The 909,596-nt window shown below is 71.6% G+C and carries 800 protein-coding genes and 75 pseudogenes (2 of these 875 cut by a window edge); 429 read left to right on the top strand and 446 right to left on the bottom strand.

Annotated features, from left to right (window positions below; genetic code table 11):
• Window positions 1-2,286, top strand: the 3' portion of a protein-coding gene (locus ACSU6L_RS39535) for a CHAT domain-containing protein (RefSeq protein WP_437064470.1). Its footprint begins 1,176 nt before the window's first position; the window shows 2,286 of its 3,462 coding nt (coding positions 1,177-3,462); the start codon falls outside the window, past its left edge; it ends in the stop codon at window positions 2,284-2,286.
• A 37-nt stretch (window positions 2,287-2,323) separates the two neighbouring features.
• Here ACSU6L_RS39535 and ACSU6L_RS39530 read toward each other — a convergent pair.
• The 9 genes and pseudogenes from ACSU6L_RS39530 to ACSU6L_RS39490 all read right to left on the bottom strand — a co-directional run.
• Window positions 2,324-2,503 (bottom strand): annotated as a pseudogene (locus ACSU6L_RS39530) (transposase); the annotation flags it as partial.
• A gap of 924 nt (window positions 2,504-3,427) precedes the next feature.
• Entirely contained in the window at window positions 3,428-3,823 is a 396-nt protein-coding gene (locus ACSU6L_RS39525) for a hypothetical protein (RefSeq protein ID WP_437064469.1), read from the bottom strand.
• Window positions 3,820-6,057 carry an NACHT domain-containing protein gene (locus ACSU6L_RS39520; protein WP_437064468.1) on the bottom strand — a complete coding sequence of 746 codons (2,238 nt, stop codon included), beginning with the start codon at window positions 6,055-6,057 and terminating at the stop codon, window positions 3,820-3,822. The genes ACSU6L_RS39525 and ACSU6L_RS39520 overlap by 4 nt, the downstream gene beginning before the upstream one ends.
• Window positions 6,054-6,509, bottom strand: a complete 456-nt coding sequence (locus ACSU6L_RS39515) for a hypothetical protein (RefSeq protein ID WP_437064467.1) — start codon at window positions 6,507-6,509, stop codon at window positions 6,054-6,056. The genes ACSU6L_RS39520 and ACSU6L_RS39515 overlap by 4 nt, the downstream gene beginning before the upstream one ends.
• Window positions 6,510-6,520: 11 nt before the next feature.
• Window positions 6,521-7,045: a hypothetical protein gene (locus ACSU6L_RS39510; RefSeq protein WP_437064466.1), complete on the bottom strand. Its 525-nt coding sequence runs from the start codon at window positions 7,043-7,045 to the stop codon at window positions 6,521-6,523.
• Between the two features lie 225 nt (window positions 7,046-7,270).
• The gene (locus ACSU6L_RS39505) at window positions 7,271-7,471 is read right to left on the bottom strand and encodes a hypothetical protein (protein ID WP_437064465.1); all 201 of its coding nucleotides are present in this window, start codon (window positions 7,469-7,471) and stop codon (window positions 7,271-7,273) included.
• 196 nt (window positions 7,472-7,667) lie between these two features.
• Complete coding sequence (locus ACSU6L_RS39500) at window positions 7,668-8,885, bottom strand: PucR family transcriptional regulator (RefSeq protein ID WP_437064464.1); 1,218 nt, start codon at window positions 8,883-8,885, stop codon at window positions 7,668-7,670.
• 238 nt (window positions 8,886-9,123) lie between these two features.
• Entirely contained in the window at window positions 9,124-10,689 is a 1,566-nt protein-coding gene (locus ACSU6L_RS39495; RefSeq protein WP_437064463.1) for a GMC family oxidoreductase, read from the bottom strand.
• A 74-nt stretch (window positions 10,690-10,763) separates the two neighbouring features.
• Complete coding sequence (locus tag ACSU6L_RS39490; RefSeq protein WP_437064462.1) at window positions 10,764-12,182, bottom strand: aldehyde dehydrogenase family protein; 1,419 nt, start codon at window positions 12,180-12,182, stop codon at window positions 10,764-10,766.
• A 639-nt stretch (window positions 12,183-12,821) separates the two neighbouring features.
• Here ACSU6L_RS39490 and ACSU6L_RS39485 point away from each other — a divergent pair.
• Window positions 12,822-14,032 (top strand): annotated as a pseudogene (locus ACSU6L_RS39485) (IS110 family transposase).
• Here ACSU6L_RS39485 and ACSU6L_RS39480 read toward each other — a convergent pair.
• A complete protein-coding gene (locus ACSU6L_RS39480) occupies window positions 14,029-14,460 on the bottom strand; it encodes a hypothetical protein (protein ID WP_437064461.1) in 432 nt (143 codons plus the stop codon). The pseudogene ACSU6L_RS39485 and the gene ACSU6L_RS39480 sit on opposite strands and share 4 nt — an antisense overlap.
• A gap of 406 nt (window positions 14,461-14,866) precedes the next feature.
• On the opposite strand from ACSU6L_RS39480, the gene ACSU6L_RS39475 reads away from it, so the two are divergent.
• Window positions 14,867-16,054 carry a sulfotransferase family protein gene (locus ACSU6L_RS39475; protein ID WP_437065220.1) on the top strand — a complete coding sequence of 396 codons (1,188 nt, stop codon included), beginning with the start codon at window positions 14,867-14,869 and terminating at the stop codon, window positions 16,052-16,054.
• 123 nt (window positions 16,055-16,177) lie between these two features.
• Here ACSU6L_RS39475 and ACSU6L_RS39470 read toward each other — a convergent pair.
• A pseudogene (locus tag ACSU6L_RS39470) lies at window positions 16,178-16,986 on the bottom strand (IS5 family transposase); the annotation flags it as partial.
• 84 nt (window positions 16,987-17,070) lie between these two features.
• On the opposite strand from ACSU6L_RS39470, the gene ACSU6L_RS39465 reads away from it, so the two are divergent.
• Window positions 17,071-17,523: a tetratricopeptide repeat protein gene (locus ACSU6L_RS39465; RefSeq protein ID WP_437064460.1), complete on the top strand. Its 453-nt coding sequence runs from the start codon at window positions 17,071-17,073 to the stop codon at window positions 17,521-17,523.
• A gap of 34 nt (window positions 17,524-17,557) precedes the next feature.
• On the opposite strand, the gene ACSU6L_RS39460 is transcribed toward ACSU6L_RS39465, so the two are convergent.
• Both ACSU6L_RS39460 and ACSU6L_RS39455 read right to left on the bottom strand, forming a co-directional pair.
• Window positions 17,558-17,869, bottom strand: a complete 312-nt coding sequence (locus ACSU6L_RS39460) for a hypothetical protein (protein WP_437064459.1) — start codon at window positions 17,867-17,869, stop codon at window positions 17,558-17,560.
• Between the two features lie 402 nt (window positions 17,870-18,271).
• Window positions 18,272-18,340, bottom strand: a pseudogene (locus ACSU6L_RS39455) (hypothetical protein); the annotation flags it as partial.
• A 442-nt stretch (window positions 18,341-18,782) separates the two neighbouring features.
• On the opposite strand from ACSU6L_RS39455, the gene ACSU6L_RS39450 reads away from it, so the two are divergent.
• The 5 genes from ACSU6L_RS39450 to ACSU6L_RS39430 are packed head-to-tail and all read left to right on the top strand — an operon-like array spanning window position 18,783 to window position 22,231.
• The gene (locus ACSU6L_RS39450) at window positions 18,783-20,231 is read left to right on the top strand and encodes an ATP-binding protein (protein WP_437064458.1); all 1,449 of its coding nucleotides are present in this window, start codon (window positions 18,783-18,785) and stop codon (window positions 20,229-20,231) included.
• Between the two features lie 33 nt (window positions 20,232-20,264).
• A complete protein-coding gene (locus ACSU6L_RS39445) occupies window positions 20,265-20,660 on the top strand; it encodes a roadblock/LC7 domain-containing protein (protein WP_437064457.1) in 396 nt (131 codons plus the stop codon).
• Between the two features lie 3 nt (window positions 20,661-20,663).
• A complete protein-coding gene (locus ACSU6L_RS39440; RefSeq protein ID WP_437064456.1) occupies window positions 20,664-21,056 on the top strand; it encodes a DUF742 domain-containing protein in 393 nt (130 codons plus the stop codon).
• On the top strand, window positions 21,034-21,705 hold the full coding sequence (locus ACSU6L_RS39435; protein ID WP_437064455.1) for a GTP-binding protein: 672 nt from the start codon (window positions 21,034-21,036) through the stop codon (window positions 21,703-21,705). The genes ACSU6L_RS39440 and ACSU6L_RS39435 overlap by 23 nt, the downstream gene beginning before the upstream one ends.
• Window positions 21,620-22,231, top strand: coding sequence for a GAF domain-containing protein (locus tag ACSU6L_RS39430; protein WP_437064454.1), 612 nt, complete (start codon window positions 21,620-21,622; stop codon window positions 22,229-22,231). The genes ACSU6L_RS39435 and ACSU6L_RS39430 overlap by 86 nt, the downstream gene beginning before the upstream one ends.
• A 330-nt stretch (window positions 22,232-22,561) precedes the next feature.
• On the opposite strand, the gene ACSU6L_RS39425 is transcribed toward ACSU6L_RS39430, so the two are convergent.
• The gene (locus tag ACSU6L_RS39425) at window positions 22,562-23,533 is read right to left on the bottom strand and encodes an AraC family transcriptional regulator (RefSeq protein ID WP_437064453.1); all 972 of its coding nucleotides are present in this window, start codon (window positions 23,531-23,533) and stop codon (window positions 22,562-22,564) included.
• Window positions 23,534-24,081: 548 nt separating this feature from the next.
• Between ACSU6L_RS39425 and ACSU6L_RS39420 the strand changes: the two genes are divergently transcribed.
• Both ACSU6L_RS39420 and ACSU6L_RS39415 read left to right on the top strand, forming a co-directional pair.
• Complete coding sequence (locus tag ACSU6L_RS39420) at window positions 24,082-24,426, top strand: hypothetical protein (RefSeq protein WP_437065260.1); 345 nt, start codon at window positions 24,082-24,084, stop codon at window positions 24,424-24,426.
• A gap of 802 nt (window positions 24,427-25,228) precedes the next feature.
• Window positions 25,229-25,762 carry a hypothetical protein gene (locus ACSU6L_RS39415; RefSeq protein WP_437064452.1) on the top strand — a complete coding sequence of 178 codons (534 nt, stop codon included), beginning with the start codon at window positions 25,229-25,231 and terminating at the stop codon, window positions 25,760-25,762.
• A gap of 86 nt (window positions 25,763-25,848) precedes the next feature.
• Here the strand turns inward: ACSU6L_RS39415 and ACSU6L_RS39410 are convergent, their stop codons facing one another.
• From ACSU6L_RS39410 to ACSU6L_RS39390, 5 genes are read right to left on the bottom strand one after another with little or no spacing between them, the layout of a single operon-like run.
• On the bottom strand, window positions 25,849-27,126 hold the full coding sequence (locus ACSU6L_RS39410) for an ABC transporter substrate-binding protein (protein ID WP_437064451.1): 1,278 nt from the start codon (window positions 27,124-27,126) through the stop codon (window positions 25,849-25,851).
• 5 nt (window positions 27,127-27,131) lie between these two features.
• Complete coding sequence (locus ACSU6L_RS39405; RefSeq protein WP_437064450.1) at window positions 27,132-28,256, bottom strand: branched-chain amino acid ABC transporter permease; 1,125 nt, start codon at window positions 28,254-28,256, stop codon at window positions 27,132-27,134.
• Window positions 28,253-29,134 carry a branched-chain amino acid ABC transporter permease gene (locus tag ACSU6L_RS39400; RefSeq protein WP_437065219.1) on the bottom strand — a complete coding sequence of 294 codons (882 nt, stop codon included), beginning with the start codon at window positions 29,132-29,134 and terminating at the stop codon, window positions 28,253-28,255. Before ACSU6L_RS39400 ends, ACSU6L_RS39405 begins: the two co-directional genes overlap by 4 nt.
• Before the next feature lie 5 nt (window positions 29,135-29,139).
• A complete protein-coding gene (locus ACSU6L_RS39395) occupies window positions 29,140-29,934 on the bottom strand; it encodes an ABC transporter ATP-binding protein (RefSeq protein WP_437064449.1) in 795 nt (264 codons plus the stop codon).
• Entirely contained in the window at window positions 29,931-30,689 is a 759-nt protein-coding gene (locus ACSU6L_RS39390) for an ABC transporter ATP-binding protein (RefSeq protein ID WP_437064448.1), read from the bottom strand. Before ACSU6L_RS39390 ends, ACSU6L_RS39395 begins: the two co-directional genes overlap by 4 nt.
• Before the next feature lie 188 nt (window positions 30,690-30,877).
• On the opposite strand from ACSU6L_RS39390, the gene ACSU6L_RS39385 reads away from it, so the two are divergent.
• Window positions 30,878-32,170, top strand: coding sequence for a PucR family transcriptional regulator (locus tag ACSU6L_RS39385; protein WP_437064447.1), 1,293 nt, complete (start codon window positions 30,878-30,880; stop codon window positions 32,168-32,170).
• A complete protein-coding gene (locus tag ACSU6L_RS39380; protein ID WP_437064446.1) occupies window positions 32,167-32,763 on the top strand; it encodes a TetR/AcrR family transcriptional regulator in 597 nt (198 codons plus the stop codon). Before ACSU6L_RS39385 ends, ACSU6L_RS39380 begins: the two co-directional genes overlap by 4 nt.
• 82 nt (window positions 32,764-32,845) lie before the next feature.
• On the opposite strand, the gene ACSU6L_RS39375 is transcribed toward ACSU6L_RS39380, so the two are convergent.
• The 15 genes and pseudogenes from ACSU6L_RS39375 to ACSU6L_RS39305 all read right to left on the bottom strand — a co-directional run bounded on the left by ACSU6L_RS39375 (window position 32,846) and on the right by ACSU6L_RS39305 (window position 47,381).
• A complete protein-coding gene (locus ACSU6L_RS39375) occupies window positions 32,846-33,151 on the bottom strand; it encodes a MarR family winged helix-turn-helix transcriptional regulator (RefSeq protein ID WP_437065217.1) in 306 nt (101 codons plus the stop codon).
• Window positions 33,151-33,915 (bottom strand): 3-hydroxyacyl-CoA dehydrogenase family protein, encoded by a 765-nt coding sequence (locus tag ACSU6L_RS39370; protein WP_437064445.1) that lies wholly within the window; start codon window positions 33,913-33,915, stop codon window positions 33,151-33,153. Before ACSU6L_RS39370 ends, ACSU6L_RS39375 begins: the two co-directional genes overlap by 1 nt.
• Before the next feature lie 346 nt (window positions 33,916-34,261).
• Window positions 34,262-34,686 (bottom strand): annotated as a pseudogene (locus ACSU6L_RS39365) (enoyl-CoA hydratase/isomerase family protein); the annotation flags it as partial.
• Window positions 34,687-34,717: 31 nt separating this feature from the next.
• Complete coding sequence (locus tag ACSU6L_RS39360; protein ID WP_437064444.1) at window positions 34,718-35,602, bottom strand: acyl-CoA thioesterase; 885 nt, start codon at window positions 35,600-35,602, stop codon at window positions 34,718-34,720.
• 20 nt (window positions 35,603-35,622) lie between these two features.
• The gene (locus ACSU6L_RS39355; protein ID WP_437064443.1) at window positions 35,623-37,281 is read right to left on the bottom strand and encodes a long-chain-fatty-acid--CoA ligase; all 1,659 of its coding nucleotides are present in this window, start codon (window positions 37,279-37,281) and stop codon (window positions 35,623-35,625) included.
• 81 nt (window positions 37,282-37,362) lie between these two features.
• Window positions 37,363-38,160, bottom strand: coding sequence for an SDR family oxidoreductase (locus tag ACSU6L_RS39350; RefSeq protein ID WP_437064442.1), 798 nt, complete (start codon window positions 38,158-38,160; stop codon window positions 37,363-37,365).
• Window positions 38,161-38,300: 140 nt separating this feature from the next.
• On the bottom strand, window positions 38,301-39,335 hold the full coding sequence (locus ACSU6L_RS39345) for a phosphotransferase family protein (protein ID WP_437064441.1): 1,035 nt from the start codon (window positions 39,333-39,335) through the stop codon (window positions 38,301-38,303).
• On the bottom strand, window positions 39,328-40,110 hold the full coding sequence (locus ACSU6L_RS39340) for an SDR family oxidoreductase (protein WP_437064440.1): 783 nt from the start codon (window positions 40,108-40,110) through the stop codon (window positions 39,328-39,330). The genes ACSU6L_RS39345 and ACSU6L_RS39340 overlap by 8 nt, the downstream gene beginning before the upstream one ends.
• Before the next feature lies 1 nt (window position 40,111).
• Window positions 40,112-41,341: an acyl-CoA dehydrogenase family protein gene (locus ACSU6L_RS39335; protein ID WP_437064439.1), complete on the bottom strand. Its 1,230-nt coding sequence runs from the start codon at window positions 41,339-41,341 to the stop codon at window positions 40,112-40,114.
• Window positions 41,328-42,140, bottom strand: a complete 813-nt coding sequence (locus ACSU6L_RS39330) for an enoyl-CoA hydratase-related protein (RefSeq protein WP_437064438.1) — start codon at window positions 42,138-42,140, stop codon at window positions 41,328-41,330. The genes ACSU6L_RS39335 and ACSU6L_RS39330 overlap by 14 nt, the downstream gene beginning before the upstream one ends.
• Window positions 42,137-42,955 carry an SDR family oxidoreductase gene (locus ACSU6L_RS39325; RefSeq protein WP_437064437.1) on the bottom strand — a complete coding sequence of 273 codons (819 nt, stop codon included), beginning with the start codon at window positions 42,953-42,955 and terminating at the stop codon, window positions 42,137-42,139. The genes ACSU6L_RS39330 and ACSU6L_RS39325 overlap by 4 nt, the downstream gene beginning before the upstream one ends.
• 143 nt (window positions 42,956-43,098) lie before the next feature.
• Window positions 43,099-43,791 (bottom strand): TetR/AcrR family transcriptional regulator, encoded by a 693-nt coding sequence (locus tag ACSU6L_RS39320; RefSeq protein ID WP_437064436.1) that lies wholly within the window; start codon window positions 43,789-43,791, stop codon window positions 43,099-43,101.
• A gap of 84 nt (window positions 43,792-43,875) precedes the next feature.
• The gene (locus ACSU6L_RS39315; protein ID WP_437064435.1) at window positions 43,876-45,402 is read right to left on the bottom strand and encodes an AMP-binding protein; all 1,527 of its coding nucleotides are present in this window, start codon (window positions 45,400-45,402) and stop codon (window positions 43,876-43,878) included.
• A gap of 139 nt (window positions 45,403-45,541) precedes the next feature.
• Window positions 45,542-46,171: an HAD family hydrolase gene (locus ACSU6L_RS39310; protein ID WP_437064434.1), complete on the bottom strand. Its 630-nt coding sequence runs from the start codon at window positions 46,169-46,171 to the stop codon at window positions 45,542-45,544.
• A gap of 10 nt (window positions 46,172-46,181) precedes the next feature.
• Entirely contained in the window at window positions 46,182-47,381 is a 1,200-nt protein-coding gene (locus ACSU6L_RS39305; protein ID WP_437064433.1) for an acetyl-CoA C-acyltransferase, read from the bottom strand.
• 238 nt (window positions 47,382-47,619) lie between these two features.
• Between ACSU6L_RS39305 and ACSU6L_RS39300 the strand changes: the two genes are divergently transcribed.
• Window positions 47,620-48,462, top strand: a complete 843-nt coding sequence (locus ACSU6L_RS39300) for an alpha/beta fold hydrolase (RefSeq protein WP_437065216.1) — start codon at window positions 47,620-47,622, stop codon at window positions 48,460-48,462.
• A 46-nt stretch (window positions 48,463-48,508) separates the two neighbouring features.
• Window positions 48,509-49,330, top strand: a complete 822-nt coding sequence (locus ACSU6L_RS39295; protein ID WP_437064432.1) for an SCO6745 family protein — start codon at window positions 48,509-48,511, stop codon at window positions 49,328-49,330.
• Here ACSU6L_RS39295 and ACSU6L_RS39290 read toward each other — a convergent pair.
• Complete coding sequence (locus tag ACSU6L_RS39290) at window positions 49,317-49,649, bottom strand: hypothetical protein (RefSeq protein ID WP_437064431.1); 333 nt, start codon at window positions 49,647-49,649, stop codon at window positions 49,317-49,319. The two genes, ACSU6L_RS39295 and ACSU6L_RS39290, sit on opposite strands and share 14 nt — an antisense overlap.
• Window positions 49,650-49,832: 183 nt before the next feature.
• On the opposite strand from ACSU6L_RS39290, the gene ACSU6L_RS39285 reads away from it, so the two are divergent.
• A complete protein-coding gene (locus tag ACSU6L_RS39285) occupies window positions 49,833-50,258 on the top strand; it encodes a contact-dependent growth inhibition system immunity protein (RefSeq protein ID WP_437064430.1) in 426 nt (141 codons plus the stop codon).
• A 24-nt stretch (window positions 50,259-50,282) separates the two neighbouring features.
• Here the strand turns inward: ACSU6L_RS39285 and ACSU6L_RS39280 are convergent.
• Window positions 50,283-51,372, bottom strand: a pseudogene (locus ACSU6L_RS39280) (IS630 family transposase).
• A complete protein-coding gene (locus tag ACSU6L_RS39275; protein WP_437064429.1) occupies window positions 51,329-51,592 on the bottom strand; it encodes a hypothetical protein in 264 nt (87 codons plus the stop codon). Before ACSU6L_RS39275 ends, ACSU6L_RS39280 begins: the two are co-directional and overlap by 44 nt.
• 825 nt (window positions 51,593-52,417) lie before the next feature.
• Between ACSU6L_RS39275 and ACSU6L_RS39270 the strand changes: the two genes are divergently transcribed.
• Window positions 52,418-53,074 carry a TetR/AcrR family transcriptional regulator gene (locus ACSU6L_RS39270; RefSeq protein ID WP_437064428.1) on the top strand — a complete coding sequence of 219 codons (657 nt, stop codon included), beginning with the start codon at window positions 52,418-52,420 and terminating at the stop codon, window positions 53,072-53,074.
• A gap of 54 nt (window positions 53,075-53,128) precedes the next feature.
• Here the strand turns inward: ACSU6L_RS39270 and ACSU6L_RS39265 are convergent, their stop codons facing one another.
• On the bottom strand, window positions 53,129-53,932 hold the full coding sequence (locus tag ACSU6L_RS39265; protein WP_437064427.1) for an SDR family NAD(P)-dependent oxidoreductase: 804 nt from the start codon (window positions 53,930-53,932) through the stop codon (window positions 53,129-53,131).
• Window positions 53,925-54,542: a carboxymuconolactone decarboxylase family protein gene (locus ACSU6L_RS39260; RefSeq protein ID WP_437064426.1), complete on the bottom strand. Its 618-nt coding sequence runs from the start codon at window positions 54,540-54,542 to the stop codon at window positions 53,925-53,927. Before ACSU6L_RS39260 ends, ACSU6L_RS39265 begins: the two co-directional genes overlap by 8 nt.
• 325 nt (window positions 54,543-54,867) lie before the next feature.
• Here ACSU6L_RS39260 and ACSU6L_RS39255 point away from each other — a divergent pair, with 325 nt between their 5' ends.
• From ACSU6L_RS39255 to ACSU6L_RS39245, 3 genes are all read left to right on the top strand, one after another.
• Window positions 54,868-55,023: a hypothetical protein gene (locus tag ACSU6L_RS39255; RefSeq protein WP_437064425.1), complete on the top strand. Its 156-nt coding sequence runs from the start codon at window positions 54,868-54,870 to the stop codon at window positions 55,021-55,023.
• A gap of 632 nt (window positions 55,024-55,655) precedes the next feature.
• Window positions 55,656-56,171 (top strand): N-acetyltransferase family protein, encoded by a 516-nt coding sequence (locus tag ACSU6L_RS39250; protein ID WP_437064424.1) that lies wholly within the window; start codon window positions 55,656-55,658, stop codon window positions 56,169-56,171.
• 612 nt (window positions 56,172-56,783) lie between these two features.
• The gene (locus ACSU6L_RS39245; protein WP_437064423.1) at window positions 56,784-57,722 is read left to right on the top strand and encodes an MBL fold metallo-hydrolase; all 939 of its coding nucleotides are present in this window, start codon (window positions 56,784-56,786) and stop codon (window positions 57,720-57,722) included.
• A 366-nt stretch (window positions 57,723-58,088) separates the two neighbouring features.
• On the opposite strand, the gene ACSU6L_RS39240 is transcribed toward ACSU6L_RS39245, so the two are convergent.
• Entirely contained in the window at window positions 58,089-59,066 is a 978-nt protein-coding gene (locus ACSU6L_RS39240) for an AraC family transcriptional regulator (RefSeq protein ID WP_437064422.1), read from the bottom strand.
• Between the two features lie 154 nt (window positions 59,067-59,220).
• Between ACSU6L_RS39240 and ACSU6L_RS39235 the strand changes: the two genes are divergently transcribed.
• The 3 genes and pseudogenes from ACSU6L_RS39235 to ACSU6L_RS39225 form a co-directional block, all read left to right on the top strand.
• On the top strand, window positions 59,221-60,690 hold the full coding sequence (locus tag ACSU6L_RS39235) for a carboxylesterase/lipase family protein (RefSeq protein ID WP_437064421.1): 1,470 nt from the start codon (window positions 59,221-59,223) through the stop codon (window positions 60,688-60,690).
• Window positions 60,691-61,823: 1,133 nt separating this feature from the next.
• Window positions 61,824-61,970, top strand: a pseudogene (locus ACSU6L_RS39230) (aromatic compound degradation protein PaaI); the annotation flags it as partial.
• Window positions 61,971-62,026: 56 nt separating this feature from the next.
• A pseudogene (locus ACSU6L_RS39225) lies at window positions 62,027-62,197 on the top strand (MBL fold metallo-hydrolase); the annotation flags it as partial.
• Between the two features lie 220 nt (window positions 62,198-62,417).
• Here the strand turns inward: ACSU6L_RS39225 and ACSU6L_RS39220 are convergent.
• From ACSU6L_RS39220 to ACSU6L_RS39210, 3 genes are all read right to left on the bottom strand, one after another.
• Entirely contained in the window at window positions 62,418-62,957 is a 540-nt protein-coding gene (locus tag ACSU6L_RS39220; RefSeq protein WP_437064420.1) for a hypothetical protein, read from the bottom strand.
• A gap of 73 nt (window positions 62,958-63,030) precedes the next feature.
• Window positions 63,031-64,182, bottom strand: a complete 1,152-nt coding sequence (locus ACSU6L_RS39215) for a hypothetical protein (protein ID WP_437064419.1) — start codon at window positions 64,180-64,182, stop codon at window positions 63,031-63,033.
• A 329-nt stretch (window positions 64,183-64,511) separates the two neighbouring features.
• Entirely contained in the window at window positions 64,512-65,126 is a 615-nt protein-coding gene (locus ACSU6L_RS39210; protein WP_437064418.1) for a TetR/AcrR family transcriptional regulator, read from the bottom strand.
• A 182-nt stretch (window positions 65,127-65,308) separates the two neighbouring features.
• Between ACSU6L_RS39210 and ACSU6L_RS39205 the strand changes: the two genes are divergently transcribed.
• Both ACSU6L_RS39205 and ACSU6L_RS39200 read left to right on the top strand, forming a co-directional pair.
• On the top strand, window positions 65,309-68,119 hold the full coding sequence (locus ACSU6L_RS39205; protein ID WP_437064417.1) for an AAA family ATPase: 2,811 nt from the start codon (window positions 65,309-65,311) through the stop codon (window positions 68,117-68,119).
• Window positions 68,120-68,147: 28 nt separating this feature from the next.
• Entirely contained in the window at window positions 68,148-68,522 is a 375-nt protein-coding gene (locus ACSU6L_RS39200; RefSeq protein WP_437064416.1) for an amidohydrolase family protein, read from the top strand.
• Between the two features lie 364 nt (window positions 68,523-68,886).
• On the opposite strand, the gene ACSU6L_RS39195 is transcribed toward ACSU6L_RS39200, so the two are convergent.
• Window positions 68,887-69,675 carry a hypothetical protein gene (locus tag ACSU6L_RS39195; RefSeq protein WP_437064415.1) on the bottom strand — a complete coding sequence of 263 codons (789 nt, stop codon included), beginning with the start codon at window positions 69,673-69,675 and terminating at the stop codon, window positions 68,887-68,889.
• A gap of 183 nt (window positions 69,676-69,858) precedes the next feature.
• The gene (locus ACSU6L_RS39190; RefSeq protein WP_437064414.1) at window positions 69,859-70,239 is read right to left on the bottom strand and encodes a winged helix-turn-helix transcriptional regulator; all 381 of its coding nucleotides are present in this window, start codon (window positions 70,237-70,239) and stop codon (window positions 69,859-69,861) included.
• Between the two features lie 122 nt (window positions 70,240-70,361).
• Here ACSU6L_RS39190 and ACSU6L_RS39185 point away from each other — a divergent pair, with 122 nt between their 5' ends.
• Window positions 70,362-70,769, top strand: a complete 408-nt coding sequence (locus tag ACSU6L_RS39185; RefSeq protein WP_437064413.1) for a RidA family protein — start codon at window positions 70,362-70,364, stop codon at window positions 70,767-70,769.
• A gap of 293 nt (window positions 70,770-71,062) precedes the next feature.
• Here the strand turns inward: ACSU6L_RS39185 and ACSU6L_RS39180 are convergent.
• Window positions 71,063-71,879 (bottom strand): annotated as a pseudogene (locus tag ACSU6L_RS39180) (IS5 family transposase).
• Window positions 71,880-72,091: 212 nt separating this feature from the next.
• On the opposite strand from ACSU6L_RS39180, the gene ACSU6L_RS39175 reads away from it, so the two are divergent.
• Window positions 72,092-72,619 carry a ferredoxin gene (locus ACSU6L_RS39175; RefSeq protein ID WP_437064412.1) on the top strand — a complete coding sequence of 176 codons (528 nt, stop codon included), beginning with the start codon at window positions 72,092-72,094 and terminating at the stop codon, window positions 72,617-72,619.
• Window positions 72,620-72,863: 244 nt separating this feature from the next.
• On the opposite strand, the gene ACSU6L_RS39170 is transcribed toward ACSU6L_RS39175, so the two are convergent.
• Complete coding sequence (locus tag ACSU6L_RS39170; RefSeq protein ID WP_437064411.1) at window positions 72,864-73,010, bottom strand: hypothetical protein; 147 nt, start codon at window positions 73,008-73,010, stop codon at window positions 72,864-72,866.
• A 108-nt stretch (window positions 73,011-73,118) separates the two neighbouring features.
• Between ACSU6L_RS39170 and ACSU6L_RS39165 the strand changes: the two are divergent.
• Window positions 73,119-73,379: pseudogene (locus tag ACSU6L_RS39165) on the top strand (telomere-associated protein Tap); the annotation flags it as partial.
• Here the strand turns inward: ACSU6L_RS39165 and ACSU6L_RS39160 are convergent.
• Window positions 73,334-73,537: a hypothetical protein gene (locus tag ACSU6L_RS39160; protein WP_437064410.1), complete on the bottom strand. Its 204-nt coding sequence runs from the start codon at window positions 73,535-73,537 to the stop codon at window positions 73,334-73,336. The pseudogene ACSU6L_RS39165 and the gene ACSU6L_RS39160 overlap by 46 nt on opposite strands.
• 122 nt (window positions 73,538-73,659) lie before the next feature.
• Between ACSU6L_RS39160 and ACSU6L_RS39155 the strand changes: the two genes are divergently transcribed.
• Entirely contained in the window at window positions 73,660-73,941 is a 282-nt protein-coding gene (locus ACSU6L_RS39155) for a hypothetical protein (protein WP_437064409.1), read from the top strand.
• A gap of 22 nt (window positions 73,942-73,963) precedes the next feature.
• Here ACSU6L_RS39155 and ACSU6L_RS39150 read toward each other — a convergent pair.
• A pseudogene (locus ACSU6L_RS39150) lies at window positions 73,964-74,092 on the bottom strand (IS5/IS1182 family transposase); the annotation flags it as partial.
• Between ACSU6L_RS39150 and ACSU6L_RS39145 the strand changes: the two are divergent.
• The 4 genes and pseudogenes from ACSU6L_RS39145 to ACSU6L_RS39130 all read left to right on the top strand — a co-directional run.
• Window positions 74,082-74,383, top strand: a pseudogene (locus ACSU6L_RS39145) (transposase); the annotation flags it as partial. The pseudogenes ACSU6L_RS39150 and ACSU6L_RS39145 overlap by 11 nt on opposite strands.
• Window positions 74,384-74,425: 42 nt before the next feature.
• On the top strand, window positions 74,426-75,025 hold the full coding sequence (locus ACSU6L_RS39140; RefSeq protein WP_437064408.1) for a TetR/AcrR family transcriptional regulator: 600 nt from the start codon (window positions 74,426-74,428) through the stop codon (window positions 75,023-75,025).
• Between the two features lie 151 nt (window positions 75,026-75,176).
• Window positions 75,177-75,407 carry a hypothetical protein gene (locus tag ACSU6L_RS39135; protein ID WP_437064407.1) on the top strand — a complete coding sequence of 77 codons (231 nt, stop codon included), beginning with the start codon at window positions 75,177-75,179 and terminating at the stop codon, window positions 75,405-75,407.
• Window positions 75,404-76,240, top strand: coding sequence for a PucR family transcriptional regulator (locus ACSU6L_RS39130; RefSeq protein ID WP_437064406.1), 837 nt, complete (start codon window positions 75,404-75,406; stop codon window positions 76,238-76,240). Before ACSU6L_RS39135 ends, ACSU6L_RS39130 begins: the two co-directional genes overlap by 4 nt.
• 77 nt (window positions 76,241-76,317) lie before the next feature.
• On the opposite strand, the gene ACSU6L_RS39125 is transcribed toward ACSU6L_RS39130, so the two are convergent.
• Window positions 76,318-76,710: a hypothetical protein gene (locus ACSU6L_RS39125; protein WP_437064405.1), complete on the bottom strand. Its 393-nt coding sequence runs from the start codon at window positions 76,708-76,710 to the stop codon at window positions 76,318-76,320.
• Here ACSU6L_RS39125 and ACSU6L_RS39120 point away from each other — a divergent pair.
• Window positions 76,691-76,957: a hypothetical protein gene (locus ACSU6L_RS39120; protein WP_437065258.1), complete on the top strand. Its 267-nt coding sequence runs from the start codon at window positions 76,691-76,693 to the stop codon at window positions 76,955-76,957. The genes ACSU6L_RS39125 and ACSU6L_RS39120 overlap by 20 nt on opposite strands.
• A 281-nt stretch (window positions 76,958-77,238) precedes the next feature.
• Here the strand turns inward: ACSU6L_RS39120 and ACSU6L_RS39115 are convergent.
• A pseudogene (locus tag ACSU6L_RS39115) lies at window positions 77,239-77,568 on the bottom strand (MFS transporter); the annotation flags it as partial.
• A gap of 224 nt (window positions 77,569-77,792) precedes the next feature.
• On the opposite strand from ACSU6L_RS39115, the gene hchA reads away from it, so the two are divergent.
• On the top strand, window positions 77,793-78,674 hold the full coding sequence (hchA, locus tag ACSU6L_RS39110) for a glyoxalase III HchA (RefSeq protein ID WP_437064404.1): 882 nt from the start codon (window positions 77,793-77,795) through the stop codon (window positions 78,672-78,674).
• 702 nt (window positions 78,675-79,376) lie between these two features.
• On the opposite strand, the gene ACSU6L_RS39105 is transcribed toward hchA, so the two are convergent.
• Window positions 79,377-80,537: a hypothetical protein gene (locus ACSU6L_RS39105; protein WP_437064403.1), complete on the bottom strand. Its 1,161-nt coding sequence runs from the start codon at window positions 80,535-80,537 to the stop codon at window positions 79,377-79,379.
• 294 nt (window positions 80,538-80,831) lie between these two features.
• On the opposite strand from ACSU6L_RS39105, the pseudogene ACSU6L_RS39100 reads away from it, so the two are divergent.
• A pseudogene (locus tag ACSU6L_RS39100) lies at window positions 80,832-80,930 on the top strand (transposase); the annotation flags it as partial.
• 110 nt (window positions 80,931-81,040) lie between these two features.
• On the opposite strand, the gene ACSU6L_RS39095 reads toward ACSU6L_RS39100, so the two are convergent.
• Window positions 81,041-81,514 (bottom strand): hypothetical protein, encoded by a 474-nt coding sequence (locus ACSU6L_RS39095; protein ID WP_437065256.1) that lies wholly within the window; start codon window positions 81,512-81,514, stop codon window positions 81,041-81,043.
• A gap of 122 nt (window positions 81,515-81,636) precedes the next feature.
• Between ACSU6L_RS39095 and ACSU6L_RS39090 the strand changes: the two are divergent.
• The 3 genes and pseudogenes from ACSU6L_RS39090 to ACSU6L_RS39080 form a co-directional block, all read left to right on the top strand.
• Window positions 81,637-81,902: pseudogene (locus tag ACSU6L_RS39090) on the top strand (transposase); the annotation flags it as partial.
• A 202-nt stretch (window positions 81,903-82,104) separates the two neighbouring features.
• Entirely contained in the window at window positions 82,105-82,386 is a 282-nt protein-coding gene (locus ACSU6L_RS39085; protein ID WP_437064402.1) for a hypothetical protein, read from the top strand.
• Entirely contained in the window at window positions 82,383-82,577 is a 195-nt protein-coding gene (locus ACSU6L_RS39080) for a hypothetical protein (protein WP_437064401.1), read from the top strand. Before ACSU6L_RS39085 ends, ACSU6L_RS39080 begins: the two co-directional genes overlap by 4 nt.
• Window positions 82,578-82,592: 15 nt before the next feature.
• Here ACSU6L_RS39080 and ACSU6L_RS39075 read toward each other — a convergent pair whose 3' ends face one another.
• The 3 genes from ACSU6L_RS39075 to ACSU6L_RS39065 form a co-directional block, all read right to left on the bottom strand.
• Entirely contained in the window at window positions 82,593-82,964 is a 372-nt protein-coding gene (locus tag ACSU6L_RS39075; protein WP_437064400.1) for a hypothetical protein, read from the bottom strand.
• The gene (ctaD, locus tag ACSU6L_RS39070; RefSeq protein WP_437064399.1) at window positions 82,961-84,673 is read right to left on the bottom strand and encodes an aa3-type cytochrome oxidase subunit I; all 1,713 of its coding nucleotides are present in this window, start codon (window positions 84,671-84,673) and stop codon (window positions 82,961-82,963) included. Before ctaD ends, ACSU6L_RS39075 begins: the two co-directional genes overlap by 4 nt.
• Before the next feature lie 587 nt (window positions 84,674-85,260).
• Window positions 85,261-86,193, bottom strand: a complete 933-nt coding sequence (locus tag ACSU6L_RS39065; protein ID WP_437065214.1) for a Rieske 2Fe-2S domain-containing protein — start codon at window positions 86,191-86,193, stop codon at window positions 85,261-85,263.
• Between the two features lie 682 nt (window positions 86,194-86,875).
• Here ACSU6L_RS39065 and ACSU6L_RS39060 point away from each other — a divergent pair.
• The 5 genes from ACSU6L_RS39060 (at window position 86,876) to ACSU6L_RS39040 (ending at window position 91,144) form a co-directional block, all read left to right on the top strand.
• Entirely contained in the window at window positions 86,876-87,265 is a 390-nt protein-coding gene (locus tag ACSU6L_RS39060) for a hypothetical protein (RefSeq protein WP_437064398.1), read from the top strand.
• Between the two features lie 502 nt (window positions 87,266-87,767).
• Window positions 87,768-88,178: a PepSY domain-containing protein gene (locus ACSU6L_RS39055; protein ID WP_437064397.1), complete on the top strand. Its 411-nt coding sequence runs from the start codon at window positions 87,768-87,770 to the stop codon at window positions 88,176-88,178.
• 180 nt (window positions 88,179-88,358) lie between these two features.
• Window positions 88,359-89,129 carry a response regulator transcription factor gene (locus ACSU6L_RS39050; RefSeq protein ID WP_437064396.1) on the top strand — a complete coding sequence of 257 codons (771 nt, stop codon included), beginning with the start codon at window positions 88,359-88,361 and terminating at the stop codon, window positions 89,127-89,129.
• Window positions 89,126-90,613 carry an ATP-binding protein gene (locus tag ACSU6L_RS39045; RefSeq protein ID WP_437064395.1) on the top strand — a complete coding sequence of 496 codons (1,488 nt, stop codon included), beginning with the start codon at window positions 89,126-89,128 and terminating at the stop codon, window positions 90,611-90,613. Before ACSU6L_RS39050 ends, ACSU6L_RS39045 begins: the two co-directional genes overlap by 4 nt.
• A gap of 126 nt (window positions 90,614-90,739) precedes the next feature.
• Window positions 90,740-91,144: a hypothetical protein gene (locus ACSU6L_RS39040; RefSeq protein WP_437064394.1), complete on the top strand. Its 405-nt coding sequence runs from the start codon at window positions 90,740-90,742 to the stop codon at window positions 91,142-91,144.
• A 134-nt stretch (window positions 91,145-91,278) separates the two neighbouring features.
• Here the strand turns inward: ACSU6L_RS39040 and ACSU6L_RS39035 are convergent.
• The 8 genes and pseudogenes from ACSU6L_RS39035 to ACSU6L_RS39000 all read right to left on the bottom strand — a co-directional run.
• Window positions 91,279-91,701 (bottom strand): annotated as a pseudogene (locus tag ACSU6L_RS39035) (Tn3 family transposase); the annotation flags it as partial.
• 149 nt (window positions 91,702-91,850) lie between these two features.
• Window positions 91,851-92,138: a three-helix bundle dimerization domain-containing protein gene (locus ACSU6L_RS39030; RefSeq protein ID WP_437064393.1), complete on the bottom strand. Its 288-nt coding sequence runs from the start codon at window positions 92,136-92,138 to the stop codon at window positions 91,851-91,853.
• A pseudogene (locus ACSU6L_RS39025) lies at window positions 92,135-92,490 on the bottom strand (luciferase domain-containing protein). The gene ACSU6L_RS39030 and the pseudogene ACSU6L_RS39025 overlap by 4 nt, the downstream one beginning before the upstream one ends.
• A gap of 407 nt (window positions 92,491-92,897) precedes the next feature.
• Window positions 92,898-94,067 (bottom strand): PP2C family protein-serine/threonine phosphatase, encoded by a 1,170-nt coding sequence (locus tag ACSU6L_RS39020; RefSeq protein WP_437064392.1) that lies wholly within the window; start codon window positions 94,065-94,067, stop codon window positions 92,898-92,900.
• A 380-nt stretch (window positions 94,068-94,447) separates the two neighbouring features.
• Window positions 94,448-94,912: a hypothetical protein gene (locus ACSU6L_RS39015; RefSeq protein WP_437064391.1), complete on the bottom strand. Its 465-nt coding sequence runs from the start codon at window positions 94,910-94,912 to the stop codon at window positions 94,448-94,450.
• A gap of 78 nt (window positions 94,913-94,990) precedes the next feature.
• Window positions 94,991-95,185 carry a hypothetical protein gene (locus ACSU6L_RS39010; RefSeq protein WP_437064390.1) on the bottom strand — a complete coding sequence of 65 codons (195 nt, stop codon included), beginning with the start codon at window positions 95,183-95,185 and terminating at the stop codon, window positions 94,991-94,993.
• A 19-nt stretch (window positions 95,186-95,204) separates the two neighbouring features.
• Entirely contained in the window at window positions 95,205-99,911 is a 4,707-nt protein-coding gene (locus ACSU6L_RS39005; protein WP_437064389.1) for an HAD-IC family P-type ATPase, read from the bottom strand.
• Between the two features lie 242 nt (window positions 99,912-100,153).
• A pseudogene (locus ACSU6L_RS39000) lies at window positions 100,154-100,429 on the bottom strand (ISAzo13-like element transposase-related protein); the annotation flags it as partial.
• Between the two features lie 129 nt (window positions 100,430-100,558).
• On the opposite strand from ACSU6L_RS39000, the pseudogene ACSU6L_RS38995 reads away from it, so the two are divergent.
• A pseudogene (locus ACSU6L_RS38995) lies at window positions 100,559-100,789 on the top strand (IS5 family transposase); the annotation flags it as partial.
• A 77-nt stretch (window positions 100,790-100,866) separates the two neighbouring features.
• Here the strand turns inward: ACSU6L_RS38995 and ACSU6L_RS38990 are convergent.
• Window positions 100,867-101,355 carry a DUF4265 domain-containing protein gene (locus tag ACSU6L_RS38990; RefSeq protein WP_437064388.1) on the bottom strand — a complete coding sequence of 163 codons (489 nt, stop codon included), beginning with the start codon at window positions 101,353-101,355 and terminating at the stop codon, window positions 100,867-100,869.
• Between the two features lie 689 nt (window positions 101,356-102,044).
• Between ACSU6L_RS38990 and ACSU6L_RS38985 the strand changes: the two genes are divergently transcribed.
• Window positions 102,045-103,313: a phospholipase D-like domain-containing protein gene (locus ACSU6L_RS38985; RefSeq protein WP_437064387.1), complete on the top strand. Its 1,269-nt coding sequence runs from the start codon at window positions 102,045-102,047 to the stop codon at window positions 103,311-103,313.
• A gap of 96 nt (window positions 103,314-103,409) precedes the next feature.
• On the opposite strand, the pseudogene ACSU6L_RS38980 reads toward ACSU6L_RS38985, so the two are convergent.
• Window positions 103,410-103,865 (bottom strand): annotated as a pseudogene (locus ACSU6L_RS38980) (ABC transporter permease); the annotation flags it as partial.
• Between the two features lie 56 nt (window positions 103,866-103,921).
• On the opposite strand from ACSU6L_RS38980, the gene ACSU6L_RS38975 reads away from it, so the two are divergent.
• The 8 genes and pseudogenes from ACSU6L_RS38975 (at window position 103,922) to ACSU6L_RS38940 (ending at window position 109,315) form a co-directional block, all read left to right on the top strand.
• Window positions 103,922-104,272: a hypothetical protein gene (locus ACSU6L_RS38975; RefSeq protein ID WP_437064386.1), complete on the top strand. Its 351-nt coding sequence runs from the start codon at window positions 103,922-103,924 to the stop codon at window positions 104,270-104,272.
• Window positions 104,273-104,460: 188 nt separating this feature from the next.
• On the top strand, window positions 104,461-104,754 hold the full coding sequence (locus ACSU6L_RS38970) for a hypothetical protein (protein ID WP_437064385.1): 294 nt from the start codon (window positions 104,461-104,463) through the stop codon (window positions 104,752-104,754).
• Window positions 104,755-104,765: 11 nt separating this feature from the next.
• On the top strand, window positions 104,766-105,041 hold the full coding sequence (locus ACSU6L_RS38965) for a hypothetical protein (RefSeq protein WP_437064384.1): 276 nt from the start codon (window positions 104,766-104,768) through the stop codon (window positions 105,039-105,041).
• 211 nt (window positions 105,042-105,252) lie between these two features.
• A complete protein-coding gene (locus tag ACSU6L_RS38960) occupies window positions 105,253-106,365 on the top strand; it encodes a catalase family protein (protein WP_437064383.1) in 1,113 nt (370 codons plus the stop codon).
• A 439-nt stretch (window positions 106,366-106,804) separates the two neighbouring features.
• Window positions 106,805-107,038 carry a putative ATP-grasp-modified RiPP gene (locus ACSU6L_RS38955; protein WP_437064382.1) on the top strand — a complete coding sequence of 78 codons (234 nt, stop codon included), beginning with the start codon at window positions 106,805-106,807 and terminating at the stop codon, window positions 107,036-107,038.
• 138 nt (window positions 107,039-107,176) lie between these two features.
• Window positions 107,177-107,512 (top strand): annotated as a pseudogene (locus ACSU6L_RS38950) (MerR family transcriptional regulator); the annotation flags it as partial.
• Window positions 107,513-107,538: 26 nt separating this feature from the next.
• Window positions 107,539-108,048, top strand: a complete 510-nt coding sequence (locus ACSU6L_RS38945) for a hypothetical protein (protein WP_437064381.1) — start codon at window positions 107,539-107,541, stop codon at window positions 108,046-108,048.
• 157 nt (window positions 108,049-108,205) lie between these two features.
• Window positions 108,206-109,315 (top strand): BTAD domain-containing putative transcriptional regulator, encoded by a 1,110-nt coding sequence (locus ACSU6L_RS38940; RefSeq protein WP_437064380.1) that lies wholly within the window; start codon window positions 108,206-108,208, stop codon window positions 109,313-109,315.
• Window positions 109,316-109,415: 100 nt separating this feature from the next.
• On the opposite strand, the gene ACSU6L_RS38935 is transcribed toward ACSU6L_RS38940, so the two are convergent.
• A complete protein-coding gene (locus ACSU6L_RS38935) occupies window positions 109,416-110,081 on the bottom strand; it encodes a cutinase family protein (protein WP_073944971.1) in 666 nt (221 codons plus the stop codon).
• Window positions 110,082-110,281: 200 nt separating this feature from the next.
• Between ACSU6L_RS38935 and ACSU6L_RS38930 the strand changes: the two genes are divergently transcribed.
• A complete protein-coding gene (locus tag ACSU6L_RS38930; RefSeq protein ID WP_437064379.1) occupies window positions 110,282-111,943 on the top strand; it encodes a peptidase M23 in 1,662 nt (553 codons plus the stop codon).
• A gap of 101 nt (window positions 111,944-112,044) precedes the next feature.
• On the opposite strand, the gene ACSU6L_RS38925 is transcribed toward ACSU6L_RS38930, so the two are convergent.
• Both ACSU6L_RS38925 and ACSU6L_RS38920 read right to left on the bottom strand, forming a co-directional pair.
• Window positions 112,045-112,596, bottom strand: coding sequence for an SMI1/KNR4 family protein (locus ACSU6L_RS38925; protein ID WP_437064378.1), 552 nt, complete (start codon window positions 112,594-112,596; stop codon window positions 112,045-112,047).
• 63 nt (window positions 112,597-112,659) lie between these two features.
• Window positions 112,660-113,552: pseudogene (locus ACSU6L_RS38920) on the bottom strand (helix-turn-helix transcriptional regulator).
• Window positions 113,553-113,709: 157 nt separating this feature from the next.
• Between ACSU6L_RS38920 and ACSU6L_RS38915 the strand changes: the two are divergent.
• Entirely contained in the window at window positions 113,710-113,901 is a 192-nt protein-coding gene (locus ACSU6L_RS38915; RefSeq protein WP_437064377.1) for a hypothetical protein, read from the top strand.
• A 108-nt stretch (window positions 113,902-114,009) separates the two neighbouring features.
• Here ACSU6L_RS38915 and ACSU6L_RS38910 read toward each other — a convergent pair whose 3' ends face one another.
• The gene (locus ACSU6L_RS38910; protein ID WP_437064376.1) at window positions 114,010-115,095 is read right to left on the bottom strand and encodes an alpha/beta hydrolase; all 1,086 of its coding nucleotides are present in this window, start codon (window positions 115,093-115,095) and stop codon (window positions 114,010-114,012) included.
• Between the two features lie 40 nt (window positions 115,096-115,135).
• Entirely contained in the window at window positions 115,136-117,637 is a 2,502-nt protein-coding gene (locus tag ACSU6L_RS38905; RefSeq protein ID WP_437064375.1) for a penicillin acylase family protein, read from the bottom strand.
• Between the two features lie 302 nt (window positions 117,638-117,939).
• Here ACSU6L_RS38905 and ACSU6L_RS38900 point away from each other — a divergent pair, with 302 nt between their 5' ends.
• From ACSU6L_RS38900 to ACSU6L_RS38875, 6 genes and pseudogenes are all read left to right on the top strand, one after another.
• The gene (locus ACSU6L_RS38900; protein WP_437064374.1) at window positions 117,940-119,457 is read left to right on the top strand and encodes a peptidoglycan DD-metalloendopeptidase family protein; all 1,518 of its coding nucleotides are present in this window, start codon (window positions 117,940-117,942) and stop codon (window positions 119,455-119,457) included.
• A 93-nt stretch (window positions 119,458-119,550) separates the two neighbouring features.
• Window positions 119,551-121,581 (top strand): family 43 glycosylhydrolase, encoded by a 2,031-nt coding sequence (locus ACSU6L_RS38895; RefSeq protein WP_437064373.1) that lies wholly within the window; start codon window positions 119,551-119,553, stop codon window positions 121,579-121,581.
• Window positions 121,582-122,081: 500 nt separating this feature from the next.
• Window positions 122,082-122,888 carry a serine/threonine protein kinase gene (locus ACSU6L_RS38890; protein WP_437064372.1) on the top strand — a complete coding sequence of 269 codons (807 nt, stop codon included), beginning with the start codon at window positions 122,082-122,084 and terminating at the stop codon, window positions 122,886-122,888.
• Entirely contained in the window at window positions 122,885-124,318 is a 1,434-nt protein-coding gene (locus tag ACSU6L_RS38885) for a serine/threonine-protein kinase (protein ID WP_437064371.1), read from the top strand. Before ACSU6L_RS38890 ends, ACSU6L_RS38885 begins: the two co-directional genes overlap by 4 nt.
• 79 nt (window positions 124,319-124,397) lie before the next feature.
• On the top strand, window positions 124,398-124,562 hold the full coding sequence (locus tag ACSU6L_RS38880) for a hypothetical protein (protein WP_437064370.1): 165 nt from the start codon (window positions 124,398-124,400) through the stop codon (window positions 124,560-124,562).
• 196 nt (window positions 124,563-124,758) lie between these two features.
• Window positions 124,759-125,082: pseudogene (locus tag ACSU6L_RS38875) on the top strand (hypothetical protein); the annotation flags it as partial.
• Window positions 125,083-125,292: 210 nt separating this feature from the next.
• Here ACSU6L_RS38875 and ACSU6L_RS38870 read toward each other — a convergent pair.
• Window positions 125,293-125,493: a hypothetical protein gene (locus ACSU6L_RS38870; protein ID WP_437065255.1), complete on the bottom strand. Its 201-nt coding sequence runs from the start codon at window positions 125,491-125,493 to the stop codon at window positions 125,293-125,295.
• A gap of 213 nt (window positions 125,494-125,706) precedes the next feature.
• Between ACSU6L_RS38870 and ACSU6L_RS38865 the strand changes: the two genes are divergently transcribed.
• From ACSU6L_RS38865 to ACSU6L_RS38855, 3 genes and pseudogenes are all read left to right on the top strand, one after another.
• Window positions 125,707-126,438: a dienelactone hydrolase family protein gene (locus tag ACSU6L_RS38865; RefSeq protein WP_437064369.1), complete on the top strand. Its 732-nt coding sequence runs from the start codon at window positions 125,707-125,709 to the stop codon at window positions 126,436-126,438.
• A gap of 85 nt (window positions 126,439-126,523) precedes the next feature.
• Window positions 126,524-127,075, top strand: a pseudogene (locus tag ACSU6L_RS38860) (transposase); the annotation flags it as partial.
• Between the two features lie 197 nt (window positions 127,076-127,272).
• Window positions 127,273-127,910: pseudogene (locus tag ACSU6L_RS38855) on the top strand (winged helix-turn-helix domain-containing protein); the annotation flags it as partial.
• Here the strand turns inward: ACSU6L_RS38855 and ACSU6L_RS38850 are convergent.
• Entirely contained in the window at window positions 127,858-128,616 is a 759-nt protein-coding gene (locus ACSU6L_RS38850; RefSeq protein WP_437064368.1) for a hypothetical protein, read from the bottom strand. The pseudogene ACSU6L_RS38855 and the gene ACSU6L_RS38850 sit on opposite strands and share 53 nt — an antisense overlap.
• Window positions 128,617-128,820: 204 nt before the next feature.
• On the opposite strand from ACSU6L_RS38850, the gene ACSU6L_RS38845 reads away from it, so the two are divergent.
• Window positions 128,821-129,648 carry a DUF6585 family protein gene (locus ACSU6L_RS38845; protein ID WP_437064367.1) on the top strand — a complete coding sequence of 276 codons (828 nt, stop codon included), beginning with the start codon at window positions 128,821-128,823 and terminating at the stop codon, window positions 129,646-129,648.
• 531 nt (window positions 129,649-130,179) lie between these two features.
• On the opposite strand, the gene ACSU6L_RS38840 is transcribed toward ACSU6L_RS38845, so the two are convergent.
• The 9 genes from ACSU6L_RS38840 to ACSU6L_RS38800 are packed head-to-tail and all read right to left on the bottom strand — an operon-like array spanning window position 130,180 to window position 144,907.
• Window positions 130,180-130,917 carry a thioesterase II family protein gene (locus ACSU6L_RS38840; RefSeq protein ID WP_437064366.1) on the bottom strand — a complete coding sequence of 246 codons (738 nt, stop codon included), beginning with the start codon at window positions 130,915-130,917 and terminating at the stop codon, window positions 130,180-130,182.
• A gap of 8 nt (window positions 130,918-130,925) precedes the next feature.
• Entirely contained in the window at window positions 130,926-132,218 is a 1,293-nt protein-coding gene (locus tag ACSU6L_RS38835) for an ATP-grasp domain-containing protein (protein ID WP_437064365.1), read from the bottom strand.
• On the bottom strand, window positions 132,215-133,792 hold the full coding sequence (locus tag ACSU6L_RS38830) for a condensation domain-containing protein (protein WP_437064364.1): 1,578 nt from the start codon (window positions 133,790-133,792) through the stop codon (window positions 132,215-132,217). Before ACSU6L_RS38830 ends, ACSU6L_RS38835 begins: the two co-directional genes overlap by 4 nt.
• A 20-nt stretch (window positions 133,793-133,812) precedes the next feature.
• Window positions 133,813-135,072 (bottom strand): cytochrome P450, encoded by a 1,260-nt coding sequence (locus tag ACSU6L_RS38825; protein WP_437064363.1) that lies wholly within the window; start codon window positions 135,070-135,072, stop codon window positions 133,813-133,815.
• Complete coding sequence (locus ACSU6L_RS38820) at window positions 135,069-136,832, bottom strand: amino acid adenylation domain-containing protein (RefSeq protein WP_437064362.1); 1,764 nt, start codon at window positions 136,830-136,832, stop codon at window positions 135,069-135,071. The genes ACSU6L_RS38825 and ACSU6L_RS38820 overlap by 4 nt, the downstream gene beginning before the upstream one ends.
• Entirely contained in the window at window positions 136,832-137,644 is an 813-nt protein-coding gene (locus ACSU6L_RS38815; protein WP_437064361.1) for a thioesterase II family protein, read from the bottom strand. The genes ACSU6L_RS38820 and ACSU6L_RS38815 overlap by 1 nt, the downstream gene beginning before the upstream one ends.
• Window positions 137,641-138,909: an MFS transporter gene (locus ACSU6L_RS38810; protein ID WP_437064360.1), complete on the bottom strand. Its 1,269-nt coding sequence runs from the start codon at window positions 138,907-138,909 to the stop codon at window positions 137,641-137,643. Before ACSU6L_RS38810 ends, ACSU6L_RS38815 begins: the two co-directional genes overlap by 4 nt.
• On the bottom strand, window positions 138,906-139,115 hold the full coding sequence (locus ACSU6L_RS38805; protein ID WP_437064359.1) for an MbtH family protein: 210 nt from the start codon (window positions 139,113-139,115) through the stop codon (window positions 138,906-138,908). Before ACSU6L_RS38805 ends, ACSU6L_RS38810 begins: the two co-directional genes overlap by 4 nt.
• Window positions 139,112-144,907 carry an amino acid adenylation domain-containing protein gene (locus ACSU6L_RS38800; protein ID WP_437064358.1) on the bottom strand — a complete coding sequence of 1,932 codons (5,796 nt, stop codon included), beginning with the start codon at window positions 144,905-144,907 and terminating at the stop codon, window positions 139,112-139,114. Before ACSU6L_RS38800 ends, ACSU6L_RS38805 begins: the two co-directional genes overlap by 4 nt.
• A gap of 253 nt (window positions 144,908-145,160) precedes the next feature.
• Between ACSU6L_RS38800 and ACSU6L_RS38795 the strand changes: the two genes are divergently transcribed.
• Both ACSU6L_RS38795 and ACSU6L_RS38790 read left to right on the top strand, forming a co-directional pair.
• Entirely contained in the window at window positions 145,161-145,292 is a 132-nt protein-coding gene (locus tag ACSU6L_RS38795; protein WP_437064357.1) for a hypothetical protein, read from the top strand.
• 106 nt (window positions 145,293-145,398) lie between these two features.
• Complete coding sequence (locus tag ACSU6L_RS38790; protein WP_437064356.1) at window positions 145,399-146,601, top strand: helix-turn-helix domain-containing protein; 1,203 nt, start codon at window positions 145,399-145,401, stop codon at window positions 146,599-146,601.
• Between the two features lie 538 nt (window positions 146,602-147,139).
• On the opposite strand, the pseudogene ACSU6L_RS38785 reads toward ACSU6L_RS38790, so the two are convergent.
• From ACSU6L_RS38785 to ACSU6L_RS38775, 3 pseudogenes are all read right to left on the bottom strand, one after another.
• Window positions 147,140-147,558, bottom strand: a pseudogene (locus tag ACSU6L_RS38785) (Sua5 family C-terminal domain-containing protein); the annotation flags it as partial.
• 225 nt (window positions 147,559-147,783) lie between these two features.
• A pseudogene (locus ACSU6L_RS38780) lies at window positions 147,784-148,547 on the bottom strand (IS5 family transposase).
• A 109-nt stretch (window positions 148,548-148,656) separates the two neighbouring features.
• Window positions 148,657-148,970, bottom strand: a pseudogene (locus ACSU6L_RS38775) (L-threonylcarbamoyladenylate synthase); the annotation flags it as partial.
• A 509-nt stretch (window positions 148,971-149,479) separates the two neighbouring features.
• Between ACSU6L_RS38775 and ACSU6L_RS38770 the strand changes: the two are divergent.
• Entirely contained in the window at window positions 149,480-150,109 is a 630-nt protein-coding gene (locus ACSU6L_RS38770) for a DUF4142 domain-containing protein (protein ID WP_437064355.1), read from the top strand.
• A 551-nt stretch (window positions 150,110-150,660) separates the two neighbouring features.
• On the top strand, window positions 150,661-151,299 hold the full coding sequence (locus tag ACSU6L_RS38765) for an HAD family hydrolase (protein WP_437064354.1): 639 nt from the start codon (window positions 150,661-150,663) through the stop codon (window positions 151,297-151,299).
• 52 nt (window positions 151,300-151,351) lie between these two features.
• On the opposite strand, the pseudogene istB reads toward ACSU6L_RS38765, so the two are convergent.
• Window positions 151,352-152,121, bottom strand: a pseudogene (gene istB / locus ACSU6L_RS38760) (IS21-like element helper ATPase IstB).
• Window positions 152,122-152,148: 27 nt separating this feature from the next.
• Between istB and ACSU6L_RS38755 the strand changes: the two are divergent.
• Window positions 152,149-152,392: pseudogene (locus ACSU6L_RS38755) on the top strand (hypothetical protein); the annotation flags it as partial.
• Here ACSU6L_RS38755 and ACSU6L_RS38750 read toward each other — a convergent pair.
• Window positions 152,389-153,135, bottom strand: coding sequence for a TetR/AcrR family transcriptional regulator (locus ACSU6L_RS38750; protein ID WP_437064353.1), 747 nt, complete (start codon window positions 153,133-153,135; stop codon window positions 152,389-152,391). The pseudogene ACSU6L_RS38755 and the gene ACSU6L_RS38750 sit on opposite strands and share 4 nt — an antisense overlap.
• A 94-nt stretch (window positions 153,136-153,229) precedes the next feature.
• On the opposite strand from ACSU6L_RS38750, the gene ACSU6L_RS38745 reads away from it, so the two are divergent.
• From ACSU6L_RS38745 to ACSU6L_RS38720, 6 genes are all read left to right on the top strand, one after another.
• Window positions 153,230-154,318, top strand: coding sequence for an amidohydrolase family protein (locus tag ACSU6L_RS38745; RefSeq protein WP_437064352.1), 1,089 nt, complete (start codon window positions 153,230-153,232; stop codon window positions 154,316-154,318).
• 443 nt (window positions 154,319-154,761) lie between these two features.
• Entirely contained in the window at window positions 154,762-155,223 is a 462-nt protein-coding gene (locus tag ACSU6L_RS38740; protein ID WP_437064351.1) for a hypothetical protein, read from the top strand.
• Window positions 155,224-155,839: 616 nt separating this feature from the next.
• Window positions 155,840-156,436 carry a Tn3 family transposase gene (locus tag ACSU6L_RS38735; RefSeq protein ID WP_437065212.1) on the top strand — a complete coding sequence of 199 codons (597 nt, stop codon included), beginning with the start codon at window positions 155,840-155,842 and terminating at the stop codon, window positions 156,434-156,436.
• A gap of 50 nt (window positions 156,437-156,486) precedes the next feature.
• The gene (locus ACSU6L_RS38730; RefSeq protein ID WP_437064350.1) at window positions 156,487-156,660 is read left to right on the top strand and encodes a hypothetical protein; all 174 of its coding nucleotides are present in this window, start codon (window positions 156,487-156,489) and stop codon (window positions 156,658-156,660) included.
• A 79-nt stretch (window positions 156,661-156,739) separates the two neighbouring features.
• Window positions 156,740-159,199, top strand: a complete 2,460-nt coding sequence (fxsT, locus tag ACSU6L_RS38725) for an FxSxx-COOH system tetratricopeptide repeat protein (RefSeq protein WP_437064349.1) — start codon at window positions 156,740-156,742, stop codon at window positions 159,197-159,199.
• Between the two features lie 644 nt (window positions 159,200-159,843).
• Window positions 159,844-160,074, top strand: a complete 231-nt coding sequence (locus ACSU6L_RS38720; protein WP_437064348.1) for a hypothetical protein — start codon at window positions 159,844-159,846, stop codon at window positions 160,072-160,074.
• A gap of 586 nt (window positions 160,075-160,660) precedes the next feature.
• Here the strand turns inward: ACSU6L_RS38720 and ACSU6L_RS38715 are convergent.
• Window positions 160,661-161,177 (bottom strand): annotated as a pseudogene (locus tag ACSU6L_RS38715) (DUF6192 family protein); the annotation flags it as partial.
• A gap of 240 nt (window positions 161,178-161,417) precedes the next feature.
• A pseudogene (locus ACSU6L_RS38710) lies at window positions 161,418-161,759 on the bottom strand (DEAD/DEAH box helicase); the annotation flags it as partial.
• Window positions 161,760-161,866: 107 nt separating this feature from the next.
• On the opposite strand from ACSU6L_RS38710, the gene ACSU6L_RS38705 reads away from it, so the two are divergent.
• Window positions 161,867-162,106 (top strand): hypothetical protein, encoded by a 240-nt coding sequence (locus ACSU6L_RS38705; RefSeq protein WP_437064347.1) that lies wholly within the window; start codon window positions 161,867-161,869, stop codon window positions 162,104-162,106.
• 21 nt (window positions 162,107-162,127) lie between these two features.
• Here the strand turns inward: ACSU6L_RS38705 and ACSU6L_RS38700 are convergent, their stop codons facing one another.
• Window positions 162,128-162,382: a DUF6221 family protein gene (locus tag ACSU6L_RS38700; protein ID WP_437064346.1), complete on the bottom strand. Its 255-nt coding sequence runs from the start codon at window positions 162,380-162,382 to the stop codon at window positions 162,128-162,130.
• A gap of 370 nt (window positions 162,383-162,752) precedes the next feature.
• On the opposite strand from ACSU6L_RS38700, the gene ACSU6L_RS38695 reads away from it, so the two are divergent.
• Together ACSU6L_RS38695 and ACSU6L_RS38690 are read left to right on the top strand one after the other, a co-directional pair.
• Window positions 162,753-163,271, top strand: coding sequence for an AlbA family DNA-binding domain-containing protein (locus ACSU6L_RS38695; protein ID WP_437064345.1), 519 nt, complete (start codon window positions 162,753-162,755; stop codon window positions 163,269-163,271).
• Window positions 163,272-163,359: 88 nt separating this feature from the next.
• Complete coding sequence (locus ACSU6L_RS38690; RefSeq protein ID WP_437064344.1) at window positions 163,360-164,070, top strand: hypothetical protein; 711 nt, start codon at window positions 163,360-163,362, stop codon at window positions 164,068-164,070.
• 915 nt (window positions 164,071-164,985) lie between these two features.
• Here the strand turns inward: ACSU6L_RS38690 and ACSU6L_RS38685 are convergent.
• The 3 genes from ACSU6L_RS38685 to ACSU6L_RS38675 form a co-directional block, all read right to left on the bottom strand.
• On the bottom strand, window positions 164,986-165,654 hold the full coding sequence (locus ACSU6L_RS38685) for a hypothetical protein (RefSeq protein ID WP_437064343.1): 669 nt from the start codon (window positions 165,652-165,654) through the stop codon (window positions 164,986-164,988).
• 77 nt (window positions 165,655-165,731) lie between these two features.
• Window positions 165,732-166,088: a hypothetical protein gene (locus ACSU6L_RS38680; RefSeq protein ID WP_437064342.1), complete on the bottom strand. Its 357-nt coding sequence runs from the start codon at window positions 166,086-166,088 to the stop codon at window positions 165,732-165,734.
• Window positions 166,089-166,347: 259 nt separating this feature from the next.
• Window positions 166,348-166,917 (bottom strand): TetR/AcrR family transcriptional regulator, encoded by a 570-nt coding sequence (locus tag ACSU6L_RS38675; protein ID WP_437064341.1) that lies wholly within the window; start codon window positions 166,915-166,917, stop codon window positions 166,348-166,350.
• Window positions 166,918-167,013: 96 nt separating this feature from the next.
• On the opposite strand from ACSU6L_RS38675, the gene ACSU6L_RS38670 reads away from it, so the two are divergent.
• Together ACSU6L_RS38670 and ACSU6L_RS38665 are read left to right on the top strand one after the other, a co-directional pair.
• Window positions 167,014-167,169, top strand: a complete 156-nt coding sequence (locus ACSU6L_RS38670) for a hypothetical protein (RefSeq protein WP_437064340.1) — start codon at window positions 167,014-167,016, stop codon at window positions 167,167-167,169.
• Window positions 167,170-167,211: 42 nt separating this feature from the next.
• The gene (locus tag ACSU6L_RS38665; protein ID WP_437064339.1) at window positions 167,212-167,712 is read left to right on the top strand and encodes a hypothetical protein; all 501 of its coding nucleotides are present in this window, start codon (window positions 167,212-167,214) and stop codon (window positions 167,710-167,712) included.
• 61 nt (window positions 167,713-167,773) lie between these two features.
• Here the strand turns inward: ACSU6L_RS38665 and ACSU6L_RS38660 are convergent.
• The 3 genes and pseudogenes from ACSU6L_RS38660 to ACSU6L_RS38650 all read right to left on the bottom strand — a co-directional run.
• Window positions 167,774-168,342, bottom strand: a pseudogene (locus tag ACSU6L_RS38660) (MFS transporter); the annotation flags it as partial.
• A 17-nt stretch (window positions 168,343-168,359) separates the two neighbouring features.
• Window positions 168,360-168,803, bottom strand: coding sequence for a DUF6153 family protein (locus ACSU6L_RS38655; protein ID WP_437064338.1), 444 nt, complete (start codon window positions 168,801-168,803; stop codon window positions 168,360-168,362).
• A 140-nt stretch (window positions 168,804-168,943) separates the two neighbouring features.
• On the bottom strand, window positions 168,944-169,531 hold the full coding sequence (locus ACSU6L_RS38650) for a TetR family transcriptional regulator (RefSeq protein ID WP_437064337.1): 588 nt from the start codon (window positions 169,529-169,531) through the stop codon (window positions 168,944-168,946).
• Between the two features lie 116 nt (window positions 169,532-169,647).
• On the opposite strand from ACSU6L_RS38650, the gene ACSU6L_RS38645 reads away from it, so the two are divergent.
• A complete protein-coding gene (locus ACSU6L_RS38645; protein WP_437064336.1) occupies window positions 169,648-170,505 on the top strand; it encodes a class I SAM-dependent methyltransferase in 858 nt (285 codons plus the stop codon).
• A gap of 51 nt (window positions 170,506-170,556) precedes the next feature.
• On the opposite strand, the gene ACSU6L_RS38640 is transcribed toward ACSU6L_RS38645, so the two are convergent.
• The 3 genes and pseudogenes from ACSU6L_RS38640 to ACSU6L_RS38630 form a co-directional block, all read right to left on the bottom strand.
• Entirely contained in the window at window positions 170,557-170,844 is a 288-nt protein-coding gene (locus tag ACSU6L_RS38640) for a metal-sensitive transcriptional regulator (protein ID WP_437064335.1), read from the bottom strand.
• Between the two features lie 88 nt (window positions 170,845-170,932).
• A pseudogene (locus ACSU6L_RS38635) lies at window positions 170,933-171,241 on the bottom strand (hypothetical protein); the annotation flags it as partial.
• 258 nt (window positions 171,242-171,499) lie between these two features.
• Complete coding sequence (locus ACSU6L_RS38630; protein ID WP_437064334.1) at window positions 171,500-172,126, bottom strand: TetR/AcrR family transcriptional regulator; 627 nt, start codon at window positions 172,124-172,126, stop codon at window positions 171,500-171,502.
• Between the two features lie 96 nt (window positions 172,127-172,222).
• Here ACSU6L_RS38630 and ACSU6L_RS38625 point away from each other — a divergent pair, with 96 nt between their 5' ends.
• The gene (locus ACSU6L_RS38625) at window positions 172,223-172,633 is read left to right on the top strand and encodes a nuclear transport factor 2 family protein (protein WP_437064333.1); all 411 of its coding nucleotides are present in this window, start codon (window positions 172,223-172,225) and stop codon (window positions 172,631-172,633) included.
• Window positions 172,634-172,638: 5 nt separating this feature from the next.
• Window positions 172,639-173,154: an anthrone oxygenase family protein gene (locus ACSU6L_RS38620; RefSeq protein ID WP_437064332.1), complete on the top strand. Its 516-nt coding sequence runs from the start codon at window positions 172,639-172,641 to the stop codon at window positions 173,152-173,154.
• Window positions 173,155-173,296: 142 nt separating this feature from the next.
• Here the strand turns inward: ACSU6L_RS38620 and ACSU6L_RS38615 are convergent, their stop codons facing one another.
• Window positions 173,297-173,719 (bottom strand): hypothetical protein, encoded by a 423-nt coding sequence (locus ACSU6L_RS38615; protein ID WP_437064331.1) that lies wholly within the window; start codon window positions 173,717-173,719, stop codon window positions 173,297-173,299.
• A 104-nt stretch (window positions 173,720-173,823) separates the two neighbouring features.
• Window positions 173,824-174,000: pseudogene (locus tag ACSU6L_RS38610) on the bottom strand (transposase); the annotation flags it as partial.
• An 816-nt stretch (window positions 174,001-174,816) separates the two neighbouring features.
• On the opposite strand from ACSU6L_RS38610, the gene ACSU6L_RS38605 reads away from it, so the two are divergent.
• Window positions 174,817-175,140 (top strand): nitroreductase/quinone reductase family protein, encoded by a 324-nt coding sequence (locus ACSU6L_RS38605; RefSeq protein WP_437064330.1) that lies wholly within the window; start codon window positions 174,817-174,819, stop codon window positions 175,138-175,140.
• Window positions 175,141-175,193: 53 nt separating this feature from the next.
• Here ACSU6L_RS38605 and ACSU6L_RS38600 read toward each other — a convergent pair.
• Both ACSU6L_RS38600 and ACSU6L_RS38595 read right to left on the bottom strand, forming a co-directional pair.
• Window positions 175,194-180,063, bottom strand: a pseudogene (locus ACSU6L_RS38600) (DNA repair ATPase).
• Window positions 180,064-180,143: 80 nt separating this feature from the next.
• Entirely contained in the window at window positions 180,144-182,183 is a 2,040-nt protein-coding gene (locus ACSU6L_RS38595; RefSeq protein ID WP_437064329.1) for a flotillin family protein, read from the bottom strand.
• Between the two features lie 104 nt (window positions 182,184-182,287).
• Between ACSU6L_RS38595 and ACSU6L_RS38590 the strand changes: the two are divergent.
• The 6 genes and pseudogenes from ACSU6L_RS38590 to ACSU6L_RS38565 all read left to right on the top strand — a co-directional run.
• Window positions 182,288-182,827: pseudogene (locus ACSU6L_RS38590) on the top strand (alanine:cation symporter family protein); the annotation flags it as partial.
• Window positions 182,828-183,086: 259 nt separating this feature from the next.
• Window positions 183,087-184,385 carry a Na+/H+ antiporter NhaA gene (gene nhaA, locus ACSU6L_RS38585; RefSeq protein WP_437064328.1) on the top strand — a complete coding sequence of 433 codons (1,299 nt, stop codon included), beginning with the start codon at window positions 183,087-183,089 and terminating at the stop codon, window positions 184,383-184,385.
• A 349-nt stretch (window positions 184,386-184,734) separates the two neighbouring features.
• Window positions 184,735-184,966, top strand: a pseudogene (locus ACSU6L_RS38580) (hypothetical protein); the annotation flags it as partial.
• Window positions 184,967-185,313: 347 nt separating this feature from the next.
• Entirely contained in the window at window positions 185,314-186,921 is a 1,608-nt protein-coding gene (locus ACSU6L_RS38575) for a GTP-binding protein (RefSeq protein ID WP_437064327.1), read from the top strand.
• Entirely contained in the window at window positions 186,918-188,909 is a 1,992-nt protein-coding gene (locus ACSU6L_RS38570; protein WP_437064326.1) for a dynamin family protein, read from the top strand. Before ACSU6L_RS38575 ends, ACSU6L_RS38570 begins: the two co-directional genes overlap by 4 nt.
• A 594-nt stretch (window positions 188,910-189,503) precedes the next feature.
• Complete coding sequence (locus ACSU6L_RS38565; protein WP_437065210.1) at window positions 189,504-189,797, top strand: FG-GAP repeat protein; 294 nt, start codon at window positions 189,504-189,506, stop codon at window positions 189,795-189,797.
• On the opposite strand, the pseudogene ACSU6L_RS38560 reads toward ACSU6L_RS38565, so the two are convergent.
• The 5 genes and pseudogenes from ACSU6L_RS38560 to ACSU6L_RS38540 form a co-directional block, all read right to left on the bottom strand.
• Window positions 189,793-190,676 (bottom strand): annotated as a pseudogene (locus tag ACSU6L_RS38560) (sensor histidine kinase); the annotation flags it as partial. The gene ACSU6L_RS38565 and the pseudogene ACSU6L_RS38560 overlap by 5 nt on opposite strands.
• Window positions 190,677-190,952: 276 nt before the next feature.
• The gene (locus ACSU6L_RS38555; protein ID WP_437064325.1) at window positions 190,953-191,432 is read right to left on the bottom strand and encodes an allene oxide cyclase barrel-like domain-containing protein; all 480 of its coding nucleotides are present in this window, start codon (window positions 191,430-191,432) and stop codon (window positions 190,953-190,955) included.
• Window positions 191,433-192,705: 1,273 nt separating this feature from the next.
• Window positions 192,706-192,852: a transposase gene (locus ACSU6L_RS38550; protein ID WP_437064324.1), complete on the bottom strand. Its 147-nt coding sequence runs from the start codon at window positions 192,850-192,852 to the stop codon at window positions 192,706-192,708.
• A gap of 54 nt (window positions 192,853-192,906) precedes the next feature.
• Window positions 192,907-193,200, bottom strand: coding sequence for a hypothetical protein (locus tag ACSU6L_RS38545; RefSeq protein ID WP_437064323.1), 294 nt, complete (start codon window positions 193,198-193,200; stop codon window positions 192,907-192,909).
• Between the two features lie 131 nt (window positions 193,201-193,331).
• A pseudogene (locus ACSU6L_RS38540) lies at window positions 193,332-194,020 on the bottom strand (transposase).
• Window positions 194,021-194,385: 365 nt separating this feature from the next.
• Between ACSU6L_RS38540 and ACSU6L_RS38535 the strand changes: the two are divergent.
• A complete protein-coding gene (locus tag ACSU6L_RS38535) occupies window positions 194,386-196,194 on the top strand; it encodes a serine/threonine-protein kinase (protein WP_437064322.1) in 1,809 nt (602 codons plus the stop codon).
• Window positions 196,195-196,250: 56 nt separating this feature from the next.
• On the opposite strand, the gene ACSU6L_RS38530 is transcribed toward ACSU6L_RS38535, so the two are convergent.
• Window positions 196,251-196,406: a hypothetical protein gene (locus ACSU6L_RS38530; protein ID WP_437064321.1), complete on the bottom strand. Its 156-nt coding sequence runs from the start codon at window positions 196,404-196,406 to the stop codon at window positions 196,251-196,253.
• 120 nt (window positions 196,407-196,526) lie between these two features.
• Window positions 196,527-196,673 (bottom strand): hypothetical protein, encoded by a 147-nt coding sequence (locus ACSU6L_RS38525; RefSeq protein ID WP_437064320.1) that lies wholly within the window; start codon window positions 196,671-196,673, stop codon window positions 196,527-196,529.
• Window positions 196,674-197,036: 363 nt separating this feature from the next.
• Here ACSU6L_RS38525 and ACSU6L_RS38520 point away from each other — a divergent pair.
• Window positions 197,037-197,339, top strand: a pseudogene (locus ACSU6L_RS38520) (transposase family protein); the annotation flags it as partial.
• A gap of 91 nt (window positions 197,340-197,430) precedes the next feature.
• Here ACSU6L_RS38520 and ACSU6L_RS38515 read toward each other — a convergent pair.
• Window positions 197,431-197,994, bottom strand: coding sequence for an SMI1/KNR4 family protein (locus ACSU6L_RS38515; RefSeq protein WP_437064319.1), 564 nt, complete (start codon window positions 197,992-197,994; stop codon window positions 197,431-197,433).
• Between the two features lie 892 nt (window positions 197,995-198,886).
• Here ACSU6L_RS38515 and ACSU6L_RS38510 point away from each other — a divergent pair.
• The gene (locus tag ACSU6L_RS38510; RefSeq protein WP_437064318.1) at window positions 198,887-199,156 is read left to right on the top strand and encodes a hypothetical protein; all 270 of its coding nucleotides are present in this window, start codon (window positions 198,887-198,889) and stop codon (window positions 199,154-199,156) included.
• A 351-nt stretch (window positions 199,157-199,507) separates the two neighbouring features.
• On the opposite strand, the gene ACSU6L_RS38505 is transcribed toward ACSU6L_RS38510, so the two are convergent.
• Entirely contained in the window at window positions 199,508-199,930 is a 423-nt protein-coding gene (locus tag ACSU6L_RS38505; RefSeq protein WP_437064317.1) for a hypothetical protein, read from the bottom strand.
• A gap of 228 nt (window positions 199,931-200,158) precedes the next feature.
• Here ACSU6L_RS38505 and ACSU6L_RS38500 point away from each other — a divergent pair, with 228 nt between their 5' ends.
• Entirely contained in the window at window positions 200,159-200,524 is a 366-nt protein-coding gene (locus ACSU6L_RS38500) for a hypothetical protein (protein WP_437064316.1), read from the top strand.
• 7 nt (window positions 200,525-200,531) lie between these two features.
• On the opposite strand, the gene ACSU6L_RS38495 is transcribed toward ACSU6L_RS38500, so the two are convergent.
• On the bottom strand, window positions 200,532-201,086 hold the full coding sequence (locus ACSU6L_RS38495) for a hypothetical protein (protein WP_437064315.1): 555 nt from the start codon (window positions 201,084-201,086) through the stop codon (window positions 200,532-200,534).
• Window positions 201,087-201,121: 35 nt separating this feature from the next.
• Window positions 201,122-201,676: an HdeD family acid-resistance protein gene (locus tag ACSU6L_RS38490; RefSeq protein ID WP_437065208.1), complete on the bottom strand. Its 555-nt coding sequence runs from the start codon at window positions 201,674-201,676 to the stop codon at window positions 201,122-201,124.
• A 204-nt stretch (window positions 201,677-201,880) separates the two neighbouring features.
• Between ACSU6L_RS38490 and ACSU6L_RS38485 the strand changes: the two genes are divergently transcribed.
• Both ACSU6L_RS38485 and ACSU6L_RS38480 read left to right on the top strand, forming a co-directional pair.
• Complete coding sequence (locus tag ACSU6L_RS38485) at window positions 201,881-202,303, top strand: Hsp20/alpha crystallin family protein (RefSeq protein ID WP_437064314.1); 423 nt, start codon at window positions 201,881-201,883, stop codon at window positions 202,301-202,303.
• A 46-nt stretch (window positions 202,304-202,349) separates the two neighbouring features.
• Window positions 202,350-202,529 (top strand): hypothetical protein, encoded by a 180-nt coding sequence (locus ACSU6L_RS38480; protein ID WP_437064313.1) that lies wholly within the window; start codon window positions 202,350-202,352, stop codon window positions 202,527-202,529.
• 79 nt (window positions 202,530-202,608) lie between these two features.
• Here the strand turns inward: ACSU6L_RS38480 and ACSU6L_RS38475 are convergent, their stop codons facing one another.
• Complete coding sequence (locus ACSU6L_RS38475; RefSeq protein ID WP_437064312.1) at window positions 202,609-202,812, bottom strand: hypothetical protein; 204 nt, start codon at window positions 202,810-202,812, stop codon at window positions 202,609-202,611.
• A gap of 418 nt (window positions 202,813-203,230) precedes the next feature.
• A complete protein-coding gene (locus tag ACSU6L_RS38470) occupies window positions 203,231-204,115 on the bottom strand; it encodes a fructosamine kinase family protein (protein WP_437064311.1) in 885 nt (294 codons plus the stop codon).
• 344 nt (window positions 204,116-204,459) lie between these two features.
• Between ACSU6L_RS38470 and ACSU6L_RS38465 the strand changes: the two are divergent.
• The 4 genes and pseudogenes from ACSU6L_RS38465 to ACSU6L_RS38450 all read left to right on the top strand — a co-directional run.
• A pseudogene (locus ACSU6L_RS38465) lies at window positions 204,460-204,657 on the top strand (hypothetical protein); the annotation flags it as partial.
• A 1-nt stretch (window position 204,658) separates the two neighbouring features.
• Window positions 204,659-205,288 (top strand): substrate-binding domain-containing protein, encoded by a 630-nt coding sequence (locus ACSU6L_RS38460; protein WP_437064310.1) that lies wholly within the window; start codon window positions 204,659-204,661, stop codon window positions 205,286-205,288.
• Window positions 205,289-205,359: 71 nt separating this feature from the next.
• The gene (locus ACSU6L_RS38455) at window positions 205,360-206,619 is read left to right on the top strand and encodes an SLC13 family permease (RefSeq protein ID WP_437065206.1); all 1,260 of its coding nucleotides are present in this window, start codon (window positions 205,360-205,362) and stop codon (window positions 206,617-206,619) included.
• Between the two features lie 5 nt (window positions 206,620-206,624).
• Window positions 206,625-207,113, top strand: coding sequence for a universal stress protein (locus ACSU6L_RS38450; RefSeq protein ID WP_437064309.1), 489 nt, complete (start codon window positions 206,625-206,627; stop codon window positions 207,111-207,113).
• A gap of 77 nt (window positions 207,114-207,190) precedes the next feature.
• On the opposite strand, the gene ACSU6L_RS38445 is transcribed toward ACSU6L_RS38450, so the two are convergent.
• Together ACSU6L_RS38445 and ACSU6L_RS38440 are read right to left on the bottom strand one after the other, a co-directional pair.
• Complete coding sequence (locus ACSU6L_RS38445) at window positions 207,191-208,465, bottom strand: glycoside hydrolase family 6 protein (RefSeq protein ID WP_437064308.1); 1,275 nt, start codon at window positions 208,463-208,465, stop codon at window positions 207,191-207,193.
• Window positions 208,466-208,553: 88 nt separating this feature from the next.
• Window positions 208,554-209,519 (bottom strand): glycoside hydrolase family 6 protein, encoded by a 966-nt coding sequence (locus ACSU6L_RS38440; RefSeq protein ID WP_437064307.1) that lies wholly within the window; start codon window positions 209,517-209,519, stop codon window positions 208,554-208,556.
• Window positions 209,520-209,729: 210 nt separating this feature from the next.
• Between ACSU6L_RS38440 and ACSU6L_RS38435 the strand changes: the two genes are divergently transcribed.
• From ACSU6L_RS38435 to ACSU6L_RS38425, 3 genes are all read left to right on the top strand, one after another.
• A complete protein-coding gene (locus tag ACSU6L_RS38435; RefSeq protein ID WP_437064306.1) occupies window positions 209,730-210,743 on the top strand; it encodes a LacI family DNA-binding transcriptional regulator in 1,014 nt (337 codons plus the stop codon).
• Between the two features lie 320 nt (window positions 210,744-211,063).
• Window positions 211,064-212,086: a hypothetical protein gene (locus ACSU6L_RS38430; RefSeq protein WP_437064305.1), complete on the top strand. Its 1,023-nt coding sequence runs from the start codon at window positions 211,064-211,066 to the stop codon at window positions 212,084-212,086.
• A 737-nt stretch (window positions 212,087-212,823) separates the two neighbouring features.
• Entirely contained in the window at window positions 212,824-213,027 is a 204-nt protein-coding gene (locus tag ACSU6L_RS38425; RefSeq protein ID WP_437064304.1) for a cold-shock protein, read from the top strand.
• Between the two features lie 849 nt (window positions 213,028-213,876).
• Here the strand turns inward: ACSU6L_RS38425 and ACSU6L_RS38420 are convergent.
• The 3 genes from ACSU6L_RS38420 to ACSU6L_RS38410 all read right to left on the bottom strand — a co-directional run bounded on the left by ACSU6L_RS38420 (window position 213,877) and on the right by ACSU6L_RS38410 (window position 216,290).
• Complete coding sequence (locus tag ACSU6L_RS38420) at window positions 213,877-214,362, bottom strand: hypothetical protein (protein ID WP_437064303.1); 486 nt, start codon at window positions 214,360-214,362, stop codon at window positions 213,877-213,879.
• Between the two features lie 551 nt (window positions 214,363-214,913).
• On the bottom strand, window positions 214,914-215,411 hold the full coding sequence (locus tag ACSU6L_RS38415; protein ID WP_437065204.1) for a DUF7822 domain-containing protein: 498 nt from the start codon (window positions 215,409-215,411) through the stop codon (window positions 214,914-214,916).
• 810 nt (window positions 215,412-216,221) lie between these two features.
• Window positions 216,222-216,290, bottom strand: coding sequence for a DUF1360 domain-containing protein (locus tag ACSU6L_RS38410; RefSeq protein ID WP_437065203.1), 69 nt, complete (start codon window positions 216,288-216,290; stop codon window positions 216,222-216,224).
• Between the two features lie 149 nt (window positions 216,291-216,439).
• Between ACSU6L_RS38410 and ACSU6L_RS38405 the strand changes: the two are divergent.
• A pseudogene (locus ACSU6L_RS38405) lies at window positions 216,440-216,712 on the top strand (Rieske (2Fe-2S) protein); the annotation flags it as partial.
• 563 nt (window positions 216,713-217,275) lie between these two features.
• Here ACSU6L_RS38405 and ACSU6L_RS38400 read toward each other — a convergent pair.
• The 3 genes from ACSU6L_RS38400 to ACSU6L_RS38390 all read right to left on the bottom strand — a co-directional run bounded on the left by ACSU6L_RS38400 (window position 217,276) and on the right by ACSU6L_RS38390 (window position 218,764).
• Window positions 217,276-217,434 carry a hypothetical protein gene (locus tag ACSU6L_RS38400; protein ID WP_437064302.1) on the bottom strand — a complete coding sequence of 53 codons (159 nt, stop codon included), beginning with the start codon at window positions 217,432-217,434 and terminating at the stop codon, window positions 217,276-217,278.
• Between the two features lie 254 nt (window positions 217,435-217,688).
• Entirely contained in the window at window positions 217,689-217,982 is a 294-nt protein-coding gene (locus tag ACSU6L_RS38395; RefSeq protein WP_437064301.1) for a hypothetical protein, read from the bottom strand.
• Between the two features lie 230 nt (window positions 217,983-218,212).
• Entirely contained in the window at window positions 218,213-218,764 is a 552-nt protein-coding gene (locus ACSU6L_RS38390; protein ID WP_437064300.1) for a hypothetical protein, read from the bottom strand.
• Between the two features lie 414 nt (window positions 218,765-219,178).
• Here ACSU6L_RS38390 and ACSU6L_RS38385 point away from each other — a divergent pair, with 414 nt between their 5' ends.
• The 4 genes from ACSU6L_RS38385 to ACSU6L_RS38370 all read left to right on the top strand — a co-directional run bounded on the left by ACSU6L_RS38385 (window position 219,179) and on the right by ACSU6L_RS38370 (window position 221,654).
• Window positions 219,179-219,349 carry a hypothetical protein gene (locus ACSU6L_RS38385; protein WP_437064299.1) on the top strand — a complete coding sequence of 57 codons (171 nt, stop codon included), beginning with the start codon at window positions 219,179-219,181 and terminating at the stop codon, window positions 219,347-219,349.
• Between the two features lie 469 nt (window positions 219,350-219,818).
• Complete coding sequence (locus ACSU6L_RS38380; RefSeq protein WP_437064298.1) at window positions 219,819-220,430, top strand: hemerythrin domain-containing protein; 612 nt, start codon at window positions 219,819-219,821, stop codon at window positions 220,428-220,430.
• Window positions 220,431-220,575: 145 nt separating this feature from the next.
• Window positions 220,576-221,301 (top strand): YqjF family protein, encoded by a 726-nt coding sequence (locus tag ACSU6L_RS38375; RefSeq protein ID WP_437064297.1) that lies wholly within the window; start codon window positions 220,576-220,578, stop codon window positions 221,299-221,301.
• Window positions 221,298-221,654 (top strand): hypothetical protein, encoded by a 357-nt coding sequence (locus tag ACSU6L_RS38370; protein ID WP_437064296.1) that lies wholly within the window; start codon window positions 221,298-221,300, stop codon window positions 221,652-221,654. Before ACSU6L_RS38375 ends, ACSU6L_RS38370 begins: the two co-directional genes overlap by 4 nt.
• Window positions 221,655-222,011: 357 nt before the next feature.
• On the opposite strand, the gene ACSU6L_RS38365 is transcribed toward ACSU6L_RS38370, so the two are convergent.
• A complete protein-coding gene (locus ACSU6L_RS38365; RefSeq protein ID WP_437065202.1) occupies window positions 222,012-222,497 on the bottom strand; it encodes an SPW repeat protein in 486 nt (161 codons plus the stop codon).
• Window positions 222,498-223,785: 1,288 nt separating this feature from the next.
• Between ACSU6L_RS38365 and ACSU6L_RS38360 the strand changes: the two genes are divergently transcribed.
• Window positions 223,786-224,970 (top strand): PP2C family protein-serine/threonine phosphatase, encoded by a 1,185-nt coding sequence (locus ACSU6L_RS38360; RefSeq protein ID WP_437065200.1) that lies wholly within the window; start codon window positions 223,786-223,788, stop codon window positions 224,968-224,970.
• 341 nt (window positions 224,971-225,311) lie between these two features.
• Here ACSU6L_RS38360 and ACSU6L_RS38355 read toward each other — a convergent pair.
• Both ACSU6L_RS38355 and ACSU6L_RS38350 read right to left on the bottom strand, forming a co-directional pair.
• Window positions 225,312-225,611, bottom strand: a pseudogene (locus ACSU6L_RS38355) (MmyB family transcriptional regulator); the annotation flags it as partial.
• A gap of 165 nt (window positions 225,612-225,776) precedes the next feature.
• On the bottom strand, window positions 225,777-227,759 hold the full coding sequence (locus ACSU6L_RS38350; protein ID WP_437064295.1) for an amino acid transporter: 1,983 nt from the start codon (window positions 227,757-227,759) through the stop codon (window positions 225,777-225,779).
• A gap of 1,219 nt (window positions 227,760-228,978) precedes the next feature.
• Here ACSU6L_RS38350 and ACSU6L_RS38345 point away from each other — a divergent pair.
• Window positions 228,979-230,433: a poly(ethylene terephthalate) hydrolase family protein gene (locus tag ACSU6L_RS38345; RefSeq protein ID WP_437064294.1), complete on the top strand. Its 1,455-nt coding sequence runs from the start codon at window positions 228,979-228,981 to the stop codon at window positions 230,431-230,433.
• Here ACSU6L_RS38345 and ACSU6L_RS38340 read toward each other — a convergent pair.
• The gene (locus ACSU6L_RS38340) at window positions 230,402-231,277 is read right to left on the bottom strand and encodes a hypothetical protein (protein ID WP_437064293.1); all 876 of its coding nucleotides are present in this window, start codon (window positions 231,275-231,277) and stop codon (window positions 230,402-230,404) included. The genes ACSU6L_RS38345 and ACSU6L_RS38340 overlap by 32 nt on opposite strands.
• A gap of 967 nt (window positions 231,278-232,244) precedes the next feature.
• On the opposite strand from ACSU6L_RS38340, the gene ACSU6L_RS38335 reads away from it, so the two are divergent.
• Window positions 232,245-232,817: an antibiotic biosynthesis monooxygenase gene (locus tag ACSU6L_RS38335; RefSeq protein WP_437064292.1), complete on the top strand. Its 573-nt coding sequence runs from the start codon at window positions 232,245-232,247 to the stop codon at window positions 232,815-232,817.
• Between the two features lie 202 nt (window positions 232,818-233,019).
• Here ACSU6L_RS38335 and ACSU6L_RS38330 read toward each other — a convergent pair whose 3' ends face one another.
• From ACSU6L_RS38330 to ACSU6L_RS38315, 4 genes are all read right to left on the bottom strand, one after another.
• On the bottom strand, window positions 233,020-234,114 hold the full coding sequence (locus ACSU6L_RS38330) for a hypothetical protein (RefSeq protein ID WP_437064291.1): 1,095 nt from the start codon (window positions 234,112-234,114) through the stop codon (window positions 233,020-233,022).
• The gene (locus ACSU6L_RS38325; RefSeq protein WP_437064290.1) at window positions 234,111-235,409 is read right to left on the bottom strand and encodes a hypothetical protein; all 1,299 of its coding nucleotides are present in this window, start codon (window positions 235,407-235,409) and stop codon (window positions 234,111-234,113) included. Before ACSU6L_RS38325 ends, ACSU6L_RS38330 begins: the two co-directional genes overlap by 4 nt.
• A gap of 22 nt (window positions 235,410-235,431) precedes the next feature.
• Entirely contained in the window at window positions 235,432-237,027 is a 1,596-nt protein-coding gene (locus tag ACSU6L_RS38320) for a serine/threonine protein kinase (protein WP_437064289.1), read from the bottom strand.
• 307 nt (window positions 237,028-237,334) lie between these two features.
• A complete protein-coding gene (locus tag ACSU6L_RS38315) occupies window positions 237,335-237,472 on the bottom strand; it encodes a hypothetical protein (protein WP_437064288.1) in 138 nt (45 codons plus the stop codon).
• A gap of 614 nt (window positions 237,473-238,086) precedes the next feature.
• Between ACSU6L_RS38315 and ACSU6L_RS38310 the strand changes: the two genes are divergently transcribed.
• From ACSU6L_RS38310 to ACSU6L_RS38280, 7 genes are all read left to right on the top strand, one after another.
• The gene (locus ACSU6L_RS38310) at window positions 238,087-238,278 is read left to right on the top strand and encodes a thiazolylpeptide-type bacteriocin (RefSeq protein WP_437064287.1); all 192 of its coding nucleotides are present in this window, start codon (window positions 238,087-238,089) and stop codon (window positions 238,276-238,278) included.
• 57 nt (window positions 238,279-238,335) lie between these two features.
• Window positions 238,336-238,515, top strand: coding sequence for a thiazolylpeptide-type bacteriocin (locus ACSU6L_RS38305; RefSeq protein ID WP_437064286.1), 180 nt, complete (start codon window positions 238,336-238,338; stop codon window positions 238,513-238,515).
• Window positions 238,516-238,671: 156 nt separating this feature from the next.
• Window positions 238,672-241,359: a lantibiotic dehydratase gene (locus tag ACSU6L_RS38300; protein WP_437064285.1), complete on the top strand. Its 2,688-nt coding sequence runs from the start codon at window positions 238,672-238,674 to the stop codon at window positions 241,357-241,359.
• A 68-nt stretch (window positions 241,360-241,427) separates the two neighbouring features.
• Window positions 241,428-242,588 carry a lantibiotic dehydratase C-terminal domain-containing protein gene (locus tag ACSU6L_RS38295; RefSeq protein ID WP_437064284.1) on the top strand — a complete coding sequence of 387 codons (1,161 nt, stop codon included), beginning with the start codon at window positions 241,428-241,430 and terminating at the stop codon, window positions 242,586-242,588.
• Window positions 242,585-244,480, top strand: a complete 1,896-nt coding sequence (locus ACSU6L_RS38290; protein WP_437064283.1) for a hypothetical protein — start codon at window positions 242,585-242,587, stop codon at window positions 244,478-244,480. The genes ACSU6L_RS38295 and ACSU6L_RS38290 overlap by 4 nt, the downstream gene beginning before the upstream one ends.
• A complete protein-coding gene (locus ACSU6L_RS38285; RefSeq protein WP_437064282.1) occupies window positions 244,477-246,399 on the top strand; it encodes a TOMM precursor leader peptide-binding protein in 1,923 nt (640 codons plus the stop codon). Before ACSU6L_RS38290 ends, ACSU6L_RS38285 begins: the two co-directional genes overlap by 4 nt.
• Window positions 246,400-246,454: 55 nt before the next feature.
• Entirely contained in the window at window positions 246,455-248,158 is a 1,704-nt protein-coding gene (locus ACSU6L_RS38280; protein WP_437064281.1) for a thiopeptide-type bacteriocin biosynthesis protein, read from the top strand.
• 241 nt (window positions 248,159-248,399) lie between these two features.
• Here the strand turns inward: ACSU6L_RS38280 and ACSU6L_RS38275 are convergent, their stop codons facing one another.
• The 3 genes and pseudogenes from ACSU6L_RS38275 to ACSU6L_RS38265 all read right to left on the bottom strand — a co-directional run.
• Window positions 248,400-249,809 carry an alpha/beta hydrolase family protein gene (locus ACSU6L_RS38275; RefSeq protein WP_437064280.1) on the bottom strand — a complete coding sequence of 470 codons (1,410 nt, stop codon included), beginning with the start codon at window positions 249,807-249,809 and terminating at the stop codon, window positions 248,400-248,402.
• Window positions 249,810-250,576: 767 nt separating this feature from the next.
• Window positions 250,577-251,140, bottom strand: coding sequence for a DinB family protein (locus ACSU6L_RS38270; protein ID WP_437064279.1), 564 nt, complete (start codon window positions 251,138-251,140; stop codon window positions 250,577-250,579).
• A 473-nt stretch (window positions 251,141-251,613) separates the two neighbouring features.
• Window positions 251,614-251,843, bottom strand: a pseudogene (locus ACSU6L_RS38265) (SRPBCC family protein); the annotation flags it as partial.
• 149 nt (window positions 251,844-251,992) lie between these two features.
• Here ACSU6L_RS38265 and ACSU6L_RS38260 point away from each other — a divergent pair.
• The 5 genes from ACSU6L_RS38260 (at window position 251,993) to ACSU6L_RS38240 (ending at window position 261,389) form a co-directional block, all read left to right on the top strand.
• The gene (locus tag ACSU6L_RS38260) at window positions 251,993-256,264 is read left to right on the top strand and encodes a HAMP domain-containing protein (RefSeq protein ID WP_437064278.1); all 4,272 of its coding nucleotides are present in this window, start codon (window positions 251,993-251,995) and stop codon (window positions 256,262-256,264) included.
• 360 nt (window positions 256,265-256,624) lie between these two features.
• Window positions 256,625-259,027, top strand: a complete 2,403-nt coding sequence (locus ACSU6L_RS38255; protein ID WP_437065198.1) for a SpoIIE family protein phosphatase — start codon at window positions 256,625-256,627, stop codon at window positions 259,025-259,027.
• A gap of 348 nt (window positions 259,028-259,375) precedes the next feature.
• Window positions 259,376-259,693, top strand: coding sequence for an STAS domain-containing protein (locus tag ACSU6L_RS38250; protein ID WP_437065196.1), 318 nt, complete (start codon window positions 259,376-259,378; stop codon window positions 259,691-259,693).
• Entirely contained in the window at window positions 259,690-260,619 is a 930-nt protein-coding gene (locus tag ACSU6L_RS38245; protein ID WP_437064277.1) for an anti-sigma factor RsbA family regulatory protein, read from the top strand. Before ACSU6L_RS38250 ends, ACSU6L_RS38245 begins: the two co-directional genes overlap by 4 nt.
• Before the next feature lie 605 nt (window positions 260,620-261,224).
• Window positions 261,225-261,389, top strand: coding sequence for a hypothetical protein (locus tag ACSU6L_RS38240; RefSeq protein WP_437064276.1), 165 nt, complete (start codon window positions 261,225-261,227; stop codon window positions 261,387-261,389).
• A 645-nt stretch (window positions 261,390-262,034) separates the two neighbouring features.
• Here the strand turns inward: ACSU6L_RS38240 and ACSU6L_RS38235 are convergent.
• From ACSU6L_RS38235 to ACSU6L_RS38220, 4 genes and pseudogenes are all read right to left on the bottom strand, one after another.
• A complete protein-coding gene (locus ACSU6L_RS38235) occupies window positions 262,035-263,759 on the bottom strand; it encodes an acyl-CoA dehydrogenase family protein (RefSeq protein ID WP_437064275.1) in 1,725 nt (574 codons plus the stop codon).
• A 69-nt stretch (window positions 263,760-263,828) separates the two neighbouring features.
• Complete coding sequence (locus ACSU6L_RS38230; RefSeq protein ID WP_437064274.1) at window positions 263,829-264,386, bottom strand: PadR family transcriptional regulator; 558 nt, start codon at window positions 264,384-264,386, stop codon at window positions 263,829-263,831.
• Between the two features lie 491 nt (window positions 264,387-264,877).
• Window positions 264,878-265,313 (bottom strand): annotated as a pseudogene (locus tag ACSU6L_RS38225) (transposase); the annotation flags it as partial.
• A 278-nt stretch (window positions 265,314-265,591) separates the two neighbouring features.
• Window positions 265,592-266,875 (bottom strand): ABC transporter substrate-binding protein, encoded by a 1,284-nt coding sequence (locus ACSU6L_RS38220; RefSeq protein ID WP_437064273.1) that lies wholly within the window; start codon window positions 266,873-266,875, stop codon window positions 265,592-265,594.
• Between the two features lie 236 nt (window positions 266,876-267,111).
• Here ACSU6L_RS38220 and ACSU6L_RS38215 point away from each other — a divergent pair, with 236 nt between their 5' ends.
• Window positions 267,112-267,246, top strand: coding sequence for a hypothetical protein (locus tag ACSU6L_RS38215; protein WP_437064272.1), 135 nt, complete (start codon window positions 267,112-267,114; stop codon window positions 267,244-267,246).
• A 68-nt stretch (window positions 267,247-267,314) separates the two neighbouring features.
• On the opposite strand, the pseudogene ACSU6L_RS38210 reads toward ACSU6L_RS38215, so the two are convergent.
• Together ACSU6L_RS38210 and ACSU6L_RS38205 are read right to left on the bottom strand one after the other, a co-directional pair.
• Window positions 267,315-267,736: pseudogene (locus ACSU6L_RS38210) on the bottom strand (SDR family oxidoreductase); the annotation flags it as partial.
• Between the two features lie 59 nt (window positions 267,737-267,795).
• Window positions 267,796-268,170, bottom strand: a pseudogene (locus ACSU6L_RS38205) (aldo/keto reductase); the annotation flags it as partial.
• 733 nt (window positions 268,171-268,903) lie between these two features.
• On the opposite strand from ACSU6L_RS38205, the gene ACSU6L_RS38200 reads away from it, so the two are divergent.
• The 3 genes from ACSU6L_RS38200 (at window position 268,904) to ACSU6L_RS38190 (ending at window position 273,198) form a co-directional block, all read left to right on the top strand.
• Complete coding sequence (locus ACSU6L_RS38200; protein ID WP_437064271.1) at window positions 268,904-270,124, top strand: bifunctional class I SAM-dependent methyltransferase/NUDIX hydrolase; 1,221 nt, start codon at window positions 268,904-268,906, stop codon at window positions 270,122-270,124.
• Between the two features lie 1,198 nt (window positions 270,125-271,322).
• Window positions 271,323-271,721: a DUF6234 family protein gene (locus tag ACSU6L_RS38195; RefSeq protein WP_437064270.1), complete on the top strand. Its 399-nt coding sequence runs from the start codon at window positions 271,323-271,325 to the stop codon at window positions 271,719-271,721.
• Window positions 271,722-272,505: 784 nt separating this feature from the next.
• Window positions 272,506-273,198, top strand: a complete 693-nt coding sequence (locus tag ACSU6L_RS38190; protein ID WP_437064269.1) for a peptidoglycan-binding domain-containing protein — start codon at window positions 272,506-272,508, stop codon at window positions 273,196-273,198.
• 180 nt (window positions 273,199-273,378) lie between these two features.
• On the opposite strand, the gene ACSU6L_RS38185 is transcribed toward ACSU6L_RS38190, so the two are convergent.
• Entirely contained in the window at window positions 273,379-273,711 is a 333-nt protein-coding gene (locus ACSU6L_RS38185; protein ID WP_437064268.1) for a putative quinol monooxygenase, read from the bottom strand.
• Between the two features lie 313 nt (window positions 273,712-274,024).
• Here ACSU6L_RS38185 and ACSU6L_RS38180 point away from each other — a divergent pair, with 313 nt between their 5' ends.
• From ACSU6L_RS38180 to ACSU6L_RS38170, 3 genes are all read left to right on the top strand, one after another.
• On the top strand, window positions 274,025-275,008 hold the full coding sequence (locus ACSU6L_RS38180; RefSeq protein ID WP_437064267.1) for an NAD(P)-dependent alcohol dehydrogenase: 984 nt from the start codon (window positions 274,025-274,027) through the stop codon (window positions 275,006-275,008).
• A gap of 130 nt (window positions 275,009-275,138) precedes the next feature.
• A complete protein-coding gene (locus tag ACSU6L_RS38175; protein ID WP_437064266.1) occupies window positions 275,139-275,864 on the top strand; it encodes an MIP/aquaporin family protein in 726 nt (241 codons plus the stop codon).
• 172 nt (window positions 275,865-276,036) lie between these two features.
• Window positions 276,037-276,837 (top strand): IclR family transcriptional regulator, encoded by an 801-nt coding sequence (locus ACSU6L_RS38170; protein ID WP_437064265.1) that lies wholly within the window; start codon window positions 276,037-276,039, stop codon window positions 276,835-276,837.
• A 293-nt stretch (window positions 276,838-277,130) separates the two neighbouring features.
• On the opposite strand, the gene ACSU6L_RS38165 is transcribed toward ACSU6L_RS38170, so the two are convergent.
• Together ACSU6L_RS38165 and ACSU6L_RS38160 are read right to left on the bottom strand one after the other, a co-directional pair.
• Window positions 277,131-278,519, bottom strand: coding sequence for a hypothetical protein (locus tag ACSU6L_RS38165; protein WP_437064264.1), 1,389 nt, complete (start codon window positions 278,517-278,519; stop codon window positions 277,131-277,133).
• Between the two features lie 692 nt (window positions 278,520-279,211).
• Window positions 279,212-280,423 (bottom strand): glycosyltransferase, encoded by a 1,212-nt coding sequence (locus tag ACSU6L_RS38160; RefSeq protein ID WP_437064263.1) that lies wholly within the window; start codon window positions 280,421-280,423, stop codon window positions 279,212-279,214.
• Window positions 280,424-280,679: 256 nt separating this feature from the next.
• Here ACSU6L_RS38160 and ACSU6L_RS38155 point away from each other — a divergent pair, with 256 nt between their 5' ends.
• The gene (locus ACSU6L_RS38155; protein ID WP_437064262.1) at window positions 280,680-281,198 is read left to right on the top strand and encodes a hypothetical protein; all 519 of its coding nucleotides are present in this window, start codon (window positions 280,680-280,682) and stop codon (window positions 281,196-281,198) included.
• A gap of 197 nt (window positions 281,199-281,395) precedes the next feature.
• On the opposite strand, the gene ACSU6L_RS38150 is transcribed toward ACSU6L_RS38155, so the two are convergent.
• Window positions 281,396-281,953, bottom strand: a complete 558-nt coding sequence (locus tag ACSU6L_RS38150; RefSeq protein WP_437064261.1) for a DUF3291 domain-containing protein — start codon at window positions 281,951-281,953, stop codon at window positions 281,396-281,398.
• Window positions 281,954-282,595: 642 nt separating this feature from the next.
• On the opposite strand from ACSU6L_RS38150, the gene ACSU6L_RS38145 reads away from it, so the two are divergent.
• Window positions 282,596-283,222, top strand: coding sequence for a class I SAM-dependent methyltransferase (locus ACSU6L_RS38145; protein ID WP_437064260.1), 627 nt, complete (start codon window positions 282,596-282,598; stop codon window positions 283,220-283,222).
• Here ACSU6L_RS38145 and ACSU6L_RS38140 read toward each other — a convergent pair.
• From ACSU6L_RS38140 to ACSU6L_RS38095, 10 genes are all read right to left on the bottom strand, one after another.
• Window positions 283,191-283,391 (bottom strand): hypothetical protein, encoded by a 201-nt coding sequence (locus tag ACSU6L_RS38140; RefSeq protein WP_437064259.1) that lies wholly within the window; start codon window positions 283,389-283,391, stop codon window positions 283,191-283,193. The two genes, ACSU6L_RS38145 and ACSU6L_RS38140, sit on opposite strands and share 32 nt — an antisense overlap.
• Window positions 283,369-285,246, bottom strand: coding sequence for a carbamoyltransferase family protein (locus tag ACSU6L_RS38135; protein WP_437064258.1), 1,878 nt, complete (start codon window positions 285,244-285,246; stop codon window positions 283,369-283,371). Before ACSU6L_RS38135 ends, ACSU6L_RS38140 begins: the two co-directional genes overlap by 23 nt.
• Window positions 285,247-285,262: 16 nt before the next feature.
• Window positions 285,263-285,460, bottom strand: a complete 198-nt coding sequence (locus ACSU6L_RS38130; protein ID WP_437064257.1) for a hypothetical protein — start codon at window positions 285,458-285,460, stop codon at window positions 285,263-285,265.
• Between the two features lie 11 nt (window positions 285,461-285,471).
• Window positions 285,472-286,389 carry an SGNH/GDSL hydrolase family protein gene (locus tag ACSU6L_RS38125; RefSeq protein ID WP_437064256.1) on the bottom strand — a complete coding sequence of 306 codons (918 nt, stop codon included), beginning with the start codon at window positions 286,387-286,389 and terminating at the stop codon, window positions 285,472-285,474.
• A 53-nt stretch (window positions 286,390-286,442) separates the two neighbouring features.
• The gene (locus ACSU6L_RS38120) at window positions 286,443-287,378 is read right to left on the bottom strand and encodes an NAD(P)/FAD-dependent oxidoreductase (protein ID WP_437064255.1); all 936 of its coding nucleotides are present in this window, start codon (window positions 287,376-287,378) and stop codon (window positions 286,443-286,445) included.
• Window positions 287,379-287,426: 48 nt separating this feature from the next.
• A complete protein-coding gene (locus tag ACSU6L_RS38115; protein WP_437064254.1) occupies window positions 287,427-288,752 on the bottom strand; it encodes an MFS transporter in 1,326 nt (441 codons plus the stop codon).
• Window positions 288,730-289,647: a phytanoyl-CoA dioxygenase family protein gene (locus ACSU6L_RS38110; RefSeq protein ID WP_437064253.1), complete on the bottom strand. Its 918-nt coding sequence runs from the start codon at window positions 289,645-289,647 to the stop codon at window positions 288,730-288,732. Before ACSU6L_RS38110 ends, ACSU6L_RS38115 begins: the two co-directional genes overlap by 23 nt.
• A gap of 157 nt (window positions 289,648-289,804) precedes the next feature.
• A complete protein-coding gene (locus ACSU6L_RS38105) occupies window positions 289,805-291,688 on the bottom strand; it encodes a carbamoyltransferase C-terminal domain-containing protein (protein ID WP_437064252.1) in 1,884 nt (627 codons plus the stop codon).
• A 139-nt stretch (window positions 291,689-291,827) separates the two neighbouring features.
• Entirely contained in the window at window positions 291,828-293,411 is a 1,584-nt protein-coding gene (locus tag ACSU6L_RS38100) for a radical SAM protein (RefSeq protein WP_437064251.1), read from the bottom strand.
• A 134-nt stretch (window positions 293,412-293,545) separates the two neighbouring features.
• A complete protein-coding gene (locus tag ACSU6L_RS38095) occupies window positions 293,546-293,713 on the bottom strand; it encodes a hypothetical protein (protein ID WP_437064250.1) in 168 nt (55 codons plus the stop codon).
• 789 nt (window positions 293,714-294,502) lie between these two features.
• On the opposite strand from ACSU6L_RS38095, the gene ACSU6L_RS38090 reads away from it, so the two are divergent.
• Both ACSU6L_RS38090 and ACSU6L_RS38085 read left to right on the top strand, forming a co-directional pair.
• Window positions 294,503-294,778, top strand: coding sequence for a hypothetical protein (locus tag ACSU6L_RS38090; protein WP_437064249.1), 276 nt, complete (start codon window positions 294,503-294,505; stop codon window positions 294,776-294,778).
• 191 nt (window positions 294,779-294,969) lie between these two features.
• Window positions 294,970-295,194 (top strand): hypothetical protein, encoded by a 225-nt coding sequence (locus ACSU6L_RS38085; protein ID WP_437064248.1) that lies wholly within the window; start codon window positions 294,970-294,972, stop codon window positions 295,192-295,194.
• 228 nt (window positions 295,195-295,422) lie between these two features.
• Here the strand turns inward: ACSU6L_RS38085 and ACSU6L_RS38080 are convergent, their stop codons facing one another.
• On the bottom strand, window positions 295,423-296,274 hold the full coding sequence (locus ACSU6L_RS38080; protein ID WP_437064247.1) for a LysR family transcriptional regulator: 852 nt from the start codon (window positions 296,272-296,274) through the stop codon (window positions 295,423-295,425).
• An 81-nt stretch (window positions 296,275-296,355) separates the two neighbouring features.
• Between ACSU6L_RS38080 and ACSU6L_RS38075 the strand changes: the two genes are divergently transcribed.
• The 3 genes from ACSU6L_RS38075 to ACSU6L_RS38065 all read left to right on the top strand — a co-directional run bounded on the left by ACSU6L_RS38075 (window position 296,356) and on the right by ACSU6L_RS38065 (window position 299,352).
• Window positions 296,356-296,850: a cupin domain-containing protein gene (locus tag ACSU6L_RS38075; protein ID WP_437064246.1), complete on the top strand. Its 495-nt coding sequence runs from the start codon at window positions 296,356-296,358 to the stop codon at window positions 296,848-296,850.
• 115 nt (window positions 296,851-296,965) lie between these two features.
• A complete protein-coding gene (locus ACSU6L_RS38070; protein ID WP_437064245.1) occupies window positions 296,966-297,325 on the top strand; it encodes a DoxX family protein in 360 nt (119 codons plus the stop codon).
• Window positions 297,326-297,483: 158 nt separating this feature from the next.
• Window positions 297,484-299,352 (top strand): serine/threonine-protein kinase, encoded by a 1,869-nt coding sequence (locus ACSU6L_RS38065; protein WP_437064244.1) that lies wholly within the window; start codon window positions 297,484-297,486, stop codon window positions 299,350-299,352.
• A 341-nt stretch (window positions 299,353-299,693) separates the two neighbouring features.
• Here ACSU6L_RS38065 and ACSU6L_RS38060 read toward each other — a convergent pair whose 3' ends face one another.
• From ACSU6L_RS38060 to ACSU6L_RS38020, 9 genes and pseudogenes are all read right to left on the bottom strand, one after another.
• Window positions 299,694-300,020, bottom strand: a complete 327-nt coding sequence (locus ACSU6L_RS38060; protein WP_437065253.1) for a hypothetical protein — start codon at window positions 300,018-300,020, stop codon at window positions 299,694-299,696.
• A gap of 33 nt (window positions 300,021-300,053) precedes the next feature.
• Entirely contained in the window at window positions 300,054-301,094 is a 1,041-nt protein-coding gene (locus ACSU6L_RS38055) for a cytochrome d ubiquinol oxidase subunit II (protein WP_437064243.1), read from the bottom strand.
• Window positions 301,091-302,509 carry a cytochrome ubiquinol oxidase subunit I gene (locus ACSU6L_RS38050; RefSeq protein ID WP_437065195.1) on the bottom strand — a complete coding sequence of 473 codons (1,419 nt, stop codon included), beginning with the start codon at window positions 302,507-302,509 and terminating at the stop codon, window positions 301,091-301,093. Before ACSU6L_RS38050 ends, ACSU6L_RS38055 begins: the two co-directional genes overlap by 4 nt.
• Before the next feature lie 101 nt (window positions 302,510-302,610).
• Window positions 302,611-303,405 carry an SDR family oxidoreductase gene (locus tag ACSU6L_RS38045; protein ID WP_437065193.1) on the bottom strand — a complete coding sequence of 265 codons (795 nt, stop codon included), beginning with the start codon at window positions 303,403-303,405 and terminating at the stop codon, window positions 302,611-302,613.
• 334 nt (window positions 303,406-303,739) lie between these two features.
• Window positions 303,740-305,320 carry a GMC oxidoreductase gene (locus ACSU6L_RS38040; RefSeq protein WP_437064242.1) on the bottom strand — a complete coding sequence of 527 codons (1,581 nt, stop codon included), beginning with the start codon at window positions 305,318-305,320 and terminating at the stop codon, window positions 303,740-303,742.
• Window positions 305,321-305,441: 121 nt separating this feature from the next.
• Window positions 305,442-305,969 (bottom strand): annotated as a pseudogene (locus ACSU6L_RS38035) (gluconokinase); the annotation flags it as partial.
• 1 nt (window position 305,970) lies between these two features.
• Window positions 305,971-306,921: a cyclase family protein gene (locus tag ACSU6L_RS38030; protein ID WP_437064241.1), complete on the bottom strand. Its 951-nt coding sequence runs from the start codon at window positions 306,919-306,921 to the stop codon at window positions 305,971-305,973.
• A 3-nt stretch (window positions 306,922-306,924) separates the two neighbouring features.
• A complete protein-coding gene (locus ACSU6L_RS38025; protein ID WP_437064240.1) occupies window positions 306,925-307,245 on the bottom strand; it encodes a hypothetical protein in 321 nt (106 codons plus the stop codon).
• A 613-nt stretch (window positions 307,246-307,858) separates the two neighbouring features.
• Window positions 307,859-308,092 (bottom strand): annotated as a pseudogene (locus ACSU6L_RS38020) (hypothetical protein); the annotation flags it as partial.
• Between the two features lie 50 nt (window positions 308,093-308,142).
• Here ACSU6L_RS38020 and ACSU6L_RS38015 point away from each other — a divergent pair.
• Window positions 308,143-308,337, top strand: a complete 195-nt coding sequence (locus ACSU6L_RS38015; RefSeq protein WP_437064239.1) for a hypothetical protein — start codon at window positions 308,143-308,145, stop codon at window positions 308,335-308,337.
• 735 nt (window positions 308,338-309,072) lie between these two features.
• Here the strand turns inward: ACSU6L_RS38015 and tgmB are convergent.
• The 4 genes from tgmB to ACSU6L_RS37995 form a co-directional block, all read right to left on the bottom strand.
• On the bottom strand, window positions 309,073-310,041 hold the full coding sequence (tgmB, locus tag ACSU6L_RS38010) for an ATP-grasp ribosomal peptide maturase (protein WP_437064238.1): 969 nt from the start codon (window positions 310,039-310,041) through the stop codon (window positions 309,073-309,075).
• On the bottom strand, window positions 310,041-310,289 hold the full coding sequence (gene tgmA, locus ACSU6L_RS38005; protein WP_437064237.1) for a putative ATP-grasp-modified RiPP: 249 nt from the start codon (window positions 310,287-310,289) through the stop codon (window positions 310,041-310,043). Before tgmA ends, tgmB begins: the two co-directional genes overlap by 1 nt.
• Before the next feature lie 309 nt (window positions 310,290-310,598).
• Entirely contained in the window at window positions 310,599-313,442 is a 2,844-nt protein-coding gene (locus ACSU6L_RS38000) for a BTAD domain-containing putative transcriptional regulator (RefSeq protein WP_437064236.1), read from the bottom strand.
• 348 nt (window positions 313,443-313,790) lie between these two features.
• A complete protein-coding gene (locus ACSU6L_RS37995) occupies window positions 313,791-314,165 on the bottom strand; it encodes a hypothetical protein (protein WP_437064235.1) in 375 nt (124 codons plus the stop codon).
• A gap of 62 nt (window positions 314,166-314,227) precedes the next feature.
• On the opposite strand from ACSU6L_RS37995, the gene ACSU6L_RS37990 reads away from it, so the two are divergent.
• The 4 genes from ACSU6L_RS37990 (at window position 314,228) to ACSU6L_RS37975 (ending at window position 318,442) form a co-directional block, all read left to right on the top strand.
• Window positions 314,228-316,987, top strand: a complete 2,760-nt coding sequence (locus ACSU6L_RS37990; RefSeq protein WP_437064234.1) for a hypothetical protein — start codon at window positions 314,228-314,230, stop codon at window positions 316,985-316,987.
• Window positions 316,984-317,298: a hypothetical protein gene (locus ACSU6L_RS37985; protein ID WP_437064233.1), complete on the top strand. Its 315-nt coding sequence runs from the start codon at window positions 316,984-316,986 to the stop codon at window positions 317,296-317,298. The genes ACSU6L_RS37990 and ACSU6L_RS37985 overlap by 4 nt, the downstream gene beginning before the upstream one ends.
• A complete protein-coding gene (locus ACSU6L_RS37980; protein WP_437064232.1) occupies window positions 317,295-317,951 on the top strand; it encodes a hypothetical protein in 657 nt (218 codons plus the stop codon). Before ACSU6L_RS37985 ends, ACSU6L_RS37980 begins: the two co-directional genes overlap by 4 nt.
• A gap of 182 nt (window positions 317,952-318,133) precedes the next feature.
• Window positions 318,134-318,442, top strand: a complete 309-nt coding sequence (locus ACSU6L_RS37975; protein ID WP_437064231.1) for a hypothetical protein — start codon at window positions 318,134-318,136, stop codon at window positions 318,440-318,442.
• 69 nt (window positions 318,443-318,511) lie between these two features.
• On the opposite strand, the gene ACSU6L_RS37970 is transcribed toward ACSU6L_RS37975, so the two are convergent.
• The gene (locus ACSU6L_RS37970; protein WP_437064230.1) at window positions 318,512-318,703 is read right to left on the bottom strand and encodes a hypothetical protein; all 192 of its coding nucleotides are present in this window, start codon (window positions 318,701-318,703) and stop codon (window positions 318,512-318,514) included.
• Between the two features lie 318 nt (window positions 318,704-319,021).
• Between ACSU6L_RS37970 and ACSU6L_RS37965 the strand changes: the two genes are divergently transcribed.
• The 7 genes from ACSU6L_RS37965 (at window position 319,022) to ACSU6L_RS37935 (ending at window position 325,067) form a co-directional block, all read left to right on the top strand.
• A complete protein-coding gene (locus ACSU6L_RS37965; protein ID WP_437064229.1) occupies window positions 319,022-319,633 on the top strand; it encodes a TetR/AcrR family transcriptional regulator in 612 nt (203 codons plus the stop codon).
• Window positions 319,630-320,040: a DUF6069 family protein gene (locus tag ACSU6L_RS37960; protein ID WP_437064228.1), complete on the top strand. Its 411-nt coding sequence runs from the start codon at window positions 319,630-319,632 to the stop codon at window positions 320,038-320,040. The genes ACSU6L_RS37965 and ACSU6L_RS37960 overlap by 4 nt, the downstream gene beginning before the upstream one ends.
• A 106-nt stretch (window positions 320,041-320,146) precedes the next feature.
• Window positions 320,147-320,464 carry a hypothetical protein gene (locus ACSU6L_RS37955; protein ID WP_437064227.1) on the top strand — a complete coding sequence of 106 codons (318 nt, stop codon included), beginning with the start codon at window positions 320,147-320,149 and terminating at the stop codon, window positions 320,462-320,464.
• Window positions 320,465-321,026: 562 nt separating this feature from the next.
• Entirely contained in the window at window positions 321,027-322,178 is a 1,152-nt protein-coding gene (locus ACSU6L_RS37950; RefSeq protein ID WP_437064226.1) for a hypothetical protein, read from the top strand.
• Window positions 322,175-323,338, top strand: coding sequence for a hypothetical protein (locus ACSU6L_RS37945; protein ID WP_437064225.1), 1,164 nt, complete (start codon window positions 322,175-322,177; stop codon window positions 323,336-323,338). Before ACSU6L_RS37950 ends, ACSU6L_RS37945 begins: the two co-directional genes overlap by 4 nt.
• 243 nt (window positions 323,339-323,581) lie before the next feature.
• Window positions 323,582-324,001, top strand: a complete 420-nt coding sequence (locus ACSU6L_RS37940; protein WP_437064224.1) for a PPOX class F420-dependent oxidoreductase — start codon at window positions 323,582-323,584, stop codon at window positions 323,999-324,001.
• 436 nt (window positions 324,002-324,437) lie between these two features.
• Window positions 324,438-325,067 carry a putative immunity protein gene (locus tag ACSU6L_RS37935; protein ID WP_437064223.1) on the top strand — a complete coding sequence of 210 codons (630 nt, stop codon included), beginning with the start codon at window positions 324,438-324,440 and terminating at the stop codon, window positions 325,065-325,067.
• 73 nt (window positions 325,068-325,140) lie between these two features.
• Here ACSU6L_RS37935 and ACSU6L_RS37930 read toward each other — a convergent pair whose 3' ends face one another.
• From ACSU6L_RS37930 to ACSU6L_RS37910, 5 genes are all read right to left on the bottom strand, one after another.
• A complete protein-coding gene (locus tag ACSU6L_RS37930; RefSeq protein WP_437064222.1) occupies window positions 325,141-325,959 on the bottom strand; it encodes a hypothetical protein in 819 nt (272 codons plus the stop codon).
• Complete coding sequence (locus ACSU6L_RS37925) at window positions 325,956-326,540, bottom strand: RNA polymerase sigma factor (RefSeq protein WP_437064221.1); 585 nt, start codon at window positions 326,538-326,540, stop codon at window positions 325,956-325,958. The genes ACSU6L_RS37930 and ACSU6L_RS37925 overlap by 4 nt, the downstream gene beginning before the upstream one ends.
• A complete protein-coding gene (locus ACSU6L_RS37920; protein ID WP_437064220.1) occupies window positions 326,537-326,740 on the bottom strand; it encodes a hypothetical protein in 204 nt (67 codons plus the stop codon). The genes ACSU6L_RS37925 and ACSU6L_RS37920 overlap by 4 nt, the downstream gene beginning before the upstream one ends.
• Window positions 326,741-327,246: 506 nt before the next feature.
• Window positions 327,247-327,666, bottom strand: a complete 420-nt coding sequence (locus tag ACSU6L_RS37915) for an arsenate reductase ArsC (protein ID WP_437064219.1) — start codon at window positions 327,664-327,666, stop codon at window positions 327,247-327,249.
• A gap of 42 nt (window positions 327,667-327,708) precedes the next feature.
• Window positions 327,709-328,083, bottom strand: coding sequence for a hypothetical protein (locus ACSU6L_RS37910; protein ID WP_437064218.1), 375 nt, complete (start codon window positions 328,081-328,083; stop codon window positions 327,709-327,711).
• 74 nt (window positions 328,084-328,157) lie between these two features.
• Here ACSU6L_RS37910 and ACSU6L_RS37905 point away from each other — a divergent pair, with 74 nt between their 5' ends.
• The 4 genes from ACSU6L_RS37905 to ACSU6L_RS37890 all read left to right on the top strand — a co-directional run bounded on the left by ACSU6L_RS37905 (window position 328,158) and on the right by ACSU6L_RS37890 (window position 330,228).
• A complete protein-coding gene (locus tag ACSU6L_RS37905; protein WP_437064217.1) occupies window positions 328,158-328,466 on the top strand; it encodes an ArsR/SmtB family transcription factor in 309 nt (102 codons plus the stop codon).
• Window positions 328,463-329,554 (top strand): ACR3 family arsenite efflux transporter, encoded by a 1,092-nt coding sequence (gene arsB, locus ACSU6L_RS37900; protein ID WP_437064216.1) that lies wholly within the window; start codon window positions 328,463-328,465, stop codon window positions 329,552-329,554. The genes ACSU6L_RS37905 and arsB overlap by 4 nt, the downstream gene beginning before the upstream one ends.
• Before the next feature lie 145 nt (window positions 329,555-329,699).
• Window positions 329,700-329,930, top strand: a complete 231-nt coding sequence (locus ACSU6L_RS37895) for a hypothetical protein (protein ID WP_437064215.1) — start codon at window positions 329,700-329,702, stop codon at window positions 329,928-329,930.
• Window positions 329,931-330,006: 76 nt separating this feature from the next.
• Entirely contained in the window at window positions 330,007-330,228 is a 222-nt protein-coding gene (locus ACSU6L_RS37890) for a hypothetical protein (protein ID WP_437064214.1), read from the top strand.
• 201 nt (window positions 330,229-330,429) lie between these two features.
• On the opposite strand, the gene ACSU6L_RS37885 is transcribed toward ACSU6L_RS37890, so the two are convergent.
• A complete protein-coding gene (locus ACSU6L_RS37885; protein ID WP_437064213.1) occupies window positions 330,430-330,804 on the bottom strand; it encodes an ArsR/SmtB family transcription factor in 375 nt (124 codons plus the stop codon).
• Between the two features lie 840 nt (window positions 330,805-331,644).
• On the opposite strand from ACSU6L_RS37885, the gene ACSU6L_RS37880 reads away from it, so the two are divergent.
• Together ACSU6L_RS37880 and ACSU6L_RS37875 are read left to right on the top strand one after the other, a co-directional pair.
• Complete coding sequence (locus ACSU6L_RS37880) at window positions 331,645-333,048, top strand: NAD(P)-binding domain-containing protein (protein WP_437064212.1); 1,404 nt, start codon at window positions 331,645-331,647, stop codon at window positions 333,046-333,048.
• 691 nt (window positions 333,049-333,739) lie between these two features.
• On the top strand, window positions 333,740-333,904 hold the full coding sequence (locus ACSU6L_RS37875; protein WP_437064211.1) for a hypothetical protein: 165 nt from the start codon (window positions 333,740-333,742) through the stop codon (window positions 333,902-333,904).
• An 810-nt stretch (window positions 333,905-334,714) separates the two neighbouring features.
• Here the strand turns inward: ACSU6L_RS37875 and ACSU6L_RS37870 are convergent.
• Entirely contained in the window at window positions 334,715-335,269 is a 555-nt protein-coding gene (locus ACSU6L_RS37870; protein ID WP_437064210.1) for a DUF3291 domain-containing protein, read from the bottom strand.
• 32 nt (window positions 335,270-335,301) lie between these two features.
• On the bottom strand, window positions 335,302-336,036 hold the full coding sequence (locus ACSU6L_RS37865) for a helix-turn-helix transcriptional regulator (protein WP_437064209.1): 735 nt from the start codon (window positions 336,034-336,036) through the stop codon (window positions 335,302-335,304).
• A gap of 190 nt (window positions 336,037-336,226) precedes the next feature.
• Here ACSU6L_RS37865 and ACSU6L_RS37860 point away from each other — a divergent pair, with 190 nt between their 5' ends.
• Window positions 336,227-336,580 carry a type II toxin-antitoxin system PemK/MazF family toxin gene (locus tag ACSU6L_RS37860; protein ID WP_437064208.1) on the top strand — a complete coding sequence of 118 codons (354 nt, stop codon included), beginning with the start codon at window positions 336,227-336,229 and terminating at the stop codon, window positions 336,578-336,580.
• A gap of 14 nt (window positions 336,581-336,594) precedes the next feature.
• Here ACSU6L_RS37860 and ACSU6L_RS37855 read toward each other — a convergent pair.
• Together ACSU6L_RS37855 and ACSU6L_RS37850 are read right to left on the bottom strand one after the other, a co-directional pair.
• Window positions 336,595-336,732, bottom strand: a pseudogene (locus tag ACSU6L_RS37855) (IS630 family transposase); the annotation flags it as partial.
• Window positions 336,733-336,944: 212 nt separating this feature from the next.
• The gene (locus ACSU6L_RS37850) at window positions 336,945-337,196 is read right to left on the bottom strand and encodes a DUF7660 family protein (RefSeq protein WP_437064207.1); all 252 of its coding nucleotides are present in this window, start codon (window positions 337,194-337,196) and stop codon (window positions 336,945-336,947) included.
• Window positions 337,197-337,516: 320 nt separating this feature from the next.
• Between ACSU6L_RS37850 and ACSU6L_RS37845 the strand changes: the two genes are divergently transcribed.
• A complete protein-coding gene (locus ACSU6L_RS37845; RefSeq protein WP_437064206.1) occupies window positions 337,517-338,080 on the top strand; it encodes a hypothetical protein in 564 nt (187 codons plus the stop codon).
• A gap of 317 nt (window positions 338,081-338,397) precedes the next feature.
• A complete protein-coding gene (locus ACSU6L_RS37840) occupies window positions 338,398-338,679 on the top strand; it encodes a hypothetical protein (RefSeq protein WP_437064205.1) in 282 nt (93 codons plus the stop codon).
• A 523-nt stretch (window positions 338,680-339,202) separates the two neighbouring features.
• Here the strand turns inward: ACSU6L_RS37840 and ACSU6L_RS37835 are convergent.
• Complete coding sequence (locus tag ACSU6L_RS37835; protein ID WP_437065191.1) at window positions 339,203-339,802, bottom strand: DinB family protein; 600 nt, start codon at window positions 339,800-339,802, stop codon at window positions 339,203-339,205.
• Window positions 339,803-339,817: 15 nt separating this feature from the next.
• Entirely contained in the window at window positions 339,818-340,597 is a 780-nt protein-coding gene (locus ACSU6L_RS37830) for a hypothetical protein (RefSeq protein ID WP_437064204.1), read from the bottom strand.
• Between the two features lie 1,009 nt (window positions 340,598-341,606).
• Here ACSU6L_RS37830 and ACSU6L_RS37825 point away from each other — a divergent pair.
• Window positions 341,607-342,665, top strand: a complete 1,059-nt coding sequence (locus ACSU6L_RS37825) for a phosphotransferase family protein (protein WP_437064203.1) — start codon at window positions 341,607-341,609, stop codon at window positions 342,663-342,665.
• A 76-nt stretch (window positions 342,666-342,741) separates the two neighbouring features.
• Here ACSU6L_RS37825 and ACSU6L_RS37820 read toward each other — a convergent pair whose 3' ends face one another.
• The 3 genes from ACSU6L_RS37820 to ACSU6L_RS37810 form a co-directional block, all read right to left on the bottom strand.
• Entirely contained in the window at window positions 342,742-343,395 is a 654-nt protein-coding gene (locus ACSU6L_RS37820) for a YceI family protein (protein WP_437064202.1), read from the bottom strand.
• Window positions 343,396-343,622: 227 nt separating this feature from the next.
• Window positions 343,623-344,537 carry a YceI family protein gene (locus ACSU6L_RS37815; protein ID WP_437065190.1) on the bottom strand — a complete coding sequence of 305 codons (915 nt, stop codon included), beginning with the start codon at window positions 344,535-344,537 and terminating at the stop codon, window positions 343,623-343,625.
• A gap of 464 nt (window positions 344,538-345,001) precedes the next feature.
• Window positions 345,002-345,664 carry a hypothetical protein gene (locus tag ACSU6L_RS37810; RefSeq protein WP_437064201.1) on the bottom strand — a complete coding sequence of 221 codons (663 nt, stop codon included), beginning with the start codon at window positions 345,662-345,664 and terminating at the stop codon, window positions 345,002-345,004.
• A gap of 250 nt (window positions 345,665-345,914) precedes the next feature.
• Between ACSU6L_RS37810 and ACSU6L_RS37805 the strand changes: the two are divergent.
• Both ACSU6L_RS37805 and ACSU6L_RS37800 read left to right on the top strand, forming a co-directional pair.
• Window positions 345,915-346,313: pseudogene (locus tag ACSU6L_RS37805) on the top strand (transposase); the annotation flags it as partial.
• A gap of 546 nt (window positions 346,314-346,859) precedes the next feature.
• Window positions 346,860-348,035: a hypothetical protein gene (locus tag ACSU6L_RS37800; RefSeq protein ID WP_437064200.1), complete on the top strand. Its 1,176-nt coding sequence runs from the start codon at window positions 346,860-346,862 to the stop codon at window positions 348,033-348,035.
• 564 nt (window positions 348,036-348,599) lie between these two features.
• Here ACSU6L_RS37800 and ACSU6L_RS37795 read toward each other — a convergent pair.
• Complete coding sequence (locus tag ACSU6L_RS37795; RefSeq protein ID WP_437064199.1) at window positions 348,600-349,409, bottom strand: alpha/beta fold hydrolase; 810 nt, start codon at window positions 349,407-349,409, stop codon at window positions 348,600-348,602.
• Between the two features lie 168 nt (window positions 349,410-349,577).
• Between ACSU6L_RS37795 and ACSU6L_RS37790 the strand changes: the two genes are divergently transcribed.
• Entirely contained in the window at window positions 349,578-350,186 is a 609-nt protein-coding gene (locus tag ACSU6L_RS37790) for a TetR/AcrR family transcriptional regulator (protein WP_437064198.1), read from the top strand.
• 164 nt (window positions 350,187-350,350) lie between these two features.
• On the opposite strand, the pseudogene ACSU6L_RS37785 reads toward ACSU6L_RS37790, so the two are convergent.
• Window positions 350,351-351,114: pseudogene (locus ACSU6L_RS37785) on the bottom strand (IS5 family transposase).
• Between the two features lie 226 nt (window positions 351,115-351,340).
• Between ACSU6L_RS37785 and ACSU6L_RS37780 the strand changes: the two are divergent.
• Window positions 351,341-352,507: an alpha/beta hydrolase family protein gene (locus tag ACSU6L_RS37780; RefSeq protein ID WP_437064197.1), complete on the top strand. Its 1,167-nt coding sequence runs from the start codon at window positions 351,341-351,343 to the stop codon at window positions 352,505-352,507.
• 154 nt (window positions 352,508-352,661) lie between these two features.
• Here ACSU6L_RS37780 and ACSU6L_RS37775 read toward each other — a convergent pair whose 3' ends face one another.
• Window positions 352,662-353,045 carry a VOC family protein gene (locus ACSU6L_RS37775; RefSeq protein WP_437064196.1) on the bottom strand — a complete coding sequence of 128 codons (384 nt, stop codon included), beginning with the start codon at window positions 353,043-353,045 and terminating at the stop codon, window positions 352,662-352,664.
• A 102-nt stretch (window positions 353,046-353,147) separates the two neighbouring features.
• On the opposite strand from ACSU6L_RS37775, the pseudogene ACSU6L_RS37770 reads away from it, so the two are divergent.
• Window positions 353,148-353,551: pseudogene (locus tag ACSU6L_RS37770) on the top strand (hypothetical protein).
• Window positions 353,552-353,602: 51 nt separating this feature from the next.
• On the opposite strand, the gene ACSU6L_RS37765 reads toward ACSU6L_RS37770, so the two are convergent.
• The gene (locus tag ACSU6L_RS37765) at window positions 353,603-354,064 is read right to left on the bottom strand and encodes an ester cyclase (protein WP_437064195.1); all 462 of its coding nucleotides are present in this window, start codon (window positions 354,062-354,064) and stop codon (window positions 353,603-353,605) included.
• Between the two features lie 92 nt (window positions 354,065-354,156).
• Between ACSU6L_RS37765 and ACSU6L_RS37760 the strand changes: the two genes are divergently transcribed.
• Complete coding sequence (locus tag ACSU6L_RS37760) at window positions 354,157-354,627, top strand: MarR family winged helix-turn-helix transcriptional regulator (RefSeq protein WP_437064194.1); 471 nt, start codon at window positions 354,157-354,159, stop codon at window positions 354,625-354,627.
• 185 nt (window positions 354,628-354,812) lie between these two features.
• A complete protein-coding gene (locus ACSU6L_RS37755) occupies window positions 354,813-355,346 on the top strand; it encodes a hypothetical protein (RefSeq protein ID WP_437064193.1) in 534 nt (177 codons plus the stop codon).
• A 128-nt stretch (window positions 355,347-355,474) separates the two neighbouring features.
• Here the strand turns inward: ACSU6L_RS37755 and ACSU6L_RS37750 are convergent.
• Window positions 355,475-355,702: pseudogene (locus tag ACSU6L_RS37750) on the bottom strand (virginiamycin B lyase family protein); the annotation flags it as partial.
• 101 nt (window positions 355,703-355,803) lie between these two features.
• Between ACSU6L_RS37750 and ACSU6L_RS37745 the strand changes: the two are divergent.
• Window positions 355,804-356,352: a hypothetical protein gene (locus ACSU6L_RS37745; protein ID WP_437064192.1), complete on the top strand. Its 549-nt coding sequence runs from the start codon at window positions 355,804-355,806 to the stop codon at window positions 356,350-356,352.
• A 248-nt stretch (window positions 356,353-356,600) separates the two neighbouring features.
• Window positions 356,601-357,206, top strand: coding sequence for a GPP34 family phosphoprotein (locus ACSU6L_RS37740; RefSeq protein WP_437064191.1), 606 nt, complete (start codon window positions 356,601-356,603; stop codon window positions 357,204-357,206).
• A 406-nt stretch (window positions 357,207-357,612) separates the two neighbouring features.
• Here ACSU6L_RS37740 and ACSU6L_RS37735 read toward each other — a convergent pair whose 3' ends face one another.
• The 3 genes from ACSU6L_RS37735 to ACSU6L_RS37725 all read right to left on the bottom strand — a co-directional run bounded on the left by ACSU6L_RS37735 (window position 357,613) and on the right by ACSU6L_RS37725 (window position 359,153).
• On the bottom strand, window positions 357,613-357,858 hold the full coding sequence (locus ACSU6L_RS37735; protein WP_437064190.1) for a hypothetical protein: 246 nt from the start codon (window positions 357,856-357,858) through the stop codon (window positions 357,613-357,615).
• A 132-nt stretch (window positions 357,859-357,990) separates the two neighbouring features.
• Window positions 357,991-358,599, bottom strand: coding sequence for a DJ-1/PfpI family protein (locus ACSU6L_RS37730; RefSeq protein WP_437064189.1), 609 nt, complete (start codon window positions 358,597-358,599; stop codon window positions 357,991-357,993).
• Between the two features lie 128 nt (window positions 358,600-358,727).
• Window positions 358,728-359,153 (bottom strand): ATP-binding protein, encoded by a 426-nt coding sequence (locus ACSU6L_RS37725; protein WP_437064188.1) that lies wholly within the window; start codon window positions 359,151-359,153, stop codon window positions 358,728-358,730.
• Window positions 359,154-359,402: 249 nt separating this feature from the next.
• Here ACSU6L_RS37725 and ACSU6L_RS37720 point away from each other — a divergent pair, with 249 nt between their 5' ends.
• A complete protein-coding gene (locus tag ACSU6L_RS37720; RefSeq protein WP_437064187.1) occupies window positions 359,403-360,176 on the top strand; it encodes an IclR family transcriptional regulator in 774 nt (257 codons plus the stop codon).
• Between the two features lie 44 nt (window positions 360,177-360,220).
• Window positions 360,221-361,735 (top strand): glycerol kinase GlpK, encoded by a 1,515-nt coding sequence (gene glpK, locus ACSU6L_RS37715; RefSeq protein ID WP_437064186.1) that lies wholly within the window; start codon window positions 360,221-360,223, stop codon window positions 361,733-361,735.
• A 51-nt stretch (window positions 361,736-361,786) separates the two neighbouring features.
• On the opposite strand, the gene ACSU6L_RS37710 is transcribed toward glpK, so the two are convergent.
• The 9 genes from ACSU6L_RS37710 to ACSU6L_RS37670 form a co-directional block, all read right to left on the bottom strand.
• Window positions 361,787-362,950, bottom strand: a complete 1,164-nt coding sequence (locus tag ACSU6L_RS37710) for an oxygenase MpaB family protein (RefSeq protein ID WP_437064185.1) — start codon at window positions 362,948-362,950, stop codon at window positions 361,787-361,789.
• A 60-nt stretch (window positions 362,951-363,010) separates the two neighbouring features.
• Window positions 363,011-364,063, bottom strand: a complete 1,053-nt coding sequence (locus ACSU6L_RS37705; protein WP_437064184.1) for a polyprenyl synthetase family protein — start codon at window positions 364,061-364,063, stop codon at window positions 363,011-363,013.
• Window positions 364,056-364,337, bottom strand: coding sequence for a polyprenyl synthetase (locus ACSU6L_RS37700; RefSeq protein WP_437064183.1), 282 nt, complete (start codon window positions 364,335-364,337; stop codon window positions 364,056-364,058). Before ACSU6L_RS37700 ends, ACSU6L_RS37705 begins: the two co-directional genes overlap by 8 nt.
• Window positions 364,338-364,521: 184 nt before the next feature.
• Window positions 364,522-364,989, bottom strand: coding sequence for a hypothetical protein (locus ACSU6L_RS37695; protein ID WP_437064182.1), 468 nt, complete (start codon window positions 364,987-364,989; stop codon window positions 364,522-364,524).
• A gap of 98 nt (window positions 364,990-365,087) precedes the next feature.
• Window positions 365,088-368,363 (bottom strand): hypothetical protein, encoded by a 3,276-nt coding sequence (locus ACSU6L_RS37690; protein ID WP_437064181.1) that lies wholly within the window; start codon window positions 368,361-368,363, stop codon window positions 365,088-365,090.
• Window positions 368,360-368,824, bottom strand: coding sequence for a hypothetical protein (locus tag ACSU6L_RS37685; protein WP_437064180.1), 465 nt, complete (start codon window positions 368,822-368,824; stop codon window positions 368,360-368,362). The genes ACSU6L_RS37690 and ACSU6L_RS37685 overlap by 4 nt, the downstream gene beginning before the upstream one ends.
• A 164-nt stretch (window positions 368,825-368,988) precedes the next feature.
• The gene (locus tag ACSU6L_RS37680; RefSeq protein ID WP_437064179.1) at window positions 368,989-369,564 is read right to left on the bottom strand and encodes an SMI1/KNR4 family protein; all 576 of its coding nucleotides are present in this window, start codon (window positions 369,562-369,564) and stop codon (window positions 368,989-368,991) included.
• 52 nt (window positions 369,565-369,616) lie between these two features.
• The gene (locus ACSU6L_RS37675) at window positions 369,617-369,889 is read right to left on the bottom strand and encodes a hypothetical protein (protein WP_437064178.1); all 273 of its coding nucleotides are present in this window, start codon (window positions 369,887-369,889) and stop codon (window positions 369,617-369,619) included.
• 43 nt (window positions 369,890-369,932) lie between these two features.
• A complete protein-coding gene (locus tag ACSU6L_RS37670; RefSeq protein WP_437065189.1) occupies window positions 369,933-370,634 on the bottom strand; it encodes an SDR family oxidoreductase in 702 nt (233 codons plus the stop codon).
• Window positions 370,635-370,850: 216 nt separating this feature from the next.
• Here ACSU6L_RS37670 and ACSU6L_RS37665 point away from each other — a divergent pair, with 216 nt between their 5' ends.
• Entirely contained in the window at window positions 370,851-371,843 is a 993-nt protein-coding gene (locus ACSU6L_RS37665; RefSeq protein ID WP_437064177.1) for a GlxA family transcriptional regulator, read from the top strand.
• Window positions 371,844-372,057: 214 nt separating this feature from the next.
• On the opposite strand, the pseudogene ACSU6L_RS37660 reads toward ACSU6L_RS37665, so the two are convergent.
• Window positions 372,058-372,551: pseudogene (locus tag ACSU6L_RS37660) on the bottom strand (PaaI family thioesterase).
• Window positions 372,552-372,732: 181 nt separating this feature from the next.
• Here ACSU6L_RS37660 and ACSU6L_RS37655 point away from each other — a divergent pair.
• The 6 genes and pseudogenes from ACSU6L_RS37655 to ACSU6L_RS37630 form a co-directional block, all read left to right on the top strand.
• A pseudogene (locus tag ACSU6L_RS37655) lies at window positions 372,733-373,108 on the top strand (alcohol dehydrogenase catalytic domain-containing protein); the annotation flags it as partial.
• Window positions 373,108-373,242: a zinc-binding dehydrogenase gene (locus ACSU6L_RS37650; RefSeq protein WP_437064176.1), complete on the top strand. Its 135-nt coding sequence runs from the start codon at window positions 373,108-373,110 to the stop codon at window positions 373,240-373,242. The pseudogene ACSU6L_RS37655 and the gene ACSU6L_RS37650, both read left to right, overlap by 1 nt.
• A gap of 411 nt (window positions 373,243-373,653) precedes the next feature.
• Window positions 373,654-375,156, top strand: a complete 1,503-nt coding sequence (locus tag ACSU6L_RS37645) for an APC family permease (protein WP_437064175.1) — start codon at window positions 373,654-373,656, stop codon at window positions 375,154-375,156.
• Window positions 375,157-375,263: 107 nt separating this feature from the next.
• The gene (locus ACSU6L_RS37640) at window positions 375,264-376,910 is read left to right on the top strand and encodes an amidohydrolase (RefSeq protein WP_437064174.1); all 1,647 of its coding nucleotides are present in this window, start codon (window positions 375,264-375,266) and stop codon (window positions 376,908-376,910) included.
• An 87-nt stretch (window positions 376,911-376,997) separates the two neighbouring features.
• Window positions 376,998-377,735, top strand: a complete 738-nt coding sequence (locus ACSU6L_RS37635; RefSeq protein WP_437064173.1) for a TetR/AcrR family transcriptional regulator — start codon at window positions 376,998-377,000, stop codon at window positions 377,733-377,735.
• Between the two features lie 158 nt (window positions 377,736-377,893).
• Complete coding sequence (locus ACSU6L_RS37630; protein WP_437064172.1) at window positions 377,894-379,081, top strand: S1 family peptidase; 1,188 nt, start codon at window positions 377,894-377,896, stop codon at window positions 379,079-379,081.
• 96 nt (window positions 379,082-379,177) lie between these two features.
• Here the strand turns inward: ACSU6L_RS37630 and ACSU6L_RS37625 are convergent, their stop codons facing one another.
• The 6 genes from ACSU6L_RS37625 to ACSU6L_RS37600 are packed head-to-tail and all read right to left on the bottom strand — an operon-like array spanning window position 379,178 to window position 384,571.
• A complete protein-coding gene (locus tag ACSU6L_RS37625; protein ID WP_437064171.1) occupies window positions 379,178-380,404 on the bottom strand; it encodes a cytochrome P450 family protein in 1,227 nt (408 codons plus the stop codon).
• Between the two features lie 2 nt (window positions 380,405-380,406).
• A complete protein-coding gene (locus tag ACSU6L_RS37620) occupies window positions 380,407-381,621 on the bottom strand; it encodes a cytochrome P450 (protein ID WP_437064170.1) in 1,215 nt (404 codons plus the stop codon).
• On the bottom strand, window positions 381,618-382,211 hold the full coding sequence (locus tag ACSU6L_RS37615) for a GTP-binding protein (protein ID WP_437065188.1): 594 nt from the start codon (window positions 382,209-382,211) through the stop codon (window positions 381,618-381,620). The genes ACSU6L_RS37620 and ACSU6L_RS37615 overlap by 4 nt, the downstream gene beginning before the upstream one ends.
• A gap of 13 nt (window positions 382,212-382,224) precedes the next feature.
• Window positions 382,225-382,572: a DUF742 domain-containing protein gene (locus ACSU6L_RS37610; protein WP_437064169.1), complete on the bottom strand. Its 348-nt coding sequence runs from the start codon at window positions 382,570-382,572 to the stop codon at window positions 382,225-382,227.
• A complete protein-coding gene (locus ACSU6L_RS37605; RefSeq protein ID WP_073944091.1) occupies window positions 382,569-382,976 on the bottom strand; it encodes a roadblock/LC7 domain-containing protein in 408 nt (135 codons plus the stop codon). The genes ACSU6L_RS37610 and ACSU6L_RS37605 overlap by 4 nt, the downstream gene beginning before the upstream one ends.
• Complete coding sequence (locus ACSU6L_RS37600) at window positions 382,973-384,571, bottom strand: ATP-binding protein (protein WP_437064168.1); 1,599 nt, start codon at window positions 384,569-384,571, stop codon at window positions 382,973-382,975. The genes ACSU6L_RS37605 and ACSU6L_RS37600 overlap by 4 nt, the downstream gene beginning before the upstream one ends.
• 328 nt (window positions 384,572-384,899) lie before the next feature.
• On the opposite strand from ACSU6L_RS37600, the gene ACSU6L_RS37595 reads away from it, so the two are divergent.
• From ACSU6L_RS37595 to ACSU6L_RS37555, 9 genes are all read left to right on the top strand, one after another.
• Entirely contained in the window at window positions 384,900-386,165 is a 1,266-nt protein-coding gene (locus ACSU6L_RS37595) for a glycosyltransferase family 4 protein (protein ID WP_437064167.1), read from the top strand.
• Window positions 386,162-386,968, top strand: a complete 807-nt coding sequence (locus tag ACSU6L_RS37590) for a hypothetical protein (RefSeq protein ID WP_437064166.1) — start codon at window positions 386,162-386,164, stop codon at window positions 386,966-386,968. Before ACSU6L_RS37595 ends, ACSU6L_RS37590 begins: the two co-directional genes overlap by 4 nt.
• Before the next feature lie 184 nt (window positions 386,969-387,152).
• A complete protein-coding gene (locus tag ACSU6L_RS37585) occupies window positions 387,153-387,623 on the top strand; it encodes a DUF3592 domain-containing protein (protein WP_437064165.1) in 471 nt (156 codons plus the stop codon).
• 111 nt (window positions 387,624-387,734) lie between these two features.
• Complete coding sequence (locus ACSU6L_RS37580) at window positions 387,735-388,169, top strand: hypothetical protein (protein ID WP_437064164.1); 435 nt, start codon at window positions 387,735-387,737, stop codon at window positions 388,167-388,169.
• Window positions 388,170-388,564: 395 nt separating this feature from the next.
• Window positions 388,565-390,040, top strand: a complete 1,476-nt coding sequence (locus ACSU6L_RS37575; RefSeq protein ID WP_437064163.1) for a xanthine dehydrogenase small subunit — start codon at window positions 388,565-388,567, stop codon at window positions 390,038-390,040.
• Entirely contained in the window at window positions 390,037-392,448 is a 2,412-nt protein-coding gene (gene xdhB / locus ACSU6L_RS37570; protein WP_437064162.1) for a xanthine dehydrogenase molybdopterin binding subunit, read from the top strand. Before ACSU6L_RS37575 ends, xdhB begins: the two co-directional genes overlap by 4 nt.
• Window position 392,449: 1 nt before the next feature.
• On the top strand, window positions 392,450-393,280 hold the full coding sequence (gene xdhC, locus ACSU6L_RS37565) for a xanthine dehydrogenase accessory protein XdhC (RefSeq protein WP_437065186.1): 831 nt from the start codon (window positions 392,450-392,452) through the stop codon (window positions 393,278-393,280).
• Window positions 393,281-393,454: 174 nt separating this feature from the next.
• Window positions 393,455-394,243, top strand: a complete 789-nt coding sequence (locus ACSU6L_RS37560; RefSeq protein ID WP_437064161.1) for an AAA family ATPase — start codon at window positions 393,455-393,457, stop codon at window positions 394,241-394,243.
• A gap of 5 nt (window positions 394,244-394,248) precedes the next feature.
• A complete protein-coding gene (locus ACSU6L_RS37555; RefSeq protein WP_437064160.1) occupies window positions 394,249-394,446 on the top strand; it encodes a hypothetical protein in 198 nt (65 codons plus the stop codon).
• A gap of 30 nt (window positions 394,447-394,476) precedes the next feature.
• Here ACSU6L_RS37555 and ACSU6L_RS37550 read toward each other — a convergent pair whose 3' ends face one another.
• Window positions 394,477-394,995 carry a hypothetical protein gene (locus ACSU6L_RS37550; RefSeq protein WP_437064159.1) on the bottom strand — a complete coding sequence of 173 codons (519 nt, stop codon included), beginning with the start codon at window positions 394,993-394,995 and terminating at the stop codon, window positions 394,477-394,479.
• Window positions 394,996-395,073: 78 nt separating this feature from the next.
• Between ACSU6L_RS37550 and ACSU6L_RS37545 the strand changes: the two genes are divergently transcribed.
• A complete protein-coding gene (locus ACSU6L_RS37545; protein WP_437064158.1) occupies window positions 395,074-396,732 on the top strand; it encodes a carboxylesterase/lipase family protein in 1,659 nt (552 codons plus the stop codon).
• 36 nt (window positions 396,733-396,768) lie between these two features.
• Here ACSU6L_RS37545 and ACSU6L_RS37540 read toward each other — a convergent pair whose 3' ends face one another.
• Entirely contained in the window at window positions 396,769-397,455 is a 687-nt protein-coding gene (locus tag ACSU6L_RS37540) for a response regulator (RefSeq protein WP_437064157.1), read from the bottom strand.
• Window positions 397,452-398,750: a sensor histidine kinase gene (locus tag ACSU6L_RS37535; RefSeq protein ID WP_437064156.1), complete on the bottom strand. Its 1,299-nt coding sequence runs from the start codon at window positions 398,748-398,750 to the stop codon at window positions 397,452-397,454. The genes ACSU6L_RS37540 and ACSU6L_RS37535 overlap by 4 nt, the downstream gene beginning before the upstream one ends.
• A 221-nt stretch (window positions 398,751-398,971) precedes the next feature.
• Between ACSU6L_RS37535 and ACSU6L_RS37530 the strand changes: the two genes are divergently transcribed.
• The 3 genes from ACSU6L_RS37530 (at window position 398,972) to ACSU6L_RS37520 (ending at window position 403,930) form a co-directional block, all read left to right on the top strand.
• The gene (locus ACSU6L_RS37530; RefSeq protein WP_437064155.1) at window positions 398,972-399,664 is read left to right on the top strand and encodes an ABC transporter ATP-binding protein; all 693 of its coding nucleotides are present in this window, start codon (window positions 398,972-398,974) and stop codon (window positions 399,662-399,664) included.
• The gene (locus tag ACSU6L_RS37525; RefSeq protein WP_437064154.1) at window positions 399,661-402,078 is read left to right on the top strand and encodes an ABC transporter permease; all 2,418 of its coding nucleotides are present in this window, start codon (window positions 399,661-399,663) and stop codon (window positions 402,076-402,078) included. The genes ACSU6L_RS37530 and ACSU6L_RS37525 overlap by 4 nt, the downstream gene beginning before the upstream one ends.
• Before the next feature lie 289 nt (window positions 402,079-402,367).
• Window positions 402,368-403,930, top strand: coding sequence for a TROVE domain-containing protein (locus ACSU6L_RS37520; RefSeq protein ID WP_437065184.1), 1,563 nt, complete (start codon window positions 402,368-402,370; stop codon window positions 403,928-403,930).
• 51 nt (window positions 403,931-403,981) lie between these two features.
• On the opposite strand, the gene ACSU6L_RS37515 is transcribed toward ACSU6L_RS37520, so the two are convergent.
• A complete protein-coding gene (locus ACSU6L_RS37515) occupies window positions 403,982-404,863 on the bottom strand; it encodes an SDR family oxidoreductase (protein ID WP_437064153.1) in 882 nt (293 codons plus the stop codon).
• A gap of 302 nt (window positions 404,864-405,165) precedes the next feature.
• Between ACSU6L_RS37515 and ACSU6L_RS37510 the strand changes: the two genes are divergently transcribed.
• The 4 genes from ACSU6L_RS37510 (at window position 405,166) to ACSU6L_RS37495 (ending at window position 410,174) form a co-directional block, all read left to right on the top strand.
• Entirely contained in the window at window positions 405,166-407,274 is a 2,109-nt protein-coding gene (locus ACSU6L_RS37510; RefSeq protein WP_437064152.1) for a DUF4139 domain-containing protein, read from the top strand.
• An 8-nt stretch (window positions 407,275-407,282) separates the two neighbouring features.
• Window positions 407,283-408,848: a mucoidy inhibitor MuiA family protein gene (locus tag ACSU6L_RS37505; protein WP_437064151.1), complete on the top strand. Its 1,566-nt coding sequence runs from the start codon at window positions 407,283-407,285 to the stop codon at window positions 408,846-408,848.
• 118 nt (window positions 408,849-408,966) lie between these two features.
• Window positions 408,967-409,425 carry an MFS transporter gene (locus tag ACSU6L_RS37500; RefSeq protein ID WP_437064150.1) on the top strand — a complete coding sequence of 153 codons (459 nt, stop codon included), beginning with the start codon at window positions 408,967-408,969 and terminating at the stop codon, window positions 409,423-409,425.
• Window positions 409,426-409,505: 80 nt separating this feature from the next.
• Window positions 409,506-410,174: an MFS transporter gene (locus ACSU6L_RS37495; RefSeq protein WP_437064149.1), complete on the top strand. Its 669-nt coding sequence runs from the start codon at window positions 409,506-409,508 to the stop codon at window positions 410,172-410,174.
• A gap of 151 nt (window positions 410,175-410,325) precedes the next feature.
• On the opposite strand, the gene secD is transcribed toward ACSU6L_RS37495, so the two are convergent.
• The 4 genes from secD to ACSU6L_RS37475 form a co-directional block, all read right to left on the bottom strand.
• Complete coding sequence (gene secD, locus ACSU6L_RS37490) at window positions 410,326-412,665, bottom strand: protein translocase subunit SecD (protein ID WP_437064148.1); 2,340 nt, start codon at window positions 412,663-412,665, stop codon at window positions 410,326-410,328.
• Between the two features lie 90 nt (window positions 412,666-412,755).
• Complete coding sequence (locus ACSU6L_RS37485; RefSeq protein WP_437064147.1) at window positions 412,756-413,169, bottom strand: hypothetical protein; 414 nt, start codon at window positions 413,167-413,169, stop codon at window positions 412,756-412,758.
• 117 nt (window positions 413,170-413,286) lie between these two features.
• Complete coding sequence (locus ACSU6L_RS37480; protein WP_437064146.1) at window positions 413,287-413,994, bottom strand: response regulator; 708 nt, start codon at window positions 413,992-413,994, stop codon at window positions 413,287-413,289.
• 2 nt (window positions 413,995-413,996) lie between these two features.
• Window positions 413,997-414,959 (bottom strand): HAMP domain-containing sensor histidine kinase, encoded by a 963-nt coding sequence (locus tag ACSU6L_RS37475; protein ID WP_437064145.1) that lies wholly within the window; start codon window positions 414,957-414,959, stop codon window positions 413,997-413,999.
• 375 nt (window positions 414,960-415,334) lie between these two features.
• On the opposite strand from ACSU6L_RS37475, the gene ACSU6L_RS37470 reads away from it, so the two are divergent.
• From ACSU6L_RS37470 to ACSU6L_RS37455, 4 genes are all read left to right on the top strand, one after another.
• The gene (locus tag ACSU6L_RS37470) at window positions 415,335-415,664 is read left to right on the top strand and encodes a TraR/DksA family transcriptional regulator (protein WP_437064144.1); all 330 of its coding nucleotides are present in this window, start codon (window positions 415,335-415,337) and stop codon (window positions 415,662-415,664) included.
• Between the two features lie 115 nt (window positions 415,665-415,779).
• Window positions 415,780-416,151 carry a TraR/DksA family transcriptional regulator gene (locus ACSU6L_RS37465; RefSeq protein WP_437064143.1) on the top strand — a complete coding sequence of 124 codons (372 nt, stop codon included), beginning with the start codon at window positions 415,780-415,782 and terminating at the stop codon, window positions 416,149-416,151.
• The gene (locus ACSU6L_RS37460; protein ID WP_437064142.1) at window positions 416,148-416,999 is read left to right on the top strand and encodes a rod shape-determining protein; all 852 of its coding nucleotides are present in this window, start codon (window positions 416,148-416,150) and stop codon (window positions 416,997-416,999) included. Before ACSU6L_RS37465 ends, ACSU6L_RS37460 begins: the two co-directional genes overlap by 4 nt.
• 121 nt (window positions 417,000-417,120) lie before the next feature.
• Window positions 417,121-417,762 (top strand): Rv1733c family protein, encoded by a 642-nt coding sequence (locus ACSU6L_RS37455; RefSeq protein ID WP_437064141.1) that lies wholly within the window; start codon window positions 417,121-417,123, stop codon window positions 417,760-417,762.
• A gap of 35 nt (window positions 417,763-417,797) precedes the next feature.
• On the opposite strand, the gene ACSU6L_RS37450 is transcribed toward ACSU6L_RS37455, so the two are convergent.
• Window positions 417,798-419,210, bottom strand: coding sequence for an FG-GAP repeat protein (locus tag ACSU6L_RS37450; RefSeq protein ID WP_437064140.1), 1,413 nt, complete (start codon window positions 419,208-419,210; stop codon window positions 417,798-417,800).
• A 298-nt stretch (window positions 419,211-419,508) separates the two neighbouring features.
• On the opposite strand from ACSU6L_RS37450, the gene ACSU6L_RS37445 reads away from it, so the two are divergent.
• Window positions 419,509-420,489, top strand: a complete 981-nt coding sequence (locus ACSU6L_RS37445) for an alpha/beta fold hydrolase (protein WP_437064139.1) — start codon at window positions 419,509-419,511, stop codon at window positions 420,487-420,489.
• A gap of 79 nt (window positions 420,490-420,568) precedes the next feature.
• On the opposite strand, the gene ACSU6L_RS37440 is transcribed toward ACSU6L_RS37445, so the two are convergent.
• From ACSU6L_RS37440 to ACSU6L_RS37430, 3 genes are all read right to left on the bottom strand, one after another.
• Window positions 420,569-421,021 carry a hypothetical protein gene (locus tag ACSU6L_RS37440; protein WP_437064138.1) on the bottom strand — a complete coding sequence of 151 codons (453 nt, stop codon included), beginning with the start codon at window positions 421,019-421,021 and terminating at the stop codon, window positions 420,569-420,571.
• Between the two features lie 192 nt (window positions 421,022-421,213).
• The gene (locus tag ACSU6L_RS37435) at window positions 421,214-422,080 is read right to left on the bottom strand and encodes a GNAT family N-acetyltransferase (protein WP_437064137.1); all 867 of its coding nucleotides are present in this window, start codon (window positions 422,078-422,080) and stop codon (window positions 421,214-421,216) included.
• A 90-nt stretch (window positions 422,081-422,170) separates the two neighbouring features.
• Window positions 422,171-423,055: a universal stress protein gene (locus ACSU6L_RS37430; protein ID WP_437064136.1), complete on the bottom strand. Its 885-nt coding sequence runs from the start codon at window positions 423,053-423,055 to the stop codon at window positions 422,171-422,173.
• A gap of 271 nt (window positions 423,056-423,326) precedes the next feature.
• Here ACSU6L_RS37430 and ACSU6L_RS37425 point away from each other — a divergent pair, with 271 nt between their 5' ends.
• A complete protein-coding gene (locus tag ACSU6L_RS37425) occupies window positions 423,327-424,175 on the top strand; it encodes a hypothetical protein (RefSeq protein WP_437064135.1) in 849 nt (282 codons plus the stop codon).
• 61 nt (window positions 424,176-424,236) lie between these two features.
• On the opposite strand, the gene ACSU6L_RS37420 is transcribed toward ACSU6L_RS37425, so the two are convergent.
• Window positions 424,237-424,890 carry an SDR family NAD(P)-dependent oxidoreductase gene (locus ACSU6L_RS37420; protein ID WP_437064134.1) on the bottom strand — a complete coding sequence of 218 codons (654 nt, stop codon included), beginning with the start codon at window positions 424,888-424,890 and terminating at the stop codon, window positions 424,237-424,239.
• A gap of 379 nt (window positions 424,891-425,269) precedes the next feature.
• Here ACSU6L_RS37420 and ACSU6L_RS37415 point away from each other — a divergent pair, with 379 nt between their 5' ends.
• The gene (locus ACSU6L_RS37415; protein ID WP_437064133.1) at window positions 425,270-426,466 is read left to right on the top strand and encodes a serine hydrolase domain-containing protein; all 1,197 of its coding nucleotides are present in this window, start codon (window positions 425,270-425,272) and stop codon (window positions 426,464-426,466) included.
• 442 nt (window positions 426,467-426,908) lie between these two features.
• Complete coding sequence (locus tag ACSU6L_RS37410) at window positions 426,909-427,112, top strand: hypothetical protein (RefSeq protein WP_437064132.1); 204 nt, start codon at window positions 426,909-426,911, stop codon at window positions 427,110-427,112.
• 39 nt (window positions 427,113-427,151) lie between these two features.
• Here ACSU6L_RS37410 and ACSU6L_RS37405 read toward each other — a convergent pair whose 3' ends face one another.
• On the bottom strand, window positions 427,152-428,246 hold the full coding sequence (locus tag ACSU6L_RS37405; RefSeq protein WP_437064131.1) for an LUD domain-containing protein: 1,095 nt from the start codon (window positions 428,244-428,246) through the stop codon (window positions 427,152-427,154).
• 193 nt (window positions 428,247-428,439) lie between these two features.
• On the opposite strand from ACSU6L_RS37405, the gene ACSU6L_RS37400 reads away from it, so the two are divergent.
• Entirely contained in the window at window positions 428,440-429,996 is a 1,557-nt protein-coding gene (locus tag ACSU6L_RS37400; RefSeq protein WP_437064130.1) for a serine hydrolase, read from the top strand.
• A 23-nt stretch (window positions 429,997-430,019) separates the two neighbouring features.
• Here the strand turns inward: ACSU6L_RS37400 and ACSU6L_RS37395 are convergent, their stop codons facing one another.
• The 3 genes from ACSU6L_RS37395 to ACSU6L_RS37385 form a co-directional block, all read right to left on the bottom strand.
• Entirely contained in the window at window positions 430,020-430,475 is a 456-nt protein-coding gene (locus ACSU6L_RS37395; RefSeq protein ID WP_437064129.1) for a PPOX class F420-dependent oxidoreductase, read from the bottom strand.
• 62 nt (window positions 430,476-430,537) lie between these two features.
• A complete protein-coding gene (locus ACSU6L_RS37390; RefSeq protein ID WP_437064128.1) occupies window positions 430,538-431,491 on the bottom strand; it encodes a sigma-70 family RNA polymerase sigma factor in 954 nt (317 codons plus the stop codon).
• 100 nt (window positions 431,492-431,591) lie between these two features.
• Window positions 431,592-432,803 (bottom strand): NAD(P)/FAD-dependent oxidoreductase, encoded by a 1,212-nt coding sequence (locus tag ACSU6L_RS37385; protein WP_437064127.1) that lies wholly within the window; start codon window positions 432,801-432,803, stop codon window positions 431,592-431,594.
• Window positions 432,804-433,280: 477 nt separating this feature from the next.
• Here ACSU6L_RS37385 and ACSU6L_RS37380 point away from each other — a divergent pair, with 477 nt between their 5' ends.
• From ACSU6L_RS37380 to ACSU6L_RS37370, 3 genes are all read left to right on the top strand, one after another.
• Complete coding sequence (locus ACSU6L_RS37380; RefSeq protein WP_437064126.1) at window positions 433,281-433,676, top strand: TOBE domain-containing protein; 396 nt, start codon at window positions 433,281-433,283, stop codon at window positions 433,674-433,676.
• An 88-nt stretch (window positions 433,677-433,764) separates the two neighbouring features.
• Window positions 433,765-434,577 (top strand): molybdate ABC transporter substrate-binding protein, encoded by an 813-nt coding sequence (gene modA, locus ACSU6L_RS37375; RefSeq protein WP_437064125.1) that lies wholly within the window; start codon window positions 433,765-433,767, stop codon window positions 434,575-434,577.
• A gap of 80 nt (window positions 434,578-434,657) precedes the next feature.
• Window positions 434,658-436,592: an ABC transporter permease gene (locus ACSU6L_RS37370; protein ID WP_437064124.1), complete on the top strand. Its 1,935-nt coding sequence runs from the start codon at window positions 434,658-434,660 to the stop codon at window positions 436,590-436,592.
• Between the two features lie 27 nt (window positions 436,593-436,619).
• On the opposite strand, the gene ACSU6L_RS37365 is transcribed toward ACSU6L_RS37370, so the two are convergent.
• The 3 genes from ACSU6L_RS37365 to gdhA form a co-directional block, all read right to left on the bottom strand.
• Entirely contained in the window at window positions 436,620-437,039 is a 420-nt protein-coding gene (locus ACSU6L_RS37365; RefSeq protein WP_437064123.1) for a TOBE domain-containing protein, read from the bottom strand.
• A gap of 162 nt (window positions 437,040-437,201) precedes the next feature.
• The gene (locus ACSU6L_RS37360; protein WP_437064122.1) at window positions 437,202-438,017 is read right to left on the bottom strand and encodes a class I SAM-dependent methyltransferase; all 816 of its coding nucleotides are present in this window, start codon (window positions 438,015-438,017) and stop codon (window positions 437,202-437,204) included.
• 248 nt (window positions 438,018-438,265) lie between these two features.
• Window positions 438,266-439,612, bottom strand: a complete 1,347-nt coding sequence (gene gdhA, locus ACSU6L_RS37355; RefSeq protein ID WP_437064121.1) for an NADP-specific glutamate dehydrogenase — start codon at window positions 439,610-439,612, stop codon at window positions 438,266-438,268.
• Window positions 439,613-439,893: 281 nt separating this feature from the next.
• Here gdhA and ACSU6L_RS37350 point away from each other — a divergent pair, with 281 nt between their 5' ends.
• Genes ACSU6L_RS37350 through ACSU6L_RS37340 form a run of 3 tightly spaced genes read left to right on the top strand, consistent with a single transcriptional unit; the run spans window position 439,894 to window position 444,319 of the window.
• Window positions 439,894-441,990, top strand: a complete 2,097-nt coding sequence (locus ACSU6L_RS37350) for a hypothetical protein (RefSeq protein ID WP_437064120.1) — start codon at window positions 439,894-439,896, stop codon at window positions 441,988-441,990.
• Window positions 441,987-443,327: a CHAT domain-containing protein gene (locus ACSU6L_RS37345; protein WP_437064119.1), complete on the top strand. Its 1,341-nt coding sequence runs from the start codon at window positions 441,987-441,989 to the stop codon at window positions 443,325-443,327. Before ACSU6L_RS37350 ends, ACSU6L_RS37345 begins: the two co-directional genes overlap by 4 nt.
• A gap of 8 nt (window positions 443,328-443,335) precedes the next feature.
• Window positions 443,336-444,319, top strand: a complete 984-nt coding sequence (locus ACSU6L_RS37340) for a hypothetical protein (RefSeq protein ID WP_437064118.1) — start codon at window positions 443,336-443,338, stop codon at window positions 444,317-444,319.
• Between the two features lie 110 nt (window positions 444,320-444,429).
• On the opposite strand, the gene ACSU6L_RS37335 is transcribed toward ACSU6L_RS37340, so the two are convergent.
• The 3 genes from ACSU6L_RS37335 to ACSU6L_RS37325 form a co-directional block, all read right to left on the bottom strand.
• Window positions 444,430-445,080, bottom strand: coding sequence for a lytic polysaccharide monooxygenase auxiliary activity family 9 protein (locus ACSU6L_RS37335; RefSeq protein ID WP_437064117.1), 651 nt, complete (start codon window positions 445,078-445,080; stop codon window positions 444,430-444,432).
• A gap of 258 nt (window positions 445,081-445,338) precedes the next feature.
• Window positions 445,339-445,812, bottom strand: a complete 474-nt coding sequence (locus tag ACSU6L_RS37330; RefSeq protein ID WP_073944048.1) for an SRPBCC family protein — start codon at window positions 445,810-445,812, stop codon at window positions 445,339-445,341.
• A gap of 121 nt (window positions 445,813-445,933) precedes the next feature.
• Complete coding sequence (locus ACSU6L_RS37325) at window positions 445,934-447,325, bottom strand: FAD-binding oxidoreductase (protein WP_437064116.1); 1,392 nt, start codon at window positions 447,323-447,325, stop codon at window positions 445,934-445,936.
• Between the two features lie 236 nt (window positions 447,326-447,561).
• Here ACSU6L_RS37325 and ACSU6L_RS37320 point away from each other — a divergent pair, with 236 nt between their 5' ends.
• Window positions 447,562-448,521, top strand: coding sequence for a DUF1152 domain-containing protein (locus ACSU6L_RS37320; protein WP_437065183.1), 960 nt, complete (start codon window positions 447,562-447,564; stop codon window positions 448,519-448,521).
• Window positions 448,522-448,584: 63 nt separating this feature from the next.
• Window positions 448,585-449,640, top strand: coding sequence for a hypothetical protein (locus ACSU6L_RS37315; protein ID WP_437064115.1), 1,056 nt, complete (start codon window positions 448,585-448,587; stop codon window positions 449,638-449,640).
• A gap of 109 nt (window positions 449,641-449,749) precedes the next feature.
• On the opposite strand, the gene ACSU6L_RS37310 is transcribed toward ACSU6L_RS37315, so the two are convergent.
• On the bottom strand, window positions 449,750-451,708 hold the full coding sequence (locus ACSU6L_RS37310) for a protein kinase domain-containing protein (RefSeq protein ID WP_437064114.1): 1,959 nt from the start codon (window positions 451,706-451,708) through the stop codon (window positions 449,750-449,752).
• 161 nt (window positions 451,709-451,869) lie between these two features.
• On the opposite strand from ACSU6L_RS37310, the gene ACSU6L_RS37305 reads away from it, so the two are divergent.
• From ACSU6L_RS37305 to ACSU6L_RS37290, 4 genes and pseudogenes are all read left to right on the top strand, one after another.
• A complete protein-coding gene (locus ACSU6L_RS37305) occupies window positions 451,870-452,661 on the top strand; it encodes a class I SAM-dependent methyltransferase (RefSeq protein WP_437064113.1) in 792 nt (263 codons plus the stop codon).
• Between the two features lie 104 nt (window positions 452,662-452,765).
• A complete protein-coding gene (locus tag ACSU6L_RS37300) occupies window positions 452,766-453,698 on the top strand; it encodes an NAD-dependent protein deacetylase (protein ID WP_437064112.1) in 933 nt (310 codons plus the stop codon).
• 96 nt (window positions 453,699-453,794) lie between these two features.
• Window positions 453,795-454,428, top strand: a pseudogene (locus ACSU6L_RS37295) (glyoxalase).
• Window positions 454,429-454,930: 502 nt separating this feature from the next.
• A complete protein-coding gene (locus ACSU6L_RS37290) occupies window positions 454,931-455,734 on the top strand; it encodes a restriction endonuclease (RefSeq protein ID WP_437065181.1) in 804 nt (267 codons plus the stop codon).
• A gap of 254 nt (window positions 455,735-455,988) precedes the next feature.
• On the opposite strand, the gene ACSU6L_RS37285 is transcribed toward ACSU6L_RS37290, so the two are convergent.
• The 3 genes from ACSU6L_RS37285 to yicI are packed head-to-tail and all read right to left on the bottom strand — an operon-like array spanning window position 455,989 to window position 460,031.
• Complete coding sequence (locus tag ACSU6L_RS37285; RefSeq protein WP_437064111.1) at window positions 455,989-457,068, bottom strand: hypothetical protein; 1,080 nt, start codon at window positions 457,066-457,068, stop codon at window positions 455,989-455,991.
• 44 nt (window positions 457,069-457,112) lie between these two features.
• On the bottom strand, window positions 457,113-457,703 hold the full coding sequence (locus ACSU6L_RS37280) for a hypothetical protein (RefSeq protein ID WP_437064110.1): 591 nt from the start codon (window positions 457,701-457,703) through the stop codon (window positions 457,113-457,115).
• A gap of 57 nt (window positions 457,704-457,760) precedes the next feature.
• The gene (yicI, locus tag ACSU6L_RS37275; protein ID WP_437064109.1) at window positions 457,761-460,031 is read right to left on the bottom strand and encodes an alpha-xylosidase; all 2,271 of its coding nucleotides are present in this window, start codon (window positions 460,029-460,031) and stop codon (window positions 457,761-457,763) included.
• A 414-nt stretch (window positions 460,032-460,445) separates the two neighbouring features.
• Between yicI and ACSU6L_RS37270 the strand changes: the two genes are divergently transcribed.
• The 4 genes from ACSU6L_RS37270 to ACSU6L_RS37255 all read left to right on the top strand — a co-directional run bounded on the left by ACSU6L_RS37270 (window position 460,446) and on the right by ACSU6L_RS37255 (window position 464,953).
• On the top strand, window positions 460,446-461,699 hold the full coding sequence (locus tag ACSU6L_RS37270; protein WP_437064108.1) for an ABC transporter substrate-binding protein: 1,254 nt from the start codon (window positions 460,446-460,448) through the stop codon (window positions 461,697-461,699).
• 12 nt (window positions 461,700-461,711) lie between these two features.
• Complete coding sequence (locus ACSU6L_RS37265) at window positions 461,712-462,665, top strand: carbohydrate ABC transporter permease (RefSeq protein WP_437064107.1); 954 nt, start codon at window positions 461,712-461,714, stop codon at window positions 462,663-462,665.
• A 5-nt stretch (window positions 462,666-462,670) separates the two neighbouring features.
• Entirely contained in the window at window positions 462,671-463,498 is an 828-nt protein-coding gene (locus tag ACSU6L_RS37260) for a carbohydrate ABC transporter permease (RefSeq protein WP_437064106.1), read from the top strand.
• Window positions 463,499-463,564: 66 nt separating this feature from the next.
• Window positions 463,565-464,953 (top strand): GH1 family beta-glucosidase, encoded by a 1,389-nt coding sequence (locus ACSU6L_RS37255; RefSeq protein WP_437064105.1) that lies wholly within the window; start codon window positions 463,565-463,567, stop codon window positions 464,951-464,953.
• 118 nt (window positions 464,954-465,071) lie between these two features.
• Here the strand turns inward: ACSU6L_RS37255 and ACSU6L_RS37250 are convergent.
• Window positions 465,072-466,344, bottom strand: a pseudogene (locus ACSU6L_RS37250) (ROK family transcriptional regulator).
• 141 nt (window positions 466,345-466,485) lie between these two features.
• Here ACSU6L_RS37250 and ACSU6L_RS37245 point away from each other — a divergent pair.
• Window positions 466,486-467,085 carry an SUKH-4 family immunity protein gene (locus tag ACSU6L_RS37245; protein ID WP_437064104.1) on the top strand — a complete coding sequence of 200 codons (600 nt, stop codon included), beginning with the start codon at window positions 466,486-466,488 and terminating at the stop codon, window positions 467,083-467,085.
• A 9-nt stretch (window positions 467,086-467,094) separates the two neighbouring features.
• Here ACSU6L_RS37245 and ACSU6L_RS37240 read toward each other — a convergent pair whose 3' ends face one another.
• Complete coding sequence (locus tag ACSU6L_RS37240; protein WP_437064103.1) at window positions 467,095-468,354, bottom strand: DNA gyrase subunit B; 1,260 nt, start codon at window positions 468,352-468,354, stop codon at window positions 467,095-467,097.
• A gap of 128 nt (window positions 468,355-468,482) precedes the next feature.
• Entirely contained in the window at window positions 468,483-469,307 is an 825-nt protein-coding gene (locus ACSU6L_RS37235; RefSeq protein ID WP_437064102.1) for an alpha/beta fold hydrolase, read from the bottom strand.
• A gap of 318 nt (window positions 469,308-469,625) precedes the next feature.
• On the opposite strand from ACSU6L_RS37235, the gene ACSU6L_RS37230 reads away from it, so the two are divergent.
• The gene (locus ACSU6L_RS37230; protein WP_437064101.1) at window positions 469,626-469,889 is read left to right on the top strand and encodes a hypothetical protein; all 264 of its coding nucleotides are present in this window, start codon (window positions 469,626-469,628) and stop codon (window positions 469,887-469,889) included.
• Between the two features lie 10 nt (window positions 469,890-469,899).
• On the opposite strand, the gene ACSU6L_RS37225 is transcribed toward ACSU6L_RS37230, so the two are convergent.
• Window positions 469,900-470,172 (bottom strand): hypothetical protein, encoded by a 273-nt coding sequence (locus ACSU6L_RS37225; RefSeq protein WP_437064100.1) that lies wholly within the window; start codon window positions 470,170-470,172, stop codon window positions 469,900-469,902.
• Between the two features lie 255 nt (window positions 470,173-470,427).
• Entirely contained in the window at window positions 470,428-470,943 is a 516-nt protein-coding gene (gene msrA, locus ACSU6L_RS37220; RefSeq protein ID WP_437064099.1) for a peptide-methionine (S)-S-oxide reductase MsrA, read from the bottom strand.
• Window positions 470,944-471,318: 375 nt separating this feature from the next.
• On the opposite strand from msrA, the gene abc-f reads away from it, so the two are divergent.
• From abc-f to ACSU6L_RS37205, 3 genes are read left to right on the top strand one after another with little or no spacing between them, the layout of a single operon-like run.
• Window positions 471,319-472,953: a ribosomal protection-like ABC-F family protein gene (abc-f, locus tag ACSU6L_RS37215; RefSeq protein WP_437064098.1), complete on the top strand. Its 1,635-nt coding sequence runs from the start codon at window positions 471,319-471,321 to the stop codon at window positions 472,951-472,953.
• Window positions 472,954-472,969: 16 nt separating this feature from the next.
• Window positions 472,970-474,718: an ABC-F family ATP-binding cassette domain-containing protein gene (locus ACSU6L_RS37210; protein WP_437064097.1), complete on the top strand. Its 1,749-nt coding sequence runs from the start codon at window positions 472,970-472,972 to the stop codon at window positions 474,716-474,718.
• A 51-nt stretch (window positions 474,719-474,769) separates the two neighbouring features.
• Window positions 474,770-475,333 carry a CGNR zinc finger domain-containing protein gene (locus ACSU6L_RS37205; protein ID WP_437064096.1) on the top strand — a complete coding sequence of 188 codons (564 nt, stop codon included), beginning with the start codon at window positions 474,770-474,772 and terminating at the stop codon, window positions 475,331-475,333.
• Window positions 475,334-475,465: 132 nt separating this feature from the next.
• Here the strand turns inward: ACSU6L_RS37205 and ACSU6L_RS37200 are convergent, their stop codons facing one another.
• The 3 genes from ACSU6L_RS37200 to ACSU6L_RS37190 all read right to left on the bottom strand — a co-directional run bounded on the left by ACSU6L_RS37200 (window position 475,466) and on the right by ACSU6L_RS37190 (window position 477,299).
• Window positions 475,466-476,392 (bottom strand): hypothetical protein, encoded by a 927-nt coding sequence (locus ACSU6L_RS37200; RefSeq protein ID WP_437064095.1) that lies wholly within the window; start codon window positions 476,390-476,392, stop codon window positions 475,466-475,468.
• Window positions 476,393-476,504: 112 nt separating this feature from the next.
• Window positions 476,505-476,627, bottom strand: a complete 123-nt coding sequence (locus ACSU6L_RS37195) for a hypothetical protein (RefSeq protein ID WP_437064094.1) — start codon at window positions 476,625-476,627, stop codon at window positions 476,505-476,507.
• 87 nt (window positions 476,628-476,714) lie between these two features.
• Entirely contained in the window at window positions 476,715-477,299 is a 585-nt protein-coding gene (locus ACSU6L_RS37190; RefSeq protein WP_437064093.1) for a helix-turn-helix domain-containing protein, read from the bottom strand.
• Window positions 477,300-477,419: 120 nt separating this feature from the next.
• On the opposite strand from ACSU6L_RS37190, the gene ACSU6L_RS37185 reads away from it, so the two are divergent.
• The 3 genes from ACSU6L_RS37185 (at window position 477,420) to ACSU6L_RS37175 (ending at window position 479,780) form a co-directional block, all read left to right on the top strand.
• Entirely contained in the window at window positions 477,420-478,256 is an 837-nt protein-coding gene (locus ACSU6L_RS37185; protein ID WP_437064092.1) for an EamA family transporter, read from the top strand.
• A gap of 55 nt (window positions 478,257-478,311) precedes the next feature.
• The gene (locus ACSU6L_RS37180; protein ID WP_437064091.1) at window positions 478,312-478,953 is read left to right on the top strand and encodes an FMN-binding negative transcriptional regulator; all 642 of its coding nucleotides are present in this window, start codon (window positions 478,312-478,314) and stop codon (window positions 478,951-478,953) included.
• A 119-nt stretch (window positions 478,954-479,072) separates the two neighbouring features.
• Complete coding sequence (locus ACSU6L_RS37175) at window positions 479,073-479,780, top strand: B3/B4 domain-containing protein (RefSeq protein ID WP_437064090.1); 708 nt, start codon at window positions 479,073-479,075, stop codon at window positions 479,778-479,780.
• 20 nt (window positions 479,781-479,800) lie between these two features.
• On the opposite strand, the gene ACSU6L_RS37170 is transcribed toward ACSU6L_RS37175, so the two are convergent.
• On the bottom strand, window positions 479,801-480,169 hold the full coding sequence (locus ACSU6L_RS37170; RefSeq protein WP_437064089.1) for a hypothetical protein: 369 nt from the start codon (window positions 480,167-480,169) through the stop codon (window positions 479,801-479,803).
• A 180-nt stretch (window positions 480,170-480,349) separates the two neighbouring features.
• Here ACSU6L_RS37170 and ACSU6L_RS37165 point away from each other — a divergent pair.
• From ACSU6L_RS37165 to ACSU6L_RS37150, 4 genes and pseudogenes are all read left to right on the top strand, one after another.
• Window positions 480,350-480,550, top strand: a pseudogene (locus ACSU6L_RS37165) (SMI1/KNR4 family protein); the annotation flags it as partial.
• Between the two features lie 445 nt (window positions 480,551-480,995).
• Complete coding sequence (locus ACSU6L_RS37160) at window positions 480,996-481,832, top strand: hypothetical protein (RefSeq protein ID WP_437064088.1); 837 nt, start codon at window positions 480,996-480,998, stop codon at window positions 481,830-481,832.
• 241 nt (window positions 481,833-482,073) lie between these two features.
• Entirely contained in the window at window positions 482,074-482,547 is a 474-nt protein-coding gene (locus ACSU6L_RS37155; protein WP_437064087.1) for a carboxymuconolactone decarboxylase family protein, read from the top strand.
• Window positions 482,548-482,626: 79 nt separating this feature from the next.
• On the top strand, window positions 482,627-483,577 hold the full coding sequence (locus tag ACSU6L_RS37150) for an RNA polymerase sigma-70 factor (RefSeq protein ID WP_437064086.1): 951 nt from the start codon (window positions 482,627-482,629) through the stop codon (window positions 483,575-483,577).
• A 155-nt stretch (window positions 483,578-483,732) separates the two neighbouring features.
• Here ACSU6L_RS37150 and ACSU6L_RS37145 read toward each other — a convergent pair whose 3' ends face one another.
• Window positions 483,733-484,788 carry an MASE1 domain-containing protein gene (locus tag ACSU6L_RS37145; RefSeq protein ID WP_437064085.1) on the bottom strand — a complete coding sequence of 352 codons (1,056 nt, stop codon included), beginning with the start codon at window positions 484,786-484,788 and terminating at the stop codon, window positions 483,733-483,735.
• A 251-nt stretch (window positions 484,789-485,039) separates the two neighbouring features.
• Complete coding sequence (locus tag ACSU6L_RS37140; protein WP_437064084.1) at window positions 485,040-485,870, bottom strand: PP2C family protein-serine/threonine phosphatase; 831 nt, start codon at window positions 485,868-485,870, stop codon at window positions 485,040-485,042.
• Window positions 485,871-486,134: 264 nt separating this feature from the next.
• On the opposite strand from ACSU6L_RS37140, the gene ACSU6L_RS37135 reads away from it, so the two are divergent.
• Window positions 486,135-486,695 (top strand): snapalysin family zinc-dependent metalloprotease, encoded by a 561-nt coding sequence (locus ACSU6L_RS37135; protein WP_437064083.1) that lies wholly within the window; start codon window positions 486,135-486,137, stop codon window positions 486,693-486,695.
• 92 nt (window positions 486,696-486,787) lie between these two features.
• On the opposite strand, the pseudogene ACSU6L_RS37130 reads toward ACSU6L_RS37135, so the two are convergent.
• Window positions 486,788-487,106, bottom strand: a pseudogene (locus tag ACSU6L_RS37130) (aminoglycoside phosphotransferase family protein); the annotation flags it as partial.
• Between the two features lie 40 nt (window positions 487,107-487,146).
• Window positions 487,147-488,334 (bottom strand): amidohydrolase, encoded by a 1,188-nt coding sequence (locus ACSU6L_RS37125; RefSeq protein WP_437064082.1) that lies wholly within the window; start codon window positions 488,332-488,334, stop codon window positions 487,147-487,149.
• Between the two features lie 266 nt (window positions 488,335-488,600).
• Here ACSU6L_RS37125 and ACSU6L_RS37120 point away from each other — a divergent pair, with 266 nt between their 5' ends.
• The 4 genes from ACSU6L_RS37120 (at window position 488,601) to ACSU6L_RS37105 (ending at window position 491,832) form a co-directional block, all read left to right on the top strand.
• Complete coding sequence (locus ACSU6L_RS37120) at window positions 488,601-490,064, top strand: aminotransferase class I/II-fold pyridoxal phosphate-dependent enzyme (RefSeq protein ID WP_437064081.1); 1,464 nt, start codon at window positions 488,601-488,603, stop codon at window positions 490,062-490,064.
• 75 nt (window positions 490,065-490,139) lie between these two features.
• Complete coding sequence (locus tag ACSU6L_RS37115; RefSeq protein ID WP_437064080.1) at window positions 490,140-490,829, top strand: hypothetical protein; 690 nt, start codon at window positions 490,140-490,142, stop codon at window positions 490,827-490,829.
• Entirely contained in the window at window positions 490,826-491,071 is a 246-nt protein-coding gene (locus ACSU6L_RS37110) for a hypothetical protein (protein WP_073944014.1), read from the top strand. The genes ACSU6L_RS37115 and ACSU6L_RS37110 overlap by 4 nt, the downstream gene beginning before the upstream one ends.
• Entirely contained in the window at window positions 491,068-491,832 is a 765-nt protein-coding gene (locus ACSU6L_RS37105) for a metallophosphoesterase family protein (RefSeq protein WP_437064079.1), read from the top strand. Before ACSU6L_RS37110 ends, ACSU6L_RS37105 begins: the two co-directional genes overlap by 4 nt.
• A gap of 30 nt (window positions 491,833-491,862) precedes the next feature.
• Here the strand turns inward: ACSU6L_RS37105 and sigJ are convergent, their stop codons facing one another.
• The gene (gene sigJ / locus ACSU6L_RS37100) at window positions 491,863-492,801 is read right to left on the bottom strand and encodes an RNA polymerase sigma factor SigJ (RefSeq protein WP_437064078.1); all 939 of its coding nucleotides are present in this window, start codon (window positions 492,799-492,801) and stop codon (window positions 491,863-491,865) included.
• A 157-nt stretch (window positions 492,802-492,958) separates the two neighbouring features.
• Between sigJ and ACSU6L_RS37095 the strand changes: the two genes are divergently transcribed.
• Window positions 492,959-493,390, top strand: coding sequence for a YybH family protein (locus tag ACSU6L_RS37095; RefSeq protein ID WP_437064077.1), 432 nt, complete (start codon window positions 492,959-492,961; stop codon window positions 493,388-493,390).
• A 119-nt stretch (window positions 493,391-493,509) separates the two neighbouring features.
• On the opposite strand, the gene ACSU6L_RS37090 is transcribed toward ACSU6L_RS37095, so the two are convergent.
• The gene (locus tag ACSU6L_RS37090; protein WP_437064076.1) at window positions 493,510-493,905 is read right to left on the bottom strand and encodes a RidA family protein; all 396 of its coding nucleotides are present in this window, start codon (window positions 493,903-493,905) and stop codon (window positions 493,510-493,512) included.
• A 115-nt stretch (window positions 493,906-494,020) separates the two neighbouring features.
• Here ACSU6L_RS37090 and ACSU6L_RS37085 point away from each other — a divergent pair, with 115 nt between their 5' ends.
• The 3 genes from ACSU6L_RS37085 (at window position 494,021) to ACSU6L_RS37075 (ending at window position 496,461) form a co-directional block, all read left to right on the top strand.
• Complete coding sequence (locus ACSU6L_RS37085) at window positions 494,021-494,995, top strand: helix-turn-helix transcriptional regulator (RefSeq protein WP_437064075.1); 975 nt, start codon at window positions 494,021-494,023, stop codon at window positions 494,993-494,995.
• Window positions 494,996-495,125: 130 nt separating this feature from the next.
• Window positions 495,126-495,689 (top strand): hypothetical protein, encoded by a 564-nt coding sequence (locus ACSU6L_RS37080; RefSeq protein ID WP_437064074.1) that lies wholly within the window; start codon window positions 495,126-495,128, stop codon window positions 495,687-495,689.
• A 223-nt stretch (window positions 495,690-495,912) separates the two neighbouring features.
• Window positions 495,913-496,461: a DUF1062 domain-containing protein gene (locus ACSU6L_RS37075; RefSeq protein ID WP_437064073.1), complete on the top strand. Its 549-nt coding sequence runs from the start codon at window positions 495,913-495,915 to the stop codon at window positions 496,459-496,461.
• A gap of 278 nt (window positions 496,462-496,739) precedes the next feature.
• Here the strand turns inward: ACSU6L_RS37075 and ACSU6L_RS37070 are convergent, their stop codons facing one another.
• The 9 genes from ACSU6L_RS37070 to ACSU6L_RS37030 all read right to left on the bottom strand — a co-directional run bounded on the left by ACSU6L_RS37070 (window position 496,740) and on the right by ACSU6L_RS37030 (window position 505,277).
• Complete coding sequence (locus tag ACSU6L_RS37070; protein WP_437064072.1) at window positions 496,740-497,024, bottom strand: hypothetical protein; 285 nt, start codon at window positions 497,022-497,024, stop codon at window positions 496,740-496,742.
• A 175-nt stretch (window positions 497,025-497,199) separates the two neighbouring features.
• Entirely contained in the window at window positions 497,200-497,541 is a 342-nt protein-coding gene (locus tag ACSU6L_RS37065) for an STAS domain-containing protein (protein WP_437064071.1), read from the bottom strand.
• Complete coding sequence (locus tag ACSU6L_RS37060) at window positions 497,538-498,824, bottom strand: PP2C family protein-serine/threonine phosphatase (protein ID WP_437065180.1); 1,287 nt, start codon at window positions 498,822-498,824, stop codon at window positions 497,538-497,540. The genes ACSU6L_RS37065 and ACSU6L_RS37060 overlap by 4 nt, the downstream gene beginning before the upstream one ends.
• Complete coding sequence (locus ACSU6L_RS37055) at window positions 498,824-499,627, bottom strand: alpha/beta fold hydrolase (protein ID WP_437064070.1); 804 nt, start codon at window positions 499,625-499,627, stop codon at window positions 498,824-498,826. Before ACSU6L_RS37055 ends, ACSU6L_RS37060 begins: the two co-directional genes overlap by 1 nt.
• Before the next feature lie 464 nt (window positions 499,628-500,091).
• On the bottom strand, window positions 500,092-500,604 hold the full coding sequence (locus ACSU6L_RS37050; RefSeq protein WP_437064069.1) for a GNAT family N-acetyltransferase: 513 nt from the start codon (window positions 500,602-500,604) through the stop codon (window positions 500,092-500,094).
• Window positions 500,605-500,765: 161 nt separating this feature from the next.
• On the bottom strand, window positions 500,766-501,215 hold the full coding sequence (locus tag ACSU6L_RS37045) for a response regulator (RefSeq protein WP_437064068.1): 450 nt from the start codon (window positions 501,213-501,215) through the stop codon (window positions 500,766-500,768).
• Window positions 501,212-502,837 carry a sensor histidine kinase gene (locus ACSU6L_RS37040; protein ID WP_437064067.1) on the bottom strand — a complete coding sequence of 542 codons (1,626 nt, stop codon included), beginning with the start codon at window positions 502,835-502,837 and terminating at the stop codon, window positions 501,212-501,214. Before ACSU6L_RS37040 ends, ACSU6L_RS37045 begins: the two co-directional genes overlap by 4 nt.
• 94 nt (window positions 502,838-502,931) lie before the next feature.
• A complete protein-coding gene (locus ACSU6L_RS37035) occupies window positions 502,932-504,155 on the bottom strand; it encodes a PP2C family protein-serine/threonine phosphatase (protein WP_437064066.1) in 1,224 nt (407 codons plus the stop codon).
• A 282-nt stretch (window positions 504,156-504,437) separates the two neighbouring features.
• Window positions 504,438-505,277 carry a SigB/SigF/SigG family RNA polymerase sigma factor gene (locus ACSU6L_RS37030; RefSeq protein WP_437064065.1) on the bottom strand — a complete coding sequence of 280 codons (840 nt, stop codon included), beginning with the start codon at window positions 505,275-505,277 and terminating at the stop codon, window positions 504,438-504,440.
• 186 nt (window positions 505,278-505,463) lie between these two features.
• Between ACSU6L_RS37030 and ACSU6L_RS37025 the strand changes: the two genes are divergently transcribed.
• The 3 genes from ACSU6L_RS37025 (at window position 505,464) to ACSU6L_RS37015 (ending at window position 508,360) form a co-directional block, all read left to right on the top strand.
• Window positions 505,464-505,931, top strand: a complete 468-nt coding sequence (locus ACSU6L_RS37025) for an ATP-binding protein (RefSeq protein ID WP_437064064.1) — start codon at window positions 505,464-505,466, stop codon at window positions 505,929-505,931.
• A gap of 103 nt (window positions 505,932-506,034) precedes the next feature.
• Window positions 506,035-507,795: a SpoIIE family protein phosphatase gene (locus ACSU6L_RS37020; RefSeq protein ID WP_437064063.1), complete on the top strand. Its 1,761-nt coding sequence runs from the start codon at window positions 506,035-506,037 to the stop codon at window positions 507,793-507,795.
• Between the two features lie 40 nt (window positions 507,796-507,835).
• On the top strand, window positions 507,836-508,360 hold the full coding sequence (locus ACSU6L_RS37015) for a hypothetical protein (protein WP_437064062.1): 525 nt from the start codon (window positions 507,836-507,838) through the stop codon (window positions 508,358-508,360).
• A gap of 18 nt (window positions 508,361-508,378) precedes the next feature.
• Here ACSU6L_RS37015 and ACSU6L_RS37010 read toward each other — a convergent pair whose 3' ends face one another.
• The 5 genes from ACSU6L_RS37010 to ACSU6L_RS36990 form a co-directional block, all read right to left on the bottom strand.
• A complete protein-coding gene (locus tag ACSU6L_RS37010) occupies window positions 508,379-509,563 on the bottom strand; it encodes a carboxylate-amine ligase (RefSeq protein WP_437064061.1) in 1,185 nt (394 codons plus the stop codon).
• A 117-nt stretch (window positions 509,564-509,680) separates the two neighbouring features.
• Window positions 509,681-509,959: a DUF6355 family natural product biosynthesis protein gene (locus ACSU6L_RS37005; protein ID WP_073943994.1), complete on the bottom strand. Its 279-nt coding sequence runs from the start codon at window positions 509,957-509,959 to the stop codon at window positions 509,681-509,683.
• Between the two features lie 161 nt (window positions 509,960-510,120).
• Entirely contained in the window at window positions 510,121-511,032 is a 912-nt protein-coding gene (locus tag ACSU6L_RS37000; RefSeq protein ID WP_437064060.1) for a DMT family transporter, read from the bottom strand.
• 182 nt (window positions 511,033-511,214) lie between these two features.
• Complete coding sequence (locus ACSU6L_RS36995; protein ID WP_437064059.1) at window positions 511,215-511,808, bottom strand: tellurite resistance TerB family protein; 594 nt, start codon at window positions 511,806-511,808, stop codon at window positions 511,215-511,217.
• A gap of 142 nt (window positions 511,809-511,950) precedes the next feature.
• Entirely contained in the window at window positions 511,951-512,847 is an 897-nt protein-coding gene (locus ACSU6L_RS36990) for an oxygenase MpaB family protein (protein WP_437064058.1), read from the bottom strand.
• 79 nt (window positions 512,848-512,926) lie between these two features.
• Between ACSU6L_RS36990 and ACSU6L_RS36985 the strand changes: the two genes are divergently transcribed.
• Window positions 512,927-514,114, top strand: coding sequence for a spore photoproduct lyase family protein (locus tag ACSU6L_RS36985; protein WP_437064057.1), 1,188 nt, complete (start codon window positions 512,927-512,929; stop codon window positions 514,112-514,114).
• Between the two features lie 8 nt (window positions 514,115-514,122).
• On the opposite strand, the gene ACSU6L_RS36980 is transcribed toward ACSU6L_RS36985, so the two are convergent.
• The 6 genes from ACSU6L_RS36980 to ACSU6L_RS36955 form a co-directional block, all read right to left on the bottom strand.
• Window positions 514,123-514,620 (bottom strand): MSMEG_6728 family protein, encoded by a 498-nt coding sequence (locus ACSU6L_RS36980; protein WP_437064056.1) that lies wholly within the window; start codon window positions 514,618-514,620, stop codon window positions 514,123-514,125.
• A 3-nt stretch (window positions 514,621-514,623) separates the two neighbouring features.
• Window positions 514,624-515,529 carry an SDR family oxidoreductase gene (locus ACSU6L_RS36975; protein WP_437064055.1) on the bottom strand — a complete coding sequence of 302 codons (906 nt, stop codon included), beginning with the start codon at window positions 515,527-515,529 and terminating at the stop codon, window positions 514,624-514,626.
• Window positions 515,530-515,622: 93 nt separating this feature from the next.
• Window positions 515,623-517,242, bottom strand: a complete 1,620-nt coding sequence (locus tag ACSU6L_RS36970) for a phytoene desaturase family protein (RefSeq protein WP_437064054.1) — start codon at window positions 517,240-517,242, stop codon at window positions 515,623-515,625.
• Window positions 517,235-517,729 carry an SRPBCC family protein gene (locus ACSU6L_RS36965; protein ID WP_437064053.1) on the bottom strand — a complete coding sequence of 165 codons (495 nt, stop codon included), beginning with the start codon at window positions 517,727-517,729 and terminating at the stop codon, window positions 517,235-517,237. The genes ACSU6L_RS36970 and ACSU6L_RS36965 overlap by 8 nt, the downstream gene beginning before the upstream one ends.
• Window positions 517,730-517,857: 128 nt before the next feature.
• Window positions 517,858-519,276 (bottom strand): FG-GAP-like repeat-containing protein, encoded by a 1,419-nt coding sequence (locus ACSU6L_RS36960; protein WP_437064052.1) that lies wholly within the window; start codon window positions 519,274-519,276, stop codon window positions 517,858-517,860.
• Between the two features lie 134 nt (window positions 519,277-519,410).
• A complete protein-coding gene (locus tag ACSU6L_RS36955) occupies window positions 519,411-520,394 on the bottom strand; it encodes a trypsin-like serine peptidase (RefSeq protein WP_437064051.1) in 984 nt (327 codons plus the stop codon).
• A 413-nt stretch (window positions 520,395-520,807) separates the two neighbouring features.
• On the opposite strand from ACSU6L_RS36955, the gene ACSU6L_RS36950 reads away from it, so the two are divergent.
• Both ACSU6L_RS36950 and ACSU6L_RS36945 read left to right on the top strand, forming a co-directional pair.
• Window positions 520,808-522,706 (top strand): CASTOR/POLLUX-related putative ion channel, encoded by a 1,899-nt coding sequence (locus ACSU6L_RS36950; RefSeq protein WP_437064050.1) that lies wholly within the window; start codon window positions 520,808-520,810, stop codon window positions 522,704-522,706.
• A gap of 150 nt (window positions 522,707-522,856) precedes the next feature.
• Window positions 522,857-523,819, top strand: a complete 963-nt coding sequence (locus ACSU6L_RS36945; protein WP_437064049.1) for a YihY/virulence factor BrkB family protein — start codon at window positions 522,857-522,859, stop codon at window positions 523,817-523,819.
• A gap of 78 nt (window positions 523,820-523,897) precedes the next feature.
• On the opposite strand, the gene ACSU6L_RS36940 is transcribed toward ACSU6L_RS36945, so the two are convergent.
• From ACSU6L_RS36940 to ACSU6L_RS36925, 4 genes are all read right to left on the bottom strand, one after another.
• Window positions 523,898-525,277, bottom strand: coding sequence for an alpha-lytic protease prodomain-containing protein (locus ACSU6L_RS36940; protein WP_437064048.1), 1,380 nt, complete (start codon window positions 525,275-525,277; stop codon window positions 523,898-523,900).
• A 139-nt stretch (window positions 525,278-525,416) separates the two neighbouring features.
• Window positions 525,417-526,364: a LysR substrate-binding domain-containing protein gene (locus ACSU6L_RS36935; protein WP_437064047.1), complete on the bottom strand. Its 948-nt coding sequence runs from the start codon at window positions 526,362-526,364 to the stop codon at window positions 525,417-525,419.
• Window positions 526,365-526,620: 256 nt separating this feature from the next.
• Window positions 526,621-527,334: a hypothetical protein gene (locus tag ACSU6L_RS36930; protein WP_437064046.1), complete on the bottom strand. Its 714-nt coding sequence runs from the start codon at window positions 527,332-527,334 to the stop codon at window positions 526,621-526,623.
• 79 nt (window positions 527,335-527,413) lie between these two features.
• Window positions 527,414-527,590, bottom strand: coding sequence for a hypothetical protein (locus ACSU6L_RS36925; RefSeq protein WP_437064045.1), 177 nt, complete (start codon window positions 527,588-527,590; stop codon window positions 527,414-527,416).
• Window positions 527,591-527,774: 184 nt separating this feature from the next.
• Between ACSU6L_RS36925 and ACSU6L_RS36920 the strand changes: the two genes are divergently transcribed.
• Window positions 527,775-528,392, top strand: a complete 618-nt coding sequence (locus tag ACSU6L_RS36920) for a TOPRIM nucleotidyl transferase/hydrolase domain-containing protein (protein WP_437064044.1) — start codon at window positions 527,775-527,777, stop codon at window positions 528,390-528,392.
• Between the two features lie 61 nt (window positions 528,393-528,453).
• Window positions 528,454-530,745 (top strand): FUSC family protein, encoded by a 2,292-nt coding sequence (locus tag ACSU6L_RS36915; protein WP_437064043.1) that lies wholly within the window; start codon window positions 528,454-528,456, stop codon window positions 530,743-530,745.
• Here the strand turns inward: ACSU6L_RS36915 and ACSU6L_RS36910 are convergent.
• Window positions 530,681-530,908 (bottom strand): DUF5133 domain-containing protein, encoded by a 228-nt coding sequence (locus ACSU6L_RS36910; protein ID WP_073943978.1) that lies wholly within the window; start codon window positions 530,906-530,908, stop codon window positions 530,681-530,683. The two genes, ACSU6L_RS36915 and ACSU6L_RS36910, sit on opposite strands and share 65 nt — an antisense overlap.
• 142 nt (window positions 530,909-531,050) lie before the next feature.
• Here ACSU6L_RS36910 and ACSU6L_RS36905 point away from each other — a divergent pair, with 142 nt between their 5' ends.
• The 8 genes from ACSU6L_RS36905 (at window position 531,051) to ACSU6L_RS36870 (ending at window position 545,257) form a co-directional block, all read left to right on the top strand.
• On the top strand, window positions 531,051-531,548 hold the full coding sequence (locus ACSU6L_RS36905) for a hypothetical protein (RefSeq protein ID WP_437064042.1): 498 nt from the start codon (window positions 531,051-531,053) through the stop codon (window positions 531,546-531,548).
• Window positions 531,549-531,837: 289 nt separating this feature from the next.
• Entirely contained in the window at window positions 531,838-532,692 is an 855-nt protein-coding gene (locus ACSU6L_RS36900; RefSeq protein ID WP_437064041.1) for a DUF4132 domain-containing protein, read from the top strand.
• Window positions 532,689-537,818 (top strand): hypothetical protein, encoded by a 5,130-nt coding sequence (locus ACSU6L_RS36895; RefSeq protein ID WP_437064040.1) that lies wholly within the window; start codon window positions 532,689-532,691, stop codon window positions 537,816-537,818. Before ACSU6L_RS36900 ends, ACSU6L_RS36895 begins: the two co-directional genes overlap by 4 nt.
• A 35-nt stretch (window positions 537,819-537,853) precedes the next feature.
• A complete protein-coding gene (locus ACSU6L_RS36890; protein WP_437065178.1) occupies window positions 537,854-539,023 on the top strand; it encodes an AAA family ATPase in 1,170 nt (389 codons plus the stop codon).
• A gap of 5 nt (window positions 539,024-539,028) precedes the next feature.
• Complete coding sequence (locus ACSU6L_RS36885; protein WP_437064039.1) at window positions 539,029-542,730, top strand: vWA domain-containing protein; 3,702 nt, start codon at window positions 539,029-539,031, stop codon at window positions 542,728-542,730.
• Window positions 542,727-544,547 (top strand): hypothetical protein, encoded by a 1,821-nt coding sequence (locus tag ACSU6L_RS36880; protein WP_437064038.1) that lies wholly within the window; start codon window positions 542,727-542,729, stop codon window positions 544,545-544,547. Before ACSU6L_RS36885 ends, ACSU6L_RS36880 begins: the two co-directional genes overlap by 4 nt.
• Window positions 544,548-544,580: 33 nt before the next feature.
• Entirely contained in the window at window positions 544,581-544,874 is a 294-nt protein-coding gene (locus ACSU6L_RS36875) for an ArsR/SmtB family transcription factor (protein WP_437064037.1), read from the top strand.
• Window positions 544,871-545,257, top strand: coding sequence for a VOC family protein (locus tag ACSU6L_RS36870; protein ID WP_073943933.1), 387 nt, complete (start codon window positions 544,871-544,873; stop codon window positions 545,255-545,257). Before ACSU6L_RS36875 ends, ACSU6L_RS36870 begins: the two co-directional genes overlap by 4 nt.
• A 39-nt stretch (window positions 545,258-545,296) precedes the next feature.
• Here ACSU6L_RS36870 and ACSU6L_RS36865 read toward each other — a convergent pair whose 3' ends face one another.
• The 4 genes from ACSU6L_RS36865 to ACSU6L_RS36850 all read right to left on the bottom strand — a co-directional run bounded on the left by ACSU6L_RS36865 (window position 545,297) and on the right by ACSU6L_RS36850 (window position 550,940).
• Window positions 545,297-546,763: an MFS transporter gene (locus tag ACSU6L_RS36865; RefSeq protein ID WP_437065176.1), complete on the bottom strand. Its 1,467-nt coding sequence runs from the start codon at window positions 546,761-546,763 to the stop codon at window positions 545,297-545,299.
• 330 nt (window positions 546,764-547,093) lie between these two features.
• Entirely contained in the window at window positions 547,094-547,933 is an 840-nt protein-coding gene (locus ACSU6L_RS36860; protein ID WP_437064036.1) for an NmrA family NAD(P)-binding protein, read from the bottom strand.
• 161 nt (window positions 547,934-548,094) lie between these two features.
• Window positions 548,095-549,573 carry a glutamate--cysteine ligase gene (locus ACSU6L_RS36855; protein WP_437064035.1) on the bottom strand — a complete coding sequence of 493 codons (1,479 nt, stop codon included), beginning with the start codon at window positions 549,571-549,573 and terminating at the stop codon, window positions 548,095-548,097.
• Window positions 549,574-549,743: 170 nt separating this feature from the next.
• On the bottom strand, window positions 549,744-550,940 hold the full coding sequence (locus tag ACSU6L_RS36850; RefSeq protein ID WP_437064034.1) for a cytochrome P450 family protein: 1,197 nt from the start codon (window positions 550,938-550,940) through the stop codon (window positions 549,744-549,746).
• Window positions 550,941-551,165: 225 nt separating this feature from the next.
• On the opposite strand from ACSU6L_RS36850, the gene ACSU6L_RS36845 reads away from it, so the two are divergent.
• Window positions 551,166-551,960, top strand: coding sequence for an SDR family NAD(P)-dependent oxidoreductase (locus ACSU6L_RS36845; RefSeq protein ID WP_437064033.1), 795 nt, complete (start codon window positions 551,166-551,168; stop codon window positions 551,958-551,960).
• 80 nt (window positions 551,961-552,040) lie between these two features.
• On the opposite strand, the gene ACSU6L_RS36840 is transcribed toward ACSU6L_RS36845, so the two are convergent.
• The 4 genes from ACSU6L_RS36840 to ACSU6L_RS36825 all read right to left on the bottom strand — a co-directional run bounded on the left by ACSU6L_RS36840 (window position 552,041) and on the right by ACSU6L_RS36825 (window position 554,511).
• Complete coding sequence (locus tag ACSU6L_RS36840; RefSeq protein ID WP_437064032.1) at window positions 552,041-552,703, bottom strand: hypothetical protein; 663 nt, start codon at window positions 552,701-552,703, stop codon at window positions 552,041-552,043.
• 16 nt (window positions 552,704-552,719) lie between these two features.
• Window positions 552,720-553,175, bottom strand: a complete 456-nt coding sequence (locus tag ACSU6L_RS36835; RefSeq protein WP_437064031.1) for a DUF6114 domain-containing protein — start codon at window positions 553,173-553,175, stop codon at window positions 552,720-552,722.
• Window positions 553,166-553,786: a DUF6230 family protein gene (locus tag ACSU6L_RS36830; RefSeq protein ID WP_437064030.1), complete on the bottom strand. Its 621-nt coding sequence runs from the start codon at window positions 553,784-553,786 to the stop codon at window positions 553,166-553,168. Before ACSU6L_RS36830 ends, ACSU6L_RS36835 begins: the two co-directional genes overlap by 10 nt.
• Window positions 553,787-554,190: 404 nt before the next feature.
• On the bottom strand, window positions 554,191-554,511 hold the full coding sequence (locus ACSU6L_RS36825) for a hypothetical protein (RefSeq protein ID WP_437064029.1): 321 nt from the start codon (window positions 554,509-554,511) through the stop codon (window positions 554,191-554,193).
• Here ACSU6L_RS36825 and ACSU6L_RS36820 point away from each other — a divergent pair.
• Window positions 554,438-554,861 (top strand): annotated as a pseudogene (locus tag ACSU6L_RS36820) (MmyB family transcriptional regulator); the annotation flags it as partial. The gene ACSU6L_RS36825 and the pseudogene ACSU6L_RS36820 overlap by 74 nt on opposite strands.
• Here the strand turns inward: ACSU6L_RS36820 and ACSU6L_RS36815 are convergent.
• From ACSU6L_RS36815 to ACSU6L_RS36805, 3 genes are all read right to left on the bottom strand, one after another.
• Window positions 554,862-555,695: a cytochrome c oxidase assembly protein gene (locus tag ACSU6L_RS36815; protein WP_437064028.1), complete on the bottom strand. Its 834-nt coding sequence runs from the start codon at window positions 555,693-555,695 to the stop codon at window positions 554,862-554,864. It lies immediately after the preceding pseudogene.
• Window positions 555,692-556,252, bottom strand: coding sequence for a DUF2243 domain-containing protein (locus ACSU6L_RS36810; RefSeq protein ID WP_437064027.1), 561 nt, complete (start codon window positions 556,250-556,252; stop codon window positions 555,692-555,694). The genes ACSU6L_RS36815 and ACSU6L_RS36810 overlap by 4 nt, the downstream gene beginning before the upstream one ends.
• A 254-nt stretch (window positions 556,253-556,506) precedes the next feature.
• Complete coding sequence (locus ACSU6L_RS36805; RefSeq protein ID WP_437064026.1) at window positions 556,507-557,727, bottom strand: serine hydrolase domain-containing protein; 1,221 nt, start codon at window positions 557,725-557,727, stop codon at window positions 556,507-556,509.
• Between the two features lie 205 nt (window positions 557,728-557,932).
• On the opposite strand from ACSU6L_RS36805, the gene ACSU6L_RS36800 reads away from it, so the two are divergent.
• The 11 genes from ACSU6L_RS36800 (at window position 557,933) to ACSU6L_RS36750 (ending at window position 571,595) form a co-directional block, all read left to right on the top strand.
• A complete protein-coding gene (locus ACSU6L_RS36800; RefSeq protein ID WP_437064025.1) occupies window positions 557,933-558,967 on the top strand; it encodes a PucR family transcriptional regulator in 1,035 nt (344 codons plus the stop codon).
• Between the two features lie 251 nt (window positions 558,968-559,218).
• Window positions 559,219-560,601, top strand: coding sequence for a glycine betaine/L-proline transporter ProP (gene proP / locus ACSU6L_RS36795; RefSeq protein ID WP_437064024.1), 1,383 nt, complete (start codon window positions 559,219-559,221; stop codon window positions 560,599-560,601).
• Window positions 560,602-561,316: 715 nt separating this feature from the next.
• Window positions 561,317-561,841, top strand: a complete 525-nt coding sequence (locus ACSU6L_RS36790) for a hypothetical protein (protein WP_437064023.1) — start codon at window positions 561,317-561,319, stop codon at window positions 561,839-561,841.
• 393 nt (window positions 561,842-562,234) lie between these two features.
• Window positions 562,235-564,364 (top strand): hypothetical protein, encoded by a 2,130-nt coding sequence (locus ACSU6L_RS36785; RefSeq protein WP_437064022.1) that lies wholly within the window; start codon window positions 562,235-562,237, stop codon window positions 564,362-564,364.
• 87 nt (window positions 564,365-564,451) lie between these two features.
• Window positions 564,452-565,963, top strand: coding sequence for a GT4 family glycosyltransferase PelF (gene pelF / locus ACSU6L_RS36780; RefSeq protein WP_437064021.1), 1,512 nt, complete (start codon window positions 564,452-564,454; stop codon window positions 565,961-565,963).
• Entirely contained in the window at window positions 565,960-567,375 is a 1,416-nt protein-coding gene (locus ACSU6L_RS36775) for a hypothetical protein (protein WP_437064020.1), read from the top strand. The genes pelF and ACSU6L_RS36775 overlap by 4 nt, the downstream gene beginning before the upstream one ends.
• Window positions 567,376-567,447: 72 nt before the next feature.
• Window positions 567,448-568,449: a GDP-mannose 4,6-dehydratase gene (locus tag ACSU6L_RS36770; protein WP_437064019.1), complete on the top strand. Its 1,002-nt coding sequence runs from the start codon at window positions 567,448-567,450 to the stop codon at window positions 568,447-568,449.
• Between the two features lie 31 nt (window positions 568,450-568,480).
• Window positions 568,481-569,194 carry a nucleotidyltransferase family protein gene (locus ACSU6L_RS36765; RefSeq protein WP_437064018.1) on the top strand — a complete coding sequence of 238 codons (714 nt, stop codon included), beginning with the start codon at window positions 568,481-568,483 and terminating at the stop codon, window positions 569,192-569,194.
• Between the two features lie 6 nt (window positions 569,195-569,200).
• A complete protein-coding gene (locus ACSU6L_RS36760; protein WP_437064017.1) occupies window positions 569,201-570,127 on the top strand; it encodes an NAD-dependent epimerase/dehydratase family protein in 927 nt (308 codons plus the stop codon).
• The gene (locus ACSU6L_RS36755) at window positions 570,124-570,786 is read left to right on the top strand and encodes a spherulation-specific family 4 protein (RefSeq protein ID WP_437064016.1); all 663 of its coding nucleotides are present in this window, start codon (window positions 570,124-570,126) and stop codon (window positions 570,784-570,786) included. The genes ACSU6L_RS36760 and ACSU6L_RS36755 overlap by 4 nt, the downstream gene beginning before the upstream one ends.
• Window positions 570,783-571,595: an endo alpha-1,4 polygalactosaminidase gene (locus ACSU6L_RS36750; protein ID WP_437064015.1), complete on the top strand. Its 813-nt coding sequence runs from the start codon at window positions 570,783-570,785 to the stop codon at window positions 571,593-571,595. Before ACSU6L_RS36755 ends, ACSU6L_RS36750 begins: the two co-directional genes overlap by 4 nt.
• 17 nt (window positions 571,596-571,612) lie before the next feature.
• On the opposite strand, the gene ACSU6L_RS36745 is transcribed toward ACSU6L_RS36750, so the two are convergent.
• Both ACSU6L_RS36745 and ACSU6L_RS36740 read right to left on the bottom strand, forming a co-directional pair.
• Window positions 571,613-572,008: an iron chaperone gene (locus ACSU6L_RS36745; protein ID WP_437065174.1), complete on the bottom strand. Its 396-nt coding sequence runs from the start codon at window positions 572,006-572,008 to the stop codon at window positions 571,613-571,615.
• Window positions 572,009-572,129: 121 nt separating this feature from the next.
• Window positions 572,130-572,585, bottom strand: a complete 456-nt coding sequence (locus ACSU6L_RS36740; RefSeq protein ID WP_437064014.1) for a carboxymuconolactone decarboxylase family protein — start codon at window positions 572,583-572,585, stop codon at window positions 572,130-572,132.
• A gap of 179 nt (window positions 572,586-572,764) precedes the next feature.
• Here ACSU6L_RS36740 and ACSU6L_RS36735 point away from each other — a divergent pair, with 179 nt between their 5' ends.
• The 6 genes from ACSU6L_RS36735 (at window position 572,765) to ACSU6L_RS36710 (ending at window position 579,076) form a co-directional block, all read left to right on the top strand.
• Window positions 572,765-575,152, top strand: coding sequence for a tetratricopeptide repeat protein (locus ACSU6L_RS36735; RefSeq protein WP_437064013.1), 2,388 nt, complete (start codon window positions 572,765-572,767; stop codon window positions 575,150-575,152).
• Between the two features lie 34 nt (window positions 575,153-575,186).
• On the top strand, window positions 575,187-575,480 hold the full coding sequence (locus tag ACSU6L_RS36730) for a hypothetical protein (RefSeq protein ID WP_437064012.1): 294 nt from the start codon (window positions 575,187-575,189) through the stop codon (window positions 575,478-575,480).
• Between the two features lie 143 nt (window positions 575,481-575,623).
• The gene (locus ACSU6L_RS36725; protein ID WP_437064011.1) at window positions 575,624-576,613 is read left to right on the top strand and encodes a hypothetical protein; all 990 of its coding nucleotides are present in this window, start codon (window positions 575,624-575,626) and stop codon (window positions 576,611-576,613) included.
• 38 nt (window positions 576,614-576,651) lie between these two features.
• On the top strand, window positions 576,652-576,831 hold the full coding sequence (locus ACSU6L_RS36720; RefSeq protein ID WP_437064010.1) for a hypothetical protein: 180 nt from the start codon (window positions 576,652-576,654) through the stop codon (window positions 576,829-576,831).
• 91 nt (window positions 576,832-576,922) lie between these two features.
• Window positions 576,923-577,984 carry a right-handed parallel beta-helix repeat-containing protein gene (locus ACSU6L_RS36715; protein ID WP_437064009.1) on the top strand — a complete coding sequence of 354 codons (1,062 nt, stop codon included), beginning with the start codon at window positions 576,923-576,925 and terminating at the stop codon, window positions 577,982-577,984.
• A 51-nt stretch (window positions 577,985-578,035) separates the two neighbouring features.
• Window positions 578,036-579,076 (top strand): methyltransferase, encoded by a 1,041-nt coding sequence (locus ACSU6L_RS36710; protein ID WP_437064008.1) that lies wholly within the window; start codon window positions 578,036-578,038, stop codon window positions 579,074-579,076.
• 74 nt (window positions 579,077-579,150) lie between these two features.
• Here the strand turns inward: ACSU6L_RS36710 and ACSU6L_RS36705 are convergent, their stop codons facing one another.
• The 14 genes and pseudogenes from ACSU6L_RS36705 to ACSU6L_RS36640 form a co-directional block, all read right to left on the bottom strand.
• Window positions 579,151-579,483: a TcmI family type II polyketide cyclase gene (locus ACSU6L_RS36705; protein WP_437064007.1), complete on the bottom strand. Its 333-nt coding sequence runs from the start codon at window positions 579,481-579,483 to the stop codon at window positions 579,151-579,153.
• Window positions 579,484-579,503: 20 nt separating this feature from the next.
• Window positions 579,504-579,983, bottom strand: a complete 480-nt coding sequence (locus tag ACSU6L_RS36700) for an SRPBCC family protein (protein WP_437064006.1) — start codon at window positions 579,981-579,983, stop codon at window positions 579,504-579,506.
• A gap of 1 nt (window position 579,984) precedes the next feature.
• Window positions 579,985-580,242, bottom strand: coding sequence for an acyl carrier protein (locus tag ACSU6L_RS36695; RefSeq protein WP_437064005.1), 258 nt, complete (start codon window positions 580,240-580,242; stop codon window positions 579,985-579,987).
• Window positions 580,243-580,272: 30 nt separating this feature from the next.
• The gene (locus ACSU6L_RS36690; protein ID WP_437064004.1) at window positions 580,273-581,526 is read right to left on the bottom strand and encodes a ketosynthase chain-length factor; all 1,254 of its coding nucleotides are present in this window, start codon (window positions 581,524-581,526) and stop codon (window positions 580,273-580,275) included.
• Window positions 581,523-582,791, bottom strand: coding sequence for a beta-ketoacyl-[acyl-carrier-protein] synthase family protein (locus tag ACSU6L_RS36685; protein WP_437064003.1), 1,269 nt, complete (start codon window positions 582,789-582,791; stop codon window positions 581,523-581,525). The genes ACSU6L_RS36690 and ACSU6L_RS36685 overlap by 4 nt, the downstream gene beginning before the upstream one ends.
• Window positions 582,788-583,222: a cupin domain-containing protein gene (locus ACSU6L_RS36680; RefSeq protein WP_437065172.1), complete on the bottom strand. Its 435-nt coding sequence runs from the start codon at window positions 583,220-583,222 to the stop codon at window positions 582,788-582,790. Before ACSU6L_RS36680 ends, ACSU6L_RS36685 begins: the two co-directional genes overlap by 4 nt.
• A gap of 91 nt (window positions 583,223-583,313) precedes the next feature.
• Window positions 583,314-584,471 (bottom strand): SchA/CurD-like domain-containing protein, encoded by a 1,158-nt coding sequence (locus tag ACSU6L_RS36675; RefSeq protein WP_437064002.1) that lies wholly within the window; start codon window positions 584,469-584,471, stop codon window positions 583,314-583,316.
• A 133-nt stretch (window positions 584,472-584,604) separates the two neighbouring features.
• Window positions 584,605-585,285, bottom strand: a complete 681-nt coding sequence (locus ACSU6L_RS36670; RefSeq protein WP_437064001.1) for a class F sortase — start codon at window positions 585,283-585,285, stop codon at window positions 584,605-584,607.
• A 127-nt stretch (window positions 585,286-585,412) separates the two neighbouring features.
• Complete coding sequence (locus tag ACSU6L_RS36665; protein ID WP_437064000.1) at window positions 585,413-586,390, bottom strand: hypothetical protein; 978 nt, start codon at window positions 586,388-586,390, stop codon at window positions 585,413-585,415.
• Window positions 586,391-586,590: 200 nt separating this feature from the next.
• Window positions 586,591-588,246: an FAD-dependent oxidoreductase gene (locus ACSU6L_RS36660; RefSeq protein ID WP_437063999.1), complete on the bottom strand. Its 1,656-nt coding sequence runs from the start codon at window positions 588,244-588,246 to the stop codon at window positions 586,591-586,593.
• A gap of 293 nt (window positions 588,247-588,539) precedes the next feature.
• A complete protein-coding gene (locus tag ACSU6L_RS36655) occupies window positions 588,540-590,114 on the bottom strand; it encodes an MDR family MFS transporter (RefSeq protein ID WP_437065171.1) in 1,575 nt (524 codons plus the stop codon).
• A gap of 176 nt (window positions 590,115-590,290) precedes the next feature.
• Window positions 590,291-590,992: a TetR/AcrR family transcriptional regulator gene (locus ACSU6L_RS36650; protein WP_437063998.1), complete on the bottom strand. Its 702-nt coding sequence runs from the start codon at window positions 590,990-590,992 to the stop codon at window positions 590,291-590,293.
• A gap of 95 nt (window positions 590,993-591,087) precedes the next feature.
• Window positions 591,088-592,579, bottom strand: a pseudogene (locus tag ACSU6L_RS36645) (ABC-F family ATP-binding cassette domain-containing protein).
• A 141-nt stretch (window positions 592,580-592,720) separates the two neighbouring features.
• Window positions 592,721-595,180, bottom strand: coding sequence for a SpoIIE family protein phosphatase (locus ACSU6L_RS36640; RefSeq protein WP_437063996.1), 2,460 nt, complete (start codon window positions 595,178-595,180; stop codon window positions 592,721-592,723).
• A gap of 311 nt (window positions 595,181-595,491) precedes the next feature.
• Here ACSU6L_RS36640 and ACSU6L_RS36635 point away from each other — a divergent pair, with 311 nt between their 5' ends.
• The gene (locus tag ACSU6L_RS36635) at window positions 595,492-597,561 is read left to right on the top strand and encodes a SpoIIE family protein phosphatase (RefSeq protein WP_437063994.1); all 2,070 of its coding nucleotides are present in this window, start codon (window positions 595,492-595,494) and stop codon (window positions 597,559-597,561) included.
• A 45-nt stretch (window positions 597,562-597,606) separates the two neighbouring features.
• On the opposite strand, the gene ACSU6L_RS36630 is transcribed toward ACSU6L_RS36635, so the two are convergent.
• Window positions 597,607-598,542: an LLM class F420-dependent oxidoreductase gene (locus tag ACSU6L_RS36630; RefSeq protein WP_437063992.1), complete on the bottom strand. Its 936-nt coding sequence runs from the start codon at window positions 598,540-598,542 to the stop codon at window positions 597,607-597,609.
• Between the two features lie 145 nt (window positions 598,543-598,687).
• Between ACSU6L_RS36630 and ACSU6L_RS36625 the strand changes: the two genes are divergently transcribed.
• The 5 genes from ACSU6L_RS36625 (at window position 598,688) to ACSU6L_RS36605 (ending at window position 605,431) form a co-directional block, all read left to right on the top strand.
• Window positions 598,688-599,509 carry a MerR family transcriptional regulator gene (locus ACSU6L_RS36625; protein WP_437063990.1) on the top strand — a complete coding sequence of 274 codons (822 nt, stop codon included), beginning with the start codon at window positions 598,688-598,690 and terminating at the stop codon, window positions 599,507-599,509.
• Between the two features lie 686 nt (window positions 599,510-600,195).
• Complete coding sequence (locus ACSU6L_RS36620; protein WP_437063988.1) at window positions 600,196-601,749, top strand: pectate lyase family protein; 1,554 nt, start codon at window positions 600,196-600,198, stop codon at window positions 601,747-601,749.
• Window positions 601,750-602,066: 317 nt separating this feature from the next.
• Entirely contained in the window at window positions 602,067-602,519 is a 453-nt protein-coding gene (locus ACSU6L_RS36615) for a helix-turn-helix transcriptional regulator (protein ID WP_437063986.1), read from the top strand.
• Between the two features lie 10 nt (window positions 602,520-602,529).
• The gene (locus tag ACSU6L_RS36610) at window positions 602,530-602,940 is read left to right on the top strand and encodes a VOC family protein (RefSeq protein ID WP_073943963.1); all 411 of its coding nucleotides are present in this window, start codon (window positions 602,530-602,532) and stop codon (window positions 602,938-602,940) included.
• A gap of 100 nt (window positions 602,941-603,040) precedes the next feature.
• Window positions 603,041-605,431, top strand: coding sequence for an ATP-binding cassette domain-containing protein (locus ACSU6L_RS36605; protein WP_437063983.1), 2,391 nt, complete (start codon window positions 603,041-603,043; stop codon window positions 605,429-605,431).
• Window positions 605,432-605,476: 45 nt separating this feature from the next.
• Here the strand turns inward: ACSU6L_RS36605 and ACSU6L_RS36600 are convergent, their stop codons facing one another.
• The 3 genes from ACSU6L_RS36600 to ACSU6L_RS36590 all read right to left on the bottom strand — a co-directional run bounded on the left by ACSU6L_RS36600 (window position 605,477) and on the right by ACSU6L_RS36590 (window position 607,630).
• Window positions 605,477-606,370, bottom strand: coding sequence for an AraC family transcriptional regulator (locus tag ACSU6L_RS36600; protein WP_437063981.1), 894 nt, complete (start codon window positions 606,368-606,370; stop codon window positions 605,477-605,479).
• Window positions 606,371-606,533: 163 nt separating this feature from the next.
• Window positions 606,534-607,046 carry a GNAT family N-acetyltransferase gene (locus ACSU6L_RS36595; RefSeq protein ID WP_437063979.1) on the bottom strand — a complete coding sequence of 171 codons (513 nt, stop codon included), beginning with the start codon at window positions 607,044-607,046 and terminating at the stop codon, window positions 606,534-606,536.
• Window positions 607,047-607,453: 407 nt separating this feature from the next.
• A complete protein-coding gene (locus ACSU6L_RS36590) occupies window positions 607,454-607,630 on the bottom strand; it encodes a hypothetical protein (RefSeq protein ID WP_198948595.1) in 177 nt (58 codons plus the stop codon).
• Between the two features lie 281 nt (window positions 607,631-607,911).
• Here ACSU6L_RS36590 and ACSU6L_RS36585 point away from each other — a divergent pair, with 281 nt between their 5' ends.
• The 4 genes from ACSU6L_RS36585 (at window position 607,912) to ACSU6L_RS36570 (ending at window position 611,133) form a co-directional block, all read left to right on the top strand.
• A complete protein-coding gene (locus tag ACSU6L_RS36585) occupies window positions 607,912-608,904 on the top strand; it encodes a phosphotransferase family protein (protein ID WP_437063977.1) in 993 nt (330 codons plus the stop codon).
• A 114-nt stretch (window positions 608,905-609,018) separates the two neighbouring features.
• On the top strand, window positions 609,019-610,134 hold the full coding sequence (locus ACSU6L_RS36580; protein WP_437063975.1) for an FUSC family protein: 1,116 nt from the start codon (window positions 609,019-609,021) through the stop codon (window positions 610,132-610,134).
• Between the two features lie 172 nt (window positions 610,135-610,306).
• Window positions 610,307-610,678, top strand: a complete 372-nt coding sequence (locus ACSU6L_RS36575) for a phage holin family protein (RefSeq protein ID WP_073943962.1) — start codon at window positions 610,307-610,309, stop codon at window positions 610,676-610,678.
• A complete protein-coding gene (locus tag ACSU6L_RS36570) occupies window positions 610,675-611,133 on the top strand; it encodes a DUF3618 domain-containing protein (protein ID WP_437063973.1) in 459 nt (152 codons plus the stop codon). Before ACSU6L_RS36575 ends, ACSU6L_RS36570 begins: the two co-directional genes overlap by 4 nt.
• Window positions 611,134-611,191: 58 nt before the next feature.
• Here the strand turns inward: ACSU6L_RS36570 and ACSU6L_RS36565 are convergent.
• A pseudogene (locus ACSU6L_RS36565) lies at window positions 611,192-612,088 on the bottom strand (alpha-amylase family glycosyl hydrolase); the annotation flags it as partial.
• Here ACSU6L_RS36565 and ACSU6L_RS36560 point away from each other — a divergent pair.
• Together ACSU6L_RS36560 and ACSU6L_RS36555 are read left to right on the top strand one after the other, a co-directional pair.
• A complete protein-coding gene (locus ACSU6L_RS36560) occupies window positions 612,080-612,544 on the top strand; it encodes an amidohydrolase family protein (RefSeq protein WP_437063971.1) in 465 nt (154 codons plus the stop codon). The pseudogene ACSU6L_RS36565 and the gene ACSU6L_RS36560 sit on opposite strands and share 9 nt — an antisense overlap.
• A 193-nt stretch (window positions 612,545-612,737) precedes the next feature.
• Window positions 612,738-614,693, top strand: a complete 1,956-nt coding sequence (locus tag ACSU6L_RS36555) for a protein-arginine deiminase family protein (protein ID WP_437063969.1) — start codon at window positions 612,738-612,740, stop codon at window positions 614,691-614,693.
• 71 nt (window positions 614,694-614,764) lie between these two features.
• Here the strand turns inward: ACSU6L_RS36555 and ACSU6L_RS36550 are convergent, their stop codons facing one another.
• Window positions 614,765-615,355 carry a cysteine hydrolase family protein gene (locus tag ACSU6L_RS36550; RefSeq protein ID WP_437063967.1) on the bottom strand — a complete coding sequence of 197 codons (591 nt, stop codon included), beginning with the start codon at window positions 615,353-615,355 and terminating at the stop codon, window positions 614,765-614,767.
• Between the two features lie 171 nt (window positions 615,356-615,526).
• Between ACSU6L_RS36550 and ACSU6L_RS36545 the strand changes: the two genes are divergently transcribed.
• The 3 genes from ACSU6L_RS36545 (at window position 615,527) to ACSU6L_RS36535 (ending at window position 618,224) form a co-directional block, all read left to right on the top strand.
• The gene (locus ACSU6L_RS36545; protein WP_437063965.1) at window positions 615,527-616,519 is read left to right on the top strand and encodes a GlxA family transcriptional regulator; all 993 of its coding nucleotides are present in this window, start codon (window positions 615,527-615,529) and stop codon (window positions 616,517-616,519) included.
• A gap of 64 nt (window positions 616,520-616,583) precedes the next feature.
• A complete protein-coding gene (locus ACSU6L_RS36540; RefSeq protein ID WP_437063963.1) occupies window positions 616,584-617,654 on the top strand; it encodes a MerR family transcriptional regulator in 1,071 nt (356 codons plus the stop codon).
• A 42-nt stretch (window positions 617,655-617,696) separates the two neighbouring features.
• Window positions 617,697-618,224, top strand: a complete 528-nt coding sequence (locus tag ACSU6L_RS36535; RefSeq protein WP_437063961.1) for a hypothetical protein — start codon at window positions 617,697-617,699, stop codon at window positions 618,222-618,224.
• A gap of 60 nt (window positions 618,225-618,284) precedes the next feature.
• Here the strand turns inward: ACSU6L_RS36535 and ACSU6L_RS36530 are convergent, their stop codons facing one another.
• Window positions 618,285-619,631 (bottom strand): M28 family metallopeptidase, encoded by a 1,347-nt coding sequence (locus ACSU6L_RS36530; RefSeq protein WP_437063959.1) that lies wholly within the window; start codon window positions 619,629-619,631, stop codon window positions 618,285-618,287.
• 397 nt (window positions 619,632-620,028) lie between these two features.
• Entirely contained in the window at window positions 620,029-620,781 is a 753-nt protein-coding gene (locus tag ACSU6L_RS36525) for a PP2C family protein-serine/threonine phosphatase (RefSeq protein ID WP_437063957.1), read from the bottom strand.
• Between the two features lie 244 nt (window positions 620,782-621,025).
• On the opposite strand from ACSU6L_RS36525, the gene ACSU6L_RS36520 reads away from it, so the two are divergent.
• Both ACSU6L_RS36520 and ACSU6L_RS36515 read left to right on the top strand, forming a co-directional pair.
• Window positions 621,026-621,307 carry a zinc-ribbon domain-containing protein gene (locus tag ACSU6L_RS36520; RefSeq protein WP_437063955.1) on the top strand — a complete coding sequence of 94 codons (282 nt, stop codon included), beginning with the start codon at window positions 621,026-621,028 and terminating at the stop codon, window positions 621,305-621,307.
• Complete coding sequence (locus ACSU6L_RS36515) at window positions 621,304-622,134, top strand: SMI1/KNR4 family protein (RefSeq protein WP_437063953.1); 831 nt, start codon at window positions 621,304-621,306, stop codon at window positions 622,132-622,134. Before ACSU6L_RS36520 ends, ACSU6L_RS36515 begins: the two co-directional genes overlap by 4 nt.
• A gap of 16 nt (window positions 622,135-622,150) precedes the next feature.
• On the opposite strand, the gene ACSU6L_RS36510 is transcribed toward ACSU6L_RS36515, so the two are convergent.
• Window positions 622,151-623,479: an enolase C-terminal domain-like protein gene (locus ACSU6L_RS36510; protein WP_437063951.1), complete on the bottom strand. Its 1,329-nt coding sequence runs from the start codon at window positions 623,477-623,479 to the stop codon at window positions 622,151-622,153.
• A gap of 116 nt (window positions 623,480-623,595) precedes the next feature.
• A complete protein-coding gene (locus tag ACSU6L_RS36505) occupies window positions 623,596-624,492 on the bottom strand; it encodes a 5-dehydro-4-deoxyglucarate dehydratase (RefSeq protein WP_437065170.1) in 897 nt (298 codons plus the stop codon).
• Window positions 624,493-624,887: 395 nt separating this feature from the next.
• Between ACSU6L_RS36505 and ACSU6L_RS36500 the strand changes: the two genes are divergently transcribed.
• The gene (locus tag ACSU6L_RS36500; protein ID WP_437063949.1) at window positions 624,888-625,760 is read left to right on the top strand and encodes an alpha/beta fold hydrolase; all 873 of its coding nucleotides are present in this window, start codon (window positions 624,888-624,890) and stop codon (window positions 625,758-625,760) included.
• Here the strand turns inward: ACSU6L_RS36500 and ACSU6L_RS36495 are convergent.
• The gene (locus ACSU6L_RS36495) at window positions 625,744-626,529 is read right to left on the bottom strand and encodes a winged helix-turn-helix transcriptional regulator (RefSeq protein WP_437063947.1); all 786 of its coding nucleotides are present in this window, start codon (window positions 626,527-626,529) and stop codon (window positions 625,744-625,746) included. The two genes, ACSU6L_RS36500 and ACSU6L_RS36495, sit on opposite strands and share 17 nt — an antisense overlap.
• Window position 626,530: 1 nt before the next feature.
• On the opposite strand from ACSU6L_RS36495, the gene ACSU6L_RS36490 reads away from it, so the two are divergent.
• Complete coding sequence (locus ACSU6L_RS36490) at window positions 626,531-627,199, top strand: O-methyltransferase (RefSeq protein WP_437063945.1); 669 nt, start codon at window positions 626,531-626,533, stop codon at window positions 627,197-627,199.
• Here ACSU6L_RS36490 and ACSU6L_RS36485 read toward each other — a convergent pair.
• Complete coding sequence (locus tag ACSU6L_RS36485) at window positions 627,189-628,151, bottom strand: hypothetical protein (RefSeq protein ID WP_437063943.1); 963 nt, start codon at window positions 628,149-628,151, stop codon at window positions 627,189-627,191. The two genes, ACSU6L_RS36490 and ACSU6L_RS36485, sit on opposite strands and share 11 nt — an antisense overlap.
• Window positions 628,152-628,282: 131 nt before the next feature.
• Between ACSU6L_RS36485 and ACSU6L_RS36480 the strand changes: the two genes are divergently transcribed.
• Together ACSU6L_RS36480 and ACSU6L_RS36475 are read left to right on the top strand one after the other, a co-directional pair.
• Window positions 628,283-629,248 carry an ankyrin repeat domain-containing protein gene (locus ACSU6L_RS36480; RefSeq protein ID WP_437063941.1) on the top strand — a complete coding sequence of 322 codons (966 nt, stop codon included), beginning with the start codon at window positions 628,283-628,285 and terminating at the stop codon, window positions 629,246-629,248.
• A gap of 14 nt (window positions 629,249-629,262) precedes the next feature.
• Window positions 629,263-629,525 (top strand): annotated as a pseudogene (locus ACSU6L_RS36475) (hypothetical protein); the annotation flags it as partial.
• 63 nt (window positions 629,526-629,588) lie between these two features.
• On the opposite strand, the gene ACSU6L_RS36470 reads toward ACSU6L_RS36475, so the two are convergent.
• The 5 genes from ACSU6L_RS36470 to ACSU6L_RS36450 all read right to left on the bottom strand — a co-directional run bounded on the left by ACSU6L_RS36470 (window position 629,589) and on the right by ACSU6L_RS36450 (window position 636,923).
• Window positions 629,589-632,390: a hypothetical protein gene (locus ACSU6L_RS36470; RefSeq protein WP_437063939.1), complete on the bottom strand. Its 2,802-nt coding sequence runs from the start codon at window positions 632,388-632,390 to the stop codon at window positions 629,589-629,591.
• A 26-nt stretch (window positions 632,391-632,416) separates the two neighbouring features.
• Window positions 632,417-633,529, bottom strand: a complete 1,113-nt coding sequence (locus ACSU6L_RS36465; RefSeq protein WP_437063938.1) for an ATP-binding protein — start codon at window positions 633,527-633,529, stop codon at window positions 632,417-632,419.
• A 72-nt stretch (window positions 633,530-633,601) separates the two neighbouring features.
• Entirely contained in the window at window positions 633,602-635,035 is a 1,434-nt protein-coding gene (locus tag ACSU6L_RS36460) for a vWA domain-containing protein (RefSeq protein WP_437063936.1), read from the bottom strand.
• Entirely contained in the window at window positions 635,032-636,420 is a 1,389-nt protein-coding gene (locus ACSU6L_RS36455; protein WP_437063935.1) for a hypothetical protein, read from the bottom strand. The genes ACSU6L_RS36460 and ACSU6L_RS36455 overlap by 4 nt, the downstream gene beginning before the upstream one ends.
• Window positions 636,420-636,923 carry a hypothetical protein gene (locus tag ACSU6L_RS36450; protein ID WP_437063933.1) on the bottom strand — a complete coding sequence of 168 codons (504 nt, stop codon included), beginning with the start codon at window positions 636,921-636,923 and terminating at the stop codon, window positions 636,420-636,422. Before ACSU6L_RS36450 ends, ACSU6L_RS36455 begins: the two co-directional genes overlap by 1 nt.
• 225 nt (window positions 636,924-637,148) lie before the next feature.
• Here ACSU6L_RS36450 and ACSU6L_RS36445 point away from each other — a divergent pair, with 225 nt between their 5' ends.
• From ACSU6L_RS36445 to ACSU6L_RS36435, 3 genes are all read left to right on the top strand, one after another.
• The gene (locus tag ACSU6L_RS36445; protein ID WP_437063932.1) at window positions 637,149-637,481 is read left to right on the top strand and encodes a MazG-like family protein; all 333 of its coding nucleotides are present in this window, start codon (window positions 637,149-637,151) and stop codon (window positions 637,479-637,481) included.
• Window position 637,482: 1 nt separating this feature from the next.
• Entirely contained in the window at window positions 637,483-637,977 is a 495-nt protein-coding gene (locus ACSU6L_RS36440) for an NUDIX hydrolase (protein ID WP_437063930.1), read from the top strand.
• 160 nt (window positions 637,978-638,137) lie between these two features.
• The gene (locus ACSU6L_RS36435; protein ID WP_437063928.1) at window positions 638,138-638,875 is read left to right on the top strand and encodes a D-Ala-D-Ala carboxypeptidase family metallohydrolase; all 738 of its coding nucleotides are present in this window, start codon (window positions 638,138-638,140) and stop codon (window positions 638,873-638,875) included.
• An 86-nt stretch (window positions 638,876-638,961) separates the two neighbouring features.
• Here the strand turns inward: ACSU6L_RS36435 and ACSU6L_RS36430 are convergent, their stop codons facing one another.
• The 3 genes from ACSU6L_RS36430 to ACSU6L_RS36420 form a co-directional block, all read right to left on the bottom strand.
• Window positions 638,962-639,135 carry a CsbD family protein gene (locus tag ACSU6L_RS36430; protein WP_437063926.1) on the bottom strand — a complete coding sequence of 58 codons (174 nt, stop codon included), beginning with the start codon at window positions 639,133-639,135 and terminating at the stop codon, window positions 638,962-638,964.
• Between the two features lie 129 nt (window positions 639,136-639,264).
• Complete coding sequence (locus ACSU6L_RS36425) at window positions 639,265-640,803, bottom strand: FAD-dependent oxidoreductase (protein ID WP_437063924.1); 1,539 nt, start codon at window positions 640,801-640,803, stop codon at window positions 639,265-639,267.
• A 731-nt stretch (window positions 640,804-641,534) separates the two neighbouring features.
• Window positions 641,535-642,170, bottom strand: coding sequence for a class I SAM-dependent methyltransferase (locus tag ACSU6L_RS36420; protein WP_437063922.1), 636 nt, complete (start codon window positions 642,168-642,170; stop codon window positions 641,535-641,537).
• A gap of 218 nt (window positions 642,171-642,388) precedes the next feature.
• Here ACSU6L_RS36420 and ACSU6L_RS36415 point away from each other — a divergent pair, with 218 nt between their 5' ends.
• The 4 genes from ACSU6L_RS36415 to ACSU6L_RS36400 all read left to right on the top strand — a co-directional run bounded on the left by ACSU6L_RS36415 (window position 642,389) and on the right by ACSU6L_RS36400 (window position 649,552).
• Window positions 642,389-643,261: a fructosamine kinase family protein gene (locus tag ACSU6L_RS36415; RefSeq protein WP_437063920.1), complete on the top strand. Its 873-nt coding sequence runs from the start codon at window positions 642,389-642,391 to the stop codon at window positions 643,259-643,261.
• Between the two features lie 86 nt (window positions 643,262-643,347).
• A complete protein-coding gene (locus ACSU6L_RS36410) occupies window positions 643,348-644,082 on the top strand; it encodes a lipoprotein (RefSeq protein WP_437065168.1) in 735 nt (244 codons plus the stop codon).
• Window positions 644,083-644,194: 112 nt separating this feature from the next.
• Complete coding sequence (locus ACSU6L_RS36405) at window positions 644,195-646,717, top strand: SpoIIE family protein phosphatase (protein ID WP_437063918.1); 2,523 nt, start codon at window positions 644,195-644,197, stop codon at window positions 646,715-646,717.
• A gap of 72 nt (window positions 646,718-646,789) precedes the next feature.
• Window positions 646,790-649,552 (top strand): SpoIIE family protein phosphatase, encoded by a 2,763-nt coding sequence (locus ACSU6L_RS36400; RefSeq protein WP_437063916.1) that lies wholly within the window; start codon window positions 646,790-646,792, stop codon window positions 649,550-649,552.
• 21 nt (window positions 649,553-649,573) lie between these two features.
• On the opposite strand, the gene ACSU6L_RS36395 is transcribed toward ACSU6L_RS36400, so the two are convergent.
• From ACSU6L_RS36395 to ACSU6L_RS36365, 7 genes are all read right to left on the bottom strand, one after another.
• Window positions 649,574-650,383, bottom strand: a complete 810-nt coding sequence (locus ACSU6L_RS36395; RefSeq protein WP_437063915.1) for a hypothetical protein — start codon at window positions 650,381-650,383, stop codon at window positions 649,574-649,576.
• A gap of 177 nt (window positions 650,384-650,560) precedes the next feature.
• A complete protein-coding gene (locus ACSU6L_RS36390; protein WP_073943841.1) occupies window positions 650,561-650,797 on the bottom strand; it encodes a hypothetical protein in 237 nt (78 codons plus the stop codon).
• Window positions 650,798-650,934: 137 nt separating this feature from the next.
• Window positions 650,935-651,594, bottom strand: coding sequence for an MFS transporter (locus tag ACSU6L_RS36385; RefSeq protein ID WP_437063912.1), 660 nt, complete (start codon window positions 651,592-651,594; stop codon window positions 650,935-650,937).
• Window positions 651,591-652,085, bottom strand: coding sequence for an MFS transporter (locus ACSU6L_RS36380; protein ID WP_437063910.1), 495 nt, complete (start codon window positions 652,083-652,085; stop codon window positions 651,591-651,593). Before ACSU6L_RS36380 ends, ACSU6L_RS36385 begins: the two co-directional genes overlap by 4 nt.
• A 178-nt stretch (window positions 652,086-652,263) precedes the next feature.
• Window positions 652,264-653,793, bottom strand: coding sequence for a helix-turn-helix domain-containing protein (locus ACSU6L_RS36375; protein ID WP_437063908.1), 1,530 nt, complete (start codon window positions 653,791-653,793; stop codon window positions 652,264-652,266).
• A gap of 351 nt (window positions 653,794-654,144) precedes the next feature.
• Window positions 654,145-654,627, bottom strand: a complete 483-nt coding sequence (locus ACSU6L_RS36370; protein WP_437063906.1) for a MarR family winged helix-turn-helix transcriptional regulator — start codon at window positions 654,625-654,627, stop codon at window positions 654,145-654,147.
• A 44-nt stretch (window positions 654,628-654,671) separates the two neighbouring features.
• Window positions 654,672-655,217: an NADPH-dependent FMN reductase gene (locus ACSU6L_RS36365; protein ID WP_437063904.1), complete on the bottom strand. Its 546-nt coding sequence runs from the start codon at window positions 655,215-655,217 to the stop codon at window positions 654,672-654,674.
• Window positions 655,218-655,401: 184 nt separating this feature from the next.
• On the opposite strand from ACSU6L_RS36365, the gene ACSU6L_RS36360 reads away from it, so the two are divergent.
• The 5 genes and pseudogenes from ACSU6L_RS36360 (at window position 655,402) to ACSU6L_RS36340 (ending at window position 660,658) form a co-directional block, all read left to right on the top strand.
• Window positions 655,402-656,022: an L-threonylcarbamoyladenylate synthase gene (locus ACSU6L_RS36360; RefSeq protein ID WP_437063902.1), complete on the top strand. Its 621-nt coding sequence runs from the start codon at window positions 655,402-655,404 to the stop codon at window positions 656,020-656,022.
• Window positions 656,023-656,129: 107 nt separating this feature from the next.
• The gene (locus ACSU6L_RS36355; RefSeq protein WP_437063900.1) at window positions 656,130-656,885 is read left to right on the top strand and encodes a dienelactone hydrolase family protein; all 756 of its coding nucleotides are present in this window, start codon (window positions 656,130-656,132) and stop codon (window positions 656,883-656,885) included.
• 238 nt (window positions 656,886-657,123) lie between these two features.
• Entirely contained in the window at window positions 657,124-658,326 is a 1,203-nt protein-coding gene (locus ACSU6L_RS36350) for a glycoside hydrolase family 64 protein (RefSeq protein ID WP_437063898.1), read from the top strand.
• Between the two features lie 88 nt (window positions 658,327-658,414).
• Window positions 658,415-659,920 carry a metallophosphoesterase family protein gene (locus tag ACSU6L_RS36345; RefSeq protein WP_437063896.1) on the top strand — a complete coding sequence of 502 codons (1,506 nt, stop codon included), beginning with the start codon at window positions 658,415-658,417 and terminating at the stop codon, window positions 659,918-659,920.
• 42 nt (window positions 659,921-659,962) lie between these two features.
• Window positions 659,963-660,658: pseudogene (locus ACSU6L_RS36340) on the top strand (M15 family metallopeptidase).
• On the opposite strand, the gene ACSU6L_RS36335 reads toward ACSU6L_RS36340, so the two are convergent.
• Together ACSU6L_RS36335 and ACSU6L_RS36330 are read right to left on the bottom strand one after the other, a co-directional pair.
• Window positions 660,564-661,514: a TauD/TfdA dioxygenase family protein gene (locus ACSU6L_RS36335; protein ID WP_437063894.1), complete on the bottom strand. Its 951-nt coding sequence runs from the start codon at window positions 661,512-661,514 to the stop codon at window positions 660,564-660,566. The pseudogene ACSU6L_RS36340 and the gene ACSU6L_RS36335 overlap by 95 nt on opposite strands.
• Window positions 661,515-661,611: 97 nt before the next feature.
• Window positions 661,612-663,165 carry a glycoside hydrolase family 32 protein gene (locus ACSU6L_RS36330; RefSeq protein WP_437063892.1) on the bottom strand — a complete coding sequence of 518 codons (1,554 nt, stop codon included), beginning with the start codon at window positions 663,163-663,165 and terminating at the stop codon, window positions 661,612-661,614.
• Window positions 663,166-663,350: 185 nt separating this feature from the next.
• On the opposite strand from ACSU6L_RS36330, the gene ACSU6L_RS36325 reads away from it, so the two are divergent.
• Genes ACSU6L_RS36325 through ACSU6L_RS36310 form a run of 4 tightly spaced genes read left to right on the top strand, consistent with a single transcriptional unit; the run spans window position 663,351 to window position 667,919 of the window.
• Window positions 663,351-664,757, top strand: coding sequence for an extracellular solute-binding protein (locus tag ACSU6L_RS36325; RefSeq protein WP_437063890.1), 1,407 nt, complete (start codon window positions 663,351-663,353; stop codon window positions 664,755-664,757).
• On the top strand, window positions 664,754-665,707 hold the full coding sequence (locus ACSU6L_RS36320) for a carbohydrate ABC transporter permease (protein ID WP_437063888.1): 954 nt from the start codon (window positions 664,754-664,756) through the stop codon (window positions 665,705-665,707). The genes ACSU6L_RS36325 and ACSU6L_RS36320 overlap by 4 nt, the downstream gene beginning before the upstream one ends.
• A gap of 14 nt (window positions 665,708-665,721) precedes the next feature.
• Window positions 665,722-666,576 (top strand): carbohydrate ABC transporter permease, encoded by an 855-nt coding sequence (locus ACSU6L_RS36315; RefSeq protein WP_437063886.1) that lies wholly within the window; start codon window positions 665,722-665,724, stop codon window positions 666,574-666,576.
• Window positions 666,573-667,919 (top strand): glycoside hydrolase family 32 protein, encoded by a 1,347-nt coding sequence (locus tag ACSU6L_RS36310; protein WP_437063884.1) that lies wholly within the window; start codon window positions 666,573-666,575, stop codon window positions 667,917-667,919. The genes ACSU6L_RS36315 and ACSU6L_RS36310 overlap by 4 nt, the downstream gene beginning before the upstream one ends.
• Window positions 667,920-668,082: 163 nt before the next feature.
• Here ACSU6L_RS36310 and ACSU6L_RS36305 read toward each other — a convergent pair whose 3' ends face one another.
• A complete protein-coding gene (locus tag ACSU6L_RS36305) occupies window positions 668,083-669,147 on the bottom strand; it encodes a LacI family DNA-binding transcriptional regulator (RefSeq protein WP_437063882.1) in 1,065 nt (354 codons plus the stop codon).
• A gap of 133 nt (window positions 669,148-669,280) precedes the next feature.
• Between ACSU6L_RS36305 and ACSU6L_RS36300 the strand changes: the two genes are divergently transcribed.
• Complete coding sequence (locus ACSU6L_RS36300) at window positions 669,281-669,874, top strand: DNA polymerase ligase N-terminal domain-containing protein (RefSeq protein ID WP_437063880.1); 594 nt, start codon at window positions 669,281-669,283, stop codon at window positions 669,872-669,874.
• Window positions 669,875-670,007: 133 nt separating this feature from the next.
• On the opposite strand, the gene ACSU6L_RS36295 is transcribed toward ACSU6L_RS36300, so the two are convergent.
• From ACSU6L_RS36295 to ACSU6L_RS36285, 3 genes are all read right to left on the bottom strand, one after another.
• Entirely contained in the window at window positions 670,008-670,475 is a 468-nt protein-coding gene (locus tag ACSU6L_RS36295; RefSeq protein ID WP_437063878.1) for a peroxiredoxin, read from the bottom strand.
• A complete protein-coding gene (locus tag ACSU6L_RS36290; protein ID WP_437063877.1) occupies window positions 670,472-670,852 on the bottom strand; it encodes a DoxX family protein in 381 nt (126 codons plus the stop codon). Before ACSU6L_RS36290 ends, ACSU6L_RS36295 begins: the two co-directional genes overlap by 4 nt.
• Window positions 670,853-670,925: 73 nt before the next feature.
• Window positions 670,926-671,732, bottom strand: a complete 807-nt coding sequence (locus ACSU6L_RS36285; RefSeq protein ID WP_437063875.1) for an AraC family transcriptional regulator — start codon at window positions 671,730-671,732, stop codon at window positions 670,926-670,928.
• Window positions 671,733-671,849: 117 nt separating this feature from the next.
• On the opposite strand from ACSU6L_RS36285, the gene ACSU6L_RS36280 reads away from it, so the two are divergent.
• Window positions 671,850-672,953 carry an MFS transporter gene (locus tag ACSU6L_RS36280; protein ID WP_437065167.1) on the top strand — a complete coding sequence of 368 codons (1,104 nt, stop codon included), beginning with the start codon at window positions 671,850-671,852 and terminating at the stop codon, window positions 672,951-672,953.
• A 183-nt stretch (window positions 672,954-673,136) separates the two neighbouring features.
• Here ACSU6L_RS36280 and ACSU6L_RS36275 read toward each other — a convergent pair whose 3' ends face one another.
• The gene (locus ACSU6L_RS36275; protein ID WP_437063873.1) at window positions 673,137-673,643 is read right to left on the bottom strand and encodes a MarR family winged helix-turn-helix transcriptional regulator; all 507 of its coding nucleotides are present in this window, start codon (window positions 673,641-673,643) and stop codon (window positions 673,137-673,139) included.
• A 121-nt stretch (window positions 673,644-673,764) separates the two neighbouring features.
• Between ACSU6L_RS36275 and ACSU6L_RS36270 the strand changes: the two genes are divergently transcribed.
• The gene (locus ACSU6L_RS36270; protein ID WP_437063871.1) at window positions 673,765-673,902 is read left to right on the top strand and encodes a hypothetical protein; all 138 of its coding nucleotides are present in this window, start codon (window positions 673,765-673,767) and stop codon (window positions 673,900-673,902) included.
• A gap of 55 nt (window positions 673,903-673,957) precedes the next feature.
• Here the strand turns inward: ACSU6L_RS36270 and ACSU6L_RS36265 are convergent, their stop codons facing one another.
• Together ACSU6L_RS36265 and ACSU6L_RS36260 are read right to left on the bottom strand one after the other, a co-directional pair.
• On the bottom strand, window positions 673,958-674,158 hold the full coding sequence (locus tag ACSU6L_RS36265; protein ID WP_437063869.1) for a ferredoxin: 201 nt from the start codon (window positions 674,156-674,158) through the stop codon (window positions 673,958-673,960).
• 41 nt (window positions 674,159-674,199) lie between these two features.
• The gene (locus ACSU6L_RS36260; protein WP_437063867.1) at window positions 674,200-674,853 is read right to left on the bottom strand and encodes a TetR/AcrR family transcriptional regulator; all 654 of its coding nucleotides are present in this window, start codon (window positions 674,851-674,853) and stop codon (window positions 674,200-674,202) included.
• 210 nt (window positions 674,854-675,063) lie between these two features.
• Between ACSU6L_RS36260 and ACSU6L_RS36255 the strand changes: the two genes are divergently transcribed.
• The 6 genes from ACSU6L_RS36255 to hemC all read left to right on the top strand — a co-directional run bounded on the left by ACSU6L_RS36255 (window position 675,064) and on the right by hemC (window position 680,083).
• On the top strand, window positions 675,064-676,062 hold the full coding sequence (locus ACSU6L_RS36255) for an ATP-dependent DNA ligase (protein WP_437063865.1): 999 nt from the start codon (window positions 675,064-675,066) through the stop codon (window positions 676,060-676,062).
• 135 nt (window positions 676,063-676,197) lie between these two features.
• Window positions 676,198-676,974 carry an NPP1 family protein gene (locus ACSU6L_RS36250; RefSeq protein ID WP_437063863.1) on the top strand — a complete coding sequence of 259 codons (777 nt, stop codon included), beginning with the start codon at window positions 676,198-676,200 and terminating at the stop codon, window positions 676,972-676,974.
• A 101-nt stretch (window positions 676,975-677,075) separates the two neighbouring features.
• The gene (locus tag ACSU6L_RS36245) at window positions 677,076-678,092 is read left to right on the top strand and encodes a questin oxidase family protein (RefSeq protein WP_437063861.1); all 1,017 of its coding nucleotides are present in this window, start codon (window positions 677,076-677,078) and stop codon (window positions 678,090-678,092) included.
• A gap of 28 nt (window positions 678,093-678,120) precedes the next feature.
• Window positions 678,121-678,639: a hypothetical protein gene (locus ACSU6L_RS36240; RefSeq protein ID WP_437063859.1), complete on the top strand. Its 519-nt coding sequence runs from the start codon at window positions 678,121-678,123 to the stop codon at window positions 678,637-678,639.
• A complete protein-coding gene (locus tag ACSU6L_RS36235; RefSeq protein WP_437063857.1) occupies window positions 678,636-679,103 on the top strand; it encodes an N-acetyltransferase family protein in 468 nt (155 codons plus the stop codon). Before ACSU6L_RS36240 ends, ACSU6L_RS36235 begins: the two co-directional genes overlap by 4 nt.
• Window positions 679,104-679,147: 44 nt before the next feature.
• Window positions 679,148-680,083 (top strand): hydroxymethylbilane synthase, encoded by a 936-nt coding sequence (gene hemC / locus ACSU6L_RS36230; protein ID WP_437063855.1) that lies wholly within the window; start codon window positions 679,148-679,150, stop codon window positions 680,081-680,083.
• Between the two features lie 7 nt (window positions 680,084-680,090).
• Here hemC and ACSU6L_RS36225 read toward each other — a convergent pair whose 3' ends face one another.
• Complete coding sequence (locus ACSU6L_RS36225; RefSeq protein WP_437063853.1) at window positions 680,091-680,612, bottom strand: hypothetical protein; 522 nt, start codon at window positions 680,610-680,612, stop codon at window positions 680,091-680,093.
• A 407-nt stretch (window positions 680,613-681,019) separates the two neighbouring features.
• Between ACSU6L_RS36225 and ACSU6L_RS36220 the strand changes: the two genes are divergently transcribed.
• Window positions 681,020-681,814, top strand: a complete 795-nt coding sequence (locus tag ACSU6L_RS36220) for a SigB/SigF/SigG family RNA polymerase sigma factor (RefSeq protein WP_437063851.1) — start codon at window positions 681,020-681,022, stop codon at window positions 681,812-681,814.
• Here ACSU6L_RS36220 and ACSU6L_RS36215 read toward each other — a convergent pair.
• Window positions 681,811-682,149 (bottom strand): ANTAR domain-containing protein, encoded by a 339-nt coding sequence (locus ACSU6L_RS36215; RefSeq protein WP_437063850.1) that lies wholly within the window; start codon window positions 682,147-682,149, stop codon window positions 681,811-681,813. The genes ACSU6L_RS36220 and ACSU6L_RS36215 overlap by 4 nt on opposite strands.
• Window positions 682,150-682,314: 165 nt before the next feature.
• On the opposite strand from ACSU6L_RS36215, the gene ACSU6L_RS36210 reads away from it, so the two are divergent.
• Window positions 682,315-683,115, top strand: a complete 801-nt coding sequence (locus ACSU6L_RS36210) for a VOC family protein (RefSeq protein WP_437063849.1) — start codon at window positions 682,315-682,317, stop codon at window positions 683,113-683,115.
• A gap of 50 nt (window positions 683,116-683,165) precedes the next feature.
• On the opposite strand, the gene glgX is transcribed toward ACSU6L_RS36210, so the two are convergent.
• Together glgX and ACSU6L_RS36200 are read right to left on the bottom strand one after the other, a co-directional pair.
• Window positions 683,166-685,310 (bottom strand): glycogen debranching protein GlgX, encoded by a 2,145-nt coding sequence (gene glgX / locus ACSU6L_RS36205; protein WP_437063848.1) that lies wholly within the window; start codon window positions 685,308-685,310, stop codon window positions 683,166-683,168.
• Window positions 685,307-685,819 carry a pep a2 gene (locus tag ACSU6L_RS36200; RefSeq protein ID WP_437063847.1) on the bottom strand — a complete coding sequence of 171 codons (513 nt, stop codon included), beginning with the start codon at window positions 685,817-685,819 and terminating at the stop codon, window positions 685,307-685,309. Before ACSU6L_RS36200 ends, glgX begins: the two co-directional genes overlap by 4 nt.
• 308 nt (window positions 685,820-686,127) lie before the next feature.
• Between ACSU6L_RS36200 and ACSU6L_RS36195 the strand changes: the two genes are divergently transcribed.
• From ACSU6L_RS36195 to ACSU6L_RS36170, 6 genes are all read left to right on the top strand, one after another.
• On the top strand, window positions 686,128-686,424 hold the full coding sequence (locus ACSU6L_RS36195; RefSeq protein WP_437063846.1) for a DUF5133 domain-containing protein: 297 nt from the start codon (window positions 686,128-686,130) through the stop codon (window positions 686,422-686,424).
• Window positions 686,425-686,497: 73 nt separating this feature from the next.
• Window positions 686,498-688,483, top strand: coding sequence for an alpha-1,4-glucan--maltose-1-phosphate maltosyltransferase (locus ACSU6L_RS36190; RefSeq protein WP_437063845.1), 1,986 nt, complete (start codon window positions 686,498-686,500; stop codon window positions 688,481-688,483).
• Window positions 688,480-690,198: a maltose alpha-D-glucosyltransferase gene (treS, locus tag ACSU6L_RS36185; RefSeq protein WP_437063844.1), complete on the top strand. Its 1,719-nt coding sequence runs from the start codon at window positions 688,480-688,482 to the stop codon at window positions 690,196-690,198. The genes ACSU6L_RS36190 and treS overlap by 4 nt, the downstream gene beginning before the upstream one ends.
• Window positions 690,199-690,241: 43 nt before the next feature.
• Window positions 690,242-691,633 (top strand): maltokinase N-terminal cap-like domain-containing protein, encoded by a 1,392-nt coding sequence (locus ACSU6L_RS36180; protein ID WP_073943807.1) that lies wholly within the window; start codon window positions 690,242-690,244, stop codon window positions 691,631-691,633.
• Between the two features lie 4 nt (window positions 691,634-691,637).
• On the top strand, window positions 691,638-693,860 hold the full coding sequence (glgB, locus tag ACSU6L_RS36175) for a 1,4-alpha-glucan branching enzyme (protein ID WP_437063843.1): 2,223 nt from the start codon (window positions 691,638-691,640) through the stop codon (window positions 693,858-693,860).
• A 79-nt stretch (window positions 693,861-693,939) separates the two neighbouring features.
• Window positions 693,940-695,037 (top strand): glutamate--cysteine ligase 2, encoded by a 1,098-nt coding sequence (locus ACSU6L_RS36170; RefSeq protein WP_437063842.1) that lies wholly within the window; start codon window positions 693,940-693,942, stop codon window positions 695,035-695,037.
• Here the strand turns inward: ACSU6L_RS36170 and ACSU6L_RS36165 are convergent.
• Window positions 695,027-695,260: a DUF6480 family protein gene (locus ACSU6L_RS36165; RefSeq protein WP_073943804.1), complete on the bottom strand. Its 234-nt coding sequence runs from the start codon at window positions 695,258-695,260 to the stop codon at window positions 695,027-695,029. The genes ACSU6L_RS36170 and ACSU6L_RS36165 overlap by 11 nt on opposite strands.
• 153 nt (window positions 695,261-695,413) lie before the next feature.
• Here ACSU6L_RS36165 and ACSU6L_RS36160 point away from each other — a divergent pair, with 153 nt between their 5' ends.
• The 3 genes from ACSU6L_RS36160 (at window position 695,414) to ACSU6L_RS36150 (ending at window position 699,353) form a co-directional block, all read left to right on the top strand.
• Window positions 695,414-697,321, top strand: a complete 1,908-nt coding sequence (locus ACSU6L_RS36160) for an AMP-dependent synthetase/ligase (RefSeq protein ID WP_437063841.1) — start codon at window positions 695,414-695,416, stop codon at window positions 697,319-697,321.
• 109 nt (window positions 697,322-697,430) lie between these two features.
• Window positions 697,431-697,865, top strand: a complete 435-nt coding sequence (locus ACSU6L_RS36155) for an ATP-binding protein (protein WP_437063840.1) — start codon at window positions 697,431-697,433, stop codon at window positions 697,863-697,865.
• A gap of 111 nt (window positions 697,866-697,976) precedes the next feature.
• Entirely contained in the window at window positions 697,977-699,353 is a 1,377-nt protein-coding gene (locus ACSU6L_RS36150) for an NAD(P)/FAD-dependent oxidoreductase (protein ID WP_437063839.1), read from the top strand.
• Window positions 699,354-699,444: 91 nt separating this feature from the next.
• Here the strand turns inward: ACSU6L_RS36150 and ACSU6L_RS36145 are convergent, their stop codons facing one another.
• Together ACSU6L_RS36145 and ACSU6L_RS36140 are read right to left on the bottom strand one after the other, a co-directional pair.
• Entirely contained in the window at window positions 699,445-700,332 is an 888-nt protein-coding gene (locus ACSU6L_RS36145) for a SigB/SigF/SigG family RNA polymerase sigma factor (RefSeq protein ID WP_437063838.1), read from the bottom strand.
• A gap of 248 nt (window positions 700,333-700,580) precedes the next feature.
• A complete protein-coding gene (locus tag ACSU6L_RS36140) occupies window positions 700,581-701,024 on the bottom strand; it encodes an ATP-binding protein (RefSeq protein ID WP_437063837.1) in 444 nt (147 codons plus the stop codon).
• Window positions 701,025-701,174: 150 nt separating this feature from the next.
• Between ACSU6L_RS36140 and ACSU6L_RS36135 the strand changes: the two genes are divergently transcribed.
• The 3 genes from ACSU6L_RS36135 (at window position 701,175) to ACSU6L_RS36125 (ending at window position 703,643) form a co-directional block, all read left to right on the top strand.
• Window positions 701,175-701,405, top strand: a complete 231-nt coding sequence (locus ACSU6L_RS36135) for a hypothetical protein (protein ID WP_437063836.1) — start codon at window positions 701,175-701,177, stop codon at window positions 701,403-701,405.
• Between the two features lie 29 nt (window positions 701,406-701,434).
• The gene (locus ACSU6L_RS36130; RefSeq protein ID WP_437063835.1) at window positions 701,435-702,907 is read left to right on the top strand and encodes an aminotransferase class I/II-fold pyridoxal phosphate-dependent enzyme; all 1,473 of its coding nucleotides are present in this window, start codon (window positions 701,435-701,437) and stop codon (window positions 702,905-702,907) included.
• Window positions 702,908-703,196: 289 nt separating this feature from the next.
• Entirely contained in the window at window positions 703,197-703,643 is a 447-nt protein-coding gene (locus ACSU6L_RS36125; RefSeq protein WP_437063834.1) for a cyclic nucleotide-binding domain-containing protein, read from the top strand.
• 9 nt (window positions 703,644-703,652) lie between these two features.
• Here the strand turns inward: ACSU6L_RS36125 and ACSU6L_RS36120 are convergent, their stop codons facing one another.
• Both ACSU6L_RS36120 and ACSU6L_RS36115 read right to left on the bottom strand, forming a co-directional pair.
• Complete coding sequence (locus tag ACSU6L_RS36120) at window positions 703,653-704,981, bottom strand: MFS transporter (protein ID WP_437063833.1); 1,329 nt, start codon at window positions 704,979-704,981, stop codon at window positions 703,653-703,655.
• Window positions 704,982-705,060: 79 nt separating this feature from the next.
• Window positions 705,061-705,678 (bottom strand): LysE/ArgO family amino acid transporter, encoded by a 618-nt coding sequence (locus tag ACSU6L_RS36115; protein WP_437063832.1) that lies wholly within the window; start codon window positions 705,676-705,678, stop codon window positions 705,061-705,063.
• 93 nt (window positions 705,679-705,771) lie between these two features.
• Here ACSU6L_RS36115 and ACSU6L_RS36110 point away from each other — a divergent pair, with 93 nt between their 5' ends.
• Window positions 705,772-706,674: a LysR family transcriptional regulator ArgP gene (locus ACSU6L_RS36110; protein WP_437065166.1), complete on the top strand. Its 903-nt coding sequence runs from the start codon at window positions 705,772-705,774 to the stop codon at window positions 706,672-706,674.
• A 99-nt stretch (window positions 706,675-706,773) separates the two neighbouring features.
• Window positions 706,774-707,022 carry a WhiB family transcriptional regulator gene (locus ACSU6L_RS36105; protein ID WP_073943952.1) on the top strand — a complete coding sequence of 83 codons (249 nt, stop codon included), beginning with the start codon at window positions 706,774-706,776 and terminating at the stop codon, window positions 707,020-707,022.
• A gap of 6 nt (window positions 707,023-707,028) precedes the next feature.
• Here ACSU6L_RS36105 and ACSU6L_RS36100 read toward each other — a convergent pair whose 3' ends face one another.
• Window positions 707,029-707,484 (bottom strand): DUF6098 family protein, encoded by a 456-nt coding sequence (locus tag ACSU6L_RS36100; RefSeq protein WP_437063831.1) that lies wholly within the window; start codon window positions 707,482-707,484, stop codon window positions 707,029-707,031.
• Window positions 707,485-707,608: 124 nt separating this feature from the next.
• Between ACSU6L_RS36100 and ACSU6L_RS36095 the strand changes: the two genes are divergently transcribed.
• Entirely contained in the window at window positions 707,609-707,959 is a 351-nt protein-coding gene (locus ACSU6L_RS36095) for a DUF488 domain-containing protein (protein ID WP_437063830.1), read from the top strand.
• A gap of 7 nt (window positions 707,960-707,966) precedes the next feature.
• Here ACSU6L_RS36095 and ACSU6L_RS36090 read toward each other — a convergent pair whose 3' ends face one another.
• Window positions 707,967-709,640 (bottom strand): FAD-binding dehydrogenase, encoded by a 1,674-nt coding sequence (locus tag ACSU6L_RS36090; protein ID WP_437063829.1) that lies wholly within the window; start codon window positions 709,638-709,640, stop codon window positions 707,967-707,969.
• A 90-nt stretch (window positions 709,641-709,730) separates the two neighbouring features.
• On the bottom strand, window positions 709,731-710,357 hold the full coding sequence (locus ACSU6L_RS36085) for a TetR/AcrR family transcriptional regulator (protein ID WP_437063828.1): 627 nt from the start codon (window positions 710,355-710,357) through the stop codon (window positions 709,731-709,733).
• Between the two features lie 131 nt (window positions 710,358-710,488).
• On the opposite strand from ACSU6L_RS36085, the gene ACSU6L_RS36080 reads away from it, so the two are divergent.
• The 4 genes from ACSU6L_RS36080 (at window position 710,489) to ACSU6L_RS36065 (ending at window position 713,876) form a co-directional block, all read left to right on the top strand.
• On the top strand, window positions 710,489-711,109 hold the full coding sequence (locus ACSU6L_RS36080; protein ID WP_437063827.1) for an alpha-ketoglutarate-dependent dioxygenase AlkB: 621 nt from the start codon (window positions 710,489-710,491) through the stop codon (window positions 711,107-711,109).
• A gap of 82 nt (window positions 711,110-711,191) precedes the next feature.
• Window positions 711,192-711,938 carry an MBL fold metallo-hydrolase gene (locus ACSU6L_RS36075; RefSeq protein WP_437063825.1) on the top strand — a complete coding sequence of 249 codons (747 nt, stop codon included), beginning with the start codon at window positions 711,192-711,194 and terminating at the stop codon, window positions 711,936-711,938.
• A gap of 80 nt (window positions 711,939-712,018) precedes the next feature.
• The gene (locus tag ACSU6L_RS36070; protein WP_437063823.1) at window positions 712,019-712,597 is read left to right on the top strand and encodes a maltokinase N-terminal cap-like domain-containing protein; all 579 of its coding nucleotides are present in this window, start codon (window positions 712,019-712,021) and stop codon (window positions 712,595-712,597) included.
• 43 nt (window positions 712,598-712,640) lie between these two features.
• Window positions 712,641-713,876, top strand: a complete 1,236-nt coding sequence (locus ACSU6L_RS36065; protein ID WP_437063821.1) for a DUF4032 domain-containing protein — start codon at window positions 712,641-712,643, stop codon at window positions 713,874-713,876.
• 56 nt (window positions 713,877-713,932) lie between these two features.
• Here the strand turns inward: ACSU6L_RS36065 and ACSU6L_RS36060 are convergent, their stop codons facing one another.
• Window positions 713,933-714,802: a universal stress protein gene (locus ACSU6L_RS36060; RefSeq protein WP_437063819.1), complete on the bottom strand. Its 870-nt coding sequence runs from the start codon at window positions 714,800-714,802 to the stop codon at window positions 713,933-713,935.
• A gap of 256 nt (window positions 714,803-715,058) precedes the next feature.
• Between ACSU6L_RS36060 and ACSU6L_RS36055 the strand changes: the two genes are divergently transcribed.
• The 9 genes from ACSU6L_RS36055 to ACSU6L_RS36015 all read left to right on the top strand — a co-directional run bounded on the left by ACSU6L_RS36055 (window position 715,059) and on the right by ACSU6L_RS36015 (window position 727,975).
• The gene (locus tag ACSU6L_RS36055) at window positions 715,059-716,735 is read left to right on the top strand and encodes an FAD-dependent oxidoreductase (RefSeq protein WP_437063817.1); all 1,677 of its coding nucleotides are present in this window, start codon (window positions 715,059-715,061) and stop codon (window positions 716,733-716,735) included.
• The gene (locus ACSU6L_RS36050; protein ID WP_437063815.1) at window positions 716,732-718,210 is read left to right on the top strand and encodes an ATP-binding protein; all 1,479 of its coding nucleotides are present in this window, start codon (window positions 716,732-716,734) and stop codon (window positions 718,208-718,210) included. Before ACSU6L_RS36055 ends, ACSU6L_RS36050 begins: the two co-directional genes overlap by 4 nt.
• A complete protein-coding gene (locus tag ACSU6L_RS36045; RefSeq protein WP_073943782.1) occupies window positions 718,207-718,557 on the top strand; it encodes a UBP-type zinc finger domain-containing protein in 351 nt (116 codons plus the stop codon). Before ACSU6L_RS36050 ends, ACSU6L_RS36045 begins: the two co-directional genes overlap by 4 nt.
• An 87-nt stretch (window positions 718,558-718,644) precedes the next feature.
• Window positions 718,645-721,608, top strand: coding sequence for an ATP-binding protein (locus ACSU6L_RS36040; RefSeq protein ID WP_437063812.1), 2,964 nt, complete (start codon window positions 718,645-718,647; stop codon window positions 721,606-721,608).
• A 151-nt stretch (window positions 721,609-721,759) separates the two neighbouring features.
• Window positions 721,760-722,998, top strand: a complete 1,239-nt coding sequence (locus ACSU6L_RS36035; RefSeq protein WP_437065165.1) for a serine hydrolase domain-containing protein — start codon at window positions 721,760-721,762, stop codon at window positions 722,996-722,998.
• 82 nt (window positions 722,999-723,080) lie between these two features.
• Window positions 723,081-724,394, top strand: a complete 1,314-nt coding sequence (locus ACSU6L_RS36030) for a CAP domain-containing protein (RefSeq protein WP_437063811.1) — start codon at window positions 723,081-723,083, stop codon at window positions 724,392-724,394.
• 79 nt (window positions 724,395-724,473) lie between these two features.
• Window positions 724,474-725,151, top strand: coding sequence for an AIM24 family protein (locus ACSU6L_RS36025; protein WP_437063809.1), 678 nt, complete (start codon window positions 724,474-724,476; stop codon window positions 725,149-725,151).
• A 106-nt stretch (window positions 725,152-725,257) separates the two neighbouring features.
• Window positions 725,258-726,217 carry a threonine/serine dehydratase gene (locus ACSU6L_RS36020; protein WP_437065163.1) on the top strand — a complete coding sequence of 320 codons (960 nt, stop codon included), beginning with the start codon at window positions 725,258-725,260 and terminating at the stop codon, window positions 726,215-726,217.
• Window positions 726,218-726,358: 141 nt separating this feature from the next.
• Entirely contained in the window at window positions 726,359-727,975 is a 1,617-nt protein-coding gene (locus tag ACSU6L_RS36015; RefSeq protein ID WP_437063807.1) for a protein kinase domain-containing protein, read from the top strand.
• Here ACSU6L_RS36015 and ACSU6L_RS36010 read toward each other — a convergent pair.
• Window positions 727,967-729,418 (bottom strand): serine hydrolase domain-containing protein, encoded by a 1,452-nt coding sequence (locus ACSU6L_RS36010; protein WP_437063805.1) that lies wholly within the window; start codon window positions 729,416-729,418, stop codon window positions 727,967-727,969. The two genes, ACSU6L_RS36015 and ACSU6L_RS36010, sit on opposite strands and share 9 nt — an antisense overlap.
• Window positions 729,419-729,516: 98 nt before the next feature.
• On the opposite strand from ACSU6L_RS36010, the gene ACSU6L_RS36005 reads away from it, so the two are divergent.
• From ACSU6L_RS36005 to ACSU6L_RS35995, 3 genes are all read left to right on the top strand, one after another.
• Window positions 729,517-730,488, top strand: coding sequence for an LLM class F420-dependent oxidoreductase (locus ACSU6L_RS36005; RefSeq protein WP_437063803.1), 972 nt, complete (start codon window positions 729,517-729,519; stop codon window positions 730,486-730,488).
• A 75-nt stretch (window positions 730,489-730,563) separates the two neighbouring features.
• The gene (locus tag ACSU6L_RS36000) at window positions 730,564-731,598 is read left to right on the top strand and encodes a hypothetical protein (protein WP_437063801.1); all 1,035 of its coding nucleotides are present in this window, start codon (window positions 730,564-730,566) and stop codon (window positions 731,596-731,598) included.
• 62 nt (window positions 731,599-731,660) lie between these two features.
• Window positions 731,661-732,086 carry an SsgA family sporulation/cell division regulator gene (locus ACSU6L_RS35995; protein ID WP_437063799.1) on the top strand — a complete coding sequence of 142 codons (426 nt, stop codon included), beginning with the start codon at window positions 731,661-731,663 and terminating at the stop codon, window positions 732,084-732,086.
• Here ACSU6L_RS35995 and ACSU6L_RS35990 read toward each other — a convergent pair.
• The gene (locus tag ACSU6L_RS35990; RefSeq protein ID WP_437065162.1) at window positions 732,070-732,522 is read right to left on the bottom strand and encodes a DUF6328 family protein; all 453 of its coding nucleotides are present in this window, start codon (window positions 732,520-732,522) and stop codon (window positions 732,070-732,072) included. The two genes, ACSU6L_RS35995 and ACSU6L_RS35990, sit on opposite strands and share 17 nt — an antisense overlap.
• 183 nt (window positions 732,523-732,705) lie before the next feature.
• Window positions 732,706-733,689, bottom strand: a complete 984-nt coding sequence (locus ACSU6L_RS35985; protein WP_437063797.1) for an aldo/keto reductase — start codon at window positions 733,687-733,689, stop codon at window positions 732,706-732,708.
• A gap of 83 nt (window positions 733,690-733,772) precedes the next feature.
• On the opposite strand from ACSU6L_RS35985, the gene ACSU6L_RS35980 reads away from it, so the two are divergent.
• The 4 genes from ACSU6L_RS35980 to ACSU6L_RS35965 all read left to right on the top strand — a co-directional run bounded on the left by ACSU6L_RS35980 (window position 733,773) and on the right by ACSU6L_RS35965 (window position 737,499).
• Window positions 733,773-735,446, top strand: coding sequence for a cholesterol oxidase substrate-binding domain-containing protein (locus tag ACSU6L_RS35980; RefSeq protein ID WP_437063795.1), 1,674 nt, complete (start codon window positions 733,773-733,775; stop codon window positions 735,444-735,446).
• A gap of 298 nt (window positions 735,447-735,744) precedes the next feature.
• Entirely contained in the window at window positions 735,745-736,122 is a 378-nt protein-coding gene (melC1, locus tag ACSU6L_RS35975; protein WP_437063793.1) for an apotyrosinase chaperone MelC1, read from the top strand.
• 31 nt (window positions 736,123-736,153) lie between these two features.
• Entirely contained in the window at window positions 736,154-736,978 is an 825-nt protein-coding gene (gene melC2 / locus ACSU6L_RS35970; RefSeq protein WP_437063791.1) for a tyrosinase MelC2, read from the top strand.
• A gap of 71 nt (window positions 736,979-737,049) precedes the next feature.
• Window positions 737,050-737,499 (top strand): SRPBCC family protein, encoded by a 450-nt coding sequence (locus ACSU6L_RS35965; protein WP_073943766.1) that lies wholly within the window; start codon window positions 737,050-737,052, stop codon window positions 737,497-737,499.
• A 12-nt stretch (window positions 737,500-737,511) separates the two neighbouring features.
• On the opposite strand, the gene ACSU6L_RS35960 is transcribed toward ACSU6L_RS35965, so the two are convergent.
• A complete protein-coding gene (locus tag ACSU6L_RS35960) occupies window positions 737,512-738,198 on the bottom strand; it encodes a ribonuclease H family protein (RefSeq protein ID WP_437063789.1) in 687 nt (228 codons plus the stop codon).
• A 48-nt stretch (window positions 738,199-738,246) separates the two neighbouring features.
• Entirely contained in the window at window positions 738,247-739,056 is an 810-nt protein-coding gene (locus ACSU6L_RS35955) for a VOC family protein (protein ID WP_437063787.1), read from the bottom strand.
• A gap of 325 nt (window positions 739,057-739,381) precedes the next feature.
• Between ACSU6L_RS35955 and ACSU6L_RS35950 the strand changes: the two are divergent.
• Window positions 739,382-739,812: pseudogene (locus ACSU6L_RS35950) on the top strand (Crp/Fnr family transcriptional regulator); the annotation flags it as partial.
• Between the two features lie 2 nt (window positions 739,813-739,814).
• Window positions 739,815-740,036, top strand: a pseudogene (locus ACSU6L_RS35945) (SGNH/GDSL hydrolase family protein); the annotation flags it as partial.
• A gap of 4 nt (window positions 740,037-740,040) precedes the next feature.
• On the opposite strand, the gene ACSU6L_RS35940 reads toward ACSU6L_RS35945, so the two are convergent.
• Entirely contained in the window at window positions 740,041-740,523 is a 483-nt protein-coding gene (locus tag ACSU6L_RS35940) for a VOC family protein (RefSeq protein WP_437063785.1), read from the bottom strand.
• Window positions 740,524-740,644: 121 nt separating this feature from the next.
• On the opposite strand from ACSU6L_RS35940, the gene ACSU6L_RS35935 reads away from it, so the two are divergent.
• The 3 genes from ACSU6L_RS35935 to ACSU6L_RS35925 all read left to right on the top strand — a co-directional run bounded on the left by ACSU6L_RS35935 (window position 740,645) and on the right by ACSU6L_RS35925 (window position 743,201).
• On the top strand, window positions 740,645-741,847 hold the full coding sequence (locus tag ACSU6L_RS35935) for an epoxide hydrolase family protein (RefSeq protein WP_437063783.1): 1,203 nt from the start codon (window positions 740,645-740,647) through the stop codon (window positions 741,845-741,847).
• 110 nt (window positions 741,848-741,957) lie between these two features.
• Window positions 741,958-742,596 carry an ATP-dependent Clp protease proteolytic subunit gene (locus ACSU6L_RS35930; RefSeq protein WP_437063781.1) on the top strand — a complete coding sequence of 213 codons (639 nt, stop codon included), beginning with the start codon at window positions 741,958-741,960 and terminating at the stop codon, window positions 742,594-742,596.
• 2 nt (window positions 742,597-742,598) lie between these two features.
• Window positions 742,599-743,201 carry a ClpP family protease gene (locus ACSU6L_RS35925; protein WP_073943757.1) on the top strand — a complete coding sequence of 201 codons (603 nt, stop codon included), beginning with the start codon at window positions 742,599-742,601 and terminating at the stop codon, window positions 743,199-743,201.
• A 21-nt stretch (window positions 743,202-743,222) separates the two neighbouring features.
• On the opposite strand, the gene ACSU6L_RS35920 is transcribed toward ACSU6L_RS35925, so the two are convergent.
• Entirely contained in the window at window positions 743,223-743,660 is a 438-nt protein-coding gene (locus ACSU6L_RS35920) for a helix-turn-helix domain-containing protein (protein WP_437063779.1), read from the bottom strand.
• Between the two features lie 303 nt (window positions 743,661-743,963).
• Here ACSU6L_RS35920 and ACSU6L_RS35915 point away from each other — a divergent pair, with 303 nt between their 5' ends.
• Window positions 743,964-744,857 (top strand): RNA polymerase sigma factor SigF, encoded by an 894-nt coding sequence (locus tag ACSU6L_RS35915; protein ID WP_437065161.1) that lies wholly within the window; start codon window positions 743,964-743,966, stop codon window positions 744,855-744,857.
• Window positions 744,858-744,919: 62 nt separating this feature from the next.
• Here the strand turns inward: ACSU6L_RS35915 and ACSU6L_RS35910 are convergent, their stop codons facing one another.
• Both ACSU6L_RS35910 and ACSU6L_RS35905 read right to left on the bottom strand, forming a co-directional pair.
• Window positions 744,920-745,375, bottom strand: coding sequence for an ATP-binding protein (locus ACSU6L_RS35910; RefSeq protein WP_437063777.1), 456 nt, complete (start codon window positions 745,373-745,375; stop codon window positions 744,920-744,922).
• Between the two features lie 91 nt (window positions 745,376-745,466).
• Window positions 745,467-746,687: a DUF6777 domain-containing protein gene (locus ACSU6L_RS35905; protein ID WP_437063775.1), complete on the bottom strand. Its 1,221-nt coding sequence runs from the start codon at window positions 746,685-746,687 to the stop codon at window positions 745,467-745,469.
• A gap of 165 nt (window positions 746,688-746,852) precedes the next feature.
• Here ACSU6L_RS35905 and ACSU6L_RS35900 point away from each other — a divergent pair, with 165 nt between their 5' ends.
• Window positions 746,853-748,124, top strand: a complete 1,272-nt coding sequence (locus ACSU6L_RS35900) for a streptophobe family protein (RefSeq protein ID WP_437063773.1) — start codon at window positions 746,853-746,855, stop codon at window positions 748,122-748,124.
• On the opposite strand, the gene ACSU6L_RS35895 is transcribed toward ACSU6L_RS35900, so the two are convergent.
• From ACSU6L_RS35895 to mgrA, 5 genes are all read right to left on the bottom strand, one after another.
• Entirely contained in the window at window positions 748,121-749,146 is a 1,026-nt protein-coding gene (locus ACSU6L_RS35895; RefSeq protein ID WP_437063771.1) for a serine/threonine-protein kinase, read from the bottom strand. The genes ACSU6L_RS35900 and ACSU6L_RS35895 overlap by 4 nt on opposite strands.
• Window positions 749,146-749,712: a hypothetical protein gene (locus tag ACSU6L_RS35890; RefSeq protein ID WP_437063769.1), complete on the bottom strand. Its 567-nt coding sequence runs from the start codon at window positions 749,710-749,712 to the stop codon at window positions 749,146-749,148. The genes ACSU6L_RS35895 and ACSU6L_RS35890 overlap by 1 nt, the downstream gene beginning before the upstream one ends.
• Before the next feature lie 9 nt (window positions 749,713-749,721).
• Window positions 749,722-752,064 (bottom strand): FHA domain-containing protein, encoded by a 2,343-nt coding sequence (locus ACSU6L_RS35885; RefSeq protein WP_437063767.1) that lies wholly within the window; start codon window positions 752,062-752,064, stop codon window positions 749,722-749,724.
• Between the two features lie 60 nt (window positions 752,065-752,124).
• A complete protein-coding gene (locus ACSU6L_RS35880; RefSeq protein ID WP_437063765.1) occupies window positions 752,125-752,535 on the bottom strand; it encodes a hypothetical protein in 411 nt (136 codons plus the stop codon).
• Window positions 752,536-752,860: 325 nt separating this feature from the next.
• Window positions 752,861-753,850, bottom strand: coding sequence for an L-glyceraldehyde 3-phosphate reductase (gene mgrA, locus ACSU6L_RS35875; RefSeq protein ID WP_437063763.1), 990 nt, complete (start codon window positions 753,848-753,850; stop codon window positions 752,861-752,863).
• A 130-nt stretch (window positions 753,851-753,980) separates the two neighbouring features.
• On the opposite strand from mgrA, the gene ACSU6L_RS35870 reads away from it, so the two are divergent.
• Window positions 753,981-754,865, top strand: a complete 885-nt coding sequence (locus tag ACSU6L_RS35870; protein ID WP_437063761.1) for a LysR family transcriptional regulator — start codon at window positions 753,981-753,983, stop codon at window positions 754,863-754,865.
• 25 nt (window positions 754,866-754,890) lie between these two features.
• A complete protein-coding gene (locus ACSU6L_RS35865) occupies window positions 754,891-755,406 on the top strand; it encodes a mycothiol transferase (protein ID WP_437063759.1) in 516 nt (171 codons plus the stop codon).
• On the opposite strand, the gene ACSU6L_RS35860 is transcribed toward ACSU6L_RS35865, so the two are convergent.
• Both ACSU6L_RS35860 and ACSU6L_RS35855 read right to left on the bottom strand, forming a co-directional pair.
• Entirely contained in the window at window positions 755,388-756,458 is a 1,071-nt protein-coding gene (locus ACSU6L_RS35860) for an adenosine deaminase (protein ID WP_437063757.1), read from the bottom strand. The two genes, ACSU6L_RS35865 and ACSU6L_RS35860, sit on opposite strands and share 19 nt — an antisense overlap.
• A gap of 46 nt (window positions 756,459-756,504) precedes the next feature.
• Complete coding sequence (locus ACSU6L_RS35855) at window positions 756,505-756,900, bottom strand: VOC family protein (RefSeq protein ID WP_437063755.1); 396 nt, start codon at window positions 756,898-756,900, stop codon at window positions 756,505-756,507.
• A 209-nt stretch (window positions 756,901-757,109) separates the two neighbouring features.
• Here ACSU6L_RS35855 and ACSU6L_RS35850 point away from each other — a divergent pair, with 209 nt between their 5' ends.
• Window positions 757,110-757,568 (top strand): pyridoxamine 5'-phosphate oxidase family protein, encoded by a 459-nt coding sequence (locus tag ACSU6L_RS35850; RefSeq protein ID WP_437063753.1) that lies wholly within the window; start codon window positions 757,110-757,112, stop codon window positions 757,566-757,568.
• A gap of 171 nt (window positions 757,569-757,739) precedes the next feature.
• Window positions 757,740-758,726: a sphingomyelin phosphodiesterase gene (gene sph, locus ACSU6L_RS35845; RefSeq protein WP_437063751.1), complete on the top strand. Its 987-nt coding sequence runs from the start codon at window positions 757,740-757,742 to the stop codon at window positions 758,724-758,726.
• On the opposite strand, the gene ACSU6L_RS35840 is transcribed toward sph, so the two are convergent.
• Complete coding sequence (locus ACSU6L_RS35840) at window positions 758,699-758,953, bottom strand: hypothetical protein (RefSeq protein WP_437063749.1); 255 nt, start codon at window positions 758,951-758,953, stop codon at window positions 758,699-758,701. The genes sph and ACSU6L_RS35840 overlap by 28 nt on opposite strands.
• A gap of 14 nt (window positions 758,954-758,967) precedes the next feature.
• On the opposite strand from ACSU6L_RS35840, the pseudogene ACSU6L_RS35835 reads away from it, so the two are divergent.
• Window positions 758,968-759,391: pseudogene (locus tag ACSU6L_RS35835) on the top strand (CatB-related O-acetyltransferase); the annotation flags it as partial.
• 89 nt (window positions 759,392-759,480) lie between these two features.
• Window positions 759,481-759,936: an archease gene (locus ACSU6L_RS35830; RefSeq protein ID WP_437063747.1), complete on the top strand. Its 456-nt coding sequence runs from the start codon at window positions 759,481-759,483 to the stop codon at window positions 759,934-759,936.
• A 47-nt stretch (window positions 759,937-759,983) separates the two neighbouring features.
• Here ACSU6L_RS35830 and ACSU6L_RS35825 read toward each other — a convergent pair whose 3' ends face one another.
• The 6 genes from ACSU6L_RS35825 to ACSU6L_RS35800 form a co-directional block, all read right to left on the bottom strand.
• A complete protein-coding gene (locus ACSU6L_RS35825) occupies window positions 759,984-761,393 on the bottom strand; it encodes an RtcB family protein (RefSeq protein ID WP_437063745.1) in 1,410 nt (469 codons plus the stop codon).
• A 41-nt stretch (window positions 761,394-761,434) separates the two neighbouring features.
• On the bottom strand, window positions 761,435-763,192 hold the full coding sequence (gene polX / locus ACSU6L_RS35820) for a DNA polymerase/3'-5' exonuclease PolX (protein ID WP_437063743.1): 1,758 nt from the start codon (window positions 763,190-763,192) through the stop codon (window positions 761,435-761,437).
• A gap of 28 nt (window positions 763,193-763,220) precedes the next feature.
• The gene (locus tag ACSU6L_RS35815; RefSeq protein ID WP_437063741.1) at window positions 763,221-764,558 is read right to left on the bottom strand and encodes a hypothetical protein; all 1,338 of its coding nucleotides are present in this window, start codon (window positions 764,556-764,558) and stop codon (window positions 763,221-763,223) included.
• A gap of 66 nt (window positions 764,559-764,624) precedes the next feature.
• Entirely contained in the window at window positions 764,625-765,992 is a 1,368-nt protein-coding gene (locus ACSU6L_RS35810; protein WP_437063739.1) for an aldehyde dehydrogenase family protein, read from the bottom strand.
• Window positions 765,993-766,328: 336 nt separating this feature from the next.
• On the bottom strand, window positions 766,329-768,452 hold the full coding sequence (locus tag ACSU6L_RS35805) for an MMPL family transporter (protein WP_437063737.1): 2,124 nt from the start codon (window positions 768,450-768,452) through the stop codon (window positions 766,329-766,331).
• A 168-nt stretch (window positions 768,453-768,620) separates the two neighbouring features.
• Window positions 768,621-769,118 (bottom strand): MarR family winged helix-turn-helix transcriptional regulator, encoded by a 498-nt coding sequence (locus ACSU6L_RS35800; protein WP_437063735.1) that lies wholly within the window; start codon window positions 769,116-769,118, stop codon window positions 768,621-768,623.
• Between the two features lie 177 nt (window positions 769,119-769,295).
• On the opposite strand from ACSU6L_RS35800, the gene ACSU6L_RS35795 reads away from it, so the two are divergent.
• The 6 genes from ACSU6L_RS35795 (at window position 769,296) to ACSU6L_RS35770 (ending at window position 774,830) form a co-directional block, all read left to right on the top strand.
• The gene (locus ACSU6L_RS35795) at window positions 769,296-770,828 is read left to right on the top strand and encodes an SDR family oxidoreductase (protein WP_437063733.1); all 1,533 of its coding nucleotides are present in this window, start codon (window positions 769,296-769,298) and stop codon (window positions 770,826-770,828) included.
• Window positions 770,825-772,201: a cryptochrome/photolyase family protein gene (locus tag ACSU6L_RS35790; RefSeq protein WP_437063731.1), complete on the top strand. Its 1,377-nt coding sequence runs from the start codon at window positions 770,825-770,827 to the stop codon at window positions 772,199-772,201. Before ACSU6L_RS35795 ends, ACSU6L_RS35790 begins: the two co-directional genes overlap by 4 nt.
• A 41-nt stretch (window positions 772,202-772,242) precedes the next feature.
• A complete protein-coding gene (locus ACSU6L_RS35785) occupies window positions 772,243-773,298 on the top strand; it encodes an acyl-CoA dehydrogenase family protein (RefSeq protein WP_437063729.1) in 1,056 nt (351 codons plus the stop codon).
• A 78-nt stretch (window positions 773,299-773,376) separates the two neighbouring features.
• Window positions 773,377-773,817, top strand: coding sequence for an SPW repeat protein (locus ACSU6L_RS35780; RefSeq protein WP_437063727.1), 441 nt, complete (start codon window positions 773,377-773,379; stop codon window positions 773,815-773,817).
• Window positions 773,818-773,998: 181 nt separating this feature from the next.
• A complete protein-coding gene (locus ACSU6L_RS35775; RefSeq protein ID WP_437063725.1) occupies window positions 773,999-774,262 on the top strand; it encodes a GlsB/YeaQ/YmgE family stress response membrane protein in 264 nt (87 codons plus the stop codon).
• Window positions 774,263-774,350: 88 nt separating this feature from the next.
• Complete coding sequence (locus ACSU6L_RS35770; protein ID WP_365518251.1) at window positions 774,351-774,830, top strand: nucleoside deaminase; 480 nt, start codon at window positions 774,351-774,353, stop codon at window positions 774,828-774,830.
• A gap of 270 nt (window positions 774,831-775,100) precedes the next feature.
• On the opposite strand, the gene ACSU6L_RS35765 is transcribed toward ACSU6L_RS35770, so the two are convergent.
• Window positions 775,101-775,805 (bottom strand): chaplin, encoded by a 705-nt coding sequence (locus ACSU6L_RS35765; RefSeq protein WP_437063722.1) that lies wholly within the window; start codon window positions 775,803-775,805, stop codon window positions 775,101-775,103.
• A gap of 297 nt (window positions 775,806-776,102) precedes the next feature.
• Between ACSU6L_RS35765 and ACSU6L_RS35760 the strand changes: the two genes are divergently transcribed.
• From ACSU6L_RS35760 to ACSU6L_RS35750, 3 genes are all read left to right on the top strand, one after another.
• Window positions 776,103-777,746 carry an alpha/beta hydrolase gene (locus ACSU6L_RS35760; protein ID WP_437063720.1) on the top strand — a complete coding sequence of 548 codons (1,644 nt, stop codon included), beginning with the start codon at window positions 776,103-776,105 and terminating at the stop codon, window positions 777,744-777,746.
• A 53-nt stretch (window positions 777,747-777,799) separates the two neighbouring features.
• Window positions 777,800-778,894, top strand: coding sequence for a chemotaxis protein (locus tag ACSU6L_RS35755; RefSeq protein ID WP_437063719.1), 1,095 nt, complete (start codon window positions 777,800-777,802; stop codon window positions 778,892-778,894).
• Between the two features lie 75 nt (window positions 778,895-778,969).
• Complete coding sequence (locus ACSU6L_RS35750; RefSeq protein ID WP_437063717.1) at window positions 778,970-779,995, top strand: Gfo/Idh/MocA family protein; 1,026 nt, start codon at window positions 778,970-778,972, stop codon at window positions 779,993-779,995.
• Between the two features lies 1 nt (window position 779,996).
• On the opposite strand, the gene ACSU6L_RS35745 is transcribed toward ACSU6L_RS35750, so the two are convergent.
• Window positions 779,997-780,410 (bottom strand): SsgA family sporulation/cell division regulator, encoded by a 414-nt coding sequence (locus ACSU6L_RS35745; RefSeq protein ID WP_437063715.1) that lies wholly within the window; start codon window positions 780,408-780,410, stop codon window positions 779,997-779,999.
• A gap of 411 nt (window positions 780,411-780,821) precedes the next feature.
• Between ACSU6L_RS35745 and ACSU6L_RS35740 the strand changes: the two genes are divergently transcribed.
• Window positions 780,822-782,258 (top strand): PP2C family protein-serine/threonine phosphatase, encoded by a 1,437-nt coding sequence (locus ACSU6L_RS35740; RefSeq protein ID WP_437063713.1) that lies wholly within the window; start codon window positions 780,822-780,824, stop codon window positions 782,256-782,258.
• 50 nt (window positions 782,259-782,308) lie between these two features.
• On the opposite strand, the gene ACSU6L_RS35735 is transcribed toward ACSU6L_RS35740, so the two are convergent.
• Window positions 782,309-783,811: a DNA-binding protein NsdB gene (locus tag ACSU6L_RS35735; RefSeq protein WP_437063711.1), complete on the bottom strand. Its 1,503-nt coding sequence runs from the start codon at window positions 783,809-783,811 to the stop codon at window positions 782,309-782,311.
• Window positions 783,812-784,054: 243 nt separating this feature from the next.
• Between ACSU6L_RS35735 and ACSU6L_RS35730 the strand changes: the two genes are divergently transcribed.
• Together ACSU6L_RS35730 and ACSU6L_RS35725 are read left to right on the top strand one after the other, a co-directional pair.
• Window positions 784,055-785,194, top strand: a complete 1,140-nt coding sequence (locus ACSU6L_RS35730; protein ID WP_437063709.1) for an aminoglycoside phosphotransferase family protein — start codon at window positions 784,055-784,057, stop codon at window positions 785,192-785,194.
• A gap of 285 nt (window positions 785,195-785,479) precedes the next feature.
• Window positions 785,480-787,447, top strand: coding sequence for an N-acetylmuramoyl-L-alanine amidase (locus tag ACSU6L_RS35725; RefSeq protein WP_437063707.1), 1,968 nt, complete (start codon window positions 785,480-785,482; stop codon window positions 787,445-787,447).
• Between the two features lie 14 nt (window positions 787,448-787,461).
• Here ACSU6L_RS35725 and ACSU6L_RS35720 read toward each other — a convergent pair whose 3' ends face one another.
• The 7 genes and pseudogenes from ACSU6L_RS35720 to ACSU6L_RS35690 form a co-directional block, all read right to left on the bottom strand.
• On the bottom strand, window positions 787,462-787,959 hold the full coding sequence (locus ACSU6L_RS35720; RefSeq protein WP_437063705.1) for a hypothetical protein: 498 nt from the start codon (window positions 787,957-787,959) through the stop codon (window positions 787,462-787,464).
• A 58-nt stretch (window positions 787,960-788,017) separates the two neighbouring features.
• Window positions 788,018-788,623 carry a CGNR zinc finger domain-containing protein gene (locus tag ACSU6L_RS35715; RefSeq protein ID WP_437063703.1) on the bottom strand — a complete coding sequence of 202 codons (606 nt, stop codon included), beginning with the start codon at window positions 788,621-788,623 and terminating at the stop codon, window positions 788,018-788,020.
• A 34-nt stretch (window positions 788,624-788,657) separates the two neighbouring features.
• A complete protein-coding gene (locus ACSU6L_RS35710) occupies window positions 788,658-789,563 on the bottom strand; it encodes a universal stress protein (protein ID WP_437063701.1) in 906 nt (301 codons plus the stop codon).
• Window positions 789,564-789,712: 149 nt separating this feature from the next.
• Window positions 789,713-789,955, bottom strand: coding sequence for a DUF397 domain-containing protein (locus tag ACSU6L_RS35705; protein ID WP_437063699.1), 243 nt, complete (start codon window positions 789,953-789,955; stop codon window positions 789,713-789,715).
• Window positions 789,956-790,037: 82 nt separating this feature from the next.
• Window positions 790,038-790,683: pseudogene (locus ACSU6L_RS35700) on the bottom strand (thiolase C-terminal domain-containing protein).
• Window positions 790,680-791,169: pseudogene (locus ACSU6L_RS35695) on the bottom strand (hypothetical protein); the annotation flags it as partial. The pseudogenes ACSU6L_RS35695 and ACSU6L_RS35700, both read right to left, overlap by 4 nt.
• Window positions 791,058-791,924, bottom strand: coding sequence for an alpha/beta fold hydrolase (locus ACSU6L_RS35690; protein ID WP_437063697.1), 867 nt, complete (start codon window positions 791,922-791,924; stop codon window positions 791,058-791,060). The pseudogene ACSU6L_RS35695 and the gene ACSU6L_RS35690, both read right to left, overlap by 112 nt.
• 172 nt (window positions 791,925-792,096) lie before the next feature.
• Here ACSU6L_RS35690 and paaK point away from each other — a divergent pair, with 172 nt between their 5' ends.
• On the top strand, window positions 792,097-793,392 hold the full coding sequence (gene paaK, locus ACSU6L_RS35685; protein ID WP_437063695.1) for a phenylacetate--CoA ligase PaaK: 1,296 nt from the start codon (window positions 792,097-792,099) through the stop codon (window positions 793,390-793,392).
• A gap of 9 nt (window positions 793,393-793,401) precedes the next feature.
• Here the strand turns inward: paaK and ACSU6L_RS35680 are convergent, their stop codons facing one another.
• A complete protein-coding gene (locus ACSU6L_RS35680) occupies window positions 793,402-794,469 on the bottom strand; it encodes an N-acetylmuramoyl-L-alanine amidase (protein WP_437063693.1) in 1,068 nt (355 codons plus the stop codon).
• 153 nt (window positions 794,470-794,622) lie between these two features.
• Window positions 794,623-796,122 (bottom strand): acyl-CoA synthetase, encoded by a 1,500-nt coding sequence (locus tag ACSU6L_RS35675; RefSeq protein WP_437063691.1) that lies wholly within the window; start codon window positions 796,120-796,122, stop codon window positions 794,623-794,625.
• A gap of 120 nt (window positions 796,123-796,242) precedes the next feature.
• Between ACSU6L_RS35675 and ACSU6L_RS35670 the strand changes: the two genes are divergently transcribed.
• Window positions 796,243-798,651: a penicillin acylase family protein gene (locus tag ACSU6L_RS35670; RefSeq protein WP_437063689.1), complete on the top strand. Its 2,409-nt coding sequence runs from the start codon at window positions 796,243-796,245 to the stop codon at window positions 798,649-798,651.
• A gap of 16 nt (window positions 798,652-798,667) precedes the next feature.
• Here the strand turns inward: ACSU6L_RS35670 and ACSU6L_RS35665 are convergent.
• The 4 genes and pseudogenes from ACSU6L_RS35665 to ACSU6L_RS35650 all read right to left on the bottom strand — a co-directional run.
• Window positions 798,668-799,198 (bottom strand): annotated as a pseudogene (locus ACSU6L_RS35665) (AMP-binding enzyme); the annotation flags it as partial.
• A gap of 167 nt (window positions 799,199-799,365) precedes the next feature.
• Complete coding sequence (locus tag ACSU6L_RS35660; protein WP_437063687.1) at window positions 799,366-801,783, bottom strand: SpoIIE family protein phosphatase; 2,418 nt, start codon at window positions 801,781-801,783, stop codon at window positions 799,366-799,368.
• A gap of 32 nt (window positions 801,784-801,815) precedes the next feature.
• Window positions 801,816-803,390, bottom strand: coding sequence for a phytoene desaturase family protein (locus ACSU6L_RS35655; protein ID WP_437063685.1), 1,575 nt, complete (start codon window positions 803,388-803,390; stop codon window positions 801,816-801,818).
• 67 nt (window positions 803,391-803,457) lie between these two features.
• Window positions 803,458-805,686, bottom strand: coding sequence for a tetratricopeptide repeat protein (locus ACSU6L_RS35650; RefSeq protein ID WP_437063683.1), 2,229 nt, complete (start codon window positions 805,684-805,686; stop codon window positions 803,458-803,460).
• A 931-nt stretch (window positions 805,687-806,617) separates the two neighbouring features.
• Between ACSU6L_RS35650 and ACSU6L_RS35645 the strand changes: the two genes are divergently transcribed.
• From ACSU6L_RS35645 to ACSU6L_RS35635, 3 genes are all read left to right on the top strand, one after another.
• Window positions 806,618-807,064 carry a universal stress protein gene (locus ACSU6L_RS35645; RefSeq protein WP_437063681.1) on the top strand — a complete coding sequence of 149 codons (447 nt, stop codon included), beginning with the start codon at window positions 806,618-806,620 and terminating at the stop codon, window positions 807,062-807,064.
• Window positions 807,065-807,323: 259 nt separating this feature from the next.
• The gene (locus ACSU6L_RS35640; protein WP_437063679.1) at window positions 807,324-808,481 is read left to right on the top strand and encodes a cation-transporting P-type ATPase; all 1,158 of its coding nucleotides are present in this window, start codon (window positions 807,324-807,326) and stop codon (window positions 808,479-808,481) included.
• Window positions 808,478-809,122, top strand: a complete 645-nt coding sequence (locus ACSU6L_RS35635) for a potassium channel family protein (protein WP_437063677.1) — start codon at window positions 808,478-808,480, stop codon at window positions 809,120-809,122. The genes ACSU6L_RS35640 and ACSU6L_RS35635 overlap by 4 nt, the downstream gene beginning before the upstream one ends.
• 53 nt (window positions 809,123-809,175) lie before the next feature.
• On the opposite strand, the gene ACSU6L_RS35630 is transcribed toward ACSU6L_RS35635, so the two are convergent.
• Both ACSU6L_RS35630 and ACSU6L_RS35625 read right to left on the bottom strand, forming a co-directional pair.
• Window positions 809,176-809,619 carry a universal stress protein gene (locus ACSU6L_RS35630; protein WP_437063675.1) on the bottom strand — a complete coding sequence of 148 codons (444 nt, stop codon included), beginning with the start codon at window positions 809,617-809,619 and terminating at the stop codon, window positions 809,176-809,178.
• Between the two features lie 123 nt (window positions 809,620-809,742).
• On the bottom strand, window positions 809,743-810,717 hold the full coding sequence (locus tag ACSU6L_RS35625; protein ID WP_437063673.1) for an HAD-IC family P-type ATPase: 975 nt from the start codon (window positions 810,715-810,717) through the stop codon (window positions 809,743-809,745).
• Window positions 810,718-810,792: 75 nt separating this feature from the next.
• Between ACSU6L_RS35625 and ACSU6L_RS35620 the strand changes: the two genes are divergently transcribed.
• Window positions 810,793-811,332 (top strand): DUF6448 family protein, encoded by a 540-nt coding sequence (locus ACSU6L_RS35620; RefSeq protein ID WP_437063672.1) that lies wholly within the window; start codon window positions 810,793-810,795, stop codon window positions 811,330-811,332.
• A gap of 166 nt (window positions 811,333-811,498) precedes the next feature.
• Here the strand turns inward: ACSU6L_RS35620 and ACSU6L_RS35615 are convergent, their stop codons facing one another.
• Window positions 811,499-811,684 carry a hypothetical protein gene (locus ACSU6L_RS35615; protein ID WP_437063670.1) on the bottom strand — a complete coding sequence of 62 codons (186 nt, stop codon included), beginning with the start codon at window positions 811,682-811,684 and terminating at the stop codon, window positions 811,499-811,501.
• A gap of 816 nt (window positions 811,685-812,500) precedes the next feature.
• On the opposite strand from ACSU6L_RS35615, the gene ACSU6L_RS35610 reads away from it, so the two are divergent.
• Window positions 812,501-814,945 (top strand): SpoIIE family protein phosphatase, encoded by a 2,445-nt coding sequence (locus ACSU6L_RS35610; protein WP_437063668.1) that lies wholly within the window; start codon window positions 812,501-812,503, stop codon window positions 814,943-814,945.
• Window positions 814,946-815,080: 135 nt separating this feature from the next.
• Here the strand turns inward: ACSU6L_RS35610 and ACSU6L_RS35605 are convergent, their stop codons facing one another.
• The 3 genes and pseudogenes from ACSU6L_RS35605 to ACSU6L_RS35595 form a co-directional block, all read right to left on the bottom strand.
• Entirely contained in the window at window positions 815,081-815,560 is a 480-nt protein-coding gene (locus tag ACSU6L_RS35605; RefSeq protein ID WP_437063666.1) for a hydrogenase maturation protease, read from the bottom strand.
• Window positions 815,561-815,632: 72 nt separating this feature from the next.
• A pseudogene (locus tag ACSU6L_RS35600) lies at window positions 815,633-816,831 on the bottom strand (acyl-CoA dehydrogenase family protein).
• 131 nt (window positions 816,832-816,962) lie between these two features.
• Entirely contained in the window at window positions 816,963-817,337 is a 375-nt protein-coding gene (locus ACSU6L_RS35595) for a ferredoxin (RefSeq protein ID WP_365518500.1), read from the bottom strand.
• A 127-nt stretch (window positions 817,338-817,464) separates the two neighbouring features.
• On the opposite strand from ACSU6L_RS35595, the gene ACSU6L_RS35590 reads away from it, so the two are divergent.
• The 3 genes from ACSU6L_RS35590 to ACSU6L_RS35580 all read left to right on the top strand — a co-directional run bounded on the left by ACSU6L_RS35590 (window position 817,465) and on the right by ACSU6L_RS35580 (window position 818,685).
• The gene (locus tag ACSU6L_RS35590; RefSeq protein ID WP_437063664.1) at window positions 817,465-817,869 is read left to right on the top strand and encodes a ChaB family protein; all 405 of its coding nucleotides are present in this window, start codon (window positions 817,465-817,467) and stop codon (window positions 817,867-817,869) included.
• Window positions 817,870-817,936: 67 nt separating this feature from the next.
• Window positions 817,937-818,305: a DUF6479 family protein gene (locus ACSU6L_RS35585; RefSeq protein WP_437063662.1), complete on the top strand. Its 369-nt coding sequence runs from the start codon at window positions 817,937-817,939 to the stop codon at window positions 818,303-818,305.
• A 32-nt stretch (window positions 818,306-818,337) separates the two neighbouring features.
• Window positions 818,338-818,685 (top strand): hypothetical protein, encoded by a 348-nt coding sequence (locus ACSU6L_RS35580; RefSeq protein ID WP_073943702.1) that lies wholly within the window; start codon window positions 818,338-818,340, stop codon window positions 818,683-818,685.
• Window positions 818,686-818,753: 68 nt separating this feature from the next.
• On the opposite strand, the gene ACSU6L_RS35575 is transcribed toward ACSU6L_RS35580, so the two are convergent.
• The 8 genes from ACSU6L_RS35575 to ACSU6L_RS35540 form a co-directional block, all read right to left on the bottom strand.
• Window positions 818,754-819,209 carry an RpiB/LacA/LacB family sugar-phosphate isomerase gene (locus ACSU6L_RS35575; RefSeq protein ID WP_437063659.1) on the bottom strand — a complete coding sequence of 152 codons (456 nt, stop codon included), beginning with the start codon at window positions 819,207-819,209 and terminating at the stop codon, window positions 818,754-818,756.
• A gap of 40 nt (window positions 819,210-819,249) precedes the next feature.
• Complete coding sequence (locus ACSU6L_RS35570) at window positions 819,250-819,672, bottom strand: PPOX class F420-dependent oxidoreductase (RefSeq protein WP_437063657.1); 423 nt, start codon at window positions 819,670-819,672, stop codon at window positions 819,250-819,252.
• Window positions 819,673-819,690: 18 nt separating this feature from the next.
• Complete coding sequence (locus tag ACSU6L_RS35565) at window positions 819,691-820,581, bottom strand: NAD(P)-dependent oxidoreductase (protein ID WP_437063655.1); 891 nt, start codon at window positions 820,579-820,581, stop codon at window positions 819,691-819,693.
• A gap of 194 nt (window positions 820,582-820,775) precedes the next feature.
• Window positions 820,776-823,145, bottom strand: a complete 2,370-nt coding sequence (locus tag ACSU6L_RS35560) for a glycoside hydrolase family 65 protein (RefSeq protein ID WP_437063654.1) — start codon at window positions 823,143-823,145, stop codon at window positions 820,776-820,778.
• 142 nt (window positions 823,146-823,287) lie between these two features.
• Window positions 823,288-823,692: a luciferase domain-containing protein gene (locus tag ACSU6L_RS35555; protein ID WP_073943698.1), complete on the bottom strand. Its 405-nt coding sequence runs from the start codon at window positions 823,690-823,692 to the stop codon at window positions 823,288-823,290.
• A gap of 247 nt (window positions 823,693-823,939) precedes the next feature.
• On the bottom strand, window positions 823,940-824,908 hold the full coding sequence (locus ACSU6L_RS35550; RefSeq protein ID WP_437063651.1) for an ATP-grasp domain-containing protein: 969 nt from the start codon (window positions 824,906-824,908) through the stop codon (window positions 823,940-823,942).
• A gap of 280 nt (window positions 824,909-825,188) precedes the next feature.
• Window positions 825,189-826,253, bottom strand: coding sequence for a LacI family DNA-binding transcriptional regulator (locus ACSU6L_RS35545; RefSeq protein ID WP_437063649.1), 1,065 nt, complete (start codon window positions 826,251-826,253; stop codon window positions 825,189-825,191).
• 87 nt (window positions 826,254-826,340) lie between these two features.
• Window positions 826,341-826,466, bottom strand: coding sequence for a hypothetical protein (locus ACSU6L_RS35540; RefSeq protein WP_437063647.1), 126 nt, complete (start codon window positions 826,464-826,466; stop codon window positions 826,341-826,343).
• A 185-nt stretch (window positions 826,467-826,651) separates the two neighbouring features.
• Here ACSU6L_RS35540 and ACSU6L_RS35535 point away from each other — a divergent pair, with 185 nt between their 5' ends.
• Both ACSU6L_RS35535 and ACSU6L_RS35530 read left to right on the top strand, forming a co-directional pair.
• On the top strand, window positions 826,652-827,152 hold the full coding sequence (locus ACSU6L_RS35535) for a DUF6069 family protein (RefSeq protein ID WP_437063645.1): 501 nt from the start codon (window positions 826,652-826,654) through the stop codon (window positions 827,150-827,152).
• Complete coding sequence (locus ACSU6L_RS35530) at window positions 827,142-828,464, top strand: chloride channel protein (RefSeq protein WP_437063644.1); 1,323 nt, start codon at window positions 827,142-827,144, stop codon at window positions 828,462-828,464. Before ACSU6L_RS35535 ends, ACSU6L_RS35530 begins: the two co-directional genes overlap by 11 nt.
• Window positions 828,465-828,535: 71 nt before the next feature.
• Here the strand turns inward: ACSU6L_RS35530 and ACSU6L_RS35525 are convergent, their stop codons facing one another.
• On the bottom strand, window positions 828,536-829,021 hold the full coding sequence (locus ACSU6L_RS35525; RefSeq protein WP_437063642.1) for a hypothetical protein: 486 nt from the start codon (window positions 829,019-829,021) through the stop codon (window positions 828,536-828,538).
• A gap of 299 nt (window positions 829,022-829,320) precedes the next feature.
• Here ACSU6L_RS35525 and ppk2 point away from each other — a divergent pair, with 299 nt between their 5' ends.
• Entirely contained in the window at window positions 829,321-830,124 is an 804-nt protein-coding gene (ppk2, locus tag ACSU6L_RS35520; RefSeq protein WP_437063640.1) for a polyphosphate kinase 2, read from the top strand.
• A gap of 36 nt (window positions 830,125-830,160) precedes the next feature.
• Here the strand turns inward: ppk2 and ACSU6L_RS35515 are convergent, their stop codons facing one another.
• The 14 genes and pseudogenes from ACSU6L_RS35515 to ACSU6L_RS35450 form a co-directional block, all read right to left on the bottom strand.
• A complete protein-coding gene (locus ACSU6L_RS35515; protein WP_437063638.1) occupies window positions 830,161-831,288 on the bottom strand; it encodes an MsnO8 family LLM class oxidoreductase in 1,128 nt (375 codons plus the stop codon).
• 13 nt (window positions 831,289-831,301) lie between these two features.
• Window positions 831,302-832,387, bottom strand: a complete 1,086-nt coding sequence (locus ACSU6L_RS35510; RefSeq protein WP_437063636.1) for an LLM class flavin-dependent oxidoreductase — start codon at window positions 832,385-832,387, stop codon at window positions 831,302-831,304.
• Complete coding sequence (locus tag ACSU6L_RS35505) at window positions 832,384-833,757, bottom strand: NtaA/DmoA family FMN-dependent monooxygenase (protein ID WP_437063634.1); 1,374 nt, start codon at window positions 833,755-833,757, stop codon at window positions 832,384-832,386. The genes ACSU6L_RS35510 and ACSU6L_RS35505 overlap by 4 nt, the downstream gene beginning before the upstream one ends.
• A gap of 12 nt (window positions 833,758-833,769) precedes the next feature.
• Window positions 833,770-834,969, bottom strand: a complete 1,200-nt coding sequence (locus ACSU6L_RS35500) for an LLM class flavin-dependent oxidoreductase (RefSeq protein WP_437063632.1) — start codon at window positions 834,967-834,969, stop codon at window positions 833,770-833,772.
• Window positions 834,970-835,045: 76 nt separating this feature from the next.
• The gene (locus ACSU6L_RS35495) at window positions 835,046-835,933 is read right to left on the bottom strand and encodes a glutathione S-transferase C-terminal domain-containing protein (protein WP_437063630.1); all 888 of its coding nucleotides are present in this window, start codon (window positions 835,931-835,933) and stop codon (window positions 835,046-835,048) included.
• A gap of 132 nt (window positions 835,934-836,065) precedes the next feature.
• Window positions 836,066-836,191, bottom strand: coding sequence for a hypothetical protein (locus tag ACSU6L_RS35490; RefSeq protein WP_274535985.1), 126 nt, complete (start codon window positions 836,189-836,191; stop codon window positions 836,066-836,068).
• Window positions 836,192-836,251: 60 nt separating this feature from the next.
• Window positions 836,252-837,358, bottom strand: a complete 1,107-nt coding sequence (locus tag ACSU6L_RS35485) for an LLM class flavin-dependent oxidoreductase (protein WP_437063628.1) — start codon at window positions 837,356-837,358, stop codon at window positions 836,252-836,254.
• Window positions 837,359-837,421: 63 nt separating this feature from the next.
• Window positions 837,422-837,979, bottom strand: coding sequence for an NADPH-dependent FMN reductase (ssuE, locus tag ACSU6L_RS35480; protein WP_073944524.1), 558 nt, complete (start codon window positions 837,977-837,979; stop codon window positions 837,422-837,424).
• A 35-nt stretch (window positions 837,980-838,014) separates the two neighbouring features.
• Window positions 838,015-838,995 carry an ABC transporter substrate-binding protein gene (locus ACSU6L_RS35475; protein ID WP_437063626.1) on the bottom strand — a complete coding sequence of 327 codons (981 nt, stop codon included), beginning with the start codon at window positions 838,993-838,995 and terminating at the stop codon, window positions 838,015-838,017.
• 38 nt (window positions 838,996-839,033) lie between these two features.
• Window positions 839,034-839,786: an amino acid ABC transporter ATP-binding protein gene (locus ACSU6L_RS35470; RefSeq protein WP_437065159.1), complete on the bottom strand. Its 753-nt coding sequence runs from the start codon at window positions 839,784-839,786 to the stop codon at window positions 839,034-839,036.
• A gap of 8 nt (window positions 839,787-839,794) precedes the next feature.
• Window positions 839,795-840,784: an amino acid ABC transporter permease gene (locus ACSU6L_RS35465; protein ID WP_437063624.1), complete on the bottom strand. Its 990-nt coding sequence runs from the start codon at window positions 840,782-840,784 to the stop codon at window positions 839,795-839,797.
• Between the two features lie 3 nt (window positions 840,785-840,787).
• A complete protein-coding gene (locus tag ACSU6L_RS35460) occupies window positions 840,788-841,732 on the bottom strand; it encodes an ABC transporter substrate-binding protein (RefSeq protein WP_437063622.1) in 945 nt (314 codons plus the stop codon).
• Window positions 841,729-842,284: pseudogene (locus ACSU6L_RS35455) on the bottom strand (GNAT family N-acetyltransferase). The gene ACSU6L_RS35460 and the pseudogene ACSU6L_RS35455 overlap by 4 nt, the downstream one beginning before the upstream one ends.
• On the bottom strand, window positions 842,281-843,408 hold the full coding sequence (locus ACSU6L_RS35450) for an LLM class flavin-dependent oxidoreductase (protein WP_437063620.1): 1,128 nt from the start codon (window positions 843,406-843,408) through the stop codon (window positions 842,281-842,283). Before ACSU6L_RS35450 ends, ACSU6L_RS35455 begins: the two are co-directional and overlap by 4 nt.
• Window positions 843,409-843,874: 466 nt before the next feature.
• Here ACSU6L_RS35450 and ACSU6L_RS35445 point away from each other — a divergent pair, with 466 nt between their 5' ends.
• The 8 genes from ACSU6L_RS35445 (at window position 843,875) to ACSU6L_RS35410 (ending at window position 852,842) form a co-directional block, all read left to right on the top strand.
• Window positions 843,875-845,104 carry an acyl-CoA dehydrogenase family protein gene (locus ACSU6L_RS35445; RefSeq protein WP_437063618.1) on the top strand — a complete coding sequence of 410 codons (1,230 nt, stop codon included), beginning with the start codon at window positions 843,875-843,877 and terminating at the stop codon, window positions 845,102-845,104.
• An 85-nt stretch (window positions 845,105-845,189) separates the two neighbouring features.
• Window positions 845,190-845,648: an RrF2 family transcriptional regulator gene (locus ACSU6L_RS35440; protein ID WP_437063616.1), complete on the top strand. Its 459-nt coding sequence runs from the start codon at window positions 845,190-845,192 to the stop codon at window positions 845,646-845,648.
• 127 nt (window positions 845,649-845,775) lie between these two features.
• Window positions 845,776-845,883 (top strand): putative leader peptide, encoded by a 108-nt coding sequence (locus ACSU6L_RS35435; protein WP_437063614.1) that lies wholly within the window; start codon window positions 845,776-845,778, stop codon window positions 845,881-845,883.
• Between the two features lie 113 nt (window positions 845,884-845,996).
• On the top strand, window positions 845,997-847,103 hold the full coding sequence (locus ACSU6L_RS35430) for an aliphatic sulfonate ABC transporter substrate-binding protein (protein ID WP_437063613.1): 1,107 nt from the start codon (window positions 845,997-845,999) through the stop codon (window positions 847,101-847,103).
• A 34-nt stretch (window positions 847,104-847,137) separates the two neighbouring features.
• Entirely contained in the window at window positions 847,138-847,926 is a 789-nt protein-coding gene (locus tag ACSU6L_RS35425; RefSeq protein ID WP_437063611.1) for an ABC transporter ATP-binding protein, read from the top strand.
• The gene (locus ACSU6L_RS35420; RefSeq protein ID WP_437063609.1) at window positions 847,913-848,794 is read left to right on the top strand and encodes an ABC transporter permease; all 882 of its coding nucleotides are present in this window, start codon (window positions 847,913-847,915) and stop codon (window positions 848,792-848,794) included. The genes ACSU6L_RS35425 and ACSU6L_RS35420 overlap by 14 nt, the downstream gene beginning before the upstream one ends.
• 132 nt (window positions 848,795-848,926) lie before the next feature.
• On the top strand, window positions 848,927-850,783 hold the full coding sequence (locus tag ACSU6L_RS35415) for a glycoside hydrolase family 15 protein (RefSeq protein ID WP_437063607.1): 1,857 nt from the start codon (window positions 848,927-848,929) through the stop codon (window positions 850,781-850,783).
• Window positions 850,770-852,842 (top strand): SpoIIE family protein phosphatase, encoded by a 2,073-nt coding sequence (locus ACSU6L_RS35410; protein WP_437063605.1) that lies wholly within the window; start codon window positions 850,770-850,772, stop codon window positions 852,840-852,842. The genes ACSU6L_RS35415 and ACSU6L_RS35410 overlap by 14 nt, the downstream gene beginning before the upstream one ends.
• A 15-nt stretch (window positions 852,843-852,857) precedes the next feature.
• Here ACSU6L_RS35410 and ACSU6L_RS35405 read toward each other — a convergent pair whose 3' ends face one another.
• Both ACSU6L_RS35405 and ACSU6L_RS35400 read right to left on the bottom strand, forming a co-directional pair.
• A complete protein-coding gene (locus ACSU6L_RS35405) occupies window positions 852,858-853,538 on the bottom strand; it encodes an adenosylcobinamide amidohydrolase (protein ID WP_437063603.1) in 681 nt (226 codons plus the stop codon).
• A 156-nt stretch (window positions 853,539-853,694) separates the two neighbouring features.
• Entirely contained in the window at window positions 853,695-854,150 is a 456-nt protein-coding gene (locus ACSU6L_RS35400; RefSeq protein ID WP_437063601.1) for a GMC oxidoreductase, read from the bottom strand.
• Here ACSU6L_RS35400 and ACSU6L_RS35395 point away from each other — a divergent pair.
• The 3 genes from ACSU6L_RS35395 (at window position 854,130) to ACSU6L_RS35385 (ending at window position 858,547) form a co-directional block, all read left to right on the top strand.
• Window positions 854,130-855,215, top strand: coding sequence for a sensor histidine kinase (locus ACSU6L_RS35395; RefSeq protein WP_437063599.1), 1,086 nt, complete (start codon window positions 854,130-854,132; stop codon window positions 855,213-855,215). The two genes, ACSU6L_RS35400 and ACSU6L_RS35395, sit on opposite strands and share 21 nt — an antisense overlap.
• 126 nt (window positions 855,216-855,341) lie before the next feature.
• Window positions 855,342-856,862 carry an extracellular catalytic domain type 1 short-chain-length polyhydroxyalkanoate depolymerase gene (locus tag ACSU6L_RS35390; protein WP_437063597.1) on the top strand — a complete coding sequence of 507 codons (1,521 nt, stop codon included), beginning with the start codon at window positions 855,342-855,344 and terminating at the stop codon, window positions 856,860-856,862.
• Window positions 856,863-857,116: 254 nt separating this feature from the next.
• Complete coding sequence (locus ACSU6L_RS35385) at window positions 857,117-858,547, top strand: 3-hydroxybutyrate oligomer hydrolase family protein (RefSeq protein WP_437063595.1); 1,431 nt, start codon at window positions 857,117-857,119, stop codon at window positions 858,545-858,547.
• A 3-nt stretch (window positions 858,548-858,550) separates the two neighbouring features.
• Here ACSU6L_RS35385 and ACSU6L_RS35380 read toward each other — a convergent pair whose 3' ends face one another.
• The 3 genes from ACSU6L_RS35380 to ACSU6L_RS35370 form a co-directional block, all read right to left on the bottom strand.
• On the bottom strand, window positions 858,551-860,074 hold the full coding sequence (locus ACSU6L_RS35380; protein ID WP_437063593.1) for a sensor histidine kinase: 1,524 nt from the start codon (window positions 860,072-860,074) through the stop codon (window positions 858,551-858,553).
• Complete coding sequence (locus ACSU6L_RS35375) at window positions 860,071-860,811, bottom strand: response regulator transcription factor (protein ID WP_437063591.1); 741 nt, start codon at window positions 860,809-860,811, stop codon at window positions 860,071-860,073. Before ACSU6L_RS35375 ends, ACSU6L_RS35380 begins: the two co-directional genes overlap by 4 nt.
• A 103-nt stretch (window positions 860,812-860,914) precedes the next feature.
• Entirely contained in the window at window positions 860,915-862,405 is a 1,491-nt protein-coding gene (locus tag ACSU6L_RS35370; RefSeq protein WP_437063589.1) for a streptophobe family protein, read from the bottom strand.
• Window positions 862,406-862,889: 484 nt separating this feature from the next.
• Here ACSU6L_RS35370 and ACSU6L_RS35365 point away from each other — a divergent pair, with 484 nt between their 5' ends.
• A complete protein-coding gene (locus tag ACSU6L_RS35365; protein ID WP_437063587.1) occupies window positions 862,890-863,765 on the top strand; it encodes a LysR family transcriptional regulator in 876 nt (291 codons plus the stop codon).
• 13 nt (window positions 863,766-863,778) lie between these two features.
• Here the strand turns inward: ACSU6L_RS35365 and ACSU6L_RS35360 are convergent, their stop codons facing one another.
• From ACSU6L_RS35360 to ACSU6L_RS35350, 3 genes are all read right to left on the bottom strand, one after another.
• Window positions 863,779-863,922, bottom strand: coding sequence for a hypothetical protein (locus ACSU6L_RS35360; RefSeq protein ID WP_437063585.1), 144 nt, complete (start codon window positions 863,920-863,922; stop codon window positions 863,779-863,781).
• An 88-nt stretch (window positions 863,923-864,010) separates the two neighbouring features.
• Window positions 864,011-865,093, bottom strand: a complete 1,083-nt coding sequence (locus ACSU6L_RS35355) for a cobalamin-independent methionine synthase II family protein (protein WP_437065157.1) — start codon at window positions 865,091-865,093, stop codon at window positions 864,011-864,013.
• 216 nt (window positions 865,094-865,309) lie between these two features.
• On the bottom strand, window positions 865,310-865,477 hold the full coding sequence (locus ACSU6L_RS35350) for a hypothetical protein (protein WP_437065251.1): 168 nt from the start codon (window positions 865,475-865,477) through the stop codon (window positions 865,310-865,312).
• A 287-nt stretch (window positions 865,478-865,764) separates the two neighbouring features.
• Here ACSU6L_RS35350 and ACSU6L_RS35345 point away from each other — a divergent pair, with 287 nt between their 5' ends.
• The gene (locus ACSU6L_RS35345; RefSeq protein WP_437063583.1) at window positions 865,765-866,139 is read left to right on the top strand and encodes a hypothetical protein; all 375 of its coding nucleotides are present in this window, start codon (window positions 865,765-865,767) and stop codon (window positions 866,137-866,139) included.
• A 25-nt stretch (window positions 866,140-866,164) separates the two neighbouring features.
• Entirely contained in the window at window positions 866,165-867,523 is a 1,359-nt protein-coding gene (locus tag ACSU6L_RS35340) for a tetratricopeptide repeat protein (RefSeq protein ID WP_437063581.1), read from the top strand.
• 45 nt (window positions 867,524-867,568) lie between these two features.
• Here ACSU6L_RS35340 and ACSU6L_RS35335 read toward each other — a convergent pair whose 3' ends face one another.
• Window positions 867,569-868,078, bottom strand: coding sequence for a carboxymuconolactone decarboxylase family protein (locus ACSU6L_RS35335; RefSeq protein ID WP_437063579.1), 510 nt, complete (start codon window positions 868,076-868,078; stop codon window positions 867,569-867,571).
• A gap of 14 nt (window positions 868,079-868,092) precedes the next feature.
• On the opposite strand from ACSU6L_RS35335, the gene ACSU6L_RS35330 reads away from it, so the two are divergent.
• Window positions 868,093-868,650 (top strand): MarR family winged helix-turn-helix transcriptional regulator, encoded by a 558-nt coding sequence (locus tag ACSU6L_RS35330; protein WP_437063577.1) that lies wholly within the window; start codon window positions 868,093-868,095, stop codon window positions 868,648-868,650.
• A gap of 174 nt (window positions 868,651-868,824) precedes the next feature.
• Window positions 868,825-869,331: a DUF6624 domain-containing protein gene (locus ACSU6L_RS35325; RefSeq protein ID WP_437063575.1), complete on the top strand. Its 507-nt coding sequence runs from the start codon at window positions 868,825-868,827 to the stop codon at window positions 869,329-869,331.
• A 76-nt stretch (window positions 869,332-869,407) separates the two neighbouring features.
• Here ACSU6L_RS35325 and ppdK read toward each other — a convergent pair whose 3' ends face one another.
• Window positions 869,408-872,092, bottom strand: a complete 2,685-nt coding sequence (ppdK, locus tag ACSU6L_RS35320; protein WP_437063573.1) for a pyruvate, phosphate dikinase — start codon at window positions 872,090-872,092, stop codon at window positions 869,408-869,410.
• A gap of 205 nt (window positions 872,093-872,297) precedes the next feature.
• On the opposite strand from ppdK, the gene ACSU6L_RS35315 reads away from it, so the two are divergent.
• The gene (locus tag ACSU6L_RS35315; RefSeq protein ID WP_437063571.1) at window positions 872,298-872,909 is read left to right on the top strand and encodes an Rv1733c family protein; all 612 of its coding nucleotides are present in this window, start codon (window positions 872,298-872,300) and stop codon (window positions 872,907-872,909) included.
• Between the two features lie 80 nt (window positions 872,910-872,989).
• On the opposite strand, the gene ACSU6L_RS35310 is transcribed toward ACSU6L_RS35315, so the two are convergent.
• Window positions 872,990-873,448 carry a Crp/Fnr family transcriptional regulator gene (locus tag ACSU6L_RS35310; RefSeq protein ID WP_437063569.1) on the bottom strand — a complete coding sequence of 153 codons (459 nt, stop codon included), beginning with the start codon at window positions 873,446-873,448 and terminating at the stop codon, window positions 872,990-872,992.
• Between the two features lie 259 nt (window positions 873,449-873,707).
• Here ACSU6L_RS35310 and ACSU6L_RS35305 point away from each other — a divergent pair, with 259 nt between their 5' ends.
• Entirely contained in the window at window positions 873,708-874,586 is an 879-nt protein-coding gene (locus tag ACSU6L_RS35305) for a universal stress protein (RefSeq protein WP_437063568.1), read from the top strand.
• A gap of 55 nt (window positions 874,587-874,641) precedes the next feature.
• Here ACSU6L_RS35305 and ACSU6L_RS35300 read toward each other — a convergent pair whose 3' ends face one another.
• The 4 genes from ACSU6L_RS35300 to ACSU6L_RS35285 all read right to left on the bottom strand — a co-directional run bounded on the left by ACSU6L_RS35300 (window position 874,642) and on the right by ACSU6L_RS35285 (window position 877,796).
• Window positions 874,642-875,070: an Hsp20/alpha crystallin family protein gene (locus tag ACSU6L_RS35300; RefSeq protein WP_437063566.1), complete on the bottom strand. Its 429-nt coding sequence runs from the start codon at window positions 875,068-875,070 to the stop codon at window positions 874,642-874,644.
• Between the two features lie 336 nt (window positions 875,071-875,406).
• Window positions 875,407-876,384 (bottom strand): Acg family FMN-binding oxidoreductase, encoded by a 978-nt coding sequence (locus ACSU6L_RS35295; protein WP_437063564.1) that lies wholly within the window; start codon window positions 876,382-876,384, stop codon window positions 875,407-875,409.
• A gap of 94 nt (window positions 876,385-876,478) precedes the next feature.
• On the bottom strand, window positions 876,479-877,399 hold the full coding sequence (locus ACSU6L_RS35290; protein WP_437063562.1) for a pyridoxamine 5'-phosphate oxidase family protein: 921 nt from the start codon (window positions 877,397-877,399) through the stop codon (window positions 876,479-876,481).
• A gap of 112 nt (window positions 877,400-877,511) precedes the next feature.
• Window positions 877,512-877,796 carry a DUF1876 domain-containing protein gene (locus ACSU6L_RS35285; RefSeq protein ID WP_437063560.1) on the bottom strand — a complete coding sequence of 95 codons (285 nt, stop codon included), beginning with the start codon at window positions 877,794-877,796 and terminating at the stop codon, window positions 877,512-877,514.
• Window positions 877,797-878,217: 421 nt separating this feature from the next.
• On the opposite strand from ACSU6L_RS35285, the gene ACSU6L_RS35280 reads away from it, so the two are divergent.
• Together ACSU6L_RS35280 and ACSU6L_RS35275 are read left to right on the top strand one after the other, a co-directional pair.
• Entirely contained in the window at window positions 878,218-879,249 is a 1,032-nt protein-coding gene (locus ACSU6L_RS35280) for an alcohol dehydrogenase catalytic domain-containing protein (protein WP_437063558.1), read from the top strand.
• A gap of 79 nt (window positions 879,250-879,328) precedes the next feature.
• The gene (locus ACSU6L_RS35275) at window positions 879,329-880,198 is read left to right on the top strand and encodes a universal stress protein (RefSeq protein ID WP_437063556.1); all 870 of its coding nucleotides are present in this window, start codon (window positions 879,329-879,331) and stop codon (window positions 880,196-880,198) included.
• A 102-nt stretch (window positions 880,199-880,300) separates the two neighbouring features.
• Here ACSU6L_RS35275 and ACSU6L_RS35270 read toward each other — a convergent pair whose 3' ends face one another.
• The 3 genes from ACSU6L_RS35270 to ACSU6L_RS35260 all read right to left on the bottom strand — a co-directional run bounded on the left by ACSU6L_RS35270 (window position 880,301) and on the right by ACSU6L_RS35260 (window position 885,291).
• Entirely contained in the window at window positions 880,301-880,807 is a 507-nt protein-coding gene (locus tag ACSU6L_RS35270) for a flavodoxin domain-containing protein (RefSeq protein ID WP_437063554.1), read from the bottom strand.
• A gap of 42 nt (window positions 880,808-880,849) precedes the next feature.
• Complete coding sequence (locus ACSU6L_RS35265; protein ID WP_437063552.1) at window positions 880,850-883,543, bottom strand: bifunctional acetate--CoA ligase family protein/GNAT family N-acetyltransferase; 2,694 nt, start codon at window positions 883,541-883,543, stop codon at window positions 880,850-880,852.
• A gap of 677 nt (window positions 883,544-884,220) precedes the next feature.
• The gene (locus tag ACSU6L_RS35260) at window positions 884,221-885,291 is read right to left on the bottom strand and encodes a zinc-dependent alcohol dehydrogenase family protein (RefSeq protein WP_437063550.1); all 1,071 of its coding nucleotides are present in this window, start codon (window positions 885,289-885,291) and stop codon (window positions 884,221-884,223) included.
• Window positions 885,292-885,468: 177 nt separating this feature from the next.
• Between ACSU6L_RS35260 and ACSU6L_RS35255 the strand changes: the two genes are divergently transcribed.
• Window positions 885,469-885,858, top strand: a complete 390-nt coding sequence (locus ACSU6L_RS35255) for a four-helix bundle copper-binding protein (protein WP_365512808.1) — start codon at window positions 885,469-885,471, stop codon at window positions 885,856-885,858.
• A gap of 707 nt (window positions 885,859-886,565) precedes the next feature.
• Window positions 886,566-887,627, top strand: a complete 1,062-nt coding sequence (locus ACSU6L_RS35250; RefSeq protein WP_437063548.1) for a PucR family transcriptional regulator — start codon at window positions 886,566-886,568, stop codon at window positions 887,625-887,627.
• A 341-nt stretch (window positions 887,628-887,968) separates the two neighbouring features.
• On the opposite strand, the pseudogene ACSU6L_RS35245 reads toward ACSU6L_RS35250, so the two are convergent.
• Both ACSU6L_RS35245 and ACSU6L_RS35240 read right to left on the bottom strand, forming a co-directional pair.
• Window positions 887,969-888,546: pseudogene (locus ACSU6L_RS35245) on the bottom strand (NAD-binding protein); the annotation flags it as partial.
• Between the two features lie 245 nt (window positions 888,547-888,791).
• Entirely contained in the window at window positions 888,792-889,361 is a 570-nt protein-coding gene (locus ACSU6L_RS35240; protein ID WP_437063546.1) for a hypothetical protein, read from the bottom strand.
• 819 nt (window positions 889,362-890,180) lie between these two features.
• Here ACSU6L_RS35240 and ACSU6L_RS35235 point away from each other — a divergent pair.
• From ACSU6L_RS35235 to ACSU6L_RS35225, 3 genes are all read left to right on the top strand, one after another.
• Window positions 890,181-891,722 (top strand): alanine/glycine:cation symporter family protein, encoded by a 1,542-nt coding sequence (locus ACSU6L_RS35235; protein ID WP_437063544.1) that lies wholly within the window; start codon window positions 890,181-890,183, stop codon window positions 891,720-891,722.
• A gap of 228 nt (window positions 891,723-891,950) precedes the next feature.
• Window positions 891,951-893,249 carry a Na+/H+ antiporter NhaA gene (nhaA, locus tag ACSU6L_RS35230; protein WP_437063542.1) on the top strand — a complete coding sequence of 433 codons (1,299 nt, stop codon included), beginning with the start codon at window positions 891,951-891,953 and terminating at the stop codon, window positions 893,247-893,249.
• Between the two features lie 22 nt (window positions 893,250-893,271).
• Window positions 893,272-893,766 carry an SRPBCC family protein gene (locus tag ACSU6L_RS35225; protein ID WP_437063540.1) on the top strand — a complete coding sequence of 165 codons (495 nt, stop codon included), beginning with the start codon at window positions 893,272-893,274 and terminating at the stop codon, window positions 893,764-893,766.
• Window positions 893,767-893,780: 14 nt separating this feature from the next.
• Here ACSU6L_RS35225 and ACSU6L_RS35220 read toward each other — a convergent pair whose 3' ends face one another.
• The 6 genes from ACSU6L_RS35220 to ACSU6L_RS35195 form a co-directional block, all read right to left on the bottom strand.
• Window positions 893,781-894,266, bottom strand: a complete 486-nt coding sequence (locus tag ACSU6L_RS35220; protein ID WP_437063538.1) for a transposase — start codon at window positions 894,264-894,266, stop codon at window positions 893,781-893,783.
• Between the two features lie 1,137 nt (window positions 894,267-895,403).
• Window positions 895,404-895,853, bottom strand: a complete 450-nt coding sequence (locus tag ACSU6L_RS35215; protein ID WP_437063536.1) for a hypothetical protein — start codon at window positions 895,851-895,853, stop codon at window positions 895,404-895,406.
• 93 nt (window positions 895,854-895,946) lie between these two features.
• On the bottom strand, window positions 895,947-896,360 hold the full coding sequence (locus tag ACSU6L_RS35210; RefSeq protein ID WP_437063534.1) for a hypothetical protein: 414 nt from the start codon (window positions 896,358-896,360) through the stop codon (window positions 895,947-895,949).
• Between the two features lie 275 nt (window positions 896,361-896,635).
• Window positions 896,636-901,498, bottom strand: coding sequence for a DNA repair ATPase (locus ACSU6L_RS35205; protein WP_437063532.1), 4,863 nt, complete (start codon window positions 901,496-901,498; stop codon window positions 896,636-896,638).
• Between the two features lie 76 nt (window positions 901,499-901,574).
• The gene (locus ACSU6L_RS35200; protein WP_437063530.1) at window positions 901,575-903,614 is read right to left on the bottom strand and encodes an SPFH domain-containing protein; all 2,040 of its coding nucleotides are present in this window, start codon (window positions 903,612-903,614) and stop codon (window positions 901,575-901,577) included.
• A gap of 106 nt (window positions 903,615-903,720) precedes the next feature.
• Complete coding sequence (locus tag ACSU6L_RS35195) at window positions 903,721-903,849, bottom strand: hypothetical protein (protein ID WP_437063529.1); 129 nt, start codon at window positions 903,847-903,849, stop codon at window positions 903,721-903,723.
• Window positions 903,850-904,148: 299 nt separating this feature from the next.
• On the opposite strand from ACSU6L_RS35195, the gene ACSU6L_RS35190 reads away from it, so the two are divergent.
• From ACSU6L_RS35190 to ACSU6L_RS35165, 6 genes are all read left to right on the top strand, one after another.
• Window positions 904,149-904,751: an Rv1733c family protein gene (locus ACSU6L_RS35190; protein ID WP_437063527.1), complete on the top strand. Its 603-nt coding sequence runs from the start codon at window positions 904,149-904,151 to the stop codon at window positions 904,749-904,751.
• 206 nt (window positions 904,752-904,957) lie between these two features.
• Window positions 904,958-905,971, top strand: a complete 1,014-nt coding sequence (locus ACSU6L_RS35185) for a PucR family transcriptional regulator (protein ID WP_437065155.1) — start codon at window positions 904,958-904,960, stop codon at window positions 905,969-905,971.
• Window positions 905,972-906,025: 54 nt separating this feature from the next.
• The gene (locus tag ACSU6L_RS35180; protein WP_437063525.1) at window positions 906,026-906,367 is read left to right on the top strand and encodes an STAS domain-containing protein; all 342 of its coding nucleotides are present in this window, start codon (window positions 906,026-906,028) and stop codon (window positions 906,365-906,367) included.
• A 273-nt stretch (window positions 906,368-906,640) separates the two neighbouring features.
• Complete coding sequence (locus ACSU6L_RS35175; protein ID WP_437063523.1) at window positions 906,641-908,023, top strand: TrkH family potassium uptake protein; 1,383 nt, start codon at window positions 906,641-906,643, stop codon at window positions 908,021-908,023.
• On the top strand, window positions 908,016-908,738 hold the full coding sequence (locus ACSU6L_RS35170) for a potassium channel family protein (protein ID WP_437063521.1): 723 nt from the start codon (window positions 908,016-908,018) through the stop codon (window positions 908,736-908,738). The genes ACSU6L_RS35175 and ACSU6L_RS35170 overlap by 8 nt, the downstream gene beginning before the upstream one ends.
• A 215-nt stretch (window positions 908,739-908,953) precedes the next feature.
• Window positions 908,954-909,596, top strand: the 5' portion of a protein-coding gene (locus ACSU6L_RS35165) for a cation:proton antiporter (protein ID WP_437063519.1). Its footprint extends 584 nt past the window's final position; the window shows 643 of its 1,227 coding nt (coding positions 1-643); its start codon is at window positions 908,954-908,956; its stop codon lies off the right edge, out of view.

Below are 909,596 nucleotides of genomic sequence, written 5' to 3'. Positions count from 1 at the left end.
GGCCTGCTCGTCGAGGCCGTCGCCCTGGCCCGCGACGCCGTCGCGCTCCCGCACCAGGGCGACCCCGGCGTCGACATGAGCCTCGCACAGCTGCTGTATGCCGAGCACGAACGGACAGGCGCGACCGGGCCGCTCGACGAGGCCATCCGGCTTGGCCGCGCTGCGCTGGGCGAGGGGCCGCAGACCGCATCCGACTGGGCCGGGCGGGCTGGTTCCCTCGGGCTGCTCCTGCACCGCCGATACCGGCTGACCGACCAGTCGGAGCTGCTGGAGGAGGCCGTCGTCTGGCTGCGCAGGGCCGTCGAAGACTCGCCTCTGCGCTCCGCGCGCCGCCTCAACCAGCTCAGCAATCTCGCCATGGTGCTTACCGACCTCCACCATCCGGACACGGACGAGGAGGCCGCCGGACTGCTGCAGGAGGCCCTCGAAACGAGCCCGGCCGACGGCGTCAACCGGTCCCTCCTGCTCTCCAACCTCGCGGGCGTGCTGGTGAGGCTCGGCCGGTACCGCGAGGCCGCCGATGCCGCCCGTGAAAGTCTGAGGCTCGCCCCCGAGAAGGGAGCCGGATGGGCGATGACCGCCGACAACCTGGCAGTCTCGTTGCAGCGCACCGGCGACCCCGCCGACCTGGAGGAGGCTATCCGGTGGGGCGAGGCTGCGATGACCGCTTCGCCGGCGGGCCATGTCGGGCATGGTTCGATCCGGTTCAACCAGGCGCTTCGTCTGGCCGAGCGGTCCGCCCCCCCCGATCTCACGGCCGCGTACATGCTGTGGCGGGAGGTAGCCGCCGACCCCGCCTCCTCCATCTACCTGCGGCTGGACTCCGCCCGGGCCTGGGCGCGCGAGTCGGCCGGCGAGCAACTCGGCGGCAGCGAAGCTCTGGACGCCTACGCCGCGTACATGGAGTTACTGCCGCGCCGCGTATGGCGCGGGTTGCGGCGTTCTGACGCGGAGGCGCTGATCGCCCGCCTGCCCGGTCTGACCTGCGACGCTGCCGCCAACGCCCTGGCCGCTGGGCGTCCCCGCCTTGCCGTGGAGTATCTGGAGCAGGGCCGCGTCCTGCTGTGGAGCCGACTGCTGGAAGGCCAAAGCGACCTGGCCGGACTCAGCTCCGCCTGGCCCACGCTCGCGGCCCGCTTCGCCGAGCTGCGCGCCGCGCTCGACGCCGAGCCCGGCGGGGTCAAGGACCCGCTCGGCGCGGATCGGCGGCTGGCGCTGGCCCGCGAGTTCGAGGACCTCATCGAACAGATCCGCGGGCTGCCCGGGCAGTCCCGTTTCCTCCGGCCCGCGGGCATCGAACGGGTGGGTGACGAGGGCCCCGTCGTGCTGCTGAACGTCAGCCGGTGGCGATGCGACGCCCTGATCATCGAACGCGACGAGATCCGCACCGTGCCCCTGCCGGACCTCACCGACAACGAGGTCGCACGCTGGGCCGACGAGCACCTGGAGTCGATGAAGGCGCTTGATGCGGCCTCCGGCGACCCGCTCGTGGTGATCAACGCGGAGCGCCGGCTGGCGGCTCTGCTGCGCCGACTCTCCGAGACCGTCACCGGTCCGGTTCTCGACTCCTTCCCCGAACGCCCGCGCCGGATCTGGTGGTGCCCGACCGGCCCGCTGACCATGCTGCCGCTGCACGCCGCGTCCGGCGACACCGTCTGTTCGATCTTGCCCTCGCTCCGAGCCCTGGCACAGGCCCGCAAGACGCCCCCCGCAACCCCTGGTGACCTGCTGATCATCGCAGTGCCAAAAGCCCCGAACGCTGACCCGCTGCCCAACGTCGACGCCGAGCAAGAGTTCCTAACCGGAGTGTTCCCCGACTACACACTGCTCCGCAACGCCCGCCGCGAGTCGGCACGCCACGCCCTCAGCCGCCACATGCGGGTTCACTTCGCCTGCCACGCCACACAGAACCTCGTCTCTCCGTCCGAGGCAGGGTTCGTGCTCCAGGACGGGCTGCTGTCGCTGACCGATCTGCTGGCTCAGCCACCGTCCCACGGAGAGCTCGCCGTCCTCAGCGCCTGCAAGACCGCGACGGGCGGCATCGCCCATCTTGACGAGGCGATCACCCTCGCCAACGCCCTCCACCACACCGGCTGGCGACACGTCGTCGCCACCCAGTTCTCCGTCTGGGATGACGCGGCCGCCCGGTTCACCGAACTCCTTTATCCGCTGTTGTCGGAGCACGCTGACCCGGCCGAGGCCGTCCACGCAGCCGTCCGGATCCTCCGCGACGCCCACCCGAACAGCCCGTCCCGTTGGGCCCCCTATGTGCACACCGGTCCTTGACGGTCTGGCCGTGACGGGCACAAGGACTCGCTCGGTGTTACTGGCCCCGACAAAGGCGTTGGACGTGTCGGTGGGTGATCGGGCAGACGGCGAGTCCGAGGAAGGCTTCGTGGATGTCGTCGCTTCTCTCCCAGCGGATCCGCAGGCGGCGGAAGCCGTGCAGCCAGGAGATCGTCCGCTCGGCGACCCAGCGGAAGGCGCTCAGGCCGGTGCCGTGCGGTTGGCTCAGCTTCAGCGGTTGCTGCGGAGGCGGTGGTGGCCGCGGCGGACTCTGAGCACGAGGCCCGGTTCAGCCGTCGATGCCGACCTGGCTGGGGAATCGGTTGGTGGGATGGAACTGGCTGAAGGCCCAGCGGATCGCGCAGGGCTCGTACGGCCGTGCTCTCGGTGTCGGTGGGCCAGTTCGGATCGTGGTGGCGGGCGGTGTCGAAGTCCTCGTTTGCGTCTAGCAGCTCGAGGGCTTGGGCGACGGTGGTGATGGCGGACGGGTAGTCGGTCACGAGGCCGGCGAGGGTGCTGGGGTCGGGGGCGGGCAGGACCGTGGAGCGGTACGGGGGGTCGTTGGTGACCAGGGCGCCCAGGACGGCGACGGCCAGGGCCCAGGCCCCCTCGCACGCGGTGCGGTGGTCGGGGTCAGGGCGAGAGCGGCCTCCGCGGCGTCGCCGTGGTGGTGGGAGCCGATCACGGTTTCGGCGGTGACACTCGCCGCCCGAGGTTGAGAGTCCGCCGGCCGGTGAGCCGGGCGGATCCGCTCGGCTGGGAAGCGGGGCAGCGGGATGGACCGTGAGCGAGGCGTGCCTGACCGTCCTGCGAGCCCGCCAGCTGGACACAGACAAACGCAGGAGGCGAACGCGAGATGCACGGCCTTGCCCGAATACGACAGGCCATCGCGAACACGAAGCAGGTGACCAGCTCACCGGCCAGGCCTACACCTACGTCGCCGAGGTCAACCTCCGCCTCGGCCCCGACCGGTGGGACTGCGGGATGAACGCGTGTACCGGTTCCACTTTGCGTGAGATCACCAGGTATGGGGTGGCGGCCCCGGGTAGCCCATGGGGCGGGCGACCGCCAACGGCTGACGAGCAGGACCCGGCCCCGTTTGCGATGTCAGGAACTCCAGGATCAGCACAGCGCTGACGCCTCAGTCGGACACCGGTGCGACAGGAATGTCGTGCCGTGCCTGCTCGGTTGCGGCGGCTCTCCGGCGTCTGATCAGCAGCATCGTCACACCTGCCACCACCAGTGCCGATGATGCGGCCGCGAACACGCCCATGCCGCGTTTCTGTTCCACCAGATGGTCGAGGTCCTGTTCGGCGTAATCCGCCCTGTCGAAGGCCTCCTGAAGTAGTTCGGCCGACCTCTTGGAGTCGTTTTCCTCCACACGGATGCTGTCCTGGTAAACCCGTTCGGAGGCGTTGAGGTAGTAGTCGATGCGTTGCCGAGTCTCGTTCACCCGCTTGAGCAGATACACGGTCTGTGCCGAAGTGAGAACACCCAGGGTGGTGAGGAGGATTCCCCAGACGAGGAGCTTTTTCATGCCGAATCGATCCTCATTGGAGTCCGAGGCGTGGACGCGAGGTGGTCACGCAACAAGGCGTGCCGGAACTCGTACACGGGTCCGACCCGGCGCAACAGGCCGCGCTTATGGGCATCGGCCAGGAACGACATCACTGACCAGGGAAGTCGCCGGGTCAGCGGCAGCCATGTCCTGCTCAGAAGTACCCACTGCCACCAGGCACAGACAGCAAAGCCGCTCAGGGCCCTCACGGCCCTGCCGACTGCGAGCCCGCCCGAACAGCAGCCTGCAAACAGCATCACGGTCAAGGTTCCCTCGGCGGCCCCGTCAACGCGCACGTTGGTGATCAGGCCGCCGGCCAGCGTGCCGAGCAGCACGGCGACGGTCAACGCGGCACCGAAACCGACGGCTAGGGCGATGGTGCATCCGAGCGTCATAGCCATCCCCGTAGGGACACGCGAGGCCGAGGCCACGGCGGTTGCCAGCCCCGCTGCACCACCTGCCAGTAGGCCGAGGCGGAGCCCGATCGCCCGATCCGCTCGTAGAACCTGGAGCGGACTGATCATTCGGGGGATTCTGCCCTCGCTGCTCATGCCGCTCGTCGCACCGACCGCTCCCCCAGCCATGGCGCCGATCAGGGGTGCGCCGACCAGCCAGGCCACTGAGCCGGTCGTCATCCCGACGATGAGGCCCAGGGCCGCGCCCACCATGGCCTGCTCGAGCACCCGCGGTCCCAGCTGCATCAGCAGTCGGCGCGTGCCGGATCCAGGGCGGCTGGACCGCAGCCGGTTCCAGCCGAGCGCGTGCCTCGGTCCGGGTCCCTGAGTCGGCAACCCGGCGGCCAGGCCGAAAGCGAGTCCGAACCCGCACGCCATCCACCACCGCCAGGCGATGGCCGCCAAACCGGCTGCGACAGCGCCCACGATTGCAACCCGGACCGGCTGGGGTACGGCGTCGCGAAGCCTCCACCAGCAGATGTCGTGCGTGTCACCGTTCCGGCGCAACTGCCGGGCGAGGAAGGCCAGCCATGCACGTGCCTGTTCCCAATGCCACCTCGCGGGCTCGATGCCCGGCGCTAACGGACCCTGCGGATAGGCGCGGACGATGAGACCCTCGAGGAGGTGTGCACGCAAACGGTCGACGGCCTCGTCGAACGCGGCAGGCTCCGGGCCTGTGGCCCGGCCGGGGTCAGAGTGTTCCGCCGAGGATTCGTCGCCGATGGCGACGAGGTCCCGCAAGGAACGACCGTTAGATACCGGTTCGCCGACGTCAGGCGGGTCCTGTGGCTGGTACAGCTCTCGCACCAGGCTGACCATCAGTGGACTGGTCATGACATGTGCCAAAGGTGAATGCCTGCCCAACTCCCGCTTCACGAGAGACCAGTGGTGTTCGGCGGGCCATGAGGACACCGACCGGTGGGAACCGCCGATCAGGAAATCTATTGCCTTTTCACTGGGGAGTGGTTGCAGTTCGATCCGCGCGACACCCGACATGGTGTGGGCGACGTTCACCGCATGCCTACGATATTCGGCGCTGCGGCAGGTGACCACCAGCGACCTTCCTTCGTCCATCTCCTTGGCGATGGCCCTGGCGGCAACGCCGCGCAGGGCTTCGGGAACCTCGTCGAGCCCGTCGAGGACGGGCGTGATCATTTTTTTGGCCAGCATTGCGATCACCGGCCGTGCGCCATACCTGCGAGGAGGCTTCAAGAACGGGTAGTCCTCGGTTATCCGTTGCTCCAACCAGGTGTCGAAGGAGTCCTTGTCCGGACGCCACGAGGACAGGGCCAAGATAACGGGAACCGGCTCCGTCAGGCGCCACTCTTCGAGCAAACCAAGGCTGAGCAGCATCGCCAACGCGCTTTTGCCCGATCCCGGCTCACCGGTTACCACCAACTGCCGGGAGGGAGCGCGCTGGAAGAGGTCCGCGATGTCGCGGACGTCACCGCACACGTCAGGAGGAACCAGGTCAGCACGACCGTCTTCAGCGGCCGCTTCGTCTCCAGGCCAGTGACACACTCGATACCCGACGTTCAGCTCGGCCGGTCCGCGGAGGCCGAGTACTTTCGCGTCGTTTGCGCAGCGCGTGTGCACCTGCGTGGCCAGGCTTCTTACATCCCCTTCCAGCTCTGATCCCTGCCCGGGGTGAACACAAAACCGCTGCTGGTTGCCGTTGCCGACCTGCACGACGGTCGGGCCGTGGAAGGTGTTCCCATGCGCGCCGCCACCCGTCGTGCTGATCTCAGAACGGGTCATGCCTGGGGTCCGAAGCGGACATCCTGCCGGTTGTGGTTGCCGGCCTGCACGGCGGTCGGGCCGTGGAAGGTGTTGCCCGACACCAGCCCGCCCCCATCAGTGGCCGAGGGCGCGGTCTGATCCAGCAACTGCTGCAGTTCGGCGGCGGCCTGGGCCCGCTGCTCATCGTCGCCCAAGCCTTCCAGCAGGGCCTCGATGCGGGTCTGCCACACGGCCTCCTGTCGTGTCCTGACCCGCTCGGCGTTGCCGGTCTCGGCGGCAGCGAGATCGGCCGCGCTTAGCTCCAGCCGCTCGAGCTCCCCGCGCTCGCGCACCGCATCGCCGCGGCCGAACCACCACGCCAGTCGGCCGCGCAACCCTTCCCACGCATCGCTTCCCGCCGCTTGCACCACAGCGGCGCCCCCCGCTGCGGCCAGTGCCGTCAACGCCTCAGGCAGCATCTCGTCCACCATGCTGTAGCTCATTACTTGCCCACAGGTCCGAAACCGTACTGGCCTACCGGCAGGTACACTGTGTATTTGGCCGATATACAAGCAGCCACGACCGTGAAGTTCCTGTCTGCGCCCGCTCGACGAGCGGACACCAACCTGCCGCGAACTCTTGCCGATAACCCAGCCCAGCGAACAGCGCCCCGGCCAGCAACAGGTACACGGTGACGCGTGCCGGCACCAGCCAGACCCGCTGCTGGACCGCTTTGGTCGCCGCCAGGGTTGGGGGCGTCGTGCTCCGCACCATAGACCCGGCCGTTCAGCTGCTCATCGCCGTTCATCCGCACGAGCCTTGCAGCCGCCACCGACAACGCGGGCTTGCCCAGGGCCGCCTTGGGCTTGCCCGCGTGGTCGGTCGCCGCGGCTTGCCCGGGCCAGGTGCAGAAGCGGGAGAGCCAGCCGCCGAGCCGGTCGACTTCCTTCTCCGTGTTTTCACGCGCCTTCTCGGGGCTGACGAGCGAGGTCTTCGGGTCTGGGGCTCCACGCCGGATCTTCAGCACGGACAGGCCGCGGGCGAGGTCGTCGGCGACGCTGAGTCCGTGAGTCGTTGTGTCGTCTAGAGATCAGGCAGCGGGCCGCTGCCTCAACGAGTCGTTGTGCTCGGCGTGAGGCAGATGATTCGAGCTGGCTGGGCGCGCCCGAGGTACTCCCAGCCCGGCCCTCCTTGCCGAACATTCACGCGGAGATGGGGCACCTCGCAGAACACGAGGTCCACATCTCCCCGTTCACCGGACCAAGGACATCCTCAACGACAGCGACGCCGTACACGAGCTGACCGCGCGGTCGCCGACTTCTTGATACTCCGTCCATGCCCTGGAATTCTTGATCACACCAGCGTGGTCGTCCGCCTGCTGGCCGAACGCGCGCCGCCCTTCTTGGATGGCGTGGTCGATCTGCTCCTCGCCGGCATCGCGGCGCAGGGCCATCAGTCCGAGTGACGCACCGCACGTACTCGGCGCAGGCAAGCAGGCGCGCTGCTGCTGTGCGGATCCACGGGCGGCTCGGCGAGGTGTTGTCGGGCCGTCGCGCAGAGGTGTTCGCCTGGTCGCGCTCGTGGCGGTGTTCGCCGGGACCGGGTTCGCGCGGCGTTCGGGGCCGCGGCCCGCTCACCCGCCGCCCTAGTCACGGGCCGGGCGTGCCCCCGAGCCGGGAGAGCCCCGTCAGCAGCCGGTGCGCCTCCAGCGCGAGGTGGATCTCGCTCGCACCCACCGGGTCGGACGGGGAACGCCCCGTCAGCTCCTGCACCCGGCGCAGTCGGAAGGTCACGGTGTTGCGGTGGCAGTACATTCGGGCCGCAGTCTCGGTGGCTGACCCGCCACAGGTGAACCACCAGGCCAGCGTCTCCAGGAGCCGGTCTCTTTCGTGGGCGGGAAGTTCCAGGACCGGGCCCAGCACCTGCTGTACGGCGTGCTCGGCCGAGTCGGGGGCGCTCACCACCATCAGCCGAACCGGCGAGTCTCCGTACGAGGCCACCGCGTGGGAGCCGGGTTCGACGCAGGCGCAGGCGAGCCGGGCCTGACGGAAGGCAGTCGGCGCGTGCTCCAGGCCCTGGAAGAGAGCGCTCATCCCCACCCGTCCGATGCCGCGCCGGCCGAGGAGTTCCCTTGCCTGGGTGACCCCCGTCGGTGACCGCAGTGAGAGCAGCCCCACCTGGGCGTCGTCCTCCGAACGCCACACCGACCAGACGCCGAGCGGCCGCAGGGAGCGCTCCAGGTCGTGCAGCACGTCCTCATCCGGGTGGGCCCCGGCGCCCAGCTCAATGCTCACCACCGCGAAGGTCCCCCGCTGCGGCAGCCGCAGGGCGTCGGCGCACTCCCACAGGTGCATACCCCCCTCCAGCTGGCCCTCGAGGAGCGCGGCCAGCAGCAGGCTTGTGATCTGCCGGTCCCGGTGGGCTCTTTCCGACATGGTGTCGCGGTGCGCCTCGGTCACGGCGTCGGCGAAGGCGTCGCTGACCGTCCAGACCGCCGTGGCGGCGTCGGGGACCTCCCTGACGACGGTGTCTCCCGCCTCCGCCAGGACGCACTCCCAGAGGAACCGCCCGGCGACCCGGTAGGCGTGCGTCACCGCCGACAGCGGGATCCCGCGCTCGGCCTTGAAGCGGCCGGTGTCCTGCGGCACACGTAGGTCCAGGGTGTCCCTGCCCAACTGGGTGACCATGGCGTGCAGGTTCTCCGCGCACGCCGCACGCAACTGGTCGTACCCCACCTGCCCGTGGTCGCGATAGGCGTCCTCCTCCCTCGTGATCCGGTCGGCGAGCCGGTCTGCGAGGCGGTCGATCCCGGGCAGCAGCCCATCGGTCAGCCGACGCACGCCGTTGTGCTGCGAGGTGACGGTCAAGTTGGCTCCCGCGGCGAAGGGGGCGGGACGCCCCAGCGGACTGTTCCGCAGGCTGACCCGCCCGGTTGGATCGTCGGCCGGACCCCCGGGCCACGGGCAGCCTAACCCGGCGAACGGCCGCGGCGGAGGCCCCTCCGGAAAGTGACGGCCGAAGCCTCAACGGTGCGGACCTCCGCCACGGGCGCGGGCACCGTGCGGCACCCGGCAGGTAGCCGGGTGCCGCACGGTGCCGTCCGGATCACCGGGGTCGGGCCGCCGCCGAGACACCGCGGATGAGATCCGCGGCCCGTTCCGCGATCATGATGGTGGGTGCGTTGGTGTTGCCGCGGACCACGGTGGGCATCACCGAGGCGTCGGCCACCCGCAGCCCGCTCACGCCGTGCACGCGCAGCTCGGGGTCGACCACCGGGCCGATCGCGCAGGTGCTGGTGGGGTGGTACAGGGTGTGCAGGACCCGCCGGGCGTAGGCGAGCAGGTCGGCGTCGCTGTCACCGGACGGGACCAGGAAGTCCGCGCGGTGGTGCGCTTGCAGGGCGGGCCGGCCGGTGATGTCGAGCATCAGCCGCAGCGCGCGGATGGCGGTGGCCCGGTCTTCCTCGGTGGCCAGGTAGTTGTGCAGGATGCGCGGTTTGGCGCTGGGCAGGGCCGAGCGCAGCGTGACCCTGCCGCGGCTGGTCGGCGCCAGCAGCACCGCTCCGATGTGGAAGGCATGGTCGGTGGCCGCGCCCAGGCCCTCTTGGTGGAACATGGCGGGCACGGCGTGGATCTGCACATCCGGGGCGTCCAGGCCGTCGGTAGTGCGGAAGAAGCCGCCGCCCTCGCCCACGTTGGAGGTGAGCGGGCCACGCCCCTCCTCCTCCAGCAGCCGTATGTTGTCGGGGCTTTGCGCGGTCAGCAGGGACTCGGTGTCGGTGAGGTGGATGACGGGCAGGTGGGGATGGTCCTGGAGGTTTGTGCCCACCGGCAGATCCACCCGAGGGGTGATGCCGTGGGCGGCCAGCTCATCGGCGATGCCGATGCCCGAGAGCATCAGTAGCTGCGGCGAGTTGTAAGCCCCGGCGGCCAGCACCACCTCGCGTTGGCACCGCAACTCCTCCGGGGCGCCGTCGCGGTCCACCTCGATGCCCACGGCCCGGCCCTGGTCGAACAGGATTTTGGTGCACTGGGTGGCGGTGCGCACGTGCAGGTTCGGCCGGTCCAGGGCGGGGCGCAGGTAGGCGGCGGCGGTGCTGCAGCGCAGGCCGTTGCGCTGGGTGAGCTCGTAGTAGCCGACGCCGTCCTGCTCGGGGCCGTTGAAGTCGGCATTGAACGGGTGTCCGGCCTGCTGGGCGGCTGATACGAACGCGTCGATGAGAGGGTTTCGGGAGCGTCCGGGGTTGACCGGGAGCGGGCCGCCCGCACCGTGCCAGGTGGAGGCGCCGGCGTGGTGGTCTTCCGCGCGCAGGAAATAGGGCAGGACCTCCTCCCAGCCCCAGCCCTTCGCCCCGGCCGCGGCCCAGGCGTCGTAGTCGTGGCGGTTGCCGCGGATGTAGATCATGGCGTTCATCGAGGAGGAGCCGCCGAGCATCCGCCCACGCGGCAGGTAGCAGCGGCGCTCGGCCAGACCCGGCTCGGGTTCGCTGAGGTAGTCCCAGTCGTACTTGGTGCGAAACAGCGCCGAGAACGCCGCCGGGATGTGGATCTCCTGCGCGTCGTCGGTCGGGCCCGCCTCCACCAGCAGTACCCGTACATCCGGATCCTCACTGAGCCGGGCGGCAAGCACACAACCCGCCGAGCCCGCACCCACAATGATGTAGTCGTACATGGGTCGTCCCCTCTCAGTCGCCGCACCGGCGGCCCCGCAGTGCTGCCGGGCCGCCGGTGCGGAGCCGATGTCGGTCAGTGCTGGATCGCCTTGGTCTCCAGGAACTCCTCGAATCCCGCGCGCCCGGCCTCGCGGCCCACGCCCGACTGCTTGTAGCCGCCGAAGGGGGCCAGCGGGTTGAAGGCCCCGCCGTTCACGTCGACCATCCCGGCACGGATGCGGCGGGCGACGGCCTCCGCCCGCTCGGGGTCGCCCGACCAGACGGCCCCGGCCAGACCGTAGGGTGTGTCGTTGGCGATGGCGACGGCCTCCTCCTCGGTGTCGTACGGGAGGATCGACAGCACGGGCCCGAAGATCTCCTCCCGGGCGATGGTCATGTCGTTGCTGACGTCGGTGAAGACGGTGGGCGCAACGAAGTAGCCGGGCCCGTCGTGCGGCGTGTCGGGTCCGCCCGTCAAAAGCGTGGCTCCCTCGGCGACCCCGGCCGCGATGTAGTCGCGCACCCGCTTGACCTGGGTGTCGGAAACCATGGGACCGATCTGGGTCCCCTCGTCCAGCGGGTCGCCCACCCGGTAGCCGCTCGCCACCTCGGCGGCGATCCGCCCGGCCTCGGCCAGCCTGTCGCGCGGCACGATCATGCGGGTGAGGGCGATACAGGTCTGCCCGGAGTTGAGGAAGCATTTGGCGACGCCGTCGGTGACCGCCTCCTGCAGGTCGGCGTCGTCGAGGATGACGTTGGGCGACTTGCCGCCGAGTTCGAGTGCCACCTTCTTCACCGTCTCCGCCGCCAGCGCCGCCACCCGGCGTCCGGCGCGGGTGGAGCCGGTGAACGAAACCATCGCCACATCCGGGTGGGACACCAGCGCCTCGCCGACGACCGGCCCGTACCCGGTCACGACGTTGAGCACCCCCGCGGGCAGCCCCGCCGACTCGGCGACCTCCGCCAGCAGCAGGGCGGACAGCGGGGCGACCTCCGAGGGCTTCAGGACGACGGTACAGCCCGCGGCGAGCGAGAGCGCCACCTTCAGCGAGACCTGGTGCAACGGGAAGTTCCACGGCGTGATGCACCCGACCACGCCGACCGGCTCACGCACGACGTGGGAGTTCCCGACCTCCTCCGGCCCGAAGTCGAAACCGGCCGCCAGCTCGGCCGCGTGGCCGAAGGTGAAGATGGGCAGCCCGGACTGGAGCACCCGGCTCTCCTGCAAGGGAGTGCCGACCTCCCGCGTCACCAGCCTCGCGATCTCCTCGGCCCGCTCCTCCAGCGCCAGGTGGATCCGCCGCAGGTGGTCGGCGCGCTCCTGCGGGGAGGTGCGCGACCACTCCTCAAAGGCCCGGCTCGCCGCGCACACCGCCCGGTCCACATCCGCGGGTGTGCCGGCCGGTACCGAGCCGATCACCTGCTCGTCGGCGGGGTTGACCACCTCGATCACGTCGGTGCTCTCCGGCGGGACCCACTCCCCGCCGACAAAGTGCTTGGTGTACGTCGTCATGGCCAGGTGCTCCTTGGTAAACGGGGCGTATTTCCGGCAGTGTGCGCGGGCCCTCACGGCAGGGTCGATGGAGCGGCGAAGCCAGATCGGCCCGGCTCGTTGTGCACGCGCACAGCGCACGCATGGCACCGGCCGCCGACCGGCGACCTCCCCGGTGGGGGATCTTCGGCGTTCTCCAAGCGGGTCCAAGGAAGTCCTATCGCCTCAAAGCGGCGCGGGGAACTGCGCGACCAGCCAGGATGGACCCGCAGGTGACTGCCGGGCTTCCACCGGAGCGCTGGAGCGAGGATTCCGCGGGCCGTTCAGGCTTCTCCCTGCACCGGCCGGCTGAGGAGGACGTATGGCTGCATACCGCAGCCGTGCTGTGTGGGGGTGCGGTGGTCAGGCCATGGCTCCCCCGTTACCTTTTTCGTGGTTCCGCAATGGGGCTACCGGCCTTCGGGTCCGGCATGACTTCCCCCCCCTTGTTGTTCATGATCCGGGGGGTGGTGTCACCGGGCCCGGAGGCATCGACGGACCGCTGATGAGGGGCTTGAGCACCGGCTTCACCCGAGCCGGACGAGCTCTCCGTAACGTGGATGTGGCAGCTCGGTGCCCCGGCAAGGCCGGACGAAAGCGTGATAAAGGGGCCTGCACGTGATCGACACCGGCGACATCGACGTCTTCCTCGGCCTGGACGTCGGCAAGGGCGAACACCACGCCACCGCCGTCACACCGGCCGGGAAGAAGGCCTTCGACAAGCGCCTGCCCAACACCGAACCCAAGCCCCGCGAGCTGTTCGCGAAACTCCAGGCCAAGCACGGAACGGTGCTGGTCGTGGTCGACCAGCCGGCCTCGATCGGTGCCCTGCCGCTGGCCGTCGCCAGGGACATGGGCTGCCCGGTCGCCTACCTGCCGGGCCTGACGATGCGCCGGATCGCCGACCTCTATCCCGGCGAGGCCAAGACCGACGCGAAGGACGCGTTCATCATCGCCGACGCGGCCCGCGCGATGCCCCGCACCTGCGGGCGATCGACGGCGAAGACGAGACGATCGCCGAGCTGGAGGTGATCGTCGGCTTCGACGACGACCTGGCCGGTGAAGCGACCCGCGTCGCCAACCGGCTCCACGGCCTGCTGACGCAGATCCATCCGTCGCTGGAGCGGGTGCTGGGGCCACGGTTGCAGCACCCGGCTGTCCTGGCCCTGCTGGAACGGTTCGGGTCGCCGGCCCAGATCCGCAAGGCCGGACGGCGGCGACTGGTCACTCTGTTACGGCCGAAGGCCCCACGGATGGCCGAGCGGCTGGTCGAGGACATCTTCGCCGCGCTGGACGAGCAGACCGTCACCGTTCCGGGCACGGAGGCGGCCGCGCTGATCGTCCCGAGCCTGGCCAGCTCGCTGACGGCCGTCATTGACCAGCGCAAACGGCTGGCTGGGCGGATCAAGGAACTCCTGGAGGCTCACCCTCTTTCCAAAGTCCTGACGTCCATGCCGGGAGTCGGCGTCAGGACCGGAGCCGGCATCTTGATCGAGATCGGCGACGGCAGCACCTTCCCGACCGCCGGCCACCTGGCCGCCTATGCCGGTCTCGCCCCGGCCACCCGGAACTCGGGCTCCTCGATCCGCGGCGAACGGCCTTCCCGGAGGGGAAACAAGCAGCTCAAGAGGGCCCTCTTCCTCTCCGCGTTCGCCGCCCTGGGCGACCCTGCATCGCGGGCCTACTACGACAGGAAGACCGCCCGGGGAAAGCACCACACCCAGGCCCTGCTCTGCCTCGCCAGACGCCGGGCCGACGTCCTCTTCGCGATGCTCCGCGACGGAACCTTCTACGAACCGCAGCCCGTTCGGGCTGTCGCTCCGCAGACCTAGACCATGGTCAGGAGGTGATCCGTCGGTCCGTAGTCGATCTTCCAGTCGGCATAGACCCCGCAGAACCCATCCTTGATGCACCGCAGACCCACGGTCACCCAGCGGACCGAGCCGTCGGCGCCGAGCGAGAACGCGACCGCGGCCTCGAACTCCTCGCTCCCGCACGGGCAGCCGGCCGCACCGGGCTCGTCGTCCTCCCAGGACTCCTCGTTCCAGTACTCCTCGCTGTCCGCGATGAACGCACGGCTGCCGCAGCCCGAACACTCTCGTTCCGCGCCGCACGTGTTGACCAGCACGAAGAACACACGACCGCCGCACCCCTCGCAGACGGAAGGAGCGATCTTCACCGGGCGGCCGTCGACCGCCTCCCGCAGAAACACCGCGAGCTCCGCGGGGACACCCTCGCCAACCTGATCATCAGCATGCACGGACACATCGTTCCAGACGCCCTGAACCCACACCCGACCAACTTGACCAAAGGCATAGGGGCACCCCCCGCCCCCCGAGATGAGCGGCGGACCGTCCGTCGGCGAGTCGTCTCCCGGATGCCCAAAATTGCTCTGGTCCGGCCGCTCCGCTGGGTCATCCTGAAGCGGCTCCGGCACACTGTCAGCGCATCGTCCCACCTGGTATTGCAGGGGCTACTTCCGCCGCGGCATGCGGCGACGTCCCAACGTGCGTCGTCCTGCAAGGCAGTCACCCTGCGACTTCTGGGGGGAGTCGATCCAGCCCCGTAGTATCGGCGGACCAGTTGGAGACCACCACGTGAACGCCACCCGACGGGGGAACGGCATGACCGAAGTCGACTCTCCCGGCCCGGAAAGGACGGTCTCCATGGCCCGCGCCCGGCTGGCCCTGACCCTGGTCAACCTCTCCCTCAGATCAGATTTCGGCTCCCGCCGCACACCTGACCGGGTGATCGACAGGCTCCTCGCCAAGGCCGGGCAGGCGGACGGGGACGAGGAGTTCGCAGAGGACTTCCGCTTTCTGCTCGGCCACTGGTCCCGGGCCGAGAACCTCACCCCGCTCGGCTGGCGCTCGGCACAGGACCACGTGAGCCGGCACCTGGCCACCCGGGCCAGAACCCGACGCCTGATCGCCGAACACCCCGAGATCGAGCGAGAGCCGATCGAGAGACCGGTGTTCGTCGTGGGGCTGCCGCGCACGGCCACGACCGTCACCCACTACATACTGTCCCTTTCAGCCGACCACCGCTGCCCACTGCTGTGGGAACTGCTCACCCCCGACCTGGAACTGCCCCCGCGCCACCGCCGCAAGGCGATCGCGGAGGCCCGCCGCATGGAGAACGGCTCCAACCGCCTGGTCCCGCGCTTCCGGGACATCCATCCCATGATCGCGGAAGCCCCCGAGGAGTGCACGTTCGTCCTCCCGCACGCCCTGATGCCGCTGGGCCAGGCCCGGATACCCGAGTACCAGGCCTGGCATTTCCAGCGGGACTTCCTCCCCGACTACCGCTACCTCAAGCAGATCTTCCAGGTGCTCCAGTACGGCCGCCCGCGCCGCCGCTGGATCCTGAAGTCCCCCATGCACCTCGCGAACCTCGACGTCCTGCGCACCGTCTTCCCCGACGCCACCCTCGTATGGACCCATCGCGACCCGATCACCGCCATGGCGTCCTTGTGCAGCCTGGTGGAAACCGGCATGGGAATCAGCGTGAACCCTGTCGACCCTCACGCCATCGGCGCCACGTGGCTGGAACTGATGAGCCGAAGCATGAGCCGCGCGCTGGAGGCCCGCAGAGCCATCCCCCCGGACGCTTTGGTGGACGTTCCCTACTCCTGGCTCGGCACCGCCCCGCACACCGGGGCCCCGAAGCTCTACGAGGCCATCGGTGCCCACTGGACCGACTCCCTGGCATCCCGGTTGGCCGGCGTGGTGGCCCGCCCGGCCGGCACCCGCCCCCACACCTACGACCTGACCCGCTACGGCCTCACCCGAACAGACGTCGAGAACGCCTTCGCGGACTACAACGCCCTCCGCTCGGACGTCGACCGCCGGTGACACACCCGGCGCCCACATGCTCCACCCGTCAGGCCTCCCGCCGCCGCTTCACCAGGACGAGGCGGGAGCGCGGTAGGTGATGATCGCTTGCCGCAAGTCACGAGCATTCCGCTGACCGCGGTACCGTATGAGTCGCTTGTAGCAGCGCAGGGCAGTGGCCAGGCCGAGAAAGCCCAGGTAGTTGCGGGGATTGCGTTCGTAGCGTGGGCTGGGTCGGCGGTAGCCGGACAGCCACGACATCGTGCTCTCGATCACCCACCTTCGACGGCCCAACCGTTCGCTGGACGCGATCCCTTTGCGGGCGATCCGGACTCCAATATGCCTGCCGCGTAACCATTTCCGCAGTTCAGGGCGGTCGTACGCCTTATCCGCGTGGAGGCGCTGGAGCTTGAAGTACCGGCCACGGTGGGGGTCGTGTCTCGTTTGGTGACCCCCGACCATGGGCTTCAGTCCTTCGCTGTCGTGGGTGTTGCCGGCTGAGACGCCGCCGACCAGGGGCAGTCCATTCGTGTCCGACAGGATGTACATCTTGGAGCCCGGCTTGCCCCGTCCCCAAGGGGCTCGGACCTGTGTGTTCACCCCCCCCTTTTCGCCCTGCCGTGGGCGGTGTCGAGGACGACGCGGGTGACGTCGATGAGGCCAGCCTCGTCGAGCCGGTGCAGGGCCGCTTCGTGCAGGCGGCCCCAGACGCCGCCTCTGGACCAGATGAGGAATCGGCGATGGGCAGTGGACTTCGAGACGCTGAAGCAGGGCGGCAGCGCCCGCCAGGCGCAACCGCCGACCAACACGTAGATGACGGCCGTGAACACGGTCTCATCAGGGGTGTTGGCTGTTCCGCCACTCTGCGGCCGTGTTCGTTGCTCCGGGATCAGCGGCTTCGCGATGTCCCACAGCCCATCCGGCACGATCCAGCTCCACGTTCCCCGCCCCATAACGGGTCAACGTCCGCCTCACCACGCAGGACACGGTCTTAGAGAGCATCTGATCAACGTTCAGGCCGTTGTGGCGGCCGTTTGATGGTCTTTCTGGCCAACGCCCATGAGCGCCATGCGGCAGCCGGGGACCACTACGCGGCCGCTCTTCGCCTTTACCGGTCCACGATCAACCTCAGCGGGCAGGCCAGTGTGCCCAACGAGACCGGTTGGACCTACATCCTCCTCGGCGCCTACGACAAGGCCCTGCACCAGTGCGGCCAAGCGGTATCGCTGCACCACATGATCGGTGACACCAACGGCGAAGCGGCGGCCCTCGACAGCCTCGGCCACGCCTATCACCACATGGGCCGGCACAGCGAGGCGTTCGTCTGCTACCGGCGTACCCTGAAGCTCTATCAGCACATGAACGACCGCTGTCTGGAAGCGGCCACGCTTCTGCACATGGGAGACAGCCAGGCCGGGGGGAGCCCGTGCCACCGCCGTGGCCCTATGGGGACAGGCCGTGCAGATTCTCGACGAGCTCGGCCACCCTGACGCCGAGGAGGCGGGGACACGGCTGAAGGAGGACTCACCGACTCCTGACGGCCCGCTTCCAGAAGCGGCCGCTCACGCTCCCCCTCGCCCGGCCGGGCGAGGCGCGCATCATGCCGGTACGCGCGTCCCCGGCGGGTGCGGTCACCGCCCGGCTGTCGCTGGAGACGGTGAGACATGAGGTTTTGACGCCCGGGACCACCTCCGCCCGCACGGCACGGCAGACCGGGCTGTACCAGAGCGCGAGCGTCCGGTGGTCGGCACTGAGCGCGTGCACCCGCGCACTGCCCCGGTCGCGGCCGAGCCGGTACGGGGTCCGGCCCCGGCAGCCGTCGCCGAGACAGGGCACGCCCGCTGGTGTACCGGTCGCGGTGAGCAGCGGCAGGGCCACTCGGGCACACCGGGCGGCGCTCCCTGGGCGGCCGGCACAGGGGACGCCGTGCGACCGCCGCCGTCCCAGGGGCTCAGCAGGGCCGGCGACGAGACCAGTGGCAGTGCCGTCCCAGTAGACCGCCGAGCACGGTCGTCCGGGGCCTCGGGCGGGGGCCGCATCGGACGCCGCAGGTGCGGCTGCCTCCCCGCCCCGGGCCAGGGGCCTTGTCCCTCCCGGCGCCGATTGCCGGGCGACGGCGGTCGCGGCCACCTTCCGCAGCGCCCGCAGTCGGCCGTCCTCCTGCGAAGCGTGACATCCGAGGACGTCAACGGCCTCCGACGGCGGCATCGTCCGGCCGGACACATAGCGGTGCCACGAGGTCGTGCTGTAGCCCGTCTTTCGGGCGAGCTGGGCGGAGGTCCAGCCGTGGCGGCCCTTCCGGCGGATGCATGAGGGTCATGACGTCCATTCGTGAGCCGGCCATCGGTGGCTGTGGGGCAAGGCGAAGACGATGGTTGATGGTTCCGGTGATGTCTGCGGTGATGTCTGCGGTGATGTCTGCGGTGATGTCTGCGGTGATGACGGTCGCGAACATCGCACGAACCGAAGTGATCGACAGGCGTGCCTCGTGGCGCCGGGGGTCGACTCCTGATCACGGGATCTGATAATCATTGCCCACAAGGTAACTTGTAGTGACGCGGAGTTCCGTAACCTGTAACGTGCATCGAACACTTTCGGCCTGCTGGCTGATAGGCAACCAGGGATTGTGATGCAGGAACCTTCGATGCTGCCCGCACATGCCCCGCAGGAGACGACGGCAGTCGGCCCTCCGGCGTGGCATGTCCCGGACAGTGACCCGGCCGGGAACGGCAAGGCAGTTGAGCGCCACATGGTGCTTCTCGCGGTGCTGCCCGCCGGGCTGGTTGCAGCCGCCTCGGTCGCGGCCGCCGCTCTCCTGTTCGCCGCGGGCGTGGGCCGCGTCGTCGACAAGGACGCCTTCCGGGCGCTGCTCACGGGCACGCTGCTGGTCGTCTGCGGAATCATCGCGGGCGCAGGGCTCTTCGCCTCCGAAAAGGCGCGGGGCCTGGGACGCCGCCATGCCGAGATGAGCAGCTTCGCGGCCCGCGGCCAGGCCGAGCTGGCGCAGTTGCGGCTGCAGCTCGAGCGCGGCCAGGAGCTGGTGGAGCACCGGCGACTGCAAGGCAGTCCGGTGCCGGACCCGGTGGGGGACGCGCTGGAACGGTTCGGTGACGAGGTCGCCTCCGTCCAGCGCGTTGCCGAGGCGCCTGAGCCGGAGTCGGCGGCACAGCCGCGCGGCGACGAGCACTTCGAGGTCTTCGCCAACATGGCCCGCAGACTCGAGTCCCTCGTGCACCGCGAGATCGGGCTGCTGGACGACCTGGAGAACGAGGTCGAGAACCCGGACCTGCTCAAGGGCCTGTTCCGGGTGGACCACCTGGCCACCCGTATCCGGCGGTACGCCGAGAACCTGGCCGTGCTCGGCGGGGCCGTCTCCCACCGCCTGTGGACCCAACCGGTCAGCATGAGTGACGTGATGCGTTCCGCGGCCGCCGAGATCGAGCAGTACGCGCGGGTCAAGATGGTTCCCCCCGTGGAGGGGACGGTGAGCGGGCACGCGGTGGTCGACGTGGTCCACCTGCTGGCGGAGCTGGTCGAGAACGCCACCGTGTTCTCACCTCCCCACACCCAGGTGCTGCTGCGTGCCGAGCACGTCACCGCCGGCCTGGCCATCGAGGTCGAGGACCGGGGCCTGGGCATGACCTCCGCAGAGCGGAACCAGATGAACTCCCTGCTCGCCTCGCCCGACGGGGTCACACTGGGCGAGCTGCTCAAGGACGGCCGGATCGGCCTGTACGTGGTCTCCGCGCTTGCCCGGCGGCACGGAATCGCCGTACGGCTCCAGAACAACGTCTACGGCGGTACACAGGCGGTCGTTGTCCTGCCGCACGAACTGCTGGGCCGGCAGCAGGAGGCGACGGAACCGCAGCAGCAACCGTCGGGCGTCACATCCCCGGCTCAGGCACCGGCGCCGGAAAAGGCCACCGCCCGAACCTCGGTCCCCGAACCGGTGGCCGAACCACGGCCGGCCCCCGTCGTGCCCCCCATGCCGAAAGTCGACCGCCCCTCGCTGCCCAAGCGCCGCCGTCAGGAAAACCTGGCCCCCGAACTGCGGGAGGCCTCCCGCACGGACACGAGCGTGGAGGAGAAGGAAGCCGAGCACGATCCGGGCCTGATGGCCGCCTTCCAGACCGGCGTCCGCAGGGCCGAGAAGTCCGAGGCAGCCGAAGAACCCATGGCAACCGATGAAGCCCCCTGACCGTTTCACATCATTGAGGAGAAGTACGCGACCGTGGTGAGCAACGACCTTTCCTGGCTGTTGACCGGCCTCATACAGCGTGTACCGCATACGCGCAGCGCACTGCTGTTGTCCTCGGACGGCCTGGTGATGGCCGCGGACGGACTGGACACCGACGCAGCGGATCACTTGGCGGCGCTGTCCAGCGGGCTCTACTCCCTGGCCCGCAGTGCCGGCAAGCGATTCGACGACGGCGGTGACGTGCAGCAGATCCTGACCGAACTCAGCAACTCGCTGCTCTTCGTCTCGGCGGCCGGGCAGGGCGCCCTGCTGGCAGTGCTCGCCGGGCGTGAAGCGGATGCGGCGGTGCTGGGCTACGAGATGACCACGATGGTCAAGAGCGTCCGCAGTCATCTGGGAGCCGCTCCACGTCAGTCGGTGGGGCAGTGAGAGATGCGGGACGCCCCGGGTGATCCGGAAAGGCCGCTGCTCGACGACGCCGTCGGACGGATGGTCCGGCCGTACACCGTCAGCGAAGGACGCACCAGACCCACGTGCCAGTTCGACCTGATGACCATGGTGGTGGCCACCGGTACCACGCTGCGGAGCAACCTCGGAATGGACCACACCCATGTGCTGGAGCTGTGCCGGACACCGGTCACGGTGGCTGAGATCGCGGGGCTCACCCGCATGCCCGCAGCAGTGATCAAGGTCCTGCTGTCCGACCTGGTCGAGCGTGGCGCGGTCGCCACACGGCCCTTCAACCTGGCAATGCAGAGGTCCTCCTCTGTCCCCGATCTGGATCTATTGGAGGCCTTGCGGGATGGGCTCCTCAAACGACTTTGAGGCACTCGGCGCCGACACCCTTCCGATGGGGATCAAGATCCTGGTCGCCGGCGGTTTCGGGGTGGGCAAGACCACCTTCGTGGGGGCGGTCAGCGAGATCGAGCCGCTGAACACGGAGGAGCTGCTGACCGAGGTCAGTGCTGCCACGGACCGGCTGGACGGAGTGGAGAGCAAGGCCACCACCACGGTGGCCATGGACTTCGGCCGGATCACCATCAGCCCGCAGCACGTGCTCTATCTGTTCGGCACGCCCGGACAGGAGCGCTTCTGGTTCATGTGGGACGAACTGTCCGCCGGTGCACTGGGTGCGGTCGTACTCGCCGACACCCGCCGGCTGGAGCACTGTTTCCCGGCGGTCGACTTCTTCGAAGCGCGTGGCATCGGCTTCATCGTCGCGGTCAACGAGTTCGACGGCGCGCACCACTACCAGCCGGACGAGGTGCGGGCGGCCCTGGACCTCAATCCCGAGGTGCCGGTGGTCCTGTGTGACGCTCGCCTGTCCAGCTCGGGCATCCGGGCTCTACTTTCACTCGTGCAGCATCTGATCACTTCAAGGAGTTCCCATGACAGCGATGGTGCCCAAAACCCCCTTCGGAGGGGAGACAGGGATCGCCGTGCGTCATCTGCTTCTCCCGCCGCAGGACCCTGAGGCACAGGCCCGGGCACGCCGGTTGCGGGAACTGGGGATCGGGGACAAGCCTGTTCCGGAGTTCGACGACTTCGCGCGTGAACTGGCGGAGCGCACCGGTGGATGCTACGCGGGTGTCAACTTCTTCATCGACGAGAACCGCCAGTATTTCGCCGGCCTGTACAGCGCGGCCTCGGACGTGACGGTGGAACTGGAGTCCCCCCTGCTCGACGACCCCGTGCCGGGCCGGGTGATGCCTCGTGACCTCGACATGGGTTTCTGCCCGCACGTGGTCAGGCGGCGCAAGGCTCTGGTGCTGGACGATGTCCGCGACTTCCCACGCTTCGCCGGAAATCACGTCGTCGATGCCATCGGGGTCCACTCCTACCTGGGAGCCCCGCTGATCGATCACACGGGCATGGTGCTGGGCACGATCTGTGCGGTGGACCAGGACCCGCATCCCTGGGGCCACCACGGACTTGAGACCATCAAAACGATGGCGGCCGAACTCGTGGCGCGCATCGAACGGATGGAGCGGGGCCGGTGAACGAGTGACCGTCCTGGGATCCGGTCGGCATCGCGTGAGTGACCGCCCGGCATGAGTGACCGCCCGGCGATCGGGGTGGACCCCGCCTTCGATCTCCGGGCGGAAGCCCTTGAGCTGGATGCCGTGCGCAACGCGTCGGCTGCGTACTGCTCCAAGGTCCCGGTCCCATTGCGCCGGTCCGCCGGTGCCTGACAGGAAGCAGCATCGCGTCGATCAGCGGTGCAACCTCATCAACCACCCGCTTGCATGGCCGACCACTGGTCGCCCGCCGCGGCGGTGCCACCGGGGCCTGGGCCGACAGGTACTTCCGGACCGTCCGACGGTCATCGTTCAACCCCAGTAGTGAGGTTCGTCAAGCCGTGTGGGGTTGGTGGCTGTTCGGTGTTGGCGGCGGAAGCGGCCGGGGGCGGTGCCGAAGGTGCGTTTAAAGGCGTTGGCGAAGGCGAATTCGGAAGTGTAGCCGACTTGCTGGGCCACGGTGGCGAGAGTGGTGTCGCTGGTGCGGAGTATTTTCGCGGCAGTGCTCAGCCGCCACCAGGTCAGGTAGGCGATCGGGGTCTGTCCGGTCAGTGTGGTAAAGCGTTTGGCGAACGCCGCGCGGGACATGCCGGTTTTGGTGGCCAGTTCCTGGACGGTCCAGGGTCGCGCGGGCTCGCGGTGCAGGAGATTGAGGGCGGTGGCGACCGCGGGGTCGGTGAGCGCGGCCGGCCAACCGGAGCCGGGGCTCTGTGGGGACTGCTCGTCCAGCCAGGCGCGCAGCAGGTAGACCAGCAACAAGTCCAGCAGGGCCGGCAGGGTGATGTCGGCTGCCTGCCGGGGATGGGCCACTTCGGTGGCCAGCAGGTCGACCGCGGCCCGCAGAGCGGGATGACGGCCGGGCCGGGCGGGAAGGTGGACGATCTCGGGGAGCGCGCGCAGGAACGGATGGGCTTGTCCGCGGTCGAGCCGGTAGGCGCCGCACAGCAGGAGCGTGTCACCGGGGGCCGACTGGTCGCTCAGGTCAGCCAAGAGGCCGTCCGCGCCCGGTGGTTGGGGCTCTGGTGGCAGGGCTGCCGCCGTCCGGTCCGGGCTGTCGCTCATGCCGTGCATGGTTCCGTGCGGCAGGAACACCACGTCGCCGGAGGTGAGCAGGGTCGCGGGACCGTTCGGGGAAAGTAGCCAGCAGCTGCCGCTGAGCACGACATGGAAGCCTGCGCCCGGATACGGGCCGAACCGGTTGCCCCAGGTCCCGCTGCGCTGCGAGCGGGTGAACTTCGCCCGGCCGACCCGCATGGTGGCGATGACATCGCTGAACACGTCCATGGAAGCGGAATGTACCGTGATCCGGAGCATCGGGACGATGGCGTATGTTCTGACCCTTTCCGCGTATGGGAAAGCCCTGACCGGTCTTCATACGGTGGGTGTCGACAGATCAACACCACGAGCTTGGGAGACCGTCAAGCTTGACTGCTTACTGCATACCGGTGGCCCGGTACGACGGGGATTCGGCGTCCACCGTTTCCCCCTCCCGACGATCAACACGAAGGTCATCTCTCAGACGCCTACACCGTCACTCAATTGACAGTGCCGCGTCACAATCACGCCAAGTCGTACAGCGGGACTTCCTGCCCGACCATCGAAGACGGACCAGGAGACCGTGCTATCAGAAGACGCCGACAATCAGAACTGCCGTAGCCGGACTGTGTGCCGCCGCGCCCCTATAACCACCGTCCCGATACAGCAAGCGAGGGTAGCCGAATGAGATCTCCATGTGGTGATGCAGGTGTGCGTCGATGGCTGAGAGCCCGATGGATGCGTCGGCATGACGGGGCGCTGTGGCCTTTCAGTGCGCTGCTGACGATGGTCTTGGCTTGACGACTGTGGCGGCGTCGCTGGTGGTCGTCGTGCTCACGCCGAATACTGCGCGCGCAGACTGGCTGGACCGTATGACGGTCATCACCTGGAACATGCAGGGCGAGAGTGCGGGCGGGGTAACCGGCGCCAATTGGCGAACGGTTCGTCGCTACCTGAGGCAGGCATCGGTTTTGCTGCTCCAGGAGTCGGGCCCTGGTCCGGTGTCCAGCATGCTCAACGAGCGCAACCAGCGTATTCCATCGACCCGTCACTGGACGGTCGATGGGCATGAATACCAGAACAACCCAAGCCCGGCAAGATCGGCAAGATCGGCAAGAACCAGGACTGCGTACCAGTCGTAGATGATTCGCCGCGAACAGCGTCTCATCAGGCGTGTCCTGTGTTCCGCCGCCCTCTGGCCGCACCCTCGACGGTGGGATCAGCGGCTCGGCGATCTCCCACAGCCCGTCCTGAACACTGTGGTCGCGGACCAGGCGCTGCGACTCCTTGCGGCCATTGGTGGTCACTGGAGCACGTCATGAGCCCCTGGGTCCTCGCCCCCGAGCGGCGCCCGGCGCCGCAGCCTCGGCATCCGTTGGACGTCCTGGCTGATGACCTGCATAAGGAGTTCGCTCCGCGAGGCCGGGAGGTGTGGTCGTTCATCGACGACATCGAGGTGACCTGCCATGCGGCCACCAGGCCACCGTCCCTGCGGACACCAACGAAGGCGTCAGGCGGTGGACCCTGACGCCGGCGAAGGGTCCGGCCTCGTCGGTCGTCCTTACGGACCTGGACGGTCTGCGCGGCGCCGACTACGTGAGCGGTGTTTTGGGATTCCTCTGCTGTCAGCACTCCATGGAAGCGCCTGCCGCTTCCCCCGCTTCGATCGGGTAGGCGGCCGCCGGGCAGGTCCCGCCGCTGGGTGCAGCAGCCGACCCTCCCCAGCCCTGCAGCCGCCGAGCCGCTGCACCTGTTACGACTCCACGGCGTTGAGCAATTGCGCCGGCCCGCCGAGCCCAAACGGTCAGCGCGAGGACGCCTCTCGCTGTCCTCGGCGGGGCCGTTCCTCGCCCAGCCTGTGGCTCGATTCGCCGCCAGTCGTTACGCCGGCAAGCCCCGGCCTACGGTCCCGAGCGTTCAACTGCTCGATCGCAAGGACCTCATGTGACCTTCTCGCTCAATCCCGGCAGCACCATCAGCCGGGTCGCCCTTCACCGACTCGTAGGCGGACGCATCCATGGACGTATCAGCCCGAGTAAGACGACGCCGAGCATCTGCCTGTTCACCACTCCCCGAGCGCCCGACGGCTGGACCGGGCAGCACTACCACTTCCAAGGGGAAGGACAGGGTGACCTGGAGCAGGCGATCAGGAACGGCAACCGAGCTCTCGCCGACCATGCTGAAAACGGGGGCCGCGCCTTGCGGCTGTTCTCCACGGTGCCGGGGCCCGCGGTCCGTTACCTCGGCGCCTACCGACTCGACAGCGGCCTCCCTTACGGGCGGACATCGCTGCCGGTGATCAGCGTTCCGGACCAGCCCCACCGCACTGGGTACGTCTTCCGGCTCGCGCCTGAAGACGGGACCCCGCCGCCCAGCGGCGTCTTCACCGTGGAGCCGGTGAGCGAGCACACGATCGTTCGGGAGTGTGATCTTGGCTTTCCCTTCCCCTGTCGGTGCGTGGACACGGCCCCGGTCTGAAGGCAACCCTCCCTACGGAGACGCGGACGCAAGGGCGGGGGCGCTCCCTGAGTGATGGGCATCGACCAAGGAAGGCCCCCGCCGGTTCACTTGCCCGGCGACCCGAATTCCTTGCGGGTGTCCACCGGTTCGCCGAACAGCTGCCAGCGCTCACCCTTGAACCGCATCAACTGCATCGTCTCGATCGGGAAGGCGTCGTCGGGCCCGGTGGAGAGCGTGACACCGGGCAGCAGCATGTCCACCTTGACGTCCTTCAGGTCGCGCACAGCGTCCCGCAGCCCTTCCCTGGTCGGGCATTTCATGGCGTCGAGGGCCTTGTGCAGGCTGGAGGCGGCGGCCCAGCCGTAGGCGCTGAGTTGGTTGGTCGGGTCGGCATCGGGCGCGTACTTCTCCATCGCGTCGTTGTATGCCTTCATCTCCGCGTCGTCGGCCCACTGGGGGTCGGCGGGGTCCTTGAAGTAGGTGGCCGAGACCACGCCCTGGACGTTCTTGAAACCGACGGGCTTGAGCACGGTGGCTGACGAGGACACGTTGTTGACGATGTGCAGTGGGTTCCACTTGGTGTTCTTGGCGTCGGCGGCGAGGGCCTGGCTGCCGAACTTGGGTGTGGTGATGTCGAGCAGGACGTCCGCCTTGGCGCGGGCGAGGCTCGTCATCTGCGCCGACACGGACGGGTCGGTGACCTCGTAGCTCTCCTCGGCGACCACCTCGATGCCGCTGCCGGCGACGGCTTCCTTGAATCCGCCGAGCAGGTCCTTGCCGAAGTCGTCGTTCTGGAAGAGGACGGCAACCTTGGCATTGGGCTTCTCGTCCTTGAGGTACTTGGCGTAGACCCGTGCCTCGGACACGTAGTCGGGCTGCCAACCGATGGTCCAGGGGTGCTTGTCGTCCGTACCCCACACGGAGGCGCCCGTGGCGACGAACGGCTGCGGAACCTTCTGCTTGTTGAGGTAGTCCCACACGGCCGCGGTGGACGGGGTGCCCAGGCTCTGGAACACGGCGAACACCTTCTCCTGCTCAACCAGTCTGCGGGCCTCCTCGACCGCCTTCGGCGGCTGGTAGCCGTCGTCGCGGACGACGAACTCCACCTTGCGGCCGTCTATGCCGCCCTGATCGTTGACATGCTTGAAGTAGGTGTCCACGCCCTTGCTGATCGTGCCGTACGCGGAAGCCGGTCCCGACAGCGGATAGATTCCGCCCAGCTTGATGGCCGTGTCGGTGATCCCGGTGGTCTGCTGACCCTTGCACGCGCCCTCGGCGGCGGTGCCTTGTTCGCCCTCCCCGCGCTGGCTGTTGCAGGCGGTGGCGAGGAGCAGAGCGGCGGACGCGGCCGCGGCCGCCCGCAGAGCGGTCGTCTTGCGCATATGACTCATTCCTTTTCCGTGCGGGGCGGTGCGCCCACGGGTTCGGCGTCGGCAGGTGCGGGATCCGCGGGAGTGGGGGGCGCGGAGGATTCGGATACGGACGTGGAGTCGGTGTCGGGCGTCCGGTCGGGGGCAGGGGTGGTGCGGGTCAGGCGGCGGGCAACGATGCCCCGGACCCTGCCCACCAGGCCGGCCAGTCCCGTCGGGGCCACGAACATCACCACGATGATCAGGAGGCCGAACACCACGCCGGGCGCCGCGTCGCTGATGTCCTGGGCCACGCTGGGCACGTACATCACGAACGCCGCCCCCAGCAGCGGTCCGTACAGCGAGGCCAGGCCTCCGACCACCAGGCCGGCCAGCAGCGTGATGGACAGGACGAAGCTGAACGAGTCGGGTGAGACGTAGCCGATGACCCAGGTGTACACACAGCCGGAGACGCCGGCGAACAGGGCGCTCCACGCGAAGGCGAGGGTCTTGTGCAGGGACAGCCGTACGCCCATGACCTCCGCGGCGCTCTCGTTGTCCCGTACGGCGAGCAGTGCCCGGCCGGCCCGGGAGCGCAGCAGGTTGCGGGCGAGCAGCAGGGCCACCGCGGCGACGGTGAGGGCGACGAAGTACATCCACTGGTCCTCGGCCAGGCCGCTCCATGCCGGGGGTTGCAGCTTGTCGACGGTCAGTCCCATGGAGCCGCCCGTCACCGGTTCGAGCCGCTTGAGCAACGGGGGCAGGAACACCGCGAACGAGAGGGTGACCAGCGCCAGGTACAGTCCGCGCAGCCGCAGCGCGGGTACGCCGAATCCGAGGCCGAGCAGGAAGCATCCGGCGGCCGCGACGGGCAGCGTGGCCAGGTGGCCGGTGTCGTACCGGTCGAGCATGACGGCCGCCGTGTAGGCCCCCGCGGCGAAGAACGCGCCGTGGCCGAGCGATATCTGCCCACCGAATCCGACGAGCAGGTTCAGTCCGGCCAGCGCCACGGCGTACAGCAGCACCATGGTCAGCTGGAAGACCTGGAAGGGGGCGAAGTAGAACGGTGCGCCGACGGCGACGGCCACCGCGAGCAGTGCGGTGAGTGCGGCCCGCAGGCGGCGGGCGCGGTCGGTTGCGAGGGTGGCGACGATCGTGGTCATGCGCGTTCCACCGCCGCCCGTCCGAACAGGCCCTGGGGCCGCACCAGCAGCACCGCCAGGATGGTCACCAGGGGTACGCCGAGCTTCAGGTCGGCGCCGATGACGTCCACGTAGGCCCCGGCCAGCGTTTCGGCGACGCCCACGAGCAGGCCGCCGACGACCGCGCCGACCGGGCTGTCGAAGCCTCCGAGGGTGGCTGCGGCGAACGCGTAGATCAGTACTCCGCCCATCATGTTGGGCTCCAGGAACAGCAGCGGGGCGACGAGCACGCCCGAGACCGCGCCGACCGTGGCGGCCAGCCCCCAGCCGAGCATCAGCACCCGGCCGACCCGGATGCCCGACAGCCGGGCGGAGCTGGGGTTGCAGGCGACGGCCCGCATGACCAGGCCGACGGAGGTGTGCTGGAACAGCAGGTACAGCAGGCCCATCACGACAGCGACCACCGTGATGATCCCGAGGGTCGACCAGTCCACGCGCACCCCGGCAAGGTCGATCCCGCCGTCGGGGAAGGGCTGCGGGAAGTCCTTCACGGTGAACGACCAGATCAGGCCGGCCATGGCGTTGACGAAGATGAACAGGCCGACCGTGACGATGACCGTCGTCAGCTCGGGCGCGTTCTGCACGGGGCGGATGACGAGCCGCTCGATGAGCATGCCGCCGGCGAACGACACCGCGAGGGTGACCGGCAGCGCCAGCCAGAACGACATGCCGGAGGCGACTAGTTGCCACGCCACGTAGGTGGAGATCATGGCGAGCTCGCCCTGCGCGAAGTTGACGATTCCCGTGAACCGGTGGATCAGCACCAGGGCCAGCGCCAGGCTGGCGTACACCGCGCCGGAGCCGACCCCTTCCACCACTTGCTGGAGCAGTTCGGTCATGGTGCTCACCCGCCCGTTCCGGTACGGACGGAGACACCGAGGTACACCTCGGCGACCTGCCCGTCCTCGCGGATCCGGTCGGCCGGTCCGGACAGCACCAGACGGCCGGCCTCCAGTACGTGGGCCCGGTGCGCGATATCCAGCGCGAGCTGGGCGTTCTGCTCGACGACGACCACAGTGGTGCGTTCCTCCTCGTTCACGGCACGGACGATCTCGAACAGCTCGCGCGTGACCAGCGGCGCGAGCCCCAGCGACGGCTCGTCCAGGAGCAGCAGCATGGGCCGCAGCATCAGGGCTCGGCCGATGGCGAGCATCTGCTGCTCGCCGCCGCTGAGGCTGCCGGCGGCCTGGCGGGACCGCTGGCGCAGCTTGGGGAAGTAGTTGTAGATCCGGTCCAGGTCGGCCGCCACAGCGGCCCGCTCGGCACGGCCCCGGCGCAGGTGGGCACCGATGCGCAGGTTCTCCTCGACGGTCAGCTCGTTGAAGGTGCCCCGGCCCTCGGGCACGTGCGCCACGCCGAGGCGGGCGGCCTGCTCGGGTGAGCGGCCCAGCAGCTGCGTGCCGTCCAAGGTCACCGAACCGCGGCCGCGCACCATGCCGCACAGGGCCCGCAGGGTCGTGGTCTTGCCCGCGCCGTTGGGTCCGAGGATCGCGCACACCTCGCCGCGTGCGACGGAGAAGTCCAGGCCTTGGAGCACGCGGGCCTGGCCGTATCCGGCGTGCAGGTCGCAGGCCTTGAGGAAGTCCGGCTCGGCGCTCGCCTGCCCGGTCCCGGTGCTGTCGGTGGTGGGCTCGCTCACGCGGCCACCCCCAGGTACGCCTCGATGACGGCCGGATCGCGCTGGATCTCCCCCGGCGGGCCCTCGGCGATCTTGCGCCCGAAGTCGAGGCACACCACCTTGTCGCACAGGCCCATCACGAACCCCATGTGGTGTTCGACCACCACGAGCGTCAGGTCGAAGTCCTCGCGCACCGCCCGGACCAGATCTGCGAATTGGCCGACCTCGCCGTGGCTGAGCCCGTTGACGGGTTCGTCGAGCAGCAGCAGCCGGGGCCGTACCGCGAGCGCGCGGGCGAGTTCGACTCGTTTGAGCGTGCCGAACGGCAGCCCGGAGGCGGGGTGGTCGGCGACGTCCGCCAGGCCGAGGCGTCGCAGCAAGTCCTCTGCCTGGTCACGTAGTTCCCTCTCCTCCCGCCGGACGCGGGGCAGCCGGAGCACCGCGGTGAGGTGTCCGGTGCGCCCCCGGCTGTGGGCGCCGATCATGATGTTGTCCCGGACCGTGAGCCGTGGGAACAGGCCCAGGTTCTGGAAGGTGCGGGCGATGCCGCGCCCGGCCACGGAGTGCGGTGGGAGGGCGAGCAGGTCCTCGTCCTCGAACCGCACCGTCCCCGCATCAGGGGTGCAGCGCCGGGTGAGGCAGTTGAACAAGGTCGTCTTGCCGGCTCCGTTCGGGCCGATGAGCCCCACGGCGGTGCCCGGTTCGACGGCGAACGTGACACCGTCCAGTGCCGTGATCCCGCCGAAGCGCACGCTGATACCGTCGACCGCGAGCATGAGTGACGCCCCTTCCGAGGTGCTGGGGGGTGGGCGAGCGTCACAGTAGGTGGGGGCCTTCCGCGCGCACATTGGGTACGAGCACCCAACTTCGCGGCCACCGGTTTGTGCGCCGCGCCCAGCTCCCCCGGCGCGTCCTCCCCGAAGCCTGTTGACGGGACACGAGGAGGACGGCGAGGATCGGCCCCATGCCTCGCGGACCCGCCTCGGGTGCCCCCGCACTCTCCGACCCGCTCAGCCGGGAGCGGCACCGGATCCTGCATGCCGTGCAGGAGCGGCTGGAGGAGGTGGCGCAGACCACCGTCGCGGTGATGCGCACGGAGATCCCGTCGTACGCGCTGCAGGACGAGCGGTTCTTCGACGACGTGCGGGACCAGGTGCTCACGCACTACCGGATGCAGCTGGCGGCGCTGGCCGGCGACCGGGACATAGCCCCCGAGGACCTGGTCTTCAGCCGCGCGGCGGCCCTGCGCAGAGCACGCGCCGGGTTCGCCCTGGAGGACTGGATCAGCGCCTTCCGGGTCGGCCGGCAGGTGCTGTGGGACGCGCTGTTGGACTGCGCGGGCACCTCCGCCGAGGCACAGCAGGCCGCGCTGTCCCTCGTCACACCGCTGATGCGGTACGTCGACTACGCCAGCACCCATGCCGCGCAGGCCTATGTCGAGTACCAGCAGCACGTGGTCGCGGATGCGGACCGGGAGCGCCGCGACCTGCTGGACCACCTCCTGGCCGGGGCGGCGCCGACGCGCGGTCCGCTGCTCGCCGCGGCGCAGGCGTACGGCATCGGGCCGCACTCTCCGATGATGGCGGTCGTGGCCGTGTGCGTCGGCGACACCCGCACGGGCGACTTCACCTCGGCCGAGCACGGCTACGCCGCCAGCGCATCCATCAGCGTCGCCGGGCCGTGGGCCGGCCGGACCCTGGTCGTCGTACGCCACGGCGAGGTGGTGGCCGTGCCCGTGGTCCGCACCGGCATGGACGCGGAGGACATCTGCGCCCATTTCGAGACCGTGCAGCGGCGGCTCGCGCGGGAGGGAACCATGCTCTCCATGGGCATCAGCACGGTCGCCCGGGGCGCCGGCGAACTGCGGCGCGCCTACGACGAGGCACGGGCCGCCCTCGACCTGGTGCCCGGGGGCGGGGTGGCGGCGCTGCCACGCCTGTCGCCCTTCGACTACCTGGCACTGCGCGCCGACGATCTGGCGCGCCAGCTGGTCGATCCCCGCGTGCATGCGCTGCTGGAGGAGGACCGCAGACGGGGCGACACGCTGGCCGCGACCATACGGGCCTTCGCGGAGGCCGATCTCAACCTGCGGCTGGCCGCCGACCGGCTGCGGATACACCACAACACGGCGCACTACCGATTGCGCCGGATCGAGGAACGCACCGGGCGCAATCCGCGCCGGATCGCCGACCTCCTGGATCTGCTGGTCGCCCTCGCCATCCGCGACGGGGCCGGGGAAGGTGGGGATGACCGGTGAGCGCGGAAGTGCACACCGAGCGGGACGGCTCCGTTCGACAGGCCCTGCTGTCCGCAGCGCTGGAGGTGTTCACCGAACGCGGTTACACCGACGCCGGTATCACCGAGATCGCGGCACGCTCCGGCATCCCGGTGGGCAGCCTCTTCCAGCACTACGGCGGAAAGCGGGGGCTGTACCTCGCACTGTGGGAGGAGTTCCGGGAACAGCAGGAGCGCCGGACCGCGGCCACGCTGGCAGTCGAGCGTGGCCGCGGCGTGAACGATCCGATCGCCCTCTTCATCGCGGGGGCGAGGGCGTATCTGGAGGGTGCCTGGGACAACCGGCGCCTCGGCGTGCTGCTCGTGGAGGACGACGGTCCCCCCGGCTTCGACGCACTGCGCCGCCAGTGGGACCGCGCGTGGGTACGACGCAACGCCCGGCTCCTGGACGTGGACGAGAAGCGACGTGCCGGCCGGGTTCGGGTGAGAGTGCTCACCACCGTGATCGGCGGGGCGGCGCGAGAACTGGCCGACTGCACGGACGAGAGCGAGGCCGTGGAAATCGTGGACGAGGTCTGCGGCATCCTGATCCATCTGTCGGCGCCGCCCGGCTGAACCGCGCGGCACACGGCTCGGTGAGGGGCCTTACGAGGCCCCCGCAGCGATGTGACATGAGCGGTCGGCACCCCGGCCGCGATCAGGTTGCCTCCTCGGGGTGCAGGCGCCCCAGTAGCTCGTAGAGACTGCGGCGGCCCTCCTCGTCCAGACGCTCAAAGGCTGCCGAGGTGGCCCGCATGTCGGCGCGGATGAGGCGGATGGCCTCCCTTCCCTCTTCGGTGGCGACCACGTTCTTGATCCGGCGGTCGGCCGGGTCGGCGTGTCTGGAGACCAGTCCACGCGCCTCCAGCCGGTCGACGAGTCCGGTGATGTTGGAGGCGTCGCAGGCGAGCCGCCCTGCGAGAGCACGCATGGGCAGCGGTTGTTGCCGCAGCAGGATGAGCATCAACCTTTGAGGTTTACCATCTCGTCGGAATCGATGTCGGCCGGCGTCGCGCCCGCGCGGAGGAGTTCCATCGCCGCATCCCGGTACCTGGTCAGCATCCGGTTGCCGATGAAGCCGTCGCACACGCCGGCCACCACGCCGGTCTTGCCGATCCGCTGGCCCACCGCCATGGCTGTGACCAGCACGTCGTCCGCGGTCTTGGCCCCGCGTACGATCTCCAGCAGTTTCATGACATTCGCGGGGCTGAAGAAGTGCATGCCGAGGACGTCCCCGGGGCGCCCGGTCACCGCGGCGATCGCATCGATGTCGAGGGTCGAGGTGTTCGACGCCAGAATCGCGCCGGGTTTCGCCACCTCATCGAGCCGGGTGAACACCGAACGCTTGACGTCCGTGTCCTCGAAGGCCGCCTCGATGACCAGGTCGCTGTCCGACACGTCCGCATAGTCCAGCGTCGGTGTCAGGAGCGCCATGCGCTGCTCCAGGCCGTCGGGCGTCAGTTTTCCCTTGTCCACCTGGCGTTGGTAATTGCCGCGCATGACGCCCAGGCCCCGGTCGAGCGCCTCCTGGCTGCTCTCCAGGACAGTGACCGGAACCCCCGCGTCCGGAAAGGTCATCGCGATGCCCCCGCCCATCGTTCCGGCACCGATGACCGCCACCGTGTCCACCCTCCGGGCCGACGTCCCAGCCGGCACGTCGGGGATCTTGCGGGCGGCCCGCTCGGCGAAGAAGGTATGGCGCAGGGCGGCCGACTGCTCGCCGTTCAACTCCAGGAATCCGCTCCTCGGACAGCCCCTCCTCGAACGGTATGGTCGCCGCTTTCTCGACCAGAGCGAGAGCCGCCACCGGCGCCAGGAATCCTCGGCTGCGCCGGCTCAGGTGGTCCCGGGTCGCGCTCTCCGCGGCCGCGTCGCCAGGACCCACACTCAGGTCCCGGACCCGCGGAAGCGGCCGTACCGCGGCCATCTCGGCCGCGAATTCCAGCGCCGCCGCCATCACGTCGCCGCCCACGACCCGGTCGAAGAGCCGTTGTCCCGGGAGGTCTGCGAGCACGCGCGCCCTGCGCGGTGCGCCGCCGCTGATCATGTCCGCCGCCACGGCGGCCCCCACCAGGCGTGGCAGCCGCTGGGTGCCGCCGGCGCCGGGGACCAGTCCCAGGTTCACCTCGGGGAGCCCGATCCTGCTCTTCGACGTCGCGACCCGGTAATGGGCGCCCAGCGCGAGCTCCAGTCCGCCGCCGAAACATGTGCCGTCGATCGCGGCCACGACGGGCTTGTCCGCGGCCTCCAGAGCCGCGATGACGTCGCCGAGCGTCGGTCCGCGACGGTCTTGGGCGTCCCGAACTCCGTGATGTCGGCCCCGGCGGAGAAGAATCCCTCGCGGCCGGTGAGCACGACGGCATCGACGTCGCCGGAGTCGAGGGCACGGTGCAGACCCTGCACGATGCCCTGCCGTGTCGCGTGCCCGAGCCCGTTGACCGGCGGGTTGTCGAGGCGGAGGATCGCCGTGTGTCCGATGACGCTGTACTGGGTGGACATGGTCGGCACCACTTCCTTGACGAGTCGTCGGTCAACGCGGGTCGGGGACGGCTGAAGCGGGGGATGACAGGGACATTTCCCTCTCGCCGCCCTCCGTCGGCCGGGGCCGTTCGAAGCGCATGAGTCCCTCCTGAGCGACGGCGGCCACCAGACGCCCGCCCGTGTCGAACAGCCTTCCTCGGGTGAGCGCCCGGCCGTGCTCGGCCGAAGGGGAGATCTGGTCGTACAGCAGCCACTCGTCCGCGCGGAAGGGACGCAGGAACCACACCGAATGGTCCAACGACGCGCCCTGTACGGCGGTTTGCGGATGTGGCAGCCGCGCGGAGCCCAGCAGCGCCATGTCGCTGAGGTAGGTCAGCGCGCAGGCGTGGACGGCACCGTCGTCCGGCAGCGGACGTCCGTACCGGATCCACACCCGCTGGCAGGCCGGTGCCCCCGGGACGTGGCCGGCCTCGTCCCCGGGCACCCATCGCATGTCCCAGTCGCGCCACTCCGCGGGCCGCGGCATGCCCCAGCCGTTGATGCGGTCGGACTCCGGGATGTCGTCAGGTGCCGGCACCGCCGGCATGTCCACCTGGTGGGAGAAGCCGTCGTCCCCGCGATGGAACGACGCCGTCACCGTGAAGATCGCCTCCCCCGCCTGGACCGCGGTCACCCGGCGGGTGCAGAAGCTGCCGCCGTCGCGGAGCCGCTCGACCAGATGGTCGGTCGGCTCGTGCGGACGGCCGGGCCGCAGGAAGTACCCGTGCAGCGAGTGAGCCGGGTACGACCGGTCGAGGGTACGCGCCGCCGACATCATCGACTGGGCGGCGATCTGGCCACCGAACGTCCGCGCCCACTCGCTGGGGATCGGACCGGACCGGAACCGGTCCGGCGCGATCTCGTCAAGGGCCAGGACCTCTGGCAGGCCGACCATGCTTCGGCTCCTCTCACTCGTCATGCGGACGTCGCCCCGCGCAGTTCTCGGCGCAGGATCTTGCCGCTGGTGGTCTTGGGCAGATCGTCCCGGATGCTTACGGTCCGAGGGGCCTTGTAAGCGGCCAGGTGCCGGCGGCAGTGGGCGACCAGATCTTCGGGCTCGACGGACCCTTCGGGCCTCAGGCTGACGAACGCCGCCACCGTCTCGCCGCGGTAGGGGTCGAACACACCGACCACGGCCGCCTCGCGCACCGCGGGGTGCCGGTAGAGGACGTCCTCGACCTCGCGAGGCCACACCTTGAATCCGGAGGCGTTGATCATGTCCTTCTTGCGGTCCACCACGTACACCCAGCCCTGCCGGTCCATGAAACCGACGTCGCCGGTGAGCAGCCGCCCGTTCGGGATCGACTCCGCGGTGGCTTCGGGCCGGTTCCAGTACGCGGGCACCACCATGGGGCCTTCGACCGCGATCTCGCCGACCTCGTTCGGTCCCAGGTCCCTTCCCTCCTCGTCGACGATGCGGACCATCGCTGTGGGAAGGGGAAGGCCGATCGACAGGGTGCCCGAGTCGGGATCCACGGGGGCCTGTCTGCCCACGGGCACCACCACGCAAGGTGCACTGGTCTCGGTGAGGCCGTAACCGTTGCGGACGTACAGTCCCGTCTGCTCGTGGAACCGCTCGACGACCGCGGGCGGCAGCGGGGCGCCGCCGGAGTTGAGGGTCCTCAGCGAGGCGAACGCCTCGGCGGCGAAGTCGGGGTGTGCCATCAGCGCCATGTAGGCGGTGGACGGCCCGACCATGTACGCGGGCCGTTCCCGCTTGAGCGCGTCGATCACCACGCCCGGCTCGAAGCGGTGGACGAGTACCAGGGGGCTCGCCAGGTCGACCGCGTTGAGCAGTTGGACGACCATGCCGGTGATGTGGAACAGCGGGGCCAGGGCGAAGATCGGCGAGCCCGGGGGGATCTCGTCGTACAGGCGCAGCAGCACCGCGTTGGCGGTCAGGTTGCGATGGGTGTTGGTCGCCCCCTTCGGCAGTCCGCTGGTGCCGGAGGTGTACGAGATCAGTGCGATGTCGTCGGGTGTCAGCCCGGGATGGGCGAGTCGCCGCCCCGCCCTTGCCCTCGCCACTCCGAGGATGTCGTCCGCGCCCTCGCTGCGCTGCCGGGTCAGACCGGCGAAGACGCGTGCGTCGTCCAGAGTTTGCAGGTCCAGCGGGCTGGCGGTGAGCGCTGTCGTCACCCCCGCCGCCGTGGCCCGCTCCCGGACGTGTTCCGTCCAGGCCTGTTCATCGCACACGATCGCCGACACCCCCGCGTCGGTGAGGATGTGCGCGAGTTCGTCCCGGTACATCGGGTTCAACGGCACGACCGCGCCGCCCGCCTTCCAGGCACCGAACAGCGCCAGCAGGAACTGCGGGATGTTCTGCAGGTACAGCGCCAGCCGGTCGCCGGGGCGGAAGCCGCGCTCGATAAGGTAGTGCGCCACCCCGTCGGTGAGCTCGTCCACTTCCCGGTAGGTCAGCGTGCCACCGAGGTAGGTGGTGGCCGGTCTGTCGGGGGCGGTGGCCGCCGCGCCCGACAGCAGTTCCAGCGTGGTGCGGGCCGGGACCGGTTCCACCTCCCGCAGTCTTTCGGTGTACTGAGCCGTCCACGGCCTGTCGTCGAACCAGCTCATCGCTTCGCAGCCGCCTTTCGGGGGTGAGGGTGTGTGGGGGTGTTTTCGGGTGCGGGCGCGCTGACCTTCACACGCGAACCGTCAGCGCGTCCCGGAGATGCCGCCGTCCACGGGGATCACCGTGCCGGTCAGGTAGGCGCCCGCGCGGGAAGCGAGGAAGATCGCCGGACTCGCGATGTCCTCGGGGGTGCCGACGCGGCCGAGGGGCACCCGTTCGACCACGGCGTCCCGCAGCTCGGGGTCGTCCAGGACGTGCGCCATCATCTTGGTCGGGAACGGTCCCGGAGCAAGGATGTTGACGGTGATGTGCTCACTCGCCAGCGTGGCCGCCATCTTGCGGGTCAGCATGTGCACCGCCGCCTTGCTCGCGACGTAGGAGAAGTTGTCGGACGCGGAGACCACGAGCCCGTCGATCGACCCGATGTTGATCACTCGCGCGGGGTCCTCCGCGGTGGCGGCCGCCCGCAGATGCGGCAGCAGCCGTTGCGTCAGCGAGAAGACGGCCTTGACGTTGACGTTCAGCACCTTGTCGAAGCCCGAGTCTGGGAACTCGCCGATCGGCGCACCCCAGGCGGCTCCCGCATTGTTGACCAGGACGTCCAGCTGCGGCGCGACCTCCGCGACCCGCTCGGCCAGGCTCTCGAGACCCTCGGCGGTGGACAGGTCCGCCGGGTGCGCCAGACAGGTTCCGGCACCGGCGGACGTCAGCGCGGACAACTCCGCTGCCGCCCTCTCGCACGCCTCGGCCTTGCGGGAGGAGACGATCACCGTGGCGCCGGCCGCCACAGAACCGTGCGCGATCATCAGCCCGATTCCGCGTGATCCGCCGGTCACCACCACGGTCTTTCCGCTGACGTCGAACAGTGCGGCGGGGTTCACGACACCATCCCGATCAGCCCTGCCGCGCCCATGCACGCCTTCCCGATCGGCGTACGTGCCGTCGATGCGAGGACTGCTTGCCTCATCACCGCTCCTTTCCTGCTGTGCGTGAGTCTCAAAGTCCGGGGCAGGCGAGCGCTTCAGATCCCTGCCGTGTCGGCTACTTCGTGGGCCTTCGCCACCAGTGCGTCGATGCGCTCTGCGGTCGGGGTCCCGGACGCGGCCTTGTTCCGCGGTTCGTCCATCGCGCGGCGCATCACGCCCTCCGCGATGATCGCGACCTTCCACAGTCCCATCGCGTGCCAGTAGCCCAGCGCCGTCAAGTCGCGTCCCGACGCCGCCGCGTAGGCCGCCACAAGTTCCTCACGGGGCGGGAAGCCGTCGAGAGTGGTCGCGACGAAGTCGCCCAAGGTGTTCTCACTTCTGGCCGGCCAGTAGGCCAGCAGGCTGCCCATGTCCGCCAGCGGATCCCCCAGCGTCGACAGCTCCCAGTCGAGCACGCCGGTCACCTCCCCGCTGTCGTAGGAGGTGATGACGTTGCGCAGATGGAAGTCGCCGTGCACGAGCGTCAGTTCGCGCTGCTCCGGCACGGCCGCGAGGAGGCGCCGGGTGAGGTCCTGCAAGGCGGGCAGCTCGCGCGTCCTGGACCTCTCCCACTGGGCCGACCACCGCTTGAGCTGGCGCTGCGCATACGGCTTGTGGCTGGCCAGACCGGTCAGCCCGGTCGCTTCGAGATCGACCGCGTGGATCTTCGCCAGCGTCCGCGGCAACGACAATCCGATCGCCCGGCGACGCTCGGGCGTCAACGACCGCGCGATCGACATCCTGTCGACGACCTCGCCGTCCACGAACTCCATGAGCATCAGAGGGACATCGGTCACGGCGGGGTCACCGGTCAGCCCGAGCACCCGCGGGGTCGGGACGGCGGTGCTCTCCAGGGCGGTCAGAATCCGTGCCTCGCGGGCGACGTCGTGCGCCGACGCCAGCAGGCGACCCAGCGGTGGGCGCCGCAGCACCCATCTGCGGCCGTCCTGATCCTGTACGAGATACGTCAGATTCGACTGGCCCAGCCCGATCCGCTCGAAGGCCAAGGGCCCGGCGAAGTCGACGCCGAGGGTGGCGAACCAGCGGCCCACCGCCCCGGCGTCGATTCCGACGACATCCGCGCTAGACACGGATGCCGGCTCCTTGCCTGAGCGGGAGCGCGTCACCGAGCAGTTTCCCGCCGTCGATCACCATGGTCTCGCCAGTGATCCAGCTCGCGGCGTCGGAGACGAGGAAGGCGACCGCCGAGGCGATGTCGGCAGGCTCGCCTATGCGCCCGAGCGCCGTCGACGCCGACACGGCCTGCTCGTGCTCCTTCCACAGAGCCTCGGCCAGCTTCGTGCGCACCACGCCCGGTGCCACGGAGTTGACGCGAACTTTCGGCGAGAGTTCCAGCGCCAGCTGCTTCGTGAGATGGATCAGTGCGGCCTTCGACGCGTTGTACAACCCGATGTTCGCTTCGAAGGCCATACCGCCGACCGACGCCGTGTTGACGACCGCCCCGCCGTGCTCCCCCATCCAGGCCCGCGTAGCCAGACCCGTCCACATGACGGGCGCCCACAGGTTCACGTCGAAGGTCTTCGCGAACCGGCCGTGGTCCTGGTCGATGACCGGCCCGTAGGCCGGGTTGGTCCCCGCGTTGTTGACGAGGATGTCCAGGCTGCCGAAGCGTTCGAGCGTCAGATCCACACAGCGCTGGGCCGCCTCTTCGTCGACCGCGTGCGCACCGACGCCGATCGCGGTGCCCTTGACCTGAGCGGCGGCGGCGTCCGCCGCCTCCTGGGAGCGGGAGGTGAGGACGACGTTTCCGCCGGCCTCCGCGATGGCCTGGGCGATTGCGAGCCCGATGCCGCGTGAGGCCCCGGTGACGACGGCGGTGCGACCGGTGAGATCGAGTCCTGCCATCTCAGCTCACCGCCGCCGTCGCCGCGTCGCGGTACTGCCGCAGCTCCTGCTTGGCGATGGCCCGCTTGTGGACCTCGTCGGGACCGTCCGCCAGCCGCAACGTCCGCAGATGCGCGTACATCATCGCCAGCGGGAAGTCGTCGGTCACTCCTGCTCCCCCGTGCACCTGGATCGCGCGGTCGACGATCCTCAACGCGATGTTCGGCGCAGCCACCTTGATGGCCGCGATCTCGGTGCGCGCTTCCTTGTTCCCGACCGTGTCCATCAGATACGCGGCCTTGAGCGTGAGCAGGCGGATCATCTCGATGTCGATCCGCGCTTCCGCGATCCAGTCCTGGATGTTGGAGCGTTCGGCGACCGGACCTCCGAAGGTCACCCGTGACTGTGCGCGCCGGCACATAAGTTCCAGCGCCCGCTCGGCCGCGCCGATCGCCCGCATGCAGTGGTGGATACGACCGGGCCCGAGCCGGGCCTGGCTGATCGCGAAACCCTCCCCTTCGCCCTTGAGGACGTCCTTGGCCGGCACCCTCACCTGGTCGAAGATGATCTCCGCGTGTCCCTCGCGATCCGCGTACCCGAACACCGGAAGGTTGCGGACCACGGTGACGCCGGGGGCGTCGATCGGGACGACCATCATCGACTGCTGGCGATGCGGGGCCGCCGTGGGGTCGGTCTTGCCCATCACGATAAGCACCTTGCAGTTCTTGTGCATCGCGTTCGAGGCGAACCACTTGCGGCCGTTGAGCACGTACTCGTCGCCGTCGCGCTCCATCAACAGCTCGATGTTGGTGGCGTCGGAACTGGCCACGGCCGGCTCGGTCATCGCGAACGCCGAGGCCATGGTGCCTTCCAGCAACGGCTTGAGATACTTCTCCTTGTGCTCGTCGCTGCCGAACAGCGTGAGCACCTCCATGTTGCCGGTGTCCGGAGCGTTGCAGTTGCACGCTTCGGAGGCGATGTGGCTGCGCCCCATGATCTCCGCCAGCGGCGCGTACTCAAGGTTCGTCAGCCCCGGTCCCCACTCGGGGTGCGGGTGGAAGAGGTTCCACAGTCCGCGCCGACGGGCCTCCGCCTTGAGCTCCTCGATGACCGGCGGGTGGAAGTGCGGGTCGCCCGACGCGCGCATCTGCTCGTGGTAAACCGCCTCGGCGGGGTAGATGTGCTCGTCCATGAACTCCAGCAGATCCGCCCGGTACTTCTTGGCGCGGTCCGACATCTCAAACAGGGACATCCGAGCTCCTTACGGGGAGGGAGGGAAAGTTGGGCGGGCGCTTGTCCAGGTGGCTGGCCACGCCCTCGATGACGTCGGAGCCTCGGAAGGCTTGGAGCATGAGGCCTTCCGCACGGGTCACGGAATCGGCGTAGGTGCCGTCCGGGTCGTGGCTCAGTTGGCTCTTGATGGTGGCCATGGATGCCGGGGAGCAGCGCGTCGCCAGATCGGCGGCGTACGCCACAGCGGCATCCACCACGCTGCCGGTGGGGACCAGGTGGTCGAGGAGTCCGACGCGGAAAGCCTCCTCGGCATCCACCATGCGACTCGACAGCAACAGGTCCGCTGCCCGGCTGTGCCCCACCAGCCGGGGCAACAGCCAGGAGATCCCGTACTCGGCGATCAGCCCGCGCTGCGCGAATGCCGTGGTGAACCGGGCCGAGGGCGACCCGAAGCGAATGTCGCAGTAGAGCGCCTCCACCATGCCCAGGCCGGCGGCCACCCCGTTGATCGCTCCGATCAGCGGTTTGCGCAGGGTCCGCGGAATGTCCCGCGGACGGCGCCGTGCCCTGTCCGCCTCGGAGACCTCGCCGACCGCCTGCAGCTGTTGCAGGTCGGCTCCGGCGCAGAACCCGCGTCCCGCGCCGGTGACCACGACGGCGCGTATCTCCGGGTCGTCTTCGGCGGCGTCGAGCAGCGCGAAATAGCGGTCCTCGAGTTCGTCGGTCCAGGCGTTCAGCTTGGCGGGCCGGTTGAACGTGAGCACCAGCACCGGCCCTCGGTGTTCGACGAGGACGAGTTCGCCCGGCGCGCCGGTCATGCCTGCGCCAGCAGGGAGCTCTGGTACCGGCGCATGCCGCGCAGCCACCGGTCGTAGTCCGAGCCCTTGTGCCGGTACATCTGAAGAACGTCTTCGTGCGGCAGGATCAGGAAGCGCTCGTCCTCGATGGCGGCCAGGACGGCGTCGGCGACTTCGGCCGGTTCCAGGACGTCACCCGCGGACGTGACGGCCCGCGTCGCCGCTCTTCCCAGCGCGTCCCCGGAGTCCTCCCCGGCGGTCAGCATCCTGGTGTTCACCCCCATCGGGCACAGGCAGCTGACCCGGACCCCGCGATCGCCGTAGGTGACACTCAGCCATTCGGCGAAGGCGACTGCCGCGTGTTTGGTGACGGCGTACGTGGCGGAGCCGACCTGGGTGAGCAGTCCGGCCGCCGAAGCCGTGCTGACGAAGTAGCCCTCACCGCGCTCGAGCCACTGCGGTACCAGCAGCCTTGCCGCACGGATGTGGGCGCGCAGGTTGACGTCGATCGAGCGGTCCCAGTCCTGCTCGCTCACGTCGAGGCCGAGCGCGCCGCCGATACCCGCGTTCGCGAAGTAGAAATCGACCGGACCGAAGGCGCTCTCCGCCAGGTCGACCAACTGCTGGATCTGATCGGTGTCCGACACGTCCGCGCCGGCGCTGACGGTGCTTCCCGGATGATCGGCGTTGACTGTCTCCGACACCGCCCTCGCGGTCTCCGCGTCCAGGTCCGCGACGACGACCCGGGCACCCTCGCGAGCGAGGCGCGCGACCAGCGCGCTGCCGATGCCACCGCCACCACCGGTGACGATGGCGACTCTTTGTGCAACGTTCACGGCGAACCCTCTCCGTTGACTGGGTGCGATGCGTCCGACCTGTATAATTGAACCCGACGTCAAGTTCAATAGCACTGGACCGCACGGAACCACATGGAAAAGCCGCCCAACCCGAGGGGATGGGCGGCTGGCAGGCAGGCGGCTCAGCGGTGGCCGGGGAAGCGAAGGGCGTTCGCCCACAGGCGGGTGACCGTGGACACGAGTTCCTCGAAGTCCACAGGTGCGCCTCCTTCTTGCCGTTCGCCCAGCACGAAGGCGTTGTAGGCCATGACGCTGACCATTCCCGACAGCGCGCGGGACGCCATCATCGGATCGACCTCGCGGTCTGCGACGCCCCGCGCCTGCAGGTCGGCGATGCCGCGGGCGTTACGGCGGATGAACGCGTCCCCGCGCCGGCTCCGGAACTCACGGAACTCCGGCTCCACTTGGGCGACCTGCTCGAGCAGCGCCATCAGCTTCGCGTTCCGCTTGTATGCCGCGAGATAGGCGCGGTTGCTCGCCTCGAGAACCGCATAGGGATCGTCGGTACCCTGCACGCGGCCCATGCCGGGGTGCATCATGTCCTCCTGCGCCTCCAGGAGGACGGCGGCAAGCACCTCTTCCTTGTTGGCGAAGTAGGTGTAGAAGGATCCCGCCGCACATCGTGCCTCTTTGGTGATGTCGGTCAGGCGGGTGTCGAGGTAGCCGTCCCGTTCGAACACCTTGCGCGCGGCCTTCACCAAAGCGGCCCGGGTCCGCGCTCCGCGCTGCGTCGTGGGCGGCTCGCGAAGTTGCGAGAAGGGCGCCACGGGCGGCGCCTGCTCGCTGTCGGTCTCCTCGGGCGCAGTGCTGTCCATCCCCGGGACTTTACTTGAATGCGACGCCATAGTCATAAATCCCAAGGGGCAGGGCGGGCAGGTCGATGTCCCGGTGTCCGAGGTTCAGCCGCGGCGGACGGCAACGTCGCCCAGCGCAGTGTCGCGACTCACGGCGCCACGGTCGATGGACCGCTTGAGGATCTTCCCCGAGGGGCCCTTGGGCAGCGCGTCGACGAACCGGACGATGCGTGGGATCTTGTAGGCGGACAGCCGCTCCCGGGCCCAGCTCGACACCTCGGCGGCCCCGAGTTCCGAACCGGGCCGGACCGCGATGAGGGCGGCGACCTCCTCGCCGTAGTGGTCGTCGGGAACGCCGATGACGGCCGCCTCGACGATGTCGGGGTGCTCGTAAAGAACTTCCTCGACCTCACCGGGGTAGACGTTGTAGCCGCCTCGGATGATGAGGTCCTTGATGCGGTCGACGATGCGAAGGTCGCCGTCCGTGTCCGTCTCACCGAGGTCGCCGGTCCTGAACCAGCCGTCGGACGAGATGGCCGCGGCGGTGTCCGCGGGGCGGTTCCAGTAGCCGCGCATCACCGTGGGCCCCTTGATGTGTACCTCGCCGACGGTGCCCGGCGGGCACTCGTTGCCGTCGGCGTCGCGCACCTGGACCTGCAGACCCGGGACCGCCCTGCCGGTGTAGCCGGTCTTGCCGCCGCGGTCGATGTCGTTGAAGGTGCCGAACGCGGTGGTTTCGGTGAGCCCGTACCCTTCGAGAATCGCGCAGCCGAAGCGGGCCTCGAAGGCCCGGGCGATCTCCCCGGGCAGCGACGCGCCACCCGAGACGGCGACACGGAGCCGGGCGAAGTCAGCCGGGTTCGCGTCGCCCGCCGCGTGCAGCATCGCGTTCCACATGGTCGGCACGCCGGCCATGATGGTGAGCCGGTCGCGGCGCAGCATCTCCAGCATCGACGCGGGATCGAACCGGGCCAGCAACGACATCGAGGCGCCCGCAGTCAGGGCCGCCATCAGGACCGATGCCTGGCCGAAGACATGGAACAGCGGGAGTCCGGTGCCAATACGGTCGGCGCTCGTGGCACGGCTGCACTCGGCGCCGATCTCCCCGGCGGACAGCAGGTTCCCTACCGTGAGTTGGGCCCCCTTGGGCCGTCCGGTGGTGCCGGAGGTGTACAGGATGGCCGCGGTCTCGCCACGGTCCCGGTCGACGACGTCGACAGGGTCTGCGCCGGTGACCGACGCGCCCGGGGACAGCGTCCACAAGGGCACCGAGAGCGCCGTGGCCGCCTCCGCGACAGCGGGGCCGAGGGCATGCCATGCGATCGCCAACGAACACCCGGCGTCGCCGAGAACGTACTCGACCTCGGCCCGGGTGGCCATCGTGTTGAGCGGCACCACGACACAGCCCGCGGCCTGAATTCCCAGGTAGGCCACCACGAACTCGGGCACCGACGGCGCCGCGAGCAGCACCCGGTCCCCGGGGGACAGCCCCGCAGCGGCCAAAGCCCCCGCGTAGCGTGCGCTCGCGTCCCGCAGCTGAAGATAGTTCCACCGATCCGTGGCGCCGCGCAGTGCGATGTTGTCGGGGGTGGTGGCCGCGTGGCGGCACACAGGATCGAAAACGCTGGCCATGGGCGGTGCCTTCCGGAAGTTGAGCAGGTGATGATGTGGGTCGCGCCCTCGTCGTGAGTTGACTTGGCCTGGCTTCGGCGTCAAGTCCTCGGGCGGTGTTGCCGGATGACCGGCCACACCGCGCCCGGTCGGTGGATCGTCAGGCGGTGATCCCGAAGCGTTCGGCGAGTTGGCGGCGGGTGTCGGCGGCGCTGGTGTGCAGCACGCCCCCGATTCCGATCCGTGCCGCTCCGTCGAGGTTCTGCTGAAGATCGTCGATCATGACCGCCTTCCCGGGGTCGACGCCGAGGCGTTCGCAGGCGAGCGCGTAGATCCGCCGGGAGGGCTTGCGTATCCCGACCTCGCCGGAGATCACGATCACATCGGCCACAGCGGCGAGGTCGACGCCGTCGTAGGTCCCGGTACCGAACGAATTGGACACGAGCGCGACGGGACGGCCGGCGGCTCGGAGATCACCGAGCAGCCCGAGCATGTCCTGGTCGATCGACAATCCCGCCTGCATCCGGGCCGTGAGCCCCTCGGCCGCCACGTCGGCGCCGTGGGCACGGAGTCGTTCGGCGAATCCTCGCTCGAAGGCTGCGGCGTCGATACGGCCGCACTCGTGGTCCGCCAGGAGCGCACGTGATGCCTCGTCCCGGCCGAGGAGGTCCAACGGCAGGCGCGGGTCGCCGCCGAGGGAGGCGCCGAAGTCGGTGAAGGCCCGCAACACGCTTGAGGTGATGACACCGCCGAAGTCCACGAGGACCGCGCTTCGCGCCCCGTCCGTCACGTTCGGCACCTCAGACAGCCTCGAACAGCCCGGCCGCGCCCATGCCGCCGCCGACGCACATGGAGATCACCACATACCGAACGCCCCGGCGCTTGGCCTCGATGAGGGCATGCCCGACCAGCCGGGCGCCGGTCATCCCGTACGGATGACCGACGGAGATGGCGCCGCCGTCGACGTTGAACCGCTCCGGGTCGATGTGCAGTTCGTCCCGGCAGTACAGCGCCTGGGAGGCGAACGCCTCGTTGAGCTCCCACAGGCCGATGTCGTCGATGGTGAGGTGGTGCTGCTTCAGCAGCTTCGGAATGGCGAAGACCGGCCCGATGCCCATCTCGTCCGGCCCGCAGCCGGCGACGGCCATGCCCCGGTAGACCCCCAGCGGTTCCAGTCCGCGGCGCTCGGCCTCCTTCGACTCCATCAGCACCGACGCCGAGGCCCCGTCCGAGAGCTGCGAGGAGTTGCCGGCCGTGACGGTGGAACGCGCGCTCACCTGACCGTCGGGCAGCACCGGCCGCAACCCGGCCAGGCCCTCCAGCGTCGTCGACGCGCGGTTGCCCTCGTCCCGGGCCAGGGTCACCTCCTCGTCCCGCACCTCCCCGGACTCCTTGTCCAAGACCTTCTTGACGCTGGGAAGCGCGACGATCTCCTGGTCGAACCGGCCAGCCTCCTGCGCCGCCGCGGTGCGCTGCTGCGACAGCAGCGCGAACTCGTCCTGGCGTTCACGGCTCACGCCGTAGCGCTCGGCGACGATCTCCGCGGTGTGCAGCATCGGCATGTAGATGCTCGGCTTGTGCTCGACCAGCCAGGGATCCGCCATGCGGTGGGTGTTCATGTGGTCGTTCTGCACGAGGGAGATCGACTCGACACCGCCGCCGACAGCGATCTGCATACCGTCGCCGACGATCTGCTTGGCGGCCGTCGCGATCGCCATGAGGCCCGACGAACACTGCCGGTCGATCGACATCCCCGGCACGGTGTCCGGAAGTCCGGCACGCAGAACGGCCTGTCGCGCGACATTGACGCCGGAGGATCCCTGCTGCACGGCACAGCCGAAAATGACGTCCTCGACCTCGCCGCCCTCGAGCCCGGCGCGCTGCACTGCGTGCGAAAGGGCATGGGCTGCGAGTTCCTGCGCCTGGGTGTCGTTGAACGCGCCGCGGTACGCCTTTCCGATCGGCGTCCGTGCCGTCGAAACGATGACTGCTTCCCTCATGTCGCCTCACTGTTTGCTGTTGGTCCGGTTCGTCCGGGCTGCGGGGACTGGGCCTGACTCCGAGCTCCGTGAGCCGGGCTCGATTGCCGGTAAGCGCTGCCGAACGCCAACTGGGGTGACAGGGGTCGGCCTTCCGACTGGTTATAGTTGAATCCGACGTCAAGTACAACCACGACCGACCCCTTGACAGTCCACTCTCCCCCCTGGAAGGTACCGACCAGTCGGTACGAAGGGATCGATCGTGACTCAGCTGAGCATCTCCACGGGTGCGGGCGTATTCGACGCGATCGCGGCGGGTCCGCCCGAGGGCCGCCCGGTACTGCTCTTGCACGGCTTCCCGCAGACCGGGCTGGTGTGGCGGCGGCAGATCGAGGCGTTGGCCGCACACGGCTACCGGGTGGTGGCACCCGACCAGCGTGGGTACTCCCCCGGCGCCCGCCCACAGCGGCCCGAGCACTATGGCATCAGCCTTCTCGTCGACGACGTGGTCGCGATCACGGAGGAACTGGGCTGGGCGACGTTCGACCTGGTCGGCCACGACTGGGGAGGCGCGGTGGCCTGGTGGACCGCGGACGCCCACCCCGGCCGCGTACGCACCCTGACGGTTGTCTCGACCCCGCACCCCGGCGCTCTGGCCACCGCCCTGCGCACCGACCAGGATCAGCGCGGACGCTCCCACTACATGATCGACTGGCGCCAGACGCCCGCGACCGAGGAGCGCATGCTCGCCGACGACGCCCGAGAGCTTCGCGATTTCTACGCCGGGAAGGTGCCGCAAGACAGTGCGGACGCCTACGTGCGCCACCTGTCCCAGCCGGGCGCTCTCACCGCTGCGCTGAACTGGTACAGGGCCGGCCGCCCCGAACGCGCGATCGGGATCATCGACGTGCCCACTTTGTACGTCTGGAGCACGGACGACAGCGCGTTCGGCCCGGCAGCCGCGCAGGAGACCGAGCGATGGGTGAACGGGCCGTACCGGCTCGAGACACTCCAGGGCGTCAGCCACTGGATCCCCGAGGAGGCGCCCGAGACGCTGAGCCGCCTGCTGCTCGACCATCTCCGAGCGCACGGGAAGCACTGAACCCGCAGCGACAACCCTGTCGTCGACTCTCAGAAAAGGTAATCCCATGGAGACTGCGCGCGCGGCCTGGCGCCGCCTCGAGCCCGTCCACGCCATGATCTACTTCGCCCCCGAGGCGAGGCGACGGTACGCGGACCTCGGCCTGAGCGGACGCGCCGGGTACTTCACCTCCCGGAGCGCCGCGTTCGGGCCGGCATCCGCCGAGCTGGTCATCTCGACCTTCTACAACTTCAACCCCGACTTCGTACGGAAGGCGGTCGACGGGGCCTGGGACACCACGACCCCGCAGCAGGTGTTGGACGCGCGGTATGCCGCGGCGGGCGACGCCCTGCGACGGGCGGGAATCCACGAGTTGCCCCACTTGGACGAGGTGCTGGCACTGACCCGCCGGGCCGCCGAGGCGGCCCGCGAACACACGCAGGGCCGCCCGCTGTTCGCCGCGCATGCCGCACTGCCCTGGCCGGAGGAGCCGGTACTGCAGCTGTGGCACGCCCAGACACTGCTCCGGGAGTTCCGCGGAGACGGCCATGTCGCGTGCCTGCTGAGCGAGGGCGTCGGGGGCCTGGAGGCCCTGATTCTGCACGCCGCCACCGGTGAGGTTCCCGTCGACTTCCTCAAGGCCAGCCGCGCATGGCCCGAGGAGGAGTGGGCCGCTGCCGAGGAGCGCCTGCGCAAGCAAGGGCTCCTCGACGGAGACTCCCTCAGCCCGGAAGGCGCGACCCTGCGCCGGCACATCGAGGACCGCACCGACCACCTGGCCCTTCCCGCCTACGCCGCCCTGGGTGACGCCGACTGCGAGCGTCTCGCCGAACTCGCGAGCCCCTTCGGCCGCGCCATCGTCGAAGCCGGCCTCCTCAGGGTCGGCTGACCGGGCCCTTGTCCCCTCCGCCTCGTGCTTCATCCGCTGGAACTGGCGGCCATGCACGGCCTCGGAAGGCGGAGTTGGCGAACCAGTGGGCCGGCAGGTGCTCGTCCCCCTCGTGAGCCAGGGACTCGGCGCGGTACGGAAGGCGGCCGTGGACGAGCAGGAGCAGGTCGGCCGTGGTTCCCCGGACGGCAGCGGTGTCCGAGGCCGGATGGGACGTGTCCAGTCCGAAGCCGTCGGGCCGGAAGCGAACGAGCCAGGTGTCCTCTCCGTCGGTCGTGCGGAAGCGGATGGTCCTGTCGGGGCCGCGCAGGTTGGCCACCTTGGGGCGAAGGAAGTGGCGAAAGGCAGGTTGACGAGGAACTCGTCGATCCCGTCGACGGCGGCCGGGCGGTCGATGACGGGCCGAGGCCGAGCGCGAGTTCGGCGTCGGCGCGGAGATCCATCCGAAGGGCCCTAGTGACCTGAGTCAGAGATTTCCTGCCTGTTCTGGCAACAATGAACCATGGACCATCTGCTGCACCTCGACCGTACGCTCGATGCGCTGGACCCACCTCGCTGGACGCCCCCTGCCTCTGACGCGACCCACTTGGTCCGCAAGGTGCATGAGTTGCGGGGCGTTCCGCTGGGCGAACTAGGTCCGGCGGATCTGCGCACCCTCGTCTCTCAGCAGGTGGCGCTGCCGTACGTTCTTCCGCTCGCGGTGCGCTTGCTGCTTGATGAGCCGATGCTTGACGCCTACTTCTACGAGGGTGACCTGTTGCTTGCCGCTGTGAACGTTCCGCCGTCGGCATGGGCCCTGTTTCCGGACCTCGCAATACGGTTGCGCACCGTGGTCATGACCCTGCCGGAGGCAGCGGCGGCCAGCCTGCCCCGCGACGCCACCGAGGAGCTCGCCCGCTTCGTCGCCCGGACTGAATCGCTTCGCTGACCAGATGAAGGAACCCGCAGTGAGCTAACGATCCGAACCAGAGAATCGGTGGCAGTGGGCCGCGACCTTGTCGAGGATCTCGTCGGCTGTCTTCGTCCAGACGAAGGGTCTGGGGTGGTTGTTCCAGTCGGCGAGCCAGCTGCGGATGTCGCGTTCGAGGGCCTGGACGGAGCGGTGGACGCCGCGCTTGAGCTTCTTCTGCGAGCTCGGCGAACCACCGCTCGACCAGGTTCAGCCAGGACGCGCTCATGGGCGTGAATTGCAGGTGGAACCGTGGACGGGCCAGCAACCACTTCTTGATGTCGGGCGTCTTGTGGGTCGCGTAGTTGTCCAGGATCAGGTGGACGTCGAGGCCCTCGGGAACTTCCTTGTCGAGCTTCGTGAGGAACTTCTTGAACTCCGCCGCCCGGTGCCGGCAGTGGAGGGAGCCGATCACCTTGCCGGTGGCGACCTCGAGGGCGGCGAAGAGGGTCGTTGTGCCGGCCCGGACGTAGTCGTGACTGCGACGTTCGGGAAGTCCGGGCACCATCGGTAGAACAGGCTGGGACCGGTCCAGGGCTTGGATCTGCGACTTCTCGTCCACGCAGAGAACGAGAGCCTTCTCCGGCGGATCGAGATAGAGACCGACGACGTCACGGACCTTGTCGATGAACAACGGGTCGGTGGACAACTTGAACGTCTGCGACCGGTGCGGAGCCAGGGCGAATGCCCGCCAGATCCGCGAGACCGTCGACTGCGACATGCCCGTGACCGCGGCCATCGACCTGGTCGACCAGTGGGTCGCGTTCTTCGGTGTCTCCTCGAGCGTCTTGACGATGACTCGCTCGACGTCGGCATCGGTGATCTTCCGCGGGACGCCGGGCCGCGGGTCGTCACATAAGCCGTCCAGGCCGCCTTCAAGGAGACGCCGCCGCCAGGTGCGGACCGTGTCCGGAGTGATCCGCAGCCGGCGGGACACCTCCGTGATCGAGTGGCCCTCGTCGCACTCCAGCACGATCCGCGACCGCTGTGCCAGAGCCTGGGCCGTCGTCCGGCGACGCACCCAGCCCTCCAGCACCGCGCGCTGGGCATCAGTCACCGACAACGGCGGGATCTTCGGACCCGGACGACTCATGCCCAACCAACGACATGAAGGCCTTCTCGCAGTCGGCGGCCGCGCCGTCGACGGTACTGCCCGCCACGATGGGGTTGCGCAGGGTCATGCGCCCCAGCGGCAGATCGACGACGTCCGGGATGGGCGTGGGCAGGCTTTCCAGACAGGCCGGCGCGATGTGGATTCCGCCCCCGCCGTCGCTGGAACCGTTCCCCGTGACGGTCGAGTTGAGGATCTGCACGGTTCCCAGACCGCGGATCGATGCCTCCGCCGTAACCGCCGAGGCTGCCGGGGCGGTCCCCGGGGCCCGTCACCCGGTTGTCGGCGACCGTCGAGTTCGTCATGGTGCCGCTGTCGTCGAATCTGATACCCCCGGCCTCTCCGGCAGCATTGGGGCTGACCGTGCTGTCGACGAGATCCAGGTGGGAGTCAGGAACGTTGAAGACGCACCTCCGTAACCGGCGGAGTTCGCGGCCCTCGAGACCCGACGCAGCGTCAGGTGCCGTCCGTTTGCGATGCCGCCGCCATCGGTGTCGGTGAAGGACAGCTCCCGCTGCCTCGTGCTTCCCCCTGTGATCGTCACATCGGACATGAGGGTGTCCGTTCGCAGGCTGACTGTCGGCGTCCACGGCGTCGGACGTGGTGTGCACGGTGAACTCCCCCGGCCCCGACTGAGGCGGAGCGGCGGCAGCGGCGGCGGGATGCGCCGCAGTGGCGAGGAGGAGGACGGCGGTGTGCGCCGCCGGGATGACCGTGACTTCATGCGCTGAACCCCTCTCGGCGAGGAATCCGGGCGTGCCAGGACTCGGCCGCTGGGAGGACTTCCTGCTGGTGCGCGATGCGCGACTGGTACGAGGAACGAGGAGCGCGGAATGAGGAACGAGGTGGGCGCCGGCCGGGGCTTCGGGCCCAGGTAAGTTTCCTGGGTCTGTAGCGAGCGTTCCGTTCACGGCTTCCCGTGTCCACCGACCGGCAGGGAGATGGCCGAATCAAGGCGGGCACGGCCGTACGGAGCGGCTGTCACGGGGCGGGGAGGCCGGCCCCTCAATGGCATACTGCAGTTCCGATGAGTGAACCCACCGCGGCGGCCCGACGCCCTCCGACCAAGCGCGACGACCAGCGAGAGGCCTCGCGCCGCAGACTCTTGCACGCGGCGCTGGAGATCCTCGCGGAGGAGGGTTACCGAGGGCTGACGGTGAAGAAGGTCGGCGACCGTGCCGGCGTCAGCCGAGGCATGGTCAACTACCACTTCACGTCCAAGGCCGGGCTTGTCGAAGCCGTTGTCGCCGATATCCGCGAAACCTTCGTCGACCGGCTCCGCACGCAGCCCGGGTATGCCCGGATGAGCGGACTGGAAGCCGTGCTGGCCAAGCTCGACCAGCTCTTCTCGCACCTCGCGGAGCCGGAACCCGGAGTGCGGGCGCGGGCGTTGCTGGTGCTTCTCGTGGAGGCGGTGGGCGACGCCGACGGAATGAAGGGCGTGATGGCCGAGCATCTCAGTCTCGTCCGGACCGGTGTCGAGGAGGACGTCCGGCGAGGGGTCGCGGATGGGAGCATCCGCCCTGACGTCGACGTGGTCGCGCAGGCGTTCCTGGTGGAGAGCATCGCTCGCGGGGTGCTCCTGCAGTATCAACTGGACTCCGCCCGAACCCGCCTGGCGGACATCGCCCGGGCTGCACACGAGACTCTGGTGCTCGGGCTCACGTCGACGCGCGGCGACTGAGTGCCGCGTCGCCCGCGGCCGGGTTCGGCGGCGGGCGACCGGCTCGCGCGCGCGTCACACGGCGCTGAGTCCGCCGTCCACCACCAGGCTCTGGCCCGTGATGTAGGAGGCGCGGTCGGAGAGCAGGAAAGTGACGGCATCCGCGACTTCCCAGGCAGTGCCCTGGCGGCCCAGCGGGATGCGCTCGAACGACGCTGTCCGGGATGGCCGTCCGGCCGAGGCCTGCCGCCCCATCGGGGTGTCCACCAGGCCGGGGACGACCAGGTTGGCGCGAATTCGGCGTGCCCCTCCCTCCTTGGCGACATGGCGGGTGAGCCCGAACAGGCCGGCCTTGGAACTGTCGTAGGCCGGCGAGTTGGTGGCGGCGCGCAGTCCCGCGAGCGACCCGATGAAGACGACGGCGCCCGAGTCGGCCATCGCGGGCAGGCCGTGCTTGGCGGCGAGAAAGGGCGCACGCAGATTCAGGGAGAGCACCTGGTCCCACTCTTCGGGTGACGAGCCCTCCAGCCCGTTGCCGAGCCCCACCCCCACGTTGACCACGAGCGCATCCAGTCCTCCCAGACCGCGGACCGCCTCGGCGACCATCGCGGCCGACTGCTCGGCGTCCGTGGCGTCACCCACCACGGTGATGCCCGACGTTCCTTCCTCACCGACCAGTTCGGCAGTCGCGGCGGCGGCCGGGCCGGACACGTCGGCGCAGGCCACGTCGGCGCCTTCCCGGGCGGCGAGGACGGCGATCGCCCGGCCGTTGCCGACGCGTGCTCGCGGGTCGTCGTCCGGGCGCGTGCCCGCGCCGACCACCAGTACTTTACGGCCGGCCAGGCGACGGGCCGCTCGCTCGAGGCGCTCCTCATCCATGGTTGCGGTCCCCTTCTGTGAAGCCCGGGCTGTCGAAGCCGGGATCAAGTTCCACACCGGCCGTATTCAAGAAGAAGGCCACCATGTGGTACTGCCCGACCAGCATGACGATCTCGATCAGTTCGGCGTCGCCGAAGTGCTCGGCCAGGACCTTCCAGGTGGCGTCCGACATCCTCGCATCGCTGTTCAGCTCGTCGGCCGCCCTGACCAGGTGCCTCTCGAGCTCCGTCCAGCCCAGCGCCTGGGGACCCTCGACGACGCGGTCGACGTCCGCCTCCGTGACGCCCGCGGCCTTGGCCAGCGGAAGGTGCCGTCCCCACTCGTACCGGGCGCCCGTGTTGCGGGAGGTGCGCAGGATCAGCAACTCCCGGAGCCTTTCCGGCAGTCGGCCCCTACGGAGCAATTCGCCTCCGAAGGGCATGAAGTGCTGGTAGAGGTCGGGATGGCGGACAAGCGTGGTGAAGATGTTCGGAACCCGGCCTCCAGGGTCGCGAGGTGCGATGGCCAGCAGTTTCTGGGTCATTGCGTCCCAGTGCTCTTCGGGGAGCGGCATCAGGCGCGGATGAGCCGGCCCGGCGGGTTCGTGGCGCTGTGACATGGCGGCCTCCAACGTCGGAGAGGGCTCACCGTAGGAGACTGGCTGAACGGTTAGCAAGTGAATGCGTTCGAGATGACCGACCTCCTTCCTTCCACCGGTGTTCGGTCAGTCGTACCGCACGGCGCTCGCCGCCCACCCCGCATCGTGCCGTTCCTCGCCCATGGTCCGGCCCGCCGTGAGGCCTCGCCGCAGCGAGCCGACGCCGTGCACGAAGGCCCGGCGAGGGCAGGGTGGCCGCCTCGCCACGCCACGATGATCGGAGCCTCGACCAAGTACCCGGCCATCGGGTCGGCGATGGCGTCCTTCGCCCGCGGGTTCGACGACGGCATGCAGGGCGATGTCACCCAAGCTGGCCCTGTTGGACAAGATCTCGGCAGCGGCCGGTGTCGTCGGCCGCCCCGGACGCCGGCCAGACATGCTGTTCGCCGAACGCTGCTACGACCACGACAAGTACCGGAGACTGCTCCGGCAACGGTGGGCATCCACCCCGTGATCGCCGAACGCGGGGCGACAACACGGCACCGGGGCTCCCCAGCCGCGTACAACTGAACGTCCACAGTTGTCGGTACGCGGTCGGCATCGGACCTTGTAGGACACAAGACTGATACGACTCGGTCAGCTCGCCGGCGGCCTTCTCGTCCAGGGCCTCGGTGGGCAGGCCCCCGACCAAAACGCCACCACCGACTCTCAGCGCCACCGACCATGGCCGAACTCCTCACCGCCAAACCGAGCGAGGACGATCGTCCGCCACCTCCCAGCCGGAACCGCATCAGCTCGGTCAGTGACTGCACGATCTCGAGTGGTGTGCCCACAAAGAAGTTGGTCACTTACGCAAAGTGAGGACGTTCGTCGGCCTGTCCCGCTTGCGAGGGCGGGGCAGCTGTCCCTGTAAAAATCCTTTGGCTGCGACGCATCCAACGCTGACATTCGCGGCAACGACGGACACAACTCCTTCACATCTTCACTTCTCTCCGTGATGCAATGAACGCGGAGCGCGATCGACCTGGCGCAAAACCCCCTTGAGCCGACGATGAGGCGGCAAAAAACTTCTGCGGTAGCAAGGCCGCACTTGCATCCCGGGATCGCGGCGCAGCAGTCACGATCGCAATGTTAGGAGAACGTCGCATGCCCGACGCCGGCCGTCGAGAGACCGCACACCCGATCACACTGACCGACGGCACCACCACCCGGACCCGGGAGGCGACCCCCGTCGACCTGGCACCAGTCCAGGAACTGCACCACCGGTGCTCGCTGGGCAGCCGAGCCCTGCGATACCACGCGGGGAAGTCCGGGATCTCGTCCGCCGAATGGCGCCAGTTGTCCAACCCGGAGCGCGGCACCACCCTGGTGACCACTCCCGCCGACCGTACGGACCACATCATCGCCATGACCAACGTCATGCGCACCGATCAGCAAGGGGTGGGCGAACTCGCGATCCTGGTCGAGGACGCGTGGCAGGCCAGGGGGCTCGGCACCGCGCTGGTCGAACACGCGGCCAGCGTGGCCCGCCGCGAGGGACACCACACGCTGACCGCCGTGGTGGCAGCGAGCAACGAGCCGATGCTCCACGTCCTGGAGAAACTGGAGGCGACGCCGACCGACACCACCGGGCCCGTGCTCGACCTCCGCATCCCGCTGTAGCGGCTCCTGCGGCCGGCCCGCACCGACGGGGCAGGGGCACCCACACGACGCAGAGCCCATCGCTCCCGCGCCGCCTCTGCCCCATACTCCCGGGCCTACCGCCGCGCCACGAATCGCGGGCGCCAGGAGGGCTACTGCCACCGGCAGATGGTCGACGCGGGTGCGTCACCTCGTCAACAACGGCATCAAGTGGCGCGCGATACCCGCAGCCCTTCCCGCCCTGCCTGCGGGTCTACGCTGAGCCGGCGTGTCGGACAAGACCGGCACGTAGGGCTCGGTGAAGTCCCGGCACCCGGAGAACAGGTAGGCGACGGCTCACAGCAACTCGCCCAGCAGTTCCCCCTGAACATCGGCGCCCGCGCGGGCGCCTCGCGCACCTGTCGGATACCACGGCGGGCCGGGTTGGATCCCTACGGGTACGGCGTCGGCTGGTACACCTCGCTTCCCGTAACTCGGCCGCGAGCGCCGCTCTTTCTCCGTAAGAGCGTCAGAAGAGACGCAGGAGTATAGGGAAGCGCTCCTGACGCATATGAGCGTCTCCTTGATCCTCCTAATCTGAGCGTCAGGCGAGGCGTCGCCCGCCGTTCCATCAACCTTGTCTGGGAAGTATTTATGGCGCAGAGCATCACGCTGGGCGATGTGAGCATCACCCGAGTCGTCGAATGGGAGGGAGACATCGCTCCCGCCCTCGAAGTCGTTCCCGGCAGCACGCCGGAGCTGTGGGATGAGAACCGGTCCTGGCTGGCACCTCACTTCTGGGACCCCGAGACCGGGCTGTACCGCGCCCACATACAGACGTGGGTGGTGCGCAGCGAGGGGAAGACCATCCTCGTCGACACGGGCGCCGGCAATGACAAGGAGCGTCCCTACCTTCCGATCCTCAGCAGGCTCGACACCGGCTTCCTGGACGACCTCGCCCGGGTGGGAGTGCTTCCGGAGGACGTGGACCACGTCATCAACACGCACGTGCACGCCGACCACGTCGGGTGGAACACGGTGCTGGCCGACCGGGAATGGGTGCCGACCTTCCCCAACGCCACGTATCTGATCAACAAAACCGACTTCGAGTTCTGGAACCCGATCAATGGCACCGACCGCAAGGCCGTCGCGTTCGGCCTGCCCGCCCATCTGGGCAACCAGAACATGTTCGAGGACAGCGTCGCGCCGGTCCACCAGGCCGGCCAGGCGGTGCTGTGGGAGGACAGCTACGTCCTCGACGCGAACCTGCGCCTGGACGTGCAGGCCGGCCATACGCCCGGCTCAGCGGTCGTCACTCTGCAGTCGGGCACCGACTCGGCGGTCTTCGTCGGCGACATGATGCACAGCCCGGTGCAGATCCTTGACCCGGACCTGCACACCTGCTTCGACGAGGATCCGAAGGAGGCCGGCGCGACCCGCCGCCGCGTCCTGGAGTGGGCGGCCGACCACAACGCTCTTGTGCTGCCCGCCCACTTCCCGGGCTCGGGCGCCGCCGAGGTGCGGCGCACGGGCAGCCGCTTCGAGATCAAGGAATGGGCCGCCTTCGGCCCGGAGGCGAACGCGGTCGGCTGAGCCGCTCCAGCGCTCATCCGCAGAGCAACCACGGAACGAGCAACCCGTGCACGCCGGCGTCGTCGGGCGCCGGCGTGCACCTCGTCCTGGACGCGCTCCCCCATCGGCCCGCCGGTCCACCGCCCTCCGGTCTGCGCGCTGCCACAGCGGTGGCGGAGCGCGCATGCCTCATCGACGCCCGGCCCCCGAGCAGCGCCAGTCCCGTCCGGACGCGTCGCACCGTCGCGAGCCCGAAAGCTGCACCGGGCGGGCCAGCCTCTATGAGCTGCCGCACCCGCTGAACGGCTTACGGCCCGTCACCCGCCGAGGTCTCACCCGTCGGCGCTTCGGCGGCTCCAGGGAGCCTGGGCCGGTGTCCTGGCTTCATCAGCCGAGGGCCTGTTCAAAGTCGCGCAGCTGCTGTTCGTCACGCCAGCGCTTGCGGTAACTGCCGGGCGCCTGACCGTATTCACGCTTGAAGGCGTTGGCGAAGGCGAACTGCGACGCATAGCCGACGCGCCCCGCGATCGCGGACAGAGGCGCCTCACTCTCGCGCAGCATGCGGGCCGCCGTGGCCAGCCGCCACCACGTCAGATAGGCAAGCGGCGGCTGCCCCACCAGCGAGGTGAACCGGCGGGCGAAGGCCGCTCGCGACAGCCCCGCCTGGGCGCCGAGTTCCTGGACCGTCCAGCGCCTGGCCGGGTCGTGGTGCATGCTGTGCAGCGCGGTCGCGATCCCCGTGTCTGTCAGTGCGGCCGGCCAGCCGCAGCCCCCCTGCCGGGCGGCATGGTCCCCGGTGTAGGCACGCATGATGTAGATCAGGAGGAGGTCGAGCAGCGCGGTGAGAGCGGCACTGCTCCCGGGGCGAGCCTGCTCCAGGTCCGCGCCGAGCAGGTCGACGACGCTGCGCAGCGCCGGCCGACTGCCCACGGTGGCCGGCAGGTGCACGATGTCAGGCATCTCGGCCAGGAGGGGATGGGTGCGGTCCTGGTCAAGCTGGTAGGCGCCGCACAGCAGGTCCGCCGACACGCCGTCCGTCCGTGCGAGCGGCCCGACCTGGCCGTCGGCCGGGAAGGAGCCCTCCAGCGGGGCGTGGTGAGCTCGGGGGATGTCGGAAACGGGCAGGTCCGGGGAGTAGGCCAGGGCGTGCTCCGTTCCCCGGGGCAGCAGCACGACATCGCCCATGCCGAGAGCGATCGGCTCACCCTCGAGTGGGAGCAGCCAGCATCCGCCGCGCAGGACGACATGGAAGCCGGCGCCGGGAAAGGGACCGTGACGCTCACTCCACGGGCCGCACTTGCGGTCCCGTGCGGTCAGCGGTCGTCCGGTGCTCATCAAGGTGATCACATCGCTCAGCACGTCCATGGACGGGATGTTACCGCTCAAGTAAGACGCAGGAGTATATAAACGCGCGTTACAAGCATAGGACGTCTACCTGCTTGGTCTCTAGAGTGATGCGGGAGCCTGCCAGACGGCGAGTTCGGGCCGGGACACTGATGCCTTACGAGGAGACACCCCCATGCGCCATCACTGGCAGGTCACCACAGCACAGGGCACGGTCCGCGGCGTGCAGCACGACGGCGTCCATGCCTTCCGGGGCATTCCCTACGCGGCGCCCCTCACCGGAGGCTCGCGGTTCGCCGCCCCTGCGCCGCCCGAGCCGTGGAGCGGTGTTCGGGAGGCGACCGGAGGCCCCACCGCGCCGACGCCGGCGAGCAGTCGCGTGAACGGCCTGGATCTGACGGCTCTGTCGGGCGACGGGTGGATCGAGGCACCGGAGTACCTGACCCTGAACGTCTGGACGCCCGAACCGGGCCGCGCCGGCCTGCCGGTGATGCTGTTCGTCCACGGGGGCGGCTTCGTCGCCGGAACGGCGGGGGCTCCGCTGTACGACGGCACGACCTTCGCCCACAGCGGAGTCGTCCTTGTGAACTGCAACTACCGGCTCGGTGCTCCCGGTTGGCTCCACCTCCCCGGTCAGCCGGACAACCGCGGTGTCCTCGACGTCATCGCGGCACTGTCGTGGATCCAGGACAACATCGCCGCATTCGGCGGAGATCCGGGCAACGTCACCGTCTTCGGCCAGTCCGCCGGAGCCACCGTCACCGCCGCGGTCCTGGCGCATCCGGTGTCCGGCAGCCTGCTGCGCCGCGCGATCAGCCAGAGCGGCAACGCCATGGGGGCCTACACCGCCGAACAGGCGGCCCGAGTCACTCACGCAGTAGCCCGCGAACTCGGTGTCCGCCCCACCACCGAGGCATTCTCCGACATCCCCGACACACGGCTTCTGTCCGCCGTCACCGGCATCGCCGGTATCGACCTGACCACCGAGGAGCAGCCGGACCCCCTGCTCGGACTGACGCCCTTCGCACCCGTCCTGTCAGCCGGAACGCTGGAGCAGCAGCCCGCCGAGGCCGTGGCAGCCGGAGCCGCAGCCGGCATCGATCTGCTCGTGGGCACCAATACCGAGGAGGCCGCCCTCTACCTCGCGCCCACCGGCGCCTTGGCCGCCACCACCGACCAGGACGTACTCACACTGGCCACCCGCATCCATCCCGAACCGCACAGCCTGCTGCGCGCCTACCGGGCGCAGCACCCCCAGGCCTCCACCGCGCAACTGCGCACCGCCATCATGACGGACCACCTGTTCGCCTCCGGCAGCCGACGCCTGGCACACGCCCACGCCCAGCGTCCGGACTCCCGGACCTACAGCTACGAGTTCTCCTGGCGGTCGGCAGCCTTCGATGGATGGCTCGGGGCGTGCCACTGCATCGAACTTCCCTTCGTCTTCAACCGCGTGGACCTTCCTTCCCTGTCGGGTCCCCAGGCGCTGCTGGGCCCCGGCCCGGCTCCCGTCGAGGAGGCCGCGGCCGTACACGCCGCCTGGGTCCGCTTCGCTTCCACCGGCGATCCGAGCGGCCGCGATAGCGATGGCTCCGCCCGCTCACTGCACATCGAGCCGCTGACAGCTGCGGTCGTCGCACCCTGACACCCTCGGTGAACCTCCGCCGGTGCACGGTGAGGTCCACGCTCCGCCGGTTTCGCGTCCGCCGCCTTCCTCACGGAGATCGCCAGCTGCCGGCGGGTTCCGGTACCCGGCTCCAGCATCGTGCGCGTCCGCATGGCGGCGTTGGGAACGGAGGCTCGAGGGATGTTCGAGTGCGCCGCCGTTGCCGGTGCGCACCTGGACCTGCGGCTCGTCGCCCAGGTGTCCGATCGACCCCTCGCCCGGGTGCGCGAGCCGCCCGAGGAGGCCGTGGAGGACAGGGTCCTGGCCTGGGCGCAGGTAGCGACCCCGCACCGACCGAGGGGTTACCGCTTCAGCCCGGGCTGGTGCGGCAGGTCGTCCTCAACCAGACGAGCCCACATCGCAGGCAGATGGCGCACGCGGCGTTGGCTCATGTCCTCGCCGCCCGGCCGCAACGCCGCGCGGCGGAGATGGCTCAGCATGCTGCGGCGGCCGGTCCGGCGCTGCCACGAGGACGTCTCGCACCGGCCGCCGCGCCGGCATGCTGCGCACATGCCAGGCGGCGCAAACCGTAGCGGTACCTGCCCCGTTGCATCCCCAGAGGGGGCATGACGCTCCGTCACGCCCTGCGTCCGCGGGTACGGGCGGCCTGTCCTCTCCCGGCCAGGGCTCGCGCGAACGCCTCCTGCGCCTCGGCCGACCGCCGGCGTGCGGCGAAGTGCACGGCCTCCTCGTCGAGGGTCTGCAGGGTCGCTTCCTGATCGGGATGCCCGCGCCGGGGCCCGCCGGTTCCTGAGGCTTCTGGAAGTCCGTGAGATCGTCGCCGCTGGTGAACACACCCCCGGCGCCGTCCGCCAGTGCTGGCGGACGCCGGTGCTGCGGTCGGCCACCGCCAGCGGCGCCCCCGCCAGCGCGCTCGCCCGGGCGCCCACCCGGCCGTCTTGGGCGCCGACCGCGTGCGCGGCTGGTGCCTCGGTGCGCAGGGAGTCCAGGGACAGATCCTCGGCGTGGTCCGCCGGCATCTCGGCTGGCGGCTCCGGCACGTCGTCCCAGATCCGGACGTGCCCACCAGCATCTCCGCGCGCTTGGCACTCGGTGCGGGGGCGCCCCCAACGCGGCCGAGAGCGAGGCTTGGCTGTATGGCCCTGAGAGCGGTGGACACCGGCCGGGTGCGGGCCATCGGCACAGTGGTCAACAGGGGCCGGCAGACCGCGCTGGCGGAGGCCCGGCTGGTGGACGCGAAGGCCTGCTTGCTGGCCCACGCCACCAGCAGTTGCATGCTGTTCCCAGTGCCCGCCTCCGCGACCTGGGGTCACTCCACCTCATCGCGCGACTCCCGCGGAATCGGCGCGCGGTGCAGGCGGCGGCCAGCCGCCTCCGGATTCTCGAACGGGCCGCCGAGGACCGGGAATTGATCGTCCCGGCCCACTTCGGCGGGGCGGGCGCCGTGGAAGTCCGAAAGCGAGGCGGGGAGTTCGCACTGGGGCAGTGGGCGACCTACGACGCGGAGGCCACCGCGACTCCCTGATCGACTCGCCCCGGAAACGCGGTTCAGGCGAGCGTCACTTCAACGGGCAGCCGCTTGATGCCATCGAGGCACTCGAACACCCCCGGGCGCCCTGGGCTGGTTCACCGCGGTGCAGTGGCACCCCGGACACCGCCCACGAGGACCCGTCCAGCAGAACCTGTTCGAGGCACTGTTGAGGGCGGCGTCCCAGTCCTGCAACGGTGGTTGTTCTGCTCCTCCTTCATGACTGGCTGTTCAGGAAGCCGATCCCGACCGCTCCCCACCATCCCACTTGCGAGAGGGCCGCTGAGATGCCGCCGCGCACCAGCAGTTGCCGCGTTGCTGCCTCGCCTCCCCGTTTCTCCAGAGTCCGGTGCAGGGCCTGCGCGTGCACTCCGTTGATCGCGATCAGCAGGACCAGCGCCAGTTTGACCCGGGTGAGGGCGACGGCCGGATCGGGGCCGAGGACGACGCCGCTCAGCACCAGGCCGGCCAGACCTGCCCACACGAGCACGTGCAGCGGTGCGGCGAAGTCCAGAACCTGGCACAGGGTCCGCTTGCCTCGCAGCCACAGCAGGCCGTAGTAGTCGATGGTCAGCACCGAGCCCAACCCCAGGACCAGTGCCCCCAGGTGCACGAACAGCGCCGTCGTCCGTACGGCGGGGCCGGCTTCCACGTGCACGGCGACCCACACGCTGCCCGCCCAGACCAGACAGACGAGGACGTCGGCGGCCCAGAGCACCCGCCGGGCAGCGGACCCTCGCGATCGACCGAGGTCCATGAGATCACCTCTTGTGGTGGCGACGCGGCGAGGCGGGGACCGAAGCCCCACCCCGCCACGCCCCGCGGCACGTTCAGTCCTTGGCCACCCAGCCGACCATGATCCCCATGACGTCGTCGTGCGAGTGCCCTTCGATCTCGTACCTGCTGGTGATCTTCAGGACGTCACCCCGGTTGATTCTGCCGAGCGAGTCTCCGCTGCAGGGTGGCATGTCGGAGATCTCGGTGTGTCCATGGAGATCGATGAACTCGGGACTGCCGCCCTCTTCCGCCACGATTCTGCACAGGAGTTCGCCGGTCGTGAGGTTCTCGGTCCACACCGAGTGGCCCGAATGGTGGAGGTGCCCGCGCATGTGCACCAGCTTGCCGGAAATGGTGGACCGCCACTGCCGGGTTTTCTCGCTGACGCCCTCGGGAGCGTCGTACACGCTGCCGAGACAGCCGCCTGCATCCATCCAGATCGGCGTGACCGGCTTGAGCGCGGAACCCGTCGCAGGCTCATGGGTGAAGGTGATGGATATATAGACCTCCTTGCTCTGAGGCGCGTGGTTCATGAGGTCGTACACCATGTTCCATCGCTCACCCTTGCGGACCTTTATGCCATATCCGGCAGGCAGGGCACTTTCCACCCGCTCGTTTCCGGTGGCGAATATCCGTTGCGGACCATTGCATACGACGTCGCGCTTCCAGTGGTTACCGAAAACCGCATGGTGCAGCATGGGTCCGGTGTTGACGTTGGCGTTCGACCCGTCGGCGTACACGAGATTGGGCTTGAAACCCGTGACGAAGCAGTCGTCGCACGGCTTTCGGACGTTCAGCTCGAGCCGGTTGCCGGTCTCCCCGTGGTCGTGTCCGTCCGCGGCGGGAATGGTGAACGGCCCGTACAGTACGGTCGTCGTCTGTGCGCCGGCGGCCTGCCGCACGGACGGCGCGGTCTCCTGCGCAGCTGCGACGGTCGGGGGAAGCGCGGTGACGGCCAGCGCCGTGCCGGCTGCCAAAGCGGTGGCGACGGCGGTGAGGGACAGCCTTGTCTGAGACACCATGTCCTCCTTGTGAAGGGCCAGTCGTCGGATTTGCGGCGGCACGCGAGCGAGGACCGCGCGTGTGCCAGATTGCCAGGAAGAGGGGTCGGCAGTTTCGATCGGCGTTGCGATTGCAGACCATGGCGACAGTGGTCGGACAATCACTTGGAACTGTGCCAGAGCCTGTACCGTCTGCTTTTCCACGTCTCGGTTCCCCGGATGACGGGGCGGTATCGAGAGCGTTGCCGATGTCACCCACTGCGACTGACCGCAGAGTGACGTGCGAGCTTTCCACTGTCAACAGGTCTGAACGCCACCGAAATTCGGGAATTCTGCTGCGATGTCGCTGACCTGCATGTTCGGAGAGCCCTCGGCCGGACTCACCGGTGCAACACCGGCGACTTCGCCGATTCGCCAGGGCCCCGCCGGGGACGTCCGCCAACTGCCCTGGCCCGCCGCGGCCAAGGTCCCCCGGGCCCGCTGCCGTACGGGGGTTGGTGCCGGGGCGGGGCATGATCCCGCGAGGGAGGTGATCAGTCGGCGGGTCCGCTCGCCAGTCCGGCGAACAGACGGTTCATGGAGGCGGTCCAGGCGCCGTGGTCCGGGTCCTTGACGTCGAGCGCGGTGAGGACGTTCATCCCCAAGGACACCGACAGCACGAAGCGGGCAAAGACCGCGGGGTCGACGTCGGCGGCCAGGGATCCGTCCTGCTGAGCCAGCTCGGCCAGTTCCGTCAAGGAATTCTCCGCCCTGTGCAGGGCGGCGTGGACCTTGCGGGCGACCTCGGCGTCCCGCCTGGCCGCGGCGAGCGCCTCGCTGACCAGCGGTGCCCAGGAACGCTGGTGTGCGTCGGAGTGATACGTGACGATCAGCTGGAGCACGTCGACGGGGCCTGCCCCGCGATGGAGTGCCTGGCCGAGTTTGCGCCCGGCGGCGGCAAGCCCGTAGTCGACCGCCTCGGAGAGCAACTCGGCCTTGTTCCGGAAGTTGCCGTAGATGGCGCCGGTGGACAGCCCGGCACGACGGGCTATGTCCTGTACCCGCGCGCGATCGTAGCCCTGCTCACCGAATTCCTGGACTGCCGCCTCGATCAGTCGTTCGCGAACCCCGGTGCTCGACGGACTTGTGAGGGAATCAGGCTCTGCCACGGCCACAGGGTAACCGGGCCGGGCCACCATCCCCATGGTCCGCGGGTGTGCGGGAGCCGGGCGGACGCTCTCTCGTGGGCCGGGAGACGTGATTCGGACAATGACCCCTCGGCCGGTTGCGCCTCGGCGAGAGAATAATCATTATTCTCCGCCAGAGACACCGAGCCGGGAGGCGTACGTTCATGACGTACGGCGCCGAGCACTCCATCGTCGGCAGGCGGAGCGAGCGCCGAGAACTTGTGGCGAGGCTCGAAGCCTGCCGCAGGGGAAACGGCGGGGCCCTGCTGCTGACAGGGGATCCGGGGATCGGCAAGACCGCGTTGATCCGCTGCGCGACGCACCTGGAGCGGGACGTCCTGACGCTCTGCGCCGACGGTGTGCAGGCGGAGCGGACACTGAGCCACGGCGCGGTCCAGCGACTGGTCCGGCCACTGGCCGGCGATCTTCCCCAACTTCCGCCGCCCTGCCGGCAGATCCTTGAGCGGCTGCTTCGGGGCGTGGTCCCCCCGCCCGAGGAGCGGTCACGCGTCCCGGGCGCGCTGCTGGAGTTGCTGGCGGCCGCGGGCGGCAGGCGTCCGGTGCTGGTCCGTGTCGACGACCTTCAGTGGGTCGACGCCGAGTCCCGCTACGCGCTCGGCTTCGTGGCCCGCAGGATCAGCACCGAGCGCGTGATGATCCTCGCCGCGGCGGACGGCGACGCCGCGACGTTCATGCCGGGCGTGCCGGTGCTCCATCTCGCGGGCATGAACGACCGTGACTGCCTGCGGCTCATCGCGCGGTACCAGCCCTCTCCGGTGGCGCCGGCCGTGCGCGAGGCGCTCGTGCATACGGCCGGCGGCAACCCCCTCATCCTGCTGGAGCTGCTGCGGACACTGGACCCCGCTCAGCTCAGCCAGCCCTGCCGGCTGCCTGATCCACTGCCGCTGGGGCCGCGCCTTGCGCATCTCGAACTCGCTCGGTTCGGTCGGCTTCCCGACGACTGCCGGCGACTGCTGGTGCTGCTCGCCGCCGAACCGCGCCTGGATCTGCCGTCCCTGTTCCGCGTGGCGGACCACGCGGGAATCACGCCGGCGGCCCTGAGGCCCGCCGAGGCGGCGAAGCTGGTCACCGTGGACCGGGCCACCGTCGCCTTCCACCGCGCCGACCTTCGCGAGGCCATCTACCAGGGGGTGGATCTGTCCGATCGGCACTGGGCGCACACGGTGCTGGCGCGAGCGTTCGCCGACGCCGACGACGGCCGCCGTTGGTGGCACGAGGCCGTCCTGCGGCCGGGTACCGACGCCCGTCTGGCCGACGAGCTGGAGCGCCAGGCCGTCCAGGCCCGCAGAGACGGCGAGCATGCACACGCCGCGGCGCTGATGTCCCGTTCGGCCGAGCTGACGGGCGAGGAAGCCCCCCGAGGAATCCGCTTGCTCGCCGCGGCCGAGGTCACCAGGCGCGCCGGGCGGCCGCGGCGTGCCGTGCGACTGCTGGAGCGGGCGGAGACCCTGGTCGGTGCGGATGCCACGTCCGTACGAGGACACATCGCCTACCTGCACGGCGTGATCTCCCAGCACTGCGCGGCGGCACCCGATGCCTGCGACAGGATGATGGGCGCCGCCGACTCTCTCGCCGCCACCGACCCCTCGCTCGCCGTCAAGGCACTGGTGGCCGCAGGGGAGACCGGGCTGCACGCGGGAGACACGGCGTCGCTGGTGCGGGCCGGCGAACGCGCGTCGGCCGTACTCGACGCCTCCGCCGAACCGGTGCGGCCAGAGATCCGATGGTCTGCCGGGATCCTCCGGGCGGTCGCCGACTCCTTCCAGGACCGGCTTCCGGAGGCGGTGTCCCGGCTGCGCGAGCACGTGGCGGCCGCCACGTCGATGGACGACCCCGTTCTCCTGGTGTGGGCGTCCCAGGGCGCGCTCTTCGTCGCCGACGACGTACGCGCCCGTGCGCTGGCCACCCGCGCGGTGGCCCGGGCCCGCGGAGAGAGGGACACGCCCACCATGGCGTACGCCATGCAGTACCTCGCCTATCCCGAATGCTGGCTGAACGGGCCGGAGGCGGCGACGCTCACCGCCACCGAGGCACTGCGGCTGGCCCATGAAACGGGCCAACTCCACTGCGTCCGCGTTCTGATGGGGATGCTGATGCTTGCTGCCGGGCTGGCCGGGGACGTCGACACCTGCGAGCGGTACGCGGACCGCGTCGTCGGCGACGCGGCGACGGGCGGCGGGCTCGCCGCCGCCCTCGGCCTGTGGGGCCTGGCCCACGTTGAACTCTCCTCGGGGAACTGGAACGAAGCCGCGGCCACGCTGCGTCGGCTCATCAGAACCGGGCAAGGCCACCCGGGCATCGCGCTCGAGGCCGCGCCCACCTATGTGGAGGCCGCCCTGCGCGCCGGCCACCGCCCTCGGGCAGAGCGGGCCGCGGAGGCTTTCACACGGTGGGCCGAGGCGGTCGGGCGAGGGTGGCCGACGGCGCTGGCGGCGCGATGCCGTGCGCTCCTGGATGCGGACCGGGCCGAGGAGCACTTCCGGCTCGCCCTGCGCCTGCACCCACCCCGTGATCGTGAGCTGGAACGAGCCCGCACAGCCCTGCTCTACGGCGAGTACCTCAACCGCGAGCGCCGGCGCGCGGACGCACGTGCCCGTCTCCGCGAAGCGGCAGAGGTGTTCCGAAGACACCGGGCCCGGCTCTGGCTCGACCGAACACGCGCGGAGCTGCGGGCCGCCGGTGACGACGGGCACGCCGCGGACACGGGGTCCGCCGGCCCGGCCCACCCGGCAGGAGTGCTGACACCACGTCAACGGCAGATCGTCCGGCTCGTCGCGAGAGGCGCGACCAACAAGGAGGTCGCCGCCCGACTGTGCCTCAGCCCACGCACGGTCGACTACCACCTTCGGCGTGTCTTCGAGCGTCTGAGCATCACTTCGCGTGCCGACCTGATCCGCCGTTTCGCGACCGATCCGGCGCCTGCGGGCCCGACCGGGCCTGAAAGTGCCGGTTGACGGCGCGGTGATGGCGATCTCGTTCTGAGTGCGTCCGGCCACGTCACGCTCGGGCGATCCCGTCCGGCAGGTCGATCACCCCGTCGGCGGTCACCAGGCTCGCCGCGCCCTCCTTCTCGGGATCACCCGCGTGCGCCGGCGGATCGGCGAGCGCGGCGAGGGCGGGACCGGAGCAGCGCGTCGCCCCCGCCGACGGGCTGCGCGCCTACACGGCCACCCCGCCAGGCAGGACTTCGCCGACGACTGGAAGGGCACGATCGAGCCGGGCGAGCTCGCCGACCTGTGCGCCCTGGATCGCCCGCTGCGGGGCCTGGACCCGCGCGCCGTCGCCGAGGTGAAGGTCGATCTCACCGTGCTCGACGGACGCGTGGCCTTCGAACGCCATTGCCCATCGGGCGGTTGAGGCAGCTCAGGCCTGATATCGGTCGCCTTTCCCGCCGGCAGCCAGCGGAAGAGGGCGCGGATGCCGGCGGGGGCGGCGGCGATCGTACGCTCGACGACGTCGCGGCCCTCGCAGAAGTGCTGCCAGCCCTCGTAGTGCACGGGGATGGCGGTACGGGGGTGCAGCAGGCGGCACAGCTCCACGGCCTCGGCGGCGGTCATGGTGTAGCGGACGGGGCCGGTGACGGGGAAGCGCACGCCGCCCAGGTGGAGCAGCGCGGTGCCGACCCTGAGACGCTCGGCGACCTGGCGCAGGCCGCCGTGGAGAACGGTGTCTCCGGAGATCCACAAGGCGCCGTGCTGAGACGGCTCTCGCAGATCCCCGGTTACGCGATGGGCGAGGATTCACCCGCCCGAGTGCCCGGCGTCGCGTCGCGGCGGATGCAGCTCGCGACGCAGCGCGCCGGCGCGGATGTACGCCTCCACCATGCGCGCCAGGCTTTCCAGGCCCTCACCTCGCGCGGCAGCGGCTCCAACCGGGGCCCGGCGTACGAGTACGAGGAGGGCCCGAGCGTCATCTGCTTGGGCAGCACGCGGCGACGCTTACGGGTCCCCATCGCCTCGCTGTACGCGGTCCGCACAGCCCGGTCGACCCGCGGCAGACCGCACTTGACCGGTGCGTCGATCCGCGGCAGACCGCACTTGACCGGTGCGTCGATCCGCGCGCCACCCCGGCAGGCGTCGGCGGCCGCCGTGACCGCGTCCACCAGGTCGGCGTCCAACAGGTCGTTCTGCTGCGAGACGGCCTGGACGTGGGAGGCCTTCAGCTCGGCGATGGACTCGTCCCTGACGGTGATGCGGTTTCTCAACTCGGCGTTCTCTGCCTTGAGCCGTTCGATCTGAGCGGTCCGGGGTTCAGGGGCCTCGCCCGCATGGCACTGGGCCTTCAGGCGACGCTCGAACTCCTCGCCCCGGTGCTGGTGAGGGCCGGGGCGGGTGGTGCCGTCGCGGTTCTTCCTCGGGTTGAAGCCGGTACGGGTCACCCCCGCTTCGGCGGCCAGGGTCTTCAGATCGCATGTGCGGCCGGACGGGAGTTCGCCCCGCAGAAGCCGGTCGATCGCGGCGCGGATCGCTTCCTCGTTGCGGGCCCGGTCCGCGTCACTGATCCGTGGCATGTCACTCGCCTCCGTACGATGTACCGGCGGCCGTCATGATTTCGTCCACGACCCGCTGGGCCCGCTCATGCTCGAGCACGGTGAACAGGGCCTCACTCAGCTTGGGCCGTGACGCCGGCCCGGCAGACCGCTGTCGTCCGGCACGATCGCGAAGCGCGGGGCGGCCGACGAGTGGTCAGCCCGTCAGTCGTCGAAGCGGTGGCGGGAGGCCTCGATGTGACCGAGGTACCGGTGGGTCCAGTCACACAGTCCGTCGATCGTCACTCGCAGGGCCTGGCCCGGCTCGGTGAGGGTGTACTCGACCCGCGGCGGCACGACCGGGTGCACCGTCCGCTCGACCAGGCCGTTGCGCTCCAGCATGCGCAGGTTCTGGGTGAGCATCTTGTGGCTGATGCCCTCAATCTCGTCCCGCAGCCCACCGAAGCGCAGGGTGCGCTCCCCCAGCGCCTCGATGATCAGGAGGGCCCACTTGTTGGCCACGTCCGAGAATATCTCCCGAGCCAGAGAGTCGGCGCGCCTCACGTCCGCTTCGTCGGGCGAGCCCATGAACTGCTTGGTCACCATACGGTTCCCCAGTCACTGAAAAGTGCGTTCTTCCATGTCAGCGACCACTCTCTTACGGTTCCGAAGTAACCACAAGAGAGCAGACGCGTCGCGGCGCGCCCTCATGACAAGGAGGCTGCAGCATGCCCATCACCCTGGTGAACCCCAGCGGACTGCCGAAGATCGATGCCTACCGGCAGTTGTCGATCGCTACCGGCTCGAAGCTGCTCTTCATCGCAGGTCAGGTGTCCTGGGACGCCGACGGTGTCACGGTCGGCGAAGGTGACCTCGCCGCCCAGGTCGAGCAGTGCTACCTCAACATCGCCACCGCCCTGGCCGAGGTCGGTGCCTCCCTCGACGATGTGGCGAAACTGACCGTCTACGTCGTCGACTGGACCCCTGACAAGATGCCCCTGCTCATGGAGGGGATCACCCGGGCGGTCACGAAACTGGGCGTCACCCCGGCGCCCCCGGCCACCCTGCTGGGCGTTGCGGCGCTGGACGTACCCGAGCACCTGGTCGAGATCGAAGCCACCGCAGTCATCGACTGAACAGGCCCTCTCCGGTGAAGGGTCCAGGTCATATCGCAGACGCCGCTGAATCCCGAGCGTGGCGCCCCTGGTCCCGGTGACATCATGGGGTTTGCCGCGACGAGGACGGCCCTGGACCGTGATCGTGGTCCCGGGCCATCCTCGTCGCCCGCACGGTGCACGGCAGCGGGCCGGCGCCCGGCCGGACTCAGCCGTCGCTCTCCGGGAGCCTGAGCCGGGTTCGGGCGGCGGCTCACTGATCCGGTGTCAGCCCGGCTACCCTCCGGCCCGTGCCGGTTGAGTTCTTAGAGGTCCTAACAAAGGCGTTGGACGTGGCGGTGGGTGATGAGGCAGGTGGCGAGGCCGAGGAAGGCTTCGTGGATGTCCGCGTCGTTCCCAGCGGATACGCAGGCGGCGGAAGCCGTGCAGCCAGGAGATGGTGCGCTCCACTACCCAGCGGAAGATGCCCAGGCCGGAGCCGTGCGGCTGTCCTCGTTCCGCGATCACTGGACGGATACCGCGCTTCCACAGCAGCCGCCAGTACTTGTCGTGGTCGTAGCCGCGGTCCGCGAACAGCATGTCCGGCCGTCGCCGCGGCCGGCCGACGACGCCGGCGACCGGTGGGATCTTGTCGAGCAGGGGCGGGAGCTGGGTGACGTCGTTGCGGTTGCCGCCGGTCAGCGACACCGCGAGCGGGACGCCCTGTCCGTCGACGAGGATGTGGTGTTTGCTGCCCGGACGTGCGCGGTCGGCCGGGCTGGGACCGCTTTGGGGCCGCGGCGGGCCGCCCTGACGTGGGAGGAGTCGATCACCGCCCTCGACCAGTCGAGCTTCTTCGCCGACCTCAGCTTCTTCAGCAGCACCAGGTGCAGCTGGTCCCACACGCCGGCTTCGTTCCACTCGGCCAGGCGACGCCAGCAGGTCATCCCCGAGCCGAAGCCCAGTTCCTGGGGCAGGTACTCCCACTGGATTCCGGTGTGCTGCACGAACAGGATCCCGCACAACGCCTGACGGTCCGGCACTCGCGGCCGGCCCGAGACCAGCTTCGGGACCTGGCTTTGGCAGCAACGGCTCGATGAGCGACCACAGTTCGTCCGACACGATCCACGGCCGCGACTGACGCTTCCCCACGACCCGACCAACGAGCAGACAAGCTGACGGTTACTTGATCAACGACTTCTGTCAGGAACTCTAAGAGACCGGCGCATGGGCCACCGCACCAGCGGCTACGTCTCCTTCGACACCCCGCACCAGGGGGGCGCCTGGCTGCCGATCGGACTCCGGACGTTCGCGTACTCAGGCCGTGTCTGATGAATCGTTCGGAAGGTGGCTAACCTTCCGCTGTGGACCTCTACTTCGATCCGGTGCCCCTGCTCGACGATGCGCGCGGTGCATTCCTGGGACAGTGGGCGGATCGAAAGTGGCTCAACGTGCCCGGCCCCTTCTACGGAGCCGACACGGACAACTGCGGCACTGGCCGCATCCACGCCCCGGAACTCGTTCTCTACGAGGCCGACTACTTCACTGAGTACGTGTACCGGCAGCCCCGGACGGCGAGAGAGCTTCAGCAGCTGATCGACGCAGCCGAGGCCGAGGCATTCTCCGGTTACGGCTGTGACGGTGACAGTCACTGGACGCCGGCAGCGGTCCGGCAATGGTGGCGCGACCGGGGGCGGATCAGGGAGTATCTGTCGAGCCGGCGAGCCGACTGGGAGGCCGACGACACGAAGGCAGGGCAAGGAGTGGCCACGGCCGCCAAGAACTACGCCGCATACCTTGACGGCGAGCTGGCCGAACACCTCCGTGTCTATCTCTTCTGGCTCGAGGAGCGATGCTCCCCCACGAGTACGGACCGGCTGCCGCAGCTCTAGCCGCGGCCAGACGTCAGGTCGAAGCCGGGTGGACGACCGCCCGCTGAGCCTCGGACCAACCGGTGTCCGATTGGGTCCTTCTTCTCCGGGATGCTGTGCGGGATCTGACGTCTGCGCAGGGAGATCCGTATGCAGCGGCAACTTTAGGCCGTTGTCGGCGCTCAGTGCGTCTGGGCGTGTGCGGGGGTGACCGCCGCCTGACCGAGGGAGCCGGACCTCGGCCATGACCTGCTCGAACATGCTCCTATTCGAATATCTTCGGGGCGTAGACGGCCTGGTTGTCCATGGAGTTGGCGAAGGCGTCCGCGTCTGCTGCCGTGGTGCGGTGGCGGCGCGGGCGGGTGGTGCCGGCGGACTCAGCCCCGACGCAGATCCTTGGGGTGGCGGTCATGTAGAGGCGGCGGTCTGCGCGGGGCCGCTTCGCATCGTTGACGATCGCCCACTTCCTGTCGGCGGCCCGGGATGCGGTGGGCCTCGTCCCTGACCGCCAGGTCGAACAGTCGCGGTCCTGTCCGATTGCGCCGTGTATGCCGCAGACGGGCCCAGCCCGCTGGATGTGCTGCCCTACGGCGCCTATGGCAAGACCGTGCCGGGCAGCTTCCGGCTGGGGATCTCGCCCGGGATGGTCAAGCACGAGGGCACCCAGAGCGTGCTGTGGGGCGCCGACGTGCTCGAGCAACTCGGCTCGGACGGCCATGTCGCCAACCTCGCCCGCTACATCAAGACCGGCGCGGTCACCGCCAAGGGCACCGGAGAATAAGGGGGATACGGATTTCGATGGTCACGGTCGCAGAAGAAGTCGCTGATGGCCGTGAGGAGTCTGGTGTAGGTGCGCTGCTCGTCCTCGTCCTCGTCGTCGTGGCCGGGGGCGGTGATCTCCTCCAGCCAGGCTTCCGGCAGGCGCTCGCCGGCGAGCACGGCGGCCAGGGCGCAGCATGCGAGGCGCGCGTCGAGCGCTGCGTAGGACAGGGGGCAACGTCGAAGGGATCGCGCAGGGCCGGATGGTCGGGCAGGGGCCGGGTGGGGGGTGGGGTGTCGAGGTGGCTGAGGGCCGCTTCGATCATGACGGAGGCGGGGGCGTCGGGCGGCGGGAGCTGGGCCGGGCGGCGCCGTCCGGTCAGGGCGCGGATGCGGGCGTTCAGGTCGTCCCAGATGTGGTGATGACCGGTGCCGCCATCGCGGCGGGCTTGGCGGAGCTCTCGGCCGCCGGATCTACTCAGATCGTTGCCGTGGTCGGCGCCGTCGCCTGGGTGCTTCTGTACCGTGATCGGCTGGCCCCGGGCGATGTGCTCGACGTGATGCGCGGCCAGGCCCGAAAGTGACCGCATGAGACCGACGCGGACGCCACGCGATACCGGTCCGCAGCACATACATGACGCCGACGAGCGCCAGTCGGTCGGGAACGCGCAGCCGCCCGGGGTGGCGATGGCGCCGCTCGGGGGCGGGCGGCAGCAGCGGGCGTATTCCCCCGATCCGGTCCCGCCGCGGCCCGCGTCGGCGACGGCCCGCCAAGCTCCACGCGGACAAGGGCTACGACTACGACCACCTGCGCCGATGGCTCTGCTCGCGCGGCATCCGCCACCGCATCGCCCGCAGAGGCGTCGAATCCTCCACACGGGTGGGCCGGCATCGCTGGACGATCGAGCGCACGATGTCCTGGTTGGGCGGCTGCCGCCGCCTGCACTACGAACGCAAGGCCGAGCACTTCCTGGCCTTCGTCGCCATCGCCTGCAGCCTGTCTGCTACCGCCGATCCTCCAAATGAGACGATACCTTAAAGCAAGTATCTTTGCTCTACGCTTGTTTCATGGCCACTTCAGAGCAGCAGCGGACCGCCAGCCGACCCGGCGGGCGCAGCGCTCGCGTCCTGGCCGCCGTGGAACAGGCTGCCACTGAACTGATCTGCGAGCGGGGCCCCGAACAGATCTCGATCCCCGCGATCGCCGCGCGCGCAGGGGTCAACCCGACGAGCATCTATCGACGCTGGGGCGATGTGCATCAGCTGCTCACCTGGGTCGCCGAGAGCCGTCTGACGTCGGACTCCTTGCCGCCGGACACCGGCAGCCTCCGTGGCGATCTCCGCAGGTGGGCGGAGCTTGTGCTCGAGCACATCAGCACGCCTGAAGGCAGCGCGTCCCTCCGTACCGTTGTCAACGCGGTCGGCGATGGCGAGGTCCGGGACCGCTGCGTGCGCAGGCGAGTGGATCAGATCGACTTGATCCGCGCCCGCGCCCGCGCCCGCGGCGAGAAGCCCCCGGCCACCGAGAATGTGATGGACCAGGTCGTGGCTCCGCTGCATTTCCGCGTCCTGTTCGGCATCGAACCGACGGACGCCGCCTGTGCCCGCGCCCTGGTGGACGGTCTCCTCGCCACCGCCCCGGCCCTGGACGGCCACCAAGACGAGTGATGGGCACGGCATCGATGGGCGGGTGGGCACGGTGACAGAGCCGAACCTGATGAATCTGTCCGAGTGGATCGAGGCACGACTCCCGCGCCTGATCGACGATGTTCTTGCCGGCATTGCCAAGGACATCGACTTCTAGCGGGAGGAAGAGGTCGTGTCCCGCACCGACCTCCAGCAGTCGGTGGAACAGAACATGCGGTCGATGGTCGCCGCCCTACGCGAACCGGCCCACCGCCAGGACCATTCGATCGCGGAACTGACCGGTCGACGGCGCGCACGGCAGGGCGCGCCGCTGCCGGAGCTTCTGCGCGCATACCGCATGGGGTTCGCCGCGCTGTGGGAGCTGCTGACCGAATGGAGCCGCCACTCCCGGACCGGTCGGTGATCGACACGGTACTCTCGGCGGCCACCCGGGGGTGGCAGCTCAGCGACGAGTACGCGATCGCGCTCACCGAGGCGTACCGGTCGGCCACCGCGGAGATGCTCGTGGAGCGCGAGCAGCGGCGCTCGGCCCTGGTCGAGGCCCTGTTCGCGGGAGAACCGGGCCCCGGTGCCCCGCCCTGGGAGGTGCCCAAGCTCCTGGGACTGCCCTCGGACGCAGACCACATCGTCGTCGCCGCGGAAACCGTCGGACCGGCCGACCCGAGCCTGCCGGGCATCGAGCAGCGGCTGGCGGAACGCGGCATCCCCTCAGCATGGCAGCTGACCTCCACTGCGCAGATGGGGGTGGTGTCGCTGCGTCCGGAGCAGTTCAGCCAGGTGATGGAACTGGTACGGCAGAGCGCGTCGGCGCGGACCGGTGTGAGTCCCGTCTTCCAGGCGTGGGGGGAGACTCCGAGGGCGCTGCGCCTGGCCTGCGCCGCGCTGCATCGCCTGCCGGAGGGCCGCGCCGGGGTGAATGTCCTGGGGGCCGGGCCGTTGGCCGGTCTCGTGGCCCGGGACCCAGACGAAGGCCGCCGCATCGCCCTGCAGGCCCTCGGCCCGGTTCTGGACCTGCCCGGTGAGGAACGTGCCGTACTGCTGGGTACGCTGCAGGCCTGGCTCGACCACGACGGCTCGGCCGAGCGTGCCGCCGAGCGGCTGCACGTTCACGCGAACACCGTTCGTTACCGGCTTCGTCGCCTCCAGGATCTCACCGGTCGCTCTCTCACCCAACCCCGCGCGATCGCCGACCTGGTCGTGGCCATGGAGGCCGTGCGCGGCGACCGCGCCGGCTGAGGCAAGCCTGCGGGCGGGGCGCCGCTCGTGCGCGGGCACCCGCAGCCCGAGGTTTTGTCGCGCCTCGCCCGAAACAATCAGGCGCTCTGGTGCGCCGGCTGGGATCGTGCGGTCTCTGCGGCCCGGGGTGCCTTGCGGCGCCGTTGCACGTACAGGCCGATGAGTGCGAGGAGTGCCAGCGCGATGACCACTACCGCGTACCCGCTGGACGTAAGGGCCAGCCCCAGGTGGGTGGCTGACACGCCCGCGACGACGGCCGGCAGCCCGAACGCCAGGTAGCTGATCAGGAACATGACGGAGAAGACCGCGGCCCGTTCCGTGGGCTCGGCCCGCGCGGCCAGAGAGCGCATGGCGCCGAGGAACGACGCACCGTATCCGAAACCGGCGAGGGCCGTGCCGATCAGATAGGCCGCCGAAGCCGTGGCCGCCACGCCGATCAAGGTGATCAGCATGCCTGCGATCAGCGCCACCGAACGACAGGATCCGCAGCGGTGTCGTGCGCTGGAGGAACAACTGCCCGAGGGCACCGGCGCCGGTCAGTACGGCGATCACCGCACCCGCGATCACGGTGCTCCGCTCGCCCAGCACCGCGGCGGTCAGTGCGGGTCCCAGCGAGAGATGGAAACCGCCGACGGCCCAGAGAGCCACGAGGCTTGGCGTGATGACCAGGACCTGCGGACGCAGCCGACGGGGCAGCGACGCCCGGGGCAGGAGTGAGCCGAGAGCGCCGGGCCGTCCCTCGGTCGTCTCCGGCATGAACACCACGCCGGCGAGGGTGATGGCGAACGCGGCGATGAGAAGGAGGTAGACCAGCATGGTCGGCGCCGGGGCATACCGCACCAGCACGCCGGCGCCGAGGCCGCCCAGCGCCAGCCCCAGCAGGATGGAGGTACCGCCCACCAGGGGGCCCAGCCTCGGCTTGTGCAAGGGCTGCAAATCGACCAGGCCGGCCCCGATGGTGCCCATCGCGGCTCCGGTGGCCAGCCCCCCTGTATGCCGCGGGCGACGAGCAGCCAGCCGAGTCCGGCCGCCTCGATGAAGACCACCATCGCCGCGATCTCCACCAGGAGCGAAACGATCAGTACAGGGCGCCGTCCGACGTGGTCGGACAGCGATCCGCCGACCAGAAGCGCGGCCAGCAGGCCGAAGGCGTACACGGCGAACACCAGGGTCACCGCGGTAGGCCCTCCTGCCCACGGCGACGGCAGCCAGGCCGGCGCTCTGGGCGACGGCAATCTGCCATGGAGGTTCCGGCGGCTTGTGGGCCGACACAGAGTTTGCTGTCGCTGCCCCCAACGGACCGAGGAAAAGCCCAGGTGAGAGGCCATCTGAGGGAAGCTGACCGCCGCCACCAGTCGCGTGGGGCGGGGGCCGCTGCGCATGATTGAACTGTGAATTCGAACGGGCGCCGTTCGCCTCCGCGCGGCGGTAAACCCCGTACTCAGGCTCCTGCGACGGGGCAACGCGTCTCGGTGGAGCCCCCCAGGGTCGTCGTCAGAGCGACCCGGAAACGACACAACCCCTGCACGACATCAAGGAAAGTGGGTCGTCCATGTCCGAGGCCGCAAACGAGTTGAGCAAGGCCCCCACGCCGGACACGGCCGAAGACAACGCGTACTTCCCGTCGCCGTACTCACTCAGTCAGTACACGTCGTCGAAGACCGACTTCGATGGGGTGCAGCACAAGGGCGCCTACACCCAGGGGAAGTGGAAGGTGCTCATGATCGCGGCGGAGGAGCGCTACGTCCTGCTGGAGAACGGCAAGATGTTCTCCACCGGAAACCATCCGGTCGAGATGCTGCTTCCGCTTCACCACATGATGGAGGCGGGCTTCGACGTCGACGTCGCCACGCTGGAGGGCTATCCGGCGAAGCTCGAGCTGTGGGCGATGCCCCGCGAGGACGAAGCGGTCATGGGGACGTACGAAGCCCTCAAGCCGAAGCTCAAGCAGCCCAAGAAGCTCTCCGAGGTCGTCGCCAAGGAGCTTGGAGAGCACTCGGATTACATCGCCGTCTTCATTCCGGGCGGACACGGGGCCGTCGTCGGGCTGCCGGCCAGTGAGGCGGTGGGCCAGACGCTTGAGTGGGCTCTGTCCAACGACAAGTTCATCATCACCCTGTGCCATGGCCCGGCGGCACTGCTCGCTGCCTCGCCGGGCAGGGACGAGTCGCTGTTCAAGGGGTACTCGGTCTGCGTCTTCCCCGACGCACTCGACGAGGGGCCGAACCTCGAGATCGGCTACCTTCCCGGCCGCTTGCCCTGGCTGGTGGCCAATCTGTTGAGCAAGCAGGGGCTGAACGTCATCAACGATGACATGACCGGCAAGACCCACCAGGACCGGAAGCTCCTGACGGGTGACAGCCCCCTCGCCTCCCACAAGCTCGGTCTGCTCGCCGCTGAGGCCCTGGTCGAAGCAGCCGGGACCGCGGGTTAGGGTCTGTCCTCAATGATCGCGGCGGCGGCGCGAGGAACGCAGCAGCCAAGGCCGGTCCCTGATTCCGTCGTGAGTGCAGAGCAACGGGCGCGCCTACCCGGCCCGCCCGTTCGCCCCTGCTGTCGCGCATGCCTGCGTCTGCCTGCGAAGCGGGGCGCACGTCCGGGTTGCCCCTCGCCCAGGGGATGTCTGCATGGACCACGCGCAGACCTGCACGGGGGCAGAAACAAGATGCCAATCGACGAGAGGGCCGAGCGAGTAATCCCGCTGCCGCGGGGGACGGAACTCCGCCAGGCTTCCTACACCCCTCATACGACTATCAGTGGCCTTGACCGGGATGAGCGGGAACCAGCAGGCTGTCGCCCGGCCACAGTGCGCACCCGGCTTTCGCCTCAGCCAGGTGCCTGCCGATCTCGGTCAGGACCTCGGCCCGGTCGGCGGGCCCGTACATCTGGTACCGCCTGGCCGCCGGGTCGTAGGCCCGCACCATGCTGTGAGGGCCGGAGCACACCGAGGCGCGGTAGATGTCCGGCAGTCCCAGGCTGAGAGCGTCGCATTCACGCTTCAAGATGAGCTGGAGCAGGTCAGTAGTGACCGCCTCCCAGTCGCCGACCTGCGGCCAAAGCGCACCGCCGGGCCTTGTCCACCCGTGTCCTGGTGACGCGACGGAAGATCTTCGTCTCACAGACCTGGCCCGGGATTTCATGCGGTACCCGCCGATCCCGGTGACCGTGGTTGCCCGTGCTGGTGGTGAGCGAGGTCCCTCAGCGCCTGGTATCGGCCGGCCGTGTTCTCGTCGTCGAGGTGTTCTGCTGCCGCGATCGCCGAGTCCAGTACTCCGCTCAGCCATTTCTGAGGAGCGTCTCGTAGGTACTGGTCAGCCTCGTTCAGCAATTGCCGACCCGTGTGCCCGTCGGGTGCGACCGGAACGAGGAGAAAGTGCTCCTTGACGAACGACTGCCACATGCCCATCCAGGGCCAGTCCTGAAGTGCCGAGAGGGATTGTCCGGCAGCCTGCAGGGATTGCCGTGCCTCTGTGAAGTGCCCGGCCTGCCGCTCCAGCCTGACCAAGCCCAGGAGCATGCTGGCCATGTGGCTTGATCCTGGCGAGTCGTCGCAGATCGCGATCGCTTCCTTCTGCACGGCTACGGCCTCGGCGACGTAGCCGAGATGGGCGAGGTGGAACTGGAGTGTGTTGAGCGTGCTGTCGGTTCGAGGCTCGCCGGCTGCCCACTCGGTCATGAACAGGCGGGATGCCTCACGCTCGCCGAGACGGGCGGCGTGATGGGCCCACGCCTCCAAGCCCTCGTCGGCCGGCTCGGCAGGGAATCGTTCGCGTTGCTGACCCAGCCACTCTTCGACCGCAGCGTCGGTATGGCGGGCTGAAGTGATGTCGCCCAGGATCCGGTCGCGGTCAGGGTGGGAGCCGGCTCGCACCGCTTCTATGGTGGCGGCGACGCCTCCGGTGAGAAGGTGATAGAGGTGGTAGCCCAGGGCGGTATCGAAGCTGATGTTCTTGGCTTCCCAGTGCAGCCATAGGTCCTCCACCCGCCTGTGCTCGGCGACCAGGAAGCCCGCCAGTGTCAGGTCGGGGGCCAGGCCCCAGGAGACGGCCTTGCGGTAGTAAGTGGTCTGCTGCTGGAGGAGAAAACGCGACAGCGGCAGGTCTTGGGGGCGGCGGTCGTACTGCAGTGCCCACAGAACCCCGAAGCGAGCGGCTCTATGGCAGTCGGTCACGTGGCCTTCGCCGGTGTCCTGTGAGCGGAACGCGAGGTCGGTCCACGTCGCCGGGTCCCGCCGGGCTCGTTCGAGAGCGCGTCTCGGCTCGCGCAGCAGCCGGTCCTGCTCGTCGGCAATACTCATCCTCTTCCCTCCGCTTGGTTTCTCGTGATTCTGTCTGCTCGTTGTTCGCCCGATGACTAATTCCCGGCAAGAGTGAAGTGAAGGTCAACAGCCTGCTTCCCTCACCATCAGGAGGTACGTCGATGCCGTAGATCCCCAGCTCCGGCTCATCGGATTCACGCATCGGATGCAATGTCCCGGAGTCGGTCAACGCCGTGGTGTGGCACACCTACGGGGCTCACCCCTCGACCGGGCCACGCCCCTCCCCGAGGTGGACGAGATCGCCTGGAAGCCGGCGGGAACAGGGCCGGGGGCACCGACAAGGTGATGGAGGGCATGGCCGAGTGGCAGAACCGTCCCCTCGACCGCGTTTACCCCGTTTTGTTCGTGGACGCCATCAACGTCAAGATCAGGGTTCTGTCGACGATCTTGTGATCCGGACGGTCGAGGTTCACCGTGTGAGCAGACGCGCTTGCGAAGGAGATCGAGACTGGCCCTGCCGAACATCTGGCGTTTCAGCATCTTCAGCCGGTTGATGTTGCCCTCGACGGCGCCGGAACTGTGCGGCAGAGACAGCCCGTTGCGGACCTCGTCGAAGTCGCGGCGGAGGTTGCGCGCAAAGCCGCCAGCGGAGCTGGACTGTCCTGTTCGACGTCGGTGATCCAATCTTCGAGGCGGTCGCCGTGGCGGCCGGTCATCATCGCTGCGAACTTCCTGACGTGCAGAGTGAGCCGGTCGAGTTCGGGATCGCGCTCACGCAGCTGGTGCAGCTTGTCAGCGTCCTCGTCCCGCAGATGCTCGGGGTGGGTCATGATCCACGAGGTGACCCCGCGGACCGAAGGAGGCTTCGGCCCCGGGTCGGGTGCGTGTCCGCGCCCGGTCCGGTAGCGCCGCAGATGCCGCTGAACGGCTAACTCGCCGCCGGGATAGCCGAGTTGCTTGATCCCTCGGCAAAGCTGGGCGGCGTTCCTGACGCCCTCGTTCCAGCGCTGGTGCAAGTAGCCGACGTACGGGTCGACAACATGCGCTCGTTGGAGGTTCTTGCAACGGCTAACACAATGAGGCGGATCGGCGTTGGTTGCCGTGTCCGGGGCGGGAGTTGAACGTTCGCCTCGGCGTGGTGACATCGCCGTGGATCGTGTCGGATGAGCTGTGGGACCGCCTGGAGCCGCTGCTGCCGCGGCGTGAGCGCCGCTTCCGGTAATCCCGGCCGCAAGGCGTTACCGGACCGGGAGGTGCTGTGCGGGATCCTGTACGTGCTGCACACCGGCATCCAGTGGGAGTACCTCCCGAAGGACCCTGGGCTTCGGCTCGGGCATGACCTGCTGGCGACGGCTGCGGGACTGGAACGAGGCCGGCGTGTGGCAACGGCTCCACGAGGTCCTGCATCCGCCGACGTGGCCCAGGAGGGGAGACTTGGTGAGGGCACGACTCGGCGGGCAGGCGGGCGGTGTGGGCATGCGGACGGCCCGCCGCGCCAGGAGCGGCGGGGCGGGCCGTGATTGGTGTCCGTTCTGCGCGTTCTAGGGCGCAGGGCGCTCAGCTCTCTGGCAGGTCAGTGCACGGACAGGTGGCGCATGTCCCAGCTGTGGCGGTTGCCCGCGATATCGCGCACCCACACGCGAGCTGCGCCGAGCACTGGCAGTGGACGCGATCGTGGCTGGCATCGAGAACGACCTGCCGCGCCGCTCGGCAGGTCTGCGCGGAGTGCGACTACGACCTGCGCGAGTTCAAGGACGAGTCCCGGTTGCCGTACGACATCCGCCTTCCCGAGCGGCCCACGAAGCGGCGGCTGGTGTGCGGGCAGTGCTGCAACGACGGCGTGGACGAGATGAAGCGCCTGGCCGCGCTCGCCGGGAATCTCTCGTGACCGCCGAGCCGCAGGCGGACACCCTGCTGGTCGCGGAGGTCGTGGGCCTGCTCAACGACCCCGAGAACTACGCGGTCGCCGACGTCGACAGACGGCTGGGCTACCTGGAGCGCCGGGCGTCCCTGCTGCACCGGCTCGTCGACGCCACTGGTGACGAGGCGTCGCGTACTGGTGGCCTACGTCATGAATGACCGGAAAGACACCGCCTAGCGGACGAGCACGCCGGTCAGGACGGCCACGGCACTGGCGCCGGCGAGGACGGCGCAGGCACAGGCGGTGTGGCGTTTGAGCAACTCGCGGCGCAAGGTGGCGTAGCGGGCCTCGTACTCGCTGCGGAGTTCAACGGCCCGGTCAGCCGTCGTCTGCAGTATCCGACGGGTGAGAAGCATGCGCTGACGGACATAGTGACGCGTGACGTCCTCGGCCTGGGCGCTGGTCAGCCATGGCATCCGAGCGCAGAGTTCCTCCGCCTCTCGACGTGCGTCCTCCTGGTGGGCACGGACGTGCAAGTAGCCCTCGACCGAGTTGACCAGTGCGGCCGCATCGTCGGGCGACGCGTGCTCTTCCTCTCGCCTCATCGCGCTCCGCCCTTGTGCTCGTCGGCGGACACGAGGTCCCGCCGTCCGAGGTTCGCCTGCTGCTCCAGTTGCGCGAGGTCGGGGTGGTGGAGGTCGAAGGCAGGAGATTCGGAGCGGATGCGGGGGAGCGTGAGGAAGTTGTGGCGCGGCGGCGGGCAGGAGGTGGCCCACTCCAGGGAGCGGCCGTAGCCCCACGGGTCGTCGACCTCCACGCGCTCACCGTGCATGGCGGTCTTCCACACGTTGTAGAGGAACGGCAGCGTGGACAGGCCGAGGAGGAACGCGCCGATGGACGAGACGGTGTTGAGCGCGGTGAAGCCGTCGGCGGCCAGGTAATCGACATAGCGGCGGGGCATGCCTTCGGCACCGAGCCAGTGCTGCACGAGGAAGGTGGTGTGGAAGCCGACGAACAGCGTCCAGAAATGGATCTTCTCCAGCCGCTCGTCGAGCAGGGTGCCGGTCATCTTGGGCCACCAGAAGCTGAACCCGCCGAACATGGCGAAGACGATGGTGCCGAAGAGGACGTAGTGGAAGTGCGCCACGACGAAGTAGGAGTCGGTGACATGGAAGTCCATCGGCGGCGAGGCGAGCAGGACGCCGGTCAGCCCGCCGAAGAGGAAGGTGACGAGGAAGCCGGCTGCCCACAGCATCGGCGGTTCGAAGGACACCGAGCCTTTCCACATGGTGCCGATCCAGTTGAAGAACTTCACGCCCGTCGGCACGGCGATCAGGAAGCTCATGAAGGAGAAGAACGGCAGCAGCACCGCCCCGGTGGCGAACATGTGGTGGGCCCAGACGGTCACCGACAGCCCGGCGATGGCGATGGTGGCGCCGATCAGCCCGCCGTAGCCGAAGATCGGCTTGCGGGAGAAGACCGGGATGATCTCGGTGACCACGCCGAAGAAGGGCAGGGCCAGGATGTAGACCTCGGGATGGCCGAAGAACCAGAACAGGTGCTGCCAGAGGATGGCGCCGCCGTTGGCGGGGTCGAAGATGTGCGCCCCGAACTTCCGGTCCGCCTCCAGCGCGAACAGGGCCGCGGCCAGGACGGGGAAGGCGAACAGGACCAGCACCGAGGTCAGCAGCACGTTCCAGGTGAAGATCGGCATGCGGAACATGGTCATGCCGGGGGCGCGCATGCAGATGATCGTCGTCATGAAGTTGACCGCGCCAAGGATCGTGCCGAACCCGGACAGCCCCAGCCCCATGATCCACATGTCCCCGCCCTGCTGGGTGGTGCGCTCGCCACCGCTGAGCGGGGTGTAGGCGGTCCAGCCGAAGTCCGCCGCGCCCTCGGGAACCGTCAGGCTGCCGATCACGATCAGGCCGCCGAAGAGGAACAGCCAGTACGAGAACATGTTCAGCCGCGGGAAGGCGACGTCCGGCGCACCGATCTGCAACGGCATGATGGCGTTGGCGAACCCCGCGAACGTCGGGGTGGCGAACAGCAGCAGCATGATCGTGCCGTGCAGGGTGAACGACTGGTTGTACTGCTCGTTGGAGAGGATCTGCAGCCCGGGCCGGGCCAGTTCGGCCCTGATCACCAGGGCCAGGATGCCGCCCAGCAAGAAGAAGCCGAACGAGGTGATCAGATACAGGTGACCGATCTTCTTGTGGTCCGTCGTGGTCAGCCAGGTGACGATCACCTGTCCCCGGCTGCGGCGTTCCGCCGCTGGGACCGGGGCGACCGGTTCGGTATGGGTGGCCATGGGCTCTCTCCGTCAGCAGCAGGGCAGGGGTCGGCAACATGTATCCCGCGGCCCTGCGGAAGTTAGTGCTGCTTGTCGATGGCTCACTCCGACTCGGACCGGCTCTGCGCCGCATGGCCGTTTTGGTTCGCCCATCCGGCCTGGTGGACCACGGCCCGATCGAGCGGAAAGCCCACTGACGGTCGCCGCTTCGGCGGAGAACCGCTCCTGGAGGTCAACGCCTCGCACTTCATGTCCGAGGACCTGTAGCTCGGCGACGGTGGCGCTGCCATCCTCCCGCCGCCTCCTCGTGCAGCTCGGCGCGGCTAGGCGCGCAGCGGGGTGGTGACCGACGTCTTGCTCAGGAGCCTGCAGAGCCCTGAGGGGCGGCCGGGGTCAGCACCACCTCCCAGGGCTGAGGCCGGTCGGCGGGGCACCCCGCGCAGCCGTACCGCCGTGGCCCATGGCGCCGTGGGTACCGTCGTCCGGTGCGCCGGGCAAGCTTGCGTAGACGTGGTGCGAGGCGGTTGTCAGCCGTCTTGTCAGCCGCGACCTCACCTGTGGTGTCAGCCCTGGTCGCAGCCGTGGTGGCCTGGGGCACGTTCTTCTCAGCGGCGCCCGGTTGCCCGCTCCGTCTCCCGGCTGTTCTCCGCGGGCTCCGACCGGTCGTCGTGGCGCAGGCGTATCTCGACGTGGCCGTCGGTGATCCGGGTGTCGAAGGAGGGCTGGGGGGCGGTGGCGGGGCCGCGTACGTTCCAGCCGTCGGAGAGGCGGAAGACGCTTCCGTGCCAGGGGCACTGGACACATCCGTCGGCGATGATGCCCTCGGACAGCGGTCCGGCGAGGTGGCTGCACCGGTCGGCCAGCGCGTGGACGGTCCCGCCGGTTTCGCGCACGACCAGGACCGGTACGTCGTCCACACTGCGCCGCACCGGCCGTCCGGCCGGGAACTCGTCCACGGTCCCGATCCGGTGCCAGCCCTTCGTGACCACGTGCGGCACCTCTTCGGCGTGGTTGGCGCCGGATGCCTGGCGGTAGGCGAGGTGGCCGCCCAGCATGCCGCCGACTCCGACCGCCGTCAGTCCCAGCAGGCCGTAGGCTCGGCCGGCCGCGTGGCGTCCCTTGAGGCGGCAGGTGAGTGAGGTGGCGTAAAGCGCGACGGCTGTCACGTTGCTCAGGGCGTGCACCAGGCCGACGCGTTGTTGCTGCCGGTGCAGTTCCGCCCAGTCGACCCAGCCTGCCAGGGCCGCGGGGGCGGCGGCGGTCAGGCCGACGCCGATGAGCACCTCTGCTTCACGGGAGCGGCCGGGCCGTAGATCGAGCAGGGCCGCGGACAGCCAGCTGCCGATCGGCACCTGCACCATTAGCGGATGCACGGGGTGGCCCAGCCACCTTCCGTGCAGCGCGTCCCGGCCACGCCCGAGCGGCAGGGCACGCGCAGCCCGGCCGATCGCGTCGATCACCGCATCGGCCCGGGGGGCTCGTTCCAGGCGGTCCAGCAACCACAGGACCCGGTTCTGCCGCATGCGGCGGCGTGGCATCGTGGTCATGAGCGGCCGGGTCCCCATCTGCGCGTACCGCAAACGGCCGACGGGGCGGGAGTCATCCCGTCGAGGGCCCAAAGTCAGAGGCAGACGGGCGAAGGGCCTGCCGTCGTGGTGCACGCCGACGGAGACCGGAACTGCTCTTCGCGGGCCGTCCGGTGAGGTCGGCGTACTGGGGCCCGACCGGCCGGGTCTTGCCCGTGCGTGTGGGAAGCGGCGGTGCCGGTGCACGAACGGGACGCGTTCAGTCGGCGTGTGCTGGACGCGGACGGCCTTCTCGCAGATGGCTGGCCGCATGGCGCGACGACACGCTGGAAGGCGAGGTGTGATGAAGGTGCCAGCCGCAGTGCGGGTACAGCGTGCACGCCCCGCCGATCTGCCGCACGTCGCCCACAGACGCGACTGGGAGCCGAGACGGGTACCTGGTAGGGACGACTGGGCTGCTCGTCCTCGGCCTGAGGGGACCGAACCCCGCTGGGAGTGGCCACGGGTCGACAGAGCCGATTCCGCAGGAGGAAACCGTGCAGCGGCCTGATGAAGAACTGCTGGATTTCGACACGGGCGAACTGGAGGACTGGGACGCGGAGCGCGCACGAACGGCCCTCGCTGGCGAACACGGCACGCTCTACCGCAACCACCTCGACATCGCCCGGCACCTCGACCAGTGGGCGGAGGCCGAGTGTCGGCGCACCGACACGGACGCTCGCTACAAGGCGGGCTATACGAACACTTCTCCACCGACGTCTCCTACCTCCCCGACCTCCAGGCCCGCCTCGCCGACCTGCTCCGCAGCCGCGAACGCCTCATGTCCGCCTTCGCACGAGCCTCCCGTCTGTCCACCCGCGTGCAACAGCTGGAGAACCACCTCTCCCGGCACCTCGGGCAGCAGGCATGGCGCGAATCCGGGCTGGGAGCGAGCACCGACATCGCCCAGCTACAGGCCACGATCACCCACCTCGAACAGCGTGAGACCGAACTGACCCGCCAGCTGGACGACCGGCAGGCCGAACTCGAAGCGGCGCGCGCCGCGAACCGGGAGCTGACGCGGGCGCTCAACCAGCGCGGATAACGCAGGACGCGCTGGCGGCCGGAGCCGGTCGGTCCCAGGGATCGGCTGGAGCGGACGTGTCGTCGACAGGGAACTCACCGCCAAGCCTGCAGTGCTCGGCCTCACCACCCTGTACCAGTTCATGACCTGCTACGGACGCCGGCAGGCCAGGCAACGGTGAAGGCGGGAAGCCTCACCGACTGTCTTTTGATCCAACACCCGGTGGCGTCATCGCCCGGGTCATGGAACGACCACACCAAGCAGCCAGTCCTGCGTTCACTGACCGCCTACGACCACTGACCTTGGAATCGATCATCTAGTCCATGTCCTTCAGTGCCCGGGGGCCCTGAAGGCCGTCGTCCTTGAAGGTTGGTCGTTTCTTATCGGTTTCCTGGCCGCTCTCTGGCCTCTTGCTTGAATGCCTGTTTCTAGGGTCGTTGATGTCCCCGAATGGCCTGGACCTGCGGCGTTGTGCTGCTGTCCGGCCTGTACGACGTCCCCGAAACTCTTGGAGATCTTCGACATGAACGCTCCCACGCGCGCCCTGGCCGCCGCTGTGTCCACCGCCGCCCTGCTGGTCGGGCTGGTCGCCTGCGGCGGCTCGGACTCCAGCGACTCCGCCTCGTCCTCCAACAGCGCGGCGACCGGCCAGGCAGGCGGCGACGCCCAGGCCGCGGACGGCGGTGAGGCCGAGGGTGACGAGGGCGGTGACGCGGTGGAGACCCCGCTGACCGGCGAAGCCAAGCAGAAGGCCGAGGCCGCGGCGCTGGCCGCCTTCCCCGGCACGGTGGTCAAGTCCGAAGAGGACGCCGAGAACCCCGGCACGTACGCGGTGGAGATCAAGAAGGCCGACGGCAGCGAGGTGGAGGTCTACCTCGACCCGAAGACCTACAAGGTCCTCAAGACCAAGGACGAGGCCGGCGACGAGGGCTGACTTCGCCAGAACGCCAGGGTATGGCTTGCCGACGCGGCTGCGAAGGGGCCTGCGGCCGGCGAGCCCGACCCTCTTCATTGAGCAGGCGCGTCCCCGAACGCGTATCAAGGGCTGTCCGGAAGACCGGGACGGGTTGGTGTGATCATGACCGCGGAGCGGTGGGGGTGTGAGCCTGACGCCATGCAGGTGCTGCTCATCGAAGACGACGAACGGATCGCCGGCCCGCTGGCCGAGGGCCTGGCCCGCTACGGATACGCCGTCGAGCAGGCGCGCACCGGCTCCGCGGCGCTGGCCGCGCCCGAGCCGGAGATGGTGCTGCTCGACCTGGGCCTGCCGGACATGGACGGCATCGACGTCTGCCGGGCCCTGCGCCAACGCTCGGACGTACCGATCATCATGATCACCGCCCGGGGCGAGGAGATCGACCGGGTCCTGGGACTCGAACTGGGTGCGGACGACTACATGGCCAAGCCGTTCGGCGTCCGCGAACTGGTCGCCCGCATCCGCGCGGTCACCCGCCGCGCCCGCCCTCAGACCACACCACGTGCCGACGTCCCCGGCGAGGCGGGCCGTCCTGGTCAGACGCCCAGCGCCACGGGCCCCTCGTCCACGGATGCACCGCAGGCGGTGGGACCGCTGGTCATCGACCGCCGCACCCGCCAGGTCCACCTCCACGAAGCTCCCATCGCCCTGGCCCCGAAAGAATTCGACCTGCTGGCCTACCTCGCTCTGGACCCAGGGGCGGTCTGCGCGCGCCAGCAGATCGTCGACCAGGTATGGGACCCGCACTTCTTCGGCCCCACCAAGACCCTGGACGTGCACGTGGCCGCCCTGCGCCGCAAACTGGGCGATCCCGCCTGGATCCAGACCGTCCGCCGGGTCGGCTTCCGCCTCCACGCCCCTGACGCCGCAGCGCCACCCCACGGTGCAGGCCGGGAGGCCCGGACATGACGCGGCGTCTGCTGGCCAGCTATCTCGGTCTGGTTCTGCTCGTCCTGCTCGGCCTGGAGGTCCCCTTCGGCCTCCTGTTCGCCCGCGCCGAAACGTCCCGCCTGTCCAACAGCATCGAGCGGGACGCCGGAATGCTCGCCGAACTCGCCGAGGAACGCATCGAGGAGAACAGCACCGACGAACTGCCCGAACTGGCCACCGACTACGCAGAGCGAACCGGAGCCCGGGTGGTCGTCGTGGACCGCACCGGCGCTGTCCTGACCGACTCCACCGCCACCACACCCGTCGGTACCGATCTGTCCGCGCAGCCGGACATCGCCACCGCCCTGCGCAACCAGACCACCGTCGGCACCGCGCCCGACCCGGACAACGGCACCCAGACCCGCTACGTCACCGTCCCCGGTTCCTCCGGCGAGACCATCCGCGGTGCCCTGCGGCTCAGTTACCCCACCGACGTCCTGGGCGGCCGGGTCCACGACATCTGGCTCACCCTCGCCCTGACCGGCCTGGGCGTGCTGGCAGCCGCGACACTGATCGCTCTGGCTCTGGCCCGCTGGATCATCCGCCCCGTCCACGCCCTGGAACGCGCCACCACCCAGCTCGCCGACGGCACCCTCACCAACCCGCCCGCCACCAACCTCGGGCCGCCCGAACTGCGCCGCCTGGCCGCCTCCTTCACCCACACTGCCACCCGCCTGCAGCATCTCCTCACCTCCCAGCGTGCCTTCGCCGCCGAAGCCTCCCACCAGCTGAAAACCCCTCTGACCGCGCTGCGGATCCGGCTGGAGAACTTCGAACCCCACCTCGATCCGGCCGTCCATGACAGCCTGGACGAGGCCATCGGCGAGACAGAACGCCTCGGCCGCGTGATCCAAGGACTGCTCTCCCTGGCCCGCCTCGAGGCCACCGCCACCACCCCGGAACCCACCGACCTCGACGCCGTGGTAGCCGACCGGGCCGCCACCTGGGCCCCCTTCGCCGCCGAACACCACGTCCACATCACCACCGGTGGCCGCCCGGCCGGCCACGTCCGTGCCATCCCCGGCGCGCTGGAACAGATCATCGACAACCTGCTCGCCAACGCCCTGCGCGTCTCACCCTCCGGCACCACGATCACCCTGGCCACCTGCCGCGTGCCGCAGGGCGTCGAACTGCATGTCATCGACCAGGGGCCCGGCATGAGCGAGACCGAACGCCGACGCGCCTTCGACCGGTTCTGGCGCGCCTCCGACACCCACCACGACGGCACCGGCCTCGGCCTGCCCATCGTCGAACAACTCACCCGGGCCAGCGGCGGCCACATCACCCTGGAGGCCGCCCCAGGCGGCGGCCTCGACGCCATCGTCCTGCTGAGCGCGGCTAACGCCCCCGCTCCCCACCCCCAAGCACCCGCCGACCACCCCGCACGGCCCCACCAAGGCCAAGGCCCTCGGCCGACCGCTCCACCCAAGCCCATTGGCGCCCCGGAACACGCACGCCGCTGACCGGGGCCACGACCCCGCCGCGCCCACCGCCATGGCTGGGCATCTTTCCCGGTCCGGTGCCTGGCCGGGGTCGCGAGCTGCCCAACGCATGCCTGGACGAAGGGCGGCACCGCCACCGCGCTCACCATGCTTGCCGACCAGCGCGTTGGCGCCGGGCTCAGTATCGACGGTCCGATGCAGCCGACCATCACCACCGACCTGGACCGGCCGTTCATGATGATGACCGCCTCGTTTACCCGGGCTGCCATGCCGGACGTCGCCGAGTTCCGGACACACCTTCGCGGTCGGCAGCTGAACATCCAGGCCGACGGGGCCATCCACAAGACGTACGGCGACGACGCGACACCGATCCCGCAAGCGGGCAACGTCCTCGGCATGACGAGCCAGCAGATCCAGGACGTGATCGGCACCCTCGATCCGGCCCGGGCGGTCCGGATCCAGCAGGCCTACCCGCTCGCGTTCTTCGACCTACACCTGCGACACCGCCGGGGACAGTGCTCGACGGCCCGAGCGCGGCCTTCCCAGAGGTGAAGTTCCTCCCGTGAGAAGCGTCGGGCCGCGCATTGCGCGTCCGCCCAAGACTCCCAGGAATGCCGTCGCCATCCGGGCGCGGCTTTCGCAAGGCCGGCTGTCCGCGCAGCCCTTCCGTCGCGCGATCGGCGCTCCTACCGCTCGCCGTCGTCCTCCCCGCCGGTCGAGGGCTCGGGTTGCGGCCTGCGGCCGGCCTCCTGTGGGCGGAAAAACGTGTAGCGGCCGAGGAAGTTGATGTGGTCGAACTGCAGCGGTGACAGGCGAGCCGGCAGGTCGTCGGTGACGGGGAAGCCGTCAGCGGCGAGCTGCTTGGCCGCCCCGTCCAGGTAGAGGCTGTTCCACAGCACCACGGCGTTCAGGGCCAAGCCAAGGGCGCCGAGCCGGTCCTCCATACCCTCGCGGTAGTTCTGCCGCAGCTCGCCGCGCTGACCGAAGAAGATCCTGCGGGCCAGACGATGGCGGGCCTCGGTGATGTTCAGCTGCTTGACGATCATGCGGCGGCAGCCGTCGTCGGAGACGAACTGCAGCAGGTGCAGGGTCTTGAAGATCCGCCCGTAGTGGGCGAACGCTTACCCACGCCTGCACTCAAGTGCAGCGAGCCACTGTGCTCAGCGTTGGGTGGCTCCGCGAGCTACGCGAAGCCTGCCCTCACCGACTGGACGCCGTTTCCGCCGCCTCCGGACGCTCTGCTGCCTGGCCCCGACCGTCAGCTTGATGGCTCGCTCAGCAAGGTCCGCGCCTTGCGTTCGACCAGCACGGGTACGAAATCGCGCACCGGACGGTCCGCGAACGACGCGTAAGCCTCGACTACGGCCGCCTCAACCTCAGCCGGGCTGTGAGTCGCGCTGAAAGCGTTCTTCAGGCGCTCCACAACGGCCTGGATGGCGTCGTCCTCGCGTGCCGTGTCAGCCACCGTGCCACCTGCCTGCCTGGAGGAGTGCTCATCAGTCTCGGCTGAGATTCTCGCGCGGATGTACCGCGCCATGGTGATCATTTGCCTTCCGCTCGCGGCGTGTCGCCCCGAAGCGGCCAAGCCTGGTGTGCCTGGAGGGCGAGGCTGACCAAGGTCATGAGCAGGTCGACATCCGCGGCGCCCTGAAGGCGCAGCGTCACCCATTGCGAGCCGTTCACCAGCCGGGCGGCGCCGGATCCTATGAGGTGTTCTTCGAATCGGCGGATGGCCCTGGCCGTGAGGTGCAGGTCAACGTCTATGTCGGAATGAAATGAAAGTGGGCGATCTCGCCGTGGGCCGAACGCAGGGCCCGCCCAATGCCGCAGCTCGGCTCTGCCTCGGTGAGGTCGGGCCAAGTCACCAGTTGCGCGAGAGCACGCGCCGCCAACGTCATGCGCCCATCATGACCAGCTCATCCCTCAGCCACCGCACATCCACCTCACGCACCACGCCGCGACCGTAACCCGAAAATCCAAGCCGCACGCCCGCCCAGCCACCGGACCGCCGTGTCGGCGGATGCGCCCGTCACCAGGCGTGTTCCTCGAATGCAAGCCCCCCTGCGTCGAGGCCGGGCCAGTACCGATGAGCACCGCTCGCAAAACGCTGGCGACCAGGCATCGGGCCCGCCCCACCACGGTGGGCAGCGTGCCGCGGCAGCCACTGCGCCACCGCGCCTCCCCGGAGCTTCTCAATCAGCTGCTCCACTTCGGAATCGCGCAGTTCAGAAGTCGGCGAAGGATCATCCAGCGCGGTGCACGTCCACTGCAGCCCCGCGCATCGGCAGGCACAAGAGCGGGCGGTTCAGTGCCGCGCGCCATGGTCGTGGCCAGCGCGATGGTGCAGCCGGGCGGCCAGGACTGCCACGTCGTCCTCGGCGTGGCCGGCATCGAGGCGGGCGAGCATGGTGTCCAGGACGTCCTCGGCACCCGCGCCGGCTTCGACGCCGACGCGGGACAGCCGAGCCAGTGACTGGTCGATGTCCTCGCCGCGACGCTCGACGAGCCCGTCGGTGAACAGCATCAGTGTCTCGGAGGATTCCAGCCGGTAGGTGGCCGGTTCGTAGCCCCCAAGGCCGGTGCCCACGGGCGGGCCGACCGGGATCGGCAACAGTGAGGTGCGGCCCTGTCCGTCGATCACGGCTGGGGGCAGGTGTCCGGCGCTGGCCAGCGTCACCTGGCCGCGGTTGGGATCGACGCGCGCGATCAGGCAGGTAGCCGGTCGGCGGTCGGACTCCCTGGAGGCGATGTCGTCGAGTTGGCGTAGTACGCGGTGCGGTGGCAGGTCGGCGGAGGCGATGTAGCGCAGGGAGGAGCGGTAGGCGGTCATGTCGACGGCGGCCTCCAGGCCGTGTCCCATGACGTCGCCGACGACGAGCAGGGTCCGGCCGAAGTGCAGTCGGACGGTCTCGCACCAGTCGCCGCCGACCACGGTGCTCTGCCCGACCGGCAGATAGCGGACGGCGACGTCGAGGTTCGGGTGCGGGCGGCCTGGTTCCGCGACCAGGGCGCGCTGTAGCTTGTCGACGATGCCGCTGACCTGGTCGTGGTCCCGGGCGTGTCGGATGTGTGAGGCGGCGTGCTCGGCGAGGAAGGTGAGGAGTGCCGTCTCCAGGCGGGTGAACGGGGCGCCGTCCCGGGCGCACACCAGCATGCCGTAGTGGTGCCGGTTGGTGGCCAGTGGCACGCACAGGGTGTGGGGCCCGCCGGACGCCGCGCCAGCAGCCACGTCCTCGCCCAGGCGCGGCGCCTCCTGTCTCACGGATGTGGCCCACCGGGCATCAGGCAGCACGGCCGGGTTCCCGCTGACGGCTTCGTACTCGACGCCAGCCTGTGCTCTGAGCCGCAGTAGCGCCGCCGTGCCGCCCGCCTGCCTGGCGGCCTCACGAGTCAGCTCCCCGCACGTGGTGTCCTCGTCCAGTGTGGTGCCGACTCGAGCCGCTGCAGTACGCAGCGCGGCCAGCTGGGATGACACGCCGAGGTCCTGGGCGGGCACGCTCCGGGGCGCGTCGGGCTCCTCCGCCGCCAGTCTTCGAAACGACTGGAACCACGCCATCACACCGAACACCCCAAAATAGGAACAAACAGACATACAAAATAGAGGCTACCCGACGTCGAACACCCCGCTTGAACAGCGTGCGAGGTAGTGACACGGCACGGTCCGCCGGAGCGGGCCGCGAGGCGGGATGCCCGCCAGTGCCAGAGTCATCAGGGGCGAAGGTCCACACAGGGCCGAGTGCTGGCTCATGAGTCCTGGCCTGCCAACCTGCACAACTGGTGGGCGGCCGAGGACGACGGCGGGTCCGCACGCCGTCCACGGGGTGCGGACCCCCCGTCGTTCTGGGTGGGCACGCGTCATGACGTCGCCGTCTGTGCGGGCCTCCCGGGCTCCCTCCACTCGGTGGCGGCCTGCTGGCCCTGTTCGCGCTCGGTGCGGTCCCGCTCGATGCGGTCGTGTTCGGCGTGTTGCCGTGCGGCCTGCTCGCGGGTGATCACTTCGGTGGCGGCGCCGACGGCGAGCGCGATCGGCCACTCGAGGATCTCGACCGCGGCCATGGCGCCGAGGGCGCCGTAGAAGGCCAGCTTGCGGGGCGAAGGCAGGAGCGAGGTCGCCGTGGACGTGGCCGTACGCATGTCGCGGAACATGTCGCCCGGGGTCACGTACGGGATGGGAACTCGGGGGTGCGCGGTGTGCAGATGCATCACCTTGCCGCCCGCGTGCGTCTCCTGGGCGGGGGTTTCTCCGGCCTGGGTCTCGGCCTGGGGCTGGGGCGGCTGCTGTTCTTGCTGGGGCTGTGGCTGGGTATGTGCGGGAATCATCTTCCACCTCCCGTGTGGGCTGGGAAGTGTGGTGGGTCGACTTCCAGGTTAGTTCCGTGCCTGGCCCGGCGTACGCAGTCAGGCGTGGGCCGCCGCCGGACGCCCGCTCGCGGCGAACGTCTTCCAGAGCTGCATGGACAAACGCACCAGGGCGGCCTCGATCAGGGCGATGGCGACCTGGGTCAGAATCGTGGTGAGGATGTGCGGCATGGCGAGCCGCCTTTCATGAGCGGTGTGCAAGGTGCTGGGGACCAGCCGGTTGTCCGGTCTCATGCCATTTGAGAGTCCGATGTCATCCGGGAGGCTGCACCCGGGTGGCCTGCGGGTGAACTTTCACCGCCGCACCGGTACCGGTGGCGCGCCGCATCACGGCGGGCACCAGGACCGACGCCGCCGCCGAGGCCAGCGCGATCGTCCAGCCCGTGGGGCCCAGTGGCCGGTTGCCGAAGAAGTGACTGAGCCCGGGAACGCTCACCACCACGCCCAGCACCACCAGGGACCCGACGGCGGCCGCGGCGACCACCCGGTCGCGGCCCGCGTCCTGCAGCGTCTGGAGTAGCTGGGAGGAGATCAGGGCGGCCAGGGCGACGGTGTCGGCGTGCGCCCGGGTGCCGGTCGCCCGGGCCAGCACCCAGGCGGCGGTGGCGGCGGCCGCGGTGACGGTGGCGCGCAGTTGGAGGTGGCGGGTCAGGGCCTTGCCGAGGGAGGCTTCGGGGCCCTCCGCGAGCAGGCGTTCGGTGTGGTCGGCGGGCGGCCGGGCGGCGATGGCCATGGCGGGCAGCATGTCGGTGAGCAGGTTGACCAGCAGCAGCTGGCGTGCGTTGAGCGCGCTGCGCCCGGTGAGCAGCGTGGTCGCCAGGACGAAGGCGATCTCGCCCAGGTTGCCGCCGAGCAGGATGCCCAGCGCCTTGCGTACCGAGGCCCACATGGCCCGGCCCTCGACGAAGGCGTCGACGATGGTCTCGATGCGGTCGTCGGTGACGACCACGTCGGCGGCGGTGCGGGCCGCCGGGGTGGCCCGCGAGCCGAGGGCGATGCCGACGTCGGCGATGCGGATGGCGGGCGCGTCGTTGGCGCCGTCGCCGGTGACGGCGACCACGCGCCCGGCCGCGCGCAGGGCGCTGACGATCCGGACCTTGTGCGCCGGCGTGGTCCGGGCGAACACCGTGATGTCCGGCAGGGTCTCGGCGAGGGCCGCGTCGTCGAGGGCGTCCAGCTCCGCCCCGGTCATCAGCCGCGGCTCCTCCTCGGGCCGCAGCTCCCGGGCGATCGCGGCGGCGGTGCTCGGGTGGTCACCGGTGACCATGACGATGCGCACCCCGGCCCGCGTCAGCCGGTCCACGCTCTCGGCGGCGGTGGCCCGCACCGGGTCCGCCAGGCCCAGCAGGCCTAGCAGACACAGCCCGTCGACGCTCTCGTCGTCGAGTTCCGCCGCGGCAGCGGGCGCCTGCGCGGGCGGGATGCGCTCGGCGACCGCCAGGACCCGCAGGCCGCGCCGGGCGAGCCGGTCGATCTCCGCCTCGATCTGCGTCTGCCGCTCGTCGTCGAACGGCTCGGTGCTCTCACCCCGGCGGACGGTCTCGCAGCGGGCCAGTACGACCTCCGGGGCGCCCTTGACCACGACCCGCGCCTCGGTATCGGCCCGGCCCAGCACAGCGTGGTAGCCGCGGCCCGGCTCGAACGGCAGCTCCGCGAGCTGCTCCCAGGTGTCCGAGCCGAGCCCGGCGGCCCTGGCCGGGGCGGCACCGAGCAGCTCGGCGCCCGCGGCGATGGCCCGGTCGGTGGGGTGGGCGAGGGACGCGGCCGGTCCCGGCGGACCGGCCAGGGCCGCCGTGGCCAGGATCCGGCGCAGCGCCGGGGTGAGCCGGTCGGGCGGTCGGCGCTCGAGGCCGTCGGACACCTGCTGCAGACTGATCCGGCCCTCGGTGAGCGTGCCCGTCTTGTCGAAGCACAGCACGTCGGTGCGGCCCAGCGCCTCAATGGTGGAGGCGCTGCGCACGAGCGTGTCCCGGGTGGACAGCCGACGGGCGGCGGCCAGCTCGGCGACCGTGGCGATGAACGGCAGCCCCTCCGGTACGGCCGCCACGCACAGGCTGACCGCGGAGCCCAGGGCGGCGCCCAGCGGCCGCCGGCGCAGCAGGTCGATGGCGAACAGCACGACACCCGCCGCGACGGACAACGGCAAGAACCAGCGGCCCAGTGCCTTCAGCCGCCGCTCCACACCGCTCTCCGGCGGCCCGCCCTCGGGGGCCGCCTCGGCCGCACTGCCGGCCTCGGTGGCGGTCCCCGTGGCGACGACGACGGCCAGCGCCTCGCCGGCCGCCACCGTCGTGCCCTGGTAGAGCATGGAGGTGCGGTCCGCGACCGCGCGGGCCGCGGTCGGTGCGGCGTTCTTCAGGACGGGCAGCGACTCACCGGTCAGACTGGACTCGTCGACCTCCAGGCCCGTCGCCCGCACCACCCGGCAGTCCGCCGGCACCGCATCCCCGGCCCGCAGCTCGATCACATCACCGCGCACCAGGTGTTCGCCGGCCGCCCAGGCCGCCACCGCCCGGTCGGGCCGGCGTACCCGCACCCGCGCCGAGGTGGCCTCGACCAGCCGCTCCGCCTCCCGGTCGGCCTTCTGCTGCTGCACGCCGCCGACCAGCGCATCCACGCCGAGCACCCCGCCAATGAGCACGGCGTCCAGCACGGAGCCGAGCGCCGCCGAGAGTCCGCCGCCCACCGCGAGGATGGGGGTGAGCGGGTTGGCCAGCTCCTCCGCAACCCGGCCCACCAGGGTGACGGCTCCCTCGCGCCGGTCATGGCCCGTGAGCTGCCGGCGCCGGACGGCCTCGGCCTCGTCCAGCCCCCGGGACGACGTACCGAGCCGGGACATCACCTGACGTACCGTCATGGCGTGCCAGGGCGTGCGCTCGACGGCGGCCGGCACCGGGCGCCCGTGCAAGCGCCACCCCGCCCAGAAGCCCGCCGCGATCCCGGCGATGGTCACCGTGTCGGTCATCAGGCGGGCTCGCACCCAGGCACGCGGGCGGGGCACCAGGAGCCCCAGGGCCGCGCCGGCCACAGCGCCGCCGGCCTCCAGCCGGGTGCACAGCCTGCTGATCCGCCGGGCCTCCGGCAGGGCCGTCAGCAACAGGTGGACGACATCGGGCGGGGCGGCGACATCGGCGTCCCACGGCACGTGCCGGGGGCTGGTGGCCACTCCGATGCCCAGGTCGGCACGGACCAGGGCGCGCCGAGTCCGCGCCGAGACCACCGCAACACCGTGGCCGTCCGCCTGCAAGGAGCGGACCAGGGCGGCTGTGCGGCGGTGCCCGGTGGGCGCGGCTTCGGCAAGCCCGAACCGGCGGTGCAGCCCGGGCGGACCCCCTACCAGCCGCACCCGGCCGCACTCCCGCGCCGCACGCACCAAGTGGTGGGCGAGCGGATGAAGTTGCGGGACCAGAGCCGCTACCGCAACCGGCCTGCCCTCCCGCACGACGAGCATGACCTGCGCACCCTCCTCGGCCCACCGGCAGGTCAGGGCGGCCGTCTCGGCGGGTACGACGGCGCTGTTCGCGGCCTTATCCGGCGCGCCGTCGGGGGCCCTGCCCGGGACGGTGTCCGCGTCGGTGAACGGCCGCAGCTCCCAGCCTCCCTGCCGTCGGGTCCGCAGCGGGCCGACACCGTGCCCGGTCCGCCACCTGGTCGGCCCTCCCGGCTCGATCAACTCGTGGATCCGCGCGTGCAGTTCGTCGTCGTCCGCACCGTCCTGCGGGACGCCATGCGCCTTGCCGCTCTCCGGGCCGCCGCCATCGGGCCCGCCGACCGGGCCGCCGGGTGGCGTCAGCCGCGCCAAGCCGTCGACTGTCCAGCCGCCGTCGGCCAGCACCCGGGCGTCGAGGACCACGGTGTCGATCCGGTCCAGGCGGCGCAGCGCCCCCGGCCGCAGCACCAGCGCCCCGCGGTCTGAGACGGCCCGGGCCACCGAGGACGACAACGCCTCCCGTCCGAACCGAGGGCCGCGCGGCGTCCCCGCGATCAACAGCGCCAGCCCCCGGTCATGGTCGGTCGTGCCGAGGGCCGTCAGCCCGTACGCCGCGAGGGACACCGGAGCCGCCACATTGGCGTACCGCTCTCCCGGCCCCGGCGGCAGCGGGGCGGGCCGTACATAGCCGGGCAGCGCGTCGTGACGGTAGGTCCCCTCATGCACGGCCAGCCGCCGCGACCACTCCCCCCACGCCCTGCGGCGGCTCTGCACCTCCGCATACCGGGCCCATGCCAGAACAGCGGCCACCGTGGCGCCCAGCGGCCGAAACGTCAACGTCGCCACCACAAGGTTCGCCACCGCGAAACCCCGCTCAGTAGCCGTCTCACCGAACCGGCGGGCGATGCCCTCACGCAACGGCGGCGCGGACTCCACGAACTGGATCGCCGAGAGCACCACCGGCGGCAGACCCCGCAGCCGCATCACGTCGCCCACCGACGCCACCCCCACCCCCACCACGCCCGCGCCGAGCCGGACAGCCGCCCCGACCCGAGCCCCCGCCGCACCCGGGAAGCCAACCGAGGGCCGCGACCGGCCGGCATCCCCCGTGCGGCGGGCACCCCCGTCTTCCGCCTCCTCGGCGGCGTCCGCAGCGGCGATAAGGCCGGCAACGCGCTGCAGGTCGGTCTCCGGCCCACAACCGACGAACACGCAGCCCAGCGTGCCGTTCACCTCAGCACGGCTCACCCCCCGCTCTTGGCGCAGCGCGGCCTCCAGCCCCCGTGCCGCGCGCGCCGTCCCAGGCCGCCCCAGGCGCCGGACCTCGATCTGCACGCCCCCCAGGGTCTGCCACAGCCGGGGCGTGCGGGGCCGCAGCAGGTGGCCGACGAGGGGCAGCGCCGCCGGTACGGCGGTCAGCCGCTCCACGGCGGAGCGAACCGCGGAGGAGGCGGATGACACTGCCGAGGGCAGTACGGACGCGGGCAGCACGGACCAGGAGAGCACGGAGGACAGCACTGGCCAGGTCACGCGGCCTCCACCATCGGCCGACAAGGGCGTGAGCGGCGCCACGGAGGACGACACCCCCCATCAGTATGTGCACACCCCAGCACGACCGTCCTGCTCAGCAGACCAGCATGCGCCGGACGGGCGAGCGAACACCCACCGACGGTGGGAAGAAGCCGGGTGGGGTTCTCGGCGGCGCGCGCCGGCGGCTGAGTCAGGATCCCGGCACTTGACGGCAGCTACAGTCCTCGCGCTTCGCGGCAGGGCTGCCTGACCTGCTCGCTGATGGAGCGGAACTGTGCGTCCCGGTCCGGATGCCGCTTGCCCTCCAGCGTCTTGGCCTGGGCTCGCCGGCTGAAGCCGTTCTACTTCAGTAGCCGACCCATCGCCATCACCGAGACGAGGTGACTCTTCCGGGTCAGCTCCTGCGCCAGGCGGCGCAGCGATTTCGTCGTCCGGCGAAGCAGTCGGTGTGTCTGCTGCCGGAACGGGCCGCGGTCGCTGCCGCGGTGGCAGAGCTCGGCGAGCGGGTGCGGTGACGGCGGGCGGATGCGGGCGGTGCGCACCGAGGTCGTTGATGCCGTCGAACGACGGGAACTGGCCGGAGAGATGACCGCCGCAGTCGACCGCGAGTACGCCGAAATGCTGGAGCGACTGCCGTCCTTCTCTGCATCCGGTGCACGATCCCGGAGCCTGCCGACCAGGCCGCCCACCGCAAACGGCGCGGGAAGGCCGGCGGGCGGCCTCCGGCCTTCGACCGCGAGGACTACAAGGCCCGGCACGCGGTCGAATGCGGGATCAACCGGCTCAAGCGCAACCGGGCGGTCGCCACCCGGTTCGACAAGCTCGCCGTCCGCTTCGAAGCCACGGTCCTGATCGCCGCGATTGGCGAATGGATATGACGGGCCTGAACGGTCGGTTCCTGCACGAGAACGATGCAGCCTGGCTCACTGCGGGCTGGGACGGGGCACCGCTGCCCTCACGGTCGCGCAGTGGCTTCCCAGGCGGCAGTGACACACCCTTCTTCCCAGTGCCACCACTCCTTCGTCTCGCCGTGTTCCAACACCTCGCGGATTTTCAGCAGCTCTGCCTGCGGCGGGACATCCAAGGCCACCATCCCGAACCGCTCGATGCCTTCGCCCGTCGTGCCGAGGCGATGGAAGACTTCCAGCACGCTCTGCAGGGCGGCGGCTGAGCCGGCGTCCTTCAGCACGATGAGTCGGATGGTGCAGTTCTGCGAAGGCTGCACCGTTTCTCCGGCCCAGAGAACACCGTCGTCATCCGGTTGAACCCGGATGACGTCACCACTGGCGACTCCGCGGACGAACCAGGGAGTGTTGTCCAGCCGCACCGTGCCATCGCCGAGGTCAACCGCCCACAGACTCTCGACACTCGTCGGCGGCCATCCGTCCTCGTCTATCTCCATGCGGAAATGGACCTTCACGTGGTCGTCACTGATGTTCGTCACCGAACCATCATCCGCTTCGCATCCACCAGACCGGACTGCGGAGCACGGAGGTGCGTGTCTCCGGCCCCGACGGGCAGCCCGCGACGATCGCCGACCGCCACCCTCGGAGCAGCGCTCCGCCTCGCCGCGCTCGTGGACCTGGTAACCGTCGTCCTGCTCATGCCGCTGGTCATCACACCGACTGCCTCACCCGGCCGCACCCCGCCCACGACGAGCACACCACCAGCACGGTGTAGGTGGTGGTTGGCCAGATCCGGGCACGGCTGTCAGTGCGACCCAGTACCGTTCTGTCGACAGGATCCGTCGAGGGCTGGGGCTCGAAGTGTCGCTCGCCGTGAGCCCAAGGTGACCAGCACCGCTGAGCTGACGGCCCGTGTCGTCGCCAACCGCCTCGGCGCCCCGCGTGCCACCCCCGCTCGCGGGTGCGCGGCAGGACCAGCGCCTCGCTGGAGCTAGTCATCTCTGGCACAGCGTGCCGACGACCGGATCCTCATCGGCGAGGTTTGCGCGCGCGGACCTGGGGCACTGCCTGAGGGTTGCCCCTGCGCCGCCGGGTGCCCGCAGGGCCGCCCGGCCGCTGGGATATGTTCACGTCCGGGCCCGGCGGGGCGCGGGCTCCGGGGTCCCGGGGCCCGCGCCCCGCGCCCCGTGGGTCCACAATGCCCTATTTGTCATGCACTCACCATGGGTTGCCGTACGCACTGGAGGTCGGTGTGCATCCGCACCGCAGATCCTGGCTCCTCGGGCTGGTCGTCGCCCTCACCGCCGTTCTCGCCGCGCCCACCCCGGCCGCGGCGGTCACCGTCACGCCCGGGGCGGTCTTCAACGACCCCGCGGGCACGGCCGCCGACCAGAACAGGATCCGCGACCACCTCGTCTCGCTCATCGGCGACGCCCCGGCGGGCAGCTCGGTGCGCATGTCGATGTACACCTTCACCGACGGCCCCGTCCGGGACGCGCTGATCGCGGCCAAGAACCGGGGCGTCTCCGTGCAGGTGATCCTCGACCACTTCTCCTCCGAAACCGTGACCGTGGGCGGGGAGCTGGAGACCCTGCGCACCGCGCTGGGCACCGACCGGACCCAGCCCTCGTGGCTGCTGGACTGCGGCAGGAACCGCGGCTGCATCGGCACCCGCCCGCTGACCAAGTCCGACGGCTCGCCGGACTACCCGATCAACCACAACAAGTTCGTCCTCTTCTCCCACACCGGAGGGGCGGACAACGTGGTGGTGCAGACCTCGTTCAACCTGACGACCCACCAGCGCGAACGCCTGCACAACAACGCGGTGACCCTCGTCGACAAGGGCCTCTACGACATCTACCGGGCCTACTTCGACGACCAGGTCGCCCACGCGGCCGGCGCCGGCCTGAGCCACTACTACAAGACGCCGATCAGCACCACGAACCCGGCGTACAAGGCGTACTTCTTCCCGCGCAAGGAGACGTCCGGCACCACCTACCAGACCGACGCCTCCACCGACACGGTCAAGCTGATCCTCGACAAGGTGAACTGCGCGGCGGGCTCCGAGGTGCGCATCGCGGCCAACCTCTTCTACCGGACCCACATCGCCGACAAGATGGTCTCCATGGTGGACGCGGGCTGCTCGGTGATCCTCGCCCACGACAGCGACCCCAACGGCGGCGGCGACGGTGTGAACTCCATGGGCAGGACCGTCGAGGGCATCCTCTCCGGGCAGCTCACCCAGCGCGTGGAGTGCTGGGAGACCCCGCCTGCCGGGCGCACCGGCAACATCGGTCTGCACTCCAAGTACCTGCTGGTCAACGGCACGTACGACGGTGTCGCCGGCAAGAAGATCGTCTGGGCCGGCAGCCACAACTACTCGTACCAGGCGCTGCGGTCGAACGACGAGACGCTGCTGAAGATCGACGACGCCGCTGTCTTCGACCAGTACAAGGCCAACCACGTGCAACTCATGAGCTACTGCGCGGGCAGCTGACCCGCACCGCCGCCGGCCCGTACGGACGGCGGCGGCAACGGCCGGAGGGCCGGGCTCCCATGGGGAACCCGGCCCTCCGGCGCGTGCGGGCGCGGACTACTCGGCCTTGATGGCGTTCAGCATGTTCAGCTTCGCCGCGCTGCGCGCCGACCACATCGCGGCCAGGACACCCACCAGGGCGGCCAGCAGCAGGAAGATCCCGATGCGGTCCCACGGCATGACCATCGCGTACCCCGGGATGGAGTCCTTGAGGGTCTGGCCGATGGCCCAGCCCAGGAAGCTGCCCATCGCGACCCCGACCAGCGCGCCGAAGAGCGAGATCACCACGGCCTCCAGGCGGATCATCCGCTTGACCTGGCGGCGGTCCAGGCCGATGGCCCGCAGCATGCCGATCTCCTGCTGGCGCTCGAAGACGGACATCGCGAGGGTGTTGACGACCCCGAGGGCCGCGATGATCAGGGCCATGGCGAGGAGGCCGTACATGATGTTCAGCATCATGTTGATCATGCCGCCGAACTCGTCGCGGATGTCCTGCTTGTCCATCACCTTGATGCCCCGGACTCAACCCCCGCCACATCAAGTGGAAGCCGCCTGTTCTGGAACTCACCATGGCCGACGGTGCAGACGACGACATTCATCTCTCCGGCCGCGGCCTGCTGCTGATTCCGTCGTTCTTCGGGGTCGCGTCCCCTGTACTGGGCGTGAGCGCCGAACCCCAGCCGTATCTGACCTACCCCATCCGCCGTGACGACACAGACCTCGCTTTGCCGCCAACGGAGACCGCACGGATCCTCAGCACCGTCCCCGACTCCCTGACCACGCTCCTCGGCAACACCCGGGCCATCGTGCTGTGGACCATCGCCCATCATCCCGGCAGCACCACCACCGAACTCGCCATGCCGGTATCTCCCCGGCCAGCGCCAGCCAGCACGCGACCGTTCTACGCACCGCCGGGCTGACCACCACCGTCCGCCACCACAACACCGCCCTCCACACCACGACCCCGCTGGGCACCAGCCTCCTCAACACCACCGCTTGAGACTGCACCGCACATTTCGCGAACGGCGCACTCTCGGCTGCTTTCGCCCTTTACGGTGCGTGAGCTGGACGTTCGGAAACAGGTACTTAGTTCAGAGAAGAGTTCGCCGTGGTCCTGGCGCTGCCCGCCGCGCGCCTGGAGCAGCGCCTCGCGCAGCTGGTCCGCATGCTGCACACCCCCGTCGTCCTCGAGGACGGCCGCACCGTCGGCGTCGCCGCCTCGGTCGGCGCCGCGACCGAGAGCGCGGTCGGCTCCCGCGACCTGACCGTGCTGCAGCGGGCCGCCGACGCGGCCCTGTACGACGGCAAGCACTCGGGCCGCGCGGTCGTCGCCTCGCCCGCACACACCACGGTCGCGTCCGTCAACGGCCGCCGCGCCGGAGGCCTGGGAACGGCAGCATGAGGGCGAGCCGCATGAGCACCGTGACCCTCCCGCAGGGCACCCGGATCCGCGGCATCAGCGTCCAGCAGCCGCACGTCACCTGCATCCTGACCGGCGCCAAGGGCATCGAGAATCGTCCCAAGCCCTGGAGCTGGCGCGGCTGGATGATCCTGCACGCGGGCCAGCGGATCGACCGGCCCGCCCTGCGCGTCCCACACAAGGCATGCGCTGAGGACTGGATCACCGCCAACCTCGTTGAGGCCCGCCTCGGGCGGTCCGCCTCCGACCTCGCGCCGAAGCCCAAGTAGTGTCACTGAGCCGGCGGGGGTGGTCCCGTTCGATGCCCCGACTCGGGGGACGCCCCCGTCCGTGACCGATGGTTGGGCCCCTGCCAGTTTCGGTGCCCCCTGTGTGGTTGCCTCTCGCCGACGTGTGCTTCATCACGAGCAGTTATGTTGTGCGCAATTAAATTGCTGGCTAGCGTCTGGAGTCGACACACCACTCCAGGGAGGAAGCACCATGGATCCCGTCCGCTACAAGGATTACCGCCCCGTCGAACGACCGACGTACCAGCAGGAGCTGGAGGCATTGGTCGCTCAGGTGGCGCAGCGCACCGGTGCGTCGGTCGAGCGCGAGGCCGTCGGCCGCGCCGTCCGCACCGCCCACGGAAAGACCTACGGCCTCCTCAAGGCCACCGTCACGGTCGGTCACAACCGGGGCTTCCACGGACAGGGCATCTTCGCCCGGCCCGCCGTCTACGACGCCGTGGTCCGCTATTCCAACGGTCTGGGCCACCAGCGTCCCGACCACCAGCTCGGCGCGGCGTGCGGGATGGGCATCAAGCTGTTCGGGGTCCCGGGCACCTCACTGCTGGACGACGAACCGGACAGTGGCACCTTCGACCTCAACCTGATCAACAACGAGGTCTTCTTCGCGAACACCGCCTACGACTACATGGTCATCGAGGAGCTGTTCGCCGAGTTGCCCGCGGGCCTGGCGGACCCGGCCCGCCGCAAGACCTGGATGGCGGAGTTCCTGACCCGCCGGGGCACGCTCACCGATCCCGACAGCTGGCTGTGGGACGAACTGTTCGCCATGCTGTCGTTCACCACCGTCCCGCGCAGGAACCTGCTGTCGTACACCTACAACAGCATGGGCGCGTTCCGGTACGGCGACCACATCGCCAAGATCCGCACTGTGCCGACGGCCGAGTCCCTGGCCTCCCTCGCCCACCAGATCTTGGACGTGCGCGCGGACAACGAGGCGTTCCGCCACACCCTGGTCGCCGAGGCCGCGGAACGGGACCACTCCTTCGAGCTCCAGGCGCAGCTCACCACCGATCTGGTGCGGATGCCGGTGGACAACACGTCCGTGAAGTGGCCCGAGGAACTCTCCCCCTGGGTGACCGTCGCCCGCGTGGACCTCCCGCGCCAGGACATCGGCGGGGACGACAACCTGGTGGCCGCCGACGCGACGTCGATCACACCGTGGCGCTCACGCGAGGAGCATCGGCCCATCGGCGAGATCCAGCGGGTGCGCCAGGAGGTGTACCGGCGCTCGTCCATCGAACGGCACCGCATCAACGGACAACAGCGGCGCGAACCGGCCGGCAGCGCCCAACTGCTCGGCTGACCGGCCCAGCCGCACCCGAGAAGCCGTTCCACTCCTCCAGGATGCGCGGCTCGTCCGGGCGGAGGTGTCCGCCGCCGCCGTTAAGTGGGCGGTGCTTGCGGTGGATGTCCAGCGGCGGGCGGCGCCGCTTGTGATAGACCGCGAGCGGGTCGCCGTCGTCGGCGCGGGAGACGGCGCGAGAGGGCTGGCTCGGCGGTCCGGGTCGGGAGTGCTTGCCCATGGTCTCGATGGTCTCAGGCCACAGTCGGCATCGGGCGCGTGGCGTCGGTTACGTGTGCCCGCTCGAGGAGCTGTGCCACGTTTCGCGGCACTTGCGGTTGTGGTGACGGCCGGTGCGGGATCCTGCCTGTGCGGTGGCCGTCCGGGCTGTCCGCATGAGGTGAAGGGGAAGGACGAACGCATGGCGACGCTTGTACCCCCAGCTCAGGCTCCGTGGGCAATGCGGCTGGTCACTGACCGGCTCCCGGCCGGTCCGCCCGCGTACGCCGCGGTGACGCTCGACGCGGCTACGCAGACCGCCCGCTACACGGATGCCGCAGGCCGGGTGGTGGAGATGGGCCGGCACGGCACGTCCAAGACCACGGGCACGGCGTCGGTGTCGGGCGGTGGTGACGGGCAGAGCCCGCAGCCGCAGACGCAGGACGACAACACCACCGACTACGAGTGGGACTGAGGCGGCGATGGCCGGCCTCGTCCTGGTCATCACATCCCTGGAGGACATCGCCGCAGACCGGGTGATCGGTGCGCTCAACGAGCGTGAGGTGCCCGTCATCCGCGTCGACCCGGCCGACATCAGGCCGCAACTGTCGTGGTCACCACTCGCGCGACGGTCTCGAAGGATCTGCTCCTGCGAGCCACGGGAGAGCAGTCCGGGGAGCATGTCGGGCTGCATGTCGCCGGCCACGCGGTGAACGTCGTGTCAGCGGAAGACGGACACCCCGACATCCCACTTCCGGCCACCGCGACGGGTCAGGCCTCCCAGATCTGGTTCGAGCCGACCACGCTCTATCCGGCCGTGAGCACCGCGATCGGCCCCGACGTACTGCTCGACCTATGAGGCCACGACCAGCCCGTCACGATCCGCTCCGCCGACCGCGGCGATCTCACGACCCTGGCCATGCCCGTCAGGTCCGACCACTGCACCTGAGAAGGACGACGAGGAACGAACACTTCATGACCACCGCATCCGACAGCCTCGACCCCACCATGGAAGCAATAGGCCACGCCGTCGCCGAGGGGCGAGCCGGTGGCAGCGCCTTCGCCCGCCAGAAACTGCTGGGCCTGTGGTCCGCGATCGGTGTCACCGGTGACCCGCTGCACCGCTGCACCCTGGCTCACCACCTGGCAGACCTGTACGAAGATGCCGCGCAGGCCCTCGCCTGGGACATCCGGGGCCTGGACGCTGCCGACGCCGTGACCGAGCAGCGCGTCCAGGAGCACCATGCGGGCCTCCACATCGCCGGCTTCTACCCGTCCCTGCACCTCAACCTCGCCGACAACTACCGTCGACTCGGCTCCTTCGAAGCCGCCACCGAGCACATCGACGCGGCCAAGTCGCACGCTCCCGGCCTTCCTCGGAAAACCTACGGTGACCTTCTCCGTGGCGCCGTGCGAGAGGTCGCCGAGGCCATCGTCAGTCGAGACCGGTCCCGGCGTGCCTCTGCCCCTGGTTCCGCCGCGTGACACACACGGCAACGCCCAGCAACGCCCACGGAATGCACCAAGGAGCCCAGGTCGCGCGTGTCACTCCGGATCGTTCCGGATGCCTTGCCCGGCGCTCCCCCCTCTACCTTGTCGTCGGCGCCCGCCAGACCGACAGTCCGGAGTACGGGGAGCAGCGATGCCGACGACCGTCACCACCGAACGCCCGACTGCCACCGTGCTCGGGCAGCAGGAGCGCAAGGTGCTCGCCGCCGTGGGCTGGGGCCTGCGGGACGACGAGATCGGCGCCGCCCTCGGAGTTTCCGAGGGTGCCGTCGCCGAACACCTCGCGCGGATTCTGGTGAAGCTCGGTCTGCGTGACCGGGCCGCCGCCATCGTCCACGCCTTCGACTGCGGGCTGGTCGTGCCCGGGCGTGGGCCGCGTACGCAGTCGGTGAGCCCGGTGTCGCGGACCGCCGCCGGCCGGGTGGGCGGGGCCAAGGTGCGGATTTCCTTGCTCGGGCCGCTGCAGGCTTGGCAGGACGGGCGGCCCCTGGACCTGGGGCATCCTCGCCAGCAGGCCGTACTGGCGGCGCTGGCACTGGGCACGGGACGGAGCCTCAGCCAGCAGGAACTGCTCGATGACGTGTGGGGGATGGAGCCGCCGGCAGGGAACGTGGTGCCGGTGTACGTCTACCGGTTACGCAAGGCCCTGCGGGGCGGGGAGACTCCGGGCGCGGTCATTGAGTTCGCCCGGAGTGGGTACCAGCTGGTGCCCGGGGCGGTCGACGTGGACGTGGCACGTATGGAGGAACTGGTCACCGTCATCGGGGCGGCCGAGCGGGCGGGGGAACCGGCCGAGGCGGTCCGCCTGTGTGCCCAGGCGCTGGAGCTGTTTCGCGGGCAGCCTCTGGCCGGTCTGCCCGGGCCGCTCGCGGAACTGGAGCGGCTGCGGCTCACCGAGCGCAGGATCGCCATCGTACAGCGGAAGTTGGAGTGGCAGCTGCGGCTGGGCCAGGACTCGGAAGCGATCGCCGAGCTGTTCGCCCTGTCCGCGGCGCACCCCCTGAACGAGCCGTTGGCCGCGATGCTGATGCGGGCTCTGTACCGTAACGGCCGGCAGGCCGACGCGTTGACCGTGTTCGATCGCGCCCGCCGCCGTCTCGCCGACGACCTGGGGGTTCCTCCGAGCCGGATGCTGCGGCGGACGCACCAGATGATTCTGTGCGGCGACGAAGCCGGCCTCGGCCTCTCCCCCTCGGCCGGGCGGCCGCGGGCGCGTCGTCATGGTGCGACGAAACGTCGGTGACGCGGTCCCGAACAGCGCGGGCGCTTCACCCCCTGCCAGCGGCACCGGTTTTCCGGGCCGATGAAAGATGGCGAAGCATTCGGCCTTGCACCCTCTCCGATTACCAGGAAGCGGGATACCAGGCGCCGTTGTACCACTCCTCGTTGGCGCTGTCGTTGTGGTGATCCATGTTGAAGTCGTGCGGGTAGTTGTTGACGTGGTTGCCCGGGTAGGTCCAAATGCCGGCGGACTCGTCACAGACGTAGTCCCAGTGGCAGATGGTCTTGACCGGCACGTTTCCGAAGAACCTGTCGGCACCGGCGAGCGGGGCACCGACGAAACCGCCGAACGGCACGGCTCCACCATTGGCTCCGGGCGGGCCCTGGCGCTTGGGATCCGCGATGAGAATGGCGTTGACGTTGCCGAACGTCATCCAGTTCTCGGTGACCCAGATGTGCACCACCGCGGCGCCCAGAGAATAGCCACCCATTTTGACGTGCTGGTCCGGACACGCGGCGCGCTGGTTACGTACCAGCCGGTTCAGCTCGTTGACGCCGGCGCGGGCGCTCGCGCCGTTGGGAATCTGGGTGGGATAGCCGACGTGCTGCTGGATGTTGCCGCTGAAGCCGTCGTTGTTCCACGAACTTCCCGTGCCGCCGACAACGATCGTGTACGTGCCCTCGCAGGAAGCCGCTGTCTGCGCTTGCGCCGCGGATCCCTGCGCCACTGAAAGCCCGGCTGTCAGCACAAGTCCGGCCAGCGCGGCCGCGAACTTTCTTGCCCGCATTCGATACTCCCCATCTAGTCGGCCAAGGTCACCGGACGACAGTGACAGCAGCCGATGAAATCCCGATGAAACCCAAACCTTGAGGCCGGGGTGGAGGCCCGTTCCATCGGGATTTCATCGGCGCCCTCTACCGTCGGCCGCCGATCCCCGGGATCAGCTGAATTCCGCCGACTTCACTTCACAACGGAGGGGTACACACAGTGGCAAGAACCGGCTTACATCGCGTGTTCACCAGACTGGCCGTCGTGGCCGGCATCTGGGTGTTGGTCATCGGGATGACGGCCTCGGTCGCCGTCGCGCAACCCGGGCCCGTTCCGGGCCGGGGCGACGACCGCTCGGGCGTGTCCCGGTATTTCAGTGGCCCCCAGGGGTTCGCCATTCCGACCGTGCCATGTGATCCGGCCGGCCCGTCACCCACCGACGCAATCATGGCCGACCAGCTCAACCCGCAGCTGCACGCGAAGATGGCCGGCTACCTCAACGCGTACAGGATCTCCTGCGCGAGGATGGTCACGCAGGCGGTGAAGGACCGGGGACTCAACCCGCGAGCCGCGACGATCGCCATCGCCACGATCATCGTGGAGAGCAGCATGAACAACTACTCCCAGCCCGTCGACCACACCAGCGTGGGGCTGTTCCAGCAGCAGGACTGGTGGGGCAGCCGGGAACAGCGTCTGAACCCGACCTACGCCACCAACGCCTTCCTCGACGCGATGGAACGGGTGTATGAGGGCGGGTCGTGGAACAACGCGCCGATCGGCGAGGTGTGCTGGCGTGTCCAGCAACCGCGGGAGGATCTGCGCCACCTGTACGGGATCGAGGCGGGCGACGCCGCACTCATCGCCAACGCGCTGTGGGCCGGCACGGGCGGCGGCCCGAAGCACCCGTACGCCTCGGGCCGTGTGGTGTCGGGCCGGTCCGCGGACGGGCGGCTGGAGGCCTTCGCCGCCGGCGCAGACGGTGTGTACCACTCGTGGCAGACCGCGGTGAACGGCGCCTGGTCGCAGTGGCGGTTCGCGGGCGGTCCGCGCAACGCGCAGCTGGCGGTGGCGTCCAACGCGGACGGCCGGCTGGAGGTGTTCGCACTGTCGGACACCACGTTCGACCACATGTGGCAGACCGCGCCGAGTGCGGGTTGGTCCGGTTGGCAGAACTTCGGCACCGGTGGACACCGGCTGGCGGCGGGCAACAACGCCGACGGCCGTATCGAGGTGTTCGCCTCCAACGCCAACGGCGTCTTCCACCGCTGGCAGACCGCGCCCAGCGGTGGCTGGGCCGGGTGGGAAGACGTCGTCGGCGGTCCGGCCAATTCGCGCCTCGCCATGGAGAACGCACCCGATGGACGACTCGAGGTGTTCGCGCTGTCCGACTCGACGTTCAAGCACCTGTACCAGACGGGTGTGAACGGCGGTTGGTCGGCCTGGGAGGACTTCGGCGGCGGCGGCCACGACGTCACGGCCAGCTACAACCAGGACGGCAGGCTCGAGGTGTTCGCCTCCAACGCCAACGGTGTGTTCCACCGCTGGCAGACCAGCCCGACCACGTGGTCGGAGTGGACGGGCACCGGCGGCGTCTCCAACGCCGAGCTGACCACGTCACGGTCGGTCGACGGCCGGGTCGAGGTGTTCGCGATCAACGCCGCCACCGCGAGCCACTCCTGGCAGACCAGCCCGAACGCGGCGTACTCGCAGTGGGAGACCTTCGGTGGCGGCGGCACCGAGATCGGTGCGAGCAACAACGCCGACGGTCGCATCGAGGTGTTCGGTACCAGCCATGCCGGTGTCTACCACCGGTGGCAGACCGGGTTCGTCACATGGTCGGAATGGGGCTGGCTGAACGATTCGGGCCCCGCGATCAACTAGGGGACGTCTCGCCGATCATGCCGGGCTCGCGGCGCGATCGACGAGACACCCCCTAGGGGGTGCTCGCTTCGCGGCGTGGCCGGACGGGGTCATGGAGAGGTTCAGGGGCGCTGCAGCCACGTCGTGTACCAAGCGCGGAAACCGGGGCTCGCGGGGGTGAAGCCGCCCCAGTCCGGGTCGATCCGCCAGATCTCGCCCGCGTGCCGGCCGGTCAGGATCAGACGGATGTACATGCCGCAGCCCTCTTCGGCCAGCATGAGCGTGCCCGGGGTCAGGTCACCGGTCGGTACGTTGATCCGGCCGGCCTGGGGTTCGGTGAGAGGAAACGGCGCGGCGAGCCGCCCGGGCAGCCGGTCTTCGGCCCACTCGTCGTCCACGGCCCAGTCGTCGCCGGCCTCCGCGCGCGGACGGGTCAACGGCATCAACCCGTGGGCGGGGCCTGCGGGGCCGTTGCCCACCCGCGCGACGAAGGAGCGGTACTCGGCCGGCAGGTCGATGCCGTGGACGTCTTCGAACGCCCTGATCTCCGCCTCCGGCAGCGGGGGCTCCAACACGTACCGATGCGTGGCCGCCCCAAAGCGCGCCTGCTCCGGGTCCCGCGCCGCCAGCTCCCGTATCCGGGCGCGCACGCCTCCCTCGTCCCAGCTCTCCATCCGGCGAACCCTAACAACCCGGAGTGGCCGACCGAATCGCCGATGGCGTGCTGTGCTCCGGCGTCAGTGGACTTCGTACGCCCGGGCGAGTACCGCCAGGGTCGTGGCCATGGCCCGGCGCAGTTCGGGCGGGGCGACGACCTGGACGTCCGCACCGAGGCGCAGCAGCTCGCCGCAGGCGTGCTCGGTGCTCTCGGTCGGGATGACCGCCTCGACCCATCCGTGGTCGCCGACGGGCGCCGCGGTGGAGTCGACCGCCCGGACCACCTCCGGAGGGACGTGGTCGGGGAGGTGTCGGCGTCCTTGAGGAGACAGGCGGACGGTGGCTGTTCCGGTGTAGCGGCGTGCCCGGAAATCGTCGAGGTAGGAGGTCCAGTACGCGCCCAGGTCGAAGTCGGGCGGGCGAACCGCTCGTCGCCGAGCACCGCGTCGAGGACCTGGGAGACGCGGTAGCTCGCCGTCCCGTTATCCGTGGCGGCCACGACGTACCGGGTCCCGGACTTGAGTACGAGGCCGAAGGGACGAAGGCGGCGATCCACCTCCTGCGGCGCCCGCCATCGGCGGTAGCGCACGTCCACCACCCGCTGGGTGAGCACCGCGTCGACGAACAGGGGCGGATATGGCGTCTGTTCGTGCTCCCGGTACCAGCCGGGAGCGTCCAGGTGGAACACCGCCGCGGTACGCGCCGCCTCCTCGCGCGGCCCCGCCGGCAGTGCGGCCATCAACTTCAGGCGTGCTGCCGTCACCTCGGCCGCGAGCCCCAGGTCGGCGGCGGGTCCGGGCAGCCCGGCGAAGAACAACGCCCGCGCCTCGCTCTCGCTCGACCCGGTCAGCCGGGTGCGGTAGCCGTCGAGCAGCCGGTAGCCGCCTTTGCGGCCCGGCTCGGCGTAGACCGGGAATCCGGCGGCCTGGAGGCGCGCCAGGTCGCGGTAGGCGGTACGCACGGACACGTTCATGTTTCGTGGCCGCCACCGTGTGGTCCTTCCGCCCCGGAGAGCCCAGGGGTGTCGCACTGATCCGAGACGGTCTGCTGGCCGTGCTGCCTGAGACTGGGCCTGCGCCACTCGCCCTCCTGGCCACCGAGCCAGCGCCCAACACCTCCCCAGGCTTCCGGTGCGCACCGGAGAGTACGTCGCCGTGCTCTTCGCCTCGTACCCCGACGAGCGCGCGCACCGCCGGCACCTCGCCGCCTTCCAGGCCCACCCCCTCGCGCGCGACGAGATCCTGCCGGGCATCGAACGAGCACAGACGGCAGCTCCCCGAACGCTCCGGCTGGCGCCCACCGGCCGCTCACTCCTCTCCTGACGCCGCCTCCAGCCCGGCCCGTACGTGACGAAGGCGCCCGCCGTCGGCCCCCGGACCGCACGAGCGGTGGACGGGGGCCGACGGCGGTCGCTTGAACGTGCGGGAGCGTCAGGCGGCGAAGGACCTCTCCAGGCGCGGGATCAGGTCCCGGAGGTCCTGTTCCCAGCAGCCGGCGTTGTGGCCGCCGTTGCACTGGGTGCCCCAGCCGGAGCCGTCGCCGTAGTTGACGTAGTAGTAGGACATGCCCAGGGCGTCCATGCTGGCCTTGACGTTCTTGGCCGCGCCGGCGACCCAGAACTCCGGCTCCAGGGGTGAGCCGCCTCCGTCGCCTACGTAGATGGAGACTCCGACTCCGCCCTTGGCGAGCCTGTCCATGTGCTGCGACGGGTCGACCTCGTTCCAGCGCCAGTCGGCGTTGAACACCGGGTACGGCGAACCGAACGCCGCGTCACTGTCCACCGCGGGCTTGTACGGGGATTCGTTGGGGTCGCAGGATCCGGACGAGGAGCCGCAGATCGCGCCGGTCGCGTCGATGAGGGAGGCGACGACGGCGAACCGCAGGTCCATGGACCGGGCCGAGAAGTCGATGTCTCCCGACAGGGACGCGGTCTGGCTGAACAGGTCGGGACGGGCCTGGGCGTAGTGGAAGGCTCCGAAGCCGCCCATGGAGACGCCGGCGATGGCCCTCGCCTTCTTGGTGGCGATGGTGCGAAGGTTCGCGTCGATGAACGGGATCACCTGCTTGAGGTGGAAGTTCTCCCAGTTCTGGGCACCGGCCGCGGTCTTCTGGTTGAGCCAGTTGGCGTACCAGCCCCGTGCGCCGCCGTCCGGGATGACCGTGATCATCTGGTCCGAGATGGTCAGGGCAGGGTAGTTCTGCTGGATCGGGTCGTCGGGCGATCCGTGCAGGAAGTACAGCACGGGGTAGCGCCTGCCCGGGTCGTCGTAGTAGCCGCTCGGCAGAATGATCTTGATGTGCTGCTCACCCGCGACCTCGGGCGTGGTCACGGTGAGGTAGAAGTTGGTGGCGGTTCCTTGCGCCGTGCCGACCTGGGTCAGGCCGAAGCCGTTCGTCATCGGCGGCGGCGCGGTGCCGCCGTCGGTCGCCTGCGCCGAAGCCGCCGGCGCGACCATGGCCACGGCGGCGATCATCCACGCCACCGCCAGTCGCCACCAGTTCGATCTCCTTGTCACAGCGTGCCCCCGGTGAGTCTCGTGAGTGTTATCGGCATGCTCAGTCCAGAACCTTGATCCGCAACTCCGGTGAGGCCGCGATCTGCTCCTCGGTGAACCGCTCGGTCACCCATTGGCCCGCCGAGAAGAGTTTGGTCTGATCGGCGTAGTGCGGTGAGTTCGGGTTGGCCGACTGGGAGTAGGCCATGACGGAGTACGCCTCGGGCGGTCCGTCGGTGGTGAACCGCACCTGCTGGATGAAGCTGGAGCCGAAGACGATGTCCAGCTTTCCGTCGACCTGGCCGGGAGTGATCACGTTCAGTACGCCCAGTTCGCCGATCGAGCCGTGGATCGGGATCTGCTCTTGGCCGCGCGTGACCTTCTGGATGTCCGACAGTGGCGCGTTCAGCGGGACGCCCGCCTTGCGCAGCGCGTGGACCGCCCGGGCCAGCGCGTCGCGGACGGCGGAGTTGCCGGAATCAAGCGAGTTGGGCGTGTGGACCGGGTCCTTGGGGTCGAATGCGACCCGCCACGGCAGCTTGTCGAGCGACTGGCCGCCTTGCAGGCGGACCCAGAAGTTCGCGAACAGCCAGGATCCCCGGCTGTCCGCCGTGTAGTTGTGGTCCTTCCAGGCGGCCAGGATCGGGCATGCCTCGCTTACGTTGACGAGGCTGCCGTCCACCAGGACGAGCCCGAAGGGGGCACCTTGGCAGGCCTCCACCGTCGCGTTGAGGGTCAGGTCGGCCGCCCTGCTGTTGTCGGCGAACAGCAACTTGCCCATGGTCTCCGGTGTGAAGCCCTTGCCCGGCAGGCCGTCGGTGCCGTTGATCCGGTTCCGCGCGGTCAGGATCAGCTCCTGGGTCCGCAGCGACCTGGGCGTCGCGGCGTCGCCCATCACCTGGGGGAAGGACAGCGGCTGCTCGGGGTTGGCCAGCCAGGCGCTGTCGTTGGCGTTGCCCGCGAAGTCGGACCGGATGAGGCGCGGCTGCTTGTGCGGGGCCAGCAGCCCTGGCGCGACCGCGTTCGGGTCGTTGGGCCAGTCGCACTCGCTGCGCTTGCCGTCGAAGATCGAGACGGGCGGCACGTTCGACGGCCGCAGCCCCGGGTTGAACAGCAGCTGACCGGTCATGGTGAGGCACGACGTGGCGTGCTCGTCGGTGATGTTCGGGGTGGCCTGGATGTCCGCGTACAGGGCGTTGCCCTTGCGGTCGGAGGCGACGGTGTTGAAGAAGGGGACGCCCTGCGTGGTCTCCAGGGTGTTCACGACGTCGTGGACGTCCTTGGCCTGGTCCAGGCGGAACCAGGTGTTCATCGCCCGCAGGTTGTCCATGTTCACGTCGCGCACCGCGTGCGCGCTGACGACCCAGGGCAGGGAGATGCCCTGGATCGAGGTGGTGATCGGTCCGTAGCGGGTGGACCACAGGGTCCTGGTGACCCTGCCGATGGAGCCGTCGGCGTTGCGCACGTCGACACCGACCTGCTGCGAGGTCATCTGCTCCCATTTACCGTCGACGAGGTACTTGGTCGGGTTCAGCGGATCCACCTGCACGTCGAACAGTCCGAAGGGAGCGACGGTGGCGACAGTGTGGCTCCAGGCGACGTTGTCGTTGTAGCCGATGTTCACCGCGGGGAGTCCGAGCAGGCTGGCCCCGGAGACGTTGAGCTTTCCCGGGATCGTCAGGTGGCTCTGCCACATCCGGTTCTTGCCCTGCCACGGGAAGTGCGGGTTGGCCAGCAGCATGCTGGTGCCGCCGGACACGCCCTGCGACCCCACCGCCAGGGCGTTGCTGCCCATGCCCTGCTGATGGCTCGCCGCCATCGCGTCGCTGATCTTCTTCGCGGTTTCGGCGGCCTTCGCCTTCGAGGTCTTCGGGGTCTTCGCGGCCGCCTCGGGTGAGGAGGCCGGCGGCGCGGCGGCCGACGCGCCCGGGGGCGTGGCGTTCACCATGCCGTCCAGCAGCGCGTCGGCGCTGCCCATGATGATCTCGGCGTGCGCGTGCCGGTAGACGTCCAGCTCCGTGATCGGCCGCACCCAGGCGGCACCACGGCAGGCCGGGTCGGTGATGTTGTTCACGCCCGTCTCGGACAGGTACCGGTTGTATCCCTGGACGTAGCCGCGGATGGCCTCTTTCACCTCCGGCTCCGGCCCGTTGGGGGCGGGCAGGGCGAGCAGCCGCTCCACCACCCCGTTGTCCTTGATCCGCTGGAAGTACAGGTCGCTGTTGAGATTGGTGGTGGTGTTCTGGTCCTTGCCGGGGCTCGTCTTGCCATCGGGTCCCAGGTGGCGTGAGCGCTGGGCGTTGACCATCAGATAGGTGTCGGCCAGGGTGCAGATGTTGTCCTTGGCCGCCGCGTATCCGTAGCCCGTTCCGAGGCCCTCCCAGTCGGAGGCGGTGATGTGCGGGATTCCGTACTCGGTGTAACGGATCGTCGGCTTGTCCGGCCCCGGTTCGGCGGCGGCCGCTCCGGTGGCCGCGGGCCCGGTGACCGCCGTCGTGCTCATCACCGCCGCTGCGGCCGCGACCGCCATCGGCAGCCCCGCTCTGTGTCTCCTCCGCGCCATCGAGCCGTCCTTCCCCTGTTCACAGGCCGTCGTCTGAACACGGCCACGCTAGGGAGGACCGATGAAATCTCGATGATGCCGCGGCACCCCAGGGACGCCGGCGCCGTCCGCCGCTCCGCCCGACCCTGAGAGGCCGGGGCGAACGGCATAGCCGAAGCGCCGACGTCTGTCAGTCCGTAATCTTCCGGGGTCTCCCGGGGCTGTCCCGTTGCTATCTTCCAGACCGCCCGCTCCTCGGCCACGCGGGTATCCCGCACGTCCATCCCATTCACCCCGAGATTGCGAGGGGGGAGGAGCGTCTCGTGCTTGCTGGACTTTCCCGACGCGCACTGGCCTGTGTCCTCGCCGTTGCGGCGGCCCTGCTGCTGCCGGCGCTGGTGCCCGCTGCTCCGGCCGCGGCGCGGACCGCCGCGGCCGCAACCGCGGCGTGCCCGGCCGCCGGTTTCGTGTCCCAGCACTTCCACAGCGGCCACAACGGCGTCGACATCGCCAACGATGTCGGGACGCCGATCTATGCCGTGGGCGACGGTGAGGTGACCATCTCCGGGCGCGACCCCGGTTACGGCCAGTGGATCCGGGTCCAGCACCCCGACGGGAGGATCTCCGAGTACGGGCACATGTCCCGGCGGGACGTCTCCGTCGGTGACCGTGTCGCGGCAGGTCAGCAGATAGCCCTGATGGGCTCCGAGGGGCAGTCCACCGGCCCCCACCTCCATCTGCGGATCTGGGGCGACCGGTCCGCCTCCTACGGCATCGACCCCGAGGTCTACCTCGCCGAGCGCGGCGTCGTGCTGCCCTGCACTCCGGGCAACGGCCCGCGGCCCCGGCCGCTTGTGTATCCGGCGGAGTCGGGCCGGGTGGTGTCGGCGCGGTCGGCGGACGGGCGTCTCGAGGTGTTCGCCGCCGGAGCCGACGGCATCCACCACGCCTGGCAGCAGGAGGTCAACGGCAACTGGTCGGCCTGGGAGGCCCTCGGGGGCCCCGGCAACGCGGAGCTCGCGATCGCGCCCAACGCCGACGGCCGCCTGGAGCTGTTCGCCCTCAACGGCAGCACCTTCCAGCACCGCTGGCAGCTGAGCCCGTCCGGTGGCTGGTCGAACTGGGAATCCTTCGGCGGTGGCGGCCGGGACACCGCGGCCGGTGTCAACGCCGACGGCCGTATCGAGGTCTACGCGTCTGGCCCGGTCGGGCTCTTCCACCGTTATCAACTGGCACCGAACGGCGGCTGGTCGGAGTGGGAGCCCACCGGCGGCGGCCCCACCGACAGCCGCGTGGAGATGGAGAAGTCGCCCGACGGGCGCCTGGAGGTCTTCGCCCTCAACGGCGACACCTTCCAGCACCGGTACCAGACGGCCCCCAACGGCGGCTGGTCCCCGTGGGGCGCCTTCGGCGAGGGAGGCCGCGACCTGACCGTCGACCACAATGCCGACGGCCGCCTGGAGGTCTTCGCCTCCGGACCGGTCGGCGTTTTCCACAAGTACCAGACCAGCCCCACCAGTTGGTCCGAATGGGAGCCGACCGGCGGCCCCGCCGACTCGCAGCTCACCAGCGAACGTACCCCCGACGGGCGTGTGGAGGTCTTCGCCATGAACGGCAGCACCTCCATGCACATGTGGCAGAGCGCCGTCAACGCGCCCTACAGCGACTGGGCCGCCTTCGGAACCGGCGGCACCGAAGTCACCGCCGCCACCAACGCCGACGGCCGGATCGAGATCTTCGGCACGAGCCACGCCGGCACCTTCCACAAATGGCAGACCGGCTTCACCACCTGGTCCGAATGGAGCTGGGTCAACGACACCCCCGGCCCCACCCTCAACTGACCCTCTCCCCCAACCCCCTCGATCTGTCCCGTGGTCGGCTGTGCCCTGTACGGCGCGCGGCCGACCAACCAGGCGGTCCCTCTGGAGTGACTCGTGCTTCCGATCAGCAGACGGAGCCTGTTGCGCGGTGTTGCGGGGGCGGGCGTCCTCCCGTTCCTGGGCGCCGGCCCGGCCGGCGCCGCGGCCTCCGAGGAGGCCCTGGCCCCGCACTGGGCCGGTGCCGGACCCTTCACGCACGTCTACGATCCGTCCACCCCGGCCGGCCCGCGCTACCTCAACGACCACACGCTGATCAAGGCTCAGGGCCGCTGGCACCTGTTCGGCATCGTCGGGGACAGCGCGCCGCGCGGCGAGGCCCCGGACAGCTCGGCGGAGATCACCTTCGCCCACGCCTCCGCGGCGAGCCCGCACGGGCCGTGGACCACCCACGCCGACGCGCTCACCGCCGACCCGTCCTATTTCGGCGAGGAACACCTGTGGGCGCCGCACGTCGTCGAGGCCGCCGGCACGTACTGGATGTTCTACGCCGCGGGCGGCGGGAGCGGCGCCGCGATCAACCTCGCCACCTCGACCGACCTGTTCACCTGGACCCGGGAGCCGTCCGGCCCGCTGTTCCGGGGGCTCGCCGCGCGTGACCCCATGGTGCTGCGGGTCGGCGGCGAGTGGGTCATGTACTACACAGAACTCTCGGGCGCGGGCGGCCACCATGTCGTGGCGTACCGGCGTTCCGCCGATCTGCTGCACTGGAGCGAGCCGGGTGTGGCGTTCACCGACGCGAGCACGGACGCGACCGTCTCGGTCACCGAGTCGCCGTGCGTCGTCGAACGGGACGGCTGGTACTACCTGTTCATCGGACCCCGCAACGGCTACGAGGGCACCGACGTACTGGCGTCGCGGGACCCCTTCCACTTCGAACTGGCCGGATACGCGGGGCATGTGGCCGGTCACGCCGTCGAGGTCGTGCGCGACGGGGAGGCGTGGTACGCCAGCGCCGCGGGCTGGTTCCGCCACGGGCTGTACGTGGCGCCCCTGTACTGGCGGGACACGCCACCGCCGTGGCAGAGCCCCGACAACCCGGTGGCCGGCCTCGATGTGCACGGCCGGCTGACGGTCTTCGCACTCGACGCCACCGACCGCTCGATGCTGCGGCGCGTCCAGACCGACCCGTACGCCGACACCTGGTCGGAGTGGGAGCCCTTCGGGGGGCCGGCCGGCGCGGATCCCACCCTCGGCCGCAACGTCAGCGGCAGGCTCGAGGTGTTCTCCCTCGCCCCGGGCGGCGTCAACCTGCACCACCGGGTGCAGCGGCCGGACGGTGGCTGGCACGCCTGGGAGGAGTTCGGCGGTCCGGCCGGGGCAGCCCCTGCCGTCGCCCGGGACGCCGACGGCCGGCTGGAGGTGTTCGCCCTGAGCCCCGGCGGCGCCTCCGTCGCGCGGCGCCGGCAGGGTGCGCCCGGATCCCTGAGCTGGGATCCGTGGGAGCCCGGCTTCGGCGGGTCGGCGGGCGCGCCACCGGTGGTCGCGGCGAACGCGGACGGCCGGCTGGAGGTGTTCGCCCTCTCCCCCGGCGGCTCCGGGATCTACCACCGCTGGCAGCAGGCGCCCGGCGGCCCGTGGACCGCGCGATGGCACCGGTTCGGCACCGCGGCCGGCGCCGCGCCTCGGGTGGCCAGGGACGGCAGCGGCCGGCTCGCTGTCGCCGCGATCGGTCCGTCGGGTGTGGGGGCCTTCGCCCGGCGTCAGGCCGTGCCGAGCGGTGGCTGGGACGACTGGCTGGGGCTGTTCGGCTGGAGCGCCGCCGCCCCGGCGTTCGCCGCCAACGCCGACGGCCGGCTGGAGGCGTTCTCCGTCACGCCCGGGGGCGCCCGGCTGGGCCACCGCTGGCAGGTCGCTCCGGGCGGGGACTGGCATCCCGGCGGCGAGTTCGGTGAGCCCGGCATCAGGCTCGTCGCCACACCCACTGCCGTGCTCGACTCCACCGGGCGGCTGCACGTCTTCGCCGTCACGGTCGCGGGCGGGATACGGACCCGCGTCCAGGACCGGCCGAGCGGCGGGTGGCAACCATGGACGGCCTTCGGCGACCGCAGGGTCGCGCCTCTCGTGTCGGGCAGTCCCGCTCTGTGAGCGACAGGGTGCGGATCTCGCCAAGTGAACGGGGACATCAGTGTTTCGTTGGCGCCGGGAAGTCGCCCGGTACGCCGGTTCCTTCCCTCCCCGCACGGTGACCTTCCCCACCTTGCGCGACACGGAACGAGGCATTCGCACCCGGCACGGGAGGACACCTCCCGCCCCGGGCCGTCCGCGGCGGCAGGCCGTTGCGCCGGCGCCTCGGCGGGAGACCCCCGGGCCGAACACCCGGGCAGAGACCCGGAAACAGCCTCAAATCGGTGCCCCTGGCACGGAACCGTGGTGACTTGAGGCACAGCGAACGGCGCGCCCCGCGCAACACGTCTCAGACGCCCTGGTGAGAGCGGTCCAGGAGCCTCCTCGCCCCCATGCGGCGGGCCGGCCCGGCCCCGCCGGCGGTCCCGGTGAAGTGGCCGAAGTACGCCGGTGAACTCTGGTGACCCGTGAGTATCGTTCCGCTCGTCCGGCAAGTGCGACGTGGGGGAACGGGGGGTGCGGTGAGCGGCGTAGTGGTCCATCTGCCGCAGGGAAGCGGTGGCGCCGACGGCGGCGAACCGCACGGTGACGCGGTGACGTTACGGCTCGGCCCCGGCGAGGTCGCCCGCTTCGGACGGGGCTCCGCGACGGTTCCCGTGGAGCTCCGTCTCGCCGACCCCGCGATCTCCCGGCTCGCCGGGGAGATCCGCGTGACCGACGACCACTGGCAGCTGACGAACCACAGCACCACCCACAGCTATCTCGTGGAGAATCCGGAGGGAGCGGGGGAATACCTGAGGGTTCCGCCGCGACGGGTCGGGGCGCCCATCCCGTTCGAGTTCTCCCGCGTCGTGCTGCCGACCCGCGGTGACGCCCCCATCTCCTTCCAGGTGTTCGCCCCCGACCACCTCTACCTCGACCCGGAGGCGGGCGTTCAGTGGGGAACGAGCACGGTCACCGCGTACTCCCTGGACGAGACGGCCACGTACTTCCTGGTCCTGGTCGCACTCTGCGAACCGCGCCTGCGTGACCAGTCCCGCGTGGCGGTCCCCACCACTCCCCAGATCGTCGAGCGGCTCAGCGGGCACGTCACCGGCGGCACGCTGACCGCGCGGGCGGTCAGCTCGCACATCGACTACCTCGCCGAGGAGAAGCTGCGCATCGGCGTCGCGGACGCCCACGAACCCGGCAAGGGCGACCGCCGCAACGGCAAGCGGGAAGAGATCGTCGGGCTCGCGCTGCGGTTCGGGCTCGTACGGGAAGAGCACCTCGCGCTGCTGCCGCCCCTGACCGGGGCCGGCGGGCGGGAGCGGCCGGCAGCACGATGACACCGCCGCACGGCCATGGGGACACCGCGGAACACGACCGCGCCGACCTGCTCCCACCCGGCTGTCAGGTGGGCGACTGGGTGGTCACCGAGCTGATCGGGGCGGGAGGCTGGTCCACCGTCTACGCGGCGCGGCCTGCCGACGGGGACCGGGGCGGACCCGGTGACGCCCGCGCGGGCCGGTCCTCGCCACCCGCCGACGTCGCGCTCAAGATCATGCCGACCGCGGGGCTCGCGCCGCGACAGGCGCGCAGGATCGTGGAGTCCGCCCGCCGCGAGGTCGAGCTCGGGCGCAGGGCCGGACATCCCCGGCTGATCGGTCTCCTGGAGTCGTTCGTTCTCGCCGCACCCGACCGTCCCTCCCTGGAGGGCGCGATCGTCCTGGTCATGGAGCGGGCCGCGGGCAGTCTGCGGGAACTCGTCGACGCGGGCGTGCCCGAGGCCGATCGCGCACGGCTGATCGCCGGAATCTGCGAGGGACTCTCCCATCTCCACCGGTCGGGCTGGGTCCACGCGGATCTCAAGCCGGAGAACGTCCTCCTGGGCCGGGACCGGTCCGTGAAGCTGTCGGACTTCGGCCTCGCCACCGAGCTGACGGGGACCCACGGCTACGCGCCGCCCATGGGTACTTTGGACTACCTGCCGCCCGAGCGCTGGAAGGCCCCCCTCGGCGAACTGGGCGTGCGGGTCCGGCCGACCGCCGACATCTGGGCCCTGGGCATCCTCATTCACGAGGTCTTCGCCTCGGGCGCCTCGCCGTTCCCCGGCGCCACACCGATGGCGCGGGGCGCCGCGGTCCAGGAGTACGGCGAGGGGCGTGCCCCGCTGCGCATGGACCATGCCGTGCCGCCGTTCTGGCGCGCGCTGATCGCCGACTGCCTCGCCCCGACCCACGCGGCGCGCGCCCCGCACACCGCCGAGAGCCTGCTCGCTCGTATCACCGCCCAGAGGGAGACGCCCGGGGCGGGGCGGCTGCGGGGCCGGGCCCGTGCCGCCGTCCTCGCCACCGCGCTGTGCGGGGTTGCCGGCGCGGCCCTGTGTTCGGACGCGGTACGGGCGGGCTCGTCCGCACAGTCCGGCCGTACGGGCGCCGCGGTCGCCACCGTCCGGGTGTTCAACGCGGAGCGGGTCTGCCAGGAGCGGGTCGACCGGGACCGGCAGTGCAGTCTGGGCCTGGCGATCGACCCCGCGCAGCCCTACACCGCGGAGAACGTCGTACCGACCAGGGTGTGGCACGGCGACGTCCTCACCGCGGACTGCGAGCTGCCCGACGGGCAGCCCATCATCGACGAGGCGGACCAGCGGTCCACCCACTGGTACCGCGTCCACCTCCCGCCCGGCTCCGCGCCCCCCACGGCCTGGCTCCCTGCCGTACGGACCAGGGAACGGCCGGCGCTGCCTGAGTGCCCGCACCCCCCGGCCGTGCGCTGACGCACCTCGACGCGCATCGACGAACGTCGCGCATCATCGAAGGTGGGGGGTGGGTGAGGAGCGTCGATGAGGAGTGGCGATGAGGCTGTCGTTCCTTGAGCCCCTCTACGCGGAGCCGGGCCCGTTCGCCTCCGTGTACCTGGGCACCTCCCGGGACGTCGAGCATCCCGAACGGGCGATCGCGCTGCGCTGGGGGCGGCTGCGCGAGAGTCGTCCCGCCAGGGCGCGGACGGGGCGCTGCTGAACGTCCTGGAGGAGGTGGTCGGTGCCGATGCGGAGGTGCCGGGCATGCACGGTCAGGCGATATTCGCCGCCCACGGCACGCTCGTCCTGGACGACGAGCTCCCCAGGCCGCTCGAACGCGACTCCGCGCGCTACAGCACCTGCCGGAGGCGATACCCCTCGTCGCCCAGCATGTTCCGGAGAACCCCTATCTGGCCGTGGTCCACTACAGCGGCCTTCCGACGGCTGAGACTCACGGCTGGGTGACCCCGGAGGCGGAGACAGGCACCTGGCCCGCGTCGAATGTCACCCCGGGTGAGCGGCTGCACCACAGGGTCGCGGTGGCGACCTGGCACTGCGCCTGCCTCCGGCTCGGCCACCTGCTGGACGAACGGGCGCGGCGCGCCCATGCCGACGCCGTCGTCATGGGCGGGGACGAGTGGGCGTGCAACGTCCTGGTCCGCCGCCTGCCGCACACCCTGCGGGACAAGGTCGTCCGCGTCGGCGGCCGGAGCCCCACCGACACCGGGCGCGCCCTGCTGAAGCCGCAGCTGGACGCCGTGCTGGGCGGCCACATCGCCGCCCACGACCGGGAACTGGTTCCTGTTCATCAGCCGGCGCGCCCTGGACGGGCCCGTCACGGAGGGGCTTGCCGCCACCGTCGCCGCGCTCCAGCGCAGCCAGGTCGCGGCACTGCTGCTGAACCGAACGCCCCGGTCCTCGCTGCGGCTCTGGACGGGCTCCCAGCCCACTCAGTGCCGCACGGCACCGGACGGATGCGCAGGCCGACTGTGCACGACGATGTCGGCGTCGCCGCGCACCTTGCCGGTCGCGTCGAGCAGCAGGGCGGCGGCGCTGACGGCCGGCACGCCCGGGACCCGCTGCCGGCCCACGGCGATCCGCAACGGGGCGGTTGGGACAGGGGCGTTGGCGCCCTTGGCGATGTGCGTCATACGCCACATGGTGACAGTGAAGGCGGTGTGAAGAAAGGATCTTCGGCGTGGAGTCGGCACCTCGGAGCGCGACCCCCGCGTGGTACGTTCGACGCCGCTGTGCGCTGCTTCGAACTGAGGAGGTGAGACCGATCAACGCTGTGACGTGTCGGGCCTCCCTCCTTCGCATGGCCCAGGGAGTGCCCGAAGGCATCCCGAAAGGCTTCAAGCGCTATGCGGTTCACCTCTGAGACGTCCTCCGACGGCGTCCGCGAACAGCTCTTCACCCTCGGCGAGATCCCCGGCGCGCTGTGGACGCCGGAAGGTGCTCCCGGTACGCGCCCCCTGATCGTGATGGGACACGGCGGCGGTCAGCACAAGAAGGCCCCCGGCATCCTTGCCCGTGCGCGCCGCTTTGTGGCCGAGTGCGGTTTCGCGGTGGTGGCGGTCGACGTGCCCGGCCATGGTGACCGGCCGATGGACGAGAAGTACAACCGGATCGCGACCGAGAACCAGGCTCGTGTGGAGGCCAGGGAAGAGCTGGCTCCGCTGATCGCCCGCTTCCAGGCGCTCGTGGCCGGCCAGACCGTCCCGGAATGGCAGGCGGTGCTCGGCGCGGTTCAGGAGCTCGATCATGTCGGCGCCGGGCCGGTGGGTTACTGGGGCGTCTCGCTGGGGTGCGGACTGGGGGTTCCGTTCGTTGCCGCCGAATCCCGGGTCCGTGCGGCGGTGCTGGGGCTGGGCGGGGCCTTGGCCTCGGCCGAGGATGCCGCGCGGATCACCGTCCCGGTGGAGTTCCTGGTGCAGTGGAACGACGAGCGGGTGCCGCGCGAGCAGAGCCTGGCGCTGTTCGACGCGTTGGCCTCGGCAGAGAAGACGCTGCACGCCAACCCCGGCAAGCACGGGGAGATCCCTGCGTTCGAGATGGACAGCGCGCTGAGGTTCTTCTCCCGGCACCTCGGCTGATCCCACCCGCCGCCTGCGGTCTGCGACACGCCGATCGGGACCCGTGTCCGATCGGCGCGCCTTTCATGCCGTGGGCGGCGCGGGGGTGGTCGCCCACCCGGAGGATGCGGAGCCGCACCAGCCTGCTTATGGCGGGCTGGGGCCACGCACCCTTCCCCGCTACCGCACCCCGCCGCGAGCCGTCTCGGTCCTCGCGGCGGAGGCGGGTGCCGGCCGGTTCACCGAGGTGACCTGGAGGCAGGGCAGCAAAGTCGCGATGACCTCACGGTTCGCGGTGCTGACCGTGCGGCCCGCGGGCGAGCAGTCCCTGGCCGCAGCTCAAGAGGCGGGCGGTGGCCGAAACCGGTGGGACGGCGTCCTGCCCGTCCAGCCACTCCTCGTCGAATGGCCGGACGGCCAGGACACCCCGACGGACTACTGGATATCGAACCTGCCCGCGACCACACCGGCTGCTGACCTGGTGCGGTGGGCGAAGATGCGCTGGCGGATCGAGCATGATTACCGCGAGCTCAAGCACGGCCTCGGACTGGACCACTTCGACGGCCGCACCTGGCGCGGCTGGCACCACCACGTCACCGCCGCCCAGGCCTTCCTCACTCTGCGGCGGATCGACCCAAAAGCCCACGTGCCGGCCTGACTCTCTACCAGGTCCTCGACGCCCTTCAGGACCTGCTGAGGTGCTGGACCGGCACCTGCACCACCTGCGGAAGCCCCCTGCCCAGCCCTCGGAACAGCCGCAGACAGCCCAGAACCTAACGAAGCACTACTACTGACCTTTGCGGCGTCTTGTCGTTGGGGGCTGACGATGTGTGATCGTCGCGGTATGCCTGTTGTGTGAGATATCCGCAGGGTGGTGGGCTGACGCCTGAACGGCAGGTGTTTCGCGAGCGGATCCGGCTGGAGGCCGCGGAGCGATTCGCTGCGGGTGCCTCCAACGCGGAGGTCGCCAAGGACTTACGGGTGAGTGTGCGCTCGGTGCAGCGATGGCGCCGAGCCTGGCACGACGATGGCACCGAGGGGCTGCGGTCTGCCGGACCCGTCTCACTGCCCAAGCTGAGTGAGGCCCTGTTCACCGTGCTCGAGCAGGAGCTTGCCAAGGGGCCGGTCGCGCACGGCTGGCCGGACCAGACGTGGACGCTGGCGCGGATCAAGACGCTGATCGGACGCCGGTTCCACAAGAGCATGACGCTGTCGGCGGTCGCGCGGATGCTGCACCGGCACGGCTTCAGCCACCAGGTCCCGGCCCGCCGGGCCACCGAGCGCGACGAGGAGGCCGTGGCGGGCTGGGTGAAGGAGACCTGGCCGCAGGTGGAAGGTCCGTGGCGGCGCTCGACGCCTGGCTGTGCTTCGAAGACGAAGCCGGCTTCTCGATGACGCCGCCCACCGCACGGACCTGGGCCCGGCGCGGACGCACACCCGTCATCCGGGTGCGAGGGCGCTCTCAGCGCCGCTTCTCCGTCGCCGCTCTGGCCGGCTTCGCGCTGTTGCGGAAGCGAGTCCTGCTGGCCTGACTGCAGCTCTGTCGGTCGGGCCGGTCAGCTGAGCGCGAGCGGTAACGGAACCCAGGCCCAGCTTGCTCCGGCATGAGTCGACGGCCCGGACGACCCAGGCAGTCACGGCGTCGCGATCTGGCGCGATCGCGTGAAGCTCACGTGCCTTCTCCTGGGCTTCGACCATCCACGGGGCCAGCGGGTCCTCTCGGAGGACGCGCTCGAAGTGATCGCGGGCCGTGTCCGGATACCCAATCAGGGCAGCTGCGATTCCGGCGTCGAAGCTGTCCCAGAGGAATCCCCGCCGCACCGGCCTGGACATCAGGTACTGGGCGGCGTCCGGCAGAGCCGGGAATTTCTCCCTCAGCGCCATCACACTCGCAGCCGCCTGCTGGCTGAGGTCGAGCGCCAGCCGCGTGAACTGGTCCTCTGTGCGGAACAGTTCGGAGCCTACCCGGACTTCGTCCACGTGGAAGGCCAGGTGGTCCACGTCGTGCCACAGCCACATCGCACCGACGTACAACCCGCTGCCGGCAGTCCGTGGTGGGGTGAACTCCACAACCCCCAGCCACCACCCGTGATCATCAATCCACAGCCGCGACCGCCCACGCTGGGCCAGGCCGAGCGGCTTCAGGGACTCCCGCGCCACCGAGGTGATGATCCGGAGAACCGGACTGCGATCTGCCATGACCAGCATTATCGACGGCCCTACCGACACCCCCGTCGGTACTGAGCGTCACCGGTCCACAGAAGTTGGACCAGAACCATAGCCCAGCGACATCACTCTCCCGTGGACGATGACGCTCTCCGCGCTGAGCTACAGGCGCTCTCGTAACTCACCGACAAAGCCAGCTAGATTTTGCACGCCAACCACGAGTTCCTGGGGGACGCCATGACAGATGAACCGCAGCAACACTCCGAGCCCGGGCCCCTGTTGAACTTGGGCTGCCTGATGTTGCTGGTGGTCTTCGGCGGCCTGGCGACGATGCTGTACGGCCTGGGAGTGCTGATCTTCGGCGACACCCCGGCCTCGTCCGCCGTCACCGTCCTCCTCGCGGGCCTGGCCGCCTCGGCCCTGGGTGTCGCCGTCATCAAGCGGTTCCCCCATGCAGTGCAGATGAAGGGATACGCCCCGTCGGCACGCGTCACCCGCCTGGCGGCCGAGCGTTCGCTGGGCGAGCACGTCTTCACCCGCAAGAACACCAGCCCGCTGGAGATCGTGGCCGGCACGGTGACCATCGGCGCTGTGATCGTGGGAGCCCTGTGGGGCGTGAACTGGGTCCTCAGCAAGACCGGGACCGACATCCCCGGCCTCCAGAAGCTGGTGACCACCGTGGTGCTCTTCCTGCTCGCGGCCCTCGTCCTGGTCATCATCGCGCTTCCGGTCCTGTTGTGGAGAATGCCCAAGGGATTCGTTCGCACGCATCTGTACGCGGGCGGGCTCGTGTACACCTCCTACGGCCGCCCCCGCGCCGTGACCTGGGACGACGTCGACCGCCTAGTGCTCTCACGACAGGCCCACGGAGCCAGTCTCTTCGGCGGCAAGGTGGTCGCCTACCACGTGATCACCCGTGACGGGCACCGCCTGCGGATCGACGCCCACCCCAACCTGGAATCCGACCCCCTCGGCGAGCACATACTGAACGCCGTAACACTGCGCAGCCGCCCGGTACTGGAGGGCGGCCCGGCGGCCGACGACCCCGGTCACCGCCGGATCTAAGAGCAACTGCACGCGGTGGACAGGGGCGGGCGCTCCCCACTCGCCGCCCCGGCCAAGCAGACCCCTGTGACCTGACCCGACGCGGCAGGATCAACGCCGACGCTCCCCCTCGGGCTGGCGGAAGGGCTCGCACCGGGATCGGAGTGGCTCGGGAGCGCACTTGAGACCGGGCTGAACTCGGGAACCCTGACCTACGACCCGGCTCGGGGTTTCATGTCAGGACTTGAGGACGGAGTCACCTACGGACTGGCACTGGGATTCTTGATCGGTTCGGTCCGGGTGGCAGCCAGCCGCCGCTACGTCGCGTTCTTGGTGTGCGCACGGGCACACCTGCCGTGGCGACAGCCCTGGCCGAGCCCTCACTGACGCTGGCGAACGCATCGCAGCCGGCGAGACGGTCAGGGGCCCGAGCGCCTCAAGCAGTGGCGCGGCATCGCCACCCGCTACGACAAACAGCCCGGCCGCTACCTCGCCACCATCACCCTGGCCAGCACACTCATCTGGCTCGACGCATGATCGACAAGACACCCCCTAGGGGAGGCCGGCGAGGTCGGCGGTGATCAGCTCCGCCACCTGCCGGATGTGCTCGGTGAGGTAGAAGTGGCCGCCCTCGTACGCCCTGAAGCGGACGTCCTCCGTCCCGTGCCGCTTCCAGTCCAGGACCGCGTCCGCCGGGGTGCGGGGGTCGCAGTCGCCGGTGAGCACCGTCAGCGGGCAGGACGGTTCGGGGCCCGGCCGCCAGCGGTAGGTGCGCACGGCCCGGTAGTCGGCCCGCAGCGCGGGCAGGACCAGCTCCAGGAGCCCCGGGTCGGAGAGCAGTGCGGCGTCCGTGCCGTCGAGCGCGCGCAGGTCGTCGAGGATGCCCTCGTCGTCGGTGATCTCCTGTTCGCTCTCCACGCCACGCGAGGGCGCGGGGCATCCGGAGACGTACAGCCGGGCCGGGCTCAGGAGGCGGGCCGCCTCATACGCCACCAGGGCACCCATGCTGTGCCCGAACAGCACCAGCGGGCGGTCGTCCAGGGCCGGTTCGAGCGCGGCGACGACCTGCCGGGCCAGCTCGTGGAGGTCATCGACGGCTGGTTCGTGCCAGCGGTCCTGGCGGCCGGGGTACTGGACGGCCAGCACGTCGGCCACCCCGCACAGTTCGGCGGAGAAGGGGACGAACCAGCCCGCGGCGCCGCCCGCGTGCGGCAGGCACACCAGCTGGACCGGGCGGGTCGCCGGGTCGGGCGTGGTGTGGAACCTGCGCAGCCAGGTCCGGGGTCCCACCGCCGCCGTCATGCGCCGGCCTCGCTCACGTCGGTGAGCGCCGCGGCGGTCGCCTCGCGCACGGTGCCGTCAGGGAGGGCGAAGACGTACGTCAGCTTCGGCAGCGCCTCGTCCAGAGCGGCGAGCATCGCCGCGTGGTCAGCGCCGGAACCCCAGATGACGTCCAGCGGCGTGGTCATCACGCCGCCCGCCAGCTCGGTGCCCGGGCGGGCGTACGGGCGGATGCCCTCGATGCCGTCGACCTGGCGCACGTCCATGGCTCCGTGGATCGCCTCTAGCCGGCACGGTTCCACCGGGGCCATGGTGTTGAACAGGAAGTGGACGCGGCCGCCGTAGTCGAACTCGGGGATCTGCGAGGTGTCCCCGAGTGCGAGGAGGCCGCCGAGGCGCACCATGTCGACGCCGCAGACCCGGCGGCTCATCAGGTTCAGATGGCCCGAGAGCCGGCCGTTGACCTCGATGACGCAGGGGCCGTCGGCCGTGAGCTTCAGCTCGGTATGGGTGATGCCGTAGCACACTCCCAGGGCGTCCAGGGCACGGGTGGTGAGGTCGGTGACCTCCTCCAGCACGTCGGCCGGCAGGTGCGACGGCCAGAAGCTGCCCAGCTCCCGGAACGGCTTGAGCAGCGGGAACTTGCCGGTGACCGCGAGGTGCCGTACGCCTTGCGGGGTACAGACGCTCTCGACGGACACGTAGTCGCCGTACGGCGCGCTCGGCACGCCCTCCAGGAGCTCCTCGACCGTGTACACGGCGTCCGCGCCCTCCGGGAACAGCCGCGGCAGCAGCTCAGCCGCCTCAGCGGCGGTCGTGACGGCGTAGGTGTCGCGGCTGCCTCCGCCGCGCACCGGCTTGACGATCGCGGGCAGGCCCACGGCGTCGTACACCTTCGGCCACTCGTCGGGTGAACCCAGCGGGTGGGAGCGGACCTTGTCGACGCCGGCGTCGCGCATCACCTGGCGCTGGCGGATCTTGTCGGTGACCGTCGCGGCCACTTCCGGGGTGTGGGACGGCAGACCCAGCGCCGCGGCGAGCTCCGCGGTCTTGCGGACCATGCGCTCGCTGTAGGTCACCATCGCGTCCGGGGCCAGGTCCCGGGCCAGGGCGATGTCGCCCTCGCTGGTGCCCGTGAGCGGTACCACGGTGCCGAAGTTCTCCAGGACCGGTCGCAGCCGTTCGGCATGGCGGGTGGGCGGGAGCAGAAACACGATGTCCCCGAGATCGGCCAGGCCGACCCCGATCTCCCCCGCGGAGGCCGCGCCGTCGTCGTAGAGCACCGCCAGGGTGCGGCGCCGCTCGCTCATGCCGTGCCTCCGGCGGCCGTCGTGAGGGCGGCCTCGAAGTGACGGGCGTACTCGCGTACGCGCGCCTCGTCGAGCAGCGCGGGGTCGTAGGCGACACAGACACGGCTGCCGGCCTCGGCGCCTTCCACCTCGAAGTCGACGCGGAAGGGGAAGCTCGGCTTGCCCTTCACCCACCAGTCGCGGGTCCGCAGGCCCCAGGTGCCGTCCAGGTCCTCGTAGACGTGGAAGTTCATGAAGTTGAACGTCACGTCGAACGGCGGGCGGCCCAGCCGGCTCTCGATCTGCGCGAGCGGGAAGGCGCGGTAGGGCGCTGCGTCGCGCTCCGACGCCTGGGCCCTGCGGGCGAGCTCGGGCAGGGGGGCGCCGAGATCGGTCAGCCGCAGCGGCACCGTGTTGAGGTAGAGGCCGACCATCAGGTCGGCGCCCGGCCGCTCCGGGCGGGTGTTGACGACGACGCCGGTCACCACGTCGTCGCGGCCCGTCCAGGCGGACAGGGCACGCGCGTGGGCGGCGAGCGCCAGCGACTTCAGCGAGACGCCGGCGTCGCGGGCGGCGGCGCGCATGCCGTCGAGTACCGCGCCGGGCACGGTGAACTCGACGTCGGCGACCGCGTTGGCCGCGCCGTGGAACTGTCCGCGCGAGAACAGCAGCGGCTCGCTGTCGGCCTGCCGGTGCCAGAAGTCGGCGGCCTCGCCGGAGGCGAGCAGCCGGCGCTCGGCGACGATGAAGTCGTGCTCGCCGGTGGCCGGTGGCTCCGGCAGCTCGGCGCTCTCGCCGCGCAGCTTGGCGGCGTACAGCTCCAGCAGGTCCACGATGAGCCGGCCGTAGCTCCAGCCGTCGACGATCGCGTGGTGGCTGGCGATCGCGACGTGGAAGGAGTCGGGCTGGGCCACGACGTGGCAGCGGAACAGAGGCGCCCGGCTCCAGTCGATGGGCAGGGCGAGGCCCTCGCGGCTCCAGTTCCGGATGCTGTCGTGCCCCTTGGCGGGGTTGTCGTCGCCGATCCGCTCGACGGTCAGCGGGGGCTCGACGCGCTCCCACTGCAGCTGGACCGACTCCGAGTACGTGCCGAGGTCGAAGGAGGTGCGCAGCGCGGCGTGGCGGTCGCACAGTTCGGCCAGGGCCTCGCGGAACAGCTGATCGTCGAAGGCGGCGACGGTCTCCCAGCCGATGATGGAGTGGTAGAGCTCCGGGTCACCGCTGGTCTCGCAGAGGTAGATGATGCCGACCTGGAGCGCGGACGCGGGCAGGGCCGCCGCGACGCCGTTCGGGACGAGGATGCGGTCGCCGGGGTCGATGAGCGCGTCCCGCTCCGCGGCCGGTTCCGGGGCGGGGGCGGCGGGGACCTGCGTCGCCAGGTGGCCGGCCAGCTCGCGGACGGTCGGGTGGAAGAGAAGATCCTTGAGAGTCATCGCGATGCCGCGCTCCTGCACCGCCGACACGACGCGCAGGGCGATCAGCGAGTCACCGCCCAGGGCGTAGAAGTCGTCGTCGGCGCCGACCTCCTGGCCACCGAGCTGCTCGCTGACGATGGCGGTGAGCACGGCCGTCAGGTCCGTGGCGGACTGCTCCATGGTGTGGGGGTTCCTCTCGTTCATCGGCCCGCCACCGCCTCGACGCGGCGCGGTACGGCGCGGACCGGAAGGCTGGTGAAGCCCGCGACGAAGTTGGACACAAGGTGCTGCGGTTCGCCGGCCGGAACGAACTCCTCGAATCGTTCGAGGACTTCCTCGAAGAACAGGCGCAGGGTCAGGCGGGCCACGGTCGCCCCGAGGCAGTAGTGGGCGCCGTAGCCGAAGGCGATGTGACGGTTGTCGGAGCGGCGGACGTCGAAGCGGTACGGCTCCGGGAAGATGTCGGCGTCGCGGTTGGCGGAGCCGACCCACACGGCGACGGCCTCGCCCCGGGGCACCACGCCCCCGGCGATCTCCACGTCGTCCACGGCGTAGCGCAGGAAGCTGCTGGCCGGGGAGGTCCAGCGGAGCCCCTCCTCGACGAGGGAGGGGATCAGCTCGGGATTCTCGCGCACGGCGCGGAGCTGGTCGGGGCGCTCCATCAGCGCGAGGACGGTGCCGGCCACGGTGTGCGGGGTGGTCGCGTTGGCGCCCAGGAGGAGGCTGTAGCAGTTGACGACCACCTCCTCGCGGGTCAGTTCGCCGTCCCGCATGGTCATCAGCAGCCGGAACGCGTCGTCGCCGTCGGTGCCCCTGCGGGCCTCGTACTGGGTGGCGAAGTACTCGAAGAGCTGGTGGTGGGCGATGGCGAGGGTGGCGTGCGGGTTGCGGATGGTGAACACCGGGTCCTGCGGGGCCGCGGCCATGCCCGTCCACTGGACCAGGTCCTTCCAGTCCGGCTCGGGCAGGTCCATCAGGGCCCCGGCGACGGCCATCGGCAGCATGGTGGCCCGTTGGGCCAGGTCCCAGACGGGCCCGTCGAGGGCACCGGCGACCAGGTGGCGCACGGCAGCGCGGATCCGCTCCTCGCTGCGGGCCAGGCCGCGTCCGGTGAACATCTTGTTCAGGGGGCGGCGCAGTTCGCTGTGGCGGGGCGGGTCGGTGGCGACGAGCATCCGGCCGGAGGCGGCGTCGTCGTGTCCGAGCTGGCTGAGCAGGCTGCCGCGCTCGGAGGTGAACTCGCGGTGGTTGCCCAGCACCCGGCAGGCGTCGTGATAGCGGGTGACGTTGAAGAAGGCGCGTCCGTCGGGCAGTTCGCTGCGGTGCAGCGGGGCCTGCTCGCGCATGACGGCCCAGGCGGCGTGCGGGTCGCCCACGGCGTGGTAGGCCGCGTCGAACAGGTCGACGCGGGACAGGTCGATCGCGGCCGTGTCGGCGGCGGTGACATCGGTCAGCTTCACCGGGTCACTCCCGCCTGCGTCAGGGACCGGGCCAGGCCGGCCGGGGTCGGGTCGAGGTAGAAGGAGATCGGGGAGATCTCCACGCCGAACTCGCGGTGCAGCTCGGCGATGAGCGCCACCGCGAGCAGCGAGTGCCCGCCGAGCTCGAAGAAGTCGTCGTCGGCGCCGATGCCCTGCAGGCCCAGGTGGTCGCACCACATGCCGGTGACGGCCTGCTCCAGGCCGCTCTCGGGAGCGCGGTGGGAGGCGTTGACCTCGGGGCGCTCCTGGACGGCGCGCTGCTCCAGCTCGGTGCGGTCGACCTTGCCGTTCGGGGTGAGCGGGAGCTCGTCGACGATCCGCACCAGGGAGGGGACGGCGTACGCGGGCAGCGTCTCGGCGAGCCGGGTGCGCATCTCGAGCGCGGAGGGCCGGGCCGCAGCGTCGGCGGGGACGACGTAGGCGATCAGCCGGCGGGTGCCGGAGCTGTCGCGCGGGGCGACGACCTCGGCGCGGGCGACGGTGGGCAGAGCGGTGAGCGCGGCCACGACCTCGCCGCTCTCGATGCGGAAGCCGCGCACCTTGACCTGGCCGTCGGCGCGGCCGAGGAACTCCAGGGTGCCGTCGGCGGCGCGGCGCGCCAAGTCTCCCGTGCGGTACATGCGCTCGCCCGGGACGCCGGTCGGGGCGGCGACGAAGCGGGCGGCGGTCAGGCCCGGGTTGCCGAGGTAGCCGTGGGCCAGGCCGGTGCCGGTCGCGTAGATCTCGCCGGTCTCGCCGTCGGCGACGGGGCGCAGCCGCTCGTCGAGGAGCAGGACCCCGGTGCCGGAGACGGGCCGGCCGACGGGGACGGCCGTCGCCCCGGTCGGTTCGGTCATGGTGTGCACGGTGGTGAACGTGGTGTTCTCGGTGGGCCCGTAGCCGTTGGCGACGACGGTGTGCGGGAGCGCGGCGAGCGCCCGGTCGACGTGCGCGGCCGAGAGGGTGTCACCGCCGGCCAGCAGATGGCGCAGCGCGGGCAGGTCACGCAGCCCGAGGTCCACGGCCTGGTGGAAGAGTCCCGCGGTCAGCCACATGACGCTGACCCGCTCCTCCCTCACGAAGGAGAGCAGTCCCTCCAGGGAGAGGTCGCCGTCGGGCGCCACGGCGAGGCGGGCGCCGTTCAGCAGGGCGCCCCAGATCTCCAGCGTCGAGGCGTCGAAGGCGAGCGGCGCGAAGTGCAGGAACACGTCGTCGGCCGTGGCTGTCAGGAAGTCCGCGTCGCGCACCAGGCGCAGTACGGCACGGTGCGGGACGCACACGCCCTTGGGGGTGCCGGTGGAGCCGGAGGTGTAGGCGACGTAGGCGACGCGGTCACCGTCGGCGACGGGCGGGAGCGGGGCGGTCTCGGTGTCGTCCGACGGCTCGTCACTCGGGACGATCACGGTGAGGGCGTCCCCGAGGTCGTCGGCGGAGGCCTTGTCGGCGAGGACCACGCGGACCGCGGCGTCGCGCAGGATCAGGTCGCGGCGCGCGGCCGGCTGGCGCCGGTCGAGGCCGAGGTAGGCCGCGCCGGCCTTGAGGACGGCGAGCAGGTGGACGGCGGTCGCCGCGTCGCGGCCGGCGGCCAGGGCGACGACGTCGCCGGGGCGTACGCCCTCGGCGCGCAGGCGGTGGGCCAGCCGGTTCGCGCGTGCGTCGAGTTCGGCGTACGTCAGCGTCGTGCCGTCGTCGGTGACCGCGGTGCGGTGCGGGTGCCCGGCCGCGAGGCGCGCGAACAGGGAGTCGATGGTGTCGGTCATCAGTGGTGTCCTTCGGCGGGCGAGGAGACGGCCGCGGCGGGCAGCGGGGCACCGGGCACGGCCAGCGAGTGCAGCAGCCGCATCAGTTCGGCCGGGGCGTTCAGGAACGCGTAGTGGGCGCCGGGCAGTTCGGTGAAGGTGACCTGCTCGGACCAGTCCTGCCAGCCGGTCAGCTCGGAGGCCTCGATCTCCGGGTCCTCTCTCCAGGTGAGGGCGGTGACGGCGGAGGGCAGCCGGACCGGCTCGGGCCGGTGGTAGACCCGGTTGGCGTCGAGGTCCTGGTGCAGCACGTGCAGGGTCAGTTCGATCAGCATCGGGTGGGCCTCGCCGCCGCGGGCGACGACGAGTTCCGACAGCTCGGCGCCGAGCGCCTCGTCGGTCATGTCCAGGAAGCGGTCCTTGGGACAGTGCTGCGGGGCGACCTGTGCGGACACGACGACCTCGCTCGGCACCGGTCCGCCCAGCTCCGCGAGACGCAGCGCGGTCTCGAAGGCGGGTAGCGAGCCCGCGCAGTGCCCGAAGAACACGGCGGGCCGGTCGAGGTAGGGCAGCAGCTCGTCGGCGAGGTTCTTCGCGAGGTCCTGGTAGGTGCCGTAGTGCGCCTCGCGGAAGCGGTTCTCGCGGGCCGGCAGCTGCACGGGGCAGATCTCGACGTCGCCGATCATCCGCGGCCACTGGTTGAACATCGAGGCGCCGACCCCGGAATAGGGGAAGCAGAAGACGCGGGCGGCCGCGTCGTCCGACGGTTTGCGCAGCAGGGAGCGCGGGAACTTCGCGGGTGCGGTCGTGTCGGCGTGGGCGGATGCGGTCATGCCTTGCTCTTCTCTGCGGCCTCGGCCCCGGACTCGTGCCCGGCCTCGGATTCGGGTACGTCGGTCACGGTGCGCACGGAGCGCAGCAGCAGGACGGCCGGTCCCGCGAGCATGATCAGTGCGGCGGCGCCGTACAGCGCGGCCTGCACGCCCACGGCGTCGGCCACGGGCCCGGCGCCCGCCATGCCCAGCGGCACCAGGGCGAAGGAGCCCAGGGACTCGTAGGACATGACGCGCGACAGGGCGTGCGGCGGCACGTTCTTCTGCAGCGACGTGTCGAGCAGGACCTCGTAGACGTCGATGACGATGCCGGCCAGGAAGGTGGCGACGGCGATCGCGGCGAGCGGCGCCTCGGCGGCCATGAGCAGCACCGACAGCGGGAAGCCCATGGTGAGCAGGGCGGCCGCGCGCACCGGGCGGCGCGGGCGGAACTTGATGGCCACGACGCTGCCCACGATGAAGCCGAGGGCCTGCGCGATGAGCACCACGCTCCAGGCTCCGGCCCCGCCCAGGGACCGGTCGGCCATGACCGGCCCCAGGACGTAGAAGCTGCCGGCCAGCAGGACGTTGACGTAGGCGAGTTGGGAGACCATGACCCAGACCCACTGCTTGGCCGTGAACTCCTGCCAGCCTTCGCGGATCTGCCGGATCAGTGTGGGCGCGCCGGACGGCGGCGGCTGGTGGGCGACCTTGACGCCGAGCAGCAGCAGCGCGGAGAGCGTGAAGGTCGCGGCCGGCACGACCATGGTGTTCCCGGCCCCGATGGTGGAGACCAGCACACCGCCGAGGGCCGCGCCGAGGATGCCGCCGCCCCGCATGGACAGCTTGAGCAGGGAGTTCGCCGACTGCAGGTCGTCGCCCGAGACGAGCAGCGGCATCGCGGAGCGCGAGGCGGGCTCGAAGAGCGCCGTGGCGGCTCCGGACAGGGCCGCGAATCCGGCCAGCAGCCACGGGGTGGCGTACCCGGTGATGACCAGGGCGGCGGCGAGCCCCTGGGTGAGGCCGGCCGCCAGGTCGGCCCCGACCATGACGCGCAGCTTCGGCAGGCGGTCGGCGATCGCCCCGCCCAGCAGGACGAACGTGACCTGGCTGAGCAGCCGCGCGGCCAGGACCACGCCGAGCATCGTCGGGGAACCGCCGGGCAGGTGCAGTACGGTGAACGCGAGGGCGATCGGGGCGATCGCGTTGCCGAGCAGGGAGGTGGACCTGGCGGCGAACAGCGCGAGAACCGAGCGGTCCTTGAGGACCGCGAAGTCGCTGGTCATATCTGTGCGCCCTCCTTGACCGGGGTGGGCCGCAGGTCGGTCCAGTTCGCCTCCACGTAGGCGAGGCACGCCTCACGGCTGTCGGTCGGCAGAGCGACCGACCAGCCGGCCGGCAGGTCGGCGAACTCGGGCCACAGCGAGTGCTGCCCCCGGGCGTTGACGATCACCTGGAAGCGGCCGGTCTCGTCGTCGAACGGATTGGTCATCGGTCATTCCCCTGCTTCGGGCTGCGCTGGGCAGCGGTGATCTCGGCCAGCGCCTCTGCGAGGACCGGCCCCATCTGGGCCAGCGACTCCGGCTGGTTCATGGCGGTGTGGGTGGTCTTGACGGAGTGCCAGGTGACCCGGCCGGTGACGTACTGCTCCCAGACGTCAGGCATCGGCGCGCCGTCGTTGCGGCCCTCGGTGGCCAGGAAGAAGAGCACGTCCCCGAGGAACTTCTCCGGCTCGTGGTCCTTGACGATGTGGCGGTTGTGGGACATCGCCGTCAGCAGCGCGACCAGCTGGTCCTCGGTGAGGCTCGCCAGCGCGCCGGTGTCCTGCTTGAGCACCTCCAGGACGTCGGTGATCTCCTTGGAGCCCGCCTGCGGCACCACGCCGGGCCGCTCGGGGTCGAGGAGGGCGGCGACCATGTTCTGCTCGTCGACGCGATAGTGGTCGGGCACGCCCGGGTAGCAGTCGAGCATGGTCAGCAGCGCCGTCTCCTCGCCCTCGGCCTGCAGCCGGGTGGCCATCTCGAAGGCGACGACGCCGCCGAAGGACCAGCCCAGGAAGTGGTAGGGCCCCTCGGGCTGGATGCGCCGGACCTCCTGGACGTACGCCGTCGCCATCTCCCGTACCGTCGCGGGCATGTCGTCGGGGTGCAGCAGGCCGCGGGCCTGGATGCCGTAGACGGGCATGTTCTCCGGCACGTACTTCAGGAAGCTGGAGTAGCTCCAGGCGAGGCCGCCGCCGGGATGGATGCAGAACAGCGGCTTCAGGTCGCCGCCGGTGCGCAGCGGCAGGACCGTCTCCAGGGCGGCCGCTCCGTTGTCGACGCCCGCCCGTTCGGCGAGGCCGGCCACGGTGGGCGCCTCGAAGAAGGAGACCATCGACAGCTCGAGCCCCAGGGCGGTACGGACCCGGGCGATGAGCCGGGCGGCCAGCAGCGAGTGCCCGCCGAGCTGGAAGAAGTCGTCGTCGATGCTGACGTGCGGGAGGCCGAGGACCTCGGCGAACAGCTCGCACATGACCTCTTCGCGCGGGCTGCGGGGGGCGCGGCCGGAGGCGGTGGCGCCGACCTCGGGGCGCGGCAGCAGGTCGCGGTTGAGCTTGCCGTTGCCGCGCAGCGGCAGCGCGTCGAGCAGGACGTAGGCGGCCGGGATCATGTAGTCGGGCAGCCGGGCGGCGACCTGGCCGCGCAGCTCGTCCGGGGTCGGCGCCTCGGTGCCTTCGACGGGCACGACGTAGGCGGCCAGGCGCCGGTCGCCCGGCTGGTCCTCGCGCACGACGACCGCGGCGCGGGCGACGGCCGGGTGCTCGGCCAGTACCTCCTCGATCTCGCCGAGCTCGATGCGGAAGCCGCGCAGCTTGACCTGGCCGTCGACACGGCTGACGAAGTCCAGCGTGCCGTCCTTGCGCCGCCGGGCGAGGTCGCCGCTGCGGTACATGCGCTCGCCCGGCTCGCCGAAGGGGTCGGCGACGAAGCGGCCGGCGGTCAGGCCCGGGCGCCCCAGGTAGCCGCGGCCGACACCGATGCCGGCCAGGTACACCTCGCCTACGACGCCGACGGGCACCGGGTTCAGGTGCGCGTCGAGGACGTGGACGCGGGTGTGGGACAGCGGGCCGCCGACGGGGATGCGCCCGTCGAGGTCCGCCGCGGCGACCGGGTGGACGCAGGACATCATCGTGTTCTCGGTGGGCCCGTACTGGTTGACGACGTCGCAGCCCCACTCGTTCAGGAGCGTGCCCGCCTCCGGGGCCCGCAGCGCCTCGCCGCCGGTGCCGACCATGCGCAGCGCGGCGACGTCGGCGGGCTGGATGTCGTACGAGAGCACGGCTTCGAGCAGGGACGGGACGATGAACAGGATCACCGTGGGGCGTACGGCGCGCAGTTCGTCGACGACGACGCGCGGGTCGCGGGCGCCGTCGGCGGGGAGCAGCGCCACCGTGGCGCCGACGGCTAGCGGCGCGAACAGTTCGCGTACCGACGGGTCGAAGCCGAGCGCGGTGATCTGCAGGCTGGTGTCGGCCGGGGTGAGACGGAAGCGCTCGATCACGTCGGTGAGGCGGGTGGCGACACCTCGGTGCTCGATCAGGACGCTCTTGGGGCGGCCGGTGGAACCTGAGGTGTAGATGATGTACGCCAGGTCGCCCAGGCCCGCGACGGGGGTGGGGCGGTGCACGGGGGCGGCTGCGAGTTCCTCGTCGCGGTCGGCCCGCAGCAGCCGTACCGGCTCGGGCAGGGCGAGGTCGTCGCCGAGGTCGCTCTCGGTGAGCAGGACGGTGGCGCCGCAGTCGGCGAGCATGAACTCGCGCCGCTCCGCGGGGTGCTCGGCGTCCAGCGGTACGTAGGCGCCGCCGGCCTTCCACACGCCGAGAATCGCCGCGACGGCTTCCGGGCCGCGCCGCAGGCACAGCGCGACGCGGCTGTCCGGGCCGACGCCGAGGGCGCGCAGTCGGTGGGCGTACTGGTTGGCGCGCTCGTCGAGTGCGCGGTAGGTCCAGGCGGTGGCGGCCTGGGTGAGGGCGACGGCGTCGGGGGTCGCGTCGACCTGGCGTTCGATCAGTTCGGTGGTCAGCTCGGTGGTGGCGGGCCGCGTCGAGGTGTCGTTCCAGCGCACCAGCGACACCCGCTCCGCTTCGGTCAGCAGGTCGACCTGGCTGATCCGGGTGGCGGGGGCGGCGGCGACAGCGCGGAGCAGCCGGGCGAGGCGGCCGGCGATCGACTCGACGGTGTCACGGTCGAACAGCGCGGTGCTGTACTCCAGGGCGGACCGGATGCCGAGGGCTTCGCCCTCGGCGCCGCGCCGCTCCTCGAACTTGAAGGACAGGTCGAACTTGGCGGTTCCGCTGAGGACGGGGTAGGCGGTGCCGGTGACGCCGGGCAGGCCGAAGTCGTCCGGGATGCTGTTCTGGGCGGCGACCATCACCTGGAACAGCGGGTGGCGGGCGGCCGAGCGCACCGGATTGAGCGCCTCCACGAGCCGCTCGAACGGCAGGTCCTCGTGGTCGAAGGCGGAGAGGTTCACGGCGCGCAGGCGGCCGAGGAGTTTGACGAAGCTGGGGTCGCCGGAGGTGTCGGCGCGCAGGACCAGACTGTTGACGAAGAAGCCCACGAGCGGGGTCAGCGCGTCATCGGTGCGGCCGGCCACGGCGTTGCCGAGCGGGATGTCGGTGCCCGCGCCGAGCCGGGTGAGCAGGGCGGCGACGGCGGCCTGGAGCACCATGTTGACGGTGGTGCCGGTGGTCCGGGCCAGGGCCGCGACCGCCGTGTGCAGCTCCTGGTCGAGGTCGCCCACGACCATGTCGCCGGCGAAGTCGCCGCCGGTGGGGCGGGGCCGGTCGGTGGGTAGTTCGAGCTCGTCCGGCAGGTCTGCGAGCGTTTCCGTCCAGAACTTCAGCTGGCGTGAGACGAGGCTGTCCGGGTCGTCCTCGTCCGCGAGCAGGTCGTGCTGCCAGGCGGCGTAGTCGGCGTACTGGACCGGCAGCGGCTCCCAGTCGGGTGCCGCGCCGTCCAGGCGTGCCGTGTAGGCCTGAGCCAGGTCGCGGACGAGGGGTTCGAGCGACCAGCCGTCGCCCGCGATGTGGTGCAGGACGAGGAGCAGGACCCACTGGTCGTCACCGGTGCGCAGCAGCCAGGCGCGCAGCGGCAGGTCGCGCGTCAGGTCGAAGGGGGCGCGAGCGGCGGCCGTCACCTGGTCGTCGACCAGCTCGGGCGCGCTCTGGACGACCTTGAACTCCGGCCGGGCGTCGGCGGCGGCAAGGACGCGCTGGTGGGCGACGCCGTCGCGCTGCGGATAGACGGTGCGCAGCACCTCGTGGCGGGCGACCACGTCATGCACGGCGGCCTCGAGCGCGGCGACGTCGATGGTGCCCGTGAGGTGCAGGGCGTGCGGGATGTGGTAGGCCGCCGTGCCCTCGTGGACCTGCTGGAGGAACCAGAGCCGCTGCTGGGCGTACGAGAGCGGGGCGTCGCCCTCGCGGGGGCGGGCCCGCACGGCCGGGCGGGTGCGTCCGGCGTGGGTCCGTGCGGCGAGCGCGCCCGGGGTGCGGGCGTCGAAGAGGTCCTTGACGGCGACCTCGAGGCCCAGGACGGCGCGGATGCGGTTGACGAGGCGGATCGCCATGAGGGAGTGACCGCCGAGGGTGAAGAAGTCGTCGTCCGGGGTGACCGAGGTGCGCCCGAGTACCTGCGCGAACAGCTCGCACAGCAGTTCCTCGCGCAGCGAGCGGGCGGACACCGCGGCGGTGTCGGCGGCCGTCGCGGCCGGGGCGGGCAGCCTGTCACGGTCCAGCTTGCCGTTGACCGTCATCGGGAAGTCGTTCAGCGCCTGGAAGGCGACGGGCACCATGTACGAGGGCAGCAGTGCGAGCAGATGGTCGCGCAGCCGCGCCACGTCCAGGGCGGCGCCCTCGGCGAGCACGACGTATCCGGCGAGCTCGCGCTCCCCGTCGAACTCCTTGACGGCCACGGCCGCCTGGCGCACGTCCGGGTGGGCTGCCATCGCGGTCTCGATGTCGCCGAGCTCGATGCGGAAGCCCCGGATCTTGACCTGGGCGTCTCGGCGGCCGCGGTACTCGAGGTCGCCGTCGGGCAGTCGGCGGGCGAGGTCGCCGGAACGGTAGCCGCGCAGCGGCGAGCCGTCGGCACCGGTAAGGGTGACGAACCGGTCGGCGGTCAGGTCGGGCCGGCCGAGGTAGCCGAGGGCGACACCGGGACCGGTGACGACGATCTCGCCGGTCTCGCCGTCGGCCACGGGGGTGAGGTCCTCGTCGAGGAGCTCGATGCCGAGGTCCGGCAGGGGGCGGCCGATGAGGCTGCGGTCCTGCTCCAGGTCCGCGGTCGTCACGCGACGGTGGGTGGCGTGCACGGTGATCTCGGTGATGCCGTACATGTTGACGAGCTCGGGAGTGGCGTCGCCGTACTTGTCGATCCAGGGCGCAAGGTCGGAGAACCTCAGGGCCTCGCCGCCGAAGACCACGGAACGGACGGACAGCCGGTCCTCGTGGTCGCGCTCCTCGGCGATCAGCTGGCCGAAGGCGGTGGGGGTCTGGCTGAGCATGGTGACCCGCTCGTCCCGCAGCAGGGCGCGAAAGCGCGCCGGGTCCTTGGCGATGTCGCCGGGGACGATCACGACGGTGCCGCCGTACAGGATCGCGCCCCAGATCTCCCAGACGGAGAAGTCGAAGGCGAAGGAGTGGAACATCGACCACACGTCGTCGGGTCCGAAGCCGAAGAGCGGCTCGGCCTCGGTGAAGAGGCGTACGACGTTGCCGTGGGTGACCTCGACGCCCTTGGGGCGGCCGGTGGTTCCCGAGGTGAAGATGATGTACGCCCGGGTTCCCGGGGCGATCGGCACGGGCCGCAGGAGCGCGGCCGCTGTGTCCTGCGCGGGGCCGTCGAGGACGAGGACGTCCTGGTCGGCGGGGAGTGCGGGTGCCAGCCGGGCGGTGGTGAGCACGAGCGCGGGCGCCGCGTCCTCCAGGATCGTGGCGAGGCGGGCCGCCGGGGCTCCCGGGTCGAGCGGCACGTAGGACGCGCCGGTCTTCAGAACCGCGAGGGCGGCCACCACCATGTCGCAGGAGCGCTCCAGAAGGATGGCGAGCGGGCGGGCGGGCTCGTCGGTCCGCGCCTGGATCCGCGCCGCCAGCGCGGTCGACGCGGCATCGAGCTGCGCATAAGTGAGCGTGTCTGGGCCGCACTTGACGGCGACGCGTTCCGGATGGCGCTCGACGGTGGCCATGAAGGCACTCACCAGAGTCGCGTCGGTCGAATGGTTGGCAGCGCTGTTCGGCATGCCCGGATCCCCCGCTTCCGAGAAGGGTGCGACGTACGTCCGCACTCGACCGGAAAGTGATCGGCGGAACCGTACTGATGGCGAGAACGTAAGATCACTTGCCAGTTCTTGTCAATCTATTGCCTAACTCCAGGCAACTGACTACCTTCAGGCCGTAATCCCTGGTCAGACACTTCGAGACACGGCCCGGCCCATCGTTGCCACTGCCGGGCCCCACCCCGGCCCGAGGTGGCGAAGAGAAAGAGAAGCCCTCATGAAACGCATCAGCCACATACTCCTGACCGCCCTCGCCGCGGTCGCCCTGGGCACCTGCGCGACCGTCGCCGCACAGGCCGGGGAACCCACCCGGAACACAGCGCAGCAGGCATCCATCGAATGGCCGTGAGAGCACTCGCCCACCGCCGATTCAGTCACTGTTTGACTCGTCAAGTACCTGATTGACAAAATCGCGGTCAGGGAGGGGGAACACGGACACGAGCCCGGGACGAAACATGCTGACGCAGCCCTCATTCGGCCGCCGACTGAAGCAACTTCGGCAGCAGCGCGGAAAGACCCAGTCGGACCTTACCGGCCCCGGTATGTCCTCCGCCTACCTGTCGCGCCTCGAATCGGGCGCCCGACCTCCCACGGAGCGCGCCGTCGCCATCCTCGCGGAACGCCTCGGCGTCCCGACCGGCGCCTTCGAGGCGACGGACCCGTCGGACCTGGTGGACGTCCTCGCCGCGGTCCTCGTGGCGGGCGACGAGTCCGGCCACGCCCGGCGGATGCTGGAGTCGGCGCTCTCCCGCGCGGAGCACGTGGACGTGGGCCTGCAATGGCAGGCCCACGCCCACCTGGCCCGACTCCTCACGGCCGACGGCGAGCGGTCCGAGGCGCGCACCACGCTGACCACGCTGGTGGCGCTCTCGGACGAGCTCGGCCACGCCGTACTGCGCGTCTACTCGCGCCTGCACCTCGCCCGCGTCCAGCGGGACCTGGGCGAGGCCGACCCGGCCCGGACCACGGCGCTCGAAGCGCTCCGGATCGGCCGTGAGGACTCCCTCGACAACCACGACATGCTTCGGTGTCGGCTGTTGCTCGCCTCCGTCACGGCCGAACTCGGCGACCTCGCCGAGGCATTCCGGCTCAGCGAGGAGGCCTGCGCCCGGCTGGGGACGCAGACCGGCGTGCTGGCGGCGCAGGCTCTGTGGACCGCCGCGACGGTCTCGACCCGCCAGGGCAACCACGAGCTGTCCGGCTCCTTCCTGGAGCGGGCGATGGCCGCCCTGTCCAGCCGCGAGGACCTGCTGCTGTGGATGCGCCTGCGCCACGCCGCCGCGGCGCTCGCCCTGCAGGCGCTGCCGCCCGCCCCCGACAAGGCGCAGCGGTACCTGGACGAGGCCCGCCCCGCCCTGGAGCTCGTCGGCACGGCGCAGCACCAGCAGGAGTACGCCTTTTTGCTGGCCCAACTCGCCTACGTGCGCGGCGAGTACGAGGAGGCGGCACGCCTCTGCGAGCAGGCCGCCGCCGAGAAGGTCCAGCTGAACTTCCGGGACCGGATCCGCATGGAGATGCTCAGGGAGCAGATCCTTGTGAAGCAGTCCGACCCTACGGCCCGCGCGCGCCTGTGCGCCCTGGCCGGCGAGGCCCAGTCCCGCGGCATGCTCGACCTCACCGCCGAGGTGTGGCGGGCGGCGGCAGAAGCACAGCAGTGACGGACCCCGGGCCGCGGCAGTCCGCGGCCTGGTCGGGCACCAGCCCGGCGTGACCGGGAGCATGTCGGGCATGAGCCCGGCGTGACCGGGAGTATGTGGGGCGACAGCGCCGCCGCCCGGGCGGTGGCGGCCGTCATACGGATGCTGCAGCTGCGCTGCTCATACCCAGGCCGTCCTGGCTGCGGTATGGCGTCGGCCTTGCGCTGCTCTGCACGTTGCTCGTTGTCAGCTTCTCCACCGTCGCGCCCCTGCATGGTCTCGCGAACATGTGTGTGCTGATTCCTCGCGTCCTTGCTGCGGTAAGCCGTCGTGCCCAGCGCTGGGGCGATAGGGGGGCGGCGACACTTGGCTTCGCGCCCCTGCTGATGGACGCACTGGAGCGCTTCGGTCTCGACGACCATTCCCGGCGCCTACGTCACCACAGCATGCTCGCGAGCGATGTGCCCATGCATATGCGCCTTGAGTCTCCACGCTTCCCGGTGATCAGGTGATCAGTTCGTCCAGCGGTGGTGGCGGGTGTCGGCGTACACGAACGGACAGGCGATGGCCCCGCGGCGCGGAGGAGCCGGTTGGCGATCGCCAGTCCCAGCCCCTCCTCCACCGGGAGCGAGGTGACGATGAGGTCGCACCCCTGCTGGTCGAGCTCGCGCAGGAACCCGTACAGCCCGCACGCGCAGGCGGCCATCGAACCGGGCACCGCCACCACCGCGTGGGCCTTCACCCGAGCGTCGGCGAAGGAGGGCGGAAGGATGACGCCCACCTGGTGGCCCAGCTCCTGCGCCAGCTCCGCTTCGCGAACGACCTTCTCCGACTCGACGAGGACGACCCGCGCTCGCGGCGCGTAGTGGGACGGGTGCTGGCCCGGCACCCGGACACGCTCGTCGAGGGCACTGCGATCGGGTGCCCCAGCACCGCTTCGAGGTCCTCGCGCGTCACCCCGCCGGGCCGCAGGATGCTCAGGACTACTGGGTGTCTCGTCGATCAGGCCGGATCAGGGAGCGGCGTCTGGTGCCGTGCATCGCAAGGCGGAGGAGGGAGTCGATGCGATGGGGGTCCCCCCTGCTCGAGCGGAGCCGAGAGCTTGGGGGAATCGGGGACCGACGACAACGCGGCGAGGCGCGGTGCCAGGCGCCGCGAGCCCGGCATGATCGGCGAGACACCCCCTAGGTCGTGTCCGCAATGTCACGGCAGCCAGAGTCGCAGGCACGCGATGGTGACCAGGGCTTGGTAGTGACGGGCGCGTTTGTCGTAGCGGGTCGCCAGGGCTTTGTTGTGCTTCAGCTTGTTGAAGCAGCGCTCGACGGTGTTGCGGCGCCGGTAGGCGGCCCGGTCAAGCCGGCATCTGCTCTCTCCGCGTCGGATGCGGCCGTTGATCTGGTCGATCCGCTCCGGAATGGCGGCTTTGATGCCGCGCCTGCGCAGGTAGGAGCGGATCTTCGTGGACGAATACCCCTTGTCCGCGACGACCAGGGTGGGTCGGGTGCGAGGACGGCCGGGCCCGCACCGCCCGATGCGGATGCGGGCCATCACCGCTTCGAACTGGGTGCAGTCGTTGACGTTCCCGGCGGTCAGGGTGAAGGCCAGTGGCCTGCCCTCGCCGTCGCAGGCGAGGTGGATCTTCGTGGTCAGCCCGCCGCGGGACCGGCCGATCGCCTCACCCGGCCAGAGCCCCCTTTTCGCGCCCCGGCCGCGTGCTGGTGAGCCCGCACGGTCGTGGAGTCGACACACACGACCGTCCAGTCAACGGCACCGACGGCATCCGAGTGCTGCTGGACGTGGGCCGGCAGCCGGTCCCAGGTGCCGTCGGCCGACCAGCGGCGGAAGCGTTCGTAGACCGTCTTCCACGGCCCGTAACGCTCGGGCAGGTCCCGCCAGGCCGCCCCCGTGGACAGCTTCCACAGGATGCCGTTGAGGACCTGCCGCCGGTCGCGGGCCGGGCGGCCCATCCGCGACGGAGCCAGCAACGGCTCAATGACCGCCCATGCCTGATCAGTCAGCTCGTGACGACGCACCACGAACAGACCAACGCGCCAACCACTTTGCGGACACGACCTAGCCCGTGGCGTCGATGATGGTCGATTCGACGCCGACCTCGCAGGGGCCGCCGTCCAGCACGAAGTCGACGGCGTCGCCGAGCTCGGCACGGACGTGGTCTGCCGTGGTGGGGCTGACGGAGCCGAAGCGGTTGGCGGACGGGGCCGTGACACCGCCGCCGAAGGCTGACAGCAGTGCGAGTGCGACGGGGCGGTCGGGCACGCGCACGGCGACCGTCTCCAGGCCACCGGTCGCTTCGAGGGGCACCCGTAGCCCGCGCCACAGGACCAGCGTGAGTGTCCCGGCCAGAAATGTTCGGCCAGCAGGCGGGCACTGGCGCGACGGGCACCAAAGCTGCCATCACCCGCATGCGGGAGCTCACACGCAGTGGCGACTACACCTACTACATCAACATCGCGCACTTCATGGCGGACATGCCCCTTGGTCAGGGGACCGATCATCCCGCTGGCCGTAGCCGGCGGACGACCGGGGCCCATGCCTTGACCGCGACTGGCGGAACGACCGGCGCGTGGCGGCTCAGTACTTGGGTCCCTCGGAGAGTCGGGGGCCCGGGCCGATCCGGCCCAACGGACGGGCAGCCGGCCGCGCCGGGACAGCACTGAGCAACCACTTAGCGGACTGCGCCTTGACCGTTCCTTGAACATCCCCGCGTTCTCCTCCGTATCTCTCGCTGGGTGCCGTGCCAGCTGCAACAGGTGGCCGCTCCGATGCCCTGGAGGAATCACTCTCTACCCGAGCGGGAGAACAAATGTATTCGAACCGACACGCGGTACCCACACGGTCATCGAGGCGGACGATCACGCTCATCGCCGCCGTGTGCGCCGTGATAGCTGCGGCCATCGTCGCGTTTAGGGCGAGCAGTGACGAAGCCTCGGCCAGCCCGACGGTCGCGGGCCAGGCCCAGCACGCCGACGGGCATGTGGCCACAGGTGGCACCGGCCAGGCGGCCACGGGGCAGAACGGCGCGGCCAACCTGCCCGTCACGGACGTGGACCGCGAGTTCCTGGTGAAGGTACGCCAGGCCGGCCTGTGGGAGATCCCCGCCGGACGCCTCGCGCAGACCCACGCTTCGAGCGAGGCCGTCAAACGCGCCGGGCTTCATCTGCTCGATGGGCACAGCAAGCTCGACCAGCTCGTGCGCGAGGACGCCAAAATCCTCGGTGTGGAAATCCCCAACGAGGCCACCGAGGAACAGCAGCAGTGGGTGCGGAATCTGGAGAACGCCCAGGGCGAGGAGTTCGACAAGCTCTTCGCCAACGTTCTTCGCGCCTCTCACGGCAAGATCTTCGCCACGATCGGTGAGGTCCGGGCCGCCACCCAGAACGACCTCATCCGCCGCCACGCCCGCCAGGCCAACCAGACCGTCCTTGACCACATGGAGGTCCTGGAGGACACCGGGCTCGTCGACGCCTCCACACTCCAAGAAGTCGAGGCAGACGTCGTTCCCAAGTAGGGGCGCAGCGACCGGCCGTGCCGGTGTCAGAGCATCGGTTGACGTCGGCGCAGTGGGCCGGGGCCGCCTTGCAGCCGCCTCTGCCAAGGAGCATCGGAAAGATGGCGGTTCGGGTGGGCTGAGCTACTGGCGAGCACGTTTGCGCCCGCTGTTCAATGACCAGTTGGGAGGGAATCCCGAGCCGACGATCGGCTGTTACCTGGCTCCCAGGACTGACACCGGCACGATTACTCAGCCAGGGCACACGTCGGCCGTCCGCAGGTCCATGACGTACCTCAGCAGCCTTCCCCGACTGGCTTCGTTCACTTCTTGCGACAGTGTTTGTCGACGAGTTCTGACGCCGTTGCCCGGCCGAGGATTCCGCGGATCGTCATGAGTTTTGAAGGCACCCGCTGATGCAGCCGAGTCGTGTCGCTGATCGCAACAGGGCTGCCACAAGGTTCCAAGATCGCTTGACCTTGCCCCAGCAGGAAGGACAACAGTGTCTCCGTAGATCACATGAGCGGGCGGTGTGCGCTCGCCAGTCGGCCAGACGAAGAGGGGGAGTCCGAGTGACGGCGACATGCGTCACTCTTGATATCGGTGGCGTGCTGGAGATCACGCCGGAAACGGGGTGGGTGCAGCGGTGGGAAGAGCGGTTGGTGCTGCCGCCGGGCACTGTGCACGAGCGGATGCGCGACGTGTGGCAGGCCGGGAGCCTCGGGAGCATCAGCGAGCGAGCGGTTCACGAGCAGGTGGCAGCACGCCTGGGGCTCGACCCGTCCCAGGTGGAAGCGTTCATGGCGGATCTCTGGATGGAATACCTGGGAACGCCTAACGAGGAACTCATCACTTATGTGCGAGGGCTGCGGGGAAGCTGCAAGCTGGGCATCCTGAGCAACAGCTTCGTCGGTGCCCGGGAGCGGGAGACGGCGCTGTACCACTTCGACGAACTGGTCGAAGAGATCGTGTACTCGCACGAGATCGGCATCGAGAAGCCGGACCCACGTGCCTTCGAGGCCGCATGTGCCAGGCTGGAGGTGCGGCCGGAGAACTGCCTCTTCATCGACGATCTCGCCGTAAACGTGAAGGCGGCCCAGGTGGCGGGCATGCAGGCGCATCTGTTCAAGGACAACGCCAGGACGATCACGCGTATCGCAGCTCATCTGGACTCTGGTCCTCGGGTTGCAGGGCGTGTCCCGCTCGGATGACGTCGGCCTGGCCGGCCATCAGCGGTTGCCGGCCAGGCGGTGGAGCGGCTGGTCAGCCCGCTTCTGCGTGTTCGGCTCGGGCTCGGGTGCTGGCCAGACGGTAGGAGTCGGTGCCGGTCTCGATGATGGTGCCGTTGAAAGTGAGCCGGTCGACGATGGCGGCGCACAGACGGGGATCGATGAAGGTCTTCGTCCAGCCGCCGAAGGACTCGTTGGAGGCGATGGCGACGCTGGTCTTCTCCTCGCGCTCGGTCAAGACCTGGAAGAGGAGCTCGGCGCCATGCCGGTCCAGTTCCATGTATCCCAGTTCGTCGATGCAGAGAAGGTCGACGCGGCCGTAGCGGGCGATGGTCTTGTTCAGCTGCTTCTCGTCGGCGGCCTCGACCGCTCGTTCAGCAGTTTCGTGGCGAGCGTGTAGCGGACGCGGTAGCCCTTCATGGCGGCCTCGGTGCCCAGCGCGATGAGCATGTGGGACTTACCAGTTCCGGAGTCGCCGATCAGGCAGAGCGGCTGCCCCTTCTTGATCCACTCGCAGCTGGCCAGCGTGTTCACGGCGGCCGGGTCGATGTTGGGGTTGGCATCGAAGTCGAAAATCCGCAACGACTTCTCCCGCGGGAAGCCAGCTGCCTTAATTCGCCTTTCCGAGCGGCGTCTGGCCCGGTCGTCGCACTCGGCCATCAGCAGTTCGGCGAGGAAGCCGCGGTAAGTCATCTGATCCTTGGCCGCCCGGTCGGCGATCTCGGCGAACTCGTTGCGGATCGACGGCAGCCGCAGCAGGCGGCAGGCAGGACGCCGCCAACTGACCCCGAACCGCCCTGCCACCGCCGAGAACGCGGAGCGCTGCCCTCCCACAACCGCGGCCTCCAGCAGGTCTTCTGTACCTCAGCGTTGTTCCGTGTCCGGCACTGCGAGGAGTCCCGCCGGTTTGACGAACGCAAACGCACAAAGGGCAAGCTCCACATCCAAACCGTGCTCGCTCTTGCCCGCCGTCGCGTCGACGTTGTCTGGGCGCTCCTTCGCGATGGACGAATGCTACGAACCCACGCCGCCCGTCGGTCTCGCGGTTTGGCAGACGCCACGTGGAATCAGTTAGCCGTCCGCGGCAAGGCGGTCGAGCCATTCGCTGAGGAGGTGTTGTTCCGCGCTGCTGAGCGTTGTCTGGTCGGGCAGGAGGGCCTGCAAGGTTCGGACGGCGTCGGCGAGGCCCGCGTCTTGCACCACGGGTCTTTCGTGGGTGATGGCGGCGACCATGGATTCGCGCAGTGTGGTGAGCAGGGCCGGGTCGCGTTGGTCCTCGGGCAGCGACAGCCAGGTGAGCACGGCGCCGCGCGCGGTCGCGTGGATGAGCGCGGCCGCGAGCTTCTCGTCGACGCGGAGCCAGCCGCCGGCGGCGAGGCGGCGGATGCGCCCCAGCAGGATCTGCATGCCGGCCTGGAAGGCAGCCGATGCCGTGCCGCGTCGGGGCTCGCCGTACATCAGCGCGTACAGCTCGGGGTTGGCGAGCCCGAACTCGACGGCGAGGTCCCAGCCCGCACGCAGATCTTCTACCGGGTCTTGAGGGCGGGTGTCCCTGTGTTTTGCCGCGAGGAAGGTGGCGTAGCCATGCTCCACCACTGCCTCGAGGAGCCCGTCCTTGTCGCCGAACAAGCGATAGATCGCAGGGGGCTGCGTCCCGGCGGCCGCCGCGACCGCCCGGGTGGTCACCGCGTCGCGGCCCTCGCGCGCGAGTAGGTCCGCCGCTGCCTCAACCACCCGCTGCCGGGTCACCTCACGGACGTCGGCTGCAGTCTCCGACGCGGCGACAGGAATGGCGTCGATCTTCGCTTCCTCAGGCATGAATCAATGATAGCGCCCACTTGCTTCCATTGATGCTACCGGTGTTATCGTGATGCGCGTATCATCGGAAACAGCCAGAGAAGAGGAGCGACCTATGCCTGAGAAGCTGCGCATCGTAGGCCTCGAGGAGCACGTGGCCCTGCCGGTCCTGCTCGATGCCTGGACGCGGGCAGGCGTGCCGCAGATCCCGCAACTCGGCTACGGCGACGAGCCGATAGCGCAGCGGCTGCGCGACGTCGGCGACCGCCGCCTGGCCGACATGGACGATCAAGGCGTGGACGTCGCCGTGCTGTCGCTGGCCACACCCGGCGTGCAGAACCTGACCGCGGCGGACGCCGTGAGCGTGGCGCGGGAGGCGAACGACGCGCTCGCCGAAGTCGTCGACGCCCGCCCCGACCGATTCCAGGCGCTCGCGGCCGTCCCGACGCCGGCACCCGAAGCCGCCGCCGCGGAGTTGGAGCGCGCGGTCACCCGACTCGGCTTCCGCGGCGCGATGCTGTACGGGCGCACCGGTGACAAGCCGGCCGACGCGCCGGAGTTCGACGACCTCTACGCCACTGCCGAACGGCTCCGGGTACCGCTGCACTTCCACCCGCAGACCCCTGTGAGCGCGGTCCAAGAGGCGTACTACTCGGATCTGCCCAACGGAGTCGGCCGCGCGCTCGCGACCGCCGGCCTGGGCTGGTACTACGACCTGGGCGTGCAGTACCTGAGGATGATCTTCTCCGGGGTGTTCGACCGCCACCCCGGACTGCAGGTGATCGCGGGGCACTGGGGCGAGGTCGTCCTGTTCTACCTCGACCACATCGGTGTCCTGCAAGAGATGGCGAAGCTGGAGCGGCCTCTGGCCGACTACTTCCGCCAGAACTTCTGGGTGGCGGGAAGCGGCACGGTCAGCGAGCGCTACCTGCGGTGGACAGCTGAGGTCGTCGGAACCGAGCGGATGCTGTACTCCACCGACTACCCCTACACCTTCGGAACGCGGCCCGGCGGCTTCCCCTTCCTCGACACCAGCCGCGGAGTCGCCCGGTCGTTCCTGGAGCAGGCACCGTTCAGCGAGGAGGAAAAGGCGGCCATCGGGTCCGGCAACTGGGAGCGGCTGACCGGGCACACCGCCACCGCGCACGGCCGCAGCCGATCCGCAGACGACCACACCGACAGCACTTCGGGTGGTCAGCGATAACACAGGGGGTCCGGCCCGAAGCAGGCCGGCGGGTGGAAGGCCCGCTCCAGCACAGGCTCGCTGCGGGGTGGGCGGTGCCCGGGCCCCTGGAGAGGGGTCTTGGGGGTGCCTTGGTCGGCGTGGTGATCGTCCATGCCCGCGGTCGCGCGGATCACACCGGACGGGGTTCCGCTCACGGAAACCGGGGTGCCGGATCCTCCACCGGTCTGCCGGTCATCCTTGCGGCCGGCCATGTCTCCTCAGGACCGGCACCCAACGAGCAACCAGACGACGTTGTGAACCCCTTTCCACGCGGGCCGCATTCAGCGGCCCGCCCGTTCATGGACCGCGAGCCGGAGACCTGTCCCCCGGCCCGGCGGTGACCTCTGTCACAGAGAATCCCGGAGGAACAGTGGCGACAACCCCCTTATCGTGTGTCGCCCGCCCAACGCAGACCCCCGGGCGTGGCGATCGCCTTAGCCGTCCTGGCGGTGCCTGTGTGCCTGGGCATCGTCCGCCCCGCCGAGGCGGTGGCGTCCACTGCCGCCCAGCGGCAAGCCGTCGCCCACTGGTGGGCGCCGGTGCACTTCCAGGACGTCGACACCAGCGGTGAGACCTCGGAGGGCGGCAAATCCGACTATCTCGCCGCCTACAACTTCGACGGCGACCTCAACGGCCGCAACAACTGGGAGAGCATCACCGAGTCCCCTCTGGCGGCGAACGTCTGGTACTCGATGGTCGAGGAGACCGAGGACTACGGGTATCTGCTCTACACGTTCTTCCACCCGCGCGACTGGGCGGACGGGTGCCCAGCTTGGAGAGACGGGCGTGGACCTGACCGCCGCACTCCGGGCACGTCAGTTCCGCACCACGCACTCGGTGGATCTCTTGCCACGACTTGCCACAACCCAGATCGTCCAGGGTGACGTCCAGCCGCCCCCACTCGGCATGATCGGCAGTCAACTGCACCAGGACCTCCCCCACCGCGTCTCCGGTCGCGGCCATGATGCGCCCGGGCACCGACAGGGCACGCTGCGGCATCCGAACGCCTGAACACGTGCCGCACGGAGGCGTGAGGCTTGCCGCAGACAACGTCCAATACGCATCCGACGCTCCCCCGGTGTGCGCCCCCGCCTACACGGCTCTCGCCTAGCTCAGCACGCTGCCTGCCGGAGGCCCCGCGTTAGGTCCAGGCCTGTCAGGATGGGGCCGTGAGCACCACCCGCCGCCCTATGGGCACCGGACCTCAGCCCAGCCCCCTCGCGCCCGGCGCGGTCGTCCCGAGGCCAGGCACCGTTGCCGAACGGGCCGCCGGGCAGCCGTCCCCCGCCGCCGATCGCCAGCTGGTGCCGCGCGATGGACGGCGCCCGCTCGGGACCGGCCCGGACCCCGCTAGCTGATGTTGCCTTCGAACCGGAAGCCGTCCTCAGCGCTCCGGGAGTCCCGGACTGCCGGAGTACCTGACCGGCGTCGTACGGTGCTGGCCGGCGGCCCGGTGTCCGGGCCGGACGACCTCGTTGCTCCGGGGCGACCTACTACGGACTGCCCCGTTGTGCCGCTCTGGGCGGGGTCCTCGAGGAACGACGCTCCGCGCCGTGCCTCGAGGAGGCCCCGGACTCCCAGCTCTGTCCCCAGGGGCAAAGTAACTGGCGGGTAGCTGCCCCGCCGGCGTGGCCAGCCCTCGGCGGATCGCTGACGCGCCCGATCCGGTGGGAGCTGATCGCCCAGCCATACGACCAGATGGTCAAGTACGCCACCGCGCTCCGTCTCGGGACGGCGGAGGCGGAGCAGGTGCTGCAACGCTTCACCCGGGGCGGCCCCAAGCACCCCACCTTTGCCGCTCTCGAAGAACTGGGCCGTGCGGTCCGTACGACCTTCGCGTGCGATTACCTGGCCCGCCCCGAGCTGCGCCGGGAGATCCACGGCGGGCTTCAGGTGGTGGAGAACTGGAACTCGGCGAACACGGTCCTGCACTACGGCAAGGACGGCGCCCTGACCGGCCCGCACAAGGAACACGCCGAGACCGCGATGCTCGCGCTGCACCTACTCCAGTCCGCCCTGGTGCACGTCAACACCCTGCTGTTGCAGCAGGTCCTCGCCGAACCGGCCTGGGCGAAGAAGCTGTCCGACGAGGACTGACTGCGCTGTTCTGGTCGAACATCAACCCGTACGGCACCTTCCGCCTCGACATGGACAAGCGGCTCGACCTGCTGCCTGCCCTGGTGCCCGGGCCGCGGCGGCGGATGACGGCGTTCAAGCAGCAGGCTCGGCATCCGGCCGTTGAACCGGAGCAACACCGCCGCCCGCGTCGTGACCACCCGCAACCTTCCATGGACGTGATCCAGGCGGGAGCATTCCGGTGACGGTGGAGGGGGGTGGCAGACCATGGGGCGCAGACGGGGTGCGTGGGCCGGGTCGGCGGTAGCGGGAGGGGCCGCATTGGTGGCGGCCGCGCTGGGGCCGGTGACCAACTACGCCAGTGCAGCGATGCCTGGTTGGGCGGCGCAGGCGTGGGTGATCTGGCCGGTGTTCACCGTGCTGGTGGCGATCAGCATCGGGCTGTTGCTGTGGGGCCGGCATCTGGATGCCGCAGCAAGGCCCCCGGCGCGGCTGGCACCGGTGAGCCGACTGGCCCGAGGCCAGCAGGCTTCGTTACGCCCCCCGCATGTTCAGCGCGTGCGGGGGCGTGAGGGAGAACTCGCCGTGCTGGCAGGCATGCTTCGGCGGCCACAAGGCCGGTTCGCGGTGCTGTGCGCGGTCGGCGGGATGGGCAAGACAACGGTGGCCGCGCAACTGGCGACCCAGGCCGAGGCAGCGGGCTGGCGAGTGTTTTGGGTGCGCTGGCGCGACGGCGCCGAGCTGGCGCAGCAGATGGTGCAGGCGGCGCTGGCCTGCGGCCTGCCAGAGGAAGAGCTGGAGGCCGCGCGAGCGGGGCAGGCGAGCCTGCCGGATGTGGTCTGGCGACAGTTGGGCCGGGTGCGGCGGTGGCTGCTGGTGGTGGACAACGCCGACGAGCCGCACGAGATCGGCCCGGCAGGGGAGCCGCTGGCCGACTACCGCGGTTGGATCCGTCCGCACGGCCGGGGCCTGCTGGTGGTGACGAGCCGGGATGGCAGCGAGCAGACCTGGGGTCCGTGCGCACGGCTGCTGCCGCTGGAACCGCTGCCGGTGCGACCTGCGGGGCAGGTCCTGCTGGACGCTGCTCCCGCAGCCGGCACCGCCGAGCAGGCCCGGGAGCTGGCGGCGCGACTGGGCGGGCTGCCACTGGCGTTGCACGCGGCTGGCACCTATCTGGCCGGACCCACCAGCCGCTACCGCACCTTTGCCGCCTACCGCCAAGCCCTGGACCAGGAACTGCGGTTCTTGTTGGGAGCGGCGCACCCGAATGCCTCCCATCCGCAGGTCGCCCGCGCCGTGGTGCGGCACACCTGGGAGGTGTCCTTGGACCAGCTCGCCGGGGAGGGCAACGCTTTGGCCCGCCCCTTGTTGCGACTGCTGGCCCTGCTGGCTCAGGCCCCCGTCCCACTGTCCCTGATCACCCCGGACCTGCTATCCGTCGTCACCGGACACGACGTCACCGCGGTGGCCCTGGAGGCCGCGTTCGCCGGCTTGCACCGCTACGGTCTCCTCGGCCTGCCCCACTCTCCCGGCAGCACCGGCCCGGCGTCGGGCAGCAGTGAGGGGGCGCAGGTGGTGCTGCATCCCCTGATCCGAGAGATCAACGCTGTCGCCCTCACGGCCGAGACCTCCGAGCTCGCCGTGTGGCACCGGGCCCTTGCCGAGCGGCTGACCACGGCCGTGCACGAGGCCAACCAGCGCGGGCGCGCTGGTTGGCCTGCAGCCGTGCTCCTCGCCCCCCACCTGCCGCTGCTGCTCGAGTACGCGGACCCGCGCACCGCCACACATCAACGCACCACTCTCAATGCCCTGGCGGAGGTGCTGCAGGATGCCGGCGCTTTCGGTGCGGCGCGGCTGCTGCATGAACGGGTCCTCGACGTCGAGACCCGCATGCTGGGCCCCGAGCACCCCGATACCTTGACCAGCCGCAACAACCTGGGCAATGCCTTGTTCGGAATGGGAGAGCCGGCCGAGGCAATACGCCTGCTGCGGCAGACCCTGGAAGACCGCGCCCGCATCCTGGGCCCCTTGCACCCCGATACCTTAACCAGCCGCAATGACCTCGCATGCGCTTTGGACGGGACGGGTGAGCATGCCGAGGCGGTGGGTCTGCTGCGGCAGACCCTCAACGACCGTACCCGTGTCCTGGGCCCCGGGCATCCGCATACGCTGGCCAGCCGGGACAGCCTCGGTCTCGCCCTGGACGGGATGGGCGAGCACGCACAAGCAGTGCGCATGCACCGGCAGACCCTGGAGGACCGCATCCGTGTCCTGGGCCCCGAGCACCACCTCACCCTGCTCAGCCGCCACAACCTCGCCAGCGCCCTGACCAGGGCGGGTGAGCAGACGGAAGCGATACAGCTGCTGCGGCAGGCGCTCAACGACCACGCCCGCATTCTGGGCGACGGGCATCCGCACACGCTGGCCAGCCGGGACAGCCTCGGTCTCGCCCTGGACGGGATGGGCGAGCACGCACAAGCAGTGCGCATGCACCGGCACACCCTGGAGGACCGCACCCGCATCCTGGGCCCCGAGCACCCGGACACCCTTGCCAGTCGCCACAACCTCGCTCTCGCTTTGACCAGTGCAGGTGAGCAGGCCGAGGCGATACAGCTGCTGCGCCGAACCCTCGATGACCGCGTCCGTATCCTGGGCGACGAGCACACGCATACCTTGAGCACCCGCAACGCGCTGGAGACAGCGCTAGCCATGTCCACTCAACGGCCACAGAGCCGGTGGTGGCACTGGCTGCGGCGCAGGAACGCCGCGGCCAGTGGCGGTTGAGGAAGCCCTGTATCCCCGAGCCGCCGCCAAGCGTCAAGTGTGCTCATCGGCTACGCGCGCGTCCCGACCGCCGACCAAAGCCCCGATCATCAGACCGACGCCCTGCTGCGGACCGGCGTCGACCGAAACAACTGGACGGCCGCCGGGCAGCCGTCCCCCGCCGCCGATCGCCAGCTGGTGCCGCGCGATGGACGGCGCCCGCTCGGGACCAGCCCGGACCGCCCTAGCTGATATTGCCTTCGAACCGGAAGCCGTCCTCAGCGCTCCGGGAGTCCCGGACCGCCGGAGTACCTGACCGGCGCCGTACGGTGCTGGCCGGCGGCCCGGTATCCGGGCCGGATCCGCCGCCCGGGTTGGGGGTCCTCGAGGAACGACGCTCCGGGCGGTGCCTCGCGGACCCGCGTACCCGGCGACGGGCGTGCGCAATGCGCAACGGGCGGGTCCCAGAGAATCCCGGACTCACGAACTCACGGAGGTCGGGAGTCTGGAAGTCCGGGCATGTCGGGGTACCGGTAAGAACGCTGTCACCAGCCGCGAGAGAGGGTGCGCGTTGGGTGGGCGCGTGCACGGCATGCGCGACAGGAGCCCCCCCCCGCCCGCCCCGGCCAGGAGGCGAGGTTGCTTCGCGTGTTGAGGGTGTCGGGGTGGTCGGGGCCGAGGCGGCTGTTGGTGGTGTCGGCGAGGCGCTGGAGGTGGTCGATGGCGACGGTGATCTGGCCGGATTCGCCGAGGCTGCGGCCGAGGCGGTACAGCACCGAATGCGCGCCCGGCCGGTACAGGGCGTCTTCGGCGTGGCGGGTGAGCGCGTCGGTGTTGGTGCACAGGGCCTGAGTGAGGTCGGTGTCGCGTTCGATAGGAGGCCAGACGGCGAGTAGGGCGTCGGCGGCGGTCCGCGCGGCCTGGTCGTGCTGCTGGGGGGTGAGGGTGTCGCGAGTAGCGCGCTGGATGAGCTGGTGGACGCGGACGGCCTGGTGGGGGTGTCCGGTTGGTGGTCGATGAGGCTCAGCCGGTCCAGGGCTCGCAAAACGCCGAAAGACTCGTCGGGGGGACAGGAGCCGCTGAGCGCTGCCGTCTACTCGGCCACCACTTCGGTCGCCGCCTTTGTCCGGGGCCAGCTGTCGTGCGGTGTGCGGCGAGGTGAGCGCGGGCCGGCTCACTGGTCAGGACAGACTGGGAGATTCCGTTGGCGTGGAGGAGGGCAGTCAGGTGGAGCATGGGGCGGGCCAGGCCGACGGGGCGCAGTGTGTCGGCGTGGTCGATGGACAGGGACCATGCGGCGGCGAGGGCGGTGGCCTGTTCGTCGGGCGGCGCGTCGGGGGCGAGATCGGTGAGTTTCGTGGTGCGGTCGGCCAGCAGGTTTCGGTAGGTGGCTGCGGTCTCGCCGGAGTCGATGAGATAGGCGGCGGCCTGGGCAGTTCGAGTAGTCGATGCCGGAGACGGAGTTCTTGCCACTGGCCTCGCCCGGGTGAGCTCGTCGTCCATGTCGACCTTGCCGGTGTCGACGGCGGTCTCGATCCAGTCCAGCGTCGCCCGTACCTTGGCGACGTTCTGGTGCACGATCGTGGCCTCGTCCTCGCTCAGAGCGCGGTCGCGCAGGCCCGGGACGGTCCGGCCGGCCGGCCGGCCGGCCGCAGCGACGAACGAGTGGCAGGCGGTGACCAGGTCCAGGAACTCCACCGTCCGATCGATCTTCTTCACCGCTGGTGCGACGGGGCTGGTGTCCTCGAAGTGGTCGCGGGCTTGCCGGGACCGCTCCACCTGGGCATGGTTGACCTGGAGGCGGGCGGTGTCGTCGCTCATCGCCTTGAACGCGACGTCCGGCCTGCGGAGCAGGTTCGTTGTCGCCGTGGTGGCCACGTGCTCGTCACGGGTGAACTCCTCCGCCACCCGGGCCTTGTCCACCGTGGTCACCTTGGCCGTCACTTCAGGCCGCTTCAGGAAGTCGCTGGTCACCGCCGCCGGCGACCTGGTCGTCCTGAGCCGCTGCCCGGCCATCGGGGACTGCGGTCGTCAGGGGGTGCTCGAAGACCTTCTTGCCGTAGACCTGCTCGTTGTCCATGGAGTTGGAGAACGCGTCCACGTCCGCGTCCGCTGCCGTGGCGCGGCGGCGTCGGCGGGTGGTGTCGGCGGACTCGGCCAGCTCGGGTGCGGCGAAGGTACTTGGGGTGGCGGTCATGTAGAGGCGGCGCTCCGCGCGGGTCCGCTTCGCGTCGTTGACGATGGCCCACTCCTTGTCGGCGCGGCCGGTGATGCGGTGTGCCTCATCCATGACCGCCAGGTCGAACGGCGGTACCTCGTACCCGCTGCCCTGGGTCTGCTCGATCTTGTCCAGGGAGTCGTAGGTGCAGATCACCGTCAGCGCCGGGATCTGGTCGGGCCCCTCCCCCACCACCGCCATCGCCGCCACCAGCGCGAGCGGATCGCTGGTCGAGCCCACGCGCGCGGCCACCAGGTCATCGCGGCCGGCGGCGTCCAGCGAGGAGACGATCACCATGTGCTCGCCGTGGCCGTCCCGGCGCCAGGCCAGCGCCGTCTGCGCGGCCAGGTCCAGGGTGGGCACCACGAGCAACACCAGCCGCGCGCCGAGTCGGTGCAGCACGGGTGCGGGCAGGCCGACGGCCGTCAGGGCTGCCTCGGCGTCGCTCGCCCGGGCGCGCCCATGACGGGATGGCCGACTTCCTCCGATGGCTCGACGAACGCGACATCTCCTTCGTGCTGCTCACAACCGACCCGATTGGCCCAGGTCGTGCGCCCAGCCGAAGACCGTCCACGCCGACCGGCTCCGTGCGCAGGGACGCGGCGACGGCACAGCAGGGCGACGACATCAGCACGGTGCGCGCGGTCGCGATCGACCACAAGGCGGTCCTGCGCGTGACTGGATCGACGCCCACCCAATCAACCAACTAGAGGGTGTCTCTTTGAAACATCCTACGGGTGCCATTCCTGCTCGCGGTAAGCGGGGTGTTCCGCATATACCAGCGCAAGGACGCGGAGGGCATAGGTCAAGCCGTGTGTGCGCCCATCCCATGGGTCCGCCAAACCTCTGTACTCTTCGGCCAGTCTCTCAATCGAATCAAGCATGCGCAGATGCACCCCCAGGAGGGCTGCACTGCCATGGCTGCTGGCCACATGGTGCCTGTCCTCGTCGATGCGTGCTGCAAGGAACTTCAGCAGGTCGTCCATGCTCTGATCTTCGCCCATCAGCCGGGAGAGTCTGCCTCCCCCCTCCCCTGACTGCCCGCTCCTCAAAAGAGACACGCTCCAGCCCGGCACACTCACGCCGCGGCGTCGGCACCCTCCCCCGCCACCACGCCTACCTCCACCAGCGCACCACCGGCCGCATCGGGTCCCTCACCAGACTCATCCGCCAAGCAGCCATCACCGCCATCACCGCCATCACCAACGGCACCGAAAAATCACCAAACCGCCTGCCGCGGTACAACTCGACCACCTCGCCGAACAACTCGACCGCCCCCTCGCTTCCTTTCCCGGACGAGGGATAGCGACGCTGACATCCGCCAGGCTGTACCCGGCGCCAACGTGAGGAGGAGCAGTGTCCGGACCCGGTGTCGGACTGGAAATTCTCCAGATGGTTCTCAAGCAAGGAACCGAGACGACCGACGTCGATTACAAGTCGACGCTGGGCCTCAGCCGGACTCACGACAGGGTGGAACTCGCCAAGGACGTTGCGGCATTCCAAGCGGTCGGCGGACACATGGTCATCGGCGTCGACGGCCAGGGACGGCCCACCGGTGAGATGACCCCTCAGATGGCGACCCTGTTCGACGAGGCCCGGCTGCGTCCGATGCCGCTGCGCTACCTCCCCGAGCCGCTGCAGCTCACGTCCGCTGTGCACGAAGTCGAGGGCAAAACCGTAGTGCTCGTCTACGTGCACCCGCATCCCGACGGGTTCGTCGTCATCCCGAAAGTCGGCACCTGCCCCGACCCGGCAGACCCCAAGAGGCAGAAGGCCGTCTTCTCGGAGGGCGATGTCTTCGTCCGGCGCGGGACCGAGTCCGCCAAATGGCGGCCCGCCGACGTCGCAGCGGTTCTAGCGCGCCGTGACGAGTGAATCCGGGAGGAGGCACGCGAGGAGTTCACGGCTACGGTGGCCGCACTGGACTCCGCCGGCCGCTCCCGCACTGGCCTTCACCTGGAAGGTGGATGCCGACGCCTTCACCTCCGCCGTCCTGGAACTCCTCCGGCACAACGACCGGCTACCGCTACGGCTGTTCTTCGCCCGAGCCGTCGGCGACGCGCGCCCCCAGCTCAGGCGCCAAGGTCCCTCACCCGACCTGGAGGTGCTACTCGACCGACTGGCGCAGACGGCAGGCATAGCACTCGCCGTCGACGACCAGACACTGTTCGAGCAAAGCCTCACCACACTGCGCTCGAGCTACCGCATCGGCGTCGGCCCGGACGAATACTCACGCCCCGACCTCTGGATCGGCGCGGTGAAACTGTGGTGGAGCATCGTCGGCCGCATCGAGGCCATCGGCGCGGCCGCCGTCCGCGCCCAGGCATGGCCGCAAGCCCGTTTGCCCTCGCGCTGCAGCCACCAGCCGACGGCGCAGACCGCCGGCCGTCCGCCTACGTCAGCTCGCTCCGCCACGGGCTGGCCGAAGCCGCCCGCGTCGGCCTGGTCAATGGCCCCACACACAACGCCCCGCAGCCCGCAGCCCTCATCCACGCCGCTAGGGGACGTCTCGCCGATCATGCCGGGCTCGCGGCGCCTGGCACCGCGCCTCGCCGCGTTGTCGTCGGTCCCCGATTCCCCCAAGCTCTCGGCTCCGCTCGAGCAGGGAGGGACCCCCATCGCATCGGCTCCCTCCTCCGCCTTGCGACGCACGGCACCAGACGCCGCTCCCTGATCCGGCCTGATCGACGAGACACCCCCTAGAGCCGTCACACACCGCCTGGACGCGCTGCGCCTGGACCACCCCGACGACTCCGGCTACGGCACCACCGAGCAGCCCAAAACAGACGACGTGCTGCTGGAACAGCATCTGCCAGTTCGACGCCGTCTACTGCGTCACCACCCACGCCGCGAAACCCAACGGCTCGCAGTTCTACCCGAGCTTCTGCGGCCTGCACGCCCACCGCTGCGAACCCCTCATCCGCCTCCTCGACGACCCTGCCGTCTACGACAAGCTCCTCCCCGGCGTCTCCGAAGAACGACGGGCCCAAGCCATCACCGAGGTAGCCAAGACCGCAGAACGCGAAGGATGGCAGATCAGCAACGGTCCCTACTTCTTCACCGACGACCGCCTCTGACCCGACTCCCAAGCACCAACGCCCTAACCAGGTAAAACACTCTTGACCTACAAAAAAGAATCCAGCCGGGTCGTGGCGAAGGCGCCCCCCATGCGGCCCAGCTACTCGGCAGGGCTCGGAGTCGGCATCCAGGAACGGGAAGAGGATCTGCTCGGGCCTCGCGGTCTGCTGGTGCGCCACGATGTCGTCGTACAGGACGCGGCCGTCGCAGCGCGCAGCGACCTGGCCGGAGCAGGCCGCACAAGGTCCGGGCCTACAACGACATCGCCCGCCGCCGCGGCCGCGGAGCCAGAGACGCGATGCACTCGACGCACCGGAGCGGAAGGTCACATGCACGCCTGGAGCAGGAGAAAGTCGAGCTCAAGCGCGCATTGGAGGAGGTCCGAGCCGATCTCGACGCAGGGCGGGCGGCCAACCGTGATCTCACCAGAGCTCTGTGACACCTGGAGGACAGCGTCAGCGGGCTCAGCGTGAACCACGCTGAGCCCGCTGACGGCTACCAGGGTGCCGGGTCAGTGGCTGTGGGCATGGCCATCTTGTGCCGGCTTGGCGGGTGCCGTGGTCGGAGGGGCCGACTCCGCGGGAGCCTGGTCCGGCTTTGCGGGTGTGCCCGTGGTGGAGCCGTGGTCGTGGCTGTGGCCATCGGAACTGATGGTGCTGGCCAGGGCCATCATCCCCAGCCAGGTCAGTGCCGAGATGACGACGACGGCGGCCGCGAACGGGCTGACGAGGTGCCGCCAGCGGCCCTTGGAGTCCTTGGCGACGAACGCGACGTACGACATGAGCAGACCGATGGGGGTCATCCAGGCGCTGCGCTCAGGGAACTGCTCGAAGTGCTGGATGCCGCCGCCGACCATTCCGACACCGAAGGACAGCAGCAGGGAGAACGCGACCAGCGAGAACGCCTGGCTCACCGCAGGCCGCTCATCGGCCAGCATGAACTCGTTGACGAGGGTGCCGAGGAGGAACACGACGGCGCCGACCGCGCAGATGATCGCGTACAGCGAGGGGTCGATGGGGTAGTGGACGACGGCGCCGGCGATGAGGGCGGCGCCCATGAAGTAGAGCATCTGGCCGCTGTAGCGAGCCGGGAGTGACTTCTTGTCGAAGGCGGGGCGGCGATGTTTCGTGGGGGGAGTCTGGCGGCGCTCGGAGTCGAGAACGGTGGTCACTCGGGTCATGCCTTTCGGATCTTGTCGGCTGAGAGCATGCGGAAGCGCGCCGACACCTGGGGTGCGGCGTCACGCTGATGCAGCTCTCAGCAGCGCAGGATCGAAAGTCGGTGCAGGCACGGCGGGTCGCCTGTGCGGCCGACCCAGGGGCGCGTGCGTGCCGCCCACCGGCGCAGGACCCCGTTGCCGCCTTGTCGCCTGAGGGCGAACGTGAACAGGGCGGCGACCATGTACAGCAGCGCCAGGCACGTCTCCCCGACTGCGCCGTGGTCGCATTCGCCGTCCGGACTGTGCGGCGTCGTGGTGACGTCGGCGGGAGCGGCGTGGGCGTGGGTGTGCTCGGTCGTGCCGCGTGCGTCGGCGAGCGGGATCGCGGTGGCGTGGCTGCTGTGGACTGGGTGGTGGGAGGCCAGGACGTGCATGCCGAAGAGGGCAAGCACCACCGCGAGGAGCGTTGCTCGCAGCAACGCTGCCTTGTGGTGGCCGCGATGGACGTTGCCTGAGATCACGCCTCACGACCATTGGAGGGACATGGCAGCGGGATAGCCAGCAGGGGCGTCCCCACCCGGACGGGAAGGAAGATAGCACCGGGTGTGAACGGCTCTGTGCGGAGTCCAACGCGTGGGCTGCATCGCACTCGGCGCCTCTGGAGCGCTATCCGCCGTGCGGGCGTTGATGACGATCTGCTGCCAGGAGCCTTGGTCAGGGAAGCGGGCGCAGGGCTCCGAGGGTGACGGCGACCAGTCGGTCGACCGCGGCTTGGGAGGGGAGGGTGGAGGCGGCGGTCAGGGCGTGCAGACAGTAGGCGGCGAGTTCGGCGGGTGGTACGTCGTCGCGCAGGTCTGCTGCCCGGGCGCCTTCGGCGATGAGGGCTTCCAGCAGGCCGGTCAGGTGCTGTGCGGCGTGGCTGACGTGTTCGCTCTGGTGAAGGAGGGCGGCGAGTTCCCCGCCGTGGCGCTGCCGGGCGAGGTCTGCGTAGGTGGTCGCGACGGCCGTCAGGCGCTGGGCGGCGGTGCCGGGGCGGTGTGCGGCTTCAGCGAGCTGGTGGAGGTGAGCGGTGACCTGCCGCTCGTGCCAGGCGCGAAGGACCGCTTCGGCGTCGGGGAAGTACTTGTAGAGGGTGGCCCGCCCGATGCCGGCGCGCTCGGCGAGCTGGGACATGGTCACCGCCCGCAGACCGCCGTCCTCGATCAGTGCGGCGGCCGCATCGAGGACGGCCTTCCGCACGGCCTGGCGGTGCGCATCGATGGTCTCGTTCCACAACTTCGGCACCCGCCCAGGATACGGACGTCAACGGAGGCATACACTCTGTATGAGGGGGAGACAGCATGTCTCGAAAAAGTTGCGATCGGATTTCATGGAGGCGTCATGCCTGGTTCGCCGAGTCCTTCCGGCGCTCACCACGAGGAAGACCACCGAGCGCCGCGCTGGGTGAAGGTCTCCGCGGGCCTCGCCGTGCTCCTGGTCGTGGTGTTCGTAGTCGTGCACCTGGCCGGCGGCGGCATGGTGGGGCACACGCCGTGACGGTGTTCGGGCTGCGGCTGCGCAAGGCGGCGCTGACCGCGCATGTCACCGCCTCGCTGGGCTGGTTCGGCTCCGTGGGCGGCCTTCCTCGCCCTGGCCCTGGCCGGGTTGTGCAGCGCCGAGCCGCAGACGGTGCGGGGGGCGTATGTCGCGATGGAGGTGGTGGGGTGGTTCGTGATCGTTCCGCTGAGCATCGCCACGCTCGTGACGGGGGTGGTGCAATCGCTGGGCACGGTGTGGGGGCTGATGCGTCACTACTGGGTGATCGCGAAGCTGCTGATCACCGTGGTCGCCACCGTCCTGCTACTGGTGCACATGCAGCCCGTCGGACACCTCGCCGACGCCGCGGCCCGGGCCGCCCTGGCCGGTGGGGAACTCGAAGGCATGCGGATCCAACTGGTGGCCGATGCCGGGGCCGCGATCGCGGTCCTGCTGACAGCGGCCGGGCTGTCGGTGTTCAAGCCCCGCGGGATGACCCGATACGGAATCCGGCGCCGCCGACGCGAGCAGGGCCCCAGCGCACGGCAGGAGGCCGCGGCCTGAAGCCGCACACGAGGAAGGGCCGCCGGACATCGGTCCGGCGGCCCTTCCTCGTGTGCGGCGGTCAGCTGCCGACACGCTCGCTTTCGGCGGCGACCTCCTGGGCCGCGGCCGCGGCCGAGGACTTCTTGCCCTTCATCAGCAGGGCGATGGCCAGGGCCCCGGCCGCGGCGATCGCGGCCGCCCCGAGGAAGGCGGAGCTGAAGTCGGCGGTCAGGGCGGGCAGGTCACCGGGGCGGGCGGCGCCCTGGGAGGCGGCAAGCGCGGTCAGGGCGGCCTGGCCCAGGGCGGAGCCGACCTGGTAGGTGGTGTTGACGATGCCCGACGCCAGGCCCGCTTGCTCCGGCGGTGCGCCGGCCATCGCCGCCATCAGGGCCGGGATGTAGGCCAGGGACATACCCGTCGCCGCGACCAGCGAGGCGGGCAGGACGTCCACCAGGAAGGTGCCCGTCGGCTCCACCGCCGACAGCCACACCAGGCCCGCGGCCAGGACCAGCAGGCCGGCCGCGATCAGGGCTTGGCGCCAAAGCGGCCCAGCAGGCGCCCGGTGAGGGTGGTCATGAACAGCATCAGCAGGGCGGTCATCGGCAGCAGGGCCGCGCCGCTGGCGAAGGCTCCACAGCCGAGGACCTGGGGTCGTGCGGGCGGCTCTATATCCGCAGGAGCTGCAGCTCAGCCAGATCACGCGGTGCCCGGCCGCTCCACGCGCCGGCCCCGGTGCTGCCCGGCAGCACCGGGGGCGCCGGTACTGCGTCGAGAGCCGCGGCCAGCTGCGGCGGCGCGTACGCGGATCCGACACCCGCGGCCGCGCACGTCCCGTCCGCGTGGGCGAGGTGTTCCGCGCCGCCGGCCAGGTGCGAACACGCCCGATCCGTCACGGCCTCGTGCACGGCGGTGTGGGAGCTGGGGGCACCGTGGGGCGCGGAGGCCGGAACGGCATGCCGGACGTGACCCTGGTGGCCTTGCGCCGTCGGTGCGGGCGCCGGGCCGAAGCCGTGCATGGCCAGGACGCCGGCCAGGACCGCCAGCACCAGTAGCACGAAGCCGCGCCCGGCAGGGCGGCGGCTCAGCGTGCGCTGGACGGCGGCGCTCACAGGTTCATCGTGGGGGGCGACCGGTGCACCGCGTTCACGAGGAGACCATCCGGGCGCCCCCCCCTCGCACGCTTCCCCCACCTCGGCGCGGGCCTCGCTCGCCACCGCGGGCCATCGCCTCGGCCGCACAGGCGTGCAGGTCAGCCGCCGAGGAGTACGGCCAGCAGCCGCTGTGTGGTCGCCACGGTGTCCGGGGCCGATCCGGGGGTGCGGGTCATCAGCAGGTGGTGGGTCGTGCCGACCAGCGCGAGCGCGATGGCGCCGGCGTCGCTGCCCGCCGGGAGCCGGCCGGCGTGCTGTTCCGCCTGGAGGTAGGCGGTGACGGCGTGCTGGATCGCATCGAACGCGGGCGCACCGGACTGGAAGCCCTCACGGGTGTGCGCCGCGGCCGCGGGGCGGGTCATCGCCAGGCCCACCACCGCAGGCGGCAGGGAGTCCAGCAGGGCCCCGACGACCTCCTGGAGGTTCTCCGCGACCGTGGCCTGTCCCACTTTGGCCTGCAGGGCCTCGGCCTGGCGGGCGCTGCGCGCGAAGCGGTCCAGGACCAGTTCGGCGACGAACTCGTCCAGGCCGGCGAAGTGCGTGTGCAGGACGCCCTTGGCGCAGTCCGCCTCCGCGGTGACCGCGCGGCTGGTCAGGGCCGCGGCCCCGTCACGGGCCACCACCCGTTCCGCGGCCGCGAACAGCCGCTCCCGCAGGTCCGGAATCGCCACTCCACGAGGTGACACAACAGCCCCTTCCCCTCAGCCGATTGCAAGTATGGGCGTTCGCCCATACTGTTTGGGCGCTTGCCCATTCTAGGGCCGGGGCGCCCCGCCGCGCCCCGGCGGGAGGGAGTTCACCCATGGGGCAGTTCGCCAACACCGCGCAGGCCGAGGCGTGGAACGGATACGAGGGCGCACAGTGGGCCCGCAGCCAGGAGCGCTGGGACGCCGTCAACGACGGCTTCAACCAGCCCCTCCTGGACGCAGCAGCCATCTCGGAAACCGACACCATCCTGGACGTCGGCTGCGGAGCCGGCCGCACCACCCGCCTCGCCGCCCGGCGCGCCGCACGCGGCCGGGCGCTCGGCCTTGACCTGTCGGGGCCGATGCTGGGCAAAGCCCAGGAGAGCGCCGTACGTGAAGGGGTCGCGAACGTGGCCTTCGTGCAGGGCGACGCCCAGGTCCACCCCCTGGACGCCGAGGCGTTCGATGCGGTCATCAGCCGGTACGGCATGACCTTCTTCACCGACCCGGTCGCCGCCTTCGCCAACCTCCACCGCGCGCTGCGCCCCGGCGGCCGGCTGGCCTTCATCTGCGCGGCCGAGGCCGAGGCCAACGAATGGCTCGCCGCGCTGGCCTCGCTCAAGGACATCCTGCCGCTCGGCGGTTTCGGGAAGGCCGGCGGTCCGGGCATGTTCTCGCTCACCGATCCCGACCGCATCCGCGACCTGCTCACCGCGGGCGGGTTCGACGGGGTGGACGTGCAGCGCGTTGAGGCGGCGGGAAAGTGGGGCGCCGACGCGGCGGACGCCTCGGCGTTCCTGCTGGACTCCGGTCCCGGACGTCACCTGCTCGACCAGGTGACCCCACCCGCGCAGGACGCGGCGCGTCAGGCGCTGACGGCCGCCCTGCAGCGCCATGAGGCGGACGGCGGGGTGTGGCTGCGCAGCAGTTCCTGGCTGGTCACCGCCGAACGCGGCGGGATGGCACGCAGCTGACCGCAGCCCCGCCCCGACCCGACCCGGGGCGGGGCGGGGCGCGGGGCCAGTTCAGGCGCGGACCATGCGGGCGATGATCTGGGACGCTTCGGCGATCTTGTCCTGGGCCTGGTCTCCGCCCTGGGCAATCGCGTCGGCCACGCAAGAGTGGAGGTGGTCGTCCATCATCGTCAGGGCGAAGGACTGCAGGGCCTTGGTGGTGGCACTGACCTGGGTGAGGACGTCGATGCAGTAGGTGTCCTGCTCGACCAGGCGCCGCAGGCCCCGCACCTGTCCCTCGACGCGGCGCAGTCGCTTGAGGACGTCGTCCCGCCGCGCATCGATGCCCGCGATGCGCATGACGGGCCGTTGGCCGGGGGTGACCTCGACCTCTTCGGTGGCAAGTGTCGGCGTACTCGTGAACGTTCACGTGTACGCCGGCAAGCGTAAGCGTGAGGGCGCGAGCGACCTGGCCGCGGCGGCGCAGCCGCACCCAGCGGCGCACGACCAGGTCGAGCAGGGCGGCCCGGACGGCCGACCCGTCCAGGGCGGGCCGGTCGAAGGAGTAGCGCACCGTCACAGAGGCGGGCAGCGCTCGGGGGACGACAGGGCGGGGATCAATCCCGCGGGCGTGGTCGGCGGCGAGCAGGCCCACGCTGTGGATGCCATAGTCCCGCAAGGTCGCCGCCCGGCGAGAGCCGATGCCGTGCAGGGCCTCGACCGGGAACTGGGCGAGCCAGTCCGCGTGGCCGGTCATGTGGCAGCCGCCGGCGTGTATCTCGGCGGGATCCCGGCTTGCGCTGCCCGCCTGCAGCCACTGCCAGCCCGACGTCCAGCTGCACATCCTTCACTTAAGCCCCGCTATCAGAGGGCCATATGAGGGTTGGCGTCTGATTTTGCCGCTTCGTCGAGGGGGAGCCGCAGGTCGCTGCAGGATCCGCGACTTCAGCAGCGATCCCCTTCGAGGCTCTTTCGATCTTCGTTTGGCCCGCCCACTGATCCAAGACGGGACTGCCTAGGGGTTGTGACCCCTGCGGGGCTGCACTTTCAGCACGCGAAGCGTGGCGGTGCGAAGACAGGCCGCCGCCTCGGCCACTGTCATGCGGCCGGCCCCGACCTCGTTGCCGGCGGCGTGTCCCAGGGCGGTCACCGCCCCGACCAGCCAGGCGGCGGGCGGGTCGGGGTCGAACTCTCCTGCAGCTTGCCCCTTCTCGATCAACCGCGTCAGTCGGGCCGCGACGGGCTCGTGCCGCCCTCGGTCGGCTTCGGCATGTGCGGGGGCGGTGCCGAGCTGGAGCAGCACGGGATGCCGCTCGAACAGCAGCCACCCGATGTCCTGCAGTCGCAGGAGTGCGTCGAGGGCGGGCCCGTCCTCGACTTCCGCCGCGTCCATCACTGCCATGGCTTCTTCCGTGACGCGGTCGGCCACAGCTTCCAGCAGCGCGTCGCGGGTGCCGAAGTGGGCGTAGATGGTTTGGCGGGTGACGCCGGCTGCTGCGGCGATGGCGGCCATGCCCGCATCGGGCCGCTCGGCGAGCAGTCGGACCGCGGCGTCGAGTACGGCCTCCCTGCTCCGTTCGGCGTCGGCCCGACGGCGACGCCGAACGGACGAGGTGCCGTCGGGGACTTCTGAAGCAGACAACTCTTACACCCTTGTCAAAGTTAATTGGCACGCATATCTTACATTGATGTAAGAGATAGTAGCGGGGTGTGACCCTGCCTGCCTGGCCGGAGCGACATGCAACCTCTGGAAACCAAGACACCCGAGCAGTTCGTCGCCGACTTCTTCACCTCCTTCACCGAGGCTGTCGTCCGCGGCTCGGAGGACCCCTCCGACCTCATGGCGAGGTTCTACACCCGGGACGTCATACAGATCGCCGACGGCGTACGACTTGACTGGGATCGGCTCTCCGCCCACCTGCGCCCCGTACGCAGGAACCTGACCGAGTTCCGGTTCGAGGTGCACGAGGCACTGGCGGACGGCAACCGGATCGCGGCCCGGTTCACGATCCACGCCCGGATGCGTAGGACCGGGCCGGTCGCTACGCAGGTGCACATGTTCGCGGACTTCACCACCGAGGGCCTGCTGCGACGGGCCGAGCAGCTCACGCGGAGCCTCGACCGAACCGAACCACAGCACGGGGGGTAGCAAAGATGCGTATCCGACTCGTCCAGGCAATTGCCCTGTTGTCCACCGGCGCTCTCGCGGGCGCCTTCGGCTACGGAGCGGCCAACCTGGTTCCCACGTTCAACGCCGTACCGCTCGAGATGAGGCTGTCCTTCCACACGGAGCTGATGCAGATGAACGGCATCACCATGCAGGCGGCCATGGGGATTTCGGCGCTCAGCTCCATGACGCTCGCCATCATGACCCGCAGCACCACACGGCGGCTCGCCGGCGGAGCGGCACTCCTGGCGCTGACGTCCTTCCTGATCACCCGGCTCGGCAACGTCCCCATCAACGGTCAGATCAAGAAATGGGCCGCCACCTCGGCTCCCCCCGACCACGCAGAGATTCTCGCTCGCTGGGAAGCCTTTAACTACGCCCGCACAGGTGCCGCGTTCGCCGCCTTCGTCCTGCTGATCATTCTTGCCCTGCGTCAGCACCACACGGGGCGCGATCCGAAAGACAGGCCCCAGACGAAGCCCCAGTGGCACCACGGAAAGTAATGGCCCTCGCCGACCATCGGAGTCCAGATTGCTCACAACGAACCGACGCGGTCAGTGCTCACGAAGCCCGGATTCCGGCGTTCCCGCAGGGACCAGTGCGCATGAAGCCGTGGACCCTACAGTCGCGGCGACGCAGGGCGGCTTACGGCCGCGGATGGGTGAACAAGCCCTGCTCGGTCCCGGCCAGGATCCCGCGTTCGACGAGCCGCTTGAGTTTCAGGCGGGTGTTGTTGATGGTGTTGGGCGCGATCTCCAGGTCCATCGCCTCGCATACCTGCCGCGCCCGCAGCGGGGCATCGGCGGCAGCGAACACCGCCATGATCTGCTGGTAGGCCGGATGGTCCGGCAGCTTCGGGGGCGGCGGCGCGGGCGGGACCGGCTCGGGCAGCTCCAGCAGCGTCTTGCGAGTGATCCGGATCTCTTCGGCGGTACGGTGAAACTCCTCCAGCTGCGCGGAAAGCTCCGCGATCCGCGCCTTGGCCGCATCGGCCTGCGCGGCGATCTCCCGTTCCCGCTCCTCCAGCCGTGCCAGCACCGCGCCGAGGGTGAGCTGATCGCAGGTCATGCGGTACGCCAGGACGGCGCGGTCGCCCCGGTCAGCCGGCGCAATATCACCGCGGTCATCGCCCAGTACACCCGCGACTCGGAGGCGCGGGGCTGGTGCTCATCCCACTGGCAGCCGGTGCGGCCCTGGTAGAGCAGCGCGTTGACGATCTCCCGCATCTCGTACCGGCCCTGATGGCCACTGACCGAGGGGTGCGCGGCCTTCCACGCTGTGATCACCGGCTCGACCTGCGCCCATTGCTCGTCGGACAGGTCGGTCTTGTAGGGCTTGCGCTCGCTCACGGCGACCGGCCCAGCACGCCCATGGCCGCGCCGAACGGCCGGGATGCGTCCTGCCACACATTCAGGTGACGACAAGTTACCTAAACACTCACATACCTCCCTTTTAGAGCCAGTTAGCGGAGAACTCGGGGGGCCGGTGGGTGGGTCATCGCAGCCAGCCGGGCCGGGCAAGCCAGGTGGTCATACAGGACTGCTGAGACGGGCCTGGAGTGACGCGACGAACGGCCTGGCAGCAGTGACCACAGGTATGACAGCTGGACACCGTGTAGCGACGCTGGTCGAATGCTTCCTCAAACTGCATAGACGCTTGCGTCCGTGGCCTGCCGGGCGCGGACCTGCGCCTTGTCGCGGTCGTTTCCCACGCACAGGCCGTCACGAGCTCGTGCAGCCGCCGCTCGCTGGCTGGCTGGCGCTTGGCGTCGGAGGTACGTGGCGTCGCGGCGTCCACGGCGCCGCGACGGTGGCCGGCCGGTCACTGGCTTCCTCAGACATCAGGCTTCCTTCATACGTAGATATGGGTACGCACCCGTGCGTTTTTCAGTCACGACTCTGTTGTGTGGCTGAATCCGGCTCCACGACGCTCCGGTCTTCGCGCCACAGGGCGCGAGTCGGCCTTCCGCGTCGTACCCGACCGCGAGCGTGTCGCCCGGGCGGGGGTGTCCTCAGCGCCGCCAGTTACGGCCCTTGAGCGGAACACCGTGCTGGTCGGTTACCGAGCAGAGGTAGCGACCGCGGCCGACTGCTGGGTCGAAGCGACTGCTCCCGCTGCACCACACCGGCCACGTCACCGGCCGCGCCCCCCGCACGGTCCTCGAAGTGGTCGGCGACGAGCCCGGCGAGGAGAGCTGGATCATCGCGGCGGGTTCCGGCCGCAGGGCCGACTGGTACTGGAACCTGCGCGCGCAGCCGCAGACCGTCATCCAGGTCGGCAACCGCCGCCATGCCGTCACCGCCCACTTCCTGAACTGTGAGGACGGTGCCGAGACGTTTGCCGGTTACGCCCGGCGGCACCCGAGAACGGCACGCCGCCTGTGCGCGTACCCGGGACTGCCCGCGAACGGCAGCGAGGCGCCGTTCCGTGCGGCGAGGAGAGCCATCCCCTTCGTCCGCCTCGACGCCGTCACTCGTCCTCGCCGCTGACCGGAACCCGTATCTCACCGTGGCACGGCGGTCTCGGCAACACCAGGCGCACGTCACGATCGGCCCTCGCGTCCTACAGGGCGGCGGCCGTGGGCGGTGGCGAGCACGGTGCGGGGATCCGAGGCGCGGTTGATCGCCGACTCCACGGCGGCGACCCGGTCGGCCAGCAGGCCGAGGGCGGCGACGGCACGGGTGAGAGGGGTCGCTGTCGGGGCCCCCGAGCATCCGGGCGCGGACGTATGCCGCCTTCAGCTCGGCCCAGCGGTCGGCCTGTCGGGAGGTGAGTGTGCCCCGCAGCTCGGCCAGCTTCAGAAGGTTGGCCTCGGCCCCGGTCGTCAAGGTATGGGCCTCGGCCGTGTAGTGGTCGTCGATCAGGGCTGACAGCTCGCTGTCGGTCATGACGGACCGGATGCGCTGGGCGATCTTGTTCATGTTGCGGTAGGAGCCCTGGAGCTGGAAGGGCGGCTCCGTACGCGTGGCGTCCGACTGGGCGGCCGACGTGATGTACGCGGCGTTGACCGCGAGGACGGTCTCGCGGGCCGTCAGCAGATGGCGCAGGACCGCGACGATCCGTTCCAGCTCGGCCGGCGCGTACGGGTGGCTCAGCCGGTCGGCGCCGGCGGAGGGGTCACCCTCGGCCAGGCGGAGCAGCAGCTCCAGGTCGGTGCGGTCGCGGCCGGCGAGCGGGGCGAGCACTGGGTTCGCGGTCAGAGCGTTCTCGATGAAGCTGAGCGCGAAAACGTCCTCCTTGCCGGTCAGGACGTCACCTAGGTTCCACACGTCGGCGCGGTTGGCGAGCATGTCGGGCACCCTGAAGCGACCGCCGGACTCTGTGTAGGGGTTGCCGGCCATGCACACTGCGAACCGCTTGCCCCGCAGATCGTAGGTGTGCGGCCGACCGTCCCTTACGCCCTCGATGCGGCGTGTGGCGTCGCACAGCGGGATGAACTTCTGCAGCAGCTCGGGTGAGGTGTGCTGGATGTCGTCAAGGTGGAGCAGGGTGTTGCTGCCCGCCTCCAGCGCGAAGTTGATCTTTTCGATCTCCCGCCGGGCCGTCGCGTTCGGGGCCTGTGCCGGATCCAGCGAGGTCACGGTGTGGCCCAGCGCCGGGCCGTCGACCTTCACCAGCATCAGGCCGAGCCGGTCGGCGACGTACTCCATGAGCGTCGTCTTGCCGTAGCCCGGCGGGGAGATGAGCAGGAGGAGGCCGCCAGTGTCGGTGCGCTTGGTGTCGCCGGTGGTGCCGAGCTGCCTGGCGAGGTTGTCGCCGATCAGCGGGAGGTACACCTCGTCGATCAGCCTGCCGCGCACGAACGCCGACATCACACGCGGCCGGTACCGGTCCAGGTGGAGGCGGCTGCGCTCAGAGGCCACGAGTGCCGTGCGGCGACGTTGGTAGGCGCGGTGGGCGGGGACCTCGTGGGTGCGGAATCGCTCCGTGCGGGCCAGGAGTTCGTCGACGCGGACGGTGAGGGCGCGGCCGGTGACACGCGGATGGCTGCCGAGCAGTCCGTCGACGGTCTCGGTGAGGGCCGCGTCCGACTCGTGGCGTGGCAGGCCCGGGCAGAGTTCGGCGGCCACCGCCTCGGCCAGGTCGCCGGGGGTGAGGTCCGCTCCGGTCGCGGTGGTGTACGACGTCAGCCACGCCTCGACGAGTTGCCTGCGGGCGGCCGGGTCGGTGAGGACGGCGAGGTCGTCGTCGTAGGCGGACGTGCCCACCGTGCGGCGGAACTTGTCGAGCAGGGTGCGGGTACCGGCGCTGATGACGAAGCCGTCCGGGCCGGTCGTCAGCTCCTCGAAGAGGTAGGCGGCGGCCGCACGCGAGCCGATCGGCCCGGCGAGTTCGGCCTCCAGGTCGGCGATCGCGGGCGCGAGCCCGAAGGTGTCGCGGGCCCGGGCCATGGAGACCGCGCGCCGGGTCCAGCCGTCACGCTCCTCGGCGGTCGTGCCGTGTGCCCAGAAGAGCTGCGCGGCGGCGCGGGCGGCGGGCTCGTGGCGCAGCAAGCCGGCGCCTTGGTGCAGACGCAGGAGCGCGGAGAGGATCAGGGCGGCGTCGTGGTCGTGGACGCCGCGCTCGTAACCCTCGTCGTACGCGGTCTCCGCCGCCTGCCGGACCAGGGTGGGGAGGTCCTCGATCTCCGCGAGGGCGGCCGGACCGTGCTCGTCGAGCAGCCGGGCGGCCAGGTGCTCGGCACGGTAGACGTCGGGCGACTCCGAGGGTAGCGGGCGGTCCCAGTACGGGCGGGTCGCGGCTAAGTCGGGGTCGGTGATCGGTGAGCGGTAGTCCGTGCCCGTCACAGCGAACACCAGTCCCTCGTCGTGCGGTAGCAGAGTGAGGTCCAGCGGCTGGGTGTTGACGGCGAAGCGGTGGGCGCCCAGGCGGAGGGTGCGGCCGTCGTCGGCATACAGGTCGGTGCGGTCGCGCAGGGTGCGCAGGGCCTCCTGGCGGACGGACTTCAGGCGGGCGTCCAGTTCCTCCGCCCTTACCTGGTCGCGGAGTTCGCGTAGTTCGCCGGCGACGCGGCGGACCTTGGCGGGCATCGGATCGGAGGTGAAGTACGTGGCGACGGCGTCCGCGTCGGCGAGCGTGGACGCCCGGCGGGCGACCGTGTCCAGGACGCGGGCCGCCAAGTCGGCCAACCGCTCGGCGCGTCGGGCGCGGGCGTCGGCCAGGGTCTGCTTGCGGGCGGAGAACGTCTCGTGGACCTCGTCGCGTTTGTCCGCCAGCTCGGCGAGGAAGTCGTCGGACTCGGCGAACCTCGATTCGAGGTTCTCCACCTGCACGAGCATGCGGGCCAGCTGCTGGTCGCAGTCCTCGGGGGTGTCGGCTTCGGCGAGCGCGCCGGTGAGGGCCTGACCGAGCAGCGCGAGCTCGGCGGCGAACTCGGCACGGCCCTCACGGGCGAGGAGTTCGCGGCGGCGCCCGTCGAGCGTGGCGCGGGCGCGGTTGACTCCGGCGAGGACCTCGGCGATCCGCTCGAGGATGGACGTGCGGACGGTGGCGTCACCCATGTCGAGACCGGCGACGACATCCGTCACCGTGCGCAGGGCGTCGGCGTGTTGGTCGAGGCGGGCAGCTACGGGTGCGGCCTCGGCGACGGTGGCGATCGCCTCGGCGTCGGCGACGAGCTGTTCGATGTCGTCCTGGTGGCCGGCGAAGGCGTCTTCGTGGGCCAGGTGATTGACGGCCCGCTGTCCGAAGCCGACGAGGTCGGCCTCGACGTCGGCAGCCAGCTCGTCGATCCGGGCGGTGTCCGCGTACCGCATGTCCTTGAGGGTGAGCAGGTGGCCTTGGGCGCGCCGGAGTTCGGTCAGCGCCGACACCCATGCCGCGGCGCTTCGCGGGGTCTCTCCGCGCAGGCGTCGCACGAGGCTGGCGACGCGCGCCGCGGACTCCGCGAGAGCCTCGGCGGCCTGCCGGGTGAGGGCCTGGACGGTCTCGAACTCGGCCAGCACCTGTTCGGCCGTGGCCCGCACCTGTGTGAGCGGCTCGTGCAGGCCTCCCAGCTCCGGCTCGGCCAGCCAGTGGTAGGAGTCGGCGGCCCGGACGCATGCGGCGGTCAGCGCCTCGTAGACCTCCCTGGTCGGGGTGGTCTCGGCGACCGCACGTGTGAGGGACAGACAGTCGGAGATGCCCCGGACGAGGTCGGCGTTGCCGACACGGGCGAGCGGACCGGTCCCAGCCGGCTGGGCGGCGGCGTGGGTGTCGGAGACGAACGGGGAGTTCCACAGCTGGACGGGGTGCACGCGCTGCGGCTCGTCGCCGTCCACACGCAGGGCGAGGAGGGCTCCGTCGTCGAACAGGGCCCAAGCGTGGCAGGTGACAGGGGAGGCGACCTCCTTGCGGATCACGTTGTACGGCAGGAGCAGGCTGCGGCCTTCCACGCGCGCGTGGAAGGCGTAGAGGACGTCCTCGCCGTTCGGGGAACGGACCACCCTCTCGAACTCCAGGCCCGAGGTGTCGACGCCGTCGAAGGTCCGGTGCGTGCCGGTGGTCAGGCAGTAGCCGCCGGGGAAGACGATGCCGTGGTCCTCGGGCAACCGGCGGCACGCCTGCCCGAGCCCGTCGAGGCGGACGACCGTCCTGGTGAGGGTGTTGAACACCAGGTAGCGGTGGACGTCCTCTTTGTAGGGGAGGACGTCCAGCAGGATCAGGGCGCCCACGCGCGCGTACGCGACGTGCGCGTCGGCGAGCGACTGCAGCGGCTCGTCGACCGGCTCGGCGTGGATGCCCTCGCCGGTGTCGGTGTCGTCCTCGATCTTGACGGTCAGTGTGCCGCCCAGTGTGTCGACGAAGACCTCGCCTTCGATCGAGACGTGCGGGTGGCGGCCCAGGACGTGGTCCTCCTGTGTGGTCGCCGTCCACTCGAAGTCGTGGGCGGGCGGGAGGACGTGGTCGCGGTCACCGCGCGCGTCCAGGAAGGACATCTGGCCGTCGTCGGCGACCGCCCACCGCAGGACTCGGATGTCGCCCGCCTTCTCGCCGGTCTGGAAGACGGCCAGCAGCTTGTCCGCCACACGTCGGAGCTGGAGAAGCCGGGCCTGGTGGTAGTAGCGGTGGAGGGCGGCGAACTCACGGAGGAAGGCGGGGTCGTCCAGCAGGCCGGGCACGGCGTCGTCGGGCAGCCGGTTCAGGGTCCGGTCGTGCAGGGCGAACACATTCCGCACGGTGCTCCGCGGCCCGTGGTTGGGAACGGTGTTGTAGCCGAACAGCAGGACGTCGCCGACGGACACGATGTCACGCGGCACGCACGCCGACTCGGCGCGCAGCCGCTCGGTGCCGGCCAGTTCCAGCCGCAGGGAGCCGAACTCCTGCACGCGGCGGGCGTTCAGTGCTTCGGCGCGGCGGGCGAGCTCGGCCGCCTGTGCGGTGAGGCGGTCGCGCAGCACGTCGTACGTACCCGTGTCCAGGCCGGTGGTCATGAAGTCCCTCTCAGGAAAGTCGGAAGAGTACGGTCCCGGAGCTGCCGCCCCCTGCACGGCAGCTCCGGGACCGCGGCCGGTCAGCCCTTGGCACTGCCGTTCAGGGCCGCGAGCGAGGTGTCGGCGACACCCAGCTCGCTCGCCTTGCCGAGGAGCTGCTCCAAGGCGTTGGAGTCGACCCCGCCCGTCTGCATGAGCTTCATCAGCAAGGCGGACACGGTCAGGTTCTGCACGTCGGCCGTGGAGACCGGCCCCATGACCCGGGTGAGGTCTTCGGTGAAGCTCGACGTTCCGTCCAGCCAGGGCTTCGCCAGCGCCTGCGCGGTCTCGGAGTGCTGCACGAAACCGTCGACGCCCTTGCCGAGCCCGATCGCCCCGACCAGCCGGTCGAAGAAGACCGACTCCCCTCCCACGATGTCGATGTCGGCGCTCTCCAGCCCGGTGGCGAGCACCGTGGCCTGCGCCTCCGCCACCTGTCGCTGCACGTCCAGGCCGGCCAGCCGAATCTCCTTCTCGGCCTCCAGGCGCAGCCGGTACTCCTCGTGGCCGCGGGACGCCTCGTCGAGCGCGGCCATCGCGGCGGCCTTCTCGGTAAGGCCGGCGGCCTCCGCCTTCAGCTTCTCGCCGATGGCCGCCGCCTCCGCGAGTGCCTTGGCCTTGGCGCCCTCGGCCTCCGCCCGCAGGCGCGCCTCGGTCGCCTCGGCCTCCGCGCGGCCCGCCTTCTCAATGACGTCGGCCTCCTTGTCACGGACCTGGACGGCGGCGAGTCCCTCGGCGGCGGCCTCGGCCTGGACGCCCTCGGCGAGCCGCAGCTTGGCCTTCGCGTCGAGGTCGGCGCTCTTCAGCCGGGCCTCGGCGAGGGTGAGTTCCTCGGCGGCGCGGTGCACGGCGGCCTGCTCGGCGGCCTCGGCCGCCTTGATGTCCTTGACCAGGTTCTCCTGCGCTTCCGCCTCGGCCGCGATGATCACGGATTGCCGCTGCCGCTCCGCCTCCTCCAGGGCCCGCAGCTTCTTGATGGACTCCTCCTGCTCCGCGACCGTACGGTCGACAGCTACCCGCTCGCGGATGACCTCGGCGATCTCCCGCTTCTCCGCCTCGACCTCCTTCTCGGCGGCGATCTGCGTGAGCTGCGTCTCCCGTTCGCGTGCGATGACCTCGAGGAGGCGGTCCTTCTCGATGCGCTCGTTCTCGATGGCGATGACCCGCTCGCGGTTCTTCTGCGCGACCGCGACTTCGCGGGCCTGGTTCTCGCGCTGGACGCCGAGTTGTTCCTCGGTGCGCAGGAAGGCGGACTGGGCGCGCAGCCGCTCCTCCTCCACGACCCGCGCGGTCTCGGCCTCCTCCCGGGCCCGTACGGTCTCGATCTCCCGCCGCTGCTTGATCTCGGCGTCGGCCTGGCGGCGCTCCAGCTCCAGGACGGCCTCACGGGCGTCGACGTTCTGCCGGGTGATCTCCTTCTCCTCGGTGCGCTGCGCCTCGTTGGTGCGCACGTGCTCCACGGCCGTCAGTTCGGTGATCTTGCGGATGCCCTGGGCATCGAGGACGTTGGCCGGGTCGAGCTGAGTGACCGGCGTCTGCTCCAGGTAGTCGATCGCCGCGTCCTCCAGGTGGTAGCCGTTGAGGTCGACGCCGATGACCTCGTTGATCCGGTACCGCAGTTCCTCACGCTTGGTGTACAGGTCGGTGAAGTCCATCTGCTTGCCGACGGTCTTCAGCGCCTCGGAGAACTTCGCGTGGAACAGTTCCTGCAGTGTGTTCCGGTCGCTGGCCCGCGCGGTGCCGACGGACTGGGCGACCTTGATGACGTCCTGCACGGTCTTGTTGACCTTGACGAAGAACGAGATCCGGATGTCCGCGCGGATGTTGTCCCGGCAGATCAGCCCTTCCTTGCCGGCGCGGGTGATCTCGATGGTCTTCACCGAGATGTCCATCACCTCGGCCTTGTGCAGCACCGGCAGCACGATCTGCCCGGTGAACGTCACATCGACCTTGCGCATCTTGGAGACGATCAGTGCCTTGCCCTGCTCCACCTTGCGGAACAGACGGGCGACGCCGAACAGCACGGCGGCTGCGATGAGGAGGCAGACGAGCACGCCGATGCCCACGGTGCTGAAATCCATAGGGAGTCCTCGAAGTATGCGAAGAGTTGGCGCCTCGGCGAAGAGGCGGGGCAGCCCGCTGGCTGCGGCGGACGCGATCCCAAGGGACACGTGACAGCGGCGGCTCAAGCGAGGGCCTGGTCGCCCTGCTGGAGCCGTTCATCGACACCGTCATCATCTGCACGATGACCGCGCTGACCATCGTCATCGCGAACCCGGCCAGCTACGCGGAGGCCCGCGCCGACCAGTCCATCGCCGGCGTCACGATCACCTCCGACGCCTTCGGCACCGTCCTGCCCTGGTTCCCGTACATCCTCACCGTCGCGGTGATGCTCTTCGCCATCTCCACGGTGCTGACCTGGGGTTACTACGGCCTCAAGGCGTGGACGTACCTCTTCGGCCGCAGCAGGGCCAGCGAGCTGGCGTACAAGGTCGTCTACACGGTCTTCGCCGTCGCGGGTTCCCTGCTGACGCTGCAGACGCTGATCGACATGGCCGACGCGGTGCTCTTCATGCTCGCCGTCATCAACATCATCGGCCTGTACCTCCTCGCCCCGGTCGTCAAGCGCGAGCTGAACTTCTTCCTGCAGTTCGTCCGCGCCCGCAACGCCGGGGAGATCACCGAGGACGACGAAGACCAGGAGTCGGTGAAGACCACCGTCTGACCGCCCCCGCGGCCCGGCTCCTGAGCGGGCCCGTCACGCACCTCGCGCCTTGGTGTGGACGGGCCCGCTCGCCATGCCCAACGCGCTTTTTTTCGCAGGTGAAATGGGGTATGGCGTGATCCCGGGCAGATGGTTAAGGTGTTAAGAACGCGTCAGTGCCGTCCTTGACGGATGCTTTCGGACGCGCGGTGTGCCGGGAAGTCTGGTCGGCGTCCCAGGGGCTCGTACGCCCTCAAGCCGATCCCCGGAGGTCTTCCCGATGGCTGCCGCCCCCCGTGAGCGTTCCCCCTTCCTCGGTCTGCTGCCCCTGCCGGAGCGGACCGCCGTGGTGCAGGCTCTGAGGACGGAGACGGTCGGCGGACTGGTCCTACTGGCCGCAGCTCTGGTGGCACTGGTCTGGGTGAATACTCCGTGGGGCAGCACCTACGAGCAGATACGCGACTTCCACTTCGGTATACCGGCGCTCGGCCTGGACCTCTCGGTCGGGCACTGGACCGCGGACGGATTACTCACAATCTTCTTCCTCGTCGCCGGCATCGAGCTCAAACGCGAACTCGTCGTCGGTGAACTGCGCACCCCCGCCACCGCGGCCCTGCCCGTCGTCGCCGCCGTCTGCGGCATGATCGTGCCCGCCGCGCTCTACGCCGTCACGGCTGCCGCAGGCGGCGGCAGCCTCGACGGCTGGGCCGTACCGATGGCGACCGACATCGCCTTCGCGCTCGCGGTCCTCGCCGTCATCAGCACCCACCTGCCCGCCGCGCTCCGAGCCTTCCTGCTCACGCTCGCCGTCGTCGACGACCTCGGCGGCATCCTCGTCATCGCGATCTTCTTCACCAGCGACCTGAACTTCGCCGCGCTCGGCGGCTCCTTCGCCGGGCTGGTCGTCTTCCACGCCCTCCAGCGCTTCCGCGTGCGCGGCTGGTGGTGGTACGTCCCGCTCGGCGTCGCGATCTGGGCACTGATGTACAACGGCGGCGTCCATGCCACCGTCGCCGGCGTCGCCATGGGCCTGATCCTGCGCACCACCCGAGACAAGGACGAACCCGCCTCCCCCGGTGAACGCACCTCCCACGTCCTCCACCCCATCTCCGCGGGCGTCGCAGTCCCCCTCTTCGCGTTGTTCGCCGCAGGTGTCGGTGTCTCGGCCACCGCCCTGGGCGAGGTGTTCACACAGCCCGAGCCGCTCGGTGTGGTGCTGGGCCTGGTCCTGGGCAAGACCCTGGGCATCTTCGTGGGAACCTATCTGGCCGCCCGCTACACCCGCGCCCAGCTCAACCCCGACCTGGCATGGGCGGATGTCTTCGCACTCGCCGTACTGGCCGGCATCGGCTTCACGGTGGCCCTCTTGATCGGCGAACTCGCCTTCTCCGACCCCTCCACCACCGAACACGTCAAAGCCGCCGTCCTGATCGGCTCCCTGATCGCCGCCGCTCTCGCGGCGATCCTCGTCAAACGGCGCAACGGGATCTACCGCCGCCTGAGCGAGGAGGAGGAACGGGACGACGACCACGACGGCATCCCCGACATCTACCAGCGCTCCGGTGCCGCCGAACGCTGACGGGGAAGGCAGGCGCGATGGACCCGTCCGTGCTGACGGTGACGATCGCCGCTGCCCTGGTCCTCAGGACCGCCGTACTGGAGCAGTGGAAAGCCGCGCAGCGCACGGCGTGAATGGGCCTTCGCCACCAACGGCCCGGCACCGGCCGCCGGCGCCGTGTCGGCCGTTGCTCTGAGCGCCATGGGCTGGGCTTTTCCTGGGCGACGCCGGCCGATCACGTAGGCCACCAGGAGGCCGGTTCCCCTGCGCGAGGCACCGCGCGTGCTCATTTCTGCGCCTGGCTGAAGAGACGGCCTGGCTGTCCACGGCCGACCTCGCCGTGGACTCTGGATACTCCTCGACCTCGCCGATACCGGCCACACCCGCCAGCTCATCACCGACGGCGAACGCCTACTGCCCACATCTCGGGACAAGACCTGCAGCGTTGACCTGGAACGCCGGGGTGAAGCCGGTGATGGTCGCGACCGACAACGCCTCCTACTCCGACATGGTTCTCCGGCTTGTTCTGGCGGGCGGAGATACCCGGGGTGGCCACCGGCGGGTACGGCCCGCTGGATGACCTGGCGCGCAACCGGGTGAACCATGTTCGGCCGGTGCGCGACGATGGCTGAGAGCCGGTCTAGCTCGGCGGCGGCGAGGAATCACTGCGCGAGCGGCAGGACCGGGGGTACGGCTTCACGCACCGACCCGTAGGTCGCCACGGTCGACCCACACCGACCGTGGGGTGCTGCCGGTGCCGGTGCCGGATGATGGCAGCTCGCCCCGCGAGGAGTGTCTGTCCCCGCTCCGCAGCCAGGACGGATGCCGCTCTGGCAGGCGTACGCCGGGGGCGCGTTGTGGGTGAGACCCAGCAGTGCGCGCCCGAAGCGTCGCGGTGAGGCGTGACGTGCGCCGTGCGGTCTGCTGTCCTGAAGGCGGGGGGTGGCAGATGGAGTGGTTCGAGGGTGCGCGCGCGCTCGCGTCGGCGTTCGGCGCGGCGGAACAGCAGAGGGCGTTGGAGCGAGCGCGGCGGCGGTACCGCGCCGGAGCGGGGTTCCGCGGAGTGGTGCTCGGCGGCCCGAGGCGGGGCAAGTCGACTCTGTTGGAACGGCTGGCGGAGCAGGGGCAACGGGGGGAGGACGGCGAGCCGGAGTACGGAGAGCTGGTCGAGCTTCCCGGTCTGGCGGCCCCGGACGGCGGTGCGCAGTGGACGACGTCGGATCAGGACGCCCTGTTCACGGCCGACGTGGCGGTGCTCGTCATCGCGGCGATCTCCCCGCTGAGCATGGATGAGGAGCGGGAGCTGAGGTTCCTGCGGGACACGGTCGGTGTCCCGCACATCGTCGTGGCGGTCACCCGGACCGATCAGGTGGAGTCCGAGGAACTCGACGACTTGCTCGACGACATCCGCGACCGGTTGGCCGAAGTCGACCAGGAGGTCACGGTGTTCCCCATGTCGGCGACCGCCGACGGCGGGCCCTCAGTGGCGGCGCTGCGTGAGGTGCTTGTCCTCCGGCGCGCCGATCCGGGTCTGGCGGGTCTGCGGCTCCGGCGACTGGCCCGGCAGACCTGCGCGGTGCTGGCGGAGATGGCCGCACTCGGATCGGCGGCGGCCGCCGCCGAGAAGCGTGAGCAACAGGACCGGAGCGCGACCCGTGATGAGCTCAGGGACGCGCTGGACACCCGGAACACACGCATCCGGGGCCTGCAGGGGAAACTGGAAAAGAGCAGCTTGGCGTCGGCCCGGAAGATCTTCGCCACGGTTCAGCAGCAGCGACGCGCGCTGGCCGCCGAACTGCGGCAGAACGTCGCGGCGGCCCGGGACCCGCTGGCGTGGTGGCAGGACGAATTCGACGACCAGCTCCAAACCCGGCTGGCGGAGGCCTCCGAGCAGTGGGCTCGGGCGCTCCAGGACGACATGGCCCGGGTCGTCGATCAGCTGGAGGATTCCCTGACGGAGTACTTCCCGACGGAGATCGGCGGAGTGCCCGTGCAATTCGCACAACCCCACCGGCCGCCCGTAGGGCACCGCCGCGAGGTGCGGCTGCCGGATCTGGAGCACTGGCGTCGGCTGACGGTCCTGGTGCGGCCGACCGTGGAAGGGGTCGCCCGCCTGGTTTTCGCGGTGCTCGAACGAAGGCGGGGTACCGAGAGCGCCCGCGGGTCGGGCAGCTCGGACACCACCCTGCAGAAGGCCGTGGTCGACTTCGCGGCCACCTCCGCTGCCAAATTCACGGAGAAGCGGATCGCGGACGAGGAGGCCCGGCAGCGCCGGATCATCGCGGACCGGGTCACCCAGGTGGTGTACCGCGAGATCGAGGAGGTTGCCGGCAGCCTGGCCGCCCTGGTCCGCTCCGCCTACGAGGAGCTCCAGCAGGAGCTGGAAGCGGCCCGCCTCTCCTGGCTGCAGGCCGAGGAGCGGGAGCTGGCGGCGATCACCGCGAGCCCGGCGCCGGACTGGAACGAACTCGTCCAGCGGGCCGGCGAACTGCGTGCGGAGATCCACGCGGGCATCGACGGCATCGGAACTGGCATAGGCAACGGGGAGCCGACATGACGGGAGACGGGGACCGCGCCGACTACGCGGCCGTACAGCACGCCCGGGAAGACCTGGCCGAGGTGACCGCGGGCACCAGCGTGACGGCCGCGGCGCTCGGCCTGGACCTGCGCCGGGAGGAGCTCGACGCACTCGGGGCGCGCATCCGGGGCGACACGTACCGGATCCTCATGCTCGGGCAGGGAAATCGCGGGAAGAGCACGCTGCTCAACGCGCTGCTGGGCGCGAAGGTACTGCCCGCGATGCCGCGCGCCACGACGGCCGTACCCATCTCGGTCGTCTGGGACTCCGACCGGTACGTGGTCCTCCACCTGGAAGGCTCCGAGCCGCCGGTCGCCCTGCCGATCGAGGAGACCGGTATCTCGCGGAACGGGGAGGTGTGGCGGGCGCTCACCATCGACCCCAAGAACCGCCACCAGCCCGGGGCGGTTCGGCACGCCGAACTGCATTGGCCCGCCGAACTGTGCCGTAACGGCGTGGTCCTGGTGGACTCGCCGGGATTGAACCAGGAACCCTGGCTCCATCAGGCCACCTTGAACGCCCTGATGGACGCCGACGTCGTGGTCTTCGTGATCGCCTCGGATCTCGACCTCGAACCGGTCGAGATCGGCTACGCCAAGGACTACCTTCGGCCGTACGGGCACGAGGACTTCTTCGTGGCGTGCACCAGGATCGACCACATCGCGGCCGAGGAGCGGGACGGCCACATCGAGTACCTGACCGAGTACGCCCAGAACTCCCTGCTTGTCGCCGCCGAGCGCGTGTTCTTCCTGGATTCCCGTTCCGCACTGGACCTGCGCAGCACGTGTCCGAGCAGCGCGTCCGCGTGGTCGGATGAGCTCGCCGCGACCGGTCTGCCGGCACTGGCGGCGGCGCTGGAGGGCCACCTCGTCGCAAAGCGCGCGACGGTGAAGGTCCTCGCGCCGGCCCGCCGACTGGCGCTCGCGATCTCCGCGCTGCGGACGGAGGTCGAGGCGCGGCAGAGCCTTCGGAAACAGCGGTACGACCAGGCACGGGCCCGCTGTGCAACCGTACGCGCGGAGCTGGGACCACTGGAGGAGCGCCGGGATCAGATCCGGGACCGGATCGATACGAGCCTGGAGCACATCGGGCTCCAAGTGAACGCGGCCGCCCGCCGATTCCTGCTCGCTGCCGCCGAGGAGTGCCCAGGCTGGCTGGACGGCATCAAGCCGAAGAACAAGATCGGACCGTCCCCCTTCAAGGCTAAGCAACAGGCCAAAGCGGTGGCCGCGGAGTACGTTGCCGGCCTCTCGACGGCCTTCGAGGCCCGTTTCGTCCAGTGGCAGACCGAGGAGTTGAACCCGCAGATCACCCGTCGGCTGGAGGAGCTGGGCGCCCGGCTCGACGAGGACTTCCTCGCCTTCACCGCACAGGCCGACAAGATCCGGCTGGTCCTCACCCCGATGGCCGACGTGGCCCCGGACGTCGACGCGGCCAGCCGGCCCACCGCCGAACGACTGCTGGCCGCGGCCGTCGCGACGCTGGTCGCGGGAGCGGGCGCCGCACCCATCGGAGCCCGGTTCGGCTTCAAGGACGCCATGAAGGCCCTCGTCCCTCAGTTCGCCCTGGGAATCGCGGCCTACGCCGTCGGCGGACCCGTCGGGGTGTTCGTGGTCCAGCTCCTCGCCTCCGCCGTCGCGGTCGAGTGGCTCGCCGCGAAGGCCGACAGCGGCATCGCCCGGAGTGTCGCCAGCGCCATGGCCGAGCACCTGCGCGCATCGGCGGACACCGAGGCCGCGCGGCTGGCGTCCACCGTGACCGACGGACTCGGCAGCCTGAAACCAATCGCCTGCCAGGCCCTGGACGCCGAGATCGAAGCGATCCTGCGGCAGCTGGCCGTCGCCGAGGCAGAAGAGGCGGACAAGGCAGGCGCTGTCGACGACCGCGCTCTCGCCGACCATGCCCGGATGCTCGACGACCACGCCCTCCGCGTTGAGGAGATCCTCCGGAACTGGCAGGTGCGGTGACCCCCATAGACTTCGACGTACTGAGGCGTTCGCTGATCATCCTGCTGAGTACCGACGAGGTCCGCGACCAGAGCTCGTACCTCCGCGCGCCCCCGAACTCGGGGGCGAGTCGACGCTCGCCCTGCTCGACCCGCTGTACGCCGAAGCGTTCCGGCACGGCCGCACGGGCCTGACTCCGCGGCTGGAGCGGATTCAGAAGCTGCTCCGGCTGGCCGGGCAGCTCGACACGCCCCTGGCCGCCTCCATGGTCGAAGCCGGGCAGGGCAGCGGCCGGATCATCGGGGAAACCGCCGTTCCACGGACCGACGAGTCGGCCGGAGCCGGCCGCTGCCCCCGTCCAGCGCACGGCCACTCACCGCACCGCCTTCCGGACCAGCGGTCGCGAGCAGGACCTGCGCTACGCCCTCGGCACGGCACGCCAGGCGCGGTCCTAACGGCAGGCGTGCGATCCCCGGACCCAGGCACTGGAGCTGAGCCTGGCCGAGGTCCTCGACCAGTGCTACGACGCTGCACCCGAGCGCCTCGGCAGTGACGCCGCAGACGATCGAGGTCAGGCCGGGGCTTCTCTCAGCCGTCGAGGAGCCGAGCAGTCAGATGCAGATGCCCACCCATTTACGATTCCCTGACTGCGGCGCACGCCAGGTGCGTCGCATGGGGGGCGAGTTCGTGGTGAACAGACGTGTCCTGCGCGGTGGGTGGAGAGCGGAGGCGCTCCTGGTCACCGTCGTCATGGGCGCGCCGTTGTTGGCGGTTGCGCCCGCAGGAGCGGTGCATGGGGCGGTGCCCGGTGACGTCAACGGTGACGGTTTCCGCGACGCCGTGCTGCCCGCGCCGGGAGCGAACGTCTACGGCAAGGCGGGAGCCGGTGCCGTGGTCGTGCTTTGGTGAGCGACTCCTGAACGATCCGGTAAGCGGTCCGGCCCACTGCGGCCGGCACGTCGTACGGATGTCCTTCGATCGTCAGCGTCGTCTCCAGGCCGGTCCCTTGGAACCTTTCACCAGCTTGGGGATGTGGTCGAGTCCGTGCGGCGGGGTGGTGTCGTCGTCGCGCAGCGCCTCAAGGGTCGCGCGCAGCTCCCGGCTCGCCTCCCAGCCGGCTTCCTGGATCGCGAGCAGGGCCTCTGGCACCTGCTCGCCCCGCCGCCGGGCCACGTGGACGGCGACCTCGGCCTGCACCTTAATGACCGAGATCTGATGGGAGAGCGAGTCGTGCAGCTCCCGCGCGATGCGCAGCCGCTCCTGGTCGGCCCGGCGCCGGGCGGTCTCCTCGCGGGTGCGCTCGGCCTCGTCCGCCCGACGTTCGGCCTGCCGCACCGCCTCCCCGGCCGCGAAGGCGGCGATCAGCCAGGCGAGCTCAAGGGTGTTCCGGGCCTGCGCCACCACCTCGCGCGCGGATCCGTCGTGGGAGACCAGGGCGGTGAAGTGGAGCACGGCCACCAGGCCCACGGAGACAGCCGGCGCGACAGTGCGGTGCCCGGAACGCACCGCGCCGTAGACCGCGACCAGGTAGGAGACGGCCAGCACCTCGAACCCTGCCCCCAGGTAGCCCACCGCGGACAGCCCGGTGACAGCCAGGACCACGAGCGGCGCCCGGCGGCGGGCGGCCAGCGCCAGCCCGCCGGCCGCCAGCAGTGCGGAGCCGAGCAGCTCGCGCACCCCGGGCGGGTGTGGCCCGGACAGCCCGGTGCCCGGCAACAACGCCGCCACCCCCACGGCGATCACCCAGTCGGTGACCGCCGCCGGGACAGCGAACCGTCCCTCGTCCATAAGTGCACGTAGCCGGATGCGGTGCTGGGCGAGTCCGGCTCATGCAGGAGCAGACGGCTACCGCATGTGCGGTACCGGCGCGCCGCCTGCCGCATCCGCGGTATCCGGATGCCTGGAGGACGAGTGGTATCAGGTAGCTGTCACGGCAGGACCAGCATCCACACCTCTGAGGTTTCCAGATCGGACGGACAGAACCTAGGGGTGTCTCGCCGATCATGCCGGGAAGGTGAGAAGGGGCTCGGCCGGATGGCCACATACCCCCGTCGGCGGGGTGCGTCAGCGGACGATCTCGGCGCGGATGCGCTCGTCTGGCGTGGCGATGTCCCAGTAGTAGGCGGTGCCGCTCGCGCCGATGTAGACGCCGGTGCCACCGGTGATGGCCATCTCGAGCTCCGGCGCTCCCCTTTCCCACAGGGCCTGCATGGTCAGGGAGCCCTTCTCGAGCCGGGCCGTGATCACGCACTGCGACGTCTGCTTGTCGCCTTCGATGCGGACGACCTCGCACGTACCGCCCCCGAGTCCGACCATGCGGTCGTCCTTCGACGTGGTGCCGGAGAAGGCGTTCAGGTCGCCCTGGCTCGGCCCTGCCGCGCCGAGGTCGACCGACTCGTACTGCAGGTTCTCGACCTTGAGCTCGAGGACCTCGACGCGCTTCTTCGGGGCCGTCGCCGTGTCAGCGGCACCGGCACTGCCGACGGCGAGGACGCCGAGGGCGGCGGCGGCCAGGGAGACGGCGACGAACCTCTTCATGGGCATGATGAATCCCCTCGCGATTGAACTGCCTTAAGTCATCACGCACTTGACTGCTCTGTGCGACGCCTTCGACGCTACGGCGGGCGGAATCGCTACGTCCAAGACGAATATCGCTATGACGTCATGCCATGGGAGGCATGACGAGGGGACGCTCGACGCACGGTCGGCGAACTCGCGCAGGGTTCCCGGTACGGGTACGAGTACGGACATGGGCCCAGGGGTGCTTGCCTGCGGGCCGGGCTCGTGGCCGGTGGCGGGATCACCGCCAGCACTCGCCTGCCAGAAGAGGGCTCGAAAGAACGAGGACTCGGACGCTCCCACGGCAGGCTGACCAGCGGAGCAGCGGCACGGCCCGGCCCCCGCACGAGGGGGCGGTGACCGGGCCGGGGCTGAGGGTGGATGCCGCATTGCGGAAGCCGGGGTCAGGGCGAGGTGGGGTACGTCGGTTCGGCGGTGTCGGTGGCGGGAGGGGTGAGGACGAAGGCGAGCCGGCCGGGATGGTGTCGTCAGCTGCCTGGACTAGGCAGCCGTGGGTGTGGAACAGGTCGGCCCAGCGTGTGGCCTGAGTGATGCGGGCAGCGCACAGTACGGGGTATCCGGGGTGGTTGTGTGGCTTGGGCTGGGCGTCGAAGTGAAGGGTGGGCGGCGGCGTTCAGGTAGTCGGGCAGGTCGAGGCTGGGGACGAGGGACGTGGTGAAGGGGCTGGTCATCACCTGCCAGTGACTGCCCTCGGCGCTCACCAGCCAGTCACCCGGCTCGGCCGGCAGGTCGCCCCGGCTGGAGAGGATGAGCAGGGTGGTGCCACCCATACCGGACGGGTGCCGGAAGTCGATGCCTTCGGCCATGAGGGTGTGAGGCACGGCTGGCGGCCGCAAGGTCGTCAGGCTGCCACTGGAAGGCGTAACGGTGGGTGGTGGACATGAGGTTCCTCCTGGCCTGACCTGTGTGATGGGGCCAGGCCGCACGGTGCGGGAGAGGGAACCCTCGCCTGGCGCTGCCCGGCCATGGCCGGTCGCTCACAGCACACGAGAGGGGAATCGTGCGCAGTGTCTCCGGCTGCACTGACCGTCGTGGACGGCGGGGTAAGCGACACAACCCCGCTCCCCCGCTCTGCGGACAGGCAGAAGGGGCGAGGCACTCGGACGACCGTGGAGTCGACGGACACCACCCAACTCAACTCCTCGTCGGCATCCGCCTGGGCCAACAGGGCGGTGAACATTCGCTCCCAAATTCCGTCGATTGCCCAGTTCCGCAGACGGCTGTAAGCACCTTTCCACTAGCCGAACTCCACGGGCAGATCCATCCATGGAGCTCCCGTCGGGTACTTCCCAGCGATCGTGTCGATCACCTGCCGGTGATCACGCCATCTCCTGCCTCTGCGAGGTGTCCGGCCAGGCAACAAGGGCTCTCGATCCTGGCCCACTGGGCATCGGTCAACACGCTCAAGACAACGACGAGCCGCTTGCGCCGCAACGCCTCAGAACCCGGCCATGGATTTGTCCAGCACTCCGCCCAGTGCACCGTAGACGCTGCAGCGAACCGAGTGCCCTGCCTTGCGTCGGAGCCCGAACCCCACGATGCACGACAACGCGAAGAGCCCGCCAAGGGCCATTGCGACGAGCGGGTTGTAGACGAAGTACGCGAAGCCCGCGACGCCAGTCCAGACGAGGATCGGCAGGAGCGAGCCGCGCAGCACCGTCCAGAACCCAATCCGTTCTGGCCCCGACGGCAGCACACGTCCGTGCCATACCTCGATGTGGTTCCTGGTCACGCAGTGCTCAGGTCGCATGAAGCCATCTCACCACCGACAGCCCGGAGCTTGTGTGGCGATCCGTAAGAAACTGCCCGAGTGTTGTCCCGCAAATGATTTACGACGTGCCGGTTTACCAGCGTCGTTGCCTCTCATCCGGCCAGTGTGAGGTTGTGCAGGCGAGCGATGCCGAGCATGGCGTGGTGGACACCATCGCCTTTGAGGCGGCAGTCGCGGAGAATCTGGGCACGGCGGTGCGGGATGACCAGGCCGGTGCCCCGGTAGCCGCCGTCCGCGATCACGGTGGTGTGGCCGACGGCATCCCTGGCGCCTGACATCTTCCATGCCCTGCAGTCGTTGCGATTCCCTGGGACCGGCCGGCCGACGGCGGCGACGAGTCGGGTGTCGACGTCGATGGCGACCTGGTGGTTGTGGAGTGCCGGTAGTTTTTCGACTGCTCGGCGATGGTGTGGTCGCGGGTAGGGACCAGGGTGCCGTCCACGATCAGCACGGTGTCCTTGCCGAACCGTCTGCGTTGCTGGAGCGCAAGCGAAGGACCGAGATGGTCGATGATGCGGTCCACGGCCGACTTCGACACTCCGAAGGACCGGGTCGGCACCCTCGCGCCGCAGTGCGGTGACCAGCTTGACCGAACTGCCACCAGCCACCGCAAGATCGCCTCATCTGCCGGGGAGGCTGTTGGCCAGCCAGTCTGCTTGTTCCGCACGACTGACGTCGGCATCGCCGTCCACCACGTAAGCCAACGCCTCCGCGAAGGTCGTCCCCAGGGGCCAGAGGACGTTCGGGCCGACAGCGACGACACGCCCGCTGGCCGCGATATACGACCTGAACTGGACCGACCACGTACCCAGAGGGCTGTAGTTCTCCGCGTAGCGACGCCTCAGCTTGGATGCTTCCGCGGCGGTGTCGATGCAAGCGTCAACGGGGTCTATGTGCAGTGACGAGGCAGGAACGCGAGCGGGGCAGCTCTTGATCGTCAGCTGATCGTTTACGGGACGACGCTCAGGCAGGCGAACTGTGTAGCCCGCTGTCCTGGTGGGCTGGGCCGAGCCTCCCACAGTCGGTTAACTTGTCCCTCCGGCTATGAGAATGGCGAGACTTGGGGGGCTTGTGCAGCCGCTAGTCGCGGGAGATCCAGCAAGGGTGGGTAGTTACCGCCTACTCGGCCGCCTCGGCGAAGGAGGCATGGGACGCGTCTACCTGGGACGGGCCGAGGGCGGCGCCACCGTCGCCGTGAAGGTGATCCAAGCAGAGTACGCCCAACTGCCCGAGTTCCGCAGGCGTTTTGCTCGCGAAGTGGCCGCGGCACGCAAGGTCGGCGGGAACTGGACCGCTCCGGTACGGGACGCGGACACGGACGCTCCTGTGCCCTGGGTGGCCACGGGGTATGTGCCAGGGCCGGACCTGCACACCGTGGTGGAGACGTTCGGGCACCTTCCAGAGAGGTCAGTGGCGGCTCTCGGACACGGCCTTCTGCATGCTCTGCGCGATGTTCATGCCGCGGGGCTGGTTCATCGTGACCTCAAACCATCCAACGTTCTCGTGACGGTCGACGGCCCGAGGGTCATCGATTTCGGGATCGCTCGCGCCCTGGAGACTCTTGCGGAGGGGCGACTGACCCATACCGGGGCGGTGATCGGTTCACCGGCGTTCATGTCGCCGGAGCAGGCACGAGGCAAACGGCTGACGTATGCGTCGGACGTCTTTTCATTCGGTTCCGTTCTAGCTTTCGCCGCCACCGGTCGCTCACCGTTCGGCACTGCTGACGGCGGTATCCATGCGTTGTTGTTCCGCGTCGCCGAAGAGAGCCCCGACCTATCAGGCCTGCCTGCCGGACTGCGCCCTGTGGTCGAGTCCTGCCTGGCCAAGGACCCCGAGAGCCGCCCGAGCGTGGGCGAACTTTTGGCACGTACGAAGCCTCCTGAAGGCCCGTGGCTTCCTGCCGAAGTCCTGCACCATCTGGGCCAGGAGAGCGCCCGCCTCCTCAACATTGATATGCCGCAGCGAGATCCCGCACATGCCCTCGAGGCCATCAGGCCTCGCAGCACCAGCGACGGCTCCTCAGGAACATCGGCCGGCCACAGTGCCACAGTCCGGGAGGCATCCAAAGAGGATGCGTCGACGATCGACGCGCCTCGACATCCGTCGTTGCCAGGACGCCAGCCGTCGAAACCTGACCCAGCCGCCGACTCTCGTCGGAGCCTGACGTTTGCCAAGCCCAGGAGCCGAGGCCTCCTCTTCGGCGCCCTGGCCATCGTCCTGGCGGTAACCGCGGTAACCCTCGTTCCCGCCCTGGGACGTCCGGATGAATCAGACCTCCCGGTGGTCGGCACCTGGGAGCTCAGCCAGCCAGCGCTGAGCGGGGCCTACCGGCGGCTCACCATCGACGCCGACAGCAGACCGGGCGGCTCACCTGCCCAGATCCTGTTCATCAACAGGGGCGGGGGTGTGCTTTGCCAAGGCGTAGCCCCTGTCATCGAGCGAAGCGGGACGCGCGTACTACTGGGCCCAGAGGAGATCGAAAGAACAGTGCCAAGGAGCGCACGGAAGGACCAGTGCGATGGGAAGGGTCGTCAGGCGTACACCATGCGGCAGCAAGACAAGCTCCGAGCGGAACCTGCTTCGCCGAACCCCGACGACAGCGAGTTGATCAGAGTAGCCGACCCGGGCAAGCGCATCGCTCCGGAGTTCCTGGGCAACTGGTGGGGCGTGACGAACGAAGGCTATTACAGCACCTACCGCCGAGCCTCACTCTCCGTTACCCAGGCCGCAGTCGGAGAGATGGCCGTGACCTTCGAACTGTCCGACGGGCCTGATGGCGCCCGTTGTAATGGCGAGGCTCCCCTCCTTCTGGCAAGAGACGACTCAATACGGCTCGGTCCAGCCGAAATTTCCCCCTCGTCCGCGGTCGGCTGTTCACCCAAAGCGCTGGTATCCACCGCTGGTGACATGACTCTGCTCCTCGATGGGCAAGCAACCATCCCCCTCCTGTGACGAGTGCCATCCAGGCCGGGGGGAGTTGAGCGCGGCGCGAAGAGGGCGCAAAGCCACTACTCGCGCCACGGGTTGGCGGCTGCGCCCTCGTCGAGGCGCTGCGTCTCCTGCCGGCTCGGACGCGTGTCCGGGGTGAGGGGTGCGGGGTTGGTGAGCGCGGCCGGGTCGGTGGTCCACTCCGTTCCGCCGCCCTTGGGCCGCAGCCACGCCATCGGGCGGGGCTTGTCGCCGTCGGGGCGATGGCACGTAGGATTCCCCGGCGCCCTGTGGCGGTGTCCTCGACCTCGCGCCGATCCAGCGGTGGTCTTGGTGCAGCAGGCTGCGGGCGGTGCTCACGTGTCCTCACCGCTCCTTTCGCCCAAGGGTGCCCAGGAGTACCGAACACGCACGCCGTACTCGTGCAGCCACTGGATCTCGCGGTGCCGCACGTCGTGGGAGGGCTGCGGGGCGTTGGAGGCGGGCCACCTTGTGATCACCACGGCGGTGACGGTCCGGGGCGGGTGTGAGGGGCACAGGCCGGTCGTTTGGCGAGGATCCTCAGGCCGGGTCCGTCACCTGGCGCCGGGTGGCCCGCACCACCAGGCCGCCGATGACCGTGAGGCCCATCAGGACAGTGCCGAAGACGGTGGCGCCTTCGGTCAGGCCGACCACGTTGCTGACGTAGCCGGCCGAGACGTCGATACCTGAGGTCAGTGAGGCCGAAGTCGTAGCGCACTTTGAGGAACATGGCGAGCTCCTGCCCGAGCTGGTGTTCACCGCCGTGGGCGCTTACACGGGCGTCGCCATCGACCAGGACGCTGTGAAGGCCGGTGACCTTTCCGACGTCCTCATCGCCCCGGCCTGACCTGACCGCGGCCCGCACCCACCGAGTCGTCCGGATCTGCGAGCGCCAGGGCATTCCGGTCCTTGCCGACCGCGCCTATACCGGGGCCGGCTCCTGGGTGACCACGCCGATCAGGCGACTTCCGCACCAGGGCCTCAGCCCGGCCCAGCGGACGGTCAACCGGGCCCTGTCAGCCACACGAGCACCAGTCGAACAAAGCGTCGCGAGACTGAAGTCCTGGCACGTCTTCCGCAAAGCCCGTCTCAGTCCCAACCGCATGACGGCCATCCCCGCGGCTGTCCTCACCCTGGAGCGTCAACGCCGAGGATACTTTTTCACCGTTGTCTCTCCAGGTGAGGACGGCTTTGGCGAAGGACGGTCATCCAGTTGGGACTGACGCGGGATCTTTTGTTTCACGACCAGACAAGTCGCCCTTCGGCGACCTCACAGACCGGATAGTTTCCAGCGGCGATCTTCGTCAGCGTCTCCGCTACGGAGTCGAAATAGTGAGCCAGCGATTCGTATTCGCCCGTGATCGTGTTCTCACCTACGAACCACCTGCCGACACGCCCGTCCCGCACGTCGATGAACTTTCCCATCCAGCCGTCCTGGTCCGACAGGAACGGGATCCACTCATTACGCCAGAACGGATTGTCCGGCTGGTCCGGAGGGTCGAATCCACCGGGCGTGGAGCGGTTCGCGTAGAGCTTCTCCATTGCCCGGATACCCAGAAAGAAGCTTCCCTCATCCGGGAACCCGGCGAAGCCGCAACATGCCACATCGTCGTCCACATCTTCTTCAGGAAGATCCAGATTGTTCTGCAGCAGCCAGGCCCGCAGATCCCGGGGGAGGGCGATACCCATTCGTTCCTCGGCGGCCGCGAGCGTCTGTTCCGTAGCGGGCCCAGGCAGATCCGCGTGATCGGCCGGTGCGTGCTGCCGAAGAAGACTCATCACGCGGGACCAGCTCTCCGTCACGCTCGTTCCCCTCCGCCCTCTCTACACGGAGGCCCCATACGACTGCGCCACTGCGGGGGTTGCGGAGCGCCGACCGGAGAACCTCGCAGGGATGGTACTCCGAGCAGGCTTCCTGCCCCCTCCCCCACGACCACCTTCCGGCCCGAAGCGCAGTACCGGCCGCTCAGCGAGGTGACCGTCCGCCAACTCCTCACCAACACAAGGCCGCTGTACCCGGCGGACCCAGCCGAGGAATCTCCATGGCACGAGCAAGGACGACATCCGCCGTGGCGTCCTGCCATGAGCCAGTAGAGGTACTCTCCGTTGTCCGTGGTTGCCCAGCAGACCAGACGACTCCCCCCGGTTCCATCTCGGCCGGCTTGTCCACGAATTCCCAGAGAGCGTCGTTGGCTTCTTCGCGCTCAGCGCTGATCTTCAATAGGTCATGGACATCGTTCGGGCACCCGGGCTCCAACAGGAGGAGGTGGTCGTCGACGAGGCCGCCACCGTACGCCTCGATCAGTTCTCGATAGTCGGCGGGCAACGCGGCATGCAGGTTCTCCTCGGCCGCAAACGCGATCGAACACCTCCAGGACGCACCTCTCGGAGTGTCCAACCACCACGGACCAACCGGACGAAACTCGCCGGCAGCATCGCGGAACGCAGAGGAAGAGCCACGCCCGGCGTACCCAACGGCCTGCGGAAACACCCGTCGGGGAAACGCGGTCTCATCGCCACGGCTCTGGCACGTCCCCGCCGGCGGCGCAGACCTGAGCAAGGCGCACGGGCGCACCCGTCCGTGCTCCGATGTGCGAATGAGCCGGGCTGCGGGCGATCTCGTCCATCCCCGCATCGGGGTGAATAGACACCTGCCTGTGCGCCAGCCCGGCGCACCGCCCCGAAGGAGGGACCAGTGTCCACGCTCTCGCTGCTCGTCCTGATGCTCGCCACCGTCGTCGCCCTACTCCTCCTCAGCACCCTGGCCTACCTGCCCTACCGGCACCCGCGGCTCGCCGCCCCGCTTGGTGTCGCCGGAACCTTCGCGGCCGTCCTCGTTGCCGTCGGAGCGCTCATTACCGCCCGGGGACCCACGCTGCCACGGCGGCCGAGGCCGCCCACCAACTTGGCCGGGTCGCAACCGCAGGCGGCACAGCTGACGGTCTCGGGGGCCCGGACGCTCTGAGAGCCGACGACGGCTGCCACTGCTTGGGGGTTCCCCGGGGGCCGCGTCACGCCGCCGCCCAGGTCACGCTCCTATGGGTACGTCCAGACGGACTCTCGCAGCTTGAGAAGGGCGCTGCTTACGCACTGCGCAGCTGATCTGCCCTCGGATCTCATCCCCTCGGACAGCGGTCCGCCACCAGGCGCGAACGTCCACTCCGCCCGGCCTTCCTGCCATCGCTCCGCGTCGATCCAGCTCCGGCCACCGCCCCTTCGCCCCGGTCATGTCCGGATCCCACGCAGCGTCGCGTGATCGTTGACCCTCGAGCCGCCGGGTGCGCGGCCCTTTGGAGGTAAGGCGAGTCCTGAGCGTTCAGCGTCCCTGTCGGGGGCGCCGGTGGGGCCGTTGCGATGCGCGGCGCGGGCGTCGCACGGGGGCCGCATCGCTGTCTGCGGGAGGCGAGGAGAAGCCGCCCGCGATGCCCGGCCGGGCCGGGGCCGGGACCTGCCCGGCGGCCGGGGCGGACTGCGGGGTGGTGCGGTTCGGCCGCGCGGCGCGGGCGACGACGGTGGCGTTCGCGATGAGCGGGGCGCACATCTCGCAGACCTCTTCCAGGCTCCACACGCGGCGCATGACGGGGTCGTGCCGCAGGATCAGTACGACGCTGCCCGCGCAGGACGTCTTGGTGTCGGGGTGTGCGCCGCAGCGCTGGGAGCCGCAGTGGCAGTAGGCGTTGGGGTTGACGGTGGCAGCTTTGGCGTGTGCGGCGGCGTGGGCGGAATCGATCAGCTTCACCGGTGTCCCAGCACGTGACCGCCGCCGGCCAGGCGACACGATGCGCCCTCGGGCACCCGCCCCTCGTGAACTGCAAGGACAAACGCGTGGGACCCATCGAAGAACACGGAACAGGATACCGACGACGCGTCCCAGGTCGCCTGCGATGCGTGGCGCGGGGCGGGGCGGGGCGGGGAAGCCCGAGTTCTCCTGTATGGGCCAGTGCAGACGTGCGAGGATGCGTAAGTGGTGACGGAAGCAGAGTGGGAGCAGATTCAAGGTGAGCTGTCCTTCGGGCAGGTCTTCACGGGCACTGTCGTCCGAGTGCCCAGGCCGGGGGCGATCGGCGTCTTCGTGGACATTGGCCTCAGTGTCGGAGGGTTCGTCGACGTAGTGCTTCTGCCCCGTCGGCGAAGCGAGGACTGGCCTGTCGAGGGGACAGTGACCGACTTCGAGGTCTGGTGGGTGCACAGCGATCATCAGCAGATTCGGCTGAAGCCCGTTGACCGGCAGTACCTGTGCGAGGACTTCGCCGACCACGTCGCCCGATTCAGGCCCAACTGGCCCTCCGAAGTCGGTAAATCGGTAAGGCGGCCGAGGCCATCAACTCCTTAGGCGCTGCTCAGCCCTCGCTCTGCTGAAGAACCGCAAAGTGTGAGACGCGCGTGCGGGCCGGGGAGGTACCAGAGAGCCAGGCATCGATGCGGGCGAGGTTGACCTTCACGTGCTTCCCGCGTCCAATCCGCTCTCCTTCTGATGTAGCACTGCGCGGGAAAGTTGACAACTGTCGGCTCAAGTTTTTGCTGCTGTTCTGGGCGACGACCTGCCGCGGCCAGGCCACGTCGGCCGCCGGATCAGGGGTGGACACGGCCAGGCGGATATACGCGTCGCGGCCGAAGGTCGTCACCACGAGCACCGGTCCTCGGGCGCGCAGGGCGGCGAAGTCCCGGCCCCTGGCGTGCTCCAGCTCGCCCACGCACCAGCGTCCCGGGCGGAAGCGGCAGCGGCGCCCAGGGGGCGGGCGCACCGCGCGCCACCAGTGCGGCTCCACGCGGACCTCGTCCCCGAACTCGGGCGGCAGGCGCACGCTGCGACGTCGCGCCGCCAGCGCCCACCGCCACGGCAGACGCACCACCAGATCGCCGCCGTCGATGTACAGCCGCGTCGCGATGCTCACCTGCCTTTCCGACTGGGCTGCTTGTGCGAAGCAGGTCAGTGGGCCACGCGGGTACCGGACGCCGGTCCGGTCCACGACCGCGCACCGTGCCCGGTGCGGGTGCGGTACTCCCGCCAGGCAGCCAGCAACAGGCCACCCGCGATCAGCGCATACACACCCAGGACCAGCGCCGTGGCCACCGCACCGGCCTCCGGGCGCAGCCACAACAGCACACCCACCGCCACCGACACGACAGCGGAGGCCCGCCACCACCACGCATGCCGCAACTCATGCCGCATCCGCGTGGCGAGCCACAGCTCAAGGCAGCCCGTCACGATGGCCCAGACGCCCGCCACAACCACCAGCGCCAGGGCCGTCAGACCCGGCCACATCGCCGTGACCAGCCCGGCCACCACCCCCAGCACACCGGCCGCCGCACACGCCGCAGCGGGCCGGCGCTCATGCCGGTGCCGGCACGCCGCAGCAATGAGCATCGCGCCGTCCGCCAGCGCGTACGCGCCGAACACCCAGGCCAGGGCCAGCACCGTCAGCTGCGGCCAGAACAGCGTCAGCACGCGGAAAACCACCGCTGCCGCGCCGCGGGCCCCCAGCAGCCAGACAGTCTTCCTTCATCCTTTCCGTCACCAGCGGCCTCCCTTCCGGCACTCACGTGATAGGGGATTGAGTCAGATACTGTCAACTTCATGCAGTGGGTGCTTGTCAGTGAATCTCCTGTCGGGTTATACGGATAGACGGGTACTCGATCGTCGGGCCGCAGTCCCTGCGGCCCGCCTTCAGGAAGGACGAAGTTGGACATGCTTGCGCGCACGGGCGTTCTGGGCGATCTCGACCGGCTCACGCGTCAGCTCGCGCACGCCGCCGCCCCGGCAGGCACCGTCATTCCCGCGGATGCCTGGCGCGACGACGAAGCGCTCTACCTGCAGTTCGATCTGCCCGGCATGGACCGCTCCACCATCGAGCTGACCACAGAGCATCACAGGGTGACCCTGACCGCCGAGCGGCCCTCCCCGATCCCGGCCGACGCCCGCCCCGTACTCACCGAGCGGCCCACCGGCCGCTTCACCCGCCGCCTGGCCCTGTCCGACGCCCTGGACACCGCAGCCGCCGAGGCCGCCTACGACAACGGGGTCCTCACCCTGCGCATCCCGCTGGCCGCACACGCCAAACCCCGCAAGATCGCCATCTCCGGCGGCGCACCGAAGCAGCTGACCGCCTGAGCTCCCCTGGCCCGTCCGTCCCAACGCATCGAAGGAGGCTCACACCATGGGCGCCCTGCTGTGGCTGCTCATCCCCCTCTTCGCCGGTCTCGCCGCCAGCGTCTGGGCCTGGGGCACCGGACGCCGCAACCCCAGCCCGCCCGATCACGACACCTGGGAAGACCTCGACCGCTACCAGCGACTGCGGACCGTCCTGAGCACCAACGAACGCGCCAAGACGGCGTAAGCGAGGTGATCGCGACGTCAGGGCTGCCTCACCGGCGAGCGCATCGCGGGGTACCCGTACCGGTGGGGCCTTTGTCGCCTTACGCCTCCTTGTGGCCGGGTGACGACACGCCCGCCCGTGGGGACGGCTGTTCCGTGCCGATCGCGAGCTCGACGGACCGGATAACGGAGAACGGCAGGACCCCCGGCCAGCCCAGCAGCCGCACCCCGGGGGGCCCGGCGCCGATCCGTACATGCAGTCCGCGAACCGCGGTCTCACACCACTTCTGACGGTCGTACGTCATGGCTCATCATCGCCGTGGCTGTGGCCGACGGCTGCAGGGACACTCCGTGCTCACAGGCGCGGATTCTTGGTCGCAAGCGGCCGTTGTTGTAGTGGCTCGCCCCGGCTGCCCAGGGTGGGCCGACGCATGCTCGATGCGAATCCGCGGCTTCGAAGGGCACTAGTCGGGCTGGCGGGCTGTGGGGACGGCGGCAAGCCGGCAAGCATGAAGGCAGAGGGGAAGCCGGCTGCAGCGACATCCCCAGCCTTGAAACAGGCCGAAATGGTGAAGTCGAACGCTGCGGCGAGGAACTACGAGAGTTTCACGACGCAGGAGTCGTTCGGGGGCGGACGCGTCAACCCGTACGCGTGCAAAGCGGCCCCAGACCTGCTCCAGCCGTACGCGACGCGGCGCTGTGCGTCGCACTTCTCGCGGGAGCTCAGGACCGCTGCCGGAACGGGGCAAGCGTGGCGCGCACGAAGTCGGCGGCGCCCCAGTCGGGATCGAACTGGGCGATCACGGCCAAGTGCTGGCGTAGCTGGAGGATCGGCATGCGTTCGCGCCAGGCGCGGTCGAGCCCGGTCAGCTCGGCGTACAGCTCGAAGAACACACGCGCCTCGGGCGGCGGCGCTGTCGTCCATAGGTGGGCCAGGTCGACCTCGGCCCATGTGTACGACACGGCAGGGTCGATCAGCGCGGGCCGCCCGTCGGGGGCGGCCATGACGTTCAGTGCCCACAGGTCGCCGTGCGTCAGGCAAGCGGGCCTGACCGGCAGCAGTTCGGGCAGCCGGTCGCACAGCCGCTCCAACGCCGTCCGGTCCGTGGCGTCGAGCGCCTCCTGGACGCGACGCTCGCCGAGCCAGCGCAGCAGACGGTGCTGGGCGAAGAACTCGTACCCGTCGTCGGCCCAGGTGTTGACCTGTCGGCGGCGGCCCAGCCAGTTGTCCCGGTGCCATCCGAATCGGGGGTACCGCGTGGTGGTGTGCAGGTGGGCGAGCGCATGCGCGAGCTGCTCCCAGAAGGCCTCGGTGTCCGGCCGGGGCCGCAGCACGGACAGCACGAGCAGGTCGCGGTCCGCGAGGATGATCTCGGGCGTGGCGATGCCGCCCGCCTCGCGCAATGCGGTGAGCCCTTCGGCCTCTGCGGCGAAGGCGTCGTCCGACGGTGGCTCGCCGAACGCCTTGACGAACACCGACGTGCCGTCGATGCGGCGCACGAGCCCCGCGGTCGCGGCGAGGCCTCCGGTGGTCGGCTCGATCGCGACGACGTCGGTCAGTTCGGCCGCGTGCAGGCGTTCGAGCAGGAAGGACGTCACCTCTGTCACGGGTGCGCTCCTCTCTGTTGTCCCGCATCATGGCATCAGAGGTGAGCCCACGACGCCTCATGCGTCGGGCTGGTTGGACCGCACACCCTCAACGCTGCCCTGTCGCCGCTTGTCCGCCTGGCGTCGCGGGGGTCGGGGAGCCTTCGACCTGCTGCAGGACGCGAAGGCGTCGCTCGGATTCGGCGCAGAGGTGTTCACAGGGGCGGGTGCCGTAGAACACTGATCAGGCCAACTCGTGAACAGCGGAACGGGGGTGTTGTGGTCCCAGGCCGACTCCGACGAGCAGGGCGCGGTGACGTCGGCGGCACCTGCCTGGCCGAGGCCGAGTGCGACGGTGGTGAGCAGTGCCTCTACCGGCACGAGTCCGGCGAAGAGGCCCACGTGATCGGCGCCGAGGCGGCGCAGTCCGTCGTACCAAAGGCCCGGCGGCACGTCCTGGGTTTCCGGAAGGAGCCCGGAGGGGGCCGAAGGTGACGATCACCGAGATCGCGCGGGAGGCCGGGGTGTCCGTCCCTGTCTCACGGGTCGTCAACGGGCGCTCTGATGTTTCACCGGCCACCCGTGCCCGGGGCGAGGACCTGCTGCACCGCCACCGCTACCGTCGCCGCCCGGCAGCGTCCGGCACCCGGGCGGTCCCGATCAACCTGGTCTTCAACGATCCGGACAGCCCCTGGGCCGTCGAGTTCGATCTTCGCGGCGAGCGATCAGATGGCGCTCGGAGCGATCGAAGCTCTGCGGCGGCGCGGGCGACCAGTGCCGGAGGACATGAGCATCGTCGGCTCCGACGACCTGCCCGAGTCGCGCTGGTGGGCGCCGCCACTTACGACGGTCCGTCAACTCCTCTGTGCCGTGGGCATGTTGAACACCAGGCTGTTTCTGGACCTCGCGCGCAACGTTGAGCCGGCCTCGACGCTAGGGGGTGTCTCGTCGATCAGGCCGGATCAGGGAGCGGCGCCTGGTGCCGTGCATCGCAAGGCGGAGGAGGGAGCCGATGCGATGGGGGTCCCTCCCTGCTCGAGCGGAGCCGAGAGCTTGGGGGAATCGGGGACCGACGACAACGCGGCGAGGCGCGGTGCCAGGCGCCGCGAGCCCGGCATGATCGGCGAGACACCCCCTAGGGGGCAGGTGCTTGAGCCGAATGTGGAGCGACCCCCTGCTCATGCGCGGACGTGAAGTTCGGGCGGGGTACCTTTCGCTGTGATGTACAGGCGGCCCGTCCGGTCGCTGCGCGGAAGGAATCGGTCCTGAACACCCAGTTCGCGGAGACTCTGTCCGCGGCCCTGCTCGTACTGGTGCTGGCTGGCGCGATCATCCGCCCCTTCGGCTGGCCGGAGGCGGTGGTGGCTGTACCCGCGGCCGCCCTGGTGATCGCCACGGGGGCGACCGCGCCGGACGCCGCGCTGGACGAGGTGAAACGGCTCGCGCCGGTGGTCGGTTTCCTGGCGGCTGTGCTGGTACTGGCCCGGCTCTGTGACGACGACGGGCTGTTCCGCGCCTGCGGGGCGTGGATGGCACGCACGGCGGCCGGCCGGCCGCGTCGGCTGCTGGCCCAGGTGTTCGTGGCCGCGTCGGCCATCACTGCGGTGCTCAGCCTGGACGCCACGGTGGTGCTGCTGACACCGGTGGTGTTCGCCACCGCCGCCCGGCTCGGCGCACGCCCCAAACCGCATGTCTACGCCTGCACCCACCTGTCGAACACGGCTTCGCTGCTGCTGCCCGTCTCGAACCTGACCAACCTGCTGGCGTTCACGGCCAGCGGGCTGAGCTTCACCCGGTTCGCCGTGCTCATGGCGCTGCCCTGGGCGGCCGCCATCGCCGTCGAGTACCTGATCTTCCGCCGCTTCTTCGCCACCGACCTGGACGCTGGGGCACAGGCGGCCGCCATCGGCGAGCCCCCACCGCTGCCGATGTTCTCCCTGGTGACCGTGGGGTGCACGTTGGCCGGGTTCGTCCTGACCTCGGCGGTCGGTATCGACCCGGCCTGGGCGGCCCTGGCGGGAGCGACGGCCCTCGCCATCAGGGCCCTACTCCGGCGCCGTACCACTCCCCGGGCGCTCGTGAGCGCAGCCTCCGTGCCGTTCCTCGCCTTCGTAGTGGCACTGGGGATCGTGGTCCGGGCGGTGGTGGACAACGGGCTCGATGAGGCTCTGGGGCACCTGATCCCCGCCGGCACCGGGCTGCCGGAGCTGCTGGCCGTCGCCGCGCTGGCCGCCGTACTCGCGAACGTGATCAACAACCTGCCCGCCGTACTGGTGCTGCTGCCGCTGGCCGTCCCGTCGGGGCCCGGTGCGGTCCTGGCGGTCCTGCTCGGGGTGAACATCGGCCCCAACCTCACCTACGCGGGCTCGCTGGCCACCTTGCTGTGGCGGCGTATCGTCCATGCCCACGAGGGCGAAGTCGAATTGAGGGAGTTCACCCGGCTCGGCCTGTACGCGGTACCCGCGAGCCTGGGGGCCGCTGTGCTGGCGCTGTGGGTCTCGCTGACCGTGATCGGAGGAGGCTGACTGGCATGACTGTGGTCGTCTGGATCGTCGAGGGCACCTGGCCCGCCTGCGTGGACGCCGCCCGGGCCCACGCCCCTGCGGACAGCGACGTCGTCCTGCTGCACGTCACCCCGGCCGAAGTCCCCGGCGCGGCCCACGGTGCCTTCGCCGGGCTGCTCGGTCGCGGTCACCGCGATCTCGATCCGGGTACGCGGCTGGAACGACTCGCCGCCGCCTCCGCGCAGGAACTGCTCCAGGCCGCTGCCGACCGCCTGGGGCGCCCCTGTGCGCGTACCGAGCGCACCGGGCGTGTGGAGCGCGAGGTCGTCGCCGCGGCCGAGGGCTGTGACCTGCTGATCCTGGCGCGTGACGGCGACCGTACTCACCTCGGCCCGCGCAGCCTGGGCCCGGCCAGCCGTTTCGTTGTCGACCACGCCCCCTGCCCGGTGCTGCTGGTCTGGCCGGAACCGCCGCCGGGTCTGCCCACCATGCCGCCACCGCCGCCTCATCCGTGACAGGTGACGCGCCCACCTGCGTCGAGTCCACCGGCGGGCGCGTGGCCTTGGGACGCGCAGCGGCTGACCGGCAGGGTTCAGCGGTTGAACGTCAGGCGCGGTGCCGCGTTGCGGGCCAGGGTGTGCGCCTGGTCGGGCCACCAGGTGCCGGCGGGCGGGTCGACGATGCCGTACTCGGGGTCGACCGTCCCGCCGGTGTTGCGCGTGCAGCTGCCGTCGGACTCACCGGGGATCTTGATCCACAGGTAGGCATCGACGAGGGGTACGGCGGTGTCGGCGGTGGGGCGTGGACCGAGACCGCGGCCGGGCGCGTTGCACCAGGCTTCCGGATCCCCGCTGTACTTGCCCGGCTCGGGGGCCCAGGCACCGCGACCGTTGCGGCTGGTGTCGATCACGAAGTGCTGCAGTTCGTCGGCCGGTGGGGTGCCCACGTTCTGGTCGAACCAGGCGTCGGTCCATCGCCAGGTGGTGGGGTCGGTGGAGGAGACGGCGTTGCCGGGGGTGCCGTCGTTGGGGGCGGCGGACGAGTAGTACTGGCCGGCACACCGGTCGGTGTGGCCGCGCGCCTCTTCGGGTCCCTCGGTGGCGAACCAGATGCACTTCGCCATCCAGGTGCCGTACCTGGCGTTGTGGTCGGTGGGGTGGGTGTTGGACACGTTCAGGGCGAAGCCGTCGCTGTACCGGACCCCGGCGTCCAGCAGCCGCTGCGCCATGTTGCCGACGGGGCGCCACTGAACGTTCCCGGCGTCCAGGTAGACCGCGGTGCGGGGCTTGGCCTTCAGGGTCCTGACGGCGTATTCGAGGTCGGCGAGGCGGGTGGCCGTGAGTTCGCCGGTCGGGTCCACGGTGGGCCCGCAGTCCTCGGGGAGGAGGGCTGTGCCGTCGGGTTCGACGACGACCACCGCCTTGCTGTCGCCGAGGCCGGCGGCGAAGGCGTCGATCCACTGCCGGTAGGCCGCGGAGGATGAGGCTCCGCCGCTGGAGTACTGCGTGCAGTCCCGGCCCGGGACGTTGTAGGCGACCAGGATGGGCGTCCGGTTGACGGCCCGGGCCCGGTGGACGAGCCTGCTCACCTTGGAGCGCACCTCGTCGGGCGTGCCCTCGGTGAACCACTCGGCCTGCGGCCAGCTCGCGAGCTTGGCCATGTTCGTGGCGTTCTCGATGTCGCCGTTCCCGAAGTCCACCAGAGCCTGCTTCGCGGCCTTGCCATGCGGGTCCACGTAGAACTTCGTAGCCGGTGTGATCACGTCTTGCGTGGGTGTGGCCTGTGCCTGCGTCGCGATGAGAGCGGCGCAGGCGGTGAGGGCCGCGACGACGGCGGCCGCGCGGCGCCGTGGGCTGCGTGGGTTCATGGCTGCTTCCTGGTCGATGGGCTGGTTGAGGGAGCGCCCGCCGCCCCGGCGGACTGCCGATCGCCTGGTCAGGCGGCGGGAGTCTGGATCAGTATCCGTAGATCATCTTGTAGGCGACCTCGGGGAGGAACTGTCCGGCCGTGGAGCCGGCTCCGACGCCGCAGTCGCCGTCGGACTCGCCCGGCGTTTTGATCCACAGCAGCATCTCGGCTCCTCCGCCCGTCCGGGTGGGCGTGCCGATGCGGCGGCCCGCGGGGTTGCACCACTGTCCGTTGGAGCCGTTGCCGTTGCGGCTGGTGTCCACGACGAAGGGCTTGGTGTAGCCGTAGCGGGCGCTGAGTTCGCTGTTGACGGCGTTGCCGTAGGCGGTGTTCTCGGCGGTGGTGAAGTAGTTCGAGACGTTGAGTGAGAAGCCGTGAGCCTGGCGGAGGCCGGCTTCGTGGAGGCGCCGGGCCATGGTCGCCGCGTCGGCCCAGCCCGGGTTGCCGGCGTCCATGTATACCCAGGTGTTGGGGGCCTGGCGGTTGAACTGGGCGATGGCGCCGGTGAGCATTGCCTCACGTTCGTCGATCTGCGACTGGGTCATGCAGCCGTAGTCTCCGAGGGAATCCGGTTCGAGGATGACGACGGCCGGGCGGTTGGCGATCCCGCCGGCGAACTGGGAGATCCAGTTGGCGTAGGCGGACGGCGAGGCGGCTCCGCCCGCGGAGTGTCCGCCGCAGTAGTCGCGGTTGTAGATGTTGTAGGCGACGAGGACGGGCAGCTTGTCCCGCTGGTCCGCCGCCCCGGCGTAGGCACCCGTGGCGGTGCCGATGGTGCCGCTCCAGGAGCCGAACCAGCGTGCCATCGGGGTGTTGGCGATCGCGGAGTTGATCGCGGTCGCTCGGCCGTCGCCGGGGTTGGCGGCGACCCACCGCTTGGCGCTGGAGTCGGGATCCACGTAGAACCCGCTGGTCATGGTGGTCGGGTCGGCCGCGTGGGCGGACGGTGCGACGGTGAACGCCAGCGGCAGAGCACAGAGCGCTGCCACCAGTGCGCGGAGTCGGAGGCGCATGACAGTACCTCGGTTTCCTGACGGTGATGTGAGTCGTTGGGAGCGCTCCCACTGAAAGCGGTCCCAATCGTGTGGCTGACCGGTTGAACTGTCAATGGTTGGTGCGTGATCCGACTTCACGTGCGGAAGTGGGCTCTGTAGCCTTGGCTTCTGGAAGCGCTCCCAGTGACCAGCCCCTGAGGGCCCCCACCTGTGAAGGACTCACGATTCATGGCAGAAGATGCGCCGCGTCGGCAGCCGACGCTCGACCAGGTGGCCGAACGCGCCGGCGTCTCCCGCTCCGTGGCCTCCCGCGCCCTCAACAATGCTCCACACGTCAGCCGCGCCAAGCGTGAGGCGGTCGAACGGGCCGTCCGGCAACTCGGTTACGTACCCAATCCGACCGCCCGCGCACTGGCCACCCGTCAGACGGGAGCGGCCGCCCTGGTCGTCTCGGGAGAGGATCCGTCGATCTTCGCCGACCCGTTCTTCGCCCAGGTGATCGTGGGGGCTTCGGCCGCCCTTGAGGAGGCTGACCTGCATCTGATGCTGTGCCTGGCCGCTTCCGACCGGGGCCGCAAGCGGGTCGAGGAGCTCCTTCTGTCCAGGGGCGCCGACGGCGTCATGCTGATGGCGCTGCGCGAGGACGATCCATTGACCCGTGTGGCCGACGAGGCGCAGATGCCCGTCGTGTTCGGCGGGCGCCCGATCGGTTCGGCTCCTCGCTGGTATGTGGACGTCGACAACGTCGGCGGAGCGCGCGAGGCGACCGAGCACCTGATCTCGCGCGGCCGGAGGCGCGTGGCCGCGATCTGCGGGCGTCTGGACACCGAAGCCGGGCGCGCCCGGTACCGCGGCTACCGCGACGCCATGCTGGGCGCCGGTCTCGATCCCTTCCCGCCGCAGGAGGGGGACTTCACCGAGCCCAGCGGAGCCGCCGCCATGGCCGCACTGCTGGCGAACCACCCCGACGTGGACGGGGTGTTCGGCGCCAACGACAACATGGCGGCGGGAGCGCTGCGCACGTTGCGGGAGGCCGGTCGACGGGTCCCCGCCGACGTCGCCGTGGTCGGCTTCGACGACCTGACCGCCGCCCGGTTCGCCGATCCGCCGCTCACCACCGTCCAGCAGCCCATAGCGGCTTTCGGGCGGGAGATGGCGCGCATGCTCGTCGCGCTCGTCAACGGGCAGGACCCCACCCCGCTGATCCTCCCGACCCGCCTGGTCGTCCGCTCCAGCGCCTGACGACCGTCACCGCTGAGCGAAGTCCTGCCGAATCACGGGACTCGTGATCACTCTGGGCGTCCGGTGCCGCCCGGCACAGCAACCAGGCGACACGTCAGGACAGGGCAAACGTCGCCCGATGCGGCACTGGTACTCGCCCGCCAGGCCACCTGCTGATCACACACCAGCCCCAGCCAGGCCAAGATCCCGAACTCAATCGCTCCCAAACACCGGCTCCGGCCTTCGCCGCCCCTGAGGACTACCGCCTCGACAAGCGGCTCACCGCCGACGTCCACGGCAACCGGGCACCCTACAAGGCCACGGTCGACGCACTCGCCGCTGTGCTGGGCACGGTCCCCGTCGACGCCGTTCTGGCTGACGCGAACCGCTACGGCGGCAGGATCGAGACCGCCGAGGGCCGGAACATCGCCGAGCAGTACGCCTTCGGCTTCCACTGGCAAGTGCCCGGTGATCAACTGGTCCGCGGCTGGCGCCCGCAGGGCGTGAGCACCACGTACGACTCCTTCGGCACGCCGGTCACCACCGTCATGGTGAGCTGGTACGACCTCGGAGGCCGCGTCAACCAGGGGATGCGCCTGTCCCTTGTGGACTGGCACGCCGCGCGCCCCAAGTACCGACACGTCCTGATGGTGGAGCCGTACCGCACCGACGGCGGCTTACCCACCTTCGCCCCGATCAAGCGGCATGCGGGCGGTATCGCCTGGTACGGCAACACCCTCTACGTCGCCGACACCTACGCGGGCCTGCGCGTCTTCGACCTCACCCGCATCCTGCGGGTGCGCGACGACCGCCCGGACGTTGTCGGCCTCATCGACGGCGGCAACGGCGATGCGGGCGACTACTACGGCTACGACTACAAGTACGTGCTGCCGCAGATCGCGGCCTTCGACAACAACGGACGGCGCTTCCGCTACTCGGCTGTCTCCGTCGACCGCACCGGCTCCACCCATACCCTGCTGGCCAGCGAGTACACCTCCACCGAGCGCGTCCGCCCCAAGGTACTGCGGCTGCCCCTGACGGAACTGGGCAACACACCCGACCGACTGGTCGCCACCGACGTCAGGGAGATCACCCGCCGCCGCGGCAACAGCACCGTGGGCCAGCGGAGCATTCAGGGCGCGGTGAGCGTCGACGACACGTACTACCTCTCGGTCAGTGCGGGCAATGCCCGCGGCGCCCTGTACTCCTGGACCCCAGGCGCCACCCGACCGACGCGCCGCAGCACCCTGTCCGTCGGCCCCGAGGATCTCAGTTACGACAGAACCGAGAACGTCCTCTGGACCTGCGGTGAGTACGAATCCTTCCGCTACGTCTACGCGGTGGACCCCGCGCCGGCGGACTGACTGACCGGCGGCCCCCTCCGCCCTGCGCCTGCGGACGCGCGGGCGTCCCTCCTGTGCCGTCGGCCTCCTCGCCGTCACAGCCCAAGCGGCCAACGTCCCCACGCCCGGCCGTGGCGTCCGGCACGCAGCCGCACCGCACGCACACCGCCTCGTTCGCACCCGCCGTAGACAGCGGCGAGGACGAGATGCACGCAATCCCCCACCGAGGCCAGAAACACGATCGTCCGGGCGGGGGGCATCCGGCACAACGACCGAAGCACCGGCGGGACGCGGGCCGCCGCATGGCGGCGCCAAGGCGGCGCAGGGCGTTATCCGGGCTCACCCGTTCAGGCGGTCCGGCCGCCGCGACGAGCCCGGCCAGGGCCTCGGTGTACTCGTCGCGCACCGATCGGCGTCGACGCCCCTTCATCAGCGTGGCCGCATGCGGACCGCCGGCATCGCCGAGGAGCGCACGACGTCCCTGACGGCCCGCGCCCGGAACTTCACCCGTACCGGGCCGTACCGGGCACCCGCACCCGCCCGCCGTCCAGACACCACTCCCCCAGCGGCGCATCCCCATCTGCTCATCCTGCCCGGGGCCGCACCCCTACCGGACCAGACCCGCGTCCGACTCCGTGACGGATGATCGTATGACGGAGCCCTGGTCGGGGTAGAACGGACGCCAGGCGTCTTCCTACAGGGGGAAGACGCCTGGCACTCCCCCGGCCGGCACCCCCGGCAAGAACGAAGGACGCAGTATGGCCAGCGGCACCGTGAAGTGGTTCAACTCCGAGAAGGGCTTCGGCTTCATCGCCCAGGACGGCGGTGGACCGGATGTCTTCGCCCACTACTCGAACATCTCCGGCAGCGGGTACCGCGAGCTGGTCGAGGGCGAGCCGGTCACATTCGACGTCACCCAGGGCCAGAAGGGCCCCCAGGCCGAGAACATCGTCCGCGGCTGACGTTCCCCGTTGCCCTGACCGAGCCCCGTGCAGAGCGGCACCACCGACGCGGGCTGCATCAACCGGGTGCTCGCCGGGCCCATGACCCACAGGACGCAGCTCTCAGATCCTGTACCCGCCACGAAAGACAGGGGGTCCGGCACCAGCCGGGCCCCCTGACGCGCGTCCGCCGGCGGGTGGGACACACACGTCAGCGTACGCAGTGATCCCCGCCCTGCTGGCCCCCGGACCCCGGACCCCGGAACTCGGCCTTCGGGCCACGACCACGAGCAGATCACTGACGCGAAACGCCGACAGAACTCCATTTCATCGCCCCAGAGATCGCTGACCGCTGCTCGAACTGGCCGGCCAACGCTGTCACTGAAGGTGAACGAAGCCACCCGCCAGATCGGCACCTTGCCGGTCACCCGGCTGAGCGCGTTCTCGGGGCAGCCGCGTCGGGACCGGTCCGCCTACCCAATACGCCTCGTCCGACTCGCCAAGCCGCTGCTCACGCAGAGCCAACCCCTCGTCGAAGACCCCCATACCGCCAGCGTCCGAAGCCACCGTGCCCGCGAGTAGAGCGCGGACCAGACGGGACGAACGAGACGAGACACCGCTGCTGAGACGCAAGCGGGTCCGGCAGGTGCAACCAGCAACCACCGCCGACCAGCACGCGGCCGAGACAGCGCCGGCCCCAGCCCTGAGAAGCCAGACGGCCTGCGCAGTGTCGTGGACCAGGCCTGCGGCGCGGTTCTCGTGACCGTGCTCCACGAGGGCGTGTGCGCACCCCGCACCGCCATGCCGGTGGGAATCGGTGATCCGATCCCGTGTACCGCCGTCGCCGTCGCCGTCAACGACTCTGTTGGCTTATCCGTGAGGGTTCGCCACGCTGCGACGTGTCTGCGCTGAAGTGTCGCGCACGCCGATCCTCCCGAGTGGCCGGCGCGGGCCGTCAGGAACGGCGACGAGCCCCACCGTGGCGCCAGTCGAAGCGGGCTTGTTGATGGTGATCGACCCGAGCGCGATCTGGCTGCCTCGAACCCTGCTCCCGTGGAAGGTCACGCTGCCCGTCGTCTGCGACATCGCAGTGTCCAGGTGCATCGCCAAGGTGCGCTGGAGATCTGGGTCCTCCCGGACCTCCCTGCGCAGTACCGTCATGGCCTCGCCCCGGGCCCGCTGATCGTCCGGTGCCGTCTCCAGTTCCGCGAGCGCGGTCTGCCCACGTCTCGTACTGCCCAGCCGCTCGCGGACCATCCGCAGGACCGCGGCAGCACCCTCCTGTCCAAAATGCGTGGCGGTGCCGGTCACGGTGGCGGCCAGAACCCCGATCGCCACCGCTGCCAGATCTTCCACGCCGCCCCCCCGTGTCACGCGTCCAGTTTGGTGACGCGGGCCCGCTCCAGGCACCAGTTGGGGCGGTGCCAGCGTCGACCACCCGCAGGTGGACGGGGTAGAGGTCGAAGTCCTCGGTGTCCAGCCGCGGCTTGCGGGGGTCGTTCTCGTCCGGGTTGAGCACGGGTGCCACGGTGAAGTCGACGCTGCCGCTGGACTCCTCCTGCCTACCGGGCACGAGAATCTGGTTGGCGTCGGCCTCGAAGTCATCGCCGTCCGGGTCCAGGTTGAACTCACGGTCCGCGATGTCGAGATGGACGAAGCTGCTCGATTCCGCCATCCTCCACATCGACGGTCTCGATCTTCGCCCGGATCTGCACGATGTCTGCCATGTCAGTTCCCCTTCCTACGGCCATCCGTTGCCGCGCCGCTGTCGCCTCGCCTGCGCACACCGCGGCGCCGTCCATCAACGGTCGCCGCGACGGGCGCTCGGGAACCGCCGCATGGAGGCGGGGCAGCATGAGCACTACGACCCTCCCGCAGGGCCACTGGGTCCGCGGCGTCAGCGTGCGTCAGTTGGGGAAGGAGAAGTAGAGCGCCTCGCTGTAGAAGGACGCGAAGTGCCTCTGCCAGTCAGCTCGGACGGAGGCCAGCCAGTCGTCGTCATGACCGGCGATCGCCGCCTCCGCCTTGGCGACGGCGTCGGGGATGTCCTCGGACGCCAGACGCCGCACGCTCGCTGCCGGATCGTCGCCCGTCATGGAGACGATCTCCCCGGTCTCGAGGACGAAGTACTTCGCCTGCTGCTTCTCGAGGTGGGCCATGGTCCTGGCAACGCATTCGGCGAACTCGGCGTCGCTCTCCAGGCCTTTGCCGACCGCGCGGAGGAGATCGCGGAGCAGGGCCGTCCCGGCGGCGTAGTCCGCGGCGATGCCGATCGGGGGGTTCCAGATCATGGACGGGACGATCGTCGTTCCGCGCCCTACCATGAGCTTGTGCGCGAGCGGGATGTCCCAGTTGTGCTCGGATATGCATCGGATCCGCTCGGGGATCTCTGCCTCGTTAGGCATCGAGTCCGCGGAGTAAAGATATGAACGGTTTGCCATGGTGGCGACGCTAGCACCGGGGACCGACAATGCCGGTCGCCGTCGGACGGCTCCCGCGCGGTCAGAACGCGCGGAGAGCGTCGACCGGCCAGGAGGCCCAACACGATGCGGGACGTGAATCCCAGGACATTCGTGCAGCAGGCCGTTCAGGGCGACGATGTTGAGACGCCCGCCACCGCTGTCGTACGACGGCCTACCGATCTGCGGCGCAGCAGGAGTCCCACACCGATGCCGAGCGCGGTTGTCTCAGCCAGGCCCAGCAGCAGGTTCGCGATGAGTAGCCTCGTAGGCGCGCCACTGTCCGTGACGTAGGTGGCGGTTTGGGACAGCAGGTGCACCAGGAGCGGCAGGCAGGTCAGCGCAGCCGCCATGGCGACGGTCGCGGTCCGGCGCGCGTTGAGGGTCGGCCTCGCCCGGCGCGTCGGGCATGACACGGATGGTCGGCCGGACCGCCTGCCGGCGTGCGATCGGCACGGTCGGGGGGCCGGCGCCGCGTGGTCCAGTCGCCGCGGATCTGCTGCGAGCGCCGCCGCGTTGTCGTGCCGTCGGCCGGGATCCTTCCAGCCACCCGCGTCCAGGACCACCGAGATCGCTGCAGCGGTCTGTCTCTTGTGGGCGGCATGAAAGGCCAACGTCGGCACCGGCCGTCCACCGCGGACCGCTGCCGGATCACTCGCCGGATGCCTTCTCGATGGGCGCGTTGTATGCCAGTTGCAGCGTGTCCGCCCCGGCCGGAGCGGCGAGCGCGCCCATGGCGGTGCGTGGCGCACGCGACTACAGAAGCCGGCCGGCGGTCAGGGTGGAGGCCACCCAGACGCTTCTGCAGAAGGGGCAGGTGGCCAGCTCTCCGACGGTGTGCCTGGCGTCCTCGCTCTGTGCCTCCTCGTGCAGCCCTTGCCTTGGTCAGCGGCCGTCAGCTGCCGTGTCCGTGTGCTCCCGTTTCCGTGCGCCGCTATCCCTCGTCGGCCTCGTGCGGCGTCTGCCCGTCCCAGTACCTCGCCGGGCCGCTCTCCGAGGGCACGGTCAGCGACGGATGCGTCCAGTGCCCCTGGCACGGCAGCGTCTTCCGGCTCTCGGACGGCTGGAACGTCCGCGGCCCGGCCACCGCACCCCAGCCGGCCTTCGACACCCGGATCACCGACGGCCACGTCGAGAGCCTCCGGTTTCCCGGACGACCAGGACCGGGACGTCGTCCACGCTGCGCCGAACCGGCCGGTCGGCCGGGAAGTCCGCCACGGCCCCGATCCGGCGCCAGCCCTGCGTGACGACGTGCGCCGTCCCCCAGGAAGCCGTAGGCCCGGCCTGCTGCGCCGCGTCCCTTGATGCGGGAGGTGTGCGAGGCGGCGTACAGGCCGACGGCCGCCGAGTTTCGCGAGGGCGTGCACCAAGCCGACACGCTGCTGCCGGCGGTGCAGCTCCGCCCAGTCGACCCAGCCAGTGTCGACCCAGCCTGCCAGGGCCGCGGGAGCGGCGGAGGCCAGGCCGACGCCGACCAGCAGGCCCGCCTCGCGGGAGCGGCCGGGGCACATGTCCAGCACCGCCGCCGACAGCCAGCCTCCGACCGGTACCTGCACCATCAATGGACGCACCGGGTGCCACAGCCACCTGCCGTGGGGGAGGTCCCGCCCGTCACCGTGCGGCAGGGCCCGCACCCTCTTGCGGACCGCGTCGATCACCGCGTCGGCTCTGGGCTCACTCTCGAGGCTGTCCAGCAGCCGCAGGAGGCGGCTGCGCCGCTTCCGGGGCGGCGGCGTGGCGTAGCACTCATGGTCGGCCGGGTCCTCACCTGCGCAGACAGCGAACCGGAGCCGGGGGCGCCTGGGGTGTGTCACAGCGGTCGGTCGCCCGGCCGGATCACTGCGCGCACGCAGCCGTCCGTCTTCTCCTTGAACATGTCGTATGCCCGCGGCGCCTCGTCCTGGGACACGGTGTGAGTCGCCAGGTGGGCCGTGCTCAGCTCTCCGGCCGCCAGCCGGTCCAGCAGCATCGGGTGTAACGCTGACCGTGCTGCTGGGCGCCCCGCACGGTCAGGCCCTTGTTGATCACAGCGCCGAGGGGGAACTCGTCGACGGCGCCGGCGACACACCCAGAATGAACGGGATGTAGCCGCCGATGAGACGGAGCTCCGAGCCGCGGTGGTGCCCGCGATCAGCCGTACGATCACGTCCTGGTCGTTGCGCAGGCCAGGATCGGGCACCTGCTCGACGGACAGCTTGTTGACGCCTTACCGGCACAGGGCCTTCACAGCACTCCCTCCCCACCGGCGCGGCGGCTGAGCAGACCCATCAGCTTGCCGCCCGGGGTGTCGTGCGTGGTCGGCGGTGTGTCGGGCTGAAGCACTTCACCCGCCTCCAGCAGCGCCTTGGCCTCGCGCAGGGCACGGCGCAGATCCTGACGCGGGTCGGCGTCGGCGAGGCGCGCGGACGCGCAGTTCGTCACCGTCAGCCAGCGGTCCCCGGCGGCTGTGTTGGACGGGCGTGCCTTCGCGCGCCGTACGGCGACGACGGCCCCGGCGGCCGGCCCCGCGGCGGCCACCGTCAGCGATTTCTCAGCGGCGCTCAGGTGCGGTCACATGCTCAGGAAGCGGAACTCGTGCGGGTGAGCGCGCACCACGGAGGACGGTGAGCACGGGTGCGCGGCGAGTACCCGAACCCCGACGCCATGTGTGTCGGGTGTCCGAGGATGCCTGGACGGAGAGCCCCCGCGCAGTGCTTCGGGTGTGTGAGGAGTCTGGTCGGCCGTGAGCCGCCACCTCGTGGCCTCGATCAGTCAGGGAGCCGGGCGCACCGTTCGGTTCCAGACCGTGCTGTTGCCGCGAGACGGCGGTTCCACCAAGCGGGATGTGCTGCCGCGATCGTCTTCAGCCGGCGGTGTTCCGCGCGCTGGGCTACGACGAGGAGAGGAACGAGGGGCAGGGACAGCAGCGGCAGGCGCCGTGGAGCAGAGCCGTTCTCCAGCAGCACGGCCGCCGCGGCGGCGGCACCGGAGACATACAAGATCGGGTTGTAGTACGGCATGAGACGCGGGCCGAGTCCCTCGCAGTCCGTGAGCCACGGGACCCCCAGCCGCGTGCGCCTTCTCGGCCAGCCCGCCAGGTGGGCGATCACCGCCGCAAGACTGACGCTGTCGAGCACGGCGAACACCGGATCACCGCGCGCCGGGCGGGTGGCCGCCGCGCGCCAGGCCGTCCACGCACCGGCGGCCCACGCGGTCGCCGCGGTGAACGGTCCGAGCACGGACGCCAGAGGCATTCCCACCCCTGCGGCCAGCTCGAAGAAGACGTGTCCGGCCGTGGCAGCCGTGGTGACCCTGGTCAAGGGCCGCTTTCGGCGTACCGTCGGATCCACCACCACTCCGTCCATTCCGGGACTTCCCTTCCCGAAGTGGCCGCGCAGAGCACTCCCCCACCTGCCGTGCGCCCCACCCGCCGTGCGATGCCGACTCTCTCGCGTCGCGGGCGTGACCGCCCAACGAAGTCAGCGTGAGGACGAGCGTCGTCCGACTCGCCACCCGGCCACTGCCGCCACGAGTACCCGAGACCAGGGACCAGGCACCGCCTCCCACGACACCGCAGGCATCATCCGGTGTGTGGATCCGCAGGGCATGTCGGACGGACGGTTCTCCCACTGGAAGACCAACGTTCGGGCTTCAGCTCAGCCTCGCCGAGCCTCGTTTTACGCCATGGTCCGGGGAACTCGGTAGGTCTCAGCGGCGCCCTGAGGGAGGCAGCCATGAGCAGTTCCGGAGAAGAAGAGCGCGAGCCCGCGTCGCCTTTGGAGCGGGAGACGGACGAGCGGGACGTCCACCCGGAGGAGGAGGGACGCCCCGAGCCCGACACGTCCGGGGAGGCCACCGACGAGGCCCTGGAGGAACGAGCAGAGTCCGAGGAGGGCCCCGACTGACGTGTGGGGAAGCAGCCGGCGCCCGCGCCTCGGATTTCCTGTCCCCTGTCCGTCGCTCGGCCCACCCGCGTCGCCGCTTGGCATGCGCGCGATCCGCGCAACGGGACGGGCAGATAGTGCGCTCTGCCGCGAAGGGCACCGCGGGCGGGGAAGAGGCTCATGCCCGTGATGCGGAGGAACAGGAGGCGAATACGGTGCCCGCCGAGCTGGAGAGGATGGACCTCTCCAGTGAGGAGTTCGGCGTGCGGTTCGCGCAGTTCCGACAGGATGTGCCCGCCCGCGCCGGACGCGAGGACGCGGTGGAGTTCCCGGCGCTGGAAGCCGGCTGCACCACGGAGCACGCACCCGTACCCGACCGCTGCCGGTTCGCCCGTGCTGCAGTGGACGCTGGGCCCCTTCACCTCCTTGCTGGAACGAGCCCGCGACGCGCTCAGCACACGCCTGTGATCTATTCGGTCGAGGAGCGACCATGCCGACGAGCATCAAGGACCAGACACTTCAGCAGCTGGGCGGCCAAGGCAGCGTACTGGCGCGCCAGCGCCGTGATCACGCGGAGATCGACCGCCTCATGGGCTGCTACCGCACCGGTATCGGCCGAGAACGCCAGCAAGCGCTGAAAGAGGTCGTTCAACTGGTGTTCAGCCACGCTTTCGCTGAGGAAACCGTGCTCTGGCCGGCTGTCCGGCGATTTGTACCGGACGGGGACGAGCTCACCGCCCGGGTCGAGGAGGAACACCAGCAGATCAACGATCTCGTGTCCGACATCGAACGCCTTACTCCCGGCGATCCGCAACGCGAGCAGAAGGTGGAGCGAGCCTTCGCCTTGATCCAGCAGGACATCAGGGACGAGGAGGACCTTCTGCTGCCGCGGCTGCAGGAAGCCACGGATGCGGCGCGGCTGCAGCACCTGGGCACCGCATGGGAGGCGGTACGGCGAACCGCGCCCACTCATCCCCACCCCGTCGTCCCCCGGCGGCCACCGGTCAACGCGATGCTCGGGGTACCGCTGAGCCTCTACGACCGGATACGCGATGCGTTCACGACCACCTCCCCATGGCGCGGCGGGCGTTCCAGCCGGTGACACAGATGGTCGTCAGCAACCGGGCACACGGCGGGTCCGCAGGGGTCCGCCTCCATGGCGGCGATCTTTCACGTGACAGGGGCGGACGACCCAGTCAGCCGCAAGGCACTCGCCGTGGTCTGCACATGGTCATGCAAGGGAGTCGATGGGCGTGGTGACGTACGGGCCAGAGCATCGTGTGCGCATGCCGGCGCTGCGGGCGGGCTGGCTGACGCAGACCTTTCTGCACTGGGCGTACGCTCCGGACCTCATCCAACGCCTGCTGCCCGATGGCCTGACGGTGGACACCCATGACGGTCATGCCTGGGTGGGGCTGACACCGTTCGTCATGGCCGACATGCGGCCCTCCGGCTCCCCTGTGGCACTGGCCGCCTTCCCGGAGACCAATCTGCGCACCTACGTGCGTGGACCGGACGGCCGGGAAGGGCTGTGGTTCTTGTCGATCGACGTAGCCTGCCCGGTGATGCTGGCGGCTCGCGCCATCGGGGCGCCGTACCACCTCGGACGGCTGAGGCTGGCGCGCAGCGGTGAAAGCGTGACGTACGCCGGATCAAGGTGGCGCGGTGCGTCGGCCTACCGCCTGACCGTACGTCCCGGCCCGCCGATCCGCCCTACGCACCGCGATGTGTGGCTGGCGTCTCGGTGGCGGGCGTTCACGCACAGCGCGGGGACATTGTGGGAGACGCCCGTGGAGCACGAGCCCTGGCCGCTGCGCGCAGCGCATCTCGACGACCTCGCCGAGAGCATGACCCGTGCGGCCGGGCTGCCGACGCCCACCGAGGAGCCGCTGGTGCACTTCTCCGACGGGGTACACAAGGTGCGCCTCGGTCTGTCACGGCCGGTGCGGCCGCAGCCAAGGAGGCAGGGATGAGCCCTGTGTGGCTGGCCCCGATCAGAAGGGCTGATCAACCTGGTCGGCGGGGCTGGCCCTGGCTGCACCTGCGCAGCTTCCAGTGGGTCTTCGGCCGCAAGTCCGAGGAGTGGCTGCAGCACACGACCGCCGCGCTCCTCACCATGGCCGGGTGCAGCATGCTGCTCAGCCCGGCCACGACTGATGCCGTCCGCCAAGCCCGCCGTACCGACGTGGGGACGGCGGTGACCCTGCTCGCGATCGACCTTTGGGTGCCCCGGAGCCGGATCCGCCCGACGTATCTGCTGGACGCGGCCATGCAGGCCGGATGGCTGACGGCATGGCCTCGCTGCGGTCGACCGGCGGCTCAGTAAGGATTCGATCCCAGCCCCGGGCGAACCGAGTGCCTTTCCTGTAGCGCCCAACAAGGAGCCGACGGTCGACTCGACGACGCCGCCGCGATTGTGGCCTTGCCTGCACATTGTGCGGCCGCCGCCGGTAGACAGCAGCGGCCAGCTCTGGCCAGGCTCGCGGCGATCGGATGCCGTCTCGCCGTATTGGCCCCGGCACCCGTGCGACTCGGACGGGATTGAGTTGAAGGGCGGCTGGCCGAGGTGCCGGGCTTGTGCCTATCGCCCAGGCATTCAGAAGGCGTCACCGCCACGCCTTCATGCGAGGCCATCGGCTCAGCGACTCACTATCCCGTGGCGGCGTTGTCCAGGGATCAGAGGTCAGCGGCCCGATGTGTACGGCGTCGCCGTTTCGCGTCGCATCTTGGCTGATTCGGCAGCTCGGGCCGCGGCGCTGGCAGCCAGTGCGAGCAGGAGTGCGATGGCGCCGGTGATGACGTTGTTGGTGATGGTCTTCGTGGTGCTGACGTTGCCTGCCACCACCCAGGGCGCGATGATCGTCCATGCGCCGAGGAGGCAGGCTCCCCAGGCCATGCTGTGAGTGCGTTCGTAGGCTCGGCCGAAGCCACCGCTCATCAGCAGGGCGTAGGCGAGGCCCACGAGGAGGTTGTTGACGGCGAGGGTGGACAGGCCGTTGAACCCGGTGATCCACGGGGACGCTGCCAGGTAGATACCGGTGAGGAAGGCCAGCATGCCGACGGCCTGGCCTTGCGGGGTGCTCGTGGCGCGTTCCGCGATTTCATGCCGTTGGCGCATGTCGATGATGTCGGGGTGGGTCTCCAGGGACGGCCCGTGAGAAGTGGTCATTTCGGTCACCTTGGATCGGAAGGGTGCATTTCCCCCTTCGGGTACCCAGCGAGCGAAGGCAAACCAGCGCGAAGAGAGATCGCCACCCCGCCATTTCTTGGCGCGGCCTGGCCTGAGATCCCTTTGTTCCTCACCGCCTTCGGGGTGCGCTTCGCGGCAGGTGGCGGGCGGTGGCAGCATCATCGAGCCGTCCGGCCGCCGCATCGCAGCCGTTGATCTCGGATTCCTCGGCCCGCTTCACGCAGCTGCCGGCTGTTGCGTGACCGCTTGCTGCCGGCGAGCACAGCTGCGGCGATGATCAGACCGACCGCATGGCGCCGGTCTTCCTGCATTGTTGTGATCATCACTGCCCGCGTTGCCACCATCTGGTGATTGACGCGTCGCCGAGCCTCTCAAACCGCTGAGGCGGGCGCCCGGCCCGCCCGGCTGCTTGACCAGGCGTCGTCTGCTTCACGCTCACCGACGAGGACACCAATGACATCCTTGCCGCCTAACCTGATCAGCCAGGTGCTGGGGTTGCCCCAGAGTGGCTCGTACTCCCAGGTTCGACCGCGAGGCTTCTGCCCGGCCCATCCCGAGCCTGCGATGGGCCGGATCCCGAGCAGTCCGAACCGGTCGGACGCGAAGACCCGGCCCGGGAACCGGTTCGGCACGCCCTTGATCCGGCCCAGTTCGGCGTCGCGCTACGGGGCCAAGGGGCGGAGCGCCCTCACGTACCTGGCGGCCGCGGTGGCGCAGAAGCTGCGGCGATGGACACAAGCGGTCATCGCTCGAGCACGGAGTGATGGCGGATCGGCCTCAGCCCGCATTCGTCAGAGACACCAGGAGGGCCGGCGTTCACCGCCCATGTCCTGCGGCTCTCACACCCACCCTCCCTCGCCCTGTCCCTCGTCACCCGGCGCGGCGCCGGACGGCTGTGTGGCACGGGTGCGCATCAGACGGGCGAGCCGCAGGCGAGTGAACAGTTCGGTCCGGTGCGCTGCCCGGACAACTCGCGTAGGGCACGCTGGAAGGGGCAGCAGTGGCCGGGCGCCATCTGTCCCAGCCTGGGAGAAAGCGGTCCGGGCCATACTGATGACCCGCCCTTCGGCTCTGACGAGGCCGATCGAGCAGTGACGGTCAGCGCCGTCCCGGTAAATGATCACTGCTCGCACGAGGACCGGGAAGGAGTCGGCAATGCGACGTCGTAGCCGAGTGCACATTGCCATCGCTTCGATCGGATCCTGCCGGCAAAGTGAGGGGGCCTGCTGTGGTTGACCGGGCCGCGGCCGCTCTGGCACTGGTACGGATGGTCCAGGCCAGCCATACGGTCACGCTGGAGCAGCTTCCGGACCTGGTCGCCGAGCACGCTGCCGAAGCCGGGCTGTACGACGTGGCCGTCTTCGTCGTCGACATCCGTGAGACGGTGCTGCGTCGGCTGACCGGCAAAGGAGGCGACGCCGCGGGCGGAGGACAGGAGTTCACCGTCCAGGGCAGTGTGGCCGGCCAGGCGTACCAGCGTGTGGATCTGCTCGCCGAGCCGGCGTCGGGCGGTGTGCCGGGCGGGCGGCGGCGGTGGTGGGTGGCCGTCACCGATGGTGTGGAGCGTCTGGGCGTGGTGCGGGCCGACAGCGTCACCGACGACGCGCCGACCCGTGACATCTTGCGCGATCTGGCGTCGATGACGGCACTGCTGCTGCTCAGCAAGCGTTCCTTCAGCGACTCCTACGCCCGGCTGGTGCGCACCGAGGCGATGAACGTCGCTGCCGAGATGCAGTGGAACCTCACCCCGCCTCCCGCCTATGCCGGACGCGGGGTCACGGTGGGCGCGGCGATGGAGCCGGCCTACCAGATGGGCGGCGACGCCTTCGACTACGCCGTCGCCGGCACCACGCTGCATCTGAGCGTCTTTGACGCCATGGGCCACGACATGACCGCCGGTATCACGGCGAACGTCGCCGTAGCCGCCTGCCGCAATGCCCGCCGCCAGGGCGCGTCCCTGGCAGAGACCAGCGAGCAAGTGGAACAGGCACTGCTCAAGCAGTTCAACGCCAGCCGCTACGTCACCGGCATCCTGGCCGACCTCGACATGGCAAGCGGACGGCTGACCTGGATCAACCGCGGCCATCCCCTGCCCATCCTCATCCGCGACAACCGCTGGACAACCGAGCTGGCCTGCCCGCCGGCCGGACCCATGGGGGCTGACCTGGGGCTGCCGGTGACCGAGCGCACCGAGCAGCTACAACCCGGTGACCGCCTGCTGTTCTACACCGACGGGATCATCGAGGCCCGTGACGCCCGCGGTGACGAGTTCGGGCGGGACCGGTTCGTCGGCTTCATCCGCCGCCACCACGCGGGCCGGCACACCCTGCACGAAACCCTGCGCCGGCTCATGGCGGCCGTCATGGAACACAACGACGGGCGCCTCGCCGACGACGCCACCGTCCTGCTCACCGAGTGGCGCGGCGGCCACCAGGACGAGCTGACCCCATGAGTCACACCAGCCCAGGCAGGGGGTTCACGTGAGCACCGCACGAGGTCCTGATCATCCCCGAGCGGTCAGGGCCCTCGTGCTGCCGGGCGCACGTGCGCTGCGGGCCGGTCGGTGGACTGGTCGGGCTGCCAGACCGGTGGGCCCAAGCAAGGCGTGCCGGTCCGGCAGCCCGGGAGCGCGGCGCCGTATGGCACCGGCTGGCTCCTTGGGGGTGCGGTGCGGGTGGCGATGGGGCCGTGCCCGCACCGCGGGGTCAGCGTACGGGCCAGAGGCAGCTGCCGGCGAGGACCGTCCACTCCTGGCATCCGAGGCTCACCAAAGCGGAGGGGCAAGCGCGCGGTTCAGTTCGTGGACGGGATATCGGTGTCCTGCTCCTGGCCGGCGGTGGCGGACCAGCTCGCGAGGAGTTCGAGGGCGTCTTCGGAGGCGCTGTTCGCGGGTGCGCCATAGACGACCACGCTGAGTCCGTTGTCGTCGAGCTGCATGCTTTCGTGGTCGAGTTCCAGGTCGCCGACGACCGGGTGGCGCAGGCGTTTGGTGCCCTCGCGGAAGACGTGGACGTCGTGGGAGCCCCACATGGCGCGGAAGATGTCGCTGCGGGTGCACAGCTCGCCGATGAGGTTCGACAGTTCCTTGTCGAGGGTGTGGTCGGCGCGAGCACCGGCTCCCTCACCCCGCCCCGCACGGTGCTGCTCGGCCGCTACGCCCCGGAGGGCCGCCTGGGGAGTACATCGGCCGCAGCACCACCCTCTCCATTCTTGATCGTCAGGTACTGGCTGGGCGGTTCGAGGCGAGGTGACGGGTCGTCAGCCGCCAACGTGGATGCCGGGGCGCCAGTCGGGGTCGGGTTCGTTGCTGCGTATGATCTCGCGGGTGACGGGGGCGGTGTCGCCGCGCCCGAGGAGGAAGTAGCGGAACATGTGCATCAGCGGACTGCCCTCGGCCCAGGCGAAGTAGCAGTGCGGCCGCACGCCGGTGGCGTCGCGCAGGGCCAGAAGGATGGCGGCGATGGCGTTGGGAGCGGCCGGCGCCTCGGCGCGCAGGATGCGGTAGCCGTCCACTTCGACGCCTTGGACGGTGAGGGTTTCACTGAAGTCGGAAGGGTCGACCACGTCGATCTCCAGGAAGAGGACGTCGGCCGGGCCCGGAACCGGATTGGTTCCGCGCTGCTCGCGTTCCTTGGCGCTGTACTCGGCGAGATCACCGGTCTGGCGGCGGTTGGCGATGATGTTGATGGCGTCGTCGTGGGCGAGGGTGTCGCGGATGAAGCGACGGGTGCTCTCGTCGAAGACGACGCGGTCGGCCCGCAGTTCAGTGGTACGTGAGACACGGGAGATCAGCGACACGAGGATGATGCCCAGGATGAAGAAGCCGGAGATGGCGATGCCGTCGGGCTTGTCGACGATGTTGGCGATCAGGGCGTAGAGCAGCACCGCGGTGAGCAGCGTGAAGCCGACGGTGGCCACCCACCGGCGGCCGCGTGCGACGGAGACGGTGACGGCGAAGGCGCCGGAGACCATCATCGCCAGGATCCCCGTGGCGTAGGCGCCGGCTTGGGCGTCGACATCTGCTTCGAACGCGATGGTGATCACCACACACAGCGCGGTGTAGACGAAGACGACCGGGCGCACCGCGCGTCCCCATTCGGGAGCCATGCCGTAGTCGGGCAGGTAGCGCGGAACGATGTTGATCAACCCGGCCATGGCGGAGGCACCGGCGAACCAGAGGATGAGGATGGTGCTGATGTCGTAGACGGTGCCGAAGGCCTCGCCGACGTGTTCGTGGGCCAGCCAGGCCAGGGCCCGGCCGTTGGCCGCGCCACCGGGCTCGAACTCGTCGGCCGGGATGAGGACCGTGGTCACGAAGCTGGCGGACAGCAGGTAGACGCTCATGATGAGGGCGGCGGTGGTCAGCAGACGGCGGGTGTTGCGGATCCTGGAGCGCAGCCGCTGCTCGGCGTTGGTGCCGTCGGCCGCCACGAGCGGCATCATGCTCACACCGGTCTCGAAGCCCGACAGGCCCAGCACCAGCAGAGGGAAGGCGAGAAGCGCCGGACCAGCCAGGTCACTGAAGCCGCCGGCGCCGTCGACGAGGGCGTCGGTCCAAACCGACAGCGCGCCGTCGGTCGTGAACACGTGCACCAGGCCGACGGCGATGACGACCGCGTTGAGTGCCAGGAAGACTGCGACCAGCGGAATGGCGACACTGACCGCTTCACCGAACCCGAGCAGGAAGACCCCACCGAGCACCAGCAGCAGCACCACGGTCAGGGCGACCTCGTGGCCGTGCAGTGCGGTGGGGAAGAAGGGGTTCTCCATCACGTGCACCGAGGCGTCCGCCGTGGAGAGAGTGATGGTGATGATCCAGGAGGTGGCCACGAAACCGAGCAGGACCAGCACGAACAGCTTGCCCCACCAGAACGGCAGCAGGTCTTCCAACATGGCGACCGATCCGGCGCCGTTCGAGCTCTCCTTGGTCACCTTCCGGTACATCGGCAGCATCCCCAGCAGCGTCAGCGCCACGATCAGCAGCGTCGCCAGAGGCGATACGCTCCCGGCAGCCAGGGCGGCGATCGCCGGAACGTAGGCGAGGCTGGAGAAGTAGTCGACCCCGGTCAGGCACATCACCTTCCACCAGGGGTGCTGCTCGGCCTGACTCTCCCCGGCCGCGGGACCCGTCGGCTGGACCCGATGACGCAGCAGCCACCGAGCCGCCCGACCCGTCGGCTGCGCCCGCAGAGCCGGACTGTCCACCGCCTCCGGCACCATCGGCCGACCTGTCTCACTCATATCCCGTACGCCCTCCTCGCTCGGACACCACAACAGACAGCAGTGACCGCCTCGCGGCAGCGCGATGGTCACCAAGTATGCGCCTGCCCGCGCTTCGCCCGAGTAGTGAGGTTCCGCTGAACCGCGGAGGCCGCCGGGAGCGACATCTGCCGCACGCGGCGCAGTTGACTGGCCGTCAGTGGACGGTGGCAGCGCAGGATCGGCAGCGCGGTCGTCAGGCGCTGGCGTGCAAGCAGGTGTCCCACAGCAGCGAGACCCGCATCCGGTCGAAGAAGGGCGGCCGGTCGTGGCCGTCGCGGACCCCGCGGGTCGCCTGGTGAAGGGTACGGGCCACTCGGTCGAGATCCAGACGACCCGCGCCGGACCCTAGGGGGCGTCTCGCCGATCATGCCGGGCTCGCGGCGCACGGATTCCGACGAACGGACGAACGAGCTTCGGGTCGGCACCTACCACGGACGCCACGGCAGCACCCAGGTCACGACCACCGCCACCCCGACGACACGCGCCCGAGCCCACGGCTGGACGGGCACCTGCGGCGTCTCACACCGGTGCGTTGAATCCGCGCCTACATCACGACATGCAGGACGCAGAGCTCAAGCACCACGAACACCGTGAGGACCTGACTCCGGCGACGACGAAGGGCCCGAAGGACGAACGCCTTCGCACCGAGGGCCGTACGACCTACACCTTCGAGCTTGCCGGCAGAACCCGTCCGGCGACCAAGCGAACGACGGTTCGGCCACCAGGTTGGGTGTCAGGCCGCTGTTGGTAGAGGCCTGCCGCCCCAGCGGACGCCTTTTTCGCTGCGGCTACCTCATGCCCGCTGACGCGAGCACCACCGTCGGAACCGAGAACAGGACCGCCAGCCCGGGCGGCGCGACTGGTAGGTGGCGCACATCGCCTCCTCCACCTCGTCCTCCATCGACCCATACGCGGGGCTCCCGTCGTTACCGAGGAGCCGGGTGGAATAGGAGGAGGGCACGCCCCGCGCTCCCCGGCGTGAACCGCGGCCCTGTCACCGGTCGGCCGCGGGCTCGCGAAGCATATGAGTCCACCGTCTGATGACACCGCGCCGAGGTACGACCGCAGGCGGAGTGCCGCTTCATTCCGCGGTCGCAAAGCGGCCGTTCACCTGGCGTGCTCGATTACGACTCCAGTTGCATGTGATGGCGACCTGGGATCGATGTCGCATTGCGTGCCCTGCCCTGAGGATGGCCGGGTGACCGAGATCATCGCGGGGCTGTACATGTCCCCTTTGGAATTTCTTGCCTTGCTGGGTGCCGTCGCGCTGGTGGTGACGCGCTGGCTTCCCCCCGCTGCCCGCCCACGCGTCACGATCGCGGCGGGAGCGGTTCTCGTGCTGTCCGCGATCGCGCTGAGTGTGGTGGGGATCCGCTGGCAGATGCTGCCGGTACTGGCAGGCGCTGCCATCGCGTTGCCGTTCGCCCTCTCTCCCCTGCTGCGACGCCGTACCGGCCAGACGGCGTGGCGGGCCCGATGGTGGCTGGCGTTGCCGGGGTCGGTGGCCTGCGTCGGCCTGATCGCCACGGGTCCGGTGGCCGCCTGGGCCTTTCCTGTACCCGTGTTCCCCGAACCGTCTGGCCAGTTCACGGTCGGCACCCGCGTGGTGCAGTGGACCGACCCGCACCGCCCCGAGACGGCCACCGCCGACCGGCTCGACCGGCGCACGGTCGTGGTCCAGCTCTGGTATCCCGCGCAGAAGAACCCCGCAAGCGCGCAACGGGCGCAGTATCTCGGACGCACGGAGCACGAGGCGCGCACCGTCTCCGACGCCCTCGCCCGCTATGTCGGCCTGCCCGGCTTCCTGGTCGACGGCGTTTCGCGTGCCCACACCCATTCCGTCTTCAACGCTCCGGTGGCCGGCGAGAGCGGACGGTTCCCGCTCGTGCTGTTCTCTCCCGGCCTGGGCGGAGTACGCACGCAGAACACCGCCTGGGCGGAGGAACTGGCCAGCCACGGCTATGTGGTCGCTGCCCTCGACCACCCGTATGACTCCGCCGCCGTCGTCCTCGCCGACGGCCGAACGATCAGCACCGAGATCGCCTCCACCGGCGACCCCGACAAGGACGAGAAGCTGGGGGTCGGCTGGGCGAGGGTTCGAGCCGCCGACCTCAGCTTCGTCCTCACTCAGCTGGGCCGTCTGGACCGAGGCGAGATCGCGGGCCCACTGACCGGGCGTCTGGACACCGGCCGGGTCGCGGTGACCGGCCACTCCATAGGTGGCGGTGCCGCTCTGCAGGCAGCCCGTCAGGACCGCAGGTTCGACGCCGTCATCGATCTGGACGGCTATCCCTACGACCCCACCTCACGTTCCCTCCACCAGCCGGCGCTCGCGCTCACCCAGGCAATCACCCCGGAAACCGACCCGCACTACATACCCCGCCTCACCAAGGTCCTCAAGCTCAACACCGCGACGAGCTATCGGCTCACCATCCCCGGCGCTGCACACCTCACCTTCATGGACGGCCCCCTGTACCTGCCGCCGGTGCCCTCGATACTCGGCTGCCTGGGCCGCACCGAGAGCCCGCACGTCGTCGCCGCGACCACGCTCGCCTTCCTGGACACCACTCTGCGGCACAAACCCGATGACCTGACCGCCGTTCTGTCGGCCTACGGCGACCTCAGCGTCTACCACCCGGGAAACAGCCGCTGACCAGCTGTGCCGCGAACGGAGACGACCGTGTCCCTATCAGCGCCGCAGGGCCGCCCTCGAGGAGCTGTTCGCCGAGCACCAGCTCACCCCACCGTGGGCGCGGCCCAGGAAGCGTGCTGTCCCAAGTTCCCCGGCCCGGGATGGTCCCCTCCTCCTCCGCTCGCCCCGCGCGTCGGCACCCGGGCAGGCCACGTCCAGCACGTTCTGTACCTCGGCGCCCTCGCTCGCGGCCGACGGTGTACCGGCGGTGTCCGGCGGCGAGGCCCAGCTGTCCGCCGTAGGCGACGTACCGGCCGTCCGCCGAGGACAGGACGAGGTCGAGGTGCTCCGCGACCGCGCGTAGCGGCACCGGGGGCGGGACGGGCCGCAGGGTGTGTGGGTCGTGGAAGCGGAGCCGGTGCTCACGGTGGTCCGTGCCGCCGACGGCGCCCCAGGCCGGCAGGGCGAACAGGTTCCTCAGCGCGGGCCCTCGATGGGCGGCCGTCACGGACGGCTGCTGGCTGTGTAGGCCCCAGACCAGCAGGCTGCCCGCGTCTCCCGAGGTGAGGAGCCGGTCGGGTCCGCAGAACACCATGTCGCGGATGCCCCCGAAGTCTTCGGGGACGGCGGCCACGCCCAGGGCCCCTTCCAGCCCTTGGCCGACCGTGACCAGCCGGTGCCTGTAGGAAATGACCAGCCGGTCCCCGGCGGGGTTGACGGCCAGCAGATCGCCGCGGGCGAGTCCCCACTGCGCGAGGTCCGTCTGACGCAGATCATCCGCGCTCGTCGCGACGAACGCGGCCGGCGCCGGCCGCAGACCGGCCACGAAACCAGAAGCGGTGGCGGCGGGGCTCGCTCCGCCCACCGCGGCGCCGGAGGCCAGGCTCCGGGTGCGTGGTCCGTCGAGCCGGACGAGCTCGAACCCGGTGAGGGGCCCGTCCAGCCGGCGGGCCCCGATCGCCTGGCACGCGCCGAGGCAGGCGATCGAGGTCAGCGCCGCCTCGCCCTCGGCCAGCGTGGTCTGCCGGCCGCTCTCCCGGCGTCGGAAACACGAGCGACGGTTGCGCGCGGAGCGTCAGGAACGGGCCTGGGAACGCAGGCGTGAACGACGTCGGCAGCAACGAGAGCCGACGTCCTGACATTTCACCGGTCCGCCCCCCCCGACTCCTCGACGGAGCGGAAGGCAGGGGCGTTCCGCTGCGGCCCGGCCCCTAGGGGACGTCTCGCCGATCATGCCGGGCTCGCGGCGCCTGGCACCGCGCTTCGCCGCGTTGTCGTCGGTCCCCGATGCGCCGCATCGGCTCCCTCCTCCGCCTTGCGATGCACGGCACCAGACGCCGCTCCCTGATCCGGCCTGATCGACGAGACACCCCCTAGGCGCCGGGTCCGACAGAGGGATTGAGGAATCTCGGAGCGAACACCTGCCCGAGGCAGGCCCACGGCTCGTGCTCGATCACCGGCAGGCCGATGTGACGGTGCGCGATGTCCGCGCAGATGTCTTCCCCCAGCGCGCACGTAGTCGGTACGTGGTGCGTCCGACACCGCCGCCCGCGCCATGGGCTGCGCCCGTGCGACCACGCCGGCGTCCATGCACCAGCTAGCTCGACGGGCTTCCGTACCAGGCGGTGCTCGCCGTCCCCGCTCTGCGGCTCGGCGAACGCTCCGTGTTGGGCCCGGCCTGGGATCGCCTGGCTGGTGCACGCCGGCCGATGCCACCGACCCGTCGTCACGCGGAGACCGCCCCGCGCGGACGTGATCGACCGCGCGACGTCTCCCGCGGTGAGCGACGCGTACAGTGTGCACGGGCGCGGTGAGATCATGAGGAGTCTGTGTTGACCGCGGTCAGCCTTGAGCACGCCACCGTCCCCGCCGACAACGGCGAGGTGACCCTCCTGATAGCCCGTCGAGTGGAACCCGGCCACGAAGCCGCCTTCGAGCGGTGGGCGAAGGGCATCCTCGAAACCGCGGCAACGTTCCCCGGCCACCTCGGGTACGGGCTCTTCCGCTCCTCCGGCGGCGACGCCCCCTGGTTCCTCGTCCACCGGTTCCGGGACACGGAGGCCTGCCGGACCTGGCAGGAGTCGCCCGAGCGCGCGGCCTGGTTCGCCGACTGCGACGGACATCATCACACCGAGATCGCCCGACGGAGACTGACCGGCATGGAGACCTGGTTCGCCAGGCCGGGCTCCACCCGGCCCGCTCCGCCCCGGTGGAAGATGGCGATCAGCGCAACCCTGGCCATCTACCCCATCTCCGTTCTCGGCAGCCTCTTCCTCACGCCCCACCTCACCACCCTCCCCCTCCTGCTCAGCAGCGCGGTCTTGGCCTGCGTGTTCAACGTCCTCATGACGTACGTCTCGATGCCGGCCGTGAGCAGACTCCTGCGCGGCTGGCTCACCTCGTAGTGCCGGCGGCGGCGCATGCGCGAGGCCGTACCCCCGCATCGGCATCGGCATCACCCTCCTCGGCTGGTGCCTCGTTCCGGCCACATGAGGGTCCCGGTGGCAATGCTTGCGGACGGGCGGTTGGGGGTTCAGGGTCCGGCCACCCCCGTACAAGGCTCTCCGGCGGCCCCGTTCTGACCTACCGTCACCGGCATATCGTCCGTCAGGTCTCATCGGGGCGCGAATGGTCCGCCAGGCTCAGCAGCAGGTGTGCGGACTCCGGGTGGTAGATGTCCGAGTGCGCGCCGGAGCGGTTCAGCCGGTTGCGTCGGTAACGCCAGCTCGCGTCGATGTTGACGAAGACGTGGTCCAGCGACGTGCGTGGGTACGGGGTGTCCGCCCGGAGCAGTGCGGTGCGCCACACGTCATTGGGCGCGAGGCTGTCCGCCGTGGCGGACAGGCGCATGCCGGAATGGCCGATCCCCGGCGCCTTCTCCCCGATCAGGTGCCACAGGCCGGCCGCTCTGTCGTAGCGCGAGTAGGTGAAGACCAGGGGACCTCCGACCGGTGACATGTGTCCGCGTGGGCCCGGCCGCAGGTACTTGAACAGGGAGTCGAAAGCGGCGACGGGTGCCGCCATCTGGAAGACCGTCAGGGAGTCGACGGTGAACGGACGGGACGGGTGGGTGGGGACGCGCCAGCCGAGGGTGCCTCCCCTGCCCGCCTCAGCGGCCCAGGTCACCGCCTCGCACAGGAGACGGCCTCCGAAGGAGTGCCCGACCAGGTGCAGGTACTGGCCGTTGCGGGTGCGCAGGGTGCCCGCCGCGGGGTCTCCGCGTTCGGAGTGGAGGTAACCCAGCAGATGGCCGATGACATGCGGGGCGTATCCCTTGCCCCGGGCGCCCATGGCCTGTGCCTGCTCCCGGACCGTCTCGTATCCGGCGAACGAGAGCCGGGAGGAAGAGGGCCAGCACACTACGACGACCCACGGCGCGTACCGCCAGTCGAGCCTCGGATAGAGCGGGGCCCGGCCGGCCCTCTGCCGCTCCATCAGGCCCACGAGCCGGAGCGCGCTGCCGATCGCTGCCGTACCGCTGGTCCGCCAGCCGTGCACGTACACGATGATGTCGGTCGCCCACGGCGGCGGAGTCAGCCGGTCCGCGAGGTGCCGGCTCAGCCGGTCAGCGCGTACGGGTTCGCCCGACTCATTCAACAACCAGCCGTCCACGTCCAACTGGACCACCGCCAGGGAGCCCGGTGGCCCTGCGAAGCGCTGCGGCGCCGGACGCCGGGCTCGCCACCGCTGGTGTCCTTTCACCGGGCATCGGCACCTTTGCGGGCGACGGGAGCGAGACGGCTGTCGAGCCCGCAGAACAGGCTGTACGCCAGCGGCAGGGGGTTGCGGTAATTCTTGGTGAACCAGCGCACGGTCTTCAGGAGCGCAGCACCCGCGGTCTTGCCCCCGCAGATGTAGCGGGTCAGGAACTGGAGGGCGAACTCGGCCCCCACCACCCGGGGCATGGCGATCTGTGGCGCCAGTACACCCAGCGCGCCGTGCTTGATGAAGGTGCCCGCGAGATCCGCGAAGCCGACGGTCGCGGGTGCACCGGCGAAACACACGTTCAACAGGACCAGGGGATGGAAGAAGATCACCTCTGCGTCCTCGGCGTTGGCCTCGGTGTGCGGAGCACGGTACTGGTCGAGCATGGTGGCGTTGAACTTGGGAGCGTCCGACAGCGACAGACTCAGCCACGTTCGGTCGCCTTGCGCGGTGTACTGCCCGTGGCAGAAGAAGTACATGATGTCTTCGTCGAGGTCCTGCAGGGCCAGGTCCTCAAGCAGGTCGCTGCGAAACCACCGTTCCGTCAGATCCGTGCGCTCGTCGAGCAGTGCCTGTACCTCCGCCGCCCCGGCCACCGACATCAGGTCCTCGTCGGCGTTGAGGCTGCTGACGGGCTCGGTCCGCTGGGAGACGTACCAGTAGTCCGTGAGGTAGGACTTCTTCGCCGTCTCGATCTGGTGCCGCCAGCCGAGGAAGAGGCTGAACGGGTCGGCGGTCAGACGTCCTCCCGTCAGCGCGCGGCCGGTGTCCAATGCCAGCATCGGCCACGGTATGTCCAGGTCGGAGTCGAAGCGGATGCGCAGGTCCTGTCGTTCCAGCACTCCCAGCAGATGTCTCCGCAGGCGGACCAGCTCCGGGTCGCTGCCGGCGAGCAGCTGCTTCAGCAGATGTGCGCCGGCTCTGGCGAGGTCCGTGACCTGGGCCAGCAGCTCGGCCCGCGGACGCCGGCTCAGGTCGGTGAGGTTGGTGTGGGGCGCCACCTCCAGGGGCCGGTGCTCACGGCCGACAGGCTGGTACTCGACGAACTCCTGCCAACGTGAAAGGAGCTGAGCGGCCAACCCCGCGATGTCCTCGACCTTTGCGGCCAGTTCGGCCTCGTAGGAGTGGGTGCGGGGTTGAGCGAGGATCTTGGAGTCGTCGCTCCACATCATGATGGTGGCGTTGACCGCGCCGTGCGGCCGGCGGATCGTCACGGTCAGCTGCCTGGGACCGCAGACAGGCGGTGCGGGGAGCAGCCGGTAGCCGCGGCTGGGATCCTGTGCTGCGGTCATGTCGACTTTGTGGTTCAACGGTTCAGCGCTCCGGTTTGCCGCGCCGGGCATGGGAGAGGCGGGCGGGTGCTGCCCCGGCGTTCACCGTGGCGTCGAGTTCCTGGAGGACCACGCCGTAGGCGCGGTGGTAGACCGTGATGCGCAACTGGTGACGGCCGGGCTCGTGAGCCGTGAAGGTGAAGGCGGCCGGCTGGTTGCGGGGAGTCTGCGGCCGGTAGATCACGCATTGCGGGCGGACCGTCGCACCGGTGGAGCGGGGCGAGACCACCAGCATGAGCTCGTCGGCGGGCCTCGCGTCATGGGTGGTGGACGGATGCCACGGGTGACCGGCCGGTACGTCGAGGGTGAACTCCATGGGCGTCGGTACACCGACTCCGACCGGGGTCTGCCGGATGGTCAGACTGGGTTCGCACGGTGGCAGCCGGGCCACGGCGTCACGGGTCCCTTTCCCCCGGCTGTGTCGCTGCCGGGCCCTCGTCCGTGGGTCGGAAGGCGGCGGAGCCGGCGGGACCACTGCCGGTTTGCGGTCCGCCTTCACTTTCAGTCGCAGGTAGGCCCACAGGTGCAGAGCCACGCGGGCCCCCACGACGACCGACCCGGAGGCCGCTCCGAACACCGCGGCCGACGCGACGAAGGTCAGCGCGTCCGGAGTCGAGCCCTTGTTCGCCAGGTGCAGTCCCAGCGCGGTGACGACCGCGCCCGTCACGAAGCTCGCCACGACACGGCTGGTGATCGTCGCGAATATCTTCAACGAGGCCGCGCGCAGCCGCTGGATGACGGTGCGGCGCGGCCGGTTGGCGACCGCCCAGTGTCCGGCGGCCAACGGTTCGTGCTGCTGGGCGAGCCGCCGCAGGGAGACCAGGGACGGCCCCACCGAGGTCCGCACCCCCGGACGCGGCGACAGCAGCTGCTCCAGCAACCGGCTGAGCTCCAGCTCGCCACCGACCTTGGGCGGGCGGGCGTCGTACAGCTTCCTGGTCCAGTGGGCCTTGCGGACCAGGGCGCGGGTGGGGCTGCGGCCGGAAACGGCCTCGTACAGCGTCATACCCATGGCCCACAGGTCACCCGAACGGGTGGGGGGCGGTGGGCGCTCGGCTTTCCGGTCCGCCCACTCCGGCGGCGTGTACGGCGATTTCGGCCGCCATGGCCGTACCCACGGACCTGCGGCGTCGTTCGGAGCGGGCTCCAGTCCATAGCCCGCGAGGGCAACCGTACGATCGGCCCGTAAGAAGATGTTGCGGGGTTCCACTTGGCCGTGGACGGCTCCTGCCTCATGTAATTCCCGGAGTGCCGAGGCCACCTCGGCGCCGAGATGACTCACCTCGGCCGCTCCGAGGTGCCCCCGCTGTCGCATCAGGTGGTGCAGCGTGAAGGGCTGGACGGGGTCCATGACGATCCACAGCGAACCCTCCTCTTCGAAGAGTTCGTGGACGGCGAGCAGATGACCGCGGTCCGCGGCCGCCACCGGACGCACCTGTTTGGCCAGGTCCCCCGGGAGCGCGACGGCGTCCTTGCCGTGATCGCTGCGCCTTCGCGCCGTCCGTGTGCCCCGCGGGCGCAACTGCTGGATGAAGACCTCTTCGCGCTCCTGCTCGTCGAACGCGGACCAATAGGTCAAGCCGTCGTGCTCTTCCCACGACTCGTTCAACCAGTACCGGTCACGGAGCACATCCGGATCGCCGCCAGTCATGCACTCCCCCCTGGTTGCGCGAGCCGCGGAAGCGCGCCGCGCAGATGAGGAAAGCGTAGTGGGCGAAGCCCGGTGGCGGGTCCGCGTCCGGGTTGTTGATCACAGTGGCCGGCGGGGTGACAGCCCGCTGGTGGCCTCGGCCTCGAACTTGGGGCTGAGGATCGTGAAGTAGCGGCAGGCGCAGCCATCCGGCGTGGAGGAGATGGCCGTCTCGGAGTCGGACCTGCCCGGGCGATCATGTGCGGAGCCGGATGACGAGGACTGCGGTGATGACGGTGCCGCCGCCACTCCTCCGGTAGGCGCGGTCGTACAGGCAGGCGGCGGACCTGGTGCGGTCGGTCTCGGCGGCGGGCGAGGTGGATCCCTGGGGCATGGGTGGCGCTCCTCTTGCGTGATGGGCAGGAGAGGCACCGGTTCCGCGCTCGGCGGACGCGCAGTGCGTGCGCTGCTCCAAGGCGGCCGGGGCACAACGGCCGTGGTTTGTAGGCCAGTTGGCGGCACAACGACTCGCGGACCCGCCGAACCGAGCAGGGCCCATCGGTCCGCTGCACCGCCGCGGAGGTTCGGAGCCGGTGGGAGCCGATGAAACCACCGCCCGGGGCAAGAAAGCGGAATAGGGCGCACCGGGCGCCCGATGCTCGCCGGGGACGGCCGCATGGAAAGAGGGCTGCCCGTCCGCCTTTTTCCGGAGGACTCCCCTCCCCTTCATGCAATCCCGGAGACCCGTCCGACAACGAATAGCGCACCGCAAGGTACGCGCCAGCGGCGCATCTCGGCCAAACCTGCGCCGGAGACGACGGAAAGCTCATCTCCGGGTCGACGCAGCCATATAGTCGGACCGCAAAAAGCGATCGATAAAGACGGGCCAAGGCGGCGCTTGCGCCGCCTTTCCGTCGTGCAAAGCATTACCGACGGACCGCAAGGACCCGTTTCGCACGGCCCATTCCACGCACTTTCGGTTTCGCTTTCTCGCACGGAGGAGCTCCTATGTCCGACCTCGCGCGCACCGCCCTGGACCTCCAGGACCTCGACCTGGACCTCAGCGACCTCACCGTCACGGCCATGCGCGACACCGCCGCGCTGCCCGAGGGCGGGGCGTCCTGGGGATCGTGTTCCTGCCAGGGCTCGTCGTCCTGCGCCCAGCCCCAGCTGGAGACCGGCGTCGTCGACGCCGGCTGATCCGCACCCGCCCGCACCCACGACGTACCGGACCGCAACGCCAGAAGGGAGAAACCGATGTCCGACACCAGCGTCACCCCGGGCCTCGACCTCGCGGACCTCGACCTCGGGGACCTCACCGTGACCTCGATGCGCGACACCGTCGCGCTTCCCGAGGGCGGCGCCTCCAACGGCGCCAGTTCCTGCTCGTGCAGCTCGTCCTCGTGCGCGCAGCCGCAGCTGCCCGTACCGCTGTAGGTCCCGGTCACACCGAACCGTCGGCCGCGCGACCCGTGGCACGCCACGGGAGCACCTGACCGGCCGGCGTGCGTCGCGGGCCGTCCACCCCCCGGTGGCCGGCTCGCGATGGTGCCGCACCACGGGAACCACGGGCACGAAGGGACGGGACAGCCCATGCCGCACACCGCGAGCGCCGACACACCGCCCGGGCACGACAGTTACCTCGTCGACTCGGCGCCGTACGCCCTGGTACGCGCCACCGTGCTGACCTGCCCCGCGCAGTCTCCGGCCACGGCGGCGTTCCGTGCCGCCCTCGCCCGCCTCACCTCGCTCGAAGTCGCGCTGCACGCGCTCCGCGAGCCGCTCTGCGACGACCTGTACGCCAGCCGGTCCGGCCACGGCGAGCAGTTCCACCGTGACGTCGTCCTGCCGCTGCGCCGCGCACTGCACAACGGGCGCGAGCCGCGGCCCGCGGTGCTGGACCGCCTGGACGACCTCCCGCAGCGAGTCCCCCGCCTCGCGTCCTGGCTGGCGCTGCGCGACCGTCGCCGAGCCCTGGTGACCGAGCTGGGCGGCGCCGCCGAACCGGCACTCGCGGCCGAGCGGGCGGCCCTCGCCGCCCTGTGCCGGGAACCCGCGCTCGCCCGCGCCGTCGCGCTCACCAGCGGCGACCTGCTGCGCGCGATCGAACGCGCCGGCCGCGGGGCCGACGACCGCAAAGCCCGCAAGGAGGAGCCCACGGTGCTGCGCCACGCCCTGCGGGCCGGCACCAAGACCAGTCCCCTCTCGTGGTTCACGGCCGTCGGCTGGGGCCGGTTGGCCCCACCGCGCGCCGGCCGCCCGCGCGTGCGGTCGTGGGGCGAACAGCCCCTCCTCGACGGCCCCCTGCACGCGTCGGTGAAGGTCAACCGCACCCTGACGACCGCCCTCGCCGAGGCCCTGCTGGCCGACCCGCGCCACAGTGCCGGGCTTCCGCACCGCGTCACCAGCACCGCGCGCGTCTCCGACGGACGCGCAACGTACGCCCGCGACCGGGTCGCCTTCGCCGGTGGCCGCTACCTCGTCACCGACGAGGACGCGGCGGAGGTGGCCTTCAGCGGGCCCCTGCGGCTCCTGGCCCCGTACGCCGCCACTCCCGCGCCGCTCGACGAGATGGCGGAGCTGCTCGCCTCGGCCCTGCCCGGGGCCCCCGACACGAACCGCGCGGCGGCGCTGGCCTTCCTCGAACGCCTCCGGCAGGCGGGTCTGCTGGTGCCGACCGATCCGGTCCCGCCGCAGGACCCGGACCCGGCGGGCCGGCTGGCCGCGTGGCTCCGCACGCTCCCCGGCGTCGGCGAGCAGGGCCCCGAGGCGGCCGGCCGTCTCGCGGACCGGCTGGCGGAACTGTCCCGTGAGACCTCGGCGTTCGCCTCCGCGCCCGCGCCGCGACGCCCGGCCGTCCTCGCCGGGCTCGCCGACGGCTGGACCCGGCTGCTCGCCGACGCCGGACGGCCCGTCCCAGCGGGCTCGGCACCGCTGAACGTCCTCTCCGAGGACGTCGTCGCCCCACGGCCGGTGCCGCTCGACGGGTTCCTCGACGGGGCCGACCACGAGGCCCTGGGCGAAGTCACGGCGCTGGCCGAGCTGTTCGACCTCGCACACGTGATGCGGCGGGCCGTCCGCGACCGGTTCGTGGAGCGGTACGGCGCAGGCGGGAACTGCCCGCACCCCTGGGAGTTCGGCGCCGACGTGGAGCAGGCCTGGGAGCGGGCCGCCCGCGTCACCGCGCCGGGCCGGGAGGATCCGGCCGGGTTCCCCACCGGCGTCGGGGCGCTCATGGCCCTGCGCGCCGAGCTGACCGACGCCGTGCGCACAGCCGCGGCCGGTTCGCCGGACGGCACGGAGGTCGTGCTGCCGGCCGACGCCGTCAAGGGCCTGGGCGAGCGGCTGCCGCACTGGGCCGTCGAGCGCCCCCTGAGCTACGCGTACTTCCTCCAGCGGGACCCGGACGGCGGGCTGCTCTGCGTGAACCGCGTGTACGGCGGCTGGGGCCGGTTCACCAGCAGGTTCCTCGACGTGCTCGACCCCGACGCGGCCGAGGACGTGGCCGCGCGGCTGCGCCGCGGCCTCGGACCGGGCGCGCGCGCCGCGCAGATGCGACCGGTCGGAGGGTTCAACGCCAATCTGCACCCGCTGCTCGTCCCGGACGACATCGGGCCCGACCGCCGCTGGACCTCGCTGGCCGAGGCAGACGTGGAACTCTTCCACGACGAGGCCGGCGACCAGGTGCGGTTCCGGGTCACGGCCACCGGCGAACCGCTCGACGTGCTCTACCCCGGCTTCCTCGCCCCGCTCATGCTGCCGCGGCGCATCGCGGCGCTGTTGTCCGACCACCCGCACGGCGTGGTGGACTTCCGGTCGATGCCGCCCCGGCACTCCGTGGACGCCCCGGGCGGCGAGGTGATCGTCGCACCCCGGCTGCGCCACCGGCACGTCGTCCTGCACCGCCGCCGGTGGAGCCTGCCGGCTGGCGTGGTGGGAGCCCTGCACGCCGAACTGACGGCCGCCCCGGGGACCCCGGTGGAGCCCGTGGCGCACTGGCGCGCCCTGCTCGGCCTGCCCGACCAGGTCTTCCTGCACCCCGCTCCCACCGCCCCCACCGGCCGGGTGACCGAGGACTTCCTGGCGCACCTGCGCCGCCCCAAGCCCCAGTTCGTCGACCTGGGCAACCCGCTCCACCTGCGCTGCCTGGCCAAGTGGCTGTCCCGCCACCGCGGCGGTGCGGTCCTCGAGGAGGCGCTGCCCGCACCGGGCGGATCCGCCGTGCCGACCCGTGCGGTGGAGCTCGTCACGGAGACGTACCGGGCGGGGAGGTCGCGATGACGTCCACCCCGGTACCGGGCGGGAAGGCGGCTGTGACATCCACCCCGATACCGGACGGGAAGGCCGCGATGGCATCCACCCCGTTCCCGGCGGACGGCGGCGCCGACGAGGTGCTCGACGTGGTGGCGTACTACCACCAGCCGGTCAAGGCACGGTTGCTGCGGGAGACGGTGCTGCCGCTCACGGCGGAGTGCCGGGACCGAGGCCTGGCAGCCCACGTCGAACGGCACTGGCTGCACGGCCCGCACGTGCGGCTGCGTCTCCGGGGCGCCCCGGCACGGCTCGGACCGGCCGCCGAGCACGCGGCACGGGCGCTGCGCGACTGGGTCGGCGCCCACCCCTCGCGACGCGACCTCACCGACGCCGAACTGCTGGCGCAGGCCGCCCGCAACGGACGCGCCGAGCTGGTCGCGCCGCCGTACGACCCGATCGTGCCGGACAACACGGTGCGCCTCGAACCGGTCGACCTCGCTCCCCTGCGGCGTCTGCTCGGGGACGACGGCGCGGCGCTCCGCGACGACCTGCTGAGCGGCGGGCTGGAGGCGCTCCGGGCGGGCGCCGGGTTCCTCGGCGAGCACGGCGACGGCGCGCAGGCGCGCGTGCAGCTCGCCGTCACGGCGCTCGCCGCGCACGCGGCCGCCCACCCCGGCGGGCTCGCCGGCGGCCACTGGTCGTACGTGTCCCACCTCGAGGACTTCCTCGTCCACGACGACCCCGACGGCCGGCTGCGGGAGGGCTTCGAACGGCGCTGGGAGAGCGCGGGCGACACCGTGACCGCGCTGGTCGGCCGGATCGCCGGGGGCGCGGCACGCGGGTGGGAGCGCGACTGGGCCCACTGGTCGGCCGCAGCCTGGCGGCTGGCGCAGGACCGCCACGACGCGGGAGCCGACCTGCACGGCGATCCGCTCCAGTACCGGGAGCGCGCGGCGGCGACCGGGGACGCGGAGACGACGGAACGGTGGAGCCGGGACCTGCGTACCCGCTACAGCGAGTTCCACCGGCTGCTGCGGCGCTCCGACCCCGAGGGGACGATGTGGAGCCGCCCCGACTACCTGGTCTACCGGGCCTGCACCAACGCCCTGTACCGGCTCCTCGCGATCTGCGACGTCACGCCGCTGGAACGCTACCTCGCCGCCCATCTCGTCATCCGTACGGTGCCCCGCCTGACCGGGTGCGACTGGCGCGCCGAGATGGCGGCGGCCGTCGACGCGAGGGAGCGCGGAGCATGACCACTCCCCCGGCGCCCGGAACCCTTCCGGCGAACGCCCGGGCCGGCGGCGACACCACCGGTGAGGCCGTCGGCGGCACGACGGAGCCGGCCCTGCCGCGGCTGCGCCCCGACGTGGCCGTCACCCCGCTGCGGGCCGGACTGCACCTGCGCGGACGGCGCGGCAGCGTCACCCTCGAGGGCAGCACGGCGCTGCCCGCCCTGTGGCGTCTGCTGGAGGAGCCCTTGCGCACGGGCGACGCGGCGGAGCTGGACCGCAGGGCCGCGCCCGGCACCCCGGTGCGCAAGGCGCTGGACACGCTCGTCGAGCGTCTGCGGGACCACGACCTGGTGGTGTCGGCGCCGACCGGACGCGCCGCCGACTGGGTCGCGGCGACGGCGGTGCGGCCCGCCGACACCGCCGCCGCGCTGGCGGCAGCCCGCGTGGAGTTCGCGTCCGGCGCACCGGGCGGCCCGCTGGCGGAGGCCGTCTCGCGCGCGCTGTCGGACGCCGGGATGGCGTGGTCGCACGCCGCGGACCCGGCGCTGCCCGGGGGCGTGGTCCTGCTGCGCGAAGCCGGGGGCGCCCGGCAGGCCGTGGCCGTCGGGGTCGGGGTCAGGGGCGGCCGAGGATACGTCACCGCCCCCGGCAGCCCGGAGCAGGTCTCCTCGGACGCGGCCGCGCTCGCCGCGCACCGGCCGTCGGACGCCACCCAAGCCGCCCCGGCCCCGCACGCCGCACACCAGCTGCCGAACCCCGCCAAAACCGCCCCGGCCCCGCACGCCGCAAATCAGCCGCCGGCCCCAACCAAAACCGCCCCGGCCCCATTCTCCACACACCAGCCGCCGGCGTCCGCCCAGGCCGACCCGGCCGCGTTCGTCGCGCTGCTCGGCGGCTCGGCGGTGCAGCGGCTGCTGTGCGCGGTCGGCGGGCTGCCGGATCCGGCGAGCGAGGGGGACGACCCGCGACTGGTGCCCGGGCTGCCCGCGGTCCTCGTGGCCGACGCCCAGCCATTGCGGGCCGAATACCGCAGCTGGCTGGGGCCCGGCCTGATCGACGCCGACCGCCGCACCCGCCTGGAGCCGGCCCGGGCTCTCGCCGAGGTGCTGGGGCGGGTGTCGGCCCTCACCGACGAACGCGTCGGGGTCCTGCCGGGCCCGGCGCCGGGAGCCCTGCGTCAGTCGCCGGTGCCGCTCGCCTCGTGCGAGCTGCCGGAGGGCACCGTACTGGCCGGCGCGGCGCGTCTGGATCTGGCCCGTGTGGAGGCGTTCTGCCGGGCCACGGAGCTCCGGCTGGCGGGGCGCGCGACGGTGGGCGCGGATCCGGCGCACGCCCTGGGCCGCGCCCTGCGCGAGGCCGCGGCGGAAGCCTTCCCGGCCGCGGGCGCGGTACTGCCCGAGGCGCACTGGCGGGAGCATCCGCAGGCCGGCCACTGGTGGACGGCCCTCACCGGACGCCTCGGCACGCCCGCCCGGCTGGAGGTGCGGCGTCTCGCCGACGAGGAGGCGTACTTGGCCGTCGTACGCGGCGGGACGGATCCGGCCGCCCACGGGCCCGTCCTCGGCGACGCGGTGGAGGCGACGCCGGGCGACGCGGCGGCGTTCGCCGCCCTGTCGGCCGCCGCCGCGGTCGACTCGGCCGCCCAGGGGCTCGTCGTCGGGCACCTCTGCCGGGCGAGCGGCGCGCTGGCGGCACTGGCCGCGGCGGACATCCGGACGGCCCCTTGGGAGGACAGGGGCTGGACCAACGGCTGGCTGGCGGACCTCGCACTCCGGGAGGCCGCACTGCAGAACGTGCTGCGCCGGCTGACCGGGCTGCGCGTCCGGGAGCCCGGCGACGCCGCCCCTACGCTCGTCGCGCGACTGCGCGCATTCGGCTTCTCGGTGCTGTACGGCCAGGGGGAGGGCCGGTGAGTCACGCCGGACGTCCGGTCCTGGGCCCGCTGCCCGTGCCGGTGATCGACGCCGGGGCCGCGCTCGCCGCGACGGCGGGCCCGGCGGTCGTCCTGCTGCCCCGGTGGACGCTGGAACTCGCCGAACGGCTCAGCCGCCACGCGCTGGCCCACCCCGTGCGCCTCGTCCCGGTGCGGTTCGACGGAGCCCTGGCCGTCGTGGGGCCGGTCCTGCGTCCGGGCGCCGCCGCCTGTCTGTCCTGCGCCGAGTACCAGCGGCTGGCCACGACGGGCGGGCGGGTGCCATGGCACAGTCCGGCCCTGGCCCTGGCGGGGGCTCCCTCGGCCGCGCTGGGCGGGGCGACCGGCGCACTCGCCCTCGAACTGCTGGAGGCGGCCGACGACGAGTCGCCGGGACCACGGCCGGACGCGGACGCCACCGCCACGGTGCACCTCGTCCACCACGGCCGCGCCACCTGGTCCACCCACCGGGTCCGTCCGGTCGGCGGCTGCCCGGTCTGCCGGCCGCTGCCGGACGACTCGGCCGCCGACGTCGTACCAGTGCCGTCAGGCCCCCGTCCGCTGCCCGACCCCGCGGTGCTCCGTGGCGCCAACCCCCGCACCGGGGTCGCGGAGTTGCGCGCGGCGCTGCACGACGAGCGGTTCGGCCCGGTGCGCCGGCTGTTCCGCAGCGAGGACTCCGCCTTCTGCCTGACGACGGCGTTCGTCACGGACGGACGGGCGGTGGACGACGGCGGGTACGGGCGGGCCGGCGACTTCCGCACCAGCGAGCGGGTGGCGCTTTTCGAGAGCGTCGAGCGGTTCGCGGGCATGCGGCCGACCGGCCGGCGGACCCGGCTGCGGGCGTCCTTCGGCGAACTCGGGCCGGACCGGGCCGTGGATCCCGTGCGCCTGGGGCTGCCCGACCCCGCCTACCACGGCCATCCCGCCTCGCGGACCGTCCCGTACAGCCCCGGTCTGGAACTGGACTGGGTCCACGGCTGGTCCCTCACCCGGCGCCGGGCCGTGGCGTTGCCCGAGCACGTGGCGTACTGGGACGTGCCGGGCGACCGGCCGCGCGTGGTGTACGAGTCCTCCAACGGCTGCGGGCTGGGCAACAGCCTGGAGGAAGCGGTGCTCTACGGGCTGTTCGAGGTCGCGGAGCGGGACGCGTTCCTGATGGCCTGGTACGCCGCCACCCCGCTCCCCCGCGTGGAGCCGCCGCCCGGGGACCTGGAGACGGCCCTGCTGGCCGACCGCGCGGAGCTGGCCGGCTACCGCCTCGTGCTCCTCGACGCCACGAACGACTTCGGCGTCCCGGCGGTCGTCGCGGTCTGCCGGTACGAGGGCTCCCACCCCGGGGCTCCGAGGATGCTGCTGGCCGCCGGCGCCCACCACGACCCGCGCGTCGCGATCCGTTCGGCGGTGGCGGAGGTGGTGACCAACGTCCTGGAGTCCGCGCACCGTTCCGGTCCCGGGAGCGGACTGCGGGACCCCGCGCGGCTGCTCCCCATGCTCGACGACCCGGAACTCGTGGTGACCCTGGACGACCACGTGGGGGTGAACTCCCTGGCCGAGGCGGCCCCGCGGCTGGCGTTCCTCTTCGCCGACACCCCGACCCGCTCCGTCGCCGAGGCCTGGCCCGGCGCGCCGGAGCCGGTGGTGGACCTCGGCGTGCTGCTCGACGCGACCGTGCGGCGGCTGGCCGGCGAGGGCCTGGAGGTCATCGCCGTCGACCAGACGGAGCCGGGGCTGAGGGACCGGTTCGGCCTGCACTGCGCCAAGGTCGTCGTGCCGGGCTCGCTGCCCATGACGTTCGGTCACGTCAACCACCGCACCAGGGGCCTGCCGCGCCTGCTGCGGACGCCGTACCGGCTGGGCCGCACGGACCGGCCGCTGCGCCCGGACGACCTCGCGATCCACCCGCACCCCTTCCCCTGACCCGGCTCCTTCCCGCGCCTCCCCCGACCCGACCCCCGAACGAACGAGGGCCTCCATGACGACGACCGGCACCTGGCACAGCTACCACCTCTTCCTGCACTCGAGCACCGAGGACACCGACGCCTTCCTCACCGAGGAGGCGGCCGGGCTGCTGGACGGACTGGTCGCGTCGGGGCAGGCCGCGAAGTGGTTCTTCATCCGGTACGGGGAAGAAGGACCGCACCTGCGGATCCGGGTCGCGGGGCTGAGCCCCTCGGCCGCCGCGGAGCTGCCGTCCACGCTGGCCCGGGCCGCCAAGACGGTGCCGTCCGTGGGCGGCCCGTGGCCCTCGCACCACGGTGAGGTCCGCGTGGTGGAGTACGTCCCCGAAACGCGCCGCTACGGCGGGCCGCGGGCGCTGCCCACGGCCGAGGACGTCTTCGTGGTCTCCTCCCAGGTGGCCGTGGCGGCGCTGCGCGCGCTCCGGCGGCAGCCGGCCGGCGGGTCGGGCCGGCTCGTCCTCGCGGCCGACCTGGCACACGCCACGGCGTCCGCCCTGGGCATGGACCGGGTCGCGGCGGCGAAGTGGCTGCGGGGCCACGCGGCGGGGTGGCGCTGGGTCACCGAGGTGCCCCTGCTCCCGGCCGCGGCCGTGCACATGCGGGTCAACGCCGTCTACGCCGCTCAGCGTTCCGCGCTGGGCCGCAGGGCGGCGTCCCTGTGGGAAGCACTGGCGCAGGGCGGGGCCGGGGTCGGGGTCGGGGTCGGGGTCGGGGAAGCCTGGCTGGTGGAGTGGGCGGACCGGGTCCGCGCGGCGGACGCGACGCTGCGGGCCCGGACGGAGTCCGCGTCCGCCGACGTGGACGCGGTGCTGCGGTGGGTGTGGGCGTCGCAGCTGCACATGCTCCTCAACCGGCTCGGCGTCTCCCCGGACGAGGAGCGCGCGGTGTGCCGGCTCGCCGCCCGCACGCTGCTGGACACGGACGAGCCGGTGTCGTACTTCCCGCAGGGGCACCGCGCGCCCGACTGGCAGTACCTGGAGAGGAGTCAGATCCGGATCGGCCGCAACGAGGACTCCGCCCTGCGCCAGGCTCCCTCCGACGCGGCGGCCAGGACCGACGGCCCCGAGACGCCGCTGCCTGCGGACCCGCTGCCCGAGGTGCCGTTGTCGGCGGCGCTGGCGGCACGGTCGTCCGCGCGCGGCGAGATCGGCGGGCCGCTGGACGCCGGCACGCTCGGCGCGTTGCTGTGGAACTCGCTGGCGGAGAGCAGCCGGACCCGGAGGCGGTTCCCGGACGGCTCGGACCGGATCTACACCCACCGCCCCTACCCGAGCGCGGGCGCCCTCCACACCGCACGGGTGCGGCTGCTCGTCCTCGACGTGGCGGGGCTCCCGGCGGCGACGTACGACTGCGTGCCGGAGCGCCGGACGCTGCGCCGGGTGGGTCCGGCGCCCCAGAAGGCCGAGGTCGAGGCGCTGTCGACCTATTTCTCCCGTCCCGAGGAGGACCCGGACCGAATCGGTGTCGACGGCGCGCCGGTCGTCGCCGGGCTGTACGTGGAGCTGGGCATGCTGCGTCAGCGCTACGGCCTGCGGGCGCTGCGCCTCGGACTGCTGGAGACGGGGCACCTGGCGCAGACGCTGCTGATGACCGCCGCTGCCCTGGGGCTCGCGGGCACGCCGCTGGGCGGCTTCCACGACGACCTGGCGCACGAACTGCTGGGTCTGGACGACATGGACCAGCCGCTCCAGTACCTGCTGCCGCTCGGGCGAGCCTGAGGAGCAGCAGGCCGACGGTGGCGGACCGCGCTCAGCAGCCGTACCAGGTCGCTCGCCGTCCTCCGTGTCAGCCCCACCTGACGTCGGGACCGCCCATCGTCGTGGCCAGCCCCGGCCGCTCGTGCGCCGCCTCCGCGCCTGGCACCAGGCCGATGCGCCGCAATAGCGCATGCGCCACCGCGTTCTCACTGCGCTCGCACAGACGACAACACCCTGTGTCCCGGCCTCGTCCCGTCGCCGCTCAGCGTCCCGGCAACGTCTCCTGCAGCCAGTCGAAGACGACCTCGCAGTGCTCCTGCGGTGCCATCGGGGAACAGTGCAGCTGCGCGCCGGTGGCGGCGCTGAGCTTCACGTAGTCCTTGGGAGACGTCAGCTTGTCGAAGAACTCGCGCGGCTGCCCGGGATAGAACTGCTCGTCGTCGTAGTCCAGGACGAGGGTGGGCGTCTTGATGCGGTCCACGATGTTCGTGATGTCGAGCGACTCGACTAGCTTGGCCGGGGTGTAGAAGTCGGTGAACATCTTTCCCTGGCGGGCGGCGAGCATCGCCTGCACGGAGAACGGTTCGAACCGTTTCTTCAGCGTGGCGGCCTCGGCCGGGGACAGTTCGGGGACGACCTCCTTGTTCCAGATGTTGTTCGTCTCCTCCTTGTCCGGGGTGAGGACCTCCCGGATCTCCGCGGGGAAACCCAGCCAGGGCTTCAGCACTCCGGGCATCGCCGCCAGAGCGGCGATCCTGTTCTCATAGGCCGCGGCCCGGGGCGCCAGCTCACCTCCCATGCTCAGTCCGGTCAGGGCGATACGGTCGGTGTCCACGTCGGAACGGCCGGCCAGCCAGTCGACGAGGGGAGTCACCACCGTCTCCCAGCGCGGCGTGAAGACCACCCGGTCCAGGAAGAGCAGCTGGCCCTGGCCCGGTCCGTCGTACACGAGGGCGTTCCAGCCGCGCTCCAGGGCGGCCGACACGCCGTAGGTCCACATGTCGACGTTCTGCCCGTCGCTGCCATTGGTGAGGATCACGGTGGGGCGTCGCCCGGCGGAGTCGTCCGGCCGGAAGAACCAGACCGGAAGCGGCGTGTTCCCGTACGGTACGTTCGCCGTCACCGGGGCCGGGTCGGACAGCTTGCAGAACGTGTCCCAGGCGCGCCGCGTGGACTTGTACAGCTGCTCCTCGTTGCCGGGTTCTTCGGAGCCGAGGACGAAGAACAGCGCCTGGCTGTAGTACTGCGAGGCCCGCAGCGCACGAAAGCGCGTGGTCACGGTGCCGGGCTTGTCGCCCTCGGGCGCCTTCGACAGCCGGTCGGCCAGCTTCCCGAAGGTCGCCACATACGTCTGCGCGGAGGGCCCGGCCTTGTTGATCGCGTTCACCGCGGTGAGTACTTCGCCGACCTCAGCGGCACCCTGCCCCGACCCGCCGAGGGCGAGAAGCGCGTTGAAGTTGAGCCCCGGGTCCTTGAAGAGGGTCATCGCCCCGGGCGTGGCGCCGCCCGCGGAGCCGGTGGCCGACTTTGTGGGACTCCCGGTGATCCCTTGCGGGGAGGTATGGCCCAGAGGCGTACAGCCGGCCGCCAGCACGGAGCCGGCGCCGACGACGAGGCCAGTCAGTGCCGTCCGCCGGGTGGGGTCGGCGACGTGCTTCGGTAGAGGCGTCATATCAGCCGACCGTAGGGGCGGTGCCCCTCGCGCCCCATTGACCCACACCGGCGTTTCCCCCGAACAGCCGCCTGCCCGGCCGGACGCCCGGACGGCCCTGCTCAAGGCCGTCCGCAAGCACGTTCGGCAAATCGGCCAGCCAGCACGGACAGAGAGGCGCGCTGGCGGCCCATCTGTAGATGGCGGCGAGGGCGAGACGCGCGCAATCCCCACCGAGACCAGAAACCCGATCGCCTGGGCGGGGAGCGGGACGCTGCGCCAGTTCCCGCCCGCCGAACGGCTGGCGGGCAGGCCGAGCCCGCACAGCACCTGTGCGGCCGCGCCGATGACAGCCCCGTACGGGCCCGGGCCGAGGACCTGGCGTGACGCCCAGCAGCCCTACCGCACGCACACCGTCTCGTTCGCACCCGCCGTCGACGCCGCCATCGCCCCCCTACGACTGGTGGCGCGCCGGCGCGGCATACCGAGCCCGCTAGGACGAGGTCGGCTTCCTGTGCGCTCCTGTCGCACCAGATGGCAGAAGTCCGACCAGGACCCGGCCACCTGGCTCGTCCCCGACAGCCCCGCAGCCACGTGCCGCGAGCCGCCAGGGTCCGCAGCCACAGGTCGAGACCTCCGCCCAACACCAGCATGACGACTCCGAGCGGCCCTACGCCACCACCCTGACCAGCTACTTCAAGAGGGCTCAGTTTCACTGAAGCTCGCAGCCACGGAGCGTCACGGAGTCCACGTAGGTTTCCGAAGCTCGATCGCCGGTAACCGGAAGGTCATATTCGGCGCGGTACGGCTCCGTCCTGCCAGCGGTGGAGGTCGCGCAGCAGGGAAATCTCGGCGCCGTGATGGATCAGCTCCCTGTTGACGTGCAGGACCCTGTTCTCCATGGGAAACCGCTCGGGACCCACCGTGGGCGGATTGTCCAGGTCGGCGTCCGAGAGTTCGCGGACCCCCGCGTTCCATCTCCCATACATCTCATCGAGCTGTTTCAGCGCCTCTTCAGCGGTCCCCGCGTAGGCGAATGTCTCGGAATCGACGTCCTGGCCGCCGAAGTACCATCCGACCCGATAGCCCAGGCACGAGACGATGATGTGCGCCAGCCGCCAGGCAATCGTGGTCACTGGCGCCGGCACCGGGTCAGGGGACGCGAAGTCCATCGTCCACTTCCCCGCACCTGCCGACGCCGGTGCGGCCGACGTGCCACGTGGGCGGATGCTCCAGCAGCCGCGCACCGGCTCCCAGAAGTACTCCTCATCGGTAAGACCGTCCAGCCGCGGCCGCAGGTTCTTGCGCCAGTACCAGTCCAGTTGCTCCGCGAGCCGCTCACTTCTTGTCATTTCCGCACACTACATACAACGGAGACCTGGCTGGGGGCTGATGCGCCCTTCGGGCCGCGCCGCCGCTAGCGGCTGTTGGACATTGACAACCCGGCTGGCCGGGTTGGGGTCAATGACCCAAATACGACGGCTCCGGCCGATGACGTGACGGATGATCAAGACCGCAGACTCTTGCCGGAGATCAGCATGAGTATCCCGAGCGAGCGCCACGCCAAAGCCTCCGACGTTCATATTCGAAGATGGCGAAGACTCAGTGATTCGTCGTCGGTGGCGGCAGCGTCGAGGTGTGACGGGATGATTACGGTTGCCCCTGGCGGTGGGCGGATACGCGTGGCGCAGGTTGTGGTCTTCGGTGAGCCTGCGGGCGACGCCGCGGTGCAGCAGGTGCGCGCGAGAGTTGCGTCACCAGTCGGCCCACTCACCCGACGCGACGACGGCGTACGACCGGGCCCGCGCGGCCACGCGCTCAGCCCGCCACGTTGCCGGTCGGCTCGCAGCCGCACCTGCTCCCCGAGCCGCCGCAGGCTGCCGTCCAGTGCCTCACCCATCGTCTGCTCCCCGGAATCGTCGTGGCCCTCGTCGATGAACAACAGGGCACCGTCACCTCACTCGCCCCCCTCCCGATCCCCGCGACCTGCCACCACCCCGCGTAACTGCCCTGGTCACACGGGCCCCGCCCGAGCCGCGCCGGCTCGGGCCGTGAAGGCATGCGAAGGGGTGGGGAGTACTCGAACCTGCAGGAAGAGGGGAGACTTTGTGAACATCAATGTGCCTGTTAACCTGCCGTGTATTTCGCGTCGCGCAGATCCGTGCCCAGTCGGCAGTGCCCCTGGGAGGGGAAACGAGGGTGCCATGACCAGCAACACGAGTGCGGATACCCAGCCCCTGCCGGGCGACCAGGAACTCAGAGGGCTCCTGGCGGGCCTGACAGCGGTGCGAGACGGTGACTTCGGTACGCGTCTGCCGGAGGACGCCGATGGTCTGATGGGCGACATCGCCATCGTCTTCAACGGCATGGTGGACCAACTGTCCGTGTTCACCTCCGAGGTGACCAGGGTCGCCCGCGAAGTCGGCACCGAGGGAACGCTGGGCGGGCAGGCGGAGGTGCCCGGGGTCTCCGGCACGTGGGCCGATCTCACCGACTCGGTCAACGCGATGGCGGGCAACCTGACGACGCAGGTGCGTGACATCGCCCAGGTGGCGACGGCGGTGGCCAAGGGCGACCTCTCGCAGAAGATCGACGTGCCCGCGCGCGGTGAGATCCTGGAGTTGAAGGAGACCGTCAACACGATGGTCGACCAGCTCTCCGCATTCGCCGACGAGGTCACCCGCGTCGCCCGCGAGGTCGGCAGCGAGGGACGGCTCGGCGGTCAGGCCAAGGTGCCTGGGGTCGCGGGTGTCTGGCGTGACCTGACCGACTCGGTCAACCTGATGGCGGGCAACCTGACGTCCCAGGTGCGCAACGTCGCCCAGGTGACGACGGCGGTGGCCAAGGGCGACCTCTCGCAGAAGATCACCGTGGACGCCCGCGGAGAGATTTTGGAGTTGAAGAACACCATCAACACGATGGTCGACCAGCTCTCCGGCTTCGCGGACGAAGTCACCCGCGTGGCCCGCGAGGTGGGCACCGAGGGGCGCCTCGGCGGCCAGGCGGACGTCAAGGGTGTCAAGGGCACCTGGCGAGACCTGACCGACTCGGTGAACTTCATGGCGGGGAACCTGACGTCCCAGGTGCGCAACGTCGCCCAGGTCGCCACCGCGGTGGCCCAGGGCGACCTCTCGCAGAAGATCACCGTGGACGCCCGCGGAGAGATCCTGGAACTGAAGAACACCATCAACACGATGGTCGACCAGCTCTCCGCCTTCGCGGACGAAGCCACCCGCGTGGCCCGCGAGGTCGGCACCGAGGGGCGCCTCGGCGGCCAGGCCCATGTGCGGGGCGTGTCGGGCACCTGGAAGGACCTCACGGACAACGTCAACGTGATGGCGTCGAACCTGACGAGCCAGGTTCGTTCCATTGCCCAGGTCGCCGCGGCGGTCGCCCGCGGCGACCTGTCGCAGAAGATCACCGTCGAGGCCAAGGGCGAGGTCGCGGCCCTGGCGGACGTCATCAACACGATGGTGGACACGCTGTCCGCGTTCGCCGACGAGGTCACCCGCGTGGCCCGCGAGGTCGGCACCGAGGGACGCCTCGGCGGCCAGGCCCAGGTGCCGAACGTGGCCGGGACCTGGAAGGACCTCACCGACAACGTCAACTCCATGGCCAACAACCTCACCGGCCAGGTCCGCAACATCGCGCTGGTGACGACGGCGGTGGCCCGGGGTGACCTGTCGAAGAAGATCGACGTCGACGCACGCGGAGAGATCCTGGAGCTGAAGACGACCATCAACACGATGGTCGACCAGCTCTCCGCCTTCGCCGACGAGGTCACCCGCGTCGCCCGGGAAGTCGGCACCGAAGGACGTCTGGGCGGCCAGGCCGAGGTGGAGGGTGTCTCAGGCACCTGGAAGCGGCTGACTGAGAACGTCAACGAGCTGGCCGGCAACCTGACCCGGCAGGTGCGCGCGATCGCCGAGGTGGCCAGCGCCGTCGCCGAGGGCGACCTGACCCGGTCCATCACCGTGGAGGCCTCCGGCGAGGTCGCCGAGCTCAAGGACAACATCAACTCCATGGTGGAGTCCCTGCGCGAGACCACCCGGGCCAACCAGGAGCAGGACTGGCTCAAGACCAATCTGGCGCGGATCGCCGGCCTCATGCAGGGCCATCGCGAGCTTCCTGTCGTGGCCGAACTCATCATGGACGAGCTGGTGCCGCTGGTCTCGGCCCAGTACGGCGGGTTCTACCTCGCCGAAGACGGGGAGGATGCCCCGGAGCTGCGGCTCGTCGGCTCCTACGGCCGCCCCGAGGACGATGCGCGGCCCGAACGCATCCCCTTCGGTCGTTCCCTGGTCGGTCAGGCCGCCCGCAGCCGCCGTACGATCTCGGTCGACCAGTTGCCGCCCGACTACGTGACCATTTCCTCCGGGCTCGGCCGGACCGTGCCGACCGCTCTGCTCCTGCTGCCGATCCTCTTCGAGGACCAAGTCCTCGGCGTCATCGAGCTGGCCTCCGTCACCGCGTTCACCCCGATCCACCGGGATCTGCTGGAGCAGCTGCGGGAGACGATCGGTGTCAACGTGAACACGATCGTGGCCAACGCCCGCACCGACGAGCTGCTCGGCGAGTCGCAGCGCCTGACGGCCGAGCTGCAGGTCCGCTCGGCGGAGTTGCAGGCGCAGCAGGAGGAGTTGCAGCGCTCCAACGACGAACTGGAGGAGAAGGCCTCGCTGCTGGCCGCGCAGAATCGCGACATCGAGGCGAAGAACCTGCAGATCGAGCAGGCGCGGCAGGAGCTGGAGGCCCGTGCGCAGCAGCTGGCACTGGCCTCGAAGTACAAGTCGGAGTTCCTGGCGAACATGAGCCACGAACTGCGCACCCCGCTCAACAGCCTGCTGATCCTCGCCCAGCTGCTCGCGCAGAACCCGTCGCGCAACCTGACGCAGAAGCAGGTGGAGTACGCGGGCATCATCCACTCCGCGGGCTCCGACCTGCTTCAACTGATCAACGACATCCTGGACCTGTCGAAGGTCGAGGCCGGGAAGATGGACATCGCCCCGGAGCGGGTGTCGCTGCGACAGCTCATCGAGTACGTGGAGGCCACCTTCCGGCCGATGACGACGCAGAAGGGCCTGGAGTTCAAGGTGACCATGGCGGCCGGCGCGCCGGGCGACCTGCTCACCGACGACTCGCGGCTGCGTCAGGTGCTGCGCAACCTGTTGTCGAACGCGGTCAAGTTCACGGAGCAGGGCAGCGTGGAGCTGATCGTCCAGCCCGCGGCGGAGGACGAGTTGCCCGAAGGTGTCATCAGGGGTGGCTCCGTCGTGGCATTCCGGGTTCAGGACACCGGCATCGGTATCCAGGAACAGCAACTGGAGGCCATCTTCGGCGCCTTCCAGCAGGCGGACGGCACCACCAGCCGCAAGTACGGCGGCACCGGTCTCGGACTGTCCATCACGCGGGAGATCGCCCATCTGCTCGGCGGCGCGGTCACCGTGGACAGCAAGCCCGGACGAGGCAGCACCTTCACACTGTTCCTTCCGGTGGCCCGTCCCGACTTCGAGCAGATGGCGGGCCGGCTGCCGGAGAAGCCGGCGGAACTGCCCGCTGCGGAGACCGCCGTGGGCGCCCCGGCAGCTCCGCTCCCGCGTGCGACCGTGCCGCGCCGACGCCGGCTGCTCGTGGTGGAGGAGCGGCCGCGCGGCCTGCTCACGCTGGTCGCCGAGAGCGTCGTCGCGGACGTCGCCCGTCTCCGCTCCGAGGAGGCCGTGCCGCGGCCCGCGGTGGACCTGATCACAGCCGTGAGCGCTCAGGAGGCGGCCGGTGCGCTCGCCACCGAACCTTGCCACTGCGTCGTCCTCGACCTCGACATGCCCGACGGTGAGGCCGCGCGGTTCCTGGAGGCATTGCAGGGCGACTCGGCACTGGCCGAGGTACCCGTCCTGGTGCACAGCAGCCACCGCCCGGACGTGGCGCGGGCGGAGGCACTGCGCTCGCACGCGGACGACGGATCACTGGAGTTCCTCTCCAGCCTCGACGAACTGCGGGAGCGTATCGCCCTGCACCTGTCGGCCGAGGAACCCGGAGACGTCCTCTCACTGGTCCGGGGCGAGGAACCACAGGAGCTGCCGCCACCCGTGGTCGACGACTCCTTCGCCGGGCGGACCGTACTGGTCGTCGACGACGACGCGCGCAACCTCTTCGCGCTCAGCGGGATCCTGGAGCTGCACGGTTTCCGAGTGCTGCACGCGGAGGACGGCCGCAAGAGCATCGACAAGCTCATCGAGAACCCGGACGTCGCCCTGGTGCTGATGGACGTGATGATGCCGGAGATGGACGGCTACACCGCCACGGCCGAGATCCGCAAGATGCCCCGGTACGCCGACCTGCCGATCATCGCCGTCACAGCGAAGGCGATGCCCGGCGACCGGGAGAAGTCCCTGGCGTCGGGGGCAAGCGACTACGTCACCAAACCCGTCGACGCCCAGGACCTCATCGCCCGCGTCCGACGCTGGCTGTCCCCCTGAGTGTGCCGCAGCTCGCCCCGCCGCCCGCCGGGGCGAGCCAGGCCCTCCCGCCCGCGCACCAGGGCCATCCCGCCGAGGAGCATCCCCATCGTGAGCACGCCCGACCAGCCCTCCGACCAGTACGACGAACCGCCAGGCACCGATCCACGCCCGCGCCCCGGGGATCCGACGGGCCCTCGGGCCGACGCCCCCGACGTCGCCACGGCTCCGCACGGGGCGGTCGCCGCCGACGCAACGGCAGGGCAGCCTCCGGCGCCCACCCCGGTGGCCCCGCAGCCGACTGCCGCCGACGGACCCGGCGGGTCGGCCGACCTCACGACTCCGAACGCCGCGCCGACGACCGACGACCCGGCGGCATCCTTGGCGCCTCCCGGCGAGCGGGCATCGGACGCGTCCGTCGTACCGCCCGGCGACCTCGGTGGCGTCGCCCCGACCTCCCCCGTCGGCAGGCTCGCCGCCACGGTCGAGCGGTTGCGGCGGGAGGTGCGGGCCGCGCAGGCGGAGGCGGAAGGGCGGGCGCTCATCGAGCTCGCCAAAGGCATCCTGGTGGAGCGGCTCGGCTGCGGCCCGGCACAGGCCGCCCGGCAGCTCGCCGAGTTGACGGCGCAGGCCCGGGTCAGCCCGCTGGAGTTCGCCGTCGAGGTCATCAATCAGGCCGCCCGCGACCGGATGTCCGAGGTCACGGACGCCTTCCTCGCGGCCACCACGGGCACCCCGGCGACAGAGCGCGACGCGGCCGCCGTACGCCTGCGCGCCGCCGAGAGCGTGGCGCTCGCCGCATCCGACACGCAAGCCGTGGCCGACTCGCTGCTGGAGCACGCGCTGCGCCCATTGGGCGCGGTGGCCGTGGCTGTGTGGGCCGCGGGTTCCGACGGCTCGTTGACCCTTGCGGGCAGTGCGGGATTCTCCCCGTTGGAAGCCTCCCAATGGCGATATGTGCCGCCGGACGTGGCGACGGTGGCGCGCCGCGGGCTCACCGAGCGCAGCGGCCAGTGGATCACCTCGCTCGCGGAGACAGGGCTGCCCACGATCGGCCGGCGCCCGCACCCGGACGGCGGCCGGGCCGCTGTGCCGGCCGGCACAGGCGGGCGCATCCACGGGGTGCTGGAGATCGCCTGGCCGGGACCGCTGGAACCGCAGCCGCCACAGGTCCTACGTCAGGTGGAGGCTCTGGCGGAGCTGTGCGCGCACACCCTGGAGACTTCCACGCCGCGCGTCGACGCCGGCCAGGAGCTGCGGGCGCTGCCGGATGCCGCGGAACTGATCGACCTGGCCGACGGGCTGCACGACCCCGCCCTGGTCCTGGTACCGCACCTCGACGACTCCGGCCAGCTCGTGGATTTCCGTATCCAGCACGTCAACTCCCGTTTCCTCGACCCCGGGGGCCGGGCCCGCGCGGTGGTGAGCGGGGCGCTGCTGCTGGAGGCGTACCCGATGACGGCCGGGGACAGCGAACTGTTCCAGCGCATCGAGCGGGTCTACGCCACCGGCGAGCCGTTCCGGGCGAACCGCATGCATCTGACCGCACTGGTCGATCAGGTGCCGCTGTCGGCGGTGGCGGACATCAGCATCAGTCGGCACGGCAACTGTGTACTGCTGATCTGGCGCATCGAGGACGAGACGGCCCGGCTGGCGAGCCTGCTGCAGCACGCCCAGCGACTCGGCCGCATCGGCGGCTTCGAGGAGAATCTGCTGACCGGCGAAATCACCTGGAACAGCCAGATGTACGACCTGTACGGCCGTTCCTCGCAGAGCCCGCCGGTGCCGCTGGAGGACCTGCCCGCCCATGCCCATCCGGACGACGCGGTCACCATCGGCCGCTTCCTGCGCACGCTGCTGCACCATCTGCGGCCCGCCTCGGCGGCCTTCCGGCTGCAGCGTCCGGACGGGGTCACCCGCCACATCCGCGTCGTGGCCGAACCGGTCCTGGACACCGACAGCCGGCTGTTCGTCGTCCGCGGGGCCTACCAGGACATCTCGGCCCAGCACTGGACAGAGGTGGCGCTGGCGGCCACCCGCGACCAGCTCGCCCATACCGAGCAGGAGGCAGCCGAGCGCAACCGGCTGGCGCTCCAGCTGCAGCACGCCATCATGCCCCCAGCACAGGCCCCGCTGCAGGTACCGGGCATGGTGGTCGCGGTGCGCTACAGGCCCGCGGAAACCGAGAACCTGGTGGGCGGCGACTGGTACGACGCCGTGGTCCTGCCGTCGCGCAAAGTGCTGCTGTGCGTGGGAGACGTGGCCGGCCACGGCATCGAGGCCGCTACCAGCATGGTCGTCCTTCGCAACGCGCTCCGCGGCCTGGCGGTCACCGGGGCCGGGCCCGGCCAGCTGCTGTCCTGGCTCAACACCGTGGCGCACCATCTCACGGGTGCGGTCACCGCCACGGCGGTGTGCGCCCTCTACGACCCCGACCGACGAGTCCTGCGCTGGGCGCGGGCCGGCCATCTGCCGCCCGTCCTGGTCCGCGACGCGGAGGCCGCGCCGCTGCCGCTGGTCAAGGGCATACTGCTCGGCGCCGTGCCGGAGGCCGCGTACGAGGAGACCGAAGTGCAACTCGCGCCCGAGGACACGCTGCTGATGTACACCGACGGCCTCGTCGAACGCCGTGACCGCTCCGTGGAGGAGGCGCTGGCCCACCTGCTCACCACGGCCCGCACGGCGGCGCCGACCACCTTGGACCAGCACTTGGACCGGCTTCTGACGTTCAGCAAGTCGGACACGGACGACGACACTTGCCTTGTGGGCATCCGAGTCGTCTGAGGCGACAGGCATCGACACGCATGGGCCACCGGCGGCTTCGAGGTCGCTTGACGTTCTCTCCGGATTCGTCGTGTGGCTTGCACACACAGCAGGTCCGTCCGGGCCAGCCTGCCCTGGAGCGGCCTACGGAGCGAGTCCTGCGGGCCATTCAGCCTTGCCGTATGCCTGCGGCCGGCCTTCCAGATTCATGCAGCCGGACGGCAGGCTGGCGCCCCGCACTAGAATCCGCGGCTGGAAGGAAGTTGCCTTCTGCCGGTGCGGGGCCTTGGGGCTGAGCAAGCCGGCTGACAGATGTCGAAGGAGTCCGAGGTGGATGCCCCACATGCCGTGGGCGGGCCCGGCCCGGCGATGCCCGGGAGGGTCGCGTTGGAGGTGAGCCCGTTGCCCGGCCGCCCTGGGATACACGCCCGCGGTGAGATCTGCGCGGTCACCCGTCCCTCCTGGGAAGAGGCCCTGTCCGAGTTGGCCCGGCGGCACGAAGACGTGTCGTACGTGGAACTGTCGAATGTGGCGTTCGTGGATGTGGCCGGGGTGACGGCGCTGGCGGTCACCGCGCTGAGCCTGCCCGACGGACGGGTGGTGGTGGAGCATCCACCACCACAACTGCCGCGCGTTCTGAAGATGTTCTGGCCGGGCCAGCGCCGGATCGAGGTGGCGCCGCGATGAGCATGGTGACCATCGACGAGGCCTTTCAGCACCCGGCGCTGTTCTACAGCACCCCCGAGGAGTACACCGAGCAGACGGTCGCGTTCGTGCGCCAGGGCCTGGCCGCGTGTGAGCCGGTGGCGGTGGCGGTTCCCGGCCCGAACCTGGAACTGATCAAGGCGGGGCTGGGCGCGGATGCCGACGGTCTGCTGCTCTTGGACATGACCGAGGCCGGCCGCAACCCGGGGCGAATCATCCCCAAGGTGCTGCGCGGGTTCGCCGACGCCCACCTCGAGACGAGGGTGCGAATCATCGGTGAGCCGATCTGGGCGGGCCGGTCCGAGGTGGAGTACCCGGCATGCGCGCAGCACGAGGCGTTGATCAACGCGGCCTTCGAGGGCCGGGCGGTGACCATCCTGTGCCCATACGACGAATCCCGGCTGGACGAGACAGTGCTGGCCGATGCCCGCATCACCCACCCCACCGTCATCTCGGGTGGCCGTGAGGAGGCCAGCGGCGTCTACGACTGGAAGGCGGTCGTCTCCCGCTACAACCAGGCGCTGCCGCCCACGCCGGAAGCGGCGGTCTTCTCCTACGGGTCCGAGGAACTCCCAGAGGCCCGCTACTTCGCCGTCGACCAGGCCATGCGGCTTGGTCTTCAGGGGCAACGGCTGCAAGATGCGGAACTGGCAGTCGCGGAGCTGACGACCAACAGTGTCGTGCACGGCGGCGGGCGAGGAACGCTGGCGATCTGGGCCCAGGACGGCCAGGTCGTCGTCGAGGTCCGCGACGCCGGACGGCTGACCGACCCGCTCGCGGGACGCAGGCCTCCGCAGCCGGGACAGATCGGCGGGCGCGGCTTGATGCTGGTGCACTATGTCTCCGACCTGGTACGCGTGCACACCGAGGACGAGGGCACGACAGTGCGCTTCTACCTCAACACCTAGAGAAGGGCGAGAAGGGAAGAGTGGGCGTCGCCCGGCCTGGGCAACGCCCACCGGCCCGGTTCTGACGCGGGTCGCCGCCCAGTACATCGCGTACGCGCTGGTGTCCCTCACCGCTGCGCCGGCCGCCGACTGGTCACGGCCGCTTCAGCTCCCGCAGTGGTTCCTGCTCCTGCCGGTCGGAGTTCTCGCCCTCATCGGTACCGTGTGACCCGGCCCTTGGATCGAACCGCGCCGTCTCCATCTACCAGCAGCCCATCCCGGCCTCCAGCGGGCCGGACCCGCGCGACGGAACGCCGGGCTGATGGCCGACCCTGCCCTCCCGGCCCAGGCCATCGTCGCCGCCGTCCTGGTGATCAGGACCGCGGTCGGCGAACTCCGCAGTCCCGGGCAGCGCCCGGGCCCAGTGGGCCTTCGCCTCCGACCGGCGCGCACTGACCGCCGGAGCTGTGACCGCCGTGGCGACCTGTCTACTCGGCCGGCACCAAGGACCGTCCGTCGCGGCCTGGGCCCTGCTCATCGGGACCCTCACCGCGCACCTGCCCCATCACGCCGCCCGCCGCCCTGACCAGCACTCGAACCAACCCCACCCGAAGGAAAGAACCAGCGTGACCGAACACCACGTCGGGACCATCCTGGCGACCGCGGGAGCGGTGCTGTCCCTGACCGGGACGGGCATGTACGTACCACCCGGCCCCGGCCTCCCAGTCCTGATCACCGGGGTCGCCGCCCTGACCACCGGACTCGTCATGACCGCCGCCACCCGACGCTGAACCACCCGTACAGGAAGACACGACCACCGTGATCTGGCACTGGCCGATCCTCGCCGTCTGCTCCCTGACCCTGCTCCCGGCCGCGCTGGCCCCGATCACCGGACGCATGCCGCAGCGCCTGCGGTGCAGTGCCTTCACTGCGTCTCTGAAGAGCTGGGCGAACGGGGTCGGGCAGTGCGGTCCGAGCCGGCTGGCGCCGCTGCCTCGACGCCGCCGTGATGGCCGTCGGCAAGCAGTCGGCGCAGGTCGGACTCGCAGGGTACCGACGGCGGTGGGTACCCAGGTCAACGCCGAATACCCCGGGACCTGGCACCCAGACTCCTTGGCCTGACGCCACTCTGGCGGCCGTCAACCCTGACCAGTCACCCCTCACCACACCCATATGAGGGAATGAGGCAGCCGTGTCCACGAACTACGCCAGGCGCCTGGACCTGTTCTTCGAACCCTCCGCCAGAAGGGCACTGATGGAAGCCTGTCAGGCCGACCTGGCCGACCGGCGTCAGCGTCTGACGCAGCTGTACACGGAGGCCGCCGAGCTGGCCGCCATCCGCTCCATGGGCCAGTACCGGATCGAGACCTTCGATGCCCGGGGAGAGTGGCGGCCACGGTGCTCCGCTGGTGGGTGCGAGGACGCGCGTCGAAGTTTCAGGGCATCATCTCGTAGACCGCCGACAGAGCTTCGACGCGCTGCCAGACGCGCTCCGAACGCGTCCCGTCGACAACCGGGCGCCGGACCGCGCCGAGGGCCCAGAGCTGCTGCTCCTCGGTCGCGGAGTCCTTGCCGTGGAGTTCGACGGCGTGCGCGGAGAAGTCCCGCACGAGGACGGCGAACAGCTCGTCGAGTACGTCCTCGTCGAGGTCCGTCAGGGCTGCCTGTTCCAGGACCAGCTGCCCGTGGACGACGAGTGCGAAGAGCTGCCCGACGGCGAGGAGCAGGTCGAGGTCGCGGCTCTGCTGCTCGTCGGGAGCGGCGGTGCGGACGAACTCGCAGAGTGCGTCGGCCTGTTCGCGGAAGCGGGCGACGTTGGGCAGGTGTGCGTACGCGTCGAAGGCCGGCCGCCAGTCGTGGAAGCGCACCGAGCCGAGACCGCGGGCGGGCCCCTGCCGGAAGAGGAAGGTGTCGTCGGCCGCGTCAAGGCGGGTCGGGACGGGCTCGAAGGCGACCGGGGCGAGGAGGTGGTTGCGCATGAACTTCAGGATCAGCGCCAGGTTGACGTGGACGGTGCCCTCGAGCTTCGGCAGGCCGCGGATCTCGACCGCGGCCTGGGAGAAGTAGTTGTCCTTCTCGAAGCCCTTGGCGGCGATGACGTCCCACATGAGGTCGATGACCTTCTCGCCTTCGGTGGTCACCTTCATCTTCGTCATCGGGTTGAAGAGGAGGTAGCGGCGGTCGTCGGGGCCCGCGGTGCGGAAGTAGTCGACGGCGCGGTCGCTGAACAGCTTCATCCCGACGAGCCGGACGTACGCGTCGGTCAACTCGCGCCGCACGTGCGGGAAGGCAGTGACGGGACGGCCGTAGAGGATGCGGTTCTGCGCGTGGGTGACCGCCTCGTACATCGCGTGCTCGCAGATGCCGATCGAGGCGGTGCACAGGTTGAACTTGCCCACGTTGACCGTGTTGAGGGCGGCGTCGAAGGCGGCGCGGCCGGTGTGCAGGACGTCTTCCGGGGCTACGGGGTAGTCCTCGAGGCGGAACTCGCTGACGTACTTCGAGGAGTCGACGACGTTCTTGACCAGGTGGTACGCCGGGTGGCGGCTGTCGGCGGCGAAGAAGACGTAGCCGTCGGGGCCTTCGACGTCGGTGCGGCGGCCGAAGACGGAGACGAGCCCGGCGGCGTTGCCGTTGCCGATGTAGTACTTGGAACCGGTGGCGCGGAAGCCGCCGGTGCCGTCGGGCTCCAGGAGCATGTCGGTGGAGTAGATGTCGGCGCCGTGGGCCTTCTCGGACAGGCCGAAGGCGAACACCTCGCCCTGAGAGAGCAGTTCCGCGGCGCGGGCACGCGCGGCGGGGTTGTCGCTCTGCCAGACGGGGCCGAGGCCCAGGATGGTGACCTGCCAGGCGTACCAGTAGTCCAGGCCGTAGAAGCCGAGGATCTCGTTGAGGGCGGCGATGCGGGCGGTGTCCCAGCGCTTGTCGTCCTCGCCCTCTCCCGCGGCGGAGGCGGGCGTGAGGAAGGTTGCGAAGAGTCCTGCCTTGGCTGCGAAGGCGAGGAAGTCGCCGAGCCAGGCGCGGGTGCGGTAGTCCTCGATCAGCCGGCGCTTGCCCCGCTCCTCGAACCAGTCGACGGTGGCGCGCAGCAGCCTGCGGGTCTCCGGGTCGAAGTGCGCGGGGTCGTACGTCCGCGGGTTGAACAGCAGCGCGTCGGCCATGGGTGCCGCCTTTCGGCTGGGAGGAGTGCGGGTGGTTTGGGTACGGGCCCAGGGGGCCTGCTCGGCAGGTCAGCGACCGGCGTCGAAGCGGGCGAGCGTGGCGAGGACGTCGTCGAGCCAGGCGATCATCATCCGCTCGTACGCGATACCGCCGCGCAGCACGACGTGCTGGAGCTCCCGTTCGGCGTCGAGTGGATCGTCCACCGGGGGTACCCCGAAGTCGCGGGCCTCGCCGGCTAGGTAGTGGGCGAGGCGGTCCGTGTGCGCCTGCCGGTGCCGCTCGACCTCACTGATCAGGGCGGCCGGATCATCGAAGGCAGCGCCCCGGACCTTCACGGCCAGGTCGTGCCGTACGCTCTCGGGCTCGGTCGGTTCGTGCAGCCACGCGGAGAGCGCGTCCCGTCCGGGCCCGGCGACGGAGTACTCCTTCTTGTCCGGACGCCCGTACTGCGGGACATCCCGGACGTCGACCCAGCCGTCGCTCTCCATCCGCTTGAGCACGCGGTAGATCTGCTGGTGGGTGGCGGTCCAGAAGTACCCGATGGACCGCTCGAACCGCCGGGCCAGCTCATAGCCGGAGCCCGGCTTCTCCAGCAGGGAAACGAGGATCGCGTGCTCGAGCGCCATATGCCCGATCCTGCTATGCACCTCGTTGCATAGCAACGCTGTCGCCGTGAGACACGGCTCACCCGGGGCAGGTAACGCAGATCACGGCCTACGGCAACGTGCCGGGAGTGGATGGGAACCCGGCCGGGCGTGCTCTGCGGCAGCAGTCTCCCGGGACACCTGCCGCACCGAGCGGGCCGTGCAGGAGGCGAGGCAAGTTCAGCAACAGGGACTGTGCCTCGGCGAGAGCACGCCGCCGGTGCCCGCCGGTGCCCTCCAGCACACGGCGCTGCCGGAGACGCCGGCCAGCATCGCGGCAACCATGACGGCTTCGGGGAAGGTGACGGTGTCGCGGGCCGGGGTCCGCCACGGGCTAGGTAACCCGGCACTGCAGCCAGGCCGCCTCGTCCGGCCGGTCCCCAGCAGGAGACTGCCACGGCCTGCGAGACGTCCAGCGCCCGGGAGAACAGCGGCATACGCCGGCCCAGCCGGTCCGCGGCAAGATCGGCGTGGCCGGTGTTGACGTAGGCGCCGTCGCCGAGCACGGACGCGCCTTCGCGGTGCTCGGCCAGGTCCGAGTCGCGCCAGGCTTTCGCATCCGCGGTCGTACCCGGGACCGTGTGGGCCGTAGCCACCACGAGGCGATTGTCCGCGTCCACGATGACCTGCACGTTCGCCGAGAACCGGTAATCGCGTGAGGAGGCACCGACCTTCCGGTCCCGGACCGGGAGGAGGGTGCCGTCCACGATCCACAGCCGCTCGACGGAATCCCACGGTGCCCGCGCCGCTTCGAGCGCGAGCAGAGGCCCGCTCGTTGGATCACGGGCACGCGGTTGCTGCAGAGATGCCGAACGGCGGCACGCGCTGTCGCATCGTGAGGTTGGTCCGGTAGTAGACGGCCACCACAAGAACCGGTTCGGCCAGCGAAACCCGCCACGGACGCCCCATGATCCGCAAGCCACTGGCCGTCACCGCGCTGCTCGTTGCGGCACGCGCCTTCTGGTGCGACGGCCCCGAACTGCCCGTCTCGCTCGGGGTCATGCCGAGTAGGTGCGAAGCGGACGGCAGGCTGTTGCCGGCCGGCGAGCGGGAGGCCGTAGGCAAGTCCCGCGCAGCCAGGGGGCCGGCACGTCTCACGAGGTACTGGAACGCACCCCGGCCCGCCAGCCGTAGGAGGCCCAGGGGATGTCTCGCCTATCCAGGCGGGCTGATCGACAAGACGCCCTCTACTCGTCCTTCGCTGTCTCCTCAGCCTGCTGGGCGATGTCCTCCAGCACGAGCTTCGGGTCTGCGGACGGCGCGACGGCCTTGCCGATGTTGCGCTTGATGATGTTGCTGACCTGCAACCAGGACGGTTCGTTGACCGGGTAGAGCCGGGCGGTGCGCAGTGCGGTCAGGAACTTCTCGCCGCTGGGGTCCGCCGCCGCGTCCTTGGAGATCTGCGTCGCCGTCACCGTCGAGGGCAGCAGGTGGTAGCGCCCGGCGAAGTCGTTGATGTTCTTGTCCTTGTAGACGAACTCCAGAAAGTCCCCCGCCAGTTCGCGATTGTCCTCGTGCTTGAAGACCATCATCCAGTCGGCGACACCCACGGACGGCGGGACCTGCTCATCGCTCAGGGTGTCGGACACCGGCATGCTCAGGGTGCCGACCTTGATGCCTTTCGCCCGCGCCTCGTGGAGGAGCGAGGGGTAACCGTTGAGCATGCCGACCTCTCCGCGCAGGAAGGCGGCGAAGGCATCCTGCCGGTTGAGCTCGGCCGGCGGAACCGGGCCGGTCAGGCCGGGCACGACCAGGTTGTCCTTGATCCAGCGGAACGTCTGCGCGTTCTGCTCGGACGCGATGCTGTAGCCGCCGCTGTCGTCGGCGTAGCCCCCGCCGTTGCTCAGTTCCCAGATCAGGGCTTCGGCGTGCGCCTCCTCGGGGCCGAGCGGTAGGGCGTACGGGTACGGCACGCCCGAATCCTTCAGCGCCTGGGCCGCGGCCCTCAGTTCCGACCAGGTTTTGGGCGGCTTCGCCCCGGCCTTGTCGAAGAGTTCCTCGTTGTAGAAGAGCAGCCGGCTGCTGGCCACGAAGGGCAAGCCGTAGAGAGTGTCGCGGACCGAGCCCGCCTCGGCGAGCGGTGGCAGGAAATTCGATTCCGCCCTTACCGTCAGCAGCTCACTGGCCGCGTAGAGCCGGCCCTCCGCGGCGAAGTCGGAGTACGCGCCCATCAGGGCCACATCCGGGGCGTTGCCCTCCTCGACCATGCGGGTGACCTCGCGGTCGACATCGGCCCACGGGTAGAGCGTCACCTCGACCTTCTTGCCGGGGTGAGCTGCGGTGAAGGCGGTGGTCAGCTTGTCCCAGTACACCTTGGAGCTGGTGGCGGGGCTGTCGCCGTACTCAGCGGCCACCACGCGCAGCGTCGTCCTGTCGCCGTCGCTCCCGGACGAGCCGCAGGCGGTGACGAGTGGGCCCAGCAGTCCGAATGCGGCTATGGAGGCGGTCGCGTCGAAGAGTCTTGGTCGCACGGATGTTTCCTCTTGCTTTTGGGACGGTGCGGCCGGAATTCTCTCCCGACTCAGGACGTATTACGGCCCTTGCTCGAAGATTGTGGCCATTGCTCCAACTACGGCCTTCAGGGCTGGTGTTATCCCATATTCCGGCACCGAAGACGACGCGCGTAGAACCTTCCGTAGCGTCCAACACGACTCCCGAATGGAGCATTGACCGGACCGCTCCGCCCCGTCGGCCCAGCTTGTCGCGGGTGCGCCTCCGAAGCGCGAGGCTGCGGGTTCCCGTGCCGGGAGGCAGCGGGTTCCCGTACCGGGAGGCGCGGGAACCCGCCGGGGAAGTGGTCGCCGACCTGGTGCCGGACGAGGCGGCGCCGTCGTCGGTCTGATCGAGTGATCGAGGCCAAAGGGGCAGGCGTACAGGCGTACTGCCTGGTCGTGCGTCGGCGAACGGACATCAGTGGGCCGTGAAGCCACCATCTTTCGGGGGAGAGCTGTGGCGGCGACGAAGCCGGCGCCGGGACTGCACAGCCACAGGACGGCTGCTGCGACCTCGTCCGCGCTCCCCAGTCGGCCGATGGGCTGTTCCTTGGGGATCCCGGCCATGGCCTCGGCCTGGTTCTCGACCATGTCGGCGACCATCGGGGTGTCGACGACACCTGGGCACACGGCGTTGATGCGGATGCCCCGGGGCGCGTACTCGACCGCGGCGCTGCGGGTCAGGCCGATGACGCCGTGCTTGGAGGCGTGGTAGACCGCACGCTCGGGCAGCCCGACGAGCCCGCCCAGGGATGAGCAGTTGACGATGGCGCCGCTGCCCTGCTCTCGCATCTGTTGTAGACGAGGTCCTTGGAGACCGCCATGTCCGCGGAGGCGAACCGGCTGTCCTGTGGGACGGGCTGTCCGGGCTTGTATTTTCCGGTCAGCACGCCCTGGGCGAGGGGGTACCAGACAATCTGGGAAATGCCGTTGGCGGTGCAGAGCCGAAGACCTCGGCCTCCGGGGCCTGCCACAGCATGGAGTACTGGGGGCTGGGAGGAGACGAACAGGTCGGGGCCGGCGATGTCGAACGCGGCCTGCATCTGTTCGGGGGTCCACTCGCTGAAGCCGAGGTAGCGGGCCTTGCCCTGCTCGACGACCTTCTGCAACGCCTCAGGGGTGTCCTCGATCGGGACGGTCGGGTCGAAGCGGTGGCCTGGTACAGGTCGACGTAGTCGGTCTTCAGGCGGGTGAGGGAGCGTGCCGTCGCGCTGCCGGCGGCGGAAAGCCGCATCCCCTCGCTGGGCAGCAGTGGGCCACTGTCCGTCCCTCACCCTTCCGGGAGATGGAACAGAGTACGGTGACTACCCGAACGAGCCGTCATCGCGCACGACAAACCCGTCACAGCCGTCGTGCTCGAAACGAACGCGGCCATCGAACTTCGACTCCGCGCTTGCACACCCCATAGTCGCGGCCGAGTTCACCACTCAGCGCCACCCAAAAGCGGCAGCCGCCGCACTGCTGGTCATACCACCCTTCGAGGTAGCCAGGATCAGCAGTCGGTCGAACGGTTGACCTGCGCATACCAGCGCGCGTGGCACTGGTCATTGTGCTCCTGGTTCTCGCCGCTCCATGGCGACTGCGACCTCACACGTTCCCTCTCACCATCTAATCAGTGATCATCTCAAGAGCCACTAGCCCGGCGGACTCACTGGGGAATTATTTGAACGCGCTCACATCCGCAGTGGGAAAGGCATCCGCGTGGATGCCCTCGCCCTCCCTCTCGCGGCCTGACCAGCCCGGCGAACCTACGCGGTCAGCGCACTAGCCGGGGATGGTGATAGCCCCGAACACTCAGGGTCGACCGCCCCGTACAGAATTCCGGCAGCAGCGCCCACATCGCCGTGGAGCTGGTCCGGCCCGTCGGTGACCGCCAAATCCTCATGCACGATAGAGAGCGGGAGGGCGGAGCGGCCTTTGGCAGCGGGCCGGAGGACGCGATGTCGCCCGGTGACGAGCGGGACGACGTGACGAGGCGGCTCGGTGACGAGCCCGAGGGGGGACGCGATGACGGCACCCGACGCATCCGGTACGGCTGATGCCGAGCAGGTGAACGCCGCGATGTGGCACACCTACGGAGCGCACCACCTCGACCGGGCCACGCCCCTGCCCGAGGTGGACGAGATCGCCTGGGGCCCGGCGGGAACAGGGCCGGGGGACGCTGTCCTCGGCGACCTGACGGGCCTGCGCGTGCTCGACCTGGGCTGCGGCCCGGGCCGGCACGCCGCTCACCTCACCCGCACCCATCACGCCACCGTGGACGCCGTCGACCTCTCACGAACTCAGATCGCCCGCGCACGGGCGCGCTACGGCGACCTGCCGGGCCTGCGGTTGATCCAGGCCGACGCTGTCGGGCACCTGCGCACTTCGGCGCCGTACGACGTGATCTATTCCCTGTCCGCCGTCCACTTCATCGACCCGCACCGGTTGCTGCCCGCCCTGGCGGCGGCCCTCGAGCCTGGCGGACGGCTGTACTTCACCGTGCTGCACACCAATTCGTCGGGAGACGGACCTTCGTCGGAGGTGAAGTCCCGCCCGGAGATCCTGCGCCTGGCCGGCGGCGGCGAACTGACCGGGCACATGTGGGTACTCACGACAAAGCTGTGGACGGACCTGCTCGCGCAGCACGGGCTGTGCACCGAGGAGGTCACCGTGCTTGACGCGCCGGAGGAGGGCAACCAGGCCTCCTACCGGCTCTTCCAGGTCCGCAGGCCGGCCCGGATCACCTCTCGTCCCCGTACTGCCCAACCGCCCGTCGCACACGCGGCGGCCGGAGTCGGCGCAGTGCTGGTGGGACCGCGCGGTCTGCTGCTCGGCCGCCACCGGAAAGGGACCGTCGAGCTGCCTGGCGGCACAGTGGAGCCGGGCGAGTCGCTGGAGGAGACGGTCGTGCGCGAACTGGCCGAGGAGACCGGCCTGCACGCGGACCCGGCCGACGTGCGCCTGCTGGGCATGCTCCTGGACCAGGTTAGCGACGTCGTCCGCATCACGTTCGGCGCGCTCGTCACGCGGTGGAGCGGGGAGCCCGCCGACCAGCCGGGCGAGCAGGTCGGCGGCTGGGGATGGTGGCCGCTGGACGCGCTGCCGCCGGACCTGTTCGAGTGCAGCGCCCAGATCCTGACCGCCTGGCGTCCCGACCTGCCCATCGACCATCCGCCCGCCCACTTCACCCCCTTCGCAAAGCCGCAGGACGCCGGTCGGGGCGCCACCGGCCAGGTCGGGACGTAGTCGCTCGGTACGCAGCCGTCGATGAGCGACTTCTGCTTCGGTGGCCGCTCGGCGGCGAGAAGTCCGGGTCGCAGTTCAGGAAGGGAAGTCCGGACGGCAGCAGGGCCTCGATCGGCGGACAGAGGAAGCTGCCTGCGATGAGGAGGCGGCGCGGTAGCCCGTGGCGGCCTCCTCGAGATGACCTACACGAAGGCAGCGGGGACGGCGTCCTCGGTCATCCAGTCGCTGTCGAAGAGCGTGGCGACCATGTGTGCGTGGGCTTCGAGGAGCTGGCCTGCGCGGTGCTTGGTGCGGGCTTTGGCGGTGAGGGCTCAGTCGGCGCCTCCAAGCCTCCGTTGGAACACGGTGCCCCGCTTCCTCCGCCCGGCCACGTCCGCGTAGAACTGCCAAGCCGCCGGTCACCGGCGCGGCCACAAGTCGCCCAGCCGGAGACTGTCGCGTACACCAGGCGCAGGCTGTACGCGTAGAACAGTGCCGCCAGCCCCCAGGCCTCTGCGCGAAGGACATCGCAAGCCGGCCCGGACGCGGACAAGCCTGCGGCACGGTACGCGGCGGGTGTGCCGAACATCGGCGCCATGGAGCAGTCCAACTGGCCGGGGCTCTGGGCGGGACAGTTGACGCAGACACTGCCCCGCCGACCGGGTCAGGGCTGGACGCGACTCAGCGGCCGCTCGATCCACAGCCCGCGCCGCGACAATCTCGACGACCAGACCCGCTCCCCGAAGAACAACCGCAACGACTGCGGTCAGACACTCCCTAGCGACCGGAGCCAAGAAGACCCCCGGCCCTGAACAGCAGGGCCGGGGGTCTTCTTCCTGGAGCGCCGGGCAGGCCTTGCACCTGCATCTCCCCGCAGGAAGCGGGGCGTCTTTCCTTGGACCACCAACGCACAGCCCACCGCCGGCAGACCCAGCAGCGCGCTCAAGATCCACTCTACCGCAGTCGCGGTAGACAGCGCACCCACCGCAGGACAACCTCTGCCACTCACCGCGCAACGCCTGGGCCGGGGAACCGTCCTCTTCCTACCACCCACGCAGCACCGCCAACGAGGAGAAACGGTCAGGACGCTCAGGCCGCTCCCGGCGCTGGGCAGGGTGCGCAGCGGACCGCCACCCGCCCGCCCACCTGACGATCCGCCTGGCCAGAGTTGAGTACGGGTACTCATGCGCATCACCACCGGCCGCGGCACCCTGCACCCATGACTGACGCCCTTCCAGCCCAGGTACGCCGGCGCCCCTGGTCGCACCGAACACGCCTGGGCGTGGACCTTGCTCTGGCGATTCCGCTGTTCCTGCTGGAGACCGCGTGGCTCGTGCTGGACTGGATGTACGGCTACGGCTTGGAGATATGGGCAGCACAAGGCGAACAAGCACGGATCGACGCGGCCGGCCTCGCGCACATCGGGCGGGTACGGATGCTGCTGATCGCCGTACTCGTCCTGGCAGTTCTCGCGGCACTCTTCCGTGCCCGCTGGACGGTGATCACACACCTGCTGGTGGCCCTCCTGGCGGGCGGATCGCTAACAACTGCGCAGCACGAGTGGGACAACAGCCACAACCCGCCACCCGGATGCATCCGCTACAGCGCAAACTGCTGAGATTGCCGGGCCCGGATCGAGCCGCATTGTCCTCCCCTGCTGCCGACGTACTGCGGAACCACTGCACCTACGTACTGAAGATTCCCCCGACGACGCCGGCCGGCGACGTGCGTTCGAGGCGACTCGGAACCTTACTGATCGTTTCAACGTGAAGTGCTTGCCCAGACGGTTTTGCATTCGCTTGACGACCGGCCGTAGCCCACTCCACAGCCGTTCCCGGGCCTCGTCGAAGCGCCGGTGCTCCCGCAGCTTGTCCGCGCTGATGGGGATCCGCTCGACCAGGGTCCCTTCGTTCCCCAACTGCCCATCCGTGACGGCGGACTGAGACAGATGCGGACGGACTGCGTATCGCTGCACAAGGAAATGACGCTTTACGGATATGGGCCGAGGAGGAATGCCGATGGAACGCGACGGCACCCAACCGCAGCCGGACTTCGCTCCGGAGCGTGACGCAGCGCTGGAGATCGAGGAATCCTTCCAGGCGATCCTGGATGCCCTTGACGCCGCGCGCGCCGAGCTCCATGCGGAGGGCAGGAACCGGCGAACGGCGAGCCCGCCGCGGTCCTTCGACCGTCACGGCGAACCGGCCGCGAACGGCAGCCGATCAGTTCCTGCCAAGGTCCCTTCGTCTCCGCCGGCTCCCCGGCCTCCGGCCGCACATCCGCGGACACAACGGATGGGGCCCCCGGTCACACGCCTGGTTCCCGCTCCTCCGGGGGGCGCTCCGCAGTCCGTCGTGAATCCGCCGCGAACCGGTCATGTGCGCCGGACTCCGCAGGGCCCCGTGGTGCAGCCGCTGTGGTCGCACGGCGCGCGGCAGGAGGCGGGGAAGCAGCCCACCGCGAGCGACACGAGCCCGACGCGGAACGAGCCGTCGGCGCCCCCCGGCCTCGGGCCCGTGCGGGCGGGCGGGCGCCGCGGAGCCGGCCCGTCTCCGGACGCCTCCTGGACGGCCGACCCGGGACGCTCCGCTCCGCGCACGGCGCCGCTCGGCGCCCCGCCCCCTCAGGCGCCGGCGCGCCCGGACGCCGTACGGCTGCCGGTACCGAAGGGAAGCCCAGGACGTCGGCGGTTCACCGACCGGCGGCACTCCCGGGTCGCCGGATTCTTCGGACTGGGTGCCGTGAGCGGACTGCTGCTTGCCTCTTCGCTCCTCACGAACCAGCACTCCGAGCCGACGGCGCCGCCTGCCGCCCAGGAGCACCCCGAACGGCCGCTGCCCGACGACACCTCGCTCCCCGAGATTCCGGGCACCGGGGTACTGCGCGAGGGCGACAGCGGGCACGGAGTGTACGAGTTGCAGGTGCGTCTGCTCCAGATCCCAGGGCTCTACGACGGCGGTGCGATCGACGGCCGCTTCGGCACGGAGGTCCGGCAGGCTGTGGCCCGGTTCCAGAAACGGTTCGGCATCCGCGGGGACGAGACCGGCGTGTACGGGGACCACACCCGCTACGCCCTCATGCTGCGCACGAAGTAGCCTGCGCAGGCTGACAACGCAGGCGACTTCCTAGTCTGTGCCGCCCAGCGAGTGCGGCTGAGCCCACGAGGTGCTGCCGCCACGGCGTTCCTCACGCTGGGGCAGATGTCGGATGCGGGCATGCTGCACCCGTGCCCCGTTGCTCCCCCACCCGCACCAGCCGGAGGACAGACCTAGTCCCTAGTCCTGCTCCGCGACGGCCATCTCGCCCAGGAGGGACCAGTCGTCCTGCGGAACCGTCATGTTCACGATGCGAGGCGTCTCGACCAGGTGGCGCGGCAGCGTCTCCTGCGCGGCCCTGAAGTGCGCGGACTGCACATGAGCGGCACCCGCCTCGTCATCGCGGAAGGCCTCGACCAGGACGTACTCCGTCGGGTCCGCCACGCTTCGCGACCATTCGAACCACAGGCAGCCGGGCTCCCTGCGCGTGGCCTCGGTGAACTCGGCGGCGATCTGCGGCCACCGATCGGCATCGGCGGGCAGAACGCGGAACTTGGCGGTAATGAAGATCATCGGACTCTCTCTCCGCTACGTGCGTGCTCTACAGGCCCGTTCCTCGTGCCGGGCCCCGTGGCGACAAGATCGTACGGCGCCGGCCGGCCCTCACAGCTCTCCCACACGCCCGATAAATTACCTATCGACTCTTCTGTGGTGATGTATCTGTTTTCTCGACAGGTGGAAATCTTCGAGATGCAGTCCCGTTGACCATGTGGCCGAAAAAGAATGACCATCTCCTCGCACCGCTTATGGGATTCAGACACAAGGAGTGTGCGAAATGAAGGCAGTGCGTGTGCACGGATATCACGGACGACCCATTGTCGAAGAGGTGCCGGAGCCCCGGATCACTTCACCGCAGGATGTGATCGTTGAGATCGGCGGGGCCGGTCTGTGCAGAACCGACCTCCATGTCATCGAGGGCCAGTGGCAGGAAAAGTCCCAGGTGTCGCTGCCGTACACGTTGGGCCACGAGAACGCCGGATGGGTGCGGGAGGTGGGTTCCGGAGTCTCCCACCTGGCCGTCGGTGATCCTGTGATCCTCCATCCGCTGATGACCTGCGGCCTGTGCCGCGCGTGCCGCTCGGGCGATGACGTGCACTGCGCGAACAGCGCCTTCCCGGGCATCGACTGCGACGGTGGCATGGCGGAGTTCATGCGCACCAACGCGCGTTCGTGCGTGAAGCTCGACCCCGGCCTCCGGCCCGCCGACGTGGCCGCCCTGGCCGACGCCGGTCTCACCGCCTATCACGCCGTACGGAAGGCGGCGCCGCTGCTGTATCCCGGTGCTTTCGTCGTCGCCATCGGCGCCGGGGGCCTCGGGCACATCGGCATCCAGGCCCTGGTGGCCCTCACCGCGGCCGAGATCGTCGTCGTGGACACCTCCGAAGCGGCCCTGGAACTCGCCAAGAGCCTGGGCGCGCACCACACCGTGCGCGCCGACAGCGACCCGGTGATCGCGGTGCAGGAGATCACCGCAGGTCAAGGAGCACATGTGGTCATCGACTTCGTGGGTGAGCGAGGCACCGAGGCCCAGGGCGTCGCCATGCTCCGCAGGGCCGGCTCCTACTTCGTCGTCGGATACGGCGGACACGTCCACGTGCCGACCATCGACATCATCTCGAACGAGATCAACGTCATCGGGAACCTGGTCGGCAGCTACAACGACCTGGACGAACTCATGACGCTCGCCGCTCAGGGCAAGGTGCGGCTGCACACCACGACGTATTCGCTCGATGCCGTGAACGACGCCATGGACGACCTCGAGGGGGGACGGCTGCAGGGCCGCGGAATCCTCGTGCCCGGCGCTCGGTGACATCCCCTCCGCATCCCGTGCGGCGCCCGCTCCGCGAGGTAGTGCACCGACCCGGGGCGGGCCCGGAGAACACCGAACGCCACACATCGTAAAGGGGTTGAGGCCGGGGCCGTCGGCTCCGGCGAAAGTCATGAAAGAAAACACTTATCTCCAACGGCTGCTCGCCGAATTCCTCGGCACTGCTTTTCTTGTCTTCCTCGGGGTCGGCTCCATTCCTGCCACCCTCATGCTGCAGAAGACCGGGAAGACCAGTTTCACGATGGCTGACCTGGGCGTGATCGCATTCGCTTTCGCCATGGTCGTGGTGGCCGCCGTCTTCGCGATAGGCCATGTGTCGGGCTGCCACATCAATCCAGCCGTCACCCTCGCCCTGGCCGCGACGGGCAGAATCCCCCGGCACGAGGTGGCGGGCTACGTCCTGTCCCAGTGCGCGGGAGCGGTGGCAGGCGCGGGCGCCATCGTCGCCGTGCTCGGCGCCCGTGCGGTGCACCTGGGCCTCGGTGTCGCCTCCTACACATCTCCGACCTCCGCCTCCCAGGCGTTCTTCGCGGAGGCGCTGGGCACCTTCATCCTCGTCTTCGTGGTGTTCGGAGTCGTCGACCAGCGGGCCCCGGGCGGCTTCGCCGGCCTGCCCATCGGCTTCGCGGTCTTCGCCATCGCCGTCGCCGTGGGTCCAGTCACGGGAGCGGCGCTCAATCCGGCGCGCACCCTTGGGCCCATGCTGGTGTCCGGCCCGGCCGGGGGGCCGGTGGACTGGTCCCAGTTGCCCGTGTACCTCGGGGCCCAGGTGCTGGGGGGCCTGCTGGCCGGTCAGGTCTACATGACCATGAACCGGTTGCGTACCATCGCCGCATGACCGTCGCGCGACAGACAGACCTCGGCCGTCCGGGGCGACCTGCCTGTCCGGCCCGGCAGAGCACCGGCGCCGCGCCGATGCGGCCGGTTCCGAGGCCTCATCCGCCTGGAGCCGGCCGCCCGGGTGACGGTACGGCGATACGGCTCACTTCCCGGAGCCGCACAGGAGACGCATGATCCACGGCAAAGAGACGCACGCCGCCGGCGCGGCAGACCTGCTCGGATCGGTCCGGCGGGCACTGAGGGTGCTCGAGGCGGTCGCGGCCGGCGGTGACGGCATCACCGCGAAGGCCGTCGCCCGGCGCGCGGGCCTCACGCTCCCGACGACGTACCGCCTGCTGAACACCCTGGTGCACGACGGCTACCTGGTGAGGCTGAACCAGTCCCGCGGTTACGGTCTGGGATACAAGCTCACCGGGCTGCACCGGCGCCTGTGCCAGCAGCTGGAGGTGACCCCCGGCCTGCTGGGCGTGCTCCACCAGGTCCACGACGAGTGCGCGGCCGCCGCGTACTACACCGTCTTCCGGGACGAGGAGATCGTTGTCGCCGAGGTCGTGGACTCCCCTTCGGCGCCCCGGGCCGAGCCGCTCGACGTCGGCTTCCACCAAGCCCCGCACGCCACGGCCTTCGGCAAGCTCATGCTGTCGTCCCTGCCGGCCGCGCGGCGCCGTGACTACCTGCGGCAACAGGGGCTGGTGCGGCTCACGGAGCGCACCATCACCGCGCCCGACGTCCTGGAGGGACATCTCGAACGGGTCCGTGCCTCCGGCGTGGCGGTCGAGGTGGGGGAATTCCAGGGCGGCCTGTCCTGCCTCGCCGCCCCCGTTCTGGACGCGGACGGCAGGGTCGCGGGAGCCGTGGCCACCTCCGTCCCCGCGGAGCTGTTCGAACAGCGGCAGCCGCAGCTGGAGGACGCGGTACGCGTCGGCGCCGCCCGCGTGTCACGCCTGATCGCCGCCACCGTGTCGCCCTAGGGGGTGTCTCGTCGATCAGGCCGGATCAGGGAGCGGCGCCTGGTGCCGTGCATCGCAAGGCGGAGGAGGGAGCCGATGCGGCGCATCGGGGACCGACGACAACGCGGCGAGGCACGGTGCCAGGCGCCGCGAGCCCGGCATGATCGGCGAGACACCGCCTAGGGGACGTCTCCCTAGGTCGTGTCCGCCGTGTCAGGTCAGCCAGGGTCGTAGGCAGGCGAGGGTGACCATGGCTCGGTAGTGGCGGGCGCGTTTGTCGCAGCGGGCGGGCTGGAATGGCTGCCGGGGGGCCGTCAGCCGGTGCAGCCCGGGACCGCGCCGGCCGGGCTGCAGTTGTTCGGCTGGTTGTTGCGGATGACGTCGCCGTTCAGGGTGAGGATGCCGGACGCCTTGAAGATGCCGCCGCCGTCGCCCGCCCGGTTGCGGGTGATGGTGTTCTCCTCCAGCGTGGTGGTGCCCAGCCCCGTGGTTCCGCCGGCGTGGTAGAGGCCGCCGCCCTGAGCGGTGCCTCCCGTGGCGGTGACCGTGTTCCCCAGGACCTTGTTGCGCCTGGCCGTCAGGGTGCCGCCGTCGGGGTTGTCGAGGCCGCCGCCCCGAGCCGTGCCGCTCGGGGCGGTGACGGTGTTGCCGGTGACGTGGCTGTCGGTCAGGTCCAGCGTGCCGAAGGGGCCCACTCGGACGCCACCACCGCGCGCGGTGCCGCCTTCGGCGACAGCCCGGTTGCCGCTGATCTTTACATTGCTCACGGTCATCAGGGCGTTGTTCGCGATGCCGCCGCCCTGGGCGACACCGTGCGGAGCGTCTGACGTGTTGTCCTTGATGGCACCGCCGGTCACGGTCAGCCTGCCTGGTGCCGGAATGCCGTTGGAGACGGCGGCCCGCGCGAACCCGCCCGGGGCGAAGGAACGGTTCTTGCTGATGACCGTGTCCTCGAGAGTCGTCTCGGCGAAGCTGATGATGCCGGCCCCGAAAGCGATGCTTTGGGTGTCCTCGGTGACGGTCGCGGTGTTCCCGGTGAGCCGGGAGCGGATGACCGTCAGCGGACCGTCGTTCGCGATGGCAGCGCCGGCGGCGCCACCGCCGATGTCGCTCCCGCTGTAGATGACGTGGTTTCCGGTGACTTCGGTCTCGCTCACGCTTCCGGTGCCGGGGCTGTCGATGGCGCCGCCCTGGGCGAACACTTGGGACTTGGCCGTGTTGCCGATGAACTTGCTGCGGGTCACCTTCATCGTGCCGGTGTTGGAGACGCCGCCGCCGCAGGCCAGGCCCGGGGGGTCGGCGAAAGCAGGGCAGTCGGTGGCGAAGCCGCCTCTGATCGTCGTGTGGGTGAGCGTGAGGTTTCCCGTCGGCCCGACGAAGAGGATCCGGAACTTCGGCACGTTGTTCGCTCGATCGTCCCGCCTGATGGTGGCCCCACGCCCGTCGATGGTGATCTCGCTGGTGATCACAGGCAGCCCGTTGCCGGGGTTCACGGAGTCCGGCGATGTCAACTTGTACGTGCACTTGCGCGCCAGTCGGAGCGTGTCCGGCCCAGGTGAGTTGTTCGCCGCGTTGATCGCCGCGACGAGATCCGCGACCGAGCAGCGAACCTGCACCGTGGCCGCGTGAGCGGCCGGGGCGGGGACCGCCACCAGCGCGCCCGCCACGAGGCCGAGGACGGCCGGGACGTGCCGACGGGACATCGGGGACCTCTCCTTCTGCCATGTACGGCCGGCCGTCAGGGGACCGTGACCAGCCGAGCCCAGCCGACCATGCGCAACCGCCGTCGGCTTCCCGGCGTGCTCCGTACGGGCGGGCGGACAGCCCGGACGGAGCATGAACATGCGCGAACGGCCCAGGCGCGCGAACAGGGCAGGACGTCCACCTCGGCGGCCCGCATGGCTGCGGTGAGGAAGGAATGCGCCGGACCGGCAAGTAGTACCGTTCCCCGGCGTGGCTATGGGTCGTGGCCCGCAGGTGAGCCAGCCAGCCTTCGGCCACGGTCGCCGGGCCGTCGAATCCCCTGCCCACGCCTTGGGGCATGAGCCGGTTCATCGTGCGTTCCCCCTCCACCGTGGTCGTAGCGGCGGTAGTCCGGAGGCGCCTTGGGATCGAGGCTGAGGGCGTCAGATGTCACTTGGCTCTCGTGCTGGGCGACGGCCCGATACGAGGGTCAGGAAGCCGGCTGACGCCTCGCGGGTGCCGGCGTCGACGACCCGGTCGGGGATGTAGCACCGTCGGGAACGACGTGCGGTCCTTCGGGAGGTCGCCCAAGCTGCCGTGAGTGCCGGGCAGGTCCGTGCGGATACCGGCGTCCTCCAGACGGCGGCACCGGGTGCGGCAGAACGGCGCGGCAGACCTGGCACGGGATCACGGCGACGAGGCATCCCCGGCATCACCCGGCGTTCACTGAGCCGATGTGGGCGAGCAGCGAAGCCGTGCCGTCCTCTGCAGCAATCCCACGGGCGAGTTCGGACGCGCGGCGACGGTGGGCCGGCTCCGAGAGGCAGGCCGTGATCGCGTCCCCGAGGACTTCTGCAGTGAGGTCCTGGAACGGTACAGGCCCGGGGGCAACTCCCAGCTCGTACAACCGAGACGCCCAGAACGGCTGGTCGGCCATGACAGGAACGGGCACTGCGGGCGTCCCGGCCCGCAGTCCGGCTGCGGTGGTACCCGCCCCGGCGTGATGGACGACGGCGGCGGTGCGAGGGAACAGCCAGTCGTGCGGGACGTCGCCGATGGCGAGGATGTCGGCGCCGCAGCCGCTCAAGCCGGCCCATCCGGCCTGAACCACCGCACGCACCCCTGCCCGCCGCACCGCCGCGGCCACCAGCTCGCTGAGCCGTTCCCCCTCCCCCACCGCCATGCTGCCGAACCCGATGAACACCGGGGGCGGACCGGCCTGCAGGAAGTCGACCAGCTCGGCCGGGGGTCGCCAGCCGTCGGGCCGCGCAGGCCACCAGTAGCCCGTCACGGAAACCCAGGACGGCCAGTCCGCGGGGCGCGGCACCACCAGCGGGCTGAAGCCGTGGAAGACCGGACGGATGTCCGGTGCCGATGGCGCGCCGGCGGGCAGCCCGAGGCGGGCACGCAACCGGGTCACAGCGCCCGCGAAGACGTCTTCCGCGCGCCTCACGACATCCTGGCCTGCAGCGAGATTGCCCTCCGGACCCAGGCCGTCGGTGCTGCGGGCGTTGGGCAGCGGGAACTGTCCGGTGGCGAACGCCGGTACCAGGTAGGCGCCGATGACGGGGACACCGAGCGCTGTGCCGACCGTCCGACTGAGCGGGGCCGGACCGAAAGCCGTGAGCAGCAGGTCGGCACCGCCCGCCACGGCCTCCGCCACCCCATCGGCGATCCCGTCCGCGTACGCCCTCGTCAACGCCTGGACCTCCTCCCGCGACGCCGCCCGGGCCCAGTCCCCGATCAGCCCCTGCGGGTCTCCCGGCACAGGCCGGTGATCGAGACCGCACCCGCCGACAAGTGCGGCGAACGACGGGTGAGCAGCCACGGCAACCTCATGGCCCGCGTCCAGCAACCGCCGCCCCAGACCCGTATAGGGCGCGACATCCCCCCGCGAACCAGCGGTGATGATCAGAATCCGCATGCACCGATTCTCCTCGGCTCCATGCCGCCCGGACACCCTCGCCCGCCCATGAGAACAGAACGATCGCAGTCCCGCGCAGCCGGCGGGCCGGCACCTCCGGAGCGAGGCCGCGCTTCAACTACCGGCAAGACGAAGGTTCGAGGTAGCGAGCTCGGCAAGCAGGAGACCGACGCTCACGAAGCCGGACACGCCGAGACGTTCCGCTGCTCGTGCCGCACTGTCACAGCTGGGGCGCATAGTTGGTTGTGATCAATAGGTGGTGCTCAAGCCGGATAAGGTGCCCTCGAAGTCAGGCATGAGGGGGATCGCGTTGGAGCGACGGAAGGCGATCGGGATCGGGGCCGGGCTGGCGGTCCTACCCGCCTGGTGGGCGCTGCGTCAGGTGGCGAACGGGGTAGACGGGGACTGGCGCACCGACACCGCACCGCTGGAGCGGGCGTTTCCGCTGCTGGGCCCGCTGACCGACGCGAAGTGGGTGAGCAGCCGGGACAACGACCGGGGCGTACCGTCGCCGGAGCTGGTGATCTCGGGCTTCGCCCGGCTGGCACCGGGGAAACTTGCCAAGCTGACGGCGGCCCACGCCTTCGTCTCCGAGGGGCCGCCCGATGAGTTCTCCTCGTGGTTCGAGAAGCCGCTCAAGGGCGAGGGGCCGCAGAACCCGCAATGGGTCCGGTCACACGAGCTCGACCGCGACGGCAGCGGCTACTCCACCAACCTGTGGTTCGACCGTCACAGCGACACCGTCCGCTTCTGGGCACTCAACCCATACGGCTAGGGCTTCTGTGACCGCCTGGCCCCCTCTCGCTCTGCCTGGTCCGCCACCAGAAGGGCCGGTCCCTTCCGTGTTCCGGCGGTCCTGTCCCGAGACGATCCGGTCTGACACAAGCAAGCTGCTTAGTGGTCGGCTCCGTAAATCCTTCCGCCATTCAATCGAGGCGTTTGGCAGCGGACCCAGTCGTTCAGGCTTCCTTGTCAGCCAGCCTGGTCGCTCTTCGGCCTGATGTCTTTGATCCTGGTCCGAGTTCCCTCCGGGGGGAACGAGTGGTGGAAGGTGAAAGCGTGCGGCGTGGAGCCATGGTCGTGGAGGTGTTCCAGCCTGGAAACCCCGTCCTGCCAGGTGGGTATCACGCCGTCGGAGACCCACCAGAACACGTAGCTCGGGTGCCCTGTCCTCTCGAACCAGTCGTGACGCCTGTTCAGTGCCTCGCGGTGCAGACCGGTGTAGACGGCGTCGAAGGCGGAGCGCAGGTCGGTCCAGAGTGAAAGGGTCGCGGCCAGGGCGGTGGTTTCCACAGTGCGGCCCTTGCCGTACCAGGCCGGTACGGCGAACTCTCCCCATGCACCCCAGTCCAAGTCGAAGTGTGTGCCCCGGTCGCCGTCTGCCGCTTCAGCATGAGCGAGGTACCCGGGGTGCCGGCTGATCTTCCGGTAGATGGCCTCGCCGCTGTCGTGGAGTTCGCGCGTGAGAGGTGCGGGATCGGCGAGAGGTGACTTCAGGACGCCGAATGTGTACAGCACAAGATGGGGCATGCGTCTCTCCCTGGTTGAGGGTGCCTGGTGTGGCCCTGGTTCGGTGGCTCACGCACGGGGGGCGAGGATTCATGGCGCGTGACCACCTCGTCCCGTCGCGGGTGGCTCAGCCTTGAGGAAGCCCTGTGCGACCGTGAGCGACCGCCGAAGACCAGGTGAAGGTAGCTGCCTCTGCGGGCCATGTCGAAGTTGCGTTTTCCCGGTCCTAGTGGCCTCTTGCAGCCCACGGCCACGCCACAGGACCAAGCACCGGCTGCGGGTGCGTGCTGGCCTGCCGGCACTGCAACGGCCGCTCGCCCGAGACGGACGCCTGCGGTATGCGGATGGCCTCGACCACGCCCGGTCGAGGCCATTTCAAGGGCGAGCAGCGGAGCACTGGAGAACGCAGGCATCGCCTACTGGGACGGTCGGCCGTTCTTCAGTCCGCCGTCATGGACCACCGACCACCGGCTCGCGGCCATCGGGGCGGAGCCCTAAAGGCAGTCGACGTTCCGCCTCGGCGTGATCGCCTTCGAGGTCTCCGAATGCGCCGACGCCGCAACGCCGGCGGGCAGGCCGCCGACGCAGCGCGGGATCGGATACCTGCTCCCCGAGGCCAAGTCCTGCGCTACGGGGCGGCCGACACCTGGCTAGTATCGCGACGTGACACAAAGCGCAACGCTCGCTGGGGTCTTCGACGATCTGGCCGACGGCTACGACCACGGGCATCACGAGGAGATCGCGCGGGCTCTGATCGCGTGGGTGGCGGCCGGGACGGTCGGCGCGGTCGCCGACGTGGCGTGTGGGGCGGGGGCCGTCGCCGTGCAGCTCGCGCGGGGGCGGGAGCGGACCGCGCGGCCCGTTCTCGCCGTCGACCTGTCGTCCCGGATGATCGCGGTGGGCCGGGCCCGTGCCGCCGGGCTGGTGCCCGACACGGCGATCGACTGGCGGGTCGGGGATGCCGTGCCGTTGCCGGTCGCCGATGGCTCGCTGGACCTCGTGCTGTGCGCGTCCTCGCTGCACTTTCTGGGGCGCCGGGCGCCGGCCGACTGGCGGCGGGCGCTGCGTCCGGGGGGCCGGGTGGGTTTCAGCCTGCCGCTCGCCACGCACTTTCGGCCCTCGGAACGCTTCTCCCGGCTCCTCGCCGACGACGTCCCGCTGCCCCGTACAGCGGAGGAGGCGAGTGCCTTGGTGACGGCGTGTGGGTTCACGGGGGCCGAATCCCGCGTGCATGTCCTTGGTACGCGGCGCGTCGTGCTCACTTCGGCGAGGCGTCCGGACCATCCGTGAGCGGTGGGCTGTCCGAGCGGGTGAGATAGCTCGCCCGGTGGTCGTGCCAGGAGCGCCGCAGTGGGTCCCGCACCGCCCGTGCGCACAGTCCCGCCGGGGTGACCACCGCGAAGTACAGCGTGGCCAGGCCGAGGTGTCGCAGCCGGTCAGTCCATCGGGATCGTCGCACGCCAGTCGGCCTCCTCCCGCCACTCGGGCTGGTCCCGTTTGTCCAGCAGGTGGTCGCCGAGCACCAGGAGATCGATCCGGGTGCGCATGAAGCAGGCGTACGCCTCCTGCGGGGTGCGCACGATCGGTTCCCCGCGCACGTTGAAGGAGGTGTTCACCAGCACCGGGCAGCGCGTGCGGTCCCGGAAGGCGGTGAGCAGGGCGTGGAATCTCGGGTTGTGCTCGGCCGTCACCGTCTGGACGCGGGACGAGCCGTCGACGTGGGTGACCGCCGGGATCGTGGAGCGCGGCACGCGCAGGAGGTCCAGGCCCTTCACTCCCTCGGCCGACGTTTCGCACTCGCGTCGCCGGGCCGCGGCAACCTGCGCGGTGAGCAGCATGTACGGGCTCTCCTGCACCAGGTCGAACCAGTCCTTGGCGTCCTCGGCGAGCACCGCGGGCGCGAACGGGCGGAAGGACTCCCGGAACTTGGTCTTGAGGTTGAGCGTGGACTGGGTGGCCGGATCGCGGGGGTCGGCGAGGATCGACCGGTTGCCGAGAGCCCGCGGCCCGAATTCCATCCGGCCCTGGAACCAGCCCACCACCCTGCCCCGCGCGAGTTCCGCCGCGACCCGCTCCGTCAGCTCCGGCTCCGGCAGCCGTACGGCGGGGTACCCGTGGTCGGTCAGGAACTCCGCGATCTCCCGGACCGAGTGGGCGGGGCCGAGGAGGGACCCCGCCATCGCGTCCGAACCGCGGGCCACGTGGGCGCGGGGCGCTCCCCTGCGGTGCGACTCGGCCAGGGCCGCGCCCAGGGATCCGCCGGCGTCCCCGGCCGCGGGCTGGATCCACAGCTCGTCGCAGACGCCGTCGGCCAGGAGGCGGCCGTTGGCCACGCAGTTGAGAGCGACGCCGCCGGCCAGGCACAGTCGCCGCTCGCGGGTGCGTTCCAGTGCCGTGCGGGCCAGCCGCAGCAGCACTTCCTCGGTCACCTGCTGCACGGACGCCGCCAGGTCGAACTCCCGCTCGGTGAGCGGTCCTTCCGCTGTGCGGCGCGGGCCGTCGAACAGGTCCTCGAAGGCCCGGCCGACCATGGTCTGGCCGTACTGGAAGGTGAAGTGACGCAGATCGAGGCGGAAGGAGCCATCCGGTTTGATGTCGATCAGCCGTTCGCGGATGAGCGGCGCGTAGCGCGGTGTGCCGTAGGGCGCGAGGCCCATCAGTTTGTACTCGCCCGAGTCGACCTTGAAGCCGCAGAAGTAGGTGAACGCCGAGTAGAGCATGCCGAGCGAGTGGGGAAAGCGCAGTTCCGCGAGCGGGACGAGGTCGGTGCCGCGGCCGTGCCACAGGGTGGTCGTCGCCCACTCCCCCACGCCGTCGACGCACAGCACGGCCGCCGACGGGTAGGGGCTCGGGAAGAACGCCGACGCGGCGTGCGAGGCATGGTGCCGGTACGCCACCACCGGCGGCAGCGTCCGCCCGGGCGCCAGTTCGCGCAGGCGCGCCCGTACGTCGTCGAGGGCGCGCCTCTTCCAGCCGGCCCACTGGGGGAACGCCCGGCGGAACACCGGGAGGCCGTGCGGTGCCGTGGCGAGCCAGGTAGCCAGCACTCGGCGGAACTTGAGCGCCGGGTCCTCGTAGAACGCCACCGCCGCCAGCTCGTCGAGGCGCAGTCCGGCCTCGCGCAGGCAGGAGGCGACGGCGTGGGCGGGGAAGCCGGAGTCGTGGCGGCGCCGGGTGAAGCGCTCCTCCTGCGCCGCCGCGAGCGGGACGCCGCCGGCCACGAGAGCGGCGGCGCTGTCGTGGTAGTAGGCGGAGATGCCCAGGACCGGGCGTTCCGCGCCGGTGCCGCGGCGGTCGGCGCGCGCGGTGCCCATGTCGGTCCTCCCCATGTCAGAACAGCGGGTAGACGGAGGCGTCGTCCTCGGGTTGCGGCCGCAGCCGGGTCGGCGGCGGTGCCGGTGGTTCGGTGGTGGTGGACTGGTCGTCCGGCTGGGCGTCGGCGGGCGGCACCGGCCGGCCCCGGTCGCGCAGCCAGGAGGCGAGGCGGCGTGCCGCCGACGCGGGTGCCGCGCTGCTGTCGTCACGCATGGAGGGGCTCCTCATGCCAGGTCGAGGCGGTCCGCCAGCTGCCGGGCCACCAGGTCGTACCCGAGGTCGGTGCAGTGCACGCGGTCGATGAACAGCCAGTCCTGGGGTCCGGCGGCCTCGCCGAGTGCCTCGTTCATGTCCAGGAAGGGCACGTCGAGGCGGGCGCATCCGTCGGCCAGCCGCCGCGCGTAGGCGCGGCCGACCGCCATGGTGGAGATGTCGTTGTGGAACCGGCGGAAGTTGGACACCTCGTCCAGCTCGTCGAAGAGCAGCTTCTCGCGGGGCAGCGGCTCCTCGCGCACCCAGGGCGCGAGCGGCTGGAGCACGAAGGTCAGGCGTGCGCCGAGGGCGTCCGCGAGCAGTTTCCAGCCGCTGAGGTGCCGGATCGTCAGTTCCGTGGCGTGCGTGACGCGCTGGTCGGGTGGTGGTACGACGTCGGGGGCGGGCCCGCAGTCGAAGAAGGCGCCGTGGCGGCCCTGTTTGTCCTCGGGCAGCCGGCTGAGCACGAGGTTGTTGATCCCGGAGAGCAGCACGATGTCCTCGACCGAGGGGAGTTCGTGCCGGAAGAGAGTGAACAGGAGCAGTTCCTGTGCCGAGTTGTGGCTCTGCCCGGCCATGTTCAGCCAGGGCAGCCGGGGGGCGTGGGCGTTCCACAGGCGGGCGGTGATCGTGGCCGCGTCGCTCGTGGCGCCGACGCCGAAGACCGCGGAGCTGCCCGCGAGGACGCGCGCCGGGCCGTCGGGGCGGTCGTCGCCGACCGTGGCCCGCAGTTCGCCGGGGCCCGGGGTGACCCGGAAGCCGTGCCGGTCGGTGGTGTAGACGGGGGTCTTCTCGTTGCCGTACTGGAAGTAACCCAGGTAGGGCTGGTCCTCGAGGACGAAGGTGTAGTGCTCCATGTGCGGGGTGAACTCGGCGCGGGGTGACGTCATCGCTGGGGGCTCCCGTGGGTGCGCTGTGTGGCTGTGGTGAGGGGTGCGTCTGCTCAGCGGGCCGGGGTGGGGGGCGGCGGCTCGGGCAGGGAGCCGGGGCGGTCCTCTCGGATCAGGTCGGCGTTGATGGCCATGGCGGCGAGGCCTCCACTGGCGGCGGCCATGGCGGCCTGCTGCATGTTCCGGCCGAGGTCTCCGGCGACGTAGAGGCGGGGCAAACTGGTGCGGCCGCGGTCGTCGGTCTGTACGGACTCCAGGTCCGGCGCCTGGAGCCAGGGGCGCAGCGGGTCCACCCGGGGTTCGATGTCCAGGTGCAGGAACAGGGCGCCGTAGGCGGTGGACCGGCCGTCCTCGAAGACGACCTCGACGCCTTCGGGGTGCGGCTCAAGCTCGCTGACGCCCTCGGGGCGGACGGGTACGCCGGCCGCGGTGAGCCGGTCCCGCTCGTCCTGGGGCAGCTCCCGCCGGTCGGTGAGGTAGGTGATGTCGTCGGACCACACCGTCAGGGTCGAGGCCAGGCATTCGCTGGGCACGGTCCCTCCGTAGACGGCGTAGCTGCGTTCACGGACCTCCCAGGCGTGACAGTACGGGCATTCGAAGACCGAGCTGCCCCAGAGGTCCGCCAGGCCCGGGACGGGCGGCAGGACCGAGCGCACTCCGGCCGCGTACAGCAGAGTGCGGGCGCGGAAGGTGCCGGACTCCTTGGTGGTGACCACCACGTGGTCACCGTCGTTCTCGGCCGACACGACCTCGTCGTCGCGGAACGTCACGTCGTACGCGGTGAGCTGGGCGCGGGAGCGGGCGCGGAAGTCGGCGATGGTCGCCCCGTCGTTGGTGAGGACGTTGTGCATGACGCCCGCCGCCATGTTGCGGGCGTCACCCGAGTCGATCAGCAGGACTCGGCGGCGTGAACGGCCCAGGTAGAGCGCTCCGTTGAGGCCGGCCGGGCCGCCTCCGACGATCACCGTGTCGTAGAGCTGTGCGTCCAAGGGTCACCTCGTGTCAGGAAGGTCGTTTGCATCGGGTTGTCGGGAAGGTCACTTGTCGAGCAGGTCACTGTGCTTCGGCGGGCCGGGGTCGGGAGTGCGGTCGTCGCGCAGGGGCGCGAGCAGCAGCAGCGCGCCCGCGGACAGGACGGCCCCGCCCACGAGGAACACCGCGGGGACGGAGACGGCCGCGGCGAGGAGTCCGCCGAGTGTGGCGCCGACCGGCATGCCGCCCCACGCGCACAGCCGGGACACGCTCATCACCCGGCCCTGCAGGTCCTCGGGTGTGAGCCGCTGGCGCAGCGACATCACGGGGATGTTCCAGCCCATCATGAAGATGCCGTTCGCGGCGAGCGCCAGCGCGGCCGGGACCGGGTGGCGGCTCAGGCCCAGCGCGGCGTATGCGGCCCCGGACGCCACCAGGGACCAGCGGGCCAGCCGGACGGTGGGCAGCCGGTCGGCGGCCCGGGGGGCCAGCCAGCTGCCGGCGACCGCGCCCAGCGAACCGGCGGTCAGCAGCAGTCCGTAACCGGTCTCGCCCAGCCCCAGCGTGCGGGCGCTGAACAGCACCAGCATGGAGAAGGCGGCCGAGAACACCACGCCGTACAGGGCGCTGGCGGCCAGGGTGAGCCGCAGGGCTCGATGGCCGAGGACGAAGCGGAGTCCCGCCCGGATGTCGCCGAGCACTCCGCCTGCCGGCTCGCCCGATGCCGGCTCGCGGGGTGCCGGCTCGCCCGGTGCCGGCTCGCCCGGTGCCGGCTCGCGGGTTGTGCGGGCGAGCGGGGCGAGGCCGAGCAGCAGCAGCGCGGCCACCGCGTACAGCGCCCCGCCGGTGGCCAGCGCCACGGCGGCGGTCAGGCCCATGAGCAGGCCGGCGACCGGCGGTCCGACCGTCTCGTTGAGCACGATCTGCGCCGCCGACAGCCGGCCGTTGGCGCGCTCCAGGTGCCGCTCGTCGACCAGGCGCGGCAGCATCGCGGGGGCGGCGGTGTCGGCAAGGGTCTCGGTGATGCCCAGCACGAACGCCAGCGCGTACAGGGCGGCCAGCGGGCCGTCGTCGGCGAGCACCAGGGCCGCGCCCAGCAGGGCGGCCGCGCGGACCAGGTTGCTGCCCAGCACGATCCGCCGCCGGTCCGCGCGGTCCACGAGGACGCCCGCGGGGAGCGCGAACAGCAGCCAGGGCAGCATGTTGACGGCGGTCAGCCCGGCGACGGCCGCCGGGTCGGGGTGGTGCGCGACCACCAGCAGCGGCAGCAGCGTACGGGTGATGCCGTCACCGGCGTTCGAGGCGACCGCCGACGCCCACAGCCAGCGGAACGGGCGGCCCAGGTCCGCCCGGACGTCCGGCCGGGTTCTAGAGCGGGCGGTGCTGCCCAACAACGTCCCCCTCGCTCCACGTGCGCAGGCCCAGCAGCCGTTCGCCCAGGTCGGTCAGTTTCGCCGGCCCGTACAGGTCGGCCTCGGCCTTGCGCACCCCGCCCTCGGGAGGATGGGGCGGGACTCGGTCCTGCCAGAACCGCACCCGGTTCTGCCGCAGTTCCGTGTGCTCCTCCCAGGCGGGCGCCATGGTCAGGTACTGCGCCATGCGCACCCGGTCGGCGGAGACGTTGGGGTGCACGCCGTGCGGCAGCAGACTGTTGAAGATGATGAGGTCACCGGGCGCGACCTCCGGGGTGGTGATCCGGTAGCCGGTGATGTCGGGGGTGAAGGGGTCGCGGTCGGCGGGCTGGCCGCCGACCCACTTCTCCCAGTCGGTGAAGATCTCCGGGACGCACTGGAAGCCGCCGATCTCCTCGTCGCCGTGGGTCAGCGAGAGCACGGCCTGGCAGCTGACGGGGAGCGGGTCGGTGGAGGTGTCCACGTCCCAGTGGATGAACCCGTCGAAGGCGCGAGGTCCCCGGTTGGGCGGGTTGACGTTGGCGAAGTCGATGGTGACCCACAGGTCGGAGCGGTCCCAGATGTCGGCGAAGGCCTCGTACACCCGCCGGGTCTGGCGGATGTCCCACTGGGCCTGGTGGTTGTACATCTCGACCAGCCCGCTGTGGCCCGGCAGCCGGTCGTTGCCGGTGTGCGGGGAGGTCCAGGTGGCGGGGTCGTCTGGGCGCATGTCGAGGAAGGCGTACAGGGCCTCGGTGAGGGCGGTGACGGTCTCGGGCGCCACGGCCTGACGGACGATCACATAGCCTCGGCTGGTCCAGTGGTCCCAGTCCGCGGGGGACAGGACGCGCAGCGGTTCCGTCTTGTGGATGTCTCGCAGTTGGGTGGCGGCCACGGGCACTCTCCTGTGCGGGCGGGGAGCGGGTTCGGGTGGTGACGGCGGCGTACGGCGTGATCCCTTGATGCGGATCAGTGGATGCGGACCACTGATTGCGGACCACTAGCGGATCACTGGATGCGGATCGCTGGATCTGGGAGCACTGGATCTGGGATCACTGGATGATCAGGCGGTGTTCGGGCAGCGCCACGGCGTCCAGTTCGGTCTCGGTGAGCAACTCCAGTGCCTCGTCCAGGTGGTTGAGGATGGGGCGGCCGCCCCCGTTGGCGCTGGTGTTGATGAGTACGGGCAGCTGTGTGCGGGCGGCGACCGCGTGGCACAGCCGGTGCAGCAGGGGCTGGGTGTCGGGCCGTACGGTCTGCAGGCGGGCCGTGCCGTCGATGTGCCGTGCCTCAGCGAGCCGCCTGGCCCGGTCGGGCCGCACGCGCACCGCGAACAGCATGGTCTCGGTGTGGTCGAGGGGCCCGGTGAAGTACTGGTCGGCCAGTTCCTCGGGGCAGATCGGCGCGACGGGACGGAACCACTCGCGGTGCTTGATCGTCTGGGAGACGTACCGGCGGGCGCCGTTCCAGTGGGCGGAGACGAGCAGGGAGCGGTGGCCCAGGGCCCGTGGTCCGGTCTCCAGTCCGCCCTCCAGCCAGGCCACGCACCGCCGGTCGGCCAGCAGGTCGGCGACGCTCTGGAGGAAGTCCTCGTCGTCGGCCGGGCGGCGTGCGGTCAGTCCGAGGTCGGCGAGGCGCCGGGTCAGGCCGTCGAGCGGCACCGGGGGGTGGCCGTCCTCCGCGTCCAGGCCCTGCAGCGGCGGTCCGGCGTAGGCGAGCGACGCCCAGTCCGAGCGGCCCGTCAGCGCGGGACGGTCGGCGGGGTCGGCGACGGCCAGGGCGGCGCCCAGCGCGATCCCCGAGTCGTCGCAGCAGGTGGGGACCGACACCCGGGTGAACTGGCCGCACTCGGCGAGGCGGCTGTTGGCGGTGATGTTGAGGGCGCAGCCGCCCGCGTAGCAGAGGGTGGTGTAGCTGGGGAAGCGCCGGCTGATGCCGGTGACCAGCCGGATCAGGTCGTGTTCCACGGCGGTCTGCAGGGTGGCCGCGAGGTCCCTGCACACCCGCTCGTCGGGGGAGGTCCCGACCAGGACGGTGCGGCCGTCCGCGGTGCGGATCTCGTCGGGGAAGACGGAGCCGAAGGAGTGCACGACGTCGTCGTCCGAGGAGTCGGCGAGGCCCGCGTCCAGATATCCGCCGCTGTCCGGGTCGTACTCCCACCAGGAGTCGGCGTAGCGCAGCGCGGTGCCGGTCAGGTGGTCCTCGTCGAGCCGTTCGTACAGGTCGGGTGAGGCGCGCCGGGTGGACTGCGGGACGAGCATGGCGCGCAGCACCGGCAGCAGCGAGCCGTCGGTCTCCCCGGTGGCCGTCAGCCCGAGCAGCTTGCCGGTGTCGAACTGGCTGCCGTGGACGCGCCGGGCGAGTGCCTCGTAGACCAGGCCGAAGCGCGGTCCGGTGCGGTTGGTGAAGGACATGACCGGGGTGAGCTGGTCGCCGTCGCCCAGGCACACCATGCCGCACTCGGCGTAGTTGCCGGTCCCGTCCAGGGCCAGCACCAAGGCCTTGCGGGCCCCGGAGGTGTAGTAGGCGAGGGCGGCGTGGGCGTAGTGGTGGCGTACGGCGGTCAGGGTGATATCGCCGAATCCCGCGGCCAGGGGCCAGTCCAGGGGTTTGATGACGCGGGTGACGGCGTCGGCGAGGCCCGTGCCGCCGGTGGCCGTCCAGCGGGCGTCGTCGTTGACGAGTTCGACCAGTGCGGGAGGCAGCACCTGGCACACCGGTGTGTACCAGTCGGCCACGGCGATCCGGGTGACCGGGCTCGCGGCCCGCTGCCGCAGCTCCGCCAGCCACTCGGCGGCGGCCTGCGGGAAGCCGCCGTTGCCGCCGCAGACATGGCGCAGTCCGAGGCGGCGTTCGGCCTCGATGACGCGGTAGCCGGCCGCGTCGGTGAGCGCTGCGCCCGCGTCATGACCGAAGTGCATACCGATGGTTGCCAAGGAACCAGTCACCCTTCCTGGGCCCGGACCGGCGCGGCGGTTCCGGGTCGTGGCTCGATGGCCCGCCTCGCGGGGGGGGGCGGGCCGGTGCGGATACGCCGCGCGGGGCGGGCCGGTGCGGAACGTCGGGGGATCCGGGTCAGGAGAGGCCGGCGAGGCTGTGCGCGTGGTGGCGCTCCAGCAGGCCCTGGACCACCTCGCGCATGTAGGCGCAGTAGCCGGGCGACATGACCTGGATCGAGCCGTTCTCCTCCTCCAGCGCTCCGGCGGAGCCGCCCGAGCAGGTGCCCTGGAGTTCGCAGCCCTGGCAGCCGGGACCGTTGGTGTAGGCCCGCATGCCGTAGTCCTGGTAGGCGGGTGAGGTGAAGATGCCGCGCCAGTCGTCGATGGTGCCCAGTTTGCGGGCGGTGGCCTTGCAGGCGAAGACGCTGCCGTTGGGTTCGATGGACAGCTGGCGGCCGACCGCCGGGCAGGTCTTGTAGTCGGCCTGCTCGGCCCACTTGGCCTCGTCGATGATCATCTGGAAGGTCTGGTACCAGTAGCCGCTGAGCTGTACGCCGCGCTCGCGCCCGTAGTCGACGGCGGCCAGCAGCCGCTGCGCCACCTCGTGCGGGCTGTGCCGGTCGAAGAACTCCTTGGCCTGGAACGACACGATGACGTCGAGGCTGTCCAGGCCGGCCTCGGCGACGAAGTCGATGAGCGGGGTGCCCCACTTGTCCCAGGTGTACTGGGACAGCACGGTGGTGATGCTGACCGGGACGCCCGCGGCCTTCATGTCGAGGATCGCCTTGCGGACCACGGCCCACGAGGTGCGCTGCTGCTGGCCGCCGCGGAACTCGCCGGTCTCGGGGACCAGGTAGTCGATGGACACGGTGGTGTCGACGCGGTGCCTGGCGAGCGCCGCCAGCAGTTCGTCGTCGATGCGGGAGCCGTTGCTGGTGAGGTCGTAGGAGAGGGTGACGCCGTCGTGGCTGTCGCCGAAGGTGCGCAGCACGTGCAGGATGGTGCCGCGTGCCAGGGTGGGCTCGCCGCCGAAGAACGACACCGTCAGATGGCCGCCGCCGTTGGCCTTGCGCAGGTCGATGGCCTCCTGGATGGTCTTCTCGGCCACCTCGCGCGACATGTGCATGGAGGGGTTGCGGCCGGTGTCCGAGCCGTGGTTCCAGTCGCCCTTGGCGAGGGTGGGGCCCGAGTCCTGGCGGACGGGGCCGGCGTCCTCGCGGGAGCGGCGCAGTTCGACCAGGACCGGGCCGGGTTTCACCGACTCGCCGGAGGTGTTGCGCTCCTCGACGCCGCCGTCGAAGTTGTACGCGAAACAGCCCTGACAGGAGAAGTTGCAGGCGTTGGTGAGCACGAGCTGGATGGAGGAGTGGAACACGCCGCTGCTGAGCGCGTTCTGCCGGCTCGCCAGCAGGCTGTCGATCTCCCTGGCCTCGTCGTGGCCTGCCTCGACGAGGAACCGGGCCTCGACGAGGTCGCGCAGCGAGTCCTCGTCGACCCGCTCGCGCAGTCGCTCCCAGCTGATGCCCTGGGAGGCCTCCTTGAGGAGTTCGACGATGTCCCGGTCGATCAGCCGGGCATTTCCGAAGAGTGAATGAAAGGCCATGGTTCGGTCGCCGCCCTCGTAGGAAGCGAGCCGGCCTCCGAAGTACGTGAAATCGCGGTCGCCCGCGGCGCGCAGGGTACGGACGTAGCGCGAGGACTGGTAGACGGAATTCTGCATGGCTGACTTTTCTCCCTGCGTCTCACGACTTCCGATGCGGACGTACGGCGCGCTGGTGGGCCCTCGACGGCGCGCGGCAGCGCACAGACCGGGGCCTGCCCGGCCTGCGGGCGGGCCCCGGGGAGCCTCAGCCCTTAGGCCGACGCACACTCTTTCCGCTGCTCAGCGGGGGCCGAGACGGCCTCAGCCTGCTTGCGGGCGGGCGTGATGGTCGGAGCGTTGCCCTTGTCCGGCGAGACGAAAGCGCAGGGACGGGACGACGCGGTGACCGCGGGACGGGCGACCTTCTTGACTTCGGCCATGTGGCCTCCTCCATAGGTGCGTCACACAACGCGTCTCACTGAAGCAGAAGGAAACCGAGTCGAATAGCGCTGCTATCGGACACCGTTGAGAAGGCGTGTTTGTCGTTCATCCTCAGGGAGGAATTGATCTATCGGTAGTCGGTGCGCAGCGTTATCGTCTGCCGATTCGCCTGCGATATCCGCTTGATCGGGTCCGGCGGGGGCGGCGTGGAAATCCGTCGGAATGCGCGGGGACTGTACTGATTCCGGCCAGGGGTGGGGTGAGGGTCTACTCCGTCTGTGCGGGCTACGGCGGGCCGGCACCTGCGCGGTGGGCGTGGCGCCCCGGTCGCCGAGGCAGGTGCGCGCCGCAGGTCGCATCGCGGCGGCCCCCGCCCCTTAGATCAGACCGCAACGCGCGTGGGCAAGGCCTCCGGCCGCCCGTAGGCGAGCACCTGAGCGAGGATCTCTCGGAACCTGGACACGTCCTGGTCCGGCGCCTCGATGACGGCCTCGATCTCGCTGTCCTCCAGCCGAAGGCTGTCCAGTGGGCGAGGGAGAGGATGCGACGCTGGAGTGAGGGGCCCGTGAGTGGAGGTCCGAGTGCGTCTCATGCGGTCCGGGGCCCTCTCCTTCGGCCTGGCGACCATGTCCCGGTGCGGCTCAATGGAGGCGACGCAGAATCGTGAGGTCAGTCTGTGAGCCCGCCGGCCGGGGCACTCACCGAGCGTCGCCAGGCGGCCTTACCGCGTGGATCCGGCCCGCCGTGACCAGGACCGCGCGCCCAACCCGGAAGGCAGGTGCGTCCCCGTGCGCACGTCGATCCGTATCGCCGGTGCCCTCACCGGCCTGACCCTCACCCTGGGTGGTGCGGTCCTCACCGCTCCCGCGGCCCGGGCGGACATCCCCGCCTGCACACAGATGGCCGAGCTGGCCGGTGCCACCGATTCCGCCGCCGTCACAGCGGCCTGCAGCCGTGGCGTGGTCGGAGACTTGGAGGGTTGTGTGACCGGACTGACCGGGGCCGGAGTGGCGGGCGGCGCCGCGACCGGTGCGTGCCGGGCGGCGGCCCACGAACCGCGTTAGAGGAGCGCGTGTGGCAGCCACTCGCAGGCACCGGTCGGATACAGGTACGGCCCGTCTCCCTGCCCGGGTGGCGCCCAGCCTCGCCTCTCGGGCCTCATTCGGAGCGCCCATGCTGAGTATGAGGGCGCCGTCGTCTTGAGGCTTGTCCTTCCCGAAGGCCGAACGAAGGCGCCTGAGAGGAGGAGTAAGCCATGCGCATGCGAAGAATCCTGGGCCTCGTCCTGGCCGCGGCAACCCTTTCCGGCGTGAGCGCCGTCGGTACAGTGAGCGCTGTCGGCGCCGTCAGCGCCGGGGCCGCCTCGTCTCCGAACATCTCCAGAGACGACTGCACGGCCGCCGGCGGACAGATCATTGCACGCCCCTACGCCGGCTACGCCTGCGCGCTGCCTGACGGGACCACGCAGGCGATTACTTGACCGGTCGGCGCACGGCTGGGCAACCAGTCCGGCCGGTGCACACGGCACGGTGGGTACCGGGTGACGGCACCCGGTCCACCGTTGGGTGGATCTCCCGCGCCGACGTCACCCGGGCGGGGTCGCGGAACTGGCTGGCACCGTGCTCGCGGCAGCCGACGCGCACACCGCGGTGGGACGGTCATCCACCGGCCGGTGACCACTCGTGGCGATTCAGCCGGTCGTCGGTGCTCAGTGACGGTACGCGGCTGTCGCGATCTCGCTGAAGGACCGGATCAACGGGTTGGTGTCACCCTCGTTCCACACCGCCACCACCTGGCTTGGCGGCATGTCGTTCAGCGGCACCACGGCCAGCTCCGCGGGCAGGTCGTGCCGGAGCGGGGCCAGGCCGACCGTGCCGTTCCACAGCACGGCCTGCAGGCATTCCTGGACGGCGCTCACCACTGGGCCCTCGCGCGGCCTGCCGGCGTTCCAGTACGACTGCCAGATGGGGTCGGTGCCCTGCGGGAACTGGAACCAGCGGCGGTCGCTCAGTTCGGCCAGCCGCAGTTCGCCGCGGCGGGCCAGCGGATCGTCTGCGCGCAGGACCACGCCGACCGGATCGGTCCGCAGTGCACGCACCGTCAGGGCAGTCTCGTCGAACGGCGCTCGTGTCAGCGCGACGTCGACCAGTCCGGCGCGCAACCCGCAGGTCGGGTCGGTCAGATCGGTGTCGCGGATGCGGATGTCGATGCCGGGGTGGCGTCGGCGGTAGGCGGCGGCCAGCCTGGCCATTCCCGGGTCGGTGCCGTCGCCCAGGATGCCGATGGTGAGGGTCGTGACGCCGGCCGCCGCGCTCACGCGTACCCGGATGCGGTCGGCGTGGTCGAGCAGGGCCCGCGCCTCGTCGAGCAGCACCGAGCCCACCGCGGTGAGCGTGACCCCCGTAGGCGAGCGGGTGAAGAGCAGGGCCCCGACATCGGCCTCCAACTGCTTGATCGCCCGGCTCAGCGGCGGCTGACTCATGTGCAGTCGGGTGGCGGCCCGGCCGAAATGGAGTTCCTCGGCGACGGCCACGAAGTAGCGCAAGGTCCGTAGCTCCACGCTGCAACGTTACCCACGAGGCATCGGCGCCGCGGGATGGGTCTTGGACACCGGCAGGTCCCCGGCGGTGCACTCGTGAGCATGACCGAAGAAGCGAAGACCAGCGAGCCGCAGACCGACCCCGCTGTATCGGTGGTGGGTCCCGGCGACGGCGAGACGATCGTTCTGGGCACCACGCTCATGCGCGTTCTGGAGGACGGCAGCCACACCGGGCACCGCCTCGCGATCGCCGAGTCCGTCCTCGCCCCGCACACCCAGGGGCCGCCGCAGCATCGTCATGCCCGGCATGACGAGGGCTTCTACGTCCTCTCCGGCACCGTGCGGTTCACCGTCGGGGACGAGGACTACGACGCCACCACGGGCACGCTCGTGATGGTTCCGCCCGGTACCCCGCACACCTTCGCCAACCCGACCGGCCAACCCGCCGTCATGCTCAGCACATTCACCCCCGACCTGTACGTGCAGTACTTCCGAGACCTCCAGGAGGTGCTCGCCGGCGGCCGGCCGCTGTCGCCACAGGCCAACGTCGACGCGATGAGCCGCTACGCGACCGAGCCCGCCACCGACCACGACTGAACCGAGGGCGCGAGCGACACGGACCGGGCCTTCACCGGGGCTCTTCTGGCCAACGAAGCAATCGACGGGTCCCCGTGAACCGGTGGTCCGTGAACGGGAACCATGAACGGGAACCATGAACATCGCCTATTGGATCGTCGCGGGACTGCTCGCGCTCTTCCACCTCTACGCAGGCACGCTGAAGGTGATCCGCAGCCGCGATCAGCTCCGACCGATGATGGCCTGGGTCGACCGCGTACCCTTGTCCGCCCTCAGGGCGCTGGGAGCGGTCGAAATACTCGGCGCGACCGGCCTGGTCCTGCCGCCGCTGACCGGCATCGCCCCCTCGCTGGCGCCGGCCGCGGCCATCGGCTTCGTACTCCTGCAGACCGGCGCGATCGCCGTCCACCTGACCGGCGAGGACCACCGGATCACACTCAACGCCGGACTCGCCGTCACCGCGGCGGTGACCATCTGGCTGGCCACCCGGCTGTGATCGAGCGCAGTCCTCGACCGGTGGATGCGTACACCGGGCCGGGGGTCCCCACGGAGAGCATCTGCTCACAAGCCCGCGCCGATGCGCTCCTACCGCGATGACGTGCGATGAGCGAGGTGCTGCGTTCGCTGTCACTCCGTTCTCGTATGCTCCACGCCATGAACGAGGGGGAGCCCGGCAGACGGGTGATCGACGGCCGGTTCGAGTTGGAGGCGCGGCTCGGCGGTGGCGGCATGGGCACGGTGTGGCGGGCGCGCGACGTCGTACTGGATCGCGCCGTCGCGTTGAAGGAGGTGCGTCCGCCTGACCCGGGGCTCGCCGAGTACGACCCGGAGGCCGCGGCGCTGCTGCGTGCCCGGGTGCTGCGCGAGGCCCGGGCGCTGGCCCGCGTCGAGCACCCGAACGTCGTCACGATCCATCATGTGGTGGACGGCGCCGGGCACTCGTACCCATGGCTCGTCATGGAGCTGGTCACCGGGGGTTCCCTCGCCGACCGTCTTGCCCTCGGCCCGATGGAGCCGCGGGAGGTCGCCCGGCTGGGCCGCGAGGTGCTCGGCGCGCTGCGCGCCGCGCACGCGGTCGGAATCCAGCACCGGGACGTCAAGCCCGCGAACGTGCTGCTGCGCACCGACGGGCGTCCCGTGCTCACCGACTTCGGCATCGCCGCGATCCGCGAGTCGACCGTCCTCACCGCAACCGGTTCCATCATCGGCACGCCTGACTACATGGCTCCGGAGCGCATCTCCGGTGGCGAGGGCGGCCCGGAATCCGACCTGTGGTCGCTCGCGATGATGCTGTACGTCGCCGTCGAAGGCCACCACCCGCTCCGCAGAGGAAGTACGCTGGCCACGCTGGCGGCCGTCCTGAACGAGGAACTGCCGCCGCCCCGGCAGGCAGGAGTACTCGGGCCCCTCCTCGACGCGGTGTTGACGAAGGACCCGGCTAGGCGACCGGACGCAGCCACCGTGGACGCGATGCTCGCCGAGGCGGCAGAGGGACCGACGCCGGGCTCGGCAGCCGATCGCACCGGCACGACCTCATTCCGTCTCGCCCCGCCGGACGCGTCGGCGCGGAGACCCGCCGGCCCGGTTATGCCTGGCGCGGCACCATCCTCCGGTTCGCTTCCCCACACCGCCCCGACACCGACACCGACACCGACCGCTCCCCCGAATTCGTCGTCGCAGTCCTCTCCATACGCGCAGCACACTCCGAACCCGCCCTTCCCGAGCGCGCACTCCGTCCGCGACACCCCGCCGCTCGGGCAGCCACAGCACCAGCCCCTGCCAGGTTCGGTCACGGTCGTCGGCCAGGGGGACCGCGAGGCGCGGGTGCGGCGGCGGATCCGCCGTGCCGCCGTCGGTTCCTCGATCGTCTCCACGGTGCTCGTCGGGGTGCTGGTGTGGACCCTCCTTCCTGACGGCAGCGACGACGCGAAGGACCAGGGCGTGAAGTCGCCAAGCCCCGTCGCCGGCTCCCGCTCCCCCGCTCCGACCGACACCGCCGGTGTCCCCGGGGGCAGCGACGACTCCGAAGACCCGGCGGCCTCCGGTGAGGACGCGACGGAGGCCGACCTGCTGACCCCGGACGGCATCCGCACCGCTGTGGCGGCACTCAAGGCCGAGACGGGCACGGACCGGATGTGCCGCCTCGTCGTCTACCCGGAGTACGTCTCCGCCGAGGTCATGGTCGACGGCAGCAAAACCCGCTACGACTCCTGGACCTATCGGCCGGGGGAGGGTGCGCAGAAGGGCATCATCAGCGGGTCGGTGACCCCTGTGGAGAGCCCGTTCAGCGCCGAAGACTTCGACTGGGACGCCGTCCCCGCCCTGTTCGAGCGGGCCGAGAGGGAACTGAACGTGAAGGACATCACCACGCGGTACCTGGTGGTGGAGGGAGCCGACCCGACCTTCGGCGACCCGATGGGCATGTCGGCCTACCTCTCCAACAAGCACAGTCAGACGGGCTACCTGACGGCGGACCACACGGGCAAGGTGACCAAGGTGATGCCCAACGAGCAGGAGGACTGAGGGCGGTCGCGGCCGGGGCTAGGCGGGTCGGGGTTTGCCATCTCACGGCATCACCGGGGGCGGCACCTGGCGCCTCCGGACACGGGGCGTTGCCTGGCATGACCGGCGTCGGAAGGTCGCCCCGGGAGTCCCGCGCATCGTCGTCGCCGTGTTCGTCTCGGGAGCCTGCGCCGACTGGGGGTCGACAGCTCCGGGTCCATCGCCGCGGACGACGTCGAGATGATGTTCTCGCAGCACGCGCAGCGGATCGAGGCGGAGGAACCCAGCGTGCTCGTCCACACCCCGCTGTGGGCCGCGGTCGAAGCACGCATCCGGGCGGAGGGAACGTATCTGCCGTCCTTCTACCTGTTCCTCGTGATCGCCGGGCTCATCGGTTCGGCCGGCGTCATGTCGAACTCCCAGATCCTGATCGTGGCGGCGATGGTGGTCGGCCCGGAGCACAACGCGATCGCCGGCATCGCCCTCGGACTCGATCGTGGCAACCGCCGCCGAGCGCGCGACGGCGCCAGTTGGTCGGGGTGGACGAGACCGGTGAGGGCGCCCGCGGTGAACCCGGCCGGAAGCAGGATGATCAGGGAAGGAACACGCAAGCGACTCGCCAGGATCTGGGAGCCCACCGCGAGCACGACGGTCAGGCCGATGCCCAGCAGGATCTGCTCTTCGTTCACGGCAGCCTCGCCCCCGTCTCACGCGATGGGGAATCAGTTCTGTTCGCCGGCATCGCCTCGCCGCAGTTCGGCATCGGTGAGCGGTTCGAGTTCGCCATGGGTGTCGAGCCAGTACACGAAGGCGACCGCGGGAAAGACCAGTACCAAGGCGACGATCGTGACGATCCCGAGCCAGTGGAGGGTGTTGGAGGCACCCGCTCCCTCGGCCACGGTCAGCGACGTGGGGATCAGGTACGGACGCTGGGCCAGACCCCAGGCGATCACCGCCGCCACGACGACGGCGACGGCCGTCGGCCGTGACCAGGCTCCGCTGCTCCGCAGCAGCAGGCCCACGCTGCCGATCGTGGCGACCCCCGCCAGGACGACGAAGACCAGACCCGCGCCATGGGTGAGCCCGTGCCACACGTGCGGCGCGTCGTCGTGGGTGACGAACAGCGTCACGACGGCCAGCACCGCCACGGCGGCGAGAGCGCCGAACGCGCGCCTCCGGAAGTAGCCGTCGAGGTCCTGCGCGTCGAAGCGGCGGGCGTCCGCCGCCAGGAACACGGCACCCAGGAACGCCGTGGCCGCGATTGCGAGCAGACCGAAGAGGAGGGACGTGGGATTGGACCAGGCGTCGGCTTCCGCGGGTGTGCCGGGGGCCACGCGCCCCGAGGCCACGCCGCCCGCCGCGGCGCCGAGGAAGAACGGGGTCAGCAGGGAGGAGATGGCGAACACGGCGCCGTACAGGCGCCGGCCCGCCAGCCGGCGGCTGGGCTTGCGCAGGGCGAATCCGGCGCCGCGCAGGACCATGCCCACGGCGGCCAGGGCCAGCGGCAGCCACAGGGCGGAGAAGACCGTCTGGAACAGCACCGGGAAGCCGGTCCACATGATGACCAGGACGAAGATCAGCCAGACGTTGTTGACCTCCCAGACGGGGGCCACCGCGTGGTCGATGAGCCATCGCGGCCGCTTGCCGCGCTCGGCTCCCCCGGCCGTCAGGTCCCAGAAGCCCGCCCCGAAGTCGGTGCCGCCCGCGCAGGTGTACGCGGCGATCGCCAGCAGCAGCACTACGGCGATGACGTCTGCCGTCATGACCCGGTCCTTCCGGATGGGCCGCCGGAGTCACCGGCCGGGACGGTGGGCCGGGGTCCGTACGGAGTGTCCGTCTCCGGCCCCTCCACGGGGAGCCCTGCCGCCGCTCGCGCATCGGCCAGGCGCCAGCGGGTGCGCATCTTCAGGAGTACGACGAGGAAGGAACCGAAGATGAACACGTACACGACGATCACGAGAGCGAACATGATCCACAGGGCGTAGGAGCGGGTGGAGGTCACGGCTTCGGCGACGCGCATGTTCTCGTAGACGATCCACGGCTGGCGTCCCACCTCGGTGGTGATCCAGCCGCATTCGACGGCGACGACGGAGGCGACGCCCGCGCACGCGGCGCCGCGGTAGAACCACTTCGACTCGGGCAGCCGACGGCGGCGCCACCAGATCAGGGCGTAACACAGGGCCAGCAGCACGAGCAGGCTGCCGATCCCGACCATGAGGTCGAAGGCCCAGTGGACGATGGTCGCCTGAGTGGCGTTCGGTCGGTCGGAGGCCGGTACGGAGGTCAGTCCGGTCACCTTGGTGTCGGGTCGGAAGCCGGCCAGGAGGGAGTCGAGCTGCGGGATCTTGATCCCGCCGGAGATGGTGCCGTCCGGGTGGAGGCGGCCGAACAGGTATTCCGGCACATGGGTGTCGGTCTCCCAGACGATCTCCATCGCGGCGAACTTGACCGGCTGTTTGTGGAAGACCTGCCGGGCGATGGAGTCGCCCAGCATGAACTGAATGGGCGTGAACACCGCGGCGACGGTGAACGGCACGGTGAAGCCGAGACGGTGGTAGCGGTCCCGGCGTCCGCGCAGCCACCCGGTGGCGTACACACCGGCCACGACGTAGCCGGCGGTCACCAGCATGGCCACCACGAAGTGCCAGTACTGCGGCCCGAACATCGGCGTGAAGATCGCCTTCCAGACGTTCACGTCGGTGGGGTGGCCCTCGGCGTCGAGGGCGAAGCCCCGTGGCGTGTTCATCCAGGAGTTGGCGGCCAGGATGCCGAAGGCTCCGAGCAGCGCCGCAGCGGGGAGAGGGAGCCCGAGCAGGAAGTGGGTGCGGGGCTTCAGCCGACGCCAGCCGTACAGGTAGATGGCGATCAGGACCGCTTCCAGGAAGAAGGCCCAGGCCTCCACGCCGAACCCGATCCCGAACACATCGCCCCATCGTCCCATCAGACCGGGCCACAGCAGGCCGAACTCGAAGGACAGAACCGTGCCGGTCACGACGCCGATCGCGAACTGGACCGCCATCACGGCCGACCACCGTCGCGCCAGCAGCAGTGCCGTCGCGTCGCCCTTGCGCAGGCCGTAGCCGTGCATGATGAGCGTGATCAGCGGCAGCGCCACGCCCAACGGCACCAGAATGATGTGGGAGGCGAGGGTGAAGGCCATGAGCGATCTGGCCGGCATCATCTGCGCCGGCGCATCCGCCAGCAGGTGAATCGCGGTGTGCAAGGTGTCTCCGGAAGGTCTCCGCCGAAAGCCGACAGCCGACAGCGCAGGCGGCTGGGTCAGCCGCCGGTGGCGAATCCGGGGAACAGGGTCATTCCCCCGTCCACGTAGAGGGTGGTGCCGACGACGTAGTCCATGAGGTCGGAGGCGAGGCCGACCGCTGCGTGAGCGATGTCTTCCGGGTCGCCGACCCGGTTGTACGGGATCAGCCGCAGAAGGTCGCGCTCGGCATCCGGGGTCTCCCAGGCGCTGCGGTTGATGGGGGTCCTGATGGCGCCGGGGGCGATGGCGTTCACGCGGATGCGTTTCGGGGCGAGTTCCTGTGCCAGGGTCTCCATCATCATCTGCACGCCGCCCTTGGAGGAGGCGTAGTTGACGTGGCCCGCCCACGGGATGAGCTGGTGCACCGAGCTCATGCAGATGATCTTCCCGGCGGAGCGTGACACCTCGGGGACGACGCCCCGGCGCAGGAACTCCTTGGTGGCCTCACGGGCGCAGAGGAACTGCCCGGTGAGGTTGACGTCGAGCACCTTGTGCCACTGGGCGAGCGTCATGTCCGTGAAGGCGGCGTCCCGTTGCAGGCCGGCGTTGGCGACCAGGATGTCGATCGTGCCGAACTCCTCGACCATCCGCTCCGTCATGGCGACGACCTGGTCCTCATCGGACACGTCCGCCTCGTACGCGGCAGCCCGCACACCGAACGAAGTGATCTCCTCGACGACCTTCTCGGCTTCGTCCCGGCCTGCCACGTAGTTGACGACCACGTCCGCCCCGGCCTTGCCCAGGCCGATGGCCGTGGCCTTGCCGATCCCTGAGTTGGCCCCGGTCACCAGCGCCTTCTGACCCCGGAGCAAGTGGACGGGGATCAGGCCGTTCTGTGCACCCTCGGTGGAACTCACTGCCGACCGCCTCCTCTGCTGCTGCCCTGCCCTGCACGGCCGGGGCGACGGCCGAGGGGTCCGCAGGTCACGCAACCATCGCCGACGAGGGGCCGCACCCAGATCTGCCGGTGGTTGCGCCGCTCAGGCGAGGGGGTTCCCCCGGTCGGCCGCGCCCGGACGGCCGCCAGGGCAGTCGTCCCAGCCGGTGGTCGTCCACGCGCAGGGGGCTGAAGCGCCTGGCGGTAACGGGGCGGGGCGAGCGCGCCCGAGAGCGCGCCCGCGGTCGCCCAAGAGGCACCGAGCCCCATCAACCCAGCCGGGCGGCGATGCGATCGCCGACCCGCAGGGCGTTGGCCATTGCGGTCAGCGACGGGTTGACCGCGCCGATGCTCGGGAAGAAGCCGGTGTCCACGACGTAGAGGTTGTCGAGGTCGTGGGCCTTGCAGTCGGGGTCGAGAGCGGAACTCTCCGGGTCCGTCCCGAACCGCACGGTGCCGGCCTGGTGCGCCGTGGCTCCGATCGGCATGCCTTTGTGCAAATAGAGGCTGTGCGGCAGCAGATGGTGCTCGTGCATGCCCAGGTGACCGAGCATTCCCTGGAACTTGTGACGAAGGCGCTTGAGCCCGGCGATGTTGTTCTTCTCGTCGAGGGCGAGATGGACGCGGTCGTCTGCGTCGAGGGTGACGCGGCTGTCCGGAAGTGGCAGGTCCTCCCCGCACAGCCAGAAGTCGACGGCGTGGTGGGCCAGCATCTCGAACGGCATGTCGGGCGAGACCATTCCGGCCCAATGCGGCGCCTCGCCGTGGATCTGGTCGGCGTCCGACTTGCCCAGCATCTGGATGCCGCCCAGCGGGAAGTCCCAGTCGTCGGCACCCAGGTACCAGTCGTTCATCGCCAGCGTCTTCTGGAACTTGGTCGGGTTGGGTTCCTTGGACACCGCCATCAAGGCGAGGTTGTTGTGCCGCATGTAGTGGCGTCCCACCACGTCGGAGCTGTTGGCCAGGCCGCGGGGATGCTTGTCGTTGGCCGAACGCAGCAGCAGGACGGCCGAGTTGACCGCACCGCAGGCGACGACCACGATGTCCGCGCTGAACGATTCCGTCGTCCCGTCGCCGAGTTCGGCCACGGCACCGGTGACGGTCCGCCCGGACCGTTCCGTCTCCAGGCGGCGCACGTGAGCGCCGGTCACCATGGTGACGTTCTCGTGCTTCAGCGCGGGGTCGACGCAGATCACCTGGGCATCGGACTTGGCGTCGACGAGGCAGGGGAAGCCGTCCACCCGGTCGCACCGGATGCAGACGCTGGAGTGGGTGGCCCTGCCGTCCTGGTCCTGGGTGAGGTTGACTCCGATGGGCAGGTGGAAGGGGTGCAGTCCCCGCTTCTCCAGGTCGTCGCTCAATTGCTGGATGCGCGGCTCGTGCTCGACCGGCGGATGCGGGTACTGACCGCTCGTCGGGCCCGCGGTGGGGTCTTCGCCGTGTCGCCCGTGGACGAGATACAGCTGCTCGGCCTCGGTGTAGTAGGGCTCCAGATCCTCGTAGCGGATCGGCCAGGCCGGTGAGATGCCGTCGTGGTGGCGCACTTCCCCGAAGTCCTCGGGGCGGAGCCGGAAGAGCGCGGCGCCGTAGAACTTGGTGTTCCCGCCGACGTAGTAGTTGACCTCCGGGGGGAACTCGTTGCCGTGCTTGTCATACCAGAACTCCGGGGCACGGTACTTGCCCTTGACGAAGACCGCGGTGGATTCCCAGTTGTCCCGCTCTCGCGGCAGGTAGCTGCCGCGTTCGAGGATCAGGATCCGCTTCCCGGTGGCCGCCAGCCGATGGGCCAGCGTCCCGCCTCCTGCTCCCGTTCCGATGACGATGACGTCGTAGTGCCGGCTGTCAGCCATGAGCAGTACCCGTTCTGAGTGCCCCCCGCCGGACGGTTGGCATGTTCGTGCACTCGGTCCGAAGGTTCTCGTGGCCCCCCGTATCGACGGCCCGGTCCAAGCCGGGCACAGACCTGTTCATTCCGCTGCCGCGGACAGCCCGGGCGGCCTCGTCGACGATCGACCGCGGGTCCTCTGACGCGTCGACGGTCATCCCCGGCTCGTCCGGACGCAGCGGCTCGAGAGTCGCGTACTGGGATCCCTCCAGACCGGACGGCATGAAATGACCTGCGCGTCGGGCTACCCGCTCGGCGGCGGACGCGGGATCGAGCCCCAGGTGCAGGAACCATACGCCCGCCCCGGCCTGACGGAGCAGGTCCCGGTACTCCCGCTTGAGGGCCGAGCACGCCATGACTCCGCCCCGGCCCGAGTCCGTCGCCTGCCTGACCCAGTCGGCGAGCGCCCTCAGCCACGGTCCGCGGTCCTCGTCGGTGAGGGCATGTCCCGACGCCATCTTGGCGCGGTTCGCAGCCGGGTGCAGGTCGTCCGCCTCCAGGTAGGGAAGCCCCAGTCGCTGCGCGAGCAGCTTGCCGACGGTGGTCTTCCCCGCTCCTGAGACACCCATGACCACGATCACCACCGGGACGCCGGACGCCGCTCGCACGGCGATCTCACAGGACGGCGATCGGGTTGACCGGTGACCCGGTGGCGTGCGGCAGCCGCAGGGGGGCGATGACACAGAGGAACGACCACCGCCCCTCCTCCTCACAGACCCGCGCCAGGTCCTCGAACTGCAGATAGTCCAGAAGGTGCAGTCCCATGGCGTGGATCGCCAGCACATGTACGGGGAAGTCGACGCCGTCGACGCAGCCGGGGGCGGTGTCGTTGTTCCCGTCGCCGCCGAGCACGGCGACCCGGCGGTCCGCGAGGAACTCCAGTGCGGTCGGATGCAGACCCGCACGGGCGTCCGCCACCCGCCAGGCACCCAGCTCGGCACGGCGCCGGCGGTGGCCGACGCGAACGCACAGCAGGTCGCCCTCGCCCACTCGGACGTCCTGGGCGTCCTCGGCCGCGGCCAGGTCGTCGGCGCTCACGTGATCGCCCGGTTCGAGCCACGGCACCCCGCGCGACCGTGGGACGTCCAGCAGCACGCCGCGCCCCACGATGCCGTCGCAGGCCGTGTCGATCCCCAGCGCCTCGGCGCCGTCCTCGGTGACGGTGCTCGCGGGGATGCCCCCGTGCAGGGTCCCGTCGTAGATGACGTGACACAGGGCGTCGATGTGGCTGTGGGCGTCCCCGTGCACGTTCATGGCGAAGCTGTCCATGGCGAAGCCGAGTCCGCTCGCGTGGTCGGCGGACTGTCCCGGCCACTGTGTCATCCGGTGGGTCGCGGGCTCCGGATCGTCGGGGCCCGGCGAGGTCTGCACCGGGACGGACAGCGTGACCGTCCGGCCCGTGCGCACCTCGCGGGCCGCGTCCCGCACGCGGTCCGGCGTGAGCGCGACCAGCGCACCCCGTTCCCCCTCGGCCCAGGACGACCGCGACCTCATGCTCCGGTACAGCGAGTCGAACTCGTCCGCGGTCAGCCGCGGTTGTGCCGTCGTACGCGCCTGCGCCGCCATGGGTCAGCGCCCGTTCTCAGCGTCGAGGGCGTCGTAGAGGGTGGTGGCAGCCATGATCCGGGTCAGATGGATGAACGCCGTCTGCAGATCGCCGACGCGACCGTGATCGGCGGTCGGGGGATAGCGGTCCATGGCTGCTCCGAACGAACGACAGAAGCCCTTTCCTTCACTATCAGCCACCAAGGTCACCCCTGCCACATCGTGGCGGGCTCCCGGCAGCCACGCAGCTTCAATATCCGAACGCGCGTACGACGCCCCTATCGCGGTGCAGGCCGCTCCGCCTGCGGGAGCGCAGCGGATCGGCGTCCTGAAGATCGTCGCCACCTTGGGCCGTGGTACTGAAGCTGGTCGGGCCCATCGGCACCCTCGTGACGATCGTCGCGATCCTCCTGCTGGGCAACCCGTCCTCGGGCGGCGTCAGCGGCGTGCCGTACCTGCCTGCGTTCTGGCATGACCTCGGGCCCTGCCTGCCGCCCCGCAACGGCTGCATCCTGCTGCACCACACCATCTACGTCAGACGGCCACGGGACCAGCCAGGCCCTCATCAATCTGCTGGTCTAGCTCGGCGTCGCCGTAGTCGTCCTCATCGTCCTGGACCTGCGCCGCACCGAACTCGTCCGCAAGGCGGAGGCCGGCGTCGCCGTGCAAGCCGGACGACGAGGGCCCCGGCACCCTCCGGATCCACCAGCTCGCCATCGCCCTGCCCGTCTCGACCGTCTGCCTGATCGCGGCAATCCCGTACGCCCGATGACTCAGGCGGATAGCAGACGGAGCAGCCCCGGGTGCCCTCCGCGTCAGCCCCGCGCACCTGGACGCACGGCCTCCGACCACCCTTGATGGTGGACCCGCCCGACGAGACTGGCGGCCGACCGGTGCGCACCGGCGAGCGTGATGGTTGGCCTCACGGCCAAGTAGGACCGGCGGGGCCGCCCGAAACTCAGCCGCCGTGCAGACCCCACTCGTCGAGACCGCCGTAAATGTGAGCCTCAAGGCATCGTGGTGCGTCAAGGGCCACGGCCTCGCCGCTGTACAGGGCGATGAGCGAGTCCTTGCCCCGCCACCAACCGTCGGTCACACCCTGCACTTCGGGCACCGGCTCGTAGCCCTCGAGGTCCAATGCCTCGACGGCCTTGCCCGTGATCCTTGTGACGGTCTTGGCCCAGCGACGGGCACCAGTGGGGCGGCTGGAAGCAGCCTGAGTGCGAGGTGTGGGCGGGCGCTTTGAATCACGCCGACCTTGACGCCCTCAGGCAGCGAGTGTTCGAGGTGCCGTGGCGCGAACCGAACCTGGTCCAGCTGATGGTGATGGATCAGGAGGAAGGGTTCTTCCGCCTGTGGATGATCCGGGGCAACGAACTGCGGCAATTCGCTCCGCTGGAACCCGACGAAGAGGACGAGGGGTACCGGACCTGGTGAGCGGGGTGGGCGGCGTCACGCCGCCGCCCACGTCACGCTCATACGGGTACGGCCAGCCTCCCGCAGCTTGACCAGGGCTCTGCCCACGCACTCCGCGGCTGATCTGCCGTCGGGTTCTCATCCCCTCGGACAGCGGTCCACCATCAGCGGCGACCGCCCACGCCGGCCGACCTTCCTGCCATCGCTCCGCGTCCACTCGGATCACGGCTGACACACCCTGCTCCGCGAGCCATTCCAGGATGAGCAGCGTCACGTCTTCGACGCCCTGATCCGGATCCAGCTCCGGCCACCGCCCCTTCGCCCTGGTCATGTCCGGATCCTACGCAGGCTGCGTGATGGTCGACCCTCGGGCTGCCGGATGAGCGGCGTCCCTGTCCGGGGCGCCGGTGGGGTCTGTGCGATGGGCGGCGCGGCGTCGCCGGCGGTGGATCCCAGAGGTGATCTCCATCCTGCGACGCCTCGGCTGACTGGCGGCAGGAGGCGAGATACTTCGCCGGAACGCGGGCGAGCTGCTGCGTGACGGCCATGACGGCCATGACGGCCATGACGGCCATGACGGCAGTATCCCGTCGACGTCCACCGGTTTTCCCTACTTGGTCTCGTCGGTGGGGTTCTTGGGTCGCCGCTTGTTTGTGCGACAACTGCGGCGGTTCAGGGTCCAGGCGGTGAGTCGGTCAACTTCACCGTTTGTCCCATCAGACGGCCGCTTCCAGCCGGGACCAGGGGCAGGCCCGCTCACGCTTCGGGGCCTTCCTGAAGTTGATCGGCGATGGCATGGGCGATCGCGTCGGTGACCGGTTCGGGTTGCCATGCCCACTGTCCGTTGGGGTTGCACTCGAGGAAGTACCAGTCGCCGGCCGGAGTGACGGCGAAGTCGAATGCGCCGAAGGCGAGTCGGAAGATGCCGAGGTAGGCGGACACCGAGCGCCCGACCCGGTCGGGAACGGCGATCGGCGTGCACTCCATCAGGGATTGCCGTTGCCGCCAGTCGAGATCGGGACTGTCTATCCGGACCGCGAACAGCCGGTTGCCGACAGCCGTGACACGTACGTCGAACGCCTTCGCCACCTTGGCTTGGAACAGGTGCGGGCAGAGGGCCACCGTGGCGTTGATCTCGTGCGGCAGCACCTCGCGCACCCACACCTGCTGTGCTTGGCCGTCAATCGTGTAGGGCGTGTTCCACAGCGGCTTGTAGACCACTCCGCCGGTCTGCTCTGAGGCGAAGGTCCGCGCCTGCTCGAGGTCGCTGGTGATCAGCGTGCTGGGGACCGACAGGCCGCTGCGCTGTGCGGCGGCGAGTTGGGCCGGCTTATGCTCCGCCGCCCGGTTGCTCCATGGGTGGTTGACGTAGTGGGCTCCGGCGAGCGACGCGAGGATGCCGCCGACGCCCCACCGGGATTGCGAGGCCGCGAATCGGCGCTCCTGTCCGTCCAGTTCGGGCGGGCCGTCGAAAGGTGAGGGACGACGTGTCCAGACGGAGCGCACTTCGGTGAGGTCGAGCGCGCGGCTGGGAGTGCGCAGGGTGCCACGCTGATCGCCCGTGCGGTACGCAGCGGTCAGCGAGGCGCCTGCGTGCAGGTCCGTGCCAGGGTCGAGACGGACTACCGGGACCTGGCGCTCCGCGAGGATTCGCAGTACCACGTCGGTCGTCACGTCATGAAGGTTGGTCAACACCAGCACCGACCCGCTCGGTCCTGCCGTCATCAGTCGTGGTCGGAGTCCGACGAATCGTCGGAGTCGTAGCTGTCGGCGTAGCCCGTACTCGTGGAACTCGAAGTGCTGCTACCGGTGTGATGATTGTGCAGTTCGGTCGTACGACCGTGTTCGTCGACGAAGCCGGCGATCTGGGTTTCCGGGTCGATCACCGGGGTCCGCAGGGAAGCCGTGCCGGTCTCGGCGTACGGTGCCATGCGGGTGGTGCCCCAGGGCGCTCCGGGGTTTCGTGTATCCATCGTTCCACTCCCTCACTTTCCACTGTTCGTGCGGACTCTGGCGCGGGTATCGATGTCGAACCCGGCGACGAACGCCGCATCATCCCTGGCAAAGGCGGTTCCGGCGTCGGAAACGAGCTTCTGCATACGCCACGCGTGTAGCAGCCCCATGCCGGTCCTCTTCGTTACGGGTCCTCTTCGTTGCGGGTCGCTCCGGAGATGTGTTCATGCTGGCGAGGGGCGTTGAAAAGAGGATGAAATCCTGGTTCGGCGGTCGGATACGGCGGTGCCGGGAGGAGCCGACCGCCGCAGCGGCGAACGTCCGCCTGTCTACGCAGACTCTCCGGAGGCGGATGCGGAACGGGAACGGGAGCGGGAGCGGGCGACGGCCCGCTCGAACCGATCGCGTGCCTGGACGAGGTCTTCCGTCGCGGCCTGGTGCCAGCCCAACCGATTGCGGATCTCGGCCTTCAGCCTGGCGCCGGGCCGTTCGCCGACCGCCGTGAGTGCCCGGGAGTGGAACTCCGCCGCCGCGGCCACGTTCCCCAGGCACTCCTCGGTAGTGGCGAGCCTGCCGAGGACCGCGGCGTACAGCGGGATGTCACCCACGCGCTCGGCGAGTCCGGCAGCCCTGCTCAGCGCCTCGGCAGCCTCCGGGTACCGCCCGCGGTCGAGCTGGAGCGTCCCCATGCGGAAGAGCGTCTTGCTCAGGATCCTGGGCCTGCCGATCGTCTCGGCGAGGCGTACCGACGCCTCATAGCACTCCTGCGCCCGTTCGTGCCGTCCCACTTGATGGTGGATGGCGCCGACGTTGGCCAGGTACATCATCATGAACCAGTCGTCCTCCGCACCCTGAGCGAGGCCTGCGGATTCGGAGAGGAGCACGGCGGCCTCGGCTGGTTCCCCTGCCGCGTTCGCGAAGATCCCGAGGGAGCCCAGCGCCCGGGCCTGCTCGATCACATCTCCGGTTCGGCGGCTGATCTCCAAAGCATCACTCAGCCAGCGGCGCGCCTGCTCGTAGTGGCCCTGGAGCCCGTACGCGATGCCCAGGCAGGTGCGCAGTGCGGAGGGCATTCGCTGGTCGGCAGCCTGGTCCGTGAGTGGCAGCACGATCTCGGCGGCGGCCCGGCACTCGTGGTACCGGCCTTGCCGGGTGAGGTAGTCACACAGTCCCTCGGCGAGCCGGCCGGCGTCGTCCACGTGGCCCACGGCTGCCGCTTGGGCGACCACGTCGACCAGTTCGCCGCCCACCGCGTCCAGCCACGCCGACGCCTCCTCCCCGTCGGCGAAGGGCGCGGTGTCCGCTCGCGGGCCGGTCGGGAAGGCAAAGGGGCCCCAGTCGCTCGCGAGGCGGGCGGCGACCACGTAAAGCCGGAACACCCCGGTCCGGGCCGCCGCGACTTCCGCGGGATACGCGGCGGCGACGCGCCGGGCGTAGATCGCGACCAGGTCGTGCAGGCGGTAGCGCCCGGTGACTGCCTGCTGGACGAGACTCGCCTCGACCAGGCTTTCCAGAACCCGCTCGGCGTCGGACGGCGTGATGCCCAGCATGGCGGCCAGTGCCAGCCGGTCGAACTCCACGGTCGGCGAGAGGCCCAGCACGCAAAACGCCCGACGCTCCGCCTCCGGAAGCTGCTCGTAGGAGACCCGGAAGGCCCCCTCCACGCTGCGGCCCTCAACCGCGAGCTCACCGAGACGGTACTCGTCGTCGGCCAACCGGGCCGCCATGCGCTGCAACGCCCACACCGGACGGCTCTGCATCCGAGCCCCGACGACACGCAGAGCCAGCGGCAGCCGGTCGCAGAGACGGGCCAGCTCGCGCACCGCCGCACGCTCCGGATCGGAGCTCGGACCGCCGACCGCGTGGGTCAGCAGGGCCACCGCCTCGTCCATGCCGAGCGGGGCCAGCGAGATTCTCCGGTCGGCGTCCAGCCCGGCCAGCCGATGACGGCTGGTCACCAGCACGAGGCTGCCGGGACCGGCGGGCAGCAGGGGGAGCACCTGTCCTGCGGCGGATGCGTCATCGACCACCAGGACCAGCCGGAGTGCCGCGGTCGCCGCTCTCCATGACGCCGCCAGGCCGTCAAGGTCGTCTGCCGGGTCGTCGTCGCCTTCGCCGAACTCGCCGACCGCCCGCAGCAATCGGCGCAGCACGCGCTGCGGGACCGCTGCTTCCCGCCCCTCGCGGTGACCTCGGAGGTCCACGAACAGGCAGCCGTCAGGAAACCGGTCTCGCATGGCACGCGCGGCACGCACCACCAGCGCGGTCTTGCCGACCCCGGCCATGCCGTCCACCGCGCGGACCGTCACCACCTGCTCGTCGGTCGGCCCGAGGAGCACACCCAGTTCGTGGTCCCGCCCGGTGAAACCGCTGATGTCGACCGGCAGTTCGTCACGCACGCGCCGGCGTGGGCGAACGGCTGTGGGCTCCTGGTCCGTCGGTGGGCGTGTCCTAGGCGAAGCGCCGATGAGGAGGGTTTCATCGGCGCGCAGCACCGCCTCGTGGACCCGCCGCAGTGCACCGCCCGGCTCCGTCCCCTGTTCCTCTACCAGGCGGCGGCGCACCTTCGTGAAGACGGACAGCGCATCGGCCTGCCGGTTGCCGGCCCAGAGGGCACGCATCAGCAGGGCGGCCAGGGACTCGTTGTGCGGATGTGTCTCGGACAGGGCGAACAGCTCCCCGACGACCTCGGCGTGGCGGCCCAGTCGCAGCTGGCACTCCACCTTGTCCTCCACCAACGCGAGCCTGTATTCCGACAGCCGTAGGCGCTCTGCCTCGGCGAACGGCCCGGGAATCGCGGCCAGGGGTTCGCCGTGGAACATCTCCAGAGCGGTGGACCACGCGCTCACCGCGGCGGTCAGGTCACCGGAATCCCGCGCGGCGTGCGCCTCGACGGCGATCTCCCTCAGCCGAGCCAGGTCCGTCTGGACGTCGTGCGGATCGAAGCGGTAGCCACCCCGATCGGTCACGATCAGGGAGCCGGAAGGGCTCGCTCCTTCAAGGTCCAGACGTCTGCGCAGCTGGTGCACATAGACCGGAATCACCTTGGCACCGCTGCTTGGCGGCTCCGGACCCCATACTCCGTCGAGCAGCTGCTGCCGGCTGACGGTCGTCCCCGGCCGCAGCAGCAGCGCCGTCAGCAGCGCCTGCTGCCGAACCGGTCCGAGGTCCACCTGCACGTCACCACGCCAGGCCCGAAGCGGACCGAGCACAGCAAATCGGAGTCGACTGTCGCCCGTTGACAACTGCCCTTTCGATGGCACGCGGAGAGTGTACGTCCACGGCCGCCCATATCCCGGGGAGATGGGCTGCAATCGGACGCTCCCGCGGCGGCGGCATGCGCCTTGCACGGCCGCGCTCAGCTCGTTTCACAGCAGCTGGGTGTCGAGGCGGACGCGCTTGTGTCCCCAATCCTCGAATCGACGGATCGCTTGACCGAGCCGGGTCGGAGCAAGGGGGTCGTCGCCCGCCGGATACCAAGCAAGCCGAGCCGAGCCGATCCGGATGTCGACGACTCGCCGCTACCGTAGGATCACGCCACGGAGCCGGGCGAGGTGCGGACGTCGCAGGGGGGCCAAGTGCCGTTGACGCTGGCGGAACTGATGGAGCTGCGGGTGCCGCCACCGGAGCTTGTCGAGCAGGTCCTGGGTCCGGTGCGGGACAGGGCCGCGCAGGGACCGCCGGTCGATCTCGGGCCGCAGGAGCGGCAGTTGTGGTACGCGATTGTGGGTGCGGTCTGCGAGCGGCTGGGTGATCTGGACAGCACCGTGCTCCACTTCGGCGCCGCCGTGACGGAGCTCGACGACGGCAGCGACGACCGGCCTGACGCCGAGTTCCGTCTCGGTGTCGCCCTCCACTCCCGGTTCACCGAACGCGGGGACCTCGACGACGTCCACGAGGCGATCGGCCTCTTCCGCTCGGTGCTGGCCGTAGCCGCCGAAGGCACCTGGCCGCGTTCATGGCCGCGGCGCACCTGGGGCGATGCCTGGCCGACCGTTTCACCGCCGTCGGGGACCCGGCCGATCTGGAGGCGGCCAGGGCCCTGCTGGAGAGGGAGCTCGACGCAGCGGGCGAGCCGCCGCCTCCGCCGGGGGACGGTGACCCGGAGGAACTCCACACCTGGATCTCCGCCGTCGACCTGCTGGGCGAATGCCTGCGCGAACAAGCCGAGCTCGGCCACGACGAACACCTGCTGGCGCAGGCCCTGGACCGTGCTCGCCAGGCGATGGACCTTGCCGGGGACGACCCCGCCTTCCGCGCCGCTCCCGAGAAGGGACTCGCCCGCACTCTGCTCATACGGGCCCTGTGGCTGAAGTCGGTGGAGGACCTCGACGAGGTGATCCGGCTGCTCGACCCCACGGCGCCGCTCGCCCAGTCGGAGAGTCCGGCGGCTCGCTCGGTGAACCTGGGCATCGCCCTCTTCGAGCGGTACCGCCTGCGGGGTGCCCCCGACGACCTGGCGCACGCCCGCACGGCACTCGAACGGGCTCTGGAAGGGCTGCGGCGGGGTTCCGCTGCACGTGCCGGAGCCCAGCTCAACCTCGCCGTCGTACTCAGGGAAGCCGCCGCCCGTGCCGCCGACGGGCTGGACCTCCTCGACCGCGCCGTCGAGGCAGCCGAGGAGGCGGCCGTCGGCGTGCAGCCGGGGTCGCCGCTGTACGTCGCGGCCATCGCCGCCGCGGCCGAGGCGCGGATCGCCCGCCAGACACAGGGCGGGGGCGGCGGTACGGCGGAACTGGAGCAGGCCTGCCGGAAGCTGGAGGCGGCGGCGGCGTATCTTCCGGCGGGAGGTGGCCTGCTGGTCGCCTCCTTCCGCGACGCCTGGGGCAGTGCCCTTGTGCGGCTCGCGGGCCTCACCTCCGAGCCGGCGGCCCTTGAGCAGGGCGTGGACCAGCTGCGCCGGGCGCTGGCCGACCCGGGCGGGCTCCCCGACCGGCCCCGGACGGCAGGGAATCTCGCGGCCGGTCTGTACGAGCGGTTCCTTGCCCGCGGCTGGATGAGCGATCTGGACGAGGCCATCGAGCTGTGGCAGGAGGCCGTCGACCGGCGGCACCCGGGGTCGCCGCACAGCGTCACCGCACACAGCGGGCTGGCGGTGGCCCTGCACCAGCGGTACGAGCGGCGCGGCACGGCCGCGGACCTGGACGAGGCTGTGGAGCGGTTGACGGCCGCTGCCGCGCTGTCGGCGGAACCGGTCGAACACCGGGCTGTCCTGAGCAATCTCGGCCATGCCCACCAGGCGCGCTATGAGACCACCGACGATCCGCGGGACCTTGCCCACGCGGTGGCCGCTCAGCGCGAGGCTCTCGCCCGGTACGGGCCGGAGGCGGGTCCTGAGGTGAACGCCCGTATCGGACTGGCTCTCGCGCTGGGCGCGCAGGCCGAGCGCACCGGCTCGGTGGCGCTGGCCGTGGAGGCGACAGGCCATGCCGAGGCGGCTCGCGCCGCGGCCGGCCCGGTGTCGCGGGTGTGGGTGTCGGCGGTGTTCGTGCTGGCCGGACTGACCCGGCTGCGCCATGCGCTGACCGGGGATCACGAGCTGCTGGGCGAGGCCGAGGAACTCTACCGGCAAGGCTACGAGGTGGCCCGCGAGCGGTATCCGGCCGCGGCGGCGGAAGGCGCGATGGAGTGGGGCCTGTGGCAGTCTCGGCTGGAGCGGTTTCCGCACGCCGTGGCCGCCTTCGACCTCGCCGAGCAGGCGGTTGGACGGCTGGTGGCCGAGCAGGGGCAGCGCGCGGCGAAGGAGACCTGGCTGCGCACCTCGCGCGGGCTGCCCGCGGCGGTGGCCTTGGCGGCCTGGCGGTCCGGCGACGCGGCGGGCGCGGTCTCCCGTCTGGAGCGCACCCGCGCGCTGCTGCTGGCAGAGCGTCTGCGGCTGCGGGAGACGGCGGCCGAACCGGCTCAGCAGCACCCGTCCTCGATGGACGCTGCCGGCACGGTCGGGACGGACGACGCGCGTACCGAAGGCGGCACGGTCGTCTATCTGGTTCCGGGCCCCGACTCGGGTGTGGCCTTCACGGTGGCGGGCTCGACAGTGCGGGCCACGGCCCTGAACGGCCTGGGGTCGCCCGCACTCATCCCCTGGCAGGACGGGGCATGGAACGACATGACGCGGCTCGACCCGTTCGCCCAGTGGGCCTGGCAGCACGTCCTGTCCGAGGTGGTGCCCGAGCAGGGCACACCGGTGACCCTGATCCCGGTGGGCGAGCTGGTGCACCTGCCGTGGCAGACGGCGTACGCCGCACCCGGCACCGGCCGGCCGACCCGCTTCCTCCTCGACGGCCACGCGGTCGGCTTCGCACCCTGCCTGCGCGTACTGCCCGCCGGCACACCCGCCCGGGCGGTCCGGTACCTGGGAGTGGCAGTGGGCCGCGGCACGGGTCTGCGCGAACTCGCCTTCGCCGAGCGGGAGGTACGGGCCGCCGCCGGCCGGTTCGCCGAGTCCCTGCTGCTGGTGGACGAGGAAGCCACGTCCGAGCGGGTGCTGGACTGGCTGCGGGCTGCGCGTGCTGCGCGGCACGGGTGCCACCACAGCACCCTCCACTCCTCCCCCGCCGGCCCCTACCCGCCCCTTCGAATCGCTCTCCGACTGGGGGGCCTTCACCTATACGGGCCGTGTCGGCACCAGTACAAGCCGTTTCGGAACCAGTACAGACCGTGTCGGCACCAGTCCCTGACGCGGGCACCCTGGACAGCACCCATGGGAGAGCACCGATGAGCACACCACCGTCCTCGCGCTACCAGCACGGCACCGATCCGGAGTTCGCGCAGCGCGCCGCGGACACCTTCACCCTGGAGGACTTCGGCTCGGCGCTGGTGCTGTCCGGGCCGTGCCCGCGGTGCGGTCAGGAGATGGACTTCATGCTGGTGAAGGAGCTGTTCCGGGACGGGAACGGCGCGGATCCCGCACCCGGTCGTCCGGTCGTGATGTTCTGCACGGCCGAGGCGGTCTACGAAGGCTCCCCTGACGGCACGTCCGGATGCGGCGCCTTCTGGAGTCTGACGCTCCCGGCGGGAGCGGGTGGATGAGCGGCGGCCTGCTGCCCGGCCCCACGCCCAGCGCCGCCCAGTTCCGGCGGGCCAGGTCGGTGCGGCGGGCCCTGGGGCGGGAGCTGGACCGCGTACGTGAGGTCGCCGTGGCCTGGCGCAACGGGCTCGGCGCGATCCTGGCCGGACTCGTCGGGTTCAGTCTGATCAAGGGCCGTAGCGACGTCGGGCAGCTCGCCCCCGGCTGGTCCACGGCCGCCGGATTGCTGCTGCTGGCGGCTCTGGGCGTGGGCGGCGCCGGCGCGCTCTGCCTGCTGCGCGCGGCGCACGGACGGCCGTACGCCCGGTGGCTGTCGGAGGCCGATGAGGCGAGCGGGCGGCCGCTCGAGGTCGAGGACCACGACGAGGCACTGGCCAGTGCCCGGTGCCTGCGCACGGGGATCGTGCTGACCTGCCTGTGCACGGCACTGCTCGTGTCCGCGGTCGGCGTGACCTGGTACGCGCCGCCGAAGAGCCCGCCGGGGCTGATGGTCCGGCAGGGCGCGACATCCCTGTGCGGCGAGGTGGTCTCGGCCCGCCGGGGAACGGTCGTGCTGAAGGTCGACGGCGTCGCCACCACGGTGGACCTTTCCCGGGCCGACTCCGTCACGCCGGTCACGTCCTGCACCACGCCCGCGCCCGCGGCGACCGGGTAGGGAGAGACGCCGTGCACGGCCCGGCGGCAGCGAAACCCACTGGAGCCCCGGCTCGGAGGTCCGGCGGGCCAAGGTCTGTCCAAGGTTTGGCCACGGCGTGTCGGAGACCTTGGTGGCAGGCAGATGCAGGGGCCCGGATGGGAGGCATTCGGGGCCCGCATCCCGAGACGAGGAGTTGACGCATGCCTGCACGTCGAATGCTGGTCGGACTGGCCGGCGCTTCCGCGGTGCTGCTGGGGGCGGCGGTGCTGCCGGCCGCCGCCGCACCCTCGCCGGAGCCCGCCTCCGCCAAGGGGGTGGCGGCGCTGGACTGCCCCGCCGATGTGTGGCTGGACCCGCAGGGCTACACCTTCGGTGTCAAGTGCAGCGGCAACGGCAACTACAAGTTCCGTGCGACGGCCGTGTGCCGTAACGGCCAGACCCTGTACGCGAACCGAAGTGGGCGACCAATGTGTGGTCCGACGCCTACTGCGCGGGCAAGGGCGGTCTGACCAGCGACGTGGGCTACGAGTACTGGCGAGCCCGCTGACGGACCGGTCGGGAGGCGGTGTACGTGGCCGTCACGGGGGTGCGGCGTTGCTCACCAGGATGTTGAGGCCGCCCAGTTCGGCGACGGTGCGTTCCACCACGTCGGCGCAGAATGACGGGTCACACAGGTCACCGGGCAGCAGCAGGCAGGTGCGCCCCTCCTTCTCCACCGCCTCGCGCGTCCCGGCGGCGTCCCGTTCTCCTCGGTGAGGTAGACGAAGCAACGTCGGCTCCGTCACGGGCGTAGAGCACGGCGACGGAGCGACCGATACCGGAGTCGCCTCCCGTGATGAGTGCGACTTTCCCCTGAAGTTTTTCCGGAGCCACGGCAGTTCGGGGTGAGGTAGCGCGGCCTCACCTCCATCTCCGCTTCCAGGCCAGGGCGCTGTTGGCGCTGGAACCGGTAGGGCGGCGTAATCTCCGCCTGGCGTGAGCCGATCCCTCAGCGGCGGTTACCGGCGGTGCGCAGCTGTACCAGCCTCTGATCGGAGTGAGTGCTCACTCATTGACGGAGTGAGCACTCACTCCGTAGGCTCGCACTCATGACAGGACCCGACGAGAACCAGACCACCCGCCGCCGCGCACCCGCCATGTCGCCGGAGCGGCGCCGCGAGATGATCATCCAGACCGCGATCCCGTTGATCGCGGAATACGGCGCCGCCGTGACGACCGCGAAGATCGCCCGCGCAGCGGGCATCGGCGAGGGCACGATCTTCCGGGTCTTCGCCGACAAGGACGAACTGCTGCAGGCCTGCGTGGCCGAGGCGCTCTCCCCCGATCACGCGATCCGCGAGCTCGACGCGATCGACGTATCCCAGCCGCTGGCCGACCGGCTCGTGGAGGCAGCCGAGGCGCTGCAGGCGCACATGTCCAGGATGGGTGCGATCGTCGGCTCGCTGGGGCACCGCGGCGGCAAGCACCCCGGCACGGTGCGCGGCGCGGGCCGCGACGAGTCGACGACCCGTATCCGCGCGGCCCTCGCGGAGCTGCTGGAGCCCGACAAGGCCGCCCTGCGCCGACCGCCGGAGCAGATCGCGGCCCTCTTCTTCGGACTGCTCTTCACCCAGCCGCGCACGGAGGACGAGCCCGACCTGACCCCGCAGGAGCTGGTGGAGGTCTTCCTGCACGGGGCGGTCTCGGGGCGCGCCGAGTGAGTGCGCGGAGAAGGCGTCTGGGGGTTACGGCCCTGGCCGTCCTGGTCCCCGTCCTGGTGTGGCTGGTCGCGGACCCGCTGCTGGGGCACCGGCTGCGGATCGTCGACGGCGAGCAGACGCTCGACATCGGCGCCGTGCCCGTGGCGGCCGTCGCACTGCTCGCGTCGCTCTCCGGCTGGGGCCTGCTGGCCGCCCTGGAGCGGTTCGGGGCGCGGCGCGCCCGCGCCATCTGGACCGGGGTGGCCGGCGTCGTACTGGCCGTGTCCTTCCTGCCGTTCATCGGCGACGGCATGGACGGCGGCACCCGGGTCTCCCTCGCACTGATGCACCTGGCGGTGGCGGCGGTACTGATCCCCGGGCTGGGTGGCAGGTCTCCCGGGGCGGGAGTCGGTGCCGCCGGGGGGTGACCGCAGCACCAAGTACGCCGCGAACAGCACCAGATGAAGACAGACGGCTATCTAGGACCGTCGGGCCGATCGAGGTCGCCCCAGTGGGTTCTGCAAGGATGCCGTGATGCAGCACATGCCGGAAGACCCGTCCCTCCTGCCCGCCCCGTGGTGGGTGCCCTATGACGGCAACGGCATGCACGGCTTCGAACTCGAACTGCATCGTGAGCTTCCCTTGGGTCACCCACTGCACGGGGCGAAGGCCACCGCTGTGGCGCGATGCGAAGGGTGTGACGATGTCGCGTTCAGCATCGCGAACAGGCCGTTCCCCTGGGCTGTGGTCCACCTGACATGGACGGGCCGCGAAGAATGTGCACCGTGGCCGATGACAACGCCGCTTGCAAGTCTGGCCGAGCTCCTCGGCGCGTGGGCCGACCACGGCTGAAACGACGACGAGGCATCGTCTCCGGAATCACGTTCGTAGCCAGATCGCGAGGGCTGCCACTGTCACAGTGCCGAGGAAGACAATGGCCGCGCTTCTCCGCCGCCGCCGAATGCGGCCGCATTGGAGGCCGGTGCCGGAAGGCCCGCAGCACTGGTAGCCGAATGGACAGAGCCATCGCGTACGCGAAGGTGCGTGAGGCCGTTGTCGAGAAGGCGACCGCCGTACGAATAGACGCCCGGCACGCACCGAAGGTACAGGGCAAGCCCCTGCCGCAAGATGGCCTGTGATTCCTGAACTTGGGAGCCACAGGCCTTCCTGTTGCGACGTCGATGCCGTGTTCAGGGCGTTGACTGGCCTTGGCGAGATCCGGTGTCTGAGGCTGGCAGCGCCTTTGCTGCTGTCAACAAATGACTACACTGCTGGCCAAGATCCGCGGGTGCCCGCTCGGACGTGCAGGGCACGCGCTGTTTGGTGTGCCCGCGGGTGAGTGTGTGGCTAAGGGAAAGGGTGCACGCGGGGGGCCGGTTCGCGGCGTCTGCCTGCGCCGGAGGGGGATCACGGGGTGAGTGAGACAGAGCAGGCGCCCGCGGCGTCCACGGCGCCCGGTCGGCTGCGCCGAGCGCTGCCGCACAGCAGGCGCGGCCGGTTGTCGCTGGTATCCGCGCTGGTGCTCGCGCTTGCGGGCGCCGGGCTCGGCACGTGGGTGGCGGACACCTGGCCGTGGCCGAAGGACCGCTACTGCTGGGGCGCGTGGGAGGAGGACAGCGGCCCGGGCTTCCTCGGCGACGAGGCCTTCGGCGACGATGACGACGGGTCACGCACCAGCAAGGAGACGGCGCCCACCCGCGAGCGCCCGATCGGCAGGTGCAAGGTCTCCATCGCCAGCGACTTCAAGAGCGGCTACGACGGCGACAAGGTGACCGTCGATCAGCAGGTGTCCGTCGAGTACGGCCCGGTCCCCAAGGCCGCGGAAGCCCGGCTCACGATGATCCAGGACGGTTTTCTGGGCGGCGACATGGTCCCGCTCCCGGACGGCCTGCCGGGCACGGTGAACGAGCGCGGCGGCCTGCTGGTGCTCCCGGAATCCTGTGATACGCAGGACGGCCGGCCGGCCGTCGTCACCATGCACGCGTCCGGCACGTACACCAGCGACTCCTCGTCCGCTCAGAGCGATCCGGCCCATCTGGGCGGCGTCCGTCAGGCTGCGGTGCTGCTCGTCGCGGTGGCCAACCATGGTATGGAGGCAGCCGGTTGCGCGCCGGACGATCCACTGAAGGTCAGCTCGCCGGTCTACGACCTGCCTGGCGAGCGGGAGCTCATCTTCAGCGCTGGCGACGTCTGCGGCATCCGGGGCCTGCACCTCGACACGGACAAGATGGAGGACCAGACTGGCGCGGCCACCCGTGACCTGCAGACGTGCAGCGTCCAAGGCAGTCGCGACGGCTTGGCGTACCTGCAGCTGGCGATGGTCGCGCAGCCCCGGCTGGCCGCGGTGTTCGACGGCATTGTCGGCGAACGCCCCGTGGCGCGCGGCTGGCGCGGCACGGGCAGCATCGGCAAGAAGCACGCGATCGTACGAGCCGACTGCGCCGGCCGGCCCGCCACCTTCCTGATGGGCGTCTCCACGGACCCCGGCCACCTCGCCGCGTTCGCCAACGCGGCCGCCGCCCGCCTGGGCTGCGCCCCCATCGCCCCCAAGGGAGCCGCCCGGTGACCAGCACCACGGACGAGTCGAACCGATACGAGCAGCCCCTGCCCGCCGACGGGGAGCAGCTCAGCGAACGGCGCCTGCCCCGGTGGCACTGGCGCAGACTGTTGCGCGGCCGGATCCGGCCGCTGCTGGCCGCAGGCCTCGCCGGGATGCTGCTGGGCGTCAGCGGTATGGCCTGGCAGACGCAGGCCGGGCCGTTCGCGCCGGACGAGGTGTGCTGGGGCGCGCTGTCCCGCGACGACCTCGCTCCGGTGTTCCGCGAGCCCGACGACGTCAAGGCGGTCGAGGCGCCCGTGCTCGGTGAGCACCTGGAAGGCCTCACCGGCAACTGCCAGTTGACGAACAGCGATGGCGACGAATGGGCGCTCACCGCCCGGGTGCACCAGCTGAACGACCGGGCCGACGACAACAGCAAGTGGGTTGACGAGTTCCTCTCCGCCCGCCTCACCCCGCTCGGCGGCGGCCTCCTCGGCATGGCCTCGGACAACCGCGCCTGGCTCGCCGTCCCGGACGGCTGCCTGGGCCGCCCCGGTACCCTCGACGGGCCGACCGTCGTGGACATCGCCCGGGGCGGCTGGATCAGCGACCTGGAGCCGCGTACCGATGATCGGGACTGGATGGCCCACGTGGTCGTGAAGCTCGTCAACAAGGTCAGCGCGGACCTGGGCTGCACCGGCACGATCGCCGATCCGGTCGAACGCCTGCCCAAGGCCGCCCGCTACACCCGCACGGAGAAGCCGGACGCGCTCTGCGGCGTCAAGGGGCTCACCCTGGGCAAGAAGCGCAAGCCGGACCAGTACCCCATGATCACCGACGGGCACGGCCCGGTGCGCACCTGCGACCGGGACATCACCGGCTCGCAGCCGGAACAGCGCCTGATGACCGTCGAGGACCCGCGGCTGGCAGCGCTCTTCACGAGGATGACGCTGAACGAGGGCGACCGGGTGCACTCCGACTTCGGCTTCGGCGGCCTAGGCCCCAACCTCGGCGTCTTCCAGGCCCGTTGCCAGGCGGGCCCGACGGTGTTCCTCGTACAGTCCAACGAGAGCGGAATGAGCGCGGACCTACGCACCCTCTTCCCCCGCTACGTCGAAGCCGAGGCCGCCCGCCTCGGCTGCGGCCCACTGAACCTGCAACTGCCACGGCCGAGCGGGAGCCGCTGACTCCCACGGCAAGGGCGAGGCGGTGGCGGGGCGACGGGCTTCGCCGTGCAAGGCTCAAACCGCGTGCGCTGCTTCGCGCACGCGGCGGGCCGAGCGCGCAGAGGTAGGCATCGAACGCTGCAGCAAGCCCGACCGTGGTGGTCGAAGCGTCGTGATCCGCGGCACCGGGCTACCCCCTGCCGCACAAGCGGAAATGACCTTCAGTGATGATTTGATCGCGTAGGGTGATCAGGCCATTGCCGCATGAAGAAGAAGGAGCAGCCCGTGCTGTCATGGGACCTGAAGAACTTCATCGACAACAATCAAGTCTTTGCGGTCCTCGCCACCACCCAGCCCGATGGCAGCCCGCAGCTGTCGGTCGTATGGCTCAAGCGAGACGGTGACGACCTCCTGGTCTCCACGACCGTGGGACGGCGGAAGGAGCAGAACATGCGCAGGGACCCGCGCGTGACTGTCATGATCAACCCTCCGAACGCCCCCTACACCTACGCCGAGGTTCGAGGCAGCGCCACGCTGACTACGGAGGGCGGCCCGGAGCTGATCAACGAACTCTCCCGCCATTACACCGGCAAGGACTACGCCGACTTCAATCCCGCAGCCAAGGACGATGCACAGCGGGTGGTCGTCCGTATCACCCCGCGCAAGGTCGTCGGAAGCCTCTGAACCTGACGCACTGCCCCGGCTGGTCTCGGTAGGACCAGCGTTGACCGTCCTCCTCCACGAGGGCGGTCGCATCCGGCCGGTTCTGCGCGGAAGCCGCGAAAGCGCGATGCACTGGCAAGCGGGTGGCGTGCTCACGTGGCGCGCCTGGCTGCATGTCTGCGGTCGCTGAAACGATCACCAAACCATCCAAACGCACCGTGCGGCCGGCCTCGCAGGGCGTAATCCGAATGGCGTAGTCTCGCCGCTCGATCGGAGTACAAGTCTTCTTGCCAGGGCGTGTTGTAGGCCGGGTTGTAGGGCGTGCGTGGCAGTGCGAGCTGCGCACGAGGCCCGCCCCTCTAGTACGCCCGCTGGTCGAGCGCCTGTTCCGCGAGTATCGCGGCCCACGCTCGACTCGTTTCCCCCCGGCCGCCGGCTGCATGGACAGGCGAGATCAATGACTGCAAGATTCGCGGTCATCACCGCTGCCACCTTGCTGTACAGCGCGATGGACGATGATGGCTTCATGCCAGGAGACGAGGGCGAGATCGCTCTGAGTATGCAAGACCTGCGTGAGGTCACCGCGTTCGCGGCGGCGTGCGCGGCAGTGGTGCTGGAGGTATTCGAGGCCGATCAACCTGACGACTCGCGGCCTCGGGACGCTATCGCTGCCGCGTGGGAGTTCGCTCGGGGTGGTCGGCGAGGGAAGTCTCTGCGCGACACAGCGTGGGCGGCCCTCAAGGCAGCCAAGAGCGCGGACACTGACGCTGCGCGCGAGGCAGCGCGGGCAGCGATGTCTGCGGCAGGCGCCGCCTACCTGCATCCGCTGGCCAAGGCCACCCAGGTCAAGCACATTCTCGGAGCCGCCGCTCACGCGGCCAGGGCAGCGGAACTCGCTGCCGGCGATGACCCGGGCATTGGTGCCGAACACGTCGAGCGGGCAGGGCATCGTGCAACGCCGGTGGTCGTGGAGGTGCTCGAACGCTTCCCAGCGGCACCGGGAGGCGGTGGACGGGTGGGTGAATTGACGCGCATGCTGGACGCTGACCTTCGTTCCCGCAACTCCACTGAGTCTGCGTCAGTTTGAGGCGGCGTCAGCGGTGCGACGTGACCTCGTTCTGTTGGGGGCGGGACCAGTTCGAAGCCGGCGCATGCGCTCGTCAGGCTTCCGAGGCGACACAGTCCTCCAGATGCGCGGCCAGATCAGGATCGGGCTTGGGGATGGTGCCGAAATCGGCGTCGTTGTCGACGTCCAGGCGGCGGACGGCCTCGGCGAGGGAGTCGGAAAGTGGGACCACCAACAGCGGTCTAGTGGTGTCATCGATGGCCGCCGCCGAGTCGTCGACCTCGTAGACGGTGAGGAAGGTCATGCTCCGCGGGGACGGGGGCCACGCGTCGTCCCGCCATTGCGACGGCGTGACCTGGAGCCTCGGGTTCTCGTCCAGCCGACGCAGCTTGCTTGTCTGGTCGTACCAGAGCCTCGCGTCCCGGAGTTCGCTGTGCTGCAGATGGTGCAGGTAGAGGCAGTGAGCGGCGGTGGAGGAGTCGGCTCCGGCGGCGAACTGCCACCAGAACTGCGCGGCCTCGTGCCGGTCGGCGAGGTACAGCAGGCATGCAAATGCCAGGGCGCCACCGGGTTCAATGGTGGCTCGGTCATCGACCAGGAGCGCCATCGCCGCGATCGCAGCCGGATCATGGACGACGTGTGCGCACAGCGCCTCCAACTCGTGGGCGGCGCGCTCATGCAGGGCCGCTGGAACAGCGCAGCGGATGTCGTCCGAGGTGCGGCCTGCGGCGCCGCTGGCGGTACGGATCCAACGGGCGCGGTCTTCGAGGTCGGTGGCGCTGTCCCACACCACGCGACGGGCGATGCGGTCCAGCGCGGCGCGCTCGTCGAAGTCCGCGTACTCGTCCGTCAGGACCTCGGCGTTGGCCAGCACCTCATCGACAGGCGGCTGCCTGGTGCTCCCCCGGCTCATCCTTCCTCCTCTTCCATGCCTTCCGCTGCCCAGTCGATCCCCAGATCGCGGGAAAGACGCCGACGCGCTCCGCGCAGGTGGCTTCGCACCGTCCCATAGGAAATGCCCATCAGCTCCGCCACTCGCCGCATGGGGTGACCAAGCACGAAGCGCAGCAGAATCACGTCGTACTGACGCTCGGGGAGCCGAGCTATCGCCGCGTACAGGCCCAGTTTGGACTCCAGGACGGTGAACCGGGCCCGGCTCGCCCGGCGCACAGCGGCGAATGCGGCCGTCTCCACGAGTGCCAGGCTCCGTCCCGCCAGGTCCAGGCGGCGGACCACCTCCCCTTTCAAGGCTGCCCAGGCATACGCATCGACATTGGGCTGTTGGAGCACATGCGTCCAAGCCCGCGCCAGTTGAACAAAGACGTCCTCGATGACCTGCTCGGCCTCTGTACGGCTGCCCAACTGGACATGTGCGTACCGCAGATACGCCTTGTGCTGCCTGGTGTAGAACGCGGCGAAGGTGTTCGGCAGCACAGCGGCCAGGTCATCCCGCACTGCCTGATCCGCCCACGGGTCGGGCTGCTGATCGCTCACCGGCTCTCCTTCAGGCGCTCGTCACCAACGCCGCTGCGCCGGCTCGCGGGCTCCCCCCGCCGGCACTGTGCGACAAGCTGCACCGCGCCGACCCGCACGCCTGCACTCGGCAGGCGCTTGCCAGGTGGGCGGATGTCACCTGCGAAAACCCGGACCGCGATCACCCCTGTCAGCACATGAGCAGCCATGTCGAGATCCACTTGCCTCGAAATCCTTCCCGTTCGGTGACCGGTGCCGGGCCGGCCGGCCCCCGCCGTCGACACGGAAGAGCGGTAGCGCCCTCATCGATCAGCCAACCGAATGAGGAAGGCAAGTGTGCACGCCGAACCCAGAAAATCTTGGGAACCGCATGCATTCCATCACCCACGCGCCCCTGTTGAGCGCGTGCGCCGTTCCTCCCCGCGCCCGACAGCGGCCGCACAACGCCGGAGCGGGCGCTGCCGGACAGGCGGGGCCGACTTCCTCCGCGCGTCACCGGTGGAGACGGCGATCCCGGCAGCGAGCCAACGGCGACGGGGACGACTGCCGACGCCGGTTCGTCGTCCACGTCCGGAACCACCCAAAGGTGCCGGCCCACCCGAAGCGAGGTTCTCCACCTGGGTGGTCGTCGTCAGCGAGCCACCGACGAAGATGCCGGCGGCGAACAGCAGGGGCCGGAGCCGATGACGATGACCCCCGCGTGCCTCGTCGGGCTGTGTCGCGGAGTTCACGCCTCGTGCTGGGCGTCGATCTCGGCGATGAGGGCCTCGATGCGGGTCTTGATCTCGTCGCGGATCGGGCGGACGGCGTCGACGCCCTTGCCGGCCGGGTCCTCCAGGGCCCAGTCGAGGTACTTCTTGCCGGGGAAGATCGGGCAGGCGTCGCCGCAGCCCATCGTGATGACGTAGTCGGACGCCTGGACCGCCTCGGTGGTGAGGATCTTCGGCTTGGCGGCGGAGATGTCGATGCCGGCCTCCTGCATCGCTTCAACAGCCGCGGGGTTGACCTGGTCGCCGGGGATGGAACCGGCAGAACGGACCTCGACGCGGTCGCCCGCGAGATGCCGGAGGAAACCGGCCGCCATCTGCGAACGGCCGGCGTTGTGGACGCAGACGAACAGCACGGAGGCGAGCGGAGCGGAGGGCATGCGTTGTTCCTTCACAAGGTGAGTGGCAGGTACTGCAGGGGTTCAGGTGCTCGGCAGGCTGGCGAGCGAGTCGGTGATGCGCGGTCGATGTCGATATCGATGTCGTCCCGGACTGGCGGACGCCTCAGATCGGAACGCCGTCGGCACCCGCTGCAGCACTGCACCCGGCGCTCCCTGGACGCAGGCGAGGGCGTCGAGGCGTTCGGCGGTGAAGCGCTCGGCCGGCGCGACCAGGTGCGTGGTGACGGAGGCGGTGCCAGCCGGGCGCTGGTAGGAGTCGGCGAGCAGACGCGTGACGGTCCAGGCCGAGAAGCGGCCGGCGTGCCGGGTGGCGAGCCGTGCGACGCCGGCGACCAGACGTTCGTCGGGCAGGGAAGGGAAGGGCGGGGGTGGGTTGGGGGTGGGAACGGCGGACACGGGCAGACCCTTTCGACGGGTCACAGGTCAGCCCCAACTGATATCAGCATCGGGTGATGTGACAGTATCAGCCCATGATGACGTCAGTCGACACTGACCTGATCCGGGCGCTGGCCGACCCGCTCAGGCTCCAGATCGTGGCCCTGCTCGCCCACGAGACGCTGTGCACCACCCACCTGGTGGAGGAGACCGGCGCCAAGCAGACGAACCTCTCCAACCACCTGAAGATCCTGCGCGAGGCCGAAGTCGTCGATACCGAGCCGTGCGGACGCTTCACCTACTACAAGCTCCGCCCGGACGTCATCGCATCGCTCGCCGGGCAGTTCGCCGACCTGGCCGAGCGGGCCCGTACCGCCGCCGACAACAAGAGGGCCTGCCCGTGACCCGCACCGACGCGCCCGCGACGGCACAGGAAGCATCCGTCGTCGCCAAGCTCTCCACGCTCGACCGCTACCTCGCCGTATGGATCCTCATCGCCATGACCGTCGGCCTCGGGCTCGGGCGGGTGATCCCCGGACTGAACGACGCGCTGACGAAGGTGGAGATCGGCGGTATCTCCCTGCCGATCGCGCTCGGCCTGCTGATCATGATGTATCCGGTCCTGGCCAAGGTCCGCTACGACAAGCTCGACACCGTAACCGGTGACAAGAAGCTGATGATCTCCTCGCTGATCATCAACTGGATCCTCGGACCTGCGGTGATGTTCGCACTGGCGTGGATTTTCCTGCCGGACCTGCCCGAATACCGCACCGGCCTGATCATCGTCGGCCTGGCCCGCTGCATCGCCATGGTCATCATCTGGAACGACCTCGCCTGCGGCGATCGGGAAGCAGCCGCCGTCCTCGTCGCACTGAACTCGGTTTTCCAGGTCCTGGCCTTCGGCCTGCTCGGCTGGTTCTACCTCGACCTGCTGCCCGGCTGGCTGGGCCTCGGCGACGCCGAGCACCTGGACATCTCCATGTGGAAGATCGCGGCGAACGTCGTCATCTTCCTCGGCGTCCCGCTGCTGGCCGGCTTCCTGACCCGCCGGATCGGCGAGCAGAAGATGGGCCGCGAGAGCTACGAGCGGAAGTTCCTGCCGAAGATCGGGCCATGGGCGCTGTACGGGCTGCTGTTCACGATCGTCATCCTCTTCGCCCTGCAGGGAAAGACGATCACCTCGCAGCCGCTGGACGTCGCCCGGATCGCGCTGCCGCTGCTGGTGTACTTCGCGGTGATGTGGTTCGGCACGTTCGCGCTGGGCAAGGCCATCGGCCTCCCCTACGACCGCACCGCCACCCTCGCCTTCACCGCCGCCGGCAACAACTTCGAGCTGGCCATCGCGGTCGCCATCGCCACCTTCGGCGTCACCTCCGGCCAAGCCCTCTCGGGCGTCGTGGGCCCGCTCATCGAGGTACCCGTGCTCGTGGGGCTGGTGTACGTCTCGCTGTCATGGCGGCGGAAGTTCACGGTCGCGCAGCTGGGTTCATAACGCAGCACGTGGATGTGGTGGTGGCCGGGGGCGGCCAAGCGGGGCTCGCCGCCGGCCACCACCTGCGTCACAGGTACTGGACTTCACGATCCTCGATGCCGATCCGGCGCCGGGGGCCGGGGCGTCGTCGTGATCGGCGGCCGGCGTGAACTCCGGCGCTCAGATCGCCGCCGACCTCGCGCTGGACAGCCGTGTCGAGGTGACCCGGGTGGCCCTGCGCCCGCCACGCTTCCTGGCCGAAGACATCGACGGCCGCACCCTGCTCGACACCGCCACCGCCCGCCGCCGCGCCTTCGATGCCGACCGCAGCGACACCGGCGGGGTGGCCTCGCTCGGCGGCATCGTCGCTGCGCCGCCCGCGACACGGGACTACTGACCGCGAAGCCGATGTCGCCCGGCTCACTGCCGACCGCGTCCGGCGGGCCGACGGCAGCCAGTCCCGCGCGGATGCGGTGATCTGGTGCACCGGATGCCACCCGGTGCTGGCCCATCTCGCCCTGCTGAACCTGCGCGGCGCGCGTGGACACATCCCCACCGACGGCAGGCGCGCCCTTGGAGAGCCGCCACCACACTTGCTCGGCTACGGCGACTGGACCGGCCGGCCGCGCCCCCTCATCGGCGTCGGCCGCACAGCCCGCAAAGCCGTCCACGAGGTCACCGATCAGCTCGCGTAGGTGATCGGAGCGGGCTACCTCGCTGTCACCGCCCAGTTCGCCGGTTGCACGCAGCCTCCTTGTCAGTGACACCAGCGACACTTCCTCGGGCGCCGGTCTCGGCCACTCGCATGGCAACCGCCCGCCTCGTCCACTACCGCTGCTTGCAACCGCTCGCCGCCGCAGCGTCCCTGGACGTCACGGGCGGGAGCCAGGGTTGGGTCATCCCGCAGCCGAGGCACCCACAAGCAGCTGGCCCATGGCGGCGAGCACGGACGGCTGAACCCGGTAGTACACCCAGGTGCCGCGCCGCTCAGAAGTCAGCAGCCCGGCCTCCTTCAGCTTCTTCAGGTGGTGGGACACCGTGGGCTGGGAGACGCCGACGTCGGAGATGTCGCACACGCACGCCTCGCCGCCCTCGTGCGAGGCCACCGCCGAGAACAGCCGAAGACGGACCGGGTCACCGAGCGCCTTGAACATCCGCGCGGCCGTCTCGGCCTCCTCGGCGGTCATCGGGCGCTCGGTCAGCGGCGGGCAGCACGGCGCCACGCTCTGACCCTCAGCTTCGAGCACCGGCAGCACGTTCGCATTCGACATGCGTCTATGTTGACATACGTCAAACCAGGGCGGGGAGCCTGTCACCGACACGCAAGGTGGGCAGCCAGACGCCGGGCCACGGGGTCCGCGTCACGGCTCACGCCACGCAGCGAGTTCGACGACCGGCTGCGCCGCCACTCCAGCCCGACGTACGCGATCCCCAGCACACCAGCCGCGAGGCCATCGCGGCGCCGGGAGTTCCGGTCGGCACCCAGGGCGCCGTGGAAGGGGGCAAGGCACGGCAGGTCGGGGCGGTCGCCGGTGGCGAGCACGATCGCGCGACCTCCTGCCACTCCCCTCCCACCACACGAGCTCGACCCCGTCAGCGCCGGTGAACATCGCCCGCCGGTCGAACTGTCCGGCGGCCAGGGCGGCGCCACAACGGCCGTCGCCGAGTACGGACTGCGCCGACGCGCGCGGCAGGAGCCGACCGAGGGGCGCGGCATCCAGGCCGGTGCGGGTCAGCCAGACGTGCCGGTCGTGGCCGAGGATGCGTTGAGCCGCGAGCATCACCGGCCCGCGGGTGGCGAGCGTGACACTTGCCGTTTCGGCGAGTGCGGCAGCGATCTGTACCGCGGAGCCGCCGGCCCCCGACCACGACCCGGGCGCGCGGTCGGATGCCTCCAGCGCCACCGCCGCATACCGCGCTGCTGAAGGGCATAGCGATGGCGAGTCCGGACTGGCCACCACCGATCACGGCGACGCGGATGCGCTCCATCAGCAGTCCCGACCTCACCGCCCTCAGATTTCGACAAACGTCTATGTTGACGCTTGTCAATACAGATGCCATGCTGGGCCGCGTAAGCCATCGACAGATGTCGAACCACGCAAGGAGTCGCCGTGACCTCGCCCGCCATCACCGAGCTGCCCGTCGTCGTGATCGGAGCCGGACCCGCCGGTCTGGCCGCCGCCGCGCACCTGCTCGACCAGGGCATCGAACCCCTGGTATTGGAGGCGGGGCCCACTGCCGGCGCCGCAGTGCGCGAGTGGTCGCACGTGCGCCTGTTCTCCACCTGGGGCGAGGTCGTCGACCCGGCCGCCGAGAAGCTCCTCGCCCCCACCGGCTGGACCAGGCCCGACCCGTCCACCTACCCCTCCGGCGGCGACTGGGCCGACCTCTACCTCCAACCGCTCGCCGACGTCCTCGGCGACCGCGTCCGCCTCGGCGCCACCGTCACCGGCGTCTCGCGCTCCGGCCGGGACCGAATCGTCGACGCCGACCGCGAGCAGCAACCGTTCGTCGTGCACGTTGCCCACTCGGACGGCCGTGAGGAGCGCGTCTTCGCCCGCGCCGTCATCGACGCCTCCGGCACCTGGACAACGCCGTCTCCGGCTGGCGGCAACGGACTGCCCGCGCTCGGAGAGAAGGCCGCCGCTGACCAGATCACCTACCGCGTCCCGGACCTCAAGGACCCGGCCGTCCGCGCCCGGTACGCGGGCAAGCGCACCGCTGTCATCGGCTCGGGCGCCTCCGCGTTCACCGCCCTCGCCTGTCTCGCCGACCTGGCGAAGTCCGGCGACGGCGCGGGGACGAAGGGAGTGTGGATCCTGCGCCGGGGCATCTCAGGCTCCACCTACGGCGGCGGAGAAGCCGACCAGCTCCCGGCGCGCGGGGCCTTGGGCCTGGCGGCGAAGGCCGCCGTCGACGAGGGCCACGCGGACGCGGTCACCGGCTTCCGTACCGAGGCGATCGAGCGCGACGGCAACGGCCGCCTGATCCTCGTCGGCGAGGACGGGCGCCGCCTGGATGCGGTCGACGCGGTGATCGTGCTGACCGGTTTCCGCCCCGACCTGTCTTTCCTGAACGAACTGCGCCTGGGCCTGGACGAGCGCCTGCAGGCCCCGGTCGCGCTGGCTCCGCTGATCGACCCAAACCAGCACTCCTGCGGCACCGTCTACCCGCACGGCCACCGCCAGCTCTCCCACCCGGAGCAGGGCGTGTACCTGGTCGGGATGAAGTCCTACGGCCGCGCCCCTACGTTCCTGGCGATGACCGGCTACGAGCAGGTCCGCTCCGTCGCCGCCGCGATCGCCGGCGACCTCGCCTCCGCCGACCGCGTGGAACTCACCCTGCCGGAGACCGGAGTCTGCGGAGGCGCGGGCCTGTTCGATGTCCCCGACGCCGCCCAGGGCGACGGCGGAGGCTGCTGCCCGCCCGCTCCTCAGCTCATCCAACTCGGCACCCTCACCGCGACCGGGGCGACTGCCGAGCGGGCCCCGGCGGGCGGCTGCTGCGACTCGTAACCGACCTCGGCCGTCCCCATACGTGGGGCCACGACCGGAACAGGGGACCGTTCGCGGCCGCAGACGCGGCCATGGTCGCACGCAACCGACCGTCCCTCCTGCTCACCGCCGCCCTGACGCTGTCCGGCTTCGCGATGTACGCCGTCGTCGCCACCCTCGTCCCGCTCCTCCTGAAACTCGGGTACACCACCGGCCAGACCGCCTGGGCCCTCCGCATCGGCGGCGCCGGCCAGACCCTCGGCCGCACCAGTAGGCCGCTCTCGTCTCGCCGCACCGCTGCCACAGACCCCACGAACGATCTTGATCACACTCAGCGGACTGACCACCGCTACCTTCGCCGCCGCCCCCACCCCGTACACCCTGCTCATCGCTGTAGCGATCGTGGCAGGCATGGTCCGCGGCCACCTCACGCTGCTCCAGGCCACCACCATCGCCTCATCACCAACCGCTGGGGAGCCACCCACTACGGACGCCTCTCTGGACTCCTCGCGGCACCAGCAACCACAGCCCCGGCCCTCCCGCCGTACCCATGTGACACGGATCCAGGAGACTCCGCGGGTGGTTGCCGAGCACAGGTAACCGCCTCCGCCGTGCGGCGGAGGCGGTTACAACCTGCGGACGATGCCCGGATACCGGATGGATGGCGACGATCAAGACGCATGCCATCACTCGCCGAGACAGGAGCCTCACCATGCTCAAGTGGACCCTGCGTGCCACCGCCGTCCTCGCCATCGTCGCCGCGATCATCACCCCCGTCGCCTTGACCGGACCCGAATCAGTAGTCACCACAACCACCGTTGCCGTGTCGGCATCCGCACCCGACGCTCCAAGGGCTGAGCTCACCCTCGCCGTGTAGGGGAAAGCGCGGTCGACCGGTACACCGCCCACGCCCCCGGGCTCGACCACACCTCGCAGCCCTGGCCGGTCGGTCCAGCGTCGACCTCTTCCCTGGGCTATCGCGGGGGGCGCTGTCGTCGTCGGACGCCCATCGGCGCACCCCCCCTCCACTCCTCTCTGCCAGGCGCAGCCGCAGGGCGGACCAGGACACGTTCCAGCGCCAAACCGTCCATGCAGTGACGTCGGCGAACGGACCGGAATCTCGGCGAGCATTGCAAGGCCTTGACCGCGGGCTCGCTCCACGGCCTGGTGCTCGGTGACGATGCCGAGCCGCCGCAGGTGGGCGTACTCGTCTTCGTCCTTCCACTGCCAGGCGGCCCGGCCGGCTCGATGACCAAGTCCACGGTGAGGTCGGAGTTGCCGACCCCCTCGTCGTACGGCGAATGGGACGCTCGAAGTTGACGTACCAGTTCCGCAATCCGCCACTGATACAGATGGCGTTGACGCTGACCCACGCCGCCGGCAGGGAGGACACACGGCGGCGCGGCCTCGCTGACCGTTTCCGACAGTTGGTGTATGGCACCGCGCCCTCAGCTACCCTGTCCGGCCCAGGCATCGTTCACCTGAGCCGCCGTCAACGCGTTTACGCCTTCGTCATCGACCGGCGGGAGCCGTTGCTCGCTCTGGCCCAGAAGGCCGACAAGGCCGGCTACATCGACCACTGCACCGCAGTCCGGCCGGTCCCCCCTTGGTCGACAGACTCCGAGTCCGTCGCCTGCGCGATCACCGAGTACCGGGGCCGCGACCCTGCCGGCCCGGGCGTCCCTCCCTACACCGCCGCTGCGTCCCCCGCCGACGTCCGCCGCGAGCTCCGGGCGGCCTGTTCGGGCTGCAGTGGCGGCGCGGCCTGAATGTGCTGGGCGGCCTCTGCTGCGGTGTAGGGGGATGCGAAGGTGAACGCGCGCGGGGACGGGCCGTGCGCCCGCAGGTCCGCCAGCCGCTCCAGGGCCTCGTCGACGGTGGGGAGGTGACCGGCGGCGACCCACCAGAGCACCAGGTGCGCCTCGATGTGCCGCTCGAACCATTCGCGGCGCCGTCGCATCACCTCCAGGTGCCCGCTGCGGTAGGTGAAGTCCCACAGGGCTTCCTGGGTCTCCCACACGGTCAGATTCACGATGACGTCCTCGCCCGCCGGGCGCAGCCCGGTGGCGTCGCCGGTCCCCTCCTCCACGAGCCGCCACACGAAGCCGGGCGCGCCGTCGGCGGCGGCGTTGACCGGGTCGAGCATCTCGACGAACGGCGCCATACGCGGGTCGTCGAGGGGGTAGCGCAGCGTGGCGACGTTGAGCTCGGCAAGGTGGGCGGCATGCGCGGATGAGGTCATGACCTCATCCCAACATGCCCCCCTCTTCTATGTCAATCAGCATTGTCTTTAGAAGCCTCGACCACCACACAGCACTCCCCCGGTCGCGGGTCCATGTGCGCACGCACCAGGCCGCCCGGACCGAGCAGCCCCTCCAGCAGCGCGAGATTCATGCCACAGACGAGCGGCGGGAAGCGCTCGGCTACGGCATGAAAGGGGCAGTTGCGCATACGGATGACGGTCGCCGCACCCCGCGTCAACTCCCTGCCTCCTTCGGAGCCCTGAACATCCTTCGCATCTTCGGCGCCTTCAGCGTCTTCGGCGTCTTCCAGGTGCGGTTCATAGCCGCGGGCAGCCAGCATCGCCATGGCCTCCTCAAGGCCACCGCAGGGCGCCGTCGAGCCGCGCAGAGCCTCACCCCGGCGATGCGCGGCCGCGCAGAGCTCGACGTCCAGGCCGGCCTGTTCGGCAGTCTCGGCGAGCAGTTCGGCGGCGGTGCGGTAATCACGGGCGGGCAGCGACACCGACCGCTCGGCGCGTGCCCGCGTGTAAACCTTGGCGGGGCGGCCCGCTCCCGGCCCCGAGCGACCCGTCAGGCGGCGGCTACCGGTCTCCAGCAGCCCCGCCTCCGCCAGCTTGTCCAGATGGTGCGCGGCGAGCGTGCGCGCCACCCCCGCCGCCTCGGCGGCCTCGTTACGGCCGACCTCGCGACCTTGCGCCGCCACGTACTCGTACAGGCGACGCCGCACCGGATCCTGCAACACCGCAATCGCATCGATGTCTTCCATCCGGCCATTCTAGTAACAATATAGGTTGGAGATAGAAGACGGGCCCCGGCTGCGGCCAGTGCTGTGACCGCGAAGGTTCACCGGGTTCGCTGGCCGCTGCGACCGCTGGACTGGTTGGATTACGGCCGACAATGAGGTGTTCGGTCCGGGGCGTGCAGGGTTCCCCCGCGACCCTGCGTCGGGAGGGCACATGCAGCGCGGCGAGGTCTGGTTGGCGGACTTTGACGAGCGGCGGCCGGTAGTACTGCTGTCGGGAGACGAAGCGTCCGGGTTCCGAGCGATGCAGATCGTCGCTCCTGCGGGAACCGAGATCAGCGGTGTGGCCGTCGAGGTGGCAGTGGGGGCGCCCGAGGGACTGCCTCTTGAGGGCGTCCTTCGAGTGGCGCTGCCACGTCCCGGTCTTGTCCCGTGCACTTGGCTGGTCACGCTGGCCCAGGAAGATCTGACCGAGCAGGTGGGAGTCTTGTCGTCAGCGAAGCTCGGCGAGATCGAGGATGCCCTCCGTGCCGGTGGACAGGAGCAGGCGGCGCACCAGGCTGCTTGATCAGGCAACGAGCGGGGGCGGCCTCCCCAGCGAAGGCCCTTCTCGCTGCGGATGCGGGCGCGTTCCTTGCGCTGGGCGGCCAGGACGTCAGGGTGGCGGGCATTCTTGTTCCGCCAGCGCAGGTAGGCGTGCAGAGCCGGGGTCTGGATCGTGACGCGTACACGATCGGGCCCGATGCCTCATCGATAACCGGCGGCGACGCCCACACGACGTTGCGGTCGACGTCATCTGGGTACCGCGCGACAAGGGCTTCCACGTACCCACGATGCGCGGCGCCGGAGGCACGGGCCCACGCCGCGCAGGCATGGGAAATCGACCGCCTGCCTCGGGCCACCCATCCGATCCGCATTGGGGGTCTGTTCGCCTACTCGTAAACGGTTGCCGCGCTGAGGGCTCGTGCGATGAAGGTCCAGTCGCCGTTGGCCGGGGGTTCCTTGCCGAAGTTCCGGTACCAGCCGTCCGAGCCGGCTATCCACGCGGCGAGGGCCTCGAGGAAGCGGTCGAGGGTGTGGTTCTCCCAGTCATGTCCTCGCCGGACGTAGTCCTGGTGCAGCTCGCGGACGAATGCGACCAGCTCATCGCGTGTATGTATCTCGTCATCAGGGGTGAGTGGCATGAGAGCAACCTACTTAGCAACAAGACCACCACCCACCTCGCGAAAAGCCCGGTCAGCAGCTCCATCACCCAGCGAAACGGCCGCAGAGCTTCCCGCCCGGAGAGCCCATCTTTGAACCTCGGTTGAACTCGTGCACGCGGTGAGGTCTTCGAGGGCGTCATGGTGCGTCCGAGGGAGGGGAGGCGGCGTCAGCCGTCACACGCGCCTGAGCGATCACGTGTTCCTGCGGGCCGGGCGCCACGGCGGTCCTTGGATGACGGCGCACACCCGTGTGATCCAATGACCGCGGAGCCGGGACCTCTCGAAAGGAGCACGAAGGAATGTCGACGGTCATTCCGGTGCCCGACAACTGGCGCTCGTTGTCCAGCAGTTGGGAAGAGCTCCGGCACGGCTATCACGCCGGGGACAAGGACGAGACGGTACGCGGCTGCGCCCGCCAGCTCGACGCGACGGCGCCGAGGCCGGAGGCCGATCACGTGCTGTTCTGGACGCTGGGCCTACTGACGCTCGCCCCCTACGTGGCCTTCGGCAACCCCGGTCCGGGAGTCGAGGACGAGGTCGTCGCGGCATTGAGCCGGGTCGCACACGTCGACGACGGCAGGACGTGCGCCCACGGCTGGCATCCGTACGAGGCCGACGTGGACGATGTGCTCGAGCGCCTTCCCGACTGCCTGGAGGTGTTGAGCTCCCCGGTGGACCAAGCCCTCGACGACCTGCTCCGTGAGGACCTGCTTCCCGAGATCTACCTGGATGAAATCGAGGACGAGGAGGCCGAACCCGCGAACCTCTCCGGACCCGAGATCCTCGCCCGCTGGCAGTGCCCGCGTACCGCACCGGGATTCGCCCGCGCAGCCCTCGACTATCTGGGCGTGTCCGTCCGCTGAGGGCAACAATTCCTTGAGCGCAAGTAGTTGATGCTCGGGTGGACCCGCCTCTCCGACCTGCGCCCGACCACCTTCAGGGTGGGGACGCATAGCTTGGAGGCACTGCTCAACCGACGCGCAGTTCCCGTCACTGCTCCATGCTTCACGCGGAGGGCGTCGTAGATAGAGGAGGCGCGAGGATTCGACATGAGGCAGTCATGCGGCGTGGCTCTGCCGGCGGGCATACGTCCGCCGCCTACGGATCAGGCACCCGCTGCCGGCGGGCGTTGTGATGGACTGTGGCCACAGGTCACAAAGGTGAACGGGGAGATGTAGGGATGGCAGCCGACATAGAGCAGTTGCGCCGGGACGGGCATCGGGTCGAGAAGTGGTCGATTGGCTGGATGGTCCTGTCGCTGGCGTTGTGGGGGTGGTTCGGCTACCGGCTACTGAGCGACGACGATCAGGAGTTCGGCGGATACACCCATGACAGCTATGCACTGGTGGGCATCCTCGCGCTCGCGGTCATCCCAACAATCGTCGCGGCAGCGACTGCCGTGTACTCCCGGGTCCTGTTCCGCCTGGCACGCCAAGCCAAGGGGTCCCAAGCACTCTGCTAGCACTCTGCGCCGATCTGTGATCGCCCACTGAGCCGCCGCGCTACCGACCATGACTGATCGGGCGGCGGCCCACAACGCACAGCAGGCTTGGCCCTGCTGTAGGTAGTGACCGGAGTACGCACGGACCGGGATCTCCTCCTGACCGCGCCGGTTCAATGACCTGACGACCGTTGGACTGCGACGGCTGGTGCACGACGATCGGCGCACTGCACACTCCTTCAGGCTCGCTCACACCACGGCACCCCGGCTAGCCGGCAGCGCCGTCTCCATCGCGTGAAGTAGCAGGTCATCACCCTGTCAGGGGCAGGACATCCATCTCGTCGGCCCAGACTGCGGCCTCGGTGAGACGTGCTCGCCGGGCACCTGTTCGCCGACCCGGACTTCACCGTCATCGAGTCGGACGCGCCCGAGGCGGCCCCGCAATGGCTGCAATGCCCCTCTGCCGAACAAGCCCAGGCCAGCTGAACAGCGCCACACGGCCACACCGCAACCAGAGTGCGAGGGTCTGTGCAGCAGGGCGAGATCAGCCGCAGGCTTCCCGCGCCACGCGCTCCAGTCGGCTTCGGTAGCTCTCCCACCAGGCCTGATCACCTGGCGGCATATTGTCCTTGCCCTGCAGGGACCCGACGGATCCGTCGATGAGTTCCCGCACGATGTCCGCGTGGCCGGCATGCCGCTGAGTATCGGAGATCACACGCACAAGGACGTGGTGCAGTGTCACCTCTTGACGTTCCTCCGGCCACCACGGGACATGGCCGACCGCGTCCAGCGTGAGTTCCGCAATCGTGCTGTCGGAATGCTTCCACACCTGCCGATACAGCTCGACGATGTCTTCACGTGACTCGTCCGCCGCGGCCCACATGTCCGAGTTGGGCTCCGCGTCCTCGGTATACCACCAGGAGGGCGGCTCCTCGTCGAAGAACGGCCGCCCGAACGTGTCACCGAAGTACCCCAGCTCCACGCCGGCGACATGTTTGACCAGCCCCAACAGGTTCGTGCCCGTAGGGGTCAGCGGGCGGCGGATGTCGTACTCCGAGAGTCCATCGAGCTTCCACACGAGGGCATCACGCGCCTCTTGCAGGTATCGGAGAAGGTCCGCTTTCGTGAGGGTGCGGGCGGCGATGTTGGTCGCATCCGCTCAGCCGACCGAAGTGTTCTGTGTCGCCTCGCGTGCTTCGGTGAGGGCTCGCTGCCTGAGGTTGCCGCCGAACAACTGAATCGTGGTGGCGGCCAGGATGTCGTTCCTGCCGATGGTCCGCCCGTCTCCCGTGCGGGTGGACAGGGCCCGCTGGGAATCCTTGAGGAACGGGGGTGGGGCCGGTTCGCCCGACATCACTGGGGTGACCGTACCGAAACGTTTGACCCCGCCCTCGCGGACGACCATGGCCGCGTCCTGGGCGAGGTCCGTCAGGAAGACGCTCGCGATTCCGTCCAGGTCGCGGACCAGCGCTGGGACGGCCCTCGCCCCCTGGCTCCGCAGCAGCTTCTTGACCCCAGCCTCGAACCTGTGGGCGTTGACCACGGCACTCGGTTTGCGCGCCCTGCTGCGCTTGCGAGAAGACGCGATGACACCCTGGGCGTCGCACAGGGCACCGGTCAGGCTTTGAAACGTCGGGCTGTGGTCGTACCACCTGGTCCCCACCTCGAGCTCGACGTTCCGGTCGATCGCCGAGAGAAGGTCCCCGGGAATCAGCTTCTTCCGGGCCTCCTCCGCCGCCGCTCTCCTCGCGCCGTCGATGATCTCCGTCAGCACTGTCCGCGTCACCGACGCGGCGGCCCACGCGGCCGACCGAGAGACGTGCATCGAGGTCACGTCCCTGAACACGGCTTTGACGAGAGACGGCTTGAACGGCGGGACATCCATGACCGCAGCGGTCTCGGGACCACTGCGCTCAGGGCATGCAGGCTGTGTGGCCATCGGAAGGAACGCTCCCTGCTGTCGGAGTTGTCAGAGGCCCACACTTCACCACGCAGACCCGCCCTCTTCCCCCATCCTCCGTCGAAGCGGCAGCCGGTCAAGGGCCTGACGGGCACATCCCGACGGCCGGACCGCTGATCAGCCACCTCCCGCACGCCCTCGTACTGTGGCACCTGCGTCCCCCGCCCGGCTGCGCCCCGTTCTCCCTAGGGGGTGTCTCGTCGACCAGGCCGGATCCGGGAGCGGCGTCAGGTGCCGTGCATCGCAAGGCGGAGGAGGGAGTCGATACGGAGCATCGGCGAGTGACGACAACGCGGCGAGGCGCGGTGCCAGGCGCCGCGAGCCCGGCATGATCGGCGAGACATCCCCTAGCCCTTGCCACCGAGGAGGAGCGGCCGGTGAAGCGCACGCAGGACGACAATCGGGCGGCCAACCTACGGGACGACGGTGTTCCATGCCCGTGGGGGGGCACTTGCACGTGCCCCGCAGACCTTGCGGCAGCAGATGAGGGTGCCGGCGATGCTGGTGAAAGCGAGGAAGTGGTCGGCTTTGCGTTCGTCGCGTCGGTGGAGGCGGCGGCCACCGGCAAACCAGGCCATGGTTCGCCTCTACGGCATCACCACATTGGACGGAGTGCTCTTCAAGCCTGTGATCGCCGCGACCAGAGGGCGCTGGACCGTCATGACGTACCGAGAGCAACCGCTGGGCAGACTTCGGCTGTTGGCCGTTAGCTACCTGCTTCCGCGCACACCGCTCTCGAGGCCATACACCTGAGAACGGTGCCGATCGCCTCCAAGTGGCTCCTCGAACAGCGTCAGCGCCGCGCCGCCGCCCGCACTGTCCGCGATGGCGATGGGTGGCACCGGCGTGGACGTATCCGTAGTGCTGGGGTACCTCGGGCCGGGCCAGCAGCACGATGCGGCGCCGACGGTCCGACGGGACCACAGTGGCGGCTGGCCTTGGCGGAGTTTCCGTACACCGTGCTCCGGAAGGCCCTACGCTGACCATCATGTCGATCCGGGTGCCCATCAGCGACGAGTTGCGTTCCGCGTTGGGCTCCCCCACGGAGGCGACGCTGCTGGACAGCAGCCCGCGGTCCAGGGTGTGGCGGGTCGAGTTGCGCGGTGGGGGCCGGGTGATCGTCAAGCAGATCGCCGACGGAGGTGGGACCGGGGCCGACGGGGATGCGCGCTATGCGCGGGAGGTCACCGCGTTGCGGCTCGCCGCACGGGCGACGCGGCCGACCGTCGCGCCCGCACTGCTCGGAACGGACGCGGCGTCACGGGTGATGGTCCTGGAACACCTGGACGACCTCGGCGCCACCGATGACTGGATGCCCGGCTACGCCGACTCCCTCGCCCGGCTGCACGCGCTCACCGGGCCGACCGACAAGGGAACGCTTCCCGCCTGGTCCGGACCGACGGCCGGCGATGCCGAGTCCTTTCTCGCACTCGCCAAGGCCCTCGACGTCTCCGTCCCATCCGGAGTTGCGAATGAACTCGCCGACCTGATCGACCGGCTCGATCCGGCGCCCCACCATGCGCTGCTGCACGGAGATCCCTGCCCCGGCAACGACCTGCGCACCGCCACCGGCGTCCACTTCGTCGACTTCGAGCAGGCGTCGCTGGGCAACGGCCTGGTCGAACTCGCCTACTTCCGCATCGGTTTCCCGACCTGCTGGTGTGCGATGTCGGTCACGGCTACTCCACTCGCGGAAGCCGAGGCCGTCTACCGTGCCACCTGGCGCGGCCTCACCGGCAGGGACGTGCCCGGCGATCTCGCCGACGCCTGCGCCGGTTGGCTGATCCGTGGCGACGCACTCGTCGAGCGCGCCCACCGCGAGTCCGTCGACCACCTCGCACGGGTACCGGTCGAGGACTTCGAGTGGGGCTACGTTTCCGCCCGAGAACGCCTCGTCCACCGACTCGGCGTGGTCGCCGACCTGACCTGCGATCACGACCATTTGCACGCACTCGGACGCCTCAGTGCGGCTCTGGCCGTGCGCCTGATGGAGCGGTGGCCCACACTGCGCGCACTGCCGACACATAACCCACGGCCCTGGTACTGACAGCCTGACTGATCACTGTGCCCGGTCGGCGGACGTGGCGTGCCGGCCGACAGGGCGACCGGTACTTCGACACCACCTATGACGTCGACCGGATCGCGGAGATGTCGAACTGCAGTCTGACCTTCTCGCTCACCATGGTGCCGCCCGCCTTGAGGCGCTGGTTGTAGACCAGGCCCCACTCGGTGCGGTCGATGGTGGTGGTGCCGTCGAAGCCGGCTCGTTCGTAGCCGAACGGGTCCACGACCGAGCCGAGGTAGTCGAGTTGCAGTTCGACGGGCCGGGTGACGTCGCGGATGGTCAGGTCCCCGGTCATGCGGAAACTCTCTCCACCCTCGTGGACGGTGGAGGTGCTGCGGAAGGTCATCTCCGGGTAGCGGCGCGCGTCGAAGAAGTCGCGGCCTATGAGGTGCGCGTCCCGTTGTTCCACGCCCGTGTCGACGCTGGCGACGCGGATGACGAGGTCGGCCCGCGACTCGGCCGGCCGGGCTCCGTCGAAGTACAGCGTGCTGTCGTAGTCGGTAAAGGCTCCCCGCACGGTCGTGACCATGGCGTGCCGCACGGAGAATCCGATGCGGCTGTGTGGGCGATCGATGGTCCATCGTCCGGTCAGCGCTCGAAGTGCCGGTTCCAGAGCCGTACTTCGGGGCGAGTTCTCCACGGCAGAGGCGCCTGTGCCGACAGCCGGGGTCGACTCGTAAGCGGCGGTCTGGCGACGGCTGAAGATACCCATGATCGTGATCCCTTTCCCATCTGATCGCTCCGTGCTATCACGGCGTCGCCGGGCGCTGACCAGCAAGATGGGTGGCCTCGTCCGGGTTCCATGCGGTCGACTGCAAAGCTGCACAAGATCGACATGATGCGGGGTGCGCTGCGGGACGGTGCCGCGTCCGCACCCCTCGCACGAGCGCAAGCTCCTGTCGGAGCGCAGCCCGTGCCAAGCCTCTGCTCCCTGCGGGCCTACTCCGGGGGCGTGGGCGTGTCGTGGGTGCGGTACATCGCCTGTACGTCCAGCTCCAGTTGGACGGTCGGACCGACGACCGCGATGCCGCGGGCCAGCATGGAACGCCAGTTGAGGGTGAAGTCCTCCCGGTGGAGTTCCGCCTTCGCGAGAGCCGCGCATCGCAGTTCCTGGTCGTAGCCTCCGTTGACCATCCCGAGATAGGACGTGTCGAGGCCGACGGAGCGACTGGTGCCGTGCATGGTGAGCGTGCCGTGCAGGGTCCACTTGGAGCCGCCGCGATGCGCGAACCGCGTGCTGGTGAAGTCGATGTAGGGATAACGTTCGACGTCCAGGAAGTCGGCGGAACGCAGGTGGTTGTCGCGGGTGTTGTTGCCCGTGGTGATGCTGGAGGCGTCGATGCGCACCGAGACGTGCGAGTCGGCCATGTTCGGTGCGACGCGGATGCCGCCCTGGAAGCGGGTGAACCGGCCGTGGACGTGGGCCATGCCCACGTGCTTGGCGATGAACCGGATCGCGGTGTGGGGAGGGTCGAACAGCCAGGTTCCGGCTGTCGGAAGTTCCAGCTGGCGGGCGGGCTCCAGGGCGATGCGCACCGGCGGCAGAGCCACTCCGGCGGCGATGTCGAGGTTCTCCCGGGAAGGCGACAGGCCCTCGGCCACGGTCATCACGCTGTAGGAGCCCGGTGGCAACGTCGCTATGAAGTAGCCGTAGGGGTCCGTGATGCCATGCGTCACAACCCGGTGGCTGTCCAGCGCGGTCACGGTGACCTCGGCTCCGCCCATGGGCAGCCCCATGGGATCGACGACCTCGAAGCCGAACGCCCCGGCATCGGGCGGCAGGGGAACGGAGATGCTCGGTCCGGCACCGGAGGCGCCGCGGGGGCGCCGGCGTCGGAGTAGCCCGAGGGCCATGAGTTCACCTTTCTTCACGTGCATCAGCTTCACGCTGCCCGCTCAGCCGGTTGCGTTCGCGGTCGCTAAGGACCGTTCGCGACAGGAGGGCAAGCGGGCGCGGAGTCGGTAGCTCGTTGACGATCATAGGGGCGCCCACGTGCCGGTAAGTCGGCCTGATGTCGGAGCTGTCCACCCCTTTTGTCTGTGGATGCTGAGTCACAAATCAGTACATCGACGGGCCATATCGCCGCACCTCGGCTTCATTGCTTTGCAGCAATGCTGTGGTGAAGGGCACGGAAGAGGAGCGAGATGTTCACAAGCGGCCTGCGGATTCACCACGGACCTGACACAGGCGCGCCGGGCAGGGCTGGTCGGGCCAGGCCGGCTGCGCGTCCCGACCACGGGACTGTTCAATCCCGGAGCCCGAGCGCAGAAGAAGCAGGGCACGGCCGTGCAGGCACTGGATGGACACCCGTTGTTCATCACACCATCGGAATCAAGACCGACGGCAGGCCACCGGCCTGGACGTCAACCGGGTCGATGGACAGGTCACAGTAGTCGCCGATGGCGGTGAATACAGCTGTGGAGAGTCGCCACCTGTGCTCCTCGTAATAGGCCGCCACTTCGGCTTCGTCTTCGTCCGGCAGAGACGGGAATACTGCGCCCGCTGCATGCAGTGCCGCATCCAGGGCGGACGACTGACCTGTGTCCTGTCCGAAGTCGGCCCGCCAGGCATGCCCGTCACCTGGCGCATGGATGATCATCGACGGTGGGCTCCACCGGTTCATCGTCACGCAGACGATCTCCTCGTCCGGCCAGGGCCGCATCGATTCGATCCCCTGATACCCAGTCGCCCACGTAGCCGTCCCCCAGTCCTCCAGCACGTAGACCCAGTCCCCGCACGTCCCGTACATCACGGGATTGACACGGGGCGACGGCATCCCCGGCCGCCCCACCGGCACGGCAAGATCCTTGTACGGGGTGCCCGCGGCAAGCTCATCGAGGTCGGCACCCAGCGCGATGAGGAACTCGTCCGCGTCGAGACCGCGGGCGCAGGTCAGCGATATCCCGCCGAGCATTCCGGGCTGGGCGGCCTGTCTTTGTGTGCTGCTGTGTGCGCCTATCCATGTGATCCCGTTGGACATGCTCATCACACTAGGCCTTGCTCCGCCTCGCCAGGCGGGCGAGATCGCGGGAAGGTGAAACCCCGTACGAGTCTCCGCTGCATGCCATAGAGGGCGAAAGTGAACTCGACCTCGCCGTCGTTGACTTGCAGGCGCTGAGCGGTGCCGCCAGCCGACCAAACCTCGACCCGCGAGGCGGGGCTTGGGCCAGGCCAGGCCAGGCCCTTACTCGGGTGACCCGCAGCGGCGGCACGGCCTGCAGTTGGCCTCCAATGGCCGTAAGCGGCACCTGGTCGTGGACACCAAGGGCCTGCCGCTGCTGGTCCTGGTCACGCCGGCCGACATGACCGACCGCGAGGCCGCGAAGGAGGTACTGTTCCGGCTCAGGTTGATGCACCCGTAGATCACGATCGTCTGGGCCGATTCCGGCTTTGCCGGATAGCTCGCGCCCTGGGCGAAGAAGTATCTGAACCTCACCCTCAAGGCCGTCAGCCGGCCCAGGGACGCCAAAGGGTTCGTCATCCTGCCCCGCCGTTGGGTGGTCGAGAGGTCGATCGCCTGGATCATGGACACCCGCCGACACGCCCGCGACTACGAACGGCTCATCCAGCACTCCGAGTCGCTGATCACCTGGGCCGCAATCACCATCATGACCAGGCGAATCACCCGACGACAGTCCCGCCGCAAGCGCCGGCCACCGCCCCGCGAAGGCCAACGGGACTGATCGGTCTCGCGGTCGTCCCGACGACCGAGGCCCCGACCCGTCGGAAGCCCGGCCCGCCCAACTCTCCCACGTACTAGAGCAGCAGATCCGGGCAGCGAGATCACGATCGATCGACTCCGGTCTCGCGGCCCGGGCCAAGGTGCTCTGCCAGGGTCCGCCGAGACCGCCGACTTCGCCTCCAGCGATGTGATCGATCAACCCTCGATCACGACTCCGTTGATCTGCTGCTGTAGTACCAGGGTGCGCCGCAGCCAGTCGTGGTGCATCTCAATGGGCTTGAGGTGAGATGCGAGATTGGCTTGGGTGGCTCAAAATAGTTTGAGGATTGCGCTTTCCATCGCAAACGACGGTGCGAGATTGGCACCGTAACAGATCCTGCACCGGCCAATTACGGGCCATTCGCTCGATTCACTCAAACCGCGCCAGGCCTCTTCCCTTCCCGCCCCCAACATCGACGCCGGCAGGCGTACTGGATGCAAGGGAAACTTGAACATGACTAGTCGGCTGGACGTCATACGCACTGACATGGGTTCTGCGGGACGCGTGCAGTTGCCTGCGGAACTGAGACGGTTGCTCAATGGCACCGTGGAAGCGAAGGTGCAGCAGGAAGTCGACCGGGTAGTGGCCGCGCTGGAGCTGGCACGGGACCGCGTCCTGGCCCACCAGAGTGATCCCAAGAGGTTTCCGCTCCCCAGCGGGAGAAAATCTCTTGAAAACCTCATGCTGCAGCACGTCAAGATCCTGCCTGCCGAAGAGCAAAAGACATTGGCCTCCGAGGCCGTGACCCGCGTCACGTCGGTAGCAGCCCGCCGGCAGCACTACGGTGACTTGGCCGGGGTCGACCCGAAGTCAGTGGAGTCGGTGACGGACCAGTGGGCGGGACTGAAGCTGGCTTCGCCGTTCAGCCCGGAGCAGATCAAGGCCCTGCGCGCAGCGACTGGTGCGACTCCTCCGGCAGGCCGGGCATTCGCCCGACTGGATCTGGAGATCGGCAGCGTGCACTGTGTCGAGAAGACAAAGAATTTCGGGGAGCTGGATTCAAAGGACGAGATGACACTGTCGGCATCGGTGGTCGGCGCCCAAGTCCGTCCCGTCTCCCGCGAGGTGGATCTGGGCAAGTTCGGAACGGGAGACAAGAAGTCAGTGTCACCCAGCCCGTTCCTGTCATTCGACCTTGCGCGAGCGACTTTCCCATTCGGCATGGCAATACAGTTCGGACTGGTCGAACACGATCGAGGAAACACTCCCAAGAACAAGGACGTAGGGGTAATCCTTACCTCCGCCGAGATCGCCGGCGTGCTGTTCGGCTCACTCTTTGCGCACAGCTTCAGCGTCCCTGGAGTAGCTTCGCTCGTCGTCACTGACGCATCTGGAGCCGTGCTGCTGGGAACGACGGGGGTTCCGGTCGCGGCCAGCCCGGTGGGCGTGGTGGTGTGCGCGGCAGTGGCAGTCGCCAGTGCCGCCTCTCTCATCGTGCGGGGCCTGCGCGCACTCGGCGAGGACGAGATCTATCCGCTGGTCGAGGCGCCGCCGATCCTGATGGGATCCGTAACGGACGGCAGCTCACCTGAGATCGGCAGGCTACGAACTCTTCCGATCGTGGCCACCTCGCGCAGTGAGCACTTCACCGGCCACTACGAGGTGACCTACCGCTGGCGGCTACGCTGATGCGGCGACTTTACAGCAGCAGATCAACGGAGTCGTGATCGAGGGCTGATCGATCACATCGCTGGAGGCGAAGTCGGCCGGTCCCGGCGGACCCCGGCAGAACACCTCGGCCCGGGCCGCGAGACCGGAGTCGATCGATCGTGATCTCGCTGCCCGGATCTGCTGCTGTGGTACACAGGCCCGGCAGGCCGTCTGTGGATCCGATCGCCTCGCCCGACAATGTCACGGCCCGCCAAGGTATCCCCCGAAGACGCCCGGACGGGCCGCTCGCAGCATCCAGCTCCCGGCCGTGACGCGGCGCCGGACGGCCGGGAGGACTGGTGGTGGCCGTGGGCCGTCAATCGGACCGAACTACCGCAGATCCAGGTTGGACGCCTCCAGCTTGGTCTTCATCGCCAGGATCGCCGTCATCGACACGCTCAGCTGCAGCCGGTCAACAAGCGCGGCGAGCTGGTCCCGCTTGCTGAACTGAACCGGCCTGCTGCCGCGGGCACTTGGCTCAGTCGGCGTTCGGGCCCGCGACGAAACCGTCGAGGGGCATCCCCAGAGTCGCGAAGACCGTACTCATGCGGATTGCTGCGTCTCGGCGAAGAAGCCGGCGAGGGCCGGGGCCAGAACCTCTGCGTCAATGGCGTGCTCCTGGCCCGGGAAGATCCGCAGGGTGAAGTTGTCGCCCGCCGCGGCGAGTTCCCGCGCGCCGGTCAGCATGTGCGGCGCGCCCGCGTCTCCGCTGCCGACGAGGACGGGAACGGTCACGGACGCCCATCGGTCGACCGGCAGGGGTCGCCCGGACATGGTGTCGCCCATGATCCGTCCGTCGTAGGGGAGGGTGCGGGCGACGGCTTCCATGCCCGCCCAGAACGGGGCCTGCCGCATACCCGCCACGACCTCGTCGGTCAGGCCGATCGCCGCCGTCATGAAGTAGGCGACGGCGTCCCCGTACGCCTCGCGACCCACGAGTTCCGTCAGGTGCTCCACGTAGTCGGCGGGCAGCGGCGGCCGGCTGTCGTCGGTGACGAACGGCGGCTCGTACAGCGCGAGGCGCGATACGGCGCTGCCGCGGGCGGTGGCCTCCAGGGCGAGGACGGCGCCCGAGGACATGCCGAAGACCATGGCCGAGCCGCCGGCCGGGCCCTCGATCAGCGCGTCCAGGTCCGCGATCTCGCGCTGCACCGTGTACGCGAAGCTGTCCCCGCTGTCGCCGCGGCCCCGGCGGTCGTACGTGATCACCGTGAAGTGCTCGGCCAGCAGACCGGCGAGTTCGGCGGAGTCGCCGCGGGTCATGAAGGCACCACCGACGAGTACCACCGCGGGGCCCGAGCCCTGCTGCTCGTATGCGATGGCCGTGCCGTCAGCAGAGAACACCTTGTCCATGTGAAAACCCCCATTGATGTGCAGCCCAGAAGCAGGAGCTCTACCGGCCTGCGCTTGCGCCCGGAATCGGAACTAGACGGTACAGTACTCACATGAGTACTGGTCAGTCCAGTACTCTCCTCGGGTATGAGCAGTAGGCGGCGGATTGAACAGAAGAGGAAGCTGATGATGGACAGCCGGTCAGCGCGCAAGCATCAGGCGATCCTGGACGCGGCGACCACCGTGTTCCTGAACAAGGGCTACGCGGGGACGAGCATGGACGACATCGCGAAGCTGGCCGCGGTGTCCAAGCAGACCGTCTACAAGCATTTCGCGGACAAGGAGAAGCTGTTCGCCGAGATCGTGCTGGCCACCACCGACCGCATCGACGCGATGGTGGACCTGGTGGCCGACGTCCCCGCCGACGCAGAGGGTCTGGAAGAGAACCTGACCCGCCTCGCCCGCCAGTTCCTGGCAGCTCTCACTCAGCCGCAGGTGATCCAGCTGCACCGCCTCATCATCGCCAACGCCGACAGCTTCCCCGAACTGGGCGCGGCCTGGTACGAGCAGGGCTTCGAACGGGTCCTCGCGACCCTGGCGGCCACCTTTCAGCGCCTCACCGATCAGGGGCTGCTCAAGACCGACGACCCCATGCTGGCCGCCCACCACTTCGCCGGGCTGCTGCTGTGGATCCCAGTGAACCAGGCCATGTTCCACGGCGGCGCCCAGCACAGCGAGGCCGACCTCGACCGCTACGCCGTAGGCGGCATCCGCGCCTTCCTCGCCGCCTACGCCTGATCACGGAAAGCACCCTCTCCTCGCCAACTCGCCCAGGCGCCAAAGGCGTTGCCTTTTCACGAGACTCCTGTCAATCGGGCCCGCGCCCCCTCGGGGGTGTCTCGCCAATCATGCCGGGCTCGCGGCCTGATCGGCGAGACACCCCCTAGGTCGTGTCCGCAATGTCACGGCAGCCAGAGTCGCAGGCACGCGATGGTGACCAGGGCTTGGTAGTGACGGGCGCGTTTGTCGTAGCGGGTCGCCAGGGCTTTGTTGTGCTTCAGCTTGTTGAAGCAGCGCTCGACGGTGTTGCGGCGCCGGTAGGCGGCCCGGTCAAGCCGGCATCTGCTCTCTCCGCGTCGGATGCGGCCGTTGATCTGGTCGATCCGCTCCGGAATGGCGGCTTTGATGCCGCGCCTGCGCAGGTAGGAGCGGATCTTCGTGGACGAATACCCCTTGTCCGCGACGACCAGGGTGGGTCGGGTGCGAGGACGGCCGGGCCCGCACCGCCCGATGCGGATGCGGGCCATCACCGCTTCGAACTGGGTGCAGTCGTTGACGTTCCCGGCGGTCAGGGTGAAGGCCAGTGGCCTGCCCTCGCCGTCGCAGGCGAGGTGGATCTTCGTGGTCAGCCCGCCGCGGGACCGGCCGATCGCCTCACCCGGCCAGAGCCCCCTTTTCGCGCCCCGGCCGCGTGCTGGTGAGCCCGCACGGTCGTGGAGTCGACACACACGACCGTCCAGTCAACGGCACCGACGGCATCCGAGTGCTGCTGGACGTGGGCCGGCAGCCGGTCCCAGGTGCCGTCGGCCGACCAGCGGCGGAAGCGTTCGTAGACCGTCTTCCACGGCCCGTAACGCTCGGGCAGGTCCCGCCAGGCCGCCCCCGTGGACAGCTTCCACAGGATGCCGTTGAGGACCTGCCGCCGGTCGCGGGCCGGGCGGCCCATCCGCGACGGAGCCAGCAACGGCTCAATGACCGCCCATGCCTGATCAGTCAGCTCGTGACGACGCACCACGAACAGACCAACGCGCCAACCACTTTGCGGACACGACCTAGGGATACGAGCATGCCCGTGTCCGTCCACGGGTGGAGATCGGCATACGCCCAGGGTCCGACACCGTTCAGGCCGTGGGGGGACGCCTGGGCGTGACCCGCTGCCTAGCCTCACCGGTATGAATCATCTGCCTCGCGGCGCAGCCGCCGCCTTACTCGGTCTGTCTCTCGCCCTCCTCGGCACGGGCGTGGCCCAAGCCGCGCCGCCCTCGCCCACTGCGGGGTCGTCGGCCGCCGAGACCGCCCGCGTACGCCTCGAACTGCCGCCGCCCACCGGGTCGTACGCGGTGGGCCGTGACACCTTGCACCTCGTCGACAAGAGCCGTCCCGATCCCTGGGTGCCGGAGGCCGGGGCGCGTGAACTGATGGTGTCGATGTACTACCCGGCGCGGCCCGGTGGCGGCCGGACGGCTCCGTACATGACCGACGCCGAGGCACAAGCCTTCATCGACGACCGGGAACTCACCGATGTGGTGTCCGCGAGAACGCTCAGCGGCACCCGCACCAACGCCCGCCCCGCCGCCACGCCCGTACGAGGGAAGTTCCCGCTCGTCGTGCTGTCGCCCGGGTTCACCGTCAACCGCTCCACCCTGTCCCTGCTCGCGGAGGAACTGGCCAGCCAGGGGTACGTCGTCGCCGCTGTCGACCACGCCTACGAGTCGGTCGGCACGGCATTTCCCGGTGGACGCCTCCTGAACTGCGTCGCCTGCGAGAAGGTCGGCCCCGGTGGGTACGGCGTGGTACCCAGGGGCCGGGCCAAGGACGTGTCCTTCCTCCTCGACCGGCTGCTCGCCGACCGGCACCCCGCCTGGCGGCACGCCCGCATGATCGACCCCACGAGGATCGGCATGGCCGGCCACTCCATCGGCGGCGCCTCCGCCGCGACGACCATGGCGGGCGACGAGCGGGTCCGGGCCGGTGCCAACATGGACGGTTCCTTCATGGAGCCGGTACCGGCGGAGGGCCTGGGCGAGCGCCCCTTCATGATGCTGGGCACCGGCGACGGCGACCCCTCCTGGATACGCGACTGGCCGCTCCTCGACGGCTGGAAGCGCTGGATCAACGTCACCGGCGCGGAGCACTTCACGTTCACGGACGTGCCCGTCCTCGGTGACCAGCTCGGGCTCCTGTCGCCGGATGAGCCGTTGTCGGGCAAGCGGTCGCAGGAGATCACCCGCGCGTACGTGACGGCGTTCTTCGACCTGCACCTGAAGGGCGTGGACCGGAAGCTGCTGGACGGGCCGACCGCCGAGCACCCTGAGGTGGTCATCCACAAGGCAGGCTGACCGCCTGGAGGGGCCAGGACAGGGCAGCGCGGGGTCGTGCCCGGCACCCTGCTCCTGGCGTGGCCCCGCTGCGGGGGCACTCAGGCCGGTCGCGAGCCGAAGCAGCGCAGCCGGTCAAAGCGCCGGCGGGACGCGGCCAGGATGGACTCGGGGTTCAGGAAGTGGTCGCGGCCCGGTCGGACTCGCTGCGAAGGACACAGAATTCGTTGTCTTCAGGGTCGGCGAGGACTGCCCAGTCGGAGCCGTCGGGATTCCGGTGATCGGTCACAAAGGTGGCGCCGAGGGCGAGCAGCCGTTCCACCTCCTGCTCACGCGACGTCTCGGGGCGCAGGCACAGGTGGATCCGGTTCTTGACCTTCTTGGACTCGGGCACCTGGTTGAAGTACAGCACTGGGCCCTCCGCCAGCAGCACCTGAGTCTCCCGGTCACCCGGTTTGTCCTCCGGATGCAGTGGACGGCCAGTCACTCCGCTCCAGAACCGGGCCAGCTCGTAGGCATCCGCGCAGTCGATCGCCACGTTCTGCACTACCGAAACCATGCGGGCGAGCCTTTCTCACTTCCGCTCCAGTCGCCACCGAGTTGTCGCTTGCACGTCCTGGGGGCTGTCCCGAAGGGCATCGCGGATCCAGGGCATGGAACGATGACGGCCATGTCAGGTCAGATCTGGGGGTCCCTCATATCGCTGGGCGGTGTTGTCCTCGGCGGAACGTTGTCCTTCCTCGTCCAGCACAGGACTCAACTCTCGGCGGAGCGCGCGGAACGGCAACGGCAGGAGATCTCCTTGTCGGAGGCGCGGCGGGCGGAACGGCTGGCGTTGCTGGAGCGGTTCGTCGAGGCGGGGGCCGAGGCCGAACGCTCGGCCTTCAGCCGGCCTTCCGAGTCCGCACCCAGTTCCCCCTGCCCGTGCACGACGCGGCACGCGCGTACTGCCTCGACCTCAACCGGACGGTGTGGGAAGGCTTGCCCGACGGCGAGAGCGTGCGGGACTACCTGGAGGACAACCGGCTGGCGTTTCTGGACGCAGCCCGCGCGGTCATGGGATAGCGCACCGCCGCCCCTGGCAGGCTCTTGCAATCCCACCGGCTCGCAGGGGCTTCAGTGCTGTGCCGGGCCGTTGGGTCCGGATACGGCTCCGAGCTGGGCCAGACCGTCCAGGATGTCGGTGCAGGTCCAGTACTCGACGAACCTGCCGTCGGCGACGCGCAGGATGTCGTGGCCGCTGAATGCGATCTTCGTGCCGGTGGGGGCGGTGGCGTGGGGGATGCCACCGGTGTAGACGGCCCGCATGGTCCAGCGCGCGGCGATCAGGTCGCCCTCGACGATCGGGCCGAGGTCGACGGTGATGGTGATGTCGCCGAAGGCGGCCATGGTCTGTTCGATCTCGGGCAGCAGTCGGGCCGCGCCGGTGACCGCTTCGGAGTCGCTGCCGTCGGGTCGTGCCTGATGTACGACGAAGCCGGGGTCGAGGATGTCCTCGGCGTGGCTGAAGTCGCCGCGCCATAACGCGCTCCAGCGGTCGTAGAGGGCGCGCAGTTGCTCGGGGGGCTGGGTGGTCATGGACTCTCCTGGGTGACGTGATAGAAATAATCTGCGTCACACATTGGCTGCGCGACGCAGACATTCACACTGTAGGCCATAAGGATCAGCTCATGTCAAACCGCCGCACCCGCTCGGAGACGGTGGCCGCGGTCACTGCGGCCGCGCGTCGGCACCACGCCGCCTACACCCTGTTCAACCAGGCCATGGCCGAACAACTCGGCCTGCACCCGACCGATCTGCAGTGCGTCAGCCTGCTCGCACTGGAGCCCCGGCCGCGGACCACCGGCGAGATCGCGGAGCTGACCGGGCTCACCTCCGGGTCGGCCAGCCGCCTGGTGGACCGGCTGGAACGGGCCGGGCTCGTCGAACGGCGGCCCGACGCCGGCGACCGGCGCAAGATGCTCGTTTCCCTCACCGCCCGCCGGAACCCCGAACTCGAAGCCGCCTGGGAGACGCCCGGCCGTGCCTTCGCCCAGGCTCTCGACGATTTCACCGACGACGAACTCGGGGTGATCGAGCGGTATCTGCAGCGCATCACCGAAGTCGGCAGCGAACAGACCGAACGTATCCGGAGGGGCTGACCAGAGGGAGTCCCGTCCGGTTGGGCATCGAGTCGCGTCGCCTGCACGAGACTGCCTCCGGTCAGCGGGACGGCAGGCCCCTTTGGGGCACAACAAGCATGCTCACCCGCGTGGCGTCGTGTTCCCTCACACCACGCGGGTGAGCATGTGCGGACCCCGCCCCCTTCCCGCACCGAGGCGATGCGATGCCCGACCGCGCCGACCATGTCCGCCCCGAGGGCGCCGCACGAAGATGGACCTTGCGGCACCGGCCGCCCCAGCATTCGCTGTTCGGCGGCATCTACGGACTGGTGCTGGCCAGCGCCATGGTGGCCGCGCTGGACCCGTCGGGCGAGGAGGCCGATCCCGGTTCGGACGCGCTGTGGGTATTGCTCACCGCGCTGGCGTCGGTCACCGCCCACGGGTACGCGCAGGTCATCGCCCAGCGTCCGTCCGACGGGGCAGTCAGAAGGAGCAGACTGCGGTCGGTGCTCGGCGAATGGCCACTGGCCGCCGCCGTGCTGCCCACGGTGGGAATGCTGCTCGCCGCGCTGGCCGGGTGGTGGGCAGAGGCCACGGCTGTGGACGCGGCCCTGCTCTTCAACACCATCGCCTTGTTCAGCTTGGGCGTGGCGGCTGCCCGCTCCGCCGGGTACGGATGGCCGTCCTCGTGCCGCGCAGGAAGCCTGGACATGCTGATCGGCCTGGTCATCATCGGTGCGAACGCCCTGATCGAGTAGCCGGGGCACCGGGTGCCGTGCCGGCGAGGTGGGCAAGCCGTCGACAAGTGTGGCGGCTGAGGGATCGGCCTAGGGGACGTCTCGCCGATCATGCCGGGCTCGCGGCGCCTGGCACCGGGGCCCGCGGTGATGTGGAAGGGCGTTCTGCTCTCGCCGGGGGTGGTGGGCAGGGGGAACTCGGTGAGCCGGCCGTGCGGGGTGATCCGGCCGATCCGGTCGGCGTTGGACTCGGTGAACCAGAGGTTTCCGTCCGGGCCGGCCGTGATGCCGATCGGGCCGCTGTCGGGAGTCGGCAGCGCACAGCGGGTGACCTTGCCGCGTGGCGTGATGAGTACCAGGACGGCCAGGAGCAGCATCCGCATGGTCGCCCAGGATCACCCAGGGGCGGCGGCGAGGGCCCGCAACGCGCCGCCGCCGCACTCTTGCATGCCGCCTGGAAGCGAGTAACGCTGATTACATGCTTACAAAGGAACAGCGCGACAAGCTTCGCGGCTGGTTCGCCGGCCGCCTGCCGGAGGATGTCTACGAACGGCTCATCGACGTCACCGTGGACCGCGAGGAGATCACCGTCATCGGGTTCATCCCCTCACCCCACCTGGCCGAGGACGCCTCCCCCGCCGAGCGGGAGGCGGCCGTCCAGGGGCGCATCCAGGAGTTCCGCGCGCGGACTCGCGACGCACGCGTCGGCGTGGCCCGGGAGGCCGAGCAGCGCTTCGGCAAGAAGGTGTCGTGGGGCGTGGAATGCGACGGGACCCGCGCCCTGTTCACGCATGTCGCGGCCCCCGTCATGACGCGCCTGCGGCAACCCGAGCGGCAGGTGCTGGACACCCTGGTCGCCAGTGGTGTGGCCCGCAGTCGCAGCGACGCGCTCGGCTGGTGCGTCCGGCTGGTCCGGCAGCACGCCGACGACTGGCTCAACGAGCTGCGCGACTCGCTCGAACACGTCCAGCGGGTCAGGGCCCAGGGCCCCGACGCCGGCCCCGTACCGACGGAGGAAACCACCTGACACGGTTCGGTCGACCACCCGAGCGCCACCGATGACCGACCCGCTCCTCGGCTCCGGCGAAACCGGGCGCCGACCTCGTGCCTGCCCGGACTCCCGTGCCACCAGAGGTCTCCGCCGTCCCCTCCGTGCTGCGCACCGGCCTCCCGCGCCACATGGTGGTGGTGCGGCATTCCGCGCCCGGTGAGAGCCGTGCCCGTGCGGCTCCTCGGCGGAGTGTCGCCACCGATGCCACTGAGATGGAGTCCGGCATGACCACAGCACAGGACCTCTTGCTCGTCACCCTGGACGTCACCGCCGACCGTCCCGTCGACCGGGGCGACCTCGCGCTGGCCCTCGCGGGTGCGGAACTCATCGACCTCCTCGGCACCCAGGTCGTCACCCTGGACGGAGATCGCATCGTGCCCGGCCCGCAGCGGGCGATGGACGACCGCCTGCTGGACGCGTCGGTGGCGTCACTCACCCGCGAGGCGCCGTACGAGTCCGTCCAGGACTGGCTGTGGCGCCGGGGCCGCGGCCTGTCGGAGGCCTACATCAACGGCCTGGAGAAGGAAGAGCGGACGACCCCGCAGCGGCACCGCTGGATTCCCGGCCGGAAGCAGCGGGCGGCAGTGGCCGACTCACCGGCCCGTCGCCGCGCCGCCGACCGCTGGAGGTCGGGCGAGCCCGTGCTCGCCGCCCTCGCGTCCGCCGCCGTGATGCACGATGAGCCGACCGAGGACTTCGAAGGCCTCGACGACGAGGCGGTCGTGACCGTGGCGGCCGCCGTCTACGACGCGGTGACGGAGCTCGCGGGTGAACGGCAGCGGCGGAGCATCGAAGAGGCAGCGTTCGACAACATCTGGCGGGAGCCCTGACGCGGTACGCCGGATGGCTCCGGCCCTTGGCGGCCACCGCCCCCCTACCCGCTCGCCGCCAAGGCTGCCGTTCGCCGTACGGCGAGGAATGGCGGCGTCGTCGCCGAGGGCACCGTCGGCGTGGGCGAGGAGGTCCCGCCCGACGTGTTCGACGAGCGTGTCGGGACTGCATCTGGGCCAGCACCCCGCACATGCCCAGTGGTGGCGCGGGGTGGGAACTGGGTCAGGTAGCGGCACAGACCGTGATCCATGGCGCTGGCCAGGGCCGGGAGGGTGCGTGCCCGTACGCAGCCTCGTGGACGCCCCCATCAGCGCCGCCGCTTCCCCGACCGCGGCCAGCCCCTTTCCCCTGACATCGCCGATGAGCACGCGCGTGCGGTCGCCGGTGCGGGCCACGGCGTACAGGTCACCGCCGATGTTCGCCTCCTTCTCGGTGCGACAGGTGGTTGGGCGTCGTCAGGCCCCCGTGGAACACGGCGATCACCACCTGGGCCGCCACGGCCAGTGCGCCGATCAGTCCGGTGAGCCAGGCGGTCCCGAGCGAAACGGTGATGGCCGACGCTACGACAAGCAGCCGACCGGGATGGATCGATTCGGGCGTTTGTATGGCCATGACGGCGATCGCGACGATCAGTATCAGAGGGAGCCCCACCAGCCCCGGGGTGGACCACTCCGCGACCGGGTCATGACGAGGTTCTGCCCGAGACGCATACGTCCACTCTGCTCCTTCCGCCGGCGAGGCGCCGCAGGCGGAAGGCTCGTGTCGGCCGGCCTCGCCGAGGCGTCAGCGCAGTGCGACCGCGTCCGTGTGGACGGCGCGCAGGGCTCGCTCGACGGTCTCCTGGTTCTCGCCGACCGGGGCGACGTAGTCGAGGACGTCGCGGGCGGCTTCCTCGCCGAGCGTTCGGGTGATCACCCATGTGGCGAGGTACTGGGACGCCAGGCAGCCGCCCGCCGTGGCGATGTTCCCCTCGGCGTGGAACGGCGCGTCCAGCACGTCGACGCCGCAGGCTTCGACGAAGGGCCGGGTTCTCATGTCCGTGCAGGCCGGCATGCCTTCCAGCAACCCCAGTCGGGCGAGTACGAGCGCGCCGGAGCACTGCGCGCCGATCAGCTGCCGCGAGGGATCGAGCCGCAGCCGGGAGATCAGCTGGTCGTCGGCGACCACGTCTCGTGTCTTCACGCCGCTGCCGATCAGCACGACGTCGGCCTCGGTCACGAATTCCATGGGGCGCTGTCCTGTCACCTCGACGCCGTTCATCGACGTGACCACCGGCGTCGGCGTCGTGACGAAGGCTTCCAGGCCGTCCTTGCGGCACCGGTTGATCAGGGCGGAGGCGATGAAACTGTCGAGCTCGTTGAACCCGTCGAAGGTGACCACGGCTACCTGCATGACACTCCTTCACTGCGTCGGGTCTGCAGTCTCGCCCGGTACGCCGGTCCGGCGCGAGAGCCAATCAGCGGCTGGCGGCATGGCATGCCCACACCCACTCTCGCCGCGGCAGGGGCGCGGTCCGTGCCTCACACCGCGGCGACTTCCGCCCAGCGGGTGACCCCGCCGGAGTGGACCCGTATGCCGTGACGCGTCGCCAGGGCGTGGACGATGGCCTCGCCCCGGCCGTGCTCGTCCGGGTCGATCCCGGCAAGCGGCTGACCCGGCGGACGCGCGGGTCCCGCGTCGGTGACCTCGACCCTGAGGACCCCGTCGCCGTCGCCGGCCGCCCACGACAGCCGCAGCTCGGCCGGGGGCCGGGCGTGAATGATCGCGTTGGTGGCCAGCTCCGAGACCACGAGCAGCGAGTCCTCGACGATCGCCGGGCAAACCTCCCAGTCCGCGAGGACCGCCGCAACACGTCGGCGTATGGCCGAGGCCGCACCGGCTGCGGGCGGCACCGGACACACGTGTTCGCATGCCGCCCGTAGCAGCGTGTTGAGCTGTGCCGCCATGTTCACTCCCGTTGGTCTGTGCTGCCGGCCGGCGCTCTCGGCACCTACCGGGCTTCACAGCAACGTATGAAGACAAATCGGGCTGGTCAATGAACGGCGGTCGGCATTACCGAACGCCCCCCTGTCCGCCCAGTTCATCCGCCCCGTCCGCACTGGTCATCCGCCCCCGGCCACGCGTGCCGTCCGCCCGGTCCACGAAGGTCATCCGCCCGCGCGGCGAAGCGTCCGCGGCGGTAATAGGCTCGCCTCATGGCCGGCCCAGTCCAGTCGATCGAACGGGCGGCGGCGATTCTGCGCCTGCTCGCCGGTGGGCCCCGCCGACTCGGGCTCGGCGAGGTGGCGGCGTCGCTCGGCCTGGCCAAGGGCACCGCCCATGGCATTCTGCGCACGCTCCAGCACGTGGACTTCGTGGAACAGGACGCGGCGACCGGAAAGTACCAGCTCGGAGCCGCCCTGCTGCACCTCGGCACCAGCTATCTGGACGTCAACGAGCTGCGCTCGCGCTCGCTGAACTGGGCCGACGCGCTGGCCGCGCGCAGCGGTGAGGCGGTGCGCCTGGGGACTCCGCTGGAGGGCCAGGTGCTCATCGTCCACCACGTGTTCCGACCGGACGACACGTTCCAGACGATGGACGTGGGCGCGCTGCTGCCGCTGCACGCCTCCTCGCTCGGCAAGGTGCTGCTGGCCTTCGGGACCGCGGCCGTGGAACCGGACCGGGAGCAGGAACAGGGGCTGGAGGCGTACACCCGGCACACTCTGATCGATCCCGAACGGCTCGCCCGGGCGCTCGTCGAGGTCAGGGAAGTCGGCTGGGCCGCCGAGGTCCAGGAGATGAGCATGGGCGAGGCCGGGCTCGCCGCGCCGATTCGCGGGCACGGCGGTCTCGTCGTCGGCGCGATCGGGCTGTCCGGATCGGTCGAGCGGATCTGCGACAGCCAGGGCAAGCCCCGCCCGCAGCTGATCAGTCTGCTCCGGGAAGCCGCCCGGGCGATCTCCAGAGACCTGGGAGCCGCCCGCTGGTAGGCCAGGACAGCCGCCCCCCGACCCGTCGGAAGGCAGAGCCGATCATGGTTGAACGGTACGTAATGTCCATCGATCAGGGCACCAACTCGACCCGATGCATCCTGTTCGACCACCGCGGGCGGCTGGTCTCGGTCGCGCAGAAGGCTCACCAGCAGCACTTCCCCCGGCCGGGGTGGGTCGAGCACGACGCCGCCGAAATCTGGCAGGACCTGCGGCGCGTCGTGCCCGAGGCCCTGTCCGGCGCCGGTGTGGCGCGGGAGCAGGTCGCCGCCGTCGGCCTGGCCAACCAGCGCGAGACGACGGTGCTGTGGGACCGGCGGACCGGCGCGCCGCTGTGCCGGGCGATCGTCTGGCAGGACACCCGCACGGCACCGCTCGTCGAGGAGCTGCGAGAGAGCCCCGGAGAGGAGTTCTTCCTGGACCGGTGCGCCCTGCCGCCGTCGACGTACTTCTCCGCGCTGCGGATCCGCTGGCTGTTCGACCACGTCAAGGGCATCGAGCAGCGCGCCAAGGACGGCGAGGTGCTGTTCGGGACGATGGAGAGCTGGCTGATCTGGAATCTCACCGGTGGCGCCGACGGCGGCCTGCACATCACCGACGCCACCAACGCCAGCCGCACGATGCTGATGAACATCCGCACCCTCACCTGGGACGAAGAGCTGCTGGCCTTCTTCGGGGTGCCGCGCGCGATGCTGCCCGAGATCAGGTCGTCCGCGGAGCCTTACGGCGAGGCCCGCGCGCTGCTGCCCGGTGTCTCCATCACGGCAGCCCTCGGCGACCAGCAGGCCGCCCTCTTCGGCCAGACCTGCTTCTCCCCGGGCGAGGCCAAGTGCACCTACGGCACGGGCAGCTTCCTGCTGCTCAACACCGGTCTCGACCTCGTGCGGTCCCGGCACGGCCTGCTGACGACCGTCGCGTACCAGATCGGGGACCAGCCGCCGGTGTACGCGCTGGAGGGGTCGATCGCCGTCACCGGCGCCCTCGTGCAGTGGTTCCGCGACCGTCTGGGCCTGATCAGCAGCGCCCCGGAGATCGAGACCCTCGCGCGGTCGGTCGAGGACAACGGCGGCTGCTACATCGTGCCCGCCTTCTCGGGTCTGTTCGCGCCCCGCTGGCGCAGCGACGCGCGCGGGGTCATCGTCGGTCTCACCTCCTACATCACCAAGGGGCACCTGGCGCGTGCCGTCCTGGAGGCCACCGGATGGCAGACCCGGGAGGTGGTCGACGCCATGAACGCCGATTCCGCCGTGCCCCTTCAGCAATTGAAGGTGGACGGGGGCATGACCGCCGACAACCTGCTCATGCAGTTCGTGGCCGACGTGCTCGACGTGCCCGTGGTGCGGCCCATGGTCGCCGAGACGGTCTCCCTCGGGGCCGCCTACGCGGCCGGGCTCGCCGCCGGCTACTGGCCCGGCCTGGAGGTGCTGCGCCGCAACTGGCACCGGGCCGCCCAGTGGATGCCCGCGATGGATCCCGAGCGGCGAGAGGCGGAGTACGAGAACTGGCAGCGGGCCGTAGAGCGGTCCCTGGGCTGGGTCAGACCACCGCGAGCTCCCTGACACGGCCCCGCCGGTCTCCGCGCGGAGCGGACCTCCATCCGGCCGGGCGTGTCAGGACCCGACCGTGGGTGCGGGCGGTGTCCAGCGGTGGGTGCGGGGCACGTTGCCGGTGACACCGAAGTCCTTCTTCAGCTGCTCGGGGACGGCGTAGTGCATGACACGGCCGCGGGTCAGCGAGGACAGCTCGAAGACGGTGGTCAGGTGCCCGAGACGGTCCAGCGCCCACGCGCCGAGGGGCGAGCGGTCCTCGATGGTCTCCAGCACGCCGAGCAGGCTGGGGATGACCTTGACCACGCTGTCCCAGGCGGTGCGCGGGACCTGGAGCCAGTCGGCACAGGTGTCGCCGATCAGGTAGCGGATCAGGGCGGAGACGACGGGGTCGAAGAGGGTTCCGGGGACGACCTCCTCGTAGAGGTCGATGAGCTGCCTGGTCAGGTGGGCGCCTTCGTCCGAGGGGCCCATGTGGCGGATCATGTACAGGTCGAGGAAGTGCCGGGCCTCTTCCAGGGTCTTGGGCACCGCCGTCTGGTCGACGCCGAGGATGGCGCCGACGACGCGCCATGCGTAGAAGTAGGCCTCCGCCCCTTCGGTGCTCATGTGGATGCCGAGGCGGTGCAGGCTGTCCAGGACGAGCATGGAGAAGAACATCTGCCCGCCGATCATGTCCTCCTGGCAGATCGGCGTCCCCAGCGTCGCGGTGTCCCAGCGGCCCTCGCGCTCGAGGTGGTGGCGGATGGAGGCGTGCAGCAGGCGTACCTTCTGCGCGGCGGGGATGAACCGGCTGCCGGCTTCGAAGGCGTCGGGCTGCATGAGGTAGACGGTGAACTGGCCGGTCTCCGCCATCCGTTTGGAGGGGTAGTCCAGCCCATGGGTGGCCGACAGCAGCTTCGCCACGTGGGGGACGACGTAGCAGGCGGGCATGGAGGCGAAGGACAGCGCGGTGGAGATGTGCACGTTGTTGTCGATGAAGAACAGCCGGGCCTTCTCCATCTCCGCCCAGTCCACCCAGGCCGGCGGCACGCTGGTGGCCTGAAGGTACTCACGGGCGACGTCGGGCAGCCCGTCCGGCAGGGGTGAGCCGGCGTTGGACACGTACCGCATGAGGGTGTTGAACGTGCCCACCTCGCCGCGCTCGAACAGTGTGGCGACGACGGCGTCGGCGAGGTCGTCTCCTTCCTGGCGCAGGGCGTCCATGGAGGCATCGGTGTAGGTCATGTGGGCAGTCCCTCTCGGTGAGCCGCACGGCTTCGACGGTGAGCCGTCGGGGAAGGCGGGTCAGTGATGGCGGTCGGTGGCCAGGCGGGCGAGATCGGTCAGAGCCCGCCGGGCCGGGTATGGCATGTCGAGGCCGTCCAGGCAGCCCACGGCCTCGCGCACCCGGGAGGCGATCATGTCCTCGACCCGCTCCGGCGCCTTGAGCGCGGTCATCAGCTCGCGTACGTCGCGCAGGTGCTCCTCGGTGAGGTCGCGGCGGCCCAGTACACCGGCGAGGTGCTCGCGCTGGGCGGGCAGGGCGGCCTGCCAGGTCGTGGCCAGCAGGGCGGTGGGCCGCTGCCCTCGGATGTCGTCCAAGCTCGCCTTGCCCGTGCGGCGGGACTCGCCGAACAGGCCCAGCAGGTCGTCGCGCAGCTGGAACGCCTCGCCGAGCGGGAGCCCGTACGCGGACAGGCCGGCCCGCAGCCGCGGTGCCGCGCCGGCGAGCAGACCGCCGATGAGCAGAGGCTGTTCGACGGTGTACTTCGCGGTCTTGTAGCGCACCACCTTCAGCGACACGTCGGGGTCCGGGTGTGTGCCGGTGCTGAGGATCTCCAGGCACTCGCCTGCGATCAGCTCGCGCGCGAGGTCCGCCCAGACCGGCCGTGCGCGGGCCAGGAAGGCGGCGGGCAGGCCGCTGGTGGCGAACAGCTGCCCCGCCAGGGCCATCAGGTGATCCCCGACCAGCATGGCCAGCGAGCGGGCTGCGGCACGGGCCCGGGGACGGCCGGGTACGGCCGCCCGTAAGGCTATGTGGGCCGTGGGCAGGTTGTGGCGCAGCGTGCTGTCGTCGATGAGGTCGTCGTGCACCACCGCGGCGGCGTGCACCAGTTCCATGGATGCAGCCGCGCGCACCAGGGCGTCGCTGTCGGGCTGGCCGGCCGCACGCCACCCCCAGTAGCAGAACGCCGCGCGCAGCCGCTTGCCGTGCCGGGCCGCCTCCTGCAACTGCTCGGCCACTGGACGCAGCGCGTCGTCGATCGCGAGGAACTGCTCCGCTTCCTCCGCGAGGACCGCGGCGAGGACCGTGTCGACACGGTCCTTGAACTCGGCGAGGCCGAAGCGCTCAGACATCGCCGCCGGGCGCCGTCCGCCGGACCCTGGCGTGCTGGGCCAGCACCTCGAGGTGGGCGGCGGGCGCGGCAGCGGAGCGATCGAGGGCGATACGGCCGCGGGCCATCAGGTCCTGCTGGGCGTCGCGCGCGATGTCGGGCCCGTCGGAGCGGCGGACCAACCCCTGCAGCGTGCCCACAGCCGAGCTGATCGTGGTCACGGCCAGGTCCGCCAGCCCCGCGACGAGCAGTACCGCCTGCTCGTCCAGGCCCCGGCTGCCCTGCGTAGGAGTCATGTGACGTGCCCCCTTCACTGTCGGACATGTGCGGCACAGGCCGACCGGTCGCACGGACCGTGTGCCGATCACAGCATGACCACATGATCCATCCGCCTTGCGGGCAACTCCCCATCGAGTGACAGGCGGGAACACGCGTCCGACCCTTCGGCTAGCGGGGGCGGCAGCTCGTGGTGGCCGAAAGTCAACGCAGCAGTTCCTGCAGGGTGTCGCGGGCCTCGGCCATCCGCTGCCGCCAGGCTGCGCTGCGCAAGGTGGCGAAATCCCATGCGACGACGGGCTCGGCGCCGCTCGCACAGTATCCGTACACCGAGGCGGCGATGTCCTCGGTGAGGAGGTGGTCGTAGTGGAACGACCCCTCGAAGCCGGCCCAGGCCACGGCCCGGCTGTCCGCGCACAGGCGGCGCAGGACCTCGCGCGTGAAGGTGGACAGGGCCGCAGAGGTGTCGCGGAAGGTGAGGTCGTACGACATGAGGCCGCGCGAGGCGATCGCTGCCGGCTGGTCCTGCAGCATGAAGGGACGCACCTCGTCGGGCGTGAGTCCGGCGAGCCGGAAGGTCTCCGGCGGCAGCGGTTCGTTGCCCGCGCCGATGACGAAAACCGTCACAACGGCGGGGCCCGCGAGGCAGAGACCTTCTTGTACGTCGTTCACGGTGTTTCTCTCTCGCTGTTCGAGGCTGGGCGTCCTCAGTCTCGCAGCGGAACGCGGCGTGTCCCGGAAGAGGGCTCCTTCCTGGTCCCGGAGTTCGTCTACTCGCGCAGTTCCTGACGGATCTCGGCAACGAGCTGGTCGACCGCGGTGAGGCTGGAGTGGTGCTTTGCGGGGTCGTCGGCGGGGAAGCGTGCGAGGAGGCCGGCTGATTCCTCCGCGGCGGCCAAGGCCTCGGCCGGGCGGAGCCGCCGCAGGTTCAGGGCGACGAGAAAGAGGGCCGTCGCGGCGCGCCGGTGGTCGGCGGGGTCGTCGCGGGACAGCGCGCACCAGAGGGCGGCGGCCTCCCGCCCTGCCATGGCGGCTTCTTCCGCTTCTTCGGTGTCTGTCAGTTTGTCCGCGAGGCGGCTGAGGGCCAGGGCGAGTTGGTCACGGTGTTCGGCGGCGCCGTCCCGGGCGGCGCAGCTACGCCAGGTCCGGACCGATTCCCGGCCCACGTCCACGGCTTCCCGGCCCCGTCCCAGGTACCAGAGCGCCTCGGACAGGATCTTCACTGTGGAGGCGAGGCCGGGTTCGTGTGCCGCGGGGTCGTCCTGCGCGAGGCGGCGGTAGGTCTCGGCTATCCGCTCCAGCACGCGCACGGCCTCGGGCCGGGCCATTCGCCGGTAGGGATCTCCGTTCTCATTCGGATCGAGGCCGGCGAGCATGGCGGTCATGAACGTGAGCGCACTCCCGAAACACGCTTCCAGAGGGCCGGTTCCGTTGGCCCACAGTTCCCGGCCCGCCTCGTCCAGGTACACCAGGGCTTCGCCCCACCGCCCCGTCCTCGCCAGGAGGACGCCCGCTTCGATCAGCACGGCATGAACGTCGGACCGCCCGATGAGGCCGTCGCCCCCGGCGTACGGGATCTCGTCCGACGTCCTGAGGAGGTGGATCATGGCGCGCCGGACCGCGAGCGCGTCCTCCACGGAGGCGGACGCTCCGAGCATGCCGACGAATGCGGTCAGCGCTGTCAGCAGCGCGGGCGCGCGGCCGGAAGTGTCGCCGTGGGCGAGTCGGCTCAGCATGTCCACGGCCATGCTGCGCCCCTTCGTCGCGCCGGTGGCCCGTTCCTGCACCCAGACGAAGCTGAGCGCGTGGGCCATGACGCCGAACCAGGCGTCTTCGCCCTGGCCTGCCCCTGATCCTCGGCCGCGGAGCTCCGCGGCCTCGCTGAGTGCGTCGATGGCCTCCTCGGCCCGCTCCAGTCTCAGCAGGACCGACCCTTGGGTGGTGAGCGTGAAGACCAAGTGCTCCACGTTCTCCGCCGGGGCCTCGTGGGCCATCCGGCGGGCGATACCGACAGCCTCGTCGGCGAGGGCCCATGCCCGCTCGGGGTGTGCCCCGGCCAGGGCCACGGCAGAGGCCACCAGCACATAGGGCAGTTGGTGAGCCCATTCCTCGGGCTCCTCGTGTGCCAGGTGGCGGACCATGTCGACCGCCTCCAGCGCCGCTGCCACCGCCAGGTCGGACTGCCCCAGGCGCGGTACGAGGACGGAGGCCACAGTCAGTGCCGCGGCCAGGTTCTCCTGGTGCTCGGCGGGGTCTTCCTCCGCCAGCCGACGGAAGACCTCGATCGCGTCCCGGAAGGCTGCCGCCGCCTCACCGAGCCGTGCGGTGTCCACCGCGAGGTTCGCGAGTGGGTCTCGCGCCCAGGGCTCCAGCTCCGCGAACACCAGCGTCATGGCCAGCTCGAACGACGACTCGGCGAAGTCGGGGTCGAAGTCCCGCGGGTTCGAGGCGGAAAGCCCGCGATACAGCCGCACGGCCTCCGCGTATGCGGGCGCCGCCTTCTCGGCCTGGTGCGCCTGGTGGAGCCGCTGCCCCAACCTGCGGTGGATCCGGGCGCGTTCCGCGAGGCCGGATGCCGCCGACAGGCGGTGCGGGGCGAGGCGTTCGGTGAGGCCGGCCGCGGCCGCGGCAAGCACCTCGTTCGAGGGAACGTCGTCCGGCAGGCGTGCGTCGAGGGCTTCCAACGTGGCGAGCACATGCCCCCAGCGATGGCTGGCGGCGGTGAGGAACGTGAGGACCCGGGGCGCGTACGACGGCAGTCCGTCGCCGCCGTCCGCGGCCCGGCTCGTACCGCTTTCCGAGCCGGCGGACCCGGCAGCGGGCGGCGCGGGCATGAGGAGTTCAGGGACATCCACGGCCCAGGGGTCGGCGGTGTGCTCGGGGAGGTGGTGGCCCGGAAGGGAGAGCGCCAGGAAGTCCTCGGCGAGGCGGTCGGGGTAGAGGGGTTCCAGGACGGTGCTGGGGGCACCGGGTGGGTAGCAGTACGCGTGGTCGGTCAGCAGGCGGTCGGCGCCGGCACCGAGCCCGGCCGTCTCGAGCGCCGCCTTCGCCTCCCGGTAAGGGAGCGGTCCCGTGAGCGCCGCGACGAAGGCGGCGCGGGAGATCTCCGCTGGTGTGGTGCTGAGCGCCCCGGTCTCGTGCAGTGTGTGCCAGTGGCGTCGTTCCCGGTCGAGCAGGTAGGCGGTCAAGCCGGTCATGTCCGGTGCCGGGGCCGCGGTGGCGGCATGGGCGTGGCGGTCCACGGCCGCCAGCGCGGCCATGTGGACCGCGAGTGTCAGACCGAAGTCGGGTCCGCTCAGTTCGTCGGGTGGTTCGATGGCGTGCGCGGGAACCCCGTAGAGGGCGGCGAAGGCATCGCGCGCGGCGAGGAACATGCCGTGGCGCTCGCTGACACCCACCCGGCGGTCGGCATCGGCCAGCGGCGGCAGGGCGTGTGTCAAGGCGTCGGCCCGGAGGTCGGCGATGGAGGCTCGGACGGCAGGCCAGGGGTCTCGGCTGCGGGCCAGCAGCAGTACGCGCGCCTGATCGGTGGCCCGGTGCAGGAACGTGTTGCTGAGCAGCCACGTCAGGTGGGCCACCGGCCACCGGTCGGCGTAGTCGACGACCAGGAGCACACCGGCGCTGGTGTCGGTGCGCAGGTCCTGGCTGCCGGGCGGCGGGTGTGCGACGCCGGGGCCGCGCGCGGCCGTCGCCACGGTCCAGCCGACGGCCTCCGACTGCTTCGCGAACTGCGCGGCCAATCGGCTCTTGCCCTGGCCGCCCGGCGCGTGCAGCCACTGGACCGACAGCCGTGGACCGTGATCGCGCCACCGTCGCAGCTCTGCCAGTTCCTCCTCGCGCCCGGTGAAGTCGACGACCTCGAACCGCGCGTTCAGCATGCGGCTGGGCAGGTCCAGCAGCCAGGTCCGGTCGGGCCGGGCCTCGGGGTGCCATCGCTGGAGGACGTACAGCGGCACGCCGTTGCCGAAGACGTGGATGTCCGCGCCGACGCAGCCGTAGGCGAAGCCGTTGACCGCCTGCACGGTCTGCTGCTGGGCGGGCTTCAACGGGCGTCCGCGGTGGGCGGCGTGTCCCTGTCGTGGTGGTGGACGACGACCCTGCTGCCCGGCCCCTGCGCCCCGACGGCCAACCCGCCGTCGCGCGCCTCGACGCGCATGATCCACTGCTGCTGGACCGGCGGAAGCTGCTGCCGGATCGCCTCGACGAGCGTCCGCAACTCGGCCTCCGCGTCGGGGTGATCCCGCATCAGGTCCTCGAGGTCCTCACACCAGCGGACGATCTGCGCCTGCCGCACCTCGTCCGGGTCGGCGGCGACCGCGATCCGTTCCGCGCTGCGTTCCAGCCGCGCCTCGATGCCGGCACTGGTCTCCTGCCCCGGCTCGGCGTCGCCGGCCCGCCCGAATATCCGCGCGACCCCGGCCTTCGTGGCCTCCCAGGCGCCGGTCGCCATCGCCGCGACGATCGTCGTCGCCGCGGTCATCGCCAGTGCCGCTTCCGGATCCGGCATCAAGTCCCCCTCGGGCACGATGAGTGACGTGGACCACTTCGGTGACGAAGATATCGCCCGCGCTCGTTCCCGTGGCCCGACAGCGCACAAAGGATGCCTGTGGACGGCCGTCAGAGGCGGCACTTGGTCCCGGGCCGCCTCGACCTGGTCCCGGTTGAAGACGCTCAGCTGACGGCCGGTGCGAAGGCCGCCCAGCTCGCCGGGTCCGTCGGCCAGTCGTACCACTCGGCGAAGGTGAGGAACCGGCCGTCGGGGTGGGCGATCGGCACGATGTCGTCGCTGATGGCCCGGCGGTCGAGCCACATGGTGTCGCGGTTCGGGCCCGTCACGACGTACAGCGTGGTGAAGGGGTTGTCGTCCTGGAGGTACACGGCCCCCGCCGTCTTGCGCTCCTCAGGCTCCTCGCACGCGTCGTCCCAGGCCCGCCAGGCGTCCTGGAAGGAGCCCTGGTCCGGGTGGTCCTCCTGGCGCGGCTCGCGCGCGGCGAGCGCCTCGTCCTCGGCGAGATACGAGGCGGGATGCGGGAACGGCGTGGCGAGCAGCGCGTGGTTGGTGGCGCCGTCGCCCTCCCAGCCCCAGCCGTCCGGCCCTCGGCGCAGCGCGCGCGGCCGGCGGCGGCCGGGTGCCGGGTGAAGCAAATGTGCCCGGTACGCGGCCGGGAAGGTGATGCCGAGGGCCCGCTCCGCTTCCTGGACCTCCGCCTCGGTCAGGGCCGTGCTCGCGTTCGTCCGTCTCTTCACCCCCTGATCGTAGGACGCACGTTCGGCGGTCCACCCGATCACGGGTGCCGGCTCAGCCCGGGAACCGCTCCCGTACCTCTGGCCGTTCGGCCAGGTGCGGCGGGTATCCCGGCCCCATCCGGGGGTGGGTGTTCTCGGCCGTCATCGGCTCGCCGCACGCCGCGCACACCACCTCTGCGTGGCTCTCCTGGCCACAGACGTCGTGGTAGTGGGCGATCGGCGGGCCCGCCTCGTCGGCCAGCCAGCGGTCGCCCCAGCGGCTCATCGCCAGCGGTAGGAACCTGCGGGCCAGATTGAAGATCTGCCGCGATCCCCGCTGCGGCACGGCGCCGGCCCGTCGGGGGCCCGCGCCGTCACCCTTCCCGGCCTCAGTGCGAGAGCTGGGGGTACAGCGCGGCGACACCGCCCGACAGCGCCGCCCGCACACGACGGCTCAGCTCGTCGATGACGATTTCGTCGGCGCGGTCACGCAGGCCGTCGACGGCGAGGCGCGCGACCTCGCCCGGGTCGCTCTTGGCGCCGGTGACGCCCGCGGCCATGTCCGTGTCCATCCATCCGACGTGCAGGGCGGACACCCGTATGCCTTCGGGTGCCAGCTGCTGGCGTACCACATTGGTCATCGACCAGGCGGCGGACTTCGCCGCCCCATAGGCCCCGACCGGGGGATAGTTGACCCAGGCCAGCACGGACAGCACGTTGAGGATCGCGCCACCCCCGTTGGCCGCGATCGTCGGTGCGAGAGCGCGGATCATGGCCAGCGAGCCGAGGTAGTGCGTCTCCAGCTCCAGTCGTACGTCCGCCAGGTCCCCCGTGAGGACGTCCACGCCCGTGTGCGAGCCCGCGTTGTTGATCAGCACGGTCACATCACCGGCCGCGGCCGCCGCGGCCGCGACGCTGTCGGCGTCGGTGACGTCCAGCGCCAGCGGGGTCACGCCGGGCAGGTCCACCGTCTCGGGGCGGCGGGCCCCGGCGTAGACCTTGGCGCCGCGCGTCAGGAACTCCTGTGCGAGGCGACGGCCCAGGCCCCGGTTCGCGCCGCTGACCAGGACGGTCTGACGGCTGATGTCCAACTGGTGGGCGGGTGTGGTGGTCATGGCGGTTCAGCTCTCCTGAGCGGTGAGGCGATGCGGAGGTTCGGGTGCAGCGCCCGATGAGCGAGCATCGAGTACGACACTGCTGGGAAGGGCGGGGCGATCAGGCGCCCAGTGCCGTTCCCATGTCAAACGATCCCTCTGTCCGCGATCAGGGGCCACGGCAGACATGCCACTATCCGATAGAATTCAGCCATGCGTCATCGCGTTCGCGTATCGGCACCCCACCGCGTCGCCGTCCTTGCCCTCGACGGTGTCTACCCGTTCGAGCTGGGCATTCCGGCGCGCATCCTGGGCGCCGCCGAGGGACGTTACGACGTCCGGGTCTGCTCGGCGGACGGCGGACCCGTCGGCACGAACGCCGGGTTCGCCGTCACCCCCGAACACGGGCCCGACGTGCTGGAATGGGCCGACACCGTCATCGTCACGCCGGTCGAGCCGGCGCGGCTGACCCGCGAACTGCCCGGTCCGGTCGGCGCCGCACTCGCCCGGATCCGCCCCGGCACCCGGATCACGTCGATCTGCACGGGCGGCTTCGTCCTCGCCGCCGCCGGCCTGCTCGACGGGCGCCCCGCCACGACGCACTGGGAGTGCGCCGGCCTCTTCCGGCGCTGGTACCCGCACATCCGCCTCGACGAGGGCGTGCTGTTCGTCGACGACGGCGACATCCTCACCTCGGCGGGTGCCGCCGCCGGCGTCGACCTGTGCCTGCACCTCATCCGCACCGACCACGGCAGCGAACTCGCCAACCGTGCCGCCCGGCGCTGCGTGGTGCCGCCCTTCCGTGACGGCGGTCAGGCCCAGTACATCGACCGTCCCGTTCCCGACGACCCGGCTTCCTCGACGGCGGCCACCCGTCAGTGGGCCCTCGAGCACCTCGACGAACCGCTCACCGTCGCACAGCTGGCCGCACACGCCCACATGAGCATGCGCACCTTCGCCCGCCGCTTCCGCGACGAAACGGGCCTGCCGCCGCGCCAGTGGCTCATCAAGCAGCGTCTCGACCGCGCCCGCCACCTGCTGGAGTCCAGCAGCCTCACCGTCGACCAGATCGCGGGCGACGTCGGGTTCGCCACGGCCACCTCGCTGCGCCAGCACATGGCCGCCGAACTCGGCGTCTCCCCGCTCGCCTACCGCCGCACGTTCCAGGCCGAGGCCGCCGCCTCCGCGCAGCCGCCCGGATCCTAGGGGTTGTCTCGTCGATCAGGCCGGATCAGGGAGCGGCGCCTGGTGCCGTGCGTCGCAAGGCGGAGGAGGGAGCCGATGCGATGGGGGTCCCCCCTGCTCGAGCGGAGCCGAGAGCTTGGGGGAATCGGTGACCGACGACAACGCGGCGAGGCACGGTGCCAGGCGCCGCGAGCCCGGCATGATCGGCGAGACGCCCCCGAGGCGACCGCGGCCGTCACTCCCCTGGCGGCGGAAAGACCATGCAGCTGCTCACGGCATGGGCCAGGATCCGGTCCTCCGCGTCGACCAGCCGGGCCTCGGCGAGGGCGGTGGTGCGTCCGCTGCTGACGACCGTGCCGACGGCCCGGACCGTGCCGGTGTCCGCGGTGATCCGGCGCAGGAACTTCACGGTCAGGTCCAACGAGGTGTACGCCGATCCCTTCGGCAGGGTCGACTGGACGCACAGCCTGCCGCGGAGTCGAGCAGCGTGGCGTACACGCCGCCGTGCACGCTGCCGATGGGGTTGTAGTGCTCCTCACCCGGCACCAGGGAGAGCACGGCCCGTCCGCTCTCCACCTCGTCGAGGGCGAAGCCGAGCGTCCTGTTCACGGGCGTCGCGGGCAGGCGGCCCGCCACCAGATCGCGCAGGAAGTCCAGCCCGGTGCTCCGCCCGACGGCCGAGGCCGTCAGCGACGGATCTTCCCAGTCGTACGTACGTGTGCGTCCCACAGTCCTGCCTGCCTTTCGTCAACCGGCGTCGGCGCCGAAGCTGGGCCGCTCGACGGGGCTCAAGGCGGCCCAGCGTCACTGTTGGCAGACTTCCATCGTCTATTGGCGTCTGCCATGGTCCAGTTCCACGTTGCGGACCGACCCTTGACGCGTGATCGATAACAAGCAGTCATCACCGACCATGCACGCCGTCAGCCAGAACACCCTCGGCGGCCCCGAAGTCCTGGAATTCGCCGAGGTCACCCGCCCCACGCCCGGCCTGGGGGAGGTCCTCGTGCGGGTGCGTGCGGCGAGCGTGAACCCGGTCGACATCATGAACCGGACGTCCGGGGTGTTCATCGGCGAGCCCCCGTTCGGGCACCATCGAGGCCGTCGGACCGGGTGTGACCGTGCATCAGGTCGGCGACGAGGTCTTCGGCATGCTCCCCCTCCCGCACGGCCACGGCGGCCATGCCCAGTACGCGATCGCACCGGCGCGCACACTCGTCCCGAAGCCCCGTCGTCTCGACCACGTCGAAGCGGCCGCACTGCCCTTGGCCGGCCTCACCGCCTGGCAGTGACCGAACTGGCCGCTCTCGCCTCCGCCGGCCGCCTCACCCCCTCCGTCGCCGCCACGTTCCCCCTGGAACAGGCGGCCACGGCCCAGTCCACCAAGCCCGGCACCGGCAAGATCGTCCTCGTGGTGGACTGACACCGGACTCGTGTGACGGCGGCGACGCACCTCGGCGCCGGCCTTCGGGCACCGCGCAGCGCCCCGGACCGCTGACAGGTCCGGGGCGCTGCCGTGTCCGCGGTCGTTGGGCTTATGACAACGGGATTGACGACAACTTTCGCCGGCTGTTTCATGTGGCTCCGTCAGCGCGACACCTCCGCGTTGGCCGCCCCTCTCACCCGACCGCGCGGTGCGGATCGCTCAGGATCCGGTCTGCCCGAACGGTCCGATGCCCGCTCGTGTCCTGACGAGGCGGGCGCATCCGCTACGCCTCCGAACGTCCGAGGACGTCCCGCAGTCGTGGGAGTCGTCGGCCCGCGCCGCCCGCGTCGGAACCCCTTCCAGCCGCCCACGGACGCTGTGCGTCCCGTCCCCGAGGACCGGTTGCCCATGGCAGAGACCAGCACCACCCCGCCGCCCGTCGAGCTGAGAAAGTCCCTGGGCATCATCGACGGGGTCGCCCTCGCCGCCTCCAGCACGGCCGCCACGACCAGCATCGGCATCGGGCTCGGCGCGCTCGCCTCCATCACCGGGCGGCAGACTCCGGTGATCCTCCTGCTGGCGTTCCTGCCGATGCTCGGCATCGTCGGCGCCTACGCCCGGCTGAACAAGTCGGAACCCAACTGCGGCACCGCGTACGCCTGGGTCGGGCACAGCCTGGGGCCCTGGCTCGGGATGATCGCGGGCTGGGTGCCCCTGGCGGCCGGTGTCGTCTTCCTCGCCTACACCACGTCCGTCACGGGCTCCGTGCTCATCCAGAGCGCCCACAAGGCGGGCCTGGACAGCCTGCTGGGCCGGCAGCTCGACCCCAACTCGACGCTCCAGTGCACTCTCGTCGGTCTGTTCGTCCTGGCCGCCGTCACCGTCACCGCCGTCACCGGGGTGCAGAAGGCGACCCGCTTCCAGACCTGGCTGCTCGTGTTCGAGTACGTGGTCCTGCTCGTCTTCTGCTGCTGGGGCCTCGTCGCCGGGGACCAGCCGTTCTCGTTCTCCTGGTTCGACCCGTTCGCGATCGACTCGGTGAGCGGTCTCGCCCAGGGGCTGGTCCTGGCGGTCTTCTTCTACTGGGGCTGGGACGCCGCCTTCTCCGTCACCGAGGAGACCGAGAACACCGGCGACGCAGCCCGTGGCAGCCACATCGCGCTGCTCACCATGCTCGGCCTGTTCCTGCTGGGCGCAGCCGCCTTCCAGCGGGTCATGACGGAGCCCGAGATGAGTGAGACCGGCGCCGAGGGTCTGACCTACTTCGCCTCCCGTCTCGCCGACGAGCCGCTGGCCACTCTCCCGCTGATCGCTCTGATGTTCTCCGCCGTGGCCTCCCTGCAGGCCGGAATCATCCCCACCGCCCGTCTCACGCTGGCCATGAGCCGGGAGCGCACTCTCGGCCCGGTCTGGAGCCGCGTCAGTGAGCGGCACGGCGGTCCGACCGCGGGCACCGTCCTCATCACCCTGATCTCGGCGGCCATCGCGGTGCTCATGCTGGTGATCCCCAAGCTCAACGAGGCCATCCTCGCCGCGGTCAACGCGATCGGTCTTCTCGTCGCCCTCTACTACGGCCTCGTCGCACTCGCCTGTGCGGCCCGATTCCGCCGCACGGCCCGCTCCTTCCGCACCGAGCCGCGGCAGGCGGTCGGCGCCGTCCTCGTCCCCGCCGTGTGCGGACTGCTCCTGCTCGCTCTCGGTGCCTATCTCGCGTTCTACTACGCCACGCTCAGCGACACCTTCGCCGTCAGCGTGGACAACGGCTGGTTCAACCTTCTGTGCCCGGCGGTCATGGTCGTCATCGGCCTGATCGTGAGCGCCGTCGCCAAGTGGTACCGGCGGGCACCCTACTTCGCGCCGCGGGCCCCCGCCCCCACCGCCGCGGAGCCCGAAGCCCAGCCGCTGCCCTGACGGCTCGCGACCACGCTCCTCACCGGCCGTCCCTGTCCCGTGCACGGCACGGGCACGGCCTCCCCCGGAAACCAACCCGTAGACCCACGATTGGAAGCCCTTCTCCCATGTCTCACCCCGCCGCAGATCTGGTCTTCACCAACGGCCCGGTCCTCACGATGGACCCGTCCCGGAGCCGGGCCACCCGCCTCGCCGTGACCGACGGCCGGATCACCGCCGTCGGCCACTCCGAGGTCGAGGAACTCGTCGGAGACCACACCGAAGTGATCGACCTGCGCGGCCGGTTGCTGCTGCCCGGCTTCCAGGACGCGCACATCCACGCCGTCATGGGCGGCCTGGAACTCGGCGAATGCGACCTGACGGGGACCGTCGACCCGGACGAGTACCTGCGTCGTGTCCGCGCATACGCCGACGCCCACCCGGAGAGGGAGTGGATCACCGGTGGCGGCTGGTCGATGGAGAGCTTCGACGGCGGCATACCGACCCGGCAGGCCCTCGACACGGTGATCCCCGACCGGCCCGTCTACCTGCTCAACCGCGACCATCACGGCGCCTGGGTCAACTCGCGGGCCCTGGAGATCGCCAGCATCACCGCCGACAGCCCCGACCCGGCGGACGGCCGCATCGAACGCGACGCCGACGGCAGCCCCGTCGGCATGCTCCAGGAAGGCGCGGTCGGCCTGGTGGGCCGGCACCTGCCGCCCCAGACCCCCGCGGACCGGCTCACCGGACTCCTGCGCGCGCAGGAACTACTGCACAGCCTGGGCATCACGGCCTGGCAGGACGCCTTGCTGTGCGGCTCGGACGGCTATCCCGACCCCTCCGACGCCTACCTCACCGCCGCCCGGGACGGCTCGCTGACCGCCTCGGTGGTCGGCTCCCTGTGGTGGCACCGGACGGCCGGCGAGCAGCAGATCCCCGACCTCATGGCCAAGCGCGAGCGCCTCACCCACGGCAGGCTGCGCTGCTCCACGGTCAAGATCATGCAGGACGGGGTGGCGGAGAACCACACCGCCGCCATGACCGCTCCGTATCTGGACGGCTGCGGCTGCGCCACGGCGAACAGCGGTCTCAGCTTCATCGATCCCGACGCCCTGAAGCGGTACGTCGCGGCTCTCGACGCCGAGGGCTTCCAGGTCCACTTCCACGCCTTGGGCGACCGTGCGGTCCGTGAGGCCCTCGACGCGGTGGCCGCCGCGCGCGCCGCCAACGGCCGGCGCGACACCCGTCCGCATCTGGCCCACCTCCAGGTCGTCCACCCCGACGACATCGGCCGTTTCCGGGAGTTGGGCGCCACGGCGAACATCCAGGCACTGTGGGCCGCCCACGAACCGCAGATGGACGACCTGACCATCCCCTTCCTCGGCCCGGAACGCGCCGCGTGGCAGTACCCGTTCGGAGATCTGCTGCGCGCGGGCGCCGCCCTCGCCGCGGGCAGCGACTGGCCCGTGTCCAGCCCCGACCCCCTCGCCGGCATCCACGTCGCGGTCAACCGGGTGCTGCCGGACTCCGCCTCGAAGCCGTTCCTCCCCGAGCAGGCGCTCGACCTCACCACCGCCCTCGCGGCGTACACGGCGGGCAGCGCGTACGTGAACCACCTGGACGACACCGGCAGCCTGCGCCCCGGCAACCGGGCCGACCTCGTCGTCCTCGACCGCGACCCGTTCGCCATCCCTCCGGAGGCGATCGCCGAGACCCGCGTGCACCTCACCTACGTCGACGGCCGCCGGGTCCACGCGGCGCCGGACGCCTGACGCCCCTCTGGACACCAGTCGTCAACGGTGTTGTCATATTCACCGCGCCTCAGGCCCGCCTCCTGCCGCCACCCTCCTGGAGTACGAATGGACGCCCTGACCGGTGATTCGCACGGCGCCGCTCCCCCGGGGCGGCTCGCGACCGGACGCCGACGCCGCACCACGAAGGCGGGGACCGCGCTCAGCCATGAGCTGATCGTGAGCACCGCGATCCGTCTGCTCAGCCAGCACGGCAGTGACGCGCTGAGCGTGCGGCGGCTGGGTACGGCACTCGGGGCGGACCCCTCGTCCCTCTACCGCTACTTCCGCAGCACCGACGACCTGGTGCTCGCGGTGGCGGACGAGCTGATCGGCATGAGCCTGCGCGACGTACGCGTCACGGGTGACTGGCGGGAGGACGTGCGCCGCGTGGGGACGAGCCTGCATCGCACCTACACGGCGCATCCGCAGGCCGCGGTGCTGGCGGCGTCCAGGGTCACGCGCCGCCCCAACGAGATGAAGGGGGTGGAGATCGGTCTGGGAATCCTGCGCCGCGCCGGGTTCTCCCCGGCCGACGCCGCCCGCCACTACCACCGCTTCATCGACTTCACGCTGGGCTTCGCCGCCATCGACGCGGCGGCGATGGCTCTTCCCACCGAGGCCTCGGCTGCCGACCGCGCGGCGTGGCATCAGACGTACGCCTGCCTGGACGCGGACCGGTACCCGCATATCGCCGCGTCCGTGGACGCGCTGGCGGAGACCATGAACGACAGCGCCTATCCAGGAGCGTTGGAAGTGTTCCTCGACGGGCTGGAAGCGGCTTTGAGCAGAGCGACGAGCCCGTGACCGACGACTTCGTCGTCGCCCTCGTGAACGCGCCACTCCCTGCTTTGGCATGGACCTGACGGCTGTGAGTCGCTAGGATCTGCCCAAATCCTGTGAGAGCGCTCTCAGTCTGCGGTTGTTCCACCCCCACCTCAAGGGAACGACGAAGGGCAACTTCCATGAGACGCACCAGACTCAGGCATGTCGGCGTGGCCGCGATGCTCCTGATCGGCAGTTGGGCCGCGGCCGGCACGCTGCCCGCCTCGGCCAGCGACACCGCCGGCTCCGCCCCTTCCCGCCCCACCACCCGCCCGGCCGATTCCGCTCCGGCCTCCGCCGGGCTGCTGAAGGCGATGCAGAGGGACTTCGGCTTGTCGCGGTCCGAGGCCGAGGCACGCCTCGCCGCCGAACGCCGCGCCGCCGACCTCGCGCCCCAGGCACGCAAGGCTGCCGGATCCGCGTACGGCGGCGCCTGGTTCGACGCGGCGAGCGGGAAGCTGACCGTCGCCGTCACCGCGGACGCCGAGGTGTCGACGGTCCGTGCCCTGCGCTCGTCCGGTGCCGCCGTCCGCACCGTCGAGCACAGCGAACGTCGGCTCGACGCGGCGAAATCGCGTATCGACCGCATGGACGCACCCCCGGGTGTGAGCAGTTGGTCGGTCGATCCGATCGCCAACACGGTGGTCGTGAACGTCGTTCGCGGCGAGGGAGCTGACAACGATGTCCGCCGGTTCGTGGACCAGGCCCGCGAGGCCGGTCCGGTCACCGTGCGCTCCGTGCCGGCCGCCGCGCGGACCTTCGCGGCGGGAACCGTGGGCGGCGACCCGTACTACACCGGCAACGTCCGCTGCTCCATCGGCTTCTCGGTGCACGGTGGTTTCGTCACCGCCGGACACTGCGGCGGCGCGGGTGCCGGGGTCAGGGGCTGGGACGGCTCCTACATCGGCAACTTCCAGGGCTCCTCGTTCCCCGAGAACGACTACGCGTGGGTCAACGTCGGCAGCGGCTGGTGGACCGTGCCGGTGGTGCTCGGCTGGGGCACCGTCCCGGACCAGCTGGTGCGCGGCTCGGCCGAGGCGCCGATCGGTGCCTCGATCTGCCGCTCGGGGTCGACGACCCGCTGGCACTGCGGTGCCGTACTGGCCAAGAACGAGACGGTCAACTACAGCCAGGGCGCAGTACGTCAGATGACGAAGACCAGCGTGTGCGCCGAACCGGGCGACTCGGGCGGCTCGTTCATCAGCGGTGACCAGGCTCAGGGCGTCACCTCCGGCGGCTGGGGCAACTGCTCCGGCGGGGGTGAGACCTGGTTCCAGCCGGTGAACGAGATCCTCGGCCGTTACGGGCTGACGCTGCACACCACCTGACCGGACAGGAGCCGCCGACGTGCGCGGGCCTCGCCGAGCGACCGGCGGGGCCCGCTTCGTACATCCCGTGGCAGCGGTGCTGCCCGCGGACCTCGGTCAGCCGTCGAGCCGTACCGGCAGCTCGAAGAGGTCGTTCTGGGTGACCACCGGCTTGTTGCGCAGTGCCGACGCCGGCACCGCGAGGTCGAGCCTCGGGAAACGGGCGTACAACGCGGGCAGCGCCACCCCCGCCTCCAGCCGGGAGAGCGCCGCGCCGGGACACACGTGCGGGCCGTGGCCGAAGGAGATGTGCCGGGTGCGCGTCTCGCGGGTGATGTCGAAGTCGCCCGCCGTCGGGCCGTGCGCCAGTTCGTCGCGGCCTATCGCGCCGTACGACACGATGAGCGCGTCCCCGGCGGGGATCACCTTGTCGCCGACCGGGACGTCCTCGGTCGCGAACCGGATGAGGACGTGCGAGGTCGGGGTCGCGTAGCGCAGCGTTTCCTCGATCACCGCCGACCAAAGCACCTCTCCGGACAGCACCAGCGCCCGCTGGTCGGGGTGGGTGGAGAGGTTGACGACGGCGTTGACGATGAGCGAGATGGTGGTCTCGTGCCCGGCGGCGACCATCAGCTGGAGGGTGGAGACGATCTCCTCGTCGGTCAGCCGGTCGCCGTCCTCGGAGGCCAGTACGAGCGCGCTGGTGAGGTCGTCACCGGGCGCCGCCCGCTTCGCCGCGACCGTCTCGGCCATGATCGCGGCCAGTTCCATGAGGGTGGCGACGACCTCGTCCGGCGGGGTCTGGGTCGAGAAGAACTTCTCGAACAGCACCTTGAGCCGGGGCAGGCGGGCCTCGTCGATGCCCATGAGGTCGGCGACGACGTACATCGGCAGCGGGTAGGCGAAGGCCGCCTTGAGGTCGACGACACCGGCGTCCGTGGGAAGCGCGTCCAGCAGCCGCTCGGTGAGCTCGATGATACGGGCGCGCATCTCCTCCACCCGCCGGGGGGTGAGGGCCTGGGCGACGAGCGTGCGCAGCCGCCGGTGGTCGGCGCCGTCCACGGTCAGCATCGAACGGCCCGGGTTGGCCAGGCCGATCAGCGGCCAGTCCGCCGGGATCTCGCCGCGCTGCCAGGCACCCCACCGGTTGATGTCCTTGACCAGCCGGGGGTCCGTCAGCAGGGCCTTCGCCTCGGCGTGCCGGGTGACGGCCCACACGGGGACACTGCCGGGCAGCTCGACCGCCGCCAGGGGTCCCGCCGCGCGCAGCTTCGCGCTCTCGCCGTCCAGGTCGGTGACGAAGGGGTCCAGGGGGATCCGCACGTCTGCGGTGCCGGACGTCATGGTCAGTTGCCTCCCAGAGCAGGGGTGGGTGTGAACCGCACGGGCAGCTCCGTCAGTCCGCGCAGCCAGGGCGAGGGGCGACGGGTCAGGGACTCGGCCGGGACCGCCAGGTCGATGTCGGGCAGCCGGTCGAGGACGACCTCGATGGCTGTCCGGGCGATCACCTCGGCGATCTCCTGCGCGGGGAAGGGGCAGCGGTGATCGCCGTGGCCGAACGAGAAGTGCGCGCTGTTCCCGCCGGTGAACGCGGATGCGTCGGTCCGCACCTGCGGGTCGGCGTTGGCGGCCTGGAGACCGAGCAGGACGAGGTCGCCGGCCCGGATCTGGCGTCCGGCGAGCTGGGTGTCGCGCGACGCCCAGCGGCCGGCCACGTTCTGCGTCGGGGTGTCCTCCCAGAGGACCTCGTTCATGGCCTCGGCGACGCTGTTGCGCCCGCCGAACAGGGAGGCGGCGAAACGGTCGTCGGTGAGCATCAGGCGCAGCGAGTTGCCGATCCAGTCGGCGGTCGGCTGGTGTCCGGCGGCGGTCATCACCATGAGGTCCTGCATGACCTCCTCCTCGGTGAAGCCGCCGTCCGCCAGCATGCGGGAGACGACGTCGTCGGCCGGTTCCGCGTGGCGCTGCGCCACCAGCTCGGCCATGGACAGGGCGAGGTGCCGCTGGCCGTCGAGGGCCCGCTCCCGTCCGTCGATCATGTCGTTGAGCGCGGAGACCAGTCCGGTTCCCTGGTCGTCGGGGAAGCCGTAGAGCTTGGCCAGTACCCGCACCGGCAGCAGCATCGCGTACTGGCCGATGAGATCAGCCGTACCGGTGGTGCAGACGGCGTCGATCAACTCGTCGGCGAACCGCTCGGAATGGCGGCGCAGCGCGGACGGATCCACCGCCTCCAGGGCTTTGCCGATCATGCCGGCGCGCTGGTGGTGCCGCTCACCGACGGTGTAGAGGATGGACGGCTGCTCACGGCCGATCATCGGCAGCAGCGGCCAGTCGTCGGGGATGCTGTCCCACTGGTTCCACAGGCCCGAGTCACGGCTGTAGAGGACCGGGTCCCCCGTCACCTGGTGCAGTTCGCGGTAGCCGAGCACCAGCCACGCCGGTACGCCGCCGTCGAGCAGGACGGGGGCGACGGGGCCGTGGTCGCGGCGCATCTCCCGGTACAGCTGGGCCGGTTCGGTCTGGAAGCGGGAGCCGCTGAGCGGAACGGCTTCGGTGGTCACACGGTCTCCCGGAGGGACGGGGCGGTTCGGGCGGGCCGGTCGCCGAGGTGCTGCTGGATGTGCTGGACCAAGGTGATCAGGACCTGCTTGCTGGACGCACGGGAGCGGGCGTCGCAGTCGATGACCGGCACCTGGGGGTCGAGGTCGAGTGCGTCCCGGACGTCCGCGGCGGTGTGCCGGGGACCGCCGAAGTCGTTGCAGGCCACGATGAACGGCGTGCCGTGCCGCTCCAGGCGGTCGATCGCGTACCAGGAGTCCTCGATGCGCCGGGTGTCGAGCAGGACGACCGCGCCGAGCGTGCCGCAGAACAGCCGGTCCCACAGGAACCAGAAGCGCTCCTGCCCCGGTGCCCCGAACAGGTACAGCACGTTGCGTGCGTCGAGGGTGATGCGGCCGAAGTCGAAGGCCACGGTGGTCGCGGTCTTCCCGCGTACCTCGCTGATGTCGTCGACCGTCTCGCCGGCCCGGGTCATCGTCTCCTCGGTGTTGAGGGGACGGATCTCACTGACGGACCTGACCATGGTCGTCTTGCCGACGCCGAAACCGCCCACGACGACGATCTTCAGACCGTTGTCGGCGGAGGCACCCAGTGGGGTGCGCGCGTCAGAGGCTGCGGAGTCCAACGAGCACCTGCTCCAGGATGTCGGGGTCGGGAAGGGCTGACGTGCGGGGGTGGCGGGCGCTGACCCGTCCCGCGGCGAGGAGGTCGGACAGCAGGACCTTGGTGATGCTCACCGGCAGCTCCAGCTCGGCGGCGACCTCCACCACGGCGATGGGTGTCCGGGCCATCCGCAGGATCGCCGTGTGCTCCGACTGCATGCCGGGGGCCGGTTCGCTCTCCGCCACCACCAGGGTGACCAGGTCGAACGGGCTGTCCGGGCCGGAGCGGCTGCGGCCCCCGGTCAGCGTGTAGAGACGGTCGGGAGCGTCGTCCCTGCCGGGCCGCCTCATGAGGTGCGCGGCTGGGCCGTCAGGTGCTCGCCCAGCTGTTCCACCAGCTCGCTCATGTTGTGCCCGACCAGGCCCGGCTCGGCGTCCTCGGTGGTGACGACGGCGAGGTGGGCGCCTTCGCCGGCCTCGACGATGAAGAGGGTGCCGCCGTAGAACTCGGTCATCGACGAGCGCACCCCACCGCTGCCGTCGCCGAACTCCATCGAGGCGCCGTGCGACAGGGACTGGATTCCGGCCGCGATCGCGGCGAGCTGGTCCGCCTGGTCGACCGTCAGCTCGGGGGTGCGGCACAGCTTGAGCCCGTCGCGGGAGAGCACGAGTGCGTGCCGCGCGCCCGGCGTGCGCTCCAGGAGCCCTTCGATGAGCCAGGTGAGCTTCTCGTCGACGGTGGTCGTGCCGGTCATGAGGTGGTGTCGCCTTCCGGGTGCGAGGGGGTCGGTACGTCGAGTGACGTCTCGGTGGGACGGGTGCGCGCGATGGGCTCGTCGGCGGGTGACGGCAGGGGGTGACGGCCGGGCGTCTGCGCGGCGGAGTCGGCAGGTGACGGCAAGGGGGGACGGCCCGTCGCCTCCGCGGCGGAGTCGGCCGAGCGGACGGCGCGGCGGAATTCGCCGAAGCGTGCGGCCCTGGCCTTCAGGTCGTCGGCCGCGTCGGGGCGGGGCGTCTCGGTTCGGGAGGTGGTGCGCGCCCGCTCCGCGGAGGCCAGGGTGTGGCCGCGGCGGCGCTTGGGCAGTCCGCCGATCGAGCGCGCGGGCTGCTCGGTCTCGCCGTCGCCGTGTGCGTGGACCGGGGCGGCCTCGGCGGGCCGGGCCGCGGGCAGGGGGCGCGGCGGCCGGCTGCCCCGGCTCGGCCGCGATTCGGCGGGCGCCTCGGTGAGGATGTCCTGCGGGATGAGGACCAGAACGCCGGTGCCACCGCGTGCCGAGGGCCGGAACGAGACCTTCAGGCCGTGCTTGCGGGCGAGGCGGCCCACGACGGCGAGGCCCAGCCGGGTGCCGGTGAGGCCGCCCAGCCCCGTGCCGCCGCCGGAGACGGCCTCCTCCGCCCGGCGCAGCTGGATGTCGCCCATGACCAGGCCGCTGTCCTCGACGGAGACGATGACGCCCGCCGGGACCTCCTCGACGTAGACGTGCACCTCGGCGCTGGGCGGCGAGAAGTTGGCCGCGTTGTCGAGGAGTTCGGCCAGGGCGTGCATGACGCCCTCCGCCGCGTGCCCGACCACCGCCGTGCTGCTGGCCGCGTGCAGCCGGACGCGCTGGTAGCCGCTGATACGGCCCATCGCACCGCGCAGGATGGACTCCATCCCGATGGGGCGTGCCCAGCGGCGGCCGGAGCGGGCACCTGCGAGCACGGCGATGGAGTCGGCGAGGCGGCCGGCCTGCGCGGTGCGGTGGTCCAGGTGCAGCAGGTCGGCCAGGACGTCCTCGTCGCTGTGCCGTTCCTCCATGGCCCTGAGGTCGGCGAGGGTGCCGGTGGCGAGCGCCTGCATGCGGGCGGCGGCGTTGGCGGTCGCGGAGATCGCCGCGGCCCGGTCGGCGACGGCGCGGTCGACCTGCGCGGACAGCCGCCGCACCTCCTGTTCGAGCCGGGCGCGCTCGGCCTGGTGCTCCTGGGCGACACGATCCCGCTCCCGGGCGAATTCGTCCAGCAGGACCGCGCGGTCGTGGGCGGTGGCGTCCGTCAGCCGCTGGTGCTCCTGTCGCCACCGCGCGCCCAGTGTCTCCCGTTCGCCGGCCAGGCGTGCCGCTTCGGCGTCGGCGGACTGCAGCCGGGCACGCAGCGCCTTCGTGCTGCGCAACCCGTGCGCGGCGACGGTGACGGCGGCGCACAGCAGGACGGCTCCGGCGCCGCCACCCCAGCCGATCGGGCCGCGCGCGGAGGGGGGCGCCACGGACACCGCCCAGCCGACGACGAGGGCCGACACGGCCGCGGCCGTCAGCGCGATGAGGAGCAGAGGTCGTACGGCGGGTCGGTCGCCGGGACGGGCTTGCGCGGTCATCAATCAGGTCCTCGGGCGGCCGCTTCGAGTGCGGCCTTGACGTCGTCCAGGGGGGAACGTGTGCGTGGTTGCGCAGTTGAGCGTTAAGGCTGATCAACCGACGGTCACTATACGAGAGTTCGTGATCGATAAGACAAGGGTCCGGTACTTGTTTCGACGCTGCGCGTGAGCGTTGCGCGAGAAGACCAGGAGCGCTCCCACCCCGCCCGTCCGGAAGGCGGCACCACGCGGTCCCGTCGTGAACCGCCCGCGCACATCAAGTGTCCGGAAGGACTACGAAGTGGTAACGGGCGGCAACCTCACGGAAGTTTCCATGGTCTGGTCCGCCATGAAGATCTCTTTCCTGCTTCACAACGCCTACGGCATCGGAGGGACGATCACCACCACGTTCAACCTGGCCCAAGCCCTGGCCGAGCGGCACGAGGTGGAGATCGTCTCCGTGCTGCGGCACCGGGAGCGTCCCAACTTCCTGCTCGACCCGAGAGTGTCGCTGCGGCCGCTGGTGGATCTCCGAAAGGAGAAGGACCATCCGGCGCACCGGAGGCCGGCCCGGGTCTTCCCGCACGCCGAGTACCGGTACGGGCAGTACAGCGAGCTGACCGACGAGCGGATCGGTGACTGCCTCGCCGCCATCGACGCCGACGTGGTGATCGGCACCCGGCCGGGACTGAACGTGCACCTCGCGCTGCAAGCCCCCGACCATGTGGTGCGCGTCGGACAGGAGCACCTCACCCTGGACAACCATCCGCCGCGACTGCGCCAGACGCTGCGCCGCGCCTACCGCAGGCTCGACGTGATCACGACCGTCACCGAGGCGGACGCCGCCGCCTACCGGCGCAAGATGCGGCTGCCGGACGTGCGCGTCCAGGCCCTGCCCAACAGCGTGCCGGACCCCGTGCTGCCCACCTCGGACGGCACGGCGAAGGTGGTCGTCGCGGCGGGACGGCTGGTCCCGGTCAAGCGCTACGACCTGCTCGTCGAAGCCTTCGCCGCGGTCGCCGCCGAGCATCCGGACTGGCAGCTGCGCATCTACGGCAAGGGTGAGGAACAGGAGCGGCTGCGGCGGCTCGTCAACGAACTCGGCCTGTGGAACAACGTCTTCCTGATGGGTGCGGCGGCCCCCATGGAAGCCGAGTGGGTGAAGGGCTCGATCGGCGCCACGGCCGCCGACTTCGAGCCGTTCGGCATGACCATCGTCGAGGCGATGCGCTGCGGCCTGCCCGTGGTGAGCACCGACTGCCCCTACGGACCCGGCGAGATCATCGAGGACCGGGTGGACGGGCGGCTGGTGCCGGTCGGCGACCGGGACGCGCTGGCCGCGGCCCTGCTGGAGCTGGTTCGCGACGACGAACTGCGCCGCCGCATGGGCCGCGCGGCCGAGCACAACGCACGGCGTTTCGCTCCCGGCCCGGTGGTCGAGCAGGCCGAGCGGCTGTTCACGGACGCGCTCGCGGCGCGCCACGCGGGCCGAGCGGGCGTACGGGAGCGCTCCCGCGTCCAGCACGTCCTGACCGGCCACGGCTTCGCCGCCCGGGACGCGGCCCACGCCGCGGCCCACGGCGTACTGCGCACCATACGGAGGGGACGACGATGAGCACGACGCAGGAGACGGCGCCCCGGGTGGGCTGCGTGGTCGACGACGACGGCCGGATCGTCTTCGAGGCGGGGACCGGGGCGGCCGACGGAGCACGGCTGCTGCTGCGGCTGCGGCCGAAGAAGGGACAGCCCGAGAAGGTCCTGCACGAACTCGCCCTGGAGGCCGACGACGACGGTCACCGGCGGGCCGTCCTCGGGGCCGAGCCCGTCCTCGCGGAGGGCCGCTGGGACGTGTACCTGCTGCGGGAGCCCGGTGCCGAGCGGCAGCGGCTGCGGCCCGGCCCGCGCGATCTGCGCGCCCTCGTCGACAGCCGGCCCCGCGACCGGCGGGCGCCGCTGGCCGTACGGATCCCCTACGTCACCGAGGACGGCCATCTCGCGGTACGCGCCTGGGTGCGGCCCGCCCACGCGGAGGTCGACCGGATCGACGTCACGGACCGGGCGGTGACGATCCGTGCGCGTCTGCACGGCGTCGCGCTCCGGGAGGAGGCCGCCGTGCGGCTGCGGCTGCGGGGCGGGAGCGGCACCGTGCACACGGTGCGACCCGTCGCCGGGCCCGACGGCCACGCCTTCTCCGTCACGGTCGGCCACGAGGAACTGGCCGCCCGCACCGGCGTGTGGGACGTCTTCCTCCAACCCGCCGCCGAGGCCCCCCTGATCCGGCTCGCCAGGCTCCTCGACGACGTGGCGGACCGCAAGGAGGTGTTCGTCTTTCCGGCGGTCCCGGTCGGCGACGCCGCCGTACGCCCCTACTACACCGTCGACAACGACCTGTCGGTGGAGGTGACGCGGCCCGGCTGAGACAATGGACGCGGCCCCGCCAACCACACGGCGGCGGGCCCCGTCGCTCGTGTCAGCCCGCACCGGCCTGTGCGCCTCCCGGTGTGCCTGGTGGTGAACGCGGCGGGGTTTCACACCGGCTGCGAGGCGAACCTGCGGTGTTGAGTTACGTTCCCTGGCGCGCCGGTGTTCCGGAAGGCGGCGCGTGACCGCGAGGGATGCCATGGAAGCCCTGTTCAAGCTTGTACCGCTCGCCCTGATCGCCGTCGCGGTGTGCTTCGCCGTCGTCGTGATCCGCCGCCACCGTCAGGTCAGCGGCGCCTGGTCCAGCGGGTACGCGGCCCAGGCGCGATGCCTCAGGTCGTACACGACGACCAGCCGCAGCGGAGACAACGCGGTGCGGACGACGCTCCATCACGTCTACGAGTTCATGACGCCCGACGGGCGTGTCGTCCGGTTCGACGAGGAGGGCGGGCCGTCGACCACGGTCGAGGGCGACATCGTCACCGTGTACTACCGGCCGGAGCGCCCCGAGCAGGCCACGGCCAGGGTGCCGGCGCCGGGGAAGCTGGCCCTGAGCACAGGATGCTCGCTGGTCTTCCTCGCCGTGTTCATGGCCTTCGCCGTCTTCTTCCTGATCGTCGCGAACTCCGGCGCCCCCATGCCGACGCCCTGATACCGGTCACCCCGCCGGGGCTCTTCCAGTACCAGGTCCGACGTGCGATCGCGCCTGCGTGGGTGTGTGATGAGAAGAGTTCGTCGGCGCGCTGCTGAAGGGTAAGGGTCGATGGCGGACAAGCCTGCAATCGTTCTGGTCCACGGCTTCTGGGGTGGCGCCGCCCACTGGGCGAAAGTGACCATCGAACTTCCCGGCGCGGATTCGGCGAGCTGCACGCGGTCGAGAATCCGTAGACGTCGCTGGCCGACGACGCCGAGCGCACACGCAAAATGGTACGAAGCCCTGGTGATGGCGGTGACGCAGAAGGCCCCGCCGGCGTCCACCTTCGGTGACTCCGTCACCGCGCCGGCCTGGCGTGCGAAGCCGGCCTGGTACCAGGTCTCCACGGCCGACCGCATGGGCCACCCCGGCAACCAGCGCCGCATGGCCCAGCGCATGAACGCTCGCAAGGTCGTCGAACCGGACGCGAGCCGCGCCTCCTTGGCCTCCCAGCCGCGACCCGTCACCGACCTCATCGAAGAGGCCGCGAGCGCCGCCTCGTGAGAAACCGAGGTCAATGTCTTGACCTCGGTGGCCCCGGCCACTACTTTGCGGTGGACGTCGACCCATGACTGCCGAAAGGAGGCGACCAGCGGATGTACGCCATTTCCGATCTCGGTCGCCTCGCCCAGTGCACGGTCTGGGTTCCGGGTCGAATCGCGCACGGCTGCTGAGTACGCCGTTCTGATGTGCCTGTCGAGGCACATTCCGGGTTCTTCCCGCTTCTTTCGGGTTCCTCCAGGATTTCTCCGGGGGGTCTCACCACCATCTTCCGACACGCCGCCGTCGCGTGCCGTTTTGCGCCTGCCGAGTGATGTGGCGCGTCTGATCACAGAAAGCTGCCTGAAGTTGGCGAACATGATGAATCGATCGATCACGCACCGAAATGAAGTCCTGTCATGGTAGCGGCGCGGATCACGGTCAACGGGAAAGAAGCACCGATCTCACCGTCTGCGCCCCACACCACCGTGCTGGAATTCCTGCGCGAGCGCGGTCTCACCGGCACCAAGGAGGGCTGCGCCGAGGGTGAATGCGGTGCCTGTTCGGTGCTCGTGGCCCGTCCCGGGGTGAACAAGCCCACCGACTGGGTGGCGGTCAACGCCTGCCTGGTCCCGGTCGCGGCGCTCGACGGTCAGGAGATCGTCACCTCCGAAGGTCTCGCCACCGCCGGCGAACCCGGGATGCCGCCCACCCTGCACCCGGTGCAGGAGGAGATGGCGGTCCGCGGCGGCTCCCAATGCGGTTACTGCACACCGGGTTTCGTCTGCAGCATGGCCGCCGAGTACTACCGGCCCGACCGCTGCGCGCACGCCGACTCGGACTCGGACCGTGCCGAGAGCTCCGACGCGGAGCACGGTCCGAACGGTTTCGATCTGCACGCGCTGAGCGGCAACCTCTGCCGCTGTACCGGCTACCGCCCCATCCGCGACGCCGCGTTCGTCGTCGGCACGCCCACCGATGAGGATCCGCTGGCGCAGCGCCGCGAGCAGTCCCCGCCCGTACCCGTCGCCACCGAATACGTCCGGGACGACGGCGCGTTCCTGCGGAAGAGCACCCTTGCCGAAACGCTGGAGCTGCTGCGCGAGCGGCCCGACGCGGTGGTGGTCGCCGGCTCCACCGACTGGGGCGTGGAGGTGAACATCCGTTCCCGCCGGGCGGATTGCGTGGTCGCGATCGACCGGCTGCCGGAACTGCGGGAACTGCGCGTCGAATCCGACTGCGTCGAGATCGGGGCGGCGCTGACGCTCACCGAGATCGAACGCCGACTGGACGGCAGTGTCCCGCTGCTGGCGGAGCTGTTCCCGCAGTTCGCGTCCCGGCTCATCCGCAACAGCGCGACCCTCGGCGGCAACCTGGGCACCGGCTCCCCCATCGGTGACAGCCCACCGGCGCTGCTGGCTCTGGAGGCGTCGGTGGTGCTCGCCGACGCCGACGGTGAGCACGAGGTCCCGCTGGCGGACTACTTCACCGGTTACCGGCAGAGCGTGCGCCGTCCCGGCGAGCTGATCCGCGCGGTGCGCGTTCCGCTGCCGCTGTCGCCGGTCGTGGCCTTCCACAAGATCGCCAAGCGGCGTTTCGACGACATCTCGAGCGTGGCCGCCGCGTTCGCGCTCGACATCGAGGACGGGATCGTCCGCAAGGCACGCATCGGCCTGGGCGGCGTGGCGGCGACCCCGATCCGCGCTCTCGCCACCGAGGCGGCCCTGGAGGGCAGGCCGTGGGCGGCGGAGACCGTCGAGGCCGCGGCCCTGGTGCTGCAGGGCGAGGGCACGCCGATGAGCGATCACCGCGCCAGCGCCGGCTACCGCTCCGCGATGCTCGGCCAGAGCCTGCTGAAGCTGTACGCGCGAACCGCCGAGGCGGTGCCGTCATGAGCCACTTGTCCCAGCGTCCCGAGAAGCCCGTCGTCGGCCTCCCGATGCCGCACGAGAGTGCCGCGCTGCACGTCACCGGCACCGCGCTCTACACCGACGACCTGGTGTACCGCACCAAGGACGTGCTGCACGCCTACCCGGTCCAGGTCATGAAGGCCCACGGCAGGATCACCGCGCTGCGCACCGGGCCCGCGCTCGCCGTGCCGGGGGTGGTTCGCGTGCTGACCGGTGCCGATGTGCCCGGCGTCAACGACGCCGGGATGAAGCATGACGAGCCGCTGTTCCCCGACGAGGTCATGTTCCACGGCCATGCGGTCGCCTGGGTGCTCGGCGAGACCCTGGAGGCGGCCCGGCTCGGTGCGGCGGCCGTGGAGGTGGAACTCGAAGAGCTGCCCTCCGTGGTCACGCTGCAGGACGCGATGGCGGCGAGCAGTTTTCACGGCGCTCAGCCCGTGATGCTGACCGGTGACGTCGACGCCGGCTTCGCCGACTCCGCGCATGTGTTCACCGGCGAGCTGCAGTTCTCCGATCAGGAGCACTTCTACCTGGAGACGCACTCGGCGCTGGCCTACGTCGACGAGGCCGAGCAGGTGTTCGTCCAGAGCAGCACCCAGCATCCGTCGGAGACCCAGGAGATCGTCGCGCACGTGCTCGGCCTGCACAGCCACGAGGTGACCGTGCAGTGCCTGCGGATGGGTGGCGGTTTCGGCGGCAAGGAAATGCAGCCGCACGGGTTCGCGGCCGTCGCCGCGCTCGGCGCCAAGCTGACCGGTCGGCCGGTCCGGCTGCGGCTCAACCGGACTCAGGACCTGACCATGTCCGGGAAGCGGCACGGGTTCCACGCGACGTGGAAGATCGGCTTCGACGCCGACGGCCGTATCCAGGCCCTGGACGCCACTCTGACCGCGGACGGCGGCTGGAGCCTGGATCTGTCCGAGCCGGTCGTGGCCCGCGCGCTGTGCCACATCGACAACACCTACTGGATTCCCAACGCGCGCGTCGCCGGTCGCATCGCCAAGACCAACAAGGTCTCCAACACCGCCTTCCGGGGCTTCGGCGGACCGCAGGGCATGCTGGTGATCGAGGACATCATGGGCCGGTGCGCGCCGCTGCTCGGCCTGGATCCCATGGAGTTGCGGGAGCGCAACTTCTACCGGCGGGGTCAGTGCACGCCGTACGGACAGCCGGTCGTGCAGCCCGAACGGATCTCCGCCGTCTGGCAGCAGGTGCAGGACGACGCCGGCGTCGCCGATCGCAAGCGCGAGATCGCCGCCTTCAATGCCGCGCACCCGCATACGAAGCGGGCACTGGCGGTCACCGGCCTCAAGTTCGGGATCTCGTTCAACCTCACGGCCTTCAACCAGGGTGGCGCGCTGGTCCTGATCTACAGGGACGGCTCCGTCCTGATCAACCACGGCGGCACCGAGATGGGCCAGGGCCTGCACACGAAGATGCTGCAGGTGGCCGCGACCACGCTGGGCATCCCGCTGCACAAGGTGCGGCTGGCCCCGACCCGGACCGACAAGGTGCCCAACACCTCCGCCACCGCGGCCAGTGCGGGAGCGGATCTGAACGGTGCGGCGGTGAAGAACGCGTGTGAGCAGTTGCGCGAGCGGCTGCTGCAGGTGGCCGCCAGCCAGCTGGGTTCGAACGCCTCGGACGTGCGCATCGTCGACGGCGTCGCACGCACCCTGGGCAGCGACAAGGAGCTGGCCTGGGACGACCTGGTGCGCACCGCGTACTTCCAGCGAGTTCAGCTGTCGGCGGCGGGGTTCTACCGGACCGAGGGGCTGCACTGGGACGCGAAGCGGTTCACCGGCACGCCGTTCAAGTACTTCGCCCATGGTGCCGCCGCGACCGAGGTGGAGGTGGACGGCTTCACCGGCGCGTACCGCATCCGGCGGGTGGACATCGTGCACGATGTCGGCGACAGCCTGTCCCCGATGATCGACATCGGGCAGGTCGAGGGCGGTTTCGTGCAGGGCGCGGGCTGGCTGACGCTCGAGGACCTGCGCTGGGACACGAGTGACGGGCCGAACCGTGGCCAGCTGCTGACGCAGGCCGCGAGCACCTACAAGCTGCCGAGCTTTTCGGAGATGCCCGAGGAGTTCAACGTCACGCTGCTGGAGAACGCCGCCGAGGAGGGCGCGGTATACGGGTCCAAGGCGGTGGGCGAGCCTCCGCTGATGCTGGCGTTCTCGGTGCGGGAGGCGTTGCGGCAGGCCGCCGCCGCGTTCGGGCCGAGCGGGGTCAGCGTCGAGTTGGCCTCGCCCGCGACGCCGGAGGCGGTGTACTGGGCGATCCAGACGGCCCGCGAGGCCGGTGCCTCCCGGAACGGTCACGAGAGCACGGGGTTCGCCGCGAACGGCGGGATCCGCACGGACACGGAAGCGTTGAGCGGTGCCTGACATGTCGTGGGTCGGCGCGGTCGCGCGGCTGCGAGCACGCCGGGAGCCCGGCGTGCTCGTGACCGTCGCGACCGTGCGGGGCCATGCCCCGCGCGACGCCGGTGCAAAACTCGTCGTGGGGCGGACCGAGACGTGGGGCTCGATCGGTGGCGGCAACGTCGAGGCCGTCGCGATCGACCGGGCCCGCGAGATGATCGCCGCGGCCGAGTCACGACCGGAACTGATCGATTTCGCCCTGAACGACAAGGCCACCAACCGGCACGGCGTGCAGTGCTGCGGCGGCACGGTCTCGGTACTGCTCGAACCGCTGCCGGTGGTACGGGCGGTGGCGATCTTCGGGGTGGGGCACGTCGGGCTGGAACTGGCGCGCATCCTGGCACGGCAGGACCTCGACCTGCACCTCGTCGACTCCCGGTCCGATGTCCTGGCCGAGGGGCGGCTCGACGTGTTGGCGGACGCGGTGGCGCAGGTGCACGTGCATCACACGCCGCTGCTGCCCGAGGAGGTGCTGGCGGAGCTGCCGCGCGGCACCCACGTCCTGATCATGACCCACGATCACGCCGAGGACGCCGCTCTGTGCGACGCCTCCTTGCGTACCGCGCATCTCGGCTCCATCGGGCTGATCGGGTCGGCGGCCAAGTGGGCGCGATTCCGCAAGGTGCTCGCCGGCGAGGGCGGACACGACGATGCCACCATCGACCGGATCAAGACCCCGATCGGGCTGGCCGACATCAACGGCAAGGAACCGGCGACCATCGCCGTGAGCGTCGCCGCCGATCTGCTGCGCACCTTCGAGAGCGAGGGGGACCGACTCGCCGCCGAGCGGGACTGACTCGCCGGATCGGAACGACAGGCAGCCGCGCACCACGAGGTGCCCCAGGATGTGGCCTTGATCCACTTTTCGAACACGTCCACGCTTCTGGACGGGACCACGGCTGCGGCCGGGGCCGGACGCTGCGCGGGAGTAGGTGGGCATGGGGCGGTCGGGGATTGCCTGCGAGGGCCGGTGCCGGACGTGACCGTGCCGCCGAGTGGGGCCCGGCCCGCGCTGCTGGGCCGTGACGGCTTCCTGCGCGCCGTGCGCCTTCACATCGAGCGCGCGGGCACAGGCCACGGCGGCCTGCTGCCGATCACCGGTGAGGCGGGCATCGACAAGACCTCCCTCACCGGACACGCGATGCAGGAAGCACGCCGGCAGGGCATGACCGTGGTACGCGGCTCGTGCTGGGGCGCCGACGGCACTCCTGGCTACTGGCCGTGGACGCAGGTCATCCGGGGCCTGCGCAGAGCCGCGCGAGCCGAAGCCTGGAAAGCCGCGTCGGACGGTGCCGGAGCGGCCTGGCAGGCCCTGATGGGCGGTGAGACCAAAGCGGAGGAGACGGATCAGTTCCAGCTGTTCGACGCGGTCACCACCCTGCTGATCACCGCCGCGCAGCACCAGCCGTTGCTGATCGTGCTGGAGGACGTGCACTGGGCCGACGCGGCGTCGGTCGCCCTGCTGGAGTTCGCGGCGCAGCACATGTCCCTGGAACCCGCCCTCATCGTGGCGACGTGCCGGGACGCGGAGATCGAGCGGCCGGACCACCCCTTGCGGGACCGGCTGCGCGCGCTCATGTCGCGGGCCACGACCCTGGCGCTGACGGGCCTGGGAACAGCCGACGTCGCCGAGTTGATGCACCGTACGGTGGGGAGGGCACCGGACGACCGCCTCGTCGCCGAGTCCTGGGGAGGACGGCCGGCAACCCCTTCTTCGTTCAGGAGGCCGCGCACCTGTGGGCGGACGGTCACGAGGTGACGGACATGTCGGCGAGCCTGCATGCCGCTCTGCAGCAGCGGTTGGAGCTGCTCGACGACGCGGTGGTGGCCTGCCGCATCCGTGACACCCTGCGCAGACTGGACGAACAACACCCGGCCCTGGCGGCCCACCTGCGCGGTGCGGTCTCCACCGGCACGATGTGCCGCTACACCCCCGACCAGGACATTCGCTGGCAGCTGTGACAGGGGGACCCGTGGGACCGAGCGCGTCTGTCACAGGGGCTGCCAGTCGTGCCAGGTGCTGCCGGGCTGGTGTTGCCAGCGGTGGTGCACGCCACCGGCGTTGTTGGCGAAGATCTCCAGCCGGCCGTCACGATTGCGCAGGGCCTGGATGAAGTAGCCCCCACCGCCGAAGTCCTGCCAGGTTCGCCAGGCGCCGGTTGCGTCGACCTGATAGTTGTGCTGGAGGACGTCGTCGTTCATGGCGAACACCTCGATCCGCCGGTCATGCGACTCGACGGTCGCCAAGCAGGACTCGGCTGGGCCGCCGAGCGGCTGCCATTCATGCCAGTCTCCGGCGGGGACGTTCTGCCAGCGGTGGTGGACGCCGGAGGCGTTGGTGGCGAAGACCTCCAGCCGCCCGTCGTGGTTGGTCGCCACCGCCAGATGGTCTCCGCCGAGCCCGAAGTCCACCCATTGCCGCCAGGTGCCGTTCAGGTCGGTCTGGCAGGTGTGGCGGAAGATGTCATCGGTCAGCGCGAACACTTCGATACGACCGTCCGACGCCGGCACCGCCGCAAGCCGAGCGCTCGCCGGACCACCCAGCGGCCGCCAATCATGCCACGTACCACCAGGCGTGTTGTGCCAACGATGATGCACACCCGAGGAGTTGGTCGCGAACACCTCCAACCCCCACCCGCAACCCCAACCACAGCCACAGCCACAGCCACAGCCACAGCCACCGAAGCCCGGCTCGCAGCAACCGCTTCCGACACCACCCCCACCGGCGAGACGGTCCGCACCGACGCGGGCCTCGTCCGCGGCATCCGCTCGGGTCCGTACCGGATCTTCCACGGCATCCCCTATGCGGGTGCTCCCACGGGACGGTACCGGTGGGCGCCGCCCCGCCCCGTACAGCCGTGGAAGGGGGTCCGGGATGCCACCGAACCGGGGCCGCTGTGCCCGCAGGTGCCGTCACAGTACGCGCAGATCTCCAGCACGGAGGAGGACTGCCTGATCCTGAACGTGACCACGCCGCCGGCCTCGGCCGTGCGAGGGGCCGCGCCCGTGCTCGTCTGGATCCACGGGGACGGCTCCGTGGGAGGCGGCGCCTTCTTCGACGGGCGCCGCCTCGCCGAGCGGGGCCTGGTCGTCGTCACCGTCAACTACCGTCTCGGCGTCTTCGGCGGCCTCGCGCTGCCCGGCCTGGAAGGATCCGGCACCTTCGGTCTCCAGGACCAGCGGGCGGCACTCACCTGGGTGCGGAACAACGCGCGCGCCTTCGGTGGCGACCCCGGCAACGTCACCGTGGCCGGGGTGTCGTTCGGCGCGTCCGCCGTCGCGGGGCACCTGACGTCCCCCGCTTCCCGTGGGCTCTTCCACCGGGCCGTCATGGCGAGCGGTGAGGCCACGATGGACATGCCGGCCGGCGCCATGGGACCCGGCGTACCGGGATACCCGTGGTACGTCTGGCGGACGGGGCGGGAGATGGAGGACATCACCACCGAGATGACATCGCCCCTCGGGTGCCGTGACGACCGTCCCGGACGAGTCCTCGCCTGCCTGCGGGCCCTGCCCGTCGAGACGATCCTCGAGGTGCCGTACATCATGAACGCCTTCCAGGCGTTCGGGTACGGCAACGCCACCCTGCCCGAGCTGCCGCCCCAGGCCCTGCGCGCCGGACGCTTCCACCGGGTGCCCGTGCTGTCGGGCGCGACGCTCGACGAACACCGCACATTCGTGGGGATGCTGTACGACGCCGTGGGCAAACCGTTCACCGAGGCCGACTACGACCAGGCGCTGCGCACCGCGTTCGGCGAGCGGACGGCGAAGCGTGTACGGGCCGAGTACCCCGTGGAGGCCTTCCCCTCGCCCGCGCTGGCCTGGGCCACCGTGATCACCGACCGTATGTGGGCACGCGGCACGCAGGCCCAGCACGACTCGCTGGCCCGGCACGTGCCGGTCTACGCTTACGAGTTCGCCGACCGGGACGCGCCGATGTTCCTCCCGCTGCCGGGCGAGTTCGACTTCGGCGCCTTCCACGCCGGCGACATCCCCTACCTCTTCGAGGACGAAGTGGCCGAGCCGCTGTTCACCCCGGCGCAACGCCGCCTGTCGTCCACGATGACGGGGTACTGGGCGGCTTTCGCCCGCACTGGCGCGCCCCACGGCTCCGGCCTGCCCACCTGGCCCCGCCACCGCCCGACCTCCACCGGCCGGCCGTACACCCAGTCTCTGGCACCGCACCGGATCGGGCCCGTCGACTACTACCGCCGACACAATCTGGGGTTCTGGAGCGAGCTGAACTGACCTGTCCGGTGCGGCGAGAACAGGAAGATCCTGGGCCTAGGCGCCCCCGCCAGGAGCGATCAGGCCCGTCTCGTAGGCGAAGACGACGGCCTGGACACGGTCGCGCAGGTCCAGCTTCGACAGGATGCGGCCGACGTGGGTCTTGACCGTGGTCGGGCTCAGGAAGAGCCGGGAGGCGAGTTCGGCGTTGCTGAGGCCCGTCGCGAGCAGGCGGAGCACTTCGAGTTCACGCGGGGTCAGGCCGGACAGATCGCGGTGCGGGGCGACGGTCTGCGGTTCGTCGTGCCGGGCGAAGCGCTCGATCAGCCGCCGGGTGATCGAGGGCGCGAGGAGGGCGTCACCGGACTGCACCAGATGGAGGGCGGCGACCAGGCGTTCAGGGGTGACGTCCTTGAGCAGGAAGCCGCTGGCGCCGGCCGTGAGCGCGGCGTAGACGTAGTGGTCGAGGTCGTATGTGGTGAGGATGACGACCCGGGTCTCCTGCCGGTCGTCGTTCGCGAGGATGCGCCTGGTGGCCTCGATGCCGTCCATCTCCGGCATCCGGATGTCCATGAGGACGACGTCGGGCCGCGTGCGGCGGACCGCAGCGACGGCCTCGGCCCCGTCGGCCGCCTCGGCCGTCACTTCGATGCCGTCCGCGGCCAGGATCATCTTGAACCCGGTGCGTACGAGAGCCTGGTCGTCCGCGATGACCGCGCGCAGCGGCGGCCGGACCGCGGTCATCCCGCGCTCCGGGGGATACGGGCCGTGACCTGGTAGCCACCGGTTCGGGTCGGCCCGGCCGTCAGCTCGCCCCCGTAGACGGCCAGCCGCTCGCGCAGCCCCATGTGGCCACGGCCGTTGCTCTCCACCGGCGTGGAGTCTCCCGTGCCGCCGGTGTCCGTGACCTCGATCCGCAGACAGTCGTCCGTGTACCCGATGGCAACGGACGCCTCCGCGCCGCGCGCGTGTTTGATCGTGTTGGTCAACGCCTCCTGCACGACGCGGTACGCCGCGAGGTCCACTCCCGGTGGCAGCGGTTCCGGCGGGAGCGACATCTCGACGCTGACGGGTGTCCCGGCGGCGCGCACCCGCGCGACCAGCGCGTCGAGCCGGGCGAGCTGCGGCTGGGGCTCCAGGCCATCGGGTCTGTCGTGGTCCGGTCCCGCCAACAGGCCCATCACGTTGCGCAGTTCGGCCATGGCGGCCCGACCGCCCGCCTCGACGGCCAGCAACGCCTCCTTGGACTGCTCGGGCACCACGTCCATCACCTTGCGGGCGGCGCCCGCCTGGATCACCATCACGCTCACATTGTGGGTCACGACGTCGTGCAGTTCGGCGGCGATGCGGGCTCGCTCCTCCTCGACGGCCCGGCGCATGGCCTCCTCCTGAGCCGCCTGCAGTTCGGTGACCCGGTCCCGGCTGGCTGCCAGCCGCAGTTGCAGGAAGCGGACGAGGCTGGCCAGCATCCCGGCCACCAGCAGCACGAATCCCGGGCTGGACCATCCCGGCAGCACGGGGTCCGCGTTGCGGAAGGCGATACCGGACAGCGCGGCGGCGATCACCAGGACGGCGGTCGCCAGGATCCGGTACCGGCTGTACACGACGGCACCGTAGGCGCTGACGACACAGGCCAGGACGGTGATCCAGGTGGCGGAGCCGCCGATGGCCAGGCTCGCGGCCAGCACCGTCGCGAACACGGTCAGCGGGTACCGGCGCCGGAGTGCCAGCGGCAGCGTCGACAGGACGACCAGGGCCCAGGGCGCGGGGGAAGGCTGCTCCGCCACGGGTGCCTCGCCGGGACCGGGCGGCGAGGGCGGGGCCGGTATCCCGGTGCCGACGTCGACGCCGGGAGGGTTGCCGTGCATCGGCCCGTCACCGGCGTAGCGCACCGCGACGAACAGGGCGACGACGGTGAGCAGGACCGCCAGCGCCGCGTCGGCGCGCACCGCTCGCCGGGACAGCGGGGCGGCTTTCACCTCGGGGCGCAGCGCGTCGATGAGCTGTCGGTGTCTGCCGCGCCGGTCTTCCGTCTCCATCCGCACATTCTGCTGGGCCCGGTGCCCGGCCCGCGTCCGCCTGTCCGGTCGTGGCATTGTCCGCGAGGCCTACTTCTCAGGTAGGACCCCGCGGCCGGATCATCCGCGGGAACGTTCTGATGTCGCTTCCGCGGCCGATGCGCCCCGCGGGCAGCGGTCCCTAGGTTCACCGGGTCGGCAACGGCAGGTGCCTCTCGCGACCGTAAGGACGGACGACCCGCATGAATGAAGTGATCGCACTGGAGGGTGTGGCGAAGCGCTACGACGACGCCGCCGCGCCGGCGCTCGGACCGCTCACGCTCAGCGTCGCCAAGGGCGAGGCCCTTGCCGTGACGGGACCCTCCGGCAGCGGCAAGTCCACGCTGCTGAACCTCGTCGCCGGCCTGGACAAGCCGACCGAGGGCTCCGTGACCGTGGCCGGGCGCCGGATCGACCAGTTGAGCGAGCACGCCCTCGCCAAGTTCCGCCGTGAGCACATCGGCATGGCCTTCCAGTTCTTCAACCTCCTCGACGACCTCACCGTCACGGACAACATCCTGCTTCCGGCACAGCTGACCGGGACCGGCCGGTGCTCGGCCACGGCCCGCGCGGCCGAGCTGATGGACATGCTGGGCATCCGGAAACACGCCCGCGCCTACCCGGGCCGGCTGTCCGGGGGTGAACGCCAACGGGTCGGTGTGGCAAGGGCGTTGGTCAACAGGCCGGAGCTGCTGCTCGCCGACGAGCCCACCGGTGCCCTCGACACCGCCTCGGGTCACGACGTGCGCGAACTGCTGACGGATCTGCACCGGGGCGGCCAGACCGTCGTGCTGGTGACCCATGATCTGGCGCTGGCGGAGGCGTGCGCGAGCCGCACGATCCACCTGGTCGACGGTCGCCTCGCCCTCGACACGCACGCGCGGGCCGTCCGATGAGCCTGTTCGGTGCCGGCGCGCTGGGCCGGGTCGTACGCTCCGGGGTGGCAAGGCGGCGGGTTCAGACCGTGGTGATCGCCGTGGCCACCATGATGGCGGTGGCCTCTGCCGTGGTCGCCGGGGCGCTGATGGTCGCCGCGGCCGCGCCCTTCGACCGCGCCTTCGACAGGCAGCGGGGCCCGCACCTCACCGCGCAGTTCGATCCGGCCGAGGTGAGTGCGGAGCGGCTGGCGGAGACCGGGAAGCTGGCCGGCGTCACCGCGAGCGCGGGGCCGTACTCGTCCGTCGTCTTCCGCCCGGTGGACCGGGCGGGCTTCCGGATGCCGGCGCTGACCCTGGTCGGGCGGTCCGGTCCGGACGCGCACGTGGACCGGGTGGAACTGAAGAGCGGCCGGTGGGCGCGGCAGCCGGGCGAGATCGTGCTGGACGCGTCGTTCGAGGGGCCCTCCACCGAGATCGGCTCCACCCTGAGGACGGCGGACACCGCGGACGCCCCGGCCCTCTCTGTCGTCGGGTACGCCGTGTCGGCCGGCAGGACCGCCGACGCCTGGACGATCCCGGAGCAGGTCGACGCGCTGGCGTCGCGGGGCGGCCGCGTCACGAGTCAGATGCTCTACCGCTTCGACTCGGCGGGCACGAAGCAGCGGATCCTCGCCGGCCGGGCGAGGCTCGCCGAGTCGGTGGGGCAGCGGGCGCTGCTGGCTACGCAGTCCTGGCTGGACACCAAGCGTGCCGCGGATCAGGGTGCGGCGGCGACCGTCCCGTTCGTGACGGCTTTCGGCGTGCTCGGCATCGCGATGTCGGTGATCACCGTCAGCGGTGTGGTCAGCGGTGCGGTCGGTACCGGTCTGCGCAGGATCGGCATCCTCAAGGCGATCGGCTTCACGCCACGCGAGGTCGTCGGGGCCTACGTGGCCCAGGCGCTGATTCCGGCGGGCGTCGGCATCGCCGTGGGAGTCGTGCTGGGCAACCTCCTGGCGGTGCCGCTGCTGGCGGACACGGAGTCGGTCTACGGCGCCGTCTCGCTGTCGGTGGCCTGGTGGGTGGACCTCGTGGTGCCGGTCGCCGCCCTGCTCGTCGTGGGGCTCGCGGCGCTGGTTCCCGCGCTGCGGGCCGGAAGGCTGAACACGGTCGAGGCCATCGCGATGGGCCGGGCGCCGCGCACGGGGCGCGGGCAGTGGGCGCACCGGGCGTTGGGGCGGCTGCCGCTGCCACGGCCGGTGACCTACGGTCTCGCCACCCCGTTCACGCATCCGGTCCGTGCCCTCGCCATGCTGCTCGCGGTGGCGCTCGGCACGGTCGCGGTGACCTTCGCGGTGGGGCTGACCTCGTCCCTGGGCGCGGTGGGCGCTTCGCAGGATCCCGAGAGCCGTGCGGCCGTCACGGTCACGACGGTCGGGCTTGCTGCTGTCGCTCCCCCGCCGCCGCCTCCGGTGGGGGGCGATACGGCGAGCCCGCCTCCCGTGAGCGGCAGCGCGGTCGGCACGTCCAGGCCCAGGGTCGCCGACCCGGAGAAGGTGCGGGCCGCCATCACGTCCCAGCCGGGCCTGGAGTCGTACTACGGCAAGCTTCGGACCGAGGTCGCGGTGGCCGGGGTATCCGGCTCGGTGCGGGCCAGCCTCTACGACGGCGACGCGCGCTCCGGCAGCCTCGAGATGCTGTCCGGGCACTGGATCACCGGTGCGGGCCAAGTCGTGGTGCCCTCGCGCTTCCTGGAGCGCACCGGTACCGAGATCGGGGACACGGTCCGGTTGACCTACGAGAAGGAGACCGCCGACGTGCGGATCGTGGGTGAGTCGTTCGACACCTCGGGCGACGCGCTGGAGATCCACGCGGACATGGCCGACTTCCCGTCGGCCGAGCCCAGTTCGTTCCTGGTCGACGTGAAGTCCGGTGTCCCGGCCGACGAGTACGCCCGGAAGCTCGCGGCGGCGGTGCGGCCACTGGGCGGCGACGCCACGACCGTCCCCCCGCCGGAGCAGAAGGGTGTCCTGCTGATCATGGAGGCGATGGCGGTGCTGCTCACCCTCATGCTGGTCTCCGTGGCCGGTCTCGGTGTGCTCAACTCCGTCGTCCTGGACACCCGGGAACGCGTCCACGACCTGGGCGTCTGCAAGGCGATCGGCATGACGCCGCGGCAGACCGTGAGCCTCGTGCTCTCCTCGGTGGCCGCGATCGGCGTGGCCGGCGGGCTGTTGGGCGTGCCGGCGGGGTACGTGGTGCACCGTCTCGTCATGCCGGTGATGGGGCGCGCCGTGGGCACCGGTATGCCGCCGGCGGTCCTCGACGTGTTCGGTCCTCTCCAGCTGCTCCTCCCCGGACTGGGCGGTGTCGTGCTCGCGGTGCTGGGCGCACTGGTGCCGGCCGGCTGGGCGGCCAGGGCCCGTACGGCCGCGGCGCTGCGCACCGAGTAGTTCCGCCCTTTTAATTCGCTGGCGTGTGGCCCGGTGGATCTTGTAGGTTCGCATCGCGACCGCGCCTTCCGATGCGCTCGGCTGCGGCTACTTCCTCTGACAACCAAGTGACGCCGCCGCCCCTTTTGATCTCGGCAGGCGCGGGCGTCTTCGCCCCGTCGGCCCCTCTGGCCGGGGCCGTCCCGTCTTTCGAATCCGGGGGGATTCGCTGCCTCGTTACACCCAACGCGTGTCCAAGGTCTGGTCCGAGATGCTCGTGACCCCGCAGATCTCGGCGGCTGCCCGTTCCATGCCCCCGCAACGGCACTCCCTCAGCCCCACCAGGCCGGGCTTGCTCACCTACGAGGGCGGCCCGGCCTTCGTCCGGGAGCCCCGGGAGGAACTGTTCCTCCTCGCGGTCGGCAACTTCGTCTCCCAGCGGACCTTCTACGAGAGCGGTGAGGAGCGGGACGACCGGTACGTCCGTCTCGTCGGTGAACTCGCCGTCCAGGACCCCGTGTGGACGGCCGGCCTGCTGCGCTGGCTTCGCGGCGAGGGCAACATGCGCACGGCGTCCCTGGTGGGAGCGGCCACGTACGTGCGGGCCCGGCTCGAGGCCGGGGTGTCCACGGGTCCGTCGAACCGGTCCGTGATCGACTCGGTGCTCCAGCGCGCCGACGAACCCGGCGAACTGCTCGCCTACTGGGTCTCCGTGTACGGGCGGAAGGTGCCGCAGCCCGTGAAGCGCGGCATCGCCGACGGCGTGCGCCGGCTGTACACGTCGCGGTCCCTGCTCAAGTACGACACCGCGTCCAAGGCCTTCCGTTTCGGGGACGTGCTGAATCTGGTGCACGCCTCCCCCGACCCGGACAAGCCCTGGCAGGGCGCGCTGTTCCGGTACGCCCTGGACCGCCGCCACCGCCCGGAGCACGCGGTTCCGCCGGCTTCCGACCACGTACTGACCGCCCACCGGGCGCTGATGGAGACGGCTGCGGAAGAGCGGCGGGCGGTGGTGACCGAGCCGGGCGGCTCAGAGCGTCTGGCAGGGGCCGGCATGACGTGGGAGTCCCTTGCGGGCTGGCTCCACGGTCCGATGGACGCCGCCGTCTGGGAAGCCGTGATCCCCACGATGGCGCCGATGGCGCTGCTTCGGAACCTGCGGAACTTCGACGAGGCGGGAGTCTCGGACGACGTCGCGGCCCAGGTCGCCGCACGGCTCTCCGATCCCTCGGAGGTCGCCCGGTCCCCACAGTTCCCCTTCCGCTACCTGGCCGCCCACCGACACGCGCCGTCGCAGCGCTGGGCGGCCGCGCTGGAACAGGCACTGGGCCACTCCCTGGCCAACGTGCCGTCCCTGCCCGGCCGGACGCTGATCCTCGTCGACCGGTCCGACTCCATGTTCTGGGACACCGTCTCCGAGCGGTCCCAGCTCACGCGGGCGGACGCGGCCGCCGTGTTCGGCGCCGCGCTCGCCATGCGTGCCGAGCAGGCGGATCTGGTGGAGTTCGGGTGGCACAGCAAGAAGGTGCCGTTCGAGCCGGGCGAACCGGTGCTCGAGGTGCTGAAACGGTTCCACAGCCTCGGAGGCACCTACACCATGCAGGCCGTGCGGACCCATTTCCGGGAGCACGACCGGGTCCTGATCGTGACCGACGAGCAGGCTGCCCCCTACAACCCCGGCGGACCCGCCGAACCGGTCCCGGCCGACATCCCGGTGTACACATGGAACCTGGCGGGGTACCGGCCGGCCCACGGCCCCACGGGCCCCCACCGGCACACCTTCGGCGGCCTCACGGACGCCGCGTTCCGGATGGTGGGCCTCATCGAGGCCGGCCGCGAGTCCGCCTGGCCGTGGACCGCCGAACCGGCCTGATCCGGCAGCACGCGGCTCCGGATACCGGCCGGTGTCGACGATGCCGGCGGGCTACGGCAGCGGCGTACCGCCCGTCGCGTTGACGATCTCCGCGGTGATGTACGACGCCTCCTGGGAGGCGAGGAAGACGTACGCGGGGGCCATCTCGGCGGGCTGGGCGGGCCGCCCGATCGGTGCCTGCTTGCCGAACTCCTGCGTGTCCGGCAGGGTCGCCGGGATCAGCGGTGTCCAGACCGGGCCCGGAGCCACGGCGTTGACGCGCACGCCCCGGTCGATCACCATCTGCGCCAGCCCCTGGGTGAAGGTCACGATCGCGCCCTTCGTCATCGCGTAGTCCAGCAGGTGCGGACTGGGCTTGTACGCCTGGACCGAGGTGGAGTTGATGATGCTGCCGCCCTCCGGGATGTGCGGCAGGGCGAACTTGCACAGCCAGAACATGCCGTACAGGTTGGTCCGCATCACCCGGTCGAACTGCTCGGTGGAGATCGCCTCGATGCCGTCCGGCTGCGACATCTGGTACGCCGCGTTGTTCACCAGGACGTCGATGCGGCCGAACTCTTCGACGGCGCTTTCCACCAGGGCCCGGCAGTTCTCCTCCTCGCGCACGTCGCACGAGACGGCCACGGCCCGCCGCCCGGCCTCCTCGACCAGCCGGACGGTCTCGGCGGCGTCGTCCTTCTCGGCCTCCAGATAGGTGAACAGGACGTCGGCCCCCTCCCGGGCGAACGCCAGCGCGACCGCCCGTCCGATGCCGGAGTCGCCACCGGTGATCACGGCCTTGCGGTCCGCCAGCCGGCCGCTCCCCCGGTACGACTCCTCCCCGTGGTCCGGGGGCGGGTCCATGGGCCCGGTCCAGCCGGGGTGCGGCTGATCCTGGCCGGGGAAGTCCGGCTGCGGGTGCCGCTCGGTGGGGTCCTGCTGCTGCTCGGTCACGGGTCAGCCTCCTTGTCCACGGGTACGACCGGTGTGGTTCCCGGTGCTCGACGGCCTGCGAGGGAGTACCCACGACACGTCGATGTCGATCATGTCTGTCGAGACCGGCATGAACGTCGCCCTCCCGATCCCCCGCCCGCCCGGCGCGTGGTGAAGCCAATCACCGCGGTCGGCGCTGCGAGGACCGCCACGCTGGTGAGCGCGTCCGGCGGAGTGAACCGGTCCGGACGTCGGTGGTGGGGATGCCGTGCGCCGTCCGGCATAGAGTTCCCTCGGCACTGACACGGCACGTGGGGGAGCACATGACGGCTGAGACGTTCCCGAGGTGGGCATCGGCACTCGATTCGGTGGTGGTCTACGCGGAGGGCGCCCTCTGCCGCCGGCTCGCCCGCGGCGGCGTGCCCGTGGACGGACGGGTGCGGGTGACCGGCCTGCCCCGTTCGATGGACCCGGGCTCGCTGCGGGCGCGGGTCGTCGGCAGCAGCGGAGTCCGTGTCACCGAGGCCCGCGTAGAGGTCGAGGCCGAACCGGCCGGCACCCGTCCGACCGGCGAGCTGCGGCGTGAAGTGGAGCGGCTCCGCGACGCCTGCCAGGCCGTCCGAGCCCGCCGGGACCGGCAGCTGGGGCTGATCCGGGAGGTGGCGGGGCTGCGCCCGGTGCCGCCGCCCCGCGGGGAAGAGGACCCGCACCGTCCCACTCCGGTCGACGCCTGGCTGGAGCTCGCCGACTTCGTCGACGACCGGTTGGCCGTGCTGCACTCCCGCCTCCGGGAGCTGGACGAGGAGCTGAAGGGCGTCGAGCACGAACTGGAGATCGCCGCCGACAGGCTGTCCCGCGCCTCCACCGACGCGCCCGCTGCGCACGTGGAGACCGCGTTGTGCGCGGTGGTGACCCTCGCCGGCGCCAGCGGCACGGACCCCGAGGTGGAGGTGGAGGTCGAGTACGGGGTGCCGGGCGCCTTGTGGGTACCGGTCTACCGTCTGAACCACCGTCAAGGCGAGGGCGCCGGACGGCTGCTGATGCGTGCGGCGATCGCCCAGCGCACCGGCGAGGACTGGAGCGGCGTCCGCGTCTCGCTGGCCACGGCCGACCTGCGACGCCGTACCGACGCGCCCCGGCTCCGCTCGATCCGCATCGGACGCAGCCAGCCCGCCCCCGCGCCGTCGGGTTGGCGCGAGCCCGCGCCTGGGCTGGCCGACCTCTTCGCCGCCTACGACGCGGCAGGACCGCGTCCGGAGGCCGACGGCACCTCGCTACGGGGAGCGGGCACCGAGACGGTCGTAGCCGGCTCTCCTCCCGGCCCTGTGCCGCCTCCCCCTCCGCCCCCGCCTGTGCCTTCGCCGCTGGCGGCGTACGGCGCACCGCCCGCAGTCCTTCCGGCACCCGGCGGCACGGTGGCGAGTCCCGCGCCCGCGGTGTCCGGCGGCCCACCAGCCGAATACACGCAGCCGCCTGCGTTCATGCCGGAAAGCACGTCCGGAACCGGCGCCCTGCCCGTCGCAGCCCCCGCCTTGGCTCCGGCAGCTCCCGGTGCGGCCGCTCCGCCCGTCCCGCTTCCGGTCTCCTTCGCCGGGCCCCCGCAGCCGGGCCCTGACGAACTCGACTACGCCGCGCTGGTCCTTTCCGGACCCGACGCGCGGGAAGACCGCCGGGGACGCCTGTTTCCGGGCACGTCGTACGACCCGGTGACGGCCGAGCACCGCCGGCGCGCCGAGCAGGTCGCCGCCCTGCCCCTGCCGGGGAGCGCCGTCCGTCCCCGCGAGTCGGCCGGCTCCTTCGACCACCGCTACGACGCCGCTGCCCGGGCCGACATCCCCTCGGACGGCTCGTGGCACACCATCGCCGTCGGCGAGGTGCCGGTGGGTCTGCGCACCGAGTACCTGTGCGTGCCGTCGGTGGAACAGGCCGTGTACACGACGCTGGTGCTGTCCAACACCACCGAGCAGGCACTGCTGGCCGGGCCGCTGGAGGTCGCGAGCGACGGGGACTTCCTGCTCACCACCTCGCTGCCCACGCTCGCTCCCGGCGGTGTGTGCCGGGTGGGACTCGGACCGGACGAGGCCGTCAAGGTCACCCGCCGCACGAGCCTGCACGAGTCGACCTCGGGCCTGCGCAACAACGTGACCGTGCTCGACCACCGCGTCCACGTCGAGCTGGCCAACCGGCTCTCCGTTCCCGTCACCGTGGAGGTGCGCGAGCGGGTGCCGGTCACCTCCGAGGCGGAGGTACGGATCGAGGAAAGGGCCGACTGGAAGGCTCCGTCGGACGGCGCGGAGGCCGAGCGGCACGCGCCGGGCACCCGGGTGTGGCGGATCGAGCTGCCCGCCCGCGCCACTGCCGCCCTGGACGGCGGCTACGTCATCCGCATCCCGGCCGGCAAGGCCCTGACCGGCGGCAACCGCAGGAGCTGACACATCTCATGGCCACGAGTCCCGAACCGATCGCCCTCCCCGTCACCGCCGTCACCTGCCTGGAGGACCGGGCCCACGTCGAGCGCACCGTCGTACTCGACCTGGAGGCCGGCACGCAGCGGCTGCGTCTCGGACCGATCAGCGCCCTCGCCGTCGACCGAAGCCTGAGCGCCGAGCTGTCCGCCGACGCCGCTCATCCGGCTTCGGTCCTCGACGCGAGGGTCGTACGCGCCTGGACACCGCGCGGGCCCGGCCCCGCAGCCGACGACCCCGCCCTGCGCCACCGCGTGACCGCCCTCGAAGAGGAACAGGTCTCGCTGGGACAGCGGCGCGAGCGCCTGCTCGCCCGCCTCGACCTCCTCGGGCGTCTCGCCGCCGATCTCCTGCGGGAGATAGGCGAGGGCGCCGGCCTCGGTGCGGCCGAGCGTGTCCGCTGGACGCGTGAACTCGACCGTGTCGACGCCGAACGCGACACCTACGGCGAGCAACTGCGCGAGGTGGACGCCCGGCTGACCTCGCTCGCCGCCGAACTCGCGGACGTCCAGCGAGCCCTGGCCGTCGCCGGGACCGCGCCCGCCGAGCTGGTCGCCCATGTCGAGCTGACCGTCCGGGCGGCCGCCGCCGGACCTGCCACCTTGTGCCTGACCCACCTCACCCCGTGCGCGCTGTGGCGGCCCGCCTACCGGGCCGTGCTCGACGGGGACTCGCTCACGCTGGACACGGACGCGATGGTCTGGCAGCGCACCGGCGAGGACTGGTCGAACGTACGGCTGACCCTGTCGACGGCCCGCTCCGCGCGGGCGACCGAACCGCCCCGGCTCGGGGAGGACAGGCTGACGCTCCAGGACCGCTCCCCGGCCGAGCGCCGCACCCTCCACGTCGAGCTGCGCGAGGAGGAGATCGCGGACCTCGGTCCCGTCCCCGTGCAGGGCCTGCCGGGTGTCGACGACGGCGGCGAGGTCCGGGTCCTGCGCTGCGACGCGTCGGTCTCGGTACCGTCGGACGGGCGCGCCCACCGTGTGCCGCTGTCGTCCTTCACGACGTCGGCCACCAGGGAGTACGCCTGTTCGCCCGAACTCTCCCCGCTGGTCGGTCAGGTCGTGCGGTTCGACAACCGCTCCGGGCACGCGCTGCTCGCCGGGCCCGTGGACCTCGTCAGCGGCAGCGGGTTCACCGGTCGCGGCACGCTGGACTTCACCGCGCCCGGCGCCTCCGTCGAGCTCGCCTTCGGCAGCCGTGACGACCACCGGGTCCTGCGGCACACCGAGGAGACCCGGGACACGGCCGGGCTCACCCAGCGAACCGTTCTCACCCGGACCGTCCGGCTGCATCTCTCCCGTTTCTCGGCGCCCGGCGAGCACGACGCGCACATGGTCGTCGTCCGGGAACGCATACCGGTCTCGGAGACGTCGGCGGTGGAGGTGGGCCTGCGCGGGGAGGCGTGTTCGCCCGCCCCCGACAAGGTCGACGCGGACGGCATCGTCCGCTGGAACGTCCCGCTGCCTCCAGGAGGCCGCCGCACGATCACCCTGGTCTACACGATCTCGGCGAACGCCAAGGTGAACGGCCTGTAGCCGCCCGGCCCGCCGGCATGACGAGGTGACAGCGGAGCGCCCCGCCCCGCCTGCGTGCACACGGCGGTACTCCCCGTGCATACCGGTGCATTCCTATACGAAGGGGACGGGAGCGGTCGTGGCATCCGAGCGGCGGTCCTTGGCACCACTGCTCGCGGTGTGCGCCGGGTACTTCATGGTGATCCTGGACGTGACGGTCATCAATGTCGCCGTGCCGGTGATCGGCAGGGAGCTGTCGGCCTCGCTCACCGGCATCCAGTGGATCACCGACGGCCACACCCTGGTGTTCGCCGGTTTCGTGCTCACCGGTGGCGCGCTGGGCGACCGGTTGGGCAACCGCCGGGTCTTCTGCGCGGGCGTGGCGGTGTTCACGGTGTCCTCGACCGCGTGCGCTCTCGCGCCGAGCGCCGCCTTCCTGGTGGCGGCCCGGCTGGTGGAAGGGCTAGGGGGCGTCTCGTCGATCATGCCGGATCAGGGAGCGGCGCCTGGTGCCGTGCATCGCAAGGCGGAGGAGGGAGCCGATGCGGCGCCATGGGGGTGCCCCCGCGGGAGTTCGTTCGAGCGTGGGGGAGAGTGACGACAACGCGGCGAGGTGCGGTGCCAGGCGCCGCGAGCCCGGCATGATCGGCGAGACGCCCCCTAGGCGCCGCGCTGATCGTGCCGGGTTCCCCGGCCCTCATCCAGCAGGCCTATCCGGCGCGGGCCGAGCGCTCCCGGGCCTTCGGGGTGTGGGGTTCGACGGCGGGCATCGCGGCCTCCGCCGGACCGCTGCTGGGCGGCGTGCTCGTGTCCACGGTGGGTTGGCGCTGGGTGTTCATCATCAATCTGCCCGTCGGTGCCGCCTGCCTGGTGCTGACGCTGCGGCATGTGGCCCGCTCGCCTCGGCTCGCCGCCCGAAGCCTGGACTGGCCGGCGCAGTGCGCGGTCGTGGCGGCGGTGGCGTCGCTGACCTCGGCGCTCAACGAGGCCGGACGCCGCGGCTGGACCGATCCGGCGGTACTCACCGGCGTGGGCCTGGCCGTGCCGGCGGCCGCGGCGTTCGTGGTGCGCCCGTACCGGGGATCGACCGCTGGTGATCTCCGGCATGCTCCTGGCCTCCCTGGGGCTGGCCGTCCGGGCGGCGGGCGGATCCACCCTCGCCTACCCGCTGCTGGTGGCCCCGATGATGGCAGCGGGATTCGGTACCTCCTTCGCGCTCACCGGCTCGACCGCCACGGTGATGGGTGCCGCGCCCTGGGCCACTCCGGGACCGCCTCCGCCTTCTTGACCACCCGGCAGATCGGCAGTGCCACCGGCGTCGCGCTCGGTGGCAGCCTGCTCGCCTAAGCCACCGACTACGACACCGGGCTGCGCACCAGCATGGCCGTCGGCGCACTCACCTACCTGACCGCCGCGGCCCTCGCGTGGCTGTGCGTGCCGGCGAAGTCCGGACCGGCGTAGCGCCGCCGAGGGTTCCGTTCCTTGTGCGCCGCGCGTCTCACCGCCGCTCGTGCTGCCGCGGCCGTCGGACGCCCGGGAGCGTGGTGTCGCCGTCACCGGCCGGCCGGGGCGGGCGCGGCGGCCGCTGCGCCTTCCCGTGCGGGAACAAGGTGATGGTGAGGGGGGCCGCGGTGAAGACGGAGGAGTACGTGCCGACCGCCAGGCCGATGAGCAGGGCCAGGGCGAGGTCGGTGAGCGTGTTGTCGGCGAGTACGGCCAGGGTGGTGAGGATGAGGGCCGCGCCCATGCCGGTGTTGACGGTGCGGGGCAGGGTCTGCAGGATCGCCTGGTTCGTCAGCCGGGACAGCGGTGTCGTGCGGTCGCGGGCGATGAGTTCGCGGATGCGGTCGAACAGGACGACGGAGTCGTTGACCGAGTAGCCGATGACGGTCAGCAGGGCGGCCAGGAAGAGCCCGTCGATGGGCTTGCCCAGCCAGGCGAAGACACCGATGAGGATCACCGTGTCATGGGCGAGCGCGCCCACGGCCGCGGTTCCGAACACCCAGCGGAAGCGGACCGCCAGGTAGACCAGCTGGGCGCCGAGGGCGAGACAGAGGGCGATGAGGGCGTTGCGGCGCAGTTCGTCGCCGAGGCTGGGGCCGATCAGCTCGTCACGGATCTTCTTCGTCTCGCCGCCGAGGCCGCCGATGGTCTCGGTGACGGTGGCCTCCTCGGTGCCGGTCAGGTTCTCGGTGCGCACGGTGAGGCCGGTGTCGCCGGAGGACTGGACGACCGTACGGGGGAATCCGGCATGGGTGAGGGCCTCCCGCGCCCGGTCCGGATCGACGGCGGCGGTCGTGGAGTACTCGATGAGCCGGCCGCCGGTGAACTCGATGCCGAAGTCGAGGCCGCGGACCAGGATGCCCGAGGCGGCCATGACCAGGGCGGCGGCGGACACGGCCAGCCAGCGGCGTGGGTGGCGCATCAGGAACGGGTCGCGGCGCAGCAGTCCGTCGCGGACCCATCCGGTGCTCGCGATGCCGGTGAGGTGCGGGCGGCGCCGGACCGCGGGCCGGCCGGCCGCGTACTCGGCGAGGACCCGTGTGATCACCAGTGCGCTGATCATGGAGGCGAGGACGCCGATGCCGAGGGTGACGCCGAAGCCGCGGACCGGGCCGGAGGCGAGGACGAACAGGAGGGCCGCGGCGATCAGTGTGGTGATGTTGGAGTCGGCGATGGCGCTGAGCGCGCCGCGGAATCCGGCCGTCAGTGCCGAGCGGGGGCTGGGCCGGGTACGGGCGGCGTGTTCCTCGCGGGCTCGTTCGAAGACGAGGACGTTGGCGTCCACGGCCATGCCGATGGCGAGCACGAACCCGGCGAGGCCGGGCAGGGTCAGGGTGGCGCCGAGCAGGGCCAGGGCGGCGTAGGAGATCAGGCCGTAGCAGGCCAGGGCCACGGTCGCGAGGAGGCCCATGAGCCGGTAGACGGCGATGACGAACAGTGCGGTCAGGGTGGTGCCGATGACGGCGGCCCGGGCGGCGGCCTCGATGGCCGCGTCGCCGAGGGTGGCGCCGACGGTGCGCTGCTCGACGATCTCGACGGGGACGGGCAGGGCGCCGCCGGAGATGAGCAGGGCCAGTTCGCGGGCCTCGGAGTCGTCGAAGGAGCCGGTGATCTGGGTGGTGCCGCCCGGGATGCCCGCACCGCACGTGACGGACGGGTCGACCTGCGGTGAGGAGATGATCTTGTCGTCGAGGACGATGGCGACCCGGCGCTGCGGATCGCCGGCCGGGTGGCAGGCGGCCTGTGCGGTGACCCGCGTCCACCGGTCGCGGCCGCTGCCGGTGAAGTCGACGGTGACATGCCATCCGGTGCCGCTCTGCTGGTCGAAACGGGCGTCGGCGCCTTCGACGTCCTGTCCGTTCAGGTCGGCGGCCTTCAGCCGCAGCAGTTGTCCGGACTCGTCCGGCAGGGTCCGTCCCCCGGCCGGGTCGTCCGGCTGGGTCGGGGGCGTGGTGGTGCCGTCGGGGGTCTCGGCCGTGCCGAGGACCGCGTGGACGGTGAGCTGCGCGGTGCGGCCCAGCACGTCGGCCGCCTTCTTCGGGTCCTGTACGCCGGGCAGCTCGACGAGGACGCGGTGGTCGCCGGAGCGGACGAGGGTGGGTTCGGCGACACCGAGCGCGTCGATACGGCCCCGCAGCACCTCCACGGTGCGGTCGGTGGCCGCGCGGTCGGCGTCGGCGGTGTCGGTGGGGCGGGTTTCCAGCATGATCTGGGTGCCGCCGCGCAGGTCGAGTCCGAGGCGGATCGGCGTGGTGAGGGCGATGGCCAGCGATCCGGCGATCACGGCGAGGGCGAGCAGCGCACGCGTGCGCAGGGAGTTCTTGCGGCGTTTCAACGCGAGCCTCCGGCAGGCACGTCGCGGCAGCGGCGGACGCGGCCGCGACGAGGAAGAGGGAAGGGGAGGGAAGGGAACGGGCAGGTTGTCTCAGGTACCTGCGGGCGCCGGAGGGGCCCGGCCGCGGTCGTGCGCCGACCGGCCGGGAGAGACGGGTGAGTGCGCGGACGGCGCCGACGTGCCCGCGCCGGCGGCTGCGGCGCTGTCGCGGGGGTCGGTGGCGTGGTGATCCGGTAGGTTCGGGCGCTCCCCGAGGTGGTCGTGCCGGGTTCTGGCCTGGGCCGTGCAGCCCGCCGCGCACGTGTCCTCCGCGCGGGGACCGGTGTCAGGACGCTCGGCACCCGTGACCACCGCGGCCGGGTTGGGCACCGGGGCGGCGGCGGTGTGCACGGCATCGGCGGGAAGTGCCGCGAGCAGGACGGCGAGGAGCAGGGTGAGCGTCGTCGCCAGCCGGTGACCGGCGGCGGCGACGGGGGGCGGGATGGTGCGGAACGCCCGGCGCATGCACCGTCCCTTTCTTCTGGATGCTCGGATGGGCGGGGTGCCCGGCCGGGGCTCCGGCCGGGCAGGGGACGGCCGGAGCCCCGGACGATGGCGGGGAGGTGGCAGGGCGGACGGGCGTCAGAGCTCGATCAGGCCGGCGCGGATGGCGTACCGGGTGAGCGCCAGCCTGTCGTGCAGGCCGAGTTTGTTCAGGAGGTTGGCCCGGTGACGGTGCACGGTCTTGACGCTGATGAACAGGATCTCGGCGATCTCCTTCGAGGAGTGGCCCTCGGCGACCAGCTTGAGAACCTCCTCCTCACGCGGCGTGAGCAGGTGTTCGGCGTTCTCCTCACCGTGCCGGACGCGGTCCAGGTAGTTGCGGATCAGGGCGGTGACCGCGCCGGGGTAGAGGAACGGCTCGTTGCGCATCGCGGCCCGGCAGGCGGCGACCATGTCGCGGTCGGCGACCGACTTCAGTACGTAGCCGCAGGCCCCGGCCTTCAGCGCCTGGAACAGGTACTGCTCGTTGTCGTGCATGGTCAGCATCAGGATCCGCAGGCCCGGTTTGAGCGCCGCCAGCTCGCGGGTGGCCTGCAGGCCGGTCAGGCGCGGCATGGCGATGTCGAGGACGGCCAGGTCGATCTCATGCCGCCGGGCCTCTTCGATGGCCTCGGCACCGTCCCCGGCCTCGGCGACGACCCGCAGGTCGGGTTCCCGGTCGAGGATCAGCCGTACACCGCGGCGTACGAGGGCGTGGTCGTCGGCGAGGAGGATGCGGATCGGCGTCGACCCGGCCGGGGGCGGTGTCACGATCGTGGCGGGTTCGAGGGGGATCGGCTCGGACATGGTCAGGGCTGCTCCCTGGAGACGGGGGTGACGAGGCGGATGCGGGTGCCGGTGCCGGGCGTGGAGGTGATGTCCAGGCCGGCCCCGGCGAGCAGCGCCCGTTCGCGCATGCCGCGGATCCCGGCGCCTTCACAGGGGGCCTCGATGCCACGGCCGTCATCGGTGATCTCCAGCGTCACCGCGTCACCCGAGCGGTGCAGGCTCACCTCCACCCGACGCGCGTCCGCGTGGCGGGCCGCGTTGGTCAGGCTCTCCTGAGCCACCCGGTACAGGACGAGTTCGCTTCCCTCGTCGAGGGCGGGCAGGTCGGTGTCGAGGCTGCGCACGACATGCAGCCCGGTGTGGACGGCGAAGTCCTGCGTGAGCGAGGTCAGTGCGCTGACCAGGCCCAGGTCGTCCAGGACGCCGGGCCGCAGGCGGCGTACCAGGCGGCGAACCTCGTCCAGGCTCGCCCGGGTGATCTCCTGGGCCTGTCGGAGGTCCTCGCGCAGCGGCTCGGGGGCGTCGTCCGCGGCGCGTTTGAGCACCAGCAGTATCGCGGTCATGCTCTGCCCGACCTCGTCGTGCAGTTCCTGGGCGATGCGGCGGCGCTCGGCCTCCTGGGCCAGGAGTACCCGAGCGCTGGAGGTGGCGCGTTCGTGCTCCAGCCGGTCGAGCATGGCGTTGAAGGTGCGGATCAGTTCGGACACCTCTCTGCCGCCGCCGGCGCCGGGCACGGGCAGCCGCTGGCCGGGGCGCAGCAGGTCGACGGTGGTCATCAGCCTGGTCAGCCGGTCCAGCGGGGCCAGACCCCAGCGCAGCAAGGTGCCGTTGGCCACCAGCATGACGGCCAGACCGCCGACCAGGATGACCGCCTCGGTCAGCAGCACCGGCACGGACACCGTCACCGGCGCCCACAGCAGCAGTGCCGTGGCGGCGCCCAGCACCAGGGCGTTGAGCCCGAAGATCCGCCAGAACAGCGACACGGGGAGAACTCCTCCTTCTGCGAACCACCTCGATCGACTCTGCTCGCGCTCATCACACCCCGGCGGGACCGCGGTGTCCGGTCATGATCGATCCGACTCCAGCCTGCCTCCACCGGGCGCGCGCGGTCGATGGGGTCCGACCCCCATTTCCCAGGTCACTGGTTACCCATGCGCCGTCCCGGGTGGTCGCCGGGTGGTTATCGCGACCCAGTGCGAATGGGGTCTGTGCCCGATGGGTTTCCACGGCCGGGCCGAGCAGAGTCGAAGGTGACCGAGCCGCCCGGATCGGCCGATGCCCGCAGTCGTGCGGACGGCACACGGCCGAACCGGGCGGCCACCACTGCGCCTGCTCACACCCCGAGAAGGGACCTCGTCATGACGCTCGACACCTCCCAGACCGACCCCCGCCCCGGCCGGCTGACCGCTCACGAGGCCCGCCAGCGCCTCCAGCACGCCCGCAGCAGCCGGATGGCCCAGTTGCAGGCCCTGGAGGAGACCGGTCAGAGCGCGGCCGACCACCTGATGTCCACCCAGGCGGCAGCGATCCGGCGGGTCCTCAAGGAGATCGACGAGGCGTTCGCCCGTATCGACGACGGCTCCTACGGCACCTGCCTGGGCTGCTCCAGGCCCGTGCCCGCCGAGCGCCTGGAGATCCTGCCCTACACCCGGTACTGCGTCCCCTGCCAGCGCCACGCCACTGCCTGACCGGCCTCGCCGCGTCGCGTCGCGCCGGACGCGATCCGGTCGCCCGGCTCCCGCGCCCGTGCCCGTGCCCCAACCCCCGCCCTACCCAGATCTCCCGCCCTGCCAAAGGGGTGAAGTGGTGAACCATCAGATCATCGGCGACCGTGCCACACACCTGTCCCCCGAGGTCCTCGCCGCGCTGCAGGAGAACCTGCACGAGCAGCGCCTGTTCCGCCAGGAGCAGCTTCGGCAGCTCGCCGCGGCGCCGCCCGAAGCCGGGACCTCGCGCCGGCGCCGCTCCGCGGCACAGGCCGAAGTGCGGGTCAGACTCGCCGCGTCCGCGCGCATGGTCCTCAGCGACGTGGAGGCGGCGCTGCGGCGCATCGCCGAGGGCCGCTACTGCGCCTGCCACCTGTGCCGGCGTCCCATCGACCGCGAGCGTCTGATGATCGTGCCCCAGGCCCGCTACTGCGCACGGTGCCAGCAGGTACGGGAGGCCGGCCGATGACCGCCGTACGCCACCCCGGGACCGACTCCCCCGCCAGGCACCGGCACCGGCACGGACGCTGGCCCTGGCCACTGTGCCGGCGGTGCTGCGGCCTCGCCCTCGACATGGGCAGCGCCCGCACCCGCGCCTGGATCGCCGGCCGCGGAACGATCCTCGACGTACCCACGATGCCCTCCCCCGGTGCCGGGGCGGTGCCCCCGATCCAGCGCGGCGCCATCGTCGACGTCCCGGAAACGTCCCGCATGCTCGAACGGCTGCTCGACCACCGGCTGCCCCGCCACACCCGCCCGCTCGTGGTCGTCACCGCGCCCGTGCTGGACGGCCCGACCTACCGGGAACGGGCGCGCGCGGCCGTGGACGTGCTGCACCCGCGCGCGACGCTGACCGTGCCGACCGCGCGCGCCGTGGCTCTGGGCGCGAACGCCGACCTCTCCCGGCCACTGCTCGTGGTGGATGTCGGCGCCCACCTCACCGAGGTGGTCCTCCTCGTCGACGGCGCCGTCTTCGACGCCCGCGGAACCGCCCTGGGCACCACCGATCTCGCCGGCCCCGGCGCCACGGCGGAGCTCGGCGAAGCCATCACCACCATGATCACCTCGATGCTCCGGCAGGACCGGAGCCCCCTCACGGCCGACGCCCTGAGCCGGGGAGCCCTCCTGGCCGGCGGCGGCGCTCTGCGCCCCGACCTCACCTTCCGGCTCAACGGCGGCCTGCACGCGCCTCTGCGTCCCGTCCCCGCCCCGCACACCGCCGCGATCCGCGGCGCCGCCAGGGTCCTGCAGGCCGCACACGCTCATCCCTCGACCGGCGGCACGTCCCCGCCCGGATCCGGCCCGCACTCCTGCTGAACCCCCTCTCCACCGCCACGGCCGGTGCCGCGCCACCGCCCCGCTGGTGCCGTGCCACCGCTCTGGGTGGTGCCGTCCCGGCCGCACCCGGCAGCCCCTCCGCCCCGGAAGGAGAACCACCGTGTCCGGCGCGACACCCCCCGCGCAACCGCCTCCGACCCGCTCCCCTCGGCACGCCTCGGCTCATCCCCTGGCACTGTGGCGCCGCCGACGCAATCCACTGCGCCGGCGCTCCGACCGTCTCCAGGGCTGGATCGCGCTCGGCTTGTGCGTGCTCGTGCCCTCCCTGGGTCTGGCCGCCACGTTCGCCGTCGGGGACGCCGCCCACCGGCACTATCGCGCGACCGCCGAGCACCAGATGCGGACGCGGCACCTCACCACGGCCGTACTCGCTCAGGACGCCCCGCGTCATCCGGAGCCCGGCTCGGCGGAGGCGAGGAAGACCCGTTATCCGGTCACGGTCCGCTTCACCGGCCCGGACGGTCGGACACGCACCGCGAAGACCGACGTTCTGCCCGGGCTGACCGAGGGCAGCGGCGTCGACGTCTGGGTCGGCTCGGAAGGAGCGATCACCGAGCCGCCCATGACCGACGAGCAGATCCGCAGCCGCACCATGGGCTGGGCGATTCTGACCTTCCTGGCCGTCGCTCTCGCCGGTGCCGGCGCCTATCGCGCCGCTGCCCTGGTCCTGTACCGGCGCAATCTCGCCGAGTGGGCGAACCAGTGGGCCGAGGCCGCGCCACGGTGGACCGCGTCACCCTGAGCCCAGCGCTCCGCCGGAGCCTTCGGCGCTCGGCCTCAGCCGGTGAGGCGCACCCCGAACACCGGGGAGCCGGAGGTGGAGACACCAGTCCCGGAGGCGCTGACACCGGGCGTCCCGGTGGCGCTGGGACCGTTGCTGCCACGGAAGTAGACGGCCGCCCCGTCCCCCGCGTTCTCGTCCGGGACGCCGACGAGAAGGTCCCAGTCCCCATCGTTGTGGGTGTCGGCGAGGTGGAGGGAACTGCCGAAGTGGTCGCCGGTCTCGTCGTTGCCCGGCACGTTCGGTGTGCTCTGGGCGAAGAACCGGGTGGACGTGGTGCTGTCGGCCCCGATCGCGTCGAAGCCCTTCTCGCCGCCGAAGACGAGGGTGACCGCACCGGTACCGGTGGCGCTGCCCAGGCTCTCGCCCGGGGCGCCGATGGCGAGGAGCTGGGAGCCGTACCCGCGGTACGCCGCGACCTCCAGCGAGGCGCCGAAGCGGTCGCCGGGCTCACTGGTGTCCGGCATGTTGGGCGAGTCCTGCGTGACGGTGTACGAGACGGTGGCGGACGGGCCCTTCGCGTCGCCGTTGAAGACGCGGACGACGCCGCCGCCCTCGTTCGGGGCGCCGAGGGCGATGTCCTCGTAGAAGTTGTTGTCGAAGTCGCCGATCGCGACGGAGGTGCTGGTGGGCAGCTTGACGGTGCCGGCGGGGCTCAGGCCGTCGGCGGAGCCGAGCGCGTAGTAGGTGCTGGTGCCGGTGACGACGATGTCGGCGATCAGGTCCTCGCCGCCGAAGTTGCCCGAGGCGATGGCCGTCGGGGCGCCCGTGACGGAGGACGGGGGTACGAAGCGGTAAGCGCCGCCGTGACCGCCCGTCTTGGTGAAGCCGCCGCGGTAGACGTCGATCGTCGGGTTGCTCGAGCCGATGGCCAGGTCCGGCTTCTGGTCGCTGTCGACCAGCGCGGCGAGCACCCGGCCGAACTTGTCGTGGGAGCCCGGCGCCGGGTCCGCGACCGTCACCCCGCTGGTCAGGCCCGTGCCGGAGCCCCACAGGATGGCGACCGTACCGCCGTCGGCATCGCTGCCGACGTCCTCGCCGGGGGCGCCCACGGCGAGGTCGGCGTAGCCGTCACCGTTGAGGTCCTGCGCCACGACGGCGTCGCCGAACCGGTCCCCGGCCTCGGCCCCGCCCGGGACGCCGGGGCTGTCCTGGCTGATGACGGTGCGCCGGGCGTTGCCGGGGTCGGTCGTACCGCCCCACAGGATGACGACCTGCCCGGCGGCGGACCTGCCGGCCACGTACGCGCCGGGCGCGGCGACCGCGATGTCGCGGTAGCCGTCGCCGTTGAAGTCGCCGGGCACGTTGGATCCGGCGGCTGTGGCCGGACCGGCCGTGACGGTGAGCAGCCCGCCCGTCAGGGCCGCGACGGCGGCGATGGCCAGGGTGGTGCGAAGGTGCTGGGGCACGCTGAGTCTCCTGCTTGGTACTTGCGTCGAGCGAGTGGCCGCACATGACGGCCGAACGCTCAAGGAGACCCGTGACCAGGCGCAATGGTTGTACCGAGGATCCGGAGCCACCGAACGGGAGCCGGCCGCCCCGGAGGAGGTCGCAGTGGGCCGGCTACCGGGCACTTGCCGATTCGGCAAACAACCTCGTCCTCACAGCAGGACCTTCCGGATGATTGGCGTCGAGCCAACAGAGCTGCGGAGCGGCGGCAACGGGTCGTCGCGGCGCACCGCAGACCACAGGTCGGTGGAGGAGCGCATGTCTCAGCACGTCATGGAGGCCACGCACCGGTCGGTTTCCACGCCGGGGGGCCGGATCGCCCTCGCGGAGCAGGGAACCGGACCGCTGGTGCTGCTCATCCACGGCTTCCCCGAATCCTGGTACTCCTGGCGCCACCAGCTGCCGGTCCTCGCGGCGGCGGGGTACCGCGCGGTCGCGATCGACGTCCGCGGCTACGGCCGCTCCTCCAAGCCGTCCTCGACGGACGCGTACCGGATGCTCGACCTGGTGGAGGACAACGCCGCGGTCGTGCAGTCCCTGGGCGCGGAGCCGGCGGTGGTCGTCGGCCACGACTGGGGCGCGGCCATCGCCGCGAACTCCGCTCTGTTCAGGCCGGAGCTCTTCCGGGCCGTCGCACTGCTGAGCGTTCCCTACACTCCGCGCGGCGGCCCCCGCCCCAGCGACGTCTTCACCCGGCTGGGCGGGGACGAGGAGTTCTACATCTCGTACTTCCAGCGGCCGGGTCGCGCCGAGGCCGAGATCGAGCCCGACGTACGGGGCTGGCTCGCCGGTTTCTACGCGGCTCTGTCAGCCGACACCATGCCGCGAGCAGGCGCTCCCGACCCGCACTTCGTCGGCAGGGCCGGGACGCTGCGGGACCGGTTCCCCAGCGGTCGGCTGCCCGGTTGGCTCAGTGAGAGGGATCTCGACGTCTACGCCGGGGAGTTCGAGCGCACCGGCTTCACCGGAGCGCTCAACCGCTACCGGAACATGGACCGCGACTGGGAGGACCTGGCCGCCTTCGACGGCGCTCCGCTCACCCAGCCGTCCCTGTTCATCGGCGGCAGCCTGGACGCCTCCACGACCTGGCTGGCCGACGCGATCAAGGCGTACCCGGTCACCCTGCCGAACCTGGTCTCGTCACACATCCTCGACGGCTGCGGCCACTGGATCCAGCAGGAACGCCCCGCCGAGGTCAACCGGATCCTCACCGACTGGCTCGCCGCCCTGCCCGCTTGAGGCCCGCGGGCCCCACCGACCGGCGGTACCCGCGGGCCGCCGCGGACGCGATCCGGACCGCCTTCACATCCGCTGTCGGTCACTCGGATGCGGATGCTGCGGCGCTTTGTTCAATGGTTTGTTCACACCACGTGGGCGCTTCGGCACTCTGCTGGATGTCGAACTCGCACGAGTCGGGGTCGAACTCGCCCGCGTTGTGGGCGTTCCCGCTGTTCTGCCTGTCGCTGCCCTCGCGCGAGTTGCTGTTCGAGTAGTCGCTGCCGTCGCTGCTCCGGTCGATCCCGGGATCGTTGCCGTCGGAGCCGCCGTCGCCGCCCTCGCCCTGCGACGATTGTTGTTGCTGATGCGATCCCGAGTCCTGTGATCCGCCATCGCCGCCGCCGGGGTCTTGCTGCACCGGGGCTGTCGAGACTGCGGAAGCCGGAACGGCGGCTGCCTCGAAGAAGGCCGGGGTCACCGAGAAGGAAAGCGCAACAGCCAGACATGACGCGCCGAAATAGCGGCTGAGCCGCCGACGCGGGGTGCTGGTCATGATTGTTCCCGGATGGAACAGAAGTGTTTGAACCGCATGCGGGCATGAGATACCCGTATCGACCTAGGGGACCTGCGCACCCAGGACTTGTGAGGATGCACCCAGATCCTCGGACAATCCAGTCTTCACCTCGTTGCGGACGAACGCAAAGAACGTTGTGTGCAGCGGGGGAACCACAGAAGAGCCGAGGCACTAGACATCCCGGTACCGATCCCGGACCTCGGGGCGTTCCCGGAAGCCGGCCGACTTGTAGGTGGCGACGGCACCGACATTGGAGCTCGGGGTGCAGACGATCGCGCTCGACGAACCGAGCTCCCGGAGTGTGGCCGCCGCAGCGACGGTGATCGCCTCGCCGTAGCCTTGACGGCGGTGGTCCCGGTGCACGCCCATCGGTTCGAGCAGCCCTGGCCTGCCCGGACCGGCCGACCACACCGTCACCGCCGCCACCGCGTTGCCCTGGTCGTCGTACGCGACCAGACATCGGGCGTCGGCGTACGGCAATCCGGTGGCCATCGCGTGCCAGCGTTCATCCGTGAACCTCGACCCGTCGAACGCCGCCCGATGTACGGCGGTATAGACATGCGCCTGCTCCGGCCCGACCACCTCGATCCGCACGCCTGGGTCCGCCACCGGCTCCGTGAGGTCGCGGCGCAGCGGCGTCCACGGCTCGTCGACCTTCCAGCCGGCCTCGGACAGCAGATCTTGGGCCGTTGCGCCCATCGGCGCCTCGACGTTCACCCTCCCTTCGGGCAACACCCCGCACCCCGGATCGGTCACATCTTCAACCAACTGCTGCGCGAGCTCCTCGTCCCGCTGAGCGTCCGGCGCGATCGTCAGCCGCAACAGCCCGGGACCGTCCAGCAGCCCCACGGCCAGAATCCGCCCGCCCCGGCTCCACGTCCTGACCGCCGCGGCGGTCGCTTCCGCACCTGCCCGCCAGAACCAGCCCAGATCCCCTGGATGCAACTGCATCGGAGCCTCGTCGCTCTGCCAGTCGCGCAGCACGCCCACAGCCTGGCCCAGCCCGCCGATTCCCGGCTCGCCCAACGTAATCGCCATGCCCCCGATGACACACCAGGGGACTGGCGAACCGCACCCGATTTCCGACGGGTTGGCAGCGGTGCGAGGCGAGGATGGCCGGCCGTGGCGTCACTCGTGGTGCGGGACCACCACGACCGGACACTCGGAGTGGTGCAGCACCGTGTGTCCCACGAGCCCGAGTTGCGGGCCGAGATGGCCACGGCGCCGGTGGGCCGCGATGACCACGAGGTCGGCCACCGAGGACCGGGCGACCAGTGCGTGGCGTGCGGAACCCTCGAACAACGTGTGATGCACGGTCACATCGGGGTACTCCTCGCCGGCACCGTCCAGCGCCTCGGCGAGCAGGAGCGACGCCTGCTCCTCCTCGCCGTGGGCGGGTTCCCCGGTCGGCAGCGGATGCGGCGGGGTCCCGTGCGCCGGGCGACGCCAGGCCCGTACGGCCTCGACCTCGCACCCGCGCACCGCGCCCTCCCGCAGGGCGTACCGGATCGCCGGCCGGTCCGTGCCGCCGCCGACCCCCACGACGATGAGGCCGTTGACGGCCTGTCGGTTCTGCTCCCGCCCACGGACGACGACGACCGGGCAGGGGGACCGGGCTGCCAGGGAGAGACTGACCGAACCGAGCAGAAGCTCCCTGATCGGGCCCCTGCCACGCACCCCGGTCACGACGGCGGCGGCGAGTCGCGCCTCGCTCAGCAGTGCCGACGCGGGATCCTCCGGCACCACGTCGGTGCTGATCTCCAGCGCCGGCGCGCGCTGCCGGGCACGCTGGGCCGCTCCCGCCACGATGCCCTCGACGAGGTCGCGCTCGGTCACCACGTCCGGGCCGGTCCCGGGGGCGTCCGCCAGGGCCTCGCTCTCGTACCGCTCCCACAGTGAGGCGTGGACGATCCGCAGCGGGCAGTCGTGGCGGACCGCTTCGTCCGCGGCCCAGTCCACGGCGTGGAGGCTGGGCTCCGAGCCGTCGACACCCACGACCAAGGGCAGCACCATGCTTCCCACCTCCTCCGGCGCGCCGAAGTGTCCTCCCATTCTCCCTCCGCCCGGCCCGCGCGGCTCGTGGACCAGACCACCGGGCGGGGCGCCGCGGCCTCACCCGTACGGCCGTGTGCGCTGGTGGACGGTCCGGGCCGGTGGTGCGCTGGTGGCATCACCCCTGCTCCTACGTCCCGCTACTTCGTCCCCGCCCCTGCGCTCCCACTCCCCTGCGTCCCCTCTTCCCTGCGTTTGTGTTCCTGCGTTTCCGCTCCTAGGAGGCCGTGCCATGCCACGACGCCCGTCCCGCCCCGCCCGTGTCCTCGCCGCCGCCGTGGCGGCGGGCGCCCTGCTGGCCACCGGGGCTTGCTCGGACCGTGACGACAAGGCGAACCAGAGCTCGGACGCCTCCGCGTCGCCGACCGCAGGGCAGTCCCGGGCCGCCGCACCTGCCGCCCGGCGTTCCCCCTCCCCCTCCCCGTCCGCCACCCTGACCGAGTCCGGCGCGAAAACGGCGCTGATCACGGAGGCGGACATCGAGGAGGACTGGACGCAGGTGGACAACGCCGAGAAGTGGCGTGACGGCCTGCTCATCGGGACGGTCGACGTCCACGAGTTCGTTACCGGCAAGGCGGACGCCGCCGACTGCCAGCGCCTGCTCGACGGCCTCTACGGCGAGGATCTGCTCGGCAAGCCCTCGGGCGCGTTCGCCGTCACCGGTTTCGAGGAAGGCGACTCCCGTCTGCTGTACCAGGTCGGCACCTACGACCAGTCCGACCTGGACGACTCCATGGAGTGGCTCGCGTCCCTGCCGGACGAGTGCGACCAGTTCACCGTGACCGGCTCCGAGGGCGACGAACGCACGGTCGAGGTCATCGAGACCTCGCTGCCCGACGAGGGCGACGCCCGGCAAGGGCTCGAAGTGACGGTCAAGGGCACGGCTGACGGCGAACCCACCACGCTCACCATGGACGTCGCCGTCGTACGCGTCGGCACGGACGCGATCACCGTGGCCGGCGGCGGCCTGGACGGAGGCGCTCAGGACTCAGTCAACGCGGCGGTGGAGCAGGGCACAGGACGGCTGGAGGACGTCCTGGCAGGCCGCACACCCGCCGCCTCCCCCACACCGGGCGACTGACCGTCCACGTCCCGCCCCAGCGCCCGGACCCGACCGCAAGCGCGTACGCCGGCCGTCCCTCTCAACGGCCGTCGTGGACGATCTCCTGCTGCCAGGCGTGCCTCGGCTGGGTGTGCAACCGCCAGTAGTGCTCGGCGATGTGCTCCGGATCGAACGCCGTGCCCGGAGCCACCGGGCCGTCCACGGTCACGGACGCCACGTGCACGCCCGAAGGCCCGTACTCCTGGTCCAGGAGCGCGACGAGGGTACGGACACCGGCCTTGCCGAGGGACAGACTGACGTACTCCCGCTTGGGCTCGGGCATACCGCCGGTGACCAGGAAGGATCCGCTCCCGCGGTCCGCCATCGCGGGTGCGGCATGCGCGGCGGCGGTCAGGGCGCCCACCACGTTCACCGCCCAGGCGTCCAGGTGGGCCCGCACGGACAGCTCGCCGGGGGTGTCCGGCCGGATGTGCGCCGCGTTGTAGACCACGACGTCGGGCGGCCCGAGCTCGTCCGCGATCGCGTCGAGTGCGTCACGCAGCGCTGTCTCGTCGGTGCTGTCGGCGGTACGGGCCACGGCGCGCGGGCCGATCCGCCCGACCGCCTCCGCGGCCGCCGTGGCCGTGGCTTCGGTGCGGGCGATGACCCCTACCGGCAGTCCCTCCTTGGCGAACCGGCGGGCGACCGCCTGCCCGATACCTGGGCCTGCTCCGATCACCACTGCTCCCGACATCCCGGCCTCCTCGTCTCTCGCGGTGCGGATTGCCCCAACAACCAGGGGCCGCACGGGAATTCCCCTGACTCGTCGATCGCCGGGAAGAAGCAGGACATCGCGGCGATCCTCTCCGTCGTGCCCGTCGCTGCGGCCGCCGTCCATCCGGCTGGCACCCGGGCGAGCGGGGGCACTGCCCGGATGGCCCGTGGCGCCGGGCTGTTCCTAGGGTGTGTCTCGTCGATCAGGCCGGATCAGGGAGCGGCGCCTGGTGCCGTGCATCGCAAGGCGGAGGAGGGAGCCGATGCGGCGCATCGGGGACCGACGACAACGCGGCGAGGCGCGGTGCCAGGCGCCGCGAGCCCGGCATGATCGGCGAGACGCCCCCTAGCCTCGGGTCATGATCTTTCGTCGTTACCGATCATCAGCTGCTGTACTCGCGACGCTGGCCGCGTCAGCTCTGCCGTTCCCGGCGGCCCCGGCCTCGGCCACGCCACGTCCCTCCGCCGTGACTGAGACCGCGCAGCGGGACGCGGACGCGCTGCGCGACGCCGGAGTCACCGGCGTGGCGGTCCGGCTGGAGACCCCGCGCGGGGTTACCAGTGTCCGCTCGGGTGTGGGTGATCTGGACAGCCGCCGCCCGGTTCCGAAGGCCGGCTACGTGCGTTTCGGCAGTACCACCAAGACGTTCGTCGCCACCGTCGTGCTGCAACTGGTGGGTGAGAGGCGGCTGTCCCTCGACCAGACCGTGGAGCAGCTGCTGCCCGGAGTCGTGTCGGGAGCCGGAAACGACGGCCGGACCATCACGGTCCGCGACTTGCTGCAGCACACCAGCGGGTTACCGGACTACGTCTACGACGTCTTTCCCGACCCCAGCGCCCAGACCTACTTCGACAACCGGTGGCGTTCGTACCGGCCGGAACAACTGGTCGCCCTGGCCATGCGCCATGAACCCGCCTTCCCTGCGGGCACCGGCTGGGCGTACTCCAACACGAACTACGTAATCGCCGCGATGATCATCGAGAAGGTCACCGGCCGCACCTGGGAACAGCAGGTGCACGAGCGCATCCTGAGCCCACTTGGGCTGCGGCAAACGGACACGCCGGGCACCGATCCCTTCCTGCCGCATCCGCATGCGTCCAATTACCAGCAATTCGCGGTGGACGGCTCCATGGTCGACACCACGATCCCCTATCGGCCCTTCGACAGCGGGGCCGACGGCTCCATGACGGGCACTGCCCGCGACCTCAACCGCTTCTTCGCCGCCCTGGCCGGCGGCAAGCTGCTGGAGCCCGCCGAACTCGCCGCCATGCGGGCCACCGTGCCAGTACCGCAAGACAGCGGCCACCCAGCAGGCACGGAGGCAGGCCTCGGGCTGTTCTTCACGCCCCTGTCCTGCGGCAGCGGTTACATCGGCCACGGGGGAAGCGGCTTCGGATACGTCATCCGCAGTGCCACCACCACGGACGGCCGACGCACCATCACCGTCTCCGCGCACAGCCGCTCCGCCGCCCCTCAGAGCGCCGCTCGCCAGGAAGACACACTGAACGACCTCATCGACCACGCCCTTTGCCGCACGACGCAAGCCGGTCGGTGACTGGCTCAATCACCCCTGAATAAGCCCGGTAATGGACCGGAACAAGGTAGTCAAGGACCGGGCCGACACACCCTGTGAATAAGCCTGGCGAACCATCAGCCCCAGCTAGAATAAGTCATGGAAACACTCCTCAAACGCCAGAAGAGCTCCGCGCGACAGCACGCAATCAGAGCATCCGCGATCAGGAAGCGTCTCCTCGAATCGCCAGGCTGCCAGGCTCTGATGTGCGGGATTGATTAAGCAGCCGGGCATTCCGCCGGGGCCAGTCACAAGTGACGGCCCCGGCTGCTTCCCCGATGGTCCGAAAGGCCATCGTTCGACAAGAGAAGTCCCCTGCGAAAACGTGCTCAAGGAAAGTCACTCACGGGTCGGGATCTCCCCCTCCACCTGACGTATCGGGCTGCTGGCCTGCCCTATCAGTCGTCGAAAGGAGTCCGAAACCATGACCTCCCTGCACCGTTCCTCTTCCCGTACGAAGCCGTCTGCTGCCCGTTCCTACGCGTGGCTGCCGGTCGTCACCACCCTCGCGATCCTCGGCACCATCCTCATCCTCGCTCTCACCGGCAACGAGGCCGCCGCAGCCGCCACCGCCACCCTGGGAGCAGCGACCGGCACCGTCCAGATCACCGTGCACGTCAGACGCTGAGCCCCCCACGGCTTTCTCACATCCTCACCACGCGGGACGTCAGAATCCGGTGGCCTCGCGCAACAGCAGGACGGTGCCGCGTCCGGGCTGCGGCTCGGCGTTGAGGACGAGCAGGCGGTTGACCGCGCTCGGCCGCCCGTAGACCGCCTGGGCGCGCACGTTCTCCAGTGGGAGGGCGTGCTCCTCGACACGGCGCAGTGCCGTACCCAGATCGGCTACCACCTTCTGCGCCCCGACGACCCAGATCGCCTTCGCGGCGCCGCCGGCGGAGGCGGGCAGCTGGCTGCCGCTGCCGGAGGCGATGACGAGCGAGCCGGTCTCGGTGACGGCCGCGGCGCTGGCGACGAAGACGTCCGGGGTGGCGACCATCCGGCGGATCCGGTCGGACTCGGTGGCGCGGTCCATCTTCAGCACGCGCGGCCGGACGGCGTCGTAACGGTCGCCCGCCTCGATGTCCTCCGCGATGCCGGAGAGCCGAAGCGTCTCGCTGGCCCCGGTGAAGACGCTCGCACCCTCCGGTATCAGATCCTTGACGCGGGCGCGGGCCGCCGCGGCGTCGTCGAGCAGTTCGGCGGTGAAGCCGTTCGCCCGCAGCGCCGCGATCGCCCGTTCCAGCCGTTCGGCTGACGCCGGTGCGGCGAAGTCGTCGGCCACCCCCTCGGCCGAGGCGTCCGCCCCGCCGACGCCCGCTGCCCGACCGCCGGGCGCCGAACCCGCCAGCGGGGTGGTGTCGAGGTACCGCACCTCATAGACCCGCTCGGCGAACCGCCATCCCTCCGGCGTACGCCGGTAAGTGTCGTGGTAGACGGCGAAGTTCGAGCCCGAGCGGCCGTCGAGCAGGCGCGCGACCTCCTGCATGTAGGTGCGGCCGGTGGCGGTGTCGCCGTCGATCCGGATCGTGCCCGGGTGGCTGTTCTGCACGAAGAAGTCCCACTGGCTCTGCAGGCGTTCGCGTCCCGTGAGAATCTCCTCCCGGCCGACAAGCTCGACCGGGATGTTGGGCATGCGCAGAGCGCCGTCGGAGGTGAACAGCTCGGCGAGGCGAGCGCAGTCTCGCATCATCACCGAGTCGGTGAACTCGGCGCGCAGGGTGTCGATCTCGACTCGGTCGGCGATCTCCGCGAAGTCGTTCATGTCGAGTGTCCTGTCCTGTGGCTGGTGTATCGGTCCTCACCAGTACGACAACGCAGCCGCCCGAATGTGAGGCGAGCCGCTGATCTCGCGGTTCGCCGCTCCAGCCGGCCGTAGCTGATGCGTGACAGAGGGTGACCCCAGAGCCTGTCCGGCAGCCCGCGACAGACCTCGTCGCCGGCCTTTCAATGGAGACGTGAGCACTCTCCGATCGCTTGCCGCGGCCGGGCTGACGGCGCTGCTGGGCGTCACCGCGCCCGGGCCTTCGCCGCCCCCGCCGCAGCCGCCGCCCCAGCTGGACGACGCGGATGTGAAGCGGGCCGTCGACCGGCTCGACGGGGTGGTCAAGGCGGCCATGAAGCGCACCGGAGCGCCGGGCGTGGCCGTCGCCGTCGTCCACGACGGCAAGGTGCTCCACCTGAAGGGGTACGGCGTACGGAAGGCCGGCGAGAGGGCCGCCGTCGACGCCGACACGGTCTTCCAGCTCGCCTCCGTCTCGAAGCCGATCGCCTCCACCGTCGTCTCCGGAGCCGTGGGCGTCGAAGGCTGGAGCAAGCCCGTCGCCCCGAACGTGCCGGACTTCCGCCTCAAGGACCCGTGGGTCACCTCCCACGTGACGGTCGCCGACCTGTTCGCACATCGCAGCGGCCTGCCCGACCATGCCGGGGACCTCCTCGAAGACCTCGGCTACGACCGCGCGTACATCCTCTCGCACCTGCGTTACGAGCCCCTTGAGCCGTTCCGCGCGAGCTACGCCTACACCAACTTCGGTCTGACGGCCGCCGCCCAGGCCGTCGCCGACGAGAAGGGTGTGCCCTGGGAGAAGCTCGCCGCCGACACCCTCTACAAGCCGGCCGGCATGAGCTCCACCAGCTCCCGCTTCGAGGACTACGCGCAGGCCGCCAACCGCGCCTGGGGCCACGTCAGAACGGCTGACGGCACCTGGAAGACGGAGTTCGTACGGGACCCGGACGCGCAGTCCCCCGCCGGCGGCGTCAGCTCGACCGCCCGGGACATGGCGATCTGGCTGCGGCTTCAGCTCGCGGACGGCAAGCTCGACGGCAGGCAGATCATCGACGCCGAGGCGCTCGAGCGCACCCACTGGCCCGAGTCGGTCGCCAACCCGCCCCACGCCCCGGCCGGCCGGACCGGCTTCTACGGCTTCGGCTGGAACGTGAGTTACGACGATCAGGGGCGGCTCAGGCTCTCGCACACGGGAGCGTTCGCGCAGGGCGCGCACACCAACGTCACGATGCTGCCCGGCGAGCAGCTCGGCATCGTCGTCCTGACCAACACCTCACCGGTGGGCGTCGCCGACGCCGTCGCCCTCGACTTCTTCGACATCGCGCAGACGGGCGAGATCAGCCGCGACTGGATCCCCCTCGTGGACGCGCTGTACCAGCAGGAGATGGAGGCGGGCCGGTCGAGGACCGACTACGCCCACCCGCCTTCCGACGCCGCGCCCGCGAAGGCCGCCGACACCTACACGGGCACGTACGAGAGCGAATACTACGGGCGGGCGCAGGTCGTCGCCGGTGCCGACGGCACCCTGACGCTCCGGCTGGGGCCGGAGCCCCAGACGTACCGGCTCACGCACTACGACGGCGACACCTTCAGCTTCCCGACCGCCGGCGAGAACGCCGTCGGTCTCACCGGGGTCACCTTCGCCCCGGACGGGAAGTCCGTCACCGTCGAGTACCTGGACGCTGAGGGACTGGGTACGTTCACCCGTACCGACGCGGCGTCCAGATGATCCGTCGGCCGCCGGGTGGCGGGTCAGTCGATGTCCAGCGCTGTGCCGTACAGCCTGTCCACCTTCAGCCGGATGACCACCCGGCGTTCGGCGACCAGTTGCTCCAGGAACGCGGCTTCGTCCTCGGGCTTCGCGGCGTTCGGGATCATTCCGAGCAGTTCCCGCCCGACCGCGTCGCCAGGGACCGTCGTGTTCTCGGAGACCTCGGCATCGCCTTCCGCGACGGCGAAGGACCACACGTCACCGCCCTGCACATGCAGCGCCGCACGCGGGTTGCGCCGCAGATGCCCGGCCTTGACCCGGTCGGCCGTCGTCGAGAACCGCACCATGCGGGCTTCGGGATCCCAGGTGTACAGCATGGTGGTCAGATGGGGGTGGCCGCTTCGCTTGACGGTGGCGAGCGTGCCGAACTGCTGCTCGCCGAGCAGGCGGGAGAGGGCTTCGTCGGACAGTGGGCGAGGCGCTGGTCCTTGAGTCATGACGTGATCAACGTCGCGGACCGTCCGGCAATTTCATCAGCGTTCCCATCGTCGGCGTCCGGTCACCACTGACTGATGAGTGGCGTGTCCGGTTCGTGCCGCCGCCAGGCTTCGGTGACGCGGGTGAGGCGGGTGGGGGCGGCGATGCCGCGGACGGTTGCGATCTTGCCGTGGGCGATGTCGAACGTCACGGCGCCGACGACCCGGTCGCCGAGCACGAAGAGGATGGCGGGGGCGCCGTTGACGAGGGCGTAGTGGACGGCGGGCGTGCCGCCGGCAAGGCGCCGTTTCGCGGGTGTGGGTTTGAAGCCGGCCCGTGCGACGGCGGCGATGCGCTGCCCGGTGTCGTACCGCAGCAGCGTCGCGGTCAGGCCGGCGCCGTCGGAGATCGCGGTCGCGTCGTCGGTGAGCAGCGCGACCAGTTCCTCGGTGCGGCCCGAGGAGGCAGCGGCGAGGAATTCCTCGACGATCCTGCGGGCGGCTGCCGGGTCGACTTCGCCGCCGCGGCGGCGCGCGGCGGTGATGCGGCGCCGGGCCCGGTGGAGGTGCTGCTGGCTTGCGGACTCGGTGATGTCGAGGATCTCGGCGATCTCGGCGTGGCTGTGGGAGAACGCTTCGCACAGGAGGTAGACCGCCCGTTCCAAAGGTGACAGGCGCTCCATGAGGGTCAGCACGGCCAGCGAGACCGATTCCCGCTGCTCGAAGGTGTCGGCGGGGCCGAGCATCGGGTCGCCGTCGAGGAGCGGTTCGGGCAGCCAGGCGCCTACGGTGCGTTCGCGGCGGGCCTGTGCCGAGCGGAGCCGGTCGAGGCACAGGTTGGTGACGACCTTGGTCAGCCATGCTTCCGGCACCTCGATCCGCTGCCGGTCGGCGGCCTGCCAGTGCAGGAACGCGTCCTGTACGGCGTCCTCGGCATCGGCGGCGGAGCCCAGCAGCCGGTACGCCAGCGAGGCCAGCCGGTTCCGGCCGGCCTCGAACCGGCTGGTGTCGAAGCGATCAGTGGCGGTGCGGTCCACGCGGGTCCCCTGGGGCTAGACGGCTGGTTCGGCTGGTCGGCTGGTTCGGCTAATCGGCTGGTTCGGCTAATCGGCTGGTTGGGCTGGTTCGGCTGGTCGGCTAGGCGATCGCGCTCTTGGTGGACGCGTTCGGCTCGGCGGCCAGGCGGTGCTTCCGCTTGGGCATGCCGAAGGTCGGGTGCGAGACGCCCCACAGCGAGATCTTGAGGATGCCCGCCTTGATCCGCGCGGCCTTCCGGCCGCCCACGTACTTCGGCTTCGCCTGCGCTTCGCCGTCGACCATCTGCAGGATGCCGTCCCGCCGCCCGAGGCTGATGTGGTTGCCCACGTAGACCAGCTTGGTGTCGGCGATGCTACGGCCGGTCAGGCTTCCCACGATCGCGTCCGTGGCCTGCCGGCCGGTGTAGCCGGCCGAGGCACAGGACATCGGCAGGGGGCGGCCGTTGACGCCGATGGCGTAGGCGCTGTCGCCGGCGGCGTAGACGTTCGGGTGTGAGACCGACCGCATGGTGCGGTCGACGACGATCCGGCCGCTGTCGGTGACCTCCAGCCCGCCGGCGGCGGCGATGGGGCTGACCGCGAACCCGGCCGTCCACACGGTCGCGTCGGACGCCAGGGCGGCGCCGTCGGCGCACAGCACCCGTGTCGCTTCGACGGCTGCCACGCTGGTGCGCTCCAGGACGGTGACGCCCAGCCGCTCGCATGCCTGGCGCAGGTGGCTGCGGGCTCCGGCGGAGAGCCGGGCGCCCAGCTCACCGCCGGCGATCAGCGTCACGGACAGGCCGGGCCGGGACTCGGCGATCTCGGTGGCGGTCTCGATGCCGGTCAGACCCTCGCCGACGACCAGCACACGCCCGCCTTCACCCCGCCTGCCCAGGCGGTCCAGGTGTTCGCGCAGGCGCAGCGCCGAGGGCCGGCCGGTGACGTCGAAGGCGTGCTCGGCCACGCCGGGGACGCCGTGGTCGGCGACGTGGCTGCCGAGCGCGTAGAGAAGCGTGTCGTAGCCGAGGTCGCCGCCGCCGTCGGCGTCGGCCACGGTGACGACCTGCCGCTCGGGGTCCACGGCGGTGACCCGGGCCAGGCGCAGCCGTATCCCCGTGCCCGCGAAGACGTCGGTGAGCTTCGGGGCCTCGATCTCCTGGCCGGCGGCGAGCTGGTGCAGCCGCAGCCGCTCGACGAAGTCCGGCTCGGCGTTGACCACGGTGATCTCGGTGTCCGCCGGGGACAGCCGGCGGGCGAGGTTCCCGGCGACGTAGGCCCCGGCATAGCCGGCGCCGAGGACGACGATGCGGTGCTTGCGGTGCTGCTTCACGTGTCGCTCCTGTCGGTTCGCTTGCTCCCGGTGACTTGAGCGGGACAGCGCCCCGATTGCTGACAGGAACCGCATGTGGCATGGGTCACAGGCGGCGGGTTCGGCCTGAGGAAGGCAAGGCCCCTGATTCGCTTTCGCGTCGAGTCCCGGGCGCTGGTTTCCGGGTGCGTCGCGTTGACGGGCCTCGTCGTCGGCAACCCGAGGGATCCCCTGTGCCGTTCGCTTCCTCCGCTGTTCCTGGTTCCGGTCGCCCCGCTCCGTCGAGCCTGTGGCGGAACAGCGACTTCCGCAGACTCCGGGTGGGGCAGACCGCCTCCCAGCTCGGCGAACACACGGGTCTGATCACGGCCGGCCGACCGGAGGCTATCTCCTCGCGGCAGGCGGTCTTGTCCCTTCATACGATCCCCCTCTCATCCGCCATGGAGAGACCCACCATTCTGTTGCAAATGAGAGCAGATCCGCCCTACGGTGTCGCACATGCAGTCCTACACCATCGGTCAGGCCGCGCGTCTGCTGGGCGTCAGCCCCGACACGGCGCGGCGCTGGGCGGACGCGGGCCGGGTCGTGACCCACCGCGACGAGAGCGGCCGCCGGCTCATCGACGGCAAGGCTCTCGCCGCCTTCTCCTCGGAGATCGCCCAGGCCGGTACGGGCGACGACGACGCGCCGTACACATCGGCGCGCAACGCCTTTCCCGGAATCGTCACCGCGATCAAGCTCGACGACATCGCGGCCCAGGTCACGATCCAGGCCGGGCCGCACCGCCTCGTCTCCCTCCTCACCCGCGAGGCCGTCGAGGAACTGGGACTGGAAGTCGGCATGCAGGCCACCGCCCGTGTGAAGTCGACCAGCGTGCACATCGACCGCACCTGAACCGCACGACGTACAGACACCTCGGCCGTGGGCGCGACCGGCCGCTCGCTCCAGACGTTCCGCTCGTCCCCAAGGAGTTCAGATCCTCATGTCCCGCACCCCGACCGTCATCGGACGCCGTACCGCCGCCGTCCTCACCGCGGCCCTGCTCGCCGCGCTCACCGCCTGCGGCAACGACGACTCCGAGAAGGACACCGGCGCCTCCACGGCCCCCGGGGCCACGAACGCCGTGCCGCAGGCCGACCTGACGGTCCTCGCCGCCTCCTCGCTCACCGACGTCTTCGAGACGGCGGCGACGGCGTACGAGAAGGCCCACCCGGGTACGAAGATCACATTCTCCTTCGCCGGCTCGCAGGAGCTCGTCGCGCAGGTCTCCCAGGGCTCCCCCGCCGACGTTCTGGTCACCGCCGACACAAAGAGCATGGACAAGGTGAAGGCCGACGCCGGCACGCCGACGATCATCGCGAAGAACCGGCTCGTCATCGCCACCGGCAAGGGCAACCCCCACAAGGTCGACGAGCTGAAGGATCTCGCGGACGACGACCTCAAGGTCGTCCTCGCCGCGCCCGAGGTGCCCGTCGGCAAGTACAGCCGGCAGATCCTGGACGCGCAGGGGATCACGGTGAAGCCGGTCTCCCAGGAGCCGAACGTCCGCGCCGTGCTCAGCAAGGTCGAACTGGGCGAGGCCGACGCGGGCCTGGTCTACAAGACCGACGCCGAGAGCGCCGCCGACAAGGTCGACGCCGTCCGGATCCCCGACGCGCAGAACGCCGTCGCCCAGTACCCGGCCGCCATGCTGAAGGACTCGGAGAACGCCGAGGCCGCCGCCGCGTTCGTGGCATGGCTGAGCTCGCCCGAGGGTCAGAAGATCCTCCAGGACGCGGGCTTCCAGAAGCCGTAGCCGACGAGGGCTGTCCGTCTCGGGAGCCGGAGCGGACGGACAGCCCCCTCCCCCTCTTCTCATGTCTTCGGGAAACAGCGATGCAATCACCTGGCATACCTAAGTCCGGCGGCCGTCCGCCCCTCATGCTGGCGCTGCCCGCGGTGGCGGCGGTGGCGTTCCTGGCCCTGCCCCTGATCGGCATCCTCGTGCGGACGGAGTGGGGCGAGCTCGCCGACCATCTGGGCTCGCCGGGCACCGTCGAGGCGCTGCGACTGTCCCTCCTCGTCTCCTTCTGGGCTCTCGGTCTGTCGCTGCTGCTCGGCGTGCCACTGGCCTGGCTGCTCGCCAGGGTGCCCTTCCCGGGCAAGGCGTTCGTCCGCTCGCTCGTCCTGCTGCCGATGGTGCTGCCACCGACGGTCGGCGGGGTCGCGCTCCTGCTCGCCTTCGGCCGGCGCGGGCTGCTCGGGCCCTGGCTGGAGGACACCTTCGACATCACGCTCCCGTTCCACACCTCCGGCGCCGTGCTCGCGGCCTCCTTCGTCGCCATGCCGTTCCTCGTCATCAGCCTGGAGGGCGCCCTCGGCGGGCTGCGGCCACGCTACGAGGAGACGGCGGCCTCCCTCGGCGCCTCACCGGTACGGGTGTTCTTCACGGTCACCCTGCCCATGGTGGCTCCCGGGGTCATCGCGGGCGCGGCCCTCACGTGGGCGCGGGCCCTCGGCGAATTCGGCGCGACCATCACCTTCGCCGGCAACCTGCCCGGCACGACACAGACCCTGCCCCTGCAGGTGTACCTCCTGCTGCAGGACGAACCGGAGGCCGCGACCTCCGTGTCGCTGCTGCTGCTCGCCATCGCCATGGCCGTGCTGATCGCGCTGCGTGGACGGTGGACGGGCGCCCCCGCCGATCGGTCCCGGCGCACCGCCCCCCAGGCGGACACGGACCCTGTCACGGCCGTGCCGCCACCCGACGTCCGCCGCCCCGCCCCGCCCGAGCAGCGGTGGCCTCTGCACGCCGACGTCACCGGCTTCACCCGTCTCACCCTGGACGCCGAACCCGGCACGACCATCGCCGTCGTGGGCCCCAACGGTGCCGGCAAGACCACCCTGCTGCGGGCCCTCCTCGGCCTCACCCCCCGCGCCCACGCCCGCCTCGTCCTCGGGGAGGAGGACGTCACCGGCCTGCCCCCGCATCGCCGGCACGTCGCCTGGGTGCCGCAGGACGGGGCTCTCTTCCCGCATCTGACGGCGCTCTCCAACACCGCGTACGGACTGCGCGCCCAGGGCGCCCCGCGCACCGAGGCCCGCCGCGAGGCGCGGATGTGGCTCGACCGCCTCGGTGTCGGCCACCTCTCCCACCGCCGCCCCGCCCAGCTGTCGGGCGGGCAGGCGGGGCGCGTCGCCCTCGCGAGGGCACTGGCCGCCCGTCCGCGGCTCCTCGTCCTGGACGAACCGCTCGCCGCCCTCGACCAGACCACCCGCTCCCACGTACGGCACACCCTGCGCGCCCACCTGTCCGGCTTCGGCGGCGTCTGTCTCATCGTCACCCACGACCCCGTCGAGGCCGTCTCGCTCGCCGACCGCGTCCTCGTGCTCGACGACGGCCGCGCCCTGCAGGACGCCTCGCCCGCGGAGGTCACCCGGCATCCCCGCTCCCCGTGGGTCGCCCGCATGCTCGGCCGCAACGCCTGGCCGGGCACGGCGACCCGGGAAGGCCTCGCTCTCGACGGAGGCGGCACCCTGGTCGCGGCCGAGCCGCCGCCGGCCGGCACTCCCGCCCTCGCGATCGTCGCGCCCGAGGCGGTGTCCGTACACCGCGAGCGGCCGGCTGGCAGTCCGCGGAACGTCTGGCCTGGGACCGTGCGCGAGATCACCACGAGCGGCAGCAGACTGCGGGTCCTGATCACCTCCGGCCAGGCCCCCGACCTCGTCGCCGAGATCACCCCTCAGGCCGCCGCCGAACTCGGCCTCGCCGACGGAGTGTCCGTCTGGACCAGCGTCAAGGCCACCGAGACGACGGTGGTGGCGCTTTGAGCCGTACCCCTCGGCGCCGCCCCGTGATCAGGCGGTCGCGAGGGAGATCTCGGTCGACTTGATCAGCGCGACGACGGACGTACCGGCGCTCAGGCTCAGGTCCTCGACCGCGTCCCTCGTGATCGCGGCGGTCAGCTCACCGCCGTCGACCGAGACCTTCACCGAAGCCATGGCGCCGCCGGTCGACACCTCGGTGACGGAACCCGCGAGCTGATTGCGGATGGAGATGCCGTCGACGGGCCCGGTCGCGAGGGCGACCTCGGTGGACTTCACGAGGGCCCGGACCGCGGAGCCCTCGGCCAGGCCGAGATCCCTGACCGCGTCGGCCGTGATCGCGGCGGTGATGTCCTGGCCGCCGGCCAGGCGCACCTTCACCGACGCCATGGCCTCGCCGGCGGTGACGGCGGTGACGGTGCCGGAGAGCTGGTTACGAATGGACAAGGTCATGGAAGCACGCCTCGCTGAGCGGTTGACGGAACGGTCATCACTTCTGTGGGCTGCATCATGGCCGACCGTACGGGCGGAAGAATCCGGCCGGCTAGACGCGTCGCGTTCGCCAGCCGGATGGACGCAGTCCCCTCGCGGCTCGGTTGGGAACCCGCGTCCGCCCTACTCGGGTTTCCATCCCCAGGCGGTGAGCATCCCGGCCGACAGTGCGGCGCATTCGTCGGAATCCAGGTAGCGGACCGCCGCGTCGACGGCCGCGTCGTCGACCAGGCCGGTGGCGCGCATCGCCCCTCTGCTCCGTTCCCAGGTGTCCGCCCAGAACCGGCTGATGGGACTGCCCGGCGTCAGCGGTGGCACGTGGATCTCGGCGGCGACGGGAGCGAGCCCGGCCCCACGCAGCAGGTGCGGGTACGACGGCACCTGGGAGACGTCGGTGCCGATGGTGTCCCGCAGCCCCTGCCACATCGCCTTCATCACCGTCGTGTACGGCGTGCCGGGCGCCCGATCGCTCGTCAGGTCGACCGCGTCGCTGAGCACCAGCACACCGCCCGGTGCGACGAGGCCGGCCAGGGCTGTGATCAGGCGGTCGCGTTCGGGCAGGTGCATCAGCACGAACCGCGCGTGCACGAGCCGGAACAGGCCCGGGGCGAAGCCGGGCGCGGTGATGTCGGCCTCCAGCACGTCCAGGCCGGGCACGCGCCGTTCGGCGAGGAATCGCACGTCACGGTCCACGGCGAGCACACTCGCCACCCCGGCCTCGTCCAGCAGCCGGCGCGAGACCGTGCCCGTGCCGGCGCCGACGTCGAGGCAGCGCCAGCCGGGGCCGGCCCCGAGGGCCCGCAGCCGCGCCATGGTGAGGTCGTCGTAGACCAGGGCACCGAAATCGATGCGCTCGCCCTCACCGGCCTGTCCGGGAGGGAAGACCGCCTCACCGTACCGGCCGCCGCCCGGCGCGTCCCCGCGCGCGGTGCCGGTCACGCCGCCGCCCGCGCGGAACCGGTGCAGGCGCGGAGGGGGGCGTCGTCGAAGAGTTTCATGGCCGGACCTCTTGAACGCGGTAGGACGGTGCCGGGCAGCCCGTGCTGAGGCCGCCGCCCCACCGATCCTCCATCGACGGCCGCCCGCGCTGCCTAGGCGCGCCGCGCCTGAGCCGATCGGCCCACAGGGCCGGGCAGAGGTGATGACCCGACGACGGCCAGGCTCCCGGGCCCAGCGGAGTGGTGCCGTCAGACGACCCCCTGTGCGGCCATGGCCTCGGCCACCCTCAGGAAACCCGCCACGTTCGCGCCGAGCACGTAGTCGTCGGCGTTGCCGCCGTACGCCTCGGCGGTGGCGCGGCACTGGGCGTGGACGCCGCGCATCACCGCGGCGAGCCGGGACTCGGTCTCCTCGAAGGACCAGCTGTCCCGGGCCGCGTTCTGCTGCATCTCCAGCGCGGAGGTGGCCACACCGCCCGCGTTGGCGGCCTTCCCGGGGCCGAAGAGGACACCGGCCTCCCGCAGCACCTCCACCGCCTCCGGCGTGCAGGGCATGTTCGCGCCCTCGGCGACGGCGAGGACGCCGTTCTTGACCAGGGCGACGGCGTCTTCGCGCCGCACCTCGTTCTGGGTCGCGCAGGGCAGCGCGATGTCGCACGGGACGTCGTACACCGTGCCGCGGTCCGAGAAGCGCGCGTTCGGCTTCACCTCCGCGTAGGCGGAGATGCGGGAGCGGCGGACCTCCTTGATCTCCTTCAGGAGTTCCAGGTCGATGCCGTCCTCGTCGACGAGGTAGCCGGAGGAGTCGCTGCAGGCCACCACGCGGCCGCCCAGCGCGTGCGCCTTCTCCACGGCGTACACGGCCACGTTGCCGGATCCGGAGATCACCACGCGGCGTCCGTCGAAGCCGTCGCCGCGGGTGGCGAGCATCTCCTGGGCGAAGTACACCGCGCCGTAGCCCGTGGCCTCGGTACGGGCGTGCGAGCCCCCCCACGCCACCGGCTTGCCGGTCAGCACGCCGGCCTCGTAGCGGTTGGTGATCCGCTTGTACTGGCCGAAGAGGTAGCCGATCTCCCGCGCGCCCACGCCGATGTCGCCGGCCGGGACGTCGGTGTGCTCGCCCAGGTGGCGGTGGAGTTCGGTCATGAAGGACTGGCAGAACCGCATGATCTCGCCGTCCGAGCGGCCCTTGGGATCGAAGTCCACGCCGCCCTTGCCGCCGCCGATGGCCATCCCGGTCAGCGCGTTCTTGAAGATCTGCTCGAAACCGAGGAACTTGACGATGCCGAGGTTGACGCTCGGGTGGAACCGCAGACCGCCCTTGTAGGGGCCGAGCGCGCTGTTGAACTCCACCCGGAAGCCCCGGTTGACGCGCACGGCGCCCGCGTCGTCGACCCAGGGAACCCGGAAGATCAGCTGCCGCTCGGGCTCGCACAGCCTCTCCAGGATCCCGCTCTCGATGTACTCGGGGTGCCGTTCGAGCGCGGGTACGAGGGAGTCCAGTACCTCCGTGGCGGCCTGGTGGAACTCGGCCTCCCCCGGGTTGCGCCGGCGGAGCTCGGTGTGGACGGCCTCGATGTGCGCACTGACGTTCATAGCGGTGTCTCACTTTCCCGATCTGACGGAACTACCTGGCGTGGAGACGATCCGACACCCGGTCGAGTGCCCGAACGGCTTGGGGAGCGCCGGAGCGTTGAGGACAGGCGTGGGAGCGAAACGCGGCCGCTTGCACCATACGGCGCGAAGGTCGTCGTGGACCTCGCCATCCGTGATCCGGTCGGCGAGCAGAGTGCCGCCACGCGGCGCCTGCTCCGAGCCGGTCGGTGACGGCATGTCAATCAGCCGGCACCTTGCGGTCCTTGGGGCTACCCTTGGCAGTGAGGCTTCGCAGGGGGGACGGGATATCGGTGGCGCCCTATCTGACTCAGCACCTCCTGGTCCAGGGCGGTACGAGCACCCCTGACGTCTCGCTGCCTCCCGGGACCCGGCGCAACGCGGACACGTTGCGCAAGGCGCTGCTGGATCCGGACACCCTCGCGGTGCGTCCGGAGGACTGCCGGACGATCGTCCCGGAATCCCCGCATGACGTTCTGTCGCAGTTATCGGAGGCCTCCGCCTCCGACGGTCCGCTGTTCGTGTACTGGACGGGTCACGGCAGGCTGACCGACGGTGGCGTGCTCCAGCTCGCTCTCGCCCGCGACCGGCTCGACGACGAGCCTCCGCGCTGGATCGGGGCCCGGGAGCTCGTGACCGCCATGCGCGACTCCGGGGGGCCGGGCCGGGACCGGCTCCTGGTGCTCGACACCTGCCTGGGCGGGAGGCGGGGCGGTGACGAGGTGCCGTACAGCACGGCGGCGATCCACCGTGAGATGGAGTACCTGGGCCGGAGCAGCGGGGTCGCGGTGCTGTCGTCGGTCGGGCCGTCCCCGGCGGCGTTCGCCGCGAACCACCACGCCCCGTCGGTCTTCACCCAGCAGCTGACCGAACTGCTGCGGTCCCCTCGGCTGGCGGGCCAGGGCCTGGACCTGAGGCGGCTGCACGAGCTGCTGTACGCGTCGCTGAAGGGCAGCGGCTATCTTCCGCCGCTGCTGTGCAACGCGTCGGGGTTCCGGCTCCCGCTCACCCGTGCCGGCCTGCGGCCTCCCGCGGCCTCCTACGGACTGGCCAGGCGCCGGCCGTCGGAGGTGGCCCCGGTCTCGTCGCGGTACGCCCTCACGGTCGCCGGAGCGCTGCACGCGGCCTGGGCCGAGAGCGACACCGGGCCGGACTACGATCCGGGGCTGGCAGCGGCCTGGGTGCACCGGCGGCTGCTGGACAGCTTCTGCGGATTCACCCCGGCGAGCGCGTCACTGCTGCGCAGGGCACCGTCGCGGGACGAGCTGCTGAACAGGGTCGCCGAGCTCGCTCTCGAGGGCCGTAACCTGCTGCTCGTGTACGTCGCCGCACACGCCACGGCGCGCACCGCCGACAGTGGGCGGCTCGATCTGCATCTCCAGCTCGCGGACGACGAGACCGTCTCGGTCACGGACCTGGTGGAGTGTCTGCGGCAGGCACGGGCGGAGCAGGTCGTGGTGCTGGTCGACGCCTGCCGCACCGGCTCCGACGCGGGTGCCGCGTGGCAGGTGGTGTCGCAGGGCGGGCAGCAGCCGTTCCACGCGTTGCGTCCCGGCTTCAGCCGGCTGGTGGTGCAGTGGTTCAACGCCCGTCAGGGAGAGTCCGTACATCTGCCCGCGCGCGGTGTGGGCGCCTTCGCCGACGAGATGGTGTCGGGGACCGGCCCGGACCCGGAGCCGGGCGTGACCCCGTGGTCGGCCTACACGGCCTGGGCGTTCACGTTCCGGGGCGCGACGATCACCTACGACGACAGTCAGGGGCCGCTGAAGGACTGGCTGGAGTTCCTCCGGCTGGGCAGCGACTCTGAGCGCGGACGCCGCGCGCCGCTGCCCTCTCTGACGGACAGTCTCTTCGAGGCCGCCACCAGGGCGGCGACCGAGCCTGCGCACGAACCGGCACCCGAGCCGACGCCGGAGCACGGCGACACCGACGAGGCCGCCCGGCCGTCGGGCGGCGGGCGGCGCGGCAGCGGTTCCTTCCGCCGGCACCGGGCGCGGCTGCGCGTCACGGACGCCGTGCTGCCGGCGCGGGTGGGCAGCACGCTGCAGGTGGTGTTCGACTACACGCCGATGGACGACGCCTGGACACCGCGGCCCGGCTCGGACGCCACGCGGGCGGCACCGCTGAAGCTCACCTTGCGGATCAGGGCCGACAGCGCCGTGGTCCGGCCCGCCGTCATCCACACCAGCCTCACCGACGCCGACGGCACACCCGCCGAGCGTTTCGAGGTGACCCCGCAGGGGGAGGGCCCCGTCAGGCTGCGCATCTCGGTGCTGCGCAGCGCCGACGGGACTGTGATCCAGCAAGTCAGCAGTGTGCTGCCGGTGGCCGAAGGGGACGGTGCGGTCGTCTCATCATGACTGGCGAGATCGAGCTCGACATCGAGCTGGAAAGCGACTCCTTCGGCCACCTGGAGCGTCTGCCCCGGTCCGTGCCCGGCCGGCTCCAGGAGCGGACCATCTTCGTGAACATCGAGCACAGCTCGCACGACGACACCTTCCGCATCGACGCGTACGGCTCGGCACTGCCCTACGACGGCAACGGTCCCCTCGTGGGCCGCATCACGCGCAGCCGCGACGACATCGCCGCCCAGGTGAACCATCTGCACCGGATATGGCTGGAGAGGGTGGTGCAGCACTGGCACGAGCCGTCCGCGAGCTACCCCTACGAGGGGCTGCCGAAGAGCACGCTGGGAGCCGAAGCCGAGACCCTGCTGGCAGAGGTGGGCATCGATCTCGCGCGCGCCGGAGACGCACTGTTCCGTTTCCTCTTCGCCCGCGGCGACGCAGGCCTCACCCGCCTCTACGCCAAGTTGTGCTCGGCTCTGCGCAGCGGCCCGCAGACGATCACGGTCACCTCCGAGGATGTCTTCATCCCGTGGGGGCTGCTGTATCTGCCGCCCGCGCCGGACACTCCGCTGATGCGCGCCGACGCCCAGGTGGACTGGGAGGGCTTCCTGGGCTACTCGCACCTCGTCGAGCACTGCCTGGGCCCGGTCGACGACTACTCGCCCTTCATCGAGCACGGCATCGATCCCCCCAACGCGGGTCTGCACTTCGACGAGCGGCTCGAGAAGGGTGAGGACGAGGCGGCCGACTGCCCGATACGTCCGGTGCGCGCGGTGCTGGAGACGCATGCCGTGCCCAGCGAGCGCACGACCAAGCCGACGACCGCCGAGGCGCTGTGCGAGTCGGACAACAGTGACCACCTGCTGGTGTTCGCCGCGCACGGCTCCGGTGTCCGCGCCACGCGTCGCGAGCCGAGACAGGCGCAGGTCACCCTCTCCGACGACAAGCCCATCTATGCGATCGACCTGGTGCAGTGGGCCTCGTACCGCGATCGACGGCTGCCCAACCCGCTGTGTTTCATGATGGTCTGCGACGGCGGCCGCGCCGGGATGTGCCTGCACGAGGGTCTGGCCCGCCCGCTGTTCGAGCTGGGTGTCGGCTGTCTGATCGGTCCCCAGGTGGAGGTGCCCGAGACGTTCGCCTCCAAGTTCACCTGCCGGTTCTTCGAGGAGTTCTTCAAGGGCGAATGCGCCGCACCCGTGGTGAGAGCGCTGGTGCGGGAGTTCGTCCACGAGCACGCCAACCCGCTGGGCCTGGTGTTCACGCTCATCCGGGGCATCGACAACTGTCTGGTCGGCGGCTCGACCATGGAGACGGACGACGATGACCGCGCGTGTGAGCCTGGATGAACGCGCGTGTGAGCCTGATCGATCTCGATGAGCAGGGCCGGCTGCTGCACCCCCGCCTGCGCACGGCCGTCCCCGCTGCCGAGGTCCCTGGCGTACTCGAGTCCCATCTCCGGCTACGCGAGGAGACCACCGACATCTTTCTGCACGTCCACGGGTGGCGCACCGACGCCGAGGCGGCCCTGGACGCCGCGACACGGCTGTTCTCCCTGATCGACCAGGTCTCGGCAGGGCAGCCACGGCTCTATCCGCGCGTTCGCCGCTTCCGGCCTCAGTACGTCAGCGTGCGCTGGCCTTCCCTCAGCCGACGCACCCCGTGGGGCTACCGGGCCATCCGCGAGCGCACCGCCGTGATGGCCCGCTCCGGGCAGACCGCGCGCGTACTCGGCTCGGTCCTGGGTTACTTCAACGACCGCCGCGACCTTCCCGAGGCCGGGCCGGACGTGCTGGAGACCTCCTACGGCCAATACCTGCACTGCGTCGGCCATTCCTTCGGCAGCCGCTTCCTCCTGCACGCCGTGATGGAGGCGACCCGGCGACTTCGCCAGGGCGGCCCCGGCACCCTCGCCTGGCCCTGGCGCGACCGCGCCCACCCCTGGACGGTGGACAGTCTCACCCTCTTTCAGGCGGCCCTGCCCGCCGACTCCTTCCTCAGTCCCCCTTACGCCCGGCTCCTCGAGCCCGGCATCCTCAACGCGCCGATCGCCATGACCTACTCCCCCGCCGACCTGGCGCTGGGCGCCTGGCACCGCCTGGCGGAAGGCGGACGCAACGGCATCGGCTTCGAAGGAGCCACCGGCCCCGCCGGTACCCTGCACGATCTCGCCCTCCTGCCCACCGGCCGGCGCTACCGTTTCCCGCGGACCGCGCGCCTGCTCAACATCGACGCGAGCGCCTGCTACCGCACCGGCGGCCTCCCGCACGGCGCCCACTCCGACTACCTCCACCCCGAATCCGCCCACCTGCTGATGTCTCTGGCGGAAGCGGCGCGCTGACCCGTATGCATCGAGAGTGGGGCGCGACACCCACCGCACACCCACCGCACACCCGACGCGCCGCCGGGCGGGACGCGTCGGAAGCGCGTCCCGCCCGGCGGGGGCATGGATCAGCGGAAGTTCACGTCGCTGCACAGGAAGTACGTCTGATCCATGTGCGACGCCTGCCAGATCGTGTAGACGACGTGCCGACCGCTCAGGCCCGACGTACTCACGTCGATCGAGTAGTTCTGGCTGGGTGCGTACCTGCCGGTGCGGGCGACGAGTCGCAGGTCGCTCCAGCGCAGCGGCTGGGTGGCGGGGTCGAAGCCCTGGCGGGTGACGTACACCAGGAAGTAGTCCGCGCCGTGGCTGGCCTGGTCGTACAGCTTGACGGTGAAGTCGGACGAGACGTCCGTGGTCTTCCACGCGCCGACGGTGTCCAGTGAGTTGTAGCGGCCTCCCTCGGTCTGTCCGCCGCTGCACAGCCGGCCGTCTGGGACGACCGCCTGGAAATTGCCCCCGGACCCGTTGCGGTACAGGCCGTTCCAGTTCCACATGGCGTTGGGGTTGGCTTGCCACGCCTGCCAGCACATGGGGTCTTCCTGTGCCATCGCCGGGTTCTGGAAGTCGCTGCCCCAGCGCAGCCAGCAGCCGTAGTTGCGGGACGCCGGGTCGACCACGGAGCCGTGGGCCGAGGCGGTGCCGCTCCCGGGGATCAGGCTGATCAGCAGGGCGGCGAGCACACTCAGGAGGAGTGCGGGGCGGAAGCCGGTCCTCAATCTGTCGCGATCATGACAAGCAAGTGCGTGACGCACGGCGGTCTCCCTCTTTCGATGCGGGGGGATGCGGACGCGGGGAGCTGCGGTGTGGAGGGTGGCATTGGGAGCGCTCCCACACGTCCACGGGTGACAGGTTGCGGGTCCCTCCGCAGGCGCGCAACGACAAATCGCGCCACATTCTCGAACATGGTCCGGCCGGCCCCGTGAGGCACGGGGCCGGCCGGAACCGCCCGGTCTGCGCGTCGGCGTCAGGGGCTCTCAGAGGGTGGTGCCCGGGTCCTGCGGCCGGATACGTCCGCGCCAGCCGCCCTCGCCGCCACCGCCTTCGACGTAGTCCTTGAAGCGGCGCAGGTCCCCCTTCACCCGCCTGTCGATCATGCCCAGTGCGTCCGCGCCCTTCTCTGCGAGACCCGTCGGCTCGATGTCCATCGTGAGCTCCACCCGGGTGTGGGTGTCGTCCAGGCGCTCGAAGCGGACCGAGCCGCGCTGCTGTGTCTCACCGCCGACGGTCCGCCAGGTGATCCGGTCGTCCGCCAGCTGATCGACGATCTCGGTGTCGAACTCCCGGCGCACCCCACCGATGCTGGTGGACCAGTGGTTGTGCCGGTCGTCGAGCTGCCTGACCTCGTCGACGCCCTCCATGAAGTTCGGGAAGTCCTCGAACTGGGTCCACTGGTCGTACGCCCGGCGCAGCGGGACCTCCACGTCCACCGATTCCTTGACCGTGCTCATCTGATCCCTCCTGATCCGCTCTGACGGGGGTCGGCCGCGGCCGGCGCGCCCACCTCCTCCGTGCGAGGCATCGGGTACCCGGGAAAGCCGATGCGAAAGAAAGCGCACCGGTACCGAGTGGTCACGGTCTGCGGGCGGCCATGCCGAAGAGACCCTCCGGGTCGTACCTGGCCCGGGTTCGTCGCAGGCGCTCCTCGTGGGAGCCGAAGACCGTGCCCCGCGGCTCGCCCGCGTCCTCGCCGAGGCCGGCGAAGTTGACGTACGTCCCACCGCTGGAGAACGGCTTCAACGCGTCCCACGCCGAGCGCGCCCACCCGATCGCGGTCTCGTCGAGCGCCGGGTCCTGCCAGCCCGCGTCGATGCTCACGTTGTAGCGCGCGGACCGGTACGCGAACGCGCTGTCGTCGGGGCCGACGCGCGCTATCGCACCACCGAGGGTGCGGACGACGATGAGACTTTCCGGGGTGGGCCGCCGGGAGTACCAGTCCACCAGGGTCCTGATGGCCTCGTCGCTCAGCTCGTCCACGAAGTGCGACTTCATGAAGTAGCGCTCGCCGTCGGGGAACCGCCAGGTGTTGGCGCTCTGCAGCATCACGTAGGGCATGGTGCCGCTCAGGTCGACGAGCGGCGGGCCCAGTTCGCGCTGCGTCGCCAGCGCGGCGGTGGCACCGTCGTCCGGCGGTCCCCCGTACACGGCGCCGATCATCACGCAGTTGGCTCCGTGCAGTTCCTGCGGGATCACGGGGGCCGCGGGGACGCTCCAGAGCAGAAGTTCCGGCGTGACGGTCTCCGGCGCGGTGTACGCCGCGTCCCGCCAGGCCCGCAGCACGTCCTCGGCGCGCTCCCACGGGTGGAGGACCAGCACACCGGCCACCTCGGGACCGAGCTCGTGGAGGCCGAACTCGAAGGACGTGACCACTCCGAGGCCCCGGCCACCGCCGCGCGCCGCCCAGAACAGCTCGGGTTCCTCTTCCCGGTTCGCCGTGCGTACCGTGGCGTCCGCGGTGACGATCTCCAGTGAGCGGACGCTGTCGCAGCTCAGACCGAACGTCCGCATCACGAAGCCGAAGCCGCCGCCGAGCGTGAGGCCCGCGATCCCGGTGGCCGAGATCTCCCCGCCCGGTGTGGCCAGCGCGTGCAGCTGGGTCTCACGGTCGAGTTCGCCCCAGGACACTCCCGCCTGGGCCCGCGCGGTCCGGGCGGCGGGGTCGACGTGCACGCCCTTCATGCGGGACAGGTCGATCACCAGTCCGTCGTCGCACACCGCACTGCCCGCGACCTGGTGCCCGCCTCCGCGGATACTGACGGCGGGCCGGTGTTCCCGCGCGACCCGCACCGCCTCGGCCACGTCCGCCGTGCCGGAACACCGCGCGATGAGCGCGGGGCGGCGGTCGATGAGACCGTTCCACACGGTCCGGGCCTCGTCGTACCGGGGGTGCCCGCGGTCGATCACCTCGCCTTGGAGGGAGGCGCGCAGGTCGTCCGCCATCGCCTGCTCCGCGGTGTCTGACATTCTGCCGCCGTGCTCTTCCGGCTGCTCCGGCTGCTCCGGCTGCTCCGGCATCAGCGTTCACCCTCCCCGGTGCGCGCTGCTGGCTGTCGCCCTGTTCTTCCACGCTAGTGCGGGGTCGCGGGGCCCGCATGCGGGCCCTCTCACGCGCCGGACCGGCCGAGGTACCGGCGCGGGACGCCGTCGGCATCGCCGAAATCGAGGGCGCCCGCACATGTCGGCCCGTCAGACTGATCATCATGACGGCCCTGCACACCAATCCGCTGTTCTCCCGCCTCGAAGGCGCCGAGCGCGTACTCGTCTCCGGCGCCGGAGGCGGTTTCGACATCTACGCCGGACTGCCGATCGCCCTCGACCTGATGCACCAGGGCAAGGAGGTCCGTCTGGCCAACCTCACGTTCAGCGCGGTCGAGGGACTGCCGTCGGAGGACTGGCTCGCGCCGGACGTGGCCGTGGTGACTCCGCGTTCGGCACCGCACCAGACCTACTTCCCCGAGCGGACCCTGGCCCAGTGGCTGGCCCTGCACCGATACCCCAGTACCGTCCACGCCTTTCCGCGGACGGGCGTCCAGCCGCTGCGCGCGGCGTACCGAGCGGTGATCGACCATCACCGGATCGACGCGGTGGTCCTGGTGGACGGCGGCACCGACATCCTGATGCGCGGTGACGAGGCGGGACTCGGCACCCCGGAGGAGGACCTGACCAGCGTGGCGGCGCTGGCCGGGCTGGACGACGTCCCCGAACGCCTCGTGGTGTCCGTCGGGTTCGGCGTGGACGCGCACCACGGGGTCAGTCACGGCCTGGTGCTGGAGAACATCGCCGCGCTGGAGCGCGACGGCGCCTACCTCGGCGCGTTCTCGATATCCCGCACGACCCGGGAGGGCGCCCTCTACCTGGACGCCGTCGCCCACGCGCAGGACCACACCCCCGACCACCCCAGCATCGTCAACGGCTCCGTCGCGGCCGCGATCCGCGGTTCCTTCGGCGACGTCCAGTTCACCACGCGCACCCGGGGCAGCGAGCTGTTCGTCAACCCGTTGATGTCGCTGTGCTTCGTCTTCGAGCTGAGAGGGCTGGCCGACCGCTGCCTGTATCTCGACCGGATCGAGGACACCCATCTGATGCGCCAGGTCGGCAGCGTCATCGCGGAGTTCAGGGACGAGACGGTCACCCGGCCGCCCCGCCGCATCCCGCACTGACATTACGACGCGCCACGCAAAACGGCTGGCGGGGCCCGCGCGGGGCTTGCGAGCATGCACGTCATGGATACGACGGGGGACGAACGAATCGACGTGGTGCCGCTCGGCACGACGCCGGTGCGGGGCACATGCGAGGCGGTCAGCGGAGGGCGGCTCGTCGTCCGCACGCCCGGGCTGCTGGAGGTGCACGACCGCGAGGACTTCCTCGCGGGGAGGAGCGCGGGCCCGAGTGCCGCCCTGCGGACGGAGGAGCATGAGCGAGCGGTTCCCACGCCCGACGGCGGGTTCGTGGTGGCCGGGGGCTCGTCCGTGCGGGCGGTGGGCCCCGACGGGGGCCCTCGCTGGGAACTGACCCATGACCCATGGCACGGCGCCGCCCGGGCGCACTCCGCGCCGGCCGTCAGCCCGGACGGGCGGCTGGTGTGCGTCGTCGTGCCGACGCTGGAACCCGACAAGGAGAAGGCGGCCCTGGTGTACGACCTGGAGCCGGGCCGCAACTACACCTGGGACGACCTGCTGCTCCTGGACGCGGCGACCGGCGAGGTGCTCGGCCGACGGCAGATCCGTTCGCTGGCGTCCGCCGCGGTGGCCTCCTGGCGTCCGGACGGCGGCGCGGTCGTGGTGTCCTGCTGGACCGCCTGGCACAGCTGGTCGACCTGGTGGGCCGAGCCGCGCGCCGACGGTCTCGACGTCCTCGGCGGCACGTGGATGCGCGCCCTGGCGGGCTTCCTCCCCGGCACCCGCGTGCTGACCCAGCGGTACGCCGAGCACATGTTCCACGACGACGACCGCGACGAACTGGCGTCGTACGACCTCGGCTCCGGGGAGCAGACGGCGCTGCTGGATCTGGCGGAGCTGGCCGTCGACCCGGAGAACGACGAGTTCCACTCCGCGGAGGTCCTGGACGGGCGCCATGTGCTGGTCCCCGGCCGGGTGCACCCGGGAGGGGCGCCGGAGACGCGGCACTGGCTGCTCGACGCCGGCACACTGCGTCCGCTCGGTCGGCTGAGCTACCCGGTGCCGGTGGGCGAGGACGTGACCGTACTGGGAGACGGAACCTGGCTCACGCACGACGGCGACCGGCTGCACCGCTGGACGCTGAGCCGCACGGGCTCGTAGGCGCATGCGTGGCCGGCCGGATGTCAGTCCAGGGAGATCCTTGCCGCGTGCAGGCGACCGTCGCCGCCGTCGAAGTACGCGTGGCCGCCTGAGATGACCAGCTGCGGGTCTACAGGGTCCCGTTCGGGTCCGTGAAGAGGACGGTGCCGGTCGTCAGCGCCAGGACGTCGACCTCTTCCGCGGCCGTCCTGTGGCGCCACAGCGACGTGGCCGTTGCGGCGTCGAATGCCGACACGTAGGCGCTGTCCGCGAAGTGGGCGACCCCGCCGGCGACGACCGGTGTGGCCGCCCCGTTCGCGATGCGGGGGTCCCACAGCCTGCCGGTGAAGCCGCGCCGCCACCGCTCCTTGCCGGTCCGCGCGTCGACGGCGTACAGCGTGCCGTCACGGCTGCCGAAGTAGACCGCGCCGTCGGCCACGACCGGGCGGGTCACGGCGGCACTGTCCGCCCGGTGCGTCCAGACTCGGGCGCCCTTGCGCGTGCCGGCCTCCACGGCGTGCAGCACCGGACCGGCGTGGGCATAGACCATGCCGTCGGCCACGGCGATGTCCTCCGTAGTGCCGTCGCCGAGTTCGTAGGACCACAGGGGCTCACCGGTGCCGGCGTCCTGGACGACGAAGAGGCCGGGGAAGTGGGAGTAGGCGGCCTCTCCGACCGTGATCGGGCCCATGTGGAGGCTGTGGTCCTTGAACTTCCAGCGGGTCTCGCCGGTGTCCGGGTCCGCGGCGTAGAGATGGTCGCCGCTGCCGTAGTAGAGCGTGCCCCCGGTGACGGAGGTGATCATCGTGTAGTCCCCCGGCACCTGCCGCTGCCATCGCCGACCGCCGTCCCCGGAGTCCAGTGCCTGGATGGTGCCCTGGTCTTCGCTGCAGAGGTAGACCATGCCGTTCGCCACCTCCTCCAGCGACAGTCCGTCGGCCAGCGGGCGGGACCACAGCTGTCTCAGCTTCGCCGCGCTGCGCGGCTTCTCCCCCTCACCGGATCCCCCGCCGTTCACGAGCGCGGTGACGCCGCCGACGGCGAGGACCGCGGTCGCGGACAGCCCCGTCAGCAGACGGCGTCGGGTGAGGAAGGGCCGGGCGTGCCCGTCCGTGACCGCCGTGGGAGATCCGGAGACGACCGTCGCTGTGGTCTCGTCGTCCGTGGTGGCCGGGGCGGCTCCGAGTGGCGGAAGGGCGGCTTGGACGCGGGCGATCGCGGCGGCCACCGGGCCGGGCAGCCAGTCGTCCTCCGGCAGCGGGCCGTGCGGCACGTGCCCCGCCGGTTGCCCGAGGTCGTCCAGTACGTCCGGGATCGAAGGCCGTCGGTCCGGGTCCTTCGCCAGACACCGGGCGGTCACCTCCGCCAGCCGGGGAGGCAGTCCGCCGAGGTCGGGCTCCTCATGGACGACCCGGTAGTTGACGGCGTGTGCCGCGCCGCTCCCGAAGGGGCTGGTTCCGGTCGCGGTGTGCGCCAGGACCGCGCCCAGGGCGAAGACGTCGGCCGCCGGTCCGGCCTTCTCGCCCCGTAACTGCTCGGGCGGGATGAAGCCGGGGGTGCCGACGACCGTGCCCGTCTGCGTGAGCCGGGTGTCCTCGGCCGCCACCGAGATCCCGAAGTCGATCACTCGGGGGCCGTCCGCCGCGAGCAGCACGTTGGACGGCTTGAGGTCCCGGTGGACCACACCCGCCCCGTGGACGGCCCCCAGCGCCTCGGCCAGCGCCGCGCCCAGCCGTCGTACCGCGTGCTCCGGCCAGGCCCCGTGCTCGGCCACCGCCTCACCCAGGGAGAGGCCGGGGACGTACTCGGTGGCCAGCCAGGCCGGGCGCCCCTTCGTGTCGGCGTCGATCACCGCGGCGGTGAAGAAGCCCGCCACCCGGCGCGCCGCCGCGACCTCCCGCACGAAGCGGCGCCGGAAGCCGGGATCGTCCGCCAAGGCGGCGCGCACCACCTTCACCGCGACCACGCGTCCACTCGGCGACCGGGCCAGGTAGACCCGGCCCATGCCGCCCTGGCCGAGCCGCGCCACCAGCCGGTAACGGCCGACCTGTTCGGGATCCCCCGAAGCCAGCGGTGCGAACGCCGCCACCGTGCTCCTCCCGTCGCCCCATCAGTAGCCGCTTCATCTTCCTTGTACGGCTATGGACTTGAGAAGCACGAGCATGGTTCCGGATGTGCGGGTTCCGTTGCCACTGATCCGTTGATGGCATCGGTCGTGTGACCATCTCGTATGACTGACAGGGAGCGATGATGGACCGAGTGACCGACGTGCCTGAGAGCTTCGCCCAGTCCGCGCGCCCGGCGCGGGTGAACGACTACGACAGCTTCGCCGAGGCCTACTCCGCGGAGAACGAGCACAGCCTCGTGAACGCGTACTACGCGCGGCCCGCGATGCTGGCCCTGGCCGGGGACGTGGCGGGCCGCCGGGTTCTGGACGCCGGCTGCGGCTCGGGCCCCCTGTCCGCCGCGCTGCGCGACCGGGGCGCGGTCGTCACCGGCATCGACGCCAGCGCCGGGATGCTTGCGCTGGCCAGGCGGCGGCTCGGGGACGACGCCGCCCTGCACGTGGTCGACCTGCGCGACCCCCTGCCGTTCGCCGACGGCGCGTTCGACGACGTGGTCGCGTCGCTGGTGCTGCACTACCTGGAGGACTGGGGGCCGACGCTGGCCGAGCTGCGGCGCGTGCTCAGGCCCGGGGGCCGGCTGATCGCGTCGGTGGACCATCCGTTCGTGGCGTACGCGGTCCAGGATCCCCGGCCCGACTACTTCGCGAACACCAGCTATGGCTTCGAGTGGACGTTCGGCGGGCGGTCGGTCCCGATGAGGTTCTGGCGCAAGCCGTTGCACGCGATGATCGACGCCTTCACCGCCGCCGGCTTCCGCGTCGCCGGCATCAGCGAGCCGCGGCCCGACCCGGCCGGCCGTGACCTGTTCCCCGACGGCTTCCGGGACCTTTCGACCCAGCCCTGCTTCCTGTTCTTCGTCGTCGAGGCCGTCGAGGTCGTCGAGGTACCGCCGTCGGCTGCGGGCTCGGAGGGCTAGGCAGTGTCTTTCCGATCATCCGATCGTTAGGGCACGTCCGGCGTGGCCGCTCGGTCGACGGTGCGGGACAGTGACGCCTCCGGCGGACTGCGTACCCTGGCGGCATGCGCATGCGCCCCACTCTGAGCTGGACCCCCGGCGACGACCTGCCGCCGGGCACCACGGATCCGCAGCCGGTCGTCGAGGCGCTGAGCACCGGCGGTGTGCTGGTGCTCAGCGGGGCGGGCATCTCCACGGAGTCCGGCATCCCCGACTACCGGGGCGAGGGCGGGAGCCTGAGCCGGCACACCCCGATGACCTACCAGGACTTCACCGGCGGCGCGCAGGCCCGGCGCCGGTACTGGGCGCGCAGCCACCTCGGCTGGCGCACCTTCGGCCGGGCCCGCCCCAATGCCGGACACCGGGCCGTGGCGGCGTTCGGGCGGCACGGCCTGCTCGCGGGGGTCATCACCCAGAACGTCGACGGTCTGCACCAGGCCGCCGGCAGCGACGGTGTCGTGGAACTCCACGGAAGCCTGGCCCAGGTCGTCTGCCTCTCCTGCGGCACCCTCAGCCCGCGCCGTGAACTCGCCCAGCGGCTGGAGGAGGTCAACGCGGGGTTCGAGCCGGTGGCCGCGGGCATCAACCCGGACGGTGACGCCGACCTCACCGACGAGCAGGTCGGGGACTTCCGCGTGGTCCCCTGCACGCTCTGCGGCGGCATCCTCAAACCGGACGTGGTCTTCTTCGGGGAGGCCGTGCCGCCACGCCGGGTCGAGCACTGCCGCGACCTGGTCCGCGAGGCGACCTCACTGCTGGTCCTGGGCTCGTCGCTGACGGTGATGTCCGGGCTGCGGTTCGTTCGCCAGGCGGCCCTGGCCGGGAAGCCGGTACTGATCGTCAACCGGGACCCGACGCGGGGCGACCGGCACGCGCTCACGCGGGTCGCGCTCCCGCTGGGGCCGTCCCTCACCGCCGTGGCGGACCGGCTGGGCATCCCCGTCGGCTCGACGCCGAGCCCGGCTCCGGCCACAAGGTCCGATCCGGGCTCCGGATGACAGGGGGACGGCGGGGAGCCGGGCAGCCGGGCAGTCGCAGGGACTGATCAGTTTTCGAGAAGCGTCGGTGCCCCGGTCGCCCCTACCGTCACAGACATGAACTTCATCGGCTCCGTCACCCTCGAGGTGGCCGACACCGCGGCCGCCGCCCACCTTCTACTCGACCACCTTCGGACTGGACCCGTCGCGGGTGCGGCTGCGCGGCTCCGAGGCCCCCACGACCGGCTTCCGCGGTTTCACGCTGTCGCTCGTGGTGTCCCAGCCGGGCAACGTCGACGCGCTCGTCGGCGCGGCACGCGACGCCGGAGCCGCCGTCGTCAAACCCGCGTCGAAGTCGCTGTGGGGATACGGCGGCGTCGTGCAGGCACCGGACGGCACGATCTGGCAGATCGCGACGTCGAGCAAGAAGGACACCGGCCCGGTCACCCGGGACGTCGACGAACTCGTGCTGCTGCTCGGTGTCGAGGACGTGAAGGCCAGCAAGCAGTTCTACGTCGAGCAGGGCCTCACCGTGGCCAAGAGCTTCGGCGGCAAGTACGTCGAGTTCGCCTCCGGGCCGGGCACGGTCAAGCTGTCGCTGTACAAGCGGCGTGCTCTCGCCAAGGTCGCGGGTGTCCCCGCCGACGGCACCGGGTCGCACCGGATCGTGCTGTCCGGCGCCGGCAGCCCGTTCACCGACCCGGACGGCTTCGTCTGGGAGACCTCGGTGCCGGTGAAGGGCACCAACTGAGCTGTGACGTGCCGGGCGGCGAGTGCCCCGTCGAGCGGCGGGCCGCGTGCGTGGCGTGGTGACCGCCCACCGCCACACCCGGGCATCAGGAGCGGTCGTCCCTCCCGGAAAGCGGAGTACGCCGCCGTCGCTCGTACCGGAGCGCCGCGGCCGTGACGACCGCGCCGGCCCCGTCCCACAGGCCCACCCCGAGGTGTTGAGCGCCGCCATGGAGGTCGCCGTAAGGAAGACCAGGGTGTGGTCTCCCTCCGCGCGCCGGGAGCCCTCAGTGGGTGTGAAATCCATGAGCCCGAGCAGGGTGTCAGGGGCGATCAGTCCGACCACGCCCAGCGCGGCGGCGAGGACACCGAACACAGCCATGGTCCAGCCGGGCGGGGAGCGGGGCAGCAGCTGCACGAAGTCCTCCTCGGGTCAGGGGAGTTGCCGGGCAGCATACGCGGGCACACGACGTAGGTGATCTTTCGTTCCGTCGCCGGAGGGTCCGGAGGAAGGAGTGACCGTGGTGGCCATACCGGAGCGCCCCGGGCGCCGCGCGTACCGTGAGCGCCGCTTCGACTTGCGCGCGACAGCCATGTTCTTCGGTCTCAGCGCGGTGATCCTGGTCGTCGTGGGGCTGGTCGCGCGCGCGGCGGTGCGGGTCGTGGAGCGGCGTCCGCTGTGGGCGGTCGTGCTGTCGCTGCTGGTCGTGGCCGTCGTCCTCGGCTACGGAAGGCGCCGGCGCCGCCTCTCCGCGGCGCGGCTGGCACGCCGTACCACCGCGGCGCTCCAGGCAGCCACGACGACGGCCCTGGACGCCCTGGACGAGACCGCGCCGGCGACGGACCCCGGGCCCGCGCGCCCCGGCACGCCCTCCCCCACCGGCCGGGACGCGACACCGGAGCCGACCCTCGTCCTCGATCACGATGCCCTCAGCCCCGACGAGTTCGAGCAGGCGGTGGCCGCGCTGTGCGTGCGTCACGGCTGCTCGCAGGTGCGGGTCGTCGGCGGAGCCGGGGACCTGGGTGCCGACGTGGTGGCGCTGACCGCCGACGGCCGGCGCCTGGTCATCCAGTGCAAGCGCTACGGGGACGAGAACAAGGTCGGCTCCCAGGAACTGCAGCGCTTCGGAGGCACCTGCTTCACCGTGCACGAGGCCGACGTGGCCGTCGTCGTCACCACCAGCGACTTCACCGCACCGGCCGTGGAGTACGCCGAGCAGTGCGGCATCGTCTGCGTGGACGGGAGCGCCCTGCGCGCCTGGAGCGACGGCCTGGCAGCGGAGCCTTGGGCGGTGGTGCCCGACGGTTTCGAGGGCAGGGCGGGATGAGGGGGTGACCGCTCCACGCTGCCGCAGCCGCGAAGCTCATGCCGTCGACGGGCCCCACGGGGTGTCTCGTCGATCAGGCCGGATCAGGGAGCGGCGCCTGGTGCCGTGCATCGCAAGGCGGAGGAGGGAGCCGATGCGATGGGGGTCCCCCTGCTCGAGCGGAGCCGAGAGCTTGGGGGAATCGGGGACCGACGACAACGCGGCGAGGCGCGGCGCCAGACGCCGCGAGCCCGGCATGATCGGCGAGACACCCCCTAGTCGCCGCCACCCCCGCCGCCGTCACCGCCACCGCCGCCGTCACCGCCTCCGCCGTCTCCCCCGCCGGAGTCCCCTCCGTCACCGCCGTCCGCGCCCCAGCCGTCGGCGCCGCCGGGTTCGTTGTCGTCACGCCCCCTGCCGAGGTTGCTGAACCACGGGCGGTCCCACCACGCGTCGGCGGCGATCGGCTCTCCGCCGTTCATCCGGCGACGCCGCTCGGCCCGGAAGCGTGCCGCTCCTGTCGTGTCTCCAATACCGAAGGCGACGGCGAACACCTGCGCCATGACGGCGTCCAGCGGGTCGGAGCTCTCGTACCGCACCGGGGTCAACGGCAGCAGGACGCTCCCGGGTTCGGGTTCCGGCCGCCCCCGGTGACGCGTCAGGAGAGCGACCCGCCGCCCGTCGCGCAGCAGCCACGAACTCTTCGCGTTGTCCCGCCGCAACTCCCAGTGCCCTTCGGGCAGTCGGACCCCCACCCGCCTCTTGGACTTGCGCACTCTCATCTCAAGGCTGAGCTCCGCCGTCACGTCGCCGACGATCAGGCGCAGGCCGCGGGACGGATCGCCGGCATCGCGGTGGAAGCCGTACGGTGCCCGTATCCGTACGACGGGAGCGTCCGGGCCCCACACGTCCACCCGCACCAGATTCCGGTCCACGGCGACGGCGATCGGCCCGGCGGGGCCCGGCGCGAACCGGCGCGCGATCCACAGCGGTACGCCCTCGGCCCCGGCCCGGGCCGCGAGCGCGGCCACCTGCTCCGGTCCACCGCACTGCCGTACCGCCAGCTCCCCCAGCGTGCGGGCGAACTCCGCGGCCTGTCGCACCTTCAGTGGCTTGGTGGTGCCGGTCACGCGGGTCACCGGGACGATGCCGGGCCCGTCCTCCAGGAACCCCAGCGGGCGTTCCGTCCCGCCGCCGCCGAGCCAGTACCCGCGCTGGAACGCCTCGGCCATGGCAGCGAGGTTCAGCTCGCTCAGCGGGGTGAGCCTGCCGCCCCTGCGCAGCCCGTCCTCTTTCAGCTCGACGGTTCGCGCCAGCGGGTTCCACGACCGCTCGCCATAGATCAACCGGTTCATCACAGCAACCCCCATGCTTACGCGCGGTTCACCAGAACCGACTCTCACTCAGAGAGTGTGCGGGGGCCCTGATGGTTCCCTGCGACCGGCCTGTGCGGCGGCAGTCTGCCTGCAGCGGGAGACACGGGGCCGATCAGCCAGTAGAGGATGTGGACCTCGGTGCCGAAGGCATGCCCACCCTCCAGCGCGCCGTGGTGCAAGGGCCCCAGGGAGCCCAGGGAAGCGGTCACGGCCTGCCGCGCCTTGGTGCGGAGCGCGGACTGCTGGTATCCGTCGTCCCGTGCGATCAGATCGGCCTGGTCCCAGTCCGGGTGATGGACGAGGTATTCGACGCCCTCCTCCCCTTCGACGGTGCGGTGGACGACGTGGAGTCGGTGGCCTGCGGCGAGCGGGACGGTGAAGGCCGGCCAGTCGCCGCGCTCCCACAGCCGCCGCTGGAAGTCCTGATGGCCGGCCCACGGGTGGTCCACTCCCCACAGCGGCCTGCCCGCGTCGCCCTGAGCGCAGGAGTAGAGGTGTCCGTGCCAGAACAGCCTCTGGTCGAGCAGCTCGGGGCGGCGGGCGAAGGGGCCGTCGTGGTAGCCCGGTATGCGGTCGGGGTGCGTGTCGGCGATGTCGATCACGTCGGTCATCATGCCGTCCGGCGTACCCGCCGCCCGCATGCGGATCCGGGCCCGCCGCCCCGCTTCCGGTCAGCGCAGCGGTACCGTCACCTCCCCCGTCCCTTCGGCGCTCGCACCGCCGGCGACTTGCACGGTGAAGGGCCGGTCGGTGCCGTCCGAGGTGATGTGCAGGTGGTCGCCCTCCCGGCGGACGTGGAACACGGCGGCCGGGGCGCCGGTCAGGTCGGGCACGGTGACCTGGCTGGTGTACTCGGGCGAGGTCGACGGGTGGACGAGCAGGGTCGGGTTGTCCAGCCAGTCGCCGTCGGGCCGCCGTTCGTCGCCGGCCAGCGGCAGGACGGCGCCCTCGCGGACGTAGAGCGGCAGGCTGTCGTAGCCGTGCCGTTCGCTGCGCCACACCGGGCCGGTGACCTGTTCGCCGGTGAGGAGGTGGGTCCAGGTGCCCGCGGGGAGGTAGACCTCCACCTCGCCGTCCTCGCTGAACACCGGGGCGACCAGGAGGCCGGGGCCGAGCATGTACTGGCGGTCGAGGGGGCGGCACGCCGGGTCGTGCGGGAACTCCAGCACCATGGGCCGCATCATCGGGACGCCGGTGTGGCGGGCCTCGACGGCGGCGCCGTACAGGTAGGGCATGAGGCGGTGCTTGAGCAGGGTGAAGCGCCGGGCGACATCGACGGCTTCGTCGCCGAACTCCCACGGCACCCGGTAGGACGACGAACCGTGCAGGCGGCTGTGGGACGACAGCAGGCCGAAGGCCAGCCAGCGTTTGAAGACCGCCGGGTCGGGGGTGCCCTCGAAGCCTCCGATGTCGTGGCTCCAGAAGCCGAAGCCGCTCAGCGACAGGGACAGGCCGCCGCGCAGCGACTCGGCCATGGCCTCGAAGGACGACCAGCAGTCGCCGCCCCAGTGCACGGGGTACTGCTGGCCACCGGCGGTCGCCGAGCGGGCGAACAGCACGGCCTCGCCCTGTCCGCGCTCCTTCTCCAGGAGTTCGAACACGGTCTGGTTGTACAGGTGGGTGTAGTAGTTGTGCATCCGCTCCGGGTCGGAGCCGTCGTGCCAGACGACGTCGGTGGGGACGCGCTCGCCGAAGTCCGTCTTGAAGCAGTCCACACCCTGGTCCAGCAGCGGTTTCAGCTTCGACTGGAACCAGGCGCGGGCGTCGGGGCTGGTGAAGTCGACCAGTCCCATGCCGGCCTGCCACAGGTCCCACTGCCACACGTCGCCGTTGGGCCGGCACAGCAGGTGCCCGAGCTCGGCCGCCTCGTCGAACAGCGGGGACTTCTGCGCGATGTACGGGTTGATCCAGGCGCTGACCTTCAGCCCCTTGGCCTTCAGCCGGGCGAGCATGCCGTCGGGGTCGGGGAAGACCTCGGGGTCCCACTCGAAGTCGCACCACTGGTATTCGCGCATCCAGAAGCAGTCGAAGTGGAAGACGGTCAGCGGGATGCCGCGCTCGGCCATGCCGTCGACGAACGACATCACCGTCGCCTCGTCGTAGTCCGTGGTGAAGGACGTGGTCAGCCACAGGCCGAAGGACCAGGCGGGCGGCAGGGCCGGGCGGCCGGTGAGGGCGGTGTAGCGGGTGAGGACGTCCTTCGGGGTGGGGCCGGCGACGACGTAGTACTCCAGCGTCTGGTCCTCGACGCTGAACTGCACCTGCCCGACGGATTCGGAGCCGACCTCGAAGGAGACCGCGCCGGGGTGGTTGACGAAGACTCCGTAGCCGCGCGAGGACAGGTAGAAGGGGATGTTCTTGTACGCCTGCTCGCTGCTGGTGCCGCCGTCGGCCTGCCAGATGTCGACGACCTGGCCGTTCTTGACGAACGGCGTGAAGCGCTCGCCGAGGCCGTAGATCTGCTCGCCGACACCGAGCGCGAGCTGGGCGAGGACGTGGTGCGCGCCGTCGCCGGTGGTGGCGAAGGCGGTGCCCTTGCGGCCGGCCCGGGTCAGCTCCCGTCCGTCCGCGTCGTGGAAGGTCAGGGACCAGGGGGCGGCCTGGTCCAGGCGCAGGGTCAGCGGGCCGCTGGTGAGTTCGGTGACGGTGCCGTCCCGGCGGACCTCGCCCGCACCGCCGGGCTCGGCTGTGAGCGCGAAGTCGGGTCCCGGGCGCCGCTTGCCGGCGTGGTGGGTGACGCGCACGCCGATGACGCCCTCGGCGGGTGAGAAGCAGTCGACGGTGAGGAGCGGCGCGTTGAGCGTGTCCCCTCTGCGCGTCACCTTCTGTACGGCGACATGGCTGGTGAAGCGCTTCGATTCGACGCGTACGTCGCGTACCTCGGTGGCGTAGGCCACCTGGACGCCGTCGCGGATGCGCCAGAACCCGTTGGTGAACTTCATGGTCTTCCTCGGGGGAGCGGGGCTGTTCGGAGGGGGACTGCGGAGACTGTCGCCCGGCAATTTGATCGTACACAAAACAAATTACGACTTGCAGCACATCATGATGACACTGACTCGCTGACCAGGAGTTATACCGTGCCGGGCACGGAGTGCCACTTCATGGAGTGTCTGCACGAACACGGGTACGGGGCTAGCGTGACGCCCTCGGTTGCCGTATTAGTCATCTCAGCAAACAAAGGGGCCCGGCGACGCTGCCGGGCGACACGACAGCAAGGGCCGCAGCATGTCGAAGCGCTTCAACGCGACTCCCGAGGACAGGCTCACGTTCGGCTTGTGGCGCGGCACGGCCTTCGAGCTCCTCGGCGCACGCGGCTGAACCGCCCCTCCTCCCTCTCCTACTCAAGGGCACCCAACGTGACAGCACACACTCCGGCTGCCGCGCGCCGCGGACGCTCCCGCAGGGCCGTGGCGCCGCTCGCCGCCGTCTCCGTCCTGGTCGCCGGGGCGGCTCTGACCGGATGCGGTCAGCAGCGCGACAGCGACGTCTACACCGTGATGAACTCCTCGACCGACGAGTCCTACCACCGCTGGGACGCCGAGGCGATGGCCCGCTGCGGCAAGCGGCTCGGCGTCACCATCGAGCAGCAGAGCGTCCCTGCCGCGCAGGTGATGACGAAGGCGCTGCGCATGGCGTCCTCGAAGTCGCTGCCGGACATCGTGCAGTTCGACGCCTCCGAGATGCCGACGTTCGCAGACGCGGGCGGCCTGGTCGACCTCGAGACCCTGGGCCTGAGCACCCGGGACATCCCCGAGGGCATCGTCGACTTCGGCTCCTACCAGGGGACGTACTACGGTGCGGCCCGGTCCGTGAACACCCTCGCGCTGTTCTACAACAAGGACATCCTCGACGAGGCCGGCGCGGCGGTTCCCACCACCTGGGACGAACTGCGGGAGACGGCGAAGAAGCTCACCCGGGGCAAGCGGTACGGGCTTGCGCTCAGCGCGGGCGGAGCGGAGGACGGTGTCTTCCAGTTCACGCCGTTCATGTGGTCCAACGGCGGTGACGAGACCGAGCTGGACGGGCCCCGGGTCGTGGAGGCACTCGACTACTGGAAGGCCCTGCTGGCGGACGGCTCGCTGTCGAAGTCGACGGTCAACTGGACACAGGCGGACGTCAACGACCAGTTCATGGCCGGCAACGCGGCGATGATGATCAACGGTCCGTGGCAGGTCGAGACGCTCAACACCGACAAGTCGCTGCACTGGGGCATCGCGCAGATCCCGGTGCCCGAGGCGGGTGACGACTCGGTCGGCCCGCTGGGCGGTGCCGTGCTCACCGTGCCCAACACCGGTGACGAGGAGCGGGAGCAGACGGCGGGCAGGATCGTCGCCTGTCTGGCCGGCGAGAAGGAACAGCTGACGTACGCGCTCAACAGCTGGATGGTCCCGGCCAACGCCAAGGCCGCCGCCGTATGGCGCGAGCAGGTGCCAGAACTGGACGCGCTCGCCGACCAGGTGGCCGTCGCCAGGTCCCGTACCGCCAAGCTCGGCGCCGGATGGTCGAGCGTGTCGCTCGCCCTGCAGAGCGCCTTCCAGTCCGCCCTGACCGGCCAGTCCAGCGAGGCCGCCCTGAAGCGCGCCCAGCAGCGCGCCACGAGCGGGAACTGAGGTACGCGACCCATGACCACGTCCACCGTCACCGCGCAGGCGCCGGCGAAGGCGTCCGGGACGGCTGCCGCGCCCGACCCGGCCCGGCTGCGCCGCCGCCGCAGGCTGGCCCAGTGGGGGTTCGTCGCCCCCGCGGTCGTCTTCATGCTGCTGTTCTTCGGCTACCCGCTCGTCCGCAACGTCGTGATGAGCTTCCAGCACTACACACCGAAGACGTTCTTCACCGGTGAGGCGCCCTTCAACGGCGTCGACAACTGGTCGAACGTCTTCCAGGACGCCCTGTTCGGCAAGGCGCTCTGGCACACCCTCGTGTTCACCGCGGGCTCGCTGCTCGGCCAGTTCTGCATCGGGCTCGCCCTCGCGGTGTTCTTCAGCCGCCGCTTCCCGCTGAACGGCGTCCTGCGGTCGCTGATCCTGCTGCCCTGGCTCGTGCCCATGGTCGTGTCCGGCATCGTCTGGCGGCGCATCCTCGACCAGGACACGGGCGTCCTGAACTCGTTCCTGGACACGCTCGGCCTCGGCGGCCACACCCCGTGGCTGACCAGCCCCGACATGGCGCTGCTGTCGGTGATCCTGGTCAACATCTGGATCGGCATCCCGTTCAACATGGTCATCCTGTACGGCGGTCTGCAGGAGATCCCCAAGGAGCTGTACGAGGCGTCCTCCCTGGACGGCGCCTCGGCCTGGCGGACCTTCCGCTCCATCACCCTGCCGATGCTCAAGCCGGTGATCACGGTCGTCCTCGTCCTCGGCTTCATGTCGACGGTGAAGGTCCTCGACCTGATCCTCGCCCTCACCGACGGCGGCCCGGCCGACGCCACCCAGACCCTGGGCACGCTGACCTACCAGAACTCGTTCGTCCAGCTGGACTTCGGTGCGGGCGCGGTCGTCGGCAACGTACTCGTCCTTGTCTCCGCGGTGTTCGCGGTGTTCTACCTGCGGGCCAACCGCACCGAGGGGAAGTGACGTCCGTGGCCTCTCGCACGCCCACGACATCCGGCCGCCGCTGGGGTTCCACCATCGCCGGGGTGCTCATCCTGTTCGTGATGCTGTTCCCGCTGTACTGGATGCTCAACACCGCCCTCCAGCCCGCCGCCGGTCTGCTTCAGGTCGACCCGGTGCCGAGCGGCCTGGACCTGTCCGGCTTCTCCAAGGCTCTCGACGACCAAGGCGGTCACCTGCTGACCTCGCTCGTCGTGTCGCTCGGCGCGGTCGCCATCTGCCTGGCGGTCTCCGCCCCGGCGGCGTACGGGCTCGCCCGGTTCGGGCTGCGCGGCTCGCGGACGATCGTGTTCGGCACGCTGATCACCCAGATGGTGCCGGGCATCGTCATCGCCAACGCGCTCTACAACTCGTACGTCGACCTGGGCCTGGTCAACTCCTACTTCGGCCTGATGCTGGCGGACGCCTCCCTCGGCATCCCGTTCTCGATCGTGCTGATGCGGTCCTTCATGGTGTCGATCCCCGGTGAGGTGATCGAGGCGGCGCAGATGGACGGCGCGGGGCCGGTGCGGACGTTCGTACGGGTGGTGCTGCCGATGAGCCGCAACTCGCTGATCACCTCGGGCCTGTTCGCCTTCCTGTTCTCGTGGAGCGACTTCATGTTCGCGCTCACCCTGAACACGACCGACGACGTCAAGCCGGTCACGCTCGGCATCTACCAGTACATCGGCGCGCACGTCGGCGACTGGGGTTCGGTGATGGCCGCGTCCGTGCTGTCCGCGGTGCCCGCGGCGATCCTGCTCGTCCTCGCCCAGAAGTACATCGCCGCCGGCATCACCGGCGGTTCCGTCAAGTGACCCGCACTGGCCGGACTGACCCGCACTGACCGTACTGACCCGCACTCCTGGAAACGGCTGCATCAGATGAGTGACTTGAACGACTTCCCCAGCTTTCCGCCCGGCTTCGTCTTCGGCGCCGCGACCGCCTCGTACCAGATCGAGGGCGCGGCGCGGGAGGACGGCCGCGGCCCCTCGATCTGGGACACCTACAGCCACACCCCCGGCCTGGTGGCGGGCGGCGACACCGGTGACGTCGCCTGCGACCACTACCACCGCTATCCGCAGGACGTGGCCCTGCTGCGGGAACTGGGCGTGGGTTCGTACCGCTTCTCGATCGCCTGGCCGCGCATCGTGCCGGACGGCACCGGCCCGGTGAACCCGAAGGGACTGGACTTCTACTCCCGGCTGGTCGACGAGCTGCTGTCGGCCGGCATCGAACCCGCCGCCACCCTCTACCACTGGGACCTGCCGCAGGCGCTGGAGGACCGGGGCAGCTGGCGGGTGCGGGAGACGGCGGAGCGGTTCGCCGAGTACACCGCCGTGGTCGCCGAGCACCTGAGCGACCGCGTGCCGCGCTGGATCACTCTCAACGAGCCCTGGTGCAGTGCCTTCCTCGGCTACTCCGTCGGACGGCACGCCCCGGGTGCCCGCGAGGGCCGGGGGGCGCTGGCCGCGGCCCACCACCTCCTCGTCGGCCACGGTCTGGCCGTACGGGCGCTGCGCGCGGCGGGAGCACGCGAGGTGGGCATCACGCTCAACCTCGACCACAACCTGCCGGCCACCGACTCAGCCGCAGACCTGGCGGCCGTCGTCCGCGCGGACACCCAGCACAACCTGGTGTGGACCGAACCGCTCCTGGCGGGCCGCTACCCGGCCACGGAGGAGGAGACCTGGGGCGAACTGATCACCGGGCAGGACTTCCGGCGGGACGGCGACCTGGAGCTGATCTCCCAGCCGCTGGACTTCCTCGGCATCAACTACTACCGGCCCATCGTCGTCGCCGACGCCCCGCACCGCGAGCACGACCCCGCGCGCCGCGTGGCCACGGACAACCGCTACGAGGAGGTACGGCTCCCCGGCGTGCGGCACACCGCGATGGACTGGCCGGTGGTCCCCGGCACCTTCACCGACCTGCTGGTGCGCTTGAAGAACCAGTACGGCGACGCGCTGCCCCCCGTCCACGTCACGGAGAACGGCTCCGCCGAGGACGACACCGTGAGCCCCGACGGCGCGGTCCACGACACCGACCGCGTGGCCTACCTGCGGGACCACCTCACCGCACTGCGGGCCGCGATGGACGCGGGCGTGGACGTCCGGGGCTACTACGTGTGGTCACTGCTGGACAATTTCGAGTGGGCCTACGGCTACGCCAAGCGCTTCGGGATCGTTCGGGTCGACTACGAGACGCAGCGGCGTATTCCGAAGGACAGCTACCACTGGTACAGGGCGATGATCGCTGCGCAGGGTGGCTGATGGCGTGGGGCTGATGGGGGGCAGGGTGAGTGGGTGGTGGGCGCGGGGGCGCGGTCGGCGGGTGTTGGGCAGCGAGGACCGTTTTCCGGTTCCGTTGTCACCTGCTCGCCCACCCCGCCTACTCCCCGGCCGTGCTCGCTTCGCTCCGCGGTCCGCTCTCGCCTCGCTCGGCGTAGGCCGCCGGATCGGCGAGCACCTCCCTGACCACGACACCGGCCGCACCCCGTGCCGCGTCGCCCAGCGGGGAGGCCGCCCGCAGCCGGGTCCGGTCCTCGCTCCACAACCCGGACACCACCCGGCGCGCGAGCTCGCGGTCGACGGCGGGAGCGAGCCACTCGTACAGCTCCCGGTAGACGCCGCCGAGCATCACCGCGTCCGGGTCGAAGAGATTCACCGCGCCCGACACCGCCACGCCCAGCTGCCGTCCGGCGCCCTCCATCGCGGCCAGCGCGGACGGATCCTGCTGCCGGGCCCGCCGCCGGAGTTCGGCGACGCCCGGCACACCGGCGTCCGCGTCGATGCCGGCGGTGCTCAGCAGGGCGGCCTGCCCCGCGTACTGTTCCAGACAGCCCCGAGCCCCGCACCGGCACGGCCGCCCGTCCGGATCGACGACCATGTGCCCGATCTCGCCCGCGAAGCCGTGGGCGCCGCGCAGCAGCTCCCCGTTGAGGACGAGGGCTCCGCCGATCCCGATCTCGCCGGTCAGATACAGGAAACTTCGCACGCCCCCGGTCCCGGTGCCGTACCAGAGCTCCGCGAGCGCGGCGGCGTCGGCCTCGTTGTCCGAGCTGACCGGAAGTGCCCGGGCGGGCCAAAGCGCCAGCAGCGCCTGGGCGAAGACACCCTCGACGGCGACCCGCTTCCAGCCGAGGTTGGGGGGCCTGGCGGACGGTACCCCCGGCGACCAGACCCGGCACCGCGACATGGGCGCCGACCGGTTCCAGGCCCTGCTCGGCGGCCGAGCCCAGTGCTCGCTCGGCCAGCCGCGCCGCCCGCGCCAGCACCTGCGACGGCTGCACCCCGCGGCTGTCGAAGTGCTCCACGAGCCTGACGCGATCGGTGCCCGCGAGGTCGACGACGCATACGACGATGTAGTCGACGTTGATCTCCACGCCCAGCCCCGCCGGACCCGTACGGGCCACTTTGAGGACCGTGCCGGGGCGTCCGGCCTGGCCGCTGCTCGTCTTGCCCCACTCGGTGACGAAGCCGCAGTCCAGCAGTTGCTCGACGAGGGACGACACCGCGGCCCGGGTCAGACCGACACGCGCGGCGATCCCGGCCCTGGTCACCTCACCCGTGTCGTGCACGGTCCTCAGCACCAGGCTCAGGTTGTGCCGTCTGACGGTGACTTTGTCGGCCTTCGGCCCCAGCGGGATCACATTGCTCTTCATCTCGGTGTCGAGCGTAGCGACGGGGCTGGTGAAACGGCCGCGCCGGGGGCACACGCCCTCCCGCCTCCCCGCGGGCCGGCGGCGGTGCGATTGACTGGAGTCGGCAATGATCGAACACGCGGAACTCATGGGGGCCACGCAGTGAAGAGCAAAGACACTCCGCTGACACCGGACGCCGTATGGCTGGAGGAGCGGCTGGGCGCGGGCACCCTCTGGCGGCCGGACGAAGGCGATCTGCCGGCCGAGCTGACCGATGCCGAGTCGAGGGAGTTCCTGCTCAAGGTCGGCTTTCCCGCCGTCCGCCTCGACGTGGCGGGGATCGACACGAGGCATGTGCGCCACAAGGACGGGCTGAACGCGTTCGATGCCGACGAGATCTACGGCAACCGCTACCCCGACGACGACAGCCCGCCCGAGAACTTCTGCTTCGCCGTCGCCACCTCGGGCGACCAGCACCTGATGCTCGACGCGGCGGACGGCGGCATCACCCACTACGACCCCAACGGGTGGGACCACGGGCAAGGGTGGCAGGGACCGGCCGCCGATTCCCTCCCCGTGCTGGCCGTGCTCCTCGGGCTGATCGCCGAGTCGAGCGACGCCCTGCGATCGGACGACGACGCGGTACGCACGGCCGCCGTCACCGATCTGCGTGAGCGCATGATCCGCCAGGACCTGAACGTGGACGATTCCGCGTTCTGGGACGAGATCTTCGAGAACCTGGGGTGGGAACGGGACCAGTGAGGACAGGGGTCAGTCGCAGTCGGCACCTCGGACGATTCGGCTGACGACGGCCGCGGCCGGCTGCGGCGCGTCCGCCAACCAGGCGCCCACGTTTTCCCGGACGGCGTGCGCGACACAGTCACGTACCGCGGGATTGCCCAGGACACCGCGCGTGGAGCCCAGGTACTCGGGACGGTCGAGTTTCACCGAGACGACCGCGGTCAATCCCGCGCCGACTCGGTCGGCGGTGAGGTCGGGGTCCGCGTCCGTCGGCAGCTGTCGCTGCCGGGCGAAGGCGTTGATCGCGGCCGCCATCCCGTCGTGGAAGCCCACCGTGTGCGACCCTCCGTCGGGGGTGGGTGCGCTGTCGGCAAAGCTCCGGATCCGTTCCGTGGGGGTGTCGTTCCACCTCAGCGCCACCTCCACCGAACCGGCCATCAGCGGGTACTCCTGCTCGAAGCCGAGGACGTCCGTCTGAGCGGACGTCCCGGCCGAAGCGTCGAGGAAGGCGACGAAGTCCCGGGCTCCGCCCGGGGAGAGGAAACGCGCCTCGCGGGGCCGGCTCGGGGAGCGCCGGTCGGTCAGTGAGACGGCGAGTCCGCGGTTCAGGAAGGCCAGTTCCCTGAAGCGCTCCGCCAGCGCGTCGAACGAGTGATCCACCGTGTCGAAGATGCCGGTGTCGGGCCGGAAGAGGATGGTGGTGCCGCTTCCGTTCGTCGGCCCGGCCCGCTCGGGCGGGCCGACCGCGACACCTCGCTCGTAATGCTGCACCCAGCGGACACCGTCGCGCCGTGCCTCTGCCGTCAGGAAGCTCGACAGGGCGTTGGCGACATGGGGCCCGATGCCGAAGAGGCCCAAGGGTATGGAGTGACGGCCGCCGGGCGGCGGCCCGTCGTGCGCGCGAGTCAGCAGCGCTTCGAGACTGGGACCGCCACTGTCCCCATCGGCCCCGACGGGAATCCCAGGCCCGTCGATGCCGACCCGTACGCAACCGTCGGCTGTCAGCTCGACGTCGACACGACCGGCACGACCGGCGAGAACCTCGTTGACCGCCCAGTCGGAGACTTCGAACACTTGGTGGTGCAGTCCGCGTTCGCCGGTCGAGCCGACATACATCCCGGGCCGCTTCCGGATGGCTGCCGCCCCCTCCAGCACCTGGATGTGGGTGGTGTCGTACTCGACCCGGTCCTCACTCACGAAGTCCCCTCCGGCGGTGTCGGGCTTAGCTCCACAGCTTAGGCACTCTCCCGGAAAACGCCAGGTCAAAGCTGGTTTACTGGATGTCTGCACGGGCCGGTGAGCAGCCCTCAGACTCCGGTCGGCCAAGGGCCCGTGAACACCCGCCCGAGGGCGGCCAGGACCCCGCCGAAGCCGTACACGACCCCTTCTCCGACCTCCCGCCGGTCTCTGCTTTCAGATCAGGACGGCAGAGCCCCATTACCGCCGTCGACCTCGCGCCAGAAGGCGTCGACCCGTGCGTTGAAAGCGTCCGGGGACTCCTGGAACGGCCGGTGGGCCTCCCCCGTCATGACCTCGAAGCGGGCGCCCGGGATGGCGTCGGCCACGACCCGCCCGAGCCAAGGCGGCGTGGCCCTGTCCAGTTCGCCGGCCAGGACGAGGGTCGGTGCCGTGATGGCGGGCAGCCGCTCGAGGGTGTCGTGCGGCACGAACGCCTCGAGTTGACGCTGGAATGCCTCGGCGGGCTGCGGATACGGGAAGGCGAGCGCTTCGTCGATGATCCGCTGCACCGTGCCGTCGGCGTGGGCGCGTGGCGTGTGGATCCACAGGAAGAACGCCTCCTGCATGGCGCGTTCGTCGGGCGCCTCCGTCGCCAGCCAGTGCCAGAAGCGGGTCATGGCGGTGAAGTAGGCGTCGGCCCTCGCCCAAGTGCTCATCAGGACGAGGCTGCGGAGGACGTCCGGGTGACGGAGTGCCAGTTCCTGAGCGATCGCGCTGCCGCCCGAGAAACCGGCGACATGCGCCTTGTCGACCCGGAGCGCCCGGAGCAGTTCCGCGGCGTCGTCCGCCATCATGGCCACGCTCATGGGTCCCTCGGGCAACGGCGTCCGCCCCGACCCCCGGTTGTCGAAGGCGATGAGCCGGTACCGGTCCGACAGCCCGTCGAGCTGCGCCTGCCAGGCCTCGGCGGGGTCGCTCAGCCCGGCGATCAGCAGGACGTCCGGCCCCTCACCACGGGTCTCGGTCCAGAGCGTGGTTCCGTTGACTTCGACGTACTCGCCCATGGAATACACCTCCCACGCCATGATCTCCGCTTCCGGCCGAGATGCGAATACCACCGCGCACCAGGTCTCCTGTGCGATGCGGGCCGTCGGCACCGGCGGTGGGCCACCGTATGCTTGCCCGCGTTGGGGGTGGGGGTGAACAGTACCGTTCTCGAATCAGTTCTCGAATCTGTCAGGTACTCCGCGATCTGTCAGGACTGCGGTGCGGAGCTGGAGTGCTGCGGTGTCCAAGCCCTCGTTGACGGCGGCGGCTTGCGGTGGGATGTCGAGTCGACGTGTTCCGCCTGCGGATTCGCGATCGCCGCGTGCGGTGGGGAGATGCCGAGCGAACGTCGGGATCAGATGCTCATCGAGCATGGACCGGCCGAGCTGCAAGTGATCAGTCCATCGGCGAAACATGTCGTGATCATGCGGGTTCTGCGTGCCGAACTCGGTATCGACCTGGTCGATGCCAAGGCTGTACTGCGCCGCGTGCTGAACGGTGACTACTCGGGGACCCTCCCTGAGATGGAACTCCTGGCCCGCAGGCTGCGGGCGTCCGGCATCCCCGCCGTGGCCGCTCGGTCACGCCCCGCGAACTGACGGGCGAACTTCACGGGGTGTCGCCGGTCCAGTCGAAGCGGTGTGGGTCGCCGCGGCGTGGGTCGTACAGTGCTCGTCCGCCCGCGCCGAACCGGCCCAGCTCGGTGGGGAGGGCGACGCCGGTGTCGATCTCGTCCTGCGTCCAACCGGTGATGTCGAGCAGCAGCCCGTCCAGCGGCCCGCCGACCAGTTCGACGTAGCGCTGGCCCGGCTTCGGGCCCGGGTGGTCGTGGTCGGCGCCGTAGACCCGGCCGCGCAGCAGCTGCTCATCCTCGCTGTCCATGTCGGCAAGCCTCGCAGGCACCACTGACAGTGCGGGTCCGCTCATGAGGCGCCAGCCCGGCGGACCTGGGCCGGCAGACGTCCCGCCGCTACGAGCACCGCACCATCGCGGACATCGGCCACAACCTGCCCCAGGAGGCGCCCACCGCCTTCGCCCAGGCAGTGGTCGACGCCGATCATCTCTGAGCTCCGCACCGACACCGCTGCTCACACTTACGGCCGGAAGGAGCGGTGCTCCTCCCGGCCGCGCCGGTCGTCAGGACTCGTCGCGCCTGGGCAGACGCCAGTTCCGACGCGGGAAATGGCAGGTGTAGCCGTCCGGGTAGCGCTGCAGGTAGTCCTGGTGCTCCGGCTCGGCCTCCCAGAACTCACCGGCCGGCTCCAGCTCGGTCACCACCGGTCCCGGCCACAGCCCGGACGCCTCGACGTCGGCGATGGTGTCCTGCGCGACGCGCCGCTGCTCGTCGTCGAGGTAGAAGATGGCGGAGCGGTAGCTGAGGCCGACGTCGTTGCCCTGCCGGTTCCTCGTGGTCGGGTCGTGGATCTGGAAGAAGTACTCCAGGATCGTGCGGTAGTCGGTGGCCGAGGGATCGAATACGATCTCGATCGACTCCGCGTGCCGGCCGTGATCGCGGTAGGTGGGACGGGGCTTGTCGTTGTCGCCGGTGTAGCCCACACGGGTACGCACCACGCCGGGCAGCGACCGGATGAGCTCCTGCATGCCCCAGAAGCACCCGCCCGCCAGCAGTGCCTTTTCCTCCACGTCACTCATGACCCTTCAGCCTCCTCTGCGTGTCATGCACTCGTGCGCTCGCGCAGTCGTGCTCGGACCCAGCCTCGCACACGGCTGGATCCTCACCGTTGCATCACCGCACTGAAAGGTGACGCAAGGCGCGGCGTCACGGCAACCGCCTCCTCCCGGCAGCGGGACACGAGCTGCTACGCTCGTGAATGACCTAGATCGTCTATCGAGGAGTCACAGACGTGGTGGGTGAAGACGACATCTCCGGGTGAGATCCGGATCTGACGGCCACCGGCCGGCGCCAAGGGGCGCTGCTGAGGTGGTCCGTTTCGTCGTACCCACTTTTCCCCGTCTGCCCAGGGCAGAGGTCCAAGCTCTGCCCCAGTACCTCCGAGGTAGCCATCCATGTCCGACGCTGCCGTCGTCTGCTCGAACCTGTCCTTCGCCTGGCCCGACGACACCCCCGTCTTCCACGACCTGTCCTTCACCGTGTCCCCCGGCCGTACGGGCCTGGTCGCCCCGAACGGCTCCGGCAAGAGCACTCTCCTCAAGCTGATCGCGGGTGAACTGAAGCCCGTCAGCGGCTCGGTGACCGTCAACGGAACGCTGGGTCATCTCCCGCAGAGCCTGCCCCTGACCGGGAACCTCACGGTCGCCGAGGTGCTCGGCGTCGCCGAGGTGATCCGGGCCCTCGACGCCGTCGAGTCCGGCGACGTCAGCGAGGAGCACTTCACCACCATCGGCGACGACTGGGACATCGAGGAGCGCACCCGTGCCCAGCTCGACCGCCTCGGCCTGGCCGATCTCACCCTGGACCGCGGCCTGAGCACGCTGAGCGGCGGCCAGGTCGTCTCACTCGGCCTCGCCGCCCAGTTGCTCAAGCGTCCCGACGTCCTCCTGCTCGACGAACCCACCAACAACCTCGACCTCGAGGCCCGGCACAAGCTGTACGACGTACTGTCGGACTTCGGCGGCTGTCTGCTCCTCGTCAGCCACGACCGGGCGCTGCTCGACCGCATGGAACGCGTCGCCGAACTCGGCAGCGACGAACTGCGCCTGTTCGGCGGGAACTTCACTGAGTACGAGGAGGCGGTGCGCGCCGAGCGGGAGGTCGCCGAGAAGAACGTCCGCAACGCCGAGCAGGAGCTGAAGCGGGAGAAGCGGGAGATGCAGCAGGCCCGCGAACGCGCCGAGCGCCGCGCGAGCAACGCCGCCCGCAACCTCAGGAACGCCGGTCTGCCCCGCATCTTCGCCGGCAACATGAAGCGGGGCGCCCAGGAGTCCGCGGGCCGGGCCGGACAGACGCACGCGGCCCGGGTGAGCGACGCCAAGGCCCGCCTCGACGAGGCCGGGCGGGCACTGCGCGAGGAACAGCGCCTCACCCTGGAACTGCCCGAGACCCAGGTGCCCGCCGGTCGCAACCTCTTCCTCGCCAAGGCGATGCAGGTCCACCTCGGAGACAAGGCCGTGTTCGCGGCGGACGGTGTGGACCTGGCCGTCCGAGGTCCGGAGCGCATCGCGCTGACCGGCCCCAACGGCGCAGGGAAGACCACGCTGATGCGTCTCGTCACCGGCGAACTCGCCCCCGACCGGGGGGAGATCAAGCGCAACGACGGCCGGATCGCCTACCTGTCCCAGCGTCTGGACCTGCTGGACCCGGAACGCACCGTGGCGGAGAACTTCGCCGAGTCTGCGCCCGAGCGGCCCGAGGCGGAGCGAATGAACCTGCTGGCCCGCTTCCTCTTCCGGGGCCCGCGGGCACACCTGCCGGTCGGGGTGCTCTCCGGCGGCGAGCGGCTGCGCGCCACCCTGGCGTGCGTGCTGTGCGCGGAGCCGGCCCCCCATCTGCTGCTGCTCGACGAGCCCACCAACAATCTCGACCTGGTCAGCGCGGCCCAGTTGGAGAGCGCGCTCAACTCCTATCAGGGCGCCTTCATGGTGGTCAGTCACGACGAGCGGTTCCTCGCCGAGATCGGCATCAGCCGCTGGCTGCGGCTCGCCGACGGGGCGCTCAGGGAGACCGGGGCCCCAGCGGTGTGAGCCGCCGGAGTGCGCGATGGCCCGCACCCGAGGCCGCGTGCCCGGCGGGCCGACCACCCCTGACACCGGACGGACACCCGTGCCCCACCAAACCACTTTGCACGCCCACGACCTCGTCCGCTCCCTGGGCGGCCGCCGTGTCCTCGACGGCATCTCCCTGACCGCCTCCCCCGGCCACCGGATCGGCCTGATCGGGGAGAACGGCGTCGGCAAGTCCACCCTGCTGCGGGTGCTGGCCGGCGTGGAGGAACCCGACGCGGGAAGCGTCTCGCGCCCGGGCGACCTCGGCTTCCTCCACCAGGAGATGCCGTACGACGCCGGCTCGACGATCGCCGCGGTGCTGGACGAGGCCCTGCGTGAAGCCCGCGATGACCTCGCGGAACTGGACCGGCTCGGCGAGGAGCTGGCCCGCGTCCCGGACCACGACCCCTTCCACCAGGAACTCCTCGACGCCTACGGCAGGCGGCTGGAACAGGCCCAGGACCGTGAGTCCTGGGACGCCGACCGCCGCGCCGCCCTGGTACTGGACGGCCTGGGCCTCGGCGCGGTCGGTCACCACCGCACGCTCGGCTCGCTCTCCGGCGGGCAGCGCGGCCGGCTCGCCCTGGCCGCCCTGCTCGTGCGGCGGCCGTCGGCGCTACTGCTGGACGAGCCGACCAACCACCTCGACGACGATGCCGCCGCCTTCCTGGAGGAGCAGGTCCGCGGACTGTCCGGGGCAGTCCTCGTCGCCGGTCACGACCGCGCGTTCCTCGACGCCGTCTGCACCGACGTGATCGACCTCGACCCGGCGGTGGACGGCCCGGTCCGCTACGGCGGCAACTACAGCGCCTACCTGTCCGAGAAACGCGCGGAGCGGGAGCGCTGGGAGCGGCGGTACGCCGAGGAGCAGCAGGAGTTGGAGGAGCTGCGCCACTCGGCGGGCGTGACCGCGCACCGGGTGGCACCGGACCGCGGCCGGCGCGACAACGAGAAAATGGGTTACGGCCGCAGGGCGGGCCGGGTGCAGAAGCAGATCTCCCGCCGGGTGCGCAACGCCACCCGGCGGCTGGAGGAACTGGAACGCACCCAGGTCGCCGAGCCGCCGCGCCCGCTGCGCTTCGCGCCCGGGGACCTGACCGCGCAGGCGGAGGAGAGCTCGCAGGCGGAGGGGAGTCAGCGGCCTCTGGTGGCCCTGCGCGACGTGCGGGTGCCGGGCCGGCTCGTGCTGGACGGCCTCGACGTGTCGGCCACCGACCGGCTGCTGGTCACGGGAGGCAACGGGGCGGGCAAGTCGACGCTGCTCGCCGTGCTCGCCGGCCGTCTGACGGCCGAGGGCGAGGTACGCAGGCGGTGCGGGCTGACCGTGGGCCTGCTCACCCAGGACACCGTGTTCGAGCGGCCCGAGCGCACGGTCCGCGACACCTACGAACTGTCGCTCGGTCCGGCGCGGGCCGAGAAGGTGCCGCTGGGCTCGCTCGGCCTGATGCACGAGGCGGACCTGGACAAACCCGTCGGACAGCTGTCCGTGGGCCAGCGTCGCCGCCTGGCCCTGGCCCTGCTGGTGGCCCGCCCGCCCCAGCTGCTGCTGCTCGACGAGCCGACCAACCACCTCTCCCCACGACTGTGCGACGAGCTGGAGGCGGCGCTGGGCACCGGACCGGGCGCGATCGTGATCGCCAGCCACGACCGCTGGCTGCGGCGGCGGTGGCAGGGCCGAGAGATCCGGCTGGAGCCGGGACACGACCGACAGCGGGAGGTGGCACCGGTCCGTTCGCTCATCTGACGGCGACGGGGCTCCTTGCGTGCCACTTGAGTCACCTGTCAGGATGGTGACGTGAATCTTGACCACCTGTTCGTCTGCGGGCATCCGGCGCTCGACTTCGCGGCCACTCTCCGGGCCCGGCGCTCGACCCGGCTCGAGATGCTCGTGACCCCGGAGCGGCTGAACGCCTGGTACCTGGAATCCGGGCTCGTGGACACGATCACTCCCGCCGAGGAGAAGGACGTCCGGGAGGCGACCACGGTGCGTGAGGCCGTCTACCGGCTCATCACCAACCGCCGCCTCGACGAGGAACTCGACCGCGAAGCGCTCGCCGTGCTCAACGGCGCCGCGCGCAAGGCGCCCGCGACACCGCAGCTCACCGTGACCGGACGGCACACCGAGGCGACTCCCGAGCAGGCCCTGGCCACCGTGGCCCGGCAGGCCGTCGAACTGCTCAGCGGCCCGGACGTCCCGCTACTGAAGGAGTGCGGCGACCCGGAGTGCACGCGCGTCTACATCGACCGGTCCCGTGGCATGCGGCGCCAGTGGTGCGGCATGGAGTCCTGCGGCAACAAGTACAAGGCCGCCGCCTACCGCGCACGCAAGAAAACCGCGTCCGCCGGGACCGCGCACTGACCGCTCGGCCCCGGGCATCGCACAAGGATCCCGCCGGGTCGCAGTGACTCCAGGAACGCCCAGAGTTCCGGGCTCTCAGTCTGACCAGTCGATGCCCGCCACCCTGGCACAGGGCGTCGTGGGCGGGACCGCTCAGACAGTCCGTTCGGCGCCGTAGTAGCCGTGGTTCATGCAGAACCGCATGGCGTCGGTGCCGTCCGCGCGGATGTGCTCGACGAGCAGGGACTTCAGCGACTTCGGGAGGTTTCTGCCCTGCGCCTTGGTCCATTCGACCGTGGAGAACAACTGGGCGGCGCCGTCGAGTTGGGCCGGAGTCAGCGGGGACGCGACACACGCGGCGAGGACGAGGCCGGGGTTCTCGGCCAGGAGCTGGCGGAGTACCGCCATGTCGTACCACTTCATGCCGCCGCTGGACCGCCGGGCGGACACTCCGAGCCAGGCCAGGAGGAGCCGGATCCGTTCGCCGCTGTCGGGATACTGCTGCCGGGCGAGAGCGGCGAGCCGGTCGCCGGCCTGCTGACAGCCATCCGACCAGGCCTCGTAGTCTCGCGCAGGCGGGCGGGCCACGTCCGCTGCGGCCTGGACCAGCCCCTCCGGCGCAGCCTGTATCCACTCCGTCCGGCGCCGCTCCTCCTCGGCCTCTTCGCGGGCCAGTCCCTCCTGCACGCTCCGCGATCGGGTCAGTCCTCGTTCCGCCAGCCACGCGGTGAGCGCCGGGCCGTCCCTCAGATCGGCATCGCAGTCGCCCAGCCCGCGCAGACCGGACCGGTGGTGCAGCGTCCAGCGGGCGATCAGGTCTCCCTGCGTGCCGTACACCGTGATCGTCGGCCAGCCGATGCAGCGGCATCTGTCGCCGGTGCCGCCGTCCACGATGGCGAGGCGCCGCGCCAGTTCACCGATCTCGGCGCCGGTCACGGTGAGGCGGGGCAGGTCGGCGGAGTCGGCCTCGGCGGGTGACGCCTCGACAATGACGACACGCTCGGCACGGTCCAGCACCTGCCGCAGCCGAGCGGTCGTCGGCCGGTTCTCACCCGTACCCTCTGCCTCTTCGTAGTTCACGGAAGTGACGATACGACGCTCGCCAGCCCGCCATTGACGAACCGTCGCGAGAGACCGAGGCCGATACCGCTCCGCCCTTCGCCGTCGACGGTGGCACCCGGACCCCGTCTGATCATTCCGAGGGCTCGTGGCGCGCCCGGTGCCACGCCGCCTCGAAGTCGTCGCGGCTGATCTCCCCGGAGGCATACCGCGGGTCGTAGAGGTCCCAGGGCGGGTTGAACGGCCATTCGTCCACACCTGTCTTGACACTGTCGCCGTCAGCAGTGATCTCGACTTGGCGCAACCGTCGTCCGCCCGCTCTCCCTCCGCCCCATGCCGGAGGTCAGACCACCGCCGCGGGGCCGGGTGGGATGTGGACGGTCATGATCAGGTGGCAGGTCTCGGTGCCGGCGCCGCGGTAGGTGTGGGGGGCATCGCCATCGAAACTGGCGGTCTGTCCGGCTTCGACGGGGTGCTCGGTGCCGTCGACGATCAGGGTCATCCGACCGGCGGTGACGCTGACGGTTTCCACGACTCCGGCCTGGTGGGGGTGGCTGGGGTACTCCTCGCCCGGCTCGAGTTTCCACCGCCAGACCTCGACCGGGGCCGGGCCGGAGGTCGTGAGCATCAGCCGGGCCTCGCTGCCCTCGGCCCCCGTCCACAGGGGCATCACGGCATCGGCGGTCACGACGCGGACGCGCCCTTCGGCCGGTCCCTCCATCAGGGCGGACACGGAGACGCCGAGGGTGTCGGCCAGCCTGACCAGGGTGGAGAAGTTCGGGTTGCCCTGTGCTCTCTCCAGCGCGACCAGGGCGCCCTTGCTGACCTTGGCGCGCTGGCCGAGCTCGTCCAGGGACAGGCCCGCGCGCTTACGGGCCGTCCTGACATTGTGCGCGAGCGTCCGCAGGGCTGCCTCTGTCTCGGCCATCCGATCACCATCCTCAGCAGTGGACCATTCCAATGGACCGTACGGTCGTTTGGTTGACACAGAGCGGTCGGTTCAATGTACGGTTCAGTCGTTCCATTGATAGTAAGGGATGTACGTACCGTGATCGCTCTGCTGCTGGCCCTGGGCAGCTCCCTCGCCTACGGCTGTGCCGACTTCCTCGGCGGCCTCGGCGCCCGCAAGGCCCACGTACTGCGCACCGTGATGATCGCGGCCCCGGCCTCGCTCGCGGTCGAGCTGCCGCTCTGGCCCGTGCTCGGCGCCTCCTTCAGCGCCTGGACGATCGGCTGGGGTGCCGCGTCCGGCGTCGCGTCGGCCGCCGCCTTCGCGCTGCTCTACCGGACCCTGGCGATCGGCCCGATGAACGTGCTCTCGCCCGTCACCGCCCTGATCTCCGCCATGCTCCCCGTCGGCGTCGGCTTGCTTCAGGGCGAGCGCCTCGGCCTGGCCGGCCTGGTCGGCCTGCCGCTCGCGCTGGTCGCGGTGGTGCTGGTCAGCGCCGGCCACGGCGCCGGGTCGGCGCGTCCGTCGCGCACCGCGCTGCTGCTCGCCTTCGGCGCGGGCGCCGCGATCGCACTGCAGCTGATCTTCCTGCACCAGGCGCCGTCCGACAGCGGTGTGGCCCCTCTGATCGTCGGCCGCGGGTTCTCGTCCGCGGTCACGCTGGCAGCTGCCGGGCTGCTGTACCGCAGGCTCGGGGCGGAGAAGCCCGCGTACGCGATGTCGGCGGCCGCCGGAGTGCTGGACTCGGTGGCGAACCTGCTGTTCCTGCTCGCCGCCCGCAGCGGGGACCTGGCCGTCGTCGCCGTGATCACCGCCCTCTACCCGGCCGGCACCGTCCTGCTCGCCCGCAGCGTGCTCGCCGAGCGCATCCACCGCGGCCAGCTCGTCGGCCTGGGCACCGCCGCCGTCGCCGTCAGCCTCCTCGCCCTCACCTGAACCCCCTCCCGCCCACCGCACCACCACCCCGCCGCCCCACAGCAAGGAGTACCGCATGTTCATCCAGCCCTGGGACGCGAGCCTGGACGAAGCCGAATGGCAGAGCTGGGTCGCCGACGGGCACGACTTCGGCATCCTGAGCGTCAACGGCCTGCCCGGCCAGGCTCCGGTCGCCGTCCCCACCCACTTCACCAGTGCCCCCGGCCACCTGCTGATCCACCTCGCCCGCCCCAACCCCGTCTGGCAAGCCATCGAGAACGACCCGAACGTCCTGTTCACGGTCTTCGGCGACTACGCCTTCATTCCCGGCCCATGGCGCGCCAAGCCCGGCACCCCGCCCACCGACGGCGTGCCCACCAGCTACTACACCGCCGTCCAGTTCACCTGCCGCGCCCACATCGTCGACGACCCGGAGGCCAAGGCCGAACTGCTGTGCCATCAGATGGCCCACTTCCAGCCCGACCACGCCCCCATCGCCGTCGACCAGCCGCCCTACGGCCGGATGCTGCCCGGCATCCGCGGTCTGCGCCTGGCGGTGACCGACGTACGGGCGAAGTTCAAGTACGACGACCACAAGCCCGTCGAGCACCGCACGGCTGTCGCCGACCACCTGACCGAGCGCGGCCAGGGCCTCGACGTCCCCACCGCCCTGCAACAGCGCCGCCGCCTGGACCGTATCGGCCCCTGGAAGCCCTGAAACCGCCTGAGCCGGCCCGGTAACAGCAGAGATTCACCCGACCCCCGATATACACCGACACACGCACCCAAGCACCCAAGCACCCACGCACCCACGCACGAAGGAACGGAAACCCTCCCATGGCCGTCTTCCGCATCGCCCCTGCCGTCGCAGACGCCTTCCCCGACACCCTCATCGCCCTGGTCACCGCCACCGGCGTGCGCGGACACGAGCCCTGGCCCGACACCACCGCCGCTGTCGAGGCGCTGGAGCAGCAGCTCTCCCTCGGCGTCTGGCAGCCCGCCGACGAGACCCACCCGCGCATCGAGCAATGGCACACCGCCTACCGCTCCTTCGGCACCAACCCGCGCCGCGTCCGCCCCAGCGTCGACGCGCTCGGCCGCCGCCTCGCCAAGAAGGGCGCCCTGCCGCGCATCAACCCGGCGGTCGACTCCTACAACGTCGTCTCCGTCCGCCACGGCCTGCCCGCCGGCGCCTTCGACCTCGACCATGTCGCCGGGGATGTCGACATCCGGTATGCGGACGGCTCGGAATCCTTCACCCCGCTCGGCGAACCCGACACGGTCGAGAACCCCAAGCCCGGAGAGATCATCTACGCCGACACCGCCGGTGTCCTCACCCGCCACTGGAACCATCGCGACGCCCACCGCACCCGCGTCACCGAAGGCTCGGCGCACGTCGCTTTCGCCCTCGAAACCCTCAACGCCACCCGCGACGGCGACCTCCTGAAGACCGCCGCGGAAGAACTGCGGGGCCTCCTGGCGCCACACTCCGAGCAGACCGCCGTGTACTACCTGTGCCCTGAACAGCCCCAGGCCACGGCGTGAGGTGTTCGAGCACGCGACGATCATCCGGATGGGCGTCCCCGCCAAGTCAGAGTCAGCTCTCCGCTGACCGGTGCGAGACCAGGCACCAGATGGCCAGTGCCCGACATTCCTGCTACCAGCGGAAACACGAACTGGTTGAGCGTTGCGATCAAACGCCTGTGGCCTGCGCCGTTCGGCACGGGCACCCACAAACCCAGCTTCTGCGCGGCTGCCTCCCAGTCCCACTCCCCCTGGGTGCTACCGGTTCCCCCGAACAAGGCGAGCTGTCCGTCCCATCTGCCGTTCGGCCGGGGATCCGACAGCCTTTCGTCCTCCCACACGATGTCGAACATGGTCTCCTGGGGAATCCAGCTGGGAAAGACCGTCACAGTTCCGCCGTGCTGTCCCATGACAGCCTCCTGGGTTGCGAGAAGAGGGCGCTGTACCCTCCGCGGCATCGAAGGGTGTCCCGTCATTTCCAGCATGACCACGATGGCGGGAGCGGCAACCGCAGCGACCGCACGGCGGCGATCACGTCGGCACCCAGCGGCTGGGGTCCCGCTCATGAATGGTGATCAGATACAGGGCGAATTCGCCCTGCCGCCTGGACGCGCATCGAGACATGGCTCCGACAGCATGCGCCCCGCACCTTCGAACGGCTGCCCGCGCCCGCGACACAGGACGACATCCGCGCTCTCGAGCAGGCACTCGGCCTGACGGTTCCCGCCGATGCACGCGCCTTCTACCTGGTGCGCAACGGCACCGGCCCGGCGTCCGATTTCGACTGGCCCGTATCCGGGGACGATCCTGAACCGACCGGCTACTTCGTGCCCGGCGGCGAGGGTATCGGGCCCCTCGACAGGCTGGGCGTGTGGTTCAACGGCCCGGCGGGAGCCGAGGGCCTCGGCGATCAGCCCCACCAGCGCCACCTGCTTGTCACCGCCAGCGACCCGGACCCCGGAGAAGAAACCTTCGCCGCCTACCTGACTCAAGTCGCCGACGCGCTCTGGGCAGAGCGAGGTCTTGACAACGGCGCGGCCCCGCATGTCACCGACGGCCGTCTCGTTTGGGATCAGGGTCCGCGTGCGTCACGGTCAGAACGGGTTACGGAGGTAGTGCGTTCGTGCTGTATCCGGGCACTTGGGACCGTACACGTGACGGCCGGTGTCGCATTGAGCCGGTCGGTGACCGGAGAGTCGGACAGTAGTCGGACAGCCAGACAGGAGGATCGTGTTGGTGGCCAGGTCAGGCAACGGCAGCAGGATCGGCACGTTATCCGTCGCCGGCGTTCTCGCCGGCACGGTGCTGGTGACGGGCTGCGGGAACGACAGCGACGCGGCAGGACCCTCGGACGGCGTCTCCTCCACGGGGAGCGCCGGTGCGCGGGAACAGGGCACGCAGGCCGTACGCTCCGCCTACGACAAGACAGCCGAAGAGGACACCGCACGGGTGACGTTGAAGGTGCGGACCTCCGCCGAGGGCTCCTCGGCGACCGCGAACGGCGAGGGCACCGTCGACCTCGATGACGGCGACAGCGTCATGACGGTGACCGCGGAAGGTCAGCGGATCGAGCAGCGGGTGGTGGACGGGGTGCTGTATCAGAAGCCTCCCGAGGGGCAGGCGCCCGGCGGCAAACCGTGGATCAAGATCGACCTGGAGAAGGTCGCCGCCCGGCAGGGAGCCGGCGGTCAGTCCGTGAACGATCCCGCCCAGTCGGCGGCGTTCGCCAAGGCGATCGACGACAAGGACGTGACGGAGAAGGGCACTTCCGTCATCGACGGCGTGCACACCACGCGGTACCGCGTGACGGTCGACGTCGCCAAGCTGCCCAATGGCCGCGAGCTGAGCAAGCAGGTCGGCCCCAGTCTGCCGATGGACCTCTGGCTCGACGACGACGGGCGTATCCGTCGCCAGCAGGTCGACATGACCGTGAAGGCCGCCACCAAGGCGACGGTACGGACGGTCCTGGAGTTCTCCGACTTCGGCACCGACGTGAACGCGGACGCCCCTCCCGGGCGGCAGGTGACGGACATGACCGATGAGGTCGGCAAGCAGGGACGCACCCAGAGCTGACGAGGCGGCCGTCGTCTGCTGTCAACTGTCCCGCGCACTGCAGCAGTTACTCTGCGAGCCACGGGCTGTCCGACCCCAGAGCCGGGGGCTGCCCCCACCCCGGACCTGGGGTCCGACGGCGTTGAGCGCGCGGCGGACCGCAGGGAAGATCGACGATACGCGGCCATGTCACAGGGCGCCGGGCTGTCTCGTCTCGGGTGTGCAGGCACTGACGACCGCGCACGACACGGAGGGGCACCTCATGGACGCTCGACTGAACTACTTCACCAGCCCGACCGCGGGCAAGGCCCTCAAGTACTTCATGTCCACGGGCAGGGAGCTCAAGGAGTCGCCGCTGCCGGCGTCGACGCAGGAACTGGTGGCGCTTCGCGTGAGCCAGATCAACGGCTGCGCCGTCTGCATCGACATGCACAGCAAGGAGGCCGCCGCCGCCGGCGAGACGCCGGTACGGCTGCACCTGGTGGCGGCGTGGCGGGAGGCCTCGGTCTTCACCGAGGCCGAGCGTGCCGCGCTGGAGCTGGCGGAGCAGGGGACCCGGGTCGCGGACGCGGCCGGCGGGGTCGGCGACGAGGTGTGGGCGCGGGCTGCCGAGCACTATGACGAGGAGCAGCTCACCGCTCTGGTGATGCTGGTGTCCTTCATGAACGCGGTGAACCGGTTGAACGTCATCACCCAGCAGCCGGCCGGCGACTACGTGGCCGGGCAGTTCCACTGAGCGGCGGGCACGTCCGGGGCCGGGGGTGGTCCCCGGCCCCGACGGGGCTCCGCCCCGCAAGGCCTCTGGAGGGAGTCGCATGAGCAAGGTCGAGCAGGCCGGGCAGGCCGGGAGGGTCGATGAGTTCGAGGAGCTGCGGCCGCTGCTGTTCTCGATCGCCTACCGGATTCTGGGCAGCGTGGGCGAGGCCGAGGACGCGGTCCAGGAGACATGGCTGCGCTTCGACAACTCCCCCACACGGCCCAGGTCGACCAAGGCGTTTCTGTCGGCGACCGTGACCCGGATCGCGATCGACGTGCTGCGCTCGGCTCGGGTGCGGCGGGAGGAGTACGTCGGACCCTGGCTGCCCGAGCCGCTGCTCAGCGATCCGTACGAGGACCCCGAGCGCTCGGCGGAGCTGGCCGACTCGGTATCGATGGCGGCGCTGTTGCTCCTGGAGCGGCTCAGCCCGCTGGAACGGTCGGTGTTCGTGCTGCGGGAGGTGTTCGCCTTCGGCTTCGACGAGATCGCCGCGGCCGTGGGACGTTCGGAGGCGGCGTGCCGGCAACTGCTGGTGCGGGCGCGCCGGCACATGCGGGCCGGGCGGCCGCGGTTCGAGGCGGACCGTCAGGAGCGGCAGGAACTCGCGACGCGGTTCTTCGACGCGCTGAGGAGCGGCGATGTGGACGGGCTGCGGGAGCTGCTGTCCGCCGACGTGCAGCTGGTCGGGGATGGCGGCGGCAAGGCCCCGCAGCTTTCCAGGGCCGTCGTCGGCGCCGAGAACGTGGCGCGGCTGCTCGCCTCCGTGTATCCGCTGATGGCTCGGATCGACGTGACGTTCGAGCCGCGGAAGGTGAACGGTCAGCCGGGCGCGGTCTTCCGGGACCGGGACGGCAGGGTCCTCCACACCATGGTCCTCGACATGCTCGACGGGCGGATCCAGTCCATCCGCTCGGTCATCAACCCCGACAAGCTGAGCCACCTCGGCCCGGTCGCCGACGCCTGGGCCATCGACCAGGAGGTGCGACGAGCCCGACGGCAACAAGGCTGATCCGTCGCATGGGCCGCTTACGGCCGAACCTGGGCAGCCCGCGGCTGCGCGCCTTGATCGCCGGCTTCTACACCGTCCGGGCGTCTACGCCGTCCGGGCGACGGACCACCTCCCCGTCACCCACTCGGCCATCGGGACGAACGCACTCGTGACCCTCAGGGGCCCTCGGGCGAGGCCTGAGGGCTCGCTCCGTTGCCCGGTGGGCCGTCGCGGTCCCGCGGCAGGCCGTCGCGGTCCGTCGGTGAGCGGCTGGGCGGGGCCTCCCCCGCGGTGAGGTGTTCGAGGACCTCGACCAGTTCCTGGCAGGCCAGCTCCACCGAGCGCCGGGTGTTGTGCTGCTCGGTGATCACGGCCGACAGCAACAGGGCGGTCAGGGCCATGGATCCGTTGAAGACCTGGAGTTTGATCATCACCTCGATACGGGTCAGCTCCGCGAAGGGGCCGCTGCCATCTGTGGCCGCGAGGGTGGCCAGGACGGAGGCGGCCAGGGCGCACAGCACACTGCCCACCAGCTGGAAGCGCAGGGCCGCCCAGATCAGCAAGGGGTAGATCAGGTAGAGCAGGCTCAGCCTGCTGGTCGTGGCCACCGGGATGACGGCGCAGGCCACGGCGGCCAGGGCCAGGGCCTCCTTCCAACGCGCCAGGTCGGGCGGCTCGCGTGCCTCGCTCAGCAGGAGCAGGGCCGGGGTGACGAGCAGCACCCCCATCGCATCACCCACCCACCAGGCCAGCCAGACCGGCCAGAAGCCGTCCAGGCCGAGTTTGCCCGTGACGACCAGCAGGGTGACGCCCACCGTGGAACTGATCAGCATCGCGGCGAGCGCCCCCAGGAAGACCAGGGCGACGCCGTCCCGTAACCGGCTCAGACCGGTCCGGAACCCGACCCTGCGCAGCATGAGGTAGGCGCAGACGGGGGCGAGGGTGTTCCCGGCGACGGTGCCGAGCACGGAGGGCCCGGGCGACGTGAGCGACAGGACGACGAGCAGAGCTCCGAGCGCGATGCCCGGCCAGCAGCGCAGGCCGAAGATGAACAGGGAGGCCACCGCGACGCCGGTGGGCGGCCAGATGGGGGTGAACACCGCGTCTCCGACCGCGAGCTGGCGAAGCAGTCCGAGCCGTCCCGCCGCGTAGTAGCAGGCGGCGACGGCCAGCATCTGGAAGCCGTAGACGACCGCTCGGCGCCGATCCGGGGTACGCACCACAGTTGTCATCACACACCGGGACCGGCCGTTCGGCGAGGCGGCGGCGTCCGTTGGACCTCTCTAGGGGGTGTCTCGTCGATCAGGCCGGATCAGGGAGCGGCGCCTGGTGCCGTGCATCGCAAGGCGGAGGAGGGAGCCGATGCGATGGGGGTCCCCCCTGCTCGAGCGGAGCCGAGAGCTTGGGGGAATCGGGGACCGACGACAACGCGGCGAGGCGCGGTGCCAGACGCCGCGAGCCCGGCACGATCGCCGGACACCCCCTAGGGGTGAGGGGCGGGCTTGTCGCGGGCGACGACGAGGACGGCGGCGTCGTCCGCGTGCCCCACCCGCTCGGCGCCCTTGATCACCGCGGTGGCCAGCGAGGTCGCCTGCGTGCCGGCGACGGCGGCGACGCCCGCGAGCCGCACCACCTGGTCGAGGCCCTCGTCCAGGCTCAGCGCCGGTCCCTCCACCACCCCGTCGGTGACCAGGACGAGGACGTCGCCCGCGGAGAGGCGGTGCACGGTCACCGGGTACTCGATCTCCGGGAGCACCCCGAGGGGCGGTCCGCCCGCGTCGTCGGCGAGGCCGGACCGGCCGTCCGCCCTGGCCCAGACGGACGGTATGTGCCCGGCCCGCGCGCTCTCCAGCACTCCGGTCGCCGGGTCGAGGCGGATGAACGTGCAGGTGGCGAAGAGGTCGGTGCCGAGGGCGTGCAGCAGGTTGTTGGTGCGGGCGAGGAGTTCGCCCGGCTCGCTGGTGACGGAGGCGAGGGCGCGCAGTCCGACCCGGACCTGCCCCATGAAGGCGGCTGCCTCGATGTTGTGACCCTGTACGTCGCCGATGGACAGCCCGACGCAGCCGTCGGGCATCCGGAACGCGTCGTACCAGTCTCCCCCCACGCTCAGACCGTGGTGGGCTGGCTGGTACTCGACGGCCAGGTGGAAGCGGCGGACCACCGGCAGGGTGGCGGGGAGCATGCCCTGCTGGAGGGCGACGGCCAGCTCCAGCCGCGACCGCTGGAGCTCCGCGCGCTCACGGGCCTGTGCGGTCAGCGCTCCGAGCCTGGCGAGCAGCTCGTCAGCGTCGTCGGTCGGGTGTCTGCGGGACATCGATCACTCCGGCCAGGTCAGCGGCCCTCTCCCAGCGAAGAAGCTTGCTATGAAATGTCCTGTCAAATTCTGAGATTCTATCGGGAGGCGGCCGCCTCGGCATGCCGGGCCCGCGCCGCGGGTACCGGCACGTGCACGTGTCCGCAGGGCTACAGCGTCGTGGGTGGGGATGCCGATCGAGGGATTGACGTTCGCCGGGCACGGGCAGGGAGCCCTGCAGAACGTGGCATGAGCACGCCCACCTTCCCCCACAGGAGGCCGACCTTGCACGCACGCACGTTCGTCCCCATCCTCGCTGCCACCCTCGCGGCGGGCCTGGCCACCGCAGGCCAGGCCCATGCCGCGCCGGCGGCCGCCGATACGCGGGCCCAGGCGGCCCGCGTCGTCACGTACGACGCGAGTGCGTCGGCGGAGTTCAAGGCCGCCGTCGACCGAGGCGCGGCCATCTGGAACGAGAGCGTGGACAGCGTCGAGCTGCGCCCTGCCGCGGCCGGACAACGCGCCAACATCCGCATACTGGCCGACAACGGCTGGCCGAGGGCCCTGCCCACCTCGCTCGGCAACGGCACCGTCTACATCGGACGGCAGGCCGTCGACCAGGGCTACAACACGATCCGGATCTCGGCTCACGAGATCGGTCACATCCTCGGCCTGCCGGACCGCAAGCCCGGCCCGTGCACCAGCCTGATGTCGGGTTCCAGCGCCGGAGTGGCGTGCACGAACCCGTACCCCGACGCCGCCGAGCGAGCGGAGGTGGAGGACAACTTCGGGCTCGCGCTCACGCAACCGGCGACCGCCATGCGGGACAAGGTGCTGGTGGGCTGACCCACCGGGGCGCGGGGGCGGACCGCCGCCCGTCCCCGCGCACTCCGCGGCGTTGCTCGTCGCTCCGGCAGCATGGCGAACCGCTCGTCATCGCGCTCGTGCAGCATGGCGAACCGCTCGTCATCGCGCTCGTGCAGCGGGACCGCGCCGCGCCCGCCCCAGGCCACGTAGGCGTCGGGCTCGTGGACGTTGCGGGGTGGGGGAACGACACCTTCAGCACAGCGGGTTCCCCGTCCCGCCGCACCGGGACGATGACGCCCACTCCCCCGTGCATGCCCTCGCCGTCCGGCACACATCGCCGGCGCTCCAGCAAGCCGTCCACGATCCCCGGCAACTCGGCCGGCCCGCCTCCCCGGCCTGTTCCTCGCGCTCGATGGTGCCGCGTGCGAACTCGCCTGGTATCGCAGTCATCCGCCACCCTACGCGGCCAGGCGGCGGCCCGTACGACCCCTCACCGGCCCGTCGCCGGTTCCCGGTGCCGTGCCCAGGCCGTCGTGCGCAGGTCGGGGTCGAGCAGAACGTCCGCCGCGGTGCACGCGAGGGCCTGCGTCGCTGCTGTCAGGACCGTGCGGGCCCGGTCCGAGGCCGCCGCCCGGGCGAACTCGGGGGTGTGGTCCGAGCCGTCGGCGTCCATGATGGCGACGAAGGGGTGGATGGCGGGCACCCGCGAGCTGACGTTGCCGACGTCCGACGAGCCGAGGTGGATGCCGGGGACGGGCGGGGTGAGGGTGATGCCCGCGTGGGCGAGGTGCCCGGCGTACCGCTCGGAGAGGGGCCGGCTGTCGCGGAAGTGCTCGTAGCGGACGGTGGCCTGCACCGTCTCGGCACGGGTTCCGGTGGCACGGGCGACGCCCTCCGCGCAGGTGCGCAACTGCCCCACCAGGTCCTCCAGTTCGCCCGTGGTGGCGGCGCGCAGGCCGAACTGGCCCTCGGCGTACTCCGGGACGATGTTGGTGGCCGTGCCGCCGTGCGTGACGATGCCCTGCACGTGTGACGCCTGCGGCAGTCGACGGCCGACGGCGTGCAGCACGTTGAACAGCTCGATCAGCGCGGCGAGCGCGTCGACGCCCTCCGTCGGAGTGCCGGTGGGGTGTGCGGCGCGCCCGTGGAAGCCGACCCGGTACTGCACCTGGGCGGTCAGCGGGGCCCGCGCCCAGTCGTGGACGCCGGGGTGGAACATCAGCGCGGCGTCCACGTCGTCGAACACGCCGGCCTCCGTCTCCAGGGCCTTCCCCCCGCCGCCCTCCTCCGCGGGGGTGCCGACCGCCAGGACGGAGCCGGGTGCCGTGCCGAGGACCGTACGCACCGCGAGGGCCGCGCCCAGGCCGGCGGCGGCGATGAGGTTGTGGCCGCAGGCGTGGCCGAGACCGGACAGGGCGTCGTACTCCAGCAGCAGCGCCACCGTGGGACGGCCCTGGCCCGAGCGCGCGGTGAACGCGGTCGGCATGCCCGCCACCCCGCGCTCGACGGCGAAACCGTCGCGTTCGAGTGCGCCGGTGAGCAGCGCTGCCGCCCGGTGCTCGGCGAAGGCGTGCTCGGGGTCCGCGTGCAGGCGCAGGGCCACGTCCCACAGTTCGTCGGCCCGGCGGGCCACCTCGGCGCGCAGGGTGTTGTGCACGTCGTCGAGCGTGCGGGCCACGAGGCCTCCCGGGGGCGTCGGCGGCGGTCGTTCGGGCCCCCTCCGGGTTCCACCGGGCGCGGCCTCGACACCCGCGAGGTCACGGAACCGGGAGGGACGAAGGTGCCGGGCCGGAGCCCGCCGTGCACGGAGAGCGACGTTCGGCGGAGTTTCGCTCGGCGTGACGGTGCAACACGGACGGTACGGCCGTACGACGCGGCCGGACCGGCTCTGGCCGGCGTCCTTGCGAGGCCGTGACCGGTGTTTTCCGCGATCCGGGAGGAACGATGGACCACTCGCGGGCCCCCGTACTGGAGGCCCTTCAGGAGTTCCGGCGCCGGGGGGACGTGGCGTACGGTCCGCCGGGGCACAAGCAGGGCCGGGGCGCGGACCCCCGGGTGGCGGACATCGTCGGGATGGACGTGTTCCGCTCCGACGTGCTCACCCTCAACGGGCTCGACGACCGCCGTCAGTCCCAGGGAGTGATCAGTCAGGCGCAGGAGCTGATGGCCGACGCGGTCGGCGCCACGGAGGCGTTCTTCTCCACGTGCGGCAGCTCCCTGTCGGTCAAGACCGCGATGCTCGCGGTGGCCGGCCCGGGCGAGAAGATGCTGATCTCGCGCAACGCGCACAAGTCCGTGGTGGCGGCGGTCGTCGTCAACGGCGTGGAGCCGATCTGGGTGCACCCGGAGTTCGACGCCGAGCGGCACCTGGCCCACCCGCCGGAGCCCGGCGACGTACGGGACCGGCTGCGCGAGCATCCGGACGCCAAGGGCATGCTGCTGATCACCCCGACCGACTGGGGCACCTGTGCCGACGTGCGGGGAGTGGCCCGGGTCTGCCACGACTTCGACGTACCGCTCATCGTGGACGAGGCCTGGGGCGCCCATCTGCCGTTCCACCCCGACCTGCCGTCCTGGGGAATGGACGCCGAGGCCGACCTGGTGGTGACCAGCGTGCACAAGATGGGCGGCGCGATCGAGCAGAGCTCGGTGTTCCACCTCCAGTACGACCGGGTGGCGTCGGAAGTGCTCAAGCAGCGCGAGGACCTGCTCGGCACCACCAGCGCCTCCGCCCTGGTGTACGCCACCCTCGACGGCTGGCGGCGCCAGATGGTGGAGCAAGGGCACGAACTGCTGGACGCCGCGCTCGCCCGGGCCCGGCGGATCCGGGCGGCGGCCGACGAACTGCCGGGTCTGCGCGTCATGGGGCCGGAGGTGGTGGAGGCGGGGCTCGCCGCCGACCTCGACCTGCTGAAGATCGTGATCGATGTGCGGGAGCTCGGCATCAGCGGGATGCAGGCGGCCGAGTGGCTGCGGACGCACCGCCATGTCGACCTCGGCGGATCGGACAGCTGCCGGATCAGCGCCTCTATCACCTACGCCGACGACGACACGACCGAGCAGATACTGCTGGACGCGCTCCGGGCGCTGGTGGAGAAGGCCGACTCGATCGAGCGGCAGCCTCCGGTGCGGCTTCCGGAGCCGTCGGCGCTCGAACTGGAGCAGGCGATGCTGCCGCGTGCGGCGTTCTTCGCACCGGTCGAGCACGTGCCCGCGGAGCGGGCCGCGGGACGTGTCAGCGCGGAGATGATCAGCCCGTACCCGCCGGGGGTGCCGGTGATCGCGCCGGGCGAGGTCATCACCTCCGAGGCGCTGGACTACCTGCGCAGCGGTGTCGAGCACGGAGTGCTCATCCCGGACGCGGCGGATCCGTCCGTGCGGACACTGCGGGTGGTGGCCCGCCCGTGAACGGTGTCGTCGAAGGCGTGTCGTCAGAGCGGATCTCCCGGGTACTTGGTCCGCGGCATCTGGAAGGGAGCGGTCATGACGCAGCACAGTGACGGTCCGGCGTCCGCCCGGCGAGCGGGGACCGGCGATCTGCGGCTGGCCACGGCGGTGAGGAATCCCGTGCCGTCCGAGGCGCCCGGGACGCAGGGTGATCTGCCGCGGGACCGGACGCAGGCGATCCTGGAGGCGACCAAGCAGGTCGGGACGCTGCTGAAGGGGAACGAGCACCGGTTCGCGCTCGCCGGCAGCGTCGCCGCGTACGCGCACGGTGCGGGCACGAACCTCCAGCACGACGCCGACTTCTGCGTGCGCGCCGAGGACGCGGACACCGTCGCGGCCACGCTGCGCGAGGGCGGTCTGGAGGTGCGGACGCCGCCGGAGGACTGGCTGCTGAAGACGGAGTGCTTCGGGCAGTCCGTCGACATCATCTTCCGGCTGGCGCACCGGCCCGTCACCACGGAGATGCTGGAGCGGGCGGAGGAGATGCCCGTGGAGTCGGTGCTGATGCCGGTGCTGTCCGCCACGGACCTGCTGGCGAGCCTGGTCTCCGCGTTCTCCGAGCACTACTGCGACTTCGGCGCGGTCCTGCCCGTCGCCCGGGCGCTGCGGGAGAAGGTCGACTGGGAGTTCGTACGGCGCGAGTGCGGCGCGGAGCCGATGCCCGCCGCGTTCCTCTTCCTTCTCGAACGGCTGAACGTGATCGAGCCGCGGGAGGAACAGTCATGAGCAATCTGGACTACCGCGTCGCCCACCTGCGTGAACGCCTCGCGGGCGGGCCGCTGGCCGAGCTTGGGGTGCAGGTCGCGGTGCACGGGGACTCGGTGCTGGTGACCGGCACCGTGCCGTCGGCCCACTGCCGGGACGAGGTCGCCCGGGACGTGCGTGAGGCACTGGCCGGGCTCACTGTGCGCTGCGACCTCGTGGTCGCCGAAGCGTCGTCCCCCGACCAGGCGGAGGAACTGGCATGATCCGCATCGCAGCCGTCGGAGACATCCACATGGGGCCCGACAGCCAGGGGGTGCTGCGGCCCGCGTTCGAGACCCTGCCCGACTGCGCCGACGTGCTGCTCCTGGCAGGCGACCTGACCCGGCACGGCACGCCCGAGGAGGCCCGGGTGGTGGCGCGGGAGATCAAGGACCTCGGCGTGCCGGTGGTGGCGGTCCTCGGCAACCACGACCACCACGACGAACGGCCCGAGGAGGTCACGGCGATCCTCCGGGACGGCGGCGCCCACGTGCTCGAAGGGCAGGGCACGGTGGTGGACTGCGCGCGAGGCCGCGTCGGCGTGGCCGGCACCAAGGGCTTCGGCGGCGGCTTCGCGGGCCGCAACGCCGGGGAGTTCGGCGAGCCGTTGATGAAGGAGTTCGTCCGCTACACGCGCCGCTGCGCCGACGGACTGCGTACGGCGCTGGAGCGGCTCGGCGAGCAGGACTGCGACGCGCGGATCGCGCTGACCCACTTCTCCCCCGTGCCGGACACGCTGGCGGGCGAGCCGCTGGAGATCTACCCGTTCCTCGGCAGCTACCTGCTGGCCGAGGCGATCGACTCCGCCGGCGCCGACCTCGCGGTCCACGGGCACGCCCACGCCGGCACGGAACACGGCATGACCAGCGGCGGCGTACGCGTACGCAACGTCGCCCAGCCGGTGATCGGGCGGGCCTTCCACGTGTACCACCTCCAGGTGCCCGAGCGGGTGCCGGCCGGTTCTCCCGCGGAGTCGGCCCGCTGACCGGCACCGCTGGTGCACCTCACCGGCGCGTCAGGTGGTCCAGGGCCGGAGCTTCTCCGGGTTCAGCACGCCCCAGATGTGCTTGATGCGGCCGCCGACGATGTCGAACGCGTACACCGCCACGGTGGCGCCGCCGTGCTCGGCCACCAGACCGGGGCGCCCGTTGACGGTCCGTTCGACGAACACCACGTCGGTCGCCTTGTCGGCGATGGCGACCAGGAAGTGCGCCACCCGCTCGCCGCCCTCGATCGGGTGCCGCGAGGCGGTGACGCGTCCGCCCCCGTCACCGACCGCTGTCGCGGCGGGGTCGAGGATGGCGATGAGGGCGCCGATGTCCTTGGCCTCCCAGGCCTGTTTGAAGTTCCTGACGACGCCGGCGTCCTGGTCGGCGGGCACCGGGCGGGCGGGGGGCCGCGCGCCCCGGAGCCGGCGGCGGGCCGAGGAGGCCAGCTGCCGGCAGGCGGCCGGGCTGCGGCCGACCATCTCCGCCACTTCGGTGAAGGAGTACCGGAAGACGTCGTGCAGCACGAACGCGACGCGCTCGGCCGGTGTCATGGATTCCAGCAGCACCAGGAAGGCCATGTTGACCGACTCGTCCAGAGTGACACGGTCGGCCGGGTCGACGGCCGCGGTGGCCAGCGCGCCGTCAAGCCGCTCGGTGGGTTCCGGCAGCGGCTCGGGGATCCACTGGCCGACGTACTGCTCGCGCCGGGCCCGTGCCGAGCCGAGCAGGTTCAGGCAGATGCGGGTGGCGACCGTCGTCAGCCAGCCGCCGACCGACTCGACAGCCTCCTGCCGCTCCCGGGACATGGCGTACCAGCGGACGTAGGTCTCCTGGACGACGTCCTCGGCCTCCGACAGGGAGCCGAGGAGCCGGTAGGCGAGGTTGATCAGCCGACGCCGTTCGCCGATGAGCGCGGCAAGGCTCGGTTCGAGCAGGTCGTCTCCCGGTCCGGGCTGGATGGTCACGGTGTCCCCCGTTTTCTCGTCTCGCGATGGCTGTCGACAGTCACGACAGAACGGCCCCACGAAGTGTGAGGTCTCCGGCGCACCTCACACTTCGCCGGGCCGTTCGGTCGAAGCCGGTGAGATCGCCGGCCAGGACAGCTTCGAAAGGGAGGATGCGATGACTTCGCACGAGTCCGAGATCAGGGCACTTCTGGAAAGCCGCGCAGACGCCAGTCAGAGCAAGGACATCGACCGGCTCATGTCCCTCTACTCCGACGACATCGTCTACTACGACGTCGTTCCCCCGCTCCAGTTCACGGGGCACAAAGAGGTCCGCGACAACTTCCAGCGGTGGTTCGACGAATACGACGGCCCGATCGGCCTGGAGACGCACTCGCTCACCGTCGCGAGCAGCGCCGCGGACATCGCCTTCGCGCACATGCTCCACCTGGACTCGGGAACGCGTAAGAACGGGATGAACATGGCGATCTGGGTGCGTTCGAGCGTGTGCTTGCGGCAGTCGAACGGCAGGTGGCTGATCACGCACGAGCACATCTCCCTACCGATCAACCCGGAGAACCTCCAGGCGTGGTTCCCGCCGGACATGTGAGGCAGACCGGCAGGTAGTCCGTGACGGAACGGGCCGGCTCCGCATCCGGAGCCGGCCCGTTCAGCACGCTTGGCGAGCCCACCCAGCCGGCATGCCACCCGCGTCCCGACGTGTTCGCCTCATGCGACCGCGGTGCCCTCGATCTCGACCATCAGGTCGGGAAGCGCCAGCCGTGCCACCCCCAGCATGGTGGTGGTCGGTGCCACCCCGGCGGCGCCCAACCGGGACGCCAGCACGCCGTAGTGCTCGAAGAGCCGGTCGACGTCGGTGGTGTAGACGTTCAGCCGGACGAGGTTCGCGAGGGACATGCCGGCCTCGCCCAGCACGGCCTCCAGGTTGTCGATGGTCAGCGCCAGTTGCGCGGCCATGTCACCGGCGTGCTGGGGCTTGCCGTCGCCGCTCATCGCGGTCTGCCCGGAGCAGTACAGGGTCCGGCTCTGCCCTGAGACGACCTCGCCCTGGCTGTAGCCCAACTCCACCGACCACGTCCACGGGTTGACCGTCGATCGCTCCATCGCCACATCAGCTCCATTCGATTCATCGGCGGTACGCATGTCTTCCGGCGTCCCATCGGTAAGCCTCCCTGCGAATCACGACACCCTCAGTCATGTATTTCGCTAACGTTTTCGCATGCGTGCCGACCGGTTGATCTCGTTGGTGCTGCTGCTGCGTCAGCGCGGTCGGATGACCGCCGCCGCGCTGGCCCGCGAGCTGGAGGTGTCCACTCGTACCGTGCTGCGTGACATCGAGGCGCTGTCCGCGGCAGGCGTCCCGGTCTACGCCGAACGCGGCCGGCGTGGCGGTTTCGCGTTGCTGCCCGACTTCCAGACCGATCTCACCGGCCTGAACCACGACGAGGCCCTTGCCCTGCTGGTCGCCGGAACGGGGCGCGGTGAGCAGGTGTTCGGCCTCGGTTCCGCGCTCGCTTCGGCCATGCGCAAGGTGGTCGACGCGCTGCCGGAGAGCCACCGGGCCGCCGCGAGCGACGCCGCCCGGCGATTGCTCGTCGACCCGGAGACCGACCTGCTCTCACACCGCCTGGTCACCGAGGAACTGCCCGACACCACAATGGTGGAAGTGCGGCGCGCGGTGCTCTCCGGCCACAAGCTGCGCATCCACTACGCGGCCACGGGCCAGAGTCCGCGGTGGCGCACCGTGGACCCGATCGGCCTGGTCACCGTACGCGACCGGGTCTACCTGCTGGCCACGAGAGACGGCGCGGACCGCACCTACCGGCTGTCGCGGGTGCTGGCGGCCGAGGAACTTCCCGAACCGGCACAGCGACCGGACCGGGCCGATCTGGACCGGATCTGGCGGGAACGCTGTGCGCGATTCCTGTCCGACAGCGACCAGGTCACCGTCCTGGTACGGGTGAACCCTGCGCGGCGGGAGGAACTGGTGAGCACCGCACTGGCCGTCCGCGCCGAGGAACCCGACGCGGACGGCCGGCTGCGGCTGGAGGTGACCTTCCAGGATTCACGGCACGCCGAGTGGGTGCTGTGGCAACTCACCACGGACGCGGAGGCCCTGGCCCCGCAGTGGCTGCGCACGTCCCTGCGCGACCGCGCCGCCGCGATCGCCTCCTGCTACGCAGCGCCCTCCTGACCGGTGACGTGGTCGGCGGGCCGGCTGTCGACATCGCGTCGCTCGGCTGGCTTAATGATCGTCAGCCAGGGGTGGGGGGCTGGGTCGGCCCCGTTCTTGAGCGGAGGGGCCTGGTATGCCGGTCCGAACGGTGCCTACGCGACCGACGTTCGGCACGTACGTGGCCATGGCGGTGTGCGCCGGTGTCGCGGCTGTCCTGCTGGGGACGCTGTACCTGATCTACCGGGACATGGCGATCACCGGAGGCTGCGGATCGCGCTACGGCGTCACGTGTTCCGGGAAGCAGACCGCGCACATCTTCGCGGCCCTCGTGGCGATGCCCGCTTCCGTGGCCTGCCTCCTGTTCCTGAACTGGGTCGTCTTCCGCCCGTACCGCCGGGGGCACGAGGCGTACCGCCTCGTCATCCCGCTTCTCCTGGCCGCGGGCGCCGTGGAGTCGTTCGCGGCGGGCGCTCCCCTGGGCGGCGCGGCTGCGAGCCTCGGCGCCGTGGGGGCTCTCCTGGCCTTCCGCAGGCCTGTCGGAGTACGGGGAATGGTGTGGGGCCTCGGCCGGGACCGCCTCAGGGCGCTCACGGCCGATCCCGAGGCCGAACCGTTGTCCGTGGGACAGAACACGCTCTTCCTGTGCGCCAATGCCATCGGGACGACGCTGGGGCTGCTGGGAGCCGACCGGCTGTTCTCGTCGCTGGGCTGACCGGGGCAGGTCGCCGAACCTCACGTGCCGCGCCCCGCGCGCCCGAAAACCAGTGGAGCGGCGCCGCTGTGCGCCATTACCGTGCTGCCGGACCGAGTCGTCTAGACGAGGACGTGCCGTTGTACACCCTGTGAGACCTCCCGAGCGCTGATCTGTCGCGCGTCGCGCATCTGCGCCGCGCTCCTTTCTGCTGCGGATTTCTCACAGAAACCGGTGTACTTCTGTGCTCAGTACCTGGGTTGTCGCGCCCACCTGCCTCCCGCTCGTACGCCGCCGCTGCCACGCGTGCGGTTCCGATCGCTTCCGGGCGAGCGGCAAGTTCCGCGTCAACGCGAACCACAAGCTCATCGACGCCTGGCTCCTCGTGCTCTGCACCGCTTGCGGGGCGACGGCGAAGCTCACCCTCCTGGAGCGGACAAATGTGCGCTCCGTACGGCCTGAGCTGCTGGACCGGCTGCACGACAACGACCTCGGCCTGACAGCGGAGCTGCTCCAGGATCCCGGCGTGCAGCGCCGTAATCGCATCGCCCTCGACTGGGACGACGCCTGGCGTCTCGACACCGGCGGCTCGGATCACCTGGACCGCGAGGTGATCGACGTCTCGGTCCGCTTCGCGGCCCGCATCCCCGTCCGGCCGGTGCGCCTGATCGCCGAGGGTTGCCGGCTCTCGCGGGCCGAGGTCGAGAGACTGGTCATGGAGGGCAAACTCGTGTCGGCTGTCCGGCTGAGCGGCAGGCTCTGCGGCGACTTCACCTTCACGCTCAAGCGCTGAGCCGTCCTCGGGACCACGTGCCTGTCCGGCGTGATCCGCCGGACAGGCCCTAGGGGGTGTCTCGTCGATCAGGCCGGATCAGGGAGCGGCGTCTGGTGCCGTGCATCGCAAGGCGGAGGAGGGAGCCGATGCGGCGCATCGGGGACCGACGACAACGCGGCGAGGCGCGGTGCCAGGCGCCGCGAGCCCGGCATGATCGGCGAGACGCCCCCTCGGTGATCATCGGTGACGGCGTGGACGAGAGGCGCTTGTCGAGAACGCGGAGCCGCTGACCGCCGCTACGAGTGCGCCACGACTTCGCCGGCCGTGATCTGGGGCGGGTTGGGGAGCAGAGCGGCGAGGCGGTCCCGTACGAAGTCCCTCGCCCTCTCGGTCGACTCCTCGGCTCCGGACCGTTCCTGGAAGACACCCATCGACACCATCACCCCGTCCCCGGCATCGACCCAGTAATAGGCGACGAAACCCTGGACCTGCCGGACGAGCGGCACGAACTCCTCTTTCACCAGGCGTCCCGCCTCAGCCGGATCGGTCACCCCTTCGTACCGCCGGACCACTGTGTACATGGCTGATCTCCTCAAGCATCGCTGGGCCGTCTTCCGCGGGGACGGCGTACCCGCCGCGATACGTACGGCGTGCGCGAACCCGGTGTGAATCACTGGTAAGGCCCCCATCAGTGATCCCAACGGAGGCGCGAACCCCGAGCCGCCACCGCTGCCCCGGTCCCCCTCACCTGCCGGGTCAGGGGCGAGTGGCGGTGTCGCTGTCGCGGTACAGCGTGAGGACCTGGTCGAGGCCGACGACTCGCAGGACGCGCAGGGTGTTGTCGGGGACGGCGGCGAGTGCGAAGTCCGCCTGGGCGGCTCGGGCCTGGTTGTGGGCGGCGATCAGGGCGCTGATGCCGCTGGAGTCGCAGAACTCCATGCCGTCCAGGTCCAGCACGAGACGCGCCCCTGGCCGCAGGGGGACGGTGGCGAGCAGTTCACGCAGTTCGCCGGCGTTGGCGTAGTCGAGTTCGCCGGTGATCTCCAGTACGGGACCGGTGACGGCGTCTCGAGTGGTGATCTTCAGCGGGCTCGTCATTCGTCATTCGTCCGGGGGCCGGGGGTGGGAACGCCGAGGGCGAGGAGGGCGGTGTCGTCGTCGAGTCCGTCGCCGAAACCGCGCAGCAGGTCGGTCAGGGCGTGGACGATGTCGTGCGGGGGCTTTCCGGCGTGGCCGGCGACGAAGGAGAGCAGGGCCTCCTCGCCGTACAGGCCGGTGTGTTCCGCGCCGGTGCGCGCTTCGGTGAGGCCGTCGGTGTAGAGCAGGAGGGTGTCCCCGGCGGTGAGGACGGTGGTGGCGGCGGTGAAGGGTGCGGCAGGCAGTATGCCGACGAGGAGGCCGCCCGGGGTGGGCAGGAATTCGGCGGTGCCGTCGGCGCGCAGGACGAGGACCGGGGGGTGGCCTCCCGAGGCGAGGTGGACGGCGGCCTGCCCGGTCGCGGGATCGGGTTCGACCGTGCCGAAGACGGCGGTGCAGTAGCGCGGGTCGCCGGTGCCCGTGTAGCGCTCGTGCAGCACTTTGTTGAGGGTGGACAGGACTGAGACGGGGTCGGGGTCGTGCAGGGCGGCGGCCCGCAGGGTGTAGCGGGTCAGTGAGGTGACCGCGGCGGCCTGGGGCCCCTTGCCGCAGACGTCGCCGAGGAAGAACCCGAAGCGCTTGCCGTCGATGGGGAAGACGTCGTAGAAGTCGCCGCCGAGCCGGTCGGGGGACGCGGTGTGGTAGTAGGCGGCCGTCTCCATTCCGGGCAGCGGCGGCAGGCTGTCGGGCAGCAGCGACTGCTGGAGCACGGCGAGGGCGTCCTGCAGCCGGGCGCGGTCGGCCTCCGCCCGTTTGCGTGCTTCCTCGGCCGCCTGACGGCCGCGCAGGAGTTCTTCCTCGTAGGCGCGGCGGTCCCGGGCGTCGAAGACGGTGGTGCGGATCAGCAGCGACTCGCCGGTGCTGCCTTTCTTGACCACGGAGGAGACCAGTACGGGAATCCGGCCGCCGTCGGCCTGTTTGAGCTCCAGGGCGATGCCGGTGATCTCGCCCTGCATCCGCAGCAGCGGCGCGAAGTGCGTCTCGTGATACAGCTTGCCGCCCACGGGCAGCAGGTCCGTGAACCGCATGCGGCCCAGCACCGCCTTCCGCTCCAGACCGAGCCAGCCCAGCAGGGTGGCGTTGATCTTCGCGATGGTGCCGTCCATCAGTGTGGACAGATATCCGCATGGAGCGCCCTCGTACAGTTCCTCCGCGCTGTCCTCCAGGAGCGCGGCGAAGGCCGCGTCCGCGGCCTTCTCGTCGTCGGCGTCGCTCGGCTCGGGCTGCTGCCCGGTGCGGCACATCATCGCAGGCCCGTGAGGAAGGCCGTGATCGCCGCGTTGGTGGCCTCGGGTGCGGACAGGTGGGGACAGTGCCCGGTCGCGTCGAGAGTGACCAGGCTCGAGCCGGGGATCGCCCGGTGCACGAAGGCACCGACCTCCCGGGGTGCGATGGCGTCTTCGGTGCACTCCAGTACGAGCGTCGGCACGCTCACGCGCTTCAGGTCGTCCCGCGAGTCCGACAGGAACGTGGTGCGGGCGAAGACCCGCGCCATGTCCGGGTCGGTGGCGCAGAAGCTGTTCCTCAGTTCCTCACCGAGTTCGGGGCGGTCCGCGTTCCCCGTGATCACCGGTGCCATCGCCGCCGACCAGCCCAGGTAGTTGGCCTCCAGCGAGTCCAGCAGCTCGTCGATGTCCTGCGCGCTGAATCCGCCCCGGTAGCCGTCGTCGTCGATGTACCGCGGAGACGGGGCGACCATCACCAGCGCGCCGATCCGTTCCGGAGCCATGTCGGCGGCCAGGACGCCGATCATCGCGCTGACGGAGTGCCCGACGAACGTCGTGTCGCGCAGGTCGAACGCTTCGCAGATCTCCACCACGTCGCGGGCGTACCCGTCCAGGGAGCCATAGCGCTCCTCGGAGAACGCGGACGGCTCGGAGCGGCCCGACCCCACGTAGTCGAAGAGGACGACGCGGTGGTCCTCCACCAGGGCCGGCAAGGTCAGTCGCCACATGTTCTGGTCGCAACCGAACCCGTGGGCCAGCACCACCGTCGGGCCCTGCGGATCGCCGGTGACGGTGACGTTGTTCCTGCGAGCGACATCCATGATCACAGTCTTCCAATCGTGCGTCCGCCGCACCAACGCGGCTCGGTATCACCTCATGCCCCTCCCGTCACCTTCACAAAAGAGCTCGCGGTGCCCGGTGGTGGGGAAGCGCCCAGGTCCAAGCTCTGAAGTTGCTCAAATGAGGCTTGGTCAGGTGATCACACGGGGCATCCCCCACGCACAATGTCACCACGCACGACAACGGGGGTACGGAACATGGAGTTCGTGGCGATCCTGGCCATCGTCCTGATCGCGGTGGCCGTCTCGGCGGTACGTGGCGGCCGCCGGTCCTCTCGCAAGGGCCGTTCCTGGGGGAGCGGTGGCGGCGGAGGCGGCTGCGGGGGCGGCTGGTCCTGCGGCGGCGGATCGTCCTGCGGAGGTGGCGGCGGCGGGGGCGACTGACCCCACTGACCCCGAGGGGTCCTGAAGGAGTTTCCTTCAGGACCCCTCGGGGAGCGAAACCGTCAGCGATCCGCGGCCACCGCCCGGTAGCCGGCCTTGTTCTCGTCGGTGGTCCAGCGGCGGAAGCCGGCCTTCTCCAGCACCCGGACGGAGGACGGGTTGGAGAGTTCCACGTCGGCGGAGACGGTGTGGACGTCCGGCGAGGTGAGCGCGAACTCCGTCAGGGCCCGGGTGGCCTCGGTGGCGTAGCCCCGGCCCCGGCGGGAGGCCACGACGCCGTAGCCGATCTCGACCACGCCGTCACCGGGCGGCCAGAACAAGCCGATCGAGCCCACCACCAAGCCGGTGTGGCGCTCGACGATCAGACGGTGGCCGAACGCGCCGAGCCAGGCGGGGTGTTCGCCCAGCAGGCCGGCGATCACGCGGTCGCCCTCGGCGGGGAAATCGTCCGCCCACCGCTCGGACCTGGTGCCGTCGAGGACCGCGGTGATCTCGCCGGTGGTCCAGGGCCGTAGCACGAGACGGCCGGTCAGCAGGTCGGCGGACGTGGATGAGGACGAGGAAGCGGAAGACATGTGTCTCTCCTGGTCGTCGGGATGACCCGGACCGCGCTTCGCTGTCACGCGGACCGGACGAGGGCATGCCGATGACGGCCGACGGCAGCCATATTCATCAACCTCCCTGGTCCGGTGATCGCGTGTCTGTCACGCCGCCTCGAACGGTAGCAGCCGCCGTGTCACATGGTGCGGCCGGGCAGCCGGACGACCTGGACGAAGAAGTCGTCGATCTGGCGGACCGCGGCGATGAACTGGTCAAGGTCCACCGGCTTGGTGACGTAGGCGTTGGCGTGCAGCTTGTAGCTGCGCAGGATGTCCTCCTCGGCCGCCGAGGTGGTGAGGACGACCACGGGGATGTGGGCGAGGTCCGGGTCGGACTTGATCCTCTCCAGGACCTGACGACCGTCGTACTTGGGCAGGTTCAGGTCGAGCAGGATGAGATCGGGCCTCGGCGCCTCGGTGTGGTCGCCGCGCCGGTAGAGGAAGTCCAGGGCCTCCTCACCGTCCCTGACGACGTGAAGCGTGTTGCCGATCTTGTTGTCCTCGAACGCCTCGCGGGTCATCAGCTCGTCGCCCGGGTCGTCCTCCACGAGGAGGACGTCGATGGGGGTGGCGGCGGGGGTGGTCATGTCAGGGCCTTTTCCTCAGTGCGCGTGCCGGCCGTCGGGGCCGGAGTGTCGGCGGTGACCCGAAGAGTCAAGCAGAAGCGGGTTCCGCCCGTGTAGTCCGTGTCGATCCAGATCCTGCCACCATGGTGTTCCACGATCTTCTTGGACAGTGCCAGACCGATGCCCGTACCACCGTAGGCATCCCGGCTGTGCAGCCGCTGGAAGATGACGAAGACCTTCTCCGCAAACTCCGCCGGGATGCCGATGCCGTTGTCGGTGACGCCGATGCGCAGGCTGCCCTCGTCGTCCGGGTCGGGGCCGCAGGTGATGGTGACGTGCGGGGCGGCCTCGGGGCGGCGGAACTTGAGGGCGTTGCCGACCAGGTTCTGCCAGAGCATGGTCAGCAGGGTGGGGTCCCCGACGACCTCGGGCATACGGTCCGGGCGGTCGACGCGGGCCCCGGACTCCTCGACGGCGGCGACCAGGTTCGCCAGGGCCTTGTCCAGCACCTGGTCCAGGGAGACGGGCACCCGCGCGTCGTTGAGGCGTCCGACGCGGGAGAAGGTCAGCAGGTCGTTGATGAGCACCTGCATGCGCTTGGCGCCGTCGACGGCGAACTCGATGTACTGCAGGCCGCGGTCGTCCAGTTGGTCCCCGTAGCGCTTCTCCAGCAGCTGGCAGAACGACGCGACCTTGCGCAGCGGCTCCTGGAGGTCGTGGGAGGCGACGTAGGCGAACTGCTCCAGTTCGACGTTGGACCGGCGCAGTTCCACGGCCTGCGCGTTCAGGTCGGCGGCCTGACTGGCGAGTATCTCCTGCTGGCGGCGGGAGGCCTCGAGTTCTGCCACGATCCGTCTGCGCATGCCTTCCACGTCACGCGCCAGCGTGGACAGGTCGACGGGGCCGCCGCCGGTGATGACGTAGGAGAAGTCACCGCCCGCGACGCGCCGCGACGCGGTGCGCAGCGCCTCCAGGGGGCGGGTGACGAGGAGCCGGACCAGGACGGCGAGTGCCACTCCGGTCAGCAGGAAGGCGGCCACCAGGCCGGCCAGCACCGAGTTGCGCACGGTCCGCTCGTGGGCGAGGCGGTCCTGGCCGTCCCGGACCGTCTCGGTCAGCCGGTCGCTCTGTTCGTCGAGCCGGTGACGCACCTCGTCGAACTCCGTCTTGCCGCGTTCGACCGCCTGCTGGTCGAACGCCTCCGGTTCGCCGGGCGTGACGGAGGCGGCGAGGGGTTCGGCGTAGACGCGTCGCCAGTCCGCGGTCTGCTTCTCCACGGCACGCAGGTCGGCGAGCAACTCGGGCCGGTCACCGATGAGCGTGCGCAGTCGGGCGGCGGCCCTGTCCTCGTCCCGCTTGCCCTCGGTGTAGGGGGTGAGGAACTGCTTGTCGGCGGTGATCGCGTAGCCGCGGATGCCGGTCTCCTGGTCCAGCAGGGCGGCCTGGAGCCGGTACGCCTCGGTCTGGGCCGGCTGGACGTGCCGGATCAGACGGTCCGTCACCTCCGCGGTGCGGATCAGCAGATTCGTGCCGATGACGGTGCCGACCACGACGAGCAGCGTCATGAGCGCGAGCACGAGGTAGAACCACCCCTGCACCGTCAGTCTGCGGCCGCTCCACATGCCGCTTCGCAGGTCCGTCATCGTGTTCCCAGCCACCACTCGTCCCACTCGCTCATTTACAGCTCAGACTCGGTCAGTTCCAGCGCGGATGTGTTCAATGCCAGTGCCGGCGCGTTCAGTTCCAGCTCAGGTGAACGACGGCCACGTCGTCGGCCAGGCCGCCCCGCTCCTCGGCCAGTTCCTCGGCCCTTTCGATCAGACGGTCCACGAACGCCTCGGGCGGCAGCCCGGCCGCCTTGCGAGCGAGGGCCAGCAAGCCCTCCTCCCCCAGGCGCTGGGGGCCGCGGCTCACATGCCCCTCGAAGAGTCCGTCGGTGAAGAGGACCACCGAGTCCCCCCTCGGCACCGGCAGTTCGGCCATCGGCCAGTGCGCGCCGCCGGGCAGCATGCCCAGGGCCGGCCCGCCGGGCACCTCGACCCACTCCACGTCGTCGCCGCCGCGCCGGAGCAGCCCGTGGTGGCCCGCCCGTACGACATGGGCGCGTTGTTCACCCGGTACGGCGGCCAGGCTGACGAGGGTGGCGAAGACCTCCTCGCGGGCCCGCTCGGCCACCAGCAGCTCCTCCAGCCGGGTCATCTGCTCGGAACCGGCGATGCCGCTGAGCACCAGGGTGCGCCAGGCGATCCGCAGGGCCACGCCCAGCGCCGCCTCGTCCGGCCCGTGTCCGGAGACGTCGCCGACCAGCGCGTGGACGGTGCCGTCGGCGCTCTGCACGATGTCGTAGAAGTCCCCGCCCAGCAGGGCCTGCGCGCGGCCGGGCCGGTAGCGGGCCACGACGTCGACGCCCTCGGCGCGCAGCAGCGGGCGGGGCAGCAGCCCTCGTTCCAGGCGGGCGTTCTCCTGTGCCTGCATCTGACTGGCCTGGAGGGCGACCGCCGCCTGTTCGGCCTGCTTGCGCTGGATCGCGTAACGCACCGCCCGCCCGAACAGTTCCGGCTCGACCCGGCCCTTGACCAGGTAGTCCTGTGCGCCGGCCGCGACCGCGGCGAGGCCGGTCTCCTCCTCGGCGAGCCCGGTGAGGACGACGACCGCCACCTGTTCGGCGTGCGCCTGGAGCAGGGAGACCGCCTCCAGGCCCTGGGCGTCCGACAGGTGCAGATCGAGCAGGACGCAGTCGGGCACCTCCGTCGCGAGCGCCTGGGCGGCCTCGGTCAGCGACCGGACCCAGCGCAGGCGCATCTTGAGGGCGCTGTCGGCGACCAGTTCCTCCACCAGCAAGGCGTCACCCGGGTCGTCCTCCACGAGGAGGACCGACGGCTCCGGCCGTTCCCATTCCGCCTCGGCTCCCACCCGAGCCGCTCTCATCAGCTCGGCAGCACGAGCCTGCGACGTCACCATCGTCCCGACCTTCCCCGCCCCGTAACCGCCGTTCGCCGTCCGCCGGTTGCCGCCTCACGACGGTCGACCGAATCCCGAACGGCGAACGGATCTTCACCAATCACCCACATGATGCCCGGGGTACCCCCGCCATCGTCATCGACCCCGGGCGCAGGCGATGAGATCACGGACCCGGGCGGGGTCGGCGACGGAGTTCGCGGCGTCGACGGGACGCCGTACACGCCGTCGGCGCACCGGAGCCGACGGGCCGTCCGGGCGCCGACGGACCGGCCGCCGACTCGCTCACGACCTTGGCAGCAGGTCCGCCCGCAGCCGGGCGAGCAGCCTGCTGAGCAGACGTGAGACATGCATCTGGGAGACGCCGAGGCGCTCACCGATCTCCGCCTGCGTCCGTTCCTCGACGAAGCGCAGGTGCAGCAGAAGGCGGTCACGTTCGTCCAGTTCGGTGATGCGCGGAGCCAGTGCGTGGATGTCCTCGACGAGGTCGAACGCCGCCTCCTCGGTGCCGACGAAGTCGGCGAGGGCGGCCTCCCCTTCCTCGCCCTGCCCTATGGCCGCGTCCAGCGAGGCGGACGTGTAGCCGTTGGAGGCCAGCATGGCCTCGACGACCTCCTCCTCGGGCAGGCTCATCAGCTGGGAGAGCTCCCGCACGGTCGGGGTGCGGCCCAGTCGGCCGGTGAGTTCCTCGGTGGCTCGGGCGAGTTGGACACGTGCCTCCTGAAGGCGGCGGGGCACGTGCACGGCCCAGGAGGTGTCCCGGAAGAACCGCTTGATCTCGCCCACGATGTACGGGATCGCGAAGGTGGTGAACTCGACCTCGCGGGACACCTCGAACCGGTCGATGGCCTTGATCAGTCCGATCACCCCGACCTGGACGATGTCCTCCATCTCGTCCTGGCCCCGGCCGCGGAACCGTCCGGCCGCGAACCGGACCAGCGACAGGTTCATCTCGATCAGCGTGTTGCGCGCGTACTGGTGCTCGGCGGTGCCTTCCTCCAGTACGGCCAGGCGCTCCAGGAACAGCCGGGTGAGTGCCCTGGCGTCCTGCGGGGCCACCTGGGCAGGGTTCTCCAGCCCCGGAAGCGTCTTCGCGCCCATGTCAGTCGTCACCGAGGTCGTCATCGTCCGCCCATCCCGAGATTCCGGCTGTTCTGTCGGCGCCTACCCGCAAGTCCACGTGCTATGCCGCCGGGTGATGTCACTGGGGGCACTGAGGGCACTGCCTCGCCAAGTCCGGGGTATGCGGAAAGGACGGCACGGCGATCCGCGTAGACGAAAGAGCCACGACCCGCACACGAGGAACCCTGCATGGAGAACTCGCTCGAGCAGCAGGCGACGGGTGTCCGGACGGCGGACCAGCACCCCCGCTTCGACCTGACCTGTACCTGGAACCCCACGGTCCCCGACGTCGCCGAGGCGCGCCGTGCCGTCGTCGATCTGCTGAAACGGATCGACCGGCCTCCGAGCGGACGGGCGGCCGAGGACGCCTGCCTCGTGGTCAGCGAACTCGTCACCAACGCCGTCCGGCACGCCCCGGGCCCCTGCGCCCTGATGCTGAACGTCAGCCCCGACGGCCGATCGCTGCGGATAACCGTCCGGGACACCTCCCCCAGGCCGCCCCGGCTCCAGCCCCGCGACCCCAGCCGGGTCGGCGGGCACGGACTGCGCCTGGTGCGCTCCCTGAGCCTCGGACTGGAGACGACATTACGGGCGACGGGGAAGGACGTCACGGCCACGGTGTCGCTGGACCCCGCGTGCCACGCGGATCACCACTGACCGACGCCGGTCCGTGGTCCTCGATATGCGGTACGCCCCTCTCTGATCCAGGATGGGATGAAAAGTCGTCCAGGTCAGGACAGCGATCAGAAGAGGGAAACAGGTGGCCGCTGAACGACCGCCGCCGTCGTGGCTGCTGCCCGGCATCCAGGGCCGTCCACGACAGGCGCCGAGCACTGTGGGCGACCTGCTGGACGGGGAGTGCGACTGCGGACTGCTGCGCCGGATCGTCGAAGAGACCCTGGCCCCCGTGATGATGCTCGACGAGCGGCTTCGCTATCTCTACGTCAATCCCGCGTGGGTCCAGGTCAGCGGGGTCCCCGCAGCGGCGTTCCTGGGCCGGCCGCTGGGCGAGGTGCTGCCCGACGTCTCCTGGCCCGACGACGTACTGGTGAAGGTGCTGGAGGACGGGCAGCCCCGCGAGGTGACCGTGACGGGCACCACGCGTGTCCCCTCTCACCTGGGCCGCAGGCTGTGGCGTGGGGTCTTCCACCGGGTGCGGACCAGTGACCGGAACCTCGCCGTGTGCGGGATCGGCGTCGAGGTCAGCAACCTGCGCCGGTACCTGGACGACCTCGAGAACGCGCACCAGCGGCTCGCGCTGCTGGACATCGCGGCCACTCGGATCGGAACCACGCTCGACATCGAGAGCACGTGCGAGGAGCTGGCCGACTTCCTGGCGCCCTCGATGGCCGACGTCGCCGCGGTCGGGATCGTCGAGGACGAGTTCCGCGGTACGCCTGCTCCAGGGATGCTGCGGCTGCGCAAGACGGCGCTCTCGGCCCCGCCGGAGCTGAGATGGCAGTTGCGCCATCTGGGCGGGCCGGACGAGTACCTGGACGTCCCGCGGACCTCGGTCCCACGGCGGTGCATGGACACCGGGCGGCCGTGGCTCGGCAATCTCGCGACGGACGAGCTGTTCGAGAAGGTGACGCTGGACCCGGAGCGGGTCAGGATCTTCCGCGCGGCCGGCGTCCACTCGCTCCTCATCGTCCCGCTGCCCACCACGGGACGCTGCGTCGGTGTCGTGATCCTGGGGCGGGCCGGTGCGTCGGCGCCGTTCGACGAGGACGACGTCGTCACGGCCCAGGGCGTGGCGGGACGAGCGGCCGTCGCCATCGACAGCGCGCGCCGGTACACCCACGAGCACACCATGGCACTGGAGTTGCAGCGTGCCCTGCTGTCCGAGCCGGGCAGCCCCCATGCCGGCCTGGAGGTCGCCACCCGCTATCTGCCCGCCGGCCGCAGCGCCCTCGTCGGCGGTGACTGGTTCGACTCGATCGCCCTGTCCGGCGGCCGCACCCTGCTGGTGATGGGCGACGTGATGGGCCACGGCTTCCAGGCGGCCGTCACGATGAGCCAGTACCGCTCCCTGTTGCGTACCGTCGCCGCCTCCGACCTGCCCGTCGACGAGATCCTCGGCGAGGTCGACCGCCGGGTGACGCACATCGGCCTCGATCGCGTCGCCACCTGCCTTCTGGTGCTGATGGATCCTCAGGCCGGAACCTGTACCGCCGCCACCGCCGGGCACCTCCCGCCGGTCGCCGTTCACCCCGGGGGCGCCTCGGAGGTGCTGTGGCTCCCGGCCGGACCACCCCTCGGGGCCGAACTCGGGGACTACGGGGCCGTCACCGTCCCGACCGAGCCCGGCACGGTGCTGCTGCTGTTCACCGACGGGCTGGTGGAGCAGCGCGGCACGGACATCGACACGCAGCTGCACGCCCTCACCGATCTGCGGCTTCCCACGGAGGGCCCGCTGGAGGACATGCTCGACACCCTCCTGGCCCGGCTGTCGCACGGCGCGTACGAAGACGACGTCGCGTTGCTCGCCGCCCGTCAGCGGCCGGGCCGGGCCCTGTCGTAGGGTCGCCTCGGACAGATCATCAGACCGAGGGAGCCGACGAGTGTCCGACCTGGACTTCTACGCCCATGTCGCCGCTCACCGCGACGTGCTCGGGGCGGGGCTCGGTTCCTCCCCCGCCGCGTGGGAGTCCGCCGTCGGAGCGGACTTCCTCGATGTTCCCGGCCGCGGGTTCCTGCGGCGGGACTACGGCCTCGTCGAGGTGACGTTCATGCCCACGGGTGACCGCGCGATGGCATGCACCGGCTTCGGCGTGCAGATCCACCGGCTGATCCACGACCGGTCCGCGACCATCGTCCCCAAGCGGCTGTCGCACAGGTACGGCGCCTTCCGGCCCCGGGTCGGGTACGAGGAGCTGCGAGCCGTCATCCTGTCGATGGGCCGCACCGTCCGACGCATCGAAACACAGGACCGGACCGACCATGTGCGCCGGTACTCGGTGACGGAGTCCGGCGCACGCATATACATCATCGCGGACGCCGATCCCTATGGTTCCGGCGACCACGACCCGGACGAACACCAGGTGGGCGATGTGTGGTCCATGCATGTGACGCCCGCCGGTACCTGACGGCCCTCACCGGCTTCATCAGGCCGTCCCGGCGGCGAGCAGGTGGTCGACGACGTCGGTGAGGCTGGCGCGGCGCCGGTAGGCGGCGCGTTGGCGGTCGGCGCCGTTGCCGCCGGTGCGCAGGCGCGTCCATCCCGCGGTCACCAAGTCCAGATCACCGAGGCGCCGCAGCGCGGGGCGAACCCACGTCAGCAGCCGCTCGACCCGTACGGTCGCGGGGACGAGCCGGCCGGCGGGGAGGTCGGCGCTGGAGCCGGCCAGGCCGTCGCGGGCGGCGCGCCAGCAGGCCGCGCGCAGGAGTTCGGGCTGCGGGCGGGGTGCCGGCTCGCCCGCGTCGATCACGCTGAGCGCCGTGGCGACCATGGCTCTCACGAGTGCGGCGACCAGGACGGTGTCGTCGGCTGTGGCGGCGGCGTCGGCCACCCGCACCTCCAGGGTCGGCACATGGTCCGAAGGCCGGATGTCCCAGTACAGGCCGCCCCGGTCCATGACGGCGCCGGCCTCCATGACGGAGCCGACGAGGTCCTCGAAGTGCGCGGGCGACTCGAAGTGCGGCGGCGGTCCGGCGACCGGCCAGCGTGCCAGGGCCATGGTGCGCCAGCTGGCGTAGCCGGTGTCCCGTCCCATCCAGTAGGGGCTGTTGGCGGACAGGGCGATCAGTGCCGGAAGCCAGACCCGCAGATGGTTGCTGACTTCGAGCGCGACGGCCAGGTCGGGCACGCCGATGTGTACGTGGCAGGCGCATGCCGTCTGATCGTCGTCCAGCGCGCGGAAGGTGGCCAGGCTGCGGGCGTAGCGCTCTCCCTCGGAGATGACGGGGGGAGCCGTCGGCCGGCCGAGAACGGGGGCGCCGCTGGAGATGATGTTCAGGCCGTGCCGGGCGGCGGCGGCCGCGACGACGGCCCGCGTGGACCGGATCTGTTCGTGGAGTTCTTCCATGACGGTGTGCGGATCGCTTCGGATCTCGACCTGATACCGGGTCAGTTCGGGACCGACCCGGTCACCCAGTCCCAGGGAGGAGGCCTGCGCCACGACCTTGGGCGCCTGTGGGCTCACTCTCCTGGTCAGCGGGTCCACCAGGAGGTATTCCTCCTCCACGCCCACCGTCAGCGGCTCAGGCCCCGCCGCGGCGGCGAGGCGCCGGCCGCGGTGACTGGAGAAGCGCGCTTCCCCGTGCGAATCGCCGTCAGCTTCACTGGTCACGTCACCAGGGTGTCACGGAATGTGATTCTCATGGAGCGTCAAGAAGCGCCAATGGCCGCCCTCCGGCGCCCGGGCGGGAACCGGCGAGGTTCCCGCCCGGGTCGCGACGGCACGCTGTCAGCAGGTTCGCCCGGTGTAGAACGCGCCGTCGATCTTGCTCGCGGAGCCGAGCCAGGTGCGGCCGGGACCCACGCACTGTTCGTAGTTCGGGCCCCAGACCTCCACCTCGATGACGACGTGGGAGCCGTCACTGGTGCAGTGGTTGTAGTAGGCGTCGGACCCGGTCTCGTAGAACCCGCAGGGGTCCGCGGCCGCGCCGGGGGCGGTGGCCACCGACAGGCCGAGTCCCAGAACGATGCCGCTGAGGGCGCTCACCAGGGAATGACGAAGCGTCAACGCGCTGCTCCTTGTCGCAGAACGCATGCCGGGCGGTCCGGCGTTGCAGGGAAAAGCGTCGCGGAACCCACGAGGAAGGGCCGCCGATCTCACCCGCACGAGGAACCAAACCATCACTTCGGGTGGCCGCCCCGGAAGAGGTCCTGGCGGCCGCTTCCCGATCAGCTGTCCGTGTCCGCGGACCCTTGAACTCCGGTGCCGGAGGGTTCCCCGCCGGCCAGCGTGCGGGCGAGGGGCAGCCGCGAGAGGGTGAGGACGCCTGCGGCGATCAAGGCGACGCCCAGCAGCTGGGGCAGGAGCCACCAGCCGGTTCGCACGTCCTCGGCGTAGAGCGTGATGCCGAGCGCCAGGCTCACGAACGCGTCGCCCAGCGTGATCGCGGGCTGGGACGCGACGAGCGGTCCGGCCTGCATCGCGTTCTGCAGGAAGAACAGCGCGCACGCTCCGAACAGGGCGAAGCCGTAGGTGGTCCAGGTGGCGAGGAAGGCGGCGAGGCCGTCGTCGTCGAGTGTGTGCATCGATGTCTTCAGCAGCGCCGCCGTCACCGCGTACGAGACGGCGGTGGCCAGCCCGAAGCAAGCAGCACGGGCGCGCCCTTCCGGCCGGCGCAGCCCGGCGGCCACGAGCCCGGCGAGCGCGGCCACGCAGACGGCGAGGGCCGGGATCCACCGGTCCATCGGCACATGGGTGAGGTTGTCGTCCGGTGCCGCGGCGACCAGCGCGAGGGCGAGTCCGGTCACCACCGCGCAGACCGCCACCCAGCCGCGGCGGGACAGCCGCCCTCGCAGCAGTACCGTGCCGAGCACCAGAGCGAGCGGCAGTTCGAGCACGAGCAAGGGCTGCACGATCGTCAGCGGCCCGGTCGCGAGTGCGACGGCCTGGCAGACCGCAGCGGTGATCACGGCGAGGATGCCCACGAGCCATACGGGGCGCCGCACCAGATCGAGCATCAGCCCGGCCCGCAGGCTGCCGGACCAGGGCACGGTCAGAGCGGCCTTGCGCTGAAGGACCGTGGCCAGGGCGTTGCTGAACGCGGCGGCCAGCGCGAACAGGACGGACAACAAGAAGTCCACCGTGGCGGTCCTCCGGCATGATGAAGACGACCCACCCCCGTCCCCGCCATCCTCAGCCCCGTCGGCCCCGCTCCCCGCGCACCACGGCCAGGCGTGTCGCGCGGCGGTGATCGCGAGGACCGGGCCGGCTCCTGGAGGGAGGCCGGCCACGGGCACTCACGGTCGGTGTGCGGTCGGACGCCTCAGACTCCGAACTCCGCCGGGGAGATGCCGAGGGCGTGGCACGCCTCGCGGACCGCGTGCTGCTCGTTCATGTCGAAGTGGCCGTCCGCACCGGCGACGACGATGCCGGTCTGGATGACCGCGCGGGCCTCGGTGGGCTTCTTGGCCGCCTTGGCGATGACCTGGAGGGCCTCGGTCCGGCCCGCCTCGAAGTTGGTGAGGAGCCGGTCCACGTGCTGGTTGAACCGCTGGCGGAGCTGGTCCGCCGGGAAGTTCTGCAGGACCTCGTTGGTGACGATCAGCTCCTCCACGCGCTGCCGCTCGGCGGGCTCCACCTGTCCGTCGGCCGCGGCCACGAGCGCGCACATCGCCATGCTGGCGTCCCGGTAGGCGCCGCTCTTCAACTCGGTCTTCACGGACGCCAGCTGAGACTTGAACAGCCCGATCACCTGGGCCTTGGTACCGCCGGAGGACGAACCCGGCCCGTGCCCGTGCGCCTGGCCGTGCCCCTGGCCGCCGAACGGTCCCGCGTGCCCTCCGCCCGCCCCGCGAGCACCCTGGGCCTGCTGAAGACTTCTGGCCGCCTGGTCCTTGATCCGGTCCCACATTGCCACTGGTGCCACCTAAACCCTTGCAGCTGTCGGTCGCGGTCGTCGATCACGCCGCTCTGTCGGATGAACGCCTTCCCGGGATCGGGAGTTCCCCATCGGCAAAGAGACAGCAAAACGACGGGCGCCGCAAAGGTGTGTGACCCGTTCAGACGCGGCTGCCGCGCGTGGTGTCCCGGGCCGGGGCGATCGCCCACCGGATCCCCGCGGTCACCGCCGTGCCGAGCGGCCGTACGCACAGGTCCTCGGCGACCGGGAGGCGCGGCAGCCACAGCGCCCGGGAGGCCCAGGGCGGCAGGAGCGAGACGGCGCTGGCGGCGACGGCGCCGTAGGGCACCCGGGCGAGGAGCGGGACGGGCGGGCGCAGCAGCAGATAGCGCGCCGTGCGGCGCGCCTCGGGTGTGGCCCGCAGCTCGCGGCGGTAGGCGGCGAGCCGTTCGGCGAGTCCGGCACGGTCGGTCGGCGGGTCGGGTACGCCGAGCGCGCCCGCGATGCGCGCCATGTCGGCGACGTACCCGTCGCAGCCGGCGTCGTCCAGCGGGTGGGCGCCGTAGCGCTGGTGGGCGCGCAGGAAGCTGTCGACCTCCGCGATGTGGACCCAGCACAGCAGGTGCGGGTCCGCGGCGGAGTAGGCGATTCCGTCGGCGGTCGTGCCGCGCACCCGCTGGTGGACGGCCCGGACGCGGTCGCAGGCCGCCTGCGCGCTGTCGGCGGGGCCGTAGGTGGTGACGGCGAGGAAGGTGCTGGTCCGTTGCAGTCGCCCCCAGGGGTCGCCGCGGAAGCCGGAGTGCGCGGCCACGGCGGCCATGGCCAGGGGGTGCAGCGACTGGAGCAGCAGGGCGGACAGGCCGCCGATGAACATCGAGGCGTCACCGTGCACCCTGCGGATCGGCCGGTCGGGGCCGAACCAGCGGGGACCGGGCGCGCCGTGGATGAGAGCACGGTTCCGCGCGCCTTCCGGCCCGGCGACCCGGGAGAAGATCGCCTCACCCACCCGGTCCCGCAACGGGACGAGGCCGAGGTCGAGGCTGGGGATGAGTCTCATGATGGCGCCTCCTCCCCCTAGAGTGGGGCGAGAGGTCCGTCCCGTCACCTCCCCTCGCACCACCCGCACCGGAGCACCCATGCACCACCCGTCCTCCGCCTCGGACGCCGACTCCGGCACGCTGTTCGGCCTGGACGCGCTCGGTCCCGCCCCGGCGTCGCCGGTTCCGTCGACGGGCGAGGGCCCGTCCTTCCGGGACTCCGCCGCCGCCCGCCGTCTGCTGCCGGTACGCGAGATCCACGCCGAGCCGGCGGCGGCCGCCTCCCCGCGCGGCCGGCAGATCATCGCCCGGTTCCCGGAGGCGAGGGTGGTCACCGTGGACTCCCACTGGCGCATCCCCGGACTGCACGGCAACGAGGGCAACGTGGAGCGCTGGGTCCGCGTCAAGGGGGAGACGCTGGTCCTGGGCGAGAAGAAGACCCTCACCACCCGCCCCAACGGCCGGTCCGCCGACTGGATCGCCCCCGGCCCCTCGAACGGCTGCGCCATGGCCTGCGCCTACTGCTACGTGCCGCGGCGCAAGGGGTACGCCAACCCCGTCACCGTCTTCACCAACATCGACCGGATCATCGCCCACCTCGCCCGGCACGTCGCGCGGCAGGGTCCGAAGACCGAGCCGAACCAGTGCGACGCCGAGTCCTGGGTCTACGACATCGGTGAGAACGGCGACTGCTCGGTGGACGCGCTCATCTGCGACAACACGGCGGACCTCGTGCACGCCTACCGGCGGTGGCCGACCGCCAAGGCGTCGTTCGCCACCAAGTTCGTCAATCCGGACCTGCTGGCGCTCGACCCGCGCGGCCGTACCCGGATCCGCTTCTCGCTGATGCCGCCGGACGACTCCCGGCTGCTCGACGTGCGCACCTCACCGGTCGCCGAGCGCATCGGCGCCGCCGCGGACTTCCTGGACGCCGGGTACGAGGTGCACTTCAACCTCTCCCCCGTGGTCCTCCGCCCCGGTTGGCAGGACGCCTGGGGGGAGTTGCTGAGGCACCTGGACGACGTGCTGCCGACGCGGGTGAAGCGGCAGGCCGCCGCCGAGGTGATCATGCTGACGCACAACCGTGAACTGCACGAGGTCAATCTCGGCTGGCATCCGCGTGCCGAGGAGGTCCTCTGGCGGCCGGAGCTCCAGCAGGCCAAGCGCTCGGAGAACGGCGCGCTCAACGTCCGCTACCGCAACGGCGTCAAGGCGGAGGCGCTGGACGAGCTCCGTGCCCTGATCCGCCGCCACGCGCCCTGGCTGCGTGTCCGGTACGCCTTCTGAGCGGCTGCTCAGCGGGCGCCCCCGTCGGTGGGATCGTGCCGGGGCTCGCGGTCCGACGGCGGCCACACGTAGGGCAGGTCGTCGGGCACCCCGGGGAACAGGTCGGCGTACGTCTCCCGGTCCTTGCGGACGAGCGCCGAGCGGTGGCTCTCGTGGAAGGCCTCGTCGCCGAGCCAGGGCGGCAGCTCGCCGGCGGCCGCCAGCTCCGCCTGGCCGCGCACCGGGGCGCCCGGCCGGTGTGCGGCGAGCCCCGCGACCAGGGAGGCGGCGCAGCTGTCCTGGTGGCCCTGCTCCCGCCAGACACGGCAGATCTCCAGGCCGTACCGCACGAGTGCCTCCTCGTACCCGGACCACATCCGTACGGCCGGGTGCCGGCGCCAGCCGTAGCCGGGTACGGTCAGGCCGCGCAGGACCTGCAGTGCCTCGACCCGCTGCTTGCCCAGGCGGCGGCGGTCCAGGAGCAGGGCCGTCTGCCGGAAGTCGGGGTGGGGCAGGAACGTCTGCATCGGTCACCGGTCCCCTTCCCGCCCGGCGTCCGTGCCCGCCGCGGCCTCGTCCGCGCGGCCTCCGGCGCCCAGCAGGCCCGTGGCGTCGAGGGCGATCCGGGCCTCGAGCGAGGGCAGCCGGCGGCGCGAGACCCGCAGCACCACGGGTGGCAGCGCCGCGCGTGTCACCTGGGCGAGGCGCAGCCAGCCGGGGACGTACACGGCGGTACGGCGGTGTTCCACGGCCCGGGCCAGCGTGGCGGCGGTCTGGTCCACCGGGTACACGCGCCGGGCGGGCGGCGGCATGTGGTTGCGCAGCTCCCGCAGCACCGGGTAACGGTCGGCGTCGCGGATCATGTCGGTGTCCGTCCAGTTGATGTAGGCGATGCCGACGGCCACCCCGCGATGTGCCTCCTCGGCCCGCAGCGAGTGGACGAAGGCCTCGACGCCCGACTTCGAGGCGCAGTAGGCACTCATCATGGGGGCGGCGCCGAAGGACGCCAGCGAGCCGATCTGGAGGTAGTACCCGGCGGTCTCCCGCAGGTCCGGCAGGAACGTCCGGGCCGTCATGGCGCTGCCGGTCAGGTTGACGTCGATCACGCGCCGCCACCGGTCGGGGTCCGAGGTCGCGAAGGGGCCGCCCTCCGCGATCCCCGCGTTCGCCACGACGACCGAGGCCGGCCCCAGCCGGTCCCGTACCCGCTGGGCGGCGCGGCGCAGTCCCGCGTCGTCGGTGATGTCGACCTCATGGACGAGCGCCGACGCCGGTGCCGGCAGGGAGCGGGCCACCGCCTCCAGGGCGTCCTTCTCGTGGCCGAGCAGGGCGAGCCGGGCGCCGCGGCGGGCGAGTTCCAGGGCCAGGGCGGCGCCCAGGCCGCGGGCGGCTCCGGTGATCACGACGGTGCGGTTCACGAGTGGGCCGTAGTGCATGGGACCGTCCGGGCCTCTCTCCCCCGTTCCCTGCCCCCCGTCTGCCCGCGCCGCTCTCCCCCGGTCGCTCCCCGTGCCGTCGGCGCCGGCCGCTCACAGCTTGCGGCCGGTGCGGTCGCGGCGGGCCAGTATGCGCTGCGCCCGTGTCCTGCCGGGCGGCAGGCGTCGGCGCAGGGCCGCGCGGGCGGCGTTGGAGCCGGGAGCGCCGTGGACGCCGCCGCCCGGGTGGGCACTGGCGGACGCCAGGTACAGCCCGGCGACGGGGGTCTCCGGGCGTCCGGTGCCGGGGAGCGGGCGGAAGAGGAGTTGCTGGTGGATGGATGTCGTGCCGCCGTTGATGGCTCCGTGGTGCAGATTCGCGTCGAGCGCCTGCAGCGTGGGCGGGGCCAGGACGCGGCGGGCGCGGATCACGGAGCGGAATCCGGGTGCGAACCGTTCCACGTGGCGTTCGACACGGTCGGCCATGATCTCCTGCTCCGCTGCGCTCCAGGCGCCGGTCAGGCCTTCGTCGCCCGCGTCGGAGCGGACGTCGACGGGCACGTGGGTGTAGGCCCACGCGGACTCGGTGCCCCTCGGCGAGCGTGAGGCGTCGGCGGTCGTCATCTGCCCGAACAGGGCGAACGGGCGGTCGGGCACCTGCCGCATCGCGATCTGCGCGGCGAACCTGGTCAGCTCGTCCACGCCGTCCGCGAGGTGCACGGTGCCGGCCCGGGCCGCCTCCTCGGCGGTCCAGGGCACCGGCGCGTCGAGCGCCCAGTCCACCTTGAAGGTGGCGAAGTCCCACTGGAAGCGCCGCAGGTCGTCCTGTATCTGGTCGGGCAGGTGCTCCGGAGCGACGAGGCCGCCGTAGAGGGCGGGCGCGGACACGTCCGCGAGGACGGCGCGCCGGGCCTCGAACGCCTCGCCGTCGGCCGTGCGCACCCCGACCGCCCGACCGCGCCGGACGACGACCTCGTCGACCCTGCGCCCGCAGTGCAGGACGCCGCCCCGGGCGAGCAGCCGCCGGGTCAGTGCCGTGCTGAGGGCGCCCGAGCCGCCCAGCGGCACGGGAAACCCGTACGTCTGTCCGAGCATGGACATCAGCCAGCCGAAGCCGCCGCTGCCGGCCGCCTCCGGTGCCAGATCGGCGTGCAGCGCGTTCCCCGCGAGCAGCAGCCGGCCGCCCGCGCCGCGGAACTCCTCCTCGCCCAGTCGCCGTACCGGCAGCAGCAGACTGCGGGCGAGCCGCAGCCCGCCCGTGCCGCGCAGCCGTACGGCGAGGCGGGCACCGGCCCGCACGGGCGGGAAGGGGGTGAACAGGGCGTCCAGCAGCTCGGGGCGGATGCGCTGCCACACCTCGTGCAGCCGGCGCCAGGCGTCGCCGTCCCCCGGTGCGAAGGCGTCCAGGGACTTCGCGGTGACGCCGAGGTCGCGGTCGAGGACGGCGCAGCCGCCGTCGCTCAGCGGGTGGGCCAGCACGTGCGGCGCGTGGCTCCAGCGCAGGCCGTGGTCCTCCAGACGCAGTCCGGCCAGGACCGGGGAGGCCGCGGCCAGCGGGTAGAAGGAGCTGAACAGGTCGCTGACGAACTCGGGATCGACGCCCTGGTCGTGGCGCACGGCGCCGCCCGCCTCGTTCTGCTCCTCCAGGACCGTCACGCTCCAGCCGGCGTCGGCCAGCAGATTGGCCGCCACCAGTCCGTTGGGTCCGGCCCCGATCACCACCGCGTCAGGCATGAGCGCCTCCGGGGGAGCCCACCCCCGCCTGCGCGCCCCCTCCGGTCTCCGCCCCGGCCGTGGCCTCGCAGAGCCGGGCGAGGCGGGCGAGCATGGCGCGGTGGCGCAACTGGATCAGCGCCTCGACGCCCACGTTGTGCAGCCGGCCGCCGGCGCCGCGCAGCGGGTGCTCGTCCACCAGCACCAGGCAGTGCTCGCCCCAGGGCCGCAGTTCGATGGCGATCCGCGCGGTGCCCAGCCAGCCGGCCTTCGCCTCCAGCTCGAGTGCGACGCCCTCCTCGCAACGCCGTACCACGGTCTCGTTGGTCAGCGTGGCCGGGCCGATCCGCACCTCGTAGCCGATGGCCGCGTCCTGCTGCGGCCATCGGCCCCGCACGGGCCGCGAGGACGTCGTGCCCACCACCCAGTCCGCGTAGCGGGTCCCGTCGGCGAGGACGGCCCACACCGTTCGCGGACTGGTCTTGATCAGACAGTGCCGGACCGCCATAGCCGTCTCCCGCCGCTCGCGCTCGTTTCCGTGCGTCCGTCACCGCGGAGTGCCCCTGCGCCGCCGAGGTGAAACGAGGGTGCGGGTGGCGGGGGTGGCTTCTGGTGTTCTGTCGGGCGGTGCCGGGGTCACTGGTGGAACGCGGAACCGAACCGCGCTCCCGGCACCGGGGCGGCGAGCGTGCGCGGCCCGAACGAGACCGATCCGGCCGGGTCGACTCCGGAGCCGGACCCGGCGAGGACCCACACGGCTCCCGTGCCCCCGTTCTCCTTGGGGGCCGAGACGGCGACGTGTCCGCCGACGACGGCGACGGCGCTGCCGAAGGCGTCGCCGTTCTCGGCTGTGCCGGGCACACCGGCCGTGTTCTGGCTGACGGCGACGGCGCCGCGGCCGGTGATGCCCGCCGCGCTCCCGGGCAGGACGGCGAAGCCGCCGGCGTCGACGCGGCCGGCCAGGTCCTCGCCGGGGACGCCGGTGACGACGTCGGCGTATCCGTCGCCGGTGACGTCACCGACGCGGACGTCGGTGCCGAAGCGGTCGCCGTTCTCGCCGGTTCCGGGGACCCCGGATGTGTTCTGGCCGATGAACGCGGCCCTGGGCGCGAAGCCCTCGGCGGTGCCCCGTACGACCCCGACGAGACCGCCGCCGGCCGCGCCGGGCCGTCCGAAGACGACGTCCTGGCGGCCGTCGCCGTCGGTGTCGCCGAGCCCGATGCTCTCCGCCGACACCGTGTCGGCGGCGATGACCGGTCCCGCCTCCAGGCCTCGGTCGCCGCCTCTCAGCAGCCGCAGCCGTATCGCCGTGGAGCCGCCGGTGCCGGCCGAGGCGGCGCTGATCACGAGATCGGTCACGCCGTCGCCGTCCACGTCGCCCGCCCGCAGCGCGCGGACGCCGCGGATCCCGGCGTCAGGCGCGACGAGCGGCGTGGTGCGGGCGGCCTGGCCGGTCCGGCCGATGGGTCCGTACCGCAGCCGGTCGGCGCTCGCCAGGTCCAGGTGTCCGTCGCCGTCGAAGTCGCCGGCTTCGGTGGCCGACCGGCCGGTGCCGAGCGAGGCGCCGGTGGCGAGTCCGCCCACTCCTCCCCACAGCACGGTCTGCGTTCCCGTGTCGCGGGCGTCGCCGACGTCCTCGCCCGGCGCGGTGACCACGAGGTCGGTGAATCCGTCGCCGTCCAGGTCCGCCGCCTCCAGCGAGTCGCCGAAACGGTCCCCGGTCTCGGCGGTGCCGGGAACGCCGTAGCGGTTCTGGCTGATGATCTGGCGTTTGACGCCGTCGGGCCCCGCGGCCATGCCGTAGACGACGGCGACGTAGCCCGCACCGGACCTGCCGCCTACGGTGCCCCCGGGAGCGGCGATCGCCACGTCGGCGTGTCCGTCGCCGTCGAAGTCGGCCCGCGTGGGCACCGCGGGGTGCGGGCTGGAAGCACTCGCGCGGGAGGCGCGGGAGCTGTCCCCGTACGCCCCCGCCGATGCCGTGCTCGACAGCACGATGACGGCGGAGGCAGCGGCGACGGCGACGGCGGAGGCTTGAAGTGTTCTGGAATACAAGGGGAACCCCCTGGGGGCGACGAGGGGCCGGTCGCTTCTGACGCGTGCTCGGTAGTCACCAAGACCCGCCGCGCACGGCAAGGGTTGTACGCCGTTCCCCTGCCGCTCGTCGGCACCCGCCGCCCCCGCTGTCGCTAGGAGGTCTGCGCCTTGTCGTACAGGGCCTTCGCCTCGTCGCCGAAGTACGGGCCGAACATGCGGTTCGGCAGGAACGTGTAGCCGAAGCTGTTCACGGAGACCTGCAGACCGGTGCCGGTCGCCTCGCTGAAGCCGGTGAACCACGGACCGCCGCTGGAGCCGCCCGTCATGTTGCAGCCGAGACTGTGGTCCTGCGAGAAGAGGAAGTCCCTGGAGCTGTTGCCGCTGCAGTAGACGAGCTTCGTCCCGTCGTACGGCGAGGCGGCCGGGAAGCCGAAGGCGTACATCGCCTTGTTGTAGCCGCCGTTGAACTGGATGCCCTGCGCGCCGACGACCGAGGTGAGCGTCCGGCCGTTCAGCGGGGCGACGACCGCGGCGCCGATGTCGTGGTTGATGTCCTCGCTCGCCTCCCACTGCGGGGTGGTGAGCGTCTTGGTCGCGGTCCACTGGCCGTACGGCGCGTTGCCGTTGTCGTAGGCGGGCACGAAGACCCAGTTGGTGTGCCAGCTGCCCTGGTACTTGACGCAGTGCCCGGCGGTGATGACGGTGCTGGCGTTCTGGCTGGTCACGGCGTTGCCGGAGCAGGAGGCGGTGCGTCCCTGGAAGGTGAAGAACACCCGGCCCGACGTCTTGACGACGGCGCCGCCGCCGCTCCACGCGCCACCGGCCTGCGGGAAGGCGGCGGGGCCGGCGGTGGGTTCGACGGTCGTCGTCCGTCCACCGGTGGCAGGGGTCTTCAACTGCCGGGCGGCCCGCGGGGTCAGCAGCAGATCGAGCGGGGTGGCGCCGCGCATGCGGTCGGCGGTCCAGAAGGCGCGGGCCGAGTGCTGTTCGGCGACGGAGGAGGTGCGGGCCGGTACGGACTGTCCCGAACCGCTGTGGGGGGCTGCCGCGTTGGCCGTGCCGGCCTCGACGAGCCCGCCGGTGAACAGGGCTCCGACGGCCAGCAGAATGCCCGCGGCTGTGCGATGGCGTCTCACGCATGTCTCCTTCTGCCGTGCCCGGGCTTCCGCGTACGGGCAGGGTGGGGTTCGAAGAGCGGTGCGGATAGACGTGCGTGAGGCAGCGTGCCACGGAAATAGTGTTCTGTCAGGGGCGCGTCAACGTAATTCCTTCCGGCGCGGGCGGCCGCCGGACCGGACAGCACACGCGAGCGCCATACCCCTCAACAAAGTGTCCCGCTTTGGCAGTTGACGAGTCCGAGGCAGAGGCTTGGACCGGACCGAACCCTTGACAGTCTTTCTGTCACTTCTTAAATAGCCGAGCCGTGCCGTCGCGGCTCGGCCGCTCGTGGGATCTGCCCGAAGGTGTGAACTCGCCGCGGTCCTCGTCCGTCGCGGCCGCCGAGCCAGCACACTGCCGGCGGGGATGTACCGCGACAGGGGGGACAAGGGTGGCGCCGCGGCGTACTCCGCTCGGAGACAGGGTTCGTTACTGGTTCGACAGCACGCTCACACGCGGTGCCCCCGCCCTCGTGGGCTGGCTGGCCCTGCTCTGTCTGGCGGTCGTGGTTCCGGCCAGCACGATCCTGGTGTGGACCGACCCGGACGCACCGGCGTCCCGCCTGGACAGGCTGGTGCAGGTGTGGCGCCACACCGGGGAGACACTGCGACTGGGCGGCGCCACCGGGACACCTGTGCGGGTGCTGCTGTCCGTGCTGCTCGCCCTCGTCGCCCTGCTGTACGTCTCCACTCTCGTCGGCCTGATCACCACGGCGTTCACGGAACGGCTCACCGCGTTGCGCAGGGGCCGTTCCACCGTGCTGGAAGAAGGGCACGCAATCGTCCTGGGCTGGTCCGAGCAGGTCTTCACGGTGGTGGGCGAGCTGGTGGCCGCCAACGCCAACCGGTACGGCGCGGCGGTGGCCGTGCTCGCCGACCGGGACAAGACCGAGATGGAGGAGGCGTTGAACACGAAGGCCGGTCCCACCGGCCGCACGCGGCTGATCTGCCGCAGCGGCCCCACCACCGACCCGGCCGTGCTCTCCCTGACCAACCCGGCCGCCGCCGGCGTCGTACTGGTCCTTCCCCACGACGCACCCGACGCCGACGCCCAGGTGGTCAAGACGCTGCTGGCGTTCAAGGCCGCGCTGCCCGGCGGCGAGCCGGGCCCGCCCGTCGTCGCCGCCGTGCGGGACGACCGGTACCGGCTCGCGGCCTCCCTCGCCGCGGGGCCGGGCGGCATCGTCCTGGAGAGCGACGTGATCACCGCCGCGCTGATCGTCCAGGCCGCCCGCCGCCCCGGTCTCTCCCTGGTCCACCGCGAACTGCTGGACTTCGCCGGGGACGAGTTCTACCTGACCAGCGCGCCGGCCCTGGTCGGACGCCCGTTCGGAGACGCGCTGCTCGCCTACGCGACGTCGAGCGTCGTCGGACTGATGCGGGACGTCCCCCTGCTCGGTCCGCCGCCGCACACGCGGATCGGCCCGGACGACCTGCTCGTCGTCATCTCCCGCGACGACGACACCATCTGGCTCGACGACTGCTCCCACCTGGCCGACGACACGGCGATGGCCTGTGCGCAGTCGGCGCCGGCCCGGCCGGAGCGGGTGCTTCTGCTGGGCTGGAACCGCCGAGCGCCCCTCATCGTCGACCAGTTGCGCCGCTGCGCCCGGCCCGGCTCGGCCGTCGACGTGGTCACGGACGCCTCGGACGCCACGGTCCGGCAGGTCGGTGACGCGGACAGCGGCGTCGGCGCCGGACTGACGCTGACACTGCACCAGGGCGACATCACCCGCCGCGACACCCTGCGCCGGCTGGAGATCGCCTCGTACGACAGCGTCATCGTGCTCGGCGAGGACTGCGCCCCCGACCGGCTGCCGGACGAGGAGCCCGACGACCGGACCCTCGTCACCCTCCTGCTGCTGCAGGAGCTGGAGCGGGCCACCGGACTGGAGCTGCCCGTGGTCACCGAGCTCATCGACGACCGCAACCGGGCACTGGCTCCGATCAGCCCGGGAGCCGACGTGATCATCAGCGGCAAGCTCATCGGTCTGCTGATGGCGCAGATCTCCCAGAACAGGCACCTGGCGGCGGTGTTCGAGGAGTTGTTCTCCGCCGAGGGCAGCGGGGTGCATCTGAGGCCGGCGGCGGAGTACGTCCTGCCGGGCCGCGAGACGGCTTTCGCCACGGTCGTGGCCGCGGCGCGTGAGCGGGGCGAGTGCGCCATCGGGTACCGGAGCCACGTCGACGCGTCGACGGATCCCGGCCACGGACTGCGGATCAACCCGCCCAAGAGCGAGAGACGCCGCTGGGACGACCGGGACGAAGTGATCGTCGTCGGAAAGAGCTGACAGCGGCGGCCAGGCGGGTTGCCCGGGTGGTGCCCGGCCGCACGCCTGCTTCGCGTGCGGCCGGGCAGACGGTATCCCGGGAGCCGGAGCGGCAGGCGCCCCGGTGATCGCGCTCGCTGCCGGCCCGAGGTGCGAGGAGAGACGCAGACGATGGGGACGGTCGTACACGTTCCGCAGACGCGGGACATGATCGGGGAGGAGCTCTCCGGCGACGAGGCCTTCACCGCGTTGCGGCACTACGGAGGCGTGCGGCTGCTGACCGACGCGTTCTCGCGGTTCCGGTACGCCGACGGCTTCACCAACGCGCGCGCCCTCGGCTTCCAGATCGTCCTGGGCCTGGTGCCCTTCATGATCGCCTTGGTCGGGGTGGCCACGGCCGCGCACACGGAGAGCGTCGGGCGGATCATCGAACTGACCCTGGGCAGGATCGTGCCGGGTGCCAGTGCGGAGGTGGTCGAGGAGGCGCTGGACGGCACCCGCCGCAGCGCCCACTCCGACGTCTGGGGCACGGTCGCGCTGTGGGTCGGGCTGGCCTTCTCGGTCCTCAATCTGGCCTCGGCCATGGGCCAGGTGGAGCGGGGCGCCAACCGCATCTACGGCATCGAACGCGACCGGCCCTTCCCCCGGAAGTACGGGCGGGCCCTGCTGCTCGCGTTCGCCGCGGGCGTCCCGATGGTCCTGGGCTTCCTCGTCCTGGTGGCGGGCGAGGCCGTGGGCGAGTCGACGGCCGAGGCCTTCGGCCGGCCCGGGGTGTCGGCGTGGTGGGAGGTCCTGCGGTTCCCGGTGGGCTTCGTCCTCGCCTGGGTCGCCTCCGCGGTCATCTTCCGCTGGTCGCCGCGGCGGGACCAGCCCGGCTACACCTGGCTCGCGTTCGGTTCGGCCGTCCACCTGGTGCTGTGGGTCGGCACCACGTGGCTGCTGACGCTGTACGTCGCCGAGAGCGGTTCGTTCGGTGCCGTCTACGGGCCTCTCACGGCGTTCGTGGCGCTCCTGCTGTGGGCCAACCTCACGGGCGTCGTGCTGTTCCTCGGCATCGCCTTCGCCGCTCAGCTGGAAGCGGCACGGGCCGGACTGACGTCCGCGGTACGGCCGGACCCCGGGCCCGGCCCCTGACGCGGGCCGCTCCCCGGACGTCCGGTCGGCCTCGTCCGGGGAGCGGTCGGTCACGCGGTGGTGCCCCGGCTCAGCGGCTCACGCCCGCTGCCACAGCGCCGGTACGTTCGGCGGCTCCCAGCCCGGTTGGGCCTGGTGACCCTGGAGGCACCGGTAGGTGGCGCCGCCGTAGGTGACGGTGTCGCCCGGCTGGTAGACGGTGCCGACCGCCCAGGTGCCGCCCGGCTCACCGGGCTCGCCCGGCTCCCCCGGCTCCCCGGGGTCCGTGGTCGTCCTGAGGGTCAGGCCGTAGTTCTGCAGCAGCGGGTTGATCGGCTGGAAGAACGTCGTACCGCCGCTGCTGCAGTTGCCGGAGCCGCCGGAGGTGACGCCCTGCGCCTGGCTGCCGGAGATGTAGGACCCGCCCGAGTCGCCGGGCTCGGCGCACACCGAGGTGCGGGTGACGCCGGTGATGGTGCCCTCGGGGTAGGTGACGCTGGTGTTGTGCTGCTGGATCGTGCCGCAGTGCCAGCCGGTGGTGGAGCCGGACCGGCACACGGACGCGCCGACCGGCGCCTGTGTGGACCCGGTGACCTGCACGTTCTGTCCGCCCGCGCCCTTGACGTACGGGGTCGCCGTCCACTGGGAGTTGGTGGCCACCCAGGCCATGTCACGGCCTGGGAAGGTCGAGCCCTGGAAGGTGCCCTGGGCCACCCGGTTGTGGCCGCTGGTGCTCGCCCCGGCCCGGCCGCAGTGCCCGGCGGTGGCGAAGCCGTGCTGGGTGCCCCGGGTGACGGGGAATCCGATCGAGCAGCGGCCGCTGTTGTCGATGTAGTACGCCTCGCCGCCGCGCAGGTCGTACAGGGCGCGGGGCCGGTCGTTGGTCCGCTCGACCCGGGCGAGGGAGCGGTCGACGCCGGCCGCGTCCAGGAGGGTGCGGGCCGCGGACGGGCGTACGGCCTGCACGACGACCGTGTTGGTGCGTACGTCGACGTACCGGACCGGCGCGTCGGTCGCGTCCTGACGTTCGGCCGCCCGGTCCAGGCGTGCCTTGGCCGCGTCCAGGTCGGCGAGGGAGTGGCGTACGACGGTGGCCCGCGCGCCCCGCGCCTCGATGACGCGTACGTCGTCGGCGTCCGTCGTCGCCACGGTGAGCGTGCCGGACTCGGCGCCGCGCACCCAGGCGCCCGCGAAGTCGTCGCCGAGGGCGGCGCGCAGGCGGCCCGCGGTGGCGCCGGCCTCGGCCTCGTTGGCCAGCCGCCGCTCCGCCTGCTGCCGGTTCAGACCGAGGTCGCGTTCCATGGCGCGGAGCAGGGCGGGCGCGGCGGCGTCGGTGCGCAGGGTCTCCGCGGCGGAGGGCGGAGTGGGGGCGACGGCCTGCCCGGCGCTCGCGGAGCCGCTGAGCCCGGCCACGAGCAGGGCGGCCGTCGCCGCCACGGCGGCACCCGTGGCTCTGGCCCGGGTGTGTCGTCGGAGCATGGGGGATCTCCTCGGTTCGGGTTTCTCACTCGGTGGGGAGGTGCCGAAACCGTAAGGAGGGTCAACCAACCCGCGTAAGGCATCGGTTGACCCTCTCCCCGGTGTTATGGAACGCGGCTGCCGCGCAGCCGGGGTCGCTTCACGGCACGCGGTGTGCCGCGAGCCATTCGGTGTAGCTGTCACTGCGCGCGGCCACGCCCGCGTGGGCCATGCGCGCCTGGGCGAGGACGGTGGCGGCGGTGTCCGCGTCCTGCGTCCCCCCGTGCCAGCCGAGCAGGTGCCGCCAGGCCAGGGGCGTGCCGCGCAGCGGCCGGGTGACGACGCCAGGGGTGGCCGGGAACGTGGCCCGGCACAGGCCGACCGCCCGGCCGACCTGGACGAGGTGCACCACGGACGCGGTGTCCGTCTCGTACACGCGGTGCGGTGTGAAACCGGCGCGGGCGCAGGAGGCGGTGAAGCAGTCCCCGAAGCATCCGTCGCCGGGCACGCACGCCCACTCCTCACCGGCGAGTTCGGTCAGGCCGACGTCGGGCGCGGTGGCGAGCGCGTGGTTCTCCGGCAGCATGACGAAAACCGGGTCGACGGCGATCTCCCGCCACTGAAGGCCCTCGGCGCCCGGCGGGGCGGCGGACCCGCACGTCCCGGCGAGGGCGAAGTCCAGTCGGCCTTCCGCGAGGAGGTCGGCCAGCTGCCGTTCGGACCAGGAGGCGCAGGTGGTCACGCGGGCGTCGGGCAGCGTGTCCGCGAGCCGGTCCACCAGGGCGCCGAGCAGCGGACCGTGGGTTCCGCCGAGCCGCAGGCACGCCGTGGCGCGCGGGGTGCGGGCGAACCGCGCCGCCTCCTGCTGCAGTTCGGTCACCGCGGGCAGGACGACGCGGGTGCGTTCGAGGACGAGTTCACCGAGTGCGGTGGCCCGCACGCCGTGCCGTCCCCGCTCGAACAGCTCACCTCCCAGGACCCGTTCGATCCGTCTGAGCTGTGCGCTCAGCGCGGGCTGTGCCAGCCCGAGCGCTGTCGCCGCCCTGGTGAGACTGCCGGCGTCGGCGATGGCCCGGACCGTCTTGAGATGCCGCAACTCCAGCTCCATGAGGGGAGCTTGCGTCGCCGGAGGGTCGGGGACAAGGGGTTGGTACAGACCAGTAGCGGGTTGCCGTGCGCGAGGGCGGCTAGGCCCTGTCGTCAAATTCCCGTCGTCCGCCCGGAGGGCGGGCCCGGTGGCGTCAGGTGCGTGCTCTCGGCGTGCCGGGCCCTGGTCCTCGTACCGGATGTACGTGGGCCAGGGCCCGGTGCGGCGAGAGTGCGCGCATGGCGTCGCCGGGCAGGCGGGAATTTGACGACAGGGCCTAGGGCAGGCGCTGGTGGGGCCGTGCGGTGGCTGCCCGATGGTGGTCGAGGAGGTACGGGTCGGCGAGACGTGCGTCGTCGACGCGGTCGTGCACGTCGGTGAGGAGCCAGTCCAGCAGTTCCGCGCCGGCGTCGTACTCGCCGTAGAACCCCATGGTCAGGTCGGTGATCTCGAACTCGCACAGCACGTCGTCGAGGAAGTCGGCGAGGTGGGCGTCGGCCGCCGGGGTGCGGGTGGCGGTCCAGGTGCTCAGCCACGGGCGCAGGCTCGCGTTGGCGACGGTGAGGAGACCGAGGGTCTTCCGGATGCGAACGGGGGTGGGGTGGGTGTGCAGCGTGCTCTGCCACCAGGTCTGCCAGACGTCGCGCAGGGCCTGGGCCAGCGGGGCGTCCCAGGTGGTCCAGCCCGCCCGGACCAGCCGGGAGGCGATGAGGTCCTCGTCGACGTGGAGCGTGCCGGTGACGGCGGAGCGGACGACGAGCGGGGCGAGACGGCGGTACAGGCGCGGGAAGTCGTCCCAGTGGTCGGGCGTCTCCGCGGCGACGGCGGCGAGCAGGTCGTCCGATATCCCGCTCAGCGGGCCGGAGAGTTCGGCGAGTTCCTGCTCGCCGTAGCAGTACGCGCACCCGGCGACGGTGAACGGCGCTTCGGATGCGAAGGCGTCGTCCAGCGCGTCGAGCGCGGTCTGGAGCTGACGCTGGGGACCGGACATGGCGACCTGCCAGGCGGACTCCGTCCGGACGACCGGCGAAGATCACAGGCTATCAGGCGGTGCCCCGGCGCGCCGACCGTCAGCGCCTGCGCCCCCGTGCCGCCCAGCCGCTGCCGACGCCCGCGAGGTGCAGGGCCAGCAGGGCGAAGCCGATCAGCATGACGTTGGTCGAGGTGAAGACGTCGTTGGTGGAGATGTCCGCCGCGTTGATGAGGAAGGCGATGAAGAGCAGGACCGCCGCGATGATGGCCAGCACGGTGTGCCTCCTTGGAGTCGAACGGATCGGCCGTGGGGACCGTGTCATGCGTATGCCCCCGGCCGCGTCCTGAACACCGGTCAGGCGGTTCGCCCGGTCGGCCGCGTTCCTCTGCAGTACCCGGCAGTGCCTCGGCAGCGGAAAATCCCTGCCGTGGTGGCCGAAAAGGGCGCAGACTCGTCCCATGGCTGACATGGGGGCGTTCCAGGAGGCGGTCACCACATGGGCGGCGGGTGGCCCCGGCGACCCCGCGCACGAGCTGGCCGCGCGGCTGTCCGTACGGACGGTCGTCCTCCTCGAAGGGCCCAGCGACGTCGCGGCGGTCGACGCGCTGGCCGCCGGCCGCGGCCGGGACCTGGCGGCGGAAGGCGTCTGCGTCCTGCCGATCGGCGGCGCGATGAGCGTCGGGCGCTTCACCCAGCTCCTCGGGCCGCCCGGTCTGGGACTCCGCCTCACGGGTCTTTGCGACGAGGCGGAGCGCCGCTACTATGCGCGCGCCCTGGAGCGGGCCGGTGCGGCCCGGCAGGAGTTCTTCGTCTGCGCGGCGGACCTGGAGGACGAGCTGATCCGCGCGCTGGGCGTGGCACGGGTGGAGGAACTCGTCCGCGCGGAGGGCGAGCTGCGCGCCCTGCGGACGTTCCTGCGGCAGCCGGCGCAGCAGGGCCGCACCGCACAGCAGCAGTTGCGGCGCTTCTTCGGTACGAAGAAGGGACGCAAGATCCACTACGGCCGCGTCCTCGTCGAGGCGCTCGTCCCCGACCGCGTACCCGCCCCGCTCGACGGCCTGCTCGCCGGCCTCTGACGCCTCTGGACCTGCGGGGCCGTCGGATGCCGGGGCGCCGGTCGTGGGTGATCCTGAAGGGGTGAGGGGTCTCCGACTCGCGTGGAACCCGGCGGCCTACGCCGCCTCGTTCCGTCGGGCGGTACGCGTGGCCCTCGCCGCCACGGCCGGTTTCTTCTTCTTCCGGTACGGACTCGACCGCCCTGTCGCGGCCACGTACGCCCTGTTCGGCGCGGTGGCGCTCGGCGGGCTTGCCCGGATACCCGGCACCGGGCGGCAGCGGGCCGCGATCGTGCTGCGCGTGCTGCCGGTGTGCTGGCTGCTGGTGGCCGTCGGCACCTACCTGTCGGTGCGCACCTGGAGCGCCGTGCTGGGCATGCTGGTGGTCGGGTTCGCGCTGGCCTTCGCCGCCGTGGGCGGCCCGCGTCCGGCGGGGACGGCGCCGGGGCTGCAGCTGCTGTACATCCTGCCGTCCTTCCCGCCGTACGATCCCGACTCGCTCGGTGACCGGCTGATCGGGACGACCGCCGGGCCGGCGCTGCTCGCCGCGGCCGAGGCGCTGCTCTTCGCCGAGCCTGTCCCGGCGACCTACCGCGAGCGGACCTCCGACGCTCTGCGGACCGCCGCGCGCTGCGCGCGCCTTCTGTCCCAGCCGCCGTACACGCTGACCGACGCGGACAGGGCGGCGGCCGCGGAAGCCGGTCAGGCGCTGCGGTCCTTGAACGTGCCCGAGGCGGAACGGCCCGCGGGGCCGGGCGTGCACGATCGCGCCCTCGCGCACACCGGTCTCGCCACCCGCACCCTCCTGAGCCGCCTCGCACAGCTGCCCGCGCCGCCGCGCGAGCCGGAGCCCGAGGTGATCGCCGTACTGCGGGCGGTGGCGGAGCTGGCCACGGCGACCGGGGCGTGTCCGCGGTCGGGGCCGTCACCTGTGGCGCCGTACGAGGAGCTGGTCGCGGCCGGCGCGCGCTTGTCGGCGTTGTCGGGAGGCGTGCCCGCAGGTGTGTCCGAGGGCGTGAGCCCATCCGGCGCCTCCGCCGCCTCCGGTTCCTTCGCCGCTGCCCGGTTCCCGCCCGCGGTGCTGCGGGAGCACGCCGCCGTGCTGGAGATCGCCGATGCCTCGCTGGCGATGGGCGCGGCGGCCGATCGGGCCGTGCGGGGCCGGCATGCCGTGGTCGAGGCGCCCCGGGGCCTCTTCTGGTACGCCACGGTCCGGGCGCCCGCCCTGTGGTGGCACCGGCTGCGCGGCCATGCCGGACGCCGGTCGGTGCTGTTCCAGAACGCGGTGCGCATCGCCCTGGCGTTGACGGCGGCCCGGCTCGTGGCCGGATTGGACACGCTGCCCCACGGGTTCTGGGCGATGCTGGCGACGCTCACGCTCACCCGGACGACCATGGACGACACCTGGCACACGATCCGTCCGGCGCTCGCGGGAACACTGGCCGGGGCGCTGGTGGCGGGTGGGGTCCTGACCGTGGTGGGCACCGACACCGCCGTCTACGCCGTGCTGCTGCCCGTGTGGATGCTGTTCGTCTTCACGGTGGGGCCGGTGCGGGGTGTCGGCTGGGCGCAGGGCCTCTTCACCGTGCTCGTGGCGCTGGTCTTCGCCCAGCTGGCGCCGTCGACGTGGCGGCTGGCCGAGGTGCGGATGCTGGACGTGCTGGTCGGCAGCGCGATCGGCGCCGTCTTCGGGGTGCTGGCGTGGCCGCGCGGCGCCCATGACGAGCTGCGCCACGCGGGCGCGGAACTTCTGCGGCGGGCCGCGGAGATCGTGGTGGCCACCACCGCGTCGCTGGCGGGCGGCGGGGCGGTGGCCGCGCCGTCGGGTGCGCCCGCTCACCGGTCGCTGCATCACGCGGTCATCCTCGCGGAGTCCGCGTACGCGCAGTTCCAGAGCGAGCCGTCACGCTTCGGCGGCACGGGCCGCCCGGCGACGCTGCCCAAGGTGGACTGGCAGGCGACCCTGATCGCCGGCCACCACACTCTGTGGGGCTCCGAACGCCTCCTGGAGCCGCCGCACGTCGAGCTGGCTCCGGGGGTTGCCGAGTCGGTCGGCACGCTGGGGGAACGCCTCGCCGGCCGGATGCTGCTGGTCTCGGCGGCGCTGGATCCCGGTGGTGACACCCCGGCCGCGCCGGTGCCACTGATCGATCCCGCGTTCACGAAGGCCGCCGCCGGGCCACCGGGCACGCCTCGGCTGTACTACGCGACCGTGGCGTGGCTGGAGTCGCTGGCGAACGATCTGACGCGGATCGCCGGCGGCGGTCCGGCAGCCGGTGCCGGGGAAGGCGCGTCTGCCGGGCAGACCGTCACGTCGTCAGCAGGGAGTCGTCCTCAGGGCGGGCACCGGGGAGCTGGTGGCGGGCGGCGATGAGAGCGGCGTCGATGTCTCGCGTTCCGGTCGCCACGCACAGCGTGTAGGCGACGTCGTCCATCCGCTGGCGCACCTCGGTGCTGCCCTCCTCGGCGTGCAGGATGCGCAGCGTGTCGTACTGCTCGATCAGGTTCTTCAGTACAGCGGGGTGTGCCATGAGCATCGAGAAGCCTCCCTTGTCACCGTTGTGCACGTGGGCCGTACGACGACCCATGTGCCCCGGCTCCCGGCCGGCATTCCCCCCGACGGCGGTACCGTGAGCGCGACCTTCCCAGGCAGCCGACGGAGGAACGGGTTCTGTGCACATGGCCAAGCCGGTCCGGGCCGAGCTCGACCGCTACGCGTGGGGGCGGCTGCGATGCGGATGCGGCGAAGGCGCGGAACACGTTCCCGATCTCTTCCGGCGCGTGCTGGAGGCGGAGACCTACGCGGAGATGGCCGACGCGGACCTGGACGGCCACCTCATCGACCGGGGAGGGCTCTTCGAGGCGGCGGTGCCCGCCGTCGGCGTCATCCTCGCCGCACTGACGGAACCCCTGTCGGACCACGCCCGGGCGTATCTCGTGACGCTGCTGTGGCACCTCGTGGCCGGCGACCCGCACCCCTCCGAGGAGGCGTACGGCCGTGCGCACCTGGACAGCGAGTGCCGGATGCGTGCCCGGGAAGGCCTCGCCCTGATCCTGCGCGAGGCAGTCTCCGGCGAACGCGAGACAGCGATCGACATCCTGGAACTGATCGACGTGGACAGCGAGCGGGTCGACCACTACCGCCGGTTCGCGGCGAAGAGGCGCGGGGCTCGGTGACGCCTCACGCACGTCGTTTCGTTTTCCGGACCGCCGGCGCCGCATGTCTTCGTTCCTGAGGCTGCTGCGCACGTGGGGCGGGGGCAGAAGCCCGGTGACCAGTGGCCGCCTAAGCAAGGACCGGGGCCAGCATGCTCCAGCCAGAGGACCCCGTGCGCAGGATGATCGCTCTGCAGGTACCCCGAGCAGCGGTTTCCACTTCCGGGCGGCAGGGCCCTGCGACCCCGTTGTCAGTGCCCTCCTCTACAGTTCCCGTCACTTGATCATCGCGGGTGCGGGAGGCACACGAATGGGGTGGGTGTCGGCGGGCGGCTATGAAGTCGCCCTGGACGACGGCAAGGTGGTGTGCCGCAACGCGGCCGGGCGGCGGCTGAAGTCCGTACCGCCCAAGATCGCCGACGATCCGGCCGTGGTGGGGCTGCGGCAGCTCGCCGAGTGGCTGGAGCGGCACGAGCGGCAGTGTCTGGCCGACGTGGAGCGGTGGATGGTGCGCTCGCTACCGGTGCCGTTCGCCGTCCTGGCACGGGTGTGGCCGGACCCGGCCTGGCAGGCCGCCCTGCGGGACCTGGTGGTCACGGGGGCGGACGGCACGGTGGCCGGGTTCCTGCGGGACGCCGACCCCGAGCGCGGCCTCGGCCTGGTCGACCTCGACGGCGACACCGTCCGCATCACCCCCGACCTGGTCCGACTGCCGCACCCCGTGCTCCTCGACGACCTGGAGGAGCTGCGGGAGTTCGCCGTCGAGCTCGGCGTCGAGCAGCGTGCCCAGCAGCTCTTCCGCGAGGTGTGGCAGCGGCCCGCGGCGCTGGACGCCGAGGCGACCTCCGTCGAGGACTACGCGGGCGGCGCCTTCAAGGAACTGCGGTTCCTGCACGGCCGGGCGACGCAGCTGGGCTACCGCGTGCGCGGCGGCAACGCCGTGTGCTCCGTGCTGGAGGCCGGCCGGGGCGTCGAGGCCCGTGTGTGGGTCGGCGACTACGACGGCTACGAGGAGACGGAGACCGGTCCCCTGGTCTTCACCGACCAGGCGGGCCGGGTGCTGAAGCTCGGTGTGGTCGGCCCGGTGGCCTGGTCGGAGGGCATGCGCATGGCGGCCGCGCTGTACGCGGGACGCGACATCGAGGACGAGGAGCGTGCGGCATGACGACGTACGGCACAACCGTGTACGACGAGACCACTGTCGCCGCGCTGCTCGACGCCGGCGCCGTCCTGCCGCCGGGCACCACGGACCGGGAGGACGCCGACGTCCTCACCGTCCGCGCGTACACCCACCCGGCGCTGGACGAGCGGACGGTCGTACGGCTGGTGCCCGGCACGCTCGGCGAGGCGGAGGACCTCGCGATGGACTTCCTGGGGCTCGCCCGGGAGCCGGAGCCGCGCGAGGTCGGCCAGATCCGTCGGGAGGCCCTGGGCTTCCCCGCGTGGGCGCTGGTCAACGACCCGGCGAACGGGCACCACGCGCTGGCGCTGGTCAAGGACGTCGAACGGCTCGCCCGGCAGGCCAAGTCGCGCCCCGGCACTGCGAAGGAGGGTTTCGAGGCCCTGGGCGAGCGGCTCGGCCGCGCCGTGCCGCACTTCCTGCCCACCTTCTACGAGCAGGCCGCCCGCGTCTTCCTCCAGCACGAGAACACCACGTACGCGGCCGCCTTCTTCGGCAAGGCCCGCGAGGCGGAGCGGGTGCACGCGCTGACCGTGGACGAGGAGCGGCAGCGGGCCGTGTTCCTGGAGTTCGCGTTCGCCGGGGCGCTGACGGTCAAGGCGCTCAAGGAGCACGTCAAGGACCTGTCAACACGGCTGGCCCCGGCGGAGGCCTGGGCGCAGTTCCGGCAGCTGACCGTGGAGCGCTGCGCGGGCGGCATGCCACCGTACGCGTCGCTGCCGCAGGACGCGCGCGCCCTGATCAAGGCGGCGGGCCTGGACCGGGTCACGGAGGAGTGCGCCCTGGTCGCGGACCTGCTCGCGTCTCCCGCGGCGGTCCGGGCGCCCGCGTCCTTCTGGAACTCGTACCGGGCGACGCTCGTCGTCCTGGCCGAGAGCCGGCCAGCCGTCCGCGTCCGGCTGCTGGAGATCATGCCGGCGGGGCTGGGCCGCTCCACGGAGGACGACGAGTTCTGGCTGGCGCTGCTCGCCGAGACCGGTGCGGACCGGCTGCTGACCGGCGAGGCCGAGGCGGCGGACGAGGTCGACGCAGCGGCCTGGCTCGGCCGCTGGGCGCTGCACCGCAAGCACGGCGGCACGGTCAGCGACCGCTCGCCGGCCACCCTCGCGCTGGTGGAGCGCATGGCCGCGCGGCTGCGCGCCCAGGGCCGCCCGGTGGACCTGTTCACCGGCCGCTGGCACGCGGGCGCGGATCTCGACCTGTTCGACCTGTGTGCGGCGCTGGACGTCCCGCTGGCGCTGCCCGCGCCCGACGAGGACGTCTTCCTCAACCTCAACCGGTGGCTGGAGGAGACCCGGCCCGGGCGGCGGGACCTGACCGCCCTCGCGGCGGACCCGCGCTGCCGGCGCCTGCTGTACGCCGCCGTCGGCAATCTGAGCGGCCACCGTTCCGGCTCGGAGATGGTGGAGGAACTGGCCGCGCACCCCGTGCTCGCCGACGTGCTGCGCGAGTGGCTGGACGACGCCGCCGCCGAGCTGGACGGCGCGGCGGGGCTGCCCGACGCGCGCGTCGCGCTGCAGCGCATGCGGCCGTTCCGTGCCGTCGCAGCCCGGGTCAGCCCGCAGGCCGTGGCCCGCGCCTCCTCGCTCGACGTGGCGCCGCTGCTCGGCCGCACCCTGCGCGGCGGTGTCCTGGACGAGCTGGGCTGGCCCGCCCTCGACGAGGCGCTGCGGCGCCTGGACACGGAGACGCGGCGGGACCGCGACGACACGCTCGCCGTTCAGGAGGCCTGGCCGGCGCTGATCCTCTCCCGCCGGCACAAGGCGATCGTCGTGGGGCCGGAGGACATCCTGCTGGAGCACGACCTGCGGCTGCCGGTGGAGCTGGACCGCTGGCAGCGTCCGTCGTTCCGGTACACGGACGGCGAGCTGCTGGTGATGTGGCGGCACGACGGCAAGCAGCACGGCTACTGGTCTGCCCGCCCGTCCGAGGTGTTCCCGCTCGGCGGCGAGAGGCTTCCGAACTGGTACGGCAGCGGCGACGCGGGTGAGACCTCCATCCCGCTGCCGGGCGGCGGCCGCGCCACCGGCGGGCGCGCCCTGCACGCCGGGGACACGGTCGTGCCGCCCGCCCGCCGCATCCTCGGGGACGGCACCTCGTACTGGCGCCAGGGACGGCAGGGGCGGCAGCAGGTGTGGCTCGAGTACGACCCCGTCGGCGGCACGCACGGACGTGCCTCGCTGCCCGCGTTCCTGCGGTCCGGCATCCGCGAGGACGCCGCGCTGCTCCAGCAGCACTGCACGGTGCTGCCCTTGCAGCCCGGTCTGGAGCACAGCCCGTTCGGCACGGACGGCACGGTCCTCGGCCACTGGGTGCGCACCGAGGGCGAGGGTGAGGAGGCCCGCACCACGGCCGGCACGCCGGACGGCCGGACCGTCACCCTGCCGACGGCACGGGGCCGGGTGCCGGGCGTTCCGGTCGGCGCGCTGCGGCTGCCCGGCGGCGCCGAGCCCGTCGTCGTCGCCACCCACCGTCAGGTCGCCCTGTACACGGTCGACGAGACCGGCGTGCGGGAGTCGGGCCGGGTGACGGCGCTGGAGCGCGGTGGCGAGTTCGCCGCCGGGACGCGGCTCGTTCCGCCGCTCGACTTCTGGCACGCGCTGCGGCCGCGCGACGAAGGCGCGTCGGCGCTGCTGCGGGCGCTGAGCGACGAGCAGGCGGAGGAGTTGCTGCGGGCCGGGGCGCAGGCGCTGGCGGAGCGGCAGGCGCGGGTCGCGGAGGCGGCCGCCCGGGCGAAGGCGGCGGAGGCGGCGGCCGGGGCCGGGCGCACGGCCGGGGCCGGGAACACGGCGGGCGCCGGCACCGGCGGTAACGCTGCGGGGACCGGGGCCGGCGGGAACACCAGGAGCGCCGATACCGACCAGCCCGCTCTTCCGAGCGCCGACGAGGTCCTGCGGGACACCGTCGCGCGTCTCCTGCCCGCCCTCACCGAGCCTCACGTGCTCACCGGCGTCGCGGCGCTCGTGCGCGCGGTGCTGCGGCTGGCGGAGTCGATCGCCTTGTTCGTGGCGCCGCCGGTGGAGCCGTCGAAGGTGGAGCGCAAGCGTGCCGAGGGGATGTTCGCCGACCACCGTCCGGAGGACGGCGACGACCAGACCCTGCGCGAGGCCGTCTCCGGCCTCGCCGACCTGCACGGTTGGTGGGGTGGGGACAAGCGCTGGTCCGCGCTGCGCCAGATCCGCGCCGTGAACCACGTGCTGTCCGGGAAGCCGGCCGACGGCAAGCCCCTGCCCGAGTCCGCCCGGCTCGCCGGGGCCGCCGACGGGTGGCGCAGCGACGAGGGCACCGTGCCGGGCATCGGCGCCATGTGGCCGTCCGTGCTGGACGTGCTGCGCCCGCTGGCCTACCGCGCCGCCTCGCCCGCCCTGCCCGAGGCGCAGCGGCAGGCACTGCTGCTGCTGTTCGAAGCCGTCGCGGAGGGCCCGCTGGCCGTGCCCGGGGGCGCGCTGCGCGAGGTCGTGCTGAGCGAGCCGCACAAGGGTCACGAGCGGGTCGGTCAGGTGCTGCGCCGCGACGGCCGCACCGTCGTCGTCCTCGGCTGCCAGAACGTCGACCGCCGCGCCGGGCGGGTGCACTGGCTGGCGCTGGACCACGACCCGGCGGGTGAGTTCGGCGCCGTCGCGCACTTCACGTCGGCGGAGGAGACCGCGCACCCGCCGGTGTTCCCGGCCGACGCGCTGACCACGGTGGCCGGGCTGATCCGGGACAAGGGTGCCGCGCCCTGGCAGCCGGGAGCGCCGGCCGCCCTCGTCGCCGCGACGCGGGACGGGCTCGGGACCGTGCAGGCGGCCCTGCTCGTCGCCGGGCGGCCGTCCCAGCTCACCGATGAGGTGATCGCCGCCACCGGGCTCAAGCCACGGCAGAAGGAGCTCGGCGACGCGCTGCTGGCCTCGCTGGACTCCGGCGACCGCGCGGCGCTCGTCGGCGCGCTGCTGCCCGACGACCCCGCCGGCCTGTGGACGGCCGGACCGGACACGGACGCGGCGGGACGGCTGTGGGCCGAACGGCTGGCCGGGGTCGTCCGCCTGCCCGAGGACCTCGCCGGGGAACTCTCCGCGGCCGGCGTGCCCACCGGCACCGCCGAGGCCGTCCTCAACCCGCGCCGCACCCCGTGGCTCAGCCGCACCACGGTGCTGCGGCCCGACAAGGACGGCAACCTCGTGCCGGACGACTCCCGGGCGCTGCCCGGCCGGTACGACCTGACACGTGCCGTGGCCGCCCTGGCCGGGCTCGCGTACGCCCTGCCGTACGGGCACACGCTGCGCGCCGACCTGCCGGAGGGGCTGGCCGCGCTGCGCCGCCGGGTCGCCGACCCGGGGCTGCTGCTCGACCTCGACCTGGCGTGGACGGAGAAGGGCTCGTCGACCGCGGTGGAACTGCGCAAGGCGTACGGGATGCCGGCCACCGGAGGTGCCGACGCGCATGGCCTGACGCGGGTGGGCGAGGCGCTGGTGCTGCGCCCCTGGTACGGCGACCAGGAGACCGTCCTGGTCCGCACGGGTGCCCTCACGGAGGCGGACGACCCGGTGTTCGGACTGGTCGACGGACTCGTCGGGCCCGCGCGCGGCGAGGGCATGCGGGCGCTGCGGACGATCCTGGGCGACGACCTCGCCCGCGCGCTCACGGCCGGATCGGATCCCGGAGGACCCACCGGGTACGCCCAGGATCCGACGGTCAGCGTGCCCGGTCTGGTCGCCGAGGTCGCCGACGCCCACGGTCTGAGCGAGGACGCGGCGGCGCTGTACCTCCAGCTGCTGGCCCTGCCCGACCCGACGGACCGCAACTGCGTCCGCTGGACGGGCTGGAAGCCCGCCCGTGTGAAGAAGGCCCGCGCCGGACTCGCGGCCACCGCTCTGGTCGTCGAGGCGAAGCGGGCGCGCGCCGGGCGCACCCTGTTCCTGCCGGGCGGCTGGCTCGACCTGAAGTCGCCCGCGCTGCCGGTGGAGATCTGGAAGCAGGGCCTCTACCCGGTCGGCGAGCACTCCCGCGCGGTGCCGCTGATGCCGGTGCCCGAGTTGTTCACCCGGGCGTGGGACCGCGTCCGCGCCGGTGACGCCCCGGCCTACGAGGAACTCACCACCCGCGCCACCCGCAAGGGGCGCCGCCGATGACCACCGCCGACCCGCACCTGGAAGAACCCGCGCCGATGTCCACCACCCTCTCCCCCGCCCCGGCCCGTCAGATCGTCCCGCCGGAGGACCGGTACGCGACCGAGCTGGCCTTCCTCGCCGCGTACGACGACGGGCCGCGCCCGCCCGCGTGGCGGCTCACTCCGCGCGCGGTCGTCACGTTCGTCATGGGCAGCGACGGCCGGGCCCTGAAGCTGCCCGACGGTGCCGAGGTGCCGGACGGGGTGCCGCGCCGCCTGGTGGTCGAGGGCAAGTTCGTCGGCGACCGGGCGCTGGTCGAGCGGTGCGTGGTGACCCTCGCCGGGGAGCGCGGTCTGCTGCTCGTCGGCGAGCCCGGCACCGCGAAGTCGATGCTGTCGGAGCTGCTCTCCGCCGCCGTGTGCGGCACCAGCGGTCTGGTCGTGCAGGGCACGGCCGGCACCACCGAGGACCAGCTCAAGTACGGATGGAACTACGCCCTGCTGCTGGCTCAGGGTCCCACCCGGCAGGCGCTCGTGCCCTCCCCCGTCCTGACCGCCATGTCCCGGGGTGCCATCGCCCGCGTCGAGGAGGTCACCCGCTGCCTGCCCGAGGTGCAGGACTCCCTGGTGTCGTTGCTGTCCGAGCGGCGGATCGCGGTGCCCGAACTGGCGGGCACCGAGGACGCGCTGGCGCACGCGGCGCCCGGCTTCAACCTCATCGCCACCGCCAACCTCCGCGACAAGGGCGTCTCCGAGATGTCCGCGGCCCTCAAGCGCCGGTTCAACTTCGAGACGGTCGGCCCGATCGGGGACCTCGACGCGGAGACGGCGCTGGTGCGCAGCCAGGCGCGGGCGTCGGTGGAGCGGGCCGGGGCGCCGTTCCAGGTCGACGACGCCGTGCTGGAGGCGCTGGTCACCGCTTTCCGGGACCTGCGCGAGGGCCGGTCGGCGGAGGGCTGGGAGGTGGAGCGGCCGTCCACGGTGATGAGCACCGCGGAAGCGGTGTCCGTCGCCGGGGCGCTCGCGCTGGCGGCGGCGTACTTCCCGGGCGACCGTGATGTGCTCGGGCTGCTGCCGGGGCACCTGCTGGGCGTGGTCCGCAAGGACGACCCGGCCGACGCCGCCCGGCTGCGCGGCTACTGGGACGGTCCGGTCCGGCGCCGCGCCGAGCAGGGTTCCGCCACCTGGCGCACCCTGTGGGACCTGCGTACGGTCCTGGAGGGCTGACGGCCGTGTCCCTCTTCCCCGGGTCCGTCCCCGCCCCGCCCGACGAGGCGCTGGCCGCCCTGACCGGACCGTCCGCGCCCTACCTCGTCGGCGTACGGCACCACGCGCCGTCCCTGGCCGCCGCCGTGCCCGCGCTGCTGGACGCGGCGAAGCCGGACGTGCTGCTCGTCGAGCTGCCGGCCGAGATGCAGGAGTGGCTGCCCTGGCTGGGTCACGAGGAGACGCGGGCGCCGGTGGCACTCGCCGCCGCCCCCGCCGACGGGGGCGGCGGCGAGGGGCCGGCGTTCTATCCCTTCGCCGACTTCTCGCCCGAACTGGCCGCCGTGCGCTGGGCCGCCCGGCACGGCGTGCCGGTGGTCGCCTGCGATCTGCCGCTCGCCGACCGGGCGTGGGGCGAGGGACGTCGGGCCGCGGGACTGCGTTCCGGTCCCGGTCTCGGCGACGCGCTGCGGGCCCGGCTGACGGGCCGCCCCGGGGACGACCTGTGGGACCGGCTCGTGGAGGCCACCGCCCCCGGCTCCCCGCCCGAGGCGCTGCGCCGGGCGGCCCTGCTCACCGGGTGGGCGCTGCGCGAGGACGCGGTCGCCTCGGGTGGGGTGCCGGAGCTGGACCTGCGGCGCGAGCACTGGATGCGGGCCCGGCTGGCCGAGGCGACCGCGCGCGGAGAGCGGGCGGCCGTGGTGGTCGGCGCGTTCCACGCCCCGGCGCTCGTACGGCCCGACGCCGACGGGGAGGCGGGAACGGCGGCCGGCTCCGGTGTGTCCCACACCCCCGCGCACGCCGGGCGGGACACCGGCACGAACGGCGGTGTGGCGGGCGACGTGCGGCGGCCCGGGTGGACGACCTCGCTGATCCCGTACACGTACGCGCTCCTCGACGAGCGGTCCGGATATCCGGCGGGCATCCGGGATCCGGAGTGGCAGGACATGGTCCTGCGCGCGGCCGGCGATCCGGAGGCGCTGGAGGAGGCGCTGACCCGGGCGGCCGTGGCGATCTGCGCCGAGCTGCGGTCCCTCGGCCACCCTTCGGGGCCCGCCGACGCACGGGAGATCAGCCGCCTCGCCTCGGACCTCGCCCGGCTGCGCGGCCTGCCCGCGGCGGGCCGTGGCGAACTGGTCGAAGCCGTGCAGACGGTGCTCACGCAGGGTGAGCCGTACGGGCGGGGGCGGGCCGTGGCGCGGGCGATGGAGCGGGTGCTCGTCGGCACCCGCGGCGGGCGCCCAGCCCCGCAGGCGCCGCGCAGCGGCCTCGCCCCCGCGGTCGAGGCCGAGGTGGCGCGACTCGGCCTGCCCGGTCCGGAGGCCGGCGGCCCCGGCGCGTCGCGGGACCTGCGGCTGGACCCGTTGCGGTCCGACCTCGACCGACGCCGGGAGCTGCTGCTGCGTCGGCTGACGGTCTGCGGGGTGCCGTACGGGGAGGCCAAGGAGGTCGTCGCCGCGGGCGGTGCCGAGGCCCTGACCTCCCGCTGGGAGGTGCGCTGGACTCCCGCCACCGCGGCCATGCTGACCGCGGCCGGTGTGCGGGGGGTGACGCTCGCGCAGGCCGCCGAAGGTGTCCTGCGCGAACGGCGGCGCGTGGAGCGCGACGAGGGCGGGGCGACGGCCGCGCAGGCCCTCGAAGGGCTGGAACGGGCGGCGGAGTGCGGGCTGACCGTGCTCGCGGACGAACGGCTCGAGGACGTCGCCGAGGTCGTGCCCCGGTCCGGCACCCTGCCGGAACTCCTCGCCGGCCTGGCCCTGCTCGACCGGCTGCGGGCCGGTCATGTGCCGGGGCTCGTCGCCGAGCCGGACCGGGCGGACCGGGCGGCCGCCATCGCGGAGCTGCTCACCACGGCGGCCGTGCGCCAGGTGGACGGGCTGACCGGGTCCGAGGATCCGGCCGACGCCCACGCCCTGCTCGAGCTCGCCCACCGCGCCGACCTGACGGGCGGTATCCGGCTCGCCGACGCCCTGGCCCGGCTGTCCGCCGGCGGCTCCCCGCTGATGCGGGGCGCCGCCGGGGCCGTACGCGTCCTGCTGGGGCAGGAGGACGCGCGGGTCTTCGGCGACCGGGTGGCCTCGTGGGTCGACGGGGCCACCGACCCCGACGCCCGCGCCGCGCTCACCGCCCGGCTCAGCGGCCTCCTCACCGCCGCGGGCCCGCTGCTGGAGGCGGCGGCGCCCGCGCTGGAGCCGCTGCTCACCCGGGTGTCCGAGCTGCCCGACCGGGAGTTCCTGGACCGGCTCCCCGCACTGCGAGGCGGCTTCGACACCCTCAGCCCCGCCGCCCGCGACCGGCTCCTCGCCGCCGTCGAGGAACGTCTCGGCAGCGGGCGCGTCGCGGACACGCACGGCGTCGACCCGGCCGCGCTCGCCGCCTGGACCCGGGCGGACTTCGCGGCCCGCGAGACGCTGCGGACGATGGGGCTGCTGCCACCGGCGCCGGGCGACGGCCCGGCGGGGCCCGTGCCGGAGAACGGCACGGTGGCGGACGACGCCGCCGAGGCGCCCCCGACCCGAGCCGCGGACCAGGACACCGGGGATCAGGACGCCGGGGATCAGGACGCCGGGGATCAGGACGCCGGGGATCAGCACGCGGGGAATCAGCCCGCCGGAGATCTGCACCTCGCCCCCGCCGACCGCTGGCGTCTCCTCCTGGGCCGCCGCACCGACCGGCTGCCGTCGTCCGCCGCGCCGTTGGCGACCGCGCTGGACGAGCTGTACGGCAGCGGACGCGGCGAGGGCAGCCGGGGGGACCTGACGGGCCGGGGAGCCGGTGGTGGACGGGAGGTCCCGTACCCCGGGGTGCGCGAGTGGTCCGAGGAACTGGCCGCGCTGTTCGGGCCGGGCATCCGCGAGGAAGTGCTGGCGGCAGCCGCCGCGTCGGGCCGCAAGGACGTCCTCGCCGAACTGGACGCGGACAGTGCTCGGCCCTCGGTGGACCTGCTGCGCACCGTGCTGAGCCACGCCGGCGGACTGCCCGAGGCCCGGCTGGCAGCACTGCGCCCGCTCGTGCGGCGGCTGGTCGACGCGCTGACCCGGCAGCTCGCCACCCGCCTGCGCCCCGCCCTGCACGGCACGTCCCTGCCGCGCCCCAGCAGACGGCCCGGCGGCGGGCTGGACCTGCCCCGCACGCTGCGTGCCAACCTGGCGACCGCGCGCCGCGCCCCGGACGGCACGGTGCGGGTGATCCCGGAGCGGCCGGTCTTCCGCAGCCGGGCGCGCCGGACCGCCGACTGGCGGCTGATCCTGGTCACGGACGTCTCGGGGTCCATGGAGGCGTCCACGGTGTGGGCCGCGCTGACGGCCTCCGTGCTCGCGGGGGTGCCGACGCTGTCCACCCACTTCCTGGCGTTCTCCACGGAGGTCATCGACCTCACCGGGCATGTGGACGACCCCCTGTCGCTGCTCCTGGAGGTCAGCGTGGGCGGCGGCACCCACATCGCGACCGGACTGCGGCACGCGCGCGAGCTGGTCACCGTGCCGTCGCGCACCCTCGTCGTGGTCGTCAGCGACTTCGAGGAAGGCTATCCGCTCGGCGGGCTGCTCGCCGAGGTCCGCGCGCTGGTCTCGGCCGGCTGCCACGTCCTGGGCTGCGCGAGCCTCGACGACACGGGACGGCCCCGCTACTCCACGGGGATCGCCGGTCAGCTCGTCGCCGCGGGCATGCCCGTCGCCGCCCTCAGTCCGCTCGAACTCGCCCGCTGGGTAGGAGAGAAGATCGCATGAGTCCGGACCTGCCTCCGGTCGCCCCGTCCGTCACCGCCGAACTCGTCGGAGCGCTCTCGCCCCGCCTGCGCAAGCGGCTGGACGCGGGCATCGCCAAGCTCGTGGCGCGTCCGGTCGTCCGTGAGGGCGACGCCGCGCGGATCGCCGTGGACGACGAGACCGACGTCGTCCTGGACGCGACCGGCGGGGCGGTCACCAGCGCGGACGCGATCCGCTGCGGATGCCTGCTCGCACCCGACTGCCTGCACCGCGCGGCAGCGGCCTCGGCGGCGCCGGTCGCGGAGGATGCGGGGGAAGCGGAGGCTGAGACAGAGGCAGAGCCAGACGAGACACGGGCGACGGAGGCACCGAGCCCGACGGCTCAGCCCGGCCCGGCCTCACCGACTGCTCAGCCGCGCCCGACCGACCCCGCGGCTCCGGCCGAACCCACGGCCCCTGCCGAGGCCGAGGAGCGTGCCACCGCCGAGCAGCGCGCCGCCGCCCGGGCGGTGTACGACGCGGCCGCCGCCGTACTGGGGGCCGGCACGGACGGTGCCGGCGCCGTACTCCAGGCGGAGCTGCTGCGCGCCGCGCACACCGCCCGGCTCGCCGGTCTCCCCCGGGCCTCCGCCGCGGCCGTCTCCGTGGTGACCGGGGTGCGCGCGGCCCGCTCCGCCGACCCCGGGTACCGCCTCGCCGACCTGGCCGAAGCGCTGGTCGCCACCCTCGGGGTCGCCCACCGCGTTCCGGACGCCACCGGCCCTGACCTGGTCGCGCTGCGCGGCACGGTACGGCAGCCGTACCGCCCGGACGGCTCCCTGCGGCTGTACGGGCTCTTCTCCGAACCCGTCCTCACCGCGACCGGCTACGCGGGCGCGGTCACCTGGACCGCCGACGCCGACGGACGCCTGTACACGGTGTCGGACGTGGCGCCCGGCGGCCCGGCACGCGCGACCGGGGCCGCCGACAGGGCCGTACGGATCGGCGACACGGCCCTGACCCACCGCGAACTGTCCCGTGCCGGCCTGGCGGTGTCCGGTGCCACCGTCTCGCCGACGGGCCGCCTCGGCGCGGGTGCCTCGGTACGGGCGGTCCGCGCGTCCGGCGCGGCCTGGCGAGACGAGCCGCTGGACCGGCTGTGGGCGGTACCCGCCGCCGCGCAGGTGGTCCAGGCCCTGAACGGCGGGCAGGACCTGCTGTTCCTGGAGGTGACCCTGACGGGCACGGTCCGGGAGGCGGCGGGTGACTGTCTGCTGGCCGACTGCGCGGGCGTGCCCGTGCGTCTGGTGACGGCCCACGACGATCCGTCACTCCCCTACCGCGACAACCTGCGCCTCCTCGCCGCCGCGGGCGGCAGCCGGCTGCGGATCGTCGCCCGGCTGGTCCCCGGAACGCTCCCCCGCGCCCTGCTGCTCGCCGCCGAGCACCCCACCGACCCCGCCGCCCGGGTGGACCTGGGCCTGGACCGCCTGCAGCAGGCGGACGTGCCCGCCGGGACGCCCCTGACACCGGCCGCGGTCGCCGCCCCCGGGGACGAGGCGCCTCTGCACCTCCTGCGCCGCCGCGTCCACCAGACGGTGTCCGCGGGCCGCCGCGTCCTCGCGCTCCCCGGAAGCGGGTCGGGCGACGTCGCCCGCCTGCGTCGTCTCGGCCTCGCCACGGCGGGCGCCCTCCTCGACGACCTCCACTCCGCCGCCGCGGACCGCTTCCGCGACGCCTTCGGCCGCCTGCTCCCCGCCGACACCGACCACTTCGCCCGCGCCTGGCTCGCCGCCGCCGTGTACACCGAAGCGGTCGAGGCGGCGCTGTGCGCGGGCGCGTGGGGGGCTCCGGTTTGATAGGCAAGTCTCCACTTGCCTATCGTGGTGGTCATGGCGGAGGATGTCTTCAAGGCGCTGGCCGACCCCACCCGTCGGCGCATCCTCGATGAGCTGGCGGAGCGCGACGGGCAGAGTCTGTTCGAGATTTGCACGCGACTGGTGACCAAGCACGGTCTGGGGCTGTCCCGTCAGGCCATCAGCCAGCATCTGGCCGTACTGGAGTCCGCGGGTCTGGTCGTCTCACGGCGCCAGGGCCGCTACAAGTTCCACGACCTGAACACCGAGCCTCTCGAGCGCATCATGAACCGATGGCTCAGGCCCGAGGAACCGGAGAGCACCCCATGAAGATCCACCTCACCAGCGTCTTCGTCGACGACCAGGAGAAGGCCCTGCGCTTCTACACCGACGTGCTGGGCTTCGTGAAGAAGCACGACGTCCCGCTGGGCGCGGATCGCTGGCTGACCGTGGTCTCACCGGAGGACCCCGAAGGGACCGAGCTGCTGCTCGAGCCCTCCGGGCATCCCGCCGTGCAGCCGTACAAGACGGCGCTGGTCCAGGACGGCATCCCGGCCGCGTCGTTCTCCGTGGACGACGTGCGCGCGGAGTTCGAGCGGCTGCGCGAGCTCGGGGTGTACTTCACCCAGGAGCCGGTGGAGATGGGCTCGCTCACCACCGCGATCCTGGACGACACCTGCGGCAACCTGATCCAGATCGTGCACAGCAAGTAGGGCGCGGACTCGAACCCGCACTTCGAGGTGCACTTGAGCTCAACTCCCGCCTTTGAAGCGTTCCAGGTCGGACGGGCGGACCTGGATGACGAGGAGGGCGGTCGCCGCGGCGATCACGGTGAAGACCGCGGCCATGACGAAGGCGGCGGAGATCCCGGAGGTGAGGATCTCGTCGGCCCAGGGATCGGGGAGCTGCCCCGTGCGCTGGAAGCGCAGCCGCTCCGCGGGGGTCGCCTCGACCAGGAACGCGGGGATCTGCTTCTCGGCCTCGTGGCTGCTGGCCGTACCGAACACCGTGACCAGGATGGACAGTCCGAGGGAGCCGCCCACCTGCTGGGTGGCGTTGAGGAGGCCGGACGCCGCGCCCGTCTCGTGGGTGGCCACGTTGGACAGTGCCATCAGGGTGAGGGACACGAACTCCATGCCCATCCCGAGGCTGTAGACGAGGATCGGGCCGAGGATGCTGCCCGCGTAGGTGGAGTGGACGTCGGTCTGGGTCAGCCAGGCGAGGCCCGCGGCGGCCAGGACGGCGCCGGTGACCATGAAGGGCTTCGGCCCGAACCTCGGCAGGAGCCGGGACGCGAGCCCCGCGCCCACCGCGATGACGGCGCTCACCGGGAGGAAGGCCAGCCCGGCCTGGAGCGGGCTGAAGTCCAGCACGTTCTGGACGAAGAGAGTGAGGAAGAAGAACATGCCGAAGATGGCGGCGGCGAGGCTCAGCATCATGCCGTAGGTGCCCGCCCGGTTGCGGTCGGCGAACATGTGCAGGGGCGTGATCGGCTGCCGGGAGCGGCGCTCGACCGCGACGAACACCAGCAGCACGACGACGGCCGCCCCGAACGCGGCGAGCGTGTACGGGTCCCGCCAGCCGTCCTGCGCGGCCCGGATGAACCCGTACACGAGGAGCACCATGCCGGCCGTGGAGGTCAGCGCTCCGGCCAGGTCGAAGTGGCCTGGGTGGCGTTCGGACTCCCGGATCCAGCGGGGGGTGGCGAGCGCGATGAGCAGTCCGATGGGAACGTTGACGAACAGCACCCAGCGCCAGTTGAGCCACTCGACCAGCATGCCGCCCGCGAGCAGCCCGATCGCGCCGCCGCCCGCCGACACCGCGGCGAAGACGCCGAACGCCCTGTTGCGTTCGGGTCCTTCGCGGAAGGTCGTGCTGATCAGGGCTAGGGCGGTGGGGGACGCGATCGCGCCGCCGACACCCTGGAGGGCGCGGGCGGCGAGGAGTTGCCAGGAGTTCTGGGACATTCCGCCGAGCAGCGAGGCGAGGACGAACAGCAGCACGCCGAAGACGAAGACGCGCCGTCTGCCGAGGATGTCGCCCATGCGGCCGCCGAGCAGCAGCAGTCCGCCGAAGGTGAGCGTGTAGGCGTTGACGACCCAGGAAAGGCTCGTCGTCGAGAAGTCCAGCGCGCGCTGGATCCCGGGCAGCGCGATGTTCACGATGGTGATGTCGAGCACCACCATCAGCTGACAGGACGCGATGACCAGCAGCGCCATACCGTTGCCCCGGCCATCGCGCTGTACCTGCCGCTGCGGGATGGCCCGGGCTTCGGGGGTCGGCTCCGGATTGCTCATTGCATCGCGCCGTGGGACGGGAGTCAGGGGCTGGTTCCCGCCACGGTTCGACCGTACGCCGCCCCTGGCAGGCGCTCCACTCGATCTCCGTCCCTTGGGACGGTCAGCGTCGCGCCGCGGGGGAAGTGCCCTTCTGCCGACACGGGCGTCAGTGTTCACGTATGTGTTCAGGTCTCGCTGACGTGAATCGCTGTCGACGCCGGGAAGGTAACGACGCCCCATGGACACGTCAAGGTCTAGACCTGCGCCGGGTCATCGGGCGGCGAAGGCGTCCGCGTGCTCGGTGGCCCACTGGGCGAAGGTGCGGGCCGGTCGGCCGGTGACCTTCTCGACAGTGTCGACGACCGTACGCCCCACCTCGGGCGTGTTGCCGTACACCTCGAGCAGGAAGCCGATCACGTCCTCCGGCCGGCCCGCCGCACGCCACCGGGCGACCGCCTGTTCCTCCGTCAGCTCGACCAGGGCGATGTCGCGGCCGCGCGCGGCGGCGATCGCCGCCACCTTGTCGCCGACGGTCAGCAGCTCGGGACCGGTGATCACGTACTCCTGTCCCCCGTGGCCCTCCTCGGTGAGCGCGACCGCCGCCACGGCACCGATGTCGCCTTCGTGGACCATGGCGCTGAGCCGGTCGACGAAGGGCTCACGGACCTCTCCCGAGGCCACGATCCCGTCCGCCCACTCCAGGGCGTTGGCCATGAACTCCACCGGCATGAGCACGGTCCAGTCGACACCGTCGTCGGCGCGCACGGCGTCCTCCAGCGGGGAGGGCCCGCCGCCGTGCAGCACGGTGACCCGGCGCACGCCGGCCGCGCGGGCTCGCTCCAGGATGCGGGGGCCCGTCTCCAGCGGAGCGGAGTAGGCCCCGCCGAACGTGATCAGGTGGAGGCCGGTGACGCCCTCCAGGGCGGGGACCAGGCTGTCGGGGTCCGTCAGGTCGCCCTGGACGACCTCGACGCCGGACGGAAGGTCGGCCTTGGCCGCGTCACGGGTGAGGGCGCGTACCGCGTGGCCGCAGGCGAGCAGTTCGGCGACGACGTGACGGCCGACGGTTCCGGTGGCGCCGGTGACAAGGATGTTCTGCGCGTTCGTCATGGCACGACCGTATGGAGACTTGCGGTCAGCTTCTGTCCGCAACCTTCGGCTGCCCGGAGTCACTGCCCGGAGTTCAGGGCGTCGGCGAGCCGTGCGGCCGGCTCACGGACCATGCGCGCCGACTCTGCCACGCCCTGATCGCGTGGGACGAGCCCTCCGCGTCACTCGACCGGCCAGGTGTGCGCCGGCGCGTTCATGTGCATGTAGTCGATGTACTGCTGGGTCATCCGCCGCAGCGCCTCGTGCCGGTCCGCGTGGGCCGTGTCGTAGAGGTGGTGGAACATCTCCGCCTGCCACACGGCGCCGTTGCGGCCGCTGACGCAGCGCTGCTCGATGATGCCGAGCAGCGGTTCCCGCCAGGCCGCGTCCATGCCCGCTCGTTCGAGTCCGCGGTGCGCCAGCGGCAGCAGGCGCCGCAGCACCAGCTCCGTCGCCGGGACCTCGCCCATGCCCGGCCAGTACAGCTGCGCGTCGATGCCGTGCCGTGCCGCCGCGTGCAGGTTCTCCTCCGCGACCGAGAACGACATCCGCGACCAGACAGGCCGGTCCTCCTCGACGAGGGCACGCGTCAGCCCGTAGTAGAAGGCACCGTTCGACAGCACGTCGGCCACCGTGGGGCCCGCAGGCAGCACCCGGTTCTCCACCCGCAGATGCGGTACGCCGTCGACGACGGCGTAGACCGGGCGGTTCCAGCGGTAGATCGTCCCGTTGTGCAGGGTGAGCTCGGCCAGTGCGGGGATGCCGCCGCGGTCGAGCGTCTCCCGCGGGTCCTCGTCCTCGCACAGCGGCAGCAGCGCCGGGAAGTACCGCACGTTCTCCTCGAAGAGGTCGAACACGGTGGTGATCCACCGCTCCCCGAACCACACCCGGGGCCGCACTCCCTGCACCTTGATCTCGTCCGACCGGGTGTCGGTGGCCTGCTCGAACAGCGGGATGCGCGTCTCGCGCCACAGCTCCTTGCCGAACAGGAACGGGGAGTTCGCCGCCAGGGCGACCTGCACCCCGGCGATTGCCTGCGCGGCGTTCCAGTAGGGCGCGAACTCGTCAGGTGACACCTGGAGGTGGAACTGGGTGCTGGTGCAGGCCGCCTCCGGCGTGATCGTGTCCGCGTAGGTCCGCAGCCGCTCGACCCCGTCCACGGAGATCAGCAGGTCCTCGCCGCGCGCGGAAAAAATCTGCTCGTTCAGCAGGTGGTAGCGCGGGTTCTCGGAGAGGGAAGCGAGCCCTACGTCCTTCATCTGCAGCGTCGGCAGGATCCCCACCATGACCAGGTGCGCTCCGATCGGCGCGGCCTTGCCCTCGGCGTGGTTGAGCGCGTCCCGGATCTCCCGCTCCCAGGAGTCGGGGCCGCCGGCGGTGAGCCGGCGCGGCGCGATGTTGATCTCCAGGTTGAACCGGCCCAGCTCGCTCGACCAGGACGGGTCGGCGATCGCCTCCAGGGCGTCCGTGCTGCGCATGGCGGGCTCGGCGGCGGTGTCCACGAGGTTCAGTTCGATCTCCAGACCGACCTGCGGCCGCTCGAAGTCGAACCGCGACTCCCGCAGCATCCGCGCGAACACGTCGAGGCAGGTGTGCATCTTGTTCCGGAACTGGCGACGGTCGTCACGAGTGAACGCCAGCGCCGGGACGTCTCGTCCCATGCGGCCCTCCCGAGTCTCCTCGACGCGGATCCATCTTTCAGCGTCCCACTCCCCGAGTACCCCAACCACCGACGCCACCGCCGCACCAGTGCGGGCCCGTCGCGGGCCGGCGCGGTCACAGCGTCGACACTGCATGTGACCGGCCGGACCGTACGCCGGGCCCGTCCGGCCTACCGGCTGAACCGTACGGGCAGGCTCCAGGGGCCGCGGATCATCAGCCCCGGGCGCCAGGTGATCGCCGCCGGGTGGATGTCCAGGGAGAGCCCGGGACAGCGGTCCAGCAGGGTGCTGATGGCGATACGCGCCTCCAGACGGGCCAGTGGGGCGCCCAGGCAGTAGTGGATGCCGTGGCCGAAAGCCACATGGCCGCGGGCGTCCCGGGCGATGTCGAAACGGTCGGGTGCGGGGAACCGGCCGGGGTCGCGGTTGGCGTCGGCCAGCGCGACGAGAACCAGTTCGCCGCCTCCGGGGATGACCGTGTCGCCGATCGTCAGAGGTCCGGTGGTGAACCGGTACGTGGGGGTCTCGACCGGGCCGTCGTAGCGCAGCATCTCCTCGACCGCCCGGTCGATGAGGGACGGGTCCGCGCGCAGGGCGGCCAGCTGTTCGGGGTGGGTGAGGAGGGCGAGGACACCGTTGGAGATGAGGTTCACGGTGGTCTCGTGGCCCGCGACGAGCAGCAGCCAGGCCATGCCCATGAGTTCCTCGTGGGACAGCCTGTCGCCGTCGTCGTCAGCGCCGTGCATCAGCGCGCTGAGGAGGTCGTCGCCGGGGCGCTGCCGCTTGTCGTCCACCAGCTCCGCCATGTACCGGGCCATCGAGGCCGCCGCGGCCTTGCGGAGTTCGGGGTCGGTGGCGCCGAGGGCGTCGTTCGACCAGGTTCGGAAGGAGTCGCGGTCCAAGTCGGGGACGCCGAGGAGTTCGCATATCACGGAGATGGGCAGCGGGAAGGACAGCGCCTCGACGAGGTCGGCCCGCCCGTCCGGGGCGGCGAGCATCCGGTCCAGGAGCTCGTCGGTGGTCTTCTGGATCCGCGGCGCGAGTTCGTCCACGCGGCGCGGGGTGAACTCACGGGCGACCAGCTTCCGCAGCCGGGTGTGATCCGGCGGGTCGGCCCTGAGCATGTGGGGGCCGGAGGAGACCGCCCCCAGCGGCAGAGCGGGGGACGCCTTGCTCCAGTCCTTGGTCAGCCGGGAGTCCGCCAGTGCGGCGCGTCCGGCTTCGTAGCCGACGACCAGCCAGGCCGAGGCGCCCCCTTCCGGCATCCGGATGCGGTGCACCGGGCCCTGGGCCCGTAACCGGGCGTACACGGGGTAGGGGTCGCGGGTGAACGACTCACCGAGCGCGGCCAGGTCGACGACGTTCATGGGGAACCACCTCACTGGGCTGGTTGCGGGCCTGTGGACATCGTGCTCCCTCGTTCCGGCCGTCACCGAGGGGCCTGCCAATCGGTTTTCGCCAAGTTGCGCGGGTGCGAGGTCACGCCGGGACGGTGACACTTGACGGGCCGTGACATCCGGCTCGCGCTCGGACCGTGACTTCCGCTCGCGCTCGGACCGTGACATCCGCGTACGAAGGGAACTCGTCCGCCCATGCACATCGACCTGACAGGACGCACCGCACTGGTCACCGGATCCACTCAGGGCATCGGTGCGGCGATCGCCGTGGCCCTCGCCCGGGCGGGGGCCCGCGTGGGTGTCAACGGCCGCGATGAGCGGCGAGTGGCCGAGAGCGTCGAGAAGCTGGCCGGCGAGGCGGCCGGCGCCGACCTCGTGCCGGTGGCCGCCGACGTGTCGACCGACGAGGGCGCAGCCCGGGTGGCGGAGCTGCTGCCTCGGGTGGACATCCTGGTCAACAACCTGGGGATCTTCGGTTCCGCCGACCCGCTGGAGATCACCGACGACGAGTGGCGGCGCTACTTCGAGGTGAACGTCCTCGCCGCCGTACGGCTGACCCGGTTGTATCTGCCCGGCATGACGGAGCGCGGCTGGGGGCGTGTCCAGTACGTCGCCAGTGATTCGGCGGTCGTCATTCCCGCGGAGATGATCCACTACGGGATGTCGAAGACCGCGCTGCTGGCGGTGAGCCGCGGGTTCGCCAAGAAGGCGGCGGGCACCGGCGTGACGGTGAACTCCGTCATCGCTGGGCCCACGCACACCGGCGGTGTCGAGGACTTCGTGTACGAACTCGTCGACCGGGACCTGCCCTGGGAGGAGGCGCAGCGCAGGTTCATGCGCGAGCACCGCCCGCAGTCGCTGCTGCAGCGGCTGATCGAGCCGGAGGAGATCGCCCACATGGTCGTCTACCTCAGCTCCGAGCAGGCGTCGGCCACGACCGGGGGCGCCCTGCGGGTCGACGGCGGGTACGTCGACTCGATCCTTCCGTGACCGGCTCCGTCCTTCCCTGACTGCTGAAGCCCCCTCGCCCAGAGCCTGGACGAGCGCCTGGACAAGGGGGCCGGGGCGGGTCAGGGACCGACGGTGATCTGCTGTGCCGGGTCGGTCGTGTCGGCCACGGTGTACGCCAGGTTGACGGTGGAGCTCGTAGCGCTGGTCGGGCAGCCGAAGGTGCCGGTGACGGTCACGGGCACGACGGCGTTGACGAGGGACAGGCCGGACGGCGCCCCGTTGGTCCACGAACCGGAGATGGCGGCCGGGCCGTTGGGCGCGGAGACGATGGTGCAGCTGGCCAGGCCGGTGGTCTTGACGACCAGCCCGCCCTGCGGGACGGTCAGCGCCGCCGTGGCCGGGGAGCCGTTCTGGACCGATATGCCCCACGTGCCGCTGGTGGTGACGGTGGGGGTCACCCCGGGCAGGCTCGAGGTGCAGGAGCTGAAGGCGGGAGCGGCCATGGCGGAGGACACCGGGCCCGCGGCGTTGTGGTTGGCGGGAGCTGCGGGGACCTGTCCGGTCGTGGTGGAGACGGAGCAGGTCAGGGTGACCGAGCCGGCCTTGAAGGTGGCCTTGCCGGACAGGGTCGCCTTGTAGGCGTGCCCGGCCGGCGTGACGGTGGTCGACTCGGCGGCCGTGCGGGCCTCGGCGGTGGAGCCGGCGACCAGGAGCGCGGCGGTCGCGGCGGCGCCGGTGGTGGTGGCGAGCAGGGCCCGCACACCGTGGGGACGCGGTGGCATGTCTTGCCCCTTTCAGTCAGTACGTGTCGACGGACGGGGTGTGAGCGGTTGGTGCGTCGTCGTGCCGGGTGGTGCCTGTGGGGGGTGGCGTACGGGAGGGCGGTGGCGTCGGCTCGGCGGGCGCCGGCAGCGGCTGCCAGGCAAAGATCATCGAGCCGCCGACGATGCCCAGGAAGGTGCCGAGCAGGAAGCCGCCCAGGTTGGACATGACGAGTGCGGCGACGGCGAGGAGGACGGTGACCACGCCGGCCAGGCCGCGGTAGTGCGGGGCGACCCAGGCGGACAAGCCCATCAGGATCATCATCAGGCCGAGCAGGACGGACGGGAGTCCGGCGATGCCCTGCTGGAGCATGACCTCGAGCGGGGCCAGGGGCAGGATGCTGATCTCGGTCCCGGCGAGGACGGTGACCAGGCCGCCCCAGAAGGGCCGGCCGCGGCGCCAGTCGCGCCACGCGTGCCGGCTCAGAAGCATTCCGTCTTCCCCTTCGTGATCTTCATCTTGAGCCCGGACAGCTTGAAGGTGCCGGCGTTCGCGGCCCAGGCGACCTGCTTGAGGTCGGTGATGCTGAAGTCGTCGGCCTGCTGGGAGAAGGCGTCCTGCATGCCCTGGGCGCCCTCGGGGCCCTTGTCGAGCGTGGAGGCGTCCCGGCCGATCTCGATGTTGCGGAAGGAGGCGTTGCCTTCCAGCTGGGTGGCGTCGAGGAAGAGGTTCTCCGCCTCCACCGGGGTGTCGCCGGTCCCGGCGGTCAGGTTCAGCGAGACGTCGCCGAGCACGGGGAGGCTGGTGACCACCGACTGGCAGAGGCTGTCGATCGTCGCGGTCCTGATGCCGACGGTGGCGACGGGGAGTAGGTCGTTGCGCGCGTTGGTGTCGATGTTGCCGTACTGGGCGAAGCCCTCGCCGGTGAGACGGTCGGCGGAGACCTTGAACTGCTGGCCCGAGACGGCGAACGAGGCGGCGATGGCGCCCTGCGCGAGCGCGATCCCCAGGGCGGCGGTGGCCGCGCAGCCGGGGACGGCGAGCAGCGCGAACCGTCTCCATCTGATCCGGCCGACTAACTGTCTGCCTTGCTCGTCTTTCATCCCCTTTATCCTTTCGGTGACAGAAAAGAGCACCCGGCGGGCGAGAGGCAATGTTGATCGAACGGCGTGAACGGGCGCGCGCGAACGGCTGCGCCAAGGTCACGCCGTGGCAGGTGGTACGGGGTTACTGACGAGTCAGGTTAAAGGCGCCAGCGGGTGTTGGCATAGTTGCTTGACGAACACTGTTTCGGTCATGTTTCAACTGCCCGAACGAGCGGTGAACCGCTTTCTTCCGGCCGCTCAGGGCGCCGATGCCCCCGTGGTCGACCATGGCCGGTTCGCTGCGCGCGGCGCCGGAACACCTCCCCGAGGCCCGGGCCGTCGGGGAGTGGCGCGGACGGCGAGGGCGATCAGCGGGAGCAGCGTGAGAGCGGCGATGACGGTACCGACCAGGGGCGGTCCCCTCAGTCCGAGGGCGAAGTCCAGGGCCGCGCCCGCGAGCCACGTCCGGCGGCGATGCCGGTGTTGAACGCGGATGTGGTCAGCGCGGAGGTGAGCGTGGCGGCGTCCCCGGCGATGCGGACGGCCAGCGCGGTGACGACCGGGTTCACCGTGAAGCCGGTCAGGCCCATGAGGAAGACCAGGACCGTGGCCGTGACCGGGTTCCCCGACAGGGGGATCATCAGCAGCAGGACCAGGGCCGCGGCCCCCGCGGCCCCCGCGCTCGCGCAGGGGCGGCGCGGGGACATCCTGGCCTGGAATTCGCTGGCCGCCGCCCTGGTCACCGATTCCTTCCGCATCCCGGAGAAGCAACGCAACTATCCGCGTATCCAGTTCACCGATCCGGCGATTCGGACACTGCACACGGACCGGGAGGCGTCCCCGCAGATCTCCGTGGCCCAGCTGCGGATGGATGCGGCGAAGTACCCGGGCGACCCGCGTCTGATCGAGCTGGTCGGTGAACTGTCGATGCGCGACCTGCAGTTCGCCCAGTGGTGGGGGGAAGACCGGGTCGCCGCCCGGACCGTGGGCACGAAGACCCCCAATTCACCCGGTCGTCGGTGAACTCGTCCTGGACTGGGACACGCTGACCGCGAACACCGACCCCGGCCAGCACCTGACCGTCTGGACCGCCTCACGCGCGTGCGGGTGCGCCGTCGGGGACCGGGCGGACTCGGCGCTGCGGGCGCCAGGTGCTGACCAGGGCTCCGGCCAGGAGGAGTTCGGCGATGTCACCGCCGTAGTACATGATCTCCGCGGCGGCCTTGACCTCGGGGATGGGGGCGCGGATGTCGACCCAGTAGCCGCCGTACATCAGTTGCGAGATCACGGCGTGCGCGGCGATGGCGACACCGACGTGGACGAGCCGTGTCCGGACGCCGGGCCGGGCGGGCGCGGGATCGGGGCCGGCGATGACGTGGGCGAACAGGCAACCGGCCAGCAGAAAGTGCGCGTGCAGCAGCCAGTGCCCGGCGGGATGGGCGGCGGTGGCGTTGTACAGCGGGGTGAAGTACAGCACCGCCAGGCTGCCGCTGGACAGCGTGAGGGCCACGGTCGGACGGATCAGCAGCCGCGCCGGAGGGCTGTGCAGCGCGGAGGTGATCCGGCGGGCGTGGGCGGCGGGCAGCGCGCGCAGCAGCAGCGTGACCGGGGCGCCGAGCACCAGGGCGAGCGGTGCGTACATGCCGATCAGCAGGTGCTGGACCATGTGGCCGCGGAAGTCGGTGTGCGCGGTGGACGCGATCGGCGGCAGCAGCGCGACCCCCAGCAGGAGCAGGCCGGTGAGGAAGCTCGCGGTGCGGCGGTGGCTCCAGCCCCGCACCGGGTTGCGGTCCCGCGCCCGGCGGGCCAGACACAGGTAGGCCGCGGCGCACACGAGCACAGCGAGCGCGGGCGGTGCCGTTCCCACGAAGTCCGGCAGCCCGCCGTCCGCGCCGTGGCCGGGCACGGGGTGCTCGTGTTCCGTCACGCGTGCCGCCGTGCCCGACCGGCGGACGGGGCGTCGGGGTCGAAGGGACGTCCGCCGCGCTGCAGCAGCCAGCCGCCGGCCACCAGCAGCGCGCCCAGCAGCAGGAAGCCCAGGTCCCACCAGATCTGGCCGTCACCGGCGTAGACGTGGTGGATGGCGAGGATGTGGTGGTCCAGGACGCCTTCCACCAGGTTGAACAGGCCCCAGCCCACCAGCGCCCAGCCCCACAGCACCCGGGAGGTCCACACCCGGCGCCGGTCGTGGGTGACCCGCGAGTACAGGATGGCGAGGCCGGTCAGGACGGCGAGCCAGCAGACGACGTGGAAGATGCCGTCCCACAGCGTGTTCATCTGCAGCCCCGAGACGGTGTCGGGGTCGTAGTACTTCACGCCGATACGGTCGTCGTTCGTGCTGGTGAGCATGTGGTGCCAGCGCAGCAGCTGGTGCAGCAGGATGCCGTCGGCGAACCCGCCGAGTCCCACCCCCAGCACGATCCCCGGCAGCTGCAGGCTTGCCGGAGCCGCGGTGGCGCCGGCCTCGCTCGTTCTCGTAGCCATGACCCGTTCTCCGTCCCGTCGCTGACTGGCGGTGCAGGGTTTCCCCGAGCCGGTCTTCCCTGCGGGACGGCCCGTATCCACACGGATACGGCCATTCCTACCAGCGGTTATGCGTCACCCCGGGCCTGATCGGGAGCCACCCCGGTCGTCCGTCCCCGTGCGGTCCGGCCGCCGGACGATCTCCGACCGCACGGGATCGGCCAACGCGCGCGGCACGGCCACCAGCCGAATCGACTCGGTGGGCGGCCCGTGCGTCAGGATGACGCCGGGGACAGCGAGGCCGGGTCGGTCTCGGGGTTCCCGTCGCCGCACAGCGCCTGCTGGTACAGAGCCAGCAGGGCGCCGTCGACGGGGTGGGGCTGCGGCTCGCCCGCGGAATCCAGCTCGTTCCACCTGATGAGGTTGATCGCGACCGACATCCGGCGCCGGCCGTCGGCCCGGGTCAGGGACATCGTTCCCGCTCCCCAGACCGTGCCGCTGTGGCCCCAGAACGTGCCGCAGCCCGGCATCTCGACCTTCTCCAGCCCCAGGCCGTAGTCGATGGTCTTGCCGTTCAGCGCGCGGACCGGGACCGTGCGCTGCATCTGCGCGAGCGACGACTCGTCGACGAGCTTTCCGGCGAGCAGCATGCCGTAGAAGCGGTTGAGGTCCTCCATGGTGGACACCAGCGCGGCCCCCGTCCCGACCCAGGACATGTCGTAGACGCTGTAGTCGCGGGGCGGGTCGATCGCGCCGTGCAGCGCCTCGTACATGCGCGAGTGCGGGCCCTTGATGCGCGGGCCGGCCGGGAAGCCGGTGTGCCGGAGGCCGGCGCGTTCGATGACGTGGCGGGTGATGTACCGCTCCGCCGGCATTCCGGTCACCTGCTCAAGGAGTTCGCCTAGGAGACGGTAGTTGGTGTTGGAGTACACCCCCTTGGGGCCTCCGGGTTCGCCGGTGGGAGGTGCGGCGAGGCCCATCTCTATCAGTTCGGCCGGGCGGAACCTTCTGAACCGGTTGCCGTCGAGGCTCTCCGGCGACCTGGTCTGCAGGGACGGGAACGCGTAGGGGATGTAGTCGGGGATGCCGCTGGTGTGGTTGAGCAGCATCCGCACCGTGATCCGCCTGCCGCGCTCCCCCGGCACCAGCTGCGGCAGATAGTCGCCGATCGGCGCGTCGAGCCGGATCCGGCCCCGCTCGGCCTGCTGCATGACCGCGACGGCGGTGAAGGTCTTGGTGATGCTGCCGACGCGCTGCCGCATGTCCGGCCGGACGGGGCGGCCGGTGCCGAGATCCGCGACACCGGCGGCGCCGCGCCAGGTCCGGTCGGCGTCGCCCACCTCGGCGTACACCCCCGGTACTCCCGCGCGGTGGACGGCGTCCAGGGCGGAGTTCAGCTTCGCGGGAGCGAAGCCGGTGCTCGTGCTCGTGCTCGTGCTACCGGCCGGAACGGCCGTCGCCGTCTCGTCGGGCGCCGGAACGGCCGCGGTCGACATACCGACACAGACACTCAACGTGGCGGCACTCGCGCTTAACGCCAGTCGGTTCTTCAAGTCGTACAACCTTTCGGGATCCGGGATGGGTGGCGACCATCCTCACGGCCGGCCCCCGGCGCGGCACCCGCCATCCGTCGCGCATCCGACCCCGATCACGCGCCGACCGGCGGCCCTGTCGCGCGGCCCGCCCTCCTATCCTTCTGCCATGGAGGCACTGGCCGTTCGGCTGTCGGGACTCGATCCGTACGTCGATGGCGCGATCCGCATCGTCGCGTTCTACGACACGCTGATGCGCCGCCGCGTGGACGTTCCGGCGCTCGCCCGCGCCTCGGCGGGCCTGGCCGAGTGCGTCGCCGGGATCCGGCTGCACGGCACGGGGCGGGCGATCCGCGTCTCGCCGCACGGCACGGAGGCGTCCACCCCGCAGGCACCGGCGTCGACGACGGTGCCGATCACCCTCGACGACGAGGAGATCGGCACGGTGTGGCTGGAACGCTCCGGCTCGCCCAACCCGCTCGACGAGATCCTTCTCGACCGGCTCGCCATCGCGGCCGCCGCGGCCGTCGAACGGTACGGGCCGGCCCGCACCACGATGGCCGACCCCGCTCTCGTCGAACTGGCGATCAGCGCCGACAGCGACGAGGCGGCCAGGGCCCGGGCGCTGCGGCTGCTGGGCTTCGCGCCCGACCTGCCGGTCCACGTGGCCGCCGTGCGCTCCCGGCTCCCCCTCGACCGGATCGGCGCACTGGTCTGCCCGGCCCGCCCGGTGAAGGCGGCACCGCTCTCCGACGTGGGCGTCATCCTGGCCACCACCATGGACCCGGCCCGGTTCCCGGCGGACGTCCGCGCCGGCATCGGCGCCGCCGGCCGCCCCGACCTGTCCTGGCGGCAGGCCCGCACCGCGCTCCGCTTCACCACGCCGCGGGAGCCCGTCGTCCGTCACACCGACCTGGGCGCGCTGGCGCTCCTGGCCGAGATACCGGGGAGGACCGCACGGGACAACGCCGACGTGGCCGCCATCGGCCGTATCGCCGACAGTCCGGAGGACCTGGAGACCCTGGAGACCTACTGCGCCACCGGCTCCCTGCGCCGGGCCGCCGACCTCCTCCATCTGCACCACAGCAGCGTCGCCCGCAGGCTCGAGCAGATCGCGAAGGCCCTGGACATCGAGCTGACCGAGCCGGGCGGACTCCTGCGGGCCAGGCTGGCGCTCACCGCCTGGCGGCTGCTCGACGACTGAGGCCTGCCCAACGTCACATTCCGGACATGGAGTGACGGCGATCGCGCGAGATGGCTCACACGGAGAGCCGGGGAGAACGACCCCGGCGGGGGCGGGCATGCCTGGACATCCGCCGTTTCGCTGCAGTATGCAGCAAATTGCATACGCAACGTAAACGGCCGAGTGGCGCCTATGGTCGCTTTTCGGCCCGCCCGACAGCGCCGCCGCGCGGACCCGTCCCTGCCCCCGTCGAAAGGTAGGCGAGCGAAGTCTTGTCGACTGCCTCAGTCGCCGCTCCCCCGGCCATGTCCGAGATCCGTTCCGCGCCGGCCCCCGAGGTCACCGTCACCGACCCCGCGCTCGTCAGGCGCGCCGTCAAGGCGGCGGCGCTGGGCAACGCCATGGAATGGTTCGACTTCGGTGTCTACAGCTACATCGCGGTCACCCTCGGCAAGGTCTTCTTCCCGTCGGGCAACCCCACCGCTCAGCTGCTCTCCACGTTCGGCGCCTTCGCCGCGGCCTTCCTGGTCCGGCCGCTCGGCGGCATGGTCTTCGGACCGCTCGGCGACCGCATCGGCCGCCAGAAGGTCCTCGCGCTGACCATGATCATGATGGCGGCGGGCACCTTCGCCATCGGGCTGATCCCGTCGTACGCGGCGATCGGTGTCGGCGCGCCCGTCCTGCTGCTGGCCGCCCGCCTGGTCCAGGGCTTCTCCACCGGCGGCGAGTACGCCGGCGCGTCCACGTTCATCGCCGAGTACGCCCCCGACAAGCGGCGCGGCTTCCTCGGCAGCTGGCTCGAGTTCGGCACCCTCGCCGGGTACATCGGCGGCGCGGGGCTGGTCACGCTGATGACGGCGCTGCTGTCGACCGAGGACCTGGTGTCCTGGGGCTGGCGCGTGCCGTTCCTGATCGCGGGCCCGATGGGCATCATCGGCCTCTACCTGCGCAGCCGCCTGGAGGAGACGCCCGCGTTCGCGGCCGAGGTCGAGAAGGCGGAGGCCGCCCGGCCGAAGGTGCCGCTGCGGGAGATGATCACCGGCCAGTGGCGGGCGCTGCTGCTCTGCGTCGGCCTGGTGCTGGTCTTCAACGTCACCGACTACATGCTGCTGTCGTACATGCCCAGCTACCTGACCAGTGAGCTGCACTACGACGAGACGCACGGCCTGCTCGTGGTGCTCGGCGTGATGGCGCTGATGATGATCGCGCAGCCGTTCGTGGGCGCGCTGACCGACCGGATCGGACGCCGCCCGGTGATCGCGGCGGGCTGCGCGGGCTTCCTGTTCCTTTCGGTGCCCGCCCTGCTGCTGATCCGCGAGGGCAGTCTGGTCGCGGTGGCCCTGGGCATGGGCGCGCTGGGCCTGCTGCTGGTCTGCTTCACGGCGGCCATGCCGGCGGCGCTTCCGGCGTTGTTCCCGACCCGGGTCCGCTACGGCTCGCTGTCGATCGGGTTCAACGTCTCCGTCTCGCTGTTCGGCGGCACGACCCCGCTGGTCGTGACGGCCCTGATCGGCGCCACCGGCGACATGATGATGCCCGCCTACTACATGATGGCCGCCGCCGTCATCGGTGGTTTCGCGGTGTGGCGCATGGCCGAGTCGGCCGGACGCCCGCTGCCGGGTTCGGCTCCGTCGGTCGCACCCCCGGGGCACTGAGCCCCGCGTCGCATCAGCCCTCCGCACGCCCCGGGCCGGGGTCCTACGACTCCGGCCCGGGGCGGCGGGCTGTGATCACGCTTCCGGGGCGGCGACCGGCGACACTCCGGGGCCCATCCCGACGACACCCGAGGCTCGTCCCCAGCGGCACTGCGGGGCACCGCCTTCAGCACCCGCACGACCGACCCTGCCGCGGGCCGACCGGGCGAGCCGAGCGTGGCTGGACCAGTGTCCCGACGACACCCGAGGCCCGTCCCCAGCGACACCACGGCGCCGTCCCCGACGACACCCGAGCCCCACCCCCAGCGACACCCCGGGCCCGCCCCTCCCCACGCCCCCGTGGCCCACCCCCGAAGACACCCACGCCCAGCCCGCCTCCGGCGAGGCCCCGCCCGCACCCACCCCCGGCCGGAATTGGCCCGATGGCCGAGATCACGCACCGGGGACCAGTACCGGCCGTGCCGGCCCCACGCGGGAGCCGGCACGGCCGGTACGCGCCAATACCGCCGCCGGAGGACCGGCGTGGCGGTGGGGGCGGTTCCGCCTTCTCGACGGTCGGTCACACCACCTGCACCGTGCGTGTTTACCACCCACGACCGGCCAGCACACTTTCCCCGCACCACCTTCACGCGACACACACTTTCGGTCGCGGCCGCTTTCGGGCGCCGATCCGGGGGCAGACGTGACGACCGCCCCGTGCCTAGCCTCCCGGGCCATGCGATCACCCTTGATGAGACGACTCGGTCTCACCGCCGTCCTGGCCCTCGTCCTCGCCGTCTTCGGCCTCGCCCCCGCCGCGAGCGCGGACCCCGGCCCCGCCGAGCTGAAGTTCACCACCGACGCCGCCACGACCACGCCGGGCGGCACCGTGAACCTGTCGATGACGCTGACGAACAACAAGACCTACGACCTCTGGTTCGTCCACCAGACCATCGACCCCACCTGGCTGACCACCCAGCGCCCCGACCTGAAGTACTCCTTCACCGGCTGCACCCTCACCACGGCGAGCGGCAGCACCTCGTGTTCCGGCACCGGTCCCGCCAACCTCGGCGCCAACTACGGCGCCCCCATCCCGCCCGGCCAGAGCCGGACCGTGACGCTGACCCTGCAGATCGCCCCCGACTCGGGCTGCAACGGCAACATCGGCTTCTACTCGTACTTCTACGCCGAGTTCAGCGACAGCACGAACACCAGCGGCGGCCCGGTCTACACGCCGGAGACGCGCGTTCTGTGCTCCTGACGGTGTCCGCCGGATAGGGCCGTGACCTGAAACAGGCCCCGAGAGCGTCCGGCCAACGGTCTACACCAATGACAGCCCCACCGGCGGGCCCCCGGGTCCGCCGGTGTCCTGCGTTCCCTCGCCCACCTGGACGGAAGTACCCGAAGCGGGCCGCCGGGGCGGCGTCCGTGACGGGCCACCCAAGCGGCGTGCGCCGGATGACCGCCGGGCTCACGCCCGCGTTTTTCCGTCAGGTTTCGCAGCAAGAGCACGAAAGCTCCACAGACACCTCACTATTTGACGCGACGGAAGCGTCGACGACCGGTCTCTGAGGGGGAAGCCGGCGTCACGCGAGGGGGTGCGTCCGCTCCGCGGAGCAGTACTCACCCCTGCCCTGGGAGGGGACAGCACCGCATGAAGCGGACCATACGCACGACCTTGCTCACGACGGGCGCGCTCATAGCCGCCCTCGGTGTTCCGGCCACGGCGGCGCACGCCGACCCCGCTCCCCGCATCGACCTGCGGGTGCTGGTCGTGAGCGACGGCGGCCCGTCCACCGACGCCATCGCGGCGGAGCTGGAAGCCGCCGGAACTCCGTATACGGAGATCGACCTCACGCGCTCCGACCGACCCGTGATCGACGCCGGCTATCTCGCCGACAGCGTGGACGGCCGAAACCGGGCCCGGTTCCAGGCCGTCGTCCTGCCCAACGACAACCCTTTCCCGGCGAACTCCGCCGAGATGGCCGCGCTCGTCGCGTACGAGAAGGCCTACGGCATCCCGCAGGTGGACGCGTACACCTACGCCCGCCCCGAGGCAGGACTCCAGTACCCGGTGTACGGCGGTTACTCCGGCAGCGTCGACGGGGTGCGGGCCCAGGTGACCGACGCGGGCCGCTCCGGGCCGTTCGGCTACCTCGACGGGCCGGTGCCGTTCGAGGACAACTCGCCGACCGTGGGCGAGAGTTACGCGTATCTGTCGACGCCGGCGGCAGGCGCCGACTTCACCACGTACGTCGACGCGCCGATCCCGGGGTCGGCCAAGCGGGGCTCGCTGGTGGGCGAGTACCGGCACGACGGGCGGCGCGAACTCGTCGTCACCTTCGTCTACAACCAGTACCAGCAGCAGTTCCGGCTGCTGGCCCGCGGCATCGTCGAGTGGATGACCGGCGGGGTCCACCTCGGCGCGTCCCGCAACTACTTCGCGGTGCACGTCGACGACGTCTTCGCGGCCGACGACCGCTGGAACTCCACGCTGAACTGCACCCCCGGCGACGTGGACTGCACGGACCCGAACGCCACCCCCGACCCTATCCGGATGACGGCCGCGGACGTCGACCACGCCGTCGCCTGGCAGCGCGAACGCGGCTTCACCCTCGACTTCGCCTACAACGGCGCCGGCAGCGTCGACCACCGCGAGGACAACGGCGGCGCCGACCCGCTCGCCGACAGGCTCGTCGCCCGGCGAGGCGAGTTCCGCTGGATCAACCACACCTACACCCACGCCTTCCTCGGCTGTGAGCAGGACACGACGGTGGTGCCCTGGCGGTGCGCCACCAACGCGGACGGCAGCACCAAGTGGGTCAGCCGGAACGACGTCTCCGACGAGATCGCCCACAACCGCGTGTGGGGCGACCTCGCCGGACTGCCGCTGGACGACGACGAGCTGGTCACCGGCGAGCACTCCGGGCTGCGGGTACTGCCCCAGCAGACCGCGGACAACCCCAACCTGGCACTCGCCCTGGCCGACAACGGCATCACCTGGCTTGCCTCGGACAACTCCCGCGAGCCCGACCAGCGGCGGGTCGGCCCCGCCACCACGGTCCCCCGCTACCCGATGAACATCTTCTACAACGCGGGCCGGGCGGCCGAGCAGGTCGACGAGTACAACTGGATCTACACCAGCCGCGCGCAGGGCGGCAGCGGCATCTGCGAGGACAACCCGGCGACCACCACCTGCCTGCCGGCCCCCCTCGGCCTCACCACCGGCTACCAGGAGCACATCGTGCCGCTGGAGCGGCGGATCGCCCTCGGTCACGTCCTCGCCAACGACCCCAAGCCGCACTTCATCCACCAGTCGAACCTCGCCGAGGACCGCATCGCCTACCCGGTCCTGGACGGCGTACTGGACACCTACGCCACGCTGTTCGCGGACAACACCCCCGTGGTCAACCTGCGGGTGAAGGACATCGGCGCCGAGCTCCAGCGGCGCGCCGCGTGGCGGGCCGCCGTACAGGACGGCCAGGTCACCGCCTACCGCGTCGGCGGCACCGTCACCGTCGAGGCCCCGGACGGCGTGGCCGTCCCCGCGACCGTGCCCGACGGCACCACCCGGGCCGGCGCCGCGTTCGGCGAGGCCTACGCGGGCGAGCGGTCCGGGTGGACGGCCGCGTCGGCCGCACCGCTCACCCTCACCCTGCCGACGTCCGCCGCCTCCTCCACGGCCCCCGGCGCGGACGGCTCCACCCCGGCCACCGACCCGGCGCCGGCCACCAGAGTGCCCGCGGGCGTGACCGACCCGGTCTCCCCCGGCACGGGGAGCTGACCGGCGTACCGGCAGTGAGGTCCCGCCCGCGCGCCCCGCGGCCGGGACCGGCACCACATCCCCACACCTCGGCCGTGGAGCACATCGATGCACGTTCACCACGGCGCGCGACGCTCCGGCGCTCCGCGCGTCACCCTGCTCACCGAAGGCACCTATCCGCACAGTCACGGCGGTGTGAGCGTCTGGTGCGACCAGCTCGTCACCGGCATGCCCGACATCGACTTCGACGTCATCGCCGTGACCGGCACCGGCCGCGAGCCCGTCGTGTGGGACCTGCCCAGCCATGTCTCCGGCGTCCTGTCCGTGCCCATGTGGGGCACCGCCCCGCCGGGCCGCCCGCCCCGGGGCCGCTCCCGCAGGCGGCTCGCCGGCGCCTACGAGCGGTTCCTGACCGCGCTGGTCGACCCGCGCGCCGAGGACGGCTTCGCGCCCGCCCTGCACACCCTGGCGCGGGCGGCGGCGGACGGAGAGCTCAGCCCTTTCCTGCGGGGCGACACCGCGATCAGGGCCCTGACCGCCGTATGGACGCGTCCCGGGCTGGCCGTGCGTGAGGCGCGGCCGACGCTGCACGACGCGCTCACCGTGACCGCCCTCCTCGAACACGCCCTGCGCCCGCTGGCCGCGCCGCCGCCCGAGGACGGGGTCGCGCACGCCGTCAGCGGCGGTGTCGCCGTCCTGCCGGGGCTGGCCGCGCTCGAACGGCACGGGGTTCCGCTGCTGCTCACCGAGCACGGCGTCTATCTGCGCGAGCGATACCTCGGCTACCGCACCGCGCCCTACCGCTGGCCGGTGAAGGCGGTGATCCTGGGCTTCTTCCGGCTGCTGGCGGAGGAGACCTACCGGCGGGCAGCGCTGATCACCCCCGGCAACCGCTACAACCGGCTGTGGGAGGAGCAGGGCGGTGCCGATCCGGCGTCGATCCGCACGGTCTACAACGGCGTGGACCCCGCCGCCTTCCCGCCTGCCGGACCCGAGCCGGAGGCCCTCACCCTCAGCTGGGCGGGCCGGGTCGACCCGATAAAGGACCTGGAGACCCTGATACGCGCCTTCGCCCTCGTCCGGGACCGGCTGCCCGACGTGCGGCTGCGGCTGTTCGGCGGGACGCCCCGGGGCGGGGAGGCGTACCGGGAGCGCTGTGAGGCCCTGGCCGCCGAGCTGGGGCACGCCGACGCGGTGACCTTCGAGGGCCGTGTCGACGACATCAAGGACGCCTACGCGGCCGGGAACGTGGTGATGCTGTCGAGCATCAGCGAGGGTTTCCCGTTCACGCTGATCGAGGCGATGTCGTGCGGGCGGGCGACCGTCTCCACGGATGTGGGGGGCGTGCGGGAGGCCGTCGGCGACACCGGTCTCGTGGTGCCGCCGCGCGATCCGGCCGCGATGGCCGCCGCCGCGCTGGAGCTGCTGGGCGATCCCGCCCGGCGCCGGGCGATGGGCGAGGCGGCCCGGCTGCGGGTGATCGAGCAGTTCACACTGCGGCAGACCATCGACACGTTCCGCGCCATATACCACGAACTGTCCACGGGCGGACGGGAGTCGACCGGCCGGATCGTCCTGCCCGCCCCGGCGGTCACCGGCACGGAAAGCCTCACCGGATGAGCGGGCCGATGTCCCTCGAACCCGGCGGCGCCGAGCAGGACACGCTGGCACTGCGGCTGGCCGCGCCCCGCCCGGCGCGCCGCCGCCCCCGCTGGGCCCTGGACGACACCACGCTCGCGATCCGGCTGCCCCGGCGGGGTCCCGACGAGGAGGCGGTCAGCGAGCTCGCCGCCGAACTCGCCGACCGGATCGGACCCGCCGTCCACCCCTACGAGGTGGCCGCGCTGCTGGAGGCGGAGGGCCTGTCCGCCTCCCTGATCAAGGAGCGGTACGGCCATCCGAACCTGTTCTCGCTGGCGTCCGCGCTGTACGCGAGGGTGCCCCGGACCTTTCCCGAGCCGCCCGCCGCGGCCGACCCCTGGCGGCCCGACACGGTGCGCTGCCTGCTGCGGGGCCTCCTGTTCGCGCTGCCCGCGCTGGCCTATCTGCTCACCGCCCCGCTGTGGCGCGTCGACCGGCACGCGCCCGTCCTGATCGTGGCGGGCGTCGTCTCCTGGGCGTGGGGGCAGGCGCTGGGCCACCGGGCGCACCTGCGGCTGGTGGCGGGACGCCGAGAGGCCGCCGGCACCCTGCTGTCCGGGTCCCTGCTGGGCGCGGCGGTGGCCACTGGGCTCGCCTCGGTGCCCGCCGGGGGCGGCCCGGTCACCGTGGTGGCGGCCGCCCAGTCGCTGTATCTGGCGGCGGCGGGCGTGTTGCTGGTCCTGGGCCGGGAGCGGCTGCTGCTGACCGCGCTCAGCCCGCTGATCGCGGGTGCCGCGCCGCTGCCGTGGTGGGAACCCGGCCCTGTGCTGCGGGTGGGCCTGCCCCTGCTGGCGCTGCTGGCGACGCTCGCCGCCGCCGGAGCGGTCCTGCGGGCGGGACTGGCCGGCCCGGCCGCTGCCGACGGGCCCCGGCCGCGTCCGGTCTCGTCACTCCCCTACGGCCTGTTCGGACTGGCCGCGGCGGTCCTCGTGATGCTGGAGGGCCGACGGCACCCGTACGCGGTGATCGCGCTCACGCTGAGCATGGGCCCGGCCGAGTGGCTGCTGTACCGCTTTCGCGGCTGGTCGGTCGCCGCGCTGCGGGTCAGCGCGACGCCCGCGGGATTCCTGCTCCGCTCGGCCGCCGTCCTCGGTCTGTGCCTGTCCGGCTATCTGCTGCTGCTGCTGCCCGCCGCGCTGCTCACCGGCGCCGGCCCGGCCGCGCTGCTGCCGCTCGCGGCAGCCCTGTGGACCGCCCTGCTCCTCCAGGCGTTCGGCGTTGCCTGGCCGCCGGCCGTGATCTGCCTGCTCGCCGCCGGCGGTGCCGGCGCGGTCACCTGGCTGGACCTGCCGCCGGGCCCGGCCGTGCTGCCGCTCGTCTGCGCCGTCGCCGCGGCCGGTCTCGCGGCCTGCGCGATCCATCTGCTCGGCAGGCCCTCCCCGCACGCCTGACGAGCCCGTCCAACGCTCCTCGAAGCGCCCCGCGGCACCGCCGCCGTCCAACCGACGAAAGGATCCCCAGAGTTGACCTCCGCACCGCTCGCCGCCGTCACCGGAGCCGAAGGGTTCATCGGCTCGCACCTCACCGAGGCGCTCGTCGCCTCCGGCCATCGGGTGAGGGCCATGGCCCAGTACAACTCGTTCTCCTCCTACGGCTGGCTGGAGACCCTGCCCGCCGACGTCCTCGACCACGTGGAGATCGTGCTCGGCGACGTCCGCGACCCGGGCTCGGTGCGCGGCCTGCTCGACGGCGCCGACTGCGCCTACCACCTGGCCGCGCTCATCGCGATCCCGTACTCCTACCAGGCCCCGCACAGCTACGTGGACACCAACGTCACGGGCACCCTGAACGTGCTGGAGGCGGTTCGCGCGCTGGGGACGCCGCGCCTGGTGCACACCTCGACCAGCGAGACGTACGGCACCGCGCAGACCGTGCCGATCACCGAGGACCACCCCATCAACACCCAGTCGCCGTACGCCGCCTCGAAGGCCGGCGGCGACCGGCTGGCCGACAGCTACCACGCCAGTTTCGGCACGCCCGTGGTGACGCTGCGGCCGTTCAACACCTTCGGCCCGCGCCAGTCGATGCGCGCGGTGATCCCCACCGTCATCGGCCAGGTCGCGGCCGGGCAGCGCACCATCACCCTCGGCGACCTGCGCCCCACCCGGGACTTCACCTTCGTCCGGGACACCGCGCGGGCGTTCCTCGCGGTGGGCACCGCGCCGGCGGAGCAGGTGGTCGGCCGCACGTTCAACGCGGGGACCGGCGGGGAGATCTCCGTCGGCGACCTGGTCGCGCTGATCGGCAAGGTCATGGACGCCCCGCTCGACGTCCGCGAGGACTCGGAACGTCTGCGGCCCGCGAACTCCGAGGTGATGCGGCTCGTCGCCGACGCGACGCGGCTGGCGGCGGCGACCGGCTGGCGGCCCCGCCACACGCTGGAGGAAGGGCTCGCGCGGACCGCGGAGTGGTTCGTCGATCCCGCGAACCTGGCCCGCTACAAGACCGGCATCTACAACATCTGACCCGACCGGCAGCAACCGCAGGAGGTATGCCATGCACGCAGTGATCCTGGCCGGAGGTAAGGGCGTCCGGCTGCGGCCGTACACCACCGCGCTGCCCAAGCCGCTCGTCCCCATCGGCGACCAGCACGCCATCCTCGACATCGTGCTGCGCCAGCTGGCGACGGCCGGTTTCACCCACTGCACCATCGCCATAGGCCATCTGGGCGAGATCATCCGCGCCTACGTCGGTGACGGCGCGCAGTGGGGCATGAGCGTCGACTACGCCGTCGAGGAGAGCCCGCTCGGCACCATGGGTCCGCTGCTCACCCTCCGCGAGCGGCTGCCGGAGCACTTCCTGGTGATGAACGGCGACGTGCTCACCGACCTCGACTACGCCGACGTGCTGCGGCGGCACGAGGCGTCGGGCGCGCCGCTGACCATCGCCACCTACGCCCGCAAGGTGCACATCGACTTCGGGGTGCTCACCACGGACGCGAGCCGGGTGGTCGCCTTCACCGAGAAGCCCAGCATCGACTACCGGGTGTCCATGGGTGTCTACGGCGTCTCGCGGGCCACCCTCGCCGACTACACGCCGGGGCTGCCGCTGGGCTTCGACGAGCTGGTGCTGGACCTGCTCGCGGCGCAGCGGCCGCCGCACGCCTACGAGTTCGACGGCTACTGGCTGGACATCGGCCGCCCCGACGACTACGACCGGGCCAACGCGGAGTTCACCAGCCGCAAGTCACTTCTGCTCAAGGGAGCCTGAGCACGTATGCGCATCCTGGTTCTCGGCGCCACCGGTTACCTGGGCGGGCACGTCGTGGCGCGGCTGCGTGCCCTGCCGGACACGCGGGTGCTCGTCGCCGGCCGCTCCCCCGGCGCCGACGTCGCCGTCGACCTCGCGGCCGACCGCCGGCGGGATCTGGCGCGGGCGCTGGAACCGGCCGCGCCGGACGCCGTCGTCAACTGCGCGGGCGCTACCGGCGGTGACGCCGTCACTCTCGCGGAGGTGAACGCCCGCGGCCCGGCCGTGCTGTGCGCGGCACTGCGGGAGGCGGCGCCCGCGGCCCGTCTGGTCCATCTGGGCTCGGCCGCCGAGTACGGCCCCGGCACACCGGGCGAACGGGTGCCGGAGTCGGCGCCGACCCGTCCGGCGGGCCCGTACGGTGCGACGAAGCTGGCGGGCACGGTGGCGGTGACCGCGTCGGGGCTGGACGCGGTGGTGCTGCGGGTGGGGAACCCGGTCGGTCCGGGAGCCCCGCCCACCGGGCTGCCCGGCCGGGTCGCCGCTCTGCTCGCGGACGCCGGGGACGATCCGGACGCGGCGCTGCGGCTCGGCGACCTGTCCGCGCACCGCGACTTCGTCGACGTACGCGACGTGGCGTGGGCGGCCCGGCTCGCGGCCACCGCCGCCGGGCCGCTCCCGCCGGTGCTCAACATCGGCGGCGGCGCCGCGGTGCCGGTGCGTGAACTGGTGCGGGCGCTGGCGGGCGTGGCGGGTTTCCGGGGCCGGATCGTCGAGGCGGGCGGGGGCGGGTCCGCGCGGTCGGCGCAGGTGTCGTGGCAGTGTTCCGACATCACCGCCGCGGGTGACGCCCTCGGCTGGCGGCCGTCCCACTCGCTCGACGCGTCGGTGGCGGCGCTGTGGGCGGCGGCGGCCGCCACGGCCCACACCGCCGAAGGGGTACCGGCGCCGTGAGCCTGCTGATCCCGCTGTACGTCCATCCCGCCGAGGATCCCGCCGCGTGGCACCGGCTCATCACCTGCGCGGCGCGGACCTACGGCGTCGTGCTGAATCCCGCGAACGGGCCGGGCGAGGTCCCGGATCCGGCGTTCGTCGCCGCGGCGGGGGCGCTGCGCGCGGCGGGCGCCCGGCTGCTCGGCTATGTCGACACGGACTACGGGGCGCGCGACGCGGTGCGGATCACGGCCGACCTGCGCCGGCACCAGGAGTGGTACGGCGTGGACGGCTGCTTCCTCGACCAGGTGACCGCGGCCCCGCACGGGTTGCCTGCCTGCCGTCGGCTGGTGCGTTCCGTCCGCCGGCTCGGCGCCTCTACCGTCGTCCTCAATCCGGGCGTCCATCCCGCTCCGGGCTATGCGCGGCTCGCCGACCTGACCGTCACCTTCGAGGGTTCCTGGTCCACGTACGTGTCGGCGTTCAGCCGCCCGTCGTGGACCGCGCGGCAGCCGCCCGAGCGGTTCTGCCACCTCGTGTACGGGGTGCCCGAGCCGCTCGTGCCGCTCGCCGTGCGCACCGCGAGCGAGCGGGGCGCGGCGGTGTGCGGGCCGGTGACGGGAGAGCCGCCGAACCCGTGGTCGCGGCTGACCCCCGCGCTGGCCGAGGCCGAGCGGTGAGGCGGCTCTTCCCGGCCGTCGTCGCCGTCGCGCTGCTCGCCGTCCTCGCCGCGTGCTCGGGTGGCGACGACGGCGGTGACGGCGGTGATGGCGGTGACCGCACGGCCGGTGCCGTCTGGCAGCCGCGTCCGGGGCTGGCCTGGCAGTGGCAGCTCGACGGCAGGGTCGACCCGTCCGTCGACGTGCCCGTCTACGACATCGACGGCTTCGAGAACTCCGCCGCCGACGTGGCCCGCCTGCACCGGGACGGCCGCAAGGTGATCTGTTACGTCAACGTCGGTGCCTGGGAGGACTTCCGGCCCGACCGGGACGACTTCCCCCGTTCGGTGCTGGGCGAGCCCAACGGCTGGCGCGGCGAACGCTGGCTGGACATCCGCCGGCTGTCGGTGCTGCGTCCCCTCATGGAACGCCGGTTCGACATGTGCCGGGACAAGGGCTTCGACGCGGTGGAACCGGACCTCGTCGAGGGGTACGGCAACGACACCGGTTTTCCGCTCACGGCCCGCGACCAGCTCCGGTACAACCGGATGATCGCGGACATCGCGCACGAGCGGGGTCTGGCCGTGGGCCTCAAGAACGACCTGGCGCAGATTCCGCAGCTGCTGGACGACTTCGACTTCGCGGTCAACGAGGAGTGCGCGCAGTACGGCGAATGCGCGCTCCTCGAGCCGTTCGTCGCGTCGGGCAAGGCGGTCTTCCACGTCGAGTACGCGGAGCCGCCGGCCCGTTTCTGCCCGGTGGCCCGGGAACTGCGGTTGTCGTCGATGCTCAAGAAGCCGGAGCTGGACGTCTGGCGCAAGCCGTGCTGACCGGCCCGGCGACCCGGTCAGCTCACCGCCTGCTTCACCAGCGCGCCGATCCGCGCCTCGTGGGCGGCGGTCAGTTCCCGCAGGGCGTAGGAGGCCGGCCACATGGCGCCGTCGTCGAGGTTCGCCTGGTCGCTGAAGCCGAGCGTCGCGTACCGGCTCTTGAACTTCTGCGCGCTCTGGAAGAAGCAGACGACCTTGCCGTCCTTGGCGTAGGCGGGCATGCCGTACCAGAGCTTCGGCCTGAGGTCCGGGGCGCTCGCCCTCACCACGGCGTGCAGCCGTTCGGCCATGGTGCGGTCCGGCTCCTCCATCTCGGCGATCTTCGCCAGCACCGCTGCCTCGTCCTCCGCCGCCTTGTCGGCGCGCGAGCCACGGCGGGCGGACGCCTTCACCTCCTTGGCGCGCTCCTTCATCGCGGCGCGCTCCTCGTCGGTGAATGCCTGGAAGGACTTGTCGTCGGCGGTGGCGGTCCGGCTCTTCACAGCGGGTCTCCTGACGGTCTGCGGATGGTCGAGTGTGTGGTGGCGCGGGGGTTCAGCCCCAGGCGCCGGCGATCTGACGGGTCGTGGCATTGAGCCGGTTGAACAGGTTGGTGACGCCGATCATCAGGACGATCGAGGCGAGCTGCTTCTCGTCGAAGTAGGTGGCGGCGACGTCCCAGACCTCGTCGCTCACCGCGTCGGGACGGTCGGCGAGCCGCGTCGCGGCCTCGGCCAGCGTGAGCGCCGCCCGCTCCTCCTCGGTGAAGTACGGGGCCTCCCGCCAGGCGGCGACCGTGGCCAGCCGCTCGTCGCTCACTCCGGCCTTGCGGGCCGTCTTCGCGCCGCCGTCGACGCAGGCGCTGCAACCGTTGATCTGGCTGACCCGAAGGTGCACCAGCTCCAGCGTCTGCGCGTCCACGCCGCCGGAGTGCGCGGCCTTGAGGAGCTGCTGGATGGGCTGCATCGCGTCGGGCAGGACGACGGCGGGGTTCTGCATACGGGACTGCATGGTGTCGGTTCCTCTTTCGGTCGGTGCCCCGTTCCGTCGGGGCGTGACTCCATGACAGCCGAGCCGGCGTGCCGCGACCACGGCGATGGGACACCGTGGGACAGCTGAAACAGCCTTGACCAGCGGCGACTTGGCTGGCGAGACTTCTGCCGCGACGGGACGGAGATGCGGGGGGAACAGTGGACGACGTGCAGGGGCGGGCGGCGCAGGCCGGCCCGCAGGACGAACTGGCGGCGCGGCTGCGTCTGCTCCAGGAACTGTCGGGGCTCGGCGTGCGGGCGCTGGCGCGGGACACCGGCCTCAGTTCGTCGTCGCTGTCGCGCTACCTCAACGGGCAGACCGTGCCGCCCTGGCCCGCCGTGGTCGCCCTGTGCCGTCTCGTCAAGCGTGACCCGCGGCCGCTGCGGCCGCTGTGGGAACGCACCTCGAACCCGTTGCCGGCACCGCCGCGGAGCAGCCGCCAGGCCCGGCCGGTGCCGCGCAACGATCTGCCGCGTGACGTGCCCGACTTCACCGGGCGCGAGGAGCGGCTCGCCGCCGTGTTCGCCGCGATCGAAAGCCACCGCGCCGTCTCCGTCGACGGGATGGCGGGCGTCGGCAAGACCTGTCTCGCGGTGCACGCCGCGCACCGGCTCGCCGCCGACTTCCCGGACGCCCAGCTCTACGTGGATCTGCACGGGTTCACCGAGGGCCGGCCCCCGCTGGACCCGGACGCCGCGCTGCGGATGCTGCTCGGCGCGCTCGACGTCCCGTCCGAGCGGGTGCCGCAGGAGGGCGGCGAGCCACTGGCCGCGTGCTGGCGGGCGGAACTGGCCCGCCGGCGGGTCGTCGTGGTGCTCGACAACGCCGCCGACGCCGGCCAGGTGCGTCCGCTGCTGCCCGGCGCCGGCCCCTCCGTCGCCCTGATCACCAGCCGCAACCGGCTCGTCGGGCTGGACGAGGTGCCCCCGGTGTCGCTGGACGTGCTGACCGAGCAGGAGAGCGCGGAGCTGCTGGCCCGGGCCAGCGGTGACTCCGGCGGCCCCGACAGCAGGCTCGGCCGCGACCCGCGGTCCGCCGCCGAGGTGCTGCGGCTGTGCGGCCGGCTGCCGCTGGCCCTGCGGCTGGCGGCGGCACGGCTGCGGCACCGGCCGGGCTGGACGGTGGGCATCCTCGTCGAGCGGATGGCCGAGGGCGCGAGCGAGTTCGACACCGCGTTCGCCATGTCGGTGCGGCAGCTGAACCGGTCGCAGGCCCGCCTGTTCCGGATGCTGGGTCTGCTGCCCGGGGCGTCCTTCGACGAATACGTGGTCGCGGCACTGGCGGACGTACCGCTGCGCGACGCCCAGGCGATGCTGGAGGACCTGCTCGACGCGCATCTGGTCCAGCAGCCGACGGCGGACCGCTACCGGTTGCACGACCTGGTGCACCAGCACGCGCGCCGGACCTCGGCGGAACAGGACCCGGCGGCCGAGCGGGAGCGGGCGCTGGGCCGGGTGCTCGACTACTACGTGCACGCGGCGGCCGCCGCCGACGCCGCGATGCCGTTCGTGTCGACGGGCCGGCCGCCCTCCGCCGGACTGCCGCCGGCCGCTCTGCCGCGGTTCCCGGACAAGAACACGGCCTTCGCGTGGTTCACCAGGGAATACGGCAACCTGATCGCCGCCTTCGAGACGGCCGCCGCCGTGGGCGCGGACGAGCATGTGTGCGAGCTGCCGCGTTTTCTGCGGTCGTACTTCGCGCGGCGCTGCGGCACGACGCATCTCAACGTCCTCTTCGAGCGGTCGCTGGCCGCCGCCGAGCGTCTGGGTGATCCGCTGCGCCTGGCCGAGGCCCACAGCGACCTGGGCTTCGCGCGGTACAACGCGGGCCGGATGGCGGAGGCCGCCGCCGCGTACGAGGCGGCCGCCCGCGCGCTGTCCGGGACGCCGGACACGCCGGCGGAGGCCGAACTGGCCATGCGCCGCGGCTATCTGAGCTGGGACGCGGGACACGTGGAGGAGCCGCTGGAGCTCTTCCGGCTGGCGGGGCGGCTGTACGAGAAGGCCGGTGCCCCGGCGGGCGCGGCCCACGCGGCGGCCGCCGAGGCCTGGGCGACGCTGCAGCTGGGGCACCGGGAGGAGGCGGCGCGCCGGGCCCGGGAGGTGCTGGCCGTCCCGCACACCGACCCGGCCTGGCCGCCCGCGCTGACGGCCCGGATCACGCTCGGCGTGGCCATCGCCGGGGAGGAGCCCGACGAGGCGGTGGAACACCTGCGCCGGGCGCTCGCCATCGCCCGCGACGACGGTCACCTCGACAACCAGGCGTGGTGCCTCAACTGCCTGGGCGTCGCGCAGCGGCAGATGGGCCGGTACGAGGAGGCGCTGGCCAGCCACCGGGAGGCGTTCACGCTGCTCGACGAGCTGTTCGAGGAGCACTGGAAGATCCACTATCTGAACGGCTACGCCGAGACGTGCCGGCTCGCGGGCCTGCCCGAGGAGGCCCTGCGGCTGCACCGGGAGGCACTGGAGCTGGCCCCGAGGCTGGGCAACCGGTACGCGGAGGCGCTGGCCCACGAGGGCATCGCGGCGCTGCAGGCCCACGCCTGATCGTCCAACTCGGCGCTGTGGAAGACTGCTTGGCGTGCCTACCTGGATAACCCCGCGCCGTCTGGGCGCCGCCGCCGTCCTGTACGCCGTGTTCGTCGGCGGCTGGTACCTGGGTCAGCCCCTCCCCGGTGTCGGCTGCGGCGTCCCGGAGCCGGGTGCCGTGGCCGACGACCCCGTGACGGTCGGGGAGCCCGGCGACGTCACCGGCGACCTCGACCGCACGTTCACGACGATCGCGACCGCCCAGGTCTTCACGATCGAGGCGGTGCGCTGCGACGGCGAGTCCGATCCCCGCCTGCTCGCCTGGCTCACCGGCGACTGGCGCTGACGACGTGGAGGACGCGTCTCGTCACGTCCTCCCACGGCGCCTCAGGCGCTCCCCGAGTGCGCCTGGCACGCCCTCCCCCCTGTCGTCGGCCGCGCCACATGCTTGTTCCCTGGACCGACCGACCTTCGCCGGGGAGCAGCGTCATGACGAGCACGGATCAGCCGCCGGTGGACGAGGGCGGGCGCGCTGTCGGCGCCGTGGCACCGCCCGTGCTGGAGAGCGCCACCCGCAGCGTCGCCAAGGCCACCCTCGTACCGCTGGACGTGCCGGTCTCCGATCCCGGCCGGGCACTGGCCAAGCGGGGGTTCGTGCGGCAGTTGGGGCTGCGGCCGGGCGAGGTCGCGGCGGCGGGGCGGCTCGGACGGGTGTCCGAGGACGTCGTGGAGGTGCTGAGCGCCTACGAGACGGAGCCCGGTGAGACGGCCCCGCCCGGAGCCGCCCTGGCCGGGGTGGACGTGGCGGAACTGCGCGCCTTCGGAAAGGCGTTGACGGCCGTACGGACGCGTGCGGCGGGCGCGCGGGCCGCCCGGGTGACCGCCGCCGCGCTCGCCCGGCTGGCCGCCGACACCGCGCGGTCCCCGCTCGGCATGCTCAACCTCGAACGGCTGGAGATGGCTCCCGCGGGCATCGAGCGCGGTGAGCTGATCGCCACCGTTCCGCTGGCGCCGCTGGAGGAGACGGCGGTCGTCGAGAAGGAATGGTCGGTGCAGAGCAAGGAGTTCACCTCGATCGTCACCGACTCGCTGGAGAACGTCAGCGAGACCGGCGTCACGGACAACACGGAGCTGTCCCAGTCGGTCACCTCGCAGCAGCAGCACTCGAACCAGTTCAACGTCACCGGTACGGTGTCCGGCGGCATCCCGGTGATCTCCGGCTCCGCGAGTTCCGGGTTCACCTCCCAGAGCTCCGAGTCCCAGTCGGCGAACGACAGCCGCAAGCACGCGACGGAGCTGACCCGGAAGGCCTCGTCGCGGTCGAAGCAGGAGCACAAGGTCACCATCTCCGTGAAGTCGGTGAGCGGCAGGGAGGAGACCGTCACCCGCAGGCTGCGCAACCCCAGCACCACCGACTGGAGATCATCGCCGGGGAGCGGGCCGCAGCGGACGGCGACCTCGCCATCGCCTCCGAGCTGACGCACGAGGAGATCCACGATCATCTCCTCTTCGTCCCCGTGGTCGGGGAGGTCGTGCTGGCGCTGGACGTGATCAGCGGGCGGAACGTGATCGGCTGGCGCCGGCTCAGTGCCACCGAACGGGCGCTCGCCGCGCTCGGGATCGTGCTGGCGCCCGTGCTGGCCGCGGGCGCGCGCGTCGCCCTGCGGGCCACGATCACCACCGCGCCGAGCCGCTGAGCCGGAGCAGCCGGGAACGCCCCGGCGAGGACACGCCGTCGGATGGCCTATCCAGGCTGTTTACCGTCTATCGGATTCTATGGTGCGGAATATGACGAAATGCCATATCGCGTACCTGGCGTGCACCGCGGTGCTCATCGGGGCGGGGGTCGGGGCCGCGCCGCCGATCGCCGTCCCCGAGACCCATCTGGTGTTTCCGGGGCAATCGATCCAGAAGGCCGTCGACAAGGCGAAGCCGGGCGACACCGTCCTGGTGACCACCGGCGTCTACCACGAGAGCGTCACGGTGAGCACGCCCCGGCTGAAGCTGCTCGGTATGGGCCGCAGCACGGTGATCAAGCCGAGCCAGGAGAAGGCGGAGGAGCGCAGCTGCGCCGGAAACGGCAACGGCATCTGCGTGGTGGGCGCGAAGGACCGCAAGCTGGAGGACGTCACCGTCGGCCACCTGACCGTGACCGGCTTCACCAGGGCCGGGATCTTCGCCCTCTCGACGGACCGGCTGACCGTGCGCAACGTGACGGCGGTGAAGAACGGGGTGTGGGGCATCGCCCAGGAGCGCTCCGTGCGCGGCGTGTTCCTCAAGAACACGGCCCGGGAGAACGGCGACGCCGGCCTGTTCCTCGCCAACACGATCAAGGCCGAGGAAGGCGCGGCGGACACCCAGGGCGCGGTGGTCGAGCGCAACCGGCTGGAGGACAACCGGATCGGTCTCACCGTGCGGCGGCTGCGCAACCTCACCGTCGCGGACAACCAGGTGACGGGCAACTGCGCGGGCGTGTTCGTCGTCGGGGACGAGAACAAGCCGCGGGCCGGCGCCCTGACCGTGCGCGACAACCGCATCGTGGCGAACAACAAGTCCTGCCCGAAGACCGAGCGGCTGGACGCGCTGCAGGGCTCCGGCATCGTCCTGACCGGCGCCGAGGACACCCTGGTGACCCGGAACGTGATCAGGGACAACGCCGGCAGCTTCTCGATGTCGGGCGGCATCGTCCTGGTCAAGAGCATGGTGGGCGCGCCCAACGAGCGGAACCGGATCACCGGCAACACGCTGGAGAACAACTCCCCGGCGGACCTCGTCAACGCGGACACCGGCCGGAGCAACACCTTCGAGAGCAACTCCTGCGCGGCGTCCAAGCCCGCCGGACTGTGCTGACCGACCGGCCGAAACGATCCCGAAAACCCCTGTAAGGAAGGAAGGCGGCACATGACGACCGCACAGTCCGCCCCACCGCCGTCCATGCGGCTGAGGGAGCTCGCGTTCGGGGCGGCGTGTGCCGCCGCCCTCCGCGCGGCCGCCCGGCTGGGCGTCGCCGACGCGCTCGGTGACTCCCCCATGCCCGTGGAGGACATCGCGAAGGCGGTGAAGACCGAGCCGCGGCCGCTTCGCCGGCTGCTGCGGGCCCTGTCCTGCTACGGCGTCTTCACCGAGCAGCGGGACGGGACGTTCGCGCACACCGACATGTCCCGGCTGCTGCGCGAGGACGACCCGAACAGCCTGCGCTACATCACCCTGTGGTGCACCGAGCCGTGGACCTGGGACGCGTGGCCGCAGCTTGACGAGGCGGTGCGCACCGGCCGCAACGTCGTCGAGGGCCTGTACGGCAAGGAGTTCTTCACCTACCTCAACGAGGAGGCCCCGGAGTCGGCGGACGTCTTCAACCGCGCGATGACGACGTCGAGCATGCAGTCCGCGCGGGACGTCGCGCAGTTCCTCGACCTGTCGGGGAGTTCCTCGGTCGCCGACATCGGAGGCGGTCAGGGGCACGTGGTGGCGAGCCTGCTGGAGAAGTACCCCTCGCTGCACGGGACCCTGCTCGACCTGCCGCGGGTGGTGGAGAACGCCGACCCCCGGCTGCGCGTGGGCGGTGCGCTCGCGGAGCGGGTGCGGATCGTGCCCGGCGACTGCCGGCAGGAGGTCCCGGTCCAGGCCGATGTGTACATCATCAAGAACATCCTGGAGTGGGACGACGAGAGCACCTCGCGGACCCTGCGCAACGTCATCGAGACCGGCGGCCCCGGAACGCGGGTGGTGGTGATCGAGAACCTGGTCGACGACACGCCCTCGATGCGGTTCAGCACGGCGATGGACCTGCTGCTGCTCCTCAACGTCGGCGGTGCCAAGCACACCACCGAGAGCATGATCGCCCGGCTCACCGAGGCGGGCCTGGTGATCGACGACGTGCGGCCGGTCAATCCGTATCTGCACGCGTTCGACTGCACCGTCCCGGGTGGCGCCGCCCGGTGAACGGCGTCCACAGGCCGCCGGCCGCCCCGCACGCGCGTCACGCGTGCCCGGCGGCCGGCGGCGAGCCGGACGGTTCAGCCGGTGGCGTCCCGGTGCCAGCGGTAGAAGCAGTGCGCCATCGCGTCCTTCGGCGAACGCCAGGTCGCGGGGTCGTACGCGGAGACGTACGCCGACAGCCGCTCGCTGATGTCCCTGAACTCGGGGTGTCCCGCCACCTTGGCGATGGCGGGTCCGGGGTCCTGCTCCGACTCGATGAGGTGCAGGTACACATCGCCGAACTGGAACAGGCTGCGCCCCGACACCCCGATGAGGTGCGGGAGTTCGCCTCGGTCCGACTCGGTGAAGATCTTCGCGATGTCGGGGGCCGACCCCGGGGACATGCGGGCGACGATCAGAGCCTGGTGCATCGTGCGGTTCTCCGTCCCACTCAGTCGGTCAGGCTCGGCACGGGCTCGCGCTCGCCGGCGGCCTGCTCGATGCGGTCCCGGATCAGGGCCATCTGGACCTTGGAGTTCCGGTTGATGTTGTCGGTCATCCAGACGTCGTCGACCGGGGCGTCCGGCTTCATCTCGAAGTCCTGGGTCCACACCATCCGGGTGCCCTCCGGAACCTCCTCGTACTGCCAGCGGATGTTCATGTACGCGAAGGGTCCGGTCTCGACGCGGCGAGCCGTGACGGACAGCGTGTCACGGTCCGTCTCCCGCTCGGAGACCCAGCTCCACACCTTGCCGTTCTCGTCGGGGTGCATGGTGAGCCGGAAGGTGGTCTTGTTCCCCTCCCGGGACAGGATGTCCGCGGACGCGTACTCGCTGAACAGGTTCGGCCAGTTCGCCACGTCGTTGGTCATGTCCCAGACGATGTCGACGGGTGCGGCGATCGTGATCTCGTTCTGCGTGTGCCCGGCCATGTCAGGCTCCCGCCGGCAGCGCGCTGTTGACGAGGTCGAGGAACTGCCGGGGCGTCCTGGAACGCTCCGCGTCCGGCGGCATCGGCGTGCCGTAACGATTCTCCAGCTCGCCTACGATGCCCAGCAGACCGAGCGAGTCGATGCCGAAGGCGTCGAACCCGGTGTCCTGCTGCTCGCGCAGGTCATCCGGGGCGACCGTGATTCCGGCGGCCTTCTTCATGAGCTCGGCCAGCTCCTCCGCCGTGATTTCGTGAGTCATACGTATCCTCTCCTTTTGCTAAGCGACGCCTCACCGCGAGGCGTCCGTGGTGCCGTGCCGCAGCACCAGCGCCGAGTTCGACCCCATGAGTCCCCGGCTGAGGACCAGTGCCGTACGCGGCTCGGCGGCACGCGCGCGGCCGGTCACGAGGTCGAGGTCATGGCAGATGTCGAACACGTTGGGGGTGGGTGGGATGACCCCGTGCTCCATCGCGAGCACCGCCGCCGCCGCGTCCAGCACGGGCGCGGCGCAGTAGCCGCGGCCGATGCCGGTCTTCGGCGCCGTGACGGGTACGCGCCCGCCGTGCGGGCCGAGGGCGTCCACGATGGCCAGGGCCTCGGCACGGTCCGCCTCGGGCACGCCCAGGGCGTCGGCGAAGACCAGGTCGATCTCCTCCGGGACGCAACCGGCCTCGTCCATGGCGACCTTGATCGCCTGGGCCAGCCCCTGCCGGGACCGCTCCCAGCCGGAGGCGCCGGTGAACGTCGACGCGTGCCCCGCGACGAAGGCCCGCACCTCGGCGCCCCGCTCCCGGGCCGAGGTCTCGTCCTCCACGACGAGCATGGCGCCGCCCTCCGCCGGCACGAAGCCGCAGGCCCCGGTGGTGAACGGGCGGTAGGCGCGCGTCGGGTCGTCCTCCGTGCTCAGTTCCCGGTAGCCGAGCTGGCAGACCACCGAGTACGGGGCCAGCGGCGCCTCGGTCGACCCGGCCACGATCACATCGGTGCCGCGCCGCACGGCCCGCGCCGCGTGCGCGAGGGCGTCCAGGCCGCCGGCCTCGTCGGCGGCGACCACACCGCACGGCCCCTTGAAGCCGCGGCGGATGGAGATCTGGCCGGTGCTGGCGGCGTAGAACCAGGCGATGGACTGGTACGGGCCGACGAAGCGGCTGCCCTTTCCCCAGAGCTGCTGGAGCTCCCGCTGCCCGAACTCGCCGCCGCCGGAACCGGCCGCGGTGACCACACCGACGGAGAACGGCGTGCCGTCGGTGTCGGACCGGGGCAGGCGGGCGTCCTCGAGGGCGAAGTCGGCCGCGGCCATGGCGAAGTGCGTGAACCGGTCGGTCTGCACGAGGAAGCGCTCCTCGATCGCCGCCGACGGGTCGAACTCACGGATCTCGCCGGCCACCCGCAGCGGCAGGTTCTCGCATCCGTCGCGGGTGACCCGGTCCAGGACGCTGAGGCCCTCCTTGGTCGACTTCCAGAAGGTCTCGGTACTGGTTCCGTTGGGCGCGACCACGCCGATTCCGGTGACGGCCGCGCGCCGTCGATGTGGTTCGCTCATGGTGTCTTCTCCCTGGGCCGGGTCAGGATCACCGCGGACTGGAAGCCACCGAACCCGCTGCCCACGGAGAGCACGCTGTTCAGTCGTGCCTCGCGGGCGACACGCGGGACGTAGTCCAGGTCGCATTCGGGGTCCGGGGTCTCGTAGTTCGCCGTGGGCGGTATGACCTGGTGGGCCAGGGCCAGCACACAGGCGACGACCTCGATCGACCCGATGGCGCCGAGGGAGTGACCCACCATGGACTTGATGGAGCTCATGGGGGTGTCGTACGCGTGCGGCCCGAGAGCCCGCTTGACCGCGGCCGTCTCGTGACGGTCGTTCTGCTGGGTGCCCGACCCGTGCGCGTTGACGTAGTCGATGTCCGTGCCGTCGAGCCGTGCGTGGTCGAGTGCCAGCTCGATGGCCCGGGCCATCTCCAGGCCCTCCCGGGTCAGCCCGGTCATGTGGTAGGCGTTGCCGAAGGTGGCGTAGCCGCCGATCTCGCAGTACACGCGCGCGCCGCGGGCCCGGGCGTGTTCGAGGTCCTCCAGGACCAGTACGGCACCGCCCTCCCCCATGACGAACCCGTCGCGGTCCGCGTCGAAGGGACGCGAGGCGTGAGCGGGGTCGTCGTTGTTGGAGGACGTGGCCTTGATCGCGTCGAAGCACGCCATCGTGATCGGCGAGATCGGCGAGTCGGAGGCGCCGACGATGCACACATCGGCCCGGCCCTCCTCGATCGTGTGGAAGGCGTACCCGATCGAGTCGAGCCCGGAGGTGCAGCCCGTGGAGACGGTCTGCACGGGTCCGCACGCCCCGAACCGCTCCGCCACCGTCGACGCGAGCGTGCTGGGCGAGAAGGCCCGGTGCAGATGCGGCTCGGCCTCCCGGTGGTCCACGTCCCAGCGCCGGCCGCCATGGCTGACCAGGACGTAGTCGTGCTCAAGCCGGGTGGTGCCGCCGACCGCGGTGCCCAGGGAGACCCCGACCCGCCAGGGGTTCTCCCCGGCGAGGTCGAGGCCGGCGTCCCGTACCGCCTCCTCCGCGGCCACCAGGGCGAACTGGATGTACCGGTCGCACCGGTCGACCTGGTCGGCGTCCAGCCCGTGGGCCACCGGGTCGAAGTCGCACTCGGCGGCGATCCGCGAGCGCAGTCCGGACGGGTCGAAGAAGGTGATGCCCCGCGTCGCGGTACGCCCGTGGGACAGCAGGTCCCAGAACGCCGGTACGCCGATACCACCCGGGGCGACGATGCCTATGCCGGTGACCGCGACACGCCTGTTCATGACCGCACCTGTCGTTCCGCGACCGGCGCCTCGCCCACGGGAACCGGCTCCGCGGCGACCGCGACCGTCTCGGTTCCCTCGGTGTCGACGTGGCCGAGCGGCGGGCTCGGGGCCAGCGGGCCGAGGTGGAAGACGATGCGGGCCTCCACGTTGCCGACGTTGCGGAAGCGGTGCCGTACATAGGCGGGGATCATGAGCCCCTGCTCGGGCTGGAGTGGATGTGGATCTCCGTCGAGGTCCACCTCCAGCTGCCCGCAGACCACGTAGACGAACTCCTCCGAATAGGGGTGGTAGTGCTCGGCGATGCGGTCGCCTGGCTGCACGATGGCCACGCCCATGAAGCCACTCGTGGAGCCGACCGTGGCGGGAGTGAGCATGGCGCGCAGATCGCCGCCGCGCCGGGTGTTGGGCTCGACCTCGCTCAGGTGCACGATGCCGGGATTGGCTTTGGTCACGACTTTCCTCCGATCGGGTGCCGTATCGACACGGCGGCGTGGCCGCTACGGTCCGTGGGCTGACGATTCAGGCTTCCGGCGCGCAGCGGTCGGTGACGAGTTCCATGCGGGCGAGTGTGAGCAGGCGGGCCGCGTCGCCGCCCGCGAGCGCGGCGGCGTCGGTGCCCAGGGCCTCGACGTCGAGGAGCGACGTCAGCTCGGCCATCCGGCCGCCATCGCCGCGGCCGAGCACCGGGGCGGACTCGCCGTCGAGCCCGCCCTGGACGTCGATCAGCCGCATCACGACGTCGTCGCGCTGGAAGATGGTGCTGCACAGCACGGGGCCGCGCGGATCGTCCACCGCCGCCTCGTCCTGCTGGGCGAGCAGTTCGGCCAGCCGCATGCCGCAGCCCTCGCGAGCCGGGTAGTACAGCGCCTGCCGCGCCGCGTCGGACATCTTCCGCGCCGCCGTCACGTGGTGTACGGCCGGCAGGGCGGCCCGGGTGAAGAACGCCCGCGCGGACGCGGGGTCGTCGAGGTCGCGCTGCTGCTCGAGATAGGGGTTGATGGCCTCCTCGACGGCCCGCACCTCGGGCTGCCGGGCGACGTGGCGCAGTGCGGCCAGCAGGTCGCCCCGCACCTCGATGGCCCGCACCACCCGGTTGCCGTGCATGAACAGGGAGGTGCGGCACAGCCGGGTGTCGTCGTCGACGCGCGGCTCCGGCGAGGTGTAGCCGGAGAGGATCCGGGCGACGGTCTCCTCGCTGCCCGGCTTCACCGTGAAGGTGAGCGCGTGCCGGATGACGCCGTCGCCGATCCTCGGTGCCGCCTGGAGCCGGCGCTGTCCGGATTCGACGCCCGCCGCCGGGCCGCCGGTCTCGCGGACGATGTGGAAGCGCAACGACCTGGTGTCCCGGACGCAGTTGTGCAGCGGTGCCACCATGTCCACGTGCTCTTCGCTGTTCACCCAGGTGAGGAACGGCGGAGCGCTCTCCCATTCGCTGGTGATGAGCCACTGGGAGGGGTTCTCGATGGACTGGCACAGCTGGTCGCTGACATGTCCGGGAACGGACGCGACCTGGTGGCACAGGTGCTCGTAGGCCTCCAGGAACTCCTGCTGTGCTCCGTCGTAGACGTCGACCAGCAGGACGACACGAAGTCTGGAACCGTCGAACACGGACTGGGAGACACGCTGTGACACCTGTTGTGTCAGCGGTCCCGAAACTCGGTCGGACGTGGTGGTCATCCTGCGCACAGCTCCTTCGTCGGGGGGGCGGGGTGAACGTCGGTCACGGTGATCGACGTCGGCGTTCCTCGATCCTGTGCCGGTCCTGTGAAGAGCGCGACTCGTATGAACTACGTGGGTGACCGGAGGCACCTCAGATGAGGTGGGCGAAGACCACGAGGTTCTCGGTGTAGTCCCGTGCCGTACGGTCGTACTCACCCGCACAGGTGATGAGGCGGACCTCGGCCCGATCGGCGTCTCCGTAGACGCGATCGTCCGGGAAGTGGTCCTTTTCGAACGTCTCCACGTCGTCGACCACGAAGGACGCCTTGCGCCCGTCGGCTCGTTCGACGTGGAACTTGTCGCCCTTCTCCAGTTCCCCGAGGCTCACGAACACGGCGGGGGACGTCTTGGTGTCGACGTGCCCGGCGATGATCGACGTACCGATCTCGCCCGGCGAGGGTCCCTTCGCGTGCCAGCCGACCAGGTTGACGTCGTCCGGCGGCGGGGCCTCCAACTGCCCCTTGGGGCCGATGGCGAGGGCCGTGAACGGGGCGTCGACCGAGATCTCCGGGATGCGCAGCCGCACAGGCTTCGATCGCGGCAGATGGCGGGTGCTCTTCTCCGCCGGCCGTTCGACCGGCGGCGCCGACACTCCGACCGGCGCGGCGCGCGGCGGAGCCGGGACGTCGGACGGCGGGCTCTCGGTGCCGAACAGACTCACGACGAAAAGCAGGACGGCTACAGCGCTCGTCATCAGGGCGCCCGCGCGGGAACTGTCCTCGGTGGAGGCCGGCTCGTCGGCGGCGGGCGGGGAGGGCGGAGCGGCTGCCACGGAAAGCACCTCACTGGGGAACGGCAGGAGATCGGACGGGTGGGCGGACGGGGTACCGGGAGGGACCGCCGGGGCCGCCACGCGGCGCGCGCGTGGCGGCCGCAGCGGCTATCGCATCCGGCATGGGTCAGACCGCGCTTCCGGCCGACTTCCTACGCCGGGCCGTGTAGAGACCGGCGCCGGCGAGAGCCAGCACCGCCAGACCACCGGCGGTCGCGGTCGGAGCGGCGAGGGCGCCGCCACCGGTGTGCACGCCACCACTCGGCTTGTCGTGGCCGCCACCCCACGAGTCCTTGTTCTCGTCGTCCTTGCTGTAGCCCGAGTCCTTGTGCTTGTCCTTGTAGCCGTGCGAGTCCTCGTCCTTGCCGTAGCCCGAGTCCTCGTGCTTGCTGCCCTTCTCGGAGCCCCAGCTGTCCTCGTTCAGCAGGGTCAGCGCACCGCCGCCCGTGTGAACGCCGCCGCTCGGCTTGTCCTTGTCCTCGTCCTTGTCGTCCTTGTCGTCCTTGTCGTAGTCGTCCTTGTCCTCGTGCTTGTACGAGTCCTTGTCGTGCTTGTCGTAGTCCTTGTCGCCCTTGTCGTAGTCCTTGTCCTCGTCCTTGTACGAGTCCTTGTCCTCGTCCTTGTACGAGTCCTTGTCGCCCTTGTCGTAGTCCTTGTCCTCGTCCTTGTACGAGTCCTTGTCCTCGTGCTTGTACGAGTCCTCGTCCTTGCTGTCCTCGTTCAGCAGGGTCAGCGCGCCGCCGCCCGTGTGAACGCCGCCGTTCGGCTTGTCCTTGTCCTCGTCCTTGTCTTCCTTCTTGTCGTAGTCGTCCTTCTTGTCGTAGTCCTTGTCGTGCTTGTCGTAGTCGTCCTTCTTGTCGTAGTCCTTGTCGTAGTCCTTGTCGTGCTTGTCGTAGTCCTTGTCGCCCTTGTCGTAGTCCTTGTCCTCGTCCTTGTACGAGTCCTTGTCCTTGTCCTCCTTGCCGTTCTCGTCCTTGCTGTACTCCTCCTTGCTGTAGGAGGAGTCCTCGTGGTCCGAGCCGACCGCCGCGTAGGCGCCGGGGACGCCGATCGCGAGGGCGGCCGAAGCCGCCGAAGCGGCCAGAAGCATACGAGCAGAGCGCATCTGACTTTCCTTTCGTCGACGCCGAGCAGCTGGCACCTAGTCAGCTGATGTACTCGGCCCCGACGTGATCCACCGTCAGTCAGTCTCGGCCGCGCCGCTACTCGGGACGGGCAGTCGGGTGAGGGGGCCGCCCCGCTCTCCCCCAAACGAAAGCCGCGCAGGGCGAGATGTCGCCCTGCGCGGCTGCGCGCCATACCCGGTCAGGCCACTGCCAGCACCTCGGCCAGGACCTTCCCCAGGACCGCCACGGGGTCCTGGACGGAGCCCTGCGACCGCCACGCGACGAACCCGTCCGGCCGCACCAGAACGGCGCCTGCCGGTGTCGTGCCGTGCAGGGCGGACCAGTCCGCGTCCGCGTCGGGCGCCACCTCGGCATCCGGTCCGGTACCGACCCGGTACGACGTCAGCGGCACGGACATCTCCTCGGCGAGGCGGACGGCCGCCTCGTGCCACCCGCTCGCCTCACCGGCGTCGCTGAGCAGGACGAGCGAGCGTTCGTACAGGTCGAGTGTGGAGATCCGCTCGCCCTTGCGCCGGAGCCACATGTGGGGCGCTCTGCTGCCGGGCTCACCGGTCAGCTCCAGGCGCTCCGGAACCACCGGGACCGTCGGGTCGGCGCCGACCACGGCGCCGCGCGGGTAGCGGTATCCGAGGGCCACGTTGAGGATGCCGCGCTGAGGGGCGCCCGCGGACCCCGGGGGCGGGGCGAAGCCGGGGTGGCTGTGCTCGACCGACCGGACGGCGGCCCGGGCGCTGGTCGCCTCCGCGACGGGGCGGCGCTCGGCGTCGTACGTGTCCAGCAGGCTGTCACCCGCCCAGCCGCCGAGCACCGCGGCCAGCTTCCACGCGAGGTTGTGGGCGTCCTGGATGCCGGTGTTGGAGCCGAAGGCCCCGGTGGGTGACATCTCGTGGGCCGAGTCGCCGGCGAGGAAGACCCGTCCGGCCCGGTAGCTGCGGGCGACACGCTGGGCGGCGTGCCAGGGTGCCCGGCCGGTGATCTGGATGTCCAGGTCCATGTCCCCGACGGCTCGCCGGATGTGCTCGGCGCACCGCTCGTCGGTGAACTCCTCCGTGGTCTCGCCGTTCTCGGGGTGCCACGGCGCGTGGAAGACCCAGTTCTCGCGGTTGTCCACGGGCAGCAGCGCGCCGTCGGCGTCCGGGTTGGTGAGGTAGCAGACGATGAAGCGGCGGTCGCCCATGACGTCGGCGAGGCGACGGGAGCGGAAGGTGATGCTGATGTTGTGGAACAGGTCGCCGGGACCGCTCTGACCGATGCCGAGCTGTTCGCGGACGGGGCTGCGGGGGCCGTCGGCGGCGACCAGGTAGTCCGCGCGGATGGTGGTGTGCTCGCCGGTGTCCCGGCTCTTGACCACGGCGGTGACGCCGTCGGGGTCGGGGTCGAACGACATCAGTTCGGTGGAGTAGCGCAGATCGCCGCCGATGCGGCCGGCGTGTTCGAGCAGGACCGGCTCGAGGTCGTTCTGGCTGCACAGACACCACGAGCTGGGGCTGAACCGGGTGAGTCCGCCGCCCGGGTCGATCTCCCGGAACAGCCACTCCCCCGCGTCGCCGACGAGGGTCGGCGTCTGCAGGATGCCGTGGTTCTCGGCGAGCGTGGCGGCGGCCTGCCGGATGCCCTGCTCGACGCCGGCCACCCGGAAGACCTCCATGGTGCGTACGTTGTTCCCCCGGCCGCGGGGGTGGATGGAGGTGCCCGCGTGGCGTTCCACCAGCGTGTGCCGTACCCCCAGTCGGCCCAGGAACACCGAGGTCGACAGGCCGACCAGGGAGCCGCCGACGATGAGCACCGGGACCTTGTGGGTCGTCTGGTCGGCCTGTTCGGCCCTTGGGTTCATGACTCGCCTCCAGCGCGTAGCGTGCACAGTTCCCGGCCTGTTCCGGCCGTGACCTTCATGCATGCCCGGCCTGGCCTGCCGCGACAGGACGACGGCGCACGCTTCACCCGCTTAACCCGCCCGTTTCGCCGTGTCGGCGGTCAGGGCCCCGCGCCCGACCGGCCTCGCCCGCTCGGGCGACGGCCGTACGGCGGTGCGGGCGACGGCCGTACGGCGGTGTCGGCAGCCGGGGCGGCCCGGTCCCGGGGTGGGCCGGTGACCGGGCCGCCTCGGCCGGACGGGGGTCCGCGTCGTCAGCCCACCTGGGCCGCGCGGTCGGTGTCGCTCGGGGTGGCGCCGCCCGTCTGCGCGGACTCCTCGGCGAGGCGCTCCATGCCGCTGGTCGTCTTGAGCGGCTTCTCCTTGACGAAGAGCACGGCGACGAGGGCGAGGAGCGCGAACGGCGTGGCGACGAGGAAGAGGTCGGCGGTGGCGACCCCGTAGGCGTTCTCCACGATGGCCCGCATGGGCGCCGGCAGGGTGGCCATGTCGGGGACGCCGTGCCCGGCGGACTGTCCGCCGGCGGCGGCACCCGCCTCCGCGACGCTCTTGGTGATCTCCTCCGTGACACGGTTGGCGAGGATCGCGCCGAGCACGCTGGTGCCGATGGTGCCGCCCATGCTGCGGAAGAAGGACAGCACGGAGGTGGCGGCACCCAGTTCGGCGGCGGGGACGTCGTTCTGGGCGGCCAGGACCAGGTTCTGCATCAGCATGCCGACGCCGATGCCCAGAACGGCCATGTACAGGCTGAGCAGGCCGAAGTGGGTGTCGCGGCCGATGGTGGAGAGCAGGGCGAGGCCCGCGGTCATGACGGCGGCGCCCGCGACCAGGTACACCTTCCACTTGCCGGTGGCGCTGATGATCTGCCCGGCGACCGTGGAGGACACCAGCAGGCCCAGGACCATGGGCAGGCTCATCAGGCCCGCGACGGTCGCCGACTTGCCGAGAGAGATCTGGAAGTACTGCGAGAGGAAGACGGTGCCGCCGAACATCGCCACGCCGACGAGCAGGCTGGCGACGGTGGTCAGCGTCACGGTGCGGTTGCGGAAGATGTCCAGCGGGATGACCGGTTCGGCGGCGCGCGACTCGACGTAGACCGCGACCGCCAGCAGGACGGCGCCGGTGCCGGTCAGCGCGGCGGTCTGCCAGGAGGCCCAGTCGAACTGGTTGCCGGCGAGCGAGACCCAGATGAGCAGCGCGCAGATGCCCGCGACGATCAGGAAGGCACCCAGGAAGTCGATCTTCACTTCCCGGCGGCGGACGGCGGGCAGCTTCAAGGTGCGCTGGAGCAGCACGATGGCCAGCAGCGCGAACGGCACGCCGATGAAGAAGCACCAGCGCCAGCCGAGCCACGAGGTGTCCACCAGGACGCCGCCGATGAGCGGGCCCGCCACGGTGCCGACGGCGAAGACGGCGCCGAAGATGCCGGAGTACTTGCCGAGCTGACGGGGCGGGATGATGGCCGCCATGACGACCTGCGCGAGCGCGGTGAGACCGCCCGCGCCGATGCCCTGCGCCACCCGGCTGAAGATGAGCAGGCCCACCTCGTGGGAGAACCCGGCCAGCAGCGAGCCGACCACGAACATGCCCAGGGAGAGCTGGAGCAGCAGCTTCTGGTTGTAGAGGTCGGACAGCTTGCCCCACAGCGGGACCGTCGCCGTCATGGCCAGCAGTTCGGCGGTGACGACCCAGGTGTAGGAGGACTGGCTCGCGCCGAGGTCGGCGATGATCCGCGGCAGGGCGTTGGACACCACGGTGCCCGCCAGGATGGCGACGAACATGCCGGCCATCAGTCCGGACATCGCCTGCAGTATCTGCCGGTTGGACATGGCCGCGGGTGGCGCCTGTCCGGGCGCTGGTGTTGCGTTCACGAGGTCTCTCTCAGATCGGTGGCGGATCGCATACGTCGACGTCCCGGCCCGGGCCGTACCGGAGGGCACCGGGGACATACGGGAGTGGGGCCGTCACGGCGGGGCGGCGGTGGCGGCGGGCCGTGCGGGCGGTGTCAGGGGCGGGCGGCCTGCCCGGGCGGCTCGGACAGGCCGGCGGCGAGGTGGTCGAACGTCTCGTGGAAGACGTCCAGGAAGGCCCGTTCCTCCTGCCGTACGCACCAGTGCTCGACGGCGACCCGGACGGCCGTGATCCCGACGGCGGCGAGCAGCTGCGGGTAGAGGCCGAGGGCCAGCCGTCGGCCCTCCTCGTCGGCGGGGGGTGCGGGGCGGTCGCCCGCCGGGGGCGGTGTGCCCGCGCCCAGGCGTTCGGCGAGCGCTTCCGCCAGGCCCAGTTCGTCGGCCGTGTGGACGTGGTGGCTGCGCACGAGCAGGTGCGGCGACCTGCGCAGCACCTCCGCGTGCAGTCGCCACAGCTCGTGGTGCTGCTCGACCTCCGCCAACTCGGCGGCCATGGCCTCGCGCAGGGCTTCCAGCGGGGAGCGGCCGGACGGGGCGTCCAGCACCGCCTGCCGGATGCGGGCGCCCGCCTCGGCGCCGATCATCAGGAAGACGTCGTCACGCGAGTCGAAGTAGTTGAAGAAGGTGCGGGGGGAGACCCCCGCCGCCTCGCTGATCGCTTCGACCGTGACGTTCTCCGCCCCGTGCCGGGCCGCCAGCCGCACCGCCGCTTCCACGAGCGCGGCACGTGTGGCCCTCTTCTTGCGTTCCCGCAGCCCGCCCCGCTCGGGGGCGCTCCTCTCTCCCACGATGTGCATGTTACGCAAACATGCAGATCCTGCAAAACATGACCACGACTCGGTGATGCCGTGATCCGGTGAGCCGTGATCCGGTGATGCAAGGTCAGGCGAGGTCAGGCGAGGGCGACCAGGTCCCGGTAGTCCTCGTTCCACAGGTCCTCGTCCGCGTCCGGCAGGAGCAGCACGCGGTCGGGGCGCAGGGCGTCGATGGCGCCCTCGTCGTGGGTGACCATGACGAGGGCGCCGCCGTAGGAGCCGACGGCGGCCAGGACCTCGTCGCGGGAGGCGGGGTCGAGGTTGTTCGTCGGCTCGTCCAGCAGCAGCACGTTCGCGCCGGAGTGCACCAGCCCGGCCAGCGCCAGCCGGGTCTTCTCCCCGCCGGACAGCACACCCGCCGGCTTGTCGGCGTCGTCCCCGGCGAACAGGAACGCACCGAGCACCCGCCGCACCTCGCCGTCGGTCAGATGGGGGGCCGCCGCGGCCACGTTCTCCCGCACCGTGCGCCGCACGTCGCGCGCCGTTGAGGCCGAGGATCACCAGGCGGCTGCCCCGGTCGACGGCCAGGTCCACACCGTCGAGGACCCGGTGGCCGCCGTAGGACTTGGCCAGGCTGACGGCGCCGAGCGGGATCCGGCCGCACGGGGCCGGCTCGGGCAGCCGGATCCGCGCGGTCCGCTCGGTGCGCCGGGCCGGCTCCAGTCCGGCCAGCATCCGGTCGGCGCGGCGGACCATGCTCCTGGCCATGACGGCGGTGGCGGAGCGGGCCTTCATCCGGTCCGCCTGGGCGTGCAGGGCGGCGGCCTTGCGTTCGGCGCCCGCCCGCTCGCGGGCCCGACGCCGTTCGTCGGCGTCCCGCTGCGCCAGGTACGCGGCCCAGCCGGTGTTGTGGACGTCGATCGTGGCGCGCGTGGCGTCCAGGTGAAAGACCCGGTTCACGACGTCGGCGAGCAGGGCGGTGTCGTGGCTGATCACCACGAGTCCGCCCGGGTGGCCCTGGAGGAAGCCGCGCAGCCAGGCGATCGAGTCGGCGTCCAGGTGGTTGGTCGGTTCGTCGAGCAGCAGCGGGCCGTCGTGTCCGGCGAACAGGATGCGGGCCAGTTCCACCCGGCGCTTCTGCCCGCCGGACAGGTCGCCGACCGGCCGGCCCAGCACCCGGTCCGGCAGGCCCAGTCCGGCCGCCACCCGGGCGGCCTCGGCCTCCGCGGCGTAGCCGCCGCCGGCCTGGAAGGCGGCTTCGGCGCGGGCGTAGGCGTTCATCGCCCGCTCCAGTTCCGCCGGGGTGCCGTCGTCGGTCATCGCGGCCTCGGCCCCGCGCAGTGCGCGCAGCGCGCCGTCGAGCCCGCGGGCCGACAGGATCCGGTCGGTGACGGTGACGGTGGGGTCGGCGGCACGGGAGTCCTGGGCCAGGAAGCCGACCGGGCGGGTGCGGGTGATGGTTCCCGCGGCCGGCCTGGACCGTCCGGCCAGGGCGGTCAGCAGGGTGGTCTTCCCCGCGCCGTTGCGGCCGACGAGGCCGATCCGGTCGCCCGGGGAGACGGTGAAGGAGATGTCGGACAGCAGCAGGCGCGCGCCGACGCGCAGCTCGACACCACGAGCAGTGATCATGGGATGACGCTCCGAAAAAGCGAGAGGACACACTTCTGGCGTGGAAGCGGGTCCTCGGCTAGGAGATTCGGGGCGTCGACATACGGTGCACCGTAACGCAGACGGCGAGCGGCACGCGCGGCATTTCTTACCCGTAAGGCCCTACGGGAGTTCCTGCTCGGCCCAGATGATCTTGCCGTCGGCCGTGTACCGGGCTCCCCAGCGGTGCGCGAGCTGGGCCACCAGGAACAGGCCGCGGCCGCCCTCGTCCGTGCTGCGGGCGTGCCGCAGCCGTGGGGCGGTGCTGCTGCCGTCGGCGACTTCGCAGGTCAGGCGGCAGCCGCGGAGCAGCCGCAGACGGATCGGTGGTTCGGCGTAGCGGATCGCGTTGGTGACCAGCTCGCTGACGATGAGTTCCGTCGTCATGGCCAGTTCCTCGAAGCCCCAGGCCTGCACCTGGTGTGTCGCGCGGGCCCGGACGTCGCCGACGGCGGCGGGGTCCGCGGGCACGTCCCAGGCGACGACCTGGTCGGTGTCCAGGGCCTGGGTACGGGCCAGCAGGAGGGCGACGTCGTCGGACTGCGGGGCGGACACCAGCCGCTGCACGGCGGTCGCACAGAGCGTCCCGAGGTCGGGGGCGGACTCGGCCAGGAGCTCGCCGAGCCGGGACATGCCCCGCTCCATGTCGTGGTCGGCGCCCTCGACGAGGCCGTCGGTGTAGAGGCCGAACAGGCTGTTCGCGGGCAACTCGATCTCACCGGCCTCGAACGCCACCCCGCCCAGCCCGAGCGGTGGCCCGGCGGGCAGTTCGGGGAAGTGGGCGTGCCCGTCCGGTGTCACCACGACGGGCGGCGGATGTCCGGCCCGGGCCATCGAGCACCGCCGGCTGACCGGGTCGTAGACCGCGTACAGGCATGTGGCGCCGAGGAAGGCGGTCGTGCTGTCGGTCTCCTCGTCGGCGCTCCTCTCCTCGCTGAGCCTGAGCACGAGGTCGTCGAGGTGCGCCAGCAGTTCGTCGGGGCGCATCTCCATGTCGGCGAGCGTCTGTACGGCGGTGCGCAGCCGGCCCATGGCCGCCGCCGCGGTGATGCCGTGGCCGACGACGTCGCCGATGACGAGGCCGACGCGGGCGCCGGACAGCGGGATCACGTCGAACCAGTCACCGCCTACGCCGCCCGTCGGGTCCGCCGGCAGATAGTGGGAGGCCACCTCCAGTGCCGTTCCGCCGCTCAGGGCGTGGGGCAGCAGACTGCGCTGAAGGGTGACGGCCGCGGCGTGTTCCCGGGTGTAGCGGCGGGCATTGTCGACGCACAGCGCCGCCCGTGCCACCAGTTCCTGGGCGACGAGGACGTCGTCGGGCTGGAAGGAGACGGGGTTCAGCGACCGTACGAACGTGGTGAGTCCGAGGACGGTGTCCCGCGCCAGCATCGGCACGGAGATGAGCGAGTGCAGCCCGAACTCGCGGATGCTGGTCGCCCTCTCGGGCTGTTCGGTGGCCCACAGTTCGTCGGTCGGGTCGAGGACCGGGACGAGCACCGGCTCGCCGCTCATCAGCGGGTTGATGTCGGGCGGCGGGGGGAGGAAGTCCACCCGGTCGCCGATCCGCGCCACGGCCTCCGGGCAGCCCTCCCGCACCGAGCTCATGCCGGCGCGGCGCATCTCCGGGCCGGCGGAGGCCGGTCCCGCGTCGGGCAGCCAGGTTCCGTGCCCCGACGTGCTGAGCACGGGTTCCAGGAGGTCGACGACGACGAAGTCGGCGAAGCGGGGCACGACGAAGTCGGCGAGTTCCTGAGCGGTGCGCAGCACGTCCAGCGTCCTGCCGATCCTGGTGCCGGCCTCGCTGACCAGCGACAGCAGCTGGCGGGCGTTCCAGCGTTCGGTGACGTCCAGGACCATGTAGCAGACGCCGGTGATCGACTCGTCCGCGTCCACCAGGGGGAAGAACGAGGTGGAGTAGGCGTGTTGGCGGTGCGGATCGGCCCAGCTCCAGCCGGCGTACTCGTAGTCGGTGACCGGAACGCCGGTGTCCAGCACCTTCCGCATCAGGCCCTCGATGGTGTCCGCCTGGAGCCCGGGCAGCAGCTCGCTCAGGCGGCGTCCCAGCCGCTGTTCGCGGGGCACCCCGCCGAAGCGCTCCAGGGTGTCGTTCACCCAGACGTAGCGCAGTTGCGTGTCCATCACCGCCATGCCGACCGGCGCGCGGGTCAGGAAGCCGTCGAGGACGGAGGCGCCCACCGTCCACTGCTGCCGCTCCTCGCGCGCCGAGACGAGAAAGCACACGTGGTCACCGACCCGGAAGGACGCCGACACGCGCAGATCGACGTCGACGCCGCTGCCGTCACGATGGCGCAGGGAGATGGAACCGCTCCAGCCCATCCCGGCCCGGCACCGTTCGGCGACCCTCCGCGCCCGTACGGGATCCGCGGGCATCGCCACCAGCGGCGCGGCGGAGCGGCCGACGACGTCGCGCGCGCGGCGGCCGAGGAGTTCCTCGGCGCCCCGGGTCCAGCCCAGTACGACGCCGTCCGCGGTCAGCACGGCTGCCGCATCGGTGGACGCGTCGAAGAAGTCCCGCCGCCCGGCGGACGCGGACGGATCGGAGCCTGCTCGTATGGAATCCATCGGTCCCATCCTTTACAGGACTATGTTCCTGCTTGTCCGGCCGATGTGCACGGGCCCGGGAGGCCGGGGCCGTCCCCCCGGGTACCTCGGGTGGGGCCGGGGTATCCCCGGCGGGGCGCTTCGCCGGTCCGGCCGGTGCCTCGCGTCGTCGCAGATCAGCGGTGGGTACGCGGCCCGGACGCGCGCGGGCCGATCACCGGGACTGGGCAACGCGCGGGACCGGATGCAGCATGGAAGAGCCGGTCCTGACAGCCGTACGGCGATGCCGGCACAGGCCGGCCGACCCTGCCGGCCGGTCAGGAGGATCAGGGATGACAGCCGAATCCTTCCCCCCGTCCAAAGGTGACCAGTACGGCTCCGAGTCGTCCGGCCGGACCACCCTGCTGGACGTGCTCAGTGTGGCCGCGCTGGTCCTGGACACCGAGGGGCGCATCGTGTTCTGGACCCCGCAGGCCGAGGACCTGTTCGGGTACAGCGCGGAGGAGGCGCTGGGCAAGCCCGCGGCGCGCCTGATCATCCACCACGAGCATCTGCAGGCCGTGGTGAAGCTGTTCGCGGAGGTGCTGGAGACGGGGCGGAGCTGGGCCGGTGCCTTCCCCATCCGGCACAAGGACGGCAGCACCCGGCTGATGGAGTTCCGCAACATGCGGCTGCTGGACGACCTCGGGGACGTCTACGCCCTGGGCCTGGCGGCGGACCACACCCTCCTCCAGCGCGTCGAGACCGATCTGGCGCTGTGCGAGCGGCTGATCAACCAGTCCCCGATCGGTCTGGCCCTGATGGACCCCGAGCTGCGGTACCTGCTGGTCAACCCGGCGCTGGAACGCATCGACGGAATCCCCGCCGAGGACCACATCGGCCGTCACCTGAGGCAGACCCTGCCCTTCCCCGACATGGACACCGTCGAGTCGTGTCTGCGCCAGGTGCTCACCACGGGCACCCCGCTGCTCGACCAGTACCACGTGGGCCGCCCGCCCTCGGAACCGGACCACGAGCACGCCTGGTCCCTGTCCTTCTACCGCCTGGAGGACCCCAGTGGGCGGGTACTCGGCGCGGCCATGTCCGTCGTCGACGTCACCGAACGGCATCGCGCGGCGATCGAGGCGGACCGGGCCCGGCGGCGCCTGGCCCTCATAGCGGAGGCCTCGACGCGGGTCGGCACCACCCTGGAGGTGCAGCACACCGCCCGTGAACTGGCGGAGGTCGCCAGCCCCGAACTCGCCGACATCGTCGCCGTGGACGTGCTGGACTCCGCCCTGGCCTGCCGCCGCACGCGCAACGCGGACAACGGCCCGGAGCTGTTCCGCGCCCTCGCCATCAAGGCGGCCCACCCCAGTGTGGCGCTGCGCGCCGCCGACCCGCCCGGGGACCTGGCCTCCTACGAGGGCGACCGCCTGGTCACGCTGTGCGTCCACACCGGCCGACCGGTCCTGGTCCGACACGTCGACGAGAACGATCTGCGGCGTATCGCCCGGGACGCCGAGGCCACCGCGTTGCTGGCCCGCGCCGGCGTCCACTCCTATCTCGCCGTGCCGCTGATCGCGCACGGCGAGGTGCTGGGCGCCCTCGACCTCAAACGCACCCGCAACCCGGCCCCGTTCGACGACGACGACGTCGTCCTCGCCACCGAGCTGGCCAGCCGGGCCGCCGTGGCCATCGACAACGCCCGCTGGTTCCAGAGCGTGCGCAACACCGCCCTGACCCTCCAGCGCAGCCTGCTGCCCGACCATCCGCCGCACCACACGGGTCTCGAACTGGCCTCCCGCTACCAGCCCGCCCAGGCCACCAGCGAGGTCGGCGGCGACTGGTACGACGTCATCCCGCTCACCGGCGACAAGACCGCCCTGGTCGTCGGCGACGTCATGGGCAACGGCATCGACGCCGCCGCCACCATGGGCCGGCTGCGCACCGCCACCTGCGCGTACGCGGACCTGGACCTCGATCCGGGCGAGGTGCTCCAGCACCTGGACAAGATCACCTGCGACCTGGAGCACTACATCGTCACCTGCCTCTACGCCGTGTTCGACCCCCACACAGGCAAGTGCCGCATGGCCAACGCGGGCCACATGCCGCCCGCGCTCGCCCGTCCCGGCCGCGACCCGGCCCTGCTCGACCTGCCGACCGGGGCCCCGCTCGGGGTCGGCGGCGTCACGTTCGAGACCACCATGACCGAGCTGGACGCCGGCGATCTGCTGATCCTGTACACCGACGGCCTCGTCGAGACCCGCCAACACCCCATCGACGAGCGCCTGAACGCCCTCCTCAGCTTCCTCGACGAGCCCGAGCGGCCGCTGGAGGAGACCTGCGACCTCCTGCTGTACGGCCTGCGCCACCCCGACGACCACGACGACGTCGCGCTCCTCGTCGCCCGCGCGGTGTGAGCCGGCACGCGCGAGAGGGCCGGGGTGGCGCCGTCGGGCACGCGATCAGTGCCCGGAGGCGGCCGCCAGCTCCCCGAGGAGTGCCCACGTGCGCCGCCGATCGGCCTCCCCCGCGATGTTCGTCCCGGCGAACACGACCTCGGTGGCCCCGGCGTCCCGGTACCGCCGCACTTCGGCCGCGATCGTCTTCTCGTCGCCGATCACCGCCACGTCCGCGGCCCGCCGGCCGCCGGAGAGTTCGATGACGCGCGCGTAGGACGGGATCTGCTCGTAGAACGCGAGCTGACCGGCGGCCTTCTCCCGTACGGCGTCGACGTCGTCGGTGACCACGCCGTGCACCAGTGCGACGATCCGGGGCGCGGGCCGGCCGGCCTCGCGCGCCGCCGCCGTCAGGGCGGGGACGATGTGCTCGCCCAGCGCGCGCGGGCCGGCGAGGTAGGGCAGGATCCCGTCCGCCAGCTCACCGCTGACGCGCAGTGCCTGCGGGCCCATCGCGGCGACGAGCAACGGCACTCCGCCCTCGGCGCCCGGCACACGCGCGGGAATCGGGGTGGCCGCGGTGAGCAGTTCGCCGTGGAAGTCGGCGGACCCGTTCTCGGTGAGCTGCCGCAGCGCGGTGAGGAACTCGCGCAGCAGGGCGACGGGCCGGGTGAAGGGGATGCCGAAGCCCGCCTCGGTCAGCAGCTTGGTGCCGAGGGCGAGTCCGAGGTGGTAGCGGCCGTGCGTGGCCGCCTGGGCCGTCTGGGCCTGGCTGGAGACCAGCAGGGGGTGGCGGCCGAACACGGGGATCGCGGACGTGCCCACGTGCAGGCCGGGCACCTCACGTCCCACGATCGCCGCCAGCAGGGGTGAGTCCGCGCCGAAGGTCTGCCCGAACCAAGCCGATCTGAGTCCCGCCTCCGCGGCTTGGCGCGCGAGCCGCACACTGGCGTCGATCTGGTTGTCGGAACCGGTCGCGTCGAGTGTTACTCCTATAGTCATGTCTATGCCAACCAGCGGCGTTCACGGGCCCATTCCGCTTCCCGTGTGACGTCTGCGTGTCAGTCGTGTGATCCCGTTCGCCCATCGCCCGTACCGTCGTGCCCTTGACCCTCACACCGTGTCAGGCGGTCAGCTCGGAGACATCATGTTCACCATCGGAGACTTCGCCCGGCACGGCCGCGTGTCGGTCCGGATGCTGCGTCACTACGACGCGACCGGACTGCTGCGCCCGGCCCATGTCGACCCGGCCAGCGGCTACCGCTACTACACGGCGGCCCAACTCGCCCGCCTCAACCGCGTCATCGCCCTGAAGGAGCTGGGCTTCAAGCTTCAGCAGGTCAAGGACATCGTGGACGAGAAGGTCGGCGCCGAGGAGCTGCGTGGCATGCTCCGGCTGCGGCGGGCCGAGCTGGAGACGGCGGTCGCCGCCGCGCGGGCGCGGCTGGTCCAGGTCGAGGCGAGGCTCCGAGCGATCGAGAGTGAGGGACACATGTCCACGAACGACGTCGTCCTCAAGAGCGTCCCCGCGGTCCGGGTGGCGGAACTCACCGCGACCGCCGAGAGTTTCGGGCCCGAGGACGTCAGCCCCGTCATCGGTCCGCTCTACGACGAGCTGTTCCGGCGTCTGGAGGCCGCGGGGGTCACCCCCTCGGGCCCGGGGGTCGCCTACTACGAGGACGCCCCTCAGGGCGCCGGCCGGATCACGGTCCATGCCGCCGTCCAGGTCTCCGCCCCGCTCCAGGACGGCTCCTTCCGCGTGCTCGACCTGCCGTCGCTCGACCAGGCGGCGACCATCGTGCACCGCGGCTCGATGGACGGCGTGCTGCCCACGGTCCAGAGCCTGGCTCACTGGATCGACGCCAACGGCTACCGGTCGACCGGGTACCCGCGCGAGATCAACCTGGAGTGCCCCGAGAACCGCGACGACTGGGTGACGGAACTCCAGACCCCGGTCACCCCGGCCTGACCCGTCACACCGCACGGCCGGCCGCCGGGCACCAGCCGGTGTCCGGCGGCCAACTGCGCGGCCCCCGCGGCCGGTTGAGGGGACACGGGCATATCGGTCCCCTCGCCCCCTTGCCGCCCGGCCGGTGATTCGAGCCTTGCCCGAAACCTTGCCACTGTCACCGCCTCCCCCTATCCTCGCGGAGCGGAAAGCGCTTTCCCATCCACACAAGGGTCGTTTCGACGGAAGCGACCATCGCGGCATTCGCCGCCCCTGCGCACCAGAGCCGCCACCGATCCACGCGTGGGCTCCACCCGGCAGCCGACGCGCCCACAGAACGAAGGGTGCACGCCACGACGACGCCGCACCGCACTGCCCGACGCTGCCCCGACACGACGGCATCCAGGCAACAAACCGCTGATCAGGACACTGATCACAGCGGCGGTCGGCTACGCGGTGACGGCACCGCCGGCATCTTTCGGCGGGAGCGGTCCGAAGCGCACGGTCACGGTGACCTCGTGGCCGACGCCCACGACCCCGAACCTCCAGGCCACGGCGGCGGAGCCGCCGACTCGCGAGCACTTCGGCGAGTCGAGAGCAGAACGCGCTTGCCGTCAGTGCTGCCGTCGGCGGCGCGCAGCAGGAAACAGAAACGCTCAGTGCGAAACAGCAACGCTCAGCATTCAGGGACGAATGGGGAGACGACGATGAGACGACCAGTCGCAGTGCGACTCTACGCGGCGCTGGCCACGATGGCCCTCGCGGTCGGGACCGGCGCGGCGCTGTCGGCACCGCAGGCCTCGGCGGCGACGGCCGGCGCCACCGGCTACGCGACCCAGAACGGCGGCACCACCGGCGGCGCCGGCGGTCAGACGGTACGCGCCACCACGGGCACCGCGATCCACCAGGCCCTGTGCGGCCGGGCCAGCAGCAGCACCCCGATCACCATCCAGGTCGAGGGGGCCATCAACCACGGCAACACCAGCAAGGTGTCCGGCGACAGCTGCAGCACCGCCGACGGCGTGATCGAGCTCAAGCAGATCAGCAACGTCACCATCGTCGGGGTCGGCGGCGGTGCCGTCTTCGACCAGCTGGGCATCCACATCCGCGAGTCCAGCAACATCATCATCCAGAACGTGACCGTACGGAACGTCAAGAAGTCGGGCTCGCCCACGTCCAACGGCGGTGACGCCATCGGCATGGAGAGCGACGTCCGCAACGTCTGGGTCGACCACGTCACCCTGGAGGCGTCGGGCGGGGAGTCGGAGGGCTACGACGGTCTCTTCGACATGAAGGACAACACCCAGTACGTGACCCTGTCGTACAGCGTCCTGCGCGACTCCGGCCGCGGCGGGCTCGTCGGGTCCAGCGAGAGCGACGTCTCGAACGGCTTCATCACCTACCACCACAACCTGTACGAGAACATCGACTCCCGCGCTCCCCTGCTGCGCGGCGGCGTCGCCCACATGTACAACAACCACTACATGAGCCTCAACGAGTCCGGCATCAACTCCCGGGCCGGCGCCCGCGCCAAGGTGGACAACAACTACTTCGAGGACTCCAAGGACGTCCTGGGCACCTTCTACACCGACGCGGCCGGCTACTGGCAGGTCAGCGGCAACATCTTCGACAACGTGACGTGGTCCAGCCCGGGCGAGGACAACAACCCGGCGGGCCCTGACCCGCAGTCCAACACCACCGTCGGCATCCCGTACTCCTACAGCCTCGACGGGGCGAGCTGCGTGCCGGCCATCGTGAGCCAGACGGCCGGCGCCAACAAGGGCCTGAAGGTGTCGGACGGCAACTGCACCCCGCAGACCCCGACCCCGACGCCGACCCCCACCGACCCCACCCCGACCCCGACCGAGCCCACGCCGACCCCGACGCAGCCCGGCGGGACCAACCTGAGCATCGGGGCGGGCTCCGACGGCTCCAGCAAGGCGAGCGGGACGAGCTACGGCTACGTGCGCGACGGTGACATGGGCACCTACTGGTCACCGGCCGCCGCCACCGGCTCCGTGTCGATCAAGTGGGGCTCCGCCACCGCGGTCTCCAGGATCAACATCCGGGAGGCGGCCGGCGCCACCGGTCGCATCGGGGCGTGGCGGGTCGTCAACGCCGACACCGGCGCCGTGCTGACCACCGGCACCGGCGCGGGGGTCATCTCCTTCCCCCGGACCTCGCTCAGCAAGGTCACCTTCGAGATCACCGGCTCCTCCGGCACCCCGCGGATCGCGGAGTTCGAGACCTACGCCGGCTAGGGGGTGTCTCGTCGATCAGGCCGGATCAGGGAGCGGCGCCTGGTGCCGTGCATCGCAAGGCGGAGGAGGGAGCCGATGCGATGGGGGTCCCCCCTGCTCGAGCGGAGCCGAGAGCTTGGGGGAATCGGGGACCGACGACAACGCGGCGAGGCGCGGTGCCAGGCGCCGCGAGCCCGGCATGATCGGCGAGACGTCCCCTAGGCCTCGTCGTCCGGATCAGGCCGGCTCCGCACGACAGGGCCCAGGCGCGGGTCCGCCGGGTTCCGTGTCCCCGCGTGGGCACGGAACCCGGCCGTGGGTCCGGTCCCTGTGGGACGATGCTGCGGGTGAGCAGCAGTTCCCCCACTCCCCCGCAACTGAGCGACCTCGCGCGGCTGCGCCGGGTGCGCGACCGGATCGACCGGGAGTACGCCCGGCCGCTGAACGTCGAGGCGCTCGCGCGCGACGCGCACATGTCGGCCGGGCATCTCAGCCGCCAGTTCAAGCTCGCCTACGGGGAGTCGCCGTACGGCTACCTCATGACGCGGCGGATCGAGCGCGCGATGGCGCTGCTGCGCCGCGGCGACCTCAGTGTCACCGAGGTCTGCTTCGCGGTCGGCTGCCAGTCGCTCGGCACCTTCAGCACCCGCTTCACCGAGCTGGTCGGCGTGCCGCCCAGCACCTACCGGCGCGAGGCGGCGGACGCGACCGAGGGCATGCCGTCGTGCGTCGCGAAACAGGTGACCAGGCCGATCAGGAATCGAGAAGCGCGGCCGTCGGGCCGCGGCTAGCGTGACGGCCATGGACATCACGATTCACGCGAGTTTCCTCCCCCACGACGACGCGGACGCCGCCCTGGCCTTCTACCGCGACACCCTCGGCTTCGAGGTCCGCAAGGACGTCGGCTACGGCGGGATGCGCTGGATCACGGTCGGCCCCGTCGACCAGCCCGGCACGTCCATCGTCCTGACGCCGCCGGCCGCCGACCCCGGCGTCACCGACGACGAACGCCGCACCATCGCCGAGATGATGGCCAAGGGCACCTACGCCGGCATCCTCCTGGCCACCCGCGACCTCGACGGCGTCTTCGATCGCGTGCAGGCCACCGGTGCGGAGGTGGTGCAGGAGCCGACCGAGCAGCCGTACGGCGTCCGCGACTGCGCCTTCCGTGACCCGGCGGGCAACATGGTCCGCATCCAGCAACTGGACTGAGCACGCCCGGAACCGCCACGAGCCGCGAACGGCGCGGCCCTGACGAGGGCCGCGCGCACGGAGACCGCCCGCACGCGGTCCGCCAGACAGATGGAGAAGGATGACCATGGCCACGAGGCCCCAGCCGCAGTCCCCTGCGTCGCACGCCGCCGACAGCCACGATCTGATCCGCGTGCACGGGGCGCGCGAGAACAATCTCAAGGACGTCAGCGTCGAGATCCCGAAGCGCCGGCTGACGGTGTTCACCGGCGTGTCCGGCTCGGGCAAGAGCTCGCTGGTCTTCGACACGATCGCCGCGGAGTCGCAGCGGCTGATCAACGAGACGTACAGCGCGTTCGTGCAGGGGTTCATGCCGTCGCTGGCGCGGCCCGAGGTCGACGTGCTCGACGGGCTGACGACGGCGATCATCGTGGACCAGCAGCGGATGGGCGCGGACCCGCGCTCCACGGTCGGCACGGCCACCGACGCCAACGCGATGCTGCGCATCCTCTTCAGCCGCCTCGGCGACCCGCACATCGGCCCGCCGAGCGCGTACTCCTTCAACACCGCCTCGGTCCGGGCGAGCGGCGCGATCACGGTGGAGCGCGGCAGCAAGAAGGCTGTGAAGGCGACCTACGAGCGCACCGGCGGCATGTGCACCCGCTGCGAGGGCCGGGGCACGGTCTCCGACATCGACCTCACCCAGCTCTACGACGACTCGAAGTCGATCTCCGAAGGCGCGTTCACCATCCCCGGCTGGAAGTCGGACAACGTGTGGACCGTGGGGCTCTACGCCCAGTCCGGTTTCCTCGACCCGGACAAGCCGATCAGCCGGTTCACCGAGAAGGAGATGCGGGACTTCCTCTACGGCGAGCCGACCAAGGTGAAGGTCAACGGCGTCAACCTCACCTACGAGGGGCTGATCCCGAAGATCCAGAAGTCGTTCCTGTCCAAGGACAAGGAGGCGATGCAGCCGCACATCCGGGCGTTCGTGGAGCGGGCCGTCACCTTCACCACCTGCGCCGAATGCAACGGCACCCGGCTCAGCGAGGGCGCCCGGTCGTCGAAGATCAAGGGCGTCAGCATCGCCGACGCCTGCGCCATGGAGATCCGCGACCTCGCCGAGTGGATCCGCGGCGTCGAGGAGCCGTCGATGGCCCCGCTGCTGACCGCGCTGCAGCAGACCCTCGACTCGTTCGTGGAGATCGGTCTCGGCTACCTCGCGCTGGACCGGCCGTCGGGCACCCTGTCGGGCGGTGAGGCGCAGCGCGTCAAGATGATCCGCCACCTCGGCTCATCCCTCACCGATGTCACGTACGTCTTCGACGAGCCGACCGTCGGTCTGCACCCGCACGACATCCAGCGGATGAACGACCTGCTGCTGCGGCTGCGGGACAAGGGCAACACGGTGCTCGTCGTGGAGCACAAGCCCGAGGTGATCGAGATCGCCGACCATGTCGTCGACCTGGGCCCCGGTGCCGGTACGGCGGGCGGTGCCGTCTGCTTCGAGGGCACCGTCGAGGGCCTGCGGGCCGGCGGCACGATCACCGGCCGGCATCTCGACGACCGGGCCCGCCTCAAGGAGTCGGTGCGCGAGCCCACCGGCGCGCTGGAGGTCCGCGGCGCGTCGGCGAACAACCTGCGGGGTGTCGACGTCGACATCCCGCTCGGGACGCTCGTCGTGGTCACGGGCGTCGCCGGTTCCGGCAAGAGCTCGCTGATCCACGGCTCGGTCGCCGGGCGGGACGGCGTGGTGGCGGTCGACCAGACGCCGATCCGCGGCTCGCGCCGCAGCAACCCGGCGACGTACACCGGGCTCCTGGACCCGGTCCGCAAGGCGTTCGCGAAGGCCAACGGCGTCAAGCCGGCGCTGTTCAGCGCGAATTCGGAGGGCGCCTGCCCCACCTGCAACGGTGCCGGGGTGATCTACACCGACCTGGCGATGATGGCCGGGGTCGCCAGCCCGTGCGAGGACTGCGAGGGCAAGCGGTTCCAGGCGTCGGTGCTGGAGCACCGTCTCGGCGGACGGGACATCAGCGAGGTGCTCGCGATGTCGGTGACCGAGGCCGAGGAGTTCTTCGGCGCGGGCGAGGCCCGCACCCCCGCGGCCCACCGGATCCTCGAGCGGATGGCCGACGTCGGGCTCGGCTACCTCACCCTCGGCCAGCCGCTCACCACGTTGTCGGGCGGCGAGCGGCAGCGGCTGAAGCTGGCGACGCACATGGGTGAGAAGGGCGGCGTCCACATCCTCGACGAGCCGACCACCGGCCTCCACCTCGCCGACGTCGAGCAGTTGCTGGGCCTGCTGGACCGGCTCGTCGACTCCGGCAAGTCGGTCATCGTCATCGAGCACCACCAGGCGGTCATGGCGCACGCGGACTGGATCATCGACCTCGGTCCGGGCGCCGGCCACGACGGCGGCCGGATCGTCTTCGAGGGCACCCCGGCCGACCTCGTCGCGGCCCGCTCCACCGTCACCGGCGAGCACCTCGCGGCGTACGTCGGGGCCTGACGGGAGGGGGCTTCAGCCGGCCCGCGCGGCCGGCTGAAGCTCCGCTCATCCTTGTTCCCGCTCCACCGGCAGCCACAGCTCGGCGTCGGCCTCGCTGCCGTCCGCCGACAGGCGGGTGCGCAGGATCTCCGGGCCGGGGCGGCCGCGGTACGGGTTGGACGGGAACCACTGGGTGAACACGTCCCGCCACAACGTCTGGATCGCCTCCGGCGCCGGTCCGGAGACGGTGAACACGGCCCAGGCGCCGGACGGGACGGTCAGGGTCGTGGTGCCGGACGGGACGGTCTGGGTCGTGGTGCCGTCGGGGGTGGCGGCGGCGGTGATCACGCCCTGGTAGTAGTCGAGTTCCGTGCCCTCGGCGCGGCTCGGGTCCAGGTCGTCGCAGACGGCGACGATGCCCCGCGGCTCCTGGTCCGCGAGCTTCTCCAGACGCTCCAGGGCCTCGCGGTCGAGACCCCGCACGAAGTCGACGATCGCCTGGTTCGGCCCCGAGTGCACCAGGGGCACCCGGGTCTTGAAGCCGACGACGGTGAAGTCCGGCCGGTGCACAACGCGGTATCGCATGCTGCTGTTCCCTTCGACGGTGAGGCGGAAGGTCAGCCGTGGCTGGGCGACGAGCGCGGCGCCCGTGCGCCGGGCCTCGCCCGGGCCGACGCCGTGCATGACGCGGAACGCCCGCGCGAACGCCTCACCCGAGCCGTAGCCGTAGCGGACCGCGATCTCCAGCAGCGACTCGTGTCCCGCGAGCACTTCTGCGCCCGCGAGCGTGAGCCTGCGGCGCCGGACGTACTCCGACAGCGGCATGCCCGCGAGCGCGGAGAACATCCGGCGCAGGTGGTACTCCGAGGTGGCGGCGGTCCGCGCCAGCCCGGCCACGTCGATCGACTGGTCGAGGTGGCCCTCGATGTGCTCCATGACCTGGTTGAGCCGCTCCAGCACGCCCGGTCCCCTTCCTTTTGACGTTCACCACGCTATGAACGGCCCGCCCTGCCCGACCCGACATCCTGTGCCCGATCGGGTCGGGTGCCGGGTCGGCCTGAATCGTGGTGCCGCGCGGGGGTGTCGCGGTGCCCCCGCGCGGCGAAGGTGGTCCGGACGCGGATCAGACGCCGAACGCCGTGGCGTAGCGGACGGTTCCGCCGGGCAGCGGGTGGCCGGCGTCGAGGGTGAGGGCCATCAGCACCTCGTCCGGGACGTCGAAGGTCACGCCGATGCCGTGCGCGGAGGCGCGGCCGAAGCCGAACCGGGGGTAGTACGCGGGATGCCCCAGGACGACGACGTGGTGTTCGCCGGCCTCCTTGGCCGCCTGGAGGGCCGCTCGGACGGCCGCGGCTCCGGCGCCGTCGCGTTGCCGCTCGGGCCGGACGGCGACCGGGCCCAGGCACAGGGCGGGGACGTCACCGATGTGACAGCGGGTCAGGAGCGCGTGGCCGACGAGGTGTCCGCGTTCGTCGGCGGCGACGAGGTTCAGCCCGTCGATCCACGCGGTCGGGTCGGCGCGCAGTGCCTCGACGAGGTCGGCCTCCAGCGCCGTCGGGAAGGCGGCGAGGTCGATCTCACGGATGGCGGGGATGTCGGCGCCGGTCTCGGCGCGCGTGATCCAGTGGTTGCCCATGATGGATGAGGATCCGTTTCGATGAGACGTTCGTGTGGACGCCTCGCGAGCTCACGCTCCCGGCGAGGGCGGACGAGATGAGGTCAGGCCACGACCGGGGACGTGAGGGAGACCCGGACGCTGTGCGTGGTGGCCTTGAGCGCGGTCATCGACCTCACCTCCCTGATGTCTCGATCTGCGCCGCTGATTCGGCATGACACGAACGGGTGTCAGCCTACCCCCGATGACTCCGGGCGGCCCCGGACGGGTGCTCTCCCGGTGACCGTGCGGTACGTCGGGCGGAGCCGGCGAGCGGCCTGTGGGCCGTGGCCGCCGGCCGCCTCGCGACGGTGCTCCCGCTTCTGCCGGGCATGGCGGGCGCGGTGGTGCCGCTCAGCCCGGGGTGCCCTGACGGCACGTCACGGCCGTCACCGGGGCGGGCCGGGGAAGCCCAGCTGGCCGGGGAGACCGGAGGCGGGGCTCGGGGCGACGCGCATCACGGCCTCCAGGTCGCGGCGTATGCGGTCGGCCTCGCTGCGCACCTGAAGGGGGATGTCACCGCGTTCGGCGATGAGGCGGCTGTAGATCGGGGTCTCCTGGAACACGGTGGGTCTGCTTTCCTCTGCTTCGTTCGGCGGCGGTGGCGCGGGCTGGGTGGGTGACGGGTGTGCGGTGATCAGTATCGCCGACCCCCGGCGGGCGAACCGGCCCGGGCCGGGACCGGCCGCTCCCACGATCGCCCCTTCCCTCGGTCGTCACCCCGGCCACCGCGAGATCATCTCACTCACCGCCCCCTGCCCGCGGGCGCTTCCGGCATCATGGGAGCGCTCCCGCAACGCGGCCCCACCCGCACCGCCCAGACCAGGACGTCCGAAAGCGTGACCTCATGCAGAGCCTGACCAAGCGCCGCGTCTCTCCCGACGAGCTCGACCGGCTGCTCCGCGCGGCCACCGGCACAGGGTGCCGGGTGGAACGCGAGCTGACCGACGGCTGGTTCAACACGGCCTACCGAGTCCTGCTCGACGACGGCAGGCCGGCCGTCGTCAAACTCGCCCCGCCCGCCGACGCCGCGGTCCTGCGCTACGAGCGCGGCATCATGGCGACGGAGGCGATGGTCTACCGGCGTATCGCGGACCTTCCGGGCGGCGGCGTGCCCTCCCCCGCGCTGCTCCACGCCGGAGAGGACTTCCTCGCCCTCTCGGTCCTGACGGGCCTGCCCTGGGACCGGGCGGCCGCCCGGCTGTCGCCCGGCACCGAGGCGGCACTGCGCCGGGAACTGGGCGCGATCACCGCCCGTCTGCACACCCTGACGCCACCGGACGGCCGGTTCGGCTACCCGGCCGCCGAGTCGGCGCTCTCGGCCCCGCGCTGGCGGACCGCCTTCTCCGCGATGGTCGAAGCGCTCCTCGACGACGCCGGGCGATGGCGGTCCCCGCTGGACGTGCCGCCCGACCGGATACGCGCCCTGGTGGCCGAGGGCGGGTACGCGCTGGACGAGGTCACCGAGCCCCGGCTGGTCCACTTCGACCTGTGGCCGGGCAGCATCTTCGTCGTCGGCGCCGGCGACGGCGGGCCCGCCGGGATCACCGGGCTCATCGACCACGAGCGGGCGTTCTGGGGCGACCCGGCCGCCGAACTGGTCTCCCTGGCGTTCGGCGGTGACACCGGTCCGGACAGCGATCTGGTCGCCGGCTACACCGAGGCCGGCGGCACCCTCGACTTCACCCCGGCCTTCCGGCACCGCCTGGCCCTGTACCGCCTCTACCTGGGCCTGCTGCTCGTCGTCGAGTGCGGTCCGCGCGGGTACGGCACCGACCAGCTGGCCTTCGCCCGCCGCAGCCTCACCGAGGCCGCCGCCGGGCTCCGGTCGCTCGGGTAGCACGACGGCGACCGGGAGGCCCGCCGCCGATCCGGCTGCATTCATCCCGGCAGATGTGGCACCTGGCTCCCGATGCAGGGATTTCGACGAGCTCTACAGGGTGTCCCGCGCGGTATGCGGGCGGTCGGCGAGGCGCTGCGCCGGGCGTGGACGGAACCGGGCCGGGAACGCGACCTGGTGGTACAGGCCTGCAAGGCGGCGCTGGCCGCCTGTCTGGCCTGGGCGGTCGCGGGCTGGTGGCTGGGGGCGCCGATGGCGTTCGTCGCGCCGTGGGTGGCGATCGTGCTGGTGGAATCGACGGTGTACCGGTCGATCGCGCACGGCCTCCAGCAGGTGGCGGCCATCGCCACCGGGACGGTCGTGGCCACCGGCACCGCCCTGCTGCTGGACTCCACGATGGCGGCGATGGGCCTGGTGCTGCCGGCGGCGGTGCTGCTGGGGAACTGGCGGCGGCTCGGCAGCCAGGGGATCTACGCGGCCACCGGCGCCCTGTTCGTGCTGACCATGCAGCCGGTCACGATCGCCGGTTCGGGGGCCCGGATCGCGGAGGCGGTCTTCGGCGCGGTCGTGGGCATCCTGGTGAACGCGCTGGTCCGGCCTCCGGTGTATCTGCGCAGCTCGCGGGCCGCGCTCGAGGACGCGGCCCGCGAGGCGCAGGAGATCCTCGACTCGGTCGCCGACGGGCTGGCCGCCGGGGACTGGGACGCGCAGGCGGCCGGTGCCGCGCACGAGCGGGCGCTGCGTCTGGGCCGGCTGGTGGAGCAGGCGCGTTCGGCGGTCGGCTGGAGCCGGGAAAGCCTGTGGGCCAACCCCCGGCGCCGTGACCGTGGCGCGGCCTCGCCCGGACCGGAGGACCACGACGACGCGGTCACCGTCCTCGACCACGTGGCCGTCCACACCGCGGGCGTCACCCGGGCGGTGCTGGAGTCCTGTGACGGCGAGCGGGGAGCGCCCCGGCCGGGCCCGCACGTCACCGAGCCGTACGCCGAGTTCCTGCGCCGCAGCGCCCGGGCCGTCCGGCTCTACACCACCAGCCGGTTCGCGCCGGGCGGTGCGGACCGGCGGGCGGACCGGGAGCTGCGCGAGGTGGTCGAGGAGCTGGACCGCACCCTGGCCGGCCTGCGGCAGCGGCTGCTCGGCGCGGTGCCCGACGACCCGGACGCGCTGGCGACGTACGGCACGCTGCTGACCCAGGCGCGCCGGCTGGCCGACCAGCTGGTCGGACGCTGATCGGGAGGTGGGCGGCGGACCGTCCGGGGTACTCGCGCACTCGGCGCGGGACCGAGCGCGGCGACACAGCCGGTCCCGGACACGAGACCGATGGGAGGTGATCGCCGTGTTCAGTACGCGGTCGCATCGCACCGCACCCGGCCAGGAGGCACATCACCCCGGCCAGGAACCGGTGAGCGAGCTGGTGCAGCGGGCGTCGCAGCAGCTGACGGAGCTGGTCCGCGGCGAGCTGCGCCTGGCGCAGGCGGAGATGAAGGAGAAGGGCAGGCGCTACGGCAAGGGAGGCGGACTGTTCGGCGGCGCCGGCGTCGTCGGCTTCCTGACGCTCCAGGCGCTGGTCGCCACGGTGATCGCCGCTCTGGCGATCCCGCTGCCCGTGTGGGCGGCGGCGCTGATCGTGACCGTGGTGCTGGGTGTGATCGCCGCGGTCATGGCGATGAGCGGCAGGAAGCAGGTGGGCCGGGCCGCGCCGCCCGTGCCGGAGCAGACGATCGAGAACGTGAAGGCCGATGTGGCCGAGATCAAGGAGAGCGCGCACCGATGAGCGAGCCGTCCCACGGCAAGAAGACAGCCCCGAGCCCCGAGGAGCTGCGCGAGCAGGTGGCGCGGACCCGGAGCGAGCTCGGGGACACGGTCGAGGCGATCGCGGCGAAGAGCGATGTGAAGAGCCGCGCGCAGGAGAAGGCCGCGGAGGTCAGGGAGCAGGCCGCGGCGAAGGCCGGTGAGCTCCGGGCCAAGGCCGCCGACATGGCACACCAGGTTCAGGACAGGCTGCCCGAACCGGTCAAGGGCAAGGCCTCCCAGGCCGCCGGGCACGCCCGGGAGACGGCCGCCCGGGCCGGTCGGGTGTGGGAGGAGAAGGCACCCGAGCAGGTGCGGCACACGACCGCCGAGGGGACCCGGCTGGCCCGGGACCATCGCACGCTGCTGCTGGCGGTCGCGGGCACGGCCATGGCGGTCTGGCTGGTCTGCCGCCGGAGCGGCAGCGGGCGGGGCTGACAGCGTCGTACCGACCCGGGCGGGCACCTTCCGTGTGCCCGCCCGGGTCGGCGAGCTGTCAGGAGCGCAGCCAGACGGCGGTGTCATGGGGCAGCCGTGCGTCGCCGTCGAGCGGTCCGCTGGCGAGCAGGAGGGCGCTGTGGACGGGCAGGCCGACGGGGGGCCGCCGAGAGGTTGACCACGCAGGTCAGGCCGCGCGGGCGGGCGAAGGCGAGGACCCCGTCGGGGGCGGGGAGCCAGGTGAGGGGTCCGTCGCCGAGGCCTTCGGTGGCGCGCCGCAGGCGGTGGCCTGCCGGTAGAGGGTGAGCATCGAGCCGGGGTCCGCGGCCTGGCGGTCGGCCGCGTAGTCCGGCCAGGTGTCCGGCTGGGGCAGCCAGGGCGGCGTCTGCGCGCCGAAGCCGCAGTGCGGTTCACCGGCGGCCCAGGGCAGGGGTACCCGGCAGCCGTCGCGGCCCGGGTCCGTGCCGCCGGAACGGAAGTGCATCGGGTCCTGGATGCGGTCCAGGGGGATGTCGGCCTCGGGCAGGCCGAGTTCCTCGCCCTGATAGACGTAGACCGATCCGGGCAGGGCCAGGGTCAGCAGGGCGGCGGCGCGGGCGCGGCGGGTGCCGAGGGTGAGGTCGGCCGGGGTGCCGAAGGCCTTGGTGGCGAAGTCGACGGCGGTGTCCGCGCGGCCGTAGCGGGTCACCGTGCGGGTCACGTCGTGGTTGCACAGGACCCAGGTGGCGGGGGCGCCGACCGGGGCGTGTTCGGCGAGGGTGTCGTCGATGGCGCGGCGCAGCCGGTCCGCGTCCCAGGGGCAGGTGAGGAAGTTGAAGTTGAACGCGGTGTGCAGTTCGTCGGGCCGGAGGTAGCGGGCGAAGCGTTCGGCGTCGGGCAGCCACACCTCCCCCACGAACACGCCGCCGAACTCGTCGGCGACGGCCCGCCAGGAGCGGTAGATGTCGTGGAGGCGCGGGCCGCGCACGAGCGGCTGGTGCGGCACCGGGTCGAGCATATCGAGACCGTCCCGGACGACACGGTGCGGCGGTTCGCCAGGGCCTTCCGCTGCCGCGACCTGTGGGAGGCCGACGCCCGGGTCGTGCTCGGCTCCGACTGGCCCATCGCGCCGTTCCCGCCGCTGGGTGTCACGGCCGGCGCCCGGCATCGCCGCCCGAGCGATCTGTCCCTGCCGCCGCACGGCCCCGAGCAGGCGCTGACGCCGCTCCAGGCGTTCCAGGGCGTCACCGTGAACCCGGCCTGGGCAGCGGGCGAGGAGCACACGTCCGGCCGTGTGGCCGTCGGACACCGTGCGGACCTCACCGTCCTCGCCGACAGCCCGCTCGACGTGGCCGACACCGAGTTGGCCGGACTCCCCGTGCGGCTCACCGTCGTCGGCGGCCGGCCCACGTACCGGGCGCCGGAGCTGTGACGCGGGGCCCGTCACGGCGACGGGCCCCTTACCGCATTCGCACCGCTTCCTCCATCCCCACCAGGGATGATCCGTCGCGAGTTTTCCGCGCCCGGCTGTCCACCCGGGGTATGAACCTCGCGCGCACGGCCAACGCACACCGCGCACTTCGCCTCTTGCACGGCGCAACCCCCCACCACAGAAGGGAACCGCCGTGCGCTCAGGTACGCGCATACCAGTCCGGCACACGATCCTCGCCCTCGCCGCGGCGGGATCGGTGCTGGCGACACCGCTCTCACCGGCCCACGCCGCAGGCCCGTCCCCGTCACCCGACCTGCGCGCGGACGTGAACCGCGACGGCACGGTCGACGTGACGGGCGACAGCGACAAGGCCGGTGAGGACGGCTGGACCGTCGGACGCGGCGCGGTCCACCTGCCCAACCTCGACGACGACACCAAGCGCTGCCCGACCACCGGCCCGGACGGCAAACCGCTGTCCGACGCCAAGCTGGCCGCCTGCGACGACGCCTCCGACAGCAAGGTCAACGGCACGGCCGACGCGGCCGACCTCGCCCGGGTCCGTTCCGTCCCGATGAGCGGCGTCGCCGCCGACGCCAAGGGCAGTGTGCAGGTCACGAAGGGCGCCAAGCACACCCATGTGTTCCTCAAGCGCTCCGGCAAGTGGGTCCTGGTCACGCCCGACACCCGGCTGACCGCGGCCGAGCTGCGCTCCGGGGTGGAGTTCGGCGTCGAGGCCACCGATGTGATCCGGGACAGCGCGAAGTGGGACGGCCGCGCGGTGATCCGGCTGACGGTGTCGTCCGGCGGCCGCAGCACCTCCGACTCGGTCACCCTGCGCGTCGCTCCGCTCCTCACCCACCACCACCTGCAGAACACCCAGCAGGTGATGGTCACCAAGGTGAACGGGGCGGGCGAATACGGCCGCCTGCAGCGGAAGTTCGTCAAGGACCTGGCGAAGGAGGTCGAGAACGCCGGCATCACCAAGCCGCTGGTGACCTTCGAGAAGTACGGGGACCCGTGGGCGCAGGACTTCGTCGAGCCCGCGTACGTCAGCATGACGGGCCCCGGCGGGCGGCGGCACGTGATGCGGGTGATGCTGCGCTCGGCCCAGCTGGACCGGGAGGCGGGCCGGGAGCTGTTCGAGAAGGTGCGGGGCCGTGACGTCGGCGTCGTGCAGGTCTCCGACCGCGCGCAGCCGGACGACTGGTCGCTGAACTCCATGGGGAACCTGGAGACGATCCCGCCGTACGCGCACGGCGGCCGTTCGTTCCCGGCCGGACGCATCATCATGGGCTGGCGCAAGGACAGTGGCGAGCGGCCCTCGCCGGGAATGCGCACGCTGCTGAAGTCGCAGGGCCTCCAGGACCCGCTGCTGCTGGACACCTCGTGGCTGGGTGTCGGCCACGTCGACGAGTTCGTGCAGTTCCTGCCCGCCGACACGCCGCGCGGCTGGCGGATCGGGGTCGCCGACCCGCGGGCCGGCCTGCAGTTGCTGCGTGACGCCCAGCGGGACGGCCACGGCGCGACGAAGATGTTCTCCGTGCCGGGTCTCGACGGCGCACCGGCCCCGAAGGAGACCATCGACCAGGTCCTGGCCTCCCGGCACTTCGTCGCCGACAACACGATGGCGGCCGAGCGCATCGCGGCGAACCTGGAGATCCTCAAGCGGGAGACGGGCGTCACCGACGCCGAGATCGTCCGCGTGCCCGCCCTCTACACGCGCGAGGCCGAGACGCGGGCGGCCGACGGCGAGGAGGTGCCGATGCCGCGGCTGACGCGCCTCGGCGGCGGCTCCTCGCTCGCCGAGACGTATCAGGACCACGGCCAGCAGAAGTGGCTCGCCGAGGACGGCGCACGCTCCTCCAAGGCTCCTCGGGAGACCGTCACGACCAGCGCGTACGTCCCCGGCGCGGTCAACGGTGTGCTCCTCGCCCGCGACCGCTATCTCGCCCCGCGCCAGTGGGGTCCTGTCATCGGCGGCAAGGACGTCTTCACCGAGGCGGTCACCGCCGTGTACCGGAAGGCCGGCCTGAAGGTGTCGTACATCGACGACTGGTACACGTACCACCTCGGCATGGGAGAGGTGCACTGCGGCACCAACACCCTGCGGGACGCCTCGGCCGCCTGGTGGGCGAAGCCGGTGCGTTGACGCCCCGTCCCCTCCGGGGCCCTGGGCCGGTCCGCCTGATCAGGTCGGGGACTTGTCAGATCAGGGACTTGTCAGGTCAGGGACTTCCCGGAGGGGACGACGATCCCGTAGAGGTCGCCGACGGCCGCGAGGGCGCCCTGGTGGACCTGGGCGGCGGGTACTTCGGTGCCCGCCGCCGGAAGGGCCCGCGTCGCGCAGGCGTCGGCGACCACGGTGGGACGGTTACCGCGCAGGAAGGCGCCCTGGGCGGTGGCCAGCACGCACATGTGCGTCATGAAGCCCAGGACGACGACGTCCTTGTGGCCGGCGGCGTCGACGAGGTCGCCCAGCTCGGTGCCGGCGAACGAGTTCGGGAGCTTCTTCACGACCACGGCCTCGCCGTCGGCCGGCGCCACACTCGGGTGGATCTGACCGATCTCGGCGCGGATGTCGTACGGGGTGCCCTCGCCGCCGTCGTTGACGACGTGGACGACCGTGGCGCCCGCCTCCCGGGCCCGGCCCAGCAGCTCGGCGGCGGAGTCGAGCGCGGCCCGCCAGCCCTCCAGCTCCATCACGCCGCCGACGTAGGTGTTCTGGTAGTCGACGAGGATCAGGGTCGAGTCGGCGAGCGACGCGGGCGTGTCGTCGAAACCGCTGAGTTCCCGCAGAGTGGTCGTGGCCATGGGAATACCCCCAGATGTCTGCATGCCAAGTGCGCTGACTGGCTCGGTGTGTGCGGCCCGTCCGTGCGGTGAGGGGCCCCGCCCAGAAAGCTACGGCTCCGCTCGACGCGTCGGCAATGTCATCTAACATGCAGATCCGGACATCGCTGCTGCCGACCGGGCGGAGGCCCCTTGAGCACCGTCGAACGACTCGTCGTCATCGTCCTCTTCGAGGGCGTCGACCTCCTCGACGTCACCGGGCCGCCGGAGGTGTTCTCCCTGGTGCGGCGCGAGGTGGCGGAGACGGCGGGCTATCGGGTGGTGCTCGCCGCCGAGACACCGCGGCCCGTGACCACCTCCGCCGGGGTGCGGGTCCTCCCCGACATCACCTTCGACGAGGTGTCCGCGAAGAGCATCGACACCCTCCTGGTGCCCGGCTCCGTCGAGATCGACAGCCGGCGGCGCGTGCACGCCCTCACCGACCCGGCGGTGGTCGCCCGGGTGAAGGCACTCGCCGGGCGGGCCCGCAGAGTCGCCTCCGTCTGCGTCGGCGCCCACATCCTCGCCGCCGCCGGCCTCCTCGACGGCAAGCGCGCCACCACGCACTGGTCGACCGCGCGGCAGCTCGCCGCCGACCACCCGGCGGTCGAGGTCGACGCCGACCCGATCTTCATCCGCGAGGGCGACGTGTGGACCGGCGCGGGCATCAGCGCCTGCCTCGACCTGTCCCTCGCCCTCGTCGCCGACGACTTCGGCGAGGCGGTCGCACTGCGCGTCGCCCGGCAGCTGGTGATGTACCTGAAACGGCCCAGCGGGCAGAGCCAGTTCAGCGTCCCGCTCGAACCGGTCTCCACGACCCGCCGGGTGGAGGACCTGCGTCACCACATCATGCGGAACATCGCCGAGCCGCTCACCGTCGCCGATCTCGCCGAGTACGCCCATCTCAGCGAGCGGCAGCTGACCCGGGTGTTCAAGGCCGAACTCGGCATGACCCCGAGCGCCTACGTCGAGTCCGCCCGCGTCGAGATGGCCCGCAACCAGCTCGAGTCCACCGACGCGACCCTCGAACGCGTCGTCTCGGCGTGCGGCTTCGGGACGACGGACACCCTGATCCGGGCGTTCCGCCGCAGGCTGAACACGACACCGACGGAGTACCGGCGCCGTTTCCGGGCCGCGTCCGGCTGAGCGGGGCCAGGGGCGGACCCCGGCGAGTTGACCTTCGACTTGGTCGAGACCCGAGGATGACCGGGTGCCGAATTCCGAGTTGATGCCGATCGGGGTCTTCGCCCGCCGCAGCGGTCTGACGTCGAGTGCGTTGCGGTTCTACGCCGACGCGGGGCTGCTGTCCCCCGCCGAGATCGACCCTGCCTCGGGCTACCGCTACTACAGCGCCGACCAGGTCGAACGCGCCACGCTGCTGCGCGGGCTGCGGGAGATCGGGATGCCCCTGAGCACGGTGCGGACGGTGCTCGACGCCGCGCCTGCGGACGCGTCCCGGCTGATCGACGAGCATGTCGCGTCGCTCCTCGCGGACGCGGCGGCGGCACGCCGGACCGCGACGGCGATCCAGGGCTCGCTCGTCGCCGGGCCGGGCCTGCCGCTCGCGACACTGAAGGGGCCGGTGCTGGCGGACGCCGTGGAGCAGGTCCTTACGGCGACGGCCCATGACGTGGCTCTGCCGGTGCTGGGGGGACTGCGGGTCGAGGTGACCCGGGAGGCGATCACCCTCACCGCGACGGACCGGTACCGCTTGTCCACGCGGACGCTGGTGCCGGCCGAGCCCGCCGGCACGGCGTGGGCCGCCACGGTCGACGGCGACGATCTGCGGGCCGCGGTCGCCGAGCTGCGCCGTAGCGCGGTGGTACGCCTGGAGGCGACGCCGTACGGGCTCCGCCTGCGTGGCGCGGACCAGGCGGGCCGGCACTGCCGGGTGCTGGCGGAGGAGTTCCCGGACATCGGGCTGATGCTCGACGCGCTCGACGAGGTCACCACCCGGGTGGCGGTCTCCAAGGACGTGTTCCTGCGGGCTCTGGAGGGACATCCCGGCGACCGGATCACCCTGCGCGCGACCCACGGCGGCCTGGCGGTCCTCGCGGCCGACGACACGTCCCGAGGCTGCGGCCTCCCGGCGCGCGTGACGGGGCGGGACCTGCTGATCTCCCTCGAACTGACCACGCTGTACCCGGCCGTCAGCACCGCCGTCGGCCCGGACCTGCTGATCGACCTGCGGGGCTCCGCGCAGCCCGCCACGATCCGCTCCGCCGACCGCGGGGACCTCACCACCTGGGCCATGCCGGTGAGAACCGACTGTTCCGGATGACCACGACACCCCATGAGTACGACGACGAAAGGGCCCCGAACCATGACCGCGCCGCCGACCGCCCCGAACTCCCCGGACTCACTTGACCACACCATGGAAGCCATAGCCCGAGCCGTCACCGAGGGCCGCGCGGGCCGAACCGCCGACGCCCGCCGGGAGCTGCTGGCGCTGTGGTCCTCCATCGGCGTCACCGGGGACCCGCTGCACCGCTGCACCCTCGCGCACCATCTGGCGGATCTGTACGAGGATCCCGCCCAGGCCCTGGCCTGGGACGTCCGCGCGCTGGACGCCGCCGACGCCGTCACCGAGCAGCGCGCCCGCGAACATCACGCGGACCTTCACATCGCCGGTTTCTACCCGTCCCTGCATCTCAACCTGGCCGACGACTACCGCCGGCTGGGCGCGTTCGGGGCCGCGGCCGACCACATCGACGCGGCCACGAAGGACGGCCCCAGCCTCGGGCAGGACCCCTACGGCGACCTGATCCGGGGCGCGATCCGCGAGGTGGCGGAGGCCATCGCCCGGCGCGACACGGCGCCGCGCGCCTCCGCCCCCGGCGCCACGGTCTGACACCGCACGCCGGAGGCCGGGCGAGGGACTTGGACAGTGCCCCGCCCGGTTTTCGGAGCGTCAGAAGGTGAGCTTCCAGCTGTCGATGTAGCCGGTGTCCTGTGCGGCCACGTCCTGCACGCGAAGCCGCCACGCGCCGTTCGCCGTTTCGGCGGAGGCGTTGACGGTGTAGGTGGCGATGACGTTGTCCGCGGAGTCGGAGCTGCTGGAGTTCTTCAGCCGGTAGGCCGTGCCGTCGGGGGCGAGCAGGTCGACGACCAGGTCACCGCGCCAGGTGTGCTTGATGTCCACGCCGACCTGGAGCGTGGCGGGCGCGTTCCCCGCGCGGTCCGTGACGGACACGGTGGACGTCACCGCGGCGCCGTTGTCCGGGACGGTGACATCGGTGGTGTTCTCGTACGTCGAGCCCGGCGGCGTGGAGGTCGTCGTGCCCAGGGTCCACACGGCGTGGGCGAGGGCGTCGCTGTTGCGGTCGAGGGCCGTGTCGTTGATGTTCGTCGTGGTGTCGCAGGAGGAGTGGTAGCAGCGGTCGAACGCCTGGCCCGCGGTGCCGCCCCACTTGGTGGCCTGCGCCGCCGTCTTCGTGCGGCTGGCGCCGGTGAACAGTCCGCCGACGGGTATGCCGGCGTTCTTGAACGAGGCGTGGTCGGAGCGGCCGTCGCCCTCGGTCTCGATCTCCGTGGGGACGCCGATGCCCGCGTACCAGTCCTTGAAGACCTTCTCGATCGCGGGGTCGTCGTCGTAGACGAAGTAGCCGGGGTTCGGGGAGCCGACCATGTCGAGGTTGATGTAGCCCGCGATCCGTGAACGGTCCCCGGTCGTCAGGCTGTTGACGTAGTACTTGGAGCCGACCAGGCCCAGTTCCTCGGCGCCCCACCAGGCGAACCGCAGATGCTTGGTGGGTTGCAGCTGGGCACGGGAGACGGCGAGCGCGGTCTCGAGCACGGCGGCGGAGCCGGAGCCGTTGTCGTTGATGCCGGGGCCGGAGGAGACGGAGTCGAGGTGCGCTCCGGCCATGAGGACCTGGTCGGGGTCACCGCCGGGCCAGTCGGCGATCAGGTTGTAGCCGGTGGCGCCGGAGGAGGTGAACTGCTGGACGGTGGTGGTGAATCCGGCGGCGTCCAGCTTGGCCCGTACGTAGTCGAGCGAGGCCTTGTAACCGGGGCGGCCGTGGGCCCGGTTGCCGCCGTTGGCGGTGGCGATCGACTGGAACTGGGTGAGGTGCGCCTTGACGTTCGCGAGGGGGATGTCGGGGGCCGCGAGGGCCTGCGGAGCGTCGGGGGCGCGGTCGCGGGCGGTCGCCGAGGTGGCGGGCACGGCGGCGAGCAGGGCGGCCAGGGCCAGGGTGGCCACGGTCGCGGTGCGTCTGCGGATGGGTCTGGGCAGCGTGGACCGGGGAGTCGTCATGTGGGGGGTCCGCACTTTCTCGTCTAGGGGTGGGGTTCCGGACGGTGTCTGAAGCGGTGGTGCCAGAGCTGTGCGGGTGCTGTGCGCTGCCTGATGTTCAGTGAGATGTCGGTGTCCCGTCAAGAGGCTTTCCGGACGCGGGTGTTCGCTCAGCGGACATCAGTGGTGTGACCCCGCGTTCTCGTCGAGCGTCCAGCCGTCCGGGTCCACCCCGACGACCTCGCGGAACTCACGCGTCGGCGCCGAATCCCCCACACGCCGTCTGCGCGACTGCCCCCGGATCTCGGCACGTTCGCCGTTCCGTGGCGCTCGCTCGGTCTCCGCGGCGCGGCTCTCCGAGCCTCAGCCCGGCAGCGAGTTCATCGTCCGGCGGCCGTGCCGCATCACGTGCCGGCGGTCAGACCTCGTCCCCGACCCGCAGCACGGCCAGCGTGATGTTGTCGGGGCCGCCCGCCTCGATGGCCGCCTTCCACAGCTCGAACGCCGCCCGGCCGTCGTCGTGCCGGCTCAGCACGTCCTCGATGACCTCCGGCGGCAGCGGGTCGGTCACGCCGTCGGTGCAGACGAGATAGCGGTCGCCGGGCGCCAGGGACACGGGGGCCACGTGCGGCTGCACGGCACGGTAGAAGGGGCTGCCGCCGAGGCACTGGGTGACGATGGAGGTGGTGCGGTGCCCCGGTTCCAGTGGCGGGCTGTCGTCGACGCTGAGCTGCCGCAGCCCGTCCCCGTCCATGGCCAGGACCCGGCTGTCGCCCACGTTGAACACCAGCAGTGAGTCGTCCCGTACGACGACGCCGGCGACCGTCGTGCCCATGGTGGCCAGCTCGCCGCCGTCGTCGCCGCCGGCGGCCTCGTAGACCTCCCGGTTGCAGGCGTCGAGGACGTCACGTATCGCGTCCTCGCCGGTCAGGTCGCTGCCGACCGCGGCGATCCGCTGCACCACCAGGGAGCTGGCGATCTCCCCGCCGGGGTGCCCGCCGAGGCCGTCGGCGACGGCGACGACCAGCGGGCCGCCGAGCGGGAAGACCAGTGTCTGCGGGCTCTCGGTCACGGTGGCGCACAGCGTCCACGGGCCGATGACCAGGCTGTCCTCGTTCCGCGACCGCAACAGCCCGGGGTGGCTGAGCGCACTCACAGCGACGTAGGGCATGGGGCGGCACCGCCTTCCGTACCGGCCGCGTCGGAGGGACCGGGTTGCTTCCAGTCTAGGAAGCGCGGCTGCTTCGCGGCGGTCCTCAGATGGGCGGCGCCATGGTCTCCGGCACGCGCCGGGTGAGTCCGCCGCACCGCGAAGACGTTCACGTGAGGGTGCGAAAGACTGGGGGGTGTGAGCGGGTGTCTCACCGCCCGGCCGGCAGGGTGCCGGCCGGCGCCGACCGGGAGGGATCAGCGACGTGATCATCTTCGGTACCAAGGGGTATCTGTACCAGCTCGCGATACTGACGCTGGTGTGCGGCCACTGCCGCAATCCGGCCGCGCACACCCTCAGGAAGCGCGTCACGAAGTTCACGCTGTTCTTCGTCCCGCTGTTCCCGGTCTCGACGAAGTACATGACGCAGTGCGCGTTCTGCGGCGCGGAGCAGAAGGTGTCCCGCGAGCAGGCGGAGCAGCTGCGCGCACAGGCCGTGGCCGGCCCGCCGTACGGGCAGGGCGACACGCTGGACGCGCGCCGGTGACGGCGTACGACGCGCTGGCGCGGGCGGTGCCGCCGCCCGCGGAACCCGTCGACGCGCGGGGCGACTGGACCGCTGTGGAGGCGCGCCTGGAGGTGCGGCTGCCGGACGACTACAAGTGGCTGGTCGAGACCTATGGATGGGGCGAGTACTGCGACTTCCTCTACCTGCGGACGCCCTTCGGCACCAGCCGGCACAACGGCCTCCAGTGGCGGCGCGGCCACGCTCCGGGCACGGAGAGATCGGACGGCCTGCTGATCTGGGGGACGACGATGGACGCCGACCGGTTGTGCTGGCGTACCGACGGCGAGCCCGGGGACTGGCCGGTCGTGGTCCGGGGCGAAGCCGGTCAGTTCGAGGAGTTCGCCATGGGCGCGCTGGAGTTCGTCGACGGCTGGGCCCGGGGACGGCTCGACTCCCGGCTGCTGGGCCGCATGGAGCCGGACCTGGCGCCGTGGTTCAACGCCTTCCGGCCGCGTGTCCACCGGTGCCTCGTGCTGTCCGAGGGGCCGCACCCGTACGCCGATCGGCTGCGGATCCTCCGGGAGGCGCTGGCGCCCACGGCCGACCGGGGCAGCTGGACGTCGGAGCGGGGCGAGTCGGGACAGGACCACTTCGCCACCGTCGACTCGGACTGGCTCCTCACCTACGACCGGACGAACCCGCACCAGATCCGCGTGGGATTCCCGCCCGGGGACAAGGCGGAGGTCCGCCGCCGTCTGTTCGCCGCCTTCCGCCTCATGGGCTGCGAGGTGCTGGCGATCAGGACGGCGGCGGGGTCGCCGCTGACGTCGTGGGAGGCGGAGAGCGCGGAGGACCGCGAGGAGTGAGGACGCGCGTCCGTGGTCACCTCACCAGGCACGGGCGCTTGTTGTCGAACCGCCAGTCCTTCACCAGGTAGCGCATGGCGATGGCGTCGTCGCGGCCCGAGAGGCCATTTTCAAGGTACAACTCGTGGGCCGCGAGCAGACGTTCCCGGTCGAGCCGGAGGCCGAGGCCGGGAGTGTCGTCGACCGCGACCTCGCCGCCGACGATCCTCGGGGGTGCGACGGTGAGCCGTTCCGTGCCCTCCTGCCAGATCCAGTGGGTGTCCAGGGCGTTGTAGTCGCCGGGCGCGGCGGCCCCGCAGTGGGCCATCATCGCCAGCGAGATGTCGAAGTGGTTGTTCGAGTGGCAGCCCCAGGTCAGGCCCATGGCGTTGCACAGCTGGGCCACCCGCACGGAGCCCTGCATGGTCCAGAAGTGCGGGTCGGCGAGCGGGATGTCGACCGACTGGAGGGCCAGAGCGTGGGTGAGCTGGCGCCAGTCGGTGGCGATCATGTTGGTGGCGGTGGGCAGTCCGGTGGCGCGGCGGAACTCGGCGAGGATCTCCCGGCCCGAGTAGCCGTCCTCGGCACCGCAGGGGTCCTCGGCGTAGGCGAGGGCGCCGAGCAGGGGCCGGCACAGTTCGACGGCCTCCCTCAGTGACCAGGCGCCGTTGGGGTCGAGGGTGATCCGGGCCTCGGGGAAGCGTTCCTTCAGCGCCTGGACCGCCGTGACCTCCTCCGCGCCGGGCAGGACACCGCCCTTGAGCTTGAAGTCGCGGAATCCGTACCGCTCGTAGGTGGCCTCCGCCTGGCGGACGATCGCCTCCGGGGTCAGCGCCTCCTCGCGGCGGACGCGGTACCACTCGACGGCGGCGTCAGGCTCGCGGAGGTAGTCGAGGTCGGTGCGGTCCGGGTCGCCGACGTAGAAGAGGTAGCCGAGGACCCGTACGGAGTCGCGCTGTCTGCCGTCGCCGAGCAGTGCGGCGACGGGGACCTCCAGGTGCTGTCCGAGCAGATCGAGCAGCGCCGACTCGATGGCCGTCACGGCGTGCACGGTCGTGCGCAGGTCGAAGGTCTGCTCGCCACGGCCGCCGTCGTCGCGGCTGCCGAACCGTTCCCGCACGGTCCGCAGGACGCGCTGGTGGTCGCCGGGACGGGCGCCGACGACGAGGGGGCCGGCCTCGCGCAGGGTGCGGGTGATCTCCTCACCGCCCGGTACCTCGCCGAGTCCGGTGCGGCCCTCTGAGTCCTCGAGGACCAGGATGTTGCGGGTGAAGTAGGGGGCGTGCGCGCCGGAGAGGTTGAGCAGCATGGAGTCACGGCCTGCCACCGGGTAGACGGTGAAGCCGGTGACGACGGGCTGGGTCATGGAGCGAGTCCTTTACAGGGATAGCGGGGTGTTGACCGGGCTCACAGGCTCAGGGCGTCCAGGACGCGATGGAGCGGTTCCCCTTTGAACTGTGCTGGTCGGTCTCCGCCGCGGTGTCAGCGCTCGGCGCCGACCAGGTCGAGGCCCTGGTCGAGGAGCTTGCGGAGGTCGGCGAGGTCGTCGGGTCCGGGGTCGGTGAGGGGGGCGCGGACCGGGCCGACGGGCAGGTCGCGCAGCCGGGCCGCCGCCTTGACGAGGGAGACGGCGTAGCCGGGGCGGCGGTCGCGTAGTTCGACGAAGGGGACGTAGAAGCCGCGCAGGAGGGCGTCCATCCGGGCGGTGTCGTCGGCCTGGAAGGCGGTGAAGAAGGCGAGGGCGATCTCCGGGGCGAAGGCGTGGACGGCGGACGAGTAGGCGGGGACGCCGACGGCGGCGTAGGCGCGGGCCTGGATCTCGGCGGTGGCGGCGCCGTTGAAGAACAGGAAGTCCTCGGGGGCGGCCAGGGTGAGGCGGCGCAGCCGGTCGAGGTCGCTGTGGCCGTCCTTCGGGCCGATGACGCCGGGGATCGCGGCTATGCGGCGCAGGCTGTCGGCGGTGAAGGCGACCTGGTCGCGCTGGTGGGCGACGAGCGGGAGCCGGGTGCCGGCGGCGATCCTGCGCAGCTGCTCGACCAGGCCGTCCTGGGGTGCCCGGAGCAGGTAGTGCGGGAGGACGAGCGCGGCGTCGGCGCCCGCGTCCTCGGCGACGCGGGCGAACCGCAGTGCCTGGGCCCAGCCGTAGCCGATGCCGGCGACGACCGGGAAGCGTCCGCGGGTCACCTCGACGGCCGTGCTGACGACGGTGCGGTACTCGTCCTCGTCCAGCGCCGTGAACTCGCCGGTTCCGCAGGCGGGGAAGACGGCGCCCGGCGCGGTGGCGAGCTGGTGCTCGAGGTAGGCGCGGTAGGCGCCGGGGTGCAGGTCGCCGTTCTCGCGGAAGCTGGTCAGGGGGAAGGAGAGTACGCCTCGGGTCATCCCCTCGCTCAGCCGGCCGGCGACGGCGGCGGTGCCCTGCGCGTCCTGCGCTCCCCGCGTGTCCTTCGTGTCCGTGTCCACTCGCCCACTCCCATGGATGGCGTCTTCATATGAAGATGGCGTCTACGTATAGAGACGGAGGCTAGATACGTAGACGTACGAGGTCAATGGGTATGCGGGAAGGAATGCGTCGACCGGAAGGCGCTGACGGCGCGGAACGGGGGGCGTGGGCGCGGCCGTCGGCGCTCCCGCACCACCTTGTGGCGGTCACCCGGGCGGGTACCCGGTCAGTACGGAGCACGAAGGGCTTCGTTGTAACCAGCGGGCCCGCCACCCGAGGCCGGGTCCGGCACGGTGCGGGACGCGGCCGTGCGGGTGAACCACGAGGAGAGACGATGAGTACGAAGGGCCCCGGGACGCGGACGGAGCGCGCGCGGTCGGTCGAGGTGGACGGCGCGCGGGTCGCGTGCTGGGAGTCGGGACCGTCCGACGGCGAGCCTGTCCTGCTGCTGCACGGTTACCCGGCCAGTCACGCGTGCTGGCGCCACCAGGTCCCGGCGCTGGCGGCGGACCACCGGGTGATCGCACCGGATCTGCTGGGCTGGGGCGGGTCGGACCGGCCACTGCACCTGCGCTTCGACTACGACACCGAGGTCGCCCGGCTCGGCCGGCTGCTCGACGCGCTCGGCTGCCCCACCGTCAATCTGGTGGGGCACGACTACGGCGGGTTCGTCGCCCTCGGCTTCGCCCAGGCCCGGCCCGGCCGGGTGCGTCGGCTCGCCCTGCTCAACACCCGTGCGCACGGCACGTTCGTGCCGCGCTGGAAGGCCGCGTTCGGGCTGATGACGATCGCGGGCCGGACGCCCGTGCTGCGGCCGGCGGCGGCCCGGCTGCCCCTGGGCGCCCTGCACCGGCGGTCGCTGGCCTCGCTGGTCCGGCGCGGCTACCTCGACGACGCACAGCTGAACGACTACATCGGCTGGATGGACACCGCCGAGGGCCGCCGCTGGCTGCTGCACTACTTCGCGCAGTACCGGGTCGGCGTCCGGCCCGAACTGCGCCGTCGGCTCGGTGACATCGCCTGCCCGACGGCGATCGTCTGGGGCCGGGCGGACGACTACCTCAGCCCGGTGATCGCCCGGGAACTCGCCCGGAACATCCCCGGCGCCGAACTGACGATGCTCGACGAGGCGGGCCACTGGGTCATGGACGAGCGGCCCGCGCAGGTCACCAACGCCCTGCGGAACTGGCTCAACCGGGAAGCCTGACGTCCGGAGACGGTGCGGCGGCCTCGGCGAGGGCGAGGGCCTGGCTCACGGCGGCGGGGATGTCGTGGACGGGGAACAGGGTGTGCCGTGTCCGCCGGTCGGGGCCGATGACGAGGATCAGCCGTTTGACGCGCAGATCCTGCCCGGCGCGGAAGACCGGCAGACGCAGGACGGCGGTGAGGTGAAGCCGGGCGTCGGAGAGCAGGGGGAACGGCAGTTCCTCCGCGCGGGCGAAGGCGGCCTGTTCCGCCGGCGTCTGGGTACTGACGCCGTGGACGGCGACCCCGGCGGCCCGGAACTCCTCCCAGGCGGCGCGGAACTGACGGTTCTCGAGGGTGCAGCCGGCGCTGCCGGGAATCGGCGGTTCCGCGGTGCCGGCCGGGAGGCCCGGGATGCCGGTGGCCGGGTAGGCGAACAGCACCGTGGCCCGGGCGTCGGCGGCGACGGGGTCGTGGTCGCGGCCGTCGGTGCCGGGCAGACGGATTCCGGCGGGGACGGGCTCCCCCACGAGGGCGGCGACGCGGCGGGCCTCGGCGCCGTCGTCGGGGGCGTGGCCGGTGAGGGTGCCGTCGCCGAGGAGCCAGCGGTCGGCCCAGTCCTGAAGGGCGACCAGGACGGGCAGCAGGCCGCGGCCCCGCTCGGTCAGGACGTACTCGTGGCGCGGCGGCCGCTCCTGGTAGAGGCGGCGTTCCAGCACCTGATGCTCGGTCAGGGAGCGCAGCCGCTCGGTGAGGACCTTGCGGGAGACACCCCTCGAAAGGGAACCCACTGTGTCGCAGCAGACCTGGACCGCCGTCGACGACTACTTCAACGGCTTGCTGGTGGACGAGGACGCCGCGCTCATCGGGGCCGTCGCTGACAGCTACGCGGCGGCGCTCCCGCCGCACCAGGTCGCCCCCGACCAGGGCAAGCTGCTGCACCTGCTCGCCCGGATACAGGGCGCCCGCACGATCCTGGAGATCGGCACGCTCGGCGGCTACAGCACGATCTGGCTCGGCCGGGCCCTGCCGGAGGACGGGCGGCTGGTGACGCTGGAGGCCGACGAGCGGTGCGCGGCCGTCGCGGAGCGGAACCTCGCCCGCGCCGGCCTCGACCACCTCGTGGAGGTGCGCGTCGGGAAGGCGCTGGACACCCTGCCGTCGCTCGAGGAGGACGGCGCCGGCCCGTTCGACCTGGTCTTCATCGACGCCGACAAGCCGTCCAACCCCGCCTACCTGGAGTGGGCGCTCCGGCTGACCCGGCCGGGCAGCGTCATCGTCGGGGACAACATGGTCCGGGACGGCGCGGTCACCGACCCTGCCGACACCGACCCCCGCGTCCAGGGCGTACGCCGCTTCACCGAACTCATCGCCGAGCACCCGCGGCTGACGGCCACCACCCTGCAGACGGTCGGCGCGAAGGGCTACGACGGTTTCACCCTCGCCCTGGTCACCGACTAGCCGGGTCGTCGCGCCCGGTGCGTCGCCTGGTACGGCTCTCCGCACGCCGCACCGCCGCCTCCGCTGCGCGTGCCTCCCGTTCGGCGTCGCCGACGGCGTCGACGGCGGAGCGGTGCAGTTCCTCGGCCTTGCCTCTTGCCCGGTCGGCCTCTTCCAGTGCCTCGCGCGCGGCGCGCAGTCGTCGCTCGGCGGCGTCGACCTGCTGCCGGGCCTCGTCGTGGGCCGCGCGGACCCCTTCCAGCGACTGCGCCGCCTCCGTCAGGCGGTCCCGCCGTGCGCGCAGCCGCTCCTCGGCCGCCTCGGCCGCCGCGTGGGCCTTGTCCAGCTGCTCCTGCCGGGCGCGTCGGCGTTCGGCGAGTTCGTCCTCGGGCGGTTTTCCCGGTGCCGCCTTGGCGGGCTTCCCGGACGGGGCCGGGAGCGGTTCCGTGCGGTCCGGGGTTCCGAAGGCGGACGGCGGGCTGAGCGCGCCGGTCAGCCGGCCGGTGGCCCACTGTCCGGCGGCGTCGGCGTCGGCGAGCACGGCGTGCAGGGTGGCCGCGACGTCCTGTTGCGCGGCGGCGGACAGCCGGTGTCCGGCCTCGTCGGCCAGCCGTGCGGCCTGCCGCGACAACGCGGCCACGACCTGCCGTCGTCGAGCGGTGAGTTCCTTCATCGCGGCGGGGTCGTCCAGCGTCCGGTAGGCCTCGCGCAGGGCCTCGCCCAGCTCCAGCAGCCGACCGCTCTCCTCCGGTTCGGCGCGCCACAGCAGGTTCGCCGCCCAGGCCGCCAGCGTGGGCCGGCGGGCGGCGCGGATCCGCCGGGCGTCCTCCGCGCGCCCCGCCGTCCTGGCCGCGGCCGCCAGTTCCTCCCGGCGCGCGACGAACCCGGACGGAGGCGTGGCGTACAGCTCGTCGAGAACCGCCTCCGCGTCGAGCCGCCCGTCGTCCCGGCCGCTTCCGCCCTTGCGTGGCATGGTCCCCAGCCTGCCTCCGGACCCCCGGTCACGCACGTCGGCCGGTGCGGGGCGGGGCATTGTCAGACCCGTCTGCGAGGGTGGGCTCACGGAGCGGCGCGGATGACGCCCGCGGCAAGACCGAAGGGGGCATGGTGACAGGTCGCAACGACGGCTGGGCAGGCGTGGGCTGGGACAGCTGGAAGGACTACGACGACATCCGCCGGCGGCTGGACGAGGGCGCCGATCCCGATGTGTGGGGCACGGGACGGCCGCTGCACCGGGCGGCGCTGTTCGGCTCGCCGGAGGTGGTCGCGGAGCTGGCCCGGCGCGTGACGGACGTGGACGCCATGGAGCACGGGGTGACCGCGCTGTGGGAGGCCGTCCACGCCGACCGGACCGAGAACGCCCGGGCGCTGGCCGAGGCCGGCGCGGACCCCTGGCGGCCGCTCGTCGGCGGCTGGTCGGCGGGCCGGCTGAGCCTGGCCGGTCCGACGCCCGGCCTCTTCCCGCTGCCGGAGGGCGAACGCGGGCTGACGGACGCGGAACGCGCGGCGGCCGAGGAGGGCAGGCGCCTCGTCGCGGCGCTGGGCAGGTTCCACTCCGAGGGCATCGGGCTGGCCTGCGTCGCCGGAATCGACGCCGAGGAGGCGATACGGCGGCTGGAGGCGACCCCTGCGGACGGCGAGCAAGTGGACGAACTCGTGGAGGATCCGTACTCCTACGACCTGGACGAGAGCCTCGCGCTCGTCGGCGTCACCACCGTGCCGGGCGGCTGCGTCCTGACCCAGCCCTGGGGCTACGCGCCGTCGATGCCGGGCGTCCACACCCGGCTGTCCGTCGGCACCGTCAGCTACGGCCTGTACGCCAACCCCAAGAGCGGCAACCAGGGCAGCATCGCCCGGGACGGCGTCATCGAGGGCTGGGACCTCCACCCGGGCGGCGGCCCCGGCCCGGACCCGACCCCCGAGGAGGTCCTGTTCTCCTACCTCTACCGCCACAACGCCGTCGCCTACTCCTGCGCGTACACCGGCCTCCGCCCGACCGACGCCCGAGCGATCGTCGGCCCGCCGGACGTGTGGGTGGAACTGCCGGAGCGGGACTACTGGTCCCGCTGACCATGGTCACCCCGATGCCCCGCCCCCTTCTCTACCTGGACGTCGACGGACCTCTCAATCCGTATGCGGCGAAGCCGCACCGCCGGCGGCGGTGAAACCCTTGCGGGTGTGGCTCAACGCCGCTCACGGGCCTCGGCTCCTGGAGCTGGGCGAGAGGTACGAACTGGTGTGGGCCACCATGTGGGGTGCGGAGGCGAACACCTTCATCTCGCCCGTGCTCGGATTGCCGGAGCTGCCGGTGGTGGCGTGGCCCGTGATACACGACGCCGGACCGGACCCCCACGTGCCGAAGCCGCCGCCCCGGAGGGAGCGGCGGCTTCGGTCGTTGCCGGTTCTGCCGTCACGGTGTGGCCAGTAGCGCTCCCAATGCCTCCGCGGTCCGCGGGTGGCGGGTGAGGAGGGCCGCGCCGGACGGGGCCGGAGCCGTCGTCTGCCAGGTGTCGTCGCAGCCGAGCAGGTTCGCGACCGCGTCGCAGGTCGCGGGGTGCGCGGCCAGCAGGGGCAGGCCGCGGGGGCCGGCCGAGCGGTCGCGGGACGGGCGGGTGGCCGGGGCCGGGGCGGCGCGCCACGGCGGGACCCATGTGTCCAGGTCCGCCAGCCGGCCGGGGAAGACCCGTCCGGCCTCGCGGATCAGCAGGGGTGCGAGGTCGGCGCCGCCGGAGCGGAGGCCGGTGATGAGGGTCGGCAGCCAGGGCAGCAGCACCGGGTCCGGCAGCCGGGCGAACGCGTTGGACACGGCTTCGACGACGAAGTCGGCCAGCCCGGGCACCGGTTCCAGTGCGTGCAGGAATCCGCTGAGGTAGCGCGGATAGGCGGGGACGACCAGGGGGTTGCCCAGCAGTTCGTCGCACCGCGCCCGCAGGTCGGCGCGGGAGAGGTGGCCGAGTTGCGTCTTGGCCGCCCACAGCAGCGCCGTCTTCGCCGGGTCCTCCGGATGCGACTGGGCGACCGCCAGTTCCAGCTGGTTGCGGTCACAGCCGAGCGACAGGGCGAGGCTCTCCATGCTGAACAGGAAGCCCAGCATGGCCGCGACCTGCCGGACGCTCGCGTCGTCGTCCGTGAACGCCGTAGGCAGCAGGGTGCAGTAGTGGGCGTAACCGGTCTTGACGAAGGACTCGATCCACGCCGGCAGGGACGGCTCGCTGGTGCGGTAGTACGCCAGCAGTCCGCGCACCCGGCGCAGCACCTCCGGTGCGCCGTCGACGCTGCGCTCGGTCGCCAGCACCTCAAGGGCGTGCCGGCCGAGTTCGTCGGCGAGGCGGCGGCTGCCCAGGTAGAGCGTGGCGTCCTCGACGGCCTGGAGGACGGTCGCCGTGGTCGCCTGCGGCCCGTACGCGGTGCGCCGCAGCCGCTGTTCGAGGACCTGCTCGATGCTGACGCCCTCGTAGCCCAGCTCGATCAGAGCCCGCTGGTGGGTGCCGAGGGCCAAGTCCCACGACTCCTGGATGGAGCGTTCGCCGAGGCGTCGTTCGCCCATGATGGGGCGCGCGGCGCCGTGCGGCATCAGGTATCGCAGCATCCACAGCACGTCGGAGCACTGCTCCAGTTCCGGCCGGGACGCCATGTCGAGCAGGGCCCGCTGGACGCCGCGCTGCTGGAGCTTCAGGTTCAGCGGGGCGAGCCGGTCGTGCACGTCGCGGGCGAGCGGCGGCAGGGCGTCGTAGCCGACCTGGCCGATCCGGTCGCCGCCGAGCATGATCTCCACGAGCCGGCGCACATCGCGCCGGCCGGGCACGGTGTCCTTCTCGATGCAGGTGATCGCCGCGTCCTGGAAGTCGTACGGCGTGGGCTTGGCCCGGTCGCGCATCCCGGCCAGCAGGATCGACGTCTCGAACACCGCGATGGCGTCGGCGGTGGAGGCGAGGTAGCCGTTGCGGCGGGCGGCGCGCACGATCTCCACGGACCAGCCGAGCAGTTCCGCCTCGTCGAGGCGGTCCAGCACGGGTGGCCGTTGCAGGAACCCGGTGAGCCTGTCGGAGGCGGCGGCCTCCTCGGCGCGCACGGGGACGGGAGCGGGAGCGGTCTTCGCCGCCTTCTTCGGCGTCTTGGTGCCCGCCTGCCCGGCGAGCCGGTACGGCTTGACGCGGGTGCGCTTGAGGTTCTTCGTCCACTGTGTCGCGGCGATGGACACCGAGCCGGCGGCCAGGCCGAACTGTGTCTCGATCGCCGCGTGGCTGGAGGGGATCAGCCCGTGCTGCCACTTGGTGGCGCTGGGCGGGCTGATCTGGAAGGTGTCCGCGCCGTGGACGCCGAACTCCTCGACCCGGCTGGCCGCGTGGAAGGCGCCGCACACGTAGAGGGCGTCCGCCGGGTCGGTGCCGGTCGCCGCGAGGTGCCGGCGCATCCGCGTCCACATGTACCGTTCGCGGTCCTCGTCGACGCGGACCCGGTGCGGGTCGCCGGGCGCGAGCCGCCGGAACAGGCTGCCGATCAGCAGCATGACCTGGCGGTAGGTGTCGTGGTCGCTGTCGCCGAGCGGCAGTTCGACGTACTGGTGCCACCACTCCGACCAGTGCCGCACCCGCCCGTGCCGCAGCAGGTGCTCCTCCAGTTCGGCGAAGCGCGGGCGCAGGTCGCCGATCTCCACGCCGACGGCGTCGCCGTGCAGTGCCGCCTCCTCCTCGGCGGGCGGCGCGTCCGGGTCGGCGGGTCCGGCGGACTCGTCCTTGGTCTCCTGCCACTGGAAGACGTGGTCGGAGGAACGGTCGACGAGGACGAGTTCGACGCCGGGGGTGTCCAGGGCGTAGGCGATCGCCTGGTACTCGGCCGACGCCTCGGTGATCGGGGCGACGACCGACAGCGGCGCCCACTCGGTGGGGAAGCCGTCGACCTCGGTCGCGAACGCCTGCACCGCGACGGGGAGCCGGCAGTTGCGCAGCTCGGTCAGGAGCGGCGCCATGTCCTCGCAGAGTTCCAGGTAGACCACCTTCGGCTGCTTCTCGCGCAGCCGGCGTGCCATGGCGAGCGCCGAGGCGGGCGAGTGGTGGCAGACCGGGAAGATCTCCAGTGGTTCGCGCACCGCGCGGTCGACGTCGTCGACGATGCCGAGGAGGATGCCCTCCAGCGCGTCGGGCCCGTCGGCGAACGCGGTGGCGGCTTCCTGGAGCTGGCTGCGCAGGGCGGTGAAGGTTCCCTCGTTCACGGCGCTGTCCGTGCTGGTCGGCGCGCTCACGACAGGGTGGCGATCGCGTCGCGGCCGCCCTCGAGGAACTCCGGCCAGGAGCCGCCCTCTTCCTTGCTGCGCGGCTCGACGACGCCGTGCAGGTACTTGTTGAGGATGGCCAGGTCCTCGGGCTCGCGCCGGGCGAGCGATCCGACGAGCGAGGAGGCGAGGGTGCGGGCGGTCAGGGAGCGCTCGCCGAAGAAGTTGCTGTGCAGGATGGCGTCCTCCAGGACGCCGATCTGCTCGGCGGTGGACAGCGCGGACTCCAGCTTCTCGTCGTCGCTGGCGGCCGCGGCCGCGGAGGCCCGCAGGTCGGAGAAGCTCTGCAGCAGCACGTCCAGCAGGGTGGGCGGCACGTCCAGTTCGATCTGGTGGCGGCGCAGCAGTTCCTCGGTGCGGAAGCGGACGATCTCGGCCTCGCTCTTCTTGTTCGTCACGACCGGGATGCGGACGAAGTTGAAGCGGCGCTTGAGCGCGGAGGAGAGGTCGTTGACGCCCCGGTCGCGGCTGTTGGCGGTGGCGATGACGGAGAAGCCGGGCTTGGCGAAGACGATGTTGTCGCTGTCCAGTTCGGGGACCGAGATGTACTTCTCGGAGAGGATGGAGATCAGCGCGTCCTGGACGTCGCTGGTGGAGCGGGTGAGTTCTTCGAAGCGGCCGATGACGCCGGACTCCATCGCGGTCATGATCGGCGAGGGGATCATCGACTCCCGGGACTGCCCCTTGGCGATCACCATGGACACGTTCCACGAGTACTTGATGTGGTCCTCGGTGGTGCCGGCCGTGCCCTGCACCACCAGCGTGGAGTTGCGGCAGACCGCGGCGGCCAGCAGCTCGGCCAGCCAGCTCTTGCCGGTGCCGGGGTCGCCGATCAGCAGCAGGCCCCGGTCGGAGGCGAGCGTGACGATGGCGCGCTCGACGATGCTGCGGTCGCCGAACCACTTCTGGGAGACCTCGCGGTCGAGCCCGTCGGCGCGCTCCGACCCCAGGATGAACAGCCGGATCATCTTGGGCGACAGCCGCCAGGAGAACGGCTTGGGGTTGTCGTCGATGGACTCCAGCCAGTCCAGTTCCTCGGCGTACTTGATCTCGGCGGGGGCGCGCAGCAGGTCGGACATGGGAGGGCCTTTCGGTGAGAAAAAAGAAGAAAGATGAGAAGACAAGCGAGATGCGAGTGAAGGAGGGTCGCCCTAGGCGAGGAACGTCTTCAACTCGTGGACGAGCTTGCGGATGTGGCCGGAGATGACCGGCGTGCCGAGGTCCTTGAAGCGGTCCCGGAACCACGGGTTGACGCTGCCGCGGCCGGAGCTGGTGACCGAGCCGACGGGGATGAACCTGGCCCCGGAGCGGTGGATGGCCGCCATGCTCTCGAACAGCGGCTCGGACCGCCATTCGTAGAAGTCGGAGATCCACACCACGACCGTGTTGCGCGGTTCGGCGATCTTCGGCTGGGCCAGGGCCATGGCGACCGTGCCGTCCGTGCCGCCGCCGAGGTTGGTGCGCAGCAGGGTCTCGAAGGGGTCGTTGACCCAGGGGGTGAGGTCGAGCGCCTGGGTGTCGTAGGCGATCAGGTGGACGTCCACCTTGGGGAGTCCGGCGAAGATCGACGCCAGGATGGTGCAGTTGACCATCGAGTCGACCATCGAGCCGGACTGGTCGACGACCACGATCAGCCGCTGGGGTGTCGTCCTGCGGACGGTGTGCCGGTAGTAGAGGCGGTCGACGTAGAGCCGTTCCTCCTCCGGGTCCCAGTTGGTGAGGTTCTTCCAGATGGTGCGGTCGACGTCGAGGTTGCGGAACACCCGCTTGGGCGGGATCGACCGGTCCAGGGTGCCGACGGAGGCCTTCTCGACCTGGGTGCGCAGTACTTCCGCGACCTCGTCGACGAAGCGGCGGATCAGCGCCTTGGCGTTGGCGAGGGCCACGCCGGAGAGGTTGTTCTTGTCGCGCAGCAGCTGCTCGATGAGCGACATGCTCGGGGTGAGCTGTGCGGCGAGCTGGGGGTCGGCGAGGACCTCGCGCAGCTGCATGCGCTTGACCAGGTCGGCTTCGAGGGCGCCGAGTTCGGGGCCGATCGCCGGGATGAGCGTGCCGAGGTCGGGCGTCGGGAAGCCGGCTCCGGTGCCGGTCGGGCTCACTCCCCCGCCGGCGCCGCGGCCCCCGCCGGCGCCGCGACCCGCGCCGCGTCCGCCGCGCAGCTCACCGGGCTTGCAGCCGAGGGCCCGCTCCAGCCATCCGGCGTCGGACTGCCAGCGGGCGAGCTGCCCGGCGGTGACCGTGCCGGTGCCGGTGGTGAAGACGTTGAGCAGCACCTTGGACACCAGCGCGGCGCGGCGCACCTCGGCGGCCCGGTCGCGGTCGTCCTCGTCGGGTTCGGGCACCATCAGGCCGTCGAACTCGGCGGCGAGTTCGGGGTGGCGCTGCACGATGGCGTCGACGGAGGCCTGCGGGTCCAGCAGCGCGGGCGGCAGTCCGAGGTCCTCGACGACGGCGAGGGAGGCGGACTCAAGGGTCGCCTGCTCCTCGTGGTCGAAGAGGCGGGCGAGCAGCCGCCAGTACAGGACCTGCCGGCGGTTCTCGTCCGCGTCGGGCAGGGCGGGCTCTTCGGTGGTGTGGTCGGTCATTTCCGCAGCAGCCTTCCGGCGCGTTCGCGCAGCACGGCCACCGCGTCGGTGGCGGCCTTCTCGGCCTTGACCCCCGCCTTGTCGGTGGTGCCGCCTGCCCAGGCGGCCGCGTGCACCGCGACCGTCTTCTTCCGCACGGTGGTCTCCACGGCGAGCGGCTGGACGACGAACCGTCCGGCGTCCCAGCGGAGCAGCCCTATGCAGGCGCCGGACGCGGCGACGGCCTTCGGCGTGAGCGGGCCGGCGGTCGGTATGCGGTCGGTGTCGACGGCCAGCCGGTGTCCGGCGAAGGTGAACGTCACCGTCTCGTCGTCGTCCTGTTCGGCGGCGTAGCCCTCCAGGAACACGGGCTCTGCGAGGCGCACCGGGTGGCGGTCCAGGGGTGCGGTGGGCGGCGTGGTGGCGGTCGGCAGGGCCACGCGGGCGGTGGCGAAGGCGTCGGCCGGCTCCCCCGGGCGGGCGTGGTCGTCCTGCCAGATCAGGTCGCCTTCGGCGGTGACCGGCATGTCGGTGAGGTCCATGGACCGGCCCTCGCCTGCGGCGGCCAGGAGCGACATGTGCGGGCGCAGCAGTTGCCAGACACCGGCGCCGAGGACCGTGTCGGGCTTCGGCACGGACACGCTCGCCCGCACCAGCCGGGGCGTGCCGCCGGCCGGTTCGAACACGGCGTGGACCTGGGCCTGGGCGGCGGTGGCGTGTTCCTGGACGTCGACGCCGAGGGGCAGCAGCCGGCCGGTGACGGTGTCGGTGGCGGGCGTGGCGGCCGCGCCGGGCAGCGTCAGGAACATCCCGCGGGCCCACAGGTCGGCCCAGCGGCGTACGGCTGTCCGGTCGAGGGAGGCGCCGGGGCAGGACGCGGCGAGTTCGGCGGCGAAGCCGTCGACGAGGGTCGCCAGGCGGCGCAGCGCCGGGTCCGGGAGCATCGCGGAGACCACCTGGGCCGAGCCGGAGACCACGTCGTGGTCGAGTCCCTGCCAGCCGGTGCGGGCGAGGTCGCTCAGCCAGGAGCGGGCGGCGGCAAGCAGGTTGGGGGTCTGCTCCTCGGCGGCGGTCGGGGCGGGTGCCTCGTCGCGGGTGCGGCCGGTCGCCTCGTCGGCGCGGGCGGTGAGCGCGTCGTGCACGGAGCCGAGGAGGGCGGTGCGGGCGGCGGCGAGCGCGATGAAGTGGTCCTCGCTCGCGGCGCCCGCGGCGGCCTTCTCGGCGGCCTCGGCGACGCGGGCGGCGAGCGGGCTTCCGGCGACCGCGTCGGCGAGCCCCAGCAGGCCTTCGGCCTGGTCGGGCCGGGGCCGCAACAGGCCGCCGACCAGGGTCCGGTCGAAGGCGTCGACGGCGGCCAGGGCCTCGTCGAGGCCGTCGACCGGTTCGGTGAGCAGGTCGAGCCGCATCAGGCCACCGTCCTCGTGGGCGGGAACCACTGCATCTCCGGCAACGGCGTGGTGGTGGGGGCGAGTTCGAGGTAGGCCAGGTGGCGCAGGAACCGGCTGAAGACCGACGCGGCGGCCTTGCTGTCCGCCGGGGACGGGCGGGTGCCGCGCATGGTGAAGGCGATGGTCGGGGCGGTGACCTCGTCGTCCCCGACGTCGACGCGCAGGTAGCGGGCGACGCGTTCGGCGCCGTACTGGAGCACGGCCTCGTTGATCAGCGCGCCGATGTGGTTGCAGAAGCCGCCGCGCGCGCCGCCGCAGGGCCGGTTGTTGTTGGTGCTGCACGCGTACGCGTACGTCCCGACGGCGACCGACGAGACGTAGACCCGCCCGATGTCCGAGCCGCTGGAGACGACGCCCTGGAGGCGTCCGTCGGCCAGTTCCACGAACGGGACCTTGGCGAGCTTGCGCGGTCGGGCGGGCGGGATCACCCGCGCCGTGCTCGACCTCTCGAAGTCGGACAACGCACCATCTCCTTTGCAGCACAAGGGAAGCCCTCGCCGGACCGGCGGGACACTGAAGAACTTACTGGCGACCACTGACAACGCCCCTTCGCGGGACGGTCGGCGGCCTCCGCCCGGTGCCTGCCGGCCTCGGTGAATGGCCGGTTGGACCCGTCTCCCCCGGTGGGCGGGGCTCGTTCACGAGACGAGGGCGGGACGAGGGTCGGCCCGCCGGAAGGGGTGCTCGTGGAGAAGGACCACTGGGAGGTCACGGCCGCACTGGCGGCGTTCCTGGACGAGGCGACCGCCCATCTTCCGGCCCGAGAGCGGTCGGTGCTGCAGGTGCTGAAGATCGGGGAGGAGTTCGGTGAGGCCGCCCAGGCCGTGATCGGCGCGACGGGCACCAATCCGCGCAAGGGCGCGAGCCACACCTGGGACGACGTGACGGCGGAGGTCTGCGACGTGATCGTCACGTCCATGGTGACGCTGCACCGCCTCGGCGTCCCGGACCCGGCCGCCGTCTTCACCGAGCATCTGCGCGGGGCCGCGGCCCGCACGCTGGCCGCGAGGAGGGACTGACATGGCCGACGGCTGGATGCCCCGCGAGGAATGGGTCAAGACGCAGCCCCGGGCGCTCGTCGCCTCGTGCGTCCTGCTCTACGACAGTCAGGGGCGGTTGTTGATGGTGCGTTACGGGCCCGACGAGCCGAGGGCCGGTCAGTGGTGGCTGCCGGGCGGGATGCTCGACCACGGGGAGGACCCGTGGACGGCGGCGCGGCGGGAGGCGCTGGAGGAGACGGGCGTCGACATCGGGCACGAGCCCCGGCTGATCGGCATCGACCACCGCGTCGACGTCCTGGGCACCGGCCCGGTCCTCGACTGCTACTTCCACGGCGGCACTCTCGCCACCGGCCGGCGGATCCGGCTGAGCCCGGAGCACGACCGGTACGCGTTCGTCCCGCCGGACGAGTTGACGGAGCCGTCGCTCGTCGCGCACCGGTCGACCATTGCCGCGCTGCACGCGGCCGCGCGGTCGGCGGACGTGGTCTGCCTGCGGGAAGGGCAGCCCTGGTGACGGGCGATCCGCGGGAGCCGGCCGGCGCGACGGCCGGCCGGCTCCGCCCACCCTTGCGCCCCGGCTCGCCCGTGCCCCATGGTTGACGCGCGTCACACAGCCCTTCCCACAGCTCTTCACGTTCGGCAGTGGCTCACCTCACCACCGGCCTGGAGGTCGCATGCTCAGACGCACGGCACGACTCGTCGCCGCCCTTGTCATGATCCTGTCCGGCGCGTTCGCCGGCACCGTCGCCACGGCGGGCACCGCACACGCCGACGGCTGTTACACCTGGACCCGCACCCTCTCCCAGGGCGCCTCGGGCGCCGACGTCACCCAACTCCAGATCCGGCTCGGCGGTTACGCGGGCTACGGCGCCGCACTGGCCGTCGACGGCAGCTTCGGGCCTGCCACCGAGGCCGCCCTCAAGCGCTTCCAGTCGGCCTACGGCCTGTCCGCGGACGGTGTCGCCGGCACCAACACCTACAACAAGCTGTACGCCCTCCAGGACGACGACTGCACGCCGATCCACTTCGCCTACAGCGAGCTGAACGACTGCAACTCCACCTGGTCCGGAGGCGCGGTCAGCGCCGCCACCGCCAAGTCCAACGCCCTGCGCACCATGTGGAAGCTGGAGGCGCTGCGGCACGCGCTCGGCGACCAGCCGATCACGGTCACCAGCGGCTTCCGGTCCTACGCCTGCAACGACGCCGTCGGCGGCGCGAGCGACAGCCGTCACCTCTACGGCGACGCGGCCGACCTGGGCGCCGGACCGCACTCGCTGTGCACCCTGGCCAAGCAGGCCCGATACCACGGCTTCCGGGGCATCCTCGGCCCCGGCTACCCGGGGCACAACGACCACACCCACGTCGACCACCGCGCGAGCCAGTACTGGTCGGCGTCCACCTGCGGCATCTGACCCAGCCGCCCCGAGAGCGACACGCGCACGACGGAGCCGGGTGCCCCGCCACGCGGGGGACCCGGCCCGGTCACGCCTGCGGCGTCTCACTCACGGAACGCGTCCTTCGCCTTCTCCTTCGCCTGGCGCAGGTCGCCCTTGGACTTCTTCATCCGGCCCTCGGTCGCCGTGCTCCCGTCGCCGACCGCGCGGCCGGTGGTCTCCTTGACCTTCCCCTTGGCCTGCTCCATCTTCGCCTTGGCCTTCTGATCGCGCGCCACGTTCGTTCACTCCCTGCGGCAAGGTTCGCTTTCCGGATCGACGCCCGAGTGACCCCGTCGCCCGGGGGCCAAACGCGGGGCGGCGGGTACGCCCGCCGCCGTCGGCGTCAGCCGTGCTCCGCGCCGCCGTCAGATCTTCCGGGGCCGCAGCGGACGTACCGCAGGACCCTGCAGCACGCTGCCGTCGGGCGCGAAGCGGGAGCCGTGGCAGGGGCATTCCCAGGCGCCCTCGGCCCGGTTGAAGGCGACCAGGCAGCCCATGTGGGTGCACCGCGCGGCGACCGCGTGGAGCTGCCCGCTCTCGTCGCGGTGGACCGCCACGTGCCGGCCGCCGACCGGGACGACGACGCCCTCGCCCGGCGCGAGGTCGTCGACCGGTGTACGGCCGCCGTGCGGCAGCGAGGTCAGCCGGTCGCCCACGAAGTGCCGGGCGACCTTGGCCTGGTTCTTCAGGAACTGTCCGCCCTCACGCACGACGGAGGCGATCCGGCGCGGGTCGTACAGGCCGCTCCACGGGTTGTCGCGTCCGGTGATCTGGTCGCAGAGGAGCCGGCCCGCCATGATTCCCCCGGTCATCCCCCAGCCGCCGAAGCCGGTGGCCACGTAGACGTGGTGGGCGGCGGGGTGCAGGGGTCCGACGAGCGGTACGGAGTCGGTGGAGTCGTTGTCCTGGGTGGCCCACCGGTGGGTGATCCGCAGTTCGCCGAAGTGGCGCACAGCCCAGCCGGTGAGCGTGGCGAACCGCTCTTCCACGTCCCGTCCGGTGCCCGGGGTGAAGTGCTCGCCGGTGATGATGAGCAGCCGCCGGCCGTCCTCGTACGGCGCGGTCCGCACCGACCGGGTCCGGTGCTCGGGTGTGATGTACATGCCGTCGGGGGCGTCGGACGCGTCCACCGGCGCGGCGACGACCAGTTCCCGGCGCGGGGAGAGCCGCGTGAAGAGCAGGGCTCGGTCGAAGACGGGATAGTGCGTGGCGACGACGACGTCCCGGGCGGTGATCCGCACGCCCTGGTCCGTGGTCAGCACACAGGGTTCCCCCTCGCTGAGCCCCACCACGCGCGTGCCCTCGTACAGCTGTCCGCCGCCGCGGCGGATGCCGTCGGCGAGCGCCAGGAGGTATTTGCGGGGATGGAACTGCGCCTGCTCGGAGACCCGGACGGCGCCCGCGACGGGGAACGGCAGACCGGTCTCCGTCACGAACTCGGCCGGCAGGCCCGCCGCCCGCGCGGCCTCCGCCTCGGCCCGCAGCTCGGGGACCCGGTGGCGGCCCTGCACGAACGTGTACGAGGCGGTGTCCTCCCAGTCGCAGTCGACTCCCAGCTCGTGGGCGATCTCCGCGGCCCGGCGGATGGCCTCCGCCTGCGAGCGGGCGTACAGCCGCGCCCCCTCCTCGCCGCGGCTGCGGCGCAGCCGGTCGTAGATGAGGGTGTGCTGCGCGCTGAGCTTCGCCGTCGTGTGCCCGGTGACGCCCGCCGCGATCCGGTCCGCCTCCAGGACCGCGACCCGGCGTCCGCGCCGCACCAGCTCCCACGCCGTGCTCAGCCCGGCCATCCCGGCGCCGACGACCGCGACGTCGACCGTGAGATCGCCCTCCGGCGCGGGGGCCGGATCGCCGGGCGGCAGCGTCTGGAGCCAGTAGGACCCGAGGATGCCCGCCTGTTCGCTCATGAACGCCGAGTTCCCGCGCGGCGGGCGATCACACGGGATGGCCGGGAGCGCGGGCAGGGGGTGTCGCCGGGGGCGGCACGAGGGGCGCCGTCGGGGCGGTGTTGCGGGGCGCGGCTGAGTAGTGGCGGGGAGGGTGAGGGCGCGGGGGCGCACACAGAAAGGGCGGCCCGGACGGCGTCACGGGAGCGCGGTACAGGGTGCGCAGGATCACGCGGGCGCCGCAGGGTGTGCGGCGCGGGGAGCGTCGGGATTACGTCGCAGGGCGCGGCACTGCGAGCGCCAGGACGACGTCGCAGGAGCTCGGCACGGACAGCGCGACCAGGACCCAGTCGCGGGTGCGCGGCGCAGGCAGGGCCGGGACGAAGGCACCACCGGGGGCGCGGCACTGCGAGCGCGCTGCGATCCGCGCAGCAGCCGGCGGAGCTCTCCGTCCAGCCCGAAGGGAAAGAACCACGTCTCGTCGTCTCTTCCCGGCGTGTCCATGCCGATGGGACGCGAGCCGGCCCCCGGCGAAGCGAAGGACGCGATCCCTAGGGGGTGTCTCGTCGATCAGGCCGGATCAGGGAGCGGCGCCTGGTGCCGTGCATCGCAAGGCGGAGGAGGGAGCCGATGCGATGGGGGTCCCCCCTGCTCGAGCGGAGCCGAGAGCTTGGGGGAATCGGCGAGTGACGACAACGCGGCGAGGCGCGGTGCCAGGCGCCGCGAGCCCGGCATGATCGGCGAGACGTCCCCTAAGCGCGCCGCAGTCGCCAGACGTTGTCCTCGCGGAAGCCTTCGACGCCGTCCGGGGAGTTGTGCGGCCTGCGGACGGCGTCGGCGGTGACCACGGTCCACTCCTTCTCGGGCAGGGCGAGTTCGCCGAGGAGGCCGTCCAGCGTCGGGAAGTCGGCCTCGAAGGGCGGCTCGTGCTGCCAGCTCGGCCAGCTGCCGTGCAGGCCGATCAGCAGCGTGCCCCCGGGTGCGACGGACGCGGCGGCGCGGCGCAGGATCCGGTACAGGTCGAGTTCGACCGGGGACTGCAGGAACTGCGCACTGACCAGGTCGAAGGTGCCGTCGGGGAAGCTCACGCCCAACTCGTGGCGCACCCAGGCGATTTGCTCGTCGACGCCGGCCTCGGCGGCGTGCCGGGCGGCGCGCTCCAGGGCCGTGGCGGAGATGTCGACACCGGTGACGCGCCAGCCGCGGGAGGCCAGCCACACCGCGTCCGCGCCCTCTCCGCAGCCGAGGTCGAGCGCGGCACCGGGGGACAGTTCGCTCGCCTCCCGCACCAGCAGGGGGTTCGGGCGGCCGCTCCAGATGCGGTTGCCGTTGCGGTAGAAGCCCTCCCAGAAGTCGGCGGGGCGGTCCGTCGCGGGGGTGTGGGTCATGGTGCGTCCTCCTGTGTCGGTGCGGCCTGTTGTGCCGGGCGGGCCCCTGTCGTGCCGAGTGGGGCCTGTCGTGCCGGGTGCGGCCGGAAGCCGTCGAGTCGAGCCGTCGCGAGCGCGGCCCGCACCCCCGAGCCTGGACCGGTCCCGGACGTGCGGCAAACATCTTTGCCGGTTCGGCAACACGAGGGAGCGGCACGGCCGGTCGTACGCTGGTGGCCGTGCGTGAAGTGGACGGAGAGTACGGGCCGGCGGACGTGGCGGCGCGGTGCACCGGCCGCGCGGTGACCGGGACGCGCGCGGTGTCCGGGGCGCTCGCCGAGGCCGCCCTCGACGACGGCCGCGTGGTGATCGTGAAGCGGCAGGACGCGCCGGGCGGCGCGCGGTCGGAGGCGGCGGGCCTGCGGTGGCTCGCCGAGGCGGGCGCGGTGCGGGTGCCCGCCGTGCACGGGCACGACGGGCGGTGGCTGGTCATCGACCGGGTGCCGGACGGTCCGCCCGCAGCGGACGCGGCGGCGCGGTTCGGCCGGGAACTGGCCGCGCTGCACGCCGCCGGCGCGCCCGCTTTCGGGGCGCCGCCGCCTGGCGGGCCCGAGGAGGCCGCCATCGGGGCGGCGCCGATGCGCAACGTCCCCGGCGCCGACTGGGCACGCTGGTACGCCGAGCACCGGGTGCTGCCGTATCTGCGTCGCGCCGTGGACGACGGCGCCCTCCCCTCCGGCGAGGCCGGCGTGTTCGAGCGGGTCTGCGAGCGGCTGCCCGGTCTGGCGGGGCCGGACGAGCCGCCCGCGCGGCTGCACGGCGACCTGTGGAACGGCAACGTCCTGTGGGGTGCCGACGGGCGGGTCTGGCTCATCGACCCGGCCGCGCACGGCGGGCATCGCGAGACCGACCTGGCCATGCTGCGGCTCTTCGGCTGCCCGCACCTCGAGCGGATCCTCGACGGTTACCAGGACGCCGCGCCACTCGCCGACGGCTGGCGGGACCGGGTCGCACTGCACCAGCTCTTCCCGCTGCTGGTCCATGTGGTGCTGTTCGGACGGTCGTACGCCGACCAGGCGGTCCGGGCCGCCCGCACCGCCCTCTCCGGCTGAGCGCGGGCATCGGCCGACCACCCCGGCGGCCATTGTCGGTGGCCTCGGATACAGTGGCGCGCCTGAACGTGAGAGGGGACGGGAACGTGCTGGTCGGGGTGGGGAGAACGGGGCGGGCCATGGCCGTGGCCGCCGTCGGTGTCATGGTGTTGACGGGGTGTGGGGAGACCGCCGAGCCGGATGGCACGGCGTCGCCGGGCGCGTCGGCCGGTTCGTCCTCGGACACGGACCCCGCGGTCGCGAAGCGCGGCGGCAGCATAGGCGCCGCCGGCTCCGCCTGCGAACTGCCCGTCACCTTCGACATCGCGGAGGACTGGACGGCGGAGGCGATCGACTCGGCGGAGGCCGCGGCCAAGGTCGACGAACTGGAGGCCGAGAGCTCGGCCGACCCGGACGACCTGGGCAAGGAGGTGGCCGCCGAGATCGCCGACTCGATGCTGCGGCAGGGTCCGGTCACCGCCGCCTGCGAGGTGGACGCCAAGCCCGCCGGGAACATCGGCTTCCTCCGCGTCTGGACCGGCGAGCCGGGCGACGACGACGCCCGGACCGTCCTGGAGGGCTTCGTGACCGCGGAGGCGAGTGACGTGGTCAGCCTCGACAAGCAGCGGTACAGCGCCTTCCGGTCGGGCGGTGTCGACGGCGTCGAGGTGGCATACCTCCGGACCAGCGAGATCCTTGAGGAGTCGAGCAAGGAGCGCGCGCTCGCCGTCGTCACGCCGGACGGACCGGTCGTCCTGGCCCTGGGCGGGCTGGACGACGAGGAGCACGAGGCGATGCTGCCCGCGTTCGAACTCGCCAAGCGGACCCTGCGCGTCCCCTGAGTCGTCGGGACGGCCGGGCGGCGGGGGCGCACGCCCGCGTGCGGTGGGCGGCCGTCCTGTCGCATCCTTGCTGTGTCGCCGCGCGACGGCGCGCAGGGACGGGGTAGGACCGATGACTGGGAGCGGCGGGGTCCGCAGCGGGACCCACGGACGGCTGACCGCGCTGCTCACCGACGCCGCGATCCAGTCGATCGACGCCGTCGGGGCCCGCGCCGCCGGGGTGTACGTACGGTCCGGGTCGCCCCGGGTGCTGCGGCTCGCGGCCCTCGCGGGACTACCGGGGGCGCTGTACCGGCCCTGGTGGCGGGTGCACGCGGACCGGCGCTTCCCGGTCACCGACGCCTACCGGCTGGGCCTTCAGGTGGTGCTGCCGAACGCCACCGAGACGATGCGCCGCTACCCGCAGTTCGCGGCGGCCCTGCCGTTCCCCATCGGGTCTGTCTGCGTGCCGGTCGCCGGGGCGGCCGGCCCGTTCGGCGTGCTGACCGCGTTGCGGCCCGCCGTGCCGGACGCCGCGGAGCTGCTGCCCGCGCGTGACCGGCTGGCCGAGCTGGCCGACGAGCTCGGTGCCGCGGTGCGCCTGCTGGAGGCCGACGGCACGGCCCTCACGTGGGACGAGGACCCGGTGTGCGTACCGCCCCCGGCGACCGGTCCGGCGACGCTGCGGGTCGGCCGGTTCTCCTGGGACCCGGCGGCGGACGTGGTCACCGCCGACGACACCCTGCTGACGCTGCTCGGCCTGTCCCCCTGCGAGCTGCCGGGCGGTGTCCGCCATCTCGTGCGGACCCTGGCCGCGGACGACGCGCGGCGGGTGCTGAGGCTGCTGCGGGAGACCGCCGACCGGGGCTCCCGTCCGGCCGCGCCGCTGCATGTGCGGACCGCCGAGGGCACCGCGCTGCGGGTGGAGCTGTGGACGCCGTCCGGCGTGGACGGCGCCGTCGTCGACGCGGGCTCGGTGGCCGACACGGCGGCCGACCTGCTGCCGCAGGGGCTGTTCTCGCTGGACCGCCTGGGGCGGATCGTGCACGCCAACCCGCGCGCCGCCGAGCTGCTGGGCGAGCCGCGGGCCCGGTTCCTCGGGCGGCCCCTCTGGGAGGGCGTGCCGTGGCTCGGCCAGCCCGCCTTCGAGGACCATCTGCGGGCGGCCCTGCTCGCCCCCGAACCGGTGCACTTCCACGTCCGCAGGCCGCCGCCCGAGGAACGGGAGAACGCCACCGGCCGGCCCCCGCCGGGCGAGCCGTCGCCGTCGTACGACGGTGACTGGCTGTCCGTCTCCGTGCATCCCGGCCCCGATGTGCTGACCTGCTCCGTGGCGCTCGCGACGGGCCCGGAGAGCACCGCTGTGCCGGCTGCGGAGCCGCCCGTACAGGAGGTTCCCGAGGCCGCGGCGGCCGCGGCCTCCCCGGTGTACCGGCCGATCGTGCTCGCCCTGGCCCTGACCGAGGCGGTCACCGCCCGGCAGGTCTCCGCGGTGGTCATGCAGGAGCTGCTGCCCGCCTTCGGCGGCCGTCGGCTCGCGATCTACCTGCTCCAGGACCGGCATCTCTATCTGGCCTGGGAGACCGGCTTCCCGCCGGGGTTCCTGGCGCCGTTCCAGGGGGTCGGCCTCGACGCCCGGCTGCCGGGGGTGGAGACACTGACCACCGGCCAGCCCCTGTTCTTCGACTCGATGCAGCAGCTGGCGGCGGCCTACCCCGGCATCCCGCTGGACGCGGCGGAGGGCTCCCGCGCCTTCCTGCCGCTGATCGCCTCGGGGCGGCCGGTCGGATCGTGCATCCTGGGCTTCGACCGGGCCCGCAGCTTCGGGACCGAGGAGCGAACGGTGCTGACCGCGCTCGCCGGGGTGATCGCGCACGCGATGGAGAAGGCCCAGCGCTACGAGACGGAGGCCGCGCTGGCCCGGGGCCTGCAGCGGGCCCTCCTGCCCCGCCGGCTGTCGGTGCACCCCCGGGTGGACGCCGCGGGCCGGTATCTGCCGGGCACGCAGGGGATGGACGTCGGCGGGGACTGGTACGACGTGGTGGCGTCCGGTGACGGCGTGTCGCTGGTCATCGGCGACGTCCAGGGGCACGGGGTGCAGGCGGCGGCCACCATGGGGCAGCTGCGCAGCGCGGTGCGGGCCTTCGCGCTGGACGACCGGCCGCCCGACGAGGTGCTGAGCGGCACGAACCGGCTGCTGATCGACCTGGACCCGGGCCAGTTCGCGTCCTGCTGCTATGTGCGGCTCGACCCGCTGACGGGCGTCGCCCGGTTCGTACGGGCGGGCCATCTGCCGCCGCTGCTGCGTCACCCGGACGGCCGCACCCAGGTGCTGGACGTGCCGGGCGGGGTGGTGCTCGGGGTGGACACGCACGCCGACTATCCGGTGACGGAGCTGCCGATGGCGCCCGGCGCGCTGCTGGCGCTGTACACGGACGGACTCGTCGAGCGGCCGGGGGGCGACATCGACGACGGCATCGGCGCGCTGCGGCTGGCACTGGCCGAGGCCGGCGCTCCGCCGCCGCAGCCGGGCGGGCGCTGGCTGGCGGAGGTCGCCGACCGGCTCACCACGACCGCCCGGCACGCCGTCGACCGGCCGGACGACATCGCGCTGTTGCTGGCGTTCCGGCGCGGCGCGCCCGGTGAGGCGCCGTGAGCGCGGCCACGGACGGACGCCGCCCCGGGTGACGCCCTCGCCTCCCCGGGCCGGGGAGTGTAGACAGGGCACATGGTCCGACATTTGGGTCGTTCCCGGTCTCGGTCCACCGGACCGCCGGGCACCGTGCGTCCTCACCGCGTGCCGCGGGCGTTCGTGGAGGGCGAGCCGGGAGCGCGGCGGGGCCCGGACGGGCAGGGTCCGGGAGCCGGGCTGCGCTCGGTGCTGAGCGGGCGCAGTGTCGCCGGGCAGGTCTTCGTGCTCCAGGTCGTCGTCGTGCTGGTGCTGGTCGCCGCCGCGGTGACGGCGCTGGTACTGCAGGCGCGCTACGACAGCACCCAGGAGGCCCGTAACCGGTCGCTGTCCGTCGCCGAGACCTTCGCCAACGCGCCGGGCACCCGGGCGGCGCTGAACAGCCGGGATCCGACGGCCGTCCTCCAGCCGCAGGCGGAGGCGACGCGCGAGGCGACGGGCGTCGACTTCATCGTCGTCATGAACACCGACGGCATCCGCTACACCCATCCCCTGCCCGACCGCATCGGCAAGCGGTTCGTCGGCACCATCGCGCCCGCCCTGCGCGGCAATTCGGTGACCGAGGAGGTCAAGGGCACGATAGGGCACCTGGTGCAGGCGGTGGTGCCGGTCGAGGCACCCGACGGGACGGTGGTCGGGCTGGTGTCCGCCGGGATCACCACCGAGCACGTGGGCGGCGCCGCCGACCGGCAGCTGCCGCTGGTGCTGGTCGCAGCGGCCGCGGGGCTGGCGGTGGCCACGGCGGGGACCGCTCTGGTGAGCCGGCGGCTGCTGCGGCAGACCCACGGGCTGGGACCGCGCGAGATGACCCGCATGTACGAGCACCACGACGCCGTGCTGCACGCCGTACGGGAGGGAGTGCTCATCGTCGACGGCGACGGCGCGCTGCTGCTCGCCAACGACGAGGCGCGCCGGCTGCTGGACCTGCCGGACGACGCGGAAGGGCGGCACGTGCGGGAGCTGGGGCTCGATCCGGCCACCTCGGAGCTGCTGTCCTCCCGCCGGGTAGCCACGGACGAGGTGCGGCTGGTGAAGGACCGGCTGCTGGCGATCAACCAGCGGCCCACGGACCTGGAGGGCGGCCCGCCCGGCAGTGTGGCGACGCTGCGCGACTCCACCGAGCTGCGCGCCCTGTCGGGCCGGGCGGAGGTGGCGCGGGAACGGCTCGACATGCTGTACGCGGCCGGGGTGGGCATCGGCACGAGCCTGGACGTGACCCGTACGGCTCAGGAGCTGACGGAGCTGGCGGTGCCGCGGTTCGCGGACTTCGTGACCGTCGACCTGTTCGACGCGGTGCTCGCCGGTGAGCAGCCGGAGGCCGGCCCGGATCTGCGGCGTACGGCCTTCGGGGGGATCCGGGACGACGCGCCGCTGTACCCGGTGGGGCAGCGGATCCGGTTCGTCGCCTCCTCGCCGCAGACGCGGAGCCTGCGCACCGGGCAGGCGATCCTGGAGCCCCGGCTGAACAAGGCCCCGGGCTGGCAGGCGCAGGACCTGGAGCGCACCGCGCAGGTGCTGGAGTACGGCATCCACTCGCTGATCACCGCGCCGCTGCGGGCCGGTTCGCTGATCCTGGGCCTGGCCAACTTCTGGCGGGCGCGCAAGCCGGAGCCGTTCGACGCGGAGGATCTGGCGCTCGCGGAGGAGCTGGTCGCGCGGGCCGCCGTCTCCATAGACAACGCGCGCCGCTACACGCGCGAGCACACCATGGCGGTGACCCTGCAGCGCAGTCTGCTGCCGCGCAGCCTGCCCGAGCAGAGCGCGCTCGACGTCGCCTACCGCTATCTGCCCGCGCAGGCCGGGGTCGGCGGTGACTGGTTCGACGTGCTGCCGCTGCCGGGCGCCCGGGTGGCGCTGGTGGTCGGTGATGTCGTCGGGCACGGGCTGCACGCGGCGGCCACCATGGGCCGGCTGCGGACCGCCGTCCACAACTTCTCGACGCTGGACCTGGCGCCGGACGAGCTGCTGACGCTGCTGGACGAGATGGTCACCCGGATCGACCAGCACGAGTCCGAGGAGGGCGGCAGCGCCCCGGTGACGGGCGCGACCTGTCTGTACGCGATCTACGATCCGGTCTCGCGGCGCTGCGCGATCGCCCGCGCGGGGCACCCGCCGCCCGCCGTGGTGCGGCCGGACGGCTCGGTGGAGTTCCCCGACGTGCCCGCCGGTCCCCCGCTCGGCCTGGGCGGCCTGCCGTTCGAGACGGCCGATCTTCAGCTGGCGGAGAACAGCCGGCTGGTGCTGTACACGGACGGGCTGGTCGAGGACCGGGGACGGGACATCGACGTCGGTCTCGAACTGCTGCGCGACGCGCTGGAGCGGGCGGGGCCGTCACCGGAGGACACCTGCCGGGCCGTCGTGGACACCCGGCTGTCGGCCCGGCCCAGCGACGACATCGCGCTGATCGTGGCCCGTACCCGCGCGCTGGGCCCGGACCGGGTCGCCTCCTGGGACGTGCCGTGCGATCCGGCGGCGGTGGCGCGGGTGCGGTCCTCGGTCACCCGGCGGCTGGCGGAGTGGGGGCTGGAGGAGCTGGCGTTCACCACGGAGCTGGTGCTCAGCGAACTGGTCACCAACGCCATCCGGTACGGCGGCGCCCCGATCCGGGTGCGGGTGATGCGCGACCGCAGCCTGATCTGCGAGGTGTTCGACAGCAGCAGCACGGCCCCGCATCTGCGGTACGCGGCGATGACGGACGAGGGCGGTCGCGGGCTGTTCCTCGTCGCCCAGCTCGCCGAACGCTGGGGCACTCGCTATCTGCCGGGCGGCAAGGTGATCTGGGCGGAGCAGCCGCTGCCCTGAGCCGCTGGTCGGGCCGTGCCGTCAGCGCATCTCCAACCAGTGCAGGGCCAGCCCCGTGACCAGCAGGAACAGCAGCCACACCCCGGCCGCCGCGACCGGTCCGCCGAGCAGGTGGCCGTAGCCGACGGCCGGGATGGTGGCGACCACGGAGGTCAAGGCAACGGCGCTCCACGAGCCGAACCCGCCGGGCAGCTCGCGCGCGCCGCGGCGCAGCACGACCACGCCCGTCCCGATGCCGTACAGACCGGCCGCGAGCAGGGCGAGGGCCGTGGCGTACTCGGAGAGCTCGCGGGGCGCGCCGGTGGTGTCCTGGCGCACGCCCTGCCGGGCGATGCCGGTCGCCTCGCCCCGCCAGAGCGTCACGTCGACCCGGAAGCCGGGGCGCAGCTCCGTCAGCAGCGGCTCCGGGTCCTCGAGCGTGACCTCGGCGGGCACCGGGCGGGGGCCGCCGAGCCGGAGCACGTGCCTGCCGTCGGCACTCCGGGTGTCCCGGACGGTCGCCGCGACGGTACGCAGGCAGTCCGTGTCGGCGGCGCCGTCGCACGGCTCGGCGGCGTGGAACTCCCGCGCGGTGTCCGTGGCGCGTGTCACTTCCACCATCCGGAACGCACCGGTCGCCAGCAGGGCGATGCCGACGAGAAGGGCGCCGACCGCCCCCGCACGCCGTCGCCGCAGCCTGGCGCGGCGCCCCAGTTCCACCGAGCTCACCCCGGTGCGGCGCCTGCGCTCGGCCTCCAGCCGGGAGCGGCGTGCGGCCCGCACCCGGGCTTCGCGCCTGCGGATCTCCCGCCTGCGCTCCGCACCGCCCGGCGTCCGCTGTGATCCGGTCATCGCCCCGGCTCCCCCCGTCGTGACCGCAGAGACCCGCAGACCCCTGCGGAGTCCTCTTGGGGGTCTACGAGGGCACGAAGGGAGACGTTCCGGCTACCCGCCCGCAGCGGCCGAGGACGGCGCGAGGCCCGGCCCCCGGGGCTTCACCGGAGGCCGGGCCTGGTGGACGAGTGCCCGTCAGCCTTCGCTCAGCCGGGCCCGCAGCAGTTCCTTGCCCAGCTCGGCGCCCTTGCGGCTGTCCGACTGGGCCTTGCGGAACAGCTCCGCGACCTCGGTGTCCTTGGCGCGCTCCGCGTCCTGGATGTAGCTCTCCAGGCGCAGCGCGTTGCTGAGGCACGCCTCCACGTACCAGATGAGGTTGTAGTCCTTGTCCGCGGTGCCGGTCACGTCGCCGGTCTCGGTGCTGCTGGTCACTCGGGCCTCCTCCTTCGTCCGGTGAATGTCTCGCGGTTGTCGCTGCGAGCCGGGTACCCGCCTTGTCCGGGGACACACCAGGACAAACGACTCGCAGGTTCGCTGACTCGGCGAGTGACACGACCTGACGGGACCGGTCACGCCTTGGACTTCTCCGGGCCGGTCGAGGCAGGCGCCGGCATAACGGGGGCGAGGGCGACGGGGCGACGCTTGGTTCGCAGGTGCCAGAGGAGAGTGAGGACGGTGACGCCGGCAGCGACCGGCCCGAGTTCGGCCGGGGCAAGCCCGAACCACCCCTGCGCCGGCCCGCCGAGACCGCCGCCGAGGGCGACGCCGACGTAGAGCGCGGAGGAGTTGAGGCCGAGCAGGACCGGCGCGGCAGCGGGGCCGAGGGCGACGAGCCGGTGCTGCTGCGGGACGACGGCGCCGCCGACACTCACCCCCCAGACCACCGCCCAGACCAGGGCGGGCGCGAGGGCCCGTGTCGCCAGCGGGGTCAGCGCCAGGACGAGAGCCGCGAGCGCGAGGGAGCCGGTGAGGACGCGGGCGGGGTCGTGACGGTCGACCAGGCGTCCGGCGGTGATGCTCCCGGCCAGGGTGCCGACGCCCCAGGCCAGCAGGATCAGGGTCGGCAGCGACTCGCTGCCGCCGGTGGCGTCCCGCAGGGCCGGGGCTATGTAGGTGTAGAGGGTGTAGGCGCCGAGGAAGGCCAGGGAGGTCACCGCCAGCAGCGCAAGTACGCGGCCCTGCTTGAGCGAACGCAGTCGGTCGGGCAGCGAGGTGGCGGGGAGCGTCACCCTGGGGAGGCCGACGGTGACGCCGGCGATCGCAGCAGGCCGATCCCGGCGACGGCCCACAGGGTGATGTGCCAGTCGGTGCGGCCGATCAGCGTGCCTAGCGGCAGTCCCAGCGCGGTCGCCGAGGTGAGGCCGCCCGGCACGAAGGCCGGGGCCCGGCCACGGCGTTCGGGCGAAGCGATGGCCGCCGCGGTGCTGGAGGCGGCGGAGGTGATGACGCCCGCTCCCACGGCGGTGACGATCCGGGCGCCCATCACCACCTCGTGACCGGTGCCTGAGGCGGTGACGGCTTTGCCGATCACGAACACGCCCGATGCGATCAGCAGTGCCGACCGCCGATCCAGGCCGCTGGTGAGGGCCCCCGTCACCGGCGCCGACAACGCCGGCGTCAAGGCGAAGACCGTCACCAGCTGACCGGCCGCCGAGGTGGAAACTGCCAGGTCGGCAGCGGCCTGCTCGACTCCGTGCTGAACGGAGCTCGCCGCACGCACCCGGCCGTGGAAGGCTGACGGGCGCGGACCTGAGGCCCTGTCACGCGATCAAGCGGTCGCTTCCGCGGAGGCGCGACCGGTCCCCCGTTCCGGTCGCGCCGTCCCGGTGTCTGGAAACCTACGTGCCGGGCGGAGCGGTTGGGAACCGCGTCGGTGCCCGCTTCGGCGGACGGAGGACTCACCCGTGCACAGGTGAGTCCGGATTGTCGCCGTCTGCCGTGTGCAGGGCGGGCACGGGCAGGTCGCCGAGCGCCAGATGGGCGAGGACGACGTCGTACAGGTCGCTGCCACCGGCGAGGAGCTGGCGTTCCAGTACGGGTTCGGCGGCGCGGACGTGCTCGCGGACGGTCTGCGCGTGGACGCCCAGGTGCTGGGCGGCGCGTTCGGCGTTGCCGCCGGCGGCGATCCAGGCGCGCAGGGTGCGGCGCAGCGCGCGGCCGTCCGTGTCGAGCCGGTCCAGCAGGGCGCTCGCCCAGCTCCGCACCGCCGGCCCGGCCAGCAGGTCGCCGAGGCGGGTGCGGCTCGCGCCGGCGGGTCCGTCGAGGCCGTCGCCGAGGCCGGCCTGGGTGTTGAGGGCGAGGTGGACGGCGGCCCGTACGGCGAGGTCGGAGAAGTCGGTGCACAGCAGGCCCTCCACGCGTTCCATGCGGGCGCGGACGGTGTTGCGGCTGACGCCGAGCACCTTCGCCGTGCTGACGGCGGTGAACTCCAGGCCCAGCCGGGTGGTGGCGAGGAGTTCGGCGCGCGCGTGGTGGGCGAGACGGTCCAGGGGCGTCAGCACGGCGAGGGTCCAGTCGCGCAGTGCCTCCGGGTCCATCAGGCGTTCTGGGTGGGTGCGTTCGGCGTAGACGGCGGCCCGGTCGGACCGGAAGTGCGCGACGGCGAGGGCGCTGACCGCCTGCCCGTAGGCCGCGGCGGTCTGGGCGAGGGACTGCCGGGCGCTGCCGCCGAGGTAGGTGTCGGGGCGGCCGTCGATCAGCGACCGCAGCGCGGCCGCGGCCGGGTCGCCCGGGGTGACGACGATGACGTGGCCGTCCACGGCGGGACAGCGCACCACGAGGGCCCGTTCCTCGGTGGCGGCCAGGCACGCCTCGGCGAGCCGGTCCCGCTGCTCGGGGCGGCACTCGGCGACGTAGACGCAGGCCGTGTCGGTGTCGAGGAGGCCGGGCCAGAGTCCGGCGGCGACCCGGCGGGCGGAGACGGTGTCCTCGACCATGAGGAGTTGCAGGATCGCCAGCCGCAGGTCGGAGGCGGCGCGTTGCAGCCGGTGTCCGGCGACGGTGGTCTCGTGGGCGCGCAGCAGCAGTTCGAGGACGCCGGCGGTGTGCGTGACGATGTCCGCGGTACGCCGGTCGAAGGGCGTGGCGCGGGCGACGGTGAGGACGGCCGCCACCGCGGGCGGCGGCAGGGCCACCCGGATCAGCCGCAGATGGCGTCCCCGGTCCTCCAGGGCGGCGGAGGCGATCCGGCCGGCCGCGATGTCCGCGACGAGCGCCGGGTCCGCCGGGGGGACCGGCCGCCCGGCGAGCGGGGTCCCGGTTCCGTCGTGCAGGCAGACGTCGGCCGCCGCGGTCTCGGCGAGCCAGTCGACGACCCGGCGGGGGTCGCGACCGGTGGGCCGCAGATGGTCCAGGAGTTCTTCCGCCCAGGTCGGTGCGGCGGTGTGTGCCGCGGTGCCCATGACGGCCTCGTGTGCCCGGCCGGCCATGTCGGCTTCTCCTCGTTCCTCGTGCTGCCTCGGCTGGTTCGTCGGGACGTTACCCCACCGGCGGCGGCCGCACGGCGGGGCGGCGGCGCCCGGATCCGCCGGGGCGCCGCCGCCTTTCGTCAACGTAGCGCGGTGGTACGGCAGTTCAGTGCCGGGACGGATTTCCGCCGGTGCGGAGACCGAGTGCGGCGAGAGCCGCGCCTACGAGGCACAGGACGCCCGTGACCACGACGGCCGCGTGCACGCCGTTCATGAAGGCCGCGCCACTGCCCGGTTGAGATCCACGAACGCGGCGCGGAGCCGTCGGCCCGACGCGGCGGCGCTCATGCCCTCCCGGTGGAAGGGCGGCCGTCAGCGGGTCGTGGTGGGCGCGGAGTGGAGGTGACGGGCCAGCGACTTGAGCGCCCCCGTGGCGGAACCGAGGGCGTCCATCTCGCCGTCCGTCAGGGCGGCCAGCGCCTCGCCGAGGTGGGCCTCCTCGAGCGCGCGGACCTCGGCGAGCCGGCGCCGGGAGGTCGCGGTGAGGTGGAGGTGGGCGACACGCTTGTCGGCGCTGTCCTGCCGGCGCTCCAGCAGCTGATGCCCGGTCATCTGGGAGACCAGCGCGCTGACGTTGTTCGGCTTCATCAGCAGGGCCTCGGCGGCCTCGCGGACGGTGCAGCCCTCCTGCTGTGCGACGAAGCGCAGCAGCATCAGCTGCCCCTCCGGCGGCTTCGGGTGGGGGAAGTCCCCGGCGATCCGCCGGTCCAGCGCCCGGTACAGCACAGGCAGGCAGGCCGCGAGCTCGGAGGCTACGCGGGCGGTGCGCTGCGCGGGTGCGCCGGTGTCGGACATGACACGCAGGGTAGGTATCGAGACATACTTATGTCAAAGGCCGATCAGTCCGCCCCCTCGCCGCCCTGCAAGGGGATCAGTGGTGCGCCGACCAGCAGCAGCTCGTCCAGCATCCTCTTCGCGGCGGCGTCGATCAGCTCACCGCCGCGGAAGGCGCCGTCCTCGTCGACGTACCGGTTGGCCGACGGGATCGAGACCGTGTCCGTGACGGGCACCATCCGCAGCGCGCCGGTGACCTGCCTGAGCCGCTGCACGGCACGCGGGCCCGCGGAGACACCGCCGTAGGCCATGAAGCCCACCGCCTTGTACCACCACTCCCGGTCGAGACGGTCGAGAGCGTCACGCAGAGCGGCCGGGCAGCCGTCGTCCTCCTCGGGGGCGACCAGGACGAAGGCGTTGGCGCGCCGCACGCGGGCGCTCCACCGCCGGGGGTGCTCGAGGAGCGGCGGACCGGCCTCGGCCAGGTCGACGACGTCGACGTCGAAGCCGCCGTGGGCGCGGGCGGCTTCGGCGATCCAGCCGCCCACCGCGGTACCGACCCGGGAAGGGCGGCTGTCGGCGACGATGATCTGCAGGACGGGCTTGAACACGAGGACTCCGTATCTGTGGCTGTTTTTGTCTTCCCGTATCTGTCTCTGTCCATGGGATGTCCGTCGGACCGTCCGATGGACATCCCATGGATGTGGTAGCAGAGCCCTGGCGGCGCGATGTCCGGCGCCTCGCCACGCACCCCGGACTCCGCGCGGCCGACCGGGCGGGGCATAAGCTCAGCGGATGGCGAAGTACTACGACGTGCACCCCGAGAACCCCCAGCCGCGCGCCGTCGCGCAGATCGCGGACAGCCTCCGTTCGGGTGCGCTCATCGCATATCCCACGGACTCCTGCTACGCGCTGGGCTGCCGGATCGGCAGCCGGGACGGCGTGGACCGGATCCGCTCCATCCGCCGGCTGGACGACCGGCACCACTTCACGCTGGTGTGCCAGGATTTCGCACAGCTCGGCCAGTTCGTACGGGTGGACAAGGACGTCTTCCGGGCCGTCAAGGCGTCCACGCCCGGCAGCTACACCTTCATCCTCCCCGCGACGAAGGAGGTGCCGCGCGCGCTGATGCACCCGAAGAAGAAGACGGTCGGGGTGCGCATCCCCGACCACGTGGTGACCCAGGCGATCCTCGCGGAGCTCGGCGAGCCGCTGCTGTCGAGCACCCTGCTGCTGCCCGACGAGGACGAGCCGCTGACGCAGGGCTGGGAGATCAAGGACCGGCTCGACCACTCGGTGGACGCGGTGGTGGACTCCGGCGACTGCGGCACCGAACCGACCACGGTCATCGACCTGTCGGGCGGCGACGTGGAGATCGTCCGGCGCGGAGCGGGTGACACCGACCGGTTCGAGTAGCGCCGGGGGCGGCGACGGCGCCCGGCGTCCCGCCTGCCACGATGGCCGGACCCGGCCGAGCCGCCGGGCATGACTTCGTCGAGCCGTACAGAGAGGCGACCGCAACGATGACCGCCGTACAGGGAACCGCCGTCGACGTCCGCACCGAGGACGGCACCGCCGACGCCTATCTCGTCCACCCGGAGGGCGGCGGCCCCCACCCGGCGGTGCTCCTCTACATGGACGCCTTCGGGCCGCGCCCGGGGCTGCGGTCGCTCGCCGACCGGCTGGCCGCGGCCGGGTACACGGTGCTGCTGCCCAACGTGCTCTACCGCAACGGGCGGGCACCGGTGGTGGAGCTGCCCGAGTTCATCGACGACGAGGCACGCGGGAGGCTGTTCCGGCACCTCGGCCCGCTCGTGCACGCCCTCACGCCCGACGACGCCATGCGGGACGCGGACGCCTATCTGAGGTACCTCGCGGACTGCCCCGCGGCGGCGGACGGCCCGGTCGCCCTGGTGGGCTACTGCATGGGCGCCCGGCTCGCCCTGTACACGGCGGGCACCTACCCGGACCGGGTCGCGGCGGCGGCCGGCTTCCACGGCGCGCGGCTGGCCACGGACACGCCGGACAGCGCGCACCTCCTCGCCGGACGCATCACCGCCGAGCTGTACTTCGGGCACGCCGACAACGACCCCGCCCTGCCGCCGGAGGAGGTCGAGCGTCTGGAGAAGGCGCTGACCGAGGCCGGCGTGCGGCACCGCTGCGAGGTCTACCCGGGCGCGGAGCACGGCTTCACACAGGCCGACACGTCCGTGTACCAGGAGGAGGGCGACCGGCGGCACTGGGCGGCGGTGCTGGATCTCCTGGGTCGTACCTTCTGACACGTTCTCACCGGCTTCTGACACCTTCTCGCCGGCTTCCGGCGACTCCTCACCATCTCTGATGCCTCGCCACCCGCCCGATCTGTTCGGCCCGCGTCGCGCTTATTGACATGAGCGCGACGCGGCGCCACATTGAGAGCGCTCTCAAGACTGGTACGGACCAACTCCCACCAGGTCCGGTCCGTGCCGGATTCCCCCCACGGCGCTCCCCACGGCGCTCCCCACGCGGAGGTGAAGCGTGCTCACCCACCTCAGGCACACCCGTTTACCGGCACTGGCCGCCGCCGCGGCGCTGCTCGGCGCCCTGCTCACCCTCGGCTCGCCGCCGGCCGCCGAGGCCGCGGTGCCCGCCACGATCCCACTGAAGATCACCAACAACTCCGGCCGCGGCGACCAGATCCACGTCTACGTCCTCGGCACTTCGCTGACGACTGGTCAGCAGGGCTGGGCCGACGCCGGCGGCACCTTCCACCCCTGGCCGACCGGGAACGTGCCGCCCGTTCCCGCGCCGGACGCCTCCATCCCCGGCCCGGCCGCGGGCCAGTCGACCACGATCCGGATCCCCAAGCTGTCCGGCCGGATCTACTTCTCCTACGGCCGCAAGCTCGACTTCCGGCTCGCCACCGGCGGCCTGGTGCAGCCCGCCGTGCAGAACCCGAGCGACCCCAACCACGACATCCTCTTCAACTGGTCCGAGTACACGCTGAACGACTCCGGGCTGTGGCTCAACAGCACCCAGGTCGACATGTTCTCCGCGCCGTACTCGGTCGGGGTGCAGCGCGCCGACGGCACCATGGCGAGCACCGGGCGGCTCAAGTCAGGCGGCTACAACGGGGTCTTCGCGGCACTGCGGGCCCAGTCCGGCGGCTGGGGCGGGCTGGTGCAGACGCGGTCCGACGGAACCGTGCTCCGCGCGCTCTCCCCGGCGCACGGGGTCGGCACCGGAAGGATCCCGGCGTCCGTGATGGACGACTACATCAACCGCGTATGGCAGAAGTACGCGACGACGACGCTCACCGTCACGCCGTTCGCGGACCGGCCGCAGACCAAGTACCAGGGCCGGGTGTCGGGCGGTGTGCTGCGCTTCACCAACAGCGCGGGGGCGGTCGTGACCAGCTTCCAGAAGCCGGACGCCGACAGCGTCTTCGGCTGCCACAAGCTCCTCGACGCACCCAACGACGAGGTCCGCGGACCGATCTCGCGCACGCTGTGCGCGGGCTTCAACCGGTCCACCCTGCTCACCAACCCGAACCAGCCGGACACGTCGTCGGCCGCCTTCTACAAGGACGGGGTGACCAACCACTACGCGCGGATCATCCATGAGCGGATGGCCGACGGGAAGGCGTACGCGTTCGCCTTCGACGACGTCGGGCACCACGAGTCCCTGGTCCACGACGGCGATCCGCGCCAGGCGTATCTGACGCTGGATCCGTTCAGCTGACCAACTCGTCCGCGTACGGCGCGAGATGGGCGGCCGGTCGGTCCTGGCCCCCCTCTCGCGCCGTTTCGATCATCACTACGATGCACGGGTGTCTGACTCCTCACGTGATTCCGCCGAGGGCGCCGGCTGGCGCGCGCCCGAACCCGGCGACTACCGGCGGCTGGTCCCGGCCCAGGGCAGGAAGCTGTCGTGGCTCGACCCCAGGACGCTGTGGCTCGCCCGCAACGGCATACTGGCGTCCTGGTTCGGGGACCCCACGGGCCGTACCCGCAGCCGCTGGGCGGCACAGCAGGCGGCGGCCGGGGCGCCCGCGGACAAGGTGATCCGGCGCCCCGACCCGGACCGCTTCGCGTTCCTGGTGGCCGGGGACACGGGCGAGGGCGGCGAACCGCAGTACGCGGTGGTGCCGGGCCTGCTGCGGGTGGGCCAGGACACCCAGTTCATGATCATCGCGAGCGATGTCATCTACCCGGTGGGCGCCACGGACGACTACGGCGACAAGTTCTTCCGCCCGTACCAGGACTATCCAGCGCCGATCTACGCCGTCCCCGGGAACCACGACTGGTACGAGAACCTGGACGGCTTCATGCGCGTCTTCTGCGACGACGCGCCACCGCTGCCGCCCGAGCCCCGGTCGCGCCCGCTGACCCGGGCCTGGCTGCGCGACCGGCTGTGGCACCGGCCGGGCCCGGCCGACGAGGCGGCATTCGCCCAGGCCCGCAAGCTGCGCTCCGCGCCCGCCCAGATGTCCGTCCAGCCGGGCCCGTACTGGGCGATCGACGCCGGGCCCATCCGGATCGTGGGCATCGACACCGGGCTGCTCGGCACCGTCGACGCCGAACAGGGCGCCTGGCTGCGCGAGGTGTCCCGCGACCCGCGCCCCAAGATCCTGATCACCGGGCGTCCGCTGTACGTCAACGGCGAGCAGCGCCCGTGCCCCATCGAGGGCGGCGGCACGGTCGACGAGATCGTCCGCGACCCCGCGCACCGCTACGTCGCGGCGATCGGCGGCGACATCCACAACTACCAGCGCTATCCCATACGGGTGGACGGGGACCGCACCGTCCAGTACGTCGTCGCGGGCGGCGGCGGGGCGTTCACGCACGCCACCCACACCATCCCCCCGGTCCGTGGGGACGGCCTGACGGAGGACGACTTCCGCTGCTATCCCCTGCGCGGCGACTCCCTGGCCTTCTACAGCCGGATCTACGCCCGCCGCACCCGGCTGCGGCGCTTCTTCACCCTCACCGAGGCGGAGGCCGCGGCCGTCGTCGCCGAACGCCTCGGGGACCGGCCCGCCCGCACACCCGGCACACCGGCGCTCGTCACCCGGCGCACCCGTCTGGTCGCCGCCCTCCTCGGCACCGGCCGCCGCCCGGGCCGTGCCGCCCGCTTCCACCTACCCCTTCGCAAGCTGTACACCGGCCTGCTCTCCCCCAGCTGCGCCACCCACACCCCGCCGTTCTTCAAGTCGTTCCTGCGCATCGACGTCACCCCCGACGCCCTGCGCCTGCGCTGCCACGCCGCGACGGGCAACCTCGCCCAGGAACTCGACCCACCGGTGGAGGACGAGGTGACCATCCCGCTGGCCTGATTTCCCCTGTCCCCGCGCGCCGTCAGCGGGGCTCATCCCCCGATGGACGAGATCATCCTCATGTCCGACCCCAGGGTGGCGGCGGTCCCCGTACGGGACGACGGGCAGCCCCTGGTGGACGTCGAGCAGGACGGCACCCTGCTGGTCGACGCCCGCAGGCGCGAGGGATTTCGGCTGCTGTTCGTGGAGGGCTACCGTCCGCTCGCGCTCCAGCGCGCGTACTTCGAGGAGTACGCGGCCGGACTGCGAGCGGCCCACCCCGACTGGCCGCGGGAACGAGTCCACTCGGCGGCGAGCCGTTGCGTGTCGCCGCCCGGTATCGCCCCGCACAGCGCCGGAGCCGCCGTCGATCTCACCCTCGCGGACGCCGACGGCACAGAACTCGACCTCGGCACCCCGGTCAACGCGAGCCCGGAGGCGAGCGCCGGGGCCTGCTGCACGCGGGCCGCCGGCGTCGGCGGCCGGGCCAGGGCGCACCGCGAGGTGCTCGGCGCCGCCCTGACCGCGGCCGGGCTGGTCGACTACCCCACCGAGTGATGGCACTGGTCGTTCGGGGACCGGTACTGGGCGTTGGCGACGGGCGCGACGCCGCGCTGTACGGCCCCCACCCGGGACTTTGAGCGCCGACGCCCTCATCACGCCCTCACCACCGTCCCGGCGCGCTCCCCACGATCGCCTCCGACGGCCTGCCGTCCACCCCCACCGGCACGTCCCCGGCCAGCATCACCCGGTGCATGACGCGAGGGAAGTCCAGGTGGGCGTTGTCGCTGGGTGCGAGGTGGATGGTGGCGCGGTTGTCCCAGAAGGCGACGCTGCCGGGCTGCCAGCGGAAGCGGACGGTGTACTCGGGGCGGGTGGCCTGTTCGAGGAGCAGGTCGAGGAGGTGGGCGCTCTCCGCGCGGGAGAGGTCGGTGATCTGCTCGACGTAGTAGCCGTTGACGTTGAGGATGCGCTCCCCTGTTTCCGGGTGGACGCGCACGAGGGGGTGCCGGGTGGCGATCTGGTGGTCCAGGAGGTGGCGGACGTACGCGTCGTCGCCGGGGCGCGGCTGGTAGCCGACGCCGAGCCGGTGCTCGGCACGGAGGCGGGAGACGAACTCCCGCAGCGGGGCGGAGAGTCCGGCGTACGCCGCCGCCAGGTTGGACCAGGTGGTGTCGCCGCCGTACGGCGGTACGGTGTCGGCGCGCAGGATCGTCGCGGCGGGCGGGTCGATCCGGGCGCCGTGGTCGCAGTGCCAGCCACGCAGCAGGGTGTGCCTGCGGCGCCGCAGCCACTCGTCGTGGTCCATCCCGAACCGCCCGCCCAACTCCAGCCGGTCGGCGGTCGTCTCCACCTCGGGGACGTCCGGCGGCGAGGCCGAGCCGCGCCGCCGGAGCACCACCGGTTCGCCGAAGCGGCGGGCGAACGCCACGTGGGCGGCGTGGTCCAGCTTCTGGTCGCGGAAGAACACCACCTTCCAGCGCAGCACCGCCGCCCTGATCGCCGCCACCTGGGCGTCGTCCGGTTCACCGGCCAGGTCGACGCCCGTGATCTCGGCTCCGATGTGGCCGGCGACGGGGTTCACCTCGATCCCCGCGGCCCTGTCCGTGGTCATACGCGCGCTCCCGTCGGTCGTCCGTAGCGGCTCCAGGAGAGATCGTGGCAGGGCCTGCCCGGCCCGGCGACAGGGCCTCACGTGCCGGAAGCGGCCCTCAGACCGCGAACTCCCGTATCACCGTGTTCCGGAACACCGCCCGCCCGTCGATGGTGAACAGCGCGAGCCGCGTGTCGATGAGGTACGGGAACACCTCGGAGGTGTGCACGTACCGGCCGTCGTCCACGAACATCTCCACCGACGTCCGGTCGACCAGGATCCGCAGCCGCACCCGCCGCGCCGACGGGTCGAACGGGCTCTTGCTCTCCTGCCAGCGCCCCGAGGCGTCGGGGTTCACGGTGGGCCGGCGGTTGAGGAAGGCGTAGTCGCGGTAGACGCCGGCGTCGATGTGCCGGACCCCGTCGTTGGAGCGGCGCAGCTGGAGGCCGGCGCCGGTCAGCTGGTCCCAGGTGATCTCGCAGCTCACCTCGTAGGCGGTGCCGCGGTAGTCGAGGACGCGGGTGCCCTCGACCTCGAGGTCGCCGAGGCCGACCGTGCGAGAGACGTACCGGTCGAGGGCGGCGACCGGGCGGGAGGCGAGGTAGTGGGTGCCGTCGGCGGCTCGCCTGAGGGTGATCTCGCGGACGATGGAGTCGGTGCCGTTGAAGCCGTCGGTGTCGATGGTGGGCGTGGTGTTGGCGTAGTCCCAGTTGTTCAGCCAGCCGATGGCGTAGCGGGCCCGCTCGTCGAGGGCGCCGGTGGTGCTCCGCTTCTCGAAGGTGACCGCGCCGTACCAGTCCCAGCCGTGGTCGAGCCACTGCGGTTCGGCGGCGTCGGGGGTGAAGTCGCTGCCGTCGAACGCGCCGGTCCAGTAGGCGTAGGTGTTGGGCAGCCCGGAGCCCTTGCCGTTGGCGCTGACCGCGAGCACCCACTTCGCGGTGCCGTCCTCGGCGGTGATGCGGAACAGGTCGGGGCATTCGAGGACGCCGATGCCGTCCTTGACGAAGGCCCCGGCGTACTTCCACGCCTTGAGGTCGGGCGAGTGGTAGATGCCGACCTTGTTGTTCTCGGCGAGTGCCATGACCCACCGGTCGCGTTCCTCGTCGCGGATCACCTTGGGGTCGCGGAAGTCGCGGACGCCGGGGTTGGGCAGGACCGGGTCGGTGCCGTGGTGGCGGAAGGTGCGGCCTCCGTCGGTGGAGTAGTACAGGTACTGGGCCTGGGTGTGGGCGCCCTCCACGGGCTCCATGGTCGCCAGCACGACGACCGCTCCCGCGCCGAAGCCCGCCGTGTTCCGCGTGTCCACGACCGCCGAGCCCGACCAGACGTCGCCGTTGGGCGTGGTGTCCTTGGGCACGGCGATGCCCCGGTCGGTGAAGCGGACGAGGTCGGTGCTGGTGACCCGGCGCCAGGCGGTGCCGGAGGTGGTGCCGCCGGTGAAGTAGTCCGGGTTGTACAGGTAGTAGTAGTGGTACTCCCCGTCGATCCAGACCGGGCGCTGCGGGTCGTTCTTCCACTGGTCGGGGACGGTGAAGTGGTACGTCGCCCGGTAGCGGGCGCAGTCGGCGGCGGGGCGGGGCTTCGCCGCGGCGGGTGCCGCGGCCGGCAGCAGCGCGGCGCCGGCGCCCGCGGCCGATCCGGCGAACAGCGCTCTTCTGGACAGTCCACGCATCACACATCGTTCCTCTCGTCGAGTCGAGCCCGGCAGACGGCGGCTCGGAACGGCGGCCCATGTGGACCAGGACTGTAGACCTAACTCGTTAAAGGTCAAGTGGTTCCCGACTCTTGACAGGGCTGTAACGCGGTTCTCATCATCGTCGGCATCAGCTCTCGACTAACACGAGTTAGGCCCGCCCGATGACCGACTCGCACTCCCGCCGCAGCCTGCTGCGGTACGGCGCCTACGGAGCGGCGGCCGCCGCGCTGGCCGGCACCGCCGCCTCCTGGGACCGGCTCACCGGAGCCGACATACCCGGCCGCGACGACGGCTCCCTCGTCGTCGCGACCCTCGGCCCCGCCTACGGCCCGGCCGCCGTGCGCACCCTCACCGAGGGCTTCGCCGAGCAGCACCCCGACATCAAGCTCCGGATCAACGCGGTGCAGGCCGTGGACTGGTCGGACTTCTTCGCGAAGATCCTCACCCAGATCGCCGCGGGCACGGCTCCCGACCTGGTCTACGTCGCGACGGAGGGCGTGCAGCTGTTCGCGCGGCGGCTCGGGGTGCCGCTGGACCGCTGGGTCCGGCGGGACGCCGCCGAACTGCGCGAGTACTTCGCCGACGTCCACCCCTCGCTGGTGGAGTCGATGATGTACGAGGGCAGCCTCTACCAGCTGCCCGTGGAGTACAACGCCGCCGACATCTACCTCAACCGGCAGGTGCTGGACCGGGCCGGCGCGGACCATCCGCCCGCCGACTGGACCCGGGACGACTTCACCGCGCTGCTGCGCCGCATGAAGAAGTCGAGCGACTCCCACTTCACCCCGTACTTCTGGACCAACCGGCTGTGGGGCGGCGTCGTGCCCTGGCTCTTCGCCAACGGCACCAATCTGCTCGCCGAGTCCAAGGCGCCCGGCGGCGACTGGCTGTGGGACACCTTCTACCCGGCGGACCAGCGGCAGGGCCGCGGCGGCGGCTTCCGCTGGACCACGCCGCAGGCGACCGGCGCCCGCTTCGAGGAGACGTACGAGTATCTGGCCTCCCTCATCGAGGAGGGCCTGTGCACCCGCCCCGAGGGCGGCAACGGACAGAACCTCGTCGGCGTGTTCTCCACGGGCCGGGTCGGCGTCACGCCCGCGGGCGGCTTCTGGGCGGGCGGACTGCACCAGGCGGGCATGCGGTCTAACGCGTACGACGTGCAGTACTTCCCGCGCTGGCGCACCCAGCGCCATCAGTTCGGCGCGGCGGGCTACGCGCTGCTGCGCACGTCGAAGCGGCAGGACGAGGCGTGGGAGTTCATCAAGTACGCCGCCCGCAAGGACACCCTGACCCGGCTGTTCACCACCAACCAGACGACCCCGGCGCGCCGCTCGATGCTGACCGCGCGCCGCTACCGGGAGACCGGCCCCGACCACTGGCCGGTCTTCTACGACACCCTCGACCGGTTCCCCGACACGGGTCCCATCCCGGCGCCGCCGCAGGTGGCGGAGGTCGAGCAGGTGCTGCTGAAACACACCGGTACCGCCCTGGCCTCCCCGCGTTCGGTGCGCCCGGCGCTGCGCCGGCTCCAGGGCGACCTGGAGAAGGCCATGGAGCGTGACGTATGACGAACACCCAGACCCCGCCGGTGCGGACGCGGCCCGTGCCCCGGACGCGCCCGGTCACGGCACGGCCCCCGGCCCGGGAGCGCGGCACGCGGCTGCTGGCCACCCTGTTCCTGGCGCCGACGATCGTCGGCATCGTCGTCTTCACGGTCGTCCCGATCGTCGGCTCGGTGGTGCTGAGCCTCTTCCACTGGAACGTGATCGACGACCCGCGGTTCGCGGGGGCCTCCAATTACGGGGAGGTGTTCCGCGACTCGACCGTGCTGGTCTCCTTCGGCAACACGCTCCTGTTCATGGTGCTGGCGGTCACGCTGCAGCTGCTGATCGCGCTGGTGCTGGCGATCACGGTGAACGGGCGGATGCCGGTGTGGCTGCGGTCGGTGTTCCGGTCGGCGTTCTTCTTCCCGCTGGTGCTGTCCGCCGCGTCCATCTCGGTGGTGATGAAGTACCTGTTCAACCAGGACTTCGGGGTGGTGAACTGGCTGCTCGGACTGGTCGGGATCGCGCCCGTGCCCTGGCTGACCTCGGAGAACGGGGCGATGGCCGCGGTGATCCTGGTCTACGTCTGGCAGCAGTTCGGGTTCTCCTTCCTCCTGTTCGTGGGCGGTCTGAACAACATCCCCAAGGAGGTCCACGAGGCCGCCGCCCTGGACGGCGCGACGGGACTGCGCAAGCACCTGCACATCACGCTGCCGCTGCTGTCGCCGACGCTGCTGGTGGCGTCCGTGGTCGGCATCATCAACGCCCTCCAGGTCTTCGAGCAGCCGTACGTGCTGACCAACGGCGGGCCCGGTGACTCCACCCGCACCGTCGTGATGGTCATCTACGAGACCGCCTTCGAGCAGCTGCGGTTCGGTACCGCGTCCGCGGTGGGCGTGCTGCTGTTCGTGCTGATCATGGCGGTGACCGCCCTCCAGTTCCGGCTCAGCCGGCGTTTCGTCCACTACCAGTGAGCCGGGTGAGCCCCATGAGCCACACAACCCTGACCGCCGGCCGGGTGCGGCACTCCCTCGCGCCCTGGGCGCGGATCGCCGGTCTCGCCGTCTGCGCGCTGCTGACCCTCGGTCCGGTGATCTGGACCGTCTCCACGTCGCTGCGCGTCCCCGCCGAGTCCTTCGACCTGCCGCCGCGCATCGTCCCGACCGAGCCGACCGCCGAGGCGTATCGCGGGGTGTTCGAGCAGATCGACGTCTGGCTGCTCGCCCTGAACTCGACGCTGGTGACGGCGCTGATCGCGGTCGGCCAGATGATCACGGCGGGACTCGCCGGATACGCCTTCGCCCGCCTGGAGTTCCGGTTCAAGAAGCCGCTGTTCGCGCTCGTGCTGGCGACGATGATGGTGCCGTTGCAGGTCACCATCGTGCCGGTGTTCCTGGTGCTGAAATCGATGGGGCTGACCGACACCCTGCTCGGCCTGATCGTCCCGGCGTTCCCGACCGCGTTCGGCACCTTCCTGATGCGCCAGTACTTCCTGGGCATGCCGAAGGACCTGGGCGAGGCGGCCATGCTCGACGGCGCGGGCCCGTGGCGGGTGTTCCGGTCGGTGTACGCGCCGCTGGCGGCGCCCGGTCTCGCGATCGTCGGCGTACTCGCCTTCAACTACCACTGGAACGAGTTCTTCCGCCCGCTGATCCTGGAGACCTCCGGCCAGAACTACACACTGCCGCTGGGGCTGGTCTCCCTCCAGGGCAACCTCGGCACCGGCTCCGTCTCGGTGGTGCTCGCCGGTGTCGTGCTGTCCATGATTCCCGCCGTCGCCGTGTTCGTCGTCGGCCAGCGCCCTCTCCGCGAGGGCATCACCTCCGCAGGAGTCAACCGTTGAGCCTCGACCCCAACGCCCCGCGCTTCCGGGTCCGTCCGCCCGCCAACTGGGTCAACGACCCGAACGGCCCGTTCCGTTGGCGTGACCGCCACCACCTCTTCTACCAGTACAACCCGGTCGCGCCGGTGCACGCCGACATCCACTGGGGTCATGCCTCCAGCCGGGACCTGGCCCGCTGGGAGCACCACCCGATCGCGCTCACCCCGACGCCCGGCGGCCCCGACGAGGCGGGCTGCTGGTCCGGCTGCGTGGTCGACGACGACGGGGTGCCGACGGCCGTGTACACGGGCATCGACCGCGATCACACCGGGCTCGGCGCGATCTGCCTGGCCCGCGCGGCGGACCCCGACGACCCGGCGCTGACCGAGTGGAAGCCGCTGCCCATCCCCGTGGTGTCCGGGCCGCCCGCCGATCTGGACGTGGTGATGTTCCGCGACCCGTTCGTCTTCCGGCACGCCGGCCGCCGCTGGGCGCTGGTCGGCGCGGGCCACGCCGACGGCACCCCGTCGGTCCTGCTGTACGACTGCGACGACCTCGCCGACTGGCGGTTCGCCGGGGTGCTCCTGGACGGCGACGACCCGGTGGCCATGGACGCGTTCGGCGACAAGGCGGTCGGCTGGGAGTGCCCGCAGCTGCTGGTGACACCCGGCGGGGACTGGGTGCTGGTCGTATCGCTGTGGGACGGCGATCCGTGGACGACCGGCTACCTGACGGGCGCCCTGGAACCCTCCGCCGACGGGATCCCCGCCTTCCGGCCCCGCGTCGGCGGCCGCCTCGACCACGGCCGCGACTTCTACGCCCCCGCCGTCCTCCAGGAACCGGACCGGGCACTGATGTGGGGCTGGTCGTGGGAATCCCGGGCAGAACAGTCCGGCTGGGCCGGGGTCCTCACCGCGCCGCGGGTCGTCGACGTCCACGCCGACGGCACCCTGCGGGTCGCGCCGGCGCCGGAACTGGACCTGCTGCGCGCGCCCGAGCCGTTCGTCACCGGCCCCGGCGAGGGCACACGGCTGCCGGACGCGTACGACCTGACGGTCACCGCGCGCACGGTCACCACGGTCCGCCTCGGCGAGGGCCTGACGCTCCGCGTCGACCCCGCCGAGGGCAGCCTCACCGTACGCCGCACCGGACACCCCGAGCCGGTGACCGTATCGCTGCCGCACGACGAGGCGCCGACCGTGCGCGTCCTCGTCGACGGTTCCCTGTACGAGGTGTTCGCGGGCGACCGGGGCATGGTGACCGAGCGGGTCTACCGCGATCCCGGTGACGCGCCGGAACTGGCCGTCACGGGCGCTGAGGCGACTGTCGTGGGCTGGGCTCTCGTGCCCCCGGCACTGAACTGACCGCCGGACCGGCGGACGGCGGGCCGCGCCGGACGGGTCTCCCCGTCGGCGCGGCCCGCCGCTGTCCGGGCGCCGAGCCTCATCCGGCGACGCGTCCGCCGCGCCCGGCGTCACCGGTGTCCCGTCTCACCCACGGCCACTACGTGCCCTCGGCCGCGGCGGGTCACCGAGCCGGAGCCCGGCCCACCGACGCTCGGCTCACCACCGGGCAGGCCAGGCGGCGGACCGTGGCGGGTGGGGTGCGGCCGGTGGTGATGGCGTCCAGGAGGAGGCGGGTGGCGGTCTCGCCCATCTCGCGGTGCGGCAGCGCGACCGTGGTGAGGGCCGGGGTGAGGAAGGCCGCCATGTGCTCCTGGTCGTCGTAGCCGACCACGGAGAGATCGCCGGGGACGGCGATGCCGAGCCGGGTCGCGGCGTGCAGGACGCCCGCCGCGACCCGGTCGTTGTAGGCGAAGATCCCGGTGGGGCGGCGTGCCGGGTCGGCTCCTTCGAGCAGCCGCATGGCGCCTTCGTGGCCGCCGGCGATCTCGCCGCCGGTGCGTACCACCCACTCCTTGGGGACGGTGATCCCCTCGGCGCGCAGCGCGTCCCGGAAGCCGCGCAGCCGCTCCACCGACGCGATGTCGTCCAGGCCCCCGACGTGGGCGATCCTGCGGTGCCCCTGGTCGAGCAGCAGCCGGGCCGCCATACGGCCGCCGGCCCGCTCGGCGGGGACGACGGCGGGCAGCGAGTCGTCCTCGGGCAGGCAGTTGGCGAGCACGGAGTGGGTGCGGTGCAGTCCCTCGGGGACACGGACGCGGCGCAGGGACATGGCGGCGTAGATGATGCCGTCCACCCGCCGGTCGAGGAGTTCGGCGACGGCGGCGTCCTCCTTGGCCGGGTCGCCGCCGGAGTCGATGGTGAGCACCAGGTGTTCGCTGTCCCAGGCGGTCTCCATCGCGCCGCGCAGCAGCCGGCCCGCGAACGGCGAGGACGCGATCTCGTCGGTGACCAGCCCGATCACGGCCGTACGGCGGCGGCGCAGGCCGCGGGCGACGGGGTCGGGGCGGTAGCCGAGCTGGGCGGCGGCCTGCCGGATGCGTTCCTGGGTGGCGGGAGAGAGGTTGCCCGCGGCGCGGCCGTTGAAGACGAAGGAGACGGCGGTGTGCGACACGCCCGCGAGCCGGGCGACGTCCCGTGACGTGGGACGTCCGGGTCCCGTCGTGTGCTTGTCCTCGGCGCTCGTCATGCCGTCCGCTGTCCTCTGCTTCCCCCACCCGTACGGTTGATCACTGCTCAGCCTAACGGCGACCGCGCGGTGCGCGTCCGCCCGTGCGGGTACTCGGCGGACGGGTTCAGGCGCAGGTGGAAGGAGTGCCCCGGTGGCGGAGCGGGAGGACCGGCTGCGGGTGTACCGCGGCAAGCGTGATTTCGGCCGGACCGGCGAACCCGAGGGGGCGGCGGGGAGCGCCGGGGACGAGCCGCGGTTCGTGGTGCAGATCCATGACGCGCGGCGGCTGCACTTCGACTTCCGGTTGCAGGTCGGGGACGTGCTGAAGTCGTGGTCCGTGCCGAAGGGGCCGTCCGCGGATCCCGGGGACCGCAGGCTGGCGGTGCCCACGGAGGATCATCCACTGGAGTACGAGGAGTTCGAGGGCGTCATCCCGGCGGGCGAGTACGGGGGCGGCACCGTGATCGTCTGGGACCGTGGGACGTACGAGCCGCTGAGCCACGACCGCCATGGGCGGCCGGTCGACTTCGGGGAGTCGATCGAGCGCGGGCACGCCTCGTTCCGGCTGAAGGGGTCGAAGCTGCACGGCGAGTACGCGCTGACCCGGTTCCGCGGCGGCGACGAGGACGCCTGGCTGCTGGTGAAGGCGGGCCGGTCCCACGGGCGCGGCACACCGGATCCGCGGCGGGCGCGGTCGGTACGCAGCGGCCGTACGCTCGCGCAGGTGGCGCGCGAGGAGTCCTGACCGGTTCGGCCGGCGCAGGGGCAGGTGGACGGGGTGGGGGGGTGGGGGCGGCGGGCGTCCTCGTCGCGGTGGAGGCTTTGCCTCGCGGCCGCACACTGTCGGTATCGCGCCGCCCCTCCCGTCGGCACGGAGTTCAGGCGCGGTGGGCGCGGAGGGCGGCGAGGGCGCGGTCGGCGTGGGTGTTCATCCGCAGTTCGCTGCGGACGACCTCCAGGACCGTGCGGTCCTGTCCGATCACGAACGTGACTCGTTTGGTGGGGGCGAGGCTGAATCCGCGCTTGACGCCGAAGCGTTCGCGGACCGCGCCGTCGGTGTCGGACAGCAGTGGGATGCCGAGGGTGTGCTTGCCCGAGAATTCCTGCTGGCGTTCCACGGGATCGCCGCTGACGCCGACCGGGCGGGCGCCGACGGCGGCGAACTCGGCGGCCAGGTCACGGAAGTGGCAGGCCTCGGCCGTGCAGCCGGGGGTGAGGGCGGCGGGGTAGAAGAACAGCACCACCGGTCCCTCGGCGAGGAGTTCCGTGAGGCTGCGGGTGACGCCGTTCTCGTCGGGCAGGGAGAAATCCTCGACCTGGTCGCCGACGTCGACACGGGCGCTCACGACCGTCCCTCCGCGTTCTTCGCGACGCCGCGGGCCCACAGGACGAGGGGCAGTTGCAGCGGCAGCCGTCCGTAGGCGGCGGCCTTCTGCGGGGCGGGGCGGTGCCGCCAGTCGACGGCCATCTTGACGTTCGCGGGGAACACGCCGACGAAGAAGGCGGCCGTGGCGAGCGCGGCGGCCCTGCGGGTCCTGGGCAGCGCGAGGCCGGCCGCGAGCGCGAGTTCGACGGCTCCGCTGACGTGGGTCCACGTCCTCGGCTCGCCGGGCAGGGCGCGCGGGACGATCGCGTCGAACTGGCGTGGAGCGGCGAAGTGGGCGGCGCCCGCGGTGGCCAGGAGGCCGGCGAGCAGCAGGGGCGAGCGTGCGGACCGTGACACGGTTCCTCCTCGGTGGGGCTGCCGCCGGATGCTACCCGACGGTAACGCGTCGTGCGGCGCCGCCCCGACGCTCTCAGTCCGCGCGCTGGTGAGTGCCTGGCGTGCAGCCGAAGGAGCGGCGGAAGACGTCGATGAAGGCGCTGGCCGAGGACCAGCCGCAGCGGTGGGCGACGGTGGTGACGGGCAGACCGTCGGCGAGCATCCGCAGGGCGTGGTAGAGCCGGGACTGGGTGCGCCACTGGGGAAAGGTCATGCCGAACTCGCCGCGGAAGAGCCGGCTGAGGGTGCGTTCGCCGGTACCGGTCGCGGCGCCGAGGCCGGCGAGGGTGCGGGGCTCGGCGGGGTCGGCGTGCACCAGGGCGCAGACGGCGGCCAGACGCGGGTCGGCGGGGGTGGGCAGGACCAGGGGCTGTTGCGGCGAGGCGCGCAGCTGGTCGCGCAGGACGGCGAGCAGCCGGCGGCGCTCGGGCCCGGTGTCCTCGGGGTCGCGGGTGTAGGCGCGGATCAGCTCGCGCAGCAGCGGGCCGACGGTGAGGACCGTGGGCGCGTCCAGGCCGAGGGGGTTGTCGTCGGCGGGCAGTCCGACCAGGTGCAGCTCCAGGTGGCCGTGGGCGCGATGGGCGTGGACGGTGCCCGCCGGTACCCAGATGGCGCGGGTGCCGGGGGCGAACCAGATCCCGGCGTCGGTGGTGACGGCGAGGACGCCGGAGCCCGCGTAGACGATCTGGTGCTCGTCGTGCCGGTGCGCGTCGATGCGGTCGCCCGCGGCCAGGCGCTGGGCGCGGGTCGGGGCCTTCGGCGTGTGGCGGACAGCGGGGGTCTGGCGGACACCGGAGGTCTGGCAGCTGGTCTGGCGGACGGTGTGGCGGGTATCCGGCATGATCGGGCAGTTTACCGAAAGCGCGACAGGGTTCGGGGGCGTGACGATCGCACGGTGACCGAACAACAGACCGAGCGGCGGTCCTCGCCGCGTCCGCGTTCCCGCCCGATCACGCTGATGTCCCTGGGCCACGCCTGCGTGGACGTGTACCAGGGCGCCGTCGCGGCGCTGGTGCCGTACTTCGTCGCCGAGCGCGCCTACACCTACGCCGCCGCCTCGGGCGTCGTCCTGGCCGCCTCGCTCCTGTCGTCCGTGGTGCAGCCGCTGTTCGGGGCGCTCACCGACCGGTGGGCGATGCCGTGGCTGCTCCCGGTCGCCGCGCTCGCGGGCGGAGCCGGGGTCGCGCTCAGCGGCCTCGGCGACTCCTACGCCCTCACCCTGGCGGCGGTCGCGCTCTCCGGCGTGGGCGTCGCCGCCTACCACCCGGAGGCGGCGCGCGTGGCACGGCTCGCGGCGCGGGGCAGCCACACGGCGATGGGCTGGTTCTCCCTGGGCGGCAACGTCGGCTTCGCGCTCGCGCCACCGCTGGTGGGGGTGGTCGTCGCCACGGGCGGCCTGGGGGCCACTCCCCTGCTGGCGGTCCCGGCACTGCTGGGGGCGCTGCTCTGCGCGGCGGCGGTCCGTGCCGTGCGGGCCCGGCCACAGGGGGCGGGTGACGAGCGGGCGGGCGGCGGGCGCGACGACTGGCCGTCGTTCCTGCGGCTGTCCGGCGCGGTGGTGTGCCGCTCGATCGTGTTCGTGGGGCTGAGCACCTTCGTGGCGCTGTACGTCCGCCAGCGCACGGGCGGCGGCGAAGCCGCCGGCACGGCCGCCCTGTTCGTGCTGTACGCCGGCGGCGCGGTGGGCACGGTGTTGGGGGCGCGGCTCACCGAGCGGTACGGGCGGCTGGCGGTGGTCCGGCGCTCGTACGCGCTGACCGTCCTCGCCGTGGCGGGGGTGGTGCTGACGCCCGGCCCGGCGGTGTACGGGTTCGTCGCACTGGCCTCGGCCGGGCTGTACGTGCCGTTCGCCCTGCACATCACGCTCGGCCAGGACTATCTGCCGGGACGGATCGGCACCGCGAGCGGCGTCACCCTGGGCCTGACGGTGAGCATCGGCGGCCTCACCGCACCGGCACTGGGCACCCTGGCCGACACGACGTCCCTGCGGACCGCACTGCTACCGCTCGCACTGCTGCCCGCCGTGGGCGGACTGCTGCTACGGGGGCTGCGGGAGCCCTGAGCGGGGCGGATCGGGCGGGGCTCGCGCTGCGGGCCGCTCAGCGGCGGGTGGCCTGCGGGTACGGCTTGCGCGGCGGGCGGGTCACGCGCTGCCCGCCCTGCACACGGGCCCGCCCCGGCAAGACGCCCCGGGCTGAACACCCCCGGAGCAACACCTCCAGAGCAACGCCCCCGGCAACACCCCTCACGCCGAAGCCCTCGGCTCCCCCTCCTCCTCCGCCGCGTGCGCGAGGAAGTCGTCAACCATCCGGTGGAACAGCGTGGCGAGTTGGCGCAGTTCCTCCGGGGACCAGTCGGCGAGAGCGGCCTGTATGCCGCGTGCCCCGGCCTGGCGGACCCGGTCGATGGCCTGCCGGCCGGCGTCGGTGAGGCGGATGCGTTGGGCGCGCCGGTCGTCGGGGTCGGGGACGCGGATGACGTATCCGGCCTTCTCCAGTTGCTGCGCGGTGCGGGTGACGTGGGAGGCCTCCACACCGAGCCGCTGGGCCAGTTCCCCCGGGCGCTGCGGCTCGCTGTCCGCGATCTGGCGCAGCAGCGCCACGGCGGCACGGTCCAGCGGGACCTCGGCGACGGTCATCAGCCGGTCGTGCTGCCGGGCACGGGTGCCGAGGTAGGTGATGCGGCTCAATGCCCGCTCGATCTCGGCCACTTCGGGGGACGCGGGGACGTCGGGGAACGGCGGTGTGGGCATGCACCCGACTTTACCATCTCATTGCCTAACTCAAGTAAGCGGCCTCGCAGGTCCAGCGCGGTCAGACACGCCCGGTCTGCGCTCCCCGCGCAGCAGCCAGGCCAGATACACCCCGCCCGCCATGCCCCTCATCATCGCGACCGGCAGCAGCGCCGATCCGGTGACGCGCTGGGCGATCAGATCGACGGCGGCCACCAGCAGCGCGCCCCCGGGCGCGGGCGGTGAGGACCTGCTGACCCGTATCCGCCTGGCCGGCTGAGGCACCGGACACCGGCGCCCCCGTCACGCCCGGGGGCGCCGGTGTCCGGGTCGTCTCACGCCTCGTCGTCGACCGTGATCACCTCACTCGGGCACATGGCGGCGGCATCGCGGACCGCGGCGTGCAGTCCCTCCGGTGGTGTGGCGTCCAGGAGGACGACGGTGGCGTCGTCCTCTCTCTGGTCGAAGACTTCGGGTGCCAGCAGCACACACTGTCCGGACCCGCAGCAGCGGCTGTCGTCGACGGTCACCTTCATGCTCGTCCTTCCGGGACGGATGGTCGGTCACCCCCCGCGGGTCAGCGCCCGTGGGTCACCGGCGCCAGCCACATACCGACGATAGCGTCGATCAGTCCGGTCGCCGCGTCATGCCAGTCGGCGCGCGGCGTGGGGGTGTGCTCGGCGAGGGCCCGCTCCCGTTCGGCGCAGGTGTGCGCGATCAGCTGGCGGGCCATGGCGGCGCGTTCGGCGCCCACCTCTGCGGGCAGGTCGGGCAGGCAGCGGCGCAGTCCCTCGACGACCTGCCGCAGCGCCGGTGAGGACAGTGACTCCTCGACCATGATCCGGTGCAGGGCGGGGTCGGTCATCACCTGGGCGCCGAACCGCGCGTACCAGGTGGGGCTGCCGAGTCTCGCCAGGTGCTCCGTGACCGGCCGTACCAGGCAGGCCACCCAGTCACGTACGTCGGCCGAGTCGCCGGTCTCGGCGAGCATCCGGCCGCGGATCTCCTCCATCCAGGTGGTGTGCTTGCGGGCGATGGCGCGGACCAGGTCGGCCTTGGTGCCGAAGTGGTAGCCGACGGCGGCGTTGTTGCCCTGGCCGGCGGCCTCGCTGACCTGCCGGTTGGAGACGGCGTACACGCCGCGTTCGGCGAACAGCCGTTCCGCCGCGGTCAGGATCTGTTCCCGGGTCTCGCTCACCTGCTGGGCCCGCACCGACGCCCTGCCCGTCATGGTCACCACCGCACCGGGACTTCGCTCAGCCCGCCGACGGCCAGTCCCTCGAGTCGTCGCGGCTCGGCCGCCCGGGCGGCCGGTTCCAGTGACGGAAGCCTACGCAACGGCGAGAGGCGCCCGGCACCGTACGCCTGCGGGCGGCGCCGTTCAGGGGAAACCGTCGCGCGGCACGCGTGACGGTCCCGGGCGGCGTCGACATCTCAAGCCGTGACCCTCCCGCTGATCGCGCCCATGCTCGCCACCCCCGGCACCCTGCCGCCCGCCGCCCAGGACGCGCGGTGGGCGTACGAGACCAAGCAGGACGGCCAGCGGGTGGTGGTGTACCTCGCCGGGGACGGCGGTGTGGTGCTGCGCGCCCGCTCCGGGGAGGAGATCACCGCCGCGTACCCCGAGCTGCACGCCCTGGGCGGCGCCCTCGGCGGTACGCCCGCGGTTCTCGACGGCGAGGTGCTGGCCCTGGACGAACAGGGGCGCGCCGACTTCCAGTTGCTCCAGTCCCGGATGGGCCTGGCCCACGCGCCCGCCCGGGCGGCGCGCCGGGCGGCCCAGGTTCCCGTCCACCTCGTGCTGTTCGACGTGATGCACCTGGCGGGCCGCTCCCTGATCGGGCGGCCGTACACCGAGCGGCGCGCGCGACTGCTCGAACTGGAGCTGCGGGGGCCGTACTGGTCGACACCGGGGGCACTGTTCGGGCACGGCGAGCAGGCGCTGCGGGCCACCCGCGAGCACGGGCTGGAGGGGCTGGTCTGCAAACGGCTCGACTCCGTCTACGAGCCGGGGACGCGGTCCAGGGCCTGGATCAAGATCCGCAACATGGTCGGCGAGGACGTCATCGTGGGCGGCTGGCTGCCCGGCAAAGGGCGGCTGACCGGGCTGCCGGGTGCCGTGCTGGTCGGTCAGCGCGCCGCCGGGCTGCTCCGCTACGTGGGCAGCGTGGGCACCGGCTGGAGCGAGGCCGAGCGGACGGAGCTGGCCGCGCTGCTGGCCGGCCTCGCCACCGACGTCTGCCCGTTCCGGCCGCGGCCGTCGGCGCCGGGCGCGCACTGGGTGCTGCCCCGGCTGGTCGGCGAGGTGCGCTACAGCACCCGTACCCGGGCCGGTCTGCTGCGTCAGCCGTCGTGGCTGAGGCTGCGGCCCGATCTCACTCCGGAGGAGTCCGCGGCCGACCTGCCGGAGTCGTCCGGCCCGCCCGCTCCGGGCGTGTGACGGCGCGTCGGAATCCGCCGGCTGTTCACGGGCGGGACATCTGTGCCTCTTGGCGCGGACGGTGTTTCCCGGGATCCTGAACTGCCTTTCCCCCCACAGCCGTTGGGCTGCGCCCGGATTCCGGAGGAGGACGCAGTGTCGTCACAGAAGTCCGTATCGCACCGCAGGAGATGGCTCACCGGCCTCGCCGGGGCCGCCGCCCTCGTCGTCGCCTTCCCCGCCACCGCCTTCGCCGCCCCGCCACCGGCCCTGCCGGCCAACGCGGAGGCCGCCGAGCGGATGTACCAGCCCGCGTTCGACTACGACACGGACGGCTGTTACGCCACGCCCGCGATCAGCGCCGACGGCACGGTCAACGGCGGGCTGAACCCGACCGGCGCCCTCAACGGCAACTGCCGGGACGCCTCCGACCTGGACAACACCAACAGCTACTCCCGCTACAAGTGCAACAACGGCTGGTGCGCCTACCTCTACGGTCTGTACTTCGAGAAGGACCAGGCCCTCCCCGGCAGCAGCCTCGGCGGCCACCGGCACGACTGGGAGCATGTCGCGGTGTGGGTGCGGGACGGGCAGGTGCGGTACGTGTCGACCTCGAACCACGGCTCGTTCACCGTGACCGCCGCGTCCGGGGTGCGCTTCGAGGGCACCCACGCCAAGGTCGTCTACCACAAGGACGGCATCAGCACGCACTGCTTCCGGCTCGCCAACTCCAACGACGAGCCGCCGGAGAACCACAAGGGCACCTGGCAGTACCCGGCCCTCGTCGGCTGGAACGGCTACCCGGCGGGCATCCGGGACAAGCTGAGCGCCCACGACTTCGGCAGCGCCCACTTCGGCCTCAAGGACGCCTCCTTCGCCGGCCACCTGGCGTCGGCGAAGCCGTCGGGTATCGCCTTCGACCCGTACGCCTGAGCGGGTCGCCCGGTCGGCCCCCGGACCTAGGACCCACGCGGTGCCGTGGGTCCTCCCCGGGGCCGATCTGCCGTCGCCGTGCGTGTCGTAGCGTCGCGGTCATGACCACGAGCGATACGAGCGGACGGCTCGACGAGGCCTTCGAACGGCTCCACATCTCCGGCCCGGAGTTCCGGGGCTGGCTCAGCAACCACGCCCCCATGGTGGTCGAGTCGCTGGCCGTGCACGGGCAGGCGGGGGCCGTGCACCGCTGGCTGGACCTGTACAGCGACCGGCTGGAGGAGTTCCCCACCCCGGTCGAGCGCGTCACCGACGCCAACTGGCACGAGGCGCTGGGCGATCCCCGGCGGGCCGCCGACTGGATCGACCACTTCACCCGCGCCGTCGCCGAGCGCCCGTGGCGCGCCGTCCTCGCCGAGTGGTGGCCCCGTCTGCTGCCCGGCCTGTACGGCGCCGCCACGCACCCCGTCATCCGCGTCGGCCACGCCGTGCGGGCGCTGCGGACGGAGGAGACCGGACCGCGGCTGACCGAACTCGCCCACGCCCTCGGCTACTGGGCGGCCCGGCACCATCCCGTGACCGGGGTGGAGACACTGCCCGGAGCGGGCACGCCCGGCCGGAGTCTGGACACCGTGCCGCCGGTCGAGACCGCCGAGACCGGTTTCCTCGGGCGGCTGGCCGCCGTGCGGGCCCTGCCCCGCTGGGCGGACGACGTGACCGACCCGGACACCGCGCGCGCCCGGCTCGTCGAGCTGGTCCGGGCCGCCACCCACCGCTACGCCACCCACGGTCACGGCGAGGAGACCATGCTGGTGCACGCGGCCACCGCGCCCAACGCCGTGCTGCGCACCCTGGACGCGCTGCCCCGCGAGCTGTGGGCGCCGAGCCTGCACGCGGCCTGGACGGCGTCCGCGGCGGTCACCGCGATGTACGCGCCGGACGAGCCGGTCGACTACGTGCCGCCCGCCCGCCTCACCGCCGAGGAGGTCGTCGAGCGGGCCCTCGCCCACGGGGACGAGCACGTCATCAAGCTCACCGACACCGCGCTCGACGTGGGCGACGAGCGGGCCCTCGCCGCGGCGCTGCGCGCGGTCGAGCTGAGCGACCCTCTGGTCTGAGCGGGCCCGCACGGTCGATGATGGCCGAATGGATCAAGCCCACACGCTCCCGCCGGCGGTCGACACGGACGCCCTGCTCGCCCTCTCCGACGGCCACCACGCCCGTACCGCCCGCCCGTTGGGCACCCGGGAGGCCGCCGGGCACCTGGTGAAGACGTACGCCCTCCTGGCCCCGGGCCGCACGGTCGCCGAGGGGGACGTCGACGCGGCGCTGCGGATCGCCGAGGGCCATCTGGCGCTCGGCCGGCAGCGGGGCTCCCTCGGGCTGTCCGTTCTCGTCGTGCATGCGGGCGGCGACGGCGACTACGTGCTGGTCCACACCTGGATCGAGGGGCACATGTCGGATCTCGCCGTGTTCACCGGCCCGGCCGGGCAGCCCGGACTGCTGCGGCCCGGACGGGCCGGGCTGGCACCGTGCGTCTGGGAGGCGGCGCTGCTCGCGCACGAGCGGGAGGCGTTCTCCCGGCACGTCCTGGACGGCACCGGCCCGCTGTCGGACCGGCTCGCCGCGTGGAGCGCGGACACCGTCGAGGGGGCGGTGCGATGACCGCGGCACCCGTGGTGCGGCACGCCCGGCCCGCCGATCTGCCCCGGGTGGCCGAACTGGTCCGGCTGCACGCCGAGTACGAGCGCGCCGGCCCTCCCGCGCCCGGCCTCGCCGAACGCCTCGGCACGCTGCTGTTCGGCGCGGCGGCCCCGCGCCTGCGCTGCCTGGTCGCCGAGGCACCCGGTGGCGAGGTGGTCGGCTACGCCACCTGCGCGCCCGAACTGTCCACCTGGGACGGGTGCGAGTACCTGCACATGGACTGCCTCTTCCTGGTCCCCGGCCATCGCGGTCTGGGGCTCGGCGCGCTGCTCATGGAGGCGGTGACCGGGGAGGCCCGCGCGCTCGGACTCACCGAGGTGCAGTGGCAGACCCCCGTCTGGAACGACGGGGCGATCCGCTTCTACGACCGGCTCGGCGCCCGCGCCAGGGACAAGGTCCGCTTCTCGCTGCTTGTGGGAAAGTGAGGCCCACCGCCGGGACTCGAGCCGGAGGGTCTATCGTGTCCGGCATGTCCGTTCCGGAACTGATCCGTATCGTCTCCCGCGACTCACCCATGGCCCTGGCCCAAGTGGAGCGGGTCCGCGCCGAGTTGACCGCCCTGTACCCCGGCGTGCGCACCGAGGTCGTGCCCGTGAAGACCACGGGTGACAAGTGGCTGGGCGACCTGTCCCAGGTCGAGGGGAAGGGCGCCTTCACCAAGGAGGTCGACGCGGCGCTGCTGGCCGGGGAGGCCGATCTCGCGGTGCACTGCGTCAAGGACGTGCCCGCGGACCGGCCGCTGCCGGCCGGCACGGTGTTCGCCGCGTTCCTCGCGCGGGACGACATCCGTGACGCTCTCGTCCACCCCGGCGGCCTCACTCTCGACGAACTGCCCGCCGGCACCCGGATCGGCACCTCATCGGTGCGCCGGATCGCCCAACTGGCCGCCACCCACCCGCATCTGGAGTGCGTGCCGTTCCGCGGCAACGCCAACCGGCGGCTGGCGAAGCTGGCGGCGGGCGAGGCGGACGCCCTGCTGCTCGCGGTGTCCGGGCTGGAGCGCATCGGCCGCCGGGACGTGATCAGCGAGGTGCTGTCGCCGGAGACGATGATGCCGCCGATCGGCGCGGGCATCCTCGCCCTGCAGTGCCGCGAGGACGACACGGCGCTGATCGACGCGGTCAGCGCGCTCGGCGACCCGGCCACCCATCGCGAGGCGACCGCCGAGCGGATGTTCCTGCATGTGCTGCAGGGCCACTGCAACAGCCCGATCGCGGGATACGCCCGCGTGGACCGGGGCGGCGAACTGTCCCTGCGGGCCTGTGTGTTCACCCCGGACGGCAAGACCCGGCTGAACGCCCACGAGTGGGCCGGCCGGCTGGACGCGGCCACGCTCGGCACCTCGGTCGCGGTGGCGCTGCTGCGTCAGGGCGCCCGGGAGATCATCGACGGCATCCCGCACTGACCGGCCGTCAGGCGGTGCCCTCCTCCGCCTGGTCGCGCAGGAAGTTGCTCACCTGGTGGGCGAGACTGTCGCGGCCGGCGGAGGGCTGCGCGCACGCCGTCCCCTCGGGCAGGCCGATGCCGCCCGACCACATCCGGCGGTCGGCCCACTCGTCGTCGACCCGCAGCTGGATCTGCACGTCGACCCGGCTCAGCGCGGCCTCCGGTCCGGCCGCGTACAGCACGGCGGTGGCGCGGCGCAGCGGGTACACGTCGTAGCCCTCGACGAACTGCGAGTTGCGCCAGTCCATGAAGGCGCTCTCACCGTCGGCGCCGATGCGCACGTCGATCTGGCCGTCCTCGAGGTGGACGCAGAACCGTTCGGTGCCGCGGTTCTCGACGGTGACCCGGAACCGGAAGTACGTCAGCCCCTCGGCCGCGTCGTCCCGGCCACGCGGCGGCTCGGCCTGTTCCAGTCTGTGGACGCGCAGCCGCAGACCGGAATGCTCGTCGTACTCCTGCCAGTCACCGACCACGTTCGGCTCGTACACACCGCACCTCTCGACCTTCTAAGAGCTGCTTCCTATCCGTGGCCCGAGCGCACTGTCAAATGAGCGGAATGGGCTGTTGCCGGTGATGTCGAAGCTTTGATCGGTGATCAAGCCGTGGGCAGGAGCAATCCGCCGCGGGGCGGTCCGGGCGGCGGCCGGGCGTGCCGTACATCACTCTGCGGGACGAGCGGGAGCCGTGTGGTTCGGGGCCGAGGCACCAGGAAATTTCGCGGATGGTGTTTCGTCCGGTTTTGTCCAGGGAATCGGCATAGGAGTGCTTCGGACAGGAGGCACGTCCGTGGGAGTCCCGCACAGCGGTCCCCGGCGTCCCGAATGCCTGTGCCCGCATGCGCCTCTCCCACGGTGTCCGTCCCCAACCGGCATCCCCTGAGGGAGGCGCGCACACGATGCGTACGGCCGGCAGAACGAAGCAGCACCCGCACGACGACGCCCCCGACACCGCGGAGGCGTTCGAACGGCTCCACGGGCTCCCGGAAGGCAGCCCGGAGCGCAAGGCCCTCAGAGACGAGCTGGTGCGGCTGTGGCTGCCCATGGCCGAGCGGATCGCCGTCCGCTTCCGCGGGCGCGGCGAGGCCCTGGAAGACCTCTACCAGGTGGCGGCACTCGGACTGGTGAAGGCCGTCGACCACTACGACCCGTCGCGCGGCCGCGCCTTCGAGGCGTACGCCGTGCCGACCGTCACCGGTGAGATCAAGCGGCACTTCCGGGACCACATGTGGACCCTGCACGTGCCCCGGCGCGTCCAGGACCTGCGCAACCGGGTGCGGCGCGCCTCCAAGGAGCTCTCGCAGACCACGCCGGGCAGGCCCCCGACCATCGCGGAGATAGCCGAGCACGCCCAGCTCAGCGAGGCGGAGGTGGCCACCGGCATGGAGGCGCTGGAGTGCTTCTCCGCGCTCTCGCTGGAGGCCGAGATGCCGGGCACCGACGGTTACGCCCTCGGTGACGCGATCGGCGGGCCCGACCCGCGCTACGACGTCGTGGTGGACCGAGTCGCCGTACGACCGTTCCTGGAGGCCCTGCCGGAACGCGAGCGGACCATCCTCTACCTGCGGTTCTTCCGCGGCATGACCCAGAGCACGATAGCCGAGCAGCTGGGCATCTCCCAGATGCACGTCTCCCGCCTGCTCAGCGCCTGCTTCGAACGCCTGCGCGAGGAGCTGCTGGCGGAGACGCGTTAGGCGCCCTCGGGGGGTGCTCCCGGGATCTGAGTCGGGCCGTGACGGTCGAGGGCGTCCTCCAGCTCGGCGCGGATCTCCGGGGGCATCTCACCCTGCCGGCCCCAGATCAGGATCAGCTCGGCGACCGTGCGCAGCTTGACGTTGGTGTGCTGGGAGACCTCCTTCAGCACCATCCAGCCCTGGTCCGGGGTGACCCGTCCCAGCGCGACCATCATCCCGATCGCCTGGTCGACCACGGCATGGGAACTGACGGCCTCCTTGAGCTGGGCCACTTCCTCCTGCAGTGCGGCGATCCGGTCCGTGTCGTCGGCCGGCTCGCTCGGTGTGTGTGCCACCCGTCCATCGTGCCACCGCGGCCGCCCGGCGCCACCGCGACGGCCTGACACGCCCGGGACTGCGTGGTGCCTTGGGGGTACTCGGCAGGCGCCGGAAGCGGTTCCGGTTGGACACTGGTCTCGGACCGGTGGCCGCCGGCCCCACGAACCCAGGGAACGACTGCCATGACACAGCACCCGACACCCGCCCGCCCGACGGAGGTCGTCTCCACCGATTCCGTCTTCGGCGCCCCCTGCTGGGTGAGCCTGACCAGCCGGGACCTGGCCGCCACGGAGGCGTTCTACACCGCCGTGCTGGGCTGGCAGTGGCGCTCGGGCAAGCTCGGCGACCGGTTCCGGATCGCGGTGGTGAACGGGACGCCGGTCGCGGGGATCGCGGGGATGGCCGTCATGGGCCACGCGGCGGTCGCCTGGACGCCCTACTTCGCCGTGCGCAGCGCCGACGCGGTCGCCGGCCGGGTGCAGGAGCGCGGCGGCACCGTCGCGGTCGGCCCGATCTCCTTCCCGCCCGGCCGCGGGGCGCTGCTGGCCGACCGGGACGGGGCCACGTTCGGGATCTGGGAGGGCAAGCTGTTCACCGACTGGGAGACCTGGCGGCGAGCGGCACCCGCGTTCGTCAGGCTCCACACCCGGGACGCCTTCGACGCGGCGATCTTCTACGGCGAGGTCCTCGACTGGGCGTCGGCGACCCCCGGCTGCTGCGAGGTGCGCTACGAGGGCGAGGAGGTCGTGCTGCGCAGCCACGGCGACATCGTCGCCCGGATCGAGTCCGGGGCCGTCGAGTCGGCGCCGGACCCCACCATCCGGCCGCACTGGCAGGTCCACTTCTCGGTGACCGACGTCGCCGCCTGTGCCCGCGCCGCCGAGCTGAACGGCGGCAGCGTGCTGCGCGAGGCCCCCGAGGAGGCGATCCTGCGCGATCCGGACGGGGCGCAGTTCACGGTGACGTCCCGGCTGGAGCGGTAGGACGCCCCCTGGGGGTTCCTCCGAGGAGGAACCCCGCCCCCCTCGGCGCGTCAGCGCGGCGGCCGGGACAGCAGGACCAGGCTGCGGCTCTCCACCGGCAGCACCGTGCCGGCCTTGTGCTCGGTCTCGTCCGGGGCGTCCGGGGCGCCCGGGACCGCCGTGTCGAGGACCGTCGTCCAGCGGTCGCCGTAGGCGGCGTCCGGGAGGCGGAAGTCGACGGGCTCCCAGTAGCTGTTCAGCAGCAGCAGGAAGGAGTCGTCGACCACCGGACGGCCCTGCGGGTCCGGCTCGGCGATGGCGTCGCCGTTGAGGAACACGCCGACGCAGTGCGCGTCGGAACGCTCCCAGTCCTGGTCGCTCATCTCGCTCGCGTTGGGCAGCAGCCAGACGAGGTCGGGCAGCGGCTGGTCGGCGCGGACGGCGGTCTCGCCCCGGAAGAAGCGGCGCCGCCGCAGCACGGGGTGCGCCGCGCGCAGGCCGATCACGTACCGGGTGAACTCCAGCAGGTCGCACTGTTCACCGGTGAGCCGCCAGTCGATCCAGGAGACCTCGTTGTCCTGGCAGTACGCGTTGTTGTTGCCGCGCTGGGTGCGCCCCAGCTCGTCGCCGTGGCCGAGCATCGGGATGCCCTGCGACAGCATCAGGGTGGCCAGGAAGTTCCGCTGCTGCCGGGCCCGCAGCTCGCGCACCTTCGGATCGCGGGTCTCGCCCTCGGCCCCGCAGTTCCAGGACCGGTTGTTACTCTCGCCGTCCCGGTTGCCCTCGCCGTTGGCCTCGTTGTGCTTGTCGTTGTACGAGACCAGGTCGCGCAGGGTGAACCCGTCGTGCGCGGTGACGAAGTTGACGCTGGCGCGCGGCCGGCGCCTGCTGTGCTGGTAGAGGTCGGAGGACCCGGTCAGCCGGGAGGCGAACTCGCCGAGCGTGTACTCCTCGCCCCGCCAGAAGTCGCGCACGGTGTCCCGGTACAGGCCGTTCCACTCCGACCACAGCGGCGGGAAGTTGCCCACCTGGTAGCCGCCCTCGCCGACGTCCCACGGCTCGGCGATCAGCTTGACGCGGCTGATCACCGGGTCCTGCTGGATCAGGTCGAAGAACGCCGACAGCCGGTCCACCTCGTGGAACTGCCGGGCCAGGGTGGCCGCGAGGTCGAAGCGGAAGCCGTCGACGTGCATCTCGGTCACCCAGTACCGCAGCGAGTCCATGATCAGCTGGAGCACGTACGGGTGCCGCATCAGCAGGCTGTTGCCGGTGCCGGTGGTGTCGTAGTAGTGCCCCCAGTCGCCGTCGACCAGGCGGTAGTACGAGGCGTTGTCGATGCCCCGGAAGGACAGCGTGGGGCCCTTCTCGTTGCCCTCGGCGGTGTGGTTGTAGACCACGTCGAGGATGACCTCGAGACCGGCCGCGTGCAGCGCCTTCACCATCGCCTTGAACTCGGCGACCTGTCGGCCGCCGGTGCCGTCGGCGGCGTAGGCGTTGTGCGGGGCGAAGAAGCCGATGGTGTTGTAGCCCCAGTAGTTCGACAGGCCGCGGTCCTGGAGGACCCCGTCCTGCACGAACTGGTGCACGGGCATCAGCTCGACGGCGGTCACGCCCAGCGAGGTCAGATGCTCGATCACCGCCGGGTGGGCGAGCCCCGCGTAGGTGCCGCGCAGCTCGGGCGGCACGTCGGGGTGGTTGCGGGTCAGGCCCCGTACGTGGGTCTCGTAGATGACGGTGTCCGCGTACGGCCGTCGCGGCGGGCGGTCGTCGCCCCAGTCGAAGTACGGGTCGGTGACCACGCCGAGCATGGTGTGCCCGGCGCTGTCCGCCGGGTCGGGCCCGGTGGCCGACCGCTCGTACAGCGAGGGGTGGTTGTCGATCTGCCCGTCGACGGCCGTGGCGTACGGGTCGAGCAGCAGCTTCGCCGGGTTGCAGCGCTGGCCGAGGGACGGGTGCCACGGACCGTGCACCCGGTAGCCGTACCGCCGGCCCGGCCCGACGCCTGGCAGGTAGCAGTGCCAGACGAAGCCGTCGACCTCGTGCACCGGCACCGTGCGGTGCCGGCCGTCGTCCTCGACGAGGACGAGTTCCACGCGTTCGGCGACCTCGCTGAAGAGCGCGAAGTTGGTGCCCTGACCGTCGTAGGAGGCACCCAGTGGATAGGGGTGCCCGCTCCACACGGGCACCCCGGCGTTCCGGTGCGTTTCCTTCGTCACCGCGCGTCCTCCAGAGCACCGTCGGCGGTGGGCGCCGGGGCGGCCACGGTGACGACCGGTTCCTCGCGCGGCACCTGCAGTCCCTCGCGCAGGCTGGGCGCCGGGGCGGTCGGGACCAGCGGGGCGCGGCGGCCGGCGCGGGCGCGCTGGGAGAACCAGATCACCTTGCTGCCGGTGTCGGTGGCGCAGCAGCCCCAGCCGTCGCTCGTCGCGGCGATGTGCTGGAGGCACGCGCGCAGGTCCTGGTCCGGGCGCAGGTCCCGGTCGTGGTCCCCGACGGCGGTGATCAGATGCTGGCCGTTCCACCACATCTCGATCGACGTGTTCTTGTCCGTGGCGTGCTCGTCGATGGCGTTCAGCAGCAGCTCGGCGCCGCTGCAGACGGGCTCGACCAGCGTCTCGAGGTCCCAGTACCTGAGGTGAGCGGCCAGGATGCGGCTGACCTGTCCCACGCGTTCCGGACTGACTTCCACGTCGAGGTGGTAGTAGCAGGGCACTGCGGTCTTCATCTCGTTGGCTCCTCACCGGCGAGGCTCTCGCTCCCTTCCTCGCCCTAGCGGGCCGAATCCCCCGACACGAAGCGTGAGCACTGATCGCTTCTGAGTCACATCAACAGTGCGGCCGCTAGCCCATTCGTGCAACACGAGCGACACAAGTGATGTGGTTGAAGCTCTAACAAGACGCTGGGTCGCCGTGCGTGCACCATGAGTGAAGGCCTCGATCGCCGTAACGGAACTCCGTGCCCGCAGTCGTGCACGGCCACCGGCCCGACCGTCGGGAACGTGTCCATCGAGTGCCCCGGAAGGTGAACGGCGCCATGCTGCTACCCGCCAGAGCCGAAGTGGCCCGGCAGCTGCGGCGGTACCGGGCGTGGGAGCGGATGATGCTCGCGTCCCCGGCCGACCGCGCCGTACGGGCGACTTTCGAGAACTCGGGATACACCCTGTGCGTGCTCATGGGGAAGCGGTGTGCGCGGGAGGCCGCCGATGCGGCCGAACGGTTTCTGCGCACCACCCTGACCACCTATTTGCAGGAACAGGACGACCGGCCCCTGATGACCGGAGCCGCCCGGCGGAATCCGCCGACGGGTGTCCGGTCCCGGGTGGCCCGGTAGTTCCACCCTTTCGGCGCAGCATCCCGAGCCGGGCCACGACGGGCCGGCTCCGAGTACGGCGGAGGTGAGACCCATGAGTGCGACGGTGGCCATCGGGCGCATCCCGGTGCGGGACGTCCAACCGGCGGTGGAGGGCGGCAGACGCCCGGCGAAGGCGGTCACGGGCGAGACGTTCCAGGTCACCGCCACCGTGTTCCGCGAGGGGCATGACGCCGTCGGAGCCAACGTCGTGCTGCGGGATCCCGAGGGCCGGCCCGGCCCGTGGACGCCGATGCGCGAACTCGCCCCCGGCACCGACCGCTGGGGCGCCGAGGTCACCCCGCGGGCGCCGGGCCACTGGACGTACGCCGTGGAGGCGTGGAGCGACCCGCTCGCCACCTGGCGGCACACCGCCCAGGTCAAGGTGCCGGCCGGGATCGACACGGGGCTGGTCCTCGAGGAGGGCGCCGACCTGTACGAGCGGGCGGCCGCCCAAGTGCCCCCGGAGGCGGTGCGCGCGGTGGTCCTGGCCGCCGTCGCGACGCTGCGCGACGACTCCCTGCCCGTCGCCACCCGGCTGGCGGCGGCGCTGACGCCCGAGGTCGACGCGGTGCTCGGCCGGTATCCGCTGCGGGAGCTGGTCACCGCGTCCGAGCCGCTGCCTCTGCTGGTGGAGCGGGAGCGGGCGCTGTTCGGTTCCTGGTACGAGTTCTTCCCGCGTTCGGAGGGGACGGCGGAGCGTCCGCACGGCACGTTCCGCACGGCCGCCCGGCGGTTGCCCGCGATCGCGGAGATGGGGTTCGACGTCGTCTACCTGCCGCCCATCCACCCGATCGGCACGACGTTCCGCAAGGGCCCCAACAACACCCTGTCCGCCGGTCCGCAGGACGTGGGGGTGCCGTGGGCGATCGGCTCGCCGGAGGGCGGGCACGACGCGGTGCACCCGGACCTGGGGACCATCGAGGACTTCGACCGGTTCGTCGCGCGGGCCGGTGAGCTGGGCCTGGAGATCGCGCTGGACTTCGCGTTGCAGTGCTCCCCGGACCATCCGTGGGTGCACAAGCATCCCGAGTGGTTCCACCACCGCCCCGACGGGTCGATCGCCTACGCGGAGAACCCGCCGAAGAAGTACCAGGACATCTACCCGATCGCGTTCGACCGGGACATGGACGGCCTGGTCGCCGAGACCGTGCGGATCCTGCGGCACTGGATGGAGCACGGGGTGCGGATCTTCCGGGTGGACAACCCGCACACCAAGCCGGTGGTGTTCTGGGAGCGGGTGATCGGGCGGATCAACAGCACCGACCCGGACGTGATCTTCCTGGCGGAGGCGTTCACCCGCCCGGCGATGATGCACACCCTGGCCCAGATCGGCTTCCAGCAGTCGTACACGTACTTCACCTGGCGCAACACCAAGCAGGAGCTGACCGAGTACCTGACCGAGCTGTCCGGGCGGGCGGCGGCCTACATGCGGCCGAACTTCTTCGTCAACACCCCCGACATCCTGCACGCCTACCTCCAGCACGGCGGCCGCCCCGCCTTCGAGGTCCGCGCCGTCCTCGCCGCCACCCTCTCCCCCGCCTGGGGCGTCTACTCCGGCTACGAACTGTGCGAGAACACCCCGCTGCGGGAGGGCAGCGAGGAGTACCTCGACTCGGAGAAGTACCAGCTGCGCCCCCGCGACTGGGACAGCCCGGACAGCATCGCCCCCCTCATCACCCGGCTCAACGCCATCCGGCGCCGTCATCCCGCGCTGCGCCGGCTGCGAAATCTGCGCTTCCACTGGACCGACAACGACGCGGTGATCGCCTACTCGAAGCGGTCCGGCCCCGACACGGTCCTGGTGGTCGCCAACCTCGACCCTCACCACACCCAGGAGGCCACGGTCACGCTGGACCTGCCGCAACTCGGCCTGGACCCGCACACAGCCGTGTCGGTGCACGACGAACTGACGGGTGAGACCTATCACTGGGGCAGCACGAACTACGTGCGTCTGGAGCCCGGCCGCGCGCCGGCCCATGTGCTCCACGTCCAGCGGTCCCCCGCCGCGCCGCAGATCGGAGGGTCAGCAGCGTCATGACTGTCAACGAGCCCGTCCCGGACACCTTCGAGGACACACCCGCCCAGGACCGGGACCCGGACTGGTTCAAGCGTGCCGTCTTCTACGAGGTCCTCGTCCGCTCCTTCCAGGACAGCAACGGCGACGGCGTCGGCGACCTCAAGGGCCTGACCGCCAAACTGGACTACCTCCAGTGGCTCGGCGTGGACTGCCTCTGGCTGCCGCCGTTCTTCCAGTCCCCGCTCAGGGACGGTGGTTACGACGTCTCCGACTACACGGCCGTGCTGCCCGAGTTCGGTGACCTGGCCGACTTCGTGGAGTTCGTCGACGCGGCCCACCAGCGCGGCATGCGGGTCATCATCGACTTCGTCATGAACCACACGAGTGACCAGCACCCGTGGTTCCAGGAGTCCCGCCGCGACCCCGACGGCCCCTACGGGGACTACTACATGTGGGCCGACGACGACAAGCAGTACCAGGACGCCCGGATCATCTTCGTCGACACCGAGGTCTCCAACTGGACCTTCGACCCGGTGCGCGGGCAGTACTACTTCCACCGGTTCTTCTCCCACCAGCCGGACCTCAACTACGAGAACCCCGCCGTGCAGGAGGAGATCCTGGCGGCCCTGCGGTTCTGGCTGGACCTCGGCATCGACGGGTACCGCCTGGACGCCGTGCCCTACCTCTACGCCGAGGACGGCACCAACTGCGAGAACCTGCCCGCCACCCACGACTTCCTGAAGCGCGTCCGCCGCGAGATCGACGCGCTGTACCCGGACACCGTGCTGCTCGCCGAGGCCAACCAGTGGCCCGAGGACGTCGTCGACTACTTCGGCGACTACGGCGTCGGCGGCGACGAGTGCCACATGGCGTTCCACTTCCCCGTCATGCCCCGCATCTTCATGGCCGTACGACGGGAGTCCCGCTACCCCGTCTCCGAGATCCTGGCCAAGACGCCGGCCATCCCGTCCAACTGCCAGTGGGGCATCTTCCTGCGCAACCACGACGAGCTGACCCTGGAGATGGTCACCGACGAGGAGCGCGACTACATGTGGGCCGAGTACGCCAAGGACCCGCGGATGCGCGCCAACATCGGCATCCGGCGCCGCCTCGCGCCCCTGCTCGACAACGACCGCCACACCATCGAACTGTTCTCCGCCCTGCTGCTGTCCCTGCCGGGCTCGCCGATCCTCTACTACGGCGACGAGATCGGCATGGGCGACAACATCTGGCTCGGCGACCGCGACGCCGTGCGCACCCCCATGCAGTGGACGCCCGACCGCAACGCGGGCTTCTCCACCTGCGACCCGGGACGGCTGTTCCTGCCGACCATCATGGACCCGGTCTACGGCTACCAGGTCACCAACGTCGAGGCGTCCCTGGCGTCGCCGTCGTCGCTGCTGCACTGGACCCGGCGGATGATCGAGATCCGCAAGCAGAACCCGGCCTTCGGCCTCGGCTCGTTCCGCGAGCTGCAGTCGTCCAACCCCGCCGTGCTCGCGTTCCTGCGCGAGTACGAGGACGACCTGGTGCTGTGCGTGAGCAACTTCGCGCGGTTCGCCCAGCCGACCGAGCTCGACCTGCGCGAGTTCGCCGGCCGTCATCCGGTCGAACTCTTCGGCGGGGTCCGCTTCCCCGCCATCGGTGAACTTCCGTACCTGCTGACCCTCGGGGGCCACGGCTTCTACTGGTTCCGGCTCGTCCGAGTCGCATCTCGTATCGGCCGACGGCTGTGAGGCCGACGACCGTGAGCATGCGCCGACGAAAGGAGGCGTCACCATGACGAAGACCGCATCCCTCCGACCGAGCGACAGCGGACGGGCCGGGCTCACCCGGCCCATGGCCTCGCTCGACGGGCTGTTGCGGGCGTGGCTGCCGAGGCAGCGGTGGTTCGCCGGCAAGGACCGTCCCGTCACGGACCTGAGCCTGCTGTCCCTGACCGAGCTGTTCCCGGGCTGTCTGCACCTGCTGGTGCACGCCGGTCACGCGGGCGGCCACGGCGGCCACGCGGGCGTCCCCGCCCCCGGCGGCACGCCCCCGCCCGGGGACATCTACCAGCTCTTCCTGGGCGTCCAGGAACATCCGTCGCCGCGCCTGGGCCGGGCCCTGATCGGGCGGGCGCAGGACGGTCCGCTGGCCGGTCTGACGGTCTACGACGCCCTCCTGGACCCCCGTTCGGCGCAGTTGCTGCTGGAGCGGCTGCGGCACCCGGGCTCGGCGGGCCCGCTGCGCTTCGAGGCCGACCCGGCCCAGCCGGTGCCCGCGGGGCTGGTGCCGCGGGTGCTGGACGCCGAGCAGTCCAACTCCTCGCTGGTGTACGGCGACGAGTTCATCCTGAAGGTGTTCCGGCGCATCCAGCCGGGCGTCAACCCGGACCTGGAGGTGCCGGTCGCGCTGGCCGGGCAGGGGTGCGAGCGGGTGCCCGCGCCGGTGGCGTGGTTCCACACCGCCCAGCCGCAGCCCGCGACGCTGGGCGTGCTCCAGCCGTTCCTGCGGGACGCTTCCGACGGCTGGACGCTGGGCCTGCACGCGCTGGCGACGGGCGCGGACTTCACCGGGCACGCCCGGGAGCTGGGCCGGGCCACGGCGGACGTCCATCTGGCGCTGGCCGCGGCGTTCCCGACCGGTGCCCCCGGCGAGAACGGGCGGACGGCGGCGGCGATGGCCGAGCGGCTGGACGCCGCCGCGCACAGCGTGCCGGCGCTGCGGCCGTTCGTGCCGGGGCTGCGGGGCGCGTTCAGCGCGCTCACGACCTGTGATCCGGGGCCGCCGGCCCAGCGGATCCACGGCGATCTGCACCTGGGTCAGGTGCTGCGCGCGGGGCGGGAGTGGTTCGTCATCGACTTCGAGGGCGAGCCGTCCCGGCCGCTCGCCGAGCGGCGCAGCGCCCAGTCCCCGGTCCGGGACATCGCCGGCATGCTGCGCTCCTTCGACTACGCGGCCCGGCAGCGCCGGCCCTGGCGCCCCGAGTGGGCGCGCCGCTGCCGGGAGGCGTACTGCGCGGGCTACGCCGCCCGGGCCGGGTGGGATCCGCGCAAGAAGCACGGCCTGTTGCGCGCCTATGAGACGGACCGGGCCGTGTACGAAGTGCTCTACGAGGCCAGACACCGTCCGGACTGGCTCCCCGTGCCGATGGCGGCGATCGAACGACTCGCCGTGAGAGGAGACTGACACCGTGGCGCTGCGCGACACCTCACCCCCCGAGGCCTCCGGCCCGCTCCCGCCCGTGCACCGGCCGGGCGGGGTGGCCCCGCCGCTGGACCCGGCCGACCGCGGCCGGCTGCTGTCCGGTTCCCACCACGACCCGCACGCCCTGCTCGGCGCGCATCCCGTGCCGGGCGGGTGCGCCGTGCGGGCGCTGCGTCCGTTCGCGCAGTCGGTGACCGCGCTGGTCGGCGGGGAACGCCATCCCCTCGTCTCGGAGGGCGACGGCCTGTTCTCGGTCGTCCTGCCGCACGAGGAGATCCCGGCGTACACGCTGCTGGTGTCGTACGGGGACGGCGAGCAGGAGACGCACGACCCGTACCGGTTCCTGCCGGCGCTGGGCGAGCTGGATCTGCACCTGATCCGCGAGGGCCGGCACGAGCAGCTGTGGAAGGCGCTCGGTGCCGAGCCGATGACCCACCAGGGCGTGACCGGCACCCGGTTCACGGTGTGGGCGCCGAACGCGCGCGGGGTGCGGGTCGCGGCGGACTTCTGCCACTGGGACGGGACCGCGTTCCCGATGCGGTCGCTGGGCGCGTCCGGGGTGTGGGAGCTGTTCCTGCCGGGGGTCGGCGAGGGCACCCGGTACAAGTTCGAGATCACCTCGCAGTACGGCGGCCGGTTCCTGAAGGCCGACCCGATGGCCCGGGAGGCGGAGGTGCCGCCCGACACGGCGTCGGTGGTGACGTCGTCGCGCTACGAGTGGGGCGACCAGGAGTGGCTGGCGCGTCGCGGGGACCGGCCGGTGCACGAGGCGCCGTTCTCGGTGTACGAGGTGCACCTGCCGTCCTGGCGGCCGGGCCTGTCGTACCGGCAGCTCGCCGAGGAGCTGCCGGCGTACGTCAAGGACATGGGCTTCACCCATGTGGAGCTGATGCCGGTCGCCGGGCATCCGTTCAGCGGGTCCTGGGGCTACCAGGTCACGTCCTACTACGCGCCGACCTCCCGGCTCGGCAGCCCGGACGACTTCCGGTACTTCGTCGACTCCTGCCACCGGGCGGGCATCGGCGTGATCATGGACTGGGTGCCGGCGCACTTCCCGAAGGACGACTGGGCGCTGGCCCGGTTCGACGGGGACCCGCTGTACGAACCCGGGAACGCGCAGCGGGCGGAGCACCCCGACTGGGGGACGTACGAGTTCGACTACGCGCGGACCGAGGTGCGCAACTTCCTCGTCGCGAACGCCGTGTACTGGTGCGAGGAGTTCCACATCGACGGGCTGCGGGTGGACGCGGTCGCCTCGATGCTCTACCTGGACTACTCCCGTGAGGACGGCCAGTGGAGCACGAACGCCTACGGCGGGCGGGAGGACCTGGCCGCCATGGGGTTCCTGCAGGAGATGAACGCGACCGTGTACCGCAGGGTGCCGGGCGTGGTGACCATCGCCGAGGAGTCCACCGCCTGGGGCGGGGTGACCCGGCCGACCGACAGCGGCGGGCTGGGCTTCGGGCTGAAGTGGAACATGGGCTGGATGCACGACTCGCTCCAGTACATGAGCAAGGAGCCCGTGCACCGCAAGTACCACCACCACGAGATGACCTTCTCGATGGTCTACGCGTACAGCGAGAACTACGTCCTGCCGATCTCCCACGACGAGGTCGTCCACGGCAAGCGGGCCCTGGTCTCCAAGATGCCCGGCGACTGGTGGCAGCGGCGCGCCAACCACCGCGCCTACCTCGGCTTCATGTGGGCCCACCCGGGCAAGCAACTGCTCTTCATGGGGCAGGAGTTCGCGCAGGGCGGCGAGTGGTCGGAGCCGGACGGCCCCGAGTGGTGGCTGCTGGACCCCGGCTACTGTGCCGCCGGCGACCACCGGGGCGTGCAGGACCTGGTGCGGGACCTCAACGCGCGCTACCGGCGCAGTCCCGCCCTGTGGGAGCGCGACACCGATCCGTCCGGCTTCCAGTGGGTGGCCTGCGACTCGGCCGACGACAACGTGTTCGCGTTCCTGCGCTTCGCCGCCGACGGCAGCCCGCTGCTCGCGGTGAGCAACTTCTCCCCCGTCGTCCGCCACGACTACCGCCTGTGGGTGCCCGACGGCGTCGTCGCCTGGGAGGAGGTGCTGAACACCGACGCGGCCCGCTACGGCGGCGGCGACGTCACCAACCCGGGCCCGGTCAAGCCCGAGGACGGCCATCTGCCGCTCACCCTGCCGCCGCTGGCCACGGTGTGGCTCACGCCCGCGGCGGTGTGAACCCGCGCCGACGGGGCAGTCGGGGCGTACGAGGGGGCGGCCCCCTCGTCCCGTAGGGACCTCGAAAGGCGGGCACAGGTTGCGCACCGTGGGTGTGGAGGAGGAACTCCTCCTGGTGGATCCGGAGACCGGAGAGCCGCGGGCGCGTTCCGCGGCCGTGCTCGCCCGGGCGGAGCACGAGGACGCCGGGCAGGACGTCTTCGAGAAGGAACTCCACGAGCAGATGCTGGAGTTCGCCACGCACCCGCAGTCGGAGATGGCGGCGCTGGGCGCCGAGATCGTCCGCTGCCGCCGGGAGGCCGCCCGGCACGCTGAGGACATCGGCTGCGCGGTCGCGGCGCTCGCCACCTCCCCGCTGCCGGTGAACCCGTCCGTGGGCGCCAACCGCCGGTATCAGTGGATGGAGCGGGAGTACGGGATAGCCACCCGGGAACAACTCGTCCTCGGCTGTCATGTGCATGTGGCGGTGGAGTCCGACGAGGAGGGCGTGGCGGTCGTGGACCGGCTGCGGCCGTGGCTCGCGGTGCTGGCGGCGCTCAGCGCGAACTCCCCCTTCTGGCAGGGCAAGGACACCGGTTACAGCAGCTACCGCAGCCGCGTGTGGCAGCGCTGGCCGTCGGCCGGCCCGACGGAGGTGTCCGGCTCGGTCGAGCGGTACCGGCGGCGGATCGCGGACATGATGGCGACCGGCACCCTCCTCGACGAGGCGATGATCTACTTCGACGCCCGGCTGTCGCGGAACTACCCGACGGTGGAGCTACGGGTCGCGGACGTCTGCCTGGACGCGGAGACCGCCACGCTGATCGCGACCCTCGCCCGCGGGCTGGTGGAGACGGCCGCCCGCGAGTGGCGGGCCGGACGGGCCCCGGCCGACCCCGACGTGAGCGTGCTGCGCCTGGCCGGCTGGCGGGCCGCTCGCTCCGGGCTCACCGGCGAGCTGCTGCTTCCCTCGACCATGCGTCCCGCGCCCGCGGAGACGGTCGTCGAGGCGCTGCTGGAGCACGTCGGGGACGCGCTCCGGGACAACGGTGACCTGGACCGGGCGCGTGCGGGCTGCGCCCGGTTGCTGCGGGACGGCAACGGCGCACGGGTGCAGCGCGAACTGCTGGCCCGCACGGACAGTCTGCGCGAGGTCGTCGCCGCCTGTGTGCGCCGCACGCAGGGCGCTACAGGATGAGCACCAGGGCGTAGGCCAGGAAGAACGCCGCGATCAGCACCACCAGGACGATGATCAGCGTCAGCGGTCCCTTGGCCCAGCCCTTGGGCGGGTTGTGCGTCTCCCGGGGCCCTGCCTCGGGCATGCTGCTCTCCGCGGGCGGCGTCTCCCCGGGGGGCACGCCACCGCCCGGTTCGAGGCCCGACGTGCGCTCGGGTTCCGGGTCGGGGTTGATGTGAGTCATACCGTCCGAGTCCCCCGATCCCGCCGAGATCATCGAACCGGGATCACTTCCGCTGTCCGGGCACCATTCGGGCTCCCGGCCCGATACATTCGACCACCGCCGCCGACGGTTCGCGTCGGCGCAGTCACGGCCCGTACACCTCAGGAGCAGCGCATGCGCGACCTCGCACTCGCTCCAGCGACCACGCCGACCCCGCTGACCGGAGGACTCGCCGACAGCCTCTTCGAACACGCCGAGCGCGACCCGACCCTGCCGCTCGCCGCGCACCGGCCCGACCCGTCCTCCGACCGGTGGGAGGAGGTGACCGCGGTGGAACTGCGGGACCACGTCTCCGACCTGGCGAAGGGCCTCATCGCCTCCGGGATCTCACCGGGCCGCCGGGTCGCGGTCATGGCGCGCACCCGCTACGAGTGGACGGTGTTCGCCTACGCGCTGTGGACGGTGGGCGCCGAGATCGTGCCGGTGTACCCGAGCGCGTCCCGCGACCAGGTCGAGTGGATCCTGCGGGACGCCGGGTGCGTGGCCGTGGTCGTCGAGGACGAACACGGGGCGATGACGGTCGGCTCGGTGTGCGCGGGCCTGCCGGCACTGCGGCACGTGTGGCAGCTGGACGCCGGAGGGCTGGAGCAGCTGGCCGCGCGGGGCGAGGTGATCCCGCAGGAGACGGTCGACTCGCTGCGCCGGATCGTGCTGCCGGGCTCCACCGCGGTCATCGCCTACACCTCGGGCACCTCGGGCCGTCCGCTGGGCTGCGCGCTCAGCCACCGGGCCCTGGCGAACCCCTGCGACACCCTGCTGGCGGGCTGGGGCCACACGGCCGCGGCGCCGGGCGAGCAGGGCAGGGTCCTCGCCTTCCTGCCGTTCTCCCATGTGTACGGCCTGATGATCCAGGGCCTGTGCGTGCGCGGCGGCATCGTGCTGGGCCATGAGCCCGAGGTGGGCGAGGCGGCGCTGGCGGCGGCGCTGCGCTCGTTCCGGCCGACGTACTTCTACGGGGTGCCGTCGGTGTTCGAGAAGCTGTACAAGACGTGGCTGCGCACCGCGCAGCGGTCGGGGCGCGGGGCGCTGTTCGAGCGGGCCGCGGAGACGGCGCGGGCGTTCGCCGCGGCCTGCGAGCGGCAGCGGCTCGGCCGGGGATCGGGACCCGGCATGGAGCTGCGCCTGCAGCACGCGCTGTACGAGCGCACCGTCTACCGGCGGCTGCGGGCCACGCTCGGCGGCCGGGTGGGCCGGGCGACCTCGGGCGGCTCGTCGCTCAGCCGTGAGCTGTCCCTCTTCTTCGAGGGCATCGGCATCCAGGTGCACGACGGGTACGGGCTGACGGAGACCTGCGGCGGCATCACCATGCAGCCGCTGGGCCGGGAGAAGTCCGGTACGGTGGGGCAGGCGCTGCCGGGCACGGAGATCCGGGTCGCCGCCGACGGGGAGATCCTGGTGCGCGGGCCGTCGCTGTTCCACGGCTATGTGGGCGACGAGACGGCGACCCGCATGGCGCTGCGGGGCGGCTGGCTCGCCACCGGGGATCTCGGTCACCTGGACTCCGAGGGCTATCTGACGATCACCGGGCGCAAGAAGGACGTCATCATCACCAGCAGCGGCAAGAGCGTCGCCCCGGGCGCGCTGGAGCAGCGGCTGCGGCTGCATCCGCTCATCCATCAGGCGGTCGTGATCGGCGACGACCGTCCCTGCGTGGGCGCCCTGATCACCCTGGACCCGGACTTCCTGGTGCACTGGCGGGCGGCGCTCGCGCTGCCGCGGGACGCGCCGCTGCGGGAGGCCCGGGAGGAGAACGCGCTGCGCGAGGAGGTGGCGCGGGCGGTGGCCGCGGCGAACAGCGCGGTGTCGCGGGCGGAGTCGATCCGGGTGTTCAAGGTGCTGCCGGAGCCGTTCGACGTGGCAGGCGGGCTGCTGACACCGTCGATGAAGCTGCGCCGGGACGCGATCGTGCGGCATTACGCGCAGGACATCGACGCCATGTACGCGGCACGCGCTCCCCTGCCGCGGCTCGGTGCCACGGCTGAGCCGGAGGGCTGGGAGGACTCCGACGACGTGTTCCGCTGAGCGCGTCGGTCCGGGCCGCATGGGCCGCGCGCCACGGGGAACTCGCCCACGTGCCGTAAGCAGGGAACATGGCGACGAGCCCTGCGAAAGCTACGCGGGAAATGGCGACATGACGACCGACCCGGGGTGGGACGACCGACTGGCTGCCCGAGGAATCCCCAGCCGAGCCATCGGCTTTCCTGGTGAGCCGCGCGACGTGACGGGCGCGCGGCTCGCCGCCGAGGGCTTCCTGCGCGACCTCGCGCAGGTGGCGCCACCGGCCTCACCCGAGCACTGGGACGACATTCTGCTGGTGGTCACGGAACTGGCCGCCAACGCGGTGCAGTACGCCCCCGGGCCCTTCCAGCTGAGGATGCGCCGGACCTTCGACGGGGTGCACGTGACGCTGCACGACACCAGCCCCACCCCGCCGGCGCCGCGGCCGTTCCGGCCCAGCACCGGCGGCGGCGGGATCGGCTGGCACCTGCTGCACGCCCTGTGCGACCAGGTCAGCGTGGTCACCGGGGACCGCGGCAAGGACGTGCACACGTTCCTGCCGTGGTGACGGCCGCGAGATGAGGCGTGCGGGCCGGGGTCGCCGGTTCATCTGCGTGCCGCGCCCGACTGGCGCAACGGACTTCGACACGGTGGGATCGATGCGTAAACCGCGGAAGGGATGAAAGACGTGACACGACCCAGGATCCTGGTGGTGGGCGCGGGCTTCGCGGGAGTGGGGTGCGTACGGCGCCTGGAACGCAGGCTCGGCCCGAACGAGGCCGACCTCACTCTGGTGACCCCGTTCTCCTATCAGCTCTATCTGCCGCTGCTGCCGCAGGTCGCCTCCGGGGTGCTGACGCCCCAGTCGATCGCGCTGTCCCTGCGCCGCAGCCGCAAGTACCGCACCCGGATCATTCCCGGCGGGGCGATCGGCGTGGACCTCAAGGCGAAGGTCTGTGTCATCCGCACCATCACCGACGAGATCGTCAACGAGCCCTACGACTACATCGTGCTGGCGCCGGGCAGCGTCACCCGCACCTTCGACATCCCCGGGCTCACCGATCACGCGTTCGGCATGAAGACCCTCGCCGAGGCCGCGTACATCCGCGACCACGTGATCTCTCAGCTCGACCTCGCCGACGCCAGCCAGGACCCCGCGGAGCGGGCCTCCCGGCTGCAGTTCGTGGTCGTCGGCGGCGGCTACGCGGGCACCGAGACGGCGGCCTGCCTGCAGCGGCTCACGCACAGCGCGGTCCGGCGCTATCCCCGCCTGGACCCGCGTCTGATCAAGTGGCACCTCATCGACATCGCGCCGAAGCTCATGCCCGAACTGGGCGACAAACTCGGCCGCAGCGCCCAGGAGGTCCTGCGCCGGCGCGGCATCGAGATCTCCCTCGGCGTGTCCATCGAGAAGGCGGGCCCCGAGGAGGTCACCTTCACCGACGGCCGGGTGGTTCCCACCCGCACCCTGATCTGGACCGCCGGCGTGGTGGCGAGCCCGCTCATCGCAACGCTGGGCGCCGAGACCGTGCGCGGCCGGCTGGCTGTCAACGCCGAGATGAACCTGCCCGGTCACGACGGGGTCTTCGCGCTCGGCGACGCGGCCGCGGTGCCCGACACGGCCAAGGGCCAGGAGGGCGCCGTCTGCCCGCCCACCGCGCAGCACGCCATGCGGCAGGGCCGCAAGGTCGCCGACAACGTCATCGCCACCCTGCGGGGCGCGCCCATGGAGCCGTACGTCCACAAAGACCTCGGCCTCGTCGTCGACCTGGGCGGGAAGGACGCGGTCTCCAAGCCGCTCGGCGTGGAACTGCACGGGCTGCCCGCCCAGGCCGTGGCGCGCGGCTACCACTGGTCCGCGCTGCGCACCAACGTGGCCAAGACCCGGGTTTTGACCAACTGGGTGCTCAACGCCGTCGCCGGGGACGATTTCGTCCGCACCGGCTTCCAGGCCCGCAAGCCCGCCAAGCTGAAGGACTTCGAGTACACCGACTCTTATCTGACGCCGGAACAGGTGCGGGAGCAGGTCGAGCGGACGTCCTCGGGAACATCCTGATCACGGATGACGCGGATGACGCGGATGGGGGCCGGTCCTCAGGACCGGCCCCCATGTCGTCCCCCGGAGAACGCGGGCGTGAACCCGGACGTCAGCGGCGCTTGCGCCGCCCGGTGCACGACCCGGTCGCCCGGCCGGTGCCGCCGCGCGCGGCGCTCCGGCGGCCCAGGGCCTCGTCGCGCACGCGGGCGCAGCTGCGGCTGATGAGCCGGGAGACGTGCATCTGGGAGATGCCGAGCCGGTCGGCGATCCTGCTCTGCGTCATGTCCTCGAAGAAGCGCATGTAGAGGATGGCGCGTTCACGTTCGGGCAGGTTGCGCAGGCACTCCTTGGCGGACTCGCGGTCCACCACGATGTCGTACGAGGAGTCCGGGGCGCCGAGGGTGTCGGCGAGGCTGTAGCCGTCGTCGTCGGAGGACAGCTCCGCGTCGAGGGAAAGGGTGCTGAAGCTCTCCAGGGCCTCCATGCCCGTGCCGACCTCCTCCTCGGTGAGGCCGGTGTGGGCGGCGATGTCGGCGACCGTGGGCTCACGGGTGCCGGGGCTCTGGGCGAGTTCCCGCCGGGCCACTCGCACCTTGTTGCGCAGTTCCTGGACCCGGCGCGGCACTCGCAGCGCCCACATCCGGTCACGGAAGTGGCGCTTGACCTCGCCGGTGATGGTGGGGACGGCGTAGCTCTCGAAGGCTCCGCGTTCGGGGTCGTAGCGGTCGACCGCCTTCACCAGCCCGAGGGCCGCCACCTGGCGCAGGTCCTCCACGGACTCGCCCCGGTCGCGGAACCGGCCCGCGATCCGGTGGGCCATGGGAAGCCAGGCGGTGACGAGTTCGTCGCGCACGGCGTCCCGTTCGGGGCCGTCCGGCAGTTCGGCCAGCCGGGCGAAGAGCTCGGCGGTCTCCGGGGCGTCGTCGTGGGTTCGTCGGTTCTGCGCGGTGGAGGGCCCGGAGGTGGTGGTACTGCTGGTCGACATGTCGATGCGCATGCGGAATCGCTCCTGAACGGTCTTCTCAGCGACTGTCACGGGACTGAACTGACCGCGGGAAAAGTGCTGGTCCGGCCGACCTGACGGCCCCGGAGCACAGAGCACTCCCCGCTGGCGCGCCTCCGGTCCGAAGCACGAAAATGCGCCTGCCCTGCCGTCGTGAGAACAAACACGGGCCATTCACGGGAAGCCCACGCCCCGTTCGGAAGAGGCCTCTCGGAGGGCGTCTGTGAGAAGACGAGCGGTCTTCAGAAGACGTCGACCTCGGCGGTGATGCGCTTGCCGCCGGAGGGCAGGCCGGTGACGCTGACGTCCCGGGACAGCCGGCACACGATCGGCCAGCCGCGGCCGCCACTGCGCCGGCGCCCGCGTGCGTCGAGCGCCGGCCTCGTCACGGGCCGCCGGTCGCTTCGGTCGCTGACCGACACCCGCACTCCGCGTTCGACGACGTCGACGGCCACGTCCGTGACACCGCCGCCGTGCAGGATGGCGTTGGTCGTCAGCTCCGAGGCGACGAGCAGCGCGTCCGCCAGGCCGTCCTTGTCGCACCGCGCGCCGGTGGCCATGCAGCGCCGTGCCACCGCGTGCCGGACGGCCCCGCGCACATCGGCGGGGAGACATCCGCCCGCGCGGACGGGTCCGATCGGACCGGAGGTCTCACCTCGGGGTTCGGTCGAGTGCTGGATGCTCACGTTCCTCGCTCCCTGAGTGTTCGAGGATGGATGCCGGACGATTCCGCCCGATTCCCCCCACTTTTCGGCTGACCCTTGACGGGCGGCGCAAACCCGTTGTCGCCGCTTCCGGCCCGCCATCGACGCCTTCTGCCGGGGTACGCGGACGCCATGACCGATGTCGTGGACTCAGACGAACTGGTGCGGCGCATCCAGCGCGGCAGGGCGTGGGCGCTTCGGGAGCAGCGCGCGTGGCGGCAGCGCGGTGACGCCCTGGGACCGGACGAGCCGGACGGGGCCCGTGAGGCCGCCGTGCGCGCCCTGGCCTACGAGACGGTGGTCGGGGTGCTGGACGAGATCCTCACGCCCGGCAAACACGGAGAGGAGCAACCGCCCGAATGACACGCGTCGGCGCCGGGCACCCGTAGGCCATGTCTGTCGATCACACCCGGGCGCCCGTTCTGGAGGCCCTCAGCGAGTACCGGAGTTCCGGCCGTCTGTCCTTCACGCCGCCGGGACACAAGCAGGCCCGCGGGGCGGACCCCGCGGTGCGGGAGGTGCTGGGGGACGCCGTGTTCCTCGGTGACGTGCTGGCCTCGGGCGGTCTCGACGACCGGCTGAACCGGGGGCAGGTCCTGGAGCGGGCCCAGGAGCTGATGGCCGACGCGGTGCACGCGGACCACACGTTCTTCAGCACGTGCGGCAGTTCCCTGTCGGTGAAGGCGGCGATGCTGGCAGTCGCCGGCCCGCACGAGAAGCTGCTGATCGGGCGGGACGCGCACAAGTCGGTGGTGTCGGGGCTGATCCTGTCCGGCATCGAACCGGTGTGGGTGGAACCGCGCTGGGACGTCGAACGGCGTCTCGCGCATCCGCCGTCCGCCGCCGCGTTCGACGAGGCGTTCGCCGCGCATCCGGACGCCAAGGGGGCGCTGGTCACCAGTCCGACGCCGTACGGCGGGTGTGCCGACCTGGGGGCGGTCGCCGAGGTCTGTCACCGGCGCGGGGTGCCGCTGATCGTCGACGAGGCGTGGGGCGCCCATCTGCCGTTCCATCCCGAGCTGCCGTCATGGGCGATGGACGCCGGTGCCGACATCTGCGTGACCAGCATCCACAAGATGGGCAGCGGCCTGGAGCAGGGCTCGGTGTTCCACCTCCAGGGCGACCGGGTCTCCCCCGAACTGCTGGGGATGCGGGCCGGTCTGCTGAGCACGACCAGTCCGTCGGTGCTGATCTACGCCGGGATGGACGGCTGGCGCCGGCAGATGATGCTGCACGGCCGGGCGCTGATGGGCGCCGCCCTGGAGCTGGCCGCCGAGGTGCGGGCGGCCGTCGAGGAGATCGACGGCCTGCACGTCGACGACCGGGCCGACTACTGCGGGCCGGGTCTGGCCGACGACTTCGACCCGCTGCCCTGTGTCATCGACGTCACCGGGCTGGGGATCACCGGATACCAGGCGGCGGACTGGCTGCGTGAGCGGCGGAGCGTGGACGCCCATCTCACCGACCACCGCCGGATCGGCGTACAGCTCACCCACGCCGACGACCGGGAGACGGCGGGTGAGCTGCTGTCCGCGATGAAGGAGCTGGTGCGGGCCGCGCCGGAGCTGGGCGAGGCGCCGCGGGTGGCGGTGCCGGAGCCGGCCGAGCTGCGGATGGCGCAGGACGTGCTGCCCCGGGACGCGTTCTTCGGTCCGGCCGAGGCGGTGCCGCTCGCCGAGGCGGACGGCCGGATCGCCGCCGAGATGATCACGCCGTACCCGCCCGGGATCCCGGCGGTGCTGCCGGGCGAGCGGCTGCGCGAGCCCGTTCTGCGGTATCTGGCCACGGGACGGGAGGCGGGGATGAACCTGCCGGACGCCGCGGACCCGTCCCTGAGGACGATCCGCGTGGTGGCGACCACGTGAAACGCGGGTAACACGGCTGCAACACGAGTGAAACAGGTCACGTGGCCCGCTTTGGGGTACGGAGAACACCCAAAGATGGTTTATCGTTCATACATACGTGGTGACGGGGTCGATGGCATCCTCCTCCGCCACCGCTACGGCCCTGGCTGGTGTCCCCCGTCCAGCCAGGGCCCTTTTATGTCTCCCCGGCGGAAATCCCCGGTCCGCCAAGGTGCTCCCGGCGGCCGCAGCGGCTGAAATGGGCGTAGGCAACGCACCCGAACCGAGCGTCGGCGAGGAGCACCGCGTCATGACGAAAGCGACGAAACTGCTGACCGCCCTACCTCCCCCGCAGCGGGCGCGTCTGATGACGCTCGCCCGGGAGGTGTCCTTCCCGGAGGACACCCGGATCTTCGAGCCGGGCGGCATTGCCGACCGGTTCTGGGTGATCCGTTCCGGCGCGGTGTCGCTGGACCAGCGGGTGACGTCGCTGCAACGGGTGACCGTGGCCAGTCTCGGCGCCGGCGACCTGCTCGGCTGGTCCTGGCTGTTCCCGCCGCACCGGTGGGACTTCGGCGCCGAGGCCTTCAGCCCCGTACGCGCCTACGAGTTCGAGGCGGAGCCGGTGCTCGCGCTGTGCGAGGAGGATCCGCAGCTCGGCATGTCGCTGGTGCGGATCGTCGCCGAGATCCTCGCGCACCGGCTGGAGATGACCCGCGGCCAGCTGATGGAGCAGTACACCATGCGCCGGCGGTAGTCCTGCCCCTCAGACCCGGTGGCGGCGCAGCGCCGGGGTCGCCGCGGCCAGGGCCAGCATCACCACGACGACGAGGAGACCGCCGCCCGCCACGGCGGTACGCGGGCCGAAGGCGGAGCCCGCGGTGCCGTGCAGGACGTCCGCGAGGCGCGGGCCGCCGGCCACGACCACCGTGAAGACGCCCTGCATACGCCCGCGCATCTCGTCGGTGGCGGCGGACAGCAGGATCGCCCCGCGGAACACCATCGAGACCATGTCCGCGACCCCGGCCAGCACCAGGAACGCCACCGCGATCCACAGGCTGCGGCTCAGTCCGAACCCGGTGATCGCGACACCCCAGGCGACCACCGCGCCGATGACCATCAGCCCGTGCCGGCGGGCCCGGGAGAACGTCCCGGAGAACAGCCCGCCCGCCACCGCGCCGACCGGGATCGCCGCGAACAGCAGCCCGAGGGCGAGGCCCTCGCCGTAGGAGCCGTAGGTCTCGGCGGCGAGCTGCGGGAACAGGGCCCGGGGCATGCCGAGGACCATCGCGACCACGTCGGCGAGGAAGGACAGCAGCAGGACCTTGTGCAGGGCGATGTACCGGAACCCGGCGGTTATCTCCCGCAGCCCCGCCCGCCGGACGGCCGGGCCGCCGAGCGGCGGCAGGGCGGGCAGCCGCACGACCGCCCACACGGTGACGCACAGCGCCACGGCGTCGATCAGATACAGCTCGGGCAGGCCGACCACCGGGATGAGGGCGCCGGCCAGCAGCGGCCCGGCGACCAGGCCGGTCTGCGTCACGGTGGAGCCGAGCGCGTTGGCGGCGGCCAGCTCCTCCGCGGGCACCAGGCGGGCGATGGACGCGGTGCGCGCCGGGGAGTTGAGCCCGAAGAAAGCCTGCTGCAGGGCGAGCAGCACCATCAGCACGCCGACCGACTCGAAGCCGGTCACCGCCTGCACCCAGAACAGCAGCGAGGTGACGGCGATACCGGAGTTGGTGACCAGCAGCAGCTTGCGGCGGTCCACGCTGTCGGCGACCGCGCCACCCCACAGCGCGAACACCACCAGCGGCAGCAGCCCGGCGAGGCTCGCGTAGCCGACCCACGCGGAGGAGCCGGTGATGTCGTAGATCTGCTTCGGCACGGCGACGGCCGTCAGCTGGCTGCCGACGGCCGTGACGATGGTCGAGGTCCACAGGCGGCGGTAGGCGGGGCGGCGCAGCGGGCGGGTGTCCATCGCCCAGCGGCGCCAGCCCCGGCGGGGTGGCTCGACCGAGGCCGGGGCCTGAGCCTGGACCTGGTCATCGGCCCGGTTGGAAGGTTGCTGATCGGTGCTGCTCTCGCCGGCGTCCACTGGGCCCCTAGTTGTCGACTACATCTTTCTTTGCTCGGGGTCACTATTCCAGCCCTGCACGAGTGTCCGGCAGGTGATCTCAGCTTCCGGCGATGAGCGAGACACCCAGGGCGATCATCGTCGCCGCGACCAGCCCGTCCAGCACCCGCCAAGCGGTCGGCCTGGCCAGCCAGCGGCCCAGCAGGCGTGCCCCGAAGCCGAGCGCGACGAACCAGCACACGCTGGCGAACGCGGCCCCGACACCGAAAGTCCAGCGCAGCGGACCCTGGTCGGCGGCGATCGAGCCGAGCAGGAAGACGGTGTCGAGGTAGACGTGCGGATTGAGCCACGTCATCGCCAGGCAGGTGAGCACCGCCCGGCGCCGCGAGGTCGCGGCCTCCCCCTCCGTGCGCAGCCCCGCCGTGCCGGGCCGCAGCACCCGCCGGGCGGCGAGTGCGCCGTAGCCGAGCAGGAAGGCGCCGCCGATCCAGCCCACCGCGGTCAGCGCACCCGGCCAGGCCACCACGACCGCCCCGACACCGCCGACGCCGAGCGCGATGAGCAGCGCGTCGGACAGGGCGCAGATGCCGACGACGGCGAGCACCGCCTCCTTGCGCACGCCCTGGCGCAGGACGAAGGCGTTCTGGGCGCCGATGGCGACGATCAGTGAGAGGCCGGTGCCGAATCCGGTGGCGGCGGCGGTCAGAGCTGCGGACATGACGTCGACGCTAAGGAAGGGCCGACCGTACGTAAAGCTAAAGATTCTTACGTATCTTTAGCACACGTGAAGACCTCACCACTGTCGCCCGGAATGCCGGAACTCCCCCTCGACCAGGTGCGCACCCTGCTCGCCGTGGTCGACGAGGGCACCTTCGACGCGGCCGCCGCCGCCCTGCACGTGACGCCGTCGGCGGTCAGCCAGCGGGTCAAGGCACTGGAGCAGCGGACCGGGCGGGTGCTGCTGCTGCGGACCAAGCCGGTGCGGCCCACCGAGTCCGGCGAGATCGTCGTACGGCTGGCCCGGCAGCTGGTCCGGCTGGAGCGGGACGCCCGCGCCGAGCTGGGCCTGAGCGGCGCCGGGGAGCCGACCCGGGTGTCGGTGGCGGTCAACTCCGACTCGCTGGCGACCTGGTTCCTCACCGCCCTCACCCTGGTCCCCGAGGACCTCCGGCTCTGCTTCGAACTGCGCCGCGAGGACCAGGACCACACGGCGGTGCTGCTGCGCGAGGGCCTGGTGATGGCGGCGGTGACCTCGTCGTCCGAGCCGGTGACGGGCTGCTCGGTGCGGGCGCTGGGCACCATGCGGTACGTCGCGGTGGCCCACCCCGCCTTCGCCGCCCGGCATCTCGACGGGCCGCTGCACGAGACGCTGCCGGAGGCGCCGGTCGTCGTCTTCGACCGGCGCGACGACCTCCAGGACGGGTTCGTGCGGCTGCTGCGGCGCGGCCGGGGCGGCGCCGGACCGCTGCGCCACTCCGTGCCGACCTCGGAGGGGTTCGTCGAGGCCGTCGCGTCCGGACTGGGCTGGGGCATGGTGCCGGAGGTGCAGGCGGAGCCGCTGCTGCTGAGCGGCCGTCTGACCCATCTCGCGCCGGACCGGCGGGTCGACGTCCCGCTGTACTGGCAGCAGTGGAAGCTGGACTCCCCCGCCCTCGCCGCGGTCGCCCGCGCGGTGACCGCGACGGCCGCCGAGGCGCTGCGCCCGCCGCCCTGAGCGCACTGCCCGCGTTTCACTCCCTGCCCACCGGTGACCCGGGACCGAGCACAGCAACGACATGGACGACTACAGACGACTTAGACCTTGGGTGACGTCATGACCAACTGGCGCAATCAGGCCGCATGCCGCGACGAGGATCCCGATCTGTTCTTCCCGATCGGCACCTCGGGACCGGCGCTGGTGCAGGCCGAGCAGGCGAAGGCGGTCTGCCGGCGGTGCCCCGTCCGCGAGCCGTGCCTCGAGTACGCGCTCGACTCCGGGCAGACTCTCGGAGTGTGGGGCGGCACCAACGAGACCGAGCGCCGGGCCCTGCAACGACGCGCGGGCCGCCGAGCCTCGCGCTGAGGAACGTCAGCCGTGGGCCCCCCTTCGCAGGGGGCCCCACTCGTGCTCCTGCCGGGTCACCTCCTCGCGCGCCTCCTCGATCACCTGGTCGTCGAGGTGGCACAGCGGGCGCACCTCTCGCACGAGGGGTTCGTTGTCGGGACCCCGCCCGCTCTCCTCGCCCGCGAGCACCCACGGCCGGACGCCGGGGCCCTTGTCGTGCGGCAGATGGGAGTAGTCGTACAGCCTGCGGGCCACCCACAGGCGTACGGAGCGGTCCTGCCACCAGTCCTCGACGTCGAGCGCGTTGGCCGACAGTCCGGGCATGGGCACGCCGGTCAGTTCGTCGGTGCTCGACACCTCGGCGAGATCGGCCTCGGGCCCCCTGGACCAGCGGACGTACAGCCCGCCCTGCCGCTGTTCGACCAGCCCGGTCAGCTCGGCCAGCGTGCGTACGACCGGCAGGTCGTCCCAGGCGCTCATGGCATGACCTCCCTCTTCGCCGTCAGGCGAACGGGGTACCCCGCTCGGCGCGATCGGAATCGGGCGGATGATCCTCTCCCGGGTTACGCTCCCGACACAGCCGTCACCCGAGGGAGGTCCGCGCGTGAGCGTGCGTGTGCGTCGTGTCTACGAACCGCCGGACCCCGACGACGGCGTCCGCGTCCTGGTCGACCGGCTGTGGCCGCGCGGCCTGGCGAAGGACGCGGCCGGGATCGACGAGTGGCCGAAGGAGCTGACCCCGTCCGCCGAGCTGCGCCGCTGGTACCACGCGGGCGAGGGATCGTACGAGGAGTTCGCCCGCCGCTACGAGGCGGAGCTGGCCGCGCCCGAGGCGACCGGACTCCTCGACCAGGCCCGCGGGTGGGTGCGCGAGGGACCCGTGACGCTGCTGACGGCCGCCAAGACCCCCGAGCACAGCCACGCCGCGGTGCTGGCCCGGCTGCTGGAGCGATGAGGGCGGGTCAGCCGGTCTGCGCCGCCGCCGCCCGGCCGGCCGCCCGCCCCGAGAAGAGGCACCCGCCGAGGAAGGTTCCCTCCAGCGCGTTGTAGCCGTGCACGCCGCCACCGCCGAACCCGGCCACCTCGCCCGCCGCGTACAGGCCCTCGACGGGGGTGCCGTCGCTACCGAGGGCGCGGGAGTCGAGGTCGGTCTGGATGCCGCCGAGCGTCTTGCGGGTCAGGACGTGCAGCTTGACGCCGATGAGCGGGCCCGCCGCCGGGTCGAGCAGACGGTGCGGGGTGGCGACCCGGCCGAGCCGGTCGCCGATGTAGCGGCGGGCGTTGCGGATGCCCTGCACCTGGGCGTCCTTGCCGTAGGGGTTGGTGATCTGCAGGTCGCGGGCCTCGATCTGGCGGCGGAGCGCGGCCGCGTCGAGAAGCGGCTTGTCGGTGAGGCCGTTCATCTTCTCGACGAGCTGTTCGAGGGTGGGCGCGGTGACGAAGTCGGCGCCGTGCCGGACGAAGGCGTCCACCGGGCCGGGCGCGCCCTTGCCGAGGACGCGGTCGCGCAGGAACGCCTTGCGGTCCTTGGCGGTGATGTCGGGGTTCTGCTCGGAGCCCGACAGCGCGAACTCCTTCTCGATGACCTTCCGGGTGAGGACGAACCAGGAGTGGTCGTACCCCGCGATGTCCTCGGTGGTGCGCAGGTACCGCAGGGTGCTGAGGGTGTCGTAGCCGGGCAGGCACGGTTCGGGCAGCCGGCGGCCCAGGGCGTCGAACCACATCGAGGACGGGCCGGGCAGGATGCGGATGCCGTGGCCGGGCCAGATCGGATCCCAGTTGTGCAGGCCCTCGGTGTAGTGCCACATGCGGTCGCGGTTGACCAGGCGTACGCCGGCCTCGGCGCTGATGTCGAGCATCCGCCCGTCGACGTACGCGGGCACGCCGGTCACCATCCGGGCCGGGGGTGTGCCCAGGCGTTCGGGCCAGTGGCGTCGGACGATGTCGTGGTCGGCGCCGATGCCGCCGGTGGTGACGATGACCGCCTGGGCGGCCAGCTCGAACTCACCGGCGCTCTCACGACTGGAGGCGACACCGCGCGGGGCGTCGTCGGGGGCGAGGACCGTGCCGCGCACCCCGCGCGCCGTGCCTCCCTCGACGACCAGCTCGTCCACCCGGTGCCGGTGGTGGAAGGTGAGCAGCCCGTCGCGGGCGGCCTGCCGGGCGTACGCCACGAAGGGTTCGACCACGCCGGTGCCGGTCCCCCAGGCGATGTGGAAGCGCGGGACGGAGTTGCCGTGGCCGTGCGCGGTGAGGTCGCCGCGCTCCGCCCAGCCGACCGTCGGCAGCAGCTTGATGCCGTGCCCGTCGAGCCAGGACCGCTTCTCGCCGGCCGCGAACTCGACGTAGGCGCGGGCCCAGCGCACCGCCCAGGAGTCCTCGTCGTCGACCCGGTCGAAGCCCGCGCTGCCCTGCCAGTCGTTCCAGGCGAGGTCGAGGGAGTCCTTGATGCCGAGGCGGCGCTGTTCCGGGGAGTCGACGAGGAACAGCCCGCCGAACGACCAGAACGCCTGTCCGCCGAGGTTGGCGGCATTCTCCTGGTCGACGAGGGCCACCCGGCGGCCCCGGCTGGTGAGTTCGTGAGCGGCGACCAGGCCGGCCAGGCCCGCTCCGACGACGATGACGTCGGCATCCATGGCGATCGTCCCTTCCTGACTCAACGGGGGTGACTCATCTGGGGTGACTCATCTGGGGTGACTCATCTGGGGTGGCTCGTCGGAGGCGGCTCATCGGAGGGTGCCGCTGCCGTCCGTCAGCAGCGCGGTGAGCAGCTGTTTCAGCCAGGCCCGCGCGCTCTCGACATCCCTGTCCAGCAGCAGCTGGGTGGTGACCCCGTCGTAGGCGGCGACCACCGCGTGCGCGGCGGCGTCGCTGTCGCCGAACACGGCGGGCAGTTCGGTGTGCCCCTGGGCGCGGGCGAGCCGTTCGGCGATCGCGCCGCGCAGCCGGGCCCGGTGTTCCAGCAGGGTCTCGGCGACGGCCGGCTCCCGGGCGGCGTGCACCAGGAAGTCGGTCTTCACCAGCAGCCAGTCCAGGTCGAGCAGCAGCACCTCGGTGACCCGGTCGACGGCGGCGGGCACGTCCAGGTCGGGGCCGTCCTGGGCGAGTGCGCCGGAGACCTGTTCGGCGATGAGGTCGGCGCGCTGCCGGTAGAGGGCGAAGAACAGCTCGTCCAGGCTGTCGAAGTTGGAGTAGAAGGCGCCCCGGCTGTAGCCGGCGGCCTCGCAGACCTCCTCGATGGAGACCCGCCCGAAGCCCTTGGCGGCGAACACGGTGAACGCGGCGTCGAGCAGGTTTGCCCGGGTCCGCACCCGCCGCCGGGTCACGCGTGGGGTGGTGTGCTCCGCTGCCATGGTCCCGGCCTCCGTTCGATACGTGAATGTATCGGATACATCGATGTATCGAAAGGGCTCGACCAGGCGCGCGCCCACGCGCGCCAACAGTCGGGGGAACATATTTTCGATTAGAGGGTTACGCTGGAGTCATGCACCTCCAGGGCTCCCTCTTCGACCAGACCGACCAGCTGCGGCTCGGGCCACTCGACGGGATCCGCCGGACGCACCTCGGCTCCGGCGCCTGGATCGACGTACTGCCCGGCTGGCTGACCGGATCCGACGCGCTGTTCGAACGGCTGGCGGCCGAGGTGCCGTGGCGGGCCGAGCGGCGCCAGATGTACGACCACGTCGTGGCCGTCCCCCGGCTGCTCGCCCACTACCGCGCGGGCGAGCCGCTGCCGCACCCGGTGCTGACCGAGGCGCGCGACGCGCTCAGCGCGCACTACGCCGACGAGCTGGGCGAGCCGTTCACCACCGCCGGGCTGTGCTACTACCGCGACGGCCGGGACAGCGTCGCCTGGCACGGTGACCGGATCGGCCGGGGCGCCCGCGAGGACACCATGGTCGCCATCCTCTCCGTGGGCACGCCGCGCGATCTGCTGCTCCGTCCGGCGGGCGGCGGAGAGACCGTTCGGCGGCCGCTCGGACACGGCGACCTGATCGTGATGGGCGGCTCCTGCCAGCGGACCTGGGAGCACTGTGTGCCCAAGTCCACCCGGGCCGTGGGGCCACGTATCAGCGTCCAGTTCCGGCCGCACAACGTGAACTGACCCCGCCGCGCCGGGAGGTGGGCCACCCGGTCTGCTTTGCTGTCTCCCGTCGGGCACGGACCTCGAGCACAACGGGACGATCATGCGGGCAGATGTGCGGCACATCGCCGACGGCACCTATCTGGTGCACGGCAGCAACACCAACTGGGTGATCCTGACCGAGGGGGACGCCGTCACCCTGGTCGACACCGGCTACCCCGGGGACCGCGAGCTGGTGCTGGACTCCCTCGCCGCGGTGGGGAGTTCACCGGAGGCGGTCGCGGCCGTGCTCGTCACCCACGCCCACAACGACCACCTGGGGTCCGCCGAGTACCTGCGCACGACGTACGGCACGCCGGTGTACCTGCACGAGGCCGAGGTGCCGCACGCGCGCCGCGACTTCCTGCACCAGGTGTCGGTCGGGCAGGTGCTGCGCGAGGGCTGGCGGCCGGGTGTGCTGCCATGGGCGGTGCACGCGCTGCGCTCCGGCGGCACCGCGCACGTCCCGGTCGCCGCCCCCGAGCCGTTCCCGGTGGCGGGCGCGCTGGACCTGCCGGGGCGGCCCGTGCCCGTGCACACCCCCGGCCACACCCTGGGCCACTGCGCCTACCACCTGCCCGGCGCCGGTGTGGTGATCTCCGGTGACGCCCTGGTCAGCGGCCATCCCACGAGCCGCGCCGAGGGCCCGCAGCTGCTGCCCGACATGTTCCACCACGAGCGGGCCCGCGCGGTGGCCTCGCTGGACGTGCTCGCCGGCCTCGCCGCCGACGTCCTGCTGCCCGGCCACGGTCCCGTCCACCACGGTCCGGTGCGCGACGCGGCACTCCGGGCGAGGGAACGCGCTGCCTGAAGTGATCGCGGGGGAAGGTAGGTTCGAGCCACGTCCCGTCGGAGATCGGGCCCGGACCCAGACGTGAGGGAGCACTACGCATGGCCGCCATCCACCACACCACCATGACGCCCACCAAGCTGGAACTGCTGGCCGGCTGGTTGCCGAAGCAGAGCTGGTACGTGGGCCACGCGGGCACGCCGGAACCGGTCAAGGCCGGCGGGTTCCGGCTGGACGATCCGGAGGGCGAGGTCGGGATCGAGTTCATGGTCGTGGCGGACGCCGGCGCGCCGGAGCCGGTGGCATATCTGGTGCCGATGGGCTACCGCGGCGCGGCGCTGGAGGGCGTCCCCGGCGAGGCGCTGATCGGCACCTCCGAGCACGGGGTGCTCGGCACCCGGTGGATCTACGACGGCGTCCACGACCCGGTGGTGACGGCCCAGTTGCGTGCCCTGCTGCGTGGTGAGGCGGTGCCACAGCACCAGAACGAGAGCGACACCCCCGACCCGACCGTCACCGTGCGCGGAACCGGACCCGGCGACGGGTTCGACGTCCGGCTCAACCGCGTCCTGCGGCCGGCGGAGGCCGAGCAGGGGGCGTCCGGACAGCTCGTCGGGGGATGGACCTGGCCGGACGGCACGGCCGCGCGCGGCGTACTGGCGACCGTCACGCCGCGGTGAGACGAATCCTCCGGGTACGTCGCGCACCGTCTAAGGTCAGGCCATGGCTTTGCACATCAGCGCCACGAACCCGGAGCACCCGGCGCTCCTGCTCGAACTGCCCTGGCAGCTCCCGCTGGAGGAGTGGCCCGAGGAGTACCTGGTCCCGCTGCCGCGCGGCATCTCCCGGCACGTGGTGCGCTACGCCCGCGCCGGCAGCGAGGTGATCGCCGTCAAGGAGCTGGCCGAGCGCCCCGCCCTGCGCGAGTACGAGCTGCTGCGCGACCTGGACCGGCTCGGCATCCCCGCGGTGGACGCGCTCGGCGTGGTGACCGGCCGGGAGCACGCGGACGGCGAGCCGCTCGAGCCGGTGCTGATCACCCGGCATCTGGGCGGTTCGATGCCGTACCGGTCGATGTTCGAGACGACCATGCGTCCGGCGACCATGCACCGGCTGATGGACGCCCTCGCGGTGCTGCTGGTGCGGCTGCACCTCGCGGGGTTCGCGTGGGGCGACTGCTCGCTGTCCAACACCCTGTTCCGGCGGGACGCCGGCGCCTACGCCGCCTACCTGGTGGACGCCGAGACCGGCGAGCTGCACGCGCGGCTCAGCGACGGGCAGCGCGACTACGACCTCGACCTCGCCCGGGTCAACATCAGCGGCGAACTCCTCGACCTGGAGGCGTCCGGGGCGCTGCACCCCTCCGTCGACCCGATCGCGTTCGGCAACGAGATCTGCGCCCGCTACCAGGGGCTGTGGCAGGAGCTGACCCGCACCTCCGTCTACCCGGCGGGCAAGTACCACTACATAGAGCGCCGGATACGGCGGCTCAACGACCTCGGTTTCGACGTGGCCGAGATGCAGATCGACCACTCCTCCAACGGCGACACGGTCACCTTCGTGCCGAAGGTCGTCGACGCCGGCCACCACCAGCGGCAGCTGCTGCGGCTGACCGGGCTGGACACCGAGGAGAACCAGGCACGGCGGCTGCTGAACGACCTGGAGTCCTGGATGGCCACCCAGGACGACTACGCCCCGGGCGATCCCCTCGCCGCCCGGCCGGAAGTGCTGGCCCACCGCTGGGTGCGCGAGGTGTTCCGGCCGACCGTGCGGGCGGTGCCGGTCGAGCTGCGCGACGGCATCGACCCGGCCGAGATCTACCACCAGCTGCTGGAGCACCGCTGGTACCTCTCGGAGCGGGCCCAGCACGACATCGGGCTCGGCACGGCCGTCGACGACTACGTCCGCAACATCCTGCCCCGCGCCCGGAGGACGCTGGAGACCCCCGCGCCGGAGTGATCCGGCCGGCGGTCCCGCGCGGGAGTTATCGAACCGGCGGCATCGCGCCGCAGTGATCAGACCGGCGGCACCACGGCCACCGGGCACGGCGCGTGGTGCAGCACCCCGTGGGCGACGGACCCGATCCGGGCGCCCACGGCGGTCCGCCGGGCGCGCCGGCCGACGACCACCAGCTGGGCCCGCGCGGACACGTCCAGCAGGACCTGCCCCGCGCTGCCCATCTCCACGTGCTCGGTCACCGGCACCTGCGGGAAGCGCTCCCGCCACGGCTGGAGCGCCTCGCCCAGCGCCTTCTTCTCGTACGGCTCGGGCCCGCCCGCCTCGTCGAGGAGCTTGAGCGAAGCCGGGCTGTAGGCGAAGACGGGCGGCAGCGTCCACGCCCGCACCGCGCGGACGGTCGCGCCGCGCGCCGCCGCCGTCTCGAACGCGAACCGCAGGGCGGCGGCGCTGTCCCCGGGGGCGCCCTCCTGGCCGACGACGATCTCCCGGCCGGCCACCTCGGCGGAGGCCTGGTCCCCGGAGCGGACCAGGACGACGGGGCGGGCGGCCTCGGCGATCACCTGCTGGCCGACCGAGCCGAGCAGGAAGCCGACCACCCGGCCGTGGCCGCGCGACCCGAGCGCCAGCAGCTCGGAGTCGGCCGCTGCGGCGGCCAGCGTGTCGACGGCGTCGCCCTCCCGGACGTCGGTGGTGACGTCCAGGCCGGGGTGGCGGGCGGTGACCTCCCGGACGCCCTCCTCCACCGCCTCGCGCACCCAGCCGGCCTGGGTGTCCCGGTCCCCGTCCACCGCCTGGTCCGGCTCGAACCTCCAGGCGTGCACCACGCGCAGCGCCAGCCCGCGCCGGACGGCCTCCCGGGCCGCCCAGGCCAGCGCCGCGTGGCTCTCCTCCGATCCGTCCACCCCTGCCGTGATCGGACGTGTCATCCGGCCGCCTCCTCGTCTCGCCGTCATGGCCTTTTCGATCAGTTCCGATCAGTCTTCCCTACGGCGTCGGCGTGAGCCGCGTCCGGGGGCGGCCGGCCGTGGACGCCGCGGGCCCCGCGGCCGCGTGGTCCGGCTTCCGACCGGGCCTTTCGCATACCTGAGCGAAGTCGGGCGATCGAACATACGATGGCGTGAGCCGGGGCGGTGACGACGGGGACGCCGCGCCCGATTGTCCGACCACTCGGGGTGGAGACGTATGGCACAGGCCGCCGACGCAGCGCGGACCGTCATTCTGACCGTGGACGACGACCCGGGGGTCTCGCGCGCGGTCGCCCGTGATCTCAGACGGCGTTACGGGGCGTCGTACCGGATCGTGCGCGCGGAGTCCGGCGAGTCCGCGCTCGAGGCGCTGCGCGAACTGAAGCTGCGCGGCGACCTCGTGGCGGTGATCCTGGCCGACTACCGGATGCCGCAGATGAACGGCATCGAGTTCCTGGAGCAGGCCCTGGACGTGTATCCGGGGGCGCGGCGGGTGCTGCTGACCGCGTACGCGGACACCAACGCGGCGATCGACGCGATCAACGTGGTCGACCTGGACCACTATCTGCTCAAGCCCTGGGATCCGCCGGAGGAGAAGCTGTACCCGGTCCTGGACGACCTGCTCCAGGCGTGGCGGACGAGCGACCACCGGCCGGTGCCCAGCACCAAGGTGGTCGGGCACCGGTGGTCGGCGCGTTCCTCGGACGTACGGGAGTTCCTGGCCCGCAACCAGGTGCCGTACCGCTGGTACTCCTCCGACGAGCCGGAGGGCCGCCGCCTGCTGGCCGCGGCCGGGGCGGACGGGACACGGCTGCCGCTGGTGGTCACCCCGGACGGGACGCCGCTGGTCGAGCCGGACGCGCCGGAGCTGGCCGCGCGGGTGGGGCTCGCGACCACGCCGACCGCCGAGTTCTACGACCTGGTGGTGATCGGCGGAGGCCCGGCCGGGCTCGGCGCTGCGGTGTACGGGGCCTCGGAGGGCCTGCGGACGGTGCTGGTGGAGCGGTCGGCGACCGGCGGGCAGGCCGGGCAGAGCTCGCGGATCGAGAACTACCTGGGCTTCCCCGACGGGGTGTCGGGCGCGCAGCTCACCGACCGGGCCCGGCGGCAGGCGGCGAAGTTCGGCGCCGAGATCCTGACCGCGCGTGAGGTGTCCGGGCTGGAGGTGAACGGCGCCGCGCGGATCGTCCGGTTCTCCGACGGCTCGGCGATCGCCGCGCACACCGTGATCCTGGCGACCGGCGTGTCGTACCGGCAGCTCCAGGCCCCCGGCTGCGAGGAGCTGACCAGCTGCGGGGTGTTCTACGGGTCGGCGCTGACGGAGGCGCCCTCCTGCCAGGGCCACGACGTGTACATCGTCGGCGGCGCCAACTCGGCCGGGCAGGCGGCGATGTATCTCGCCCGGGGCGCGAAGTCGGTGACGCTGCTGGTGCGCGGGGAGTCGCTGTCGGCGTCGATGTCGCACTACCTGATCCAGCAGATCGAGGAGGCGCCGAACATCTCGATGCGGGCCCGCACGGTCGTCGAGGCCGCGCACGGCTCGGGCCACCTGGAGCGGCTGACCCTGCGGGACGTGGACACCGGGCACACCGAACAGGTCGACGCCCAGTGGCTGTTCGTGTTCATCGGGGCGGCGCCGCTGACCGACTGGCTGGACGGCACGGTGCTGCGCGACGAGCGCGGGTTCATCCTCGCCGGGCCCGACCTGAGCCCGGACGGGCGGCCGCCCGCCGGCTGGGAGCTGGACCGGCCGCCGTACCACCTGGAGACCAATGTGCCGGGCGTGTTCGTGGCGGGCGACGCGCGCGCCGAGTCCGCCAAGCGGGTCGCGTCCGCCGTCGGAGAGGGAGCCATGGCCGTGATGCTCGTGCACCGCTATCTGGAGCAGTCGTGAGCGGGCAGCCGGTGCCGTGCAGCCCGCGGGAGATCGGCTCCCTTTTCCTGTTCGAGAAGCTGAGCCCCGAACAGCTGGGGCGGCTGTGCGCCGAGGGGCGGGTGGAGCGGTTCGAACCGGGGCCCGTCTACACCGAGGGCGAGCCCGCCACCTGCTTCTACGTGATGATCGAGGGCACCGTCGTGCTGTCCCGGCGGGTCGGCGGCGACGACGTCGAGGTCACCCGGACCTCGCAGCGCGGGGTGTACGCCGGGGCCATGCAGGCGTACATCGGCGACCGGGTGCGGCAGGTCTACAACAACTCGATGCGGGTCACCGAGCCGACCCGGTTCTTCGTGCTGCCCGCCGACACGTTCGCGAGCATCATGCAGGAGTGGTTCCCGATGGCGGTCCACCTCCTGGAGGGGCTGTTCTTCGGGTCGAAGAACACCCAGCGGATGATCGGGCAGCGGGAGCGGCTGCTGGCGCTGGGCTCGCTGTCCGCCGGGCTCACCCACGAGCTGAACAACCCCGCGGCGGCGGCCGTGCGGGCCACCGCGGCGCTGCGCGAGCGGGTGGCGAAGATGCGGCACAAGCTGAGCGTCATCTCGGCGGGCCCGTATCCGCGCGAGGACCTGGCTCAGCTGATCGAGATCCAGGAGCGCACCGCCGAGCGGGTCGCCAAGGCGCCCGTGCTCAGCCCGCTGGAGGCGTCGGACCGCGAGGACGAGGTCGCCGACTGGCTGGACGACCACGGCATCCCGGACGGCTGGCGGCTCGCGCCCACCTTCGTGCAGGCCGGTCTCGACCTGGACTGGCTGGACCAGGTGGCCGCGGCCGTCGACGAGGCGATCCTGCCGGGCGCGATCGGCTGGCTCAACTACACGGTGGAGACCGAGCTGCTGATGGACGAGATCGCGGACTCCACCACCCGCATCTCGCACCTGGTGGACGCCGCCAAGCAGTACTCGCAGCTGGACCGCGCGCCCTACCGGATCGCCGACGTGCACGAACTGCTCGACAGCACCCTGCTGATGCTGTCGGGGAAGATCGGCGAGCGGATCGAGGTCGTCAAGGAGTACGACCGGACAGTGCCGCCGATCCCCGCCTACCCGGCGGAGCTGAACCAGGTGTGGACCAACCTCATCGACAACGCGGTCTCCGCCATGGCCGGCGCGGGCGGGCAGGGCACGCTGACGGTGCGGACCGCGCTCGACCACGACCGGCTGCTGGTCGAGTTCCGCGACACCGGGCCGGGCGTGGCACCGGAGATCCGGGACCGGATCTTCGACCCGTTCTTCACCACCAAGCCGGTGGGCGAGGGCACCGGGCTCGGCCTGGACATCTCCTGGCGGATCGTGGTGAACAAGCATCACGGCAGCATCCACGTGGAGTCCGTGCCGGGCGACACCCGGTTCCAGGTGCTCCTGCCGCTGACCGCGGCGGAGGAAGAGACGACCCCCGAGTCCCCCGAGTCCCTTGAGGAGCCCGCATGACCGAAGAGACGGCGATCGACGCCCAGGTGCCGCCGAGCGGCCCCGGCTGCGCGGACTGCGACGCGGAGGGCGGCTGGTGGTTCCACCTGCGGCGGTGCGCGTCCTGCGGGCACGTCGGCTGCTGCGACTCCTCCCCCGCCCGGCACGCCACCGCCCACTACCGGGCCACCGGGCATCCCCTGGTGCAGAGTTACGAGCCGGGCGAGGACTGGTTCTGGAACTACGACACCGAGGCCCTGTACGACTCCGGTCCCGCCCTCGCCCCGCCGTCCAGCCATCCCGAGGACCAGCCGGTGCCGGGCCCCGCGGGGCGGGTGCCGGCCGACTGGGCGACGACGCTCCGCTGACTCGGCCGCCGCCCAGGCCCGGACGTCCGTCGCCCCGGCCCGGAAATCCGGGCCGGTCGGGTCCGGCGCGCGTGTCAGGATGGGCGCGTGTCGCACAGCTCATTCACCACGCCGCTGACCGGCCGGGACGACGAACTGGCCCGGCTCGCCGGGGTGCTGGGACGCGCCCGGGAGGGCGAACCCCGGGCGGTCCTGGTCGCCGGGGACGCGGGCGTCGGGAAGACGCGGCTGCTGGACGAGGCCGCCGCGCGGGCCGCGCGGGCCGGGATGACCGTGCTCACCGGGCACTGCGTCGACCTCGGCGACGTGGGCCTGCCGTATCTGCCGTTCACGGAGATCCTGGGCGCGCTCGCCGCCGACGAGCGGTTCGCTCCCGTGCTGGCCGCGCATCCCGTGGTCGAGCGGCTGCTCGGCGGCGGGCCGGACGCCGAGCGGGAGGTCGGCGGGCGGCTGCGGCTGTTCGAAGGTGTGGCGGCGCTGCTCGCCGAGGCGTCGGAGACCGCCGGGCTGCTGCTGGTCCTGGAGGATCTGCACTGGGCCGACCAGTCGTCGCGGGACCTGCTGCGGTTCCTGCTCAGCCGGGGTGTGCCGCAGCGGCCGGCGGGCGGGGCGCCCAGCCACCGGCTCGCGGTGTTCGCCTCCTACCGCGCGGACGACCTGCACCGCCGCCACCCGCTGCGGCCGCTGCTGGCCGAACTCGTGCGGCTTCCCGCCGTCGAGCGGCTGGAGCTGCGTCCCCTGCCCGACGCGGAGGTGGCCCGGCTGGTGCGCCTGCTGCGCCCGGAACCGCTGCCGGAGGCCACGGTCCGCCGGATCGTGGAGCTCGCCGAGGGCAACGCGTTCTACGCGGAGGAACTGCTCGCGGCCGGCGACGAGGAGCCCGGAGGTGTGCCGAGCGGCCTGGCGGACCTGCTGCTCATCCGGTTCGAGCAACTGCCGGACACCGCACAGCAGGTGCTGCGCACGGCCGCCGTGGCCGGGCGGCGGGTCGAGCACGATCTGCTGCGGGACGCGGTCGCCCGGTCCGAGGCCGAGCTGGAGTCGGCGCTGCGGGAGGCCGTGGGGCGGCAGTTGCTGGTCGCGGGCGACGGCGGCACGTACGCGTTCCGGCACGCCCTGATCCGCGAGGCGGTGTACGCCGATCTGCTCCCGGGTGAACGGTCGCGGCTGCACGGGTCGTTCGCCCGGCTGCTCACCGGCCGGGGCCGTACGCCGGAGAGCGCCGCCGAGCGTGCCCACCACTACCGCGAGAGCCACGACCTGCCGGAGGCGCTGGGCGCGTCCCTGGAGGCCGCCGACCACGCCCGGCTGCTGGGGGCGCCCGCCGAGGAGCTGCGGCACCTGGAGGCGGTCCTCGACCTGTGGGGGACGGTGGACCCGGCGGCCCGCCCCGCGGGCGACGGTGCCGACCGGGTCTCGCTCACCCTGCGCGCCTCGGCCGCCGCCGCGCACGCCGGGGAGTCGCACCGCGCGGTCGCCCTGACCCGGGCGGCCCTGGACGGCGTCGGCCGGGACGCGGACTCGGAGCTCGCCGCGCGGGTCCGCTACACGCTCGCCGGGAACCTGCTGAGCGTCGACAACCTGGCTGCCGCGTACGCCTACAGCAGCGAGGCGCTGGCGCTGATACCCGCCGAGCCGCCGTCGCCGACGTGGGTGTGGGCGGCGGCGACGCACGCGATGGCGGCGCGTCAGATGGGCGAGGCGGAGACCGCGTCGAGGGTGGCGCGTGAGGCGCTGCGCGTCGCCGAGCGGCTGGACGTCACCGACGCCCGCGCCGATCTGCTGATCTCGCTGGCCGCCCTGGAGGGCGGCGGCCGCCGCACCCCGGAGGGGCACGCCCGGCTGCGGGAGGCCCTGGAGCTGGCCCGGCGGGCGGGCAACACGCCCGTGGAGCTGCGCGCGCTGCTCAATCTGGCCATCTCCTGCTTCGAGGCGGGCGAGCCCGAGCAGTCCCTGCCGTGGCTGACGGAAGGCCTGGACCGGGCCCGTCGCGCGGGCCTGCTGTCGTCGCCGTATCCGCTGGAGATGCGCTACATGCGGCTGCTGGTGCTCTACGTCGTGGGCCGCTGGGACGAGTGCGTGGCCGCGGCGGCTGCCGACACGGCTGTGCTGCCGGTGACGGGCGGTTACGTGAACGGTCCGGCGCTCCTGGTGGGCCTCGCGCGCGGCGAAGCGGACATCGAGCAGCGGGCGCGTGCCCTGCTCGACGGGCCGTTCGACTGGATGGCCGCGTTCGTCGCGGGCATCGTGCTGACCGACGCCGCCGCCCGGCGCGGCGACGCCGAGGCGGCCGTGGAGCGGGTGTGGAGCACGGTCGAGACGCTGACCGACGACTCGGGGATCCGGCCGGACGCCTCCGTCCGGCTGGCCGCGCTGGCGCTGACCGCGGTGGCCGACCGGGCGGTGGAACTGCGGCTCGCCGGGGACGAGGCCGGGGCGCGGCGGTGGGCGGGCACCGGGGTCGAACTGACGGAGCTGGCACGGTCCGTGGCCCGGCAGGGCGAGGAGGGCATACCGCACGGGCCCGAGGGGATGGCGTGGCTGGCGCGGGCCGAGGCGGAGTGCGCGCGGGCGGGGTCCGGCGCGGACCCGGCGGGCTGGGAGCGGGCGGTCGCCGCGTTCACCGGTCTGGGGGACGTGTACGAGACGGCTCGCTGCCGGCTGGGCCACGCCGAGGCCCTGCTCGCCGTCGAGCGGCGCGAGGAGGCGGCCGCGGCGGCGCGCGCGGCCCGGGAGACGGCCGTGGCGCTGGGCGCCGCAGGGCTGTCGGAGCGGGTGGACGCCCTGGTGCGGCGCGGCCGGCTCGCGGACCGGCCGTCCGGTGCGGCCGGCGCGTCGCCGTTGACGGCCCGGGAGCGGGACGTGCTGGGTCTGCTCGCCCTCGGCCGCAGCAACCGGCAGATCGGCGAGGAGCTGTTCATCACCGGCAAGACGGCGAGCGTGCACGTGTCGAACATCCTCGCCAAGCTGGGCGCCGCGAGCCGTACCGAGGCGGTGGCGATCGCGCACCGGCGCGGCCTGTTGACGTCCTGGCCGGCCGACGCCCGCTGATTCGGGGCGCGTGTCACGTCATCCGGTGATCCGGGCGGCCGGACTGTGTGTCGCCGCCGGAGGACCGGGCCGGGTGCGAGAAGGTGTCCTCGCCTTCGAGGTGCCCGGTGTCGTACGGACGCCGGGCGGGCGTGCGCGGAAGAGGGACCGGATGGGCTCGGCGACGGTACGGGGCGGTGCGGTGATCGGGGCGGTGGTGCTGTCCCTGCTGGCGGTGCCGGCACCCGCGATGGGCGGGGAGGCCCCGGCGGCGCGGTCCGCCGGACTGCGCGCGCCCGATCTCACCGGAGTGCGCGGGGTGTTGCGTGCCGCGGGGCGGCAGGGGGCGCCCGGCGCGATGGCCCGTATCGACGACCGGGGCGGTGTGCGACGGGCCGCCGTCGGCGTCGCCGACCGCGGGACCGGCCGGGCCCTCGCCGACGAGGACCGCTTCCGCGTCGGCAGCGTCACCAAGACCTTCACGGCCGTCGTCCTGCTGCAACTCGTCGACGAGGGAAGGCTGAAGCTCGACGACCCGGTCGAGCGCCATCTCCCCGGGCTGCTCCCCGACGGCCGGATCACCGTGCGGCACCTCCTGAGCCACCGCAGCGGCCTGTACGACTACACCAACGACATGTTCGAGAAGACGGTCCCCGGCTTCGAGGCGGTCCGGGACGAGGTCTTCACCTACCGCCGGCTGGTCGACCGCGCGCTGCAGCACCCGCCCACCGACGCGCCGGGCGCCGCCTACCGGTACTCGAACACGAACTTCGTCGTCGCCGGCATGCTCGTCGAGGAGCTGACCGGGAACAGCGTGGCGGCGGAGTACCGGGACCGGATCTTCGGGCCGCTGGGCCTGCACGACACCTTCTACGTCCACCCCGGCACCCGCATCCCCGGCCGGCACGCGCGCGGGTACCTCACCCCGGACGAGGCGGGCGCGCCGCTCGTGGACTCCACCCGGCAGACCGTGTCGTGGGCGCAGAGCGCGGGTGCCGTCATCTCCACCACGCGTGACCTGAACACCTTCTACTCGGCTCTGCTCGGCGGCCGGCTGACCTCCGCGGCGCGGCTGGCCGAGATGACGAAGTGGGTGAAGGTCGCCGACTCGCAGGCGTACGGGCTGGGGCTGCGGCGGCGGGACCTGTCGTGCGGGGTGTCGGTGTACGGGCACACGGGAGCGGTGCAGGGCTACTACACGTACGCGTTCACCACCGAGGACGGCAGCCGCAGCCTCACCGCGCTCGCCAACACCTCCAACAACGGCACCGTCCTCAACACCATGCTGGGGACCCTGGAGTCGGCGTTCTGCGGCACGAAGGGGAAGGCGCGCGGCGGATCCGGCGAGTCCGTGGAGCGGTACGAGGACGTCGCCCCGCAGGTCGTCGTCGGGGAGCCCGCCGGAAGCTGAGTGACACTGCCGGGCGCGGGAACCTTCCGTGCCCCGGCCGTCGTTGTCCGGTTCGAGAACTCTCTGACAGCAGGGCGGCGCCATGAGCGAGTTGGTCCCCGGTGGCAATCTGCCCCTGCCGGGCGGCCCGCTGACCCTGCGGGTGCCCGGGCCGTTCGACATGTCCGCGCTGATCACCGACGACGGCGGCAGGGTCGGCGGCGACGGTGACTTCGTCTTCTACAACCAGCCGTCGGCGCCGGGCGCCCGGCTGCGCGGCGACACGCTCACCCTGGACCCGCCGCGGCTGCGCGCCGGAGCGACCCGGGTCACCGTCGTCGTCAGCCCCGCCGAGCCGGGCACCGGCCTGGACCGCCTGCCCGCCCCGGCCCTGCGGGTCACGGACACCGGCGGGCGTCCGCTGGCCCGCTTCACCCCGGCACGTCCGGACCGGGAGACGGTGCTGCTGCTCGCCGAGGTCTACCGGCGCGGACCGGGCTGGAAGCTGCGCGCCCTCGGGCAGGGGTACGCGGACGGGCTCGCCGGGCTGGCCCGTGACTTCGGGGTGGACGTGGTCGACGACGGGCCGCCCGCCCGAGTGCCGGCGGTGGTCGTCCCTCCCCGGCCGGCCGCCGAGCCGGACGACGACGGCTTCCTCGGCCTCGTCAACTCGGCCCGTGCGCGGGCCGGTTCCCCGCCGGTCGCCCTGGACGTCCGGCTGGCCGGCGCGGCCCGCGAGCACGCGGCGGCGATGGCGGCGGCCGGGCGGCTCGGGACGGAGGGCCGGGACGGCGTCTCCCTCTACCGGCGGGTCACGGCCGCCGGATACGTGTACGTCACGGTCGGCGAGCACCTGGTCTCCGGGCCCCGCACGCCCGCCGACTTCGTCGCGTACTGCCTGCGCAACGACGGCCCGCGCCGCACGCTCCACGACCCCGCGTTCAGCCACGCCGCCGTCGGTTCGGCGCACGGCGGCCGGTCGGGCGACGTCTACTGGACGGCGCTGTGGGCGCGCCCGCTCACGCCCGGCGATCTGGCGCGGACCACCGCCGAGGTCGTCGGCCTCACCAACCGGGAGCGCGCCCGTGCCGGTCTGCGCCCCCTGGCCGGTGACCCCGCGCTGACCGCGGCGGCGCAGGCGCACAGCGCGGACATGGTGGCCCGGGACTTCTACTCCCACACCTCGCCCGACGGCAGCCGCCCCTGGGACCGGGCCGCCGCGGCGGGCGCCGGCCGGCGTTCGATCGGCGAGAACATCGCCTGCGGCCAGCGCTCCCCCGCCGAGGTGGTGACCGGCTGGATGAACAGCCCCGGGCACCGCGCCAACATCCTCAGGCGCGAATTCACGCACATCGGCGTCGGCTTCGCGGGCGGCGGGCGTTCGGGGACGTACTGGACGCAGGTGTTCGGTGGCTGAGGTGGCTGAGGTGGCCGAAGGCGCTGAACCCCGACGAGCAGTCTTGGCGGCGGGTCCCCCTCCGGCCCAGGATGCCCGCATGAAGGGTGACCTCTTTTCCAGCGAGCACGTGGTGCGGCCCGCCTCCGGGCCGGGCATGACCGTCGAGAACGCCAAGTGCATCCGGTACACCGTCGACGGCGAGATGCTGGCCCGTCAGGGCGCGATGATCGCCTACCGCGGCGACCTCGCCTTCGAACGCAAGGGCCAGGGAGTCGGCGGCATGCTCAAGCGCGTGGTCACCGGCGAGGGACTGCCGCTGATGACCGTGCGCGGGCGGGGCGAGGCGTGGTTCGCGCACGAGGCGCAGAACTGTTTCGTCGTCGAGGTCGGCCCCGGTGACGAGTTCACCGTGAACGGCCGCAACGTCCTGTGCTTCGACGCCACCCTCGCCTACCGCATCGCCACCGTGAAGGGCGCGGGCATGGCGGGCGGCGGCCTGTTCAACAGCGTCTTCACCGGCCAGGGCCGGCTGGGGCTGGTCTGCGAGGGGAATCCCCTGGTGATCCCCGTGACGCCCCGGCTTCCCGTCCACGTCGACACGGACGCGGTCGTCGGCTGGACCGCGGGGCTTGCGACCTCCCTGCACCGGTCCCAGACCATCGGCTCGATGCTGCGCGGCGGTTCCGGGGAGGCGGTCCAGCTGAAGCTGGAGGGTGAGGGCCACGTGGTGGTGCGGCCCAGTGAGGCGACCGCCGGCCGGCCGCAGCAGCACTGAGCGGGGCGTCCCCGGCGTGATCGTGTTGACCACCGGCCTTCCGGCGGGTGAGGGTCGACGCGGCGCGGATCACCGGACCGCCGCGCCGGAAGGATGAGTGAGTTCCTTGATCGGCATCTCGGACATCGAAGCCGCCGCCGGGCGGATCGCCGGCCACGTCGTCCGTACCCCCACCGTGTCGAGCCCCGGTCTGTCGGCGCTGCTCGGCGTCCCGGTCACCACCAAGCTGGAACTCCTCCAGCGCACCGGTTCGTTCAAGGCGCGCGGGGCGACGGCGAAGCTGCTGTCGCTGAGCGAGGCCGAGCGGGCGGCCGGGGTGGTGGCGGTCAGCGGCGGCAACCACGGCATCGCGCTCGCGGTCATGGCCGCCGCCCTGGACGTGAAGGCGACGGTCGTCATGCCGCGCTCGGCGCCCGCGCGGTCAATCGACATCGCCCGGGAGGCCGGTGCGTCGGTGCGGCTGACCGACGGGATGGCCGAGGCGTTCCGCCTCGTGGAGGTGCTGCGCGACGAGGGGCTGACCCTTGTGCACCCGTTCGACGATCCCTTGGTCATCGCCGGACAGGGAACCGTGGGTCTGGAGTTCGCCGAGGACGCGGGCGAGCTGACCGACGTACTGGTCAGCATCGGCGGGGGCGGGCTGATCGCCGGAGTGGCGGCGGCGCTGCGCGCCCGTCGCCCGGGGGTGCGGGTCTGGGGTGTGGAGACCGAGGGCGCCGAGGCGATGTCCGCGGCGCTCGCGGCCGGCGGTCCGCTGCCCGTGGAGCTGTCGTCGATCGTGTCCACGCTCAGCGCCCCGTCGGTCTCCCGGCTGACGTACGAGCATGTGTCCGCGCTGGTCGACGAGGTGCTGGTGGTGCCCGACCTGGAGGCCGTGCGGGGCTGCCTGGAGCTCGCCGAGCACGCCAAGCTGTGGACGGAGCCGGCCGCCGGCTGTCTGCTGCCCGCGGCCCGGCGGGTGCTGGAGCGGGTCGGGGACGGGGCGCGGCTGGGGCTGGTGGTGTGCGGGGGCAACGCGCCGACCGGTGACCCGCGGTCCTGGGCGGAGCGGTTCGGGCTGAGCTGACGTGCTCGGCACCGGCCGGCACTGACGCAACGTCAAAAATGCCTCTGAGCGCGGAATACGCGCCCGCGTGTTGAACGCCCGCCGTCGCGGCTCTCGTACCACTGGGAAAGGGTGAGAGCCGGGCGGTCAGCGAGGGATGACATGGGCGAGGCGTACGTCGGCGCGCAAGTGGCGGTCGCGGGGAGATACCGGCTCCTCGACGTCGTCCACCGTGAGACGAACCGCGTCTGCTGGTACGGGGAGGACGTCGAGGCCGGGCGTCCGTGTCTGGTGACGGAGGTCCGGCTGCCGGAGGGCGCGGGCGAGGAGGGGACGCGGCGGCTCGTCGGCCGGGTGGTGCGCACCTCCGAGACGGTCGAGCGGCTGTGCCCCGGCCAGGTGGCCCCGGTGCTCGACGCGGTCGTGGAGGCGGGCGTGCTGTGGACCGTCACCGACTGGGTCGGGGGCACCCCGCTCGGCGAACTCCTCACGGAGCGCGGCCCCGTGCACTACGTGCGGGCGGCGCGGATCGGGCTGGAGCTGCTGGACGTCCTGGAGGCGGCGCACGGCGCGGGCATCACGCACGGCGAGCTGAGCCCCGGCCAGGTCGTCGTGCCGGAGCGGGGCCCGGTCGTGGTCGCCGGTTTCGGCCTGGCCGGGACGACCCTCGCGCCACGGCTGACGGCACCGTCGTACGCCTCCCCCGAGCAGGCCCGGGACGAGCGGATCGGCCCGGCGGCGGACCTGTGGGCGCTGGGCGCCATCCTGTACACCCTGGTGGAGGGACGCCCCCCGTTCCGTGACCGGGACCGGCCGGAGGTCACCCTGCGGGGCGTGGACCGGCTCCCGCTGCGCACCCCGATGCGGGCCGGGCCGCTCAGCCGGGTGGTGCAGGGGCTGCTGCGCAAGGACTCCCGGGAGCGGCTGACGCGCCCGGTGGTCCGCGAGGCGCTCACCCGGGTGCTGCACGAGGACACCGCCGATGCCCGGCCGACCGCGCCGCCGCCCCGGCTGCGCCGCGCCTACACCGCCGTCTGCCACGCGGCGCCGGGCTGGAGCGGCCGGGCCCTGGCCGTCGGGACCGCGCTCGCGGTGGTCACCATCGCCGTGGCCGTCCTCGCCACGACGAGCCTGCCGGCGGGCGGCGACTCCACCACCGCCTCGGACGCCCCCTCCCGGCCCCTCGCGCCGGGCGGTCCCGCCACCGGCGCCGACGGCTCCCCGGACACCGGCCCGACCGCGGCCGCACCGGGCCGGGCCGCACCGGCACCGCCCGATCCGACGCGCACGTCCACGCCGGACCCCTCCGGCCTCCCCCGCGGCTTCCGCACGTACACGTCCCCGGAAGGCTTCTCCGTCGCCCTGCCCGAGGGCTGGCGTCCGCTGCGCACCACCCGCGACTCCGGTCTGGCGTACCGCGTCATCCTCGGCACGGAGGGCGACGAGCGGGAGCTCGCGGTGACCTACAGCGAGCGGCTGGGGCCGGACCCGGTCGCCGTGTGGCGGGACGACGTGGAGCCGGGCCTGCGGGACGCGGGCGGTTACCGGCGGCTCGGGGAGATCCGGGCCACCACGTACCAGGGCCGGGCGGCCGCCGACATGGAGTGGGTCACCGCCGTCGACGGGACGCAGTCGCGCACCCTCGGGCGGGGTTTCCTGCTCGGCGGCGGCCAGGGCTACTCGCTGCGCTGGACGACCCCGGCCGCCGTCTTCGACGAGCCCGCGAACCGGCGGGCCCTGGACACCGTCCTGCGTACCTTCCGGGCGCCGTCAGGCTGACCGCGGGCGCGGGGCACGCCGGTTGCGCAGCGGGCCGGAGTGCAGCGGGCGGGTGTGCCAGCGGGCGGTGAAGGTGCGGTCCGGGAGGGAACAGGTGATCAGCAGGTGGTGCGGGGTCTCCGTGAACACCACGTCCAGCGTCAGCGTCCCGGCGTCCGTCCAGCCCCCGCCCACCGCGATGGGCACGGGCTCGTCGACGGCGGTCCAGCCGTCCCCGCCGTGGAGTGGCAGCGCGAGGTCGTGCCCGTCCTCGGTGAGGGTCGCCGTCCAGCCGTCCGGGCCGTCGGCGATCGCGACCGCCGACAGTCCCGGCTGGTCCGCGCAGACACCTCCGGCCGGGACGAACGGGGCGGCGGCCCAGTCGTCGGCCCGCCCGGGAGGGGCGGCCCGGCCCGGGACCGGCGGCAGCGCCAGCCCGGCCAGCCGCTCGCGCAGGGCGGCCTCGGCGTCCTCGCGGCCGGTCAGCGGCCCGGGGTGGAGGGCGGGCAGCAGATGCTCCCAGACCAGGTTCAGCAGCTCCTGCATCCGCTCGGTCGCGGCGGTCGTCACGATGACCGTGCCGTGCTCGGGCAGGACCAGGCAGAACTGGCCGTACGCGCCGTCGCCGCGGTAGCCGTGCCGGGACATCCAGAACTGCCGTCCGTAGCCCTGGTCCCAGTCCTCGCGCTCGGTGTCGCCCATGCCGCCTGCGGTCGGGACGTGCGCGCGGGTGGCGTCGGCGACCCAGCCCTCGGGCAGCAGCCGCTCGCCCTGCCAGACGCCGTCGCGCAGATACAGCTCGCCGAGCCGGGCGACGGCGTCGGTCGTGGCGTGCAGTCCGCTGAAGCCGATCTCGCGGCCGGTGCGGTCGCGCACCCAGGACACCTCCCCGATGCCGAGCGGGTCCAGCAGCCGCGGCCTCAGGTAGTCGGTGAGCGACTGTCCGGTGACCCGCTGGACGATCGCCGCGAGGGTGTAGGTGGTGGGCTGGTTGTAGGCGAAGACGGTGCCGGGGTCGCGGTCCGGGGGCAGCAGCAGGAAGCCGCGCACCAGGTCGGCGCGGTCGAGGGCGCGGGCCGCGTCGAGGGTCTCGGCGAGATGGCCGCTGGACATCGTCGCCACGTGCCGGACCAGCATCGCCCGGCTGCGCGGGTCGGTGATGTCGGCGGCGAACTCCGGGAAGTAGGAGATCACCGGAGCGTCGAGGTCGAGCAGCCCCTCGGCGGCGGCGAACGCGGCGGCCGTCCCCGTGAAGCTCTTGCTCAGCGAGTACAGCAGCTGGGGGCGGTCCGGGGTGTACGGCGCCCACCAGCCGGCGGTCACGACGTGTCCGTGCCGCAGGATCATCAGGCTGTGCGGCTCGATCTCGGGGGCGGCGTCCAGCGCGTCGAGGAGGGCGAGGACACCGGAGGCGTCCACGCCCCGGGCGGCGGGCGGGCTGCTGGGGAGGGGTCGCACCTTCATACCGTCATCCTGCCCCGGTGATCACCCCGGTAGCGAGGGGTTTCACGCAGGTCACAGGGGCACCGTTTTCACCGCTCCGAGCCGGGGACTCGCCCGTTATGGTGCAAATCGGATACACGATGATGACCGAGCAGGCCGGCCCTCGTGACCTCGTCGACCATGTGGCACGGGCCGAGGAGGTCGGCTTCGACTTCTCGGTGACCTCGGACCACTACTTCCCGTGGCTGCGCGCGCAGGGCCACTCCCCGTACGCGTGGAGCGTGCTGGGCGCGGCGGCGCAGGCGACCTCCCGCATCCCGCTCATGACGTACGTGACCTGCCCGACCTTCCGCTACCACCCGGCGGTGGTGGCGCAGAAGGCGGCGACGATGCAGCTGCTGTCACAGGGCCGGTTCCGGCTCGGTCTGGGCTCGGGCGAGAACCTCAACGAGCATGTGGTGGGCGGCGGCTGGCCTTCGGTGGAGGTGCGGCACGAGATGCTGGAGGAGGCCGTCGAGATCATCCGGGCACTGTTCGAGGGCGGGCACGTCAGCCGTCGCGGCACCCACTTCGACGTGGAGTCGGCCCGGCTGTGGGATCTGCCGGACGAGCCGCCGCCGATCGGCATCGCCGTCTCCGGCGACCGCTCCTGCGAGCTGGCCGGCCGCCTGGCCGACCTGGTCATCGCCACCGAGCCCAAGCCGGGACTGCTGGAGGCCTTCGACCGGCACGGCGGCACGGGCAAGCCGCGCGTGGGCCAGCTGCCGGTCTGCTACGACACCGACCGGGACGCGGCGATCAAGCGGGCGCACGCCCAGTTCCGCTGGTTCGGCAACGGCTGGAAGGTCAACTCCGAGCTGCCGCACCCCGACTCCTTCGAGTCGGCGACGCAGTTCGTCACGCCGGACGACGTGGCCGGGTCGATCCCGTGCGGCGACGACCCGGACGCCTTCGTCGAGGCCGTACGGCCGTACGCGGAGGCCGGTTTCACCGAGATCGCGCTGGTGCAGATCGGCGGCGAGTCGCAGCCCGAGTTCCTGGACTGGTCGGAGAAGACGCTGCTGCCGGCGCTGCACGACGCGCTGGACTGAGCGGGCCGGGGGGGTGCGGACAGGATTCCGGTTTGCCGTTTTCCGCAGTCCGCGCCCTGCCCAGGAGAGTCACCGTTGAGCCCGGCGATCGCCCCGGTCGAGTCCCCCACCGTGTCCGTCGACGGGTCCGAGCTCGTCGCGCGCGACGCGCGTGAGTTCGGCGCCTATGCGCGTACCGGCGGATGGGCCTTCGGGCTGAAGGTGGCGCGCAGCGTGCGGCCCGGCGGGCAGGCCGCGCAGGGCACGCCGAAGGTGTCCGCGAAGGAGTTCGCGGAGCTGGCCGGCTGCTCCCCGGAGCGGGTCATGCGCTACTACCGGGCCTGGGAGGCCGCCGACGACGGCCTGGTGCCGCACTTCGAGGCGCTCACGCCGGGCCAGGAGGTCGAGCTGCCGGACGCCGACGTGTGGCTGAGCTACTACGTCGCCCGTTCCAGCGCCGCCTCCGAGCGCGGCACCGCCATCGCCGAGGCCGCCGAGGCCGAGGGCATCCGCCCGACCAAGGCGCTCGAGGTCGCCGAGAACCCCACCGCGCTGCGCGCCGCGATCCTCGCCGACCCGTCCACCGCCCGGGCGGCCCGCCGGGCCCTTCTCGACCGGGTGCGGGAGGACCCGGAGCTCCAGGCGGAGCCGGCCCGGGACGTGGTCCGCACCGACGATCTGAAGAAGGCCGTGGCCACCGAGAGCCGGTCGGCCGACCGCATCGGCTACGTCCGGCAGATCGCCGAGTCCGGCGTGATCCGCACCCCGGCCGGGCAGACCGTCGACGCGCCCGCCGAGCTGCGCCAGGAGGCCGAGCGGCATCTGTCGCTGATCGACGAGCTGGAGGAGGACGAGGACGCCGGCGAGTGGGCCACCGAGGCCTACGACACCCTGCGGTCCCTCGTCGTCGAGACCGTCGAGGCCGACCCCGAGCTGCGTGTGCGGGAGCGGCGGACGAAGTTCTACAGCAGTCTGCAGAAGGCCGCGAAGGCGTTCGAGGAGCTGACCTTCGACGATGCCCGGGACTTCTACGATGACGACATGGTCCAGCGGCTGGAGGAACTGCAGCGGGCCATCGGCGGCTGCCTCACGGCGTTGCGCGGGGCGCGGGAGAATCACCCGGAGAGCTGAGCATCTTGTGCGGGACCGGGGTACAGGAAGGCTTTACGTCCGTTCTCCCCGGAGGCCTTCTGGTGAACAGCTTCGTGCACAGGACCCTGGTCATGCAGCTCCAGGCCGGCACCTCGGACCGTTTCCCGGTTCTCGCCCACCTGAGGTACGACGCCGAGGACCCGTTCGCCGTGACCGTGGTGTTCAGCCACGACGGCCGGGTGCTCGCCCGGTGGCGGCTGGACCGCGAGATGCTGGCCGACGGGCTGTGCCGGCCGGTCGGCGTGGGTGACGTCCGGATGCGTCCGGCGTCGACGGGCGTCTGGGAGGAGCTGCGGCTGGACTTCTTCGGCGACCCCCGGGCCGACGGCGGGCACCATCACGCGACGGTGTTCGCCTGGGCGCCGGCGGTCGCGGCCTTCCTGCGTGACAGTCACGCCGTGGTGGCGCCCGGCCGGGAGCGGATCCGGGTGGACGACTTCCTGGCCGAGGTCATCGCCGAGGGCTGACCGGCGGCTCCCCGCGGCTGGTGTGCCGGTGCCGGGTCCACAGGGGTATCCCGAACCAGCACAGCAGATACCACAGCAGGACACCGGTGACCAGCCACGGGACGAAGTCGTCGTGGGTCGCCACCCGCAGTATCAGCAGCAGCGAGGCGGTCGTGGTGGCCAGCAGCAGGATCAGGCCGACGATGGTCATCCGGGAGGCCCAGCTGACCGCCTGCGGCTTGATCCGCCGACCGGAGACCAGCCGGTGCAGCGAGACCGGTCCGATCAGGGCGCCGGTCGCGGCGGCCCCGAGGACGACCGTGACGATGTAGATCGTGCGGTCGGTGTCGGGCAGCTCGCGGTACCCCGGGGTGAAGACGACGGTGAGCAGGAAACCGAACAGGATCTGGACGCCCATCTGGGCCACGCGTACTTCCTGGATGAGCTCGACCCACATCCGGTCGGCTCTCTCCTCCTCCGTCTCGTTGCGCCCTCTGGCCCTCTTCGCGCTGTCTTCGCCGGCCGTCACGACTCTGCCTCCCCTTGGGAACGGATCCGCTGTCCTTCCCCTCCGGGTTCCCCCTCGGCGGCGGAAGTGTCCCCGCCGAGGGGTTTCGGCGCGGTGACGGCTGCCGGCCTCCTACCAGCGGCCCTCGACCTGGTCCTTGATCCGCCGGTCGTACAGGTCCCGGATCGCGTCGAGGGTGGCGTCGGGGAGCGGCGGCAGGTGTGCGGCGGCCGTGTTGGCGCGGGCCTGCTCCGGCGAGCGGGCGCCGGGGATCACCGTGGTCACGCCGGGCTGCTGGGCGATCCAGCGCAGGGCGAGCTGGGCGGGGGTGTATCCCTCGGGGGCGAGCGCGGCGAACTCGGCGGCGGCCTCGACGCCGGTGGCGAAGTCGACGCCGGAGAAGGTCTCGCCCTGGTCGAAGGACTCGCCGTGGCGGTTGTAGGTGCGGTGGTCGTTCTCGGGGAAGACCGTGTCCTTGGTGTACTTGCCGGACAGCAGGCCGGAGGCGAGCGGGACCCGGGCGATGATGCCCACGCCGGCCTCGCGCGCGGCCGGGAGGACCTGGCGCAGCGGCTTCATGCGGAACGGGTTGAGGATGATCTGCACGCTGGCCACGCCCGGCCGGGCGATCGCGGTCAGTGCCTCCTCGCAGGTCTCCACGCTGACGCCGTAGGCGGCGACGCGCTCCTCCGCGACAAGGGTGTCCAGGGCGTCGAACACCTCGTCCGAGGAGTAGACGGAGGTCGGCGGGCAGTGCAGCTGCACCAGGTCGATCCGGTCGACGCCGAGGTTGCGCCGGGACCGGTCGTTCCAGGCGCGGAAGTTGTCCAGTACGTAGTTCTCGGGGATCTGGTCGACGCGGCGGCCCATCTTGGTCGCGACGAGGACGTGCAGATCGGGACGGCCGCTCAGGAACGCGGCGATGGTCTGTTCGCTGCGGCCGTCGCCGTACACGTCGGCGGTGTCGAAGAAGGTCACCCCCGACTCGGCCGCCGCCTCCAGCACCATGAGGGCTTCCTTGTCGTCGACGTCGCCCCAGTCGGCGCCGAGCTGCCAGGTCCCCAGGCCGATGACGGACGCCCGCTGACCCCATCTGTCGAATACACGCTCTTCCATGGCGTCAGTCTGTCACCCGCCCGTCCCTGCCCGGAGCCGACGCCTCCGGTCCCGGTTCCGCGGTTCTGTCACCCACACGTGTGATGCGTGGCGAGCGGCCACCGGGCGCCGGGCGAGCGGCCCCCAGGGGACGTCTCGCCGATCCGGCGGCCGCCGCCGAGGAGTTGCCGGGCTTCCCGGCGGAAGTGCCCCTGTACCGCACCGGGTACCGCAACTGGACGGGCGAGATCACCGCCACGGGGCTGTGGGCGTGCGCGCCGGCCCGGGCGGAGCAGGTGGCCGAGGTCGTCAACTGGGCCTGGCGCGCGGGCCGGCGGGTCCGCGCCCGGGGTGCCTCGCACGGCTGGTCGCCGCTGACGATCCCGGAGGGCACGCCTCCCGACGCCCCCGTCCTGCTCGTCGACACCGCCCCGCACCTCACCGGCCTGGCCCTGGAATCGCCCTCCTCGGTCCGCGCCGGGACGGACGTCACGCTGGAAGCGCTGCTCACGTTCCTGGAGGAGCACGGGCTCGACCTCACCGCGGCCCCGGCACCCGGGGTGCTGACCCTCGGCGGGGCCCTCGCGATCGACGCGCACGGCACCGCCGTACCGGCCGACGGCGAGGCGCGCCGTGACGGGCACACCTTCGGCTCGCTCAGCAACCTCGTGCTGTCGCTGACGGCGGTCGTGTGGGACGAGGCCGGCGGGGCGTACCGGCTGCGCACGTTCCGGCGGGACGAGGCGGACTGCGCGGCGCTCCTCGCCCATCTGGGCCGCGGCTTCGTCACCGAGGTGGTGCTGCGGGTCGGCGCCGACACCCGGCTGCGCTGTGTCAGCCGGACGGACATCCCGGCCGGGGAGCTGTTCGCGGCGCCCGGCCGGGGCGGGCGGACGCTGGCGAGCTTCCTGGACCGGTCGGGTCGGGCGGAGGCGATCTGGTTCGCCTTCACCGAGCATCCGTGGCTGAAGGTGTGGAGCGTGGCGCCGACCCGCCCGGCCGGGTCGCGGGAGGTGACCGGGCCGTACAACTACCCGTTCTCCGACAGCCTTCCGACGCCGGTGGCCGATCTGGTGGGGCGGCTGGTCGCGGGGGCGGCCTGGTATCTGGCTCCGGCGCTCGGCGTCGCCCAGTACGAGGCGGCCGTGCTGAGGCTGGCGGCGACCGGGTCGGCGGACATCTGGGGGCCGTCGAAGAACACGCTGCTGTATCTGCGGCCCACCACCCTGCGGGTGCACACCGACGGCTACGCGGTCGTCACCGAGCGGGCCCGGGTGCAGGAGGTCGTCGCCGGGTTCACGGCGTACTACCGCAGGCTGCTGACGGCGTACGCCGCCCGCGGCCGCTTCCCGGTCAACGGATCGGTGGAGATCCGGGTGACCGGTCTGGACGATCCGGCCGACGCCGGCGTGGACGGCGCCCGCGCCCCGCTGCTGTCGGCGCTGCGGCCGGTAACGGGTCGGCCCGAGTGGGACACGGCGGTGTGGCTGAACGTGCTGGCCCTGCCGGGCACCCCGTCCGCGGAGGAGTTCCTGCGGGAGCTGGAGCGGTACGTGCTGGGGACGTACGACGGCGGCGGCGCCGGGCTGGCCCGGGTGGAGTGGTCCAAGGGCTGGGGCTACACCGGGCGGGCCGCGTGGAGCGATCCGGAGGTCGTGGAGCGGGCCGTGCCCGCCTCGTCCGGGGACGAGGCGTGGACGCGGGCGGCCGGGATCCCCGACCGGCTCGACCCGCACCACGTGTTCGGCAACGCCTTCCTCGACCGGCTGCTGCCCTGAGGGCGCGGCCGCGCGCGGCCGTCCTTCGCCGTTTCGCGCCACTTTCCCGGCGTGAGCCAGGCCACGGGTGGCGCACGGCCACGCGAAAGATCACCGATCACCCGGTGGCCACGGCAAGGAATTGCCCGTTCCGGGGTCGGACAGGGGGCCTTCACAGCAAGATCATCTTTGTTCAACACTGTACGACATGTAGTCACTTGTCCGGATCGCAGCCAACCCCTCTGGAGCGATTTCTCCCGCTTGCGACCGGGCCGATAGGCATACGGGGTCGTCAACCACACGCACCCCGGAGGTCCGTATGCCGGAACTCAGCCGTCGCCGCGCGCTCACCGCCGCGGCCGCCCTCACCGCCACCGCCGGCGTCGCCACGGCGCTCGGCGCCGCACCCGAGGCGACCGCTGCCGACCACGGCCACCACGGCGCCCCGCAGTCCTTCGACGAGGTCTACAAGGGCCGCCGGATACAGGGCGGGCCGGCCGGCGGGGGCCACCAGCACCACGGCGGCGGCTACGCCGTGTTCATCGACGGGGTGGAACTGCACGTGATGCGCAACGCCGACGGCAGCTGGATCAGCGTCGTCAGCCACTACGACCCGGTGCCCACCCCGCGGGCCGCCGCACGGGCCGCGGTCGACGAGCTCCAGGGCGCGCGCCTGTTGCCGTTCCCCGCCAACTGAACCACCCAGCAAGCCTTTTGGAGCACGCAAGATGACCGTCCGGAAGAACCAGGCGACGCTGACCGCCGACGAGAAGCGGCGCTTCGTCGCCGCCGTCCTGGAGCTCAAGCGCAGCGGCCGCTACGACGACTTCGTCACCACGCACAACCAGTTCATAGTCTCCGACACCGACAACGGCGAGCGCACCGGCCACCGTTCGCCGTCCTTCCTGCCCTGGCACCGCAGATACCTGCTGGAGTTCGAACGGGCCCTGCAGTCCGTGGACGCCTCCGTGGCGCTGCCGTACTGGGACTGGTCCGCCGACCGCACCGTGCGGGCCTCGCTGTGGGCGCCGGACTTCCTCGGCGGCACCGGGCGCAGCACGGACGGTCGGGTGATGGACGGGCCGTTCGCCGCGTCCGCCGGCGACTGGCCGATCAACGTCCGCGTCGACGGACGGACCTACCTGCGGCGTTCGCTCGCCACCTCGGTGCGGGAGCTGCCGACGCGGGCCGAGGTGGAGTCGGTGCTGGCCATCGCGACGTACGACATGGCGCCCTGGAACAGCGCCTCCGACGGCTTCCGCAACCACCTGGAAGGGTGGCGGGGCGTCAACCTGCACAACCGGGTGCACGTCTGGGTCGGCGGGCAGATGGCCACCGGGATGTCCCCCAACGACCCGGTGTTCTGGCTGCACCACGCCTACGTCGACAAGCTGTGGGCCGAGTGGCGGCGACGCCACCCGGACTCCGGCTACCTGCCCGCCGCGGGCACGCCGAACGTGGTCGACCTCGGCGAGAAGATGAAGCCGTGGAACGACGCCGCCCCCGCCGACCTGCTGGACCACACCGCCCACTACACCTTCGACACCGACTGACGGCATCGCCGCCGAGGTCACGGGTACTCGCACCGGACCTGTCCGACGAACGACGAAGGAGTGATCCGCGCATGTCGCAGGTCGAGGAATCCATCGAGGTCGCCGTCCCCGTGCACACCGCCTACAACCAGTGGACCCAGTTCGAGACCTTCCCCGAGTTCATGAGCGGGGTGGAGCGCATCGAGCAGCGCACCGACACGCTCACCCACTGGGTGACCAAGGTCGACGGGGTCCGGCGGGAGTTCGACGCGGAGATCACCGAGCAGCTCCCGGACGAGCGGGTCGCCTGGACGACCGTCGCCGGGGACGCCCGACAGGCCGGCGTGGTGACCTTCCACCGCCTCGACGACGACCACACCAAGGTGATGCTGCAGATGGAGTTCCATCCGGACGGCGTCGCCGAGACCGTCGGTGACAAGCTGGGCTTCGTGAAGCGGCAGACCAAGGGCGACCTGGAGCGCTTCAAGCGGTTCATCGAGGAGCGCGGCCAGGAGAGCGGCGGCTGGCGCGGCGTGGTGTGAGCGTGCCGCGCCTCACCCGGCGGCCGCGGTGCGGCACTCCGGGTGGCCCCAACCCTGCGCGTTCTTCGCGATGGGCTCACCGGCCGCGTAGGAACGGCCGCACAGGCAGCGGCCGGGGAACTTCGCCTTGATCGTGCGCGAGGAGCCGCCGCTCTTCTTCCGGGCCGCCGGGGAGCGGCGGCCCGGCGCCTTGGCGAGCGGGGCGTCCGGGGCGGGCGGCGGCTCCGGGGACCCCAGGCCGCTGCCGGCCGGCTGCTGGACGGAGGCGGCCTGGCTGGCGGCGCGGTCGGCGAAGTCGTTGAGCGGGTCGCCGTCGACCTGGTGGGCGGGGACGTAGCGGAACTCGACCGAGCGGCCGTCCAGCAGTTCGTCGATCCGGACGACCAGGTCCTGGTTGGCTACCGGCTTACCGGCGGAGGTCTTCCAGCCGTTGCGCTTCCAGCCGGGCAGCCAGGTGGTGACGGCCTTCATCGCGTACTGCGAGTCCATCCGGATCTCCAGCGGCACGGCCGGGTCGGTGGCCGCCAGCAGCCGCTCCAGCGCGGTCAGCTCCGCGACGTTGTTGGTGGCCCGGCCCAGCGGGCCCGCCTCCCATCGGTCCGGCGTATCCGTCTCGTCGGCGACGACCCAGGCCCAGCCGGCCGGTCCGGGGTTTCCCTTCGAAGCCCCGTCGCACGCGGCCACCACTCGTTCACGCATGTGCCCGATGATGCCATGGACGGGCCGGGACGCCGGTCCCGGGAGTCCTCACGAGACGTCGGTGAGCTCCGGCATGTCGCCCTCGGTGGTCTGGGTGTCGATCACCGAGAAGTTCGCGCCCTGCGGGTCGGTGAGCGCGGCGAACCGCCCGAAGGGGCTGCTCATCGGCCCGAACCGGAGGACGGCGCCGAGCTTGGTGGCCTTGGCGACGGCCTCGTCGCAGTCGGCGACGCTGAAGTAGACGTTGATGTACGGCGGCACCTCGGGCGGGAAGTCGTCGGTCATCCGCATCCGGCCCAGCACCGGGGCGTCACCCACGTTGAAGATCCGGAAGTCGACGCCGTCGTCCTCCATCTGCCGGGCCGTGTACGGGAACACCGCCGGGAAGAACGCGTCGGACTTCTCGGGCTCGCGGGTGAAGACCTCCGCCCAGCAGAACGCGCCCGGCTGGTCCATGGGCACCTGGAAGCCCTCGTGGCTGCCGGCCTGCCACACGCCGAAGACCACGCCTCCGGGGTCACGGGCCAGGCACATGGTGCCGTAGTCGCCCACGGTCATCGGCTCCATCACCAGCTCGCCGCCGTTGTCGCGGATCTTGGCGGCGGTCGCGGCGGTGTCGGGGGAGGCGAAATACAGACACCACTGCGACTGCTCGTCCTGCCCCTCCTGGCCCGGCACCGGCGGGACGATCGCGGCGACCGCCTTGCCGTCGCGGTAGGCCTCCGTATAGTTGCCGTGCTCCGACGACGGCTCGCCGAAGGTCCAGCCGAGGACCTCGCCGTAGAAGCTCTTGGCCCCTTCGAGGTCGGTGAACATCGCGTCCGCCCAGCAGGGGTGGCCCTCAGGTTTCACGGCCATGATCGCGGCCCTCTTCCGGTTCTCGGTGGATGGTCCGGTCTTTCACGCTAGCCATCCGGGGGCGGCCCCGCGCGCCGGACACACCCGTGAGCCCCAGGGGACAGCCGTGCGCCGTGTGCGCCCAGGGCACGAACCGTACACACGCCTCGCGGCACACCTCCCGAGAATCGGGCCGCCTCAACCGGGGGTTTGCACCTCCAGGGTGCGCAAGCCGACCCCTTCACGCCGTACCCGTCACCGGCGGCCGCTGTTTGGCTTGATCCCGCGCACGACCGCGTGCCACCTCCGGCCGTTCCGCTCACGCCTGTGCATCCCAGGAGGGAATGTGTCCACGCCCGACAGCGCCACCGGTCCCGCCACCGACGAGCCCGTCCCCGAACCCACCAGCCTCAGCACCCTGGCGCCCGCCAGCTCACGACGACCACCAAGTCCGAACCGCAGATGCAGGCCATCACCTCGCGGTGGCTGCTGAAGATGCTGCCGTGGGTGGACGTCAAGGGCGGCGCCTACCGGGTCAACCGGCGTCTGCAGCTGCGCCTCGGCCGGGGACGGGTGCAGTTCGAGCGGAACGGCGCGGACGACGTCCGGGGCATCCCGGAGACGCTGACCGAACTGCCGGTCCTGCGCGGCTACTCCGAAACCGAGGTCCTCAGGGGGATCGCCACCCGCTTCCAGGTGCGCGAGGTCCGGGCCGGCAAGGTCCTGTTCGAGGCCGGGCAGCCGGTCACCGAGGCCTATCTCGTCGCGCACGGCCGGTGACCCGGTTCCTGCCGTGCACCGCCTGGGAGCGGGCGCACCCCGGCTACTGCACCGAGCCGGGCCGCGACACCGCCCTGCACCGGGACGACGACCACCTGCACTTCTGTCTCGCCCCGGCGACGTCCACCCCGAAGCCGTGCCCGGTCCGCTCCCCGGGCGTGCTGCGCATCGCCCGGGAGATCACCAAGGTGGTCGGCGCGGCGGCCCGGGGCGGCGGCTGAGGCCTCACTCCCCCGCGTACGCCCGGTCCAGGGCGGCGACGTCGAGCTTGCCCATCGCCATCATCGTCTTGGTGACGCGGGCCGACTTCTCCGGGTCCGGGTCGCTGATCATCGCGGTGAGCCGCTCCGGAATGACCTGCCAGGACACGCCGTACCTGTCCTTGAGCCAGCCGCACGGGCCGGGCTCGCCGCCGTCCTCGGTCAGCTTGGTCCAGTAGTGGTCGACCTCCTCCTGGTCGGCGCAGAAGATCTGGAAGGAGATCGCCTCGTTGAACTTGAACTCGGGTCCGCCGTTGAGCGCGACGAACTTCTGGCCGTTGGCGGTGAACTCGACGGTCAGCACGGTCCCGGCGGGGCGGAAGCCGCCCTCCGGGTAGCGGGTGACCTCGCCGACGCCGGAGTTCTCGAAGACCGAGACGTAGAAATGGGCGGCTTCCTCGGCCTGGCCGTCGAACCAGAGACACGTGGTGAATCCGTCGGTGGTCATGGGCACCTCCTGAGTGGGGAACGCGGTCAACAGTGTCGACCGGTGTCCGCCGGGAAACTCATCGGTCCGGGCGGGACGAAATCCGTACGCTCGCGCCACCGCACGCGTCTAGCATCCGGGCATGATCGCGTTCTCGCCTGCCGATGCCCTGCGTCCCTTCCGTCTCGCCGTCCCGGACGGCGACCTCGCCGACCTCCACGACCGCCTCGACCGCACCCGCTGGCCGGACCAGCTGCCCGGGGTGGGCTGGGCGTACGGCGTGCCGGCGGACTATCTGCGGGAGCTGGTCCGGTACTGGCGGCACGAGTACGACTGGCGGGCCGCCGAGGCCCGGCTGAACGAGTGGCCGCAGTTCACGACCACGATCGACGGGGCGAACGTCCACTTCGCGCACATCCGTTCCCCCGAGCCGGACGCGACCCCGTTGGTCCTCACGCACGGCTGGCCCGGCTCGATCGTCGAGTTCCTCGACGTGGTCGGCCCGTTGACCGATCCGGCGGCGCACGGCGGGGACCCGGCCGACGCGTTCCACGTGGTGCTGCCGAGCATCCCCGGCTTCGGGCTGTCCGGGCCGACGACGGAACCCGGCTGGGAGGCCGGGCGGGTCGCCGACGCCTGGGCCGAGCTGATGCGCCGGCTCGGCTACGAGCGGTTCGGCGCGCAGGGCGGCGACTGGGGCGCGGCGATCTCCCGCGAGCTGGGCCGCGCCCGTCCCGACCGGGTCGTCGGCGTCCATCTGAACCTGCTGCCCGGCGCGCAGGCGGTCACCGAGCCGACCGAGGAGGAGCTGGCGGCGCTCGGCCCCGAGGAGCGGGAGCGCACGCTGACCTCCTGGCGCCGGTGGGACGCGTGGTCGCGCGAGGGCACCGGGTACGCCGTGCTCCAGGCGACCCGGCCGCAGACCCTGGCGTACGCGCTGACCGACTCACCCGTCGGTCAACTCGCCTGGATCACGGAGAAGTTCCGGGAGTGGACGGACTCCGAGGAGCTGCCGGAGGAGGCCGTGGACCGGGACCGGCTGCTGACCAACGTGATGCTGTACTGGCTGACGGGGACGGCCGGTTCGTCGGCCCGCGTCTACTACGAGCGGGCGCACGCCACCGGCCGCGCCGCCGCCCCCGCCGAGCCGTCCACGGCGCCGACCGCGGTCGCCCTCTTCCCGGCCGAACTCCAGCTCCCGCTGCGGCACAAGGCCGACCGCACCGAGAACATCGTGCGCTGGACGGAGTTCGACCGGGGCGGGCACTTCGCCGCGATGGAGGAGCCGGACCTGCTGGTCGCGGACGTACGGGCGTTCTTCCGTCAGCTGCGCGAGACGGGCTGAGCGCCGCTCTGCCCACGGCGAATCTGCCGCGGGCAGAGAAATCACCGGCGGCCCCCGTCCGGGGGCAAGGGTGGAGTCGACGGCGTTCCGTACGACGACAAGGAGAACCGATGACTCCACTCACCGTGCTCACCCCGCGGGCCGAGGAGGGCGACACCCCTCGGACGCGGTTCGACGACCACCTCGCCGCACAGCTGCTCGGGCAGCGGATCGTGCTGCTGGGCACCCAGGTCGACGAGGTGTCCGCGAACCGGGTGTGCAGCCAGCTGCTGATCCTGTCCGCGGAGGACCCGCGGACCGACATCAGCCTGTTCGTCAACAGCCCCGGCGGCTCGGTGCACGCGGGCCTCGCCATCTACGACACGATGCGGCTCATCCCCAACGACGTGTCCACGCTCGCGATGGGATTCGCGGCCAGCATGGGGCAGTTCCTGCTGAGCGTCGGCGCGCCCGGCAAGCGGTACGCGCTGCCGAACGCGCGGATCATGATGCACCAGCCGTCCGCGGGCATCGGCGGCACCACCGCGGACATCGAGATCCAGGCGGACAACCTGGAGTTCACCAAGCGGACCATCGAGCGGATCACCGCCGAGCACACCGGGCAGAGCCCGGAGACCATCTCCCGGGACGGCGACCGCGACCGCTGGTTCACGGCCGAGGAGGCCCGGGAGTACGGCATGGTCGACCGGGTCGTGGAGTCCTTCACGGACGTCCTCCCGGCGGCCACACGGCGACGGACGGGGCTGTAGTCATGGGGAGTTACACGATTCCGCACGTGGTCGAACGGACCCCGCAGGGCGAGCGGTCGTACGACGTGTTCAGCCGGCTGCTGTCGGAGCGGATCATCTTTCTCGGCACCGAGATCGACGACGGCGTCGCCAACGTCGTCATCGCGCAGCTCCTCCATCTGGAGTCGGCGGCACCGGAGAACGAGATCTCGGTGTACATCAACTCGCCCGGTGGCTCGTACACCTCGCTGATGGCGATCTACGACACCATGACCTTCGTACGGGCGCCGATCTCCACGTTCTGCGTCGGCCAGGCGGCGTCCACGGCGGCCGTGCTGCTGGCCGGCGGGGACGCCGGGCGGCGGTTCGTGCTGGACCACGCGCGGGTGCTGCTCGGGCAGCCGGCCAGCGGCGGGCGGCAGGGCACGGTGTCCGACCTCGCCCTCCAGGCCAAGGAGATGGTCCGGATCCGGTCACAGGTGGAGGAGGTGCTGGCCCGCCACACCGGCCACGACATCGCCACACTGCGCGCGGACATGGACCGGGACAAGGTGTTCACCGCGCGGGAGGCGGTGGCGTACGGGCTGGCCGACGAGGTGCTGAGCCGGCGCCTCGTGACGGTCTGAGACGCCGGCCGTGCACCGGGCTCAGGCGGCCAGGCAGAGCCCGTCGTACGACGAGCCCGCGGGCCGGCGCCCGGTCGTGGAGTGCCGGGACGTGACCCGGACCAGCTCCCGCTGGGCCAGCGTCAGCAGGTCGCCGAGGCCGAGTCCCAGGGCGTGGGCGGCGGCCGCCAGGACCTCCGAGGAGGCCTCCTTGCGGCCCCGCTCCACCTCCGAGAGATACGGCATGGAGATCCGGGCCGCGTCGGCGACGTCCTTCAGCGTCCGCTCCTGCGCGAGGCGTTCCCGCCGCAGGACGTCACCGACGAGGTCCCGCCACAGCGGCTCCTTGGCGGCCGGCTCCCGCGGCGGCGCGGGCCGGGCGGGCGCGGGTGACGCGGTGCCGGCTGCCGGCAGCGCGGAGCGGGCGGTGCGGGGGCGGAGGGGGATGACACGGGCTTCGTTCGGCGCTTGGTTGGTCACCTCCTCAGCCTAGGAGCGGGCGCCGGGACGGGAAGGGTCCGGCGTTCCGCCCTCGGTGGAATCGGACGAAACGCCCGGGAACCGCGGCGCGCCGTCCGCGTGCGGCGGACGCGGCGCCATGGGAAGGTGCCTCCGGGAGGACGCCCGTACCGAACGATTCTCGCCGCCTCGGCACATGGAGTGCATGGTCCGCCACTTGCCGGGTACCCGCACCGATGCGTCTCCGTGACGCCAGGACAACTCAACGCCAGCACGACACCCGAAAGAGGCATTCGTCGCACCATGACTTCCGTGGGAGAGGCAATGGACACCGCCACCGCCGTGACCGGGTCTGACGCACCGCTCGTCGAGGAGAGCGCGCGCGCCGGGACGAAGTCCGAGCCGGAGCCGGCGGTGGTGGACCCGCGGTCCGTGGCTCCTCGGGACGCCCGCGAGTTGTCCCGCCAGTTCTTCCGCCGGCTGGCGGAGCTGGAGGAGGGCACGCACGAGTACCAGTACGCGCGCAACACGCTCATCGAGATGAACATCTCGCTGGTGCGCTTCGCGGCCGGGCGGTTCCGGGGCCGCGGGGACGACATGGAGGACATCGTCCAGACCGGGATGATCGGCCTGATCAAGGCGATCGACCGGTTCGACCTGTCCCGCGAGGTCGAGTTCACCTCGTTCGCGCTGCCGTACATCGTGGGTGAGATCAAGCGGTTCTTCCGGGACACCACCTGGGCGGTGCACGTCCCGCGCCGTCTCCAGGAACTGCGGGTGGAGCTGGCCAAGGCCCGCGAGGAACTGGCCAGCCGGCTGGACCGCGAGCCGACGGTGGCGGAGCTGGCCACGCTGATGAACATCTCCGAGGACCAGGTCATCGAGGGCCAGATCGCCGCCAACGGCTACAACTCCGCGTCGCTGGACGCCGCCCTCACCGGTGACGGCCCCGAGGACGGCGAGGCGGTGCTGGCCGACTTCATCGGCGTCGAGGAGCACGGGCTGCGGCTCGTCGAGGACTTCCAGTCGCTGGCGCCGCTCATGGCCGAGCTGGACGAGCGCGACCGGCGGATCCTGCACATGCGGTTCGTGGAGGAGGCCACCCAGGCCGAGATCGGTGAACAGCTCGGCTGCTCGCAGATGCATGTGTCGCGGCTGCTGAAGCGGATCATCGTACGGCTGCGGGAAGGCATGCTCGGCGAACTGGACCGCGTGTGAAAGCCTGACGCCGGGACCCGGCCCCGCTCGCGGGGCCGGCTTACCCGTAGACGTAGCGCGATTCACCCCTCCGCCAGCGCGACGACCGCCCACACCCGCTTGCCGACCGGCACCCGCTCGACGGCGACGCGGTCGGCCAGCGCGTGGACGATCTCCAGGCCGTGTCTGCCGATGCGTTCCGGGTCCCGGGGGAAGCGCCGGGGCAGGGCGTCGCTGCTGTCGTAGACGGAGACCGTCACGGACCCGTCGGTGCCCGACAGGTCGAGGATGTAGGGACCCTCGCTGTGCCGGTCCGCGTTGGTGACCAGTTCGCTGACCACCAGCAGCAGTGCCTCCTCGGCGCGCGCGCCGATCCGCGCGCACCACTCGGTCCTGAGCTGGTTCACGAACTGCGCGGCGAACTCCCGCGCCTCCGCGATGCATCCGGGTTCACCGGTGTAGTGCGCCGTCCGCCGAAGCGGTTCCACGGGCACGTCGATACTCGTTGGTACCACCGTGCCGTCCCGGTGCTCGATCATGCTGTCTCTCTCCCACGCCGGCCTGGCCGGATACTGCTGCACCAGTCCTCGTACCCCGAGCCGGGCCGCACAGTCCCCGGTGCAGTGGGCGTCACACCGAGGGGACGGAGGTGCCCGGTACCGGCAGGCTCGTCGGGGGCGTCGACTGGGTGATCGAGTCCGGGACGTCCGGCACGGAGGTGGAGGCCGGAGGGGACTGCGGCGGCTCGGGCGTGGAGGTGTCGGGGGACGCGGGCGGGCTGGGCGGTGGCGGGGTCGGCGACGAGTCCGGACGCGGCGAGCTCTCGGACGACGGCTTCTCCCCCGTGGGCGAGCCGGTGTCCGGCGACGGCGGCCGCGGGGAGATGTCCGTGGGCGTGGGCGAGATCTTCGGCGGCTCGGTCGGTACGTCCCGGTCGCCGTCGTCGCCGCGGGCGCGGGCGACCCAGCCGCCGTTCTCGATGTCGCGGAGCACGAAGGTCTTCACGGGCTCGGCGGCGGGCAGGATCACGATGACCTTCGCGGGGTCGAACGACGGCCAGGAGTCGCCGATCCGCTCGTAGCCGGTGTGCTGCTGGAGCGGGTTGGTCAGCGGGTTGCCGCAGGCGCAGCGCACGCGCGGCAGCCCGCGGTCGTTGACGAGGACGGCCGTTCCGGACTGGAGGATCGCCTGGTACGGGTCGGCCTTGCCGTCGCGGTAGCCGTGGTTGGTGACGCGGGTGTCCATGCGCAGCAGGACCGGTGTGAGGCCGCGGAGATAGGCGGGGACGTCGCCCGGGTCCAGCTTCAGCGCGGCGGCGAACGCCCGGTTCCGGTCCGGGTTCTCCCGCAGGTAGGTGATCTGCAGCTCGACGTCGCAGGCTGCCACGTCGAGGGTGCCGCCGTAGACGCCGGGCGTGCCGCCGTTGTAGCCCCGCACCCTGTTCTCACCGGCGGTGACGGTCTCCGACGGGGTGAGCGCGGTGGTCGGCGGCGTCGTCGGGGTGGCCGGCGCGGTGGTGGTGCCCTGTGCCGTCGAGTCGGTGAAGGGGTCGGGGCCCCGGCTGTTCGCGGCCTGGAGGAAGACCTCACGGCTGCCGCCGGTGCCGCTGTCGCCGCGGGTGAGCAGGACGCCGACGGTGGCGAGCGCGGCCACGACCACGGCGATCGTCGCGACCCGCGGCACGGACTTCCACCAGGGCCGGCCGGGTTCGCGGGGTTCGTCGTCCGGCGCCGGGCCCCGGCCCGGGGGCGGCGGCGGGGGCGGCGGACCGGAGGGCGGCTGTGCGCGGCCGGACAGTGGGCCGGACGGCGGCCCGGTGGGGCGACCGGAGTTCGGCGGTTCGACGCTCACGAGCTGTGCTCCCGTCGTGGAGTGCCGGCGGCCCGGAGTCTTGCGTTCGGCCGCTTTTTCGTGCCCCTTGTGACCATTGTGTGCTCCGGTCCGCCACGGCCCGCAAGCCGACGCGGACGGCTCTCCCGGCGGGCGAGGGCGCCGTGCGCTGATTAGCGTGGCCATGTGAGCCTGCGTATCTCCGTCGGCCAGGCCGTCGCCCTCCGCGGGTGGGTTCGGGCACTGGCCGTGACCCTCGCCGGGGCGCTCGCCATGGCCGTCGTCGCAGCGCTGGGCCTGTGGGCGGCCGGGGCCACCGACGTGCCCGACGGCGCCTACCCCAAGGTGGTAGCGGCGACGGTGGTGACCGCCGTCGGCGGCAGTGTCGAGTTGTCCGGGAGCGCCGGTGAACTGGCGGGCGTCGAGGGCGGCCTGACGGTGATTCCGCTGTCCGTGACGCTCGTCGGCGCGCTGGTGTTCGCCGCCGGCTTCCTGTGGCCGCTGCGGCACCGGGCCGTCGCCGGGACCGGGGAACTGCTGGGCTGGGCGGCGCGGATCGCCTTGCTGTGGCTGCTGGCCCTGATCGGGCTGGCCCTCGCGGCCCGGCACACCTTCACCATCTCGCTCGGCGAGAGCGCGATCAGCGACATCGGCGAGCTGTTCGGCATCGAACCGAAGGTGGGCTTCACCACCGATGTGCCGGTGACCCTGGTGTTCGGGTTGCTGTGGCTGGCCGGGGTGCTGGTGCTGGCGCTGCTGGTGTCGCGCGGGGCGCCGCTGCCGGGGCGGCTGCTGCGGTTCCAGCAGTCGGTGCGTCCGGCGGCGTACGCGATGGTCGTGCTGCTGCTGGCGTACGTGGTGCTGGGCATCGTGATCGGCCTGGTCGTCGCGGTGACGCGGGGGCACGCGGCGGAGACGCTGGCGGTGATCCTGCTGGGGGTGCCGAACCTGACGTGGCTGGCGCTCACCATCGGACTGGGCGCCACCTGGGACGGCCATGTGGAGGGGCCGTTCGGGCTGCCGATGCCGAACGTGCTGGACCGGGTGATGCGCTCCGCGGACGTCAGCACCGTCAACCTGGGCACGCTGTCCGAACACGACGGCCGGGTGTGGTGGCTGGTGGTGGTGGACGCGGTGCTGCTGATCGCGGCCGCGTTCGTGATGGCGGCCCGCTCCCCGGCGCGGGTGCGCGCCTGGCAGCACGCGCTTCACATGGCGATCGCGCTCGCCCTCACCGTTCTCATGATCTGCCTGGTCTGCCGCATCGACGCCGCCTTCGGCCTGTCGGTGCTGGGCATCGGCGACCTGGGCGGCGAGCTCTCCGGTGAGCTGTTCCTGCATCCGCGCCTCTGGGGCGCGCTGGGACTCGCCCTGCTGTGGGGGCTGGTCACCGGTTTCCTCGGCGCGCTCCTCGCCCGCCGGGTGCACCGGCACGGCGAGGTCCCGGACGACGTCTAGCCCGGCGTCCGGTCGCGGTGTCCGAACACCGGGTCGGCCCAGGCGGGCGGCAGCTTTGGCCTGCGGCCCGGTTGGGGGGTTTCGGGTGCGGAGTCCGGTGCGGGCCGTGCTTCCACGGCGGTGGCCGGGCGCCGGGCCTCGGGGCGGCCGCTGAGCGCGCCGCGCAGGGCGGCGACGAAGGAGAGGCAGGAGTCGTACCGGTCGTCGGGGCTCTTGGCGAGGGCGCGGGCGAACACGGTGTCGACGCGGGACGGGAGGTCGGGGCGGGACTCGGTGAGCGGGGGCGGTTCGTCGTGCTGGTGGGCCCAGAGCAGGGCCATGTCGTCGTCGCGCAGGAACGGCGGGCGGCCCGCCAGGGTCTCGTAGGCGACGCAGGCGAAGCCGTAGACGTCGCAGCGGCCGTCGACGGGGCGTCCGGAGATCTGCTCGGGGGCGACGTAGTCGAGGGTGCCGACGAACTGGCCGACCGTGGTGAAGCCGGTCAGCGACAGCGACTTCTTGGTGAGGCCGAAGTCGGTGAGGTAGGCGTGCTCCGGGTGCTCGCTGTCCGTGCCGCGGGCGATCAGGATGTTGCCGGGTTTGACGTCCCGGTGGACCAGCCCGTGCTCGTGGGCGGCGTCCAGCGCGGAGGCCACCTGGACGGCGATGCGGGCGGCGGTCGGCGACGGCAGCGGGCCCTCCCGGTCGAGCAGGTGCCGCAGATCGCTGCCCTCGACGTAGCGCATGGCGATGTACAGCACGCCGTCCGTCTCGCCCGCCTCGAAGATCGGCACGATGTGCGGGTGGTCGATCGCGGCGGCCACCCGGGACTCGTGGGTGAAGCGTTTGCGGAAGGTGTCGTTGCGGGCGAGTTCGGGGGCGAGCAGCTTCAGCGCCACGGTGCGGTCCAGCCGCAGGTCCCGCGCCCGGTAGACGACGGCCATGCCGCCGCGGCCGATCTCGCGCTCGATGCGGTATCCCGCGACCTGCCGGCCGATCAGCTCGGCGGGGCGTCCGGAGAACGCGGTGGTGTCGCGCGCCATCACCGTTCACCGTCGCGGGTGACCAGGCGGGTGCGGACGTACCCCGGGTCGTCCTCCGAGGACTGCGGGGACTGCCGGGCCTGCGGGCCCTCGTCCACCGCGTAGGTGTCCAGGTGGGTGCCGTCGCAGTACGCCCAGCGCTCCCGCTCGCCGTCGTACAGCCACATCGACTCCCCGTCGACGACCACGCCGATCCGCAGGCCGCGGGTGCGGTCCCGGAACGACTCGGCGTCCAGGTCGCCGGCCGTCAGTTCGTCGACGGCGGCCCGGTAGCGGGCGACGGCCTGTTCGGCGCGGGCCAGCAGCGGGCGGGGATCGGCGCCGGGGCTGAGCCGGCGCTGCTCGGTGGGCGGGTCCTGCGGTACGGCGACCAGCCGGCGGCCGTCGACCCAGGCGGACCAGCCGTTGGCGCACCGGATCCGGCCCCAGTCGCCGCGCCGCTCGGTGAGCTGGACCGGCAGCAGCGGGTCGAGGGGCACGGTGGGCCGGTCGAAGTCGGGGCTCTCCCAGGCGGCCATGCCGTGCCCGGGGACCACGTGTGTGGGCCGGAAGCCGGGGGCGGTCATCGTCGGCGCCTACTTCCGCATCACGGCGGGTTCGCGGCGCCGCAGCAGACGGGACACCACCCAGCCGAAGATGAGCGACAGGGCGAGCAGCATGCCCATGTTGCGCAGCCACACGTCCGCCGTGTGGGCGAAGAGCGGGTCGCTGCTCAGATCGCCGGGCGAGAGCCGCCCGAGGTCGAGGGTGCCGGCCATCGCGGCGAATCCCCAGCGGGACGGCACCAGCCAGGCCAGCTGCTCCAGGACGGGCACGCCGTCGACGTGGAGCATGGCGCCGCAGAAGACGACCTGGACGATGGCGAGCAGCACCAGCAGCGGCATGGTCACCTCCTCCTTGCGGACGAGCGCGGAGACCAGCAGGCCGAGCATCATCGCGCTGAAGGCGAGCAGCGCGACGGCGATGGTGATCTCGATCAGGGGTGGCATGAGCACGCCGTCGCCGCCGGGCACGTTGAGGTCCACGCCGACCAGCGCGACCAGCGTCAGCACCACCGCCTGGAGCACGGTGACCGTGCCGAGCACGACCACCTTGGACATCAGGTACGCCGATCTGGACAGGCCCACTGCGCGCTCCCGCTGGTAGATCACCCGCTCCTTGACGAGTTCGCGCACCGCGTTCGCGGCGCCCGTGAGGACCGCGCCGACGCACAGGATGAGCAGGGTGTTCATGGCGGACTTACGGGTCAGCTCGCCGCCCGCGAGGGCCCGCGCCATCGCGCCCATCACGAACGGCAGCGCGATCATGATGGCGAGGAAGGTGCGGTCGGCGGCGAGCGCGGCGGTGTAGCGGCGGATGAGGGTGCCGAGCTGGGCCGCCCAGCCGCGGGGCCTGGGCGGCGGGCCCATGATGACGGGGCTCTGGCGGGGCAGCTGGGGCTGGGTGCCGGCTTCGGTGACGTACCGCCGGTGGAAGGGCGAGTCGCGGTACTCCCCCGCCCAGTCCCGGTCGCGGTCCTGTTCGAACGCCTCGAAGGCCTCCGGCCACTGCTCGAAGCCGAAGAAGGCGAGCGCGTCGCCGGGCGGGCCGTAGTAGGCGACCCTGCCGCCGGGGGCGAGGACGAGGAGGCGGTCGCAGACGTCCAGGCTGAGCACGCTGTGGGTGACGACGATGACGGTCCGGCCGTCGTCGGCGAGGCCGCGCAGCATGTGCATCACCGAGCGGTCCATGCCGGGGTCGAGGCCGGAGGTCGGCTCGTCGAGGAAGAGCAGCGAGGGCCTGGTGAGCAGCTCCAGCGCCACGCTGACCCGTTTGCGCTGCCCGCCGGACAGGCTGTGCACGGGCTGCCCGGCCCGCTCCTGGAGGCCGAGTTCGCGGATCACCTCCTCGACCCGGGCCCGGCGTTCGGCCTTGGCGGTGTCCTGCGGGAAGCGCAGTTCGGCGGCGTAGGACAGCGCGGCGCGGACGGTCAGCTGGGTGTGCAGGATGTCGTCCTGCGGGACGAGGCCGATGCGCTGACGCAGCTCGGCGTAGTCGTGGTACAGGTCGCGACCGTCGTACAGGACGGTGCCGTGGTCGGCGGGCCGCTGGCCGGTGAGCGCGTTCATCAGGGTGGACTTGCCGGCGCCGCTCGGGCCGACGACGGCGAGCAGGCACTTCTCGCCCACCGGGAAGGACACGTGCTCCAGGAGGCGCTTGCGGCCCCGGTCGACGGCGACGGTGAGTTCCTGGACGTCGAGGGAGATCTCGCCGGTGTCGACGTACTGCTGGAGTTCGTCGCCGACGAGACAGAAGTCGGAGTGGCCGATGCCCACGATGTCGCCGGGGCCGATGTCGGCCGTCCGGTCGACCAGCACGCCGTTGAGGTAGGTGCCGTTGTGGCTCTCGAGGTCGGCGATCTCGTACGTGCCGTCGGCGTGGATGCGCAGCTCGGCGTGGTGCCGGGAGACGATCAGATCGTCGACGACCAGGTCGTTGTCGGCGGCACGGCCGATGCGGAAGGTGCGGGTGGGCAGCGGCCGTACGGAGGTGGGGTGCCGGAAGGTGCCGGTGAGGGCGGGCCGGGAGACCCCCGAGGGGCGTTCGGGCTCGGCGACGGTGAGTCCGGTGAGGATGGCGCGGGGCCCGTCCTCGGGGTTGCCGAAGTGGATGACGGTGCCGGGTCCGACGTTCCGGTCGTGCACGCGGCGCCCGTCGGCGTAGGTGCCGTTGGTGCTGTGTTCGTCGTGCAGCGTCCAGTGGTCGGCGTCGGCGTGGAGCACCGCGTGGTGCCAGGAGACCCGGTCGTCGTCGAGGACGATGTCGCTGAGGGGGTCACGGCCTACGTGGTAGTCCCGAGCCGGGGTCATCACCGTGACGCCCGTCTCGGTCTCCAGGACGAGTTCGGGTGCCGTGGAGTCGGCCTGCCGCTCCGCCATGCCAGCGATTCTACCGATTAGCCCACTCGTGTGCTTATCGTCCGCTTTGCCTGGCTATGGTCAGGCCACCGGCACCACCAGCGCCGGGATGGTCCGCTGCATCCGCAGGGCGTCGACGGACTCCGCCAGCAGCTCGTACTCGGTGGTGTCGTCCTGGACGGCGATCCGCACCAGCCGCCCGGCCGCCAACTCGTCGGCCATCAGCTCCTGCCGGTCCACGTCGGCACACCAGGAGCGCAGCACGGCGGGCACGTCGGTCACGCTCTCACCGACCGGTATCAGCGCGTTCGGCGGGTAGAGCGCACCGCCGGGCCGGGGGTCGAGCCGTTCGGCGATCCAGGTGGCGCGGTCCCTCAGCCACCACAGCGCGAGGGCCAGGGTGGGCGCTCGGTAGGTGCCCAACGGCACTCCGATACGCTGCCCGTCGCAGGCGCCGTAGGCGGTGACATGGCACAGGAATTCGTCGTGCACGCTCTCCTCCCCCGCGCGGTGAACTGGCCCTGGCGTCGAGTATCTTCACTCTTGAACCACTGTCACCATGGCTTTCCGGCCAGTCTCCTGGCATATTCCGCCGCGCCGATTGGCCGGAATACGACGGCCCGCCGAGTTTCACGGCGGAAAAGCTGAACGTGGAATTGCCCGCGGGCCTGGACACAGGCCCGGACCAGGCAGCCGGGCCTCTCGGGTGCGGTCGGGGCCTGGCCGGAAAAGGGCCGCTAATTTCCGCACCCACGCATTGATCAAAAAGCCGGATGCCCGGAGACGGCGGCCGTCCCCGGGCATCCGAAAAGATCCTTCACGCCGTGACGACCGCGTCGATGCGGGCCAGCTCCTCCGCGTCGAAGTCGAGATTGCGGATCGCGGCGACGCTGTCCTCCAGCTGCTGCGGGCTGCTCGCGCCGACCAGCGCGGAGGTGACCCGGCCGCCGCGCAGCACCCAGGCGAGGGCCATCTGGGCGAGGGACTGGCCACGGGACTTGGCGATCTCGTCCAGCGCCCGCAGCTTGCCGACCAGCTCCTCGGTCAGCGCGTCCGAGTTCAGGAACGGGCTGTCGCTCGCGGCCCGCGAGTCCTCCGGGATGCCGTCGAGGTAGCGGGCGGTGAGCACGCCCTGCTCCAGCGGGGAGTAGGCGATGGAACCCACCGCCAGCTCGTCCAGCGCGTCCAGCAGGCCGTCCTCGGGGCGGCGGTCGAGCATCGAGTAGCGCGGCTGGTGGATCAGCAGCGGGGTGCCCAGCTCGCCGAGGATCCGGGCCGCCTCCCGGGTCTGCTCCGGGGAGTAGTTGGAGACGCCGACGTACAGCGCCTTGCCCTGCTGCACGGCGGAGTGCAGGGCACCCATCGTCTCCTCCAGCGGAGTCTCCGGGTCCGGCCGGTGCGAATAGAAGATGTCGACGTAGTCCAGGCCCATCCGCTTCAGGCTCTGGTCCAGCGACGACATCAGGTACTTCCGGGAGCCCCACTCGCCGTACGGGCCGGGCCACATCAGGTAGCCGGCCTTGGTGGAGATCACCAGCTCGTCGCGGTACGGCGCGAAGTCCGCCTTCAGCGCCTCACCCAGCGCGGACTCGGCGGCGCCGGGCGGCGGGCCGTAGTTGTTGGCCAGGTCGAAGTGGGTGACACCGAGGTCGAAGGCGCGGCGCAGGATGGCGCGCTGGGTCTCGACCGGCCGGTCGGGGCCGAAATTGTGCCACAGGCCGAGCGACAGCGCGGGGAGCTTCAGGCCGCTGCGGCCGGTGCGCCGGTAGGGCATGTCGGCGTAGCGGTCGGGGTGTGCGGTGTACAACGCGACTCCAGAGGGGTTGGCACACGGATGGCGGCTCCGGGACCGGAACCTCCCCCCAACTCTGTCGTGACCTGCGGCCAGTGGTCCAACAGAAGAATCCGATGGAATTCAGCGACTACGCTTCTCGGTCATGGAACTGCGCCAGCTCAGGCACTTCCTCGCGGTCGCCGAGGACCAGCACTTCACCCGCGCGGCCGAACGGCTCATGGTGTCCCAGTCGGGCCTGTCGGCCTCCATCCGGGCGCTGGAGCGGGAGCTGCAGACCCCGCTGTTCGTCCGGACCACCCGCCGGGTGACGCTCACCGAGGCGGGCCGGGCGCTGCGCGTCGAGGCGGAACGCGTCCTCGCGCAGGTGCGGGCGGCGCACGAGGCGGTGGCCGCGGTGCAGGGCGTCCTGCGCGGCACGCTGGCGCTGGGCACCGAGCAGTGCATCGCCGGGGTGCCGGTGGCGGGGCTGCTCGCCGCGTTCCGGCGGCGCCATCCGGACGTGGAGGTCCGGCTGCGGCAGGCGGGCTCGGCGGCGCTGACCGAGGAGGTGGCCGCGGGGCGGCTGGACCTGGCGTTCGCGGTGGGGACGCCCGCGGACACCGAGCAGTTGCGGTCCGTGCGGCTGACCGGCGAGCCGATGACCGTGCTGTGCCATCCGAGCCATCCGCTGGCGGCGACCGGGGCGGCCGTCACGCCGCAGGACGTCGGCGGGGAGGTGTTCGTGGACTTCCACCCGGACTGGGGGCCGCGCCGCACCACCGACGCCGTGTTCGCCGCCGCGGGCGTACGGCGGACCGTGGCGCTGGAGGTGAACGACGTGCACAGCCTGCTCGACCTGCTGGACGAGGACCTGGGCATCGCGGTCGTCCCGCACCACTTCCGGCACAAGCGCCCGTCGCTCACCGCGCTGCCGCTGAAGGGCACCGGCGAGGCCGCGTACGAGACGGTGGCCCTGCTGCCGCCGCCGGAGGCGACCAGTCCGGCCGCCCGGGCACTGATGGCGCTGCTGGAGACGAGGGGCGCGTGAGCGGCGTCCGCGCGATGGTGGACGTATGCACGCGAAGGACATCCTCATCGACGGCTACGGCCGCATCCAGGAAGAAGTCCATGCCGCCGTCGAGGGCCTGTCGGCCGACGAGCTGAACGCCCGGCCCGGCCCCGACGCCAACTCCGTCACCTGGCTGGTCTGGCATCTCACCCGGGTCCAGGACGATCACATCGCGGACGCCGCCGAGCTGGAGCAGGTGTGGCTGACGCAGGACTGGGAGAAGCGCTTCGGCCTCGGGCTGCCGCGCCGGGACACCGGCTACGGGCACAGTTCCGCGAAGGTCGCCAAGGTCCGGGTGGACTCCCCCGGCCTGCTGACCGGGTACTACGACGCCGTGCACGAGCAGACGCTGTCCTTCGTGCGCGGGCTGACCGCCAAGGACCTCGAACGCATCGTGGACGAGCGCTGGGATCCGCCGGTCAGCCTCGGCGTACGGCTGGTGAGCGTCCTGTCCGACGACCTTCAGCACGTCGGACAGGCCGCCTATGCGCGCGGGCTGGTTCAGAGCGCGGCGGCGTAGCCCGGCAGCACGACGTCGTCGATGAGGGCCTTGCGCTCGTCGAACGGGATGAACGCGCTCTTGACGGCGTTCACCGTCACCGTGCGCAGGTCCTCGACGGTCCAGCCCGCCTGCTCGACCAGCAGCGACATCTCGCGGGTCATGGTCGTCCCCGACACCAGACGGTTGTCGGTGTTGAGGGTGACCCGGAAGCCGAGGTCCTTGAGCGCGGTGATCGGGTGCTCGGCGATCGAGGTGGCGGCGCCGGTCTGCAGGTTGGAGGTGGGGCACATCTCCAGGGCGATCCGGCGGTCGCGGACCCAGCCGGCCAGCCGGCCGAGCTTGCCGTCGACGATGTCCTCGGTGATGCGCACGCCGTGGCCGATGCGCTGGGCGCCGCACACCTGGAGGGCCTGGTGGATGCTGGGCAGGCCGTGGGCCTCGCCGGCGTGGATGGTGAACGGCACGCTCTCGTGGCGCAGGTGGTCGAAGGCGGCGAGGTGGTCGGCGGGCGGGAAGCCGTCCTCGGCGCCGGCGATGTCGAAGCCGACGACGCCCGCGTCGCGGTAGGCGACGGCCAGGTCGGCGGTCTCCTTGGTGCGGTCGAACATCCGCATGCCGCACAGCAGGGTGCCGACGCGGACCGGGGTGCCGGCGGCCGCGGCCTTCGCCATGCCCGCCGCGAGGCCCTCCTGAACCGTCTCGACGACCTCGGCGAGCGTCAGACCGCCCTTGAGCATCAGCTCGGGGGCGTAGCGGACCTCGCCGTAGACGACGCCGTCCTCGGCCAGGTCGAGGACGTACTCCTCGGCGGTGCGCAGCAGGCCCTCGCGGGTCTGCATCACGGCGAGGGTGTGCTCGAAGGTGGCGATGTAGCGGACCAGGTCACCGGAGTTCGCGGCCTCGAAGTACCAGGCGGCCAGCTCGTCGGGGTCGGTCGTGGGCAGGGCGTGGCCGGCCTCGCGGGCCAGCTCCACGACGGTCGCGGGGCGCAGGCCGCCGTCGAGGTGGTCGTGCAGGACGGCCTTGGGGAGGCGGCGGAGGACGTCGGTGTCTATGCGCGTAGATGACATGTGTGGTGGTTCCTCGGCAGGTCGGTGAGCGGAGTTCGGGGGTGAGTCAGGAGGCGGCGGGCTGGAGCAGATCCCAGCGGTTGCCGTACAGGTCCTGGAAGACGGCGACCGTGCCGTACGGCTCGCGCCGCGGTTCCTCCAGGAAGGTCACGCCCGCGGCGCGCATCCGGGCGCGGTCGCGGGCGAAGTCGTCGGTGTGCAGGAAGAAGCCGACCCGCCCGCCGGTCTGGTCGCCGATCCGGCCGCGCTGGGCCTCGCCCTTGGCGCGGGCCAGCAGCAGGGCGGCACCGGCACCTTCGGCCGCGGGCTCGACGACGACCCAGCGGGAGCCGTCCGGACGCGGGGCGTCCTCGGCGAGCCGGAATCCCAGTGCCTCGGTGTAGAAGCGGATCGCCTCGTCGTAGTCGTCGACGACGAGGGTGACCAGGGCGATGCGTCTCATCGAAGCCTTTCGGGAGGTGCGATTGACCGGAGAGGTTATACGTAAAACTTCGCGGATGCCAGTCCCGGATGCCGCTCGGACAGCCGCCACCCGATGCCCCGGGGGCGCGGCAGCGTGCCGAGGCAGGTCCCGTCCTAGGCCGAAAGCCCCGTACGGCACTCCGCCCCCGGTCCGACGTGGCGCCCGCGCGCTGCCGCTACCGTCGCCGCATGAAGATCACCAAGGCCCCGCGCACCCCCGCGCGGCGCAAGCAGGACGTCCTGGACCGGCTGGAGCGGGAGGAGGACGTGTGGGTGGCGTCGGCGAGCGGTGACGGCACGCCGTGGCTGGTCGCGCTCTGGTTCCTGTGGGACGGGGAGGCGGTGTGGCTGGCCACCCGGACGACCAATCCGACGGGCCGCAACCTGCGCGACGGCCGCCGGGCCCGGCTCGCGTTCGGGGACACGCAGGACGTGGTGCTGATCGACGGGGACGTGGAGACGTTCACGCGGGACGAGATGCCGGCTGCGACCGTGCGGGCCTACGTCGACAAGTACGGGTGGGATCCCGGCCGGGACGCGCCGTCCTACGCGTGCTTCCGCGTCCGCCCGCGGGATGTGCAGGCCCTGCGCGGGCAGCACGAGATGGCGGGGCGGTATGTGATGCGGGACGGGGCGTGGGCGGTCTGACGGCACGCGCGGGTGAACGGCCCGGCATCGCGCAGGTGTTGACGGCGACAAGGTTTGCCACCCGGCGTACCTCCGCCCGACATTCTCTTCCCGCACGGTGGTTACCTGAGAGTAATTCCCAGTGGTTTGATGTGCGGCGCCACTCAGCCCCCTCACCCACAGGGAGATCCAGTGCCGTTCCCCACCGCGCGCCGCACCCCGGCCGCAGCCGTGCTCGCCCTCGCCCTCGCCACCGCCGGGCTCGCGGGCACGGCACCCACCGCGACGGCCGCCGAGCAGGCGCCGCCGGTGCGGGTCCTGTCGTACAACGTGTTCCTCTTCAGCAAGTCCCTGTACCCGAACTGGGGTCAGGACCACCGCGCCGCCGAGATCGCGAAGGCGCCGTTCTTCCACGGCAACGACGTGGTGGTGCTCCAGGAGGCGTTCGACAACTCCTCCTCGGACGCGCTGAAGCGGGCCGCCGCGGGCGCCTACCCGTACCAGACGCCGGTGGTGGGCCGCTCCAAGGACGGCTGGGACGCGACGGGCGGCGCCTACTCGGCGACGACGCCGGAGGACGGCGGGGTCACCGTGCTCAGCAAGTGGCCGGTCCTGCGCAAGGAGCAGTACGTCTTCAAGGACGCGTGCGGGGCGGACTGGTGGTCCAACAAGGGCTTCGCGTACGTGGTGCTGAACGTGAACGGGTCCAAGGTGCACGTCGTGGGCACCCACGCCCAGTCGACCGACCCGGGCTGCGACGCCGGCGAGGCGGCCGCGACGCGCAGCCGGCAGTTCAAGGCGATCGACGCGTTCCTCGACGCGAAGAACATCCCGGCCGGCGAGCAGGTGCTGGTCGCCGGTGACCTGAACGTGGACTCGCACAGCGCCGAGTACGCCTCGATGCTCGCCGACGGCGGCCTGGTCGGCGCCGAGGCCCGCACCGGGCACCCGTACTCCTTCGACACCGAGGACAACTCAATCGCCCGCGACCGCTACCCCGACGACCCCCGCGAGGACCTCGATCACGTCCTCCACCGTGCGGGCCACGCCCGTCCGGCGGTGTGGAAGAACGACGTGGTGAAGGAGACGTCGGCGCCCTGGACGGTGTCCAGTTGGGGCACCTCGTACACGTACACCAACCTGTCGGACCACTACCCGGTGACCGGCCACGCGGGCTGAGCGGCGGGGTCGTCGTGAGCGCACTCTCGTCGAGCAGCAGGATCATGAGTGCCCGGAGCGCAGAACTTGCCGATGATCTGCTTCTGCGGCCCGTAGTGGTGGAGCACGTTGCGCGTCTCGCACGCGGTCGGGTCGTCCGGGTCGTCGTAGCAGGAGTACTCCCCGACCTCGATCAGCGGGGACTTCACCAGCGGCTTGAGCAGCACGACGCGCGGCTGGTCGGGCATCGGACGGAGAACCGTCGGGCGTGCGGTTCACCATGAACGGCGCCAACCACCGGATGGACGGCCCCTCGGCCTTCCCCTTCCCCACCATGGGCGGCTCGTGGGCCGAGCACTTCGACCTGCTCACCGGCCTGCCCAACCGGGGGGGACACCGTCGTCGGCGACGACGTATGGTTCGGCCACGGCACCACGGTGATGCCCGGCGTCCGGATCGGACACGGCGGGATCATCGCCTCCGGTGCCGTGGTGACCGGCGACGTACCCGACTACGGCATCGTCGGCGGCAACCCGGCCCGCCTCATCCGCACCCGCTACAGCGCCGAGGACGTCGCCCGGCTGCTGGCGGTGGCCTGGTGGGACCGGCCGGCGGAGCACATCACCGAGCACGTGCGGGCGATCATGTCGGGCAGCGTCGCCGATCTCGAGGCCGCCGCGCCGGGCAGGGCGGCCGGATCCGCCCCGCGACGTGCGGATCTCAGGCCCGGGGGCGCGGCGTGTGCGGCGGGGCCGGGAGGGGAACTCGGCGTGGCATGGTCGGGGACACGGACGACGACATCGCCGTGCGACGGCGAGGTACGAGCGGTCACCGGGCGTCCGGGCACACGGCCGACGTACGGATCGAGGCATGGGGCGCCGATCGGGAGAGCTGCCTGCTGGAGGCCGTACGGGGCATGGTCGAGTGCTTCGTGGACGTGACCGGTGCGCACACCACCTCCGTGGTACGGGTACGGCTGCCCGACGAGGGCGACGAGGAACTGCTGGCGGCCCTGCTGGACGAAGTGGTCTACCGGCTGGAGGTGCGCGGCGAGATCCCGGTGGACGTGGCCGCCGCCCCCGCCGACGGGGCGCTGGACGTGCGGTTCGCCATGGCGGAGCTGAAGAGCGTGGAGATCACCGGGGCCGTGCCGAAGGCCGTCGCCTGGCACGAGCTGCGCATCCGGCCCGACGCGTACGGCTGGTCGTGCGCGGTGACGATCGACGTGTGAACGACCGACGTGTGAGCAGCGGGTCCGCCGGAGCAGCGCAAGGCTCTTCAGCCCTTCACCACCCCCAACGGCACGAGCCGCGCCACAGTCCGGCACAGTCCCGCGCCCTCGCTGGCGGCGACCACCGCGCCGACGTCCTTGTAGGCCTCCGGGGTCTCCTCGGACAGGCCCCGCCACGAGCGGGGGCGGACCGCGATGCCCGCGCGTTCCAGGCGGGCCCGCAGCTCTCTGCCGGTGACCGTGCGGGCGGCCTCGTGGCGGCTCATTCGACGCCCGGCGCCATGGCAGGTGGAGGCGAAGGCGTCACCGCCGGTGACCCCGGCGAGGACGTAGGAGGCGGTGCCCATGGTGCCGGGGATCAGCACCGGCTGGCCCGACTCACGCAGATCGGCGGGCAGCTCGGGGTGGCCGGGCGGGAAGGCGCGGGTGGCGCCCTTGCGGTGCACGCACAGCGGGCGGGGCCGCCCGTCGACGTGGTGGGTCTCCAGTTTGGCCAGGTTGTGGGAGACGTCGTACACCAGGGAGAGGTGTGCTCCCGAGACGCGGCGGAAGACCTTGCGGGCCGCGTACGAGAGCAACTGGCGGTTGGCACGGCCGTAGTTGGCGGCGGCGGCCATCGCGCCGAGGTAGGCGCGGCCCTCCGGGGAGTCCACCGGAGTGCAGGCGAGTTGCCGGTCGGGGACGGTGATGCGGTAGCGGGCCATGGCGCGGTCCATCGCCCGGACGTGGTCGGTGCAGATCTGGTGGCCGAGGCCGCGCGATCCGCAGTGGATCATCACGCACACCTGTCCGGCGGCGATCCCGAAGGCCGCGGCGACCGTCTCGTCGTAGACCTCGGAGACCTCCTGCACCTCCAGGAAGTGGTTGGCGGAGCCGAGGCTGCCGACCTGGCCCAGGCCGCGTTCGCGGGCCCGCTCGCCGACCTCGCGCACCTCGGCGTCGTCGACCGCCCCGCCGTCCTCGCAGCGGAGCAGGTCGCGTTCCTCGCCGTACCCGTGGCCGACGGCGTAGCGGGCGCCGCCTTCGAGGATGCGGTCGAGTTCGCCGGGGCCGGGCCGCCACACCCCGCCGGGTCCGGCGCCGCGCGGGATCGCCCGGTCCAGGCCGTCCATGATCGCGCCGAGCACCGGGGTGAGTTCGGCGCGGTCGCGGTCGGCGGCCAGCAGCCGCACCCCGCAGGAGATGTCGAAGCCGACGCCGCCCGGGGAGATCACTCCGCCCTCCTCGACGGCGGTCGCGGCGACGCCGCCGATGGGGAAGCCGTAGCCCCAGTGGATGTCGGGCATGGCGTAGGAGGCGCTGACGATGCCGGGCAGGGTGGCCACGTTGGCGACCTGCGCCAGGGACTGCTGGGCGTCGGCGAGCAGGTCGCGGGAGGCGAAGACCACGCCGGGCACCCGCATGGCGCCGTGCGGGTCGAGGCGGAAGCGGTGGGGGGTTTCCTCGACGAGTTCCATGGCTGGTTCCTCGCGGTTAGGGGTGCCGCGGGCGCGCCGGGTCACCGCCCCTTGCGGAGGAAGCGGCGCAGCCGGGTGAGCGGCCAGGTGTTGATCACGTCGTCCTTGGTGAGCCAGCCGCGCTGGGCGGTGCCCACGCCGTAGCGCAGGTTGTCCAGGTGGGGCACGGCGTGGGCGTCGCTGTCGACGGCGAACTTCGCCCCGTGCCGCCGGGCCCGCAGGATGTCCTCGTCGCGCAGGTCGAGCCGGTCGGGGTGGGCGTTGATCTCGAGGGCGGTGCCGGTCCGGGCGCAGGCGGCGAAGACGGCGTCGAGGTCGGCGTCGATGCCGGGCCGCTTGCCGATGATCCGGGTGGTGGGGTGGCCGATGACGTTGACGTACGGGTTCTCGCAGGCGCGTACGACGCGGCGGGTCAGCGCCTCGCGGTCCTGGTTGAAGTGGGAGTGCACGGAGGCCACGCACAGGTCGAACCCGGCCAAAAACCCGGCGGGCCAGTCGACCTCGCCGTCGGGTCCGATGTTCAGCTCGGCACCGTGCAGCAGCCGCATCCCGCCCTGCTCGCCGGTGGCCTCGCGTCGGCCGTGCCGGCCGTAAGTGCCGTCCAGTTGGCGCACCCGCTCACGCTGGGCGAGCATCCGCTCGTCGGTCATGCGCTGCATGGCCATGTCGGGGCCGTGGTCGGTGACGGCGTAGTAGGCGTAGCCGCGCGCGGCCGCCGCGGCGACCATCTCCTCCAGCGGGGCGAGGCCGTCGGTGAGGTCGGTGTGGGTGTGCAGGTCGCCCCGGACGTCCCGCTCGGTCACCAGCTCGGGGAGTTCACCGTTCAGGCCGGCCTCGATCTCGCCGCGGTCCTCGCGCAGGGTCGGCGGGATCCACGGCAGGCCGAGCCGGTCGTACACGTCCTCCTCCGTCTCCGAGACGATCTTCTCGCCGCTCTCGGCGTCGTACAGCCCGTATTCGGAGAGTTTCAGGCCCTGGCGCACGGCCAGCTCGCGGGTGCGGATGTTGTGCGCCTTGGAGCCGGTGAAGTACTGCAGGGCCGCTCCCCAGGAGTCCGGCGGGACCACCCGCAGGTCGACGGCGAGCCCCTTCGCGGTGCGCACGGAGGTCTTGGTACGGCCCTGGGCGATGACCTCGGTGACGTACGGCAGTTCGGTGAACGTCCGGGTCACCGGTGCCGAGTCCTCGGCCGCGACCAGCACGTCGATGTCCCGGATGGTCTCGCGTACCCGGCGCAGGGAGCCGGCGTAGGCGCAGCGGCGGCAGCCGGTGGCGCCGGAGAGTTCGCCGACGATCGTCTCGGCGGCGTCCATGGCGATGTCGATGAGGACGCGGCCGCCCGCGGACTGGAGGAGGCCGATGCCGTGGAGGATGTTCTCCTCGGTCCGGGGTCCGAAGCCCTTCAGGTCGCGCAGGCGTTCGGCGTGGATGGCGTCGACGAGTTCGTCGACGGAGGCGATGCCCAGCTCCTCGTAGAGAAGATGGGCCTTCTTCGGGCCGAGGGTGGGGATGGCCGTGAGGCGGCGGACACCGGCGGGGATCTTCGCCCGCAGCTCCTCGACGGCGGGGACGGCGCCGGTGCGGAGGTACTCGACCACCTTCTCGGCGACCGACCGGCCGACCCCGGGGATCTCCTGGAGCCCCTTCACGTCGAGGCCGGACACATCGGCGTGGTGGCCGCCGATCGCGCGGGCGGCCTTCTCGTAGGCGCGTGCCTTGAACGCGTCCCCTCCGGTGATCGAGATCAGGTCCGCGTACTCGGAGAACAGCGCGGCGACCTCGTCGTTGGAACGAGCCACGCTTCCAGGGTAGGCGCGGCGGCGGCGCTCATGCCGTCATCGCCATGTCGGCGGCGTCCCGGTAGCGCAGCACCACGCCGATGCCGTCCGTCAGGGGCACTCGGTCGGACGGCGGCACGATCAGCTCGGCTCCGGTGCGCACGGCGGCGGCGAGCAGCGCCGCGTCGGCCGGTTCCTCGTGGACGGAGAGCGTGCCGTACGCCTCCAGCTCCGCCGCCGACACGGCGATCTGCGTCGGATCGGAGCCCGTCCAGAGCCGGTCGGGCAGCCGCAGCGCGTCGGTGAGCAGCACCGCCCGCGCCTGCCGACGCTGCAGTGCGGTGACGGCGGCGGCGACGCCCTCGGACTTCGGCCGATGCCGGGCGCGCTGGGCGAAGAACGTGTCCAGCTGGTGCTGGTCCGCCGACCTGAGCCGACCGCGCAGCAGCCGGGCGAGGTGCGGGTGGGCCGTCTCGGGGCGCAGGGTCCCGGGCTCCTCGTCGACCGTGGTCAGCTTGTTCTGGAGGTGGATGGGCAGCCGGTTGACGAGCACACCCGACAGCCAAGGATCGCCCGCGTCACGGCAGACCAGGACCACCTCCGCCGCGTGCCGGTCCGCCAGCTCGGTCAGCTCCCGGGCGAGGCGCGGGGCGGTCCGCTGCCAGTCCCCCACGGGGACCCGGCGGCTCAGCCGCGGTCCGGGCCGGACACGGCCGGCGGGCCAGTGCGCGGTCTCGCAGGTGAGGAGGATGTGGGGGGTGGGGTCGGGGCCGCCGGGTGTGGTGTCGGCGTCGAGCTCCTCGTATGGCGCGTATGTGTCGTATGTGTCGTAGGTTTCGTACGTTTCGTATACCTCGGACGCCTGGGATGCCTGGGACCGCTCGCGCCCTTCGTGCCCTTCGCGCCCTTCGTAGCCGTCGTATCCGTCGAGTTCGTCCAGACCGTCGTACTGGTCGTGCCCGTCGGGTGTGGGCTCCTCGTCCGGGGGCGGCTCCCGGCGCGTGATCGTGATCGCGGCGTACGGGATGTCCGGCGCGTGCCGGACGGCGAGCGGGAGGGCGTCGGGCAGATCGTCGAAGCGGGCGCGGTCCTCGTCGGGCGGGTCGGGCAGGTCCGCCGCCAGGACGAGGCGTCCGTGCGCGGCGAAAAGGGCCTGCCCCGGCGCGTCCGTCGTCCCCGCGGCCGCCTCCACGGCGGAGACGGTGGCCGGGTCGGCGCCCTGGGCGAGCAGGGTGTCGAGCACGGCGCCGGGGGCGCGGGAGCTGTCGAGGTAGGCGGTGGCCCAGGGGCCGGGGGTGGCGAAGAGCGGGTCGAGGAACGAGAGCTTCATGGTCGGCTCGGGGTGGTGGTGCCGTACGGTGTTCCGCGCCCGGACGAGTACCCCCACCCCCCTGGCGCCATGCGACGCCCCTCGGCCGCGCCGGCCTGCCCCCGTACCCCGGCCGGATCAAACTCAGCGGCTTCTCCTCAGCGGCTTCTCCAGCACCGCCTTGCGGTGGCTGAAGGTCTCGATGGAGTAGCGGCCGTGGTAGCTGCCCATGCCGCTCTCCCCCACCCCGCCGAACGGCAGGTCGGAGACGGTGAGGTGGGCGAGGGGCAGACCGTGTCCGAGGCCGCCGGAGGAGGTCTCGGCGGCGATACGGGCCCGGGTGTCGTCGGACTCCGAGAAGACGTACAGGGCGAGCGGCTTGTCACGGTCGTTGACGAAGGCGATCGCCTCGTCGAGCCCCGGCACGGTGACGATGGGCAGGATCGGGCCGAAGATCTCCTCCCCCATGACCGGCGACTCGGGGTCGACGTCGGCGAGGATGGTCGGCGCGATGTACTTGGCCGTACGGTCGCGGGCGCCGCCCACGACGACGCGGCCCGAGTCGAGCAGGCCGGCGAGCCGGTCGAAGTGGCGTTCGTTGACGATGCGGCCGTACTCGGGGGACGTGGACGGGTCGGTGCCGAAGAGCGCCTCGACCGAGCGGGCCAGCGCCGGTTCGAGGGCGGCGGCGGTCGCCGGGTCGGTGAGGACGTAGTCGGGGGCGACACAGGTCTGGCCGGCGTTGAGGAACTTGCCGCGGACGAGACGGTCGGCGACGACGTCGAGGTCGGCGTCGCGGTCGACGAACGCCGGGGACTTGCCGCCGAGTTCCAGGGTGACCGGGGTGAGGTGCTCGGCGGCGGCACGCATGACGATCCGGCCTACGGTGCCGTTGCCGGTGTAGAAGATGTGGTCGAAGCGCTCGGCGAGCAGCGCGGTGGTCTCCGGCACGCCGCCCTCGACGACCGCGACCGCCTCGGTGTCCAGGTAGGCGGTGACGAGGCGGGCCAGCACGGCGGAGGTGGCGGGGGCCAGCTCACTGGGCTTGGCGACGACGGCGTTGCCCGCGGCGAGGGCGCCGATCATGGGGGTGAGCAGGAGCTGCGCCGGATAGTTCCAGGGGGCGATCACCAGGACGACGCCGAGCGGGTCGTACTGCGTCCAGGCGCGGGCGTCGGCGCCGAGGTGCGCGGGGACCGGGGCCGGCTCCGGGCGCAACCAGTCGTCGAGGTGGTCGAGGGTGTGGTCGATCTCGCGGACGGTGAAGTCGATCTCCGTGCGGTAGGCCTCGGTGCTGCTCTTGCCCAGATCGGCGTGGAGGGCGGCGGCCAGCTCGGGGCCGTTCTCCGCGACCATGTCCCGCAGCCGGCGCAGCTGGGCGGTGCGCCATTCGACGGGCTTGGTACGGCCACTGCGGAAGGTCCGCCGAAGACGGGCGACGGTGTCGGCGGGCTTCTCGAACCGCTCGGACGGCTCGGACTGCTCGGACTGCTCGGGGCTGGGGTGGTTCACGGTGCCTCGCTGGGGTGGGCGCGGGCTGGTGGGCCCGGGGTGGTGGTCAATGTCGATGCATACGCCAACCTTTCAGGTACCAAAATACATTCCGGTGGGAGCGGGTGGCGAGGCCGGATGCCAGGGGCGCCGGCGGAGTGGCGGCTGCGGGCATGGTCCGCGCTCGGCGTGACGGGCCTCGTCGCAGGACTCGCCTCCGGCATGCACGTTCGACGACGCCGGCGACTACTACGTCCTGGCCGACGACACCGGTCAGATCTACCGGATCGACGTCACAAGCCGGGCCCGTGCACCTCTGGGACGACGGCTGACCCCCCGCCGCTCCCGCCGGTCGGCTCAGCTCACCGGTGCACCCGGCCGCGCCCTCGTGTCCGCGTTCCCGCCGTCCCCGCTCCGGGCGAGCCGTCCCGGCCACCAGGCGCGTGGCCCGATGTCCCGTACCAGCGCGGGCACCAGCAGGGATCGTACGACGAGGGTGTCGAGCAGCACGCCGAAGGCGACGATGAACGCGATCTGCGTGAGGAACGCCAGCGGGATCACCCCGAGGGCGGCGAAGGTCGCGGCGAGCACCACGCCGGCGGAGGTGATCACCCCGCCGGTGCTCACCAGGCCCCGCAGCACGCCCTGGCGGACACCGTGCCGCAGGGATTCCTCTCGGACGCGGTCCATCAGGAAGATGTTGTAGTCGACGCCGAGGGCCACCAGGAAGACGAACCCGTACAGCGGCACGGACGGGTCGGTGCCGGTGAAGCCGAGCACGTGCTCGAAGACGAGTGCGGAGACTCCGAGGGTGGCGAGGAAGTTGAGCGCCACGGTCGCCACCAGCAGGGCCGGCATCAGCAGGGAGCGGAGCAGCACCGTGAGGATGACGAAGATGATCGCCAGCACCACGGGGACGATGAGGGAGCGGTCCCGCTCGGCGGTCCGCAGGGTGTCGTACTGCTGGGCGGTGTAACCGCCGACCTTGGCGTCCGCGCCGGGCACCGCGTGCAGTGCCGTGCGCAGCCGGGCGACGGTGTCCTTGGCGGCGTCGCTGTCGGCGGCGGCCCGGAGCGTCACGTCGACGCGGACGCGGCCGTCGACCACGAGGGGCGCGCCGCCGGGGCGCCCGCTCTCGGTGGCTCCGGCCGCGGCGGCGACGCCCTCGGTGTCGCGTGCGGCGGCCAGGACCTGGGGCAGCCGGTCGGCGTCCGCGACGACCACGGTGGGGTTGCCGGAGCCGCCGGGGAAGTGCCGGCCGAGCGTGACCTGGGCGGCGACGGAGGGCGCGTCGTTCACGAACGTCTCGTCGAGCGGCACGCCCTTGGAGGTGAGGGCGGGCGCGAACGCGGCGCAGGCGAGCAGGCCCGCGAGCGACAGCGCCCAGACCCGGCGCGGGGCCCGGTCGACCAGGGCCGCGACGCGCTGCCAGATCCCGGTGCCGCTGTCGGGGTCCTGTGCGGGGCGCGGCTTGGCGGGCCAGAAGGCGGCGCGGCCGAGCAGGGCGAGCACGGCGGGCAGGAAGGTGAGCGAGCTGAGGACGGCGCAGCCGATGCCGATGGCGCCGACCGGGCCGAGTGCCCGGTTGTTGGTGAGGTCGCTGATCAGCAGGGCGAGCAGGCCGAGGGCCACGGTGGCGGCGCTCGCCACGACGGCGCCCCAGGAGCGGCGTACGGCGGCGGTGACGGCCGCGTACCGGTCGGCGCGGGCGGCCAGCTCCTCGCGGTAGCGGGCGGTGACGAGCAGCGCGTAGTCGGTCGCCGCGCCGATGACGAGGATCGAGAGGATGCCCTGCACCTGTCCGTCGACGCGCAGCACGTCCCGGTCGGCCAGCGCGTAGACGACGGCGCAGGCGAGTCCGAGCGCGAACACCGAGCCCAGGATGATCACCAGCGGGAGGAGCACGCTCCGGTAGACGAGCAGCAGGATGACGAGGACGGCGGCGAGCGCCACGCCGAGCAGCATCCCGTCGATGCCGGCGAAGGCATCGGACAGGTCCGCCTGGGTCGCGGCGGGTCCGGCCAGCTGGACGGTGGTGCCGGGGACGCGCTCGGCGGCGGCACGGACGCGTTCGAGGGTGCCGGGGAGTTCGTCGCCTAGGTCGGGGCGCAGCGGCACGACACCGCGGAGGGCCTTGCCGTCGTCGGAGAGCAGGGCCGGGGACACCTGGCCGGCGACGCCGGGCGCGTCGGCGAGTCCGGTGAGCGCGTCCGCGGCGGCCTCGCGCCGGTCCGCCAGGGGCGCGTTCCCGTCGTCGGTCCAGACGACGATGGCGGGCAGCGTCTCCTCCTGCCGGAAGGCGCGCTGTTCCGCGATGACCTCGGTGGATTCGGCGCTGCGCGGCAGGAAGGCGGCCTGGTCGTTGGTCGCGACCTCGCCGAGCCGGCCGGCGAAGGGGCCGAGGGTGCCGCCGATGCCGAGCCATACGGCGAGCAGCAGCAGGGGGACGAGCAGTCGGGCACGTCGGGGGCTGGGGGACATGTTCTCCGGGCTCCGCAGGGGTGGACGGGCGCAACTCAGTAGCTCAACGGAAAAGAATCTTAATGATTGAGCTATCTAGGCTGATCGTAGACGACGCGGTCTCTTCGGCGTAGAGGCGGGCCCCGGATGCGGCGGCTCGCCGGACAGGCGACCGTGCGGCTCGCTCGTTCAGCGGCCGTGCGGCTTGATCCCGGACAGTTCCTCGTTCAACGCGGCGAGGAAACGCAGCACGACGGCCAGTTCGTCCTGGTCGAAGCGGTCGGTGGCGGCCCGCGTCGCCTCCGCCAGCGGGCGGAAGTACAGGCGGGCGGCCGGGCGGGCGTCGGCCGCGTAGTGCAGGTGGACCACCCGGCGGTCTGCGCTCTCCCGGACCCGGCGGATGTGACCGGCGCGTTCGAGCCGGTCCACGCACGCCGTCACGGCACCGGAGGTCAGGCCCAGGTGCTCCCGCAGCCGCCCGGGGGTCATCGGCTCCTCGGCGTCGAGGATCGCGGCGAGCGCGTGGACATCCGTGGCGTGCAGCCCGTGGTCCCCGGCGAAGCCCTGCATCAGGCGGTTGAGTTCGCCGTTCAGCCGCCGCAGGTGGACGGCGAAGGAGGACAGGTCGGACCCCGCGGGGGGCTCCGGGCGGCTCGTCGGCTGCTCCCGGTCTTCTGCTGTGGCCACACGATCAGCCTATAGAAGGGGCGCCGGCCTCGGACGTCCCGGCCCCGGACGCCCCGGCCCCGGCGTCCGCCGTTCGAGGCACACCGCGTCCGAAATCGCCCCCGGGGGAAGTCTTGGGCAGCGACCCGGCGTGGAACCCGTCGGGGGCGATCGCGTATTCCGAGGGAGCGAGCTCCGATGAACGCTGACGACACGCCCGGCGAGCCCCCGCGCTGCCTGGTGACCGGTGCCACGGGCTACATCGGCGGCCGGCTGGTGCCGGAGCTGCTGGCGGCCGGATACCGGGTGCGCTGTCTGGCCCGCACGCCCGGCAAGCTGCGCGACCACCCCTGGGCGGCCGACGTGGAGATAGTGCGCGGGGACGTCACGGACGACGCCTCGATGGCCGCCGCCCTGCGTGAGGTGGACGTGGCGTACTACCTGGTGCACGCGCTGGGCTCCGGCAAACACTTCGAGGAGACCGACCGGCGGGCGGCGCACGTCTTCGCCCGGCAGGCCCGCGCCGCGGGTGTGCGGCGCCTGGTCTACCTGGGCGGGCTCACCCCGGCGGGCGTGCCCGAGCGGGAACTGTCGCCGCACCTGCGTTCACGGGCGGAGGTGGGCCGCATCCTGCTGGGGTCCGGCGTCCCCACGACCGTGCTGCGCGCGGCGGTGATCCTCGGCTCCGGCTCGGCCTCCTTCGAGATGCTGCGGTATCTGACCGAGCGGCTGCCGGTGATGGTCACGCCGAGCTGGGTGCGCACCCGGATCCAGCCGGTCGCCGTCCGGGACGTCCTGCGGTCCCTCGTCGGCAGCGCGGACATGCCGGCGGAGGTGAACCGGGCGTTCGACATCGGCGGCCCGGAGGTGCTGACGTACCGGGACATGATGCTGCGGTACGCGCGGGTGGCCGGTCTGCCGCGACGGTTGGTCGTGCCCGTCCCGGTGCTCAGCCCCGGGCTGTCGAGTCAGTGGGTGGGCCTGGTGACGCCGGTGCCCGCGTCCCTCGCCCGGCCGCTCGCCGAGTCGCTGCGCCACGAGGTGGTCTGCCGCGAGCACGACATCGCCGCGTACGTCCCGGATCCCCCGGGCCATCCGCTCGGCTTCGACGAGGCGGTGCGGCTGGCGCTGCAACGGGTGAAGGACGCCCAGGTCACCACCCGCTGGTCCAGCGCCTCCGTCCCCGGCGCCCCCAGCGATCCGCTGCCCACCGACCCGGGCTGGGCGGGGGGCAGCCTGTACACGGACGAGCGGGAGATCACGGTGAACGCGTCGCCGCAGGCGCTGTGGCGGGTCATCGAGGGGATCGGCGGGGAGAACGGCTGGTACTCCTTCCCGCTCGCCTGGGCGGTGCGCGGCCGGCTGGACCGGCTGTTCGGCGGGGTCGGCCTGCGGCGCGGACGCCGGGACGCGGAGCGGCTGCGGGCCGGCGACTCGCTGGACTTCTGGCGGGTCGAGGAGATCGAACGCGGCCGGCTGCTGCGGCTGCGGGCGGAGATGCGGCTGCCGGGTCTGGCGTGGCTGGAGATGTACGCCGAGCAGAACGGTGACGGGCGGACCCGGTACCGGCAGCGTGCCCTGTTCCACCCGCACGGTCTGCTCGGCCAGGCCTACTGGTGGGGCGTGTCCCCGTTCCACGCCCTGGTCTTCGGCGGCATGGCCCGCAACATCGCCCGGGCCGCGGCGCGGACCCCGGCGCCGGTGCCGCCGCCTTCGGGAGCCACGCCGTGAACGCGGACGTCTCGGTCGTCCTGTTCACCTGTGATCTGCGGCTGCACGACCATCCGCCGCTGCGGGCCGCCCTGGACGGCGCCCGCCGGGTGGTGCCGCTGTTCGTGCACGACCGCGCGGTGACCGCCGCCGGGTTCGACGTGCCGAACCGGCGGGCGTTCCTCGCCGACTGCCTGGCCGATCTGGACGCGGGCCTGCGCCGGCGCGGCGGGCGGCTCGTCGTCCGGTCGGGCGACGTGGTGCGGGAGGTGTGCCGGGTGGCCGCCGAGGCGGACGCCGCCGAGGTGCGTGTGGCGGCCGACGTCAGCGCCTTCGCCCACCGCCGCGAGGAGCGGCTGCGCCGCGCCCTGGAGGCGGAGGGGCGTCGGCTGCATGTGCACGACGCGGTGAGCTGGGCGGTCGCGCCCGGTGCGGTGACGCCGTCCGGCTCCGATCACTTCGCGGTGTTCACGCCGTACTTCCGGCGCTGGTCGGGGCATCGGCTTCGCGATCCGCTCGCCGCGCCCCGGGCGGTACGGGTCCCCGACGAGGTCGGCTCGGAAGGCGTCCCCACCCGCGACGAGGTCGCCGGACGGTCGCCCGGCCTGGCCGTCGGCGGGGAACAGGAGGGCCGGCGGCGGCTCACGGCATGGCTGCGCTCCGGACTCGCCGAATACCCCGACCGGCACGACGACCTGGCCGGTGACGCCACCTCCCGGCTGTCCCCGCATCTGCACTTCGGCACCCTCTCCCCCGTCGAGCTGGTGCAACGGGCGCGCCGCGCGGGCGGTCCGGGCGCGGAGGCATTCGTACGGCAGCTTGCCTGGCGCGACTTCCACCGCCAGGTGCTGGCGGCCCGGCCGGACGCGGCCGGCGCCGACTACCGTACGCGGCACGACCGCTGGCGTTCCGCACGCGCCGCGCACGACGACATCGAGGCCTGGCGGGAGGGCCGTACCGGCTACCCGGTGATCGACGCGGCGATGCGCCAGCTGCGCCACGAGGGCTGGATGCACAACCGGGGGCGCCTGCTGACGGCGAGTTTCCTGACCAAGACGCTGTACGTCGACTGGCGGGTCGGCGCCCGCCACTTCCTGGACCTGCTGGTGGACGGCGATGTGGCCAACAACCAGCTGAACTGGCAGTGGGTGGCCGGAACCGGCACCGACACCCGCCCGAACCGGGTCCTCAACCCGGTCGCCCAGGGCAGGCGGCACGACCCCGACGGCGACTACGTCCGCCGCTGGGTGCCGGAACTGCGGGACGTGGCGGGGGCCGCGGTGCACGAGCCGTGGAAGCTCGGGCGCGAGCGGGCCGCGATCGGCTACCCGGACCCGGTCGTCGCCCTCGCGGACGGGCTGGCCCGCTTCCGGCGGGCCCGGGGGCGCGACTGACGGTCCGCCCCGTGGTGGCCGAGCGCCACGACAATGGCGTCATGACCACCACACCGCATCCGCTCGTCGCCCGTGCCCACCGGCTCGCGCGGGACCTCCTCGCCCCGCAGGCCGAACGGGTGGACCAGGAGGGCGTGCCCGCGAGTCACCTGGCCGCGGTCCGGGAGTCCGGGCTGCTCGGGGTGAGCGCTCCGGAGGAGTACGGCGGCGCGGGCGCCCCCGACGCGGTCGCCCGGGAGATCCAGGAGATCCTGGCCGGGGCGTGCGGCTCGACGTGGTTCGTGCAGACGCAGCACCACACGCCGGTCCGGCTCCTCGCCCGCACCGGACTCCCCGTGCGGGAGCGGCTGCTGCGTCCGCTGGCGACCGGTGAACTGCTGGCGGGCATCGCGTACGCCCATGTGCGGGCCTTTCCCCGGGTCCCGGTGCGGGCGACGGCCGAGCGGGGCGGCTGGCGGTTCGACGGCAGGGTTCCCTGGTACACCGGCTGGGGACTGAACGACGTGATGCTGCTCGCGGGTGTGACGGAGACGGCCGAGGTGGTGTTCGCGTTCACCGACGCACGGGAGCAGCCGGGGCTGCGCGCCTCGCCGCCGATGCGGCTCGCGGCGCTGACCGCCGCCCGGACGGTGTCCCTGGACCTGGACGGACTGTGGGTGCCCGGCGAGTCGGTCGTGCTGCACACGCCTCGGGAGCGGTTCGCCGCGACGGACATCCCGCGCAGCGCGAACACCTCCCCGGCCGTCTTCGGGGTGGCGTACGCGGCCCTGCGGCTGCTGGACGACGCCGGCGGCGCCCGGGAGACGGCGGACGCCCTGCGCGCCCGGCTCGACGAGGTGCGCCGACGGGCCTACGCCCTCGCCGACCATCCGGTGCCGCACGAGCACGTCGAGGAACGGCTGGCGCTGCGGACCCGGGCGCACGACCTGCTACGGGCGGCCACGACCGCCGCGGTGGTGGCCGGGGGCGGCCGGGCCATGAGCCTGGACAGCCCGGCCCAGCGGCTGGCCCGCGAGGGGATGTTCCTGCTGATCCAGGGGCAGACGGCGCCGGTGCGCGAGGCGCACTTGGCGGCGCTACACATAAGGACGAAATAAGCGCATTATGAACTTACACCGCGCTTATGGCATACCACACCAGACGCGGCCAGGCCTGCTAGTCAAAGGAGACGAGTCATGGCCAACGTTTCCCCCACCAGAGGTGACATGACCGGCCACCCCGATGTGCACGAGATGCGGGATCGGTACGCCCGTATGCTCGGCGGTCGCGATGTGGCGCTCGTGGACGGGCCGGTGTTCCTGCTCGGCCTGTACTGCGCCGTATCCCCCTGGATACTCCACTACTCGACCAGCCAGCCCTCCCTGACGCCGCACAACCTGATCATCGGGCTCGCGATCTGCGTACTGGGCCTCGGTTTCACCCGGGCCCCTGAACGCATGTACGGCCTGAGCTGGGCGTGCTGCGCGCTGGGCGTGTGGATGATCATCTCGCCGTGGATCGTGGGCAGCAGCCCGGACGCGGGTGTCGTGTGGAACAACATCATCATCGGCGCACTGGCCCTGATCCTGGGCATGGTCTGCGCCGGTACGGCGATGAAGAGCGCCCCCAGGCCGTGAACCGCCGCCCGAGGAGGCGGCGCGAGGAGCGGTGAGGCCGGTCGTTCGGACCGGCCTCACCGCCGTTTTCGCCCATTCACCCGCTTTGTCCCCGGAGTGGTCCGCGACCTGGCGGGCACCCGCACTCCAGCGGGCGACCCTTCACAAGACCCCGACAATCGAAGGACTTGAAGGAGCAGACATGGAGATATCGGGCATCATCAGTGCCCTTGTCATCGGCATCGTCATCGGCGTGCTGGGCCGGCTCGTCGTGCCCGGTCGGCAGCGGATCGGGATCCTGTGGACCATCCTGGTCGGCATCGTGGCCGCGCTCATCGGCTCGGCACTCGCCGCCGCGCTGGGCGTGGGCGACACCAACGGCGTCGACTGGGTGGAATGGCTCATCCAGATCGCCCTGGCCGCGCTGGGTGTGGCCGCCCTCGACCGGTCCAAGGTGGGGCGCTGACGGGCCCCGACGGGCGCTGACGCGGGCCGGCCGAGCGCAGGCCGGCAAGATCACGTCACGTTCGCGTCGCGGAGGAGAGTCGTACACGATGGCCGTGAAGGACACCGAGCTGCCGTATCTGCGGCGCTGCGTGGAGCTGGCGGAGCAGGCACTGGAGGCCGGGGACGAGCCCTTCGGGTCGGTGCTGGTCGGCGCGGACGGCACGGTGCTCGCCGAGGACCACAACCGGGTGGCGTCCGGCGACCGCACCCGGCATCCGGAGTTCGAACTGGCCCGCTGGTCGGCGGCCAGGCTGTCGCCCGAGGAGCGGGCGGCGGCGACGGTGTACACCTCCGGCGAGCACTGCCCGATGTGCGCGGCCGCGCACGCCTGGGTGGGTCTGGGGCGGATCGTGTACGTGGCGTCCTCCGCACAGCTGACCGAGTGGCTGGCGGAGTTGGGGGTGCCCGGGGCGCCGGTGCGGGCGCTGCCGGTCCAGGAGGTGGCGCCCGGGGTGACGGTCGACGGCCCGGTGCCCGAACTGACGGACGCGGTACGGCGGTTGCATCACCGTTTCCACGGCCGCTGAGCCTCAGCCGAAGCGGTCGAGTCGCTGTACGTCGAAGCCGTACGTTTACGGCGCATATGTGCGACTCTGCGCCTGAGGGACCGTCCCGACGCGGCGATTTCCTTGCTGCCGGTCGACCCCACGACCGGGCCGGGCGCCGCACCCAGCGCATGCGGCGCCCTCACCCGCGGCTCCGCCCGGCACGTACGTCCGGCGTCCACGCATGAGCAGTGGAACGGCGGAAGGCCTGCCGGGCGGCCGCCGGCGGGCCTTCTGTCGGTGGGGGTGCGGTCAGCGGGCGTTTCCCGGCCTGGCCCTGCGGTAGAGCGCGGCGCCGCCGAGGACGAGGGCCGTCGCGCCGACGGCCGCGGGCAGCATCGCGTCGCTGCCCGTCACGGCGAGGACAGGCGTGGTGGGCTGCTCCGGCGCGTGCGGGGTGGGCCTGGGGACGGGGGTGGTCTCGCCCGTGGGCGGCGACTCGGGCTCGGGGCGTGGCTCGGTGGGCTCTTCGGGGGTGACGGGCGGCGTCGGCTCGCCGGGCCCCTCCGGCTCCTCACCCGGGGCGTTCACGGACTCGTTGCCGATGGCCGGGTTGCCTACGCCGACCACGTTCACGGAGTTGCCGCTGACGTTGACCGGCAGATCGACGGGGAGCTGCACTCCGTTGCCGGAGATCACCCCGGGCGAGTCCGTCGCGGCGCCGTCCGCGTGCGCCCCGCCGCCGGAGACGCTGGAGGCCTCCTCCGGAGTGCCGCCGCCCTTGTTGGCGCAGCCGTTGCCGACGGCGGGGTTCAGGAGCCCCACCACGTTCACCGTGTTCCCGCACGCGTTGACCGGTACGTGCACCGGGAGCTGGATGGTGTTCCCGGAGATCACCCCGGGCGAGCCGGCCGCGCCGCCGTCGGCCTCGGAGTCGGCGTGCGCCGGCAACGTCAGTGCCATCGCGCCGGACGCGGCGGCGACGGCGAACACACCGTTACGGGTAGCCCGTCTCATGGGTCTCTGCCTTCCAGACATCGACACGGGCTCTCGCCCGCGCCGGCTCAGCGGGTGCTCACCCGCAACGGATAAAACGCGGGCGACCCGTCCGGGTTATGGCTTGTCCCCCGTTCACCCCATCGAGTGGGTCCGCGGTCGAACCGGCGACAGGACGTCCGCACCGGAAGTGAGAGCGGCGCAGGGTACTCCCTCCCGGCCGCCCGCGCCCGCCCGGAGGCGGCCCTTCCGGCAGCCGCCTATCGTGAGCGAGGGTGCTGGTCACCGGTCCGCGGCCTGGCGCCCGTGGAGGCATCGATGCCGGCAAAGCCGTCGACGTGGCCCGCACTGCGACGCCGCGCACTCATGGGGGCCGTCTCCGGGACGCTGCTGTGCGCGGGACTTCCGGCCGCGGCGGCGGACGACGGCCGGCCCGACCTGTCCCGCTTCTACGACCAGAAGGTCGTGTGGGGCCCGTGCGAGGGCATGCAGATGCCGCAGGACCTGCAGTGCGGCAAGGTCACGGTCCCCCTCGACCACGCCCGGCCCGAGGCCGGAACCCTCGACCTGGCGCTGGCCCGCTACCGGGCCAGCGGCGACAGACGCGGCTCGGTGGTGCTGAACTTCGGCGGTCCCGGCGGCGCGGGCGTCACCGAACTCGCTCGCAGCGGCAAGGAGTTCATGGACCTCACCGACACCTACGACGTGGTGAGCTTCGACCCGCGCGGCGTCGGCCGGTCCTCCCCCGTCAGCTGCGGCGGCTCGTACGCGACCGCCGGCGACGACACCGACGACGTACTGCGCGATCCGCGGGACATGCTGAGCCGGTTGAAGCGGGCGGCCGACGCCTGTGCGGAGCACTCGGGACCGGTCCTGCCGCACATCGGCACCGTGAACGCCTCCCGCGACCTGGACGTCATCCGGCAGGCGCTGGGCGACAAGAAGCTCAACTACCTCGGCTTCTCCTACGGGACGCGGCTCGGCGCGGTGTACGCGGCGCAGTTCCCGGACCGGGTGGGCCGGCTCGCCCTGGACGGCGTGGACACCCTCACGGCACCGCTCACCGAGCAGGGGATCGCGGGGGCCCGGGGCCAGCAGACGGCCCTGGAGGACTTCCTGGACTGGTGTGTCGAGGACATCGCCTGCCCGTTCGGGCAGGACGCGCGCACCGCGCGGGAGGAGGTGCTGCGGCTGGTCCGCTCGCTGGACCAGGATCCGCTGCCGACCGACTTCGGCTACGAGTTCACCGGCCAGGACCTGGTGGGCGCCATCGGACAGGCGCTCTACAGCCGGGAGTTGTGGCCCATGCTGGAGCGGGCGCTGGCCTCGCTGGTCGAGGACGGCGACACCCGCCGCATCGAGGCGTTCGTGACGGGCGGCTACTCGGTCCCGGGCGTCCCGGGTGTGCCAGGTGTACCGGGCATCCCGGGTGTCCGGGAGCGCCCGGACACCGAACGCCCGCGGGAGACCGGACCGGAGACCGACGGGGGCCTGACCGACGAGGAGGACATCCCCCTCGACAACCTCGCCGCGGCGCTGATGGCGATCAACTGCGCGGACGATCCCGATCGCCCCACGGCCGACCAGGTCACCCGTGACCTCGGCCGGCTGCGCGCCGCGTACGAGCAGGCCTCGCCGGTCTTCGGCCGGTACCGGCTCACCGAGGTGCTGCTGTGCTACGGCCGCCCCCGGGGCACCGATTACATACGCGACGAGGTGAAGGACGTCGACACCCCGAAGCTGCTGCTGGTGGGCACCCGGGGCGACCCTGCGACGCCGTACCGCTGGACCGTGGAGACCGCGGACCGGCTCGGCTCGTCGGCCGTCGTCCTCGACAACAGGGCCGACGGGCACACCGGGTACGGCTCGTCGAAGTGCGTGCACCGCAAGGTCGACGACTTCCTGCGGTACGGCTCGCTGCCCGCGAACGGGAGTTCGTGCGGCGCTGAGGAGCGGCAATGAGCATTGAATCCTCCCCGAATGCCCGAGATGCCGATCGGTCCTATGGTGCTGTCATGGAGCACGCACTCAGTCCCACGACCCTCGCCGAGCTGCGCCGCCCGCGCCCCTACCCCGCGGTGTCCGTGCTGACCCCGACGCACCGCCGCGAGCCGGAGAAGACCCAGGATCCGGTCCGGCTGCGCAATGTCGTCGCCGAGGCGAAACGGCAGCTGGAGCACGATCCCGCCATCCCCCGCGACCGGCGCGTCGACGTCGAGGCCCAGCTGGACCAGGCGCTCGCCGAGGTCGATCTGACGCACGCCGAGGACGGCTTGGTGATCTTCGCCGCGCCGGGTGAGCACCAGGTGTGGTCGGTGGCACGGAGCGTGCCCGAGCGCGTGGTGCTCTCGGACACCTTCCTGACCCGCAACCTGGTCTCCGCGCAGGCCGCCGAGCGGCCCTTCTGGGTGCTGTCGGTCGCGTCGGACCGCGTCACGCTGTGGAGCGGCGGCGCGGACCGGGTCGTGGAGGAACGTTCGGGCGGCTTCCCGCTGCTGCGCGCCAACCCCAACTTCGACCCCGAGCGTCAGGAGCGCCTCGGCGACATGCCGAGCACCTACCGCGACGAGGGCACCCGGCACTTCCTGCGGGAGGCCGACCGGGCGATGGGCGCGGTGCTGCGCGGCAGCCCCCGCCCGCTGTACGTGACCGGCGAACCCGCCGCGCTGTCCCTGCTCACCGATGTCGGCGAGGCCACCAAGGCCGCGGCGCAGGTGCCGCGCGCGGGCCTGGCGCACGCCGGCCCCAACGAGGTGTGGCAGGCACTGCGGCCGCTGATCCAGGCCGAGGAGGCACGCGGTGTGGACAGCGTGGCCGACGAGCTCGAAACGGCGCGCGGGCACAAGGAGTTCGTGGCCGGTGTCGACGAGGTCTGGCAGAACGCCATGCAGGCCCGCGTCCGGCTGCTCGCCGTCGAGGAGAACTACCGGGTGACCGTGCGCGACGACGGCGACCATCTGGTGCCGGCCGAGAGCGGCGACCTCGACGCCCGCGAGGACATCGTCGACGAGATCGTGGAGAAGTGCCTGGACACCGGCGCCGAGGTGCGTTTCGTCCCCGACGGCACGCTGGGCGAGGCGGGCGGCATCGCCGGGGTGCTGCGCTACTGACGGCCGCGCTGCCGACCGGGCCCGCGGCACGACCGTACGCTACGCCGGGAGAGTCGGCGACAAGGGAGTACGGGCGTGGGTGACCTGCTGGGCGTTGCGGTGCTGGGCGCGGGACACATGGGGGCCGATCACATACGGCGGCTCGACCAGGTGGTGAGCGGCGCCAGGGTCGCCGCGGTGGCGGACCCCGACTCCGACCGTGCGAAGGAGGCGGTGGCCGGGCTGGACGGGGCCGCGGCGCACACCGAGACCGAGGCGGCGCTCGACGCGCCCGGGGTGGACGCCGTACTGATCGCCTCGCCGGGCCCGGCGCACGAGGAGGCGCTGCGCGCGGCGTTCGCCCGCGGGCTGCCGGTGCTGTGCGAGAAGCCGATGGTGCCGGAGTCCGCGGGGGCGCTCCGGGTGGTCGAGGCGGAGGCGCGGCTCGGGCGGCGGCTGGCGCAGATCGGGTTCATGCGGCGCTACGACGCCGAGTACCGGCGGCTCAAGTCGGTGCTGGACGGCGGGCGGCTGGGGCGGCCGCTGATGCTGCACTGCGTGCACCGCAACGTCTCCTCCCCGCCGGACTTCACCAGCGCGATGCTGGTCGACAGCTCGGTGTCGCACGAGATCGACGCGGCCCGCTGGCTGCTGGGGCAGGAGCTGACGGCCGTGACCGTGCTGCGGCCGCGCGCCTCGGACCTCGCCCCGCAGGGGCTGCAGGACCCGCAGTTCGTGCTGTTCGAGACGGACGCGGGTGCCCTGGTGGACGTGGAGGTGTTCGTCAACTGCGGCTTCGGCTACCAGGTCCGCTGCGAGGCGGTCTGCGAGGCGGGCAGCGCGCGGATCGGCGAGGAGCACACCATGGTCGTCACATCCGGCGGGGAGGCGCGCGAGGAGGTGCCGCAGGACTATCTCGTGCGGTTCGCGGACGCCTACGACCGCGAGGTGCAGGCGTGGGTCGACGCGACCCGGCGGGGGCGGGTCACGGGGCCGAGCGCCTGGGACGGGTACATGGCGTCCGTGGTCGCCGAGGCGGGCGTGCGGTCGCTGGCGGGCGGCGGCCGGGTGACCGTGGAGCCGGCCTCGCGTCCGGCGCTGTACGACGGCTCCGGGGGCTGACTCACACCTCGTCGAACAGGCTGCTCAGTCCCCGCTCGACGGCCGCGCCCACGTCCTCCCGGCCGGGTGCCACCACGGCGTGGGTGCGCAGCAGGAAGCGGCGCAGGGCGGCCGTGTCGAACTTCAGCAGCGCGAGTCCGAACGGCGAGTGGAACTCCACGACCGTGTCCTCCTCGCCACACGGCCACAGCTGCACGTCGCCGCCGCCGGCGGGCCCGCACAGCCCTTCCTCGAGCAGGGCGCGGGCGAAGGTCCAGGTGACCGGCTCGCCGTCGAGGGCCGCCTGGGGCGGGAAGTCGAAGTACACCGCGAACGGGTCGTCGGCCCGGTACCGGAGGACGGCGGGCACGGGCTTGTCCCGCTCCTCCTCGGTGATCAGACAGGCGCGAGCGGACTGCCGGAGGGTGAGGTCCATGCGCGGTCTCCTTGCGGTGGGCGATCGGTCCGGTGTGCCAGTACGAGCACGCACCGGCCCCGCACATTCTGTGAGCTGCGTCACCCCTGAGAACGCCTACCGACGAGTAGACGACGGGAGCCCCGGAAGGGCCGCCGCACCCACTGGAACAAAGGCGCGTCGAACAGGAGAATGAGTGCGACAGGACAGGCCAGACGGTCCGTCAACTCGCGTACGAGTTCTACGACTTGCTTCACCGGCGACGTACGCCGCAGGTACGCCGCAACCACTCGGGGAAGACTGTGGCATATGCCAGAAGCACCACCGTATCGTGTGTTGCCGAATCCCTTACGGGGCGTCTCGGGCTGTGCAACAGTCATAGCGGTCCCACCGTCCCGCCTTGGCCGAACCGTCCCCTCATCGGAGTGCGTCATGCCGTCCCATCTCTCCGCGGACCGCCCAGCCGCCCAGCCACCAGGACGCGGTCAGGTCGACGCGCTCATCACGCAGACGCGGCGGCTCAAAGGGGATGTGGACGCCGTACGGCGGGACGCACAGGACGCACAGGACGCACAGGACGACGGTACGGACCCGCACGGCCGCTGGCAGCGTGCGCTCTACGACCTCGCGCTGCACCAGCTCAACGACCTCGACGAACACCTGGCCCAGCTGCGGGACGGCCCGCCGGCCCCGCCGGAGCCGCCCGCCCGCACGGCGCCCCGGGCGCGCGAGGGCGGCTCACTGCTCAGCCGCGTCGGCAGCGCCGAGTGGAACCTCCTGACCGACGAGGCCAGTTGGTCCGGCGAGCTGTACGAGATCCTGGGCCGGGACCGGTCCGCTCCCCCGCTCACCCTGGACGAACTGCCGTCCCTGGTGTTCGACGAGGACCGGCCCAAGCTGACCGCGATGGTCACGGACTGCCTCATCGACGCCAAACGCATCGACGGCGAGTTCCGGATCGTCCGCCCGGACGGCGAGGTCCGCACCGTGCACATGATGGGCGAGCCCGTGCTCGACGCCGACGGCGGCACCGCCTCGATGTGGGCCGTGCTGCGCGACGTCAGCGCGCTGCGCCGCAGCCAGCAGGCGGTGAGCGAGACCCGTGACTCGCTCCAGCGCCACCGGCACCACGCGCAGACCGAGCACCGGCTTGCGGTCGAGCTGCAGGAGGCCGTGCTGCCGCCGTGGCGGGGCACCCTGCGGCTCCCGCACCAGGGCCCGCAGACCCTCGACCTGGCGGGCCGCTACCTGCCCGCGACGGCGAGCCGGCTGGTCGGCGGCGACTGGTACGACGCGCTGGAACTCAGCGACGGCGAGACCCTGTTGAGCGCCGGCGGCCTCACCGGGCACGGCCCCGCGGTCACCTCGGGCATGGCGATGCTGCTCGGCGCGCTGCGCGGCATGGCGATGGCCGGGACCAGCCCGGGCCCGCTGCTGGCCGGACTCAACCAGCTGCTGGACGCCACCGTCCAGCCGGCCCTCGGCAGCGCCGTCTGCTGCCGCTACCGGCCGCGGACCCGCACGCTCGTGTGGGCGCAGGCAGGACACCCCGCCCCGCTGCTGTTCCGCGACGGGACGGGGCGCAGGCTGAACACGCCGGACGGCGTCCTGCTCGGCGCCACCTCGGGTGCCGCCTACGGCGAGGCCGAGGTGACCCTGCAGGTGGGCGACGTACTCCTGCTGCACACCGACGGACTGGTGCCCGCCGGCAAGGCAGCACCGGCCGTCGGCGACCGCTTCCTCGGCCTGGCCCCGCGGTTCGCGGCGGCGCGCGGCGCGCAGGACTGCGTGCGGACGGTCGTGGAGGAGTTCGGTGACACCGAGCGCGAGGACGACGCCTGTGTGCTCGTGGCCAGGGTGACCGGGTGAGCCGCGAACGCCCTGACTCCCCCTCTGCCTGACTCTGCCGATTCCCGGTGCTACGCCTGGGCGGTCGTGCCGCCGCCCAGCTTCCTGGCCTGCTCCTTGGGCAGCGCCAGCTTGATCTCCTCCCGCAACTGGTGGATCTTCGGGTAGGTGGCGTACTCGGCGGTGAGCCGGTACATCTGGCGCAGCCGGTCCCAGGTGCGGCGCGAGGAGTTCTGCCCCATCGACACCAGGGCGAGGCGCGCGAACCGGTCCGCCTGTTCGGGATCGTCGGCGATGAAGCAGGCGGAGGCCATGGACAGGAAGTCGAAGATCTTCGACCGCTCCTGGGCGTCGATGCGCAGGGCCAGCGCCTTGTCGGCGTAGTGCTGGGCGTGCGCGGCCGCACCCGGCTCGAACTCGGCGAGCGTGCGGTACGCCAGGGCCTGCATGCCGTACAGGTCCGCCTCGTTGAACAGCTGCATCCAGCTGGGCGGCGGCACGTCGCTCTTGTCGGAGACGAAGAGGTCCTCCGCCTGGCCGAGGGTGCGGCGCATCGCCTGGCCCTTGCCCATGGACGCCTGGGCCCAGGCCTCGATGGTGTGGAACATCGCCCTGGTGCGGGGCAGTACCTGCTCGCCGGAGCCGGACTGGGCGAGCTTCATCAGGTCCAGCGCGTCGTCGGGCCGGCCCAGGTGCACCATCTGGCGGGCCGCCCGGGAGAGCGCCTCGCCGGCCCGGGGCCGGTCGCCGCCCTCTCTCGCGGCATGGGCGGCGATCACGAAGTACTTCTGGGCCGTGGGCTCCAGGCCGACGTCGTGCGACATCCAGCCCGCGAGGACGGCGAGGTTGGCCGCGACGCCCCACAGGCGCCGCTGGAGGTGAGGTGGATGGTGGTAGGCGAGGATGCCGCCGACTTCGTTCAACTGGCCCACGACCGCCTTGCGCTGGAGCCCGCCGCCGCGGGCCGCGTCCCAGGCGCGGAACACCTCGACCGAGCGTTCCAGCTCCTCGATCTCCTGCGACCCGATGGGGGCGGCCTCGTAACGGTCGAACCCGGCGGGGTCGGCGTGCAGGGGGTCGTCGAAGTGCGGAGCGTCGGCCGCCAGGGCCGGGTCGGTGTGCAGCCAGTCGTGCATGGCGCTGCTGAGTGCGGATCCCGCGGCGAGCGCGGCGCCCGCGCCCACCAAGCCGCGTCGGTTGAGCATGAGGTCCATTCCCGTGAATTCGGTGAGGACCGCGGCGGTCCGCTCGGGCGCCCACGGCACTCCGTCGGGATGTTCCACATTCCCGCCGCCCTGCCGTTTCCCCGCACGCCCGTGCCGGACCAGACCGAGATCCTCAGTGGTCACGACGCGGCCGAGACGCTCGGTGAACAGAGCCGCCAGCACCCGCGGCACGGGATCGCGCGGGATCTCTCCCATGTCGATCCACCGCCGCACCCGCGAGGTGTCGGTCGCCAGCTGGGGGTGGCCCATGGCCGCCGCCTGCCGGTTGACCAGCCTCGCGAGCTCGCCCTTGGACCAGCCGGCCAGGCCGAACAGGTCCGCCAGGCGGGTGTTGGGTTGTCCGCTCACGTAAGCCCCCAGGTTCTCGGCTGACTTGACAGTAGCCCGGTGAGAGTTGCCGGGCGACTATTCGCCAGGGTTCGCCAGGGTCCGCCAGATGGTGTGCCACTGGTCATCGGGTGTCAGGTAGGAACGCGCCACCCCGACCCGGTCGCCAAGTGATCGAACCGGTGCATTCCCCAGGGTGTACCCGGGCGACCGGGACGGGCGGCGCGCTGACCTCGCAGGCACAGGAAGGGATCTGTCTCGCCCATGTACGCAGCATCGTCCTCCGTGTCCGCCCCGCCCCGGCCGCTGCACCCCCGCCCGGGCGGCGGCGGCCCCTACCTCGCCCCGGCGCGCCCGGCCTCCCCCGTGCTCGGTGCGGGCACGGCGCGGCGCGCCGGGGGGATCGGCACCCAACCGCTCAGCGGGAGACTCGACTTGTCCGGCCCTCAGGGCGCCCAGCTGCGCACGGCGATCGCGTCGGTGCACCGGATCTGTCCGGAGTTCGCGCCGGTGCAGGTGCTCCGCCGCAGCGGGCGGTCCGTGCTCCTGGTCGGGACGACCGGTCGCAGCACGGCCGTCGCCAAGTGTTTACTGGACCACTCGCCGGTGTGGGCCGAGCAGTTCCGGCACGAAATAGCTGCATACCGCTCGTTCGTCCGGCACCGCCCTCCGGTGCGGGTGCCGAGGCTGATCGCGGCGGATCCGGACAACTGCACCCTGGTGATCGAGCGGATGCCGGGGCGGGCGGCGGCACTGCAGCGGCACCCGGTCGAGGCGCCGCCGCGGGCGGACATCAGGGCGGCGCTCGGCGCGATCTGCCGACTGAACGCCTGGCGGCCGCCGGCGGGCACCTTCGACGCGCCGCTGGACTACGCGGCCCGCATCAACCGGTACCACGAGCTGGGCCTGCTGACCGACCGTGACCTGGGCGATCTGCAGAAGCTGCTGCACGGCATCGCGATGGCGGCCGGGCGGCAGGGCATGGGCCAGTTCTGCCACGGGGACGCGCTGCTGTCGAACATCCTGGTCTCGCCGGCCGGTCCGGTGCTGGTGGACTGGGAGCACGCGGGCTGGTACCTGCCGGGCTACGACCTGGCCACCCTGTGGTCGGTGCTCGGCGACGCCCCGGCGGCGCGGCGGCAGATCAGCCAGATCGCGCAGTCCGCGGGACCGGCCTCGCGCGATGCCTTCCTGGTGAATCTGATGCTGGTGCTCACCCGGGAGATCCGTACCTACGAGACGGCCGTGCAGCGTTCGATGCACGACACGACCCCGGCGGCACCGGGTATGACCCACCCAAGTGCTGCGCCGTCCGGCGAGGAACAGCGGCTGCTTCTGCGGCGGCTGCACGACGACTGCCACATGGCCCGCCGGGCCGTGCGCGCGGCGGTCGGCACTCGCTGACGGGGATGGCGGTCCGCGGTGCGCCGACGACGGCGGCGCACCGCGGACCTTCCATGTCTCCTCCCTTCGCTCCCCACTTTTCTCTCTCCTCTCTTCCCCTCATTGGTGTACGCCACTGACGCCCCGCAGGCCCCGCAGCCGCCGCCACGAAACTCCGGGAAGCCCGCGCTGACGTGGGAAATCGCAGTCCCTCCCGCATGATTGACGGATCGTCGGAGAGCCGGTACCACTGTCACGCCCGGCCCCGCACGGCTCATCGCATCCGATCCGTCCCAGGAGGCTGCCTTGCCCGTCACCGATTCCAGTAGAGCCGTCGGGCCGAGACGCGGACGGCGTGTCGCCGGTGCCGTGGCCGGCGCGGCGCTGTTGCTGCCGCTGCTGGGTGCCGCCCCGCCCGAAGCGGCTGCCCCGGCCGGTCTGCAGCAGGCGTTCGCGGCGGCGGCCGCCGAGTACGACGTGCCGCAGAGCGTGCTGCTCGGCGTCTCCTATCTCCAGTCCCGCTGGGACACCCATGCGGGCGCGCCGAGTGTGACCGGCGGTTACGGCCCGATGCACCTCACCGACGCGCGCACGGCCCTGGCGACGGCGCCCCCGCATCACAGCGAGGGCACGGAGGACCCGCGCGGCGACGACTCCCGCGCACCGCTGATCCCGACGGCGCAGGCGACGGAGTCCGCGCAGCTCCCGGCCCGCCTCACGACGCTGCCGAAGGCGGCCGCGCTGACCGGCCTGGCGCCCGAGCGGCTGCGCACCGACCCGGCCGCCAACATCGCGGGCGGCGCGGCGCTGCTCGCCGCCGCGCAGCGGGAGCTGGACGCCCCGGCGAGCGACGACCCGGCGGACTGGTACGGCGCGGTGGCCCGCTTCTCGGGCGCGGACGACAGCGCGACGGCCGCCGCGTACGCGAACGACGTGTACGACGTGCTGCGGACCGGCGGCGAGCGGTTCACGGACTCCGGACAGCGGGTCGCCCTGACCGCACAGCCGGACCTCGTCCCGGACACCGGCCGGCTGCGGCAGGCGGGGCTGCGGACCGTGGACGCCGAGGGCACCGAGTGCCCGACGACGGTGTCCTGCGAGTGGATCCCGGCGCCGTACGAGGAGTTCGGGGGCAACGACTACGGCAACCACGACCTCGCCGACCGGCCGCGTTCGCAGGACATCGACTACATCGTCGTCCATGACACGGAGGGTCGCTGGGAGGGCGTCCTGGAGATGGTGCAGGACCCCACCTATGTGTCCTGGCACTACAGCCTGCGCTCCACCGACGGTCACATCGCCCAGCACGTGAAGGCGAAGGACGTGGCCTGGCACGCGGGCAACTGGTTCGTCAACGCGAAGTCGATCGGCCTGGAGCATGAAGGTTTCCTCGCCTCGCCGGACGCCTGGTACACGGAGGCGATGTACCGCTCGTCGGCGCGGCTGGTGAAGTACCTGGCGAAGAAGTACGACGTCCCGCTGGACCGGCAGCACATCCTGGGCCACGACACCGTGCCGGGCCCGACCACGTCGACCGTGCCGGGCATGCACACCGACCCGGGCCCGTACTGGGACTGGCAGCACTACTTCACCCTGCTCGGCCGCCCCTTCGAGCCGGCGGCGGGCCCGGGCTCCGGGGTCGTGACCATCCGCCCGGACTACGCCGGGAACCGTCCGGAGTTCACCGGCTGCACCGCCCCGGGCGAGCCGTGCCCGGTGCACGGCTCCAGCGCGGTCCGGCTGTACTCCGGTCCCGGTGAGGACTACCCGCTGGTCAAGGACATCGGCACGCATCCGGGCAGCGGCGACTCGACGACCGGCGTCAACGATCTCGGCTCACGTGTCTCCACCGGCCAGCAGTACGCGGTGGCCGGCCGTGACGGCGACTGGACGGCGATCTGGTACCTCGGCCAGAAGGCGTGGTTCAAGAACCCGAAGAAGAGCCCGGCCGCGGTCCCGGCCAAGGGGGTCGTCGTGACTCCGAAGAAGGGTCTGACGAGCATCCCCGTGTACGGCCGCGCCTACCCCGAGGCCGCCGCCTATCCGGCCGGCGTGCCCGCGCAGCCGGTGTCGCCGCTGCCGTACCGGCTGCCGGAGGGACAGAAGTACGTCGCCGGGGACCGGCTGCCCGGCCAGTACTACTACGCGGTCACCTTCGACACCGCCTCGCACCGGGTCGTGACCGGCCAGGACCTCTACTACGAGATCCAGTACGGGCACCGGGTGGCGTTCGTCCGCGCGGCCGACGTCGACGTGGTGCCGTCGGCCGGTTAGGACCGCGGGGGGCCTCAGCCCTGCTGGAACAGTTCCGCCGGGAGCGGCTTCAGCAGGGCGTACAGGTCGTCGGTGATGGGGCGGTCCCAGGCCGCGATGGTGACCAGGACGTCGTCGCTGCGGTCGAACTGGACGCAGGAGATCCGGCTCTCGGAGAGCTTGATGCGGCGCACGATCAGCAGGTTGTCGCCCTGCATCACCGGCACGTCCTCGGTGCCGACGACGGTCACCTCCTCGTCGTTCTCCAGCGCCAGCAGCAGCTGGGCCACCTCGAAGGGGACCTGGCCCTCGGCGACCTCGCGGGCCGGGGAGCCCTCGGGGAGGTTGCCGATGATCATCGCGGGGCCGCGGCCGCCGAACAGGTCGTAACGGAGGAAGACGCCCTGGCAGCTGCCGTCGGGGGCGGGCAGCAGGCCCGCGCCCAGGTTGCCGGGCCAGTCGCCCGGGTCCATGGCCAGTACGTCGAAGTCGGGCCCGGCGGGAGTGGCGCTGCGGCGGCGGAGGAACGACATGTCGCCATGGTACGTGCCCCGGGGGCGTCGGCGCCGGGCGGGAGGCGTCGTGCGAGCCCTACGCCGTCCCGCGGTGCCGTTCGTGGTGGCGGGCGACGCGGGCGCGGTTGCCGCAGGACGGTCTGCACCACTCCTGGCGGGGATGCTCCTTGAGGAAGTACCGCACGCAGCGGGGCGCGTGGCAGGCCCGCAGCCGGTGCCGCTCGGGGCTCGCGAGGAAGGCGATCGCGGCCTGCGCGAGGACGGCGGTCAGCGGCCCCGCGCCGTCCGTGGCCCGCCGTCCGGCGACCGGCTCGGCACCCTCCGGCCAGTCCAGCCGGGGCACGGTGGGCATGCGGGCGGCCGCGGCGTTGAGACGGGCCAGGGCTTCGGGCACCGGCAGCGGACGGGCCGCGTCGGCGGGGCTCGGCTCGGCGGGCCGTACGGCGCGGGCGAAGAGGGTGCGGACGGCGGCCCGCAGCTCACGGACGGCGGTGAGGGCGGCGGCGTCGGCGGTGAACCCGGCGGGGTCCGGGACGGTCGCGGGGTGCGCGTGGACCCAGGCGGTGAGTCCGGCGGGCTCGGTCAGGTCGTCGGCGACCCCGCCGTCGCCGTCGTGGCGGATGGTGAGGGCGAGGTCGAGAGCGAGCCGGGCTTCCGGGCTGATCGGGTCCTGCGTGGGCATGCGCTAATGATACGAGCGCACGTTTCCATTAGGTTCACCGCTCCGGCGGTGCGGGCGGGACCACCGCGACGGGGCTCGCCGCGTGCAGCAGGACGGCGTGCGTGACCGAGCCGATCATCCGGGCCGGGGCGAGGAAGCGGCGGCGGTGGCGGCCCACCACGGTCAGCTCGGCGCCCCGGGCGGCGTCGACGAGCCGGCCGGCCGCGTCTCCCGCGGCGATCGACGGTTCCGCCCGGACCTCGGGGTGGCGTGCGCGGTGCGGTTCCAGGAGGCCTTCCGCGAGGACGCGGACCTCGTGTTCGACGGCGTTCTGGTCGATCCCGGGGGGCGCCAGCCCGCCCGGCGCCTCCGCCCACAGATGCACCGGCCACGGATAGGCGGCGACCACCTGGAGACGGGCGCCGCGCGCGGCGGCCTCGGCGAAGGCGAAGCCGAGCACGGCGTCGTCGGGGCTGTCCACGTCGAGGCCGACGACCACCCGCGGTCCGGGCGGAGCCGCCGGGCCCCCCTCCCGCTCCCGTCCGGGGCGGGGCACCACGACGACCGGGCAGTCGGCGTCGCGTGCGGTGGACAGTCCGGTGGAGCCGAGCAGCAGGCTGGCGAAGCCGCCCCGGCCGCGCGAGCCGAGCACCAGCAGCTGGGCCTCGGCTCCAAGTTCGGGCAGCGCCGCGCCGGGCGCGCCCTCCGTGGCCACGTACTCCACGTCGGCGGAGACGGCGCGCTCGGTGACGTGGAGGCGTGCCTGGTCGAGCACCGGGTCCTCCGCGGCGAGCGGGGGCACCGGCACCGGGACGCCGGCCGGTGCCCAGGCCGCGTACTGCCGCACGTGGACCACGCGCAGCGGCGCCCGGCGCCTGCGGGCGGCGTCGAGGGCCCAGTCCAGGGCGCGCAGGCTGTCGTCGGAACCGTCGAACGCCGCGATGACCGGCAGGGTACTCATGGGGTCCTCACCTCCGGAATGCGATGCACCGCTTCCCGGGGCCAGCCTGACTCAGGCGGCGGCCGCGGGACGCCGTACGGCATCGCGTGTCCGGAAAAACGGGCGGTAACCCCCCGGATCGGCTGCCCGGCCCGCCGTGCAGCGCCCCGTCAGGTCAGGTCGAACTCCCCCTCGCGGGCCCCCGACACGAACGCTCCCCACTCGGCGGGCGTGAAGATCAGGGACGGGCTCTCCGGGCGGCCGCTGTTGCGCATGGCGATGAACCCCTCGACAAAGGCGATCTGGACATCCCCCAGTCCTCGGCTGCTGGACTGCCACTGAGCCTGGCTCAGGTCCAGCTCAGGCTTGTCCCAGCCGGTGAGCGGCTTCTGCTGGGTGGTGCTCTCGGCCACGTCCGTGCTCCTCCCGATTCGTCGTCCGCGGCCAGCCTAGCGACCGGTTCCCATGGCCGACAGGCCACGTGTGGGGGACCTTTCAGGAGTCGGGTGGCCGGTCTCCGACGAGCCACATGGCGAAGAACTGCGAGCCGCCGCCGTAGGCGTGGCGAAAACCCGGCGGGCGCCGTCCACCTGGTGCTCCCCGGCCTGGCCGCGCACCTGGAGCGCGGCCTCGGCGAACCGGATCATGCCGGAGGCGCCGATGGGGTTGGCGGACAGCACTCCGCCGGACATGTCGACGGGCAGGTCGCCGTCGAGTTCGGTCACCTCGGACTCGGTGAGCTTCCAGCCCTCGCCCTCGGCGGCGAAGCCCAGGTTCTCCAGCCACATCGGCTCGTACGAAGGCGAGGGTGAGGACCGTGCGGTGGACGCGGGAGAGGCGACGAGGCTCGCCGCGACGAGGGCGGTGGAGCCGCCGACGGAGCCGGCTGTGTGCACGCGCAGGAGGGGTTTGCCGACGGCGCCGAGCGCGTCGGCGATAGAGCTCCGGCATCATGACGCCCTCGAAGAAGTCCGGCGCCTTGCCGATGACGACGGCGTCCACGTTCCGCCCAGCCCGACGCGCCGTCGGCGAGGGCGCGTCGTGCGGCCTCGCGGACGAGTCCGGCGATCGAGACGTCCCGGCGGGCCGCCACGTGCCTGGTCTGGCCGATCCCGACGACGGCCACCGGTTCCTTGCTCATCGTGGATCCCCTCCGGGTACGGCGACCAGGTTCTGCTGCAGGCAGGGTCCGGAGGTGGCGTGGGCGAGGGCGCGGCCGGAGGCGCCGCGATGGATCCGGGCGGCCGCCTCCCCGACGCGGATCAGCCCGGCGGCCATCATGGGTGGGCGGCGAGGGCGCCGCCGGAGGGGTTCACGCACACGGTGTCGTCGAGCCGCAGCGCCTTGCGCAGGACGATCTCCTGGGCGGTGAACGGTGCAGCGGCGCGAGGGCGCGCCGGGGCTGACCCTGGAGGACGTACAGGCCCGCTGCCGGTCCTGGCTCGCCGGGTACAAGATCCCCCGTCTGGTGGTGCTCACGGACGCCGTCCGCCGCTCGCCGAGCGGCAAGGCGGACTACCGGTGGGCGCGGGCGGCGGCGGCATCGGGGGCCGACAGGAACGCGTCGACCCGGTCCGCGAACCACTCCGGGTCGTCCAGCCACGGATAGTGCCCGGCGCCCGGCTGCACCACGCACTCCGCGTGCGGGAAGACGGCGCCGGCGCGGTGGGCGAGGGCGGGGCGGGGGCCGCCGTCGAGTTCGCCGGCGAGGACGAGCACGGGCGCGGTCAGCCGGGCGAGGGCCGCGCGGGTCGCGGGCGGGTCGTAGGCGCCCTCGGAGTGGTACCGGTCGGCGGCCTCCTCGTTGGTCTCCGTCTCGTCGCGCGCGGCGTGCGCGGCGGCCGTCGCGTCCCAGCGGCCGTAGAAGAACGGCACGACGGCGGGGTCGTGGTCGCGCTCGCCCGCCAGCCAGCCGGCGAACGCTGGGAACGCATCCGCGAACCAGGGCTCGTCCGCGCGCAGGCGTGCCGCCGCGAGCCGGTCCTCGGGTGTCGCGGGCATGCCGAGGGCCCAGGGCGTGGCGGTGATCAGGGCGAGCCGCGCCACCCGTTCGGGGTATCGGGCGGCGTACAGCATGGCCAGGCTGCCGCCGGCCGAGTGCCCGAGCAGATCGACGCGGTCGGCTCCCAGTTCGCGCCGCAGTGCCTCGACGTCGTCGACCAGCCGGTCGCAGCGGTACGACGTCGGGTCGGCGGGTGCCTCGGACGCCCCGGTCCCCCGCAGGTCGAGCAGGACCAGCCGTCGGCGGCGGTCGAGGCCGCCCAGGTCGCCGAGGTAGGCGGAGGCGCGCATGGGCCCGCCGGGGAGGACGACGAGGGGGGCGCCTTCGCCGCGCAGGTGGTAGGCGAGGCGGGTGCCGTCGGGGGCACTGAAGGTCGGCATGACGCCGATCATGGAACGGGCCGGTCACGGGCCGCAAGGGAATTGGCGGAGTGCCAGAAAGTGCGGGCCGACCCCTTGCGGTCGTCCCGTCGGAGCTGGATTACTGATCTCCGAGGAATCGACCGAATGATCGGTCGCCCGGATTGATGCGGTTGGCGAGGGAGTAGTCCGCATGGCGGAAGCGACGGAGTGGCTGGACGCGGGGGAACGGCTCGATCCGGAGGCGCTGCGGGCGCTCCAGCTCGAACGGCTGCGCGCCTCGCTGCGGCACGCGTACGCCAACGTGCCGTTCTACCGGGAGGCCTTCGACAAGGCCGGGGTGCACCCGGACGACTGCCGCTCGCTCGGCGACCTGGCCCGCTTCCCGTTCACCACCAAGGCGGACCTGCGGGAGAACTACCCGTACGGGATGTTCGCCGTGCCGCAGGACCGCGTCCGGCGCATCCACGCGTCGAGCGGGACCACCGGACGGCCCACCGTCGTCGGATACACCGAGCACGACCTGTCGATGTGGTCCGACATGGTGGCGAGGTCCCTGCGCGCGGCGGGCGCCAGACCCGGCGACCGCGTCCATGTGGCCTACGGGTACGGGCTGTTCACCGGCGGGCTCGGCGCCCACTACGGCGCCGAACGGCTCGGCTGTACGGTCATCCCCGCGTCCGGCGGGATGACCGCCCGTCAGGTGCGTCTGATCCAGGATCTCAGGCCCGGCGTGATCATGGTGACGCCGTCGTACATGCTCACGCTGCTGGACGAGTTCGAACGGCAGGGCGTCGACCCGCGCGCCACCTCGCTGCGCGTCGGTGTGTTCGGTGCCGAGCCGTGGACCGAGCGGATGCGCCGGGAGATCGAGGAGCGGTTCGCGATCGACGCGGTCGACATATACGGCCTGTCGGAGGTGGTCGGGCCGGGAGTCGCCCAGGAGTGCGTGGAGACCAAGGACGGCCTGCACATCTGGGAGGACCACTTCTACCCGGAGGTCGTGGACCCGGTCACCGGCGAGGTGCTGCCGGACGGCGAGGAGGGGGAGCTGGTCTTCACCTCGCTCACCAAGGAGGCGATGCCGGTCGTGCGGTACCGCACGCGGGATCTGACCACGCTGCTGCCGGGCACCGCCCGGGTGTTCCGGCGGATGCGGAAGGTCACCGGACGCAGCGACGACATGGTGATCCTGCGCGGGGTGAACCTCTTCCCCACCCAGATCGAGGAGATCGTGCTGCGCACCCCGGGCGTGGCCCCGCACTTCCAGCTGCGGCTCACCCGCGAGGGCCGCCTTGACGCCCTCGCGGTGCTGGCCGAGGCCCGGCCCGACGCGGGCCCCGAGGTGCGGGCGGCCGCCGCCCGGTCGATCGCGGCGGCCGTGAAGGACGGGATCGGGGTGTCGGTCACGGTGGAGATCGTCGACCCGGAGTCGCTGGAGCGGTCGGTGGGGAAGATCCGCCGGATCGTGGACCTGCGTCCGCGCTGACGTGCTCGGTCAGTCGCTCTCCTTCCAGACGAGCGCGGTCAGTACGGCCGTCGAGACCGTGACCGGGGTGTCCTGGGCGTTGAGCAGCCGCACGCGCATCCCGCGCCCGGCGCCGATGCGCTTCACCAGGGGCAGCACACCGAAGGCGTCGCCGCCGGTGCCGACGAGTTCGTGCACCGGATGGTCCTGCACCAGTGCGTCGCCCGCGTACTCCGACATGCGGGCCTGCACGGTCTGACCGGGCCTCAGGCCGGCGACGCGCAGGCTCAGGGTGCCGGAGAAACGGCACGCGCCGCGCGCCCACACGCTGCCGTCGGTGGCGTGGTCGCCGGTCTCGTCGGTCCACTCGCGGGAGAACTCGATCGAGTCCCAGCCGCCGGGGTCGAGGCGGTAGGCCCGGCCGATGCCGAGGTTGACGTACTGCGGCATGGGGTCGTCCTCTCCTTCCCACTGTCCCGCCGGGAGTGCCAGGCAGGCCGCCAGGTCACGGCGGAAGTCCTTCATGTCGAAACCGCGGGGGTCCGGCTTCCAGTCGGACCACTCCAGGTGGCCGATCGCGCTCTTCGCGCTCCAGCCGTGGGCGCGGCAGACCGCGGCGGTGGCCTTGACGATGGCCACGTACTGGACGCGCGGCCACGGGTCGGTGCCGTCGCCCTTGTTGGCGCACTCCCAGCCGTAGAACCGGGCGTTGCCGTCGATGGCTCCGGAGGAGCCCTGGTGTTCGTGTGTCGGGGGCGGGTAGTCGCCGTACGACTCGTTGACGACCGCGTCGAGGACGTCCGGGTCGCCGCCGCCCGCGTGGTTGGCGCGGCCGTTGGCGGTGAGGTGGACCCTGCCGTCCTTGGTGATGCAGCCCGTGGCGAGCGGGCCGGGGAGGGTGGAGTGTCCGTCGTAGATCAGGTCGACGACGTCGACGGCGGGGCCGGTCGCGGTGTGATGGACCATCACACCGTGCACGGGCCCCCAGGCGCCCGCGTGGTTGCGGTTGTGGGTGCGCCAGGAGCGGACCTCCCGGACGGCGCAGCCCTCGGCGCGCAGCGCGGCCAGCAGCCGGTCGGCGGCGAGCGGCGCCGCCATCACACTGGCTCCGGTGGCCGGTACGGGACGGTTCTGCCAGGGGTGGGGACCATGGTCAGCCTCCGATCAGTGCTGGGCGGGCCACGCACAGAAGCGCTGATGGTGCGATACCCATGAGGCGGCATGGCGTACAGGCTGTTTTCGGTCAGGGTCTCACTCGCCGCCGAAGCGGTCCCGCAGTTCGCGCTTGAGGATCTTGCCGCTGGCGTTGCGGGGCAGGGTGTCGACGAAGACGATCCGTTTCGGCGCCTTGAAGGACGTCAGCCGTTCGCGGGCGTGGGTGATCAGCTCCGCCTCGGTGACCTCGTCGCGCCGGACGACGAAAGCGGTGATCGCCTCGATCCACTTGTCGTCCGGCAGGCCGACGACGGCGGCCTCGGCGACCCCCTCGTGGGCGTAGAGGGCGTCCTCGACCTGGCGTGAGGCGACCAGGACGCCACCGGAGTTGATGACGTCCTTGACCCGGTCGACGATGGTGAAGTAGCCGTCCGCGTCGCGAACCGCGAGGTCCCCGGAGTGGAACCAGCCGTCGCGGAAGGCGTCGGCGGTCTCCTCGGGCTTCTCCCAGTAGCCCTCGCACAGCTGCGGGGAGCGGTAGACGATCTCACCGGGCCTGCCGTCGGGCACGTCCTTGCCGTCCTCGTCGACCACGCGCGCGTCGACGAAGAGCACCGGCCGGCCGCAGGAGTCCAGGCGTCCCTCGTGTTCGTCGGGGCCGAGCACGGTGGCCAGGGGGCCGATCTCGCTCTGTCCGAAGCAGTTGTAGAAGGCGAGCCCGGGCAGCCGGGCGCGCAGGCGTTCCAGTACGGGCACCGGCATGATCGACGCCCCGTAGTACGCCTTGCGCAGGCCGCTCAGGTCGCGCGTGGCGAAGTCGGGGCGGCTAGCGAGGCCGATCCACACGGTGGGCGGGGCGAACAGGCTGTCCACGCGGCCGGCCTCGACCAGGTCGAAGAGCCGGTCGCCGTCGGGCGCGTCGAGGACGATGTTCGTCGCGCCGACCGCCAGGTACGGCAGCAGGAACACGTGCATCTGCGCGGAGTGGTACAGCGGCAGCGCGTGCGCCGGCCGGTCCCCGGCGCTCAGGTCGAGGGCGGTGATGGCGCTCAGGTACTCGTGCACCAGCGCCCGGTGGGTCATCATCGCGCCCTTCGGGAGCGCGGTGGTGCCCGAGGTGTAGAGCAGCTGCACCAGGTCCTCACCGGCCGCCTCGGGGCCGTCGTACGGCGCTGTCGTGGTCAGCAGGTCGAGCAGTGAGCCGTCGGCGTCCCGCAGCGGCAGCGCGGGGGTGCCGGCGGGCAGCCGCTGCGCGAGGTCGGGGTCGGTGAGGACCAGGGAGCTGCCGGACTGGCGGACGAGGTACGCGAGGTCGTCGCCGGTGAGGTTCTGGTTGACGGGCACGTGCACCAGGCCGGCGCGGGCGCAGGCGAGGAAGCCGATGAGGTAGGCGTCGGAGTTGTGGCCGTAGGCGCCGACGCGGTCGCCGGGGGCGAGGCCGCGGTCGAGCAGCGCGCTCGCGGCGCGGGAGACGGCGTCGTCCAGCTCCTCGTAGGTCCAGCGCCGATCGCGGTACTCGACCGCGACGCGTGCCGGGGTGCGGCGGGCGCTGCGCCGCAGCACCCCGTCGACCGTGCTGCCGTGTCCGGGGGTCATGGCTCCCGATCCTCGGTCCGCGGGAGGCGCCGGTCAAGACGCCTCACCACACCGGTGCACCAAACACATACCCGTTGGTACGCTCAACCGCCCCTTCCCCCAATGATGTTGGGAGGCACCATGCGCATCCGCTGGAGACGGCTCGCCGTCACGGCCGTCGCCCTGCTCACCGCCGCCGCCACGCTGCCCGCGGCCGCCGCCGAGCGGCACGGCCGCGAGGACCGTCCCTCGCACGGCGGTCTGTCCGCGGTCATCCGCTACACCGAGTACGGCATCCCGCACATCACCGCGCGCGATTACGCCGGCCTGGGTTTCGGCACCGGCTGGGCGCAGGCCGCCGACCAGGTCTGCGTCCTCGCCGACGGCTTCGTGACCGTGCGCGGCGAGCGGTCCAGGTTCTTCGGGCCGGACGCCCCGTCCGACGCCGCGCTGTCCTCGGCGGGCACCAACCTCGCCGGCGACCTCTTCTTCCGCGGGGTGCGGGAGGCGGGCACGGTGGAGAAGCTGCTCGCCGAGCGCGCGCCGGCGGGCCCTAGCCGGTCGGCGAAGGACCTGATGCGAGGTTACGCCGCCGGGTACAACGCCTGGTTGCGCCAGAACCGGATCACCGACCCGGCGTGCGCGGGCGCCGCCTGGGTACGGCCGGTGACGACGCTGGACGTGGCGTCGCGCGGGTACGCGCTGGCCGTGCTCGGCGGCCAGGGCCGGGCGGTCGACGGCATCACGGCCGCGCGGCCGCCCACGGCGTCCGCCGCCTCGACGGCACCGGACCCCGAGGACACCGCCCGTGCCGCCCGTGAGCTGTTCGCGGCGCACGACTCGGACATGGGCTCCAACGCCGTCGCGTTCGGCGGCGCGACCACCGCGAACGGGCGGGGGCTGCTGCTGGGCAACCCGCACTACCCGTGGCAGGGCGGCCGCCGGTTCTGGCAGTCGCAGCAGACCATCCCCGGCCGGCTGAACGTGGCGGGCGGCTCACTGCTCGGCGCGGCGACGGTCTCCATAGGCCACAACGCGCACGTGGCGTGGAGCCACACCGTGGCGACCGGCGTGCCCCTCAGCCTGCACCAGCTGACCCTGGACCCGGCGGACCCGACGGTCTACGTCGTCGACGGCGAGCGGCACCGGATGACGAAACGTACCGTCACCGTCGCCGTGAAGGGCGGCGCGCCCGTCAGCCGCACCCAGTGGTGGACCCGCTACGGCCCGGTCGTCACCTCGCTCGGCGCCGGTCTGCCGCTGCCGTGGACCGCCACGACGGCTTACGCGCTGAACGATCCGAACGCCGCCAACCTGCGCGCCTCCGACACCGCGCTCGGCTTCTCCACCGCCCGCGGCACGGACGACGTCCTCGACGCGCTGCGCCGCACCCAGGGCCTGCCGTGGGTGAACACCGTCGCCGCCGACTCGGCGGGACACACCCTGTTCACCCAGTCGCAGGTCCTTCCGCGCATCACCGACGACCTGGCCCAGCGCTGCTCCACCCCGCTCGGCAAGGCCACCTACCCAGCGTCGGGAGTGGCCGTGCTGGACGGTGCGCGCGGCGACTGCGCCCTCGGCCGGGACGCCGACGCCGTGCAGGAGGGCGTGTTCGGGCCCGCGCGGATGCCGACGCTGGAGGACGCGCCGTACGCGGAGAACTCCAACGACAGCGCGTGGCTTGCCAACGCGGACCGGCCGCTGACCGGGTACGAGCGGATCTTCGGCAACGTCGGCACCCAGCGTTCGATGCGGACCCGCGGGGCGCTCGAGGACGTGGCGGCGATGGCCGAGCGGGGTGAGCTGACCGTACGGGACCTCCAGCGGCAGCAGTTCGCCAACCGGGTCCCGGCCGGCGACCTGGCGGCGGCCGACGCGGCGAAGGCCTGCGCCGCCCTGCCCGGCGGCACGGCGACGAGCGGCAAGGGCACGCCGGTCGACGTGACGGAGGCCTGTGAAGTGCTCGCGGCCTGGGACCGCACCGTGGACACCGGCAGCCGGGGCGCGCTGCTCTTCGACCGGTTCTGGCGGAAGCTGACGGCGTCGGTGCCGGCGGCGCAGCTGTGGAAGGTGCCGTTCTCCGCGGCCGACCCGGTCCGTACACCGCACACCCTGAACACGGCGGCGCCGGGCTTCGCCACGGCCCTCGCGGACGCGGTCGCCGAGCTGCGCGCGGCGGGCATCGCGCTCGACGCGCCGCTCGGCGAGGACCAGTTCGTGGTGCGCGGCGGTGAGCGCATCGCGGTGCCCGGCGGCACCGAGTCCCTCGGCGTGTGGAACAAGATCGAACCGGTGTGGGACCCGGCGCGCGGGGGCTACACGCAGGTGACCACGGGGTCCAGCTACATCCAGGCGGTGGGCTGGGACGGCGGCCGGTGCCCGGTGGCCCGGACCCTGCTGACGTACTCGCAGTCCTCGGACCCCGACTCGCCGCATCTCGCCGACCAGACCCGGCTGTTCTCCGGCGAGCGGTGGGTGACGTCGCGGTTCTGCGAGAAGGACATCCTGTCCTCGCCCGCGCTGCGGGTGGTCCGGGTGCGGGAGCGCTGAGCCGTCGCCGGGCGCGTCACACCGGACGCGTCCGGCCCGCCCAGTAGGGGTCCCGCAGCCACCGCTTGTAGAGCTTGCCGTTGGGGTCGCGGGGCAGCTCGGTGACGAAGTCGACGCTCCTCGGCCGCTTGTAGCCGGCCAGGTGTTCGGCGCAGTGGTCGAGGAGGGCGGCGGCGAGGGCGGGCCCCGGCCGGCGGCCGGGCACCGGTTCGACGACCGCCTTCACCGCCTCGCCCCAGTCGTCGTGCGGGACGCCGAACACGGCGGCGTCGGCGACGGCGGGGTGGGCGAGCAGGACGGACTCGATCTCGGCCGGGTAGATGTTGACCCCGCCGCAGATGATCAGGTCGATCTTGCGGTCGCGGAGGAAGAGATAGCTTTCCTCGTCGAGCCGGCCGAGGTCGCCGACGGTGAAGTAGTCGCCGATGCGGTTCCTCCGGGTCTTGCCGGCGTCCTTGTGGTAGGCGAAACCGCCGGTGCTCATCCTCATGTAGACGGTGCCGAGCCGACCGGGCGGAAGCCGGTTGCCGTCGTCGTCGAAGATCGCGCCGCATGGACGACACGTCGTACGCCTCCCTGACGGCCCGCGACTGGGCGAGCAGAGCGTGAAGCCGAAGACGGCGTGCTCGATCCCAGGGTCTTGCTCAGCTCCGTCTGCATGGGCGCAGGATGCCGGAGTCCTCCGGAGGACGGAAGGCATTGCCTGACGATTCGTCAGATCAGCTGGCCGGGAGACGCGGACGAACCTTCTGCAGGGAGCGCCTGTTCGGCCCAGATGGTCTTCCCGGTACCGCTCGGCCGGGTGCCCCAGCGCTGGGTGAGCTGGGCGACGAGGAGCAGTCCGCGGCCGCCCTCGTCGAAGGTGCGGGCCCGGCGCAGATGCGGGGAGGTGCTGCTGGCGTCGGAGACCTCGCAGATCAGGGCGGCCTGGTCGCGGATCAGGCGGAGCTGGATGGGGGCGCCGCCGTACCGGATGGCGTTGGTGACCAGTTCGCTGACCACCAGCTCGGTGACGAACGCGGACTCCTCCAGCCCCCACCGCTCAAGCTGTTCGGTCGCCTCCTGCCGGGCGGTGGCGACCACCGCGGGGTCGGCGGGCAGGTCCCACACGGCCACCCGGTCGGCGTCCAGGGCCCGGGTGCGGGCGATCAGCAGGGCCACGTCGTCGACGGGGGTGTCGGGGAGCAGCGACACGAGGACGCGGTCGCACAGCAGGTCGATCGTGTCGGCGGGTTCCGCGAGCGCGGCACACAGGGCGGCGGTGCCCGCGTCCACGTCCTGGTCGCGGCCCTCGATCAGCCCGTCCGTGTAGAGGGCCAGCACGGCGCCCTCGGGCAGCTCCCGTTCCGTGGCCTCGAACGGCAGCCCGCCGACGCCGAGCATCGGCCCGGCGGTCATGCCGACCACCTCGACGGTACCGTCGGGCAGGCGCACGACGGGCGGCGGATGGCCGGCGGCGGCCATCGTGCAGCGCCGGGTCACCGGGTCGTACACCGTGTACAGGCAGGTCGCCGCGATCTCTCCGGGTGCCCGCTGCCCGTCGCCCGCGAGATGGCCGACCAGGTCGTCGAGATGGGTGAGGAGTTCGTCCGGCGGCAGGTCAACGTCGGCGAGCGTCCACACCGCCGTGCGGAGCCGTCCCATGGTCACCGAGGCGTGGATGCCGTGGCCGACGACGTCCCCGACGACCAGCGCCACCCGGGTGCCGGACAGCGGGATGACGTCGAACCAGTCGCCGCCCACGCCCGCCTGGGAGATCGCCGGCAGATAGCGGGAGGCGCACTCCACCGCCGCCTGTCCGGCCACCGCCTGCGGCAGCAGGCTGCGTTGCAGGCCGAGCGCGGTGGCACGTTCCCGGGTGTAGCGGCGGGCGTGGTCGACGCAGACGGCGGCGCGGCCGGCCAGCTCCGTGGCCAGGGAGAGGTCGTCGTGGTCGAACGGGTCGGGGTGTTCCGGGCTGAGCCGGCGGACTAGGACGGCGACGCCGAGTGTGGTGCCGTGCACCGCCAGCGGGACGGCCATCAGGGACAGTTCACGGGTGCCGGACGCGCGCAGGGCCGCCGCGCGGGCGTCGTGCCGGTCCAGCCAGCGGTCCAGGCCGGGGTCCCCGGTGCGGGTGAGCACGGGCTCGCCGGTGGCGAGGGCGCGGGCCGGTGGTGACTGGGGCGGGTAGGCGTCGTCGGCGCCGAGGTGGATCATGGCCTCCGGCACGCCCGGCGTGAGGGAGTGGTGGGCGACCCGGCGCAGCGTCAGATCGCCGTCGGACAGGCCCACCACGGGTTCCTCGCCCTCGATGACCGAGTCCAGCAGGTCCACGCTGGCGAAGTCGGCGAGCCGGGGCACCACCAGTTCGGCCAGTTCCCGGGCGGTGTGCACGACGTCGAGCTTGGAGCCGACGCCGACGGCGGCCTCGTTCAACATCGCCAGCCGCTGCCGCGCCCAGTGCTGCTCGCTGCTGTCGAACGCGGCGAGCGCGGTGCCGATCAGCTCCCCGGACGCCTCACGCACCGGCCACATCTCCATGTTCCAGGCGTGTGTGCGCCGCCCGGACGGGGAGCGGGTCCAGCTCTCGTACCGGGCGGGCCGCCCGGTCTCCGCGACCTGTCCGAGGTGGTGCAGGAAGCCGTAGCCGTGCTCGGTGTCCGCCGCGGTCTCCGGGTGGCGGTGCCGGAACTCGTCCTCCGGCCGGCCCATCACCCGGTACGCCTCACCGTTCATGCGCAGACAGCGCTGTTCGGTGTCGAAGACGGACATCGGCACGGAGGCCTGCCGGAACGCCAGCTCGCACAGCAGTCCGCCCCGGGCGTCCGTGGCGGTGCTGATCACCCACCCCTGGGGCCGCCCCTCGGCGCCGGCCAGCGGAGAGGCCCGCAGGGTCAGGTCCAGCCGGCGGCCGTCCTTGTGCCGGAGCGGCACTACGGCGGTGCCGGTGCCGGTCAGCCGGTGCCGGGCGGTGCCGGGGTCGCCGTCGACGAGGTCGGCGGCGCGGCGTCCGGTGACCTCCTCGGGGGCGTAGCCCGTGAGGACGCGGGCACCGTCCGTCCACCCCGTGACGATCCCTCGCGCATCGACCACCGCCAGCGCGTCACCGGCCGTGGCCGCTCGCACGTCATCGCGCGGCGCCGTCACCATGTGTACGAGCATCGCGCGCGCGGCGAGCGGCATCAACCGGAGGGCGTCTCGCCCTCCAGCACGGCCATCGCGGCGTTGTGGCCGGGCACTCCGCTGACTCCGCCGCCGCGCACCGCGCCCGCGCCGCACAGCAGGACGTTGGGGTGCCGGGTCTCGACGCCCCAGCGGCCGGTGCCGTCCTGGGCGTGGGGCCAGGACAGGGCGCGGTGGAAGATGTTGCCGCCGGGCAGCCCGAGGTCGCGCTCCAGGTCCAGCGGGGTCTTCGCCTCGATGCAGGGGCGGCCGTCGGCGTCCTCGGCGAGGCAGTCGGCGAGCGGTTCGGCGAGGTGGGCGTCGAGCTGGGCGAGGGTGAGTTTCAGCAGTTCGTCGCGGACGGTGTCGTGGTCGCGGGCGAAGAGCCGGGCGGGGGTGTGCAGGCCGAACAGGGTGAGCGTCTGGTAGCCCTGCTCGGCGAGGGCGGGGGCGAGGATCGTCGGGTCGGTCAGCGAGTGGCAGTAGATCTCGGAGGGCGGCGCGGCGGGCAGTTCGCCGGCGGCGGCCTGGGCGTGCGCGGCGGCCAGTTGCCGGTAGCCCTCCGCGATGTGGAAGGTGCCGGCGAACGCCTCGCGCGGGTCGACGTCGGGGTCGCGGAGCCTGGGCAGCCGCTTCAGCAGCATGTTGACCTTGAGCTGGGCGCCCTCGGCGGGTTCGGGCGGGGCGTCGCCGGTGAGGGTGGCCAGCTCGCGCGGCGCGGCGTTCACCAGGACGTGCCGGGCGGCCGCGACGCCCTCGCCGTCGGCGGTGCGGTAGGTGACCTCGGCGGTCCGGCCGTCGGTGGCGATGCGCACCGCCTCGTGCCCGGTGGCCAGGACGGCGCCGGCCGCACGGGCCGTGGCCGCCAGCGCGTCGGTCAGGGCGCCCATGCCGCCGACCGGGACGTCCCAGGCGCCGGTGCCGCCGCCGATCACGTGGTACAGGAAGCAGCGGTTCTGGGCCAGGGCGGGGTCGTGGGCGTCGGCGAAGGTGCCGATCAGCGCGTCGGTGAGGACCACGCCGCGCACCAGGTCGTCCGCGAAGTTGTCCTCGATGGCCCGGCCGATGGGCTCCTCGAAGAGCATCCGCCAGGCGTCCTCGTCGTCGACGCGGCGGCGCAGCTCCGCCCGGCTGGGCAGCGGTTCGGTCAGGGTGGGGAACACCCGCTCGGCGACCCGCCCGGTCATGCCGTGGAAGCGCTGCCAGGCCGCGTACTCCCGGTCGTCGCCGGTCAGCCGGGCGAACGCCTCCCGGGTGCGCCGCTCGCCGCCGCCGACGAGCAGGCCGGTGGGGCGTCCGCCGCGTTCGACCGGGGTGTACGAGGAGACGGTGCGGGTGCGTACCCGGAAGTCCAGGTCGAGGTCCCGGACGATCTTCCTGGGCAGCAGGCTGACCAGGTACGAGTAGCGGGACAGACGGGCGTCGACGCCGGCGAAGGGGCGGGTGGAGACGGCGGCGCCCCCGGTGTGGCCGAGGCGTTCCAGCACCAGGACCGAGCGTCCGGCGCGGGCCAGGTAGGCGGCGGCGACCAGGCCGTTGTGACCACCGCCGACGATGACGGCGTCGTAGGCGCGCTGCGGCGCGGGTGCGGGCATGGTTCTTGGTAACACGGGTGATCCGCCGCCGCCAGGGTCCCGCCGCGGGCTCTGCGCCGTCCCCGCCTCAGACGCCCTGCCCGCGCAGTTCGGCCGCTCGGCGGTACAGCTCCACCGCCTCCGGGCCGCGGCCGAGCTGTTCCAGGCAGTGGGCCTCGTCGTTGCGGCTGGTGAGGGTGTCGGGGTGGTCGGGGCCGAGGACGCGCTCGCGGACGGCGGCGACGGTTCGGTACTCGGCGAGGGCGTCCTGCCAGCGGCCGAGCCAGCCGAGGCCGACCGCGACCTCGCGGCGGCTGACCAGGGTGTCCGGGTGCTCGGGGCCGAGGACGCGCTCGCGGATCGCGCACACGTCGCGGGCCTCTGTCAGGGCCTCCTCCCAGCGGCCGAGGCGGCCGAGGTTGACGCCGAGGCCGTGGCGGGCGCGCAGGGTCTCGGGGTGGGCGGGGCCGTGCACGCGGACGCGGTCCTCGACGAGGGCGCGGTAGAGCCGCAGGGCGTCCGCGCTGCGGCCGAGCCGGCCGAGGCTGATGCCGACCTCGTAGCGGGCGGCGAGGGTGTCGGGGTGGTCGGGGCCGAGTGCCCGGGTGCGGGCCTCGGTGACCTCGCGGTAGACGGTCAGCGCCTCCGGCCAGCGGCCCAGCTGGCCCAGGGCGTAGGCGACCTCGTACCGGGTGACCAGGGTGTCGGGGTGCTCCGGTCCGAGCACCCGGGCGCGGTCCCCGGCGACCTCGCAGGCCATCCGGTAGGAGTCCTCCAGCCGGCCCAGCCTGCCGAGGTTGAAGGCGAGGTTGTGGCGGCAGCGCAGGGTGTCGGGGTGGTCGGGGCCCATGGTGCGCTCGCGGACCGCGAGCACCGCCCGGTACACCCGGTCGGCGTCCAGCGGACGCCCCAACTGGCCGAGCACGTAGGCCATCTCCTGCCGGGCGGCGAGGGTGTCCGGGTGGTCGGTGCCGAGCAGCCGGGTCCGCACCCGGGCCACGTGGGTGTACTCGCGCAGCGCGTCGGCGGCGCGGCCGGTGCGGCTGAGGGCGAAGGCGACCTGGTGGCGGCTGTCGAGGGTGTCCGGGTGTTCGGGTCCGAGCAGGTGCTCGCGTTCGGCGGTGACCGTCCGGTGCACCTCGCCCGCCTCCGCCCAGCGGCCGAGCCGGCCCAGGCTGAGGCCCGCGTTGTGACGTGAGGCGAGGGTGGCGAGCACCGCGGGCGGCGGCACCGGCCGCTCTCGCGGCGCGCGGTCGGGGACCTGGCCGGTGACGGGCCGCGCGGTCCAGCGGCCGGAGAGCCCGGCCCCGGCGTCCGGGGGTGTGCCGCGCGGCCCGGTGCCGGCCGCCTTGTGGCCGGTGGTCATGCCGCGGGTCCAGTCCGGCAGCCGCGGCTCGGCGGACGCCGCGGTGGTCCCGGCGTACGGTGCCGGCCGGGGCGCCAGGACGGTCGTCACGTACGACGGGGTCTCCCGGGCCGCGCTGATCCGCCGCCCCACCTCCCGGGCGTCGCCGGGCCGTTCCTCGGGCTGCTTGGCGAGCAGGTCGAGGATGATCCGCTCCAGGTAGGCGGGCAGTTCGGGCCGGTGGCCGCGCGGGGGCGGCGGGGGTGTGTCCCGGTGCCCGACGAGGATCGCCCAGGCGTCGTCGAGGTCGAACGGCGGTACGCCGGTGGCGATCTCGTACAGCACGCAGCCCAGCGAGTAGAGGTCGCTGCGCTGGTCGACGCCGTCCCCGCCGATCTGTTCCGGTGACATGTAGTGCGGGGTGCCCATCGGGATGCCGGTGCCGGTCAGCCGGGACGTGAAGCCGATGTCGTGGCCGAGGCGGGCGATGCCGAAGTCGCAGATCTTCACCGTGCCGTCGGTGAGCCGCACGATGTTCGCGGGCTTCAGATCGCGGTGCACGATGCCCTGCTGGTGGGTGTAGGAGAGGGCCGCGGACACCTGGTCGGCGATCTCGACGACGTCGTCGACGGGGAGCGGGTGGTGCTTGTTGTCCTCCAGGAGCCGGCTGAGGTCGCGGCCCTGAAGCAGCTCCATGACGAGGAAGAGCACCCCGTCGGACTCCCCGAAGTCGTGCACGACGGTGATCCCGCGGTGCTGGAGGGCCGCGGCGGCTCTCGCCTCCCGCCGGAACCGCTCGCGCAGCACCCGGGTGAACGACTGGTCGTGCTGCTCGCGGAGCGGCTTGAGGCACTTCACGGCGACCTGCCGCCCCAGCGACTCGTCGCGCGCCCGCCACACCTCGCCCATGCCGCCGCGCCCGATCAGATCCAGCAGCCGGTAGCGGCCCTGGATCAGTCTCGTCTCCCCCATCGCTCGCCGTCGCCCCCGTCGGTGGTCCGCGCCCTCCCCTGGCCGGGTCCAGTATGACGGGCTATGGGCCGACTTTGTACGGTGCCGGGAGTGCGCCCCCACCGCGCCCCGCCATCGCCCGAAGGATGCGTTTGGGCGGCGGTCGCCGCCGTGGACGTGCGGGAACGGCGTGCGGGACGGTGCCCGTGGGGCACGGTCGCCGGGTGCCGGCGGCGGATGCCGGGGCCGGACTGCCGTACGGCGTATGGGCGCACGGGGGCAGGCAGGCGTACGCCGACTGCGCCACGCGCCGTCACCGCGCTCCGCGCGCCGGTACGCGTCGGGGGTGCGTCCGCGGGTGAGGCCCGGAGGCTAGGGGGTGTCTCGTCGATCAGGCCGGATCAGGGAGCGGCGCCTGGTGCCGTGCGTCGCAAGGCGGAGGAGGGAGCCGATGCGATGGGGCCCCCTGCTCGAGCGGAGCCGAGAGCTTGGGGGAATCGGGGACCGACGACAACGCGGCGAGGCGCGGTGCCAGGCGCCGCGAGCCCGGCCTGATCGGCGAGACGCCCCTGTGACCACAGCCATTGGTTGTCACCTCTTGTCTCCGCTGACCTGGTCTTTTGCCAACCAGCGGCGGCATCGCGCTGCGTCGGCTACCGAGCCTTCTTGGCACATTGGTACACGCCGGTGGCTCCCGGCTCACGGCGCCCTCAGTACCCAGGGCACCACCGCACGCATGAGGCACCGCTCGGCGATCAATACCTGCCAGATCGCCAATGGATCATTCACTCGAAAGGGTAGTCATCCATCTCGCACGGCGCGCATTGCCCCTGCGCACAGCGAGCAAGATCGGTTCACCACGTAGCGATGCTCGGCCCGGTGCCACTTGATCCACCAGACCAGCGACGAGATCGCCCGCCACATAGCACATTCGCTCTGATCGCACTGCCCCGTGGTGGTCGTCCCCGAGCCGGAACACGTCACCCAGGAGCCGGCCTACTTCGTCGTAGGCGTCGACGGCAGCGAACACTCCGGTGCCGCGGTCGACGTGGCGTTCGAGGAGGCGGCGCTGCACGGCGCCGAGCTGCGGGCCCTGCTCGTCCGGGAGCCCGGACCGCTCCGGATCTTCGACGAGTACGAGCCGCAGCGGGAGTGCCGGCGCTTGCTCTCCGAGATCGTGGCAGGCCGCCAGGCCCGCTTCACCGGGGTCGACCTGCGTCACGAAGTGGTCCTCGGGCATCCCGTCAAAGTCCTCACCGATGCCTCGGCGCATGCGCTGGGCCTGGCGGTGGGAACCCGCGGCCGTGGAGGCTTCACCGGCATGCTGCTGGGCTCGGTCAGCCAAGGCGTGTTGCACCACGCCACCTGCCCTGTCATCGCCGTCCCGACACCAGGGTGAAACCCAGGTCCGGCACGTAGGGAACCCCCCGTGACTGCAGAACTTCTCCGGCGGCCCGGCGACCTGCTGGGACCGGTCGCCTGGAGCGTCCTGCAGGAGCCGCCCGGCCCGCCTTCGGAGACGGGAGCCCCGCATGAGCCCTGAATCGGCTCGGCAGGGGACGGTCGTTCTCCGCGAGGTCGGACCGCCGACGGGCGTCACGACAGCGCTGCCCCCGGACCAACGAGATGCCTCCAGTTCGTCCGTCTCCGCTCTGCCGGTGCCGGACGTCATCGCCGCCCTGGGAAGCTCACTCCGCGGTTTGACTGAGGCCGAGACAACCGTGCGCAGGAACCGCTACGGCCCCAACGAGCTGCCCAGCGTAAGCCGAGGCCAGGTGTGGCGTCGGCTTGTCGCGCAGTTCACCGACCTCTTCGCGGTGGTCCTGCTCGTCTCCTCGGCGGTCACGTTTCTCGCGTACTGGCTGGGGCAGCCCCGGGATCCAGCCACCTTCCAACTGGCCCTGGCAATCCTCGGCGTGGTGCTGCTGAAGGCCGGCATCGGTTTCGCGCAGGAGTACTCGGCCGAACGCACGGCCGAGTCCCTTCAGGCGATGGTGCCGCACACCTGCCGCGTGCTGCGCGACGGAGAGCGGCGCGAGCTGTCCGCGCGGGATCTGGTGCCGGGCGATGTGGTGATCCTTGAGGCCGGGGACGCAGTGCCTGCCGACTGCCGACTGATCGAGGCGCAGGAAGCCGCCGCCAACAACGCAGCGCTCACCGGCGAGAGCGATCCCGTCGCCCACGTTGCCGAACCCGCACCGTCAGGGCCTCCGCTGCAGGCTCGTAACTGCCTGTTCATGGGCACCGATCTGGTCTCGGGCACGGGCAGAGCCGTCGTGTTCGCCACGGGCACGGCCACCGAGTTCGGGCGGATCTTTCGACTGGCCGCCGCCGCGCCGCGGCAGCAGACCCCGCTGCAACGGCAGGTGGCCCTCATGGCCCGCAGGGTCGCGGGCGTCGCGCTCGCGACCGGCGCCGTCCTGTTCGCGGTGCGCGTGCCGAGCGGGCAGCCGTTCGTCGACACGTTCGTCTTCTCGCTCGGTGTGATGGTCGCCCTGGTCCCGGAGGGGCTGCCGGCCACGCTCTCCGTCTCGCTGGCGATCGGGGTCCGCCGCATGGCCCGTCGGCACGTGCTGGTCAAGCAACTGCTCGCGGTGGAGGCACTGGGCTCGACCAGCGTGATCTGCACTGGACGACAGGCCACCGAGTTCGACGTCGACGGCGAGATCCGCGTCGTGGAGATCACCCGTGCCGGTCGCTCACTGCTCCCCGCCCATGGTGTCCTGGCCGAGCCCGGTGACCTGGTCACCTTCAGCGTCGCCGCCACGGCGCTGGGCCGGCTGAGCGGCTTTCTCGACAAGGAGCTGGGAACGTGAAGATCCTGATCGCCGGTGCGGGCCGGCTCGGTACCCAGATCGCCCAGGTGCTGTCCGTCGCTCGCAACGAGGTCACTCTCGTCGAGTACGACGACGACCGGGTGGCCGAACTCGGCGACATGCCTCACGTGCGCGTCGTGGCCGGGGACGCCTGCGAGCCGGCGCTCCTGGAGCACGCGGGAGCCCTCGCCTGCGACCTGGTCATCGCCGTGACCGGCCGCGACGAGGACAACCTCGTCATCAGTCTGCTGGCCAAGCGTCAGTTCGGAGTGGGGCGGGTGGCCGCTCGCGTCAACGAGGAGGAGAACGCCTGGCTCTTCGACCAGCAGTGGGGCGTGGACGTGGCCGTGCCCGCCGCCACCCCGCTGATCTCCCTTATCGAGGAGGCCACCGGTGCCACGGACACGGAGGCGCTGCTGCGGCTGAGCAAGGCGGGCGTCGAGGTCATCGAGACCGCGATCACGGAACGGTCCCGGGCCGCTGGGCGCGCCCTGGGCGAGATCGCCCTGCCGGCCGGCACCGTCGTCCGCGACGGCCGGCCCACGGTTCCCGGCCCCGAGGTGCGGCTGCTACCGGGCGACGAGTTCCTGCTCATGTCGCACGAGGCGACCGAGCAGGAGATCCACGCGGCCTTCCAGTAGTGGGGACCCCGCACCGGACCGGGGCCCCGATCACTGCTTACCCGGGCCTCGGGTCATTTCTTCTCGGAGCGCACGATGACGACCGGACGGTTCGCATGCTGCGACACGTGCTGGCTGACGGAGCCGAGCAGGGCGCGCGCGAACCCGCCCCTGCCTCTGCTGCCCACGACCAGGACCTCGGCATCTTCGGCGGCCCGCAGCAGGACGTCGGCGGGGTTGCCGTGCACCACATGGGTCCGGACCGAGCCGGCCGCCTCCGCGCCGAGCACGTCCGTCAGCTCCTTCCGCATCCGCTGCCGGGTCCCGTCCTCGTCGACGTCCATGTCCACTGCGGGCGCCGACCAGCCGTACAGGCCCGGCAGCTCCCACACCGCGACCGCGTGCACGGTGCCGCCGACCATGCCCGCGTAACGCACGGCCCAGCGCAGGGCCTCGTACGAGGACGGCGACCCGTCGACGCCGACCACCACCTTCGGCTCGATTGCATGCATGCCCATGCGTCCCACCTCTTCTTCGACATGTGCGCACGCCTGGCCGCCCGATCCACCCCGGTTCTCCACGGGACACATCGCCACGCCGCCAGAGAAGGGCCTCCGGCGGCATGACGGACGATCCTGCCGTCAGCGGCCGTAGCGCGTCACCCAGCCGGGCTCCACGCGTTCCCACTCGCGAGTCCACCGGGAAAGACGGCGGCGGTCGATGCTTCTCCCGACGGCCCACCACGCGCCGTAGGCGATGGCCACGCCGCCGGCCTGGAAGCCGGGCTGCTCATCGGGGCTGCCGCCGCTCGACCGCGTGTACGTCAGTAGAATCAGCGCGGGCGACGGCCCGACGGTGAACCAGAGGGCGAAGGTGCCGATCGCGACGGCGATGACCGCGGGCACGAAGTACGCGGAGACGGCGTCGGCCAGCACCTGGATGGGGGCCTTGGATGCCTGGGCCTGCTGCACCAGGCGGATAATCTGGACCAGCATCGTGTCGGCGCCGACCTTGGCCGCCCTCACCCGCAGGGAGCCGGTGCCGTTGACGGTGGCGCCGATGACCGTGTCGCCGGTGTGTTTGGTGACGGGCATCGGTTCGCCGGTGACCATGGACTCGTCGACTGCGGAGGAGCCGGAGAGTACTTCGGCGTCGACGGGGATCTTCTCGCCCGGCCGGATGACGACCTCGTCGCCGACCACGACGTCCTCGACGGGAATTTCTCTCTCGGTGCCGTTCCGTACGACGCGGGCGGTGCGGGCCTGCAGGCCCAGCAGGGCACGGATGGCCTCGCCGGTGCCGGCCTTCGCACGGGCCTCCAGCAGCCGCCCGAGCAGGATCAGGGTCAGGATCACGCCGACGGCCTCGAAGTAGACCTCCCGTACGTCCTCGGGCAGCAGGCCGGGGGCGAGGGTGACCAGCAGGCTGTAGCCGTAGGCGGCGCTGGTGCCGAGGGTGATCAGGGAGTTCATGTCGGCGGCCCGGTGGCGCAGGGTCAGCCAGCCCGTCACGTGGATCGGCCACCCGGTGTAGAACATCACCGGCGTGATCAGGGCCAGTTGCAGCCAGTGGTTCAGCATCCAGCCGGGCACCCAGTCCGCGCCGACGGTAGGCACATCATGATCACGCTGCCCGCGCTCCGGCTCGGGTGTGATGCTGGAGGGGGTGAGACTCGGAAGAGGTGACCGGTCATGCCACCGCATTGTGACTCCCTCGACGGTCCCGTTGTTAAGGCTGCACGTGTGGCCTTCCAGAAGGGAGATGTCAATTACGTCCTCCCCTACGTCTCTGAGGAGGGGGAGCAGGAAGTGCGCGAGGCATTCGGCCTCGCTGTCGAGGCGCGGGCGCTCGGCCAGACGGCCGAGGAAGTGGCCGACCGCTGGTTCTTCGAGACGGTTGTCCGCGTGCACCGTGCCGGGGAAGGCGCGCCCTTCACAGGATTGAAGCCGGCCGGGCTGGACGTCGGGCCGGTGATCCCGGCTGCCGAACGCGCTCTCGATGCCGGCTCCTCGGACGAGCTGACCCAACTGCTGTGCGGGATAGTCCGTGAGCAGGTGGATGCACGGCACGTACACGCCATGGTCCTCAAAGAACATGCCGGTGAAGGTGTGGCCGCCGCACGCGAGTACATCGAGGCGTCGCTCGGTCTGCAGGTATGGGCCCACCGCCTCTACAAGCAGGCGATCGGCGACCCACATGCCCGTGCCGCGCATCCCCGCCCCAGGGCCTGATCGCAACCGGCTCCAGATGCGGACGCACTTCATTGGTGGGGCGTCCTAGTGGGACACAATCGCCTGGCTGCTATCCGGAGCCATCGCCAGCGCCTACGGTCTCGCCACTGTGGTCTGGGCCGTCGCCGCACTCACCGCCGTCTGACAGCTACGTGGTGCGTGACGGTCATACGCCGGCTGCGGTGACCACGGCATCGGTGGCGAAGCCGAGCAGCACACCGAGCAGGGGCGTCCAAGCGGTGAGCGCCTTCATGGCGGCCCGGCGGGCGACGGCCAGCAATTCGATGATCACGTACAGGATGGAGCCGGCGGCCAGGCCGAGGAAAGCGATGCTGAGGGTGTCGTTGACCATGCGCTGGCCGACCAGGGTGCCGGCGAAGGTGGGGCCGCCGCCGATGAGGCCGAGCAGGGCGAGGGTGCCCCAGGAAGGGCGGGCGTTCTCGACCGCGATCGGGGCGACAATGCCGAAACCCTCGGTGGCGTTGTGCGGCCGAATCCGATGACCAGCAGCACGGCGAGGGAGATCTCCCTCCTGACGGCGGAGTGGCCGATGAGGCCCTCGGCGAAGTTGTGCCGGCAATCATGAGGGCCAGGTCGGCGGCCTGGGAGCGGGTCCCGGGGATCAGTTCGGTCGCGGCAGCGGCACCCGGCCCCTGGGGTGAGGCTGCGGCGGGAGCCTGACGGTGGGCTGCCCATCGGTCGTAGTAGACCAGGCCGGCAAGGCCGACGGTCAGACCGACGGCGAGCACCAGGCCGGGGCTCGGCCCGGTGCCCCAGCGGTGGTCTCTCAGTGCAGCGTCGATCGGTTCCCAAGCGGTGCCGAGGATGTCCCACAGCTGGAAGAGCAGGATGCCGACGGCGCCCGTGTTCAGGCCGGTCTTCAAGGCGCGGGGCGGAGTTGCGCAGGCGGCCGGTGGACAGGCCCAGATGGATGGTGAAGTCGGCGATGGCGCCAAGCAGGCGAACTGCGGACCGGATATGGCTGCCCCAGGCAGGCTGTGACCACAGTCGAATCAGGCAAGGCACTGCGACCTGCGTTTGCGTGCAAGGAGAGATGAGAGTGAGAGTGAGGAAAGGAGCCGAGGCGATGGGATCCGACGTTCAGCTGCCCCGCGGCCTCCGTTGCGACTCCCCGGGACTTGAGAGCCCGGGGCAGGATGGGTGAGGAATGGACATGGAGAATGCCACGCCTCTCGAGAACAGCTTCGGTCAGCTTCCGGATTCGGCCACCTTGGCCACGGCGGTCATCGACGCCCGGGGGAACGTGACAGGGTGGAGTGCCAGTGCCCAGCGGTTGCTCGGGTACCCGTACGCAGAAGCTGTAGGACGTCCCGCGGCGCGTCTGCTCTGGGGCTCCGACGCCACGGGCGACTTCTCCGCACTTCTCGAGGGGCGGCGCGGGACGACCGTGCTGCGGCACCAGGACGGCCACCACATGGAAGCCGAGCTGCAGGCGTATGCGTCACTCGACCGCGAAGGCAACGCACAGTGGCTCATCATGGCCACACGGTCACAACAGCCATGTCTGCATCAGGCGCCACGTCCACATAAGGACGAGGCGACGACAGAGGAAGCCTTCGCGCAGTGCCACCTGCCTATGATGATTTACGACGCCAAGTTGCGGGCCCTGCGGGGGAGTGCCGGCGCGGCCCGCGAACTGGGCCTGACGGAGGAGCAGATGCGCGGTCGGCGTGTCACCGACATCCTGCCTCCCCACATCTGCAGCACGGTCGAAGAGGGCATGCGCCGGGTCTTCGAGACGGGAGAACCCGAGCGGTTTCAGGTGCACGGCCAGCCGCGGCAGGAAGCCGACGAAAGGTTCTGGGCCGTATCCGTGTCCCCCCTGAGGAACCCCGCAGGACGGGTGCGACACGTGCAGCTCATCGCGCTCGACGTCACCGAGCAGCACTGGGCCCGAGAGCGGCTCCTCCTGCTGAATGACGTCAGCGCACAGATGGGCAGCACCCTCGACGTGACGCGCACGGCCCAGGAGATGGCCGACGTGGCGGTGGGCCGGCTCGCCGACTTCATCAGCATCGACCTGCTGGATTCCCTGTTCCGCGGCGTCGAGCCCATGCCTTCCGCCGAGGGTTCCGTCGCCCTGCGCCGCGCCGCGCAGCAGTCCGTGCTCCCCGGCATCCCCGAGTCGGTGATCCAGCCGGGAGAGGTGGACAACTACCCGAAATCCTCGCCCCCCGCCCGCTGCCTGGCCACGGGACGGCCGTCGCTGCACCGTACCCTGGACGAAGCCATCGAGAGCTGGCAGGTGTCCGACCCCGAGCGCGCTGCGAAGGTCCGCGCCTTCGGAATGCATTCGATCATGGTCATCCCGCTGTGCGCCCGCGGCATCACCCTTGGGGTGGCCGTACTCGTCCGCCACCGGTGCCTGGAGCCCTTCGACGAGAACGATCTGCTCCTCGCTGAAGAGATTGCCGCACGCGCTGCCGTGGCCGTGGACAACGCCCGCCGCTTCACTCGCGAGCGGACTACCGCCCTGGCCCTGCAACGGAGCTTGCTGCCCCAGCGGCTCGCCGCCCAGGAGGCGGTTGAGGTGGCCCACCGCTACATCCCGGCCCTTTCCCGGGCCGGGCTGGGAGGCGACTGGTTCGATGTGATCCCACTGTCGGGCGCACGGGTCGCCCTGGTCGTCGGAGACGTTGTGGGCCACGGTCTGCGCGCCTCCGCCACAATGGGACGGCTGCGGACCGCAGTGCGCACTCTGGCGGACGTCGACCTACCCCCCGAGGAGCTCCTCGTCCACCTCGACGACCTGGTCACCCACCTCAGGACGGAGGAGGACACCGCCATAGATGACGAGCTGGAGATCGTCACCGATCTCATCGCCACATGTCTGTATCTGGTCTACGACCCGGTCTCGCGCCGCTGCACCGCAGCTGGTGCAGGCCACCCTCCGCCCGCCGTGGTAAGGCCCGACTGCGCGGCGGAGTTCATCGATCTTCCAGTCGGCCCTCCGCTGGGAGTGGGCGGGCTGCCTTTCGAAGCGGTCGAATGGGAAGTGTCCCCAGGCAGCCTCCTGGTGCTGTACACGGACGGCCTCGTCGAGGTCCCCGAACACGACCTCGGCAAGGGCTTGGCGCTGCTGCGCCAGCGCCTGGAACGGCCCGCTCGCTCGCTGGCGGCCATCGCCGACGACCTGATCCAGAGCCTCCTCCCCGCTCAGCCGTCGGACGACGTCGCACTGCTCATCGCGCGCACCCGAGCCCTCGACACAGGCCAGGTTGCCACCTGGGATCTGCCTCCCGACCCTGCCGCCGTGGGCGGCGCCCGTGACAAGGTCTCCCGTCGCCTCGCGGACTGGGGGCTGCACGAAGTCGCCTTCACCGCCGAGCTGGTGGTGAGCGAACTGGTTACCAACGCGATCCGCTATGGCGGCCCTCCCATTCAGCTGCGCCTGATCCGCGACACCGTTCTCATCTGCGAGGTCTCCGACGGAAGCAGCACCGCCCCGCACATGCGGCGAGCCCGCATCTTCGACGAAGGCGGGCGTGGCCTGCTGCTCGTCGCCCAGTTCACCGAGCGTTGGGGTACCCGCCACCTGGCCGGAGGGAAGTCGATCTGGGCGGAGATCGGCATTCAGAACGAGCGGCCGTGACGCCCAGCCCGTCCGAGCTGGGGCTGTCACTCATGGGCTGTCACGCCGTGCAGCGCATGACATGACCTTCACCGTTGCACCGCGCCCCAGGAGTTGCGAGAGGCGCTTCGGCCCGCGCCGTGCGACCTTCGCCCCCTACGGCCCGTGATCCCGTTCGTAAGCCTGTCGTACGGAGGCGGCGGCGCGGTCGGTCAACGCGGGCAGGGCCGACCGCACCGCTTCGCTCAGACCCGTACCGAGTCGGACGTCGGCCACCTCCATGGCATGCACCACGAACCGTTGCAGCAGCTGGTCCAGGGCTTGCGCCAGGGCCAGGCACCTTCGCAGGCCGAAGGCATGCGTGCTCGCCGTACCCCGTGAGATACCGGCCGCTTCCGCCGCTGTCAGGGTGTGCAGCTCGCCCGGACGGCTCGGCCGGCCTCGGAGGGCTTCCACGACGACCGCCGTGTCCGCGCCGCGCCAGAGGTCGAGCATGCGCGCGGGCTCACCGTCACTGGCCACCAGGACGGTGCCCTCGGGAACGCGTCCCCGTAGTTCCTCGACCACTGCCGGCCCGGCCCCGTCGTCACCGCGCAGGGGGTTGCCCACACCGATCACCACGACCCGGCCGCTCATGGGCACTCCACGGTCAGGTCGAGGAAGTGGGCGGCGCAGGAGATGCAGGGATCGTGGTTGCGGATCGCCCGTTCACACAGGCGGGTGAGTTCCTCGTCGTCGGCGGGGGTCCGGCAGCCCGATCCAGGAGATGATCTCCCGCTGGGTCTCGTTGTTGCCGCCGCCCAGGTGAAGATCACCGCCAAGCGGTAGCCGCGTTCCAGTTCGCCCTGGAGCACCGCGCCCGCGGAGCCCTCCTGGAGCGCGCCCGGGGCGGCGACGACCTCCAGCAGCCAGGCGTAGGCGTCCCGGCGCGCCTCGGAGCCGTACACCTTGACGGCGGAGGCGTCCTGCGGGGTGAGGGTGCCGTGCCGGAGGGCGGCGACCATCTGCGAGTTGAGCAGCTTCAGCGCCTCCAGCCGGGCGTGCCTCCGCACCAGACGGTGGCGTACCCAGGGCAGGTCGACGACGCGGCGGCCGTCGGCGAGCTTGGTGCCGGCGGCCCAGCGCTGGACGTCGTGCAGGGCGCGGATCGCCATGGTGCCGTGGGCGGCGAGGGTGACCCGTTCGTGGTTGAGCTGGTTGGTGATCAGCCGCCAGCCCTGGTGCTCCTCGCCGACCCGCAGGGAGACGGGGACGCGGATGTTCTCGTAGTGACTGGCGGTGGTGTCGGCTCCGGCGAGGGTGCGGATGACGGTGCACGAGCAGCCGGGGTCGGAGATCGGCACCAGCAGCATGGTGATGCCCCGGTGCGGCAGGGCGGCGGGGTCGGTGCGGACGGCCAGCCAGACCCAGTCGGCGGTGTCGCCGTTGGTGGTCCAGATCTTGTGGCCGTCGACCACGTAGTCGTCGCCGTCGCGCACCGCGCGGGTCTTGAGGGCGGCGAGGTCGGTGTCCGCGTCGGGCTCGCTGTAGCCGATGACGAAGTCGATCTCGCCGGCGAGGATCCGGGGCAGGAAGCGCGCCTTCTGCTCCTCCGTGCCGTACCGCATGAGCGTCGGGCCGACCGTGTTGAGCGCCATGAGCCGCAGCGGGACGCCCGCCTGGGCGGCCTCGTCGAAGAAGACGAACTGTTCCATCGGGGTCAGCCCGCGCCCGCCGTACTCCTCGGGCCAGCCCACCCCGAGCCAGCCGTCCGCGCCGAGGCGTCGGATGGTGCGCCGGTGGAACCGCTTCTGCTCGGCCGGGTCGGCGTGCCGGGCGGACGCGCCGTCCGGCACCAGACCGGCGAAGTAGGCGCGCAGTTCGCTGCGCAGCCGCTGCTGCTGCTCGGGCGTGTAGTGGAGGTACACGGCGCCTCCAGGCTCCCCAAGGGCGGCCTGACGGCGCACACGGTAGAACGTGTTACAGAAATAGGGAATGCCGGGTGCGGCACCACCGGGACGGGCTCGCGGTCCGGCCCGGCGCCGGCTCGCGGTCCGGCTCAGCCGAGGCTGCCGAGGAAGTCCGTGCAGGCGCGGGCGCAGGCACGGCAGGCCTCGGCGGCCTCCTCCGCACCGGCCCGCTTGTCGAAGACGTGCGCGGACTCCAGGCAGACCGTCCGGCACCACTCCAGCTGGACCCGCAGGCCGGCCTCGTCCAGCTGGCTCTGCTCGGCCAGCATCCGGCAGGTGGCGTCGCACACCTCGGCGCACATGATCCCCTTGCGGCGGACGAGCTCCTGCTCCGGCGTACCGTCCGGATCCACCAGGCTCGCGCGCAGCGCACAGGCCCGCGCACAGTCCGTGCACGCCTGCGCGCAGACGAACCGGTCCTCCAGGAACCGGATGAGTTCTGCTTGCGATGGCGTCGTAGTCACATCGCTCCGGGTAGCCGCCGGGCGGTCCGCGAAACCCCCTGGGGGCCGGGCCGCGGCCGGTTTTCCGCCCCCCGCCCCGGGCACTCGTGCGGCGCCGGACACACCCGCACCGAAGGAGGTGGGACACATGCCCGGACGAGAGGAACTGCCGTCGACGCTGGAGCGTTCGCCGCGGGACGCCCAGCGCACCTGGATCAAGGCGCACGACTCGGCGGTCGAGCAGTACGGCGAGGGCGAGCGGGCGCACCGCGTCGCCTACGGCGCGCTGAAGCACTCGTACGAGAAGGTCGGCGACCACTGGGAGCGCAAGGAGGGCGGCCGCAGGGGCCCCTCGGACCCGCGGTCGGCACGGCCGCGGCAGGTCGGCGGACGCAGCGGCGAGGGCGTCGACGAGAGCGCCTCGAAGGAACACCTGTACGACCTGGCCAGGCGGCTGGACGTCGACGGACGGTCCCGGATGTCGAAGGCCGAGCTGCTGGAGGCGATCCGCAAGGCCAACCGTTCCAGGACGCGCGAGGCCCGCTCGGAATGAACCCGAAGCCGACGGTGAGACCCGGAGCGAGCGGGTTCATGTCCGATTTGGGGGGTATTCGCACCGTATGAGTACCGCAATGATGCAGTTGGCCCAGCCGAGCGGACTGCTCAGCATCGGGATGTTCGTCGTGGGCATCGCCGTACTGGCGCTCCTGCTGGGCGGCTTCTGGCTAGGCACGCGTATCAGGCTCCGCGAATCGCCGCGTCCGCGACCCGAGGAGCAGCCGCACCTGCCGCCGGGCGGCGCGGTGCATGAGGTCAGGGAGGCCCGGGAACCCCTCGAAGTGCCCAAGATGCCGAAGGGCGGCCGCCCGCTCCTGCCGCACGAGATGGGCAGCTTCGGCAACGCGCGCACCCGGACCGGTTCCGACCAGTCGCGGCCGCGCTGGTCCAAGGGCTCCAGCGGTTCCTGGGGTGGAGGCGGCCCCGGCTGACCACCCGCACACCTACGGAGGAAGTGAGATCCATGGCCGACGGCCGCAGCGCACTGCCCCTGCCCGACTACGACCACCTGCCCATCGGCGGGCTCGAGAGCCGGGTGCGCTCACTGAGCGCCGAAGAGGTGGAGGAGCTGATCGCCTACGAGCGGACGCACGCCGACCGGCTACCGGTGACCGAGCTGCTGACCGCACGCCTGGAACAGCTGCACGCGGGCGCCGAGCCGACGGGCGGCGATCCGACGGCGCTCCGCCCCGAGCAGGGCCAGGGCCACGCCGGTTCCCCGGTGTCCCCGGCAACTGCGGGCGAGCCGCTCAGCCCGCCGCCCCACGGCACCCCCGACCAGCGGGGCAAGCCGAAGGGCGACCGGATGTAGACCGCTCTCCGACCGACATGCCGGTGCGCAGGACCAGGACGTGGTCCCGCGCACCGGCATGTCGCCGTCTACCGGGTGCCGCGGTCGTCGTCCAGGCCCGCGACACGGGACACGTTGCCGCGGTCCTCGGGGTCCTCGCTGGGCGTGCCCGTGAACCACGCGTCGAGGATCTCCTTCAGCAGGGGTTCCGAGGTCAGGCGCAGGCTGAGCGCCAGTACGTTGGCGTCGTTCCAGCGGCGGGCGCCGTCAGCCGTGTAGGCGTCCGTGCACAGGGCGGCCCGGACGCCGGGCACCTTGTTCGCGGCGATCGACGCGCCCGTGCCGGTCCAGCAGCAGACCACGGCCTGGTCCGCCGCCCCGTCGGCCACGTCCCGGGCCGCCGCGGCGGAGCAGACCGCCCACTGGGGGTCGTCCCCGGGGCACAGCGCGCCGTGGGTCAGCACCTCGTGGCCGCGGCCGCGGAGTTCGGCCACCAGCAGTCGGGCCACGGGTTCGTCCATGTCGGAGGAGACGGAGATCCGCATGCCCTGGAGACTACCCCCGCGCCCGGAGCCCGGACCCCGCTCAGGTGGACGCCTGATCGCTGTCCTTCATCGCGCCCCACCCGTGCCAGCGCTCCACCTCGATCCAGGCGCTGACCCTGGCGCGGACGCGGTCCGGGTAGGGCTTGCCGGTGTAGTGGCCGGAGATGCGGTCGATGTCCGCCAGGCCCTCGTCGTCACGCGTCTCGACGACCCGGCCGATCAGCGTGACGTGCGTGTACCAGTCGTCCCCGGCGAGGACGGTGAGGGTGACCCGCGGGTCACGGCGCAGATGCCTGAGGCGCACCCGCCCCTCGTCCAGGCTGATCAGCACCCGGCCGTCCTCCCAGACGTACCAGGTGGGGGTGGAGACGGGGGTGCCGTCGGCACGCAGGGTGGCCATGACGCAGGGGTTGGGGCGGCGCAGGAGCTCCTGGGCCTCGGGCGGCAGCGGGGGCTTGGACATGCGGGTCTTCCTCTCGGGTCAGGCGCCGGGCTGCTCGTCGAAGCTGGCGAAGTACGCGGCGGCCATGTCCTCATGGGCGTGGCCCTGCGCGGCGGCGCGTTCCAGCCGGGCGGCGCTCGCGGCGGCCACGTCCAGGCGGACGCCGTGCCGCTCGCCGGCCTCGACGATGAGCCGGGCGTCCTTGGCCGCGGTGCCGACCGCGAACTGGGCGGGCGAGAGCCGGTCCTCGAGGATCAGGCCCGCCTTGGCGTGCAGATAGCCCATGTCGAGCGGGCCGCCCGCTATGGCGTCGAAGAAGCCCTGCGGGTCCACGCCGAGCGCCTGCGCCAGGGCCAGGACCTCGCCGGTCGCGGCGGTCGCCGCGAGGACCCAGCTGTTGGCGACCAGCTTCAGCCGGGTCGCGGTGGCGGCGGCGCTGTCGTCGCCGGTCCACACCGTGCGGGCGCCGACCGCGTCGAAGACGGGGACGACCCGCTCGCGGTGCTCGACGGGTCCGGCGGCGAGCACCAGGAGCTGTCCGGCCTCGGCGGGCGCGCGGGTGCCGAGCACGGGGGCGTCGTAGAGCACGAGACCGTGCTCGTCGGCGAATCCGGCCAGGCCGGCCATGGCCTCCAGGCCCGCGGTGGTCGACTGCGCCCAGACGGTGCCGGGGCGCAGGGCGGGCGCGGCCTGGTCCATCGTCTCCAGGACGGCGGCACCGTCGTGGAGCATGGTGAGGACCACGTCGGCGTCCCGCACCGCGTCGGCGGGGGTGCCGGCGATGTGCACGCCGTCGGCGGCGAGGGGTTCGGCCTTGGCGCGGGTGCGGTTCCAGGCGTGGACGCTGTGTCCGGCGCGGGCGAGGTTGCGGGCCATCGCGGCGCCCATGATGCCGGTGCCGAGGACACTCACGGTGAGCTTGGTGGTCATGACGTCGACTTCCTGATCCATGCGGTCTTGACGGGCGAGGCTGTGTGACGGGTGGTCCGAAAGATCGTCGGTCCGACGATGCCACCCGACGGGCACGGCCCGCACGGCGGGGCGGCGGTCAGGCGGTGAGCTCGCCGGAGGCGGCTCGGGATCAGGCCGTCCAGCCAGGCCTGATGGTGAGCGGCGGGCCTCGCTCAGTCCGGCAGCACCAGCCTTCCCGTCTCCCCCGGCTGGAGCCGTACCGAGCGGTCCGGGAGGCGGACGTCGATCGGGGTGCTGTCGGAGGCGGGGAGGGTGATCTCCAGCTGGGAGTGGCGCAGCCGCAGCCGGACGCCCCAGTTGCCCTGGTAGCGCAGGGAGAAGCCGTAGGTGGACAGTTCGGGGAGCGGGACGGGGTCGAGCCAGAGGGCGCCCTGGCGGGTGGTGAGGCCGGTGAGGCCGCGCTGGACGAGGTCCAGGGTGCCGGCCATGGCGCCGAGGTGGATGCCCTCGCCGGTGGTGCCGCCCTGCACGTCGGCGATGTCGCCGCGCAGCGCCTCCTGGCAGAACTGCCAGGCCTCGGCGCGCCGGGCGCGGGCCAGCACCCAGCCGTGGACCAGTCCGCTGAGGGTGGAGCCGTGGCTGGTGCGGTGCAGGTAGTAGTCGACGGTGCGGTGCCAGGTCTCGTCGTCCAGCCGCAGTCCCAGCCGGTCGAAGAGGCCCTGGAGTTCGGGTGGTGAGAAGAGGTAGCCGAGCATCAGGACATCGGCCTGCTTGGAGGCCTGGTAGCGGTTGACGGTGTCGTCCTCCGCCTCCAGGATCCGGTCCAGGCGGCGGATGTCGCCGTACTGCGCCCGGTAGCCGGCCCAGTCGAGTTCGGCCAGCTCGCCATAGCCCTCGAACTGGCTGATCACCCCTTCGTGGAAGGGCACGTGCAGGGTGCGGGACACCTCCTCCCAGCGATCCAGCTCGTGCCCGTCGAGGCGGGCGCGTTCGGTGAGTTCGCGGCGGCGCGGCTCGGGCAGGGAGGCCAGGAGTTCCAGGGTGCGGGCGAGCACCCAGGCGGCCATGACGTTGGTGTACGCATTGTCGTCGAGGCCGGGCCCGACCGCGTCCGGGTAGGCGTCGTGGTATTCGTCGGGCCCCATCACGCCCTTGATCCGGTGGCGTCCGAGGTGCTCGTCCCAGGTGGCCGAGTCCGCCCAGAACCGGGCGATCTGGAGCAGCATCTCGGCGCCCTTGGTGTGCCGGAACTCGGTGTCGCCGCTGGCCTCGCAGTACTCCCACACGTTGTAGGCGATGGCCGAGCCGACGTGGTACTGGAGGTGCGAGTGGTCGGGCAGCCAGCGCCCGGAGCGCGGGTTGAGATGCAGCTGCTGGGTCTCCTCACGGCCGTCGCTGCCGCTCTGCCACGGGTACATCGCGCCTCGCCGGCCCACCTCGCGCGCGGCGGTGCAGGCCTGCTCCAGGCGTCGGTGCCGGTAGTGCAGCAGGGCCCGGGAGACCTCCGGGAAACGCAGGTTGAGATACGGCAGCACGAACAGCTCGTCCCAGAAGACGTGCCCGCGGTAGGCCTCGCCGTGCAGCCCGCGCGCCGGGACGCCGACGTCGAGGTCGGCGGTGTGCGGCGAGAGGGTCTGCAGCACGTGGAAGAGGTGCAGGCGCAGGATGCGGCCCGCCTCCCCCGGCACGTCCAGGTCGGCCCGCCGCCACAGGTGGGACCAGGCGGTGCGGTGGGCGGCGAGCAAGTCGTCGAAGTCGGGGGCCCGGCCGACCCGGGCGATCGCGGCGTGCAGCGGGTCACTGATCGCCGGGTCGCGGGAGGTGTGCAGGGCGATGGTCTTGTCGACGGTGACGGGGGCGCCGGGTGCCAGCCGCAGCCGGATCCGCTGGGTCGTGCGGGGGCGGGCGTGCCGGACGGTGATGCTCCCCTCGCCGGTGAGGCGGGAGGCCATGCCGACCCGGATGTCGGAGGTGCGGGTGCGGCAGCGCAGCCAGGCCGTGTCGCCGGCGGCGGTGCCGGTGTGCGCGTGGGTGAGGTGCCTGCCGTCCAGGTCGCGGTATCGGGGGACGCCGGCGTTGGTGACGCCGGCGTCGAGGGCGGCCTCGACGTGGAGTTCGCCGCCGAAGCCCTCGGCGGTGAACTCGGTGCGCAGCGCGGCGAGATGCGGGTCGGCCATGTGCACCAGCCGCTGCTGGCGCACCGTCAGGGAGCGGCCGTTGCCGAGGCCGTAGCGGGTGACGCGTTCGAGGGTGCCCACGTCCATGCGGAGGACCTGTCGGTGTTCGAGGACGTTGGCGGTCTCGGGGGTGAGCCAGGGCCGGCCGCGCAGCCGGAACCGCAGCGGCAGCCAGTTGGGCAGGTTGACCAGGTCCTCGTTGTCGACGCTGCGGCCCGCCACATGGGAGGTGAGGCGGTTGTAGCAGCCCGCCACATAGGTGCCCGGGTAGTGCACGTCGTCCGCGACGCACTCCGGGAGGGCGCCGCGGGTGGCGAAGTAGCCGTTGCCGAGTGTGCACAGCGACTCCCGCAGTCGCTCGTCGGCGGGCTCGTAGCCCTCGTACGTCCAGGTCCAGCCCGTCACTTCGGTGCTCCTCCCGCGTGCGGCGCGCCGACCCGCGGGGTACGACGGGTCGGCGCCGTGCGGCAGCAGTCTCTCCCCGCGGCGGGTCCGGCCGTGCGGTCCACGCCGGGCAGGGAGCGAAGCGGCGGATGTTCGCCGGGGCTCAGCAGGGTGCGGCGGTGCCCGCCGGGTCGCGTGGGAGGACGGTGACCCGGCGGAAGTTGCAGCCGCCGGGTGGCAGGTCCTCGGGGGCGGGGCCGCCCTGATGGGCCTTCAGGGCGACGCTGACCAGGCTTTGCAGCAGGTCGACGTCCGCGTCGCAGTCGAGGTGGACGGTCACCCAGCGGGAGCCGGGCACCAGGCGGATCGCCGTCGACTCCCCGAGGTCGGCGGCGAAGCGCCGCAGGGACCGGCTGGTGAGGTGGAGGTCCACGTCGTGGTCGGAGTGGAAGTGGGCGATCTCGCTGTGGACGGTGCGAAGTGCCCGCCCTGTGCCGCAACTGGCCGGTGCCGACGTGAGGTCGGGCCAGGCCTCGAGTTGCTCCAGGGCGCGCTGGGCCAGAGTCATGGGCCCATCGTCACCTCCTCACCGCGCTGATACCAGGGGTTGCGCGTTTCGTAACCCAGGCGTGAGGTTCGGCTCCCCGTCTGCCCTAGGGGGTGTCTCGTCGATCAGGTCGGATCAGGGAGCGGCGTCTGGTGCCGTGCGTCGCAAGGCGGAGGAGGGAGCCGATGCGGCGCATCGGGGACCGACGACAACGCGGCGAGGCGCGGTGCCAGGCGCCGCGAGCCCGGCATGATCGGCGAGACGCCCCCTAGGCGGGCAGCCGCCGGTCGGGGGCCGGGTCGCGGCGGGCGGCCAGGGCGTCGAGGTGGGCCTGGATGTACGGCACGGCGACGAGCGGGAGTTCGCCGTCGACGAAGGCCGGCTGCACGTTGACCTCGAAGACCACCCCGCCGTGCTCGATCGCCAGGTCGACGCCGGCGAACGGCAGGCCGACGGAGGCGGTGGCGTCGACGGCGAGCCGGGTGAGGGACGCGGGCAGGTCGGCGGGGGCGATGGGGACCGGGGTGGCGCCCCGGCAGGTGTTGCAGGGGGTGTCGGGCTCGTCCTGGATGTGCTCGCGCGCGTGGACGACCCGGCCGTGCAGGACGAAGACGCGGAACTGGTGGCGGCGGCCGTCGGGGAGGACGTTGCCCGCGTCCCGGGACAGCAGCCAGTCGGTGCCGCGTTCGGCGTAGTAGGCGGTGGCCAGCTCCAGCTGCTCCTCGGTGGTGACGTGGAAGGTGTCGTCACCGCCGGTGCCGACGACGGGCCGGGCCCAGGTGTCCCGGCCGAGCTTGTCGAAGGCGGCGGCGGCCTCGTGCGGGGCGGGCCGGGACAGCACGGCGGTCTCCATGTGGGCGATGCCGTCGCGGCGGAAGCGCTCCACGGTGCGGTCCTTCTCGGTCGCGGTGCGCCAGGCGGCCGTGCCGGTGCCGAGGGTGACGACGTCGTGCTGCTGGAGCAGCCGCTGGAAGGCGGCGAGGGAGCCGCGGCGGTGCGGCGGGATCTCGTACAGCACGACCACGTCGGGCACCACGTCCAGCCGCTCCTCGGGCACCCACAGCCGTAACCGGTCCCCGGCGCGGGCGGCGCGGCCCGAGCCGCCGTCCGCGAAGTGCCGGGAGTCGATCCGCACCGGCGGTGCGCCGGTGAGCAGTTCGACGGCGCGGGCGAGGTAGTCGGCGCAGCCCTCGGGCGAGCCGGGGTCGGCGATCAGGGCTATGCGGGGTCGGGACACGGCGGCCTCCAGTGGTTCTCGACGCGCACGGTGCCGCGCGCACTCGGTCGCGCGGCACCGAGCGAACTCACGGGGTGGTGTCAGGCGTACGGGCGGTCGTCGGCCCGTCGCTGATGCTGCCGGCTGCTCCGCCCGTGCCGGACGGGCGGCGCAAGGCCGTGGCGCCACACTGTAAGCGCCGGGCGGACGGCCGGGACAGGGCGCATGCGTCAGCGGTCCCCTGCTCCGGTCTCTGCGCCCTCCGCCCCCGAGCGTGCGCCGTCCCACGCCTCGCGGCGGGTCAGGGCCGGGGCGCCGTTCCCGTGCTGCGGCGGACGACGAGTTCCACCGGTACGACGGGCTCGATCCGGGGTCCCGCGACCTCGTCGATACGGTCCAGGAGCAGCCGGAGCGCGCGGCGGCCGATCTCGCCGAAGTCGGTGCGCACGGTGGTCAGCGGGGGCAGCAGATGGGCGGCCTCGGGGATGTCGTCGTAGCCGATCACGCTGACGTCGTCGGGGACCCGGCGGCCGGCCTCGTGCAGGGCGCGCAGCAGGCCGAGGGCCATCTGGTCGTTGGACGCGAACACGGCGGTGACGTCGGGCCGTTCGGCGAGGCGGCGGCCCAGCCGGTAGCCGGAGTCGGCGCTCCAGTCGCCGAAGAGCGGGTCGGGCACCTCGGCGCCCGCCTCGGTCAGGGTGGCGCGCCAGCTGTCCAGCCGTACCTCGGCGGACGTCCATCCGGTGGGGCCGGCGATGTGGTGGACGGTGGCGTGGCCGAGCCGCAGCAGATGGCCGGTGGCGGCGCGGGCGCCCGCCCGGGAGTCGGCGGTGACCAGCGGGGCGCGGCCACCGAGGTCGTTCTCCAGCACCACCATGGGGGTGTCGAGGCGGGTCTCGGCGAGGGCGTTGCCGACGCCGCGCTGCGGGGCGATGGCGATGACGCCGTCGGCGCCCTCGGCGGACAGCGTGTCCAGGGCCCGCAGGACGGTGTCCCGGTCGGCGGTGTCGAGGGCGATGGAGCTGACCAGGTAACCGGCGCCCTGGGCGGCGGTGTTGATCGCGGTGAGGATGGAGGCGGGCCCGTAGCGGGCGGCGTCGAAGGAGATCACGCCGAGCATCCGGGTGCGTCCGCTGGCCAGCGAGCGGGCGCTGCGGCTGGGGCGGTAGCCGAGGGTGCGCATGGCCTCGACGACGGCGGCGCGGGTCTCGGCGCGGACCGCCGGATGGTCGTTGAGGACCCGGGACACGGTCTGTTTGGACACTCTGGCCAACCGGGCCACGTCGTCCATGACGGGGCGGGTGCCCGCGAAGCTGCGCCGGCTGCGTGCTCGCTGGGCCGGGCCGTCGGCGGGCTTGCGGGTCATGGCGGGTGGTGGTCCTTCGGCGTGGGTCGGGGCGGTGCGGTCCCGCCCGGCGGATCCACAGGACAGGCCGGGCGGGCGGGGGCGGCGTCAGGCGGTGCCGACGGTCCAGGTGCGGCTGGTGCGGGCGCCGGCGCCCCGGATAGCGGCCGCCACGGCCTCGCCGGGGGCTCGCCCCGGCAGGTGCACCGGGGCGTCGGCGGCCAGCGGGAGCACCTTCAGCGCAGGCCGTGGGCACGCAGCGCCTCCCGCGGGAGGCGGTCGAGGGCGATCTCCCAGGGGCGTCCTTGTGAAAGGGCTTTCCCCAGGGGCCGGTGAGTGCCCCGAACGGGCCAGCGCGGGCAGCGGCCCGGCAGTGAGGGGGTACGGATAGCGCACCCGTCCCGAGGAGGAGGCCGACCTTGCAGCACTCGAACCAGCCCTCCGGTCCGCAGCGGCTGCCCTACGGCGCAGGCTCCGCCACGGACGCCCCGCCGACCGCTCCCCGGCTCGACACCGCCCGGCTGTGGGCGGGAGGCATCATGACCGCCGGGGTCGCCGGACTCACCGCCGTGGTCACCCTGCTGCTGGTGCGCGGAGTGCTGGACATCCCGCTGTTCGCGCCGGAGCGCGAAGGCGTCGTGGGCGACGTCCCGACCGGGATGCTGGCGGGCGGCGCGGCGGTCGTCGCGCTGGCCGCGACCGCGCTGCTGCACGGGCTGATCCTCAGCACCCCGCAGCCCGTCCGGTTCTTCAGCTGGATCGTCGCGCTGGTCACGGCGGCGCTGGTGCTGCTGCCGTTCCGTACGGGCGCGGCGATGGACGCCAAGGTGGGCACCGGAGTGGTGTATCTGGCGGTCGGCGCCGTCATCGGCTCGCTGCTCTCGGCGGTCGCGCGGGGGGCCACCCGGCGTGTCCGCTGAGACGGGCGCCGCGGCGCCCGCCGCCGCCGAGCGCACCCTGCGGGCCACCCTGCTCACCCCCGGCTACGCCCGGCTGCTGCTGCTCAGTCTGCTGCTCGGCATCCCCATCGCAGTGTTCTGCTTCTTCTTCGTCGGCCTTCAGCGCCAACTCGAGCACTGGGTGTGGGAGTCGCTGCCCGAGGCCGTCGGACACGACAGCGCGCCCTGGTGGTGGCCGCTGCCCGCCCTGCTGCTCGCCGGGCTGATCCTGGCGCCGATCGTGACGCGGATGCCGGGTGCCGGAGGCCATGTCGCGGTGCACGGGCTGAGCGGCAAGCCGGTCCGTCCGCGGGAGGTGCCGAGCGTGGTGCTGGCGGCGCTCGGCACCCTGCCGCTTGGCGTGGTGCTCGGCCCCGAGGCGCCGCTCATCGCCGTGGGCAGCGGGCTCGCCCTGCTCGCCCTGCGCCGGAGCCCGGCGGCCAGGGATCCGCAGATCGTCGCCGTGGTCTCCACGGCCGGCTCCACCACCGCGATCTCCACGATCCTCGGAGGACCGCTCGTCGCGGCGGTCATGGTCGTCGAGGCGGCGGGACTGGGCGGCACACGGCTGGTGATCCTGCTGCTGCCCACGCTGCTCGCCAGCGCGGCGGGCTCCCTGGTCTTCACCGGGTTCGGCGGCTGGACCGGGCTGAACACCGGCGGCCTCTCCCTGCCGGCCGTCCCACCCGCCACCACGCTGGACGCGGACGACTTCCTGTGGGGCGTGCCCGCAGCGGCGCTGATCGCCGTGATCGCCTCCCTGGCGCACGAGCTCGGCCTGCGCACCGAGCGGTGGACCCGGCGGCACACCGCGGTCCGTACCGTCGCCTGCGCCGTCGCGGTCGGCGTCTGTCTGACGGCGTACGCGCTGCTGACCGGACGGTCCCCCGTGGAGGCGGCGCTCTCCGGTGAGGCCACGCTCGTCCGGCTCGCCGCGGATCCGCAGGCCTGGCCGGTGGGGGCGCTGATCGCGCTGGTGGTGTGCAAGGGGCTGGCCTGGGGCATCGCGCTGGGCAGTCTGCGCGGCGGCCCCATCTTCCCCGCGGTGCTGCTCGGCGCGGCCGCCGCGCTGGCCTGCTCCGGGCTGCCGGGCCTCGGCACCACTCCGGCCCTCGCCCTCGGCGTCGCGGCGGCCACGGCCTCGGTGACGGGCCTGCCGCTGACCAGCGGGGTGCTGACGGCCCTGCTGCTGGGCAAGGACGCGTACCAGCAGATGCCGCTGATCGTGACCGCGTCGGTGGTCGCCTTCATCGTGACCCAGGTCCTGCGTCGTGAGGGGGCGAAGAAGCGCTGAGGCGGACGCGGCCGCCGGGAGGGACCGGCGCGCGGTGAGGGCTCCCCGGGGGCGGGGAGCCCTCGGCTCGGTCAGTCGGCCCGGCCGTCCCCGGACCTGGCCCGTGCGCGCCGGTGGACGAACCAGCCGGTCGCGGTGAGCAGCGCGGCCAGCGCGGCGGCGGTGGCGCCGGTCGCGGCGAGGCTGCCGCCCGCGGTGGTGGCCGTGGTGCCGGTGGCGCCTGTCGCGCCCGAGGTGCTGGTGCCGCCTGACGTGTTTCCGCCGGTCCCGGAACCGAGCGTGCCGGAGTCGCCCGTGCCGCCCCCGGTCTCGTCGCCTGTCTCGTCGTCGGTCTCGTCGTCGGTGTCCACCGGGTCCTGGCCGACGAAGCCGACGGGGACCTTGACGTCCTGGGAGCGGTCGCCGGAGAGGGTGTGGTCGGCGCGGGTGGCCAGGACGCACTTGGCTTTGAAGCAGTCGGTGAACGCGTCCTTGGCGTCGACGGTCAGCTCGACCTCGAAGCTGCCGTTCCTCCCGGAGGGTGCCCGGCGGTACGTCCACGCCGTCGCCGCCGTCACCCGGGTCCTGGCCCTCGAAGGTGATCGGTACGCGGACGTCCTGGGAGCGGTCGGCGCTGCCGTTGTGGTCGACCCGGGTGACGACCGAGCAGGCGACCTCGAAGCAGTCGAGGCCGCTGTCCTTGGCCTTGACGTTCAGTCGGACGTCGAAGGTGCCGCCCTCGCCCCACGGGACGGCGACCGCCCCCGCGCCCTCGTGCCCCGTCCGGCGCGCGCTCCTCCCCCTCGGCCAGTACGGTGCTGTCCAGGTGCTCGCTCCCGGGCACGCGCCCGCCCACACGGTCGACCGGGGAGACGCCATGGCCGGCAAGCAGGCGGCGAAGCTGCCGCGCAAGACGTACGAGAGGGAGCTGCTGCGCCTGCAGACGGAGTTGGTGAAGCTCCAGGAGTGGGTGCGCGCCGAGGGCGCCCGGCTCGTCGTCGTCTTCGAGGGGCGGGACGCGGCGGGCAAGGGCGGCACCATCAAGCGGGTCACCGAGCATCTGAACCCGCGCGTGGCGCGGATCGCGGCGCTGCCCAAGCCCACCGAGCGCGAGCGCACCCAGTGGTACTTCCAGCGGTACGTGGAGCAGCTGCCGGCCGGCGGGGAGATCGTGCTGTTCGACCGCAGCTGGTACAACCGGGCCGGCGTCGAGCACGTCATGGGCTTCTGCACCATGGAGGAGTACCAGCTCTTCCTGCGCCAGTGCCCGATCTTCGAGCGGATGCTGGTCGAGGACGGCATCCTGCTGCGCAAGTACTGGTTCTCGGTGAGCGACGCCGAGCAGCAGGACCGGTTCCGGCGCCGCCTGGAGGACCCGCTGCGGCGCTGGAAGCTGTCGGCGATGGACCTGGACTCGATCACCCGCTGGGAGGCCTACTCCCGGGCCAAGGACGAGATGATGGTGCACACCGACATCTCCGAGGCCCCGTGGTACGTCGTGGAGAGCGACGACAAGCGGCGGGCGCGGCTGAACATGATCGCCCACCTGCTGGACTCCGTGCCGTACCACGACGTACCGCCCCCGGTCCTGGAACTGCCGGAACGCCCGCCGTCGAGCGGCTACGAGCGGCCGCCCCGCGATCTGCAGACCTACGTCCCCGACCACGCGGCGAGCCTGTGACGTCCGTATGACCCCGCTGCGCGCGGCCGCCCGGTCTCAGCGGCGCGCCCACTCCTTCGCGAGGAGTTCGTACGACCGGACCCGGTCGGCGTGGTCGTGGGTGATGGTGGTGACGAGCAGTTCGTCCGCGCCGGTGGCCTCCCTCAGTTGTTCCAGCCGGTCGGCGACGTGCGCCGGGGAGCCGACGAACCGCGTCTCGACGCGGTCGGCCACCAGCGCCCGGTCGGCCTCGGTCCAGGCGTGGGCGCGGGCCTCGTCCGGGGTCGGGTAGGGAATGGCGCCCTCGGCGGTGCGGATCGAGCGGACCCAGAGGGCGTAGCCGGTGGCCAGTTCGTGTGCGGTCGCGTCGTCCTCGGCGACGACGACGTCCGCGGAGACGCTGACGTAGGGCTTGCCGAGGTGGTCGGACGGCTGGAACGCGGCCCGGTAGCCCTCCACCGCCTCCAGGACGGTGGCCGGGCTGACGTGGTAGTTGGCCGCGAACCGCAGCCCGTTGCGGCCCGCGACGCCGGCGCTCTGTCCGCCGCTGCTGCCGAGGATCCACACCTGCACGTCGGCACCCTCGCCGGGCACGGCGTGCGCTTCGGTGCCGTCCGGCGACCGGTAGTCGCCGCGCAGGAGGGCGAGGATGTCGTCGATCTGCTCGGCGTAGTCCTGGGGGTGCGCGCCGGGTTGGCGCAGCAGTCGCTGCTGGAGGCGGAAGCGCGGGGAGCCGAGCAGTTCGTCAGGCGTGAAGGGGGGCGGTATCAGCAGGCCGTTGGGGGTGCGGCCGTCGACGACGGGCGTCGTGGTGGGCCGGGGTCGCGGCGGCGGGGCCGAGGGGCGGCCGCCGGAGCGGCCGAGGCCGAGGTCGAGACGGCCGGGGTGGAGGGCGTCGATCAGCCCGAACTCCTCGACGGTGGACAGGGCGATGCGGTGGCCGAGCTGGACGGCGCCGGAGCCGAGCCTGAGCGTGCCGGTCGCGGCGGCGGTCAGGGCCAGCACGACGGCGGGCGAGGTGCCGGCGACGCCCGGGTTCAGGTGGTGCTCGGCGAACCAGTAACGGTGGTAGCCGAATCGTTCCGCCTGCCGGGCGAGGTCGAGGGAGGCGCGCAGCGCGTCGGCCGCGGTGTAACCGGAGGGGATCGGGACGAGGTCGAGCACGCCGAGGGGTGTGCGGGGCATGGTCGGTTGCTCCTCAGCGGGGAAGGTACTCGGGTCCGGGCTCGGGGGCGACCGGTGCCCACGGGAACGGCGGGTCGGGGATCTCGCGGCGCAGCACGGGTGCGACGACGGACTGGAAGAGTTCGAGCGAGGCCCGGTGCCCGTCCGGGGCGAGGCCGCCCGCGTCGGCCTGCACGTGCAGCACGCTGTGGCCGAATTGCTCGTGGTGGCGGTGGACCTTGTCGACGACCTGCTGCGGGCTGCCGACCAGGGCGGAGCTGCGTTCGACGAAGTCCTCCAGGGTGGGGAAGACCACGGGCAGGCCGGCCTCCTTCTGGAAGGCGAGGGTGCTCTCGAAGACCGGCCGGTACGCCGCCAGCGCCTCCTGGGAGGTGCGGGCGACGTACAGTCCGGCGGTGCCGGCGCCGACGGCGAGGTCCGCCGGGTCGTGGCCGTGGTGTTCCCAGCGTTCGCGGTAATGGCGGATCAGCTCGGCGTACGGCTCGATCGGGTGGGTGACGTTCGCCGAGAACAGCGGGTCGCCGTGCCGGGCGGCCAGCTCCACGGACTCCGTGCTGGTGGCGCTGCCGTGCCAGACCCGCACGGGCCGCTGGTAGGGGCGCGGCCACACCTCGGCGTCCTTCAGCGAGGGCCGGAAGCGGGTGTCGGCGGTCACCTTGTCCTGCCGCCAGATCCGCCGGAACACCTCGTAGCTCTCGGCGTTGCGCTCCCACTGGTCGTCGGGCGTGACGTGGAACAGGTCGCGCTGGGCCGTGCCGTTGCCCTTGCCGATGATCAGCTCCAGGCGTCCGCCGGAGAGGTGGTCGAGGGTGGCGTAGTCCTCGTAGGCGCGGACCGGGTCGAGCAGGCTGAGCGTGGTCACGGCGGTGAACAGCCGGATGCGCCGGGTCAGGGCGGCGATGTGGCTGAGGACCACCGGTGGGGAGGAGGAGAGGAACGGCCACTCGTGCCGCTCCCCCACGCCGAAGCCGTCGAAGCCGAGTTCCTCCGCGAGCAGCGCGTTGTCCAGCACCTCGCGGAAGCGGTCCCGTGTGGGCTTGCGCACGCCGGTGACCGGGTCCGGGCGGTGCGCGATCAGGGTGACGGCGAGGAACTTCACGACGCCACCCACTCGCTCGGCGCGCCGTCCGGGTGGTCCAGGCCGAGATGGTCGCGCAGGGTGGTGCCCTCGTACTCGGTGCGGAAGACGCCCTGTTCCTGGAGGAGGGGGACGACCCGGTCGGCGAACTCGTCGAGTCCGCCGGGCGTGAGGTGCGGGACCAGGATGAAGCCGTCGGCGGCGTCGGACTGCACATGGTGGTTGATGGTCCGGGCGACGGTGGCCGGTGAGCCGACGAAGGTCTGGCGGTTGCCGGTCTCGATGACCAGGTCGCGGATGGACCAGTTGTTGGCCGCCGCCAGCTCGCGCCACTCGCGGGCCGTGGCGAGCGGGTCGCGGTACATCCGCACCTGGGCGCGGCCCCGGGCGACGTGGTCGGCCGACACGTCGGGGTCGATGTCGGGGAGCGGGCCGTCCGGGTCGTAGCCGGACAGGTCGCGGTTCCAGACGAACTCCAGGTGCTTGAGGGCGGTGGCGCCGCTGACCTGCAGGCGGCGCACCTCCTTGGCGAGCTGTTCGGCCTCGGCGTCGGTGTCGGCGAGCACGAAGCTCGCGGCGGGCAGGATGAGCAGCTGGTCGTGGCGGCGGCCGTACTTGGCGAGGCGGGACTTCACATCCGTGTAGAAGGCCCGGCCGGTGTCGAGGGCGGCGTGGCGGCTGAAGATCGCGTCGGCCTCGGCGGCGGCGAACTCGCGGCCCTCCTCGGAGTCGCCGGCCTGGAAGATCACCGGGCGGCCCTGGGGGCCGCGCGGGACGTTGAAACGGCCGTGTATGTGGAAGTGCCGTCCCTCGTGGACGAACGCGCCGGCTTTGGCGTCGCGGAGGAAGACCCCGCCGACCGGGTCGGCGACCATGTCGTCGCCCCGCCAGGAGTCGAACAGTTCGTGGGCGGTGGTCAGGAACTCCTTGGCGCGCGAGTAGCGCTCCTCCTCGGGCAGGAAGCCGCCGCGGCGGAAGTTCTCGCCGGTGAAGGCGTCCCAGGAGGTGACGACGTTCCAGGCGGCCCGGCCGCCCGACAGGTGGTCGAGGGTGGCGAACTGGCGGGCCACCTCGTAGGGCTCGTTGAAGGTGGAGTTGATGGTGCCGGTCAGGCCGAGGCGGTCGGTGACGGCGGCGAGCGCCGACAGCACGGTGAAGGTGTCCGGGCGTCCCACCACGTCCAGGTCGTAGATCTTGCCGCCCTGCTCGCGCAGGCGCAGGCCTTCGGCGAGGAACAGGAAGTCGAACCTGGCGCGTTCGGCGGTCCGCGCGAAGTGCGCGAACGAGCTGAACTCGATGTGGCTGCCGGCCCGTGGGTCGCTCCACACGGTGGTGTTGTTGACGCCGGGGAAGTGGGCGGCCAGATGGATCTGCTTCTGCGGCTTGCTCATGTGCGCACTCCCTCAGGCGGCGTAGCGGTTGGCGGGGCGGGCGAGGCCGAGCAGCCCGCGCAGGGTGTCCGCCTCGTAGGCGTCCCGGAAGGCGCCTCGGCGCCGCAGTTCGGGTGCCAGCCGGCGGGTGATCCGCTCCAGGTCGTGGCCGATCACGCCGGGCCGCAGCCGGAAGCCGCTCAGACCGGCGGTCCGCAGCTCCAGCAGCCGGTCGGCGAGTTGGTCCGGGGTGCCGGTGAAGATCTCGGCGTCGCTGGTGTAGGGCTGTCCGGCGAGTTCGTCCAGACGGGCCTTGCGGTCCTCGGCGGCGCCGGGGTCGTCGTCGAGGAACACGACGAGGTCGCCGAAGACGTGCACCGGCTCCTGCGCGCGCCCCGCCGCGGCCTGGGCCTCGCGGATCTCGGCGACGGCGGCGCGGGCCTGGCCGGTGGTGTGCGCGGTGATGTAGCCGACGTCGGCCGAGCGGCCCACCAGCCGGTACGGGACGCCGCGGTGCGCGAGCGCGGTGACGACGGGCTGGCCCTGCGGCGGGCGGGGGGTGATCGAGGGGCCTTTGACGCTGAACCAGCGGCCCTCGAAGTCGACGTAGTGCAGCTTGTCGCGGTCGATGAAGCGGCCGGTGGTGACGTCGCGGATCTCGGCGTCGTCCTCCCAGCTGTCCCACAGGCGGCGCAGGACCTCGACGTAGTCGGCGGCCTCGTCGAGGAGTCCGTCGATCAGCTCCTCGCCGGCCGGGGTCTCCCACTCCTCGGCGGTGAGCCGCGGGATGGCGCGGCGGCCGAAGTGGTCCGCCTCGTTGCGCCGCGCGGTGACCTGGACGCGCAGTCCGGCACGGCCGGTGCCGGCGTAGTCGAGGGTGGCGATCGCCTTGGCTAGGTGGAAGGGCTCGGTGTGGGTGACGACCACGGTCGGCACCAGGCCTATGTGCCGGGTCAGGGGTGCGACGCGGGCGGCGACGAGGACGGCGTCCAGCCGGCCGCGGACCTGGTCGGTGCGGTCGTCCGGCTCGGCGAAGTCCGAGGACTGGAGCCCGAGTCCGTCCTCGAAGGTGACGAAGTCGAGCAGGCCGCGTTCGGCCTCGGTCACCAGGTCGGCCCAGTAGGCGGCGGTGAACAGGTCGTGCGGGCGGGCACTCGGTTCGCGCCAGGCGGCCGGGTGCCAGCCGGCGCCGTCCAGTGCGACGGCGAGGTGCAGGGGTGAGGATGCGGACACGGAGAGGGTGCCTTCCTGACGGGGCGTTGGGCGGGGGCCGGCCCAGGGGTGCCGGCCTCGGCGGTGGGATGTGGGTTCAGGGACAACAGAGCGGGGCGGGCCGGCCGGTCCCGTCCGCGGTGTGCGCCGCCCAGTCCAGGATCTGCACCGCCGCTCCGGCGGCCTCCAGGCCCTGGCAGCGGGCGTGGTGGCGGCGGGCGATGCCGGTGAGGTCGAGGCGGCGGCCGAACGCGGGGTGGGCGGCCAGCCGGCGGGCGTAGGCCCACAGGTTCGGATGGTCGGCGACGCGGTGGACCGCGTCGGCGTCCAGGTGCCGGCGGTGCACGGTGTCGAGCTGGACCAGCGCCACCCACACGTGCACGTCGGCGAGGGTCAGCCGGTCGCCCAGCACGAACTCCTGGAAGCCGAGCCGCCCTTCCCACTGCCGCAGGGTGCCCAGCAGCCGGGTGAGGGCGGTCCGCCGTGCCGCGGGGCCGGCGCCGGCCCGCCCGGCGTTCTGCGCGGCTTCGTGCACGCCGTACGCGCAGAGGTGCTCGACGGCCTCCGTCTCCGCCCACGCGCCGGGCGGGCACAGGTCGGAGCGGTCCCGGCCGAAGTGGCGGACCATGTCCCGCAGGATGTCCGGAGCGTGGCCGCTGACGATCCGTCCGGTCCAGTCGTCGCTCAGCACCGGCGCCGCGGTGGGGCCGGGATGGCGGTGCGCGCTGGCCTCGTACAGCGGGCGCAGGGCGGCGTGCCCGCCGTCGGGGCCGTCGGGCACGGCCGGCAGCAGGGTGACGGGCAGGGTCTGCTCCAGGCCGAGCAGGCTGTGGGCGATGGCGAGGCGCAGACCGTGCGGGCAGGACAGGGCGAGGTGGAGGCGGTAGCGGCGGGCGACGGCGTAGTAGCCGCTGCTCGCGTGGCAGCCGATCCTGCCCCGGAACGACGGCAGGGTCGGCAGGCTGGTCAGGGGTGCGGCGGGCATGTGTCTCCCTGGATCCGGATCCGGCTTCTAAGGGCGCGTGTTGGCGGCCGGCGGCGCACGGGAGGAGTCAGGGACGCGCGACGGTGCCTGCCCGTGTGCGAGGGGTCCGCGGTGCCGGTGGGCACCGTCGGTTCAGTGCCCCCGGCGGCCGGCCGCGCTGCAGACGCGCAGGAGATCGATGTGGCGGCGGGAGGTCAGGAGCAGAGCCGGCCGGCCCGCGCGCATCGCGCGGTCGGTGGACGACTCCGGACGCTCCATCTTTTCCTACCTGTCCGCTAGGGAATCTCTCCTGGAGTGTCAGCCCGTCGCCGGGTCCCGTCAAGAGGGCCCGGGGCGGGTCCACTGCCCGCGCGCGGCGAGGCGCGGCAGCACGTTCTCCCCGAACCAGTACGCCTCCTCCAGGTGCGGGTAGCCGGAGAGCACGAACTCGTCGATGCCGATCCCGTGGTACTCGGCGATCCGCTCGGCGACCTCGTCGTGGCTGCCGACCAGGGCCGTGCCCGCTCCCCCGCGCACCAGGCCGATGCCCGCCCACAGGTTGGGGTGGATCTCCAGGTCCGCGCGGTCCCCGCCGTGCAGGGCGACCATCCGCCGCTGCCCCTCGGACTCGCTGCGGGCGAGGCCTTCCTGCACGGCGGCGACGGTCTCGGGGGCGAACCCGTCGAGCAGCCGCTCCGCCTCGGCCCACGCCGCGACGGAGGTGTCGCGCGTGATGACGTGCAGGCGGATGCCGAAGCGGACGGACCGGCCCTCCTTCTCGGCGAGCGCCCGGATCCAGGCGGTCTTCTCCGCGACGGCGGCGGGCGGCTCGCCCCAGGTGAGATAGACGTCCGCGTGCCGGGCGGCGACCTCTCCGGCGGCGGGCGAGGAGCCTCCGAAGTAGATGTCGGGCCGCGGGTCCGGCAGCCGGGCGAGGCGTGCGTCCTCGACCCGCAGGTGCCGCCCCGTCAGGTCCACGCCACGGCCGTCCCACAGCTCGCGGACGATCGTCAGGAACTCGTCCGTGCGGGCGTACCGGGCGTCCTTGTCGAGGAAGTCGCCGTAGGCCCGCTGCTCCTTGCTCTCCCCGCCGGTGACGACGTTGAGCAGCAGCCGGCCGCCGCTGTGCCGCTGGAAGGTGGACGCCATCTGCGCGGCCAGCGTCGGGGAGACGAAGCCGGGCCGGAAGGCGACCAGGAACTTCAGCCGCTCGGTGTGCCGGCTGACCATGGCCGTGGTCAGCCAGGCGTCCTCGCACCAGGCGCCGGTGGGGGTCAGCGCGCCGGTGAAGCCGAGGTCCTCGGCGGCGCGGGCGATCTGGCTGAGGTAGCCGATCGTGGGCGGCCGGTCGCCGGCGCTCGCGGTGGCCGGGGTGCCGTGGCCGCCGCCGACGACATGCCGGCTGTCGCCGTTGGTGGGGAGGAACCAGTGGAAGGTGAGGCTCACGTGCTGCTCAGGCCTTTCGTGCGGCGTCGGCTGACGGGGCGTCGGCGGACGGGGGGCGCTCGCTCATCCGGCGGCCGCCAGGAAGGCCGTACGGCTGCCCAGGGCGGCGGAGAACTGGTCGACGACCTGCGCCAGGGCCTCGGCGGCGGCGGGGGCGACGGTGAGGGTGCCGTCGTCGGCCACGGCGATCTCCTTGTCCAGCGTGAACCAGCCCTGGACGATGTGCCCGGCGCCCATGGAGCTGAGCACCGGGCGCAGCGCGTAGTCGATGGCGAGGACGTGCGCGGTGGTGCCGCCGGTCGCCAGCGGCAGCACCGTCTTGCCGACCAGCCCGTACTGCGGGAGCAGGTCGAGCAGGGACTTCAGCAGCCCCGAGTAGGCGGCCTTGTAGACGGGCGTGCCGATCACGACCCCGTCGGCGTGGTCGAACAGCGCGAGCGCCTCGGCGATCGCCGGGTGCCGGACGTCCGCGCCGAGCAGGGCCTCGGCGGGCAGGGTGCGGACGTCCAGCGGGATCACCTCGTGCCCCTGGGCGGTGAGCCGCCGGTCCAGGTGGCGCAGCAGCCGGGCGGTGCGGGAGGTGGCGGAGGGGCTTCCGGAGACGGACAGGACGGTGGCCATGGCGGACCCTTCGAGGTGCGGGACGGGCGGGACGGCTACTGGTTGGTCTTGGGCAGGCCGGGCGGGTTGATCTCGGACCCCGGGACGGCCTCGTCGGACAGGCCCCAGCGCTTGAGCACCTGCGCGTAGGTGCCGTTGTCGATGACCTCGTCGAGCGCGGCGGAGAGCGGCTTCACCAGGCCGCTGTCCTTCTTGGTGGTGGCCGCGATGAGGCCCTGGAGCGTGGCGCCGGCCCCGGAGTAGGTGCCGACGACCTCGGTCTTGCCGGAGGTGGCCGCGTGGTAGGCGGCGGTCGGGTGGGGGCCGAGGTAGAGGTCGATGCGGCCGGACTGGAGGGCGAGGTAGGTGTCGCTGTCGTTCTGGTAGTACTTGATGTCCACCGGCTTCCGGCCGGCCTTCTCGTTCTCCTCGCTCCACTCGATGAGCAGCTTCTCCTGGTTGGTGCCGCTGCCCACGGCGACGGTCCGGCCCGCCACGTCCTCGGGGCCGTCGATCTTCAGGCCGCTGCCCTTCTTCGCCTCGAAGCCGAGGTTGTCCTCGCGGTAGGTGGCGAAGTCGTACTTCTCCTTGCGTTCCTCGGTGACGGTGATGTTGCTGAAGCCGACGTCGTACTTGGCGCTGTCGAGGCCGACGAAGATGTTCTCCCAGGAGACCGTGTTGACCTTCGGCTTCAGGCCGAGGACGTCGGCGACCAGGCGGGAGATGTCGGTCTCCACGCCGATGAGGGTCTTGTTGTCGGTGGCGTAGAAGTTCAGCGGCGCCGCCGAGGTGGAGGAGTAGACGATCTCCAGGGTGCCTCTCTCGCGGATCTCCTTCGGGACCTGGGCGGCTATGGAGTCGATCTTCCCGGTGGTGACGCGGTCCTGGTCGGGGCTGGTGTTGATCTTCGTCTTGGTGCCCTTGGTGTCCGCGACCTCGGTGGTGCCGCCGTCGTCGGGGTTGGCGCAGGCGGCGAGGACGAGAGCGGTGGCGAGTCCGAGGGCCGCTGCGGAGGTACGGCGGGTGAGCGTGGACACGGTGGTTCTCCTTGCGTGCGGTGAGGGTTGCGGGGTGGTCAGAGGACCTTGGAGAGGAAGGCGCGGGTGCGTTCGTGCCGCGGGGCGTCCAGGACGGCCGCGGGCGGCCCCTGCTCCACGACGACGCCGCCGTCCATGAACACCACGGTGTCGGCGACCTCGCGGGCGAAGCCGATCTCGTGGGTGACGACGATCATGGTGGTGCCGCCGGCGGCCAGGTCCTTGATGACGTCGAGGACTTCGCCGACGAGTTCCGGGTCGAGCGCCGAGGTGGGCTCGTCGAAGAGCAGCACCTTCGGTTCGAGGGCCAGCGCGCGGGCGATGGCGACGCGCTGCTGCTGGCCGCCGGACAGCTGACGCGGGTAGGCGTCCGCCTTGTCGGCGAGCCCGACCCGGTCGAGCAGCCGGCGGGCGGCCCGCTCCGCGTCCTTGCGCGGGCGGCGCAGCGCCGAGACGGGGGCCTCGACGATGTTCTCCAGCACGGTCAGATGCGGGAAGAGGTTGAAGTTCTGGAAGACGAACCCGATGTGGGTGCGCTGCTTCAGGACGTCCTTCTCCCGCAGCTCGTGCAGCTTGTCGCCGGAGCGGCGGTAGCCGATGAGTTCGCCGTCGATGCCGATCCAGCCGCGGTTGACCTTCTCCAGGTGGTTGATGGCGCGCAGCAGAGTGGACTTGCCGGAGCCGGACGGGCCGAGGATCACGGTGACCTCTCCGGCGCGGACCTGGAGGTCGACGCCGCGCAGCACCTCCAGCGGCCCGAAGCTCTTGTGGACGCCGTGGACGTCCACCATCACCTGACTCATCGGCTGTCTCCCAGGGGCTTGAGGGATACGACGGGCTGGTCGCGCCGGGCGGCCGCGGTGCGCAGGTCGCGGACGAGGCGCCGGGCGCGCTGGAGCGGGGTGGGCGGCGGGGTGCGGTCGGCGCCGCGGGCGAAGTGCCGTTCGACGTAGTACTGGGCGACCGAGAGCACGGAGGTCAGAACCACGTACCAGGCGGTGGCGACGAGCAGCAGCGGGATCACCCGGCCGTTGCGGCCGTAGATCACCTGCACCTGGTAGAACAGCTCGCCGATCGACATCACGTACACCACCGACGTGCCCTTCAGCAGGCCGATGATCTCGTTGCCGGCCGTGGGCAGGATGGCCCGCATGGCCTGCGGGAGCACGATCCGGCGGATCTGGCGCAGCCGGGGGATGCCGAGCGCCGCGGCTGCCTCCAGCTGCCCGTGGTCGACGGCGATGACACCGCCGCGGACGATCTCGGCCGCGTACGCCGCCTGATGCAGCGTCAGTCCGATGACGGCGGCGCCGATGGTGCCGATGAGGCTGTTGCTGTCCACGGACCAGAACACCGGCCCGAACGGGATGCCGACGCCGAGCCGCTCGTACAGGGCGCTCAGATTGAACCAGAACACCAGCTGGACGATCATCGGGATGGACCGGAAGACCCAGATGTACGTCCAGGCGACGGTCTGCAGCACCGGGCTGCGGGACAGGCGCATGAAGGCGAGCACGGTGCCGAGGAGGAAGCCCAGGACGGTGGCGTAGGCGGTGAGCTGGAGCGTCACCCACACGGCCTGGACGATGGTCTCGGACAGGATGTAGTCACGGAATACGTGCCACTCCCACACGGGGTTGGTGGCCAGCCCGTGCGCGAACTGGGCGACCAGCACGATCACGGCGGTGGCCGCCACCCACCGGGCGTAGTGGCGGACGGGGACGACCCTGAACTCGGCCGGTTCGCCGGCCAGTCGCTTCGTCGGTTCGGTCAAGGTGTCGCTGCTCATGGGTCACCTGTGCTCTGGCGGGTTGATCCGCGACGCGTCGATCGCGGAGGCGCTGGTACCCCACTTGTCGAGGATCCGGGCGTAGGTGCCGTTCTCGATCAGCTCATTGACCGCGGCCTGGAAGGCCTTGGTGAGCGGGGAGCCCTTCTGGAAGGCGAAACCGACGTCGAGCCGGTGGTACTCGCCGAGGAAGGCGGTCCGGGACGCGGGCTGGGACGCCTGGTAGCGCAGTCCGTTGATGGTCGACATGATCACGTCGATCCGGCCCTGCTGGAGCGCGGTGAGGCTCGCCGCGTTCTCCGAGTACACCTTCACGTCGTACGGCTTCTTGCCCGCCTCGGCGCACACGCCCTTCTCCGCTTCGAGGGTCGCCTCGAAGGTGGTGCCGGCGTTGGTGCCGACGGTCAGGCCGCACAGCTGGGTGAGGTCGGTGACCTTTCCTTCGAGTGCGGGGCTGTCCTTCCGGACGGCGAAGCCCTGGCCGTCGTTGATGTAGGTGACGAAGTCGACGCGCTTCAGGCGTTCGGTGGTGACGCCGAAGTTGCCGGTGCCGACGTCGAACTTGCCGCTGCCGAGCGCGGGCAGGATCGACTCGAACGACGCCTCCTGGCGCTCCAGCTTCACCCCGAGGACCTTGGCGACCGCGTCGGCGAGGTCGATGTCCTGGCCGGCGGGTGCCTTGTCGGAGCCGTTCGGGTAGTAGGCGCCGGGCGGGAGTCCGATGGAGCTGCCGACCCGCAGGGTGCCCGACTTCCGCACGTCGGCGGGCAGCAGGGCGGCGATGGAGTCCACCTTGCGCACGGCGGCGACCGGGTCGTCGGTCGGCGCGGGGGACGGCTGCGCGCCCACCGCGGTGGTGCCGGTGGTGCCGCCGGAGCCGCAGGCGGTCAGCGCGAGGACCGGCAGGAGCGCGAGGCCGAGTGCGGACACGGTGCGTCGTAGGTTCACGGGGTGGCTGCCTTTCCGGTGGCGGCTGTGGTGCGGGCGGTGTGCGGCAGGTGTTTCTCGAAGGGCAGCGGGCCGATGGTCTCCGGATCGGCGTGCGTGTCGAAGAGCGGGGTGTAGCCGGTCGCCAGGTACAGGCCGCGCGCCTCGGGCTGGCGCGGGCCGGTGGTCAGGTAGACGCGTCGGTAGCCGCGGGCGAGCGCCTCGCGTTCCAGCTCGGCGACGACCCGCCGGGCGAGGCCGCGCCGCCGGTGGGCGGAGTGCGTCCGGATCCTCCCCCAGACTCCGTCCGGGGGGGACCCCCATCCGTTCGGCCGTGCCGGCGTCGTACCGGCGGAACGCGCCGCCCGCGACGGGTTCGCCGCCCTCGAGGAGCAGCAGGAGGACACCGCCGTACCGGGCCGTGAACTCCTCGTCCGGGTAGCGGGCGCGTTCGGCGTGGGCGTCCTTGCCGTAGCGGGTGGAGTACTCGTCGCCGGGTTCGCGCAGCAGCGGCCGGACTCTGGGGTCGCAGACCGGGACCCGAACGACGGTCAGGTCGGGGGCGGACGTCATTCCCCCACCGCCGCCAGGGTCTGGGTGCCGCGGGCGGCGCGTTCGGCGTCGCGCTTGGCGACCTCCTCGCGGACGATCGGGATCACGTACCGGCCGAAGTCGATGGCGTCGCCCAGCAGGTCGTAGCCGCGGGCGGAGAGGATGTCGACGCCGAGGTCGTAGTAGTCGAGGAGGGCCTGAGCGACCGTCTCCGGGGTGCCGACCAGGGCGTTGGAGTTGCCCGCGCCGCCCGTGGCGGCGGCCGTCGGGGTCCACAGGGCGCGGTCGTAGCGCTCCCCCGCCTCCGCGATGGCGATCAGCCGCTGGGAGCCGGTGTTCTGCGGGGCACCGCTGCGGTGGTGGCGGACGAGTCCGGCCTCGCGGCGCTCGCGGATGGCCCCGACCGTGCGGTGGGCCTTCTCCCAGGCGAGTTCCTCGGTGGGGGCGATGATCGGCCGGAACGCCACCTGGATGCGGGGCACGTCGGTGCGGCCGGCCGCCCGCGCCGCGGCCTTCACGGCCTCGATCTGCTCGGCCGTCCTCTCCAGGGGTTCGCCCCACAGGCAGTAGATGTCGGCCTCGGCGCCGCCCGCGGCGTACGCGGCGGGTGAGGAGCCGCCGAACGAGACGCCGGGGCGGGGGTGTTGCACCGGGAAGACGTCGCTGACGAAGTCGTGGAAGCGGTAGTGCTCGCCCTCGTGGTCGAAGGGCTTGTGGGTCGTCCAGATCTTCTTGACGATCCGGATGTACTCGCGGGTGCGCTCGTAGCGCTGGTCCTTGGTGAGGGTGTCGCCCTCGCGGCCCTGCTCGTGGTCGTTCCCGCCGGTGATGAAGTGCACCGTCAGCCGGCCCTCGCTGATCTGGTCGAGGGTGGCGAAGGTCTTCGCGGCGAACGTCGGGTACGAGACGTTGGGGCGGTGGGCGAGCAGGATCTGCAGCCGCTCCAGCCTGCTCGCGACGTAGGCGGCGGCCGGCGCGGGGTCCGGGGATCCCGAGCCGTAGGCGAACAGCACCCGGTCCCAGCCGTGGTCCTCGTGCGCCCGGGCGAGCCGGAGCGTGTACTCCTTGTCGAAGGCGGCACCGGAGCGCGGGGTGGTTTCGGAGCCGTCGTTGGTGGCGGCGATGCCAAGGAACTCCACGGGCATGGGAGAGGGCCTTTCCTCGGGTTCGCTGAGGCGGCGCCGTGCCGTGCGGGGCGTGCGGGCACGGCACCGCGGCCTCAGTGCGGAACCGGGTGGTGAACGTGGTGAACGGGTGCGGCGACGCCGGGGCGTGGGCCGGCGGCGCGGCGGGAGAGCGGCAACACGGGTGCCGGGAACGAGGAGTCCGGCCCGCTTACGGGATGGGCCGGGAAAGAGAGGGGGCCGGTCGGCCGACCCGCTGCCGCGTCAGGCGCAACACGCCGCGGACCACACCCGACCGAAGTCGATGTGGCCACGGGTGACCAGGCGCTGCTCGGCATTCATGCGATTAATTGAGCAGTACATCGCACGTCCCGTCAACTGCGGCCCGTATGCCGGACGACCCCTACGAGCCGCCTTCCCCAGATTTCCTATCGATTTACTAGGAAAGTATTGACGGTGCCTCAGAACGCTGCGCAGGATGAGGCACATGCCCACTGCCCCTGCGCCGTCCCAGCCCGCCGCGGAGCCCGAGCGAACCGGGCCCGGCCGTGCGCACTGGCTGCGCGTCACCCGTGAGACGGCGGACGACCTGGCCACCGACGCGGTGGTCCGGGAACAGGCCGGCAAGGCCCCGTTCGACGAGGTGTCGCGGCTGCGCGAGGCGGGGCTGCTGACCCTGCTGATACCGGCGGCACTCGGCGGAGGCGGCGCGGACTGGCCCACGGCCTGCGCCGTCGTGCGGGAGATCGCTGCGGCCGACGGCGCCATCGGCCAACTGCTGGGCTCGCACTACTTCCTGTCGTGGAGCGCCCGGTTCCTCGGCGACCCCGTCTGCGCCGACCGGCTCGGCCGGCGGTCCGCGGCGGAGCAGTGGTGCTGGGGCGGCGGCCTGGCCCGCCAGGAGCCGCAGTTGGCTCTGGCCCCCACCGCCGGCGGCCATGTGCTGGACGGCCGCCAGAGCTACGTCACCGGAGTGCTGGTGGCCGACCGCGTCGTCGTACGGGCCATGCGCACGGACATGGCCGAACCGGTCGCCGTCCTCGTCGACCCGGCCGCCCCCGGCGTGCGGATCGACAACGATGCCGACCCCTTCGGCCAGCGGCTCGCGGCCGGCGGCAGCATGGAGTTCGACGCCGTGCCGGTCGCCGCCGAGGACGTCCTCGGCTCGCTGTCCGCGGAGGAGGAGGCGCTGTCGCCGCGCGCCGCCCTGGTGTCGCCGGTCGGGCGGCTGCTGTCCGCCCAGCTCCAGCTCGGCATGGCCGAGGGCGTGCTCTCCGAAGCCCGGGAGTACGGCAGAGCGGGTCACGCGCCCTGGCACCCCGCCTGGCCGGTCGGCTCCCCGCACGACCCGCACGTACTGACCGCCTTCGGTGAGCTGACGGTCCTCACCCGCGCCGCCTCCGCCCTCACCGATCAGGCCCTGGCCGCGGTGTGCGACGGACTGGCCCGCGGCGACGACCTCACCTTCGAGGAGCACGCGGAGACCGCCGTCCTGGTGGCCATGGCCGAGGCCGCGGCCACCCGGGCCGCGCAGGAGTCGACCAGCCGGGCCCTGGACATCGTCGGCGCCCGCTCGACCTCCGCCCGGCTGGGCTTCGACCGCTTCTGGCGCAACGCCCGCACCCACACCCTCTACGAGCCCACGGCCCATCGCCTCCGCGATGTCGGGGACTACTTCCTGAACGGCGCGCACCCGCCGTTCGCCCTGCCGATCTGACACCGGTCGGCGACGGGGGCGGGGCGGGCCACGGGTCCCCGTGCCCCCTACGGAGAGCGGCCGGGACCTGCGGGATAATGGCCGTATGCGGATCTCAGCCAGGGCGGATTACGCGGTACGAGCCGCGCTGCAACTCGCCGCGTCCCGGGACGACGGGCCACTGAAGGCCGAGGCGATCGCGGCCGCCCAGGACATTCCGCACAAGTTCCTCGAAAGCATCCTCAACGACATGCGGCGCGGCGGCCTCGTGCTGAGCCAGCGCGGCGGCAACGGCGGCTACCGGCTGGCCAAGCCCGCCGACGCCATCAGCATCGCCGACGTGATCCGCACCGTGGACGGACCGCTGGTCTCGGTGCGCGGCGTCCGCCCGCCGGAGCTGTCCTACACCGGCCCCGCCGAATCACTTCTGCCGCTGTGGATCGCGCTGCGATCAAATGTGCGAGAGATCCTGGAGGGCGTATCGCTCGCCGACGTCGCGTCGGCGCAGCTACCTGCGGATGTGTCCGCGCTGACCCATGCGCCGGACGCCTGGGTGAACCCCTGATTCCGCCTGCATCCCAAGTTATGGGATGACAATGTCCATCATTTGAAAAGCCCCTTGGGGTGCGGGCACCCTTCTGCCACGATCCCTAGCAACCAGGTAGGAAAACTAGGAATCCAGGGGGGTCGTCATGCGTGCGCTCACGTTCAGCCCCGCCGCTCCTCTCCTGCCTCGTCTGACCTCGCGTCGCCACATCGATCTCGGCCGCGTCTCCAGCGCGATCTGTCGGCTCGTCTGAGCCCTTCCGCAGCTCCACGGCGCCCCACGCAGAGCCCTGTCGCGCCCCCCACGGGCATGCCGCCCCGCTTTTCTCGCGCTTCCCTGATCACCCTTCCCTGAGAGGACACCTCCGTGTCTGCCGCAAGACCGCTCAACGCTCTCCGCGCCCTCGCCGCCATAGCGACGCTCCCCCTTCTGCTGACCGCCTGCGGCTACGGCGCCGAGTCCAAGGACGACAACCCGCAGGCCGAGGTCGCGGCCGACGCCGAGAAGCTCTCCGCGGACCGGGTGCGCATCGGCTACTTCCCCAACCTCACCCACGGCACCGCACTCGTCGGCCGTGAGAAGGGCATCTTCCAGAAGGAACTGGGCGGCACCAAGGCCGAGTACGCCACCTTCAACGCCGGCCCGTCGGAGATCGAGGCGCTGAACTCCAAGTCGATCGACATCGGCTGGATCGGCCCCTCCCCCGCGATCAACGGCTACACCAAGTCCAACGGCCAGAACCTGCGCATCATCGGCGGTTCGGCGTCCGGCGGCGTGAAGCTCGTCGTCAACCCGGACAAGATCAAGTCCCTGAAGGACGTCAAGGGCAAGAAGATCGCCACCCCGCAGCTCGGCAACACCCAGGACGTGGCGTTCCTCAACTGGATCGCCGAGCAGGGCTGGAAGGTCGACGCGGAGAGCGGCAAGGGCGACGTGTCCGTCGTCCGCACCGACAACAAGGTCACCCCGGACGCCTACAAGTCCGGCTCCATCGACGGCGCCTGGGTGCCGGAGCCGACCGCGTCGAAGCTGGTCGCCGAGGGCGCCGAGGTGCTGCTCGACGAGGCCGACCTGTGGCCCGACAAGCAGTTCGTGATCACGAACATCATCGTGTCCCAGGACTTCCTGAAGAAGCACCCGGACGTCGTCGAGGCGGTGCTGCGCGGTGCCGTGAAGAGCAACGAGTGGATCAACGCCAACCCGGACGAGGCGAAGGCCGCCGCCAACGACGCGCTCGAGCGTGACTCCGGCAAGGCGCTGCCCGCCGAGGTCATCGACCCGGCCTGGAAGTCGATCACGTTCCTCGACGACCCGCTGGCCGCCACCCTCGACACCGAGGCCGCGCACGCCGTGAAGGCCGGCCTGCTGGAGGAGCCGGACCTGAAGGGCATCTACGACCTCACGCTCCTCAACAAGGTCCTCGCGGCCGAGGGCGCCGAGAAGGTCGACGACGCCGGTCTCGGCGCCAGCTGACGCACACCCGACGAGTTCCCAGGAGGTGACGACCATGGCCACCGCATCGGCCCCGGTCAAGGAGCACGCCCCGGCGACACCGTACGCCGCCCGGATCGACCACGTCTCGAAGTCGTTCCCGGGCCCCGCCGGGCGGCAGCTCGTGCTGGACGACATCAGCCTCGATGTCGCACCCGGCGAGTTCGTCACCCTCCTGGGCGCCTCGGGCTGCGGCAAGTCCACCCTGCTCAACCTGGTCGCCGGACTGGACGAGCCGTCCGCCGGGTCCATCGGGACCGACGGCCGCCCGGCCCTGATGTTCCAGGACCACGCCCTCTTCCCCTGGCTGACTGCCGGTCAGAACATCGAACTCGCGCTGAAGCTGCGCGGGGTCGCCAAGGCCGAGCGCCGGCCGGAGGCGGAACGGCTGCTGGAGCTCGTACGCCTGCGGGACGCGCACGGCAAGCGGGTGCACGAACTGTCCGGCGGTATGCGCCAGCGCGTCGCGATGGCGCGTGCTCTCGCGCAGGACAGCCGGCTGCTGCTGATGGACGAGCCGTTCGCCGCCCTGGACGCCATCACCCGGGACGTGCTGCACGACGAGCTGACCCGGATCTGGCGCGAGACCGGCCTGTCCGTGCTGTTCGTGACGCACAACGTGCGTGAGGCGGTACGGCTCGCCCAGCGCGTGGTGCTGCTGTCCTCCCGCCCGGGCCGGATCGCCCGCCAGTGGACCGTGGACATCCCACAGCCGCGCCGCATCGAGGACAGCGAGGTCGCCGAGCTGTCCCGAGAGATCACCGAAGAACTGCGTGGGGAGATCCGCCGCCATGGCCAGCACTGACACACCCGCCAAGGACGACCTCGCCGGCCTGGAGGCCGGGCTGGACGCCCTGGACTCGGTCCAGGTCAGCCGTACGCCGCTGCGGACCACCCTGACCCGCAAGGTGCTGCCGCCCGTCAGCGCCGTCGCGCTGGTGCTGGCGGTCTGGCAGCTGCTGGTGTGGGCCGGGGCCGCCCCCGCCTACAAGCTGCCCTCACCCGGCGCCGTCTGGGCGGAGGTGGAGACCGCCTGGCTCCAGGGCACCCTCCTCGACTACATCTGGACGTCCGTCTCGCGCGGCCTGCTCGGCTTCCTGCTGGCGCTGGCCATCGGCACGCCGCTCGGTCTGCTGGTCGCCCGGGTCGGTTTCGTCCGGGCGGCCATCGGGCCGATCCTGTCCGGACTGCAGTCGCTGCCGTCGGTGGCCTGGGTGCCGCCGGCCGTGATCTGGCTCGGCCTGAACGACTCCATGATGTACGCCGTGATCCTGCTCGGCGCGGTCCCGTCCATCGCCAACGGCCTGGTCGCGGGCATCGACCAGATCCCGCCGCTGTTCCTGCGCGCCGGCCGGACGCTGGGCGCGACCGGGCTGCGCGAGGCCTGGCACATCGTGCTGCCGGGTGCCCTGCCCGGCTACCTGGCGGGGCTGAAGCAGGGCTGGGCGTTCTCCTGGCGGTCCCTGATGGCCGCGGAGATCATCGCCTCCTCCCCCGACCTCGGCGTCGGGCTCGGCCAGCTGCTGGAGAACGGCCGGAACAACGCCAGCATGTCGCAGGTGTTCCTGGCGATCTTCCTGATCCTGCTCGTGGGCATCGCCATCGACCTGCTGATCTTCAGCCCGCTGGAGCGGCGGGTGCTGCGCGGCCGGGGCCTGCTGGCGAAGGGCTGAGCGCGGCGGCGCGACGGCGGACGCGTCACCTCTGCGGCCTACCCCCGTTGGTCGCGGGGCGGCCGTCGCCCGGAAGGTGGAGAGGCGGGGCAGCGCGAGCGGGCCCCGCCATCCGTCCGAAAGGTGCCGGGCATGCGCCGCTACCCTCCCATCGCCGAGCACGGCCTGATCGGTGACCTCCAGACCTGTGCCCTGGTGTCCTCGGAGGGCGTCCTGAACTGGCTCTGCTGGCCACGGTTCGACTCGCCGAGCGTCTTCGCCGCGCTGCTGGACCACGACCGCGGCGGGCATTTCACGATCACGGCCGACGCGCCCGGCGTCACCGTCCGCCAGCTCTACCTCGCCGACACCGCCGTCCTGATCACCCGGTTCCTCACGCCGGACGGCGTGGGCGAGCTGGCCGACTTCATGCCGGTCGACCGGCCGGAGGAGGCGAGCCGGCGGCACCGGGTGATCCGCGTGATGCGGACGGTCCGGGGCACGGTGCGGTTCGCCCTGGAGTGCCGTCCGCGCTTCGACTACGGGCGGGAGCGGCACGAGCTGGAGGCGGACACCGCCGAGGCCCGCTTCCGCGGCCGGTCGGTGACGGCGTATCTGCAGACCCTCGGTGCGGTACCGCTGCGGCGGGACGGCGACGGGGTCCGCGCCGCCGCGACCCTGTCCGCGGGGCAGGTGGCCGCCGCCGTCCTCACCCTGGACGACTCCCGCAGCCCGGCACCGGAGCGGGTCACCGGGGACGGGCTGCGGGCGGAGTTCGCCGCGGTGCGGGAGTTCTGGCACGGCTGGATCGGCCGCAGCCGCTACCGGGGCCGCTGGCAGGAGCAGGTGAACCGGTCCGCGATCACCCTGAAACTCCTCACCTACGCGCCCACCGGCGCCCCCGTCGCCGCCGCCACGACGGGCCTGCCCGAACAGGTCGGCGGCGAACGCAACTGGGACTACCGCCACACCTGGGTGCGGGACGCCTCGCTGTCCGTGCGGGCCCTGCTCGACCTGGGCTTCGGCGACGAGGCCCACGCCTTCCGGCACTGGCTGGGCGACCGGTTGCGGCTGGGCGACACGGTCAGCGGCGAACCGCTGCAGATCATGTACCGCGTCGACGGCGATCCCCGGCTGCCGGAGCAGCAACTGGACCATTTCGAGGGCTGGCGCGGCTCGGCACCGGTACGGATCGGGAACGCGGCGGCCGGGCAGCTCCAGATGGACATCTACGGGGAGGCCGTGTTCGCGCTCAGCCAGGGCCCCGACCTCGGCAGCGCGGGCGGCTACGAGGCGTGGCAGCGGTTCGCCGCGCTGATCGACTGGCTGTGCGACCACTGGGACCGCCCCGACGAGGGGATCTGGGAGACGCGCGGCGGGCAGCGCGACTTCACCTACAGCCGGGTGATGTGCTGGGTCGCCTTCGACCGCGCCATCCGGCACGCCACGGCCTTCGCCCGCCCCGCCGACGTGCCCCGCTGGACCGCCGCCCGCGACGCGGTCTTCCGGCAGGTGATGGAGCGGGGCTGGAGCCCGGAGCGGCAGGCGTTCGTCCAGCACTACGACAGCCAGGTGCTGGACGCGTCGCTGCTGCTGATGCCGCTCGTCGGCTTCATCGCCCCGAAGGACCCGCGCTGGCTGTCCACCCTGGACGCCATGGACGCCGAGCTGGTCGCCGACAGCCTGGTCCACCGCTACGACCCCGCGGCCTCCCCCGACGGACTGCGCGGCGCGGAGGGCACCTTCTCGCTGTGCAGCTTCCTGTACGTCGACGCCCTCGCCCGCGCGGGGCGGCTGGAGCAGGCCCGGTACGCCTTCGACAAGATGCTCACCTACGCCAACCATGTCGGTCTGTTCGCCGAGGAGATCGGCCCGACGGGCGAACAGCTCGGCAACTTCCCGCAGGCGTTCACGCACCTGGCGCTGATCATCGCGGCCATGGCGCTGGACGCGGAGCTGGACGCCGCCGGCCCCGCGGCCGGAGCGGGATCCGGCCATGCCCGGCCCTGACTCCGGGGAGCTGCCCGCCGCCGTGCTGGAGGCTCTGTTCACCCAGGCGCCGGTGGGGCTGTACGTCTTCGACGAGCAGCTGCGGGTGGTGCGGTACAACCGCGCCGGGCCCTGGGTGCGCGGGCTGTCGGAGGAGTCCGTCCTGGGCAAGCGGCTCGACGAGGTCGCGGAGGGCTTCGACGATCCGGAGTTCCCCGAACTGGCCCGCCGGGTGCTGGCGGGCGAGTCGCGGGTCCAGGACCGGCTGCTGCGCGGCCGGCCACCGACGGCCCCGGACCAGGAGGCGGTGGTCTCGGTGTCGGTGTTCCGGGTGCGGCCCGGCGGCGGACCCGTGCTGGGCGTCGCCGTCGCCCAGGACGTGACCGCCCGGCAGCGGGTCGCGGACCGGCTGGAGATCCTGCACGACGCGCACCGGGCGATCGGCACCAGCCTGGACATGCGGGCGACGGCGGAGGCGCTCGCCGACGTGGTGGTGGGCCGGTTCGCCGACGCGGTCTCGGTGGACGTGCTGGACGAGGCGGTACGCGGGGCGCGGCCGCCCGCGGGGCCGGTCGACGCGGACGTGCCGTTGCGGCGGGTGGTGTTCCGCTCGGTGGACGGCGGCCCGGCCCGGCCGCGGTCGGGCGCGCTGTCCACCTTCCCGTTCCCGACGCCGTTCACCCAGAGCCTGCGGGACGCGGCACCCCGCCTGGTCGCGCGGCTGACGCCGGACGAGCCGTGGCTCGCGGCCGACCCGGAACGGGCCCGGCGGCTGACCGAGGCGGGCGTCCACTCGTTCCTGGTGACCCCGCTGGTGGTGCGCGGCACCGTCCTCGGCATCACCGCCCACTACCGGCACCGCGATCCCCGCCCGTTCGACGAGGAGGACCTGGCGCTGGCCGAACAGCTCGCCCGGCGTACCGCGCTGAGCATCGACAACGCCCGCAGCTACGCCTACGAACGCGGCATCGCGAGCGCCCTGCAACGCCAGCTGCTGCCCCGTACGCCGCCTCCGTTGACGGCCGTGGAGACCGCGCCGCTGCATCTGCCGGGCACGACCGGGGCGGGCGGCGACTGGTACGACGTCATCCCGCTGTCCGGCGCCCGGGTCGCCCTGACGGTCGGTGACGTCACCGGCAGCGGCATCGAGGCCGCGGCCGCCATGGGCCGGCTGCGGACCGCGCTGCTGGCCCTGGCGACACGGGACCTGGCACCGGAGGAGGTGCTGGCCTGCCTCGACGACATCACCACCGAACTGGCGCCCGAGCACGGCGAGCCGGTCACCGCGTCCTGCCTGTACGCCGTGTTCGACCCGATCACTCGTGCCTGCACCGCGGCAAGCGCCGGACACGCGCCCCCGGTGGCCGTCGGACCGGAGGGCGACCCGATCCGGTTCGCCGTACCGGCCGGCCCGCTGCTCGGAACCCGCCGGGGTGGCTACGAACCGGCCGACGTGACGCTCCCGGACGGCGCCACGCTGGCCTTCTACACCAACGGCCTCGTACCCTCGACGCCCGGCCCGGACACCGAGGCGGCCAGGGCCACCCTGCACCGCGTCCTGGCCCAGTCCGGCCGCACCCCGCGCCAGCTCGCCGACGACGTCGTGTACGCCATGATGCGGGAGCCCGTCGAGGACGACGCCGTACTGCTGATCGCCCGCACTCGGGGGCTGGACGAGGACCACGTCGCCGAGTGGACCCTGCCCGCCGACCCGGCCGTCGTCGGCACCGCGCGGCGCCTCGCCGCGCACCAGTTGACGGCGTGGGGGCTGGACGACCTGGCCTTCACCACGGAACTGATCGTCACCGAGCTGCTCACCAACGCCCTCCGCTACGGCACCCCGCCGATCCGGCTGCGGATGATCCGCGACCGCACCCTGGTCTGCGAGGTCTCCGACGGCAGCAGCACCGCCCCCTACCTGCGGCACGCCCGTGTCACCGACGAGGGCGGCCGGGGTCTCGGGCTCGTCGCGCAGCTCACGGGCCGTTGGGGCACCCGCTTCGGCCACCGCGGCAAGACGATCTGGTGCGAGCAGCCGCTGGAGGACGGCGACGAGCCGGGGACGGCCCGGGCTGACTGACGCCGGGCGGGGGCGTCACGGTGCGGGCACCGCGTCGCGCACGGCACGGTGGACGGCCCTGGCTAGCCGGGCACCCCACACGGAACGGGGGCCGGCGAAGGCGTGCGCCTCGATGCCGGGGCCGGGCACGGCCGCGGCGACGCACACCGCGTCGGTCGGGGTGCCCGAGCAGTCGAGACCGGCGTCCAGCAGCGCCTGCACCTTGGCCTCGGTGGCGGTCGCCACCGCGTTGACCAGGGCGGCGTCGGTCAGGGCCACGGGCACGGCGACGACGGTGTTGATCGTGCCGGGCCCGGCCGGGACGGCCGTCCCCTCCGCCGCGACGGCGGCCCACCCCCGCACGGACACGCCCGCGGTGGCGACGGCCCCTACGCCCCCGTCGTACGCCTGCGCGTACGCCGAGACGTCGGCCGCGGTCATGAGGCCGACGCCCGGACCCCGCAGACCCATGGCGTCCGCCAGCTCGGCCAGGTGCCGGTCGGGATCGCGCCGGCGGTAACCGTGCGCCACCTGCGCGTTGAGCACCCAGCCACGCTCACCGATGCCGCCGCCGAGCACGGCGTTGCTGATCATCCGCCACCCCGGCCCCGGCGCCCACAGCAGCGCGGACAGCCGCTCGCCGTCCTCCGTACGCGTCGGACACTGCACGGAAAGCGGCCCGGGCACGGAACGGGGCCGGGGGACGAACACGGTCACCGGAAGGGACTCCTCACATGGGGCGGGGACCGCATGATCGTACGCACCGGGGCCGGACGGGGGACCACGTGAACCGGGCGGGCCCGGCCGCGTCGGCGATCCGGGGCCCTGCGCCGACTGTGCCCCGCGCCACCCGGCCCGCGCCTCGCGGGTGGGTCAGGCCCTGGCGAGAAGGTCGGCCGCCCGTTCGGCGAGCATGGTCACGGGCGCGTGGGTGTGCGCCCGTACGATGCTCGGCATCGCCGAGGCGTCCACCACGCGCAGGCCGGTCAGACCGCGCACGGCGAACTCCGGGTCCACCACCGAGTGCGGGTCCGCGCCCATGCGGCAGGTGCCGACCAGGTGATGGATGCTGCCGCCGGTGGCCCGGACGTGGGCGGCGATCTCGTTCTCGTCCTCGGAGAGCGCCCCGTCGGTGAGCGGCTTCCCGCGCCACCGCGCGAAGTACGGTTCCACCAGGACGCGTTGGGCGGCGCGGACGCCGGCCACCAGGGTCGCGAGGTCGTCCCCCTTCTCGTCCGACAGGTACCGAGGGTCGACGAGCTGCGCGTCGTGCGGGTCCGCGCTGCGCAGGGCGACCGTGCCGCGGCTGTGCGGGCGCAGCGGGATCACCCCCAGCTCGACGGCTTCGACACCGGCATCCTGGCGTCCCTGGCCAACCAGGCCGCCCCGGCCCTGGCCTCGCTGCGGCTCCAGGAGGAACTGCGCAGCAGCCGGGAACAGATCGTCACGGCGCGGGAGGAGGAGCGGCGTCATCTGCGCCGGGACATCCACGACGGGCTCGGACCGACGCTCGCCGGGCTTCGGCTGCGGGTCGAGAACGCGACCCTGAGCCTGCCCGCCGACGACCCGGTCCGCGAGGCGTTGCGCGGCGTCAGCGACGGCCTCGGCACGGCGGTCACGGAAGTGCGGCGGATCACCGAGCACCTGGGTCCCGCGCCGCTGGTCGAGCTGGGTCTCACCGGCGCCCTGCGGCAGTTGGTCTGCGCCTTCGACGGCGCCCGGACCCGGATCGACGCGGACCTCAGCCCGTCGTTCCTGCCGTCGCTGTCGGCGGCCGTGGAGGTGGCGGCCCACCGGATCGCCGCGGAGGCGCTGACCAACGTGGTGCGCCACGCCCGCGCCGCACACGCCCGGTTGCGGGTCCGGGTGGACGCGGACCGGCTCACGCTCACCGTCCTGGACGACGGGATCGGCATCGACCCCGAGCCTCGGCACCGGGGCGTCGGTCTGCGGTCCATGGCCGAGCGGGCCGCCGAGATCGGCGGGCACTGCTCGATCGACCGGCTGTCGCCCGGCACCCGGGTGTGCGCCGTGCTGCCCCGGTCGCGGTCCTGCACGCGCCGCGTGAGGCGCCGGCGCCGGGTGCCTCACCGGACGGACTCGGGGGCCGTACCGGTGGGCACCGCGCGCATGGCGCGCAGCGGTGACAGGAGGTTGAGCAGGACGCTCAGCGTCATGCCGGCCGTGCCGACGCACAGGGTGGCGGTCGCCCCGGACACGGAGCCCGAGACTCCGCCCAGGAGCCCGCCCAGCGGTGCCGCGAGCGGACCAGCCGCAGGCGCTCGCGGGGCTTGCGGACTCGCACGGCAACTCGTCGTCCTCCCGAGGGACGTCGGAAAGCTGCTCCACCAGGTCGAGGCTGCTGGAGCAGCAATACGAGGCGCAGCCGAATAGCAGACCGCGGGTGGCGGCACAACCCGTCCGGGTCCGCCTCGGGCCGGGCCGGGTGTGGGGCCCTGCGCCATACCGTTGAGCATTGAACCAGCTCTACGGTTCCGGGCACCTACCCGAGGAGCCGCCATGCAGCCACCACCACCCCACGTCGCGTCCGCACCCCCACCCGCCGATCCCCCGCGCCGCCGCCCGTCGGTACGGGTCCGGCGTGCTCTGCTGTCCCGTCTGGTGGCCGTCCTCGCCCTGGCGCTCGGAGCGGCGCTGATCGCTCCGGCGCCGGCCGCCCACGCGGCGGTCGGCCTCACCAGAGTCGGCGACTTCGGCGCCAATCCGGGCCAGTTGAACATGTACGTCTACCGGCCCGCGGCCCTGCCCCCGAACCCGGCGGTGGTGTTCGCGCTGCACGGTTGCACGCAGAACGCCCAGGGCTACGCCGACAACTCCGGACTGCCCGAACTCGCCGACCGGTACGGGTTCCTCGTGGTGTTCGCGGAGACGACGACCTCGAACAACGTCAACAAGTGCTTCAACTGGTTCCAGAGCGGCGACAACCGCCGAGGCCAGGGCGAGGCCGCGTCGATCCGGCAGATGGCCGCGCACTCCGTCTCCGCCTTCGGCGCGGACGCCCGCCGGACCTACGTCACCGGCCTGTCCGCCGGAGGTGCCATGACGTCGGTGATGCTCGCCGCCTACCCGGACGTCTTCCAGGCCGGCGCGGTCGTCGCCGGGCTGCCCTACGGCTGTGCCGACGACGTGCTCGGCGCGTACTCGTGCATGAGCCCCGGAACCGACCTCACCCCGGCCCAGTGGGCCCAGCGGGTCCGCGGCGCCCACCCGTCGTGGTCCGGCCCGTGGCCGCGCGTGGCCGTCTGGCACGGCGACCAGGACACCACCGTCGTACCGCGCAACGCCGACGAACTCCGGGACCAGTGGACCGCACTGCACGGCCTGTCCCAGACCCCGACCCGAACCTCCGCCATCGGGCCGAACGCCACCCGGCACGAGGAGTACGTCGCCGGGGACGGCTCGGTGGCCGTCGAGGTGAACCGGGTGCCGGGCATCGGGCACGGCACACCCGTCGATCCGGGCAGCGGCGCCCAGCAGTGCGGCGGCACCGGCGCGGCCTACTTCCTGGACTCGATCTGCTCCAGCTACTGGATCGCCCGGTTCTTCGGCCTGGAGGGGTCCGGCTCCCAGCCCGGTTCGCTGCCCGCTCCGACCGGCCTGGCCGCCACCGGCGCGACCGACACGACCATCGGCCTGGGCTGGAACCCGGTCGACGGCGCCACCGGCTACACCGTCTACCGCGACGGCGCCCCGATCGCCACGCCCGGCTCGGCCTCGTACACCGACACCGGGCTGACCGCGGGCTCCTCCCACAGCTACGCGGTGGCCGCCCGCGACGCCGACGGCAGGACGGGACTGCTGTCCGGCACGGTCACCGCGCGGACCACCGGCGCCACGGCCACCTGCTGGACCGGCTCCAACTACGCCCACGTCCAGGCGGGCCGGGCCACCACCAGCGGCGGCTACACCTACGCCCGGGGCTCCGGACAGAACATGGGGCTCTACAACACGTTCGTCACCCACACACTGAAGGAGTCACCGGCCGGCTACTTCACCATCGCGGACGGAGCCTGCCCCTGACGGACCATCACAGCGTCAAGGCACACTCCCGCCCGCTCGCAGGCACGCGCACCGCGCACCACGCACCACGCACCACGCACCACGCACCACGCACCACGCACCACGCACCAAGGACCACGCCTGCGGCCGGGCGCACGTCATGGCGGCAGACCACGTGCGTCGGCCGCTCACCATGGCGGGCGCGCACATGTTCCCTCGCCCCACTCGCCGCCTAGCCTCCAGGCCGTCCATCCATCGCACCCCGGAGGCTCTCGATGGCCCTGCCCAACGGCGTCACCAGGCGCCCGAGAAGGCGCACCGCTCTCGGCGCCGTCGCCCTGGCCGCCGCCGCGGCCCTGCTCCCCGCACCGGCGACGGCCCGGCCGGCCGCCCCCGGCACCGCGGACGGTCACTGCGCCGGCGAGTCCCGTCTACGGGTACCGGGTGCCGCGCACCAGGTGACCGACTGTCTGAGCGAGCTCACCACGGCCGGCACGGTGGCCTCCGGTCACACCGACCCGGCCGACTGGGCCGGCCTCACCCCGAAGGACCTCGCCGTGCCCGGCGGGGTGCCCGGCATCCAGATCGACGGCTACTTCCCCGACTCCTCCACCACCAACACCAACCACGGCTGGAACCACGACGCGCAGTTCGTCATCCGGCTGCCCGACCGCTGGAACGGGGGCCTGGTCGTGGCCGGCACCCCGGGCAACCGCGAGCAGTACGCCAACGACCGGGCCATCGCCGACTGGGTGCTGGCCCGCGGCTACGCCTACGCCGCCACCGACAAGGGCAACACCGGCCTCGCCTTCCACCGCGACGGCCGACGCCCCGGCGACGCGGTCGCCGAGTGGAACACCCGCGTCACCCAGCTGACCCGCGCCGCCCGCGCGGTGGTCGCCCAGCGCTACCACCGGCCGCCCGCGCGCACGCTGGCCACCGGGATGTCCAACGGCGGCTATCTCGTGCGCTGGCAGCTGGAGAACCACCCCGAGCTGTACGACGGCGGAGTCGACTGGGAGGGCACGCTCTGGCGCTCCGAGGGCCCGAACCTGTTCACGTTCCTGCCTCCCGCGCTGCGCCACTACCCCGCCTACGCGGCCGGCGGCCCCGGCGCGGACCGGGCGCGGGAGGAACTGCACGACGCGGGCTTCCCGGCCGGCTCGGAGTTCCTGTGGCCGTTCCACCACCAGGTCTACTGGGATCTGACCCAGCGGATCTACCGCGAGGAGTTCGACCCGGCGTTCGACGGCGCGACGGAGGCCGGCACACCCTACTGCGCCCCGGGCACCCCGGCCTGCGACGCCGACTACGACTACGCCGACCGTCCCGCCGACGTCCGGCGCGCCGTGGAGCGCGTCGCGCTGACCGGCCGTATCGGCAAACCGCTGATCACCGTCCACGGCACCTTGGACGTCCTGCTGCCCATCGGGCAGGACTCCGACGTCTACGCCCGGATGGTCCGGGAAGCGGGCCGGGGCGGTCTGCACCGGTACTACCGCATCGAGGACGGCACGCACACCGACTCCCTCGTCGACGCGTTCCCCGACCGGCTCCGGCCCCTGCTGCCCTGCCACCGTTCGGCCTTCACGGCGCTGGAGGGCTGGCTCTCCGCCGGGGACCGCCCGCCCGCGAGTCACACGGTCGCCCGGCCGGCCGGGGCAACCCCGTCGGACCTGCTCACCGGCTGCCGCCTCGACGGCTGACCGTCACCCCGGGTGGCCGGGCAGGGGGAGCAGGACGCGGAAGGTGCACCCCTGCCCGGGCTCGGTGTCGAGGTCGATGCGGCCGCCGTGCGCGGTGACGAGGGCGTGGGCGATGGCCAGCCCGAGGCCGGAGCCGGCGCCGGTGCTGCGGGTGCGGGAGGCGTCGGCGCGGTAGAAGCGGTCGAAGACCCGTTCGCGCTCCCCGTCCGTCAGGCCGGGGCCCCGGTCGGCGACTTCGAGGACGGCGTGGTCACCGACGGTTCCGACGCCGATCCGGACGGGGGTGCCCGGCGGGGTGTGGGTGACCGCGTTGCCGACCAGGTTGAGGACGACCTGGCGCAGGCGTGCCTCGTCGGCCGCGGCCGGCGCGGTGCCGGGTCTCCCGCCGCCCGGGCCGGTGAGGGTGACGGGCCGGTCGGCGTCGAGGGCGCGTACGTCGTGCAGGGCGTCGGCGGCCAGGGTGCGCAGGTCCATCGGCGCGATGTCGAGGGAGAAGGACGTGTGCCGGTCCGTGCCGGCGGGCGGCCGGTGGGCGTCCTCGTCGAGCCGGGCGAGGAGCAGCATGTCCTCCACGAGGCGGGTGAGGCGTTCGGACTCCTCGGCGATGCGGGTCATGGTCTGGTCGACGTCCTCACGCGTGGCCAGGGCACCCATGCGGTAGAGGTCGGTGTATCCCTTGATGCCGACCAGCGGTGTGCGCAGTTCGTGACTGGCGTCGGCGAAGAAGCGCCGCGTCCTGGACTCGGCTTCGGCGCGGGCGGCGAACGCGGTGTCGATCTGCGTGAGCATCTCGTTCAGGCACGCGGTGAGCCGGCCCACCTCGGTGTGCGGGGCGGCGAGTTCGGGGACGCGGTGGGAGAAGTCGCCCGCCGTGATGGCGGTCGCGGTCTCCTCGATGCGGGTCAGGGGACGCAGACCGGAGCGGACGGCGAACCATCCCGCCGCGGTGAGCACCGCGAGCAGCACCGTCCCGGCGGTGAGGGAGATGTTCCGGGTCTTGTCGACCGTACGGTCGACCTCGTCCAGGGAGGTGGCCACGACGACACTTCCCGGCGCTTCGTCCGCGGCCCGGAGGGGGAACCGCACGCCGGACCGGGGCAGGGCGATCAGGCGCCAGTGGTGCTCGCCGTGGCGGGCGCCGACGGTGAAGGGGCGGCCCCCGTGGGCCTGTACGGCCGCATGGTCGAGCTCCGGCAGGTCCGGTCCCCCGCCGGGGAGTTCCGTGCTCGCCTCGAACGCCGTGCGGACGGTGCCGGCGTCGTCGAGGTAGGTCACGGTCGCGTCGCCGAACAGGCCGAGGGCGCGTATCACCGGCGGGGTGTCGTCGGCGGCGGGCGGGGACAGGCGGGCGGCGATCTGCCCGGTCAGGACGAGCCGGTCGTCGACCCGGTCCTCGAGGTAGCCCCGCAGCGCGGTGCTCACCACGGCCCCGGTGGCGAACAGGCCCACGGCGACCAGCGCGACGGCCAGGAACAGCAGGCGGGCCCGCAGCGACAGCCGCCGCAGCGGACGCCCGGGGAAGGTCACGTCCGTGGCCCTCGGACGACGTATCCGATGCCCCGGACGGTGTGGATGAGTTTCGGCTCCCGGGTGTCGACCTTGCGGCGCAGATAGCTGACGTAGGTGTCGACGATGCTCGGGTCGCCGCCGAAGTCGTACTCCCAGACGTTCTGCAGGATCTGTTCCTTGGTCACGGTGCGACCGGTGTTGGCCATGAGGAAGTGGAGAAGCCGGAACTCGGTCGGCGACAGGCGGATCGTCCTGCCGCCGCGCGTGACGTGGTGGCCCTCCGGTTCCAGCTCCAGGTCTCCCACGCTCAGCCGGGACGGCTGCTCACCCCGGGTGCGGCGCAGGACGGCCTGGATGCGGGCGAGGAGTTCCTCCAGGTCGAAGGGCTTGGTGATGTAGTCGTCGCCGCCGAGCCGGAGTCCGTTGATGCGGTCCTGGCGTGCCTCGCGGGCGGTGACGAACAGCACGGGCACGCCGCCGCCGTGGCCCGGGCGAGGCTGCCGGGGCTGGGCGCGCAGGCGCCGGATCACCTCGAAGCCGTCCATGTCCGGCAGCATCACGTCGAGCAGGACCAGGTCCGGTGAGCGCTGCGCGGCGAGGTCGAGCGCCTCCTGTCCCGTCGCGGCGGCGTCCACGTCGAAGCCCGCGTAGCGCAGCGCTGTGCGCAGCAGTTCGCGGACGGTGGGTTCGTCGTCCACGACGAGCAGGTGGTCCTTGCGGGCCGCCGCGCGGGACGGAGGTGTCGGTGCGGTCATGGTCTCGGGTGCCGCCTCGGGAACAGCGTGGGGTCGAACCGTGCCTCGTCGGGGACCTCACCGGAAGTCCCCGCCTCAGGAGACCACAGAAGGGCTGCCGGGATCACAGGGGGGTCGCGGAAGCCGAGTCGGACGGGACTCGGACGCGCCCGGTGCGGGCGGCCGGCCGGGTGCCGCCGCGTGCCGTCGGTGCCGGGGTGTCGCGGCGGCCGGCGCGCAGCCCGTGCAGTCGGCTGCCGGCGTAGGCGGCGAGCCCGGTGAGGACGAACGCGGTGAGCCCGGACAGCCGTACGGCCCCGTCGAGACCGGCGGTGACTCCGCCCAGTGCGTTGTCCATGACGCTGATGCCGAGCCGCAGGGACCCCTGTGCCGCCAGGCACGTCGGCATCACCGCGAGGGCGACCGCGGTGGCGGTGCGCAGGGCCAGTTCCAGATGCCGGCCCAGCAGCGCGTCCGCCTCCTCCCGTGCCGTGCGGACGGGGGTGCGGGCGGCGGCGAGGTATCCGGCGAGCACCAGCAGGCACGCCAGCAGGACCAGGCCGATCAGCCACAGCGGCACTCCGGCCCCGGACCACTGTCCGAGGGTGAGACTCCGGTCGGCGGCCCCTCCCTCGGTCCCGCCGGAGCCGCCGAGCATGCCCAGCAGACCGCCGCCGTCGCTCTGTTCCCGCCGGATCCCGGCCTGCCAGGAGGCGCCGAGGCCGGAAGTGAGCAGCACCACCGGCAGGTTGGCGCCCGCCAGCAGCAGGGTTCCCGTCGCCGTGGCCGCCCGGTCGGCTCCGGTCAGGGCCGCGACGGCGGCGACGGCGGCCGCGGCCAGGACGGCGGCGGACACCGCCGCCCCGATCGCGGTGAGCGCCGACGCGACGGGGTTCCACTTCAGCCGCAGCCGGCTCAGCGCGAGGGGCCGGGGCAGGGTCGTACGCCGGGCGGCGACACAGCCGCCGCCGAGGACGACGAGGAGGCCGAGCAGTCCGAGGAGGACGGTGGTGGCGGCGTCGGCGCGGAAGGTCACCGAGGACAGGGCGTCGTCGGCGAGGGAGCCGATCCGTCCGCCGTTCCCGAGCCGGTCGGTCACCTCCCCGGGCAGCCGGGCCGTGCCCCGCGCCAGGGCCGCCGAGAGCGGCAGCAGCAGCGCGGCGACGGCGACCGCCCCGCCGGTCCGCGCGGCGAGCAGGGCGGGCGCCGGCCGCGCGCGACGGCGCAGGGGCCGGAAGAAGCCGAGACCGAGCACGGTCGCTCCGAGGAACGTCAGCGTCAGCGGCATCGCCGTCACCTGCCCTTCCAGGCCGACGGTCAGGCCCTCGCCCTCGCCCCCGCCCCCGCCCAGCATGCCGAGCAGCCCGGCGGCCGGGCCGTCGCCGGACGGCGACGCCGTCGCGCTCAGGCTCACGTCACCGCCGCAGGCGAGGCTCAGCAGCGCGGGGACGAGGCGGGACAGCGGCGCCATGTCGTCGGCGTCCAGGGCCAGCAGGGCCGCCCAGGCGGTGGCCGCCATCACCGCGAACGCCCCCGCGGCGGCGAGGGCCCCTTCCACGGCGTTGCGCCAGGGGCCGCCGGGTGACGCGAGGACGGGGGCTGACGCGGCGGGCATCCGGGGCTCCTTCGGCAGGGTTCGAGCGCGGGCAGGCGGGAGGGGTCCGCCTGTGCGGCAGCGGAGCCTGCCAGCCGTCGCTGGCCGAAGCCGGAGAGTTCCTGGGAGATTCCGGAGAGCCCACGCCCCGGCCCACGCCCCGCCCGCGGCTGTGCCGTGCCCACGGCAGGACGCTCCCGGGCATCCGGGCCGGAACTCTCCGGGAACTCTCAGGAACCGCACCCCCGCTACCAGGTCGCCGACGTGCCACCGCTGAGATAGACGCCGGCGAACACCGGCTGGCCGAGCACCGCGACGACATGCGCGGTGGCGACGGCGCGCAGCGACCACGCTGCCTTGTCCATGAGGTGGTCTCCCCCTCGTTCCTTCGGTTCCGGGAACGCTCATGAACATATGTGCGGAGGGCTATGACGTCTAAGATCTGTATCGCCATGCCGTTATGACTCAGGGGACATGACGCTGCCGCGAGCGCGAGGAGAGGCCCGTGGACCTGAACATGCTCAAGCAGTTCCTCGCGGTCGCACGGCTCGAGCACCTCAGCCGCGCCGCCGAGGAACTCCATGTGGCACAGCCGTCGTTGAGCCGCACCATCGCCCGGCTCGAAGCCGAACTCGGCACCCCGCTGTTCGACCGGGCCGGGCGGCTCCGCTTGAACGAGGCCGGCAAGCTCTTCCGCCACTACGTCGAACGCTCCCTCGGCGAGCTGGAGGCCGGGCGGCGAGCCGTCGCACAGCTCACCGACGAGGGTTTCGGCACCGTGCGACTCGCGTCGGAGACGTTCCTGACGCTGACGGGTCCGCTCGCGGCGTACAAGCGGGCCCACCCCTCGGTCGACGTCCAGCTGCACCAGATGGCCGCCGAGGACATGGCCCGCCGCCTGCGGTCCCAGGAGATCGACCTCTGCGCCGCCTCCCAGCCCATCCCCAGCGAGGGCCTGGAATCGGTCCTCCTGCTCGACGAGGCGGTGTGGCTGGCCACGTCACTCGACCATCCGCTGGCGGGCCGCACCTCCGTGAGCATCGAAGAGTGCGCCGACGAGCCGTTCGTGACCACCCGCAAGGGTCACTGGCAACGTCAGCTGCTCGACCGGCTGTTCGCCGGGCGGGGCCTCCGCCCGAAGATCATCTGCGAGGGGGACGAGCCCGGGGCCACCGCCGTCCTGATCAGCGCCGGACTCGGTATCGGTCTCGTCCCCGACATGGCCCGGCGTTCCACCGCCCAGACACCCGTCACCTGGATCGCCGTCGACAGCCCGGACTGCCGCCGCCTGCTCACCCTGCACTGGGGAGCCGACGCGCCTCTCTCACACGCCACGAGGCTCATGCGGACCACCCTCACCGGCTGGGACTTCACTTCATAGCCCCGACGGTGTGTCACACGTCCGCGCGGACGAAAACCGGCTTCAGCCGCTTCTCCGGCAGCGCGGTCGGCAGGTCCTCCCAGTCGATCGTCATAGCGAGCGGCCACGGTAGGGCCTTCAGACCGCCGGAGGTGCCCAGCGCACACGCCCCCGTCACGCGGCGTCCCGGGAAGCCGCCCTGCTACGCGTGACCGGCTCCCGGTGCGGGGCCGACGCCGGTCGTTCCCCGCACCACGTTCGGACGGCTACACCCCGAGGCTTTCCGCGGCCAGGCGGGTTCCCTCGACGCGCGCCCGGATCTTGGCGAACGCGGTCTCCCGCGACGTCGACGTGTCGTCGGCGAAAGGCGCGAAGCCGCAGTCGTCGCACGTGCCGAGCCGGCCCGGCGGGATGAACTCCGCGGCTTCCAGCACCCGGTCGCGCACCTCCTCGGGTGTCTCGACCCGGGGGTCGATGGGGTCGGTCACTCCGATGAAGACACGTTGGCCGGGCTTGATGTGCTGCCCCACCAGGGCCAGCACGCGGCGCCGGTCGTGCTCGCCGGCCATCTGGAGGTAGAAGTTCCCCGCGTTCAGCTCGAAGAAGCTCGGCAGGAAGTCCTTGTAGTCGACGTCCGCGCTGTGCGTGGAGTCCTGGTCGCCGCCGGGGCAGGTGTGGACGCCGATGCGCTGCCGCTCTTCGGGCGAGAAGCGGTCCAGCACCTGGTTGTTGAGGGCGACGAAGTCCCGCAGCAGCCCCCCGCTCGGGTCGAGCTTGCAGGACACCCGTCCTTCGGTGAAGTCCATCTGGACCTTGTGGGCACCGCCGTCGAGGCAGCCGCGCAGGTCGGCCTCCGCCTCGTTCACGAGGTCGTCGAGGAACTGCTCCCGCGAGTACTCGTCGATGCCGGCGGGCGGGTAGAACAAGCTCAGCATGGAGGGTGCGATCACCGCCTGCTTCACCGGGAGGTCGGTCATCGACCTGACCGTCCGCAGCACCTCGCGGGTCTTCCTCAGGTAGTCGCCGCCGTGCGTCCGGTACCGGAAGTTCCCCTCCGTGAGCAGCGGCAGCCGGCGCGTGTGGCCGTCGGCGAACGGCACGACCGCGCCGCCGGGATCGAGCTTCAGTCCCGCGACGGGATAGGTGGCGAAGCTCGGCTTGCTCTGCTCGCCGTCGGTGATGACCGGGGAACCCGTCTCGATGAACTGCTCGATCGTGTCGCGCAGTGCGCGGTCACGGTGCTCGTCGAGTTCCCGCTGAGTGATCCGGCCCTCCTCGAAGTCCTGGTTCGCCTGGATCAGGTGCGCCGGGCGCGGAATGCTCCCGATCGGCTCGGTCGGCAGGGAGATCTTCGTGCTCACGGGCTGCTCCTTCGATACGGCGGGGACCACGTCGGCAACGTACTGGAACGTTCAAGTTCCGTAATCCTCAAGGGAGTTTCTGTCACCCGATGGTGTGAGGCGGATGGCCGAGACCGCGTGCCGGAGTGGCGGGATACGTCCGCCCGGCCCGCCCGGACCGGGCGGCCTCGTCCGGGACGCGTCAGGGGCGTCCCTGACCTACCGCTACGCCACCACCGCCCCGCTGTTGGCCGGCGCCCTCGTCGACGTCTCTCCGCTGCGGCCGGGACTGACCCGTCGGCTCGCCTCCGGGGCGCTCAAGTACTCGGTGAAGACGTCACCGGTTTCGCTGTGGGCGACCGCGTCACCGGCCTCTGCCTCTGCCTCTCGCACGCCTACACCGAACTGACCGTGCTCCACTCCTCGATGGCCTCGGCGATTCCCGACCGGGCCACCGCTGTCGACGCCGTGGCCCTGGTTCGCAGCGGCCTGGTGGCCCGCGGCGCGTTCGAGGCAGGCCGCCCTGGCCCCGGCGACCCGGTCCTGGTCACGGCGGCGGCCGGCGCGGTCGGCACTCTCGCCCTGCAGTACGCGAAGGCCGGCGGGGCCCCCGCGCGGTCGCGGCCGTCGGCGGCGCGGTCAAGGCGGAGTTCGTTCGCGGCCTCGGTGCCGACGAGGTCGTGCTGTACGAGGACGGCTCCTGGGGCGATCCCGTCGACGTGGTCATCGACGGGCGCGGCGGACAGCTACTCGGCCCCGCGGTGCGCGCCCTCGCCCCCGGCGGCCGCTGGTCGCCTTCAGTTCGGGTGGCGGCACGATCGAGGCGTACGAGCTGCTCGTCCGCGGCGCCTCGGTCATCGGCTTCCAGATGGCGGCCGTCGCCCGGAACAGACCCGGGACGTACGCGCGCTGGCGCGCCGAGTCGTGGGGACTTCACCGCCACCACCCGCTGCGCCCCCGGCTTCTTCGCCGACATACCGCTCGCCGAAGCAGCCCGCGCCCACGAGATCACCGAGTCCCGCGGCAACCTCGGGAAGGTCGTTCTGATCCCCTGAGGCCCGGGACGTAGAGTGCGTCCTCGTGGACGCTGCTGAACTCGACCGCCGGGCCTTGGCGCACGACGGATGGATCCCTCCCCACCTGGTCTCCTGGCTCGTCGACCACGGCCATGCCGACGAGGTCGAACGCCAGGCGCGGGCCGGCGACTGGTTCTGTGCGCAGGCGTGGGTGCGGATCCTCGTCGAGGAGGACCGGCGGGACGAGGCGCTGGAAGTGCTCGCCCCGTACCTCGCCACCGGCTGGTGGGAGGCGGCCCACCGTGTCGCCGAGTTGCTCGAGGGGTGGGGGCGGGTGGACGAGGCGATCGCGGTCTTCCGCGCGAACATGCGGCCCGACGGGCGGCGGGCGCTGAAGTACTTCGCGCTGCTGCTGGCCCGGAACGGCCGGGGCGACGAGGCATTCGGCCTGCTAATGCCGCACCTCGACGACTGGTTCCTCGCCGACGCCCTGGTCGAGGCGAGCGCCGGCCTGGGGCGGGACGAAGAGCTCGCCACGCTGCTGGCCGCCCGTGTCGAGGCGGGCCGGGAGGGCGAGTGGCCGGACTTCGGTGGGCGGACCACCAGACCCGGCAACGCCATCGACCTGCTGGCCACCGTGCGCGAGCGGCAGGGGCGGGTCGACGAGGCGATCGCCCTGCTGCGCACGCGGCAGATCACGTCGGTCAACGGCCGTGACCAGCTGGCCGATCTGCTCGCCCGGCACGATCGGATCGAGGAGCTGCGGGAGTACGCGGCAGCCGATCCTCTCGGCGACGCCGCCCAATGCCTCGCGGAGTACCTGGAGCAACGCGGGGACGTGGCGGGCGCGATCGACGTCTACCGGACGCTCGCTCCGGAAGACATGCCCCACACGCCGGTGCTGCTCTCGCTGCTGCTGGCCCGGCACGGCCGGGGCGACGAGGCGATCGACCTGCTGAGCTCGCTGCCGAGCACGGCAGGCGGCGACGAGGACTGGGTCGTCGGCACACTGTGCACGCTGTACATCGAGCAGGGCCGCGCCGAGGAAGGATTGGCGCACCTCGACGGCCTCAAAGCCCGGGTCGGTGGCGAATCCGATGCCGAGGCGAGCGAGTTCTTCCGGCTGCGGACCAAACTCCTGGTCGCCTGCGGCCGCCGGGAGCAGGCGATCGAGGAGGCCCGCGCGCGCCCTGGATCGGCCGGCTGGCACGAGAAACAGAACCTGGCGAGGCTGCTTTCCGACGCCGGACGCCCGGAGGAGGCCGTCGCGGTCCTGGACCCGGCAGTCCCGGTCAACCGCAAGGCGCTCGCCGCACACCTCATGGCAGCCGGCCGCATCGAGGACTCCGTGGCCCTGTTCCGCGACCCGGTGAAGCAGGCCGAGCCCCTGAGCACGCGGATCTGGCCGGCCGTCGCGCCGTAGTTCGATGAGCGGGAGGGGGTGGGACCAGGCTGCCGTCACTTCATTTCACACCGCCCTGACAAGGCGGTTGGCGAATGTCGACATGGTGTACGTACCGATGCCCATGACGACTTCCAGGGCGTTGCGCTCCGTGTAGCCGTGCGCCAACAGGGCCTTGACCACGTCGTCGTCCACGGCGCCCGCGGTGGACAGCACCGCGAGGGTGAACGTCCGTATCGCGGCGAGGCGTTCATCCGCCGGAGCGCGTTCCTCCCGCAGGGCGGCGATGAGTTCCGGGTCCGCTTCGAGCTTGCGCAGCTTGCCGGTGTGCATGGCGACACAGATGTGGCACTGGTTGCGGACGGCGATGGTCATGATGACGACTTCCCTGGCCAGGGGGTCGAGAGTGCAGCGCTCGAAACTCGCGCTCAGGGACAGGAAGCCGTTGAGCAGTTCGGGCGAGGCGGCCAGCCGCGCCACGGCGTCCGGCATGATGCCTCCCGACGCCGCGGCCACGGCCCGCATCGCTCGTCGCGACGCCTGCGGGGCGTTCTCCACGCTGTGTGCAGCGAACATGGCACCCTCCTAATATGGTCAACGTGGTTGACGAACAGATGGTAAACCAGGTTGCCTTTCAGGGGAAGGGCGACGGCGACAGCGACGGCCGCGGGAACTCCGACCGGCCGAGAGCCGGCTACGAACTCCCCCTGCTCCTCTTCGCGGGCTTCCGCACCCTCATCGACGACGTGCACGCCGAGCTGGCCCGTCAGGGGCATCCGGACGCGCGCCCGGCACACGGGTTCGCCCTGCAGGCCATCGGCCTCGACGGCGCCACCGCCAGTGACATCGCCCGCCGCCTGGGAATCTCGAAACAGGCGGCCGGCAAGACGGTCGACCGGCTGGTCGCCCTCGACTACGCCGAGCGCGTCGACGACCCCGCCGACGCCCGGCGCAAGCTCGTGCGGCTGACAGCGCGCGGTCATGACGTACTGGCCCGATCGGCCGCGATCTTCGACCGGCTACGTGCGGAGTGGGCCACGGTCCTGGGCGAGGAACAGCTGCGTGCGATCGAGGACGGGCTGAGCGCCGTGGCGGCACCCGGGGCGTTCCGGCTCGACGCCGCCGGATGGATCGGCGGGATGGGCTGAGTGGGCCCACCGGGTCGGTTGGGTCAGCTGGGCCGCCTGGGGGCGGGAGTAGATCCATTATCGCGGTCCGCAGGGGCGCCTGTCACCATTCTCCGAAATGATCTTTCCGCCCGGAATGCGCTCTAACGTTGCGGGCAACGAGCACAACGTCACCGACACACACGGGAGTTGGAAGTGGCACACGACGTTGCCGCGCTGGCGGAGGAACTGCGGGCCATGGCCGCGGCCGATCACCAGTCCTCGGTCCACGCGAACAGCGACGACCCCGCCGAGCAGCTGGCCTGGCGCCGGCTGACCGCACGGCACGGCGACCGGCTCGCCGAGATCATGGACGAGTACGGCTGGCCGACCGCGGAACTCGTCGGCGAGGAGGCCGCCCGCGCGGCCTGGCTGGTCGCCCAGCACGCCGACCGGCAGCTCGACGTCCAGCGACGAGCCCTCCGGCTGATGCGGCAGGCGGTGACGGAGGGGGCGGCCGGCCCACGCGAGCTGGCCTTCCTGCACGACCGCACGCTGGTCAACGAGGGCCGCGAGCAGGTCTACGGCACCCAGATCGCCGGCGTGCGGGACGGCGCCCCGGTTCCGTGGCCCTGCGAAGAGCCGGAGCGCGTGGACGAGCTCCGCGCGGAGGTCGGCATCGAGCCCTTCGACGAGTACGTCGGCAAGTTCTCGACGGGCTGACGTCCCGGCGTGCAGGGCGTGCCCGGCGGGCGGGGCGAGGACCGAGGCCTGGGCGCGACGCACCGTGGTGCGGCACTCACCTCGTGTCGCTCTTCGTCTCCGCGCAGGCCGCCCGTCCGGCCTCCAGGCGGGCGACCGGGACGCGGAACGGGGAGCAGGAGACGTAGTCGAGTCCGGTGGAGTGGAAGAAGCGGACGGAGTCGGGGTCGCCGCCGTGTTCGCCGCAGACGCCGATCTGCAGGCCGGGGCGGGTGGCCCGGCCCTCGGCGACGGCGATCCGGACCAGACGGCCGACGCCCTCGCGGTCGATGGTCTCGAACGGAGACGTGCCGAACACGCCTTTTTCGAGGTAGGCGGAGAAGAAGGCCGCCTCGACGTCGTCGCGGGAGAAGCCCCAGGTGGTCTGGGTCAGGTCGTTCGTGCCGAAGGAGAAGAACTCCGCCACCTCGGCGATCCGGCTCGCCGTGAGCGCGGCCCGGGGCAGCTCGATCATCGTGCCGATCGGGCAGCGCACGGGGACGCCGGACTCGTCGGAGACCTCGGCCAGCACCTGCTCGGCCTGCTCGCGGACGAGCCTCAGCTCGGTGACGTCCCCGACGAGCGGAACCATGATCTCCGCCCGCGGGGCGCCGCCCGCCCGGGTGCGTTCCACCACCGCCTGGGCGATGGCCCGCACCTGCATGGCGACAAGGCCGGGGACCACCAGGCCGAGGCGTACGCCGCGCAGGCCGAGCATCGGGTTCTCCTCGTGCATGCGCCGTACGGCGTCGAGGAGTTCGGTGTCACGGGACTCCGGCCGCTCGCCCCGGGCCCGCGCGGCCGCGACGCGGACGGCGAGTTCGGTGTGGTCGGGCAGGAACTCGTGCAGCGGCGGGTCGAGGAGTCGGATGGTGACCGGGAGCCCGTCCATCGCCTGGAGGATTCCGGTGAAGTCCTGACGCTGGAGGGGCAGCAGCGCGTCCAGGGCCCGGTCACGGGCTTCGTCGTCGCGCGCGAGGATCATCTCCTCGACCAGCTTGCGGCGCTCGCCGAGGAACATGTGCTCGGTGCGGCACAGGCCGATGCCCTGCGCGCCGAACCGGCGGGCGCGTACGGCGTCCTCGGGCGTGTCGGCGTTCGCGAGGACTTTCAACCGCCGCAGCCCGTCGGCGAGTTCCAGCGCCCCGGCGACGGCGTCCACGACTCCGGCCGACCGCTCCCCGGTCTCCAGGTACCGCATGACCGCGGAGTCGGCCAGCGGCACCTCCCCCGCGTACACGGCACCGGCGGATCCGTCCACCGAGAGCACCGCGCCCTCCTCGACGACGGTGCCGTCCCGGGTCGTGAAGCGGCGGCCCGCCGGGTCCACGGAAAGTCCCTCGGCGCCGCAGACGCACACCTTGCCCATGCCGCGTGCGACGACGGCGGCGTGCGACGTCTTGCCGCCCCGGCTGGTGAGCACGGCCTGGGCGGCGACCATGCCGGGCAGGTCGTCGGGAGTGGTCTCCTGGCGGACGAGCACCACCCGCTCCCCGGCCGCGGCCCGCCGTACCGCCTCGGCGGAGTCGAAGACCGCCGTGCCGGCCGCGGCCCCGGGCGCGGCCGGGATGCCCCGGGCGAGCGGATCGCCGGTCGCGGAGGTGTCGAAGCGGGGGAACATGAGCCGGGCGAGCCCGTCGCCGCTCACCCGGGCCAGGCCTTCCTCCCGCGTGATGACCCCTTCGTAGGCCAGCTCGGCGGCGATCGTGAAGGCGGCCTCTGCCGTGCGCTTGCCGACGCGGGTCTGCAGCATCCAGAGGGTGCCGCGCTCGATGGTGAACTCGATGTCGCACAGGTCGCGGTAGTGCAGCTCCAGGGTGCGCGTGTGGTCGCGCAGTCGCCGGTACGAGTGCGGGTCCAGCCGTTCCAGGTCGGCGAGGGTGACGGTGTCGCGGATGCCGGCGACGACGTCCTCGCCCTGCGCGTTGGGCAGGTAGTCGCCGTAGAGGCCGGGCCTGCCGGTGGCCGGGTCGCGGGTGAAGGCGACCCCGCTGCCGGAGTCGGGGCCGAGGTTGCCGTAGACCATGCGCTGCACGGTGACCGCGGTGCCCAGGTCGTCGGGGATGTGCTCGCGGCGGCGGTACAGGCGCGCCCGCTCGCCGTTCCAGGAGCGGAAGACCGCGAGCACGGCCCGGCGCAGCTGCTCGGCCGGGGACTGCGGGAAGTGGTCGCCCGTCTCCTCGATGATGAGCCGCTGGTACGCCTGGACGAGTCCGGCCAGGTCGTCGGCGTCCAGGCTCAGGTCGTCGCGGGCGCCCCGCCGCTCCTTCAGCCCGGTCAGGATCCGGTCGAACAGGGCGCCGTCGACACCCATGACCGTGCTGCCGAACATCTGGACGAGGCGGCGGTACGAGTCCCAGGCGAAGCGCGCGTTCCCCGACACCTCGGCGAGGCCCAGGACCGACTCGTCGTTGAGGCCGATGTCCAGGACCGTCTCCATCATGCCGGGCATGGAGAAGCGGGCACCGGAGCGCACGGACACCAGCAGCGGGTCGTCCGGCTGTCCCAGCCGCCGGCCGGCGTCGGACTCGACGGCCGTCAGGTGCCGGGAGATCTGTTCGAACATGCCGTCGGGTTCCGCGCCGGTGGCCAGGAAGACCCGGCACGCCTCGGTGGAGACGACGAAACCCGGCGGGACGGGCAGGCCCAGCCGCGTCATCTCGGCGAGGTTCGCTCCCTTGCCGCCGAGGAGACCGGCCAGGTCACGGCCGCCCTCCGAGAAGTCGTACACGTAGCGGACCATGGCACCGCGCTCCTCTGCTGTGCAGCCGCAGCCGTCCGGGTTTGCTCCCTTCCAGTCTGGGTCGTGGGCCCGGCCGGGGCAGGTGGGAACGGTCCCGCCCGGTACCGGGCCGCCGGCCGTGCGGGGGACGCGAGAATGCCGGACGCTGAGAGTGTCACCCGCCCACGACGGCGAGCGACGCGACCTCACCACGGGAGGCGCCGCCATGACCACCGCGCCCACACCCCGCCCCGGCGGCAAGCCCGTAGGGGGGTGGCTGTGGCGGTGGCGGAACAACCCGCTGCGCCGCCTCAGCGACCGAGTCGAAGCCTGGCTCGTGCTGGGCGTCTGGCTCGCCGCCGTGCTGGGCGGCGCCGTCGCGGGCCTGGTTGCGGCCGACTCGGTCGGCCATGCCCTCGACGCACGGCGCGCGCAGACGCGGCCCGTGCCGGCCGTGCTGACCGAGGACGCGCCGAGGACCGTACCCGTCACGGAGGACGGCTCGGGCGGGGACACGGTATGGGCACGGGTGCGCTGGACCAGCCCCGACGGTGCCACGCACACCGGCCGCGCCCAGGTCGCGCCCGCCGCCGAGGCGGGCACGCGGGTGACGGTGTGGGCGGGCCCGAGCGGCGGAACAGGTGCCCGGCCGCCCACGCTCACGGAGTCGGCGGTCCAGGCAGCCGTCATCGGTACGCTGGCCGGGCTCGGCACCGCGGCGACGGCCTGGCTCGGCGGACGGCTCGCCCGCGCGCAACTGGACCGGCGGCGTCTGGCCCAGTGGGAGGCGGAGTGGCGGCAGGTGGGTCCGCGGTGGAGGAAGCGGATGACCGGCTGAACGGGCTCCGCCCCGGCGTCAGCGGAAGACGCGGGGCGCCGGCTCCCCGGGACGCCTCCCGGAGGACACGGGCACGCCGCTCATGTCTCGCTCCCGCTGCCGTAGGGGGCGTACAGGTCGAGCAGCCGGATGCGGGAGGCGTGCAGCCGGTCGGCGACCACCTGGCCGACCCAGAGCGCCACGGCTCGGCCGAACGCGGCGTCCTGCTCACACAGCGCCCGTACGGCTCGCGCGTCGAACTCGTACGCCCGTACCGCGGTCGTCGCCTGGGCGCCCAGGTGCCACATGTGCGGCGGGAAGTGCCAGGACCAGCCGACCAGTTGACCCTGCCCCAGCGACTCGATGACGGCACTGCGCCGGCCGGGGACGTGGAGGTCGAGAACGACCGTTCCGGTGCGCACGACCCAGAACCGGTCGGCTCGCTGGCCCTCCTCGAACAGGCGGGTGCCCTCCTCGAAGGACACCTCGCGGGCGAGCTGCATCAGCCGCTCGCGGTGCTCGGCCGGCAGGGCCCTGGCCAGGGTGGTGACGGACATCATCGCTTCGGCTCCTCTGGGTCGGCAGGAGAAGTCCGGGTCGAGGCGGCAGCAGCGGCCCGCTCCATGTGAAGGGCAGTCGGTCGGCGGCGCCCTGATTCCAGCGTCTGCCCGACCGCGGCCGCGCGCCACAGGCCGCCCGGAGTCCCCGCAGGGGCCGAACGTCCCCGGCGGGGGACGAACAGCCCCTCGTGGCGGACCCTTCCGGGTGCGACCGTGGAAGTGGTTCTGCAATCTGCCCGGTGACGAGGCGGTGGGAACGATGACGCTGGAACATCCCCTGGTCGTGGGCGTCGACGGGTCGGAAGGCAGCGACGTGGCGGTCGACTGGGCGGTGGACGAGGCCGCCCGGCACGGCCTCGCCCTGCGCCTGGTCCACGCCTCGCTGTGGGAGCGCTACGAGCACCTGACCCCGTCGGGGAGCCTGGAGCGCCCCGCCGAGCAGGTGCTGGCGGAACACATCGTCGCCTCCGCGGCCGAACGGGCCCGGCGGCGCGACCCCGACGTGAAGGTCCTCACCGACATCGTCGCGGCGGACGCGACGGACGCACTCCTCTCCGAGGGTGAGCGAGCCACGGCCCTGGTCACCGGATGCCGCGGCCGCGGCGGGCTGAAGGGCCTGCTGCTCGGCTCCGTCAGCCTGGCCGTCGCGGCCCGCGCGACCTGCCCGGTGATCGTGGTCCGCGGCGACAAGGCCGGCCTGGCCGGAACCCACGGCCGGATCCTCCTCGGCGCCGGGGACGCCCCGGAAAGCGGGGACGCCGCTGAGTTCGCCTTCCGCGAGGCCGAGTGCCGCCGGAGCATCCTGGACGCGGTCCGCGCCTGGCGCTGCCCCGCACACGAACCGGCCGGCTCCGCCACCGGCGAGGAACCGGCCCGGCATCACGAGCGGCAGGCCCGTACCGGGCTGGACGACGTCCTCCGTGCCGCCGTCGCCGCGCACCCCGGCGTACGGGTGCGCCCCGCGACCGTGGAGGGGCCCGCCCACAAGGTGCTGGTGCTCCGGTCGGCCGCGGCCGACCTCGTGGTCGTCGGGGCACGGCGCACGCAGGGCCGCTTCGGGCTCCAGCTCGGCCGGGTCGCACACACGCTGCTGCACCACTCGTACAGCCCGGTGGCCGTCGTGCCGCAGCGTGGCTGAACGTCGACAACCGGCCGGCGACCGACCCGTCGGCCGGTTCAACGCGAATCGACGCTCAACGCGAATCGACGCTGAGGGGCCGCCTCACCGGGATGGTCCTGATGCCCGTCGTCGCCTCCTGCACCGGCATCGTGATGGTCAGGACACCGTGCTCGCACTCGGCCGTCGCCCCGTCGCTCCTGGCACCGGGCGGCAGCGGGGTGAAGTGCCCGTAGTGGAATATCGCGGCGCCTTGATCGGTGGTCTCACCGATGGGCTCCGCACGCAGGGTCAGGCAACCTTCCGAGACGGTGATCTCGATCTCCTCGGCCTCGATCCCCGGAAGCTCGGCCCGCAGCACGAACCTGTCGTCCACCAGGCGTTCCTCGACGTGGATCCCGTGCGTCGCCGGAATGGTGTCCAGCTCGGGGAATCCCGCCTCCAGCCAGTCGGACGGATCGGACAGTGCGGGCCGGCCGGGGAGCCGGTCGGTCGTAGCGCTCATGTCTGTGCCTCCTTCTCCCCACATACAGCGTCGCCGCCGGAGCCCGCGGACGCATGGGCCGACCGGCCCCATACGGGCCCGTCCGGCCCTGTCAGCCGATCGGCGAATCCGCGGAGCCTCCCCGTGCCGGTTCACGACGCCCGCCCGTGATCGGCGGCACAGGCCACGAAAACGTCCGTCGGTGCGCCGCCCGTGTGGAGGAAACGCTGGTCGAGAATGGCGGCGAGGTCTCTCAGCGCACCGGCGAGCAGCTCACCCGCCAGTCGTACCTCGGGCCGGGTCGCCGCCTGTCCGTGCTCGGCGAGCGCGGCGGCCGCTGCCGTCGCCGAGGGCGGGTCAGGGCTGGATGTCGAGTACCTCCGACACCGGGCGGCGGGGGGTGAGGGGTCCTTTGGGGCCGTAGCCCAGGCGCAGCAGCATCTGGGTGTAGCCCGTCCCGGTCACCGGGTCGCGCAGCGGCCAGCGCAGATCGGTCCACTCCAGGGGCTGGGTGACGAAGGAACCGGCCAGGCCCTCCACCGTGGCCACCAGCAGGACGCGTTCCACGGCCTGGCCGGCGCGCAGCCAGTCCTCCGGGCGGTCGTTGAGCGTGCTGACGAGGGCGAGTTGAGGGTTCCGTTCGAAGTCCTCCGTGTCCCGTCCCGCCACCCGGCGCCGGCCCGCGAAGTCGCGCATCGGGGCCTTGCCCCCGCGCTTGCGCGGCCCGAAGGCGTAGTCGGGGACTCCGTCGTCGGTCGTGTTCACCGAGGGCGCGTCGATTCGGGTCCATTCGGCCAGGTCCTGGTCGCTGCCGCGGTCGGTGAGGTTGCGCGCCTCGGCTTCCTGGACCAGCTCCAGCACCTCCTGAAGGTGCCATGAGGTGGGGAACGACAGCATGGCCCCCTCATGGCGGGCGGCCTCGCCGAGCGCCGTGCGCACGGCTTCGGGGATCTCCGTCTCCTCGAACGGGAAGCGGCTGCTGTGCCGTTCGTGGACGGCCGGATACAGCGCGCCGAGGTCGCTCGACCCGCTTTCGCCCGTTCCGTTGCCGGGCTCGGTCAGCCGTACGGCCGCGAGGAGCGCCGGGTCGGCCGGGTCGTGCAGCAGCCGGGTCTCAGGCTGCCAGCCCTCGTGGGCCACGGCGACCCTCAGGTTCAGCAGGGCGGCGCCGCAGCCGATGTGCAGGGCCCGGGTCCGGGGGTCGGCGTGCGGCATGGCGCGGTCGAAGTCGGCGCGCAGCTCGAACGTGCGGCTGTGGCGCAGGTAGCGGAAGCGCCAGGGCTGCGCGTTGTGCATCGACGGAGCGGCGGCGGCGTCGCCGACCAAGGCCGTCACGCGTTCATCGGATGGTGGTGCTGGTCGGCTCACCGGAGCCTCCCTCCTCCCGCGAGTCGGCGGCACGCCGAGGACGGGACCACGTTGCGGCGGCTCATCGGTCGGCAGGCATGATGCGTCGGCCGGTGAGGGTCGCGGGCCGGATCGACACCCACATCTCGCGTCGGCCGCCGGCCCATGGGGTGGTGTGGGCGCGCTGGGCGAGCGCGCGCACGGCGTCGGGCTCCGTGACGACGCTCGCGGTACCGACGGCGAGCACGCTCCAGCCCTCGCTCATGGCCTCGTCCACGTGGTCGACCTCGAAGGCGACCTCCTGGCCCACGGCCGCCGCGGGGACGGAGTCGGGAGCCGTCCGGAAGACGATCGCGTCACCGACGATCTCGTAGTTGACCGGGACGACCGCCGGGCGGCCGTCGGACGTCGACACCGCGATACGTCCCACACCGTGCGTGGAGAGCAGAGTGCGGCACTCCTGCGGGTCGAGATCCTTGAGCCGCGGGTGCAGCAGCGCGTGGCCTTGCCCGGGGGGGAGATCGGCGCCGCCGCCGCGCAGGGCGCCGACGGTGGTGCCGAGCGCGTCGGCGAGCCTGATGAGCGTCGCCACGCTCGGGTCGGCGGGCTGCTCCTCCAGATAGGCCAGGTAGCCGGGCGACATACGGGCGCGGGCGGCCGTCGTCTCCCGGCTGAGCCCCCGCCTCCGGCGTTCGGCGGCCACGCGCCGGCCGATGTCCCCGGGGTTGAGTGTCCCCGGCGGGGCCCCCGCGGGCCTGGCCTGCGCCTCACCCGTTTCCGGCTGGGGAGAGTCGTAGGCGGTCCCGGCTTGTTCGCGCTCGAGATGGCGGATGTGCGCGTCGGGCCCGGGGAAGACGAGCGTCACTTCGTCCGTGTCCGACCAGCGCACGTCGTACGGAGGTGTTCCGTCGTCGTGGTGGAGTCCGACGATCTCCCCGTCGCGCCTGGTCACGCCGGTCGCCGGGCTTTCGATGACGAGTTGGTCGCCGAGGTGAGCTCGCATGATCGCCGCCCTCTCCTCACAGTCGTGCTGTATCCAACGTGCCACGTGCGGCACGTCGCCGCAGGGGACGGCGGGCCGCCCGTCCCGGAAGGCTGATGTTCCCGGTGTCGGGTCATACGGGCCAGCCGGCGACCTGGCGGGTCGCCCGGGGCGCGCCCGTGTCCGCGATGTCGCGCTCGGCCGCGTTCAGGACCTGCTGGGCCAGGTTGTTCATCGCCCGGCCTGCCGCCAGTTCGTCGCCGATCTCCGGCACGTTCGTGTCCGCCGGGTGGCATTGCGCGGTCCCGTGGCCGGTGAGCGCCATGGTGCCGGTGTCCGGCACCACCTCCGCCTCGGTCGTCCCCTGGTCGTCCTCGAAGAGGTGGAGCCGGACCTTCCACTCCGCCGTGTGCGGCATCGTTTCCCTCCTCACCTCGGTGCGGGCCGATGCGGTCCGCGCGTGGCCGGTTCTGGTTCCGGGGGCCGGGCCGTGGCGAGCCGGCCGTCACACGTTTCTCGACGCGGTGCCGGAGGTGGTCGGTGAGTTCGCGCAGCCGCTCGGAGACCGTCGTACGGGGAGGCGCGGGCCGCCGGCGGCAGCGCGGCCGGATCCGCGGCGAACTTCTCGCGGCTTGCGCCGAGCGTGGGCCTGGCGCCGGTGCGTCGTACTCCACCATCTTGTACGCGGAGTCCAGGTACGACGCGTCGGCCGAGACTCCGGCGCGGGTGCCGCCCCGAGGTCGCCGCCGTACGGCCGGGCCGACGGTCCCGGTTGCCCGGGCGTCCTTGCGGAGCGACGGTTGAGGGAGCCGGGCGAGTCGGCCAGGGAGTGGGTGACCATGCGAGCGCTCGTCTACCACGGCCCCGGACAGATCTCCTGGGACACGGTCGAGGATCCGGCGATCGAGGACCCCGCCGACGCCGTCGTACGCGTCGACGCCACCAGCGTCTGCGGCACCGATCTGCACATCCTCCGCGGAGACCTCCCCGAGGTGAAACCGGGGACGATCCTCGGCCACGAGGCCGTCGGCGAGGTCGTGGAGGTCGGCAGCGACGTGCACGACCTGCGCCCGGGGGACCAGGTGATCGTCTCGTCCGTCTCGGCCTGCGGCCACTGCCAGTCGTGCCGTGACGGCCTGTACGGACAGTGCCGCGGTGGCGGCGGATGGGCCCTGGGAAGTCTGATCAACGGAACCCAGGCCGAGCTGGTGCGGGTACCCTTCGCCGACTTCTCCACCCACCGGCGGCCCTGGAACCTCCCTCTCGACGACGCGGTCCTGCTCTGCGAAGTCCTCCCCACCGCCTACGAGATCGGAGTGCGCAACGGACACGTGAGCCCGGGAGACGTCGTGGCGGTGGTGGGCGCGGGCCCCGTCGGCCTCGCCACGGCCATCGTCGCCCGGCTCCTCACACCCCGCCGGATCATCGTGGTGGACCTGTCCACCACAAGGCTGGAAGCCGCGGCCCGACTGCGACTCGCCGACGCCGCCGAACTGCCGGGGAAGATGATCGCCGAACTGTCCGAGGGACCCGGCGCCGACGTGGTCATCGAGGCGACGGGCGAACCGGACGGCTTCGTCCTGTCCACCCGCGCCGTCCGCACCGGAGGACACATCGCCAGCATCGGCACCCACGGCAGACCGGTCACCCTGCACCTGGAATCCCTCTGGCGCAAGAACGTCCTGATCAGCACCGGACAGGTGGACACGTCCTCCACCCCCTGGCTGATGGAACTGGTGCAGTACGGACGCCTGCACGTCTCCCCCCTGATCACCCACACCTTCACCCTCGATCAGACACCCGACGCCTACGACGTCTTCTCGCACAGCGCCACCTCCGGCGCCCTCAAAGTCGTGATGCACCGCCAGTGAAGCTCCCATGTGATGCCGCTCGCGCCCGAGCGCGACATGGTGGACGTGAGCGTTCAGCCGTCGAAGGGCAGGAGGAGCGATGAGCGGCTTGGTGACCGTAGGAGTCGACGGTTCGGAGCAGAGCCTCGACGCCGTCGCCTGGGCGGCTCGTGAGGCCGAGTACCGCGACGCCGGCCTGCGTGTGGTGAACGCCGTCAGCGACCCGCCGGCCGTGGCGTGGGATCCCGTGCTGGCGAGGGCGGCCACGGACCGTCTCCGCGAGGACGCGGAGCAACTGCTGGCCGACGCCGAGGCACGGGCGCGGTCGGTGGCCCCGGAGATCGACGTCTCGGGGGTGGTCCTGCCCGGTGACCCTCTGACCGTGCTGGAGGAACAGTCCCGGTCGTCGCAGCTGGTCGTGGTGGGCAGCAAGGGCCTCGGCGGGTTCAAGAGCCTGCTGCTCGGCTCGACCGCGATCGGGCTCGCGGCGCACGGTCGGTGTCCCGTCCTCGTCGTACGGGAGCCGACGGAGCCGTCGGGGCCGATCCTGCTCGGGGTCGACGGCTCCCCCGCCGGCGCGGCGGCCGTCCGGTTCGCCATGGAGGCAGCCGCCGCGCGGGGCGCCCGAGTCGTCGCCCTGCACGCGTGGACCAACTGGAACGCGCCCATGCCCCCTCCGCACGACCCCGACGAGCCGTACTCCAACCCGCCCGGGTCGCTCGCCGCCGCCGAGGAGCGCCTGCTGACCGAGGCACTCGCGGGCATCAGGGAGCGGTATCCGGATGTGAAGGTGGAGCACCGCACGGTGCACGGACCGACCCGGCCGGCACTGATCGAGGCCAGCCGCTCGGCCCGGCTCACCGTCGTGGGCTCGCGCGGCCGTGGCGGCTTCGGCGGCCTGCTGCTCGGGTCGGTCAGCCAGGCCGTGCTCCATCACGCGTCGAGCCCCGTGGCAGTCGTCCGGGGCTGACGAGGAGGCGCCCGCCGGACGAGCCGCGGACCGCTGCCGCGCGGGCCTGGCGAGGCGGTGACCGGCGCGAGGCGGTGACCGGCTCCCCCTGTCCGCCGCCGGTCAGAGCGGGGCGGGCGCCGCGATCTCGTCGGCGACCCGCGCCGCCCACCGTTCGATGCCGGGGAAGTCCCGGAAGTCGCCGCCCCTGCCGTCGCGCAGGATCATCCGGGCGACGAAGCCCCGCGCGCCCTCCTCCAGGCAGCCGCCGAAGGTGATGTGCTCCTGGGCGTCGAGCCGGGTCATGACGCGCCGCACGCCGGGCACGGGCGGGATGTTCCGCTCGGTGGCCGAGGCGTCCAGCGGGCCGCTGCTGAACAGCCACAGCGGACGCTCGGCGAGGGCGCGGCGGTGCCGCCGGACGAACCGGCGGGCGTCCTTGTGCCACCGCCCGGCGTACAGGGCGCCGCCGACCACGACGGCGTCGTACGGTGTGACGTCGTCGACCGCGCCGGCCGGCGCCGTCTCCACGGTGAGCCCCCGCGTGCGCAGCACATCGGCGACGGTCTCGGCGATGCGCGCGGTGGAGCCGTTCGTCGTGCCGTAGGCGACCAGCACTCTCTCCGTCATGGTGATCAGCCGTCCTCTCGGTGCTTCACTTCCGTTCCCCCCTCAGCGGAGCCGGCGCAGATAAGGGTCCCGGGGCCGGCGGGGCAGCAGGCGAAGCCGCGCGTCCAGCACGGTGACGCCGCCCGGGGTGGCGAGTACGGGGTTGAAGTCGGCCTCCGCCAGTTGCGGCAGGTCACTCGCCATGCGGGACAGCCGCAGCAGCAGCTGTTCGAGTCCTTCGAGGTCGACGGGGCCGCCGCCCTGCGCCCCGACCAGCAGCGGAGCGCAGCGCGGGGAGAGGATCAGGTCGTGGACGTCGTGGTCGGTGAGCGGTGCCAGGCGCGCCGCGTGGTCGGCGAGCACCTCGGTGGCGGTGCCGCCGAGGCCGAACAGCACCAGCGGGCCGAACACCTCGTCCTGGACCACACCGGCGAACAGTTCGGTGCCGCGGCCGGCGAGCGGCTGGAGGACCACGCCGGCGAGCAGGCCCGCGAACCGGGTCTCCAGGTCCCGGTAGGCGGCCCGCACCTGGGCGTCTCCCCGGAGGTCCAGATGTACGGCGTGCTGCGCGCTCTTGTGCACCAGCCCGGGCCAGTAGCCCTTCATCACCACACGGCCGTCGGCGCCGCGCAGCCGCTCGGCGGCGCGGACCGCCGCGTCCTCGGTGTCGGCCCAGGCCCAGGGCAGTTGGGGAATGCCGTAACACTCCAGGAGCGCGGCGCCGCGGTGGGGGTCGAGCCAGCCGCCGTCCGGGTGGGTGGCGAGGTAGGCGTCGACCGTGCGGCGGGCCCGTTCCGTCTCCACGTCGGGGAGAACGGGAACGGTGCCGACGGGCCTCGCCAGCCAGGCCGCCCGGCGAGCGGCGTGGGCCAGGGCGCGTGCGGCGGCCTGGGGTTCCGCGTACGACGGTACGGTCGTGCCGCCGGACGCCGGCAGCAGCTCGACCGGGAGGGCCTGCTCCAGCCGGATCGCGGCGACCGGCTTCGGCCTGCGGCCGGGGGCCTGTGTGACGGCCCGCAGGAGGTCGTCGCCGGTCGCCGCGGCCACGGCGGTGGGGACCAGGGCGACGAGGACGGCGTCGACACCGTCGTACCGCATGACCCGGTCCAGACAGTCACCGAGTTGTTCCTCGCTGACGGCGGCGGTGGTGTCGAGGGGGTTGCCCACGGCCGCCCCTTCGGGCAGAACCGCGCGCAGGTCCTCGGCCAGTCCGGGGGTGGGCGGCGGCACGGCCAGGCCGGCCTCCGCGCAGGCGTCCGCGGTGAGGACTCCGGCACCGCCCGCGTTGGTGACGATCGCGACGCGCGGTCCGGCGGTCAGCGGCTGGGAGTGGAGCAGAGCGGCGGTTTCCAGGAGTTCCCCGATCGAGTGGGTGGCGGTGATCCCTGCCTGTGTGAACAGGGCCTGCCGGGTCATGGTGCGGGTGGCCGCGGCGGCGGTGTGCGAGGCCGCGGCACGCCGGCCGGCCTCCGTGCGCCCGGCGTCGACGGTGAGCACGGGAATGCGGCGGGTGACACGTCGGGCGGTGCGGGAGAACGCGCGGGGGTTCCCGAAGGACTCCAGGTGCAGCAGGGCGAGGTCGGTGCGGCCGTCGCACTCCCACCACTGGAGCAGGTCGTTGCCGCTGACGTCGTACTTCTCGCCCAGGGACGCGAAGGACGACAGGCCGATGCCGAGCCGGGAGAGGCCGTCGAGCAGGGCGATGCCCACGCCGCCCGACTGGACGGCGACGCCCGCGGTGCCGGGGCGCGGATGGTCGGCGGCGAAGGTGGCGTCGAGACGGACGCCGGGCTCGGTGTTGGAGACGCCGAGGCAGTTGGGCCCGACGAGGCGCATGCTGTACGTGCGGCAGGCCGAGACGAGAGCCCGCGCCTGGCCGGCGTCGAGCCCCGCGGTGACGACGAGCAGCGCACGTGCTCCCGCCTCTCCGCACTGCTGCGCGACGACGGGAACCGATGCGGCCGGCACGGCGACGACCACGAGATCGGGCGGGACGGGCAGCGCGGTCACCGACGGGTGGCACGGCACGCCGAACAGGGACGTGGCGGCGGGGTTGACCGCGAACAAGCGGCCGGTGAAGCGCCCGGCCTTCAGATGGTGCAGGATGGCCCGGCCGACCGAGCCCGGCCTGCGCCCGGCACCGACGACGGCGATCGTGCGCGGTCGCAGGAGGGCCTGGAGGCTGGCGGTGTCGGCGGCCCGCCCGCGTTCCTCCACGGCCGACAGGTAGGTGTCACTCGCGTCGAGCGCGATGCTGCAGCGCACCTCGGGGCCGTCGAAGTGCCGGGCCGTTCGCAGTCCCAGGTCGGCGAAGAGTTTCAGCACCGGGCGGTTCTCGCTGAGCGCGTCGGCCGTGAAGTCCGTGACGCCGTCGGCACGGGCGGCCGAGACCAGATGCTCCATGAGCAGCGTGCCCACCCCGCGGTGGTGAAGCCCGTCGGCGACGGCTATGGAGATGTCGGCCTCCCCGCCGGTGCCGCCCGTGTCGTATTCGGCCAGCCCGATCACCCGTCCCTGCCGCTCGGCGAGCAGGGCGCGGTATCCGGGGCGCGGCGGGGCACAGGCGCGGTCGGCGGCCGCACGCGCGGATGCGGGACTGGCGGAGAAGAAGCGCAGTCGCAGGTTGTCCAGGGACATCTGCTCGTACAGAGCCCGCAGTTGAGCGTGGTCGTCGGGTTCCACCGGGCGGATGCACACGGTGGTGCCGTCCATGAGCAGGGCGTGGACCGGTGTGCGGGTGATCGTTTCGTCCCTCATCGCCGATTCTCCTCACCGCTCGACGCTGGTGCGGCACCACGGCCACCGGGCACGCCGAGTGGTGCGGCACCGAGCGGGCGACCCGGCACAGGCGAGCGTCCGTCCACCCCTGCGCCAACGGAGCGGTTCATGGCGCTGCCTCCTCGTCGGCGGTCTGCTTGCTCGTCGGCGGTCTGCTTGCTCGTCGGCGGTCTGCTTCCAGCATCGCGGCAGGCCGAGCGTGTCCACAGGGGCCGAATGTCCCAGGCCGAGACCGACCGGCCCACCCCGGCCGGGCCCGGCGTCGGCCATACGGCGTCGGGCACAGGACCGTACGGCCCCGCTGCGACCGCTTGCGTGCGCGGGACCGCTTGCGTGCGCGGAGCCCATGGGAGGCGGCCGTGGGCAGGGTGCTCGGGCTCCGCCCCTTTTGCTCCGGGGCCGCATGCCCCTTGCCACCACAGGGCTCGTGCGGTGTGCTTGAAGTGACGGGAAGGACCTGACTTGGACGCGGGGAAGCGGCTCGCGGCCGCGCACCGCGCAATGAGGATCCGCAAGAAGCGGGTGAGTCCTTCCCGCCCTCATGCCGCGCTCACGGGTCCGGAGCCCGCCACCGCGCGCCACTGCCGCCGCCCCGACGCTCCACGTGGCTGTGGCTGTGGCCACCGACGTACGCACGAGCACTCCGCCGTCGGCGATCAGTGCGTCACGACGGCCACTTCCTCGTGCGACTCCCCGCCGAGCACCACCTTGAGCGCACCGGTGTCGGCGGCCCGCGCGAAGACGTCGTACGCCTCCGCCATGTGCTGCAGCGGGAAGGTGTGGGTGACCAGTGCGGGGGCGGGCAGCCGGCCGGCGGCCGCCATCCGCAGCAGGGTGGGCGTCGAGTGGGTGTCGACGAGGCCGGTGGTGAGGGTCAGGTTCTTGATCCACAGGTCTTCCAGGTGCAATTGCGCCGGCTTGCCGTGAACGCCGACGTTGGCGACGTGGCCGCCGGGCCGCACCATGCGGGTGCACAGTTCGAAGGCCTCGGGCAGTCCGACGGCCTCGATGACCACGTCCGCACCGAGCCCGTCCGTCAGATCGGCGATCAGTTCTTCCGGCGCCTCCGCCGGGTCCGCCACCGCGTCGGCGCCCAGCTTCCGCGCGGCCTCCCGTCGGGACGCGGCCGGGTCGACGGCGAGGATCCGCTCGGGGCTGAACAGCCGTGCGGTGGCGATGGCCGCGAGGCCGATGGGCCCGGCGCCGACGACGGCGACGGTGTCGCCGGGCCGTACTCGTCCGTTCAGGACGCCGACCTCGTAGGCGGTCGGGAAGATGTCCGCCAGGAGTACGGCGTCCCGGTCCGGGAGCGCGGCGGGCAGCGGGTGCACCGACAGGTCGGCGTGCGGGACGCGCACGTACTCCGCCTGGGTGCCGTCGATCAGATGGCCGAGGATCCAGCCTCCGCCGCCTCGGCACTGGCCGTACATCGCCTTACGGCAGTAGGCGCAGCGTCCGCAGGCCGTGATGCAGGAGATCAGGACCCGGTCGCCCGGGCGGACCGAACGCACGTCGGCGCCGGTCTCCATGACCTCGCCCACCGCCTCGTGCCCGAGAACCGTGCCGGGGCGCACCTCCGGGACGTCGCCCTTGAGGATGTGCAGGTCGGTGCCGCAGATGGTGACGGAGTCGACGCGCACGATCGCGTCGGTGGGCTCCTTCACGTCCGGATCCGCCACGTCCTCCCAGGAGGACTGGCCGGGGCCGTGGAACACGTAGCCCTTCATGATGATCCTTCCTGGATTCACGCACAGAGCTTTGCTTTCCCCTCATCCAGCTTGTGCCGTCACGCGCAACCTCGCTTGGGCACCGTCACGTTTGCGCTGCCTGCTCGTGCCCACCCGGCAGACGCGAACGGCATCCGGAGGAGGCGATCCACGGTGACCACGGTCAACGTCAACGACATGCTCGACACCTACCCCGCCGACCTGGGACAGGTGGACCGGGCCAAGCTGACCCGCTGTATCGAGGAGTGCCAGGCCTGCGCCCAGGCGTGCACGGCCTGCGCGGACGCGTGCCTGTCCGAGGGCATGGTCGGCGACCTCACCAAGTGCATCCGTACCGACATGGACTGCGCCGACATCTGCAATGCCACCGCCGCCGTCCTGTCCCGGCACACCGGCTACGACGCCAACATCACCCGCGCGATCCTCACCGCGTGCGCCACCGCCTGCAAAGCCTGCGGCGACGAATGCGCCACGCACGCCGACACCCACGAGCACTGCCGCCTGTGCGCCGAGGCCTGCCGCTCCTGCGAGCAGGCGTGCAACGCACTCATCCAGGCACTCGGCTGACTGGCCTTCTGCGGCGCCGGGTGTCTTCCAGGTCCGGATCCACGCACGGGTCCGCCGACGATGCGACGGAGCACGGACCCCCGGTCCTGCCTTCACCGGTCGCTCGCCGCGTCCCCGTGCCCAGGCCGGTGGTCCTGAGGTCCCTCCCAGGAAGTCGGAAGAGTACGGTCCCGGAGCTGCCGCCCCCTGTACGGCAGCTCCGGGACGGTGGCCGGTCAGCCCTCGGCGCTGCCGTTCAGGCCGCGGCCTCCGCGAGTGCCTTCGCCTTGGCGCGGCCTTGATGTGACCGCGAGCGCGGTGACTGCCCGGGTCGTACGGAGTGCTGTTCGCCCCGTCCCGTCGGTCCGGGGGTGAGGTCACGAGGACGGCGGGGACCTGTGAGGCCGTGTCGTCGGGCCTGCGCCATGTCCTCACCCCCGAGCCGTTCGGTCGGACCCGGCGCTCGCGCTCGTCGCCGACTGCGGCGCCGGGTCCCTCCCCGTGTTTCTGCCGCGCCCATTTTCAACTGACCGTGCCGGAGCGCGCATTGCCGTGTTCCGGCAATCTTGACGCCTCGTTGATGCCTGACCGTGCCCCATACCGCGATACCGGCCCGTCCGACGCGGTCACCCGAGGCCTCCCGGCCTCCCCCGTGGACCGGCGATCTGCCAGTCTTGGCCGCTGCGGAAAGAAGGCATATGCAACGCGTCAAGAACACAGGAGGACGGGTGACAGGGCGGGAGATACCCGACGAGTATCTGGAGGGGTATGCCCGGCTGCTGACCGAGGTGTGCGCGACGGGCCGCCGCCTCACCCGGGAGGAGCTGGAGTCCCTGCGGGCCCGGGGCGAGCTCGCCGCGGAGGCCGGCTACGGGCTGCGGGCTCTCGTACGCCGGCACATGGCCGTGGCCCGCGACACCTGGCCCACGCTGTCGCCCGCCGCCGGGAGCCATGTGCTCGCCGCCATGGACCAGGCGATCGACGCCTTCGCCGAGGGACACGAACGGGCACAGCTGCTCGCCGTACGGCAGGAGGAAGCGGCACGCCGGGAGTTCATCGACGACCTTCTCTACGGCCGCAGCGACCTGGGCCGTCTCGCCGAGCGGGCCGAGCGTTTCGGCCTGCTTCTCTCCCGAGCGCACGCCGTCGCCGTCGCTCAGGGCTGCAAGCCGGTGCAGGACGCCGCCCCCGCCGCCCGGCAGGTGGAGCACGCCGTGGTCAACCGGTTCGGCAAGCGGCGCGTCCTGCTCACGACCAAGGACGGCCGGCTGGTCTGTGTCGCGCCCGGTGACCAGGACGACGTGCTGTCGTTCTTCGCCAAGCAGGCGCACGCGGCCACCGACGGCGGTCAGGTCGCCATCGGACGTCCCCACCCGGGCGCCGGCGGAGTCGTCCACTCCTACGAAGAAGCCCTCAATGCCCTCGATCTCGCCGAGCGGCTCCACATCCAGGAGCCGGTGCTGCGCGCAGTAGACCTCCTCGTCTACCCGGTTCTGGCACGCGACCGGCAGGCCATGGCGGACCTCGTGCGCACCACCCTCGGACCGCTCAAGGACGCACGCGGGGGTGCCGGGCCCTTGATCGAGACGCTGACGGCGTACTTCGACTCCGGTTGTGTCGCTGCCGAGGCAGCACGTCGTCTCAGCCTGAGCGTCCGGGCCTTCACTTATCGCCTGGAACGCATTCACGCGCTCACCGGCGCCAACCCCGCCGACCCCGTCCACCGATACGCTCTGCAGACAGCGGTGATCGGTGCGCGGCTGCTCGGTTGGCCCGGCGACGACGTGTGACCGGCCGCGGACCGGAGATGGCTGGACCACATCGGTGACCTTCGAAGGAAGGGGAGCAGCGATGTGGTCGGCTCCGCGACGCCCATCCGTCCGGCCCCGTCCGGATCTGGACCCTGGAACGATGTCCGATGGCGGACTGGCAACTGTTGGCAACTGTCCGGCGACAAAGGGCCTGCGCTGGGCCGCGGTCGACGTGTCTCCGACGCCTGCACGAGGCACACCCGGGCCCGGGGACGCGGACGGCGCCACCGCTCAGCCCTGGAATGCCCCGAACCTCCGCGACAGGTGGCAGCCAGCCGCGTTCAGGACTCGACGTCGCGCGCCACGACGGTGAACAGCCCCGACTGCAGCACATGGCCGGAGTGGAGGTCCCACAGGGTGCGGTGGACGGCGGTGGCGATGTCGTCGTCGTACAGCCGCAGGGCGACGCGCAGGCCGGCCTTGACCGTTCGGCCGTGGAGGGCGGCCTCCAGGTTGGTGGTGCCGGAGCTGGTGAGAGCGAGCAGGGCATGGGCGCGATGGACCTTGGGGGTGGTTTCCAGGACGCCGTCCTCGGTGACGCCGCCGAGGACGACCGGTACTCCCAGGCCACGGGCGAGTGCGATGCCGCGGGCCTCGGGACCCTCTTCGACGCACACCACCGGGATGTCCGGATCCCGCAGGCGGGCCGGCACGCGGGTACCGATCTTGCCGAGGCCGAGCAGGACGACGTGCCCGGACAGCCTGCGGGGCGGGCGCCGCGGCGCGCCGGCAGAGCCGAAGGTTCCCAGTGCTTCCAGCGCGCCGGCGATGAGCAGGGGCGACAGCGCCAACCGACGAGTCCGGACCGCGGTTGCAGGATCTGACGGGACGTGGAGTCGCCGACCGCCGGGTCGCCGATGGCGAACAGATCGAGGAGTGTGAGGTACGCGGCGTGCAGGAAGTTGCAGGAATCGGCCGGTTCCATCGAAGTCCGCGCGGTCGCCGCGTCCGTCGTCTGCGATCACGCGGACCCAGCCGCCTGGCGACCGTCTCTGCCACACGCGTACGGCCTCGAGGGTGAACCGGGCGGTCCGCAGGCACTCCTCGGCGGACCCTTCGTCTCAGCCCCGCAGGGACGCGCGGAGAGGAAGGCTCGCTCGTCCGAGGCCGTCTGCCACGTGGTGCTGCCCGGGCGCCGCCGGCTCATGGCCGCTCCGAGGCGGGTGGCGTAGGGAGTCGTGAAGCGGCGTCCAGCTCCGCGATGACGAGGGTGAGGGTGCCGCCGCCCGCCGCGATGAGACCGAAGACGGCGACCATGGTCCGCTGGTTCTGCTTGCGCAGGTCGTCGTACTCGCTCCTGGTGATCTCGATCCGTGTGCGGTACGGGTCGGAGGTGTCGACGGCGTAATAGTGCCCGCGGTGCGCTTCGCCGCCGGAAAGGGAACCTTCGTCGGCCTGGGCCGCGGCGAGCAGTGCTGCTCCGCCCAGACCCAGCGCGACGAGGCAGACGTGCACCGAGTGCGGCAGGGCGCGCAGCGCCGACCACTGGAGTGATTTGTTGCTCACCGAGCCGCCCGACCGGAAGTCCAGGGCGATGCCCCGGAAGATCGTCGCGGCGTGCAGGGGGACGAGGAACGCGAAGGTGACGCCGAGCGACAGTCCCGTGTTCGTGAATGCCGGCGCGCCCGCAACGAAAGTGAGCGCGCCGATGAGCATCACTGCCGCGCCGAGGCCCAGTTGCAGCCCCGCATGGATCTTGAAGCTGGTCCTCACGCCCCGCCCCTCTGCTTCCGGCCTACTCGGCGATCTCGACGGCCTCCGGATCGGCGTCGACGACCAGGCTCAGGAGAAGGAGCACCGGGCCGGAAATGCCGAGACCAAGAAACCAAGCCATGCCCGTGCCCCCTCGGCCGTGATGTCCTGCCTGCCGTCGAGAGGATCGTCGCACCGAACGGGTTACCGATTCACTGCCGGAGTCCGGCAGTCCCTGCGCGCTCTCGACTGCCGCCTCCACACGATCCACACGAACGCGGCGCCGTCTCCTGTCCGCTCCGCTGCTGTGCTGCGCGCTCGCGGCGAGCATCAGCCGGGCGTGTCCGAGCCGGGCCGGCGTCGCGGGCGTTGCCCCGCGCGGCCGCCGACTGACTGGTACGAGCTCGGGCTCGCCCGACGACTCTCTGACGCGCTGTGATCAAGCAGGACACGGCGTCGAGAAGCGACTTTTAGGCAGGTGCGTCGCGCGAGATGCTGCTGACCTGCGAAGTAAGTGGCCGGTGAACGGATCTCGATGTCCGGATAACGGTCACGTCACGAGTGCTGGAGCTTTTCCGGATTACCGAGAGTTAAGTGATCTACATCACTAAAGAATCCGTAAAGACGTGGTAGAACTGCGCAACTCCGCAGGTGGCACCACCCCTGGCGACCGCGCGGAGCGTCGGCGCACCAGCCGACTGCACGACCAGGGTGATCACGGTCCGAGTCCGCGGACCGCGCACCCAGGGTCGCCGATCGGACAACGGCGTTCGCTCAAAGACCGCACATCTCCCGGCGCAGCCTTCCCTGTGCCGGTACCGCGCCATCGAGGTAGTCACCGTGTCACTCGATTCGTTCACCCAGTCCGTCGACAAGGCAGTCAGCGGATTCTTCGAGCCCATAGCCGGCTGGCTCGTGGAAGTCGTCTTCTACTCCGTCCCCGTGGGCGGTACGGATCTCCCGCTCATCGTCGCCTGGCTGGTCGTCGCTGGTCTGGTGTTCACCGGCTGGTTCGGCCTCGTCCAGGTCCGCAAGTTCAAGCTGGCCCTCAATGTGGTGCGCGGCAAGTACGACGAGAAGGGGTCGGCCGGCGAGGTCAACCACTTCCAGGCTCTGACCGCCGCGGTCTCCGGCACTGTGGGCCTCGGCAACATCGCCGGTGTGGCCGTCGCCGTCTCCATCGGCGGTCCCGGCGCCACGTTCTGGATGATCCTTTGCGGCCTGCTCGGCATGGCCACCAAGTTCGTCGAGGTCACCCTCGGCGTGAAGTACCGCGAGGTGCACGCCGACGGCACTGTCTCCGGCGGCCCCATGCACTACCTGCCCAAGGGCCTGGCAGACCGCTTCGGCGCGAACGGCAAGAAGCTCGGCAAGGTCCTCGCGATCCTGGCCTCCGCCATGGTGCTCTTCTTCGGCCTGTTCGGCGGCAACCTCTTCCAGGTCAACCAGTCCTACGCCCAGCTGGTGTCCGTCACCGGCGGCGAGGACGGCCTGATGGGCTCCTCCGCCGGCGCGCTCTTCTTCGGCCTGCTGGTCGCGGCCCTCGTCGGCATCGTGCTGCTCGGCGGCATCCGCTCCATCGCCAACGTCACCAGCAAGCTCGTGCCCGCCATGGCCGGCATCTACATCGTCGGCTGCCTGGTCGTGATCCTGGTCAACGTCACCGCCGTACCGTCCGCGATCGGCGCGATCATCGAAGGCGCCTTCAATCCCGAGGGTGTCGCGGGCGGTGTGCTCGGCGCGCTGATCATCGGCTTCAAGCGGGCGGCGTTCTCCAACGAAGCCGGTCTCGGCTCCGCCCCGATCGCGCACTCTGCGGTCAAGACCAAGCACCCCGCGAGCGAGGGCCTGGTCGCCCTGCTGGAGCCGTTCATCGACACCGTCATCATCTGCACGATGACCGCGCTGACCATCGTCATCGCGAACCCGGCCAGCTACGCGGAGGCCCGCGCCGACCAGTCCATCGCCGGCGTCACGATCACCTCCGACGCCTTCGGCACCGTCCTGCCCTGGTTCCCGTACATCCTCACCGTCGCGGTGATGCTCTTCGCCATCTCCACGGTGCTGACCTGGGGTTACTACGGCCTCAAGGCGTGGACGTACCTCTTCGGCCGCAGCAGGGCCAGCGAGCTGGCGTACAAGGTCGTCTACACGGTCTTCGCCGTCGCGGGTTCCCTGCTGACGCTGCAGACGCTGATCGACATGGCCGACGCGGTGCTCTTCATGCTCGCCGTCATCAACATCATCGGCCTGTACCTCCTCGCTCCGATCGTCAAGCGGGAGCTCCACTCCTTCCTCGCCTTCGTGAAGAAGCGCGACGCCGGTGAGATCTCGGACGACGGGTCCGACGAAGACCAGGAGTCGGTGAAGACCACCGTCTGACCGCCCCCCGGCGGCCCGGCTCCTTCGAGAGGGTCTGTCCCCACCTCGCGCCTTGGTGGGGGCAGGCTCTCTCGCCCGTTCCAGCAGGTCACAGACGTCCTGGCGAGAAATCCGGTCACCCGATAGGGTGTAAAGAACGCATCAAGAGATGCTGGTGTGCCGGGAAGTCTGGTCGGCGTCCGAGGGCTTGTGCGCCCGCAGTCGACACGCCCCGGAGGATTCCTTCCCATGCCCCAGGCACGCCCGCGCAAGACCGTGTTCGGCTTGCTGCCCTGGCCCGAGCGACAGGCCATCGCCGAGTCCCTGCGCACGGAGACGGTCGGCGGACTCGTTCTCCTCGCCGCGGCGGTCATCGCGCTCGTGTGGGCGAACAGCCCCTGGGGCGGGACGTACGAGGCCATACGGGACTTCCACTTCGGCATACCCGCCCTCGGCCTCGATCTGTCCGTCGGTCACTGGACCGCCGACGGACTCCTCGCCGTCTTCTTCCTCGTCGCCGGCATCGAGCTGAAACGCGAACTCGTCGTCGGCGAACTGCGTACCCCCGCCACCGCGGCGCTCCCCGTGATCGCCGCCCTGTGCGGCATGGCCGTACCGGCCGCGCTCTACGCCCTCACCGCCGCCGCGGGCGGTGGAAGCACCGACGGGTGGGCCGTTCCGATGGCCACCGACATCGCCTTCGCCCTCGCCGTCCTCGCGGTCATCAGCACCCACCTGCCCTCCGCGCTCAGGGCGTTCCTCCTCACCCTCGCCGTGGTCGACGACCTCGGCGCGATCCTCATCATCGCGGTCTTCTTCACCACCGACCTCAACCTGTGGGCGCTCGCGGGGGCGTTCGCCGGTCTCGTCGTCTTCCACGTCCTGCAGCGGCTGCGCATACGCGGGTGGTGGTGGTACGTCCCGCTCGGCGTGGCGATCTGGGCGCTGATGTACAACGGAGGCGTCCACGCCACCGTCGCGGGCGTCGCCATGGGGCTGATCCTGCGCACCACCCGCGACGAGGAGGAGGAGCAGTCACCGGCGGCCCGGGTCTCCCACCTCGTCCACCCCTTCTCGGCGGGCGTCGCCGTTCCGCTTTTCGCCCTCTTCGCCGCCGGTGTCAGCGTGTCCGGCGATGCCTTGACCAGGGTGTTCACCGACCCCGAGCCGCTCGCCGTCCTCGTCGGCCTGATCGCCGGCAAGACCCTCGGGGTCTTCCTCGGTACCTATGGGGCCGCCCGTTTCACGCGGGCCCGGCTCAACCCCGACCTCGCCTGGGCCGACGTCCTCGGACTCGCGGTCCTGGCAGGCATCGGGTTCACGGTCGCCCTGCTCATCGGCGAACTGTCCTTCCCCGACGCCGTCCAGGCCGAGCACGTCAAGGCAGCCGTCCTTCTCGGCTCATTGACCGCCGCCCTGCTCGCCTCCGTCCTCCTGCGCCGCCGCAACCGTGTCTACCGGCGCCTGTTCGAGGAGGAGGAGCGGGACGACGACGCCGACGGCATCCCCGACATCTACCAGGAGGCCCGGCCGGACCGCACCGGCTGAGCCGTAAGGGCTCCCGCTGGGCATGCTCGCTCGTGCGCACCGTGGTGAGGCACGGTCTACCCTTGCTGGGATGACGTCCCTCGCTGTTACTGCTTCTTCGCACTCATCGGCGTCTGCCGCCATCGTCTACGCGGCGCTCCTGGATGCAGAATCCTGGCCATTGTGGTCCCCCTATGCTGACGTCGAGTGGGATGTGCCTGCGGGAGTCGACCGACCGGCACGCGTGGGTGACCTGCGCACCATCCGTTCCCGCACCGGACGTATGTGCTGCCGCGAGCGCGTCGTCGAGATGGTTCCCGACCAGCGGTTCAGCTACGAACAGTCCGCAGGGCTGTTCACGTCTCATCAAGGGTCTGTGGACCTGGCCCGAGCCCTCCATGGCGGCACCAACATCACCTGGTCAGCGACCTACCGACACACCCTTCCTCTCTTGGACATGCTCAGGAGACGGCGTCTGCAGGTTTGGGTCCACGATCTCGCGTCATACGCCAACTCAATCGTGAGTCGTAACTCCTAGAATTGCAGCACAAGTCACGATTCGATCTTCGTGAGACGCCTCCAGCAGATGAGGCTGCAGGCGAGGGAGACGAAGGCGTCGTGGAGTTCGGTTCGTCGTTCCCAGCGGACGGCGAGGCGTTTGAACTGGTGGAGCAAGGCGAAGGTCTGCTCGACTTCGTAGCGGAGCTTGCCCAGGCCCTCGATGTTCGGGGCGCCTCTGCGGGAGATCACCGGCAGGATCCGGCGTTTGCGTAGTTCGCGGCGATGGGGGTCGGAGTCGTAGCCCTTGTCGCCGAGCAGGGCCTGGGGGCGTCGTTGGGGCCGGCCCGGGCGTCCGGCGACGGGCGGGATGCCGTCGATCAGGGCGAGGGTCTGGGTGATGTCGTTGACGTTGGCCGCGGTGGTGATGACCTTCAGCGGGGTGCCGCGTCCGTCGAGATCAGGTGGTGCTTGCTGCCCGCCTTCCGGCGGTCGACCGGCGACGGACCGGTGTCGGCGCCCCCTTTTTCGCCCGGACATGGGAGCCGTCGACGGATGCTCGGGACCAGTCCAGCTCGCCGGCCGCGTTCAGCCCGGCGAGCAGGATCCGGTGCAGCCGGTCGAAGACCCCGTGCTGGTGCTGTGCTGGGCGCTGCTGAAAGAGCTACGGGAGGACCCAGGCGCCGGCCTCGCCCGGCACCATGCGCTGCACGGGCTGCAGGACGTTGTACGGACGATGGTCGGCGACGTCGTGTCGGCACAGGGCCGGAGCCGCCGCCCTCGTCTGTGGCGGGCGGCGAAGGCCCGCACCGAGCCCGACGACGAAACGAGGCCGAACTGGTACTTCAGCAGTACTTCTCCGTTCCTGCTCGTCAGAGGCGCGGGACTGGGAGTGTGGTGCTGCGGACGTCTTTGCCTGGTGGGCGCCTCAACCGGCGGGCGCGCCGCGTGGAGTGACAGCGGCAGTCCCCCGCTCGAAGGCACTCCCCGGCGGCAGCTGCCCTCGCCAACCTCGGGGACACCGGTGTCCACGGGCGGCGAACACCGGACCCTCGTGCGAGAACCTCCGCGATGAAAGGGAGCAAGTCGAGGGCCGGGTCCAGCGGCAACCCACCTGAACGCCTCGATCGCGTTCATGTGCCTGGCAGGCCAACGGCCCTGCTCCCCCCGCACTCCAGCCTTCAGCCGCCGGCCGGCTCAATGAGACGAGTCACGATCGTGACGATCGCCAGGATCCCGGCGGTCACGCGGAACCCAGTCACGCCTGGCCAGAGTCTCCGCCGGGCCGGTGGCTGCATCTCCCACATCAGGCGCGCCACACCCCCGTAGTCGCACGCCACCAAGACAAGTGCGCCCACGGGAAGGACCCAGATCCACTCGATGCGCAACTTCTGTCCTTCCGGTAGCCCGAGCCGCCACGCGTAGCTCAACGCCTTCGCCCTCACGGTGCTGATGACCCGCTTCGAGAGAGACGCCGCCGATCACCGCCGAGAGCGGGACAACGGCTCCGCTGCGTCGGGCGCCGCTTCGTCGAGAACCACCGGCTCCTGCACGACGTCGGATTCCACTGGAGCCGTCTCAACCCTCCGAGCCTCACCCGGAGCCAGCGCCCACTGCCGACGTCGAAGGAAGCGTCAGTCGCTCAGACGTAATCAGTGCCTGCGTCGGCCACGCCACTCACCCGCCTGCCCCATTGGCTCCGGTCGCCTTGCTCAGCAGGGCGGCAAGACGGACGGCGGTCTTCTCCCCGGCTCGCTGCCTGATCAGGCCCTCCTTCGCGGCGGCACGAAGCCAGACCTCCGAGCTGCCCTCATCCACCTTCAGCACCCGCGCGGTCACCACCACCGGATTCATGCCGCCGGCACCACCGCTGGCCACAACGCGGATCGTCTCCTCGTCCTCGCGTGAGCCAACAGGTACGGCTTCGACTGCTCGGCCAGCCCTCCCGAGCACCCTGGCGACTCGCCTCACCACATCGTCGAACGGCAATGGGACAAGCAGGTCGATCTCATGGACGTTCTTGCTCATCAGCTTGGCCACCATCCGGACGAGACGACCGCTACCCCCACCTACAGCGCCGAGAGCAGCAAGCTCTTCAGCCAAGATGTCGTCCTCACTCTGATCCATGTTCTCCCACTCTCCCCGCCCCGACCGTCTCCGCGGGTCGCTCCACGCTGATCGTCCGCATGGCAATCTTGATGGGGTGCGCGTCCCATGTGCCTAGGCGAAGGAGGGACGGCGGTACCCCTCCTCCGGTCGGCGGGCCGTGTGGATGAGCCAGAAGGCTGAAGCGAGTGAGGCGGCCCAGAGAAGGACGAGCGGTGCGGTCTCCAGCCATGGGACGTCGGAGAGGCGGCCACATTGCTCAGCTGGCAGGGCGTGCTCACTCGTGGCCATGGTGCACCGGTCGAACGAGGACGTCAGGTAGATCGGCAGGGCCAGTCCTCCCGGAATGACAACAGTGCCAAGGACCTTGTCGCGCAGCCGCCAAGTGTCCGATGTCCACAGCAGCAGCACTCCGAACAGCCAGCCGACCGCCAGGAAGAGGGCACCCAGCTGAAGCAGCAGGACCGTCGCCAGATCGGTCCTGGCGTGCCGCTGCCCTGCGGCAGCCGTGGTCTGCTTGTGGATCACGGGCGGACTTCCTTCATGGGCTCGGCGGATCGGCTCTGGACAGAGGGGCGGATGGCGCGCTGAGCGCCCGGCCGCCCGGACAGGCGCTCAGCCATGGTCGTCGATAACGCCGCTGCTGGAGCGCTGTGCGTTGCGCGGCTTCCGCAGGCGATGCTGTCGGGGCGGCAGGTTCCCCGTGCCGACTGTCATGTGGCGTCGGTCTCGACGTGTCAGGACGGCCGTGTTCACCGCCACGATGAGTACGGCGGTGGCGAGCGGGACCAGGAAAGGCGTCATCATCGCTCCTTGCGGCCGGCGGCGTGCCGGCCTTGCGGGGTGGCGAGCAGGGCTCGAGGGTCGGCGGCCCGGGTGATGGCGGCCTCGACCGCGGCCACGCGGTCGGCGAGGAGGCCGAGGGCGCCGACGGCTCGGGTGAGCGGGTCGTCGTCCGGCCCGCCGAGCGTCTGTGCACGGAGGTATGCCGCTTTCAGATCCGCCCAGCGAAGGGCCTGTTCCGCGGTCAGGGTGCCGCGCAGTTCGGCCAGCTTCAGCAGGTTGGCCTCGGCGCCGGTCGTCAGGGTCTGTGCCTCCGCCGTGTAGTGGTCGTCGATCAGGGCGGTGAGCTCGGTGTCGTTCATGACGGGCTGGATGCGCTGGGCGATCTTGTTCATGTTGCGGTACGAGCCCTGGAGCCGGAAAGGCGGCTCCGTACGGGTGGCCTCGGCCTGGGCGGCGGAGGCGATATAGGCGGCATTGACCGCGAGAACGGTGTCACGGGCGGTCAGCAGGTGACGCAGGACGGCGGCAATACGTTCCAGCTCTGCGGGAGCGTACGGGTGGGTCAGCCGGTCGGCTCGGGCCGTGGGGTCGCCTGCGGCCAGGCGGAGCAGCAGCTCCAGGTCGGTGCGGTCGCGTCCGGCGAGCGGGGCGAGATGCGGATTGGCGGTGAGGGCGTTCTCCACGAAGCTCAGCGCGAACGCGTCCTCCTTGCCGGTCAGGACGTCACCGAGGTTCCACACGTCGGCGCGGTTGGCGAGCATGTCGGGCACGTGGAAGCGGCTGCCGGACTCGGTGTAGGGGTTGCCGGCCATGCAGACGGCGAAGCGCTTGCCGCGCAGGTCGTACGTGCGCGGCTCACCGTTCCGTACGCCTTCGATGCGGCGGGTGGCGTCGCACAACGGGATGAACTTCTGCAGCAGCTCGGGCGAGGTGTGCTGGATGTCGTCGAGGTAGAGCAGGGTGTTGTTGCCTGCCTCCAGCGCGAAGTTGATCTCCTCGACCTCTTGGCGGGCGGTCGCGTTCAGGGCTTCCGCGGGGTCCAGCGAGGTGATCGTGTGACCGAGCGCCGGGCCGTTGACCTTCACCAGCATCAGGCCGAGGCGGTCGGCGACGTACTCCATGAGGGTCGTCTTGCCGTAGCCCGGCGGGGAGATCAGCAGGAGCAGGCCGCCCGTGTCGGTCCGCTTGGACTCGCCTGTCGTGCCGAGTTGCCTGGCGAGGCTGTCGCCGATCAGTGGGAGGTACACCTCGTCGATGAGCCTGCTGCGAACGAACGCCGACATCACGCGCGGCCGGTGCTCATCCAGGCGCAGGCGTCCGCGCTCGGCGGCCACGAGTGCGGTGCGGCGGCGCTGGTAGGCCCGGTGGGCGGGGACCTCGTGGGTGCGAAACCGCTGGGTGCGGGCGAGGAGTTCGTCCACGCGGACGGTGAGGGTGCGGTCGGCGATGCGCGGGTGGGTGCCGAGCAGGCCCTCGACGGTCTCGGTCACGGGAGCGGCGGACTCGTAGCGGGGCAGGTCGGGGCAGAGCTCGGCGGCGACTGCCTCGGCCAGGTCGCCGGGCGTGGGGTCGGTACCGGTCACGGTGGTGTACGACGTCAGCCACACCTCGACCAGTTGTCTGCGGGCCGCCGGGTCGGTCAGGGCGGCGAGGTCGTCGTCGTAGGCGGACGTGCCCACCGTGCGGCGGAACTTGTCGAGCAGGGTGCGGGTGCCGGCGTCGATGACGAAGCCGTCGGGTGCGGTCGTCAGTTCTTCGAGGAGATACGCGGCCGCGGCCTGGGTGCCGATGGCGTCGGCGAGTTCGGCCCCCAGGTCGGCGAGGGCGGGCGCGAGGCCGAAGGTGTCGCGGGCCCGGGTCATGGAGACCGCGCGCCGGATCCAGGTGTCGCGTTCCTCGGCCGTCGTACCGTGTGCCCAGAAGAGCTGGGCGGCGGCGCGGGCGGCCGGCTCGTGGCGCAGCAGGCCGGCGCCCTCGTGCAGGCGCAGGAGCGCGGCGAGGATCAGGGTCGCGTCGTGGTCGTGGACGCCGCGCTCGTATCCCTCGTCGTACGCCGTCTCCGCGGCCTGGCGGATCAGGGCGGGCAGGTCGTCGGTCTCGGCGAGGGCCTGCGGGCCGTGTTCGTCCAGCAGCCGGGCGGCGAGGTGCTCGGCTCGGTACACCTGCGCGGACTCCGACGGGAGCGGGCGGTCCCAGTAGGGGCGTGTCGCGGCGAAGTCGGGGTCGGTGACCGGGGCGCGGTAGTCGGTGCCGGTCAGGGCGAAGGCCAGGGTTTCGCCGTGCGGGACGAGGGTGAGGTCGAGGGGCTGGGTGTTGACCGCGAAACGGTGGTTGCCGAGGCGGATGGTGCGGCCGTCGTCGGTGTACAGGTCCGTGCGGTCGCGCAGGGCGCGCAGGGCCTCCTGGCGGGCGGCCGCCAGGCGGCCGTCCAGTTCCTCCGCGCGCACCAGGTCGCCCAGGTCGCGCAGCTCGTCCGAGATGCGCCGGACCTTGACGGGCATCGCGTCGGACGTGAAGTACGTGGTGACGGCATCCGCGTCGGCGAGCGTGGCGGCGCGGCGGGTGATCGTGCGCAGCACACGTGTGGCCGAGTCGGCCAGTCGCTCGGCACGGCGGGCTCGGGCGTCGGCGAGGGTCTGCTTGCGTGCGGAGAACGCCTCGTGGACCTCGTCGCGCTTGTCGGCCAGCTCGGCGAGAAAGTCGTCGAACTCGGCGAAACGCGACTCGAGGTTCTCCACCTGCACGAGCATGCGGGCGAGTTGGTCGTCGCATGCCTCGGGACTGTCCGCGACGGCGAGCGCGGCCGTGACGGACTGGCTGAGCAGGGCGAACTCGGCGGCGAACTCGGCACGTCCCTCACGGTCGAAAAGCTCACGGCGGCGGCTGTCGAGGGTGGCCCGGGCCCGGTTGGCGCCACTGAGGACCTCGGCGATGCGCTCCAGGATGGATGTGCGTACGGTGGCGTCGCCGATGTCGAGTCCGGCGACGACCTCGGTGACCGTGCGCAATCCTTCGGTGAGTTCGTCGATGCGGGCGGTGACGGGTGCGGCCTCGGCGACGGTGGCGATCGTCTCGGCGTCGACGACGAGTTGCTCGACGTCGGCCTGGTGGCCGGCGAAGGCGTCGTCCTGCGCGAGATGGGCGACGGCCCGCCCGCCGAAGGTGGCCAGGTCAGACTCGACGTCCGCGGCGAGTGCGTCGATGCGTGCGGTGTCCGCGTACCGCATGTCCTTCAGCGTCAGCAGATGGCCCTGCGCGTGCCGGAGTTCGGTGAGCCCGGACACCCAGGCGGCGGCGCTGCGGGGTGCCTCGCCGCGCAGGCGTCGTACGACTGCGGCGACCCGCGCCGCGGCCTCGGCCAGGGCGTCGGCGGCCTGGCGGGTGAGGGCCTGGACGGTCTCGAACTCGGACAGCACCTGCTCTGCCGTGGTCCGCACCTGCGACAGCGGTGTCAGCAGGTCGCCGAGTTCCGGCTCCCCCAGCCAGTGGTAGGAGTCTGTGGCCCGCACACAGGCCGCGGCCAGGGCCTCGTACACCCCGCTCGTCGGGCTCGTCTCGGCGACCGCGCGGGTGATGGACAGACAGTCGGAGATGCCCCGGACGAGGTCGGCGTTACCGACCCGGGCGAGCGGACCGGTGCCCGTCGGCCGGGCTGCGGCGTGCAGGTCGGAGACATACGGAGAGGTCCACACCTGAACGGGGTGCACCCGCTGCGGTTCGTCGCCGTCCGCGCGCAGGACGACGAGCTCGCCGTCGTCGAAGAGCGCCCAGCCGTGGCAGGACAGTGGGGTGGCGATCTCCTTGCGGATCATGTTGTACGGCAGCAGCAGGCTGCGGCCCTCCGCGCGCGCATGGAAGGCGTACAGGACGTCCTCCCCGTTGGGAGAGCGCACCTCACGCTCGAACTCAAGGTCGGTCGTGTCGAGTTCGTATGTCCTGTGGGTTCCGGTGGCCAGGCAGTAGCCGCCGGGGAAGACGATGCCCTGGTCCTCGGGCAGGCGGCGGCATGCCTGGCCGATGCCGTCGAGGCGTACGACGGTCCTGGTCAGGGTGTTGAAGACCAGGTAGCGGTGAGCTTCCTCCTTGTAGGGGCGGATGCGCAGGAGAATCAGGGCGCCCACGCGGGCGTGCGCGATGTCGGCGTCGGCGAGGGACTGCAGGGGCTCGTCGACGGGCTCGGTGTAGACGCCCTCGCCGGTCTCGGTGTCGTTGTCGGTCTTGACGGTGAAGGTGCCGCCGACGGTGCCCACGAAGATCTCATCCTGGACGGAGACGTGGGGGTGGCGGCCCAGGACGTGGTCCTCGCGGGTCGCCAAGGTCCACTCGAAGTCGTGGGAAGGCGGGAAGACGTGGTCGCGCTCGCCGCGCGCGTCGAGGAAGGTCGCCTGTCCGTGGTCGGTGAGCGCCCAGCGCAGGACGCGGATGTCGCCAGCCTTCTCGCCGGTCCGGAAGACGGCGAGCAGCTTGCCGTCGACACGGCGGAGCTGGAGCAGGTGGGCCTGGCGGTAGTAGCGGTAGAGGGCCGTGAACTCACGGACGAAGGCAGGGTCGTCGAGGAGGCCGGGCACGGCGTCCTCGGGCAGCCGGTTCAGGTCGCGGTCGTGCAGCGCGAAGACGTCCCTCACGGTCGTCTCCGGCTTCAAACCGGCGAAGACGTTGTGGCCGAAGAGGAGGGTGTCGCCGACGGAGACGATGTCGCGGGGCACGCAGGCGTGCTCGGTGCGCAGCCGTCCGGTGCCGGTCAGTTCGAGGCGGGTGGAGCCGAACTCCTCGGCGCGGCGGTTGTTGAGCGCCTCGGCGCGGCGGGCGAGTTCGGCTGCCTGCGCGGTAAGGCGGTCGCGCAGCACGTCGTACGTACCCGTGTCCAGGCCGGTGGTCATGGGGTCCCTCTCATCACGTCGGAAGGAACGGTCCGGAGCTGCCGTCCCCTGTGCGGCAGCTCCGGGCCGTGGCCGGTCAGCCCTTGGCGTGGCCGTTCAGGGCGGTCAGCGGTGTGTCTGCGAGGCCCAACTCGGCTGCCTTCTCCATCAGTTGTCTCAGCTGACCGGTGTTGCTGCCGCCACCGTTCATCAACTTCATCAGCAGCGCGGAAACGGTCAGGTTCTGCACGTCGCCGGTGGAGACCGAGCCGAGCATCCGGGTCAGGTCGTCCGCGAAGCTCGACGTCCCGTCCAGCCAGGGCTTCGCCAGTGCCTGCGCGGTCTCGGAGTGCTGGACGAAGCCGTCGACGCCCTTGCCGAGCGCGATCGCCCCGACCAGCCGGTCGAAGAAGACGGAGTCCCCGCCGACGATGTTGATGTCGGCGTTCTCCAGCCCGGTGGCGAGTACGGTGGCCTGTGCCTCGGCGACCTGCCGCTGCACGTCCAGCCCCGCGAGCCGGATGTCCTTCTCGGCCTCCAGGCGCAGCCGGTACTCCTCGTGCGTGCGGGACGCCTCGTCCAGCGCGGTCATCGCCGCAGCCTTCTCGGTGAGACCGGCGGCCTCCGCCTTGAGCTTCTGCCCGATGGCCTCAGCCTCCGCGAGCGCCTTGGCCTTGGCGCCCTCAGCCTCCGCCAGCATGCGCGCCTGGGTTGCCTCGGCCTCCGCGCGACCGGCCTTCTCGATGACCTCCGCATCCTTGTCGCGGACCTGGACCGCGGCGAGCCCTTCGGCGGCGGCCTCGGCCTGGATGCCCTCGGCGAGCCGGAGCTTGGCCTGCGCGTCGAGGTCGGCGCTCTTCAACCGGGCTTCGGCGAGGGTGAGTTCCTCGGCGGCGCGGTGCACGGCGGCCTGCTCGGCGGCCTCGGCGGCCTTGATGTCCTTGACCAGCCGCTCCTGTGCCTCCGCCTCGGCGGCGATGATCACGGCCTGGCGCTGCCGCTCCGCCTCCTCCACGGCCCGCAGCTTCTTGATGGACTCCTCCTGCTCGGCGACGGTACGGTCCACGGCGACCCGCTCGCGGACGACCTCGGCGATCTCCCGCTTCTCCGCCTCGACCTCCTTGGAGGCAGCGATCTTCGTCAGCTCGGTCTCCCGCTCACGCGCGATGACCTCCAGGAGGCGGTCCTTCTCTATGCGCTCGTTCTCGATGGCGATGACCCGCTCGCGGTTCTTCTGCGCGACGGCGACCTCGCGGGCCTGGTTCTCGCGCTGCACACCGAGCTGCTCCTCGGTCTTGAGGAAGGCGGACTGCGCCCGCAGCCGCTCCTCCTCCACCACCCGCGCGGTCTCGGCCTCCTCGCGCGCCCGTACGGTCTCGATCTCCCGCCGCTGCTTGATCTCGGCGTCCGCCTGCCGGCGCTCCAGCTCCAGGATCGCCTCGCGGGCGTCGACGTTCTGCCGGGTGATCTCCTTCTCCTCGCCGCGCTGGGCCTCGTTGGTGCGTACGTGCTCCACGGCCGTGAGTTCGGTGATCTTGCGGATGCCCTGGGCGTCGAGGACGTTGGCCGGGTCGAGCTGGGTGATCGGCGTCTGCTCCAGGTAGTCGATCGCGGCGTCCTCCAGGTGGTACCCGTTGAGGTCGACGCCGATGACCTCGATGATCCGGTATCGCAGCTCCTCGCGCTTGGTGTACAGGTCGGTGAAGTCCATCTGCTTGCCGACGGTCTTCAGCGCCTCGGAGAACTTCGCGTGGAACAGCTCCTGGAGCGTGTTCCGGTCGCTGGCCCGCGCGGTGCCGACCGCCTGCGCGACCTTGATGACGTCCTCGACGGTTTTGTTGACCTTGACGAAGAACGAGATACGGATGTCCGCGCGGATGTTGTCCCTGCAGATCAGCCCTTCCTTACCCGCGCGGGTGATCTCGATGGTCTTCACCGAGATGTCCATCACCTCGGCCTTGTGCAGCACGGGCAGTACGACCTGCCCGGTGAAGGTCACATCGACCTTGCGCATCTTGGACACGATCAGCGCCTTGCCCTGCTCCACCTTGCGGAACAGCCGCGCGACGACGAACAGCACAAGGGCTGCGAGAAGAAGACAAACGAGCACACCGATGCCCGCGGTGCTGGAATCCATGGCAAATCCTCTGGTTCTGCGAAGAGTTGGCGCCTCGGCGTCGAGGCGGGACGGCCCGCTCGACCGCGGGCGGATGCGTCAGTCGTGACGCCGGGCCGGCAGCGGCTCAGCCGCGGGCGCGGGGACTGCCGGGGTCGTACGGCGCGCTGCTCGCCGTATCGGCGTGAACGCCCGCGGGCACCGGCTCGATGAGGGCGGCGGGCAACGGTGAGGCGGCGTCCTCGGCCTGCGCCATGTCCTCACCCCCATCCGGTCGTACCGGTCCCGGCGTCCGCACCCGTTGCCAGGCCGCGGCACCGGGACCACTCCCCGTGTTTCTGCCGTTCCCATCCTGAAGTGGGCATGCCTCGTTGCGCATTGCCGCGTTCCGGCAATCTTTACGCCTCCTTAATGCCGGAACACTCCCCAGGGGAGAGTCAGTCGCTGTGCCGCACAGGGGCGGTCCCCTCTCGCCACGGCCTTCACCAGGCAGGCGGCCCTGCACACCCTCGGTACGCACCGGACGCCAGGGACGGGCATCCCAGCACACTGGAAGTGGAAGCCGTCGGTCTCTCGACGGAAGGGGTGCGGATCGATGGCGAGGGCACCTCGTGGCACGGTGCGGTGGCGCTGGCGCCGCAGCCCGCTCAGGCGGCGCATCGACGTCGTCGAGGCGTGGCTGGTGCTCGTCCTGTGGCCGCCGGTGTGCTGGTCGGTCTGCTGGCCGGGGTCTCCTCAGCAGACCACCTGGAACAGCAGCGAGCCCAGTTGCGGAGGGTTCCCGCAGTCCTCGTGAACGACGCGAAAGCCCGGACCGGTAGCCGATCAGGGAACGTGCCTGTGTCGGCCGAGGTGCGCTGGACCGGCCCCGACGGCTCATCCGCCACCGGCCGGGCGAGGGTCGCACCCGGCACGGAGGCCGGCGCGCGGCTCACGGTCTGGGCGAACGAGAAGGGGCTGGTCACGGTCCGGCCGCTGTCCCCGTCAGCCGCCCTTGTCCAGGCAACGGCCACGGGCGTCCTCATCGGCACCGGCGCGGGCTCGATCGTGCTCGCAGGCGTGCCGGTTACCCGCCGGCTCTTCGACGACCGTCGCATGCGGCAGTGGGAAGAGGACTGGCGAAAGACCGACTCCCGGTGGGGCGGGAAGACCCGCTGACCTGCATAGAGCGGCCTGACCCCCGTCCGCTGCGCGACGGCGGCGCACAGCAGGACACCTGGGGCGACACCGGCCTCCCCTGGGCACCCGCGATCTGCCAGTCTTGTCCGGCGCCGACAAGAAAGCGTCGGCGCGACGTCAAGGACACTGGAGGACGGGTGGCAGGGCGGGAGATACCCGACGAGTATCTGGAGGGATACGCCCGGATGCTGAGCGAGGTGTGTGCGACGGGCCGTCGTCTCACCCGGGAGGAGCTGGAATCCCTGAGGGCCCGCGGCGAGCTCGCCGCGGAGGCCGGGTTCGGACTGCGTGCTCTCGTACGCCGCCACATGTCCGTCGCCCGCGACACCTGGCCCACGCTCTCATCCGCCTCCGGACGTCACGTACTCGCCGCCGTCGAACAGGCCATCGACGCCTTCGCCGAGGGACACGAACGCGCGCAGTTTCTCGCCGTACGCCAGGAGGAAGCCGCACGCCGGGAGTTCATCGACGATCTCCTCTATGGCCGCAGCGACCTGGGCCGTCTCGCCGAACGTGCCGAGCGCTTCGGCCTGCTGCTCTCCCGCGCCCACGCCGTCGCCGTCGCCGAGGGCGACAAGCCGGTGGAGGACGCCGACCCCGCCGCCCGGCAGGTGGGCAGCGCCGTGGTCGCCCGGTTCGGCGAGCGGCACATCCTGCTCACCACCAAGGACGGCCGACTGGTCTGTGTCGCGCCCGGTGACCAGGACGACGTGCTGTTGTTCTTCGCCAAACAGGCGTACGCGGCCACCGACGGCGGCCGCGTCGCCATCGGACGCCCCCACCCCGGCGCCGGCGGAGTCGTCCACTCCTACGAAGAGGCCCTCAACGCCCTCGACCTCGCCGAACGGCTCCAGCTCCCAGAGCCGGTGCTGCGCGCGGCCGACCTCCTCGTCTACCCCGTCCTGAGCCGCGACCGGCAGGCCATGGCCGACCTCGTGCACAACACCCTCGGCCCGCTCAAGGAGGCACGTGGCGGCGCCCGTCCACTGCTCGAGACACTGACGGCGTACTTCGACTCCGGCTGCGTCGCCGCCGAAGCGGCACGGCGCCTCAGCCTGAGCGTGCGGGCCTTCACCTACCGCCTGGAACGCATCCACAAGCTGACCGGCGCCGACCCCTCCGACCCCGTCCACCGGTACACCCTGCAGACGGCCGTGATCGGCGCCCGCCTGCTCGGCTGGCCCAACAACGATGTGTGACAGGGCGTCTTCGGTGGGGCGAGGAAGCAGTCGGGGATCCAGGCTGGTGGGCAGGTGCGCCGGGAAGGCTGGTCGGCAGACGACCGACCATGTTCTGGAGCCCAAGGTGAGATCACGGGAGTGAACGCCGAGCGCATCGGCAGACAGCTTCAGAAGGCGACTGAATCGCGGGCCCAGGTCCTGGAGATCGACCTGGCGGACGTGACGCACGTCAGCAGCGCCGGCGGCACGGCGTTCGTCATGATGCTGCGGGTGGCCAGGGCCCACGACACGCGGGTGATCGCCACGCATGTGGGCTCCCAGCCCCTTGGTGCTCTCCGACAGCCGGGCCTGGAACGAACCCTCGATGTGTATGAAGGCGAAGCACCGTTCGACGGCCCGCGCGACGAGCGCTAGGCGTCGTACCCAGCCGGGAAGCGCCGTGGCTCGGTGACGACTCCTTCGAGAGTGTTGCTCCACCGGCCCGACGTGGGTTCTGGACAGTCCTGCGCCTACGTCATCACACTCCCGGGCAGCAAGCAGGACTGCGGCGCGCATTGACGATCCCTTGACGCCTTCCTGACGGCCAGGTCCTGTGTCCGGCCCGTTTCCGCAGGTACGGTGTGCCGCTGGGATCTTGACGAAGGCTTGACGCGCAGTGCCAGGGGGCACGGGCTCGGGCGGCTAGGAGTGGCAGTGTTGGCGGGACTGGTGCCATGGGCAAGACGGCGGACGTCGCTGCTGGCCGCGCATCCCGCTCGTGTCGGTGTCATGGCGTTCGCCCTCGTGATCTTGCTGGGGGCGCTCCTGCTGACGCTCCCGTTCGCTGCCGAGGGCGGGTCCGCGACGAACTTCGTCACCGCGCTGTTCACGTCCACGTCGGCCGTGTGCGTGACGGGGCTGGCCGTGGTGGACACCGGGACGCACTGGAGTGGATTCGGTGAGGGCGTCATCCTCGCGCTGATCCAGGTCGGCGGCTTCGGCATCATGACCATGGCCTCGCTGCTGGCGCTGCTGGTGTCGGGCCGGCTGCGGCTGCGGCTGCAGTTGCACGCGCAGGCCGAGACCAAGAGCCTGGGTATCGGTGACGTACGCCGTGTGCTGCTCGGCGTCGCCGGCACCACGCTGGTCGTGGAGCTCACGGTCGGGGCCGTTCTCGCGCTGCGGTTGCGCTACGGGTACGGCGAGGGCATCGGCAGTGCCGCCTACCTGGGCTTCTTCCATGCCGTGTCGGCCTTCAACAACGCCGGGTTCGGGCTGCACTCGGACAGCCTCACCCGGTACGCCGAGGACGTCTGGATCACTGTGCCGGTCGCGGCCGCCGTGATCCTGGGCGGCATCGGCTTCCCGGTCCTGCTGGAACTCCTGCGCCGTCGCCGCCGCACGACCGGACGCCGCAACTGGACCCTGCACACCAGGCTGACCCTGATCACCACCGCCGTCCTCCTCATCGGCGGGGCTGTGCTGACCTGCGCGCTGGAATGGACCAACCCTGGCACCCTGGGTCCGCATTCGACGGCTGACAAGTTGCTCAATGGCTTCTTCTACTCCGCGATGTCCCGTACCGCCGGTTTCAACGCAGTCGACATCGGCGCGATGCACGCCTCGACGCTGCTGATGACCTGCGTCCTGATGCTCATCGGAGGCGGCAGCGCCGGTACCGCGGGCGGCATCAAGGTGACCACCTTCGCGGTGCTGCTGGTCGCGATCATCGCCGAGGTCCGCGGTGAGCCCAACTCCACCGTGCTCGGTCGCAGGCTCGCCCCGCACACCCTCCGCCAGGCGCTGACCGTGGCACTCCTGGGCGTGGGCCTGGTGATCGTCTCCACTCTGGTCCTGCTCACCCTCATGGACGAGCCCTTGGAGCCAGTCCTCTTCGAAGTGGTCTCGGCCTTCGGCACCGTGGGTCTGTCCACCGGCATCACCGCCGATGTCCCGGCGCCCGGGCAGCTGCTGCTGATCATGCTGATGTTCGTCGGTCGCCTCGGTCCCATCACACTCGTCTCCGCCCTCGCCCTGCGCGAGCGCACCCGCCGATACGACCTGCCCGAGGAGCGACCCGTCATTGGTTAACTTCCTGCACTCCCTGCGCCACAGGCGCCGCAAGAGGCTCGCCGGTACCTACGCCCGGACAGGCGCCGACCAGCGCGTCGCCGTCATCGGCCTGGGCCGCTTCGGCTCCTCCCTGGCGAGCGAACTGATGCGACGCGGCTGGGACGTCCTCGGCATCGACACCGACGCCCGTCTGGTCCAGAAGTACAGCGACGAACTCACCCATGCCGCGGTCGCCGACTCCACCGACCCCGAGGCCCTGCGCCAGCTCGGCGTCAACGAGTTCACCAGCGCTGTCGTCGCCATCGGCTCCCATATCGAGGCGTCCATCCTCGTCAGCACCAACCTTCTGGAAGCCGGGGTGCCCAACATCTGGGCCAAGGCCGTCAGCCGCCAGCACGGCCAGATCCTGGAGCGCCTCGGCGTCCACCACGTTGTGCTGCCCGAACATGAGATGGGCGAACGCGTCGCCCACCTGGTCACCGGACGGATGCTCGACTTCATCCAGTTCGACGACGACTACGCCCTGATCAAGACCGTCGCCCCCGCCATCGCCACCGGCATTCCGCTGTCCGAGAGCCAGGTGCGCAGCAAGTACGGCGTCACCGTCGTCGGCATCAAGCGCCCTGGCGAGGACTTCACCTACGCCACCGCGGAAACCATCGTGCAGAAGGGCGACGTCATCATCGTCACCGGCAAGACCCAGGCGGTGGAGGCATTCGCAGAGCTCAGCTGACCGAGAACGCGTCTGCCGACTTCCTATTTGGTCAACGATCCGGAACCAACTCGCAGATCGCGCGTTGCCGGGCCCCGGCAACGTCAGACGCTCCAGCGTGCCCGCCAAGGACCTGTCAGTGTCGCGTCAAGAACGTGTAAGGTTCCCAGCGGTGTGCCGGGAAGCCTGGTCGGCGATATGGAGACAGCTCTCTTCGTCGATCGGGGATACAGGTCATGGTGCTCGTCATGGTCTTCGGTGCGGCACTGCTCATCGCGGTGCTGCTGTCCGGGCTCGCCGCCCGAACCGTGTTGTCCACTTCCTTCCTCTTCCTCGTCGGAGGGGCACTGGTCAGCGACGGGTTCCTGGGGCTGATCCACATCACGCCGGACAGCGAGATCGTGTCCGTCACGGCCGACCTGGCCCTGTTCGCGGTGCTGTTCACGGACGGCATGCACGTCTCCTTCCCCAAGCTGCGCGCCAACTGGCGCAACCCGGCCCGTGCGCTCGGGCTGGGGATGCCGCTGGCGTTCGTCGGGATGGCGCTGATCACGCACTTCCTGGTGGGCCTGGACTGGACGACGTCCTTCCTCGTCGGTGCCGTGCTGGCGCCCACCGACCCGGTGTTCGCCTCGGCGATCGTCGGGCGCAAGGAAGTGCCCTCGAAGCTGCGGCAGTTGCTGAATGTGGAGAGCGGCATCAACGACGGGCTGGCCCTGCCGGTGGTGCTCATCCTCATCGCCGCGGCCGGGCCGACCTCCGGGCATGCCGAGGCCGGCTTCGGGAGGATCGCGCTCGAGCTGATGCTCGGCCTGGTCTTCGGCGTCGTCACCCCGTTCGTGGTGATCGAGCTGGTGCGGTTCCGGCTGCTGGGTGTCG

Origin of the sequence: Streptomyces sp. enrichment culture (assembly GCF_964272855.1) — a bacterium.
In the GTDB taxonomy this organism is placed as follows: Bacteria; Actinomycetota; Actinomycetes; order Streptomycetales; family Streptomycetaceae; genus Streptomyces.
The sequence above is the reverse complement of the archived record's forward strand: the minus strand, read 5'-3'. Positions and strand labels throughout refer to the sequence as shown.

Bases quoted from the DNA above. Each gene is read 5' to 3' on its own strand.
- ACSU6L_RS37595 (WP_437064167.1), top strand. From the start codon at position 384,900: ATGAAGATCTCTTTCCTGCTTCACAACGCCTACGGCATCGGAGGGACG.
- ACSU6L_RS35980 (WP_437063795.1), top strand. From the start codon at position 733,773: ATGCGTGGCGAGCGGCCACCGGGCGCCGGGCGAGCGGCCCCCAGGGGA.
- ACSU6L_RS35910 (WP_437063777.1), bottom strand. From the start codon at position 745,375: ATGATCGAGCACCGGGACGGCACGGTGGTACCAACGAGTATCGACGTG.
- ACSU6L_RS36395 (WP_437063915.1), bottom strand. From the start codon at position 650,383: ATGACCGGATCACAGCGGACGCCGGGCGGTGCGGAGCGCAGGCGGGAG.
- ACSU6L_RS35720 (WP_437063705.1), bottom strand. From the start codon at position 787,959: ATGTCGTTCCTCCGCCGCCGCAGCGCCACTCCCGCCGGGCCCGACTTC.
- ACSU6L_RS38620 (WP_437064332.1), top strand. From the start codon at position 172,639: ATGCGTATCCGACTCGTCCAGGCAATTGCCCTGTTGTCCACCGGCGCT.
- ACSU6L_RS37600 (WP_437064168.1), bottom strand. From the start codon at position 384,571: ATGACCGCGCAAGCCCGTCCCGGCGACCGACCCGCCGTACGACCTCTG.
- ACSU6L_RS38185 (WP_437064268.1), bottom strand. From the start codon at position 273,711: ATGATCTTCATTACCGCCAAGTTCCGCGTTCTGCCCGCCGATGCCGAT.
- ACSU6L_RS36660 (WP_437063999.1), bottom strand. From the start codon at position 588,246: ATGAACCCAAGGGCCGAACAGGCCGACCAGACGACCCACAAGGTCCCG.
- ACSU6L_RS35740 (WP_437063713.1), top strand. From the start codon at position 780,822: ATGCCGTCCCATCTCTCCGCGGACCGCCCAGCCGCCCAGCCACCAGGA.
- ACSU6L_RS39250 (WP_437064424.1), top strand. From the start codon at position 55,656: ATGCCCGACGCCGGCCGTCGAGAGACCGCACACCCGATCACACTGACC.
- ACSU6L_RS36870 (WP_073943933.1), top strand. From the start codon at position 544,871: ATGAAGATCCACCTCACCAGCGTCTTCGTCGACGACCAGGAGAAGGCC.
- ACSU6L_RS37845 (WP_437064206.1), top strand. From the start codon at position 337,517: ATGTCGACGGTCATTCCGGTGCCCGACAACTGGCGCTCGTTGTCCAGC.
- ACSU6L_RS35990 (WP_437065162.1), bottom strand. From the start codon at position 732,522: ATGTGGGTCGAGCTCATCCAGGAAGTACGCGTGGCCCAGATGGGCGTC.
- ACSU6L_RS35690 (WP_437063697.1), bottom strand. From the start codon at position 791,924: ATGCCGACCTTCAGTGCCCCCGACGGCACCCGCCTCGCCTACCACCTG.
- ACSU6L_RS36240 (WP_437063859.1), top strand. From the start codon at position 678,121: ATGGATCAAGCCCACACGCTCCCGCCGGCGGTCGACACGGACGCCCTG.
- ACSU6L_RS35450 (WP_437063620.1), bottom strand. From the start codon at position 843,408: ATGCCCGTGGAGTTCCTTGGCATCGCCGCCACCAACGACGGCTCCGAA.
- ACSU6L_RS38440 (WP_437064307.1), bottom strand. From the start codon at position 209,519: ATGCGCCTCCGACTCCGCGCACTGGTGGCAGCGCTCTGTGCTCTGCCG.
- ACSU6L_RS35985 (WP_437063797.1), bottom strand. From the start codon at position 733,689: ATGGAAGAGCGTGTATTCGACAGATGGGGTCAGCGGGCGTCCGTCATC.
- ACSU6L_RS39010 (WP_437064390.1), bottom strand. From the start codon at position 95,185: ATGAGACCGGACAACCGGCTGGTCCCCAGCACCTTGCACACCGCTCAT.
- ACSU6L_RS36765 (WP_437064018.1), top strand. From the start codon at position 568,481: ATGCACGCAGTGATCCTGGCCGGAGGTAAGGGCGTCCGGCTGCGGCCG.
- ACSU6L_RS36700 (WP_437064006.1), bottom strand. From the start codon at position 579,983: ATGGCCGGGCACACGCAGAACGAGATCACGATCGCCGCACCCGTCGAC.
- ACSU6L_RS37710 (WP_437064185.1), bottom strand. From the start codon at position 362,950: ATGACCTACACCGATGCCTCCATGGACGCCCTGCGCCAGGAAGGAGAC.
- ACSU6L_RS37060 (WP_437065180.1), bottom strand. From the start codon at position 498,824: ATGTGCCGCACCGGGCAGCAGCCCGAGCCGAGCGACGCCGACGACGAG.
- ACSU6L_RS36065 (WP_437063821.1), top strand. From the start codon at position 712,641: ATGGCTTTGCACATCAGCGCCACGAACCCGGAGCACCCGGCGCTCCTG.
- ACSU6L_RS36440 (WP_437063930.1), top strand. From the start codon at position 637,483: ATGGCCGACGGCTGGATGCCCCGCGAGGAATGGGTCAAGACGCAGCCC.
- ACSU6L_RS36405 (WP_437063918.1), top strand. From the start codon at position 644,195: ATGACTGGGAGCGGCGGGGTCCGCAGCGGGACCCACGGACGGCTGACC.
- ACSU6L_RS37875 (WP_437064211.1), top strand. From the start codon at position 333,740: ATGCTCAAGTGGACCCTGCGTGCCACCGCCGTCCTCGCCATCGTCGCC.
- ACSU6L_RS37150 (WP_437064086.1), top strand. From the start codon at position 482,627: ATGAGCAAGGTCGAGCAGGCCGGGCAGGCCGGGAGGGTCGATGAGTTC.
- ACSU6L_RS37255 (WP_437064105.1), top strand. From the start codon at position 463,565: ATGAGTGACTTGAACGACTTCCCCAGCTTTCCGCCCGGCTTCGTCTTC.
- ACSU6L_RS37520 (WP_437065184.1), top strand. From the start codon at position 402,368: ATGCCCCCGCAACGGCACTCCCTCAGCCCCACCAGGCCGGGCTTGCTC.
- ACSU6L_RS35300 (WP_437063566.1), bottom strand. From the start codon at position 875,070: ATGAGCGCTACGACCGACCGGCTCCCCGGCCGGCCCGCACTGTCCGAT.
- ACSU6L_RS39075 (WP_437064400.1), bottom strand. From the start codon at position 82,964: ATGAGGCGAGAGGAAGAGCACGCGTCGCCCGACGATGCGGCCGCACTG.
- ACSU6L_RS38475 (WP_437064312.1), bottom strand. From the start codon at position 202,812: ATGACGTACGACCGTCAGAAGTGGTGTGAGACCGCGGTTCGCGGACTG.
- ACSU6L_RS36180 (WP_073943807.1), top strand. From the start codon at position 690,242: ATGACGAAGACCGCATCCCTCCGACCGAGCGACAGCGGACGGGCCGGG.
- ACSU6L_RS39450 (WP_437064458.1), top strand. From the start codon at position 18,783: ATGGTGCTTCTCGCGGTGCTGCCCGCCGGGCTGGTTGCAGCCGCCTCG.
- ACSU6L_RS35200 (WP_437063530.1), bottom strand. From the start codon at position 903,614: ATGGATTCCAGCACCGCGGGCATCGGTGTGCTCGTTTGTCTTCTTCTC.
- treS (WP_437063844.1), top strand. From the start codon at position 688,480: ATGACTGTCAACGAGCCCGTCCCGGACACCTTCGAGGACACACCCGCC.
- msrA (WP_437064099.1), bottom strand. From the start codon at position 470,943: ATGAGTGACGTGGAGGAAAAGGCACTGCTGGCGGGCGGGTGCTTCTGG.
- ACSU6L_RS36760 (WP_437064017.1), top strand. From the start codon at position 569,201: ATGCGCATCCTGGTTCTCGGCGCCACCGGTTACCTGGGCGGGCACGTC.
- ACSU6L_RS35615 (WP_437063670.1), bottom strand. From the start codon at position 811,684: ATGGTCAACGACACCCTCAGCATCGCTTTCCTCGGCCTGGCCGCCGGC.
- gdhA (WP_437064121.1), bottom strand. From the start codon at position 439,612: ATGAACGTCAGTGCGCACATCGAGGCCGTCCACACCGAGCTCCGCCGG.
- ACSU6L_RS37090 (WP_437064076.1), bottom strand. From the start codon at position 493,905: ATGGAGCGATCGACGGTCAACCCGTGGACGTGGTCGGTGGAGTTGGGC.
- ACSU6L_RS38955 (WP_437064382.1), top strand. From the start codon at position 106,805: ATGCGGCTGGTCACTGACCGGCTCCCGGCCGGTCCGCCCGCGTACGCC.
- ACSU6L_RS36535 (WP_437063961.1), top strand. From the start codon at position 617,697: ATGACCGCGCCGCCGACCGCCCCGAACTCCCCGGACTCACTTGACCAC.
- ACSU6L_RS37605 (WP_073944091.1), bottom strand. From the start codon at position 382,976: ATGACCGGCACGACCACCGTCGACGAGAAGCTCACCTGGCTCATCGAA.
- ACSU6L_RS37110 (WP_073944014.1), top strand. From the start codon at position 490,826: ATGAGCAATCTGGACTACCGCGTCGCCCACCTGCGTGAACGCCTCGCG.
- ACSU6L_RS39170 (WP_437064411.1), bottom strand. From the start codon at position 73,010: ATGACCGCCACCCCAAGGATCTGCGTCGGGGCTGAGTCCGCCGGCACC.
- ACSU6L_RS36280 (WP_437065167.1), top strand. From the start codon at position 671,850: ATGTCCCTGGGCCACGCCTGCGTGGACGTGTACCAGGGCGCCGTCGCG.
- ACSU6L_RS35760 (WP_437063720.1), top strand. From the start codon at position 776,103: ATGCCGGCAAAGCCGTCGACGTGGCCCGCACTGCGACGCCGCGCACTC.
- ACSU6L_RS38075 (WP_437064246.1), top strand. From the start codon at position 296,356: ATGACCGAAGAAGCGAAGACCAGCGAGCCGCAGACCGACCCCGCTGTA.
- ACSU6L_RS37540 (WP_437064157.1), bottom strand. From the start codon at position 397,455: ATGACCGCGGTCCGGCCGCCGCTGCGCGCGGTCATCGCGGACGACCAG.
- ACSU6L_RS35885 (WP_437063767.1), bottom strand. From the start codon at position 752,064: ATGGCGGAGCGGCAGGCCGACTCCACGGCACCCGAACTCGTCCTGGAG.
- ACSU6L_RS37590 (WP_437064166.1), top strand. From the start codon at position 386,162: ATGAGCACGACGCAGGAGACGGCGCCCCGGGTGGGCTGCGTGGTCGAC.
- ctaD (WP_437064399.1), bottom strand. From the start codon at position 84,673: ATGGCCACCCATACCGAACCGGTCGCCCCGGTCCCAGCGGCGGAACGC.
- ACSU6L_RS38750 (WP_437064353.1), bottom strand. From the start codon at position 153,135: ATGCCTGAGGAAGCGAAGATCGACGCCATTCCTGTCGCCGCGTCGGAG.
- ACSU6L_RS36710 (WP_437064008.1), top strand. From the start codon at position 578,036: ATGACGACCGCACAGTCCGCCCCACCGCCGTCCATGCGGCTGAGGGAG.
- ACSU6L_RS39515 (WP_437064467.1), bottom strand. From the start codon at position 6,509: ATGGTGGACGAGATGCTGCCTGAGGCGTTGACGGCACTGGCCGCAGCG.
- tgmA (WP_437064237.1), bottom strand. From the start codon at position 310,289: ATGGATACACGAAACCCCGGAGCGCCCTGGGGCACCACCCGCATGGCA.
- ACSU6L_RS36360 (WP_437063902.1), top strand. From the start codon at position 655,402: ATGGCGAAGTACTACGACGTGCACCCCGAGAACCCCCAGCCGCGCGCC.
- ACSU6L_RS36810 (WP_437064027.1), bottom strand. From the start codon at position 556,252: ATGGCTACGAGAACGAGCGAGGCCGGCGCCACCGCGGCTCCGGCAAGC.
- ACSU6L_RS39475 (WP_437065220.1), top strand. From the start codon at position 14,867: ATGGCCCGCGCCCGGCTGGCCCTGACCCTGGTCAACCTCTCCCTCAGA.
- ACSU6L_RS36480 (WP_437063941.1), top strand. From the start codon at position 628,283: ATGGTGACAGGTCGCAACGACGGCTGGGCAGGCGTGGGCTGGGACAGC.
- ACSU6L_RS37420 (WP_437064134.1), bottom strand. From the start codon at position 424,890: ATGTCGGGAGCAGTGGTGATCGGAGCAGGCCCAGGTATCGGGCAGGCG.
- ACSU6L_RS35470 (WP_437065159.1), bottom strand. From the start codon at position 839,786: ATGGTGGACGTCCACGGCGTCCACAAGAGCTTCGGGCCGCTGGAGGTG.
- ACSU6L_RS38435 (WP_437064306.1), top strand. From the start codon at position 209,730: ATGGCAGAAGATGCGCCGCGTCGGCAGCCGACGCTCGACCAGGTGGCC.
- ACSU6L_RS36125 (WP_437063834.1), top strand. From the start codon at position 703,197: ATGACGAAAGCGACGAAACTGCTGACCGCCCTACCTCCCCCGCAGCGG.
- ACSU6L_RS37065 (WP_437064071.1), bottom strand. From the start codon at position 497,541: ATGACGAGCCCGCTGAAGATCACCACTCGAGACGCCGTCACCGGTCCC.
- ACSU6L_RS36975 (WP_437064055.1), bottom strand. From the start codon at position 515,529: ATGCACTACGGCCCACTCGTGAACCGCACCGTCGTGATCACCGGAGCC.
- ACSU6L_RS38235 (WP_437064275.1), bottom strand. From the start codon at position 263,759: ATGGCCGACGCGCTGCTGTTCAACCCGCGGACGTACGACCCCGCGCAC.
- ACSU6L_RS36115 (WP_437063832.1), bottom strand. From the start codon at position 705,678: ATGTCCGCAGCTCTGACCGCCGCCGCCACCGGATTCGGCACCGGCCTC.
- ACSU6L_RS39190 (WP_437064414.1), bottom strand. From the start codon at position 70,239: ATGGTGACCAAGCAGTTCATGGGCTCGCCCGACGAAGCGGACGTGAGG.
- ACSU6L_RS37050 (WP_437064069.1), bottom strand. From the start codon at position 500,604: ATGTCTTCCGCTTCCTCGTCCTCATCCACGTCCGCCGACCTGCTGACC.
- ACSU6L_RS38820 (WP_437064362.1), bottom strand. From the start codon at position 136,832: ATGACCGACACCATCGACTCCCTGTTCGCGCGCCTCGCGGCCGGGCAC.
- ACSU6L_RS39245 (WP_437064423.1), top strand. From the start codon at position 56,784: ATGGCGCAGAGCATCACGCTGGGCGATGTGAGCATCACCCGAGTCGTC.
- ACSU6L_RS35390 (WP_437063597.1), top strand. From the start codon at position 855,342: ATGCAGCCACCACCACCCCACGTCGCGTCCGCACCCCCACCCGCCGAT.
- ACSU6L_RS38810 (WP_437064360.1), bottom strand. From the start codon at position 138,909: ATGACCAGCGACTTCGCGGTCCTCAAGGACCGCTCGGTTCTCGCGCTG.
- ACSU6L_RS36630 (WP_437063992.1), bottom strand. From the start codon at position 598,542: ATGACTATAGGAGTAACACTCGACGCGACCGGTTCCGACAACCAGATC.
- ACSU6L_RS37210 (WP_437064097.1), top strand. From the start codon at position 472,970: ATGGCCCGCACCCGAGGCCGCGTGCCCGGCGGGCCGACCACCCCTGAC.
- ACSU6L_RS39120 (WP_437065258.1), top strand. From the start codon at position 76,691: ATGCCTGCGATCAGCGCCACCGAACGACAGGATCCGCAGCGGTGTCGT.
- ACSU6L_RS38130 (WP_437064257.1), bottom strand. From the start codon at position 285,460: ATGCGTGACGACAGCAGCGCGGCACCCGCGTCGGCGGCACGCCGCCTC.
- ACSU6L_RS36580 (WP_437063975.1), top strand. From the start codon at position 609,019: ATGCGGGCGGTCGGCGAGGCGCTGCGCCGGGCGTGGACGGAACCGGGC.
- ACSU6L_RS38460 (WP_437064310.1), top strand. From the start codon at position 204,659: ATGTTTCACCGGCCACCCGTGCCCGGGGCGAGGACCTGCTGCACCGCC.
- ACSU6L_RS38165 (WP_437064264.1), bottom strand. From the start codon at position 278,519: ATGTCCCGTCGGCACGTCCCGGCCGTCCTCGGCCTCGTGGCGGGCGCG.
- ACSU6L_RS39315 (WP_437064435.1), bottom strand. From the start codon at position 45,402: ATGGCCAGCGTTTTCGATCCTGTGTGCCGCCACGCGGCCACCACCCCC.
- ACSU6L_RS36505 (WP_437065170.1), bottom strand. From the start codon at position 624,492: ATGACCCGAGGCGTACTCTCCTTCCCCCTGACCAGCTTCCGCGAGAAC.
- ACSU6L_RS35930 (WP_437063781.1), top strand. From the start codon at position 741,958: ATGACTCCACTCACCGTGCTCACCCCGCGGGCCGAGGAGGGCGACACC.
- ACSU6L_RS37780 (WP_437064197.1), top strand. From the start codon at position 351,341: ATGAATCATCTGCCTCGCGGCGCAGCCGCCGCCTTACTCGGTCTGTCT.
- ACSU6L_RS38400 (WP_437064302.1), bottom strand. From the start codon at position 217,434: ATGCTGCTGGACCGGCTGGCGGCCGGAGAGCTGAGCACGGCCCACCTG.
- ACSU6L_RS36460 (WP_437063936.1), bottom strand. From the start codon at position 635,035: ATGACCGACCACACCACCGAAGAGCCCGCCCTGCCCGACGCGGACGAG.
- ACSU6L_RS36830 (WP_437064030.1), bottom strand. From the start codon at position 553,786: ATGAAAGACGAGCAAGGCAGACAGTTAGTCGGCCGGATCAGATGGAGA.
- ACSU6L_RS36890 (WP_437065178.1), top strand. From the start codon at position 537,854: ATGTCCACCACCCTCTCCCCCGCCCCGGCCCGTCAGATCGTCCCGCCG.
- ACSU6L_RS38315 (WP_437064288.1), bottom strand. From the start codon at position 237,472: ATGCCCCAGGGATCCACCTCGCCCGCCGCCGAGACCGACCGCACCAGG.
- ACSU6L_RS38175 (WP_437064266.1), top strand. From the start codon at position 275,139: ATGAAAGAAAACACTTATCTCCAACGGCTGCTCGCCGAATTCCTCGGC.
- hchA (WP_437064404.1), top strand. From the start codon at position 77,793: ATGTCCGAGGCCGCAAACGAGTTGAGCAAGGCCCCCACGCCGGACACG.
- ACSU6L_RS36275 (WP_437063873.1), bottom strand. From the start codon at position 673,643: ATGCCCACACCGCCGTTCCCCGACGTCCCCGCGTCCCCCGAAGTGGCC.
- ACSU6L_RS38070 (WP_437064245.1), top strand. From the start codon at position 296,966: ATGAACATCGCCTATTGGATCGTCGCGGGACTGCTCGCGCTCTTCCAC.
- ACSU6L_RS36610 (WP_073943963.1), top strand. From the start codon at position 602,530: ATGGACATCACGATTCACGCGAGTTTCCTCCCCCACGACGACGCGGAC.
- ACSU6L_RS38050 (WP_437065195.1), bottom strand. From the start codon at position 302,509: ATGCCGGCCAGATCGCTCATGGCCTTCACCCTCGCCTCCCACATCATT.
- ACSU6L_RS36605 (WP_437063983.1), top strand. From the start codon at position 603,041: ATGACCATGGCCACGAGGCCCCAGCCGCAGTCCCCTGCGTCGCACGCC.
- ACSU6L_RS38365 (WP_437065202.1), bottom strand. From the start codon at position 222,497: ATGACCACTTCTCACGGGCCGTCCCTGGAGACCCACCCCGACATCATC.
- ACSU6L_RS39065 (WP_437065214.1), bottom strand. From the start codon at position 86,193: ATGCCACGCCGCCGCATGCGGCAGAACCGGGTCCTGTGGTTGCTGGAC.
- ACSU6L_RS39525 (WP_437064469.1), bottom strand. From the start codon at position 3,823: ATGAAAAAGCTCCTCGTCTGGGGAATCCTCCTCACCACCCTGGGTGTT.
- xdhB (WP_437064162.1), top strand. From the start codon at position 390,037: ATGAGCCACTTGTCCCAGCGTCCCGAGAAGCCCGTCGTCGGCCTCCCG.
- ACSU6L_RS37315 (WP_437064115.1), top strand. From the start codon at position 448,585: ATGGATACGACGGGGGACGAACGAATCGACGTGGTGCCGCTCGGCACG.
- ACSU6L_RS39465 (WP_437064460.1), top strand. From the start codon at position 17,071: ATGGTCTTTCTGGCCAACGCCCATGAGCGCCATGCGGCAGCCGGGGAC.
- ACSU6L_RS39505 (WP_437064465.1), bottom strand. From the start codon at position 7,471: ATGGCCCTGCGCCGCGATGCCGGCGAGGAGCAGATCGACCACGCCATC.
- ACSU6L_RS36685 (WP_437064003.1), bottom strand. From the start codon at position 582,791: ATGAACAGGCGTGTCGCGGTCACCGGCATAGGCATCGTCGCCCCGGGT.
- ACSU6L_RS35330 (WP_437063577.1), top strand. From the start codon at position 868,093: ATGGTCAACGTGGTTGACGAACAGATGGTAAACCAGGTTGCCTTTCAG.
- ACSU6L_RS35715 (WP_437063703.1), bottom strand. From the start codon at position 788,623: ATGCCCACGCAGGACCCGATCAGCCCGGAAGCCCGGCTCGCTCTCGAC.
- ACSU6L_RS39425 (WP_437064453.1), bottom strand. From the start codon at position 23,533: ATGGACGTGTTCAGCGATGTCATCGCCACCATGCGGGTCGGCCGGGCG.
- ACSU6L_RS38880 (WP_437064370.1), top strand. From the start codon at position 124,398: ATGAGGCTGTCGTTCCTTGAGCCCCTCTACGCGGAGCCGGGCCCGTTC.
- ACSU6L_RS38170 (WP_437064265.1), top strand. From the start codon at position 276,037: ATGATCCACGGCAAAGAGACGCACGCCGCCGGCGCGGCAGACCTGCTC.
- ACSU6L_RS36990 (WP_437064058.1), bottom strand. From the start codon at position 512,847: ATGAGACTCATCCCCAGCCTCGACCTCGGCCTCGTCCCGTTGCGGGAC.
- ACSU6L_RS36015 (WP_437063807.1), top strand. From the start codon at position 726,359: ATGGGCGAGGCGTACGTCGGCGCGCAAGTGGCGGTCGCGGGGAGATAC.
- ACSU6L_RS39520 (WP_437064468.1), bottom strand. From the start codon at position 6,057: ATGACCCGTTCTGAGATCAGCACGACGGGTGGCGGCGCGCATGGGAAC.
- ACSU6L_RS38380 (WP_437064298.1), top strand. From the start codon at position 219,819: ATGCCGACGAGCATCAAGGACCAGACACTTCAGCAGCTGGGCGGCCAA.
- ACSU6L_RS35730 (WP_437063709.1), top strand. From the start codon at position 784,055: ATGTACGCAGCATCGTCCTCCGTGTCCGCCCCGCCCCGGCCGCTGCAC.
- ACSU6L_RS37140 (WP_437064084.1), bottom strand. From the start codon at position 485,870: ATGTCCCGCAGACACCCGACCGACGACGCTGACGAGCTGCTCGCCAGG.
- modA (WP_437064125.1), top strand. From the start codon at position 433,765: ATGTCCCGCACCCCGACCGTCATCGGACGCCGTACCGCCGCCGTCCTC.
- ACSU6L_RS37460 (WP_437064142.1), top strand. From the start codon at position 416,148: ATGACCGCCGTACGCCACCCCGGGACCGACTCCCCCGCCAGGCACCGG.
- ACSU6L_RS37380 (WP_437064126.1), top strand. From the start codon at position 433,281: ATGCAGTCCTACACCATCGGTCAGGCCGCGCGTCTGCTGGGCGTCAGC.
- ACSU6L_RS37115 (WP_437064080.1), top strand. From the start codon at position 490,140: ATGACGCAGCACAGTGACGGTCCGGCGTCCGCCCGGCGAGCGGGGACC.
- ACSU6L_RS37235 (WP_437064102.1), bottom strand. From the start codon at position 469,307: ATGGGCGAGTACGTCGAAGTCAACGGAACCACGCTCTGGACCGAGACC.
- ACSU6L_RS36245 (WP_437063861.1), top strand. From the start codon at position 677,076: ATGACCACGAGCGATACGAGCGGACGGCTCGACGAGGCCTTCGAACGG.
- ACSU6L_RS35785 (WP_437063729.1), top strand. From the start codon at position 772,243: ATGACCACCACACCGCATCCGCTCGTCGCCCGTGCCCACCGGCTCGCG.
- hemC (WP_437063855.1), top strand. From the start codon at position 679,148: ATGTCCGTTCCGGAACTGATCCGTATCGTCTCCCGCGACTCACCCATG.
- ACSU6L_RS39185 (WP_437064413.1), top strand. From the start codon at position 70,362: ATGCCCATCACCCTGGTGAACCCCAGCGGACTGCCGAAGATCGATGCC.
- ACSU6L_RS35410 (WP_437063605.1), top strand. From the start codon at position 850,770: ATGCCCGGCCCTGACTCCGGGGAGCTGCCCGCCGCCGTGCTGGAGGCT.
- ACSU6L_RS35610 (WP_437063668.1), top strand. From the start codon at position 812,501: ATGGACATGGAGAATGCCACGCCTCTCGAGAACAGCTTCGGTCAGCTT.
- ACSU6L_RS37345 (WP_437064119.1), top strand. From the start codon at position 441,987: ATGACTGGCGAGATCGAGCTCGACATCGAGCTGGAAAGCGACTCCTTC.
- ACSU6L_RS35675 (WP_437063691.1), bottom strand. From the start codon at position 796,122: ATGACCCCCGGACACGGCAGCACGGTCGACGGGGTGCTGCGGCGCAGC.
- ACSU6L_RS38790 (WP_437064356.1), top strand. From the start codon at position 145,399: ATGCTGACGCAGCCCTCATTCGGCCGCCGACTGAAGCAACTTCGGCAG.
- ACSU6L_RS36105 (WP_073943952.1), top strand. From the start codon at position 706,774: ATGACCAACTGGCGCAATCAGGCCGCATGCCGCGACGAGGATCCCGAT.
- ACSU6L_RS38325 (WP_437064290.1), bottom strand. From the start codon at position 235,409: ATGACCGCAGCACAGGATCCCAGCCGCGGCTACCGGCTGCTCCCCGCA.
- ACSU6L_RS37825 (WP_437064203.1), top strand. From the start codon at position 341,607: ATGTCGATCCGGGTGCCCATCAGCGACGAGTTGCGTTCCGCGTTGGGC.
- ACSU6L_RS36745 (WP_437065174.1), bottom strand. From the start codon at position 572,008: ATGAAGGAGCGCGCCAAGGAGGTGAAGGCGTCCGCCCGCCGTGGCTCG.
- ACSU6L_RS35265 (WP_437063552.1), bottom strand. From the start codon at position 883,543: ATGAGGGACGAAACGATCACCCGCACACCGGTCCACGCCCTGCTCATG.
- ACSU6L_RS37810 (WP_437064201.1), bottom strand. From the start codon at position 345,664: ATGTCCAACGGGATCACATGGATAGGCGCACACAGCAGCACACAAAGA.
- ACSU6L_RS35795 (WP_437063733.1), top strand. From the start codon at position 769,296: ATGAACGCTGACGACACGCCCGGCGAGCCCCCGCGCTGCCTGGTGACC.
- ACSU6L_RS38905 (WP_437064375.1), bottom strand. From the start codon at position 117,637: ATGGCGCGGAGGAGACACAGAGCGGGGCTGCCGATGGCGGTCGCGGCC.
- ACSU6L_RS37640 (WP_437064174.1), top strand. From the start codon at position 375,264: ATGTCTCACCCCGCCGCAGATCTGGTCTTCACCAACGGCCCGGTCCTC.
- ACSU6L_RS38260 (WP_437064278.1), top strand. From the start codon at position 251,993: ATGACCAGCAACACGAGTGCGGATACCCAGCCCCTGCCGGGCGACCAG.
- ACSU6L_RS36940 (WP_437064048.1), bottom strand. From the start codon at position 525,277: ATGCTCCGACGACACACCCGGGCCAGAGCCACGGGTGCCGCCGTGGCG.
- ACSU6L_RS36595 (WP_437063979.1), bottom strand. From the start codon at position 607,046: ATGGGCAACCACTGGATCACGCGCGCCGAGACCGGCGCCGACATCCCC.
- ACSU6L_RS37280 (WP_437064110.1), bottom strand. From the start codon at position 457,703: ATGATGACCGACGTGATCGACATCGCCGACACGCACCCCGACCGCATA.
- ACSU6L_RS35440 (WP_437063616.1), top strand. From the start codon at position 845,190: ATGCGGATCTCAGCCAGGGCGGATTACGCGGTACGAGCCGCGCTGCAA.
- glpK (WP_437064186.1), top strand. From the start codon at position 360,221: ATGGTTGAACGGTACGTAATGTCCATCGATCAGGGCACCAACTCGACC.
- ACSU6L_RS37980 (WP_437064232.1), top strand. From the start codon at position 317,295: ATGAGCGGCGGCCTGCTGCCCGGCCCCACGCCCAGCGCCGCCCAGTTC.
- ACSU6L_RS36895 (WP_437064040.1), top strand. From the start codon at position 532,689: ATGACGACGTACGGCACAACCGTGTACGACGAGACCACTGTCGCCGCG.
- ACSU6L_RS35565 (WP_437063655.1), bottom strand. From the start codon at position 820,581: ATGACCACCAAGCTCACCGTGAGTGTCCTCGGCACCGGCATCATGGGC.
- ACSU6L_RS37445 (WP_437064139.1), top strand. From the start codon at position 419,509: ATGTCTCAGCACGTCATGGAGGCCACGCACCGGTCGGTTTCCACGCCG.
- ACSU6L_RS35495 (WP_437063630.1), bottom strand. From the start codon at position 835,933: ATGCCCGCCGCACCCCTGACCAGCCTGCCGACCCTGCCGTCGTTCCGG.
- ACSU6L_RS38975 (WP_437064386.1), top strand. From the start codon at position 103,922: ATGGCCGACGGTGCAGACGACGACATTCATCTCTCCGGCCGCGGCCTG.
- ACSU6L_RS36910 (WP_073943978.1), bottom strand. From the start codon at position 530,908: ATGCTCATGGCACACCCCGCTGTACTGAAGAACCTGATCGAGCAGTAC.
- ACSU6L_RS36220 (WP_437063851.1), top strand. From the start codon at position 681,020: ATGCGTACGGCCGGCAGAACGAAGCAGCACCCGCACGACGACGCCCCC.
- ACSU6L_RS36805 (WP_437064026.1), bottom strand. From the start codon at position 557,727: ATGTCGACCGCGGCCGTTCCGGCGCCCGACGAGACGGCGACGGCCGTT.
- ACSU6L_RS36525 (WP_437063957.1), bottom strand. From the start codon at position 620,781: ATGCCCTACGTCGCTGTGAGTGCGCTCAGCCACCCCGGGCTGTTGCGG.
- ACSU6L_RS39295 (WP_437064432.1), top strand. From the start codon at position 48,509: ATGGAGACTGCGCGCGCGGCCTGGCGCCGCCTCGAGCCCGTCCACGCC.
- ACSU6L_RS36465 (WP_437063938.1), bottom strand. From the start codon at position 633,529: ATGTCCGACCTGCTGCGCGCCCCCGCCGAGATCAAGTACGCCGAGGAA.
- ACSU6L_RS35435 (WP_437063614.1), top strand. From the start codon at position 845,776: ATGCGTGCGCTCACGTTCAGCCCCGCCGCTCCTCTCCTGCCTCGTCTG.
- ACSU6L_RS36510 (WP_437063951.1), bottom strand. From the start codon at position 623,479: ATGACCCAGCCCGTCGTCACCGGCTTCACCGTCTACCCGGTGGCAGGC.
- ACSU6L_RS36530 (WP_437063959.1), bottom strand. From the start codon at position 619,631: ATGACGACTCCCCGGTCCACGCTGCCCAGACCCATCCGCAGACGCACC.
- ACSU6L_RS39055 (WP_437064397.1), top strand. From the start codon at position 87,768: ATGAACGCTCCCACGCGCGCCCTGGCCGCCGCTGTGTCCACCGCCGCC.
- ACSU6L_RS36725 (WP_437064011.1), top strand. From the start codon at position 575,624: ATGACGAGCACGGATCAGCCGCCGGTGGACGAGGGCGGGCGCGCTGTC.
- ACSU6L_RS38565 (WP_437065210.1), top strand. From the start codon at position 189,504: ATGCAGATGCCCACCCATTTACGATTCCCTGACTGCGGCGCACGCCAG.
- ACSU6L_RS39015 (WP_437064391.1), bottom strand. From the start codon at position 94,912: ATGATTCCCGCACATACCCAGCCACAGCCCCAGCAAGAACAGCAGCCG.
- ACSU6L_RS38870 (WP_437065255.1), bottom strand. From the start codon at position 125,493: ATGACGCACATCGCCAAGGGCGCCAACGCCCCTGTCCCAACCGCCCCG.
- ACSU6L_RS38835 (WP_437064365.1), bottom strand. From the start codon at position 132,218: ATGAGCGAGCGGCGCCGCACCCTGGCGGTGCTCTACGACGACGGCGCG.
- ACSU6L_RS38300 (WP_437064285.1), top strand. From the start codon at position 238,672: ATGCCGCACACCGCGAGCGCCGACACACCGCCCGGGCACGACAGTTAC.
- ACSU6L_RS35660 (WP_437063687.1), bottom strand. From the start codon at position 801,783: ATGGTGACGGCGCCGCGCGATGACGTGCGAGCGGCCACGGCCGGTGAC.
- ACSU6L_RS36585 (WP_437063977.1), top strand. From the start codon at position 607,912: ATGCAGAGCCTGACCAAGCGCCGCGTCTCTCCCGACGAGCTCGACCGG.
- ACSU6L_RS38135 (WP_437064258.1), bottom strand. From the start codon at position 285,246: ATGGGCACCGCGCGCGCCGACCGCCGCGGCACCGGCGCGGAACGCCCG.
- ACSU6L_RS37320 (WP_437065183.1), top strand. From the start codon at position 447,562: ATGACGGCCCTGCACACCAATCCGCTGTTCTCCCGCCTCGAAGGCGCC.
- ACSU6L_RS35515 (WP_437063638.1), bottom strand. From the start codon at position 831,288: ATGCCCCGCACACCCCTCGGCGTGCTCGACCTCGTCCCGATCCCCTCC.
- ACSU6L_RS35745 (WP_437063715.1), bottom strand. From the start codon at position 780,410: ATGGACCTCACCCTCCGGCAGTCCGCTCGCGCCTGTCTGATCACCGAG.
- ACSU6L_RS38305 (WP_437064286.1), top strand. From the start codon at position 238,336: ATGTCCGACACCAGCGTCACCCCGGGCCTCGACCTCGCGGACCTCGAC.
- ACSU6L_RS36060 (WP_437063819.1), bottom strand. From the start codon at position 714,802: ATGACACGTCCGATCACGGCAGGGGTGGACGGATCGGAGGAGAGCCAC.
- ACSU6L_RS35965 (WP_073943766.1), top strand. From the start codon at position 737,050: ATGTCGCAGGTCGAGGAATCCATCGAGGTCGCCGTCCCCGTGCACACC.
- ACSU6L_RS36875 (WP_437064037.1), top strand. From the start codon at position 544,581: ATGGCGGAGGATGTCTTCAAGGCGCTGGCCGACCCCACCCGTCGGCGC.
- ACSU6L_RS36865 (WP_437065176.1), bottom strand. From the start codon at position 546,763: ATGGCGCTGCTGGTCATCGCGTCCTGTCAGCTGATGGTGGTGCTCGAC.
- ACSU6L_RS39050 (WP_437064396.1), top strand. From the start codon at position 88,359: ATGCAGGTGCTGCTCATCGAAGACGACGAACGGATCGCCGGCCCGCTG.
- ACSU6L_RS36665 (WP_437064000.1), bottom strand. From the start codon at position 586,390: ATGCGCTCTGCTCGTATGCTTCTGGCCGCTTCGGCGGCTTCGGCCGCC.
- ACSU6L_RS36210 (WP_437063849.1), top strand. From the start codon at position 682,315: ATGACACAGCACCCGACACCCGCCCGCCCGACGGAGGTCGTCTCCACC.
- ACSU6L_RS36675 (WP_437064002.1), bottom strand. From the start codon at position 584,471: ATGACCACCACGTCCGACCGAGTTTCGGGACCGCTGACACAACAGGTG.
- ACSU6L_RS38375 (WP_437064297.1), top strand. From the start codon at position 220,576: ATGGGCGTGGTGACGTACGGGCCAGAGCATCGTGTGCGCATGCCGGCG.
- ACSU6L_RS36270 (WP_437063871.1), top strand. From the start codon at position 673,765: ATGCCCCTCATCATCGCGACCGGCAGCAGCGCCGATCCGGTGACGCGC.
- ACSU6L_RS36155 (WP_437063840.1), top strand. From the start codon at position 697,431: ATGACGACCGACCCGGGGTGGGACGACCGACTGGCTGCCCGAGGAATC.
- ACSU6L_RS37725 (WP_437064188.1), bottom strand. From the start codon at position 359,153: ATGGCGGCACAGCTCAACACGCTGCTACGGGCGGCATGCGAACACGTG.
- ACSU6L_RS36715 (WP_437064009.1), top strand. From the start codon at position 576,923: ATGACGAAATGCCATATCGCGTACCTGGCGTGCACCGCGGTGCTCATC.
- ACSU6L_RS37815 (WP_437065190.1), bottom strand. From the start codon at position 344,537: ATGGCCCTCGGGCTACTCCGACGCCGGCGCCCCCGCGGCGCCTCCGGT.
- ACSU6L_RS36030 (WP_437063811.1), top strand. From the start codon at position 723,081: ATGAGCGAGTTGGTCCCCGGTGGCAATCTGCCCCTGCCGGGCGGCCCG.
- ACSU6L_RS38885 (WP_437064371.1), top strand. From the start codon at position 122,885: ATGACACCGCCGCACGGCCATGGGGACACCGCGGAACACGACCGCGCC.
- ACSU6L_RS35825 (WP_437063745.1), bottom strand. From the start codon at position 761,393: ATGGAACTCGTCGAGGAAACCCCCCACCGCTTCCGCCTCGACCCGCAC.
- ACSU6L_RS36160 (WP_437063841.1), top strand. From the start codon at position 695,414: ATGCGCGACCTCGCACTCGCTCCAGCGACCACGCCGACCCCGCTGACC.
- ACSU6L_RS38160 (WP_437064263.1), bottom strand. From the start codon at position 280,423: ATGCGGATTCTGATCATCACCGCTGGTTCGCGGGGGGATGTCGCGCCC.
- ACSU6L_RS35670 (WP_437063689.1), top strand. From the start codon at position 796,243: ATGCGCATCCGCTGGAGACGGCTCGCCGTCACGGCCGTCGCCCTGCTC.
- ACSU6L_RS36635 (WP_437063994.1), top strand. From the start codon at position 595,492: ATGACAGCCGAATCCTTCCCCCCGTCCAAAGGTGACCAGTACGGCTCC.
- ACSU6L_RS37045 (WP_437064068.1), bottom strand. From the start codon at position 501,215: ATGACCACCCCCGCCGCCACCCCCATCGACGTCCTCCTCGTGGAGGAC.
- ACSU6L_RS37865 (WP_437064209.1), bottom strand. From the start codon at position 336,036: ATGGAAGACATCGATGCGATTGCGGTGTTGCAGGATCCGGTGCGGCGT.
- ACSU6L_RS37485 (WP_437064147.1), bottom strand. From the start codon at position 413,169: ATGCGCCGGGCGTTCCGCACCATCCCGCCCCCCGTCGCCGCCGCCGGT.
- ACSU6L_RS36355 (WP_437063900.1), top strand. From the start codon at position 656,130: ATGACCGCCGTACAGGGAACCGCCGTCGACGTCCGCACCGAGGACGGC.
- ACSU6L_RS36945 (WP_437064049.1), top strand. From the start codon at position 522,857: ATGGGGACGGTCGTACACGTTCCGCAGACGCGGGACATGATCGGGGAG.
- ACSU6L_RS36285 (WP_437063875.1), bottom strand. From the start codon at position 671,732: ATGCCGGATACCCGCCACACCGTCCGCCAGACCAGCTGCCAGACCTCC.
- ACSU6L_RS37180 (WP_437064091.1), top strand. From the start codon at position 478,312: ATGTTCATCCAGCCCTGGGACGCGAGCCTGGACGAAGCCGAATGGCAG.
- ACSU6L_RS35855 (WP_437063755.1), bottom strand. From the start codon at position 756,900: ATGAGACGCATCGCCCTGGTCACCCTCGTCGTCGACGACTACGACGAG.
- ACSU6L_RS35335 (WP_437063579.1), bottom strand. From the start codon at position 868,078: ATGTTCGCTGCACACAGCGTGGAGAACGCCCCGCAGGCGTCGCGACGA.
- ACSU6L_RS38700 (WP_437064346.1), bottom strand. From the start codon at position 162,382: ATGGACGACCTGCTGAAGTTCCTTGCAGCACGCATCGACGAGGACAGG.
- ACSU6L_RS36150 (WP_437063839.1), top strand. From the start codon at position 697,977: ATGAAAGACGTGACACGACCCAGGATCCTGGTGGTGGGCGCGGGCTTC.
- ACSU6L_RS37905 (WP_437064217.1), top strand. From the start codon at position 328,158: ATGATGACGTCAGTCGACACTGACCTGATCCGGGCGCTGGCCGACCCG.
- ACSU6L_RS36930 (WP_437064046.1), bottom strand. From the start codon at position 527,334: ATGTCCGGTCCCCAGCGTCAGCTCCAGACCGCGCTCGACGCGCTGGAC.
- ACSU6L_RS39285 (WP_437064430.1), top strand. From the start codon at position 49,833: ATGGACCATCTGCTGCACCTCGACCGTACGCTCGATGCGCTGGACCCA.
- ACSU6L_RS36235 (WP_437063857.1), top strand. From the start codon at position 678,636: ATGACCGCGGCACCCGTGGTGCGGCACGCCCGGCCCGCCGATCTGCCC.
- ACSU6L_RS36880 (WP_437064038.1), top strand. From the start codon at position 542,727: ATGAGTCCGGACCTGCCTCCGGTCGCCCCGTCCGTCACCGCCGAACTC.
- ACSU6L_RS36025 (WP_437063809.1), top strand. From the start codon at position 724,474: ATGAAGGGTGACCTCTTTTCCAGCGAGCACGTGGTGCGGCCCGCCTCC.
- ACSU6L_RS38480 (WP_437064313.1), top strand. From the start codon at position 202,350: ATGGGCGCCCTGCTGTGGCTGCTCATCCCCCTCTTCGCCGGTCTCGCC.
- ACSU6L_RS35915 (WP_437065161.1), top strand. From the start codon at position 743,964: ATGGACACCGCCACCGCCGTGACCGGGTCTGACGCACCGCTCGTCGAG.
- ACSU6L_RS37415 (WP_437064133.1), top strand. From the start codon at position 425,270: ATGATCTTTCGTCGTTACCGATCATCAGCTGCTGTACTCGCGACGCTG.
- ACSU6L_RS36080 (WP_437063827.1), top strand. From the start codon at position 710,489: ATGCACCTCCAGGGCTCCCTCTTCGACCAGACCGACCAGCTGCGGCTC.
- ACSU6L_RS35185 (WP_437065155.1), top strand. From the start codon at position 904,958: ATGCTGAGCGAGGTGTGTGCGACGGGCCGTCGTCTCACCCGGGAGGAG.
- ACSU6L_RS37760 (WP_437064194.1), top strand. From the start codon at position 354,157: ATGTCAAACCGCCGCACCCGCTCGGAGACGGTGGCCGCGGTCACTGCG.
- ACSU6L_RS37155 (WP_437064087.1), top strand. From the start codon at position 482,074: ATGGACGCTCGACTGAACTACTTCACCAGCCCGACCGCGGGCAAGGCC.
- ppk2 (WP_437063640.1), top strand. From the start codon at position 829,321: ATGGCCGGCAAGCAGGCGGCGAAGCTGCCGCGCAAGACGTACGAGAGG.
- ACSU6L_RS36085 (WP_437063828.1), bottom strand. From the start codon at position 710,357: ATGGCAGCGGAGCACACCACCCCACGCGTGACCCGGCGGCGGGTGCGG.
- ACSU6L_RS36435 (WP_437063928.1), top strand. From the start codon at position 638,138: ATGCTCAGACGCACGGCACGACTCGTCGCCGCCCTTGTCATGATCCTG.
- ACSU6L_RS37775 (WP_437064196.1), bottom strand. From the start codon at position 353,045: ATGGTTTCGGTAGTGCAGAACGTGGCGATCGACTGCGCGGATGCCTAC.
- ACSU6L_RS35710 (WP_437063701.1), bottom strand. From the start codon at position 789,563: ATGAGTACCCTGCCGGTCATCGCGGCGTTCGACGGTTCCGACGACAGC.
- ACSU6L_RS37170 (WP_437064089.1), bottom strand. From the start codon at position 480,169: ATGGGACAGCACGGCGGAACTGTGACGGTCTTTCCCAGCTGGATTCCC.
- ACSU6L_RS36190 (WP_437063845.1), top strand. From the start codon at position 686,498: ATGAGTGCGACGGTGGCCATCGGGCGCATCCCGGTGCGGGACGTCCAA.
- ACSU6L_RS36265 (WP_437063869.1), bottom strand. From the start codon at position 674,158: ATGAAGGTGACCGTCGACGACAGCCGCTGCTGCGGGTCCGGACAGTGT.
- ACSU6L_RS37610 (WP_437064169.1), bottom strand. From the start codon at position 382,572: ATGAGGCGGCCCGGCAGGGACGACGCTCCCGACCGTCTCTACACGCTG.
- ACSU6L_RS37575 (WP_437064163.1), top strand. From the start codon at position 388,565: ATGGTAGCGGCGCGGATCACGGTCAACGGGAAAGAAGCACCGATCTCA.
- ACSU6L_RS39430 (WP_437064454.1), top strand. From the start codon at position 21,620: ATGACAGCGATGGTGCCCAAAACCCCCTTCGGAGGGGAGACAGGGATC.
- ACSU6L_RS37145 (WP_437064085.1), bottom strand. From the start codon at position 484,788: ATGACAACTGTGGTGCGTACCCCGGATCGGCGCCGAGCGGTCGTCTAC.
- ACSU6L_RS36935 (WP_437064047.1), bottom strand. From the start codon at position 526,364: ATGGAGCTGGAGTTGCGGCATCTCAAGACGGTCCGGGCCATCGCCGAC.
- ACSU6L_RS38575 (WP_437064327.1), top strand. From the start codon at position 185,314: ATGGAGTGGTTCGAGGGTGCGCGCGCGCTCGCGTCGGCGTTCGGCGCG.
- ACSU6L_RS37940 (WP_437064224.1), top strand. From the start codon at position 323,582: ATGAAGAAGAAGGAGCAGCCCGTGCTGTCATGGGACCTGAAGAACTTC.
- ACSU6L_RS35575 (WP_437063659.1), bottom strand. From the start codon at position 819,209: ATGCGGATCTCCGTCTCCTCCGACATGGACGAACCCGTGGCCCGACTG.
- ACSU6L_RS38030 (WP_437064241.1), bottom strand. From the start codon at position 306,921: ATGGCGGCGCAGGCGCGTACGACGGCACAACCGCGGCTGACCGCGGAC.
- ACSU6L_RS36375 (WP_437063908.1), bottom strand. From the start codon at position 653,793: ATGGCCGGCCGGGCACACGAGGCCGTCATGGGCACCGCGGCACACACC.
- ACSU6L_RS37790 (WP_437064198.1), top strand. From the start codon at position 349,578: ATGGACAGCCGGTCAGCGCGCAAGCATCAGGCGATCCTGGACGCGGCG.
- ACSU6L_RS38085 (WP_437064248.1), top strand. From the start codon at position 294,970: ATGCGCATGCGAAGAATCCTGGGCCTCGTCCTGGCCGCGGCAACCCTT.
- ACSU6L_RS35290 (WP_437063562.1), bottom strand. From the start codon at position 877,399: ATGCGAGCTCACCTCGGCGACCAACTCGTCATCGAAAGCCCGGCGACC.
- ACSU6L_RS37285 (WP_437064111.1), bottom strand. From the start codon at position 457,068: ATGAACCGGTTGATCTATGGCGAGCGGTCGTGGAACCCGCTGGCGCGA.
- paaK (WP_437063695.1), top strand. From the start codon at position 792,097: ATGGCGGAAGCGACGGAGTGGCTGGACGCGGGGGAACGGCTCGATCCG.
- ACSU6L_RS35775 (WP_437063725.1), top strand. From the start codon at position 773,999: ATGGAGATATCGGGCATCATCAGTGCCCTTGTCATCGGCATCGTCATC.
- ACSU6L_RS37055 (WP_437064070.1), bottom strand. From the start codon at position 499,627: ATGGATGTCGCTCGCAGGAACAACGTCACCGTCACCGGCGATCCGCAG.
- ACSU6L_RS36655 (WP_437065171.1), bottom strand. From the start codon at position 590,114: ATGTCCAACCGGCAGATACTGCAGGCGATGTCCGGACTGATGGCCGGC.
- ACSU6L_RS35270 (WP_437063554.1), bottom strand. From the start codon at position 880,807: ATGACGGAGAGAGTGCTGGTCGCCTACGGCACGACGAACGGCTCCACC.
- ACSU6L_RS37635 (WP_437064173.1), top strand. From the start codon at position 376,998: ATGGACGCCCTGACCGGTGATTCGCACGGCGCCGCTCCCCCGGGGCGG.
- ACSU6L_RS37430 (WP_437064136.1), bottom strand. From the start codon at position 423,055: ATGGTGCTGCCCTTGGTCGTGGGTGTCGACGGCTCGGAGCCCAGCCTC.
- ACSU6L_RS36850 (WP_437064034.1), bottom strand. From the start codon at position 550,940: ATGAACGTCGTCGACCTGGCCGCGCTCGGTGAGTCGTTCACCCGCGAC.
- ACSU6L_RS38665 (WP_437064339.1), top strand. From the start codon at position 167,212: ATGTCACCGCCTCGCTGGGCTGGTTCGGCTCCGTGGGCGGCCTTCCTC.
- ACSU6L_RS38685 (WP_437064343.1), bottom strand. From the start codon at position 165,654: ATGACCCGAGTGACCACCGTTCTCGACTCCGAGCGCCGCCAGACTCCC.
- ACSU6L_RS35890 (WP_437063769.1), bottom strand. From the start codon at position 749,712: ATGACCGCCCCCGGCTTCCGGCCCACACACGTGGTCCCCGGGCACGGC.
- ACSU6L_RS37545 (WP_437064158.1), top strand. From the start codon at position 395,074: ATGATGCACACCCGAGGAGTTGGTCGCGAACACCTCCAACCCCCACCC.
- nhaA (WP_437064328.1), top strand. From the start codon at position 183,087: ATGGCTGCCGCCCCCCGTGAGCGTTCCCCCTTCCTCGGTCTGCTGCCC.
- ACSU6L_RS38535 (WP_437064322.1), top strand. From the start codon at position 194,386: ATGGGACGCGTCTACCTGGGACGGGCCGAGGGCGGCGCCACCGTCGCC.
- ACSU6L_RS37095 (WP_437064077.1), top strand. From the start codon at position 492,959: ATGACTTCGCACGAGTCCGAGATCAGGGCACTTCTGGAAAGCCGCGCA.
- ACSU6L_RS37370 (WP_437064124.1), top strand. From the start codon at position 434,658: ATGCAATCACCTGGCATACCTAAGTCCGGCGGCCGTCCGCCCCTCATG.
- ACSU6L_RS38795 (WP_437064357.1), top strand. From the start codon at position 145,161: ATGAAACGCATCAGCCACATACTCCTGACCGCCCTCGCCGCGGTCGCC.
- ACSU6L_RS37800 (WP_437064200.1), top strand. From the start codon at position 346,860: ATGACTAGTCGGCTGGACGTCATACGCACTGACATGGGTTCTGCGGGA.
- ACSU6L_RS36315 (WP_437063886.1), top strand. From the start codon at position 665,722: ATGAGCCACACAACCCTGACCGCCGGCCGGGTGCGGCACTCCCTCGCG.
- ACSU6L_RS35940 (WP_437063785.1), bottom strand. From the start codon at position 740,523: ATGACCACCGACGGATTCACCACGTGTCTCTGGTTCGACGGCCAGGCC.
- ACSU6L_RS36325 (WP_437063890.1), top strand. From the start codon at position 663,351: ATGACCGACTCGCACTCCCGCCGCAGCCTGCTGCGGTACGGCGCCTAC.
- ACSU6L_RS36070 (WP_437063823.1), top strand. From the start codon at position 712,019: ATGGCCGCCATCCACCACACCACCATGACGCCCACCAAGCTGGAACTG.
- ACSU6L_RS36740 (WP_437064014.1), bottom strand. From the start codon at position 572,585: ATGCAGTCCCGTATGCAGAACCCCGCCGTCGTCCTGCCCGACGCGATG.
- ACSU6L_RS35370 (WP_437063589.1), bottom strand. From the start codon at position 862,405: ATGCCCGCCGCGTCAGCCCCCGTCCTCGCGTCACCCGGCGGCCCCTGG.
- ssuE (WP_073944524.1), bottom strand. From the start codon at position 837,979: ATGGCCACCGTCCTGTCCGTCTCCGGAAGCCCCTCCGCCACCTCCCGC.
- ACSU6L_RS38815 (WP_437064361.1), bottom strand. From the start codon at position 137,644: ATGACCGCATCCGCCCACGCCGACACGACCGCACCCGCGAAGTTCCCG.
- ACSU6L_RS36135 (WP_437063836.1), top strand. From the start codon at position 701,175: ATGACCGATGTCGTGGACTCAGACGAACTGGTGCGGCGCATCCAGCGC.
- ACSU6L_RS37795 (WP_437064199.1), bottom strand. From the start codon at position 349,409: ATGGACAAGGTGTTCTCTGCTGACGGCACGGCCATCGCATACGAGCAG.
- ACSU6L_RS35385 (WP_437063595.1), top strand. From the start codon at position 857,117: ATGGCCCTGCCCAACGGCGTCACCAGGCGCCCGAGAAGGCGCACCGCT.
- ACSU6L_RS37070 (WP_437064072.1), bottom strand. From the start codon at position 497,024: ATGTACACAGTGGTCCGGCGGTACGAAGGGGTGACCGATCCGGCTGAG.
- ACSU6L_RS37830 (WP_437064204.1), bottom strand. From the start codon at position 340,597: ATGGCCACACAGCCTGCATGCCCTGAGCGCAGTGGTCCCGAGACCGCT.
- ACSU6L_RS36650 (WP_437063998.1), bottom strand. From the start codon at position 590,992: ATGCACATCGTGGGAGAGAGGAGCGCCCCCGAGCGGGGCGGGCTGCGG.
- ACSU6L_RS38625 (WP_437064333.1), top strand. From the start codon at position 172,223: ATGCAACCTCTGGAAACCAAGACACCCGAGCAGTTCGTCGCCGACTTC.
- ACSU6L_RS38800 (WP_437064358.1), bottom strand. From the start codon at position 144,907: ATGCCGAACAGCGCTGCCAACCATTCGACCGACGCGACTCTGGTGAGT.
- ACSU6L_RS36690 (WP_437064004.1), bottom strand. From the start codon at position 581,526: ATGAGCGAACCACATCGACGGCGCGCGGCCGTCACCGGAATCGGCGTG.
- ACSU6L_RS35850 (WP_437063753.1), top strand. From the start codon at position 757,110: ATGAAGATCACCAAGGCCCCGCGCACCCCCGCGCGGCGCAAGCAGGAC.
- ACSU6L_RS39195 (WP_437064415.1), bottom strand. From the start codon at position 69,675: ATGCCACGGATCAGTGACGCGGACCGGGCCCGCAACGAGGAAGCGATC.
- ACSU6L_RS35310 (WP_437063569.1), bottom strand. From the start codon at position 873,448: ATGATGTCCGTCACCACCCTGGCCAGGGCCCTGCCGGCCGAGCACCGC.
- ACSU6L_RS36800 (WP_437064025.1), top strand. From the start codon at position 557,933: ATGGAGGCACTGGCCGTTCGGCTGTCGGGACTCGATCCGTACGTCGAT.
- ACSU6L_RS36570 (WP_437063973.1), top strand. From the start codon at position 610,675: ATGAGCGAGCCGTCCCACGGCAAGAAGACAGCCCCGAGCCCCGAGGAG.
- ppdK (WP_437063573.1), bottom strand. From the start codon at position 872,092: ATGGTCCGCTACGTGTACGACTTCTCGGAGGGCGGCCGTGACCTGGCC.
- ACSU6L_RS36695 (WP_437064005.1), bottom strand. From the start codon at position 580,242: ATGACTCACGAAATCACGGCGGAGGAGCTGGCCGAGCTCATGAAGAAG.
- ACSU6L_RS35590 (WP_437063664.1), top strand. From the start codon at position 817,465: ATGCCCGGACGAGAGGAACTGCCGTCGACGCTGGAGCGTTCGCCGCGG.
- ACSU6L_RS36330 (WP_437063892.1), bottom strand. From the start codon at position 663,165: ATGCGTGGACTGTCCAGAAGAGCGCTGTTCGCCGGATCGGCCGCGGGC.
- ACSU6L_RS35955 (WP_437063787.1), bottom strand. From the start codon at position 739,056: ATGGCCGTGAAACCTGAGGGCCACCCCTGCTGGGCGGACGCGATGTTC.
- ACSU6L_RS39045 (WP_437064395.1), top strand. From the start codon at position 89,126: ATGACGCGGCGTCTGCTGGCCAGCTATCTCGGTCTGGTTCTGCTCGTC.
- ACSU6L_RS38125 (WP_437064256.1), bottom strand. From the start codon at position 286,389: ATGACGTCACCCCGCGCCGAGTTCACCCCGCACATGGAGCACTACACC.
- ACSU6L_RS35375 (WP_437063591.1), bottom strand. From the start codon at position 860,811: ATGACCGCACCGACACCTCCGTCCCGCGCGGCGGCCCGCAAGGACCAC.
- ACSU6L_RS37435 (WP_437064137.1), bottom strand. From the start codon at position 422,080: ATGGCGATTACGTTGGGCGAGCCGGGAATCGGCGGGCTGGGCCAGGCT.
- ACSU6L_RS38530 (WP_437064321.1), bottom strand. From the start codon at position 196,406: ATGGCGTGGCTGCGGCCCAAGGGCGGCGGAACGGAGTGGACCACCGAC.
- ACSU6L_RS36305 (WP_437063882.1), bottom strand. From the start codon at position 669,147: ATGACGAGCGCCGAGGACAAGCACACGACGGGACCCGGACGTCCCACG.
- ACSU6L_RS37965 (WP_437064229.1), top strand. From the start codon at position 319,022: ATGACAGGACCCGACGAGAACCAGACCACCCGCCGCCGCGCACCCGCC.
- ACSU6L_RS38100 (WP_437064251.1), bottom strand. From the start codon at position 293,411: ATGCAGAATTCCGTCTACCAGTCCTCGCGCTACGTCCGTACCCTGCGC.
- ACSU6L_RS38850 (WP_437064368.1), bottom strand. From the start codon at position 128,616: ATGGCAGATCGCAGTCCGGTTCTCCGGATCATCACCTCGGTGGCGCGG.
- ACSU6L_RS39030 (WP_437064393.1), bottom strand. From the start codon at position 92,138: ATGATCACCATGGCGCGGTACATCCGCGCGAGAATCTCAGCCGAGACT.
- ACSU6L_RS39340 (WP_437064440.1), bottom strand. From the start codon at position 40,110: ATGGCAGGACTCGATCTCACCGGTCGCACCGCCGTCGTCACCGGGGCC.
- ACSU6L_RS37705 (WP_437064184.1), bottom strand. From the start codon at position 364,063: ATGTCTGAGCGCTTCGGCCTCGCCGAGTTCAAGGACCGTGTCGACACG.
- ACSU6L_RS35755 (WP_437063719.1), top strand. From the start codon at position 777,800: ATGGAGCACGCACTCAGTCCCACGACCCTCGCCGAGCTGCGCCGCCCG.
- ACSU6L_RS35765 (WP_437063722.1), bottom strand. From the start codon at position 775,805: ATGAGACGGGCTACCCGTAACGGTGTGTTCGCCGTCGCCGCCGCGTCC.
- ACSU6L_RS39360 (WP_437064444.1), bottom strand. From the start codon at position 35,602: ATGGTCGGCCTGCCAGAGGTCCTGGCCCTTGACGAGATCGCGCCGGAC.
- ACSU6L_RS36625 (WP_437063990.1), top strand. From the start codon at position 598,688: ATGTTCACCATCGGAGACTTCGCCCGGCACGGCCGCGTGTCGGTCCGG.
- ACSU6L_RS35655 (WP_437063685.1), bottom strand. From the start codon at position 803,390: ATGCCCGCACCCGCGCCGCAGCGCGCCTACGACGCCGTCATCGTCGGC.
- ACSU6L_RS38555 (WP_437064325.1), bottom strand. From the start codon at position 191,432: ATGCCCATGAAGAGGTTCGTCGCCGTCTCCCTGGCCGCCGCCGCCCTC.
- ACSU6L_RS37755 (WP_437064193.1), top strand. From the start codon at position 354,813: ATGCCCGACCGCGCCGACCATGTCCGCCCCGAGGGCGCCGCACGAAGA.
- ACSU6L_RS37840 (WP_437064205.1), top strand. From the start codon at position 338,398: ATGGCAGCCGACATAGAGCAGTTGCGCCGGGACGGGCATCGGGTCGAG.
- ACSU6L_RS35620 (WP_437063672.1), top strand. From the start codon at position 810,793: ATGCCACCGCATTGTGACTCCCTCGACGGTCCCGTTGTTAAGGCTGCA.
- ACSU6L_RS37935 (WP_437064223.1), top strand. From the start codon at position 324,438: ATGACTGCAAGATTCGCGGTCATCACCGCTGCCACCTTGCTGTACAGC.
- ACSU6L_RS36400 (WP_437063916.1), top strand. From the start codon at position 646,790: ATGGTCCGACATTTGGGTCGTTCCCGGTCTCGGTCCACCGGACCGCCG.
- ACSU6L_RS36855 (WP_437064035.1), bottom strand. From the start codon at position 549,573: ATGGGACGAGACGTCCCGGCGCTGGCGTTCACTCGTGACGACCGTCGC.
- ACSU6L_RS38965 (WP_437064384.1), top strand. From the start codon at position 104,766: ATGAGCACCGTGACCCTCCCGCAGGGCACCCGGATCCGCGGCATCAGC.
- ACSU6L_RS37510 (WP_437064152.1), top strand. From the start codon at position 405,166: ATGACGGCTGAGACGTTCCCGAGGTGGGCATCGGCACTCGATTCGGTG.
- ACSU6L_RS35570 (WP_437063657.1), bottom strand. From the start codon at position 819,672: ATGTCCAAGCCCCCGCTGCCGCCCGAGGCCCAGGAGCTCCTGCGCCGC.
- ACSU6L_RS36130 (WP_437063835.1), top strand. From the start codon at position 701,435: ATGTCTGTCGATCACACCCGGGCGCCCGTTCTGGAGGCCCTCAGCGAG.
- ACSU6L_RS36790 (WP_437064023.1), top strand. From the start codon at position 561,317: ATGCGATCACCCTTGATGAGACGACTCGGTCTCACCGCCGTCCTGGCC.
- ACSU6L_RS38745 (WP_437064352.1), top strand. From the start codon at position 153,230: ATGCCTGAGAAGCTGCGCATCGTAGGCCTCGAGGAGCACGTGGCCCTG.
- ACSU6L_RS37305 (WP_437064113.1), top strand. From the start codon at position 451,870: ATGGACCGAGTGACCGACGTGCCTGAGAGCTTCGCCCAGTCCGCGCGC.
- ACSU6L_RS35555 (WP_073943698.1), bottom strand. From the start codon at position 823,692: ATGACTCTGGCCCAGCGCGCCCTGGAGCAACTCGAGGCCTGGCCCGAC.
- ACSU6L_RS35545 (WP_437063649.1), bottom strand. From the start codon at position 826,253: ATGACCCGCAAGCCCGCCGACGGCCCGGCCCAGCGAGCACGCAGCCGG.
- ACSU6L_RS39240 (WP_437064422.1), bottom strand. From the start codon at position 59,066: ATGGACGTGCTGAGCGATGTGATCACCTTGATGAGCACCGGACGACCG.
- ACSU6L_RS38805 (WP_437064359.1), bottom strand. From the start codon at position 139,115: ATGACCAATCCGTTCGACGACGAGACCGGCCGCTTCCAGGTGATCGTC.
- ACSU6L_RS38200 (WP_437064271.1), top strand. From the start codon at position 268,904: ATGACGGCACCCGACGCATCCGGTACGGCTGATGCCGAGCAGGTGAAC.
- ACSU6L_RS37425 (WP_437064135.1), top strand. From the start codon at position 423,327: ATGCCACGACGCCCGTCCCGCCCCGCCCGTGTCCTCGCCGCCGCCGTG.
- ACSU6L_RS35505 (WP_437063634.1), bottom strand. From the start codon at position 833,757: ATGAGCAAGCCGCAGAAGCAGATCCATCTGGCCGCCCACTTCCCCGGC.
- ACSU6L_RS39435 (WP_437064455.1), top strand. From the start codon at position 21,034: ATGGGCTCCTCAAACGACTTTGAGGCACTCGGCGCCGACACCCTTCCG.
- ACSU6L_RS37330 (WP_073944048.1), bottom strand. From the start codon at position 445,812: ATGAGCACGGTCAAGGAATCGGTGGACGTGGAGGTCCCGCTGCGCCGG.
- ACSU6L_RS38370 (WP_437064296.1), top strand. From the start codon at position 221,298: ATGAGCCCTGTGTGGCTGGCCCCGATCAGAAGGGCTGATCAACCTGGT.
- ACSU6L_RS39040 (WP_437064394.1), top strand. From the start codon at position 90,740: ATGCTTGCCGACCAGCGCGTTGGCGCCGGGCTCAGTATCGACGGTCCG.
- ACSU6L_RS36860 (WP_437064036.1), bottom strand. From the start codon at position 547,933: ATGACGAACGCGCAGAACATCCTTGTCACCGGCGCCACCGGAACCGTC.
- ACSU6L_RS37230 (WP_437064101.1), top strand. From the start codon at position 469,626: ATGCCGAGCGAACGTCGGGATCAGATGCTCATCGAGCATGGACCGGCC.
- ACSU6L_RS36640 (WP_437063996.1), bottom strand. From the start codon at position 595,180: ATGGATTCCATACGAGCAGGCTCCGATCCGTCCGCGTCCGCCGGGCGG.
- ACSU6L_RS39270 (WP_437064428.1), top strand. From the start codon at position 52,418: ATGAGTGAACCCACCGCGGCGGCCCGACGCCCTCCGACCAAGCGCGAC.
- ACSU6L_RS38670 (WP_437064340.1), top strand. From the start codon at position 167,014: ATGCCTGGTTCGCCGAGTCCTTCCGGCGCTCACCACGAGGAAGACCAC.
- abc-f (WP_437064098.1), top strand. From the start codon at position 471,319: ATGTCCGACGCTGCCGTCGTCTGCTCGAACCTGTCCTTCGCCTGGCCC.
- ACSU6L_RS39490 (WP_437064462.1), bottom strand. From the start codon at position 12,182: ATGACGACGTACACCAAGCACTTTGTCGGCGGGGAGTGGGTCCCGCCG.
- ACSU6L_RS36090 (WP_437063829.1), bottom strand. From the start codon at position 709,640: ATGGATGCCGACGTCATCGTCGTCGGAGCGGGCCTGGCCGGCCTGGTC.
- melC1 (WP_437063793.1), top strand. From the start codon at position 735,745: ATGCCGGAACTCAGCCGTCGCCGCGCGCTCACCGCCGCGGCCGCCCTC.
- ACSU6L_RS37535 (WP_437064156.1), bottom strand. From the start codon at position 398,750: ATGGAGACGGAAGACCGGCGCGGCAGACACCGACAGCTCATCGACGCG.
- ACSU6L_RS39205 (WP_437064417.1), top strand. From the start codon at position 65,309: ATGACGTACGGCGCCGAGCACTCCATCGTCGGCAGGCGGAGCGAGCGC.
- ACSU6L_RS35680 (WP_437063693.1), bottom strand. From the start codon at position 794,469: ATGGCGGCGCCGCTCGCCGCCGACCGGCTGCTGGCCGCGCTGCGCGCC.
- ACSU6L_RS35205 (WP_437063532.1), bottom strand. From the start codon at position 901,498: ATGACCACCGGCCTGGACACGGGTACGTACGACGTGCTGCGCGACCGC.
- ACSU6L_RS39385 (WP_437064447.1), top strand. From the start codon at position 30,878: ATGCCTCGCGGACCCGCCTCGGGTGCCCCCGCACTCTCCGACCCGCTC.
- ACSU6L_RS36785 (WP_437064022.1), top strand. From the start codon at position 562,235: ATGAAGCGGACCATACGCACGACCTTGCTCACGACGGGCGCGCTCATA.
- ACSU6L_RS35895 (WP_437063771.1), bottom strand. From the start codon at position 749,146: ATGGCGCGCGACACCACCGCGTTCTCCGGACGCCCCGCCGAGCTGATC.
- ACSU6L_RS37850 (WP_437064207.1), bottom strand. From the start codon at position 337,196: ATGCCACTCACCCCTGATGACGAGATACATACACGCGATGAGCTGGTC.
- ACSU6L_RS35840 (WP_437063749.1), bottom strand. From the start codon at position 758,953: ATGCCCGACCAGCCGCGCGTCGTGCTGCTCAAGCCGCTGGTGAAGTCC.
- ACSU6L_RS38065 (WP_437064244.1), top strand. From the start codon at position 297,484: ATGAACGAGGGGGAGCCCGGCAGACGGGTGATCGACGGCCGGTTCGAG.
- ACSU6L_RS38925 (WP_437064378.1), bottom strand. From the start codon at position 112,596: ATGGAGAGCTGGGACGAGGGAGGCGTGCGCGCCCGGATACGGGAGCTG.
- ACSU6L_RS38415 (WP_437065204.1), bottom strand. From the start codon at position 215,411: ATGCCTAACGAGGCAGAGATCCCCGAGCGGATCCGATGCATATCCGAG.
- ACSU6L_RS36705 (WP_437064007.1), bottom strand. From the start codon at position 579,483: ATGCACCAGGCTCTGATCGTCGCCCGCATGTCCCCGGGGTCGGCCCCC.
- ACSU6L_RS37030 (WP_437064065.1), bottom strand. From the start codon at position 505,277: ATGACGACCTCGGTGACGACTGACATGGGCGCGAAGACGCTTCCGGGG.
- ACSU6L_RS35415 (WP_437063607.1), top strand. From the start codon at position 848,927: ATGCGCCGCTACCCTCCCATCGCCGAGCACGGCCTGATCGGTGACCTC.
- melC2 (WP_437063791.1), top strand. From the start codon at position 736,154: ATGACCGTCCGGAAGAACCAGGCGACGCTGACCGCCGACGAGAAGCGG.
- ACSU6L_RS35770 (WP_365518251.1), top strand. From the start codon at position 774,351: ATGGCCGTGAAGGACACCGAGCTGCCGTATCTGCGGCGCTGCGTGGAG.
- tgmB (WP_437064238.1), bottom strand. From the start codon at position 310,041: ATGACGGCAGGACCGAGCGGGTCGGTGCTGGTGTTGACCAACCTTCAT.
- ACSU6L_RS36900 (WP_437064041.1), top strand. From the start codon at position 531,838: ATGGGGTGGGTGTCGGCGGGCGGCTATGAAGTCGCCCTGGACGACGGC.
- ACSU6L_RS35220 (WP_437063538.1), bottom strand. From the start codon at position 894,266: ATGTCCGGGCGAAAAAGGGGGCGCCGACACCGGTCCGTCGCCGGTCGA.
- ACSU6L_RS39330 (WP_437064438.1), bottom strand. From the start codon at position 42,140: ATGACCGGCGCGCCGGGCGAACTCGTCCTCGTCGAACACCGAGGGCCG.
- ACSU6L_RS38640 (WP_437064335.1), bottom strand. From the start codon at position 170,844: ATGCGCATCGCGGGCATCGATGCGCGGCGGGACGACGTCCTCAAGCGA.
- ACSU6L_RS36110 (WP_437065166.1), top strand. From the start codon at position 705,772: ATGCCGGAACTCCCCCTCGACCAGGTGCGCACCCTGCTCGCCGTGGTC.
- ACSU6L_RS39495 (WP_437064463.1), bottom strand. From the start codon at position 10,689: ATGTACGACTACATCATTGTGGGTGCGGGCTCGGCGGGTTGTGTGCTT.
- ACSU6L_RS35960 (WP_437063789.1), bottom strand. From the start codon at position 738,198: ATGCGTGAACGAGTGGTGGCCGCGTGCGACGGGGCTTCGAAGGGAAAC.
- ACSU6L_RS36550 (WP_437063967.1), bottom strand. From the start codon at position 615,355: ATGGCCACGACCACTCTGCGGGAACTCAGCGGTTTCGACGACACGCCC.
- ACSU6L_RS37645 (WP_437064175.1), top strand. From the start codon at position 373,654: ATGGCAGAGACCAGCACCACCCCGCCGCCCGTCGAGCTGAGAAAGTCC.
- ACSU6L_RS37985 (WP_437064233.1), top strand. From the start codon at position 316,984: ATGAGCACACCACCGTCCTCGCGCTACCAGCACGGCACCGATCCGGAG.
- ACSU6L_RS37870 (WP_437064210.1), bottom strand. From the start codon at position 335,269: ATGACCTCATCCGCGCATGCCGCCCACCTTGCCGAGCTCAACGTCGCC.
- ACSU6L_RS35935 (WP_437063783.1), top strand. From the start codon at position 740,645: ATGATCGCGTTCTCGCCTGCCGATGCCCTGCGTCCCTTCCGTCTCGCC.
- ACSU6L_RS38295 (WP_437064284.1), top strand. From the start codon at position 241,428: ATGGCATCCACCCCGTTCCCGGCGGACGGCGGCGCCGACGAGGTGCTC.
- ACSU6L_RS35585 (WP_437063662.1), top strand. From the start codon at position 817,937: ATGAGTACCGCAATGATGCAGTTGGCCCAGCCGAGCGGACTGCTCAGC.
- ACSU6L_RS38570 (WP_437064326.1), top strand. From the start codon at position 186,918: ATGACGGGAGACGGGGACCGCGCCGACTACGCGGCCGTACAGCACGCC.
- ACSU6L_RS38445 (WP_437064308.1), bottom strand. From the start codon at position 208,465: ATGAACCCACGCAGCCCACGGCGCCGCGCGGCCGCCGTCGTCGCGGCC.
- ACSU6L_RS38645 (WP_437064336.1), top strand. From the start codon at position 169,648: ATGGGGCAGTTCGCCAACACCGCGCAGGCCGAGGCGTGGAACGGATAC.
- ACSU6L_RS37405 (WP_437064131.1), bottom strand. From the start codon at position 428,246: ATGAACGACTTCGCGGAGATCGCCGACCGAGTCGAGATCGACACCCTG.
- ACSU6L_RS37730 (WP_437064189.1), bottom strand. From the start codon at position 358,599: ATGCAGGTAGCCGTGGTCACCTTCGACGGGTTCAACGAGCTCGACAGT.
- ACSU6L_RS36100 (WP_437063831.1), bottom strand. From the start codon at position 707,484: ATGAGCGCCTGGGACGACCTGCCGGTCGTACGCACGCTGGCCGAGCTG.
- ACSU6L_RS38945 (WP_437064381.1), top strand. From the start codon at position 107,539: ATGACCACCGCATCCGACAGCCTCGACCCCACCATGGAAGCAATAGGC.
- ACSU6L_RS37930 (WP_437064222.1), bottom strand. From the start codon at position 325,959: ATGAGCCGGGGGAGCACCAGGCAGCCGCCTGTCGATGAGGTGCTGGCC.
- xdhC (WP_437065186.1), top strand. From the start codon at position 392,450: ATGTCGTGGGTCGGCGCGGTCGCGCGGCTGCGAGCACGCCGGGAGCCC.
- ACSU6L_RS35215 (WP_437063536.1), bottom strand. From the start codon at position 895,853: ATGGATCAGAGTGAGGACGACATCTTGGCTGAAGAGCTTGCTGCTCTC.
- ACSU6L_RS39355 (WP_437064443.1), bottom strand. From the start codon at position 37,281: ATGAGCTGGTTCGACGACAGGCCGTGGACGGCTCAGTACACCGAAAGA.
- ACSU6L_RS38595 (WP_437064329.1), bottom strand. From the start codon at position 182,183: ATGGATTTCAGCACCGTGGGCATCGGCGTGCTCGTCTGCCTCCTCATC.
- ACSU6L_RS39335 (WP_437064439.1), bottom strand. From the start codon at position 41,341: ATGTCCCTGTTTGAGATGTCGGACCGCGCCAAGAAGTACCGGGCGGAT.
- ACSU6L_RS37555 (WP_437064160.1), top strand. From the start codon at position 394,249: ATGTCGGCGAGCCTGCATGCCGCTCTGCAGCAGCGGTTGGAGCTGCTC.
- ACSU6L_RS38960 (WP_437064383.1), top strand. From the start codon at position 105,253: ATGGATCCCGTCCGCTACAAGGATTACCGCCCCGTCGAACGACCGACG.
- ACSU6L_RS37365 (WP_437064123.1), bottom strand. From the start codon at position 437,039: ATGACCTTGTCCATTCGTAACCAGCTCTCCGGCACCGTCACCGCCGTC.
- ACSU6L_RS36195 (WP_437063846.1), top strand. From the start codon at position 686,128: ATGCTGCTACCCGCCAGAGCCGAAGTGGCCCGGCAGCTGCGGCGGTAC.
- ACSU6L_RS37685 (WP_437064180.1), bottom strand. From the start codon at position 368,824: ATGCCGGATCCGGAAGCGGCACTGGCGATGACCGCGGCGACGACGATC.
- ACSU6L_RS39320 (WP_437064436.1), bottom strand. From the start codon at position 43,791: ATGGACAGCACTGCGCCCGAGGAGACCGACAGCGAGCAGGCGCCGCCC.
- ACSU6L_RS36005 (WP_437063803.1), top strand. From the start codon at position 729,517: ATGGTGCAAATCGGATACACGATGATGACCGAGCAGGCCGGCCCTCGT.
- ACSU6L_RS37765 (WP_437064195.1), bottom strand. From the start codon at position 354,064: ATGACCACCCAGCCCCCCGAGCAACTGCGCGCCCTCTACGACCGCTGG.
- ACSU6L_RS36835 (WP_437064031.1), bottom strand. From the start codon at position 553,175: ATGCTTCTGAGCCGGCACGCGTGGCGCGACTGGCGCCGCGGCCGGCCC.
- ACSU6L_RS36965 (WP_437064053.1), bottom strand. From the start codon at position 517,729: ATGGCGGTCCGGCACTGTCTGATCAAGACCAGTCCGCGAACGGTGTGG.
- ACSU6L_RS39390 (WP_437064448.1), bottom strand. From the start codon at position 30,689: ATGCTCGCGGTCGACGGTATCAGCGTGCGCTTCGGCGGGATCACGGCA.
- ACSU6L_RS35805 (WP_437063737.1), bottom strand. From the start codon at position 768,452: ATGTCCCCCAGCCCCCGACGTGCCCGACTGCTCGTCCCCCTGCTGCTG.
- ACSU6L_RS36425 (WP_437063924.1), bottom strand. From the start codon at position 640,803: ATGAGCGAACAGGCGGGCATCCTCGGGTCCTACTGGCTCCAGACGCTG.
- ACSU6L_RS37035 (WP_437064066.1), bottom strand. From the start codon at position 504,155: ATGGTGACGTCGCAGGCTCGTGCTGCCGAGCTGATGAGAGCGGCTCGG.
- ACSU6L_RS35490 (WP_274535985.1), bottom strand. From the start codon at position 836,191: ATGGAGCGTCCGGAGTCGTCCACCGACCGCGCGATGCGCGCGGGCCGG.
- ACSU6L_RS36320 (WP_437063888.1), top strand. From the start codon at position 664,754: ATGACGAACACCCAGACCCCGCCGGTGCGGACGCGGCCCGTGCCCCGG.
- ACSU6L_RS38275 (WP_437064280.1), bottom strand. From the start codon at position 249,809: ATGACGCCTCTACCGAAGCACGTCGCCGACCCCACCCGGCGGACGGCA.
- ACSU6L_RS39220 (WP_437064420.1), bottom strand. From the start codon at position 62,957: ATGGACCTCGGTCGATCGCGAGGGTCCGCTGCCCGGCGGGTGCTCTGG.
- ACSU6L_RS38385 (WP_437064299.1), top strand. From the start codon at position 219,179: ATGAGCAGTTCCGGAGAAGAAGAGCGCGAGCCCGCGTCGCCTTTGGAG.
- ACSU6L_RS37720 (WP_437064187.1), top strand. From the start codon at position 359,403: ATGGCCGGCCCAGTCCAGTCGATCGAACGGGCGGCGGCGATTCTGCGC.
- ACSU6L_RS36035 (WP_437065165.1), top strand. From the start codon at position 721,760: ATGGGCTCGGCGACGGTACGGGGCGGTGCGGTGATCGGGGCGGTGGTG.
- ACSU6L_RS36615 (WP_437063986.1), top strand. From the start codon at position 602,067: ATGCTGCGGGTGAGCAGCAGTTCCCCCACTCCCCCGCAACTGAGCGAC.
- ACSU6L_RS37530 (WP_437064155.1), top strand. From the start codon at position 398,972: ATGAATGAAGTGATCGCACTGGAGGGTGTGGCGAAGCGCTACGACGAC.
- ACSU6L_RS35275 (WP_437063556.1), top strand. From the start codon at position 879,329: ATGAGCGGCTTGGTGACCGTAGGAGTCGACGGTTCGGAGCAGAGCCTC.
- ACSU6L_RS36840 (WP_437064032.1), bottom strand. From the start codon at position 552,703: ATGCCACCGCGTCCCCACGGTGTGCGGGCCCTGCTCGCCACCACCACC.
- ACSU6L_RS38450 (WP_437064309.1), top strand. From the start codon at position 206,625: ATGACTGTGGTCGTCTGGATCGTCGAGGGCACCTGGCCCGCCTGCGTG.
- ACSU6L_RS38935 (WP_073944971.1), bottom strand. From the start codon at position 110,081: ATGCGGGCAAGAAAGTTCGCGGCCGCGCTGGCCGGACTTGTGCTGACA.
- ACSU6L_RS38270 (WP_437064279.1), bottom strand. From the start codon at position 251,140: ATGACAAGAAGTGAGCGGCTCGCGGAGCAACTGGACTGGTACTGGCGC.
- ACSU6L_RS36775 (WP_437064020.1), top strand. From the start codon at position 565,960: ATGAGCGGGCCGATGTCCCTCGAACCCGGCGGCGCCGAGCAGGACACG.
- ACSU6L_RS35425 (WP_437063611.1), top strand. From the start codon at position 847,138: ATGGCCACCGCATCGGCCCCGGTCAAGGAGCACGCCCCGGCGACACCG.
- ACSU6L_RS39375 (WP_437065217.1), bottom strand. From the start codon at position 33,151: ATGCTCATCCTGCTGCGGCAACAACCGCTGCCCATGCGTGCTCTCGCA.
- ACSU6L_RS37665 (WP_437064177.1), top strand. From the start codon at position 370,851: ATGCGTCATCGCGTTCGCGTATCGGCACCCCACCGCGTCGCCGTCCTT.
- ACSU6L_RS36055 (WP_437063817.1), top strand. From the start codon at position 715,059: ATGGCACAGGCCGCCGACGCAGCGCGGACCGTCATTCTGACCGTGGAC.
- ACSU6L_RS38615 (WP_437064331.1), bottom strand. From the start codon at position 173,719: ATGACCTGCGATCAGCTCACCCTCGGCGCGGTGCTGGCACGGCTGGAG.
- ACSU6L_RS37955 (WP_437064227.1), top strand. From the start codon at position 320,147: ATGCAGCACATGCCGGAAGACCCGTCCCTCCTGCCCGCCCCGTGGTGG.
- ACSU6L_RS37700 (WP_437064183.1), bottom strand. From the start codon at position 364,337: ATGACTCCTACGCAGGGCAGCCGGGGCCTGGACGAGCAGGCGGTACTG.
- ACSU6L_RS38055 (WP_437064243.1), bottom strand. From the start codon at position 301,094: ATGACGGCAGACGTCATCGCCGTAGTGCTGCTGCTGGCGATCGCCGCG.
- ACSU6L_RS37505 (WP_437064151.1), top strand. From the start codon at position 407,283: ATGGCCACGAGTCCCGAACCGATCGCCCTCCCCGTCACCGCCGTCACC.
- ACSU6L_RS39140 (WP_437064408.1), top strand. From the start codon at position 74,426: ATGGCCACTTCAGAGCAGCAGCGGACCGCCAGCCGACCCGGCGGGCGC.
- ACSU6L_RS38195 (WP_437064270.1), top strand. From the start codon at position 271,323: ATGACTGACGCCCTTCCAGCCCAGGTACGCCGGCGCCCCTGGTCGCAC.
- ACSU6L_RS38150 (WP_437064261.1), bottom strand. From the start codon at position 281,953: ATGCCCCATCTTGTGCTGTACACATTCGGCGTCCTGAAGTCACCTCTC.
- ACSU6L_RS38245 (WP_437064277.1), top strand. From the start codon at position 259,690: ATGAGCATGGTGACCATCGACGAGGCCTTTCAGCACCCGGCGCTGTTC.
- ACSU6L_RS39440 (WP_437064456.1), top strand. From the start codon at position 20,664: ATGCGGGACGCCCCGGGTGATCCGGAAAGGCCGCTGCTCGACGACGCC.
- ACSU6L_RS39410 (WP_437064451.1), bottom strand. From the start codon at position 27,126: ATGCGCAAGACGACCGCTCTGCGGGCGGCCGCGGCCGCGTCCGCCGCT.
- ACSU6L_RS35830 (WP_437063747.1), top strand. From the start codon at position 759,481: ATGGTCGGGGACACGGACGACGACATCGCCGTGCGACGGCGAGGTACG.
- ACSU6L_RS37915 (WP_437064219.1), bottom strand. From the start codon at position 327,666: ATGCCCTCCGCTCCGCTCGCCTCCGTGCTGTTCGTCTGCGTCCACAAC.
- ACSU6L_RS37025 (WP_437064064.1), top strand. From the start codon at position 505,464: ATGGAGAACTCGCTCGAGCAGCAGGCGACGGGTGTCCGGACGGCGGAC.
- ACSU6L_RS35280 (WP_437063558.1), top strand. From the start codon at position 878,218: ATGCGAGCGCTCGTCTACCACGGCCCCGGACAGATCTCCTGGGACACG.
- ACSU6L_RS37470 (WP_437064144.1), top strand. From the start codon at position 415,335: ATGACGCTCGACACCTCCCAGACCGACCCCCGCCCCGGCCGGCTGACC.
- ACSU6L_RS35865 (WP_437063759.1), top strand. From the start codon at position 754,891: ATGCACGCGAAGGACATCCTCATCGACGGCTACGGCCGCATCCAGGAA.
- ACSU6L_RS36010 (WP_437063805.1), bottom strand. From the start codon at position 729,418: ATGAAGGTGCGACCCCTCCCCAGCAGCCCGCCCGCCGCCCGGGGCGTG.
- ACSU6L_RS38940 (WP_437064380.1), top strand. From the start codon at position 108,206: ATGCCGACGACCGTCACCACCGAACGCCCGACTGCCACCGTGCTCGGG.
- ACSU6L_RS37325 (WP_437064116.1), bottom strand. From the start codon at position 447,325: ATGTCAGACACCGCGGAGCAGGCGATGGCGGACGACCTGCGCGCCTCC.
- ACSU6L_RS37395 (WP_437064129.1), bottom strand. From the start codon at position 430,475: ATGACTCAAGGACCAGCGCCTCGCCCACTGTCCGACGAAGCCCTCTCC.
- ACSU6L_RS38280 (WP_437064281.1), top strand. From the start codon at position 246,455: ATGACGACGACCGGCACCTGGCACAGCTACCACCTCTTCCTGCACTCG.
- ACSU6L_RS36920 (WP_437064044.1), top strand. From the start codon at position 527,775: ATGGCTGACATGGGGGCGTTCCAGGAGGCGGTCACCACATGGGCGGCG.
- ACSU6L_RS38485 (WP_437064314.1), top strand. From the start codon at position 201,881: ATGCTTGCGCGCACGGGCGTTCTGGGCGATCTCGACCGGCTCACGCGT.
- ACSU6L_RS36045 (WP_073943782.1), top strand. From the start codon at position 718,207: ATGACCGAAGAGACGGCGATCGACGCCCAGGTGCCGCCGAGCGGCCCC.
- ACSU6L_RS35255 (WP_365512808.1), top strand. From the start codon at position 885,469: ATGCTCGACACCTACCCCGCCGACCTGGGACAGGTGGACCGGGCCAAG.
- ACSU6L_RS36335 (WP_437063894.1), bottom strand. From the start codon at position 661,514: ATGACCACGGACAGGGCCGCGGGGATCGAGGTGAACCCCGTCGCCGGC.
- ACSU6L_RS37820 (WP_437064202.1), bottom strand. From the start codon at position 343,395: ATGGGTATCTTCAGCCGTCGCCAGACCGCCGCTTACGAGTCGACCCCG.
- ACSU6L_RS37120 (WP_437064081.1), top strand. From the start codon at position 488,601: ATGGACCACTCGCGGGCCCCCGTACTGGAGGCCCTTCAGGAGTTCCGG.
- ACSU6L_RS36145 (WP_437063838.1), bottom strand. From the start codon at position 700,332: ATGCGCATCGACATGTCGACCAGCAGTACCACCACCTCCGGGCCCTCC.
- ACSU6L_RS36905 (WP_437064042.1), top strand. From the start codon at position 531,051: ATGGCCAAGCCGGTCCGGGCCGAGCTCGACCGCTACGCGTGGGGGCGG.
- ACSU6L_RS36200 (WP_437063847.1), bottom strand. From the start codon at position 685,819: ATGAAGACCGCAGTGCCCTGCTACTACCACCTCGACGTGGAAGTCAGT.
- ACSU6L_RS35445 (WP_437063618.1), top strand. From the start codon at position 843,875: ATGCCCACTGCCCCTGCGCCGTCCCAGCCCGCCGCGGAGCCCGAGCGA.
- ACSU6L_RS39400 (WP_437065219.1), bottom strand. From the start codon at position 29,134: ATGACCGAACTGCTCCAGCAAGTGGTGGAAGGGGTCGGCTCCGGCGCG.
- ACSU6L_RS38230 (WP_437064274.1), bottom strand. From the start codon at position 264,386: ATGGCGCTCGAGCACGCGATCCTCGTTTCCCTGCTGGAGAAGCCGGGC.
- ACSU6L_RS37625 (WP_437064171.1), bottom strand. From the start codon at position 380,404: ATGACGTCCGGCACCGCAGACGTGCGGATCCCCCTGGACCCCTTCGTC.
- ACSU6L_RS37105 (WP_437064079.1), top strand. From the start codon at position 491,068: ATGATCCGCATCGCAGCCGTCGGAGACATCCACATGGGGCCCGACAGC.
- ACSU6L_RS36620 (WP_437063988.1), top strand. From the start codon at position 600,196: ATGAGACGACCAGTCGCAGTGCGACTCTACGCGGCGCTGGCCACGATG.
- ACSU6L_RS35195 (WP_437063529.1), bottom strand. From the start codon at position 903,849: ATGGCGCAGGCCGAGGACGCCGCCTCACCGTTGCCCGCCGCCCTCATC.
- ACSU6L_RS35925 (WP_073943757.1), top strand. From the start codon at position 742,599: ATGGGGAGTTACACGATTCCGCACGTGGTCGAACGGACCCCGCAGGGC.
- ACSU6L_RS37480 (WP_437064146.1), bottom strand. From the start codon at position 413,994: ATGTCCGAGCCGATCCCCCTCGAACCCGCCACGATCGTGACACCGCCC.
- ACSU6L_RS37265 (WP_437064107.1), top strand. From the start codon at position 461,712: ATGACCACGTCCACCGTCACCGCGCAGGCGCCGGCGAAGGCGTCCGGG.
- ACSU6L_RS35580 (WP_073943702.1), top strand. From the start codon at position 818,338: ATGGCCGACGGCCGCAGCGCACTGCCCCTGCCCGACTACGACCACCTG.
- ACSU6L_RS37175 (WP_437064090.1), top strand. From the start codon at position 479,073: ATGGCCGTCTTCCGCATCGCCCCTGCCGTCGCAGACGCCTTCCCCGAC.
- ACSU6L_RS37525 (WP_437064154.1), top strand. From the start codon at position 399,661: ATGAGCCTGTTCGGTGCCGGCGCGCTGGGCCGGGTCGTACGCTCCGGG.
- ACSU6L_RS36260 (WP_437063867.1), bottom strand. From the start codon at position 674,853: ATGACGGGCAGGGCGTCGGTGCGGGCCCAGCAGGTGAGCGAGACCCGG.
- ACSU6L_RS35305 (WP_437063568.1), top strand. From the start codon at position 873,708: ATGACGCTGGAACATCCCCTGGTCGTGGGCGTCGACGGGTCGGAAGGC.
- ACSU6L_RS36075 (WP_437063825.1), top strand. From the start codon at position 711,192: ATGCGGGCAGATGTGCGGCACATCGCCGACGGCACCTATCTGGTGCAC.
- yicI (WP_437064109.1), bottom strand. From the start codon at position 460,031: ATGAAGTTCACCAACGGGTTCTGGCGCATCCGCGACGGCGTCCAGGTG.
- ACSU6L_RS36845 (WP_437064033.1), top strand. From the start codon at position 551,166: ATGCACATCGACCTGACAGGACGCACCGCACTGGTCACCGGATCCACT.
- ACSU6L_RS35225 (WP_437063540.1), top strand. From the start codon at position 893,272: ATGCTCGCTCGTGCGCACCGTGGTGAGGCACGGTCTACCCTTGCTGGG.
- ACSU6L_RS36980 (WP_437064056.1), bottom strand. From the start codon at position 514,620: ATGCAGACGTTCCTGCCCCACCCCGACTTCCGGCAGACGGCCCTGCTC.
- ACSU6L_RS35605 (WP_437063666.1), bottom strand. From the start codon at position 815,560: ATGAGCGGCCGGGTCGTGGTGATCGGTGTGGGCAACCCCCTGCGCGGT.
- ACSU6L_RS38705 (WP_437064347.1), top strand. From the start codon at position 161,867: ATGGCCGACTTCCTCCGATGGCTCGACGAACGCGACATCTCCTTCGTG.
- ACSU6L_RS37410 (WP_437064132.1), top strand. From the start codon at position 426,909: ATGACCTCCCTGCACCGTTCCTCTTCCCGTACGAAGCCGTCTGCTGCC.
- ACSU6L_RS38040 (WP_437064242.1), bottom strand. From the start codon at position 305,320: ATGGCTGACAGCCGGCACTACGACGTCATCGTCATCGGAACGGGAGCA.
- ACSU6L_RS39305 (WP_437064433.1), bottom strand. From the start codon at position 47,381: ATGAGGGAAGCAGTCATCGTTTCGACGGCACGGACGCCGATCGGAAAG.
- ACSU6L_RS37440 (WP_437064138.1), bottom strand. From the start codon at position 421,021: ATGACCAGCACCCCGCGTCGGCGGCTCAGCCGCTATTTCGGCGCGTCA.
- ACSU6L_RS36985 (WP_437064057.1), top strand. From the start codon at position 512,927: ATGCACCACCCGTCCTCCGCCTCGGACGCCGACTCCGGCACGCTGTTC.
- ACSU6L_RS37300 (WP_437064112.1), top strand. From the start codon at position 452,766: ATGCGCATGCGCCCCACTCTGAGCTGGACCCCCGGCGACGACCTGCCG.
- ACSU6L_RS39255 (WP_437064425.1), top strand. From the start codon at position 54,868: ATGTCACCCAAGCTGGCCCTGTTGGACAAGATCTCGGCAGCGGCCGGT.
- ACSU6L_RS39105 (WP_437064403.1), bottom strand. From the start codon at position 80,537: ATGAGTATTGCCGACGAGCAGGACCGGCTGCTGCGCGAGCCGAGACGC.
- ACSU6L_RS37085 (WP_437064075.1), top strand. From the start codon at position 494,021: ATGCGTGCCGACCGGTTGATCTCGTTGGTGCTGCTGCTGCGTCAGCGC.
- ACSU6L_RS38830 (WP_437064364.1), bottom strand. From the start codon at position 133,792: ATGGAGCAGTCCGCCACGGACCTGACGGCCGTGCTCACCGCCATCGTC.
- ACSU6L_RS38350 (WP_437064295.1), bottom strand. From the start codon at position 227,759: ATGAGTGAGACAGGTCGGCCGATGGTGCCGGAGGCGGTGGACAGTCCG.
- nhaA (WP_437063542.1), top strand. From the start codon at position 891,951: ATGCCCCAGGCACGCCCGCGCAAGACCGTGTTCGGCTTGCTGCCCTGG.
- ACSU6L_RS39265 (WP_437064427.1), bottom strand. From the start codon at position 53,932: ATGGATGAGGAGCGCCTCGAGCGAGCGGCCCGTCGCCTGGCCGGCCGT.
- ACSU6L_RS35465 (WP_437063624.1), bottom strand. From the start codon at position 840,784: ATGAGCAGCGACACCTTGACCGAACCGACGAAGCGACTGGCCGGCGAA.
- ACSU6L_RS38360 (WP_437065200.1), top strand. From the start codon at position 223,786: ATGGTCCAGGCCAGCCATACGGTCACGCTGGAGCAGCTTCCGGACCTG.
- ACSU6L_RS39235 (WP_437064421.1), top strand. From the start codon at position 59,221: ATGCGCCATCACTGGCAGGTCACCACAGCACAGGGCACGGTCCGCGGC.
- ACSU6L_RS37740 (WP_437064191.1), top strand. From the start codon at position 356,601: ATGACCACAGCACAGGACCTCTTGCTCGTCACCCTGGACGTCACCGCC.
- ACSU6L_RS37040 (WP_437064067.1), bottom strand. From the start codon at position 502,837: ATGACGGACCTGCGAAGCGGCATGTGGAGCGGCCGCAGACTGACGGTG.
- ACSU6L_RS36370 (WP_437063906.1), bottom strand. From the start codon at position 654,627: ATGTCCGACACCGGCGCACCCGCGCAGCGCACCGCCCGCGTAGCCTCC.
- ACSU6L_RS35780 (WP_437063727.1), top strand. From the start codon at position 773,377: ATGGCCAACGTTTCCCCCACCAGAGGTGACATGACCGGCCACCCCGAT.
- ACSU6L_RS38425 (WP_437064304.1), top strand. From the start codon at position 212,824: ATGGCCAGCGGCACCGTGAAGTGGTTCAACTCCGAGAAGGGCTTCGGC.
- ACSU6L_RS38865 (WP_437064369.1), top strand. From the start codon at position 125,707: ATGCGGTTCACCTCTGAGACGTCCTCCGACGGCGTCCGCGAACAGCTC.
- ACSU6L_RS38290 (WP_437064283.1), top strand. From the start codon at position 242,585: ATGACCACTCCCCCGGCGCCCGGAACCCTTCCGGCGAACGCCCGGGCC.
- ACSU6L_RS35870 (WP_437063761.1), top strand. From the start codon at position 753,981: ATGGAACTGCGCCAGCTCAGGCACTTCCTCGCGGTCGCCGAGGACCAG.
- ACSU6L_RS37860 (WP_437064208.1), top strand. From the start codon at position 336,227: ATGCAGCGCGGCGAGGTCTGGTTGGCGGACTTTGACGAGCGGCGGCCG.
- ACSU6L_RS38845 (WP_437064367.1), top strand. From the start codon at position 128,821: ATGACAGATGAACCGCAGCAACACTCCGAGCCCGGGCCCCTGTTGAAC.
- ACSU6L_RS37225 (WP_437064100.1), bottom strand. From the start codon at position 470,172: ATGGACAGCGAGGATGAGCAGCTGCTGCGCGGCCGGGTCTACGGCGCC.
- ACSU6L_RS38310 (WP_437064287.1), top strand. From the start codon at position 238,087: ATGTCCGACCTCGCGCGCACCGCCCTGGACCTCCAGGACCTCGACCTG.
- ACSU6L_RS37990 (WP_437064234.1), top strand. From the start codon at position 314,228: ATGGCCGCGGCGCACCTGGGGCGATGCCTGGCCGACCGTTTCACCGCC.
- ACSU6L_RS37745 (WP_437064192.1), top strand. From the start codon at position 355,804: ATGCTTACAAAGGAACAGCGCGACAAGCTTCGCGGCTGGTTCGCCGGC.
- ACSU6L_RS37885 (WP_437064213.1), bottom strand. From the start codon at position 330,804: ATGTCGAATGCGAACGTGCTGCCGGTGCTCGAAGCTGAGGGTCAGAGC.
- ACSU6L_RS37975 (WP_437064231.1), top strand. From the start codon at position 318,134: ATGCCTGCACGTCGAATGCTGGTCGGACTGGCCGGCGCTTCCGCGGTG.
- ACSU6L_RS36165 (WP_073943804.1), bottom strand. From the start codon at position 695,260: ATGACTCACATCAACCCCGACCCGGAACCCGAGCGCACGTCGGGCCTC.
- ACSU6L_RS35260 (WP_437063550.1), bottom strand. From the start codon at position 885,291: ATGAAGGGCTACGTGTTCCACGGCCCCGGCCAGTCCTCCTGGGAGGAC.
- ACSU6L_RS35315 (WP_437063571.1), top strand. From the start codon at position 872,298: ATGACCACCGCGCCCACACCCCGCCCCGGCGGCAAGCCCGTAGGGGGG.
- ACSU6L_RS39405 (WP_437064450.1), bottom strand. From the start codon at position 28,256: ATGACCACGATCGTCGCCACCCTCGCAACCGACCGCGCCCGCCGCCTG.
- ACSU6L_RS37630 (WP_437064172.1), top strand. From the start codon at position 377,894: ATGAGACGCACCAGACTCAGGCATGTCGGCGTGGCCGCGATGCTCCTG.
- ACSU6L_RS36455 (WP_437063935.1), bottom strand. From the start codon at position 636,420: ATGCGGCTCGACCTGCTCACCGAACCGGTCGACGGCCTCGACGAGGCC.
- ACSU6L_RS35650 (WP_437063683.1), bottom strand. From the start codon at position 805,686: ATGGGGGAGACGAGACTGATCCAGGGCCGCTACCGGCTGCTGGATCTG.
- ACSU6L_RS37190 (WP_437064093.1), bottom strand. From the start codon at position 477,299: ATGGCCGAGACAGAGGCAGCCCTGCGGACGCTCGCGCACAATGTCAGG.
- ACSU6L_RS38250 (WP_437065196.1), top strand. From the start codon at position 259,376: ATGCCCGGGAGGGTCGCGTTGGAGGTGAGCCCGTTGCCCGGCCGCCCT.
- ACSU6L_RS36970 (WP_437064054.1), bottom strand. From the start codon at position 517,242: ATGCCTGACGCGGTGGTGATCGGGGCCGGACCCAACGGACTGGTGGCG.
- ACSU6L_RS38095 (WP_437064250.1), bottom strand. From the start codon at position 293,713: ATGGCCGAAGTCAAGAAGGTCGCCCGTCCCGCGGTCACCGCGTCGTCC.
- ACSU6L_RS36500 (WP_437063949.1), top strand. From the start codon at position 624,888: ATGAGTACGAAGGGCCCCGGGACGCGGACGGAGCGCGCGCGGTCGGTC.
- pelF (WP_437064021.1), top strand. From the start codon at position 564,452: ATGCACGTTCACCACGGCGCGCGACGCTCCGGCGCTCCGCGCGTCACC.
- ACSU6L_RS36420 (WP_437063922.1), bottom strand. From the start codon at position 642,170: ATGACCCACACCCCCGCGACGGACCGCCCCGCCGACTTCTGGGAGGGC.
- ACSU6L_RS37580 (WP_437064164.1), top strand. From the start codon at position 387,735: ATGGCGGACAAGCCTGCAATCGTTCTGGTCCACGGCTTCTGGGGTGGC.
- ACSU6L_RS35860 (WP_437063757.1), bottom strand. From the start codon at position 756,458: ATGTCATCTACGCGCATAGACACCGACGTCCTCCGCCGCCTCCCCAAG.
- ACSU6L_RS35420 (WP_437063609.1), top strand. From the start codon at position 847,913: ATGGCCAGCACTGACACACCCGCCAAGGACGACCTCGCCGGCCTGGAG.
- ACSU6L_RS38730 (WP_437064350.1), top strand. From the start codon at position 156,487: ATGGACAAGCGGCTCGACCTGCTGCCTGCCCTGGTGCCCGGGCCGCGG.
- ACSU6L_RS36485 (WP_437063943.1), bottom strand. From the start codon at position 628,151: ATGCCACGCAAGGGCGGAAGCGGCCGGGACGACGGGCGGCTCGACGCG.
- ACSU6L_RS35630 (WP_437063675.1), bottom strand. From the start codon at position 809,619: ATGGGCATGCATGCAATCGAGCCGAAGGTGGTGGTCGGCGTCGACGGG.
- ACSU6L_RS35285 (WP_437063560.1), bottom strand. From the start codon at position 877,796: ATGCCGCACACGGCGGAGTGGAAGGTCCGGCTCCACCTCTTCGAGGAC.